Source organism: Plantibacter sp. MCCC 1A11337 (assembly GCF_013349365.1).
GTDB lineage: Bacteria > Actinomycetota > Actinomycetes > Actinomycetales > Microbacteriaceae > Plantibacter > Plantibacter flavus_A.
Genome location: NZ_JABJWX010000001.1, coordinates 1 through 922746, shown reverse-complemented (window position 1 = coordinate 922746; position 922746 = coordinate 1). Strand labels below are relative to the sequence as shown.

The 922746-nt window shown below is 69.3% G+C and carries 825 protein-coding genes, 24 tRNA genes, 2 other RNA genes, 1 pseudogene and 2 riboswitches (1 of these 854 only partly in view); of the genes and pseudogenes, 526 read left to right on the top strand and 326 right to left on the bottom strand.

The window, feature by feature from the left end; genetic code table 11:
• The 6 genes from rsmI to HOW07_RS04230 form a co-directional block, all read left to right on the top strand.
• Positions 1-839: the 3' portion of a 16S rRNA (cytidine(1402)-2'-O)-methyltransferase gene (gene rsmI, locus HOW07_RS04255; RefSeq protein WP_175116172.1), read on the top strand. It extends 19 nt beyond the left edge of the window; 839 of the gene's 858 nt are visible here — the last part of the coding sequence; its start codon lies beyond the left edge, outside the window; its stop codon occupies positions 837-839.
• Positions 840-880: 41 nt separating this feature from the next.
• Entirely contained in the window at positions 881-2461 is a 1581-nt protein-coding gene (gene metG / locus HOW07_RS04250; RefSeq protein WP_121289865.1) for a methionine--tRNA ligase, read from the top strand.
• Positions 2458-3363, top strand: coding sequence for a TatD family hydrolase (locus tag HOW07_RS04245; RefSeq protein ID WP_121289867.1), 906 nt, complete (start codon positions 2458-2460; stop codon positions 3361-3363). The genes metG and HOW07_RS04245 overlap by 4 nt, the downstream gene beginning before the upstream one ends.
• Positions 3364-3438: 75 nt before the next feature.
• A complete protein-coding gene (gene rsmA, locus HOW07_RS04240; protein ID WP_175116171.1) occupies positions 3439-4290 on the top strand; it encodes a 16S rRNA (adenine(1518)-N(6)/adenine(1519)-N(6))-dimethyltransferase RsmA in 852 nt (283 codons plus the stop codon).
• A gap of 9 nt (positions 4291-4299) precedes the next feature.
• Positions 4300-5367, top strand: coding sequence for an L-glyceraldehyde 3-phosphate reductase (mgrA, locus tag HOW07_RS04235; protein WP_175116170.1), 1068 nt, complete (start codon positions 4300-4302; stop codon positions 5365-5367).
• Positions 5368-5407: 40 nt separating this feature from the next.
• Positions 5408-6346 carry a 4-(cytidine 5'-diphospho)-2-C-methyl-D-erythritol kinase gene (locus HOW07_RS04230; protein WP_175116169.1) on the top strand — a complete coding sequence of 313 codons (939 nt, stop codon included), beginning with the start codon at positions 5408-5410 and terminating at the stop codon, positions 6344-6346.
• 71 nt (positions 6347-6417) lie between these two features.
• On the opposite strand, the gene HOW07_RS04225 is transcribed toward HOW07_RS04230, so the two are convergent.
• Genes HOW07_RS04225 through HOW07_RS04215 form a run of 3 tightly spaced genes read right to left on the bottom strand, consistent with a single transcriptional unit; the run spans position 6418 to position 10512 of the window.
• On the bottom strand, positions 6418-7212 hold the full coding sequence (locus HOW07_RS04225) for a hypothetical protein (protein WP_056007527.1): 795 nt from the start codon (positions 7210-7212) through the stop codon (positions 6418-6420).
• On the bottom strand, positions 7202-9613 hold the full coding sequence (locus tag HOW07_RS04220) for an SDR family oxidoreductase (protein ID WP_175116168.1): 2412 nt from the start codon (positions 9611-9613) through the stop codon (positions 7202-7204). The genes HOW07_RS04225 and HOW07_RS04220 overlap by 11 nt, the downstream gene beginning before the upstream one ends.
• On the bottom strand, positions 9610-10512 hold the full coding sequence (locus tag HOW07_RS04215; RefSeq protein ID WP_121289874.1) for a hypothetical protein: 903 nt from the start codon (positions 10510-10512) through the stop codon (positions 9610-9612). Before HOW07_RS04215 ends, HOW07_RS04220 begins: the two co-directional genes overlap by 4 nt.
• 79 nt (positions 10513-10591) lie before the next feature.
• On the opposite strand from HOW07_RS04215, the gene HOW07_RS04210 reads away from it, so the two are divergent.
• From HOW07_RS04210 to HOW07_RS04200, 3 genes are read left to right on the top strand one after another with little or no spacing between them, the layout of a single operon-like run.
• Positions 10592-11389, top strand: a complete 798-nt coding sequence (locus HOW07_RS04210) for an SDR family oxidoreductase (RefSeq protein ID WP_071261108.1) — start codon at positions 10592-10594, stop codon at positions 11387-11389.
• On the top strand, positions 11386-12090 hold the full coding sequence (locus HOW07_RS04205) for a 1-acyl-sn-glycerol-3-phosphate acyltransferase (RefSeq protein WP_071261107.1): 705 nt from the start codon (positions 11386-11388) through the stop codon (positions 12088-12090). Before HOW07_RS04210 ends, HOW07_RS04205 begins: the two co-directional genes overlap by 4 nt.
• Positions 12087-13751 carry an FAD-binding oxidoreductase gene (locus HOW07_RS04200; RefSeq protein WP_175116167.1) on the top strand — a complete coding sequence of 555 codons (1665 nt, stop codon included), beginning with the start codon at positions 12087-12089 and terminating at the stop codon, positions 13749-13751. Before HOW07_RS04205 ends, HOW07_RS04200 begins: the two co-directional genes overlap by 4 nt.
• A 129-nt stretch (positions 13752-13880) precedes the next feature.
• Here the strand turns inward: HOW07_RS04200 and HOW07_RS04195 are convergent, their stop codons facing one another.
• The 3 genes from HOW07_RS04195 to HOW07_RS04185 form a co-directional block, all read right to left on the bottom strand.
• Positions 13881-14912 carry a diacylglycerol kinase family protein gene (locus HOW07_RS04195; RefSeq protein ID WP_121289880.1) on the bottom strand — a complete coding sequence of 344 codons (1032 nt, stop codon included), beginning with the start codon at positions 14910-14912 and terminating at the stop codon, positions 13881-13883.
• On the bottom strand, positions 14909-15475 hold the full coding sequence (locus tag HOW07_RS04190; RefSeq protein WP_121289883.1) for a TetR/AcrR family transcriptional regulator: 567 nt from the start codon (positions 15473-15475) through the stop codon (positions 14909-14911). Before HOW07_RS04190 ends, HOW07_RS04195 begins: the two co-directional genes overlap by 4 nt.
• 116 nt (positions 15476-15591) lie before the next feature.
• Complete coding sequence (locus HOW07_RS04185) at positions 15592-16467, bottom strand: fused MFS/spermidine synthase (protein WP_175116166.1); 876 nt, start codon at positions 16465-16467, stop codon at positions 15592-15594.
• A 61-nt stretch (positions 16468-16528) separates the two neighbouring features.
• Between HOW07_RS04185 and HOW07_RS04180 the strand changes: the two genes are divergently transcribed.
• From HOW07_RS04180 to HOW07_RS04165, 4 genes are all read left to right on the top strand, one after another.
• On the top strand, positions 16529-18328 hold the full coding sequence (locus HOW07_RS04180; RefSeq protein ID WP_121289887.1) for an ABC-F family ATP-binding cassette domain-containing protein: 1800 nt from the start codon (positions 16529-16531) through the stop codon (positions 18326-18328).
• A 137-nt stretch (positions 18329-18465) separates the two neighbouring features.
• On the top strand, positions 18466-19374 hold the full coding sequence (locus HOW07_RS04175; RefSeq protein ID WP_175116165.1) for a MetQ/NlpA family ABC transporter substrate-binding protein: 909 nt from the start codon (positions 18466-18468) through the stop codon (positions 19372-19374).
• Between the two features lie 103 nt (positions 19375-19477).
• Positions 19478-20506, top strand: a complete 1029-nt coding sequence (locus HOW07_RS04170; RefSeq protein WP_175116164.1) for a methionine ABC transporter ATP-binding protein — start codon at positions 19478-19480, stop codon at positions 20504-20506.
• A gap of 1 nt (position 20507) precedes the next feature.
• Complete coding sequence (locus HOW07_RS04165; protein ID WP_064296483.1) at positions 20508-21167, top strand: methionine ABC transporter permease; 660 nt, start codon at positions 20508-20510, stop codon at positions 21165-21167.
• Here the strand turns inward: HOW07_RS04165 and HOW07_RS04160 are convergent, their stop codons facing one another.
• Positions 21168-21662 (bottom strand): MarR family winged helix-turn-helix transcriptional regulator, encoded by a 495-nt coding sequence (locus HOW07_RS04160; protein WP_064296482.1) that lies wholly within the window; start codon positions 21660-21662, stop codon positions 21168-21170.
• Positions 21663-21776: 114 nt separating this feature from the next.
• Here HOW07_RS04160 and HOW07_RS04155 point away from each other — a divergent pair.
• The 3 genes from HOW07_RS04155 (at position 21777) to HOW07_RS04145 (ending at position 24389) form a co-directional block, all read left to right on the top strand.
• Positions 21777-21848, top strand: a tRNA-Gln gene (locus HOW07_RS04155).
• Positions 21849-21894: 46 nt separating this feature from the next.
• Complete coding sequence (glmU, locus tag HOW07_RS04150; RefSeq protein ID WP_175116163.1) at positions 21895-23376, top strand: bifunctional UDP-N-acetylglucosamine diphosphorylase/glucosamine-1-phosphate N-acetyltransferase GlmU; 1482 nt, start codon at positions 21895-21897, stop codon at positions 23374-23376.
• A 35-nt stretch (positions 23377-23411) separates the two neighbouring features.
• Entirely contained in the window at positions 23412-24389 is a 978-nt protein-coding gene (locus HOW07_RS04145; protein ID WP_064296480.1) for a ribose-phosphate diphosphokinase, read from the top strand.
• Between the two features lie 74 nt (positions 24390-24463).
• Here the strand turns inward: HOW07_RS04145 and gndA are convergent, their stop codons facing one another.
• On the bottom strand, positions 24464-25924 hold the full coding sequence (gene gndA / locus HOW07_RS04140; protein WP_121289895.1) for an NADP-dependent phosphogluconate dehydrogenase: 1461 nt from the start codon (positions 25922-25924) through the stop codon (positions 24464-24466).
• A gap of 266 nt (positions 25925-26190) precedes the next feature.
• On the opposite strand from gndA, the gene HOW07_RS04135 reads away from it, so the two are divergent.
• The 3 genes from HOW07_RS04135 (at position 26191) to pth (ending at position 28193) form a co-directional block, all read left to right on the top strand.
• Positions 26191-26694 (top strand): gluconokinase, encoded by a 504-nt coding sequence (locus tag HOW07_RS04135; RefSeq protein ID WP_371743574.1) that lies wholly within the window; start codon positions 26191-26193, stop codon positions 26692-26694.
• 174 nt (positions 26695-26868) lie between these two features.
• The gene (locus HOW07_RS04130; protein ID WP_064296478.1) at positions 26869-27483 is read left to right on the top strand and encodes a 50S ribosomal protein L25/general stress protein Ctc; all 615 of its coding nucleotides are present in this window, start codon (positions 26869-26871) and stop codon (positions 27481-27483) included.
• Between the two features lie 128 nt (positions 27484-27611).
• Positions 27612-28193, top strand: coding sequence for an aminoacyl-tRNA hydrolase (gene pth / locus HOW07_RS04125; protein ID WP_175116162.1), 582 nt, complete (start codon positions 27612-27614; stop codon positions 28191-28193).
• Between the two features lie 7 nt (positions 28194-28200).
• Here pth and HOW07_RS04120 read toward each other — a convergent pair whose 3' ends face one another.
• The 3 genes from HOW07_RS04120 to folP form a co-directional block, all read right to left on the bottom strand.
• Entirely contained in the window at positions 28201-30243 is a 2043-nt protein-coding gene (locus HOW07_RS04120; RefSeq protein WP_175116161.1) for an Ig-like domain-containing protein, read from the bottom strand.
• Positions 30244-30355: 112 nt separating this feature from the next.
• Positions 30356-31108, bottom strand: coding sequence for a pyrimidine reductase family protein (locus HOW07_RS04115; RefSeq protein ID WP_079001997.1), 753 nt, complete (start codon positions 31106-31108; stop codon positions 30356-30358).
• 22 nt (positions 31109-31130) lie between these two features.
• Positions 31131-32063, bottom strand: a complete 933-nt coding sequence (folP, locus tag HOW07_RS04110; protein ID WP_175116160.1) for a dihydropteroate synthase — start codon at positions 32061-32063, stop codon at positions 31131-31133.
• Positions 32064-32187: 124 nt separating this feature from the next.
• Here folP and mfd point away from each other — a divergent pair, with 124 nt between their 5' ends.
• The 12 genes from mfd (at position 32188) to HOW07_RS04050 (ending at position 47484) form a co-directional block, all read left to right on the top strand.
• Positions 32188-35799 carry a transcription-repair coupling factor gene (gene mfd, locus HOW07_RS04105; RefSeq protein ID WP_175116159.1) on the top strand — a complete coding sequence of 1204 codons (3612 nt, stop codon included), beginning with the start codon at positions 32188-32190 and terminating at the stop codon, positions 35797-35799.
• Between the two features lie 86 nt (positions 35800-35885).
• Complete coding sequence (locus HOW07_RS04100; protein ID WP_175116158.1) at positions 35886-36830, top strand: alpha/beta fold hydrolase; 945 nt, start codon at positions 35886-35888, stop codon at positions 36828-36830.
• A 77-nt stretch (positions 36831-36907) separates the two neighbouring features.
• The gene (locus HOW07_RS04095) at positions 36908-38359 is read left to right on the top strand and encodes an aldehyde dehydrogenase family protein (RefSeq protein WP_175116157.1); all 1452 of its coding nucleotides are present in this window, start codon (positions 36908-36910) and stop codon (positions 38357-38359) included.
• The gene (locus HOW07_RS04090; RefSeq protein ID WP_285039329.1) at positions 38356-39024 is read left to right on the top strand and encodes a MazG family protein; all 669 of its coding nucleotides are present in this window, start codon (positions 38356-38358) and stop codon (positions 39022-39024) included. The genes HOW07_RS04095 and HOW07_RS04090 overlap by 4 nt, the downstream gene beginning before the upstream one ends.
• Positions 39025-39083: 59 nt before the next feature.
• Positions 39084-40391, top strand: a complete 1308-nt coding sequence (gene hisS / locus HOW07_RS04085) for a histidine--tRNA ligase (RefSeq protein ID WP_175116156.1) — start codon at positions 39084-39086, stop codon at positions 40389-40391.
• 151 nt (positions 40392-40542) lie between these two features.
• The gene (locus tag HOW07_RS04080) at positions 40543-41532 is read left to right on the top strand and encodes an endonuclease/exonuclease/phosphatase family protein (RefSeq protein ID WP_175116155.1); all 990 of its coding nucleotides are present in this window, start codon (positions 40543-40545) and stop codon (positions 41530-41532) included.
• A 116-nt stretch (positions 41533-41648) separates the two neighbouring features.
• A complete protein-coding gene (gene eno / locus HOW07_RS04075; protein WP_079002010.1) occupies positions 41649-42929 on the top strand; it encodes a phosphopyruvate hydratase in 1281 nt (426 codons plus the stop codon).
• A 74-nt stretch (positions 42930-43003) separates the two neighbouring features.
• Positions 43004-43780: a septum formation initiator family protein gene (locus tag HOW07_RS04070; RefSeq protein WP_121289911.1), complete on the top strand. Its 777-nt coding sequence runs from the start codon at positions 43004-43006 to the stop codon at positions 43778-43780.
• 38 nt (positions 43781-43818) lie between these two features.
• Positions 43819-44340 carry a DUF501 domain-containing protein gene (locus tag HOW07_RS04065; protein WP_064296467.1) on the top strand — a complete coding sequence of 174 codons (522 nt, stop codon included), beginning with the start codon at positions 43819-43821 and terminating at the stop codon, positions 44338-44340.
• A gap of 104 nt (positions 44341-44444) precedes the next feature.
• Positions 44445-45683 (top strand): S8 family serine peptidase, encoded by a 1239-nt coding sequence (locus HOW07_RS04060; RefSeq protein ID WP_175116154.1) that lies wholly within the window; start codon positions 44445-44447, stop codon positions 45681-45683.
• 66 nt (positions 45684-45749) lie between these two features.
• On the top strand, positions 45750-47303 hold the full coding sequence (locus tag HOW07_RS04055; protein WP_175116153.1) for an NAD(P)/FAD-dependent oxidoreductase: 1554 nt from the start codon (positions 45750-45752) through the stop codon (positions 47301-47303).
• Between the two features lie 104 nt (positions 47304-47407).
• A tRNA-Leu gene (locus HOW07_RS04050) sits at positions 47408-47484 on the top strand.
• An 82-nt stretch (positions 47485-47566) separates the two neighbouring features.
• On the opposite strand, the gene HOW07_RS04045 is transcribed toward HOW07_RS04050, so the two are convergent.
• Complete coding sequence (locus tag HOW07_RS04045) at positions 47567-48022, bottom strand: hypothetical protein (protein WP_175116152.1); 456 nt, start codon at positions 48020-48022, stop codon at positions 47567-47569.
• An 84-nt stretch (positions 48023-48106) separates the two neighbouring features.
• Complete coding sequence (locus HOW07_RS04040) at positions 48107-48793, bottom strand: HEAT repeat domain-containing protein (RefSeq protein ID WP_175116151.1); 687 nt, start codon at positions 48791-48793, stop codon at positions 48107-48109.
• A gap of 62 nt (positions 48794-48855) precedes the next feature.
• Here HOW07_RS04040 and HOW07_RS04035 point away from each other — a divergent pair, with 62 nt between their 5' ends.
• The 3 genes from HOW07_RS04035 (at position 48856) to HOW07_RS04025 (ending at position 50009) form a co-directional block, all read left to right on the top strand.
• Positions 48856-49071, top strand: a complete 216-nt coding sequence (locus HOW07_RS04035; RefSeq protein WP_064296464.1) for an Lsr2 family protein — start codon at positions 48856-48858, stop codon at positions 49069-49071.
• A 96-nt stretch (positions 49072-49167) separates the two neighbouring features.
• Positions 49168-49422 (top strand): hypothetical protein, encoded by a 255-nt coding sequence (locus HOW07_RS04030; RefSeq protein ID WP_064296578.1) that lies wholly within the window; start codon positions 49168-49170, stop codon positions 49420-49422.
• 275 nt (positions 49423-49697) lie between these two features.
• Positions 49698-50009, top strand: a complete 312-nt coding sequence (locus HOW07_RS04025) for a rhodanese-like domain-containing protein (protein ID WP_064296463.1) — start codon at positions 49698-49700, stop codon at positions 50007-50009.
• Positions 50010-50050: 41 nt separating this feature from the next.
• Here HOW07_RS04025 and HOW07_RS04020 read toward each other — a convergent pair whose 3' ends face one another.
• Positions 50051-52243, bottom strand: a complete 2193-nt coding sequence (locus tag HOW07_RS04020) for a hypothetical protein (RefSeq protein ID WP_175116150.1) — start codon at positions 52241-52243, stop codon at positions 50051-50053.
• 197 nt (positions 52244-52440) lie between these two features.
• Here HOW07_RS04020 and HOW07_RS04015 point away from each other — a divergent pair, with 197 nt between their 5' ends.
• The 6 genes from HOW07_RS04015 (at position 52441) to HOW07_RS03990 (ending at position 58482) form a co-directional block, all read left to right on the top strand.
• Positions 52441-53070, top strand: a complete 630-nt coding sequence (locus HOW07_RS04015; protein ID WP_121289926.1) for a TetR/AcrR family transcriptional regulator — start codon at positions 52441-52443, stop codon at positions 53068-53070.
• Complete coding sequence (locus HOW07_RS04010; protein WP_175116149.1) at positions 53067-54323, top strand: MFS transporter; 1257 nt, start codon at positions 53067-53069, stop codon at positions 54321-54323. Before HOW07_RS04015 ends, HOW07_RS04010 begins: the two co-directional genes overlap by 4 nt.
• Positions 54323-55567: an alanine racemase gene (locus HOW07_RS04005; RefSeq protein ID WP_175116148.1), complete on the top strand. Its 1245-nt coding sequence runs from the start codon at positions 54323-54325 to the stop codon at positions 55565-55567. The genes HOW07_RS04010 and HOW07_RS04005 overlap by 1 nt, the downstream gene beginning before the upstream one ends.
• The gene (locus tag HOW07_RS04000) at positions 55567-56877 is read left to right on the top strand and encodes a D-arabinono-1,4-lactone oxidase (protein WP_175116147.1); all 1311 of its coding nucleotides are present in this window, start codon (positions 55567-55569) and stop codon (positions 56875-56877) included. The genes HOW07_RS04005 and HOW07_RS04000 overlap by 1 nt, the downstream gene beginning before the upstream one ends.
• A 134-nt stretch (positions 56878-57011) precedes the next feature.
• Entirely contained in the window at positions 57012-57578 is a 567-nt protein-coding gene (locus HOW07_RS03995) for a LemA family protein (protein ID WP_064296457.1), read from the top strand.
• Positions 57579-57597: 19 nt separating this feature from the next.
• Entirely contained in the window at positions 57598-58482 is an 885-nt protein-coding gene (locus tag HOW07_RS03990; RefSeq protein WP_121289934.1) for a M48 family metalloprotease, read from the top strand.
• 80 nt (positions 58483-58562) lie between these two features.
• Here the strand turns inward: HOW07_RS03990 and HOW07_RS03985 are convergent, their stop codons facing one another.
• Positions 58563-60080: a hypothetical protein gene (locus HOW07_RS03985; protein WP_121289936.1), complete on the bottom strand. Its 1518-nt coding sequence runs from the start codon at positions 60078-60080 to the stop codon at positions 58563-58565.
• Positions 60081-60124: 44 nt separating this feature from the next.
• Positions 60125-61459 carry a DNA glycosylase AlkZ-like family protein gene (locus tag HOW07_RS03980; RefSeq protein ID WP_175116146.1) on the bottom strand — a complete coding sequence of 445 codons (1335 nt, stop codon included), beginning with the start codon at positions 61457-61459 and terminating at the stop codon, positions 60125-60127.
• A 109-nt stretch (positions 61460-61568) separates the two neighbouring features.
• Here HOW07_RS03980 and HOW07_RS03975 point away from each other — a divergent pair, with 109 nt between their 5' ends.
• Both HOW07_RS03975 and ilvA read left to right on the top strand, forming a co-directional pair.
• Positions 61569-62891, top strand: a complete 1323-nt coding sequence (locus tag HOW07_RS03975; RefSeq protein WP_175116145.1) for an AI-2E family transporter — start codon at positions 61569-61571, stop codon at positions 62889-62891.
• Positions 62888-64144: a threonine ammonia-lyase gene (gene ilvA / locus HOW07_RS03970; RefSeq protein WP_064296452.1), complete on the top strand. Its 1257-nt coding sequence runs from the start codon at positions 62888-62890 to the stop codon at positions 64142-64144. Before HOW07_RS03975 ends, ilvA begins: the two co-directional genes overlap by 4 nt.
• 86 nt (positions 64145-64230) lie before the next feature.
• Here ilvA and greA read toward each other — a convergent pair whose 3' ends face one another.
• Entirely contained in the window at positions 64231-64722 is a 492-nt protein-coding gene (gene greA, locus HOW07_RS03965; RefSeq protein ID WP_240555708.1) for a transcription elongation factor GreA, read from the bottom strand.
• Between the two features lie 156 nt (positions 64723-64878).
• On the bottom strand, positions 64879-65313 hold the full coding sequence (locus tag HOW07_RS03960; protein WP_158596544.1) for a DUF4307 domain-containing protein: 435 nt from the start codon (positions 65311-65313) through the stop codon (positions 64879-64881).
• Positions 65314-65481: 168 nt separating this feature from the next.
• Here HOW07_RS03960 and mca point away from each other — a divergent pair, with 168 nt between their 5' ends.
• Entirely contained in the window at positions 65482-66357 is an 876-nt protein-coding gene (mca, locus tag HOW07_RS03955) for a mycothiol conjugate amidase Mca (RefSeq protein ID WP_121290360.1), read from the top strand.
• Positions 66354-66677 carry a hypothetical protein gene (locus HOW07_RS03950; RefSeq protein WP_254628158.1) on the top strand — a complete coding sequence of 108 codons (324 nt, stop codon included), beginning with the start codon at positions 66354-66356 and terminating at the stop codon, positions 66675-66677. Before mca ends, HOW07_RS03950 begins: the two co-directional genes overlap by 4 nt.
• A 43-nt stretch (positions 66678-66720) precedes the next feature.
• Here HOW07_RS03950 and HOW07_RS03945 read toward each other — a convergent pair whose 3' ends face one another.
• The gene (locus tag HOW07_RS03945) at positions 66721-67437 is read right to left on the bottom strand and encodes a hemolysin III family protein (RefSeq protein ID WP_175116144.1); all 717 of its coding nucleotides are present in this window, start codon (positions 67435-67437) and stop codon (positions 66721-66723) included.
• 73 nt (positions 67438-67510) lie between these two features.
• Between HOW07_RS03945 and HOW07_RS03940 the strand changes: the two genes are divergently transcribed.
• The 4 genes from HOW07_RS03940 to HOW07_RS03925 all read left to right on the top strand — a co-directional run bounded on the left by HOW07_RS03940 (position 67511) and on the right by HOW07_RS03925 (position 71766).
• Complete coding sequence (locus HOW07_RS03940) at positions 67511-68293, top strand: isoprenyl transferase (RefSeq protein WP_064296447.1); 783 nt, start codon at positions 67511-67513, stop codon at positions 68291-68293.
• Positions 68290-69456, top strand: coding sequence for an aminotransferase class V-fold PLP-dependent enzyme (locus tag HOW07_RS03935; protein ID WP_175116143.1), 1167 nt, complete (start codon positions 68290-68292; stop codon positions 69454-69456). Before HOW07_RS03940 ends, HOW07_RS03935 begins: the two co-directional genes overlap by 4 nt.
• Positions 69457-69659: 203 nt before the next feature.
• Positions 69660-71084, top strand: a complete 1425-nt coding sequence (locus tag HOW07_RS03930) for a PhoH family protein (RefSeq protein WP_079002048.1) — start codon at positions 69660-69662, stop codon at positions 71082-71084.
• Positions 71085-71184: 100 nt separating this feature from the next.
• On the top strand, positions 71185-71766 hold the full coding sequence (locus tag HOW07_RS03925) for an A24 family peptidase (protein ID WP_175116142.1): 582 nt from the start codon (positions 71185-71187) through the stop codon (positions 71764-71766).
• A gap of 72 nt (positions 71767-71838) precedes the next feature.
• Here HOW07_RS03925 and HOW07_RS03920 read toward each other — a convergent pair whose 3' ends face one another.
• From HOW07_RS03920 to xseA, 5 genes are all read right to left on the bottom strand, one after another.
• Positions 71839-73242: a class II fumarate hydratase gene (locus tag HOW07_RS03920; protein ID WP_175116141.1), complete on the bottom strand. Its 1404-nt coding sequence runs from the start codon at positions 73240-73242 to the stop codon at positions 71839-71841.
• Positions 73243-73309: 67 nt separating this feature from the next.
• On the bottom strand, positions 73310-73951 hold the full coding sequence (locus HOW07_RS03915; protein WP_064296442.1) for a carbonic anhydrase: 642 nt from the start codon (positions 73949-73951) through the stop codon (positions 73310-73312).
• Positions 73948-74643, bottom strand: coding sequence for a DUF4245 domain-containing protein (locus tag HOW07_RS03910; protein WP_158596546.1), 696 nt, complete (start codon positions 74641-74643; stop codon positions 73948-73950). Before HOW07_RS03910 ends, HOW07_RS03915 begins: the two co-directional genes overlap by 4 nt.
• Entirely contained in the window at positions 74640-74876 is a 237-nt protein-coding gene (locus tag HOW07_RS03905; protein ID WP_079002054.1) for an exodeoxyribonuclease VII small subunit, read from the bottom strand. The genes HOW07_RS03910 and HOW07_RS03905 overlap by 4 nt, the downstream gene beginning before the upstream one ends.
• Before the next feature lie 9 nt (positions 74877-74885).
• Entirely contained in the window at positions 74886-76145 is a 1260-nt protein-coding gene (xseA, locus tag HOW07_RS03900; RefSeq protein WP_064296441.1) for an exodeoxyribonuclease VII large subunit, read from the bottom strand.
• 135 nt (positions 76146-76280) lie between these two features.
• Between xseA and HOW07_RS03895 the strand changes: the two genes are divergently transcribed.
• A complete protein-coding gene (locus HOW07_RS03895) occupies positions 76281-77312 on the top strand; it encodes a 4-hydroxy-3-methylbut-2-enyl diphosphate reductase (RefSeq protein WP_064296574.1) in 1032 nt (343 codons plus the stop codon).
• Positions 77309-77917, top strand: a complete 609-nt coding sequence (locus tag HOW07_RS03890; RefSeq protein ID WP_175116140.1) for a DUF6264 family protein — start codon at positions 77309-77311, stop codon at positions 77915-77917. Before HOW07_RS03895 ends, HOW07_RS03890 begins: the two co-directional genes overlap by 4 nt.
• Positions 77918-77979: 62 nt before the next feature.
• Here the strand turns inward: HOW07_RS03890 and fbaA are convergent, their stop codons facing one another.
• On the bottom strand, positions 77980-79005 hold the full coding sequence (fbaA, locus tag HOW07_RS03885) for a class II fructose-bisphosphate aldolase (protein ID WP_064296439.1): 1026 nt from the start codon (positions 79003-79005) through the stop codon (positions 77980-77982).
• A gap of 76 nt (positions 79006-79081) precedes the next feature.
• On the opposite strand from fbaA, the gene HOW07_RS03880 reads away from it, so the two are divergent.
• Positions 79082-80077 carry a fructose-bisphosphatase class II gene (locus tag HOW07_RS03880; protein ID WP_175116139.1) on the top strand — a complete coding sequence of 332 codons (996 nt, stop codon included), beginning with the start codon at positions 79082-79084 and terminating at the stop codon, positions 80075-80077.
• A gap of 50 nt (positions 80078-80127) precedes the next feature.
• Positions 80128-81126, top strand: a complete 999-nt coding sequence (gene glpX / locus HOW07_RS03875; protein ID WP_064296437.1) for a class II fructose-bisphosphatase — start codon at positions 80128-80130, stop codon at positions 81124-81126.
• A 79-nt stretch (positions 81127-81205) separates the two neighbouring features.
• On the opposite strand, the gene rmuC is transcribed toward glpX, so the two are convergent.
• The gene (rmuC, locus tag HOW07_RS03870) at positions 81206-82585 is read right to left on the bottom strand and encodes a DNA recombination protein RmuC (protein WP_175116138.1); all 1380 of its coding nucleotides are present in this window, start codon (positions 82583-82585) and stop codon (positions 81206-81208) included.
• Positions 82586-82643: 58 nt separating this feature from the next.
• Positions 82644-83225: a 3'-5' exonuclease gene (locus HOW07_RS03865; RefSeq protein ID WP_175116137.1), complete on the bottom strand. Its 582-nt coding sequence runs from the start codon at positions 83223-83225 to the stop codon at positions 82644-82646.
• Between the two features lie 132 nt (positions 83226-83357).
• Here HOW07_RS03865 and ychF point away from each other — a divergent pair, with 132 nt between their 5' ends.
• Together ychF and HOW07_RS03855 are read left to right on the top strand one after the other, a co-directional pair.
• The gene (ychF, locus tag HOW07_RS03860; RefSeq protein ID WP_064296436.1) at positions 83358-84431 is read left to right on the top strand and encodes a redox-regulated ATPase YchF; all 1074 of its coding nucleotides are present in this window, start codon (positions 83358-83360) and stop codon (positions 84429-84431) included.
• A 120-nt stretch (positions 84432-84551) separates the two neighbouring features.
• Complete coding sequence (locus HOW07_RS03855; RefSeq protein ID WP_175116136.1) at positions 84552-86255, top strand: AIPR family protein; 1704 nt, start codon at positions 84552-84554, stop codon at positions 86253-86255.
• A gap of 190 nt (positions 86256-86445) precedes the next feature.
• Here HOW07_RS03855 and HOW07_RS03850 read toward each other — a convergent pair whose 3' ends face one another.
• Positions 86446-86751 (bottom strand): hypothetical protein, encoded by a 306-nt coding sequence (locus HOW07_RS03850; protein WP_064296435.1) that lies wholly within the window; start codon positions 86749-86751, stop codon positions 86446-86448.
• A gap of 29 nt (positions 86752-86780) precedes the next feature.
• A complete protein-coding gene (locus HOW07_RS03845; protein WP_175116135.1) occupies positions 86781-87299 on the bottom strand; it encodes a hypothetical protein in 519 nt (172 codons plus the stop codon).
• A gap of 136 nt (positions 87300-87435) precedes the next feature.
• On the opposite strand from HOW07_RS03845, the gene HOW07_RS03840 reads away from it, so the two are divergent.
• On the top strand, positions 87436-88605 hold the full coding sequence (locus tag HOW07_RS03840; RefSeq protein WP_175116134.1) for a hypothetical protein: 1170 nt from the start codon (positions 87436-87438) through the stop codon (positions 88603-88605).
• Positions 88606-88618: 13 nt separating this feature from the next.
• On the opposite strand, the gene HOW07_RS03835 is transcribed toward HOW07_RS03840, so the two are convergent.
• Positions 88619-88966, bottom strand: a complete 348-nt coding sequence (locus HOW07_RS03835) for a LysR family transcriptional regulator (protein WP_071261055.1) — start codon at positions 88964-88966, stop codon at positions 88619-88621.
• 46 nt (positions 88967-89012) lie between these two features.
• On the bottom strand, positions 89013-90242 hold the full coding sequence (locus HOW07_RS03830; protein ID WP_175116133.1) for an ice-binding family protein: 1230 nt from the start codon (positions 90240-90242) through the stop codon (positions 89013-89015).
• 210 nt (positions 90243-90452) lie between these two features.
• Between HOW07_RS03830 and HOW07_RS03825 the strand changes: the two genes are divergently transcribed.
• Positions 90453-92108, top strand: a complete 1656-nt coding sequence (locus HOW07_RS03825) for an ABC-F family ATP-binding cassette domain-containing protein (protein ID WP_175116132.1) — start codon at positions 90453-90455, stop codon at positions 92106-92108.
• A gap of 100 nt (positions 92109-92208) precedes the next feature.
• Here HOW07_RS03825 and HOW07_RS03820 read toward each other — a convergent pair whose 3' ends face one another.
• From HOW07_RS03820 to HOW07_RS03790, 7 genes are all read right to left on the bottom strand, one after another.
• A complete protein-coding gene (locus HOW07_RS03820) occupies positions 92209-92424 on the bottom strand; it encodes a hypothetical protein (RefSeq protein ID WP_064296430.1) in 216 nt (71 codons plus the stop codon).
• 117 nt (positions 92425-92541) lie between these two features.
• Positions 92542-92742 carry a hypothetical protein gene (locus HOW07_RS03815; RefSeq protein ID WP_064296429.1) on the bottom strand — a complete coding sequence of 67 codons (201 nt, stop codon included), beginning with the start codon at positions 92740-92742 and terminating at the stop codon, positions 92542-92544.
• A 107-nt stretch (positions 92743-92849) separates the two neighbouring features.
• Positions 92850-93992 carry a cysteine desulfurase family protein gene (locus HOW07_RS03810; RefSeq protein ID WP_175116131.1) on the bottom strand — a complete coding sequence of 381 codons (1143 nt, stop codon included), beginning with the start codon at positions 93990-93992 and terminating at the stop codon, positions 92850-92852.
• Between the two features lies 1 nt (position 93993).
• On the bottom strand, positions 93994-94845 hold the full coding sequence (gene nadC / locus HOW07_RS03805; RefSeq protein WP_079002077.1) for a carboxylating nicotinate-nucleotide diphosphorylase: 852 nt from the start codon (positions 94843-94845) through the stop codon (positions 93994-93996).
• Positions 94839-96464, bottom strand: a complete 1626-nt coding sequence (gene nadB / locus HOW07_RS03800) for an L-aspartate oxidase (RefSeq protein ID WP_175116130.1) — start codon at positions 96462-96464, stop codon at positions 94839-94841. Before nadB ends, nadC begins: the two co-directional genes overlap by 7 nt.
• Position 96465: 1 nt before the next feature.
• Entirely contained in the window at positions 96466-97773 is a 1308-nt protein-coding gene (nadA, locus tag HOW07_RS03795) for a quinolinate synthase NadA (RefSeq protein ID WP_175116129.1), read from the bottom strand.
• On the bottom strand, positions 97770-98555 hold the full coding sequence (locus HOW07_RS03790; protein WP_175116128.1) for an NUDIX domain-containing protein: 786 nt from the start codon (positions 98553-98555) through the stop codon (positions 97770-97772). The genes nadA and HOW07_RS03790 overlap by 4 nt, the downstream gene beginning before the upstream one ends.
• A gap of 151 nt (positions 98556-98706) precedes the next feature.
• Positions 98707-98792, top strand: a riboswitch (glycine riboswitch).
• A gap of 161 nt (positions 98793-98953) precedes the next feature.
• Between HOW07_RS03790 and gcvT the strand changes: the two genes are divergently transcribed.
• The 3 genes from gcvT to gcvP are packed head-to-tail and all read left to right on the top strand — an operon-like array spanning position 98954 to position 103377.
• Positions 98954-100078: a glycine cleavage system aminomethyltransferase GcvT gene (gcvT, locus tag HOW07_RS03785; RefSeq protein ID WP_175116127.1), complete on the top strand. Its 1125-nt coding sequence runs from the start codon at positions 98954-98956 to the stop codon at positions 100076-100078.
• A gap of 3 nt (positions 100079-100081) precedes the next feature.
• A complete protein-coding gene (gene gcvH, locus HOW07_RS03780) occupies positions 100082-100456 on the top strand; it encodes a glycine cleavage system protein GcvH (protein ID WP_064296422.1) in 375 nt (124 codons plus the stop codon).
• Positions 100456-103377: an aminomethyl-transferring glycine dehydrogenase gene (gcvP, locus tag HOW07_RS03775; protein ID WP_175116126.1), complete on the top strand. Its 2922-nt coding sequence runs from the start codon at positions 100456-100458 to the stop codon at positions 103375-103377. The genes gcvH and gcvP overlap by 1 nt, the downstream gene beginning before the upstream one ends.
• A gap of 75 nt (positions 103378-103452) precedes the next feature.
• Here gcvP and HOW07_RS03770 read toward each other — a convergent pair whose 3' ends face one another.
• Positions 103453-104265 (bottom strand): CPBP family intramembrane glutamic endopeptidase, encoded by an 813-nt coding sequence (locus HOW07_RS03770; protein WP_371743571.1) that lies wholly within the window; start codon positions 104263-104265, stop codon positions 103453-103455.
• A 336-nt stretch (positions 104266-104601) separates the two neighbouring features.
• Between HOW07_RS03770 and HOW07_RS03765 the strand changes: the two genes are divergently transcribed.
• From HOW07_RS03765 to HOW07_RS03750, 4 genes are all read left to right on the top strand, one after another.
• Positions 104602-106221 (top strand): ABC transporter substrate-binding protein, encoded by a 1620-nt coding sequence (locus HOW07_RS03765; protein WP_371743570.1) that lies wholly within the window; start codon positions 104602-104604, stop codon positions 106219-106221.
• Positions 106222-106296: 75 nt separating this feature from the next.
• Positions 106297-107229: an ABC transporter permease gene (locus HOW07_RS03760; protein WP_153303412.1), complete on the top strand. Its 933-nt coding sequence runs from the start codon at positions 106297-106299 to the stop codon at positions 107227-107229.
• Positions 107230-107242: 13 nt separating this feature from the next.
• Entirely contained in the window at positions 107243-108181 is a 939-nt protein-coding gene (locus HOW07_RS03755; RefSeq protein WP_079002091.1) for an ABC transporter permease, read from the top strand.
• A complete protein-coding gene (locus HOW07_RS03750; RefSeq protein ID WP_079002093.1) occupies positions 108178-109929 on the top strand; it encodes an ABC transporter ATP-binding protein in 1752 nt (583 codons plus the stop codon). The genes HOW07_RS03755 and HOW07_RS03750 overlap by 4 nt, the downstream gene beginning before the upstream one ends.
• Before the next feature lie 83 nt (positions 109930-110012).
• On the opposite strand, the gene HOW07_RS03745 is transcribed toward HOW07_RS03750, so the two are convergent.
• From HOW07_RS03745 to HOW07_RS03730, 4 genes are read right to left on the bottom strand one after another with little or no spacing between them, the layout of a single operon-like run.
• On the bottom strand, positions 110013-110630 hold the full coding sequence (locus tag HOW07_RS03745; RefSeq protein WP_175116124.1) for a hypothetical protein: 618 nt from the start codon (positions 110628-110630) through the stop codon (positions 110013-110015).
• A gap of 48 nt (positions 110631-110678) precedes the next feature.
• Entirely contained in the window at positions 110679-112784 is a 2106-nt protein-coding gene (locus HOW07_RS03740) for an ABC transporter ATP-binding protein (RefSeq protein ID WP_175116123.1), read from the bottom strand.
• On the bottom strand, positions 112777-113700 hold the full coding sequence (locus tag HOW07_RS03735) for an ABC transporter permease (protein ID WP_175116122.1): 924 nt from the start codon (positions 113698-113700) through the stop codon (positions 112777-112779). The genes HOW07_RS03740 and HOW07_RS03735 overlap by 8 nt, the downstream gene beginning before the upstream one ends.
• Positions 113701-113704: 4 nt before the next feature.
• On the bottom strand, positions 113705-114688 hold the full coding sequence (locus tag HOW07_RS03730) for an ABC transporter permease (RefSeq protein WP_064296413.1): 984 nt from the start codon (positions 114686-114688) through the stop codon (positions 113705-113707).
• 297 nt (positions 114689-114985) lie between these two features.
• Here HOW07_RS03730 and HOW07_RS03725 point away from each other — a divergent pair, with 297 nt between their 5' ends.
• From HOW07_RS03725 to HOW07_RS03715, 3 genes are all read left to right on the top strand, one after another.
• A complete protein-coding gene (locus HOW07_RS03725; RefSeq protein WP_175116121.1) occupies positions 114986-116710 on the top strand; it encodes an ABC transporter family substrate-binding protein in 1725 nt (574 codons plus the stop codon).
• A 160-nt stretch (positions 116711-116870) separates the two neighbouring features.
• The gene (typA, locus tag HOW07_RS03720) at positions 116871-118778 is read left to right on the top strand and encodes a translational GTPase TypA (RefSeq protein WP_064296411.1); all 1908 of its coding nucleotides are present in this window, start codon (positions 116871-116873) and stop codon (positions 118776-118778) included.
• A 71-nt stretch (positions 118779-118849) separates the two neighbouring features.
• On the top strand, positions 118850-119281 hold the full coding sequence (locus HOW07_RS03715) for a hypothetical protein (RefSeq protein ID WP_121289998.1): 432 nt from the start codon (positions 118850-118852) through the stop codon (positions 119279-119281).
• Between the two features lie 228 nt (positions 119282-119509).
• Here HOW07_RS03715 and efeB read toward each other — a convergent pair whose 3' ends face one another.
• The 3 genes from efeB to efeU all read right to left on the bottom strand — a co-directional run bounded on the left by efeB (position 119510) and on the right by efeU (position 123102).
• Positions 119510-120874 carry an iron uptake transporter deferrochelatase/peroxidase subunit gene (gene efeB / locus HOW07_RS03710; RefSeq protein ID WP_175116120.1) on the bottom strand — a complete coding sequence of 455 codons (1365 nt, stop codon included), beginning with the start codon at positions 120872-120874 and terminating at the stop codon, positions 119510-119512.
• A 113-nt stretch (positions 120875-120987) separates the two neighbouring features.
• Positions 120988-122199 carry an iron uptake system protein EfeO gene (gene efeO / locus HOW07_RS03705; protein ID WP_121290002.1) on the bottom strand — a complete coding sequence of 404 codons (1212 nt, stop codon included), beginning with the start codon at positions 122197-122199 and terminating at the stop codon, positions 120988-120990.
• A 54-nt stretch (positions 122200-122253) separates the two neighbouring features.
• Entirely contained in the window at positions 122254-123102 is an 849-nt protein-coding gene (gene efeU, locus HOW07_RS03700) for an iron uptake transporter permease EfeU (protein ID WP_079002111.1), read from the bottom strand.
• 203 nt (positions 123103-123305) lie between these two features.
• Here efeU and HOW07_RS03695 point away from each other — a divergent pair, with 203 nt between their 5' ends.
• The 4 genes from HOW07_RS03695 to HOW07_RS03680 all read left to right on the top strand — a co-directional run bounded on the left by HOW07_RS03695 (position 123306) and on the right by HOW07_RS03680 (position 126767).
• Positions 123306-123839, top strand: a complete 534-nt coding sequence (locus HOW07_RS03695; protein WP_175116119.1) for a hypothetical protein — start codon at positions 123306-123308, stop codon at positions 123837-123839.
• A gap of 39 nt (positions 123840-123878) precedes the next feature.
• Complete coding sequence (gene fdxA / locus HOW07_RS03690) at positions 123879-124202, top strand: ferredoxin (protein WP_056007281.1); 324 nt, start codon at positions 123879-123881, stop codon at positions 124200-124202.
• Between the two features lie 4 nt (positions 124203-124206).
• On the top strand, positions 124207-125328 hold the full coding sequence (gene dapC, locus HOW07_RS03685; protein ID WP_371743569.1) for a succinyldiaminopimelate transaminase: 1122 nt from the start codon (positions 124207-124209) through the stop codon (positions 125326-125328).
• Positions 125329-125507: 179 nt separating this feature from the next.
• Positions 125508-126767, top strand: a complete 1260-nt coding sequence (locus HOW07_RS03680; protein WP_064296340.1) for a citrate synthase — start codon at positions 125508-125510, stop codon at positions 126765-126767.
• 82 nt (positions 126768-126849) lie between these two features.
• On the opposite strand, the gene dapD is transcribed toward HOW07_RS03680, so the two are convergent.
• On the bottom strand, positions 126850-127827 hold the full coding sequence (gene dapD / locus HOW07_RS03675) for a 2,3,4,5-tetrahydropyridine-2,6-dicarboxylate N-succinyltransferase (protein ID WP_175116118.1): 978 nt from the start codon (positions 127825-127827) through the stop codon (positions 126850-126852).
• A gap of 51 nt (positions 127828-127878) precedes the next feature.
• Between dapD and dapE the strand changes: the two genes are divergently transcribed.
• From dapE to HOW07_RS03660, 3 genes are all read left to right on the top strand, one after another.
• Positions 127879-128976, top strand: coding sequence for a succinyl-diaminopimelate desuccinylase (gene dapE, locus HOW07_RS03670; protein WP_175116117.1), 1098 nt, complete (start codon positions 127879-127881; stop codon positions 128974-128976).
• Positions 128966-130189, top strand: a complete 1224-nt coding sequence (locus HOW07_RS03665; RefSeq protein WP_254628157.1) for a hypothetical protein — start codon at positions 128966-128968, stop codon at positions 130187-130189. The genes dapE and HOW07_RS03665 overlap by 11 nt, the downstream gene beginning before the upstream one ends.
• Positions 130190-130292: 103 nt before the next feature.
• Positions 130293-130466, top strand: a complete 174-nt coding sequence (locus HOW07_RS03660) for a DUF3117 domain-containing protein (RefSeq protein ID WP_079002123.1) — start codon at positions 130293-130295, stop codon at positions 130464-130466.
• A gap of 92 nt (positions 130467-130558) precedes the next feature.
• On the opposite strand, the gene HOW07_RS03655 is transcribed toward HOW07_RS03660, so the two are convergent.
• A complete protein-coding gene (locus HOW07_RS03655; protein WP_175116116.1) occupies positions 130559-131191 on the bottom strand; it encodes a class I SAM-dependent methyltransferase in 633 nt (210 codons plus the stop codon).
• Positions 131192-131262: 71 nt separating this feature from the next.
• On the opposite strand from HOW07_RS03655, the gene HOW07_RS03650 reads away from it, so the two are divergent.
• Positions 131263-131697, top strand: a complete 435-nt coding sequence (locus HOW07_RS03650) for a Sec-independent protein translocase TatB (protein WP_175116115.1) — start codon at positions 131263-131265, stop codon at positions 131695-131697.
• A 35-nt stretch (positions 131698-131732) separates the two neighbouring features.
• On the opposite strand, the gene HOW07_RS03645 is transcribed toward HOW07_RS03650, so the two are convergent.
• The 3 genes from HOW07_RS03645 to HOW07_RS03635 are packed head-to-tail and all read right to left on the bottom strand — an operon-like array spanning position 131733 to position 134734.
• The gene (locus tag HOW07_RS03645) at positions 131733-132908 is read right to left on the bottom strand and encodes an Mrp/NBP35 family ATP-binding protein (protein ID WP_175116114.1); all 1176 of its coding nucleotides are present in this window, start codon (positions 132906-132908) and stop codon (positions 131733-131735) included.
• On the bottom strand, positions 132901-133443 hold the full coding sequence (locus HOW07_RS03640; RefSeq protein WP_121290016.1) for a DUF1003 domain-containing protein: 543 nt from the start codon (positions 133441-133443) through the stop codon (positions 132901-132903). The genes HOW07_RS03645 and HOW07_RS03640 overlap by 8 nt, the downstream gene beginning before the upstream one ends.
• On the bottom strand, positions 133421-134734 hold the full coding sequence (locus HOW07_RS03635) for a magnesium transporter MgtE N-terminal domain-containing protein (protein ID WP_121290018.1): 1314 nt from the start codon (positions 134732-134734) through the stop codon (positions 133421-133423). Before HOW07_RS03635 ends, HOW07_RS03640 begins: the two co-directional genes overlap by 23 nt.
• A 68-nt stretch (positions 134735-134802) precedes the next feature.
• On the opposite strand from HOW07_RS03635, the gene HOW07_RS03630 reads away from it, so the two are divergent.
• Positions 134803-135306: a general stress protein gene (locus HOW07_RS03630; RefSeq protein WP_121290020.1), complete on the top strand. Its 504-nt coding sequence runs from the start codon at positions 134803-134805 to the stop codon at positions 135304-135306.
• A gap of 42 nt (positions 135307-135348) precedes the next feature.
• Here HOW07_RS03630 and HOW07_RS03625 read toward each other — a convergent pair whose 3' ends face one another.
• Together HOW07_RS03625 and HOW07_RS03620 are read right to left on the bottom strand one after the other, a co-directional pair.
• Positions 135349-136746, bottom strand: coding sequence for an aminopeptidase P family protein (locus HOW07_RS03625; RefSeq protein ID WP_175116113.1), 1398 nt, complete (start codon positions 136744-136746; stop codon positions 135349-135351).
• A 41-nt stretch (positions 136747-136787) separates the two neighbouring features.
• A complete protein-coding gene (locus HOW07_RS03620; RefSeq protein WP_175116112.1) occupies positions 136788-137825 on the bottom strand; it encodes an endonuclease/exonuclease/phosphatase family protein in 1038 nt (345 codons plus the stop codon).
• An 82-nt stretch (positions 137826-137907) separates the two neighbouring features.
• Here HOW07_RS03620 and HOW07_RS03615 point away from each other — a divergent pair, with 82 nt between their 5' ends.
• Positions 137908-138762, top strand: coding sequence for a PHP domain-containing protein (locus HOW07_RS03615; RefSeq protein ID WP_064296175.1), 855 nt, complete (start codon positions 137908-137910; stop codon positions 138760-138762).
• Between the two features lie 146 nt (positions 138763-138908).
• Here the strand turns inward: HOW07_RS03615 and HOW07_RS03610 are convergent, their stop codons facing one another.
• Complete coding sequence (locus HOW07_RS03610) at positions 138909-140468, bottom strand: DEAD/DEAH box helicase (RefSeq protein WP_175116111.1); 1560 nt, start codon at positions 140466-140468, stop codon at positions 138909-138911.
• A gap of 136 nt (positions 140469-140604) precedes the next feature.
• On the opposite strand from HOW07_RS03610, the gene HOW07_RS03605 reads away from it, so the two are divergent.
• Positions 140605-141324, top strand: a complete 720-nt coding sequence (locus tag HOW07_RS03605) for a ferritin-like fold-containing protein (RefSeq protein ID WP_175116110.1) — start codon at positions 140605-140607, stop codon at positions 141322-141324.
• 75 nt (positions 141325-141399) lie between these two features.
• Here HOW07_RS03605 and HOW07_RS03600 read toward each other — a convergent pair whose 3' ends face one another.
• Complete coding sequence (locus HOW07_RS03600; RefSeq protein ID WP_079705552.1) at positions 141400-141699, bottom strand: hypothetical protein; 300 nt, start codon at positions 141697-141699, stop codon at positions 141400-141402.
• A 2-nt stretch (positions 141700-141701) separates the two neighbouring features.
• On the bottom strand, positions 141702-141926 hold the full coding sequence (locus tag HOW07_RS03595; protein WP_064296179.1) for a DUF3107 domain-containing protein: 225 nt from the start codon (positions 141924-141926) through the stop codon (positions 141702-141704).
• Positions 141927-142067: 141 nt separating this feature from the next.
• Here HOW07_RS03595 and HOW07_RS03590 point away from each other — a divergent pair, with 141 nt between their 5' ends.
• Together HOW07_RS03590 and HOW07_RS03585 are read left to right on the top strand one after the other, a co-directional pair.
• A complete protein-coding gene (locus HOW07_RS03590) occupies positions 142068-145253 on the top strand; it encodes a UrvD/REP family ATP-dependent DNA helicase (RefSeq protein WP_175116109.1) in 3186 nt (1061 codons plus the stop codon).
• Entirely contained in the window at positions 145250-148525 is a 3276-nt protein-coding gene (locus HOW07_RS03585; protein ID WP_371743568.1) for a UvrD-helicase domain-containing protein, read from the top strand. Before HOW07_RS03590 ends, HOW07_RS03585 begins: the two co-directional genes overlap by 4 nt.
• On the opposite strand, the gene HOW07_RS03580 is transcribed toward HOW07_RS03585, so the two are convergent.
• Positions 148435-149694, bottom strand: a complete 1260-nt coding sequence (locus HOW07_RS03580) for a phosphotransferase (protein ID WP_175116108.1) — start codon at positions 149692-149694, stop codon at positions 148435-148437. The genes HOW07_RS03585 and HOW07_RS03580 overlap by 91 nt on opposite strands.
• Before the next feature lie 63 nt (positions 149695-149757).
• Here HOW07_RS03580 and nudC point away from each other — a divergent pair, with 63 nt between their 5' ends.
• Positions 149758-150696 carry an NAD(+) diphosphatase gene (gene nudC, locus HOW07_RS03575; protein ID WP_175116107.1) on the top strand — a complete coding sequence of 313 codons (939 nt, stop codon included), beginning with the start codon at positions 149758-149760 and terminating at the stop codon, positions 150694-150696.
• A 25-nt stretch (positions 150697-150721) separates the two neighbouring features.
• Positions 150722-152455: an ATP-dependent helicase gene (locus HOW07_RS03570; protein WP_121290032.1), complete on the top strand. Its 1734-nt coding sequence runs from the start codon at positions 150722-150724 to the stop codon at positions 152453-152455.
• On the opposite strand, the gene HOW07_RS03565 is transcribed toward HOW07_RS03570, so the two are convergent.
• Both HOW07_RS03565 and HOW07_RS03560 read right to left on the bottom strand, forming a co-directional pair.
• Positions 152343-153212, bottom strand: coding sequence for a TOMM precursor leader peptide-binding protein (locus HOW07_RS03565; protein ID WP_175116106.1), 870 nt, complete (start codon positions 153210-153212; stop codon positions 152343-152345). The genes HOW07_RS03570 and HOW07_RS03565 overlap by 113 nt on opposite strands.
• 87 nt (positions 153213-153299) lie before the next feature.
• Entirely contained in the window at positions 153300-154652 is a 1353-nt protein-coding gene (locus tag HOW07_RS03560) for a zinc-dependent metalloprotease (protein ID WP_175116495.1), read from the bottom strand.
• A gap of 165 nt (positions 154653-154817) precedes the next feature.
• Between HOW07_RS03560 and HOW07_RS03555 the strand changes: the two genes are divergently transcribed.
• The 3 genes from HOW07_RS03555 (at position 154818) to HOW07_RS03545 (ending at position 159162) form a co-directional block, all read left to right on the top strand.
• On the top strand, positions 154818-155948 hold the full coding sequence (locus HOW07_RS03555; RefSeq protein WP_121290036.1) for a PDZ domain-containing protein: 1131 nt from the start codon (positions 154818-154820) through the stop codon (positions 155946-155948).
• A gap of 71 nt (positions 155949-156019) precedes the next feature.
• Complete coding sequence (locus HOW07_RS03550) at positions 156020-158944, top strand: UPF0182 family protein (protein WP_371743567.1); 2925 nt, start codon at positions 156020-156022, stop codon at positions 158942-158944.
• 144 nt (positions 158945-159088) lie between these two features.
• Positions 159089-159162: transfer RNA gene (locus HOW07_RS03545), tRNA-Met, on the top strand.
• Positions 159163-159321: 159 nt separating this feature from the next.
• Here the strand turns inward: HOW07_RS03545 and ald are convergent.
• On the bottom strand, positions 159322-160425 hold the full coding sequence (ald, locus tag HOW07_RS03540; RefSeq protein ID WP_175116105.1) for an alanine dehydrogenase: 1104 nt from the start codon (positions 160423-160425) through the stop codon (positions 159322-159324).
• Between the two features lie 169 nt (positions 160426-160594).
• On the opposite strand from ald, the gene HOW07_RS03535 reads away from it, so the two are divergent.
• The 4 genes from HOW07_RS03535 to HOW07_RS03520 all read left to right on the top strand — a co-directional run bounded on the left by HOW07_RS03535 (position 160595) and on the right by HOW07_RS03520 (position 164809).
• Positions 160595-161077, top strand: coding sequence for an Lrp/AsnC family transcriptional regulator (locus HOW07_RS03535; protein ID WP_064296186.1), 483 nt, complete (start codon positions 160595-160597; stop codon positions 161075-161077).
• A 397-nt stretch (positions 161078-161474) separates the two neighbouring features.
• Complete coding sequence (locus HOW07_RS03530) at positions 161475-162836, top strand: glycine betaine/L-proline ABC transporter ATP-binding protein (protein WP_082916171.1); 1362 nt, start codon at positions 161475-161477, stop codon at positions 162834-162836.
• Entirely contained in the window at positions 162833-163840 is a 1008-nt protein-coding gene (locus HOW07_RS03525; RefSeq protein ID WP_175116104.1) for a proline/glycine betaine ABC transporter permease, read from the top strand. Before HOW07_RS03530 ends, HOW07_RS03525 begins: the two co-directional genes overlap by 4 nt.
• A 72-nt stretch (positions 163841-163912) precedes the next feature.
• On the top strand, positions 163913-164809 hold the full coding sequence (locus HOW07_RS03520) for a glycine betaine ABC transporter substrate-binding protein (protein WP_175116103.1): 897 nt from the start codon (positions 163913-163915) through the stop codon (positions 164807-164809).
• 62 nt (positions 164810-164871) lie between these two features.
• Here the strand turns inward: HOW07_RS03520 and HOW07_RS03515 are convergent, their stop codons facing one another.
• Positions 164872-166068 carry an aminotransferase class I/II-fold pyridoxal phosphate-dependent enzyme gene (locus HOW07_RS03515; RefSeq protein ID WP_175116102.1) on the bottom strand — a complete coding sequence of 399 codons (1197 nt, stop codon included), beginning with the start codon at positions 166066-166068 and terminating at the stop codon, positions 164872-164874.
• 158 nt (positions 166069-166226) lie between these two features.
• Here HOW07_RS03515 and HOW07_RS03510 point away from each other — a divergent pair, with 158 nt between their 5' ends.
• From HOW07_RS03510 to HOW07_RS03485, 6 genes are all read left to right on the top strand, one after another.
• The gene (locus HOW07_RS03510) at positions 166227-167888 is read left to right on the top strand and encodes a S1C family serine protease (RefSeq protein WP_175116101.1); all 1662 of its coding nucleotides are present in this window, start codon (positions 166227-166229) and stop codon (positions 167886-167888) included.
• Positions 167889-168009: 121 nt separating this feature from the next.
• Complete coding sequence (locus HOW07_RS03505; RefSeq protein ID WP_175116100.1) at positions 168010-169077, top strand: glycosyltransferase family 2 protein; 1068 nt, start codon at positions 168010-168012, stop codon at positions 169075-169077.
• A complete protein-coding gene (locus HOW07_RS03500) occupies positions 169078-169905 on the top strand; it encodes a CDP-alcohol phosphatidyltransferase family protein (RefSeq protein ID WP_121290050.1) in 828 nt (275 codons plus the stop codon).
• On the top strand, positions 169905-170789 hold the full coding sequence (locus tag HOW07_RS03495) for a glycosyltransferase family 2 protein (protein ID WP_175116099.1): 885 nt from the start codon (positions 169905-169907) through the stop codon (positions 170787-170789). Before HOW07_RS03500 ends, HOW07_RS03495 begins: the two co-directional genes overlap by 1 nt.
• Positions 170790-170857: 68 nt before the next feature.
• The gene (locus tag HOW07_RS03490; RefSeq protein WP_175116098.1) at positions 170858-172159 is read left to right on the top strand and encodes a CDP-glycerol glycerophosphotransferase family protein; all 1302 of its coding nucleotides are present in this window, start codon (positions 170858-170860) and stop codon (positions 172157-172159) included.
• A 53-nt stretch (positions 172160-172212) separates the two neighbouring features.
• A complete protein-coding gene (locus HOW07_RS03485) occupies positions 172213-173421 on the top strand; it encodes an acyltransferase (RefSeq protein WP_175116097.1) in 1209 nt (402 codons plus the stop codon).
• Here the strand turns inward: HOW07_RS03485 and HOW07_RS19760 are convergent.
• The 6 genes from HOW07_RS19760 to HOW07_RS19280 form a co-directional block, all read right to left on the bottom strand.
• Positions 173342-174817, bottom strand: a complete 1476-nt coding sequence (locus tag HOW07_RS19760) for a glycosyltransferase (protein ID WP_175116096.1) — start codon at positions 174815-174817, stop codon at positions 173342-173344. The genes HOW07_RS03485 and HOW07_RS19760 overlap by 80 nt on opposite strands.
• Positions 174818-174901: 84 nt before the next feature.
• Positions 174902-175798 (bottom strand): hypothetical protein, encoded by an 897-nt coding sequence (locus HOW07_RS03475; protein WP_175116095.1) that lies wholly within the window; start codon positions 175796-175798, stop codon positions 174902-174904.
• A gap of 74 nt (positions 175799-175872) precedes the next feature.
• Entirely contained in the window at positions 175873-176631 is a 759-nt protein-coding gene (locus HOW07_RS03470; RefSeq protein WP_064296198.1) for an ABC transporter ATP-binding protein, read from the bottom strand.
• Positions 176631-177398: an ABC transporter permease gene (locus HOW07_RS03465; protein WP_064296199.1), complete on the bottom strand. Its 768-nt coding sequence runs from the start codon at positions 177396-177398 to the stop codon at positions 176631-176633. The genes HOW07_RS03470 and HOW07_RS03465 overlap by 1 nt, the downstream gene beginning before the upstream one ends.
• A 117-nt stretch (positions 177399-177515) precedes the next feature.
• A complete protein-coding gene (locus tag HOW07_RS03460) occupies positions 177516-178208 on the bottom strand; it encodes a phosphocholine cytidylyltransferase family protein (RefSeq protein WP_175116094.1) in 693 nt (230 codons plus the stop codon).
• Between the two features lie 399 nt (positions 178209-178607).
• Positions 178608-179291: a hypothetical protein gene (locus tag HOW07_RS19280; RefSeq protein ID WP_175115782.1), complete on the bottom strand. Its 684-nt coding sequence runs from the start codon at positions 179289-179291 to the stop codon at positions 178608-178610.
• A gap of 13 nt (positions 179292-179304) precedes the next feature.
• Between HOW07_RS19280 and HOW07_RS19275 the strand changes: the two genes are divergently transcribed.
• From HOW07_RS19275 to HOW07_RS03440, 3 genes are all read left to right on the top strand, one after another.
• Positions 179305-180261, top strand: a complete 957-nt coding sequence (locus tag HOW07_RS19275) for an ABC transporter ATP-binding protein (RefSeq protein ID WP_371743565.1) — start codon at positions 179305-179307, stop codon at positions 180259-180261.
• Positions 180237-181808 carry a hypothetical protein gene (locus tag HOW07_RS03445; RefSeq protein WP_175116093.1) on the top strand — a complete coding sequence of 524 codons (1572 nt, stop codon included), beginning with the start codon at positions 180237-180239 and terminating at the stop codon, positions 181806-181808. The genes HOW07_RS19275 and HOW07_RS03445 overlap by 25 nt, the downstream gene beginning before the upstream one ends.
• Before the next feature lie 95 nt (positions 181809-181903).
• Positions 181904-182179 (top strand): DUF3039 domain-containing protein, encoded by a 276-nt coding sequence (locus tag HOW07_RS03440; RefSeq protein ID WP_064296346.1) that lies wholly within the window; start codon positions 181904-181906, stop codon positions 182177-182179.
• Positions 182180-182222: 43 nt separating this feature from the next.
• Here HOW07_RS03440 and HOW07_RS03435 read toward each other — a convergent pair whose 3' ends face one another.
• Entirely contained in the window at positions 182223-183551 is a 1329-nt protein-coding gene (locus tag HOW07_RS03435) for a nicotinate phosphoribosyltransferase (RefSeq protein ID WP_175116092.1), read from the bottom strand.
• Positions 183552-183638: 87 nt separating this feature from the next.
• Between HOW07_RS03435 and murI the strand changes: the two genes are divergently transcribed.
• The 4 genes from murI to HOW07_RS03415 all read left to right on the top strand — a co-directional run bounded on the left by murI (position 183639) and on the right by HOW07_RS03415 (position 186835).
• Positions 183639-184484, top strand: coding sequence for a glutamate racemase (gene murI / locus HOW07_RS03430; protein ID WP_071260977.1), 846 nt, complete (start codon positions 183639-183641; stop codon positions 184482-184484).
• Positions 184477-185211 carry a ribonuclease PH gene (gene rph, locus HOW07_RS03425; RefSeq protein ID WP_064296204.1) on the top strand — a complete coding sequence of 245 codons (735 nt, stop codon included), beginning with the start codon at positions 184477-184479 and terminating at the stop codon, positions 185209-185211. The genes murI and rph overlap by 8 nt, the downstream gene beginning before the upstream one ends.
• Positions 185211-185846 (top strand): RdgB/HAM1 family non-canonical purine NTP pyrophosphatase, encoded by a 636-nt coding sequence (gene rdgB / locus HOW07_RS03420; RefSeq protein WP_175116091.1) that lies wholly within the window; start codon positions 185211-185213, stop codon positions 185844-185846. The genes rph and rdgB overlap by 1 nt, the downstream gene beginning before the upstream one ends.
• A gap of 77 nt (positions 185847-185923) precedes the next feature.
• Complete coding sequence (locus HOW07_RS03415) at positions 185924-186835, top strand: cation diffusion facilitator family transporter (protein WP_175116090.1); 912 nt, start codon at positions 185924-185926, stop codon at positions 186833-186835.
• A 55-nt stretch (positions 186836-186890) separates the two neighbouring features.
• On the opposite strand, the gene HOW07_RS03410 is transcribed toward HOW07_RS03415, so the two are convergent.
• The gene (locus HOW07_RS03410) at positions 186891-187637 is read right to left on the bottom strand and encodes a DedA family protein (RefSeq protein ID WP_175116089.1); all 747 of its coding nucleotides are present in this window, start codon (positions 187635-187637) and stop codon (positions 186891-186893) included.
• Between the two features lie 52 nt (positions 187638-187689).
• Positions 187690-187771 (bottom strand) — tRNA-Leu (locus HOW07_RS03405).
• Positions 187772-188013: 242 nt separating this feature from the next.
• Between HOW07_RS03405 and HOW07_RS03400 the strand changes: the two genes are divergently transcribed.
• Positions 188014-189927, top strand: coding sequence for an anthranilate synthase family protein (locus HOW07_RS03400; protein WP_175116088.1), 1914 nt, complete (start codon positions 188014-188016; stop codon positions 189925-189927).
• 68 nt (positions 189928-189995) lie between these two features.
• Here HOW07_RS03400 and HOW07_RS03395 read toward each other — a convergent pair whose 3' ends face one another.
• Together HOW07_RS03395 and HOW07_RS03390 are read right to left on the bottom strand one after the other, a co-directional pair.
• On the bottom strand, positions 189996-190739 hold the full coding sequence (locus HOW07_RS03395) for an NAD(P)H-hydrate epimerase (RefSeq protein ID WP_175116087.1): 744 nt from the start codon (positions 190737-190739) through the stop codon (positions 189996-189998).
• A gap of 85 nt (positions 190740-190824) precedes the next feature.
• Positions 190825-191217: a barstar family protein gene (locus HOW07_RS03390; protein WP_175116086.1), complete on the bottom strand. Its 393-nt coding sequence runs from the start codon at positions 191215-191217 to the stop codon at positions 190825-190827.
• Positions 191218-191313: 96 nt separating this feature from the next.
• Between HOW07_RS03390 and HOW07_RS03385 the strand changes: the two genes are divergently transcribed.
• The 7 genes from HOW07_RS03385 to HOW07_RS03355 are packed head-to-tail and all read left to right on the top strand — an operon-like array spanning position 191314 to position 195882.
• Positions 191314-192543 carry a CpaF family protein gene (locus HOW07_RS03385; protein ID WP_175116085.1) on the top strand — a complete coding sequence of 410 codons (1230 nt, stop codon included), beginning with the start codon at positions 191314-191316 and terminating at the stop codon, positions 192541-192543.
• Positions 192540-193409 carry a type II secretion system F family protein gene (locus HOW07_RS03380; RefSeq protein WP_175116084.1) on the top strand — a complete coding sequence of 290 codons (870 nt, stop codon included), beginning with the start codon at positions 192540-192542 and terminating at the stop codon, positions 193407-193409. The genes HOW07_RS03385 and HOW07_RS03380 overlap by 4 nt, the downstream gene beginning before the upstream one ends.
• Entirely contained in the window at positions 193406-194344 is a 939-nt protein-coding gene (locus tag HOW07_RS19615) for a type II secretion system F family protein (protein ID WP_175116083.1), read from the top strand. Before HOW07_RS03380 ends, HOW07_RS19615 begins: the two co-directional genes overlap by 4 nt.
• Before the next feature lie 13 nt (positions 194345-194357).
• The gene (locus HOW07_RS03370) at positions 194358-194552 is read left to right on the top strand and encodes a hypothetical protein (protein WP_175116082.1); all 195 of its coding nucleotides are present in this window, start codon (positions 194358-194360) and stop codon (positions 194550-194552) included.
• On the top strand, positions 194536-194961 hold the full coding sequence (locus HOW07_RS03365) for a TadE/TadG family type IV pilus assembly protein (protein WP_371743564.1): 426 nt from the start codon (positions 194536-194538) through the stop codon (positions 194959-194961). Before HOW07_RS03370 ends, HOW07_RS03365 begins: the two co-directional genes overlap by 17 nt.
• Positions 194936-195424, top strand: coding sequence for a TadE family protein (locus tag HOW07_RS03360; protein WP_175116081.1), 489 nt, complete (start codon positions 194936-194938; stop codon positions 195422-195424). The genes HOW07_RS03365 and HOW07_RS03360 overlap by 26 nt, the downstream gene beginning before the upstream one ends.
• A gap of 53 nt (positions 195425-195477) precedes the next feature.
• Positions 195478-195882 carry a hypothetical protein gene (locus HOW07_RS03355; protein ID WP_175116080.1) on the top strand — a complete coding sequence of 135 codons (405 nt, stop codon included), beginning with the start codon at positions 195478-195480 and terminating at the stop codon, positions 195880-195882.
• Between the two features lie 22 nt (positions 195883-195904).
• Here the strand turns inward: HOW07_RS03355 and HOW07_RS03350 are convergent, their stop codons facing one another.
• Positions 195905-197173: an MFS transporter gene (locus HOW07_RS03350; RefSeq protein ID WP_175116079.1), complete on the bottom strand. Its 1269-nt coding sequence runs from the start codon at positions 197171-197173 to the stop codon at positions 195905-195907.
• A 46-nt stretch (positions 197174-197219) separates the two neighbouring features.
• Between HOW07_RS03350 and prfB the strand changes: the two genes are divergently transcribed.
• From prfB to HOW07_RS03290, 12 genes are all read left to right on the top strand, one after another.
• Positions 197220-198329 (top strand): peptide chain release factor 2, encoded by a 1110-nt coding sequence (gene prfB, locus HOW07_RS03345; protein ID WP_175116078.1) that lies wholly within the window; start codon positions 197220-197222, stop codon positions 198327-198329.
• 99 nt (positions 198330-198428) lie between these two features.
• Complete coding sequence (ftsE, locus tag HOW07_RS03340; RefSeq protein WP_175116077.1) at positions 198429-199739, top strand: cell division ATP-binding protein FtsE; 1311 nt, start codon at positions 198429-198431, stop codon at positions 199737-199739.
• Complete coding sequence (gene ftsX, locus HOW07_RS03335; RefSeq protein ID WP_064296231.1) at positions 199736-200650, top strand: permease-like cell division protein FtsX; 915 nt, start codon at positions 199736-199738, stop codon at positions 200648-200650. Before ftsE ends, ftsX begins: the two co-directional genes overlap by 4 nt.
• A gap of 111 nt (positions 200651-200761) precedes the next feature.
• The gene (gene smpB, locus HOW07_RS03330; protein ID WP_056007115.1) at positions 200762-201238 is read left to right on the top strand and encodes an SsrA-binding protein SmpB; all 477 of its coding nucleotides are present in this window, start codon (positions 200762-200764) and stop codon (positions 201236-201238) included.
• 137 nt (positions 201239-201375) lie between these two features.
• Positions 201376-201744, top strand: a transfer-messenger RNA (tmRNA) gene (gene ssrA, locus HOW07_RS03325).
• 137 nt (positions 201745-201881) lie between these two features.
• The gene (locus HOW07_RS03320; protein WP_175116076.1) at positions 201882-204812 is read left to right on the top strand and encodes a Na+/H+ antiporter subunit A; all 2931 of its coding nucleotides are present in this window, start codon (positions 201882-201884) and stop codon (positions 204810-204812) included.
• Positions 204809-205288 (top strand): sodium:proton antiporter, encoded by a 480-nt coding sequence (locus HOW07_RS03315; RefSeq protein WP_064296234.1) that lies wholly within the window; start codon positions 204809-204811, stop codon positions 205286-205288. The genes HOW07_RS03320 and HOW07_RS03315 overlap by 4 nt, the downstream gene beginning before the upstream one ends.
• Positions 205285-206853, top strand: a complete 1569-nt coding sequence (locus tag HOW07_RS03310; RefSeq protein ID WP_121290127.1) for a Na+/H+ antiporter subunit D — start codon at positions 205285-205287, stop codon at positions 206851-206853. Before HOW07_RS03315 ends, HOW07_RS03310 begins: the two co-directional genes overlap by 4 nt.
• Positions 206853-207422 carry a Na+/H+ antiporter subunit E gene (locus HOW07_RS03305; RefSeq protein WP_064296236.1) on the top strand — a complete coding sequence of 190 codons (570 nt, stop codon included), beginning with the start codon at positions 206853-206855 and terminating at the stop codon, positions 207420-207422. Before HOW07_RS03310 ends, HOW07_RS03305 begins: the two co-directional genes overlap by 1 nt.
• Positions 207422-207685: a monovalent cation/H+ antiporter complex subunit F gene (locus tag HOW07_RS03300; protein ID WP_064296237.1), complete on the top strand. Its 264-nt coding sequence runs from the start codon at positions 207422-207424 to the stop codon at positions 207683-207685. The genes HOW07_RS03305 and HOW07_RS03300 overlap by 1 nt, the downstream gene beginning before the upstream one ends.
• On the top strand, positions 207682-208059 hold the full coding sequence (gene mnhG / locus HOW07_RS03295) for a monovalent cation/H(+) antiporter subunit G (protein ID WP_175116075.1): 378 nt from the start codon (positions 207682-207684) through the stop codon (positions 208057-208059). Before HOW07_RS03300 ends, mnhG begins: the two co-directional genes overlap by 4 nt.
• 15 nt (positions 208060-208074) lie before the next feature.
• Positions 208075-208443 carry a hypothetical protein gene (locus tag HOW07_RS03290; protein WP_175116074.1) on the top strand — a complete coding sequence of 123 codons (369 nt, stop codon included), beginning with the start codon at positions 208075-208077 and terminating at the stop codon, positions 208441-208443.
• Here HOW07_RS03290 and HOW07_RS03285 read toward each other — a convergent pair.
• Both HOW07_RS03285 and HOW07_RS03280 read right to left on the bottom strand, forming a co-directional pair.
• On the bottom strand, positions 208440-209423 hold the full coding sequence (locus HOW07_RS03285) for a DNA topoisomerase IB (RefSeq protein ID WP_121290131.1): 984 nt from the start codon (positions 209421-209423) through the stop codon (positions 208440-208442). The two genes, HOW07_RS03290 and HOW07_RS03285, sit on opposite strands and share 4 nt — an antisense overlap.
• 63 nt (positions 209424-209486) lie before the next feature.
• Positions 209487-210290, bottom strand: coding sequence for an inositol monophosphatase family protein (locus tag HOW07_RS03280; RefSeq protein ID WP_314139441.1), 804 nt, complete (start codon positions 210288-210290; stop codon positions 209487-209489).
• A gap of 147 nt (positions 210291-210437) precedes the next feature.
• Here HOW07_RS03280 and HOW07_RS03275 point away from each other — a divergent pair.
• Positions 210438-210513: transfer RNA gene (locus HOW07_RS03275), tRNA-Lys, on the top strand.
• A 384-nt stretch (positions 210514-210897) separates the two neighbouring features.
• Here the strand turns inward: HOW07_RS03275 and HOW07_RS03270 are convergent.
• From HOW07_RS03270 to HOW07_RS03260, 3 genes are all read right to left on the bottom strand, one after another.
• Positions 210898-211467 (bottom strand): hypothetical protein, encoded by a 570-nt coding sequence (locus HOW07_RS03270; protein ID WP_175116073.1) that lies wholly within the window; start codon positions 211465-211467, stop codon positions 210898-210900.
• Positions 211468-211615: 148 nt separating this feature from the next.
• Positions 211616-211804 carry a hypothetical protein gene (locus HOW07_RS03265; protein ID WP_071260933.1) on the bottom strand — a complete coding sequence of 63 codons (189 nt, stop codon included), beginning with the start codon at positions 211802-211804 and terminating at the stop codon, positions 211616-211618.
• Between the two features lie 4 nt (positions 211805-211808).
• Entirely contained in the window at positions 211809-212642 is an 834-nt protein-coding gene (locus tag HOW07_RS03260; RefSeq protein WP_175116072.1) for a sugar phosphate isomerase/epimerase, read from the bottom strand.
• 57 nt (positions 212643-212699) lie between these two features.
• Here HOW07_RS03260 and otsA point away from each other — a divergent pair, with 57 nt between their 5' ends.
• The 6 genes from otsA to ilvC are packed head-to-tail and all read left to right on the top strand — an operon-like array spanning position 212700 to position 220234.
• On the top strand, positions 212700-214283 hold the full coding sequence (gene otsA, locus HOW07_RS03255; RefSeq protein WP_175116071.1) for an alpha,alpha-trehalose-phosphate synthase (UDP-forming): 1584 nt from the start codon (positions 212700-212702) through the stop codon (positions 214281-214283).
• A complete protein-coding gene (gene otsB / locus HOW07_RS03250) occupies positions 214280-215101 on the top strand; it encodes a trehalose-phosphatase (protein WP_064296245.1) in 822 nt (273 codons plus the stop codon). Before otsA ends, otsB begins: the two co-directional genes overlap by 4 nt.
• A 1-nt stretch (position 215102) precedes the next feature.
• Positions 215103-216797 (top strand): dihydroxy-acid dehydratase, encoded by a 1695-nt coding sequence (gene ilvD / locus HOW07_RS03245; protein WP_064296246.1) that lies wholly within the window; start codon positions 215103-215105, stop codon positions 216795-216797.
• 42 nt (positions 216798-216839) lie between these two features.
• Positions 216840-218645, top strand: coding sequence for an acetolactate synthase large subunit (locus tag HOW07_RS03240; RefSeq protein WP_064296247.1), 1806 nt, complete (start codon positions 216840-216842; stop codon positions 218643-218645).
• 2 nt (positions 218646-218647) lie between these two features.
• Positions 218648-219157, top strand: a complete 510-nt coding sequence (ilvN, locus tag HOW07_RS03235) for an acetolactate synthase small subunit (protein WP_064296248.1) — start codon at positions 218648-218650, stop codon at positions 219155-219157.
• Between the two features lie 48 nt (positions 219158-219205).
• Positions 219206-220234, top strand: coding sequence for a ketol-acid reductoisomerase (gene ilvC, locus HOW07_RS03230; protein ID WP_064296249.1), 1029 nt, complete (start codon positions 219206-219208; stop codon positions 220232-220234).
• Between the two features lie 88 nt (positions 220235-220322).
• Here ilvC and HOW07_RS03225 read toward each other — a convergent pair whose 3' ends face one another.
• The 3 genes from HOW07_RS03225 to HOW07_RS03215 form a co-directional block, all read right to left on the bottom strand.
• Positions 220323-221645, bottom strand: a complete 1323-nt coding sequence (locus HOW07_RS03225) for an alpha-L-fucosidase (RefSeq protein ID WP_371743563.1) — start codon at positions 221643-221645, stop codon at positions 220323-220325.
• 124 nt (positions 221646-221769) lie between these two features.
• Positions 221770-222771 carry a Gfo/Idh/MocA family protein gene (locus tag HOW07_RS19755; RefSeq protein WP_175116069.1) on the bottom strand — a complete coding sequence of 334 codons (1002 nt, stop codon included), beginning with the start codon at positions 222769-222771 and terminating at the stop codon, positions 221770-221772.
• Positions 222768-223793: an N-acetylglucosamine kinase gene (locus tag HOW07_RS03215; protein WP_175116068.1), complete on the bottom strand. Its 1026-nt coding sequence runs from the start codon at positions 223791-223793 to the stop codon at positions 222768-222770. The genes HOW07_RS19755 and HOW07_RS03215 overlap by 4 nt, the downstream gene beginning before the upstream one ends.
• 93 nt (positions 223794-223886) lie before the next feature.
• Here HOW07_RS03215 and HOW07_RS03210 point away from each other — a divergent pair, with 93 nt between their 5' ends.
• The 6 genes from HOW07_RS03210 to HOW07_RS03185 all read left to right on the top strand — a co-directional run bounded on the left by HOW07_RS03210 (position 223887) and on the right by HOW07_RS03185 (position 229844).
• Positions 223887-224834 carry a MurR/RpiR family transcriptional regulator gene (locus HOW07_RS03210; RefSeq protein WP_079002196.1) on the top strand — a complete coding sequence of 316 codons (948 nt, stop codon included), beginning with the start codon at positions 223887-223889 and terminating at the stop codon, positions 224832-224834.
• A 10-nt stretch (positions 224835-224844) separates the two neighbouring features.
• Positions 224845-225624: a sugar isomerase domain-containing protein gene (locus HOW07_RS03205; RefSeq protein WP_175116067.1), complete on the top strand. Its 780-nt coding sequence runs from the start codon at positions 224845-224847 to the stop codon at positions 225622-225624.
• Between the two features lie 95 nt (positions 225625-225719).
• Positions 225720-227126 carry an N-acetylglucosamine/diacetylchitobiose ABC transporter substrate-binding protein gene (gene ngcE, locus HOW07_RS03200; RefSeq protein WP_064296252.1) on the top strand — a complete coding sequence of 469 codons (1407 nt, stop codon included), beginning with the start codon at positions 225720-225722 and terminating at the stop codon, positions 227124-227126.
• Complete coding sequence (locus HOW07_RS03195; protein ID WP_079002198.1) at positions 227123-228127, top strand: carbohydrate ABC transporter permease; 1005 nt, start codon at positions 227123-227125, stop codon at positions 228125-228127. The genes ngcE and HOW07_RS03195 overlap by 4 nt, the downstream gene beginning before the upstream one ends.
• Positions 228124-229035: a carbohydrate ABC transporter permease gene (locus HOW07_RS03190; RefSeq protein WP_079705611.1), complete on the top strand. Its 912-nt coding sequence runs from the start codon at positions 228124-228126 to the stop codon at positions 229033-229035. The genes HOW07_RS03195 and HOW07_RS03190 overlap by 4 nt, the downstream gene beginning before the upstream one ends.
• Before the next feature lie 53 nt (positions 229036-229088).
• The gene (locus HOW07_RS03185) at positions 229089-229844 is read left to right on the top strand and encodes a copper homeostasis protein CutC (protein WP_175116066.1); all 756 of its coding nucleotides are present in this window, start codon (positions 229089-229091) and stop codon (positions 229842-229844) included.
• A 45-nt stretch (positions 229845-229889) separates the two neighbouring features.
• Here HOW07_RS03185 and HOW07_RS19265 read toward each other — a convergent pair whose 3' ends face one another.
• Positions 229890-230276: a DoxX family protein gene (locus tag HOW07_RS19265; protein WP_371743561.1), complete on the bottom strand. Its 387-nt coding sequence runs from the start codon at positions 230274-230276 to the stop codon at positions 229890-229892.
• Between the two features lie 71 nt (positions 230277-230347).
• Here HOW07_RS19265 and HOW07_RS03175 point away from each other — a divergent pair, with 71 nt between their 5' ends.
• The 3 genes from HOW07_RS03175 to serA all read left to right on the top strand — a co-directional run bounded on the left by HOW07_RS03175 (position 230348) and on the right by serA (position 232981).
• Positions 230348-230896 carry a hypothetical protein gene (locus HOW07_RS03175; protein WP_175115781.1) on the top strand — a complete coding sequence of 183 codons (549 nt, stop codon included), beginning with the start codon at positions 230348-230350 and terminating at the stop codon, positions 230894-230896.
• A gap of 5 nt (positions 230897-230901) precedes the next feature.
• Positions 230902-231273 carry a hypothetical protein gene (locus HOW07_RS03170; RefSeq protein ID WP_085510588.1) on the top strand — a complete coding sequence of 124 codons (372 nt, stop codon included), beginning with the start codon at positions 230902-230904 and terminating at the stop codon, positions 231271-231273.
• Positions 231274-231388: 115 nt separating this feature from the next.
• The gene (gene serA / locus HOW07_RS03165) at positions 231389-232981 is read left to right on the top strand and encodes a phosphoglycerate dehydrogenase (RefSeq protein ID WP_071260923.1); all 1593 of its coding nucleotides are present in this window, start codon (positions 231389-231391) and stop codon (positions 232979-232981) included.
• Between the two features lie 123 nt (positions 232982-233104).
• Here serA and HOW07_RS19605 read toward each other — a convergent pair whose 3' ends face one another.
• Complete coding sequence (locus tag HOW07_RS19605) at positions 233105-233662, bottom strand: TetR/AcrR family transcriptional regulator (protein ID WP_175116064.1); 558 nt, start codon at positions 233660-233662, stop codon at positions 233105-233107.
• 114 nt (positions 233663-233776) lie between these two features.
• Here HOW07_RS19605 and HOW07_RS03155 point away from each other — a divergent pair, with 114 nt between their 5' ends.
• From HOW07_RS03155 to HOW07_RS03140, 4 genes are all read left to right on the top strand, one after another.
• Positions 233777-235300: an MFS transporter gene (locus HOW07_RS03155; RefSeq protein WP_240555727.1), complete on the top strand. Its 1524-nt coding sequence runs from the start codon at positions 233777-233779 to the stop codon at positions 235298-235300.
• A 100-nt stretch (positions 235301-235400) separates the two neighbouring features.
• Positions 235401-236456 carry a 3-isopropylmalate dehydrogenase gene (locus HOW07_RS03150; RefSeq protein ID WP_121290153.1) on the top strand — a complete coding sequence of 352 codons (1056 nt, stop codon included), beginning with the start codon at positions 235401-235403 and terminating at the stop codon, positions 236454-236456.
• A 40-nt stretch (positions 236457-236496) separates the two neighbouring features.
• Complete coding sequence (locus HOW07_RS03145; protein WP_175116063.1) at positions 236497-237612, top strand: branched-chain amino acid aminotransferase; 1116 nt, start codon at positions 236497-236499, stop codon at positions 237610-237612.
• Between the two features lie 78 nt (positions 237613-237690).
• A complete protein-coding gene (locus HOW07_RS03140; protein ID WP_064296260.1) occupies positions 237691-238455 on the top strand; it encodes a fumarylacetoacetate hydrolase family protein in 765 nt (254 codons plus the stop codon).
• A gap of 6 nt (positions 238456-238461) precedes the next feature.
• Here HOW07_RS03140 and HOW07_RS03135 read toward each other — a convergent pair whose 3' ends face one another.
• Positions 238462-239535 (bottom strand): aminotransferase class V-fold PLP-dependent enzyme, encoded by a 1074-nt coding sequence (locus tag HOW07_RS03135; RefSeq protein ID WP_175116062.1) that lies wholly within the window; start codon positions 239533-239535, stop codon positions 238462-238464.
• Between the two features lie 81 nt (positions 239536-239616).
• Between HOW07_RS03135 and HOW07_RS03130 the strand changes: the two genes are divergently transcribed.
• From HOW07_RS03130 to HOW07_RS03115, 4 genes are all read left to right on the top strand, one after another.
• On the top strand, positions 239617-240579 hold the full coding sequence (locus HOW07_RS03130; RefSeq protein ID WP_371743560.1) for a LysR family transcriptional regulator: 963 nt from the start codon (positions 239617-239619) through the stop codon (positions 240577-240579).
• On the top strand, positions 240572-242092 hold the full coding sequence (gltX, locus tag HOW07_RS03125; RefSeq protein ID WP_121290159.1) for a glutamate--tRNA ligase: 1521 nt from the start codon (positions 240572-240574) through the stop codon (positions 242090-242092). The genes HOW07_RS03130 and gltX overlap by 8 nt, the downstream gene beginning before the upstream one ends.
• The gene (locus tag HOW07_RS03120) at positions 242089-243009 is read left to right on the top strand and encodes an NAD(P)/FAD-dependent oxidoreductase (RefSeq protein ID WP_175116060.1); all 921 of its coding nucleotides are present in this window, start codon (positions 242089-242091) and stop codon (positions 243007-243009) included. The genes gltX and HOW07_RS03120 overlap by 4 nt, the downstream gene beginning before the upstream one ends.
• A gap of 91 nt (positions 243010-243100) precedes the next feature.
• A tRNA-Gln gene (locus tag HOW07_RS03115) sits at positions 243101-243175 on the top strand.
• Between the two features lie 105 nt (positions 243176-243280).
• On the opposite strand, the gene HOW07_RS03110 is transcribed toward HOW07_RS03115, so the two are convergent.
• The 6 genes from HOW07_RS03110 to HOW07_RS03085 form a co-directional block, all read right to left on the bottom strand.
• On the bottom strand, positions 243281-243892 hold the full coding sequence (locus HOW07_RS03110) for a low molecular weight phosphatase family protein (protein ID WP_175116059.1): 612 nt from the start codon (positions 243890-243892) through the stop codon (positions 243281-243283).
• The gene (locus tag HOW07_RS03105) at positions 243889-245295 is read right to left on the bottom strand and encodes a polysaccharide biosynthesis tyrosine autokinase (protein ID WP_175116058.1); all 1407 of its coding nucleotides are present in this window, start codon (positions 245293-245295) and stop codon (positions 243889-243891) included. The genes HOW07_RS03110 and HOW07_RS03105 overlap by 4 nt, the downstream gene beginning before the upstream one ends.
• A 107-nt stretch (positions 245296-245402) precedes the next feature.
• On the bottom strand, positions 245403-245879 hold the full coding sequence (locus HOW07_RS03100) for a DapH/DapD/GlmU-related protein (protein WP_079002213.1): 477 nt from the start codon (positions 245877-245879) through the stop codon (positions 245403-245405).
• 154 nt (positions 245880-246033) lie between these two features.
• A complete protein-coding gene (locus HOW07_RS03095) occupies positions 246034-249456 on the bottom strand; it encodes an error-prone DNA polymerase (protein ID WP_175116057.1) in 3423 nt (1140 codons plus the stop codon).
• A gap of 44 nt (positions 249457-249500) precedes the next feature.
• Positions 249501-251096 (bottom strand): DNA polymerase Y family protein, encoded by a 1596-nt coding sequence (locus HOW07_RS03090; RefSeq protein WP_175116056.1) that lies wholly within the window; start codon positions 251094-251096, stop codon positions 249501-249503.
• Positions 251093-251830 carry a hypothetical protein gene (locus tag HOW07_RS03085; RefSeq protein ID WP_175116055.1) on the bottom strand — a complete coding sequence of 246 codons (738 nt, stop codon included), beginning with the start codon at positions 251828-251830 and terminating at the stop codon, positions 251093-251095. Before HOW07_RS03085 ends, HOW07_RS03090 begins: the two co-directional genes overlap by 4 nt.
• A 141-nt stretch (positions 251831-251971) precedes the next feature.
• Here HOW07_RS03085 and HOW07_RS03080 point away from each other — a divergent pair, with 141 nt between their 5' ends.
• Positions 251972-252673 carry an SOS response-associated peptidase gene (locus HOW07_RS03080; protein ID WP_175116054.1) on the top strand — a complete coding sequence of 234 codons (702 nt, stop codon included), beginning with the start codon at positions 251972-251974 and terminating at the stop codon, positions 252671-252673.
• Between the two features lie 172 nt (positions 252674-252845).
• Here HOW07_RS03080 and HOW07_RS03075 read toward each other — a convergent pair whose 3' ends face one another.
• Positions 252846-253049, bottom strand: a complete 204-nt coding sequence (locus HOW07_RS03075) for a cold-shock protein (RefSeq protein WP_056006986.1) — start codon at positions 253047-253049, stop codon at positions 252846-252848.
• Between the two features lie 372 nt (positions 253050-253421).
• Between HOW07_RS03075 and HOW07_RS03070 the strand changes: the two genes are divergently transcribed.
• On the top strand, positions 253422-254516 hold the full coding sequence (locus HOW07_RS03070) for an acyl-CoA desaturase (RefSeq protein ID WP_085510601.1): 1095 nt from the start codon (positions 253422-253424) through the stop codon (positions 254514-254516).
• A 10-nt stretch (positions 254517-254526) separates the two neighbouring features.
• Here the strand turns inward: HOW07_RS03070 and HOW07_RS03065 are convergent, their stop codons facing one another.
• Positions 254527-255165 (bottom strand): MBL fold metallo-hydrolase, encoded by a 639-nt coding sequence (locus tag HOW07_RS03065; RefSeq protein ID WP_121290173.1) that lies wholly within the window; start codon positions 255163-255165, stop codon positions 254527-254529.
• A gap of 83 nt (positions 255166-255248) precedes the next feature.
• On the opposite strand from HOW07_RS03065, the gene HOW07_RS19750 reads away from it, so the two are divergent.
• The 11 genes from HOW07_RS19750 (at position 255249) to HOW07_RS03010 (ending at position 266137) form a co-directional block, all read left to right on the top strand.
• Positions 255249-256151: a diacylglycerol kinase family protein gene (locus HOW07_RS19750; protein WP_175116053.1), complete on the top strand. Its 903-nt coding sequence runs from the start codon at positions 255249-255251 to the stop codon at positions 256149-256151.
• Between the two features lie 108 nt (positions 256152-256259).
• A tRNA-Glu gene (locus HOW07_RS03055) sits at positions 256260-256332 on the top strand.
• A gap of 164 nt (positions 256333-256496) precedes the next feature.
• Positions 256497-257552: a serine protease gene (locus HOW07_RS03050; protein ID WP_121290177.1), complete on the top strand. Its 1056-nt coding sequence runs from the start codon at positions 256497-256499 to the stop codon at positions 257550-257552.
• Complete coding sequence (locus tag HOW07_RS03045) at positions 257549-258475, top strand: hypothetical protein (RefSeq protein ID WP_175116052.1); 927 nt, start codon at positions 257549-257551, stop codon at positions 258473-258475. The genes HOW07_RS03050 and HOW07_RS03045 overlap by 4 nt, the downstream gene beginning before the upstream one ends.
• The gene (locus tag HOW07_RS03040) at positions 258472-259593 is read left to right on the top strand and encodes a DUF4333 domain-containing protein (protein ID WP_175116051.1); all 1122 of its coding nucleotides are present in this window, start codon (positions 258472-258474) and stop codon (positions 259591-259593) included. The genes HOW07_RS03045 and HOW07_RS03040 overlap by 4 nt, the downstream gene beginning before the upstream one ends.
• A gap of 191 nt (positions 259594-259784) precedes the next feature.
• Positions 259785-261281, top strand: a complete 1497-nt coding sequence (gene leuC / locus HOW07_RS03035; RefSeq protein WP_064296292.1) for a 3-isopropylmalate dehydratase large subunit — start codon at positions 259785-259787, stop codon at positions 261279-261281.
• Positions 261281-261877, top strand: a complete 597-nt coding sequence (leuD, locus tag HOW07_RS03030) for a 3-isopropylmalate dehydratase small subunit (protein WP_175116050.1) — start codon at positions 261281-261283, stop codon at positions 261875-261877. The genes leuC and leuD overlap by 1 nt, the downstream gene beginning before the upstream one ends.
• Before the next feature lie 19 nt (positions 261878-261896).
• Positions 261897-263267 (top strand): UDP-N-acetylglucosamine 1-carboxyvinyltransferase, encoded by a 1371-nt coding sequence (murA, locus tag HOW07_RS03025; RefSeq protein ID WP_175116049.1) that lies wholly within the window; start codon positions 261897-261899, stop codon positions 263265-263267.
• A 6-nt stretch (positions 263268-263273) separates the two neighbouring features.
• Positions 263274-264014 (top strand): 1-acyl-sn-glycerol-3-phosphate acyltransferase, encoded by a 741-nt coding sequence (locus tag HOW07_RS03020; RefSeq protein WP_121290183.1) that lies wholly within the window; start codon positions 263274-263276, stop codon positions 264012-264014.
• Positions 264015-264051: 37 nt separating this feature from the next.
• Positions 264052-265143 (top strand): NAD(P)H-dependent glycerol-3-phosphate dehydrogenase, encoded by a 1092-nt coding sequence (locus HOW07_RS03015; protein WP_240773584.1) that lies wholly within the window; start codon positions 264052-264054, stop codon positions 265141-265143.
• Positions 265046-266137, top strand: coding sequence for a D-alanine--D-alanine ligase family protein (locus HOW07_RS03010; protein WP_175116048.1), 1092 nt, complete (start codon positions 265046-265048; stop codon positions 266135-266137). Before HOW07_RS03015 ends, HOW07_RS03010 begins: the two co-directional genes overlap by 98 nt.
• A gap of 21 nt (positions 266138-266158) precedes the next feature.
• Here the strand turns inward: HOW07_RS03010 and HOW07_RS03005 are convergent, their stop codons facing one another.
• Positions 266159-266650 carry a DUF3515 family protein gene (locus tag HOW07_RS03005; RefSeq protein ID WP_079002232.1) on the bottom strand — a complete coding sequence of 164 codons (492 nt, stop codon included), beginning with the start codon at positions 266648-266650 and terminating at the stop codon, positions 266159-266161.
• A gap of 25 nt (positions 266651-266675) precedes the next feature.
• On the opposite strand from HOW07_RS03005, the gene thiL reads away from it, so the two are divergent.
• Complete coding sequence (gene thiL / locus HOW07_RS03000; protein ID WP_175116047.1) at positions 266676-267692, top strand: thiamine-phosphate kinase; 1017 nt, start codon at positions 266676-266678, stop codon at positions 267690-267692.
• Positions 267693-267756: 64 nt separating this feature from the next.
• Here thiL and HOW07_RS02995 read toward each other — a convergent pair whose 3' ends face one another.
• A complete protein-coding gene (locus HOW07_RS02995) occupies positions 267757-268329 on the bottom strand; it encodes an RsmD family RNA methyltransferase (protein ID WP_175116046.1) in 573 nt (190 codons plus the stop codon).
• Positions 268330-268400: 71 nt separating this feature from the next.
• On the opposite strand from HOW07_RS02995, the gene HOW07_RS02990 reads away from it, so the two are divergent.
• The 6 genes from HOW07_RS02990 (at position 268401) to mutM (ending at position 273551) form a co-directional block, all read left to right on the top strand.
• The gene (locus HOW07_RS02990) at positions 268401-270569 is read left to right on the top strand and encodes an ATP-dependent DNA helicase RecG (RefSeq protein ID WP_175116045.1); all 2169 of its coding nucleotides are present in this window, start codon (positions 268401-268403) and stop codon (positions 270567-270569) included.
• A gap of 19 nt (positions 270570-270588) precedes the next feature.
• Positions 270589-271071: a pantetheine-phosphate adenylyltransferase gene (gene coaD, locus HOW07_RS02985; RefSeq protein WP_064296302.1), complete on the top strand. Its 483-nt coding sequence runs from the start codon at positions 270589-270591 to the stop codon at positions 271069-271071.
• A 111-nt stretch (positions 271072-271182) separates the two neighbouring features.
• Positions 271183-271695: a DUF177 domain-containing protein gene (locus HOW07_RS02980; RefSeq protein WP_071261222.1), complete on the top strand. Its 513-nt coding sequence runs from the start codon at positions 271183-271185 to the stop codon at positions 271693-271695.
• Between the two features lie 3 nt (positions 271696-271698).
• The gene (gene rpmF / locus HOW07_RS02975; protein WP_056006932.1) at positions 271699-271908 is read left to right on the top strand and encodes a 50S ribosomal protein L32; all 210 of its coding nucleotides are present in this window, start codon (positions 271699-271701) and stop codon (positions 271906-271908) included.
• 91 nt (positions 271909-271999) lie between these two features.
• Positions 272000-272677: a ribonuclease III gene (rnc, locus tag HOW07_RS02970; protein ID WP_175116044.1), complete on the top strand. Its 678-nt coding sequence runs from the start codon at positions 272000-272002 to the stop codon at positions 272675-272677.
• Positions 272661-273551: a bifunctional DNA-formamidopyrimidine glycosylase/DNA-(apurinic or apyrimidinic site) lyase gene (gene mutM / locus HOW07_RS02965; protein WP_121290193.1), complete on the top strand. Its 891-nt coding sequence runs from the start codon at positions 272661-272663 to the stop codon at positions 273549-273551. Before rnc ends, mutM begins: the two co-directional genes overlap by 17 nt.
• A gap of 3 nt (positions 273552-273554) precedes the next feature.
• Here mutM and HOW07_RS02960 read toward each other — a convergent pair whose 3' ends face one another.
• A complete protein-coding gene (locus HOW07_RS02960; protein ID WP_175116043.1) occupies positions 273555-274637 on the bottom strand; it encodes a GNAT family N-acetyltransferase in 1083 nt (360 codons plus the stop codon).
• Positions 274638-274786: 149 nt separating this feature from the next.
• Here HOW07_RS02960 and HOW07_RS02955 point away from each other — a divergent pair, with 149 nt between their 5' ends.
• From HOW07_RS02955 to HOW07_RS02945, 3 genes are read left to right on the top strand one after another with little or no spacing between them, the layout of a single operon-like run.
• A complete protein-coding gene (locus HOW07_RS02955; RefSeq protein ID WP_175116042.1) occupies positions 274787-278458 on the top strand; it encodes an AAA family ATPase in 3672 nt (1223 codons plus the stop codon).
• Between the two features lie 54 nt (positions 278459-278512).
• Complete coding sequence (gene ftsY, locus HOW07_RS02950; RefSeq protein WP_079002237.1) at positions 278513-279391, top strand: signal recognition particle-docking protein FtsY; 879 nt, start codon at positions 278513-278515, stop codon at positions 279389-279391.
• A complete protein-coding gene (locus HOW07_RS02945) occupies positions 279391-279891 on the top strand; it encodes a DUF2004 domain-containing protein (protein ID WP_064296305.1) in 501 nt (166 codons plus the stop codon). Before ftsY ends, HOW07_RS02945 begins: the two co-directional genes overlap by 1 nt.
• 24 nt (positions 279892-279915) lie before the next feature.
• Here HOW07_RS02945 and lipA read toward each other — a convergent pair whose 3' ends face one another.
• Together lipA and lipB are read right to left on the bottom strand one after the other, a co-directional pair.
• A complete protein-coding gene (gene lipA / locus HOW07_RS02940) occupies positions 279916-280932 on the bottom strand; it encodes a lipoyl synthase (RefSeq protein ID WP_121290196.1) in 1017 nt (338 codons plus the stop codon).
• On the bottom strand, positions 280929-281603 hold the full coding sequence (gene lipB, locus HOW07_RS02935; protein ID WP_175116491.1) for a lipoyl(octanoyl) transferase LipB: 675 nt from the start codon (positions 281601-281603) through the stop codon (positions 280929-280931). The genes lipA and lipB overlap by 4 nt, the downstream gene beginning before the upstream one ends.
• A gap of 103 nt (positions 281604-281706) precedes the next feature.
• Between lipB and ffh the strand changes: the two genes are divergently transcribed.
• A complete protein-coding gene (ffh, locus tag HOW07_RS02930; protein ID WP_079002242.1) occupies positions 281707-283260 on the top strand; it encodes a signal recognition particle protein in 1554 nt (517 codons plus the stop codon).
• 16 nt (positions 283261-283276) lie between these two features.
• Positions 283277-283657 (top strand): META domain-containing protein, encoded by a 381-nt coding sequence (locus HOW07_RS02925; protein ID WP_121290202.1) that lies wholly within the window; start codon positions 283277-283279, stop codon positions 283655-283657.
• A gap of 10 nt (positions 283658-283667) precedes the next feature.
• Here the strand turns inward: HOW07_RS02925 and HOW07_RS02920 are convergent, their stop codons facing one another.
• On the bottom strand, positions 283668-284810 hold the full coding sequence (locus HOW07_RS02920; RefSeq protein ID WP_175116041.1) for a glutamate--cysteine ligase: 1143 nt from the start codon (positions 284808-284810) through the stop codon (positions 283668-283670).
• A 251-nt stretch (positions 284811-285061) separates the two neighbouring features.
• Here HOW07_RS02920 and rpsP point away from each other — a divergent pair, with 251 nt between their 5' ends.
• From rpsP to rimM, 3 genes are read left to right on the top strand one after another with little or no spacing between them, the layout of a single operon-like run.
• Entirely contained in the window at positions 285062-285487 is a 426-nt protein-coding gene (gene rpsP, locus HOW07_RS02915) for a 30S ribosomal protein S16 (protein WP_175116040.1), read from the top strand.
• 2 nt (positions 285488-285489) lie between these two features.
• Complete coding sequence (locus HOW07_RS02910; protein ID WP_064296312.1) at positions 285490-285741, top strand: RNA-binding protein; 252 nt, start codon at positions 285490-285492, stop codon at positions 285739-285741.
• Entirely contained in the window at positions 285742-286389 is a 648-nt protein-coding gene (gene rimM, locus HOW07_RS02905; RefSeq protein WP_371743559.1) for a ribosome maturation factor RimM, read from the top strand.
• A gap of 93 nt (positions 286390-286482) precedes the next feature.
• Here the strand turns inward: rimM and HOW07_RS02900 are convergent, their stop codons facing one another.
• The 6 genes from HOW07_RS02900 to nirB form a co-directional block, all read right to left on the bottom strand.
• Positions 286483-288144 carry an FAD-dependent oxidoreductase gene (locus tag HOW07_RS02900; protein WP_175116039.1) on the bottom strand — a complete coding sequence of 554 codons (1662 nt, stop codon included), beginning with the start codon at positions 288142-288144 and terminating at the stop codon, positions 286483-286485.
• On the bottom strand, positions 288141-290294 hold the full coding sequence (locus HOW07_RS02895; protein WP_175116038.1) for a molybdopterin oxidoreductase family protein: 2154 nt from the start codon (positions 290292-290294) through the stop codon (positions 288141-288143). The genes HOW07_RS02900 and HOW07_RS02895 overlap by 4 nt, the downstream gene beginning before the upstream one ends.
• A gap of 37 nt (positions 290295-290331) precedes the next feature.
• Positions 290332-291750 (bottom strand): MFS transporter, encoded by a 1419-nt coding sequence (locus tag HOW07_RS02890; protein ID WP_121290210.1) that lies wholly within the window; start codon positions 291748-291750, stop codon positions 290332-290334.
• A 177-nt stretch (positions 291751-291927) separates the two neighbouring features.
• Complete coding sequence (locus tag HOW07_RS02885; RefSeq protein ID WP_285039218.1) at positions 291928-293091, bottom strand: uroporphyrinogen-III synthase; 1164 nt, start codon at positions 293089-293091, stop codon at positions 291928-291930.
• On the bottom strand, positions 293088-293867 hold the full coding sequence (cobA, locus tag HOW07_RS02880; protein WP_121290213.1) for a uroporphyrinogen-III C-methyltransferase: 780 nt from the start codon (positions 293865-293867) through the stop codon (positions 293088-293090). The genes HOW07_RS02885 and cobA overlap by 4 nt, the downstream gene beginning before the upstream one ends.
• Entirely contained in the window at positions 293868-296471 is a 2604-nt protein-coding gene (gene nirB / locus HOW07_RS02875) for a nitrite reductase large subunit NirB (protein ID WP_371743558.1), read from the bottom strand. It lies immediately after the preceding gene.
• Between the two features lie 205 nt (positions 296472-296676).
• Between nirB and nirD the strand changes: the two genes are divergently transcribed.
• The 3 genes from nirD to trmD are packed head-to-tail and all read left to right on the top strand — an operon-like array spanning position 296677 to position 298554.
• A complete protein-coding gene (nirD, locus tag HOW07_RS02870; RefSeq protein WP_121290215.1) occupies positions 296677-297051 on the top strand; it encodes a nitrite reductase small subunit NirD in 375 nt (124 codons plus the stop codon).
• Complete coding sequence (locus HOW07_RS02865; RefSeq protein ID WP_175116036.1) at positions 297048-297800, top strand: sirohydrochlorin chelatase; 753 nt, start codon at positions 297048-297050, stop codon at positions 297798-297800. Before nirD ends, HOW07_RS02865 begins: the two co-directional genes overlap by 4 nt.
• Positions 297801-297846: 46 nt before the next feature.
• Positions 297847-298554, top strand: coding sequence for a tRNA (guanosine(37)-N1)-methyltransferase TrmD (trmD, locus tag HOW07_RS02860; RefSeq protein WP_085510627.1), 708 nt, complete (start codon positions 297847-297849; stop codon positions 298552-298554).
• Positions 298555-298583: 29 nt separating this feature from the next.
• Here the strand turns inward: trmD and HOW07_RS02855 are convergent, their stop codons facing one another.
• Positions 298584-298952 carry a hypothetical protein gene (locus HOW07_RS02855; RefSeq protein ID WP_175116035.1) on the bottom strand — a complete coding sequence of 123 codons (369 nt, stop codon included), beginning with the start codon at positions 298950-298952 and terminating at the stop codon, positions 298584-298586.
• A complete protein-coding gene (locus tag HOW07_RS02850) occupies positions 298949-300454 on the bottom strand; it encodes a PspC domain-containing protein (RefSeq protein ID WP_175116034.1) in 1506 nt (501 codons plus the stop codon). The genes HOW07_RS02855 and HOW07_RS02850 overlap by 4 nt, the downstream gene beginning before the upstream one ends.
• Before the next feature lie 112 nt (positions 300455-300566).
• Here HOW07_RS02850 and HOW07_RS02845 point away from each other — a divergent pair, with 112 nt between their 5' ends.
• The 11 genes from HOW07_RS02845 (at position 300567) to HOW07_RS02795 (ending at position 309755) form a co-directional block, all read left to right on the top strand.
• Positions 300567-301820 (top strand): ATP-binding protein, encoded by a 1254-nt coding sequence (locus HOW07_RS02845; RefSeq protein ID WP_175116033.1) that lies wholly within the window; start codon positions 300567-300569, stop codon positions 301818-301820.
• Positions 301817-302476 (top strand): response regulator transcription factor, encoded by a 660-nt coding sequence (locus HOW07_RS02840; RefSeq protein WP_175116032.1) that lies wholly within the window; start codon positions 301817-301819, stop codon positions 302474-302476. Before HOW07_RS02845 ends, HOW07_RS02840 begins: the two co-directional genes overlap by 4 nt.
• Positions 302477-302553: 77 nt before the next feature.
• Positions 302554-303084: a hypothetical protein gene (locus HOW07_RS02835; RefSeq protein WP_175116031.1), complete on the top strand. Its 531-nt coding sequence runs from the start codon at positions 302554-302556 to the stop codon at positions 303082-303084.
• 186 nt (positions 303085-303270) lie between these two features.
• On the top strand, positions 303271-303618 hold the full coding sequence (rplS, locus tag HOW07_RS02830) for a 50S ribosomal protein L19 (protein WP_056006851.1): 348 nt from the start codon (positions 303271-303273) through the stop codon (positions 303616-303618).
• Between the two features lie 76 nt (positions 303619-303694).
• The gene (gene lepB, locus HOW07_RS02825; protein ID WP_124769107.1) at positions 303695-304444 is read left to right on the top strand and encodes a signal peptidase I; all 750 of its coding nucleotides are present in this window, start codon (positions 303695-303697) and stop codon (positions 304442-304444) included.
• Positions 304444-305088, top strand: a complete 645-nt coding sequence (locus HOW07_RS02820; protein WP_175116030.1) for a ribonuclease HII — start codon at positions 304444-304446, stop codon at positions 305086-305088. The genes lepB and HOW07_RS02820 overlap by 1 nt, the downstream gene beginning before the upstream one ends.
• 12 nt (positions 305089-305100) lie before the next feature.
• Complete coding sequence (locus tag HOW07_RS02815) at positions 305101-305424, top strand: DUF2469 domain-containing protein (RefSeq protein WP_071260887.1); 324 nt, start codon at positions 305101-305103, stop codon at positions 305422-305424.
• Positions 305425-305545: 121 nt separating this feature from the next.
• Entirely contained in the window at positions 305546-305902 is a 357-nt protein-coding gene (locus HOW07_RS02810) for a YraN family protein (RefSeq protein WP_175116029.1), read from the top strand.
• Entirely contained in the window at positions 305902-307431 is a 1530-nt protein-coding gene (locus tag HOW07_RS02805; protein ID WP_175116028.1) for a YifB family Mg chelatase-like AAA ATPase, read from the top strand. The genes HOW07_RS02810 and HOW07_RS02805 overlap by 1 nt, the downstream gene beginning before the upstream one ends.
• Positions 307428-308768 carry a DNA-processing protein DprA gene (gene dprA / locus HOW07_RS02800; protein ID WP_175116027.1) on the top strand — a complete coding sequence of 447 codons (1341 nt, stop codon included), beginning with the start codon at positions 307428-307430 and terminating at the stop codon, positions 308766-308768. Before HOW07_RS02805 ends, dprA begins: the two co-directional genes overlap by 4 nt.
• A 57-nt stretch (positions 308769-308825) precedes the next feature.
• Entirely contained in the window at positions 308826-309755 is a 930-nt protein-coding gene (locus HOW07_RS02795; protein WP_175116026.1) for a tyrosine recombinase XerC, read from the top strand.
• On the opposite strand, the gene HOW07_RS02790 is transcribed toward HOW07_RS02795, so the two are convergent.
• A complete protein-coding gene (locus HOW07_RS02790) occupies positions 309728-310246 on the bottom strand; it encodes a M23 family metallopeptidase (RefSeq protein ID WP_175116025.1) in 519 nt (172 codons plus the stop codon). The two genes, HOW07_RS02795 and HOW07_RS02790, sit on opposite strands and share 28 nt — an antisense overlap.
• A gap of 314 nt (positions 310247-310560) precedes the next feature.
• Between HOW07_RS02790 and rpsB the strand changes: the two genes are divergently transcribed.
• From rpsB to HOW07_RS02740, 11 genes are all read left to right on the top strand, one after another.
• A complete protein-coding gene (gene rpsB, locus HOW07_RS02785; protein ID WP_064295105.1) occupies positions 310561-311484 on the top strand; it encodes a 30S ribosomal protein S2 in 924 nt (307 codons plus the stop codon).
• Between the two features lie 18 nt (positions 311485-311502).
• Positions 311503-312330, top strand: coding sequence for a translation elongation factor Ts (gene tsf, locus HOW07_RS02780; RefSeq protein WP_079002272.1), 828 nt, complete (start codon positions 311503-311505; stop codon positions 312328-312330).
• Positions 312331-312499: 169 nt separating this feature from the next.
• On the top strand, positions 312500-313213 hold the full coding sequence (gene pyrH, locus HOW07_RS02775; protein WP_056006822.1) for a UMP kinase: 714 nt from the start codon (positions 312500-312502) through the stop codon (positions 313211-313213).
• Positions 313214-313285: 72 nt separating this feature from the next.
• The gene (gene frr / locus HOW07_RS02770) at positions 313286-313840 is read left to right on the top strand and encodes a ribosome recycling factor (RefSeq protein ID WP_064295107.1); all 555 of its coding nucleotides are present in this window, start codon (positions 313286-313288) and stop codon (positions 313838-313840) included.
• 155 nt (positions 313841-313995) lie between these two features.
• Positions 313996-314958, top strand: a complete 963-nt coding sequence (locus HOW07_RS02765; protein ID WP_254628156.1) for a phosphatidate cytidylyltransferase — start codon at positions 313996-313998, stop codon at positions 314956-314958.
• Positions 314959-315013: 55 nt separating this feature from the next.
• Positions 315014-315571 (top strand): DivIVA domain-containing protein, encoded by a 558-nt coding sequence (locus HOW07_RS02760; RefSeq protein WP_285039205.1) that lies wholly within the window; start codon positions 315014-315016, stop codon positions 315569-315571.
• 75 nt (positions 315572-315646) lie between these two features.
• Positions 315647-316315 (top strand): lytic transglycosylase domain-containing protein, encoded by a 669-nt coding sequence (locus tag HOW07_RS19145; protein WP_285039204.1) that lies wholly within the window; start codon positions 315647-315649, stop codon positions 316313-316315.
• 50 nt (positions 316316-316365) lie between these two features.
• Positions 316366-316656, top strand: a complete 291-nt coding sequence (locus HOW07_RS19255; RefSeq protein WP_071260877.1) for a hypothetical protein — start codon at positions 316366-316368, stop codon at positions 316654-316656.
• Between the two features lie 52 nt (positions 316657-316708).
• A complete protein-coding gene (locus HOW07_RS02750; RefSeq protein WP_121290243.1) occupies positions 316709-317452 on the top strand; it encodes an alpha/beta hydrolase in 744 nt (247 codons plus the stop codon).
• A gap of 118 nt (positions 317453-317570) precedes the next feature.
• A complete protein-coding gene (locus tag HOW07_RS02745) occupies positions 317571-319436 on the top strand; it encodes a hypothetical protein (RefSeq protein WP_175116023.1) in 1866 nt (621 codons plus the stop codon).
• Positions 319433-320413 carry a tetratricopeptide repeat protein gene (locus HOW07_RS02740; protein ID WP_175116022.1) on the top strand — a complete coding sequence of 327 codons (981 nt, stop codon included), beginning with the start codon at positions 319433-319435 and terminating at the stop codon, positions 320411-320413. Before HOW07_RS02745 ends, HOW07_RS02740 begins: the two co-directional genes overlap by 4 nt.
• Before the next feature lie 78 nt (positions 320414-320491).
• Here HOW07_RS02740 and glgB read toward each other — a convergent pair whose 3' ends face one another.
• On the bottom strand, positions 320492-322714 hold the full coding sequence (glgB, locus tag HOW07_RS02735) for a 1,4-alpha-glucan branching protein GlgB (protein WP_254628211.1): 2223 nt from the start codon (positions 322712-322714) through the stop codon (positions 320492-320494).
• A 65-nt stretch (positions 322715-322779) separates the two neighbouring features.
• The gene (locus HOW07_RS02730) at positions 322780-324834 is read right to left on the bottom strand and encodes an alpha-1,4-glucan--maltose-1-phosphate maltosyltransferase (RefSeq protein WP_121290249.1); all 2055 of its coding nucleotides are present in this window, start codon (positions 324832-324834) and stop codon (positions 322780-322782) included.
• A 149-nt stretch (positions 324835-324983) separates the two neighbouring features.
• On the opposite strand from HOW07_RS02730, the gene glgP reads away from it, so the two are divergent.
• On the top strand, positions 324984-327557 hold the full coding sequence (gene glgP / locus HOW07_RS02725; protein ID WP_121290251.1) for an alpha-glucan family phosphorylase: 2574 nt from the start codon (positions 324984-324986) through the stop codon (positions 327555-327557).
• Positions 327558-327614: 57 nt separating this feature from the next.
• Here the strand turns inward: glgP and ybaK are convergent, their stop codons facing one another.
• Both ybaK and glgX read right to left on the bottom strand, forming a co-directional pair.
• Positions 327615-328106 carry a Cys-tRNA(Pro) deacylase gene (gene ybaK / locus HOW07_RS02720; protein ID WP_175116020.1) on the bottom strand — a complete coding sequence of 164 codons (492 nt, stop codon included), beginning with the start codon at positions 328104-328106 and terminating at the stop codon, positions 327615-327617.
• Positions 328107-328108: 2 nt separating this feature from the next.
• On the bottom strand, positions 328109-330151 hold the full coding sequence (gene glgX / locus HOW07_RS02715; protein ID WP_175116019.1) for a glycogen debranching protein GlgX: 2043 nt from the start codon (positions 330149-330151) through the stop codon (positions 328109-328111).
• A gap of 68 nt (positions 330152-330219) precedes the next feature.
• Between glgX and HOW07_RS02710 the strand changes: the two genes are divergently transcribed.
• Both HOW07_RS02710 and mnmA read left to right on the top strand, forming a co-directional pair.
• Positions 330220-331443: a cysteine desulfurase family protein gene (locus tag HOW07_RS02710; protein ID WP_175116018.1), complete on the top strand. Its 1224-nt coding sequence runs from the start codon at positions 330220-330222 to the stop codon at positions 331441-331443.
• A 60-nt stretch (positions 331444-331503) separates the two neighbouring features.
• Positions 331504-332622, top strand: a complete 1119-nt coding sequence (gene mnmA, locus HOW07_RS02705) for a tRNA 2-thiouridine(34) synthase MnmA (protein WP_371743557.1) — start codon at positions 331504-331506, stop codon at positions 332620-332622.
• 59 nt (positions 332623-332681) lie between these two features.
• Here the strand turns inward: mnmA and HOW07_RS02700 are convergent, their stop codons facing one another.
• Positions 332682-334160: a sugar porter family MFS transporter gene (locus HOW07_RS02700; RefSeq protein WP_064295118.1), complete on the bottom strand. Its 1479-nt coding sequence runs from the start codon at positions 334158-334160 to the stop codon at positions 332682-332684.
• 151 nt (positions 334161-334311) lie between these two features.
• Between HOW07_RS02700 and ligA the strand changes: the two genes are divergently transcribed.
• Positions 334312-336639, top strand: a complete 2328-nt coding sequence (gene ligA, locus HOW07_RS02695) for an NAD-dependent DNA ligase LigA (protein WP_157583391.1) — start codon at positions 334312-334314, stop codon at positions 336637-336639.
• Between the two features lie 2 nt (positions 336640-336641).
• On the opposite strand, the gene HOW07_RS02690 is transcribed toward ligA, so the two are convergent.
• Positions 336642-338363: a long-chain-fatty-acid--CoA ligase gene (locus HOW07_RS02690; RefSeq protein WP_285039195.1), complete on the bottom strand. Its 1722-nt coding sequence runs from the start codon at positions 338361-338363 to the stop codon at positions 336642-336644.
• A gap of 90 nt (positions 338364-338453) precedes the next feature.
• Here HOW07_RS02690 and gatC point away from each other — a divergent pair, with 90 nt between their 5' ends.
• The 4 genes from gatC to HOW07_RS02670 all read left to right on the top strand — a co-directional run bounded on the left by gatC (position 338454) and on the right by HOW07_RS02670 (position 342476).
• The gene (gene gatC / locus HOW07_RS02685; protein WP_064295120.1) at positions 338454-338753 is read left to right on the top strand and encodes an Asp-tRNA(Asn)/Glu-tRNA(Gln) amidotransferase subunit GatC; all 300 of its coding nucleotides are present in this window, start codon (positions 338454-338456) and stop codon (positions 338751-338753) included.
• Positions 338750-340261 carry an Asp-tRNA(Asn)/Glu-tRNA(Gln) amidotransferase subunit GatA gene (gatA, locus tag HOW07_RS02680; RefSeq protein ID WP_121290262.1) on the top strand — a complete coding sequence of 504 codons (1512 nt, stop codon included), beginning with the start codon at positions 338750-338752 and terminating at the stop codon, positions 340259-340261. Before gatC ends, gatA begins: the two co-directional genes overlap by 4 nt.
• A gap of 3 nt (positions 340262-340264) precedes the next feature.
• On the top strand, positions 340265-341764 hold the full coding sequence (gene gatB, locus HOW07_RS02675; RefSeq protein ID WP_121290264.1) for an Asp-tRNA(Asn)/Glu-tRNA(Gln) amidotransferase subunit GatB: 1500 nt from the start codon (positions 340265-340267) through the stop codon (positions 341762-341764).
• Between the two features lie 115 nt (positions 341765-341879).
• Complete coding sequence (locus HOW07_RS02670) at positions 341880-342476, top strand: hypothetical protein (protein ID WP_175116016.1); 597 nt, start codon at positions 341880-341882, stop codon at positions 342474-342476.
• Here the strand turns inward: HOW07_RS02670 and HOW07_RS02665 are convergent.
• A complete protein-coding gene (locus HOW07_RS02665; RefSeq protein ID WP_175116015.1) occupies positions 342447-343772 on the bottom strand; it encodes an acyltransferase in 1326 nt (441 codons plus the stop codon). The genes HOW07_RS02670 and HOW07_RS02665 overlap by 30 nt on opposite strands.
• Positions 343773-343854: 82 nt before the next feature.
• On the opposite strand from HOW07_RS02665, the gene dinB reads away from it, so the two are divergent.
• The 6 genes from dinB to HOW07_RS02635 all read left to right on the top strand — a co-directional run bounded on the left by dinB (position 343855) and on the right by HOW07_RS02635 (position 349167).
• On the top strand, positions 343855-345153 hold the full coding sequence (gene dinB, locus HOW07_RS02660) for a DNA polymerase IV (RefSeq protein ID WP_175116014.1): 1299 nt from the start codon (positions 343855-343857) through the stop codon (positions 345151-345153).
• A 9-nt stretch (positions 345154-345162) separates the two neighbouring features.
• Positions 345163-345492, top strand: coding sequence for a hypothetical protein (locus tag HOW07_RS02655; protein WP_064295126.1), 330 nt, complete (start codon positions 345163-345165; stop codon positions 345490-345492).
• A 50-nt stretch (positions 345493-345542) separates the two neighbouring features.
• Positions 345543-345651: riboswitch (TPP riboswitch) on the top strand.
• Positions 345652-345726: 75 nt separating this feature from the next.
• Positions 345727-346317, top strand: a complete 591-nt coding sequence (locus tag HOW07_RS19250) for an ECF transporter S component (RefSeq protein ID WP_175116013.1) — start codon at positions 345727-345729, stop codon at positions 346315-346317.
• An 86-nt stretch (positions 346318-346403) separates the two neighbouring features.
• Positions 346404-347801 (top strand): ABC transporter ATP-binding protein, encoded by a 1398-nt coding sequence (locus tag HOW07_RS02645; protein WP_285039193.1) that lies wholly within the window; start codon positions 346404-346406, stop codon positions 347799-347801.
• Positions 347798-348598, top strand: coding sequence for an energy-coupling factor transporter transmembrane protein EcfT (locus HOW07_RS02640; protein ID WP_121290271.1), 801 nt, complete (start codon positions 347798-347800; stop codon positions 348596-348598). The genes HOW07_RS02645 and HOW07_RS02640 overlap by 4 nt, the downstream gene beginning before the upstream one ends.
• Positions 348595-349167 (top strand): hypothetical protein, encoded by a 573-nt coding sequence (locus tag HOW07_RS02635; protein ID WP_175116011.1) that lies wholly within the window; start codon positions 348595-348597, stop codon positions 349165-349167. The genes HOW07_RS02640 and HOW07_RS02635 overlap by 4 nt, the downstream gene beginning before the upstream one ends.
• Before the next feature lie 158 nt (positions 349168-349325).
• Here HOW07_RS02635 and HOW07_RS02630 read toward each other — a convergent pair.
• Together HOW07_RS02630 and HOW07_RS02625 are read right to left on the bottom strand one after the other, a co-directional pair.
• Positions 349326-349398 (bottom strand) — tRNA-Arg (locus HOW07_RS02630).
• Positions 349399-349428: 30 nt separating this feature from the next.
• Positions 349429-349653, bottom strand: a complete 225-nt coding sequence (locus tag HOW07_RS02625) for an SCO4848 family membrane protein (RefSeq protein WP_121290275.1) — start codon at positions 349651-349653, stop codon at positions 349429-349431.
• A 52-nt stretch (positions 349654-349705) separates the two neighbouring features.
• Between HOW07_RS02625 and orn the strand changes: the two genes are divergently transcribed.
• The 4 genes from orn to nadE all read left to right on the top strand — a co-directional run bounded on the left by orn (position 349706) and on the right by nadE (position 351771).
• Positions 349706-350326 (top strand): oligoribonuclease, encoded by a 621-nt coding sequence (gene orn / locus HOW07_RS02620; RefSeq protein ID WP_064295132.1) that lies wholly within the window; start codon positions 349706-349708, stop codon positions 350324-350326.
• A 50-nt stretch (positions 350327-350376) separates the two neighbouring features.
• Positions 350377-350452 (top strand) — tRNA-His (locus HOW07_RS02615).
• A 55-nt stretch (positions 350453-350507) separates the two neighbouring features.
• Positions 350508-350858, top strand: coding sequence for a metallopeptidase family protein (locus HOW07_RS02610; protein ID WP_064295133.1), 351 nt, complete (start codon positions 350508-350510; stop codon positions 350856-350858).
• A 91-nt stretch (positions 350859-350949) separates the two neighbouring features.
• Positions 350950-351771: an ammonia-dependent NAD(+) synthetase gene (gene nadE / locus HOW07_RS02605; RefSeq protein WP_121290277.1), complete on the top strand. Its 822-nt coding sequence runs from the start codon at positions 350950-350952 to the stop codon at positions 351769-351771.
• A gap of 68 nt (positions 351772-351839) precedes the next feature.
• On the opposite strand, the gene HOW07_RS02600 is transcribed toward nadE, so the two are convergent.
• Both HOW07_RS02600 and HOW07_RS02595 read right to left on the bottom strand, forming a co-directional pair.
• On the bottom strand, positions 351840-352556 hold the full coding sequence (locus HOW07_RS02600) for a hypothetical protein (RefSeq protein WP_175116010.1): 717 nt from the start codon (positions 352554-352556) through the stop codon (positions 351840-351842).
• Between the two features lie 79 nt (positions 352557-352635).
• A complete protein-coding gene (locus tag HOW07_RS02595; protein WP_064295136.1) occupies positions 352636-352836 on the bottom strand; it encodes a hypothetical protein in 201 nt (66 codons plus the stop codon).
• Positions 352837-353118: 282 nt separating this feature from the next.
• Here HOW07_RS02595 and HOW07_RS02590 point away from each other — a divergent pair, with 282 nt between their 5' ends.
• From HOW07_RS02590 to HOW07_RS02570, 5 genes are all read left to right on the top strand, one after another.
• Positions 353119-353571, top strand: a complete 453-nt coding sequence (locus HOW07_RS02590; RefSeq protein WP_064295163.1) for a single-stranded DNA-binding protein — start codon at positions 353119-353121, stop codon at positions 353569-353571.
• Positions 353572-353593: 22 nt separating this feature from the next.
• Entirely contained in the window at positions 353594-354118 is a 525-nt protein-coding gene (locus HOW07_RS02585) for a hypothetical protein (RefSeq protein WP_285039192.1), read from the top strand.
• Positions 354119-354222: 104 nt separating this feature from the next.
• A complete protein-coding gene (locus HOW07_RS02580; protein WP_175116009.1) occupies positions 354223-355668 on the top strand; it encodes an amino acid permease in 1446 nt (481 codons plus the stop codon).
• A 13-nt stretch (positions 355669-355681) separates the two neighbouring features.
• Positions 355682-357364, top strand: a complete 1683-nt coding sequence (gene ettA / locus HOW07_RS02575) for an energy-dependent translational throttle protein EttA (protein WP_175116008.1) — start codon at positions 355682-355684, stop codon at positions 357362-357364.
• Positions 357365-357451: 87 nt separating this feature from the next.
• Positions 357452-357925, top strand: coding sequence for a thioesterase family protein (locus HOW07_RS02570; protein ID WP_064295138.1), 474 nt, complete (start codon positions 357452-357454; stop codon positions 357923-357925).
• A 10-nt stretch (positions 357926-357935) separates the two neighbouring features.
• On the opposite strand, the gene HOW07_RS02565 is transcribed toward HOW07_RS02570, so the two are convergent.
• Positions 357936-358808: an acyl-CoA thioesterase II gene (locus tag HOW07_RS02565; protein WP_285039190.1), complete on the bottom strand. Its 873-nt coding sequence runs from the start codon at positions 358806-358808 to the stop codon at positions 357936-357938.
• Between the two features lie 126 nt (positions 358809-358934).
• On the opposite strand from HOW07_RS02565, the gene HOW07_RS02560 reads away from it, so the two are divergent.
• Positions 358935-359615 (top strand): hypothetical protein, encoded by a 681-nt coding sequence (locus HOW07_RS02560; protein WP_175116007.1) that lies wholly within the window; start codon positions 358935-358937, stop codon positions 359613-359615.
• A gap of 3 nt (positions 359616-359618) precedes the next feature.
• On the opposite strand, the gene HOW07_RS02555 is transcribed toward HOW07_RS02560, so the two are convergent.
• From HOW07_RS02555 to pepN, 6 genes are all read right to left on the bottom strand, one after another.
• Positions 359619-361301 carry an FAD-binding dehydrogenase gene (locus HOW07_RS02555; RefSeq protein ID WP_175116006.1) on the bottom strand — a complete coding sequence of 561 codons (1683 nt, stop codon included), beginning with the start codon at positions 361299-361301 and terminating at the stop codon, positions 359619-359621.
• 55 nt (positions 361302-361356) lie between these two features.
• Entirely contained in the window at positions 361357-361785 is a 429-nt protein-coding gene (locus HOW07_RS02550; protein WP_175116005.1) for a globin, read from the bottom strand.
• A complete protein-coding gene (locus HOW07_RS02545) occupies positions 361782-362789 on the bottom strand; it encodes a mechanosensitive ion channel family protein (RefSeq protein ID WP_079002300.1) in 1008 nt (335 codons plus the stop codon). The genes HOW07_RS02550 and HOW07_RS02545 overlap by 4 nt, the downstream gene beginning before the upstream one ends.
• A gap of 81 nt (positions 362790-362870) precedes the next feature.
• Positions 362871-363545 carry a response regulator transcription factor gene (locus tag HOW07_RS02540; protein ID WP_079002301.1) on the bottom strand — a complete coding sequence of 225 codons (675 nt, stop codon included), beginning with the start codon at positions 363543-363545 and terminating at the stop codon, positions 362871-362873.
• On the bottom strand, positions 363542-364831 hold the full coding sequence (locus HOW07_RS19595) for a sensor histidine kinase (RefSeq protein ID WP_175116004.1): 1290 nt from the start codon (positions 364829-364831) through the stop codon (positions 363542-363544). Before HOW07_RS19595 ends, HOW07_RS02540 begins: the two co-directional genes overlap by 4 nt.
• A 144-nt stretch (positions 364832-364975) precedes the next feature.
• Positions 364976-367519: an aminopeptidase N gene (gene pepN, locus HOW07_RS02530; protein ID WP_175116003.1), complete on the bottom strand. Its 2544-nt coding sequence runs from the start codon at positions 367517-367519 to the stop codon at positions 364976-364978.
• Between the two features lie 142 nt (positions 367520-367661).
• Here pepN and HOW07_RS02525 point away from each other — a divergent pair, with 142 nt between their 5' ends.
• From HOW07_RS02525 to HOW07_RS02510, 4 genes are all read left to right on the top strand, one after another.
• Positions 367662-368285, top strand: a complete 624-nt coding sequence (locus HOW07_RS02525) for a DsbA family protein (protein ID WP_175116002.1) — start codon at positions 367662-367664, stop codon at positions 368283-368285.
• 35 nt (positions 368286-368320) lie between these two features.
• Complete coding sequence (locus HOW07_RS02520; RefSeq protein WP_085510673.1) at positions 368321-368809, top strand: ribose-5-phosphate isomerase; 489 nt, start codon at positions 368321-368323, stop codon at positions 368807-368809.
• A gap of 63 nt (positions 368810-368872) precedes the next feature.
• Positions 368873-369874, top strand: a complete 1002-nt coding sequence (locus tag HOW07_RS02515) for an Fpg/Nei family DNA glycosylase (RefSeq protein ID WP_175116001.1) — start codon at positions 368873-368875, stop codon at positions 369872-369874.
• A gap of 37 nt (positions 369875-369911) precedes the next feature.
• Positions 369912-371462 (top strand): amidohydrolase, encoded by a 1551-nt coding sequence (locus HOW07_RS02510; protein ID WP_175116000.1) that lies wholly within the window; start codon positions 369912-369914, stop codon positions 371460-371462.
• Between the two features lie 88 nt (positions 371463-371550).
• Here HOW07_RS02510 and HOW07_RS02505 read toward each other — a convergent pair whose 3' ends face one another.
• Positions 371551-372039, bottom strand: coding sequence for a Dps family protein (locus HOW07_RS02505; protein WP_121290298.1), 489 nt, complete (start codon positions 372037-372039; stop codon positions 371551-371553).
• Between the two features lie 215 nt (positions 372040-372254).
• On the opposite strand from HOW07_RS02505, the gene HOW07_RS02500 reads away from it, so the two are divergent.
• Positions 372255-372791, top strand: coding sequence for a gamma carbonic anhydrase family protein (locus HOW07_RS02500; RefSeq protein WP_175115999.1), 537 nt, complete (start codon positions 372255-372257; stop codon positions 372789-372791).
• Here the strand turns inward: HOW07_RS02500 and HOW07_RS02495 are convergent.
• Positions 372788-372979 carry a hypothetical protein gene (locus tag HOW07_RS02495; protein WP_064295151.1) on the bottom strand — a complete coding sequence of 64 codons (192 nt, stop codon included), beginning with the start codon at positions 372977-372979 and terminating at the stop codon, positions 372788-372790. The genes HOW07_RS02500 and HOW07_RS02495 overlap by 4 nt on opposite strands.
• A 286-nt stretch (positions 372980-373265) precedes the next feature.
• Here HOW07_RS02495 and HOW07_RS02490 point away from each other — a divergent pair, with 286 nt between their 5' ends.
• A complete protein-coding gene (locus tag HOW07_RS02490; protein WP_175115998.1) occupies positions 373266-374537 on the top strand; it encodes an HNH endonuclease signature motif containing protein in 1272 nt (423 codons plus the stop codon).
• Positions 374538-374796: 259 nt separating this feature from the next.
• On the opposite strand, the gene HOW07_RS02485 is transcribed toward HOW07_RS02490, so the two are convergent.
• Positions 374797-374867: transfer RNA gene (locus tag HOW07_RS02485), tRNA-Gly, on the bottom strand.
• 193 nt (positions 374868-375060) lie between these two features.
• On the opposite strand from HOW07_RS02485, the gene HOW07_RS02480 reads away from it, so the two are divergent.
• The 6 genes from HOW07_RS02480 to clpX all read left to right on the top strand — a co-directional run bounded on the left by HOW07_RS02480 (position 375061) and on the right by clpX (position 380074).
• Positions 375061-375134, top strand: a tRNA-Pro gene (locus tag HOW07_RS02480).
• A 55-nt stretch (positions 375135-375189) separates the two neighbouring features.
• Positions 375190-376656: a trigger factor gene (gene tig / locus HOW07_RS02475; protein ID WP_175115997.1), complete on the top strand. Its 1467-nt coding sequence runs from the start codon at positions 375190-375192 to the stop codon at positions 376654-376656.
• Between the two features lie 85 nt (positions 376657-376741).
• Positions 376742-377248 (top strand): tetratricopeptide repeat protein, encoded by a 507-nt coding sequence (locus HOW07_RS02470; RefSeq protein ID WP_175115996.1) that lies wholly within the window; start codon positions 376742-376744, stop codon positions 377246-377248.
• 144 nt (positions 377249-377392) lie between these two features.
• Positions 377393-377986: an ATP-dependent Clp protease proteolytic subunit gene (locus HOW07_RS02465; protein WP_056006680.1), complete on the top strand. Its 594-nt coding sequence runs from the start codon at positions 377393-377395 to the stop codon at positions 377984-377986.
• A 30-nt stretch (positions 377987-378016) separates the two neighbouring features.
• Positions 378017-378685: an ATP-dependent Clp protease proteolytic subunit gene (locus HOW07_RS02460; protein ID WP_071260849.1), complete on the top strand. Its 669-nt coding sequence runs from the start codon at positions 378017-378019 to the stop codon at positions 378683-378685.
• Positions 378686-378796: 111 nt separating this feature from the next.
• Complete coding sequence (clpX, locus tag HOW07_RS02455) at positions 378797-380074, top strand: ATP-dependent Clp protease ATP-binding subunit ClpX (protein WP_064295154.1); 1278 nt, start codon at positions 378797-378799, stop codon at positions 380072-380074.
• 72 nt (positions 380075-380146) lie between these two features.
• Here clpX and HOW07_RS02450 read toward each other — a convergent pair whose 3' ends face one another.
• Genes HOW07_RS02450 through valS form a run of 4 tightly spaced genes read right to left on the bottom strand, consistent with a single transcriptional unit; the run spans position 380147 to position 385514 of the window.
• Positions 380147-382180, bottom strand: coding sequence for a M3 family metallopeptidase (locus HOW07_RS02450; RefSeq protein WP_175115995.1), 2034 nt, complete (start codon positions 382178-382180; stop codon positions 380147-380149).
• Positions 382181-382213: 33 nt separating this feature from the next.
• The gene (locus tag HOW07_RS02445; protein WP_175115994.1) at positions 382214-382474 is read right to left on the bottom strand and encodes a hypothetical protein; all 261 of its coding nucleotides are present in this window, start codon (positions 382472-382474) and stop codon (positions 382214-382216) included.
• Complete coding sequence (locus HOW07_RS02440; RefSeq protein ID WP_175115993.1) at positions 382474-382920, bottom strand: GNAT family N-acetyltransferase; 447 nt, start codon at positions 382918-382920, stop codon at positions 382474-382476. The genes HOW07_RS02445 and HOW07_RS02440 overlap by 1 nt, the downstream gene beginning before the upstream one ends.
• The gene (valS, locus tag HOW07_RS02435; protein ID WP_175115992.1) at positions 382917-385514 is read right to left on the bottom strand and encodes a valine--tRNA ligase; all 2598 of its coding nucleotides are present in this window, start codon (positions 385512-385514) and stop codon (positions 382917-382919) included. The genes HOW07_RS02440 and valS overlap by 4 nt, the downstream gene beginning before the upstream one ends.
• A 132-nt stretch (positions 385515-385646) precedes the next feature.
• Here valS and HOW07_RS19745 point away from each other — a divergent pair, with 132 nt between their 5' ends.
• The gene (locus HOW07_RS19745) at positions 385647-387851 is read left to right on the top strand and encodes an acyltransferase family protein (RefSeq protein WP_175115991.1); all 2205 of its coding nucleotides are present in this window, start codon (positions 385647-385649) and stop codon (positions 387849-387851) included.
• Here HOW07_RS19745 and HOW07_RS02425 read toward each other — a convergent pair.
• The 4 genes from HOW07_RS02425 to HOW07_RS02410 are packed head-to-tail and all read right to left on the bottom strand — an operon-like array spanning position 387831 to position 392969.
• The gene (locus HOW07_RS02425) at positions 387831-389504 is read right to left on the bottom strand and encodes an ABC transporter ATP-binding protein (RefSeq protein ID WP_175115990.1); all 1674 of its coding nucleotides are present in this window, start codon (positions 389502-389504) and stop codon (positions 387831-387833) included. The genes HOW07_RS19745 and HOW07_RS02425 overlap by 21 nt on opposite strands.
• Positions 389501-390379, bottom strand: coding sequence for an ABC transporter permease (locus HOW07_RS02420; protein ID WP_175115989.1), 879 nt, complete (start codon positions 390377-390379; stop codon positions 389501-389503). Before HOW07_RS02420 ends, HOW07_RS02425 begins: the two co-directional genes overlap by 4 nt.
• Positions 390376-391353 (bottom strand): ABC transporter permease, encoded by a 978-nt coding sequence (locus HOW07_RS02415; RefSeq protein ID WP_121291012.1) that lies wholly within the window; start codon positions 391351-391353, stop codon positions 390376-390378. The genes HOW07_RS02420 and HOW07_RS02415 overlap by 4 nt, the downstream gene beginning before the upstream one ends.
• A complete protein-coding gene (locus HOW07_RS02410) occupies positions 391350-392969 on the bottom strand; it encodes an ABC transporter substrate-binding protein (protein WP_254628154.1) in 1620 nt (539 codons plus the stop codon). Before HOW07_RS02410 ends, HOW07_RS02415 begins: the two co-directional genes overlap by 4 nt.
• Before the next feature lie 208 nt (positions 392970-393177).
• Between HOW07_RS02410 and HOW07_RS02405 the strand changes: the two genes are divergently transcribed.
• From HOW07_RS02405 to ndk, 5 genes are all read left to right on the top strand, one after another.
• Complete coding sequence (locus tag HOW07_RS02405; protein ID WP_175115987.1) at positions 393178-393828, top strand: TetR/AcrR family transcriptional regulator; 651 nt, start codon at positions 393178-393180, stop codon at positions 393826-393828.
• A gap of 239 nt (positions 393829-394067) precedes the next feature.
• On the top strand, positions 394068-397436 hold the full coding sequence (ileS, locus tag HOW07_RS02400; RefSeq protein ID WP_175115986.1) for an isoleucine--tRNA ligase: 3369 nt from the start codon (positions 394068-394070) through the stop codon (positions 397434-397436).
• Positions 397426-398805 (top strand): folylpolyglutamate synthase/dihydrofolate synthase family protein, encoded by a 1380-nt coding sequence (locus tag HOW07_RS02395; RefSeq protein WP_175115985.1) that lies wholly within the window; start codon positions 397426-397428, stop codon positions 398803-398805. The genes ileS and HOW07_RS02395 overlap by 11 nt, the downstream gene beginning before the upstream one ends.
• Positions 398802-399176 (top strand): DUF4233 domain-containing protein, encoded by a 375-nt coding sequence (locus tag HOW07_RS02390; RefSeq protein WP_064295611.1) that lies wholly within the window; start codon positions 398802-398804, stop codon positions 399174-399176. The genes HOW07_RS02395 and HOW07_RS02390 overlap by 4 nt, the downstream gene beginning before the upstream one ends.
• A gap of 2 nt (positions 399177-399178) precedes the next feature.
• Positions 399179-399595, top strand: a complete 417-nt coding sequence (gene ndk, locus HOW07_RS02385) for a nucleoside-diphosphate kinase (RefSeq protein ID WP_064295600.1) — start codon at positions 399179-399181, stop codon at positions 399593-399595.
• Between the two features lie 87 nt (positions 399596-399682).
• Here the strand turns inward: ndk and HOW07_RS02380 are convergent, their stop codons facing one another.
• A complete protein-coding gene (locus tag HOW07_RS02380) occupies positions 399683-400282 on the bottom strand; it encodes a vitamin K epoxide reductase family protein (protein WP_175115984.1) in 600 nt (199 codons plus the stop codon).
• Positions 400283-400594: 312 nt separating this feature from the next.
• Between HOW07_RS02380 and HOW07_RS02375 the strand changes: the two genes are divergently transcribed.
• Positions 400595-403009: an Rne/Rng family ribonuclease gene (locus tag HOW07_RS02375; RefSeq protein ID WP_371743556.1), complete on the top strand. Its 2415-nt coding sequence runs from the start codon at positions 400595-400597 to the stop codon at positions 403007-403009.
• 10 nt (positions 403010-403019) lie between these two features.
• On the opposite strand, the gene HOW07_RS02370 is transcribed toward HOW07_RS02375, so the two are convergent.
• Positions 403020-403310 carry a DUF4031 domain-containing protein gene (locus HOW07_RS02370; protein ID WP_175115982.1) on the bottom strand — a complete coding sequence of 97 codons (291 nt, stop codon included), beginning with the start codon at positions 403308-403310 and terminating at the stop codon, positions 403020-403022.
• A 335-nt stretch (positions 403311-403645) separates the two neighbouring features.
• Here HOW07_RS02370 and rplU point away from each other — a divergent pair, with 335 nt between their 5' ends.
• From rplU to HOW07_RS02320, 10 genes are all read left to right on the top strand, one after another.
• Positions 403646-403954, top strand: coding sequence for a 50S ribosomal protein L21 (rplU, locus tag HOW07_RS02365; protein ID WP_079002324.1), 309 nt, complete (start codon positions 403646-403648; stop codon positions 403952-403954).
• 20 nt (positions 403955-403974) lie between these two features.
• Positions 403975-404232, top strand: a complete 258-nt coding sequence (gene rpmA, locus HOW07_RS02360) for a 50S ribosomal protein L27 (protein ID WP_056006626.1) — start codon at positions 403975-403977, stop codon at positions 404230-404232.
• A gap of 91 nt (positions 404233-404323) precedes the next feature.
• The gene (obgE, locus tag HOW07_RS02355; RefSeq protein WP_071260832.1) at positions 404324-405898 is read left to right on the top strand and encodes a GTPase ObgE; all 1575 of its coding nucleotides are present in this window, start codon (positions 404324-404326) and stop codon (positions 405896-405898) included.
• Positions 405895-406674, top strand: a complete 780-nt coding sequence (gene proB, locus HOW07_RS02350; protein ID WP_121291003.1) for a glutamate 5-kinase — start codon at positions 405895-405897, stop codon at positions 406672-406674. The genes obgE and proB overlap by 4 nt, the downstream gene beginning before the upstream one ends.
• 42 nt (positions 406675-406716) lie before the next feature.
• Positions 406717-407985 carry a glutamate-5-semialdehyde dehydrogenase gene (locus HOW07_RS02345; protein WP_175115981.1) on the top strand — a complete coding sequence of 423 codons (1269 nt, stop codon included), beginning with the start codon at positions 406717-406719 and terminating at the stop codon, positions 407983-407985.
• A gap of 49 nt (positions 407986-408034) precedes the next feature.
• Complete coding sequence (locus tag HOW07_RS02340) at positions 408035-408244, top strand: hypothetical protein (RefSeq protein WP_064295593.1); 210 nt, start codon at positions 408035-408037, stop codon at positions 408242-408244.
• 10 nt (positions 408245-408254) lie between these two features.
• Complete coding sequence (gene nadD, locus HOW07_RS02335) at positions 408255-408872, top strand: nicotinate-nucleotide adenylyltransferase (protein WP_255376693.1); 618 nt, start codon at positions 408255-408257, stop codon at positions 408870-408872.
• Complete coding sequence (locus HOW07_RS02330) at positions 408869-410131, top strand: hypothetical protein (protein ID WP_175115980.1); 1263 nt, start codon at positions 408869-408871, stop codon at positions 410129-410131. The genes nadD and HOW07_RS02330 overlap by 4 nt, the downstream gene beginning before the upstream one ends.
• Before the next feature lie 55 nt (positions 410132-410186).
• Positions 410187-410564: a ribosome silencing factor gene (gene rsfS, locus HOW07_RS02325; protein WP_079002329.1), complete on the top strand. Its 378-nt coding sequence runs from the start codon at positions 410187-410189 to the stop codon at positions 410562-410564.
• Positions 410565-410671: 107 nt separating this feature from the next.
• Positions 410672-410744: transfer RNA gene (locus HOW07_RS02320), tRNA-Ala, on the top strand.
• A gap of 86 nt (positions 410745-410830) precedes the next feature.
• On the opposite strand, the gene HOW07_RS02315 is transcribed toward HOW07_RS02320, so the two are convergent.
• Complete coding sequence (locus tag HOW07_RS02315) at positions 410831-411658, bottom strand: aldo/keto reductase (RefSeq protein ID WP_175115979.1); 828 nt, start codon at positions 411656-411658, stop codon at positions 410831-410833.
• Positions 411659-411820: 162 nt separating this feature from the next.
• Here HOW07_RS02315 and HOW07_RS02310 point away from each other — a divergent pair, with 162 nt between their 5' ends.
• Positions 411821-413311, top strand: coding sequence for a DHA2 family efflux MFS transporter permease subunit (locus HOW07_RS02310; protein WP_175115978.1), 1491 nt, complete (start codon positions 411821-411823; stop codon positions 413309-413311).
• Positions 413312-413332: 21 nt separating this feature from the next.
• Here the strand turns inward: HOW07_RS02310 and HOW07_RS02305 are convergent, their stop codons facing one another.
• From HOW07_RS02305 to HOW07_RS02295, 3 genes are read right to left on the bottom strand one after another with little or no spacing between them, the layout of a single operon-like run.
• Entirely contained in the window at positions 413333-414490 is a 1158-nt protein-coding gene (locus HOW07_RS02305; RefSeq protein WP_175115977.1) for an NAD(P)/FAD-dependent oxidoreductase, read from the bottom strand.
• On the bottom strand, positions 414487-415203 hold the full coding sequence (locus HOW07_RS02300; RefSeq protein ID WP_175115976.1) for a class I SAM-dependent methyltransferase: 717 nt from the start codon (positions 415201-415203) through the stop codon (positions 414487-414489). The genes HOW07_RS02305 and HOW07_RS02300 overlap by 4 nt, the downstream gene beginning before the upstream one ends.
• Positions 415203-416330: a type III polyketide synthase gene (locus HOW07_RS02295; RefSeq protein ID WP_175115975.1), complete on the bottom strand. Its 1128-nt coding sequence runs from the start codon at positions 416328-416330 to the stop codon at positions 415203-415205. Before HOW07_RS02295 ends, HOW07_RS02300 begins: the two co-directional genes overlap by 1 nt.
• A gap of 55 nt (positions 416331-416385) precedes the next feature.
• On the opposite strand from HOW07_RS02295, the gene HOW07_RS02290 reads away from it, so the two are divergent.
• Complete coding sequence (locus HOW07_RS02290) at positions 416386-417243, top strand: UbiA family prenyltransferase (RefSeq protein ID WP_175116487.1); 858 nt, start codon at positions 416386-416388, stop codon at positions 417241-417243.
• 9 nt (positions 417244-417252) lie between these two features.
• Here HOW07_RS02290 and HOW07_RS02285 read toward each other — a convergent pair whose 3' ends face one another.
• On the bottom strand, positions 417253-418422 hold the full coding sequence (locus HOW07_RS02285) for a hypothetical protein (RefSeq protein WP_175115974.1): 1170 nt from the start codon (positions 418420-418422) through the stop codon (positions 417253-417255).
• Between the two features lie 116 nt (positions 418423-418538).
• On the opposite strand from HOW07_RS02285, the gene HOW07_RS02280 reads away from it, so the two are divergent.
• Positions 418539-419711: a glycoside hydrolase family 3 N-terminal domain-containing protein gene (locus tag HOW07_RS02280; RefSeq protein WP_371743555.1), complete on the top strand. Its 1173-nt coding sequence runs from the start codon at positions 418539-418541 to the stop codon at positions 419709-419711.
• Positions 419712-419815: 104 nt separating this feature from the next.
• Positions 419816-420370 carry a YceI family protein gene (locus tag HOW07_RS02275; protein WP_064295582.1) on the top strand — a complete coding sequence of 185 codons (555 nt, stop codon included), beginning with the start codon at positions 419816-419818 and terminating at the stop codon, positions 420368-420370.
• 62 nt (positions 420371-420432) lie between these two features.
• On the opposite strand, the gene HOW07_RS02270 is transcribed toward HOW07_RS02275, so the two are convergent.
• From HOW07_RS02270 to HOW07_RS02260, 3 genes are all read right to left on the bottom strand, one after another.
• Positions 420433-421473 (bottom strand): aromatic acid exporter family protein, encoded by a 1041-nt coding sequence (locus HOW07_RS02270; protein ID WP_064295581.1) that lies wholly within the window; start codon positions 421471-421473, stop codon positions 420433-420435.
• An 8-nt stretch (positions 421474-421481) separates the two neighbouring features.
• Positions 421482-422447: an App1 family protein gene (locus HOW07_RS02265; protein ID WP_079003898.1), complete on the bottom strand. Its 966-nt coding sequence runs from the start codon at positions 422445-422447 to the stop codon at positions 421482-421484.
• Between the two features lie 133 nt (positions 422448-422580).
• On the bottom strand, positions 422581-423261 hold the full coding sequence (locus tag HOW07_RS02260) for a DedA family protein (protein ID WP_175115973.1): 681 nt from the start codon (positions 423259-423261) through the stop codon (positions 422581-422583).
• A 201-nt stretch (positions 423262-423462) separates the two neighbouring features.
• On the opposite strand from HOW07_RS02260, the gene HOW07_RS02255 reads away from it, so the two are divergent.
• From HOW07_RS02255 to HOW07_RS02225, 7 genes are all read left to right on the top strand, one after another.
• Entirely contained in the window at positions 423463-424884 is a 1422-nt protein-coding gene (locus tag HOW07_RS02255) for a cytochrome ubiquinol oxidase subunit I (RefSeq protein WP_079003899.1), read from the top strand.
• A gap of 9 nt (positions 424885-424893) precedes the next feature.
• Entirely contained in the window at positions 424894-425898 is a 1005-nt protein-coding gene (cydB, locus tag HOW07_RS02250) for a cytochrome d ubiquinol oxidase subunit II (protein WP_064295578.1), read from the top strand.
• A gap of 9 nt (positions 425899-425907) precedes the next feature.
• Positions 425908-427614 (top strand): thiol reductant ABC exporter subunit CydD, encoded by a 1707-nt coding sequence (cydD, locus tag HOW07_RS02245; protein ID WP_175115972.1) that lies wholly within the window; start codon positions 425908-425910, stop codon positions 427612-427614.
• A complete protein-coding gene (gene cydC / locus HOW07_RS02240) occupies positions 427607-429277 on the top strand; it encodes a thiol reductant ABC exporter subunit CydC (protein ID WP_175115971.1) in 1671 nt (556 codons plus the stop codon). Before cydD ends, cydC begins: the two co-directional genes overlap by 8 nt.
• Positions 429277-430629, top strand: coding sequence for an aminodeoxychorismate synthase component I (pabB, locus tag HOW07_RS02235; RefSeq protein ID WP_175115970.1), 1353 nt, complete (start codon positions 429277-429279; stop codon positions 430627-430629). Before cydC ends, pabB begins: the two co-directional genes overlap by 1 nt.
• A gap of 116 nt (positions 430630-430745) precedes the next feature.
• Positions 430746-433307, top strand: a complete 2562-nt coding sequence (gene leuS / locus HOW07_RS02230; RefSeq protein ID WP_175115969.1) for a leucine--tRNA ligase — start codon at positions 430746-430748, stop codon at positions 433305-433307.
• 152 nt (positions 433308-433459) lie between these two features.
• On the top strand, positions 433460-433879 hold the full coding sequence (locus tag HOW07_RS02225) for a hypothetical protein (RefSeq protein WP_175115968.1): 420 nt from the start codon (positions 433460-433462) through the stop codon (positions 433877-433879).
• Between the two features lie 65 nt (positions 433880-433944).
• On the opposite strand, the gene HOW07_RS02220 is transcribed toward HOW07_RS02225, so the two are convergent.
• From HOW07_RS02220 to HOW07_RS02210, 3 genes are all read right to left on the bottom strand, one after another.
• Complete coding sequence (locus HOW07_RS02220; RefSeq protein ID WP_175115967.1) at positions 433945-434511, bottom strand: sigma-70 family RNA polymerase sigma factor; 567 nt, start codon at positions 434509-434511, stop codon at positions 433945-433947.
• Positions 434508-434972 carry a hypothetical protein gene (locus HOW07_RS02215; RefSeq protein ID WP_175115966.1) on the bottom strand — a complete coding sequence of 155 codons (465 nt, stop codon included), beginning with the start codon at positions 434970-434972 and terminating at the stop codon, positions 434508-434510. The genes HOW07_RS02220 and HOW07_RS02215 overlap by 4 nt, the downstream gene beginning before the upstream one ends.
• Positions 434973-435267: 295 nt before the next feature.
• On the bottom strand, positions 435268-435570 hold the full coding sequence (locus tag HOW07_RS02210; RefSeq protein WP_175115965.1) for a hypothetical protein: 303 nt from the start codon (positions 435568-435570) through the stop codon (positions 435268-435270).
• A gap of 292 nt (positions 435571-435862) precedes the next feature.
• Here HOW07_RS02210 and HOW07_RS02205 point away from each other — a divergent pair, with 292 nt between their 5' ends.
• From HOW07_RS02205 to holA, 3 genes are all read left to right on the top strand, one after another.
• Positions 435863-436564: a helix-hairpin-helix domain-containing protein gene (locus HOW07_RS02205; RefSeq protein WP_175115964.1), complete on the top strand. Its 702-nt coding sequence runs from the start codon at positions 435863-435865 to the stop codon at positions 436562-436564.
• Between the two features lie 47 nt (positions 436565-436611).
• The gene (locus HOW07_RS02200) at positions 436612-438984 is read left to right on the top strand and encodes a ComEC/Rec2 family competence protein (protein WP_175115963.1); all 2373 of its coding nucleotides are present in this window, start codon (positions 436612-436614) and stop codon (positions 438982-438984) included.
• A 66-nt stretch (positions 438985-439050) separates the two neighbouring features.
• The gene (holA, locus tag HOW07_RS02195) at positions 439051-440106 is read left to right on the top strand and encodes a DNA polymerase III subunit delta (RefSeq protein WP_175115962.1); all 1056 of its coding nucleotides are present in this window, start codon (positions 439051-439053) and stop codon (positions 440104-440106) included.
• A gap of 138 nt (positions 440107-440244) precedes the next feature.
• On the opposite strand, the gene rpsT is transcribed toward holA, so the two are convergent.
• Complete coding sequence (gene rpsT / locus HOW07_RS02190; RefSeq protein ID WP_064295571.1) at positions 440245-440505, bottom strand: 30S ribosomal protein S20; 261 nt, start codon at positions 440503-440505, stop codon at positions 440245-440247.
• Positions 440506-440724: 219 nt separating this feature from the next.
• On the opposite strand from rpsT, the gene lepA reads away from it, so the two are divergent.
• Genes lepA through hemW form a run of 3 tightly spaced genes read left to right on the top strand, consistent with a single transcriptional unit; the run spans position 440725 to position 444453 of the window.
• The gene (gene lepA, locus HOW07_RS02185) at positions 440725-442575 is read left to right on the top strand and encodes a translation elongation factor 4 (RefSeq protein WP_064295570.1); all 1851 of its coding nucleotides are present in this window, start codon (positions 440725-440727) and stop codon (positions 442573-442575) included.
• Positions 442572-443216 (top strand): DUF1990 family protein, encoded by a 645-nt coding sequence (locus HOW07_RS02180; protein ID WP_371743552.1) that lies wholly within the window; start codon positions 442572-442574, stop codon positions 443214-443216. The genes lepA and HOW07_RS02180 overlap by 4 nt, the downstream gene beginning before the upstream one ends.
• Positions 443217-443226: 10 nt before the next feature.
• Positions 443227-444453, top strand: a complete 1227-nt coding sequence (gene hemW, locus HOW07_RS02175; protein ID WP_064295568.1) for a radical SAM family heme chaperone HemW — start codon at positions 443227-443229, stop codon at positions 444451-444453.
• Positions 444454-444519: 66 nt separating this feature from the next.
• Here the strand turns inward: hemW and HOW07_RS19230 are convergent, their stop codons facing one another.
• On the bottom strand, positions 444520-445077 hold the full coding sequence (locus HOW07_RS19230) for a DUF4870 domain-containing protein (RefSeq protein ID WP_234993956.1): 558 nt from the start codon (positions 445075-445077) through the stop codon (positions 444520-444522).
• A gap of 216 nt (positions 445078-445293) precedes the next feature.
• Here HOW07_RS19230 and hrcA point away from each other — a divergent pair, with 216 nt between their 5' ends.
• From hrcA to HOW07_RS02095, 15 genes are all read left to right on the top strand, one after another.
• Positions 445294-446316, top strand: coding sequence for a heat-inducible transcriptional repressor HrcA (hrcA, locus tag HOW07_RS02165; RefSeq protein WP_064293628.1), 1023 nt, complete (start codon positions 445294-445296; stop codon positions 446314-446316).
• Positions 446317-446370: 54 nt separating this feature from the next.
• Positions 446371-447492 (top strand): molecular chaperone DnaJ, encoded by a 1122-nt coding sequence (dnaJ, locus tag HOW07_RS02160; RefSeq protein ID WP_064293629.1) that lies wholly within the window; start codon positions 446371-446373, stop codon positions 447490-447492.
• 1 nt (position 447493) lies between these two features.
• On the top strand, positions 447494-448231 hold the full coding sequence (locus HOW07_RS02155; RefSeq protein ID WP_064293630.1) for a 16S rRNA (uracil(1498)-N(3))-methyltransferase: 738 nt from the start codon (positions 447494-447496) through the stop codon (positions 448229-448231).
• 50 nt (positions 448232-448281) lie between these two features.
• The gene (locus HOW07_RS02150) at positions 448282-448635 is read left to right on the top strand and encodes an HIT domain-containing protein (protein WP_121291134.1); all 354 of its coding nucleotides are present in this window, start codon (positions 448282-448284) and stop codon (positions 448633-448635) included.
• A 76-nt stretch (positions 448636-448711) separates the two neighbouring features.
• Positions 448712-449725 carry a PhoH family protein gene (locus HOW07_RS02145; RefSeq protein WP_228501858.1) on the top strand — a complete coding sequence of 338 codons (1014 nt, stop codon included), beginning with the start codon at positions 448712-448714 and terminating at the stop codon, positions 449723-449725.
• Positions 449722-450189 carry an rRNA maturation RNase YbeY gene (gene ybeY, locus HOW07_RS02140; protein ID WP_064293631.1) on the top strand — a complete coding sequence of 156 codons (468 nt, stop codon included), beginning with the start codon at positions 449722-449724 and terminating at the stop codon, positions 450187-450189. Before HOW07_RS02145 ends, ybeY begins: the two co-directional genes overlap by 4 nt.
• On the top strand, positions 450189-451493 hold the full coding sequence (locus HOW07_RS02135) for a hemolysin family protein (protein WP_064293632.1): 1305 nt from the start codon (positions 450189-450191) through the stop codon (positions 451491-451493). The genes ybeY and HOW07_RS02135 overlap by 1 nt, the downstream gene beginning before the upstream one ends.
• Positions 451490-452398, top strand: coding sequence for a GTPase Era (gene era / locus HOW07_RS02130; protein WP_064293633.1), 909 nt, complete (start codon positions 451490-451492; stop codon positions 452396-452398). Before HOW07_RS02135 ends, era begins: the two co-directional genes overlap by 4 nt.
• A 176-nt stretch (positions 452399-452574) precedes the next feature.
• Positions 452575-453846 carry an alpha/beta hydrolase-fold protein gene (locus tag HOW07_RS02125; RefSeq protein ID WP_175115961.1) on the top strand — a complete coding sequence of 424 codons (1272 nt, stop codon included), beginning with the start codon at positions 452575-452577 and terminating at the stop codon, positions 453844-453846.
• A complete protein-coding gene (locus HOW07_RS02120) occupies positions 453846-456371 on the top strand; it encodes a bifunctional lysylphosphatidylglycerol flippase/synthetase MprF (protein ID WP_175115960.1) in 2526 nt (841 codons plus the stop codon). Before HOW07_RS02125 ends, HOW07_RS02120 begins: the two co-directional genes overlap by 1 nt.
• Before the next feature lie 146 nt (positions 456372-456517).
• Positions 456518-458278 (top strand): 2-isopropylmalate synthase, encoded by a 1761-nt coding sequence (leuA, locus tag HOW07_RS02115; RefSeq protein ID WP_175115959.1) that lies wholly within the window; start codon positions 456518-456520, stop codon positions 458276-458278.
• Between the two features lie 128 nt (positions 458279-458406).
• The gene (locus tag HOW07_RS02110; RefSeq protein WP_121290955.1) at positions 458407-459591 is read left to right on the top strand and encodes a sensor histidine kinase; all 1185 of its coding nucleotides are present in this window, start codon (positions 458407-458409) and stop codon (positions 459589-459591) included.
• Positions 459588-460277 (top strand): response regulator transcription factor, encoded by a 690-nt coding sequence (locus HOW07_RS02105; protein ID WP_071260804.1) that lies wholly within the window; start codon positions 459588-459590, stop codon positions 460275-460277. Before HOW07_RS02110 ends, HOW07_RS02105 begins: the two co-directional genes overlap by 4 nt.
• 109 nt (positions 460278-460386) lie before the next feature.
• A complete protein-coding gene (locus tag HOW07_RS02100; protein ID WP_175115958.1) occupies positions 460387-461145 on the top strand; it encodes an ABC transporter ATP-binding protein in 759 nt (252 codons plus the stop codon).
• Positions 461142-462554: an ABC transporter permease gene (locus HOW07_RS02095; RefSeq protein WP_175115957.1), complete on the top strand. Its 1413-nt coding sequence runs from the start codon at positions 461142-461144 to the stop codon at positions 462552-462554. The genes HOW07_RS02100 and HOW07_RS02095 overlap by 4 nt, the downstream gene beginning before the upstream one ends.
• Before the next feature lie 6 nt (positions 462555-462560).
• On the opposite strand, the gene HOW07_RS02090 is transcribed toward HOW07_RS02095, so the two are convergent.
• The gene (locus tag HOW07_RS02090) at positions 462561-463229 is read right to left on the bottom strand and encodes a trimeric intracellular cation channel family protein (protein ID WP_064293639.1); all 669 of its coding nucleotides are present in this window, start codon (positions 463227-463229) and stop codon (positions 462561-462563) included.
• A gap of 83 nt (positions 463230-463312) precedes the next feature.
• Here HOW07_RS02090 and recO point away from each other — a divergent pair, with 83 nt between their 5' ends.
• Genes recO through HOW07_RS02075 form a run of 3 tightly spaced genes read left to right on the top strand, consistent with a single transcriptional unit; the run spans position 463313 to position 465577 of the window.
• A complete protein-coding gene (gene recO, locus HOW07_RS02085; protein WP_175115956.1) occupies positions 463313-464050 on the top strand; it encodes a DNA repair protein RecO in 738 nt (245 codons plus the stop codon).
• Positions 464047-464868 (top strand): isoprenyl transferase, encoded by an 822-nt coding sequence (locus tag HOW07_RS02080; RefSeq protein ID WP_175115955.1) that lies wholly within the window; start codon positions 464047-464049, stop codon positions 464866-464868. Before recO ends, HOW07_RS02080 begins: the two co-directional genes overlap by 4 nt.
• Positions 464869-464896: 28 nt before the next feature.
• Positions 464897-465577: a DsbA family protein gene (locus HOW07_RS02075; RefSeq protein WP_085510728.1), complete on the top strand. Its 681-nt coding sequence runs from the start codon at positions 464897-464899 to the stop codon at positions 465575-465577.
• A gap of 136 nt (positions 465578-465713) precedes the next feature.
• On the opposite strand, the gene HOW07_RS02070 is transcribed toward HOW07_RS02075, so the two are convergent.
• A complete protein-coding gene (locus HOW07_RS02070; protein WP_175115954.1) occupies positions 465714-466232 on the bottom strand; it encodes an aminoacyl-tRNA deacylase in 519 nt (172 codons plus the stop codon).
• 51 nt (positions 466233-466283) lie between these two features.
• Between HOW07_RS02070 and dusB the strand changes: the two genes are divergently transcribed.
• From dusB to HOW07_RS02045, 5 genes are all read left to right on the top strand, one after another.
• Positions 466284-467444 (top strand): tRNA dihydrouridine synthase DusB, encoded by a 1161-nt coding sequence (dusB, locus tag HOW07_RS02065; RefSeq protein WP_121290946.1) that lies wholly within the window; start codon positions 466284-466286, stop codon positions 467442-467444.
• Positions 467445-467469: 25 nt separating this feature from the next.
• The gene (locus HOW07_RS02060; protein ID WP_085511054.1) at positions 467470-468717 is read left to right on the top strand and encodes a deoxyguanosinetriphosphate triphosphohydrolase; all 1248 of its coding nucleotides are present in this window, start codon (positions 467470-467472) and stop codon (positions 468715-468717) included.
• Positions 468718-468805: 88 nt separating this feature from the next.
• A complete protein-coding gene (gene dnaG, locus HOW07_RS02055) occupies positions 468806-470680 on the top strand; it encodes a DNA primase (protein WP_175115953.1) in 1875 nt (624 codons plus the stop codon).
• Positions 470681-470781: 101 nt separating this feature from the next.
• Positions 470782-471630: an ATP-binding cassette domain-containing protein gene (locus tag HOW07_RS02050; protein WP_064293646.1), complete on the top strand. Its 849-nt coding sequence runs from the start codon at positions 470782-470784 to the stop codon at positions 471628-471630.
• Positions 471631-471724: 94 nt separating this feature from the next.
• Positions 471725-471797: transfer RNA gene (locus HOW07_RS02045), tRNA-Asn, on the top strand.
• Between the two features lie 199 nt (positions 471798-471996).
• Here the strand turns inward: HOW07_RS02045 and def are convergent.
• Positions 471997-472563, bottom strand: a complete 567-nt coding sequence (def, locus tag HOW07_RS02040) for a peptide deformylase (protein ID WP_175115952.1) — start codon at positions 472561-472563, stop codon at positions 471997-471999.
• A 70-nt stretch (positions 472564-472633) separates the two neighbouring features.
• Here def and HOW07_RS02035 point away from each other — a divergent pair, with 70 nt between their 5' ends.
• The 3 genes from HOW07_RS02035 to HOW07_RS02025 all read left to right on the top strand — a co-directional run bounded on the left by HOW07_RS02035 (position 472634) and on the right by HOW07_RS02025 (position 475132).
• Positions 472634-473614 carry a DMT family transporter gene (locus HOW07_RS02035; protein WP_371743551.1) on the top strand — a complete coding sequence of 327 codons (981 nt, stop codon included), beginning with the start codon at positions 472634-472636 and terminating at the stop codon, positions 473612-473614.
• A gap of 122 nt (positions 473615-473736) precedes the next feature.
• A complete protein-coding gene (locus tag HOW07_RS02030) occupies positions 473737-475017 on the top strand; it encodes a glycosyltransferase (RefSeq protein ID WP_217485077.1) in 1281 nt (426 codons plus the stop codon).
• A 40-nt stretch (positions 475018-475057) separates the two neighbouring features.
• Positions 475058-475132, top strand: a tRNA-Ile gene (locus tag HOW07_RS02025).
• A 149-nt stretch (positions 475133-475281) separates the two neighbouring features.
• On the opposite strand, the gene HOW07_RS02020 is transcribed toward HOW07_RS02025, so the two are convergent.
• Positions 475282-476184, bottom strand: a complete 903-nt coding sequence (locus HOW07_RS02020) for an ROK family protein (RefSeq protein WP_175116483.1) — start codon at positions 476182-476184, stop codon at positions 475282-475284.
• Positions 476185-476400: 216 nt separating this feature from the next.
• On the opposite strand from HOW07_RS02020, the gene HOW07_RS02015 reads away from it, so the two are divergent.
• On the top strand, positions 476401-476904 hold the full coding sequence (locus HOW07_RS02015; RefSeq protein WP_064293650.1) for a DUF3145 domain-containing protein: 504 nt from the start codon (positions 476401-476403) through the stop codon (positions 476902-476904).
• A 199-nt stretch (positions 476905-477103) separates the two neighbouring features.
• Here HOW07_RS02015 and HOW07_RS02010 read toward each other — a convergent pair whose 3' ends face one another.
• The 6 genes from HOW07_RS02010 to aceE all read right to left on the bottom strand — a co-directional run bounded on the left by HOW07_RS02010 (position 477104) and on the right by aceE (position 484838).
• Complete coding sequence (locus HOW07_RS02010) at positions 477104-478342, bottom strand: beta-ketoacyl synthase (protein WP_071260783.1); 1239 nt, start codon at positions 478340-478342, stop codon at positions 477104-477106.
• 139 nt (positions 478343-478481) lie between these two features.
• Complete coding sequence (locus HOW07_RS02005) at positions 478482-478730, bottom strand: acyl carrier protein (protein ID WP_056006457.1); 249 nt, start codon at positions 478728-478730, stop codon at positions 478482-478484.
• Positions 478731-478789: 59 nt separating this feature from the next.
• Complete coding sequence (locus HOW07_RS02000) at positions 478790-479794, bottom strand: beta-ketoacyl-ACP synthase III (RefSeq protein ID WP_175115951.1); 1005 nt, start codon at positions 479792-479794, stop codon at positions 478790-478792.
• Between the two features lie 20 nt (positions 479795-479814).
• Positions 479815-480738 carry an ACP S-malonyltransferase gene (locus HOW07_RS01995; protein WP_071260780.1) on the bottom strand — a complete coding sequence of 308 codons (924 nt, stop codon included), beginning with the start codon at positions 480736-480738 and terminating at the stop codon, positions 479815-479817.
• A gap of 112 nt (positions 480739-480850) precedes the next feature.
• Positions 480851-482095 carry a helix-turn-helix domain-containing protein gene (locus HOW07_RS01990; RefSeq protein ID WP_175115950.1) on the bottom strand — a complete coding sequence of 415 codons (1245 nt, stop codon included), beginning with the start codon at positions 482093-482095 and terminating at the stop codon, positions 480851-480853.
• Between the two features lie 16 nt (positions 482096-482111).
• A complete protein-coding gene (gene aceE, locus HOW07_RS01985; protein ID WP_079002358.1) occupies positions 482112-484838 on the bottom strand; it encodes a pyruvate dehydrogenase (acetyl-transferring), homodimeric type in 2727 nt (908 codons plus the stop codon).
• Positions 484839-485079: 241 nt separating this feature from the next.
• Here aceE and HOW07_RS01980 point away from each other — a divergent pair, with 241 nt between their 5' ends.
• Positions 485080-485550, top strand: coding sequence for a peroxiredoxin (locus HOW07_RS01980; RefSeq protein ID WP_064293656.1), 471 nt, complete (start codon positions 485080-485082; stop codon positions 485548-485550).
• 39 nt (positions 485551-485589) lie between these two features.
• Here HOW07_RS01980 and HOW07_RS01975 read toward each other — a convergent pair whose 3' ends face one another.
• The gene (locus HOW07_RS01975) at positions 485590-486114 is read right to left on the bottom strand and encodes a dihydrofolate reductase (protein ID WP_175115949.1); all 525 of its coding nucleotides are present in this window, start codon (positions 486112-486114) and stop codon (positions 485590-485592) included.
• Positions 486111-486920, bottom strand: a complete 810-nt coding sequence (locus HOW07_RS01970; RefSeq protein WP_121290926.1) for a thymidylate synthase — start codon at positions 486918-486920, stop codon at positions 486111-486113. Before HOW07_RS01970 ends, HOW07_RS01975 begins: the two co-directional genes overlap by 4 nt.
• A 153-nt stretch (positions 486921-487073) precedes the next feature.
• Here HOW07_RS01970 and HOW07_RS01965 point away from each other — a divergent pair.
• Positions 487074-487149, top strand: a tRNA-Val gene (locus HOW07_RS01965).
• 14 nt (positions 487150-487163) lie between these two features.
• Here HOW07_RS01965 and HOW07_RS19740 read toward each other — a convergent pair.
• Together HOW07_RS19740 and HOW07_RS01955 are read right to left on the bottom strand one after the other, a co-directional pair.
• A complete protein-coding gene (locus HOW07_RS19740; protein ID WP_217485145.1) occupies positions 487164-487469 on the bottom strand; it encodes a hypothetical protein in 306 nt (101 codons plus the stop codon).
• A 650-nt stretch (positions 487470-488119) separates the two neighbouring features.
• Positions 488120-489277: an ROK family protein gene (locus HOW07_RS01955; RefSeq protein ID WP_371743550.1), complete on the bottom strand. Its 1158-nt coding sequence runs from the start codon at positions 489275-489277 to the stop codon at positions 488120-488122.
• A gap of 137 nt (positions 489278-489414) precedes the next feature.
• Here HOW07_RS01955 and HOW07_RS01950 point away from each other — a divergent pair, with 137 nt between their 5' ends.
• The gene (locus HOW07_RS01950) at positions 489415-491922 is read left to right on the top strand and encodes a glycoside hydrolase family 2 protein (RefSeq protein WP_217485075.1); all 2508 of its coding nucleotides are present in this window, start codon (positions 489415-489417) and stop codon (positions 491920-491922) included.
• A 58-nt stretch (positions 491923-491980) separates the two neighbouring features.
• On the opposite strand, the gene HOW07_RS01945 is transcribed toward HOW07_RS01950, so the two are convergent.
• The gene (locus HOW07_RS01945; RefSeq protein ID WP_175115946.1) at positions 491981-494212 is read right to left on the bottom strand and encodes an alpha-galactosidase; all 2232 of its coding nucleotides are present in this window, start codon (positions 494210-494212) and stop codon (positions 491981-491983) included.
• A gap of 166 nt (positions 494213-494378) precedes the next feature.
• Between HOW07_RS01945 and HOW07_RS01940 the strand changes: the two genes are divergently transcribed.
• The 12 genes from HOW07_RS01940 to HOW07_RS01885 all read left to right on the top strand — a co-directional run bounded on the left by HOW07_RS01940 (position 494379) and on the right by HOW07_RS01885 (position 510399).
• Entirely contained in the window at positions 494379-496085 is a 1707-nt protein-coding gene (locus HOW07_RS01940; RefSeq protein ID WP_175115945.1) for an ABC transporter substrate-binding protein, read from the top strand.
• 52 nt (positions 496086-496137) lie between these two features.
• On the top strand, positions 496138-497127 hold the full coding sequence (locus HOW07_RS01935) for an ABC transporter permease (RefSeq protein WP_175115944.1): 990 nt from the start codon (positions 496138-496140) through the stop codon (positions 497125-497127).
• A 64-nt stretch (positions 497128-497191) separates the two neighbouring features.
• Positions 497192-498226 (top strand): ABC transporter permease, encoded by a 1035-nt coding sequence (locus HOW07_RS01930; RefSeq protein WP_175115943.1) that lies wholly within the window; start codon positions 497192-497194, stop codon positions 498224-498226.
• The gene (locus tag HOW07_RS01925) at positions 498223-499113 is read left to right on the top strand and encodes an ABC transporter ATP-binding protein (protein WP_175115942.1); all 891 of its coding nucleotides are present in this window, start codon (positions 498223-498225) and stop codon (positions 499111-499113) included. The genes HOW07_RS01930 and HOW07_RS01925 overlap by 4 nt, the downstream gene beginning before the upstream one ends.
• Complete coding sequence (locus HOW07_RS01920; RefSeq protein ID WP_175115941.1) at positions 499110-500006, top strand: ABC transporter ATP-binding protein; 897 nt, start codon at positions 499110-499112, stop codon at positions 500004-500006. The genes HOW07_RS01925 and HOW07_RS01920 overlap by 4 nt, the downstream gene beginning before the upstream one ends.
• Positions 499999-502167, top strand: a complete 2169-nt coding sequence (locus HOW07_RS01915) for a glycoside hydrolase family 36 protein (protein WP_175115940.1) — start codon at positions 499999-500001, stop codon at positions 502165-502167. Before HOW07_RS01920 ends, HOW07_RS01915 begins: the two co-directional genes overlap by 8 nt.
• On the top strand, positions 502164-504209 hold the full coding sequence (locus HOW07_RS01910) for a beta-galactosidase (RefSeq protein ID WP_175115939.1): 2046 nt from the start codon (positions 502164-502166) through the stop codon (positions 504207-504209). Before HOW07_RS01915 ends, HOW07_RS01910 begins: the two co-directional genes overlap by 4 nt.
• A gap of 456 nt (positions 504210-504665) precedes the next feature.
• Positions 504666-505334: a GntR family transcriptional regulator gene (locus tag HOW07_RS01905; RefSeq protein WP_175115938.1), complete on the top strand. Its 669-nt coding sequence runs from the start codon at positions 504666-504668 to the stop codon at positions 505332-505334.
• A gap of 92 nt (positions 505335-505426) precedes the next feature.
• Positions 505427-506797 (top strand): MFS transporter, encoded by a 1371-nt coding sequence (locus tag HOW07_RS01900; protein WP_158596575.1) that lies wholly within the window; start codon positions 505427-505429, stop codon positions 506795-506797.
• Positions 506794-507747 carry a dihydrodipicolinate synthase family protein gene (locus HOW07_RS01895; RefSeq protein ID WP_371743549.1) on the top strand — a complete coding sequence of 318 codons (954 nt, stop codon included), beginning with the start codon at positions 506794-506796 and terminating at the stop codon, positions 507745-507747. Before HOW07_RS01900 ends, HOW07_RS01895 begins: the two co-directional genes overlap by 4 nt.
• A complete protein-coding gene (locus HOW07_RS01890) occupies positions 507744-508880 on the top strand; it encodes a mandelate racemase/muconate lactonizing enzyme family protein (RefSeq protein ID WP_175115937.1) in 1137 nt (378 codons plus the stop codon). The genes HOW07_RS01895 and HOW07_RS01890 overlap by 4 nt, the downstream gene beginning before the upstream one ends.
• A 43-nt stretch (positions 508881-508923) precedes the next feature.
• Positions 508924-510399: an aldehyde dehydrogenase family protein gene (locus HOW07_RS01885; RefSeq protein WP_175115936.1), complete on the top strand. Its 1476-nt coding sequence runs from the start codon at positions 508924-508926 to the stop codon at positions 510397-510399.
• Positions 510400-510423: 24 nt separating this feature from the next.
• Here the strand turns inward: HOW07_RS01885 and HOW07_RS01880 are convergent, their stop codons facing one another.
• The 5 genes from HOW07_RS01880 to HOW07_RS01860 all read right to left on the bottom strand — a co-directional run bounded on the left by HOW07_RS01880 (position 510424) and on the right by HOW07_RS01860 (position 515993).
• Positions 510424-512337, bottom strand: coding sequence for an ABC transporter ATP-binding protein (locus HOW07_RS01880; RefSeq protein ID WP_175115935.1), 1914 nt, complete (start codon positions 512335-512337; stop codon positions 510424-510426).
• A 190-nt stretch (positions 512338-512527) separates the two neighbouring features.
• Complete coding sequence (locus HOW07_RS01875) at positions 512528-512752, bottom strand: hypothetical protein (protein ID WP_071259931.1); 225 nt, start codon at positions 512750-512752, stop codon at positions 512528-512530.
• Between the two features lie 109 nt (positions 512753-512861).
• Positions 512862-513914, bottom strand: coding sequence for an iron chelate uptake ABC transporter family permease subunit (locus HOW07_RS01870; RefSeq protein ID WP_175115934.1), 1053 nt, complete (start codon positions 513912-513914; stop codon positions 512862-512864).
• Positions 513911-514918, bottom strand: a complete 1008-nt coding sequence (locus HOW07_RS01865) for an iron chelate uptake ABC transporter family permease subunit (RefSeq protein ID WP_175115933.1) — start codon at positions 514916-514918, stop codon at positions 513911-513913. Before HOW07_RS01865 ends, HOW07_RS01870 begins: the two co-directional genes overlap by 4 nt.
• Positions 514919-514925: 7 nt before the next feature.
• On the bottom strand, positions 514926-515993 hold the full coding sequence (locus HOW07_RS01860; protein ID WP_121291117.1) for an ABC transporter substrate-binding protein: 1068 nt from the start codon (positions 515991-515993) through the stop codon (positions 514926-514928).
• 111 nt (positions 515994-516104) lie between these two features.
• On the opposite strand from HOW07_RS01860, the gene HOW07_RS01855 reads away from it, so the two are divergent.
• Entirely contained in the window at positions 516105-516923 is an 819-nt protein-coding gene (locus HOW07_RS01855) for an AraC family transcriptional regulator (protein WP_175115932.1), read from the top strand.
• Between the two features lie 169 nt (positions 516924-517092).
• On the opposite strand, the gene HOW07_RS01850 is transcribed toward HOW07_RS01855, so the two are convergent.
• Positions 517093-518097: a glycosyl hydrolase family 18 protein gene (locus HOW07_RS01850; protein ID WP_175115931.1), complete on the bottom strand. Its 1005-nt coding sequence runs from the start codon at positions 518095-518097 to the stop codon at positions 517093-517095.
• Between the two features lie 93 nt (positions 518098-518190).
• Between HOW07_RS01850 and HOW07_RS01845 the strand changes: the two genes are divergently transcribed.
• The 5 genes from HOW07_RS01845 to HOW07_RS01825 all read left to right on the top strand — a co-directional run bounded on the left by HOW07_RS01845 (position 518191) and on the right by HOW07_RS01825 (position 524391).
• Complete coding sequence (locus HOW07_RS01845; RefSeq protein ID WP_254628153.1) at positions 518191-519120, top strand: WcbI family polysaccharide biosynthesis putative acetyltransferase; 930 nt, start codon at positions 518191-518193, stop codon at positions 519118-519120.
• Entirely contained in the window at positions 519117-520427 is a 1311-nt protein-coding gene (locus HOW07_RS01840) for a glycosyltransferase family 2 protein (RefSeq protein WP_175115930.1), read from the top strand. The genes HOW07_RS01845 and HOW07_RS01840 overlap by 4 nt, the downstream gene beginning before the upstream one ends.
• 135 nt (positions 520428-520562) lie before the next feature.
• A complete protein-coding gene (locus HOW07_RS01835; RefSeq protein ID WP_175115929.1) occupies positions 520563-521462 on the top strand; it encodes an SDR family oxidoreductase in 900 nt (299 codons plus the stop codon).
• Positions 521459-522847 (top strand): alpha/beta fold hydrolase, encoded by a 1389-nt coding sequence (locus tag HOW07_RS01830; RefSeq protein WP_121290881.1) that lies wholly within the window; start codon positions 521459-521461, stop codon positions 522845-522847. Before HOW07_RS01835 ends, HOW07_RS01830 begins: the two co-directional genes overlap by 4 nt.
• A complete protein-coding gene (locus HOW07_RS01825; RefSeq protein WP_285039123.1) occupies positions 522844-524391 on the top strand; it encodes a GMC oxidoreductase in 1548 nt (515 codons plus the stop codon). Before HOW07_RS01830 ends, HOW07_RS01825 begins: the two co-directional genes overlap by 4 nt.
• A 37-nt stretch (positions 524392-524428) precedes the next feature.
• Here the strand turns inward: HOW07_RS01825 and HOW07_RS01820 are convergent, their stop codons facing one another.
• The gene (locus HOW07_RS01820) at positions 524429-524623 is read right to left on the bottom strand and encodes a hypothetical protein (RefSeq protein WP_175115928.1); all 195 of its coding nucleotides are present in this window, start codon (positions 524621-524623) and stop codon (positions 524429-524431) included.
• A 90-nt stretch (positions 524624-524713) separates the two neighbouring features.
• Positions 524714-524863, bottom strand: coding sequence for a hypothetical protein (locus HOW07_RS01815; protein ID WP_175115927.1), 150 nt, complete (start codon positions 524861-524863; stop codon positions 524714-524716).
• 84 nt (positions 524864-524947) lie between these two features.
• Between HOW07_RS01815 and HOW07_RS01810 the strand changes: the two genes are divergently transcribed.
• Both HOW07_RS01810 and HOW07_RS01805 read left to right on the top strand, forming a co-directional pair.
• The gene (locus HOW07_RS01810; protein ID WP_175115926.1) at positions 524948-525742 is read left to right on the top strand and encodes an alpha/beta fold hydrolase; all 795 of its coding nucleotides are present in this window, start codon (positions 524948-524950) and stop codon (positions 525740-525742) included.
• A 64-nt stretch (positions 525743-525806) separates the two neighbouring features.
• Positions 525807-526505, top strand: a complete 699-nt coding sequence (locus HOW07_RS01805; protein WP_175115925.1) for a hypothetical protein — start codon at positions 525807-525809, stop codon at positions 526503-526505.
• Between the two features lie 259 nt (positions 526506-526764).
• Here HOW07_RS01805 and HOW07_RS01800 read toward each other — a convergent pair whose 3' ends face one another.
• Genes HOW07_RS01800 through HOW07_RS01765 form a run of 8 tightly spaced genes read right to left on the bottom strand, consistent with a single transcriptional unit; the run spans position 526765 to position 536740 of the window.
• On the bottom strand, positions 526765-528228 hold the full coding sequence (locus HOW07_RS01800) for a glycoside hydrolase family 5 protein (RefSeq protein WP_175115924.1): 1464 nt from the start codon (positions 528226-528228) through the stop codon (positions 526765-526767).
• 52 nt (positions 528229-528280) lie between these two features.
• Complete coding sequence (locus HOW07_RS01795) at positions 528281-529912, bottom strand: FAD-dependent oxidoreductase (protein WP_175115923.1); 1632 nt, start codon at positions 529910-529912, stop codon at positions 528281-528283.
• Positions 529909-530997 carry a LacI family DNA-binding transcriptional regulator gene (locus HOW07_RS01790; protein WP_175115922.1) on the bottom strand — a complete coding sequence of 363 codons (1089 nt, stop codon included), beginning with the start codon at positions 530995-530997 and terminating at the stop codon, positions 529909-529911. The genes HOW07_RS01795 and HOW07_RS01790 overlap by 4 nt, the downstream gene beginning before the upstream one ends.
• Positions 530994-532067 carry an ABC transporter ATP-binding protein gene (locus HOW07_RS01785; protein ID WP_175115921.1) on the bottom strand — a complete coding sequence of 358 codons (1074 nt, stop codon included), beginning with the start codon at positions 532065-532067 and terminating at the stop codon, positions 530994-530996. Before HOW07_RS01785 ends, HOW07_RS01790 begins: the two co-directional genes overlap by 4 nt.
• Positions 532064-533104: an ABC transporter ATP-binding protein gene (locus HOW07_RS01780; RefSeq protein ID WP_175115920.1), complete on the bottom strand. Its 1041-nt coding sequence runs from the start codon at positions 533102-533104 to the stop codon at positions 532064-532066. Before HOW07_RS01780 ends, HOW07_RS01785 begins: the two co-directional genes overlap by 4 nt.
• Before the next feature lies 1 nt (position 533105).
• Complete coding sequence (locus HOW07_RS01775) at positions 533106-534014, bottom strand: ABC transporter permease (RefSeq protein WP_121290863.1); 909 nt, start codon at positions 534012-534014, stop codon at positions 533106-533108.
• Positions 534015-534017: 3 nt separating this feature from the next.
• Positions 534018-535100 (bottom strand): ABC transporter permease, encoded by a 1083-nt coding sequence (locus HOW07_RS01770; protein ID WP_121290861.1) that lies wholly within the window; start codon positions 535098-535100, stop codon positions 534018-534020.
• Positions 535097-536740: an ABC transporter substrate-binding protein gene (locus HOW07_RS01765; protein WP_254628152.1), complete on the bottom strand. Its 1644-nt coding sequence runs from the start codon at positions 536738-536740 to the stop codon at positions 535097-535099. Before HOW07_RS01765 ends, HOW07_RS01770 begins: the two co-directional genes overlap by 4 nt.
• Positions 536741-536837: 97 nt before the next feature.
• Between HOW07_RS01765 and HOW07_RS01760 the strand changes: the two genes are divergently transcribed.
• The gene (locus HOW07_RS01760) at positions 536838-537005 is read left to right on the top strand and encodes a hypothetical protein (protein WP_175115918.1); all 168 of its coding nucleotides are present in this window, start codon (positions 536838-536840) and stop codon (positions 537003-537005) included.
• A 37-nt stretch (positions 537006-537042) separates the two neighbouring features.
• Here HOW07_RS01760 and HOW07_RS01755 read toward each other — a convergent pair whose 3' ends face one another.
• The gene (locus tag HOW07_RS01755) at positions 537043-537948 is read right to left on the bottom strand and encodes a LysR family transcriptional regulator (RefSeq protein ID WP_175115917.1); all 906 of its coding nucleotides are present in this window, start codon (positions 537946-537948) and stop codon (positions 537043-537045) included.
• 150 nt (positions 537949-538098) lie between these two features.
• On the opposite strand from HOW07_RS01755, the gene HOW07_RS01750 reads away from it, so the two are divergent.
• The 4 genes from HOW07_RS01750 (at position 538099) to HOW07_RS01735 (ending at position 542979) form a co-directional block, all read left to right on the top strand.
• On the top strand, positions 538099-539253 hold the full coding sequence (locus HOW07_RS01750; RefSeq protein ID WP_371743548.1) for a tyramine oxidase subunit B: 1155 nt from the start codon (positions 538099-538101) through the stop codon (positions 539251-539253).
• 86 nt (positions 539254-539339) lie between these two features.
• Positions 539340-540599, top strand: coding sequence for an ammonium transporter (locus HOW07_RS01745; protein ID WP_175115916.1), 1260 nt, complete (start codon positions 539340-539342; stop codon positions 540597-540599).
• Positions 540596-541750 carry an FAD-dependent oxidoreductase gene (locus HOW07_RS01740; RefSeq protein WP_121290854.1) on the top strand — a complete coding sequence of 385 codons (1155 nt, stop codon included), beginning with the start codon at positions 540596-540598 and terminating at the stop codon, positions 541748-541750. The genes HOW07_RS01745 and HOW07_RS01740 overlap by 4 nt, the downstream gene beginning before the upstream one ends.
• Positions 541747-542979: an allantoate amidohydrolase gene (locus tag HOW07_RS01735; protein ID WP_175115915.1), complete on the top strand. Its 1233-nt coding sequence runs from the start codon at positions 541747-541749 to the stop codon at positions 542977-542979. Before HOW07_RS01740 ends, HOW07_RS01735 begins: the two co-directional genes overlap by 4 nt.
• A gap of 21 nt (positions 542980-543000) precedes the next feature.
• On the opposite strand, the gene HOW07_RS01730 is transcribed toward HOW07_RS01735, so the two are convergent.
• The 3 genes from HOW07_RS01730 to HOW07_RS01720 form a co-directional block, all read right to left on the bottom strand.
• Positions 543001-543483 (bottom strand): DUF4396 domain-containing protein, encoded by a 483-nt coding sequence (locus HOW07_RS01730; RefSeq protein ID WP_175115914.1) that lies wholly within the window; start codon positions 543481-543483, stop codon positions 543001-543003.
• Positions 543484-543576: 93 nt separating this feature from the next.
• Positions 543577-544473 carry a triacylglycerol lipase gene (locus HOW07_RS01725; RefSeq protein WP_121290850.1) on the bottom strand — a complete coding sequence of 299 codons (897 nt, stop codon included), beginning with the start codon at positions 544471-544473 and terminating at the stop codon, positions 543577-543579.
• Positions 544474-544499: 26 nt separating this feature from the next.
• Entirely contained in the window at positions 544500-545705 is a 1206-nt protein-coding gene (locus HOW07_RS01720) for an ROK family protein (protein WP_175115913.1), read from the bottom strand.
• Positions 545706-545930: 225 nt separating this feature from the next.
• Between HOW07_RS01720 and HOW07_RS01715 the strand changes: the two genes are divergently transcribed.
• From HOW07_RS01715 to HOW07_RS01700, 4 genes are all read left to right on the top strand, one after another.
• The gene (locus tag HOW07_RS01715; RefSeq protein ID WP_175115912.1) at positions 545931-547229 is read left to right on the top strand and encodes an extracellular solute-binding protein; all 1299 of its coding nucleotides are present in this window, start codon (positions 545931-545933) and stop codon (positions 547227-547229) included.
• On the top strand, positions 547226-548137 hold the full coding sequence (locus tag HOW07_RS01710; RefSeq protein WP_079002413.1) for a carbohydrate ABC transporter permease: 912 nt from the start codon (positions 547226-547228) through the stop codon (positions 548135-548137). Before HOW07_RS01715 ends, HOW07_RS01710 begins: the two co-directional genes overlap by 4 nt.
• Positions 548137-549030 (top strand): carbohydrate ABC transporter permease, encoded by an 894-nt coding sequence (locus tag HOW07_RS01705; RefSeq protein ID WP_121290846.1) that lies wholly within the window; start codon positions 548137-548139, stop codon positions 549028-549030. Before HOW07_RS01710 ends, HOW07_RS01705 begins: the two co-directional genes overlap by 1 nt.
• Before the next feature lie 65 nt (positions 549031-549095).
• Positions 549096-550796 (top strand): glycoside hydrolase family 13 protein, encoded by a 1701-nt coding sequence (locus tag HOW07_RS01700; protein ID WP_121290844.1) that lies wholly within the window; start codon positions 549096-549098, stop codon positions 550794-550796.
• A gap of 5 nt (positions 550797-550801) precedes the next feature.
• On the opposite strand, the gene HOW07_RS01695 is transcribed toward HOW07_RS01700, so the two are convergent.
• The 3 genes from HOW07_RS01695 to otnK are packed head-to-tail and all read right to left on the bottom strand — an operon-like array spanning position 550802 to position 553579.
• Positions 550802-551596 carry a DeoR/GlpR family DNA-binding transcription regulator gene (locus HOW07_RS01695; protein WP_064293873.1) on the bottom strand — a complete coding sequence of 265 codons (795 nt, stop codon included), beginning with the start codon at positions 551594-551596 and terminating at the stop codon, positions 550802-550804.
• 34 nt (positions 551597-551630) lie between these two features.
• Positions 551631-552317, bottom strand: coding sequence for a class II aldolase/adducin family protein (locus HOW07_RS01690; protein ID WP_175115911.1), 687 nt, complete (start codon positions 552315-552317; stop codon positions 551631-551633).
• Positions 552314-553579, bottom strand: a complete 1266-nt coding sequence (gene otnK / locus HOW07_RS01685; protein WP_175115910.1) for a 3-oxo-tetronate kinase — start codon at positions 553577-553579, stop codon at positions 552314-552316. The genes HOW07_RS01690 and otnK overlap by 4 nt, the downstream gene beginning before the upstream one ends.
• 164 nt (positions 553580-553743) lie before the next feature.
• Between otnK and HOW07_RS01680 the strand changes: the two genes are divergently transcribed.
• Genes HOW07_RS01680 through HOW07_RS01660 form a run of 5 tightly spaced genes read left to right on the top strand, consistent with a single transcriptional unit; the run spans position 553744 to position 559667 of the window.
• Positions 553744-555123, top strand: coding sequence for a homoserine dehydrogenase (locus tag HOW07_RS01680; RefSeq protein ID WP_175115909.1), 1380 nt, complete (start codon positions 553744-553746; stop codon positions 555121-555123).
• Positions 555120-556061 carry an amidohydrolase gene (locus tag HOW07_RS01675; protein WP_175115908.1) on the top strand — a complete coding sequence of 314 codons (942 nt, stop codon included), beginning with the start codon at positions 555120-555122 and terminating at the stop codon, positions 556059-556061. The genes HOW07_RS01680 and HOW07_RS01675 overlap by 4 nt, the downstream gene beginning before the upstream one ends.
• Before the next feature lie 45 nt (positions 556062-556106).
• Complete coding sequence (locus HOW07_RS01670) at positions 556107-557420, top strand: MFS transporter (RefSeq protein ID WP_064293713.1); 1314 nt, start codon at positions 556107-556109, stop codon at positions 557418-557420.
• Complete coding sequence (locus tag HOW07_RS01665) at positions 557417-558727, top strand: MFS transporter (protein WP_175115907.1); 1311 nt, start codon at positions 557417-557419, stop codon at positions 558725-558727. The genes HOW07_RS01670 and HOW07_RS01665 overlap by 4 nt, the downstream gene beginning before the upstream one ends.
• A 37-nt stretch (positions 558728-558764) precedes the next feature.
• Complete coding sequence (locus HOW07_RS01660) at positions 558765-559667, top strand: amidohydrolase (RefSeq protein ID WP_371743547.1); 903 nt, start codon at positions 558765-558767, stop codon at positions 559665-559667.
• On the opposite strand, the gene HOW07_RS01655 is transcribed toward HOW07_RS01660, so the two are convergent.
• Positions 559637-560461 carry a hydroxypyruvate isomerase family protein gene (locus HOW07_RS01655; RefSeq protein WP_175115906.1) on the bottom strand — a complete coding sequence of 275 codons (825 nt, stop codon included), beginning with the start codon at positions 560459-560461 and terminating at the stop codon, positions 559637-559639. The genes HOW07_RS01660 and HOW07_RS01655 overlap by 31 nt on opposite strands.
• A 145-nt stretch (positions 560462-560606) precedes the next feature.
• Here HOW07_RS01655 and HOW07_RS01650 point away from each other — a divergent pair, with 145 nt between their 5' ends.
• The 7 genes from HOW07_RS01650 to HOW07_RS01620 all read left to right on the top strand — a co-directional run bounded on the left by HOW07_RS01650 (position 560607) and on the right by HOW07_RS01620 (position 569864).
• Positions 560607-561491 carry an NAD(P)-dependent oxidoreductase gene (locus tag HOW07_RS01650; protein WP_071259976.1) on the top strand — a complete coding sequence of 295 codons (885 nt, stop codon included), beginning with the start codon at positions 560607-560609 and terminating at the stop codon, positions 561489-561491.
• Positions 561488-563563 carry a beta-galactosidase trimerization domain-containing protein gene (locus tag HOW07_RS01645; RefSeq protein ID WP_175115905.1) on the top strand — a complete coding sequence of 692 codons (2076 nt, stop codon included), beginning with the start codon at positions 561488-561490 and terminating at the stop codon, positions 563561-563563. The genes HOW07_RS01650 and HOW07_RS01645 overlap by 4 nt, the downstream gene beginning before the upstream one ends.
• Positions 563553-564482 (top strand): D-2-hydroxyacid dehydrogenase, encoded by a 930-nt coding sequence (locus HOW07_RS01640; RefSeq protein WP_175115904.1) that lies wholly within the window; start codon positions 563553-563555, stop codon positions 564480-564482. Before HOW07_RS01645 ends, HOW07_RS01640 begins: the two co-directional genes overlap by 11 nt.
• 75 nt (positions 564483-564557) lie before the next feature.
• On the top strand, positions 564558-565862 hold the full coding sequence (locus HOW07_RS01635) for an ABC transporter substrate-binding protein (protein WP_071259985.1): 1305 nt from the start codon (positions 564558-564560) through the stop codon (positions 565860-565862).
• The gene (locus tag HOW07_RS01630; RefSeq protein ID WP_217485073.1) at positions 565862-566827 is read left to right on the top strand and encodes a carbohydrate ABC transporter permease; all 966 of its coding nucleotides are present in this window, start codon (positions 565862-565864) and stop codon (positions 566825-566827) included. Before HOW07_RS01635 ends, HOW07_RS01630 begins: the two co-directional genes overlap by 1 nt.
• Positions 566824-567729, top strand: coding sequence for a carbohydrate ABC transporter permease (locus HOW07_RS01625; protein ID WP_079002422.1), 906 nt, complete (start codon positions 566824-566826; stop codon positions 567727-567729). The genes HOW07_RS01630 and HOW07_RS01625 overlap by 4 nt, the downstream gene beginning before the upstream one ends.
• A complete protein-coding gene (locus HOW07_RS01620; RefSeq protein WP_175115903.1) occupies positions 567726-569864 on the top strand; it encodes an alpha-amylase family protein in 2139 nt (712 codons plus the stop codon). The genes HOW07_RS01625 and HOW07_RS01620 overlap by 4 nt, the downstream gene beginning before the upstream one ends.
• A 75-nt stretch (positions 569865-569939) precedes the next feature.
• Here HOW07_RS01620 and HOW07_RS01615 read toward each other — a convergent pair whose 3' ends face one another.
• The 10 genes from HOW07_RS01615 to HOW07_RS01570 all read right to left on the bottom strand — a co-directional run bounded on the left by HOW07_RS01615 (position 569940) and on the right by HOW07_RS01570 (position 580790).
• Complete coding sequence (locus HOW07_RS01615; protein ID WP_064293723.1) at positions 569940-570992, bottom strand: LacI family DNA-binding transcriptional regulator; 1053 nt, start codon at positions 570990-570992, stop codon at positions 569940-569942.
• Positions 570993-571058: 66 nt separating this feature from the next.
• Positions 571059-571949, bottom strand: coding sequence for a siderophore-interacting protein (locus HOW07_RS01610; RefSeq protein WP_175115902.1), 891 nt, complete (start codon positions 571947-571949; stop codon positions 571059-571061).
• Positions 571946-573757 (bottom strand): ABC transporter ATP-binding protein, encoded by a 1812-nt coding sequence (locus HOW07_RS01605; protein WP_175115901.1) that lies wholly within the window; start codon positions 573755-573757, stop codon positions 571946-571948. The genes HOW07_RS01610 and HOW07_RS01605 overlap by 4 nt, the downstream gene beginning before the upstream one ends.
• Positions 573750-575402 carry an ABC transporter ATP-binding protein gene (locus HOW07_RS01600; protein WP_217485072.1) on the bottom strand — a complete coding sequence of 551 codons (1653 nt, stop codon included), beginning with the start codon at positions 575400-575402 and terminating at the stop codon, positions 573750-573752. Before HOW07_RS01600 ends, HOW07_RS01605 begins: the two co-directional genes overlap by 8 nt.
• Positions 575399-576187 (bottom strand): ABC transporter ATP-binding protein, encoded by a 789-nt coding sequence (locus tag HOW07_RS01595; RefSeq protein WP_175115900.1) that lies wholly within the window; start codon positions 576185-576187, stop codon positions 575399-575401. Before HOW07_RS01595 ends, HOW07_RS01600 begins: the two co-directional genes overlap by 4 nt.
• An 11-nt stretch (positions 576188-576198) precedes the next feature.
• A complete protein-coding gene (locus HOW07_RS01590; RefSeq protein ID WP_175115899.1) occupies positions 576199-577245 on the bottom strand; it encodes an iron chelate uptake ABC transporter family permease subunit in 1047 nt (348 codons plus the stop codon).
• A complete protein-coding gene (locus HOW07_RS01585; protein WP_175115898.1) occupies positions 577242-578339 on the bottom strand; it encodes an iron ABC transporter permease in 1098 nt (365 codons plus the stop codon). The genes HOW07_RS01590 and HOW07_RS01585 overlap by 4 nt, the downstream gene beginning before the upstream one ends.
• Before the next feature lie 8 nt (positions 578340-578347).
• Positions 578348-579409, bottom strand: coding sequence for an ABC transporter substrate-binding protein (locus HOW07_RS01580; protein WP_175115897.1), 1062 nt, complete (start codon positions 579407-579409; stop codon positions 578348-578350).
• A gap of 161 nt (positions 579410-579570) precedes the next feature.
• Complete coding sequence (locus HOW07_RS01575) at positions 579571-580413, bottom strand: AraC family transcriptional regulator (RefSeq protein WP_071260012.1); 843 nt, start codon at positions 580411-580413, stop codon at positions 579571-579573.
• Positions 580410-580790, bottom strand: a complete 381-nt coding sequence (locus tag HOW07_RS01570; RefSeq protein ID WP_175115896.1) for a hypothetical protein — start codon at positions 580788-580790, stop codon at positions 580410-580412. Before HOW07_RS01570 ends, HOW07_RS01575 begins: the two co-directional genes overlap by 4 nt.
• 143 nt (positions 580791-580933) lie before the next feature.
• Here HOW07_RS01570 and HOW07_RS19225 point away from each other — a divergent pair, with 143 nt between their 5' ends.
• On the top strand, positions 580934-581818 hold the full coding sequence (locus HOW07_RS19225; RefSeq protein ID WP_254628151.1) for a DUF2510 domain-containing protein: 885 nt from the start codon (positions 580934-580936) through the stop codon (positions 581816-581818).
• Between the two features lie 95 nt (positions 581819-581913).
• A complete protein-coding gene (gene trxA / locus HOW07_RS01560; protein ID WP_121290807.1) occupies positions 581914-582291 on the top strand; it encodes a thioredoxin in 378 nt (125 codons plus the stop codon).
• A gap of 20 nt (positions 582292-582311) precedes the next feature.
• On the opposite strand, the gene HOW07_RS01555 is transcribed toward trxA, so the two are convergent.
• Genes HOW07_RS01555 through HOW07_RS01535 form a run of 5 tightly spaced genes read right to left on the bottom strand, consistent with a single transcriptional unit; the run spans position 582312 to position 590831 of the window.
• Positions 582312-584702, bottom strand: coding sequence for a glycoside hydrolase N-terminal domain-containing protein (locus HOW07_RS01555; protein WP_175115895.1), 2391 nt, complete (start codon positions 584700-584702; stop codon positions 582312-582314).
• Positions 584702-586000, bottom strand: a complete 1299-nt coding sequence (locus tag HOW07_RS01550; RefSeq protein WP_254628150.1) for a glycoside hydrolase family 27 protein — start codon at positions 585998-586000, stop codon at positions 584702-584704. Before HOW07_RS01550 ends, HOW07_RS01555 begins: the two co-directional genes overlap by 1 nt.
• Complete coding sequence (locus HOW07_RS01545) at positions 585997-587532, bottom strand: alpha-N-arabinofuranosidase (RefSeq protein ID WP_175115894.1); 1536 nt, start codon at positions 587530-587532, stop codon at positions 585997-585999. Before HOW07_RS01545 ends, HOW07_RS01550 begins: the two co-directional genes overlap by 4 nt.
• 37 nt (positions 587533-587569) lie before the next feature.
• Positions 587570-589780, bottom strand: coding sequence for an alpha-galactosidase (locus HOW07_RS01540; RefSeq protein ID WP_175115893.1), 2211 nt, complete (start codon positions 589778-589780; stop codon positions 587570-587572).
• 52 nt (positions 589781-589832) lie between these two features.
• Positions 589833-590831 (bottom strand): LacI family DNA-binding transcriptional regulator, encoded by a 999-nt coding sequence (locus HOW07_RS01535; RefSeq protein ID WP_071260028.1) that lies wholly within the window; start codon positions 590829-590831, stop codon positions 589833-589835.
• A 258-nt stretch (positions 590832-591089) separates the two neighbouring features.
• Here HOW07_RS01535 and HOW07_RS01530 point away from each other — a divergent pair, with 258 nt between their 5' ends.
• The 7 genes from HOW07_RS01530 to HOW07_RS01500 all read left to right on the top strand — a co-directional run bounded on the left by HOW07_RS01530 (position 591090) and on the right by HOW07_RS01500 (position 600679).
• Positions 591090-592349 carry an extracellular solute-binding protein gene (locus HOW07_RS01530; protein ID WP_175115892.1) on the top strand — a complete coding sequence of 420 codons (1260 nt, stop codon included), beginning with the start codon at positions 591090-591092 and terminating at the stop codon, positions 592347-592349.
• An 82-nt stretch (positions 592350-592431) separates the two neighbouring features.
• Complete coding sequence (locus HOW07_RS01525) at positions 592432-593391, top strand: carbohydrate ABC transporter permease (RefSeq protein ID WP_064293740.1); 960 nt, start codon at positions 592432-592434, stop codon at positions 593389-593391.
• Positions 593391-594284, top strand: coding sequence for a carbohydrate ABC transporter permease (locus tag HOW07_RS01520; protein ID WP_079002436.1), 894 nt, complete (start codon positions 593391-593393; stop codon positions 594282-594284). The genes HOW07_RS01525 and HOW07_RS01520 overlap by 1 nt, the downstream gene beginning before the upstream one ends.
• A complete protein-coding gene (locus tag HOW07_RS01515) occupies positions 594281-596641 on the top strand; it encodes a beta-glucosidase (protein WP_175115891.1) in 2361 nt (786 codons plus the stop codon). Before HOW07_RS01520 ends, HOW07_RS01515 begins: the two co-directional genes overlap by 4 nt.
• A gap of 2 nt (positions 596642-596643) precedes the next feature.
• Positions 596644-598896: a beta-L-arabinofuranosidase domain-containing protein gene (locus HOW07_RS01510; RefSeq protein ID WP_175115890.1), complete on the top strand. Its 2253-nt coding sequence runs from the start codon at positions 596644-596646 to the stop codon at positions 598894-598896.
• A gap of 49 nt (positions 598897-598945) precedes the next feature.
• Complete coding sequence (locus tag HOW07_RS01505) at positions 598946-599956, top strand: LacI family DNA-binding transcriptional regulator (protein ID WP_158596572.1); 1011 nt, start codon at positions 598946-598948, stop codon at positions 599954-599956.
• A gap of 24 nt (positions 599957-599980) precedes the next feature.
• The gene (locus HOW07_RS01500) at positions 599981-600679 is read left to right on the top strand and encodes a cyclodeaminase/cyclohydrolase family protein (protein WP_175115889.1); all 699 of its coding nucleotides are present in this window, start codon (positions 599981-599983) and stop codon (positions 600677-600679) included.
• Positions 600680-600686: 7 nt separating this feature from the next.
• Here HOW07_RS01500 and HOW07_RS01495 read toward each other — a convergent pair whose 3' ends face one another.
• Positions 600687-601694 carry a diacylglycerol kinase family protein gene (locus HOW07_RS01495; protein ID WP_285039083.1) on the bottom strand — a complete coding sequence of 336 codons (1008 nt, stop codon included), beginning with the start codon at positions 601692-601694 and terminating at the stop codon, positions 600687-600689.
• Positions 601695-601773: 79 nt separating this feature from the next.
• On the opposite strand from HOW07_RS01495, the gene arfB reads away from it, so the two are divergent.
• Together arfB and HOW07_RS01485 are read left to right on the top strand one after the other, a co-directional pair.
• Positions 601774-602196, top strand: coding sequence for an alternative ribosome rescue aminoacyl-tRNA hydrolase ArfB (gene arfB, locus HOW07_RS01490; protein ID WP_121290790.1), 423 nt, complete (start codon positions 601774-601776; stop codon positions 602194-602196).
• Positions 602197-602307: 111 nt separating this feature from the next.
• Positions 602308-603294, top strand: coding sequence for an NAD(P)-dependent oxidoreductase (locus HOW07_RS01485; RefSeq protein ID WP_121290788.1), 987 nt, complete (start codon positions 602308-602310; stop codon positions 603292-603294).
• Positions 603295-603306: 12 nt separating this feature from the next.
• Here the strand turns inward: HOW07_RS01485 and HOW07_RS01480 are convergent, their stop codons facing one another.
• The gene (locus tag HOW07_RS01480; RefSeq protein WP_121290786.1) at positions 603307-604638 is read right to left on the bottom strand and encodes an LLM class flavin-dependent oxidoreductase; all 1332 of its coding nucleotides are present in this window, start codon (positions 604636-604638) and stop codon (positions 603307-603309) included.
• Entirely contained in the window at positions 604635-605990 is a 1356-nt protein-coding gene (locus tag HOW07_RS01475) for an O-acetylhomoserine aminocarboxypropyltransferase/cysteine synthase family protein (RefSeq protein ID WP_175115888.1), read from the bottom strand. The genes HOW07_RS01480 and HOW07_RS01475 overlap by 4 nt, the downstream gene beginning before the upstream one ends.
• Before the next feature lie 211 nt (positions 605991-606201).
• On the opposite strand from HOW07_RS01475, the gene HOW07_RS01470 reads away from it, so the two are divergent.
• The 4 genes from HOW07_RS01470 to HOW07_RS01455 all read left to right on the top strand — a co-directional run bounded on the left by HOW07_RS01470 (position 606202) and on the right by HOW07_RS01455 (position 609324).
• Positions 606202-606861: a ThuA domain-containing protein gene (locus HOW07_RS01470; protein WP_371743546.1), complete on the top strand. Its 660-nt coding sequence runs from the start codon at positions 606202-606204 to the stop codon at positions 606859-606861.
• 177 nt (positions 606862-607038) lie between these two features.
• The gene (locus HOW07_RS01465) at positions 607039-607389 is read left to right on the top strand and encodes a hypothetical protein (RefSeq protein ID WP_064293749.1); all 351 of its coding nucleotides are present in this window, start codon (positions 607039-607041) and stop codon (positions 607387-607389) included.
• Between the two features lie 69 nt (positions 607390-607458).
• A complete protein-coding gene (locus HOW07_RS01460) occupies positions 607459-608502 on the top strand; it encodes an LLM class flavin-dependent oxidoreductase (RefSeq protein WP_175115887.1) in 1044 nt (347 codons plus the stop codon).
• Between the two features lie 45 nt (positions 608503-608547).
• On the top strand, positions 608548-609324 hold the full coding sequence (locus HOW07_RS01455) for an SGNH/GDSL hydrolase family protein (RefSeq protein ID WP_121290780.1): 777 nt from the start codon (positions 608548-608550) through the stop codon (positions 609322-609324).
• Between the two features lie 24 nt (positions 609325-609348).
• Here the strand turns inward: HOW07_RS01455 and HOW07_RS01450 are convergent, their stop codons facing one another.
• Both HOW07_RS01450 and HOW07_RS01445 read right to left on the bottom strand, forming a co-directional pair.
• Positions 609349-610920: a molybdopterin-dependent oxidoreductase gene (locus HOW07_RS01450; RefSeq protein ID WP_175115886.1), complete on the bottom strand. Its 1572-nt coding sequence runs from the start codon at positions 610918-610920 to the stop codon at positions 609349-609351.
• A gap of 90 nt (positions 610921-611010) precedes the next feature.
• Positions 611011-611655 carry an FMN-dependent NADH-azoreductase gene (locus HOW07_RS01445; protein WP_175115885.1) on the bottom strand — a complete coding sequence of 215 codons (645 nt, stop codon included), beginning with the start codon at positions 611653-611655 and terminating at the stop codon, positions 611011-611013.
• A 71-nt stretch (positions 611656-611726) separates the two neighbouring features.
• On the opposite strand from HOW07_RS01445, the gene HOW07_RS01440 reads away from it, so the two are divergent.
• The 3 genes from HOW07_RS01440 to HOW07_RS01430 all read left to right on the top strand — a co-directional run bounded on the left by HOW07_RS01440 (position 611727) and on the right by HOW07_RS01430 (position 614347).
• The gene (locus HOW07_RS01440) at positions 611727-613037 is read left to right on the top strand and encodes a kynureninase (RefSeq protein WP_175115884.1); all 1311 of its coding nucleotides are present in this window, start codon (positions 611727-611729) and stop codon (positions 613035-613037) included.
• A 10-nt stretch (positions 613038-613047) separates the two neighbouring features.
• The gene (locus HOW07_RS01435; protein WP_175115883.1) at positions 613048-613974 is read left to right on the top strand and encodes an aldose 1-epimerase family protein; all 927 of its coding nucleotides are present in this window, start codon (positions 613048-613050) and stop codon (positions 613972-613974) included.
• 133 nt (positions 613975-614107) lie between these two features.
• Complete coding sequence (locus HOW07_RS01430; protein ID WP_121290770.1) at positions 614108-614347, top strand: hypothetical protein; 240 nt, start codon at positions 614108-614110, stop codon at positions 614345-614347.
• A gap of 14 nt (positions 614348-614361) precedes the next feature.
• On the opposite strand, the gene HOW07_RS01425 is transcribed toward HOW07_RS01430, so the two are convergent.
• From HOW07_RS01425 to HOW07_RS01415, 3 genes are all read right to left on the bottom strand, one after another.
• Entirely contained in the window at positions 614362-614526 is a 165-nt protein-coding gene (locus HOW07_RS01425; protein ID WP_153303432.1) for a hypothetical protein, read from the bottom strand.
• A gap of 80 nt (positions 614527-614606) precedes the next feature.
• A complete protein-coding gene (locus HOW07_RS01420; protein ID WP_064293757.1) occupies positions 614607-615026 on the bottom strand; it encodes an organic hydroperoxide resistance protein in 420 nt (139 codons plus the stop codon).
• Positions 615027-615089: 63 nt separating this feature from the next.
• Positions 615090-615989 carry a LysR family transcriptional regulator ArgP gene (locus HOW07_RS01415; protein ID WP_217485071.1) on the bottom strand — a complete coding sequence of 300 codons (900 nt, stop codon included), beginning with the start codon at positions 615987-615989 and terminating at the stop codon, positions 615090-615092.
• A gap of 68 nt (positions 615990-616057) precedes the next feature.
• On the opposite strand from HOW07_RS01415, the gene HOW07_RS01410 reads away from it, so the two are divergent.
• The 4 genes from HOW07_RS01410 to rnpB all read left to right on the top strand — a co-directional run bounded on the left by HOW07_RS01410 (position 616058) and on the right by rnpB (position 618748).
• Positions 616058-616675 carry a LysE/ArgO family amino acid transporter gene (locus HOW07_RS01410; RefSeq protein ID WP_064293759.1) on the top strand — a complete coding sequence of 206 codons (618 nt, stop codon included), beginning with the start codon at positions 616058-616060 and terminating at the stop codon, positions 616673-616675.
• Between the two features lie 36 nt (positions 616676-616711).
• The gene (locus HOW07_RS01405; protein ID WP_175115882.1) at positions 616712-617527 is read left to right on the top strand and encodes a Nif3-like dinuclear metal center hexameric protein; all 816 of its coding nucleotides are present in this window, start codon (positions 616712-616714) and stop codon (positions 617525-617527) included.
• A gap of 44 nt (positions 617528-617571) precedes the next feature.
• Entirely contained in the window at positions 617572-618309 is a 738-nt protein-coding gene (locus HOW07_RS01400) for a C4-type zinc ribbon domain-containing protein (RefSeq protein ID WP_175115881.1), read from the top strand.
• A gap of 72 nt (positions 618310-618381) precedes the next feature.
• An RNA gene (gene rnpB, locus HOW07_RS01395) (RNase P RNA component class A) lies at positions 618382-618748 on the top strand.
• 136 nt (positions 618749-618884) lie between these two features.
• On the opposite strand, the gene ppgK is transcribed toward rnpB, so the two are convergent.
• Positions 618885-619661 (bottom strand): polyphosphate--glucose phosphotransferase, encoded by a 777-nt coding sequence (ppgK, locus tag HOW07_RS01390; RefSeq protein ID WP_121290762.1) that lies wholly within the window; start codon positions 619659-619661, stop codon positions 618885-618887.
• A gap of 9 nt (positions 619662-619670) precedes the next feature.
• A complete protein-coding gene (gene map / locus HOW07_RS01385; protein ID WP_175115880.1) occupies positions 619671-620573 on the bottom strand; it encodes a type I methionyl aminopeptidase in 903 nt (300 codons plus the stop codon).
• A gap of 34 nt (positions 620574-620607) precedes the next feature.
• On the opposite strand from map, the gene HOW07_RS01380 reads away from it, so the two are divergent.
• The 4 genes from HOW07_RS01380 to HOW07_RS01365 all read left to right on the top strand — a co-directional run bounded on the left by HOW07_RS01380 (position 620608) and on the right by HOW07_RS01365 (position 627333).
• Entirely contained in the window at positions 620608-620793 is a 186-nt protein-coding gene (locus HOW07_RS01380; protein ID WP_064293764.1) for a hypothetical protein, read from the top strand.
• 104 nt (positions 620794-620897) lie between these two features.
• A complete protein-coding gene (locus HOW07_RS01375; protein WP_175115879.1) occupies positions 620898-622865 on the top strand; it encodes a hypothetical protein in 1968 nt (655 codons plus the stop codon).
• Positions 622866-622962: 97 nt separating this feature from the next.
• Positions 622963-624318, top strand: coding sequence for a glutamine synthetase family protein (locus HOW07_RS01370; protein ID WP_079705870.1), 1356 nt, complete (start codon positions 622963-622965; stop codon positions 624316-624318).
• A 21-nt stretch (positions 624319-624339) separates the two neighbouring features.
• Positions 624340-627333 (top strand): bifunctional [glutamine synthetase] adenylyltransferase/[glutamine synthetase]-adenylyl-L-tyrosine phosphorylase, encoded by a 2994-nt coding sequence (locus HOW07_RS01365; protein WP_175115878.1) that lies wholly within the window; start codon positions 624340-624342, stop codon positions 627331-627333.
• Positions 627334-627407: 74 nt separating this feature from the next.
• Here the strand turns inward: HOW07_RS01365 and glnA are convergent, their stop codons facing one another.
• Complete coding sequence (glnA, locus tag HOW07_RS01360; protein WP_056005986.1) at positions 627408-628832, bottom strand: type I glutamate--ammonia ligase; 1425 nt, start codon at positions 628830-628832, stop codon at positions 627408-627410.
• A 139-nt stretch (positions 628833-628971) separates the two neighbouring features.
• Between glnA and HOW07_RS01355 the strand changes: the two genes are divergently transcribed.
• Complete coding sequence (locus HOW07_RS01355; protein ID WP_064293768.1) at positions 628972-629403, top strand: RDD family protein; 432 nt, start codon at positions 628972-628974, stop codon at positions 629401-629403.
• Between the two features lie 88 nt (positions 629404-629491).
• Here the strand turns inward: HOW07_RS01355 and HOW07_RS01350 are convergent, their stop codons facing one another.
• Entirely contained in the window at positions 629492-630196 is a 705-nt protein-coding gene (locus tag HOW07_RS01350) for a DUF4191 domain-containing protein (protein WP_071260054.1), read from the bottom strand.
• 131 nt (positions 630197-630327) lie between these two features.
• Here HOW07_RS01350 and HOW07_RS01345 point away from each other — a divergent pair, with 131 nt between their 5' ends.
• The gene (locus HOW07_RS01345) at positions 630328-631845 is read left to right on the top strand and encodes a hypothetical protein (protein WP_175115877.1); all 1518 of its coding nucleotides are present in this window, start codon (positions 630328-630330) and stop codon (positions 631843-631845) included.
• Between the two features lie 30 nt (positions 631846-631875).
• On the opposite strand, the gene HOW07_RS01340 is transcribed toward HOW07_RS01345, so the two are convergent.
• From HOW07_RS01340 to HOW07_RS01330, 3 genes are all read right to left on the bottom strand, one after another.
• Positions 631876-633336: a 2-oxo acid dehydrogenase subunit E2 gene (locus HOW07_RS01340; protein ID WP_175115876.1), complete on the bottom strand. Its 1461-nt coding sequence runs from the start codon at positions 633334-633336 to the stop codon at positions 631876-631878.
• Positions 633337-633397: 61 nt separating this feature from the next.
• Positions 633398-634771, bottom strand: coding sequence for a dihydrolipoyl dehydrogenase (gene lpdA, locus HOW07_RS01335; protein WP_064293772.1), 1374 nt, complete (start codon positions 634769-634771; stop codon positions 633398-633400).
• Positions 634772-634866: 95 nt separating this feature from the next.
• On the bottom strand, positions 634867-636369 hold the full coding sequence (locus HOW07_RS01330) for a leucyl aminopeptidase (RefSeq protein WP_175115875.1): 1503 nt from the start codon (positions 636367-636369) through the stop codon (positions 634867-634869).
• A 120-nt stretch (positions 636370-636489) separates the two neighbouring features.
• Here HOW07_RS01330 and HOW07_RS01325 point away from each other — a divergent pair, with 120 nt between their 5' ends.
• The 5 genes from HOW07_RS01325 to HOW07_RS01305 all read left to right on the top strand — a co-directional run bounded on the left by HOW07_RS01325 (position 636490) and on the right by HOW07_RS01305 (position 642251).
• Positions 636490-637413, top strand: coding sequence for a proteasome assembly chaperone family protein (locus HOW07_RS01325; RefSeq protein ID WP_064293774.1), 924 nt, complete (start codon positions 636490-636492; stop codon positions 637411-637413).
• Between the two features lie 9 nt (positions 637414-637422).
• Positions 637423-638730, top strand: a complete 1308-nt coding sequence (locus HOW07_RS01320) for an MFS transporter (protein ID WP_175115874.1) — start codon at positions 637423-637425, stop codon at positions 638728-638730.
• A 185-nt stretch (positions 638731-638915) separates the two neighbouring features.
• Positions 638916-640238 carry an RNA polymerase sigma factor gene (locus HOW07_RS01315; RefSeq protein WP_121290746.1) on the top strand — a complete coding sequence of 441 codons (1323 nt, stop codon included), beginning with the start codon at positions 638916-638918 and terminating at the stop codon, positions 640236-640238.
• 4 nt (positions 640239-640242) lie between these two features.
• Positions 640243-641505: a MurT ligase domain-containing protein gene (locus HOW07_RS01310; RefSeq protein WP_175115873.1), complete on the top strand. Its 1263-nt coding sequence runs from the start codon at positions 640243-640245 to the stop codon at positions 641503-641505.
• Positions 641502-642251 (top strand): hypothetical protein, encoded by a 750-nt coding sequence (locus HOW07_RS01305; protein WP_175115872.1) that lies wholly within the window; start codon positions 641502-641504, stop codon positions 642249-642251. The genes HOW07_RS01310 and HOW07_RS01305 overlap by 4 nt, the downstream gene beginning before the upstream one ends.
• 107 nt (positions 642252-642358) lie before the next feature.
• On the opposite strand, the gene HOW07_RS01300 is transcribed toward HOW07_RS01305, so the two are convergent.
• A complete protein-coding gene (locus HOW07_RS01300; RefSeq protein WP_056011197.1) occupies positions 642359-642589 on the bottom strand; it encodes a hypothetical protein in 231 nt (76 codons plus the stop codon).
• A 231-nt stretch (positions 642590-642820) separates the two neighbouring features.
• Here HOW07_RS01300 and HOW07_RS01295 point away from each other — a divergent pair, with 231 nt between their 5' ends.
• Positions 642821-644899: a type IIA DNA topoisomerase subunit B gene (locus tag HOW07_RS01295; RefSeq protein WP_371743545.1), complete on the top strand. Its 2079-nt coding sequence runs from the start codon at positions 642821-642823 to the stop codon at positions 644897-644899.
• A gap of 92 nt (positions 644900-644991) precedes the next feature.
• Here the strand turns inward: HOW07_RS01295 and HOW07_RS01290 are convergent, their stop codons facing one another.
• Entirely contained in the window at positions 644992-647499 is a 2508-nt protein-coding gene (locus tag HOW07_RS01290) for a DNA topoisomerase (ATP-hydrolyzing) subunit A (RefSeq protein ID WP_175115870.1), read from the bottom strand.
• Between the two features lie 87 nt (positions 647500-647586).
• Here HOW07_RS01290 and HOW07_RS01285 point away from each other — a divergent pair, with 87 nt between their 5' ends.
• On the top strand, positions 647587-648729 hold the full coding sequence (locus HOW07_RS01285; RefSeq protein WP_254628148.1) for an alkaline phosphatase family protein: 1143 nt from the start codon (positions 647587-647589) through the stop codon (positions 648727-648729).
• A gap of 12 nt (positions 648730-648741) precedes the next feature.
• Here HOW07_RS01285 and sepH read toward each other — a convergent pair whose 3' ends face one another.
• The gene (gene sepH / locus HOW07_RS01280) at positions 648742-649860 is read right to left on the bottom strand and encodes a septation protein SepH (RefSeq protein ID WP_121290736.1); all 1119 of its coding nucleotides are present in this window, start codon (positions 649858-649860) and stop codon (positions 648742-648744) included.
• Positions 649861-650059: 199 nt separating this feature from the next.
• Here sepH and HOW07_RS01275 point away from each other — a divergent pair, with 199 nt between their 5' ends.
• Positions 650060-650353: a DUF4193 domain-containing protein gene (locus tag HOW07_RS01275; protein WP_056005937.1), complete on the top strand. Its 294-nt coding sequence runs from the start codon at positions 650060-650062 to the stop codon at positions 650351-650353.
• Between the two features lie 87 nt (positions 650354-650440).
• Here HOW07_RS01275 and HOW07_RS01270 read toward each other — a convergent pair whose 3' ends face one another.
• Positions 650441-650887 (bottom strand): DUF3093 domain-containing protein, encoded by a 447-nt coding sequence (locus HOW07_RS01270; protein WP_071260072.1) that lies wholly within the window; start codon positions 650885-650887, stop codon positions 650441-650443.
• 38 nt (positions 650888-650925) lie between these two features.
• On the opposite strand from HOW07_RS01270, the gene dut reads away from it, so the two are divergent.
• The 7 genes from dut to HOW07_RS01235 all read left to right on the top strand — a co-directional run bounded on the left by dut (position 650926) and on the right by HOW07_RS01235 (position 659434).
• Positions 650926-651435 carry a dUTP diphosphatase gene (gene dut, locus HOW07_RS01265; protein ID WP_175115869.1) on the top strand — a complete coding sequence of 170 codons (510 nt, stop codon included), beginning with the start codon at positions 650926-650928 and terminating at the stop codon, positions 651433-651435.
• Positions 651432-652052, top strand: coding sequence for a DUF3710 domain-containing protein (locus HOW07_RS01260; protein WP_071260074.1), 621 nt, complete (start codon positions 651432-651434; stop codon positions 652050-652052). Before dut ends, HOW07_RS01260 begins: the two co-directional genes overlap by 4 nt.
• Before the next feature lie 3 nt (positions 652053-652055).
• Positions 652056-652847 (top strand): DUF3159 domain-containing protein, encoded by a 792-nt coding sequence (locus HOW07_RS01255; protein ID WP_254628147.1) that lies wholly within the window; start codon positions 652056-652058, stop codon positions 652845-652847.
• Between the two features lie 246 nt (positions 652848-653093).
• On the top strand, positions 653094-655913 hold the full coding sequence (locus HOW07_RS01250) for an aconitate hydratase (RefSeq protein WP_071260076.1): 2820 nt from the start codon (positions 653094-653096) through the stop codon (positions 655911-655913).
• A gap of 143 nt (positions 655914-656056) precedes the next feature.
• Positions 656057-658021, top strand: a complete 1965-nt coding sequence (gene dxs / locus HOW07_RS01245) for a 1-deoxy-D-xylulose-5-phosphate synthase (protein ID WP_175115868.1) — start codon at positions 656057-656059, stop codon at positions 658019-658021.
• 55 nt (positions 658022-658076) lie between these two features.
• The gene (locus HOW07_RS01240; RefSeq protein ID WP_056011194.1) at positions 658077-658460 is read left to right on the top strand and encodes a MerR family transcriptional regulator; all 384 of its coding nucleotides are present in this window, start codon (positions 658077-658079) and stop codon (positions 658458-658460) included.
• Entirely contained in the window at positions 658457-659434 is a 978-nt protein-coding gene (locus tag HOW07_RS01235) for an aldo/keto reductase (RefSeq protein ID WP_175115867.1), read from the top strand. Before HOW07_RS01240 ends, HOW07_RS01235 begins: the two co-directional genes overlap by 4 nt.
• A 105-nt stretch (positions 659435-659539) precedes the next feature.
• Here the strand turns inward: HOW07_RS01235 and HOW07_RS01230 are convergent, their stop codons facing one another.
• From HOW07_RS01230 to HOW07_RS01215, 4 genes are all read right to left on the bottom strand, one after another.
• The gene (locus HOW07_RS01230) at positions 659540-661681 is read right to left on the bottom strand and encodes a 3-hydroxyacyl-CoA dehydrogenase NAD-binding domain-containing protein (RefSeq protein WP_175115866.1); all 2142 of its coding nucleotides are present in this window, start codon (positions 661679-661681) and stop codon (positions 659540-659542) included.
• A complete protein-coding gene (locus HOW07_RS01225; RefSeq protein ID WP_064293790.1) occupies positions 661682-662887 on the bottom strand; it encodes a thiolase family protein in 1206 nt (401 codons plus the stop codon).
• 74 nt (positions 662888-662961) lie between these two features.
• Entirely contained in the window at positions 662962-664209 is a 1248-nt protein-coding gene (locus tag HOW07_RS01220; RefSeq protein ID WP_121290726.1) for an HRDC domain-containing protein, read from the bottom strand.
• Positions 664202-664798 (bottom strand): DUF3000 domain-containing protein, encoded by a 597-nt coding sequence (locus tag HOW07_RS01215; protein WP_079002473.1) that lies wholly within the window; start codon positions 664796-664798, stop codon positions 664202-664204. The genes HOW07_RS01220 and HOW07_RS01215 overlap by 8 nt, the downstream gene beginning before the upstream one ends.
• 88 nt (positions 664799-664886) lie before the next feature.
• Here HOW07_RS01215 and HOW07_RS01210 point away from each other — a divergent pair, with 88 nt between their 5' ends.
• Positions 664887-666080 carry an alpha/beta fold hydrolase gene (locus HOW07_RS01210; protein WP_175115865.1) on the top strand — a complete coding sequence of 398 codons (1194 nt, stop codon included), beginning with the start codon at positions 664887-664889 and terminating at the stop codon, positions 666078-666080.
• 16 nt (positions 666081-666096) lie between these two features.
• On the opposite strand, the gene HOW07_RS01205 is transcribed toward HOW07_RS01210, so the two are convergent.
• A complete protein-coding gene (locus HOW07_RS01205; protein WP_071260092.1) occupies positions 666097-666531 on the bottom strand; it encodes a SufE family protein in 435 nt (144 codons plus the stop codon).
• 83 nt (positions 666532-666614) lie between these two features.
• Positions 666615-667517, bottom strand: coding sequence for a sulfurtransferase (locus HOW07_RS01200; RefSeq protein WP_121290722.1), 903 nt, complete (start codon positions 667515-667517; stop codon positions 666615-666617).
• Between the two features lie 136 nt (positions 667518-667653).
• Here HOW07_RS01200 and zapE point away from each other — a divergent pair, with 136 nt between their 5' ends.
• The 3 genes from zapE (at position 667654) to HOW07_RS01185 (ending at position 670787) form a co-directional block, all read left to right on the top strand.
• Positions 667654-668715, top strand: coding sequence for a cell division protein ZapE (zapE, locus tag HOW07_RS01195; protein ID WP_121290720.1), 1062 nt, complete (start codon positions 667654-667656; stop codon positions 668713-668715).
• A gap of 198 nt (positions 668716-668913) precedes the next feature.
• Complete coding sequence (locus HOW07_RS01190) at positions 668914-670143, top strand: ammonium transporter (RefSeq protein WP_064293796.1); 1230 nt, start codon at positions 668914-668916, stop codon at positions 670141-670143.
• Between the two features lie 98 nt (positions 670144-670241).
• Entirely contained in the window at positions 670242-670787 is a 546-nt protein-coding gene (locus HOW07_RS01185; protein ID WP_371743544.1) for a type II toxin-antitoxin system PemK/MazF family toxin, read from the top strand.
• 19 nt (positions 670788-670806) lie between these two features.
• Here the strand turns inward: HOW07_RS01185 and HOW07_RS01180 are convergent, their stop codons facing one another.
• From HOW07_RS01180 to HOW07_RS01165, 4 genes are all read right to left on the bottom strand, one after another.
• Positions 670807-671130, bottom strand: a complete 324-nt coding sequence (locus tag HOW07_RS01180) for a hypothetical protein (RefSeq protein WP_175115864.1) — start codon at positions 671128-671130, stop codon at positions 670807-670809.
• 71 nt (positions 671131-671201) lie between these two features.
• Positions 671202-674582, bottom strand: a complete 3381-nt coding sequence (locus HOW07_RS01175) for an ATP-binding protein (RefSeq protein WP_175115863.1) — start codon at positions 674580-674582, stop codon at positions 671202-671204.
• A complete protein-coding gene (locus HOW07_RS01170; protein WP_064293799.1) occupies positions 674579-675424 on the bottom strand; it encodes a DUF4194 domain-containing protein in 846 nt (281 codons plus the stop codon). Before HOW07_RS01170 ends, HOW07_RS01175 begins: the two co-directional genes overlap by 4 nt.
• A 1-nt stretch (position 675425) precedes the next feature.
• Complete coding sequence (locus HOW07_RS01165; protein ID WP_158596570.1) at positions 675426-676973, bottom strand: DUF3375 domain-containing protein; 1548 nt, start codon at positions 676971-676973, stop codon at positions 675426-675428.
• A 247-nt stretch (positions 676974-677220) separates the two neighbouring features.
• Between HOW07_RS01165 and HOW07_RS01160 the strand changes: the two genes are divergently transcribed.
• Both HOW07_RS01160 and HOW07_RS01155 read left to right on the top strand, forming a co-directional pair.
• Positions 677221-677901, top strand: coding sequence for an alpha/beta hydrolase (locus HOW07_RS01160; protein WP_175116473.1), 681 nt, complete (start codon positions 677221-677223; stop codon positions 677899-677901).
• Positions 677898-678698 (top strand): glycosyltransferase family 2 protein, encoded by an 801-nt coding sequence (locus HOW07_RS01155; RefSeq protein ID WP_254628145.1) that lies wholly within the window; start codon positions 677898-677900, stop codon positions 678696-678698. Before HOW07_RS01160 ends, HOW07_RS01155 begins: the two co-directional genes overlap by 4 nt.
• A 50-nt stretch (positions 678699-678748) precedes the next feature.
• On the opposite strand, the gene HOW07_RS01150 is transcribed toward HOW07_RS01155, so the two are convergent.
• Genes HOW07_RS01150 through HOW07_RS01135 form a run of 4 tightly spaced genes read right to left on the bottom strand, consistent with a single transcriptional unit; the run spans position 678749 to position 682909 of the window.
• Positions 678749-679609 carry a glycosyltransferase family 2 protein gene (locus HOW07_RS01150; protein WP_121290712.1) on the bottom strand — a complete coding sequence of 287 codons (861 nt, stop codon included), beginning with the start codon at positions 679607-679609 and terminating at the stop codon, positions 678749-678751.
• Complete coding sequence (locus tag HOW07_RS01145) at positions 679606-680592, bottom strand: glycosyltransferase (protein WP_285039054.1); 987 nt, start codon at positions 680590-680592, stop codon at positions 679606-679608. The genes HOW07_RS01150 and HOW07_RS01145 overlap by 4 nt, the downstream gene beginning before the upstream one ends.
• Before the next feature lie 44 nt (positions 680593-680636).
• Positions 680637-681779: a glycosyltransferase gene (locus HOW07_RS01140; RefSeq protein ID WP_121290708.1), complete on the bottom strand. Its 1143-nt coding sequence runs from the start codon at positions 681777-681779 to the stop codon at positions 680637-680639.
• On the bottom strand, positions 681776-682909 hold the full coding sequence (locus HOW07_RS01135; protein WP_175115862.1) for a hypothetical protein: 1134 nt from the start codon (positions 682907-682909) through the stop codon (positions 681776-681778). The genes HOW07_RS01140 and HOW07_RS01135 overlap by 4 nt, the downstream gene beginning before the upstream one ends.
• 142 nt (positions 682910-683051) lie before the next feature.
• On the opposite strand from HOW07_RS01135, the gene HOW07_RS01130 reads away from it, so the two are divergent.
• On the top strand, positions 683052-684134 hold the full coding sequence (locus tag HOW07_RS01130; protein ID WP_121291080.1) for a hypothetical protein: 1083 nt from the start codon (positions 683052-683054) through the stop codon (positions 684132-684134).
• A gap of 62 nt (positions 684135-684196) precedes the next feature.
• Positions 684197-686623: a phosphoketolase gene (locus tag HOW07_RS01125; RefSeq protein WP_175115861.1), complete on the top strand. Its 2427-nt coding sequence runs from the start codon at positions 684197-684199 to the stop codon at positions 686621-686623.
• On the opposite strand, the gene HOW07_RS01120 is transcribed toward HOW07_RS01125, so the two are convergent.
• Together HOW07_RS01120 and HOW07_RS01115 are read right to left on the bottom strand one after the other, a co-directional pair.
• Entirely contained in the window at positions 686620-687501 is an 882-nt protein-coding gene (locus HOW07_RS01120; protein WP_175115860.1) for an ADP/ATP-dependent (S)-NAD(P)H-hydrate dehydratase, read from the bottom strand. The two genes, HOW07_RS01125 and HOW07_RS01120, sit on opposite strands and share 4 nt — an antisense overlap.
• Positions 687488-688228, bottom strand: a complete 741-nt coding sequence (locus tag HOW07_RS01115) for a histidine phosphatase family protein (RefSeq protein WP_064293807.1) — start codon at positions 688226-688228, stop codon at positions 687488-687490. Before HOW07_RS01115 ends, HOW07_RS01120 begins: the two co-directional genes overlap by 14 nt.
• A gap of 424 nt (positions 688229-688652) precedes the next feature.
• Here HOW07_RS01115 and HOW07_RS19220 point away from each other — a divergent pair, with 424 nt between their 5' ends.
• The gene (locus tag HOW07_RS19220; protein WP_371743543.1) at positions 688653-688910 is read left to right on the top strand and encodes an MFS transporter; all 258 of its coding nucleotides are present in this window, start codon (positions 688653-688655) and stop codon (positions 688908-688910) included.
• Between the two features lie 46 nt (positions 688911-688956).
• On the opposite strand, the gene HOW07_RS01105 is transcribed toward HOW07_RS19220, so the two are convergent.
• Positions 688957-689029 (bottom strand) — tRNA-Val (locus HOW07_RS01105).
• Positions 689030-689197: 168 nt separating this feature from the next.
• On the opposite strand from HOW07_RS01105, the gene HOW07_RS01100 reads away from it, so the two are divergent.
• From HOW07_RS01100 to HOW07_RS01070, 7 genes are all read left to right on the top strand, one after another.
• Positions 689198-689269 (top strand) — tRNA-Gly (locus tag HOW07_RS01100).
• Positions 689270-689329: 60 nt separating this feature from the next.
• Positions 689330-689400, top strand: a tRNA-Cys gene (locus tag HOW07_RS01095).
• Between the two features lie 58 nt (positions 689401-689458).
• Positions 689459-689533, top strand: a tRNA-Val gene (locus HOW07_RS01090).
• A gap of 524 nt (positions 689534-690057) precedes the next feature.
• Positions 690058-691146 carry a DUF222 domain-containing protein gene (locus HOW07_RS01085; protein ID WP_371743601.1) on the top strand — a complete coding sequence of 363 codons (1089 nt, stop codon included), beginning with the start codon at positions 690058-690060 and terminating at the stop codon, positions 691144-691146.
• Between the two features lie 350 nt (positions 691147-691496).
• Positions 691497-691568 (top strand) — tRNA-Gly (locus tag HOW07_RS01080).
• 56 nt (positions 691569-691624) lie between these two features.
• A tRNA-Cys gene (locus tag HOW07_RS01075) sits at positions 691625-691695 on the top strand.
• Between the two features lie 21 nt (positions 691696-691716).
• Positions 691717-691788: transfer RNA gene (locus HOW07_RS01070), tRNA-Val, on the top strand.
• A gap of 96 nt (positions 691789-691884) precedes the next feature.
• On the opposite strand, the gene HOW07_RS01065 is transcribed toward HOW07_RS01070, so the two are convergent.
• A complete protein-coding gene (locus HOW07_RS01065; protein ID WP_175115858.1) occupies positions 691885-692568 on the bottom strand; it encodes a lysoplasmalogenase in 684 nt (227 codons plus the stop codon).
• 193 nt (positions 692569-692761) lie between these two features.
• Between HOW07_RS01065 and thrS the strand changes: the two genes are divergently transcribed.
• The 12 genes from thrS to HOW07_RS01005 all read left to right on the top strand — a co-directional run bounded on the left by thrS (position 692762) and on the right by HOW07_RS01005 (position 705729).
• Complete coding sequence (gene thrS, locus HOW07_RS01060; protein ID WP_217485126.1) at positions 692762-694684, top strand: threonine--tRNA ligase; 1923 nt, start codon at positions 692762-692764, stop codon at positions 694682-694684.
• Positions 694681-695241 carry an HIT domain-containing protein gene (locus HOW07_RS01055; protein ID WP_121290696.1) on the top strand — a complete coding sequence of 187 codons (561 nt, stop codon included), beginning with the start codon at positions 694681-694683 and terminating at the stop codon, positions 695239-695241. Before thrS ends, HOW07_RS01055 begins: the two co-directional genes overlap by 4 nt.
• A gap of 98 nt (positions 695242-695339) precedes the next feature.
• Positions 695340-696245: a pyridoxal 5'-phosphate synthase lyase subunit PdxS gene (gene pdxS / locus HOW07_RS01050; protein WP_064293812.1), complete on the top strand. Its 906-nt coding sequence runs from the start codon at positions 695340-695342 to the stop codon at positions 696243-696245.
• A gap of 30 nt (positions 696246-696275) precedes the next feature.
• Positions 696276-696872: a pyridoxal 5'-phosphate synthase glutaminase subunit PdxT gene (pdxT, locus tag HOW07_RS01045; RefSeq protein ID WP_121290694.1), complete on the top strand. Its 597-nt coding sequence runs from the start codon at positions 696276-696278 to the stop codon at positions 696870-696872.
• Between the two features lie 99 nt (positions 696873-696971).
• Complete coding sequence (locus HOW07_RS01040; protein ID WP_175115856.1) at positions 696972-697733, top strand: YebC/PmpR family DNA-binding transcriptional regulator; 762 nt, start codon at positions 696972-696974, stop codon at positions 697731-697733.
• 96 nt (positions 697734-697829) lie between these two features.
• Positions 697830-698462 (top strand): crossover junction endodeoxyribonuclease RuvC, encoded by a 633-nt coding sequence (gene ruvC / locus HOW07_RS01035; protein WP_064293815.1) that lies wholly within the window; start codon positions 697830-697832, stop codon positions 698460-698462.
• A complete protein-coding gene (ruvA, locus tag HOW07_RS01030; protein WP_079002492.1) occupies positions 698459-699085 on the top strand; it encodes a Holliday junction branch migration protein RuvA in 627 nt (208 codons plus the stop codon). The genes ruvC and ruvA overlap by 4 nt, the downstream gene beginning before the upstream one ends.
• Complete coding sequence (gene ruvB / locus HOW07_RS01025) at positions 699082-700113, top strand: Holliday junction branch migration DNA helicase RuvB (RefSeq protein ID WP_079002493.1); 1032 nt, start codon at positions 699082-699084, stop codon at positions 700111-700113. The genes ruvA and ruvB overlap by 4 nt, the downstream gene beginning before the upstream one ends.
• Before the next feature lie 72 nt (positions 700114-700185).
• Entirely contained in the window at positions 700186-700569 is a 384-nt protein-coding gene (gene yajC / locus HOW07_RS01020) for a preprotein translocase subunit YajC (RefSeq protein WP_064293818.1), read from the top strand.
• A gap of 64 nt (positions 700570-700633) precedes the next feature.
• Positions 700634-702385, top strand: a complete 1752-nt coding sequence (gene secD / locus HOW07_RS01015) for a protein translocase subunit SecD (RefSeq protein WP_175115855.1) — start codon at positions 700634-700636, stop codon at positions 702383-702385.
• On the top strand, positions 702385-703425 hold the full coding sequence (gene secF, locus HOW07_RS01010; protein WP_175115854.1) for a protein translocase subunit SecF: 1041 nt from the start codon (positions 702385-702387) through the stop codon (positions 703423-703425). The genes secD and secF overlap by 1 nt, the downstream gene beginning before the upstream one ends.
• Positions 703426-703473: 48 nt before the next feature.
• Positions 703474-705729, top strand: coding sequence for a bifunctional (p)ppGpp synthetase/guanosine-3',5'-bis(diphosphate) 3'-pyrophosphohydrolase (locus tag HOW07_RS01005; RefSeq protein WP_064293821.1), 2256 nt, complete (start codon positions 703474-703476; stop codon positions 705727-705729).
• Here HOW07_RS01005 and HOW07_RS01000 read toward each other — a convergent pair.
• The 3 genes from HOW07_RS01000 to HOW07_RS00990 all read right to left on the bottom strand — a co-directional run bounded on the left by HOW07_RS01000 (position 705716) and on the right by HOW07_RS00990 (position 708657).
• On the bottom strand, positions 705716-706393 hold the full coding sequence (locus tag HOW07_RS01000; protein WP_175115853.1) for a hypothetical protein: 678 nt from the start codon (positions 706391-706393) through the stop codon (positions 705716-705718). The genes HOW07_RS01005 and HOW07_RS01000 overlap by 14 nt on opposite strands.
• Positions 706394-706487: 94 nt before the next feature.
• Positions 706488-707717, bottom strand: coding sequence for a DUF349 domain-containing protein (locus HOW07_RS00995; RefSeq protein WP_369808437.1), 1230 nt, complete (start codon positions 707715-707717; stop codon positions 706488-706490).
• A gap of 133 nt (positions 707718-707850) precedes the next feature.
• Entirely contained in the window at positions 707851-708657 is an 807-nt protein-coding gene (locus HOW07_RS00990) for a peptidylprolyl isomerase (protein ID WP_071260142.1), read from the bottom strand.
• Positions 708658-708841: 184 nt separating this feature from the next.
• On the opposite strand from HOW07_RS00990, the gene HOW07_RS00985 reads away from it, so the two are divergent.
• The 43 genes and pseudogenes from HOW07_RS00985 (at position 708842) to HOW07_RS00775 (ending at position 755915) form a co-directional block, all read left to right on the top strand.
• The gene (locus tag HOW07_RS00985) at positions 708842-710293 is read left to right on the top strand and encodes a replication-associated recombination protein A (RefSeq protein WP_082915828.1); all 1452 of its coding nucleotides are present in this window, start codon (positions 708842-708844) and stop codon (positions 710291-710293) included.
• A 222-nt stretch (positions 710294-710515) separates the two neighbouring features.
• Positions 710516-711145 carry a 30S ribosomal protein S4 gene (rpsD, locus tag HOW07_RS00980; protein ID WP_064293825.1) on the top strand — a complete coding sequence of 210 codons (630 nt, stop codon included), beginning with the start codon at positions 710516-710518 and terminating at the stop codon, positions 711143-711145.
• Between the two features lie 160 nt (positions 711146-711305).
• Positions 711306-711539: a hypothetical protein gene (locus HOW07_RS00975; protein WP_064293826.1), complete on the top strand. Its 234-nt coding sequence runs from the start codon at positions 711306-711308 to the stop codon at positions 711537-711539.
• A gap of 69 nt (positions 711540-711608) precedes the next feature.
• Positions 711609-714263, top strand: coding sequence for an alanine--tRNA ligase (alaS, locus tag HOW07_RS00970; RefSeq protein ID WP_175115852.1), 2655 nt, complete (start codon positions 711609-711611; stop codon positions 714261-714263).
• 1 nt (position 714264) lies between these two features.
• Positions 714265-714735: a Holliday junction resolvase RuvX gene (gene ruvX, locus HOW07_RS00965; RefSeq protein WP_175115851.1), complete on the top strand. Its 471-nt coding sequence runs from the start codon at positions 714265-714267 to the stop codon at positions 714733-714735.
• A 13-nt stretch (positions 714736-714748) separates the two neighbouring features.
• Positions 714749-716320, top strand: a complete 1572-nt coding sequence (gene mltG, locus HOW07_RS00960) for an endolytic transglycosylase MltG (protein WP_285039688.1) — start codon at positions 714749-714751, stop codon at positions 716318-716320.
• Positions 716321-716336: 16 nt separating this feature from the next.
• Positions 716337-717236: a shikimate dehydrogenase gene (locus HOW07_RS00955; RefSeq protein WP_175115850.1), complete on the top strand. Its 900-nt coding sequence runs from the start codon at positions 716337-716339 to the stop codon at positions 717234-717236.
• A 94-nt stretch (positions 717237-717330) separates the two neighbouring features.
• Positions 717331-718545 (top strand): chorismate synthase, encoded by a 1215-nt coding sequence (gene aroC / locus HOW07_RS00950; protein ID WP_175115849.1) that lies wholly within the window; start codon positions 717331-717333, stop codon positions 718543-718545.
• On the top strand, positions 718538-719056 hold the full coding sequence (locus tag HOW07_RS00945; protein ID WP_175115848.1) for a shikimate kinase: 519 nt from the start codon (positions 718538-718540) through the stop codon (positions 719054-719056). Before aroC ends, HOW07_RS00945 begins: the two co-directional genes overlap by 8 nt.
• The gene (aroB, locus tag HOW07_RS00940; protein ID WP_121290680.1) at positions 719053-720150 is read left to right on the top strand and encodes a 3-dehydroquinate synthase; all 1098 of its coding nucleotides are present in this window, start codon (positions 719053-719055) and stop codon (positions 720148-720150) included. The genes HOW07_RS00945 and aroB overlap by 4 nt, the downstream gene beginning before the upstream one ends.
• A gap of 52 nt (positions 720151-720202) precedes the next feature.
• The gene (locus HOW07_RS00935) at positions 720203-720646 is read left to right on the top strand and encodes a type II 3-dehydroquinate dehydratase (RefSeq protein ID WP_175115847.1); all 444 of its coding nucleotides are present in this window, start codon (positions 720203-720205) and stop codon (positions 720644-720646) included.
• Between the two features lie 116 nt (positions 720647-720762).
• Positions 720763-721326 (top strand): elongation factor P, encoded by a 564-nt coding sequence (gene efp, locus HOW07_RS00930; RefSeq protein ID WP_056005785.1) that lies wholly within the window; start codon positions 720763-720765, stop codon positions 721324-721326.
• Positions 721323-721739 (top strand): transcription antitermination factor NusB, encoded by a 417-nt coding sequence (gene nusB, locus HOW07_RS00925; protein ID WP_064293834.1) that lies wholly within the window; start codon positions 721323-721325, stop codon positions 721737-721739. The genes efp and nusB overlap by 4 nt, the downstream gene beginning before the upstream one ends.
• 2 nt (positions 721740-721741) lie before the next feature.
• Positions 721742-722152, top strand: a complete 411-nt coding sequence (locus HOW07_RS00920; protein ID WP_071260157.1) for a VOC family protein — start codon at positions 721742-721744, stop codon at positions 722150-722152.
• A 68-nt stretch (positions 722153-722220) separates the two neighbouring features.
• A pseudogene (pyrR, locus tag HOW07_RS00915) lies at positions 722221-722766 on the top strand (bifunctional pyr operon transcriptional regulator/uracil phosphoribosyltransferase PyrR); the annotation flags it as partial.
• Positions 722763-723722: an aspartate carbamoyltransferase catalytic subunit gene (locus HOW07_RS00910; protein ID WP_071260160.1), complete on the top strand. Its 960-nt coding sequence runs from the start codon at positions 722763-722765 to the stop codon at positions 723720-723722. The pseudogene pyrR and the gene HOW07_RS00910, both read left to right, overlap by 4 nt.
• Positions 723715-725082 carry a dihydroorotase gene (locus HOW07_RS00905; RefSeq protein ID WP_371743541.1) on the top strand — a complete coding sequence of 456 codons (1368 nt, stop codon included), beginning with the start codon at positions 723715-723717 and terminating at the stop codon, positions 725080-725082. The genes HOW07_RS00910 and HOW07_RS00905 overlap by 8 nt, the downstream gene beginning before the upstream one ends.
• Complete coding sequence (locus HOW07_RS00900) at positions 725082-725669, top strand: hypothetical protein (protein WP_175115846.1); 588 nt, start codon at positions 725082-725084, stop codon at positions 725667-725669. The genes HOW07_RS00905 and HOW07_RS00900 overlap by 1 nt, the downstream gene beginning before the upstream one ends.
• A gap of 2 nt (positions 725670-725671) precedes the next feature.
• On the top strand, positions 725672-726838 hold the full coding sequence (carA, locus tag HOW07_RS00895) for a glutamine-hydrolyzing carbamoyl-phosphate synthase small subunit (RefSeq protein WP_085510883.1): 1167 nt from the start codon (positions 725672-725674) through the stop codon (positions 726836-726838).
• Entirely contained in the window at positions 726838-730128 is a 3291-nt protein-coding gene (gene carB, locus HOW07_RS00890) for a carbamoyl-phosphate synthase large subunit (RefSeq protein WP_175115845.1), read from the top strand. The genes carA and carB overlap by 1 nt, the downstream gene beginning before the upstream one ends.
• The gene (gene pyrF / locus HOW07_RS00885; protein ID WP_175115844.1) at positions 730125-730970 is read left to right on the top strand and encodes an orotidine-5'-phosphate decarboxylase; all 846 of its coding nucleotides are present in this window, start codon (positions 730125-730127) and stop codon (positions 730968-730970) included. Before carB ends, pyrF begins: the two co-directional genes overlap by 4 nt.
• A gap of 28 nt (positions 730971-730998) precedes the next feature.
• Positions 730999-731877: a guanylate kinase gene (gene gmk, locus HOW07_RS00880; protein ID WP_175116471.1), complete on the top strand. Its 879-nt coding sequence runs from the start codon at positions 730999-731001 to the stop codon at positions 731875-731877.
• Positions 731878-731945: 68 nt separating this feature from the next.
• The gene (gene rpoZ, locus HOW07_RS00875) at positions 731946-732203 is read left to right on the top strand and encodes a DNA-directed RNA polymerase subunit omega (protein WP_056005756.1); all 258 of its coding nucleotides are present in this window, start codon (positions 731946-731948) and stop codon (positions 732201-732203) included.
• 201 nt (positions 732204-732404) lie between these two features.
• On the top strand, positions 732405-733598 hold the full coding sequence (gene metK / locus HOW07_RS00870; RefSeq protein WP_064293843.1) for a methionine adenosyltransferase: 1194 nt from the start codon (positions 732405-732407) through the stop codon (positions 733596-733598).
• A gap of 26 nt (positions 733599-733624) precedes the next feature.
• On the top strand, positions 733625-735559 hold the full coding sequence (locus HOW07_RS00865; RefSeq protein WP_371743540.1) for a primosomal protein N': 1935 nt from the start codon (positions 733625-733627) through the stop codon (positions 735557-735559).
• Positions 735560-735587: 28 nt separating this feature from the next.
• Entirely contained in the window at positions 735588-736517 is a 930-nt protein-coding gene (gene fmt / locus HOW07_RS00860) for a methionyl-tRNA formyltransferase (protein ID WP_175115842.1), read from the top strand.
• Positions 736514-738001, top strand: a complete 1488-nt coding sequence (locus HOW07_RS00855; protein ID WP_371743539.1) for an RsmB/NOP family class I SAM-dependent RNA methyltransferase — start codon at positions 736514-736516, stop codon at positions 737999-738001. Before fmt ends, HOW07_RS00855 begins: the two co-directional genes overlap by 4 nt.
• A 10-nt stretch (positions 738002-738011) precedes the next feature.
• Positions 738012-738680 carry a ribulose-phosphate 3-epimerase gene (gene rpe, locus HOW07_RS00850; RefSeq protein WP_121290668.1) on the top strand — a complete coding sequence of 223 codons (669 nt, stop codon included), beginning with the start codon at positions 738012-738014 and terminating at the stop codon, positions 738678-738680.
• A gap of 65 nt (positions 738681-738745) precedes the next feature.
• Entirely contained in the window at positions 738746-739009 is a 264-nt protein-coding gene (locus HOW07_RS00845; protein WP_064293847.1) for a phosphoribosyl-ATP diphosphatase, read from the top strand.
• A 76-nt stretch (positions 739010-739085) separates the two neighbouring features.
• Positions 739086-739925: an ATP phosphoribosyltransferase gene (hisG, locus tag HOW07_RS00840; protein ID WP_064293848.1), complete on the top strand. Its 840-nt coding sequence runs from the start codon at positions 739086-739088 to the stop codon at positions 739923-739925.
• 47 nt (positions 739926-739972) lie between these two features.
• Entirely contained in the window at positions 739973-740737 is a 765-nt protein-coding gene (gene hisF / locus HOW07_RS00835; RefSeq protein WP_175115841.1) for an imidazole glycerol phosphate synthase subunit HisF, read from the top strand.
• On the top strand, positions 740734-741123 hold the full coding sequence (gene hisI, locus HOW07_RS00830; RefSeq protein ID WP_175115840.1) for a phosphoribosyl-AMP cyclohydrolase: 390 nt from the start codon (positions 740734-740736) through the stop codon (positions 741121-741123). Before hisF ends, hisI begins: the two co-directional genes overlap by 4 nt.
• A 13-nt stretch (positions 741124-741136) precedes the next feature.
• Positions 741137-741829: a Trp biosynthesis-associated membrane protein gene (locus tag HOW07_RS00825; protein WP_175115839.1), complete on the top strand. Its 693-nt coding sequence runs from the start codon at positions 741137-741139 to the stop codon at positions 741827-741829.
• Between the two features lie 115 nt (positions 741830-741944).
• Entirely contained in the window at positions 741945-742175 is a 231-nt protein-coding gene (locus HOW07_RS00820; RefSeq protein WP_064293851.1) for a DUF6704 family protein, read from the top strand.
• A 2-nt stretch (positions 742176-742177) separates the two neighbouring features.
• Positions 742178-742954, top strand: a complete 777-nt coding sequence (gene trpC, locus HOW07_RS00815; protein ID WP_121290664.1) for an indole-3-glycerol phosphate synthase TrpC — start codon at positions 742178-742180, stop codon at positions 742952-742954.
• A complete protein-coding gene (gene trpB / locus HOW07_RS00810; protein ID WP_369808438.1) occupies positions 742951-744201 on the top strand; it encodes a tryptophan synthase subunit beta in 1251 nt (416 codons plus the stop codon). The genes trpC and trpB overlap by 4 nt, the downstream gene beginning before the upstream one ends.
• Complete coding sequence (gene trpA, locus HOW07_RS00805) at positions 744198-745010, top strand: tryptophan synthase subunit alpha (RefSeq protein WP_175115838.1); 813 nt, start codon at positions 744198-744200, stop codon at positions 745008-745010. The genes trpB and trpA overlap by 4 nt, the downstream gene beginning before the upstream one ends.
• A gap of 75 nt (positions 745011-745085) precedes the next feature.
• Positions 745086-746099: a prolipoprotein diacylglyceryl transferase gene (gene lgt, locus HOW07_RS00800; RefSeq protein ID WP_079002517.1), complete on the top strand. Its 1014-nt coding sequence runs from the start codon at positions 745086-745088 to the stop codon at positions 746097-746099.
• A 117-nt stretch (positions 746100-746216) separates the two neighbouring features.
• Complete coding sequence (gene gltB / locus HOW07_RS00795) at positions 746217-750779, top strand: glutamate synthase large subunit (protein ID WP_121290660.1); 4563 nt, start codon at positions 746217-746219, stop codon at positions 750777-750779.
• On the top strand, positions 750772-752229 hold the full coding sequence (locus HOW07_RS00790; protein WP_121290658.1) for a glutamate synthase subunit beta: 1458 nt from the start codon (positions 750772-750774) through the stop codon (positions 752227-752229). Before gltB ends, HOW07_RS00790 begins: the two co-directional genes overlap by 8 nt.
• Positions 752230-752321: 92 nt before the next feature.
• Complete coding sequence (pyk, locus tag HOW07_RS00785) at positions 752322-753737, top strand: pyruvate kinase (protein ID WP_175115837.1); 1416 nt, start codon at positions 752322-752324, stop codon at positions 753735-753737.
• Positions 753738-753851: 114 nt separating this feature from the next.
• Entirely contained in the window at positions 753852-755192 is a 1341-nt protein-coding gene (locus HOW07_RS00780; RefSeq protein WP_175115836.1) for a CoA transferase, read from the top strand.
• A gap of 60 nt (positions 755193-755252) precedes the next feature.
• Positions 755253-755915, top strand: coding sequence for a histidine phosphatase family protein (locus HOW07_RS00775; protein WP_175115835.1), 663 nt, complete (start codon positions 755253-755255; stop codon positions 755913-755915).
• Here the strand turns inward: HOW07_RS00775 and HOW07_RS00770 are convergent, their stop codons facing one another.
• Together HOW07_RS00770 and HOW07_RS00765 are read right to left on the bottom strand one after the other, a co-directional pair.
• Positions 755916-756188 (bottom strand): hypothetical protein, encoded by a 273-nt coding sequence (locus HOW07_RS00770; RefSeq protein ID WP_124769355.1) that lies wholly within the window; start codon positions 756186-756188, stop codon positions 755916-755918.
• Between the two features lie 60 nt (positions 756189-756248).
• Positions 756249-756332 (bottom strand) — tRNA-Leu (locus tag HOW07_RS00765).
• Positions 756333-756386: 54 nt separating this feature from the next.
• Between HOW07_RS00765 and HOW07_RS00760 the strand changes: the two genes are divergently transcribed.
• Positions 756387-756992, top strand: a complete 606-nt coding sequence (locus tag HOW07_RS00760) for an ANTAR domain-containing response regulator (protein ID WP_064296913.1) — start codon at positions 756387-756389, stop codon at positions 756990-756992.
• 74 nt (positions 756993-757066) lie between these two features.
• Here HOW07_RS00760 and HOW07_RS00755 read toward each other — a convergent pair whose 3' ends face one another.
• Positions 757067-757489: a hotdog fold thioesterase gene (locus tag HOW07_RS00755; protein ID WP_079002521.1), complete on the bottom strand. Its 423-nt coding sequence runs from the start codon at positions 757487-757489 to the stop codon at positions 757067-757069.
• A 55-nt stretch (positions 757490-757544) separates the two neighbouring features.
• Between HOW07_RS00755 and polA the strand changes: the two genes are divergently transcribed.
• The 16 genes from polA to HOW07_RS00675 all read left to right on the top strand — a co-directional run bounded on the left by polA (position 757545) and on the right by HOW07_RS00675 (position 779247).
• Positions 757545-760205, top strand: a complete 2661-nt coding sequence (polA, locus tag HOW07_RS00750) for a DNA polymerase I (RefSeq protein WP_175115834.1) — start codon at positions 757545-757547, stop codon at positions 760203-760205.
• A gap of 57 nt (positions 760206-760262) precedes the next feature.
• Positions 760263-761939 (top strand): DUF885 domain-containing protein, encoded by a 1677-nt coding sequence (locus tag HOW07_RS00745; protein ID WP_175115833.1) that lies wholly within the window; start codon positions 760263-760265, stop codon positions 761937-761939.
• A complete protein-coding gene (locus HOW07_RS00740; RefSeq protein WP_175115832.1) occupies positions 761936-762922 on the top strand; it encodes an epimerase in 987 nt (328 codons plus the stop codon). The genes HOW07_RS00745 and HOW07_RS00740 overlap by 4 nt, the downstream gene beginning before the upstream one ends.
• A 174-nt stretch (positions 762923-763096) precedes the next feature.
• Positions 763097-764554, top strand: coding sequence for a 30S ribosomal protein S1 (rpsA, locus tag HOW07_RS00735; protein ID WP_056005690.1), 1458 nt, complete (start codon positions 763097-763099; stop codon positions 764552-764554).
• A 120-nt stretch (positions 764555-764674) separates the two neighbouring features.
• The gene (gene coaE, locus HOW07_RS00730; RefSeq protein WP_175115831.1) at positions 764675-765304 is read left to right on the top strand and encodes a dephospho-CoA kinase; all 630 of its coding nucleotides are present in this window, start codon (positions 764675-764677) and stop codon (positions 765302-765304) included.
• A gap of 68 nt (positions 765305-765372) precedes the next feature.
• Positions 765373-767439, top strand: coding sequence for an excinuclease ABC subunit UvrB (gene uvrB, locus HOW07_RS00725; RefSeq protein WP_175115830.1), 2067 nt, complete (start codon positions 765373-765375; stop codon positions 767437-767439).
• A 79-nt stretch (positions 767440-767518) separates the two neighbouring features.
• Complete coding sequence (gene uvrA / locus HOW07_RS00720) at positions 767519-770410, top strand: excinuclease ABC subunit UvrA (RefSeq protein WP_175115829.1); 2892 nt, start codon at positions 767519-767521, stop codon at positions 770408-770410.
• 1 nt (position 770411) lies between these two features.
• Positions 770412-772337: an excinuclease ABC subunit UvrC gene (gene uvrC / locus HOW07_RS00715; RefSeq protein ID WP_079002525.1), complete on the top strand. Its 1926-nt coding sequence runs from the start codon at positions 770412-770414 to the stop codon at positions 772335-772337.
• Between the two features lie 34 nt (positions 772338-772371).
• The gene (rapZ, locus tag HOW07_RS00710) at positions 772372-773253 is read left to right on the top strand and encodes an RNase adapter RapZ (protein ID WP_064296920.1); all 882 of its coding nucleotides are present in this window, start codon (positions 772372-772374) and stop codon (positions 773251-773253) included.
• Between the two features lie 124 nt (positions 773254-773377).
• The gene (gene whiA / locus HOW07_RS00705; RefSeq protein ID WP_064296921.1) at positions 773378-774355 is read left to right on the top strand and encodes a DNA-binding protein WhiA; all 978 of its coding nucleotides are present in this window, start codon (positions 773378-773380) and stop codon (positions 774353-774355) included.
• Positions 774356-774510: 155 nt separating this feature from the next.
• Complete coding sequence (locus HOW07_RS00700; RefSeq protein ID WP_064296922.1) at positions 774511-775137, top strand: superoxide dismutase; 627 nt, start codon at positions 774511-774513, stop codon at positions 775135-775137.
• A gap of 124 nt (positions 775138-775261) precedes the next feature.
• Positions 775262-776269 (top strand): type I glyceraldehyde-3-phosphate dehydrogenase, encoded by a 1008-nt coding sequence (gap, locus tag HOW07_RS00695; RefSeq protein ID WP_064296923.1) that lies wholly within the window; start codon positions 775262-775264, stop codon positions 776267-776269.
• A 136-nt stretch (positions 776270-776405) separates the two neighbouring features.
• A complete protein-coding gene (pgk, locus tag HOW07_RS00690) occupies positions 776406-777623 on the top strand; it encodes a phosphoglycerate kinase (RefSeq protein WP_175115828.1) in 1218 nt (405 codons plus the stop codon).
• The gene (gene tpiA, locus HOW07_RS00685) at positions 777611-778414 is read left to right on the top strand and encodes a triose-phosphate isomerase (protein ID WP_175115827.1); all 804 of its coding nucleotides are present in this window, start codon (positions 777611-777613) and stop codon (positions 778412-778414) included. Before pgk ends, tpiA begins: the two co-directional genes overlap by 13 nt.
• 135 nt (positions 778415-778549) lie before the next feature.
• Positions 778550-778798, top strand: coding sequence for a preprotein translocase subunit SecG (gene secG / locus HOW07_RS00680; protein ID WP_056005661.1), 249 nt, complete (start codon positions 778550-778552; stop codon positions 778796-778798).
• 86 nt (positions 778799-778884) lie between these two features.
• Entirely contained in the window at positions 778885-779247 is a 363-nt protein-coding gene (locus tag HOW07_RS00675) for an RNA polymerase-binding protein RbpA (protein WP_064296926.1), read from the top strand.
• 88 nt (positions 779248-779335) lie between these two features.
• Here the strand turns inward: HOW07_RS00675 and pgl are convergent, their stop codons facing one another.
• From pgl to tkt, 6 genes are read right to left on the bottom strand one after another with little or no spacing between them, the layout of a single operon-like run.
• Entirely contained in the window at positions 779336-780124 is a 789-nt protein-coding gene (gene pgl / locus HOW07_RS00670) for a 6-phosphogluconolactonase (protein WP_175115826.1), read from the bottom strand.
• The gene (locus HOW07_RS00665) at positions 780124-781086 is read right to left on the bottom strand and encodes a glucose-6-phosphate dehydrogenase assembly protein OpcA (RefSeq protein WP_064296928.1); all 963 of its coding nucleotides are present in this window, start codon (positions 781084-781086) and stop codon (positions 780124-780126) included. Before HOW07_RS00665 ends, pgl begins: the two co-directional genes overlap by 1 nt.
• Positions 781083-782627, bottom strand: a complete 1545-nt coding sequence (gene zwf, locus HOW07_RS00660; protein ID WP_175115825.1) for a glucose-6-phosphate dehydrogenase — start codon at positions 782625-782627, stop codon at positions 781083-781085. The genes HOW07_RS00665 and zwf overlap by 4 nt, the downstream gene beginning before the upstream one ends.
• 23 nt (positions 782628-782650) lie before the next feature.
• Positions 782651-784264, bottom strand: a complete 1614-nt coding sequence (locus HOW07_RS00655; protein WP_175115824.1) for a glucose-6-phosphate isomerase — start codon at positions 784262-784264, stop codon at positions 782651-782653.
• Positions 784261-785370 (bottom strand): transaldolase, encoded by a 1110-nt coding sequence (tal, locus tag HOW07_RS00650; protein WP_121290634.1) that lies wholly within the window; start codon positions 785368-785370, stop codon positions 784261-784263. Before tal ends, HOW07_RS00655 begins: the two co-directional genes overlap by 4 nt.
• A 24-nt stretch (positions 785371-785394) precedes the next feature.
• Entirely contained in the window at positions 785395-787485 is a 2091-nt protein-coding gene (gene tkt / locus HOW07_RS00645) for a transketolase (RefSeq protein ID WP_121290633.1), read from the bottom strand.
• 377 nt (positions 787486-787862) lie between these two features.
• Between tkt and HOW07_RS00640 the strand changes: the two genes are divergently transcribed.
• Both HOW07_RS00640 and HOW07_RS00635 read left to right on the top strand, forming a co-directional pair.
• Positions 787863-788783 (top strand): heme o synthase, encoded by a 921-nt coding sequence (locus tag HOW07_RS00640; RefSeq protein WP_064296933.1) that lies wholly within the window; start codon positions 787863-787865, stop codon positions 788781-788783.
• A gap of 4 nt (positions 788784-788787) precedes the next feature.
• Positions 788788-791337 (top strand): helix-loop-helix domain-containing protein, encoded by a 2550-nt coding sequence (locus HOW07_RS00635; RefSeq protein ID WP_175115823.1) that lies wholly within the window; start codon positions 788788-788790, stop codon positions 791335-791337.
• A gap of 47 nt (positions 791338-791384) precedes the next feature.
• Here HOW07_RS00635 and HOW07_RS00630 read toward each other — a convergent pair whose 3' ends face one another.
• Positions 791385-792356, bottom strand: coding sequence for a COX15/CtaA family protein (locus HOW07_RS00630; RefSeq protein ID WP_175116470.1), 972 nt, complete (start codon positions 792354-792356; stop codon positions 791385-791387).
• A gap of 307 nt (positions 792357-792663) precedes the next feature.
• On the opposite strand from HOW07_RS00630, the gene sufB reads away from it, so the two are divergent.
• From sufB to abc-f, 7 genes are all read left to right on the top strand, one after another.
• Positions 792664-794082: a Fe-S cluster assembly protein SufB gene (gene sufB / locus HOW07_RS00625; protein WP_056005633.1), complete on the top strand. Its 1419-nt coding sequence runs from the start codon at positions 792664-792666 to the stop codon at positions 794080-794082.
• Positions 794082-795290, top strand: coding sequence for a Fe-S cluster assembly protein SufD (gene sufD / locus HOW07_RS00620; RefSeq protein WP_175115822.1), 1209 nt, complete (start codon positions 794082-794084; stop codon positions 795288-795290). The genes sufB and sufD overlap by 1 nt, the downstream gene beginning before the upstream one ends.
• Positions 795290-795613, top strand: coding sequence for a non-heme iron oxygenase ferredoxin subunit (locus HOW07_RS00615; RefSeq protein WP_064296937.1), 324 nt, complete (start codon positions 795290-795292; stop codon positions 795611-795613). The genes sufD and HOW07_RS00615 overlap by 1 nt, the downstream gene beginning before the upstream one ends.
• A gap of 4 nt (positions 795614-795617) precedes the next feature.
• Positions 795618-796394, top strand: a complete 777-nt coding sequence (gene sufC, locus HOW07_RS00610) for a Fe-S cluster assembly ATPase SufC (RefSeq protein WP_079002531.1) — start codon at positions 795618-795620, stop codon at positions 796392-796394.
• Between the two features lie 28 nt (positions 796395-796422).
• Entirely contained in the window at positions 796423-796752 is a 330-nt protein-coding gene (locus tag HOW07_RS00605; protein ID WP_056005622.1) for a metal-sulfur cluster assembly factor, read from the top strand.
• A 93-nt stretch (positions 796753-796845) separates the two neighbouring features.
• Positions 796846-798012 carry a MalY/PatB family protein gene (locus HOW07_RS00600; RefSeq protein WP_175115821.1) on the top strand — a complete coding sequence of 389 codons (1167 nt, stop codon included), beginning with the start codon at positions 796846-796848 and terminating at the stop codon, positions 798010-798012.
• 131 nt (positions 798013-798143) lie between these two features.
• On the top strand, positions 798144-799742 hold the full coding sequence (gene abc-f / locus HOW07_RS00595; protein WP_056005615.1) for a ribosomal protection-like ABC-F family protein: 1599 nt from the start codon (positions 798144-798146) through the stop codon (positions 799740-799742).
• Positions 799743-799822: 80 nt separating this feature from the next.
• On the opposite strand, the gene HOW07_RS00590 is transcribed toward abc-f, so the two are convergent.
• From HOW07_RS00590 to HOW07_RS00580, 3 genes are read right to left on the bottom strand one after another with little or no spacing between them, the layout of a single operon-like run.
• Positions 799823-800671: an SURF1 family protein gene (locus HOW07_RS00590; RefSeq protein WP_071260209.1), complete on the bottom strand. Its 849-nt coding sequence runs from the start codon at positions 800669-800671 to the stop codon at positions 799823-799825.
• Positions 800668-800892, bottom strand: coding sequence for a hypothetical protein (locus tag HOW07_RS00585; protein WP_064296942.1), 225 nt, complete (start codon positions 800890-800892; stop codon positions 800668-800670). The genes HOW07_RS00590 and HOW07_RS00585 overlap by 4 nt, the downstream gene beginning before the upstream one ends.
• Positions 800889-801197 (bottom strand): DUF3099 domain-containing protein, encoded by a 309-nt coding sequence (locus tag HOW07_RS00580; RefSeq protein WP_064296943.1) that lies wholly within the window; start codon positions 801195-801197, stop codon positions 800889-800891. The genes HOW07_RS00585 and HOW07_RS00580 overlap by 4 nt, the downstream gene beginning before the upstream one ends.
• A gap of 161 nt (positions 801198-801358) precedes the next feature.
• Here HOW07_RS00580 and fabG point away from each other — a divergent pair, with 161 nt between their 5' ends.
• On the top strand, positions 801359-802069 hold the full coding sequence (gene fabG, locus HOW07_RS00575; protein WP_175115820.1) for a 3-oxoacyl-ACP reductase FabG: 711 nt from the start codon (positions 801359-801361) through the stop codon (positions 802067-802069).
• Positions 802070-802127: 58 nt separating this feature from the next.
• Here fabG and serB read toward each other — a convergent pair whose 3' ends face one another.
• Together serB and HOW07_RS00565 are read right to left on the bottom strand one after the other, a co-directional pair.
• Positions 802128-802802 (bottom strand): phosphoserine phosphatase SerB, encoded by a 675-nt coding sequence (gene serB, locus HOW07_RS00570; protein ID WP_064296945.1) that lies wholly within the window; start codon positions 802800-802802, stop codon positions 802128-802130.
• A gap of 17 nt (positions 802803-802819) precedes the next feature.
• Positions 802820-804064 (bottom strand): glucose-1-phosphate adenylyltransferase, encoded by a 1245-nt coding sequence (locus HOW07_RS00565; RefSeq protein ID WP_121290622.1) that lies wholly within the window; start codon positions 804062-804064, stop codon positions 802820-802822.
• A 45-nt stretch (positions 804065-804109) separates the two neighbouring features.
• Between HOW07_RS00565 and glgA the strand changes: the two genes are divergently transcribed.
• The 3 genes from glgA (at position 804110) to HOW07_RS00550 (ending at position 806573) form a co-directional block, all read left to right on the top strand.
• Positions 804110-805291: a glycogen synthase gene (gene glgA / locus HOW07_RS00560; RefSeq protein WP_071260213.1), complete on the top strand. Its 1182-nt coding sequence runs from the start codon at positions 804110-804112 to the stop codon at positions 805289-805291.
• Between the two features lie 63 nt (positions 805292-805354).
• Positions 805355-806167, top strand: a complete 813-nt coding sequence (locus HOW07_RS00555; protein WP_175115819.1) for an ABC transporter ATP-binding protein — start codon at positions 805355-805357, stop codon at positions 806165-806167.
• Between the two features lie 157 nt (positions 806168-806324).
• Positions 806325-806573, top strand: coding sequence for a type B 50S ribosomal protein L31 (locus HOW07_RS00550; protein WP_056005588.1), 249 nt, complete (start codon positions 806325-806327; stop codon positions 806571-806573).
• A gap of 73 nt (positions 806574-806646) precedes the next feature.
• Here HOW07_RS00550 and HOW07_RS00545 read toward each other — a convergent pair whose 3' ends face one another.
• Positions 806647-807420, bottom strand: coding sequence for a 3'-5' exonuclease (locus HOW07_RS00545; protein WP_371743536.1), 774 nt, complete (start codon positions 807418-807420; stop codon positions 806647-806649).
• Positions 807421-807524: 104 nt separating this feature from the next.
• Between HOW07_RS00545 and HOW07_RS00540 the strand changes: the two genes are divergently transcribed.
• Positions 807525-808427, top strand: coding sequence for an alpha/beta fold hydrolase (locus HOW07_RS00540; RefSeq protein WP_121290620.1), 903 nt, complete (start codon positions 807525-807527; stop codon positions 808425-808427).
• 4 nt (positions 808428-808431) lie between these two features.
• Here HOW07_RS00540 and HOW07_RS00535 read toward each other — a convergent pair whose 3' ends face one another.
• Positions 808432-809334 (bottom strand): Sir2 family NAD-dependent protein deacetylase, encoded by a 903-nt coding sequence (locus HOW07_RS00535; protein WP_175115818.1) that lies wholly within the window; start codon positions 809332-809334, stop codon positions 808432-808434.
• A gap of 138 nt (positions 809335-809472) precedes the next feature.
• Between HOW07_RS00535 and HOW07_RS00530 the strand changes: the two genes are divergently transcribed.
• Positions 809473-810276 (top strand): RNA methyltransferase, encoded by an 804-nt coding sequence (locus HOW07_RS00530; RefSeq protein WP_064296952.1) that lies wholly within the window; start codon positions 809473-809475, stop codon positions 810274-810276.
• Between the two features lie 85 nt (positions 810277-810361).
• Positions 810362-811606 carry a D-alanyl-D-alanine carboxypeptidase gene (locus HOW07_RS00525; RefSeq protein WP_175115817.1) on the top strand — a complete coding sequence of 415 codons (1245 nt, stop codon included), beginning with the start codon at positions 810362-810364 and terminating at the stop codon, positions 811604-811606.
• A 38-nt stretch (positions 811607-811644) separates the two neighbouring features.
• Here the strand turns inward: HOW07_RS00525 and HOW07_RS00520 are convergent, their stop codons facing one another.
• Positions 811645-812454, bottom strand: a complete 810-nt coding sequence (locus tag HOW07_RS00520) for an SGNH/GDSL hydrolase family protein (protein ID WP_064296953.1) — start codon at positions 812452-812454, stop codon at positions 811645-811647.
• A 148-nt stretch (positions 812455-812602) separates the two neighbouring features.
• On the opposite strand from HOW07_RS00520, the gene HOW07_RS00515 reads away from it, so the two are divergent.
• Entirely contained in the window at positions 812603-814420 is a 1818-nt protein-coding gene (locus tag HOW07_RS00515; protein ID WP_229938898.1) for a DEAD/DEAH box helicase, read from the top strand.
• 317 nt (positions 814421-814737) lie between these two features.
• Here the strand turns inward: HOW07_RS00515 and HOW07_RS00510 are convergent.
• Positions 814738-814821 (bottom strand) — tRNA-Leu (locus HOW07_RS00510).
• Between the two features lie 176 nt (positions 814822-814997).
• On the opposite strand from HOW07_RS00510, the gene HOW07_RS00505 reads away from it, so the two are divergent.
• From HOW07_RS00505 to mshC, 3 genes are all read left to right on the top strand, one after another.
• On the top strand, positions 814998-816317 hold the full coding sequence (locus tag HOW07_RS00505; protein WP_085510930.1) for a M20/M25/M40 family metallo-hydrolase: 1320 nt from the start codon (positions 814998-815000) through the stop codon (positions 816315-816317).
• A 114-nt stretch (positions 816318-816431) separates the two neighbouring features.
• Positions 816432-817256, top strand: a complete 825-nt coding sequence (locus tag HOW07_RS00500) for an undecaprenyl-diphosphate phosphatase (protein WP_071260226.1) — start codon at positions 816432-816434, stop codon at positions 817254-817256.
• Positions 817253-818491, top strand: coding sequence for a cysteine--1-D-myo-inosityl 2-amino-2-deoxy-alpha-D-glucopyranoside ligase (gene mshC / locus HOW07_RS00495; RefSeq protein ID WP_175115816.1), 1239 nt, complete (start codon positions 817253-817255; stop codon positions 818489-818491). The genes HOW07_RS00500 and mshC overlap by 4 nt, the downstream gene beginning before the upstream one ends.
• Positions 818492-818537: 46 nt before the next feature.
• Here the strand turns inward: mshC and HOW07_RS00490 are convergent, their stop codons facing one another.
• Positions 818538-819464: a PAC2 family protein gene (locus HOW07_RS00490; RefSeq protein ID WP_064296958.1), complete on the bottom strand. Its 927-nt coding sequence runs from the start codon at positions 819462-819464 to the stop codon at positions 818538-818540.
• 81 nt (positions 819465-819545) lie between these two features.
• Here HOW07_RS00490 and HOW07_RS00485 point away from each other — a divergent pair, with 81 nt between their 5' ends.
• The 9 genes from HOW07_RS00485 (at position 819546) to lnt (ending at position 829709) form a co-directional block, all read left to right on the top strand.
• Positions 819546-820250, top strand: coding sequence for an HAD family phosphatase (locus HOW07_RS00485; RefSeq protein ID WP_285039644.1), 705 nt, complete (start codon positions 819546-819548; stop codon positions 820248-820250).
• Entirely contained in the window at positions 820247-821311 is a 1065-nt protein-coding gene (locus HOW07_RS00480; protein WP_121290611.1) for a tRNA (adenine-N1)-methyltransferase, read from the top strand. Before HOW07_RS00485 ends, HOW07_RS00480 begins: the two co-directional genes overlap by 4 nt.
• A 71-nt stretch (positions 821312-821382) precedes the next feature.
• A complete protein-coding gene (locus HOW07_RS00475; protein WP_175115815.1) occupies positions 821383-822339 on the top strand; it encodes an FKBP-type peptidyl-prolyl cis-trans isomerase in 957 nt (318 codons plus the stop codon).
• A 78-nt stretch (positions 822340-822417) separates the two neighbouring features.
• Entirely contained in the window at positions 822418-823458 is a 1041-nt protein-coding gene (locus HOW07_RS00470; RefSeq protein WP_175115814.1) for a YafY family protein, read from the top strand.
• Positions 823451-824461 carry a YafY family protein gene (locus HOW07_RS00465; protein WP_079002542.1) on the top strand — a complete coding sequence of 337 codons (1011 nt, stop codon included), beginning with the start codon at positions 823451-823453 and terminating at the stop codon, positions 824459-824461. Before HOW07_RS00470 ends, HOW07_RS00465 begins: the two co-directional genes overlap by 8 nt.
• Positions 824462-824542: 81 nt before the next feature.
• The gene (gene tatA, locus HOW07_RS00460; RefSeq protein ID WP_121290605.1) at positions 824543-824812 is read left to right on the top strand and encodes a Sec-independent protein translocase subunit TatA; all 270 of its coding nucleotides are present in this window, start codon (positions 824543-824545) and stop codon (positions 824810-824812) included.
• 138 nt (positions 824813-824950) lie between these two features.
• Positions 824951-825712, top strand: a complete 762-nt coding sequence (tatC, locus tag HOW07_RS00455) for a twin-arginine translocase subunit TatC (protein WP_071260381.1) — start codon at positions 824951-824953, stop codon at positions 825710-825712.
• Entirely contained in the window at positions 825709-828129 is a 2421-nt protein-coding gene (locus tag HOW07_RS00450; RefSeq protein WP_121290603.1) for an RNA helicase, read from the top strand. Before tatC ends, HOW07_RS00450 begins: the two co-directional genes overlap by 4 nt.
• Complete coding sequence (gene lnt, locus HOW07_RS00445; protein WP_371743535.1) at positions 828126-829709, top strand: apolipoprotein N-acyltransferase; 1584 nt, start codon at positions 828126-828128, stop codon at positions 829707-829709. The genes HOW07_RS00450 and lnt overlap by 4 nt, the downstream gene beginning before the upstream one ends.
• A 60-nt stretch (positions 829710-829769) precedes the next feature.
• Here the strand turns inward: lnt and HOW07_RS00440 are convergent, their stop codons facing one another.
• The 4 genes from HOW07_RS00440 to HOW07_RS00425 all read right to left on the bottom strand — a co-directional run bounded on the left by HOW07_RS00440 (position 829770) and on the right by HOW07_RS00425 (position 832560).
• Positions 829770-830132 carry an RNA polymerase-binding protein RbpA gene (locus tag HOW07_RS00440; protein WP_064296965.1) on the bottom strand — a complete coding sequence of 121 codons (363 nt, stop codon included), beginning with the start codon at positions 830130-830132 and terminating at the stop codon, positions 829770-829772.
• A gap of 127 nt (positions 830133-830259) precedes the next feature.
• A complete protein-coding gene (locus HOW07_RS00435) occupies positions 830260-831039 on the bottom strand; it encodes a glycerophosphodiester phosphodiesterase family protein (protein WP_121290601.1) in 780 nt (259 codons plus the stop codon).
• Between the two features lie 7 nt (positions 831040-831046).
• Positions 831047-832066: an SPFH domain-containing protein gene (locus HOW07_RS00430; protein WP_285039641.1), complete on the bottom strand. Its 1020-nt coding sequence runs from the start codon at positions 832064-832066 to the stop codon at positions 831047-831049.
• A gap of 2 nt (positions 832067-832068) precedes the next feature.
• Positions 832069-832560, bottom strand: a complete 492-nt coding sequence (locus tag HOW07_RS00425) for an NfeD family protein (protein ID WP_064296968.1) — start codon at positions 832558-832560, stop codon at positions 832069-832071.
• 194 nt (positions 832561-832754) lie between these two features.
• On the opposite strand from HOW07_RS00425, the gene HOW07_RS00420 reads away from it, so the two are divergent.
• Positions 832755-833519 (top strand): SDR family oxidoreductase, encoded by a 765-nt coding sequence (locus HOW07_RS00420; protein WP_079002548.1) that lies wholly within the window; start codon positions 832755-832757, stop codon positions 833517-833519.
• A gap of 70 nt (positions 833520-833589) precedes the next feature.
• Here the strand turns inward: HOW07_RS00420 and HOW07_RS00415 are convergent, their stop codons facing one another.
• Positions 833590-834183 (bottom strand): HdeD family acid-resistance protein, encoded by a 594-nt coding sequence (locus HOW07_RS00415; RefSeq protein ID WP_175115813.1) that lies wholly within the window; start codon positions 834181-834183, stop codon positions 833590-833592.
• A gap of 167 nt (positions 834184-834350) precedes the next feature.
• On the opposite strand from HOW07_RS00415, the gene HOW07_RS00410 reads away from it, so the two are divergent.
• Positions 834351-836723: an excinuclease ABC subunit UvrA gene (locus tag HOW07_RS00410; protein WP_217485067.1), complete on the top strand. Its 2373-nt coding sequence runs from the start codon at positions 834351-834353 to the stop codon at positions 836721-836723.
• A 524-nt stretch (positions 836724-837247) separates the two neighbouring features.
• Complete coding sequence (locus HOW07_RS19135) at positions 837248-837826, top strand: TetR/AcrR family transcriptional regulator (protein WP_071260255.1); 579 nt, start codon at positions 837248-837250, stop codon at positions 837824-837826.
• Positions 837827-837847: 21 nt separating this feature from the next.
• Here the strand turns inward: HOW07_RS19135 and HOW07_RS00400 are convergent, their stop codons facing one another.
• The 5 genes from HOW07_RS00400 to trpD form a co-directional block, all read right to left on the bottom strand.
• Complete coding sequence (locus HOW07_RS00400; protein WP_124769389.1) at positions 837848-838072, bottom strand: hypothetical protein; 225 nt, start codon at positions 838070-838072, stop codon at positions 837848-837850.
• 84 nt (positions 838073-838156) lie between these two features.
• On the bottom strand, positions 838157-838867 hold the full coding sequence (gene dhaM / locus HOW07_RS00395; RefSeq protein ID WP_175115811.1) for a dihydroxyacetone kinase phosphoryl donor subunit DhaM: 711 nt from the start codon (positions 838865-838867) through the stop codon (positions 838157-838159).
• Entirely contained in the window at positions 838864-839508 is a 645-nt protein-coding gene (dhaL, locus tag HOW07_RS00390) for a dihydroxyacetone kinase subunit DhaL (protein ID WP_175115810.1), read from the bottom strand. The genes dhaM and dhaL overlap by 4 nt, the downstream gene beginning before the upstream one ends.
• Before the next feature lie 4 nt (positions 839509-839512).
• On the bottom strand, positions 839513-840514 hold the full coding sequence (gene dhaK, locus HOW07_RS00385) for a dihydroxyacetone kinase subunit DhaK (protein ID WP_079003935.1): 1002 nt from the start codon (positions 840512-840514) through the stop codon (positions 839513-839515).
• Between the two features lie 116 nt (positions 840515-840630).
• Positions 840631-841692 carry an anthranilate phosphoribosyltransferase gene (gene trpD / locus HOW07_RS00380; RefSeq protein ID WP_121290588.1) on the bottom strand — a complete coding sequence of 354 codons (1062 nt, stop codon included), beginning with the start codon at positions 841690-841692 and terminating at the stop codon, positions 840631-840633.
• 144 nt (positions 841693-841836) lie between these two features.
• Here trpD and HOW07_RS00375 point away from each other — a divergent pair, with 144 nt between their 5' ends.
• From HOW07_RS00375 to HOW07_RS00360, 4 genes are read left to right on the top strand one after another with little or no spacing between them, the layout of a single operon-like run.
• On the top strand, positions 841837-842505 hold the full coding sequence (locus tag HOW07_RS00375; protein WP_079003936.1) for a heme-copper oxidase subunit III: 669 nt from the start codon (positions 841837-841839) through the stop codon (positions 842503-842505).
• Positions 842506-842523: 18 nt separating this feature from the next.
• Complete coding sequence (locus HOW07_RS00370; protein WP_175115809.1) at positions 842524-843369, top strand: cytochrome c; 846 nt, start codon at positions 842524-842526, stop codon at positions 843367-843369.
• A gap of 35 nt (positions 843370-843404) precedes the next feature.
• Positions 843405-844490, top strand: a complete 1086-nt coding sequence (locus HOW07_RS00365) for a ubiquinol-cytochrome c reductase iron-sulfur subunit (protein WP_064296977.1) — start codon at positions 843405-843407, stop codon at positions 844488-844490.
• Positions 844487-846121: a ubiquinol-cytochrome c reductase cytochrome b subunit gene (locus HOW07_RS00360; protein ID WP_064296978.1), complete on the top strand. Its 1635-nt coding sequence runs from the start codon at positions 844487-844489 to the stop codon at positions 846119-846121. The genes HOW07_RS00365 and HOW07_RS00360 overlap by 4 nt, the downstream gene beginning before the upstream one ends.
• Positions 846122-846765: 644 nt before the next feature.
• Here HOW07_RS00360 and HOW07_RS00355 read toward each other — a convergent pair.
• The 6 genes from HOW07_RS00355 to HOW07_RS00330 all read right to left on the bottom strand — a co-directional run bounded on the left by HOW07_RS00355 (position 846766) and on the right by HOW07_RS00330 (position 852352).
• The gene (locus tag HOW07_RS00355; RefSeq protein WP_175115808.1) at positions 846766-847218 is read right to left on the bottom strand and encodes a GNAT family N-acetyltransferase; all 453 of its coding nucleotides are present in this window, start codon (positions 847216-847218) and stop codon (positions 846766-846768) included.
• Positions 847218-847640 carry a cytochrome c oxidase subunit 4 gene (locus tag HOW07_RS00350; protein WP_064296980.1) on the bottom strand — a complete coding sequence of 141 codons (423 nt, stop codon included), beginning with the start codon at positions 847638-847640 and terminating at the stop codon, positions 847218-847220. Before HOW07_RS00350 ends, HOW07_RS00355 begins: the two co-directional genes overlap by 1 nt.
• A 5-nt stretch (positions 847641-847645) precedes the next feature.
• On the bottom strand, positions 847646-849373 hold the full coding sequence (ctaD, locus tag HOW07_RS00345; RefSeq protein WP_064296981.1) for a cytochrome c oxidase subunit I: 1728 nt from the start codon (positions 849371-849373) through the stop codon (positions 847646-847648).
• A complete protein-coding gene (coxB, locus tag HOW07_RS00340; protein WP_071260266.1) occupies positions 849370-850272 on the bottom strand; it encodes a cytochrome c oxidase subunit II in 903 nt (300 codons plus the stop codon). The genes ctaD and coxB overlap by 4 nt, the downstream gene beginning before the upstream one ends.
• 162 nt (positions 850273-850434) lie before the next feature.
• Complete coding sequence (gene erpA / locus HOW07_RS00335; RefSeq protein WP_064296983.1) at positions 850435-850800, bottom strand: iron-sulfur cluster insertion protein ErpA; 366 nt, start codon at positions 850798-850800, stop codon at positions 850435-850437.
• Between the two features lie 106 nt (positions 850801-850906).
• Complete coding sequence (locus HOW07_RS00330) at positions 850907-852352, bottom strand: dipeptidase (protein ID WP_175115807.1); 1446 nt, start codon at positions 852350-852352, stop codon at positions 850907-850909.
• A gap of 43 nt (positions 852353-852395) precedes the next feature.
• On the opposite strand from HOW07_RS00330, the gene HOW07_RS00325 reads away from it, so the two are divergent.
• Positions 852396-852995: a DUF3043 domain-containing protein gene (locus tag HOW07_RS00325; protein ID WP_064296985.1), complete on the top strand. Its 600-nt coding sequence runs from the start codon at positions 852396-852398 to the stop codon at positions 852993-852995.
• A gap of 69 nt (positions 852996-853064) precedes the next feature.
• On the opposite strand, the gene HOW07_RS00320 is transcribed toward HOW07_RS00325, so the two are convergent.
• From HOW07_RS00320 to HOW07_RS00205, 24 genes are all read right to left on the bottom strand, one after another.
• On the bottom strand, positions 853065-854102 hold the full coding sequence (locus tag HOW07_RS00320) for a quinone-dependent dihydroorotate dehydrogenase (RefSeq protein ID WP_175115805.1): 1038 nt from the start codon (positions 854100-854102) through the stop codon (positions 853065-853067).
• Between the two features lie 3 nt (positions 854103-854105).
• Positions 854106-854588: a transcriptional regulator NrdR gene (nrdR, locus tag HOW07_RS00315; RefSeq protein ID WP_064296987.1), complete on the bottom strand. Its 483-nt coding sequence runs from the start codon at positions 854586-854588 to the stop codon at positions 854106-854108.
• Positions 854588-855958 (bottom strand): histidinol dehydrogenase, encoded by a 1371-nt coding sequence (gene hisD, locus HOW07_RS00310; protein ID WP_175115804.1) that lies wholly within the window; start codon positions 855956-855958, stop codon positions 854588-854590. The genes nrdR and hisD overlap by 1 nt, the downstream gene beginning before the upstream one ends.
• 61 nt (positions 855959-856019) lie before the next feature.
• Positions 856020-859484, bottom strand: a complete 3465-nt coding sequence (gene dnaE, locus HOW07_RS00305) for a DNA polymerase III subunit alpha (RefSeq protein ID WP_064297037.1) — start codon at positions 859482-859484, stop codon at positions 856020-856022.
• 191 nt (positions 859485-859675) lie between these two features.
• Entirely contained in the window at positions 859676-860599 is a 924-nt protein-coding gene (locus HOW07_RS00300; RefSeq protein ID WP_071260274.1) for an RluA family pseudouridine synthase, read from the bottom strand.
• A complete protein-coding gene (gene lspA / locus HOW07_RS00295) occupies positions 860596-861276 on the bottom strand; it encodes a signal peptidase II (RefSeq protein ID WP_175115803.1) in 681 nt (226 codons plus the stop codon). Before lspA ends, HOW07_RS00300 begins: the two co-directional genes overlap by 4 nt.
• The gene (locus HOW07_RS00290; protein WP_064296990.1) at positions 861236-861877 is read right to left on the bottom strand and encodes a DivIVA domain-containing protein; all 642 of its coding nucleotides are present in this window, start codon (positions 861875-861877) and stop codon (positions 861236-861238) included. Before HOW07_RS00290 ends, lspA begins: the two co-directional genes overlap by 41 nt.
• Positions 861878-862051: 174 nt before the next feature.
• Entirely contained in the window at positions 862052-862348 is a 297-nt protein-coding gene (locus HOW07_RS00285; protein ID WP_064296991.1) for a YggT family protein, read from the bottom strand.
• 7 nt (positions 862349-862355) lie between these two features.
• Positions 862356-862871, bottom strand: a complete 516-nt coding sequence (locus HOW07_RS00280; protein WP_064296992.1) for a cell division protein SepF — start codon at positions 862869-862871, stop codon at positions 862356-862358.
• 44 nt (positions 862872-862915) lie between these two features.
• On the bottom strand, positions 862916-863629 hold the full coding sequence (locus tag HOW07_RS00275; RefSeq protein WP_371743533.1) for a YggS family pyridoxal phosphate-dependent enzyme: 714 nt from the start codon (positions 863627-863629) through the stop codon (positions 862916-862918).
• On the bottom strand, positions 863629-864885 hold the full coding sequence (gene ftsZ, locus HOW07_RS00270; RefSeq protein ID WP_121290578.1) for a cell division protein FtsZ: 1257 nt from the start codon (positions 864883-864885) through the stop codon (positions 863629-863631). Before ftsZ ends, HOW07_RS00275 begins: the two co-directional genes overlap by 1 nt.
• Before the next feature lie 160 nt (positions 864886-865045).
• The gene (locus HOW07_RS19735) at positions 865046-866140 is read right to left on the bottom strand and encodes an FtsQ-type POTRA domain-containing protein (protein WP_175115802.1); all 1095 of its coding nucleotides are present in this window, start codon (positions 866138-866140) and stop codon (positions 865046-865048) included.
• A gap of 10 nt (positions 866141-866150) precedes the next feature.
• Positions 866151-867563, bottom strand: coding sequence for a UDP-N-acetylmuramate--L-alanine ligase (gene murC / locus HOW07_RS00260; protein WP_175115801.1), 1413 nt, complete (start codon positions 867561-867563; stop codon positions 866151-866153).
• 27 nt (positions 867564-867590) lie between these two features.
• A complete protein-coding gene (locus tag HOW07_RS00255; RefSeq protein WP_175115800.1) occupies positions 867591-868688 on the bottom strand; it encodes a glycosyltransferase in 1098 nt (365 codons plus the stop codon).
• Positions 868685-869878: a putative lipid II flippase FtsW gene (gene ftsW, locus HOW07_RS00250; RefSeq protein WP_254628143.1), complete on the bottom strand. Its 1194-nt coding sequence runs from the start codon at positions 869876-869878 to the stop codon at positions 868685-868687. Before ftsW ends, HOW07_RS00255 begins: the two co-directional genes overlap by 4 nt.
• Positions 869879-869966: 88 nt before the next feature.
• Entirely contained in the window at positions 869967-871478 is a 1512-nt protein-coding gene (gene murD / locus HOW07_RS00245) for a UDP-N-acetylmuramoyl-L-alanine--D-glutamate ligase (RefSeq protein WP_175115799.1), read from the bottom strand.
• Positions 871475-872572 carry a phospho-N-acetylmuramoyl-pentapeptide-transferase gene (mraY, locus tag HOW07_RS00240; RefSeq protein WP_064296998.1) on the bottom strand — a complete coding sequence of 366 codons (1098 nt, stop codon included), beginning with the start codon at positions 872570-872572 and terminating at the stop codon, positions 871475-871477. The genes murD and mraY overlap by 4 nt, the downstream gene beginning before the upstream one ends.
• Positions 872569-873975, bottom strand: a complete 1407-nt coding sequence (gene murF / locus HOW07_RS00235) for a UDP-N-acetylmuramoyl-tripeptide--D-alanyl-D-alanine ligase (protein WP_175115798.1) — start codon at positions 873973-873975, stop codon at positions 872569-872571. The genes mraY and murF overlap by 4 nt, the downstream gene beginning before the upstream one ends.
• Positions 873975-875519 carry a Mur ligase family protein gene (locus tag HOW07_RS00230; protein WP_240555463.1) on the bottom strand — a complete coding sequence of 515 codons (1545 nt, stop codon included), beginning with the start codon at positions 875517-875519 and terminating at the stop codon, positions 873975-873977. Before HOW07_RS00230 ends, murF begins: the two co-directional genes overlap by 1 nt.
• A 26-nt stretch (positions 875520-875545) precedes the next feature.
• Entirely contained in the window at positions 875546-877318 is a 1773-nt protein-coding gene (locus tag HOW07_RS00225) for a penicillin-binding protein 2 (RefSeq protein WP_121290571.1), read from the bottom strand.
• Positions 877319-877391: 73 nt separating this feature from the next.
• Complete coding sequence (locus tag HOW07_RS00220; RefSeq protein ID WP_175115797.1) at positions 877392-877985, bottom strand: hypothetical protein; 594 nt, start codon at positions 877983-877985, stop codon at positions 877392-877394.
• The gene (gene rsmH, locus HOW07_RS00215) at positions 877982-878935 is read right to left on the bottom strand and encodes a 16S rRNA (cytosine(1402)-N(4))-methyltransferase RsmH (RefSeq protein WP_121290567.1); all 954 of its coding nucleotides are present in this window, start codon (positions 878933-878935) and stop codon (positions 877982-877984) included. The genes HOW07_RS00220 and rsmH overlap by 4 nt, the downstream gene beginning before the upstream one ends.
• Positions 878936-879074: 139 nt before the next feature.
• The gene (gene mraZ / locus HOW07_RS00210) at positions 879075-879506 is read right to left on the bottom strand and encodes a division/cell wall cluster transcriptional repressor MraZ (protein ID WP_064297003.1); all 432 of its coding nucleotides are present in this window, start codon (positions 879504-879506) and stop codon (positions 879075-879077) included.
• Between the two features lie 314 nt (positions 879507-879820).
• Positions 879821-880195, bottom strand: coding sequence for a DUF3040 domain-containing protein (locus HOW07_RS00205; protein ID WP_079002572.1), 375 nt, complete (start codon positions 880193-880195; stop codon positions 879821-879823).
• 75 nt (positions 880196-880270) lie between these two features.
• Between HOW07_RS00205 and HOW07_RS00200 the strand changes: the two genes are divergently transcribed.
• Positions 880271-881371, top strand: coding sequence for a polyprenyl synthetase family protein (locus tag HOW07_RS00200; RefSeq protein WP_064297005.1), 1101 nt, complete (start codon positions 880271-880273; stop codon positions 881369-881371).
• 25 nt (positions 881372-881396) lie between these two features.
• Here the strand turns inward: HOW07_RS00200 and HOW07_RS00195 are convergent, their stop codons facing one another.
• Positions 881397-881738 (bottom strand): Rv2175c family DNA-binding protein, encoded by a 342-nt coding sequence (locus HOW07_RS00195; protein WP_064297006.1) that lies wholly within the window; start codon positions 881736-881738, stop codon positions 881397-881399.
• A 130-nt stretch (positions 881739-881868) separates the two neighbouring features.
• Between HOW07_RS00195 and pknB the strand changes: the two genes are divergently transcribed.
• Positions 881869-883815: a Stk1 family PASTA domain-containing Ser/Thr kinase gene (gene pknB, locus HOW07_RS00190; protein ID WP_285039627.1), complete on the top strand. Its 1947-nt coding sequence runs from the start codon at positions 881869-881871 to the stop codon at positions 883813-883815.
• 88 nt (positions 883816-883903) lie between these two features.
• Here the strand turns inward: pknB and HOW07_RS00185 are convergent, their stop codons facing one another.
• The 3 genes from HOW07_RS00185 to HOW07_RS00175 form a co-directional block, all read right to left on the bottom strand.
• Entirely contained in the window at positions 883904-885250 is a 1347-nt protein-coding gene (locus HOW07_RS00185) for a class II 3-deoxy-7-phosphoheptulonate synthase (protein WP_056005400.1), read from the bottom strand.
• Between the two features lie 119 nt (positions 885251-885369).
• The gene (locus tag HOW07_RS00180; RefSeq protein ID WP_064297009.1) at positions 885370-886053 is read right to left on the bottom strand and encodes a 1-acyl-sn-glycerol-3-phosphate acyltransferase; all 684 of its coding nucleotides are present in this window, start codon (positions 886051-886053) and stop codon (positions 885370-885372) included.
• Between the two features lie 26 nt (positions 886054-886079).
• Positions 886080-887033, bottom strand: coding sequence for an ROK family protein (locus HOW07_RS00175; RefSeq protein ID WP_175115796.1), 954 nt, complete (start codon positions 887031-887033; stop codon positions 886080-886082).
• A gap of 187 nt (positions 887034-887220) precedes the next feature.
• Here HOW07_RS00175 and HOW07_RS00170 point away from each other — a divergent pair, with 187 nt between their 5' ends.
• Positions 887221-889050: a long-chain fatty acid--CoA ligase gene (locus HOW07_RS00170; protein ID WP_071260288.1), complete on the top strand. Its 1830-nt coding sequence runs from the start codon at positions 887221-887223 to the stop codon at positions 889048-889050.
• A 54-nt stretch (positions 889051-889104) separates the two neighbouring features.
• On the opposite strand, the gene HOW07_RS00165 is transcribed toward HOW07_RS00170, so the two are convergent.
• Positions 889105-889596 carry a peptide deformylase gene (locus HOW07_RS00165; RefSeq protein WP_064297012.1) on the bottom strand — a complete coding sequence of 164 codons (492 nt, stop codon included), beginning with the start codon at positions 889594-889596 and terminating at the stop codon, positions 889105-889107.
• Positions 889597-889685: 89 nt separating this feature from the next.
• On the bottom strand, positions 889686-893093 hold the full coding sequence (locus HOW07_RS00160) for a pyruvate carboxylase (protein WP_175115795.1): 3408 nt from the start codon (positions 893091-893093) through the stop codon (positions 889686-889688).
• Positions 893094-893166: 73 nt separating this feature from the next.
• Between HOW07_RS00160 and HOW07_RS00155 the strand changes: the two genes are divergently transcribed.
• Positions 893167-894033, top strand: a complete 867-nt coding sequence (locus tag HOW07_RS00155) for a ParA family protein (RefSeq protein ID WP_079002579.1) — start codon at positions 893167-893169, stop codon at positions 894031-894033.
• 173 nt (positions 894034-894206) lie between these two features.
• Here HOW07_RS00155 and HOW07_RS00150 read toward each other — a convergent pair whose 3' ends face one another.
• From HOW07_RS00150 to HOW07_RS00135, 4 genes are all read right to left on the bottom strand, one after another.
• Positions 894207-894755 (bottom strand): MerR family transcriptional regulator, encoded by a 549-nt coding sequence (locus HOW07_RS00150; RefSeq protein WP_064297014.1) that lies wholly within the window; start codon positions 894753-894755, stop codon positions 894207-894209.
• A 202-nt stretch (positions 894756-894957) separates the two neighbouring features.
• Positions 894958-895662, bottom strand: a complete 705-nt coding sequence (locus HOW07_RS00145) for a MerR family transcriptional regulator (RefSeq protein ID WP_064297015.1) — start codon at positions 895660-895662, stop codon at positions 894958-894960.
• A complete protein-coding gene (locus HOW07_RS19730) occupies positions 895662-896183 on the bottom strand; it encodes an FHA domain-containing protein (RefSeq protein WP_086473205.1) in 522 nt (173 codons plus the stop codon). The genes HOW07_RS00145 and HOW07_RS19730 overlap by 1 nt, the downstream gene beginning before the upstream one ends.
• On the bottom strand, positions 896176-896874 hold the full coding sequence (locus tag HOW07_RS00135; RefSeq protein ID WP_064297016.1) for a CDP-alcohol phosphatidyltransferase family protein: 699 nt from the start codon (positions 896872-896874) through the stop codon (positions 896176-896178). Before HOW07_RS00135 ends, HOW07_RS19730 begins: the two co-directional genes overlap by 8 nt.
• A 38-nt stretch (positions 896875-896912) precedes the next feature.
• On the opposite strand from HOW07_RS00135, the gene HOW07_RS00130 reads away from it, so the two are divergent.
• From HOW07_RS00130 to HOW07_RS00120, 3 genes are all read left to right on the top strand, one after another.
• The gene (locus HOW07_RS00130) at positions 896913-897284 is read left to right on the top strand and encodes an RNA-binding S4 domain-containing protein (protein WP_064297017.1); all 372 of its coding nucleotides are present in this window, start codon (positions 896913-896915) and stop codon (positions 897282-897284) included.
• Between the two features lie 97 nt (positions 897285-897381).
• Positions 897382-897837, top strand: coding sequence for a VanZ family protein (locus HOW07_RS00125; RefSeq protein WP_079002583.1), 456 nt, complete (start codon positions 897382-897384; stop codon positions 897835-897837).
• A 111-nt stretch (positions 897838-897948) separates the two neighbouring features.
• A complete protein-coding gene (locus tag HOW07_RS00120; protein WP_082916274.1) occupies positions 897949-898695 on the top strand; it encodes a GTP pyrophosphokinase family protein in 747 nt (248 codons plus the stop codon).
• Here HOW07_RS00120 and HOW07_RS00115 read toward each other — a convergent pair.
• Positions 898692-899156 carry an N-acetyltransferase gene (locus tag HOW07_RS00115; RefSeq protein WP_064297018.1) on the bottom strand — a complete coding sequence of 155 codons (465 nt, stop codon included), beginning with the start codon at positions 899154-899156 and terminating at the stop codon, positions 898692-898694. The two genes, HOW07_RS00120 and HOW07_RS00115, sit on opposite strands and share 4 nt — an antisense overlap.
• Before the next feature lie 150 nt (positions 899157-899306).
• Between HOW07_RS00115 and HOW07_RS00110 the strand changes: the two genes are divergently transcribed.
• The 7 genes from HOW07_RS00110 to HOW07_RS00080 all read left to right on the top strand — a co-directional run bounded on the left by HOW07_RS00110 (position 899307) and on the right by HOW07_RS00080 (position 906741).
• Positions 899307-900071, top strand: coding sequence for a DUF1684 domain-containing protein (locus HOW07_RS00110; protein WP_121290559.1), 765 nt, complete (start codon positions 899307-899309; stop codon positions 900069-900071).
• 67 nt (positions 900072-900138) lie between these two features.
• A complete protein-coding gene (locus tag HOW07_RS00105) occupies positions 900139-901632 on the top strand; it encodes an ABC transporter substrate-binding protein (RefSeq protein WP_175115794.1) in 1494 nt (497 codons plus the stop codon).
• Between the two features lie 62 nt (positions 901633-901694).
• Complete coding sequence (locus HOW07_RS00100) at positions 901695-902663, top strand: ABC transporter permease (protein WP_175115793.1); 969 nt, start codon at positions 901695-901697, stop codon at positions 902661-902663.
• Positions 902660-903526 (top strand): ABC transporter permease, encoded by an 867-nt coding sequence (locus HOW07_RS00095; RefSeq protein ID WP_175115792.1) that lies wholly within the window; start codon positions 902660-902662, stop codon positions 903524-903526. Before HOW07_RS00100 ends, HOW07_RS00095 begins: the two co-directional genes overlap by 4 nt.
• Positions 903523-904344, top strand: a complete 822-nt coding sequence (locus HOW07_RS00090; protein WP_064297022.1) for an ABC transporter ATP-binding protein — start codon at positions 903523-903525, stop codon at positions 904342-904344. The genes HOW07_RS00095 and HOW07_RS00090 overlap by 4 nt, the downstream gene beginning before the upstream one ends.
• Positions 904341-905123 carry an ABC transporter ATP-binding protein gene (locus HOW07_RS00085; RefSeq protein ID WP_175115791.1) on the top strand — a complete coding sequence of 261 codons (783 nt, stop codon included), beginning with the start codon at positions 904341-904343 and terminating at the stop codon, positions 905121-905123. Before HOW07_RS00090 ends, HOW07_RS00085 begins: the two co-directional genes overlap by 4 nt.
• Before the next feature lie 115 nt (positions 905124-905238).
• A complete protein-coding gene (locus tag HOW07_RS00080) occupies positions 905239-906741 on the top strand; it encodes an MFS transporter (protein ID WP_371743532.1) in 1503 nt (500 codons plus the stop codon).
• A 7-nt stretch (positions 906742-906748) separates the two neighbouring features.
• Here HOW07_RS00080 and HOW07_RS00075 read toward each other — a convergent pair whose 3' ends face one another.
• The 3 genes from HOW07_RS00075 to HOW07_RS00065 all read right to left on the bottom strand — a co-directional run bounded on the left by HOW07_RS00075 (position 906749) and on the right by HOW07_RS00065 (position 910519).
• Positions 906749-908932: an ATP-dependent DNA helicase RecQ gene (locus HOW07_RS00075; RefSeq protein ID WP_175115789.1), complete on the bottom strand. Its 2184-nt coding sequence runs from the start codon at positions 908930-908932 to the stop codon at positions 906749-906751.
• A 91-nt stretch (positions 908933-909023) separates the two neighbouring features.
• Positions 909024-909506: a VOC family protein gene (locus HOW07_RS00070; protein WP_371743530.1), complete on the bottom strand. Its 483-nt coding sequence runs from the start codon at positions 909504-909506 to the stop codon at positions 909024-909026.
• A gap of 32 nt (positions 909507-909538) precedes the next feature.
• Entirely contained in the window at positions 909539-910519 is a 981-nt protein-coding gene (locus HOW07_RS00065; RefSeq protein ID WP_175115788.1) for a Ku protein, read from the bottom strand.
• Positions 910520-910630: 111 nt separating this feature from the next.
• On the opposite strand from HOW07_RS00065, the gene HOW07_RS00060 reads away from it, so the two are divergent.
• Positions 910631-913075, top strand: a complete 2445-nt coding sequence (locus HOW07_RS00060) for an ATP-dependent DNA ligase (protein ID WP_175115787.1) — start codon at positions 910631-910633, stop codon at positions 913073-913075.
• Between the two features lie 27 nt (positions 913076-913102).
• Here the strand turns inward: HOW07_RS00060 and HOW07_RS00055 are convergent, their stop codons facing one another.
• Complete coding sequence (locus HOW07_RS00055) at positions 913103-913837, bottom strand: LuxR C-terminal-related transcriptional regulator (protein ID WP_079002593.1); 735 nt, start codon at positions 913835-913837, stop codon at positions 913103-913105.
• A 104-nt stretch (positions 913838-913941) separates the two neighbouring features.
• On the opposite strand from HOW07_RS00055, the gene HOW07_RS00050 reads away from it, so the two are divergent.
• Positions 913942-915153, top strand: coding sequence for a sensor histidine kinase (locus HOW07_RS00050; protein ID WP_175115786.1), 1212 nt, complete (start codon positions 913942-913944; stop codon positions 915151-915153).
• Between the two features lie 6 nt (positions 915154-915159).
• Here HOW07_RS00050 and HOW07_RS00045 read toward each other — a convergent pair whose 3' ends face one another.
• Entirely contained in the window at positions 915160-916209 is a 1050-nt protein-coding gene (locus tag HOW07_RS00045; protein WP_121290541.1) for an LLM class flavin-dependent oxidoreductase, read from the bottom strand.
• Between the two features lie 197 nt (positions 916210-916406).
• On the opposite strand from HOW07_RS00045, the gene HOW07_RS00040 reads away from it, so the two are divergent.
• Positions 916407-916868 carry a DUF3817 domain-containing protein gene (locus HOW07_RS00040; RefSeq protein ID WP_079706044.1) on the top strand — a complete coding sequence of 154 codons (462 nt, stop codon included), beginning with the start codon at positions 916407-916409 and terminating at the stop codon, positions 916866-916868.
• Positions 916869-916910: 42 nt separating this feature from the next.
• Here the strand turns inward: HOW07_RS00040 and HOW07_RS00035 are convergent, their stop codons facing one another.
• The gene (locus HOW07_RS00035; RefSeq protein WP_121290539.1) at positions 916911-917684 is read right to left on the bottom strand and encodes an alpha/beta hydrolase; all 774 of its coding nucleotides are present in this window, start codon (positions 917682-917684) and stop codon (positions 916911-916913) included.
• 160 nt (positions 917685-917844) lie between these two features.
• Here HOW07_RS00035 and HOW07_RS00030 point away from each other — a divergent pair, with 160 nt between their 5' ends.
• The gene (locus HOW07_RS00030; RefSeq protein ID WP_231884386.1) at positions 917845-918843 is read left to right on the top strand and encodes an NAD(+)/NADH kinase; all 999 of its coding nucleotides are present in this window, start codon (positions 917845-917847) and stop codon (positions 918841-918843) included.
• Positions 918844-918881: 38 nt separating this feature from the next.
• On the opposite strand, the gene HOW07_RS00025 is transcribed toward HOW07_RS00030, so the two are convergent.
• Entirely contained in the window at positions 918882-919721 is an 840-nt protein-coding gene (locus HOW07_RS00025) for a siderophore-interacting protein (protein WP_175115785.1), read from the bottom strand.
• Positions 919722-919788: 67 nt separating this feature from the next.
• On the opposite strand from HOW07_RS00025, the gene HOW07_RS00020 reads away from it, so the two are divergent.
• The gene (locus HOW07_RS00020; protein WP_064296129.1) at positions 919789-920187 is read left to right on the top strand and encodes a hypothetical protein; all 399 of its coding nucleotides are present in this window, start codon (positions 919789-919791) and stop codon (positions 920185-920187) included.
• 66 nt (positions 920188-920253) lie between these two features.
• Here the strand turns inward: HOW07_RS00020 and HOW07_RS00015 are convergent, their stop codons facing one another.
• The 3 genes from HOW07_RS00015 to HOW07_RS00005 form a co-directional block, all read right to left on the bottom strand.
• The gene (locus HOW07_RS00015) at positions 920254-920769 is read right to left on the bottom strand and encodes a CarD family transcriptional regulator (RefSeq protein WP_064296128.1); all 516 of its coding nucleotides are present in this window, start codon (positions 920767-920769) and stop codon (positions 920254-920256) included.
• A 65-nt stretch (positions 920770-920834) separates the two neighbouring features.
• Positions 920835-921560, bottom strand: coding sequence for a TetR/AcrR family transcriptional regulator (locus HOW07_RS00010; RefSeq protein ID WP_175115784.1), 726 nt, complete (start codon positions 921558-921560; stop codon positions 920835-920837).
• Between the two features lie 290 nt (positions 921561-921850).
• The coding region (locus HOW07_RS00005) for an HNH endonuclease signature motif containing protein (protein ID WP_175115783.1) at positions 921851-922746 on the bottom strand (896 nt) is incomplete at its 5' end.

Here is a 922746-nt window from a genome sequence, read left to right as displayed (position 1 = left end):
CCCCCATCGGCAACCTCGGCGATGCGTCGCCACGACTCCGGGAGGCGCTGGCCGCGGCTGAGGTCATCGTCGCCGAGGACACCAGGACGGCCATCCACCTGCTGCGCGCCCTCGGTGTGGAATCGCGGCCACGGCTCATCGCCATGCACGACCACAACGAGCGCGAACGTGCGGCCGAGATCGTCGAACTGGCCCGCGAGACCGACGTCCTCGTGCTCAGCGACGCCGGCATGCCGACCGTGTCCGACCCCGGCTTCCACCTCGTCGACGCGGCGGCGGCCGCAGACGTCCAGGTCACCGCGATCCCCGGGCCGTCGGCGGTCGTGACGGCGCTCGCCGTGTCCGGCCTCGCGACGGACCGCTTCACCTTCGAGGGGTTCCTCCCGCGGAAGCCGGGCGACCGACGCAGCAGCCTCCGAGCGCTCGCGACCGAGCCGCGCACGATGGTGTTCTTCGAATCGCCCAACCGACTCGCCTCCTCCCTCGAGGACATCGCCTCCGTGCTCGGTGCCGGTCGTCGCGTGGCGGTGTGCCGGGAGCTGACCAAGCTGTTCGAGGAGGTCAAGCGGGGGACTGCCGCTGAACTGGCCGAGTGGGCGTCCGGGGGTGTGAAAGGCGAGATCTGCATCGTCATCGCCGGTGCGGAGGCCGTCGAGGCCGATCCGGCCACCGCGCTCGAGCAGGTGCTCGCGCTCGTGGCCTCGGGCACGCGCCTGAAGGACGCTTCCAACGAGGTCGCCGAGGCCACCGGTCTCTCGAAGCGCGACCTGTACCAGGCGGCCCTCGCAGCCCGGCCCCCGAAGGCGTCGCCGGACGCGCAGGTGCGTCCCGCACCGTAACAGGCACGGTGGCGACGCCCGCTCGTCCTAGGATTGACCCCATGGCCGACGGCACCTCGTTCTACATCACCACGCCCATCTTCTACGTCAACGACGCCCCGCACATCGGGCACGCCTACACGGAGGTGGCCGCGGACGTCCTCGCGCGCTGGCACCGTCAGGCCGGCGACCGCACCTGGTTCCTGACCGGGACCGACGAGCACGGCCAGAAGATCCTGCGCACGGCGACCGCGAACGGTGTGACGCCGAAGGAGTGGGCCGACAAGCTCGTCAGCGAGTCCTGGTACCCGCTGCTCGACACGATCGACATCTCGAACGACGACTTCATCCGCACGACGGACGAACGGCACGAGCAGAACGTCCAGCTCTTCCTCCAGCGTCTGTACGACGCCGGCTTCATCTACACCGGTGAGTTCGAGGGGTACTACTGCGTCGGCTGTGAGGAGTACAAGCAGGAGAGCGACCTCGTGCAGGGCACCGGCGAGTACGTCGGGCAGCTCGTGTGCGCGATCCACTCGAAGCCGGTCGAACTGCTCCAGGAGAGCAACTACTTCTTCCGCATGAGCGACTTCGCCGAGCGCCTACTGGCCCTCTACGAGGAGCGACCGGAGTTCGTGCAGCCGGAGTCGGCGCGCAACGAGGTCATCCAGTTCGTGCGCCAGGGGCTCAAGGACCTGTCCATCTCCCGCTCGACATTCGACTGGGGCATCAAGGTCCCGTGGGACGAGAGCCACGTCGTCTACGTGTGGTTCGACGCCCTGCTCAACTACATCACCGCCGCCGGGTACGGCTCCGACGAGGAGGCGTTCGCCGAGCGCTGGCCCGCCACGCAGATCGTCGGCAAGGACATCCTGCGGTTCCACGCGGTCATCTGGCCGGCCATGCTCATGGCCGCCGGGCTCGAGGTGCCGAAGCGGGTCTTCGGTCACGGCTGGCTGCTCGTCGGCGGCGAGAAGATGTCGAAGTCGAAGCTCACCGGTATCGCACCGAGTGAGATCACCGACACCTTCGGCTCCGACGCGTTCCGCTACTACTTCATGCGCGCCATCGCCTTCGGGCAGGACGGTTCGTTCAGCTGGGAGGATCTCTCCGCGCGGTACCAGGCGGAGCTCGCGAACGGCTTCGGCAACCTCGCGTCGCGCGTGCTCGCCATGGTGACGCGGTACTTCGACGGCGTCGTGCCGGCGAGTGGCCCTGCCGAACCGGCCGACGTGGCCATCCAGGAGACGGTCGCCCGGGCTGCAGTCGACGCCGACGCCGCGATCGAGCGCCTCGCCATCCAGGACGCGCTCGCTGCCATCTGGCGGATCGTCGACGAGCTGAACGGCTACATCACCGAGCAGGAGCCGTGGGCGCTCGCGAAGGACGAGGCCAAGCGGGAGCGGCTCGGCACCGTGCTCGCCACGGCGGTCGAGGGCCTGCGCGCCCTGTCGGTCCTGCTCCACCCCTTCGTCCCGAAGGCGACCACCAAGCTGTGGTCCGCCCTCGGCGCCGAAGCCGCCCTCGGCGAGCTCGGGGCACAGCGCATCGGCGATGTCGGCACCTGGGGGCAGCTGCCCGCCGGCACTTCGGTGGCAGGGCTCGAGCCCCTGTTCCCGCGGATCGAGGCCGTCGCCGAATGAGCGGGGGCGTCGCGCCGGATCCGGCCGCCACACCGCACCTGCGGCAGCGCGAAGCGGGGGAGCGGAAGCAGCTGAGCTACCCCGAGGCACCTGAGGCGCTGCCGGTCGCGGTCTACGACAACCACACGCACCTCGAGCACGCCGACGGCGACGCCCCGCTGACCCCGTCGGAGCACTTGGACCGCGCGGGCTCCGTCGGGGTCCGAGGCATCGTGCAGGTCGGCACCGACGTCGAGACCTCCCGTTGGTCGGCGGCGATCGCCGCTCGTGACCCCCGTGTGCTCGCGGCGGTCGCGATCCATCCCAACGACGCGCCGGACCTCGACCGCGCGGGCACCCTGGACGAGGCGCTGGCCGAGATCGACCGTCTGGCGGCGGAGCCTCGCGTCCGCGCCGTCGGCGAGACCGGCCTCGACTTCTTCCGCACCGAGGAGGACGGCCGAGCGGCGCAGTTCGCGTCGTTCGAAGCGCACATCGCCATCGCGAAGCGCCACGGTGTCGCGCTGCAGATCCACGATCGCGACGCCCACGACGAGGTCGTCGAGACGCTCCTGCGGGTGGGCGCTCCGGAACGCACCGTCTTCCACTGTTTCTCGGGCGGCCCGGAGCTCGCCCAGCTGTGCGCCGAGCACGGCTGGTACGCCTCCTTCGCCGGTACGGTGACGTTCAAGAACGCCGCACCGCTGCGTGAGGCGCTCGCGATCATGCCCCGCGAGCTGATCATGGTCGAGACCGACGCGCCCTACCTCACGCCCGCCCCGTTCCGCGGTCGGCCGAACGCGCCGTACCTCCTCCCGTACACGGTGCGCGGCATGGCCGAGCACCTGGGTGAGGACGTCGCAGCGTTCGCGACGCAGCTCGCGACGAACACCGAGCGCGTCTACGGCTCCTGGGCCGACTGAGCGACCGAGCCCGTCGCCGAGCCGCGCGCCCGTCGCCCGACGAGGACCGGCTCCCCGATCAGGGATACTGGAGGGATGACCGCCTCCGTCGCCCTGCTCGGCCCCGCCGAGATCCGAGATCTCGCCACCCTGCTGGACGTGACGCCGACGAAGAAGCTCGGTCAGAACTTCGTCATCGACGCGAACACCGTCCGCAAGATCGTGTCGGTCGCGCACGTCGCTCCGGGCGACGTCGTCGTCGAGATCGGCCCCGGCCTCGGCTCGTTGACCCTCGGCCTGCTCGAGGCCGACGCGAGCGTCGTCGCCGTCGAGATCGACGGTCGGCTCGCCAAGCAGCTGCCGCTCACCGTCGGGGAGATGGCACCGGGCATGATCGACCGGTTGTCGGTCGTCCACGAGGACGCGATGCGCATCGAGGAACTCCCGGCGCAGCCCAGCCGACTCGTCGCCAACCTGCCGTACAACATCTCCGTGCCCGTCCTCCTGCACTTCCTGGAGCACTTCACCTCGCTGACGGCCGGTGTCGTCATGGTGCAGGCCGAGGTCGGCTACCGACTCGCCGCCGTCCCGGGGAGCAAGGTCTACGGCGCCCCGAGCGCGAAGGCCGCCTGGTACGGCGCGTGGCGCATCGCCGGCCAGGTGAGCCGGCAGGTGTTCTGGCCCATCCCGAACGTCGACTCCGTGCTCGTCGGATTCGAACGACGCAGCGACGTCATCGGCACCGAGGAGGAGCGTGTCAAGACCTTCGCGCTCATCGACGCGGCGTTCCAGCAGCGCCGCAAGATGCTCCGGCAGGCACTCGGGAGCGTGCTCGGCAGCTCCCAGGCCGCGACGGAGCAGATGGAGGCCGCCGGGGTGAAGCCGACGGCCCGCGGCGAGGAGCTCACGGTCCACGACTTCCTGTCGATCGTGCGTGCGGGACGATAACGTTGGCGCATGACCGCTGATGCTCGATTCCCGCTGAACGTCCCCGACATCCACCGCCCCTACGCCGCGGCGGACGACCGCTACGCGCGGAACGACTACCGCCAGGTCGGCACCTCGGGCCTCTTCCTCCCGCCGATCTCGCTCGGCCTCTGGTACAACTTCGGCGACAACCGGCCGTTCGACGGGCAGCGCGCGCTGCTGCGCCACGCGTTCGACCACGGCATCACCCACTTCGACCTCGCGAACAACTACGGCCCGCCCTACGGTTCCGCCGAGACGAACTTCGGTCGCATGATGCGCGAGGACTTCGGTCCGTACCGCAACGAGCTCATCATCTCCTCGAAGGCCGGTTACGACTTCTGGCCAGGCCCGTACGGCAACTTCGGTTCGAGGAAGTACCTGACCGCGAGCCTCGACGAGTCGCTCGAGCGGATGGGCCTCGACTACGTCGACATCTTCTACTCGCACCGGGTCGACGAGGTCACGCCCATCGAGGAGACCGTGGGAGCACTCGACGCGATCGTGCGCTCCGGCAAGGCCCTGTACGTCGGCATCTCCTCGTACTCGGCCGAGCGGACCGCCGCCGCACACGCCGTCGCTCGCGAGCTCGGCACGCCGCTCGTGATCCACCAGCCGTCGTACTCGATCCTCAACCGCTGGGTCGAGGGCGGCCTCACCGAGGTGCTGACCGAGTCCGGCCTCGGCGCGATCGCCTTCGTGCCGCTCGCGCAGGGCCTGCTCACCGACAAGTACCTCGGCGACGGCCCGGCCGAACGTGCGACGAACCGTCCCTCCCTGCCCGACCGCCAGGTGAGCGAGGAGATGGCGACCCGCCTCCGGTCCCTCAACGACATCGCCGTGGAGCGTGGCCAGACCCTCGCGCAGATGTCGCTCGCCTGGGTCCTGAACAACCCCGCGATCACCTCCGCCCTCATCGGCGCCTCCCGCCCCGAGCAGCTCGACGAGAACCTGGCGGCGCTCGACGGCCCCGCGTTCACGACCGAGGAGCTCGAGGAGATCGACCGACTCGCGGAGGGCGCCGACGTCAACATCTGGGCGGACTCCTCCGACAAGTGACGCGGTCTGAGGCGCCTGCTCGATCGACTAACTTGGAACAATGACCACCGAGGCCATCCTCAAGCACGTCCACGTGCGAGCACCGGGGAAGATCAACGTCTTCCTCAAAGTCGGCGAAGTGATGGACGACGGCTACCACGACGTCGCGACCGCGTACCAGGCGATCTCCTTGTACGAGGACGTGCACGCGTACCCGGCGGACGACTTCAGCGTGTCGTTCTCCGGCTCGGTGGACGTGTCGGGTGTGCCGACCGACACGAGCAACCTCGCCATCCGCGCCGCGAAGGCCCTCGCGCGTCGGACCGGGTACCGCGGCGGTGTCCGGCTCGAGATCGAGAAGCACGTCCCGGTCGCCGGCGGGATGGGCGGCGGCTCAGCCGACGCGGCGGCCACGCTGCTCGCCTGTGACGCCCTCTGGGGGACCGAACGCAGCCGCGACGACCTCCTGGCGCTCGCGGCACGCCTCGGCGCGGACGTTCCCTTCGCGCTGCTCGGCGGCACCGCGGTCGGCACCGGCCGCGGCGACCAACTGAGCAGTGCGTTGGCCAAGGGGCAGTTCGAGTGGGTGCTCGCCCTCGCCGACTTCGGGATGTCGACCCCGCAGGTCTACCAGGAGCTCGACGCCCACCGGGCGCGGCACATCCTCGACATCTCGCCGTCCGGTCGTCAGCCGACGGTCGACGCCGCGGTGCTGCAGGCGTTGCGGGCGGGCGACGCCCACCTCCTCGGCGAGGTCCTCTACAACGACCTGCAGGCCGCCGCGCTGCAGCTGCGTCCGGTGCTGGGCGAGGTGCTCGAGTTCGGCGACTCCCAGGGCGCCCTCGGCAGCCTCGTCTCCGGCTCCGGGCCGACGATCGCCTTCCTGACGGCCGACACCGACGACGCCGTCGAACTGCAGGTGACGCTCGCCTCATCGGGGCTGAAGGTCATCCGAGCCCGCGGGCCGGTCCACGGCGCCCGCATCGTCTCGCAGAGCTGAGACACGGCCCGCACGAACGAAGCAGCCCCGGTCGGAGATCCGACCGGGGCTGCTGTCCGAGGTGGTGCGGTTCAGGCCGCGACGCCGCGCACGCGGAGCGAGTTCTCGATGATCGTGAGCCCCTCCATGCCGGGGAGCTTCGCGATGTGCCCGTCGATGCGGCGCACCTCGGCCAGGCCGTCCTCGTCGCCGAAGAGGTGTCCCATGACGTGTGTGACCTCGGAGTCGGGCATGACGCCGGAACCGACGGGGCCCCACACCTTGCGGAGGAGGAACCGGGTGAGTCGACGGGCGCTCTTCGACGACTCCAGGCGTGCCCTGGCCTGGCTCGCGTAGAACGCCACGTGACGGGTCTCCTGCTTCGCGATCCGCTTGAGGAGGACCGAGAGCACCGGGTGCCGCTCCAACTGTGCGAGGCGGGTGTACGCGGCGGTCGCGGACCACTCGTTCGCCGCGCCCCAGCTCATGTGCACCGCGATGAAGTCGGTGCCCACGAGGTTGCCGAGGATCGACTGCTTGATGGGGTCGAGACGGTCCTTCCAGCCGAGCTTCAGGCGCGTCGCCTTGAGCTCGTCGAAGTCGACCGTGATGTCGTGGGCGGCGAGGACGGCGGCGAGCGCCTCCCCGTGCCAGAACTCCTCACGGTTCCACATCGTCATGAACGCGCCGACCTCGTCATCCTCGTGGGACGGCGTCATGAGCATGTCGCGCAGGTAGCAGACCGTGTGGTACTCGATGTCGCACATGTAGCGCAGGCTGCGCAGGGTGGAAGCGGGGAGCGGGTTCGTCTTGAACTCGTCGAAGTCCAGGTCGCTCCAGTTCACCGAGACACTCGTCTCGGTGAACTTGTCGATGTCAAACGCCATGTGCGGTGGGGCGGTCGGGGATCGTGTCCTCGGCCGTCCGCTCTCCTCTCGGCTGTGCGGGGCGCGGTGCGCGGGTCAGTTCGTCTTCGGAGCGGACGCCTCCGGTGGTTCGTGCCCATTCTCGCACCGTCCACCGCCCGGCCTGCGCCAGCTTGTACAGGGTGTGGTCGGGGTTGACGGCGACCGGGTTCCCGACCAGCTGCAGCCAGGCGGCGTCCGCATGGGAGTCGCCGTAGCCGTAGGAGTGCGCGAGGTCCATGCCGTGCTGCTCGGCGTACTGGGTGAGCCAGGCGCCGCGCGCTTCGTCGACGAGCGGCGGGCTGTCGAGGTAGCCCGTGAGGCGACCGTTCTCGGCGTGCATCGCCCCGGCCACGACCTCGTCGAAGAACGGCTCGAGCGGAGCCGTCATGAGGTCGATGGTGCCGGTGACGAGGATCGTCCGGTGACCGGCCGCCCGGTGCGCGGCGATCTGCTCGAGCGCCTGGGGGAGGAGGCGGGACCGCACGGCCTTGCCGAAGCCGCCCCGGACGATCTTCTCGAGCTGCGCCACGTCGACGCCCTCGTAGCGGCGCATGAACGTACGGATGAACTCACCGCGGTCGCGGAGTTCAGCACCGATGTACCCCGGCATGGAGGCGCCGAGCGCAGCGATCTCGATGGGCCAGCGCGACCGCGAGGTCGCGGCGAGCCGCAGCCAGAGGTACTGCTCGATGAGGTTCCAGGCGAGCACCGTGCCCTCGAGGTCGAACACCGCGAGGACGTCGTCGCGCACGGGCAGGATCTTCTGCTGCTTCGCGGCGCCCGCCTTGCGGTTGGCGAAGGCGCGGGTCAGGGTCGTGACGGCGGGGAAGTGGATGCGCTGGAAGTAGTCGTCCCAGTCGATCGTCGTGACGTCGAACCCGCGGTCCGCCTGCTGCTCGGGCGTCAGCGAGGCGTGCAGGGCACGGGTGCGCTGGTCGTCGAAGACGATCTCGCTCTGCACGTAGGAGCGGTAGAGCCCGGTGAAGTCGCGGAGCGAGCCGAGGTCGCTCGACGCCTTGCGGATCCGGTCCTGCCACCCGCGGGTGGTCGCGTTCGCCGGCAGGTGGGAGACGACCCGGCCGGCAGCCGTCGTCGCCTTCTGCCGCCGGTCGATGGAGCGCTCGATCGCGCGCCCGCCGGGGAAGTTCCAGGTCGGCACGCTGATGTCGCCGGCGTCCGCCGGGATCGGGTGCTCGGTGAAGTAGCTGTGCACGTTCGCGTACATCTTGTGGAACGGCAGCGGGTTGCTGGCTCCTGAGCTCACGTGGAAGTAGCGCGCCGCAGCCGGCTCCGGCGGGGTCTGGGCCGCGGCGAGGATCGCGTTGACGACGAAGTCGACGGGGATGATGTCGAGCACGCTGTCGGGGAGGCCCGGGAAGTCGGGCAGCTGCCCGCGGCCGTAGGCGATGATCAGCGGGTCGGCGACCTTGTAGCCGTCGATCCAGCCGGGGAAGGGGTGCGCGAGCGCGCTCTCGATGATCGAGGGGCGCACGACGGACAGTCGGTTGCCCTCGCCGGCCCAGCGCTCTTCGGCGACCCGCTCGGCCATGGCCTTCGTGAAGGTGTAGACGTCGGTCCAGCCGAGGCTCTCGGCGCGTGCGCGGCCGTGGGCGACGAGTCGGGCGTCGACCCAGGCGATGCGTGCGGCCTCGGCGGCGTTCGAGACGGCCTGGGGGCCTGCCTTGCCGTGCTCGCGGCGGGCGGTCTGCATGAGCTTGCGCAGGACCTCCGGACGACGGGACGACTCCTCGGTGCGGACGCGCGCCGAGCGGGCTGCCTCGGCCTCGACGCGCCAGTCGACGTCGTGTGCGAGGCTGCGTTCCGGCTGGATGCCCTTCCGCGTGCCGCCGACGTAGGCGGTTGAGACGTGGACGACGTGCGGGGTCGCGCCGCTCTTCGCGAGCGCCGCGTACAGGGTGGTCGCGCCGCCGACGTTCGTGGCGAAGGCCTCGTCGATCGGCGGGTCGAAGGAGACGGTCGACGCGCTGTGGATGACGACGTCGAGGTCGGCCGGCAGCGCCATCTCGTCGAGGCCACCCTCGATCACGCTGACGCGTTCGGCCACGATCGCCGCAGCGGCTTCAGCGCCGACGCGTTCGCGCCAGGCCTTGAACACCGGCTTGCGGAGCAGGGTCTGGAGACGGTCGCTTCCGCGCACCGACCCCTTCTTCCGGATGAGCAGGCTGACACGGGTGGTCGGGTGATCGGCGAGCAGGCGCTCGAGCACCGCCTGACCGAGGAAACCGGTTCCGCCGGTGACGAGCACGTGCGCGCCGTCGAGGGCGTCCGGGGCGGTGGGGGGCTGCTCAGCGGCGGGCTGCTGAGCCTCGGGCTCCTGCGCGGCGGGCTGCTCGGCGTCTGGCGTGGGGGTGTCGGTCATCGGTTCTCCTCGAGGCTGCCGCGGCGTCCGCGGCGGGCAAGTCTTGCGGCGAGATGGAGGCCCGACTGACCGGGCAGCGCGTCGATCGACGCGTCGATGCCGAGGACGGCGGGGTCGCTCCAGGTGGCGGTACTGCGGAACACGAGCGCGGCGAACCGTGCCGTCTGTCGGGGGCCGTTCGCATCGGAGCCGGTGGGCCACACGGCGTTCCGGATGCGGCGACGGGTGATGCCCTGCGCACGGGGCGACGCGGCGAGGCGGTCACTCGCTTGCGCGGTGAAGAATTCGAGGTGCCTGGCCTTCGTCTCCAGGATCTCGTCGATGAGACGGTCGAGCACGGGGTGCGGTTCGCGCTCGCGCACCGTGCGGTACGCCGCGTGGGTGATGAGGTCGTCGATCGTCCCGATCGTCATGTGCCAGGCGATGATGTCCTCGCCGAGCACGTTCGCGATGAGGGCCTGGCCGATGGGCGCGAAGCGGTCGCGCACGCCGTGGACGGTGCGGCGGAGACCCGTCGAACGCGTCTTGTCGCGAGGGGTCCCGTTCGCCTTGAGCACGGTGTCGAGGGTGTCGGTGATCCAGTACTTCTCGTACGCCCAGGTGATGAGGAACGCGGTGACCCTGGCGTCCTTGTGGGTGGGGGTGACGAGCACTCCGCGGAGGTACTGCATGGTCGCGCGCTCGATGTCCGACAGGGCCCGGAGGAGCGCGACCGTCTCAGCACTCAGCGGCGTTTCGGCGAATGCCTCGGCGTCGATCTCCTTGCGACGACTGCCGACGGCGGACTTCGCGTAGTCGCGGACGCTGAACCCGTGGGCAGGCCGCAGCATGGCGCTCTCCTGCTCCGCGTCCTCGAGGGCTGCGGGTGCTGTTCCGCGCGGCGAATCCCGGTTCACCATGGCGTCTCCGTTCCGTGACGATCCGACCTCATCACTGTAGCTTGCAACGATACGCAACGCGTAGCGTATTCTGATCCCCATGGCTACAGCTCTCGTCACCGGTGGGACGTCCGGCATCGGTGCCGCGTTCGCCACGGCGCTCGCCGGACGGGGCTTCGACCTGGTGCTCGTCGCCCGTGACGTCGAGCGGCTCGAGCGATCGGCCGAGCGACTGCGCGCGACCGGTCGCACCGTCGAGGTGATCAGTGCCGACCTCTCGGACCGCGCCGACGTCGCGAGACTCGCCGCACGGATCGAGGACCAGGCGTCGCCGATCGAGGTCGTCGTGAACAACGCCGGGTTCGGCGTGCACGCCCGCCTCACCGATCCCGACACGAGCGAGCTCGACAACGCGATCGAGGTCATGTGCCGGAGCGTCACCACCCTCTCGGGCGCCGCGGCCCGCGCCATGCGGGAACGCGGACGCGGCACCATCATCAACGTCTCGAGCACGGCGGGGTACATCACCACCGGCGGGTACTCCGCGGTGAAGGCGTTCGTCACCACCTACACCGAGGCGCTCGCCGTCGAGCTCGCCGGCTCGGGTGTCCGCGTGACGGCCCTGTGCCCCGGATGGGTCCGCACCGAGTTCCACGATCGCGCCGGCATCAGCACCCGCTCGATCCCGTCGGGTCTGTGGATCGATGTGGACCGGCTCGTCGCCGACGCCCTCCGCGACGCCGGGAGGGGGGTCGTCGTCTCCATCCCGAGCTTCCGCTTCAAAGCCCTCATGGCCCTCGTCAAGTTCGCGCCCCGTGCGTCCATCCGGTGGATCTCCGGCCGGATGTCCTCGAGCCGTCGAGCCGCCAACGCCGCCCAGTCAGGAGCCCGCCGATGACCGCAGAGCCGCGGTTCACCTCCTCCCTCCACGCCAACGCGCGCTTCGTCGCCCAGCGTCTGCTGCTGAAGCCGCTGGTCTGGTCGCTGACCCGCGTGACGGTGACGGGTCGCGAGCGCCTGTCGGGCGTGACCGGGCCGTACATCGTCGTCGCCAACCACCAGTCGCACCTCGACGCACCGCTCGTCGTCGGGGCCATGCCTCGTCGGCTGTCGCGCTACCTCGCCGCCGGTGTGGCGGCCGACTACTTCTTCGACGTCCCCGCCCGTCGGATCTTCGCCGCGCTCTTCTTCAACGCCTTCCCGGTGGACCGCTCGGGCGACCGCAAGCGTGCAGGCGTGTCTCGGCAGCTGCTCGAGAGCGGCGTCCCGATCCTGATCTTCCCCGAGGGCGGCCGGTCGCGGACGGGCGAGCTCGGCCGGTTCAAGCCCGGTGCCGCGGCACTCGCCACCCGCCAGGGCATCCCCTGCCTCCCGGTGGCCGTCCTCGGCACCCACTCCGCCATGCCGAAGGGTCGCAACTGGCCCGTCCCCGGACGACCGCCGGTGCGCGTCGTCTTCGGGCAACCGATCCACCCGCAGCCGAACGAGACGCCCGTCCAGCTCATGGACCGCGTCGTCGCCGAGATCGTCGCGCTGCGCGCCTCGGTCGAGCCGGGAGCACACGTTTCGATCGACACACCACGAAAGGAAGCCGGATGACGTCTGTGGAGCACATGAAGTGGTGGGGCTGGGGAGTCGAAGGGGTCGCCTTCGAGCACAGCAACAAGCCGGACTTCGCGCCGTTCGTGAAGCAGGCCGTCGGTCTCGACCTCCGGAAGCCGGCGCAGTCACACCTCAGCTTCGACGAGCTCACCGTCCCGGCGTCCCGTGCGTCCGAGGAGTTCATCGCCGAGCTCTCGACGCTCGTCGGCCAGGGTCACGTGACCACGGACGACCAGGAGCGCGTCGTCCACACCTACGGCAAGAGCATCCGCGACCTGCTGCGGATCCGCGCGAACGACCTGCCCCGCACGCCCGACCTCGTCGTGTACCCGGCTGACGAGGCCGAGGTCGCGTCGGTCGTCGCTGCAGCCGTCGCCGCAGACGCCGTGATCATCCCGTTCGGCGGTGGCACCAACATCGCCGGCTCGCTCGACCCCCAGCCGACGGAGGAGCGGGTCATCATCTCGCTCGACCTCGGCCGGCTCGACCGCGTCCTGTCGATCGACGAGGGCTCCGGTCTCGCCACCATCCAGGCCGGTGCGCAGGGCCCCTCGATCGAGGAGCAGCTCGGCGCCAAGGGCTGGACGATGGGCCACTTCCCCGACAGCTTCACGCACTCCACGCTCGGCGGATGGGTCGCGACCCGCTCCTCGGGCATGCAGTCCGACAAGTACGGCGACATCGCCGACATCACCAAGGGCCTGCGGATGGTGCGCCCGAACGGCATCGTGGCGATCCGCCCCGTCCCGAGCGCGTCGACCGGACCGAGCGTCCGCGAGATGATCATCGGCAGCGAGGGGCGACTCGGCATCATCACCGAGGTCACCGTGCAGGTCCACCGGACGCCGGCCGTCCGCGAGGTCCTCGGCTACTTCTTCCCCACCTGGGAGGCCGGGCTCGCGGCGATGCACGAGATCGCGGAGAGCGACGCCAGCCCCTCGGTCACCCGGGTGTCGAACGCCCGGGAGAGCGGCTTCTCCCTCGCGACCCGCAAGGCCAGCACCGGCGTCTCGGCGCAGGTCACCAAGGGGCTCATGAAGGTGCTCACGGCCAGGGGTTGGGACCTCGAGCAGCTGTGCCTCTCCTTCATCGGCTACGAGGGCAGCGCGTCGCACGTGCGATACGAGAAGGGCCTCGTCGGCTCGATCGTCCGGAAGCACGGCGGCATCGGCGTCGGCAAGGGCCCCGGCGCCCTCTACGACCAGAAGAAGTTCGACACCCCGTACCTGCGCGACTTCCTCCTCGACCGCGGAGCCGCGGCGGACGTCTCGGAGACCGCAGCGCCCTGGTCGCGCCTGCAGGAGGTCTACGACGCCGCGAACGACGCCGCCAACGCCGCGTACGACAAGCTCGGGGTGCACGGGTGGATCATGTGCCACCTCTCGCACTCGTACCACTCCGGCGCGTGCCTGTACTTCACGTTCGCGTTCATCACCGGCGACGACCCGATCGGCGAGTACGAGCAGGTCAAGTCGGCGATCCAGCAGTCCTTCGTCGACCACGGTGGCACCCTCTCGCACCACCACGCGGTCGGCGTCGAGCACTCGCCGTGGATGGAGCAGGACATCTCGACCGAGGGCGTCGCGATCATGCGCGGCCTCTTCGACAGCGCGGACCCCGGCTCGAACTTCAACCCCGGCAAGATCCTCGCGGACTGAGCCCGGTCGCTGAGTGGTCCTGCGGTCCCTGAGTGGTTCTGCGGTCCCTGAGTGATTCCTCCGGTTTCTGAGTCGCTTCTCCGGTCCCTGGGCCGTTTCTCCGGTCCCTGAGCCTGTCGAAGGGCGGGCTCAGGGCCGGAGCCGACCCGATCGCACCGCAGTCGCCGGCAACCGGACGATGAGTGCACCAGGGTCGACGGTCAGCCGGGCCGCAGAGACCAGGCCGATCCCGTCGCCGTCGGCCTGGAACTCGGCGGGCGGTGAGACCGTCACGTCGATGCGTCGTACGCGCAGGTAGCGGAGCGCACCTCCGGCGGAACCGGCCGTCTCGACGGCGCTCGGCTGCACGCGGCGGCCCCGTGTCCGTCTGCCCTTGGAGAACCGGGCGACGGGATTGTTCGCGCGGTGCAGCCAGCGCGTGACCCGGACCCCGTCCCACCCTTCGAGGGACCGCACCATCAGGACGTCGAGCACACCGTCGTCCAGGAGGGCGTCGGGGAGGACGTCGAGGCCCGCCGAGACGGTGCCGCAGTTGCCGACGAACATCGTGTGCGTCCGTCCGCTCCGGATCGGTCCGCCGTCCTCCTTCCAGGAGACGCGGGGCCGATCGCGCCGGAAGAGTCCGCGGATGATCGGGACGACGTAGGCGATCCAGCCGAAGCGGCGCTTGAGCACCGGGTCGGCGTAGGCCACCATGTCCGCGTCGACACCGAAGCCCGACATGACGAGGAACGGGGTGCTGCGCCGGACGCCCTCGGGGTTCCGGTACTCGATCAGGCCGACGTCGACGCTGCGGTCCTCGCCGGTGAACGCGGCCCGCACCGCGGCGACCGTGTCGATCGGGATCCCGGCGTTCCGCGCGAAGAGGTTCGCGGTACCGACGGGGACGACGGCGAACGGCGTCCGGGTGTGACGCATCGCCCCGGCCACCTCGCGGACCGTCCCGTCACCGCCGGCGGCGATCACGAGTGCCGCGCCGCCCCCGAGGGCCTCCGCGACCTGGTCGACCGCGGTCGACCGCTCGCGGGTCGGGATCCAGCTGGTCGGGCCCCAGCCGGCCTCGGCGGCTGCGGCGTCGACGAGCCTCGTCACGCGCTCGAGCTGGATGCGCGTCGGGTTGTAGATCACCGCAGCGTGCGGCGGGGTGCTGCCTCGCGTCATGCGGCCAGTGCCGGCCAGAGGACGGACAGGACCTGTTCCGCCCAGTCGTCGTCCATGTCGGCGCCGCGGACGAGCTGTCCGAGGACCGCACCGAGGAGCAGGGTCGCGACGAGGCGGCCGTCGAGTCCGGGCTTCAGATCGCCGGTGGAGATCCGTTCGTCGACCAGGTTGGACAGCGCGCGCGCCCGGTTCCTCGTGAGGTCGCGGAGCAGCGTCGAGAACTCGGGGTCGTCCTGGAGCAGGATCGACGCGATCGTGCCCCGGCCCACCACGTCCTCGATCATCGCCCGGGCTTCGTGGAGCAGCCAGGTGAAGGTGTCGTAGGTCGAGAGGTTCTCGGGGATCTCGACCGGAGTCTCCATGGCGCGGGCGACTGCCGCCGTGAGCAGCTCCGAGCGGTTGCGGTACCGCCGGTAGATCGTCGTCTTCGCCACGCCGGTGGTCTCCGCGACCGCCTCGATGTTGACGGCGACCGAGCCGCGCGAGCGCATGAGGTCGAGGGCTGCGTCGAGGATGCGGTCGCTCATCTGCTGAGCGCGGGAGACGCGTCGGGAGACGGGCACCGACCAACCTCCTCCGCGCGACGCCGGAGTCCGGTCGGATCGGTCGATTGCGCTACGCCCACCGTAGCGCAATGGGCTGAGCGCGCATAGGGAGGGGCCCGCTGACGGTCCGGTCGTCAGTCCCAGCGAGGGTCGTCCGGGTCGGGGGAGTCCTCGCCGTCGGCGTCGGTCATGATCGTCGCGCCGTCGATCCAGGCCGTCAGGGCGTCACCGTGCAGCTGCTCGGGGGCGGGAGCGCCGAAGAGCTGCGGGTGCGTCACGGCCGCGAGCGGTGCGTCGCTGGCGAAGACGACGACGTTGCCGAGTGGCCCCTCGTCGTCGACCGGATCGAAGTCGAGGACGACGGCGACGTGGGCGAACACGGCTCGCAGCGTCGCCGCCTGGCGACGCGAGTAGTCGAACGGGCTGCCGTCGAGCAGGTTCACCGCGATCACGCCGTCGTCCGCCGAGCGCGCCGCCACTCGGCGGTAGAACTCGAGGCTCGCGACCCGACGGTGGATCACCGCCGCATCCCAGAGGTCGACGACGGTCACCTTCGCGTCCCGCCACGCTGGGACGTCCGCGCCGGTGGTGGCGGCTTCGTCGATCGGCTCGTCCGCGACGGCCCTGGCGTCACCGAAGCGGACCTCGACCCGATGACCCTCCGGGAGCGGCAGCGCCTCCAGCATCCCGGTGAACAGCTCCGGTTCGAACTCGACGACGAGCTGCGGCGATCCCGGACGCGTCGCCTGGACGTAGCGGGGGAGCGTCAGCGCTCCGGCTCCGAGGTGGACGACGAAGAGCTCCTCGCCCGCCGGGGCCTCGGCGTCGATCACTCGTGCGATGTGCCGGATGTACGGGTACTCGAGCGAGCGGGGATCCGCGAGGGAGACCACCGACTGCGGGATGTCGTCGACGCTGAGTTCGTAGCGCAGCGTCCGCTTGTCGAGGAGGGTGATCCGGGCGTCGCGGCCGCCGAACGGCAGTCGGCGGGAACGGGAGAACAGAGGCACCCGTGCAGCCTACGGTGCACGGGCGGTGCTCGACGCCCGGGCCCGGTATCGTTGACCGGATATGGCACACCTTCTCGGCGCTGAAGCGCTCCACCTCGAGTACCCGACCAAGGTCGTCTTCGACGGCATCACGATCGGGGTGAACGAGGGCGACCGCATCGGCATCGTCGGCCGCAACGGTGACGGCAAGTCCACCCTCCTCGGCCTCCTCGCCGGCCGCAAGGAGCCCGACTCCGGCCGCGTGACGGTGCGCAACGGCGTCACGGTCGGCGTGCTCGACCAGTCCGACACCCTGGACCACGACAAAACCGTCGGCCAGACCATCGTCGGCGGTTTCGACGAGCACGAGTGGGCGGGCGACCCGAAGGTCCGCGACGTCATCTCCGGCCTCGCCTCCGACATCGCCTGGGACGCCCTCGTCGCCGACCTCAGCGGTGGGCAGCGTCGCCGGGTCGCGCTCGCCGCCCTACTCGTGGGCGACCACGACATCCTCTTCCTCGACGAGCCCACGAACCACCTCGACGTCGAGGGCATCACCTGGCTCGCGCAGCACCTCAACCGCCGCTGGTCGAAGAACTCCGGCGGCCTGCTCGTCGTGACCCACGACCGGTGGTTCCTCGACGCCATCTGCACGGCCACGTGGGAGGTGCACGACCGCGTCGTCGAACCCTTCGAGGGCGGGTACGCGGCCTACGTCCTGCAGCGCGTCGAGCGCGACCGTTCCGCCGCGGTCTCCGAGGCCAAGCGCCAGAACCTCATGAAGAAGGAGCTCGCCTGGCTGCGCCGCGGCGCTCCCGCCCGGACGGCCAAGCCGAAGTTCCGCATCGAGGCCGCCAACGCGCTCATCGCCGACGAGCCGCCCGTGCGCAACACGGTCGAGCTGGCCGGCATGGCGACCGCCCGCCTGGGCAAGGACGTCGTCGACATCCTCGACGTCACCGTGTCCTACGGCGACCGGACGGTCATCAAGGACGTCGAGTGGCGCATCGCCCCGGGCGAGCGCACCGGCATCCTCGGCGTGAACGGCGCCGGCAAGTCCACCCTGCTCGGGCTCGTCACGGGCGAGGTCGAAGCGACCGAGGGTCGCGTCAAGCGTGGCAAGACCGTCCAGGTCGCGACGCTCACGCAGCAGCTCGACGAGCTCGCCGAGTACGAGCAGGACCGCGTGAGCGACGTCATCGGGCGGAAGCGCACGAGCTACGTCGCCGGTGGCAAGGAGATGACCCCGGGGCAGCTGCTCGAACGCCTCGGCTTCACGAGCGCTCAGCTCTCCACCCCCGTCAAGGACCTCTCGGGTGGTCAGCGCCGCCGCCTGCAGCTCCTGCTCATCCTCCTCGACGAGCCGAACGTCCTCGTGCTCGACGAACCCACCAACGACCTCGACACCGACATGCTCGCCGCCATGGAGGACCTCCTCGACTCGTGGCCGGGCACGCTGCTCGTCGTCTCGCACGACCGGTATTTCCTCGAGCGGGTGACCGACCAGCAGTACGCGATCATGGACGGCCACTTCCGGCACCTGCCCGGCGGCATCGACCAGTACCTGGAGCTCAACGCCGGGACGGCCGGCAGTCGCTCGCAGGAGCACGACCGCCCGACGGCCTCCGGCGGTGGCCCGACCAAGAAGACGCCGAAGCTGAGCGGTGCGGAGCTCCGGAACGCGCAGCAGGAGATCAAGGCGATCGACCGCAAGCTCCACAAGCTCAACGGCCAGATCGAGCAGGCGCACGAGAAGGTCGCGGTCCACGACCAGAGCGACTTCGCCGGGATCACCGCGCTCGGTGCCAAGATCCAGGCCATGTACGGCGAGATCGCCGACCTCGAGGTCCGCTGGCTGGAGCTCTCCGAGCTCGTCGAATAGCCCACTCGGCGCACGCCGATCCGTCGATCGCCGCTCTGTTCCGAAGTGTTACGCACCGGTTCGTCATCCCTGCTAGGCCGACGTACCGTCGAATCAGCGTCCACCGGCGCGCACCACCCGAAAGAGGAATCACAGCAATGACCTTCTCGAAGAAGCTTCTGGCCGGACTGGCCATCATCCCCGCCCTCGCGCTCCTCGCCGGATGCGCCGGCGGCGCAGGCTCAGGCGCCGCCGCTGAAGACAAGGGCACCGAGGCGAACCCCGTCAAGATCGGCGTCGTCGGCGCGAGCGACCCCTACTGGGAGACGTACAAGGAGGCCGCCGAGAAGGAGGGCATCTTCGTCGACATCGTCGACTTCGGCGAGTACACGCAGCCGAACCCGGCGCTCACCGAGGGCGAGATCGACCTCAACCAGTTCCAGCACATCGTCTACCTCGCGCAGTACAACGAGGCCTCCGGAGAGGACCTCACGCCCATCGGCTCGACGGCGATCTACCCCCTCGGCCTCTACTCGACCAAGGTCGACAGCGTCAAGGACATCAAGAAGGGCGACACGATCGCCATCCCGAACGACGAGAGCAACCAGGCTCGTGCGCTCCTGGTCCTGCAGTCCGCAGGCCTGCTGGAGCTGAAGGACGGCGGCAACATCTTCTCGACGCCCGACGACATCATCGCTGACAAGTCGAAGGTCACCGTCACCTCGCTCGAGGCCTCGCTGACGCCGACCTCGCTGCCTGACGTCACCGGCGCGATCATCAACAACGACTTCATCAACGACTCCGGTCTGAAGGCGTCCGACGCGATCGCCGAGGACGACCCGTCCGACCCGAACGCGCTGCCGTACGTCAACATCTTCGCCGCGAAGGCCGCCGACGCCGACAACGAGACGTACGCGAAGCTCGTGAAGATCTACCAGGACACGAAGTCCGTCATCGACGGCGTCGTGGAGAACTCCGGCGGTACCGCGGTTCCGCTGAAGACCCCGGTCAAGGACCTCGTGAAGTCGCTCGAGACCGTCCAGAAGGACATCAAGGCCAAGGGCTGATCCGACGTTCAGAGCGTTCCTGTGGGAGGCTGTCATCCGCTCCCACAGGAACGCTTCGTCGTTCCACCGCCTCCTGATCACCCGACACACCGAGGACACGCCCATGCCACTCGTCAGCCTCCGAGACGTCGCCAAGCGCTACCCGTCTCCGCAGAAGGGCGCCGCACCGATCGCCGCGATCGACGGCGTCGACCTCGACATCGAGGCCGGTGACGTCTTCGGGATCATCGGCTACTCGGGAGCCGGCAAGTCGACCCTCGTCCGCCTCATCAACGCGCTCGAGCCCGCGACGTCGGGGAGCATCGTCGTCGACGGCACCGAGGTGACGACGCTCTCGGAGCGCGGTCTCCGCGACCTCCGCCTCGGCATCGGGATGATCTTCCAGCAGTTCAACCTCTTCAACTCCAAGTCGGTGCGGAAGAACATCGCGTACCCGCTCGAGGTCGCCGGACGTCCCCGCGCGGAGATCCGCACCCGGGTCGACGAGTTGCTCACGTTCGTCGGGCTGGCCGACAAGGCCGACAACTACCCCGACCAGCTCTCCGGCGGACAGAAGCAGCGCGTCGGCATCGCTCGCGCGCTGGCGACCTCGCCCCGGATCCTGCTCGCGGACGAGGCGACGAGCGCCCTCGACCCCGAGACCACGCAGGAGGTCCTCGCGCTGCTCAAGCAGGTGAACCGCGACCTCGGTGTGACCATCGTCGTGATCACCCACGAGATGGAGGTGATCCAGTCGCTCGCGACGAAGGTCGCCGTCATGGAGCGCGGCAAGGTCATCGAGCAGGGCGACGTCTTCGAGGTGTTCTCCGACCCGCAGCACGCCGCGTCCAAGCGCTTCGTGTCGACGGTCATCAAGGGCGTCCCGTCACCGGCCGAGCTGTCGGTGCTCAAGGAACGACACGTCGGGCGCATCGTCACCCTGTCCTTCCGCGACGGCGACGCCTCGCAGGCGGGCGTCTTCCTCACGCTCGCGCAGGCGGGCGTCGACTTCGAGCTCGTGTACGGCGGGATCAACGACATCCAGGGTCGCGCGTTCGGCCACCTGACGCTCGCCCTCCGCGGCGACGACCAGACGATCGACGGAGCGCTGACCGCCGTCGGATCCCAGGCCACCGTGACGGAGGTGCGCTGACATGGACGCACTGATCGATCTGCTCCCGAAGCTCGGCGACGCGACCGTCGAGACCCTCTACCTCGTCTCCTTCAGCCTGCTCTTCGGTGGGATCGCCGGACTCGTCGTCGGCACCGGGCTCTACGTGACGCGGCCCGGCAACCTGTACTCGCACCCGGTGCTCTACGGCGTGCTCAACGTGATCGTGAACATCTTCCGGCCGATCCCGTTCATCATCTTCCTCGCAGCCGCCCAGCCGCTCTCACGACTCGTGATCGGCACCGGCATCGGTGCGAACGCCTTCATCTTCATCATCTCCCTGGCGGCGACCTTCGGCATCAGCCGCATCGTCGAGCAGAACCTGCTGACGGTGTCGCCCGGTGTCATCGAGGCCTCGCGTGCCGCGGGAGCGAGCCGGCTCCGGACGTTGCTGAGCATCGTCCTCCCGGAGGCGCTCGGTCCGCTGATCCTCGGCTACACCTTCGTGTTCGTGGTCATCGTCGACATGTCGGCGGTCGCGGGCTTCATCGGCGGTGGCGGGCTCGGTGCCTTCGCGATCCAGTACGGCTTCCGGCAGTTCGAGCCGGTCGTCACGTGGGCCGCGGTGATCATCATCATCCTGCTCGTACAGCTCATCCAGTTCTTCGGCAACTGGTTGGCCCGGAAGATCCTCCGGCGGTAGCTAGTCGAAGTCGAGGCTGAGCTTCCGCAGCAGGACGGTCAGTCGGGCCTGTTCGGTCGAGCTCAGCCCGTCGAGCAGGTCCGCCTCGGCGTCGACGAGGCGCGTGATGGCCGCGTCGACCGTGTTGAGTCCCGCGTTCGTCATCTGCACGAGGATGCCGCGGCCGTCGTTGGGGTCGCCCTGGCGTTCGACGAGTCCGCGCTCGACGAGGCGGTCGATGCGGTTCGTCATCGTGCCGCTCGAGACGAGCGTCTGGAGCAGGAGGGCCTTCGGACTCAGTCGGTAGGGGGAGCCGGCGCGACGGAGCGCCGCGAGGACGTCGAACTCCCACGGCTCCAGGTTCGACCGGGTGAAGGCCGCCCGCCGCGCACGGTCGAGGTGGCGTGACAGCCGGGCGACACGGGAGAGGATCTGGAGGGGCGAGAAGTCGAGGTCCGGGCGCTCGCGGTTCCAGGCGTCGACGATCCGGTCGACCTCATCGGTGCTAGCTGGCATCCCACCATTATCGAGGCACGGACGCCGGTCGGCCTGAATCGGGCGACGGGTGCTGAATCGATGGTCGTCCATCCATGGCAGAATTGACCACGCTGCCCGGCCTCCGGGTGGTGGTCCGCCATAGTGTAACGGCAGCACGGCAGCCTTTGGAGCTGTTCGGTCCAGGTTCGAATCCTGGTGGCGGAGCGACCGATCACCGACCGGGCGAGTCCCGGACCGAGGGGGAGCACACGTGACCGACGACCGTCTGGCCATCATCATCCTGGCTGCTGGCCAGGGAACCCGAATGAAGTCGGCGCTGCCGAAACTCCTGCACCCACTCGGCGGCGTGCCGATCGTCGGGCACGTGCTGGCGACCGCCCGCTCACTCGACGCCGGGCACGTCATCGCCGTGGTCCGCCATGAGCGCGACCGCCTCGTCGAGGCCATCGAGTCGGAGCTCCCCGGTGCGACCATCGTCGACCAGGACGAGCTGCCCGGCACCGGTCGCGCGGTGGAGCAGGCGCTCCTGGCACTGCCCGACGACTTCGACGGCGACGTCCTCGTGGTCAACGGCGACGTCCCGCTGCTGAACGCGGCCACGCTCACCACGCTCATCGAGCGCCACCGAAACCACGACGTCGCGGCGACGATCCTCTCGGCCATGCCCGACGACGCGACCGGCTACGGACGCATCATCCGCACCGAGGCCGGCGCCCTCGACTACATCGTCGAGCAGAAGGACGCGACCGACGCCGAGCGGGCCGTGAACGAGATCAACGCCGGCGTGTACCTCTTCGGTGTGAGCCAGCTCCGCGACGCGCTCGCCGAGGTCACCACCGACAACGCCCAGGGGGAGAAGTACCTCACGGACGTCATCGGCCTCCTGCGGCGCGCAGGCTCCGAGGTCTCGGCGCTTCCCGTGAGCGACTCCTGGCTGGTCGAGGGCATCAACGACCGCGCCCAGCTGAGCGCGGCCGCGGCCAAGCTGAACGCCCTCCTCGTGCGCGCCTGGCAGCTCGCCGGCGTGACCGTCCAGGACCCGGCCACGACCTGGATCGACATCAAGGCGCGGCTGCACGCCGACGTCACCCTCCTTCCCGGGACGCAGATCCTCGGCGCGACGGTCGTCGAGTCCGGTGCGACGATCGGCCCGGACACCACGCTCATCGACACCGAGGTCGGCGAGGGCGCGCGCGTCCGTCGCACGGACGCGACGCTGTCGGTCATCGGCGCCGGCGCCGAGGTCGGGCCGTTCGCCTACCTGCGACCCGGCACGGTGCTCGGCGAGCGCGGCAAGATCGGCACCTTCGTGGAGACGAAGAACGCGCAGATCGGCGAGGGCAGCAAGGTCCCGCACCTCAGCTACATCGGCGACACCGAGATCGGCGTCGAGTCGAACGTCGGCGCCGGCACGATCACCTCGAACTACGACGGTGTGCACAAGCACCGCACGACCATCGGATCGCACGTCCGCACCGGCGCGCACAACACGCTCGTCGCCCCGGTCAGTGTCGGCGACGGCGCATACTCCGGTGCCGGCACCGTCATCCGCAAGGACGTCCCGGCAGGGGCGCTGGCGTTGACGGTTGCGCAGCAGCGCAACGTCGAGGGCTGGGTCGAGCAGAAGCGCCCGGGTACGGCGGCTGCGACGGCAGCCGGCGCCGCCACGGCGGCACCGACCGCGGATGCCGTGTCGGACGACGCGGCTGCGGCTGGTAACGTCGACTCGTGAGTGAGGCCGGAGGACTCCGGCAGAAGGCAGGGTCTGTGTCAGGCATCACGGCGGACAACAAGAAGCAGCTGGTCCTCGTCTCCGGACGAGCCCACCCGGAGCTCGCCGAGGCGATCGCGGCGGAGCTCGACTCCGAGCTCCTCCCCACCGATGCCAGGACCTTCGCCAACGGCGAGATCTACGCCCGGTACGACGAGAGCATCCGCGGCACCGACGTCTTCGTCATCCAGTCGCACACCGCTCCGATCAACGAGTGGCTCATGGAGCAGCTCATCATGGTCGACGCGGCCAAGCGCGCGAGTGCCAAGCGCATCACCGTGGTCGCCCCGTTCTACCCGTACGCGCGCCAGGACAAGAAGGGTCGCGGACGCGAGCCCATCTCCGCCCGCCTCGTCGCAGACCTCTTCAAGGCCGCCGGTGCCGACCGCATCATGTCGGTCGACCTCCACGCCGCGCAGATCCAGGGCTTCTTCGACGGTCCCGTCGACCACCTCTTCGCCATGCCGGTCCTCCTCGAGCACTTCCGCGCGAAGCTCGACCCGTCGACGCTGACGGTCGTCTCACCCGACATGGGCCGCGTCCGCGTGGCCGACATCTGGAGCGACAAGCTCGGCGCACCGCTCGCCATCATCCACAAGCGCCGCGACCCGCTGGTCCCCAACCAGGTCAGCGTCCACGAGATCGTCGGCCAGGTCGAGGGCAGGGTCTGCCTGCTCGTCGACGACCTGATCGACACCGGACGCACGATCGTCAAGGCTGCCGAGGCACTCAAGAACGCCGGCGCCATCGGCGTCGTCGTCGCGGCCACCCACGCGGTGTTCTCCGACCCGGCGGTGGAGCTCCTGCAGAGCGACGCCATCGACTCGGTCGTCGTCACCGACACCCTCCCGGTCGATGAGGCCAAGCGCTTCGACAAGCTGACCGTCCTCTCGATCGCGCCGCTCATCGCCCGTGCGATCCACGAGGTCTTCGACGACGGCTCCGTGACGAGCATGTTCGACGGCGCCGCGTAGCCCGTCACCTTCCGCTGGTACGCAGAACGCCCGGTCCGACTCGGACCGGGCGTTCTGCGTCTGCTGGCTGCGAGCTAGTGGCTCGAACCCTCCTGCTCGACCTCACTGCGGTCGCCCGACCAGAGGGTGTGGAACGTGCCGTCGAGGTCGACGCGCTTGTAGGTGTGCGCACCGAAGAAGTCGCGCTGGCCCTGGACGAGCGCTGCGGGCAGACGTTCGGCGCGGAGGCCGTCGTAGTACGACAGCGACGACGAGAACGCCGGCGAGGGGATGCCCGCCTGAGCGGCCGCGACGACCACGCGGCGCCAGCTGTCCTGCGCCTCCGCGACGGCGTCGCTGAAGTAGGGCGCCGTCACGAGGGCGACCAGCTCGGGGTTCTCCTCGTAGGCCTCGGTGATGCGGTTGAGGAACTGCGCACGGATGATGCAGCCGCCACGCCAGATCTTCGCGATCTCGCCCTTCTTGATGTCCCAGCCGTACTGCTCGGCACCGGCGACGATCTCGTCGAAGCCCTGCGAGTAGGCGATGATCTTCGACGCGTAGAGCGCCTGGCGAACGTCCTCGACGAACTGGTCGGGGTCGGCGACGGTCCACTCCTCGGAGGGACCGGCGAGCTCGCGGGCCGCTGCGCGCTGCGCCGGCTTCGACGAGAGCGAACGGGCGAACACGGCTTCTGCGATGCCCGACACCGGGATGCCGAGGTCGAGTGCCGTCTGAACGGTCCACGCGCCGGTGCCCTTGGCGCCGGCCTGGTCGAGGATCACGTCGACGAGCGGCTGCCCGGTCTTCGCGTCGACCTGCTTGAGGACCTCGGCGGTGATCTCGATCAGGTAGCTCTCGAGTGTGCCTCGGTTCCACTCGGCGAAGATCTCCGCGATCTCGGCCGGCGACTTGCCGGTGCCGCGACGGATGAGGTCGTAGGCCTCGGCGATGAGCTGCATGTCCGCGTACTCGATGCCGTTGTGGATCATCTTGACGAAGTGGCCGGCGCCGTCGGTGCCGACGTGGGTGACGCAGGGCTCACCCTCGGCGATCGCGGCGATCGACTTGAGGATGGGGCCGAGGGTCTCCCACGCTTCGGCGGAGCCACCAGGCATGATCGACGGTCCCTTGAGCGCACCCTCCTCGCCGCCGGAGATACCGGCGCCGACGAAGTTGATGCCCGTCTCGCGGACGGCCTTCTCGCGGCGGATGGTGTCGGTGAAGAGTGCGTTGCCGCCGTCGACGATGATGTCGCCGGGCTCGAAGACCTCGGTGAGCTGCTGGATGACGGCGTCGGTGCCCTTACCCGCCTGCACCATGATGATCGCGGTACGTGGCTTCGAGAGCGACGCGGCGAACTCCTCGATGGTCTTCGACGCGACGAAGCCGGCCTCGGGGTGCTCGCTCACGAGCAGGTCGGTGCGTTCGGGGGAGCGGTTGTACACGGCGACCGTGTTGCCCTCGCGGCTCGCCAGGTTGCGCGCGAGGTTGCTGCCCATGACGGCCAGACCGACGACGCCGATGTTGGCGCGAGCTTCGGCGGTGTTCACCATGTGGTTCTCCTTCAGAGTGGGTGATGCGGGAAGCGTTCCGAGTGCTCAGGAGTCGACGGGGCGGCTGCAGGACAGCGGCGACACCCTCGTCGATCCGGGCACGGCCCGTCCTGCAACCGTAGCAAAGGGAGGTGTCGCTCCACCGCTTGACGACCCCGCGTGCGGGTGAGGTCCGAGCGGGCCGTGCGGGCGTGTCCGGTATCGTGCTGTGCGGGTCGGACGAGCCGGCCGACCGGCCGACGGCCGGAGACCGCAGGGGGTTCCGTGTGAATGCACCGCTCGTCGTCGTCATGGGCGTGTCCGGGTCGGGGAAGAGCACGACCGGAGTGCTGATCGCAGACCGGCTCGGGGTGCCCTTCATCGATGCCGACGCCCTGCACCCGCTCGAGAACGTGCGGAAGATGGCCGCCGGCACGCCGCTCGAGGACCCCGACCGCTGGCCCTGGCTCGCCCTCGTGGGCAAAGCGCTGGCAGACGCCTCGGACACCGGGCTCGTGATGGCCTGCTCCGCACTCCGACGGGTCTACCGGGAGGCGATCCTCGCGGAGGCGCCAGGGGTGCGGTTCGTGCTCCTCCACGGCTCGCGCGAGGTGCTCGGACGCCGGATGGAGGGCAGGAGCGGTCACTTCATGCCGCCGTCGCTCCTCGACTCCCAGTTCGCCCTCCTCGAGGACCTGGACGTCGACGAGCCGGGGTTCGTCGTGGACGTCGACGCCACCGTCGACGAGATCGTGGACGAGGCGGTCGCGGGCCTCAGCGCGGTGCGATAGACTCTCCCACTGAACTTCGGCGAGGGAAGCGGCCCGTGGCAGCTTCCGTGATCGACGCGGTGGTCTGGCTTCCGGCTTTTCCTCACGCAGATACGCGTTCGAGTTGACTCATCCATTCCGCCGCGCATCGTCGCGGCACGACCAACCGGGTGCAAGACCCGTGAGGAGAACATCATGTCCGATGACCTGAAGGTCACCGCGGAACTCCGCGAATCGTTCGGCAAGGGCGCAGCCCGCAAGCTCCGTGCCCTCGGCAAGATCCCGGCCGTGCTCTACGGCCACGGCACCGAGCCCGTGCACGTCTCGCTGCCCGGCCACCAGATGCTGCTCATCCTCCGCAAGTCCAACGCGGTGCTCGAGCTCGACATCGACGGCAAGGGCCAGCTCGCGCTGGTCAAGGACGTCCAGAAGGACCCCGTGCGCCAGATCATCGAGCACCTCGACCTCATCGTCGTCAAGAAGGGCGAGAAGGTCCAGGTCGACATCCCCGTGCACGTCGAGGGCGAGTCCGCCGCCGGCACCATCCTCAACCAGGACGCCACCACGGTGAGCCTCGAGGTCGAAGCGACCCACATCCCCGAGCGCGTCACCGTCAGCGTCGAGGGCCTCGAAGAGGGCGCCCAGATCCTGGCCGGCGACCTCGAGCTCCCGAAGGGCGCGTCGCTCATCACTGAGGCCGACGTCCTCATCGTCGCGATCGCCGTGCCGGCCGCTCCGGTGGACGAGGAGACGGAGGCCGCTGAGGCCGCCGCCGAGGAGACCGCAGCCGAGGCCGAGGCCGCCGAGTAGTCACCACTCCAGCAGACGAACCTGTCGCCCGCCCGCCCCGATAGTCTCGGAGCATGGCAGGCGGCAGGTTCGCTCGGTTTCTGGCCGGTCTCACCGGACGGGCCGAGGCGTTCGATCAGGAAGGCAGCATGGCTGCAGACACGTGGCTCATCGTCGGGCTCGGGAACCCGGGCGAGCAGTACGCCCGCAACCGGCACAACGTCGGGCAGATGGTCCTTGACGAGCTCGCGAAGCGCATCGGCGGGACCTTCAAGACCCACAAGGGCAACGCGCGCGTGGCTGAGGGGCGTCTCGTGCCCGGCGGCCCGAAACTCGTGCTCGGCAAGCCCAACAGTTACATGAACCTCTCCGGCGGCCCGACCGCTGCGCTCGCCCAGTTCTTCTCCGTCGACCCCGACCATGTCATCGCCGTCCACGACGAGCTCGACATCCCGTTCGACTCGATCAAGCTCAAGCAGGGCGGCGGGCACGGTGGGCACAACGGCATCCGCGACATCGCCTCAGCGCTGAAGACCCCGGAATTCCTGCGGGTCCGGGTCGGAATCGGGAGGCCGCCGGGCCGCCAGGACGCCGCCGACTTCGTCCTCAAGGACTTCGCGGGAACGGAACGGGAGCAGCTCCCGATGCTGATTTCGGACGCCGCGGACGCGGTCGAACTCCTCGTGAACGAGGGCCTGTTGGCTGCACAGACCCGGTTCCACGGCGCCTGACGCCCGCTCAGCTGAGCGGTGAGCGGTCGCGTCGGGCCTGACGCGTGCCGGCGCCGACGAGCGTCGCGCCCACCAGGAGCAGCCCGCTGATGAGCAGTGCGGCTGAGCTGGGGACCTCGGCTCCCGTCCGGGCCAACGGAGCCTCCGGTTGGAGTGGAGCGAGCCCCCACACGATGCCGAGCGAGGTGTGGAGCGCCCCCGTCGAGACACGGGGTGCGTCCGGGAGCGGTAGGCGACCGGCGACGGCGGACGTCACCGACCCGGTGGGGGCGAGGTCCGACGCGCGCGAATACCCGGTCAGGACCGCCTCGAACGTGTGGGAGAACGAGCCGTGGTCGAGTGCGGTCGGTGTCAGGACGAGCGGCTCAGTGCTGGTGCAGACCGTCGAGGCACCAGGCTCGATGAACTCGCTGCTGCAGGTGAGGCGGGTGTCCGGCGTCTCGGCGAGGGTGATGTCGCCCAGCGCGTTCTCGCCGGTGTTCGTGACCGTCGCGATGACACGCAAGCGGTCACCGGGGTCGATCGTGACGGTCTCGCCCTCGACCGGAACCCACGATCCGTCGGCACCCTGGATCTCGAGGTGGACGGTGCCCTCCACGGCCAGCGCGGGGACGAGCACGCGATAGGTGGTCTCGTCCGTGCTGCTGAGCCCCGCGGCGGTCTGCTCCACGCGGACGACCGCCTCGCCGGACTCGACGACATCGGTGCTTGCGCAACTCCAGCGGCCGGCCGGGTCCACGGTGGTCTCACACAGGGTGTGGCCCTCGCCGTCGCGCACGGCGATGTCGGCGCCCGGCTCGCCCGTTCCGGCGGAAGTCGGTCGTGAGGACTCCACGACGGCGCCGGATGCCGGGCTCTCGATCACGACCCGGTCGACGGCGCTCAGGGCCGGCTGCGAGCCGAGGTCGAGCCCGCGGACGGCGTCACCCTCCACGGCGACGGTCAGCGAGCCGCGAGCGACCGGTGTGACGTCGACCTCGATCGTGCAGGACTCCTGTCCCGCCGCGAGGTCGCCGGTGAACGCGATGTCGGCCCCGGCCCCAGGAGCGGTCACCTCTGCCGTGCAGCTCGTGGTCACTCGCGGATCGGCTGTGACCGCGAGTCCGCCGGGCAGGACCGTCCGCACGGACCAGCCGGCCTTCGCGGCGAGTTCCGGGGTGTTGTGCACGATGAAGCGGAGACGGACCGTCTCACCGACGACGGCGGTGTCCTGCGACAGCTCGACATCGAGGGTCGGGGTCAGGTCGATGATGCTCAGATCGTCGAAGGCGTGGTCGTTGCCCGATCCGCCGCCACGTCCGTTTCGCATCACGACGCCGATCGAATCATCGTCGATGAAGATGGAGGAGTCGGCCGCGAAGTGGCCGGCACGAGCCGAGACGCCGCCGTGGCTGAACGATTCGGCACGGTCGTCCGTGCACGGATCGATCGCCTGCTCGGACACCGGGTGTTCGACGCCGTCGGAGGTTCGCAGCGCCAGCTGCAGTGCGGTGGGCACCGCTGCGAAGCAGTTCAGGGACGCGACGTTCACGGAGGCGGTCAGGAAGCGGCCAGTGCCGGTAGCAAGTGGGATCGGCGTGGTCGTCTCCAGTTCGACCGCGCCGTCTGGACCGTTCGTCTGGGTATAGGCCGCAACGGCGGAGTTGGTCCCGGGACCGGTGCCGTTGAGGACGCCCAGCACTCCGGCGAGGGCGCGGACGTTCGCCATGGCGCTCGCGGCATCGAGGCAGTCGCCGGGCTCGGCGCCCGTCACGGAGGCGGACAGGATGAAGCCGTTGCATGCCGCTCGGTCCGTCCAGAAGTCGTCGGCGTCGAACCGCAGGTCCGAATGGCCCAGGTAATCGCGGATCGACATGGGCGTACCGGTGTCGGGGGCGCGTTCGAAGTCCTCGTGGAAGACCTCACCGCGTGGAGTGCCTGCTGCGTCAGTCGGTGGCCCGGAGGCCGCCGCTCCGGCCGGGGCCGTTTGGATCATCGAGAGGGTCCATCCGACTGCCAGCACGAGCGTCGTGGTCAGGATCGGACGGAGTGGGCTGGTCGAAACGCGCATGCAGCATCCCAAGAAATCATCGGATGGGGGAGGCCGCCAGCGTAGCAGTGCTGGTCTGCTGAGATATCAGACGATCGAGGGGTGAATACCCGAAGAAGCGGACGCCGACGGCTCAGGCGCGTACGTACCGCGAGATCAACAGCTCGTCCGCGCGCAGGAGGTGCTGCAACCGCATCGGTCGCGGTGCTTCGGACGCGGGACCCGCAGCGACCCGGACGCTCTCTCCGCCGACGAGCGCCGGACTGATCGTCAGGCAGAGCTCGTCGACGGCGTCGGCGGCGATGAACGAGCCGAAGAGCGCCGGCCCACCCTCGCACAGGATCTGCCGCAGACCACGGTCGGAGAGTGCCTGGACGACTCGCGCCGGTTCGACGTGTTCCTCGCCGCACGCGACCACGTCGGCGACCGCCTCGAGTGCTGCGCGCTTCGCGGGGTCGGCGCGGTCGGTCGTCACGACGAGCGGCCTGACCGGAGCCTGGGTGAAGACCTCCGAGCGCAGGTCGAGGTCGAGCGAGCCCGACACGATCGCGAACACCGGGTGCAGGGGGAGGTCGTGGTCGTCGCGCCACATCGCGGCGTCGACATCGAGCCGCATGGCACCGTAGCCCTCGTCGCGCACGGTGCCGGCACCGACGAGCACGACATCGGCGAGTCGACGCAGGATGTCGAACACGGTCTTGTCGGCAGGGCCGCCGAGCCCGCCGGAGACTCCGTCGACGGTCGCTCCACCGTCCAGGCTCGTCACGAAGTTCACGCGGACGGTCGTGACGGAGCGGTCCTCGACGGTGTAGGCCGCCACGAGCTCGTCAACCGACAGCGGTCGGTCCTGCGCGGGGACCAGGCTCGTGATGCTGGGGGTGCTCATGTGACTCCTCGAGGGTTCCGGATCAGACGTTGTGGACGGGCGCCACCGGTGCGCGGAAGCCGAGGATCGCCTCGGTCATCCGCACGGCCGCGATCGACTCGGGCACGGCGTGCATCCGCACGATGCGGGCACCGAGGAGGACGCACGCCGCGGCGGACACCAGGGAGCCCTCAAGCCGTTCCGACTTCGGCCGGTCGAGGGACTCGCCGATGAAGTCCTTGTTCGAGACCGCGGCGAGCGTCGGCAGCCCGAGCGCGGCGATCTCGTCGAACCGCCGGGTGAGTTCGAGCGTCTGCACGGTGTTCTTGTTGAGGTCGTGCCCGGGGTCGACGATGAGCCGCGACTCGGGGATGCCGTGCGAGAGCGCGAGGTCGACGCGGGCTGTGAGGAAGGCGGCGACCTCACCGGCGACGTCGTCGTAGTGGGGACGGGGATGCGGCTGCCTGGGCCTGGCGAGACTGTGCGTGATGACGAGGGTGGCCTCGCTCGCTGCGACGACGTCCGCGAGCGCCGGATCGTGGATCCCCGTGGTGTCGTTGATGACGGAGGCGCCCGCCGCGATGCAGGCCGCGGCCACCTCGGGGCGGAAGGTGTCGACGGAGATGACGACGTCGCTCCGTGCGGCGAGCGCCTCGACGACGGGGAGCACGCGGTCGATCTCCTCGGCGGTGGGGATCTCCGGCCCGGGGGCGAACTTGGCTCCGCCGATGTCGACCCAGTCGGCGCCCTGTTCTGCGGCGGTCACGGCGGCGTCGACGGCGCGGTCGAGTAAGAACGTCGCGCCCTGGTCGAAGAAGGAGTCCGGGGTGCGGTTGATGATCGCCATGACCGCGACCTGCTTCGAGAAGTCGAACGTCCGCGCTCCGATCCGGCGGATCGGTTGGCGGATCGGGGGGAGCGGGAAGCCGCCGGTCCGTTCGGGGTGTCGGTCTGACCGGGGCTCCGTGCTCGTCATGGGTCAATCATGACGCGTCCGGCGCGCGAGGATGCCGCGTGACGCGTCGTCCGCAGCCGATTGACAGCGGTGACCGGCGGGCGATCGGGTCATGGGTGTCGGTGGCTCGGCGTAGGCTGTCCCGGTGACGCTTCAGGGTTTGACTCACGCGCTTCGGCGCGCCGCAACGATCGACGATGCCCTCGCGTACGCGGGCAAGAGCGCGGACTTCTCCGTGATCGACGGGCTGCGTGCACCGCTCCTCGCGGCGCTCATGGACGAGCGCGGTCGGCAGGGTGCCGCCCAGGCGGCCCTCGTCGTCACCGCGACCGGCCGTGACTCCGAGCGGCTCCGCTCCGCGCTCAGCGACCTCATGCCCGAGGCCGAGATCGTCGAGTTCCCGGCCTGGGAGACCCTGCCGCACGAACGCCTCAGCCCGAGCGCTGAGATCGTCGGCCGACGCCTGGAGGCGCTGCGGCGGCTCGGCGCCTGGACAGGGGAGCGGCCGTTCCTCCTCGTCGCCTCCGTTCGCGCCGCGCTGCAGCCCGTGGCCGACAACCTCACCGAGACCGCTCCGATCGAGCTCGTCCAGGGCGGTCGCGGGCACGACCTCGCCGCGATCGCGCTGCGCCTCGTCGAACTCGCGTACACCCGGGTCGACATGGTCTCGCGGCGTGGTGAGTTCGCGTTGCGCGGTGGCATCCTCGACGTCTTCCCTCCGGTCGCCGACCACCCGTACCGGGTCGAGTTCTTCGGCGACGAGGTCGACGGCATCCGGGCGTTCTCGGTCGCCGACCAGCGATCGCTGCCCGAGCCGGTCGACGCGATCCGCCTGCCGCCATCTCGGGAACTGCTTCTCAGCCCGGCCGTCCGGCAGCGCGCCGCGGAGATGCAGCACGAGTTCCCGAGCCTCACCGGCATCCTCGTGAAGATCGCGGAGGGCATCGCGGTGGAGGGCATGGAGTCCCTCTCCCCGGCCCTCGTCGACCGCCTCGTCCCGATCACCCACTACCTGCCGGATGGAGCGGCCGTCGCCGTCGTGTCGCCGGAGCGCGTCGTCACGCGGTCGATCAGCCTCGCCGAGACGAATCGCGAGTTCCTCGCCGCCGCATGGAGCGCCGCGACCGTCGGTGCGAACGCGCCGATCGACCTCGCCTCCGGCGACTTCATCTCGCTGGGCGCCCTGAAGGAGTCCGTCACCTTCAGCGCTCCCGGCCAGCCGGCAGCCGACCACCCGTGGTGGACGTTCAGCGGCTTCCGCGCCGGCCCCGACGTCGAGACGCTCCCGGAGCACCTCGAACTCGACGAGCTCCTCACCGTCACGGTCGACGGCGACACCGTGCCGAGCTTCCACGGCAACGTCGAGGGCGCCATCGAACACGTCGCCGACCGCATCCGCGAGGGGTGGACGGTCGTCGTCGCCGCCCGCGGGGTCGGTCTCGTCGAGCGCGCGGCGGACGTCCTCGCCGAGCACGAGATCGCCGCTCGCATGGTCGACGAGCTGCCCGCCGACCCGGAGCCCGGCGTCGCCTACCTGCTGCAGGCCGACGTCGAGGGCGGTTTCGAGCTCGAGACGTCGAAGCTCATGCTGCTCGGCGAGACCGAGTTCTACGGACGCACCGCCGGGTACGACTCGCGCCTGGTCAAGAAGCTCGCCACCCGACGCAAGAACGTCGTCGACCCGATGCAGCTCCGGTCCGGCGACTTCGTCGTGCACCAGACCCACGGCATCGGCAAGTTCGTCGAGATGACCCAGCGCGAGGTCTCGAGCGGCGGACGCAACCCGGTGAAGAGCACCCGCGAGTACCTCGTCCTCGAGTACGCACCCTCCAAGCGCGGGTACCCGGGCGACAAGCTGCTCGTCCCCACGGACCAGCTCGACCTGCTCACCCGCTACGTGGGCGGCGAGGCTCCGCAGCTCAGCAAGATGGGCGGCAGCGACTGGTCGCAGGCGAAGAGCAAGGCGCGCAAGGCCGTCCGCGACATCGCCGTCGAGCTGGTCAAGCTCTACTCGGCGCGCATGGCGTCGAAGGGGCACGCCTTCGGCCCCGACACCCCATGGCAGCGCGAGCTCGAGGAGGCGTTCCCGTTCGCGGAGACCCCCGACCAGCTGCAGACCATCGACGAGGTCAAGGCCGACATGGAGCGCGAGATCCCGATGGACCGCCTCCTCTCCGGCGACGTGGGGTTCGGGAAGACCGAGGTCGCCGTCCGTGCCGCGTTCAAGGCCGTCCAGGACGGCAAGCAGGTCGCGATGCTGGTGCCGACCACGCTGCTCGTCAAGCAGCACTTCGAGACCTTCCAGGAGCGGTTCGCCGGGTTCCCGGTACACCTGCGGCCGCTCAGCCGGTTCCAGTCCGACAAGGAGGCTCGGGAGGCGCTCGCCGGACTCGCCGACGGCACGGTCGACGTCATCATCGGGACGCACCGGCTCCTCACCGACAAGGTGCAGTTCAAGGACCTCGGTCTCGTGATCATCGACGAGGAGCAGCGGTTCGGTGTCGAGCACAAGGACGCCCTCAAGAAGTTGAAGACGAACGTCGACATCCTGGCCATGAGCGCGACCCCGATCCCGCGCACGCTCGAGATGGCGGTCACCGGCATCCGGGAGATGTCCACGCTCGCCACGCCACCGGAGGACCGCCACCCGATCCTGTCCTTCGTCGGTCCGTACAACGGCAAGCAGGTCGGTGCGGCGATCCGGCGCGAGCTCCTGCGCGAAGGCCAGATCTTCTTCGTGCACAACCGGGTCTCGTCCATCAGCCGGGTCGCGGCGGACCTCGCGGAGCTCGTCCCCGAGGCACGCATCGCCATCGCTCACGGTCAGCTCGGCGAGGCCGCGCTCGAACAGGTCGTGGTCGACTTCTGGGAGCGCCGCTTCGACGTCCTCGTCTGCACGACGATCATCGAGACCGGCCTCGACATCTCGAACGCCAACACGATCATCATCGACCGCGCCGACAAGTACGGACTGAGCCAGCTGCACCAGCTGCGGGGTCGTGTCGGGCGAGGTCGTGAGCGCGCCTACGCCTACTTCCTCTACGACGAGCACAAGCCGCTCTCCGAGACCGCCCACGACCGGCTCTCGACCATCGCGGCCAACAACGAGCTCGGCAGCGGTATGCAGGTCGCCCTGAAGGACCTCGAGATCCGTGGCGCCGGCAACATGCTCGGCGGTGAGCAGGCCGGCCACATCGCGGGAGTGGGCTTCGACCTCTATCTCCGCATGATCGGCGAGGCCGTGTCCACCTTCCGAGGCGACGTCGCCGAGGGGCAGACCGAGCTCCGGCTCGAGCTACCCGTCGACGCACACATCCCCGAGGAGTACGTCGACAGTGAGCGGCTGCGGCTGGAGGCCTACCAGAAGCTGTCGGCCGCGTCCGGGCCGGCGGCGAAGGACGGTCAGATCGACCTCGTGATCGACGAACTCACCGACCGCTACGGCGAGCCGCCGGCGCAGGTGAGCACGCTCATCGCCGTCTCGAGGCTCCGCCAGCGTGCGCAGCGCTCGGGACTCAGCGACCTCATCGCCGTCGGACCGAACCTGCGGGTCACCCCTGCCGACCTCCCCGACTCGATTCAGACGCGGTTGCGACGCATGTATCCCGGCGCGAAGTACCTGGCCCAGACGAACACCGTCATCGTGCCGTTGCCGCGCGTCGGCGACGAACCGCTGGCCGACACCGACCTCATCGCCTGGGTGCAGCAGTTCCTGAACGCGATCTACCCGCTGCCGGAGGGCTCGACGTCGTCCTAGCGGGCAGCAGGAGATGGGCCCGCGGGACGACAGCGGCGGTACCCGCGGCCGATCCGACAGCCGTCGTCCATCCCTAGCGTGGAGGGATGAAGAAGTTCCTCCGCATCGTCCTCACTGGGGTCGTGGCGCTCGTAGCGCTCGTGCTCGCCGGGCTCCTCACGACCACCATCGTCAACACCGCCGCATCCGCTGCTGAAGCCACGCGCATCGAGGAGTACGGGCAGCGGGTCGAGGTCGACGGTAAACGCATGAACGTGTCGGTGACGGGAGACGGTGATCAGACGATCGTCCTCCTGCCCGGCTTCGGCACCGGTTCGCCCGTGCTCGACTTCTCGCCGCTCGTCGGGGAGCTCTCGTCGTCGTACCGGGTGATCGTGGTCGAGCCCTTCGGTTACGGGCTGAGCGACCAGACCGACGTGCCGCGAACGACCGAGAACATCGTGTCCGAGATCCACGAGGCGGTCGCCGGGCTCGGCACCGACCGGTACGTGTTGATGGGGCACTCCATCGCGGGGATCTACGCGCTGGACTACGTCGAGCGGTTCCGCGACGAGGTGACGGCGTTCGTCGGTGTCGACAGCAGCGTGCCCGATCAGCCGGGCATGGACGCCGCGCTGCCGGTCGGCGCCCTGCGTGCGGCGAAGGCGCTCGGCATCACCCGGGTCGTCACGGCGCTGTCGGGCGACCCGTACCCCGATCCGCCGTACGACCAGCACACGCGTGAGCAGCTCGGGATGATCTCGCTGCGCAACACCTCGAGTGCGACGTCCTCGGACGAGATGTCGCGCATCGGGGCGAACTTCCGTGCGGCGAAGGGGAAGACCTTCCCGACGGACCTCCCGGTGCTGCTCTTCGCCCAGCGGGACAACCTGACGGTGGAGGGGTGGCTGCCGCTCCATGAGGAGCAGGCTGCGAGCGTCGACCGAGGCGAGGTCGTGCCGCTCGACGCCGACCACTACCTGCACCACACGAAGTCCCGCGAGATCGCCGCGGACGTCGACCGCTTCCTCGCGACTCCGGGCGTCGGGTAGCCGGTCGACGGGCCAGGCCGTCGGTCTGCGGACGGACGTATGCTGGTGCCCACGATCCCGTCGAGTCGGAGGAACCCATGGCGACCAGCATCCGGACGAAGCAGGAGCCGCAGGTGGTCGTGGCCGACGCCGTGGCCCGGCTCCGACAGACCTTCGACCGCGGCACCACGAAGCCCGTGGCCTGGCGGCTCCGTCAACTCCGAGCGCTGAAACAACTGCTCCTCGAACGCGGTGGCGAGCTCGAGCGGGCGCTGGCGACCGACCTGGGCAAGAGCGGCACCGAGGCGCAGATCACCGAGATCGGCCTCCTCGTCGGCGAGATCGACCACACGCTGAAGCACCTCAAGCGCTGGGTGCGGCCTCGACGCGTTGCGGTGCCGCTCACCCTCGCCCCCGCGTCGGCATCGGTCGTGGCGGAACCGGTCGGCGTCGTCCTCGTCATCGGCCCGTGGAACTATCCGGTCCAGCTCTGCATCGGTCCCGTCATCGGGGCGCTCGCCGCGGGTGACGCCGTCCTGCTGAAGCCCAGCGAGCTCGCCCCCGCCACGAGCGCCGCACTCGCGCGCCTCCTCCCGGAGTACCTCGACGACCGTGCCGTCGCGGTCGTCGAGGGCGATGCGGCGGTCGCCACCGCCCTCCTCGCCGAGCGGTTCGACCACATCTTCTACACGGGTGGCGCCACCGTGGGCAAGGTCGTCGCCCGGGCCGCGGCGGAGCATCTGACCCCGATCACCCTGGAACTCGGCGGGAAGTCGCCGGTGTACGTCGACGACACCGTCGACCTCGCGGATGCGGCCCGCCGGATCGTCTGGGGCAAGCTCATGAACGCCGGCCAGACCTGCGTCGCCCCCGACTACCTGCTCGCGACGCGGTCGGTCGCCGATCGGCTCGTCCCGTACCTGCGCGACGCGATCGCAGCCCTCTACGGCCCGGACCCCGCCGACAGTGCCGACTACGGCCGCATCATCTCCGACAGGCACTTCGACCGGGTCAGCGGTCTGCTCGACGGTCTCGAACCGGCCCTCGGCGGCGAGGTCGACGCCTCGGAACGGTACATCGCCCCGACCGTCGTGAACGGCGTCGACGCTTCGGCGTCGATCATGCAGGAGGAGATCTTCGGTCCGATCCTGCCGATCCTCCACGTGTCCGGGCTCGAACAGGCCATCGCGCACATCCGGGCGGGGGAGAAACCGCTCGCGCTTTACGTCTTCAGCGATGACCGCGCCACGCGGAAGCGGTTCACGCGCGACACCTCCTCCGGCGCGTTGGCGTTCGGCGTGCCGGCCGCCCACCTCCTCGTGCCGGGTCTGCCGTTCGGCGGTGTCGGGGCCAGCGGAATGGGCGCGTATCACGGTCGCCATTCCTTCGACACGTTCAGTCACGCGAAGGCGGTGTTCTCCAAGCCGCTGTCTCCGGACACGCTGTCGCTCGTCTACCCGCCTTTCACCGAAGCGCGCGACCGGATCGCGCGATTGATCTCGAAGACCGGCAGCACCGACGGCCGCCGCCCGTGGGGAGCCCGTCGGTGAGCAGCGAGCCCGTCGGCGACACCTCCGCTGAGCGCCTCGTCGACGCCATGCGGCAGATCCGCGACCGCTGTGTGTGGACGCAGGGCATCGATCACGACATGCTCGTGCCGTACCTCATCGAGGAGAGCTACGAGCTCGTCGAAGCGGTCGAGGCCGGGACGCGCGACGAACTCGTCGAGGAACTCGGCGACGTACTGTGGCAGGTCGTCTTCCATGCGGAGATCGCATCCCGTGACGCCGATGCACCGTTCGACTTCGACGACGTCGCCGAGGCCGTCACCCACAAGATGGTCCACCGTCATCCGCACGTGTTCGGCGACGAAGCAGCGCCGACCCCGGAGGACGTGGTGCGCGTCTGGAACGCCGCGAAGGCCGAGGAGAAGGCGAAGCGCAGCAGCGCGCTCGAGGGGATTCCGCAGGGGATGCCGTCGCTCGCCCTGGCCGACAAGGTGCTCGGCAGGGCCGTGCCGCTCGGAGTCGGACCGATGGCCGTCGCCGATGTCGTCGACGACGAGGACGCCCTGGGGGAGCAGCTCCTCGCCGTGGTCGCTGCAGCACGGGCGAACGGGCTCGACGCGGAACGGGCGCTCCGGGGTGCCGTCCGTCGGTTGAGCGCGCGGGTGCGGGACGCCGAGCGTCCGGTGGCATCACCGACCGACGACTGAGCGAGGGTCACCGGGCGCCTGCTCACGGTGCCCGTTCCCCGCCATGCCAGAATTGAGGCATGGCAGCTCCAGTGAACCCGCCGCGCGGCATGCGCGATTTCCTCCCCGCCGACAAGGCCCGCCGGGAGCACGCGCTGGCCACCATCCGTCGCGTCTTCACCGCGCATGGCTTCGACGAGATCGAGACGCCCGTGGTGGAGGAGTACGAGCGGCTGCACTCGGGGCTCGGCGGCGACAACGAGAAGATGGCGTTCAACATCCTCCGGCGGAAGCTCACCCCGGAGGCCATCGTGGCCGCAGCGGACAACCAGACCGAACTCACCGACCTCGGCCTGCGCTTCGACCTCACCGTGCCGCTCGCCCGGTTCTACGCGACGCACCGGGCCGAGCTCCCGCCGGTGTTCCGATCGATCCAGATCGCTCCGGTCTGGCGCGGTGAACGTCCGCAGCAGGGCCGGTACCGCCAGTTCGTGCAGTGCGACATCGACATCATCGGAGAGTCGTCGAACCTCGCGGAGACCGAGCTCATCATCGCGACCCTCGGGGCCCTCGCCGGGCTCGGCATCACCGGCTGCAGCGTGCGGATCAACGACCGCCGACTCCTCATCGGGATGCTCGAATCGCTGGGCTTCCCCGCCGATGAGCACGCACAGGTGCTCATCACGATCGACAAGCTCGACAAGATCGGTCAGCAGGGCGTGGTCGCCGAACTGCGCGACCGTGGCGTCGACGCCACCGCCGTCGATGCACTCGAGGCCTTCTTCTCCCGTCCGCAGACGATGGAGTTCAACACCTTCGGCGAGCGGGCGATCCGCAAGGCGCTGCCGCTCGGTGCCGATGACGCCGTCGTCGCGGAGCTCGACGCGCTCGGGAAGGGCGTCGCTGCGGCGACCTCCCTCCAAGGTCAGCCGGCCGACCCCTTCGCGAACCCGCTGGTGTTCGACCCCTTCCTGGTGCGGGGCATGGGGTACTACACGGGCGCCATCTTCGAGATCGCGCACCCCGACCTCGGGTACTCGCTCGGCGGCGGTGGTCGCTACGACGGCATGATCGGGCGTTTCCTCGGCCAGGACGTGCCGGCGGTCGGATTCTCGATCGGCTTCGAGCGCATCGTCGACCTCATCGAGCTCCCCGCCGGAGCGGCCGCGGATGCCGTCGTGCTCGTGCACGACCGCGACGTGCCGCCGGTGACGCTGGTCGCGTTGAAGGCCAAGCTCGTCGCCCAGGGGCGTCGGGTGCGCCTCGAAGCCCGCGTGAAGAACCTCAAGGCCCTCCTCGACCGCGTGTCGGCAGCCGGCTTCGGCGCCTTCACGTTCGTCTCGGCCGACTCGACGCTCGAGTCGCTCGAGTTCAAATCGCTCGACTGACGATTCCCGCGTCCGCTTCCCGATCCTCGGCGCGCTTCCGAGCCGCTGCCCAGCTCGTCGGTGCAGGATGGAGCATTCGGCCGGATCGCCTCCCTCGAGCGATCCGACCGCTCTGCCCCCGATCGAAGAACTGGTTCCCCCGATGAGCGTCATGGCCCCTGCAGCGCGGCCGCAGCGCGCCCCGGAGTCGACCGGCCCCACGCGCCGCCGGGTGAGCCTCGTCCGGCGCCGGGCGACGACGCTCGCGCTGGCCGTCGGAGTCCCGCTCGCCCTGCTGACGGCCGCCCACGCCCTCGTCCCCGACATCCTCGGCCTCGGGCTCGTCTGGGACAACGCCCTGCCGTGGACGTGGGTCCTGCTGCCGGTGCTCTTCCTCGTCCTCCTCGTCGCCCGCACGCCGGGCGCCGTGATCGGTCTCCTCGCGCCGACGCTCGTCTGGGCCTTCCTGTTCGGCCCCGGCGTCGTCCCCATGGGCGACGGGCGCTCGGCGGTGCCGGCTGAGGCCTCCCTCACGGTCGCCAGCCAGAACCTCGGGCCGGAGGGCGACCCCGCGGTCATCGCGGGTTCCCTCCAGGCGAGCGGTGCGGATCTCATCGCGCTCCAGGAGATCGAGGACCACGACCGCGAACCACTCGCCGCGACGCTCGACGAGCAGTATCCGTACTCCGTGCTCACGGGGACGGTGGGTCTCTGGAGCCGCTATCCGATCGCCGACTCGGTCGGGCTGAAGCTCGGCCTCGACTGGTACCGGGCGATCAACGCCGTCGTCGACACCCCGTCCGGGGCCGTGAGCGTCTACGTGATCCACGCCGACTCCGCGCGTCCGGGTGCGCACGCCGAACGGGACGTGATGCTCGCGGAGTTGGCCGAAACCGTCGCGGCGAACACCCGCGATCGGATCGTCGTCATGGGCGACTTCAACGCCTCTGCCTCCGACCGGGCGCTCGCCGCACTCCAGAGCGAGGTGACGGAGCCCAACCAGAGCGAGGGAGGCTTCGGACTCACCTGGCCGGCGGGGACACCGCTCATGCGACTCGACCACGTCTTCGTCCGCGGCATGACCGCGACCCACAACGCCGTCGGCGACGCCGAGGGCAGCGACCACCACGGCATCGTGTCGAGCTTCCGGCTCGACCGCTGACCGCGCGCCTCGCGCGACGATCCGCGGCTCTGCGCCCGTTCAGCCGATGTCACTAGACTGAGCGCGGGCGGCCGTCGTACCCGTCCCACGTCCCAATCCCCACAAGGAGAACATCAGTGGCACTCATCGAGGCAGTAGGCGCTCGCGAAATTCTCGACTCCCGAGGCAACCCGACCGTCGAGGTCGAGGTGCTCCTGGAAGACGGCACGGTCAGCCGTGCGGCAGTCCCGTCCGGCGCATCGACCGGTGCGTTCGAAGCGTACGAGCTGCGTGACGGCGATGCCGCGCGTTACCTCGGCAAGGGTGTCGAGAAGGCGGTCGACGCCGTCCTCGACGAGATCGGCCCGGCACTCGAGGGCATCGAGGCGGACGACCAGCGCCTCGTCGACCACACCATGATCGAGCTCGACGGCACCGAGAACAAGAGCCGCCTGGGCGCGAACGCGATCCTCGGTGCGAGCCTCGCGGTCGCCCGTGCCGCTGCGGACTCCGCAGACCTGTCGCTCTACCGCTACGTCGGCGGCGCCAACGCCCACGTCCTCCCGGTCCCGATGATGAACATCATCAACGGTGGCTCGCACGCCGACACCGGCGTCGACATCCAGGAGTTCATGATCCTCCCGATCGGCGCTCCGAGCTTCCGTGAGGCGCTCCGCTGGGGCACCGAGACGTACCACACGCTCAAGGGCCTGCTGAAGTCGAAGGGCTTCGCGACCGGCCTCGGCGACGAGGGCGGCTTCGCCCCCGACTTCGAGCACAACCGTGCGGCCCTCGACTTCATCGTCGAGGCCATCGAAAAGGCCGGCTTCACGGTCGGAACCGACATCGCGCTCGGCCTCGACGTCGCCTCCAGCGAGTTCTACAAGGACGGCGCGTACCAGTTCGAGGGCAAGGCGCTCAACAGCACCGAGATGACCGCGTACTACGCCGACCTCGTCGCGAACTACCCGCTCATCACCATCGAGGACCCGCTGGCCGAGGACGACTGGGCGGGCTACGCCCACCTCACCCCCGAGCTCGGCTCCAAGGTCCAGATCGTCGGCGACGACCTGTTCGTCACGAACCCGAAGCGTCTCGCCGACGGCATCGCCAAGGGTGCGGCGAACTCGCTGCTCGTCAAGGTCAACCAGATCGGGACGCTCACCGAGACGCTCGACGCGGTCTCCCTCGCTCAGCGCTCCGGCTACACGACGATCCTGTCGCACCGCTCCGGCGAGACCGAGGACACCACGATCGCCGACCTCGCGGTCGCGACGAACGCGGGCCAGATCAAGACCGGTGCGCCTGCGCGCAGCGAGCGGGTCGCGAAGTACAATCAGTTGCTGAGGATCGAAGAGGAGCTGGGCCAGGCAGCCGTCTACGCCGGCCGCAGCGCCTTCCCCCGGTTCACCGCCTAAGCATCGTCACCTGAAGGCTCTCAGGGGTGCCGATCGGCACCCCTGAGAGCCTTCGTCGTGTGCGGGAGGCGCCTGTGAAGAAGCCATCGATGCCGGCCGGCGGCGAGTCGAAGCGCACGCCGTCCGGCAGCGGAGCAGCGTCCTCCTCGTCCTCCGGCTCGTCGAAGCAGCGACCGGCGTCGAAGCCCCGATCGAACTCCGCGGATGCCTCCGCCAAGCGCTCCTCCTCGTCCTCCAAGCGCCCGGCGGGAGCCACCGCGAAGCCCGCACGCTCCGCAGCCACAGCCCCGCGGTCGACGACGAAGGCACCGCGATCCGCATCGGCCGGTTCCTCGGCACCGCGCTCGCGGACCGGCTCGACACGGACCACCCCGGCACGCCAGTCGGACGCCGGTGGCTGGTTGCGGAGTCTGCGACTGTCCGGGTTCAGCGTCCTGCTCCTCGGGATCCTCGTGCTCGGGGTCGTCGTCCTCGCGCCGAACCTCAAGACCTTCCTCGAGCAGCGGCAGCAGATCGCCGCGCTGGAGGCCGGTGTCGCCGACACCCAGAAGCAGGTGGACGCGCAGCAGGCCGAACGCGAGCGCTGGAACGACCAGAGCTACGTCATGACCCAGGCGCGCGATCGCCTGTTCTACGCCCTACCCGGCGAGGTCAGCTACATCATCATCAACGACGTCGACCCGGCCTCGCTGCCCACCACCGAGACACCCGTGAGCGACACGCTCGTCGACTCGCAGTCCGACTGGCTCGACGGGCTGCTGTCCTCGCTCGTCGCCACCGGCTACTCGCCGGCCCCGGTCGCGACCGAGACCCCTGCTCCCACGCAGACGACGCCTCCCGCCGGCGGCTGACGTCCGGACGCAGTGGTGAACCCGGCGATAATGGAACCATGAGCACCCCTCCCTTCGGCCCAGTCTCCGAGCGCGACGTCGAGATCGTGTCGGCGCAACTGGGACGCCCGGCGCGGAACGTCGTCGGCATCGCGGCGCGCTGTGTCTGCGGCGCCCCGACGGTCGTCTCCACCGCTCCTCGCCTGGCCGACGGCACGCCGTTCCCCACGTTCTACTACCTGACCCACCCGGCCGCCACGGCCGCGGTCTCCTCGCTCGAGGCGACCCAGGTGATGAACGAGTACAACGAGCTCCTGGCCGAGGACGAAGCGGTCCGCGCTGCCTACGCCACCGCACACACGGCCTACCTCGCCGACCGCACGTCCATCGCCGAGGTCGCCGAGATCGACGGGATCTCCGCCGGCGGCATGCCGGTGCGGGTCAAGTGCCTCCACGCGCTCGTCGGCCACGCCCTCGCGGCGGGTCCGGGCGTCAACCCCATCGGCGACCTCGCGCTCGACCGCGCGAGCTGGAGCCCCGAGGTGTGCGCATGCGCGGACGGCCAGGCGGGGCAGGGATAGGCCCCGCACGCGACGGGGGTCGCCTGTGGGGGAGTGACGGACCGCGACGCGGAGACCGTCGTCGTCCGCGCGGCCTCCGAGGTGCGCTGTCGGCGCTGTCGGCGATGCTCCTGGCGTTCCTGCTCGTGGGGACGCAGGCGCTCCCGGCGTCGGCGGACACGGTGCGCGACATGCAGTACTGGCTCGGCGACTACGGCTTCACGACGGCCTGGGAGACGACGAAGGGCGCCGGTGTCACCGTCGCCGTGATCGACACCGGCATCGCGAGCGGTCCCGCGGAGATGACCGGCGCGGTCGCGGGAGGCGTCGACGTCTCCGGGCTCGGGAGTCCCGACGGCCGGACTCCGGTCGGGTCCGAGGGGAGCGAGCACGGGACGCTGGTCGCCTCGATGATCGCCGGTCGTGGTCGCACGGGCGGTGCCGGGGTCATCGGCGTGGCGCCCGAGGCGCGCTTGCTCTCCGTCTCGGTCGGGTTCGGCTCCGACGGGTCGGCCGTCGTCCCCTGGGACGACCAGATCGCGACCGCTGTCCGTTGGGCGGTGGACAATGGCGCGGACGTCATCAACATGTCCCTGACGCGCAACAGTCTCGACTGGCCGACGAGCTGGGACGACGCCTTCCTCTACGCCTTCTCGCACGACGTGGTCGTGGTTGCTGCAGCGGGCAACCGGGGGAGTGGGACGGTCGAGGTCGGTGCTCCGGCGACGATCCCGGGCGTGCTGACCGTCGCCGGTGTGGATCGCACGGGGTCGGCGAGCTTCGACGCCTCGAGCCAGGGCATCACGATCGCCGTCGCTGCGCCGAGTGAGCAACTCGTCGGGGTGACGCCCGCCGGGTCCTACGTGCAGTGGCAGGGGACGAGCGGGGCGGCGCCGATCGTCTCCGGACTCGTGGCCCTCGTCCGCTCCGCCTGGCCGGAGCTCAGCGCCGCCGACGCCATCAAGCGCGTGACGGCGACGGCGAAGCAGGTGGGCGACTCCGCGCAGAGCCCCATCTACGGTGCAGGTCTCATCGACGCCGCGAAGGCGGTCAGCGGTTCCGTCGGTCCGGCGACGACCTCGCCGGAGCAGCAGCTGTCCGACTGGATCACGCTCTACCGACGGGCACCGCAGGTCCCCGATCCCGATCCGAGTGCCGAGCAGCCGTCGCCGACACCGGAGCCGGTACCCCCGGCGATCCCAGAGAACGAAGCCGTCGAGGTGCGCGCCAACCCCTTCCTCCCGACGCCGAGCACCCTGCTCTACGGCTCGCTGCCACTGGCGCTCCTCCTCGGAACTGGTAGCCTGGTCACGCTCGGTGTCATAGGCGCTACCAGGCATTTCAAGCGGGTGCTGCAGAAGTAGTACTCTGTTCCGATATTCTCAGACACTCATCTGAACCAATCGTCTTGACGTAGGAGATCGTTCGCCGTGCCCAAAATTCTGATCGTCGGTGGTGGTTACGCCGGGTTCTACACCGCATGGAAGCTCGAGAAGCAGCTTCGTCGTGGTGAGGCCGAAGTCACCATGGTCGACCCGCTGCCCTACATGACCTACCAGCCCTTCCTGCCGGAGGTCGCCGCCGGTTCCATCGAGCCGCGTCACGCGGTCGTCTCGCCGCGTCGTCACCTGAAGCACACCAACGTGATCACCGCCAAGGTCACGGGCATCAACCACGCCGAGAAGAAGGCGACCATCACGCCTGAGGTCGGTGAGCCCTGGGAGGTCGACTACGACATCATCGTCGTCACCGCCGGAGCCGTCTCCCGCACCTTCCCGATCCCCGGTGTCGCCGACACCGCGATCGGGCTCAAGACCATCGAAGAGGCCGTCGCGATCCGCGACCGCGTGCTCTCCAACTTCGACAAGGCCGCGAACCTGCCGGCGGGTCCCGAGCGCGACCGCCTGTTGACGTTCACGGTCGTCGGTGGCGGCTTCGCCGGTATCGAGGTCTTCGCCGAGCTGCGTTCGTTCGCGAGCTCGCTGCTGAAGTTCTACCCGCAGCTGTCCTTCGAGGACACGCACTTCCACCTCATCGAGGCCATGGGTCGCATCATGCCCGAGGTCAAGATCGAGACGAGCCACTGGGTCCTCAAGAACCTGGCCGAGCGCGGCGCACTCGTGCACCTCGACACGCAGCTGCAGTCGGCTGTCGACGGCAAGATCGAGCTCTCGACCGGTGAATCGTTCGAGTCCGACCTCATCGTCTGGACCGCCGGTGTCATGGCGAACCCCGGCGTCGTCCGCGGTGGCGACCTCCCCGTCGAGGAGCGCGGTCGCATCAAGACCCGCGCCGACCTCCGTGTCGGCACCGACGACGACATCGTCGAGGGTGCTTGGGCGGCCGGCGACGTCTCCGCCGTCCCCGACCTCAGCGGTGGTGGCGTCGGCGGCTTCTGCGTGCCGAACGCTCAGCACGCCGTCCGTCAGGGCAAGCTCCTCGCGAAGAACATCACCGCGGTCCTCCGTGGCGAGGAGCCGAAGAACTACTTCCACAAGAACATGGGTGCGGTCGCCGGTCTCGGCATCGGCGTCGGTGTCTTCCAGTCCGGCAACCTCGCGATCAAGGGCCTCCCGGCCTGGTTCGCTCACCGTGGGTACCACGGGCTGGCCATGCCGAGCTTCGAGCGCAAGTTCCGCGTGTTCGGTGGCTGGTGGAACAACTTCTGGCTCGGACGCGACATCGTCTCCCTGTCGGCCGTGCAGAACCCGCGCGAGGCCTTCGAGACCTTCGCATCGCGGCCGAAGCCCCCGGCAGACGCTGCGGCCCCCGCAGCAGCTCCGGCGGCTCCCGCAGCGGCTGAGAAGCCCGCTCGCAAGGCTCCCGTGAAGCGCAAGCCGAAGGCCGCCGCCCCGGCCGAGGCCGCGGCGCCCGCCGCCGAGGCACCTGCGGCCGAGGCTCCCGCTGCTGCTGGCGCGCCGACGGGTGCCGACGACGAGCAGGCCTACGCGACGCCTGCTGAGGAAGTCAGCGCGAACAAGTAGTCCGGTCCGGAGCCCAGCGCTCCGTTCCTCGAGAGGCGCATGTCATCCGGTCCGCCGGGGCATGCGCCTCTCGGCGTTCGGCGCCTCGATACGATGAGGTGCACGCCCCCGTAGCCCAACTGGCAGAGGCAGGCGACTTAAAATCGCCGCAGTGTGGGTTCGAACCCCACCGGGGGTACCACTCTGCCTCCTCGACCCAGACCGCCCCACCGTGTCGGCCCGTTTCCTGATGGGATGCACGGGTCGTCGGTTGTGCGAGCGGGTCACCGCCGAGTTCGACCGGACGGCGCGGCCATCGCGGACACCGGGAGGTGCCCCGCGGCGAGGACTGCCGCCGCGACGGCGATCCACGGGTTGCTCAGCCACGCTGCAGCACAGAAGAACACCACGACCGGGAAGACTGCCATCGGAATCGGCACCCACCACCAGCGCTGGTACAGCAGCGTCCCGTCGCGACCGCCGAGCAGATACCGACCCCACAGCGCGTAATACCCCGCCAACGCGACGAGCGCCGGGATCGTCCACCCCCAGATGAGAAATCCCGGAGCGGTGATGGGCGGGACCGCCAGGCATGACGCTTGACCTGCACGTTCGAGCCAGATCAGCGGATGCGGCGCTCGCGTGGTGGGGATGGGGACGGTCGGTGAGAACCGCAACAGCAGAAGGTTCGGCGCCAGGACCGCGAGCCCGACGACCAGACCCCACAAGGAAAACCCCATGCTCGGAGGATAGCTCCGACCGCGTTCGCCCCTCGTCGAGCGCTTCGCCGACTCCGAGGGCACATGGCGACGACCGAGCGGCGTTCAGAGCAACGACGACAGCCGCGCCTTCCGTCGGTTCTCCCGGATGATCCACGCGACATCGGGGTGCCGCTCGTCGAGCTCGCGGAACGCGGGAAGGCCCGTTCCGGGTCGGGCAGCCACCGCGACGCTCCAGCAGTACCCGAGTGCCTGTCGGAGCGTTCCGGCTTCGTGCTGTCGGTTTCGTTCTGGCGGCAACGCGGCCAGGAACGCTGTCGTCATCTGGCACACCTCGATGGCCACCGCTGCGACAGCCGGGTCGTGGAGCAGTCGTGGCTCACAGATCCCTGCGACGGCAGCGCGTTGCACGAGCGGCGACGCGTCTGCAGCCCATCTGCGAGCGACGTCCGTGAGCGCTGCTGCGTTCCTGTCTCCGAGATGTTGCAGACCGATGGCCACTCCTTCGCGGACCCGCCAACGGGCGTCTGTGGACAGCTCGCGGGCGACGCCCTCGGGCCCGGACCGGTCGGCACGGCTCCCGAGGATTGCGGCAGCGCACATCGCCTGGTATTCACCGCCGTCAGCGAGGAGGATGCGGGCATCGGCCTCATCCGCCTGGGCGAGCAGCGCCTCCAGGAGACTGAGGTTCGCGCGCGGACCGGGTAGCCCGGAGTGCTCGCCGAGGAGCTGGGGCCACGCACTGCGAGGGACGTTTCGCAACGTCGCGTCCCACTTCGCCGCACCCTTCATGACGTGAGCATATGGTGCCTCGAGTCTCCGTCGCACCGCCGTTCCCATGGAAGGATGGATGCATGGCTACCCGCACGATCACGACGCTCGTCGACGACCTCGACGGTTCCGACATCCCCCGCGGGCTGGGGGAGACGGTCCGGTTCGGCATCGACGGCGAGAACTACGAGATCGACCTGACCGACGACAACGCGGCGGCACTGCGCGAGACGCTGGCGTCGTACGTCGAGGCCGCACGACCCGTCATCGCGTCGGCGTCGCTCCGCCGCCTGCACTGAGCGGACGCTCGCACGGCGCGCTGTACCCGTCTGCACGTTCGCCTCGATCCTGCAAGGGTCCCTGCCGGGCGAGGGAGCGCGACTAGCGTGCTCAACATGAGTACTCCGAGCGACCACGACCACGCACTGAACGACGACGAGCAGACGAGCAAGGACCGCGCGTACAGCCCCTCCAGCGAGGCGGAGACGGCGGCCAAGCAGGACGACGGGCAGCCCGTCGTCCGCGATCCCGACATCGCCTCCGGCATGATCGATGTCGCCCCCGGCACCGGTGGTCCTGACGACAACGGCGACGTCGACGTCGACCCGGGCGAGCTCCACATCCCTCGCGATCCCGACAGCGCGCACTGAGAGAACGATGCCTCGAGTGTTGACCCCTGAATGGGGTTCGCAAAACGGACGACGCGAACGCGACACGGCGGTGTTGCGTCACGCAAGGTGCCTCCTGTCCGCTACCTTCGAGGTGGGGGCGTCACCCGTGAGCCGGTCCCGGAAGCCGCAAGCTTCCTGGTCGACCGGTTGCTAGACGCCTCAAGTGAGGGCGAGGTATTCGGGTTACCTCGCCCTCACGCTTGCCCGCCGCATCTCCCGGCCCGACCGCACGTCCTCGACGGTAGGCTGAAACGATGCAGGAGATCACCCCCACCGAACTGAGCAAGCTCGAGCAGGCCGTCATCATCGATGTCCGCGAAGCCGATGAGGTCGCCGTCGCCAGCGTGCCCGGTGCCCGGCACCTGCCGATGTCGTCCTTCCTCGACCACCTCGACGAGGTACCCCGCGAAGAGACCGTGTACGTCATGTGCCACTCCGGTGGCCGCAGCGCCCGCGTCACGGGCTACCTCGAACAGCAGGGCTACGACGCCGTGAACGTCACCGGAGGCATCTCCGAGTGGGCTGCGAGCGGCCTGCCGGTCGAGCGTCCCGCCGACGCCGGCTGAGGCCTGACGGGCCGACCGACCGTCGAACGTCGGGCCGTCGGTCAGCGTGCGTCGATCAGCGGTCGAAGGTGACGGTTCCAGGCCCAGGTCCCGGCTCCGACCGCTGCGAACGCGAGTGAACCGAGCAGGAGTCCGACGAGCGTGTCACCCGCACCCGGAACCGTCGCCGTCGGGCCCAGGAGCCCGAACAGCAGCGTGAAGCCCACGAACGCGCTGCCGAGCCACGCCGGCTTCGACCAGGCGAGGATGGCGCGTCCACCGAGCGGCCCGAGGGGGAGGAGCGCGATCGACGCGGATCCGATCCCCGCGATCGCGGTCAGGTTCACCGCCTCGACCAGCATCGCGCCGACACCACCGTTCGGCTCGCCGGCCAAGGTCGAACCGAGCCAGGCGATCGAACCGAGCCCGGCGGCCGCAGCGATCCGGGCCAGCGCGAGGCGGCCCGCGATGCGTGGCGTGATGGCCTCGGAATCGGTCTCCACCGAGGCTGTCGAGCCGGCGTCATGCGTTTCGGGTCTCCGGGTCGGCCGGAGTTCGGTCAGCAATGCGAAGAGGAGAGCCGGCTGGAGGGCCAGCAGGCGTGAGAGCGCGGTGACGATGCCGACCGTCACCAGTCCGCCGACACGGACGCTGACGCGCATCGAGCCCAGCCCGGCTCGGCGGGCGACGACGAGCTGCGCGAGGAGGCCCACGACGTTGATCGCGACCACGGCGACGAGCGAGGCGAACCACAGCCGCAGATACGCCGGCTGACTGCTCACGGGGTGCGCGAACATGAGGATGCCTGCCGCGAGCACGGCGGTGACGACGGCCAGCGCCGTGCGACTCGGGAGCGGGACCGACGGGACCCGCTCGAACTCGTCCCTCGGTCGATTGCGCCCGGTCACCGCTGCACGACGACGGTCGGCGATCGTGGCGCGCCAGGGGGCGATGGAGGTCGCGAGGAGTCGGGCCGGGATCGCGATGAGCGCCACCGCCGCGAGGGCGAGGAGGGCGGCGAGCCACCACACCGGCTGGCCACGGCCGTCGATCGTGGAGGCGAGGGTCTGCGTGAACGGCGTCGTCCCCGACCAGAGGCCACCACCGCCGCTGGGCGGGGCGGCGCCGGGCAACGGCTCGCCGCTCGGAGACGGGGTCGGCTGCTGCGTGCCCGGAGCGGGTGTACCAGGCGCGGGCGCGGGCGCGGGCTCGGTGCCGTCGGACGGCGAGGGGGAGGCGGACGGTGCCGGCGCGGCCGATGCATCGCCGAACGTCAGGGTGATCGCCCTGCTCGCCCCACTCGTGTTGCCGGCGGCATCCTGCTGGATCGCGAGGACGACGTGCGCGCCCGCCGGCACGCCACCACCCGAGCAGCTCCAGGCGCCACCGGTGACGACCGCCGTGCAGACCGACGTCGAGTCGGCGAAGACCGTGACGGTCGCGCCCTCCTCGCCGGTGCCGGCGTAGCTGGCCGCCGAGATCGGCATCGCCTGTCCGGCCGTCGGTGAGGACATCACGGGCGGGGCCGGAGCGTCGCGGTCGACGGTGAGCACGACCGGGGCGGACGCGTCGGAGCGCTCACTGCCGCTGAACGACGCCTGCTGCGTCGCCGTCACGGAGAGGTCGCCGGACGGCAGCGGCTCGCCCAGCACGCAGAACCAACTTCCGGAGCTGTCCGCCGCGAAACTGCAGGTGGCACCGGAGTCGGCACGGACCGTGACCGTCGCCCCGGGGTAGGCGGTGCCGCGGACGCCGCCGTTGCTCGGCGTCCCCGCGGTGATGGTGGGCGGGCCGAGCGCGGAAACGGAGATCTGCGCGGAGAGCGTCTCCGGACCGCCGACCTCGACGGCGGTGATGAGCAGTCCGCCGCCGTCGGGCAGGTCGATCGTGCAGGACCAGTCGGTGCCGTCGTCCTGCGGCAGGATGCAGACCGGCTCGAGACCGTCGCCGACCTGCAACTGGACACCCGTGCCGGCGTCCTTCGTCCCGGTGACCGTGGTGCTGCCGCTGCCGATGAAGGAACCGGAATCGGGACTCGTGATGGTCGGCCCGTCGAGGGGCGGTGGAGTCGGCGTCGCCGCGCTCTCACTCGGGGTGGGGAGCGGCTCGGGCGTCGCGGATGCAGGACCCGCGACGGTCGTCGTCCAGAGTCCGGCCGAGAGGAAGACGGCGAGAAGGATCGCGACGCGTCCGATCGAGCGATTCGATCGGACTCCTGTTCCTGCGCGCGCGTGTTCCCCGGTCACCGTCTCCATTCCCCCAAGATCACCGCGGGAAGTCAACCTCCCGCGCCAGATCGGGTCACATTCCAGGCCGATCCGCACGGAAAAATCGTCGCGACAGGTGCGCTCGGGCCGGCGGTCCGCCATACTGGCGCGACTGGGTCATCCGTCCCAGTCGAGTCGACCGCGATGGAGCGGCACGACCCGCAGGCGCCCCGGGAAGGGTTGCGATGCCGAGGATCTCCGTTGTCGACCGACGAGCCGAGCTGATCAGGGCCGCCCTCCGCGTCGTCGCAGCCGAGGGCGTCGCGGCCGCCACGACCCGGGCCATCGTGGCCGAGGCCGGGATGTCGCTCGCCAGCTTCCACTACGCCTTCACCTCCCGCGACGAGCTCCTCGCCGAACTGGTCGCACACGTCGTCGAGCATGAACGCGTCGTCCTCGATGTCGGCGAGCTGCTGACGGACACTGAGGCCGGTCAGGAGCATCCGCCCACCCTCGAGGCCGTCGTCCGTGCCGGCCTCGAACGCTACGTCGACCTCCTCCGCGCCGATCCGGCTCGGGAGGCGGCGATGCAGGAGCTCAGCGCCTACGCGATGCGGACGCCGGGCCTCGAGCACCTCGCGCTCGAACAGTACCGGCGGTACGAGGAGCTCGCGTGTGAGGCGCTCGCGCTCGCCGCAACGGTCAGCGGCAGCACCTGGACCCAGCCGGTCGACGAGATCGCGCGGACCGTCATCGCCTTCACCGACGGGCTGACACTCGGCTGGCTGGTGCGACGCGACGATGCCGAGGCCCGGCGACTCGTCGGGACGGTGGCGCACCTCGTCGCAACCCTCGCCGAACCGGGGCCGAGATGAGCGGCCTCGGTGCCGCAGCAGTCGACCACTCGGCAGACCGACGGGTCACCGGGCGCTGGGTCGCCGCCTTCGCAGTCGCCTGGCTGGGCGTGTGGATGGCCCAGCTGGCCCCGCTGCAGCTCCTCCTGCCCGCGCAGATCGACGCGACGCTCGCTCCCGAGCACTGGGTGGACAGCGTCGTCGCCTTCGGGGTCGTCGCCGGGGTGGCCGGACTCTGCTCGATCATCGTGTATCCGCTGACGGGCGCCCTGTCCGACCGCACCCGGTCGCGGTTCGGGAGACGCCGCCCGTGGATCGCAGGTGGTGCGCTCGTCTTCGCCCTGGGGCTCGTCCTCCTCGGCCTCCAGACCGGCATCGTCGGCATCGGCGTCTGCTGGTGCCTCGCCATCATCGGCTTCTGCATCCTGGGAGCGGCGCTCACCGCGACCATCTCCGATCAGGTGCCCGTCGGACAGCGCGGCTTCGTCTCGGGTTGGATCTCCGCTCCGCAGGCCGTCGGGGTCATCCTCGGCATCGCCCTCCTGCTCCTGCTCGGCACCCGGATGGCCGTCGGGTACCTGGCACTCGCCGTCCTCCTCATCGTGCTCGTCGTACCGTTCCTCCGGCTGCCCGATCCACTCCCGACGGGTGATCGACCCGTGACGCTCACCGTGCACGCGCTCCTGGAGAGCCTCTGGATCTCACCGCGACGGCACCCCGACTTCGCCTGGACCATGCTCAGCCGCGTTCTCGTGAACCTCGGCAACGCCTTCAGCACCTCGCTGCTCTTCTACTTCCTGCTCTTCGGGCTGGGGGACGCCGACGCCGAGACCGACCTGCTGCTGGTCACGATCGTCTACACGGTGTTCGTCGTCGGGTCCTCGATCCTGCTCGGCCGTCTGTCCGACCGCATCGGACGACGACGCGTCTTCGTCGTCGCGGCCTCCGCCTCACAGGCGCTCGCCGCACTCCTGCTCGCGATCTGGCCCTCACTGCCGATGGGGTTCGTCTCGGCGGCACTGATCGGGCTCGGCTACGGCTGTTTCATGTCGGTCGACCAGGCGCTGGCGACGCAGGTCCTGCCGGACCCGGCGTCGCACGGCAAAGACCTCGGCATCATGAACATCGCCCAGGCGGTGCCGCAGGCGGTCGCCCCGCTCATCGGCGCGTGCCTCGTCGCCTGGCTCGGCGGATTCGCCGGCCTCTACCTCGTCTCCGCGGCCTGCGCCGTCGCAGGGGCGGTCGCTGTCACCCGAGTACGAGGAGTGCGCTGATGACCATCGAACTGACCGCCGGCGGCCGGGTGTCCGAGCCGATGCCCTGGCTCGACCCGAGACGGTACTGGGGCGGTATCGAGCGGGCCGTCTCGGACGTCGACTCGCCCGTCGCCGTCCTGCATCTCGGAGCCCTCCGCCACAACACGCACGACATGCTCCGACGTGCCGCGGGGAAACCGATCCGCATCGCCAGCAAGTCCATCCGCGTGCGAGCGGTGATCGACGCGCTCCTCAGACAACCCGGGTACGCCGGTGTGCTGGCCTACTCCCTGTCCGAGGCGCTCTGGTTGTCCGAGACGGTGGACGACATCGTGGTCGGTTACCCGACAGCGGAGCGCGGTGCCATCGCACGGCTGGCAGCCGACGAACGTGCGGCCTCGCGGGTCACCCTCATGATCGACTCCCTCGACCACCTCGACCTCGTCGACGCGGTGGCACCACCGGAGCGACGCGCGCGGATCCGCGTGTGCATCGAGCTCGACGCCTCCTTCCGTGCACCCGCCCTCGGCCACGTCGGTGTCCGCCGCTCGCCCCTGCGCACGCCGGACGAGGTCCGGGCTCTCGCCGAGGCGGTCGTCGCCCGACCCGGCTTCAGCCTGGTCGGGATCATGGCCTATGAGGCGCAGATCGCCGGGCAGGGGGACGACCTCGCGGGGCGACCGGCGTGGTCGGCTGCGCTCCGCGCGATCCAGCGACGCTCGTGGGTCGAACTCCGGGAACGTCGTGCCGCCGTGGTCGAGGAGGTCCGAGCGGTCGCGGATCTGGAGTTCGTCAACGGCGGCGGGACGGGATCCCTGGAGCTGACCGCGTCCGACGACTCGGTGACCGAGATCGCGGCCGGGAGTGGCGTTTTCGGCGGACACCTCTTCGACCACTACCGGGCGTTCACGCCGGCACCGGCTGCGGCGTTCGGTCTGTCGGTCGTCCGGAAGCCGTCGCCGGAACTGGCGACGATCCTCGGCGGCGGATGGGTCGCCTCCGGTCCGCCGGGGCTCGACCGCCTCCCGCTCATCGCGTGGCCGGAGGGCCTCGAGATGCTCCCGCGCGAGATGGCCGGCGAAGTGCAGACGCCGGTCGCCGGGGCTGAGGCGGCGTCGCTCAGGCTCGGCGACCGCGTCTGGTTGCGGCACACGAAGTCCGGGGAGCTCAGTGAACGGGTGGACGCCTTCCACGTGGTCGGCGACGACGGGGTGGAAGCCGTCCTACCGACGTACCGCGGCGAAGGGCAGGGGTTCATCTGATGGGCAGGGCGACGGCGTGGACGAACTGGGCGCGCACCGAGCGGGCGTGGCCCGTGCGGGTCGAGCGGCCCGACTCGGTCGGCGCGGTGCAGCGCCTCGTGCGTGCTGCGGCGGGAGCGGGCCTCCCGATCAAGGCGGTCGGAGCTGGACACAGCTTCACCGGGATCGCCGTGGCGCCCGGTGTGCTGCTCGAGCTCGACGCCCTGAGTGGACTGATCAGGGTCGATCGGGAACGCAGCCGGGTGACCCTCCGCGCCGGCACGCGCCTCCACGACATCCCGCGTCTCCTCGAACCGTTCGGTCTCGCCATGCCGAACCTCGGCGACATCGACCGGCAGTCCGTCGCCGGCGCGATCTCCACCGGCACGCACGGGACCGGGATGGCGTTCGGCGGCATCGCGACGCAGGTCGTCGGGGTGACGATGGTGACGGCGGACGGCGAGCTGCTGACGTCGGACGCCGAGCAGGAACCAGGGCTCCTCCCGGCGCTGGCGCTCGGGCTCGGGGCGCTCGGGATCCTCGTCGAGGTGACGCTGCAGTGCGTCCCGGCGTTCGTGCTGCACGCGGTGGAACGGCCGGAGTCGCTCGACGAGCTGCTGCCCGTGCTGCTCGACCGGGCCGCCGCCGTCGACCACTTCGAGTTCTACTGGTTCCCGCACACCGCGACCGCCCTGACCAAGACGAACCACCGGTTGCCGGGTGATGCGCCCACGCAGCCACTCCGCCCGGTCGCGAAGTGGATCGACGACACGCTCCTCGCCAACGGGGTCTACCGGGTCCTCTGCAACACGGGTGTCGTCGCGCCGGCCATCGTCCCGCGCGTGAACCGGCTCGCGGACCGCCTCGTCGGCGACCGAGAGTTCACCGATCGGGCGCCGCGGGTGTTCACCACGAGCCGCACGGTGCGGTTCGTGGAGATGGAGTACGCGGTGCCGCTCGAGCACCTCCCGACCGCGTTCGCCCGGATCCGCACGCTCATCGAGGAGCGGGGGTGGCGGATCTCCTTCCCCATCGAGGTCCGGGTCGCAGCGGCGGACGAGCTGTGGCTCTCCACCGCATCAGGACGCGCGACCGGATACGTCGCCGTGCATCGCTTCTTCCGCGAGGACCCGGGGGAGTACTTCCGCGCCGTCGAGGCGATCATGATCGAGCTGGGCGGTCGGCCCCACTGGGGCAAACTGCACGGCCGTGACGCATCGTCCCTGCGTGGCACCTATCCTCGCTTCGACGAGTTCACCCGCCTCCGCGATCACCTCGACCCCGGCCGCCTGTTCGGGAACCGGTACCTCGCCCGCGTCCTCGGCGAGTGACAGCCGGCCGGGAGTCCGGTGCGTCCGCGCTGCACGCCTGCTGCGTGCTTCCTCCGAACTCCCCAAGGGCACCGGCGGGTCGCAGGTAGAATGGGCGGACCCGCTCTCCATCGACTCACAAGGAGCCCATCCTCATGGAATGGCTGATCCCAGTCCTCATCGTCGTCGCCCTGGTCGTCATCGTCGGCATCTACTTCTGGGTGACGTACAACTCGCTCGTGACGCTGAACGTGCGAGTCGAGGAGGCGTGGAGCGACATCACCGTCCAGCTGAAACGGCGCGCCGACCTGATCCCGAACCTCATCGAGGCGGTCAAGGGGTACGCGGCGCACGAGAAGGCGGTGTTCGAGAACGTGACGAAGGCTCGTGCCGAAACGCTCACCGCCCAGGGACCGGCGGCCGTGAGTGAGGCCGAGACCCACATGCAGCAGGCGCTGAAGAGCATCTTCGCCGTCGCGGAGGCCTACCCGCAGCTCCAGGCGAGCCAGAACTTCCTCCAGCTCCAGTCCGAGATCGTCGACACCGAGGACAAGATCCAAGCCTCGCGCCGCTTCTACAACGGCGGTGTCCGGGAGCTGAACACCAAGGTCAAGGTGTTCCCGAACAACCTGTTCGCCAAGGGCCTCGGGTTCTCGGAGCACGACTTCTTCGAGGTCACCGACAACGCGGCGATCGCCGAACCGCCGCGCGTCCAGTTCTGACGTGCGGTAGCGCAGTCCCATGTACCGCGCCATCGCCAGGAACAAGCTCAACACGGTCCTGATCTTCGTCGTCTTCCTGGTCATCATCGGCGGCCTCGGTTGGCTCGCGGGGTATCTCTACCAGAATCTGACGATCACGATCGTGGTCCTCGTCGTGGCCGTCGTGTACGCGGTGATCCAGTACTTCTTCGCGGGGCGGCAGGCCATCGCGATGACCGGAGCGCAGCGCATCGAGCTGGCCGACAACCCGAGGCTGTACCGCATCGTCGAGAACCTCGCGATCACGACCGGGACACCGATGCCCGAGGTGTACCTCATCGCCGACCCGGCACCCAACGCGTTCGCGACGGGTCGCGACCCCCAGCACGCGATGGTGGCCGCGACGACCGGCCTCCTCGAGATCCTCAACGACGCCGAGCTGGAGGGGGTCATGGCCCACGAGCTCGGTCACGTCCGCAACTACGACATCCGCGTGTCTATGGTCGTCTTCGGCCTCGTCGTCGCGATCGGGTTCCTTTCCGACATGCTCCTCCGGATGACGATCTGGGGAGGCGGCAACCGGAACAACAACAACGGCGGCAACCCCGTGATGCTCATCATCGGCATCGTGGCGATGCTCGTGGCGCCGCTGCTCGCGACGCTCGTCCAGCTGTCCATCTCGCGGCAGCGTGAGTACCTCGCCGACGCGACGGGGGCCCTCACGACCCGTCATCCGGAAGCGCTCGCGAGCGCGCTGGGGAAGCTCGCCGCGTACGGCCGACCGATGGCGAAGCAGAACTCGTCCATGGCGCACCTCTGGATCTCCGACCCGTTGAAGCCCGGCACGGTCGCCCGCCTGTTCAGCACCCACCCGCCGCTCGTCGAGCGGATCAAGCGCCTGAGCACCATCGGCGACGGTTTCTAGGCGAGGACATCCCGGCCCCGGACACACGAATGGGGCGGCACCCGGAGGTGCCGCCCCATTCGGCGTTCAGGCGAGAACCGTTACTCGGTCTGCTCGTCGGAGTCGAACGTCACCGTGACCTTGTCGTCGGCGTCGATCGTGATCTTGCCGGGGAAGTTCAGGTACGTGTCCCACACCTGCTGACCAGCCACGGCGCTGCCGTACCAGGAGGCGTCGAACGAGCCGTCGATGCGGCCGTCCGAGGTGTAGAAGTACGAACCGCTCTCATCGACCTCGACGGTCGGGGGAGAGGTGAGCGTCCAGGTCACCGGGCCGACACTCGTGAACTGCTTCTGCTGCCAGTCCGGCATGACGCCGCAGCTGGTGTCGAGCGTGGTGACGTCGAGGCACTTCTCGATCATCGCGACGACCTGCTTCGTGACCTCGGTCGTGAGCGCCTCGGTGGCGGTCACGTCGATGTCGATGAAGGCTGAGCCCTCACCGGCCGTGTACGACGTGAGGGTGACGGTCTGCGCGTCGCCCTGCAGGAACTTGCTCTCCGGCGGAGCGATCGTGTAGACCGCCGGGTAGGCGAAGAGGCTCTCGTCGGACGCGCCGTCGAAGTTGACGCCGTTGACGCTGAACGCCGTGCCACCGAGACCGGTGTAGACGTTGATGCTGCCGACGAGGGAGCTGGCGAGCTTCCACTGGTCGAAGAACAGGAACTGCTTGCCTTCGCTCTCGAGCGTGACCGAGTCCTCGTACTTCTTGCCGGCGAGTTCGTACGTGACCTGCACGCGTGCCTCGCCGTTGCGGTTGTAGACCCGGCCGACCTCGGGGTTCTTGATGCGCTCGTCGGCGCCCTTGAGGACCTCGTTGGTGAGCAGTGCGGTCGGCTTGACGGGTTCGGGGGCTGCCGCTTCGGCGTCGGGATCGGCCGACGCGGAGGGGTCCGGCGTGGCTTCGGGCTCTGCAGACTCGTCGTCGGTGCTGCCGACGATCGACGGGTCCGGCGCGACGAGGCTCGTCGCGAGCTTCGCGTCTCCGGCGGCGATGGCCTTGAGGTATTCCTCGACCTTCGCCTGCGGGCCGAACGCCGTGGTGTTCAGCACACCGATGGTGATGGCGGCTGCAGCGATGAGCACGAGTGCGCCACCGGCGATCGACGACCACAGGATGATCCGCTTCTTCTGCTTCGGGTCCATCGGTTGCTTCGGAGCGCCGGTCGCGTACGGGTTCTGCGCCGTCGCGTACTGGCCGTTGGGCTGCTGGCCCTGCTGGTACGGGTTCTGCGCGCCGGTCTGCTGTCCGGTCTGCTGACCGTAGGGAGCCGGGGGTGCCTGGTTCGGAGTCTGCTGCTGTCCGGACTGGTACGGGTTCTGCTGACCCTGCTGGTACGGGTTCGGGGTCTGCTGCTGTCCGGACTGGTACGGGTTCGGGGTCTGCTGCTGGCCCGACTGGTACGGGTTCGGCGTCTGCGGCTGTCCTGACTGGTACGGGTTGGGCTGCTCCTGACCCTGCTGGTACGAGGGCTGCTGGTCGCCCTGGGGCGGCTGGTGCTGCTGCTCGCCCGGGTTCGGCGGGCCTGGTTGCTGTGGTGTGGTGTCGTCGTTGCTCATGGGCGGGTTCCCCTCGTTTCGGACCATGAAGGTGCCCCCCAATCCTATAGTTGTTGTGTATCTCCTGAGAGTGATTGTGCAGGCTGAGCATGGGGAGTAGTGCCCATGTCCGGCGTGAGTGGGAGGAGCCGGGTGCCAAGGGCATGCGCCAACGGTGCCGCCAGCGTCCCGCGGTCGACGACGACCACCGCGTCGAGTCCCTGCCAGTGGGCCGTCTGCTCGAGGAGCTCCGCCAGGCGTCCCGCGATCGCGTCGTCGGCGACGGGACGCAGCCCCCTGACGACGGCATCCTGGTGCCCACGCTCGAACCAGGCGGACTGGACCCGCAGGACCCCGGCCTGGCGGTCGCTCTTCAGGTCGACGCGCGCGACGATCTCGCCGTCGATGAGGACCGGGAGTACGTAGTAGCCGTAGACCCGCTTGGGCTCCGGCGTGTAGATCTCGATCCGGTAGTGGAGCCCGAACATGCGGAGGGCGCGCTCGCGGAACCAGACGACCGGGTCGAACGGGCTGAGCAGCGCGGCCCCCTCGATCCGCCGTGGCCGTCGGGCGTCCCGGTGCAACCATGCCTCCTGCGCCCCGCCGCGTCGCTCCCAGCCGGCCACGGTCACGGGTTCGAGCACACCGGCGTCCACCAGCTCGTCGACCGCCCGGCGGACCGCGGTCTGCGGCTTGATCCGGAAGTAGTCCGCGAGGTCGGCGACGGTCGCGACGCCGTGCGCTGCGGCGGCCTGCTCGACGAGCGCACGGATCGCATCGGCCCGGTCGACGTCGAGGTCGAGGAGGTGCTGCGGGAGCGCCTGCTCGGCCAGTGCGTACCGGCGTTCGAACCGGTCGCGACCGGCAGTGACCACTTCGCCGTAGAGGAACAGGACCTCCAAGGCCCGCTTCACATCGGACCATCCCCACCAGGGTCCGCGTCGGACGTTCGCGTCGTGTTCGATCTCGCTCGCCTTCAGTGGCCCCTCGACGCGGAGGAGTGCTCGCACCCAGTCCAACATCTCCGTGTTCTGGCTCGCCCAGGTGGTCTCGTCGCCGGCATGCTTCGCGCGGTGCGCGTCCATCCGCCACCGGAACAGCGGCCACGAGTCGCGGGGGATGAAGGCCGCCTCATGCGCCCAGTATTCGAGGTAGGGCGCGTCGGCTCCGAGCGTCAAGCGATCGAGCAGTGTCTTGTCGTACCCGCCGAGCCTCGCGAACAGCGGCAGGTAGTGACTGCGCTCGAACACGTTGACGGAGTCGATCTGCAGGAGCCCCAGCCGGTCGATCGCCGAGCGCAGGGTGCGGGTACCCGCCGGGGTCGTGCGCTGCGGGGCGCCGAGTCCCTGCGCACCGAGCGCGATCCGTCGGGCGAGGGCGGGGGAGAGGGAAGCGGACACGGCCCGACGCTAGCACCGGCGTCGGACACCCGCCGTGCACTGCGGAGGCGCCGCCGCCCACCGGCGTCCGCATGCGCTCACCGGCATGTGCCAGCCCTACACTTGAGCAATGGCGGACGACACTCCGAAGACCTGGTGGGGACGCTTCCTCCCCGAAGCGGCCTCGCCCGTGCGCGAACCGGACCTGAGCGGATCGAGCAGCGTCCCGCGCGGCATGCGCGTGGCCGCAGCGTGGTCCTGGCGGATCCTGCTGGTGGCCGCGGTCGTCGCGCTGCTCGTCTTCCTCGTCGTGCAGCTCCGCCTCATCGTCATCCCGCTCCTCATCGCCGTCCTCGTCTCCGCGCTGCTGAAGCCTCTCGTCGACGTCCTGGTGCGTCACCGCTGGCCGAAGGGCCTCGCCATCGCACTCGCGATGGTCGGCACGCTCTCCGTGGTGAGCGGACTGATCTTCCTCGCCATCTCGCAGATCACCTCGCAGTTCGCCTCCGTGCAGGCCCGCACCATGACCGCCTACGGCGATTTCAAGGCCTTCCTGCTCGCCAGCCCGTTGCACGTGACCGAGACGCAGCTCAACGACTTCATCGCCCAGGCATTCGACTCGCTCCAGCAGGACAGCCAGGTCCTGCTCTCAGGCGCCCTGTCGATCGGTTCGACGCTCGGCCATGTCGCGACGGGCGTCTTCCTGACGCTCTTCTGTCTGCTGTTCATGCTCATCGACGGTCGGACGATCTGGCGTTGGACGGTGCGCGTCTTCCCGCAGCGGGCACGCCCCGCCGTCGACAGCGCCGGTCGCGCAGGATGGCGGACGCTCGGCAACTACGTCCGCACACAGATCCTCGTGGCCTCGATCGATGCGGTCGGTATCGGACTCGGCGCGTTCTTCCTCGGCGTCCCGCTCGCGATCCCGGTCGCCGTGCTCGTGTTCCTCGGCTCGTTCGTGCCGATCGTCGGTGCCGTCGTGACCGGAGCCGTGGCCGTCTTCCTCGCGCTCGTCTACAACGGTCCGGTCATCGCGCTGCTCATGCTCGGTGTCGTGCTCCTCGTCCAGCAGCTCGAGGGGCATGTCCTGCAGCCGCTCATCATGGGTACGGCCGTCAAGGTGCACCCACTCGCCGTCGTCCTCGCCGTCGCGGGCGGCACACTCGTCGCCGGCATCCCCGGCGCCCTGTTCGCGGTGCCCGTGGTGGCCGTGATCAACGTGATGGTCCACACCATCGCCAGCGGCACGTGGCGGACCGGCGGCAGTGCGCCGCCGGAACCGGGTACCGACGGCGCCATCTGGCAGACCGTCCCGAGCCCCAGGCGAATCCGTCCGGGCTCCCGCTCGTCCCACGAGCCGCAGGATCGCCCAGGCGATCATGAGCCCCAGCACCCCAGCGAAGACCTCCGAGAGACCTCGTCCCCAGAAAGTCCAGGACCCCGCACACCATGACCGATACAACGACCACCACACCCGTGTTCCCCGGCCCGTCGCTCGCCGCGTTCGAGCGAGCCAGGGACACCCTCGTCGGCACCGTCCAGCGCACGCCGATGGAGAGCTCCCGCTACCTCGCCGACGTCCTCGGCGTGCCCGTGCATCTCAAGTGCGAGAACCTCCAGCGGACCGGCTCCTACAAGATCCGCGGCGCGTACAACCGCATGTCGAGCCTCACCCCCGAGGAGCGGGCGCGCGGCGTCGTCGCCGCCTCGGCGGGCAACCACGCGCAGGGCGTCGCCTTCGCCGCCCGCGAGCTCGGCATCACCGCGACCATCTTCATGCCGGTCGGCGTCCCGCTCCCGAAGCTCGCCGCCACGCGCGACTACGGTGCGCACGTCATCCTGCGCGGCCACACGGTGGCGGAACCGCTGATCGCCGCCGCCGAGTTCGCCGCGGAGACCGGTGCCATCCTCATCCCGCCGTTCGACCACCCGGACGTCATCACCGGGCAGGGCACGCTCGGGCTCGAGATCCTCGAGGAGGTCCCCGACGTCGAGACGGTCATCGTGCCGATCGGCGGCGGCGGGCTCATCTCGGGTGTCGCGGGGGTCATGAAGCAGCGCGCGGCCCTCGAAGGACGCACCATCCGGGTGATCGGCGTCCAGGCGGCGAACGCGGCCGCGTACCCGGTGTCGCTGGAAGCCGGAACCCCGACGACCATCGCCGTGCAGCCCACCATCGCCGACGGCATCGCCGTGGCCCGTCCCGGCGAGCTCAACTTCGAGATGATCAGCGCGCTCGTCGACGAGGTCGTCACCGTCAGCGAGGACGACCTCGCCCGGGCCATCGTGGTCCTCCTCGAGCGCGCCAAGCTCGTCGTCGAACCTGCCGGAGCCGCCGGCGTCGCGGCGATCCTGGCCGGGAAGATCGAGCCGACCGGCACGACGGTCACCATCCTCTCCGGCGGCAACATCGACCCCCTCCTGTTGCAGCGGGTCGTCAGTCACGGACTCGCAGCCTCTGACCGCTACCTGACCCTGCGCATCCCACTGCCCGACCGGCCGGGCCAGCTCGCACGGACGGCGGAGCTCGTCGCGCAGGCCAATGCGAACGTCATCGAGGTGCTGCACACCCGACACGGACACGGCCTGCAGATCAGCGACGTCGAACTCGAGCTCAGCATCGAGACGCGCGGGCCCGACCACCGCGACCTCGTCGTGCAGACGCTCCGCGAGGCGGGGTACGACCCGCAGATCGTCGACGACTGATCCGACTGCCGGAACGCAGCAGGGCCCCGCCGTGTCGGCGGGGCCCTGCTGCGTCTGGTCGGTCGCGAACGACGCGACCTGCCGGATCAGGAACCGGTGTAGGTCTCCACCGCGCTGATCGACACCGTGATCTCCTTGCCGTTCGGCGCCTCGTAGGTGGTCTTGTCGCCGATCTTCAGACCGAGGATGGCGGCACCGAGCGGGCTGCCTTCGCTGTAGACGTCGAGGTCGGTGTTGCCCGCGATCTCGCGGCTGCCGAGCAGGAACCGCTCCTCGCCGCCCGCGACGACCGCCGTGATGACGGTGCCGGACTCCACGACACCGGTGGACTGCGGTGCCTCGCTCACCTTGGCGTCGCGCAACATCTGCGTGAGCGTCCGGATGCGGGCCTCCTGCTTGCCCTGCTCGTCCTTCGCGGCGTGGTAGCCGCCGTTCTCCTTGAGGTCGCCCTCTTCGCGAGCCGCTTCGATGCGCTTGGCGATCTCTTCGCGGCCCGTCGTGCTGAGGTGTTCGAGTTCCGCCTGCAGTCGGTCGAAGGCCTGCTGGGTGAGGAACGTCTCCTGGATCTGCTCGGACACGATGGAACTCCTTTGCATGGTGGGTCCGCACATGACGGCCGAAACGCCCGTCATATGCCAGACGCCCCGGCGGAATGCCGGGGCGTATGAAGTACTGTCTTCGAGTATCGCACGATCGGCGCGGGAGTGTGGCTCGCGCGCCGACGCCCTCGCTGGTCAGGAGCGGTGCTCGACCACCCAGCAGGTGTCGACGACGCCGGTGTTGCTGAGCTCCGTGGTGCGGACGCTCTCCGTGAAGGTGCGGGTGCGCTGCTCAGACGGCGGCAGCTCGACGACCTTCCATCCGACGACCGCGAACTGCTCGTTGAGTGCCTGGACCGAGCAGGCCATGGGGGTGTCCTGCGGACCGGTGACCTCGAAGGACACGCTGACCATCGTGTCGTCGACAATCTCGTGCGCCGTGTTGCGCGACTCGATGCTCGGCCGACTGCCGTCGAGACCGGCCCACACGACCCACGCGATGAAGACGACGGCGAACGCTGCGGCGGCCAGCCAGATCAGGCGGCGGTCACGGGCACGGTTGCCAGGGGTGCGTCCGTAACGCGCCGCGATGGCGTCCTGAGGGCCGGCATCCTGCAGGGGAGAGGTCACGTCACGGGCTCCGGTTCGAACGGTTAAGCTGGACCAGGAGTGCGAGACGCCTCGAGGTCGACACCTCAAGCGTATTGCCTCTTCCTGGATGCGGAGTCCCGACCGCGTCGTCACGTCACGAGTCGCGAAGCGGTCCCCTCGCGCAGACCAGCCGGAAGGCGGAGCACCATGACCATGAGACTGCTCGCCGTGCACGCGCACCCCGACGACGAGTCGAGCAAGGGCGCGGCGACCCTCGCGCACTACCGGAGCCTCGGCGCCGAGGTCATGGTCGTCAGCTGCACCGGTGGTGAACGCGGCGATCTCCAGAACCCCGGGCTCGCCGACGTCGCGATGATCGAGCGCGACCTCCCCGGGTACCGTCGCCTCGAGATGGCTGCGGCGCAGGAGATCCTCGACATCGAGCACCGGTGGCTCGGCTACCAGGACAGCGGGATGGCCCGTGACGACGGTACGGTCCCACACGCGAGCTTCGCCGACATCCCCCTCGAGGTCTCGACCGGTGTGCTCGTGCGCATCGTCCGCTCCTTCCGACCGCAGGTCATCATCACCTACGACGAGAACGGGGGCTACCCGCACCCCGACCACATCCGGTGCCATGAGGTGAGCGTCGCCGCGTTCGAAGCGGCGGCCGATCCCGCGCGCTATCCCGAAGCGGGCGAGCCCTGGCGCGTCGACAAGCTGTACTACGACCGCTCGTTCAGCCCCGCCCGGCTCGAGGCCGTGTACGCCTACCTGTTGGAGCACCACCCCGACGACCCGGCGGTCGAGCGGCTGGCCGAGATGCGGGAGTGGATGGCCGGCCGGCCCGATCTCGCGACGACGCACGTGCCCGTCGGCGACTTCTTCGAGGCTCGCGACGCCGCGCTCCGGGCGCACGGCAGCCAGGTGCCGCCGGACTCACCGTTCTTCTTCTGGCCCAACGACGTCCTCCGTGCCGCATGGCCGTTCGAGGACTACCAACTGGTCACGTCGCACGTCGCGTCGACCACTCCAGAGTCGGAGCTGTTCGACGGCATCGACACCAGCGAAGGAACCGCATGATGCACCACCTGTTCACCGAGGTCCTGTTGGCGGTCACGCCGTCGCCGTCGCCCTCGCCGGCGTTCGACGAGAACCAGGTGACGCCGGGACCGTGGGGCTTCGTGATCACCTTCGCCATCGCCGGCATCGTCGTCTTCCTCGTCATCGACATGGTGCGTCGCGTGCGCCGTGTGAACTATCGCGCGGAGATCGACGAGCGGCTCCAGGCCGAGGTCGCCGAGCGGGCAGCCGCGGACCGCGCTGGGAGCGACACCGGTGACGCGGCCCCCGCAGGCGTCGAGGACGACTCTCGCCCGCCGTCGGACCGGTCGGCCCGCTGACACCACCACCGCGACGCCTCGCCGCTCGCCGGGAGGCGGGTCGTCAGCGGTTGTAGACCGGGTCGATCGCGATCAGCAGGATCCCGGTCCAGTGGGAGAGGAACGCGAGCACCGTGCACAGGTGGAAGAGCTCGTGGAACCCGAACCGCCCCGGCCAGGGGTTCGGGCGCTTCATCGCGTACATGACCGCGCCGACCGTGTAGAACAGGCCACCGGCGGCGACGAGCACCATCGTGGCGAAGTTGCCGCGGGCGATGTCGCCGAGGTACGCGACCGCACCCCACCCGAGTGCCAGGTAGAGCGGGACGTACAGCCACCGCGGGGCGTTGATCCAGAACACGCGGAAACCGATGCCGAGGAGCGCGCCGCCCCAGACGAGCACGAGCAGGAGGTTGCCCTGCGCCGGTGGTAGCGCGAGCACGGCGAGCGGCGTGTAGGTGCCGGCGATCAACAGGAAGATGTTGGCGTGGTCGATCCGCTTGAGGAGGAGCTTGACCGAGGGTCGCCAGGAGAACCGGTGGTAGAGCGCCGAGTTCCCGAAGAGCAGCATCGAGGTGAGCACGAACACCGTCGAACTCCACTTCGCGGCCGCACCCTGTGCGAGCACGACGAGGACGATGCCGGCGACGATCGAGATGGGGAAGATCCCGGCGTGCAGCCATCCGCGCCAGGTCGGTTTGACCTCCTCCGGTGCGGCGGCATCGTCGGCGGCGACCTCGAGCAACGGCAGCTTCGGCAGCTCGGGATCTCCACTCGTCATGGGTCCAGGATACGGGGTGGCACGGAACCCGTACTGGGAGCGATGCAGGAAACTGCACTAGCGTTGCAGGGTGATGACGAGGCATTCCGCACCGGTGGACGGCTTCCTGTACGGCGTCTACGCACGGCGCCTCCGGAAGGCGCTCACTCCGCAGACGCTGCCGCACCATGTCGCGATGATCATCGACGGCAACCGGCGGTGGGCCAAGCAGCTCGGGTACGACACCGCGGCGCACGGCCACCGGGCCGGTGCGGCGAAGATGCGTGAGTTCCTGACCTGGTGCGACGATCTCGGCATCGGCGTCGTCACCCTGTACCTGCTGTCGAGCGACAACCTGGTGAACCGCGCGCCGGACGAGCTGGACGACCTCGTCGACATCATCGCCGACCTCGCCGAGGGGCTGTCGCACTACCGTGACTGGCGCGTGAAGCACGTCGGTTCGAGCGACGGTCTCCCGGAGTCGCTGCGCACGGCGTTGACGAGTGCTGAGGAGCGCACGGCCGACCGTGCCGGCATGCACATCAACCTCGCGGTCGGCTACGGCGGTCGCACCGAGATCGTGGACGCGATGCGCGCGATCGTCGCCAAGCACCACCTCGAGGGTCGGAGCCTGGAAGACCTCGCGGCGCTGCTCACCCCCGACCTCATCGGTGAGCACCTCTACACGGGAGGCCAGCCCGACCCCGACCTCGTCATCCGCACCAGCGGCGAACAGCGGATGAGTGACTTCATGCTCTGGCAGAGCGCCCATAGCGAGTTCTACTTCGTCGAGGCGCTCGGGCCCGACCTCCGCGAGGTCGACTTCCTCCGCGCCCTCCGCGACTTCTCCAGACGGCAGCGGCGGTTCGGCGGATGAGCCGGTCCACGCCCGCCTCGGAGCCGGACGAGCCGGAGACGGCGTCCCGGTTGGAGACCTTCCAAGCAGGATTCGGTGAGGTCGACGGCTATCTCAACTACGGCAGTGTCGGTCCGTTGGCCGCGTCCGTCGTCCTCGAGGCCGCCCGCTGGAACGACGTGCTCGCGAGCGCGACGCCCGGAACGCTCGGCGCGGTCGACGGGCAAGACGAACGGATGCGGACCGCCGTCGGGACGCTCACCGGGTTCCGCGCCGACCAGGTCGTCGCCCAGCCCAACACCTCGCAGGGCCTCATGCACGCGATGTTCGGTCTGAGCGGCACGGTCCTGCTCTCCCGCCTGGAATACCCCACGCTGCCGCTCGCCGCGGAGCGGGCCGCCGAGCACCGGCACGTGCTCACGCCGAGATGGCTCGAGACGCGACGCGGACACGTGACGGCCGAGAGCGTGCACGAACAGCTCGACGACACCGTCACCGCCGTGGCCGTGAGCCTCGTCGACTACCGCACCGGATACGTCTGCGACCTCGAAGCCGTCCGCGAGGTGATCGGCGACCGCCTCCTGATCGTCGACGCCATCCAGGGCTTCGGCGTGGTCGACGCCCCCTACGCCGTCGCCGACGTGGTCGCCTCGGGCGGGCAGAAGTGGATGCGCGCAGGCTGGGGCACCGGATTCCTCGCCCTGAGCGACCGCGCCGTCGAGCGGCTCGAGCCGGTCTTCTCGGGCGTGACCGGCACCGACGAGGCCTGGCCGTTCAGCGCTACCCCGGCACCGAGCCGATCCGTGCGCGCATACTCGATCACCAGGCCCGACCCGCTCGCGGCGGCGCGGTTCGCGGCGTCCTTGGAGGACACGGTCGCCGTCGGGACCGCGACGGTGCACGCGGCGATCGCCGAGCTCACGGCCGAGGTGATCGAGCTCGCGGACGAGTTCGGTGTCGCGGTGGTCTCCTCGCGAGACGAACACGATCGCGCGGGCATCGTCGTCCTGGAGCCGGAGGAGTCCGTCCTCGACACGCTGTGGACCTCGCTCGAGAACCACGGCGTCACCGCGACGATCCGCGCCGGGGCCGTGCGGCTCAGCGTGCACGCCGGCACCAGTCGGCAGACGCTGGACCGACTGCGCGGTGCGCTGCTCTCGTTCGCGACGGCCGCGAGCTACTGAGCCGCCGTCCGACCACCGGCGGTCCAGGAGACGGCCCTCATCTGTTCACCTCCCCGTAACAGGACACGGGGCGTGTCGTCGCACCGATGTCGGTGGCCGGACGTACGTTCATCTCATCGGGCATGGAGCCCGGTCGAGACGGCCACACAAGTTCGGCTCGAAACCCTGCAGGCGGCCGTTTCGCACAGTGATCCGAGCATCAGATGCTCGGGGTGGGAGTGGTTGTGGCCTCGCGAGAAATCCAGAACACGTCAGCCGACATCGAGACGCGGGATGCGTCGACGAGACCGAGCCGACGACCTGCCGACCACACGGTGAGCGGGGGAGATCAGGCGCAGGCCGAGATCACCTACGTGCTCGACACCTCCGTGCTGCTGTCGGACCCCAAGGCGCTCTTCCGGTTCGCCGAGCACGCCGTCGTCATCCCGGTCGTCGTCATCAGCGAGCTCGAGGGCAAGCGCAACGACCCCGAGATCGGCTACTTCGCACGTCAGGCACTCCGCATCCTCGACGAGCTCCGCATCGAGCACGAACGCCTCGACTTCCCGATCCCGGTCGGTGACGGCGGATCCCTGCGGGTCGAACTCAACCACTCGAGCATGGCCTCGCTGCCGTCCGGTCTCCAGCTCGGCGACAACGACTCGCGCATCCTCGCGGTCGCGCTGAACCTGGCGAACGACGGCCTGACGGTCACGGTGGTGTCCAAGGACCTGCCGCTGCGCGTCAAGGCGGCGTCCATCGGTCTGCAGGCGGAGGAGTACCGGGCGGAACTCGCGGTCGACTCCGGCTGGACGGGCATGTCCGAGATCACCCTCGGCTCCGAGGACATGAGCACGCTGTGGGAGCGCGAGGAGGGGACGACGCCGATCATCGAGGACCTGCCGATCAACACCGGCCTTGTGATCCACTCCGACCGGGGATCCGCACTCGGGCGGGTCACGGGCAAGCGCAGCTACAAGCTCGTCCGCGGCGACCGCGACGTCTTCGGTCTGCACGGACGCTCGGCCGAGCAGCGGCTCGCGATCGACCTCCTGCTCGACCCCGAGATCGGGATCCTCTCGCTGGGAGGTCGAGCCGGGACGGGGAAGTCCGCGCTCGCCCTCTGCGCGGGTCTGGAGGCCGTCCTCGAGCGACAGGCGCACAAGAAGATCATGGTGTTCCGGCCGCTGTACGCGGTCGGCGGCCAGGAGCTCGGGTACCTGCCCGGCGACCAGGGCGAGAAGATGAACCCCTGGGGACAGGCGATCTTCGACACGCTCGGCGCGGTCGTCTCGCAGAACGTGCTCGACGAGGTGGTGGAGCGGGGCATCCTCGAGGTGCTGCCGCTGACGCACATCCGAGGCCGTTCGCTCCACGACGCCTTCGTGATCGTCGATGAGGCGCAGTCGCTCGAACGCAACGTGCTCCTCACGGTCCTCAGCCGGATCGGGCAGAACTCGCGGGTCGTCCTCACGCACGACGTCGCCCAGCGCGACAACCTGCGCGTCGGCCGCCACGACGGCGTCGCCTCGGTGATCGAGACGCTCAAGGGGCACCCGCTGTTCGCGCACGTCACGCTGACGCGCTCGGAGCGCTCGGCCATCGCGGCACTCGTGACCGAGATGCTCGAAGGGAACGAGCTGGCCTAGCGGCCGTCGGCAGAGCGGGCCGACAAGGCTCGCTCCGCCGCCTCCGGCCGCCTGTGGAGAACGCCGGAGGCCGGCACGATGATCCTCCTATCCTGACGGGATGCCCTCGCGACCGACCTCCACCGGCGGGCGGCTCCGCCCGCGTGTCGCCACCGCGGCGATGGCCGGCTCGACGCTGCTGCTCGTGGCGGTCACTCCGGGCCGACTCGACCCCGACCCGCGTCCGGTCGTCATCGTGCTCGTCTGGCTCGCCTGCATCACGCCGCCGCTCGTGCGCATCGACGTCGCGGAGCGGCGGCTCCCGAACCGTCTCGTGCTGCCGGCGCTCACCATCGCGGTGCCGCTCACGGCCATCGATGCCGCAGTGCGTCAGGTGGCCCCGCTCGAACCGCTCCTGATGGGGTCCGCGGTCGGCGCCGTCCTGTACGCATGCGCCCTCTTCGGCGGGCTGGGCATGGGGGACGTGAAGCTCGGCGCGCTGCTCGGCCTCGCGGTCGGCTGCTTCGGGACGTCCGCGGTGCTGCTCTTCGCGGTGGTGTCGGTCTTTTCGGCCGGCCTCGCGGGTGTGGTCGTCGTGCTTCTCGCACGCTCACATGGTGGCTCCGCTGGCTGGCGCACCCGCATCCCGTTCGGCCCGTTCCTGCTCCTCGGCTGCTGGAGCGCGGTCGCCGCCACGGCGTGACCACACGGACGGAGACGGCCCCGGAACCGCGAGGGTTCCGGGGCCGTTCGGTGTTTCGACGAGCGGGTCGACTCAGCCGGGGTGCGTCATCGAGAGGACGTCGAGCGCCGTGTCGAGCTGCTCCTCCGTGATCTCGCCGCGTTCGACGAAGCCGAGGTCGACGACGGCCTCGCGGACGGTGAGGCCCTTGGCGACGGAGTGCTTGGCGATCTTCGCCGCCGACTCGTAGCCGATGATCTTGTTCAGCGGGGTGACGATCGACGGCGAGGAGCCGGCGAGTGCCGCAGCGCGGTCGAGGTTGGCCTCGAGGCCGTCGACGGTCTTGTCGGCGAGGACCCGGGTCGCGTTCGACAGGAGACGGATGCTCTCGAGGAGCGCCGTGCCCATGACCGGGATCGCGACGTTGAGCTCGAAGGAGCCAGAGGCGCCGGCCCAGGCGATGGTCGCGTCGTTGCCGACGACCCGTGCGCCGACCATCAGGACGGCCTCCGGGATCACGGGGTTCACCTTGCCGGGCATGATCGAGGATCCCGGCTGGAGGTCGGGGATGTGCAGCTCTCCGAGACCGGTGTTCGGGCCGGAGCCCATCCAGCGGAGGTCGTTGCAGATCTTCGTGAGGCTGACCGCGATGACCCGGAGGGCTCCCGAGGCGTCGACGAGTCCGTCGCGTGCGCCCTGGGCCTCGAAGTGGTCCTGCGCCTCGGTGATGGGCAGCTCGGTCTCCTGCGCGAGCAGCTCGATGACGAGCTGGGGGAAGCCCTTCGGCGTGTTGATGCCGGTGCCCGTCGCGGTCCCGCCGAGCGGGACCTCTGCGACGCGGGGGAGCGCCGTGCGCACACGCTCGATGCCGAGACGCATCTGGCGCGCGTAGCCACCGAACTCCTGGCCGAGGGTGACCGGCGTGGCGTCCATGAGGTGCGTCCGGCCCGGCTTCACCGCGGTCTTCCACAGCTCGGCCTTGCGCTCCAGCGAGACGGCCAGGTGGTCGAGGGCCGGGATGAGTTCGTCGATGAGGGCGCTCGTGACGGCGATGTGCACGGAGGTCGGGAAGACGTCGTTGGAGGACTGCGAGGCGTTGACGTGGTCGTTGGGGTGCACCGGGCTGCCGAGGCGCGCGCTCGCGAGCGTCGCCAGAACCTCGTTCATGTTCATGTTCGACGAGGTGCCGCTGCCGGTCTGGTAGGTGTCGACCGGGAACTGCGCGTCGTGCGCGCCGGTGATGACCTCGTCGGCCGCTGCGGCGATCGCGTCGGCGACACCCTGGTCGAGGACGCCGAGCTTGGCGTTGGCGAGTGCCGCGGACTTCTTGATCCGGGCCAGTGAGGCGATCTGCGCCGACTCGAGCCCGCTGCCCGAGATCGGGAAGTTCTCGACCGCCCGCTGCGTCTGCGCACCGTAGAGCGCGTTCGCGGGGACCCGCACCTCACCCATGGTGTCGTGTTCGATGCGGTACTCGGTTGCTGAGGTGTCTACCACGCTGTTCGTTCTCCTTCGTGCGATTGCGGTGGTGCTGCGCTCGACCGGTCGGTGAGCGGGGTGGAGGTCATTCGGGGACGGTGACGTCGCCGATCACGATGTCGGCGACGGCGGTGCCCTCGAGGAGCTTGTAGTTCGCGCCGATGATGGCGACCGTCCCGGCCGCCACGGCGTCGCTGATGAGCTCGGAGCGCGAGACGACCTCCATGACGGTGCGGCGGAGGTGGCGTCGTCCGACCTCGGAGGTGTCGACGGAGGCCGCGTCGATCGGTGCGGGGCCGGCGACCGCGCTCACGGCGGGGACGATCTGCTGGATCAGCTGGTCGATGTACGGGGGGAGCGGGGTGGCGTCCTCGATCTGCGAGTCGATCGCCGCGCGGACGGCGCCGCACTCGTCGTGCGCGAGCACGAGGATGAGTGGGACCTGCAGGACGCCGACGGCGTACTCCAGGGTGCCGAGCACCGAGTCGGAGACGATCTGGCCGGCGTTGCGGACGACGAAGAGGTCGCCGAGCCCTTTGTCGAAGATGATCTCGGCCGCGAGGCGGGAGTCGGAGCAGCCGAAGATGACCGCCTCCGGGGCCTGGGAGTGCGCGAGGGTGGCGCGGCGTTCGACGTCCTGGCGGGGGTGGGCGGGCTGACCGGCGACGAACCGCGCGTTCCCGCGCTGCATCTCGCGCCAGACGGCACCGGGGCGCTTCTGGGTCATTCTGAGTCCGTTTCTGCAGGGGCGCCCGGCGGGGCGTCGAGGTTGGCGGTGACCCCGGTGCGCACGGAGCGTGCGACATCGAGGACGTACTCGGGCTTCGCCGTGCCGAACACGGCGACCGTGCTCCGACCTGCGACGGTCGACAGGGCGTACGCGACGTTACCGTCGTCGGAGCCGCTGCCGTTCGCGTATTCGACCCACTCGACGCCGTCGATCGTGACGGTTCCGGTGGGGCGTGCTTCGTCGAGCTCGGCGAGGAGCCAGGTGTCGTTGGCGTCCACGCCTTGCACGAGGCCGACGAACTCGTCGTCGGGGGAGATGAGTCCGACGTTCCAGGAGCGGATGTCGGGCGTGCCGGCGACCGGTGAGGCTGCGGTGCGGACGTCGGCGTAGTTGCTGCCCCAGTCGTCGCCGAGCTCGGGGGTGAGGAGCGGGACGGGGAGGTCGGGCTGCGCCTGGCCGGCGAGCTGCGCGTAGTCGACGGTCGGGCGTTCCGGGGCCTCGCCTCGGGGCACGGCGAGCACGATCACGACCACGAGGCCGACCGTGGCCAGGAGCGACAGGACGAGGTTGTTGACGGTCTTGCGGGAGCGGTACAGGCGGGAGTTCTCCGCCTTGCGGTCGGCGGTCTCCTGCGGCGTCTCGGGGCGGCCGAGCTCGGCCACGACGCGCGGCGGCTTCGTGCCCTTCACCGCGGTGCGTCCGGAGTGCCGGATCCGAGCTGGGCGGCGCGTGCCGCGTCCAGCCGTGCCTTCGCGCCGATCAGCCACTCCTCGCAGCGCTGGGCGAGCTGTTCGCCGCGCTCCCAGAGGCGGAGGGAGTCCTCGAGCGACGCCGAGCCCTGCTCCAGCTCGGACACGACACGCACGAGCTCGTCGCGTGCCTGCTCATAGCTGAGCTCCTGGACATCGGAGGGGGTTGGCATGCTTCTATCCTATTCGTCGTCGGTCCGGGCGGCAGCCGTGGCCGGGCCGGTACTGGAGGCGCCGATCGCGCCGGAGGCGAGGGTGACCAGGAGCTCCGTCCCGGCGGGCGCGTCGCCCTCGGCACGGATGACCGCGCCACCCGGGACGCCGGCCTCCGGGTCCGCTCGTTGGACGATGGCGTAGCCGCGGTCGAGCGTGCGCTGCGGCGACAGGGCGCGGAGGTGTGCGCGGAGTTCCGTCACCTCGCGCTGGGAGCGCTCGACGGCGCGGTCGATGAGCTCGGCACCCCTGGCGACCGTTCGGGTCAGCTCGTCCGCCCGCGAGTCGACGATCCAGGACGGGTCGGCGAGCGCGGGACGGGTGCGGAGCGTCGCGAGTCGGTCGATCTCGTGACCGAGCAACGAGGTCACCCGGGAGGACAACCGGACGCGGGCCTGCTGCACGCGAGCGAACTCCTCCGCGACGTCGGGGACGACCCGCTTGGCGGCATCGGTCGGTGTGGAGGCACGGAGGTCGGCGACGTCGTCGAGCAACGGGCGGTCCGCCTCGTGGCCGATGGCGCTCACGAGGGGTGTGGTGCAGGCGGCCGCGGCACGGACCACGCGTTCGTCGCTGAACCCGAGGAGGTTCTGGAAGTCGCCACCGCCGCGCGCGACGATGATGACGTCGACCTCGGGGTCGGCGTCGAGCGTCTGCAGAGCGCTCACGACGTCGCCGGGGGTGCGGTCGCCCTGGACGGCGGCGTGGACGACGCGGAACCGGACCGAGGGCCAGCGCAGTTCCGCGTTGCGCAGGACGTCCTTCTCGGCGTCGGAGTCCTTGCCGGTGACCAGCCCGATGCACTGCGGGAGGAACGGGAGCGGGCGCTTGCGCGACGCGTCGAAGAGCCCCTCCTCGGCGAGCTGCCGACGGAGTCGCTCGAGTCGCTCGAGGAGGTCGCCGATACCGACGTGCTTCATCGCCATGACCTGCATGGTGAGTGTGCCGCCCTTGAGCCAGTAGTTCGGCTTGACCAACGCGACCACGTGGTCGCCCTGTTTGAGGTCGGCGGGGATCTTCGCGCGGACGGACGACCAGATGGTGAACCCGACCGTCGCATCGATCTCGAGGTCTTTGAGCTTGCCGTAGACGTTGCCGCCCGAGGCGCCCCACTGCGTGATCTCGCCCTCGACCCAGACCGTGCCGAGGCGGTCGATGTAGTCGCGGAGCTTCGTGCCGAGGAGCGCGACCGGCCAGGGGGCTTCCATGGTGGCCGGTGCATCGCTCATCCCTCAAGCTTAGCCGCGAGCAGCGACGGCGCGCCGGTCGCGGACCACCCGGCCGTTCACGGCCGACTCCCGAGCGCTGCCGCGTAGAATCCACACGTGACCGATCTCCGCGACGCCCCAGCCATCGGCCTCGGCATGCCGAGGCTCCGACGTATCGCCGGACGCCTCGCAGACCTCCCCGTCGCCGGGGAGAAGCGCGTCCTGCTGGCAGCCCCGCGCGGTTACTGCGCCGGCGTGGACCGCGCGGTCGTCGCCGTCGAGAAGGCGCTCGAGCACTACGGCGCGCCGGTGTACGTCCGGAAGCAGATCGTCCACAACGTGCACGTCGTCGATCAGCTCGAGGCCCAGGGCGCCGTGTTCGTGGAAGAGGTCGACGAGGTGCCGTCCGGCGCGCACATCGTCTTCAGTGCGCATGGCGTCTCGCCCGCCGTGGTCGATGCCGCCGCCGACCGCGGGCTGCTCGCGATCGACGCCACCTGCCCGCTCGTCACGAAGGTCCACCGCGAGGCCGTGCGCTTCGCCCGCGACGACTACGAGATCCTGCTCATCGGACACGAGGGGCACGAGGAGGTCGAGGGCACGGCCGGTGAGGCGCCCGACCACGTCACGCTCGTGACGAGCCCGGAAGCCGTCGACGACCTCGTCGTCGCCGACCCCGACAAGGTCGTGTGGCTCTCGCAGACCACGCTGTCGGTGGACGAGACCATGGAGACGGTCCGCCGCCTGCGCGAGCGGTTCCCGAAGCTCCAGGATCCGCCGAGCGACGACATCTGCTACGCGACCCAGAACCGTCAGGTGGCCATCAAGAAAGTTGCCCAGGACGCTGACCTCGTGATCGTGGTCGGGTCGGCGAACTCCTCGAACTCGGTGCGTCTCGTGGAGGTCGCGCTCGAGTACGGCGCGAAGGCCGCCTACCGCGTCGACTACGCGAACGAGATCCAGCAGGCCTGGCTCGACGGCGTCGTCACGGTCGGTGTCACGAGCGGCGCCTCCGTGCCGGAGGTCCTCGTCGACGAGGTCCTCGAAGAGCTCTCCGGTGCCGGCTACGGCGCGGTGCAGGAAGTCAAGACGGCCGAGGAGGACCTCATGTTCTCCCTGCCGAAGGAGCTGCGCAAAGACCTTGCCGGCACGACCGATCCGCGCGCCCTGGGAGGGCGTCGACCATGAGCGAATCCCGCCCCCGTCCGCAGTTCGGTGAATACGCGTCCCCCGAGGAGCAGCGTGCCCGGATCGCCGAGCCCATCGACGAGCAGCGGGCGGAGGAGCTCGGCATCGCGCCGGTCGTCCCCGTCGGACGGCAGCCACGGCAGCAGCAGGAGCCGACCCTCCGCGAGCAGACGCGCGAGCAGGCGCATGAGCCTGGGGTGATGCAGCCGGGCGCTCCGACCGTGACCGCTAGACGTCCTGTCGCCGGAGACCGCATCGCGACGTCGATCCTGCTCGGACTCGGCCTCGTCGGCCTGATCGTGACCATGCCGGGCCTGCTCGACCTCCCGGGCCTGATCCGCCCGGCACTCGTGCAGATGGGTGTCTCGGGATACTCCTCGGACGGTCTCGCGAGCGCCATGGGCATCCTGGCGCTCGGTCTCCAGATCGCCCTGTGGGTGGGCGCCATCATCCTGTCGAGCCGGTCGCTCCGCGCGGGTCGATTGACCTTCTGGATCCCGCTCGTCGCCGGTGTCGCGGCGAACCTGGTCGTGGTGATCTGTCTCGCCGTGGCCATGGGCGCCGACCCGGCGTTCATGGAGTACGTCCGCTCGCAGCAGCCGTAGTCATCCACACACGAAGAACGGGCCCGGCAGCGATGCCGGGCCCGTTCTGTTCGTGCAGGTGACTAGGAGGTGCTGGTGCCGTACGAGCCGAGCTGCTTCGTCGACTCCACGACGCGAGCGGCCATCGCCGACTCGGCGACCTTGCCCCAGGCACGGGGGTCGTAGAGCTTCTTGTTGCCGACTTCGCCGTCGAGCTTCAGCACGCCCTCGTAGTTCGAGAGCATGTAGCCGGCGATCGAGCGGGTGAACGCGTACTGCGTGTCGGTGTCGATGTTCATCTTGACGACACCGTTCGCGACGGCCTCGGCGATCTCGGCGTCGGTGGAACCCGATCCGCCGTGGAACACGAGGTCGAGCGGCTTGGGGCCGTGGCCGTACTTGGCGGTGAGGCCGTCCTGGATGGTCTTCAGCAGCTCGGGCTGGAGCTTGACGTTACCGGGCTTGTAGACGCCGTGCACGTTGCCGAAGGTGAGGGCGGCCATGTAGCGACCCTGCTCGCCGAGGCCGAGCGCCTCGACGGTCGCGATGGCGTCGTCGAGGGTGGTGTACAGGTGCTCGTTGATGTCGTGGCTGACGCCGTCCTCTTCGCCGCCGACGACGCCGATCTCGACCTCGAGGATGGCGTTGATGGCCTTGGTGCGCTTCAGCATCTCGGTCGCGATCTCGAGGTTCTCTGTGAGCGGGACCGCCGAGCCGTCCCACATGTGGGACTGGAAGATCGGGTTGCGACCGGCCTTGACCTCTTCTTCGGAGGCGGCGATGAGCGGCATGACGAAGCCGTCGAGCGCGTCCTTCGGGCAGTGGTCGGTGTGGAGCGCGACGGTGACGGGGTAGTTCTTGGCGACCTCGGTGGCGAACTTCGCGAAGGCGATCGCGCCGGCGGCGCGGTTCTTCACGGTGTGGCCGGCGAAGTAGTCGGCGCCGCCCGTGGTGACCTGGATGATGCCGTCGGAACCGGCCTCGGTGAGGCCCTGGAGGACGGAGTTGATGGTCTGGCTGCTCGAGACGTTGAACGCCGGGTACGCGAACCCGTTCGACTTCGCCTTGTCGAGCATCGCTGCGTACTGTTCCGGGGTGGCGACGGGCATGTCTTCTCCTTGCGTGGGGACGATTCGCCTTGAAGTCTAGTGACTCGGGCTCCGAGGCATACGGCACGATGGGGACATGATCGAGCGCGCCCCGGACACCGACCTCCTCGACGGCTTCCTCGACGCCACGCGGGCCGCCGCTGCCGCCGTCGCGGGTCTCGTGGGTGGCGGCGACGGCATGCGGATCGACGGGGTCGCCGTCGACGCGCTCCGCCGGGCGCTCGAATCGCTCCCGGTCGACGGGCGCGTCGTCGTGGGGGAGGGCGAGAAGGACCAGGCGCCCATGCTCTTCGTGGGCGAACGCTTCGGCACGGGTGCGGGGCCGGCGATCGACCTCGCCGTCGACCCCGTGGACGGCACCAAGCTCGCGGCCACCGGGAAGCCGGACTCCGTCGCCGTGATCGCCATCGCCCCGCGCGGTGCGATGTTCGACATCGGCCCGGCGTACTACCTCGAGAAGCTCGTCGCGGCTGGTGCGGGACGCGAGCTGTCGCTCGGCGACCCGATCGCGGTGACCCTCGACCGGCTCGCCGCGCGGCTGGGGCGGCCGGTCGAGCAGCTGCGCGTCGCGGTCCAGGACCGTCCTAGGAACGCGGCGACCGCCCAGGCCGTGACCGCCGCCGGTGCCGAGCTCGTGAGCTTCACGGATGGCGACGTCGCCCTGTCACTGCGGGCCGCGGCCGCCGACGGCGACCTCGATCTGCTCCTCGGCGTGGGCGGGGCCCCGGAGGGCATCCTCACGGCTGCCGCGGTCCGGGCCCTCGATGGCTGGATGACGGCGCGCTTCGCACCGCAGTCGCCGGAGGAACGGGCGCGGCTTATCGAGGCAGGGACCGATCTCGAACGCGAGGTCCCGCTCGACGAACTCTGCCGCGACGACGCCTGGCTGCTGCTCAGCGCCGTCACGTCGACCGCGCTCGCCGCCGGAGCCGAACTCGCCGGAGTCCGGGCCGGCGCTGACGACGGTGTCACGGTCGAGTCCGTCGTCGTCGGTCCCGGGAGCCCGCTGACGAGGTCACGGAAGCGCCTCGATCGAGACGCACTCGGCGGCCTTCCCGGCCCGGTTCGATAGGCTGAAACCCTCATCCACCGAAGCGTCGTGTCCCACGAGGCGAGCGATCCATGGAGGATCCAGTGACCCAGCCTGAAACCGGCTCCCACTATCTGCAGCCCGACCGCAACCTCGCCATGGAGCTCGTGAGAGCGACGGAGGCCGCCGCGATCCGGGCGGCGCCGTTCATCGGGCGAGGCGACAAGAACGCCGCCGACGGTGCGGCGGTCGACGCCATGCGCGCCTTCCTCGGCACCGTCAACTTCGACGGCGTGGTCGTCATCGGCGAGGGCGAGAAGGACGAAGCGCCCATGCTCTTCAACGGCGAGCACGTCGGCAACGGCCGCGGCCCGTCCTGCGACATCGCGGTCGACCCGATCGACGGCACGAGCCTCACCGCCGCCGGCCGGCAGAACGCCCTCTCCGTCATCGCCGTGTCCGACCGTGGCAGCATGTTCGACCCGTCCGCGGTGTTCTACATGGACAAGATCGTCACCGGCGCCGACGGCATCGGTGTCGTCGACATCAGCCAGTCCATCGGCGACAACATCCGCGAGCTCGCAAAGGCCAAGGGCAAGCAGCCCGAGGACATCCGCGTCGCCGTCCTCGACCGACCGCGCCACGCGCAGCTCATCGAGGAGATCCGCGCGGCCGGAGCTGGAACGCGTCTGCTGCTCGACGGCGACGTCGCGGGTGGCATCAACGCCGCGCGCTACGACTCACGGATCGACATGTGCGTCGGCATCGGCGGCACGCCCGAGGGCATCATCACCGCGTGTGCCGTGAAGGCGCTCGGTGGCCTCATCCAGGGCAAGCTCATGCCGAAGGACGACGCCGAACGCGAGCGTGCGCTCGCGGCCGGTCACGACCTCGACCGTGTCCTCGGCGCGAACGACCTCGTCCGCGGCGACAACACGTACTTCGTCGCGACGGGCGTCACCCACGGTGAACTCGTCGACGGCGTGCAGCGCAAGGGTCCGATCATTCGCACCGAGAGCCTCGTGCTGCGGTCGCGTTCCGGCACCATCCGTCGTGTCGAGGCGGACCACCTCGCTGCGAAGTGGCTGTAGCCGCTCCTCCAGCAGCGCGAAGCGCCCGGTTCCACCTCACGGTGGTGCCGGGCGCTTCGTCGTGCGGCGTTCGCGCCGGTCAGTCCTGAAGCCGGTGCGCGAGCCGGGCCTCGAGCTCGCTCGGCTCGGCATCGGACGGCTCCGGCGAGGGCTGCGCCTCCGGTGCGGTGAGGCGCTTCGGTGAGGCGTCGCTTTGGCTCACCTGACCGATGACCGTCGCCTCGTCGAGGGCGTCGAGCTTGCGCGCCGTGACGAGCACGCGGGTCTCGAACGACGAGGCGAACTGGTTGTAGTTGGTGACCGTGCTCTCGATCGAACGGCGCAGGCGGTCGGCGTGGTCCGACAGCGTCGAGAGCCGCTGGTAGAGCTCCTTGCCGAGGTCGAACAGTCGCTTCGCGTCCTCGGTGAGGACGTCCTGCTGCCAGGTGAACGCGACCGTCTTGAGGACCGCCCACAGGTTGACGGGGGAGGCGAGGGCGACCCGTTTGCCGAAGGCGTAGTCGAGCAGGCTCGCGTCGGCCTCGAGCGCTGCGGCGAGGAGCGACTCGCTCGGGATGAAGCAGATGACGAACTCCGGGCTCGACTCGAGGCCGCGCCAGTACCCCTTCGCCGCGAGGGCGTCCACGTGCGACCGCACGGCCTTCACGTGCTGCGCGAGGAGGGCGGTGCGTCGCGCGGCCTCCTCGCCCGTCGCGGTGACGGGGATGGTGCTGGCTTCGAGGTACTGCGCGAACGGCACCTTCGCGTCGACCGCGATCGACTTGCCGCCGGGGAGCCGCACGACCATGTCGGGTCGGCCGACGCCGTTGTCGGAGGTGATGCTCGACTGCAGGTCGAAGTCGACGCGCTGCGTGAGGCCCGCGGCTTCGACGACGTTGCGGAGCTGGGTCTCACCCCAGACGCCGCGGGTCGCGTTGTTCCGGAGCGCCGAGGCGAGCGACTCCGTCGTGGACCGCAGGCGTTCCTCGGACTCCGAAGCCGTCTTCAGTTGTTGTGCGAGCTCGCCGTGCTGTCGGCTGCGCTGCTGCTCGAGTTCCGCGACCTTCGCCTGCATGTGTTCGAGGCTGTGCTGCACGGGCGCGAGGGCCTGCAGGACCTGACTCTCCTCGTGTTCCTGGCGCGATCGTCGTTCGGCGTCGGCGCGGTGGCGTTCGGCGAGCTCGCGGTACTGCTCGCGCTGGGCGTTCAGCTCACGCCCGAGACCGTCGGCTGTGGCGTCGAGGGCGGCGAGTTCGGCGCGCAGTGCGGCGCGGAGTTCCGCCTCCTTCGCGGAGGCGTCGGCGAGGAGCTGCGCCTGCTGGCCACGGAGGTCGGCGAGCTGGGCGGTGTGCCTGGCCTCGAGCAGCGCCGGGTCGACCGATCCCGTGCCGGTGCGCCGCTGCAGCAGGAGGACCGCCACGGCTGCGCCGATGACGAGTCCGATGAGGAGGCCGATCCCGAGGGCGAGTGCGCTGTCCATGCCCTCAGTGTGTCGCGGGCCGCCGACATCGCTCGGAGGCCGCGCGGCGACCGTGGGCTCAGGCGGCGACGGCCGTCCCGATCCGGCCGATCTTGACGCTCGTGAGCTGCGCGAGTTCGGCGATCGAGGAAGCGCCGTGGCGGGCGGCGGCGTGGATGATGATGTGCGCGGAGGCCTCGGCGTCGCCGGTGGCGTCGTGGTGCTGGAAGTCGTCGAACCCGGCGGCGAGGGCGGCCACGGGGAGCCGGTAGGAGTCGAGCTGATACGTCTTGCGGGCGACGTTGAGGCTGCACAGGTAGCTGAGGTCGGGGCAGTCGAGGCCGGTGGCTGCGCACCCACCGCGGATGACGCCCATGTCGAAGCCGGCGTTGTGTGCGACGAGCGCGTCACCCTGGGCGAAGTCGAGGAGGGTGTCGAGCTGGTCCGCCCAACCGGGCGCACCGAGGACGTCGGTCGCGACGATCCCGTGGATGCGCGTGTTCCACTCGAGGAACGCATCGTGTCCGGCGGGGGGCTGGATGAGCCAGCCCGCGCGGTCGACGACGATGCCGTCTCGGACCCTGACGAGGCCCACGCTGCAGGCGGAGGCGGGTGACGAGTTCGCGGTCTCGAAGTCGATGGCGGTGAAATCCAGTGGCACGTCCTCACCCTCGCACCAGCGTCCGACACCGCCCGGGTGGCACGCCGCATGCCGCTCGATCGACCGTGTCGATCCGTGCCCTGAGTGGAGGTGCGACCCACGGGGACGCGCGGCCAAGTACGATAGACCCTCGTGGCTCTTACTCTCGGCATCGTCGGCCTGCCCAACGTCGGCAAGTCCACCCTGTTCAACGCGCTCACGCGCAACAACGTGCTCGCAGCGAACTATCCGTTCGCGACGATCGAGCCGAACGTCGGCGTGGTCGAACTGCCCGACGCCCGGCTCGGCAAGCTCGCGGAGATCTTCGGCAGCGAGCGCATCCTGCCCGCCGCGGTGTCCTTCGTCGACATCGCCGGCATCGTCAAGGGCGCGAGCGAGGGGGAGGGGCTCGGCAACAAGTTCCTCGCAAACATCCGCGAGGCCGACGCCATCGCGCAGGTCGTGCGCGGCTTCGCCGACCCCGACGTCGTGCACGTCGACGGCGACGTGAACCCGGCCTCCGACATGGAGACCATCAACACCGAGCTCATCCTCGCCGACCTCGAGACGCTCGAGAAGGCGGTCACCCGGTTCGAGAAGGAGGTCAAGGGCAAGAAGCTCGACCCCTCCGTCCTCGCGGCGGCGAAGGAGGCGCAGGACGCGCTGAACGCCGGCACCCCGCTCTCGGCGACGAAGATCGACCTCGCGCCCATCAAGGAGCTCGGTCTCCTCACGGCCAAGCCGTTCATCTACGTCTTCAACGTCGACGAGGAGGTCCTCCAGGACCAGGCGAAGCTCGACGAGCTGGCCGCGCTCGTGGCGCCGGCGAAGGCCGTCTTCCTCGATGCGAAGCTCGAGTCGGAGCTCGTCGACCTCGACGAGGACGACGCCCGCGAGATGCTCGAGTCGACCGGCCAGACCGAGTCCGGCCTCGATCAGCTCGCACGCATCGGTTTCGCGACGCTCGGCCTGCAGACCTACCTCACGGCGGGCCCGAAGGAGTCGCGCGCGTGGACGATCCCGCAGGGTGCCAAGGCGCCCCAGGCGGCCGGCGTCATCCACACGGACTTCGAGAAGGGCTTCATCAAGGCCGAGGTCATCTCCTTCGACGACCTCGTCGAGACCGGCTCCGTCGCCGAGGCCCGCTCCAAGGGCAAGGCCCGCATGGAGGGCAAGGACTACGTCATGCAGGACGGCGACGTCGTGGAGTTCCGCTTCAACGTGTAGGTCCCATCACTGCGGCATCAACGGAAAGTCGTTAGGTACGCGGTAAGTTGATCGCGGGGCGGGCTCGTAATAAAGGGTGAGGACCAAGGGGGGTCACGAATGGGGGCAAACGATGTTGTCTTGCTTGAGGACATGGTCGAAAGGTCGCGGCGGGAAACCGACGGCTATAATGCCGCTGAACAGGAAGCGTATTTCGTCTCCTACCACTATTTGAATAAGTACCGTCCTAGTCACGACGACGTATTATCTGGGATTGTCGACGGAACGCGCGACGGTGGGTTGGATGCGATTCATATGTTTGCGAATGGCTACTACCTTCGCGACGATGTGAACGTGGCCGCGCTCGGTCGAAACCCTCAGTTGGATTTGGTGCTAATTCAGGTCAAAAATACGCGCGGCTTCGGCGAAAGTGCGATCGATAAACTAATCGTTCACCTTCCTAGGCTTCTAGATTTTGCGCGCGATGAAAGTGTCCTCGCCAAACAGTTCAACTCTCGAATAATCGAGATCACGCGCAGGTTCCTAGAGACTTATCGTGCGATGGACATTCCGCGTCTTCGAATCTTTGTGGCATTCGCGGCCTTGAAATCTGAACAAATGCATGAAAACGTTCGGGCAAAAGCGGACCAGCTCGAGCAGACCCTAAAGCAGTGCTTCGGAAATTGCGAACCCGCCGTTCAGCTTCTCGATGCGGCAAGTATTGCTAACCTGGCACGAGATAAGCCACCGGTGAAGGCGGAGCTTACGCTGGCGGAAAATCCAATCTCCACGGACATGTCAGGTGGTTACGTAGGATTGGTAAAACTCTACGACTACCAGAGGTTCATCACGGACGATACCGGTAAGTTGGATGCAACGCTTTTCGACGCCAACGTTCGTGATTACGATAGTGAGTCCGGCGTGAACAAGAGTATCCAGGAGACACTCAGTAAGCAGGACAGTGACGTTGACTTCTGGTGGCTCAATAATGGCGTGACCATTGTGGCTGACCGTGTTCAGCCTGCAGGGAAGCTTCTGCACTTGGACTCTCCGCAAATCGTGAACGGGCTCCAGACTTCCCACGAGATTTATAAGCAAGGCTCCTCCAGTGAGCATTCTGAGGATCGCGGCGTACTCGTCAAAATTATCCAGGCCGATGACGATAATGTAAAAGATCGAATCATTCGCGCAACTAACAGTCAGACAATTCTTGGACTGAGTTCCTTGCGAGCGACTGACCGCGTGCAGCGAGAGATCGAAGAGTTCCTTAAGATCAAGGGTCTCTACTATGAGCGCCGCAAAAATTACTACTATAATCGCCAGATTCCTTTGAAGGAGCTTGTGTCAATTGACCAGATGGGTCAAGCGGTCCTGGCTACTCTGGTCCAGGCCCCGCACGTTTCGCGCGGCGAGGTCTCTCGGATCTTTCAGAACGAAATCTACGATGTAGTCTTCGGTGGGTCTACTCCAATGGCGACCTACTACGCCGCGATCAGGATCGTGAGAGCGGCTGAGAGCTTCTTACGTGAGAATCGAAATACCGAGGGCCAGGTGGAGGACTTCGTTTTCCACCTGGCGATGGCGGCCACAGTCGCGATGACGCGGAAGAATGAGCCAAACGCGAAGGATCTCGCCTCGATCGATGAGGTTCCGTCGCGAGAGCTACTCGCGGACCTCCTCGGCGTTGTTCAGAGAGGCTTTGCTGTTACTGCGACAGCGACCCGGGAGGTGGTTTTCGACAAGGTTTCGAAGGACGTTCGCGCCACGCAGTCCATCCGTGAACACATGGCGCGTTATCTCGCGTCCTCGCGCCGCCGCCGACGCTCTTCTGCACGTGGAAACTAGGGGGCCGAGCTGGTCGTCCCTATGCAGCGGAGCGGCTTGGCGGCCGACGCGTGCATCACTTCGCATGGTTTCCTATACCTGGCCGTGGCGTAGCGTCATTTAATCGTGCTTCAATGTCTAGCACGCCGAAGGCGCACGTTCCGTTATTCACGAGTGCCAAAGCTGACGGAACGAGCACGCTCGGTGGTGGTCACCGCTTCCGCCGCTGTTCCGCGATCCACGTGTGATCGGCGATCGCCGCTGAGACGGCTTTGCGATACTGCGGGCCGTCTGCGCTGCGGTACAGATCCCTGCTGAAGAACTTCGACTCAGCTCGATAGGGCGCGCTGTTGTGGACACGCGTCGCGAGATCCGACAGGACATCGTGGTCGCCCGCGAGGTAGGCGGCGAGCTCGGTGTCGTTCAGTCGGATGAGCGCGGAATCGTCGATGAGGGCGCTGTAGCTGTATCTCGCGTGGAGGTAGAGCGAACCCTCCTGCTCGACGAGGAACCACATTCCAGGTTCATGGTCGACGTAGCGCACCGTCACCACCACCCTCTGGTGCGAGGGAGCAAGCCGGCGAGGGCGGCGACCCCGGCGAGGGCGCTGACCGCCCCGAGGAAGCCCAGAGGGGTGTCACGGAGCGGGCCGATGACGAGCAGGGCACCGAGGCCGAGCGCTGCCACGCAGAACCCGGTGCGCCAGCGTCTCCCGGCCTTCGCCGATGGGCGGCGGTCGGGCAGATCGGTGGGTCGCGGGCGCGCGCGGCGGCGTGCGCTCAGCGGCGGTCCGCCGTCGTTTGGCCCGTCGACGGCACGCCCGAACCCGTCGACCCACGGACCTGCACCGACCTCGGGGCAGCGGTTGTGGACGTTCGTCTCGCGGGTCGAGGCATCCGCCGGGTGAGCCGGCATGGCTGCAGCGAGATCCACGTCGAACCTGACGGAACCGTCCGGCAGGAGGGCGTCGTAGCCGATGAACCGCAGTGGACGTCGGCGCCATCTCGACGTGCCACGAAACGCCGTCGCGCGGACGGCGACGGGTCGATCGGGCGATTCGCGCATGGGTCGATGGTGGCACAGTGGGTCACCGTCGTTCAGCACCCTGGTGGTTCCGACGCCCCCAGCCGCCAGCGGGGTCGTGCTCCGGCGGTACGCTCGATGAGGCGCCACCCGAACGGGCGCCTGGGGGAGGCACCGGGTGACGATCGATCTGGCGAGCATGCTGGTGGTGGCGGTGATCGTCTGCGCCGCGTGCGGGATCTTCTACGGACTCGACAGCGCGCGAACCCTCGCCGGGCGCCACCTGGCGGCCTGGATGTCCGGATTCGCCACCACCCTCCTCTCGGCGGTCAGCTATCTCGCCGCCACGCTCAACGGCGACTCGGTGTGGATCGTCGCCGTCGCCAACGCCGCCATGGTCGCCTCGATCGCCGCCCTGTGGGTCGGGTGCCGGCTGTTCAACGGTCGACGCAGCCTCGTGCTGTTCGGCACCCTCTTCGTCGGGGTGACGGCGATCTCCGCCGTCCTCGACCCCACCGACGACCCGGAGTGGGCCGGTACCATCGCCCGGCTCATCTCGCTCATCATGCTGTCGCTGCTCGTCGCGTACGAGGCACGGCGGGGGCGCATGCGGACGGCGCCGGCGTCGCTGGTGCTCGTCGTCGTCATGCTCCTGCACGCGGTGTTCACCGCCGTGCGCCTCGCGGTCTACCTCGCGGCGGGTCCTCACTCGGAGATCTTCGAGCGGCTGTTCAGCACGCCCATCGTGACCTACATGAACCTCGTGTTCGTCGTCGCGGTCGCCGTCGGCCTCGTCCTCCTGCGCTCCTGGGAGCGCAAGCAGCGCCTCTCCTCGGAGCGGGTGGGCGTCCGCGCGGTGGGGCGCCGCGCGTTCATCGCCGAGGCGACCCGACTCCGCGACGGGCAACAGTCCGATCGTCGCCTCGCGATCCTCGTCGTGGCCATCGACGGCTACGGCGACCTCCGCCGCGCCTACGGGATGGCGACGGCGGGGGAGCTGGAGGCGCTGCTCGCCGCCGCGGTCTTCCGTGCGTTGCCGGCCGGGTCCGTCTGCACCCGCGTGTGGAGCGGGACGATCCTCGTGGCCACGTCGGTCGAACCGGGGCCGACCGGCCTCTCGGGTCTGCACGACCTCGCGGCGCCGATCGCCGCCGGCTACCGGGAGGCCGTGACGCAGCAGCTCGACGGCTTCGCCGGCGCTGCCGACGTCGGCGTCGCGGTGGATTCGGCTGCGCCGACCCCCGTCGAGACGCTCGTGTCGATCGCGCGGACGGCCAGGGCCGAGGCAGAGCGGCGAGGCGAGTCGGTGCGGGTCGTCGAGTCCGCGTCGGAGACGCAGGACCGCTGACGGCGCGTGCGGCTCAGCGACCCTGGCGCTTCTTGTACGGGAGCGGCTCGCCCTTGACCTTGGGCGCGCGACCCTTGCCCTTGTTCGCCTTGGCCTTGCCACCCGGCGCGGGAGCCGACTTCGCTGCCGCTGCCGCAGAGGCGTCGAGCTGGCGACGCGCCTCGATGAGGAACGCGTAGCCGGCGTCCGTCAGCTGCGTGGACTCCACGTCACGGGCGAACAGTTCCGCTCCGACGCTCTCCTCGAGCCTCCGGACGTCGGCGACGACGGTGCTCCTCGGCACACCGAGCGCCTTGGCCGCCTTCGCGAAGTGGAGGGTCTCCGCGGAGGCGACGAAGGAGCGCAGCTGCTTGTGGTCCATGCCCTCAGCCTACGGTCACGGCGTCAGGCTGCCGACCAGTGTCGCGTCAGCCACCCAGCTGGTCGCGTCGACGACGTCGCACGATCACCGAGGCGACACCCGCGAGCAAGCCGAGGCCGAGCAGAGAGCCGGCCACGATCGCGAGCGTGGATCCCTGGAACCCGGTGTCGGGGAGCCTCGTGATGTCTCCGGCCGGAACCGCCGGCTGACCGGGGACCTGCGGAGTGCCCGGCGGGACGGCCTCCGTGATGACGATCGTCGATTCGATGGAGTCGTCGGGTGCGGTGCCGTTACTCGCGGTGATGGTCACCGTGTAGGTCCCGGGCGTCGTCGGCGTACCGGTCACGCCACCGGTCACACCGTCGAGGACGAGTCCCGGGGGCAGGGCACCCGAGGTGACGGTGTACGTCGCGTCGGGGCTGCCGGTCGAGGTGACCGTGCTGTCGTACGTCGTGCCGACGGTGCCGCCGGGGAGCGGAGCGGAGGTGACCTCCGGGCTCGTCGTCACGACGGAGCCGCTGCCGTCGTCGCAGCCTGCAGGACGAGTGATGACCGTGTTGTCGAGCGTCACAGCGCCCGTGGATGCGAGCAGGCGACCCTCGACGACCGTGCCCGATTGTGTGGAGATGGACGCGTCGGCGAGGATCGTGCCGACGAAGGGCGCGCCTCCGCGGAGCGTGGCCGAGCTGCCCACGCGCCAGAACACGTTGCAAGCACTCGCGCCGCCGACGAGGGTGACCGAGGAGCCGACGGCGGTGTCCAGCGTGCTCGCGGCCTGGAAGACCCAGACGGACTCTGCAGCGCCGGTGAGCGTCACATTGCCGGTGAGGGAGATCTCCCCACCTGCATAGACGCCGGGCTCGAGGTTGAGGCCGGTGAGGTCACCGACCTGCTGCGGGGCCGGCGTGAGACTGGAGGCGGTACCCATCGCGATGAGGAGGTCGTTCTTGGCGGTGGCGGCGACCTCGTTGGTCACATCCTGGACGCCGTTGACGATGCCTGGCGGGAAATTGGTCACGGCGCTCCCCGGGCTCAGCCCGAGGTCGCCGTTGATCGTGGTCGGGGAGTCGGTGTTGGTGACGGTCGACCCTGCGAGCACGCCGTACTTGGCTGCCGTGCCCAGGTTGATCGGGCCGTCGATCGTGGTCGCGGCGTTCGCCGGTCCGGCACCGATGGCCAGGAGTCCGACGGTCACGACTGCCGCTGCGGCGAAGAGCCGTGGGCGAGTGCGACGGGGTCCGGCGCTGTGGTCGAGTGGGGAGAGTTCGAGGCGCATCAGGGCCCCTTCCATGTGGGAGGGGCGCGAAGCCAACGAGAATGGCGACATCAACCGCAACTGTTCCCTGTGTACCACTTTCGGGGGTCGCGCGGTCAGCTAGCGCTCCTGGCGTAGCCAATCGTTATCTCGGTGCGATACGCTACTCCGCCGACTCGTGGCGCGGAATGAACGTTCGGCGAAGCCTGCTCCGAATGAGACGATTGCAGCATGACTGCAACGCTCGTGGCCCAAGGCCTGGCCGGAGGACACGGCCACCGCACGCTCTTCGACGGCCTCGACCTGACGGTGGCGCCGGGGGACGTCATCGGGGTCGTCGGGATGAACGGCGCGGGGAAGTCGACGCTGCTGCACCTCCTCGGCGGCTCGCTCGAACCGCAGGCCGGCACGATCACGCTGTCGCCCTCCGACGCCTTCGTGGGCGCGCTCCCGCAGGAACACGAGCGCGTCGTCGGCGAGAGCGTCGCCGCCTACATCGCCCGGCGCACCGGCTGTGCTGCGGCGACCGAGGCGATGGACGCGGCCGCCGCGGCGCTCGCCGAACCCCCGCAGGCGGGCACGGACCCCGCGGACGTCTACTCCGCCGCCCTCGACCGCTGGTTGGCGAGCGGGGCGGCCGATCTCGAGGAGCGGATCCCCGCGGTCCTCGCCGACCTCGGGCTGGACCTCGACGCGGATGTCACGACCACGATGATGACCTCACTGTCGGGCGGGCAGGCCGCTCGCGTCGGACTGGCGGCGCTGCTGCTGTCGCGATTCGACATCGTCCTCCTCGACGAACCGACCAACGACCTCGACCTCGACGGTCTGGAGCGGCTCGAACGCTTCGTGCAGGGATTGCGCGGGGGTGTGGTGCTCGTCAGCCACGACCGTGAGTTCCTCGCCCGCTGCGTCACGCGCGTCCTCGAACTCGACCTCGCGCAGCAGAGCAACCGCGTCTTCGGGGGCGGATACGAGGCCTACCTCGAGGAGCGCGAGGTCGCCAGGCGGCACGCCCGCGACGCCTACGACGAGTTCGCCGACAAGAAGGCCGACCTCATCGGTCGTGCCCGGGTGCAGCGGGAGTGGTCCAGCCAGGGCGTGCGGAACGCGATGAAGAAGGCACCCGACAACGACAAGATCCGGCGGAAGGCCTCGGCGGAGTCCTCGGAGAAGCAGGCTCAGAAGGTCCGGCAGATGGAGAGCCGCATCGCCCGGCTGGACGAGGTGGAGGAACCGCGCAAGGAGTGGCAGCTGCAGTTCACGATCGGCAGCGCACCGCGCTCGAGCACGGTCGTCGCCACGCTCTCCGAGGCCGTCGTCCGGCAGGGCGACTTCCAGCTCGGCCCCCTGTCCCTCCAGGTGAACGTGGGCGATCGCATCGGCATCACGGGGCCCAACGGCGCCGGCAAGTCCACCCTGCTCGCGACGCTGCTCGGTCGCCGCGAACCTGATGCGGGCAGCGCGAGTCTGGGCTCCAGTGTGCGGATCGGCGAGATCGACCAGGCCCGCTCACTGCTCGTCGGCCCGGAGCCGCTCGCCGACCGTTTCGAGGCGATCGTGCCCGACCTCAGTCCGGGAGAGGTCAGGACGCTGCTGGCGAAGTTCGGGTTGAAGACCGACCACGTGAACCGGCCCGTCGACGAGTTGTCGCCGGGGGAGCGCACCCGCGCCGGGCTCGCGGTGCTCCAAGCCACCGGGATCAACCTGCTGGTCTTGGACGAGCCGACGAACCATCTCGACCTCGCCGCCATCGAACAGCTCGAGGAGGCGCTCGAGAGCTACGACGGGACACTCCTGCTCGTCACCCACGACCGCCGCATGCTCGACACCGTCCGGATCGAACGGCGGTGGGTCGTCGAGGCCGGCCAGGTCACCGAGCGCTAGCGGCGATCGTCATCCGGGCCGTCGGTGGAGACCCTCGCCGGACATGAGCGAGGACCCCGCGGCGTTCGCCAGGCGGGGTCCTCGTCGTTCAGAGGGCGCGTCAGTCGCGCAGCTGCTCCTTGTAGTCGTTCTTCGCCTCGGTGGTGTCGCGCTCGGCCTCGGCCTTCTTCACGTCGGCCTCCGCCTGCTTCACCTTGGCGTCGGCCTTGGCCTCGTCCAGCTTGTCGCTGATGCGCTCCTTGGTGTCGTCGACGGCCTCGCCGATCTTCTTGCCCGTCGCCTCAGCAGCGTCCTTGGCGTTGTCCAGGAATCCCATCGTCAACTCCGTCTCTGATCCCGACTGTCGGTCACGATTCCAGCCTCACGGACCGATGCCTGCGCGGCAACCACTTGTGTTCCGCTGCATCGGCGGCTAGAGCGTGCGACGGCCCGTTCAGGGGGCTGGGGCGCCACCGTCGGTCGGGGTCGCGTGCGGCAGCCAGTCCTTGAGGATGACCTCCTCGGGGTCGACCAGACGCTCCGTGTGGAGGTCGTACTCCGGGTCTCGCTCGGCGAGGAACCGGGTGACGGCGTCAGCGTCCTCATTGTCGTGCCGACGTCGTGCGCGGTCTGCCGCGTCCTGCTCGGTGCTCATGGATCCCACCGTAGCCCAGCCTCCGTCGGTGGGCACCGCCAGACACCCGGCATCGGACACCCGCCACCGAGCGCGCGGCCGACTCGTCCGGTCGGTCGTCGTGGGGTTCAGCGGAGACCCACGACGGCCTCCACCGAGGCGACGACGGCGCTCGCCGTCCGGTCCAGATCGGCCGCGGTGACGGCGGCGGTCCAACTGAAGCGCACAGCGGTCTGCGCGACCTCCGGAGCGATGCCGATCGCAAGGAGGACCGGCGACGGCTCGTCGCTGCCGGCGGCGCACGCGGAGCCGCTCGAGGAGACGACGCCGCGCCGTTCGAGTTCGAGGAGGACCGCCTCGCCCGAGGTCCCGGGGAACACGAACGACGCGATACCCGGCAGCCGTCGTTCGGGGTGGCCCGTCAACCGAGCGCGCGGGACCTCGTTCAGGACCCTCGCGATGAACTCGTCACGCAACCCACTGACACGGTCGACCGCTTCCACCCGATCACGCTCGGCGAGCTCCAGCGCCGTCGCGAGCCCGACGGCGGCGGCCACCTGTTCGGTCCCGCTCCGGCGCCCGCGTTCCTGCCCGCCGCCGTGGAGGAGCGGTTCCAGGGGCAGTGACCCGCGAACGGCGAGCAGTCCGACGCCCTTCGGAGCGCCGAGCTTGTGGCCGGCGAGGCTCAGCGCGTCCACGCCGAGGCGGTCGAGTCCGAGGGGAAGCCACCCTGCCGCCTGCACGGCGTCGGTGTGGAACGGGACGCCTGCGGCGCGCGTGACGGCTCCGAGCGCCGACAGGTCCTGGACCGTGCCGATCTCGTTGTTGGCCGCCATCAGCGAGACGAGCACCGTGTCCGGCCGGAGTGCCGCGGCGAGTTCTGCCGGGTCGACCAGGCCGGTCCCGTCCACCGGGAGCACGGTGGCCTCGACCCCGTGGAACCGCGTGAGGTACGCGACCGATTCCGCGACCGCCTCGTGCTCGATCGGCGAGGTGACGACATGGCGTCCGCGATCGAGGGCCGCCAGAGTGATGCCCTTGACCGCGAGGTTGTCCGCTTCGGTGCCGCCCGAGGTGAACACCACGTCGCCAGGTCGGACGCCCAGCACGGTCGCGACGCGTCGCCGGGCGTCCCGTAACGCTCCGGCCGCCGCCTCGCCGACGGTGTGATGGCTCGACGGGTTGCCGAAGGTGCTCGTCAGGTACGGCCACATCGCCTCGAGCACCTCGGGGCGCACCGGCGTCGTCGCCGCGTTGTCGAGGTAGAGCATCTCAGTCGACCGAGACGTCGAGTCCGAGGTCGAGGGAGCGGACACTGTGCGTGAGGGCACCGGAGGAGATGACGTCCACTCCGGTCTCCGCGATGGCCCGCACCGTCGACAGCGTCACGTTCCCGCTCGCCTCCACGATGGCGCGGCCGGCGATCAGCGCGACGCCCTCGCGGAGCTCGTCGACGGTGAAGTTGTCGAGCATGATCGTGTCGACGCCCGCCGCGAGTACCGCCTCGATCTGGTCCAGGCGGTCGACCTCGACCTCGATGGTCGTCGTGTGCGGGAGCTCCTCGCGGGCCCGCAGCAGCGCCTCGGTGACCGTCAGCCCACGCTCGAGGAGGACCGCCAGATGGTTGTCCTTGACCATGACGGCGTCGGAGAGCGAATGGCGGTGGTTGTGTCCGCCGCCCGATCGCACCGCATGGCGCTCGAAGACGCGCAGGCCCGGGGTCGTCTTCCGGGTGTCGACGATGCGGGCGCGGGTGTCCGACACGGCGTCGACGTAGGCCGCGGTGATGGTCGCGATGCCGCTCATCCGCTGGACGAAGTTCAGGGCGACGCGCTCGGCGGTCAGGACGGCACGCGCCGGACCCGACACCATGGCGATGGTGTCGCCCGCGGCGAACCGTTCGCCGTCGGCGACGAGGAACGCGACCGTGATGCGTGGGTCGGTCAGTCGGAACGCCGCTTCGAAGACGGCCGAGCCGCTGAAGACGCCCGCCTCTCGAGCGGCCAGGGAGGCCGAGGCCGTGGCGTCCTCCGGGATGAGGGTCGCCGCCGTGAGGTCACCCCACGGGGCGTCCTCGACGAGGGCCGCGGTGACGGTGGTGTCGATGAGGTGTGGGGTCAGCATGGTGCGAGCACGGTTCCGTTCACGGATGGGTGGGTGGTGGGCTGGGACGCGGCGGCCGAGGTGGCGAGGACGATCGCGATCGGCGACGCCTGATCGGGATCGACACCGGGATGGTCGTCCCTGGCGTGGGCACCGCGCGACTCGGTGCGGGCGAGGGCGGCGGCGACCACGGCCCGGGCGAGCAGCAGGAGGTTGCGGTCCTCGGCGGCCGCGACCGACCGCGGTGTGGTGATGACGTCGTCGAGTTCGGTCGACCACCGGTCCAGGGTCCGGCGCGCGAGCTCGAGACCACACGTGTCGCGGACCAGCCCGGCGTCCCGCCACATCACGGTGTGGAGCGCCGATCGGCTGAAGGGCTCGACGGGACCCGCCGGAAGCCCGGGGTCGCCTTCGGCCGCGCGGGGATCCAGGACGACCCGCTGACCGCCGAGCCTCGGGCGACCGGCGACCGGACCCGGTGCCGCATCGATCGCCGCGACGGCGCGGGCCGCGAAGACGGCACCCTCGAGGAGCGAGTTGGAGGCGAGGCGGTTGGCACCATGGACGCCTGTGCGTGCGACCTCGCCCACGGCGAGGAGCCCGGGCAGGGTTGTCCGGCCGTCGAGGTCCGTGGCGATGCCGCCCATCCAATAATGTGCGGCCGGGGCGACGGCGACCGGTGAGCGCGACCAGTCCACGCCGGAGACTCGGAGATGCTCGTCGATCCCCGGGAAGCGCGCGGCGAGGCGGTCCGCACCGAGCGCGGTGGCGTCGAGCGTCACCGGCGCGCCACCCTGCGCTGCCATGGTCCGCGCGATCCCACGGGCGACCACGTCGCGGGGCGCCAGCTCGGCGTCGGGGTGGAGCGCACGCATGAAGCGTTCACCGTTCGCGTCCCGGAGGACGGCCCCCTCGCCGCGGACGGCCTCGGAGACGAGGAAACTGCCGGGTGCGGCGAGCGCGGTCGGGTGGAACTGGACGAACTCCACGTCGGCCAGCACCGCCCCGGCACGGAGTGCTGCAGCGGCGCCGTCGCCGGTCGCCACCGCCGGGTTGGTCGTGAACGGGTAGAGCTGTCCGACACCGCCGGTGGCGAGGATCACCTGGTCGGCGTCGACGGTGAACGCACCGCGCTCGGAGGACCGGAGGTGCACACCGGTGACCGTCCCTGCCGTGACCACCAGGTCGACGAGGACGGTGTGCTCCAGCACGGTGACCCGCCGGGCTGCGAGCGTCTCGACGAGCGCCGTCTCGATCGCCGCGCCGGTCGCATCGCCGCCGGCGTGCAGCACCCGGGGGTAGGAGTGGGCCGCTTCGAGGCCCTTCGCGAAGGCGTCGCCGTCGCGGTCGAACGCCACACCGAAGGCGATGAGCTCGCGGATCCGTTCGGGCCCCTCGGTGCAGAGCACCCGCACGGCCTCCTCGTCGCACAGCCCCGCGCCGGCCAGCAGCGTGTCCCGGACGTGGTCCTCGACGCGGTCGTCGTCGAACATGACCCCGGCGATCCCGCCCTGGGCATAGCGCGTATTGCTCTGGCCGAGGACGTCCTTGGTGACGACCACCACGTCGTGCCGTTCGCTCGCGTGGATCGCGGCCACGAGACCGGCGATCCCGCTCCCGACCACGAGCACCGTCGCCATGTCAGCCGGCCTGGGTTCCGGTGGCGACCGGCGGCTTCGCGGCGAGCATGCGCTCGAGCGACAGCCGCGCCGGGACGGCCACGTCGTCGGACACGGTGATGCGGTTGAGCACCTCGCCCGCGACGAGTCCCTCGAGCACCCAGGCCAGGTAGCCGGGGTGGATGCGGTACATCGTCGAGCAGGGGCAGATCACGTCGTCGAGGCAGAAGATCGTGTGCTGCGGGTACTGCGCGGCGAGGCGCTGCACCATGTTGATCTCGGTGCCGATCGCGAACGTGGTGCCGTCGGGTGCCGCCGCGATGGCCTTCTGGATGTAGTCCGTCGACCCCGCTTCGTCTGCCGCGTCGACGACCGCCATCGGGCACTCGGGGTGCACGATGACCCGGACGCCGGGGTGCTGCGCCCGGGCGCGGTCGATCTGATCGACGGTGAACCGCTTGTGCACCGAGCAGAAGCCGTGCCACAGGATGACCTCGGCCTGCTCCAGGTCGGTCGCCTCGTTGCCGCCGAGCGGGCGGTTCGGGTTCCACATCGGCATGTGCTCGAGTGGCACCCCCAGCTTCTTGGCGGTGTTCCGACCCAGGTGCTGGTCCGGGAAGAACAGCACCCGCTGTCCCCGCTCGAAGGCCCACCGCAGGACCGTCTCCGCGTTGCTGGACGTGCAGACGATCCCGCCGTGCCGACCGCAGAAGCCCTTGAGCGCCGCCGAGGAGTTCATGTAGGTGACGGGGATGACCGGTACCCGGCCGTCGGCGTCCGGTTCGGTCCCGTAGAGCGCCTCGAGGGCCTCCCACGCCTCCTCGACCTGGTCGATGTCCGCCATGTCGGCCATCGAGCATCCGGCGGCGAGGTTCGGGAGGATCACGGCCTGCTCCGGACCGGACAGCAGGTCGGCGGTCTCGGCCATGAAGTGCACGCCGCAGAACACGATCGCCTCGGCCTCGGTGCGGGCCTTGGCCGCGTTCGCGAGCTGGAAGGAGTCTCCGATGTAGTCGGCGTGCTGGACCACCTCGTCGCGCTGGTAGAAGTGTCCGAGGATCACGACGCGGTCTCCGAGCGTCTGCTTCGCGGCCACGATGCGGCGGTGGAGCTCATCGTTCGAGGCGTCGCGGTAGGCGGCCGGGAGCTGGCCTTGCCGAGGCGAACCGGTCGGGATGACGTCGCCCATCGACGCGCCAGGGCCGTAGCTCGGCGGTTGCAGGTCGAACACCCAGGGCCCGGCCGCGAGTTCGGGCGCACAGGTCGCGCCGTCGGACACACCCTCGGTGATCTGCTGGATGGTGTCGTCGACGGATGCGGTGATGGTCATGCTGGCTCCTCGGACTGCTCACGGGTGGTGGTCGGGGTGGACGTCGTGGGCCTGCGGCTCGTCGACCGGCCGGGCGACGGGGTCTCCGGTCGGTTGACGGGCTGGGTCCACCGGTAGAGCCGCGCCGGGCGGTGGCGCCCACCGGTACGGAGTTCGTCGGTCTGCAGGACGAGACCGGAGGACTCGACCTGGCGTCGGAAGTTCGCGGGGTCGAGTTGCTTCTGCAACACCGCCTCGTGCACCTCCCGGAGTTCGGAGAGGGTGAAGGTCTCCCCGAGGAAGGCGTGCGCGATGTGGCTGTACTCCAGCTTGTTGCGGAGCCGCCACAGGGCGTACTCGACGATGTCGCGGTGGTCGAACGCCAACGGGGGGAGTGCGTCGGCCGGGAACCAGCGGACGTTCTGGCCGAGCCGCGTGCGCTTCGCTTCGTCGGACCCGACGAGCGCCCAGTAGACGATCGAGACGACCCGCTCGGCGGGGGAACGGTCGAGGTCGCCGAACGCGTAGAGCTGCTCGAGGTACCGCGGACGGAGGGAGGTGGTCGTCTCCAGGGTCGACGAGGCCGCGTCCGCGAGCGATTCCGCGGCACCGAGCGGGCCACCCGGCAGCGCCCAGAGGCCGTCGTAGGGCTCACGGATGCGCCGGACGAGCGGGAGCCAGATGCCGGGTGCCGGATCGGTCGCGCCGAACCCGTCGTCGGCCCGGAGCGTGAAGATGACGGTCGAGACCGCGAGGCCGACCTGCGGGTCCGTCTGCTCCACGGGAGTCGTCGGTCGCTGCATGGGGGATCTCCGAATTCCGGAGCACCGGCGGCACTTCAGGTGGAAATGACCTGTACTCGCTACAGGATTAGTGTACACCTGACTCGAACAAGGTCCTGCGCCGAGGCGACCACTCGCGATATGCTGGCGGCTCAATCGAACATCGGGCCGCAAACACGATGCGGGAGAGCCGGTACGCCGGCACCGAAGGAGCAAGCCTCCCCGCCAATCTCTCAGGTCCTGTACCGCATCGGACTGGCCACTCTGGAAAGCAGCGCACGTTCGTGGTGCGCTCGCCGACGGTGAAAGCAGTGTCCGCAGCAGCGGCACTCGTGAAGCTCTCAGGCCAATGACAGAGGGGGAGTTCCCAACGGGCGCCGTCAGGTGTCCGCAGCGCACCACGCGACCCCGGAGAACTCGTGACCGACCTCGAACGAACCAGCCCGCTCCATGCCGTCCACGAAGCCGCCGGCGCGAGTTTCACGGACTTCGCCGGATGGCAGATGCCCGTGCGGTACTCGAGCGATCTCGCCGAGCACCACGCCGTCCGCACCGCCGCCGGCATCTTCGACATCTCCCACATGGCCGAGATCCAGGTCGTGGGCGACGACGCAGCCGACTTCCTCGACCAGGCGCTCGCGGGCAAGCTGTCCGCCATCGACCTGCTCCAGGCCAAGTACTCCCTGCTGCTGAACGAGGCCGGCGGCATCGTCGACGACCTCGTCGTCTACCGCAACGGCGAGCACGAGTACCTCGTCGTCGCGAACGCGGGCAACCACGACGCCGTCGTCGCAGCGCTCACCGAGCGCGCCGCGGCGTTCGAGCACGTGGTCGTCATGGACCGCAGCGACGAGATCGCGCTCATCGCCGTCCAGGGGCCCGCCTCCCGTGCCATCCTCCAGGCGACCGAGGGGCTCCACATCCTCGATGAACTGCCCTCCCTCGACGAGGTGAAGTACTACCGCGCGACCGGTGCCTCCTTCGAGAACGGCACGCTCTTCATCGGGCGAACCGGCTACACCGGCGAGGACGGGTTCGAGCTGTACGTCGACGCGGCCGATGCCGTCGAGCTGTGGAACGCCATCGTCGCCGCCGGGACACCGCTCGGGCTGGTCCCCGCCGGCCTCGCCAGTCGCGACACGCTCCGCCTCGAAGCCGGCATGCCGCTCTACGGCCATGAGCTCGGTCCGGACATGCTGCCGGTCCAGGCCGGACTCGGTCGGGTCGTCGCGCTCGGGAAGCACGGCACGTTCGTCGGACGCGAAGCCGTCGAGGCAGGCCCGGCGGACGGCGCACCGGTCCTCGTCGCCCTCGTCTCCGAGGGGCGTCGCGCCGGTCGTGCCGGTTACCGCGTCCTCGCCGGCGACACGACGGTCGGCGAGGTGACGAGCGGGGCACTGTCGCCCACCCTCGGGCACCCGATCGCCATGGCCTACGTACACCCCGACCACGCCGAGCCGGGCACCGTGCTCGACATCGACGTCCGCGGCACGCGGATCCCCGCGACCGTCACCACGCTCCCCTTCTATTCGAGAGAGAAGTAACCCATGGCCGACAAGACCACCCTCAAGTACACCGCCGAGCACGAGTGGATCCGCGTCGAGGGCGATCTCGCCGTCATCGGGATCACCGACTACGCCGCCGAGAAGCTCGGTGACGTCGTCTTCGTGGACCTCCCCGCCGTCGGCGCGGCGCTCTCGGCCAGCACCGTGGTCGGCGAGATCGAGTCCACGAAGTCCGTCGGCGAGCTCTTCGCCCCGCTCGACGGCGAGGTCGTCGAGGCCAACGACGCCGTCGTCGACGACCCGTCGCTCGTCAATAGCGACCCGTTCGGTGCCGGCTGGCTCGTCTCCGTCCGGTACGACGCGCTGCCCGACACGCTCCTCAGCTGGGACGACTACGCCGCGCTGGTGGGCGAGTGATGGCGGACCGCTTCGCAGAACGGCATATCGGAACCGACACCGCAGCCCAGGCGACGATGCTCGCCGCCGTCGGATACGACAGCGTCGACGCCCTGCTCGCCGCGGCCGTCCCGTCCGCGATCACTGCCGCCGAACTCGCCTCGTCGAGCATCCCCGACGCCGCGACCGAGCGGGCGGCGCTCGCCGAACTCCGAGAGCTCGCCGGCCGCAACACGGTGAACCGGAGCCTCATCGGTCTCGGCTACTTCGACACGATCACGCCGGCGGTCATCAAGCGGAATGTGCTCGAGAACCCCTCCTGGTACACGGCCTACACGCCGTACCAGCCCGAGATCTCGCAGGGCCGCCTCGAGGCGCTCATCAACTTCCAGACGATGGTCGCGGACCTCACCGGTCTCGACACGGCCAACGCCTCGATGCTCGACGAGAGCACCGCGGTGGTCGAAGGCATGCTCCTCGCGCGCCGGGCCTCGAAGCTCGCCGACGCGACGTTCATCGTCGACGCCGACGCGTACCCGCAGACGAAGGCGCTCCTCCGGAGTCGCGCCGAAGCGGTCGGCATCGACCTCGTCGAACTGCCGTTGTCGTCCACCTCGCCCGAGGACCTTCCGGCGGCGTTCGGCGTCTTCGTGCAGTACCCCGGCGCCTCCGGGCTCGTTTGGGATCCGTCGGCGGTCCTCGCGGCGGTCAAGGCGGCCGGCGGCGTGTCGGTCGTCGCGGCCGACCTCCTCGCCCTCACGCTCATCTCCTCGCCCGGTTCCCTCGGCGCGGACATCGCGGTCGGGACGAGCCAGCGCTTCGGTGTGCCGATGGGCTTCGGCGGGCCGCACGCAGGGTACCTCGCGGTCCGCAAGGGCCTCGAACGCCAGATGCCCGGTCGCCTCGTCGGCGTCAGCCAGGACGCGGCGGGTCACCCCGCGTACCGGCTCACGCTGCAGACGCGCGAGCAGCACATCCGCCGTGAGAAGGCCACGAGCAACATCTGCACGGCCCAGGTCCTCTTGGCCGTCATGGCAGCGATGTACGCCGTGTACCACGGGCCCGGCGGGCTCAAGCGGATCGCACAGTCGGTGCACGCGACCACCGCGAGTGCAGCCCGTCTGCTGGAGTCGGCGGGTGTCGAGGTGCTCACGGAGCACTACTTCGACACCCTGCAGGTGCGGGTCGCCGACAGCGCGGCGGTGGTGGCGGGCGCGCACGACCGCGGCCTCCTGCTGTGGGCCGTCGACGAGACGACCGTCTCGATGAGCTTCGACGAGGTGAGCGCGGTCGAGAGCGTCGTCCCGACGCTCGTCGAGGTGCTCACGACCGCTGGGACCGCCACCGTCGGAGAGCCGTCGGCATACGTCTTCGACGAAGGGTCGTCCGCCTCGGCGTTCGGGCCGAGCGCCGTGTCGGAGTACCCGGCCGCGCTCGCCCGCGAGACCGAGTACCTCACGCACCCGGTGTTCAATACGCACCACTCGGAGACCGCCATGATGCGGTACCTCAAGCAGCTGGCCGACCGCGACTACGCGCTCGACCGCGGGATGATCCCGCTCGGTTCGTGCACGATGAAGCTCAACGCCGCCACCGAGATGGAGGCCGTCACCTGGCCCGAGTTCGCCGGGCTGCACCCGTTCGCCCCGCGCGAGGATGTCGCAGGCTCGCTCGAACTCGTCGACCAGCTCGAGACCTGGCTGGCCGAGGTCACCGGTTACGACTCCGTGTCGCTCCAGCCGAACGCCGGCAGCCAGGGTGAGCTCGCCGGTCTCCTCGCCATCCGCGGCTACCACCGCGCGAACGGCGACGAGCAGCGGACGGTCTGCCTCATCCCGTCGAGCGCGCACGGCACGAACGCGGCCTCGGCCGTCCTCGCCGGCATGCGGGTCGTCGTCGTGGCGTGCGACGAGCAGGGCAACGTCGACCTCGACGACCTCCGGGCGAAGATCGAGGCCAACGCCGAGTCCCTCGCCGCGCTCATGATCACCTACCCGTCCACCCACGGCGTGTACGAGCACGAGGTGAAGACGATCACCCAGGCCGTGCACGACGCCGGCGGCCAGGTCTACGTCGACGGTGCGAACCTCAACGCGTTGCTCGGGTACGCGCGGTTCGGGGAGTTCGGCGGCGACGTCTCGCACTTGAACCTGCACAAGACCTTCTGCATCCCGCACGGCGGTGGCGGCCCCGGTGTCGGGCCGGTCGCGGCGAAGGCGCACCTCGCGCCGTTCCTGCCCGGTCACCCGCTGGCGCAGCGCGCCGAGCACCCACTGCTCGGGGGCGGGACGGTCGTGCACGACGGCGGTCCGATCTCGGCGGCGCCCTACGGCAGCCCCAGCATCCTCCCGATCTCGTGGGCCTACGTCCGCATGATGGGTTCGGAGGGGCTCCGCGAGGCGACCGGGGCCGCGGTGCTCGCGGCGAACTACATCGCTGCGCGACTGCGCGACCACTATCCCGTCCTGTACACGGGCGACAGCGACCTCGTGGCGCACGAGTGCATCCTCGACCTCCGTCCGCTCAAAGAGGCGACCGGGATCTCCGTCGACGACGTGGCGAAGCGCCTCGTCGACTACGGCTTCCACGCGCCGACGATGTCGTTCCCCGTCGCGGGGACGCTCATGGTCGAGCCGACCGAGAGCGAGGACCTCACGGAGGTCGGCCGCTTCGTCGACGCGATGATCACGATCAAGGCGGAAGCGGACGCCGTCGCCGCGGGCGAGTGGCCTGCCGACGACAACCCGCTCGTCGGGGCGCCGCACACGGCCCAGTCGGTCATCGAGGGGGAGTGGACGCACGCGTATTCGCGCGAGCTCGCCGTCTACCCCGTGCACACGCTCGTGCGCACGAAGTACTGGCCGCCGGTGCGTCGCATCGACCAGGCGTACGGCGACCGCAACCTCGTGTGCGCCTGCCCGCCGCCCGAGGCCTTCGCCTAGCAGGTCCATGAGCACTCCCTCGCCCATTCGTGGGCGAGGGAGTGCTCATTCGCCCACAGATCGGCGAACGGGTGCTCAGGACGACGGCGTCGGCGCGAAGATCTCCGGCCACCAGGCCACGGCGAGCGGGAAGCCCGCGAACGAGATGATATCGATGACCGTGTGTGCCACGACCAACGGCATCACCCGACCCCAGCGCTTGTAGCACCAGCCGAACGCGATCCCCATGGCGACGTTGCCGAAGAAGGGCCCGATGCCCTGGTACAGGTGATAGCTCCCGCGGAGGACGGCGGTCGACAGGATGATCGTCCACCACCCCCACCCGATCTCGCGGAGCCTGGTGTACAGGTAACCGATGATGATGACCTCCTCCTGGAGGCCGGCGCGGAGGGCGGAGAAGACGAGCATCGGGATCGTCCACCAGTACATGGTGTCGGGAAACGTCGAGACCGCGACCGTGACGCCGAGGGCGCGTCCCAACGCGTACACACCGATGCCGGGGACACCGATCGCGGCGACGAGGAGCAGACCGCGGCCGAGGTCGCGTCCGGGGGAGCGGAGGTCGAGTCCCATCCGCGCGAACCCGCTCCGTCCGGGCTGCCAGAGCAGGTAGATGACGAGGGCGACCGGCGCGAGCTGGAAGAAGAGCCCGAGGAACTGGTAGCTGAAGTCGAGCCATTCCCGGCTGGCCTGCGTGGTGTTGATCGCCGCCGACTGATCGGAGAGCGGTGGCCCCGCGGTGAGCTTCGCGATGAGCGAGATGATCGAGTACACCGCAGACGCCCCGAGGCTCAGCGCGAGCACGATGCCGATCTCCCACCACCGACGGCTGTCTCCGGCGCCCTCGGGGAGGTTTGGTCCCCGCTCGGTGGTGTTCTGCTCGCTCACCGGTCCATTCTGCTGGCTGGTGGCTCCGAGCGCACCGCATAGCATCTGCGCGTCCACTCGGCTGATGTCGGGAGCAAAACGGCTTACGATTCGTATCCAGAAGGTGGATGCGACCGCACGAGTTTTGCGATCACGACCGTTCTCGTGCGTGGCAGGCGGGATCCGTGCACGAAAAAGCACTCCGGAGCAACAATCCGTCGATTGGGTTACCGCTGTGTAACGTTTGGCGTCCCAGTTTGCTCGCCGTCCTGCTTCTGCTTATCGTCAGAGTATTCAAAGAGCGATCCAGCGCACACGATGCGCTGGTTTCGCTTGCCCTTTCCCCAAGGAGGAACTGTGAAGTTCAGTCGGTTCGGCTCTGCCGCCGCCATCATCGCAGCCGGGGCTCTCGTCCTCACCGGATGTTCCGGTGGCGGTTCCAGCAGCGAGAGCACCAGCAGCGCATCATCCATCATCACGACCAACGGCTCCGAGCCGGAGTCGGGCCTCATCCCCAGCGACACCAACGAGGTCGGTGGCGGAAAGATCCTCGACGAGATCTTCGCGGGCCTCGTCTACTACGACGCCAAGGGCAAGCCGGTCAACGACCTGGCTGAGTCGATCGAGACCGACGACTCGATCACCTTCACGATCAAGATCAAGCCGGACCAGAAGTTCACCAACGGTGACCCGGTCGACGCCGAGTCGTTCGTGAACGCTTGGCAGGACGCCGCGCTCCTCTCGAACGCTCGCAAGAACAGCTACTTCTTCGAGGACATCAAGGGCTTCAGCTACGACGCCGACCAGCCCCTCACCGGCCTCAACGTCGTCGACGACACGACCTTCACGGTCGAGCTCAACGAGGCTCGCTCTGACTTCCCGCTGCGCCTCGGATACTCCTCGTTCTACCCGCTGCCCAAGTCGGCGTTCGACGAGGCTGGCAAGGTCACGGCCGAGTTCGGTCAGAACCCGATCGGCAACGGCCCCTACAAGCTCGACGGCGAAAAGGCCTGGAAGCACAATGAGTCCATCGCGCTCGTCACCAACGACGAGTACAACGGTGGCCGCAAGCCGAAGAACGGCGGCGTGACGATCAACTTCTACGCCAGCTTCGACGCGGCCTACGCCGACCTGCTCGGTGGCAACCTCGACGTCCTGGACCAGATCCCCGACTCGGCCATCTCCACCTTCCAGGACGACCTGGGTGACCGCGCTGTGAACCAGCCCGCTGCCGTGTTCCAGTCCTTCACAATCCCGTCCCGCCTCCCGCACTTCAGCGGCGAAGAGGGTCAGCTGCGTCGTCAGGCGATCTCCTACGCGATCAACCGCAAGCAGATCACCGACGTCATCTTCGAGGGCACCCGCACCCCGGCGACCGACTTCACCTCGCCCGTCATCGACGGCTACTCGAAGGACATCCCCGGCAACGAGGTGCTGACCAACGACGAGAAGAAGGCCAAGGAACTCTGGGCCGAGGCTGACGCCATCTCCCCGTGGGACGGCTCCTTCCAGATCGCCTACAACGCCGACGGACCGCACCAGGCCTGGGTCGACGCTGTGACGAACAACATCAAGAACACGCTCGGTATCGAGTCCTCCGGTGTTCCGGTCGCCGTCTTCGGTGACTTCCGCGAGAGCATCACGAGCCGTCAGATCCAGACCGCGTTCCGCAGCGGATGGCAGGCCGACTACCCGGGTCTGTACAACTTCCTCGGCCCGCTGTACGCGACCGGCGCTTCCTCCAACGACGGCGACTACTCGAGCCCCGAGTTCGACAAGCTGCTGAGCGAGGGTGCGAGCGAGTCCGACCTGGATGCCGCGAACAAGAAGTTCCAGGAGGCCCAGGAGGTCCTGTTCAAGGACCTGCCCGCCATTCCGCTCTGGTACCAGAACGTGAGCGGTGGTTTCGGCGAAGGCGTCCAGAACGTCGAGTTCGGTTGGAACTCCGTGCCCCTCTACTACGAGATCACCAAGTAATCTTGTAGACGGCACAACTGGGTGGGTCCGGTTCTTCCGGGCCCACCCAGTTTTCACGAGTTCAGGAGTCCCGCTTTGGGCAATTACATCCTCCGCCGTATCCTGCAGGCCATCCCGGTCCTGCTCGGTACGACGTTCCTCATCTACTTCATGGTGTTCGCCCTCCCGGGCGATCCCATCCTCGCGCTCTTCGGTGACCGGACCCCCAGCCCGGCCGTCCTCGAACAGTTGCGCGCGGAGTACAACCTCGACAAGCCGTTCATCGTGCAGTACTTCCTGTACCTCGGCGGCATCCTCACGGGCGACCTCGGTACCTCGTTCTCCGGGCAGCCGGTCTCCGAGATCCTCGCGCAGACCTTCCCGGTCACGCTCCGCCTCGCTGTCCTCGCCGTCTTCTTCGAGATGGTCGCCGGCATCACGATCGGGCTCGTCTCGGGACTCCGCAAGGGCGGTATCTTCGATGCGTCCTTCCTGGTCGTCAGCCTCATCCTCATCTCGCTGCCGGTCTTCGTGGTGGCGTTCATCGCGCAGTTCGTCTTCGGCATCCAACTCGGTTGGTTCAGGGTGACCGTCGGTGCCGGTGCGCCGATACAGGACCTGTTACTTCCGGCACTCGTGCTCGCGACGATCAGCTTCGCGCAGATCACCCGCCTGACCCGCGGCGCCGTGATCGAGACCCAGTCGCTCGACTTCGTGCGCACCGCGGCCTCGAAGGGCCTCAGCCGTCGTCGCATCATCCCGGTGCACATCCTCCGTAACTCGCTGATCCCGGTCGTCACCTACCTGGCCGTCGACTTCGGTGTGCTCATCGTTGGAGCGACGGTCACCGAGGGCATCTTCAACGTGCCCGGTGTCGGTCGCACGCTCTACCAGGCGATCATCCGCGGGGAAGGGCCCACCGTCGTGTCCTTCGTGACCGTGATGGTGCTCGTCTATCTGCTCGTCAACCTGCTGGTCGACCTGCTGTACGCCGTGCTCGACCCGAGGATCCGCTATGTCAAGTCATGATCAGGAACCACAGATGAAGCGTTCATCCACGCACTTCGTCGCCCCGCTGGAGGAGACGCCGCTTGCGGTGATCGATGCTGTCAAGGTCGACGAGAAGCCGAGTAACCTCTGGACCGACGCCTGGGCGTACATGCGCCGTCAGCCGATGTTCTGGATCTCGGCCGTACTGATCGTGCTCGTCGTCGTCGTGTCGCTGTTGCCCGGCCTGTTCTCACACGTCGATCCACGGAGCTGCAATCTCGACAACAGCCTCGGCGACCCGTCGCTCGCACACCCGCTCGGCTTCACGAAGCAGGGCTGCGACATCTACTCGCGGGTCATCTTCGGTGCCAACACGTCGCTCGCGGTCGGGCTCATCGTGACCGCGATCGTCTGCGTGCTCGGCATCAGCTTCGGTGCGTTGTCCGGCTTCTACGGCGGCTGGGTCGACTCGGTGCTCTCGCGCATCGGCGACATCTTCTTCTCGATCCCGTACATCCTCGCCGCGGTCGTCGTCATGTCGGCTCTCGCCGCATATCGCAGTGTCTGGACCATCTCCCTCGCGGTCGGGCTGTTCGTCTGGCCGAGCGTCGCGAGAGTGCTTCGTGCTGAGGTCCTGCGAGTGAAGAACGCGGACTACGTGCAGGCCTCCATCGCTCTCGGCGTCTCGCGGTTCCGGATCCTCGTGCGCCACGTCCTGCCGAACTCGATCGCCCCGGTCATCGTCGTGATCACGCTGTCGTTGGCCTCGGCCATCGTCGCAGAAGCCACGCTCTCGTTCCTCGGCGTCGGACTCGGCTCGGAATCGATCTCGTGGGGCGCGGACATCTCGCAGGCCCAGCGCGACCTCCGGACCGCTCCGCAAGTGCTCATCTACCCGTCCATCGCGCTCTCGCTCACCGTGCTCAGCTTCATCATGCTCGGCGAGGTCCTGCGCGATGCACTCGACCCGAAGGCGAGGGCACTCCGTTGAGCAGCCACACCCCATCGGCCGGCGCACGCACCGGGCAGCCGCTCCTCGAGGTCAAGGACCTCGAGGTCGGGTTCCGGACGCAGAGCGGCACCGTCCAGGCCATCCGTAAGACGAGTTTCACCATGATGCCCGGTGAGACGGTCGCGATCGTCGGTGAATCGGGTTCCGGGAAGTCGACGACGGCGCACGCCATCATCAACCTGCTCCCCGGGACCGGCAAGATCACGGGCGGCGAGATCCTCTTCGAGGGTCGTGACCTCTCCAAGCTCTCGCGCAAGGAGATCGAGGACGTCCGCGGACGCCTGATCGGTTTCGTGCCCCAGGACCCGATGTCCAACCTCAACCCGGTGTGGAACATCGGGTTCCAGGTCGAGGAGGCCATCCGTGCCAACGGCATCGCCCAGGGCAAGCAGGCCGTTCGCGCCAAGGCGATCGAGGTCCTCCAGCAGGCCGGTCTGTCCGACGCCGACCGTCGCCTGAAGCAGTTCCCGCACCAGTTCTCCGGCGGCATGCGTCAGCGCGTGCTCATCGGTATCGGTCTGTCCTCGAGCCCGAAGCTGCTCATCGCGGACGAGCCCACCTCGGCGCTCGACGTCACGGTGCAGCGGAAGATCCTCGACCACCTCGAAAGCCTGACCCGCGACAGCGGCACGGCGCTGCTCTTCATCACGCACGATCTCGGCCTCGCCGCCGAGCGCGCTGAGAAGCTCATCGTCATGTACAAGGGGCAGATCGTCGAGGCCGGTCCGTCGGTCGAGATCCTGCAGAACCCGGTGCACCCGTACACCCAGCGTCTTGTCGCTGCGGCGCCGAGCCTCGCATCCCGTCGTATCCAGTCCGCGACCGGGTCGCTGGAGACGCTCGAGCACGAGGCCCCGGCCGGTTCCGAGGGGATCGACCTCATCGTGGCAGCGGAGCACCGTGCCGCCGCGCAGCTCGATCTCGCGAAGGTCGAGCCGGCGATCGTCGTCGACGACTTGGAGAAGGTGTACAAGATCCGTGGACAGAAAGGTCAGGCGAGCGAGCTGAAGGCGGTCGACGGTGTCTCGTTCCAGATCCCGAAGGGCACCACCATGGCGCTCGTCGGCGAGTCCGGTTCGGGCAAGTCCACGGTCGCGAAGCTGCTGCTCCAACTGGAGACTCCGACCTCGGGCAGTATCCGCATCGGTGGCAAGGTGATGGAGGGGCTCGATCGCAAGGGCCTCCTCGCGCTGCGCCGCAAGATGCAGCCGGTCTTCCAGGACCCCTACGGCTCCCTCGACCCGCTGCGGAACATCGGCAACACGATCGCTGAACCGCTCGTCACGCACAAGGTGGGCGACAAGGCCTCCCGCCGTGCGCGCGTGCTGGAGCTCCTCGATCAGGTCTCGCTGCCGCAGGCGGTCGCGACCCGGTACCCGAACGAGCTCTCCGGTGGACAGCGTCAGCGCATCGCGATCGCTCGCGCACTCGCGTTGAAGCCGGAGATCGTCGTCCTCGACGAGGCGGTGTCCGCACTCGACGTCCTCGTCCAGGCGCAGATCCTGCAGTTGCTCGCCGACCTCCAGTCGGAGCTGCAGCTGACGTACCTCTTCATCACCCACGACCTCGCGGTCGTGCGCGTGATCGCCGACAACGTCGCGGTCATGCAGAAGGGGAAGATCGTGGAGGCGTCGACCACGGACGACGTCTTCGAGAACCCGAAGCAGCAGTACACGCGCGAACTCCTCGACGCCATTCCCGGCGCCGGGATCGAGCTCGCGCTGTAACCCGCGCAGAACGCCAAATGGCGGTGCCACGGAGCGATCCGGGGCACCGCCCTTCGGCGTTTCAGGGGGGCGTCCGCCGGCCGCTAGCCGAGGAGCGCCGAGGCGACGCCCCAGGCGAGGAGTGCCGCCGTGACGCCCAGGGCGACGACGTCCCAGCGCGAGGTGGCGAGGCGGTCGTCCTTCGGGTCGATCCGACCCCAGCGTTCGTGGGCACGGTCGATGAGGTCGACGGCAGTCGGACCCTCGTTTCCGGCACGACCGGGTCGGCGGACGCCTGCAGCGCGGTCCTGATGGTCGACCCCGCTTCGTCCGGCACGTCCGCCGATCAGCGACGGGCGGTCGAGCCCAGCGCTCGGTGCGCCCCAGCTGGTGATCTTCCGCCCGTCCCGCAGGAGCACCGTGAGCTGGTAGCGGCTCGTCGCCTCCTCCATGCGCGACCAGGGGATGTCGTGGAGACGCCCGACGTTCACGACGGTCAGCTGCGACGGTTCGATGATGATGCACGGGCGGACGAGGACGAGGTAGACCAGCCACACGACGAGGACCTCCCACGGGAGCGCCTGGACCGCGAAGCCCCAGGCTCCACGGCTCACGGCGTCGATGATGAAGAAGACCATGAGGATGGCGGTGACCCCGAGGATCCAGAAACCGCTCGTGCTCCGCAGGGTGGTCCGATTGCCGGCGTTCGTCGCTTCGTTCACGTCCACCATCCTTCCAGGCCGCCGACCCTCGGGCGCCGCTCGGCTCGATCAGGCGGTGACGAGCCGGTCGCTCTCCGCATGGTGACACGCGACGAGCCGTCCGTCGACCGGGCGCTCTCGTGGATCGTCGCGTTCGCAGACCGCCTGCCTGTCGGCCGGCAGCAGCTGGAACAACGGGCACCGGCTCCGGAAACTGCAGCCGACCCGGTCGTCGCTGGGGGAGGGGAGGTCGCCGTTCAGCAGGATGCGCTGCCGACTGCGTTCGATCTCGGGGTCCGGGACCGGCACCGCTGACAGGAGCGCCCGCGTGTACGGGTGCTTCGGGTCGTCGAAGATCGTGGCGCTCGGTCCGTACTCGACGATGCGTCCGAGGTACATGACCGCCACGTCGTCGGCGATGTGCCGGACGACGGCGAGGTCGTGGGCGACGAAGAGGTACGAGAGTCCGAGCCGCTGCTTGAGGTCTTCGAGCAGATTGATGACGCCGGCCTGGACGGAGACGTCGAGCGCGGAGACCGGCTCGTCGAGCACGAGGATCTTCGGTTCGACGACGAGCGCCCGAGCGATGCCGATGCGCTGTCGCTGTCCACCCGAGAACTCGTGCGGGTATCGGCCGGCGAAGGACGGCTCCAAGCCGACGAGTTCGAGCATGGCCCCGACGCGGGAGCGGATCTCGGCGGGGGAGACCCCGTGGACGGTCAACGGCTCGCCGATGATGTCCTCGATCGTCATGCGCGGATCGAGTGAGGCCATCGGGTCCTGGAACACTACCTGGATGTCGCTGCGCAGCTTCCTGCGGTCGGGCTTCGACAGCGTCGCGGTGTCGACCCCGTTCACGTGGATGCTGCCGCCCTGCGTCCTCGCGAGTTCGAGGATCTCCATGATCGTCGTCGTCTTCCCGCACCCGGACTCGCCGACCAGGCCGAGGGTGCGCCCGCGCTGCACGCTGAACGAGACCCCGTCGACCGCGCGGACGGTGCCGATGTTGCGCCGGAAGACGACGCCCTTCGTGAGCGGGAACGCGCGGGTCAGATCGCGGACGTCGAGGACGGTCTCCGGAGCGACCTCGGCGACGAGCTCCTCCGGCACCTCGTCCGGCCGAGGGAAGATCTCCGGGCGGCGCAGCGACCCGTCGGCGATCTCGCCGGCGCGGATGCACGCGGCGGTGTGATCGACCGAGGTCGTCGGGTCCTCGACGGGCCCGTCGAGGACGGGGAGCAACGCCGGTTCGCCCTCGAGGCACGCGGCCACGGCGATCGGGCAGCGCGGGGCGAAGGGGCAGCCGGTCGGCACGGTCGTCAACAGCGGTGGGCGTCCTTCGAGCGGGACGAGTCGCTCTTGCTGGTTCGCCGCCATGTTCGGCATGGAGCGCAACAGACCGATCGTGTACGGCATGAGCGGTTCGCGGAACAGCGGGACCACGGGCGCCGTCTCGACGATCCGGCCCGCGTACATCACGGCCACCCGGTCGGCGTTGCCGGCGACGACACCGAGGTCGTGCGTGATGAGCACCACGGCGGCGCCGGTGATGTCCTTCGCCTTCTGGAGCACCTCGAGGATCTGCGCCTGGATGGTGACGTCGAGCGCGGTGGTCGGCTCGTCGGCGATGATCAGCTGCGGGTCGTTGGCGATGGCGATCGCGATCATGGCCCGCTGACGCATGCCACCGGAGAACTCGTGCGGGAACGACTTCGCACGCCGCTCCGCGTTCGGAATGCCGACGATCTTCAGGAGTTCGACGGCCCGGGTCTCTGCGGCGCGCTGCGAGAGCGCGGAGTCGTGGAGGCGGAGGCCTTCGGCGATCTGCTGACCGATCGTGTAGACGGGCGTGAGCGCCGAGAGCGGATCCTGGAAGATCATGGCGATGTCCCGCCCGCGGATCTTCGACAGCTCCTGGTCCGATTGGCCGAGCAGCTCGACGCCGTCGTAGCGGATGCTGCCGCTCACCTGCGCGTTGGTGGGGAGCAGCCCCATGACGGCCATCGAGGAGACGCTCTTGCCGGAGCCCGACTCGCCGACGATGCCGAGGAACTCACCACGCCGCACCTCGTAGGAGACACCGCGGACGGCATGCACGGGCGTGCCGGCGTTGGGGAAGGTGACGGTGAGGTCGTCGACCTTGAGGAGCGGCGCGGTCGCCTGGGGGTCAGTCACGGTTGGCTCCTGAGGTCGGGTCGATGGCGTCGCGCAGGGCGTCGCCGAGGAGGCTGGAGGCGAGCACGGTGATGACGAGGATCGCTGCGGGGAAGACGAACAGCCAGGGCCGAGTCACGGCCGCACTCGCACCGGCGGCGAGCAGGGTGCCGAGCGAGACGTCGGGCGCCTGCACGCCGAAGCCGAAGAAGCTCAGGGTCGTCTCCGACAGGATCGCCGCGCCGATGCCGAGCGTCGCGTCGATGATGAGGAGGCTCGCGACGTTCGGGATGATGTGGCGACGGATGATCGTGAACCCGGGGACGCCCATGAACCGGGCCGCCTTGACGTATTCGCGTTCGCGGAGCGACATCGTCTGCCCGCGGATGACGCGCGCGAGCACCATCCAGCCGAACAGGACGAGGAAGACGACGAGGGCGAGCCAGGACAGCGACTTGAACGCCGGGCTCAGGAGCACGAGGAGGAAGAAGCCGGGGATGACGAGGAGGAGGTCGATGAGCCACACGATCGCCTTGTCCCAGACGCCTCCGACGTAGCCGGCGATGGCCCCGACGAGTCCGGCGATGATCGCAGCGCCCGGGCCGACGATCAGACCGATGACGATGGACTTCTGCAGCCCGACGAGCGTCTGTGCGTACACGTCCTGGCCGATGTTGTTGGTACCGAACCAGTGGTCGAGCGAGGGCGGCTGGCTGAAGGCGAGGCCGTCCTGGTCGGTGAACGACCAGGGGGAGAGCAGCGGGCCGATGAACGCCCAGAGGATGATGAAGAGGAGGACGCCGCCACCGATGCGGGCGCGCTTCGTGACGAGCACCTTCCGCAGGATCGTGCGCCCGCGGGACTGCGGACGCTTGGGGGCGTCCGCCATCTTCTCCGGGTCGCCGACGGTGAGGGTCGAGGGGTCGGTCAGTGCCATGTCGTTACACCCGCACTCTCGGGTCGAGCGCCGCATAGATCACGTCGGAGAGCGTTCCGGCGATCAGGACGAGGATGGAGGTGAACAGGATGGTCCCGGCGGCGGCGTTGATGTCCGAGTTCGAGACGCTCGTGAGGAGGTACTCGCCCATGCCGTGCCAGCTGAAGACGTTCTCCGTCACACTCGCTCCGGTGAGGATGAGCCCGAAGGAGTAGGCGAAGAACGTCGACATCGGGATGAGCGCGACGCGGACACCGTGCCGGATGATCGCGGAACCGCGGGTCCGGCCCTTCGAGCGCGCGGTCCGGATGTAGTCGGCGCTCATCACGTCGAGCATGGCGCTGCGCTGGTACCGCGAGTACGAGGCGACGGCGCCGACGGTGAGGGTGATGGTGGGCAACAGCAGATGCATCGCCCGGTCGCCGAACTGTGTCCAGAACCCGCCCTGGAGGCCGGCGGTGTACTCGCCGGTGAAGTTGATGACGTTCGTGCCGACCGCCTGGTTGAGTGACGTCGCGAGGATCATGAGCACGACGCCGATGACGAAGACGGGCATCGCGAGGATCGTGAACGAGGCGTAGGTGATGATCTGGTCGCTGGCACGGTACTGGCGGACCGCGCCCCACACGCCGAGGGCGACGCCGATGACCGCGCCGAGGATGGTGCCGATGACGAGGAGGCGGAGGCTCGTACCCGAGCGCTCGAAGATGTCGGCGGTGACCTGGGTGCCGCGCGTGCTGATCCCGAGGGAGCCGGTGGTCACCAGTTGCGTGACCCAGTCCCACAGGCGTTCGAGCAGCGGGACCTTCGGGTTCACGCCCATCTTGTCCAGCGCCGCATCGATGGACGCCTGGGGGATGGGCGGGTTCTTCCCGAGGAACCGGGCCGACGGCTGGAGCGTCATGCTCACGAGCACGTAGCCCAGCATGGTGGCGATCGCGGAGAGGAACAGGTAGTTGACCAACCGCCGTGCAATGAACCCGATCATGTACCAGCCTTGCGAAGTCGTTGTGCGGGACCGCGTCGTCCCGTCAGCTGTGCTCCCCTCGTGGGGGTGGAGACACTGTAACCCCCAAGTGTCTGGAATCAGAAAACGACGCGTGTTCTCAGGAAACGAAACGTATGTTTCCGGCACGTGTTGCCGATAAATCGAAACGGTAACAATTCATCCCCACTTGTGGGGGATCCCCGGAGCGGGTGCAAGATGGTCCACATTGGCCTGCGCGCCTTCCGCTCCGCATCGGTGCGGCCTTGCGCAGTTACACGTCACGAAAGGTGGATCTCGATGAGTTCCAGAACACAGGGATCGAAGCGGCGCGGCGGGATGATCCTCGCCGGCGTCTCGATCGTCGCCCTCGCATTGACGGCTTGCACCGGAGGCGGTTCAGGCGGTGGCGGCTCGACGTCGAAGCCCGCCGAGCTGTCCGGCACCGGCTGGGAGCGCGCCGACGCCGACCAGATCGCCCAGGGCGGTTCGCTCAACCTCGCCGTCGACGCGATCCCCGCGAACTGGAACCTCTACAACCTCGACAGCGGCACCGTCGACGACCAGTTCCTCAGCAACCTGTACACACCGTCGTTCATCAACATCAAGGAGGACGGCACCTGGGAGGCGAACCCCGACTTCGCGACCTCCGTCGAGCTGAAGACCGAGGACCCGCAGGTCGTCGAGATCAAGATCAACCCGGACGCCGTCTGGTCGGACGGCACCGCCATGAGCGTCGACGATTTCGCCGCGACCTGGAAGTCGCTGAACGGCGTCGACCCCGCCTACGCGCCCACCGCCACGAACGTGTGGAAGGACATCGAGTCCGTCACCGCCGGCGACAGCCCGCAGGACGTCCTCATCACGTTCAAGAACAAGAACGCGGACTGGCCGTCGATCCTCGGCAACATCTGGCCGAAGTGGCTCGGCGCGACGCCGGAGTCCTTCAACACCCTCTGGGCGACCGGACCCTATGCGGCCGACGGCACGACCTACGTCTCCGGCGGTCCGTACATCGTCAGCAAGATCGACCAGACCGGCGCGGTCGTGACCTTCGAGCCCAACCCGAAGTGGTGGGGCGACAAGCCGAAGCTCGACAACATCATCTTCAAGCAGGTGTCCCGCTCGGGTCTCGCGCAGGCGTTCTCGAACAGTGAGATCGACGTGTTCAGCATCGGCTCGAACGCCGACAACTACGAGACGGCCAAGAAGCGCAGTGACGCCGAGATCCAGCGTTCGCGTGGAACGACGTACAACCACATCACCCTGAACGGCACGTCCGAGGTCCTGAGCGACCCCGAGGTCCGCCAGGCGTTCGCCAAGTCGATCAACCGTCAGACCATCGCCGAGGCCCGCCTCGCAGCGATCGACGCACCGACCGACCTGCTGAACAACCTCATCTTCCTCCCCGGCCAGGACGGCTACGAGGACGACGCCTCCAAGGTGCTCGGCTACGACATCGACGCCGCCAAGAAGCAGCTCGACGACGCCGGTTGGAAGGAAGGCAGCGGCGGCATCCGCGAGAAGGACGGCAAGAAGCTGACCGTCCGCTACGTCATCGACTCCGACAACCCGGTCTCGGCCGAGACCTCGCAGCAGGTCCAGGCCATGGTGAAGGAGTCCGGCTTCGACCTCCAGATCGACACCGTCCCGTCCGACGACTTCTTCACGAAGTACGTCACCACCGAGACCCGCGACTTCGACGCCGTGAGCTTCGCGTGGCAGGGCACCGCGTTCCCGATCTCGAGCACCGAGTCGATCTTCTACCCGGCCGACTCCGGACAGAACTTCCCCGGCGTCACCGACGACTCGCTCGGCGAGCTCTGGGCGAGCGCCAACGCGGAGCTCGACCCCGACAAGCGCCTCGAGATCGCGAAGGAGATCGACAAGAAGATCGTCGCCCTCGCGACCACGCTGCCGCTGTTCCCGGTGCCGTACACCTACGGCGTCAAGAGCGGCCTCGTGAACTACGGGCCGACCCAGTTCGAGACCATCGACTGGAAGAACGTGGGCTGGAAGAAGTAAGCATCAGCACGCGTTCGATCTGAACGCAGCCTCGACGGGCATCGGCGGGAAACCGCCGGTGCCCGTCGCCGTTCAGCCCCCGGCCAGGACTCCTGCGGTATGATGGTCCGTCGGCACCATCGTGCCCGAATCCCATCCACTTGAAGGAAGCCACCCTTTTATGGCGCTCGCCACTCGTTCCGATCTGCGCAATGTCGCGATCGTGGCCCACGTTGACCACGGCAAGACGACCCTCGTCGACGCCATGCTGCGACAGACCAACTCTTTCGCCGAACACGCCCACCTCGAAGAACGCGCCATGGACTCGAATGAGCTCGAGCGCGAAAAGGGCATCACCATCCTCGCCAAGAACACGGCGATCTCGTACAAGGGCGAACACGCCACCGACGGCCCGATCACGATCAACGTCATCGACACCCCGGGTCACGCCGACTTCGGTGGAGAGGTCGAGCGCGGCCTGTCCATGGTCGACGGCGTCGTCCTCCTCGTCGACGCGTCCGAGGGCCCCCTCCCGCAGACCCGCTTCGTGCTCCGCAAGGCGCTCGAGGCCAAGCTGCCCGTCATCCTCCTGGTCAACAAGACCGACCGTCCCGATGCGCGCATCGACGAGGTCGTCGTCGAGAGCCAGGACCTCCTCATCGGACTCGCCAGCGACATGGCCGACGACGTCCCCGACCTCGACCTCGACGCCATCCTCGACGTCCCGGTCGTGTACGCCTCGGGCAAGGCCGGCCGTGCGTCGTCCACCAAGCCCGCCAACGGCGAACTGCCCGACAGCGAGAACCTCGAGCCACTCTTCGAGGCCATCCTCGAGCACATCCCGGCTCCGCAGTACGACGACGAGCACCCGCTCCAGGCGCACGTCACGAACCTCGACGCCTCGCCGTTCCTCGGCCGCCTCGCGCTCCTGCGCATCTTCAACGGCACGTTGAAGAAGGGCCAGACGGTCGCCTGGGTCCGCCACGACGGCGACGTCCACAACGTCCGCGTCACCGAGCTCATGATCACGAAGGCGCTCGACCGCTACCCGGCCGAGAGCGCCGGCCCCGGCGACATCGTCGCCGTCGCCGGTTTCGCCGACATCATGATCGGCGACACCCTGGCCGACCCCGAGGACGTCCGCGCGCTGCCGGCCATCACGGTCGACGACCCGGCCATCTCGATGACGATCGGTACCAACACCTCGCCGCTCATGGGCAAGGTCAAGGGCCACAAGCTCACCGCCCGCATGGTCAAGGACCGTCTCGACCGCGAGCTCATCGGTAACGTCTCACTCAAGGTCCTCGACATCGGTCGACCCGACGCGTGGGAGGTCCAGGGCCGTGGAGAGCTCGCGCTCGCCATCCTCGTCGAGCAGATGCGTCGCGAAGGCTACGAGCTCACCGTCGGCAAGCCGCAGGTGGTCACGAAGCGTATCGACGGCAAGGTCCACGAGCCCTACGAGCACCTGACCATCGACGCTCCCGAGGAGCACCTCGGCGCGATCACCCAGCTTCTCGCCGCTCGCAAGGGTCGCATGGAGAACATGTCGAACCACGGCACCGGCTGGGTCCGCATGGAGTTCATCGTCCCGTCGCGCGGCCTCATCGGCTTCCGCTCCGAGTTCCTCACCGCCACGCGCGGTACCGGCATCGCCAACGCGCTCGCGCACGGCTACGGCGAGTGGGCCGGCGCGATCACGACGCGCAACAACGGCTCGATCGTCGCCGACCGCTCCGGCGTCGTCACCCCCTTCGCGATCATCGCGCTGCAGGAGCGCATGTCGTTCTTCGTGCAGCCGACCGAAGAGGTCTACGAGGGCATGGTCATCGGCGAGAACTCGCGCAACGACGACATGGACGTCAACATCACCAAGGAGAAGAAGCTGACCAACATGCGTCAGTCTTCGGCCGACAACTTCGAGTCGATGACGCCGCCGCGCGTCCTCACGCTCGAGGAGAGCCTCGAGTTCGCCCGCGAGGACGAGTGCGTCGAGGTCACGCCCGAGCACGTGCGCATCCGCAAGGTCGAGCTCGACGCTCAGGCCCGCCAGCGCAGCTACTCGCGTCTCAAGAAGCAGTCCGAGTAGGCGGTAACCGCTCCAACCCGATGCCCGGTCCTCTCAGGAAGACCGGGCATCGGGTCGTTAAGCTGATGGGCATGCGCCGACCCGCCTCCCTCGCCCTGCTGGCCGCCCTCGTCCTCGCTCCGACGCTCGCCGGGTGCAGCGTCATCGAGTCGACCGTCAAGGACTCGGTCGAGCAGGGTATCCGCGACGCCACCGGTGGCGACTTCGATGTGAACCTCGACGAGGGGCTGCCGGACGGCTACCCCGTCGACGCGGTCCCGGTGGTCGACGGCACGGTCAACGGTGGACGTGGGACGGTCGACGGCAAGGACACCTTCGTCGTCACGGTGCAGGCGACCGATGCGGCCACCGCAGCCAAGGATGCGCTCGTCGCGGCAGGCTTCACGGTCGACGGGGAGATCGCGAACGGCGACGGTTCGATCGTGACGCTGTCGACGACGGCCTACGACGTGAAGCTCGTCGCCTCGGCGGACAGCATCCTCTACACGGTGACGGTCAAGTAGCCGCCCCTCCGGTCCCTGAGCGCTCTTCCGGTCGCTGAGCGCCCTTCCGGTCCCTGAGCGCCCTTCCAGTCCCTGAGCGCCCTTCCGGTCCCTGAGCTTGTCGAAGGGCGCACTTCGACAGGCTCAGTGACCGGGAAGGGAGGGCTCAGTGACCGGGAAGGGAGGGCTCAGTGACCGGGCAGGGAGGGCTCAGCAACGGGCCGGGGAGGCTCAGCGACCGAGCAGGTCCTACGCGAAGAGCGTCTCGCCGACCCAGCCGTCCTGGCTCGCGCCCGGCGGCACCGCGAAGATCGCCGACCCGACGTGCTTGATGTACTCGTTGAGCGCATCGGTGGCCAGCGCGCGCTGCACGTCGATGAACTGCTTCGGCGATCGCTGGTACGACATGAAGAACAGTCCGGCGTTCAACCGCCCGAGGTCGTCGTTGCCGTCGACGAAGTTGTATCCGCGTCGCAGGAGCTTCGTGCCCTTGAGCTGGGTCGGGTGCGCCAGGCGCACGTGTGAGTGCTTGTCGATGAGCGGCTGATCCGTAGCCCCGACCGCTTCGAAGTCGGGCTCGGTGAACTCCTTGCCGCCCGACAGCGGTGCGCCCTCGCCCTTGCTCCGACCGATGACCCGCTCCTGCTCCTGGAGCTGCGCGCGGTCCCAGGTCTCGATGATCATGCGGATCTTGCGGACCACGAGGTAGGAACCACCGCTCAGCCAGGCGGCGCTGTCCCCGTCCTGGACCCACACCTGCTCTTCGACCGTCTTCGTCTCCTCGGACTTGACGTTCGCAGTGCCGTCTTTGAAGCCGAACAGGTTGCGCGGGGTGACCTGACTGGTAGAGGTCGACGAGGTGCGACCGAAACCGAGCTGCGACCAGCGGATGGAGGCACGTCCGAACGCGATGCGGCTCAGATTGCGGATCGCGTGCACGGCGACCTGTGGGTCGTCGGCGCAGGCCTGGATGCAGAGGTCGCCGCCGGTGAGGCCCGCCTGCAGGTTGTCGCCCGTGAAGCGGGGGAGCTTCTCCAACTCGGCAGGGCGCCGGTCGGCGATGCCGAACCGGTCCGTGCCGTCCTCGGCGGTGAAGAGTGTGGGTCCGAACCCGAAGGTGATCGTGAGCCCGCTGGCGGGCAGTCCGAGCGCCTCGCCGGTGTCGACCGGGGGAGCGAGCGGGGAGCCGTCCACGGCGCCACCGTCGGCGACCTCCTGGCCCTGAGTCATGCGTGCCGCGGCGACACTCCAGTCCTGGAGCAGCTCGACGAGCTCCTCCCTGGTGGTCCCCGCCGACACGTCGTACGCGGCGAAGTGCAGGCGGTCCTGCGCCGGCGTGGTGATCCCGCTCTGGTGCGCCCCGCTGAAGGGGTAGACCGTCGTGACGCCCGAGGCACTCGCCGAGGCGCTCACGGCTGCGGTGATGGCAGCGGTCGCCCCGGCTCCGGCCGCCAGCCCCGCGGCGCCTGCTCCGGCGAGGCCGAACAGCGCCCGTCGCGACAGCCCGCGCCGTGGGGTGTCGCTCGGCGGTGTGGACGCGGCGCCGGGTCCAGGTTCGGTGGGCGCCGATCCTGCCTCGGGTGCAGGGGTCGTGGGGAGAGTGTGCTCGGTCATCGGACCTCATGCTATTCAGGGATGGCTGGAAGGCCGCAGGGCCGGAACCCCCAGAATGCTCTGAGCGGTTCCGGCCCGGCGCGCCGCGGAGGCGGCGGTGGATCCGGTCGGTGTTACTCGGCGACGCCGAGCACCGTGTGGGTGAGCTGCGACAGCGGCTCGGAGAGGGCGTTCACCTGGTCGGAGAGCTCCTTGCGCTGCTCCTCGGTGACGGTGTCGTAGCTCACGAAACCGTTGTCGAGGCTGCCGTACTTCGCGAGCAGGTCCTGCAGCGCCGTGAACTCGGTCTCGATCTGGCCGACGAGCTTCGTGCCCGCGTCGCCCTTGCTCGCGGCGATGTCCTTGACGTTGCCGAACGCGACCTCGGCTCCCTGCACGTTGGCCGCGAAGTCGTAGAGGTCGGTGTGGGACCACCAGTCCTCCTCGCCGGAGATCTTGCCGACGGCGACCTCGTCGAGGAGACCGATGGCGCCGTTCGAGATGTCGCCGAGGCTCACGGTGAAGTCCTTCTCGGAGACGAGGTCGAACAGCTGCTGCACGTCGTCGACGAGACCGGTGGCGAACTGCTGACGCTGCTCCGGCGTCGACGGCGTCCAGTCCAGCAGCGCGCTCGTGCCGTCGGAGTTCAGTGCGTCGGCTGCCGGTGGCCAGAGGTCCTTCTCGATCCGGTGGAAGCCGGTCCAGTCGAGTCCTTCAGCCACGGCGTCGACCTCGCGGTAGTCGATCTTCGGGTCGAGGTCGCCGAAGGCCTCGGCCGTCGGCTCGATGCGTTCGTACGAGACGCGCGTCGTCGCGAACAGCTGACGGGCGGTCTCGTCGTCGCCGGCGACGTACGCGTCGGTGAAGGCCTTCACCTGCGGCACGAGTTCGGCCACCTGCGACTTGATGTAGGCGACGTAGTTCGTCACGGCCTGGTCGGTGAGCGCCTGCTCGTCCTTCGAGACGGCGGCGTTCTCGCCCGTCACGGTGAACTCGGCGAGGCCGACCGGTGCGCCGACGAGCTGGAACTTGCAGGCCGTGTAGTACGTGCCGGGGTTCAGCTGTGCGACGTAGGACACCGTCTGGCCCGGCGTCACGTTCTCCTTCTCGCCGACGATGCGCAGCTTGTCCGAGGCGAGGATCTCGAACTCGTTGACGTCGGTACCGTTGTTGGTGATCGAGAAGGTCACGGCACCGGCCGTCGCCTTCGCCACGGACACCGAACACGAGTCGTCGGTGATGGCGACGGTGAGTGCGTCGCTTCCCGTCTTGTTCGGGACGCATCCCGTGAGGGCGAGGGCGAGGACGCCCGCACCGGCGAGGCCGGCGATGATGCGGTGCTGCATGGAGACTCCTGTCGGAAGGTGCTGGTGCTTGGTTCGTGGTGGGTCGGGGACCGGTCAGGCGTTCGTCGTGACCGGTTTCGTGACCGAGGTCGGGCGCCGACGGCCGAGTCCTGAGACCCGGATGAAGCAGACGAGCGTGACGATCAGGTACAGCAGCCACGCACCGAACTGTGCCCACGTCGGGGCGGGGGTGAAGTTGAAGAGTCCGCCGAGGACGGTGCCGTACCAGCTCGTCGGAGGGACGACGGCGCTCAGGTCGAACGCGGCCTGCCCCCAGCCGGGGATGACGCCCGCCTCCTGGAGGTCGCCGACGCCGTAGGCGAGGACGCCGGCGGCCACGACGACGAGGAAGAGGCCGGTCCACGTGAAGAAGGTCCCGAGGTTGATGCGGACGAATCCGCGGTAGATGAGATAGGCGATGACGACGGAGGTGAGGATGCCGAGGAGCGCGCCGATCGAGCCGACGACGGCGTTCTCGCCGGAGTTGACGCTCGCCCAGATGAACAGGGCGGTCTCGATCCCCTCGCGGCCGACGCTGATGAAACCGAGCACGATGATCCCGATCGCCGACCCGGCGACGGCGGCGTCGAGTCGTGACTCGAGGTCGTGCTTGAGCTCTCGGGCGTTGCGCCCCATCCAGAAGATCATCCAGGTGACGAGCCCGACGGCCAGGATGGACAGTCCGCCGCCGAGGATCTCCTGCGCCTGGAAGCTCAGCCCGTACGGTCCCCAGGTGAGGATGGCACCGACGCCGAGCGAGACGACGATCGCGACGGCGACGCCGAGCCACAACCTGGGGAGGACGTCCCGGCGGCCGAGCTTGTTCAGGTAGGCGACGAGGATGCCGACGATGAGGCCGGCTTCGAGGCCTTCTCGGAGGCCGATGAGGTAGTTCGCGAGCACGTGACCGGACTTTCGGGCGTCGAGCAGGCGGTCGCCCGGGGGAGGCCGTCGTCTGCGGGGTGGGGATGCATCCGAGGGCGCGCCGGGCGGGGACCGTGGTCCGGGCGGGGCGCTGCGACTTCGGAACGCGGTTGGGTAAGGCTAACCTTATCCGACGTCGACCATAGCGCCTGACACCGAGGGTGTCCAGATACAATCGGCGGATGACCGATCCGGCCCCCGACCCCAGCCTCCCAGACGGCCGCACGGTCGGCGACGACCGCTGGTTCCCGCCGACACCGCCGCAGCCGGACCCACCACACGAGCCGTCCACGGCATCACGGGTGATCGGGATCGTCCTCGCGTTCCTCGTCGGTCTGGCGTACGGCGCCATCGGCACGGTCGCTCACGCCTGGGCGCCCTCCGTCCTCGGTGTCGCGCTCCCGGTCGGGCTGGTGCTCGGCATCCTCGGTGTGGCCATGCTCCTAGTCGGACTCCGGATCGTCCTGGGAGACCGGCTCGCAGCGTCGGCAGCGGCGCTCGGGGTCATCCTCATGATCGGGATCCTGCTGCTCGAGAGCACCGGTGGCTCCGTCCTCATCCCGCAGAGCGTCTCGGGCCTCGTCTGGACCATCGCCCCCGGCCTCATCGCCGTCCTCGTCGTGGCGTGGCCGAAGCTCCCGGAGCGCGCCCGCAAGCGCGACGACCGTCACGCGGGACCGACGCCCGAACCGCTCCCCGTCTCGCCGCAGGCGTAGACTGGACAACTCAGTGCTCGTGAAGGGAGCCACCCGCCCGTGACCTACGTGATCGCCCTGCCGTGCGTCGATGTCAAGGACCGCGCCTGCATCGACGAATGCCCCGTCGACTGCATCTACGAGGGTGAACGGTCGCTCTACATCCACCCCGACGAATGCGTCGACTGCGGTGCGTGCGAGCCGGTCTGCCCGGTGGAGGCGATCTACTACGAGGACGACCTCCCCGAGGAGTGGGCGGACTACTACAAGGCCAATGTCGAGTTCTTCGACGAGGTCGGTTCCCCGGGCGGGGCCGCGAAGGTCGGCGTGATCCCCTCGGACCACCCGCTCATCGCCGCCCTGCCGCCCCAAGCCCACGAGTAGTCGCGTGGCACTGCAGCCGCTGCCCGACTACCCCTGGGACCTCATGGTCCCGTATGCGGAGCAGGCCCGTCGGCACCCCGACGGCATCGTCGACCTCTCGATCGGTTCGCCGGTCGATCCGACTCCCGGCCTCATCCGGGATGCGCTCCGGGCGGCCACGGACGCGCACGCGTACCCGACCACGGTCGGCACGCCCGAACTCCGGCAGGCGATCGTCGACTGGTTCGCGCGCCGTCGTGGTGTCGAGGGGCTCACCCTCGACGCCGTCCTCCCGACGATCGGCTCGAAGGAACTCGTCGCGCTGCTCGCCTTCCTCCTCGGCCTGGGCGCCGGCGACACCGTGGTCCACCCCGTGGCCGCCTACCCGAGCTACGCGGTCGGCGCGGCGATCGCCGGAGCCGAGGCGTTCGCGTCCGACGACCCCGCCGAATGGCCGGAGAGCACCCGGCTGGTCTGGCTGAATTCCCCCGGCAACCCCGACGGTCGTGTCCTGTCGGTCGACGAGCTGCGGGCAGCCCGAGCCAGAGCCCGCGAACTGGGCGCCGTCCTCGTGGGCGATGAATGCTACGCGGAACTCGGCTGGGAGGGGGAGTGGTCCGACACGCCGACCCCGTCCGTGCTCGATCCACGCGTGACCGACGGCGACACCGAGGGCGTCCTCGCGATCTACTCCCTGAGCAAGCAGTCCAACCTCGCCGGCTACCGTGCCGCGTTCCTCGCGGGCGACGAGCGCCTGGTGCGTCGGCTGGTCACCGTCCGGAAGCACGCGGGTCTCATGCTGCCGGCCCCGCTGCAGGCCGCCATGGTCGCGGCGCTCGGCGACGACGCCCACGTCGCGGAGCAGAAGGCCCGGTACCGCGCCCGCCGTGAGGTGCTGCTCCCGGCCGTCCGCGAGGCCGGGTTCCGGGTCGATCGCAGCGAGGCGGGACTGTACCTGTGGATCACCGAGGGCCAGGACGCCTGGGTGAGTATCGACCGCTTGGCGTCGATCGGTGTCCTTGCTGGCCCGGGGGTGTTCTACGGCGAGGCCGGGCCGCAGCACGTGCGGCTCTCCCTGACCGCCACCGACGAGCGCATCGCGGCCGCCGCGTCCAGACTTCGGGGCCTCCGCCCGATTTCGGGGTGAACTCCAAGGAAGTCGCCGGATCACTGTGGGAAACAACAGTTGGGTCCGAAGCCGATTAGGCTGTATGTGACACGCCGTCGTATCGGAGGGCGATGTCGAGTCCCTATCGCACGAAGATATGAGGAGGCGCCGTGGGCGACGTCGAGAAACAGGCTTCCACCGAGACGCATCAGGTCACCCTGAACTACCCCGGCGGAACGGCCGAATTCCCGATCCACCAGTCAGCCCAGGGCGCGTCGAGTATCGACATCTCCTCGCTCACGCGGCAGACCGGCCTGACCACACTCGACTACGGGTTCGTCAACACCGCGGCGACCAAGTCGGCGATCACGTACATCGACGGCGACCAGGGCATCCTGCGCTACCGCGGCTACCCGATCGAGCAGCTCGCCAAGCAGTCGACCTTCCTCGAGGTCGCCTGGCTGCTCATCCACGGGGAGCTCCCGACGGCCGACGAACTCGGCGGGTTCGACGAGAAGATCCGGCGCCACACGCTCCTCCACGAGGACCTCAAGCGGTTCTTCTCGGCGCTCCCGCACACGGCGCACCCGATGGCCGTCCTGTCGAGCGCCCTGCAGGCCATGTCGACCTACTACGAGTCGGACGCCAACCCGCACGATCCCGACCACGTCGAGCTCACGACGGTCCGCATGCTCGCGAAGCTCCCGGTGATCGCCGCCTACGCGCACAAGAAGTCGGTCGGGCAGGCGTTCCTCTACCCCGACAACTCGCTGAGCTTCGTCGACAACTTCCTCAAGCTGAACTTCGGCAACCTCGCCGAGCCCTACGAGATCGATCCCGTCCTGTCGAAGGCGCTCGACCTCCTGCTCATCCTGCACGAGGATCACGAGCAGAACGCCTCGACCTCCACGGTCCGCCTCGTCGGCTCCACCGGAGCGAACCTCTACGCCTCCGTTTCCGCCGGCATCAACGCCCTGTCGGGTCCGCTGCACGGTGGCGCGAACGAGGCCGTCCTGCAGATGCTCGGCCGGATCCAGGAGTCCGGCGAGGGCGTGCAGCGCTTCGTCGACCGCGTGAAGAACAAGGAAGACGGCGTGAAGCTCATGGGCTTCGGGCACCGCGTCTACAAGAACTACGACCCGCGCGCCAAGCTCGTCAAGGAGAGCGCCGGTGAGGTGCTCCGGGCGCTCGGTATCAACGACCCGCTGCTCGACCTGGCTCAGGAGCTCGAGCAGATCGCCCTCGAGGACGACTACTTCAAGGAGCGCAAGCTCTACCCGAACGTCGACTTCTACACCGGCGTCATCTACAAGGCGATGGGCTTCCCGACGCGGATGTTCACGGTGCTCTTCGCCATCGGACGCCTGCCCGGATGGATCGCCCACTGGCGTGAGATGAACCTCGACCCGCAGACCAAGATCGGGCGCCCGCAGCAGCTGTACACGGGTTCGCCCGAGCGTCCCTTCCCGACGCGCTAGTCCCGTAGGCTCCTGAGCCTGTCGAAGGGCGGCCCCGCATCCACCTCGGATGCGGGGCCGTTCTGTGCTCGGGGACGCCGGGTCAGGCGTGCAGTGCCGCGTTCAGCTCGACGCCCGAGCCCGAGCGGGGGAGCACCTCGACGGCCCCGGTGAGCGAGTTCCGACGGAACAGGAGGTTCGGGACACCCGACAGCTCGACCGCCTTGACCGTGCGCGGCGCGCCCTCGGCCGTGGCCGCAGCACCCGCGAGGACGACCTTGGTGCCCGCGGTCACGTAGAGACCCGCCTCGACCACCGAGTCGTCGCCGATCGAGATGCCGATGCCGGAGTTGGCGCCGAGGAGGGCGCGCTGACCGATCGCCACCCGCTGCGTCCCGCCGCCGGAGAGCGTCCCCATGATCGACGCACCACCCCCGATGTCGCTGCCGTCGCCGACGACGACGCCCTGCGAGATGCGTCCTTCGACCATCGACGCGCCGAGGGTTCCGGCGTTGAAGTTGACGAAGCCCTCGTGCATGACGGTGGTACCCGGTGCCAGGTGGGCGCCGAGCCGGACGCGCGAGGCGTCGGCGATCCGGACCTTGTCGGGCGTCACGTAGTCGAGGAGTCTCGGGAACTTGTCGATGCCGGTCGCGTGGATGCCGGAGCGGAGGAGCGACGGCCGGAGACGGTCGAAGTCCGCGGGGTGCACGGGGCCGGCGTTGGTCCAGACGACGATCGGGAGGTGCGCGAAGACACCGTCGAGCGAGATCGTGTTCGGCTGGACGAGCAGGTGGCTGAGCAGGTGCAGCCGCAGGTAGGCGTCCGGGGTGCTCTGCGGAGCGGCCTGCAGCTCGATCTCGACGGTGACGATGTCGATGCGGACGGCCCGGCGCTCGTCGTCGGTCGCGAGGGCCTCGAGGTCTGCGGGGGCGATCCAGCGGTCGCGGCCCTCGGGGATCCGTCCGAGCGAGGGCTCGGGGAACCAGGTGTCGAGCACGGTGCCGTCGGCGGCGATGGTCGCGAGGCCGGAGCCCCAGGCGTGAGTCGGAACGGGGGTCTCGGCAGGCGCAGCGGTCATGGCTCCAGGGTACCGGCCAACACTCAGGCCGACGGCCAATACACTGGTGCCATGCCAGCCGAAGTCCCCGTACTCGACCTGTCCGTCTCCTCGGTGGAACTCACCCAGCAGCTGTGCGACATCGCCTCCGTCTCGGGAGACGAGGCCCGCATCGCCGACGCGATCGAGGCGTCGCTCGAGGGGCTCGAGCACCTGACGATCGTGCGCGACGGCGACACGGTCGTCGCTTCCACCTCGCTCGGACGTGCCCAGCGGGTCATCATCGCCGGCCACATCGACACCGTCCCGATCAACGGCAACGTCCCGACCCGGTTCGAGGAGCGCGACGGCGAGGCGGTGCTCTGGGGTCGGGGGACGGTCGACATGAAGGGCGGCGTCGCGGTCCAGCTGAAGCTCGCGGCTGAGCTCACCGATCCCGTCGTCGACATCACCTGGATGTGGTACGACAACGAGGAGGTCGCATCCGACCTCAACGGCCTCGGTCGTCTCGCGCGGAACCGTCCCGACCTGTTCGTCGGCGACTTCGCGATCCTCGGCGAGCCGAGCAACGCCGGCGTCGAGGGCGGCTGCAACGGAACGCTGCGCGTCCACGTGAGCGCCCACGGCAGGCGCTCGCACGCGGCCAGGAGCTGGGTCGGCGTCAACGCGATCCACGCGATCTCCCCGGTCCTCGCGACACTCGCCTCGTACACGCCACGGGAGGTGGAGGTCGACGGGCTCGTCTATCGCGAGGGCGTCAACGCGGTCGGGATCACCGGCGGCGTCGCCGGGAACGTGATCCCCGACCTCGTTACCGTCGAGGTGAACTACCGCTTCGCTCCGAGCCGGACGGGTGCCGAGGCGCTCGCCCACCTCGAGGAACTCTTCTCCGGCTTCGAGGTCGTGCAGACGGACGTCGCGGAGGGCGCTCGTCCCGGGCTCGACGCGCCGATCGCCCAAGACTTCCTGGCCGCGGTCGGCGGCACACCGGCCCCGAAGTACGGATGGACGGACGTCGCACGCTTCTCTGCACTCGGCGTCCCCGCCGTCAACTACGGACCGGGTGACCCGCTCCTCGCCCATGCCGACGACGAGCGCGTCCCGCTCGCGCACATCGAGGACTGTGAGCGCGGGCTCCGCGCCTGGCTGACCGGGCCCGATGGTCGCTGACACGGCCCACTCGACCGAGGTCGAGGAGCGGCCGTCCATGTTCCGGCGCTGGGCCCGCCTGCCGTGGTGGGGGCGGATCACCATCGTGTACGTGCTGTCCCGCCTGGTGACGACCGCGATGTTCGCGGTCGCGAGTCTGCTGCAGGCGCCGGACTCCCGGTTCGGCGCGTTCCCCTCGCTGGGGACGCTCGCCGCCGGCTGGGACGGGCAGTGGTACTGGTGGATCGCGACGTACGGCTACCCGACCCAGCTGCCGCTCGACGACGCCGGCCGGGTCGCGGAGAACGCGTGGGCGTTCATGCCGGTCTATCCGGGGGTCGTGAAGGCGCTCTCGGTCGTCACCTTCCTGCCGTGGCCGGTCATGGCCGTGATCGTCTCGCTGTGCTGTGGCCTGGGGGCGGCCCTGCTGTTCCACCGGCTCCTGCGCATCCGCCTCGGCGATGAACGGGCGATGTTCGCCGTCGTGCTGTTCTGCATCGCCCCGCTCAGCGCCCTGTTCCAGGTCGCCTACGCCGAATCGATGTTCCTGCTGCTGCTGACGCTCGCGCTGCTCCTGCTCGTGACGCGCCGGTACGGCTGGCTCCTCGCGGTCATCCCGGTCATGGCGTTCACCCGCCCCGGAGTCCTGGCCTTCTCGCTCCTGCTGGGCCTCCATCTCATCGTGCGGATCGTCACGCGACACCGCGACCCGCTGGCGCGCCGGGAGGTCGTCCTCATCCTCGCGGGCGGGGCACTCGCCGCCGTCGCCGGATTCGCGTGGATGGTCATCGCCGGCCTCGTCACCGGGACGCCGGACGCGTACCTCGAGACGGAGCTGGCGTGGCGGGCCGCCTTCATCGGGGAGCAACCGCTCGTCCCGTTCTCCGCCTGGATCCAGGGCGGCCAGTTCTGGTTCGGGGATGGTCCGGGCATCGCCGTCGTCGCAGCGGTCTTCGTCGGCTCCGTCGTGCTCCTGTTCCTCCAGCCGGTGCGCCGGCTCGGTGCCGACCTCCGGTTGTGGGTGGGGTCCTACCTCCTCTACCTCTTCGCGGTGTTCTTCCCACAGACGAGTGTCTTCCGGCTGCTCGTCCCGGTCTTCCCGCTCCTCGGTGCCGTCGCCGTCCCACGGAACCGCTGGTACCGCGGTGGCGTCGTCATCGTCTCGCTGGCGCTGCAGTGGTGTTGGATCTTCGTCATGTACGGGCTCGCGAACGCGTATTGGACCATTCCCTGAGTGCCGATCCGGCTTCATCCTGCGCCTCGCCGCGCTCAGGATTATCACGAGCCCCCGTGATACGAGATAATGGGGGTCAGTCGAAAAACGAGAGGGGACTCGCATGGCCGCAATGAAGCCACGCACCGGAGACGGGCCAATGGAGGCCGTGAAGGAGGGTCGGCTCATCATCGTGCGAGTGCCTCTTGAAGGGGGAGGGCGTCTCGTCGTGTCGGTCAACGACGCAGAGGCTCAAGAACTGCATGATGCACTCGCGGGTGTGGTGAGCGCGGGCTGATCCCCGTCACCGACGCCGCATGAGCTGAGAACCGGCCGTCATCACTGCTCGCAGAGTCAGGATGGCGGCCGGTTCGTCGTCGTGCGGAGCGCTCAGAGGTTGGGTTTGGTGATCTGCAGGAGGCCGTCGCCGGCGGGGGACAGGGCGCTGACGACCGCGTCGGACGCGGAGATCTCCTGGACGAGCGAGCGGAACAGTCCTGTGGTCTCGTCCCGCTGAGCCGGATCGGCCACGCGGCCTCGCCAGAGCGCATGCGGGACGAGCACGGTGCCGCCGGGACGCACCAGACGGAGTCCGTGCTCGACGTACTCGATCACCGATCCCGGGTCGCCGTCGACGAGGACGAGGTCGTAGGAGTTCTCGTTCATCCGCGGCAGGACGTCGAGTGCGCTGCCGGTGATGAGGCGGATGCGGTTGGTGGTGATGCCGGCCTCCGTGAACGCCGCGCGTGCCTGCTGCTGGTGCACGATCTCGGTGTCGATGGACGTCAGCACCGCGCTCGTGGCACCGCGGAGCAGCCAGAGCCCGGAGACGCCGGTGCCGGTCCCCACCTCGACGATGGACTCCGCGCGGGTGGCCGCAGCCACCACCGCGATCTGCGCGCCGATCGCGGGAGAGATCGGTTCGACACCCAGTTCGTGCGCGTGAGCGCGCGCCGTGAGCATCGCCGCGCTCTCGACGACCATGTCGCCCGCGTACTTCCAGTTGAGATTGTGTTCTGACACCTTGCCTCCGGATCCCAGCGTATGGCCTGGAACTGCTCCGACAGCTGAGGCTCGCGCGGTAGTCTGATGTCGTGTTCGGTCTGACCTTCGACAAACTCCTCATCATCGGGGTCATCGCCGTGTTCCTGCTGGGTCCGGAACGGCTGCCGTACTACGCCTCGCAACTGGCGCGACTCGTCCGCACCCTCCGCGACCTCGCCTCCGGTGCCAAGGACCGGATGCGCGAGGAGATGGGGCCGGAGTTCGACGAGGTCGACTGGAAGAAGCTCGACCCACGTCAGTACGATCCGAGGCGCATCATCCGCGAGGCGCTCCTCGACGACGAGCCCCCGGTGTCGCCGACGGTCGCGACGACCGCTCCGCTCGACGCGGCTCCCGCGGCCGCCGCTGCAGCCGTTCCGTCGCTCGAGAAACCGAAGTCGATCCAGGCGGCGACCGACGAGCGCCTGCGCCGACTCGCAGCCGGGGAGACCGCCGCGCCCCCGTTCGACCTCGAAGCCACCTGAGTCCGCTTCGGTCGCACGCGTCCGACCCGGACCGCTCAGTTCGTGCTGACGCCGAGACGGCGACCGGCGAGGCCACGCGGTCTGGCAGCGAGCTGTCCGGCCAGCCGGAGGATCTCGGCGGCCGCGGGATCCGTCGGATCCGAGAGCACGATCGGCAGCCCGGCGTCTCCACCTTCCCGAAGCGGGACGCTGAGCGGGACCGAGGCGAGGAGCGGTACCGGTGCGTCCTGGCCGATCGACAACCGCGCTGCGAGCGCCTCGCCACCCCCTGAGCCGAACAGCTGCAGGATGCTGCCGTCGGGCTGGGGGAGACCCGCCATGTTCTCGATGACGCCGTGGACGCGCTGCCCGGTCTGGCGCGCAACCACGCCGCTGCGCTCGGCCACCTCGGCGGCGGCCGGCTGCGGTGTCGTGACGACGAGCACCTCGGCGTGGGGGAGCAGCTGGCCGATGGAGATGGCGACGTCCCCGGTGCCGGGCGGGAGGTCGAGGAGCAGGACGTCGAGGTCGCCGAAGAACACGTCGGTCAGGAACTGCTGGATGGTGCGGTGGAGCATCGGTCCGCGCCAGGCGACGGCGACGGCGGTGGTGCCGTCCGTCGGTGCGTCGATGAACATGCCGATCGAGACGACCTTCACGCCGTGGGCGACCGGTGGCAGGATCATGTCGCCGACCTGCGTCGGTTTGACGGCCACGCCGTCCTCGACCAGGCCGAGGAGCCCCGGGATGGAGAACCCGTGGACGTCCGCGTCGACCAGGCCGACCCGCAGACCACTGGCGGCGAGTGCGACGGCCAGGTTCGCGGTCACCGTCGACTTCCCGACACCGCCTTTGCCGCTCGTCACGGCGTATACACGGGTCAGTGAGTCCGGGCCGAACGGGATGCCGCGGGCGCTCCGGCCGCCTCGCAGGCGCTCCGTGAGCGCTTGACGCTCCGCCGTCGACATCACCTGGACGTCGACCGCGACGCTCGTGACCCCGGGGGTCGCCGCGGTGGCCTCACGCACGTCGCGCTCGATGCTCGCCGCTGCCGGGCAGCCGACGATCGTGAGCTTGATCGTGACATCGGCCGCACCGTCGTCGTCCACCGTGATCGGGCCGACCATGTCGAGTTCGGTGATCGGTCTGCGGATCTCGGGGTCGATGACCCGGGCGAGAGCAGTCCTGATCCGCTCGGCGAGGCCGGTGTCAGCGGCGTCGGCGTCAGCCACGCCGACGCTCGGGCCCGTCGTGTTCGGGCTGGTCGGTGCGATCCCGATCGAGTTCCTCGAGCAGGGAGCGCAGTTCGGCGCGGATGAAGTCCTTCGACGCCATGTCCTTCAGGGCCAGGCGCAGCGCGACGACCTCACGGGCGAGGTACTCGGTGTCGGCGAGGTTCCGTTCGGACCGCTGCCGGTCCTGCTCGATCTGCACGCGGTCGCGGTCGTCCTGGCGGTTCTGGGCGAGCAGGATGAGCGGCGCCGCGTAGGAGGCCTGGAGGGAGAGCACGAGCGTCAGTGCGACGAAACCGATGTCGACGGAGTCGAACCGGAGGGCGAGCGGTCCGTAGGTGTTCCAGCCGATCCAGAGGATGACGAAGAGCGTGAGGCCGAGCAGGAACCACGGGGTGCCCATCGCCCGGGCGATCCACTCCGTGAAGCGGCCGAAGCGGTCGCGCGAGGCCGGTGCGCGGCGGATGGACCGCACGGAACTGCGAAGTCCCTTCGGAGCGTCGAGCCTGATCTCATTGCGGGGAGCTCGTGCCACGACCTGCCCTCCTTCCGTTCGTTCCGAGCCGCTGTTCCGACGGCGGGAGTTCGTCGTTCTCGTCGATGCTGCGCCAGTCGTCGGGGAGCAGGTAGTCGAGCACGTCGTCGATCGTCACGACCCCGAGCAGGCGGTGCTGTTCGTCGACGACGGGCACCTGGACGAGGTTGTAGCTGGCGAGGATCCGCGAGACCTCGGCGGCGGAGGTCCGGACGCCCACCGGGTCGAGGCTCTGATCGAGCAGCGTGCCGAGGCGCTCGTGCGGCGGGTAGCGGAGCATGCGCTGGAAGTGCACCATCCCGAGGAAGCGTCCTGTCGGGGACTCGTACGGCGGCAGGGTGATGCAGACTCCGGCCGCCAGCGCCGGTGCCAGCTCGGAGCGTCGGATCGACGCGAGGGCTTCCGCGACGGTGGCGTCGGCGGAGAGGATGATCGGCTCGGTCGTCATGAGGCCACCCGCGGTCTCCGGGTCGAACCGGAGCAGCATGCGGACGTCCTCGGCCTCCTCCGGTTCCATGAGCTCGAGGAGGTGCTCTCCGCGATCCTCGGGGAGCTGGGCGATGAGGTCGGCGGCGTCGTCGGGCTGCATCTGGTCGAGGACGTCAGCCGCGCGGTCGTCGTCGAGCTGGCCGAGGATCTGCACCTGGTCGGTCTCGGGCATCTCCTCGAGCACGTCCGCGAGTCGGTCGTCGGACAGCTCCTCAGCGACCTCGATCATCCGGTCGCGCGGGAGGTCGAGGAGCGTGTTCGCGAGGTCGGCCGGTTTCAGGTCGGCATAGGTCGCGATGAGCTGCTCGGCGGACTGCGCCTCGCCGAGTTCCTGCTCCTCGCGCAGCTCGTTCCAGGTGGCGAAGGTCGTCGGGCCCTTCACGAAGGGGGAGGCGGTGGTCTTCGGGCGGCGGACGAACAGCTGCGACACCTGCCACTCGCCGGGCCCCTGCTCCTCGATGGCGACGTCCTCGATCGTCGCCTCCTCGCCGGTGGTCCGGAAGACGACACGTCGGCCGAAGAGTTCGGCGATCACGCGCACCTCGCCACCGCGCTGCTCGAACCGGCGGACGTTGATGAGTCCCGTGGTGATGATCTGCCCGGCGCCGATGCTCGTCACGCGGCCGATCGAGACGAACACGCGGCGCTTGCCGGGGATCTCGACGATGAGGCCGACGACCCGCGGTGGTTTGCCGGTGCGGTAGACGACGAGCACGTCCCTGACCTTGCCGACACGATCGCCCGCGGGGTCGAAGACGGTGCACCCGGCGAGCCTGGCGACGAACACTCTGGTTGCACTCACGACTACTAACCTACCCGCCGGTGGTCGGCCTGGAGCGTCCGCTCCGGGCGGGGTGAGAGGATGGAGGTATGAGTGATCCGCGACAGTTCGGCCGGAAGGGCGCCCCGACGCTCGGCGTCATCCCGCGAGGCGAGACGGTGGCCAGCTACGAGAGCTACGAGTCCGCGCAGGCCGCGATCTCCTCGCTCGCCCACACCGATTTCCCGGTCAAGGAGATCTCGATCGTCGGCAGCGATCTCAAGAGCGTCGAACGCGTCACCGGTCGCCTCAGCTACGGCCGTGCTGCGGGAGCCGGTGCGGTCAGCGGTGCCTGGCTCGGACTGTTCCTCGGGCTCGTCCTCGTCATCTTCAACCCCGAGACGAACCTCATGCTGCTCGGTGCCGCGGTGCTCATGGGTGCCGCGTTCGGCATGCTGTTCGGCATCGTGTCGTACTCGGTGACCCGCAAGCGGCAGGAGTACACCTCGGCCACGCTCGTCGTCGCGACGCGCTACGACCTCATCGTCGGCGGTGAGCTCGCGAACCGTGCACGCAACCTCCTGGAGCGCGGCCCGGAGACCGACGCGGGCTGATCCAGCCGCGTCAGGCTCCGAGCCGTCGCCCGACGGACGGGCTCAGCGCGCGACCCAGGCCTCGACCTCGTCCGCGGTGCGCGGGATGCCGGCGGACAGGTTCTCCGCGCCGTCCTCGGTGACGAGGATGTCGTCCTCGATCCGGACGCCGATGCCGCGGTACTCCTCGGGGACCGTGAGGTCGTCGACCTGGAAGTAGAGGCCGGGCTCGATGGTGAAGACCATGCCTGGCTCGATCACGGCGTCGGCGTACATCTCGCGGCGGGCCTGGGCGCAGTCGTGCACGTCGGTGCCGAGGTGGTGGCTCGTCCCGTGCACCATGTACCGCCGGTGCTGCTCGTTCTCCTTCAGGAGCGCTTCCTCGGCGGTGACGGGGAGCAGTCCCCACTCGGCGGTCTTGCGCGCGATGACCGCCATCGCGGCCGCGTGCACCTCTCGGAACCGGATGCCGGGGCGGACGATGGCGAAGGCCTCGTCGGCCGCCTCGCGGACGGCCTCGTAGACCCTGCGCTGGACCTCGGTGAACGTGCCGGACACCGGGAGCGTGCGGGTGATGTCGGCGGTGTAGTAGCTGTCGAGCTCGACGCCGGCGTCGATGAGGATGAGGTCGCCCGGGACGACCCGTCCGTCGTTGCGTGTCCAGTGGAGGATGCAGGCGTGCGGTCCGGCGGCGGCGATGGTCTCGTACCCGACGCCGTTCCCATCGGCGCGAGCCCGCCCGGCGAAGACGCCCTCGACGATGCGCTCGCCGCGCTCGTGAGCGAGGATCTTCGGGAGTTCGGCGATGACGTCGTCGAAGCCGCGCGCGGTCGCGTCGACGGCGAGACGCATCTGCGCGATCTCGTAGGCGTCCTTCACGAGGCGCATCTCCGACACGGCGCGCGTCAGCTCGTCGTCGACGTCGACCGTGAGATCGGCGGCGTCGGCCGTGAACGCCGAGAGGTCGGCGGTCGTGATCGCGAGGTCGGCCGCCACCTGGGCGAGCGACGGACGTGCACCGATCCAGAACTCGCCGATCGCGGCGTTCGTGTAGAACTCGTCGGTGTCGCGGCCCGCTCGCTCTCGGAAGTACAGGGTCGCGGTGTGGCCGGACCCCTCGGGATCGAGCACGAGGACGCTGTCGGGTTCGGTGTCGGCCGCCCAGCCGGTGTAGTACGAGAAGGCGGAGTGCGCCCGGTACAGGTAGTCGGTGTCGTTCGACCGCTGCTTCATCCCGCCCGCGGGGAGGACGAGACGCTGACCGGGGAACTGAGCGGACAGGCGTTCACGACGAGCCGCTGCCAGGCCGGCGGTCTCCCGCGGCTCAGGCAGGACCTCGGGGCGGTCCGCCCACCCGGTGCCGATGAAGGCACGGAAGCCCTCGGACCAGGCGGCCGCCCGGTTGGAGGTCGCCTCGGTCTGGACGGTGTTCGAACTGGATGTGTCTGCGGAAGTCGCCATGCCTCCATTGTCGCACTGCGGTGGCGACAGGTGCCCGTCGCTCAGCCCGCCGTGCGGGGGAGCAGCGTCGCGACCACGGGCCGGTGATCGCTGCCGGTGCCGTCGACGTCGGTGAGCACGCGAGCCGACACGGTGACCCATCCCGGTGACGCCATGACGTGGTCGATCGGCGCGCCGAGGACCGCCGGGAGCTCGGTCGGCCAGGTACCGAGCCCGGCTGCCGCGTCGGCTGCGGCGGCGTCGTGGCATGCGCCCAGGTCGCCGACGCCGCGCAATCCGGCGAGGTGGTCGAGCGTCGCGTTGAAGTCACCGGCCATGATCATGTCCGCGTCGTCGGTGCAGCGGCTGGCGAGATCGGCGAGTTCCGAGCGCCAATCGTCGAGCCGACTCGGCAGTGGGGCCGTGGTGTGGACGGCGACGAGGGTCGGTCCGCGACCGAGGACCGGATCGGCGATGAGGGTCTCCGAGCGTTCGATGGCGGTCGGCCCGGTCGCCGTCGGTACGCGGACCGCGTACTCGCCGAGTCCGGTGCTGATGAGGAGGCTCGTCCCTCCTGCGTCGGCGGCGGTCGAATGCGCCACCATCGGCCGTCCGGCGGCGGTCATCGTGGCGGCGACGACCGCCGCGGTGTCGGACGAGGTCTCCGGGAGGGCGACGACGTCGGCGCCCTCACGCACCGCGATCGCCGCGATCGTCCCGGGGTCGACGGCGTCGCCGAGGGTGTTCCAGGCGAGGACCGTGACCTGATCTGCGAGATCGGTCGCCTCTCCGGCGACCATCTGGTCGTCGACCCCGCGGTTGGCGGTGACGACGGCGCCGGTGACCGAGACCGCGGCGAGGACGACCGCCAGGATGGCGGGGAGCACGCGGCGGGATCCCCGGACCAGGATCGTCGTCACGAGGCAGAGGAGGGCGCCGCCGGCGGCGATGATCGCCACGACGAGGCGGAACGCGCTCAGTTGGACGACGACCTGGGCCTGTTCGAGACCGAACAGGCCGGGGAGGACGGCCACGACCAGCAGGGCCGTGGTCGCGATCGCGAGCACGGCCGCGGTGACGCCACCGACGGTCTTCAGCACCCGCGTCAGCGTAGGCGAGCGGTCTGGGAGTCCTCGGGGCGGGACCTGCGACTAGGGTGGAAGCGTGGTGAGCGCTCGAGACATGCACGGCCCCGCCGATCTGCACACGCACTCGAGCGTCTCGGACGGCACGGAGACGCCGACGCAGCTGATGCGCGCTGCCGGTGCCGCAGGGCTCGGCACGATCGCCCTCACCGACCACGACTCCACCGCCGGTTGGGCCGAGGCGGCCGTCGAGTCGCGTCGCCAGGGCATCACCCTGCTCCCCGGAATGGAACTGAGCACCCGCTACGAGTGGCGGAGCGTGCACCTGCTCGCGTACCTCATCGATCCGCTGAACGGCGACCTGCTCCAGGAGACCGCGAAGATCCGGGAGTCCCGGCTCCGGCGGGCCGAAGGCATCGTGGCACGCATCGGTGACGACTACCCGCTGTCCTGGTCGGACGTCCTCGCGCAGACCCGCGAAGGCGCGACTGTCGGCCGGCCCCACATCGCCGACGCCCTCGTCGCCCTCGGGATCGTGGCCGACCGTGGTGAAGCATTCGACGGCATCCTGCACCCGCGCACCGGGTACTACGCGCCGCACTACGCGCCCGACCCGCTCACGGCGGTCAAGCTCGTCCGCGCCGCCGGTGGTGTCCCGGTGATCGCCCACCCGGTCCCGGCCGGTCGCGACCGGATGCTGCCCGAGCCGTACTTCCGCGAGCTCGCCGATGCGGGTCTGTTCGGGCTCGAGATCGAGCACCGCGAGAACACCGAGGAGGGCAAGGTCGTCGTGCGCCGGATCGCCTCCGAGCTGGGCCTCGTCGCTACCGGCTCGAGCGACTATCACGGCACCGGTAAGCCGAACCGCCTCGGCGAGAACACCACGGACATCGACGTGGTCCGGCGCATCGTGGGCGAGGCCACCGGCTCGGCGCCCGTCCTGCCCGACTGACCCGCGGCGCGCCGGGAGCTCCCGTCGGACCTCTTCCGGTCACTGAGCCTGCCGAAGTGCCCACGGGGCGTCCGGCTCCGAGCGCAGCGCTCGCGACATGCGGAACGCCCGCATCCGGAAGGGTGCGGGCGTTCTGCGTGGTGGATCTACGCCGTCGGTGCCGGGGGTGCGGTGCGGCGCGTCCGGCTCCGACGGCGGGGAGCGCTGTTGCCGTCGCGGTGCTCCGGACCGTGGCCGTCGTGTGTGCCTGCCGCAGGCGCGCTGCGGTCGACGGTGTCGGTCGAGGCGGCGTCGTGCGTCCGCGAGTGGGCGCGGGTGCTCGGCTGGGACTCGAGCCGGGTGCTGGTCGGCTGCGTGCGGTCGCCTCCGCGTCCGCCGCGCTCACCACCGCGACCGCCGCCGGTCCGCGAACCGTCGCGTCCGCCGCCGGTCCGGGAACCGTCGCGTCCGCCTGTGCTCCGCGAACCCTCGCGTCGCGGAGCGGGCTCGACGGCCTTGGCGGGCTTCAGTCGGCCCTTCGTGCCTTCGGCGATCCCGAGGTCGGTGAAGAGGTGCGGGCTCGAGGAGTAGGTCTCCGTCGGCTCCGGCTGGCCGAACTCGAGGGCGCGGTTGATGAGCGCCCACTTGTGGAGGTCGTCCCAGTCGACGAACGTGACGGCGATACCCGTCTTCCCGGCACGACCGGTACGACCGACGCGGTGGAGGTACGTCTTCTCGTCCTCGGGGATCGTGTGGTTGATGACGTGGGTGACGTCGTCGACGTCGATGCCACGGGCGGCGACGTCGGTGGCGATCAGGACGTCGCGTTTGCCGGCCTTGAACGACGCCATCGCCCGCTCGCGCTGCTCCTGGTTGAGGTCGCCGTGCACCGCCGCGGCGTTGAACCCGCGGTCGGTCAGTTCCTCGACGAGCTTCGCGGCGGCCCGCTTGGTCCGCGTGAAGATCACGGTCTTGCCGCGTCCTTCGGCCTGCAGGATGCGCGAGATCACCTCGTCCTTGTCGAGCGAGTGCGCGCGGTAGATGAGGTGCTTGATGTTGGCCTGCGTGAGCCCCTCGTCGGGGTCGCTCGCCCGGATGTGGATCGGCTTGCTCATGAAGCGGCGGGCCAGGGCCACGATCGGACCGGGCATGGTCGCCGAGAACAGCATCGTGTGACGCGCGGCGGGGGTCTTGGAGAAGAGCTTCTCGATGTCGGCGAGGAAGCCGAGGTCGAGCATCTTGTCGGCCTCGTCGAGCACCATCTCGGTGATGCCCGAGAGGTCGAGGAGACGCTGGTTGTTGAGGTCGATGAGACGGCCGGGCGTGCCGACGACGATCTGGGCGCCGGCCTTCAGCTGCTCGATCTGCCCCTCGTAGGCCTTGCCACCGTAGATGGAGACGAGCGTCGTGGACCGGTTCGAGATGAGGATCTCGATGTCCTCGGACACCTGGACGGCGAGCTCACGGGTCGGGACGACGACGAGGGTCTTGACGCCGGGAGCCGGGTCGAGGCCGAGGCGCTGGACGATCGGGATGCCGAACCCGAAGGTCTTGCCCGTGCCCGTCTTGGCCTGGCCGATGATGTCCTGGCCGGCGAGCCCGAGGGGGATCGTCTGCTCCTGGATGGGGAACGGTTCGATGATGCCCTTGGACGTGAGGGCGTCGACGATGTCCTGGTCGACACCGAGATCAGAGAAAGTCACGGAGATACCTGTCAGTGCAGTCATGGTCTACACCTTCGATTGCACACAGGTGTAGGGCCCCGATCCGACGCCGGGGCACGGCTATTCTACCCGGGAGGTCCCGAGAGGCCGCTGGGCGCGCGGAACACGGCGATCGGCGTGCTGCGGATAGGGTGGTCGCATGGCTCGTTGGTTTGCACGACGTCGGCGTCCCGGCACGCAGACGCCTCGTCTGCGCTCGCGGGAGGACGCCGTCCAGGCGACCCGCGTCGACCTCCACGAGCTCGCGCCCAGCACCGCGGACTACCTCGGTCAGGTGGCGCAGCTGCAGCTCGGGTTCTTCATGACGCTGTCGTTCGCCGTCGAGCACGCTCCGAACGACGCCGATCGGGAGACGCTCGCAGAGGCCGCCGCCACGGCGCTGCGCAAGCACCAGGCGCTGCTCGCGTGGCTCCGGAGGACGAGCGACGACCCCGTCGCCGTGCTCGAACCCTACGCACGCACGCGGGACGAGTTCCAGGCGATCCTGCGAACCGGTACCTGGGACGAACTCCTGCTGGGCGTCCTCGTGGCGCGGGGCTTCCTCGACGAGTTCTTCGCGCAGCTCGCACGCGGTCTGGACGGAGCGGACGCCCGGGATCTGGCTGCGATCGTCGCCCCCTGTCCCGAGGAGGACCCGCTCGTCGGGATCCTGCACCGGGTGATCGCATCGCACCCGGAGCGCGCTTCGACGCTCGCGATGTGGGGCCGCCGGTTGCTCGGCGACACCATGCTCGTCGCCAGGTCGGCCCTCGTGACCGAGAGCAAGGCGCTGCCGGACGACGCCCGGGTCGAACCGGTCTACACGGAGCTCATCGCGAACCACACCAGACGGATGGACGCGCTCGGGCTCACGGCCTGACCGGTCGTCCCCTCCGACACGACGACGCCGCCGCTCCGGCTGGAGCGACGGCGTCGATCGATCGAGCGCTTCGGGTCAGGCGGCGACGCCCTGCTGCAAGCGGGTCAGCATCGCCTCGTCCGACGAGGTGCGGACGCGGACGAGCACGAGGTCGACCACCACACTCACGACGACGGACGCGCCGAAGGCGAGCACCCAGATCCAGCCGCCGTCCCACGCCATGCCGGCCCACGTCGCCGCGACCCAGACCACGGCGGCGACGAGCGTCGCGACCGCCGGGATGAGCGCGGCCCCGTGCTGGTCGCGGCCGGGCAGGAGGTAGCGGACGGCGAGACCGAGGATGGCACCGCCGAGCACGACGAAGAGGAGTTCCATGGTCAGCCGACGAATCCGATGCGGCGGGACTCCTCGGTTCCGAGCTCGACGTAGCCGATGCCCGCGGTCGGGATGAGGTAGCTGGTGCCCTTGTCGTCCTTGAGTGCGAGCAGCTTGGCGTCCGTCTCGAGCGCGGTCTTGACCGCCTGCTCGATCTCCGACGCCGGCTGCGAGGTCTCGAAGCCGATCTCGCGAGGGCTGTTGAGGATTCCGATGCGAATTTCCACCTTGAGTGCCTTTCGGTTGCGTACGGCAAGACTACGGGAGTCGTGGTCCTCCGACCGGCGCGGGTCGGCTGCTGTCAGCGAACAACGGAACGCCGGTCGGCCGTCGCGGCGATGTCGGGAGGCTCCGGTAACGTGCGGACCATGACGGTTCCCGACGCCTCCGACGATCCGACGGGTACGGTCCGTGACGCGGACCGCGCGCCCGTCGGCGACCCGGCTGTCGGCACGGGCGTCCGGCTCGACGACTCGCAGGAGGCCGTGCTGCGGCTCGCGGACGACCGGTCCGCCGTCGTGCTCGGGGCTCCCGGCACGGGCAAGACCACCACGCTCATCGAAGCGGTCGCGGAACGCGTGCACTCGCGCGGGCTGCGCACGGACGAGGTGCTCGTCGTCGCCTCCTCCCGGTCGTCGGCGCAGGTCCTCCGCGACCGCCTCGAGGCCCGGGTGGCGCGCGCCACACCCGGATCCCTGGCGCGCACCGCCATCTCCCTCGCCCTCGAGGTCATCGCGGGCTCCGGGGCGTTCGCCGGTTCAGGACGACCGCGGTTGCTGACGGGCGGCGAGCAGGACCAGACCATCGCCGAGCGACTCCTCGGCGACGAACAGGACGCGACCGGTCCGCTGTGGCCAGCGGAGCTCGGTCCCGAGGTCAGGCGCCTGCAGGGGTTCCGCACCGAGCTCCGGAACCTCATGGAACGCAGCGTCGAACACGACGTCGCGCCAGCCGAGCTACGTCGGCTCGGTACCGAGCACGGGCGTCCGGAGTGGGTCGCGTCCGCGGGCTTCATCGAGGGGTTCCTCGCCGACGACTGGCGCGGACACCTCACGCCCGCGGCGGCCCTCGCCCGCGCCGTCCGGCTCCTCGACGAACAGGAACCGGGGACGGGCGTGCTCGGCAGCCTGCGGGTGGTCTTCGTGGACGACGCCCAGGAGGCGACCCACGGCGTCCTGCAGCTGTTCGCCGCGCTCGCCCGACACGGGGTCGCGATCGTCGCGTTCGGCGACCCCGACCTCACGACGGGTGCCTTCCACGGTGCCCGTGCCGACGCCCTCGGGCGGTTCGCCGAGGTGCTCGGCCGCCCGGTGGACATGCTCGTCCTCGGGCAGGTCCACCGCGGGACACCGGACATCCGGGCGACGGTCCGCGGCGTCGCCGAGCGCATCGGCACGGCCGGCGCCGGACTCCATCGCACGGCCGCGCCACCGGTCGATGACGCGGAGACGCCCGAACACTCCGTCGTCACCGTGGCGGCCGGTTCCCCGGCCGAGCAGATCGCGGTCGTCGCACGCTTCCTCCGCGAGCGCCACGTCCTCGACGGTGTCGCGTGGGCCGACATGGCGGTGGTCGTCCGCAGCGGCGGGCTGATCCCGGCGATCGAACGGGGTTTGTCCTCCCTCGAGGTGCCCACCCGGGCGAGCACCGGCGGAGCACCGCTGCGCGACCACCCGTTCGTCAGGTCGGTCCTCCTCGCCATGTCGGTGGCGCTCGGGCGGACGCCGCTCGACGCCGAGGTCGTGACCGAACTCCTCCACAGCGCGCTCGGCGGACTGGACTCGATCGGGGTCAGGCGACTCCGGGCCGCGCTCCGCCACGCCGATCTCGCTGAGGGCCTCGACCGCAGTGCGGACCGCCTGCTGGAGGAGGCGTTCGCCGTCCCCGGTGCACTCATCGGACTCGAGACGCCCTCCGCCGCCCGCGCCCGCTCACTCGCCGACAGCCTCGCCGAGGCGAGCGCGCAGGCCGCGGCGGGCGCGTCCGCCGAGGAACTCGTCTACGGCCTCTGGTCGCGGAGCAGACTCGAGCGCTCCTGGGTCTCGCTGTCGAAGGGCAGCGGTCAGGCCGCCGAGGAGGCGAACCGCGACCTCGACGCGATCACCCAGCTGGCCGATGCGGCACGCACCTTCGTCGAGGCGGAGCCCGACACCCCGGCCTCCGTCTTCCTCGACCGCCTGCTCGAACAGACGGTCGGCGACGACTCCCTCGCGCCGACCGGCCTCCGGGAGGCGGTCACGATCGCGACGCCCGCCGCCCTGGTCGGTACCGCGTTCGACACGGTCGTCGTCGCCGGCATGCAGGACGGCGTGTGGCCCAACCTGCGGGTCCGCGACTCACTGCTCGGCGCCTCGGAACTCGTGGAGCTGCTGGAGGGTACGGCCACGGCGACGGCGGACGCACGACGCGCGGTCCTCCACGACGAGCTCCGACTCTTCGCCCAGGCGACCTCCCGTGCGCACCGGTCGCTCATGGTGGTCGCGGTGGTCGACGACGACCACCAGGCGAGCCCGTTCCTCACGCTGCTCCCGGAACCCGATCCGCACCGGGCATCCCTGTCGCCCCTGTCGCTCCGCGGCCTCGTCGGCACCCTGCGTCGCTCGCTCACTCGCCGGATCCGCCCCGCGGACCCTGCCGAGCGTGCCGCGTCCGCCTCGGCCCTGGCCATCCTCGCGACAGCGGGAGTACCCGGCGCCCCGACCGAGGAGTGGTACGGCGTGGCCGCACCGAGCTCGACGGCACCGCTGCACGACCCCGCCGTCGAGGAGCTGCCGGTCTCCCCGTCCCGCATGGAGGCCTTCGAGGAGTGCCCGCTGCACTGGGCGATCGCCCGACTGGGCGGCGGTGCCTCCGGGTTCGCCTCCGGTCTCGGCACGATCGTGCACGCCGCGCTCGAGCACGCGGAGTCCTCCGACGAGGCCGCGCTCTGGGCAGCGGTGGAGGACCGCTGGGACGAACTCCACTTCGAAGCGGACTGGGAGGGCGCAGCGACGAAACGGCGTGCGGCGGAACTCGTCCACCGGCTGTCGGCGTACCTCCACGACGCGGAGCGGGCGGGCGTGACCTCCATCGGCAACGAGAGCCGGTTCAGCCTCCGCATCCCCATCGGTGAGCTGGGCGGCGCGGCCGTGCTCGGCGGCTCGATCGACCTCGTCGAGCTCGTGCCCGACACCGACGGGACACGGCGCGTCGTGATCGCCGACCTCAAGACCGGCGGCTCGGCGCCGAGACAGGACCGGGAGGTCGCCGACATGGCGCAGCTCGGCGCCTACCAGCTCGCGCTGGCGTCCGGCGCGATCGCCGGTACGGAGGGGCTGCTGAGCGGTGGCGCGAAGCTCATCGTCGTGTCGGCAGGCACGAAGCGCAAGGAGTACTACGACCCGGCCCAGCCGGCCTTCGACGACGAGGCCCTCGAGCGCTTCCGCGAGCGTGTCCTGTCGGACGCGATCGGCATGGCGGGAGCGGTGTTCGAGGCCCGTGTCGGGACCCACTGCCATGACCCGTTCGCGTTCGGCGAGTGCGCCATCCACGTCGTCCCGGCGGTGAGTTCGTGAGCACGGAGGAGACCTACTCGGCCGAGATGCTCGCCGGCCTGCTCGGCCTTCCGCAACCGACGACGCAGCAGGTCGAGGTCATCGAGGCACCCATGGCCCCGGTCCTCGTCGTCGCCGGTGCCGGCAGCGGGAAGACCGAGACCATGGCCTCACGCGTCGTGTGGCTGCTCGCCAACCGGCACGTGAGCGTCGACGGGATCCTGGGGCTCACCTTCACGAGGAAGGCCGCGGGTGAGCTGGCGGCACGGATCGGCAAGCGGATCGCCGCCCTCCAGGACATCGGGATCCTGGATCCCGCGGCAGACGCCCTCTTCGACCGTCCCGAAGTGTCCACCTACAACGCCTATGCGAACGCCCTGTTCCGCGACAACGCTCTCCTGGTGGGCCGTGAGCCCGAGTCGGTCCTGCTGTCCGAGGCGTCCGCCTGGCGACTCGCGCGACGCGTCGTGGTCCGGCACGGAGACGAACGGCTCGCCACCCTCGGCAAGTCCGTCGACCAGGTCGCCGAGCTCGTCCTCTCGCTGAGTCACGAGCTCGCCGAGATCGACGGCACCACCGAGGAGCTGCTCGGCTTCGTGGAACGGTTCGTCGGCATCGGCGAGCTCCCCGACGGCGGTCGCGGGGCGTACGCGCAGATCGACCAGGCCGTCGAGGTCGTGGGTGCCCTGCCGGTCCTGCTCGATCTCGCGCACCGGTACGCCGACGAGAAGCGCCGGCAGGGACTCGTCGAGTTCTCCGACCAGGTCGCCCTCGCGCTCGCCGCCTGCGAACGTTCGCCGAAGGTCGCCGCCGTCGCGCGCGATCGCGCGGGCGTCGTCCTGCTCGACGAGTACCAGGACACCTCGGTCGTGCAGACCAGACTGCTGTCGACACTGTTCGCCGACCACCCCGTCATGGCGGTCGGCGACCCGCATCAGTCCATCTACGGCTGGCGGGGCGCGAGCGCGGCGAACCTCGCACGGTTCTCCCGCGACTTCGGTCGGGAGGTCGTCGCCACCCAGTTCAACCTGTCCACGAGTTGGCGCAACGACCATACGGTCCTCGAAGCCGCGAACGTCCTCGTCCGCCCGTTGCAGCAGCAGGCGCAGACGGCGGGGAAGCTGCGCGTCCTCGACCTCGAGCCGAAGCCCGGCGCCGGGGCGGGCTCCCTCGCCGTCGAGTTCCCCGAGACCGGTGCCGAGGAGATCCGGATGGTCGCCGAATGGTGCGCCGACCGGTTGCTCGCCGAACGCGGGGGAGACCCGGCCGGTTCGGCCGCGATCCTGTTCCGGGCACGTCGACCGATGCAGGAGTTCGCCGACGGCCTCGCTGCGCTCGGCGTCCCCCACCACATCCTGGGTCTCGGGGGTCTGCTCTCCTCGCCGGAGATCGTCGACGTGACGGCGGCGCTGCGGGTCATCCACGATCCCGGTGCCGGGTCCTCGCTCATCAGGCTCTTGAGCGGGCCTCGCTGGCGGATCGGCGTCCACGACCTCGGTCACCTCGTGGAGGTGGCCCGGTACCTGCAGGCCATCGACTGGAAGACGAAGCGGTACGACGCCGAACTGGCCGCCCGGCTCCGCGAGTCGGTCGCCGACGACGACGGGCGGTCGATCATCGACGCGCTCGACTTCATCGCCGCGGACCGCGTGCCGGCGGGCCTCGCCGCCGGGTTCACCGACGAGGCGCGTTCGCGCCTCCGGGAGGCCGGACTGGTGTTCGCCTCCCTACGGCGTCGTGCGGGCAGCGGCCTCCCCGATCTCGTCAGAGCGGTCGAACGCGAGTTGCGACTCGACATCGAGGTCGTCGCGAACGAGTCGACCGGATCCGCGGCCCGCGCTCCGGCCAGACTGCAGGCGTTCCATGACGAGGTCATCTCGTTCATCCAGGCGGAGGAGCAGGTGACGCTCGGCAGCATGCTGGCCTGGATCGACCGCTCGCTCGCCCGAGACGACCTCGGTCCGGCGAGCGACGCACCCGACCAGGGTGCGGTCCAACTGCTCACCATCCACGGTTCGAAGGGCCTCGAATGGGACCATGTCGCGATCCCGCGGCTCGTGGTCGACGAGCTGCCCGCCAAACCGAAGGACGGTAAAGGCTGGGTGCGTCTCGGGACGCTGCCGTACGACTTCCGAGGCGACGCGGCGGAGCTGCCGGAGTTCGCCTGGCGGACGGCCGAGACGCGGAAGGAGGTCGTCGACGCTCAGCTCGCCTTCTCGGAGGCGCTCGGCGAACGCGCGCTCGACGAGGAGCGGCGGCTCGCGTATGTGGCGGTGACCCGCGCCAAGCACGACCTCCTGCTCACCGGCTCGTTCTGGTCGGGCGATCGGAAGCGGCCCCGGGCCGCGAGCACCTACCTCCTGGAGCTGTCGTCGGCGGGCGTCATCGCACCGCTCCCCGCCGCATCCGCCTTCGAGGAGAACCCGGTCGACTCAGGTGCCGCGGTCCTCGATTGGCCACTCGATCCGCTCGGAGCGCGTCGGAGCGTCGTCGTACGGGCGGCGGCCGAGGTCGAGCAGCGGCGCGGGCGGCCTGAGTCCGAGCTGCTGGCGACCCTCGGCCCGCTCGAGAACGAGCTGACGCTGCTCCTCGAGGAACGACGCCGTGCCGCGACGACGACCGCGCGCGGTGAACTCCCGGTGCGCATCCCCGCGTCCAAGTTCAAGGAGTTCGTCACGGAACCGGAAGACGCACTCGAACGACTGCGTCGCCCCGTCCCGCAACGGCCCTATCGGCAGACCCGTCTCGGAACCCGGTTCCATTCGTGGGTCGAGGCGCACTACGGACGCTTCGGATTGCGGGAGCTGGTCGACGCGCTCCCCGAGGAGCTCGACGTCGAACGCCCGGGGCCGGAGGCGTCGGAGGGGATCGGGTTCGAGGAGCTCACCGAACGGTTCCTCGCCTCGGAATGGGCGGACGTCCGTCCCATCGAGGTCGAGACCGAGATCCACGTGCCGCTCGGCGACACCGGACGAGTGGTGGTCTGCAAGCTCGACGCGGTGTTCGAGCGCGGGGACCGGTTCGAGATCGTCGACTGGAAGACCGGCGCGGTACCCACGACACCGGAGGACGTGCGGAACGCCTCGTTCCAGCTCGCGCTCTACCGTCTGGCGTACGCGCACCACCGGGAGGTCGACCCCGAGCGCATCGACGCCGTGCTCTACTACGTGAGCCACGACGTGCAGCTCCGGCCGGAACGCCTCTACTCGGAGGAGGAGCTCCTGTCGGAGTGGGAGCGGTCCTTCGGGGAGGTCGTCGAGTCCCAGAGCTCGAACGACGAGGTGTCGATCTGATCCGTGGCGTTCGCGTCCGCGTCGGTTCCGGCGTGGTCGGGATCGTCGTCGGCCTCACCGTCGTCGGTGTCGTCGTCGGTGGAGCCGCCGGGATCGCGGCCGAGGGCGCGCTCGAGTTCTGAGCGGTCGTAGGTGTCGGTCTGCATGGCGATGCCGGGGGAGGACGAGCCGATCGGTGTGCGGTCGAGCATGTCCTCGACCTCGTCGACGTCGAGGACGGGTCCGGTCGTGGTGCCGAGGGGGTCCGTCACGTCGCCGAGCACGCGGTCGACGAGACCGTCGAGCATCGCGACGGCGTCGTCGACGATGGTCTCGTCGTGGCTGTCGCGACCGTGCAGGAGCCAGCGGGCGATCTCGAGTTCCGCGTAGAGCCGGGCGCGGAGGGTGACGAACCGGTCGGGTCCGCGAGAGCACGAGGCGGCGTAGGCGGACAGGGCTTGCTCGCCGGTCGCGCCGAGCGTCGCGATCCAGTGGAGGTCGAGGGCCGGGTCGCCGACCCGCAGTGAGCCCCACTCGATGACGCCGTTGACGAGGCCATGGCCGTCCTGACGGATGACGAGCACGCGGTCCGCGGCGAGGGATCCGTGGATGACGGTGGGCTGGAACTGCCAGAGCGAGTGGTCCTCGACGGCCGCCTGCCAGCGCTCCCGGACGGCGGTCGGGAGGAGCCGTGTCTCGGCGGCGCGGGACACGATGCGGTGCGCGTCCGCCCGGATGAGCTCGGTGGACAGCAACGGGAGGCCCGCTTCCGCGATGAACGCCGTCGGGAGGGAGTGGATCGCGGCGACCGCGGCACCGAGCGAGTCCGAGAGGACCTCGTCGCGGCCGAGCGCGGTCGGGTCGAGGTGACTGCCGGCCACGAAGTCGAGCACGACGGCGCGAGTGCCGTCGACGGGCAGTTGGCCCACGACGGTCGGGGCGTCGAAGGGCAACCTGCTGCGGATACCTGGCGTGAGTGCGCGCAGGGCGATGAGGTCCGCGGACTGCTCCGTCTCGGCCTGCTGCGAGGTCGGGATGCGCACGATGAGCTCGCGCCCGTCGGCCGTCACGAGACGGGCCGCGTCGTAGTTCCCCTCGCCGCCGGCGGTGTGCGCGCCGGACCCGCGGACCTGGAGGTCGGCGACGGCCGAGGTGGCCAACGCGGCTAGAGTGAGATGGGATCTGGCCATGACATCCAGGGTACGGGGCCGTCCCGGTGAGCCGCGCTCGCCACGCCCTCAGAGAGGTTGTCCATGACGATTCAGGTTCGCGCACTCGCCGGTCTACCGCTCGCGAGGGGCGGACTCGACCGTCACGGCGAGCTCCGTTCCCGACCGGACGTGCTCGACGGGCTGCGGGTCGACCCGAACGCCCGAGCCGTCGTCCTCCGCGGTCGGCGAGCACTCGTGACCGGTGACGCGCTCGACCTCCTGGTTCCCTCCGATCTGCCCGAGCCGGAGCTCATGGTCTACCTCGGAAGCACCGTCGAGGACAGCCCTGGGACGCCACCGGGCACGGACATCCTGCTCTGGGTCCTCGCCGACGCCGACGCCGACGCGATCACCGAGGATGATGACCGCTGGTTCGACCTCCGTCGGAGCGGACACCGCCTGTCGGACCGCGATGTCGGGATCCTGGCGACGTCGCTCGCCATCGCCGGCTGGCATCGTGCCGAGCCGTTCTGTGCGCACTGCGGCTCGCCGACCACGGTCCGCAACGCCGGCTGGGCGCGGCACTGCCCGGTCGACGGCAACGAGCTCTTCCCGCGCATGGACCCCGCGGTCATCGTCGCCGTCGTCGATCCTCAGGGACGGATCCTGCTCGGGTCGAACGCGATGTGGGAGCACAACCGGTATTCGCTGCTGGCCGGGTACGTCGATGCCGGCGAGTCCCTCGAGCAGGCCGTCGCCCGCGAGATCTTCGAGGAGTCGGGGATGCGTCTCGGGACGCCCGTCTACCTCGGTTCGCAGCCGTGGCCGTTCCCTCGTTCGCTCATGCTCGGCTTCGTCGCCCCGCTCGCGGCGGACCAGGATCCGGAGGCACTCGTCCCGGACGGTCAGGAGATCCTCGACCTGCGGTGGTTCACGCGGGAGGAACTCGAGGACCCGGCCGCCGACGTCATCCTCCCCGGACCGTCGTCGATCGCACGAGCCGTGATCGAGGAATGGCTCCGCGGATCCTGGTCTCGATGAGGCGCGGTACCACCGAGGGTCGACGATGAGCAGCCCGGCCGAACTGCTGGCCGGACTCGACCCCGATCAGGCTGTCGCGGCGGAGGCGCTCCGGGGCCCCGTGTGCATGCTCGCCGGCGCAGGCACCGGCAAGACCCGTGCGATCACCCATCGCATCGCCTACGGCGTCGCGACCGGGACGTACACGGCGTCGCGCGTCATGGCGCTCACCTTCACCAGTCGCGCGGCTGCGGAACTGCGTGGCCGGCTCCGGGCCCTCGGCGCCGAGGGGGTCTCGGCCCGGACCTTCCACGCCTCCGCGCTCTCGCAGCTGAACTTCTTCTGGCCCCAGGTCGTCGGCGGACAGGTTCCCGCGCTCGTCGAGAGCAAGGGCAGGGTCCTCGGGCACGCGGCGGAGCGACTCCGGTTGCGGGTCGACACGGCGACCCTGCGCGACGTGGCGGGCGAGATCGAATGGCGCAAGGTGTCCGGCCTGACCCTCGAGCAGTACGCGGCGTCGAACCGGCCGCTGCCGGCCAAGCTGTCCCTCGAGCAGGTCGTCTCGCTCCAGGAGACCTACGAGCAGTTGAAGGACGAGCGTCGGCGCATCGACTTCGAGGACGTCCTGCTCGCCTGCGCCGGCATGATCGAGACCGAGCCCGCCGTCGCCATGCAGGTGCACGAGCAGTACCGGTTCTTCGTCGTGGACGAGTACCAGGACGTCTCGCCGCTGCAGCACCGACTCCTCGAACTCTGGTTGGGCGGTCGACGGGACGTGTGCGTCGTCGGCGACGCGAGCCAGACCATCTATTCCTTCGCCGGTGCGCGGTCCGACTACCTGCTCGACTTCCCGACCCGGTACCACGACGCCACGGTCGTCCGGCTCGAGCGCAACTACCGCTCCGCCCCGCCCGTCGTGGCCGCGGCGAACACGCTCATGCGGGGTCGTCCGGGGGCACTGCACCTCTCAGCGGCCACCGCACGCGACGACGAGGGCACCCAGACCGCACGGCCCGAGACGCCGGCGGTCGGCCTGCGGCAGTATCCGAACGAGCTGTCCGAGGCGAGAGGCGTGGCCTCGGAGATCCTCGTGCAGCTGCAGGCGGGCGTCCCGGCCTCGGAGATCGCCGTGCTCTACCGGATCAACGTCCAGGCGGCGGCGTTGGAGACGGCCCTCGGCGAAGCCGGCATCCCCTACGTCATGCACGGCTCCAAGCGCTTCTTCGAGCTGCCCGAGGTGCGGCAGGCCCTGCTCCAGCTCCGCGCGGCCTCCGTCTCGATCAGCGGTGAGCCCCTGTTCAAGTCCGTGAGTGACGTGCTCCGGTCGCTCGGCTGGAGCCAGGACCCGCCCGACGGCGGCGGTGCGGTGCGCGACCGCTGGGAGTCGCTCAACGCGATCATGGGGCTCGTCGACCAGGCGCCGGAAGGCACCTCGTTCCGCGCCTTCACGGATGAGCTGCAACTGCGGCAGGCCGCTCAACACGAACCGACGGTCGAGGCGGTCACGCTGGCGACGTTGCACTCGGCGAAGGGCCTCGAGTGGGAGGCGGTGCACCTCATCGGGCTCTCCGAGGGATACCTGCCGATCTCCTACGCGAAGCAGTTCGAGCAGGCGGACGAGGAACGGAGGCTTCTCTACGTCGGTATCACGCGCGCCAAGCGGCTGCTCAACCTGTCCTGGTCCGAGATGCAGCAACGCGGTGGTCGACGCGAGCCGTCGCGGTTCCTGGCAGAGCTCGGCATGCGCACTTCGAGTGCTCCCGGACGACGCGGCGCCTGACCCCACCGGTCGCGGCGTCGACCACCAGCTGGGTGCTCGCGAGGATGGGCTGAGACGCGTCGAGATGGCGGATCACCAGGCGGGTCACGCGGGTCGCGACCTCCGCGCCGAGGAGCTGGGTGTCGAGCGGCGAACGGCGGCCGAGGAGCTGGGATGCGACGGCCGGCCAGGCCGGATCGTCGTCGGTGCGGTGCAGCTCCACGCAGTGCAGGCACGGCCCTGAACCGGGTGTCACGAACGGCCCGATCCTGACGACACGATCACTGAAGACGACCGGCAGGTGCGGGACGTCGTCGCGGAGCCAACGCGTGTACCGACTCGGCGGGATGACGAAGTCGGCGAAGAGGACGGCGACGTCGACGTGGTCGGGCTGCGGCCCGGGTTCCGTCGACACGGACTCCGTCGGCAGGAGTCCGACCGCCTCCTGCTCGGAGAGGAGGCGTCGGACGAGCTCGGCCGCCGGGCTCGCGCCGTCCACGACGACCCGATGCATCATGGCGGTTCCGGAGGTGGCGCCGTGGTGCTCGATCACCGGGTCGAGTGTCGAGAGGACGCGATCGAACTCCTGGGCCGGAATGTCGAACGCGTCCGGCAGTCGTCGCTCGACCAGGTCAGGGAAGCCGGCACGCAGTGCCGCGACGACCTGCTCGGTCTCGGTCCGGACGCTCTCGAGCACGACCGCTTCATCGACGCCCACCTGCAGGCTGTGCGGGGTCCGCCAGAGCAGTGGTCTCCTGGGATCGATGCGCGTCGTCATCCATCGATGATGGCGGGTCGACGACCGGTCGCGTCGGTACTGTCCACAGCTCGCCCGGTAGGACGAGTTGTGGAGCGTCGCCGTGGGTCAGACCGGGGGGCCGCCGGCACCGTTCGGGCCGGAGGGCTCCGAACCGGGCTCGTCGTCGTGCTGGTCGCCGCGTTCCTCGCCACGGAGGAGGTCTTCGAGCGCGAGATCCATCTCGTCCTGCTCCGGACGCTCACCCCTGGCCTCGGCTTCGAGGCGCGCGATGAGGGCCTCCGGGGCGTCGATGTCGGCTGCGGTGGGCACGAGGTCGGGGTGCGACCACAGGGCGTCGCGCTGCGCGGTGCCCACGGCGTCGGTGACCTGCTGCCACATCTGCGCAGCCTCACGCAGCCGGCGGGGGCGCAGTTCGAGTCCCACGAGTGCACCCAGGGCCTGTTCGGCCGGCCCACCGGCGGCGCGGCGTCGGCGGACGGTCTCCGCGATGGCCGCGGAGCGGGGGAGACGCTCGGTGGCTGCCGCGGTGACCACGTCGACCCAGCCCTCGATGAGGGCGAGCGTCGTCTCGAGTCGAGCGAGGCTCGCGTCCTGCGCTTCGGTTCGGGCGGGGATGAGCGCTCCGCTCGTCATGGCCTCGCGGAGTTCCTCGGGGTTCGACGGGTCGAAGCTCTCGGCGAGCTCCTCGAGTCGCTCGGTGTCGATCCGGATGCCGCGCGCGAAGTCGGTGATCGAGGAGATGAGGTGCAGGCGGAGCCAGCGGGCGTGGCGGAAGAGTCGTGCGTGCGCGAGTTCACGGACCGCGAGGTAGATCTGGACCTGATCCGCCGGGATGTCGAGACCCTCGCCGAAGTCGGCGACGTTCTGGGGCACCAGGGCTGCCTCGTTGTCGTCGAGCAGTGGGATGCCGATGTCGCCGCCGGAGACGACCTCCTTGGAGAGCTGACCGACGACCTGTCCGAGCTGCATCGCGAAGAGCGTGCCGCCGATGCCGCGGACGAGCTGTCCGGCGTTCGCGATCATGCTCGACAGCTCCTCGGGCGCGCGTTCCGTGAGCACGCCGGTCAGGGCGTTCGCGATGTTCGTGGCCACCGGCTCGGCGAGCTGCGTCCAGAACGGCATGGTCTTCGTGGCCCAGCGGGTCCTCGTGTACAGGGCCGGTTCGCTCGACAGCTCGGCCACGTCGGTGACGTCGGCGAGCCACAGGGAGGCGATGTGGAAAGCCTGCTCGAACGCCGCACGCTGCTCGGGCGTCGTGTCCTGGGCGCCGTCCCCGGCGATGGTCTTCGCCTGCTGGAGCGAGGTGTCCCAGTTGATGCCGTCGCCACCGGAGCGGAGTGCGCCCTGGAGCTGCGACATTAGCGCAGCGAGACTGGCCGGATCGCTGGGGAGGCCGGCCGCGCCGGCGAGCTGGCTCGGGTCGAACGAACCGTTGCCGGAGAGGAGCTCGCGGAGCATGTCGCGGAACTCGTCCTCCGGACTCTTGTCGGAATCCTCTGGCACGTCAGCCGCCTCTCAGATAGCTCGGTGCTGGGCCTTCTACGCTAGTCGCACCTCGCTGAAGAATCGCCGGGGTATGGTTGGTCGGGTTTCCGCCCACCGCGAACACTCCGGAAGGCTTGCATGTCGCTCTTCGCCGATGAGGCTCCCACCGCTTCGGCGCCGACCGGTCAGGGTCGCAATCGTCGCGCCCGGTTCGGTTGGATCGTGCTCAGCCTCTCGCTCGTCCTCCTCGGAGTGCTGTCGGCGGTACCCGCGCCGTACGTCATCGAACAGCCGGGTCCCGTGTTCAACGTGCTGGGTACGACCGAGGGCGACGACGGCGACGTCCCGCTCATCGAGGTCCACGACGAGCAGACCTACGACACCGGCGGCACGCTCGACATGTTGACGGTCCAGCTGGTCGGGAATCCGCAACGGAGCCCGGGCTGGCTCGACATCGTCTCGGCCTGGTTCGACCCGAGCCGCGCCGTCGTGCCGATGGACCTCTACTTCCCGCCCGGCGTCACGACCGAGCAGCGCGACGAGCAGAACGCGACCCTCATGGTCGACTCGCAGCAGGACTCGGTCGCGGCGGCGTTGCGTGAGCTCGGGTACGAGGTCCCCGAGCACATCGTGGTGGCACAGATCGCGGAGGGTGCCCCCGCGCAGGGTGTGCTGCAGCTCGACGACGAGATCGTCGCGGTCGACGGTACGCCGGTGACCGGCCTGGCGGCCCTGCGGGACGCGATCAACGCCAACGGCACGGACAAGCCGGTCACGCTCGACATCGTGCGCGGGGGAGCGGCGAGCACCGTCGAGATCACGCCGACGACCGCGACCGCGTCCGACGGGACGACCTCGACCGTGATCGGCATCGGTACCAAGACCACCTACGACCTCCCCGTCGACATCACCATCCAGCTCGACAACGTCGGCGGCCCGAGCGCAGGGATGATGTTCGCGCTCGGCATGATCGACCTGCTCACCCCGGGTGAGCTCAACGGCGGGAAGGACGTCGCCGGGACCGGGACGATCGACGCCGACGGCAACGTCGGCGCGATCGGCGGCATCCGGCAGAAGCTGTTCGGTGCGAAGGACGCCGGTGCCGAGTGGTTCCTCGCGCCGGAGAGCAACTGCGACGAGGTCGTCGGACACGTCCCCGACGGGTTGACGGTCTTCGCCGTGAAGACCCTCGACGATTCGCTCGCAGCGCTCAAGGCCATCGCCGACGGAGCCGACACGAGCAAGCTGCCCACCTGCTCGGCCGGTTGAACGCTTCGGGCGCTCTCCCAGCCCGGCCGCTTTAGGATGGGTGGGACGACCCCTATCTGAAGAGGCCACACGTGACATCCGCAGCAGCAGAGAAGCCCCTGTCCACTCAGCGCCGACGCGCCCCGATCGCGATCACGGTGGCGATCATCGCCGCGCTCCTGATCGGGTTCTTCGTGTTCTCGGGGTTCTACGCCGACCTGCTGTGGTTCCAACAGCTCGGCTTCACCGAGGTCCTGACCACGCAGTGGATCGCGGCGATCGCCATGTTCCTCGTCGGGTTCGTGGGTATGGCCCTGCCCGTGTGGCTCGCGATCGAGATCGCCTACCGGACACGCCCGGTGTACGCGAAGCTCAGCTCCCAGGTCGACCGCTACCAGCAGGTCGTCGAGCCGCTGCGCCGACTCGCGACCTACGGTATCCCCGCGCTGTTCGGCCTCTTCGGCGGTGTCGCCGCCGCTTCGCGCTGGCAGCTGGTCCTGCTCTGGATGAACGGCACGCCCGCAGGCACCAAGGACCCGCAGTTCAACCTCGACGTCTCGTTCTACCTCTTCGACCTGCCGTTCTTCCAGGCCGTGGTCGCCTTCTCCTCGGCGGTCGTCCTGATCGCCCTGATCGCCACCGCCGTCGTCACCTACCTCTACGGAGGCATCCGGGTGGTCAGCCGCGAGGTCTGGATCTCGATGGCGGCCCGCGTACAGATCTCGGTGCTCGCCGCGCTCTACCTCATCCTGCAGGCCGTCAGCCTCTGGCTCGATCAGTACACGACCCTGAACGACACCGGCACGCTCATCACCGGAGCCTCGTACACCGATGTCGCCGCGACCATCCCCGGTCGGGTGATCCTCGCCGGGATCGCGCTCATGGTCGCCGTCCTGTTCGTCGTCACCGCGTTCACCGGCCGCTGGCGTCTGCCGCTCGTCGGCACAGCGCTGCTGATCGTCGCGTCGCTCATCGTCGGCAGCCTCTACCCGTGGATCGTCCAGCGCTTCCAGGTGGAGCCGAACGCGAAGAGTCTCGAGACGCCGTACATCAAGCGGAACATCGACATGACGCGCGACGCCTACGGGATCGCCGGCGTGGAGGAGGAGGAGTACGCGGCGACCACCGACGCGACTCCCGGCGCGCTCCGTCAGGACGCCGAGACCACGGCGAACATCCGGATCATCGACCCGTCGCTCGTGAGCGCATCCGTGGCACAGCTGGAGCAGTTCAAGCAGTTCTACTCCTTCGACAAGCAGCTCGACGTCGACCGCTACAACATCGACGGCAAGACGCAGGACGCCGTCGTCGCGGTCCGCGAACTCAACGTCGCCGGTCTCGACAACTCGCAGTCGTGGATCAACAACACGGTGGTGTACACCCACGGGTACGGGCTGGTCGCCGCCTACGGCAACCAGCGCTCGGCCTCCGGCGAGCCGGTCTTCCTCGAGTCCGGCATCCCCACCACCGGCTCGCTCGGCGATTTCGAGCCGCGCGTGTACTTCGGCGAGCAGTCGCCCGACTACTCCATCGTCGGTGCCCCCAAGGGCTCCGACCCGGTGGAACTCGACTATCCGTCGGGCACCCAGGGCGAGTCGCAGACCTACACCACCTTCGACGGCGACGGCGGGCCCAAGCTCGACAACGTCTTCAAGAAGCTCGTCTACGCCCTGAAGTTCCAGTCCGAGCAGATCTTCCTGTCGGACTCCGTGAACAGCAAGTCGCAGATCCTCTACGACCGCGACCCGCTCACCCGGGTCCAGAAGGTCGCCCCCTACCTGACGCTCGACTCCGACCCCTACCCGTCGGTGGTGGACGGTCAGATCGTCTGGATCGTCGACGGATACACGACGAGCGCCAGCTACCCGTACTCGAAGACCGTGAGCCTGTCGGACACCATCTCCGACTCGGTCACGCCGGCGCAGAACTACGCGCTCGACGACGTCAACTACATCCGGAACTCGGTGAAGGCGACCGTCAACGCGTACGACGGCAAGGTCACGCTCTACAGCTGGGACGACCAGGACCCGATCCTCAAGACCTGGCAGAAGGTGTTCCCGTCGACGGTCAAGCCGATGTCGGACATGTCCGGCGACTTGATGAGCCACGTGCGGTACCCGGCCGATCTCTTCAAGGTCCAGCGCTCGGTGCTCGGTCAATACCACGTCACCAACGCCGGTTCGTTCTACTCGAGTGAGGACGCCTGGGTCACCCCCAACGATCCGCAGTCGACCGACACGAACAAGACCTATCAGCCGCCTTACTACCTGACGATGCAGTTGCCTGGCCAGGAGTCTCCCTCCTTCTCGCTGTACTCGACGTTCATCCCTCGTCAGGGCGGTGAACAGTCGCGGAACGTGCTCACCGGCTACCTCGCGGTCGACGCGAACGCCGGCGCCGAGGACGGGAAGCGGAGTTCCGACTACGGCAAGATCAGACTGCTGACCCTCCCGAAGGACGACACCGTGCCGGGCCCTGGTCAGGTGCAGAACACCTTCGACTCCGACCCGAGCGTGTCGAGCCAGATCAACATCCTGAAGCAGGGTCAGACCGAGGTGCTGAACGGCAACCTGCTGACGGTGCCCGTCGGAGGTGGGCTGCTGTACGTCCAACCGGTGTACGTGAAGTCCACGGGCGACACGAGCTTCCCGCTGTTGCAGAAGGTGCTCGTGGCCTTCGGCGACAAGATCGCGTTCGAGGACACCCTCGACGAAGCGCTCGACGTCCTGTTCGGTGGAGACTCGGGTGCCGACGCCGGTGACACGAACGTGCCGGGAGACAGCACCACACCCCCGACGGACGGCACGGACACCGGAGGCGGCACCGACAGTGGAACGACCCCGAGCACGGGCGACCCGACGGTCGACGCCCAGATCAAGACGCTCCTCGACCAGGCGAAGGCTGCGATGGTCGAGAAGGACGCCGCGATGGCGAGCGGCGACTGGGCTGCTTACGGGGTGGCGGACAAGAAGGTGTCGGACGCTCTCGCGCAGGCTCTCGCGCTGCTGAACGGCTGATTCCGAGCCCACGATCTGAACGGCGTCGCCCTGACGGGCGACGCCGTTCGGCGTTCGAGGGGGAGGGATTCTGCCGGCGACGGGGTCCTTGGCGGTACGCGATTTGCACGGCCCCAGAATGCATGCTAGGTTTATCTCTTGTGCCGCAGGGTGGAGCAGTTCGGTAGCTCGCTGGGCTCATAACCCAGAGGTCGTAGGTTCAAATCCTGCCCCTGCAACAGAAAAGATGAAATCCCGGTCTCCTCGAGACCGGGATTTCGTCGTTTACGGAGAAGTATGGTCTGGAACGACCCGGTCCCTGAGCTTGTCGAAGGGCGGTCGGGTCGGGGCACTTCGACAGGCTCAGTGACCGGGTGTGGGTGGTCCGGGCTCGAGGGTCAGTCGAGCACTGCAACCGGGAGGCCGAACGCTGCTGCCACGCCGGCGTTGGTGACCGCACCCGCGTGGACGTTGACGCCCGCGCGGAGCGCTGCGTCGGCGGCCACCGCTTCTCCCGTGCCCTGGTCGGCGATGGCGAGTGCGTACCGGAGGGTGGCGTTGGTCAGCGCGCGTGTCGAGGTCTCCGGGACGGCGCCGGGCATGTTGGCCACGCAGTAGTACAGGCTGTCGTGGACCCGGAACGTCGGGTCGTCGTGCGTCGTCGGCCGGGAGCCCTCGAAGCAGCCGCCCTGGTCGATCGCGATGTCGACGAGTACCGAGCCGGGTTTCATGTCCGCCACCATGGCGTCGGTGACGAGCTTCGGGGCCTGAGCCCCGGGGATGAGGACCGAGCCGATGACGAGGTCGGCGTCGCGGAGCTGCTCCGCGATCTCGTACGCCGATGACGGTCTGGTCTGGATCTGCCCGCTGAAACGGTTCTCCAGCTCGCGCAGGCGAGGGATGGAGATGTCGATGATCGTGACGTCCGCCTGCATGCCGAGCGCGTTGGCCGCGGCGTGCTCGCCCGCGACCCCGCCGCCGATGACGACGACCTTCGCCTTGGGGGTTCCGGGCACGCCGCCCAGGAGCATTCCGCGTCCGCCGGTGGCTCGCATGAGGTGGTACGCGCCGACCTGCGTCGACAGTCGTCCCGCGACCTCGCTCATCGGCTGCAGGAGCGGCAGGGAGCGATTGGGGAGTTGGACGGTCTCATAGGCGATCGCGGTGGTCCCAGAGGCGAGCAGGGCGTCGGTGAGGGGTCGGTCCGCTGCGAGGTGCAGGTAGGTGAAGAGCGTCTGGTCGGCCCGCAGGAAGCCGTACTCGGCGGCGACGGGCTCCTTCACCTTGAGCAGGAGGTCGCCCGCCGCCCATACGGAGGCCGCATCGGCGGCTATGGTCGCGCCGGCGGCGCGATACGCTTCGTCGGGATTGCCGGACCCGAGGCCGGCGCCCGCCTGGACGACGACCTCATGGCCGTGTCGGACGAGTTCGTGGACGCCGCCGGGCGTCGCCGCCACCCGGTTCTCGTTGTTCTTGATCTCCGTGGGGATGCCGATTCGCATGGCTGGTTCCTCTCGCAGGCTGGGCCAAGACTCGGCTCTCCCGCTCGTCGGTGGACGGTGTGCGACTATTCTGAGGTTGCTGCGTTTCAGGCTCATGAACACCGCAGCTTTCACGGAATGTTCCCTGAAAATCGCCGATGATTCGGAAAAGATCGAGAGCAGGCGCAGCATGACGAACAATCTGCACAGCAGTGCGGACCTCGACGACGTCGATCACGCACTCCTGCGGCTCCTCCAGGAGAACGCGCGCATGACGAACGCCCGCATGGCGGAGCTCGTCGGCATCGCGCCCTCGACGTGCGTCGCCCGGGTGCGGTCGCTCGTCGATCGCGGCGTGATCACGGGGTTCTCGGCGCGTATCGATCCGGTCGCGGTCGGGCTCGGTCTCGAGGCGCTCATCAGCGTCAACATCAGGGCAGGAGCTCGAGCCCGTATCGCCGAGTTCAGCGCCGGCATCCGACAGCTCCCGGAAGTCGTGCAGGTGTTCTTCCTCGGCGGCTCCGAGGACTTCGTCATCCATCTCGCGGCGCGGGACAGCGCCCACATCCGCGACTTCGTCGTCGAGCACCTGTCGGCGGATCCGACGGTCGCCTCGACGCGCACGAGTCTGGTGTTCGATCACTCGTTCATCGGCGTCGCGGTGGGGGAGTGACGGTGATCCGCGGCTGTACCGGCCGGGTGAAGGTCACGAACGCATAACGAAGGACTCGAACGGAAAACCCTGACCATGTTCGGTTTTGCCATGGAGGCCTTGCGCGATGTCCGCCTTTTGGGGGATCGTCGATTAGCCAGCAGCTGTAAGTTTCGTTAGCGTTGTCGACGGCCCGCAAGGGCTGACCTACGTGACCGCGTCCCGCCCCCTGTCGCCCCGTGACGGCGTGCTGGACGTACGGTCGAACGCCACGCGGTAGCCGTTGTCGCCCCACGTGATCCGAGCCCGCGCGCTGTCCATCAGTGCGCCGATGGGGCGGATCGAGAGCCGTTCGACCCGGCCTGACGATCGACAGGAAGAGCGCACCGCGGTTCCGCGTGCGCTTCCAGGAGAACACATGACCGAAACGATTGCCGTCTCCGCGACGGGACTGTACAAGGTCTTCGGCAGGAAGCCGAAGGAAGCCGTGAAACGCCTGCAGGCCGGTGCCGCGCGTGACGAACTCGCCTCCGGCGGGACCACCGCGGCCGTCATCGACGCCTCGTTCGAGGTGAAGCAGGGCGAGATCTTCGTCGTGATGGGCCTCTCCGGCTCGGGCAAGTCGACGCTGATCCGGATGCTCAACGGCCTGCTCGAGCCGACGGCGGGCACCGTGACCATCGCCGGGAAGCCGATCTCGGGGGTGTCCTCGAAGCAGCTGCGTGCGGTCCGACAGGACAACATCTCGATGGTCTTCCAGCACTTCGCCCTGCTGCCGCACCGCACAGTGCTCGAGAACGCCGCCTACGGACTCGAGGTGAAGGGTGTGCCGGCCGCTGAACGACGCGAGCGGGCCCAGGCCGTCGTCGAGCGCGTCGGGCTCGCAGGCTGGGAGGACAAGCTCCCGGGCCAGCTCTCAGGCGGGATGCAGCAGCGCGTCGGCCTCGCCCGCGCACTCGCCTCGGACACCGACATCCTCCTCATGGACGAGGCGTTCTCCGCGCTCGATCCCCTCATCCGCCGCGAGATGCAGGAGCAGCTCGTCGAGCTGCAGGCCGAGCTCGGCAAGACCATCGTGTTCATCACCCACGACCTCAACGAGGCGATGTTCCTCGGCGACCGGATCGCCGTCATGCGTGACGGCCGGATCGTCCAGGTCGGCACCCCGAACGACATCCTGACCGACCCGGCGAACGACTACGTCGCCCAGTTCGTCCAGGACGTCGACCGCGCCCGCGTCCTGACCGCCGGTGGCGTGATGGAACCCGCGCGCTCCGTCGTCTCCGCGTCCGCCGGACCCCGGGCTGCCCTGCGCATCATGCGCGACCTGCAGACCTCGACCGCCTTCGTGGTCGGTCCGGGCCGGCAGCTCCTCGGCGTCGTCCGCGACAAGGACGTGCTGCGTCTCGTCCGGGCGGGCGACCACCAGCTCGGGAGCGTCATCACCGCCGACCTCGCCACGGTCTCGCCGGAGGCGGCGCTCGTCGACCTCTTCGAGTCCGCCGTCGAGAGTGCCCTGCCCGTCGCCGTCGTGGACGAGCGGACGCGCCTGCTCGGCGTCGTCCCGCGGGTGACCCTGCTCGCCGCCGTCGGCAACGTCCCGACCAACACGGACGAGATCAGCCTCGTCGGGCCGCCGGCGACGGTGCCCGTCGAGCTCATCACGGCGACCCTGCGGTCGACCGCGGAGGACCCGCAGCACCCCGACGACGTGACCTCGTCGATCGAGACCAGCGCCGCCGAACCGGCAGCGAGCCTGCCGGAAGGGAGTGTCCGATGAGCGGCATCCGTCTCCAGTCGTCCGGGTTCCTGGACGCCATCACCCGCCCAGAGATCGGTGCGTGGGTCGAAGCCTTCGTCGACTTCATCACCGACGTCTTCCAGCCCGTCTTCGACGTCATCCGGAGCGTCTTCCAGGGGCTGTACGACGGCGTCGACCTCGTGCTCAGCGGTCCGCCGTTCTGGGTGATCATCATCGTCGCCGCCCTGCTGGCCCTCGTCGCACGGGGCCCGGTGTTCGCCGTCGGCTCCGCGGTCGGGCTGTTGATCATCGTCGGCGTCGAGCAGTGGGACAACGCGATGGACTCGCTCTCGCTCGTGCTCGTGGCCGGTCTCATCGCCATCGTGATCGGGATCCCGCTCGGCATCCTGGCGGCCCGCTCGAAGGTCGCATCGTCGATCATCCGCCCGTTGCTCGACTTCATGCAGACGACTCCTGCGTTCGTGTACCTCATCCCCGCGCTCATCCTGTTCCGCATCGGCGTCGTCCCGGGCATCGTCGCGACGATCGTCTTCGCGCTGGCCCCGGCAGTCCGTCTCACGGAACTCGGGATCCGCAACGTCGACCGCGAGGTCGTCGAGGCCGGCAACGCGTTCGGTGCTTCCTCCTGGCGGATCCTGCGCCAGATCCAGCTGCCGCTCGCGATGCCGAACATCATGGCCGGAGTCAACCAGGTCATCATGCTCTCGCTCTCGATGGTCGTCATCGCCGGCATGGTCGGCGCCGGCGGCCTGGGAGGCGACGTCGTCAAGAGCCTCTCCCGGATCGACATCCAGCTCGGCTCCGAAGCGGGCCTGTCGGTCGTCATCCTGGCGATCTTCCTGGACCGTCTCACCGCCTCCCTCGGCGGCGGTCGCAAGCAGCGCGGCAAGCGTACGAAGGCTGCCCCGGCCTCGCCCGCCGGGATCCGCCCGGCACCGGCCGCAAGCACCACGACGACCGACAGCACCGCCTCAGGCGAGGAACAGCGCACCCCCGCCGAGTCGCCGACCGCCGTGCGGTGACCCACCGGCACACAGCTTTCCATCCGACGACACCGATCCCCGCGTCACGCGGGACGAAAGGAATCATCGAACATGCAGTACCGCACCAAGATCGCAACCACCATCGCAGCGGGGGCGGCGGCGACGCTCGCCATTTCCGGCTGCTCCGCCGGCGCCGCCGATGAGACGCTCGAGAACGGCGACAAGCAGGCGGTGACCATCGCCGTGTTCAGCGGCTGGGACGAGGGCATCGCGGCCTCCGAGCTGTGGAAGGCCGTGCTCGAGGAGCAGGGCTACGATGTCACCCTCGAGGAGGCGGAGCCTGCCCCGGTGTTCTCCGGCCTCAGCACCGGTGACTACGACCTGACGCTCGACGTCTGGCTGCCGACGACCCACGCGAGCTACATCGAGAAGTTCGGTGACGACGTCGTCGACCTCGGCGCCTGGAACACCGACGCCAAGCTCACGATCGCCGTCAACGAGGACGCCCCCGTCGACTCGCTCGAGGACCTCGCGGACAACGCGGACCTCTTCGACAGCCGCCTCGTCGGCATCGACCCCGGTGCCGGACTCACGGAGGCGACCCAGGACAAGGTCATCCCCGAGTACGGCCTCGACGACTGGGAGTTCCTGACTTCGGGCACCCCGGCGATGCTGTCGGAGCTGAAGGCCGCGACCGACTCCGGTGAGAACATCGCCGTCACGCTGTGGCGTCCGCACTGGGCCTACGACGCGTTCCCGATCAAGGACCTCGAGGACCCGAAGGGCGCGCTCGGGGACGCCGAAGGCATCCACAGCTTCGGCAAGGCCGACTTCGCGGACGAGTACCCGACGCTCGCCGGGTGGCTGAAGGACTTCGACTTCGACTCGGAGCGACTGTTCTCGCTCGAGAACGCGATGTTCAACGAGGGTGACTCGAAGGACTACGCGCCGGTCGTCAAGCAGTGGATCAGCGACAACCAGGAGTACGTGGACTCGCTCACCAAGTAGCGGATCGAAGAGACGACGGGCACCGGAGCGATCCGGTGCCCGTCGTCTCGTGCATCTGAGCGTCAGCGGCGGAGTCGGGCGAGGCCGTCGACGGCCCGCTCCAGCACCTCGACGCGTTTGCAGAACGCGAACCGGACCAGTGACGCGTAGTCCGGGTCGTGCCGGTCGAGGCAGAACGCCGACAGCGGCACCGCCACGACGCCGGCGAGCGCGGGCAGCGCCCGGCAGAACGCCGCAGCATCGTCGAAGCCCAACGGAGCCGCATCGGCCACGATGAAGTAGGTGCCGTCCGGCCGGAAGGTGTCGAAACCGGCGGCTGAGAGGCCCGCGCTCAGGAGGTCCCGCTTGCCGCGCAGGCCGTCGGCGATGGCCGTGAACGAGGCGTCGGGCAGTCGGAGTCCGGTCGCCATCGCCGGCTGGAACGGTGCGCCGTTGACGTAACTGAGGTACTGCTTGACCGTCGAGACGGCCGAGACGAGTTCGCGGGGTCCGCTCAACCAGCCGATCTTCCACCCGGTCGTGCTGAAGGTCTTGCCACCGGATGAGATCGTGAGTGTGCGTTCGACGGCACCCGGCAAGGTCGCGATCGGAACGTGTTCGACGTCGAAGGTCAGGTGCTCGTAGACCTCGTCGGTCACGATGATCGCATCGTGGCGCTCCGCCAACTCGGCGACCAGGTCGAGCGTCGCGCGGTCGAGGACGGTGCCGGTCGGGTTGTGCGGCGTGTTGACCAGGATGACCCTGGTCCGGTCGGTGACGGCGGCGCGGAGCTCGTCCGGGTCCGGCTGGAAGTCGGGTGCGCGCAGCTTGACCGTCCGATGCCGCCCACCGGCGAGGGCGATGAGTCCGCCGTACGCGTCGTAGAACGGCTCGAAGGTCACGACCTCGTCGCCGTGCTCGACGAGGGCGAGCAGGGTCGCGGCGAGCGCCTCGGTCGCTCCGGCGGTGACGAGCACCTCTCCCTGCGGGTCTGGCTGGAGACCGTAGAACCGTCGCTGGTGCTCGCTGATCGCGGTGCGGAGGTCGAGGGTGCCCGGGCCGGGCGGGTATTGGTTCTCGCCGCGCTCGATGGCCGCGACCGCCTCGGCCAGGACGGCCTCGGGTCCGTCCTCGTCGGGGAACCCCTGGCCGAGGTTGACGGCTCCGGTCTGCAGCGCGAGCGCGCTCATCTCCGCGAAGATCGTCGACGAGACGTGTCCGTCCTCGTCGACGAGGACGGCGCCTTCGGCGGTGCGCCGCCAGGGTCCGTCAACCACCATGTCGATATCCTTCCGTGGCCGCGGGCGCGGGCCGCTCCCAATCTAGGACACCGTGCGCAGGTCCTTACGGCGAAGCCCTAGCCGGCGCACAGCGGGCGCGAATGAAACACTCAGCTCGGCACGGGAAGCTGACTGCGCTTGGAAGGAGCAGAATCGCCATGACCGACACCGCAGACGGACAGCAGCCCGCCGAACACCCCCAGTCCACCCCGAACGGTGAGACCGCGCCGCAGTCCGCACCCGCTGAGCAGGCGGGCGGCACCGTGCCTCCCGCGGGCGAGGCACGGCCGTCGACCTCAGGAGCGTACTTCCCGCCCCCGACCGCGATGCCACCGGTCGCACCGCCCGCCGGTCAGCCGACGCAGCAGCCGTACGGCGCGGCCCAGCAGGGCTCGCCGTACCAGCAGGCGCCGCAGCACCCGTCCGCAGCCTTCTCCCGTCAGCAGCAGCCGAACCCGTACGCCGCCTACCAGCAGCCCACCGGTCAGCAGCCAGCGGCCCAGCCGCAGCCTGGTCAGCAGCACGGTCCCTACGGTGCGTCCCCGTACGCCCAGCAGCCGACCGGGCAGCACCCTGGCGTCCCGACGCCACCGGCAGCGCGGACGAAGAAGACCAACCGCCCGCTCGCGGGGATGGTCGCGATGCTCGCCGTCGGCGCCCTCATCGGAGGAGCGTCCGGTGCCGGGGCGACGCTCTGGGTCACGAACGCGACGAAGTCGAGTGTCTCGAGCAACGAGGCTGGCTCGAAGGCGTTCACCATCAACGACGACGCCGACGTCAGCCTGACCACGGCCATCGCCGCGACGGCCGGGCCGAGCGTCGTGACCCTCTCGGTCCAGGGCGGGCAGAGCGCCGGCACCGGCTCGGGGATCATCCTCAGCAAGGACGGTTACGTCCTGACGAACACGCACGTGGTCACCCTGGACGGCCAGGTCGCCGACCCGACCATCCGGGTCACCGATGCGAACGGCAAGCTGTACAACGCCAAGATCGTCGGCACGGACCCGATCTACGACCTCGCCGTCATCAAGCTCGACGACGCCTCGGGTCTCAGCCCGATGGAGTTCGCGAACTCCGACAAGCTCAACGTCGGCGAGACGGCCGTCGCGATCGGTGCGCCGCTCGGACTGGCGGGAACCGTCACCGACGGCATCGTCAGCGCCCTCAACCGGAGCATCACCGTCGCCTCCTCCGCCGTTCCGGACTCCGGATCGAGCGACGACGGCGGGTCCGGCGACTCGAACGGCGACAACCAGAGCCCCTGGAACTTCGACGTGCCGGGGCAGACCACCCCGACCGCGCCGACCTCCTCGATCTCCATCGCGGTCATCCAGACCGACGCGGCGATCAACCCCGGCAACTCGGGTGGCGCGCTCGTCGACGGCACCGGCAAGCTCATCGGGGTCAACGTCGCGATCGCGAGCGCCGGAAGCACCGACTCGTCGTCGCAGAGCGGCAGCATCGGTGTCGGCTTCGCCATCCCGGCGAACATCGCCAAGCGCGTCTCGGACGAGATCATCAAGACGGGTAAGGCGACCCACGGCCTGCTCGGCGCGACCGTGAAGGACGCCTCGAGCGACGCCAAGAGCACGGTCGCGGGCGCGCTCATCGACAAGGTCACCGACAACGGCGCCGCGCAGGCCGCGGGTCTGAAGTCCGGGGACATCGTCACCGAGTTCAACGGCGTCCCGGTCACCGGTGCGAACGACCTGACCGCTCAGGTGCGGGCGCTCGCGGCGGGGGCGACGGCGAAGCTCACCTTCACCCGCGGCAACGACTCGCAGACCGCCGAGGTCACGCTCGGCGAGCTCGCGCTCTGACACCCGGGGCGTCACGCCCCGGAGGACGCCCGCACGGCCTCCGTGCGGGCGTCCTCCGCGTCCGGGCCACCCCGACGACCGGCTGCTAGGCTCGATCGAACGAAACACGGAGTGAACCCCCATGTCGAACGACACAGGCCAGGCCGACGCACCGTCGTCGCCCGGAGTCTCCTACGTGATGCCGGTGTTGAACGACGTCCGACACGTCAGAGCAGCTGTCGACAGCCTCCTGGCGCAGGACTACGCCGGCGACGTGGAGATCACGATCGCCGTCGGGCCGAGCATCGACGGCACGACCGAGCTCGTCCGAGAGCTCCAGGCGGCCGACCCCCGCATCCACGTGCTGGAGAACCGCGTCGGGTCGACCCCGGCCGGGCTCAACCTGGCGATCGCCGCGTCGACGCATCCGATCGTCATCCGGGTCGACGCCCACTCGGAGCTGCCCGACGACTACGCGCGTCTCGCGGTCGAGACCATGCTCCGCACGGGGGCGCAGAACGTGGGCGGCATCATGGACGCCCAGGGACGCACGAGCTTCGAGACGGCGGTGGCGCGGGCGTACGGCTCGCGTGTCGGACTCGGTGGCACACCCCACCACGTCGGCGGTCGAGAGGGGCCGGCCGACACGGTCTACCTCGGCGTCTTCGACCGCGAGATGCTCATGCGGGTGGGCATGTTCGACGAGCGCATCAAACGCGGACAGGACTGGGAGCTCAACCGCCGGATCAAGCAGGCCGGCGGCCTCGTCTGGTTCACGCCCGCGTTGCGCGTCGTCTACCGCCCGCGTGCGAGCATGCGCGCCCTGGCGCGACAGTTCTTCTCCACCGGACTCTGGCGCGGCGAACTCAGTCGGAGTTTCCCCACCCGCGGCACGCTCCGTTACTTCGCGCCACCGGTCCTGGTGCTCGGCATCGTGCTCGGCACGCTGCTCGGGCTCGGAGGCCTGGTCCAGCTGGGAGCGGGAGCGACGCCGTGGCTGCTCATCGGGTTCGCGGCCCCCATCGCCTATGCGGCCATCGTGCTGCTTGCGAGCATCGTGGTCACCGGGCGGGACGGGATGCGCACGAGCCTTTGGATGCTCGCCGTCCTGCCGTGCATCCACTTCTGCTGGGGCACGGGGTTCGTGCTCGGTTACGGCTCGCTCGCGAAGGGCATCTCCGCGCTGCGCAATCCACCGAAGGCGGTCTAGATGTCGGATCCCAGCACGGCCGGAACCGGTCCGCGGCTCACGCCCCCGCGGACGATCGCCGAACTCCGAGCCGTGGCGCAACCGCCGGAGGTCCGCGCGCGGAAGAACGCCGAGCACTGGACCGCCGACCTCTACCTGCGAGACCTGTCGCCGTACATCACGTGGTTGCTGCTGCGCACGAGCATCAGCGCGAACGGCGTGACGGGTCTGATGATCCTGACCGGTTGGGCGACGGCCGCCGCGCTCCTCATCCCCGGATTCGGCGGTGCGGCCCTCGCACTCGTGCTCGGGCAGACGCAGATGCTCGTCGACTGCTGCGACGGCGAGGTCGCGCGTTGGCGGCGGACGTCGAGTCCGGCAGGTGCGTTCCTGGACTCCGTCGGCCACTACTCCACCGAGTCACTCATCGCGATCGCGCTCGGTGTCCGTGCCGCCGCGTGGCCGGTGGATGCGCCCGAGGACCTGGTCTGGATCACCCTCGGATTCGCGCTCGCGCTGTTCGTCGTGCTCAACAAGGCGCTGAACGACATGGTGCGGGTCGCCCGCGCCGGCTTCGGGGCGCCGAAACTCACCTACTCGACCGAGGAGTCGGCGCCGCGCGGGGGACTGCTCGCGACGGCGCGGACGGTGGCGCGGTTCCTCCCGTTCCACCGGCTCTTCCACTCGGTCGAACTCACCATGGTGATCTTCGCCGCTTCCGTGGTCGGCCTGTTCGTCGGCGACGTCGAGGCGATGCGCTGGGTGCTCGCGATTCTCGTACCGCTCGCGCTCCTGACGCTCGTCGGGCATTTCGTCGCGATCGTCTCGTCGAAACGGCTCCACGCGTGATGTCCGGCCCGATCCCGGTCACGCGCTCCGTCGGCGTCGTGGTCCTGACGCAGGGGACCCGCCCGGTCGAGCTCACCGCAGCCGTGGAGAGCGTGCTCGCCCAGCAAGCGGTGGAGCTCGACGTGGTGGTGGTCGGTAACGGCTGGCAGCCGACCGGACTTCCGGACGGCGCTCGAGGCCTGGCCCTGTCGGAGAACCTCGGGATCCCCGCCGGACGCAACCGTGGTGCCGACGCCGTGCAGGGGGAGTTCGTCTTCTTCCTCGACGACGACGCGACCATCCCGTCCACCACGTTCCTCCGCGACGCCATCGCGATGCTCGACGCGGACCGGTCCATCGGCCTCATGCAGCCCCGGCTCGCCGACGCGGACGGAGCAGCGACGCCGTCCCGCTGGGTGCCGCGAACGCGCGACAAGGACCCCAGGCATTCGAGCGCCGTGTTCTCCTGCCTCGAAGCGGCCGTCCTGCTGCCGCGGTCGGTGTTCGACGCCGTCGGTGGGTGGGCCGACCCGTTCTTCTACGCGCATGAGGGCATCGAGCTCGCCTGGCGGGTCTGGGACCAGGGGAGGCGAGCCTGGTACGAGGCCTCCCTCGAAGCGAACCACCCGGTGACCGAACCGACGAGGCACACCGCCTACTACCGGCTCAACGCGCGGAACCGGGTCTGGCTCGCACGGCGGAACCTCCCCGCACCGCTCATTCCGCTGTATGTGGGCTCCTGGACCGCGATCCAGGTGATCCGGTGGTGGCGGAAGCCGGAGGCCCTCCGCCCCTGGTTCGGCGGCTGGCGTGAGGGCTGGCGGACGGACCCCGGCGAACGTCGCCCACTGCGCTGGCGGACGGTCTGGCGGATGACGCGCGCAGGGCGACCTCCGGTCATCTGAGCGGCCGGCGCCCGTCGTGATCCGACCGTGACCTGGCGTCGTTACGCTTGACGGATGCTGGAGCTGACATGGGACTGATCAGAGACGGTCGTCGTGCCATCACGCTCGCCAAGGACCTGCTCGCCAACCGCCGCGCCAGAGCCGTCCTCGCGGCGCAGATGCAGGCGGCTCCCGTGATCGAGCCGGGGCGCTACAAGGTGGCCGTGTACTTCGCGGACGGTGCCGTCAACATGTACCAGATCCGCCAGTGGTACCGGCCGCTCGCCGAACTGTCGAAGCGGTGGCCCGTCCTCATCCTCAGCCGCGGTGCGACGGCGGCGGCGAAGCTGTTCGAGGAGTCGCCGATCCCGACGGCCTACGTCCGGACGGTCGTCGCCCTCGAGCGCACGCTCGCCGAACAGGACATCCGCGTCGTGCTGTACGTCAACCAGAACGCCAAGAACTTCCAGATGTTCCGCTACGGCTCCCGCTGGCACGTCTTCGTCAACCACGGCGAGAGCGACAAGATGTACATGACGACCAACCAGTTCAAGGCCTACGACTACAGCCTCATCGCCGGCCAAGCGGCGAGGAACCGGCTGGAGCGGGTGCTCTGGGACTACGACTTCGACAAGCGCGCGATCATGATCGGCCGCCCCCAGGCCGACCACTATTCGGGCGAACTGCCCTACACGCCCGATGAGCGGACCGTCGTCCTGTACGCGCCCACCTGGGAGGGCGACCGCGCGGCCGCGGCGTACGGCTCGATCGCGAGCCACGGCGTGGCCCTCGTCCGAGCACTCATCGCGACCGGGCGGCACCGCGTCGTGTACCGTCCGCACCCGCGGAGCGGTGTCGTCGATCCGGCCTACGCGAGCGCGAACCGCGAGATCATGGCCGCGCTCCAGGAAGCGAACCGTGCGGACGCCTCGGCCCAGCACGTCGTCGACACGGGTGCCGACCTCGGTTGGCAGCTGGCGGCGGCGGACGCGGCCATCGTCGACATCTCCGCGATGGTCTACGACCGCCTCGCGAGCGGGAAGCCGCTCATGATCACCCGTCCCGTGAACCCGGAGGCGGAGATCGACACCGGAGGGTACCTCTCGGCGTGCGAGTGGCTCGATGCGTCGGACGCCGCGGACATCGTCGACGGCGTCGACCGACTCCTCGGTGATCCCGAGACGGTCGCTCGGCTGCAGCACTGGGTCGAGTACTACTTCGGCGACACGACGCCCGGAGTGACGACGGCGAGGTTCCACAGCGCCATCGAGCATCTGATGTCGGAATGGGAACGGTTCGCCCTCGCGCACGCCGATGGCCGGCCGAAGCTCGACGAGCATGAGGACGATGAGGACGAAGACGAGGATGACGACGGCAGAGGACGCGCCTGAGGCGCCCTGAGCCGTTGAGTCCGCGCCCAGGAGAACCGCGTAGGGTCGGGCAGGTGAATCCGTCCTCCGGGCGACTGGCCTCCCTCGACGGAGTCCGTGGTGTCGCCAGCGTCGTCGTGGTGCTCTACCACGTGTCGTTGCTCGCACGACCCTTCGCGACGGGCCGGATCTCGGAGCCCGCCTGGGACATCGCGACCGAGACGCCACTCAAGCTGCTCTTCGCCGGCACCGAGGCCGTGCAGGTGTTCTTCGTCCTCAGCGGTCTCGTCGTCGCGCTGCCGCTGTTGCGAGGCGGCGCGAGCTGGCCGGGGTTCTTCGCCGCCCGATTCGTGCGGCTCTACCTCCCCGTGTGGGGATCGCTGCTGTTCGCCGCAGCCCTCATCCTCCTCATTCCGAGGGACCCGGCGTCGGTGACCACCGGTGAGTGGATCGCGAACGCGAACGCGACGAGTGTCGACCCGCTGCACCTCCTGAGAGAGGCCACCCTGACGCCGGCGAGCTACACGCTGGTGAACACCCTGTGGTCGCTGCGCTGGGAGCTGATCTTCACGCTCCTCCTCCCGATCGCCGTCCTCCTCGCTCGGTTGCTGCGCCGCTGGGCGTGGCCGGTCGCCGCACTGATGTCCGTGATCATGGTGCTCGGACGGGTCGCGGGACTGGACGCCGCCGTGTACCTGCCGGCGTTCTTCATCGGTACGCTGATCGCCGTCAGGCTCGACGACCTCCGAGCCTGGGCTGCGGATCGGTCCCGCCCGCTGCAATGGGCGTTGCTCACGGGCGGGTCCGCGCTCCTGCTCGTCGCGAGCTGGCTCTCCCGACCGTTCGTCGAATCCTCATCGACGCTCGGTCAGGCGCTCTGGGGCCTGTCGGGTGTGGGCGCGGCCGGCCTCATCGTCGTCGCCATCGGAAGCCCCTTCGCCCGTCGGCTCCTCGAGGCGCCGACGGTCCTCTGGCTCGGGAAGGTGTCCTTCAGTCTGTACCTCGTGCACGCCCCGATCCTGGCCACACTCGCCTTCTCGTTCGGAGACGAGCGTTGGTGGCTGGTCGGGATCGTCGGTGTCCCACTGAGCCTGCTGGTCGCCGCCGGGTTCTTCCAGCTCGTCGAGCGTCCGTCCCACGGCCTGGCGCGCAGCGTCGGTCGGGGGGTACAGGCGGGGGTCGCTGCGGTGCGTTCCCGGATGCTCAGCCGACGCGAGGGACGAGCGCGTTCCGCTTCTTCCGGCGAGCGGCCGCGTGCAACTCCTGAGCCCACCGACGGGTGACGGCCTCGTCGTCGTACTGCTCTGCGGTCGCCCTGGCGTGCTGACGCATCGCATCCACCTCGCCCTCGGGGAGCGACAGGAGGCGTTCGATGGCGGCTGACACGACGGCCGGTTCCGCGGACGGCACGAGGAACCCGTTCCAACCGTCGCGGACGATGTCGGCCGGCCCGTACGGTACGTCGACGACGATGGGGAGACACCCGGCCGCCATCGCCTCGATGAGCACGAGTGGGAAGCCCTCGGAGGTCGAGGTCATGACGAGGAACGAACCCGAGCCGAGCTGCTGCCGGGCCGAGCGGTCGTAACCGTGGAGGACGACGCGGTGGTCCGGGTCCTCGGCGGCGAGGAGCGTCTGCAACTCGTCGAGCAGTTCGCCGCCGCCGTAGACGTCGAGCGTCGGGGGAGGCCCGTCCACCGGGGTGGTGGCGAGGACGGCGCGGATCGCGTTCGCCGGCCGTTTCCGGGCCGTGAGCGAACCGAGGAACATGCCGCGGCTGCGAGGCCGAGGTGCACGCGCGACGTCCGGTGCGACGAGTTCGCGCGAGTTCGGGATGACCCCGAGCGAGGCGTGCTCGCCGAGCATGGTCGTCACGTCCGCGAGCTGGCGATCGCTGAGGAGGGCGACGAGGTCGAAGTCGTCGAGCGCCTCGAACACCGCTCGCCGTGACTCCCGCAGCCGACCGTGTGGTCGTTCCGTACCCTGGAGGTGCGAGGCGTGGACGACATGCGCGGTGACGACGTTGCGCTTCCGGTAGCTCAGGACGAACGGGGCGATGGTCTTGCTGTCGACGATCATCCAGGCCGGAGCGCCCGCGGTGAGCGTGTCGAACCAGGCGCGGTACAGGGACCAGATGCGCCCCCAGGACCGGACGGGACGGCTCTGGTCGTCGCAGAGGACCACGGACCGGCCGCCCTTGACACCCCGCTCGCGCGTGTCGCGGCGGTCGGACAGGAGCAGGGTGCCGTCGGTCCGGTAGACGTCCACCTGCAGGATCTGACCGGACTCGTCATGTCGCTCGCGGCTGAGGACCACGTCGCCGCGGCGTCGTTCCACGCTGCCGTCCTCCAGGGGGAGCGGGGTGAACCCGTGGCGGGCCAGGTCGAGGGACCCACCCGGCAGGGGGTTGTCGCGCAGCCAGTCCCAGAGGTTGACGACCCGGAGGCCGTCGATCAGGTCTCCTCGCGTGCGCAGCCGTGCCTCCAACTCGGGGTAGTCCGCGCGGTGGTCGAAGGTGAGGACGTCGACGGGGGTGTCGGCCAATCGGATGAACGCGCGCGAGCGCTGGAGCATCGCCTCCGTCATGCCGCCGAAGTCGTCCGACAGACCCCAGGTCACCGCGAAGTGGCGGCCTTCCGGGAAGGGCTTCTGGGGACGGCGCAGGAATGGAAGTCTCACCCTCCGACGGTACGCGATGGACCTGGAGGGATGCCGCATCCGGACCGGCCCGGTCGGCGCTGAGCCCGAGCGCGCCGAGGGTGGTCAGGGACGCTGTTCGGGCCCGTCCGGGTCGACCGTCTCGCTGCCGGCCGCATCGCCGCCGGCCTCGATGGCCAGGTGCTTGCGGCGACGGAACACCTGGTCGCGGACCTTCCCGAGGCCGGACCGGCCGGAGACGGCCCGCATCCGTGGCTCGAGGTCGAGGGGGACGACGAACGGCGCCGGTCCGAACGCCTGGCGAGCGGCACGGACGACCTGTCGGCCGAGCATGTGATTGCCGATGCCGCCGACGGCAGCTCCGACGCCGAAGGGCAGTGCTTTGCCGATGACGCCGGCGCTGCCGCTCGCCGCGAAGTGCTTCACGAAGCGCACCCGCAACTGGTCGGCGACGGGGCCCACGATCATGGACGGCAGACCCTGGGTGATCGTCTGGCCCCAGAACGCCTGCCGGGGGATGCCCTTCCCGGCCGCCTGGGATCCGAAGTTCCGCAGGAGGTCGGTTCCGGCCTTGCCGAGCATCATGGTCATGACGAGCGCGCGGGATCGCATCGGATCGGCCAGGGCGATGCCGTGGACCTCGGTGACCGACTGGGCGAACAGGGCGGTCGCCTCGAGGAACCCCGCCGTCTCGACACCGGAGAGCGCAAGGGTCGTCGCCGTCCCGATCGCCGGGACGACGGCGGTCGCGCCCACAGCGGCTCCCGTCGTCGTCACCGTCGTGAGGTACCGGCGCTCCAGGACACGGATGAGCTGGTCCGCCGTCGCGTTCGGGTACATCCGCCGGATCGACCGGATGTGTGCCACGACCACCGGTCGCTGGACCCAGAGCAGTCGGTCGAGCGCCCGCACCCATCCCGGCTCAGGCAGCATGGGCTGCTGTGCTGCGGCGGTGGGGAACTGGGCGGGACCCGGAACGGGTCCCGGCTGCGGTCCGGTCATGACGGCCTCCTCGTGGGCGGGGCGGCCAGTCTACGTCGACCCACTGCGGGTCGACTGACGCTTGCTGGCAGGCCTCAGCTGTTGTAGTCGGCGTTGTAGCGGTCGAGCACGTCGTCGATCGGCGCGTCGAGCACGAGCGCCCCCTTGTCGAGGTAGAGCCCCCTCGTGCAGAAGCGTCGGAGGTCCTTCTCGTTGTGCGAGACGAAGAACAGGGTGCGCCCGCCATCGAGGAGTTCCTCGATGCGCCGGTAGCACTTCTCGCGGAACGCGCGGTCGCCGACGGCGAGGACCTCGTCGACGAGGATGATCGGCTCCTCGAGCTGCGCGATCACCGCGAAGGCGATGCGGACCTTCATGCCGCTCGAGAGATGCTTGTACGGGGTGTCCACGAAGTCGGCGATCTCGGCGAAGGCGATGATGTCGTCGAACCGTCCGTCGATCTCGCGCCGGGACATGCCGTGGAGGCCGGCCGTCAGGTACACGTTGTCGCGGACCGTCAGGTCGTTGACGAAGCCGCCGGTGATCTCGATGAGCGGCGCGACACCCTCGTGCACGCCGATGGTGCCCTCATCGGGCAGGACGACGCCCGCGACGAGCTTGAGCAGCGTCGACTTGCCCTGACCGTTCCGTCCGACGACGCCGATGGCCTCGCCGGGGGCGACATCGAAGGAGACGTGGCGCAGGGGCCAGAACTCACCCGGCTTCGAGCGTCGGTCGCGTCCGGCGAAGAGGTCCTTGAAACTCCGCCGACCGCCACGGTTGCGCCGGAACCGGATCCCTGCGTCGGCCACCGAGATCGCCGGCCGAGCGGCGGTTGCGTTGCCTGTGGGCATCAGATCTCCTTCAGCACGGAGCGCTCGCAGCGCTTGAAGACGAGGAGACCGACCGCGAGGATGACCGTGGACATGGCGGCGGACACACCCACGAGGTGCCAGTTGAGCTCCTGTGGGAAGAACGCGGAACGGTACAGCGCGAAGATCCCGCTGAGCGGGTTGAACGCCGCGAAGGGCTCGATCCTGTCGGGCAGCGCCGTCGTGCTGTAGATGATCGGCGTCGCGTAGAACATGAACCGCAGGACGAGCTTGACGGCGCGCTCGAGATCGCGGAAGAACACGACGAGTGGGGCGACGATCAGGCAGAGCCCGATGGTCAGGACGGCTTGGATGACGATGGCGAGCGGGAACAGCACGATGTCGAGGTTGACCTGCGCGCCGCTGAAGATCGCGAACGCCGCGAGGACCGGGAGCGCAGCGAGGAACTCGATGCCCTTCGACAGCACGATCCGGTTCACCCAGATGGTCCGGGGGATCGTCGTCGAACGCACGAGTTTCGCCTCGCGCAGGAAGGCGCGGGTGCTGTCGGACACCGATCCGGTGAACCACATCCATGGCAGCAGTGCCGCGAGGAGGAACACGATGTAGGGTTCCTCGCCGACGTCGCGCCGGAACACCTGCGTGAAGACGAACCAGTAGATCCCACTCATGACGAGGGGGTCGAGGATGGACCACACGTAGCCGAGCGCGCTCGTCGAGTAGCGCACGCGCAGGTCTCGGACCGTCAGGATCCAGAGCGCGTGGCGGTACCTCGCCGATCGCGACATCCTTGGCCGCGTCTCAGCTGAAGAACTCACGTGACCAACCTTATCGAGGTGACGCAGGAACGCCGCCCGCGACGCTCAGCGTCGGGACGGCGTTCGTGTGCGATGTGGACGGGGACCTCAGACGAAGAGGTTCGCGCGCTCGAGGTCCTCGGCGAAGTCGACCTCGACCGCGTAGAGGTCGGAGATGTCGACCGGCTCGACGAGCATGCCCTCGCGCTCGATGGCGAGCTCGATGCCGCGCTCGAAGTAGTCCTGGTCGCCGACCTTGGTCAGGTAGCGGTGGAGCATCGTCTTGTCCTGCGACGAGATGTAGTTGATGCCCACGGCCTCGCCCAGCCCGCCGACGACGGTCTTCGAGAGCTCCTTGATGTAGCCCTCGGCGCTCGTCGTGTACTTGACCTCCTCCTCGGACACCTTGGAGGTGTTGACGGTCACGAACGAACGGTCTTTGGCGATCATCGCGGCAGCGCGGTCGAGGACGGCGGGGTCGAAGACGACGTCGCCGTTCATCCAGAGCACGCCGCCGGCCTGAGACGCCGCGAGGGCACGCATGAGGCTCTTCGAGGTGTTGGTCTGGTCGTACTGCTCGTTGTAGACGAAGGAGGCGTCGGGGAACGCTTCGATGATGTGCTCGAGCTTGTAGCCAACGACGATCGTCACCTTGGCGCTCGCTCCGAACGCGTGGTGGATGTTGTCGAACTGCTGCTGCATGATGGTGCGGCCGTCGCTGAGCTCGGTCAGGGGCTTGGGAAGCGAGCGGCCGAGACGGCTGCCCATCCCCGCGGCAAGGATCACTACCTGGGTGGTCACGTTGTTCTCCTCAGTGTGGGTATGGAATCACGCGGTGCCACGATGCTGTGGACGATTCACCGAGGATTAACCAAGACGTGCATTGAAAGACACTCCGTTATGCCAAAATACAGGCTAGCCGCGGTGAACTCCGTCTGTCAGGGGTTCCCAGGGTCCGTTGTCGTTTTGTGATCGACCACCCGGCGTTTACACAGCTTGGGGGAGATGTGTCAACCGTTCATCCTGAGACTCCGCTGTCCGCTGCGGCCGCCGCTGTTGGTAGGTTTGCTTGGTGACTTCCACGACTCCGCCAGATCCCGCTCAGCAGCCGGCGCCTGCCGACGGCACGCCGACGAGTCCGGGCACGCCGAACACCGCCGACGCCACCGGCGCTCCTGCGCCGTCGACCGCTTCCGACGATCAGGCCGCTGCGGCGCCGACGGCACCGAAGCGCGCACCCCGCTCGACGACGCCTCGGGCTGCCGGAACGGCGAAGGCCCCGGCGAAGCGGCCGAGCACGCCCCGCACCCGCACCACGTCGGCGAGCGAGACCTCGGGGGAGCCCGGGGACGCCACGAAGCCGGCACCCAAGACGACCACGGCACGCTCGACGACCGCTCGGACCTCGACGGCGAAGACCACGGCCACCAAGTCGACGACGGCGCGCACCACTACCGCGAAGCGCACGCCCGCGAAGTCGGCTGCTGCAGCTGCCGATGCTCCGGAAGCCACTGCGTCGGCCGAGACGAGCACCACCCCGAAGACGCCCCGGTCGACGACCGCGCGCACCACCGCCGCGAAGCCGGCGACCAGGGCCGCCGGCGCCAAGACGACCACCGCCCGCACCTCGACGACGAAGTCCACGACGGCCCGGACGCCGGCCAAGCGCACGCCGGCGCGCACCAGCGTCGCGAAGCAGCCCGAACAGACGGCCGCCGCAGCCGCCGGCGTGCTCGACGAGGTCAGCGCACCGGGATCGGTCGAACGGCCGACGACGTCGACGCCCTCCGAGCAGCCTTCCCCTGAGGTCGTCGACCGGATCGCCGTCGAGGAGCCTCGGGCCGACGCCACGCAGACCGAGACCCCGGCGACCACGTCATCCATCGCCGAGGAGGCTGTGGACGACACGGCCCGGCAGGCGACGCCGGCACCGTCGGGGTCAGTATCGGTGGCGCCTCCGGGGGAGGAGGCCGTCACTCCGGCTGCAGCACCGAAGCGTCCTGCCGGCCGTCCCGCGCCGACACCGTCGTCCGCCGCCACCTCGTCACCCGCCGCGACGCCGCAGCGCAGCGAGGCCGACGGCGATGGCGCCCATCCCGTCGTCCTGTCGATCTCGGGACTCGTCAAGCAGTTCGGCGACACGGTCGCGGTGGACGGCGTCGACCTCGAGGTCCGACGTGGCTCGTTCTACGGCATCGTCGGGCCGAACGGCGCCGGCAAGACGACCACCCTGTCCATGGTCACGGGTCTCCTCCGTCCCGACGCAGGGTCCATCACGGTCCAGGGCGTCGACGTCTGGCAGGATCCCGCCGAAGCCAAGCGGGCGATCGGCGTGCTGCCCGACCGGCTGCGGCTCTTCGACCGCCTGACCGGCAGCCAGCTCTTGTACTACTCCGGCGTCCTGCGGGGGCTCGACCCCGCGACCGTCAAGTCACGGACCACCGATCTGGCTCGTGCCTTCGGTCTCGACGACGCGCTCGGCCGTCTCGTCTCCGACTACTCGGCGGGCATGACGAAGAAGATCGCGTTGGCGGCCGCACTCATCCATTCGCCGCGTGTCCTCATCCTCGACGAGCCGTTCGAATCGGTCGATCCGGTCTCCGCGGCGAACGTCATCGAGATCCTCCAGCGGTACGTCGCCAACGGCGGGACCGTCGTGCTCTCGAGCCACGGCATGGACTTCATCCAGCGCGTGTGCGATCACGTGGCCATCATCGTGCAGGGCAAGGTGCTGGCCGCCGGGTCCGTCGACGAGGTGCGCGGAACGGGCACGCTCGAGGAGCGGTTCGTCGAGCTCGCCGGGGGCCGCAAGTCGGCAGAGGGAATGGAATGGTTGCACAGCTTCTCCGACTGAAACTGCAGCTGACGCTCAACGCGTTCCGCCGCAGCCCCTGGCGACTGGTCGGGCTCGTCCTCGCGATCGCGGTCGGCGTGTGGATCGTCGTGCTCGCGAGCACCGGTCTCGTCGCACTGCGCGGTGGTGATCCGGAGGTCACCCGCAACCTGCTCGTGCTGGCCGGGTCGGCCGTCGTGCTGGGGTTCATCATCCTGCCGCTCGTCTTCGGTGTCGACGATCAGCTGGATCCTCGGGCGTTCTCCCTCTTCGGGCTGCCCAACCGCACGCTGTCCGCCGGCTTGCTCGTGGCGGCGCTCGTGTCGGTCCCGTCGCTCGTCCTCGCCGTCCTCGCGGCCTCCTCGGTGGTCACCTGGTCGCGGTCGCCGTTGCCCGCCGTGCTCGCCGTGGTCTCCGCCGTCCTCGGCGTGCTGCTCTGCGCGCTCCTGGCCCGCATCGCCACCTCGATCTCCGCGAGCCTCCTCGCGACGCGCCGCGCCAAGGAGGTCATGGGTGTCCTCGGGTTGGTGCTCATCATCGCCGTGGCCCCGGCGATCATCGCCCTCACCACCGTGGACTGGCAGCGCGACGGATTCGCCGTCCTCGGACGGGTCGCGGACATCCTCAGCTGGACCCCGCTCGGCGCCGTGTGGTCGTTCCCCGGCGACGCAGCACTCGGTGGAATCGCGCCGGCGATCGTCAAGCTGCTGCTCACCGCGGCGACCATCGCCCTGCTCTGGTTCGCCTGGCAGGCGTTCGTCGCGCGACTGCTCGTGGCGCCGGAGCGCCTCGGCACTGGCCGCGACAGCACCGGCCTGGGCTGGTTCGACCTGCTCCCCGGTTCCCCGTCCGGAGCCATCGCCGCTCGGAGCATGACCTACTGGCTGCGCGACCCACGGTACCTCGTCTCCCTCGTGATCATCCCGATCGCGCCCTTCATCTTCTTCGTGCCCATGCTGGTCGCCGGCATCCCGATGAACGTCCTCGCACTCGTCCCGCTCCCGGTCGTCTGCTGGTTCCTCGGCTGGCTCCTGCACAACGACCTCGCCTTCGATTCGACCGCGGTCTGGTTGCACGTCGCCTCGGGGGTCCGCGGACGATCGGATCGGATCGGCAGACTCTTCCCCGTGCTCCTCATCGGCATCCCGCTCATCGCGGTCGGGTCGACGCTGAGCATCCTGTTCTACGGCGACTGGGACGCCCTGCCGTCGATGATCGGGGTGAGCACGTGCCTGCTGTTCAGCGGTGCCGGTATCGCGAGCTTCGTGTCCGCACGGTTCCCGTACCCGACGTCGCTTCCCGGCGACAGCCCGTTCCAGCAGCCGCAGGTTCCGGGAAGCAGCGGTCTGTCCGCGCAGTTCCTGAGCCTGCTCGGCACCGTGCTGCTCACGATTCCGGCCGGCTGGCTGGCGGTGCTCGGGCTCACCGGTGAGCCGAACTGGAACTTCGGGGCACTCGCGGTCGGCGCGGGTACGGGCATCCTGGTCCTCGCGATCGGGATCTTCGCCGGCGGTCGCGTCTTCGACCGCCGCAGCCCTGAGATCGTCGGCTTCGCCAGCTCGCACTGACCCGATGTCGGCGACCGGATCGGCCCGCAGGAGACCCGGGTGCCGTCCGGCGGTACCATGGAGCCATGGCGCAGCATGACAGCACGAAGCAGCAGATGAGCACGATCGATCCCGGTGGCACTCCCGACGGTGGGAGCACGGCGATCATGGATCGTGAGCTCGAGGAGCTGATCGAGAGCGAGAACATCGAGCCCGGTGATCACGAGCGCTTCTCGCACTACGTCAAGAAGGAGAAGATCCTCGAATCGGCGTTGAGCGGCAAGCCGGTCAAGGCGCTCTGCGGCAAGAAGTGGACGCCGGGTCGCGACCCCGAGAAGTTCCCGATCTGCCCGGCCTGCAAGGAGATCTACGAGAAGCTCCTCCGCGACTGACGCTGGAGCGCACCGCGGCCGACGCTGAGACGCGTCGCCTCGGTCAGCCTTCGAGGTAGACGGTCGGGAGCACGGGGTCGCCGCGGGTGAGGCTGACGGCCCGGGGTGGCAGTTCCGCCACCGCCTGTGCCCGGTGTTCCCTGGCCTGACGCGTGCCTGCAGCACCGAGGTACGGCTCGTCCACGAGTCCGCCTTCGACGAGCTGGACCATCAAGGGGCGTTCCGAGGCGGCGTCGGCCGCACCCTCGTGTTCGCCGGCCGGACCGTCGCCGAGGTAGATGCGCTCCTCGCGGGCGACCCCGTGCCGGTCGTAGGCGCGCGCAGCGGTCTTGCGGCCGCCGACGGTCGCCTTCTCGGCCGACTTCTTCGCGACGCTGATCCAGTCGCCCTGGTCGTCGCGGTGCGCCACGAGCTTGTAGACCATGCCCATGGCGGGGGAGCCGGAGCCGGTGACGACGGAGGTGCCGACGCCGTAGGAGTCGACCGGGGATGCGGCCAGGGCGGCGACGGCGTGCTCGTCGAGGTCGTTGGTGACCGTGATGCGGGTCGACGTGGCGCCGAGCTCGTCGAGGAGGCGGCGGACCTGGTCGACGACGATCGGCAGATCGCCGGAGTCGATGCGCACGGCTCCGAGCTCCGGGCCCGCGAGGCGCACGCCCAGTCGCACGGCCTCCTCGATGTCGTAGGTGTCGACGAGCAGCGTGGTCCCGGCACCCATCGTGTCGATCTGGGCTCGGAAGGCGTCCTCCTCGGAGTCGTGCAGGAGGGTGAAGGAGTGCGCGGCCGTCCCCATCGTCGGGATGCCCCAGCTGCGTCCGGCCTCGAGGTTCGAGGTGGCGCTGAAGCCGGCGATGTACGCCGCCCGGGCTGCGGCGATGGCCGACCGTTCGCCCGTCCGACGGGAGCCCATCTCGGCCAGGGGACGGCTGCCAGCCGCAGAGGTCATGCGGGCGGCAGCCGTGGCGACGGCGCTGTCGTAGTTGAACACGCTGAGCGCCAGCGTCTCGAGGATGACGGCCTCGGCGAACGTGCCCTCCACGACCAGGATCGGCGAACCGGGGAAGAAGACCTCGCCCTCGCGGTAGCCCCAGATCGATCCCGAGAAGCGGTAGTCGGCGAGCCAGTCGAGCGCCGTCGTGCTGACGACGCGCTCCTCGCGCAGCCACTCGAGTTCCGATTCACCGAAGCGGAAGTGCTTGAGCAGTTCGAGGAAGCGGCCCGTGCCGGCCACGACGCCGTAGCGGCGGCCGCCGGAGAGGCGTCTGGCGAAGAGCTCGAACAGGCACTCCCGATCCGCGGTGCCGCGGTGAAGGGCGGCATCCAGCATCGTGAGTTCGTATCGGTCGGTGAGGAGAGCTGAGGACTCGTGCACCTGTTCAGCCTAGCCGCGAGCGTGCTCGGAACGTGGTGATCGGTCGGTCAGCGACGTCCATCGGCAGGGGCGGTAGGCTGGGTCATCGTGAACGACGCACCCATCGGCATCTTCGACTCCGGCGTCGGCGGACTCACGGTGGCGCGAGCGGTCAGCGATCAGCTCCCCGCCGAGTCCGTGATCTACATCGGCGACACGGCTCACTCGCCCTACGGTCCGAAGCCCATCGCCGACGTGCGGCGCTACTCGCTCGAGGTCCTCGACTCGCTCGTCGACCAGGGCGTGAAGATGCTGGTGATCGCCTGCAACACCGCATCGGCGGCCATGCTCCGCGATGCCCGAGAACGCTATTCGGTCCCCGTGGTCGAGGTGATCCAGCCCGCTGTGCGGACCGCGGTCCGGAGCACGAGGAACGGGCGCATCGGCGTCATCGGGACCGAGGGGACGATCAACTCGCGGGCGTATCAGGACCTGTTCGAGGTCAATCCCGAGCTGACGGTGTTCGGCCAGGCCTGCCCCCGGTTCGTCGAGTTCGTGGAGGCCGGCGTCACGACCGGCCCCGACCTCCTCGAGGCGGCGGAGGAGTACCTGGCCCCGCTCCGGCACGCCGGCGTCGACACCGTCGTCCTCGGGTGCACCCACTACCCCTTCCTCAAGGGCGCGATCAGCTACGTGATGGGTCCGCAGGTGTCGCTCGTCTCGAGCGACACCGAGACCGCGAACGACGTCTACCGCGTACTCGTCACCCGCGACCTGTTGCGCGACAGCAGCGAACCCGCCACCCACCGGTACGAGGCGACCGGGAGCAGCGCCGACGACTTCATCGCCCTCGCCAACCGTCTGATGGGTCGGGAGATCTCCACCGTCTCGCTCGTCCAGACCGGCGTGATCGACCTTCCATCCCACCAGTTCGAGGAGCACATCCATGAGTGACATCGCGCGCGCCGACGGCCGCACCAACGACCAGCTGCGTCCCATCACGATCGAGCGCGGCTGGAGCGAGCAGGCCGAAGGGTCGGCACTCATCAGCTTCGGCCGGACGAAGGTCCTCTGCACGGCCTCGTTCACCAACGGCGTGCCGCGTTGGCTCAACGGCAAGGGTCGCGGCTGGGTCACAGCGGAGTACGCGATGCTGCCCCGTTCGACCAACGAGCGCATGGACCGTGAAGCGGTCAAGGGCAAGATCGGCGGTCGTACCCACGAGATCTCGCGACTCATCGGTCGGAGCCTCCGCGCCGTGATCGACACCAAGGCCCTCGGCGAGAACACGATCGTCATCGACTGCGACGTCCTGCAGGCGGACGGTGGCACCCGTACGGCGGCGATCACCGGCGCCTACGTCGCCCTCGCCGATGCGATCGAGTGGGCGCGCGGCAAGAAGTTCATCTCGCAGAAGGCTTCGCCCCTCACCGACAGCGTCTCGGCCGTCTCGGTCGGGATCATCGACGGTGTGCCCATGCTCGACCTCGCCTACGTCGAGGACGTGCGCGCCGAGACCGACATGAACGTCGTCGTCACCGGCGGCGGATCGTTCGTCGAGGTGCAGGGGACGGCCGAGGGTGCGCCGTTCGACCGTCGCGAGCTCGACTCCCTGCTCGACCTCGCCGTCGGTGGCGCGGCGTCGCTCAAGGCCATCCAGTTCGAGGCCCTCGGACGCTGATGGGCGTCGAGATCGTCCTCGCGACGCACAACCAGCACAAGGTCGAGGAGTTCCAGCGGCTCGTCAGCCGCGACGTCCCCGGGATCACGGTCCTCGCCTACGACGGTCCGGAGCCTGTCGAGGACGGCACGACCTTCAGCGAGAACGCGTTGATCAAGGCGCGGGTCGCCGCCGCCCACACCGGCTCCATCGCCCTCGCCGACGATTCCGGCATCGGCGTCGAGATCCTGGGTGGATCGCCGGGTATCTTCTCGGCGCGCTGGGCCGGCTCGCAGCACGACTCGACCGCGAACCTCGCCCTCCTCCTCGATCAGCTGCGGGACGTGCACGAGGAGCATCGTGCCGCCTGGTTCGCCTGCCACCTCGCCCTCGTGGTGCCGCCGGGGATCGACGGAATGGCCCCGTTCGAGCACGTCGCCGTCGGCACGTGGCGTGGAGCCCTCGCGACGGAGCCGAGCGGGACGAACGGCTTCGGCTACGACCCGGCGTTCATCCCGGATGGTGAGCGACGGACGGCCGCGGAACTGTCACCGGCTGAGAAGAACGAGCTGAGCCACCGCGCGCTCGCCTTCCGGGCACTCGTCCCGGTGCTGCACCGGCTCGTGCCCGAGGGGCCCGCGTCGACCGCCAGCTGAGCATGATACTCAGGACCATTCCTATCTCGGCATGAACCCTTCCGCGGGCGCTGGGAAGCTCCTACGGTTGATGCATCATGGGTCACGATCACGCACACGCCGGCACCGCCAACCGCAGGAGACTCGCGGTGGCGATCGCCATCATCGCGACCGTCCTCGTGGTCGAACTCTTCGGTGCCTGGGTGAGCGGTTCGCTGTCCCTCCTCGCCGACGCCGGGCACATGCTGTCCGACCTCACCGGGCTGGTCATCGCGCTCGTCGCCACGATCGTGGCCGCGCGCCCGGCCACCGATCGCCAGACCTTCGGGTATCAGCGCGCGGAGGTGTTCGGCGCGCTCATCAACGCGCTCATCCTGATCGCCGTCGCGGTGTCGGTCCTCATCGAGGGGGTGTCCCGCCTCGTCGACTCGGTGGACGCGGAGGTCAAGAGCCTTCCGATGTTGATCGTCGCCGTCATCGGTCTCGTCGCGAACCTCGTCGCCCTCCAGGTGCTGCGCGGCGGCCGTGACACGTCGATCAACATGCGCGGCGCGTACCTCGAGGTCCTCGGCGACCTCCTCGGTTCGATCGCCGTGATCATCGCCGCGGTCGTCATCATGCTGACGGGCTTCGCTCAGGCCGACGCGATCGCTTCGCTCGCGATCGCCGCGATGATCGTGCCGCGGGCGTGGTCGTTGCTCCGCGACGTCGTCCACGTCCTCAGCGAGTCCGCGCCGTCCGACACGGACGTGCAGGAGATCCGGGACCACCTGCTCGGCACCGACGGGGTCGTCGCCGTCCACGACGTCCACGTCTGGCAGATCACGTCCGGCCAGCCGGTCTTCTCGGCCCACGTCGTCGCCCGGCAGGAGGTGTTCGCCGACGGTGGCACGGGGGAGCTGCTCGACCGTCTCGGTTCGTGCCTCCACGACCACTTCGACGTCGAGCACTCGACCTTCCAGCTGGAGCCCGAGGAACACGCCTCCCACGAGGAGTCGCACCACCGCTGACGCGCGGGGCGGGCCCGATTGTGGCGACCGCTCGCGCGAGCGGCGCCACCGGCGATCAGACCGTTTCGTTCCCGCGGTCGCGCTTGAAGACGTCCTGGTCGGCGAGCTTCGAAGCCGCGGCCCGACGCTCCTCCTCGGTGATGGTGCCCTGCAGCGCCTTCGCCTTCCGGCTCGACTGGATGTAGTGCCAGGTGGTCGGGATGAGGGTGAGGACGACAGCTCCGATGAGGATGACGTCGATGTAGTTCTGCACGAAGGTGGCGACCGGAGGGATGTATCCGAGCAGGTAGCCGAAGAAGGTGAGTCCTGCGCCCCAGATGAGCGCGCCGATGAGGTTGTAGAGCGAGTACTTCTTGTAGTTCATGTGGCCGATGCCGGCAGCGACCGGGGCGAAGGTCCGGACGATCGGGACGAAGCGCGCCAGGATGACCGCGAGGGCGCCGAAGCGCTCGAAGAAGGCGTTCGTCCGCTCGACGTTCTTGATGCTGAAGAGACCGGACTCCTTGCGTTCGAACACCTTCGGCCCGAGTTTGTGCCCGATGAGGTACCCGACCTCGCCGCCGAGGAACGCCGAGAACCCGATCGCGAGGCAGACCCACCAGATGTCGATCTCAATGACGCGGGCGGAGCCGAACGCGAGGAGACCGGTGATGACCAGCAGGGTGTCGCCGGGGAGCAGGAATCCGACGAGGAGGCCGGTTTCGGCGAACACGATCGCGCAGACCACGACGAGGGCCCAGGGACCGACGGCGGTGATGATGCCCTCCGGGTCGAGCCAGGGGATGAGGGCGGTGTGGACCATGCGGAGCTCCTGCTGTCGGGGGAGGGATGGAACGGCGTACGACGATGTCGCGTGCGGGAGAAGGGACTTGAACCCTCACGCTCGAAAGCACAGGAACCTAAATCCTGCGTGTCTGCCAATTCCACCACTCCCGCGGCCCGCTCAGTCTACGGGAGCGAGGTCGGGAACGTCCTGAGCTTCGGGGAGGAGGCACGGACAGCGGAGCCCGGGTCGGCCCGTGTATGCTCGGCTCCATGCGAACGACGTGTGCAACGAGCTGGTGGCCCGCCTCCTAGGCGGACCGCTCACGTGCACACACGACGACTCGACCGCCTGACAGGGCGGTCGTTCTCGTTCGGAGGCCCTGTCGGATCGGTCCCAGCCTGAGGACACCACCATGACCACCCTGCTCCACCGCGTGCTGCACGCCGGCCCCGATTTCCCGTTCGCGGTGCTCCGCCGACACGGCAGCGACACCGTCGACCTCTACACGGGTGAGGTCGTCGACGTCGAGTCGCTCGCCGACATCCCGCTCGGAGCCACCGGCGACGACCACCAGCCCGAGGTCCTCACGCTCGTGCCCTATCGCCAGGTACGCGAGCGCGGTTTCGCGGCGATGGACGACGGCGCCCCGCTGCGCTGCCTCGTGGTGAGCGAGCGTGAGACGGTGACGCTCGACGACATGCTCGAGCGACTCCCCGCCGACGCGGTCCCGCTGGTCGACGGCGGGTTCGACGTCTCCGACGAGGACTACGCGTCGATCGTGCGCCGCGTCATCGAGGACGAGATCGGACGCGGCGAGGGCGCCAACTTCGTCATCCGGCGCGAGTTCACCGCGACGACCGAGGTGCCGGCCGAGCGCGCGGTCCTCGCCTGGTTGCGGGCACTCCTGTCGGGGGAGACCGGCGCCTACTGGACGTTCGCCGTGCACACCCCCGGCGTCTCGATGGCCGGTGCGACGCCCGAGCGCCACGTCGCGGTCGCCCGCGATGCTTCGACCGGTGAACGCACCGTCACCATGAACCCCATCAGCGGCACCTTCCGCCACCCGCGCTCCGGCGCGACGGGCGACGACTTCCGCGCGTTCCTCGGCGACGTCAAGGAGACCGAGGAACTCTTCATGGTCGTCGACGAGGAGATGAAGATGATGAGCCGGGTGTGCGCCTCCGGTGGACGCATCCTCGGCCCCTGCGTCAAGCAGATGTCGCGCCTCACCCACACCGAGTACCTGCTCGCCGGGACGAGCGAGCTCGACGTCCGCGAGGTCCTGCGGTTGACGATGTTCGCACCGACGGTCACCGGCTCGCCCATGCAGAACGCGTGCTCGGTCATCGCCCGCCACGAGCGGAACGCGCGCGGCTACTACTCCGGCGTGCTCGCGCTGTTCACCCCGGTGGGCGACGGCGACTACGAACTCGACGCACCGATCCTCATCCGCACCGCCTACGTCGACGACGCCGGCCTCGTCCGCGTGCCCGCCGGTGCGACGCTCGTCCGTCATTCGGATCCCGAGTCGGAGGTGGCCGAGACGGCGGCGAAGGCGGCCGGCGTGTTGACCGCTCTGGGCGTCATGGCGCCCGCCGAGCTCGGCCCGACCGTCGACCTCGCGGCGGAGCCGGGCGTACAGGACGCGCTCCGAGCGCGGAACGAGCGGTTGGCGTCCTTCTGGTTGCAGCCGCAGCACCCGGCGCCCGTCGGTTCACTGTCGGGCCGTACCGCGGTCATCGTCGACGCCGAGGACGAGTTCACCGCGATGCTCGCCCACCAGCTGCGCCACTTCGGGATGACCGTCAGCGTGGAGCACTGGTCGGCGGTGACCGACGCACTCGTGGACGTCGACCTCCTCGTCGCCGGCCCGGGTCCGGGCGACCCGCTCGACCTCGCCGACCCGCGGGTCCGCCGGATGCACGAGATCGTGTCGGCGCGCCTCGCCGCCGGAGCGCCACTGCTCGCCGTCTGCCTGAGCCATCAGGTGCTGGCGATCCAGCTCGGGCTGCCGATCGAACGCCTCGACGCGCCCCGTCAGGGGCTGCAGCTCGACCTGGACCTCTTCGGCGAGCAGTCGTTGATCGGGTTCTACAACACCTTTACCGCACGGCTGGCGGGTGAGGCTCCGGTCGGTGGGGTCGAGATCGCCGCCGATGCGGCGTCGGGCGACGTGTTCGCGATGCGCGGTCGCGGGTTCGCGTCGGTCCAGGGGCACCTCGAGTCGGTGCTGTCGCGCGACGGGCTCCGCACCCTCGGGTCGCTCGCGGGCCATGCGCTCGCGGGTGTCGCATCCGGGCGATCGACTGCCGCCGTCGGCTCCTGAGCGTCATGCGCCGCCTGGACGGTCGGTGATGCCGACCGCCCAGGCGAGGTGCCGGGCTGGGCAGCCGGTCAGGCGTCCGCCTGGTCCAGCGTCGTGAACGGCGTGACGTCGGCCAGCTGCGGTCCGAGGCCGATGTCGATGAGGCGGACGTCGCCGGCGTAGGCCGAGCCGGGTGGGATGAGCAGCCCGGCCTTCACCGCGCCGAAGGTGACCGTGACCTCCGCCGGCAGGACGGCACCCTCGGGGACGCTTCCCTCGTCGGGATCGATGCCGCTCGGGACGTCCACGGCGACGACGGTCGGCCCGCCCGCGCTCTGCACGACCGGTAGGACCGCCTCGACGATCGCCTTCGGCGCACCGCGCAGGGTGGGGTTCCGGCTTGCGCCGATGCCGAAGACGGCATCGACGACGAGCGCGGCGCCCTTGGCCTCGTCGGCGGTGTCGTCCGGCTCGGCGGGGGAGTTCATGAGGAAGCGGACGCCGGCCTCGTTGGCGGCGGCGTAACCCGCCTCATGGGCGTGGTCACCGGTCCTGGCCACGACGAGGTCGAGTGGGATGTCGTCCGGACCGGTCGTGCCGGCGAGTTCCGCCGCTGCGAAGAGGGCGTCACCGCCGTTGTCGCCTGATCCGACGAGCAGCAGGATCTTCCAGAGGTCGGGTGCTTCGCCCTCGAGGCCCTCCGCGCGGTCGGCGAGGACCGCCCGCAGTTCTTCGGCGAGTCCGTGGGCGGCTCGCGCCATGAGCGGTTCCCCGGCTTTCAGGAGTGGTGCCTCTGCGGCTCGGACCTGGTCTGCGGTGTAGCCGTTGATCATGGCGCCCACTCTTCCGGCTCGCGTCGACCGCCGCAAGCGGTTGCGATCGGGGACCGGCACCGGAACAGCCGGCGGATCGACCGGTTCAGGCGAGTTCGAGTCGGATGTCCGGGTGGCCGGCGAAGACCTCGAGGAGCAGGTCGAAGTAGGTCTTGCCGCGGCCGGCGTCGAGGTCGTCGAGCTGCGTGGTGATCCGCGCCGTGTCGAACGGCGCGCCCCGCTCGAGCTTCTCCTGCAGCCACGCGCGGGTGGCCGTGACGCCGAGGGCGGTGCGACTCGCGTCGTGGTCAGTCCAGACGAAGTGCACGTCCTCGAGATCGCGGAGCGCACCGATTCCGCCATAGAGGACGTCGTCGAGGGCGTCGAGGCTCGGGCCGAGATCCCAGTCCTCGTCCTGCATCACGAGCTCGTTCATCACCGCGTAGAACGAGGCGATGTCGTGGATGCGGGAGCCGTCGATGCGGAAGGTGGTCGGCACGGTTCCCGAGCCTAGTGACCACTCAGTCACGGGTCGAGCAGGTGGTGCTGTGGATAACTTCTGCGGGGTGTGGCCGGTGTTCGTCAGGATGGCCGCATGGGGACAGCGGCGGAGATCATCACGGCGCGCGTGCGCGACCGGGTGCGCGAGGAGTTCGGGGAGCCGGGTCGGCGTGGGGGAGCCGGGCGGATCGCTCGCGAGGAGGTGCGTCGCTACAACGAGCGGGCGTTGAACGACACGACGCCGCTGATCGACGATGAGCACGGGATGACGAGCGAGGTGCTCGCCGCGGTGACGGGGTTCGGTGCGATCCAGCCGTTGCTGGACGATCCGGGTGTCGAGGAGATCTGGATCAACGAGCCGACGAAGGTGTTCGTCGCCCGTGGTGGGATGTCGGAGCTCACGGACGTGGTCCTCGGCGAAGGTGACGTCCGCGACCTCGTGGAGCGGATGCTGCGCGCCACCGGTCGACGGGTCGACCTCGCGAACCCGTTCGTCGACGCCTCGCTTCCGGACGGCTCGCGGCTGCACGTCGTCATCCCCGACGTCACGCGACGGCACATGTCCATCAACATCCGCAAGTTCTCCGCGCGGATCCGCGACCTCGGTCAGCTCGTGGCCGCCGGGTCGATCAGCTACCAGGCCGCCGAGTTCCTCCGCGCCAGCATGACCGCGGGGGCGAACCTGCTCGTGTCCGGCGCGACCCAGGCCGGTAAGACCACGATGCTCGGCGCCCTCATCGCGGCGCTGGACCCAGCCCTCCGCATCGTCACCGTCGAGGAGACCTTCGAGCTCGCGCCGGGCAACCGCGACGTCGTCGCGATGCAGTGCCGGCAGGCCAGTCTCGAGGGCACGGGAGAGATCACGCTGCGTCGGCTCATCAAGGAAGCGCTCCGGATGCGGCCGGACCGCATCGTCGTCGGCGAGGTCCGGGAGGCGGAGAGCCTCGACCTCCTGATCGCCCTCAACAGCGGACTGCCCGGGCTCTGCAGTATCCACGCGAACTCCGCGCGCGACGCGATCGGCAAACTCTGCACGCTGCCACTGCTCGCGGGTCGGAACATCGACTCGGGGTTCGTACGCCCGGCCGTCGCGTCCTGTGTCGACCTCGTCGTGCACTGCGAGCTCGACCGGTCCGGACGCCGACGGGTGGCGGAGATCATCGCGGTCGGCGGGAGCGGGGAGTCCCACACGATCGAGGCTTCCACCCTCTTCGAGCAGCGCGACGGAGAGCTCCGCGCGACCGGTCGCTTCCCGCTGAACGACGCGAAGTACCGGGCGGCCGGGATCTCGCTCGCCTCGATCCTCGCCGTCGGCGAGCGATGAGTCTCGTCGTCGGAGCGGTCCTCGCCGCAGGGCTCCTCCTCACCGTCGCCCCCTGGTGGTGGCCGGACCCTGAGCCACTGCGCGACACCCTGGAGCGATGGCGGCCGGTCGCTGCGCTCCGCGAACTCCTGATCCTGGCCGGTCTGCCCGGTCGGTACTGGGCGGCCGCCATCGTGGTCTCCGTCCTCGCCGGTCTCGTCTCCGGCGCGGTGGTCCAGGCGCTCTGCCGGGTCCTGCCGTTGAGCGCCGTCGTCGCCGTCGCAGGACTCGTCGCCCCGGTGATCGTGCTCCGAGCCCGCGCCACCTCTCGACGTCGCCTGCAGCGGGAACTGTGGCCGGATGTCGTGGACCACCTGTTGTCCGCGATCCGGTCAGGGCTCTCGCTCCCGGATGCGGTGGCCGCGCTCGACACCGTCGGACCCGCACCGCTCCGCCCGGCGTTCGCCGCGTTCAGTGCCGACTACCGGGCTGCCGGCCGCTTCGCCGACGGCATCGACGACCTGAAGACCGCGCTCGCCGACCCTGTCGCGGACCGCATCCTCGAGACGGTGCGCATGGCCCGCGACGTCGGAGGCACGGAACTGCCGGCGGTGCTCCGAGCGCTGTCCGCGGGGCTGCGCGAGGAGTCGGCCATCCGAGCCGAGGCCGAGGCGCGACAGTCCTGGGGGGTGAACGCCGCGAAGCTGGGCGTCGCAGCACCCTGGGCGATCCTCCTGCTCCTGTCGTCCCGGCCGGAGGCGTCCGCCGCCTACAACTCCCGGGAAGGAGCGGTCCTGATCATCGCCGGCGTTGTGGTCTCCGCCCTCGCCTACCAGGCGATGCTCCGCGTCGGACGCCGCCAGCCCGAACGACGGTGGTTCCGGTGAGTGCCGACGGAGCGTGGGCGCTCAGCCTCGGAGCCGTGCTCGGGGTCGGTCTCTGGGCGCTCGCGATGCTCCTGCCGGCACTCGGACGACCGCGGCTCGCGGACCGCATCGCCCCCTACGTCGCCGACCTCTCCAGCGACGCCCGGTCACAAGCCGCGCGCCGCTCGACCGACCCGCTACCGGTCCTCGGGACCCTGCTGGTGCCGGTCCTCCGCGCCCTTCGATGGTCGCTCGGCCTGGTCGGCGCCGATCAGGAACTCGTCATCCGTCGATTGGGTCAAGCCGGCGGACCGACGCTCGAGCGGTACCGACTACTGCAAGTCCTGTGGGGGCTCGGCGGCTTCGCGGTCGCCGCGGCGCTCGCCGTGTTCTCCTTCAGCAACGGACGACTGGCGCTCCCGTTCGCAGCACCGCTCCCCGCGGTCGGGGCGGTGGCCGGAATCGTCCTCCGCGACCAGCTGCTGGCACTCGCCGCCAGTCGCCGCCTCGCGCGGATCGAGGAGGAGCTGCCGACGGTGCTCGAGTTCCTCAGTCTGAGTCTCGCGGCGGGCGAGGCAATCACGGACGCCATGGACCGCGTGGCGCGCATCGGGTCCAGCGGGGAGCTCGGCAGGGAGTTCCGCCGGGTGATGGCGGACGTCTCCACCGGTATCCCGTTCGCCACTGCACTCCGGCAGTTCGAGGCACGACTCGCGATGCCGATGCTGTCGCGATGCGTCGACCAGATCCTGGGCGCGCTCGAACGAGGCACACCGGTCGCAGCCGTGCTCCTCGACCACGCACACGACGGACGCGACATCGCCAAACGCCGTCTCCTCGAATCCGCCGGGAAGAAAGAGGTCGCGATGCTCGTGCCCCTCGTCTTCCTCATCCTGCCCCTGTCCATCATCATCGCCGTCTTCCCCGGAGTGTTCGTGCTCCGGACCGGCTTCTGACGAAAGGTTCCACATGTCCTCCCCCTCCTTCCTCGACCGCACGCTTCGCCGGAGTCGCGCCCTCCTCGCCGAGGAGCGCGGCGACGTCCCCGGCTGGGTCCTCATCACGCTCATGACGGCCGGGCTCGTCCTCCTCATCTGGGGTGTCGCGGGCCCGGCACTCACGCAGGTGTTCGAACAGGCCATCGACCGTGTCTCCGGCATCTGAGCCTGAGATCGGCGGATGGAAGCGGCGGCTCGTGCGCGGCGAGGACGGATCAGCCGTCGCCGAGTTCGTGTTCGTCGGAGCGATCCTCACCGTCCTGATGATGTCCGTGGTCCAGCTCGCGCTCGCCCTCCACGTCCGGAACACGCTCATCGACGCGGCGGCGGAGGGTGCTCGGTTCGGCGCACTGGCCGACACCGAGCTGCTCGATGGTGCCGAACGAGCACGACAGCTCATCGCCGTCGCCGTGGGGGAGGGCTACACCGGTGATGTCAGCACCACACTGGCCGAACAGCGCGGAGTCGGCATCGTCACCGTGACCGTCCGCGCACCGCTTCCGGTCGTGGGCTTGATCGGACTGCCCGGCGTCCTGGAGGTGGAGGGTCATGCGGTCCTCGAGACACTCGAATGATGAGCTGCGTCACCGACCGACCCCACTGGACGACGACGGATCGGCCTCCCTCGAGTTCATCACCGTCGGTCTGGTCCTCCTCGTGCCGATCGTCTATCTCATCGTCGCGCTCGCCGAGGTGCAGGCCGCAGTACTCGCGGCTGACGGGGCTGCGGCGCAGGCGGCGAAACTCTACGCGCGGGCCGACGACGACGCCACGGGTCGCGACCGCGTCGAGGACTCGCTCGCACTCGCACTGGGCGACTTCGGGCTCGACCGGTCCCAGTCGTCCGTCACCCTCGACTGTGCACCAGCCGGTCTCCCGTGCGGGCAGCGCGGCGGTGCCGTCACGGTCACCGTCGACATCCTCGTCGTCCTGCCGCTGATGCCCGAGATCGTCGGCGTCCAGGCCGCGGTCCCCGTGACCGGCGCCGCCACGGCACCGATCTCCCGGTTCGATGACCGGTTCGGCGAGGCGGAATGAGGGTGCCGGGCGGAGGCCGATGTCCGGACGTCGGCGAGGAGGACGGGTCCACCATGCTCCTGACCATCGGATTCGCCGTGGTGGCGCTCGCCGTGGTCCTCGTCGGGAGCGCCGCCACGTCCCTGTACGTGGAGCACAAGCGGCTCCTCGACCTCGCCGACCGCCTGGCCGCGACCGCTGCGGAGTCCTTCTCCATCGACGACGTCACGATCCAGCCCGACGGGACCTTCCGACCCGTCCTCGATGACGACTCGGTCCGTTCGAGTGCACGCGACGACCTCATCACCGGCGGGGCGGGTGCGCTCACCGGCGTCGAGATCGTCGCGGCGCGGACCCCGGACGGCCGGAGCGCGGAGGTCTCGCTGGCGTCGGACTGGCGGCCGCCGATGCTGACGCTGTTCGTCCCGCAGGGCCTCCGGATCGAGGCGACCGCGAGTGCTCGCAGTGTCTTCTGGTGACGGCGGACGGACCTGCCGTCGATCAGGGGAACGGGCGCGTGCCGCGATCGATGTAGCGGGGGATGAACCGGAAGAGGAGGAACGCGCCGATGAGCCCGACACCGCCGATGGTGCCGGCGGCGAGGGAGATCGACGCAGCCGCGGTGATCCCGGACATCGCCAGGGGAGCCGCGGCGGTGCCCGCGTCGCCCAGGAAGCGATAGGCGCCGAGGAACGGCGCGGGACGGTCCGGCGGCGCGAGGTCCGAGCCGAGGGTCATGAGGATGCCGCTGCCGAGCCCGTTGGACAGCGCCAGCACGAGGGCGACGGCGATGAACCAGACACGCGCCCCATCGAGGTCGTGGGTGAAGGCCAGGACGATGAACCCGGAGCCCAGCCCGATCATCGAGGGGACGGCGGTCCAGATCCGCCCCCAGCGGTCCATCACCTGACCGCTGGCGTAGAAGAGAGCGAACTCCACCGCGCCGACGACGCCGATGATGAGCGCCGTGTCCGTCTCCGAAACGCCGATGCTGACGGCCCACAGCGGGAGCAGCACCGCCCGGCACGAGCGCAGAGCGCCGACGAGTGCAGCGGTCGTCCCCATCCTGGTGAGCACCGCGCCATGGGCTCGGATCGACGCGATGAGACCGCTCGACTCCTCGGACGCGAGCTCCTCACCCTCGGTCCGCTCCTCGCCGTCGGCGGTGCGTGTCGACGGCGGTCGCCCGAACATCTCCGCAGGGTCGGGGAGGACGAGCAGGGTGATCGCGGAGCCGGCGCAGCAGATCACCATCACCCAGAACGCCGCCTGAGACGTCCCGGTGAGGTGGATGACGCCTGCGGCCAGGAACGGGCCGATGAACGTGCCGGCGCGGAAGACACCGCCGAGGGAGGAGAGCGTCCTCGCCCGGTACCGCATCGGCACGTACGTCGTCATGAACGCATGCCGTGCCAGACCGAACACGGCGGTCGCGAGCCCGATGCAGAAGATGCCCACGGCGAGGACGAGCGGATTGGGGGAGATGGCCGCCGTCGCGACACCGACGACCGCGAGCAGCGCCGCCCACATCATCGCGAAGCGTTCGCCGATCCGACTGACGATCCAGCCGGAGGGGACGTCGCCGACGAGTTCGCCGAGCATGATGAGCGAGGAGATGACGCCGGCGACGGCGAGCGTCGCCCCCAGGTTCCCGGCGACGGCCGGGATGATCGGGATGATGGCGCCTTCACCGATCGAGAACAACAGTGTGGGGAGGAAGACCGAGACGGCCACGGAGCGCAGCTGGAACGGGCGTTCGTCGGAAGTCATCCCCTCGATCGTACGCCCGCGGCCCTGCGCGGTAGGCTGAAGCCAAATGTTTGACTTGGACCTCTCCACACAGATCAGTACCCTCCGCTCGACCTTCGACGACATCCGCACCGTCGTCGACGTCGACCGTCTCGAAGCCGAGATCGCGACGCTGAGCGAGCAGGCGGGTGCCCAGGATCTCTGGGACGACACGACGAACGCGCAGAAGGTGACGAGCGCCCTCAGCCACCGTCAGTCCGAACTCGCCCGCATCACCAGCATCGCGAACCGGCTCGACGACCTCGAGGTGCTCATCGAACTCGCGACCGACGCCCAGGACGAGGAGTCGGCCGAAGAGGCCCGCCAGGAGCTCGTCAGCCTGCAGAAGGTGCTCGGCGAACTCGAGGTGCAGACGCTGCTGAGCGGCGAGTACGACCCGCGCCCCGCCGTCGTCACCATCCGCGCCGGCGCCGGTGGTGTGGACGCCGCCGACTTCGCCGACATGCTGTTCCGCATGTACCTGCGGTGGGCTGAGCAGCACAAGTACCCGGTCACCGTCATGGACACGAGCTACGCGGAGGAGGCCGGCATCAAGTCGGCGACCTTCGAGGTCGACGCGCCGTACGCCTTCGGCACCTTGAGCGTCGAGGCGGGCACGCACCGCCTGGTGCGCATGAGCCCCTTCGGTGCCGCCGGCAAGCGTCAGACGAGCTTCGCCGCCGTCGAGGTCATCCCGCTCATGGAGGAGACGGAGATCGTCGAGATCCCCGAGTCGGACATCCGTGTCGACGTCTTCCGGTCCAGCGGCCCCGGTGGACAGTCGGTCAACACCACCGACTCCGCCGTGCGCATCACCCACCTGCCGACCGGCACGGTCGTCTCGATGCAGAACGAGAAGAGCCAGATCCAGAACCGTGCCGCAGCCATGCGCGTGCTCCAGTCGCGACTCCTCCTCATCCAGAAGGAGCAGGAGGCCGCGACGAAGAAGGAGCTGGCCGGCACCATCACGGCGAGCTGGGGCGACCAGATGCGCTCCTACGTGCTCGCGCCGTACCAGATGGTCAAGGACCTGCGGACGGAGCACGAGCAGGGGAACCCCGCAGCGGTGTTCGACGGCGATCTCGACGGGTTCATCGCCGCGGGCATCCGCTGGCGGTCGATGTCGAAGGCGGAGTAGCGCGGGGCGGCATAGTCTTCGCCCAGCCCTCGTACAGGGTACGGATCGCGGGCGTGTCCTGCCCGTAATCGGCAGGTCGCTCCTTAAGCTCAAGGAGCCATGATTCGGTTTGATCACATCTCCAAGAAGTATCCGGGAACCTCGCGTCCCGCGCTCAACGACGTCGATTTCGAGATCCTCCGGGGAGAGTTCATCTTCCTCGTCGGCGCCTCGGGGTCGGGGAAGTCGAGCTGCCTCCGCCTGATGCTCAAGGAGGACAAGCCGAGCAAGGGCAAGATCCATGTGCTCGGCCACGACCTCGGTTCCATCTCGAACCGCAAGGTGCCGTACTTCCGGCGCAGCCTCGGGGTCGTGTTCCAGGACTTCCGTCTACTGCCGAGCAAGACGGTCTACCAGAACGTCGCCTTCACCCTCCAGGTGATCGGCAAGTCGCGCGGCTTCGTCCAGGAGGCCGTCCCCGACGTCCTCAAGATGGTCGGACTCGACGGCAAGGCGCAGCGCCTGCCGCACGAGCTGTCCGGTGGTGAGCAGCAGCGCGTCGCCATCGCCCGCGCCATCGTCAACAAGCCGCAGATCCTGCTCGCCGACGAACCGACCGGTAACCTCGACCCCGCCACCAGCGCCGGTATCATGCAGTTGCTGGAGCGCATCAACGCGGGTGGGACGACGGTCGTCATGGCCACGCACGAGGCCGGCTTCGTCGACCAGATGCAGCGCCGGGTGATCGAGCTGCAGGACGGTCAGATCGTCCGTGACGAACGCCACGGTGGATACGGCACGACCGCGGCCATCCCGGGTCTCGTCAGAGGATCCTCCAAGGCTGCCGCTCCGGCGGCACAGTCAGCTCCCGCAACGGCCTCGACTCCGGTCGCACCCGTCGTCGAGACCTCCTCGGTTCCGGTGACGACCACGACCTCGTCCGTCGCTGCCAGCTCCGAGCCCACGACGAGTGCCGTGGCCGCAGCCGCGGTCGCAGCCACCGCGGCCACGCCGACCGCTCCAGCCGCACCGACCGCGCCCGCCGCGGTCTCGCGCGAGACCACACCGCAGGCCGACACCGACGAGGTCGTCACCCGGGTGTCCGGCTCGACGCCGATCCAGGAACCGGCCGTAGCACCCGTCGCCGAGCCTGAGACTTCGGCGACGCGAGCCGAGGAATCGACACCGGAAGCGCCCGAGGCCGAGCCGACGACGCCGGAAGCGGAGCCCGCCGTGCCACCGGCGGCTGCGGTCCCGGAGGTCGCGCCTCCGCAACGCCTGAGCAACGCCACGGGCCCCATCGGGCTCCCGGCACGCAACGAGATCGACCCGATCGAGGTCGAACACCTGTCGCTCGCCGAGCGACTCGGCCTGCGTGCCGCGGCGCGCGGCACTGAAGACGGAGAGCAGAACGTGGGGCCGACCAAGTGAGACTCGCACTGATCTGGTCCGAGGTCTGGAACGGCCTGCGTCGCAACGTCTCGATGGTCGTCTCCGTCGTGCTCGTGACGTTCATCTCGCTCACCTTCGTCGGTACGGCCGTTCTGCTGCAGATGCAGATCGGCCAGATGAAGAACTACTGGTACGACCGTGCGCAGGTCGCGATCTATCTCTGCACCGCCGACAGTGCGGGCGACACCTGCGCCGCCGGTGCCGCGACCGAAGAGCAGCGCGCCGCCGTCCAGAGTGCCCTCGAGTCGTCGACCCTGGCGCCCTTCGTGGACAAGTTCTACTTCGAGGACCAGGCGCAGGCGTTCACGAACTTCCAAGAGCAGTTCAAGGGCAACGACATCGCACAGTTCGTCACGGCGGACCAGCTGCCCGAGACTTTCTGGGTGAACATGAAGGACGCCTCGCAGTCCGATGTGCTCGTCGAGGCGTTCTCCGGCGTCGCGGGCGTGGAGCAGGTGACGGATCAACGCCAGTACCTCGACCAGATCTTCTCGGTCCTGAACATCGCCAGTTACACGGCGATCGGGATCGCGGCACTCATGCTGGTCGCTGCAGCCCTGCTGATCGCGACGACCATCCGACTGTCTGCGTACTCGAGACGCCGGGAACTCGGCATCATGCGACTGGTCGGTGCATCGAACCGGTTCATCCAGACACCGTTCATCCTCGAGGGTGTGTTCGCCGCGCTCATCGGCTCCATCCTCGCGGCCGGGGCGGTGATCACCATCGTCCAGGTGTTCGTCCAGGGATACCTGGCGGACCGCATGCGGTACGTCAACTTCGTCGATCTCGGTGACGCCTTCGTGGTCCTCCCGATCCTGCTGCTCGTCGGCGTACTGTTGGCGGCGATCTCGGCCAACTTCGCGATCTCGCGGTACCTCAAGGTCTAGCGGGGAGGCGGTGCGGCCACCGCACCGCTCGCTCTGCGTTAGACTGACAGGCTGCCGCGATCGCGGCCGGTCCGTTCCGATGGATCCGAACCAGAACGTCAGGAGTACACCGTGCCGAGGGAACGGGGCGAGAACGTCGTGGCCACGAACCGCAAGGCCCGCCACGACTACACGATCGAGGACACCTACGAGGCCGGCATGGTCTTGACGGGTACCGAGGTGAAGTCGCTGCGAGCCGGGCGGGCGTCGCTCGTCGACGGGTACGCCTTCATCGACCGCCGTGAGGCGTGGCTCGACGCGGTGCACATCCCCGAGTACGGTCAGGGCACGTGGACGAACCACCCGCCACGGCGCAAGCGCAAGCTGCTGCTGCACCGCGAGCAGATCGACAAGATCGCCCACAAGATCGCCCCCGGTGGCTTCACCCTCGTGCCGTTGAAGATCTACTTCAAGGACGGCAAGGCCAAGGTGGAGATCGCCGTGGCGAAGGGTAAGAAGGAATACGACAAGCGGCATGCCCTGCGAGAGAAGCAGGACACCCGTGAGGCCGCGCGTGCGATGGCCACCAGGAACCGGCTCGGCGAATAGGTGACAGGCGCCACTCGGGCGCGGTACACTTGAAAGCTGCACCGCAAGGTGCTCGTCCACCGTTCGCGGTGGATTGACAACTCGACAGCGTGTGACAACGACCCTCTTCGCCTCGTTCTCCGAGGCGCTGAGTCCATGGGGATGATCGGTTTCGACATTGCCTGCGAAACTGCGAGAAGCGGGTCGAGGATGCAGGGTTATCTCGTTAACGATCTCTGCAAAACAACAAGTGCCAACTCTAAGCGCACTGACTTCGCCCTCGCTGCTTAAGCGAGCCCGATAGTCCGTCAGACCGAGCGTGTCCCCGTCTCGGATCCTGGCGTCATCTAGGGGACTTGCTGGATGACGGAGCCGCGACGTCATCCGGGACTTTTCTTCGGCTGGGCCCGTCGACCAAGATGCCCTTGTCAATGGTCGGGGCCGAGTAGAACGTGTCAAGGGATACGCCCGTAGAAGGCGCAGAATCACAGCAGTGGACGGGGGTTCAATTCCCCCCATCTCCACTCCGGACGTTGTCACACGCTGCCGAGTCGACGACAGGCCCCCGCTTCGGCGGGGGCCTGTCGTCGTTCCTGGGGTCGGACGGGTACCCACGGGCTGCTAACCTGGGAGTCCAGAGGCCGCCACCACCCGGGAGACCTGCATGGCGACAATCCTGCTTGTTTTTGCTGCGATCGCCGTCGCCACGCCCACACTCACTCGAGTGCTGTCGACGAAGGTCTTCTACGTCATCGCGTGTATGCCCGCGGCGGCATTCGTCTGGACGCTCTTCCAAGCCGGCACGATCACGGCCGGCGGCACGGTCGTCGAGACGATCGAGTGGATCCCGCAATTGAGCATCGCGCTCTCGTTCCGGATGGACACGCTCGCCTGGCTGCTGTCCCTCGTCGTCACCGGCGTCGGTGCCCTCGTATTGCTCTACTGCGGCCGCTACTTCTCGTCGACCGAGCCCGGCCTCGGTCGCTTCGCCGCGCTCCTGTTCGCCTTCGCCGGCACGATGTTCGGCCTCGTGACCGCCGACGACATCATCGTCATGTTCATGTTCTGGGAGATCACGAGTGTGCTCTCCTACCTGCTCATCGGGCACTACACCGATCGCAAGGAGAGTCGCGGTGCCGCGCTCCAGGCGCTCCTGGTGACGACCTTCGGCGGGCTCGTCATGCTCGTGGGCGTCATCATGATCTCCGTGCAGGCGCAGAGCACCTCGCTCGCCTCGATCGTCGAGCAGGGTCTGACCGGCCCCGCGACCACCGTCGCCATCCTCCTCATCCTCGTCGGGGCGATCTCGAAGTCCGCGCTCGTGCCGTTCCACTTCTGGCTGCCGGCCGCGATGGCCGCACCGACGCCCGTGAGCGCATACCTGCATGCTGCGGCGATGGTGAAGGCCGGGATCTACCTCGTCGCGAGGCTCGCTCCCGGTTACGCCGACACCCCGGGTTGGGACGCGATGCTCGTCGGTCTGGGCGTCCTCACCATGGTCGCCGGAGCCTGGCGGTCGCTGCGTCAGTACGACCTCAAACTGGTCCTGGCCTACGGGACGGTGAGCCAGCTCGGATTCCTCATGGTCATCTCGGGGTACGGCACCCGCGATTCGGCCCTGGCCGCCGTCGCGCTCCTGCTCGCCCACGCCATCTACAAGGCGGCGCTCTTCCTCGTCGTCGGCATCATCGACCACCGTGCTGGGACGCGTGACTGGCGGCACCTCTCCGGTCTGGGACGTCAGACGCCGGTGCTCGCCGTCATCGCGGCGATCGCGGTCGCGTCGATGGCCGGCATCCCACCGCTCTTCGGGTTCGTCGCGAAGGAGGCGGTCTTCACCTCGCTGCTGGAGGGCGCGCTCGAGGGCGACGTGTGGGGGTGGGTCGCGATCATCGGTACCGCCGTCGGGTCCGTGCTGACCGTCGCGTACAGCGCCCGATTCCTCTGGGGCGCCTTCGGCGACCGACGCGGCGCCGCGCCGACCGAACTGCATGCCGAATCCGGAACGATCATGATCGCGCCGGGCATCCTCGCCGTCGCGACCATCGCTCTCGGCTTCGCGACGAAGCCCATCGACACGGTGCTCGCGCCCTACGCGGACTCCGTGGGGGAGGGCGACTATTACCTCGCGCTCTGGCACGGCCTCGAGCCGGCGCTCGGCATCTCGGCCGTCGTGGTGCTGCTCGGTCTGCTGCTCTTCCGCTGGAGGCTCCCGGTCGCGCGTCTGCAGGACCGCCTGCCACCCCTCATCGACTCGTCGAAGGGCTATTGGGCGGCGACCCAGGGCATCGACCGGCTCTCCGCGAAGGTCACCCTGTTCGCCCAGCGCGGCGGGCTCGTCCAGTACCTGTCCACCATCCTCGTGGTCTTCGTCCTCACCCTCGGCACGATCGCCCTCCTCGGGCGCGCCTGGCCGAGCGAGATCCGACTGTGGGACTATCCCGCCCAGGTGGCCATCGCCTTCATCATGGCGACCGCGGCGATCGCGGCCGCCCGGGCGAAGCAGCGCATGGCCGCTGTGCTCCTCGTCGGCGTCACCGGGTTCGGGCTCGTCGCACTGTTCGCCCTGCACGGCGCTCCCGACCTCGCGCTGACCCAGGCCCTCGTCGAGACGATCACGATCGTGGTGTTCGTCCTCGTGCTCCGCCGACTGCCGGCCAAGATCGCCCAGCGCAACGCCCCGGTCCACCGCGTCCGTCGGGTCGTCATCGGGACGCTGACCGGCCTGGTCATGGGGCTCATCGGGGTCATCGCCCTCGGCGCGCGGCAGGCCGAGAGCATCGCGACCGAGCTGCCACGGCTCGCCGTCGAGGAGGGCCACGGCAAGAACATCGTGAACGTCATGCTCGTGGACATTCGGGCCTGGGACACCATGGGGGAGATCTCCGTGCTCGTCGTGGTGGCCACCGGTATCGCGAGCCTGCTCTTCGTCTCACAGCGGGGCGCCGAGGTCCCGCGCCTCAGCGGTGCGCGGCGCCGACGTATCCCGGGCCTCCGATCCCAGGTCGTGTCGGACCCCCACCTCGCGGACAGCGAGATGGAGGCGCCTCGCGACGCGGTGGGGCGGCACTCATGGCTCATCGGTGGCCGGGCGATCGCCGAGGCGAACCGTTCGATCCTCCTCGAGGTCCTCGTGCGGCTCCTCTTCCACCCGGCGATCGTCGTCTCCGTCTTCCTCCTCTTCGTCGGCCACAACGAGCCGGGCGGCGGCTTCGCCGGTGGTCTGCTCGCCGGCCTCGCGCTCGTGATGCGGTATCTCGCCGGCGGACGTTACGAGCTCGGCGAAGCCGTGCCGATCGACGCGGGCAAGGTGCTCGGCGTCGGGCTGCTGCTCGCGGTGGGGACGGCCGTCGGTTCCCTGTTCTTCGGCGGCGAGGCGCTCCAGTCCGCGTACTTCTCGGCCGACGTCCCGATCCTCGGACACCTCTCGTTCGGCACATCCAGCATCTTCGACATCGGCGTCTACCTCGTCGTCGTCGGACTGGCACTCGACATCCTGCGCAGTCTCGGGGCCGAAGTCGACCGTCAACAGGAGGAAGCCGACATCGACGAGCAGAGTACGGACGAGTTCTCGGCGAGTGAGGTCGAGCAATGAGCGCCTCACTGACCCTCGTCGTCCTGATGGCCGTCATGTACGGCACCGGGGTGTACGTCATGCTCGAGCGGAGCCTCACCAGGTTCCTCATCGGGTTCGTGCTCGTCGGTAACGCGACGAACCTGCTGATCCTGATCATGAGCGGCCCGAGCGGCACCGCACCGCTCGTCACGGGCACCGCCTCCGACGAACGCATGGTCGACCCGGTGCCGCAGGTGCTCATGCTCACGGCCATCGTCATCAACTTCGGCGTGACCGCCTTCATCCTGGCGCTCATCTACCGGACCTGGTGGTTGGCGCAGCTCGGCGACGAGGGCGACACCCTCAGCGACGAGCACGCCGACGACACCGAGGCGGCGACGGAGGCGGTCTTCAACCAGGTCGACCTGGACGACGAGGCCATCCAACGGGTCCTCGACGAGAGCAACGAGCACGGCGACGATCGCAAGACGACCAGGAAGGGGGCAGGCGAATGAACGCACTCGTCCCGCTCGTGGTCATGATCCCGCTGATCGGTTCGGCGATCGCGCTCATGTTCCGCAACCGCCGCAAGACGCAGGTGGCGATCAGCGTCATCGCGCTCACCGCGGTGACCGTGATCAGCGCGATCCTGCTCGCGGCCGTCGACCAGAGCGGCACGATCGTCGTGGAGCTCGGCGGCTGGTCCCCGCCGTGGGGGATCGTGCTCGTCGTCGACCGGCTGTCGGCGATCATGCTGCTCGTCGCGGCCCTGATGCTGCTGGGCGTCCTCATCTTCGCCATCGGTCAGGGCATCGTCGACGGCGACCGCGAGACGCCGGTGTCGATCTTCCACCCGACCTACCTGGTCTTGGCGGCCGGGCTGTTCGACGCCTTCGTCGCGGGCGACCTCTTCAACATGTACGTCGGCTTCGAGATGCTCCTCGCATCCAGCTACGTCCTCCTCACCCTGGGCGGCACCGGCGCGCGGATCCGCGCCGGTGTCACGTACATCGTCATCAGCCTCATGTCGTCACTGCTCTTCGTCGCCGCGATCGCCCTCATCTACGGCGCGACGGGCACGGTGACGATCGCCCTCGTGGCGGACCGCGTGCGCGACCTGCCGATGGAGGTGCAGGCGATCCTCTGCGCCGCGCTCCTGCTCGGGTTCGCGGTGAAGGCTGCGGTGTTCCCGCTCTCGTTCTGGCTGCCCGACTCCTACCCGACCGCGCCGGCGCCGGTCACGGCGGTGTTCGCGGGCCTGCTGACGAAGGTGGGTGTGTACGCGATCATCCGGACCGACACGCTCATCTTCAAGGACGTGCCGCTGGCGACACCCTTGATGGTCATCGCCTTCCTGACCCTGCTCATCGGCATCTTCGGCGCGGTCGCCCAGGCCGACATCAAACGATTGTTGTCGTTCACGCTCGTGAGTCACATCGGCTACATGATCTTCGGCATCGCCGTCGGCGGGGTCGCCGGGACCGCCGCGACGATCTACTACATCGTCCACCACATCGTCGTCCAGACCACGCTGTTCCTCACCACCGGTCTCGTCGAGCGGATCGGAGGGACGACCTCCATCTCCCGGCTCGGCGGCATCCTGAAGGCCTCCCCGATCGTCGGCGTGCTGTTCTTCATCGGAGCGATGAACCTCGGCGGCATCCCGCCGTTCTCGGGCTTCCTCGGCAAGATCGGGCTGTTCCAGGCGGGTGTCGCCCTGGGCGACCCGCTGTCGTACATCCTCATCGCCGCCGGAGCCGCGACCTCGCTCCTGACCCTGTACGCCCTGGCACGCGTGTGGAACATGGGCTTCTGGCGCGGGAAGGACGAGGTCGCCGGATACTCGTCGCCGTTGCTCGACCAGCTCGCGGAGAGCCCCGAGGACTCGGGGTCGGTCGACACCAAGACCATCTCGCGCCCGATGATCGGTGCCACGACCGGCATGGTCGCGTTGACCCTCGCCCTCACGGTCTTCGCGGGGCCGCTCTTCGGACTGGCCACGCGCGCGGCGGAGAACATCGAGGACCCGGACAACTACATCACCGCGGTCTTCCCCGACGGAACGGAGCACCTGGAGTAATGCAACCGTCACGTCGTCGCGCTCTGTTCAGCCAGGCCCTCCTCCTGGCCGGACTCATCCTGCTCTGGTGTCTCCTCTGGGGGATGTTCGACCTGCTCACGCTCGTGACCGGCCTCGGGGTCGCGTTGCTGGTGTCGTTCCTGTTCTACCTGCCGGCCGTCGAGCTGAGCGGCCGCATCAACCTCTGGCGGACCGCGATCTTCCTGGGCAAGCTCCTCGTCGACATCGTGCGGGCGAGTGCGGAGATCGCGTGGCTCGTCCTCAAGCCGAGGTTCCGGTCCAGCAACGCGGTGATCGCGGTCCGCCTGCGGACGACCTCCGACCTCATCATGAGCTGGACGGCCGAGGCGGTCTCGATCGTCCCGGGCTCGATCGTGGTGGACCTCGACCGCACGGCCTCGACGCTCTACCTGCACGCGCTCAACGTGCATGACGACGCCGACATCGACGCGGTCGTCGCCGAGGTCCTCGGGACGGAGCGACGGCTCATCCTCGCGATCGGTTCCCGCGCCGAGGCGGACGCCCTCCGCCACGACCATGACCACGTTTCGATCGGAAGGGGGCAGTGATGCTCGTCGTGATCATCATCGTCTCCGTGTTGTTCGGTGCCGCGGCCCTCGCGGCGGTCTACCGGATCATCCGCGGGCCGAGCCTGCTCGACCGCGTGATCGCCTCCGACGTGCTCGTCGCCACCGTCATGTGCGCGATCGGGGCCGAGATGGCGATCAACCGTCACACGGACGGCCTGCCGGTCCTCCTGGCGCTCGCGATGTTCGCGATCGTCGGCTCGGTCAGCGTCGCGCGGTTCATGTCGAAGCAGGACGACGCATGACCGGCGAGCTGGTCCGAGACATCGTCACCGGGGCCCTCGTGCTCGTCGGGGCGATCATGTGCTTCGCCGCCGGTGTCGGCCTGCTGCGCTTCCCCGACGTGTTGTCCCGCCTGCACGCGGCGACCAAACCGCAGATCCTCGGGCTCATCGCGATCATGGCGGACGTCGCCGTCTCGAGCCCGACGGTCGGGACCATCACGATCGCGATCGCGATCATCGTGTTCCAGAGCCTCACCGCGCCGATCTCCGCGCACATGGTCGCCCGGGCGGCCTACCGCAGCGGCAACTTCGACGGGGCCGTCCTCGTCCGCGACGAGCTCGCGGGACGCGAAGAACTCGGCGAGGAACGACATCCCGGCCACACGCCCGAATAGCGGCACAATATCCCCATGGGAATGCTCATCTACGGGTCCGGCGACGAGTACGAGATCGAAGACCGCGCGCTCGCGCACCTGAAGGCCGTCATCGGGGCGAAGCTGCGCCGCCAGGAGAGCTTCTTCCTCAGCTGGGCGAACGATCCCGAGCACGGTTCCGGACGACGCTCGCTGTGGTTGTCCCCGAGCATCCCGCTGCAGTTCCGCTTCTTCGGGAGCCGTCCGCCGGAACTCAACCGTGCGTGGCTCGAGGTCCTCTCGGATTCATCGCACACCCCGCGAGGGCTGCAGCTCATCCCGGAGTCCGAGGTCGACGGATACCTCGCGGGGAACGGAGCGCCGCGCGACGCGGGCGCCGAGTCCCACGACCAGGATCACGGCTAGGACGGGTCGTCCGTCCCCACGAGCAGGACGCGCAGCGCCGTCTCCGGTGAGCCGCGACCGTCCGGTGGGATCGTCTCGCCGTGCGTGTAGCGATCGACGACCCGCGGGTCGACGTAGCTGGACTTCGCGATCGCCGGGGTGTTGCCGAGGACCGCTGCGGCGTCACGCATGGCCTGTGCGAGCGCCTTCGAGCGTGCCGTCTTGGTCTGCACGGGTCCGGTCTTCGCCAGGCTCTCCGCAGCCGCGACGGTGCCGTGCAAGGTCCGGAAGTCCTTCGCGGTGAATTCGCCGTTCGTCTGTGCCCGGACGTAGTCGTTGATCTGGCTCGCCTGGAGGTGCCGCCACCGGTTCCCGTCCTTCCAGGCCAGGAGGCGGGCGTGCGGTCCGCGGCGCTTCAAGGAGCGGATGAGTGAGGCCAGGTCGGCGTCGACGATGTCGGACTCCCAGGGCTGTCCGCTCTTCGCCGGGAACTTCAGTGCGACGGTGTCGCCGCTCACGCGAGCGTGCGCGCCCTCGAGGGTCGACAGGCCGTGACTCCCGTTCGCCTCCGCGTACTGCTCTCCGCCCACGCGGAGGGAGCCCGTGTCGAGCATGCGGAAGGCGCCGGCCGACACCCGTGCGAGCGGGTACCCCTCGAGCCGAAGGTCCCGGGTGACCCGACCTCGCGCGGCCGGGAGAGCCTCGGCGAGGGCCAGGGCGCGGTCGAACTTGCTCCGGTCCTGACGCTCGCGCCACGACGGGTGGTAGAGGTACTGCCGCCGACCGGCCGCGTCGATACCGGTCGCCTGGATGTGCCCGTTGGCGTAGGGGGTGATCCAGACGTCGTTCCAGGCTGGAGGGACCACCAGACCGTCGATCCGGGCTCGGATCTCCTGATCGTCGAGGAGCGAACCGTCCGGCAACCGGTAGCTGAAGCCGCGCCCGGATCGAACCCGTCGGATGCCCTGGCCGTTCACGTCGCTGCGCCTCAGTCGTACCATCCGCCCAGCGTACGACGCGCTCGGATCCCGCTCGGCGGGCTTGCGCCGCGCCGTGCGCCCGTGTCAGCCGACGGGCGGCAGCTCGGCGAGGAAGGCGTCGTGCAAGCGCCCGTTCGTCGCGAGGGAGCTCCGTGTGGAGATGGTCTCGATGCCGTCGATGTCCGTGAAGCGACCGCCGGCCTCGAGGACGATCGGCACGTGTGCGCCCAGGTCGTACTCCTGCACGCCGAATTCGGCCACGGCGTCGATCGAGCCTTCGGCGAGCAGCATGTAGGGCCACATGTCACCGATGGCCCGATCGCGCCACAGGGAGCCGCACAGGGCCAGCAGCTGCGGGATCCGCCCGACCGAGGCCCACTGCGCGATGCTCTGGAAACTGAAGGACGCGTCGGCGAGGTCGGAGACCCCCGAGACGGACAGTCGGCGAGGGGTGGTCTCGCCGAACCGGACGCCCCACGCGCCGTGTCCGATGGCGCCCCACCAGCGGGCGTGCATGGCGGGTGCGCTGACGACGCCGACGACCGGGACGCCATCGACGGCGAGGGAGATGAGCGTCGCCCAGTTCGAGACGCCGCGGAGGAAGTTCGCCGTCCCGTCGATCGGGTCGATGATCCACTGTCGATCCGTCGGGCCCTGTGCGCCGTACTCCTCGCCGAACACGCCGTCGTCCGGGCGCTCGGTCTCGAGGATGCCGCGGATGGCGCGTTCGACGGCGAGGTCGGCGTCGGTGACGTGCGAGCGGTCCGGCTTGGTGGAGACGTCGAGGTCGCGTGCCTCGAAGCGGCCCATGGCGATGCGGTCGGCCGCGTCGGCGAGCCGGAGCGCGAGATCGAGGTCGGCGGGGGAGACGGTCACGGGTTCGGTCACCCCTCCAGGATAGGGTCGCGCGGGCCTGATCGGACGACGCCCGAAAGGCAGGAGACGTGCCTCCGCGACACGCCGACGGGCTCGATTTCGCACCCGGGCCAGTTGGGTGCTAGTGTCATATCTCGGTTCGGAACACTCCGAAACCACGCACCTCTAGCTCAATTGGCAGAGCAACTGACTCTTAATCAGTGGGTTCCCGGTTCAAGTCCGGGGGGGTGCACCACACCAGCAACGGCCTCGTCTTCGGACGGGGCCGTTCTGCATTGCGGTTCGGCTCGTGTTCGAGCATTCGGCTCGACGAAGCGCTCCGGTAGCGTTTCGCGACAGCTCCCGTCCGATTCGCGTCATCGGGCCGGAGCGGGGCTCAGGCATGAGACCCTGGAGGGGTCGGCAGCATGGCGGGATCGGGTCCTGCCGTTGCCGACGGAAGCCTTCGCGTGGTCACCCCACCGCGCGGAGCAGAGCGACGGTCGGGCATTCGTGCCCACCAGCGCCGTGACGCCTCATCGATTCGGGTTCGATGAGGCGTCATGCCCGCTCCGGGCTCGGCAACGATGAAACGGCCGCCCACCGGAGCGGACGGCCGTTCGCGATGTCGAGTGTCTGCTCAGGCGACCGAGCTGCGGCGGGCCGGCACCGGGTTGACGAGGCTCGCGTCGATGAATTCGGGCTCGGCCCAGACGGTGATGGGGTAGTGCTGCGGCTCGAGGAGGGTCCGCTCGACGAGCGTCGGCTCGGCGTCGTCAGCCGCGGCCTCGGGGTGGTCGTCACCAGCCTGCGCCTCGGACGGGGCGTCGACCGTCTCGGTGATGGCGGCGGGTTCCTCGGCGACGGCCGGCTCGACGATCTCGAGGGACTCGGCCTCCTCGGCGGCGTCGACCACGGATTCCTCCTGGCCGCGAGACCAGAGCCGCCATCCACGCGCAGGCGCGGCCTCGGCACGGACCGTCACCGCTGCCTGCTCGAGGTCGATGTCCGTCGCGATCTCGTGGGCGAGCTGCTGGGCGTAGACCTCGTGGAAGATCTCGTCGCCGGAGCTCGGGGTGCGGCGAGACAGCACCCAGGCGCCGTTGGCACCGAGTTCGCTCGCCAGTCGTGCGTGGACGAGGTCGAACAGCTGCTTCTCGGACAGCTTCGATGCGGAGACTGGTGCTGCGTGGCGTCGGCGACCGAACATGGCGGGCCCTTCATCGAAAGCGGATCATCCGTGAGGCTGGACTGGCTTCATTGTCGATCACGAGGCGCGGAACGACGCGGAGACACGCGGCTGACCGCCCCAATTCTCGGGTTTCCCGCGCGGTCGTGGTAACGCGTCCGGCGCGACCTCAGCGGCCGATCTCAGCCTGCTTGCTGTCCTCGAGCACCGAGCTGATCGCGAGGGCGAGCGAGATGCCCCAGCTCACCCAGAGGAGGGCGAGCTTCCAGTCCCGCGGTCCCTGGCGGGTCGCCTGGAGGGCGGAGATGCCGCCGAAGACCGTGGAGATCATGCTGCCGTTGAAGAGGAATTTGCGCATGTCTTCACGCTAGCCGGTAGGGGAGGCCCCCCGCATCCGGGCTTTCCTTCGGGTTCTCGCCTGTGCTAGCGAACGCACGCTTCGCGAAGGCCAGTGAGGCCCGCAGCTGGGCGAGGCGGAGCGTGTCGCCGCCGGTCGCGGGCAGGTGCACCTCCGCCACGATGCTCCCCGACCAGTCCGCCGCGCGCAGCAGCTCGAGGACCTCGGCGACCGGCTGCTCACCGGCACCCGGGAGGAGGTGTTCGTCGAGGAAGGCACCACGCGGCGACGGCGCGGTCCCGTCGCACAGGTGCACGTGTCGGAGGCGGTCGCCGTAGCGGGTCGCGATCTCGAGCGAGTCCTCACCCGCGAGGGCCGCGTGGGAGAAGTCGAGCGTCAGGGCGGCGCAGGCGAGTGGGGCCGGGTCGTAGCCGAAGGCGAACGGCTGCACCCGGAGCCCGCGGCTCTGGAAGCACGCCATGTTCTCGACGGCCAGCTCGAGGCCGTGTGTCTCGGTCAACTCCGCGACGAGGTCGACGAAGGCGTGCGCGTAGCGCCGCTGCCAGCGGAACGGCGGGTGCACGACCACGGTCGACGCGCCGACGGCGGCGGCGAGCTCCGCCGAGCGCCGGAGCTTCTCCCGATGGTCGCGGCCCCAGACGAACGCGGTCCGGGTCAGGACCGGCGCGTGGATGGAGAGGATGTCCAGGCCGGTCTCGGCGGCGAGGGCGCGGAGTGCGTCGGCGTCCTGCGTCACGCGGTCCTGGGTGACCATGACCTCGACCCCGTCGTAGCCGGCTTCGGCGGCCAACTCGAACGCGCGCCGGGTTCCCAGCGGGTAGACGCAGGACGTGCTCATGCCATGGCGGATCATCAGCGCAAGCATATGCTCGCCGTCTGAACACGCGGTTTCGCCATGCGGAACGCTGCTAGCCTGAACAGCGAACCCGAGTACCCCGGGAGGGCCATCATCACCAGATATTCCGCGCCTGACGGCGGATCAGCGTCGACCTTCGACTTCATCGTGGTATCCAACCGGCTGCCGGTCGACCGCGTCGTCGACGCAGACGGTGCCGAGAGCTGGCGGACCTCACCCGGTGGACTCGTGACCGCCCTCGAACCCGTCATGCGCGGTGCCGACGGCGCATGGATCGGATGGGCCGGCTCGGCCGACCTCGAGATCGAACCGTTCGACAACGACGAGATGTGGATCATCCCGGTCCCGCTGTCCGAGGACGAGATCGCGCGCTACTACGAGGGCTTCTCGAACGACACCATCTGGCCGCTCTACCACGACGTCATCGCTCCGCCGAGCTACCACCGCGAGTGGTGGGACTCCTACGTCGCCGTGAACCGACGGTTCGCGGAGTCCGCCGCGTCGGCCGCGTCCGACGGTGCGACGGTCTGGGTGCAGGACTACCAGCTGCAGCTCGTGCCGAAGATCCTGCGTGAGCTGCGACCCGATCTCACGATCGGCTTCTTCAACCACATCCCGTTCCCGGCCTACGGCATCTACTCCCAGCTCCCGTGGCGACGCCAGATCATCGAGGGACTGCTCGGCGCCGACGTCATCGGCTTCCAGCGCGTCGCGGACGCGGGCAACTTCTCCCGGGCGGTCCGCCGCCTGTTCGGGTACGAGACGAAGGGGGCCGCGATCCAGGTCCCGCTCGACGCGGCACTCGTGTCGGTCACGACGGACGCCGCACCGGCCGCCTCGAAGCGCGGCGCCCCGTACCGCACGGTGATCGCCCGGCACTTCCCGATCTCGATCGACAGCAAGGGGTACCAGGCCCTCGCGCAGCGCCCCGACATCATCGCCCGTGCCAAGCAGATCCGCGAGGAGCTCGGCAACCCGGAGACGATCATGCTCGGCGTCGACCGTCTCGACTACACGAAGGGCATCGGGCACCGACTCAAGGCCTTCGGCGAACTCCTCGCACAGGGCAAGCTCGCGGTCGAGGACGTCACGCTCGTCCAGGTCGCGAGCCCCAGCCGCGAACGCGTCGAGACGTACCGCCAGCTCCGCGACGACATCGAACAGACGGTCGGCCGGATCAACGGCGACTTCGGCACCATCGGCCACACCGCGATCCAGTATCTGCACCACGGGTACCCCCGTGAGGAGATGGCCGCGCTCTACCTCGCCGCCGACGTCATGCTCGTCACGGCCCTGCGCGACGGCATGAACCTGGTCGCGAAGGAGTACGTCGCCGCTCGCTACGACAACGACGGCGTCCTCGTCCTGAGCGAGTTCGCCGGCGCGTCCGACGAACTGAAGCAGGCCCTCAAGATCAACCCGCACGACATCGAGGGGATGAAGTCGGCGATCCTCCAGGCCGTGCACATGACGAAGGCCGAGCGTGGTCGTCGCATGCGGGCGCTGCGCAAGCGCGTCATGGAGTACGACGTCGCGCGGTGGTCGGCGTCCTTCCTCGACGAGTTGCAGCGCGTGCGCGACCAGTCACCGACCATCGAGCAGGGGAGCACCACCCAGTCATGAGCACCACCGACGAGCCCACCGACACCCTCGGGGGGCTTCCCCTCGGACTGCGTGCGGAACTCCGCCGCCTGGCCGACGTCCCGAAGCTCCTGGTGGCCCTGGACTTCGACGGCACGCTGGCCCCGGAGGTCGACGACCCGGATCAGGCGCGCGCGCTGCCCGCGGCCCGCAAGGCCGTGTTGGCGCTGATGGACCTGCCCGGGACACGCGTCGCACTCGTGTCCGGGCGCGCGATCGACAGTCTCGTGGCCGTGGCCGAGCTACCCGACCACGCTCTGTTCGCCGGCTCGCACGGCGTCGAGATCCGGCTCGACAACCCCGACGACGCCCTCGCCCTCGACGACGAGGAACGCGAACAGCGGGAGACCCTCCAACGGATCCTCCAGGACGTCGCGGAGGGTTACGATAATGTCTGGATCGAGCGGAAGCCGGCAGGGTTCGCCCTGCACACGAGGCTCGCCAGTGAAGAAGACTCCAGGATCGCCCACCTCGAAGCACTCGCCCACACCAAGGACGAGTTCGGCGCCCTGACGGTTCGAGAGGGCAAGAACGTCCTCGAGTTCTCGCTCAGGAGCGCGACCAAGGGCGAAGCCGTCGAACACCTCCGGCGGTACACCAAAGCAGATGCCGTGTTCTACGCGGGCGACGACGTCACGGACGAGGACGCGTTCGGCGCACTCGGCCCCGGCGACCTCGGGGTGAAGAGCGGTGCCGGCGTGACCGCCGCCGACTTCAGGGTCGAAGGACCGTCGGAGATCGCGCGCGTCCTCGGCATGCTCGCGGAATATCGAAGCAACAAGGAAGCCGTAGACTCTTAAAATGCCAGAGATCGACATCAAACCACGCAGTCGTGCCGTCACCGACGGGATCGAGGCGACCACTTCGCGCGGCATGCTCCGCGCCGTCGGCATGGGCGATGAGGACTGGGACAAGCCCCAGATCGGCATCGCGAGCTCGTGGAACGAGATCACGCCCTGCAACCTCTCGCTCGACCGCCTCGCACAGGGGGCCAAGGAGGGCGTGCACTCGGGCGGGGGATACCCGCTGCAGTTCGGCACCATCTCCGTCTCCGACGGCATCTCGATGGGCCACGAGGGCATGCACTTCTCGCTCGTCTCACGCGAGGTCATCGCCGACAGCGTCGAGACCGTGGTCATGGCCGAGCGCCTCGACGGTACGGTCCTGCTCGCCGGCTGCGACAAGTCGCTGCCGGGCATGCTCATGGCGGCCGCACGACTCGACCTCTCCTCGGTCTTCCTCTACGCCGGATCGATCGCGCCGGGTTGGGTCAAGCTCTCCGACGGCACCGAGAAGGAGGTCACGATCATCGACTCCTTCGAAGCGGTCGGGGCCTGCAAAGCCGGCAACATGAGCGAAGAGGACCTCAAGCGCATCGAGTGCGCCATCGCCCCGGGAGAGGGTGCGTGTGGCGGGATGTACACGGCCAACACGATGGCGTCGGTCGCCGAGGCCCTCGGGATGAGCCTCCCGGGTTCGGCTTCGCCGCCCTCGGCCGATCGCCGTCGCGACTACTTCGCGCACCGTTCGGGCGAAGCCGTGGTCAACATGCTCCGACTCGGCATCACCGCGCGTGACATCCTGACGAAGGAGGCGTTCGAGAACGCCATCGCCGTCGCGATGGCCTTCGGCGGATCGACGAACGTGGTCCTGCACCTGCTCGCCATCGCCCGCGAGGCCGAGGTCGACCTCACGCTCGACGACTTCAACCGCATCGGCGACAAGGTGCCGCACATCGGCGACCTGAAGCCGTTCGGCCAGTACGTCATGAACGACGTCGACCGTCACGGCGGCGTCCCCGTCGTCATGAAGGCGCTGCTCGACGCCGGTCTGCTGCACGGCGACTGCCTCACGGTCACCGGCAAGACCGTCGCCGAGAACCTCGCCGACATCAACCCCGACCCGATCGACGGCACGGTCATCCGCACGCTCGACAACCCGATCCACGCGACCGGCGGCATCACGATCCTCAAGGGGTCGTTCGCGCCCGAGGGCGCCGTCGTGAAGACGGCCGGATTCGACGCCGAGGTCTTCGAAGGACCCGCGCGGGTCTTCGAACGTGAGCGCGGTGCCATGGACGCACTCACCGAGGGCAAGATCAACAAGGGCGACGTCGTCATCATCCGCTACGAGGGCCCGAAGGGCGGACCGGGGATGCGCGAGATGCTCGCGATCACGGCCGCCATCAAAGGCGCCGGACTCGGCAAGGATGTACTACTGTTGACGGACGGTCGATTCTCAGGCGGCACAACCGGACTGTGCATCGGCCACATAGCACCCGAAGCGGTGGACGCAGGTCCGATCGCCTTCGTGCGCGATGGTGATCTGATACGGGTCGATATCGCTGGCCGCTCGCTCGACCTACTCGTCGACGAAGCAGAGCTGGAAGCCCGCCGCGACGGCTGGGCGCCTCTTCCCCCGCGCTATACCCGTGGCGTTCTCGCAAAGTACTCTCGTCTCGTGCACTCCGCAGCGGAGGGCGCGATCACGGGATAACCGAGCATCTCGTTCGTGCATCTCATCGCTGAAGGAATCATCATGCCCACGGAATCCCAACCCGTGCCTCATCCCAGAACACCTGCGGCCCCGGCCGCACCGGAGATCCTGACGGGAGCCCAGGCGATCGTCCGATCGCTCGAGCTCCTCGGGGTCACCGACATCTTCGGTCTGCCCGGCGGCGCGATCCTGCCGACCTACGACCCGCTGATGGACTCGACGAAGCTCCGTCACATCCTGGTCCGCCACGAGCAGGGCGCCGGCCACGCGGCGGAAGGATACGCCGCCGCCGGCGGCGGGATCGGCGTGTGCATCGCGACGTCGGGCCCCGGCGCGACGAACCTCGTCACCGCCATCGCCGACGCCTACATGGACTCGGTGCCGATGGTCGCGATCACCGGTCAGGTGTTCTCGACCCTCATGGGCACTGACGCGTTCCAGGAGGCGGACATCGTCGGCATCACCATGCCGATCACCAAGCACTCCTTCCTCGTCAAGACCCCGGAGGAGGTCCCGGCGGCCATCGCCGCGGCCTACGAGATCGCGGGTACCGGCCGTCCTGGACCGGTGCTGGTCGACATCACGAAGGACGCCCAGCAGGCCGAGGCGCCGTTCATCTGGCCGCCGAAGGTCGACCTGCCCGGCTACCGTCCGGTGACGAAGGCGCACGGCAAGCAGATCCAGGCCGCTGCGCAGCTGCTCGTCAACGCTAAGAAGCCGGTGCTGTACGTCGGAGGCGGCGTGATCCGCTCCAAGGCCTCCGAGGAACTGCTCGCGCTGGCGGAGGCGACCGGGGCTCCGGTGGTGACGACGCTCATGGCTCGCGGGGCGTTCCCCGACTCGCACACGCAGCACCTCGGCATGCCCGGCATGCACGGCACCGTCCCGGCAGTGCTCGCGCTGCAGGAGGCCGACCTGCTCGTGTCGCTCGGTGCCCGGTTCGACGACCGCGTGACCGGCAAGGCCTCGCTCTTCGCGCCGAACGCCAAGGTCGTCCACGTGGACGTCGACCCGGCGGAGATCTCGAAGATCCGCATCGCGGACGTCCCCATCGTGGGCGACGCGAAGGACGTCATCGTCGACCTCCAGTCGGCGTTCGAGTCGGCCGCCCGCGAGGTCACCCCCGACATCGCCGAGTGGTGGTCCTACCTCGACGGCCTCCGCGAGGAGTTCCCGCTGGGCTACGCCGAGCCGACCGACGGTCTGCTCTCGCCACAGCACGTCATCTCACGCATCGGCGAGATCACCGGTCCGGAGGGCGTCTTCGCGTCGGGCGTCGGCCAGCACCAGATGTGGGCGGCGCAGTTCATCAAGTACGAGCGTCCGAACTCCTGGTTGAACTCGGGCGGTGCCGGGACCATGGGCTACTCGGTCCCAGCGGCCATGGGCGCCAAGGTGGCCCAGCCCGATCGCCACGTGTGGGCGATCGACGGCGACGGCTGTTTCCAGATGACCAACCAGGAGCTCGCGACCTGCACGATCAACAACATCCCGATCAAGGTCGCGATCATCAACAACTCCTCACTGGGGATGGTCCGACAGTGGCAGACGCTCTTCTACGACGGTCGGTACTCGAACACCGACCTGAACACCGGGCACGACACCATCCGCGTCCCCGACTTCGTCAAGCTGGCCGAGGCCTACGGTTGCCTCGCGATCCGCGTGACGAAGGAGGAGGAGGTCGACGCCGCCATCAAGCTCGCCCTGGAGACGAACGACCGTCCGGTCGTCATCGACTTCGTGGTGAGTGCGGACGCGATGGTGTGGCCGATGGTGCCGCAGGGTGTCAGCAACAGCTACGTCCAGTACGCCAAGGACCACAGTCCGTCGTTCGATGAGGAGGCCTGAGCATGAGCAGCCACGTCCTGAGCCTCCTCGTCGAGGACAAGCCCGGTCTGTTGACCCGCGTCGCCGGGTTGTTCGCCCGCCGGGGCTTCAACATCGAGAGCCTCGCGGTCGGCCACAGCGAGATCGAGGGTCTGTCCCGGATCACGGTCGTCGTCGACGTCGAGGAGCTTCCGCTCGAGCAGGTGACGAAGCAGCTGAACAAGCTCATCAACGTCATCAAGATCGTCGAGCTGGATCCGGCGCAGTCCGTCCAGCGCGAGCACCTGCTCATCAAGGTCCGCGTCGACAACTCCACCCGTTCCCAGGTGCTGGAAGCCGTCAACCTGTTCCGGGCCCGCGTCGTCGACGTGGCGACCGACGCCCTCGTGATCGAGGTCACGGGCGACTCCGGGAAGACGACCGCGCTCCTCAAGGTGCTCGAGCCCTACGGCATCAAGGAGATCGCCCAATCGGGTCTCCTCGCCATCGGGCGCGGCTCGAAGTCCATCACCGAACGCGTCTTCAAGAACTAGTCGCATCTGCGACGTATTGCGAAACCACAACCAAGGAGAGAACCACCAGTGACTGAGATTTTCTACGACCAGGACGCAGACCTGTCGCTCATCCAGGGCAAGAAGGTTGCCGTTATCGGCTACGGCTCGCAGGGCCACGCACACGCGCTCAACCTCCGCGACTCCGGTGTCGAGGTCGTCGTCGGCCTGAAGGACGGCTCGAAGTCGATCGCCAAGGCCGAGGAGCAGGGCTTCACCGTCAAGAACGTCGCCGACGCCTCCGCATGGGCCGACGTCATCGTCATCCTCGCTCCGGACCAGCACCAGCGCACGATCTTCGCCGAGTCCATCAAGGACCAGCTCGCTCCGGGCAAGGCGCTCGTCTTCGGCCACGGCTTCAACATCCGCTTCGGCTACATCGAGGCTCCCGAGGGCGTCGACATCTTCATGGTCGCCCCGAAGGGACCGGGCCACACCGTCCGTCGCGAGTACGAGGCCGGCCGTGGCGTCCCCGTCATCGTCGCCGTCGAGAAGGACGAGACCGGTGGTGCCTGGGCGCTCGCCTGGTCCTACGCCAAGGCGATCGGCGGCCTCCGTGCCGGCGGCATCAAGACCACCTTCACCGAGGAGACCGAGACCGACCTCTTCGGCGAGCAGGCCGTCCTGTGCGGTGGTGTCTCGCAGCTGATCCAGTACGGCTTCGAGACCCTCACCGAGGCCGGGTACCAGCCGCAGATCGCCTACTTCGAGGTGCTCCACGAGCTGAAGCTCATCGTCGACCTCATCTGGGAGGGTGGCATCGCCAAGCAGCGTTGGAGCGTCTCCGACACGGCTGAGTACGGCGACTACGTCTCCGGCCCGCGCGTCATCGACCCGAGCGTCAAGACCAACATGCAGGCGGTCCTCAAGGACATCCAGGACGGCACCTTCGCCAAGCGCTTCATCGACGACCAGGACGCCGGCGCTCCCGAGTTCCTCGAGCTGCGCAAGAAGGGTGAGGACCACCCGATCGAGGCCACCGGTCGCGAGCTGCGCAAGCTCTTCGCATGGAACGCCTCGAACGACGACGACTACGTCGACGGCAGCGTCGCCCGCTAGTCTCCGCTCGTCCAGCCGCTCAGCGGCACCGAGCCGGAACGCCCGCCCCGATCCGTCGGGGCGGGCGTTCCGTCGTCTGCGGAAGACCTCAGGGCGTCGTCGCTCCGGTCGTGCCGGGCTCGAGGAAGATCTCGATGACCGGGATCGGGGTGTCGGGTTCACCGATCGGCAGGTGCAGGGTCACCGTGTCGGGACCGAGTCCCTTCGGTTGGGTGTGCTGGTTCGGCAGGTCGTGCTCCGGGCGATGCACCTGGAAGGGCACCTCGGAGCCGTCCGACAACAGCTGGGCGTAGCGCACCCGGCCGCCGAGACCGGGCAGGTGCAGGTGCACGAACGGCCAGGCGAAGACGAGCACGTACAGCCGGTCGCCCCGTTGCGTGTACCGGACGTCGCTCGGACTGCTGAACTCCGACGGGCCGCATCCTCGGATCGCCCGCTCGTGGAGCGCGAACCAGTCGGCGAGAACGTCGAGTCGTTCGATCGCGCGCGGATCGATCGTCCCGCGCGCGGTCGGTCCGATGTTCAGCAGCATGTTGCCGTTCTTCGAGACCGAATCGATGAGCATCCGCAGGAGCAGCTCCGGCGACTTGTAGTCGAGGTTGTCGCGGTCGTACCCCCAGCTGCCGTTCAGGGTCTGGCAGGCCTCCCACCGGAGGGGGTCGCCGTCGGGACCGACCGGCGTCACCACGGGCTGATACTGCTCCGGGGTGGTGACGTCGCCCGGGAGTTCGAGGCGGTCGTTGATGAGGATCTCCGGCTGCAGCCCGCGGATCATCTCGACGAGTTCCTCGGAGCCCCAGTCGGCGGCGCCCTTGCCCGGCAGGCCTTCGATGCCCTGCGAGTAGCTGAAGTCGAAGAAGAGGTAGTCGATCGGGCCGTAACCGGTGAGCAGCTCGCGCACCTGGCCGTGCAGATAGTCGCGATAGCGGGACCAGTCCCGGTCGGCGTTCGCGGCGAGCGCCTCGGCGTCCTCGCGTCGCGGGTGGATGCCGTCGACCGTGAAATCGGGGTGATGCCAGTCGATGAGCGAGTGGTAGAAGCCGATCCGGAGTCCCTCGGCGCGGAACGCCTTCACGAACTCCGCCACGAGGTCACGGCCGGCGGGCGTGTGCGTGGACGTGAAGTCGGTGAGCGCCGAGTCCCACAGGCAGAAGCCGTCGTGGTGCTTCGTCGTGAGGACCGCGTACCGGAAGCCGGCCGCCTTGGCCTGCTTGGCCCAGGCGCGGGGGTCGAACCGGTCGGGGTCGAAGTGTTCGCGGTAGCGCTCGTAGTGTTCGGCCGAGAGGCGCTCCCGCGTCTGCACCCACTCGTGGCGTGCGGGGAGGGCGTAGAGGCCCCAGTGCAGGAACAGTCCGAATCTCGCCTTGTCGAACCAGGCGGTGTCGGGTCTGGGGATGGTGGTCTCGGTCACGGCGGCCCTTCGATCGTCGAGTGGGTTCACGGCGGTGCGGGGGCAGGCTAACACGAAAGGTCGGATGTCTGCCGTCTGGTGGCCGGCGTGGGCGGGGTCGACGGGGCTGGCGCGCGTCGGTGAATCAGACGTCGTGGGATTCGGAGACCTGCACGGGCACATCGGTGTCCAATGACGCCTTCGCCGCCAACGCGACGGTCAGGGCCGCGAGGGCGCTCCGGCCGGTCACCCGGAACGGTTGGATGTCTCGATCGACGCAGTCGAGGAAGGAGGCCATCTGCCGTCGGTAGGCATCGGTCTCGTCGAGGCCGACGAAGCCGTGCGCGGCGGCCGACCCGAGCGCGTCGATCGTGAGCGGCGGTGTGTGGGTCGGGGACGCGCCGACGAATCGGTGGGCGATGAGCCCGGTGCTGCCGAGCACCTCGATGGCCGAGCTGAAGCCGAAGGCCGGCGGGAGCTCCATGGAGGTGAGGACACGCCCGATGCCGCCGTCGGCGTAGTCGACGGTCGTCTCGATCGGGCGACCGGTGCCGGTGCGGCGTGCTGACACGGATCGGGGCTGGCCGAGGAGCTGGTTCAATTGGTCGAAGTCGTGGATCGCGAAGTCGACGAGGGGGCCGCCGGAGCGTCGCTCGTCCTGCCACCACGGTGACGGGGCGGCAGGGGAGCTCAGCCGTTCGGCCGTGACGGCGAGGGGTGTGCCGACGGCGCCGGCGCGCACCGCGTCGTCGATCGCCTCGTACCCGCCGAAGAATCTGACGACGTGCGCGACCATGAATATCCGGTCGGACGCGTCGGCGGTGCGCAGGATCGCGTGGGCGTCGGCGAGCGTCAGAGCGATCGGTTTCTCCAGCAGGACGTGTTTGCCGGCACGGAGCGCGCTGACGGTGAGGTCCCGATGGGTGTCGGTCGGCGTGCAGATGACGACGATGCCCACGGAGGCATCGAGGAACACCTCGTCGACCGAGGTGGTGAGTCGTGCTGCCGGTGCCTCCGGCATGGCTCTCGGCGACCGGGCCGAGCACAGGTAGGCGATCCGGTCCGCTGCACCGAGTCCGGCGAGCGCGCGGACGTGCGCCAGTCCCATGGCGCCGGTGCCGATGACGGCGATCCGGTCCGCCGTCACCGCGTCGCCCCAGCAGCCAGGTCCTCGCGCAGGCGGCTGAGGGTCGCGTCGTCGACGTCCCCGCCCAGCATCCTGATGCCCAGGGCGGCGGCTCCGACGAGGCCGTCGGCGACCGGGACGAGTCGGGCCCCGGCGGCAGCCGATGACAGGCGCTCCGCGGCGGAGGGGACGGACGGGAGGAGTCCGTCGACGAGCACGCTGCCGCCGACGACGAGCGTGCGCTCTCGCTGGTCGGGATCCGGAGCCAGCACCCGTTCGACGAGGACGGCCAAACGGTCCACGGCAGCGTCGAGGATGGACCGCGCGACCTCGTCATCCGCGGCTTGGAAGGCGAGCGGCGCCAGGCGGGCGATGGCGATGGGGGGACCGTCGTTCACCGAGCGGATGAGTGTGTCGAGTACCGGGGACCGTCGGTGGTCGGCGCCACCGGATGAGGACGGGTCCGGAGTGGACCCGATCGCCTGGGAGAGCAGCGGGGTGAGGCCCGTGCGGGGTCCGATGCCGTCGAGATCGGCGGCGACCGCGCGGATCACGCGTCGAGCGATCCAGAATCCGGAGCCGCCATCACCGAGGAGCCAGCCGGCGCCGCCCACCTCTCGGACGACGAGACGGTCCCTGATCCGTCCTGCAACGCTCCCGGTCCCCGCGACGAGTACGACGCCGTCGGGCGCCGCCGAGCCGGAGCCGTACATGCCGAGCAGATCCGGCTCGATGACGACCGGTCCGAGTCCGAGCGGTACGAGGTGCGCGTCCAGGGCGCGGCGGTAGGCGTCGGACACCTGCCCCGCCTGCGTGATCACCACGGGCGACCCGGACGGGAGAGGCGACACGGACGTCGTCGTCCTGGCCAGGTCGAGCGCGGCACGAGCTGCGAGCGCGATCTGCGTGGCAGCGCTGTCCGCGCCGGACGAGGTCGGATTCCCGCCGCCCGCCCGACCGGAACCGAGGCGACGTCCGGAGGCGTCGACGAGCACCGCCCGGGACGAGGTGCCGCCGGCGTCGACCGCCAGAGTTGTTTTCATGGTCGTCATCATCTCGAAACATGTTGCCGTGGGCCACAACGTACTGTAAGAATCAGTTTCGCGTCACTCCAACGAAGGAGAAAAGGAATTTCCATGACTGTTTCCATCCGCACCGACCCACCGGTCGAGCACGCCACCGGCGTGACCAACCGGATTCGGTCGCGGATGCCGGAGATGTCCGGGGTCATGCTGCGTATCGCGGACTATCTGTTGGAGAACCCCGACGCCCCCCTGACCCTCACGATCGGTGAACTCGCCGCCGATTCGGGCGTCTCAGCGGCGACCATCACCCGGTTCTGCCGGATCATCGGATATACCGGCTACGCGCCGTTCCGGGTCGACCTCGCCAAGGACTTCGGTCGCAGCACCGCTCGCGACTCCTGGCAGACCGACATCGGCCGGGCGTTCGGCCCCGACGACTCGGCGCCGGACGTCCTGAGCACGCTGCTCAACGCGCACACGCGGACGTTGCGGGAGACCGCCGACGTCATCGACCTCGAGGTCATGCTCGAGATCGCCGCAGCCATCGCGCGCAGCCGGAACGTCGACATCTACGGTGTGGGCGGCAGTGCGATGCTCGCCGACGAGATGCAGGCCAGGCTGTACCGGATCGGCATCAGCACGCACGCCTGGTCGGAGGTCCACGCGGGCCTCACGAGCGCGGCGATCCAGGGCCCCGACTCGGTCGCCCTGGGGATCAGCAACACCGGGCGCACCGAGGAGACCATCCAGATGCTCCGCCAGGCGGGTCGCGCGGGCGCGCTCACGGTGGCGATCAGCAACAACCCGGACTCCCCGCTCGTCGCCGCGTCGACCCTGGCCATCATCACCTCGGCCCACGAACGGTTCCTGCAGCCCGACGACCTCTCCGCCAAGCACGGTCAGCTGTTCGTCCTGGATCTGTTGTACCTGTTCGTCGCGCAGCAGAACTTCGAGCGCACGACCAAGCGCCTCGCGGCCTCCGCCCTCGCGGTCGCCCCGCACCGCCGACCGACCAAGGCCGGCGCCCTGTCCGAGACCGCCTCGCCCGTGGGCGTCTGAGAGGAACCGAATGAGCACCACATCCACCACGAGCTGGACCGATCACGTCGATCGCTACACCGACGAGGTGACCTCGCGCCTCGCGGACATCACCCGGGCGGCACGGTCCGGCGAACTCGACCCCGCGATCGACCTGCTGGTCGCGGCCCTCGAGCGCGGAGCGGTCATCCAGGCGTTCGGCACCGGCCACTCGGAGGCGTTCGCGATGGAGATCGCCGGACGCGCCGGTGGACTGATCCCGACGAACAAGATCGCGCTGCGGGACGTCGTCCTCCGCGGCGCACGGTCCATCGACGACCTCGGTGGTGCCGCGCTGGAGCGCAGCGGCGATGTCGCAGCGGAGCTCTTCGCGATCTCTCCGGTGGGGGAGGGTGACGTGTTCATCATCGCGTCGAACTCCGGCGTCAACGGGTCGATCGTGGGACTCGCCCTGATCGCCAAGGAACACGGCCACCCCGTCATCGCCGTGACCTCGCTCGAGCACACCTCGCGCGTCGAGCCGAAGCACCCGAGCGGGCTGCGGCTCTCCGAGGTGGCCGACGTGGTGCTCGACAACCGTGCTCCGTTCGGTGACGCGACCATCGAGGTCCAGGACGGCGTCCCGGTCGGCGCGGTGTCCTCGATCACGGCGGCCTACCTCGCGCAGCTCCTCACCATCGGCGTCGCGGCGAGGATCGCGGCGACCGGCGAGACCCCACCGCTCTACATCTCGGCCAACATCCCGGGCGGCGACGAGCACAACAGCGTGCTCGAGGACCGCTACCGAGGCCGGATCAGACGTGACGCCTGAACCCGAGGCGTCGCTGTACCCGCACCACACACCCGACAACACCACCCCGACAGCACCACACCCGGGCAACACTCGAATCACTGGAAGGTAGACCGATGGACAAGCAGCCAGCAACGCTCCAACGCCGCGATTTCCTGCGAGGAGCACTCGCGACCGCGATCCTCCTCCCGCTGGGCGGGACGCTCGCGTCCTGTGTCGGCGGCGGAGGCGGGGCGACCACCACCGGCGGACCGGTCTCGGCCGACAACCCGTTCGGGATGGCCGCCAACTCGACCGTCGACGCCGTCATCTTCAAGGGCGGGTACGGCATCGAGTACACCGAGTTCGCCGGGAAGCTCGTCGAGAAGCAGCAGGCGGGCTCGACCGTCAAGGTCACGGCCGCCACGAACATCGCGCAGACCCTCCAGCCGCGATTCGTCGCCGGCAACCCGCCGGACGTCATCGACAACAGCGGTGCCGGCCTCATCGGCATCAACACCATCCGCGAGCAGCTCGCCGACCTGACGGACGTCATCGAGGCGAAGAACTACGAGGGCAAGGTCATCAAGGACACCCTGTACCCGGGTGTCGTCGAGCCGGGCACCTTCGACGGCAAGTTCGTGCAGTTGAACTACGTGCTGACGGTCTACGCGATCTGGTACTCGGCGGCACTCTTCGAGGCCAACGGCTGGACGCCCCCGAAGACCTGGGCCGAGGCGCTCGACCTCGGTGCGAAGGCCAAAGCGCAGGGCAAGTACCTGTTCGGTTGGGGCACCGAGGCGGCCACCTACTACCTCACGATGGCGATCGCCTCGGCGATCAAGGAGGGTGGCGACGAGGTCCGTCTCGCGCTCGAGAACCTCGAAGCCGATTGCTGGTCGAAGCCGGCCGTGCAGGACGTGCTCACCGCGATGAAGCAGATCGTCGACGCCGGTTACATCAAGCCCGGCGGTGCGGGGACGCAGTTCACCGCGGCCCAGGCCCAGTGGAGCAACTCGGAGGACTTCATCCTCTACCCCTCGGGTGGCTGGATCGAGAACGAGATGAAGACCCAGACGAAGGACGGGTTCAAGATGACGGGGGCCCCGGAGCCGACCGTCACCGCGAACTCGGCCCTGCCGTACACGGCGCTCCACAGCACCGCGGGTGAAGGCTTCATCGTCCCGTCGCAGGGCAAGAACGTCGGCGGCGGCAAGGAGTTCCTGCGGGCCATGCTGTCGAACGACGCCGCGGTGAACTTCGCCAAGACGACCTTCTCGTCGACGATCGTCAAGGACACGATCCCCGAGGACGGCTTCGGCTCGACGGCGCTCGTGTCCCAGGTGAAGATGCTGAACGACGCCGGCTCCGATGTGTTCTCGTGGAACTTCATCGACCTGTACGGGCTCAACACGGACCTCCTCGTCCTGTGGAACACGTTCCTGCAGGGTGGTTCCGACGTCGCCACGCTCACCAAGGGCATGCAGGACATCTCCGACAAGGTCCGCAACGACGACTCCGTGGACAAGGTCACCGTCAAATGACGGCTGTCGGCACACCGCTCGGGAAGGTGGGAGGGGCTACCCCTCCCGCCGCCCGGCGGCTGCGCCGCCGGGACTTCACGTTCGACCGGGTCACGTTCTTCCTGGTCTTCCTGATCGTGCCGGTGGTGGGGTACGTCGTCTTCGTGGTGTCGCCGTTCGCGCAAGCGGCGTACTACTCGTTGACGAACTGGTCCGGGTTCTCCCCGGGCATGGACTTCGTCGGGTTCTCGAACTACACGAAGCTCTTCCAGGACCAGACCTTCCTCCAGTCCATGGGCAACAGCGTCGCGCTCGCGATCGTCCTGCCGCTCGTGACCCTCGGGATCGCATTCCTCTTCGCCTCCCTCATCACGATCGGTGGGCCGAGCAACGGTCCGATCCGCGGCCTCCGCAACTCGAGCGTGTACCGCGTGATCACCTTCTTCCCGTACGTCGTGCCGGCCATCGTCATCGGCCTCATCTGGAAGCAGATCTACGACCCGTCGTCCGGGCTGCTGAACGGCTTCCTGACCGGCATCGGGCTCGACCAGTTCACCTCCTTCGCCTGGCTCGGTTCACCGGACACGGCGATGATCGCGACCATGTTCGTCATCGTCTGGGGACTCATCGGGTTCTACACGGTGCTCTTCATCGCGGCGATCAAGGGCGTGCCGGCCGAGGTGTACGAGGCGGCACGGATCGACGGCGCGGGGCGCCTGCGGACCGCGCTCACGATCACGATCCCGTTGATCCGAGACAACATCCAGACGGCGTACATCTACATGGGCATCCTCGCCCTCGACGCGTTCGTGTACATGGCCGCGTTGAATCCCGGCGGCGGCCCGTCCAACACGACGCTCGTGATGTCGCAGCAGCTCTTCACGACGGCGTTCACCAAGGGCCAGTTCGGCTACGCCTGTGCGATGGGAGTCGTGCTCGCGCTCGTCACCCTGATGTTCGCGGGCGTCGTCTTCCTGGTCAGCCGACTCACCGGCGGCAACGATGAAGGGGTGGCGGAATGACCGTCCAGACCACGGCGACGACCGCGAACCCGGCGGTCGTCGGAACCGGCACGCGCACACCGGCCAGCCGCAAGCCGACCACGGGCGACCGCGTCGTCGGGACGGCATCGCACACGGTGCTCATCATCTGGTCGATCGTGGTCGTCGTCCCGCTGCTCTGGACGGTCATGTCGTCGTTCAAGACGAGCTCCGAGATCTTCGCCTCGCCGTTCTCGCTGCCGTCGAAATGGAACTTCGACAACTACGTGAACGCGTGGACGACGGCCGGTATCGGGAGCTTCTTCCTGAACTCGATCGTGGTGGTGTTCGGCGCCCTCATCGTGACCATGCTGTTCGGCTCGATGTGTGCGTACGTGCTGGCGCGGTTCCGCTTCTTCGGGAGCCGGGCCATCTACTACCTGATGCTCGCCGGTCTCACCTTCCCGGTGTTCCTCGCGATCGTGCCGTTGTTCTTCGTGCTGCAGAGCCTCGGGTTGCTCAACTCGCTCCCGGGACTCATCCTCACGTACGCGGCGTTCGCCTTCCCGTTCACGGTGTTCTTCCTGTTCTCGTTCTTCAAGTCGCTGCCGGTCTCCATCGCGGAGGCGGCCGCGATCGACGGAGCAGGGGAGTGGCGGACCTTCTTCCAGGTGATGCTGCCCATGGCGAGGCCGGGGCTCGCGACCGTCGCGATCCTCAACTTCGTGGGGCTGTGGAACCAGTTCCTCCTGCCCGTGGCGCTCAACTCGAACCCGCAGAACTACGTCCTGACGCAGGGGATGGCGTCGTTCGCCGCGCAGGCCGGGTACTCGGTGGACTTCGGTGCACTCTTCGCGGCGTCCGTGATCACCGTCGTCCCCGTGCTCATCGTGTACCTGATCTTCCAGCGCCAGCTGCAGGGTTCGGTGTCGCAGGGCACGGACAAGTAGCGCCGCGGCGTGCGCGTCCTCGGCTCGAGCGGATCACTGGAACAATGGGTCCAATGAGCCTCCAGTCGCCAATCGCCGTCGAGATCGCCGTCCAGGACGTGGAGGGGGTCCGCATCGCCATCCGCGAGGGAGCCCAGCGGGTCGAGTTGTGCCAGGCCCTCGGCACCGGTGGGCTCACCCCCTCCATCGGACTGGTCATGGCGGCGGTCCGTGCTGCGGACGAAGCCGGGCTCAGCGACTTCGTGCACGTGCTCGTGCGTCCGCGAGAGGGTGGTTTCGTCTACTCGCCCGCGGAGATCGACGTCATGTCCGGCGACATCCTCGCGCTCGAGGCCGCGGGTGCTGCGGGCATCGTGGTCGGCGCCCTCCGGTCCGACCGGACGATCGACCTGGAGGCGCTGGCTCAGCTGCGCCAGGCTGCGGGCTCGCTCGCGGTGACGTTCCACCGGGCCGTCGACGCCACGACCGACCTCGTCCGGTCCGCCGACCAGCTGCGCGACGCCGGTGTGGACCGTCTGTTGACCTCCGGCGGCGCGCGCGCGAGCATCGACGGCGCGGAGAAGCTCGCGCAGATGGCCTCGAGGGGTGACAGCTCGATGCAGATCATGGCCGGTGGCGGCGTCACGATCGATGCGATCCCCGCCCTCGCCCGGGCGGGTGTCGACGCGGTGCACCTGTCCGCCCGTCGTCGTGCCGGCCGGGTCACCGAGACCGGCCCCGGCGGAGGATCGCCGAGCTACGACATCACGGACGCGACGACCGTCGCTCGCGCGGTGGCCGCGGCCAGGCGCGCCGCCGTCGCCGTCTGAGATCCGTCGCCACCGAGGGGATCGTCGATCGGTCCTATCGAGTGATCAGAGTGCCACAATGACGAGGGCGAGGATCAGCACGAGCTGACCGATCAGTCGTGGGACGAACGGCACGGCGAGGCGACCGAACCGCTCGGGCTGGCGTGCGGCCGCGGCGTTCGCCGGGAACACCGCGACGAGGAACACGATCAGGCAGACCACTGCGGCGAGCCTGGTGGGTGGGACGAGCAGGCCGACGCCGCCCGCGATCTCGCACACACCGGTGAAGACGACGAGCATCCGCGGTGTGATGGTGCTGTTCCGGAAGGGTCCCGGGATCATCGCGGCCATGGTCTTCGCCGGTCCAGGCAGGAAGTGGAGGACTCCCATGCCGATGAACATGATCGCGAGGACGACGGTCAGGACGGACTGCAGGAGCTGGAACGGGTTCACCAGGCAATTCTGCTCCGTCGAGTCCGGATCGCCGCACTCGGTGGTCGGCCCGGCGGCGATAGGCTGACGGTATGACTGAGCCGCGGGACGAAGACGCGCTGAGCTGGGCGGGCGACGACGATCCGACGCTCGACGCCTCGGCTTCCGGCGACCGGACCACGCTCGAGCCCGCATCGCAGGAGCCGATCACGCGTGGTCGGGCGACCGCGGCGGTCCCGTCGGCCTCGGAGTCGGCCGGTCCGGTCGCGGAACCGGTGGCCCCTCCTGTCGAGGTCGACGTCGCGAAGTCGACCGATCGGGTCACGGACGAGGCTGGTGTCGGAGAGCGCGAGCAGATGAGCTCGGTCATGCTCGTCACGCTCGGTATCTTCGGCGGGGTCTTCCTGCTGTACAGCGTCGGTTGGCTGATTTCGGCGTTCCGCCCTGACGCGGCCGTCCCGAGCGACGCGGTCGGCCGATTCATGTTCGATCTCGGACAGGGACTCGCGGTCGCCGCGGGACCCGTCTGGATGGCGGCGACCCTCTGGTTGACCCGCGGCGGCAGACCGGTCGTCAGGATCGCGATGCTCCTGCTCGGTGTCGTGCTCATCCTGCCCTGGCCGTTCCTCCGAGGAGTGTGACCCTGATGCCCTCCACCACCGCGGACCCCGTGTCGAAACCCGCCGCCGAGCGGCCCGGCTGGCTCAGCTGGTCCATCGCCGTCCTGTTCGGCCTGTTCTTCGCCTATGACGTCTTCGAGGCCGTCGGTAACCTCGTCGGCATCGTCGGAACGGCGAACGGCCTCGCCGTGCCGGTGCTGCCACTCGGCTGGGTCGTCCTCATCGGCGGCCTGCTCCTGCCGATCGTGGCCTTCGCGATCGCCTTCTGGACCGGTCGCGACCGGTCGCTCGGCGAGCAGGCCGTGCGCTATCTCGTCGCACTGTGCGTCGTCGCGGCGATCTCGCTGTCGGTCCTCGCGATGTTCGGCGCCCAGCAGTTGATCGACCTCTCCGTCTGACCCGGCCGCCGCCTCGTCACACGACGAAGCGCCCGGTGCGCCTCCGATAGGCTTGCGATGGCCGCCGGACACCGACGCGCTGCCCACCCCACTGCTACTGCGAAGGAACCGTTCCGTGTCGAAACCGGTCGTACTGATCGCCGAAGAACTCTCACCAGCCACCGTCGACGCCCTCGGGCCCGACTTCGACGTGCGCTCCGTCGACGGGACGGACCGCCCGGCTCTGCTCGCGGCGATCGCCGACGCCGACGCCATCCTGGTCCGATCAGCGACCAAGGTCGACGAAGAGGCCATCCAGGCGGCCACCCGGTTGAAGGTCGTCGCGCGCGCGGGTGTCGGTCTCGACAACGTCGACATCAAGGCGGCCACGACGGCCGGGGTCATGGTCGTCAACGCGCCGACGTCGAACATCATCTCCGCTGCCGAGCTCACCGTCGGGCACATCCTGAGCCTCGCCCGCCACATCCCGGCCGCGCACGCCGCGCTCGCCCAGGGGCAGTGGAAGCGGTCCAAGTACACGGGTACCGAGCTGTACGAGAAGACCATCGGCATCATCGGCCTCGGCCGTATCGGTGCCCTCATCACGGCCCGTCTGCAGGCGTTCGGCACGAACGTCATCGCGTACGACCCCTACATCACGTCCGCTCGTGCGCAGCAGCTCGGGGTGCAGCTGGTCACGCTCGACGAGCTGCTGGCGCAGTCCGACTTCATCACGATCCACATGCCGAAGACGCCGGAGACGACGGGCATGATCGCCGGCCCGCAGTTCGCGCTGATGAAGCCGACGGCCTACGTCGTCAACGTCGCCCGCGGCGGCCTGATCGACGAGGACGCACTGTACGAGGCGCTGTCCAACAACGTCATCGCCGGTGCCGGCCTCGACGTCTTCGTCAGCGAGCCGCCCACCGACACGAAGCTGCTCGGGCTCGAGAACGTCATCGTGACGCCGCACCTCGGTGCCTCCACCGATGAGGCGCAGGAGAAGGCCGGCGTCTCGGTCGCCAAGTCCGTGCGCCTCGCGCTCGGCGGCGAACTCGTCCCGGACGCGGTCAACGTCGCCGGCGGTGTGATCGACCCCTACGTCCGTCCCGGCATCCCGCTCGTCGAGAAGCTCGGGCAGGTCTTCGCCGCGCTGTCGACCTCGTCGCTCACGAGCGTCGACGTCGAGGTCCACGGCGAACTGAGCGGGTACGACGTCAGCGTGCTGAAGCTGGCCGCGCTCAAGGGGATCTTCACGAACATCGTCAGCGAAACGGTCTCATACGTGAACGCTCCGCTGCTCGCCGAGCAGCGCGGTGTCGTCACGCGCCTGCTCACCGACGAGGTGAGCGAGGAGTACCGCAACGTCATCACGCTGCGCGGAGCTCTCAGCGACGGATCGCAGATCTCGGTGTCGGGCACGCTGACGGGCACGAAGCAGACCGAGAAGATCGTCGAGATCAACGGCTACGACGTCGAGGTGCCGTTCGCGAAGCACCACATCGTGATGGTCTACACCGACCGGCCCGGCATCGTGGCCGTCTACGGTCAGCGGTTCGGCGAGGCGGGCATCAACATCGCGGGCATGCAGATCGCCCGTCACGAGGCCGGCGGCCCGGCGCTGAGCGTGCTGACGGTCGACTCACCGGTCGCAGACGACGTCCTCGAGGTCATCCGCGAGACGATCGACGCGACGCTGCTCCGCGAGATCGACATCACCGAGCAGTAGCCCGACCGCCGCTGCGACCCGATGCCCCGTGCCGACCGGTGCGGGGCATCGTCGTCGCTAGGTCGAGACGCCGAGACGCCGAGACGCCGTCGCCGCTTCGGTACGCCCGGCGGGGGTCGCGGCTCAGTGACCGCCGGCGGGAAGCAGCCGCGCGATGACGGCCAGGAGCCGCTCGATCGACTCGTCGCTGCCCTCATCGGGATCGCTGACCCCCATGCCGAGCTGCGCCGTGTTGGCGTAGAGGCCGTCGGACATCAACACGATCGCGCGGGCGGTGTCGGGATCGCCGACGGCGTCCTCCACCGTGCGCAACCAGCTCCGGCGGATGTCCGCCATCGCCTCGCTCGCCTGAGCGTGCTGTCCCTGCGCCAGCCGTGCGACGGCGATGATCGTCCGGTCGAACGGGGTGCCGCAGTCGACGGAGGTCCGCACGAAGTACTCGACGACACCCTCCGGGGCCGCGAGCATCCGCGCCGTGTCGGCCTCGCTCATGTCCGAGAGCCGCTCGATGAGGCCGTCGACGAGGGCCTCCTTGCTGCCGAAGTGGTAGAGCAGACCGCCCTTGGAGACACCGGCCGCCGCGGCGACGGCGTCGAGGGTGGCGGCGCGTTCACCCTGCTCGATGAGGAGTTCGGCGAAGGCGTCGAGGACGCGTTCTCGGGCTGCGGTCTGCTTCGCCATGGCTCCATCGTATTCGGCTCGTCGGATTCGGATTGATACTATACCGGCTGGACGGTATAGTCGAGCGGGCGGCGCCCGACCGGCGTCGTTCTCCACGCTGTGAAAGAGGTCCCCGTGTCCACCGCCACCGAACCCACCGCCGTCGCCGCTCCCCGCGCCGGCCGGCGAGCCTGGTTCGCGCTCGCCGTCCTCATGCTCCCCGTCCTGCTGGTGTCGGTCGACAACACCGTCCTCAACTTCGCGCTGCCCGCGATCTCGAGCGCGCTCACCCCGACCGGCACGCAGCTGCTCTGGATCGTCGACGTCTACCCGCTGGTCCTCGCCGGCCTGCTCGTGTCGATGGGCAGCCTCGGCGACCGCATCGGTCGTCGTCGCCTCCTGCTCATCGGCTCCGTCGGATTCGGTGTCGTCTCCGTCGCCGCGGCGTTCGCGCCCAGCGCCGAGCTCCTCATCGCGGCTCGAGCGGCGCTCGGGTTCTTCGGAGCGATGCTCATGCCGTCGACGCTCTCGCTGCTGCGGAACATCTTCCTCGACCGCGACCAGCGACGGTTCGCCATCGCCGTCTGGGCCAGCGGGTTCGCCGCCGGCAGCGCGCTCGGGCCGATCGTCGGTGGGATCATCCTCGAGCACTTCGCCTGGGGTGCGGTGTTCCTGCTCGCCGTGCCGGTCCTCCTGCCGCTCGTCGTCCTCGCGCCCTTCCTCATCCCGGAGTCGAAGGACCCGAACCCCGGACGCATCGACGTCCCGAGCATCCTGCTCATCCTCCTGACCATGACGCCTCTCGTGTTCAGCATCAAGCACCTGGCGGAAGCTGGCTTCGACGTGCTCACGGTCGTCTCGATGGTCGTCGGCGTGGTCAGCGGCGTCCTCTTCATCCGTCGTCAGCTCCGCCTCGAGCACCCGCTGCTCGACCTGAGCCTGTTCCGGCGGGCCTCGTTCAGCGGCGCCGTGGTCATCAACCTGCTGAGCGTGACGGCGCTCGTCGGTGGGCTGTTCTTCGTGTCGCAGCACCTGCAGTTGGTGCTGGGCCTGCAGCCGCTCGACGCCGGGCTCGTCCTGCTCCCCGGGCTCATCGTGATGATCATCGCCGGCCTCGTGATCGTGCCGATCTCCAAGCGGGTCCGTCCGGGCATCGTGGTCCCGATCGCGCTCGTCGTCTCCGCCGTCGGATACGCCTCCATCGCGATCACCGGGGGAGACGTGTCGGCCCTCGGGATCGGTCTCGCGTTCGTCGCCCTCGGGCTCGGCATCGGGTCCGCCGAGACGGTGTCGAACGAGCTCGTGATCGCGAGTGCGCCGCCTGAGAAGGCCGGCGCGGCGTCCGGTGTCTCCGAGACCGCGTACGAGCTCGGCGCGGTGCTCGGCACGGCGACGCTCGGCACCGTGCTCACCGCGTCCTACCGGTCGTCGGTCGTCCTGCCGGACGGACTGACCGCTGCGCAGCAGCAGGCGGCGGGGGAGACACTGGGTGGTGCGGCGAACGTCGCCGCGCAGCTGCCCGGCGACCTCGCGGGTGCACTCATGGACTCCGCGCGGCACGCCTTCGACAGCGGTGTCGGTGTCGCAGCGTGGATCGGCGTCGGCCTCATCGTGGCCGCCATGCTCGTCGCGGCGATCGGTCTGCGCCGGGTCCGGTAGCGCTCCGTCGATCGTGCCACCCGGAGACGGGTGGCACGATCCGCCCGAGGTCGGAGGCGTTAAGCTGGGCGCACACCGTCGTCGCATCCTCAGGAGTCGCATGTCCCGCACCGTCAAGCTCGCAGTCATCCCCGGCGACGGGATCGGTCCCGAGGTCGTCGGCGAGGCGCTCAAGGTCCTCGATGCGGCGGTGCAGGGTGGCGACGTCCGGTTCGAGCAGACGCCCTTCTCGCTCGGCGCCGCCCGGTTCCTCGAGACGGGCGACGTGCTGACCGACGCGGACCTCGCCGCGATCGCCTCGCACGACGCCATCCTCCTCGGAGCGGTCGGCGGCGTGCCCGGCGACCCCCGGCTCGTGAACGCGAACATCGAGCGAGGGCTGCTCCTCAAGCTCCGGTTCAGCCTCGACCACTACGTCAACCTGCGCCCGACCGTCGTGTACCCGGGCGTCCCGAGCCCGCTGAGCGAGCCCGGCGACGTGGACTTCGTCGTCGTCCGCGAGGGCACGGAGGGGCCGTACGTCGGCAACGGCGGAGCGATCCGCCAGGGCACGCCGCACGAGATCGCGAACGAGGTGTCGGTCAACACCGCGTACGGTGTGGAGCGGGTCGTGCGCTATGCGTTCGCCGCTGCGGCCGCGCGTCGGGGGAAGCTCACCCTCGTCCACAAGACCAACGTCCTCGTCTTCGCCGGGTCGCTCTGGAAGCGCGTCGTCGACGCGGTGTCCGCGGAGTTCCCCGACGTCGCGGTCGACTACCTGCACGTCGACGCGGCCACCATCTTCCTCGTCACGGATCCTGCTAGATTTGACGTCATCGTCACGGACAACCTCTTCGGCGACATCCTCACCGATCTGGCCGGCGCGATCAGCGGCGGCATCGGACTCGCGGCCTCGGGAAACATCAACCCGGACGGCACGTACCCGAGCATGTTCGAGCCCGTCCACGGATCGGCGCCCGACATCGCCGGGAAGCAGCTGGCCGACCCGACCGCCGCCATCCTCTCCGTCTCCTTGATGCTGTCGCATCTCGGGCTCGAGACGGAGGCGGCGCGAGTCGCCACTGCCGTCACCGCCGACATCGCCGCCCGCACCGGCGCAGCACGCACGACGACCGAGGTCGGCGATGCGATCGCAGCCCTCGCGGCGAACCGGTAGACGCCCACCAGACACGCAGATCACGACGGAAGACACCATCATGACGATCAACCTCCCCATGGCGCAGCGCGAGCTCGCCTTCACCGTGACCCCCAACGAGCAGCCCGTCCCCGACGCCGAGCGCGACGTGATCCTCGCCGATCCGGGCTTCGGGCAGCACTTCACCGACCACATGGTCGACATCTGCTGGTCCGAGCGCGGTGGATGGCACCGCCCGCGGGTCCAGGCGTACGGTCCGATCTCGCTCGACCCGGCCGCCGCCGTCCTCCACTACGCCCAGGAGATCTTCGAAGGACTGAAGGCGTACCGTCACGCCGACGGCGCCATCTGGTCGTTCCGCCCCGACGCCAACGGCCGCCGCCTGCAGCGCTCGGCCAAGCGGCTCGCGCTGCCTGAGCTCCCGGTCGAGTACTTCGTCGAGTCGATCAAGCAGCTCATCGCCGTGGACGGCGCCTGGGTGCCGTCCGCGCCGGAGACCAGCCTGTACCTGCGACCGTTCATGTTCGCCAAGGAGGCCTTCCTCGGCGTCCGCCCGGCGAAGAAGGTCAACTACTACGTCATCGCCAGCCCGGCCGGCGCGTACTTCACGGGCGGCGTCACCCCCGTGTCCATCTGGCTGTCCACCGACTACAGCCGTGCGGGCAAGGGCGGCACCGGGGCGGCGAAGACCGGCGGCAACTACGCGTCCTCCCTGCTCCCGCAGGCCGAGGCGTACGAGCACGGGTGCGCCCAGGTGCTCTTCCTGGACGCACAGGAGGCGACCTACATCGAAGAGCTCGGCGGGATGAACGTCGTCCTCGTCAAGCGCGACGGCACGCTCGTCACGCCGGAGTCGGACTCGATCCTCGAGGGCATCACCCGCGACAGCATCCTGCAGCTCGCGGAGGACCGTGGACACCGGGTGGAGCGCCGTCGGGTCACGATCGACGAGTGGCGCGAAGGCGTCGAGAGCGGCGACATCGTCGAGGTGTTCGCCTGCGGGACGGCTGCGGTCGTCACACCGATCGCGCAGCTGAAGGCCAAGGACTTCACCGTGGGCGACGCCGACGCTCCGGCGGGCGAACTCACGATGTCGCTGCGTCAGGAGCTGACCGACATCCAGTACGGCCGCCTGCCCGACCGTCACGGGTGGATGACGCGGCTCGACGCGGAGTAGCCTCCGAGCAGCCTGGGAAGCCCCGCACCTCGTGCGGGGCTTCCGTGTCGCCGGGGCACCTCGGGATAGGCTGGACTGGTGAAAATCGCTCGCTTCAGTCACGATCAGGCCATCCGATACGGCATCATCGACGATGCGGATCTCGTCGTCCTCGACGGCGATCCGCTCTACTCGGGCTTCGAACCGACGGGGGAGCGTGTCCCGCTCGCGGATGCGGTCCTGCTCGCGCCGGTCATCCCTCGCTCCAAGGTCGTCGCCGTCGGCAAGAACTACCACGACCACGCAGCCGAGATGGGCGGGGAGGCTCCCACCGAGCCGCTGCTCTTCCTGAAGCCCAACACCTCCGTGGTCGGGCCGGGAGACGCCGTCGTCTTCCCCAAGCAGTCCGAGCGCATCGACTTCGAGGGTGAGCTCGCCATCGTGATCGGCGGCGTCGCCAAGAACGTCAGCGCTGAGCGTGCCGACGAGGTCATCTTCGGCTACACGATCGCGAACGACGTCACGGCCCGCGACCTCCAGGAGTCCGACGGTCAGTGGGCCCGGGCGAAGGGCTTCGACACGTTCTGCCCGCTCGGCCCCTACATCGAGACGGAGTTCTCCTTCGACGGCGCGACGATCGAGACCCGAGTCGACGGTGAGGTCCGCCAGCACGCCCCGCTCTCCGACATGGTGCACTCCATCGGTGCGATCGTGGAGTACGCGTCCGCCGTCTGGACGCTCCTCCCGGGCGACGTCATCCTGACCGGGACCCCGGCCGGCGTCGGACCCTTCACCGACGGGCAGGTCGTCGAGGTCGAGGTCTCGGGCATCGGCATCCTCCGGAACACCGGCCGCCGGCCCTGACCCGCGTCAGCTGCGCTGGCCCAGAGCGGTCAGCGCAGCTGCGACGTCGTCGTCGGTGTTCCAGAGATGGAACGCGACCCTCGCACGGCCCGCGCGACCCGATGCGGTGATCCCGGCCGACTGCAGCGCCCGGAGGTCGTGTCCATCGGGGTCCGTCCACGTCACGATCGCCGAGGCAGTTCCCGTCAGGAGCGACCGGCTCTCGCCGATGCCCTCCCGGAGCGATGCTGCGAGCCGGGTGTCGTGCTCGTACACGGCGACGGCGTCGACCGCCGCGAAGAGGGCGATGGCGGGCTCGGCGCCGACCCAGGCCTGCCACGCGGGGGAGACGTCGAACCGTCGAGCGCTCTCGGCGAGATGCAACGACGGTCCGTAACAGGACGACCAGACGTCGTCGCCCGAGTACCAACCGGCCTGGCTCGGTCGGAGGCGGTCCGACACCTCGTCGCGCACCGTCATGAACGCCACACCTCGTGGCGCGCAGAGCCACTTGTAGGCGTGGCACACGGTGATGTCGTCGGCCGAGGCGTCGACGGGGAGCCACCCCGCGGCCTGGGTGAGGTCGTTGAGCGTCAGTGTGCCGTGGACGGCCGCCGCCTCACGGATCGCGACCACGTCGGCGACCGCGCCGGTCGCGGACTGCACCGCGGAGTAGGCGACGAGCCAGGTCGAGGCGTCGATGTGGGCGGCGAGTTCGGTGAGCGGTGCGTGGCGGACACGCACGCCGCGGTGCGCCTGCACGAGGAATGGAGCGACGAGCGAGCTGAAGTCGCCCTCGACGCAGAGGATCTCGGCGCCGTCCGGCACCGACGCCGCGATCATGGCGACCATGGCGGAGGTCTGGGATCCGATCGCGACCGAACGGAGGGGCACGTTGACCAGCTCGGCGAAGGAACCGCGCACGCGCTCGACGACGGCGCCGTAGGCGGCTGCATCGGTTCGAGCAGCCTGCCACGCGGAGAGGTCGGCCATGACGGCGTCCGTCGTGCCGATGGTCGGCAGTCCCAGCGTGCAGGCGGCCAGGTAGCCGGGTGCGGATGGGAAGGATCCGCTGGCTTCCTGGAGGCTGAGGGTGCTCATGCATCCAGTCTCTTCGCCCGGCATCCATGCGACAAGGACAGGCTCTCGATGAGAACTATAACCGTGGATTATGCTTCGAGGGTGTCCACCCTCTCACCGCATCCCTCGTCATCGACTCTCGACGCCGGTTCCATCCTCGTCGTCGGCGCCATCGCCTCGACCGGGTCGATCACGGCCGCCGCGCACGCGCTCGGCTCGAGCCAACCAGCGGTGAGCCAGCATCTCCGCCGGCTCGAGCGGCGGCTCGGCATGCCGGTCGTCGAGCGCGTCGGTCGGGGCGTCCGCCTCACCGAGGCCGGTGCGATCCTCGCCGGACACGCGGTGGCGGTGGACCGAGCGGTGCGCGCGGCGTCCGAGGAGGTCGCGGCACTCGCGGGGTTGCGGAATGGTCGGGTGCGCCTCGTCGCCTTCCCTTCGGCGTCGTCGATGCTCGTGCCGCAGCTCCTCGCTCGCCTGGCCGACGAGCATCCGGGGATCGGGGTCTCCTTCGTCGAGGCCGAACCGCCGGAGGCCGTCGCCGCGGTCCGTGCCGGTGAAGCCGACGTCGCGATCACCTTCAGCTACCCGGACGACCCGGACGACCCGCATCGGGAGAGCGCGGCCGGGCTCCGCGTGCGCCGGTTCGGAACCGACCCGATGCGTCTCGTGCTCCCGGTCGGCCACGCTCGAGCCGGTGACCGACAGGTCGACCTCGCGGCGCTCGCCGGTGAGCGCTGGATCGCGGGTTGTCCGCGCTGCCGAGGACATCTCCTCGGCCTCTGCCGGTCGAGCGGCTTCGAGCCCGTCATCGCGCACGAGACCGACAATGCGATCGCGGTCACCGCCCTGGTGGCGGCCGGGCTCGGCGTAGCCCTGCTACCAACGCTCGCGCTCGCGGCCGCGCAGCTGCCGACCGAGGTGGTCGTGCTGCCGACGCGCAACGACGACGACCGGGCGCTCCACCTCGTCAGCGCCGAGCACGCGGACCGCATCCCCGCCGTCGCTGCACTCCTGCGGATCGCCGCGTCCCTGGGCGGCGCGACTAAGATGACAGGCGATGTCTGACACGATTACGCACCCCTTCTCCACGGCTTCCGGCACCGACGTCCGCGTCCGGTTCTGCCCGTCGCCGACCGGCACGCCGCACGTCGGTCTCGTTCGCACGGCGCTGTTCAACTGGGCGTACGCCCGGCACACGGGGGGCAAGCTCGTCTTCCGCATCGAGGACACCGATGCCGCTCGCGACAGCGAGGAGAGCTACGAGCAGCTCGTCGACGCGCTCACGTGGCTGCGGCTCGACTGGGACGAGGGCGTCGGCGTCGGCGGACCCCACGCGCCGTACCGGCAGTCCGAGCGGAGCGACATCTACGCCGACGTGATCGCGCGGCTGACGGCTGCCGGGCACCTCTACGAGAGCTTCTCGAACGCCGACGAGATCGACGCCCGCAACGAGGCGGCCGGCCGGCCGAAGCAGTTCGGGTACGACAACTTCGACCGCGACCTCACCGACGAGCAGCGCGCCGCGTTCCGAGCCGAGGGCCGCGAGCCGGCGCTCCGTCTGCGGGTCCCGGACGACGACCTCAGCTTCGACGACCTCGTGCGCGGTGAGATCACCTTCCCGGCCGGGTCGTTCACGGACTTCGTCCTCGTGCGCCCGAACGGCAAGCCGCTCTACACGCTCGTGAACCCCGTCGACGACGCCATCATGCAGATCACCCACGTCCTCCGCGGCGAGGATCTGCTGCCGTCGACGCCGCGGCAGATCGCGCTGTACCACGCGCTCATCGACATCGGCCTCACGACCTTCGTCCCACGGTTCGGTCACCTGCCGTACGTCATGGGCGAGGGCAACAAGAAGCTCTCGAAGCGCGACCCGGAGGCGAACCTCTTCCACCACCGCGACCGCGGCTTCGTGCCGGAGGGGCTCATCAACTACCTCGCGCTGCTCGGGTGGTCGCTGAGCGGCGACCGCGACGTCTTCTCGATCGACGAGATGATCGCCGCGTTCGACGTCGTCGACGTCAACCCGAACCCGGCGCGCTTCGATCTCAAGAAGGCGGAGTCCATCAACGGCGACCACATCCGACTGCTGGAGCCGGCCGACTTCCTCGGCCGCATCACGCCGTACCTCGTCGAGGCCGGTGTGGTGAGCGAGCCGGTCACCGAGGCGCAGCAGGCCGTGCTCGAGCAAGCCGCCCCGCTCGTCCAGGAGCGCATCGCGCTGCTCGGTGAGGTCCCCACACTCCTCGGCTTCCTGTTCCGCGGCGCCTCGGAGCTCGAGTACCAGGAGGACGCGCTCAAGGGCCTTCCAGCGAACGCCGGCGAGGTGCTCGCCGCATCCATCGGCGCGCTCGAGCTCGTCCCGGAGTCGGAGTGGACGGCCGGATCGATCCAGGACGCGCTCGCCGGCGCACTCATCGAGGGCCTCGGATTGAAGCCCCGTATCGCCTACGGCCCGCTCCGCGTCGCCGCGTCCGGGCGCCGGATCTCCCCGCCGCTCTTCGAGTCGCTCGAGATCCTCGGGAAGACGGAATCGATCACGCGACTCGATCGGCTCTCCGCGCACCTCGCGTCATGAGCGACTCGTACGACGTCGTCGTGGTCGGCGCGGGACCCGCGGGACTCTCGGCCGCGCTGAACCTGGCGCGCGCGCGTCGGCGCATCCTCGTGCTCGACGGCAATCGCCCACGGCACGCTGCGACGCTGCGCTCGCACGGCTTCCTCACCCGCGACGGCATCGCTCCGCTGGATCTCCGGCGGATGGGGCGCGAGGAGGTCGCGGCGTACGCGAACGCGGAGGTCCAGTTCGCGTCCGTGCAGTCGATCGAGCCGACTGCTGACGGCTTCCACGTCGTCGCCCAGGGGGTCCGCGGCGAGCCGGATCGCGACGTCGTGACCCGGACGGTCGTCGTCGCGAGCGGTCTCACGGAGACGTTGCCGAAGGTCACCAATGTGCGGGCCTTCTACGGAACGGATCTGCACAGCTGCGTCGAGTGCGACGGGTACGAGAAGGCCGACGCGCCGCTCGCGCTCATCGGGGAGACGACGGACCTGGCGGAATGGGCGATCCTCGTCGCACAGTGGTCGTCGGACCTCATCGTCTTCACGAACGGGACCGACACCGTGACCGGCCCGGAGGAGGCCGCGCTCGCCTCCGCGGGCATCCGGGTCGAGCGCGGTGTGATCGCGGAGCTCGAGGGCGGTCGCGACGGCTTCACCGGTGTCCGCCTCGCCGACGGTGTGCTCATCCCACGCTCCGGCGGCTTCGTCCGGCCGCAGTGGGCCGTGCCCCTCGGATATCTGGAACGGCTCGCCCTCGATCGCGACGCCGACGGCTACGTCGTGGTCGACGCCTGGGGTCGCACGTCCGTGCCGGGCGTGTACGCCGCCGGCGACATCACGCCTCCCGGTCCGCAGCAGCTCATCGTGGCGGCCGGGAACGGCGCTCGAGTGTCCCGCGCACTCAACCGGGACCTCGCGGGCGTCCCCAGCTGAGTGACCCGCGACGCGCCCGGGACGCTTCGATTTGAGACGGCCGCCTCCGTAGGCTAGTGTTGTTCTTCGGTCGGGGCTTCGGTTCTGACAGTGGGGTATGGTGTAATTGGCAACACGACTGATTCTGGTTCAGTTGTTCTTGGTTCGAGTCCAGGTACCCCAGCCAGACAGCAACATCACGACGAAGGCCCGCGATCATCGCGGGCCTTCGTCGTTTCCGGCGCGATCAGCCCGTCCGTTGGTCGGTGGGCGCCGAGGCACGTCGACGTCCTCACCGCGGTCCGGAATCCTCTTGGGCGGCCGTGCGCTCGAACGCGATGATGCGCTCGACGGCCGGGACGATCTGCGCGGCCATCCGACGGAAGACCTCTGGTCCCTGGCCGAACGGGTCGACGACGTCGTCCTGCGCCGGATCAGGGAGTCGTGCGCCCGTCCGGTTGGCCGCCAGTTCGGGGCCGAGATGCTTCCAGCGCCCTGCTCGCGAACGGGGGAGTCGCCCCGAGTCGACGGTGTCGAGGAGTCGGGCGAACTCGCGCAGGGAGAAGGTCCGACGCAGCGCTTCCGGGCACAACCTGAGGACGGCGCCGCGATGCTCCCGCGTCATGGTCAGGACGACGTCCTGTCGAGTGATGAGGCCCGCGGTGAGCTGCGTCGCGGCGAAGCCGGCTGCCGCCGCGGCGAATGGACCGAGCAGTGCCGCGCTCGAGGGGTCGATCGGGTGTCCGCGCAGCGCGCCCGTCCCGGCGCTCCGCACCTCGAAGCCGCACGCCTCGACCTCCGCCAGCCCGCTCGTGAGCAGGACCTCGGCGTACGGGGATCGACAGATGTTGCCGGTGCAGACGATCAGGATACGGGTCGGAGGCGGATCGAGCGGAGTGTTCATACCGTGGTCCGCCCTGGTCGACGCGTCGGGTCGGTCCGGTGGTAGTACGCGTAGGACGACGACTGTTCTCCCCGAGCCACCTCGACACGGTTGAGCACGACTCCGAGGAGCTTCGCCTGGACGAAGCTGAGGTTCTCGAGCGACTGCCGGAGCTGGTCACGGTGCAGTCGCCCGTCGGCCGACGCCACGAGCAGGACGCCGCTCGCAAGGGTCGACAGCGCTGTCGGGTCCGAGACGTTGATGAGTGGGGGCGTGTCGATGATCACCACGTCGTACGCGCGTTCCATCTCCGAGAGCGCGCGCTCCATCGCCGCTGATCCGAGGAGTTCGCTCGGATTCGGCGGCAGCTCGCCGGAGGTGAGGACGGCGAGGCGTCCCGCCCCGACGACCGCTTGCGCCGCATCGCCGAGGCTGATCCTGCCGGTGAGCACGGTCGTGAGCCCGACCGCGTCCTCGAGACCGAACATCTCGTGCTGGCGGGGTCGGCGCAGATCCGCATCGACGAGGAGGACGGAGTTCCCCGCCTCCGCGAGGACGAGCGCGAGGTTCGCCGAGGTGGTGCTCTTCCCCTCGCCCGGGACCGAGGATGTGACCATCACACTGCGGAGTCCGCCGTCGATGGAGGCGAACTGGAGGTGCGTCCGAAGCTGCCGGAAGCTCTCGGCGCGACGGCTGTAGCTCTCCGTCGATCCGAGGATGAGTTGGGCCGTGTCGGCGGGTTCCGTGTGGAAGGCGCCGAGGATGCTCGTGTCCGTGAGCTTCTCGATCGCCGCGCGACCGCGGAGACGGGTGTCGAGGACCTCGATGAGCAGTGTGATCCCGACGCCCAGGGCGAGGCCGATGAGGACACCCACCGTGAGGTTCTGCAGCGCGTTGGGTGCGACAGGGGATCGGGGTGGAGACGCTTGTTCGACGATCGTCAGCCCGACCGGGGTCGGATCGCCCGGTGCACCGGCAGCGTCCACCTCGTTGGCGCTCTCGACGTCGTCGACGAGGTCGACGAGCACCTGGGCTGCGGTGTTCGCGATGCGGGCTGCCGCGACCGGATCGCTGTCGACGGCGGAGATGTCGATCAGGACCGACTGTGCGGGATTGGAGGCTGAGATCGTCCCGACGAGCGACGCGGGGTCGAGGTCGAGGCGCTCCGCCACCGTGGACCGCACGGTCGAACCGGTGGCGAGGATCACATACGAGGCGACGCGGCTCTGGGCGAAGGCGTTGCCCTGATTGAGGTCGCCCACGGAGTCGCCGCCGGTGACGGCGACGAACAGCTGGCCCGTCGACTGGTACACGGGCTGGGTGATGAGGGTGTACCCGTGGGCGAGCGCCGCTGCTCCTGCGGTGATCGCGACGATGAGCAGCCAGCGATGGCGGAGGATGCGCAGGTAGTCCTTCAGGTCCATCCTGATATGTTAGTCGTCTGGTATGTGCCTCTCGCGCAGCGGAGACGACGCAGGGCCCGGACTCACGAGTCCGGGCCCTGCGTGGCGGTGGTGGGGCGGTCTGCCGGTCAGGCGGCCTTCCCGAACCGGTCGGTGCCGTTCGCGCGAGGTCGGCGCGGGGCGCGGTTCGTCTGACGGACCGTCGGTTCGGTCATGACCGGTCGTTCGCTGCCGACCACGGTGCGGTCTGCGACCCTGGCGTCCCGATCGACGCTCGCGCCGTGGGCGACCTGGACGTCGGCGCCGAGACGGGCGTCGCTTCCGACTCGTGCTCCGCGTCCGATGACACAGCGCTCCCCGATGTGGACGTTCGCGCCGATGAAGGCGCCTTCGCCGATCACCGCGGACCGGTCGATCCAGGTTCCGGCACCGATCCAGGCGTTGGCACGGATGTCCGCGTCAGCCTCCACGAAGGTGGTGCGTTCGATGAACGCCGACGGATCGATCAGTGCACGAGCTGCGACCATGCCCTTGCCGTTCGGGTGGTGACGGTACCGTTCCACCTCGCCGGTCCGGCCTTCGATCTCTTCGTACACTCTCGCCATGGGTGACCCCCTTCTGGTCTACTCAACACTGGGGACAACGCCGGATGGCTCCCGGTCATTCCTTCCCGGGGCCTGCCTGGGAATCCCATGAGTCTCGTGCTGTGCTGTAGAGGGTGTTCGGAGGGGGAGCCCGCCGCGGTTTGGTCGTGACGGGTCATTGGAAGTCCCGCGAACGGGTGTTCGCCCCGATCCGGAGCGCTTCCAACCGATCCGCCACCAGATTGACGATGCCTTCCGGGGATCGCTCGAGCATGCCGCGGACCACCATCGCCGGGGCCTCCCTGGCCACGCGGCGATACCGGTTCCAGACGCCGACGCTGCAGATCACGTTGACGAGACCCGCTTCGTCCTCGAGGTTCATGAAGGTGATGCCGCTCGCCGTGGCCGGCCGTTGCCGATGCGTCACGACACCCCCGACCTCCACGCGACGGTCCGTCTGCGCCGTCAGGAGTTCGTCGGACCGCAACGCCCCTCGGCGTGTGAGTTCGGCTCGGACGTGGCGGATCGGATGGTCGTCGGTCGACATCCCGGTCGACCAGATGTCGGAGATGAGTTGTTCGGCGGCCGTCGGAACCGGGAGCAACGGCGGCTGCACGGTCGTGAACGTCCCCTCGAGCTGGTCGGGACGATGCCGACTGGCCTGCGCTGCGCCCCACATCGCCTCACGACGGGTGAGGCCGAATCCGTCGAAGGCGCCCGCCGCCGACAGCGACTCCAACTGCGAGGAGCTCAGGCCGATCCGCCTGGCCAGGTCGGCCTGGCTGGTGAACAGCCCTCCGGACTCCCGTTCGGCGACGATCCGCTTCGCGAGCTCCTCACCGATCCCCTGGACGGAGGAGAGTCCCAGCCGGACGGCGAGTGCGCCGTCGCGCCGGTGTCCTGCCGAATCGTCGGGAAGGAGCGGATCGAAGAGCCCGGTCGGTCCCTGCTCGTGTTCGAGGCAGCGCGTGCGCCCGCCGGGAGCGACCGGGGCGCCGGGGGTGGCCTCCGGGTCGAGCGCTTCGAGGCCTGCCTGTGCGCCGGAGCGATGCAGATCGGGACGCAGGACGGAGACGCCGTGTCGGCGGGCGTCGGCGACGAGCGTCATCGGCGAATAGAACCCCATGGGCTGCGCGCGGAGCAGAGCCGCGAGGAAGGCCCCCGGGTAGTGCAGGCGCAGCCAGGCGCTCACGTAGACGAGGAGGGCGAAGCTCAGGGAGTGGCTCTCGGCGAAGCCGAAGTTGGCGAAGGCCTGGATCTTGGCGTACACGGCATCGGCGTCCGCACCGACGATGCCGTTGCCGGCCATGCCGAGGTACAGCGTGTCCTTGAGGCTCTCGATCTTCTCCTCGCCACGCTTCGATCCCATCGCCCGGCGCAGGAGGTCCGCATCCTCAGCCGAGCACCCACCGACGGCCATCGCCATCTGCATGAGCTGCTCCTGGAACAACGGCACGCCGAGCGTGCGTTCGAGGACCGGTTCGAGGCTCGGGTGGAGGTAGGTGATGGGCTCCTGGCCGGTCTTCCGGCGCAGGTAGGGGTGTACCGCGCCGCCCTGGATGGGCCCCGGGCGGATCATGGCGACCTCGATGACGAGATCGTAGAACCGGCGGGGGAGCAGACGCGGCAGCATGCCCATCTGCGCGCGGCTCTCCACCTGGAAGACCCCGATGGTGTCGGCCCGGCAGAGCTGGTCGTAGACCCCTGCTTCGTCCTTCGGGATGGTCTCGAGGGTCCAGCGCTCTCCGGTGTGCTCGGCCACGAGGTCGAAGCAGTACTGGATGGCCGAGAGCATGCCGAGACCCAGGAGGTCGAACTTGACCAGACCCATCCAGGCGCAGTCGTCCTTGTCCCACTGGAGGACCGTGCGACCGTCCATGCGCCCGTGCTCGATCGGGCAGACCTCGCCGACCGGGCGATCGGTCAGGACCATGCCACCCGAGTGGATGCCCAGGTGCCGGGGTAGGGTGAGCATCTGCTGCGCGAGGCCGACGACGCGCTCGGGGATGTCGTGGTCGGTGCTCGACATGACCCCGCCCCAACGCTCGACCTGTTTCGACCAGGCGTCCTGCTGACCGGGGCTGTACCCGAGCGCCTTGGCGGTGTCGCGGACGGCGAACTTCGGCCGATAGCTGATGATGTTCGCGACCTGAGCGGCGTTGCGGCGTCCGTAGGTCTCGTAGACGTACTGGATGGCCTCCTCGCGCCGGTCCGAGTCGAAGTCGACGTCGATGTCGGGCTCCTCCTCCCGCATGCTGGAGAGGAACCGTTCGAACGGCAGCTCGTAGAAGATCGAGTCGACGGCGGTGATCCCGAGCAGGTAGCAGACGGCCGAGTTCGCGGCGGAACCGCGTCCCTGGCAGAGGATGCCACGGCCGCGGGCGAAACTGACGATGTCGTGCACGATCAGGAAGTACCCGGGGAAGTCCTTCTGCTCGATGACCTCGAGTTCCCGTTCGATGCGTCGGAGGTGTTCGGGAGTGGCGTCGGGGTATTTGACGGGGACGGCTTCGAGCACCAGATGCCGGAGCCAGCTCATGGGCGTATGGCCCTCCGGCACGCGCTGTCGCGGGAGCTTCGGGCGGACCGCCCGCAGGCTGAAGGCGAGTTCATCCGCCAGCTCGACGCTCCGTGCCACCGCTCCGGGGTATCTTGCGAACCGGTCCGCCATCTCGGCTCCGCTTCGCAGGTGCGCGGTTCCGGCCGCGGGAAGCCATCCGTCGAGTTCGTCGAGGCTGCGTCGTGCTCGGACGGCCGCCAGCGCGGTCTGGAGTCGATGCTGCTCGGGCGTGGCGTAATGGACGTTGCCGGTCGCGACGACGGTGAGGTCGAGCAACGCCGCGATCTCGGCGAGTGCATCGTTCTCCGCCGAGTCCCCCGGGTGGCCGTGGTCGCTCAACTCGACGACGACGTGCTCCGGACCGAACAGGGCGACGAGTCGGTCGACCGCGGCGGCGGCGGCCTCCGGACCGTGCTCACGGAGCGCGGTGCGGACGAACCCCTTACGGCACCCGGTGAGCACGGTCACGTGGCCGGCGACGGAGGCGGCGAGCCGCTCGAGGTCGTAGATCGGGTGGCCCTTCTCGGCTCCGTCGGCGAGTTGTGCGTCCGTGATCGCGCCGGCCAGGCGGTGATACCCCTCTGCTCGACGGGCGAGCAGGAGCAGATGATGCCCGACGGGGTCGGGGACGCCGTTCTGCGGCCGGTCCAGGCCGATGGACAGTTCGGCACCGTAGACCGTCCGGAGGTCGGGGAACCGTTCCGCCGCCTCGGCCATCCGGACGACACCGTAGAAACCGTCGTGGTCGGTGAGCGCGAGCGCGTGCAGGCCGAGTGCCGCAGCCTCTTCGACGAGCCGCTCCGGCGGGCTCGCGCCGTCGAGGAAGCTGAAGCTCGAGTGCGCGTGGAGTTCCGCATAGGGGACCCGCGTCGTCGACGGGCGCTGCTCCGGTGGTTCGGGGACGTACGGTTGACGCTTCCGCGACCAGGCCGGGCTGTCCCCACCGTCGGCTCCCAGCGGCAGGGTGGCCGGACGGCTCGCGTCGGACAGACGGCGCTCGAACTCCGACCATGAGACCGGGGGGTTGTTCCATCCCATGCTGGGCTCCTTCGTCATGCGGTGTGGTGCGGACGCGATGCGGTTCAGTCGTAGCGGGCCTCGGCCCTCCAGTGCTGCTCCTCCAACAGGAGCAGCCAGGCGTCACCCGCATCGTCGAGGACCTGGAGACGGTGGACGCGATGGTGGCCGTCGTCGTCCCACCAGCGTTCGTCGATGCTCCAGGGGCCGGCCCAACCGTGGATGACGTGCCAGTCCGAGAGGGCGAAGAACCGTGCTGGTGCTGCACTCACGGTGCTGCGCTCGTCGACGGCCACAGTCTGACCCGTCGCGTCGACGACCTCGACCGGCACGGCGGTGTCGAAGACGGTCGACGGAGCCGCTCCCGGGATGGTCCCGGGCCACGGCCGGTTCCGACGTTCGGCCACGGCCGCCTCACCACCCGGCGGAACGCTGCCCCAGGGGACGAGGATGCGGCGGTCGAGGAGGAGGCGGCCGCCGGACGGCACCGCGGTCACGACGCCGTCGTGGCCGAGCATGCTCTGGACACGGGCGAGTCCGCTGTGGATGCGTTCGTCCGGTCCGCTGCCCCAGAGTCCTTCCTCGTGTTCCGCGGCGTCGTCGAGGGTCTCCGGGACGACCTCGACGAGTTCGACGGGGGAGGCGAGTCCGTGATCGATGTCGGACGCGCCCTGCAACTGCCAGCGCACGCGATCGAGGACGTCGCCGGCGGTGAACCAGCGTGGGTGGAGCCAGGTGCGGGTGGAGCGCTCCCCGCGCTCGCTCCGCATGCTGATCGTGATCGCGGTGGTCACGAGGCCGGCCTCCGCCAGGCCGGTGATGAACCGTTCCGCGGACTGCCGGAACCCGAAGGTCAGCTGGTCGATGCGGTCGAGCGGGGGCTCGAAGGCGATCGACACGGCCAGCTCTGTCGGCGGCACCCGAGGGACGACGCTTCGGGCGTCCGCGCCGGCTGCGAGGCGGTGCGCTCGGGCGCCGTCGGGGCCGAAGCGGTCGCGGACCTCGGTCGCGGGCAGTGCGCCGAACGCCCCCAGGGTGCTGATCCCGAGCCGGTGCAGCAGTGAGCTGAGTTCGGGGCGCCCGAGGGTGGACAGGGGGAGTGGGGCCAGGAAGGCGGGAGAGGCTCCGGAGGGGATGGCGATGATCCGGGAACCGTCCTGCTGGAACGCGGTGGACCTCGCGGCCTGCTCCGCGGCGAAGGGGCCGTCGGCGATGCCGATCCGTGCATCGGGGACACCGAGCTCGTCGAGGCGGGTCAGGAGGACCTCCGCCGCAGCCGACTCGCCGCCGTAGTATCTGCTCGGTCCTCGGGATCGGATGGCGCAGAGCCCGGCCCGGAAGGGCTGGACGCCCGGCATGAGCTCCTCGATGCCGAGGAGGACCGGCTCGAAGGCGCGGGTGTCGACGACCGGGTCGTAGTCGGCGGTCGCCAGTTCCGGACAGCGGGCCTCGGCCTCGCGGACACGGAGTCCACGCCGCACTCCTGCTCGACGTGCGCTGGCGTCGCAGGCCAGGACCTCACCATGCTCGACCAGGGCCAGCGGAGCGTCGGCCGTGTCCTCGGACAGCGTTCCAGAGAGTCGTGCCGCCACGATCGGCCAGTCGGGACACCAGAGGACCATGGTGCGCTCGACCGGTCCCGCAGGCGGTTCGGTCGTCATCGGTTCACGACCATCGGGAGCCGGACGACCGTGTCGTCGTCGAGGAGGCCGGAGCCGGCGAGCGGTGCGGTGCGACCCTCGGTCGATCCCAGGGGCAGCGTCAGGTGCGCGGTCCTGGGCCGGCCCGCAGCCCCCTGGCCGAGCATCGAGCTGACGGTGAGTCGCCGATGCCGGAGATGTCCGTGCCCCGCCCCGAGGCCGCTCCAGGAGCTCTCGGTCACGCGCAACGTCGCATCGCTCTGCGGCCAGGAACCGAGGACGATCAGTGCGGCCTCGCGCTGCCGGAGGCGAGCCGCGAGTCTGGCGGCGTCGCTCGGGGCGATCCGTCCGGGAGGCGCTGTGATGAGCACGCCGGCGACGTCGGCCATGGCCGCGGTGACCGTGAGCCAGTCCGGACCGAGCTGGGGGACGAGGACGAGTCGTTCGAGGTCGATGCCCATGGAGGCCGCCGCCTCCACGCCGAACGACGGGAGACCGATGACGGCGCACCAGGTCCCGGCTGCTGACGGCCCGGCCATGAGCGACATGGCGAGCGCCGTGGAGCCGAGCACGGAGTAGCTGCCTCCGGCCTGGAGGGCGCCACCGGGCAGGAGCCGGGAGAGCTCAGGAGCGGTCGGCAGGGATCGGGTGTCGAGGCGCGTCCCCTGCATCCGCTTGATGCGCCCCTGGAGTTCGTGCAGCTCGGTCGCGGTGTCCGCCCTGACGGGGGAGTCGACGAGTGCGCGGAGGGCCATGGCTCAATATTCGAACATATCTTCGAACAAGTCAACCGGCTCGATCCGGTCTCGACGACGACTGACGGATGACTCGACCATGGTCCGGCATCCCACCGACACGCGGTCCGCGGTGTCAGCGGCGCCCGGTACGCTGGGCCCATGTGCGGACGTTTCGTCGTGACCGAATCCACCGAGGAGCTCATCGAGCTCTTCGACATCGACCACGCGGCTGCCGAGCTGCCCGGGCCCTCGTACAACGTGCGCCCGACCGAGCAGATCCCGATCATCCTCGACTCGGTGAAGACGGGGCCGGCGGTCCGCCGGCTCGAATCGGCGCGGTGGTCACTCGTGCCGTCGTTCGCCACCGAGCTGAAGAGTCAGTACCCGACCTTCAACGCTCGCGCGGAGGAGGTCGCCACCAAGCCCACGTTCGCGCCATCGGTCAAACAGAAGCGCGCATTGGTCCCCGCCGCCGGGTACTACGAGTGGCACACCGAGGGCGCGACGAAGACCCCGTACTACGTGCAGACCGCTGGTGGTGAACCGATCGTCTTCGCGGCCCTCTACTCGTGGTGGCGCGACCGCTCGCGACCGGACGACGACCCGCGGCGTTGGGTGCTGAGCGCGACCATCCTCACGCGGCCGGCGGTCGGTCCCTTGCAGGAGCTGCACCCACGGACGCCCGTGACGCTGCCTCCGGAATGCTGGGACGCCTGGCTTGACCCGCACCACGAGGCCGACCAGGACGAGGTCGACGAGATGGTGTCCGCAGCGACCGACGTCGCCGAGCAGCTCGTCTTCCACCGGGTGGCGCCGTTGCAGGGCGATGGACCGGAGCTCATCCTCCCCGTCCAGGAGTAGCCGCAGGAGAGTCGGCCGGATGCACGGAACGGAACCGCCCCGGAGACACGAAATCTACCCCGGACACACAGAACCGCCCCTGACGCGAACGTCAGGGGCGGTTCTCGGTGTCTCAGACGCGAGGGCTGGAATGACCTGCCGCTCGGATCGTCAGCTCCGACTGATCAGAGAATCAGAGGGGGCGGATGTTCTCGGCCTGCAGGCCCTTGGGGCCCTGGTTGGTCTCGAACTCGACCTTCTGGTTCTCCTCGAGCGAGCGGTAGCCGCTCGTCGCGATGGCGGAGAAGTGTGCGAAGACGTCGGCGCTGCCGTCGTCAGGAGTGATGAATCCGAAGCCCTTTTCGGCGTTGAACCACTTCACAGTTCCAGTTGACATGTATTTCCTCTTTCATGAGTGACCGTTCCCGACTTTCGGGCCCGTTCGTCGCGGTGTTCTTTGCTCGCTCCTCAGAAAAGCAGCGTATCCATCGGTGGAAACGCGGCTTGAAATACCTGCGCAACACAACAACTTCGATCCACGTTAGCCCATCTCGGCTCGAAACGGCAGCCGATCAGGTAACGGATTGGCCAATTCCGCATCTTTTTCCGACATTCGTCGTGATGCCTGGGTATCTCCAGCGGATCTCGCGGTGTGCGGTGATTCCCCAGCCGTCGACCGTAGGCTGAGGCCATCTGCAGAGCTCATGCTCGCCCGAGCGTCCGCTCACCATCCCGGCTGGGAAGTCGACACGATTCCTCCGGAGTGCCCATGTCAACTGAAGCCATCCTCGGCCCGGTTCGTGCCACGAGCCCCCGCAAGCCCGGCGCTGCGAACGTCACCAGCTCCTACTCGTCGCTGTTGAAGACGGTTCGCGAAGCAGGACTCCTCCGCCGCCACCGCACGTTCTACATCCTCACGTTCTCGTTCCTCGTGATCGCGCTCCTCGGCTGCGTCACCGGCTTCGTCCTGCTCCGCGAGTCGTGGTTCCAGTTGCTCATCGCCGGCGCGCTCGGCATCATCCTCACCCAGTTCGCCTTCCTCGCCCACGAGGCATCGCACCGTCAGGTCTTCGAGTCGGGCCGGGCGAACGACCGCGCCGGTCGCTTCCTCGCGGCGGGCATCGTCGGCATCAGCTACTCGTGGTGGATGACGAAGCACACGCGCCACCACGCGAACCCGAACCAGGTCACCAAGGACCCCGACATCGAGATCGACACGATCTCCTTCATCGAGGAGGACGCGGCGAAGGCCAAGGGCCTGCAGGCGCTGATCACCCGGAAGCAGGGCTACCTCTTCTTCCCCCTCCTCATGCTGGAGGGCATCAACCTCCACGCGCTGTCCTTCAAGACCCTCTTCGGTCCGGGCAAGGTCGACGGCCGCGCCGCCGAGATCAGCATGATCGTCGCCCGCGTCGGTCTGTACCTGGCCGCGATCTTCCTCTTCCTGCCCGTCGGCATGGCGTTCGCGTTCCTCGGCGTCCAGCTCGCGGTCTTCGGCGTCTACATGGGTGCGTCCTTCGCGCCGAACCACAAGGGCATGCCGATCATCCCGGCGGACATGAAGCTCGACTTCCTCCGCAAGCAGGTGCTGACCTCGCGCAACGTCCGCGGCTTCGGCATGGCCACCTTCATGGGCGGCCTGAACTACCAGATCGAGCACCACCTGTTCCCGAGCATGCCTCGCCCGGCTCTGGCCCGTGCTCGCGTCATCGTGCGGGAGCACTGCGAGACCCAGCAGGTGCCGTACACGGAGACGACCCTGCTGCAGTCCTACGCCATCGTCATCGAGTACCTCAACCGGGTCGGGCTCTCAGCCCGCGACCCGTTCGACTGCCCGGCGGCGGCGAACTTCCGCCGCCGGTAGTCGACCGGTCTCAGACCTCGAGCGTGTCGAGCGGGGCGAGCGGGTAGTAGGTCCCGCCGCCCTGTTCGGTCGCCCACTGCAGGCGGTCGTGCGACATGCTCTGTCCCGGCCCTGAGAGCACCATCTCGTGCGTCCCGAACGCGCGCTTCGGCGCGACGGCGGTGACGAAATCCATGCCCTCGGAGATCTTCATCCAAGGCGCACCGGCCGGCGCTGCAAGGACGTCGACGTCGACCCCCTCGGGGACGGCGAAGGAATCGCCGGGGTAGTACACCAGGTCGTTGATGAGGACGCCGACGTTGTCGATCACCGGGATCGACGAATGGATGACCGCGTGGGTCCCGCCGAAGAAGCGGAGCGTGAACGGCCCCGCTTGGACCACGTCTCCCGGGGCGACGACGGTGATGTCGTACCCGTCCGCGGCGGCAGCGACACCGGCTGGTCCGTAGAGGACGGCCTCCGGGCTCGCGGCGAGGATGCGGTCGAGGTGCTCCGCGGTCCAGTGATCGGGGTGCAGGTGCGTGATCAGGATCGCCGCGGTGTGCTCCACATCGGCGATCGGCGACGTGAACGCGCCCGGGTCGACGATCAGCTTGGCGCCGTCCGTCTCGAGGAGGAATGCTGCATGTTCGAACTTCGTGAGTCTCATAGGACGAGTGAATACCGTGGGAGCGCCGGGGGCAACCCGGTCGTCCGGGTATCCAGCCGCCGTGGGCCTGTCAGAATCGGCAGGTGACCACGCAGCCCCGACGCATCGGCGTCGCCATCAACCCGACCGCGTCGTTCGGCTCGACCCGAGCCGTCGGCCCGATGGTGCTCGACGCCCTCGAGCAAGCCGGGCACCGTGCCGTCCGGCTGCAGGAGCAGACCGTCGGGCAGCTCCGGAGCGCGGTGCGGACTGCCATCGAGGCCGGGTTGGACGCGCTCGTCGTCGTCGGTGGCGACGGCATGGTGAGTCTGGCCGTCGAGGCGGTGCGTGACTCGGGCCTGCCGTTCGGCGTGGTCCCGTCCGGTACGGGCAACGACATCGCCAGGGGACTCGGGATCCCGCTGGGGGATCCCGCAGCCGCGATCGCGTCCCTGCTCCGTGCGCTCGAGGGTGGGCCGCGCGTGATCGACGCCGGCACGGTGACGGACGGCGAGCGGACGACCTGGTTCGTCGGTGCGGTGTCCGCAGGCTTCGACGCCCTCGTCAACGAACGGGCGAACCGCATGCGACGGCCGCGCGGGCGCAGTCGGTACACGATCGCGATCCTCCGTGAGCTCCTGGCCCTGCGAGCCCGCCGGTACGAGCTGACCGTGGACGGGACGCCGGAGACGGTCGACGCCGTCCTCCTCGCCGTGGCGAACAACACCTCGATCGGTGGTGGCATGCTCATCGCGCCGCAGGCGGACCTCGCCGACGGCCGATTCGACCTGTTCGTCGTCGCACCCGTGTCCCGGTTCCGGTTCCTCCGGCTGTTCCCCAAGGTCTTCTCGGGTGCCCACACCGGCCTCGACATCGTGCGCCTGTCGCCGGTCCGTTCCGTCTCGATCGCCGCGGACGGCATCACGGCCTATGCCGACGGGGAGCGCATCGGTCCGCTGCCGGTCACGATCGACGTGGTCCCCGGAGCCCTCCGCGTGCTCGCCTGAGCCTGTTCACCCGACCGCGAGCACCGCGCGACACGCCCGTCGGATGCCGCTGGTGGCCTCGATTTGTACGGCTCGAAATCGTATGGCATACTCATATCCGTTGCTTACGGCCCCATCGTTTAGCGGCCTAGGACACCGCCCTCTCACGGCGGCAGCACGGGTTCAAATCCCGTTGGGGTCACAACACCGAACGAAGCCTCGCTCTCCTGAGTCATCAGGGAGCGGGGCTTCGTTCATTCGGCGGCTCGAGCCTGCCCCGGGATGTCCACGCAGGCCCTCCAGGATGCGCGGATGGCAGGGCCCGCACCGATCTCGCCGAGCGTCGCTGCGTGCTAGCTTGGCCGGGTGACCGTGAAGCAGAAGCGCCGCGCTCCGGCGACAGCCGCAGTCCTGATCCTCGCCGCGCTGCTGACGGGGTGTTCCATCCCGGTGACGGGGGAGCCCGTGGCCGGCGGTGCGGGCCCGGTCGTCGACGTGGCCGGGGGCACCGACGACACGCTGCGCAAGGACTTCGACGCGAGTCCCCAGGAGGTCAACGACTACTGGACCGACGACAAGTTCGGCGGAGCGACGGCTCCGGATCTGAAGCCGGGCGAGGACACGCTCACGGGCGACCAGGCCACCGGCGTGGTCGTGCACCCGAGTACCGGGGTCGGTCCCGACGTCGACGTCAAGGCCATCACCCCGACAGCAGCCGGCGACCCCTACCCGGCGACCGGCTTGGCGGCGGCGACGCAGGGACGTCTGTACTTCTCCATCGGCGGTGCCACGTACGTCTGTTCCGCGAGCGTCGTCAACGCCCCGACCATGGACCTCGTCCTGACGGCGGGCCACTGCGTCTGGGACACGTACGGCAAACAGCTCGCCGAGAACATCATCTTCATCCCGGCCGACGCAGCCAACGGTCAGACCCAGCCCTACGGGCAGTGGGCCGGGGTCAGCACGTACGTCCCCGACGAGTTCACGAGTGAGGCGACCTCGGACGCCAGCGGTGCGACGAGCGGCAACGGCTGGGCCTACGACTTCGCCTTCATCCGGCTCGCCCCGAACGCTGCAGGTCAGAAGATCCAGGAGGTGACCGGCGGTCAGGGCATCTCGTTCGGTACGCCGCCCGAGGGCATCACGGTGATCGGGTATCCGTCCGCCGCACCGTTCGACGGTCAGTCGCAGCGCTACTGCGCGAGCCAGGCCGCCACCAAGGGCTATGCCGGATACCGGGTCGACTGCCTCATGACCCCGGGTTGCTCGGGCGGGGGCTGGCTCACCCGCCTGGATCCCGCCACCGGCGCCGGGTACGTCACCTCGGTCACCTCACGCGGCGACGGTTCCTGGCTCGAGGGCCCCGTCCTCGGACAGCGGGCGCTCACCCTATACAACGATGCTCTGGCGGAGGGGTCATGAACGCCAGAACGAGTATGACGCGATATCGCCGGCGGATCGGCGCCGTGGCTCTGGCCGGGAGCGCCGCGCTCGCCTTGAGCGCGTGCACGACGCCCGGATCGGCGTTCCCCGACGCCGCCGCCCAGCAGAGCTACATGCAGGATCTCGCCGAGGCGAGGTTGGAGTTGCTGTCAGCCCAGATCGGCCAGGCGCCGGACGTGATCGGGTCGGCATACGTCCACGCCGTCTCGGGAGACCTCGAGTCGCACGAGAACGACTCGGTCGTGCTCTTCGGCGACCCGACCGCGTCGTTCAGCCAGGACAAGGGCTCGGCCGACGGCGACACCGTCGACATCTATCACCAGGCGGGAGTCGACTACGACCTCCTGCTGCTCGGCGGTGAACTCATGGAGCTCGCGCCCACGGAGTGGGTGGCCGTCCAGACGCAGTACGTGGCTGACGAGGACGCCGAGGGTTCGCTCGGGCCGGCCTGCGTCTACCCCGGTATCTCCATCGCGTGCGACATCTACAGCGCGGTCGAAACCACTCGCAGCTCGGGGGACGGCGCGCTCAGCAGCGTCGTCGTCTCGATGCGCAACGACGGCTCCTCGCAGATCTCGACGAGCGCGAGCCTCGAGAGCGTGCTGGCCGTCGGGACGCTCTTCGACCTCCCGGACGACCTCGTCTCGTCGTTCAGCGAGGACGACCTCGCGACGCTCCTCCCGGTGACGATCTTCCAGAACGCCGAGGGCGGCCTCGTGAAGATGGAGTTGAGCGGGACGGTCGACAGCGAGACGACGCTGCAGTTGCAGGCCGGCTTCGAGGTGTCGGGCACGTCGACGCTCGAGGACCTGCCGACCGCACCATCAGGATTCGACGTGACGGTGATCCCGGCGGCCGATCAGGCCGCGTTCTGGGATCGGATCGAGGAGTTGAGGAAATGACCGACGACCAGAAGCCCGAGGACCTCGGAAAGCCCCCGGTCGGCGGCCCCCTGCGCCCCGACCAGCAGCCGCCGGGATTCCCCGACCCGAACGCACCCCGCCTGGAGTTCGGACCGGGAAGCCCGCAGCGTCAGACGCCGTCGCAGAACGGTGCACCCCAGAACGGCGCGCCGCAGGGTCAGAACGGACCGCCGCAGGGCGTCCCGTCTCAGAACGGCCCGTCTCAGGCGTCCGCGCCTGGTCAGACCGGCGGAGCGCCTCGTCTGCAGGGAGGCGCCCCAGGGCAGCAGTCCAACGGTCCAGCGCCGCAGCCGCCCACCCAGCCTGGAGCGCCGTTCGCCGGCGCGCCCGGGGGGCAGCCGTGGGTGCAGCAGCAGCGGCCCTCGAACGCAGGCCCGAACCAGCAGCCGCAGCAGCACGGGCGGCCAGGCGGTCCGGACGGGTTCCGGCCCCCGACATCGACTGGTCAGCCCGGTCACGCGCCCGGGGGTCCTCAGCAGGGTCAGGCCCCCGGCCAGGCTCCACAGGGACGTCCGTTCGGCGCGCCGCAGGGCCAGCCTCAGAACCGGCCTCAGGGGCCGCAGGGTCAACCTCCTTACGGTCAGGCACGCCCGACCGGGCCACAGCCCTTCGGTCCGGGACAGGCGCAGCACCCGACCGGCCCGTTCCAGCCAGGTCCGCAACAGCAAGGATCGCAGTCCGGTCCGCAGCAGACCGGTCCGTTCCGTCCCGGCCCCGAGTACGGCGTCGCGGGCCAGCAGCCTGCTCCGAGCCGGAAACCCGCGCGCAAGCCGCTCGGGCGCAAGCTCTGGATCGGCGTGCTCATCGGTGCGGTCGCCGCATCGCTCATCGCCGTCCCGCTCACCCTCCTCTCGGTCGGTCGCCTGTTCACGCCGATGCTCGACCGCGCCTCGGTGCAGACCGGTGTGGCCGAGGTGCTCAAGCAGGACTTCGGCCTCGCGGACGTCGAGAAGGTCGAGTGCCCGAGTGACCAGCCGGCCACGACAGGGACGCAGTTCGAGTGCACGTTCTCGTACAACGCGAAGAGCTACCCGGTGGCCGTCGAGGTCATCAACGACCAGGGGCAGTACCGCGTCGGGATCGACGCGCCGAAGTAGCACGGTGTCGGCGCCGACGTCCCCTCGAGCGACGACGGTACCGACGTCTCCGCTCCGGACCGGGTGGTACGCTGGGCGAATGTTGTCCGGGCTGCTCCTCCTTCCCAGCCGCGACGAGGCCTAGATCCAGGCTCCCTCGTCGCGGAGGTCGCTGACGCCTGACCCCTCATCGTTTGAAGGAATTCCACGACATGTCGCAGCTGAACGCCGATCCGTCCGTCCCGAGCATTCCCGAGCACCCGCGCACGCTCGCCGAGAAGGTCTGGGACGACCACCTCGTCGTCAAGGGTGAGGACGGCACGCCCGACCTCATCTACATCGATTTGCACCTCGTCCACGAGGTGACGAGCCCGCAGGCCTTCGACGGCCTCCGCCTGGCCGATCGGCCGCTGCGTCGCGTCGACCTCACGATCGCTACCGAGGACCACAACACCCCGACGCTCGCGATCGACAAGCCGATCGCCGACCTCACCAGCCGTACGCAGATCGAGACCCTCCGTCGCAACGCCGCGGAGTTCGGGGTGCGGATCCACTCCCTCGGCGATCTCGATCAGGGGATCGTGCATGTCGTCGGGCCGCAGCTCGGCCTCACGATGCCCGGGATCACGGTCGTCTGCGGCGACTCGCACACCTCGACCCACGGCGCCTTCGGGGCCATGGCCTTCGGTATCGGCACCAGCGAGGTCGAGCACGTCATGGCCACGCAGACGCTGCCGCTGAAGCCGTTCAAGACCATGGCGATCACCGTCGAGGGCACGCTGCGGCCGGGGGTGACCGCGAAGGACATCATCCTCGCCGTCATCGCGAAGATCGGCACCGGCGGCGGGCAGGGCTACGTCCTCGAATACCGCGGCTCGGCGATCCGTGCGCTCTCCATGGAGGGCCGCATGACGATCTGCAACATGTCGATCGAGGCCGGTGCCCGCGCCGGCATGGTCGCCCCGGACCAGATCACCTACGACTACCTGCAGGGTCGTCCGCACGCACCGACCGGAGCCGACTGGGACGAGGCCGTCGCCTACTGGGACACGCTTGCGACCGACGAGGGCGCCGCCTTCGACGCCGAGGTCTTCCTCGACGCCGACACGCTGGAGCCCTTCGTCACGTGGGGCACCAACCCCGGACAGGGCGTCTCGCTGAGCGAGAACGTGCCCGACCCGGCGGCCATCGCCGACCCGAACGAGCGGTCCGCCGCCGAGCGCGCCCTGGAGTACATGGCGCTCGAGGCCGGCACTCCGATGAAGGAGATCCCGGTGGACGCGGTCTTCATGGGCTCCTGCACGAACAGCCGGATCGAAGACCTGCGGGCGTTCGCATCCATCATCGAGGGCCGCACGAAGGCCGAGGGGGTGCGGGTCATGGTGGTCCCGGGTTCCGCCCGGGTTCGGATCGAGGCGGAGGCCGAGGGGCTCGACAAGATCATCACCGACTTCGGTGCGGAGTGGCGGTTCGCCGGATGCTCCATGTGCCTCGGGATGAACCCCGACCAGCTCGCTCCGGGCGAGCGCTGCGCCTCGACGTCGAACCGGAACTTCGAGGGCCGTCAGGGCAAGGGTGGCCGCACGCACCTCGTCTCGCCGCTCGTCGCCGCGGCGACCGCCATCCGTGGAACGCTTTCCAGCCCGGGCGACCTCGAGGTCGAGCCCGGCAGACACGCCGCCACCGAGCAGGAAGGCGTGCACGCCTGATGGACAAGTTCACGACCGTCACCGGCATCGCCGCTCCGATGCGGCGCTCCAACGTCGACACCGACCAGATTATCCCCGCCGTCTACCTGAAGCGGGTCACGAAGACCGGCTTCGAGGACGCGCTCTTCGCGGGGTGGCGTCAGGACCCCGACTTCGTCCTGAACCAGCCCGTCTACGAGGGTGCCAGCATCCTCGTCGCGGGGCACGACTTCGGCACCGGCTCGTCGCGTGAGCACGCCGTGTGGGCCTTGCGGGACTTCGGGTTCAAGGTCGTCGTGTCGTCCCGCTTCGGCGACATCTTCCGCGGGAACTCCGGGAAGCAGGGTCTCCTTGCCGCTCAGGTCACCGAGGAGGAGCTCGAGCAGCTCTGGGCTGCGATCGAGGCCACCCCCGGCGCCGATTCCGTCGTCGACCTCATCTCCCGGACCATCACGGTCGGCGATCTCACGGTTTCGTTCCAGGTCGACGATTACACTCGGTGGCGGCTCATCGAAGGACTCGATGACATCGGGCTGACGCTCCGTAGCGAAGAGCAGATCACCGCATTCGAAGCCCGGCGGCCGAACTGGCTGCCCCGCACCATTCCCGTCAAGTAGCAAGGCAGTAGGTACCGGTTTGAATTCACTCGTCCAGGCGTCACAGGCGGCAGGCTCGTCGGTCGGACTCGATGTCGACCGCATCACGATCAACGGCGGTATCCCGCTCCGGGGCCGCATCGAGGTCAAGGGTGCCAAGAACCTCGTGACCAAGGCGATGGTGGCGTCGCTGCTCGGCGAGAACGTCAGCGTCCTGCGCAACGTGCCGAACATCAGCGACGTCCGGGTCGTCCGCTCCCTGCTCGAGATCCACGGCGTGGACGTGACGGAGGGCGAGAACCCGAACGAGCTCCGCCTCGACCCGACCAACGTCGAGTCCGCCCACATGGAGGAGATCGACGCGCATGCCGGCTTCTCCAGGATCCCGATCCTGTTCTGCGGGCCGCTGCTCCACCGCCTCGGGGCGGCGTTCATCCCCGACCTCGGAGGGTGCCGCATCGGCGACCGTCCCATCGACTTCCACCTCGACGCGCTCCGCAAGTTCGGCGCGGTCGTGGAGAAGCTCCCGCAGGGCATCCGTCTCTCAGCTCCGAACGGTCTCCACGGGACGACGGTGCACCTCCCGTACCCGAGCGTCGGCGCCACGGAGCAGGTCCTGCTCACGGCGGTCCGTGCCAAGGGCACCACGGAGCTCAAGGGTGCGGCGATCGAGCCGGAGATCATGGATCTCATCGCCGTCCTCCAGAAGATGGGCGCGATCATCTCCTATGAGCCGAACCGCGTGATCCTCATCGAGGGCGTGGACAAGCTCGAGGGGTACGACCACACGGCCATCGGCGACCGCAACGAGGCCGCGAGCTGGGCGTCGGCCGCGCTCGCGACCGACGGCGACGTCTTCGTCGGCGGCGCGAAGCAGCAGGACATGATGACGTTCCTCAACATCTTCCGCAAGGCCGGTGGCGGGTTCGACATCACCGACGACGGCATCCGGTTCTACCGCAAGGAGGAGCTGAAGCCCGTGGTCATCGAGACCGACGTGCACCCCGGCTTCATGACGGACTGGCAGCAGCCCCTCATCGTCGCGCTGACGCAGGCGACGGGCGAGTCGATCGTCCACGAGACCGTCTACGAGAACCGGTTCGGCTTCACGGACGCGCTCAACACCATGGGCGCGAACATCGTCGTGCACCCCAATGGACTGTCGGGTACGCCTCGTCGCGTGCCGCGGCGCAACCTCGAGCAGGCCGCCGTCATCAACGGCCCGACGCCGCTGCACGGTGCCGACATCGAGGTACCCGACCTCCGCGGTGGCTTCAGCCACCTCATCGCGGCGCTCACCGCCGAGGGCAAGTCGACGGTCAGCAACGTCGGCATCATCAGCCGTGGGTACGAGAACTTCATCGTGAAGCTCCAGCAGCTCGGTGCTGACTTCGTCCTCGAAACGAGGTAGTCCGCCGTGGGGGTGGAACGGTCGAGGCCGTCGATCTACTGGTTGCTGTCGTCGATCGCGATCCCGCCGTTCAGTGCTCTCGTCAAGCTCCACGTCCGGCACGGCGAACGCCTGCCGCAGGAGGGGCCGTTCATCCTGTCGCCCAACCACGATAGCGAGTTCGACCCGCTGATCATGGGCGTGGCCGTCTGGCGACTCGGGCGACAGCCCCGCTTCATGGCGAAGGGCAGTCTGTTCACGGTCCCGGTGGTCGGGTGGTTGTTGCGGAAGTCCGGACAGATCCCCGTCGAGCGCGAGGGTTCCGCCCGCGGCATGGATCCGGTCAGCGCTGCAGCGCACCTGACCGAACGCGGTCAGGGCGTCATCGTGTACCCGGAGGGTTCGCTCACCCGCGACCCGGGTCTGTGGCCGATGCGCGGGCGCACCGGCGCGGTCCGGATCGCCCTCACGCACGGCCTGCCGATCATCCCCGCCGCGCACTGGGGTACGCAGGAGGTCATGCCTCGGTACGGCAGGCTGCGGGTGTTCCCCTTGCGGAAGCGCGTCGAGGTCGCCATCGGCGAGCCGGTGGACCTCTCGGCGTTCATCGGGCGGCAGCTAGACTCGAAGACGCTGAACGAGGCGACCGAGGTCGTCATGCAGGCCATCACCGCCCTCTGTGAGGAGCTGCGCGGTGCCCAAGCTCCCGCGGAGCGTTGGGATCCCTCGAAACACCAGCAGAAGGAGACAGGCCGCTTTGAGTCCTAGGAACGTTCCGCAACCACCGGCCGCCACGAGGGTCGCCGTGCTCGGAGCGGGCAGCTGGGGCACGACGTTCGGCAAGATCCTCGCGGACGGTGGCTCCGACGTGGTCATGTGGGCCAGGCGACCCGAGCTCGCTCGAGAGATCACCGAAGCCAAGCGCAACAGCGACTACCTGCCCGGGATCAATTTGCCGATGCGGATGACCGCGACCGCGAGCATGGTCGACGCCGTGCGCGGTGCCTCGGTCGTGTTCCTGTCCGTCCCGAGCCAGTCCCTGCGCGACAACCTCATCGCGCTCCGTCCTCACCTCGAGGACGGCACCCTCGTCGTCTCGCTCATGAAGGGCGTCGAGCGTCGCAGCGGATCCCGGATGAGCGAGGTCATCCGAGAGACCCTCGACATCGATCCGTCCCGCATCGCCGTCGCCTCGGGCCCCAACCTCGCGCTCGAGATCGCCCGCGAGCAGCCGACGGCCGCCGTGATCTCCTCGGAGAGCCTCGAGACGGCGCAGACGGTCGCGCTCCTCGCGCGCAACCGGTACTTCCGCAGCTTCGTGAACACCGACGTCATCGGTACCGAGTTCGGCGGTGTGCTCAAGAACCTCATCGCCGTCGCGATCGGCATCGTCGACGGCGTCGGCTACGGCGAGAACACGAAGGCCTCCATCATCACCCGCGGGCTGGTCGAGATGACCGACTTCGCGGTGGCCCACGGCGCGCAGCCGGAGACCCTCTCGGGCCTGGCCGGGCTCGGCGACCTCATCGCGACCTGCCAGTCTCCGCTGTCACGGAACAACACGGCGGGGCGTCTGCTCGGCCAGGGGTATCAGTTCGACGACGTCGTCAAACAGATGCAGCAGACCGCGGAGGGGCTCGCGTCCGTGGCGCCGGTGCTCGAGCTGGCCAAGGCGAAGGGGGTCGCGATGCCCATCGTCGAACAGGTCAAGCAGGTGCTCGACGGCACGCTCGACCCGAAGGACATCGCACCGCACCTCACGACCGACGACGACGAACCCCAGGGGGAGAGAAGCAACGATGACGCACAAGACCGGAGTGGTGGTGCTCTTTGGAGGCCGTTCAAGCGAGCACTCGATCAGCTGCGCAACGGCGGGCGGCGTCCTCGCCGCGATTGACCGCGAACGCTACGACGTCTACCCGGTCGGGATCGCCCACGACGGCTCGTACGTCCTCGAGGTCGACGATCCGAGCCGGTACGCGCTCGACCCCGCCCACCTGCCGGAGGTCGACCCCTCGCGGCCGGCCGTGCGCTGGCCTGAGCGCGTCGGCAGCCGTGAGCTGACCGTCGTCGGGGAGGACGGCGTTCCGTTCACCCTCGGCCCCGTCGACATCGTCTTCCCGATCCTCCACGGTCGGTTCGGCGAGGACGGCACCGTGCAGGGCATGCTCGAGCTCGTCGACCTCCCGTACGTCGGCTCCGGCGTCCTCGCGTCCTCCCTCGGCATGGACAAGCACTTCACGAAGACGGTGCTCCAGGCCGCCGGGATCGCCGTCGCGCCGTGGGTGCGGTTCACCGCCCACGAGTGGGCCACGGCACCCGAGGAGGTGCTCGCATCGCTCGGGTCGCTCGGGTCACCGGCGTTCGTGAAGCCGGCGCGAGCCGGTTCGAGCGTCGGGGTGTCGAAGGTGTCGACGCCGGACGCGTTCCGTGCGGCGATCGAACTGGCACTCGCCGAGGACTCGACCGTGCTCGTCGAGACCGGTCTGGTGGGCCGAGAGGTCGAGTGTGCGGTCCTCGAGTCCCTCCCCGGCGAAGCACCTCGGGTCTCGGTTGCCGGCGAGGTCGTCGTGACCGGACGCGACTTCTACGACTTCGAGGCGAAGTACCTCGACGCCCCCGGTATCGAGCTCGTCTGCCCCGCCGACCTCCTTCCCGAGCAGTTGTCGGAGATGCAGGACCTCTCTCGTCGGGCGTTCGAGGCGTTGGGCTGCGCGGGGCTCGCCCGGGTCGACTTCTTCCTGACTGCGGACGGCTTCGTCGTCAACGAGGTCAACACCATGCCGGGGTTCACCCCGATCTCGATGTTCCCGAGCTGCTGGTTGGCCTCGGGGCTCAGCTACCCCGAGCTCATCACCGAGCTGATCGAGGTCGCCCGCGCCCGCTCCTGAACGGCGTGGCCCCGGGAACGGTCAGCCGTCGGTGGGGATCGGAAGTTCGGCGTCGCCGAGGGCGGTGCACTTCCCGGTGACAGGGAGCACGGACACGGCAGGCGCCAGATCGGCCAGGACGGTGCTGCTGGCGACGGCATCGCCGTCGAGCACGATCTCGACCGCGGGCGTGCGCCCGAAGGTCGTGAACCGGTAGTTCGGCGCGTCGGTGTCGTCGATGATCCAGTCGACGCCGTTCACCGACTGGCATTGCTGCGTGGTCGGGCCGGGGATCGCGACGCCGCAGTGCAGGAGGACCGTCGCGGGATCGCCCCAGGCCCCGGTGGCCTGGGCGTCGGTCCCTCGCTCGGGCAGTTCGGCGACGGCGTCGGGGAGACGCACCGTGACCTCCGCGCACTGCGGGTTGTTCGCGTCGGCGGCGGGTTCGAGCGCGACGGCGGGCGCGCACCCGGCCAGGGCCAGGGTTGCGGCTGCGGCGAGGGCGGTGGCGAGGAGCACACGAATCGGGGACATCGCCCACCAGGCTACCGTTGATCCCATGAACGAGTCTGGGAGCGCGTCCGACGATCACGGAACGGTCGGGGCCTGTGTCGGGGACCTCGCGGAGGGGGAGCTGCTCGAGCGCATCTTCCCTCGCTTGCCGCACGCCGACGCCGAACTCCTCGGGCCGGGTGACGATGCCGCGGTCGTCCTTGCGCCGGACGGTCGGTTCGTCGTCACGACGGACACGATGATCCACGGGCCGGACTTCCGGCTGGCGTGGTCGAGCGCCCACGACCTGGGGTGGAAGGCTGCGGCCAGCAACCTGGCGGACGTCGCGGCGATGGGGGCGCGTCCGACGGCACTCGTCGTCGCACTCGCCATGCCCAAGCACCTGCCGGTCGCCGTGCTCGACGGGTTCGCTGACGGCCTGCGCGACGCGTGTGCGGAGCTCGCGCCCGGCTGCGGTGTCGTCGGTGGTGATCTGGCCGTGTCCGACGTCTTCATGATCGCGGTGACGGCGTTCGGCGACCTCGAGGGTCGTGCCCCCGTCCGACGTGACGGAGCGCGACCCGGCGACGTGGTCGCGGTCGCGGGGGAGTTGGGTTCGGCTGCGGCAGGTCTGCGACTCCTCTTCTCGCGTGGGGTCGACACCGACGGCGTGCCTTCGGCCGAAGCAGCATCCGTCCTACGACGCGATCACCGGTTCGAGGTGGAGGCACAACTCGCGCCACGGCCACCGATCGCGGCCGGGGTCGTCGCCGCCGTCGCCGGTGCCACGGCGATGCTCGACCTGTCGGACGGGCTCGCGCTCGATGCCGGTCGCCTCGCGCGGGCGAGTGGGGTCGCGATCGACCTGCGGGCAGAGGAGCTGGGTGCGGACGTGGCGCTCGCCCTCGCCGGTGGCGAGGACCACTCCCTCCTGGCGACGTTCCCGTCCGCCACGACGATCCCCGCCGGCTTCCGGACCATCGGCACGGCCCGGACCGGTGCCGGTGTCCTCGTCGACGGTGTGGCCTACGACGGTCGCGCCGGTTGGGACCCGTACCGCGACTGGGACGACGCGTCCGGTTGAGCGGTGTTCCCGGCCGCCGTGGCGCGAGGACCGTGCGGTGACGCGGTGACCGTGACCCGCTGACTCAGACCGGCGTGATCCACCAGACGACGGTCTCGCCGTAGGTGCTCTTCCGCAGGACCTCGAGCGCCGCGGGAAGGGTCGGTTCGGGTGAGCGGGAGCTCCGCTCGACGAGCACGAGCCCGTCGTCGGTGACCAGACCGACGAGCGCGGCAAGGTTGGCCGTGAGCTCCGTTTCGGGGAGGTCGTACGGGGGATCGATGAAGACGAGGTCGGACGGTATCGTCGCCCCGGACAGGTAGGTGCCGACCGACTTGGCGTGCACCGTGATGCGCGGTGCCGCTCCGCGAGGCGCTGCCGAGGTCACGATCCTCGCGTTGGCACGACACAGCTTCGCGGCCTCCGACCCTCGGTCGACGAGGGTGATCACCGCGGCACCCCGGCTGGCGCACTCGAGCCCCAGCGACCCCGAGCCTGCGTACAGGTCGAGCACCTCGGCGCCGGCGATCACGTCGCGGGCCTCCAACGCGGAGAAGAGGGCCTCGCGGACGCGATCGCTCGTCGGTCGTGTACCGCTGCCCGGAACCCGGATCGTGCGTGATCCGGCGAAACCCGAGATGATCCTGATGCCGGCCATGGTCCCATCCTCGCAGGCTGGGCGAAGCCGAGCGAACCGCGGTGTCCGAGGTCCCGAATAGAATCGACGGCATGACGGGGATCGAGCTGGGCACGAAGCTCGGCGGTGTCCTCGGCGGACGAACCGCGACGGCACTCCAGAAGGCGTTCGGCGTCGAGACCGTCGGCGACCTCCTCGAGCACTACCCGCGTCGCTACGCGAAGCGCGGCGAGCTGACGGTCATCGGCCAGCTGCCGCTCGGCGAGGACGTGACGATCGTCGCCGACGTCCTCGAGGTCCGCGACCGCCAGATGAAGCAACGCAAGGGCTCCATCCTCGAGGTCGTCATCTCCGACGGTCAGGGTCGACTCAACCTCACCTTCTTCAACCAGCCCTGGCGGGCGAACGAACTCCGGCCGGGCTTGCGCGGCATCTTCGCGGGCAAGGTCGGCGATTACCGCGGCAGCTATCAGCTCGCACACCCGCAGTATCAGCTCTTCCCCGACGACGCCGACGCACCGGCGCTCGCGGACGCCCAGGCGAAGGCGTGGTCGGAGGCGCCCATCCCGATCTACCCGGCGACGGGCACGATCACGAGCTGGAACCTCAAGCAGTCAGTGGAGCTGGTGCTCGACGCCCTGCCGCCGCAGGAGGACCCGGTCCCGCTGTCGGTCCGGGCTGCGAGGGGTGAGCTCTCCTTCGACGCCGCCATCCGGGCCGTCCACCGCCCGGCGGTGGACCGCGACTGGCAGCGTGGTCGCCGCAGCCTGCGGTATCAGGAGGCGTACCTCCTCCAGACGGCCCTGCTCCAGCAGCGTGCGGCCACCCGTGCGCTGGCGGCCGAACCCCGCGTGCCGAAAGCCGGCGGCTACCTCGAGCGCCTCGATGCCGCGCTCCCGTTCGAGCTGACCGGCGACCAGCAGACGGTCGGCACGGAGATCGCGGCCGACCTCGCGCAGCCCAATCCGATGAACCGGCTCGTCCAGGGCGAGGTCGGTTCGGGCAAGACGCTCGTCGCCCTCCGGGCGATGGCGGCCGTCGCCGACAGCGGGGGACAGTCGGTGCTGCTGGCGCCCACCGAGGTCCTCGCGGCGCAGCACCTGCGGTCGATCGTCCGTTCGCTCGGCCCCGACCTCTCGGCCGAGCTCATGCCGACGCTGCTCACCGGCCAGCTGCCGACGTCCGATCGCAAACGGGCGCTGCTGCGGATCGTCGCCGGCCAGGCTCGGATCGTGATCGGGACGCACGCGCTGCTGGGCGACGCCGTGACCTTCGCCGATCTGGGGATGGTCGTCGTCGACGAACAGCACCGCTTCGGCGTGGAGCAGCGAGACCAGCTCCGTCAGAAGGGACGCACACCGCCGCACGTCCTCGTGCTGACCGCGACGCCGATCCCACGGACCGTGGCCATGACCGTCTTCGGCGACCTCGACGTCAGCATCATCAGGGAGCTGCCACGCGGGCGGCAGGGGATCGAGAGCTTCGTGGTCGCCCTGGCCGATCACCCGCGGTGGATCTCCCGCGTCTGGGAGCGCCTCGCCGAGGAACTCGCGCAGGGGCGGCAGGGGTTCGTGGTGTGCCCGGCGATCGACGCCAAGGAGGTCGAGCCCGGCGAGGCGCTCGAGGAGGACGTCGATCCGGCGCGGCCGATCGCGTCCGTGCTCACCACGGTGGAGCAGCTGCGTACCCACCCGCTGCTCGCGTCCCGACGCATCGACGTCCTCCACGGCCGGATGAGCGCGGAGGAGAAGGACCGGACGATGCGGGCCTTCGCCGCCGGTGAGATCGACGTGCTCGTGGCGACGACGGTCATCGAGGTGGGCGTCGACGTCCCCAACGCCTCGACGATGGTCGTGCTCGACGCGGAACGCTTCGGGGTGTCGCAGCTCCACCAGCTCCGCGGACGCGTCGGCCGAGGCGGCGTCCCCGGGCTGTGTCTGCTCGTCACCGCGGCGGAGGCGGAGAGCACCGCACGCGAGCGCGTCGACGCGGTGGCCGCGACGCTCGACGGCTTCGACCTCGCGCAGGTCGACCTCGAGCTGCGGCGCGAGGGTGACGTCCTCGGCAGCATGCAGTCTGGCGGGCGGTCCTCGCTCAAGCTGCTCCGGGTCGTGCACGACAGCGAGGTCATCATCGAGGCGCGGGCGGATGCCGCCGAGCTCCTCGAGACCGACCCCGACCTCACCGACCACCCGGTGCTGGCCGAAGCGCTCCGCCGACGCCTCGACGAATCCGACCGCGCCGCGCTCGCCAAGAACTGAGCACCGATAGGCTGGCGGCATGAAGCGGATCGCCGTCGTCCCCGGATCGTTCGACCCAGTCACCCTCGGTCACCTCGATGTCATCGAGCGGGCGGCGCGCATCTTCGACGAACTGCACGTGCTGGTCGTGCACAATCCCGACAAGTCCGCGCTGCTGCCGATGCCGCAGCGGGTGTCCTTGCTCGAGCGCTCCATCGCCGACGGCGGGTTGCCCGACAACATCGTCGTCGCGCAGTGGAACGTCGGCCTGCTCGTCGACTACTGCACGGACGTCGGCGCGAGCGTGCTCGTGAAGGGCATCCGCTCGCAGGTCGACGTCGCGTACGAGACGCCCATGGCGATCATGAACCGCAGCCTCGCCGGCGTGGAGACGGTCTTCCTCCTGCCCGATCCGGCGCACGCGCACGTGTCCAGTTCACTCGTCCGGCAGGTGGCCGCGCTCGGTGGCGATGTCAGCCCGTACGTCCCGCAGGTGGTGGCGACCTTCCTCCAGGAGGGCTAAGGCGTCCTCCCGGTCGGGTTCGGCGTAGAATCGTCGATCGTGACTAGGAAGAGAACGAACAATTCGCCGTTCAGCGTCAACGTGCGCGATCTGGTGAACCGTCCCGGGGAGATGCGCGAGCACGACCTCGAGGTGGTGCTCGCCGAGCGCTGGGGCGAGGGCCTGGTCGCCGTCCAGGAGGGCACGACGCTCTCCGAGCAGGTGCGTCTCGAGTCCGTGCACGAGGGGATCCTCGTGACCGTCGACGTCGACGCACTGGCGACCGGCGAGTGCGGACGCTGCCTCCGCGACATCGAACTGCCTGTCGAAGTCGAGATTCAGGAACTTTTCGCGTATCCTGATTCGGAAGCGTCTGACTTCGAGGTTCACGACGACCACGTGGATCTTGAACCTCTGGTCAGAGATGCGGTAGTTCTCGCATTACCGTTTCAGCCGGTGTGCCAGCCGGATTGCCCCGGACTCGACCCCGAGACCGGTGAGCGGCTGGCCGAACGTCCGGAACGACACCCTCACGACGTCGCAGATCCTCGCTGGTCTGCGCTCGCGGGCTTGTCCTCAGACTCCGTACTTGACACAGACGCCAGCAGCGCCCAGCGCGCCGCTGCAGACACAGAAGAGAGATAGATCATGGCTGGAAACCCCCCGAAGCGGAAGGTCTCGCGCTCGAACACCCGCTCGCGTCGCTCGCAGTGGAAGGCCGCCGTGCCGACGCTCGTGAAGACGGTGGAGAACGGCCGCGTCACGTACAGCCTGCCGCACCGCGCCAAGGTCGTCGAGGACTCGCAGGGCACCGCCCTGTACCTCGAGTACAAGGGCCGCAAGGTCGCAGACGTCTGATCCGCGCGTTGAACGTCCGCGTTCGAACAGCGTGAACACGAATCATTCCGACCACACCGGAATCGGCTCCGTATCGGAGACCGATCCCGGTGTGGTCGTTTTCGCACGGCAACTCGGTGTCGACGTCTCCTACGAGCTGCTCGACCTGGCGCTGACGCACCGCTCGTACGCGTACGAGCACGGTGGACTCCCGCACAACGAGCGCCTCGAGTTCCTCGGCGACTCGATCCTCGGGCAGGCCGTCACCGTCATGCTCTACCGCGACTTCCCGCACCTCGACGAAGGCCAGCTGGCGAAGCGACGTGCGAGCCTCGTCTCGACGATCGCGCTCGCCGAGGTCGCACGTTCGATCGGGCTGGGCGAGCGGATCAAGCTCGGCAAGGGTGAGGACCAGACCGGTGGGCGCGACAAGGCGTCCATCCTGGCCGACACGATGGAGGCCGTCATCGGTGCGACGTACCTGTCGGCCGGCCCCGAGGCGGCGACGGCACTCGTCCTGCGACTGGTGAACCCCCTGCTCGAGAACCCTGAGCGCTTCGGCGCGGCGATGGACCCGAAGACGAGCCTCCAGGAGGCCGCTGCGGCCATCGGGGCGCCGGCGCCCGTCTATGAGATCGCCAGCTCCGGCCCCGACCACAACCGACGGTTCGTCGCGACGGTCACCGTGGGCACCGCCGTCACGGCGACGGGCTCCGGTACGAGCAAGAAGCACGCCGAGATGGCAGCGGCCCTGGAAGCCTGGTCGAGGATCAGTGCCGGAACTCCCTGAGGTCGAGGTCGTCCGCGCCGGCTTGGAGCCCGCCGTCAGCGGCGCGACGATCGCCGGCGTCGAGGTCTTCGACGAGCGCTCCCTGCGCCGCCACGCGAGTGGTGTCGCCGACTTCACCGCACGGCTGACGGGGAGGACCATCCGATCGGCCGTCCGACGCGGAAAGTTCCTCTGGTTCCCCCTCGACGACGATGAGGCGATCGTCGGTCACCTGGGTATGAGCGGGCAGATGCTGCTCCGGTCGCCCGGTGACGACGCCGACCGCCTCCTGCGCATCCGCTTGCAGTTGGAGCATCCCGAGCACGGCGAGCTCTGGCTGCACTTCGTCGACCAGCGGATCTTCGGGTCCATGGCGGTGACCGCGCTCGTCCCGACGACGGACGGAGCCGCAGGTGGGTTCGGCGACGAGGTCGCGATGGTGCCCGACCAGGTCGCGCACATCGCCCGCGACCCGATGGACCCGGCCTTCGACGACGCCGTCTTCCTCCGACGACTGCGCGAGAAACGCACCGGTGTGAAGCGGGCGCTCCTCGATCAGACCCTGGTCAGCGGGATCGGCAACATCTACGCGGACGAGTCGCTCTGGGCGGCGCGCATCCACCCCGAGCAGGAGACCGCCCGTCTCGGGCTCGGTCGCGCCGGCCGGCTGCTCGATGAGGTGCGTGCCGTGCTCGCGAAGGCCCTGGCGGAGGGCGGGACGAGCTTCGACGCCCAGTATGTGAACGTCAACGGTCAGGCGGGGTACTTCGCGCACAGTCTGAACGCCTACGGTCGGCAGGGTAAGCCGTGTGCGCGCTGCGGCACGTTCATCGTCCGCGAGCAGTTCATGAACCGCGGCTCGCACCGCTGTCCGGTCTGCCAGCGCCGCACCTGACGATCAGTCGCTACGGGGGAGTCGGCGCTGCCATTCTCCGGTGTAGCCGACGATGCGGAACCCGAGTCGGTCGTTGATCGCGAGCATGTGCGCGTTCTCGTCGGCGTTCCAGGTGTAGATCCGGGACCGCTCGGGTGCCTGATCGGCGAGTGCGATGAGGTTCGCCGCCTTCATCCAGAGTCCGAGGCCGTGTCCCCGGTGGTCGGCGAGCACGAGCGTGTCCCACTGCTCCGCGTGTTCCTTGCCCTCGCCGAGGACGAGCTCGCTGTACCCGGCGACCGCGCCGCTGTCGCGGTGGACGGCGGCGACGACGATCGCGTGGTCGCCGGACGCCGCCAGCTGGTCCTCGCGCGCGCGGACCCGCTCGGGCGTCCAGACCTCGGGGTCGAGTTCCAGATCGGCGGCCGGGATGTCGGTCGCCATGTGTTCGCGGGCCGTCGCGAGCGAGCCGAGCAGCTCGTCGGGGGTGTGATCCACCCACTGCACGAGGCGGTACGCGTGTCCGGCACGGGCGGTCGACGTCTCGACGATGTCAGGCAGCTCCCCGAGCATCGAGGCGACGTCGCAGCGGTTGGTCCGCTCGACCTGCGCGAGGGCGTATCCACGATCGAGCATGAACCGGCTGGCCGCGGCGTTCGCGGGGATCGCCCGTTCGCCGACGCTCGCACCGAGGAGTGGTTCGTCGGTCGGGATGTCGTCGACGGCGTGCTGGGTGAAGGCGGTCACCGTCGGGCGGCCGGCCGCGAGGGCCCGTCGCTCCAACTCCTGCAGGAGCGCCGTGCCGATCCCTCGACGCCGCTCCTCTGCGAGAACGCCGACGTTCAGGGAGGCCGTCACCGCGTCGGCCTCGGTGCCGTATCCGAGCCAGCCGCGACCGACCACACGCCCGTCGAGGACGGCGGCGAGCAGGACGCGTCGCTGGAACCGCTGGTCGCGGTACTCGGGAAGGGCCATCGCGGAGGTCAAGGCGAAGTCGTCGGTGGACCAGATCTCGGCTTCGAGCGTGTTCGCGACGTCCTGGACCGCGTCGAACACCGCTGAGCTCCCGGTCGCCGGGATCTCGACCTCGTCGATCGTGACGCGCATCGTCGCCTCCCTCCCACACCAGACCGTCCTGGGTGATGCGGTCCATGCTACGACCGCCGCGGCGGGCCGGCACAGCGTGGTGTCCCTCGTCCGTCCGCGGATTCGCTACCGTAGTGCACAGCATCCGCGACGCGGGAGAGGAGGTGCGCGTGTACCTGAAGAGCCTGACGCTCAAAGGGTTCAAGTCCTTCGCGCACCCCACCACCTTCGCGTTCGAGCAGGGCGTCACCTGCGTCGTGGGTCCCAACGGCTCCGGCAAGTCGAACGTCGTCGACGCGCTCGCCTGGGTGATGGGCGAGCAGGGGGCGAAGACCCTTCGCGGCGGCAAGATGGAGGACGTCATCTTCGCGGGAACGTCGACCAGAGGACCGCTCGGTCGAGCCGAGGTCACGCTCACCATCGACAACAGCGACGGCGCGCTGCCCATCGAGTACACCGAGGTGACGATCAGTCGCACCCTGTTCCGCAACGGCGGGAGCGAGTACGCCATCAACGGCGACACGTGTCGGTTGCTGGACGTCCAGGAGCTCCTCAGCGACTCCGGTCTGGGCCGCGAGATGCACGTCATCGTCGGACAGGGGCAGCTCGACGCGGTGCTGCGGGCGACGCCCGAGGAGCGCCGCGGCTTCATCGAGGAGGCGGCCGGCATCCTGAAGCACCGCCGACGCAAGGAGAAGACGCTCCGGAAGCTCGAGGCGATGCAGACCAACCTCACACGGTTGAGCGACCTCGCCGGAGAGATCCGCCGGCAGCTGAAGCCGCTCGGTCGTCAGGCGGAGATCGCCCGGGAGGCGCAGACGATCGCCGCGGTCGTCCGCGATGCCCGCGCCCGGATCCTCGCAGACGACGTCGTGGGCCTCCGGCGCTCCCTCGACGAGCACAACCGCTCGGAGAGTGAGCGCCACAGCGAGCGCCTCGTCCTGCAGGAGCAGCTGGAGCAGGCGGAACTGCGGATCAACCGGATCGAGCAGGCACAACTCGGCGACGCGGTCGACGACGCCCGCCGGATCACGTTCGAGCTCGAGAGCGTGCAGGAGCGCCTCCGGAACCTGTACACGCTCGCCAACCAGCGGCTCGCGCTCCTCGGATCATCGACGGACACGACGGCCGCCGAACCCCGGATCACGAAGCAGATGGTCGCCGACGCGACCGCGGAGATCGACGGACTCCGGGTGGCGGTCGCCGACGCGGAGCGCGCGTTGCAGGAGGCGCAGGCGGACACCCGCGCGAAGCGCGCCGCACTCGACGCGGTGGACGTCGAGATCGCGGCGCAGAGCGCGCTCGTGTCACGACACGACCTGGAGCTCTCCAAGCTCGCGGGCGCCGTCGACGCCGCAGGGTCCAAACTCGCCGCGGTCCGTGGCGAGGCGTTGCGCCAGCAGAACGCGATCGACGCCGCTGCCCTCCGTCTGGACGCTGCGCGGCTGGAGTACGAGGCGCTCGAGGAGGACCCGACCGTGGCGGACGCCGCCGACTCCGGGCTCGACGACGCCTACGAGGCGGCCCAACGCGGCGCGGCGGAGGCCGAAGGGGAGATCGAGGGCCTGCGCGAGCAGCTCCACACCCTCGAACGTGAACGCGATTCGCTCGGTGCCAAGACCAGTGCACTCTCGCGCGCCCTCGACCTCAAGACCGGTTCGGCCGAACTCGCTGCGAGCGGGATCGACGGGATCGAGGGGATCGTCGCGGACCGGGTGCAGGTCCGACCCGGCCACGAGTCGGTTGTGGCCGCAGCGCTCGGCACGCTCGCGGAGGCCGCCGTCGCCGTCGACCGGCACGCTGCCCGGCGGGCGCTCGATCACGCGGCCGACCAGGATCTCGGCCGGGTCGAGATCGTCATCGCCGACGGTGCGCGGGACGTCCCGGACGCGCCCGCCGGGTTCACCTCGGCTGCCGAGCTGGTGGAGGCCCCTCCTGGCGTGCTGGGGATCCTCGCCTCGGTCCTCGTCGTCGACTCGCTCGACGACGCGATCGCGGCGTACGACCGACTCGGCTCGTCACTCAGCGCGTTCACCCTCGTGACCCGTGACGGCGCGGTCGTCACGGACAGCATCGTCCGCGCGGGGAGCGGCGGAGCGCAGAGCCGCATCGAATTGCTGGCCGAGCGCGACGCGGCAGCCGATCGACACGGCGAGGTCGAGTCGCTCATCGAACGGGCGCGCTTCGCACTGGCCGAGCAGCGCACGATCCTGCAGGAGGCGAAGCAGACCGCGCAGGCTGCGCTCAGCGCCCTCCGCGAGTTCGACGCCAACCGTGCGTCACAGGCCGAGCGCGTGAACCGGGTCACGGTCCGGTACGAATCCGCACAGGCCGAACACGACCGCCTGCTCGCCGCTGCCGGGACGGCGGAGGCGGCCGTCGCCGACGCCGCTGCCGCCGTGGAGCGGGCCAAGCTGGACCACGACACCGCTCGCGCGCGTCCACGACCCCTCCTCGACGTGTCGGCACGCGATGGGCTCTCCGCCGAACTGGACGCGGCGCGCGAGGCCGAAGTGCAGCACCGCCTCCTCCTCGAGACCGCGCGCGAACGCGTGCGGGCGGAGGAGCTCGCGGTCGCGAACCTCGAGCGGCAGCGGCAGGCAGACCAGGCCGCGGCTGAGGAAGCGGCTCGGCGTGCGGTCATCCGTGCGCGCCAGGCCGCGGCCGCCACCGCCGTGACGGAGGCGCTCCCGCCCGTCCTCGACTCGGTCGACCGGTCGGTCACCGAGGCCCGCGTCGCGCTCGCGGCAGCCGAGGCGACGCGGGCCAGCCGGAACGCCGAGCTCGTACGACTGCGCGGCGAGGAGCACACGCTCCGGCAGCGGCTGCAGGTCGTCACCGAGAGCGTCCATGGTCTCGAACTCCAGATCTACGAGAAGAAGCTCCACCTGTCCGGTCTGCTCGAGCGCGCCGGGTCGGAGCTGGGACTCGTCGAGGACGTGCTCGTCGCCGAGTACGGGCCCGAGGTTCCGGTGCCCGTCGACCCTCCGACACCCCGCGCGACCGCCCGCTCGGCTGTGCGAACGGCCGACGACACCGGTCCGGAGGTCTCGCTCGAGACGACGACGCCCGACTCGGACGAGGCGCCCGAGGCACGTGCCGACGGAACCGCGACGCCGGAAGCCGAGCCGGAGGAGGAACCCACCGAGGAGTCGGACGACGTGCCGACGACGCCCTACGTCCGCGCCGAGCAGCAGAAGCGTCTCGCAGCAGCGGAGCGCACCTACGCCCAACTCGGACGGGTCAACCCGCTCGCGCTCGAGGAGTTCGCGGCACTCGAACAGCGCCACCGCTTCCTCACCGAACAGCTCGCCGACCTCACCAGCACCCGCGCCGACCTGCTGTCGATCATCGAGGACATCGACGGGAAGATGGAGGTCATCTTCGCCTCGGCGTTCGCCGACACCGAAGCCGCCTTCACCGAGGTGTTCCCGATCCTGTTCCCGGGCGGCACGGGCAGCATCTCGCTCACCGACCCCGAGCACATGCTCACCACGGGCATCGAGGTGTCGGTCAAGCCCGCCGGCAAGAAGATCGAGCGCCTGTCGCTGCTGTCGGGCGGGGAGCGCTCGCTCGCCGCGGTCGCCCTCCTCATCGCCATCTTCAAAGCCCGACCGAGCCCGTTCTACATCATGGACGAGGTGGAGGCGGCCCTCGACGACGCGAACCTCGGGCGGCTCCTCACCATCTTCGAGGACCTCCGTCAGACGAGCCAGCTCATCGTCATCACGCACCAGAAGCGCACCATGGAGATCGCCGACGCCCTCTACGGCGTCTCGATGCGCCAGGACGGGGTGTCGGCCGTCGTCGGTCAGCGCGTGGCAGCAGAACGCGCGAGCTGATCCGGTCTCGTCCCCACGCGACGGCACCGCCTCGCCGACGGCTACGCTGAGACCATGGCTGCACGCACACCCTGGTCACTCTCCGGTGCCCTCAAAGGCATGTTCCAACGTCCGACGATCGACGAGACCACCTGGGAGGACCTCGAGGACGCGCTCATCGGCGCCGACTTCGGTCCCGACGTCACCGAGTCGATCGTCACAGGCCTGCACGCCTCCGTCGACCGCTACCGCACCACCGACCCGCGCGACCTCCAGCGCATGCTGCGCGAAGAGGTCGAGGAGCGGCTGTCGAAGTTCGACACGACGCTGAAGCTCAGCGAGCGTCCGGCGGTCGTCCTCGTCGTCGGCGTCAACGGGGTCGGCAAGACGACCACCATCGGCAAGTTCGCGAAGTTCCTGCGCAACTACGACCGCACCGTCGTCGTGGGCGCCGCGGACACCTTCCGTGCCGCTGCCGTGGAGCAGTTGGCGACGTGGGCGGAGCGCGCGGGCGCACAGATCGTCCGCCCCCAGCAGCAGGGACAGGACCCGGCGTCCGTCGCCTTCCAGACCATCGAGTACGCCAAGCGGACCGGCACCGAGATCGTCATCATCGACACCGCCGGTCGGTTGCAGACGAAGGGCGGGCTCATGGACGAGCTGTCCAAGATCCGTCGCGTCGTCGAGAAGCAGGCGCCCATCGCCGAGGTCCTCCTCGTCCTCGACGCGACGACCGGTCAGAACGGTCTGTCGCAGGCGCAGGCGTTCATCGAGCACGCCGGGGTGACCGGGCTCGTCCTGACGAAGCTCGACGGCTCCGCGAAGGGCGGGTTCGTCCTCGCCGTGCAGGAGAAGACCGGCATCCCGATCAAGCTCGTCGGCCAGGGCGAGGGCATCGGCGACCTCACCGGCTTCACACCGCACGTCTTCGCACAGAACCTGGTGGGCAGCTGATGGCGATCGAACACGACTACTTCGGTGTCATCGCTACCGAGCCTGGTGGTGGCGTCTACTGGTCCGACAACATCGACGTCGGGGAGCAGTCCGTCTCCATCTCGTTGAGCGCCCCCGACGAGGACGACATCCCGGCCGATGCGCTCGACCTGGCGGCGGCGATGATCCTCGCCCTCGAGGGTTTCGACCTTCGCTCGCGTGAGGCGATGCTGAGCGAGGTCGACGACCGCACCTCCGAGGTGACGGAGTACATCATCCAGGCCGTCGAGGAGCTGGGGGAGTCCCTGCCGGACGTCCTGGTCGACGAGTCCGGAGACCGCGACGTCGACGTCATCCGGTCGATGACGCTGTTGAGCGTCGGGTTCGCGCCGCACCAGCACAACGGCGACGAGGCGTTCGCGGTCTTCGAGTACTCGCTCGACGCGGACCAGCTCGACGGCGTGCTCATGGTCGCCTACAGCTCCGACGGCGAGGTCACCGGGGTCACGAGCGAGGACTGAGCCCGGCAGGCCGAGGCGTCGGCCTCAGACCGCCTGGGCGAAGCCGAGTGAGGCGTCTGCGAGGTGCTGCAGTCCCTCGGGGACCTCGCGGCCCTTCGCGGTCATCGACTGCGCCCAGAGGCGTCCGGCGCGGTAGGACGATCTGACGAGCGGTCCGGCGAGCACGCCGAGGAACCCGATCTCCTCGGCCTCCTCCTTGATCTCGAGGAACTCCTGCGGCTTGACCCAGCGGTCCACGGGGAGGTGCCGAGGCGTCGGTCGGAGGTACTGGGTGACGGTGATGATGTCCGTGCCGGCCTCGTGCAGATCCTCGAGCGCCTGACTGATCTCGCTCCGGTCCTCGCCCATCCCGAGGATGAGGTTGGACTTCGTGATGAGGCCGGCCGCACGTGCCTGGGTCAGGACGTCGAGGGAGCGCTCGTAGCGGAAGGCGGGCCTGATCCGCTTGAAGATGCGTGGGACCGTCTCGACGTTGTGTGCGAAGACCTCCGGTCGGGAGGCGAACACCTCGCCGAGGAGGTCGGGGTCGCCGGAGAAGTCGGTCGCGAGGATCTCGACCCCCGTCCCCGGGTTCGTCTCGTGGATGCGCCGGACGGTCTCGGCGTGCAGCCACGCCCCCTCGTCGGGGAGGTCGTCACGTGCCACACCGGTGACGGTCGCGTAGCGCAGCCGCATCCGCTGCACCGAGTCGGCCACCCGCCGTGGCTCGTCGCGGTCGTACTCGGCCGGCTTGCCGGTGTCGATCTGGCAGAAGTCGCAGCGCCTCGTGCACTGCGATCCGCCGATGAGGAAGGTCGCCTCGCGATCCTCCCAGCATTCGAAGATGTTCGGGCAGCCGGCTTCCTGGCAGACCGTGTGCAGACCCTCCTCCTGCACGAGCGCCTGGAGCTGTCGGTACTCGGGTCCCATCGTCGCGCGGGTCTTGATCCAGTCGGGCTTCCGCTCGATGGGGGTCTGCGCGTTCCGGACCTCGAGCCGCAGGAGCTTCCGTCCGCCGGTGTCCGCCGCGGGCGCGGGTGCCGGTGCGCCGCAGCCGCTCACGCGGCCGCTCCGATCGTGGTCGCGGACGCGGCCGTCCAGCCGGGCCGGAGTGCTTCGAAGATCTCGGAGACGCGCTCGGTGACGTCGCTCGGCGTGATCCGCCGACCGAGCTCGGTGCTGATGGTGGTGACGCCGGCATCGGCGATGCCGCACGCGACGATGTGGCCGAAGGGCTCGAGGGAGTTGTCGCAGTTGAGCGCGAAGCCGTGCAGCGTGACGCCCGCCTGCACCCGGACACCGACGGCGCCGATCTTCGCGGCCGGTCCGCCGTTGACGGGGTCGACCCAGACACCCGACCGTCCGTCGATGCGGCGGCCGGTGACACCGAGCTCCGTGATCGTCTGCAGCATGACCTCCTCGAGCAGGCGGACGTGCGCCACGACGTCGACCGGCTCCGGGAGGCGGACGATCGGGTAGCCGGTGAGCTGTCCGGGCCCGTGCCAGGTGATGCGGCCGCCGCGGTCGACCTCGACGACCGGTGTGCCGTCGTCGGGGCGCTCGTGCGGGCGGGTCAGCTTGCCCGCCGTGTACACGGGCTCGTGTTCGCACAGGATGAGGTGCTCCGGCCCGTCACCGCTGACGACAGCCTCATGGACCCGACGCTGCAGCGCCCAACCCTCGCGGTACGGGACGAACGTGGGCGCGAGCCCGGCGATGAGGAGCTGTGTCATGGCCGCCATGATAGCATTGTTGGACGCCGTCCAAATACTCATCTTCCGACCGTGGCGGCGATCGACCGGGTCGCGCCGCGGTCTGCCCTAAACTGGAGGGATCATGGCAACGTTCGGCACACTCTCTGACCGCCTCGCGGATACGTTCAAGAACCTCCGCACCAAGGGCAAGCTCTCCGCGGCCGATGTCGACGGCACCGTCCGCGAGATCCGTCGCGCCCTCCTCGACGCGGACGTCGCACTCGACGTCGTCAAGGACTTCACGGGTCGCGTGCGCGAGCGCGCCCTCGGCGACGAGGTGAGCAAGGCCCTCAACCCGGCGCAGCAGGTCGTCCAGATCGTCAACGACGAGCTCGTCACGATCCTCGGCGGACAGCAGCGGCGTCTCGAGTTCGCGAAGAAGCCGCCGACCGTCATCATGCTCGCCGGACTCCAGGGTGCCGGAAAGACGACGCTCGCCGGCAAGCTCGCCAAGTGGCTCAAGAAGGACGGCCACACGCCGCTCCTCGTCGCGTCCGACCTCCAGCGCCCCAACGCCGTCAACCAACTCCAGGTCGTCGGCGAGCAGGCGGGCGTCCCCGTCTACGCTCCCGAGCCCGGCAACGGGGTCGGCGACCCGGTCAAGGTCGCCCGCGACGGCGTCCGGTTCGCCGAGCAGAAGCTCTACGACACCGTCATCGTCGACACCGCCGGACGACTCGGCGTCGACGCCGAGCTCATGAAGCAGGCGTCGAACATCCGCAAGGCGGTCGATCCCGACGAGGTCCTCTTCGTCATCGACGCGATGATCGGTCAGGACGCGGTCGCGACGGCCAAGGCCTTCCTCGACGGCGTCGACTTCACCGGCGTGGTGCTCTCCAAGCTCGACGGCGACGCCCGCGGTGGTGCGGCACTCTCCATCGCCTCGGTCACCGGACGCCCCATCATGTTCGCGTCGACCGGTGAGGGTCTCGACGACTTCGAGCCGTTCCACCCCGACCGCATGGCGAGCCGGATCCTCGACCTCGGTGACATCCTCACCCTCATCGAGCAGGCGCAGCAGAACTTCGACGAGGAGGAGGCGCGCAAGGTCGCGGAGAAGTTCGCGACCGACTCCTTCACGCTCGACGACTTCCTCAAGCAGATGCAGCAGCTGCGCGGCATGGGTTCCATCAAGAAGATGATGGGCATGCTCCCCGGCATGGGGCAGATGAAGGAGCAGCTCCAGAACTTCGACGAGCGCGAGATCGTCCGGACCGAGGCCATCATCCAGTCGATGACCAAGGCCGAGCGCACGAACCCGAAGATCCTCAACGGGTCCCGTCGCCTGCGTATCGCCAAGGGTTCCGGCATGACCGTCACCGAGGTCAACGCCCTCGTCAACCGTTTCGAGCAGGCGGCCAAGATGATGAAGACGGTCGCCAAGGGTGGCGTGCCGAACATCCCCGGGATGGGTCCGGTCCCCGGTGCGCGGACGAACCGACCGAAGCCGCAGGCCAAGAAGAAGGGTTCCCGTTCGGGCAACCCGGCCAAGCGCGCGGCGGAGAACGCCGGCGCCGTCGAGACGCAGGCTGCCGCCACGGGCGCTGGCTTCGGCCTCGGCGGCGGTTCGTCGTCGGGATCGGCCGCCCCGACCGAGGCGGAGCTCGCCGAGCTGCAGAAGTTCCTGGGTCGCTGAGTCGAGCGGAGGCGGTATGCGCGCGCTGAGGGCACCGGCCTCGGTCGTCGCAGTCGTCCTGACCGTGGGCTTGCTCGCCGGGTGCTCCGCGCCGTCACCGGGCGAACGCGTCCTGGGTACCTGGGGTGAGGGCACCGGCGCTGCCGATCCGCACCTGGTGTTCACCGACGACGGCCGAGTGAGTGGTTCGGACGGCTGCAACAGCCTCTCTGGATCCTGGCGTGCGAAGGACGACGCGGTCGTCGTCTCCGACGTCGCGAGCACCCTGATGGCGTGCCCGGGCGTCGACACCTGGCTGCGGGGGATCGCACAGGCGACGCTCTCGGACGACGGCGGGCGTTTGACCGTGACCGACGACGCCGGCACGCGGATCGGGACGCTCGACCGAGCGGAGTGACGCCGCCTCGTCAGGCGGAGGGCTGGACCCCGTGCCGCAGCTCCTTCGCGAGCGAGCTCACGACCGCCTGCAGGCTGCCGCCGTTCGCGTGGGCGACGGCGAGCTGACGCTGGTAGCTCGCGCCGTGCTCGATGATCGTGGCGATGCTCGCCAGCTCATCGGCGCAGCCGAGCCGACGGGCGACCGGCGCGAGGGTGTCGAGCAGGTCGTGCAGGTCGTCGGTCACGAGGCGCTCGTGGCCCGAGGAGTCGAGGATGATCTCGGCGTCCAGGCCGTAGCGGGCCGCGCGCCACTTGTTCTCGCGGACGTACCACGGCTGCAGGGTCTGCAGGCGCTCTCCGGCGTCGAGGCGGTCGGACAGGTGCTCGGTGAGACAGTGGATGAGCGAGGCGAGGGCGCCGAACTCCGCGACGGTCGACGCCCCGTCGCACGCGCGCATCTCCACCGTGCCCCACTGGGGCGACGGTCGCACATCCCAGCGGACCTCGGTGTGGTCCTCGATGATGCCGGTCACCGTCATGTCGTCGACGTAGGCCTCGAACTGCTCCCAGTCGGAGAGCTGGTAGGGGAGGCCCGCCGTCGGGAGCTGCTGGAACATGAGCGCACGGTTCGACGCGTACCCGGTGTCGACCCCGCCCCAGTACGGGCTGGACGCCGACAGCGCCTGGAGGTGGGGCAGATAGGTCAGCAGCCCGTTCATGATCGGGAGGACCTTGTCGACCGTCTCGACGCCGACGTGCGCGTGCACACCCCAGATCATCATGTTGCGACCCCACCACCGGGTGCGGTCGATGAGCTTGTGGTACCGGGGCTTGTCGGTGACCTGCTGGTCGTACCATTGGCCGAACGGGTGCGAACCGCTGCAGATGAGCTCGACGCCCATCGGATCCGTGATCGCCCGCACCTCGGCCAGCTGGCCCTCGAGGTCCGCGATCGCCTCGGGGACCGTGTGGTGGACACCCGAGACGAGTTCGACGGTGTTGAGGAGCAGCTCGTTGGTGATCTGCGGATGATCGGAACCGTCGCTCGGGCGGAGTTCCGACAGGACGGTGTCCGCTGCGCCGACGAGATCGCCGGTGTCGCGGTCGACGAGGGCGACCTCCCACTCGAGGCCGACGGTCGAACGCTCGGATCTGGCGAACTCGATGGGCATTGGCGTCGACCTCCCGCAGGGCGCGGCCGGGTGCCGCACGCCAGCCCATCTTCACACGGGGTGGAGGGGTCATCCGGTATCGGTGTCGCCGGATTACCCAGATCGCCCGATGTCTGGCAGAATAGAGAGTTGAGTCTGCGCGGAGTTCGACCCTCTATCCGACGCCCGCAGCAACCACAGTTTTCGCGTCGAGCGTGTGGCCCCACCTTTCGGCAGCGAGCACATCAAACATCACATCATTCAGGAGAATCGTGGCTGTCAAAATCCGTCTCAAGCGTCTCGGCAAGATCCGTGCGCCGTACTACCGCATCGTCGTCGCAGACTCGCGCACGAAGCGCGACGGTCGTGTCATCGAGGAGATCGGCAAGTACCACCCCACCGAGGAGCCCTCGTTCATCGAGGTCGACTCCGAGCGTGCGCAGTACTGGCTCAGCGTCGGCGCCCAGCCGACCGAGCAGGTCGCAGCACTCCTCAAGCTCACCGGTGACTGGGGCAAGTTCAAGGGCGACAAGGACGCCGTGAGCACCGTCCGCGTCAAGGAGCCGAAGGCCGCCTTCGTCGCCGACGAGAAGAAGAAGCCCGTCCTCAAGCCGAAGGCCGAGACCCCCGCGGCCAAGGCTGCTCCTGCCGAGGCCGAGGCGCCCGCTGCCGACGCCGCTGAAGCAGAGCAGGCGTAGTCTTGCTCGCTCCCGCGCTCGAACATCTCGTCAAGGGGATCGTCGATCACCCGGATGACGTTCGCGTCACGGCACAGAACTCCGCCCGTGGCGAGGTCCTCGAGGTTCGTGTGAACCCCGAGGACCTCGGCCGGGTCATCGGTCGTGCCGGCCGGACGGCCAAAGCCCTGCGCACCCTCGTGGCAGCGCTGGCAGACGGTCGGCGGGTCCGAGTCGACGTGGTCGACACGGACGCCTCCGGCGCCAGCGCGTAGGTGGCGGACGAGACGGAGCCGAAGACCCAGTTGCGGGTCGGTCGGCTCACGAAAGCCCATGGCCTGAAGGGCGCCCTGAAGGTCGAGCTCTACACGGATGAGCCGGAGCACCGGTTCACCCCGGGCGCGACGTTCACGCTCCAGGTCCCTGCGGGATCGAAGTGGCGCGGCAAGACGCTCGAGCTCATCGAACTGCGCTGGTACAACAGTCAGCCGGTCGCCTTCTTCGTCGGCATCTCCGATCGCAGTGAGGCGGAGACCCTCGTGAAGGCGATCCTCTGGGTCGAGCAGGACCCCACCGAGCTGCCGGTCGACGATGACGCGTGGTACGACCACCAGCTCGTCGGGTTGGCCGTGCACCGAGACGGCGTCGCCGTCGGTACCGTCGCCCGTGTCGACCACTTCCCGGCTCAGGACCTCCTGATCGTGAAGACCGGCGACGGCGAGGTCATGGTCCCGTTCGTGAAGGCGATCGTCCCCACGGTCGACATCGCTGCCGGGATCGTCACGGTCACGCCGCCCACCGGTCTGTTCGAGGAACTCCCGGAGGCCGACGAAGCCCCCGAGACGTCGACGGCCGGTCCGGTCGAGTCCGAGGCCTCCGACGAGGATCAGGACGACACCGGAGCATCACAGCCGGAGCAGTAGAACCCGTTCCGAGTCGGTCCTCCCGGCTCGGAACACCCACGACGGAGGCGTCGGTTGCATGCAACCGGCGCCTCCGTTGTCGTCTCCGGCAGATCACGCCGGTACCGGCTCGCTCTGACGATCGCCGTCCGCGACCCGAGCGAGGACCGCGGCGATCCGGCCGGTGCACCCACCGCAGCCGGTACCGGCGCGGGTCGCCTTGCCGATGCAGGCGACCGTGGTACTGCCCGATTGCGCGGCATCCATGATCCTGCCGACCGTCACGCCGTTGCACGTACAGACGGTCGTCGAGGGGGCGAACGCGTCGGCGGAGGCACCGCCGATCGCGTCCGGCCCGTCGAGCCGGAGCAGTACCGAGCGATCCGCCGGCAGTTCGCCGCCCCCGTCGTACAGGAGCGTCAGCTCGGCCGCAGTGCGCGGCATACCGACGCAGACGAAGGCGGTCAGGACCCCGGCGCGGGTGATCATCTTGACGTAGCGGCCGTGGTCGGGGTCCGCCCACACCGAGACGCTGCGTGGAGCGGCCGGATGCACGCTGCACCCGTCAGCGGCTGTCGGCTCGACGTCCCAGGGCTCGGCCTGGACGTCGCCGACCGCGACGACGTCGACCCGCTCGGCCTTGAGCGCGACGGTGCTCGGCCGCTCGACCGGTGGCGGACCCAGCTCGAGCGGTGGTCCGCCGGCCGCGGCCTCGAGCAGGAGACGAGCGGCGAGCCACTCGGCCTGCCGCCATCCTGGGCCGATGAGCCCCGACGGGCCGCCGGGGACGATGCGTTCGCGGCGCAGGTCCGGTGTCGGCGTCAGCACGTGCGCGCAGTCGCCGATGGCGAAGATCCGTTCGTCCGACCAGCTGCTGAGGTCTTCGCCGACGAGCACCCCGGAGCCGACACGGACCCCGGCGAGGGTCGCCAGATCGGAGCGTGCGCTCACCCCGCACGACAGGACGAGCAGATCGCCGGTGATCCGTTTCCCGTCGGCGGTGATCAGCGCTTCGAAGTGCCTCCCGCCCGCGGGGTCGTCCCGATGGCCGACCGCCTCGGCGCGGCTGTGTGCGATGACCTCGACACCCGCTGCCCGGAGCGCCGCGGCGAGCACGGAGCCGCCGCCGCGGTCGAGGTTCCGCGGCATCGGGGTGGGGCCGTGGTGGACGACGACCACGTCGGCGCCGGCGCGCGCGGCGGAGAGCGCGAGCTCCAGTCCCAGGACACCGGCACCCAGGACGACGATCCGGCCGCCCGATCGGACGACCTCGGCGACGGCGTCGGCGTCCGCGAGGTCACGCAGGGTGCAGACGCCGCGGGGAAGGTCGTGGTCGGACAGCAGCAACGACCGTCCGTACTTCTCGAGCGCCGGGAGGTCCCGCTTCCGTCGATCGACGCCGTCGAGTGTCGGAACGTTCGCGCGCGCACCCGTCGCCAGGACGAGCCGGTCGTAGGGGAGCATCTCCCCGGTGTCGAGTTCGACGGTCCGCATCTCGCGATCGATCTGCATCGCGGTCGTGCCGCGCAGGACACGGATACCGTCACGGGCGAGGTCCTCGGCACTGACGAGCGTCATATCGGCGAGTCCGGTCGCGCCGACCGCGTGATCGGCGACCAGTACCCGGTTGTACGCGTCGACCGGTTCCTGCCCGACCACGGTCATCTGGATCGAGCCGTCCCGCACGCCGGGCGCGACCTCCTCGGCGAATCGCGCACCGACCGGGCCGAATCCGACCACGACGATGCGGAGTGGTCGACCTGGTCGCGGACTCATCGGAGGGCTCCGGTCGCTGTGGCTTCCGGCAGTGGTGCGCCAGCGGCCGGGCGCAGTCGCACCACCGCGCGCTTGAAGTCCGGCATCCCGGAGATCGGATCGACCGCGTCCTGCGTCAGGAGGTTCGCCGACGCGTCGCCCGGGTAGTGGAACGGCAGGAAGACGGTGTCGTGACGGATGTCGCCGTCCACACGGGCTCGAACCGTCAGCGTGCCCCGGTGGTTCGAGACCTCGACCAGTCCGCCCTCGACGATGCCGAGTCGTGCCGCCGTCGCGGGGTGGACCTGGACGAAGACCTCGGGGCGAGCGTCGTCGAGCTCGGGGATGCGGCGGGTCTGGGTGCCCGACTGGTAGTGCTCGAGGAGGCGTCCGGTCGTCAGGGTGAGTTCCTCCCCGGTCTCGGGCGACTCCGAGGGCCTCGCAGGGCGGACTGGGACGATCCGGGCGAGGCCGTCGTTGTGCGCGAACCGTTCCGCGAACAGCCGGGGTGTGCCGCCGCTGCCGACGGGGAACGGCCAGTGCGCGGCGAGACCGGTGTCGAGCAGGGCGTGGCTCAGTCCCGAGTAGTCGGCGACCCCTCCGGCGGATGCGGCCGCCAACTCGTCGAACACGATTGACGGGTCCAGCTCGAATCGGCCCGGAGCATCGAGACGACGGGCGAGTTCGTGCATGATCCAGAGCTCGCTGCGGACGCCGACCGGAGCATCGAGCGCCCGCCGGCGGCGGATCACGCGCCCCTCCAGCGACGTCATGGTGCCCTCCTCCTCCGCCCACTGCGTCGTCGGGAGGACGACGTCCGCGAGCGCGGCGGTCTCCGACAGGAAGAAGTCGCAGACGACGAGCAGCTCGAGGCGGCCGAGTCCGTCCCGGACCGTCTGCACGTTCGGAGCGGATACGACGACGTTCGAGCCGTGGACCAGGAGCGCGTGCACACCGTCCGGTTCACCGAGTCGGTTCAAGAGGGCGACGGCCGGCAGCCCGGGACCAGGGATCGATTCGACCGGCACACCCCACACCTCGGCGACGTGACGGCGGGCTTCCGGATCGGTGATCTTGCGGTACCCGGGTAGTTGGTCGCACTTCTGACCGTGTTCGCGGCCGCCCTGGCCGTTGCCCTGGCCGGTGAGCGTGCCGTAGCCCGATCCCGGCCGGCCCGGTAGTCCGAGTACGAGTGCGAGGTTGATGGCGGCGGTGGCCGTGTCGGTGCCGTCGACATGCTGCTCGACGCCGCGACCGGTGAGGATGTAGGTGCCGTCCGAGGCTGCGAGCCGACGAGCCACGTCTCGGAGGACCGGCGCCGGCACACCGGTCACGGATTGGACGCGTTCCGGCCACCACGCGCTCACGCTGCGCCGCAGGCCGTCCAGCCCGGTCGTGCGCTCGGCCAGGTAGGCGTCGTCGGCGAGCCCTTCGGTGAGGACGATGTGCGTCAGCCCCAGGAGCAGGACCAGATCCGTCCCGGGCGCGGGCTGCACATGGACTCCACGTCCGGTCTCGGTGAGTCGTGCGGTGGCGGAGCGGCGCGGATCGACCACGATGAGGCCGCCCGCGGCCTGAGCACCGACGAGATGCCCGATGAACGGGGGCATCGTCTCCGCGACGTTGGAGCCGAGGAGCAGGATGGTCGACGCGTCGTCGAGGTCCTCCAGCGGGAACGGCAGCCCCCGGTCGACCCCGAACGCACGGTTGCCCGCTGCCGCGGCGGACGACATGCAGAACCGACCGTTGTAGTCGATCCGGCTCGTCCCGATCGCGATCCTGGCGAACTTGCCCAGCTGGTAGGCCTTCTCGTTCGTGAGGCCACCGCCTCCGAAGACCCCGATGGCGTCCGCCCCGCGCTCGTCGCGGAGGCGGAGGATGGTCGATGCGACGAGGTCGAGGGCCGCATCCCAGCTCGTCTCGGCCAGCTCACCGGTGACGTCGCGCACCAGAGGGGTCGTGAGGCGATCGCCGCGCGCGAGGAGCTCGGCCGACGTCCACCCCTTCTTGCAGAGGCCGCCCCGGTTCGTCGGGAAGTCCCGTCCGGCGACGTCGACCGGGAGCCTCGGAACGACCCCGTCCACCGCCGCGGTCCGGGTGAGGGACATCGCGCACTGCAACGCGCAGTACGGGCAGTGGGAGTCGGTCACCGGGGCGGTGGGACGAGGCATGCGTGGTCCTTCGATCAGGAGCGGGTGGAGCGACGACTCAGAGTCGCTGGCCGGCGAGTGACGCGTTCTTGCGGAAGTAGACGAGGAAGGTGACCGCGAACAGGACGACGTACGCGCCGATGAAACCGATGAACGCGGCAGAGTAGCTGCCGGTCGCGCCGTGCGAGAACCCGAGGATCTGTGGGATCACGAAGCCGCCGTAGGCACCGATCGCCGAGATGAGCCCGAGCGCTGCGGCGGCCTTGCGCTGCGTCCCGACGTCGCCGCTGCGGTGGTGGGCGTCGCGCAGGCCGGATCGCGCCGCGAAGACACTGGGGATCATGCGGTACGTCGAGCCGTTCCCGACACCGGCGGCGACGAACAGGAGCAGGAAGCAGCCGAGGAAGAGCCAGAAGTTCGCCAGCGGCATGGTCCACAGCACCGCGAGCGCCCCCAGGGCCATGACGGCGAACGCGCTCATCGTGACGACGGCCCCTCCGAAGCGGTCGGCGAGACGCCCACCGAAGGGTCGTGCCAGCGAGCCGATCAGGGCTCCGAGGAAGGCGAGCGAGATCGATGCCGAACCGACGGCGAAGGAGGAGAAGTCGGGGAACTGGTCCGCGATGAGCTTGGGGAACACACTCGCGAAGCCGATGAACGAGCCGAAGGTGCCGATGTACAGGAGTGCGAGGAGCCAGAGGTGCGGTTCCCGGAGCGCGGCGGCGGATCCGCGGAGGTCCGCCTTCGCTGACGACAGGTTGTCCATGTAGCGGTAGGCGCCGAACATCGCGAGGAGGATGAAGGGGACCCAGATCCATCCGGCCAGGCTCAGATTGAGGGTGGCCGCGGCTCCGACGGTGACCGCGATGGGGACGACGAACTGCGCGACCGCTGCCCCGAGGTTGCCGCCCGCCGCGTTCAGTCCGAGCGCCCAACCCTTCTCCCGCTGCGGGTAGAAGTAGGTGATGTTCGACATGGAGCTGGCGAAGTTGCCACCGCCGAAGCCGGCGAGTCCGGCGACGACGAGCATGACGCCGAACGGGGTGTCCGGATTGCCCACACACAGCGCGAGCGCAATGGACGGGATGAGGAGCAGCCCCGCCGAGATGATCGTCCAGTTGCGCCCGCCGAACCGCGGGACCATGAACGAGTACGGGAACCTGAGGGTCGCACCGACGAGGCTCGGCATCGAGATGAGCCAGAAGGTCTCGGCCGTGGAGAAGGAGAACCCGGCGGTCGGGAGCATGACGACGACGATGCTCCAGAGCTGCCAGACCACGAAGCCGAGGAATTCCGCGAAGATCGACCACCGGAGGTTCCGCCCAGCGATGCCGCGGCCCTCCCGATCCCAGAACGCGGTGTCCTCGGGATTCCACCCGTCGATCCAACGACCGGGGCGGTGGGTCAGGGCGACCGGGGTGACGGCCGGTGTCGACGTGGTCGGTGGGGCGTCGGCTGCTTCGAGGTTCGTGGTCATGGCTGCTCCGAGCGTTCGGTGAAGCGGGACGGGACGGTTACTGTCTCCGAAGCTACCGACGCCGTGTTTCGGGGCCCCACCCGCGAGGTAACACCTGGATCACCGCCTGCTCACAGGCACTCATCACCCTGGTGAGGCGGATGAACGCGCGCGGTCCAGGGGCCGGATCGGCCGCCGTCAGACGTCGAGGCGGTAGCCGCGCTTGACGATGGTGTTGATGAGTCCGGGCACGCCGAGCGTCTGGCGGAGACGGCTCATCTGCACTTCGAGCGCGTGGTGGTCCGCGGCTGCGGGCAGCGCGTCGGCCAGTGCGGCGCGCGAGAGGACGGCTCCGTTCGCGCGGACGAGGGCGCGGAGGAGCGCGAGCGAGTTCGGGGGGAGCCGGACCCGCGAGCCGGGCAGCTCCACGATGGAGCCACGGATGGCGATCGGGCCGTGCAGTGTCTCGGCTCGGAGGATCGCGTGCTGCTCGAGGTGTTCGCACAGCAGCCGGATGAGTGCCCCCATGCGGAACCGCTCGGGGACGATGGGCTCGATGTCCTGAGCGAGCAGTGGCGCCGCCGTGACCGGCCCGACCGCCGCGCACAGCACGTCGCGACGGAAGGCGTCGACGACGGCGTCCTCCTGACCGAGTGCTTCTGCGGCCGTGAACAGGGCGACGACCGACGGGGCACTCGTGAAGGTGACCGCGTCGAGGGAGCCACTCACGATCGCCTCGACGAGTCGCCGCACACGCTCGTCGGTCGCATCGGGGTCCGTCCACCGGTAGGGGGCGACCGTGTGCACCTCCTGGTGGACGGCACGGAGCCGTTCGAGCTGGCGCTCGTCGGTGTACCCGTGGAGCTGGACGGCGACGCGGAGACCTGCCGGGTAGTCGGCGACGACCTTGTCGACGAGCGAGGCTGTGGTCTCGCGGTCGCTCATGCCCACGTCGTTCAGACCGGCTGCTCGGATGGCACCGCGTGCCTTGGGCCCACGGACGAGGATGGCCGTTTCGGCGAGCGCTTCGAGGAGTTCGTCGCCGAGGCCAGCGGCGTCGGCGACCTCGAACCACCGTCGGATGCCGTACGAGGTCGTGGCGAGCAGGACGTCGGGGCGTGCGGCGATGATGTCGCGGGTGTCGTCGATGAGCGGTTCGTCATGCTGTGCGTGTGCGATCCGCAGCGTCGGTGCGTGCACGACGGTGGCGCCGCGCCGCTCGAAGGCGTCGATGAGGTCCTGCGATCGACGGTCGCTCGTCACGCCGATCCGGAAGCCCTCGAGCTGGTCCGCGCGGAATCCCGGGACCGGAGTCGTGACGTCCGGGCCGGCGTCGGCGGCCGGCGGGGTGGTGTCGATCACGCCGATGCCCCCAGACGTTCGGCCCGCGCCAGCAGTTCCGAGGCCTCGGCGTCACCGTCGAAGGCGAAGGCGACGACGTGGCCGATCACGATGACCGCCGGTGACCGCACACCGGCGGCTGCGGCGACGTGGAGGATCGTCCCGAGGTCTGCCACGGTGGTGCGCTGGGTCTCGCTGTAGCCGCGCTCGATGATCGCGACAGGGGTGTCGGCGGCGAGTCCCGAGGTGAGGAGTCCGTGGGAGATGGAGGGCAGCGTGCCGACACCCATGAGGACGACGATGGTCCCACCGAGGCCGGCGAGGTGACGGTGTTCCTCGTCGGAGAGCGGCGCATGACCACTGACCACGGTGAAGAGGTGACTCAGGTTCCGGTGCGTGAGGGGGATCCCGGCAGCCGCGGGCACGGCGACGGAACTCGAGACGCCCGGGATCACGCGGACGGGGACGCCCGCGCGGTGGCAGGCCAGGACTTCCTCGCTGCCGCGCCCGAAGACGTAGGGGTCGCCTCCCTTGAGGCGGACGACCGCCGCGCCGTCGAGCGCGTGTTGCACCATGACGGTCTCGATGCCGTCCTGTCCGATCGGGTGATGGCCGGGGCGCTTGCCGACGTCGACGAGGAGCGCGTTCGGGGCGAGCTCGGGGAGGGTGTCGTGGGGTGCGAGCCGGTCGTAGAGGACCACGTCCGCGTCGCGGAGGGCCTCGACGGCGGCGACGGTCAGCAGCGCGGGATCGCCCGGTCCGCCGCCGACGAGCGTGACCCTGCCTGGACCCGACATCTACGCCCCTTCCCTCACTGGAATGGTAGGCCCTGCGAGATAGACGGCCTCGCCGCGGTCGATCTCCTCCGTCGTCGCGGGCCGGTACTGGCCTCGCTCCGCGACCCGCGCGAGTCGCGGTTCGGCGTCACCCGGCTCGTTGACGAAGGAACGGAACCGGCGGAGGCGCTCCGGGTCGGCGAGGGTCGCCGCCCACTCGTCCTCGTACCCGTCCACATGGGCGGCCATGGCCTGTTCGAGCTCGGCGGCGAGTCCGAGCGAGTCCTCGACGACGACCTCCCGCACGTGGTCGAGCCCGCCGTCGAGGTCCTCCATCCACCTGGCCGTGCGCTGCAGTCGATCCGCCGTCCGGATGTAGTACATGAGGTAGCGGTCGATGTACCGGATGAGCGTCTCGTCGTCGAGGTCTCCGGCCAGGAGCTGCGCGTGGGTCGGCTGGAACCCTCCGTTGCCGCCGACGTACAGGTTCCAGCCCTGCTCGGTGGCGATGATCCCCACGTCCTTACCACGTGCTTCGGCGCACTCGCGCGCGCACCCGGAGACGCCGAACTTGAACTTGTGCGGTGCCCGGAGGCCGCGGTACCGGAGTTCGAGGTGGACCGCCATGCCCACGGAGTCCTGTACGCCGAAGCGGCACCAGCTGGAGCCGACACAGCTCTTCACATTGCGGAGCGACTTCCCGTACGCCTGTCCGGACTCGAAGCCGGCGTCGACGAGGATGCGCCAGATGTCGGGCAGCTGTTCGAGGCGGGCGCCGAACAGGTCGATGCGTTGACCGCCCGTGATCTTCGTGTACAGCCCGTAGTCGGTGGCGACCTGCGCGATGACCGCGAGCTTCTGCGGTGTGATCTCGCCACCGGGGATCCGGGGGACCACGGAGTAGGTGCCGTCCTTCTGCATGTTCGCGAGCGCCCGGTCGTTCGTGTCCTGCAGCGTCCCCCGGCCGCCGTCGAGGATGTACCCACCCTGCTGGCTGGCCAGGATGGAACCGATCACCGGCTTGCACACGTCGCAGCCGCGGCCGGTGCCGTAGCGCGCGAGGATCTCGTCGAAGGAGGTGAGGCCGAGCACCCGGATGGTCTCGAACAGCTCCTGGCGGGACAGTTCGAAGTGTTCGCAGAGTGCCCGCGAGACGGCGATGCCGGACTTCGTCAGCTCCGTCTCGAGGATCTTCTTCACGAGCGGGACGCAGGAGCCGCACTGGGTCCCGGCACGGGAGCAGGTCTTGAGCGCCCCCAGCTCGGTGCACGCCTCGCCGTGCACGCCCGCGATCGCGTCTCGGACGGTCCCCGCGGTGACGGCGTTGCACGCGCAGACGAGCGCTGCGTCGGGGAGCTCGTCCCCGGCCGGTGCCTCCATCCCTGAGGCCGACAGGTAGGCGGCCGGCTCACTGGACAATTCAGCGCCGAGGAGCGGACGCAGCGAGGCGTAGGGCGAGGCGTCGCCGACGAAGACCCCGCCCAGAAGGATCTTGGCGTCGTCCGTCATGACGAGCTTCTGGTACAGCCCCCGCGCCGGGTCCGCGTACACGATCTCGAGACTCTGCTCCGTGCGTGCAAGTGCGTCGCCGAAGCTCGCGACGTCGACGCCGGACAGCTTGAGCTTCGTCGCGTCGTCGACGGTCGTGAACTCCGCCTCGCCACCGAGCAGCCGATCCGCGACGACCTCGGCCATCGCGTTCGCCGGCGCGACGAGGCCGGTGCATCGACCGTCGAAGCACGCGACCTCGCCGATGGCCCAGACACCAGTCGCAGACGTCCTGCAGTCGGTCCCGATCACGACACCGCCGCGGTCACCGAGCTCGATTCCGGCATCGCGGGCCAGCTCGTCCCTGGCGCGGATACCGATCGCGAACACCACGATGTCGACGTCGACCTGCTGGCCGCTCGAGAACTTCACGCCCGAGACACCGCCCTGCTCGTCCACGAGGATCGACCGTGGCCTCGTCCCCAGATGCAGACCGATGCCCTGGCCGCCGATGATGCGCCCGAGGGCTCGACCGGCTCCCTCATCCAGCTGGGCGGACATGAGCCACGACCCGGAGTGCACGACACTCGCCTCGGCACCGAGCCGTGCCGCACCACCGGCAGCCTCGAGCCCGAGCAACCCGCCGCCGGCGACGATCACCCGGGCGGGACGGCCTCTCAGGGCGCCGATGCGCTCGATCTCCGACACCAGCAGGTCCACGTCGTCGATCGTCCGGTAGACGAGGGCGTGTTCCGAACCGTCGATCTCGGGCACCGGGGCCGAGGAGCCGGTCGCCAGGACCAGCTCGTCGTATGAGACGACCCTCCCCAGGGAGGTGTGCACCGTCCGGGCCTCGCGGTCGATCCGTTCGGCGCGTTCGCCCAGCAGGAGCGACACGTGCTGCTCGTCCCAGACACCAGTCGGCGCGAGCGTGAGGTCGATCGCCGCATCGTCGAGACGCTTGCTCAGTGCCACACGATCGTAGGGACGGTGGAGCTCCTCGCAGACGACCGTGATGTGCATGGTGCGCCCGGCGTCGCGACTGTGCAGGGCATCGACCAGCCGGTGCGCGGCCGGGCCGCCGCCGACCACGACGACGCGACGCGACAGATCTCCTGCGGTGGGATCGATCATCATGGGCCCCCTCGGCTCGTGTTCCAGCGAGCGTACTGACACGGCGTTTCCGGTCCGTTGCCCGCATGTGTCCCGAACGCGTCCAGGACCGCACACGACGCCCGGCCGGATGTGAGGTCGGTTTCACCTCACCGAAACGTCACGGGTGATCCGACGAAACACCCCGCCCGTAGCGTCGATGCTCCGACGCACGATCAGGAGGCCGACGATGAGCATCACGATGCAGCAGCACACGGGGCGGACGGCGCTCGCCGAGTGGCGACGCGTCTGCGCCATCGACGACCTCGAGCTCTCCTGGGGCGAGGTGGCGTTGCTCCGCGCCCGGCAGATCGCGGTGTTCCGCATCGGGGCCGAGGAGGTCTACGCCGTCGACCATCGGGACCCGCACACGGCCGCGCCGGTGATGGCTCGCGGCATCGTCGGTTCCCGAGGGGAGCGACCGACGATCGCGTCACCGTTGCACAAGCAGGTGTACGACCTCGGCACGGGCGAGTGCTTCACCGACCCGAACCTCTTCCTCCAGACGTTCCGCACCCGCATCGTGGGCGGTTTCGTGGAGATCGAGCTGGGGGAGGACGCATGACCCTGCTCGAGGCCGCGGTGCGCCGCCCGCAGACGCGGACGAGTCCGGCGCTCCTGGCCGTGTCCCACGGGACGAGTTGCCCGATCGGACAGGCCTCCGTCGCCGCGCTCGTCGACGCCGTCGGACGATCGCGTGCCGACCTCCACGTCGCCGGCGGCTTCGTCGACGTCCAGCAGCCCGACGTCCCGGCCACCCTCGGTTCGATCGAGCCCGAGCGGCCCGCGGTGGTCGTGCCGTTGCTCCTGTCCGCGGGGTTCCATGTCCACGTCGACCTCGTCGAGGACCTCGCGGCGACGGATCGACCGACGGCACTCGGGCGGGCGATGGGACCGGACGACCGCCTCGTGACGGTCCTCGCCAGTCGACTGGAGGCGCTGCACGTGACGCCGGATGATCGGATCGTGCTCGGAGCGGCCGGGTCCACCGACGCCCGGGCCGTCGCCGACTGCGTCGACATGGGACGCCGGCTGGAATCGCGACTGCGTGTGCCGGTCGAGACGGCGTTCGTCTCCGCGGCTCAGCCGTCGGTGCCCGACGCGGTGGCGGCGGCCCGAACGAGCCGACCGCGAGGGCGGGTCATCATCGCCACCTACCTGCTGGCGCCAGGCTATTTCGCGCGGCTGCTCGAGGAGGCGGGAGCGGACCTCGTGACGCAGCCGCTCCTCCACCTCGGAGAGGTTCCCGATCCCGGCATCGTCGACCTCGTGGTCGACCGTTACGAGGAGGCTTCGGCCGGACTGTCGGGCTGACCGACGCGACCGGGACGACGACCGTCGGGCGAATAGACTGCTCCTCATGCGCATCGACATCGTCACGATCTTCCCGACCTTCTTCGATGCTCTGGACCTCTCGCTGCTCGGCAAGGCGAAGCAGAGCGGGCTCATCGAACTGGACGTCCACGACCTGCGGGATTCGACGCACGACCGTCACCGCACCGTCGACGACACCCCGTACGGCGGGGGAGCCGGCATGGTCATGAAGCCGGAACCCTGGGGCGAGGCGCTCGACGGCATCCTGGGCGACGACACCGAGGAGGAGCCGCTGGTCATCTTCCCGTCTCCGGCGGGCGAGGTGTTCACGCAGGCGATGGCCCGCGAGCTCGCGGCCGAGCCGCACCTCGTCTTCGGCTGCGGCCGGTACGAGGGCATCGACCACCGCGTCTTCGACCACACGGCCAGCCGAGCGCGGGTCCGGCTGGTGAGCCTCGGCGACTACGTCCTCAACGGGGGAGAGGTCGCCGTGATGGCGATGATCGAGGCGATCGGTCGGCTCGTCCCGGGGGTCGTCGGCAACCCCGAGAGTCTCGTCGAGGAGTCGCACGAAGACGGGCTGCTCGAGTACCCGAGCTACACGAAGCCTGCCGAGTGGCGAGGACTCCCGGTACCGCCGGTGCTGCTGAGCGGCAACCACGGTGCGATCGCCACCTGGCGTCGTCAGCAGCAGATCGAGCGGACCCGCGAGGTCCGCCCGGATCTGCTGCCCGCCGACGAGCCGGACGCCTGAGCGCGCCGGGGTTCCGCGTTCGACGACTGTCAGGGTCGACGCCGTACGGCGGCGGCGATGCCGGCGATGACGAGGACCGCCCCGGTCGCGATGATCGCCCCGGTGATCCATCCCAAGGGGTCGATGCGCACCTCGGTGAGGTTGGTGACGAGCATGGCCCCGGCGAAGACGAGCAGGAGCACGCCCCACAGGATCGTGCCGAAGCGCGGCGCCCGACCACCTCGATCCGTCGGGCCGACACCGGTCCTCGGCTCATCGGCCGTCTGCGCGGTGGTCGGCCGTGTGGCGTCCGACTCCGTGGCTTTCGTCTGATTGGTCTCCGACGGAGCCGATTCCGTCGTCTCGTCGGCTGGCGACGACAGGTTCGCCGTTCCGGTCCGGTCGTCCTGCTCGCTCATCGTCCCGCCTCCGCTTCCTCGGTCACGACAGCGCTGCCGGCGACCGTCCACACCCGTACCCGCGTCGTGTCGCTCGATGTCGTGCGGCCGTACCGCGCATCCTCTTGGAAGAGAGCCCCGCCACGTCGGTCCGTTCCGTCCCGACCGTCGCGGTCCGTCTCCAGTGTGCCCGCGATCGCCGAGAACTCGACGATGACCGGCACGTCCTCGGGGAGGAGGACGTCGACCTCGCCGGCGACCATCCACACGTCGATGGTCCCGCCGCGCAGCGCGTCGTCGTCGGCGAGTTCGCCGAGGTCGAGGGTGGGTTGGCCGGCGATCATCACGTAGCCGCGTCGGTCGTCCGCATCCGTCGACGTCACGGTCCAGGTCGTGCGTCCGACCGGCAGGAAGGAGGTGCCGAGTGGGAACACTCCGGTGACGAGCAGGGAGATCACGGCGGCCCAGGTGAAGAGCCCGAGCCAGCCACTCTCCCGTCCGCTGATACCCGCGACGATCGTCGCGACGGCGAGTGCTCCGAGGGCGCTGGCGAGGCCGATGACCACGACGACCGGGATCGAGAAGCCGGCGCCTGCAGCGACGACGGCCGCACCCGCACCGGCGAGCAGTGCCAGGCCGAGGGTGATCGCCACGAAAGCTGCTCCAGGCTGCTTCGACCGGTGCTCCCGCGCCTTCGTCTCGCGTTCGGCCCGCTGCTCGGCGCGCTGCCGGTTCATCTCGTCCCGGAACTCCTGGCTCGTCCAACCGCGCTGCTGGCTCGGAGCCCCGTCCCAGGCGGCGGCGGTGGCGGCTCCAGGGAGCGGGACGGTCGCGCCCGCATGACCTGGCGAACCGTCGACCTTCGCGAGCGACACCGGGTTCGCGGCACCGGGGGAGGCCGGGGCCGAGCCGGCAGGGCCCGCGGGGGAGGCCGTGGGCGATGGTGCCGTCGGCTTCGGGATCGAGGCGTCACTGGTCCACGGGTCGCGCTGCGGCGGTGTCTCAGGCGGCGTCGGCCGCCCTGGGTCGCGGCGGGAGAACATCACGATCAGCCAGACCGCCGCGGCGACCAGGGCGATCACCCAACCGGCGGTCATGGTCGACTCCAGCCACCCGGGCAGGTTCCACGCCTGCGGCACGCCGTCCCACCAGAGGCCTCGCATGAACGGCACGGCGGTGAGGACCGCGAGGATGCCGATCGCGACGATCGCCGGGTCGAAGACGCCCCGGATCGCACGCTCGAGGTGGATCCGACCCTGCTGGTCGGGGATGAGCGCCCAGCCCGCGGCGTAGACGAAGAGGACCGGCCCGCCCAGGATCGCGATGACGATGAGGGCTCCGCGCACGATCATCGGATCGAGGCCGAGCCGGGCCGCGACACCCCCGGCGACGCCGCCGAGCCACGAGTCGCTCGAGCGACGGAGACCGGTGGACCGCCACCAGTCGAAGAAGCGGGTCGTCGGATCCTGCGGGGCGGGTGCCCCCGGTTCTGCCCCGGTGGGCGGCGTGCTGTGGTTCGTCATGGTCCGATTCTGGCGAAGCGTCCGGGTCCTTCCCATCCGGCATGACCCTGAGCGAACCCTGATCCTGTCGTCCCAAGGTGCCGACCGCACCCCGAACTGCTTGGATGGCTCCATGGGAACCGAGGTGATGAGCCGTCCGAGGCGCCGCCTGCTCGGCGGTGTCTGTGCAGGCTTCGCCGAGCACACCGGTCTCCCCGTCGCCGCGGTGCGGACCGCGACGGTCATCCTCGCGGGTTGCGGCGGAGCGGGCCTGCTCCTCTACGTGTGGCTGTGGGTCATGACGCCGACGCAGGGCGCGGACGCACCGCTCGATCCCCGTGAGCACCTGCTCCGGCCGGCCTCGACCGATGACGGAGGCGATCTCGACGGCCCCCGTCATGCGCCGATCACGGAGGTGCTGCTCGGGATCGCCCTGCTCGCGGCCGGGACCGCACTGATCGCGACCCGGACCGGGCTGGACATCCCGCTCGAGGCCGTCATCCCCGTCATCGTCGTCCTCGCGGGAGCCGCACTCGCGTGGCGGCAGTTCGGCGAGCGTGGTCGCGGTGAGGGCTCACGTGCCCTCCTGGTCCGCGTGCTCGGAGCGCTCGTCCTCGTCGTCCTCGGCATCCTCCTGTTCTTCGTCACCGGGGACCGCCCGAACATGTGGACGGTCATCGTCGCAGCGATCGCCGTGCTCCTCGGGGTCGCCGTGGTCATCGCGCCCTGGGCGCTCCAGCTGAACCGCGACCTCGCCGACGAGCGCGCCGCGCGGATGCGCGAGGCCGACCGCGCCGAGATCGCCGCGCACCTGCACGACTCCGTGCTCCAGACGCTCGCGCTCATCCAGCAGCAGGCCGGCCCGGGGAGCGAGGCGTCCCGTCTCGCCAGGGCGCAGGAGCGCGAGCTGCGGAGCTGGCTGTTCTCCGGTGGTACCGCTCCGACGGGTGACCTCGCGACCGAGCTGCGGACCATCGCGGCCGCGGTGGAGGCCGACCACGCCGTGCGCGTCGACGTCGTCGCGGTCGGGCGTGCGATCGACGACGCTCCGGAGCCGCTCCTCGCCGCCGCGCGGGAGGCCGTGCTCAACGCGGCACGTCACGCCGGCGGCGACGTCTCCGTGTATCTCGAGACGGCACCGCAGCGGATCGAGGTGTCGATCTCCGACCGCGGCCCCGGCTTCGACCTGGAACAGGTCCCGCGGGACCGCCTCGGGGTCCGGGAGTCGATCATCGGCCGGATGCAGCGCATCGGTGGCGAGGCGACCATCCGTTCGGGGCCAGGCGGACGAGGTACCGAGGTCCGTCTCGTCCTGCCCGTCCACGACACCGCGCCGACTGCGCCGCTGCCCGACACCGTCCCGACCGTTCCGAGGAGCCGACCATGAGCGACCGACCACTGACCGTCGTGATCGTCGACGACCACTCGATCTTCCGTTCCGGGCTGCGCAGCGAGCTCGATCCCGGCATCGAGGTGCTGGGGGAGGCCGGCGACGTGGAGGAGGCCGTCCGGGTGATCGGGGAGACCCGCCCGCAGGTCGTGCTGCTCGACGTCCACCTGCCGGGTGGCACCGGCGGCGGTGGCGCGGACGTGATCGTCGGGTCGGTGTCGATCGCGCCCGCCACCCGGTTCCTCGCGCTCAGCGTCTCGGATGCCGCCGAGGACGTGGTCCGGGTGATCAGGGCCGGAGCCCGCGGGTATATCACCAAGAGTTCCTCGGGGGCCGAGGTCGCGGAAGCGGCACGACGGGTCGACGACGGCGACGCGGTCTTCTCACCGCGGCTCGCGGGATTCGTCCTGGACGCCTTCGGTGCCGTGACGGGGGAGACGGCGGAGTCCGTCGACGAGCTCGACCGGCTGTCCGCCCGCGAGCAGGAGGTCATGCGCCTCATCGCCCGCGGTTACGCCTACAAGGAGGTCGCGACGGAGCTGTTCATCTCCGTGAAGACCGTGGAGACCCACGTGTCGAGCGTGCTGCGCAAGCTGCAGCTGTCATCGCGCCACGAACTCGCCGCCTGGGCTCTGCAGCGCAAGCTCCTCTGACCACGCGGGCCGGGACCGACATCGGCCGACAGCGAACGACCAGTGCACGCTCAGGGGCCCGGCGGTAGCCTGAAGGCATGATCATCCGTCGGGCGTTCTACTACTGGCGATTCGCCGCGATCTTCGTGCTGCCCGCCTGGCCGTTCGTCGGATGGGGACTCTTCGGTGAGAGCGGCTGGAGCCTCTTCGGGCTCTTCATCGCCATGCCGATCCTCGCCATCGCGCTCGCTGCGATCGCGTTCCTCATCTCCGCCAGGGCCAGCGTCCGGACGACGAAGCTCGTGTCCTGGACGGACGTCGGCCTGCTCACGCTCTGGCACGTCACGATCATCTGCTTCGGTTCCTTCAGCTCGGGCGTCGCCCTCTGGGCGGTCCTCGGCGTCGTCGCCGGCCTCGCCGCCTTCTGGGGCGTCATCGCGCAACTCATCTCCGAGACGGCTCGCCGGGCTCGGGAGACGATGGCCGAATTCGAGCGCATGGCCGCTGCAGCCGGGCCAGGCACGATGCCCGGATCGGCGATCCCGCCGCAGCCTCGGTTCGATCCCGGCCCGATCGACGGCGGCGAGTTCATCGTCATCGAGGAGTCGAAGCCCGACGAGCGCTGCTGAGCGGTCGTCTCCACCGCTGTCGCCCGCGCCGTCCGGGGCCCGGTTTCCCATCCGGGGCCCTTTCATGACACAATTGCTGTTTGTGCCTCCGCAGTTCTGCCACAGGGGAACGCCGGCATCGGGCACACCCTTCCTTCCGAACGTATTCAGCGGTCGACCTGTGGCGGTCGCAGAGATGGAATCATCATGCACATTCTCGACTCAGTCGATGCAGCATCCCTCAAGTCGGACATCCCCGACTTCCGCGCCGGCGACAACGTCAAGGTGCACGTGAACATCATCGAGGGCAACAAGTCCCGTATCCAGGTCTTCCAGGGTGTCGTCATCGGCCGCTCCAACGAGGGTGTCCGCGAGACCTTCACGGTCCGCAAGGTGAGCTACCAGGTCGGCGTCGAGCGTACCTTCCCGGTGCACTCCCCGAACATCGACCACATCGAGGTCGTCACCCGCGGTGACGTCCGTCGCGCGAAGCTGTACTACCTCCGCGAGCTCCGTGGCAAGAAGGCGAAGATCAAGGAGAAGCGCGACAACTAGTCGTCCTCCCGGTCGCCCTCCGCGATCATTCCTGAGCTCCCCACCGGATAAGCTGGTGGGGAGCTCAGGCGGTTAAATGACAGACAATTCCCTGGCGGCAGACGCGTCGCCCGACCACCAGCAGCGCCCCCGCGGCAAACGCGGAGCGCTGCTCTTCCTTCGCGACCTCCTGATCATCTTCGTGGTCGCGCTGCTGGTCTCCTTCCTCATCAAGACCTTCCTCGTGCGGTCGTTCTACATCCCGTCCGGGTCGATGGAGAACACGCTGCAGATCCAGGACCGCATCCTGGTGAACGAGCTCGTCCCCGACGTGGTCTCGCTGAACCGAGGCGACGTGGTCGTCTTCCAGGATCCGGGCGGCTGGCTGCCGCAGACGGTCGAGGCTCCGCAGCCTCCCGTGACCGCAGCCGTCGAATGGGTGCTGTCGATCTTCGGCCTCGTCGCTCCCGACAGCGACGACCACCTCATCAAACGCGTCATCGGCCTGCCGGGCGACCACGTGTCGTGCTGCAACCCCCTCGGGCAGATGACGGTCAACGGGGTTCCGCTGAACGAACCGTACGTGAAGCTCCCGGCCGGCACCGAGAAGGTGTCCGGAGACCCGTTCGACATCGTCGTCCCGGAGGGCTCGCTCTGGGTCATGGGCGACAACCGGTACAACTCGAAGGACTCCCGGTACAACGGCGACACCCCCGGTGGGGGCTTCGTCCCGATCGACAACGTCGTCGGGCGCGCGTTCGTCATCACCTGGCCGTCCAGCAACTGGGCCTGGCTCGACAACTACCCGACCGTCTTCCAGGGCATCCCCGCCCCAGAAGAGGAGTGATGGCCGTCAGCGAACCGACCCTCGAGGTCGAGCACGAACTGTTCGCTGCGGGTGTCCCGTCGGTCATCGGCATGGACGAGGTGGGTCGCGGAGCGATCGCCGGCCCGGTGGCCGTCGGCGCCGCGGTGGTCGCCCCGGCGTGCGGGCCGTTCCCTGCGGGACTCCGTGACTCGAAGCTGTTGAGCGAGCGAGCGAGGACCCGCCTGGAACCGCTGGCCCGCGAGTGGGTGTTGTACGGGGCCGTCGGGCTCGCGAGTCCCGCGGAGGTCGACGAGCTCGGCATCACCGCGTGCCTCGGACTCGCCGGCCGTCGGGCGCTGCTCGAACTGCACGCCGTCGGCGCGGACGTCACCGGGTCCACCGTCCTGCTCGACGGCAACAGCGACTGGCTGAGCCGGGCGCTCCAGCGACCGCTCACCATCACCACGAGGGTCAAAGCGGATCGGGACTGCGCCTCGGTCGCTGCGGCGTCCGTGCTCGCCAAGGTGCACCGCGACCGACTGATGATCGAGTTGCACGAGGCACTGCCGGAGTACGGGTGGGAGGGCAACAAGGGATACGGCTCGGCGCAGCATCTGTCGGCCCTGACCGAGCACGGCCTGACCCTCCACCACCGGAGCAGCTGGCTGCCCACCTACACGTAGACTGGAGAGACCATGGACGAAGACGAGTTCGAAGACTACGACCGCGAGGTCGAACTGGCCCTCTACCGCGAGTATCGCGATGTCGTGGGTCAGTTCAAGTACGTGATCGAGACCGAGCGCCGGTTCTACCTCGCCAACGAGGTCGACCTCGTGCGGCGCGACACGGCGAACGACTTCTACTTCGAGCTCTCCATGACCGACGTCTGGGTGTGGGACGTCTACCGGTCCGACCGCTTCGTCAAGAGCGTCCGAGTGCTCACGTTCAAGGACGTCAACGTCGAGCAGCTGTCCTCGCGCGACTTCGAACTCCCGAAGGAACTCACGCTCGACGAGTAGGCGAGGCCCCCGCGACCGACAGCGCTCCACAGGCTCGCTTCGCCGCTCGCTCGTCGACGACAGACCCACCTCCGGGTAACGCGCCTCGTCTGCACGCTTGGCTGGATGCCAGGAGGTGCACATGGCACGGAAGGACGAACTCGGCCGACGCGGCGAGCAGGTGGCGGCGGATCATCTCGAGGCGTGCGGATACCGCATCCTCGACCGCAATTGGCGATGCCCGCAGGGTGAACTCGATCTCGTCGCGGACGACGACGGCACGCTGGTCTTCGTCGAGGTGAAGACCCGTTCCGGCATCGGCTTCGGTGATCCCTCGGAGGCGGTCACCCCGAGCAAGCTGGCCCGGATCGGTCGCCTCGCCGGAGCCTGGTGTGCTGAGCACCGACCGCGATCGAGGCGGATGCGCGTCGACGTCGTCGGCATCGTGCTGCCGTCCGAAGGCGACATGCGACTCCAGCACCTGCGGGGAGTCTCCTGATGGCCGTCGCACGCACCTGGTCGGTCGCACTCGCCGGCCTCACGGGCGCGATCGTGGAGGTCGAGGCGTCTGCCGCCGCGACCGTGCCGGGTATGGCGATCGTCGGTCTTCCCGACAAATCGCTCGGGGAGGCCGCGCACCGCATCAAGAGTGCGACGGCGAACTCCGGCTGCGAGCTGCCCGGCGGCAAGCTCACGATCAACCTGTCTCCCGCGTCGCTGCCCAAGCAGGGGAGCGCATTCGACCTCTCGATGGCGATCGCCTGCCTCGCCGTCGGCGGTCTGGTGCGCCGGGAGTCCGTCGAGCGGGTCGTCCACCTCGGTGAGCTCGGGCTCGACGGTCGGCTCCGTCCGCTCGTCGGCGTACTACCGGCCGTCCTCGCCGTCGCCCGCGCCGGTTACGACGCGGTGATGGTGCCGACCGCCAACGTCGACGAGGCGCAACTCGTGCCCGGCGTCACGGTGATCGGGGCGACCTCGCTGCGTGATGCGGCCATCTGGCACGGTGCGGAACTCTCCGCGATCGACCTCGAACCCGTCCGACAGCGGGTCGATCGGCTGCCCGTGCCCGACCCACTCGATCTCGCGGACGTGGTCGGACAGCCGGATGCTGTCGACGCGATGGTCGCGGCGGCGGCCGGCGGGCACCACGTCATGATGGTCGGACCTCCCGGGGCAGGCAAGACGATGCTGGCCGCCCGGCTCCCCGAGATCCTTCCCGACCTCGACGCCGAGGCCGCGGTCGAGGTCAGCTGCCTCCGCTCGCTCATCGGTCTGCCGCCGGACGGCGCGCTCGCCCGACGACCACCGTGGGAGAGCCCGCACCACTCGTCATCGGCGGCGGCGATCATCGGTGGCGGTTCGCGCCAGATCCGGCCCGGAGCAGCCGCGCGCGCGGCGCACGGCGTGCTCTTCCTCGACGAAGCACCGGAGTTCCGCGCCGACGTCCTCGACTCACTGCGTCAGCCACTCGAAGCCGGTGTGGTCACCGTGCATCGTGCGCACGGCAGCGCGACGTTCCCGGCAGCCTTCCAACTCGTTCTCGCCGCGAACCCCTGCCCCTGCGGTCAGTACGGCACTGCGGACGGGGTCTGTACCTGTTCACCGCAGGCCCGTCGACGCTATCTCGGGCGGATTTCGGGGCCGCTCCTCGACCGGATCGACATCCGCGTGCGGGTGCACCGGATCACCTCGGCACTGACGAGTCTTTCGCAGGAGGGTGGGGTCTCCACCGCCGAGGCTCGTTCCCGCGTCGAAGCGGTGCGGGCCGCGAGCGCCGAGCGGTTGGCCGGGACCGGCTGGACGACGAACGCACAGGCGAGCGGCACCTGGCTCAGGAGCCCGCGGATGCGGCTGCCCGGATCCGTCACCAGCGCGTTGGACCGCTCCCTCGAGCGGGGAGGCATCACGATGCGTGGCTACGACCGCATCCTCCGATTGAGCTGGACGCTCGCCGACCTCGACGGGGCCGAAAGCCCCACAGCCGAGCACTTGGGGCGCGCCCTCTTCCTGCGGAAGGGCATCTCATGAGTGCGTGGTTCGGTTTGGACCGCGGGTTGGTCGAACGCCTCGTCCGAGGCCTCGGCGGCCTGGAACAGGTCGAGGCCGCGGGCAGTCCGCGCGCAGATGGAGGTGCCGAGGACGTCTCGGAGGCCGGTGATGACGTCGGCGCCGCCGCGATCCGGGCGGCGTTCGCTCGGGCGGCCTGGACGATGATCGCCGAACCGGGCGACGGCGTCGCCGGGCTCGTGGTCGGTGCGCTCGGCCCTGCGGGCGCACTGTCAGCGGTCCTGAAACGGGTGGGGCCGACCGAACTGCATCGCCGCATCCTCGGCAGCGAGTGGTCGGGCGGCTCGGGCTCGACGTCGGCCGATGCCGAGTCAGACGATCCCGCTGCGATGCCGGCGTCCCGTGTGCTCGGAAGTGCACTGGAACGCTGGCGGCCCCGGCTCGTCTCGGCCGACCTCGTCGCCGCGTGTGAGACGGCGATCGAGGTCGGCGTCCGACTCCTCCTGCCTGGCGCTCCGGGCTGGCATGCGGGGTTCGAGCACCTCGGTGTGCACGCGCCGCACGCCCTCTGGCTGCGCGGCTCTCCCGATGTGCCTGCGGGAGAACGCGCCATCGCGTTGGTCGGTGCCCGGGCCGCGTCCGGTTACGGCGAGCACGTCACCCTCGAGGCGGCGGCCGGGCTCGTCGATCGGGGCTTCGTGATCGTTTCGGGTGCCGCCTACGGCATCGACGGCGCGGCGCACCGAGCCGCCCTCGGGAGCGGAGGCGTGACCGTGGCCTACCTCGCAGGTGGGGTCGATCGGCCATACCCTGCCGGTCACGACGCGCTCATCCGTCGGATCCGCGAGGCCGGCGGAGCCGTCATCAGCGAATCACCGTGCGGGTCCACACCCTCGAAATGGCGTTTCCTGCAGCGGAACCGACTCATCGCCGCAGCCTCTGCTGCGACGGTGGTCATGGAGGCAGGAGATCGCTCCGGCTCGATCAACACGGCGGGTCATGCCGCGTCCCTCGGGCGTCCGCTCGGGGCCGTGCCCGGCCCGGTCACGAGTCCGTCGTCGGCTGGCTGTCACCGGTTGATCCGTGAGTACGCCGCCACGTGCGTGACGAACGCCGCGCAGATGGCGGAGCTCGCCGGGTGGACCGCGGTCGACGCGGATGCGCAGGCGTTCGCCTCTCCGGAGGAACGCCGTGTCCGCGATGTGCTGAGCGCCCGCTCGCCGCGCACCGTCGAGGCGCTCGCGAAAGCGAGTGGTCTGAGTCCTCGCGAGGTCACCGGCGTGCTCGGTGCGCTCGATCTCGCCGGGGCCGTCGAGGAACGGGAGCGCGGGTGGGTGCTCGTCGGGGGAAGGGCGTGAGGTGATCGCTCGGCGGGGGAAGGCCACGGCGTCGGACGCGTGGGGCATGCTGTCCACGTGGACATCTGGAGCAGCATCGACGGGTTCTCGGAGCACCTCGCTTCCGAGCGTCGGCTGTCGCCGCAGACCGTTCGCGCCTACGCCTCCGATCTTCGGCAGCTCGCCGACTTCGCCACCGGACGCGACGTCGAGCTCGTCGACGGCGTGACGCTGGACCTCCTGCGCGACTGGCTCTGGGCCGCTTCCGAGGCCGGCTCGTCCAAGGCGACGCTCGCGCGACGCACCGCCACGGCGAAGGCCTGGAGCGCTTGGCTCCTCCGCACCGGCAGGGTCGCTTCGGACGTCGCAGCACGTCTCCGGAGTCCGAAGACGGGTCGGACCCTGCCACGCGTCGTCGGCCGGGGCCCGTTCGACGACCTCCTCGCGGGGCTCGAGGACCGCGCCGCATCGGGGGAGCCGAACGCCCTCCGCGACCTCGCCGTCGTCGAACTGCTCTACGCCTCGGCCCTTCGCGTGTCCGAGCTGTGCGGACTCGACCGGGACGACCTCGACCTCGACCGACTCACCGTCCGGGTCACGGGCAAAGGCGACAAGGAGCGGGTCGTACCGTTCGGCGTCCCCGCTCAGTCGGCGATCGTCGACTACCTCACGAGCGCCCGCCCGCAGCTGGTCGCCCGTGCAGCCGCGAACGACCGCGGACCGACGCCCGGCGCAGCCCTCTTCCTCGGCGCGCGCGGAGGGCGGCTCGGCCCGCGCTCCGTCTACACACTCGTCGCCCGGCTCCTCGACGCCGTGCCCGGTGGCGGTCCGGCAGGGCCTCACGCCCTGCGGCACACCGCCGCGACACACCTGCTCGACGGAGGAGCGGACCTCCGCGCCGTCCAAGAACTCCTCGGCCACGCGAGTCTCGCGACGACGCAGATCTACACGCACGTCTCCGTCGAACGCATCAAGGAGAGCTACCGCAACGCCCACCCGCGGGCCTGAGTCCCCGCGGTCAGCGGGAGCAGGACGGCCGGCGGCACCTCGCCGAGCAGCAGCATCGGATTGACGTAGACGCCGTCGAGCCGCACCCCGAAGTGCACGCAGCCGTCGGCGCAGTGCCCGCCGACGCCGACCGTCCCGATCGGTGCCCCACGGGTCACGCGGCTACCGACGTCGACCCAACCCACCACCGGCTCGATGCTCGAGACGTGTCCGTCGTCGTGCCGGATCACGACGAGTGGGCGGTCGACCACCGTCCCGCTGAACGTCACGACGCCGGCGGCTGCGGCGGCCACCGGCTGACCGAGCGATGCCGCGATGTCGACACCCCGGTGGCCGGCGCTGTACGGGTCGGGCGGCGCGACGAACGGCTCGGTGACGACGTGCGGGGGAGCGATCGGCCAGCTCCAGGCCGGCGCCGCTCCGGACGTGCTCACGGGTGCGAGGAGCACCAGGCAGGAGATGAGGAACCAACTGGCGATCGAGGTCATCATGATCCGAGCCTGACGGGCGCGGGCGAGCGAGTGCGGGTGGGGCGCCTCGAAGCGGGGAGACGGACCTCGTCGGACGGTCTGTGGAGCGCCGTCACCACAGTGGCCTGATGCTATGCTGAACGGAGCACCTCGCTCGTCGGGGTGACTACGCGTGCCATTTCGGCCACCACTTCCAATCGGTCCTCGCTCTCCGGAGCGTGGCGGACGTGCGCCGGGCACCAGGGACGAGGCCATCCGGTCCGTCAGACAACCGAGGCACTCCCACCCGTCCGCGTCAGCGGTGCGGTGGCGAGCGCAGAACAGGAGAACGGCTCATGGCCGTCGTAACCATCCGCCAGCTGCTCGACAGCGGCGTGCACTTCGGGCACCAGACCCGCCGTTGGAACCCGAAGATGAAGCGCTTCATCTTCACCGAGCGTTCCGGCATCTACATCATCGACCTGCAGCAGTCGCTCGGCTACATCGACCAGGCTTTCGACTTCGTCAAGGAGACGGTCGCCCACGGCGGCACCATCCTCTTCGTCGGCACGAAGAAGCAGGCGCAGGAAGTCATCGCCGAGCAGGCGACGCGCGTCGGCCAGCCCTACGTCAACCAGCGTTGGCTCGGTGGCCTCCTCACCAACTTCCAGACGGTGTCGAAGCGACTCGCCCGCATGAAGGAGCTCGAGGAGCTCGACTTCGAAGACGCCTCCAAGAGCGGCTTCACCAAGAAGGAACTCCTCATCAAGAAGCGCGAGCTGGACAAGCTCCACAAGTCGCTCGGTGGTATCCGCAACCTCTCGAAGACGCCGTCGGCGCTCTGGGTCGTCGACACCAAGAAGGAGCACCTCGCGATCGACGAGGCGCGCAAGCTCGGCATCCCGGTCATCGGCATCCTGGACACCAACTGCGACCCCGACGAGGTCACCTACCCGATCCCGGGTAACGACGACGCGATCCGTTCCGTCGGCCTGCTGACGCGCATCATCGCCGACGCCGCCGCCGAGGGTCTCATCCAGCGCCACCAGAAGCCGACCGAGGGCGACGCCCCGGCCGAGCCGCTCGCCGAGTGGGAGCAGGAGCTGCTCCAGGGCGGCGAGCAGGGTTCCGCCGAGACCGAGAAGGTCGCCGATGAGGCGATCGCCGCGACCGACGCCGTCGAGGCAGCCCCGGCTGTCGAAGACGTCGAGGTCGCTGCAACCGAGTCCGCCGCCGACGCCGAGGGCGCAGCTGCCGCCGTCGTCGCCGACGAGAAGTAATCAAGGAGGACACCAGCAATGGCCAACTTTTCTCTCGCTGACCTGAAGGTGCTGCGCGAGCAGCTCGGCACCGGCATGGTCGACACCAAGAACGCACTCGTCGAAGCCGATGGCGACGTCGAGAAGGCGACCGAGATCCTGCGTCTCAAGGGTGCGAAGGGCAACGCGAAGCGTGCCGACCGCTCCACGAGCGAGGGCCTCGTCGCTGCGAAGGAGAACGGCGACACCGCCACGCTCATCGAGCTCGCCTGCGAGACCGACTTCGTCGCGAAGGGTGAGAAGTTCCTCGCCCTGGCCGACCTCGTCCTCGACGCGGTCGTCGCCGCCGGCGCGACCACCGTCGAAGAGGGGAACGCGGCTCCGGCCGACGGCAAGACCGTCGCCGAGGTCATCGCGGACTCCGCTGCGATCATCGGTGAGAAGTTCGAGCTCCGCCGCCTCGCGGTGGTGCACGGTGAGCACTTCGCCGTCTACCTCCACAAGACCAACAAGGACCTGCCCGCGCAGGTCGGTGTGGTCGTCGGCTACTCGGGCGACGACGCGGAGACGGCTCGCAGCATCGCGCAGCACATCTCGTTCGCCAACCCGTCCTACCTCAGCCGCGACGACGTCCCGGCCGACGAGGTCGAGAAGGAGCGCGAGATCGTCACCGAGATCTCGAAGAACGAGGGCAAGCCCGAGGCCGCACTGCCGAAGATCGTCGAGGGCCGCGTGACCTCGTACTTCAAGCAGGTCGCGCTCCTCGAGCAGGACTACGCCAAGGACAACAAGCTGTCCGTGCAGAAGGTGCTCGCTGACGCGGGCCTCACCGTGACCGGGTTCGCCCGCTTCAAGGTCGGCGCGTAGCAGTTGTGACGGGGTCCGGATCGCCAGTGGCGATCCGGACCCCTTTGCGTGCGCGGGCATACCCGTGCACGTGGGATCGGTGACGATCCGGTCAGCGAGTCGACCACTGTCGCGGACAGCGGGCGGCTCCTGACGCTAAGTTGTGTGAGGGACGAGGAAGGACAGGCGGATGCCGGAGAAGAAGCGCAGGGTACTGCTCAAGCTGTCAGGTGAGGCGTTCGGAGGCGGCCAGTTGGGCGTCAACCCCGACGTGGTCGGGTCGATCGCCCGCGAGATCGCTGAAGCGACCGCCGAGGTCGAGGTCGCAGTGGTCGTCGGAGGCGGCAACTTCTTCCGCGGAGCCGAGCTCAGCCAGCGCGGCATGGACCGCGGCCGAGCCGACTACATGGGCATGCTCGGAACGGTCATGAACGCCCTGGCCCTCCAGGACTTCCTGGAGCAGGCCGGCGCCGCCACGCGCGTGCAGTCGGCCATCGCGATGACGCAGGTCGCCGAGCCGTACATCCCGCTCCGCGCCGAGCGCCACCTCGAGAAGGGTCGCGTCGTCATCTTCGGAGCGGGCGCCGGACTCCCGTACTTCTCGACCGACACCGTCTCGGCACAGCGCGCGCTCGAGATCGGAGCCGTCGAGGTCCTCGTCGCCAAGAACGGCGTCGACGGCGTCTACACCGCCGACCCCCGCGTCGACCCGACCGCGACGAAGATCGACACCATCTCCTATCAGGAGGCGCTCCAGCGCGGCCTCAAGGTCGTCGACTCGACGGCCTTCAGCCTCTGCATGGACAACGGCATGCCGATGCGCGTCTTCGGCATGGAGCCGGCCGGCAACGTCACGGCGGCCATCCGCGGTGCCGCGATCGGCACCCTCGTCACCTCCGCATAGGCGGCAGGGCGGCCAGGCCGAGGCCCGCCGCCCGACTAGACTGAACCCAGAAATGCAATCAAAGGAGTGCTCGTGATCGCGGATGTCCTCTCGGATGTTGGTACCCGGATGTCGAAGGCCGTCGAGGCCGCGAAGGATGACTTCGCCACGGTGCGTACGGGTCGCGCCAACCCCCAGCTGTTCCAGAAGGTCCTGGTGAGCTACTACGGCACGCCGACGCCGCTGGCGCAGCTCGCCTCCCTGCAGAACCAGGAAGCGCGCACCATCGTCGTGACGCCCTACGACAAGTCCGCACTGCGCGACATCGAGCAGGCGATCCGTGACATCCCGAACCTCGGCGCCAACCCGACGAACGACGGCACCGTCATCCGGGTCACCATGCCAGAGCTGACCGCTGAGCGTCGCAAGGAGTACGTGAAGATCGTCCGCGGCAAGGGTGAAGACGCGAAGGTGTCGATCCGCAACATCCGTCGCAAGGGCAAGGACGACCTCGAGGCGCTCAAGAGCGAGGTCGGCGACGACGACGTCGCACGCGGCGAGAAGGAACTCGAGGCCGTCACGAAGTCGCACATCGACGCCGTCGACGCCGCGCTGAAGGCCAAGGAGACCGAGCTGCTCTCCATCTGAGCCGCTGTCCCACCGCTGATTCCGTTCGCCGACCGGTCCCTCGACCGCCGGCACGCCCGCTGGAGGTACCTGTGGAAGACGATGTCGCTCCCGGGCGATCGAGCGATCCGTCGCAACCCGAACCCGGCCGGTCTGGGAAGTCGGGTCCGCAGGAATTGCGTTCCCAGCTGAAGGACCGCCGCGCGAAGTTCGAGCGGCAGGTCGACGCCAAACGTGCCGACATCGAACGGCAGGTCCAGGCGACGAAGGCGCAGTTCGACGCGACGAACGAACGCATCGAGGCACGCGTCGGTCGGAACCTCGTGAACGCCATCCTCATCGGGGTGGCCGCGGGCGGCATCATGCTCGTGAGTCTGATCATCTTCAAGGTGATCTTCGTCGTCCTGGCCTCGGCCGTGGTGGCCTTCGCCACGCTTGAGCTGCGGAAGGCCCTCGAGCAGACCGGGCGCCGGGTGCCGGCGATCCCGACCGTGATCTCCGCCGTCGCGATGCAGCCGGCGGCGTTCTTCCTCCACGACGTCTGGCGTTGGTCCGTCGTCCTGCTCGGCATCCTGCTCGTCATCGTCTGGCGCGTGGCCGAGCAGGCCATCGCTTCGAAGCGGACCGACCTTCCCACGCTCGTCCGCGACCTCGCGTCCGGGACGTTCATCCAGGTGTACGTCCCCTTCCTCGCCTCCTTCGCCGTGTTCCTGGTCGCCCAGCCCGAGGGCGAGTGGTGGACGCTGGCGTTCCTGATCCTCGTCATCTGCGTCGACGTCGGCGCGTATGTGAGCGGCCTGTCGTTCGGTAAGCACAAGATGGCGCCGGTGATCAGCCCGAACAAGACCTGGGAGGGCTTCGCCGGGGCGGGTGTCGTCTCGGTCGTGGCCGGTGTGCTGCTCGCGATCCTCATGCTCGGTGTGCCGTGGTGGGTCGGTGTCCTGCTCGGCCTGCTGCTCCTCGGCAGTGCCACGGTCGGCGACCTCGCCGAGTCGCTCATCAAGCGCGACATCGGCGTGAAGGACATGAGCTCGTGGCTTCCCGGGCACGGGGGATTCCTCGACCGCCTGGACTCGATCCTGCCGTCGGCGGTCGTCGCCTACGTGGTCTACCTGCTGTTCGGCGGACTCGCGGTCTGAGCTCTGGCCCGGTCCGATTTCGCCCGATCAGCCCCTCATGGGGGAGAATGGTCCGGTGAGCACGATCTTCCCCACCTCAAAGCGTTCGAAGCGTGGCTACGATCCGGCCGAGGTCGACGAGTTCCTCGACCGCGCTCGCGCCGCCTACGGGCAGGACGCCGACGCCGACGCGGATGCGACCCTGAGCGCGGAGGACATCCGGCACGTGGCGTTCCGGCTCGTCCGGGGCGGCTACAGCACCGAGCACGTCGACGCGGCGCTCGAGCGACTCGAGGACGCCTTCTCGCTCCGCGAGCGGGAACGGTCGGTCGAGGAGCGCGGCGCCAAGGAGTGGCTGCGCGACGCCCGCGGCACCGCGCAGGTCATCCTCAACCGGCTGACCAGGCCGGAGGGCCAACGGTTCCAGCGCGTGAGCCTGCTCGCCCGTGGCTACAGCCGGAAGGACGTGGACGCCCTCGCGGACCGCCTCGTCGCCTACTTCCACGACGGCACACCGCTCAACATCGATCGCGTCCGCACGGCCGTGTTCCGCAACGAATGGGCCGGATACCGCGAGTCGCAGGTCGACGCACTGCTCGACAGCGTCGTGGACGTCATGCTGGCGGTTCGCTGAGCGTCGGGCGACCAGGTGGCCTGATCAGGCATTCTCGGCTACCATCGATGCATCGTGCCTCAAGACTCAACTGACGTGACCCCGTGGAAACCATCAGCCCAGCCGAACACCGGTAAGGCGGTGCAGTCGTACCGTCGTCCGCGCTCTCGGGGCAAGAAGGTCCTCGGGATCTTCGCCGCGACGGCTGCATTCGGCTTCGTCGCCGTGACGATGGTCGACCCGACCTCCAGCGTCGTGGCGTCCTCCTATGCGGAGAAGCAGGCGCAGTTCGGTGGCAACGCGGCGCAGTCCGTCGTCGCGAGCTCGAACTACCAGTACACTTTCGCCCGCGACAGCTACGAGGTCGTCGCTCCGCCGCCGCCGCCTCCCGTGGCGACGCCGGCCGCGACCGACGGCGGTTCCTCGTCCACGGGCAGCGCTCCCGCGGCAGGCACGCCCGACCCGGGTACGGCTCAGGCGATCGCCTACGACATGGTCATGGCCAACGGCTGGGGCGAGGGCGAGTACAGCTGCCTCGTCTCCCTGTGGAACCGTGAGTCGGGGTGGAACGTGTACGCCTACAACGCCAGTTCTGGCGCCACGGGTATCCCGCAGGCGCTTCCCGGCTCCAAGATGGCCTCGGCCGGAGCCGACTGGGCCACCAACCCCGCGACGCAGATCACCTGGGGTCTCGGGTACATCACGAGTCGGTACAGCACGCCGTGCGGCGCGTGGGCCCACTCGGAGTCCAACGGCTGGTACTGACCGGAACCGCCTCCCGACACGGTCGTGGAGGCTGAGCCTAGACTTGACCCATGCCCCGACACCACCGCCACCGGCCACGGCCCGGCGACGACGAGGGTAACGGTCTCGAACGGCTGATGGCAGGGTGGAAACGCACCGAGGACCATCGAGACGGATCCTGGTTCGTCCAGCCCGTCAGCGGTTCCAGTGCGCAGAAGACCTACGTGTGTCCTGGATGCGGACAGTCGATCCCGCCCGGCACCGCACATGTGGTGACGTGGCGCGCCGACGGGGTCCTGGGCGACCAGGCCGACATCGCTGCCCGGCGGCATTGGCACTCCCACTGCTGGCGGATCCGGTGAACGCCCGCACGCCGCGAATCGACCCGACCACACTGCCCCGGAGGACTGACTCATGACCGACACCATCGAGATCCGTGGTGGCGCCGAGCTCCCCGCCGTCCGCGAGGAGATCGAGCTGCATACGGCCGACGGCCTCACCCTCGTCGGCGAGCTCGCGGTGCCGGCCGACGGCGAGATCGTCGCGACCCTGGTGACGCTCCACCCGCTGCCGACCGCCGGCGGGTTCATGGACTCCCATGTGCTCCGGAAGGCCGCGGCGCGCCTGCCTGCGCTCGCGGGGATCGCGGTGCTCCGCTTCAACACCCGCGGCACCTCGTCTCCTCGAGGGACGAGCGACGGCGCCTTCGACGGCGGCGTCGGCGAGCGGGCCGACGTCGAGGCCGCGCTCGCGTTCGTGGCCGAGCGCGGGCTTCCGCACCCGTGGATCGTGGGATGGTCGTTCGGGACCGAGCTGGCCCTGAAGTACGGGCGCGACCCGGCCGTCGAGGGAGTGATCCTCCTGTCTCCGCCGCTGCACCGCACGACGGAGGACGAGCTCCGGGCCTGGGCCGGCGACGACCGGCCGATGGTCGTCCTCGTGCCCGAGTTCGACGACTACCTCCGACCCGCGGAAGCGGCGGAACGGTTCGGCGTCCTCCCCGGGGTCACGCTCGTCCCGGTGGACGGCGCCAAGCACCTGTGGGTGGGGGAGAGCCAGACCCGACGCGTGCTCACCGAGATCGTCGCTGCAGTGCGTCCCGAGGCGCTGCCGCTGCCGACCCACTGGCCGGCTCCCGGCCTCCCAGCGGCCGTCTAGCCGCCTCTCAGTCATTTCCGATAGCCTAAACCACCTGCGTCTCCTGCCGGCCCGACCCGCCGGATCCCGTCGGACGCAGGATCACCCGCGTCGTTCCGACGCCAGAGGAGAGTAATCCGTGCGTTTCGTTCTCGCCATCGCCGCGTTCGTCGTGGCAGCCGTCATGATCGTGACGGGAATCGCGCAACGGACCGTGTTCCTCTCGCCCGGCACCTTCAGCCTGTCGACGACGGTCGACAGCGGAGACCGGTTCATCGTCATCCCCGGGAGCGTGCTGCAGTCGCAGCCGGGAGCGCAGTCCATCGTGGCGGGCGCGGGCGGCGACACGCAGGTGTTCATGAGCTACGGGCGCTCCGACGACATCACGGCCTGGCTCGGCGACGAGCCCTACAGCCGCGTGGGCGTCAACAGTGCCGGTACCGCCCTGACGACCACGACCGTCACGGCCGAGGCGGACGCCACCGACGACGACGGGGCGACCCCGAGTCCCGAGCCGTCGGCGACGCCGGCCCCCGAGGCCAGCGACGACACCACCACCGCCGAGAAGGGCCCGGACCCGCGCGGATCCGACCTCTGGCTCGGTGAGTACGACGAGGCGGGCGCGGTCATCGCGACGATGAACCTGCCGAAGGACATCGACGTGCTCATCGCGACCGACGGCTCGGCCGCAGCTCCGGATTCCCTCCGACTCTCCTGGCCACTCGACAACGCCACCCCGTGGGCCGGTCCGCTGATCGCCGGTGGCATCCTCGTGCTCCTCGCCGGCATCGTGCTCTACCTCTCGGGGATCCAGCGCATGCGTCGCTCGCGAGGCCCGCGTCGCAAGGGTCCGGGACAAGGACAGAAGGGCATCACGAAGATGTCGAGACAACCGAAGCCGCGCCGCCCCCGTGAACTCGGAGCCGGTAAGACGAAGCGCTCCCCGCTGCGCCGGTCACTCGTCGTGGGCGTACCGCTCGTCCTCATCGGGACCCTGGGCCTGAGTGGCTGCTCCCAGGACTACTGGCCGACCATCGGAGCGCCGTCACCGACGCCCACCGTCACCGCGACGGATCTGCCGGCCGACAGCCAAGACCAGGACTTCGCCGCGCCCGTCGTCACCGTGCCACAGGTCGAGCGGATCGTGTCGCGGATCTCGACGGCGGCGTCCGAGGCCGATGCTGCGCTCGACGGCACCGCTGCAGCCGTCCGGTTCTCCGGGCCGGCTCTCGAGGAGCGCACGGCGAACTACGCCCTCCGCTCGAAGGTGGCCGACGCCGCCGGGGCGACGCCCATCCCCGCGTCGCCAGTCACGCTCACCCTGCCCCAGGCGACGGATGCCTGGCCTCGGACGGTCATGACCGCCATCCAGGACAAGGCCGACGAGACGGTGTCGCCGACGGTCCTCGTGATGACCCAGCAGGACCCGCGGTCGAATTACCAGGTCGTCTACGCGGAGAAGCTCCTCGAGGGCGCCCGACTCGAGAACGTCGCGCCCGCGACCATCGGTGCCGCGAGCGTCCCGCCGGACTCGAAGTTGCTCGTCATGCCGCCGGAGGAGATCGCCGCGGCATACGCCGACATCATCACCAACGGCGATGCGAGCACCTTCGCCGGCATGTTCAACGCCGATGGTGACGTCTTCCGGACGCAGGTCGCTGCGGACCGCGCCACGAAGGCCGCGAACCTGCCGACGACGGCGAGCATCGCCTTCTCGGCGGCCGCCGGTACCGGCCCGAACGTCGCACTGGCGACCAACGACTCGGGTGCGATCGTCGCCGTCAACGTGCAGGAGGGCGAGGTGGTCTCGGTGGTCACGGCCGGTGCTACCGTGAAACCCTCGGGTGCGGTCGCCGCGCTCTCCGGGATCACCGAGAGCGCGAAGGGGACGCAGGCCACCTACGGCGACCAGCTCCTGTTCTACGTGCCAGCCGTCAACTCCGGAGAGAAGATCACCTTGCTCGGATTCACCCAGACCCTCATCGCCGCATCGGAGCTCCCGTGAGTGCCGCGGAGCCGAGCGCAGCACACCTGCGCGGCGCCGTCGACCTCTCCGGCCTCGCTCGTCGCCACCAGACGCCGCCCGCGGGCGCGTCGACGCAGGCGGGCGCACCGGCAGAGGAGCCCGGCGCGACGACCGGCCAGACCGTCCAGGTCCCGTCCCTGGTCTTCGACGCGACGGATGACGGGTTCGGTCAGGTCGTCGAGCTGTCCTCCGTGGTCCCCGTCGTCATCGACCTCTGGGCCGAGTGGTGCGGACCGTGCAAGCAGCTCTCCCCGGTGCTCGAACGCCTCGCCGCCGAATACGCCGGCCGCTTCGTGCTCGCCAAGGTCGACGTCGACGCGAACCCGCAGCTCTCCCAGGCGTTCCAGGCGCAGTCGATCCCGATGGTCGTCGCCGTCGTCGGCGGACGCCCGGTGCCGATGTTCAACGGCGCCATCCCGGAGTCGCAGGTGCGCGACGTGATCGAGCAGTTGCTGCAGCTGGCCGGACAGAACGGGGTCTCCGGTCGGGCCGTCGTCGCCGAAGGGGACGCCGCAGCTCCAGCCGAACCCGTGGAGGAGCCGCTGCCGCCCCTCCACGCCGAGGCGTACGAAGCCATCGAGCGTGCCGACTACCCGACGGCCATCGCCGCGTACGAGAAGGCCATCGCGCAGAATCCGAAGGACGACATGGCCGTGGCCGGCCTCGCTCAGGTCCGTCTGCTGCACCGCCTCACGGGGAAGACCCTCGATGAGATCCGCGCGCGCGCCGCTGCTGCTCCCGCCGACCTCGACGCCCAGCTGGCCGTCGCCGACCTCGACCTCTCCGGAGGACACCTCGAGGACGCCTTCGACCGTCTGCTGACGCTGTTCCCCGACCTCGACCAGTCGGGTAAGGACACCGTCCGGACGCGCCTGCTCGAGCTCTTCCAGGTCGCCGGCGTCACCGATCCGCGCGTCATGAAGGCCAGGGCCCGGTTGACAGGCCTCCTCTACTGACCGACCGATGCACGACGAAGGCCCGCCTCCCGAGGGAGGCGGGCCTTCGTCGTGCATCCGGGTGCTGCGGAAGCCTGATCAGCCGACGTGCTTGAGCCAGATCATGCCGAGCGGGGGGAGCGTGAGCTCGGCGGAAGCCGGGCGTCCTGCCCACGGTGACGCCGACGCCTCGACCGATCCGTAGTTGCCCACGCCGGATCCGCCGTACTCCACGGCGTCGGTGTTGAGGAGTTCCTCCCACCGACCGGCGCGAGGCAGGCCGACCCGGTACGGGCCGACGGGGGCGCCGGAGAAGTTGACCAGTGCGGCGATCACGTTGCCGTCGTCGTCCCAGCGCAGGAAGGAGAGCACGCTGTTCTGCGCGTCCCCGGCGTCGAGCCATTCGAAGCCGGCGGCGTCGTGGTCCAGGGCCCAGAGCGCCGGGTGCTCCGTGTACACGGCGTTGAGTCGGGACACGAGGCCGAGCAGCGCCCGGTGGCTCGGCTGGTCCAGGATCCACCAGTCCAGACCGCGTTCCTCAGACCATTCGGAGGGCTGACCGAACTCCTGGCCCATGAAGAGCAACTGCTTGCCGGGGTGGGCCCACATGAAGGCGAGGTAGGCGCGCATGTTCGCGAGTTGCTGCCAGTGGTCACCGGGCATCTTGGCGAGGAGGGAGCCCTTGCCGTGGACGACCTCGTCGTGGCTGATCGGCAGGAGGAAGCTCTCGCTGAAGGCGTAGACCATCGAGAAGGTGATCTCGCCGTGGTGGTGTGACCGGTAGAGCGGGTCGTGCTCGATGTACTGGAGCGAGTCGTGCATCCAGCCCATGTTCCACTTCAGGCCGAACCCGAGACCGCCCGCGCTCGTCGGCGCCGTGACGCCGGGCCAACTCGTCGACTCCTCGGCGATCATGACGATCCCGGGGTTCCGCCGGTAGGCCGTCGCGTTCGCTTCCTGGAGGAGACTGATCGCTTCGAGGTTCTCGCGCCCGCCGTGGACGTTCGGCAGCCACTCGCCGTCCTTCCGCGAATAGTCGAGGTACAGCATCGAGGCGACGGCGTCGACGCGCAGGCCGTCGACGTGGAACTCCTCGAGCCAGTAGAGGGCGTTGGCCACCAGGAAGTTCTTGACCTGGGGCTGCCCGAAGTCGAAGACGAGGGTGCCCCAGTCCGGCTGTTCGCCACGTCGCGGGTCGGGGTGCTCGTAGAGGGGCTGACCGTCGAAGTTCGCGAGGGCCCACTCGTCCTTGGGGAAGTGGCCGGGCACCCAGTCCATGAGGACGCCGATCCCTGCGCCGTGGAGACGGTCGATCAGGTACTTCAGGTCGTCGCTCGAACCGAAGCGGCTCGTCGGTGCGTAGTAGCCGGTGACCTGGTACCCCCAGGAGCCGCCGAAGGGATGCTCGGCGAGCGGCATGAACTCGACGTGCGTGTAGCCGAGTTCCGCGATGTACTCGATGAGCTGGTCCGCGAGGTCCCGGTAACTGAGCCCGGGACGCCAGGAGCCGACGTGCAGCTCGTAGACGCTCATGGGTCCGTTGTGCGGATCGCTCGCGGCTCTCCGATCGAGCCACGCCTCGTCGGTCCAGCGGTAGTCGCTGACACCGGTCACGGATGCGGTGGCGGGGGAGCGCTCGGTGAACCGGGCCATCGGGTCGGACCGACGGACCCAGTCGCCGCGCTGGGTCAGGATCTCGAAGCGGTACAGCTCGCCGGCGCCGATGGTGGGGATGAACAGCTCCCAGACACCCGTCGCACCCATGTTGCGCATGGCGTGCGCCGTGCCGTCCCAGGAGTTGAGGTCGCCGATGACCCGGACCGCGCGTGCGTGGGGTGCCCAGACGGCGAACGCGGTGCCGGCGACCGACTCGGTGACCCCACGCAGCTCGGTGACGTGGGCGCCCAAGGCGTCCCAGAGTCGTTCGTGGCGACCCTCGCCGATGAGGTGCAGGTCGAGTTCGCCGATCGACGGCGCGAACCGGTACGGGTCGTCGGCGTTCCAGATCGATCCGTCGCTGTAGCGGGCGTCGAGCGTGTAGTCGATGATGCCGTCGACGTGGAAGCCCTGCCAGATGCCGGCGCGGACGTGCGCGAGCTCGACGCGCGCACCGTTGGCGAGCACCGCCGTCACCTGCTCGGCCAGCGGGCGTCTGGCCCGGACGACCACGAGGGGGTCGCTCACCCCGCCCAGGTCGATCAGGTGCTGGCCCAGGATCTCGTGCGGATCGTGGTAGCGGCCCTCCGCGACGGCGTCGAGGATCCAGTCCTCGACGGAGGGGAGCGGGAGCTCCCGCGGCGCCGGTGTGGCGTCGACCGGCATCGGTGCTGCTCGACGGCCGGAGCGCTTCGGCGCAGCGGCTCCGTCTGGGGTCACGGGGCTGGTCGTCATGGTCGGATCCTCACGCTCAGGATGTGCACGGGCTCGGTGAAGGCGTCGAGGCGCACGAAGTTGCTGTCGGACCAGATCCACTCGGCTCCCGTGACGAGGTCGGTGACGTCGAAGCTGCCGCCCGGGACGCCACCGAACACGGTCTGGTCGAGGTGCACCATGGTCTGTCGGACCGAGTGCGGATCGAGGTTGGCGACGACGAGCAGGGTGTCGTGCTCACCGGTGCCGGTGAACCGCTGGTCGAGATGCTTGCTGAAGACGAGGATCTGGTCGTCGTCGCTCCAGTGGAAGCTGATGTTGCGCAACTGCCGGAGGGCGGGATGCGCCCGCCGGATCCGGTTGAGCAGGGTGAGGTACGGCGACAGCGAGGTGCCGGCGGCCTCCGCAGCGGCCCAGTCCCGCGGACGGTACTCGAACTTCTCGCTGTCGATGTTCTCCTCGGCACCGGGACGGGCGACGTTCTCGATGAGCTCGTACCCGGCGTAGACCCCCCACGTCGGCGCGGCGGTCGCAGCGATCGCCGCGCGCACCTTGTACGCCGCCCGACCACCGAACTGGAGGTACTCGGTGAGGATGTCCGGCGTGTTGACGAACAGGTTGGGCCGGAGGAAGTCGGCGGTCTCGGTCGCCGCCGCGCCGAGGAACTCCTCGAGCTCCTCCTTCGTGTTGCGCCAGGTGAAGTAGGTGTAGCTCTGCTGGAACCCGACCTTCGCGAGACCCTGCAGCAGGGCCGGACGGGTGAAGGCCTCCGCCAGGAACACGACGTCGGGGTCCGTCCGGTTGACGGTCGCGAGCAACCACTCCCAGAAGTCGAGCGGCTTGGTGTGGGGGTTGTCGACGCGGAAGATGCGGACGCCGAGCGAGATCCAGTGGCGGACGATGCGCAACACCTCGGCCCGGATGCCCTCCGGGTCGTTGTCGAAGTTGACCGGGTAGATGTCCTGGTACTTCTTCGGCGGGTTCTCGGCGTACGCGATCGTGCCGTCGGGGAGGGTCGTGAACCACTCGGGGTGCTCGGTCACCCAGGGGTGGTCCGGCGACGCCTGGAGGGCGAGATCGAGGGCGACCTCCAGGCCGACCTTCTTCGCCTGGCGGACGAAGGCGACGAAGTCCTTCTCCGTGCCGAGGTCGGGATGGATCGCGTCATGACCGCCCGCGGCACCACCGATCGCCCAAGGTGAGCCCGGGTCGTGCTCGCCGGGCGTGAGCGTGTTGTTCGGTCCCTTGCGGAACGTCACGCCGATGGGGTGGATGGGCGGCAGGTAGAGGACGTCGAACCCCATCGCGGCGACGGCCGGCAACCGCCCGGCTGCGCTGCGGAAGGTGCCCGACGTCCACGAGCCGTCCGGGTTCCGCTCAGCACCCTCCGACCGTGGGAAGAACTCGTACCAGGAACCGACGCCGGCCCGGGTGCGCTCGACGCGGACCACTCGCTCGTCGCTCGTGCTCGTGAGACCGGCGAACGGCCGGCGGTCGGCGATGGCGAGGAGTTCGGGGTCGTCGAGCACCGCGAACCGGGCTTCCGGCTCGGCCTCGGTGTCGCGGAGGAGCTTGGCGGCGGCGGTGAGGAAGCGGCGGTCCTTCGCCGGGCGGAGCTTGTCCGTCGCGGCGCGCTCGAGGAGTTCGGCGCCGATGAGGTACATGAGCTCGACGTCGACACCGGCCTCGATCTTGACCCGGGCGTTGTGCTCCCAGGTCGCGAACTCGTCGGCGAAGGCACGGACCTGGTACCGCCAGGTGCCCTCCGTCGCGAGTTGGACCTCGACCTCGAAGCGGTCCGTGCCCGGGGCGCCGGGGGACATCCGATGCGCGACCGTCTTGCCGCGCGGGTCGGTCAACAGGAGCTCGACGCCGATGAGGTCGTGCCCTTCGCGGAACGCGGTCGCGCCGAACGGCACCACCTCGCCCGAGAACGCCTTGGCCGGCCAACGGCCACCTTCGACCGAGGGCGTCGGATCCAGGATCGGGATGCGCCCGATGTTCGGGGACAGCGTGAGCGACACCGGTCCGGCGTCGTCGACGGTGGAGGACTGCGGTACTGACTTCGGCATAGTGCGTTCCATCTCCTTCGGTGCCACTGGTCCGACCGTACCGCGAAACGACCACCGATGAAGGGGCGCGCGGGGTGTCGCGCGTCATGCTAAGGCCTCGGGTGCTGCCGTGTCCTGAGCGGCCACCGCGGTTGCCCTAGAGTGAGCGCGTGAAGGCTATCCGCAGGTTTACCGTCCGCGCGCTCATCCCCGAGTCCCTGACCTCGCTCACCGCCCTCGCTGCGAACCTGCGGTGGTCGTGGCACGAGCCGACGCAGCGCCTGTTCGACGAGATCGCACCGGACGTCTGGCGCGAGTCCGACCATGATCCGATCAGCGGCCTCGGACTCGTGACACCGGAGCGACTGGCGGAACTCGCCGCCGATGCGGACTTCGTCGGTCGGGCCGACGCCTTGCACGCCGACCTCCGCCGGTATCTGGAGGAGCCGCGGTGGTACCAGGGCCTCCCTGACCCGAAACCACAGACGATCGCCTACTTCTCGCCCGAATTCGGTATCGCCGCGGCCTTGCCGCAGTACTCGGGTGGCCTCGGCATCCTCGCCGGCGACCACCTGAAGAGCGCGTCAGACCTGGGGGTGCCGCTCGTCGGCGTGGGCCTCCTCTACCGCTCCGGATACTTCGCGCAGTCGATCACGAACGACGGCTGGCAGCAGGAGTCCTACCCCGTGCAGGACCCCGACGGACTCCCGGTCGCGGTGCTCCGGGAGCCGGACGGGACACCGGTCACCGTCACCCTGGCGCTCCCGGACGACCGGAGCCTGTCGGCACGGGTCTGGATCGCCGAAGTCGGTCGGGTCCCACTGCTGTTGCTCGACACGGACATCCCCGAGAACGTCGCCGAGCTGCGCGGCGTGACGGACCGGTTGTACGGCGGTGGCGGCGAGCATCGACTCCTGCAGGAACTCCTCCTCGGCATCGGCGGCGTCCGAGCGATCAAGCAATGGAGCGAGCTCACGGACCACGCGCTGCCGCAGGTCTACCACTCCAACGAAGGCCACGCCGGTTTCCTGGGGCTCGAGCGGATCAGCGACCTCGTCGGGAACGGACTCTCCTTCGACGAGGCGCTGCAGCTCGTACGCGGCGGGACCGTCTTCACGACACACACCCCCGTTCCGGCCGGGATCGACCGGTTCGACCGTGAGGTGATCACGCGCTACTTCAGCGGTGACCTGCTTCCGGGCGTCGCCGCACAGGACGCCCTCGCACTCGGCGACGAGACGGCGAACGGCGGCTCGGCCGAGGTGTTCAACCTGGCGATCATGGGCCTGCGTCTGGCGCAGCGCGCGAACGGCGTCAGTCGGTTGCACGGTGAGGTGAGCCGGGCGATGTTCCGAGGGCTCTGGCCCGGCTTCGACGTCTCGGACGTGCCGATCACGTCGATCACGAACGGTGTCCACGCCCCGAGCTGGACGGATCCATCGCTCGTCGACCTCGCCGTGGACCGGTGGGGGACGACCGACACGAGTCGGGCGGACTGGTCCGATCCGTCGCTCTCGGACGCCGAGCTCTGGTCGCGCAAGCACGGGATGCGGGAGCGCCTCGTCGCCGACGTGCGGCGCCGGATCGCCGATGGGTATCGGACCCAAAACCCGCAAGCGGTGCTCCCGTCCTGGATCGACGAACTGCTCGACCCCGAGGTGTTGACGATCGGGTTCGCCCGGCGGGTGCCGAGCTACAAGCGGCTCACCCTCATGCTGCGCGATCCCGACCGACTGCGCGCGATCCTGCTCCACCCCGAACGGCCCGTCCAGATCGTCGTAGCGGGCAAGGCACACCCGGCGGACGACGACGGCAAGCGGCTCATCCAGCGCCTCGTACAGTTCGCCCAGGATCCCGAGCTCCGATCGCGCATCGTCTTCCTGCCGGACTACGGCATCGGGATGGCCAAGACGCTCTACCCCGGCTGTGACGTGTGGTTGAACAACCCGCTGCGTCCCCTCGAGGCCTGCGGGACCTCCGGCATGAAGGCCGCACTCAACGGAGCACTGAACCTGTCGATCCTCGACGGATGGTGGAACGAGTACGCGGACGGCGAGAACGGTTGGGTCATCCCGTCGGCGGACGGGGCGGCGGACGACGAGGAACGCGACGCCCTCGAGGCCACGGCGCTGTACGAGATCCTCGAGCACCAGCTGGTACCGCGGTTCTACGAGCGCGAGGACGACGGGCTGCCGCAGCGCTGGATGCAGATGGTGCGACACACGATCTCGACGCTGTCCGAACCGCTCAGCGCCGACCGCATGGTCCGCGAGTACACGGAGCGCATGTACCTCCCGGCGGCGGCGATGGAGCGCGAGCTGAACGCGTCCGATCAGCAGCGGGCACGCGAGCTGGCAGCCTACAAGCAGCGGGTGCGCGAGGCCTGGCCACAGCTGGCGGTCGCCCATGTCGAGAGCGGCGGTGTCGACGCGGTCCCGCAGGTCGGTGACGTGCTGCGGCTGCGCGCCTACGTCCAACTGGGATCGCTGTCACCCGAGGACGTGACCGTCGAGGTGGTCTACGGGGTGCCCGGTGCCGGGGGTGAACTGCTCGACATCCGGACGCAGCCGCTCGAGCAGCAGCAGTCCCCGTCGACGAGTCGGCCGGAGCACACACTCGAGTACGCCGGAACGCTTCCCCTCGATCGGGCCGGCGGGTTCGGGTACACGGTGCGCATCGTGCCGAGACACGAGCTGCTCCTCACCCCCGCGGAGCTCGGGCTCGTCGCCGTGGCGGACCAGTAGGGCGATCCCCTCCGACGCGCCGGTGCGACCCTCGGACCGGTGCGTCGAGGGATCCGACTATCTGGCGATCCTCGCGACGACGGCGGACACGGCCGATCCGAGGTCGGACGGGGCGAGTTCGAGGTCGAACCCGCGCCGACCACCCGAGACCAGCACCGTCTCGTGCTCGAAGGCGCTCTCGTCGAGCACCGTCGGGAGCGCGGTGCGTTGCCCGATCGGGCTGATGCCGCCGACCACGTAGCCCGTCTTCCGCTCGGCGACGGCAGGGTCCGCCATCGTCGCCCGCTTCCCGTCGAGGGCCGCCGCGAGCGCCTTGAGGTCGAGTTGGTCGGCGACCGGGACGATCGCGACGACGAGCGAGCCGTCCACCTCCGCCAGCAGGGTCTTGAACACCCTGGGCGGGTCGACCCCGAGCGCCGTGGCGGCCTCGAGACCGAAGGCCGTCACCGACGGGTCGTGTCGGTAGGAACGCGGGGTGAAGGGGATGCCCAGCGAGGTCAACGTCACCGTCGCCGGGGTGCCGCCTCCCTCGGCCCTCCGTTTCGCCATCGTCAGACGGCTCGGAAGAGCTGCATCGACGTGGCCGAGACCGGGACCGTCTGGCCGGGGACGAACTGCTCCTCCTCGGACATCGGTGCGTCGTCCGCGGAGTTCCAGATGCGCACGAACGCGGTCACGCCCTCGTGCTCGGGCAGGGTGACCTCGACCGGCTGCTCGACGCCGTGCACGATGAGCAGCACGCGGTCGAGCTCCTCGGACTCCGGCGTGCTCGTCGAGAAGAACTGCAGTGTCCGGTTCCTTGGACTCGTCCAGTCCTCGGTGCTCATGGTCCCGCCCGACGCGTCGAACCAGTCCATGACGCTCGCGCCGGGCACCGTCGTCCCAGCGGCGGCGAAGTGCTCCGGCCGGAGGGCGGGGTGTTCGCGGCGCAGTTCGAGGAGCCGGCGGCTGTGTGCGAGCAACTGGTCCTGCCAGGGCTCCCTCGTCCATCCGACCCAGGTCAGCTCGGAGTCGTGACAGTAGGCGTTGTTGTTGCCGCGCTGACTCCGCCCGAACTCGTCGCCAGCCGTGAGCATCGGGACACCCGCCGACAACAGGAGCGTGCCGAGCAGGTTCCGCATCGCCTTTCGACGAGCGGCGAGGATCGCGGGGTCGTCCGTCGGGCCCTCGGCACCGTGGTTGAAGGAACGGTTGTTGTCCGTCCCGTCGCGGTTGGACTCGCCGTTCCCGACGTTGTGCTTGACGTCGTACGAGACGAGGTCTGCCAGGGTGAACCCGTCGTGGGCCGTGATGAAGTTGACGGAGGCCAGCGGACCGCGCTCAGCTGAGAAGGTGTTGCTCGATCCGGCCAGACGGGTCGCGAACCCACCGATCCCGACCGGGGCGTCCGCCCGTCTCGCGTAGTCGATGTCGGAGAGCCAGAAGTTGCGGACGCGATCCCGGTACCGGTCGTTCCACTCGTGCCACCCGGCGGGGAAGTTCCCCGTCTGCCAGCCGCCCATCCCGACGTCCCAGGGCTCGGCGATCATCTTCGCGTCGACGAGCGACGGGTCGTGGACGATCGCCTCGAGCAGGGGGTGGTCGGGCGTGAACTCGACCGCCGCGTTCCGACCGAGCGTCGCGGCGAGGTCGAACCGGAAGCCGTCGATCTGCACCTCGTCCGCCCAGTATCGCAACGAGTCGAGCACGAGCCGTTGGGGGACCGGATGGCCGAAGTCCACGGTGTTGCCGCAGCCCGTCACGTCGATGTAGGCGCCGGTGGCGTCCTGACGGTAGTAGGTCGCGTTGTCGATGCCGCGGAAGCTCGTGCGGGGGCCGCCGGGCCCCTCTTCGGCGGTGTGGTTGTAGACGACGTCGAGGATGACCTCGAGGCCGGCCTCGTGCAGCAGCTTCACCATGCCCTTGAACTCGCGGAGGACCTCGTCCGCGCCTCCCGCCTGCGCCGTCTTCGTCGCATAGGAGGCGTGTGGACTGAAGAAGTTCAGGGTGTTGTAGCCCCAGTAGTTGACGAGGCCCTGCTTGATGAGACGCTGCTCAGAGGTGAACGCGTGCACCGGAAGCAGTTCGACGCTCGTCACCCCGAGGTCGTGCAGATGCGCGATCATCGCGGGGTGGGCGAGGCCCGCGTACGTGCCCCGCAGCTCCTCCGGAACGTCGGGGTGCAGCTTGCTCAGCCCCTTGACGTGCGCCTCGTACACGACGGTCCGGTCGAGCGGGATACGGGGTTTCTGCACACCGCCCCAGTCGAACGCGTCGTCGACGACGACGGACCGCCACTGCTCTGCCGACACCCGGGCGAGGCCGCGGGCGTAGGGGTCGAGCAGCAGGAGGCTCGGGTCGAAGGCGTTGTTCGGCGAGGACGGCCCGGAGGCGCGGACCGCATAGCGTCGGCCGAGCACCAGCTCCTCGGAACTCCCACTCCAGACACCGTCGTCGTCGCGGGTCATCTCGACCGAGTGGGTGATCCAGTTCAGATCCTTGTCGTCGAAGATCACGAGTTCGAGTGCATCCGCATGCTCGGACCACACACGGAGCTCACCACCGGACGGGCCGAGGCGGACGCCGAGATCGTGGAAGGGGTCACCAGCGTTCATGGGTTCTACAGTAGTGAGTGCAGGAGTGCGCGAAGATCCGCGGACAACGCGGTGAAGGGAGGAGCGGCATGGCGGTGTACCTGGACCACGCCGCGACGACCCCGGTGCGATCCGAGGTGATCGAGGCCTACGCGTCCGCGATGGCGACCGTCGGCAACCCGGCCTCCATCCACGGCCCCGGGCAACAGGCCCGCCGCCTCCTCGAAGAGGCACGTGAGCGGGTCGCGGCGACCCTCGGATGCGACCCCATCGAACTCGTCTTCACCTCCGGCGGCACCGAATCCATCAACCTCGCCCTCAAGGGGCTCTACTGGCACCGCCAGCAGGATCGACGACGCGCCGCCGTGCTCGCACCCGCGGGGGAGCACCACGCCACGCTCGACACCGTCGAGTGGCTCGAGCGCCACGAGGGTGCATCCCCGCTCTGGATCCCGCTCGACGACCTCGGCCGGGTCTCACTCGACACGGCGGCCGCGCGCTTCGCCGACCACGGCCCCGACATCGCCGTGGCGACGGCGCTCTGGGCGAACAACGAGGTCGGCACCATCCAGCCCGTCGTCCGGCTGGCGGCGCTCGCCGCAGCGTCCGAGGTGCCGTTCCACCTGGACGCGGTCTCGGCCTACGGACACCTCCCCATCGACCTCGCCGACCTTCGCGCCGCATCCGGATCCGTCGGTGCCGATGGTCTCGTCGCGCTCAGCGTCTCCGCGCACAAGATCGGTGGTCCCGTGGGGATCGGAGCCCTGGTCGTGAGTCGCGCAGCCGTGGTGGAGCCGTTGCAGCACGGTGGCGGACAGCAACGCGGACTCCGCTCCGGTACGCAGGACGTCGCGGCAGCCGTCGGATTCGCCGTCGCCGCTGAGCTCATGGCGCTCGAGCGGACCGCGGAACAGCAGCGTCTCAGCGCCTTGCGCGACCGACTCGTGGCCGGCGTGCGGGCGACCGTTCCGGAGGCCGAGCTGACGGGTGATCCCAGCGAGCGACTCGCGTCGAACGCGAACTTCGTGTTCCCCGGCGCACAGGGGGACTCGATGCTCTTCCTGCTCGACCTCGCAGGGGTGGCGGTCTCGACGGGTTCCGCCTGCCAGGCCGGCGTCCCGGAACCGTCGCATGTCCTGCTCGCGATGGGACGCCCGGAGACCGAGGCCCGATCGGTCCTCCGGATCACGCTGGGCCGGACGACGACCGAGGGCGACGTGGACGACTTCCTCCAGGCGCTGCCGCGCGCGTACGCGCAGGCGAGTCGGGCCGGTTCCGCCGACCGCGACACGGCACTGGGCGCTCGTCCCTGAGCAGCCCTCCCGTCGCTGCTTGCGGGTGGCCGTCCGGCGGCTGGCGCGTAGACTTGCCCGGTGAAAGTTCTGGCAGCGATGAGTGGCGGAGTCGACTCCGCCGTGGCAGCGGCACGCGCCGTCGACGCGGGCCATGAGGTGGTCGGCGTCCACCTGGCGCTCAGCCGGATGCCGGGCACGCTCCGGACCGGCAGTCGCGGGTGCTGCACCATCGAGGACTCGATGGACGCCCAGCGTGCGGCGAACCTGATCGGCATCCCGTACTACGTGTGGGACTTCTCGGAGCGCTTCAAGCTCGACGTGGTCGACGACTTCATCGCCGAGTACCGCGCCGGCCGGACCCCGAACCCGTGTATGCGATGCAACGAGAAGATCAAGTTCGCCGCGTTGCTCGAGAAGGCGCTCGATCTCGGGTTCGACGCGGTCGTGACCGGCCACTACGCCACGATCGTCACGAGCCCCGACGGTGATCGAGAACTGCACCGGGCGAGTGCCTGGGCGAAGGACCAGTCGTACGTCCTGGGCGTGCTCACCGCCGAACAGCTCGCGCACTCGATGTTCCCGCTCGGGGCGACGCCGTCGAAGGCCGAGGTCCGTGCCGAGGCCGCTGAGCGCGGCTTCACGGTGGCGAACAAGCCCGACAGCCACGACATCTGCTTCATCCCCGACGGCGACACGAAGGGCTGGCTGGGGGAGCGGGTCGGTACCGAGACCGGCCAGGTCCTCGACCGCGACGGAGCCGTCGTTGGTTCGCACGAGGGTGCCCACGCGTTCACCGTCGGCCAGCGCAAGGGCCTGCACCTCGGCGTGCCGGCGCCGGACGGACGTCCCCGCTTCGTCCTCGAGGTGCGTCCGAAGGACAACACGGTCGTCGTCGGGCCGAAGGAGGCGCTCGCCATCGGAGAGATCGCCGGCTCGCGCTTCACCTGGGCTGGGAGGGCTCCGGAGGTCGGTGCCGAAGCGATCCCGTGCGACGTCCAGATCCGTGCGCACGCGGACCCGGTCCCCGCCGCGCTGACGCTCGTCGGTGGCGAACTCGTCGTCCACCCGGAGACGCCGCTCGACGGCGTCGCTCCCGGACAGACCGCCGTGCTGTACAGCGGGACGCGCGTCCTCGGTCAGTTCACGATCGACCGCACCGTCAGCGCGGTACCCGTCGGAGCCGCCGCCTCCGCCTGACGACCCCGGAACGACGGAACGCCCGACGAGCCAGGCTCGTCGGGCGTTCCGCGTCGGTCTCAGGATCGGGACGGTGCGCCCGCCTTGGACTTCTTGGGCTTCTTGACGAAGAGGGTCTCCGCCTCCTCGAGCGTCAGGCCGTTGGTCTCAGGGATCTTCGCGAGGACGAAGACGAACGAGAGGAGCGCGAACAGCGCGTACATGCCGTAGGTCACCGGCAGGGAGAACGCGGCGAGGGCCGGGAAACTGACCGTGATGAGGAAGTTCGCGATCCACTGCGCCATCGCCGCGACACCGAGTGCCTTCGCGCGCAGGCGGTTCGGGAAGATCTCGCCGAGGAGCACCCAGACGAGCGGTCCCCACGACGCGCCGAACGCGACCACGAACACGTTGGCAGCCACGAGGGCGATCGTTCCCCACGGCTGGGGCAACGACACCTCGCCGGCGCTGTCGGTCACCGACTGTGTGAACGCGATCGCCATCGCACCGAGCGAGACCGTCATGCCGATGGAGCCCGCGAGGAGGATCGGCCGTCGACCGATGCGGTCCACGAGCAGGATGGCGACGATGGTGACCGCGACGTTCGTCACCGAGGTGATGACCGAGATGAGGAGCGAATCGGACTCCTGGAACCCGACGGCCTTCCACAGCGTCGTCGAGTAGTAGAAGATCACGTTGATGCCGACGAACTGCTGGAAGATTGACAGGATGATGCCGATCCAGACGATCGGCAGGAGCCCGAAGCGTCCGCCCCAGAGGGTCGCCTTCTTCTGCTGCTCATCGTCCTTCACCGCCTGCTCGGCGAGCTTGACGGCGCGATCCACCTCCTCCTGCGGCCAGACGGTCGCGAAGATCCGACGGGCCTCGTCGGACTTGCCCTTGCGGACGAGGAACCGGGGCGACTCGGGGAGCCGCATCGCGAGCACGCCGTAGACCACGGCCGGGAGCGCGCAGGCGATGAACATCCAGCGCCAGGCCTCGACGCCGAACCACAGCGGGTTCGACGCGCCGCCGGCGGCGCCCGCCAGGACGGAGTCGGACAGGAGCGCGGCGAAGATGCCGAGCGTGATGGCGAGCTGCTGCAGCGAGGCGAGGCGGCCGCGGATGGCGCTCGGCGCGATCTCGGCGATGTACGCCGGAGCCACGACCGAGGCGATGCCGATACCGAGCCCGCCGACGATGCGCCAGATGACGAGGTCCCAGGGGGAGAAGGCGAAGCCGGCTCCGAAGGAGGAGACGAAGAACAGGCCTGCACCGAGCAGCATCGTGAAGATGCGGCCGCGGCTGTCTGCGATCCGACCCGCGAGGTAGGCGCCGAGCGCGCAACCGAGCAGCGCTGACGCGACCGCGAAGCCGATGAGCGCCTCACTGAGCGCGAAGTGGTCCTGCATCGCGTCGACCGCGCCGTTCACCACGGAGGAGTCGAATCCGAAGAGGAAGCCACCGACCGCGGCCGAGACGGAGATGCCGATGACGCGCGCGGTCAGCTGCTTGCTGGTGGGAGCCGCCCCCGTTCCCGGACTGCTGGACTGGGACATGGTTCCTCCGATTCCGCGCGCATGGTTCCTGCGGCACTGCGACACCCTACTCCTCGATGAGACCCGCCCCGACCCCGTTGCGCACATCCGGGAGGACGTGCCGGGTGTCAAGCGCCCGCCGGTGTCGGACGCCGCTCGTAGACTGGACGCCGTGGCGAACAGCACCGGACAGACCCTCCAGCAGGCATCGACCGAGGCCGAGGAATTGACCTCGCGCATCCTCGAGCTCCGCGACGCGTACTACGAGCGAGACGAGTCGCTCGCCTCCGACGAGGAGTACGACGCGATGCTCCGGCGGCTCGAGGAGCTCGAGCGTCTGTTCCCCGAGCTGCAGAGCCAGGACAGCCCCACCCAGACCGTCGGCGGGCGCGCCGAGACCACGCTGTTCGCCCCGGTCACGCACCTCGAGCGCATGCTCAGCCTCGACAACGTCTTCTCGATCGAGGAGTTCCTCGCCTGGGCCGCCAAGGTCGAGCGCGACGCCGGAGGGTCCGTCCAGTACCTCTGCGAACTGAAGATCGACGGCCTCGCCATCAACCTCCGGTACGAGCGCGGCCGCCTCGTGAGCGCGGCCACGCGAGGCGACGGCGTCGTCGGCGAGGACGTCACGGAGAACGTGCGGTACATCCGTTCCATCCCCGAGCGACTGACCTCGTCCGACCCCGAGGTCGAGTTCCCGGAGGTCGTCGAGGTCCGGGGCGAGATCTTCTTCCCGGTCGAGGCCTTCCGCGAACTGAACGCCAACCAGGCGGCGGCCGGTGAACGGGTCTTCGCCAACCCGCGCAACGCGGCGAGCGGTTCCCTGCGCCAGAAGGCGGAGAGCAAGAACCCGGCCCAGCTCGCACTCATGCACGACCGGCTCGGCCGCCTGCAGATGCTCGTCCACGGCATCGGCGCGTGGGAACAGCCACCAGTCGCTCGGCAGTCACAGGTCTACGAGCTGCTGCACAGCTGGGGGCTCCCGACCTCCTCGCACTACCGGGTCCACGACGAGGCGACCGGTGCGGCGGAGTTCATCGAGTACTTCGGCGCCCACCGCGACAGCGTCGAGCACGAGATCGACGGCGTCGTCGTGAAGGTCGACGATCTCGCGCTCCACGGCGAGCTCGGCGCGACGAGTCGTGCTCCGCGATGGGCCATCGCCTACAAGTACCCGCCCGAGCAGGTGAACACGAAGCTGCTCGACATCGTCGTGAGCGTCGGGCGCACCGGTCGCGCCACCCCGTTCGCCGTCATGGAGAAGGTGCTCGTCGCCGGCAGCGAGGTGCGTCAGGCGACCCTGCACAACCAGGACGTCGTGAAGGCGAAGGGGGTGCTCATCGGTGACACCGTCGTCCTCCGGAAGGCCGGCGACGTCATCCCCGAGGTCCTCGGCCCGGTGGTCGAGCTCCGCGACGGTTCGGAGCGCGAGTTCGTCATGCCCGAGCACTGCCCCGAGTGCGGTACCACCCTCGCCCCCGCGAAGGAGGGCGACATCGACCTGCGCTGCCCGAACGCGCGGAGCTGCCCGGCGCAGGTGCGCGGACGCGTCGAGCACATCGGCTCCCGTGGCGCGCTCGACGTCGAGGCGCTCGGCGAGGTGGCGGCAGCGGCGCTCACCCAGCCGGTGGAGCCCGCGGAACCACCGCTGACGACCGAGGCCGGACTCTTCTCGCTCACGATGGCCGACATCTTCCCGGTCACGGTGATCGTCCGCGACAACGAGACCGGCCTGCCCAAGCTCAACGAGGACGGATCCGAGAAGCGCGTCACGCCCTTCCGCCGCCGACGTGCCAAGAAGGACGGCGTGCACGATCCGGCCGCGGCCGAGTTCGACGGTGACGAGTCCTCGGTGCCGTCCAAGAACGCGATCGAACTCCTCGCCAACCTCGACGGCGCGAAGACCCGCCCGCTCGCACGGTTGCTCGTGGCACTCAACATCCGCCACGTCGGCCCGGTCGCCGCCCGGTCACTCGCGGAGTACTTCGGTTCGCTCGATGCCATCCGTGCGGCCACCCGCGACGAGCTCGCAGAGGTCGACGGCGTGGGCGGGATCATCGCCGATGCGCTCATCGCCTGGTTCGAGGTCGACTGGCATCGCGAGATCGTCGAGGAGTGGACCGCGGCGGGCGTGCAGTGGGCGACTCCGGGACACCCGGGGCCGGGCGCCGCTGTCGCGGCCGGCGGGGTGCTGTCGGGTGTCACCGTCGTCGCCACCGGTTCGCTCGAGGGCTTCACCCGGGAGGGTGCGCTGGAAGCGATCGTGCAGGCGGGAGGGAAGGCTGCCTCGAGCGTCTCGAAGAAGACCGACTTCGTCGCCGCCGGCCCGGGTGCCGGGTCGAAGCTCGCCAAGGCCGAAGCACTCGGTCTGCGGATCATCGACGCCGAGCAGTTCGCCCTGCTCGTCTCCGAGGGTCCGGCGGCGCTCGGCGAGCCGGACGTCCCGGCCGAGGACGAGGCCGAGGGCGCAGCGTCCGCCGACGAGGCGCCCACGGACTGAGCTCAGTCCTGGCCGGCCTGCAGCAGCTCGTCGCGGACCTGGCGCCGCAGCACCTTGCCGATGAGCGACTTGGGGAGTTCGTCGACGACGACGACCCGCTTCGGCACCTTGTACGGGGTGAGGATCTCCCGCGCCCAGGCTCTGAGCGCGTCCGCATCCACGGTGGCACCGGGAGCCGCGACGACGGCCGCGACGACCTGCTCGCCGGAGTGGGGATCGGGGAGACCGACGACGGCGGCGTCGGCGACCGACGCGTGTCCGCGGAGCACCTGCTCGACCTCGCTCGGCGACACGTTGAACCCGCCGGTGATGATGAGCTCCTTGATCCGGTCGACGACGGTCATGAACCCCTCCTCGTCGATGGACACGATGTCGCCGGTGCGGAACCAGCCGCCCGGGAGCAGGACGGCGGCGGTCTCCTCGGGCTTGTTGTAGTAGCCGTGGAAGACCTGCGGGCCGCGGACGAGCAGCTCGCCCGCCTCGCCGGCCGGACGGTCGGTCTCCGGGTCGTCGGGATCCACGACGCGCACCTCGGTGCTCGGCAGCGGGAGGCCGATGGTCCCGGGCTTCCGTGCGGTCGAGACCGGGTTCGCGGAGATGACCGGCGAGCACTCGGAGAGCCCGTAGCCCTCGACGAGGAAGCCGCCGGACGCGGCTTCGAACGGGACGACGAGGTCGTGCGGCAGCGGCATCGCGCCCGAGATGGCGATCTCGGTGCCCTGCAGCGACACGCCCTGCTCGGTCGCCGCGGTCAGGAGTCGGTCGGCGATGGGCGGGACGGCGGGCAGGAAGGTCGGCGGTCGCTTCTTCATGACCTTGAGGACGAGCGCCGGGTCGAACTTCGGGAAGAGGACGAGGCGCGAGCCCATGCTCATGGCGAAGGTCAGGCAGAGCGTCAGGCCGTAGGCGTGGAACATCGGGAGCACCGCGTAGACGACGGCCTCCCCGCGCTTCACCGTGGGCACCCAGGCTCGGGACTGCGCCGCGTTCGCGAGCAGGTTGCCGTGGGTGAGTGCGGCCCCCTTGGGCGAGCCGGTCGTGCCGCTCGTGTACTGGATGAGCGCGAGGGCGTCGGTCGCGGGCTTCGGGTGGCTGGCCGGCAGCGGCGCCGAGGTCAGGAGCTGCTCCCACCGCACCGTGCCCGAGACCGGTGCGGTGAGCTGGGCCCGTGAGGCTCTCGCCTTCGGGATGGGCAGACGGAGAGCGGCGCGCATGTGGAGCGGCATCGCCCGGGTCACGTCGATCGTCACGAGCGAGTGCACCGCCAGGTCGGCCGGGAAGTCCTGCAGGTGCTCGGCGACCTTGTCCCAGACGATCGCGAACGTCGCGCGGTGGTCCTCGAACTGGTGGCGGAGCTCTTGGGGGGTGTAGAGCGGATTGTGCTCGATGACGACGGCGCCCAGCCTGAGGACGGCGTAGAACGCGACGATGTGCTGCGGGCAGTTCGGGAGCATGAGGGCGACGGGGTCGCCCGCCCGGACACCGAGTGCGCGCAGGCCCGCGGCGGCACGGGCGATCAGCGCCTCGAGCTCCGTGTAGGTGGTGGTGGACCCGAAGAACTCCAGCGCGACGGCGTCCGGGTAGCTCGCCGCCGAGGCCTCGACGAGATCGCCGAGGCTGCCGGTCTGCTCAGGGATGTCGTCCGGCACGTCGGCGGCGTAGCTCGCGAGCCACGGACGCTCGTGCGGGGGACGGGGACGGCTGCTCGAGTCGTTCTGGGTCACCGTTCCACTGTAGGGGCGGAGCCCGACGGACGACCACGTCCCTGGCGAATAGACTGGAGCGACCGCCACCGCTACACGTACGGGAGACGCATGTCGGAAATCACTACCGAGCAGGTCGCGCATCTCGCGAACCTCGCTCGAATCGCCCTGAGCCAGGACGAGATCGCCCACCTCACGACGGAGCTCGACTCCATCGTGGACAACATCCAGAAGGTGCAGCAGGTGGCCACGCCTGACGTCCCGGCGACGAGCCACCCGATCCCGCTCGAGAACGTGTACCGCGACGACGTCGTCGGCAACACGCTCACGCGCGAACAGGCGCTGCAGAACGCGCCGGAATCGGCCGACGGCCGCTTCAAGGTCTCGGCGATCCTGGGGGAGGAGCAGTGAGCGGGTTGATCGGTCTCACGGCAGCGGAGCTGTCGAGCAAGCTCCGCGCGGGCGAGGTCTCCAGCGTCGAAGCCACCCAGGCCCACCTCGACCGCATCGCGCAGGTCGACGGCGACGTCCACGCCTTCCTCCACGTGTCGGACCACGCGCTCGACGTCGCCGCCGACATCGACGCACGCCGTGCCGCGGGCGAGGACCTCGGCGAGCTGGCGGGCGTCCCGCTCGCCATCAAGGACGTCCTGGTGACGACGGACATGCCGTCCACCTCGGGGAGCAAGATCCTCGAGGGGTACCTGTCGCCCTTCGACGCGACCGTCGTCGCGCGGTCACGTGCCGCCGGTCTCGTGCCGCTCGGCAAGACGAACATGGACGAGTTCGCCATGGGCTCGAGCACGGAGCACTCGGCGTACGGACCGACCCACAACCCATGGGACCTCGACCGCATCCCCGGCGGTTCCGGCGGTGGCTCCGCTGCCGCGGTCGCCGCGTTCGAGGCGCCCATCGCCCTCGGCAGCGACACCGGTGGGTCCATCCGCCAGCCGGCGCACGTGACCGGCACGGTCGGCGTGAAGCCCACCTACGGCGCGGTCAGCCGCTACGGGGCGATCGCACTCGCCTCCTCGCTCGACCAGGTCGGACCGGTCAGCCGCACGGTCCTCGACTCGGGCCTCCTCCACGACGTCATCGCCGGGCACGACGGCCTCGACTCCACCTCGCTCCGTGACGCCTGGCCCTCGATGGCTGCTGCGGCCCGTGAGGGCGCGCGCGGCGACGTGCTGCGCGGTCTGCGGGTCGGCGTCGTCACCGAGCTCAACGGTGAAGGCTTCCAGGCCGGTGTGAAGAGCCGCTTCCAGGAGGCGCTCGCGGTCCTCGAGGCGAACGGTGCCGAGATCGTCGAGGTCTCCGCTCCGAACTTCGAGTACGCCGTCGCCGCCTACTACCTCATCCTCCCGGCCGAAGCGTCGAGCAACCTCGCGAAGTTCGACTCGGTGCGCTTCGGGATGCGGGTCACGCCCGAGGGTGGCGGCACGGTCGAGCAGGTCATGTCCGCGACGCGCGAGGCCGGTTTCGGTCCCGAGGTGAAGCGACGGATCATCCTCGGCACCTACGCGCTCAGCGCGGGCTACTACGACGCCTACTACGGCAGCGCCCAGAAGGTCCGGACGCTCATCCAGCGCGACTTCGCGGCGGCGTTCGACCAGGTCGACGTCCTCGTGAGCCCGAGCGCCCCGACGACGGCGTTCAAGCTGGGCGAGCGCATCGACGACCCGCTGGCGATGTATCTGAACGACGTCACCACCATCCCGGCGAACCTCGCCGGTGTGCCCGGCATCAGCGTGCCGATCGGTCTCGCGCCCGAAGACGGTCTGCCCGTCGGCATCCAGTTCATGGCGCCAGCACGGGAGGACGCCAGGCTCTACCGGGTCGGCGCCGCCCTCGAGGCGCTCCTCGAATCGACGTGGGGGCACACCCTCATCTCGCAGGCACCCGCTCTCGGAGGTCGGTAACCCATGGCCAAGGACAAGCTCCTCTCCTACGAAGAAGCCCTCGAACTGTACGAGCCGGTGCTCGGCTTCGAGGTGCACGTCGAGCTGAACACCAAGACGAAGATGTTCTCCTCGGCACCGAACGGCTTCGGCGACGCTCCGAACACGAACATCTCGCCGGTCTGCCTCGGTCTGCCCGGGTCGCTCCCGGTCGTGAACGAGCAGGCGGTGCGGTACTCGATCAGCCTCGGGCTCGCCCTCGGCTGCTCGATCGCACCCTCGAGCCGGTTCGCACGGAAGAACTACTTCTACCCCGACCTCGCGAAGAACTACCAGATCTCGCAGTTCGACGAGCCGATCGCCTTCGAGGGGTCGGTCGACGTCGAGCTGACCGACGGCACCATCGTGACGGTGCCGATCGAGCGTGCGCACATGGAGGAGGACGCCGGCAAGCTCACGCACATCGGCGGCTCCACCGGCCGTATCCAGGGTGCCGAGTACTCGCTCGTCGACTACAACCGCGCCGGTGTGCCGCTCGTCGAGATCGTCACGAAGCCGATCTACGGCACCGAGCACCGGGCGCCCGAGATCGCGAAGGCCTACGTCTCCGCGATCCGCGACATCGTCGTGGCGCTCGGTATCTCGGACGCGAAGATGGAGCGTGGGAACCTCCGCTGCGACGCCAACATCTCGCTGCGCCCGCGCGGCCAGGAGAAGCTCGGCACGCGCACGGAGACGAAGAACGTCAACTCCCTGCGTTCCGTCGAGCGCGCCGTCCGCTACGAGATCCAGCGGCAGGCGGCGATCCTCAAGGACGGCGGGTCCATCGTCCAGGAGACGCGGCACTGGCACGAGGACACCGGGGCCACGTCGGCCGGCCGGCCGAAGAGCGACGCCGACGACTACCGGTACTTCCCGGAGCCCGACCTGCTCCCGGTCGTGCCGTCGCCCGAACTCATCGAGGAACTCCGAGCGGCCCTGCCCGAGCAGCCGGCCGTCCGTCGTCGCCGGCTGAAGAGCGAGTGGGGCTTCACCGACCTGGAGTTCCAGGACGTCGTGAACGGTGGTCTGCTGAACGAGATCACGGCCACCGTCGAGTCCGGTGCCGCTCCGGCCGCCGCACGGAAGTGGTGGACTGGCGAGATCTCGCGGATCGCGAACCAGCGTGACGTCGAGGCGACGAGCCTCGTGTCGCCCGAGCACGTCGCGGCACTCGCTGCGCTCGTCGAGGACGGAACGCTCAACGACAAACTCGCGCGCCAGGTGCTCGAGGGCGTCATCGACGGGGAGGGCACTCCTCAGGAGGTCATCGACGCCCGCGGTCTCGCGCTCGTGTCCGACGACGGTCCGCTGATCGCCGCCATCGACGAGGCACTGGCCGCTCAGCCTGACGTCCTCGCCAAGATCCGCGACGGCAAGGTCCAGGCGGCCGGCGCGGTCATCGGCGCCGTGATGAAGGCGATGCGCGGACAGGCCGATGCGGCACGTGTGCGCGAACTCGTCCTGGAACGCGCCTCGCAGTAGCGGACACTGCTGCACCCTCGGGCCCGAGCCGCTGTCGATGACGGCGGCCCGGGCCCGATGTCGTCGGCCAGGGGAAGCCCTGGTGCCGACTGCTGGCCCGGCATACACTTCCGCCATGCTGGTCGAAGGCACCATGCGGTGGCAGGTCACGGAAGACGCTCCGATGGCCCTCATGCTGGCGCTCGCGTTCCGCGACATGGCAGGGCTCGGGGAGCAATGCGTCGCGCAGCTTCCCGCAGTCACGCCGGGGCTGGAGCGGATCGACGTCGCCGGCCTCGACCTCGACGCGCTCGCCGTCCAATTCGACGGCTGGTGGACCGGGATCGCCCGTCGCGACACGCGCCTCTTCATGGCCGAGGTCCGTCCACCACACTTCGAGGTGTTCGATCGAGCCCTCGACCTGCAGGAGCTCGCCTACCGGGCGTACGACGAGGCGCACCGATGGGCGTCGGCTCGGATCCGCGAGTACGAACGCGCGCTCGCAGGTCGATCGCCGAGCCGTCTCACCGACGTCTACGAACTCATCCGCGAGCGTCAGTTCGAGTTGCGTCGGCAATCCAGCTCGTTCCGGTTGGACCTCGAGGTACTCCCGATCTGCCGACCGGGGGCCTGGGTGGTCGCGCCCGACACGATCGTGGTCAGTGAGTCGCTCCGGGACGACCGGGAGGCCTTTCGCGAATGGCTACGGCCGCTGGTCCACGGCCTGGTCTGATCCGCTTGCGACGCGCTCGACCGGCCGACGGGTCGGGTTCAGGAGCACGACCGCGATGATCGAGCCGACAGCGCCGGCAGCCGCCATCGCGGCGGTGAGCGGGTGGGAGATCTCCGCGAAGGGCATGATGAAGGCGCTCGCGAGCGCGATCCACACGGCGACGTGCGTCGGCTTGCGCTCCGGGTCGAGGCGCAGCTTGCGGGGGTGCTCGACGCGGCCGAGGAGTGTGCCGACGCCCGCGAGCAGGACCGCGACGACCAGCAGCACGACCGGTCGGGTCCACCACCATGCCGCGCTCAGCGGTTCCGCGAAGGGGATGCCGAGGGCGAGCTGGAGACCGGCGACCGCGATGATCAGGGGGAGATGCCAGAGGTACACCGTCATCAGCCGGGACCCGATGAGGAAGACGACGGCTCGCGCGGCGCGGGTCCGCATGATCGCCGTGAGCAGCGGGTGCACCAGGGCGAGCAGGGCGAGCTGCCCGACGCCGAGGACGACGAGGGGGAGGGTCGGTGGGTTGAGGTTGCCGAGCATGCTGGTCGAGTACGGCAGCCAGGTCGTGATCGGCACGAGCGCACCGTAGGAGACGAGCACCACGGCCACGAGGACGAGGCGAGGGACGGTGCGGAGACGACCATCGGCCAGGAAGAACCCGAACTGCTGCAGCAGCGGCCAGACGAACACCAGGTTGACGAGACCGATGCCCAGGAGGCCGGTCGAGTACCGGACGACGTCGACGAGGATCACACCGGCCAGCAGTGCCGCGCAGGTCAGGACGGGGTGGCGGTCGTGCCAGGTGGCCAAGAAGGGCGCGACCGCCTGGCACAGCAGGTAGGCGGCCAGGAACCAGAGCGGGGACCCGACGCCTGCGGCGACTGCCTCGATGATGGCGGGGTCGACACCGAGCGCCCCGGCGAGCCACAGTCCGACGGCGAGGAAGAGCAGGACCGGGATCGTCGGCAGGGCGAGTCGGAAGACCCGGGACCGGAGGAAGTCGCTGGTCCCGCCACCACGTCGGACGGTGCTGCGCCAGCCGGTGATCGTCGCGAAGCCGCCCACGATGAAGAACAGCGGCATGATCTGGCCGAACCAGGTGCCCGTGTCGAACCACGGTTGCTGCTCGAGCGCCCGGGAGATGCCGATCGCGCCGTCCGGCTCGATCGCCACGGCGACCATCAGGAGGTGGACGACGACCACCGTGACGACGCAGGCGACGCGCACGAGGTCGAGGGCGAGGTCCCGCCCGGAGAGGTCTGGGACCGCCGGGGCCGACCCGGTCCGCGTTCGCGTGCTCATCGCCGGACAGCCTAGCGTCGCCGGGCGCTCCCGCCTCGGCCCTTGTGGAGAGCGTGTCGGAGGCGACTGCGACAATGGAGGTATGAGTCGGCAGGATGGAGCGTCTCGTCGCGTCTCGGCGCACGATGCCGACGACAGCGGTACCCCCATCCTCCATGTCGACATGGACGCGTTCTTCGTCTCGGTCGAGCTCTTGGAACGGCCCGAGCTGCGCGGTCTGCCGATCATCGTGGGCAACAAGGAGGGGCGGTCGGTCGTCACCTCCGCCAGTTACGAGGCTCGCCGGTACGGCGTGCGCGCGGCGATGCCGGTGTCCCAGGCGATGCGGCTCTGTCCGAGCGCCGTCGTGCTGCCGCCCCACCACGGCAGGTACCGCGAGTACTCCGACCGGGTGATGGAGGTGTTCGAGTCGGTCACGCCGCTCGTCGAACCCCTGAGCATCGACGAGGCCTTCCTCGACGTCTCCGGCGCGGTCCGGTTGCTCGGGAGCCCGCGGACGATCGCCGCGCTCGTGAAGCAACGGGTCCTCGACGCGACCGGCTTGCCGTGCTCGGTGGGCCTGGCGGCGACGAAGTACGTCGCGAAGCTCGCTTCCGGCCTGTCCAAGCCCGACGGTCTGCTGGTCGTGCCGGCCGACGAGACCCTGGCGTTCCTCCACCCGTTGCCGGTCGGTGCACTGTGGGGCGTCGGTGGTCGGACGGAGGAGCAGCTGACGAACCGGGGCATCCGGACCATCGGTCAGCTCGCCTCCACCCCGCTGTCGATGCTCCAGCGCGCGGTCGGTGAAGCCTCCGGTCGCCGACTCCTCGAGCTCGCGAACGGGATCGATCCGCGCGGCATCGAGCTGGCACGTCGCGAGAAGAGCGTCAGCCACGAGGTGACCTTCCCGACCGACGTCTCCGACCCGACCATCCTCAGGCGCGAACTGCTGAACCTCGCCGGCCTCGTCGCGATCCGACTCCGGAAGGGCGGCTACGCCGGCCGGACGATCAGCATCCGCGTGCGCTATGCGGACTTCAGCGTCGTCACCCGGTCGCGCACCATCGGCGAGGCCACGAACGTGGGCCGGCGGGTGTACGACGAAGCGGCCTCGCTGTTCGGCGACCTCGATCGCGGCGGACGCCTCGTGCGCCTCGTGGGGGTGAAGGTCGACCAGCTCGTCCCGGCCGATGAGGCCGGTGCCGGGCTCTGGGACCCGGACGAGGAGTGGCGTGAAGCCGAGCAGACGATCGACCGGGTCGCAAGCCGGTTCGGCGATCTCGCGATCGCCCCCGCCTCCCTCCTCGGCAAGCCGAGGCGTCGCGGACTCGGCAGTCGCGGAGACTCGCAGGGTGCTGGGAGCACGGATCAACCCCTTGGACCGGGAGATGCCGAGCGATAGCCTCGCCGTATGACGAATCTCGTGGAGAAGCTGGCAGAACAGGCGAAGGGGCTCGGCGTGACCGCGGCCTATGGGGAGCAGCAGGACATCGACGGGACGAAGCTCGTGCCCGTCGCGCTGACGTACTACGGCTTCGGCGGCGGCTCCGAGGGCGACGGCGACGACGCCCCGAGCGGCGGTGGCGGCGGTGGCGTCTCCATCCCGGTCGGTGCCTACATCAAGACCGACGAGGGTCTCCGTTTCGACCCGAACCTCATCTCGCTGATCGCGGTCGCGATCCCGTTCATCTGGGTGAGCGGCAAGGCGCTCGCCGGCCTCATCAAGGCCCTCAAGAAGTAGCCCCCTCCGTCCAACCCCTGTCGTGCGACCGCGCACGGCAGGGGTTAGACTCGTGCCACCACGGGAGTCCGGTGAACCGGGCTGAGAGGAAGGTATTCGCCTTCGACCGTCGAACCTGATCTGGATCATGCCAGCGCAGGGAGACCATTTCTCGCTATCCCGTGCTCTTTTCCGTCTACAGGAAGGGCACGTATCGTGTCAGCATCGACCAAGATCTCACCCTCTGAACGCGCTGTGTCGCGGACCTTGCGCTGGAGGGTCGTCGACATCGTCGTGGTCGCCGTACTCGGCGTCGCGACCGGCCTCATCTTCTGGGCGTGGAACACGCTCGGATCACTCTGGTACGCGGGTGCCAGCGCCGTCACGCCCGGTTTCGGCGGGATCGCCGTCGGGATATGGCTCCTCGGCGGGGTGCTCGGCGGACTCATCATCCGGAAGCCCGGCGCTGCCCTCCTCGTCGAGACCATCGGGGCGATCGTCTCCGCCCTCATCGGCAACGTATGGGGCATCACGACGGTGTACTCCGGGCTCGCTCAGGGCCTCGGTGCCGAGCTGGTGTTCGCGGCGTTCGCGTACAAGCGCTTCGGCCTCGTTCCGGCGATCCTCGCCGGGGCCGGTGCCGGGGCCGGCGCGTGGCTCCTCGAACTCGTCATGTCGGGCAACCTCGAGAAGGGTGTCGAGTTCAACGCGATCTACCTCGGTTCACTGCTCGTCTCGGGCGCGATCCTCGCCGGTGTCGTCGGCTGGGCACTCGTCAGGGCACTCGCGTCGACCGGAGCGCTCAGTCGGTTCGCGTCGGGGCGGGACGCTCGGCGCGAGGTCTGATCGTGCCGGGAGCGGCTGCGACCGGTCCGGCGCGCGTCGTCGCGCAAGACTGGGGGTGGCGGCATGCCGGTCGGAAGGCCTGGGCGGTGAGCGACCTCGACCTCGTGATCGAACCGGGCGAGCGGGTCCTCCTGCTGGGGGCGTCCGGTGCCGGCAAGTCGACGCTGATCCACGCACTGGCCGGCGTGCTCGGCGGAGCGGACGAGGGGGAGTCCCACGGCTCGCTCCTCGTCGATGGCGTTCCGCCTGAACGAGCGCGGGGTCGCATTGGGCTCGTGCTGCAGGATCCCGACTCGCAGGTGATCCTGTCCAAGGTCGGTGACGACGTCGCCTTCGGCTGCGAGAACCTCGGCGTCGAGCGCGAGGAGATCTGGCGCCGCGTCGACGCCTCGCTGGAGGCCGTCGGACTGGACCTGCCGCTGGACCACTCGACCTCGGCGCTGTCTGGCGGTCAGAAACAGCGGCTGGCCCTCGCCGGCGTACTCGCCATGCACCCCTCGCTCCTCCTGCTCGACGAACCGACCGCGAACCTCGACCCGGCCGGGGTGGCCGAGGTGCGGGACGCCGTCGCTCGGCTGGTCGATGACGGTTCGTCCACCCTGGTCGTCATCGAACACCGCGTCGACGTCTGGCGCGAGCTGATGACCAGGGTCGTCGTGCTCGACGCCGACGGCGGTGTCCTCGCCGACGGGCCACCCGACCTCGTCCTCGACGACGTCGGGCAGCGCCTGGCCGATGCGGGCGTCTGGGTGCCGGGCATCCCGCTGGGGTTGGCCCCTCGTCCGGTGTCCGGCCCATCGGCGGCGGTCATCACGACCGACGACCTGGCGATCGGTCGAACGCGGAAGCAGCCGGTGCAGGAGCACCTGGGGCTCGCGGTGCCCGAAGGCGCGGGGACCGTCATCGTCGGCCCCAACGGCGCGGGGAAGTCCACGCTCGCGCTCACGCTGGCGGGACTGCTGCCGGAGATCACGGGGACGGTGACCGCCGCTCCGCAGCTCGCCGGCAGGCTGGGATCCCGGCCGATCCGCTGGAAGTCGACCGAGTTGCTCACGCGCATCGGGACGGTCTTCCAGGATCCCGAGCACCAGTTCGTCTCATCGACCGTGCGGAACGAGCTCGGTGTCGGCCTGCAGGCCCTCCGCTGGTCCCGGACCGCCATCGACGAGCGGGTCTCCGAGATCCTCGATGCGCTCGGTCTCGGTCGTCTCGCCGAGGCGAACCCGTTCAGTCTCTCGGGCGGTCAGAAGCGCCGGTTGTCGGTGGCCACCGTCCTCGCCGCCCGGCCGGCGGTCATGGTCCTCGACGAACCGACGTTCGGGCAGGATCGACGCACGTGGTTGTCACTCGTCCGCCTGCTGCAGCATGAGCTCGAGCGCGGCGCGACGATCGTCTCCGTCACGCATGACGCGGGGGTCGTCGAGCATCTGGGCGACCATCGCATCCTCCTCGAACCGCCGGAGTTCCAGAGGCGGGCCGCATGACGAGCCTCACGGCAGCGGAGCGCTCGACGGTGCTGCACCATCGACCGCCGCTCGACCGGGTGAATCCGGTGACGAAGGTGCTGGCCGTCCTGATCCTGTCCGTCCCGTTGCTGCTGACGATCGACTGGGTGAGTGCGAGCACGGCGGTCCTGCTCGAAGTGATGCTGTTCCCGCTCTCCGGCCTGCGGTTCACCGCGTTGCTGAAGCGGGCCCTGCCGGTGCTCGTCTTCGCGCCCATCGGCGGGATCAGCATGCTGTTGTACGCGAAGCCGGGAGGGACGGAGTACCTGTCGCTCGGGTTCGTCCGCGTGACGGACAACTCGATCGAGCTGGCGGTCGCCGTGACGATCCGCGTGTTGGCGCTCGGTCTCCCGACGATCCTGCTCTTCGCGCGGGTGGATCCGACCGATCTGGCCGACGGGCTGTCTCAGATCGCGAAGCTGCCGTCGCGGTTCGTGCTCGGGATCCTCGCTGGAGCGCGGATGCTCGGACTCTTCATCGACGACTGGCGCAGTCTCGCGCTCGCCCGTCGTGCCCGTGGGCTGGGGGACCGGGGAGTGGTCCGGCGGTTCGCGTCCATGGCGTTCGTGCTGCTGGTGTTCGCCATCCGCCGCGGGAGCAAACTCGCGACGGCGATGGAGGCGCGGGGGTTCGGGGCACCGATCGAACGCACCTGGGCCAGACCGTCCCGCCTGGGCCGGGCCGATCTTCTGGCCGTCCTGGTGACGATGGTGATCATGGCCCTCGCGCTGTCCACGGCGGTCCTCGCCGGTACGTTCCGGGTCGTGGGCCAGTGAGCGCGGTTCCGCCGGTCCTGCTCGTCGACGGTCGCTCGGGCACGGGGAAGACGACGCTCGCCTCCTCGGTCGCGTCCGCGTTGACGGCCAGCACGGTCGTCCACATGGACGACCTGTATCCGGGATGGGAAGGGCTCGAGGAAGGTGCTCGACTCCTCGTCGAGTGGATCCTCAGACCGTTCGCCGAGCGGCGCGCGGGGGAGTGGCGGCGCTGGGACTGGGAACGGTCCGCCCGTGCGGAGGTGCACCTCGTGCCGAGCGACCGTCCACTCATCGTCGAGGGCTGCGGCTCGTCGTCGCGGGCGTCGCGAATACTCGCCGACACGGCGCTGTGGCTCGACGCGCCGGTGGTCCAGCGCACCGACCGCCTCATCGGGCGCGGTGACGGTGTGGACTGGCTCGCGGGGTGGACCCTCCAGGAGGACGCGTTCATCGAGCGGGAGCGGCCCGACCTCGATGCCGGGCTCCGCATCGAGGCGACCGACGCGGCGGACCAGGTCTCCGCACTCGTCCTCGACGCCCTCGCTCACGACGGTCGTGGACGTTGGAATCCTTGGTTGCGCGAGTGACGATGAGCGTCCGGGTATCGGTCCCTGAGCTTGTCGAGGGGTCAGGGCTCGGGTTCCGGTCCCTGAGCTTGTCGAAGGGTCAGGGCTCGGGTTCCGGTCCCTGAGCTTGTCGAAGGGTCAGGGCTCGGGTTCCGGTCCCTGAGCTTGTCGAAGGGGTGTGCCCCCGGCAGGATTCGAACCTGCGACCAAGAGATTAGAAGGCTCCTGCTCTATCCCCTGAGCTACGGAGGCGGGCGTCGTCCAGGATACCGCAGCGGTGTCTCAGACGCCGACGCCGAGGAGGCCGAGGACACCGAAGACCAGCGACAGGGCTGCGAGGACGAGGGCGATGCTGATGAGGATGACGTGCACGCGCAGGAACGTCGTCGCACGTCCTTGATCGTCGCGTGCACGCGGGTCGGCGACGATCCGCTTGAGGAAGCGGGGCCAGACGACGACGTTGTAGACACCGTTGACGAGCAGCAGGACGGAGATGGCGATGATCACCGCTCGAGTCTACGGAACCGGCGGCGTCGGTCGTGCTGAGTAGACTCGACCCATGAGCACAGCTGGGGACCGTCTGGTCTGGATCGACTGCGAGATGACCGGACTCGAGCTGGAGGTCGACGAACTCGTCGAGATCGCCGTCGTGATCACCGACTTCGAACTGAACATCCTCGACCCGGGTTACTCCGTCGTGATCAAGCCCGATCAGTCGGCACTCGACAACATGGGTGAGTTCGTGACGAACATGCACCGCACTTCGGGGCTGCTCGAGGAGATCCCGAACGGCGTGAGCGTCGCGGACGCGGAGTTCCAGGTCATCGAGTACATCCAGCGCTTCGTCCCCGACGAGTCGAAGGCGCCGCTGGCCGGGAACACCATCGGGACCGACCGAGGGTTCCTCGCGCGCTACATGCCGCGGCTCGACGCCCACCTGCACTACCGCAACGTCGACGTCTCCTCGATCAAGGAACTCGCCCGTCGGTGGTACCCGCGGGTCTACTTCAACGCCCCGTCGAAGCACGGCGGTCATCGCGCGCTGGCGGACATCCTCGAGTCGATCCGTGAGCTCGCCTACTACCGCGGAGCGTTGTTCGTCGACCTCCCCGGCCCGTCCTCCGACGACGCGAAGCAGGTTTCGGAAGCGGTCGTGTCACGGTACGCCCCAAACATGTAATAGACTCATCCAGTCGCTTGTGACGCGGTCTCCGCGGAGCAGGTCGCATGGTGGGTATAGCTCAGTTGGCAGAGCGCCTGGTTGTGGTCCAGGAGGTCGCGGGTTCAAGCCCCGTTACTCACCCCATGTCGTACAGAAGCCGGAGGATCCCTCCGGCTTCTGTCGTATCCGGGGAGTGGGCATGTTGGAGCTGGACACCGAGGCGTTCGAAGCCCTCGTGGTGGACGAACTCGACCGCTTGCCCGACGAGATGGTCGACGGTCTCGACAACGTCGTCTTCGTCGTCGAGGATCGCCCTGAGAACGGCACGCTCGACACGCTCGGATTGTACGACGGTGTCGCTTTGACGGAGCGTGACCGCTACGGCTTCGGCGAGATGCCCGACCGGATCATCGTCTACCGCGAGCCGCATCTGGCGGCATGCGAGACGCTCGACGAGCTCGCCGACGAGATCCACACCACCCTGGTCCACGAGATCGCGCACTTCTACGGGATCGACGACGAGCGGCTGCACGAGCTCGGCTGGGCCTGAGATCCGCCTCGCCCACCGAGTCGTGTTTCCGGTGTGTTGCAAGTGCCTCGGAGTTCCGGGTACGCCTCCGGCGAGCGAGTAGCCTGGGGACATGCGCGAGATCCAGGCCCGCATCATTGCGGAACTCCATGTCAGCCCCACGATCGACCCGGCGGCCGAGGTCCGTTCCCGGATCGACTTCCTGAAGTCGTACCTGCGGGCGACACACACGAAGGGGTTCGTGCTCGGGATCAGCGGGGGACAGGACTCGTCGCTCGCCGGGCGCCTGTGCCAGCTCGCGGCGGAAGAGGTCCGAGCCGAGGGTGGGGAGGCCCGGTTCGTCGCCGTCCGTCTGCCGTACGCCGTGCAGCACGACGAGGACGACGCCCAGTTGGCGTTGTCGTTCATCCGTCCGGACGATTCCGTCGTGTTCAACATCCAGCGCGCGGTCGACGGGTTCGAAGCCGAGTACGCGGATGCGACCGGCGAACCCCTCAGCGACTTCGTCAAGGGCAACGCGAAGGCGCGGGCACGCATGGTCGCGCAGTATGCGATCGCCGGTCAGCAGGGGCTCCTGGTGGTCGGGACGGACCACGCGGCCGAGGCGGTCACCGGCTTCTTCACGAAGTTCGGCGACGGCGGGGCCGACGTGCTCCCGCTCAGTGGCCTGACGAAGCGCCAGGGGCGTGCGCTCCTGGAGTCGCTCGACGCTCCGGAACGGCTCTACCTGAAGGCACCGACCGCCGATCTCCTCGACGGCACTCCCGGCCAGACCGATGAGGAGAACCTCGGACTCAGCTACCAGCAGATCGACGACTTCCTCGAGGGGAACGAGATCGATCCGGTGGCCGCCGAAGCGATCGAGACCCGATATGCGGCGACGGAGCACAAGCGCCAGGTCCCGGTCAGCAAGTTCGACACCTGGTGGCGCTGACCACGAACCCCTGACACGAAGACGGCGGCCCGATCGGTTGATCGGGCCGCCGTCTGTCGGTCTCGCGGTCAGCTGACGCTGGACTGCTTGCGTTCGGCTTCCAGGACCGCGACGTCGTCGATGATGCGCTGCGTCGTGCTGGTGTTGATCGTGCCGCCCGTCGAGCGGGTGATGTCACCGGGCCGTGAAGCCGGCGCGGTGGATGCGGGCTTCACCTCGGCGTACTGCTCGTGGTGCTGCTTGGCGACCCAGGCCTCCTGCTCCGCGACGAGCGCCTGTTCCGATCCGCTGGACTCGGCGCGCCAGCGACGGAGGTCGCCGTCGAAGTCCTTCCGGGCCCGTGCCGGCTTCTTCGACCACTCGACGAGGCGGTCGCGGAATTCCTCGACCACCGGGTCCAACTCGTACCCGAACGTCGCGGAGTTGCGCTTCATCTCGTGGAGCTGGTGATTCGCCCAGTCCGCGGCGACGGCCGCACCCTTGATCGGGCTGAGTCGCACGAGCGTGTCGGCCTGGGCGACCGCCCGATCGCTGAGCACCTGCTCCTGCGGGGTGAGCGAGTTCCAGACGCTGGCCTCGGTGGCGGCGTCGACGAGCGCCAGGATCGCGACGTTCTTCTGCTCTCGATCGCGCTGGTCCACGATGGCCCGAAGCGCGCGACGGCTTGCGCCGGCGGCGACGAGGGAGGACACCACGACGGCCACGATGAAGAGGGCCGCAGCGAACAGCATGGGGCGGACCTCAGCTGAGGTCACCCACTCTACGAAGTCATTCCACCACTGCATGGGCCGCAGACTACCCCTCGTTCGGGCGTGAACACGGGCGACGCACCGGGTTCGACGGGAACGGCGGGAGGGTCGTCGTTCAGTTGCGGAAGGCGTCGATGGCGACCGCGAGATCGCTGAAGCTGCCCAATGGGGCGTACCCGAGGACCGCCGGTCGGAAGCGGTTGGCCCGGTACTCCGGAACGCCGTCCGCTCCGACGGCCTCGATGTTGCCGAGCACACGGCCGTCGGGGGTCGTCACGCGCCAGTAGCCGGGACGGATGCTCAGGGCGTTGGGCATGGGACTCCTCCTGCGCTGGTGGGGTGATGCCGGACGGGGACTGCCGGCTGGTACTCGTCAGCGTATGCGGGGCCACCGACATCGGCCCTGGTCGGGGCGGAACGAGGGTCCTCCACAGCGAGGTGCGCGGTTGTGGACATCGACGAGGGCCGCCCGGCTCGACACAGGGCCTACGGGATCGGTGAGGCTGGGAGCGCGTCCGGGGTGGCGATCGGCACGGACCCGCCCCGGACGCTTCGGCGATCCACCGCCAAGATCGTCGGATCGACAGGAGAGGAACCCATGAACGACCAGATCACCGTCTGCGGACACGTCGCGACAGACCCGAAGCACCATCGCACGACGTCCGGGCTGGACATCACCAGTTTCCGCCTGGCGTCGCAGCAACGTCGGTACGACCAGAAGCAGGGCTCCTGGGTGGCGCAGGAGACGAACTGGTACACGGTGAGCGCCTTCCGTGGATTGGCGACCGCCTCCGCCACATCGATCGTCAAAGGACAACGCGTGATCGTCCTCGGTCGGTTGCGGATCCGCGACTGGGAGCAGGGTGAGCGACGAGGGACGTCGGTCGACATCGAAGCCGATCACATCGGGCCCGACATCGGCTGGCAGCCGAAGGGGGCCGTCGAGTCGCCGGTCGGAGCTGGGGCGAGTCCGGCGTCCGCCGCATCCGAGTCGACCGGATCCGGAACCGGGGAGTGGGCGTCGGCGCCGCCGCAGGACACGCCGTTCTGACGCGCCACGTAGACTGCTCGACGTGCAGAAGAGCCTCCGCGACCGCCCCGCCTCAGCCGTCACCTCGATCCGTCGCCGCTCGTCGATCGCCGGCGTACGGGCCGGCGTGGTGCTCGGCCTGCTCGGCATCGCCGTGACGGGTTGCACCCAGCCCGCTCCCGAGCCGACGGCCACGCCGAGCCAGACGCCGACCGCCACTGAGACGGCTCCGGCGGCGCCGGTGCTGCTCCCCGAGGGCACCGCCTCCGACAACCTGCCGTTCTTCGACGCGGTCAACGCCGCCACGCTCGCCGCGAACCCCGCCGCTGGCGGTCAGGCGATCATCGACGGTCTCGTCGCCGCCGGCTTCCCGAAGGCGGAGATGGAGGTCTCCTCGGACACGACGAGCATCGGCGAGCCGGCCGACTCGATCCAGTTCGCCATCCGGTGGCAAGGACAATGCATCCTCGGGCAGAACGGGCCGGCGACGGGATACCACTCGTCGGTGGTGTCGCAGCTCGACACCGGGCGATGCCTCGTCGGGGTCACCCGCGCGATCGACTGGTAGAGCCGCTGACCAGCCCGGGCTGGTGCAAGCTGTGAGCATGCCATAACCTGACATTTCAGATATCGCCACCTCCTGGGTGGCTCGATCCGGAATCGAGGGCCCGCATGAACGCCAACCCATCACCTGGCGGGGAACCTGCCACCGAGGCCGTCTTCCTGGCCGACGGACGTCTCGCCGTCGCTCCTGCGGCGCTGGCGCACACACTCAAGCCTCGTCACCTGGCGCTGATCGCCCTCGGTGGCATGATCGGCGCCGGGCTCCTCGTGGCGTCGAGCACGGCGATCCTCGCAGCGGGGCCCGGCGTGATCCTCGCGTACGCCCTGGCCGGCGTGGTCGTGGTGCTCGTCATGCGCATGCTGGGGGAGATGGCCTCCGCGTCGCCCGAGACCGGGTCGTTCTCCGCCTACGCCTCGCGATTCATCGGACCCTGGGCCGGTCTCGCGATCGGATGGCTCTACTGGTGGTTCTGGGTCGTGGTCGTCGGCATCGAGGCGACCGCCGCAGCGCAGGTCGTGAGCCAGTGGGTGCCAGGTCTCCCGCAATGGATCCCGGCGCTCGTCATCACCGTCGCGTTCCTCGCCGCCAACCTCGTCTCGGTGAAGTCCTTCGGTGAGTTCGAGTTCTGGTTCTCGTCGATCAAGATCGCGGCCGTGATCCTGTTCATCGCGCTCGGATCGCTCATCATCGTCGGCGTCGTCCCGACCGAGACGGCGACCGTCGCCAATCTCGCTCCGACCGACGGGGGCTTCCTGCCGTTCGGTGTCGGCGGCGTCCTGGCGGCCCTGCTGCCGATCATCTTCTCGATGTTCGGTGCCGAGGTCGCCACGATCGCGGCAGGAGAATCGGTGGACCCGAAGGGTGCCGTCCGGCGAGCGGTGAACTCGGTCGTCTGGCGGATCCTGCTGTTCTACATCGGCTCGATCCTGGTCGTCCTCATCGTGGTGCCGTGGACGGAGATCACGCCGGGGATCAGCCCCTTCGTCACCATGCTGCACGCCGCCGGCATCCCCGGTGCCGGGGTGGCGATGGACATCATCGTGTTCACAGCCCTGTTGTCGACGCTCAACGCGTCGCTGTACACGGCGTCGCGCATGCTGTTCTCGCTCGGGGGCCGCGGGGAGGCCCCGCGAGCAGTCCGCGCGACGACGCGACGCGGCACGCCGGCGGTCGCGATCCTGTGCTCGGCCGTCGTCGGGCTCGTGTGCGTCCTGTTGAACTACCTCGCACCGGACGAGGTCTTCACGTTCCTCGTCAACTCCACCGGCGCGATCGCGATCTTCGTGTGGATCGTGATCGCCGTCGCCCAACTGCGCAGCCGACGGTTCGACCAGGTCTCGGCGTCGGAGAGCTGCGACCGCGTCGGCGGGATCCGCATGTGGGGACACCCGTGGCTCACGGTCATCGTCGTCGTCGCGCTCGTCGCGCTGCTGGCGTCCATGTTCTTCGGCGGACCCGCCCGGCTCCTCGAGGTGACGACGAGTTGCGCGATCGCGGCGGCGGCCGTCGTCGCGGGCATCGTCGTGCAGCGCAAACGACGGGTCCGGCCGTAGACTGGACGGCGACATGGCTGAATACATTTACTCGATGGTCCGCGCCCGCAAGGCGGTCGGCGACAAGCTCATCCTCGACGACGTGACGATGGCGTTCCTGCCCGGAGCGAAGATCGGCGTCGTCGGCCCGAACGGTGCCGGTAAGTCCACGATCCTGAAGATCATGGCGGGGATCGACACCCCCTCGAACGGCGAGGCGAAGCTCACGCCGGGCTTCAGCGTCGGCATCCTCATGCAGGAGCCGGAACTCGACGAGGACAAGACGGTGCTCGAGAACGTCCAGGAGGGCGTCGGCGAGATCAAGGGCAAGATCGACCGCTTCAACGAGATCTCGCTCGCGATGGCCGAGCCCGACGCCGACTTCGACGCCCTGCTCGCCGAGATGGGCGTGCTGCAGGAGGCGATCGACGCCGCTGACGCCTGGGACCTCGACTCGCAGCTGGAGCAGGCGATGGACGCCCTGCGCTGCCCGCCGTCCGACGCCACGGTCGCCCACCTCTCCGGTGGTGAGAAGCGTCGCGTCGCACTCTGCAAGCTCCTCCTGCAGAAGCCCCACCTCCTGCTCCTCGACGAGCCCACCAACCACCTCGACGCCGAGAGCGTGCTCTGGCTCGAACAGCACCTCGCCCAGTACGCGGGCGCCGTGCTCGCCGTCACCCACGACCGGTACTTCCTCGACCACGTCGCAGAGTGGATCTGTGAGGTGGACCGCGGTCGCCTGTACCCCTACGAGGGCAACTACTCCACCTACCTCGAGAAGAAGGGCGAGCGCCTCAACGTCCAGGGCAAGAAGGACGCGAAGCTCGCCAAGCGCCTCGCGAGCGAACTCGAGTGGGTCCGCAGCAACGCGAAGGGCCGCCAGGCGAAGTCGAAGGCGCGTCTCGCTCGCTACGAGGAGATGGCGACGGAGGCCGAGCGCACCAGGAAGCTCGACTTCGAAGAGATCCAGATCCCCGCCGGTCCGCGACTCGGCTCGACGGTCCTCGAGGCCAAGAAGCTCGAGAAGGGCTTCGACGGACGCGTCCTCATCAACGACCTCTCCTTCAGCCTCCCGCGCAACGGCATCGTCGGCATCATCGGCCCCAACGGAGTCGGTAAGACCACGCTGTTCAAGACCATCGTCGGCATCGAGCCGCTCGACGCCGGCGAGCTCAAGGTCGGCGAGACCGTGAAGCTCTCCTACGTCGACCAGTCCCGCGGGGGCATCGACCCCAACAAGACGCTTTGGGAGGTCGTTTCCGAGGGGCTCGACTACATCCAGGTCGGCAACCAGGAGATCCCGTCCCGCGCCTACGTGTCGACGTTCGGATTCAAGGGCCCGGACCAGCAGAAGAAAGCGGGTGTCCTCTCCGGTGGTGAGCGCAACCGCCTGAACCTCGCGCTGACGCTCAAGCAGGGCGGCAACCTCCTCCTGCTCGACGAACCGACCAACGACCTCGACGTCGAGACGCTCTCGAGCCTCGAGAACGCACTCCTCGAGTTCCCGGGTTGTGCCGTGGTCATCACCCACGACCGGTGGTTCCTCGACCGCATCGCGACGCACATCCTGGCGTACGAGGGTACCGAGGAGAACCCGTCGAACTGGCACTGGTTCGAGGGCAACTTCGAGTCCTACGAAGAGGACAAGATCAAGCGCCTCGGACCGGACGCGGCCAAGCCGCACCGCTCCGCGTACCGCAAACTCACGCGCGACTAGGACTCCTGCGAACGGCCCATCGGCTTCTGCCGGTGGGCCGTCGTCCGTTCACGACCCGTACGTCCCCGACCCACGGAGGGCCCAGCAATGACCAGACTCCACGTGCCGATCCCACTGCGGTGGGGCGACCTCGACGCCTTCAACCACGTCAACAACGCCTCGATGCTCAAGCTGCTGGAGGAGGCGCGTGTCCGCGTCTTCTGGATCCCGACGTTGGCGTCGGAGGACGTGCCGCCGACCGCGGTCATCGACGCGAGCCTCGAGGCCGAGACGCTGACGCTCGTGGCACACCAGGAGATCGAGTACCTGGCCCCGATCCCGTACCAGCGTGATCCGCTCGACGTCCAGCTCTGGATGGGCAAGATCGGCGGGGCCAGCCTGCAGGTCGCGTACGAGGTGTACTCGCCGCTGGGCGGGGCATCGCAGACGCTGTACGCCCGAGCCTCGACGACGGTCGTCATGGTGGACGCCAAGACACTCAAGCCGCGCCGGATCTCGGACGTCGAACGTGCCGCATGGGAGCCGTTCCTCGAGGATCCGATCGAGTTCTCGCGACGCTGAGCGACCCCGGTCACCGAGGCTTCGGGAATCGCACCATGCCCTCCTGGGCGACGCTCGCGACGAGGCGACCCGCCCGATCGTAGATGCGCCCGAGGGACAGACCTCGCCCGCCGGTGGCGCTCGGGGAATCCTGCAGGTAGAGCAGCCATTCGTCCACGCGCGCGGGACGGTGCCACCACATGGCGTGGTCGAGACTGGCGATCTTGATGCCCGGGGTGGCCCACGGGACGCCGTGACGACGGAGCACCGGCTCCAGGATCGTGTAGTCACTCGCGTAGGCGAGCGCGGCACGGTGCAGCCCCGGGTCGTCGGGCAGATCCTCGATCGTCTTGAACCACACCGCTTGCCGGGTGGTCCGCTCGCCCTCCACGCGGAGGTAGACGGGGGAGCCGACGTGTCGGAGGTCGAAGGGGCGTCCCGTCGCCCACGCCTCGGCGGCCGGGTGGTCGATCCCGCTGAGGAGCTCGGCGGCTGACGGGAGCGTCTCCGGGTCGGGGATCCCGTCGGGCAGCTCGATCTGATGCTCCGGGCCCTCGTCCTGGGTCTGGAAGGACGCGATCATCGAGAGGATCGGCACCCCGTTCTGGTAGGCCTGGGTGCGCCTGGTGGCGAACGAGCGTCCGTCGTGGATGCGGTCGACCGCGAAGGTGATCGGCAGGTCGACATCGCCCGGTCGGAGGAAGTACCCGTGCATCGAGTGGATGATGCGCTCGGCGTCGACGGTCCGGGTCGCGGCGACGACGGACTGGGCGAGCACCTGACCACCGAAGACCCGCCCCTGTGGCATCCATTGCGACGGACCGGTGAAGATGTCCTCGTCGGTCCGGACACCGGGAGCGCTGAGGTCCAGAGCGGTCAACAGGGAGTGGATCGGTTCCTTCACGCGAACACGCCTTTCATCCGGGGGTCGAGGCTCGGTCGTCGATGCCCGACCCGACCCGCCGAGTCTATCCAGGCCCTGTGGACGCGGTGCCGGAGCGTACACGGCGGTGGCGTAGATTGAGAGGAGATGTCCACCACCTTGCAGCTCCTCGACGCCACCTCGCTCGCCGACCTCCGCACCTTCCTTGCACGCGCCGCCCGGATCGACGACTCCGGTGTGCGACTCCTGGCCGCCGGAGACGTCCTGGCGGTCTCCGCTCCGGTGCTGCACCCGCAGGGGCTGCTCGACCGGAGTCCGACGATCATCGGGATGCGCACCTTCGCACTCGCCGAACCCGCCACGTCCGACGTGCTCGCGACCCCGCGTGAACTCATCGACCGCATCGTCCGCACGCTCGGCGGCGTCGCTGCCGAGGACCTGGTCGCGGATGCCCGCGAGACCGTGCCGCTCGAGCTGCCGCCGTCCACGAGGACGGCTCCGTGGGTCGGACAGGCACCGCCGCGTGGCGGCTGGGTACGCGCGGGCGACGTGGACACCATCGAGCTCGAACTCGTCGCCAGGACGGGGGCCTCGGAGATCGCCGAGACGCTCCCCACAGCGGTGGGCGATCAGATCGTCCAGAAGGTGCGGTCGCAGGTCTGGTCCCGGCCCCTCGGCGACGGCCACGGACTCCCGACCGGTGCCGCGTTCGCCGCGGTGGGCCTCGGCTTCATCGCCGAGCCGGAGCGTGCGGCCGTCTTCCGCTCAGGCGGATGGGTCCGCTTGAGCACCCGACGCGGGCATGTGCTCGCAGGTGCCGTGTCCTGATCCTCAGCCGGCGGCCATCGCGCGGCCGGCGGTCCGACCGCTGAACAGACAGCCGCCGAGGAAGGTCCCCTCGAGCGCGCGATAGCCGTGGATCCCTCCACCGCCGAAGCCGGCCGCCTCACCGGCGGCGTAGAGACCGGGCACCGGGTTCCCGTCGGGACCGAGGACCCGGCTCGCGAGGTCGGTCTCGAGCCCACCGAGGCTCTTGCGGGTCAGCACATGCAGCTTCACCGCGATGAGCGGTCCGGCCTTCGGATCGAGGAGCCGGTGCGGTGCGGCGACGCGGATGAGTTTGTCGCCCCGGTAGGAGCGGGCACCACGGAGCGCCGTGATCTGCAGGTCCTTCGTGAACGGGTTGTCGATCTCGCGATCGCGGGCCTCCACCTCGGCGACGACGTTCGCCGCATCGATGGGCGTCTCCGGGCTCAGCTCCTGCATGCCGGCGACCAGCTCGGTGAGCGTGTCTGCGACGACGAAGTCAGCGCCGTGTTCCTTGAACGCCTCGACGGGGCCGGGCGCTCCCGGACCGATGCGCTTCGCGAGCAGCCCGAGATCCTTCCCGGTGAGGTCGGGGTTCTGCTCGCTCCCCGACAGCGCGAACTCCTTCTCGATGATCCGCTGGGTCAGGACGAACCAGCTGTGGTCGTGGCCGGTGGCACGCAGGTGCGCGAGGGTACCGAGCGTGTCGAAGCCCGGGAAGAGCGGCACCGGGAGCCGCTTCCCGGTCGCGTCGAACCAGAGCGACGACGGCCCCGGCAGGATCCTGATGCCGTGCTGCGGCCAGATCGGATCCCAGTTGGTGATGCCTTCGACGTAGTGCCACATCCGGTCGCCGTTGATGAGATGCCCGCCCGCGCGCTCGCTGATCGCCAGCATGCGTCCGTCGACGTGCGCGGGGACACCGGAGAGCATGGTCGTCGGCGGCGTCCCGAGCCGGGCCGGCCACTGTTCGCGGACGAGGTCGTGGTTCCCTCCGATGCCACCGCTCGCGACGAGCACCGCGGGCGCCCTGCACGAGAACTCGCCGACGACGTCGCGTGAGCTCGGAGCCCCGCGCTCGGCATGCGACGGGGCGAGCACGGAGCCGCGCACGCCGACGACCGCGCCGTCCTCGGTGAGCAGCTCGTCCACGCGGTGCCGGAAATGCGCCGACACCGTGCCGTCCTCGACGCCGGCGCTCACCCGTCGGACGAAGGGCGCGACGACACCGGGTCCGGTGCCCCAGGTGATGTGGAAGCGGGGAACGGAGTTGCCGTGGCCGATGGCGCCGTAACCGCCCCGTTCCGCCCAGCCGACGACCGGGAAGAACCGCACGCCCTGGTCGTGGAGCCAGGCGCGCTTCTCGCCCGCGGCGAAATCGAGGTACGCCTCTGCCCAGCGCTTGGGCCAGTGGTCCTCGGGACGGTCGAACGCTGCTGCGCCAAACCAGTCCTGGGTCGCGAGCTCGAGCGAATCACGAACGCCGAGGTGGCGCTGCTCGGGGGAGTCGACCAGGAACAGGCCGCCGAACGACCAGTGCGCCTGGCCACCGAGGTTCGACTCCGGCTCCTGTTCGAGCAGGATGACCCGCTTGCCGGCGTCGATGAGCTCTGCGGCGGCGACGAGCCCGGCCAGCCCGCTGCCGATCACGATCGCGTCGGCCTCGGTCCGATCGGCGGACGGATGGGGAGGGACGGCTGCTGGCATCTGTTGACTCCTTCGGCGCGGACGTGCGTCCGATCCTACGACCGCGCGGCCGGAATCAGAGGAGACTGCGGCGCGGTGCCCCTGGATCCTCGTCGAAGGTGTTGACCATGGCGTGGGCTGCCCGCTCGAGGTAGTCCCAGAGCGTCGCCTCGTGCACCGGCGCGAGGTCGAGGCTGTCGACGGCGGCGCGCATGTGCAGCAGCCAGCGGTCGCGAGCGTCGGGGTTCACGTGGAAGGGCTGGTGCCGCAGCCGGAGACGCGGATGGCCGCGTTCGGCGCTGTAGGTGCCGGGCCCGCCCCAGTACTGCTCGAGGAAGAGCATCAGCCGGTCGGCCGCCGGACCGAGGTCCTCCTCGGGGTACATCGGTTTCAGGACGGGGTCGCCGGCCACGCCGCGGTAGAACTCGTCGACGAGGGCCTTGAAGGTGGCGTGCCCGCCGACCTGCTCGTAGAAGGACGTGCCTGGTGCCTGGGAGTCGGTCACTGCTGCCCTCTCGGGGGTCGCTTGGTCTTCGGCGCCCGTGGCGGGACCACCGTGGTCGGGTGGGTGCGCGGGGGACGCGAACCGGTCACACTTGCGGCACCCTCGAAGCCCGAGAGGACGATGCTGTTGAGCGACGGCAGCTTGACGTCCATCTCGTCGACGGCCCGCTTCAACCGCATCCGCAGTTCGCGAGCCACGTCGTCCTTGGCACTCGTGCGCGTCTTGATGACCAGGCGGATGACGAGGGCGTCGCCCGAGATCGACTCGAGACCCCACAGCTCGGGCTTCTCGAGGATGCGGGAGCGCCACTTGGGGTCGTGGGCGAGTTCGTTCGCCGTGTCGAGCATGCGCTCCTGGACGGCCTCGACGTCGGTGTCGTACGGGATCGCCAGGTCGATGATGACCCGCGACCAGCCCTGCGACATGTTGCCGACCCGCAGGATCTCGCCGTTGCGGACGAACCAGAGCGTGCCGTTGACGTCGCGTACCTGGGTGATCCGGATACCGACGGTCTCGACGACGCCGGTGGCGGGCCCGAGATCGACCACGTCGCCCACGCCCAGTTGGTCCTCGACCACCATGAACAGGCCGTTGAGGATGTCCTTGACGATGTTCTGCGCGCCGAAACCGAGACCGGCACCGACCGCTGCCGTCAGCAGGGCGAAGGAGCCGATGATGCTCGAGTCGATGACGTTGACGACGAGGATGGCCGCGACGATGACGATGGTGACGTTGACGATGTTGCTGAGCACGGTGCCGAGGGTCCGTGTGCGTTGGACGAGTCGGACGGCGGCAAGCGGCGAGGCGAGCAGCGATTGTGTGTCGGTGACGTCGGCGCTCTTCTTGACGCCACTCACGATGCGGCCGACGACGCGTCGGATGACGAATCGGAGCACCCATGCGGCGGCGAACGCCAGGCCGATCACGATCACCACGCCGATGATCTTCCACCCCGCCGTCCAGAGGAAGGCGGTCACGTCAGGCCAGATCTCATCCCAGTTCATATGGGGCCCAGTGTATCGAGCGACCCGGAGTGAACCGTGTGAGCCGCCCGAGTGCGAGCCGGACGGTGCCTGCGTGGACGGTCATGGACGCACGAGTCCGTGCTTGTAGGCGAAGATGACGGCCTGCACGCGGTCGCGCAGCTGCAGCTTCATGAGCACGCGACCGACGTGTGTCTTCACCGTCGACTCGGAGAGGACGAAGTGGGCGGCGATCTCCGCGTTGCTCAGCCCCTCCGCCATGGCGACGAGGATGTCGTGCTCCCGCGGTGTCAGCTCGGCGAGTTCTGCGGCCGAGCCGTCCTCGGCGGCCGCGGGCGTGCCGGGGAGGGCCGTCGCGAAGAGTTCGAGCATCCGTTTCGTGATGCGGGTCGAGACGGCGGCGTCGCCGGCGTGGACCGCACGGATCGCGGACGTCAGCTCGTTCGGCAGGGCGTCCTTCAGGAGGAAGCCGCTCGCGCCGGCCCGCAGCGCTCCGAAGGCGTACTCGTCGAGGTCGAAGGTCGTCAGGATGATGATGCGGCTGTCGGGGTTCGCGGCGACGATCCTCCTGGTCGCCTCGATCCCGTCGAGTCCCGGCATCCGGACGTCCATGAGGATCACGTCGGGCCGCAGGGTGGCGGCGAGGTGGATCGCCTCGGCGCCGTTCGAAGCCTCACCGACCACGTCCAGATCGTCCTCCGCGCCGAGCACGAGACCGAATCCGAGCCGGATGAGCTGTTGGTCGTCGACGAGCAGGATGCGGACGGGATCGGTCATGGTGTGGTTCCTCGTGGTTCGGTGGTCGGCGGAGACGTTCTCGTCGGACGTGGTTCCAGTGGCAGGACGGCATGGACGCGCCACAGTCGATCGCCGACGGCCCCGGCAGTGACCCGACCCCCTTGGAACGCGACGCGTTCGCGGAGGCCCAGCAAGCCCTGGCCGGCGCCGAGCGACGGCGCGTCCGGAATGGACCCGTCGTTCTCGACGATGAGCTCGAGGTGCTCGTCGTCGGTGGTGATGACGACGTCGACGCGCTTCGGCCGCTCCGCGTACCGCAGCGCGTTCGTGAGGGCCTCCTGCGTGATGCGGTGCACGGCGAGCAGGATCGACGGGTCGTCCGTCGACGGCCCGGAGGCGGTGAGTGCGACCGGCAGGCCGAGTCCGCGGAAGGTCTCGACGAGCGCGGGGATCGACGCGGCGTCGGGTTGCGGAGCGAGGGGCGCGCTGCCGGTCTCACGGAGGACCCCCAGCATGCGTCGCATGTCGACGAGGGAGCTCCGGGCGGCGTCGGTGACAGCGGTCATGGCGGATCGGGACGCCGTCGGGTCCTTCGTCGCCAGGGCCCCCTCGCTCAGCGCGACGATGACGGTGAGACTGTGGGAGACGATGTCGTGCATCTCGCGGGCGATGCGGGTCCGCTCGGCGACGGCGGCGAGCTGGGCCTGCTGGTCGCGCTCGCGGGCCAGCTGTGCCGCCCGATCGACGAGGGCTTCGACGTACCGCTTGCGATTGCCGACGTTGATCCCGATCAGCAGCCCGAAGAGCGCGAAGAGGACGACCGAGATGATGGTCTGCTGCGGCTCTCCCGGTGCGTGTGGCGCGGCCCAGGGCAGGAAGGGGGCGAGGACGGCGACGACCGCGGCGGCGGCGAAGGCCTGCCAGCCCAGTGCGACGGTCCGGTACACGGCCACGGAGTACAGCAGGATCGGCACCGCGAACGCGTCGACGCCCACCGTCTGCGCGACCGAGACGAGCCCGACGACGATGACGAGCACGGCCATCGCGAGCGGACGCCGTCGCCTGAGCAGGACGGCGAGCGTCGTGACGCCCACGATCGCGACGGCGAGGGCGATGCGACCGGGCTGGGCCGCCAGGTCGACGTCGAACCACTCGACGGTGCTGACCGAGAGGGCGACGAGGAGGTACCCGGCGGCGATGAGCGAGTCGGCGGTCCACGGATGCCTCGACCACCAGCGTCGGACGACCCCGGGCGGGCGCGGGAGCATCAGTGCGGCCTCCGTCGCGGCCCGGTCCGGGGCGGAGGAGGGCTTCCGAGCGGTCACGACGAGGACGACCCTGAGGGTCGGTCGTCGTTCACCGGTCGGCGCATCCCTCCAGGATACGGAGAACCCCTCCACAGCGGGTCGTGCCGTGGAGGGGTTCTCGCCAGAGGATCCTGGTACCGGAGTGCTATCCGGCCGAATGGATCAAGCGGCGTCCCGTGCCTGTGCCGCGAGTGCCCGCTCGACCCCGGCGAGGGCTTCGACGAGCATGCGTCGGAGTGCCGGGACATCGGCGTTGGCTTCCAGCCACGCGCGGGTGCGGTCGCGGAGCTCGGTGGAGGCGAGCGCCGCCGGGTAGAGCCCCTCGACGATGTACTCGGCGATCTTGTAGCTGCGCGACTCCCAGACCGAGGTGAGCGCGGCGAAGTAGGGCTCGACGAGCGGCTGCAGGACGGCCGGATCGATGACATGTCCGAACCCGAGACCGACGTTCCGGACGATCGCGTTCGGCTGGTCGTCGTGCTCCACGACCGAGTCGAACGCTGCGCGCTTGCCCTCGACGGTGGGGATCGTCGCCCGTGCACGAGCGGCCGCCTGCGCACCGTTCGCCGTGTTGTCCTCGGCGAGCGCCGCATCGATGTCCGAACCGTCCGCGAGACCGAGGAGGACCAGGCCCTCGAGGAGCTCCCACCGGAGGTCGGTGTCGATCTCCAGGCCCGGGAGTGCCGCGGAGCCGTCGCGCAGCGCACGCAGGTGCTCGCCGTGCTCGGGGGTCGAGGCGAGGGCGGCGAAGAACTTCACGAACTGGAACTGCGCGTCCGAGCCGGCCTCAGCCTCCTGGGCGAGCGTCCAGAGCGCGTCGCCGACCCGGGAGATGGTCGCCAGGCGGCGTTCCGGAGCGACGTAGTTGCGCGCGGCCAGACCGAGCTGGCCGAGCGTCGTGCGCAGGGTCGTCGACTCGGTCTCCGTGGCGATGTTCCCGAGGACGAGCTCCACGTAGTCGGAGGCGCTCGACTCGGCGTCGCGGGTCGCGTCCCAGGCGGCGCCCCAGACCAGCGAGCGTGCGAGCGGGTCCTCGATCGAAGCGAGGTGGCCGATCGCCGTCGCGAGCGACCGCTCGTCGAGGCGGATCTTCGCGTAGGCGAGGTCGTCGTCGTTCAGCAGCACCAGGTCGGGCTGCGTCTCACCGACGAGCTCCGGCACCTCGGTGAGCGCCCCGTCGACGTCGAGTTCGACGCGTCGGGTGCGGACGAGCTTGCCGTCCTGCAGCCGGTACAGGCCGATGGCGAGGCGGTGCGGACGCAGCGTGTCGTAGTCCGCGGGGACCGTCTGACGGACGGCGAACGCGGTGAACGCGCCGTCGGCGTCGACCGTGAACTCCGGGCTCAACGTCCCGACCCCGGCGGTCTCCAGCCACAGCTTCGACCACTCGCGGAGGTCGCGGCCGCTCGTCGCCTCGAGCTCGACGAGCAGGTCGTCGAGCACCGTGTTGCCGAACTCGTGCTTGCGGAAGTAGTTGCCCACGCCGGCGAAGAACGCCTCGATGCCCACCCAGGCGGCGAGCTGCTTCAGGACGGAGCCGCCCTTGGCGTAGGTGATGCCGTCGAAGTTGACCTGGACGTCCTCGAGGTCGTTGATGGTCGCGACGATGGGGTGCGTCGACGGCAGCTGGTCCTGGCGGTAGGCCCAGGTCTTCTCCATCGCGTTGAACGTCGTCCACGCCTCGGTCCACTCGGTGGCCTCTGCGGTGGCGATCGTCGAAGCCCATTCGGCGAACGACTCGTTCAACCACAGGTCGTTCCACCACTTCATGGTGACGAGGTCGCCGAACCACATGTGGGCGAGCTCGTGCAGGATCGTGACGACCCGGCGCTCCTTGATCGCGTCGGTCACCTTCGAGCGGAACACGTAGGTCTCGGTGAAGGTCACCGCGCCGGCGTTCTCCATCGCGCCCGCGTTGAACTCGGGGACGAAGAGCTGGTCATACTTCTCGAACGGGTAGGGGTACGCGAACTTCTCCTCGTAGTACGCGAAGCCCTGACGCGTCTTCTCGAAGATGTAGTCGGCGTCGAGGTACTCTGCCAGGCTCTTCCGCGCGAAGACGCCCAGCGGGATGGTCCGGCCGTCGCTCGAGGTGAGCTCGCTGCGCACCACGTCGTACGGGCCGGCCACGATCGCGGTGATGTAGGAGGAGATGCGCTGCGTGGGTGCGAAGCTCCAGGTCGCCGCGCCGTCGTGCGCCGGTACCGGCTCGGGCGTGGGGGAGTTACTGACGACCTGCCAGGCCGCGGGCGCCGTGATCGTGAAGGTGAACGTCGCCTTCAGATCGGGCTGCTCGAACACCGCGAACACCCGACGGGAGTCCGGCACCTCGAACTGGCTGTACAGGTACACCTCGCCGTCGACGGGGTCGACGAAGCGGTGGAGGCCCTCTCCGGTGTTGGTGTACTCGGCGTCAGCGTCGACGACGAGCACGTTCTCCGCAGCGAGGCCGTCGAGCTGGATGCGCACGCCGTCGGAGACGGTCGACGGGTCGAGCTCGACGCCGTTCAGGGTGACCGAGTGGACGGTGCGCGTCATGGCGTCGATGAAGGTCGAGGCGCCCGGTTCACCGGTGAAGCGGACCGTCGTGGTGCTGCGGAACACCTCGGGACCGGTCGTGAGGTCGAGCACGACCTCGTAGCTCGACGTGTCGACGAGCGCCCTGCGCTCCTGGGCTTCGACTCGGGTGAGGTTCTCTCCTGGCACAACTGCTCCCTGGTGTTGATGGACACGTGACGTGTGAACTGCACGTGGTCGCTCGTGACGACCGCGGCACGGTCAACCAGCCTAGACCCGCCGTCCGTCCGTTTCGGGGGAGTCGACGGGGATCGGCGCGTAGGGTGACGGCATGACGACTTCCGCTGCAGACAACACCCGCGTCGACTTCTGGTTCGACCCCTCCTGCCCGTGGGCCTGGATGACCTCGCGCTGGGTCGACGAGGTCACCGAAGCCCGGAACCTCGACGTCCACTGGCACATCATGAGCCTCGCCGTCCTCAACGAGGACCAGGACGTCAGCGACGACTACCGGGCCTTCTTCCCCCGGGCGCTCCGATACACGCGGCTCGTCGCCGCTGCGGCAGCCGAACACGGACACGCGGTCGTCAAGCCGCTCTACGACGCGCTCGGGACGCGGATCCATCCCGGCGGACGCGCGGAGGACGTCGACGCCGTGATCGCCGAGGCACTCGCCGAGACCGGGCTCCCGGCGGCGCTCGCCGAAGCGTCGACGACGGACGCCTACGACGGGCCCATGCGCGAGAGCCACTTCGACGGCATCGGCCGGGTCGGCCAGGACGTCGGCACCCCCGTCATCGCGATCGACGACGTGGCGTTCTTCGGACCCGTCATCTCGCCGGCGCCGAAGGGCGAGCAGGCGCTCACACTGTGGGACGGTGTCGTCGCCGCTGCCGCCTACCCGGGCTTCTTCGAGCTGAAGCGCAGCCGGACGGCGGACCCGATCTTCGACTGACGCGACGCCGGCGCCCGGAACCCTAGACTTTCCACATGCGCATCCACATCGCCACCGATCACGCCGGTCTCGAGCTCAGTCAGTTCCTGCAGGACCACCTGCGCGCAGCCGGTCACGACGTCGTCGACCACGGCCCGGCCGAGTACGACGCGTTGGACGACTACCCGGCGTTCTGCATCAACGCGGCGAAGGCCGTCGTGCGCGACCAGCAGGCCGGTGTGGACGCCCTCGGCGTGGTGTTCGGCGGCTCGGGCAACGGCGAGCAGATCGCAGCGAACAAGGTCGTCGGTGTCCGCGCGGCGCTCGTCTGGAACCTCAGCACGGCGCAGCTGGCTCGGCAGCACAACGACGCCAACGTCATCTCGATCGGTGCGCGTCAGCACAGCACCGACGAGGCGGTGTCGTTCATCGACGCGTTCATCGCCGAGCCGTTCAGCCTCGAGGAACGTCACGCCCGCCGGATCGCTCAACTCGCCGAGTTCGAGGCGACCGGCACCATCGCCGGCAAGCACGTCGACGCCTGACGCGTCCTCCACCGCCACCGCGCGGCGCGCCGGATCGCGTCGCCCACCGAGTGAGGAGTCACCATGCCCGAGGGGCACTCAGTCCATCGCATCGCCCGACAGTTCGCTCAGAACTTCGTCGGCCACCGGGTCTCCGTGTCGTCTCCCCAGGGGCGCTTCGCCGAGGGTGCCGCCGTGCTCGACGGCCGGACGGTCACCGACGCCAAGGCCGTGGGCAAGCAGATGTTCCTCGAGTTCGACGACGGACTGTGGTTGCGCGTGCACCTCGGTCTGTACGGCGCGTGGGACTTCGCCGGTGAGATCCGGTCGGACCCGACCATCGCCGCCTCGAACGGCCGCATGGGGCAGACGAACCAGCGCGGCACGGTGCTCGACGACGACGATGCGCCGATCCACGATGCGGACGGGGAGAACTCCCTGCACAGCATCGGTGCACCGCGCCGGGCCAGGGTCCGGATGTCCGAGCAGTCGAGTCCACTCGCCGAGATCGACGAGCGGTTCCCACCTGAACCGGTGGGTCAGGTGCGCGTGCGGCTGTTGACCGAGACGACCGTGGCGGACCTCCGCGGGCCGACCGCCTGCGAGGTGATCGACGCCGCCGGGGTGCAGGCCGTCATCGGTCGGCTCGGACCGGATCCACTGCTCGACCCGAGCGCGGAGGCGGGGGAACGGTTCGTGTCGCGTGCACACCGCAAGGGTTCCCCGATCGGCCTGCTCCTCATGGATCAGCAGATCATCAGCGGGATCGGCAACGTCTACCGCGCCGAACTGCTGTTCCGCGCCCGTCTCGATCCGCACCGCACCGGGAAGACGGTCCCCGTCGAGACGCTCCGCGAGATCTGGCTCGACTGGACGCGCTTGCTCGCGATCGGGGTCGAGACCGGGCAGATGATGACGATGGACGACCTGTCGGCGGCCGACTACCGCCTCGCGATGGCCAACCGCGCCGATCGCCACTGGGTCTACAAGCGGGAGGGACTGCCGTGCCGGGTCTGCGGGACGAACATCCTCCTCGAGGAGATGGGCGCCCGCAAGCTGTACTGGTGCCCGAACTGTCAGCGCTGAACCGAACCCGCCTGCCGAACCGACGAGGACCGATGTGATGACCGAGCACCGCCCTGGACCCGTCGGCGACCTCGTCACGACGATCGCCGACGTCCACCTGTCCGGACCGCGCCGCGGAGGCTCGTCCGATGCCGAACGGGTCGACGTCCTGCTGGAGGGCGGCTCGATCGTGGCGATCCGACCCGCCGACCCCGAGGTCCTGCTCAGCTCCGACCCGGGGGTGTTGGACGGTGGTGGTGGCTTCCTGCTGCCGGGGCTCTGGGACCACCACGTGCACTTCACCCAGTGGGCGCGCACAGCCAGGCGCGTGGACCTGTCCTCGGCCGCATCCGCCGCCGAGGCGGTCGAGTTGGTCGCCGAGCGGATCGCTCAGGAGGCCGACGGTGACGGCTGGGTCGAGGGCGCGAGGTTCCGGGACGCCCTCTGGCCGGACACTCCGACGTTCGCCCTGCTCGACGCGATCGCACCGGACCGCGAGGTCGTGCTGGTCAGCGCCGACCTCCACTGCTGCTGGCTGAACAGCGCGGCGCTCCGGGCCACGGGCTTCGCCGACCATCCCACCGGCCTGTTGCGGGAGGAGGAGTCGTTCGCCGTTCTCAAGCAGCTCGACCAGGTCGCCGACGAGCTCTCCGACCGCTGGGTCGACGCCGCAGCCGACCAGGCGGCATCCCGCGGCGTCGTCGGTGTCGTCGATCTGGAGATGCGCTGGAACGCCGCGGACTGGATCCGTCGGGTCGGGAACGGGACTCGCGCGCTCCGCATCTCCTTCGGTGTGTACGCCGAGCACCTCGAGCGCGCGATCGACGCCGGGCTCGTGACCGGGGGAGTGCTCGCCGGAACGGACGGTTTGGTGCAGGTCGGCCCGTTCAAGGTCATCACCGACGGATCCCTCAACACCCGGACGGCCTGCTGCGACGCGCCCTATCCGGGTTCGGCTCCTGGAACCGATGCGCACGGGATGCTCAACGTCCCGCCGGAGCGACTCACCGCATTGCTCACCCTTGCGACCGCCAACGGCCTCCACTGCGCGGTGCACGCCATCGGCGACCGAGCGAACACCCTGGCGCTCGACGCGATCGAGACGACCGGCGCGAGGGGCACGATCGAGCACGCGCAGCTGCTCCGGGCGTCCGACCTCGAGCGGTTCGCGCGGACCGGGACGGCTGCGAGCGTCCAGCCGGAACACGCGATGGACGATCGGGACATCGCCGAGGTCCACTGGGCCGGGCGCACCGACCGTGCCTTCGTGCTCCGCAGCCTCCTCGACGCCGGTGCCACGCTCCGACTCGGTTCCGACGCCCCGGTCGCTCCGCTCGACCCGTGGGTCTCCATCGCCGCCGCTGTGACGCGCAGCCGCGATGGACGCGAGGCCTGGCACGGCGAGCAGGCCATCACGGTCGAGGAGGCGCTGGCGGCGTCGACCAGAGGAGACGACGACGTGGTGGCCGTCGGCCGCCCCGCCGACCTCGTCGTCGTGGGGTTCGACCCGTTCTCCTGCGCACCGGAGGCCCTGCGCACCATGCCGGTCCTGGCGACGATGCTGGGTGGGCGCCTGACGGCGGCCGTGAGGCCCGGCCCGGGGGCGTGACGCTGCTCGGTCCGCGGGAACACGACGAAGGGGCAGCCACGATCGACTGCCCCTTCGGCGGTGATGCTGCGGGTGATCCGCCCGGTTGCTAGCGGCTGAGGTGGGCGAAGAGGAACCAGCGGTCCTTGTCGAGGCCGCGGGCGATCTCGATCGCGACGTCCTGGCTGGTCTGGTCGAGCTCGTCGAGCTCGTCGACCGCGGTGTTGACCGAGGCGGAAGCTGCGTCGATCAGGGCGATGACCTCGGCGATGGTGCGGTCGGACTGCTGGAAGCCCTCGCTCAGCTCAGGCGTGCTGGTCTTGGCGGCGACGGTGCTGAGGCGCGCGTCGACCGGGAGGCCGAGGGCGACGATGCGCTCTGCGGCGAGGTCGGCCCACTCCTGCGCGTGGTCGACGATGTCGTCGAGCAGTTCGTGGACGCCGATGAAGTTCGCACCGCGCACGTGCCAGTGGGCCTGCTTGCCGTTGACGACGATGGCGGTGAGGTCGACGACGACGGGGCTGAGGAACTGCGCGGTGCCTGCTGCGACGTCCGGGTTGGCGACGGCCTGCGGAATGGAGGTGGTGATGTCGGTCATGGTGTTTCCCCTTCGTTGACGAGTGAGGCCCTGGTCGGACGGATTCGTCGGTCTGCTTGAATGCAACGGTACTCAGCCGCAGACATTCCGCAAGGAAGTCGAGGCTCGGCTTACGAAGGGTGCACTCAGCAAGGAAAGCCTGACCGTACCGGCGATTCACCCCGGAACGACGCGGGTTCCCGTCCGTCGGGGCCGCCTGCGATAGCGTGGCCGGTATGACGCTGCACGGTACGGTCAGGAAACTCTCAGACGGACGCTCGCCCCACATCGATCCGAGTGCCTACACGGCGCCGGGATCCGTGCTGGTGGGGGCCGTCACGCTCGCCGCGGATTCGAGCGTCTGGTACAACGCCGTCCTGCGTGCGGACTCCGACTCCATCACGCTCGGCGCCGGGTCCAACATCCAGGACGGGGTCGCCGTGCACACGGACAGCGGCCACCCGACGGTCATCGGACGTAACGTCTCCGTCGGACACAACGCGGTCGTCCACGGTTGCACCGTCGAGGACGACTGCCTCATCGGCATGGGTTCCGTGGTCCTGAGTGGTGCCGTGATCGGCGCCGGGTCGCTCATCGCCGGGGGAGCCGTGGTCCTCGAGGGCATGATCGTGCCGCCCGGTTCGCTCGTCGCGGGGGTCCCGGCCAAGGTGCGGCGAGAGTTGACGGCCGACGAGCAGGAGGCGATCCGGCAGAACGCAGCGCACTACGTCGCGCTCAGAGCGGTACACGCCGCAGCCGTCGACGAGGATTAGCGGCGGCGTGCGTCGCGCTTCTTGAGGCGACGCTGCGCGGCGAGCGAGCCAGAGAGGCAGACGACGCAGCCGATCATGCAGATGAGGCCGACGCCGAGTCGTCCGGTCGCGAGCGCGTACACCCCGACGAAGAAGACGAGCGCGCCGGCCACTGTCCAGATGTGGGGCCAGATCGCGTCGAGTCGCATGCGCTCAGCCTAGGCCGTCGCGCATCCCGTGCTCCGTCCTCCCCGCGCTTCGACCCCTCGAACGGCACACGAGCGACCTCCCCGCTCCGGTGGTCTCCCTCCCGACCCCGATGACCACCTCCGGTCCCTGAGGAACCTCCTCCGGTCCCTGAGCTTGTCGAAGGGCACGCGGAGAACCGGCGCTCCTCCTCCCGGTCCCTGAGCCTGTCGAAGGGCACACGAGCAACGTCCACAACCGATGCGACTCAGCATCTGGAATGTCAGTGGTCCATGGTGGACTTGTCCCATGACCGAGACCACCATCACCGCGACCCGCGTCGGCGACGAGTACGCCGCGCAGCTCGCGGAGTTCTCGGACCAGTACGCGGACATCCAGCGGCGTCGCGCCAAGCTGGACGCCGAGGAGGCCCGACTGCTGGCCCGTTCCGCTGCCTACGCGGACGCCTTCGCCGACGCCACGGTCCCGGCGATCTTCCCGCCGGCGGAGCGTCAGGCACTCTCACGCGGATCCACCTGCGCGGCCCTCGCGATGGCGACCCGCACGCCCGAGCAGACGGTGCAGCGGGCGACGAACGACGCCGAGCGCCTCGTGAACGACGCCCCAGCGGTGCTGGCGTCGCTCGAGGCGGGGCGCATCTCGGCGCGGCACGCGCAGACGATCCTCGATCAACTCAGTGATGTGCCGACCGCAGGGCGAGCGGTGTTCCTCGCGGAAGTCCTGCCGGTCGCAGAACAATCCACCAATGCGTACCTCCGGAAGCGCGCCCGCGTCCTGCGCGAGCGCCTCCACCCGGAATCGATCACCGCACGCGCAACCCGTTCGGAGGCGGACCGCCGGGTCGAGTCCGAACCCGCCGCCGACGGCATGGCGTGGGTGCACCTCTTCACGACGGCGCCGATCGCGCAAGGCATCATCGAGCGGGTCGAGACGGCAGCGGCGGAATCGCGCCAGGCCGGTGACACCCGCACCTGCGGACAACTCCAGGCCGACGCACTCGCGGCCCTCGCCCTCACCGGTGTGACCCCGGAAGACGTCGTATCGAACCCGGTGCTCCCGCACCCGATCGAGGTGCAGGAGCACATCAAGCCGACCGTGCAGATCACCGTGCCGGCGCTGAGCATGGCCGGTGTGAGCGATGCCCCGGCCATGCTCGACGGGTATGGTCCCATCGACCCGGAGACCGCGGCGCGTATCGCTGTGAACGCTCCGAGCTTCACCCGGATCCTGGTTCAGCCGGAAACGGGATCCGTGCTGTCCGTCGGGCGGAACCAGTACCGAGTGCCGGCCGACCTGCAACGGGCAGTGCGCCTCCGGGACGGCACCTGTCGCGCACCAGGCTGCGGCAGACGCGCCAGGGCTTGCGACCTCGACCATTCCGTCGCGTGGGAAGACGGCGGCACCACGGATTTCGGGAATCTCGCCTGCCTGTGTCGACATCACCACCGGATGAAACACCTGCCCGGATGGAACCTCGAGCACGGTCCCGGCGGGGTCCTCGACTGGACAACGCCAGACGGGAAACGCCATCGAACGGAACCGGACCCGGCGCCGTTCTGACCTCCGAACGACAAGGCGTCCTCGTGGGCACTTCGACAGGCTCAGTGACCGGGAGGACGCACTCAGCGAGCGGGAGAGGTGTGCCCGGAACGATGAGGCGTCCTCGTGGGCACCTCGACAGGCTCAGCGACCGGGAGAGGGGCGCTCGGGACGCTTCGCGCTCTGGGCCTGTCGAAGGGTGCGACGTCAGGAAGTCCCTGCGCGATGACCGAACCGTCGCGCCTGCTCTCGCGGCGCCACCTGGTTCTGATGGATCGAGAGGGGATGACGGGAATCGAACCCGCGTAATCAGTTTGGAAGACTGAGGCTCTACCATTGAGCTACATCCCCGAGGCGCCGCACTGCGACGAACTCACCCGGCAATGCTACTGCATCCCGAGCGCCCATCCGTGCAGCCACGTGTGCCGAGGCCGGTTCCGCCCCGGAAACCGCACAGGGGCCGCACAGATTCTGGGCTAGACTGACCGAGGCCATTTCGCCCACCGCTCGTCGGTCGGGCCGGCTGGCCGGATTGTCGCCGATCCGGGGCGTAGCTCAGCTTGGTAGAGCGCCCGGTTTGGGACCGGGAGGTCGCAGGTTCGAATCCTGTCGCCCCGACTCCGTTTTGCGTCCTCAACTGAGGCAGAATCCCCGACACAGGAGAAGTAATCACGTGAAGACCACGGTCGAGAAGCTGAGCCCCACTCGCGTCAAGCTCGCCATCGCGGTGACGCCCGAGGAGCTCAAGCCGAGCATCACCCACGCCTACGGACACATCGCCGAGGACATCAACGTCCCCGGCTTCCGTAAGGGCAAGGTGCCACCGGCGATCATCGACCAGCGCGTCGGCAAGGGCGCCGTGATCGAGCACGCCGTCAACGAGGGCCTCGACGGCTTCTTCCGCAAGGCACTCGAGGAGAACGAACTCCGTCCGCTCGGCCGCCCGCAGGCCGACATCGTCGAGTGGCCGAACGAGAAGGACTTCTCCGGCGACCTGCTCGTGAACATCGAGGTCGACGTCCGTCCCGAGATCACGCTTCCCGACTACGAGGGCCTCAAGCTCACCGTCGACGCCCAGGAAGCCGGCGAAGCCGACGTCCAGGGCGAGCTCGACCGCATCCGGGCACGCTTCGGCACGCTCGTGACCGTCGACCGCCCGGCCAAGACGGGCGACTTCGCCCAGCTCGACCTGGTCGCCAAGATCAACGACGCCGAGGTCGACCGCGCGAGCGGCGTCTCCTACGAGATCGGTTCGGGCGAGCTGCTCACCGGCATCGACGAGGCACTCGACTCCCTCACCGCCGGTGAGACCACCACCTTCACCTCGCCGCTGCTCGGTGGCGAGCACGAGGGCGAGGACGCCGAGGTCACCGTCACCCTGACCGCCGTCAAGGAGCGCGAGCTCCCCGAGGCCGACGACGACTTCGCTCAGATCGCGAGCGAGTTCGACACCATCGACGAGTTCAAGGCGCAGCTGCGCGAGGTCGTCGAGCGCCAGCAGGTCATCACCCAGGGCCGCGACGCACGCACCGCGCTCGTCGACGCCATGCTCGAGGCCGCGCAGATCCCCGTGCCCGAGAGCGTCATCGAGGACGAGGTGCACCGTCACCTCGAGGGCGAGAACCGCCTCGAGGACGACGAGCACCGCGCCGAGGTCACCGAGTCGAGCGAGAAGGCACTGCGCACGCAGCTCCTCCTCGACGCCCTCGCCGAGTCGCTCAACGTCCAGGTGAACCAGAACGAGCTCACCGAGTACCTCATCCAGAGCGCGTCGCAGTACGGCATGGAGCCCGGTGAATTCATCGAGGCACTCGGCCAGCAGGGTCAGATCCCCGCCATGGTCGGCGAGGTCGCCCGCAACAAGGCCATCGCCATCGCGCTCGGCAAGGCCGAGGTCGTCGACTCCAACGGCAAGCCCGTCGACCTGAGCGACTTCGTCGCCGTGGTCGAGGATGAGGACGCCGCCACCGAGACTGCAGCCGACGAGACGACCGAGGCTCCGGCCGAGGACGCCGCCGACGAGGCTCCGGTCGAGGCCGAGCCGAAGAAGGCCGCCGCCAAGAAGGCACCTGCGAAGAAGGCGCCCGCCAAGAAGGCACCGGCCAAGAAGGCCGCTGCCGACGAGGCCGCTGCCGAGTAGGACAGCAACCAGCAGTGACGACAGGGGCGGAAGCGATTCCGCCCCTGTCGTCGTCTCCGGACACATCAGCCGAATGGGAGCAATGATGACGACGACCGACGCAAACGGCTGGGACGACCGGGTCGCAGCCGTCTGGGCCGACGAGACCATCGACGACGAGCAGCGCATCGCGGCCATCGACGCGCTGGTCGCGGAGCGTCCGGCGGGCGACGCCCGTGCCGCGTTCGAGGCTGCCGGTGCACGCGACTCCGCCGGCCACGAGGTCGAGGCCGAGGTCTTCTACCGTGCCGCCCTCGAAGCCGGGCTCGACGAGGAGCACCGTCCGCAGGCGATCATCCAACTGGCCAGCACGCTCCGCAACCTCGGCCGGACCGCTGAGAGCGTCGATCTGCTCGAACAGCAGCTCGCGGACGATCCGACCGGTCCGTACGCGGACGCGACCGCGGCCTTCCTCGCACTGGCGCTCTCCAGCTCGGGGGACCCGCGCCGAGCGACCGCGGTCGCCCTCCGTGCCCTTGTGCCGCACCTCCCGCGCTACCACCGGTCCGTCCGCGCCTACGCCGACGAACTCGAGACGGATCCGCTCCGCTGAGCCCCGGCGGTCGCGCGGTCCGTCCGCTCGCCGTCCGCCTCCGGCGAACCCCGCCGCCCGGGAGTCTGCCGAGGGCGAACAGGGCGTTGGTGGTGCGTCGCCTCCGATAGATTCGAACCACTGCACAACCGAAACGGAGCGATAATGGCCGAACCACAGTTCTCGCCCAGCGTCTTTGACCGCCTGCTGAAGGACCGGATCATCTGGCTGGGCGCCGAGGTCCGCGACGAGAACGCGAACGAGATCGCGGCCAAGCTGCTGCTGCTCGCCGCGGACGACCCGAAGCGCGACATCTACCTCTACATCAACTCGCCCGGTGGCTCCATCACGGCCGGCATGGCCATCTACGACACCATGCAGTTCGTGCCGAACGACATCGTCACGGTCGGTATCGGCATGGCCGCGTCGATGGGTCAGCTCCTCCTCACGGCCGGCACCAAGGGCAAGCGCTACATCACCCCGAACGCCCGCGTGCTCCTCCACCAGCCGCACGGCGGATTCGGCGGGACGTCGAGCGACATCCAGACCCAGGCGCAGCTCATCCTCGACATGAAGCGCCGTCTCGCCGAGATCACCGCGGCACAGACCGGCAAGAGCGTCGAGCAGATCAACGCCGATGGCGACCGCGACCGCTGGTTCAACGCCGAAGAGGCGCTCGAATACGGTTTCGTCGACCACCTCCGTGAGTCCGCGCTCGACGTGGCCGGCGGCGGCGGAACCGTCGACAGCGACAAGTAACCCGGCTTCGACCAGACAGGAATGCAACACATGGAGACTCCAACGTTCAGTGCGGCGGGCCGCTCGCTGCAGATGCCGGGTGCTCGCTACATCCTCCCGAGCTTCGAAGAACGCACGGCCTACGGCTACAAGCGCCAGGACCCGTACGCGAAGCTCTTCGAGGACCGCATCATCTTCCTCGGCGTGCAGGTCGACGACGCGTCGGCCGACGACATCATGGCCCAGCTGCTCGTGCTCGAGAGCATGGACCCCGACCGCGACATCGTCATGTACATCAACTCGCCCGGTGGCTCGTTCACCGCGATGACGGCGATCTACGACACGATGCAGTACATCCGTCCGCACGTCATGACGGTGGTCCTCGGACAGGCGGCCTCCGCCGCTGCCGTGCTCACCGCCGCCGGTACGCCGGGTAAGCGCCTGGCGCTCCCGAACGCCCGCATCCTGATCCACCAGCCCGCCGTCGGCGAGGCCGGCCACGGACAGGCTTCGGACATCGAGATCCAGGCGGCCGAGATCCTCCGCATGCGCGGCTGGCTCGAGTCGACCCTCGCGCACCACTCCAACCGTTCGGTGGAGCAGGTCAACAAGGACATCGACCGCGACAAGATCCTCTCGGCCGCCGAGGCGCTCGAATACGGTCTCATCGACCAGGTGCTCACCTCACGGAAGAACCCGATCGCGGCCATCACGGCCTGACCCGGTTCCCGTGCTCACGACTCGGCGCGTCATCCCAGCGGGGTGGCGCGCCGAGTTGTCGCAGGGACAGGTTAGGCTCGGAGCACCGAATCTCCAGGGAGAGGGAAAGACATGGCACGGATAGGCGAAAGCGCCGATCTGCTCAAGTGCTCGTTCTGCGGCAAGAGCCAGAAGCAGGTCCAGCAGCTGATCGCTGGTCCCGGCGTGTACATCTGCGACGAGTGCGTCGAGTTGTGCAACGAGATCATCGCCGAGCGACTCGCCGAAGCGAGCGAGGAGACGGTGAGCGAGTTCGACCTCCCGAAGCCGAAGGAGATCTTCGCCTTCCTCGAGGAGTACGTCATCGGCCAGGAGGCCGCGAAGAAGGCGCTCTCGGTCGCGGTGTACAACCACTACAAGCGCGTCCGCTCCCGCGCCACGCTCGCTCCCGCCGAGACGGTGCACGACGACATCGAGATCGCGAAGAGCAACATCCTCCTCATCGGCCCGACGGGCTGCGGCAAGACCTACCTCGCGCAGACCCTCGCGAAGCGACTCAACGTCCCCTTCGCCGTCGCCGATGCGACCGCACTGACCGAGGCCGGCTACGTCGGCGAGGACGTCGAGAACATCCTCCTCAAGCTCATCCAGGCCGCCGACTACGACGTCAAGCGCGCGGAGACCGGCATCATCTACATCGACGAGGTCGACAAGATCGCCCGTAAGGCGGAGAACCCCTCCATCACGCGCGACGTCTCCGGTGAGGGCGTCCAGCAGGCGCTCCTCAAAATCCTCGAGGGCACCGTCGCCTCGGTACCCCCGCAGGGCGGCCGGAAGCACCCGCACCAGGAGTTCATCCAGATCGACACGACGAACGTCCTGTTCATCGTGGCAGGCGCCTTCGCCGGGCTGGAGGAGATCATCTCCTCCCGCGCGGGCAAGAAGGGCATCGGTTTCGGTGCACCTCTGCACAGCAAGGGCGACGACGTGAACCTCTTCGGCGAGGTCCTGCCGGAAGACCTCCACAAGTTCGGTCTCATCCCCGAGTTCATCGGTCGCCTGCCGGTCGTCACGACGGTCACACCGCTCGACCAGCACGCGCTCATGGAGATCCTCACGGTCCCGAAGAACGCGCTCGTGCGTCAGTACCAGCGCATGTTCGAGATCGACGGCGTCGAGCTGGAGTTCGACCAGGCGGCACTCGAAGCGATCGCCGACCTCGCCGTCCTCCGCAAGACCGGTGCCCGAGGACTCCGAGCCATCATGGAAGAGGTGCTCGGGCCGATCATGTTCGAGGTGCCCTCCACCGACGAGGTCGCTCGCGTGGTCATCACCCGGGAGTCCGTCGTCGAGAACGCGGCCCCGACGATCGTCCCTCGTGCGGCTCGCCGCCAGGAGAAGTCGGCCTAGACGACACCCAGCGGCGAACAGCCCGCCGCAGCGCCCCGGATCCTCCAGAGTAGCTGCGGCGGGCTTCGTCGTTCAGTCTTCGAGCCCGCGGCGTCGGAGGAGCGGCTCGATGACCGCGTCGCGCCCACGGAAGTCGCGGTAGGCCTCCAGCGGATCCTTCGAACCGCCGACCCCGAGAAGCCTGGTGCGGAAGCGGTCGCCGTTCTCCCTCGTCAGTCCGCCGTTCTCCGTGAACCAGTCGACGGTGTCGGCGTCGAGCACCTCGCTCCAGATGTAGGAGTAGTAGCCGGCGTCGTATCCACCCGAGAAGGTGTGGGCGAAATACGTGCTCGCGTAGCGGGGCGGGACGGCCGGATTGTCGAGTCCGGAGGATCGGAGCGCCGCCGCCTCGAAGGCCTCCACATCGTCGACGCGGTCATCCGCACCGATGCTGTGCCACGCCTGGTCGAGCATCGCCGCGGCGAGGTACTCGCTCGTCGAGAAGCCCTCGTTGAACCCCTCGGACGCCTGGAGCTTCGCCACCAGTTCCTGCGGCATCGGCTCACCGGTCTCGACGTGCCTGGCGTAGCCGGCGAGCACCTCGGGCCACAGCATCCACATCTCGTTCACCTGGCTCGGGAACTCGACGAAGTCCCGGAAGACGTTCGTACCGGAGAACCGCGGGTACTCGACCTCCGCGAAGAGACCGTGCAGCGCGTGGCCGAACTCGTGGAAGAAGGTCGTGACCTCGTCGAGGCTCAGCAGGGTGGGTTCGCCCTGGGCCGGCTTCGGGACGTTCAGGTTGTTGACCACGACGGTGGGCTGGTCGAGCAGGCGGTTCTGGGAGATGAGCGCGTTCATCCAGGCGCCGCCGCGCTTGCTGTCGCGGGTGTAGAGGTCGAGGAGGTACAGGCCGAGGCCGGAGCCGTCCTCGTTCCAGACCTCGAAGACACGGACGTCGGGGTGGTAGCCCTGGAGTTCGGTCCGTTCGGCGAAGGTGATGCCGTAGAGCTTGGTCGCTGCGGCGAAGACCCCGTCGAACAGGACCCGCTCCGCTTCGAAGTACGGGCGCATCACGCTGGTGTCGACGTCGAACCGGTCGATCCTGACCTGTTCGGTCGCGAACGGCCAGTCCCATGCCTCGACGGTCTCGAGGCCGGTGACCCGCTCGAGCTCGCGCTGTTCCCGATCCGCGTTGCGGGCGGCGGGGATCGCCAGACGGGAGAGGAGCGCTGCGACGGCCTCCGGTGTCCCCGCGGTCTGGTCCGCGGTGACCACCGCCGCGTGCGACGGGAACCCCAGGAGCGCGGCGCGCTCGGCTCGGAGGCGGGTGATCTCGAGCACGAGGTCACGGTTGTCGTTCGGTCCGCCGTGCGTGCCGCGGGCACGGGAGGCCGTCATGATCCGCTCGCGGACGCCGCGGTGCGTCAACGACGACAGCGCCGGATGGCCGGTCGGGAGGACGAGGGTGATGAGCCATCCGTCGAGACCTCGTTCGGCGGCCGCCTGGGCCGCAGCGGAGATCTCGCCCGCACTCAGGCCGTCGAGCTCAGCGGCATCGGTGAGGTGGACGGCGAGGTCGTTGGTGTCGGCCAGGAGCTGCTTCTCGAACCGGGTGGTCAGCGTCGAGAGGCGGAGATTGAGGTCGGAGAGCCGCTGCTTCTCCTCGGCGTCGAGACCGGCGCCCGCGAGCGTGTGTTCGCTGTACACGCGTCGGACCAGGTAGGCCGCCTCGGCCGACAGCTGGAGGTCGTCGAGATTCGCGTGGACCGCCGCGATCCGCGCGTACAGCGCGGGGTCGAGCCTGATCGCGTCCTCGTGGGCGGACAGCTGCGGAGCGAGCTCCTCCTCGAGTGCATTGGTGAACGTGGAGCTGTCCGCCGAACTCTGATTGAAGAAGACCGCTGCGACCCGCCTGAGGATCGCGCCGCTCCGTTCGAGCGGGATCAGCGTGTTCTCGAAGGTCGGCGCGTCGTCGTGCGCGGTGATCGCCGCGATCTCGTCGAGTTGCTGCGCGAACCCGGCTGTGAAGGCGGGGCGGAAGTGCTCCTCGCGGATCTCGCCGAACGGCGGCAGTTGATAGGGGAGTGTGCTCGGCTGGAGGAACGGATTCGTGTGTGATTCCATACCTCACCCTATCCAGCGTGCCGGGGAGGAGGCTCAGTCCTCGTCGTCGTCGTCGTGGTCGTCGTCCGGCCGGGTGAGGCTGACGGATCCGTCCGCGTGCTGACGGATGGTCGTACCGTCGTCGAGCTCGACGACGGGTCGGCGTTCGAGCCAGGTGAGGGTCCAGCGCCACGAGGATGCGTCCACGCCCTGCGCGAGCAACTCCTGCTCCTCGGCGGCGATGACCGTCTGCACCGGCGTCGGCACGTTCTCCGGCGGCTTGGCGCCGACGGCCCAGCGGGTCCCGAGTTGCATCACGGCTCCAGGTCGTAGGTGACCCAGCTCGTGCGGGTCGCGAGCTTGTCGTACACGGCCTGGGCACGCTCGTTGTCGGCGGCGGTGATCCACCGCACGACGCTGTGGCCGTCCGCCTTCGCGAGGTCGCGGACGTGCTCGATCAGCGCGGTGCCGACTCCTCCGGTGCGGGCCTCCTCGGCGACGAAGAGGTCGTCGAGGTAGAGCCCGGTCCCACCGGCGAGGGCACGGGGGAACACGCGATAGTGGGCGAGCCCGACGAGGGCGCCCTGTGCGTCCTCAGCGACGAGCGCGGTCAACGGGTGGGTCGGGTCGCTCAGCCAGCCCCACACGAGGACGGCCTTCTCGTCGGTCAGGGGGTTGCCGTAGAAGTCCCCGTAGCCGGAGTACAGCGCGTGCCACGCGAACAGGTCGCTCTCGACGGCGGGACGGATGGTGACGCTCATGCGCGTGCCTCCTCAGCGTCGGCCGCCGGGGCGAAGACGATGTCGCCCACCGACAGGACATCGGCCGTGCGGAACTCGAGGGACTCGATGCGTCCGACGGCGCGGAGGTCGTCTGCGACGAGCGCGAGCAGCTCGATCGATGCGGCGGGTCCGGCGATGACCGCGGAGTCCACCGGGGTCTTCTGGGACGCCTTGGCATCCGTCTTCGCGCGCCGGATGCCCGTGAGCGCCTCGCTCGCGAGCTGCAGCACCTGCGGTTCGCCCGCTGCGAGTCCTGCGAACTCCTCGTCGGTCGGCCAGCTGGCACGGTGCACGGAGCCGTCGTGCGTCCAGGACCAGGCTTCCTCGGCCGCGAACGGGATGAACGGGGCGAACAGGCGGAGCAGGGTCGAGAGCGCGACCCGCAGCGCAGCCACCGCCGAAGCCTGCTCAGGGCTCTCCTCGCCGTAGGCCCGCTCCTTGACGAGCTCGAGGTAGTCGTCGCAGAAGGTCCAGAAGAACGCCTCGGTGAGCTCGAGCGCGCGCGCGTGGTCGTAACCGGCCAGCGCACTGCTGGCGTCGGCGACGGTCTTGCGGAGGACGCTCAGCATGGCGAGGTCGACGGCCTCCGTCACCGGGGCGTCTTCACGACCGGTGAACCCGAGGATGAACTTCGAGGCGTTGAGCACCTTGATCGCCAGGCGTCGGCCGATCTTGATCTGCGTCGGGTTCTGCGGGTCGAAGGCGGCGTCGGTGCCGAGACGGCTCGAGGCGGCCCAGTACCGGACGGCGTCCGAACCGTGCTGTTCGAGCATGGCCGCCGGCGTGACGACGTTGCCCTTCGACTTCGACATCTTCTTGCGGTCGGGGTCGACGATGAAGCCGGACACGGAGGCGTGCTCCCACGGCTTCCTGTCGTACTCGAGGACGCTGCGGAGCATGGTGGAGAACAGCCAGGTGCGGATGATGTCCTGACCCTGCGGGCGCAGCGAGTACGGGAACACGAGATCCCAGAGCTCGGGGTCGCGCTGCCAGCCACCGGCGAGCTGCGGGGTGAGGCTCGACGTGGCCCAGGTGTCCATGACGTCGACCTCGCCCATGAACCCACCGGGGACGCCGCGCTGCGACTCGTCGTAACCGGGTGCGGCATCGCTGGAGGGATCGACGGGCAGAGCGGCGTGGTCCGGCGCGATCGGCTGGTCGTAGACCGGGTTGCCGTCGGCGTCGAGCGGGTACCAGAGGGGGATCGGCACACCGAAGAAGCGCTGGCGGGAGATCAGCCAGTCGCCGGACAGACCACCGACCCAGTTCTCGTAGCGCACGCGCATGAAGTCGGGGTGCCACGCGAGCTCCGAGCCGAGTTCGAGGAGGCGGCTGCGGAGCTGTTCGTCGCGGGCGCCGTTGCGGATGTACCACTGGCGGGTCGAGACGATCTCGAGCGGCTTGTCGCCCTTCTCGAAGAACTTCACCGGGTGGGTGATCTGCTTCGGCTCGCCGATCAGGTCGCCCGAGGCTGCGAGGAGGTCGACGACGGTCTGCTTGGCGCTGAAGACGGTCTTCCCGGCGAGCTGCGCGTACGCCTCGAGACCGGCTTCGGAGGTGATCGCCTCAGGGGCCTCCGAGATGACGCGGCCGTCGAAGCCGAGGATCGCGCGGTTGGGGAGGTCGAGTTCGCGCCACCACACGATGTCGGTGATGTCGCCGAAGGTGCACACCATCGCGATGCCGGCGCCCTTGTCGGGCTGGGCGAGGTGGTGGGCGAGCACGGGTACCTCGACGCCGAACACCGGCGTGGTCACGGTCGTGCCGAACAGCGGCTTGAAGCGCTCGTCGTCTGGGTGGGCGACGAGGGCGACGCAGGCGGGGAGGAGCTCCGGCCGTGTGGTCTCGATCTCGATGGTGCCGCCGTCCGGGCGGTGGAAGGAGAGCCGACGGTAGGTGCCCGGCTGCTCCTTGTCCTCGAGCTCCGCCTGGGCGACCGCCGTGCGGAAGGTGATGTCCCAGAGGGTCGGCGCCATGGCCTGGTAGGCCTCGCCGCGGTCCAGGTTACGCAGGAACGCGAGCTGGCTCGCCGTGATCGACTCGTCGCCGATGGTGCGGTAGCTCTGCGTCCAGTCCACGGAGAGGCCGAGCGCACGCCAGACGGCCTCGAACTGCTGCTCGTCCTCGACGGTGAGGCGCTCGCACAGCTCGATGAAGTTGCGACGCGAGATCGGGATCTGATCGGCGGCCTTCGTGCTCTTGTTGTCGCCACCCTCGAACGGCGGGGTGAAGTCGGCGTCGTAGGGGAGTGTCGGGTCGCACCGGACGCCGTAGTAGTTCTGGACGCGGCGTTCGGTCGGGAGACCGTTGTCGTCCCAGCCCATGGGGTAGAAGACGCGCTTGCCGGTCATCCGCTGATAGCGGGCGATCACGTCGGTGTGCGTGTAGCTGAAGACGTGACCGATGTGCAGGGAGCCGGATGCGGTCGGCGGCGGGGTGTCGATCGAGTAGATGCACTCACGCGTCGCGCCGTCGCGCTCGAACCGGTAGGTCCCCGCGGACTCCCAGGAGGAGCCCCACTTCTGCTCGAGACCTTCGAGGGCCGGCTTGTCCGGGATGCTGGCAGCGGTCATGAGGCGATCTCCTGCTGATATGTGCGGCACCGTGTCTGCGTGCCTGAGTGTGTGGGAACATCCCATGCTATCGCAGGGGACCGGGAGGTCGCCGGACCGCCGACCGCCATCCTCCGCCGATAGCATCGGACCGTGTCGACCAGAGCCGTCACCGGACCCGTCAGAGCCGACCTCCAGGGCCTTCGTGCCGTGGCGGTCTCGCTCGTCGTGGTGTTCCATCTCTGGCCGGGGCTCATACCGGGCGGGTTCGTCGGCGTCGACGTGTTCTTCGTGATCTCCGGGTTCCTCATCACGGCGCACCTCCTCGACGAGGTCGAGCGATCCGGTTCGGTCCGACTCGGGCGGTTCTGGGCCCGGCGCGCACGACGGCTGCTCCCCGCCTCACTCACCGTCCTCACCGCGACCCTCGTCGCGAGCTGGTACCTCGCGCCGCTCGGGGACCTGCCCCGGTTCCTGCGCGAGATCGCGTGGTCGGCCCTGTACATCGAGAACTGGGCGCTCGCCGGATCCGCGATCGACTACCTCGCGGCGGAGGACGCTCCGTCGCCGGTGCAGCACTTCTGGTCGCTGTCGGTCGAGGAGCAGTTCTACCTCGTCTGGCCGGTCCTGGTCCTCGGCGCCGGCTGGCTCGCCGTGCGGGTCGCCCGTCGCTCGGCTGCGCCGACGGTGCGGCGCCGGGGCGTCGCGATCGCGATCGGACTCGTCTGCATCGCGTCGGCCGCCTGGTCGGTCGTCTTCACCGTGCAGGACCCGTCTCCGGCCTACTTCGCGACGACGACGAGGGCCTGGGAGTTCGCCGCCGGGGGACTGACGGCGATCATGGTCGCCGAGGGGGCCCGGCGCGGCTGGGGGCTGCGGGCGGGTGGGCGCACGGTCGTCGCCTGGCTCGGCTTCGCCGCGATCGGGGCGGCTGCCGTCTGGTATTCGGCGGAGACCCCCTTCCCGGCGTTGACCGCGGCGCTGCCGGTGGGCGGGACGATCGCCGTGATGGCGGCCTGGGCCCCGGACGTCCGGTGGTCGCCGACCGCACTGCTCGCCCGGTCGCCGATCCAGTGGCTCGGCGACCGCTCCTACGCGGTCTACCTCTGGCACTGGCCCCTCATCGTGTTCGGCGGGATCGTGCTCGCTCGGTCGGCCACCGTCCCCGAGCAGCTCGTCCTCCTCGTCATCACCGGCGTCCTCGCGGAGGTGACGACGCGGTTCGTGGAGCGCCCGATCCGGTTCGGGCGTGTCGCATCTTGGCGGCCACGACGGGTCATGGGCGCGACCGCCCTCGCGATGAGCGTCCTGTCGATCGCCTCGATCGGGGTGCTCCCCGGTGCCGAGGCGCGCATCGCGGCCGAACAGCAGCGCATCGAGACCCTGGTCGCAACGCCGTCGAACTGCCTCGGTGCCGCGGAGCTCGTCGAAACTGCAGCGTGTCCGCGGGACGACGGAGCGTCATCGGACGGCAGGGAAGGCTCCGGTGGCGAGACCTCGCGCGGCGGTTCCTCGGCGTCTCCCGGGGATGAGACCCGCGGGGTCGTCATTCCCGACGCGTCGCTCGCCGACCTGCCGCCGGACCGCTGCATCACCGACATCCGAGCCGCCGCGTTCGAGGTCTGCGCTTACGGCGCCGGCGCGGAGCAGGCGACGAGGACGGTGGCGCTCATCGGGGACTCGCACGCCGAGCAGTGGTTGCCGGCGTTCGCGACGGCTGCCGAGACGAACGGGTGGCGGCTCCTCGTCGCGGCGAAGAGCTCCTGCCCGTTCAGCGACGCCGAGCGCACGGAGCCCGGGACGAGCGCGGCGGTGCTCGACGAGATGCGCGCCGGGTGCCTGAGCTGGAACCGCGACGCCCTTGAGCTGCTGCGGGACGAGCCGGGGATCGACACGCTCGTCGTCTCGGCGCGCGCCCGGAACCCGGTCGTCGCCGAGGGGGGACGCGACTGGCGGGAGGTGGCTGCGGAAGCCTATGCGGAGCGTTGGGCGCTCGTGCCCGAGACGATCGAGCAGATCGTCGTCCTGCGCGACACCCCGACGATGGCGGACGACGTGCTGGAGTGCCTCCGCGACGACGCTGATCCGGAGGACGGGTGCGCCCGTGACCGGAGCGACGCGCTCACGGAGGATCCGCAGTACGAGGCCGCCCTCGCGAGCACCGACCCACGGGTCCGTGCCGTCGACCTCTCGGACGCCCTGTGCGCGTCCGATCGGTGCTCGCCGGTGGTCGGCGGTGTCCTCGCGTACCGCGATCACCACCACCTGAGCTGGGTGTACGCCGAGACCCTCGCGCCCGTCGTCCAGGCGGTGCTCGACCGGATCCCGACGCCGGACTCAGACCGCGTCGCTCCCTGATGCCGCACCCGGCGCGATGAGGCGCGGAGCGTCGGCTGCCAGTCGGGCGGTGTAGGGGTGGGCCGGGGCGGTGAAGACCTGCTCGGCGTCGCCATGCTCGACCACCCGGCCGTGCTGCATCACGGCGACGCGGTCGCTCATGTGGCGGATGACGCCGAGGTCGTGGGAGATCAGCAGGTAGCTGAGGCCGTGGCGTCGCTGCAGCTCGTCGAGGAGGTCCAGGATCCTGGCCTGGACGGTGACGTCGAGCGCGGAGACGGGTTCGTCGAGGATGAGCGTCGACGGTCGACTCGCGAGTGCCCGGGCGATCGCCACGCGTTGCCGTTGCCCGCCGGAGAGCGTCCGCGGGCGAGCGCGGGCCAGCGAGGGATCGAGGCCGACGTCCGCGAGGAGACGGCTGATGTCGCGAGGTGCTGCCGCGCGTCGACGAACGGCGTCGGCGAGGATGGCGTCGACGCGCCAGTGTGGGTCGAACGAGCTCAGCGGATCCTGCGAGACCCAGCCCAGACGGTTCCGTCGTGGACGACGCGCTCGCTCGGGGAGCTCCGACCACGGTTCGCCCTCGAAGAGCACGGTTCCCGACTGCGGTGCGGTGAGGCCGAGTGCGATGCGGGCCAGGGTGGTCTTGCCCGAACCTGACTCGCCGACCACGCCCAGGGTCGTCCCCGGTTCCAGGCGGAGCGAGACCTCGTCGACCGCCACGATCGGCGAGGCGCTCCGGCCACGCTCGAAGCTCCGGGTGACGGATCGGAACTCCAGCGCTGGTGCGTCCGATCCGGTCTGCGTCGTCGGACGGGTGCGCGTCGTCGGCTGTTCGGCCACCGGGGCCGCGTCGACCGGCTGGTCTGCGCTGAGGCGCGTCCCTCGAGCGCGGTCGGTGGGGACCGCGGCGATGAGGGCTCGGGTGTACGGGTGTGTCGGCCTGGTCAGCACCTGCTCGGCCGGCCCCTGCTCGACGACGACACCGTCCTGCATCACGACGAGGTGGTCGGCGATCGACGAGACGACGGCGAGGTCGTGGCTGATCAGGAGGAGGCCCGCGCCGCGCCGCTTGACGTCGTCGAGGAGGCCGATGACCCGTGCTTGGACGGTGACGTCGAGCGCGGTCGTCGGTTCGTCGGCGATGAGGAGGTCTGGTTCCAGTGCGATCGCCGACGCGATGAGCGCGCGCTGACGGAGTCCGCCGGAGAGTTCACCGGAACGTTGGCCGATGCGCGAAGCCGGGTCGGGCATGCCGACGGATTCGAGGAGTTCGAGCACCCGCCGGGTGCGGGCGGTCCGGTCGAGGTCGGTGCCGAGTCGGAGTGCGTCGTCGATCTCGCGGCCGATCGGTCGCAGGGGGTCGAGCGACACCAGCGCGTCCTGGAGGACGAGTCCGATGCGACGCCCGCGCAGGCGTCGCCAGGCCGATGCTCCGAGTCCGCGGAGATCGGTGCCGTCGAAGTCGAGTCGAGCGGCCGTCACCCGCGCCGATGCGCCGGCGAGGCCCAGGAGCGATCTGGCGGTCACGCTCTTGCCGGAGCCCGACTCGCCGACGATCGCGACGCAGGTGCCGCGCTCGACGTGGAAGGAGACGCCGGAGACGACGTCGTCCCCGCTGCCGAATCCGACCGTCAGTGCTTCCACCTGGAGTAGTGGAGTGGAGTCGCTCATCGGCCGTCCCCCCGAGATCGGCGCTGGAGACCCCGGCCGAGGACCGTGGTGGACAGGGCGGTCGCGACGATCATCAGACCCGGGAACGCCGTGAGCCACCACGCCGTCGCGAGGTAGGTGCGTGCTGCGGCGAGCATGGCACCCCACTCCGGCGCGGGTGGTTGCGCCCCGAGCCCGAGGTAGCTCAGGGCGGACGCCCAGACGACCGCCTGTCCGATGCCGAGGGTCGCGAGGACGAACAGCGGGGCGACGGCGTTCGGGAGGATGTGTCGGAACAGGATCCGGGCGGGCCCGTGCCCGAGCACTCGCGCGGCCTCGACGAAGTCGGAGGAGCGGACCTGGAGCAGTTGACCGCGGATGAGGCGCGCGTAGCCCGGCGCAGTCGACAGGCCGACCGCGATCGTCGCCGTGACCGGACCGGGCCCCGCGATGACGATCACGAGGAGCGCGAGCAACAGGCCGGGGAACGCGAAGAGCACCTCGAGGACGCGTCCCACGGCGAAGTCCGCGATCCGGCCGCCGACTGCGGCGATCGTCGCGAGGACCGCTCCGAGGATCAGTCCGATGGCCGTCGCGGCGACGCCGATGAGGAGCGAGGTCCCCGCACCGTGCACGACCCGGCTCCAGACGTCGCGACCGGACTCGTCCGTGCCGAACCAGTGCGCGAGGGAGGGCGGCGAGAACGCGGCCCGCGGGTCGACCGCCGTCGGTGATGCTGTCGCGAACAGCTGGGGGGCGAGCGCACAGCCGAGCAGGAACAGCACCACCACGGCCGCGACGATCTCGGGTGCGCCGAATCCCGACGACCGGCGCCGTCCGCGGCGGACCCGGGCGTCGGGGCTTCCGGATGTCGGGGTGATCGCGAGCCCGCTCATGAACCGGACCGCCGGATCCGGTCGCGTGGGTCGAGCAGCTCCGCCGCGAGGTCCGCGACGAACATGACGACGACGTAGGCCACCGCCGAGCTCAACACCACGCCGGTGACCACCGGGACATCACGGACCGTCACCGCTTGGAGCAGTGTCCGTCCGAGACCGGGCCGGGCGAAGATGGTCTCCACCACCACCGCGCCGCTGATGAGGTACCCGAAGGCCCATCCCGACAGGTTCACCGCGGGCACGGCGGCGTGACGCAGGCCGTGTCTGAGCAGCAGGCCGGTCGTCGATTCACCGCGCGCGGCCGCCGAGACGGCGAACGGTGCGCTCCCTGCGTCGAGCAACGGTTCCCGCATCACCTGGGCCAGGAACCCGGCGACCGGGATGGCCAGGGTCAGCACCGGGAGGATGAGACCGGCCGCATCACCCGTGCTCACCGGAGGGAGCCATCCGAGCCAGGTGCTGAAGAGTGTGATGAGGACGGTCGCGAGCCAGAACTGGGGGAGCGACGCCGCCACGAGCTCGACGGCCGATCCGAGGGCCGCGGACACGCGCCCACCCCGGGTCGACCAGACCGCGAGGCCGAGCGCCAGGAGCCAGGCGACGGCGAGCGACGCCGTCGCCAGCACCAGCGTGCCGCCGAGCTGTTCGCCGAGCACCTGGGCGACCGGCGTGCGGAGGGACGCCGACTCGCCGAGATCCCCCTGGACCAGTCGGACCAGTTGCGCCAGGTACTGCACGAGGAGCGGCTGGTCCAGGCCGTACTGTTCGCGCACCCGCTCGAGCGCCTCACGCGAGGCCTGGGAGCCGGGGCCACCGAGATAGGCCTGCGCCGGGTCGCCGGGGATCAGCCGGACGGCGAAGAAGGTGACCGTCGCGACCGCCCAGAGCACGAACACCGCACCGGCCAGACGTGCCCCGATCCGCCCGGCCAGGCGGCGGAGGTCGCGTCCCGAGCGGCCGATGGAGCTCACTCCACGAGCCAGGCGTCCCCGAAGACCGGCGTCGACACCGTCGGCAGCGCGCGGACGCCCTGCAGCGAGGTGCTCAGCAGGAAGTGGTTCTGCTGGTCGTAGAGCGGCAGAATGTAGTAGCCGTCGAGGATGATCTGCTGCGCCTGCTCGTAGAGGAACGCCCGCTCCTCGGGATCGAGGGTGTCGCTCGCCTGCTTCAGGATCTCGTCGAGCGCGGGGTCGTCCAGCTGGGCGTGGTTCGCGAAGTAGCCGCTCGGCGCCGGAACGATGCCCGAGGAGTCGTAGAGCACGCGGAGCACGTCCGGTCCCACCTTCGTGTACGGAGCGCTGACGGCCTCGTAGGCGTTGGAGCCGAGCGCCTCGTACCAGCTCGAGAGGTCGAGCAGCTCCAGCTGCACGTCAAAGCCGGCGTCACCGGCTCCGGCCTGGATCTGCTCGAAGAGCGACTGCTCGGCCGGAATCGACTGGTTCGTGCTGACGGGGAACCGCACGGTCAGTCGGACGCCGTCCTTCGTCCTGACGCCGTCCTCGTCCTTCTCGGTCCAGCCGGCCTCGTCCAGGAGCTTGTTGGCCGCATCGAGGTCGTAGCCGAACAGGCTCTCGTCGGAGTAGGCCGTCGCCTCCGCACTCGACAGCGGGGAGTAGGAACGCTTCGCCGTGCCGAAGAACAGCGACTCGATGCCGGCGTTCACGTCCGTCGACCGCACGAAGGCCTCACGCACGCGCTGGTCGTCGAACGGCGCCTGTCCCGCGTTGAGCTCGATGCGGTTCGAGGCACCGGGACGTGGTGCGTCCAGGTCGACGATCGTCTTCGAGTCCTTCGCCTGCGCGATCGTGTCGGGCTGCGCGTTGTCGATGATGTCGACGTCGCCGCTCTGCAGCGCGGCGAAGCGCGACGCGGAGTCAGGGATGAAGCGCCACGTGATGCCGTCGAGGTACGCCGGACCGTCGTTCGCGGCATCACCCGGTGCCGAGTCGTAGGCGTCGTTCCGGACGAGCGAGACGTGGTCCTGCTTCACCCACTCGTCGACGACGAACGGCCCGGTACCGACCGGAGCGTCGCAGTTCGCCGCTTCACCGCGGGCGATCCCCGTCGGGGACTCCATCGCCGTCCACGGCTGCGACAACGACTCCAGGAGCGCGCTGTCGGGAGCGGAGAGCGTGAACCGGGCCGTCGTGGTGTCGACCGCCTCGACCGACGCGACCTTGCCCACCGCGAGGTAACCCGTGGACGACTTCGTCGCCGGGTCCTGCAGGTGCTCGATGTTCGCCTTGACCGCCGCCGCGTCGAACGGGGTGCCGTCGGTGAACGTCACGTCCGACCGCAGGGTGAACTCCCAGGTCAGACCGTCCTCCGACGTCGTCCAGGACTCGGCGAGCCACGGGATGATCTCACCCTTGGCGTCTCGCGAGACGAGCGGCTCGAGGAACTGCGCACTCAACAGGGCCTGTGGGTAGTTGCCGCCGACATGCGGATCGAGACATGTGGGCTCGGCGTCCCCGCTGGCGTACACGAGGGTCCCACCGGCCTTCGGCGTGCTCGACGCGGCCGGCGTCCCCGGTGCACACGCCGCGAGCAGGACCGCGAGCGGAACGAGCGCCGCGGCGATGCGCAACGGACGACGCGAGGACGCAAGGCGCCGACGGGCAGGGGAGGGGGATGCGGGCACAGGGACTCCAGAAGACGATCGACCGGGTGCTGAGGGCCCGGTGACGGCGTCGGACGAATTATTGGACGCCGTCTCGGAACCAGCATAGAGCCTCAGCACCACGCCCCGACCCCTCGCACGACGGCTAGGCTCACAGGCGGCGGAAGGAGCCCCCATGTCACGACCACCGGCACGGAACGCCGTCGGTAGACCCCGACGATCCTCCCGACGCGTCCTCGAGGAGGCGGCCGCCGAACTCTTCCTCGAACAGGGATACCCCGGTACCACCGTCGACCAGATCGCGAGCCGCGCCGGCGTCAGCCGCAACACCTTCTTCAACTACTTCGGCTCCAAGAGCGACGTCCTCTGGGTCGACGTCGACGCCGCACTCGCCGGACTCGAACGGGCGCTCGCCGCAGGCGGGGAAACCCCCGCGACGGATGTCGCCGACGCCATGCCGTCACTGCAGGCCGCCCTCCTGGGCATCGCCGAGGAGCGCTCGAACGGCGCCGTGCCCTGGGCGCTGACGCAGATCGAACTGATGGACACCGCCTGGGAGCTGCAGGCGTCCGGCCTCGAACGGCTCCTGCGTCTCCAAGCCGTGCTCCGGGTCTCGCTCGCGCGCCTCGCCGTCCGCGCCGACGAGCTGACGATCCGGTCCGCCGCAGCGGCGCTCGCCGGCGCTATCGTCGCCGGCGCCGGGGCCTGGGCGGCTGCAGGCGTCGGCCGGGGCGAGCTCGGCGACTACCTCCGCCGCGCGATCGCTCCGGTGGTGGACGGGTACGGCCGCGCCCTCGCCCGGATCGACGAGCCGAGTTCCTCGTAGCCGACCCTCCGCGGAGCCGCTCCGCAGGCTGTACGATTGGACCATCGACATCGATCCGGACATCACCGGGGAGTCCTCGGCAGAACAGCGACCGCTCAGCGGGAGCCCAGTAGAACCGAGCGGGTCAGGCCCGTCACAGCCGATGCAGAGCGGCCGTTCCAGTGGAGCGGCAAGCGGGGTGGTACCGCGTCGGCAGCGCCGGCGTCCTCGCAGGACCCACGAGACCTGCCAGGAGAACGATGAGCTACCCGAAGTCCCAGGAACCGACCCCAACCGAGTCGGCGTCGAACGGCGCGGCGTTCGGCGTGACGCCGTCGCCCAGCTTCCCGTCGATCGAGGAGGGGGTGCTCGCCCGTTGGGTCGCCGACGGAACCTTCCAGGCCTCCATCGACCAGCGCGAGGGGGCTCCGGAATGGGTGTTCTACGACGGCCCGCCCTTCGCGAACGGACTTCCGCACTACGGTCACCTCCTCACGGGCTACGCCAAGGACCTCTTCCCACGGTTCCAGACGATGCGCGGCAAGCAGGTGCACCGCCGGTTCGGCTGGGACACCCACGGTCTCCCCGCCGAGCTCGAGGCGGAGCGCCAGCTCGGCATCACCGACAAGCGCCAGATCGACGAGATGGGCCTGGCCGCCTTCAACCAGGTCGCACGTGACTCCGTCCTCCGTTACACGGAGGAATGGCAGGACTACGTGACGCGCCAGGCGCGCTGGGTCGACTTCGAGCACGACTACAAGACCCTCGACGTGACCTACATGGAGTCGGTCATCTGGGCCTTCAAGCAGCTCCACGACAAGGGCCTCGCCTACGAGGGCTACCGGGTGCTGCCCTACTGCTGGCGCGACCAGACGCCGCTCTCCAACCACGAGCTGCGGATGGACGACGACGTCTACCGCTCCCGCCAGGACCAGACCGTCACGGTCACCTTCCCGCTGGTCGGTCCGAAGGCCGAGAGCCTCGGACTGACCGCCGTCCGCGCGCTCGCCTGGACGACCACGCCCTGGACCCTGCCGACGAACGCCGCGCTCGCCGTCGGGCCCGACATCGAGTACGCGGTCGTCCCGGCCGGCCCGAACGGCACCCCCGACGCAACGGTGCTCCGCGAGGAGGGCTCCGCCCACGCCGACACCGAGGTCCTCGGCGGCGAGTACCTCATCGCCTCGGCGCTGCTCGGCAACTACGCGAAGGACCTCGGCTACGACTCCGCGGCCGAGGCGCAGGCCGCCGTCTCCCGGACGATCGTCGGGCGCGAGCTCGAAGGCGTCTCCTACGACCGCCTCTGGGACTACTACGCCGATGCCGAGTGGGGCATGGAGCAGGCCTGGCGCATCCTCGTCGCCGACTACGTGTCGACCGAGGACGGCACGGGTATCGTGCATCAGGCCCCCGCCTACGGTGAGGAGGACCAGAAGGTGTGCGAGGCCGCCGGTATCCCGGTGATCGTCTCCGTCGACGACGGCGGGAAGTTCCTCCCGGAAGTGTCCGACGTCGCCGGTCTCCAGGTCTTCGACGCCAACAAGCCGCTCACCCAGCTGTTGAAGGCACAGGGCCGCCTCCTGCGTCAGGCGAGCTACGAGCACTCCTACCCGCACTGCTGGCGCTGCAAGCAGCCGCTCATCTACAAGGCGGTGTCGAGCTGGTTCGTGCGCGTGCCCGAGTTCCGCGACCGCATGGAGGAGCTCAACCAGGAGATCACCTGGGTCCCGGAGAACGTCAAGGACGGACAGTTCGGCAAGTGGCTCGCGGGTGCCCGCGACTGGTCGATCAGCCGCAACCGGTACTGGGGTTCGCCGATCCCGGTGTGGAAGAGCGACGACCCGGCCTACCCGCGCATCGACGTGTACGGCTCGCTGGACGAACTCGAGGCCGACTTCGGTGTGCGCCCGACCGATCTGCACCGCCCGTACATCGACGAGCTCACGCGGCCGAACCCCGACGACCCCACCGGCCGGTCGACGATGCGCCGCATCACCGACGTCCTCGACGTCTGGTTCGACTCCGGATCGATGCCGTTCGCCCAGGTGCACTACCCGTTCGAGAACCGCGAGTGGTTCGACTCGCACAGCCCGGCGGACTTCATCGTCGAGTACATCGGCCAGACGCGCGGGTGGTTCTACCTCCTGCACGTGCTGTCGACCGCGCTGTTCGACCGGCCGGCGTTCACGAGCGTCGTGAGCCACGGCATCGTCCTCGGCAGCGACGGCCAGAAGATGTCGAAGTCGCTGCGCAACTACCCGGACGTCAACGAGGTCTTCGACCGCGACGGTTCCGACGCCATGCGCTGGTTCCTCATGTCGAGCTCGGTGCTGCGCGGCGGCAACCTCGTCGTCACGGAGGAAGGCATCCGTGAGGGCGTCCGACAGGTGATGCTGCCGTTGTGGAACACCTGGTACTTCTTCTCGCTGTACGCCAACACGGCGGTGCCTGGTGGCTACGACGCCGTGTGGCGCACGGACTCCACCGACGTCCTCGACCGCTACATCCTCGCCAAGACGCGTGAGCTCGTCGTCACCGTGACCGACCACCTCGAGGCGTTCGACGCGACCCTCGCAGCGGCCTCGCTGCGGGACTTCGCGGACGTCCTGACCAACTGGTACGTCCGTCGCTCCCGTGACCGTTTCTGGTCGACCGACGGTGGCGCCTTCGACCGCGACGCCTTCGACACGCTCTACACCGTCCTCGAGACCTACTGCCGGGTCGCCGCTCCGCTCCTGCCGCTCATCACGGAGCAGGTCTGGACCGGCCTGACGGGCGACCGCAGCGTGCACCTCACCGACTGGCCGGAGCCCGAGGCGTTCCCGGAGGACGCGGCACTCGTCGAGGCGATGGACCGGGTCCGCGAGGTCTCCGGCGTCACCCTCGCCCTCCGCAAGCAGGCCGGTCTCCGTGTCCGGTTGCCCCTGGCATCGCTCACGGTGGTCACACCCGACCCCGCGTCGCTCGCACCGTTCGAGGCGATCCTCCGAGAGGAACTCAACCTCAAGGCCGTCTCCTTCGCCGAGCTGACCGACACCAGCGGCACCGAGTTCGGTGTCACCTCGCGCCTCTCGATCAACGCCCGCGCGGCGGGTCCGCGCCTCGGCAAGACGGTGCAGCAGGCGATCAAGGGCGCTCGGAGCGGCGACTGGTCGGAGGTCGACGGCACGGTCACGGCCGGCGGCATCGAGCTCGTCGACGGTGAGTACGAGCTCGTCATGGAGGCCTCCTCAGGCGCCGCCGGTGGTGTCGCACTCGCGCTCCTGCCCTCGGGTGGATTCGCCCTGCTCGAGACCACGCTGACGCCCGAACTCGAAGCGGAGGGACTCGCCCGCGACGTCATCCGCGCCGTGCAGGACACCCGGAAGGCGGCGGACCTGCAGGTGAGCGACCGGATCCGGCTCCAGCTCCGATTCGAGGACGACGCCGACGAACGTGCGGTGCGCAGCGCCCTCGACGTGGTCGACCTCGCCGGCGACACCCTGGCGACGTCCCTGACCTGGTCGGACGTCGAGGCGCAGGCTGGGGCGTCGGGCTTCGCCCAGTCGTTCGCTGCCGGGAAGTTCGGCAACGCCGGAGCCTTCACCGTGACCGTCGCGCGTGCAGAGGAGACCACCGATGTCCGATGACCAGATCCCCGGAGACGAGCTGTCCGCGGCCGATGCCGCCGACGCCGTGTACCGCGAACTCCTCGAACGGCTGGGGGAGGCCCAGCCGCAGCCGCGTCTCGGTGCGACCAAGCGGGCGCTCGAGCTCCTCGGCAACCCTGAGTCGTCCTTCGCGATCATCCAGATCGCCGGGACGAACGGCAAGACGAGCACGGCGCGCATGATCGAGAGCATCCTCCGTGCCCACGGGCTCCGCACCGGTCTCTTCACGAGTCCGCACCTCGTCCGGTTCACCGAGCGCATCGGGATCGACGGCGAGCGGATCTCGGACGAGGCCGTCGCCAGGAACTGGGACGACATCAAGCCGTATCTCGCGATGGTCGACGCCGAGCTCACGGCGGCCGGTGAGCCCGCGCTGACCTTCTTCGAGGCGCTCACCGTCCTGGGCTTCGCCTGCTTCGGCGACGCCCCCGTCGACGTCGCCGTCGTCGAGGTGGGGATGGGCGGTGCCTGGGACTCGACGAACGCCGCCGATGCCGAGGTCGCCGTCTTCACGCCCATCGACCTCGACCACGTGCAGCGGCTCGGCAAGACGATCGCCGAGATCGCGCGCACCAAGGCCGGCATCATCAAGCCCGGAGCGCAGGTGGTCTCGGCCGCCCAGCACCCCCACGCGCGTCAGGCGATCGTCGACGCCGCCGCGGCGGTCGACGACCCGGCCGTGTTCGAGGGTGAGGAGTTCGCGCTCGTGCAGGACGCCGTGGCGGTGGGCGGACAGCTCATCACCGTCCGAGGACGCGCCGGCACCTACCCGGAGCTGTACCTCCCGCTCTACGGGGACCACCAGGGACGGAACGCGACGCTCGCGATCGCCGCGGTCGAGGCGTTCCTCGGCGGAGCGACCCAGCCGATCGCGGAGGACGTCCTCGCGGAGGGCCTCACCGAGGTCGCCTCCCCGGGGCGTCTGCAGCTGATCGGCACCGAACCGACCGTGCTCGTCGACGCGGCGCACAACCCGCACGGCGCCGCGTCCCTGGTCGCCGCACTCGGCAGCTACTTCGACGTCGACGAGATCGCCTTCGTGGTCGGCATCCTCCAGGACAAGGACGCCGCCGGCATCCTGACGACCCTGGCGCCCGCCGCATCCGGCTTCTTCTTCACCCAGTCGGAGTCGGAGCGGGCGATCCCCGCCGAGGAGCTCTCGCGCCTCGCCGCGTCGCTCGACCTGCCGGCGTCGACCTTCGCCGACACGCTCGACGAGGCCGCGGAGGACGCACGGCGCTGGGCCGAGGAGGCGCCGCGCCGGCTGGTGGTGATCACCGGCTCGATCACCCTCGTGGGCGAGGCGATCGAGGTCGCCGACGACCGGGAATGGAAGGCGACCGCATGAGCGGCATGGCACGGAGCCGGGCTCCACGGAGCATCAAGCAGACCCTCGGATCGATCATCCTCGGCTTCGAGATGATCGTCATGTTCCTCGGCGCGCTCGTCATCTTCGGGCTGAAGGCCCTCCCGGCCCCGGTCGCGTTGATCGGCGGAGCGGTGCTGTGCCTGATCATCGTCGCGACGATCCCGCTCCTGCGATTCCGCTGGGGGTATTGGCTGGGCTGGGCGGTGCAAGCCGCTATCGTGGCTACCGGCCTGCTCGTGCCGATGATGTTCCTCGTCGGCGGGATGGCCGCAGCCGTCTGGACCTATGCGATGGTCCAAGGCGACAAGATCGAGCGTCAGCAGGCGCTCTACCGAGAAGCGAAGGATTGACCGTGGCTGTTGAAGAAACCCTGGTACTCGTGAAGCCCGACGGCGTCGCACGCAACCTGACCGGCGAGATCCTCCGTCGGATCGAGGCGAAGGGCTATTCGCTCGTGGACCTGCGCATGGTCGAGCCGGACCGCGAGCTGCTGGCCGCCCACTACGCCGAGCACGAGGGCAAGCCGTTCTACGAGCCCCTCGTCGAGTTCATGCTGAGCGGTCCCGTCGTCGCGATCCGCGTCGCCGGCAACCGCGTCATCGAGGGATTCCGCTCGCTCGCCGGCACGACCGACCCGACGACCGCCGCGCCCGGGACCATCCGCGGCGACTTCGGCCGCGACTGGGGCCTCAAGGTCCAGCAGAACCTCGTGCACGGTTCGGACAGCCCCGAGTCCGCCTCCCGGGAGCTCGCGCTCTGGTTCGCCTGACGCACCGACTCCGCACGACGAAGCCCGCCTCCGATTCCGGGGCGGGCTTCGTCGTGTGCGTCAGGTGGCCGTTCGGGCCGCCACCGGCTACAGGTAGGACAGGACGTCGAGGCGGAGCTGGGCGATGACCGCCACGACGAGGTAGCACCCGAGCGTCACCACCACGATCCACGAGGACACGACCCCGGCGACGCGGCGGACGGCGGGGGACGCCGGGATGATGCCGTTCCGCAGGGTGAACGCGGTCACCGCGATGAACGAGGGGATCGTCACCGACCAGGTGACCATGCACCACGGGCATAGCGTGCCGAGGACGAAGATACTCTGCGAGATCAGCCAGATGACGAATCCCAGTGCGCCGAGGAACCCGATGTTGAAGGCGATCCAGAACCACCGCGCGAACTGCGCACCGGCGAGGACCGCGACGCCGACGGCGATCGGCGCGATCCAGGCGGCGAGACCGATGATCGGATTCGGGAACCCGAGGATGGCACCCTGCCAGGAGTTCAGGTTGACCCCGCACTGCACGAGGATGCTCAGATTGCAGCCGAGCTGGGCGTTCGGATCCTGCAGGAGCTGGAACTTGTCGAGGGTGAGCGCGAACGCCGCGATCCACCCGATGACGCCTGCGACGATGAGGAAGACCGCGAGGCCCCTGGGGCGCGCGTCGATGACCGGAGTTGACACGCCCTGATTCTCGCACGCCCGCCTGAACGGCGGCGGGACATGCCCGGGTGGTCCGTACTCAGGACCGTCGGCCCTGTTCGTGCGATAATCGTGGGGTGGTGTCCGAGCCGCGCTCGACCGCACGACACAACAGGCTTGTTGGGCAATGAGAGCCCAGGACCCGCCGGCACGTGCCGGCACGATCGTGAGAGCTCCGAGAGCCAGCGATCACACAGGATTTGCGAACGGCTGCACCCGCGGCCGCACGCACGAGACGAAGAACCGGAGGGTGGCGCGGCCACCGACCCGGCATAGGGGAGTACACCAGGAATGGTGAAAGAGCACACCGAGGATCCGGCCACGCCGGGGACCGAGCACGAACCGACCGACCAGCACCTCACGACGCCCGAGACGGCGGACGAGTCGACCAGCACCGAGACGGACGCCCAGGTGGCCGGGCCCGACGAGCAGTCGGCACCTGCGGCACCGGTGCGTCCACCGACCACCATGCTGCTGTTCCAGGCACCCGACCTGCCGCCGATCGTCCACCGCGACGACGAACCGCTCGAGGCCGAGCTCAGCTCGTCGAGGCGTCGCACGCGTCGTCGTGCCGGCGAGGACGGACCGGAGCAGGGCGAGCGGGGTGGCGACTCGCGCCCCGACACCCGCAACGTGGTCAAGGTCCGCACGCCGCGTGAGCCGGAACTCATCACCGAACCGCAGAAGGTGCGCGGCTCGACGAGGCTCGAGGCCAAGAAGCAGCGTCGCCGTGACGGACGCGACGCCGGTCGTCGTCGTCCGGTCGTCACCGAGGCCGAGTTCCTCGCCCGCCGCGAGTCGGTCGACCGTGTCATGGTCGTCCGCTCCAAGAACGGCAAGACGCAGATCGGCGTGCTGGAGGACGGCGTGCTCGTGGAGCACTACGTCGCCAGGAGCCAGGAGGCGTCGCTCATCGGCAACGTCTACCTCGGCCGCGTGCAGAACGTCCTGCCCAGCATGGAGGCGGCGTTCGTCGACATCGGTCGCGGACGCAACGCGGTGCTCTACTCCGGCGAGGTCGACTGGGACTCCGTGGAGACGGGCAATCAGCCCCGCCGGATCGAGCTCGCGCTCAAGGGCGGCGACAAGGTCCTCGTCCAGGTCACGAAGGACCCGGTCGGACACAAGGGCGCGCGCCTGACGAGTCAGGTCTCGCTCCCCGGTCGGTACCTCGTCTACGTGCCGAACGGCTCGATGAACGGCATCTCGCGCAAGCTGCCCGACACTGAGCGCGCCCGCCTGAAGAAGATCCTCAAGGAGGTCCTTCCGGAGAACGTCGGCGTCATCGTCCGCACGGCCGCCGAGGGAGCGACCGAGGAGCAGCTCACGCTCGACGTCACGCGGCTGAAGTCGCAGTGGTCGGAGATCTCCCGTCAGATCGAGACGGTCCAGTCGCCGGCACTGCTGCACAGCGAGCCCGACCTGCTCATCAAGATCATCCGCGACGTCTTCAACGAGGACTTCCACAAGCTCGTCATCCAGGGCTCGGACGCGCTGCAGGACATCCAGAGCTACCTGCGCGGCGTCGCCCCCGACCTGCTCGAGCGTGTCGAGCCGTACGACGGCACGGGCGACTCCTTCGTCGACTACCGCATCGCCGAGCAGATCGAGAAGGCGCTCGACCGCAAGGTCTGGCTGCCGTCCGGCGGATCCCTCGTGATCGACCGCACCGAGGCCATGACGGTCGTCGACGTCAACACGGGGAAGTTCGTCGGTTCCGGCGGCAACCTCGAGGAGACGGTCACCAAGAACAACCTCGAGGCCGCTGAGGAGGTCGTGCGTCAGCTGCGGCTGCGCGACATCGGCGGGATCATCGTCGTCGACTTCATCGACATGGTGCTCGAGTCGAACCGCGACCTCGTGCTGCGCCGCCTCGTGGAGTGCCTCAGCCGCGACCGCACGAAGCACCAGGTCGCCGAGGTCACCTCGCTCGGTCTCGTGCAGATGACGCGCAAGAAGCTCGGCCTCGGCCTGCTCGAGACGTTCAGCGAGCCCTGCGAGGTCTGCGCCGGACGCGGCGTCGTCGTGCACCACGACCCCGTCGTGAAGCACCGCCAGACGCCGCAGCCGGAGCAGCAGCGCCGGCGCGGCAAGGGCGGGTCCCAGGGCGGCCAGCCGTCCTCGAACGGCCAGGGCGCCCAGCAGAAGCCGGCCGGACAGACGCACGGGATCACCGACGACGCGAAGAACGCGCTCGCCCTGATCGCGGCGCGCACGCTGCACCACGAGGAGCTCGCCGCCGCCGAGGCCGTGGCCGACGCCGTCGTGGCCGAAGCACAGCACACGCAGTCGCAGCACACCGAGGCGCAGGGCTCCGAGGAGTCGGTCGCGGACGAGCCCACGACGTCACCGGAGGAACAGTCCGGGGCGCACGACGGTCGTCGGAGCCGGCGCGAGAAGCGCGAACCGCGTCGTCGTGGCGGTGACGGGTCCCGCCGGGGTTCTTCGGAGGAACGCTCCACCGAGGCGCCGAGCGAATCCGCGGCCCCGACGCTGGCCTTGCTCGACCTGCCGATCGCGCCGGTCGCCGACAAGCCGCGTCGCGCGGCCGTCGCGGACCCCGAGCACCTGCTCGAATCGGTCCTCGACGCGCTCCCCGAGCCGAAGCAGCCGGGTCAGGGTCGCGGCCGGAGCCGCAGGGTGTCGACCGCCTCGCTCGCGGGCGGACAGGCCGTCGGTTCGGACGGCGCGCAGCGTCAGGCCGAATAGTCCGGTCGTATCAGGACGGCGCGTCTCCTCGGGAGGCGCGCCGTTCGCGTGCGGTGATGCGCAAGCCGCTGGCGATGAGTCGACGGACGAGTTCGCCGCCGCTCACCGCGACGGCGCCGGCCGCCACGAGCGACGTGTGGCGCTCGGCGGGGACGTCGTAGTGGTCGAGGTCGAACGATCGCGGCGGGAGCCCGGTGCGTCCGGCGAAGGCGTGCAGCTCCTCCAGGGAGCTGTCGCTCACCACGTGGGACCAGAGCGTGCCGTGCGCCGGCCACAGCGGGGGATCGATGAGCACCGTCATGCCTCCATCCAACCATCGGGTCCCTCGCGTGATTCCCGTCCGCGCTCGGACGCGCCGGGCACCCGGCCGGCGTTCAGGAGCCCCCGGGGTACACTGGTCGAGTGCGTCCGGTGTGGGAGCCGCGAGGAACAGCCTCGGTCACGAGGTTCTGTGCCCGCTGGTTTGACCTGGACTGCACGATGAAGTAAACTCGACCGTTGGTGTGCATTGAGTTTTCATTGCCACGCCCAACGGTTTTCTGCCATCAAGGTGTCCCACGTGTTCGAGCCTTTCCGAGCAGTAACTTCCAGCAACAGTCAGTCGGAGCGTTTCGCTCCCCAAAGAACGGGTACGTAGTGGTTTACGCAGTTGTGCGCGCCGGAGGACGGCAGGAGAAGGTCGAGATCGGAACCATCGTCACGATGGACCGGGTCAAGGCCGACAAGGATGGCAACATCGAGCTTCCCGCGGTGCTCCACGTCGACGGTGAGAAGATCATCTCCGACGCGAAGTCGCTCGCGAAGATCACGGTGACGGCCGAGGTGCTCGAGAACCTCCGCGGTCCGAAGATCATCATCCAGAAGTTCAAGAACAAGACCGGTTACAAGAAGCGTCAGGGGCACCGTCAGGAGCTCACGCGCGTCAAGATCACCGGCATCAAGTAAGGCATCGAGGAGAAGAAGAGATGGCACACAAGAAGGGTGCGAGTTCCACTCGCAACGGTCGTGACTCCAACGCACAGCGTCTCGGTGTGAAGCGCTTCGGCGGCCAGGTCGTCCTCGCGGGCGAGATCCTCGTCCGTCAGCGCGGCACGCACTTCCACCCCGGCGCCAACGTCGGTCGTGGCGGCGACGACACGCTGTTCGCCCTCGAGGCCGGCTCCGTGCAGTTCGGCAACAAGGGTGGCCGCAAGGTCGTCAACATCGTCGCTGCTGCAGAGTAGCAACAACGTCTTTCCAGCAGGGGGCGGGCTTCGGCCCGCCCCCTGCTGTCGTACAACCGAGTTCCATGATCCAGAGAGGGGCTGAGCGTCCATGGTCACATTCGTCGACCGGGTCACACTGCACCTGCGAGCGGGCGGCGGCGGCAACGGCTGCGTCTCCGTGAAGCGCGAGAAGTTCAAGCCGCTGGCCGGCCCCGATGGCGGCAACGGCGGACACGGTGGTGACATCGTGCTCGTGTCCGATCCTCAGATCACGACGCTGCTCGGGTACCACCGGTCACCGCACCGGAGCTCCGACACCGGCGGCTTCGGCATGGGCGACCACCGCAACGGGTTCCAGGGCGAGACGCTCATCCTGCCCGTCCCCGTCGGGACGGTCGTCAAGGACGTCGACGGCGTCGAACTCGTCGACTTCGTCGAGCCCGGCATGGAGTTCGTCGTCGCTCCCGGCGGCCAGGGTGGCCTCGGGAACGCGGCACTCTCCTCGACCAAGCGCAAGGCCCCCGGGTTCGCGCTGCTCGGCACGCCCGGCTGGGAAGGCGATGTCCTCCTCGAGCTGAAGACCGTCGCAGACGTCGCGCTCGTCGGGTACCCCTCCGCCGGCAAGTCCAGCCTCATCGCGGCGATGTCCGCTGCGAAACCTAAGATCGCGGACTACCCGTTCACCACCCTGCACCCGAACCTCGGCGTCGTCGAGGCCGGCGAGGTCCGCTACACCATGGCGGACGTCCCCGGGCTCATCGAGGGCGCCAGTGAGGGCAAGGGCCTCGGTCTCGAGTTCCTGCGTCACGTCGAGCGCTGCTCCGCGCTCCTGCACGTGCTGGACTGCGCGACGCTCGAACCGGGACGCGACCCGATCAGCGACCTCGACATCATCCTGGCTGAGCTCGCCGCCTACCCGGTACCGGAGGGGCAGACGCCGCTGGTCGAGCGCCCGCAGCTCATCGCCCTCAACAAGATCGACGTCCCGGAGGCGAGGGAGCTCGCCGAGTTCCTGCGTCCCGACCTCGAGGCGCGCGGCTACAAGGTCTTCGAGATCTCGACGGTCTCGCGCGAGGGCCTCCGACAGCTGTCGTTCGCGTTGAGCGAGCTCGTCGAGGAGAGCCGAGCCCGCGCAGCCCTCGAGGCCGCCAAGCCCCGGATCGTGCTGCGTCCGAAGCCGGTCGACGACTCCAAGTTCACCGTCACGGTCGAGGGTGGCACGTACGGCAACCTCTACCGCATCATCGGCGCGAAGCCGGAACGCTGGGTGCAGCAGACGGACTTCAACAACGAGGAGGCCGTCGGGTTCCTCGCGGACCGCCTGGCGAAGCTCGGCGTCGAAGAGGCGCTCTTCAAGGCCGGTGCCGTCGCCGGTGCGACCGTGATGATCGGTGCGGGTGGCGGTGTGGTCTTCGACTGGGAGCCCACGCTCACGAGCACCGCGGAACTGCTGACGCAGCCGCGTGGAACGGACCCGCGTCTCGACGCGAGCCACCGCCCGACGCGCAACCAGCGTCGCGACGAGTACTTCGAGCGCATGGACGCGAAGGCCGAGGCCCGTGCCGAGCTGCTCCGTGAACGTGCGGCCGGTCTCTGGAACGACGACGAGGGCTTCGAGGTCGGCTCCGTGCCGGCCGACGCACCGCAGGACGAGGGTGTCACGACGGAGGACGACGACCGGTGACCATCCACCAGCGCAGTGGCATCCCCTCGGCGCGACGCATCGTCGTGAAGGTCGGGTCCTCCTCGATCAGTGGCGACAACGCCGGGCAGATCACTGCGCTGGTCGAGGCGCTGGCCGAGGCGCACGCCCGAGGCACCGAGGTCATCCTCGTGTCCTCGGGCGCCATCGCGACCGGGATGCCCTACCTCCGCCTCGACGCCCGTCCGAGCGACCTGGCGACGCAGCAGGCGGCTGCCGCCGTCGGGCAGAACGTGCTGATCTACCGGTACCAGGACAGCCTCGACCGGTTCGGCATCGTCGCAGGCCAGGTGCTGCTCACCGCCGGTGATCTCGAGAACCCCAGTCACCGGAGCAATGCCCAGCGGGCGATGGAACGGCTCCTCGGGTTGCGCATCCTGCCGATCGTCAACGAGAACGACACCGTCGCGACGCATGAGATCCGGTTCGGCGACAACGACCGCCTTGCCGCCCTCGTGTCGGTCCTCGTCGCGGCCGACGTCCTCGTCCTCCTGAGCGACGTCGACGCGTTGTACACCCGCCCGCCGCACGAAGCGGGTGCCGAGCGCATCGAGGAGGTCCCGTTCGGAGACGCCCTCTCGGGCGTCACCTTCGGCGACATCGGCTCCGCGGGCGTCGGCACCGGGGGAGCGGGCACGAAGGTGTCGGCCGCCCGGTTGGCCGCCGAGGCGGGGACGTCCGTCCTCGTGACGTCGACCACGAACGTCGCGTCAGCCCTCCGCGGTGAGCACCTCGGCACCTGGTTCCAACCGGCGTGACGCGGAGAGCGTCCACCAGACGCCGCTGAGTAGAATCGACGCATGTCGTCGCCAACCATCACCGTGCTGCCACTCGCGGATCGTCTCACCGCTGCGAAGCGTGCCTCCCGGGTCCTCGCCCAGGCGACCACCGCGCAGAAGAACCGGGCCCTCGAGGCCATCGCCGTCGCGATCGTCGAGGGTGCGGATGCGGTCATCGCCGCCAACGAGCGCGACCTCGTCGCGGGACGCGAGCAGGGCATCAGTGTCGGTCTGCAAGATCGTCTCCGCCTCGACCGGGGCCGCATCGACGGGCTCGCGGTGGCGGTCCGCGACGTCATCGCGATCGTCGACCCGGTCGGCCAGGTGGTCCGCGGAAGCAACACTCCGGACGGGGTGAAGCTCGAGCAGGTACGCGTCCCGTTCGGCGTGGTCGGCGCGATCTACGAGGCGCGCCCGAACGTCACGGTCGACATCGCCGCCCTCGCGATCAAGAGCGGCAACGCCGTGGTGCTCCGCGGCGGGTCGGCGGCGGAACACTCGAACGCGGTCCTCGTGGGGCTGCTGCGATCGGCACTCGAGTCCGTCGGCCTTCCCGGGGATGCGGTACAGACCATCGACGAGTTCGGTCGCGACGGTGCGAAGCAGCTCATGAACGCCAGAGGCCTGATCGACGTCCTCATCCCGCGGGGGAGCGCGTCACTCATCGAGACGGTCGTCCGGGAGTCGACGGTCCCCGTGATCGAGACCGGCGCCGGCGTCGTGCACGTGTTCCTCGACGAGAGTGCCGAACTCGACTGGGCCGTCGACATCGTGCGCAACGCCAAGGTGCAGCGCCCATCGGTCTGCAACGCACTCGAGACCATCCTCGTCCACCGCGCTGCGGCCGCGCGCGTGCTGCCCGCCGTGCTCGGTGATCTGCGCGAGCACGGGGTGCTGATCCACGCGGACGAACGCGCCAGGGAGGTCTTCGCCGACGTCGTGCCCGCCGTGGAGGAGGACTGGTCCACCGAGCACATGTCGCTCGAGCTCTCGGTGCGCGTGGTCGACGACCTCGACGCCGCGCTCGAGCACATCGATCGATACTCCACCGGGCACACCGACGCGATCATCACGAACGACGTGGTGAACGCCGACCGGTTCCTTGCCGAGGTCGATTCGGCCGTCGTCATGGTCAACGCGTCGACCCGCTTCACCGACGGCGCCGAGTTCGGATTCGGCGCCGAGGTCGGGATCTCGACGCAGAAGCTCCATGCCCGCGGACCGATGGGGCTGCCGGAACTCACGAGCACGAAGTGGCTCGTGCGTGGTTCGGGCCACACCCGTCGGTAGTCGCTAGACTGGTACGGGCGTCACCAGGCGTCGCACAGAAGGAGAGATCATGTCGATTGCCGCGTCCGTCTTGGCCACCGCCGTCCTGGCTGAATCGGAGCACGCCGTCGAACTCGCCGCACCGACCTGGGTGTTCGGTGCGGTCGCCCTCGTGCTGTTCGCCATCCTCGGCGCTGTGACCTTCAGCTACCGCGACGTCGCCAACCGTCACGCCGACAAGGGCGAGTCGGCCTCCGCTCACGGCGAGCACGGCCACTAGGCTGTCCGGCGTGAGCGCGCCCGTCACCGAGACGACGACCCGTCGTCCTCGGATCGGGGTCATGGGTGGGACGTTCGATCCGATCCACCACGGGCACCTCGTCGCCGCCTCGGAGGTCGCGCAGCACTTCGATCTCGATGAGGTCGTCTTCGTCCCGACCGGCATGCCGTACCGGAAGTCGGGCGTGAGCGACAGCGAGCACCGCTACCTCATGACCGTGATCGCCACCGCAGCGAACCCCCGCTTCACCGTCAGCCGGGTCGACATCGATCGAGCCGGACCGACGTACACGATCGACACGCTGCGCGATCTGCGCCGCAAACGTCCCGATGCCGAGCTGTTCTTCATCACGGGTGCCGACGCGATCGCCCAGATCCTCAGTTGGAAAGACGTCAGGGAGGTCTGGGACCTCGCTCACTTCGTCGCTGTGAGTAGACCGGGACACGATTTGAACGTTTCCGGATTACCACAGCACGACGTAAGCTTGTTGGAAGTTCCGGCCCTAGCGATATCGTCGACGGATTGCCGGAGCCGGGTGAGCAAAGGCTTTCCGGTCTGGTATCTGGTTCCCGACGGTGTCGTGCAGTACATCACCAAGCACCACCTGTATCGGAGTGAAGCCACATGACCGCGTTGCCAGAGGATGCGCCCCTGACCAGGCGACAGGCTCGAGCGAGCCAGCAGCCGTCGACGTCCGCTGACGAAGCGACGCCCGACACTGCTGCGCCACGGACACGACGCGCGTCGACATCCGAACCCGTCGCCGGGGGAGCGATCCCCGGGCAGACCACGTCGCGCGACGAGAGCGCTCCAGCACCAGCGTCCACGTCACCCGCGCCGTCGTCGAGCGCTCCGGCATCCGGTGCGCCGGCTCCGGCCCCGACCGGTGGACTCACGCGCCGTCAGCTGCGAGAACTCGAGCGCACCGGCTCGATCGAGCAGGTGGGCTCCCCGGCGGCGCCGGTCGCTCCTCCGGTCGAGCAGCCGGTCCCCTCGGTCGCCCTGCCGCCGCGGACGCCCGATCAGGTGGTCGCTCCGCCCCAGAAGCAGAACAAGGCGGCCCGTCAGCAGGCAGCGAAGCTCGCGCAGCAGGAAGCGGACGCCAAGGCTGCCGCTGCTGCTGAGCAGGAACGTCGCGAAGCCGAGGCCACCAAGCAGGCCGAGCAGCGCAAGGCCGAAGAGCAGCAGGCTGCAGAACGCAAGGCGGCAGAGCGCAAGGCCGCTGAGCGGGCCGCCGCCGACGAGCGCGCGGCCAAGGCCCGGTCGGCCGAGGCGCCGACGCCTCCCGTGACTCCCGCCGCTGCGGCGCCGGTGGCCACCGGTTCACTCTTCGACGTCTCGGATCGCGACGACATCTCCGAGGACCCCGCGTCGACCCTGTCCAAGGGGTTCGGGCGCGACTCCATGCTCGTCGCGGCACTCGAGGCCGAGAAGGCTTCGCAGGCGGACAACGAGGTCGCGTTCGAGGACCTCCTCGGAAGCGGCATGACGAGCACGGGGCAGATCACCACGAGTTCGCTCATCATCCCCGTCGCTCCGGCCCAGGCTGAAGCGGGAGCCACGTCCAACTCCACGGGTGAGATCCTCATCACCGGAACCATCGATCTGCCCCGCGGACTGGGTTCCGCCGGTCAGGACCCGAACCACTTCGACGGTGCAGGGATCGACCGACTCATCGAGGGCGATGAGCTGCCGGCCTCGGTCACCGCGGCGTCTCCGGTCGCGGCCAGCCGTGCGGTCAGCAGCCACGGGTCCACCCGCGACGTCGTCCCCGCCACCACCAACCAGAGCAACAAACTGTTGATGACGCTCGCGATCGCCGCCGCGGTGCTCGCCGCCGGCGTGATCGCGGTGCTCATCATCGGTTTCTTCGGCGGAGCGTTCTAGCCCTGCCGGCATTCACCCGATCGCGCTCCATGCGATCGTCAGAGGAGTACACCACATGACCCTGTCCGACACCACACTGGACGCCGTCCAGCTCGCAGCGACCGCAGCCGAGTCCAAGGGTGGCGAGGATCTCGTCGCGCTCGACGTCTCCGGCCCGTTGCCGTTCGTCGACGCCTTCCTCCTCGTCACCGGCCGGAGCGAGCGCAACGTCGTCGCCATCGCCGGCGAGGTCGAGGACCGCTTGAACGCGAGCGGCGTGAAGACGCTGCGGCGCGAAGGCAAGTCCGAGGGGCGGTGGATCCTGCTCGACTTCGGCGAGGTCGTCGTCCACGTCTTCCACGAGGAGGAGCGGATGTACTACTCGCTGGAGCGACTGTGGAAGGACTGCCCGGTGATTCCGCTGGTCTCGTCCGCACCGCAGCCCGCGAACTGACCATCCCGTCGGTGCCGAGCACCGAAAGTGGTCACAACCGCTCTCAAGATGTAGTAACCTATTCAAGTTGCTTCCGCTGAAACAGCAGGGGCAAGCAAGTTGAATACGGGTCTGTGGCGCAGCTGGTAGCGCACCTGCATGGCATGCAGGGGGTCAGGGGTTCGAGTCCCCTCAGATCCACCCGAACACCGAGAAGTCCCCGTCAGCGGAACAGCTGACGGGGACTTCTGCGTTGGTCAGACCCTGGGTTTGGCGGGACCCTGAGGTCAGTTCACCTCGTCGGGGTGGCTGCCGACGCGCTTGCCCGAGTCGAGGGCGTCGATGGACGCGATCTCGTCGGCGGAGAGCTCGAAGCCGAAGACGTCGAAGTTCTGGGCGATGCGCTCGCGCGAGTTCGACTTCGGGAAGACGATGAGCCCGTTCTGCAGGTGCCACCGGATGACGACCTGCGCCGGTGTGACGCCGTGCGCCTCTGCTGCAGCGGAGACGGCCTGCTCGCCGAAGAGGTCGTACTTGCCCTGACCGAGCGGGCCCCAGGACTCGATGTGGATGCCGTGCTCGGCACCGAAGGCGCGCAGCTCGCGCTGGGCGAACGCCGGGTGGAGTTCGATCTGGTTGACCGCAGGGACCGTCTCGGAACCGGCGATCAGCTTCTCGAGGTGCTCGACCTGGTGGTTCGACACGCCGATCGAACGCGCCTTGCCTGCCGCCTTGATCTCCTCGAGGGCGAGCCACGCTTCGAGGTAGTCGTCCTTGGCCGGGGTCGGCCAGTGGGTCAAGTACAGGTCGACGTGGTCGAGCCCGAGCTTGTCGAGACTCTCGTCGATTGCGGCGTGAGCGGACGCCTTCTGGTGACGGTCGTTCCAGAGCTTCGTGGTGATGAAGAGTTCGTCGCGGGGGATGCCGGACTTCGCGATGGCGGCGCCGACTCCCTCCTCGTTCTTGTAGATGGCGGCGGTGTCGATGTGGCGGTAGCCGACCTCGAGCGCGTCCGAGACGATGCGCTCGGCCTCCTGCGGGTCGACGAGGAAGACGCCGAAGCCGAGCTGAGGGATGGTGTGGCCGTCGTTCAGGGTGATGGTGGGAACTGTCATATCCTCATGCTGGCACCGGAACCGTCCGGCCGGAACGGGTCTTCGCCCTGCGCGTAACCGGTCGACACGCATGGGAATACCCGCGACGACACGGCGCTTGTCTTTCGAGAGGGCAGGCGTCTGCCCGCACGACGGCCGAGGCCTGAGAAGGATGACACCGCTATGACGACTGAAACCGTGCCGAATCCGACCGGTTCCGTCCCGACGACCGGGAAGCCCTCGGACGATCGCCTCCCACCCGGGTCGAAGCTCCTGATCGGGCTGCTCCTCGTGTCGGCGTTCGTCGTCATCCTCAACGAGACGATCATGAGCGTCGCCCTGCCGCGGCTCATGCAGGACCTCGACATCACGGCGAGTTCCGCACAGTGGCTGACCACCGGCTTCATGCTCACCATGGCCGTCGTGATCCCCGCGACCGGGTTCCTCCTCGAGCGGTTCTCCCTGCGGACGATGTTCATCACCGCGATGGTGCTGTTCAGCCTCGGTACGCTCATCGCCGCGCTGTCCCCGGGATTCGGCACGCTCCTGCTCGGTCGTGTCGTCCAGGCCAGCGGTACCGCCATCATGATGCCGCTGCTCATGACGACCGTGCTCAACGTCGTGCCGGTGTCGGCACGCGGCCGGACGATGGGGGCGATCTCGATCGTCATCTCGGTCGCGCCGGCCGTCGGGCCCACCGTCTCCGGCCTCATCCTCAGCGTGCTCGACTGGCGCTGGATGTTCTGGATCGTCCTCCCGATCGCCGTCGCCTCGCTGGTCCTCGGCGCCGTCCTCGTGCGGAACGTGACGGAGCCGCGTCGGGTCCGCTTCGACGTGCTGTCGCTCGTCCTCTCCGCGTTCGCGTTCGGTGGTCTCATCTTCGGGCTGAGCAGCATCGGCGAGTCCGCCGAGGGACACGCGCTCATGCCCGTCTGGATCCCCCTCACGGTCGGTGTCCTCGCCCTGCTGGGCTTCGTGCTCCGCCAGCGTGCGCTCGCCCGCGACGACCGCGCGTTCATGGACCTCCGCACCTTCGCGAACCGCTCGTTCTCCGTCTCGATCATCCTGGTCGTCATCGTCATGATGGCGTTGTTCGGCTCGCTGATCATCCTGCCGATCTACCTGCAGACCGTGCTCCAGGTCGACACCCTGACCACGGGCCTCATGTTGCTGCCGGGCGGCCTGACGATGGCCGCTCTCGCGCCGCTGGTCGGGTCGCTGTTCGACCGGTTCGGTCCGCGTCCACTCGTGATCCCCGGGGCATTCGCCGTGAGCGCGGCGCTCTGGCTGTTGACGATGCTCGGCGTCGGCAGCGCCATCGTCATGATCATCGCCGTCCACGTGCTGCTGAGCGCCGGCCTCGCGTTCATGTTCACACCGCTCCTCACCTCGGCGCTCGGTTCCCTGCGGCCCGAGCTCTACCCGCACGGCAGCGCCATCGTCGGCACGGTCCAGCAACTGGCCGGAGCGGCGGGGACGGCGTTGTTCATCACCATGATGTCGACCACGGCGGCGGCTCGTGCGGCGGCCGGGAGTGCCGCGGTCGACGCGACGGCGGCCGGTGTGCAGGCTGCGTTCATGTGCGGGGCCGTGCTCTCGCTGCTCGCGATCGGTGCGTCGTTCCTCATCCGGCGAACGGACCAGGCTTCCACGGGCGTGCACGTCGGTCACTGAACCGGAAGACCTCGGACGGCGTCAGCGCAGCCAGCGCATCGTGTAGGCGTCGGCGAGGATCGGCATCGCGGGACCGTTGAGCGCGGTTCGCAGCGCGAGGTCCCGCACCCCGACGAGCGGGCCCGGCAGCGGACGTCCCAAGCGCATGTTGATCCCCGCCTGCCAGGAGGCCCGACGGATCGCGCGCTGTTGGCGGGAGACGGCCGCGGCCACGTCGTGCTGTGTCGAGCGATGCCCGGCGGTCATGCGGGCGATCAGTGGCGCGAAGACCCGTGCGTCGGACCAGCCCAGGTTCATGCCCTGGCCGCCGATCGGGCTGATCTCGTGGGCGGCGTCGCCCAGATAGACGACCCGATCGTCGACGACGCGCTTCCGTCGTCGACGGAGCACGCCGAACGCGCTGAGCATGGTGTTCGTCGCCGGGTCGACGTCGTCGCCGGTGCGGTCGGCGACGAGGGACGCGAGGTCGGACGCGGTGGGTTCCGGGCGGGCCGCGTCCTGACCGTCCGAGTACCCGGTGTGCACGACGTATCGTCGCATGCCATGGGGGAGCGGGAAGGACTCGACGACCCCTCGGTGGTGCAGGTGCACCCTGGCGATGGAACCTGCCCCACTCCGATCCGCGACGTCCCCCATGAGGTACCGGTCCCGATACCGGTGCACGGGGCCCGGAGCCTGCATCCCGTCGACGGCGGCGCGTCCGCCTGCTGCGACGACCACGACGGCTGCGCGGGTGCTCACCGTTCCATCGGCGTCACTGCCGGACACGAGGACGCCGTCCTCGGCCGGGGCCAACCGCGTGCAGCTCGTCCCGATCCGAAGCGATCCCGGTGCGACGGCCTCGAGTCGAGCACGCAGGACCCGTTCGGTCCGCCATTGCTCGAGCGCGGCGACGTAGGGGTGCGGTACGGGCCGATCACAGAACACGACCGCCCCGAGGCGTCGTCCGGCGTTCCAGGCTTCGCCCTGGTCGATCCGGACCGCGTCGCGGCGGATCTCGTCGAGGACGCCGAGCTCCTCGAACAGGTCGAGCGACGGCGGGTGGATCCCGATAGCCCGGGTGCCGGAGGGGGAGTCCGACCGTCGTTCCCAGACGGTCACGTCGACGCCGGCCTGAGCGAGGAGGATCGCGGACACGAGGCCGACCGGTCCGCCACCGATGACCAGCACCTCGGTCATCGGGGCTCGTCCGCTGCCGACGAGACGGTCTGCGAGAGCAGGAGTCGCATGGGGAAGCTTCGCTCGACGATCCAGTCGTTGGGCACGACGCGCTGCAGCTCCTCCTGGCGATAGCTGCGACGGATCGAGCGGAGCCCGTCGACGTGGAGGAAGGAACGCCTTCGTCCTGCACGGGTGGCGAGCCCGTAGACCGCGTACGCGACTCGGTTGCGCTCGAGATCGCTGTGCAGGACGAGTCGTCTGGCGATCCGTGAACTGTCGGCGAGCAGGCTCGACAGTCCCGCGGGATCGAGGTGGTGGAGCACGTGGTTGGAGAGGACGATGTCGGCCTCCTCGCCAGCGGCGACGAGGTCGCTGCTGTGCGCCGGACGGAAGGCGACGGGGCCATCGGGGTACCGGCGACGGGCGAAGGCCACGGACCGCTCGTCGGGATCGATCCCCACCACCTGCACGGGGAGGTGGTCGGCCCTCGCCCAGTCGGCGATGGCCACGGCGACATCGCCGCCACCGAAGCCGATGTCGAGGATCGTCGTGGTCCGGGACGGGTGGAGGAGTGGACGGATGCGTGACCGGTACAGGCCACGCCAGCCCGAGACGAGCCGGTTCACCGTCGCGAACCTGGCGTAGGTGGCGTCCAGCAAAGCGGGATCGCAGTCGGGGTCGTCCATCAGTTCGACGAGACCCGTCGCACGGCGGTCGAGGTCGGGCAGCATCAGGTTCGGCCGGCCCGGAGCCGGAGCAGCGCGCTCTCGATCGTCAGTCCCGGTCCGAAGGCGAGGGCGCACACCCGTTCATCGGCGTCGGCCGGCGCGCCGTCGAGCAGGCGCTGGAGGATGAAGAGCACGGTCGCGCTCGACATGTTGCCGTACTCGCGGAGCACCGTGCGTGACGGAGCCAGCAGTTCGTCGTCGAGCCCGAACCCGCGCTGGACCCGGTCGAGGATGCTCCGGCCACCGGGATGGATCGCCCAGCGATCGATCGACGAGACCGGGGCGTCGTCGGCTGCGGCGAGGAGTGGGCGGAGGGCGATCTCGAGATGCTCGCCAATCAGCTTGGGCACCGCGCCGCTCAAGACCATCTCGAACCCGTGATCGCCGATCGTCCAGGCCATCTCCGTCTCGCCGTCCGGCACGAGCGCGGTGGACCAGCCGTCGAACTCGAGCACGGGCGCGGAGGATCCGGTGTCCCGACCGGTCACGACGGCGGCCGCAGCACCGTCGGCGAACACCGAGGAACCGAGGATCACGTCGGGGTCGTCGGAGGAACGGAGGTGGATGGAGCAGAGCTCGATGCAGACCACGAGGACGACGGCGTCGGGGTCTGCTGTACAGAACGCCTCTGCGGCGCGAAGGGCGGGGAACGCGGCGAAACACCCCTGGAACCCCAGGTGGTAGCGCTCCGTGCCCGGGTCCAGCCCGAGGTCGCGCACGAGGAGGTATTCCGGGCCGGGCGCGAAGAACCCGGTGCAGGAGGCCGTCACGACGTGGGTGACGTCCGCCGCCGACAGACCGGGGGCCGCGTCCAACGCCCGCCGTGCGGCCTCCAGGAGCAGCGGGGGAGCGTGCTCGATGTAGGCGTCGTTCCGCACGCCGGTGGGCGGGGAGAGCACCTGCCGCTGCTCCGCGTCGTAGAAGGCGGCCGTGGTCGTCTCGACCTCGTGGTCGAAGGCGTCGATGACGGTGTGCCTGGTTTCGATCGCGGACGCGTCGAACGCCGCGCCGATGAGACGCTGGGCGAGTCGGGTCCGCCCGGGTTGGTCGCGGAACACATCCCTGATCTCGTCTTGATGAAGGATGGTCTGAGGAACGGCCACGCCGATCGCCCTCACGGAGACGGTCATGCTGCAGTGTACCGCCGTGGCATGGGTGTCACCCTAAGCTGAGGCGGTGTTCTCCATGGTCCGTCGTCTGTTCGCGTCCTCCCATCCCGGACCGACCGTCGCGGTGACCGTCCTCGCCGTCGTGCTCGGATCGGCCGTCGGCCTGCCACCCCTTCGGACGGCCCTGCTCGCCGTGGTGGTGTTCGTCGGACAACTCTCGATCGGCTGGTCCAACGACTGGCTCGACGCCAGACGCGATCGTCGCTCGGGACGACAGGACAAACCGGTCGCACGCGGCGACCTCAGCGTCTCGGCAGTCCGGGCGGCGGCGCTGCTGGCCGGTGCGGCGAGCATTCCGCTCTCGGCATCCCTCGGCTGGGCGTCGGCGGCCTCCCACCTGCTCTTCCTGGTCTGCGGATGGGCCTACAACCTGGGTCTCAAGGCGACGGCCTGGTCGGTCGTCCCGTTCATCGTGGGGTTCGGCGCGTTGCCCGCCGTGGTCACCTTCGCGGCTGTCCCGCCGATCGCGCCGGCCGCGTGGACGCTCGGGGTCGGTGGGCTGTTCGGTGTGGCGATCCACTTCACGAACGCCCTGCCCGATCTCGAAGACGACCTGCGGACCGGGGTCCGCGGTCTGCCGCACCGGCTCGGCGCGCGGACCGCCGGTCGGACGGCCTTCATCGCCCTCGGCGTCTCAGGTGTGGTCGCCGTCCTCGGACAGAGCGGGATCTTCATCGGCAGGCCCATCGCACCGCCGATCGTCGGGGTGCTGGGCGCTGTCGGCGTCCTCGCGCTCGTCGTGTGGGGGCTCGTGCTCGTCGGAACCCGAGCGCCGGACCGTCTGCTGTTCCGACTGATCATCGGGGCCGCCCTGCTCGTCACCGTGGTGCTGGCAGTGGCCGGGACGAATCTCGGCGCGGCCCAGGTCGGTTGAGACGAGGCGTCAGTACCAGTTGGTCGCTTCGGAGTGCGCCCACGCGCCGCAGGGGGAGCCGTACCGGCTGTCGATGTAGCTCAGGCCCCAGTTGATCTGCGTCGCCGCATTGGTGCGCCAGTCGTCGCCGGAGCTGGCCATCTTGCTCCCGGGCAGAGACTGCGGGATTCCGTAGGCGCCGCTGGACTCGTTGTAGGCGTTGACGCGCCAGCTCGACTCCCGGGTCCAGAGCTGCAGGAGGCACTGGAATTCTCCGCTACCCCAGCCGTAGGCGCCGATCGCGGACTGCGCGTACGCCTTCGCGCCGGCCGGGTCGGCTGCCAGGTCCGGCGGCGGAGCGCTCGTGGAACCCTCGCCACCGGTCGCCTCGTTGCGTCGCTGCTCTTCTGCGGCGATCGCCTCCTGGCTCTGCGCGTAGGCCTGTTCGACCGCCGCGGTGGTGTTCTTGAGGACGGCGAGCTGCTGGTACAACCGGTCGCGGTTGGCCTGCTGCTCGGCGACCGCCGCATCGGCGGCGTCGCTCGCGGACTGCGCCGTCTCGTAGCTGGCATCAGCCGCCTCCGAGAGTCGCTGACGTTCGGTCTCCGCCGCCTTCGCCTGCTCAGCGAGCGCGGTCGCCGTGTTGCTCGCGGCGGTCGCGGACGCGAGGTCTTGCGCCGAGGTCTCGCTCAGCTTGCTGATCGCACTGAGCTTGGAGAGGAGGTCGTCGTCGGCTGCACCGGAGAGGACGAGGGAGAGCGTCGGATCGACGCCGCCGGTGCGGGTCATCTGTGCGATGACCGCTCCGGCCTGACGCTTGCTCGATGCCGCTGCCGACGCCGTGGCCGTCGCCTGCGCACTGATCGTGTCCGCGACGGCGGCTTGCGCCTCGAACGCCGCCTTCGCTTCACCTGCCGCCGCACCCTGGCGGACGGCTTCGTCGCCGAGCCGGGCGGATTCGTCGCGCAGACCATCGAGGAGGGAGACGATCCGGTCGGCTTCGGCCTGAGCGGTCGATTCGTTCGCCTTTGCCGCCTGGACGTCGTCCCAGCTCGGGTAGTCGGCGGTCCGGAACGAGGTGGGGGTCACGGCGGCCGCCGGGCTCGCGACCGACACCGCGATGACGAGCGCGGCTCCGAGGGCTGCGGCTCGCGAGACGCCCCTCGAGCGGGGCGAGAGGGCTGTCAGCGGCTTGCGCATGCGTCCATCCTGGCGGTCACCCACGCAAGTGTAGCCGTCGATGTCACATTCGTCACTCCTGCCACACCGGGAGCGACGCCCAGCCTGCATGGAAGATCCGAGCCTAGAGTGGGCCGGTGCAGCTGGGACGACGAGGGTTTCTCGCAGTCGGCGCCTCGATGGCGGCGGGTGCCGTCCTCGGCTTGTCCGGCTGCACGGGGCCCGGATCCTCGAAGCCGACGAACCGTCCCACGAGCACGACTCCGGCTGCAGCCGACCAGCGTGCGGCCGCCGAACTCGCAGCGATGACCCTGGAACAGCGGATCGCGTCCATGCTGATGCTCCACGCTCCAGGAACCGACCCGGGCACGCTCCGGGCGTTCGTCGAGCGGTATCAGCCGGGCGGCTTCATCATCATGGGCGACAACGTGCCGGGCCTCGCGGGGCTCCCTGCGGTGACGAGTGCCCTCAGCCCCGACCCGACCATGCCGCTGCTCATCGGCATCGACCAGGAGGGCGGCGATGTCCGGCGGATCGACGAGGATGTCTTCGCCGCAGCCGACACCCTGAAGTCGCAACCGCCCGCTGCGAGCGAGGAGGCGTTCCGCCAGCGAGCGGCCATGCTCGCCGGTACGGGTTGCTCCGTCAACTTCGGCATCGTCGCGGACGAGACCGCCGATCCGAGCTCCTTCATCTTCGACCGTGCCCTCGGGACGACGCCGGATGCCTCGGCGGAGCGGGTGGCCGCGGCCGTCCGTGGTGAGCGGGGCGCGGTGCTCAGCACGTTGAAGCACTTCCCCGGCCACGGGCAGGCGCCGGGGGACTCGCACTCGACGATCCCGACGACGGCCATCGGTGCCGCGGACTGGGCTGCGACCGACGCCCTGCCGTTCGTCGCCGGTATCGAGGCTGGAGCCGAGGTCGTGATGTTCGGCCATCTGGTCTACTCGGCGGTCGACGCCGCGCCGGCGACGCTGTCGGCGGCGTGGCACGAGCGCCTCCGGAACGACCTCGGCTTCACCGGCATCATGATCACCGACGACATGCTCATGCTGCAGCACACGGGCCTGGCGGAGTACCGGAACCCCTCGGAGAACGCGATCCGCGCCGTGGCCGCCGGGAACACGATGCTGCTGTTCGTCCTCGGGGCCGACCCGTCGTCGACCGGTGTCGACCCGGCCGTACTCGTGGCCGACATCGCCGCCGCGGTCCGGTCCGGCAGGATTCCGGAGTCGACGGTCGCCGATGCGGCGCACCGACTGCTCCGCGTCCGGCTCGGCCTGCCGTCGCTCCGGCCGATGTCGCGCTGATGTCGGTGAGGAGAATTTCTCGGGCATGTGGGAATAGCTCCCAGGTCCGTGCGTTTGAATAGAACGTGGCGCGAGCGCGCCGACATCGACGCAAGGAGTACCGCATGACCGACACCCTGACGATTCCCGGCTACAAGGTTGGCACCTGGGAGGTCGACACCACGCACAGCGAGGTCGGCTTCAGCATCCGCCACATCATGGTCTCGAAGGTCAAGGGCAAGTTCGAGCGCTTCAACGCGACGTTCGTCACGCCGGAGAACCCCCTCGAGACGAAGGTCACCGCGTCCGCCGAGGTCGCATCGATCAACACGAACCAGCCCGACCGCGACGGTCACCTCCGCACCGGTGACTTCTTCGACGCCGAGACCTACCCGACGATCGACTTCGTCTCGACCGGCGCCCGCGCCAAGGGCGACGACTTCCTCGTGGACGGCGACCTCACGATCAAGGGCGTGACCAAGCCCGTCACCTTCACCGTCGAGTTCGGCGGCTTCGCGACCGACCCCTACGGCAACTACAAGTTCGGCGCCACGGCGACCACCAAGATCAACCGCGAGGACTTCGGCCTCACCTACAACGCGGCGCTCGAGACCGGCGGCGTGCTGCTCGGCAACGACGTCACGATCACCATCGAACTGCAGGCCGCGCACCAGGCGTAGTCCCAGGACGTCGAAGGGCCGGGGGAGCATCGCTCCGCCGGCCCTTCGTGTATCCGGCCGACTCAGGTCGGTTCGCCGACGATCTCGTCGCGTACGCGGCGGAGGTCCTCCATGAGCGATCCGATCAGGATCCAGTGCTGGGGGTGCGGGCGGGCGATCACGAGGGGAGCGGTCAGCGCCGGGATCTCCGCGGTCTCGGTCGGTGGCTCGTCGGACGTGGCACGATCGTTCACGAGCAGCCGGAGATCGTGGGCCGCTCGCGTCAGCTCGACGGCGATGTCCGCCACCGTCGGCTCCTCGTGCAGGGTCGGATCGTCGTGGTCGTGCACCGATCGCGCCATGCCGAGGGTCCTCGTGACCACGGGCTCCAGTCGACGCAGCAGCAGGCGCTGACGGTCGAGCTCGTCACGGTGCCTCGATCGACGAGGGTTGAGCAGCAGGCTGTCATCGCCTTCCTTCACCGCGGCGATCGCCTGGTCTCGCAGGGGCTTCAGCGCGCGGGCCTCCTGGAGCAGCGCCACCAGCTCCGCGTCCGAGTTCGCACGCGTGAGTGAGGTGGCGAGATGGTCCAGGGTGTCGGCGCACGCGAGCGCGAGGGTGGTCACCGCCGCCTTCGCGGGAGCGAGGAGGACCGGTGCGACGAGGACGACGTTGACGAGGAGCCCGATGCCCGCACCGAGCACGGTCTCGACGATCCGCGCGACCGCGTAGTCCGGGGTCGCAGCGCCGATCGACAGCACGAGCATCGCGCTGATCGGGATCTGGTTCGCGGATCCGGGCCCGAGGCGGAGGACCCATCCGAGCAGGATGGAGATGACGATGGCCAGGAGCACGATCCAGGCGGAGTGTCCGAAGACGATCCCGATGGCCGTCGCGAGGATGACGCCGGTGATGACCCCGAGGCTGCGCTCGAGCGCCTTCCCGAACGACTGGTTGACGCTCGGCTGCACCACGAGGATGGCTGCGATGGCGGCGAAGACCGGGAGCTGGCCCGGGATGATCGTGATCGCGACGATCCAGGACGCGATGGCGGCCAGCGCCGTCTTCAGCACCTGGAGCAGGGGCAGGCGCGATCTGGTGCGCAGGACGGGGACGACGGACATCGGTGCCGTCAGAGCTTGTCGTGGAGCTGGTCGAGCAGTTCTGCGCCGTTCCCCGCGTAGACCCAGGGGGCGCCCGCGTGCTGGGTGCCGACCTTCGAGCGTCCACCGGCGAGCACCGCTTCACCGGGGGAGAGCTGGCGGATCGCCACGGCGGCGACGCGGTCGGGGTGGCGTTCCTCGAAGCTCCGGTAGAGGGCCTCGTCGTGCTGTCCGTCGTCGCCCACGAGCAGCCACCGCAGACGAGGGAAGTCCTCGGCGAACCGGTCGAGGTTGTTGCGCTTGTGCTCGCGACCGCTGCGGAAGAACCGGTCGTGCGTCGGGCCCCAGTCGGTGAGGAGGAGGGCGCCGGCGGGGTAGAGGTTGCGGGAGAGGAACCGGGTGAGCGTCGGCGCGACGTTCCAGGCGCCGGTGGAGAGGTAGATGATCGGCGAACCGGGGTGCTCACGCGCCGTGCGCTCGAGGAAGACCGCCATACCTGGTACCGGTGTCCTGGCGTGCTCGTCGAGGACGAAGGTGTTCCAGGCCGCGACGAGCGGGCGGGGGAGCGCCGTCACCATCACGGTGTCGTCGATGTCGGAAACGATGCCGAACTCGATGTCGTCGGCGACGATGAAGACCGGCGCTTCGACCGGGTCGCTGCCCTCCGAGCTCAGTCTGAGGGTGTGCCAGCCTGGGGTGAGCGAGACCTGGACCACCGCGTCGACCACGCCACCTCGGTCGCCTGTGACCGTGTGACGCTGCCCGTCGACCTCCACCTCGACCGTCGGGTCGGCGATGCTCAACGCGAAGAAGCTTTTCCAGCCGCGCACCTTCTGCTGCGGTTGGACGGTGGTCTTCCCCGGTTCCGCCAGGACGACCCTGGCCAGGACACGGATCCAGGACGTCGATCCGTAGCCGGTGAAGGGGATGACCGCCGCCTCGCGTCCGTGCCGCCTCGCACGACGCTGGCGGCGCAACTGGACGGCGTCCTCCATCCGTGCGGCGAAGTGCCGGATCTGCTCGGCGGCGTCGGAGGAGGCCGTTGGACGATCGTCGGATGCCTTCACCCGTTCAGTCTGTCATGCCGGTGCGTCCGGCCCGCCGTCTCGCGGCGATGACGGTCGTCTGCTACTGGGGCGTCGAGTCGTCGTCGGGTGGTGTCGCGTCCTCCTGGGCCAGCATGTGTCGCTCCTCGCTCCGCTGGAGCAGTCGCTTCACGACGAGGACCACGATGGCGAAGACGACGATGATGCCGACGAAGACGTAGCCCGCCCAATGGAGTCGGTCCGACAGCTCGCGATAGCTGCCCGCAGCCAGTGCGCCGACGGAGACGTAGGCCGAGGACCAGATGACGCAGGCGGGCAGCGTCCAGGAGATGAAGCGTCGGTAGCTCATCGTGCTCATCCCGACCGTGAGAGGGATCAGCGAGTGCAGGACCGGGAGGAACCGCGAGATGAAGACGGCGATGCCGCCCCGCCGGTCGAGGTAGCGCTCGGCCCGGGCCCAGTGCCGCTCGCCGATCCGGCGGCCGAGTCTGCTGGCACGGATGCGCGGGCCGAACCAGCGGCCGAGTGCGAAGCCCACCGACTCACCGATGAGCGCGCCGGTGATGACGGCCAGGATCATCGAGATCCACTGGACGGGTCCGACGACGGCGGTGCTCGCGACGATGACGACCGTGTCGCCCGGGACGACGAGGCCGACGAGGACCGAGGTCTCGAGCATGATGCCGACGCCGGCGAGGATCGTGCGCGTCACGGGGTCGACGCTCTGCACCAGGTCGAGCAGCCAGCCGAGCACGTCGTTCACGGCTCAGAGCCTACTGCCGCGGGTGTGGGAGCGGCTCGGAAACGCCTGTTAGGACACCCTTGGATGTGTGGTCTGACCACAGGCGTGAAGTCCTGTACCATTGATCTCGACGACATGGATCGAAGCCACGGGGATGACCACCCCGATCGGGCCGCACCTGCGCCGCCTTCCCTGGATGCCGCGAAAAATGGAGTGTTCATCGTGAACGACCTTCTCGACCCGCTACTGCTGTCCCGATGGCAGTTCGGCCTCACCACCGTCTACCACTTCATCTTCGTGCCGCTCACGATCGGCATGGCGGTGACGGTCGCCGGGTTCCAGACCGCCTGGGTCCGGACCGGCAAGCTGCACTACCTGCAGCTCACCCGATTCTTCGGGAAGATCTTCCTCATCAACTTCGCGATGGGCGTCGTGACGGGCATCGTCCAGGAGTTCCAGTTCGGCATGAACTGGTCCACCTACTCCAGGTTCGTCGGCGACGTCTTCGGCGCCCCGCTCGCACTCGAGGGCTTGCTCGCGTTCTTCCTCGAGGCGACGTTCATCGGACTCTGGATCTTCGGCTGGGACAAGCTGTCACCGAAGCTCCACCTCGCCACCATCTGGATCGTGGCGCTCGGCACCGTGCTGTCGGCCTACTTCATCATCGCGGCGAACGCGTTCATGCAGAACCCGGTCGCCTTCCGGATCAACGAGGAGCGCGGTCGCGCCGAGCTCACGAACATCTGGGAGCTGCTGACCAACAAGGTCGCCCTGGCCGCCTTCCCGCACACGATCTTCGCGTGCTTCATGGTCTCCGCAGCCGTCATCATCACCGCCGCGGCCTGGCACCTCGCCCGGGGCCAGCACGTCGAGGCGATGCGCCCGGCGCTCAAGGTCGGTGCGTGGAGCATGCTCCTCGCGGGCGGTGCCACCATGCTCGCCGGCGACCAGCTCAGCCTCGCCATGGTCGAGACCCAGCCGATGAAGATGGCGGCTGCGGAGGCGATGTACAACACGGCGAGCGGTGCCGACGCCTCGTTCTCGATCTTCACCCTCGGCACACCCGACGGCGTCCACGAGCTCTTCTCGATCCGCATCCCGTACCTCCTGTCGTTCCTCTCGACCCACACCTTCGACGGCACGGTGGAGGGCATCAACGACCTGCAGGCGCAGTACACCCAGCTCTACGGTCCGGGCGACTACTCGCCCGTCATCTGGGTCACCTACTGGGCGTTCCGCTGGATGATCGGTCTCGGCCTCGCCTCGATGCTCGTCGCGGCCGCCGGTCTCTGGTTCACCCGCAAGGGTCGCGAGCCGAAGCGCTGGATGTGGCGCGTCGCGGTCTGGGCCGTCCCGATGCCGTTCCTCGCCATGACCATGGGTTGGGTCTTCACCGAGATGGGCCGCCAGCCGTGGATCGTCTTCAGCCTGTTGAAGACGGAGGACGCGGTCTCGCCGAACACCACCGGCCTCGACGTCCTGATCTCGTTGATCGCCTTCACCGTCGTCTACGGATCGCTGCTGGTCGTCGAGTTCGGCCTCCTGAAGAAGACGATCAAGGCCGGGCCCGACCCGATCGAGCTGTCCGAACCCGACGAGGACGGCGTGCAGAAGCCCGCCGCCCCCGCGACCACGGTCTACTAGGAGCGCATCATGGACCTCACGATTCTCTGGTTCTGGATCATCGCCGCACTGTTCGTCGGCTACTTCGTCCTCGACGGCTTCGACTTCGGCGTCGGCATGACCATCCCCTTCCTCGGGAAGGACGAGACCGACCGCCGGATGCTCATCAACACGATCGGGCCGGTCTGGGACCTCAACGAGACCTGGTTGATCGTCGCCGGCGCGAGCCTCTTCGCCGCGTTCCCCGAGTGGTACGCGACCCTGTTCAGCGGCTTCTACCTCCCGCTGCTGTTCATCCTGCTCGCGCTCATCATCAGAGGGGTGTCGTTCGAGTACCGGCACCAGCGGCCGGAAGCCTCCTGGAAACGGCGCTTCGACCTCATGATCATCGTCGGCTCGGCTCTGCCCGCCTTCCTCTGGGGCGTCGCCTTCGCGAACATCGTCCAGGGCGTGCCGCTCGACGCCGACCACAACTTCACGGGCACGCTCTTCACCCTGCTCAACCCGTACGGCATCCTCGGCGGTCTCACGACGCTCGTGCTCTTCTTCGCCCACGGAGCCGTGTTCGCCTCGCTGAAGACCGAGGGCGACATCCGCGAGCGCGCCCGCCGCCTCGCCAGCCGTGCCGGGCTCGTCGCGATCCTCCTCGCGGCGTCGTTCCTCGGCTGGACCGTCCTCGCGCACTTCTCGCTCCCGGTGCTGATCCTCGCCGCCATCGCCGCGGTCTCGCTCATCAGCGCCTGGTTCGCGAACAGCCGAGGGCTGGAGGGCCGTGCGTTCGCGCTCATGGCCGTGACCGTCGCGGCGGCCGTGCTCACCCTGTTCACCGCGCTCTTCCCAGCGGTGATGCCGGCGAGCAACGACCCGGCGAACAGCCTGACGATCGCGAACGCCTCCTCGACCGAGTACACCCTCACGGTGATGTCGTGGACCGCCCTGATCTTCCTGCCGCTGATCCTCGCCTACCAGGGATGGACGTACTGGGTGTTCCGCAAGCGCATCACGCGGAAGCACATCGAAGCCGCCGCGCACTAACCTGTCATCGTGCGCCCCCTCGATCCGCGACTGCTCCGCTATGCCCGCGGAGCCCGGTCGGTCCTCGGACTCGGCGCGGTCATCGCGCTCGTCCAGACCGCCTGCACGCTCGGGTTCGCCTGGTTCGTCGCCCAGCTCGTGTCCCGGTCGATCGCGGGGGATCCGGTCGAGGAGCTCCTGCCGTCGCTCTGGCTGCTGATCGGCATCGTGGTGCTGCGTGCCGGGACCGTCCTGGCATCCGACTCGGTGAACGCCCGTGGCTCCGCGATCGTCCGCAGTCAGTTGCGGCGGGCCCTCGCGGGCGCGTTCGAGACGCTCGGGCCGGGTTGGGTCTCGCGTCGGAACTCCGCCGCTCTGACGACCGTGGCGGGCCGCGGGCTCGACGCCCTGGACGCGTACTTCGGTCGCTATGTCCCGCAGCTCATCCTCACGGCGATCGCCATGCCGATCATCGCGGCGGTGATCTTCATCCAGGACCCGCTCAGCGGCATCACGGTGATCGTGACGCTCCCGCTCATCCCCGTCTTCATGATCCTCATCGGATTCGCGACCCAGGCGGTGCAGCGGCGCCAGTGGGAGACCCTGGCCCACCTGTCGCGCGGGTTCCTGGAGCTCGTCGCGGGCATGGCGACCCTCAAGCTGTTCGGACGGCAGCACCGGCAGGTGCAGCGGATCCGAACCGTCACCGAGGAGTACCGCGTCGAGACCATGAAGGTCCTGCGGTTCTCGTTCGTGAGCGGCTTCGCCCTCGAGCTGCTGTCGAGTCTCGCGGTCGCCGTGGTCGCGGTCGGCATCGGCCTGCGGCTCCTCGACGGCTCGCTCCTCCTCGGAACCGGGCTCTTCGTGCTGATCCTGGCCCCGGAGGCCTTCCTGCCACTGCGGAACGTCGGTGCGAACTACCACGCGGCCGCGGAGGGCGTCACCGCCGCCGACGAGGTCTTCGAGATCCTCGATGAGGCGAAGGCCGTGCGCGAATCGCCGTCGGCTCCTGATCAGGTCGGCGATTCTGCAACGGCCGGCGACTCCGCTCGCCGGACGTCTGGCCTGGTACTCGACGGTCTCGGCGTGCAGTACGACGAGCTGCGGGTGCTGGACGGCCTCGACGCGACGTTCCCGGCCGGCGTGGTGACGGCTGTCGTCGGCGCCAGCGGAGCCGGGAAGACGAGCATGGCGTCGGCGATCCTCGGATTCGTGGACGCCACCGGATCGATCCTGCACGACGGCGGACGCGTGCCGCCCACGCCCGGCGGACGACGCTGGCTGTCGTGGGCGCCGCAGCGTCCGGTCCTCATCGCCGGGACGGTCGGCAGCAACGTCGCGCTGGGCGACGGCGCCCCTGACGAGGCGCTCATCGTCGAAGCGTTGTCGGCACTCGGGCTGTCCGCGCTGCCGCTCGGACACCCCATCGGCGCGGTCGGCGACGGCGTGAGCGGTGGGCAGGCGCAACGGATCGCGATCGCGAGGGCCCTCTACCGGCTGCGGCGCACCCCGGCGGATGCCGGAACGCCGGTGCTGCTGCTCGACGAACCGAGTTCGGCGCTCGACGCCGCGTCCGAGGCGCTCGTCATCGAGGCCGCGCGCGACGCCGCTCGGACCGGGGCGGTCGTGATCGTCATCACCCACCGACCGTCGATCGTCGAACACGCGGATGCCGTGCTCGAGATCCGCGTGCGGTCGGAACGCGTCCAGGACGACGAGGTGATGCTCCATGGATGAGCGCGTCCGACAGATCATCCGACTGGCGCAGCCACCGGCTCGCCGCTTCGTCCCTGGACTCCTGGCCGGCATCCTCTCCGCGGGGGCCGCCGTCGCCCTCCTCGCTTCGAGCGCGTTCCTCATCACGAAGGCCGCCGAGCAGCCCTCGATCGTCGAGCTGGGTGTCGCCGTCGTCGGGGTACGCGCGTTCGCGCTGGCCCGGGCGTCCTTCCGGTACCTCGAACGCCTGCTCAGCCACGATGCTGCATTCCGTCAATTGGCGCAGCTGCGCGCCGGCATGATCGAACGCGTCATCCCGGTGGCTCCCGATGGACTGCAGCTCACCGGGCGGGGCGACCTCCTCACCCGCCTGGTGACCGATGTGGACGAGCTGCAGAACGTGCCGTTGCGGGTCGTCCAACCACTGGTGGTGTCGGGTGTCGTCGCCGGAGCCTCCGTCATCCTCACGACCGCGCTGCTCCCGGCCGCCGGGATCGCGCTCGCGGTCTGCCTCGTCGCGGCGTTCCTCGTCTCGTGGTTGCTCGTGAGTCGGGTGGCGGCGCGCGCCGAACGCGAACTCGCGCCGCTGCGCGGTGCGCTGTCGGAAGCCCTGCTCGAGCTCGTGACCGGTCTCGACGTGCTGACCGCCTACGGCGCGGTCGATGGCGCGCGGGCACGGATCGAACATGCCGACGCGGCACTCACGCGCGCGACGGTACGGCGGGCCGCGGGCGCCGGGGTGGCCGGCGCCGTCCTCTCCCTGGCTTCCGGGGCGTCCGCCGTCGCGGCGCTCTGGGCAGGCATGCCGGCACTGGGAACGATCGGCGGCCCGGCGCTCACCGTGATCGTCCTCGTCCCGCTCGCCGTGTTCGAGGTCTGCGCGATGGTGCCGCTCGCGTTCGGGGCCTGGCGGGAAGCGGTCGCGAGTGCCGAGCGCGTGGCGGACGCGGTCCCGAGCGAGCGCCCACGCGAGATCCCGGACGAGGACTCCGGCAGCATCCTCACGCCGACCTTCGACGGCGTCATGCTCGAGGCGGAGAACCTCAGCGCACGGTGGCCCGGGAGTACGGCGGCGGCGCTCGCACCGATCAGCTTCCGACTGTCGGCCGGCGACCGACTGCTCGTCGAAGGCGACAGCGGAGCCGGGAAGACCACCCTGGCGCACACCCTCGTCCGCTTCCTCGAGTACGAGGGTGGGTACCGCGTCGGCGGTGTCGAGGCACGCGACCTCCGTCCGGACACGCTGCGCGAGTCGATCGGGCTCGTCGAGCAGCGTCCGTTCCTCTTCGACGCAGACATCCGCCAGAACCTCCTCTTCGCGAGGGACACGGCCGACGACGCGGAGCTCGAGGCCGTACTCGAGCGGGTCGGGCTCTCGTCCTGGCTCGCCGAGCGTGGCGGACTCGACCGTCCGGTGGGGGAGCACGGCGCGCTCGTCTCCGGGGGACAGGCGCAGCGCATCGCCCTCGCCCGTGCGCTCCTCCGCGAGTTCCCCGTGCTCGTGCTCGACGAGCCGACCGCCAACGTCGATCCCGAGCGTGCGAGCGCTCTGCTCGAAGACCTGCTCGGTGTCGCGGGTTCCGAGGGCCGTGCGGTCATCGTGATCTCGCACACGCCGGTTCCCGACGACCTCGTGACCGGTCGCCTCCGGATCGTCGCGCCGCCGATCGCGGCCGTCGGCTGATGCGATCCACGGGAGCACGCCGGCAGGTCGTCCTCCCGGCCTGGTCCGAGCCGGAGGACGTCTACCGACGCGTGTTCGCTGACGAGCCCTGGGCTGCCTGGTTGGATTCGGGCCAGGGCGCCCGGACCGGCGTCAGTCTCATCGGACGCGGGACGGAACGCCTCGTGGCGGACGTCCGGCTCGGTACGGTGGAGCGCGTCAGCCAGGTGTCCGCCTCGGTCGACCGGACGACGATCCTCGACGCCCTCCGGGCCGTGCGTGCGGACGCCGACCCGGGCGATTGGGTCGGGTGGTTCGGCTACGAGTCGGGGCCAGGGCTCGTCGGGGTTCCTGCACACGCGGCCGCCACCCCGGATGCGCTCTTCCTGCGCCTCGACGATCAGGTGCGGTTCGACCATGCGGCGCGGACGGTGACGATCTCGTCGGACGATCGCGACTGGATCGCGACGACCGTCGAGCGGCTCAGCACGGCGGCTGAGCCTCCTCCCGTGGCCGAGGCTGCCGGCGGGGTCTGCGCGCCCCGCCACAGCGACGCCGCATACGTGCGGCTCGTCGAGCGGTGCCAGGAACACATCACCCGTGGTGACGCCTACCAGTTGTGCCTGACGAACAACCTGCGCGTCGACGGCGTCCACGACCCGCTCGCGACCTATCTGCGGCTGCGCAGGACGAGCCCCACGCACCACGGCGGCTTCCTCCGGTTCGGTCCGATCAGTCTCGCGAGCGCGTCGCCGGAGCAGTTCCTCGAGGTCTCGGCCGACGGCCGCGTCCGGACGAAGCCGATCAAGGGGACCCGGCCGAGAGGCGCCGATCCCGAGGAGGACGCCCGTCAGCGCGCCGATCTGCTCGCGAGTCCCAAGGAGCGCGCTGAGAACCTCATGATCGTCGATCTGATGCGGAACGACCTCTCCAGAGTCTGCGAGCTGGGTTCCGTGGCGGTGACGGCGCTCCACCACGTCGAGAGTTACCCGCAGGTGCACCAACTCGTCAGCACCGTCGAGGGACGGTTGCGCGCAGGGCTGGATGCACTCGACGTCGTCGAGGTCGCGTTCCCGGCCGGATCGATGACCGGGGCCCCGAAACGCCGGGCGATGGAGCTGCTGTACGACCTCGAAGCGGGGCCGCGCGGGGTGTACGCCGGTGCCTTCGGCCTGCTGTCCGCGGACGGATCGATGGACCTCGCCATGGTCATCCGCTCGATCGTGATCGATCCGCAGGGTGCGTCGATCGGCACGGGTGGTGGGATCACGGCGCTGTCCGACGCCCGGGAGGAGCTCGAGGAGACGTGGACCAAGGCGGCGGCCCCGCTGGCGGCACTCGGCGTCGGACGTCCGCCTGCCGAATCCCGGTAGGCTTGACCGTTGGACGGAGCGCCGTCGTGCGCTCCAGCCCGTCCATCCTGCGGCCGAGCGCCGTGCGAGCAACCCACGGGATTCCACCCCCAGCACCTGCAGTGATTGAGAGTGACGTGTCAGACGAGCGCAACACCGACGACCGCCGAGACGGCGAGCGGTACGACTTCCAGGCGATCCAGGAGAAGTGGCTTCCCGTCTGGGACGAGCTGAAGCCCTTCGCAGCGGGCGATCCCGCCGACAAACGTCCGCGCAAGTACGTGCTCGACATGTTCCCCTACCCCTCGGGCGACCTGCACATGGGTCACGCCGAGGCGTTCGGTTTCGGCGACATCGTCGCGCGGTACTGGCGTCACCAGGGCTTCAACGTCCTGCACCCGATCGGCTGGGACTCGTTCGGTCTCCCCGCCGAGAACGCGGCCATCCAGCGGGGTGTCGACCCGCGCGAGTGGACCTACGCGAACATCGCGCAGCAGAAGGCCAGCTTCCGTCAGTACGGCCCCTCGTTCGACTGGGACCGCGAGCTCCACACGAGCGATCCCGAGTACTACCGGTGGAACCAGTGGCTGTTCCTCCAGCTGTTCGAGAAGGGCCTCGCGTACCGCAAGGCGAGCCCCGTCAACTGGTGCCCGAACGACCAGACCGTGCTCGCGAACGAGCAGGTCGTCGACGGACACTGCGAGCGCTGCGGCGCCGAGGTGACGAAGAAGAAGCTCACGCAGTGGTACTTCCGCATCACCGACTACGCGGACCGCCTGATCGACGACCTCAACCAGCTCGAGGGCACCTGGCCGGCCAAGGTCCTCAGCATGCAGCGGAACTGGATCGGTCGATCCAACGGTGCGGACGTCTCGTTCTCCATCGAGGCTCGTTCAGAGCCGGTCTCCGTGTACACGACCCGCCCCGACACGCTGTACGGCGTGACGTTCATGGTCGTTGCGCCCGACTCGGAGCTCGCAGCCGAGCTCGTCGCCGACACCTCCGACGAGGTCAAGGGGCGGTTCCAGGCCTACCTCGACAGCGTCAAGGGTGAGAGCGAGATCGCGCGGCTCGCGACCGACCGCCAGAAGACCGGTGTCTTCCTCGAGCGCTACGCGATCAACCCGTTGAGTGGCGAGCGTTTGCCGATCTGGGCGGCCGACTACGTCCTGGCCGACTACGGTCACGGGGCGATCATGGCGGTTCCCGCGCACGACCAGCGCGACCTCGACTTCGCGCGGGCGTTCGACCTGCCCGTGCGCGTCGTGGTGGACACCACCCAGCCCGTCACCGGTGCCATCCCGATCATCGTCGACGGTGAGCTGCCGGAGGACCTCCCGTCGATCGATCCCGCCAAGACGGGTGTCGCGCTGACGGGCGACGGTCGCCTGACGAACTCCGGTCCCTTCGACGGCCTGAGCAAGGCGAACGCGATCCCGAAGGTCACAGCTGCGCTCGCGTCGAGCGGCCTCGGCGCGAAGACGAAGAACTACCGCCTCCGCGACTGGCTCATCTCGCGACAGCGCTACTGGGGCACGCCGATCCCGATCATCCACTGCGACGCCTGTGGCGAGGTGCCGGTCCCCGAGGACCAGCTCCCCGTGCGGCTGCCGGACGCGGCGGGTCTCGACCTGCGTCCGAAGGGCATGAGCCCGCTCGCGGCGGCAGCGGACTGGATCAACGTGGACTGCCCCTCGTGCGGGAGGCCTGCGAAGCGCGACTCCGACACGATGGACACCTTCGTCGACAGCTCGTGGTACTTCCTCCGGTTCCTGAACCCGACCTCCGACGAGATCGCGTTCGACCCGAAGGAGGCCGACAAGTGGGCCCCGGTCGACCAGTACGTCGGTGGTGTCGAGCACGCGATCCTGCACCTGCTCTACTCGCGGTTCATCACGAAGGTCCTGTTCGACCTCGGCAAGGTCGGCTTCACCGAGCCCTTCAGCGCGCTCCTCAATCAGGGCATGGTCATCCTCGACGGTTCGAAGATGAGCAAGAGCAAGGGCAACCTGGTGGAGTTCGCCCAGGAGCTGCGGTCGTACGGCGCCGACGCCCTGCGCGTCACGATGGCGTTCGCCGGTCCTCCGGAGGACGACATCGACTGGGCGGACGTCTCGCCGGCCGGTTCGGCCAAGTTCCTGGCTCGCGCCTGGCGGGTCGCGCACGACGTCTCCAGCTCGCCCGACGTCGCCTGGAAGGACGGCGACGAGAAGCTGCGGAAGGTCACGCACCACTTCCTCGCGGAGGCTCCAGGGCTCATCGAGGCGGGCAAGTTCAACGTCGTCGTGGCACGGCTGATGGAGCTCGTCAACGCGACGCGGAAGGCGATCGACGCCGGGCCCGGCGCGGGTGACCCTGCTGTGCGCGAGTCCGCCGAGGTGACGGCCATGGCGCTCGACCTCTTCGCGCCCTTCACCGCCGAGGACATGTGGGCAAAGCTCGGCTACCAGCCGTCCGTCTCGCTGGTGCCGTGGCGGAAGGCGGACCGGTCGCTGCTGGTCGAGGACCAGGTGACCGCGGTGGTCCAGGTCGACGGCAAGGTCCGCGACCGGCTCGAGGTGTCGCCGAAGATCTCCGGCGAGGAGCTCGAGCAGCTCGCACGCGCGAGTGCGGCCGTGCAGCGTTCCGTGGGCGACCGCGAGATCGTCAACGTCGTCGTGCGCGCCCCACGCGTGGTGAGCATCGCCACGAAGGGGTGATGCGGTTCGGGGCGGGCCCTGTGGCCCGTCCCGAACACGCTCGGAGCGCTCGGGGACGACCATCGAGTCGGACCCCGTGTCCCATCCGACGGCAGGGTGTTCTCGGATCGCGTCCCGACCGCTTGCCTGTGCTTCCTCGATAGCATGACCGGGTGACCGCTCTCTCCCCATCAGTACGAGCGCTCCGCGTGTTCCAGATCCTGTGGGTGATCGGCTTCCTGATCGGAACGACCACGCACACTGCGGATCTGATCCTCGGCGGGTTGGACGTCTACGGCGGCTTCCCGCCCGGCGTCCGGCTGTTCTGGGTGACGCTCACGGTCTTGGACCCCATCACCGCTGTGTTGATCATCCTTCGACGGCGCTCCGGCATCGTGCTCGGCATCGCGGTGATCGTCGCAGACATCGCGGTGAACTGGACCGTCTTCGTGCTGCTCGGCGGACTGTCGTGGTTCGGCGTCATCAATCAGAGCCTGTTCGCGGTGCTCATCCTCGCCACGGCTCGCCCCCTGTGGATCTGGTTCGGGCGATCTTCGACACGAGAGCGCGCCGAGCCAGCCAGGGCAGCTTGACCGCCCTCAATGGATGGATCCGATGCAGTCGGAGGTCGAAGGAATCGACAAGCGGACGTCCTCGATCAATGGTCGACATGCGCGGCTGATCCCTTGAGCGAAACGCGACCGCGCACGTCCTGCTCTCCCGGATCCCGCAACGGCTGGCGGAGACGCAGACGCGCGCGCTGGTATCGGCCACGGGCAGTCGACTCACGCACACCGACGATGCTTGCTGCCTCGACGACCGTGAACCCGTCCCACAGCACGAGTTTGATCAGTTCTGCTTGGTTCCGAGGGAGCTCGGAGATCGCCGTCAGCACGGATTCGGTGGTGTCATCCGTCTGCGTCGGCTGGAGGGTTTCGAGCTGTTCGCCCAGACGAGCGGTGAGCGCGTCCCTGCGATCAGAGCTACGGCGGGCATTCGACGCCACCCGGCGTGCGACTCCGAAGAGCCACATCCGCGCCTGTACGGGGTCCGCTGGCATCCGGTCGATGTGTCTCCACGCCGCGATGAAGGTCTCGCTCAGCGCATCGGCGGCGTCTGCCGGGGTCGTGACCCGTCGGCCGAGGAACGAGAGCACATCGGCCGCGTTGTCCTGGTGAACTGTTTCCAGGCGTTCCTGACGGGCGCGACGTTTCGCGTCGGTCACTGCGCATCCTCCGCGGTCTCGCCACAGTTTCCAGCGAGCTCGACCGAGGTCCCCGTTCGCAGGAAGCCGGCATGCTCGAATGCGTCGAAGATCTTCGTCGCCATCAGGTTTCCTGCCACGGATTCCGGGGTTGCAGCTGGCGGCGGTGTGGTTCCGTTCACCTCGGCGATCCTTGCCAGTTCCGCGCGTCGAGCTTGTTCGATGGTGAGCTCGGTGTCGATGTCGGCCTCGGTGATCGAAGCGACGACGCTGTCCCAGTCGTATTCGGTCAGGAAGACGCGGGCTTCTTGCGTGCGGCGATCGGCCTCAGCCGTGCTGATGTTCCGGTGTTCGGGGACCACTCGCGCAACGAGCTGGCACACGGCGCCGTCCTCGCCGATGTCGAACGATCGCTGCACCGTGGCTTCCGGCGCCCAGCCGACCCAGTCGAGGACGGCGGGAGCCGCCGCCGCAGCACTCACGCCGACCGTGATGAGCCCGGCAGTCACACCCAGGATGCCGAGGGAGCGCTTGTATCGGGAGCCCCCAGCGGAAGGTCGTGCTCGGGACGCAGCCTCCTGCGCCACGAAGCGAGCGACCTCGGCGGCTTCCACATCCTCTCCGAAAGCACGTGGCGCGGATCGTCGTATTCGTGCGTCAAGATCATCCATGGAAACCCCCTCGAGTGAACACCGTCACTGATGACATGTCCGGCACCCATCGAGTCTTAACGCGAGCGGCACGATCCGCGGGTGTCGACGTTCAGCTGCTCCGCCGTCACGATGCATCGCTCCAGTAGTCGCCGCGCACGACCCAGACATCGTCGCCGAACTCCTCCGCCGACACGGTGATCGGCCACGGATCCCACAGGGTGCCATCCAACCGGCCACGATCGACGAGATAGGTCTTTTCGAAGGCCGCTCGGTCGGCGCCCGTCGGAGGTCGCACGGTGAAGAGCGACCAGCACCCGCCGTTCGCGCATTCGGTGCGGACGTTCAGCATCACAATGCCGTCCGAGAACCGCATCGCACCTGCAGACGGGACTCCGGCGCCATCGAGTCGTTCGACGTCCAGGATCACGAGCCGAAGGGGATACAGGTGCATGGAGAGGTCCAGCACCAGCGCCGCGGCGATCAGGATCGCCGTCAGCCATGCCTGTCGACGTGACTTCCCCCGCATGGTGCCCCCGTTTCACCGGCCCCCGCCGGAGATTCGACGGTAGCAGGGCTCTTTGCCGCTACGTGGGACCGGGGTGGACCTCAGGCCTCGAGGTGCGTCTCAAGCGCGCTCCACAGGGGCGGTCGCGGGGTGTTCGGTCCTGTGGCGACGGCGAGCGTGTGGTGCGGGGCGCCCGGGCTCGTAGCGTTCGAGGATGACCATCGAACCGGAACCCACGTCCCGCCCGGTGCCGTCCAGGCGTTCGTCGACGCGCCGTTTGCTCGGAGAACTACCGCGCCCGGAGTTCCGTGCCGGCGCGGTCGTCGTGCTGGTGATCACGGCCCTCGTCGTCGCCATCCTCGTCTCGCTGTTCACCTCAGGCGGGGCGGTCAGGACGATCGGTGGGGTGGAGCTGTCGGCTGACGCGAGCGCCGTGCCCGCCGCCACACCGGGATCGACCGCGCCCGCCGGTTCAGCGGCGGGGGAGCTGTTCATCCATGTACTCGGAGCGGTCGCGGCCCCTGGTGTCTATCGGCTGCCGGACGGATCACGTGCGTTCGATGCGGTGGCCTCCGCCGGCGGCCTCCTACCGGAAGCGGACACCAGTGCCGTGAACCTCGCACGGTTCGTGAACGACGGCGAGCAGCTCTATGTCCCCGTGCTCGGCGAGGTGCCACCTGGCGGAGGCGCGAGCGGGTCGGCTGCCGAGAGTCCGTCCGGCTCGCAGCTCGTCAACGTGAACACGGCATCCGCGGCCGAACTCACCGCGCTGCCGAGAATTGGGGAGGCCCTGGCTGCACGCATCGTCGCCTGGCGAGAGGCGAACGGACCGTTCGCCACCCTCGACGACCTGAGCGCGGTCGAAGGCATCGGCGCGAAGACCCTCGAGGGGCTTCGCGCGGCGGCGACGGTGTGACCGCAGACGCGGCCACCGGACCGACGTCCGGGCGAGGTGAGCGCGCGATGCGGTTCCCACGCCTGCTCATCCCGGCGGCGGTCACCTGGGTCGGTGCGGCCGTCTGCAGCGCGGCTCCGACGCTGGCCTGGGGTGCGGTGCTGGTCGCGTTCGTCGTCGCCTCCGCCTGCCTCGGGTGCAGCACGGTCGTCCGGCGTCGCCGTGCGGAATATCGCCAGTGGGAGCGCCGGACAGGGTCTGTCGTCATCACGACACTCTTGCTCTGCGCGTGCGCCGCGGCGCTGTTCGGCATGGTCGCCGCCACGATCGCCGCACGCGCGCCTGACCGGCAGCCGGAGGCGCTGCAGGCACTCGGGAACGCTCCCCTGGATGCCGAGGTCGTCGTGACCGGTGACGCGGTTCCTACCGGGTCGGTCACGGCTGCACCCACGGTTCGGTTCGCAGCCGACCTCGTGACGGTCTCGGACGACGTGGGAGGCCTGGAGGGACTCTCGGTCCCGGTCCTCGTCTTCGCGCCGGTGCCGGCGGACCGGGCGCCGAGGATCGGCGAGCGCTGGCGCGTCGACGGCTCGCTCCGATGGAATGCACCGGGTGATGCGCGGGCAGCGCTGCTGTTCGCACGGGAGGAACCCGAGCTGCTGGGGGAGCCGCCGGCGATCCTCGACTGGTCGGCGTCGCTCCGTTCCGGCCTCGTCGGGCTCGCGTCCACCTTGCCCGGCCCGGGTGGGGAGCTGCTGCCCGGCCTCGCGATCGGCGATGTGAGCCAGGTGAGCGACGCGGTCACGGAGTCGATGCAGCGCAGCTCCCTCTCGCATCTGACGGCCGTGTCCGGCGCGAACTGTGCGGTCATCGTGTGGCTCGTCAGCACCGCGGTCGCGGCACTCGGCGGTGGGCGGAAGCTCAGGATCGCCTGTGCCCTGCTGTGCCTCGTCGCCTTCGTGGTCCTTGTGACACCCCAACCGAGCGTGCAACGGGCGGCACTCATGGCCTCCTTCGTGCTGGTGCTGGGCGGCTTCGGGCGGCCGATCAGGGGCCTCGCCGCGCTGTCGTTGGCGGTGGTCGTCCTCCTCGTCGCCGACCCTTGGCTGGCCGGTCAGTACGGCTTCGGGCTCTCGGTGCTCGCCACCAGCGGTCTCCTGCTCCTGAGCGGACCCCTCACGGACCTGCTCGGTAGGTGGCTGCCGCGGGGGATCGCGGCCCTCATCGCGATCCCGGCGGCCGCCCAGCTCGCCTGCCAGCCGATGCTCGTCCTCCTCGACCCAGCGATCCAGCTCGGCGGTGTCCCCGCGAACCTGCTCGCGGGTCCGGCCGCCGCGCCCGCGACCATGCTCGGGCTGCTCGCCTGCCTGCTGATCCCGTTCGCGCCACCACTCGCACTGCTCGTCGCATGGCTCGGTTGGGTGCCTGCGACCTGGATCGCCGCGGTGGCCCGGTGGTTCGAGGGCGTCCCTGCTGCGCGGGTGCCCTGGCCGGAGGGTCCACTCGGCGTCGTGCTCGTCGCCGTGCCGACCGTCCTGATCGCCACGCTCCTGCTGTTCCGTCGGGACCTGCCCCCGAGGTGGTCGAGGACGATCGGGGTGGCGGTGGTCGTGTCGCTCGTGGCACTGTGCGGCCGGGCGGTCGGGGACGGACTCGGCCCGGCCCTGCACCGGCCGGGCGACTGGATCGTCGCCGCCTGCGACGTCGGTCAGGGCGACGCGGTCCTCCTGCGACAGGGCGCCGCCACCGCGCTCGTCGACGTCGGGCCCGACCCAGAACCGCTCCGCGCGTGTTTGGACGAGCTCGGGGTCTCCCGCATCGAGCTGCTCGTCCTCACCCACTACGACCTCGACCACGTCGGAGGCCTCGACGCGGTCGTCGGTCGGGTCGACGAGGTGCTGCTCGGGCCGGTCGACGATCCGGAGGACGAGCGCATCGCCCGAGCGCTCCGAGCGGGCGGTGCGGAGGTGCGACAGGCCGGCGCCGGGGACCAGGGAGTGCTGGGGGATCCGGAGAACGCGGCGCCGTGGCGCGTCCTGTGGCCGGACCCCGCGGCAGGCGGCGTCGAACCGGGGAACGATGCGAGCGTGGTGGTCCGGTTCGATCTCCTCGATGCATCGGTGCTGCTGCTCGGCGACCTCGGTGAGGAGGCACAGGACCGGCTACTCGGTCGGCACACGCTCGGGGACGCGGTCGACATCGTCAAGGTGTCGCATCACGGTTCGGCCGATCAGAGCGACCGTCTGGCGCGCCGGGTGGGCGCGACGGTGGCGCTCGTCTCCGTCGGGGCCGACAACGGCTACGGGCATCCGACACGCTCAGCGCTCGAGCTCTACGAGGCCACCGGGGCCGAAGTCCTCCGCACGGACGAGTCGGGGACCATCGTCCTCGGCCCGGGCGACGGTGGCGGGTTCCGCGTGTGGTCGGAGCGCGGCGGGTGAGCCGCCTACCCGGCCCGGCTGGCGTCGGCGGTCGCCGGTAGACTCGGACGGTCGAGAGGAGCCGCTGTGGCTGCACCACGTTCCGCCGGTCGCGGGAAGGCGAAGACGGCGGCCAAGGCCTCGGCGGCGATCCCGCAGCTCGGCTGGTCCGAGATCCGCCCGGCGCCGATCGTGTTGGTGTCCGGCACGGAGTCCTTCCTGGCCGACCGGGCGATCCGCCGGCTGCGCGACTTCCTCGTCTCCGAAGACCCCTCGCTCGAGGTCAACGACGTCGCCGCCGACAGTTACGCCCCGGGCGAGCTGCTCACGGTGGCAAGCCCGTCGCTCTTCGGTGAGCCCCGGCTCGTCCGCGTCAGCCAGGTCGAGAAGTGCTCCGACCAGTTCCTCGCCGAAGCCATCCGATACCTCGAAGCACCGCCGGAGGGCGCCTACCTCGTGCTGCGGCACAACGGAGGCGTGCGCGGCAAGAAGCTGCTCGACGCCATCCGCGCGGGCACCGGTGGCGGTGTCGAGATCGTCTGCACCGAACTCAAGCGAGACAGCGACAAGGCCGACTTCGCCGCGGCTGAGTTCAAGACGGCCGGTCGGCGTATCACGCCCCAGGCGCTCCGTGCACTCGTCGGAGCCTTCTCCGACGACCTCGCCGAGCTCGCAGCCGCGTGCAGTCAGCTCATGGCCGACGCGTCCGAGGAGATCACCGAGCAGACGGTCAACAAGTATTACGGCGGTCGACTCGAGACGAGCGCGTTCGACGTCGCCGATGCCGCGATCGCCGGGCGTCACGGGGAAGCGCTGCTCGCCCTGCGGCAGGCGCTCGACTCGGGTGCCGACCCGGTGCCGATCGTCGCCGCCTTCGCGATGAAGATCCGCACGATGGCCAAGGTGTCGTCGGCACGCGGCGGGTCAGGGCAGATCGCGCAGCAGTTCGGCCTCGCACCGTGGCAGGTCGACCGCGCCCGTCGGGACCTGTCCGGTTGGACGGACGCCGGCATCGGCCGCGTGGTGCAGATGCTCGCCGAGACCGACGCCGGCGTGAAGGGCGCGAGCCGCGACCCGGTGTTCGCACTCGAGCGGCTCGTCGGCGTCATCGCTGCACGCGGGGTCGAACTCTCAGAGCGGTAACCCGCCGCGCTGGCCGTGGTGGCGGGCGGACCTTCGACAAGCTCAGGGACCCGTGTGCGCTCAGGGACCGGCGTGCCCGGGGGACGCGAAAGGCCCCGCACGTTCCGAGGAACGCCGGGGCCTTGCAGCTGGTGTCGCTTAGAGCGCGTTGACCTGCTTGGCGATGGCCGACTTGCGGTTCGCTGCCTGGTTCTCGTGGATGACGCCCTTGCTCACGGCCTTGTCGAGCTTCTTCGAGGCGAGCTTGAGAGCGGACTCAGCCTGAGCCTTGTCGCCGGCGACGACGGCCTCACGGGTTGCGCGGATGGCGGTCTTCAGCTGGCTCTTGACGGCCTTGTTGCGCTCGTTGGCCTTCTTGTTGGTGCCGATGCGCTTGATCTGCGACTTGATGTTTGCCACGTTGGGTCAACTTTCGGTTCGAGGAAATGATGTTCGGTGCCGTCGGACGGAAGAGGGCGTCTTCAAGCGAGTTCTCGTGTGGTCTCAACTCACACGCAAGCCAACAGGCAACATTACCAGTCGGGCTGAGTTCTGGCAATCCAGGGTACCGCAGCGCGGGTGCTCCCCGCCGTGGGACAATGAAGGTTGCCCGATTCCACCCCTGACCCCGAGGAACGCGTGAGCCCCCAAGCAGTGAAGGCCCTCGAGCCGGCATCGACCGACCCGGCGTTCATCCGGAACTTCTGCATCATCGCCCACATCGACCACGGCAAGTCGACCCTGGCGGACCGCATGTTGCAGATCACCGGCGTCGTCTCGGACCGCGACATGCGGGCGCAGTACCTCGACCGCATGGACATCGAGCGCGAGCGCGGCATCACCATCAAGAGCCAGGCCGTACGCATGCCGTGGTCGCTCAACGGCGAGACCTTCGCGCTCAACATGATCGACACCCCCGGGCACGTCGACTTCACCTACGAGGTCTCGCGGTCGCTCGCCGCGTGCGAGGGCGCGATCCTCCTCGTCGACGCCGCTCAGGGTATCGAGGCGCAGACGCTCGCGAACCTCTACCTCGCTCTCGAGAACGACCTCGAGATCATCCCGGTGCTCAACAAGATCGACCTCCCGGCGGCCGACCCCGACAAGTACGCGAAGGAGCTCGCGAGCCTCATCGGCGGCGAGCCCGAAGACGTCCTGCGGGTGTCCGGCAAGACCGGCATGGGTGTCGAGGACCTCCTCGACCGCGTCGTCGGACGCATCCCGAACCCCGTGGGCGACCCGGACGCACCCACGCGCGCCATGATCTTCGACTCCGTCTACGACACCTACCGTGGCGTCGTCACCTACGTCCGCATGATCGACGGCCAGCTGAGTCCGCGTGAGCGTATCCAGATGATGTCCACGCGCGCGGTGCACGACCTCCTCGAGATCGGTGTCAGCTCGCCGGAACCGACGCCCACCAAGGGCCTCGGCGTCGGTGAGGTGGGCTACCTCATCACGGGCGTGAAGGACGTCCGGCAGTCGAAGGTCGGCGACACCGTCACGACCGCGGTGAAGCCGGCGACCGACGCCCTCCCGGGCTACACCGACCCGAAGCCGATGGTCTTCTCCGGTCTGTACCCGATCGACGGCAGCGACTACCCGATCCTCCGCGACGCGCTCGACAAGCTGAAGCTCTCCGACGCCTCGCTCAACTACGAGCCGGAGACCTCCGTCGCCCTCGGTTTCGGGTTCCGCGTCGGCTTCCTCGGCCTCCTGCACCTCGAGATCGTGACCGAGCGGTTGCAGCGTGAGTTCGACCTCGACCTCATCGCCACCGCGCCGTCGGTCACCTACGAGGTGAAGACGGAGGACAAGCAGGTCGTCACCGTCACCAACCCGAGCGAGTTCCCCTCCGGCAAGATCCTCGAGGTGTCCGAGCCGATGGTCAAGGTGGGCATCCTCGCCCCCAAGGACTACGTCGGCACCATCATGGAACTCTGCCAGAGCCGTCGAGGTGCGCTGCTCGGCATGGAGTACCTCGGCGAGGACCGCGTCGAGCTGCGGTACACGATGCCGCTCGGTGAGATCGTCTTCGACTTCTTCGACCACCTGAAGAGCCGGACGCAGGGGTACGCGTCGCTCGACTACGAGCCCTCCGGCCAGCAGGCAGCCGACCTCGTGAAGGTCGACATCCTCCTGCAGGGCGACCAGGTCGACGCGTTCAGCGCCATCGTCCACCGCGAGAAGGCGTACGCCTACGGTGTGCTCATGACCGAGCGCCTGAAGAAGCTCATCCCGCGCCAGCAGTTCGAGGTGCCGATCCAGGCTGCCATCGGTGCGCGGATCATCGCCCGCGAGTCGGTCCGTGCCATGCGCAAGGACGTCCTGGCCAAGTGCTACGGCGGTGACATCACCCGCAAGCGCAAGCTCCTCGAGAAGCAGAAGGAGGGCAAGAAGCGGATGAAGATGGTCGGCAAGGTCGAGGTGCCCCAGGAGGCGTTCATCGCAGCGCTCTCCGGGGACGTGGAGACGAAGGACAAGAAGTGAACGCACGACGCAGTTCGTTCGAGGACGAAGCGGTCGACTACGCGGCCGTCGGCGCTACCCAGCGGACCGACCTCATGCAGTACCCGCCGGAGGGCTACGTGCCGGCGGAGGACGAGTTCCGCCTCGGGAGCGGAGAGGAACGCTTCGCCCTCGCGAGCAGCGCCCTCCTCACCTGGGGACTGCACCGTTCGAGCGGCGTGGAGATCTCCGAGGTGCACCCCGGCACGGGCGTGCAGTACGGCGGCATCGCCTTCGCCGAGGACGGTACACCGCTGGAACCCATCGAGACGCACCAAGAACAGCGCTTCGCCGAGGACGGCACGCCGTTCATCACCCCGGGCACGACCGTCGTCTTCGCCGGCACCGTCGGCGGGGAACCGCTCGTCGGGCCGCATCGCGTCATCTCCGTCACCGAGGAGCCGGGTCACGTGAGCCTGGCCATCGGCACGATGGAGGGTGATCCGGAGAGCGGTGAGCAGTCCTTCACGATCGAGCAGCGCGAGGACGACTCCGTCTGGATCGTCGTGCGCTCGTTCTTCCGCCCGACGAAGGGTGCCGCGAAGCTCGTCGGCTCCAAGCGTCGCCGCAAGACCATGAACGACGCCTACCTCCGCGCACTCCTGCCGTCGCGCGGCGTCTGAGCGACGGACCGTGCCGAGCGCCCTTCCACTCGCCGATCCGGCGCCGTCCGACGGACTCCTCCCGGAGACGGCGGCCGTCGGTGCCCACGAGCGCAACTTCGGGGTCTACCTGCACGTCCCGTTCTGCCGGGTCCGATGCGGCTACTGCGACTTCAACACCTACACGGCCACCGAGCTCCGCGGCGCGAAGCAATCGGACTACGCCGACGAGGCGGTCGCGGAACTCCGCTTCGGCAAGTCCGTCCTGGCGTCATCGACCGTCCCCGACCGACCGGTCTCGACCGTGTTCTTCGGTGGCGGCACGCCGACCCTCCTGCCTGCCGATGACCTCGTCCGGATGCTCCGTGGCGTGACGGACAACTTCGACCTCGCGCCCGGCGCCGAAGTGACGACCGAGGCGAACCCCGACTCCGTCGACGCCGCCTACCTCCGCACGCTCGCCGAAGCCGGATTCACCCGGGTGTCCTTCGGGATGCAGTCCGCGGTGCCGAGCGTGCTCGCCACCCTCGAGCGCACGCACGATCCGGCTCGGGTGCCGCTCGTCGTGCAGTGGGCTCGCGAAGCAGGCCTCGGCGTCAGCCTGGACCTCATCTACGGGACGCCGGGGGAGACCCTGGCCGACTGGCGCGTCTCACTCGAGACGGCGATCGCCTGCGCACCGGACCACGTGTCGGCCTATTCGCTCATCGTCGAACCCGGGACGAAACTCGCGCGCCAGATCCGCTCGGGCGTGGTGGGGACACCCGACGAGGACCTGCAGGCCGACATGTATGAGCTCGCCGACGATCTCCTCACCGAGGCCGGCTACGGCTGGTACGAGGTCAGCAACTGGGCGACGGACGACACACACCGCTCCCGGCACAACCTCTCCTACTGGACCGGCGAGGACTGGTGGGGTGTCGGCCCGGGCTCGCACAGTCACGTCGGCGGGGTGCGCTGGTGGAACGTCAAGCACCCGGCGGCGTACGCCCAGCGAATCGCGGCGGGGGAGTCGCCGGCCGCCGGGCGGGAGACCCTGGACGACGAGACGCGGGAACTCGAACGCATCCTGCTGCTCACCCGCACGCGGGACGGCATCCCGATCCGGACGCTCGCCCCCGAGGCTCGTACGGCGGTCGCCGGGCTCATCGCCGAGGAACTGGTCGACGCACGGCAGGCCCTGCTCGGACGGCTGGAGCTCACGCGCCGCGGACGGCTCCTCGCCGACGCGGTCGTCCGCCGTCTGGTCGGCGACTGACCCTGCCCGAGCCGTAGAACAGCCCCGCCCGGCGGACCGGACGGGGCTGTGCTCGTACTCGACGGATCAGGCCTTGATGAACTGGATCGTGAGCGGGTAGCTGTACAGCTCACCCTTGTTCGCCTTGATCGCGGCGATGATGCTGAACACGATCACGACGACGTAGACGGCGATGATGATGAACAGACCCACGACGACGATCGTCAGGATCGAGCCGACCACGAGCGCGATCAGCATCGTCAGCTGGAAGTTCAGCGCGGTGAGCGTGTGCGCCTTGATGAACGGGCCGCGGTCCTTGAGGACCAGGTAGCCGATCAGCGGGGGGATGAATCCGAAGAAGATCCCACCGATGTGGATGAGCGTCGACCAGAGCTTCTCGTCCGACGGGCTCATGGGCTGAGCTGCTGCGTACGGCTGCTGGTACTGCGGGGCGCCTGCGGGCGGCGGCGGGTAGGAGCCGGCAGCGGGCGGCGGCGGCGCGTAGCCACCGGCGGGCGGGGGCGGGTAGGCGCCTGCGGGCGGCTGCTGCGGAGCTGCGGGAGGGGGCGTCGCGCCATCTCCTGCAGGCGGAACCGACCCGCCCTTCGCTGGGTCGACGGGCGGCTGAGCGTTCGGATCGGACATCTTCGCACCTTTCACGGAGAGTGATATTCAATTGGTCCAGCTGAGCGTATCGCACCAGGTGTCGCTCATCAGGGACCCACGCCTGCGGCCAACGGTATTCCCGCGGCACGGGGCCGCGCAAGGGACGGCTGCGCGGAGGCCACGATATGATCGGCAGTCAGGGTCTTCGAGTGCTGATGGTCGGCGCTCCGAGGTGGATGACGGGAGGAGATCGAGATGGTGTCGGATCGCGGTCTCGAAGTGCTCCGCGTCATCGTGCAGGACTACGTCGCCTCGCGAGAGCCCGTCGGGTCCAAGACGATCGTCGACCGCCACTCCTTCGGGGTCTCCGCAGCCACCATCCGCAACGACATGGCGCAGCTCGAGGACGAAGAGCTCATCGCTGCCCCCCACACCTCCTCCGGCCGGGTGCCGACCGACAAGGGCTACCGGATGTTCGTCGACCACCTGGCCGACCGCCGTCCGCTGAACAACGCCCAGCGGACGGCGATCGAGACCTTCCTCGGTGCGTCCGGCGACCTCGACGAGGTCCTGCACCGCACGGTGCGGCTGCTCTCACAGCTGACGAACCAGGTCGCGCTCGTGCAGTACCCGATGTTCTCCCGGGCACGTGTCCGGCATCTCGAATTGGTGAGCGTCACCCCGAACCGTGTGCTCGCGGTCATCATCCTCGACAACGGCCGCGTCGAGCAGCGGCTCATCGAGACGGAGAGCCCGGTCGACGACGACCTCATCTCGCGTCTCCGCTCGCTGTGCAACGAGGCGGTCGCGGGCCGTCCACTCCTCGACGCCCACGACGCGATCGGCGACGTCCCCGCCGACATCGCCGATCTCGACCGCGCGGCGGCCGTCCGCATCGTCGACGCGGTGCGCGAACAGCTCTCGGCGCAGCGCCAGGACCGCCTCGTCATGGCCGGCGCCGCCAACCTCGCCCGCACCGAAGACGACTTCCCCGGCAGCATCTATCCGGTCCTGGACGCCATCGAGCAGCAGGTCGTGCTGCTCCGGCTCTTCGGTGAGATGGAGTCCGAGCGCGACGGCGTGGTCGCCAGCATCGGGCGGGAGAACGCGTCGTTCGGCCTCGAGACCACGAGCGTCCTCGCCGGGAACTACCGTTCCTCTGGTGGCGAAATCGCCCGGCTCGGCGTCCTCGGCCCCACGAGAATGGACTACGCGAGCAACATGGCTGCGGTCCGCGCCGTCGCCAGGTACCTCTCGCGCATCCTCGACGCCGAGTGACGCATCCTCGTCGCGTCCCCCAACACCTTCCGCACCTCGAACGAAAGGCCCTCAGTGGCTGACTACCCCGACCACTACGCAGCACTCGGTGTCGCCAAGGAGGCGACGCCCGAGGAGATCAAGAAGGCGTACCGCCGCCTCGCTCGCGAACTGCACCCCGATGTGAACCCGGGTTCCGACGCCTCAGAGCGGTTCAAAGAGGTCACCCACGCCTACGACGTGCTGAGCGACCCCAAGCAGCGCCAGCAGTACGACCTCGGTCCGCAGGCGGGTGGGTTCGGCGGAGGTGACGCCGGGTTCGGCGGCTTCGGCGACATCTTCGACACCTTCTTCGGCGGGGGTGGCCAGCAGCGCGGACCCAAGTCCCGCCGCGCACGCGGCGAGGACGCTCTGTTGCGCGTCGAACTCGACCTCGACGAGGTCATCTTCGGCACCCACCGCGACCTCGAGGTCGACACCGCCGTGCTCTGCAGCACCTGCAACGGCTCCTGCTGCCAGCCCGGCACCTCACCGGTGACCTGCGACATCTGTCACGGCACCGGCTCCATCCAGCGGGCCGTCCGCTCGCTGCTCGGCAACGTCATGACCTCGGCGCCCTGCGGCACCTGCCGCGGCTACGGCACGATCATCGCGACCCCGTGCGTCACCTGCCAGGGTCAGGGCCGGCTCCGTGCCCGCCGCACCGTCTCGGTCGACATCCCGGCCGGTGTCGACACCGGTCTGCGTCTGCAGATGCCGGGGAGCGGCGAGGTCGGCCCGGCAGGCGGCCCGAACGGCGACCTCTACCTCGAGATGAAGGTCAAGCACCACGATGTCTTCAGCCGCGACGGCGACGACCTGTTGTGCACGCTCGAAGTCCCGATGACCGACGCCATCCTCGGCCGCCAGGTCACCGTCCACGCGCTCGACGGCGACGTCGAGGTCGAGCTGCGACCGGGCGTTCAGAGCTCGGAGGTCATCACGGTCAAGGACCGCGGCGTCACGCGCCTCCGCGGGAACAGCCGGGGTGACCTCAAGATCGGCGTCCAGGTCGTCACCCCGACGAAGCTCGACCACCGCGAACGCGAGCTGATCAAGAGCTTCGCCTCGGGACGACGCCAGGGTGCTCCGGCGCTCGCGCAGTTCCAGCAGGGCCTGTTCGCGAAGATCCGCGACCGCTTCCACGGCGTCGGTTGAGATGAGTTCGCTGTACCTCCGCGAGGACCTCGAATCGACCGGTGTCGGCGACTCGGTGACCCTCCGTGGGCCCGAGGCGAAGCACGCCGTCGCCGTGAGTCGGCTGCGGGTCGGCGAGACGACGTCGATCGGCAACGGTCGTGGCCTGATCGCGACCGGACCGGTCGTGCGCAGCGAGCCGGGCGAGTTGGAGATCCGCGTCGAATCGGTCGTGGTGCATCCGGAGAACCGTCCCGGGCTCGTCCTCGTGCAGGCGCTGGCCAAGGGCGATCGCGACGAACTCGCCATCCAGGCGGCGACCGAGCTGGGTGTCGACCGCATCGTCCCGTGGGGTGCCGAGCGCAGCATCTCCAGGTGGCAGGGCGACAAAGCGGTCAAGGGCCGTGCGCGCTGGCAGCTCATCGTGCGCGAGGCGTCGAAGCAGTCGATCCGCGCCCGGGTACCTGAGGTGGCCGAGGTCGTCGACACCCGTGGACTCGCGGCGATCGTCGCCGGCCGGACCGTCCTCGTCCTCGAACCCAGCGCGGCACTCGCGCTCTCGGAGCTCGACCCGTCGGCACTGCTCGCCGAGGAACTCGTCCTCGTCGTCGGTCCGGAGGGCGGCATCTCGCCGACGGAGCGGGAGCGGCTCGAAGCGGCCGGCGCGATCGAGGTCCGGATCGGCTCGGGCGTCCTGCGCACCTCGACGGCAGGGCCTGCGGCGATCGCCGCCCTCAACGTGCTGCTCGGTCGGTGGTGACGATCCAACAGCCCGCGCACGAGGCCGCCACGAACCTTAGACTGGTGGACATGAGTGAAGCACCGTCGGTATTCAGCCGCATCGTGTCGGGGGAGATCCCGACGACCCTCCTCGCCGAGACCGATCGGGTGATCGCGTTCGCCGACATCGCACCACAGGCGCCCGTGCACCTCCTCGTCGTCCCGAAGACCGCCGAGTACCGCGACGTCGTGGAGTTGGCCGCTGGCGACCCCTCCTTGCTCGCTGAGATGGTCGAGGTGGCGTCGTCGCTCGCGAAGGAGCACACCGGTGGCGAGTTCCGACTCGTCTTCAACACCGGCGAGTCCGCCGGGCAGACGGTCTTCCACGTGCACGCGCATGTCCTCGGTGGTCCCCTGCAGGAGGGCACCCTTGGCGGAGCCTGAGTCCTCGAACCCAGACCACCCCACCGCCGCTCGGCCGGAGGAGGTCGAGCACGTCCTCCTGGTGGACGGGCTCGCCATGGTCCGTCTCCTCGGCCCACAGGACCGACTCCTGACGACCGTCGAGCGCGAACACCCCGGTGTCTCGGTGCACGTGCGCGGCAATGAGATCACCATCACCGGCCCGGCGCCGCAGGCCGACGCCGCCAGACGACTCGTAGAGGAACTCATCACCATGGTCCGAGAAGGACACGACCCGGGGCCGGCGGAGGTCAGCACCTCCGCCCGCATGCTCGGGCAGGACGGCTCGGCCTCTCCGTCGGAGGTGCTCGGGCAGGTCATCCTCACCTCGCGTGGCAAGACGATCAAGGCGAAGACCGTCGGGCAGCGGGCGTACGTCGACGCGATCGACGAGAACACGATCGTGTTCGGCATCGGCCCGGCCGGTACCGGCAAGACGTATCTCGCGATGGCGAAGGCGGTGCAGGCGCTGCAGCGCAAGGAGGTCAACCGGATCATCCTGACGCGCCCGGCCGTCGAGGCCGGCGAGCGACTCGGGTACCTCCCGGGCACGCTGACGGACAAGATCGACCCGTACCTGCGTCCGCTCTACGACGCGCTCAACGAGATGATGGACCCGGAGATCGTCCCGAAGCTCCTCGCGGCCGGCACGATCGAGGTCGCCCCGCTCGCCTACATGCGCGGCCGGACCCTCAACGACTCCTTCATCGTCCTCGACGAGGCGCAGAACACCACGCCGGAGCAGATGAAGATGTTCCTCACCCGGCTCGGGTTCGGGTCCAAGATCGTCGTGACCGGCGACGTCACGCAGATCGACCTGCCGACCGGCGCGTCCGGTCTGCGACTCGTGACCCGCGTGCTCAAGGACGTCGACGACATCCACTTCGCCCAGCTCACGAGCGAGGACGTCGTCCGCCACACCCTCGTCGGTCGGATCGTCGACGCCTACGGCGAGTACGACGCCGTCCGACAGGCGCAGCGGTTCGAGCGCGAGCAAGCCGCCGAGTTCGCCAACCGCGCCGAGCGTCGCGGCGCCGCCAGAGACCACCAGCCGAAGCGAGGACGCTCATGACCATCGAGATCAACAACGAGTCCGGCGTCGCCGTCGACGAATCGCGCATCCTCGCCCTGGCGTCGTTCGCGCTCGACGCGATGCACGTGAGCCCCGATGCCGAGCTCGCCATCGTCCTGGTCGACGAGGGCGCCATGGAGCAGTTGCACGTCCAGTGGATGGACGAGCCGGGACCGACCGACGTCCTGAGCTTCCCGATGGACGAGCTCCGTCCCGGTACCGAGGAGAACCCGACGCCGCCCGGGCTGCTCGGCGACATCGTGCTCTGCCCGCAGGTCGCCGAGACGCAGGCGGCCGCCGCGAAGCACTCGACGATGGACGAACTCCAGCTCCTCACCTGCCACGGTGTGCTCCACCTGCTCGGGTACGACCACGCGGAGCCCGACGAGGAGAAGGAGATGTTCGGTATCCAGCGGGACATCCTCCTCGCCTTCGCGCTCCAGGAGAGACGACGCAGCAGCTGATGTCCCTCGTCGCCGTCTTCGTCATCGTCGCGTTCCTGCTCGTCGCGTTCGCGGGTCTCATGGCCGCAGCCGACGCCGCGATCGGCGTCCAGTCGGGTGCGGACATCCTCGACCTCGCAGAGGGCGCCCGTTCGGGATCCGCGCTCCGCGCCATCGCGGCCGATCCGGGTGCGCACGTCAACGCGATCAACTTCATCCGGATCCTGGCCGAGACCACGGCCGCCGTCCTCGTCACGCTCGCACTGGCCTCGTCGATCGACGAGTTGTGGCTCGTCCTCGTCCTCGCGGTCGTCATCATGACCGGCACCTCCTTCGTGCTCGTCGGTGCGAGCCCGCGAGGCGTCGGACGGACCCACGCGAGCGGAGTGCTGCGCTTCAGTGCCCCCGCCATCCGTGCCGCACGGGTGGTCCTCGGCCCGGTCGCGAACGTCCTCGTCTCCCTGGGCAACCGGGTGACCCCGGGGTTGCCCCGTTCGGTCTCCTTCACCTCGGAGGAGCAGTTGCTCAGCATGGTCGACGAGGCCGCCGCGCACTCGGTCCTCGAGGAGGACGACCGCGAGCTCATCCACTCGATCTTCGAGTTCAACGAGACGCTCGTCCGCGAGGTGATGATCCCGCGCACCGACCTCGTGAGTCTGCAGCGCGATCTCAGCGTGCGCGAGGCGCTCGAGGTGTTCCTGGAGACGGGGATCTCGCGGGCGCCCGTCAGCGACGGCGACATCGACGATCTGGTCGGCATCCTGTACCTGAAGGACCTGGTGCGCGCGATGTTCGGTGGCGACGGCGTCACCGAGGTGGGTTCGATCGAGCCGCTCCTGCGGCCGGCGAGCTTCGTACCCGAGTCCAAGAAGGCCGATTCGCTCCTGCAGCAGATGCAGAAGGAGTCCAACCACATCGCGATGGTCGTCGACGAGTACGGTGGCATCTCCGGTCTCGTCACCCTCGAAGACCTCATCGAGGAACTCGTGGGCGACATCTCCGACGAGTACGACACCGACACCCCCGAGATCACCGATCTGCACGACGGACGGTTCCGGGTCGACGCCCGCCTGCCGGTCGACGAGCTGGGGGAGTTGTTCGGCCTCGAGCTCGACGACGACGACGTCGACTCCGTCGGCGGGCTCCTCGCGAAGGCCCTCGGGCGGTTGCCCGTGGTCGGATCGACGGTGTCGACCAACGGCCTCGAACTCACCGCCGAGCGGGTCGAGGGGCGGCGGGGACGCATCCTCACCGTCATCGCCCAGCGCGACGACCAGCTGCAGGACGCCCAGCAGGCGTCCACCGACCACCGGGAGCACCCATGAACGACACCACCCCTCCGTCCGACTTCCGAGCGGGGTTCGTGTCCTTCGTCGGGCGTCCGAACGTCGGCAAGTCCACGCTGACCAACGCCCTCGTCGGGGAGAAGGTCGCGATCACGAGTTCGAAGCCGCAGACCACTCGTCGCGCGATCCGCGGGGTCGTCCACCGCGACCACGGCCAGCTCATCGTCGTCGACACCCCCGGCATCCACCGCCCGCGCACGCTGCTCGGCCAGCGGCTGAACGACCTCGTGCAGTCCACGCTCTCCGACGTCGACGTCATCGGGTTCTGCATCCCAGCCAACGAGAAGCTCGGCCCGGGCGACCGCTTCATCAACGAGTCGCTCGACGGCTTCCCGCGCGCGAAGAAGGTGGCGATCGTCACGAAGACCGACACCGCCAGCCGGACGACGATCGCGGAGCAGCTGCTCGCGATCTCGGAACTCCGAGACTGGGACGCGGTCATCCCGCTGTCCGCGGTGACCGACGACCAGCTCGACATCCTCGTCACCGAGGTCACGAAGCTCATGCCGCTGTCGGAACGCCTCTACCCGACCGAGGCCACCACTGACGAGACGGTCATCGACCGCGTGTCCGAGCTCATCCGCGAGGCCGCGCTCGAGGGCGTCCAAGACGAGCTGCCCCACTCGCTCGCGGTGACCATCGACGACATGATCCCGCGCGAGGGGACCGACCTGCTCGACATCTACGCGAACGTGTTCGTGGAGCGCGACAGCCAGAAGGCGATCATCATCGGGAAGGGCGGTTCCAGGCTCCGAGAGGTCGGTGCCCGGGCCCGCGCCGGGATCGAGCCGCTCGTCGGATCTCGGGTCTTCCTCTCCATCCGCGTCAAGGTCGCGAAGGACTGGCAGCGCGACCCGAAACTGCTCGGTCGCCTGGGATTCTGACCGGGGATCGATCGCCCGTCGGTGCCGTGCGCCCGCGCGGGTCTGCGCGGGAGTTCTCCGTTACCTGAATGTGACTTGCGTGTCTGCTTTGGGCCCGCTGTGGAACCCGTCGTCTGGCCGACAGGCTCGCGAGCGCGCGGACATACTGGTCCTCGGGGTCGCGAGAAGGAGTCCGAGTGTTCGACTGGTTGCTGGCCATCAGGCTGGATAGTCCGGAGCTCCTCGTCTGGGCCGGCGGTGCCGCCGTCCTCCTGGCGATCATCCTGTTGACCGGGCGCCGAACGGTTCGCGGCTGGCTGACGATGCTGCTCGTGGCGAGCGGGGGAGCGCTCCTCGCCTATGCCACGGCCTGGTTGCTCGGTGACGTGCTCGACGTCTTCGGGATCGAACTGACGCCGGTCACCCGGGCGTGGGCGGCGGTCGGGTTCGCCGGTGCCGCCCTCGCGATCGCGGCGATCGTGCGGACCCGTGCGTGGCGGGTCGTCGTGGCGAGCCTCGCCATCCCAGCCTTCCTGCTCATCGGGGCGATCGGCGTGAACCAGGACTTCGGTGAGTTCGCGACGGTGCGGGCGGCGCTGGGGATCAGCCCGTACCAGTCGTTCTCGGCCCTGCCGGCCGCCCGGGGGACGACGACGACGTGGCAGCGACCCGCCGACCTGCCCAGCGGCGGGCGGGTCGAACACGTGGACATCCCGGCGACGACCTCCGGGTTCGCCCACCGGGACGCGCTCGTCTATCTGCCACCGGCCGCCCTGACCGCACACCCGCCGGCACTGCCCGTCATCGAGGCGTTCAGCGGTCAGCCGGGAGAGCCTGCCGACCTGTTCGCCTCGGCTGGGATCGCGGGGATCCTCGACCGCTTCGCCGCCTCGCATGCGGGTCTCGCACCGATCGTGGTCGTGCCCGACCAGCTCGGCGCTCCAGACCGCAACCCGATGTGTGTCGATGGACCGCTCGGCAACTCGGCGAGCTACCTCACGGTCGACGTCCCCGCGTGGATCTCGGCGCACCTCCCGGTGTCCGCATCGCGGACGGACTGGTTCATCGCCGGGTTCTCGCAGGGAGGGACCTGTTCCATCCAGCTCGGTGCCGCGCACCCTGGACGCTACGGCGGCATCCTCGACATCTCGGGGGAGGTTGTCCCGTCCATCGGACCGACGACGATCGCACAGGGCTTCAGCGGGTCGGCGACGGCGTACGAGGCTGCGGCCCCCTCGGCGATCCTCGCCGCACACACCCCGTACGCGGACACCGTCGGCGTCTTCGGCTACGGCAGCGACGACAGCCGCTACGGTCCCGGCGTCCGACGGGTCGCCGCGATGGCCTCGGCCGCCGGCATGCGGACGACGACCTTCGTCTCCGACGGGACCGCGCACGACTGGCACACCGTCCACACGGTGTTCGAGCGGGCGCTCCCCGTGATCGCCGCACGATTCGGGCTCGCCTGATGCGCGCGGGGAGGGCGACGCCGTTCGGCCGACTCGTGACCGGCGTGCTCAGGTCGGTGCCGATGAGCATCGGGATCACGGCGCTGGTGCTCGTCGTCAGTGCGTTCGTGTGGCGCACGCCGCCGGCGGCGACGCCCGCCTGGCGGTCGGCGATCCGCGAGGCGGCCAGCGTGGGGTATGAGCAGGTCGTGGTCGACGGACACTGGTGGGCGCTCCTGACCGGTGCCCTGGGAACCGACGGGGTGCTCGGGCTCCTCGCCTTCCTGCTGATCGGCGTCCCCGCGCTGGTACTCGCCGAGCGACGGTTCGGCGCCGCCAAGACGCTCCTGGCGGTGCTGGTGACCGCGGTCGCCGGGAACGCGCTCGCCATCGGGCTCCAACTCCTCGGCACGCTCGGCGGCGAGTTCTGGAGCGGCGAGGTCGCCCGCATCGTGGCGTTCGACCCCGTGGCCGGGGCGCTCGGCGCCCTTGCCACGTCGAGTGCGTTCCACGGGCCGCTCTGGCGTCGACGGATCCGCGCGTTCGTCGTCGTCGGCGCCCTGATCGTGCTGCTGTACTCGGGACTCCCGCAGGATCTCGCACGACTGTTCGCAGCGCTGGTCGGCGTCCTGCTCGGGGTCGTGCTCGCCGGGGCCAGCCCGTCGGTGCGACGCGTGCGGAGCTCGCACCACGAGACCCGGGTGCTCCTGGCGTCCGTCGTCGCGATGATGGGCGTGGGACCGCTCATCACCTTCCTCTCCGGCCGGCACCTCGGTCCGCTCGCGCCGCTCGTGCTCCTGCTCGAACAGAACATCCCGGACGCCGGACGGGTCATCGGCCAATGCCGCACGGTCGGCGTGTCAGCACAGTGCCTGCGCGACCTCACGCTGGTACGCGTCGACGGCCTCGGAGCGGTGCTCCTGTCGGTGGTCCCCATGATCGCCCTGCTCTTCGCGGCGTGGGGCCTGCTCCGCGGCAGACGCTTCGCGGTCTGGTTCGCCACGGCGATCATGGTGTCCTTCGCCGTCCTGAGTGCGCTGTCGCTGGGGGCGGGAGTGCGACTCCACCCGACGGGACACCCCTCGTCGTTGCTCGGGACGGGGCACGGCGCGCAGCAGCGGTCCGTCGAGATCGCGATCGCGCTGTGGGCGGCGATCCTGCTGCCACTCGTCGTGGCGGCGCTCCTGGTCGTGCTCCGTCGTGGGTTCCCCGTGCGGGCCACCAGACGCAGCGCCTTGGGGTATCTCGCCCTGGTCGGCGCGTCGTGGGTCGTGCTCGCCGCGCTCTTCGTGGTCGTCGCCCTGCTCCAGCCTGGAGGATTCTCGCCGAGGCCCGACGTGTGGGAGGTCCTCCGTGCGGCGCCGGAGCGTTTCGTCCCCGCCGCGTACCTGCGGAACGTCCTTCCGGGCTTCGTGCCGGTCGCCCCGCTCACCGGTGTGGTGTTCCACGCCGTCGGACCCGTCTGGTGGAGCATCATCCTGCTCGGCGCGGTCTGGCCGCTGAGCCGGGTCGCGAACGCCATCGCGCCGGCCGACGAGCGCCGGCTGCGCGAGCTCCTGGCCGAGGGTAGCGACTCCATCGGGCACATGGCCACCTGGCGGGGCAACCTCACCTGGTTCGACCCGCAGCGCAGCGCGGGCATCGCCTACCGGATCGTCGCCGGGGTCGCGGTCACCACGGGCGGCTTCTTCGGGAGGGACCGCCACGAACAGGGGGTCCTCGAGCGGTTCATCGAGCACTGCGAGGACTCGGGCCTGACGGTGGCGTTGTACAGCGTGGACGAGGAGACCGCAGCAGCGCTCCACCGGATCGGTTGGCGCACCGTCCAGGTCGCCGAGGAGACGGTCCTGCACCCGCAGGGCTGGAGCATGGTCGGCAAGCGCTGGCAGGACATCAGATCCTCCGTCAACCGGGCCGACCGCGCGGGGATCACCGCCGTCTGGTCCACCTACGGGGCGCTCGGCGTCGGGCTCGCGGCGCAGATCGCCGAGATCTCCGAGGAGTGGGTCGCCGAGCGGAAGCTGCCCGAGATGGGGTTCACCCTCGGTGGGATCGACGAGCTCGTCGACGAGGAGGTCCGGCTCCTGCTCGCGGTCGACGAGCAAGGACGGCTGCACGGCGTCACGAGTTGGCTCCCGGTGCGGCGCGACGGTCAACTGGTCGGTTGGACCCTCGACTTCATGCGGCGTCGGACGGACGGCATGAACGGCGTCATGGAGTTCCTCATCGCCGAAGCCGCCGCTCGGTTCAAGGAGGACGGCATCGAGGAGATGAGCCTCTCCGGGGCTCCGCTCGCGCGCTCGAGGAGCACCGAGCAACCGGAGACGGACGGGATCGACCGGGTCCTGACGTACCTCGGGAACGTGCTCGAACCCGTCTACGGGTTCCGCTCGCTCCTCGCCTTCAAGGGCAAGTTCCAACCGGAGGAGCGTCCGCTCGTGCTCGGCTACGCGGACCCGCTGACCCTCCCGGCGATCGGCATCGCGGTCGGGCGCGCCTACCTCCCGGACGTGTCCGTGCGAGACCTCGCCTCGCTGGTCACCTGACCGGCGGCGCGGGGGAGTGCTATGCTGACGACGTGTTCTCCGGTCTGCTCCTCCTTAGCTGCCGCGACGAGTCCTAGTTCCAGGCCTCCCTCGTCGCGGAGTTCGTCGTTGGCTCACCCCCAATCCCACGAGGAGATCCCAGGATCATGAAGAACACCCAGACCCCATCAGGCATGCCGGTCCACCGCTACCGCGCCTACCAGGACCAGTTCAGCGTCTCGCTGCCCGACCGCACGTGGCCCGACCGTCGCATCACCGAGGCCCCGCGCTGGTGCGCCGTCGACCTCCGCGACGGCAACCAGGCCCTCATCGACCCGATGAGTCCGGAACGTAAGCGCATCATGTTCGACCTGCTCGTGAAGATGGGCTACAAGGAGATCGAGGTCGGTTTCCCGAGCGCGAGCCAGACCGACTTCGACTTCGTCCGCAGCCTCATCGACGAAGGGGCGATCCCCGAGGACGTCACCATCCAGGTGCTGACCCAGGCCCGCGACCACCTCATCGAACGCACCTACGAGTCGCTGCGCGGCGCGAAGCAGGCGATCGTGCACCTGTACAACTCGACGAGCGTCCTGCAGCGCGACGTCGTGTTCCGCAGCGACAAGCAGGGCATCATCGACCTCGCCCTCCACGGCGCCCGGAAGTGCCGCGAGATGGAGTCGACGGTCCCCGGAACGCAGATCTACTACGAGTACTCGCCGGAGAGCTACACCGGTACCGAGCTCGAGTTCGCCGTCGACATCTGCAACCAGGTGGTCGAGGTCCTCGAGGCGACGCCCGACCGCAAGGTCATCATCAACCTGCCGTCGACGGTCGAGATGGCCTCGCCGAACGTCTACGCCGACTCGATCGAGTGGATGAGCCGCAACCTCGCCAACCGCGAGAACATCATCATCTCCCTGCACCCGCACAACGACCGCGGGACCGCGATCGCGGCAGCCGAGCTCGGCTACCTGGCCGGCGCCGACCGGATCGAAGGGTGTCTCTTCGGGAACGGTGAGCGCACCGGCAACGTCGACCTCGTCGCGCTCGGCATCAACATGTTCACGCAGGGTGTCGACCCGCAGATCGACTTCAGCGATATCGACGAGGTCAAGCGGACGGCCGAGCACTGCAACCAGCTGCCGGTGCACGAGCGGAGCCCGTGGGCGGGCGACCTCGTCTTCACGGCCTTCAGCGGTTCTCACCAGGACGCGATCAAGAAGGGCTTCGAGGCGATGTCCGTCGACGCCGTCTCCCAGGGCAAGGACGTCGCCGACCTCGAATGGGCCGTGCCGTACCTGCCGGTCGATCCGCAGGACCTGGGGCGCAGCTACGAGGCCGTGATCCGCGTGAACTCCCAGTCGGGCAAGGGCGGCGTCGCCTACCTGCTCAAGACCGATCACGCGATCGACCTGCCGCGTCGCCTGCAGATCGAGTTCTCCGGCGTCGTCCAGGCGAAGACCGACGCCGAGGGCGGCGAGGTGACGAGTAGCCAGATCTGGTCGATCTTCCAGGACGAGTACCTTCCGGCGACGGTCGCGGACGCCAAGTGGGGTCGGTTCGAACTGCAGTCCACGAAGACGTCGAGCGACCTCACCGGCACGGTGGTCCTCGAGGTCGCCCTTCGCGACGGCGAGCGGGTCGAGGAGCGCACCTCGACCGGCAACGGTCCGATCGCGGCCTTCCTCAACCTGCTCTCCGGGCGCGGCATCGAGGTCACGCTGTACGACTACGTGGAGCACACGCTGAGCGCCGGAGGCGACGCCGAGGCGGCCGCCTATGTCGAGCTCCAGGTGAACGACCAGCGCCTCTGGGGCGTCGGCATCGACGGCGACATCGCGACGGCCTCGCTCAAGGCAGTGGTCTCGGCCGTCAACCGTGCCGTGCGCACGCAGGTCGAGTCGCGGGAACTGGCCTCCATCTGACGACGCCGCTGCGCCGGGTCGGCCTTCGGGTCGGCCGGGCGCGGCGTCCCGCTCCGCGGCGTACGCCGGGAGGATGATCTTTCCGGGTGACGACCGATCCGTCAGCGGTCAGGTCGTACGGTTGGAGGATGTTCCGCACGCTCCGGCCCGGCCAGCTGGCCCTCGACATCGCGCTGCCGTCGGTGCTGTTCATCCTCACCGCCGCTGCGTACACGACGCGCCCGGCCGGGTACACCATCGTCCTGCTCGGCATGTGCGGTGCACTGGCGCTCCGCCGGCTCGCTCCGGCGATCGCGCTGTCCGTGGCCTGGGCCGCTGCGCTGCTGCAGCTCATCCTCCTGCTCGCGCCGGATCCCGCGAACTTCGCGATCCCGGTCGTGCTCTACGCCGCGGCGAGTTACGGCGGCCGGGTGGTGCGATGGGTCTCCTTCGCATCCGCGTTCGTCGGTGCCGCGCTCATCGCGTTCTACGTGATCGTCGTCCCGAGTTGGACCACGGGCATCGGCGCGGAGATCAGTACCTTCGGTCTGGCGAACGACATGACACCGGTCGCGCAGGTGACGGTCGGACTGTTCATGTTCCTCGCGTTCGCCGCCTTCTTCGGCCTCGCTTGGACCGCAGGCGTCCTCATGCGCACGTGGCGGCTCGCCCGCGAAAGCCGCCAGGCGCAGCTCCTGGCCGAGCGCGACGTCGCCGTGGAGCAGGAGCGCAACCGGATCGCGCGCGACATGCACGACGTGGTCGCGCACTCCCTCGCCGTCGTCATCGCCCAGGCCGACGGGGCCCGCTATGCGCTGGCCGCGGACCCGGATTCGGCCGACCAGGCCTTGCGGACGATCTCGAGCATCTCCCGAGAGGCCCTCGCCGATGTCCGGGTGCTCCTCGCGCAGTTGCGGTTCCAGCAGACCGAGGGCCCGCAGCCGGTCATGGCCGACCTCGAGCGGCTCTACGAGCAGCTGCGCGGAGCCGGACTCGACGTGGTGGTCCAGAACCACGGTCAGGAACGACCGGTGGCGACCGGTTCGCAGCTCGCCGTGTACCGCATCATCCAGGAGGCACTCACGAACGCGCTCCGACACGGCGACCATCGTGGGCCGATCGACGTCCATCTCGACTGGACCGGACCCGAGCTGCAGCTCTGGGTCGTCAACCGGGCGAAGCTCGAACCGCCGAAGGCCGGCACGGGGCACGGCCTCGCCGGGATGAACGAGCGCGCTACGCTGGCAGGCGGCAGGTTCGGGACGACCCTGGTGGACGGTCTCTTCACCGTCTACGCATCGATCCCGTACGCGACGGTGGGAGTGACGAGATGACCGATCCGAGTGACGCGACGGCAGCGGGGGCGATCACGATCGCGCTGGTCGACGACCAGGCGCTCTTCCGAGGCGGGATCCGGATGCTCATCGGTTCGCAGCCGGACCTGCGCGTCGTCGGTGAGGCCTCCGACGGGCGTCAAGCGGTCGAGTTGGCCGCACGGACACGTCCGCAGGTCATCCTCATGGACGTCCGGATGCCGGTCATGGACGGGATCGAGGCGACGAAGACGATCCTGGCGGAGGCGGATGCGCGCGGGAGCGAGCGTCCTCGGATCGTCGTGCTGACCACCTTCGACCTCGATGAGGCGGCCGCGACGGCCATCCGAGCCGGTGCCAGCGGATTCCTCCTCAAGGACGCGGAGCCGGAATTCCTCCTCGCAGCGATCCGCACCGTCCATGCCGGGAACGCGGTCATCGCCGCGTCGGCCACCCGCGAGCTGTTCGAGCACTTCCAGCAGGCGCCGGCCGCTCCGGCCGCACCGCAGCGCTATGCCGAGCTCACGGCGCGCGAGCGCGAGATCTTCCTCCTCGCGGCGCGCGGACTGAGCAACTCCGAGATCGCCGCCGCCGAGTTCCTCAGCGAGGCGACCGTGAAGACGCACATCAGCCGGATCTTCGCGAAGCTCGAGGTGCGCGACCGGGTCCAGCTCGTCGTGTTCGCCTTCGAACACGGCCTGGTCTGACGGCGGTCCAACGGGCAACCGCGGAGTGATCGAGGATCATCCCCAGGATGTACCCGGGTCGCTCGTGCGCCCGACGCGCACCCGGCACCTCGCTCCGTAGCTTCGGAGTATGACCACTTCAGCACAGCCGTCCGTCGTCGCCAGCGTCCACGGACTCAGGAAGAGCTACGGAACCGCCGACAACCAGGTCGTCGCCCTCGACGGCGTCGACCTCGAGATCGAACGGGGCCGGTTCACCGCCATCATGGGCCCCAGCGGCTCGGGCAAGTCGACGCTCATGCACATCATGGCGGGCCTCGATCAGGCCACCGCGGGGCGGGTGCGTCTCGGCGACCAGGACATCACGGACCTCGACGACGGGCAGCTCACGATCCTCCGTCGGCGTCGTGTCGGATTCGTGTTCCAGGCGTTCAACCTGGTGCCGACGCTCGACGTCGCGGCCAACATCCGGCTGCCCTTCGAACTCGACGCCCGCCGTCCGACCGGTGAGGAGCAGAGCTGGATCGACGTGCTCGTGAGCACGCTCGGACTCGCGTCCCGACTCGGGCACCGTCCGCACGAACTCTCGGGTGGACAGCAGCAGCGCGTCGCGATCGCGCGTGCCCTGGCCACGCGACCCGAGCTGCTCTTCGCGGACGAACCGACCGGCAACCTCGACTCCCGCACCGGGCGGAGCGTCCTGGCCCTGCTGGCGGCGGCCAGCACCGAATACGGGCAGAGCATCGCGATGGTGACGCACGACCCGATCGCCGCGAGCTACGCGGACCGGATCGTGTTCCTCGCGGACGGCCGCGTGGTCGAGGACCGTCCCCGATCGACCCCCGAGCAGATCTCGGCGCTCATGCTCGGCATGGAGCGTGCGGCATGAGCCGGGCGGATCTCGGGCCCCGGGCCCGCGAGCATCGTGCGAGCCTCCTCGTCGCGACGCTCAGCGCCTCGTTCGGTGTCCTGTTGCTCATGGTGACGAGTGTGCTCTCCACGTTCATCCTTGCCGACGACGTGACCGGGTCCAGCGGCACCGTGGTGATCATGCTCATCCTCGCGGCCGCCGTGTTCGTCTCGTTGGCGGTGTACGTCGGCGCGATCGTCACGGCGAACACCTTCGCGACGATCGTCGCCGGGCGGACGAGGACGATCGCGCTGCTCCGCCTGATCGGTTCGACGGCGCGATCGCAGCGTCGCGCCGTCGCGAAGGAGGGCGTCGTCGTCGGTCTGCTCGGCGGGGGAGCCGGGCTGCTCGTCGGGCTCCTCGCGACCTTCGCGCTCGTGCGGATCGGCGTCGCGACCGGTGTGCTGCCCGAGTTGCCGTACGCGATCGCCGAACCGGCCGTGCTCCTGCCGGTCGTCGCGGTCGTCCTGACCACCTGGCTCGCGTCCTGGATCGGCGCGCGTCGCGTCCTGACGGTCACCCCCATGCAGGCGATCGGAGGATCGCAGGAGTTGAGTCGGGAGGAGTCCACCGCCCGGCCCGCCCGGAACGCGGTCGCGATCGGTCTCTTCGTGGTCGGTGTCCTGCTCCTGCTCGCCGGGGTCGGTGTCGGGCTCGTGTCGCCGCTCGGCGTGCTCATCGGAATCGTCGGCGGGATCGTCTCCTTCTCCGGCCTCGTGCTCGGTGCACACCTCGTGATGCCGCCGGCACTGCGGCTGGTCGGCCGCCTGTTCGGCACATCCGCGACGGCTCGACTCGCCGCCGAGAACGCCGTCCGCTACCCGGAGCGCAGTTCACGCACGACGATCGGACTGGTGATCGGCGTGACCCTCGTGACGATGTTCGCGGTCGCCGCGGCCAACTTCCAGGAGTTCGTGTTGAACGCACAGGCAGCGAATCCGGAGGTCTACGAAGGCACGCGGGCCGTGGTCGCGACGACCGTCGGCGTCTTCTCCGCCCTCATCGGACTGAGCGCGCTCATCGCCGCGGTCGGGATGGTCAACAACCTCTCGCTCAGCGTCCTGCAGCGCACCCGCGAACTCGGACTGCTCCGCGCACTCGGGTTCTCTGCGGCGCAGATCCGTCGCATGATCGTGATCGAGGCGGCGCAGCTGACCATCGCGGCCGTCGTCGTCGGACTCGTCCTCGGGACGTTCTACGGGTGGGCCGGCGCTCAGTCGATGCTCGGCGCGATCAACGGCTCGCCCGGCCTCATCTTCCCGGTCATCCCGTGGGCCATCGTCGCGGTGATCGTCGTGCTCGCCGCACTCCTGACGGCCGCGGCCTCGGTGGCCCCGTCACGTCGGGCGACCCGCATCGCACCCGTCGCGGCACTCGCGGTCGACTGAGACGACTCAGCCGCGCGTCGAGCGGCGCCAGATCCGCCATCCGCCGATCTGGCGCTGCTCGGGCAACGTCCACCCGAACCGGACGGCCAGGAGGCGGATCACCGCGGTCGAGGAGACACCGACGATCGCCGCGACCCCGAGTGGCGCACCGAAGGTCACGGCGAGGACGAGGAGGGCGGTCCCGACCGCGGCCGCCACGGCGTAGAGCGACCCGACGTGCATGAGGGCGACGGGGACGCCGAGCATGACGTCGCGGAGGACCGATCCACCGACGGCCGAGACGGTGCCGACGAAGATCGCCGGGATGACCGGCAGACCGGCTGCCAGGGCCTTGGTGGAACCGATCGCTCCGAACATGCCGATCGTCAGGGCGTCGAGACCGATGATGACGGGTCCGAGCCTCGTGATGGTGCGCAGGAGGAACATGCCGAGCAGTGCGGCCCCCGAGGCGACGGGGAGGTACCAGTTGTTCTGGAGGGACGCCGGCACCTGTCCGAGGAGGATGTCGCGGATGAGACCACCACCGAGTCCGACGACGACGCCGATGATGGCGACGCCGAGCCAGTCGAGCTGACGATCCTGGAACCGGGCCGCGAACATGGCACCCTGGACGGCGCCGATCGCGACCGCCGAGAGGTCGACCCACAGCGGAACGACGAAGAGGACCTCGTTCACGGCTTCATCTCTCCAGGCGCTCCTTCGATCCCCGACGGCGGTTCCCGGGTCACGTTGTCGGTGCGAGGCGGGATAATCGATGCGTGCCGGTATATCGAGACGAAGTGGTGGTGTTGCGGACCCACAAGCTCGGCGAGGCCGATCGCATCGTCACCATGCTCTCACGCAGCAGGGGCAAGATCCGGGCGGTCGCGAAGGGTGTCCGTCGCACGGGCTCGAAGTTCGGGTCCCGGCTCGAGCCGTTCATGGTCGCAGACGTGCAGTTCTACGAGGGCCGTAGTCTCGACACCATCACCCAGGCCGAGTCGCTCGGTTCGTACGGCGCCGGGATCAGCGCCGACTACGGAAGCTACACGGCCGCGAGCGCGATGGTGGAGACGGCCGATCGCCTGACCGAGTCCGAGGGTTCCCTCCAGCAGTACCTGCTCCTCGTCGGCGCCCTGCGGTCGCTCTCGAAGCACGAGCACGGTCCGCGGCTCACGCTCGACTCCTACCTGCTCCGGGCCTTCTCGCTCGCCGGTTGGGCACCGAGTTTCGGGGCCTGCTCGCGGTGCGGCACGGAGGGCGAGTACTCACACGTGGTCGTGCAGCTCGGCGGGGTCGTCTGCGACGACTGCGCGCCCTCGGGCAGCCCTCGGCTGGACGCCGACACCCTCTCGCTCCTCGGAGCACTGCTCTCCGGTGACTGGGAGTACGCGGAGGCCGCCGCCGAGCAGACGGCTTCACGCGCGAGCGGGTTCACCGCCGCCTACGCGCAATGGCATCTGGAGCGCGGCCTGCGGTCGCTCGCGCACCTCGAACAGGATCGGAGCCGCGGGTGACCCCGAAGACCTACACCCACCGCGACGCGGTGCCGTTCAAGCCGATCGATTGGACGGGGGAGGTCCCGCCATCGCTCGCGAAGGGTGAGGTGCCGTCGCACGTCGCGATCGTCATGGACGGCAACGGCCGGTGGGCGAACCGACGCGGGCTCACACGGGTCGAAGGGCACAAGGCGGGCGAGGCCGCACTCCTCGACGTCGTGGCCGGTGCCCTGCAACTCGGGATCAAGCACCTGTCGGTGTACGCGTTCTCGACGGAGAACTGGAAGCGCTCACCCGACGAGGTCCGCTTCCTCATGGGGTTCAACCGCGAGGTGCTCCATCGACGGCGCGACCAACTGAACGAGTGGGGCGTGCGCGTGCGCTGGTCGGGGCGTCGGCCGCGGTTGTGGACCTCCGTCATCAAGGAGCTCCAGACGGCGGAGGAGCTGACGCGCGGCAACGACCGCCTGACGCTCACCATGTGCGTCAACTACGGCGGGCGCAACGAGATCGTCGACGCGGTCCGCAGCATCGCCGACGACGTCGCCGCCGGCCGCATCAAGCCGTCGGCCGTCTCGGAGCGTCTCGTCCAGAGCCGGCTCTACCTGCCCGACCTGCCGGACGTCGACCTCTTCGTCCGGAGCTCCGGAGAGCAGCGCACCAGCAACTTCCAACTGTGGCAGTCGGCTTACGCGGAGATGGTCTTCCTCGACACCCTCTGGCCCGACTTCGGTCGGCGTCAGCTCTGGGAGGCCGTCGAGCGGTACGCCGGACGCGACCGTCGCTTCGGCGGGGCGCGCGACGTGCCAGACGCCCCGGCGCCCCCGGGGGAATGAGCGACGGGTGTCGGTGGTTGGCCCTGACATGAGTGAACCCATCAAGATCGACATCTGGTCCGACATCGCCTGCCCGTGGTGCTACATCGGCAAGCGCAAATTCGAGCGGGGTGCGGCGGAGTTCGCACAGCTCGGCGACGGACGCGAGGTCGAGGTCGAGTACCACTCCTTCGAGCTGGCACCCGACACCCCGGTCGACTTCGACGGCACCGAGATCGACTTCCTCGTGAAGCACAAGGGCATGCCGGCCGACCAGGTGCAGCAGATGCTCGATCGGGTGACGGGGATCGCCTCGGACGCCGGTCTCGAGTACGACTTCGGCATCCTCCAGCACACGAACACGGTGAAGGCGCACGAGCTCCTGCACCTCGCCAAGGCGGAGGGGAAGCAGCTCGAGATGACCGAGCGCCTCCTGCGTGCCTACTTCACCGAGGGCCGTCATGTCGGTCGCATCGAGGACCTCGCCGACCTCGCCGTCGAGGTGGGGCTCGACCGGTCCGCCGTGGTCTCGGCGCTGGAATCCGGCCAGTACACGCAGGCGGTCCGCGAGGACCAGGCGACGGCACAGGGGTACGGCATCCAGGGCGTCCCGTTCTTCGTCATCGACGGTGCCTACGGGGTGTCCGGGGCGCAGGAAGCGGCCGCGTTCACGCAGGTTCTCGAGCAGGTCTGGACGGAGCGCGCGAGCACCGAGCCGGTGCAGGCGTGAGCACGGAGACGACGTCGCCTGAGCGCAGCGTCGGCGATCGACAGCCCGTGACGGTCCGACCGGCGCTCCGACTCCTCGGGGGCGACGCCGTCGTCTGCGAGGGTGACAGTTGCCTCGTGCCCCCGTCGGAGCCGGCTCAGGACTGAGGGTCCTCCGGCTCGGTGAGGTCCGCGGTGACGGCGCCGATGGCGGTGAGGTACTCCGCCGCGTCGACGAAGGCGCTCCACCCGTGCTCGCCGGCGCCGATCGAGATGCGCCCACCGCGCTCGAGGATGCGCTCATCCGCGTAGACGGGGAGCGGAGCGCTCGCGCCGAGGACGGTGATGGTGCCGCGCTCGTAGCCGGTCGCCTGGAACGCGGTCGCCGCGTCCGGCATCGCGAGCTTGTTCACACCGAGCAGCGTGCGGAACGGCGGCCAGGAGATCTTGCGGCCGCCCGGCACGAGGGCGAAGAGGTAGTCGCCGCTGCGTCGATTCACGACGATCGTCTTGACGATGTCCGCGGGCTCGATGCCGAGCAGCTCCGCCGCCTCGTGGAGACTGCGCGCGGGCGGTCGCTCGACCAGTTCCACGTCGAGACCGAGTGCGGCGGCCGCTGCTCGGACGCGCTCGCGGCCGGACGGCTGGAGGTCGGCGGGCGGGACGGCGTCTGACATGTGGTCCTCACTGGGCGCGGGAGCGCCGATCATCTGGGAGAATCGAGGGTGATGTCTCTTCCTACCACGCTCTCGCAGCGCCCGAGCCTCGCGATCGGGCCCATCAAGCTCGACTCGCCGGTCGTGCTCGCCCCCATGGCCGGGATCACCAACACGGCGTTCCGTCGACTGTGCCGCGAATACGGTGCCGGCCTGTACGTCAGCGAGATGATCACCTCGCGCGCGCTCGTCGAACGCACGCCGGAGACCATGCGGCTCATCCAGCACCACGAGAGCGAGACGCTCCGCTCCATCCAGCTCTACGGCGTCGACCCGAAGACGGTCTCAGAGGCCGTCACCATGCTCGTCGCCGAGGATCGCGCCGACCACATCGACCTCAACTTCGGCTGCCCGGTGCCCAAGGTCACCCGCAAGGGTGGGGGAGCGGCGCTGCCCTGGAAGACCGGGCTCTTCCGCGACATCGTCGAGGGCGCGGTCCGTGCGGCCGGCGACGTCCCGCTCACGATCAAGATGCGCAAGGGCATCGACTCCGACCACCTCACCTACCTCGAGGCCGGTCGGATCGCCGAGGGCGCCGGTGTGGCGTCGATCGCGTTGCACGCCAGGACCGCCGCCGAGTTCTACTCCGGACACGCGGACTGGTCGGCGATCACCAAGCTCAAGGAGACGGTCACCTCGGTGCCGGTCCTCGGGAACGGCGACATCTGGTCGGGCGAGGACGCCCTCAGGATGGTCGACGAGACGGGGTGCGACGGCGTCGTCGTGGGCCGCGGTTGCCTCGGTCGCCCCTGGCTCTTCGGCGACCTCAGCTCGGCGTTCGCGGGCGAGGGCGGCAAGGCGGAGCCGTCCCTCGGCGACGTCGCGGCAGCGTTCCGGCGTCACGCCGAGCTCCTGGCCGAGTTCTTCGAGAGCGAGGAGCGCGGCTGCCGCGACATCCGGAAGCACGTCGCCTGGTACTTCAAGGGCTACCCCGTCGGCGGAGACCTCCGCGCGAGCCTCGCGACCGTGGAGTCGCTCGACCAGCTCGACGACCTCCTCGCGACCCTCGACTGGACGGCCCCCTACCCGGGTGCCGCAGCCGAAGGCCAGCGCGGGCGCGCGGGCACGCCGAAACGACCTGCGCTGCCGTACGGCTGGCTCGACTCGCAGTCGCTGGGCGCCGACGAGCAGACCGAGATCGCGGGAGCGGAACTGGACCACAGTGGCGGATAGCATCATCGAGCGGGGGAGCGTCTCCATGGACCGGGACGGCTACACCCTGCACGACGAAGAACGCTGGATGCCCGAGCACCACTCGACGCGACGCTCCGACTTCGCGCGCGATCGTGCACGGCTCTTGCACTCCAGTGCCCTGCGGCGACTCGCCGCAAAGACCCAGGTGCTCAGCCCGACGAGCGGTGTCGACTTCGCCCGGAACCGGCTGACGCACTCGCTCGAGGTCGCTCAGGTCGGTCGAGAGCTGGCCGCCAGCCTCGACCTCGCTCCGGACGTCGTCGACACGGCGTGCCTCGCACACGACCTCGGTCACCCGCCGTTCGGTCACAACGGCGAACGAGCGCTCAACGACTGGTCCGCCGCGATCGGCGGGTTCGAGGGCAACGCCCAGACCCTGCGGATCCTCACGCGCCTCGAATCCAAGGTCTTCGGTCCCGACGGCGAGCCGTACGGTCTGAACCTCACGCGCGCGAGCCTCGACGCCAGCTGCAAGTACCCGTGGCCGGCCGCCCAGTCGGTGCCGGATCCCGGTGGTCGCGCCAAGTTCGGGTTCTTCGACGAGGACTCCGCGGCCTTCCGCTGGTTGCGAGCCGGCGCTCCCGAGCGCGTCCGCTGCGTCGAGGCGCAGGTCATGGACCTCGCGGACGACATCGCCTACTCCGTGCACGACTTCGAGGACGCCGTCGTCGGGGAGTACATCGACCCGGCGTTCCTGAACGCGCGCGCAGGACACGATCGCCTCATCGACACCGCACTGTCCTGGGCCGGCGACGACTTCACCCATGACGACCTCGCCGCCGCCTTCGACCGGCTGCAGTCCTCGCACACCTGGATCACCGCCTGGGACGGCTCCCGGCGCGACCTCGGTCGGCTCAAGAACTTCACGAGCCAGATGATCGGTCGGTTCGCCGGTGCGGCGACCGCGGCGACGCGGGAGGCCTTCCCGCAGGCCAGCCTCGTGCGGTTCGGTGCCGACGTCGTGGTGCCCCATGGCATCCAGGCCGAGATCGCCCTCCTCAAGGGGATCGTCGCCGCGTTCGTGATGTACAGCGACTCCCGCCAGCCGCTGTACGTCCGGCAGCGCGAGATCCTCATCGAACTGTCGGACGCGGTGTTCGCGCTCGGTGAGTCGGCACTCGACGTCGGCTTCGCGGCGGACTGGCGGGCAGCCGGGTCCGACGCGGAACGCCGTCGCGTCGTCGTCGACCAGATCGCGAGCCTGACCGATCAGAGCGCCCTCTCCTGGCACGAACGGCACGTCGGCGCCTGACGCTCCTCCACACGGGAGCGGGTCTCCGACTCCGCTGCGCGGAGCCCCTCAGGGATGGACGATGGACGCACGAGACTAGGATCGAAGCATGGCCGGACGGATTCGACAGAGCGATGTTGAAGAGGTCAAGGCACGCACCAACATCGGCGACGTCGTCGGCGACTACGTCTCGCTGAAGTCCGCCGGCGTCGGCTCGCTGAAGGGCTTGTGCCCCTTCCACGACGAACGCAGTCCGAGCTTCCATGTGCGCCCCACGGTCGGGCTGTACCACTGCTTCGGCTGTGGCGAGAGCGGCGACGTCTACAGCTTCCTGCAGAAGATGGACCATGTGACGTTCGCGGAGTCGGTGGAACGTCTCGCGCAGCGCATCGGGTACCCGCTCAGCTACGAGGAGGGCGGCGGCAAGGTCGATCACGGCAACCGGGCTCGCCTCTTCGCCGCCAACCAGGCTGCCGCCGAGTACTTCCAGCAGCAGCTCCACGACGGCGACGCCGACCTCGGGCGGCGGTTCCTCGGCGAACGCGGCTTCGACGCCGCCGCCGCCGACCACTTCGGGATCGGGTTCGCGCCTGTCGGCTGGGACCACCTCATGAAGGCGCTGCGGTCCCGCGGATTCTCCGACGAGGAGATGCTCGCGGCCGGACTCGTGTCGAGCGGCGACCGCGGGGTCTACGACCGGTTCCGCGGACGCCTCATCTGGCCCATCCGCGACACGACCGGGCAGGTGCTCGGCTTCGGCGCCCGGCGCCTCCGCGACGACGACAAGGGTCCGAAATACCTCAACACCCCGGAGACGGCGATCTACCACAAGGCCCAGGTCCTCTACGGCCTCGACCTCGCCAAACGCGACATCTCGCGCGGCAAGCGGGTCGTCGTCGTCGAGGGGTACACCGACGTCATGGCCTGCCACCTGGCGGGGGAGACCACCGCGGTGGCGACCTGCGGGACCTCGTTCGGGGTCGACCACATCAAGATGATCCGCCGCGTCATGGGCGACGACTCCGCCAGCGGTGAGGTCATCTTCACCTTCGACCCTGACGAGGCGGGGCAGAAGGCCGCGACGCGTGCGTTCGGTGAGGAGAAGCGCTTCTCCGCCCAGACGTACGTCGCGGTGTCCTCCGACGGCCTCGACCCCTGCGACCTCCGGCTCAACCGCGGCGACGGCGCCATCCGGAAACTCGTCGACGGCCGAGAGCCGATGTTCGAGTTCATCATCCGGCGGACGCTGGCGGGCTTCGACCTCGAGACGGTCGAGGGTCGCGTCGGCGCACTCCGTGCGGCCGCGCCGGTCGTCGCCGAGATCCGCGACCCCTCGCTCCGTCCCGGGTACACCCGGGTGCTCGCGAAGCAGCTCGGCATGGAACTCGACGAGGTGGCCCGCGCCGTGCGGGCTGCCGGCGGTGCCGCCGCAGGAGGCTCGCAGAACTCCGCACGAGACGCCCGCCAGCAGGGCCCCGGCGCACCCGCTGCCGAGCCGCCGCGCGAGCGACAGGCCTCGCTCAACGACCTGCCCAAGGACCCGTCGACGCGCCTCGAGCAAGACGCCCTCCGTGCGATCCTGCAGCTGCCCCAGCACCTCGAACGCCCCATGCTGGAGCGCGCGGTCCAGAGCTCGGTCGCCAACAGTTCCCTCGCCGTGGTGCGCGACGCCATGAGTGTGAGCCTCGACCAACTCGGGACCAACGCCTGGCTCGAGACCGTCATCGCACAGGTCCCACCCGGCTTCGACGGACTGGTACGCGAGCTCGGAGTGTCCCCACTGCCCGAGACGAACGAGGAGAAGCTGCCGAGCTATGTCCGGGACATCGCGCGGGCGCTGATCGACCGCGACCTCCTCGGCCGGAAGGCGGCGCTGCTCGGGTCGTTGCGTCGCACCGACCCCCGCGACGAGTCGCATCGGGAGATCACCCGGCAGCTTGCAGACGTCGAGGCGGAACGGCGAGCGCTCCGCGCCGAGGCCTGACGCGGTCTGCCTCCACCGAGCGTGGCACGTGGCCCCGCCGGGATCGCCGGATACACTCGATGGCGATCCGGTGGCTCCCGTGCACCGGAAGGAGAGGTCTCATGAAGCACCCAGAGCAGGACGGCCCCGCGGTCCGGGCGAGTGATCTGAGCGTCGACTACGCCGCGCACGGCGTGAGTCCGAGCAATCGAGCGCTGGACGGCATCAGCTTCGAGCTGCCCGTCGGCGGCTCGCTCGGGGTCATCGGCAGCTCGGGATCGGGGAAGAGCACGCTCCTGCGGGTGCTGTCCGGACGCCACCTGACCGGAGCGGACTCCCGTCCGTTCGTGTCCGGCGGCGACGTGAGCACGCTCGGTCGCTCCATGCGCAAGGTGGGCCGCAGAGAACTCACGAAGCTCACGTTCGAGGTGTCGCTGCTCGAGCAGGAGGCCGGTGCGCACCTGAAGCCCGAGCTCACCGTCACGGAGCTCATCTCGGAACCGGTCCTGGCGCGCGACAAGAAGTTCAGCGAGCAGGCGCTCGGCGTCCGGGTCGCCACCTTGCTGGACGCCGTGCAGATGCCGCTCTCCAGCCTCGACAAGTACCCGTACGAGCTGAGTGGTGGTCAGCGGCAGCGGATCGCCATCGCGCGCGCCCTCGTCCTCGGCCCGAAGGTGTTCATCGCCGACGAACCGACGGCCGGCATCGACATCACGGTCCGGCACACGGTGACCGAGTTGCTCGACGGGTTCCGACGCGACGGCGGTACGGTCATCGTCGTGACACACGACCTCGCCATGCTCCGCGAGGTGACCGACGACGTGCTGGCGCTCCACCAGTCGCGGGTCGTTGGCTACGGCCCGATCGACGCGATGCTCGCCGATCCGCCGCACGAGTTCCTCGCGGCGCTCGCCCAGTCGGGCGGCACCGAGACCCAGTACGAGACGCCCGAGGCCGTCGGCATCGATTGATCGCGTGTCGATTTGGCGTCTGCGAATCCTTTGCTACAGTAGATACGCGCTGCAACGCAGAGGCCGGATCCGTCCGGCCGGTCGAAGCTCGTATTCCTCGATAGCTCAATTGGCAGAGCAATCGACTGTTAATCGATAGGTTGTTGGTTCGAGTCCAACTCGAGGAGCTGTACAGAATCCCTCGGTCCATCAGGACCGAGGGATTCGTCGTTGGCGGCCGGTTTCACGAAACCGGCGGGGACGCCGTAGACTGGACAACGAGGCCCGAAGACTCCACTCTTCGGGCCTCGTTGCATGTCCGGACACCCTGCGCCTGTCGAGGTGACGCCGTATCGATCGTGCCGGCGTCGTGTCCGTCGAGCTGGTTCAGCCCTCGAGGTCGTCGCGACCCGGCAGCCAGGAGATCCCGGGGACGCCCCAGCCAGCCTTGCGGATCGCCTTCGCCGCCCGGCGCGAGTGTGGCAGTTCGAGGCGGTCCACGTAGAGCACACCGTTGAGGTGGTCGAACTCGTGCTGCAGGATGCGTGCGCGCCAGCCGACGACCCGCAGCTCGACCGGGTCGCCCTCGAGGTCGGTCCCGGTGAGCATGGCTGCTTCCGCGCGACGGAGCGGGTGCCGCTCGCCGGGGACGGAGAGGCAGCCCTCCGACTCGGCCTCCTCGTCGAGCTCGCCCACCGGCGGGGGACTGATCCACAGCACCGGGTTGATCGCGACGCCACGCCACGGCTGGCCGTCGTCGTCCTCGTAGCTGTAGACGAAGAGGCGGAGCGGGACGCCGACCTGCGGGGCCGCGAGTCCGACGCCGGGAGCGAGGTCCATGGTCTCGTACATGTCGGCGACGAGCCGACGAAGATCGTCGTCCACCGTGGTGACCGGCCGGGCGACGGAGTGGAGCACCGGGTCACCGGTCACACAGATCTCGAGAATTGCCATTGCTCGAGCCTATCCGCTGGGCTCGGCCTGCCGCGCCGGGATCGGCGGCACCGCGGGGTACCCTCGACGGGTGATCCCCTCCGCCATCGACATCGCCGACCTCGCGGACGACTTCACCCGCAACCCCTCGCAGCTCCTCGGTATCCCGTTCGCGCTCCTCGGCGCTGTCTTCCTCTCGCTCGGCGCGCAGCTGCAGCACCGGGGCGTGGCCAAGGTCGAGTCGTCGAGCGGCACCGACGCGACATCGGGGCTCAACGTCGCTCAGCTCCTGGCGCTGCTCAGTCGGCCGTCCTGGGTGACCGGAACGGTGATGCTCGGGCTCGCGATCGTGCTCCAGCTCGGCAGCCTGTCCCTCGCACCGATCACCCTCGTCCAGCCGTTGGGTGCGGTCGCGCTCGTCATCACGGCGGTGGTGAACAGCAGGATCAGCGGCGTCCGGTTGAACCGTCGATCGGTCGTCGCGATCGTCGCCTGCGTCGGCGGCGTCGGACTGTTCGTGACGATCGCGGCGGTCTTCACGGGCGAGCATCGGATCACCGAGGTCGAGCTCGTCACGATCCTGGTGATGCTCGGTGTCGTGCTCGTCGTGTTCGGGCTCGGCTTCATGGTGTTCCGCTCCCGCTTCACGGCCATCTTCTACATCGTCGGGACCGGCGTGCTCTACGGCTTCGTCGCGACGCTCGCCAAGGTCATCATCGGACGGCTGCAGCAGGGCGATTTCGACTGGCTCACGGTCCTCTGCGGGCTCGGCCTCGTCGCCGCGAGTGCGCTCGGCGGCTACTTCGTGCAGACCGCCTACTCCTCGGGGCCTCCCGACCTGGTCATCGCGGGCCTCACCGTCATCGATCCGATGATCGCGGTCGGCATCGGCATCATCGTGCTGGGGGAGGCGAGCAACGCACCGTTCTGGGCGGGCTTCGGCTTCGTCGTGGCCGGCGCGATCGCCGTGTGGGGGGTCTTCCAGCTCGCTCGCCATCACCCACAGGTGAGCCAGACGCCGGCGGCCGCAGCAGCCGCGAAGGCCCTCGCGACCGGCGACGCGCCCGCCTGAGCCCTGGAGCCCGAACGGGCTGCAGGTATGCTTGAGCATGGCGTTCCGCGCCGCATCAGGGTCGTGAGCGACCGCCCGCACCCCTCACATCACTGGCCAAGCACAGAGGAATCACCGATACCTTGACTTCTCCCGACGACCAGCACCTCGCGAAGGCGTCCAGCACGACGCCGAGCGCCGACACCCACAAGCCGCTGCGGGTGGTCATCGGCGCCGACACCTTCTCGCCCGACGTGAACGGCGCCGCACGCTTCGCCGAGCGCCTTGCGGCCGGACTCGTCCGCCGAGGCCACGACGTCCACATCGTCGCGCCCGCGGGCTCGCGCAAGTTCGGCACGTGGAAGGAGACCCACGAGGGTCAGACGATGACGGCGCACCGCCTCTTCAGTCTCCGGTGGTACCCGCACGACTGGCTGCGCTTCGCGATGCCGTGGTCGATGCGACGGAACGCCCGGAAGATCCTCGACCGCGTGAAGCCCGACGTCGTGCACCTGCAGTCGCACATCGTGGTGGGCCGTGGTCTCTCGATCGAGGCCGAGCAACGCGGCATCCGCATGGTGGCGACGAACCACATCATGCCCGACAACATCCTCGACTTCACCGTCATCCCCAAGCGCACCCAGGAGTGGCTCGTCCGGACGCAGTGGGCTGCCGCCCGTCGGGTCTTCGATCGTGCCTTCGCCGTGACGACCCCGACGCGCAAGGCCGCCGACTTCCTGGAGCAGTTCACGGGCCTGAACGGTGTGCACGCGATCTCCTGCGGGATCGAGGCCGGACAGTACACGCCGTCGTTCGAACCGCGGAAACGGAACACCATCCTCTTCGTGGGTCGCATCACGAGCGAGAAGCAGATCGACGTGCTCCTTCGTGCGCTCACGAAACTCCCGAAGGAACTCGATGCCCACGTCGACGTCATCGGTGGCGGCGACCAGGCGAAGAACCTCGAGCAGCTGACCCAGCAGCTCGGCATCGGTGACCGCGTCCGATTCCTCGGCAAGGTGTCCGACGATGAGGTGAAGCAGGCCTACACGAACGCCACCGTCTTCGCGATGCCGTCCATCGCCGAGCTGCAGAGCATCGCGACGATGGAGGCCATGGCCTCCGGTCTCCCGGTGGTCGCGGCCGACGCCATGGCGCTGCCCCACCTCGTGCACGATCAGGTCAACGGGTACCTGTTCGAGCCGGGCAACGTCGACGCTCTGGCCGAGCGGCTCGCCACGGTACTCGGCGCCTCGCCCGAGGAGTACCGCCGGATGCAGGACGCATCGTTGGAGCTCGTCTCCGCACACGACATCGAGCGCACGCTCGACACCTTCGAAGCGCTCTACCGCGGCGAGCAGGTCGTCGACCCGACGACCGAGCGTCACACGGCGACCGCAGACCGCCAGGAATCCGCGGACTGACTCCCGCCCGGCAGGCCACTCGGTACACTGGGTTCCGCGCGGGGCGGTAGCCAAGCTGGTTAAGGCATTCGGCTCATAACCGAACGATGCGTGGGTTCAAGTCCCACCCGCCCTACCGATATCCGGTCCTTGAGCTTGTCGAAGGGGCCCTTCGACAAGCTCAGGGACCGGTGCGGGGTTACTCAGGGACCGGTGCGGGGTTGCTCAGGGACCGGGATGGGGCGGCTCGGGGACCGGTGGCGTTCCGGATCGGGACGTGCGCGTTCAGTCCGCAAGGACGAGGGCGGCGGCGCCGATGAGCGGCCCGTCGGCGTCGAGCCCGGCCGGGACCACGCGCAGCTCACTGGCGTAGGTGTGCAGCGCAGCCGCGGTCGCAGCCTCTTGGACGAGGTCGAGGTAGTCGGGCGAGACCCGCGAGAAGCCGCCGCCGATCGCGACGCGTTCCAGGTCGAGCAGGGTGGTGATGCTGCAAAGGGCTTCGCCGACGGCCTCGGCGGAACGTCGGACGGCGCGAATCGCGATCTCCGTTCCCGCTGCGTAGTCGGCCCCGAGCTGTTCGCCCGTCGCGCCGGTCCATCCCTGGGCGCGCGCCCAGGCGACCGTCGCGGTCCCTGACGCGATGCCCTCCAACGTCCAGGGCGTGCCGACGGCATCCGGTTCGCGTCGGCGGAGCTGCATCTGTCCGAGGTGGCCGGCGTTGCCCGAGGTGCCGGGGACGAGTCGGGATCCGAGGATGATCCCGCCACCGATCCCGGTGGAGACGACGATGCCCATACAGTTCTCGGTTCCGCGGAGTGCGCCCTGCCAGTGCTCGGCCAGGGCGATGCAGGTGCCGTCGAGTCGGAGTTCCACCGGACCGGACGTGAAGCGCCGGACCTCCGCCACGACGGGGAAGTCGGCGAGTCGGGGGAGGTTGATCGGCGAGACGGTGCCGTCGGTCCTGCCGATGGGGCCGGCCGAACCGATCCCGACTCCGGACACCGGCCCGCCATGGGCCTCGACGCTCCGTTCGGCGGTCTGGAGGATCGACGCCACGAGCTCCTCGCGGGTGGCCGCGGCGCCCGTCGGACCGCGGAACCGGGTGCCGGGCATGATTCGTCCCTCGGCGTCGACGACGGCCGCTTCGACCTTCGTGCCGCCGATGTCGATCGCCAGGGCCTCGTGCATCACCGCTCCATCCTGGATGGCCCTCGGTCCGGACCGGCTCCCGATCCAGCGTACTGGGAACGACACGGTTGTCATTCCTCCAGGTCATGGGGCATAATGCTCGTATCGGCGCGAGTCGAACAACTGCATACACGGAGGTCCGGTCAGCCGGACACCGACATGGATCACACTGCATGGGTCGTTGGGGAAGACGCACCCGGACGCAGTGGAGGAATCATGTCGACACCGATGACGAAGGGTGTGCTGTTCGTGCACTCCTCGCCTCGCGCGCTCTGCCCGCACCTCGAATGGGCGGCAGGTCGCGCTCTTGGCCGTGCCATCAGTTTCGACTGGGAAGACCAGCCGATCCTCCGTGGCGCGCAGCGTGCCGAGGTCTTCTGGGAAGGCCCGCACGGTACCGGAGCCGCACTCGCCTCAGCCTTGCGCGGGTGGGAGCACCTCCGCTACGAGGTGAGTGAAGACCCGGCCCAGGGCGTCGACGGTGCCCGTTGGATGCACACGCCCGACCTCGGGATCTTCTACGCACAGACCGACAGCATCGGCAACGTCGTCGTCCCGGAGGATCGCATCAGGTACGCCATGGAGGTCGGCGCCGGGAACGCCGCCGAACTCCAGCGCGAACTCCGCGTCGCGCTGGGACAGCCATGGGACGACGAACTCGAGCCGTTCCGTCACGCCGGCGACGGGTCCTCCGTCATCTGGCTGCACAACGTGGGCTGATCCGGCCCCGCCGGCGCGGCGGCACCGCGCATGCGAGACAACTTCACAGACGACAGGGTGCCCACGTGGCGTGGACCGTGCGAGGTCGGTGACACTCCCGGCAGACACGAGGTGACGAAACGGCGGCACCCTGGTCAGTAGACGACGACGGGTCGTGGTGCATGCACCACGACCCGTCGTCGTCTCCGTCGCGGACGGCTCAGTAGCTCCGGAACGCGACGACCGCGTTGTGGCCGCCGAACCCGAACGAGTTGCTGATGGCGAGCAGGTCGCCGGACCCGAGCTCACGCGGCGTCGTGACGACGTCGAGCGGGATCTCCGGGTCCTGGTTGTCGAGGTTGATGGTCGGTGGGATGACCCGGTGGTGCAGGGCGAGCGCCGTGTAGGCCGCTTCGATGGCACCCGCGCCGCCGAGGAGGTGGCCGGTCGAGGCCTTGGTCGCCGTCACGGCGATGTCGTCGAGGTGGGCACCGAAGACCCGACGCAGCGCGTTGTACTCCGCGATGTCGCCGACAGGCGTGCTCGTGGCGTGTGCGTTGACGTGCACGACGTCGTCGAGCGACGCGCCGCCGTTCTCGACGGCCGCACGCATGGCGCGGGCCGCAGCCGAACCCTCGGGGTCGGGAGCGGTGATGTGGTAGGCGTCGCTCGTCACCGCACCACCGAGGAGCTCGGCGTAGATGCGGGCGCCACGGGCCTTGGCGTGCTCCTCGGTCTCGACGATGAGCGCCGCAGCACCCTCACCGAGGACGAAGCCGTCGCGGTCGACGTCGTAGGGACGCGAGGCGATGGCGGGGTCGTCGTTGCGCTTGGACAACGCCTGCATCGCAGCGAAGGACGCGAGCGGGAGCGGGTGGATGGCGGCTTCGGAGCCACCGGCCACGACGATGTCGGCGAGGCCGGCCTGGAGGTGGTCGTAGGCGTTGGCGAGCGACTCGGTGCTGGAAGCGCAGGCGGAGACGACGGTGCGCTCCCCGCCTCGGGCGCCGAGGTCCATGCCGATCGCCGCTGCCGGGCCGTTCGGCATGAGCATCGGGACGGTCATGGGGAGGACGCGGCGGGGGCCCTTCTCGCGCAGGGTGTCCCAGGCGTCGAGGAGCGTCCACACGCCGCCGATGCCGGTGGCCCAGTCGACGAGGAGTCGCTCCGGGTCGACCTCTGGAGCGCCGGCGTCCTGCCAGGCTTCGCGCGCGGCGATCAGAGCGAACTGGCTCGACGGGTCGAGGCGCTTGACCTCACGGCGATCGAGGATGTCCGCGGTGGGGACAGCTGCCTGCGCGGCGAAGCGTACGGGCAGCTCGAGCTCCTCAGCCCACGGCTGCTCAAGACGGCTCGCACCGCTCTTGCCGGCGAGGAGATTGTCCCAGGAGTCGGTGGCGTTGCCGCCGAGGGGAGTGGTGGCACCGATGCCGGTGATGACGATGCGTTTGGTGGTCATTCAGTCAAACCTTCTGTGGAGACGACGAGGGGATCCGAGCCCTGCGGCGGTCGAGCGCGTGTCCGGACGGACGAGCCGCCTCGAACGCCGAAGGGCCGGTCGGCCAACTGCCGGCCGACCCTTCAGCACTGCGCTGGGACTAGCCCTGAGCCTTGACGATGAAGTCGACGGCGTCGCCGACGGTCTTCAGGTTCTTGACCTCTTCGTCCGGGATCTTCACGTCGAACTTCTCCTCCGCGTTGACGACGATGGTCATCATGGAGATCGAGTCGATGTCGAGGTCGTCGGTGAACGACTTGTCCAGCTCGACGGTGTCGGTCGCGATGCCGGTCTCGTCGTTGATCAGCTCGGCCAGGCCGGCGAGGACTTCTTCGGTGGACAGTGCCATTGTTCTACTCCTTGGGTGAGGTTTGACCGTAGTCGAGTGTAGTCGCGTCGGGCGTCCTGCTACGGCAGGACGACGACCTGAGCGCCGAAGACCAGTCCGGCACCGAACCCGATCTGCAGGGCGAGACCGCCGCTGAGCTCGGGGTGCCCCTGGAGGAGCCGGTGGGTGGCGAGCGGGATGGACGCCGCCGAGGTGTTGCCGGTGGTCTCGATGTCGCGCGCGATGACGACGGTCTCCGGCAGCTTGAGCTGCTTGGCGAACTCGTCGACGATGCGCATGTTGGCCTGGTGGGGGATGAAGGCCGCGAGGTCGGAGGCCTCGACGCCCGCTTCCTCCAGGGCCTGCTTGGCGACCTTGGCCATCTCCCAGACCGCCCATCGGAAGACCGTCTGGCCCTCCTGACGCAGGGTCGGCCAGGCGGCGGTGCCGTCGCGGAACTCGGTGAGCGTGCCGCTCATGCCGACGGCGTCGGCCTTCGAGCCGTCGGATCCCCACACCGTGGGGGAGATGCCGGGGAAATCGCTCGGTCCGACGACGGCCGCGCCTGCTCCGTCACCGAGGAGGAACGAGATCGACCGGTCGGTCGGATCGACGATGTCGGACAGCTTCTCGGCGCCGATGACGAGCGCGTAGTGGGCCGCGCCCGATCGGATGAGCGCGTCGGCCTGGGCGATCGCGTAGGCGTATCCGGCACACGCGGCGTTGAGGTCGTAGGCGGCAGCAGGGTTCGCTCCGACGCGGTCGGCCACGACGGCCGCCATCGACGGGGACTGCTGGACGTTGCTGATCGTCGCGATGAGGACCAGGTCGACCTGCTCGGCCGAGATGCCTGCGGCCGCGATGGCCTCCGTACCGGCTTCGGCAGCGAGGTCGACGGCGCTGACGTCCGCGGACGCCCTCGTGCGGGTGACGATGCCGGTGCGCTGCTGGATCCACTCGTCGGACGAGTTGATCGGACCGACGAGGTCGTCGTTCGGGACGCTGAGGTCTCCGCGAGCTGCGCCGAGGCCGAGGATGCGGGTGAACTCGGGACCGCGCGACTGCTTGAGGGTGGGGGTGGTCATTGACTGGTTCTCCGTCTGCGCTACTGCTGGGCGATGAGGTCGAGGGCTGCCGGCAGGTCGTCGGGGGTCTTGATGGCGACCGTCGGCACGCCCTTCAGGCCGCGACGTGCGAGTCCGGTGAGCGCCCCGGCGGGGGCGAGCTCGATGAGTCCGGTGATCCCTGCGGCGCTGAACGCGTCCATGCACAGGTCCCAGCGTACCGGGGAGGCGACCTGACCGATGAGGAGGTCGAAGAACGCCGTACCCGAGGTGACCTCGGTGCCGTCGTGGTTCGTCCAGATGCGGAGCGTCGGATCCTGGGGCTCGACCGTGCGGCTCGCCCCGGCCAGCCAGTCGCGGGCCGACTGCATGTAGCTCGTGTGGAAGGCGCCTGCGACCTGCAGCGGGATCACCCGAGTGCCCTTGAGCGGCTCGTCGGCGAGGCGGGCGAGGGCGTCGTGCGCGCCGGCGACGACGATCTGGCCGCCGCCGTTGTAGTTGGCCGGCTCCAGCCCAAAGGAACGGACGTGCGCGACGACGGCGTCCTGGTCGCCACCGAGGACGGCACTCATGCCCGTCGGGGTGGTGGCTGCGGCTTCGGCCATGGCCACGGCGCGTTCGCTCACGAAGCTCATGGCGTCGCTGTCCGAGAGGATGCCGGCGCCGTAGGCCGCGGTGATCTCGCCGACGGAGTGTCCGGCGATGCCGCCGAACGGCGCGGCGTCGGTGGGGAGGGCCTTCCGCAGGGCGTCCAAGGCGACGATGCCGGCCGCGACGATGAGTGGCTGGGCCACCGCGGTGTCGCGGATGGTGTCGGCGTCGGAGACGGTGCCGTGCTTGACGAGGTCGAGTCCGGCTTCGTCGGAGAAGCGCGCGAGCGCGTCCTTCGCGGAGGCGTCCTGCAACCAGGGGTCGAGGAAGCCGGGGGTTTGGGAGCCCTGTCCAGGGCAGGCGATGACGATCACCGCTCTAGTCTGCCAACCGGAGGACGCCGAGCAGTGGAGCAACACCACGAACCTTTGGAAAATGTGTTGTGTGGACTCCACAACACGAACCGGTCGAGCGGCCCAGCGAGCGTCAGGAGGTCAGCCGACGTCGGGACTGCTCAGGCTCAGCGATGGCACCGAGGATGAGGGCCGCCTGCAGGATGAGCGACTCGCGGGCACCCGTCGCGTCCCAGCCGATGACCTCGGAGACCCGCTTGAGGCGGTACCGGACCGTGTTGGGGTGCACGAACAGCTCGCGCGCCGTCGCTTCGAGCGAGCGGCCGTTGTCGAGGTAGCACCAGAGCGTCGTCACGAGCTCGCCGGAGTAGTCCTTGAGCGGGCGGTAGACCCGCTCGATGAGCGTGGTCTTCGCGAGGTTGTCGCCGGCGAGTGCGCGCTCCGGAAGGAGGTCGTCCGCCGCGACCGGTCGAGGAGCGTGACGCCAGGACTTCGCCACGGCGAACCCGGCGAGGGCGGCCTTCGCGCTCCGTGACGCCTCGATGAGCGAGGGCACGGCATGACCGAGCACCAGGTGCCCCGGACCGAATCCGTGCTCGAGCTTGGCGGCGATGTCGAGGAAGGTGAGTTGTGAGCTCGTGCGGGCGTCTGCGGCCGCCTGTTCCACCTCGTCGACGGGCTCACCGTCTCCTGAATCGGTGCTGGGCAGCTCGGCGCGACCGAGGACGAGCACGAGCCGGTTGCCCTGGACGCCGATGAGGACGTCGGCGTCGAGGTGTCGGGCGGTCCGGCGGAGCATGTCGACATCGAGCACCCGTGGGGTCGTCCCGACCAGGACGCAGGCCTCCCCGTGACCGTGCCACCCGAGGGCGGCGATCCGGCTGGGCAACTCGTCGTCGGCCTCGCCACTGAGGATCGAGTCGACGACGAGGGCCTCGAGGCGGGCGTCCCAGAGTCCGCGGGCTTCTGCCGCACGGGCGTACACATCGGCCGAGGCGAACGCGATGTCGCGCGAGTAGAGGAGGATCGCCTCGCGGAGGTCGACGCTTCCGGACGCGACGCGTTCCTCGACGACCTCGACGGTGACCTTGATGAGTTGCAGCGTCTGCTGCAGGCTGACGGAACGGAGCAGCTCGCGAGGAGCCGCCCCGAACACGTCGGCGGCGATCCACGGCGTCGACCGGGGATCGTCGAACCACGAGATGAACGAACTGATGCCCGCCTGAGCCACCAGGCCGACCGCTGAGCGGCGGCCTGGTGGCATCTCGGCGTACCAGGGAAGGGTGTCCTCGAGGCGTTTGAGCGTCGCGGTCGCGAGCTCACCCGAGATCCGGCGGAGCCAGTCGAGTGTCTCGGCCTTCGTCTTCGTCTTCGTCACCGTGGTAGCGATGGAATCAGCTCTCGCCACCCGCGTTGCCGGTGTTGCCGGCGTTCACGTCGTGGAGGCGGTAGCGGTCGATGGCCTGCTGCGGGAGGCTCGCATCGACCTCACCTCGAGCAGCGAGCTGCTGGAGGGTGCGGACGACGAGCGACGGGCCGTCGATCTTGAAGAAGCGACGGGCAGCGGCGCGCGTGTCGGAGAAGCCGAAGTCGTCGGCCCCCAGCGTCGCGAAGTCGCCCGGCACGAACTGACGGATCTGGTCCGGCACGGCGTGCATGTGGTCGGTCACGGCGACGAACGGGCCTGCGGCACCGCTCAGCTTCTCCGTGACGTAGGGCACACGACGCTCCTCCTGCGGGTGCAGGAAGTTGTGCTGGTCGGCGGCGAGACCGTCGCGACGGAGCTCGGTCCAGCTCGTGACGCTCCAGACGTCTGCGGAGACACCCCAGTCGTCGGCGAGGAGCTGCTGCGCCTCGATCGCCCACGGGACCGCGACGCCGGAGGCCATGAGCTGGGCCTTCGGGCCCTGCTTGTCGCTCGTGCTGATGCGGTGGATACCGCGCACGATGCCGTCGACGTCGACACCCTCGGGCTCGACCGGCTGGACGAGCGGCTCGTTGTACACCGTGAGGTAGTACATGACGTTCGGGTCCTGGTGCTCGCCGCCGTACATGCGCTCGATACCGCTCCGCACGATGTGCGCGATCTCGTAGCCGTAGGCCGGGTCGTAGCTCACGACCGCGGGGTTCGAGGAGGAGAGGAGCAGCGAGTGGCCGTCGGCGTGCTGGAGGCCCTCACCCGTGAGCGTCGTGCGACCGGCGGTCGCGCCGATCATGAAGCCGCGGGTCATCTGGTCGCCGGCCGCCCAGATGGCGTCTGCGGTGCGCTGGAAACCGAACATCGAGTAGAAGACGTAGACCGGGATGAGCGGCTCGCCCTGCACCGAGTACGAGGTTCCGATCGCCGAGAAGGCCGCGATGGCACCCGCCTCGTTGATACCGACGTGCACGATCTGACCCTGCGGGCTCTCCTTGTAGGCGAGGAGCAGTTCGCGGTCCACCGAGGTGTAGTGCTGACCGTTCGGGTTGTAGATCTTCGCGCTCGGGAAGAACGCGTCCATGCCGAAGGTGCGTGCCTCGTCGGGGATGATCGGGACGATCCGGTTGCCGAAGTCCTTGGCGCGGAGGAGGTCCTTCAGCAGTCGGACGAACGCCATGGTGGTGGCGATCTCCTGCGTGCCGGAGCCCTTCTTCGCCGCCGCGTAGGCGGAGTCGTCGGGCAGGTTCAGCTGCGTGTACTTGCTGCGACGCTCGGGGACGTAGCCGCCGAGCGCGCGGCGACGCTCGTGCAGGTACTGGATCGCCTCGTCGTCCTCGCCCGGGTGGTAGTACGGCGGGAGGTAGGGGTTCTCTTCGAGCTGCGAGTCGGTGATCGGGATGCGCATCGTGTCCCTGAAGGTCTTCAGGTTGTCAAGCGTCATCTTCTTCATCTGGTGGGTCGCGTTGCGGCCCTCGAAGCTCGGGCCGAGGCCGTAGCCCTTGATGGTGTGCGCGAGGATGACCGTCGGCTGGCCCTTGTGCTCGCTGGCCGCCTTGAACGCCGCGTAGACCTTGCGGTAGTCGTGGCCGCCGCGCTTGAGGTTCCAGACCTCGTCGTCGGTGTAGCCCTCGACGAGCTTCAGGGCACGCTCGTCCCGGCCGAAGAAGTTCTCGCGGACGTAGGCGCCGTCTTCCGTCTTGTACGTCTGGAAGTCGCCGTCGGGCGTGACGTTCATGAGGTTGAGGAGCGCGCCGTCGGTGTCGCGGTTGAGGAGGTCGTCCCACTCGCGGCCCCAGATGACCTTGATGACGTTCCAGCCGGCGCCGCGGAAGAAGCTCTCGAGCTCCTGGATGATCTTGCCGTTCCCGCGGACGGGGCCGTCGAGGCGCTGCAGGTTGCAGTTGATCACGAAGTTGAGGTTGTCGAGGCCCTCGTTCGCGGCGACCTGGAGCTGACCGCGGCTCTCGACCTCGTCCATCTCGCCGTCGCCGAGGAACGCCCAGACCTGCTGGTCGCTGGCGTCCTTGATGCCACGGTTCGTGACGTACTTGGCGAGGTGCGCCTGGTAGATCGCGTTGATCGGGCCGAGACCCATCGAGACCGTCGGGAACTGCCAGAAGTCCGGCATGAGGCGCGGGTGCGGGTACGAGGAGAGCCCGTGCGGCGCGTGCGACTTCTCCTGGCGGAAGCCGTCGAGCTGGTCGGTGCTGAGGCGGCCCTCGAGGAAGGCGCGAGCGTAGGTGCCGGGGGAGGCGTGGCCCTGGATGTAGATCTGGTCGCCACCGCCCGGGGCGTCCTGGCCGCGGAAGAAGTGGTTGAAGCCGACCTCGTAGAGCGCGGCCGACGACGCGTAGGTGGAGATGTGTCCGCCGACACCGATGCCGGGGCGCTGCGCGCGGTGCACGGTCATGGCCGCGTTCCAGCGGATCCAGGCACGGTAGCGGCGCTCGATGTCCTCGTCGCCCGGGAAGTCGGGCTCGTTCTCCGAGGCGATGGTGTTGATGTAGTCGGTGGTGGGCACCATCGGCACACCGAGGTGCAGTTCCTTCGAGCGCTTGAGGAGGCTCAGCATGATGTCGCGGCCGCGCCCGCGGCCACGTTCGTCGACGAGGGCGTCGAGGGACTCATTCCACTCGGACGTCTCCTCAGGATCGGCGTCTACGTGGTTGGACGAGTATGGATCCTGGTCGTGAACAGTCACCGTCGACCTTTCTCTCGTGGCAGATCGTGCCTGGGTTGTGATGGTGAACTCCATGCGTCCTGATGGGTATGGACGCGGGCGCCACCTTTCACCCTATCCGGTCACCCCAGGGAACGGTGACCGAGCGGCGCGCCCCTCCGGGTTTGTGCAGCTGCGGTGCGGGGTTAGGATGTGTGACCGGATCGGACCCGTCCACCGCTCGGGCGATCCGGAGCAGGCGAACCCGCCTGAAAGGACCCTCATGGCACTCGAGAACGACACCCTGGCACCCGACTTCGAACTGGCGAACCAGTTCGGCGAACTCGTCAGGTTGAGTCAGTTCCGCGGCAGTTCGGCTGTCGCCCTCGTCTTCTTCCCGCTGGCGTTCTCGGGGACCTGCACGGGGGAGCTGTGCGAGTTGCGCGACAACCTCAGCCTGTTCACGGACGACCAGGTCACGCTCGTCGGTATCTCCGTCGACTCCAAGCACACGCTGCGGGCGTGGGCGGAGCAGGAGCAGTACGGCTTCCAGCTGCTCGCCGACTTCTGGCCGCACGGCCAGGTCGCCAAGGAGTACGGGGTGTTCCTGCAGGAGAAGGGGTTCGCGAACCGCGCGACCTTCCTCATCGACCAGCAGGGCATCATCCGTGAGAGCTTCATCACGGCACCGGGCGAGGCTCGCTCGCTCGCGGCCTACCGCGCCGCGCTCGAAGAGCTGCGTCAGCCGGCCTGAGCCGTCTCCCGCGCCGATCGATCCGGTTCGCCGGGCGTTTCAGCCGGTGATGGCGATCTCGGGCGCACGCTCGTACCGGATGAACCGGTAGGGGACACCCGTGCGTGACTCCGACCAACCGTGTGCCGGGTCGATCGTGACCGGCACCCACTCCTCGCCGATCGTGGGCGCGAAGGTGTCGCCGGCGACATCGAGGTCGAGTTCGGTCACCTCGAGCCGGTCGGCGAGCGCGAGCGCTTCGGTGAAGAGACCGGCGCCGCCGGTGACCCACGCCTGGCCGTTACCGGCGAGCTGTGCCGCTTCGAACGCGTCCTCCAGGGAGTGCGCGACGATCGCGCCGTCGGCGGACCACGCGTGATCGCGGGTGACGACGATGTTCGGACGTCCTGGGAGCGGACGGAACCGCGGGGGGAGTGAATCCCAGGTGCGACGTCCCATGATCACCGCGTCCGACCCGGTGAGCGCCTTGAAGTGCGCGAGGTCCTCGGGGACGTGCCAGGGCATGTCGCCGTCGGCACCGATGACGCCGTTGTGGGCCTGAGCCCAGATGAGCGCCAGGCTCATACGGCGACGGCCGCGCGGATGGCGGGGTGGTGCTGGTAGTCGACGATCTCGAGGTCGTCGTACTCCACGTCGAAGATGCTGTCGCGCTGCGTGTTGATGCGCAGCCGTGGGTAGGGGAACGGTGCGCGCGTGAGCTGCTCCGTCACCTGCTCGACGTGGTTGTCGTAGATGTGGCAGTCGCCGCCGGTCCACACGAAGTCGCCGACCTCGAGGCCGACCTGCTCCGCGACGAGGTGGGTGAGGAGCGCGTAGCTGGCGATGTTGAAGGGGACGCCGAGGAAGAGGTCTGCGCTGCGCTGGTAGAGCTGGCAGGAGAGCTTGCCGTCGGCGACGTAGAACTGGAAGAAGGCGTGGCACGGGGCGAGCGCCATGTTGGGGATGTCGGCGACGTTCCACGCGGAGACGATGATCCGGCGCGAGTTCGGGTCGGTGCGCAGCTGGTCGATGACCTGCGAGATCTGGTCGATGTGCGAGCCGTCGGGGGTCGGCCAGGACCGCCACTGCACGCCGTACACGGGGCCGAGTTCGCCCTGGTCGTCGGCCCACTCGTCCCAGATGGTCACGCCGTGCTCCTGCAGCCAACGGACGTTGCCGTCGCCGCGGAGGAACCAGAGGAGTTCGTAGGCGATGGACTTCCAGTGCACCCGCTTGGTGGTGATGAGCGGGAAGCCCTGGGAGAGGTCGAAGCGGAGCTGGCGGCCGAACACACTGCGCGTGCCGGTTCCGGTGCGGTCGCCTTTGGCGGCGCCGTGCTCGAGCGTGTCGCGCAGGAGGTCTTCGTACGGGGTGGGGATCGTCGTATCCATCCCCTCGATCGTACGGCCAGCGACCGTCACCGCGCCCGACCGATCGTCCGGTGTCGTGTCGGAGCCATGAGACCGGGGTTGTGGAGCGTTCCGGCTCCGACGGAGACTCCGGCTAGACTCGACGAGTCGCATCGGATGGTTCCATCCGATCGCGGGCCTTTAGCTCAGCTGGTAGAGCGCCACGTTTACACCGTGGATGTCGTCGGTTCGATCCCGGCAGGGCCCACCACCTCCTGCCGGGAGTCAGCTGCCGCGGTCCTGCCCGTCGATGATTCGGCCCGCCTCCGGCGAGGGCACTCCCGGACGAGGGCCGGGGCTGGTGGTCGCCGCCCAGCTAGCGAGTATCCTCAGTGCGTCGGCCGACGGTATCCCAGGTTCTGCGGTGTAGGTCTGCTGGGAGCTCGAACGCGTCGTCGCTGAGTTCGAGGTCGCCGACGACGGGGTGACGGGGCGCTTCGCCTCCGTCCGGTGAAAGCGCACGTTGTGGGCCGCCCAGAGGGCGTGGAAGCGCTCTGACCGGTTGGACAGCTCGCCGACGAGATCGCTCAGCCGTTAGTCGTAGGGGTTGCGGCCCGCTTCGCCACGGAGGGTTGCGACGAGCTCCTGGATGTTGCGATCCCAGTCGGGGAAAAAGTCCTGGGCCGCTGGGCCGATGGAGTTGTTCTTCGGCACCGCGCTGCACCAGTGTGCTACTCGTCGCCTTCGCAGCCTCGATCGGGGTGGCTCCGCGGACGCTTCGCCGAACAGACCGTCCGCGGTCGCCGGTGGATGTGGGTCGGCGTCGGTCTCATCCTCGCCTTGAACATCTCGAGTCTGCTCATTCCTCGTGATCCTCGCAGGCATCGTTCTGCTCGTCGTCTTCATCGTCAGCGAACGACGCCGCACGAAGCGGGACGCAACCGCGGCACCGGCACCACAGCTCGGCTGACAACGGCAATCCCGGCGTACTGATGCCATCGGTCAGCAGAAGCGGCAGGACATTTAACGCTTCGCTCGCGATCTGCGTGCCGCGACCAAGCGGGCGGCTCGCGGAACAGGGGCGCGGTTCGCAGCGGCATCCTCGGCCAGCCGCGGCCACGACCTCTGCTCCCGGAGTCCCTGGGTCCGAGACTCCGTACCTGAGTCGGACAGGATGCATGATCCGCGGGTGTCGGACGCCGCCGGTCGCACCTCGAGACCCGGTGTCGGACGGGCTCGTGCTAGAAGCGGAGCATCAGACGGATGGCCGCGACCGCGCCGGCCCGCGCCCACTCGGTGAACTCGAACGGGACGACGTCGAACTGGACCGGATCATCGCTCGGGAGCCGCACGCTTTCGAGCGTGCGCTGGACGCGACCGCCCGCGAACTCGAGCACGGCGAGGCCGTCACCGGTGAGGATGACGCGTTCCGGGTCCAGGCCGTTGATGACCGTGCCGAGGATCACCCCGAGGGCCTTCCCGGCGTCGTCGAAGGCGTGCAGCGCTGCGGCGTCACCCGCGCGGGCGAGAGCGACCGCGGTCGGGTAGTCGAGGTCCGCCGTGCCGATCGAACGGACGATCGATTCGCTCGTGAGGTAGACGCTCGCGCAGCCGGGATGCCCGAGTCCACAGCTCGGTCCGCGGGAATCGACGAGCACGTGGTCGAACCGCCCGGCACGACCGTTGTGGCCCGTCAGCACCCTGCCGTCGACGATGAGCCCGAACCCGATCCCGGCTCCGATCGTGACGAGGGCGAGCGATTCGGCGCCGGCACCGACGCCGAACCAGTGTTCCGCGGCTGTCAGTGCGTGGACGTCGTTGTCGGCGGTGACCGGGATCCCGAGACGCTCGCCCAGCAGCTCGGCGAGCGGGACGTCGCGCCACTGCAGGAAGTACGAGACCGTCACGATCTGACGCCCATCGATCCCGGCGATGTCACCGGCCAGACACACGCCGGCTGCACAGATACCCTTGTAGTCCTCGGCGAATCGTGTGTGGATGCGGACGATCTGATCGACGGTGTCGGCGACGGTGGTCGACACGAGGGGCTCCTCGAACTGCGCGACGATCTGGGCGCTCAGATCCGTCACGACGGCGAAGACCGCATCGCCCGTCAGCTTCACGCCGAGGAAGTAGTGGGTGTCCCGGCGGACGACGAGCATCTCGCTCGGGCGCCCCATCGCACCGCGGAGTGCGACCTCGCCCTCGGAGATCATCGAGTGCTCCATCAGGACGCGGGTCGCGCGCGTCAGGCTCGCGCGGGAGACACCGAGCCGGCGAGCGATCTCGGCTCGGGGGAGTGGCCCGTACATCAGGAGTTCTCGAAGCGCGCCGCGCTCGGCGTCGGGGAGGTACGGCCAGGAGGACGAGCCCTCTGCGATGGCGTGGGCGTCCGTCACTGGTCCCCGCTTTCTCAACGATGTCGACATCGGGAGCCTATCGCTCTGGCCGTGCTTGACGCACTTTGTAAACTTAGGTAATAAAGTAGCAGACGATGATCCGGTCGTCATCGAATCGCCACGACGCAAGGATGCTCATGACGTACACCCCGCTTCATTCCGGCTGGACACTGACCGCCGTCTCGGGCCCCAGTCCAGCAGGGCTCGGTGGGATCATCATCCCGGCGACCGTCCCCGGTTGCGCCCATCTCGATCTCCTCGCCGCAGGACGGATCGCCGACCCCTTCGACCGGGACAACGAAGCGTCCCAGCAGTGGATCGGCAGCACCGTCTGGCGCTACGAGAACACCTTCGCGTGGCAGGAGGACGGTGCCGAGCGGCACGACCTCGTGGCCGAAGGGCTCGACACCGTCGCCACGATCGAGCTGAACGGTTCTCTGGTCGCACGGACGGAGAATCAGCATCGCAGCTACCGTTTCGACATCGCCTCACTGCTGGTCGTCGGCGAGAACCGGCTGACGATCACCTTCGCCGCCCCCGTGGAAGAGGCCGAGGCGCGTTCCGAGGCGCACGGTGCACGCCCGCACGTGAACCACCACCCCTACAACGCGCTGCGTAAGGCGGCGAGCAACTTCGGTTGGGACTGGGGGATCGACGTCGCGACGAGCGGCATCTGGAAGGCGATCGGTATCGAGAGCTGGTCCATCGTGCGCATCGTGTCGGTCCGGCCGCTGGTCGACCTCGCGGACGACGCCGACGGTGTCGCCGGGCTGCTCGACGCCCGTGTCGAGCTGGAATGGGCGAATACCGTCACGACGGCGGCGATGGCCGACTGCACCGAGGCGGTCCGGCTCCGGGTCAGCGTCGGCGACACGGCGGACGACGTCGTGGTCTCGCCCGGCGTCTCCGAGGCACGTCTCGTCCTGACCGTCCCGCAGGTCGACGTCTGGTGGCCGATCGGTCACGGCCCACAGCCGTTGTACGACCTCTCGGTGGAGCTCGAGACCGGGACGTCGCACCCGACCGGGACACCGGAGGGCTGGCGATCGCGCGTGGGCTTCCGCACCGTGACCGTCGACATCGCGCCGGACGCCTTCGGTGGTCCGTTCAACGTCATCGTCAACGGCGAGCTGATCCAGATCCGCGGAGCGAACTGGATCCCCGACCATGCTTTCGTGACCGAGATCGACCGTGCGCGGTATCGGCGTCGTGTCGCGGATGCGGTCGATGCCAACATGAACCTCCTGCGGGTGTGGGGCGGCGGCATCTACGAATCAGACGACTTCTACGACGCGTGCGATGAGGCCGGGATCCTGGTCTGGCAGGACTTCCTCTTCGCCTGTGCCGCCTATGCGGAGGAGGACTGGCTCGCAGCGGAGGTCGAAGCCGAGGCACGCGAGGCGATCACCAGGCTCAGTCCGCATCCCTCGCTCGTGATCTGGAACGGCAACAACGAGAACATCTGGGGCTTCGTCGACTGGGGGTGGCGTCAGGCGCTCGACGGTCGCACTTGGGGTGACGGGTACTACCGGGAGCTGTTCCCAGCGCTCATCGCCGAGCTCGACCCCAGCCGGTCGTACTCGCCGGCGAGCCCGTACTCGTTCTCCGAGTACCTGCACCCGAACGACGCCGCGCACGGGACGATGCACATCTGGGACGTCTGGAACCGCCTGGACTACACGGAGTACCGCGAGCATCGGCCGCGCTTCGTCTCCGAGTTCGGCTTCCAGGGTCCGCCGGCATGGTCGACGCTCGTCGACGTCGTGCACGACGAGCCCCTCGAGCCGTATGGTGCGCAGATGCTCGTGCACCAGAAGGCCGAGGACGGAAACCTCAAGCTCGAGCGCGGTCTGCACGGCCACCTGCCGGACCCGCGCACGATCGAGGAGTGGCACTGGGCGACCCAGCTGAACCAGGCGGCGGCGATCCGGTTCGGCATCGAACATTTCCGTGCGCTCACGCCGCTCAACACCGGTGTCATCGTCTGGCAGCTGAATGACAATTGGCCAGTCGTCTCCTGGGCAGCGGTCGACTTCGCGGAGCGCCGGAAGCCACTGTGGTTCGCGCTACGAGCGGTTTACGAACCCCGTCTCGCCACCATCCAGCCCAGTGCAGACGGACTGGTGACCGTGCTGTTGAACGACACCGCCGAAGCGTGGGTGGGCGAGGTGGTCCTTCGGAGGATGTCGTTCGACGGCACGGTGCTCGCGACAGCGGCCGCGGAGGCATCGATCGATCCGCGCGGGGCGACCCGCATCGTCGTGCCCGTCGGCGTCGCCTCGGTCATCGATCCAGCGCGCGAGATCGTCACCGCGACGCTCGCGGGGTTCGCGACCGCGGTCCACGATCCCTCGGAGGTCGTCGATCAGGCGCTCGAGCCCGAGGCGGTACGGGCGGAGGCGATCGTCTCGGACGAGGATCCGGCCGTGTACGTCATCACCGTGACGGCGACGAGCTACGTACGGGACGTCACCATGCTCGTCGACCGGGTCGACGCGTCGGCGCGGGTCGATCTCGGGATGGTCACCCTGTTGCCCGGGGAGCGGGCGATCTTCCGAGTGGACGCCCGCCCCGGACTGGACCCTGCGGCGTTCGTGGCCGAAGACGTGTTGCGACACGCGAACGGCTTGCTCGCCGGACGCTGATCCGCAGGTCCTACGTCGAAGCCCACTCCGCATCAGCGGAGTGGGCTTCGACGGTCGATCAGGCCGTCGTGACGTGGAGGATGAGCGCCTGGGCCGGCCAGAGTGGGGGTATCTGCAGGCCGACGGTCCCGAGCGCGGAACCCGGCAGCGTGACCTCTCCGGCCGAGATCCACGCCGGGGTGGCGAAGCCGTGGTCCGACGCGCCGATCTCGCCGCGCAGCCGGACGCGGTAGCGGACGTCCGGGGTGAGGCCGTGGAGCCGGATACGTTCCGGCATGGAGTCCTCGAGGGTCGCGACGCTCGCGATGGTGAACACCGCCTCCGATCGATCCTGCGCGACGGCTCCCACGACGCGGAGAGCCGGGTCACGGACGTCGGCGTGGACGGCTGTGCCGGTGTGGATCACCTGTCGCAGCTCCTTGTAGAGAGCCGCCCAGCGCGTGATGACGGCCAGTTCGTCCGGCGTGCATTCGGCGATGTTCCATTCGAAGCCCGCGGACCCCATGAGGCTCGTCGCCAAGCGGAACGAGAGCGCGGTCGTCCGCCCCGAGGAGTGTGCCGTGGTCGGCCCGACGTGTCCGCCGACGAGCTCGGGCGCGAGCAGGAGCTGCGTCCATCGCTGGATGTCCTGGCGTTCCACAGGGTCGTTCGAATCGCTCGCCCACACGCGGTCGGCGACAGCGAGGATACCGAGGTCGCTGCGGGCGCCGCCCGAGGAACACGATTCGATCTCGAGCCCCGGGTGGAGCGCCTTGAGCTCCGCCATCAGACGGTACAGCGCCTGCGTCTGCAGGTGCGTCCCCGGCCGACCGTCGTGCGTCGCCTCGACGAGATCCCGGTTGTGATCCCACTTGATGAAGTCGATCCCGAGATCGGAGACGAGTCGATGCAGGTGGTCGAACACGTACACGTAGGTGTCGGCGCGTGCGATGTCGAGCACGTACTGGGTGCGCCAGGAGAGGTGCTCCGGGGTCGGCAGGTGGTCGGGGGCGTGGAGCAGCCAGTCGGGGTGCGCCCGCGCGAGGTCGGAGTCGAGGTTGATCATCTCCGGCTCGAACCACAGCCCGAACTCCATGCCGAGCTCGTGCACCCGCGTGGCGAGCGGTTCGAGGCCATCCGGCCAGACGTCGCGGTCCACGATCCAGTCTCCGAGTCCTCGGGTGTCGTCGCGCCGACCGAGGAACCATCCGTCGTCGAGGACGAACCGTTCCACACCGACCTCAGCGGCTCTCTCGGCCAGTTCCAGCAGGAACTCCGGGTCATGCTGGAAGTAGACGGCCTCCCAGGTGTTCAGGACGAGCGGACGAGGACGCGTGGGGTGCTGCGGGCGGGCGCGCTCGAACCGGTGGAACCGTTCCGACAGTCCGTCGAGTCCGGCATCGGACCAGGCGAAGTAGGTGATCGGGGTCGTATACGCCTCACCGGGCTCGAGGGCGATCTCGCCGGCACGAAGCAGCTCACCGGCTCCGATCACATCGACCGAGTCCGGCAGTCGGTCATTGCGGTACGTGCAGTCCGCGCTCCACCCGAGGTGCACTGCCCAGAGCTCTCCGGTGCGGTCCCTCGGACGGTCGACGGAGAGCAGGTAGAGCATCGGGGCGTCGTGTCCACCGCGCCCCCGCCGGGTCTGACGCACGGTCGAACCGCGAGGAACGCCGGTCGTGTGCGGAGCCTTCTCCCGCGTCCACCGACCGGCGAACGTGGTCAGGTGATCGGTGGCCTTCGGTGTCGGGAGGGTCGCCTCGAGCCAGTCGACGACGACGGCTCCGGCCGGATCGTCCTGCGTCGCGGTCCGCTCGAGCCGATGGACGAGGGAGACGATGCCGCCGGTCTCGATCGCGAGCGTCGAGGTGAGCCGCAGGCCGTGCACGTGGTCCTCCGCCGTGACCGTGGTGGCCGACCGGTCGGTGGAAGGAGTGCAGTCCACCCGCGACCAGCGCAGATGGACGGGCGTGTCGTCGCGTCGCAGTTGGATGCCGGGTCGCCCGGCCCAACCGTCGCCTTCGACGGGGAGGATCGAGGCCTGCCAGGCGGCATCGAGCGAACCGGGGCGGGTCTGGCGGCTGAGTGCGTCCTGGAGGTCCTGGAGGGCTTCGTCGTCGAATGTCCCGAGGTCCGCTCCCCAGTGCAGCACACTGGGCAGGGTGGCGTGACGAGCCCCGGTGCCGGAGGGGGCGCCGGTCGCGATGACGAGTGAGACGCCGTCCCTTCGAAGGTGGACGACAGGGGGTGTGAGGGGACGCGAGGCGGCATCATCGCCGCGGAGCTGTGTGTCCACGAGGTCGGTCATGGGGCCCTTTCGAAACGGGGTCTGGTCGGCACGAGTTCGTCCGAAGTGCTTGACGCACATAATTTACCTAAGTAACAATGGTGCCGTCGGGTGGAAAAATCCACCCCCACTCACGAAGTCGGCGTCGACTGCCCTCAGCGGTCCGCGCCCTGGGAAAGGATCAACGATGTTCCTCAACACCACGGGCTCCCGGCCCCGCCGCCGCACCTGGGTCGTGGGCGCGGTCGCCGCCGCCGCAACGGCCCTCCTGCTCTCCGGCTGCTCGCCGTCGAGCGGCTCCAGCGGTTCCTCCGCATCCGCCGCCGACACGCTGGTCGCCTACACCGGTCAAGCCGGCGACTATCAGATCAACTTCAACCCCTACTCGCCGTCCAGCATCGGTGGCATCGGGACGATCTACGAGTCGCTCTTCTTCGTCACCAACGTCAACACCGAGGCCTACAAGCCGCTGCTCGGCACCGAGTACACCTGGAGCGACGACGGGACGCAGCTCACGGTGACGGTCCGGGACGGTGCGAAGTGGTCGGACGGCAAGCCGTTCACGGCGAAGGACGTCGCCTTCACCTTCGACCTGCTGCTGAAGACACCCTCCATCAACACCAGCGGTTTCGACGGCACCGTCCAAGCGACCAGCGACACCGAGGTCGTCTTCACCTGGGACCACCCGGCATTCGTGAGCGGTCCGACCCTCCTCGGCCGCACCCCCATCGTCCCCGAGCACCTCTGGAAGGACGTCGACCCGACGACCGACGTCGTCGACAAGCCGGTCGGTACCGGTCCGTACACGCTCGGGAACTTCAAGGCGCAGGCGTTCACCCTCGTCTCGAACCCCGACTACTGGGACGGCGAGCCCGCGGTGAAGGCCGTGCGGTACCTCTCCCTCTCCGGCAACACCGCCGGAGCCGACGCTCTGGCCGCCGGAACGATCGACTGGCAGACCGGCCCGGTCCCGGACATCGAGAACGTCTCCAAGACCTACCCGGGTTACGAGGCGATCACGATCCCTCAGAACCAGATGGCGCTGCTCACCTGCTCCAGCACCGCCCTCGGCTGCGCCGGCCCGCAGACGGACCCCGCAGTCCGTCAGGCCATCTCGGCAGCCCTGAACCGCGACCAGATGAACTCCCTCGCGTTCCAGAACACGGCCAGCGACATCTCGCCGACGTTCGCACTGACCACGACGCAGAAGGACCTGATCTCCGCGAACGTCGCCGAGCCGGTGCTTCCGAACACGCCCGACGCGGCGAAGGCGAGCAGCCTGCTCGACGGTGCGGGCTGGGTCAAGGGCTCAGACGGCATCTACGCGAAGGACGGCGAGAAACTGTCGCTGACCGTCGAGGTCGTCACGGGCTGGACCGACTACATCACCGCGATCGACACCATGGCCCAGCAACTGAAGGCCGTCGGCATCGACCTCAAGGTCGCCCAGTCGTCGTGGAACGAGTGGACCGACAAGAAGAGCAAGGGCAACTACCAGCTCGCCATCGACTCGCTCGGTCAGGGCGCCGCCTCCGACCCGTACTACCTGTACGACAAGTACTTCAACTCCGCTTTCACGGCACCCGTCGGTGAGATCGCACCGCAGAACATCGCCCGGTTCAGTGACCCCGAGGTCGACGCCGCGCTGGCCGTACTGAAAGCGACCAACCCGACCGACACCGCGGCGCGACAGGCGCAATTCGACATCATCCAGGCGAAGATCGTCGCGGACATGCCGTACATCCCGATCATGACCGGCGGCACGACCAGCGAGTTCCACAGTGAGAAGTTCAGCGGCTGGCCCACGCTCGACGATCTGTACGCCTTCCCGGCGATCTGGGCGTCTCCCGACAACGCGGAGATCTTCAAGTCGCTCAAGCCGACGGGGAAGTGAGCATGGTCGTCGCCGAGAAGGAGCGCGCCGGTCGGCGCGGGGGAGGGACGTCGTGAACTACTTCGTCCGCAAGCTGGGGTTCTACGCCATCGCACTCTGGGCGGCCTTGACCATCAACTTCCTGATCCCGAGGCTGTTGCCGGGCAACCCGGTCGACATCCTGCTCGCCAAGCTGCAACAGCGGGGCGGCATCGTCACCCCCGACACCCGCAAGGCTTACGAGCTCCTTCTCGGCGGCGATTCCTCCGAACCACTGCTGCTCCAGTACTGGAACTACCTCGTCAACGTCTTCCGCGGTGATCTGGGTGTCTCGGTCAGCTACTTCCCGACGCCCGTGACCGAGGTGATCAGTACCTCGCTCCCGTGGACGATCGTGCTCGTGGGCATCTCCACCGTCCTGGCCACCGTCATCGGCGTCTCGCTGGGTGCGATCGTGGGTTGGAAGCCGGGCACCTGGCTCGACTCGCTCGTGCCGGCGACGACGCTGCTGGCCGCCGTCCCGTACTTCTGGCTCGCCCTCATCCTCGTCTACGTCTTCGCCACGACGCTGAAGCTCTTCCCCTCCCAGGGGGGCTACGACGTGATCCTCGATCCTGCATTCTCCTGGGAATTCATCGCCTCGGCCATCCAGTACGGGTTCCTCCCGGCGCTCACGATCGTGATCGCCTCGCTCGGCGGTTGGCTGCTCGGCATGCGCAACATGATGGTGTCGACGTTGTCGGAGGACTACATCCTCACCGCCCAGGCGAAAGGCCTCAGCCAGGGCCGGATCCTGCGGAACTACGCGGCCCGGAACGCCGTGCTGCCGTCCGTGGCCGGATTCGCGATCTCCCTGGGCTTCGTCGTGTCGGGGTCGATCGTGACCGAGCAGGTGTTCTCCTATCCGGGTATCGGGTCGAAGCTCCTCTCGGCGGTCACGAACAACGACTACGCGCTCATGCAGGGCATCTTCCTCTACATCACCCTCGCGGTCCTCGGGGCGAACCTCATCGTGGACCTCTTCTATGGCCTCATCGACCCCCGCACCCGGGTGAGCGTCTGATGCCCCGGCGCACGATCCGTGTCTCACCGTCGGCGAAGCCGATCGTTCTGGAAGGACTCAGCCGATGACGAACCTCGCTCCTCGGACCGAACCCAACGTGCCCGACGCCACGAGGGCGCTCGCGACCGCCGCCGCCGAGCGGGGAAAGCGACCCCGGTCGGCCTGGCGGATGATGCTACCGACGATGACGCCGTGGCTGGCGATCGGCCTCGTGCTCGTCGGCGGGATCGCCCTCTTCGGACTGATCGGCCCGCTCCTCGTCGGGGACCCGACGACGATCCGCGATGACGGACTCCAACCGCCGAGCGCAGCACACCTCCTCGGAACGACGCAGACCGGGCAGGACGTGTTCGCACAGCTGGCGTACGCGACGGCCGGCTCGCTGCAGATCGGACTCATCGTGGGGGTGCTCGCGACGATCCTCTCGGCCTTCTTCGGCATCCTCGGCGCCTACATCGGCGGGTTCACCGACGAGGCGTTCTCGCTCTTCTCGAATGTGTTCCTCGTGATCCCCGGCCTGCCGCTCGTGATCGTGATCTCGGGCTTCGTACCACCCGAGCAGCGTGGCCTCTGGACCATCGCAGTGGTCCTCGCGATCACCGGCTGGGCAGCGTCCAGTCGTGTGCTCCGAGCTCAGACCCTCTCCATCCGCAGTCGTGACTACGTCGCGGCCTCGCGTGTCGCTGGAGAACGGGCCGGTCGCGTCATCGCGGTCGAGATCCTGCCGAACCTGCTCCCCGTGCTCGCGTCTCAGTTCGTGTTCGCCGTCATCGCCGCGATCCTGGGTGAAGCAGGCCTCTCGTTCCTCGGCCTCGGTGCGTCGAACTCCTCGACCCTCGGCACGATGCTGTTCTACGCGCAGAACGGTTTCGCACTCCCGCTCGGAGCATGGTGGTGGTTCGGGCCGCCCGGCCTCATCATCGCCCTCTTCGGGATGGGTCTCTCGCTCATCAACTTCTCCATCGACGAGATCATCAACCCCAAGCTCAAGAACGTCCGGATGCATCGGAAGCGCGCCAAGGTGGCCGCTCGGCTGGAGCGGGCGACGGCGAGGCACGACGCCGCCGATTCAGGATCCGACAGGAAGGCACGCGCATGACGCTCCTCGACGCTCCATCCAGGCGGTCGACCAGACCGGCTGTCGTGACCATCGACGACCTCTCGGTCGTGTACGAGGTCGAACGCCCGGTGACGGCGGTCAAGCACGCGACCCTGTCCCTCGCCCCCGGCGAGATCCTCGGACTCGCGGGCGAGTCCGGCTGTGGGAAGACCACGCTCGCCTATGCCATCAACCGCCTGCACAAGCCCCCGGCTCGGATCGCCTCCGGCAGCATCACCTTCCATGACCGCGACGGCAGCGATGTCGACCTCCTCGCCCTCGAGGATGAGGACCTGCGGAGCTTCCGCTGGACGAAGCTGTCGATGGTCTTCCAGGGGGCGATGAACGCCCTCAACCCCGTCACGAACGTGGGGGCGCAGTTGTGCGACGTGTTGATCACGCATCGGCCCGAACTGTCCCGGAAGGAGCGCGTCCAACGGGCCGGCGATGTCCTCGAGCGGGTCGGCGTCGACCGATCTCGACTGAGCTCCTACCCGCACGAACTGTCGGGCGGCATGCGGCAACGCGTGATGATCGCCATGGCGATGCTCCTCGAACCGCAGGTCATGATCATGGACGAGCCCACCACCGCCCTCGACGTCGTCGTGCAGCGCGACATCCTGCGGGAGATCGTGCGATTGCGCGACGAACTCGACTTCGCGGTCATCTTCATCACACACGACCTCCCGTTGCTCCTCGAGATCAGTGACCGCATCGCGATCATGCTCGAGGGCGAGATCGTCGAGCTGGGCACCGCGGATCAGATCTATCGCGAACCGGATCACCCGTACACCCAGCGGCTGCTGCAATCCTTCCCGAGTCTCAGCGGCTCGCGCGGTGCCTTCATCCGGACCGGTGTCGATGCAGAACAGGAGGATGCGTCATGACGACGATCCGCGTCACGGACCTCACGAAGGACTTCACCATCAAGAAGGGCCTGAAGCGGACGGCGTTCCGAGCGGTCGACCGGGTGTCCTTCGACCTCGTGCCCGGTCGGACCGTCGCCCTGGTGGGGGAGTCGGGTTCGGGGAAATCGACCATCGCACGCATGCTGGCGCGGCTGGAACGCCCGTCATCCGGGAAGATCGAGGTGACGCTCGACGACGGCGCGGCCGTGCCGCGTTCGCTCTATCGGCGTCATGTGCAGATGGTGTTCCAGGACCCGTTCGCCTCACTCAACCCCTTCCACACGATCGAGCATCACATCGCACGGCCCATCCGGATCCATCGCCGAGCGTCCGGCGCTCGAGCCGTGCACGAGCAGGTATTGACGATGCTGGAACGGGTGAACCTGACTCCCGCGGACGACATGGCGTCCCGCCGCCCGCACGAGCTCTCCGGAGGGCAGCGGCAGCGCGTCGCCATCGCCCGCGCGCTCGCTCCAGGTGCACAGGTGTTGATCGCGGACGAACCGGTGTCGATGCTCGACGTGTCGATCCGGCTCGGGGTGCTCAATCTGATGGGTCGACTCCAGCGGGAGGACGATCTCGCGGTCCTCTATATCACGCACGACCTCGCGACCGCGCGGCACTTCTCGGACGAGATCCTCGTGCTGTACCACGGCCGGGTCGTCGAGCGTGGTCCCGCGGACGACGTCATCCTCAATCCTCAGCACGACTACACGAAACTCCTCGCGCTCGCAGCGCCCGACCCCGAGAAGGTCGGCAAGGTCGTGTCGAGCGAGGCGGCACCGGATCGGGCGCTGCTCGACAACTCGGTCTGCTACAACCACCACACCGCTTCGTGGGAATCCGCGGACCGGACGCCGGCGCGTGTCTGAGCGGCACGACACGGACGAGGAGCACCTGCTCCGGTGGGGGAACGAGACGCTGGAGCTGGTGTTCGCGGTGGGCCCTGACAGGCCGGTCGCTCTCGTCGGCATCGGGTCGCGCGGCGCCGACCGCGCCGTCCCGATCCTCGCGACGGCGCTGTGGCAGCCGCTCGTCGAGGTGTCCGGTTTCGGTCATGGGCGGTTCCCAGGCAGTTTCCGACACGTCGACACCGTCATCGGGGCACGCCTGCGATACCGGTCGCATACGCGTGGCGACGACCACACCCTGCGGATCGAACAGATGGACGTGGACACGGGACTCAGCGTCACGAGTGTCTTCGAACTGTCGACCGGAGTCAGCGCATTCCGCACGTGGACGGTGATCACCGCAGGAGAGCCGGTCGTGATCGATTTCGTCTCCACGTTCGTCACCGGGGCCTTCCTCACCACGGCGCCCGAGGTCGACGGCTTCGTCCTCGCTTCGGCGGCGAACGACTGGGTCGCAGAGAGTCGCTGGACGACGAAGTCCCTCCGGGACATCGGACTCGCCCGCATCGACCGTGATGTGCAACACCAGCCACCCCGCAGCCGCGTCCACGTGGCGAACCGCGGGTCGTGGTCGACTGGCGAGCAGGCGCCGACCGCGGTGCTCCTCGCGACCGCAGGCGAGTATGCACTCGCCTGGCAGGTCGAGCACAACGGGCCGTGGGGATACGAGATCGGCGAGACGCGCCACGGTGCCTACCTGCTGCTGACCGGCCCGACGGACCAGGACAACCAGTGGAGTGTCCGACTCGCGTCGGGGGAGCAGCTCACCTCCGTGCCGGCATCGGTCGCCTTCGCCGACGGAGGCGTCGACGAGGTGCTCGGCGCACTGACCGGGCAGCGACGCGCGATCCGTCACCTGCGTGAGGCGGACCACGCCCTGCCCGTCGTGTTCAACGACTACATGAACACGCTCATGGGCGATCCGACCACCGAGAAACTCCTGCCCCTCATCGACGCGGCGGCCGATGCCGGAGCAGACCTGTTCTGCATCGACGCCGGCTGGTACGCCGAGGGTCACTGGTGGGACACGGTCGGGGAGTGGCTGCCGGCCGCGAGCCGGTTCCCCGGCGGCATCGAGGAGGTCATCGACCGCATCCGCTCACGCGGCATGGTCGCAGGGCTCTGGTTGGAGCCCGAGGTGATCGGCGTCCGATCACCGCTCGCGCTCGCGTCCTCGGGACGCGGACTCCCGGAGTCGGCATTCTTCTCCCGCGGGGGCATCCGCATCGCGGAGCACGGCCGACACCTGCTCGACCTGCGTGATCCGGCCGCCCGCGCGCACGTGGACGGTGTCATCGACCGCCTCATCGCCGACTACGGCATCGGTTTCATCAAGATGGACTCCAACACCATGACCGGTCCCGGGACCGACGCAGGAGGTCTGGCCCCCGGAGCAGGGCTCTTGGAACACAACCGGGCGCTGCTCGATCTGCTCGACGACGCGCAGGAGCGTCACCCGTCCCTGCTCATCGAGAGCTGTGCCTCCGGCGCGATGCGGATGGACTCGGCGATGCTCTCCCGGCTGCACCTCCAGTCGACCTCCGATCAGCAGGACCCCGTCATGTACGCGACGATCGCAGCGGCCGCGCCCGCGTCGATGCTCCCCGAGCAAGCGGGGAACTGGGCCTATCCGCTCCCCGGATCCGGCCGGGAGGCGATGGTGTTCGCCCTCGTCAACGGGATCCTCGGCCGCATGTACCTCTCCGGATACCTCAACCGGATGGCGCCGAGCGAGGTCGCGCTCATCTGCGAGGCCGTCGCAGCTCACAAGGAGGTCCTCGTCGACATCGAGCGATCGATGCCGTTCTGGCCGCTCGGACTACCCGGCTGGGACGACCCGTGGGTGTCGCTGGGCCTTCGGAACGACGAGTGCGCACGCCTCAGTCTCTGGCGTCGCCCAGGCGCCCCGGAGACCGTCGTGATCCCCGTGCCGAACTACCGCGGACGAGACGTCGTGGCGGCCCCGTTCTTCCCCAGGGACACCGACGGCTGGACCTGGCGCTGGGACGCTCCGTCGGGAGAGCTGACGGTGGCCGTCTCGACAGCGGCGCCCACCGCCCGGGTCATCACGCTCACGCCCGACCCCGAACCACCGAGCCCGACGAAGGATGCCCCGGCATGACCAGTAGCACCGAGACGACCGAGCCCAACCGACCGACGACCGCCGCCTGGCCGACCGAGACGCTCTCGTTCGGCGGCGACTACAGTCCCGAGCAATGGCCGTGGGAGACCGTCCTGGAGGACATGGAGTTGATGCGGGAGGCCGGCGTCAACCTGGTGACGCTCGGGGTGTTCTCGTGGGTCGTCCATGAGCCGCGGGAGGGTGTGTTCGACTTCACCTGGATCGATCGGATGCTCGACCTGCTGCACGAGAACGGGATCGCGGTGGACCTCTCGACGCCGACCGCAGCGGTGCCGATGTGGCTGCACCGTCTCCACCCGGAGATCCTGCCGCAGGACGAGCACGGGCACCCGCTCGCGCCCGGCGGCCGCCTCGGCTTCTGCCCGTCGTCACCGGTCTTCCGGCGCTTCGCCCTGCGTGTCGTCGAGCGACTTGCCGCGCACGTCTCCGGTCACCCGGCGGTCCGGATGTGGCACGTCAGCAACGAGCTCGGCGGTGGGAATGCGCGGTGTCATTGCCCGGTGTCGAACGATCGTTTCCGCAAGTGGGTGGAGACGAAGTACACGACCGTCGAAGCGCTCAACGACGCCTGGGGCATGGCGTTCTGGGGGAACAGCTACTCGTCGTTCGAGGAGGTCACGACCCCGAGCGGGGCCACAGCGCACAATCCGGGCCAGCTGCTCGACTACGAGCGGTTCTCCTCGGACGAGCTCCTGGAGCAGTATCGCGCCGAGCGAGCGGTATTGCTCCGACACACGCCCGAGCTACCCGTCACCACGAACTTCATGGTCGGGCTGGGTCCGGACGTCGTCGACTACACACGCTGGGCGGTGGAGATGGACGTCGTCGCGAACGACCACTACACCTACGGCCCCGACCCGCTCCGGCACCAGGACCTCGCGTTCAGCGGCGACCGGATGCGGGGCATGTCCGGCGGCGGCCCATGGATGCTCATGGAACATGCGACCGGCGGGTCGAGTTGGCACTCGATCAACCAACCCAAGGAACCGGGGGAACTCGCGCGCCACGCCCTGGCGCACGTCGCGCGCGGCTCGGACAGTGTCATGTTCTTCCAGTGGCGCGCCTCCAAATCGGGCACGGAACAGTTCCACTCCGCCATGCTGCCCCATGCCGGCCGTGACAGCCGGGCGTTCAGACGGGTGGTCTCGCTCGGCCAGGACGTCGCGGCTCTCGCCGAGGTGCGCGGAACCGTCGTCACCCGGGCAGACATCGCGATCCTGCACGACAACGAAGCCGGCTGGGCGGTGCGGAGCGGACTCAAGCCCATCAATCGGATGGGCGCTTTCGAGACCGCTCGTGCCGTGCACAACGCCTTCTTCGAACGGGCAATCACGACGGACGTGGTCGCCCCGTGGACGGACCTCTCCTCCTACCGGCTCGTGGTCGTCCCCGGGCTCTTCCTCGTCTCGGATGACAACGCGCGCGCCGTCGAAGCCTTCGTCGAGGCCGGAGGGACCGTGCTCGTCACCTGGTTCTCCGGAGTCGTGGATGAGGTGAACACCGTGCGCCCAGGTGGGTTCACGGGTGCGTTCCGGTCCGTACTCGGCGTGGTGGTGGAGGAGTTCGCTCCACTCGCCGAGGGGCAGACCGTCTCGCTCGACAACGGCTGGACAGCGACCCGTTGGACGGAGGTGTTGCAAGACCCGTCCGCCGACGAACGGGTCGAGGTCGTGGCCAGCTACTCGGACGGCGCGGTCGCCGGACTTCCCGCCGTCACACGTCGACGGGTGGGTCGCGGGACGGCGTGGTACCTCTCCGCCGACCTGGATGCGTCGAGCCTGGGGGCGCTCGTCGACCAACTCCTGGGGGAGACACGGATCGTTCCCGTCGCCGAGGTGTCTCGCGGCGTCGAGGCGGTGCGGCGGACGTCGCCCGACGGCTCCTACCTCTTCCTCATCAACCACCGCGACGAACAGGGGTGGGCGGACACGTCCGGCCTCGATCTGCTGACCGGAATCACGCACACCGGTCGCGTCGTACTCGCGCCAGGCTCCGTCGTCGTCCTGCGGGAGATGGGCTGATCGGCCGGGTCAACGACTGCGCCCGGGGGACAGGGCGCGATTGATCGACATGACGGCCGCCGCCCTGGCCCACTCGGAGAAGTCGAAGGCCCGGACGTCGAGCGTGAAGGCGCCACCGTCCCACGCCCGCGGGCATCTCGAGACTGCAGCCCTCGCTGGCATGGCACAGTCGATCGGATGCGGGTGTCGTCGTCGACATCGGCGAGGGCATCGCTCGCATCGTCGCCCTCGGCACCGGCGTGCGCAGCGCACCCGACGCCGACAAGCCACGCGAAGCGCTGTTCCCGGGGCGGTCTACCTTCCGGGGTGACTTCGTTCGTCGGATCGCCTCGGCGTCGTCTTGGAGACGGACGGCTCGCGAATCGCGGGGACCGCGCCGATGACGTTCGGGCACCACTTGTGTCGCCCACGCACTGCCGCTAGGGTCGTATCTCATATACGACCGAGGAGGTTCGCATGTCCGCCGTACCGTTCGCTGCCGGAGCGCTGCCATCGCGCACGGCGCACATCCTCGGGGTGATCAAGTCCGCCATCCTCAACGGCGATGTCGAGCCGGGTGCCGCGCTCGTCGAGAACGACCTCGCCCGCGAATTCGGCGTGTCCAAGACCCCCGTGCGTGAGGCGCTCAAGGTCCTCGAGGGGACCGGACTCGTGGTCATCCGACCCTACACGGGCACGTTCGTCCGTGAGCTCACGGTCGCCGACGCCCTCGCGATCTACGACCTCCGGCTGCTGCTCGAACCCGAGGCCGTCCGCCGCACCGTCGCGACTGGTGTCGACCTCGACGACGCGGCGGCCGCACTCCAGCAGGCGACCGAGGCGACGGAGGGTTCACAGCGCAGTCTCGCGAACCGTGCCTTCCACCGCGCCCTGTACGCCGGGTGCGGTAACCCGCTCCTCATCCAGACGCTCGACGGGTTGCGTGATCAGACCGCACTCGTCGCCGCGGCATCGTGGGCGCATCAGGCCACGTGGCGCGATGAGGCCGCTGAACACGCGGACATCCTCGCCGCGGCCACCGCCGGGGACGCCGACGAAGCCGCCCGGCTCGTCGCCGCGCACATCGACCAGTTCTCCCGACGCAGGATCGCGAACGGTTCGGACGTGGAAGGAGGAGTCGGCTAAGCGGGATGCGGCCCGTTCACCGCCAAGTTCCCGGGCCGCCCCCTGATCTCCAGCCTCCGAGGAGGCTTCACCGCTACTCGCAAGGAGCAACGATGCTTCATCATGACACACCGACCAGCGCCACCTCTCAGTCGGACACCGTCCGCCGACGGCGCACCAACACCCGCTGGACGATCGTCGGCTTCTCGGCGCTCGGCCTCACCATCGCCTATCTCGATCGTGCCGCGCTGAGCGTCGCGATGCCCTTCATGGCCGAGGAGTTCGAGATCGGCCCGGCCGTCCAGGGCGTCGTGCTGTCGTCCTTCTTCTGGACGTACGCCCTGTTCCAAGTCCCGTCCGGCTGGCTGCTCGACCGGTTCGGTCCACGCGTCATCTACCCCATCGCCGTGGGCTGGTGGTCGATCTGGACCGCCCTCACCGCGCTGTCGCAGGGCGTCGGCAGCGTCATGCTCTTCCGACTCGGACTCGGCATCGGCGAGGCACCCGTCCAACCCGCGAACGTCAAGGTCGTCTCGAAGTGGTTCCCACGACGCGAACGCGCGTTCGCGTCGAGCCTGTTCGACATGGGACAGCAGATCGGCACGGCACTGTCCGTCCCGCTCGTCACCGCCCTCGCGCTCTTCGGAGGGTGGCGGCTCGCCTTCGTCGTCATCGGGCTCTTCGGCCTCCTCTGGATCGTCGGCTGGCTCGCTGTCTACCGCGCACCGGAGAAGCACCCGAAGGTGAACCGGGCGGAGCTCGAGTACATCAACTCCGACCAGGCCGAGATGGTGCAGACCCCCGAGGCCGCCGAAGGCGCTGCGAAGGTCCCGTGGTCGCGGCTCCTGCGCAACAACCAGGTCTGGGCGCTGACGCTCGGATACGTGTTCCGATCGTTGGCCGGTGCGTTCTTCCTCACCTGGTACCCGAGCTACCTGTTGAACGACCGTGGCTTCTCGAAGGAGGAGTTCGGCATGGTCGGGGCCATCCCGGCCGTCATCGCGATCGGTGCGACGGTCCTCGGTGGCATCGTGTCCGACCGGATGCTCGCCTCCGGCATGTCGACGAATCTGGCGCGGAAGATCCCGATCATCTCCGGGCTCGTACTGAGCGCCTGCATCGGCTTCAGTCCCTTCATCGAGAGCAACGTCCTCCTCATGGTGGTGCTCACCGTGTCGAGTGCGGCGCACTCCTTCGCCGGCGCCGCGATCCTCAGCCTCCCTGCGGAGGTCGCCGAATCGCCAGAGACCGTCGGTTCGATCGCCGGGTTCCAGAACTTCGGTTCGCAGCTCGGCAACCTCATCAGCCCCATCGCCATCGGGCTCTTCCTGACCTTCAGCGGCGGTTCCTATGTGGGCCCGCTCGTCTTCGCAGCCTTCAGCTGCCTCGTGAGCGCAGCCATCTACGGACTGTGGGTGCGGATCAAGCCCGTCCAGGCCCTCACCGAGCCGCTGCCCAGTTCCATCGAAAGGACTCCATCGTGAACCGCGCACCCCTGAACCGCGCCGACCTGAGCCGACGGCTCGCGACCGTCGTCGGCATCCCCGTCGTCCCGTACGCCACGGACGGAGGCATCGACCATGAGCTCGCCGGAACGCTCACGAGGAGACTCGGCGCGCACGGGGTCCAGGTGCTCACGCCGAACGGCAACACCGGCGAGTTCTACGCGCTCGCGCCGGAGGAACGACGCGCGATCCTCCGGACCGTCATCGCGAACGCGTCCGCCGGGACGACGATCGTGGCCGGCGTCGGCTTCGACCTCGCCACCGCGATCGTCGACGCACGGTTCGCCGCGGAGACCGGCGCGGACGCGATCATGATCCACCAGCCCGTGCTGCCCTACCTGTCGCCCGACGGGTGGGTGGCCTACAACCGCGCCATCGCGGAGGCGGTCCCGGAGCTCGGCGTCATCCCGTACCTGAGTACACCGACCGTGAGCGGGCACCACATCGGCGCCCTCGTCGGACAGGCACCGAACGTGGTCGCCGTCAAGTACTCCGTGCCCGACCCCGTCGTGTTCGCCACCACCAGGGCCGAAGCCGACGTGGACATCGTCTGGATCGCAGGGCTCGCCGAGTCGTACGCACCGGCGTACTGGCAGGGCGGCGCGCGGGGGTTCACTTCCGGACTCGTCAACGTCGCCCCCTCGGTCTCGCTCGGCATGCTCGACGCCCTCCGGTCCGGTGACTACGAGCGGGCCGGCGCGATCTGGCGGGACATCAGCGCGTTCGAGGAGCTGCGTGCGCGCAACCGCTCGGCCGACAACGTGTCGGTCGTCAAGGAGGCCATGCACCAGCTCGGACTGGCCGATCGATCGGTCCGTCCACCCAGTGCACCACTCGACGAAGCCGGGCGCGCGGCAGTCGGGCGTTCCGTCGCGGGTTGGCCGATCGCGCCGCTCGTCCGTCCCGAGGCGGGAGCACTCACCCGATGAGGATCGAACGGCTCGACACCTACCTGCAACGGGTGGGGGAGCGCCCGCGCGTCCTCGTCCGCATCACGACCGATGACGGCGTCGAGGGCTGGTCCGAGGTCTACAACCACGGACCCGATCTCGCGTTCCCACCACTGCTCGAGTACCTGTTCGAGCAGATCAGGGGTGTCGATGCGCGCCGCACCTCGTACGTGAACCAGTTCCTGCTCCAGTCCTCGCGTTTCCCGCCGGGGGCGATGGGCCTCGCGGCGATCGCGGCCATCGACCACGCCCTGTGGGACATCGCAGGGAAGGCCGCCGGGCTGCCCGTCTATCAGCTGCTCGGCGGTGCCGTCCGCGACCGGGTCCGCGTGTACGCCGGACTCTACGCGGCGCCCGACGTACCGCAGCTCGTCGACACGACCGCTGAACTCAGCGAGCGCAACGGGTACACGGCGTTCAAACTCAGTCCGTATCGCGCCGAGTTGCACCGGAACCGATTCGGCCTCGTCGCGGCGGAGCTCGGCCGCTACTTCGGCGAGGTCCGGGAGACGCTGCCTGACGCCTGGGAGTTCGGCTTCGACGCGCATGCCTGTCTCTGGGAACCCCATCAGGCGGTCGCGCTGGCCGCAGCCCTCGAACCCAACGAACCCCTGTTTCTCGAAGAACCGATCCGACCCGAGTACTTCCCGGCCTGGGCGCGGATCCGGAGTGAGATGCGGGTGCCCCTCGCGACGGGGGAGTCGCTGTACTCCCCGAACGAGTTCCTCTCGCTCCTGAGCGTGCAGGGAGCCGACATCGTGCAGCCTGACATCTGCGTCGTCGGCGGACTCACCCAGATGGTGAAGATCGCCCACCTGGCCGAGGCGCACCTCGTCCCGGTCGCCCCGCACAACCCCCTCGGCCCACTCGCCACGGCCGCGAACGTGCACTTCGCGGCCGCGACGACCAACTTCTCGATCCTGGAGTTCAAACCCGACCCCGTCTCCTGGTGCCACGACCCGTACGAACCGGTCGATGGCCACCTGGAGCTGCGCCCGGAGCGACCCGGCTGGGGGATCGAGATCGACCTGGCGGCGCTCGCCAATGATGACTGGGTGCACTGGCAGCGCCGTGTGCCGGTGAAGCCGGACGGGTCGACCGCATGGATGTGACCCGAGCAATGATGCGCTGCTGGAACCGACGAAAGGACCATCGATGACGAACGACGCCCCGGACGACACCGTGACGAGCGACTCCGATGCCGACCGAGCGGCCGTCGCGGCCGCCGTCGAGCGGGCACGCCACGCCACCACGCGGCTCACCGCACTCGGCCGTACCGGCCGGGCATCGCTCCTCGACGATCTCGCCGACGCCCTCGATGCCCGCCGTGACGACATCGTCGAGGCGGCCGACGCCGAGACCGCGCTCGGTCCGACCCGACTCACCGGGGAACTCGCCCGCACCAGCTACCAGTTCCGGTTCTTCGCAGCAGTCCTCCGTGAGGGCTCCTACCTCGAGGCGACCATCGACCACGCCGGACCGACCCCGATGGGTCCACGGCCCGATCTGCGTCGGATGCTCGTGCCCGTCGGCCCCGTCGCCGTGTACGCCGCCAGCAACTTCCCGCTGGCCTTCTCCGTGCCGGGTGGCGACACCGTCTCGGCGCTCGCGGCGGGCAACGGTGTCGTCGTCAAGGTCCACCCCGCGCACCCTCGGACGAGCGAGCTCGTCGGCGGAGTCATCGCGCAGCTCGCCGCAGACGCGGTGACGCTCGTCCACGGGTTCGGGGCCGGTCGCGCCCTCGTCCAGGAACCCGGTATCCGCGCCGCCAGTTTCACCGGATCCATCCGCGGCGGGCGCGCACTCGCCGACCTCGCGGCCGCCCGGGCGGACCCCATCCCGTTCTTCGGCGAACTCGGCAGCGTGAACCCGGTCCTCGTGACGCCGGCGGCCGCGGAAGGACGCGGCGTCGAGATCGCGGCCGGCCTCGCCGCTTCGGTGACCCTCGGCGGTGGCCAGTTCTGCACGAAACCAGGCGTGGTGCTGCTCCCGGCCGGCGGAGCGGGCGACGCGCTCGTCGAACACCTGCGGGCGGAGCTTGCACGCGTCGCACCGAAGCAGGCGCTGACGCACTCGATGGCCGACGCCTATGCCGCCGGCGTGGCCGAGCGCGCCGCGGACCCGCGGGCGATCCCGTTGCTCGCCGGGACGGCCGAACCGGGCTGGACGACGCCGGCGCTCATCGAGGTCCCGGTCGGCGGACTGGGTGGGGTGCTCGGTGAGGAGTGCTTCGGCCCGCTCACCGTCGTCGCGCGGTACGAGGATGACGCGGAGGCCGAACAGCTCATCGCGGAACTGCCCGGTTCGTTGACCGGCACCCTCCTGCTCGGCCGCGATGCGGGGTCGGCCGACGCGGACGAGGGCGTCCCGCGAGCGCGACAGGCGCTCCGTTCCCGATCCGGCCGGCTCGTCTATAACGGGTATCCGACCGGTGTGGCGGTCTCGTGGGCGCAGCACCATGGCGGGGATTGGCCGTCGACGAATTCGCAGTTCACCTCGGTGGGCGCCGGTGCGATCCGACGGTTCCTCAAACCGGTCGCCTGGCAGGACGCCCCGCAGGGCGAGCTGCCGCCCGAGCTGCGGGACGGCGACGCAGGTGTCCCGCGACGGGTGGACGGCGTCCTGCGTTGACCGCGCGAGGCGGTGGGCCTGTGGCTACCCGCCGTCGGCGGTCGTGGAGCGCGGGTTCGCCGGTCCTGAGGCCTCCTTCTGGACGGCGAACTGCGTCCGGTGCAGCTCTTCGTACCGCCCGCCGGCAGCCAGGAGTTCGTCGTGCGTCCCGCGCTCCACGATCAAGCCGTCCTCGACCACGAGGATCAGGTCCGCGCTGCGGATGGTCGAGAGCCGGTGCGCGATGACCATCGCCGTGCGTCCCTCGAGCGCCTCGCTGAGCGCGGCCTGCACCGCCGCCTCCGAGGTCGAGTCCAGTGCCGCTGTCGCCTCATCGAGGATGACGACGCGCGGCTGAGCGAGGAGCAGTCGCGCGATGGTCATCCGTTGGCGTTCACCACCGGAGAGTCGGTAGCCACGCTCGCCCACCATGGTGTCCAGCTGGTCCGGCAGGGACCGGATGAGCGGCTCGAGCCGCGCGCGGCGGACGGCGTCCCACACCTCGTCCTCGGACGCCTCCGGACGCGCGAGTCGCAGGTTGGAGCGGATGGTCTCATGGAACAGGTGGCCGTCCTGGGTCACCATGCCCAGGGTGTGCCGCATGGAGGCGAAGGCGATGTCGCGGACGTCCGTCCCGGCGAGGCGCACGGCGCCCTCGTCGACGTCATACAGCCGCGAGAGGAGTTGCGCGATCGTGGACTTGCCTGCTCCGGACGTCCCGACGAGGGCTACGGTCTGGCCCGGCTCGATCCGGAAGGAGACACCGTGCAGCACCTCTTCGCCGCCGCGGGTGTCCAGCGTGGAGACCTCCTCAAGGGAGGCGAGGGACACCTTGTCCGCGGAGCGGTAGGCGAAGCGGACGTCGTCGAACTCCACGGACACCGGACCCTCGGTGACGGTGACGGCGTCGGGCTTCTCCTGGATGAGCGGTTCGAGGTCGAGCACCTCGAAGACGCGCTCGAAGCTGACCACCGCGCTCATGATCTCCACCCGGGCGTTCGCGAGGCCGGTCAGCGGTGCGTAGAGGCGGGTCAGCAGGAGCGCCAGGGTGACCACCTCACCGGTGTCCAGCTGCCCGGCGAGGGCGAGGGAGCCGCCGAGGCCGTAGACGAGGGCGAGCGCGAGGGCGGAGACGAGCATCAGCGCGGTGAAGAAGACGAACTGCAGCATCGCCGTCCGGACACCGATGTCGCGGACGCGGGCGGCGCGGACACGGAACTCCTCGGCCTCCTGGTCCGGTCGGCCGAACAGCTTGACGAGCGTGGCGCCGGGAGCCGAGAAGCGCTCGGTCATCTGCGTGCTCATGGCCGAGTTGTGGTCGGCGGCTTCGCGACGCAGCGCTGCGAGGCGGCCACCCATACGGCGCGCGGGCACCAGGAAGACGGGGAGCATCACCACCGCGAGGACCGTCACGAGCCAGGAGGTGCTGAGCATGACGATCAGGGTGAGGATCAGGGCGACGAGGTTCGTGATCACGCCGGACAGGGTGCCGCTGAAGGCCTGCTGCGCGCCGATCACGTCGTTGTTGAGGCGACTCACGAGGGCGCCCGTCCGGGTCCGGGTGAAGAAGGCGATCGGCATCTTCTGGACGTGGTTGAACACGGCTGTGCGAAGGTCCAGGATCACCCCCTCGCCGATGCGCGCCGAGTACCATCGCGTCAGCAGCGACACGGCGGCGTCGGCCACGGCCACGAGGGCGATGACCACCGCGAGCCGGACGATCGTGGCCACCTCGCCCCGGGCGACGATGACGTCGACCACCTGCCCGGCGAGGACCGGCGTCGCCACCGCGAGGAACGCTCCTGCGACGGAGAGCGCGATGAAGACCAGCAGCTTGGCGCGGTAGGGCACTGCGAACGTCATGATCCGCCGAACAGACGCACGGGAGATCCCATGCTTGGCGTCCTTGGCGCTCGAGATCTTGTACAGCGAGCTCCAGGCCGCGCTTTCCATGCTCATTGCGATTCCTCACGCCCCGCTGCGCGCATGACCACGTCTCTGCAGCCCGGTCACGATCCGGGTGGCGACGCGAACGCAGACCTGCGAGAGCGTATCAGTCTCGCTGTTCCCGACCTGAACGTTCCGGCGGCACCGTTGGTCCGGGCGACCGCCGTCCAACGGAGGCGACCAGCCGAGGTGCCTGGCGTGATCAGCGTTCGGAGCGCAGGGCCGTCCACATCACGACGAAGGCGGCGGCGATGCCGAGTACGCTTCCGGCGAGCCCGACGATCATGGCGGGGTGACCGGTGTCGGCGAGCCCGATCGAGCACGAGACCACCCCGACACCGGACGCCATCAGCCCGACGAAGCTGAAGACGGCGAGGATGAAGCGCTTGGCGGTCCTGGTGGGATCGGGAGCGGGAGGGAGCGACATCGTGTCTCGTTTCCGCCGTCGCGTCGTCTGCTTCGGCTCTTCGGCATCAGGCTAGAGGGCCGCCGATCGATGCGGTGAGGGGGTATCCCCGGTCCTCACGACAGAACGGTCACGAGCGTCTGCGGATCTCGTGGACGAGGAGCCAGACGAGGTAGCCGCCACCCACGATCACGGTGACGACCCCCACCGGGAGCGACGTCGGCAGCAGGTGCTGCGCGACGATATCGGATGCCAGCAACACGAGGGCCCCGAGCAGGGCGGACGGTACCAGCGCTATGCCGGCGGTGCGGGTGATCCGCTGCGCGATCTGCGGGGCGGCGAGGGCGACGAACGCGATGGGTCCGGCTGCGCCCGTGACGACAGCCGTGAGCGCGACGGCGCACGCCACGAGACCGAGCCGTGAGGGTTCGACCCGCGATCCCAGCGCCTTCGCCGCGTCGTCGCCGAGCTCGAGTTGGCGGAGCGAGCCGCCGAGCGGCCCGAGGACGATGGTGACGGCCAGGATGACGACGGCGGCCGGGAGCAGCTGGGCCCATCCGACGGCGTTCAGCGAGCCTGCGCCCCAGACCGTGGCGAGCATCGCGACCTCGAGCTTCGCGCGCAGCACGAGGTAGGAACTGAACGCCTCGAGCATGGCCGAGACGCCGATGCCCACGACGATGAGGCGGAAGCCCTGGATGCCTCGACGGTAGCTGAGGAGGGAGACCAGCGCCGTGGCGATCAGCCCGCCACCGACGGCACCGCCCGCGACAGCGGCCGAGCCGGCGCCCGCACCGAGCACGATGATCACGATGAGACCGCCCGCGTACGATCCCGCGGTGAGCCCGATGATGTCGGGGCTCGCGAGCGGGTTCCGGGTGAGGGACTGGAAGATCGCGCCGGAGAGTCCGAGGGCGGCGCCGAAGAGCAGCGCGGCGAGGACTCGCGGGAGGCGCCACTCGAGCACCACCGTCTGCACCAGACCGCCTGGCCCGCCGAGGAACGCCGACGCGACCTCACCGACCGAGAGCGGCAGGTCGCCGAGACACAGCGCGAGCAACACCAACGCGAGTGCGACCACACCGAGCACCCCGCACACGACGATCGTGCGCAGCCGGACGCGGACGGAGAGCGATCGCCTCCGCCACACGACCGTGCGCGGTCCGGCCTCGGCCCCACTCACAGTGCGCTCGCCTTCGCGCGCCGCACGAGGTGGATCAACACGGGCGCACCGATGAACGCCGTGACGATCCCGACAGGGACGTCACTCGGCCAGAGGATCACGCGACCGATCACGTCAGAGGTGAGCAGCACAGCCGGCGCGATCAGGATGGAGTACGCCACGATCCACCGCTGGTCGGGACCGACGATCCACCGCGCGATGTGCGGCACCATGAGCCCGACGAAGCCGACCGGTCCGGCGATCGCGGTCGCCCCTCCCGCCAGCAGGGTGATCGCGACGACGGCGAGCACACGGGTGGTCGCGAGGCGGGTGCCGAGTGAGGAGGCGAGATCGTCGCCCAGCGCGAGGGCGTTCAGCGATCGAGCACTGAACAGCGCGATGACGACGCCCGCGAGGACGAAGGGGAGTGCGGGCATGATGACGTCGAGGCCCCGCTCGACGAAGGACCCGGCGTTCCACCCGCGGAGCTGCCTGAACGTGACCGGGTCGAGGAGCATCATCGCGGTCGTGATGCCGCTGAGCACCGCAGCAAGGGCGACGCCGGCGAGGGTCAGCCGGACCGGATCCGCACCACCACGTCCTGCCGAGCCGATCACGTAGACGAGTGCTGTCACGACCAGGGCTCCCAGGAACGCGAACGGCAGGTACTGCACGGGTGTGCGCGCGCCGAGCAGGACACCGATCGCGACGAAGAGCGCTGCGCCCGCGTCCACACCGAGGATCCCCGGATCACCGAGGGGGTTTCGGGTGAGGCCCTGGATGAGTGCGCCCGAGACGCCGAGCCCGACACCGACGACGAGTCCGGCCACGGTGCGGGGGATCCGCAGATCAAGGACGACCAGATCGGTGACGGAGCCATCAGGCCTCGTGAGTGCCCGCCAGACGTCGGTCGGGCCCACGGGGTGGGACCCCACGAGAATGCTGAGCAGGATCGCGGTCAGGAGTGCCGCGACCGCGATCCCGAGCCCCAGCGAACGGCGCCCGCGAGGGGTGCGCGAGGTCACCGACGGGTCAGCCGTCGACGCTCTGCGGAGCTGTGCCGGCGACTGCGTCCACCAGGCGCGGCACCAGCTGCTCGAGGACGTACTTCTGGCTGAGCGGGGTGAGGAAGTAGATCGCACCGGCGAGCTCGCCGTCGGTGAAGACCGCTCGCCCGCCGGTCACGGCGTCCAGACTCGAGGTGGTGCCGAAGCCCAGCACCTCCTGAACGGAATCCGTGGACTCGGTCGCGAAGACGATTACGTCAGCGTCGATGACACCGACGTTCTCTGCGGCGATCTGAGCCTGTCCGCCCTCGCTCGGGACGTACTGCTGCAACCCGGGCGTGATCGTGAATCCGAGATCCGTCAGAAAATCGGTGTTGAGGCCATCGGGGTAGACCCACAGGTTGCCGTCCCACGGCCCACCCTGAGAGAAGGTCGCCGTGAGGCCCGCGAACTCGGGGTGCGCTGCCGCAGCCGCAGCGTAGGCCTCGTCGACGCCCGTGATGAGCGCCTCGCCCTCCGCTGAACGACCCACGGCTTGGGCGACCATCCTGGTCTGGTCCCGCCAATCCGCGAAGTAGAGCCCCGCACCCTCCTCATTGGTCACGGTCGGCGCGATCTCCGCGAGCTTCGCGTAGTTCTCCTCGGTCATGCCGGCGTTCGTCCCGATGATCAGGTCCGGCCGCAGCGACGCGATCTTCTCGTACTCGAACCCGTCGGTCGTGGTGAGGACGGTCGGCTCGGCATCGCCCAGGAGGTCCGTCGCCCACGGCCACACCGCATAGGGCTGCTCGCCGTACCATTCCGTCGTCGCGATCGGTGTGACACCGAGTTCGAGGAGGATGTCCTGCTCGGTCAGTCCGACCACGACGATCCGCTGCGGCTCCGAGGGGATGACCGTCTCGCCGTACTCGTGCTCGATCGTCACCGGGAACGAGTCGCTGGGCTCGGTCGTGTAGTTCGGGTTCTCGGCGGTCGTCGAGGAGGCGCTCGAGCAGGCGGAGAGCGCGACGCCGACGAGGGCGAGCGCGCTCACCGCGGCGAGCAGGCGAGCGGTCCTCGCACTCGGGGCGCGGTGGTGCTTCGGAACGGTCATGGGGTCCTTCATCGGTTCGACTGGCGGGATGACGACAGTCAGGTTAGCCTTGCCTAATCGCTTCGCGCTATCGCGCTGAGCGGACAGGACTTGTCGAATGGAGACAGCTGAATGTCTGGTCGTGACCACTCGGACGGCGGGATCAGGCTCCTCGGCCCACTGGATGACGCCGAAGGGACATCGGGGGAGTTCCGGGTTTCCCGCTCGCGGGTCGATGCGACGACACGGTTCGACGAGCACTCGCACCGCGAGGACCAACTCGCGTGGATGAGCTCCGGCGCGATGGAGGTGTCGGTCCTCGGCGATCGACGGCGACTGCGGCGAGAGCACCTCGCCTGGATCCCCGCGGGGATGGTGCACGAGATGAGCTTCAGCGAGCCCGGAGAGCTCATCAGCGTCTATGCCGACCCGATGCTGCGCCCACAGGGCGGCCGTTGGAACGGTGCACGGACCGTCCGGGTCGACGACCTCTCGGGAGCGCTGCTGGCGCACCTGCTCGACGCCGACCCGGCCGGGCGCCGGCGATGGCGATGCTGGTCGCTCCTGATCGACCTGCTCTCGGCTGCGGCTCGCGACGATGAGGCGTTGGCCATGCCCCGTGAACCGCGCGCGCGTGCCATCGCGTCGGCTCTGATGGCGGACCCCGCCGACCCGCGCGGGCTCGACGATTGGGCTTCGGCGGCGGGTGTCAGCCCGAAGACGATCGGCCGGGCGTTCGTGGACGGCACGGGATGCACCTTCCGTGAGTGGCGGGTCCGCGTGCGCCTGCACGCAGCGGCGGGAATGCTCGGACAGGGTGTCGCCGTGCAGGACGTCGCACCCGCGGTCGGTTACGAGTCGGTCAGCAGCTTCATCGGGGCGTTCCGCACCCGGTTCTCCGTGACCCCCGCCGTCTACGCCGCGCGCAGTCGGACGGCGGACCTCATCTGATCCGAAGACGGGTGCGGCTTCAGGCGCTCTGAGCAGACCGACCGTCTCCGTCGGTCTGGCCGGCCCCGGAGAAACCGAGCCATTCGCGGGCCGTCACTGCCTGGATCCGCCCACCCACCGCCTGAACCGATTCCGACGCGGCGTTCGACGGGCTCGAGGCTGGCGCGACTCAGCTGATCGGATCACCGAGACTCAGCTCCCACACGGCGAGGCCGTGCACACCCTGCCGGGTGGCGTAGGTCTTCCGCAGACCGAGGGTCTTGGCGTCGGACCACCAGATGACCGTGCCGTCCGCGAGTGTCGCCGTCCACTCCTGCTGCGTCGCGTCCCACGTCGCACCATTGCCTGCTTTCGCTCTCGCCTCGGCGACGGTCAGCTGCTCGCCGTCGGTCCCGTCACCCGGCCAGGTGTACGCGTATTCGGCGACACCGAGGCCGATCTTGCTCTTCGGGACACCGGTCGCGATGAATGCCGCCAGCACGCTCGCGACCCAGGGCGTGCCGCCGACGGGGCCCGCATCGGTCCAGGTCGGTCCGTGCTGGTCGTAGGCCATCAGCACGAACCGCCCCACGGACGCGTTCAGCGCACTCATGTCGTACCCCTCGTCGGCGTAGCCCGCGGCGGTGTCGGTGGCCATGAGCGCGATCGAGATGGTCGACGCTGACGGCAGTGCGGCGCGCAGTTCGGCGAGGAACTTCGTGAGACCGGCCTTGTGGGAGCTGTTCAGTGACTCGAGGTCGATCTGCACTCCGTCGAACCCGCCCTCCGCGACCTTGGAGACGAGCGAGGTGACGACGGCCTTCCGGTTCACCGTGCTGCTGAGGAGCTTCGTGGCGATGGCCGGGGAGAAGTCGCTGATCGACGCGTCGAAGTTGCCGAACAGCAGCTCGGTCTTGAGACCCTTGCTCTTCGCCGCGGTGACCAGACCCGCGGCCTCCGGCGGTGTCGCCGTGACCGCTGCGCCGGTCGAGGTCAGGTTGACGCCGTCGATGCCGACGAGCGAGAGTGCCGAGGCACTCGGGGCGATGTACTGCGCCCCTGATCCGGTCATGAGGTATCCCTCGATCAGGAGACCCGCGGTGGTGGCGGAGGGGGATGAGACGAGTAAGGGGACCGTGAGCGCGGCGACCCCCATGGCGACCAGGGCGTTCCGAAAGTTCCGTGGTGTGTGCATGCCTGATTCCTTCTCACACTGCAGGGTGAACGCCTGTCGTCAACCCGATACGCGAGATCGATGGTAGGCGCGACGACGGTATAGCGTCGACGCATGAGCCACACCCTCGAACCGGGCACGACCGCTGCGCCCGCCGCGTCGCCGATGGGGGGACGCCGCAGGCACTACGCGGAGTTCTACGGCCTCGCGCCGTTGCCCACGGAGTTCGGGGTGGTGCTCGGCAATTGCCAGGCCGAATCCCTGCGCACCGTGATGGATGCGCCGGACCGCCGGTTCGTGCGCGTTCCAGCCGTGCACGAGATGACCGCCGAGGACGCGGAGCGGCTGCACGAGGTGGTGGGCGCGGCGCACACCGTGGTGTCGCAACCCGTGCGGGACGACTACCACGGACTGCCGCTCGGCACACGACAGGTCGCCGCCGCCACGAGCGCGCGCGTGCTGACGGTGACTCCGGTGCGGTTCGGGGGGTTGCATCCGTTCCAGGCCGCCGTCCGGGTCCCCGGCGTCGAGGAGAACCCGCCGCTCGTGGCGTACCACGACGTCCGGACGCTCGCGGCCGCCGCAGGCATCCCCGTCGTGTCTGCCCTCCAGCCGGACGCCGTGCGCGCGATCGGCCGAGCCTCCGTCGAGGAGCTGCGGAGACGCGAGGCCGCGACCGACGTGCCGGTGTCCGACCTCTTCGACTCGGTCACCGCCGACCACGCGCGTACCGTCAACCACCCGGGGAACGCGGTCTGGCTGCCGCTCGGCGCCCGCGTCCTCGACGTGCTGGGCGCCCCTGGCGGCGTCACCGCCCCCGGACGCCCCCTGCTCAACGCGGTGCGTGCGCCCATCGCACCAGAGGTCGTCGACGCCTGGTCCCTGCCGGACGAGCCCCGCGACCACTGGATCATCGAGGGTGTCGAGGTCGATGACGCGGAGGTGCGTGCCGCTCACACCGATTGGTACGCGTCCCACCCCGAGTTCGTCGTCGTCGCCGTCGACCGGCTCGCGGCCCTGCTCTCCGTTTGGCGCGACGCGTGACCGGGAGTGCGCAGCCGTGGGTCGTCGGCAACCGGTGGGACACCCTCGACGACGTCCATCCTGATCCGCTGCCACGCGTCTCGGTGATCGTCGCGCACTACGACCAGCCCGGTGAGCTGCTCCGGACCCTGCATGCCCTCGCCGCGCAGGATTACCCGCGTCACCTCCTGGAGGTGATCGTCGCCGACGACGGATCGCCGGGTGACGTGTCGGTTCCGGACGACGTGATCCTCGTGCGGCAGGCGGACCAGGGGTTCCGGCTCGCCGCCGTCCGCAACCTGGGCGTGAGGGCGAGCAGTGGCGAGGTGTTGTGCTTCCTCGATGCCGACACGGCCCCCGAGCCGGGGTACGTGCGCGCGCTCACGCGGCTCCCCGCCCTACTGCCCGAAGCGGTCACGGTCGGGCGGCGTCGCCACGCCGACTTCAGCGGGATCGCCCCGGAGACACCGGTCGTCGAGGCGGCCGCCGGTCGTGAGCTCGCCGAACCGGCGTGGCTCGCCGAGGAGTACGCGCGCAGTCGGGATCTGCGCAACGCGGACGACCGTTCCTATCGATTCATGATCGGTGCGGTCATCGCATGCTCGCGGGGCCTGTTCGACGAGGTCGGCGGATTCGACGAGTCCTTCACCTCGTACGGCGGAGAGGACTGGGAGTGGGCGCACCGCATGTGGCAGGCGGGAGCGGTGTTCGCCCATGTCCCGGCCGCGGTGGCTTGGCACGACGGCCCCGAGTGGGCGGAGCGGGACGGCTCAGGCATGGACCGCGCGAACGCCCAGACCATGCGGCTCCTCTCGTCGATCCCCGTCGCAGGGTCCGCGCCGCGGGCGCTGTGGTCGGCCGCGGTCGATCTCCTCGTGCGGCTGCGGGGCGACCACACGACGGCCGCTCGGTTCGTCGCGGCGGACTCGCTCTTCGCAGCCTTCCCGCAGGCTCGGCTCGTCCTCGACGGCGGGGGAGCGGAGGGGCTCGGGGGAGACCCGCGCATCCTCGGTGAAGTAGCCGGAGTCGACGCCCGAGTGACCTGGGAGCTCGACCGTCCGATCGTGATCCTCGACCCGACGTGGATCGTCGAACTCGTCGACCGCCTCGGCACCGGAGACGTGGGCACCGTCGAGCTCGTCGACCCGGACGGCGCGTCACTCGGCCGCCTGCGATCCCGGCGGGCCAGGCGGCGTGAGGAACGTTGGGCGACGTCCGCCGCCTTCGAGACCCAGCAGCTCGTCGCCGACGGCGTCCAGCGGCTCCGGCCTGACCCCCGGGTGGCGGCCTGGGTCGGCGGCTGGGGTGGACCCTCGTCGTTCTGCTGACCCGATCAGCGACGACGTGCTCCGCGCATGGATCACGCGGCCCGAACGCAGGCCCGCCGTCGGACGACTGCACCACCGGACGCGCTGAGTGCAACCCCACCGGTTCCGGCCGAGGTCTCGTTTAGCGTGGTCGTCATGTCTCCGCGCGACCAGTATGAAGTGACCAACCCCGTGACCCAGTACGACCGGGTCGAGCCGCCGCTGCAGCATCAGCCGGAGCCCGGCGTACAGGCCAAGATGACCCCCGTGCCCGATCTCGGAGAGGCGAGCTATCGGGGGAGTGGACGCCTCACCGGTCGCAAGGCGCTGATCACCGGGGGCGACTCCGGCATCGGCGCCGCCACCGCGATCGCGTTCGCCCGCGAGGGCGCGGACGTCGTCATCGACCATCTCCCCGGCGAGGAGGAGGACGCCGAGCACGTCCTCTCGCTCATCGCCGACGCCGGGCGCCGGGGCAAGGCGATCGTCGCCGACGTCTCGCAGCCCGACCAGTGCCGGAGGCTCGTGTCGGAGGCAGCCGAGTTCCTCGGCGGCCTCGACATCCTGGTCAACAACGCCGGCAAGCAGATCGCCGTCGACCGGGTGGAGGACCTCAGCGACGAGCAGTTCGAGGAGACGTTCCGCACGAACGTCTTCGCGAACTTCTGGATCACCAAGGCGGCACTCGCCCACCTCGGCGAGGGCTCGAGCATCGTCAACACCGCGTCGCTCGAGGCGTACAAGCCGTCACCGGACCGCCTCGACTACGCAGCGACGAAGGCCGCGATCAACAACCTCTCGAAGGGGCTCGCGCTGCAGCTCGCCTCCCGGGGGATCCGCGTGAACGTCGTCGCCCCCGGCCCCGTGTGGACCGCGTTGCAGGTCTCCGACGGCGTGTCCGACGAGCAGATGGAGCACTTCGACGACGAGAACACGTATCAGCGTGCCGGGCAGCCGGCTGAGCTCGCGCCGGCGTACGTCTACCTCGCATCGGCCGAATCCGGCTACGTCTCCGGAGCCACGTTGAACGTCAACGGCGGCATGGTGACCCCGTGACGGCGGCTGACTGCACCGTCTTCTTCCTCCCCGGGCTGGGGCTCGATGCGACTGCGGTCGTACCCGTGGTCCAGGCACTCGACGCTCGATTCCGAGTGGTCGCCGTCGAACTGCCCGGCCAGGGCGACACGGCCGACGCGCCGGACGGCTCGGTCGACTCGCAGATCGACGCTGCCCTCGCCGTCATCGCTGAACAGGCCGACGGCGGACCCTGGATGCTGTGTGCGCACAGCATGGGTGGCAAGGTCGCCGCCGGGATCGCCGCCCGGGTCCGGGATGGCGACGCCCCCGTGTTCGGGCTCGTCGGTGTCGTGCTGCTCGCGCCGTCTCCGCCAACGCCTGAGCCGATGCCGGACGCGAAGCGCCACCAGATGCTCACCTGGGTCGAGGACGGGCCCGTCGCCGAGGGGGACGCACGGACTTTCGTCGACGACAACGTGGGTGCACCTCTGCTGACCGAGCTGCAGGCCGCTGCCGTCGCGTCCGTGCAGGCCATGTCGCCCGTCGCGTGGCGCCGCTGGCTCGAGCAGGGCAGCCTGGAGGACATCGCGTCCTCCGTCGGCACCCTCGACCTCCCGTGCACCGTGCTCGCCGGAGGTGAGGACGAGGCTCTCGGAGCCGCTGTGCAGCCGGAGCTGCTCTCGGACGTCTACCCCCGCGCACGATTCGTGCCGCTCGCCGGAGCGGGGCATCTCCTCTCGTTCGAGCGCCCCGCCGAGGTCGCGCGTGCGCTGACCGAGCTCTGGGACGAGATCGTCGCACACAGCGCGATCGTCCCCCCGGCGTGGGGGCTCGTCATCGCGTCCCCACGGACCACGCGGCGGGTGCGGAGTGCGCTGGCACGACGCGCCCTGCCGGATGACCCCGAGTATCGGCCCCGCGTCCTGAGCGTGGAACAGCTGGAGCTGCTCCGCTCCGTCGCCGATCGCCTGGTTCCCCAGCCGACCGAGGGGCGGATCGATCTCGCCGCCCGGGTCGACGCCGACCTCGCAGCAGGTGGTGGCGACGGATGGCGGCCGGTCGGAGGGCTCACGGACGACGAGGCCTACCGCGCCGGATTGGATGATCTCCGAACCGCGTGGCCGGACTCGGCCGATGACCAGGATGCCGTGATCCGTGCCGTGATCGACGGCCAGGGAGTCCCCGGGGGCGCCATCGACGGAGACGATCTGCGGCGCTGGTTCGAGGACCTGCGCGTGGACGTCACGCGGGAGTGGCTCATCCATCCCGCGTCGCTGGCCCGCGTCGGCTACGACGGGTTCGCGACCGGCGCTGAAGACGTCGACTTCGCCGGCTACCGCGAGTTGGGTGCCGGCACCAGAGACGATTGGGAGCCCTCCGAACTCGGCGTCGCGCCCGCACAGCAGCAGGAGGATGCAGCGTGAACCTGGACACCATGAAGACCTACGACCTCGACGACAGCGTCGACGTCGTGGTGGTCGGTACCGGTGCGGGTGGCGCACCACTGCTCGCGCGACTCGCTGCAGCGGGACTCCGCGTCGTCGCCCTCGAAGCGGGGCCGAATCACGACCCTGCCGAGTCCACCCCGGACGAGGTCGACGCGACGACGATCAACTGGATGTCCAGCCGGTTCAGCGGTGGAGACGCTCCGACGGCGTTCGGCCCGAACAACAGCGGGTTCGGCGTCGGCGGTGGCACCGTGCACTGGGGCGCGTTCACGCCCCGGCCGGACGCCCGTGACCTGCGTCTGCGCAGCGAGACCGGTTTCGGACGCGACTGGCCCGTCGATCACGCGGAGTTCACGCGCTACGTCGAAGAGGTCGAGGCGACCATCGGTGTCTCCGGGCCGACGCCGTATCCGTGGGACCCGTCGCGGACCTATCTGTACGCGCCGCCGAAGCGCAACGCGCCCGCCGACCTCATGGCGAAGGGCGCGGAGTCGCTCGGCATCCGGGCCACCGACGCACCCGCCGCGATCATCACCCGCGACCGGGATCAGCCGCACCACGGCCTGCGACGTGCCACGACGAACGTCGGCTCGATCCACCAGGGCGAGCGCCACGGTGCGAAGGCGACGACGGCCATCACCTACCTGCCGGCTGCGGTCGCGGCGGGGGCGGAGATCCGACCGGACGCCGTCGTGCACACCATCGAGCGGGACGCCCGCGGTCGAGTGACGGGCGTCGTCTATCGCCAGGACGGCGTCGACAAGCGGCAGCGCTGTGAGGTCCTCGTGTTGGCGGGCGGCGGGGTGGAGACCCCTCGGCTCCTGCTGCACAACGACCTCGCGAACGCCAGCGGTCAGGTGGGTCGGAACTTCCTGGCCCACGGGGCGGTGCAGGTGTGGGGACGGTTCGACGAGCAGATCCGCGGCTACCGCGGCTACCCGTCGGCGCTCATCACCGAGGACTTCGTCCGCCCCGAAGGCGCTGACTTCGCCGGAGGGTATCTGTTGCAGAGCCTCGGTGTCATGCCGTTCAACTACGCGACGACCCTCGTGCGCGGCGGTGGTCTCTGGGGCGCCGAGCTGGTCGACGAGCTCGACGCGTCCCGGTACAACGCCGGCATCGGGATGAACGCCGAGTGTCTGCCCGCCGACGGCAACCGGCTCGAGCTCTCGTCGGAGGAGGACGAATGGGGTCTGCCGCGTGCGACCGTCTCGTTCTCGCCCGGTGACAACGAGCAGGCCATCGACCGCCACGCCATCCGCACGATGACGGACATCCTCACGGCAGCCGGTGCGCGGAGCACCAGGGTGCTCGCGCGCACGGCGCACACGCTCGGCACGTGCCGGATGAGCGACGATCCGAGTGACGGCGTGGTCGACGGGGATGGGCGATCGCACGACATCGACAACCTGTGGATCTGTGACAACTCCACGTTCCCGAGCGCGCTCTCCGCGAACCCGGGTCTTGCACAGATGGCCCTGTCGCTGCGCACCGCCGACCGGATGCTCGCGGCGCGGTGACGGCGCCGCCGGCAGGTGAGCAAGGGTGGGTCGGGAGTCAGCCGTTCGCCTTCACGATGACGATGGCCGCGCCGCTCGGTAGCACCTCCAGCACGGTGTGACCGGCAGCGCTCGCAGCGGCGGTGTTCGGGTACGACAACCGAGCCTGATAGACGGGATCGGGGAATCCGTAGCGACGCAGTTTCTCGACGCGGACGTCCTCGGCGAGCGGAATGTGCATCGTGGTGCGCACCTGCTCCCGTAGCTCCTGCTGGCAGACCGAATCGACGCCTGCGTAGCCGCAGACGGAGACATCACCCTCGAGGAAGGAGCTGTAGTCGCCCTAATACGACGCCAGTAGCGCGACGACGAGCGCGACGAAGCCGGCCATACAACCGATGGCTACCCCGAGCGTTCCCAGCACCTGACGCACGGTCCGTGGTTTGCGAGACCATCCGTCGTCTGATTCCGCGAGAAGATCGTCGATCGTCATGCGCCCACACCCCTGCGTTGCATGACGCAAGGCTACCGGTAGCGCCCTGCCTGGCTGCGCACGAACGCCTCCTAGGCTGGACTGATGGTCGCGACACGTAAGCAGCTGATCGTCGACGACGGGGTCCTGATCTCGTACACCGTGTTCGAGGGTTCCGAGCCGGCGGCGGTCATCCTGCACGGACTCGCCGGAAGCAGTCGGGAGTTCCTTCCGACGGCTCGAGCGCTCGCCGGTCGATCGGTCGTCCTCATCGACCAGCGTGGCCACGGTGAAAGCACGAGGCGGCCGATGGACACCTCTCGAGCGGCGTACGTCTCAGATGTCGCACGGGTGATCGAAAGCGAGACATCAGAGCCGGTGATCGTCATCGGGCAGTCGATGGGTGCGCACACCGCGATGCTCCTGGCTGCCGGCCGGCCAGACCTCGTTCGGGCGCTGGTCATGCTCGAAGGGGACCAGGGCAGCGGCACGGTGGAGGAACACCGAGCCCTCGGGCACTTCTTCCGGTCGTGGAACGTTCCGTTCGCAAGTCGATCGGAAGCGGCGGCGGAGCTTGGTGACGGGCCGCTCCAACGTGCCTGGGTCGAGGATCTGGAGGAGACAGCCGACGGGTTGGTCCCACGTTTCGACGCGGACGTCATGCAGGCGACGATCGAGGCGGTCGGGGAGCCTCGCTGGCACGAGTGGGAGAGCATCGACGTGCCGACTCTCGTGGTCTATGCAGACGGAGGAATGTTCACCGAGTGTCAGAAGTCGGCGTTCGTCAGTCAGGGCAGGCGCGTCCGTCGCGTCGATCTCAGCGGTGCATCGCATGATGCACACCTTGACGCGCACGAGCAGTGGGCCGAGGCGCTCCGTACCTTCATCGATGCCCAATAGATGACTCGCTCCGCATCAGGTCGGGCCCATCTCACCGGCCACGCCGTCGGCGTAAGGTCGTCACATGTCCCTCGAGCCACCCCCACGGTCTGACCAGGGGCAAGTGCTCTCGCAGCCCTCGGCCGCGTCATCCACCGCAACAGCCTGGAACGCCTTCCTGCTCCGAGCTGAGGCGAGAGCGTGGATCAGTGCCACCGAGCGTGGACAGCGACAGCCTGAGGTCGGCCACGTCGCGCTGGAGGTCCTGCTCCTGGAGTACGGTCGCCCGGCCCGCCTGGCGCTCGGGCTCGTCTCGTCCGTAACACTCGTCGTGGCCGCCACCCTCGCCGTCGCGACCGTGACCGTCCTCGGTCCGTTCTGGGTGGGGGAGAGCGGGGCGTTCTTCGGCTCCGTGGTCCTCATCGGGTTGGCGGCCGCGTTGACGAGCGTCGTCATCCTGCTCCAGCTGCAGGTCTCCGAGAACCGCATCATCCGCGCCGTCTCCGCGTGGTCCGAGGTGACGCCGCAGACCACGGAACCGCAGGAAGACCCGACCGGAGCGGAGGACACCGTCGACCGTCGGGAGGCGGTGGCGTTGCGCGCCCTCTTCCTGGCGGTCTCGGGCGCAGGGATCGCCGCAACCGTCGTCGTGATGGTCTGGCTGTCCTCCGCCGAAGGCGGATCGTTCGTGCTGCCGTTCGTCGTCGCTGCGGTCTTGCAGCTGGTCATCTGGCTCGGGGTCTGCTCAGGAGTCGTCCGCGTACTGCGGTCGTCGCGGGTCTGACACCCGCGGCGATGGACCGTGACGCGGTGCTCAGCTGACAACCGGACGAGGGCGTCCTCCACGGGACGGTCGATCCCACGACGTCGGCAACCTCTGCGAGAACTCCTCTTTCCCGAGCGCGCTCTCCGCGAACCCCGGCCCGGCGCAGACGGCCCTGTCGCTGCGCAGGGCCGAGGGGATGCTCGCGCCGCGGTCGTCGTGGATGGGCGCCCCCGAGCCGTGTGCTCGGGGGCGCCCGCTCCCACCGGGAGTCCCTCGCTCAGCCTCGCACGGCCAACTCGTAGACGCGGGCGATCTTCGCCTCGGTCGTCGACGCGGAGGGGTTCGTCACGACGAGCCGGATCTGGTCGACGCCGGTCACCCCCACCGGCACGTCCCGCGCCGCCTGCGTGTTGCCGGTGATCGCGGCCACCTGCTGCCAACCGGACGCGGTGTGCACGTCCAGGGTGAAGTCGACCAACACGACCCCCGTCCCGCCGCTGTATCCGCTGTACACCCCGATCGAGGAGACGGTCTGCGGACCGGTGAGGGTGACGATCGCGGTCGGCGTCGAGTCGCCCGTTGCCGAGATCCACCGGCCGGCGTTCGAGCAGTCGCCGTCGGTCAGATGGTCCCCGCTGAAGGTCTGGTAGACCGAGGACACCTGGACGGTCGCTCCGACGGCGTCGTGGGTCTCGCACGGCGAGACGTTCGGCTCGCCGGCCAGCCACGACTTGATGAACTGCCCCTGGTACTCGCCGCCCATCAGGTTCCAGTCGTAGTCGAACATCTGGGGTTTCCAGAAGTTGTCGAGGATCCAGGCCTGCCAGCCGATCCACGGACGCGCATCGATGTACTCGCGGAACGGGACGCCCCAGTTCGACGTCGTCCCGCGGGTGATCGAGTCGGAGAACTCGCCCTCGGGGTTCCAACCGAACTCGGTGATGACCACCGGGAGCTCGTCGGCCGCGTCTCCGAACTTGGTGTCGAGGAGCGCCTCGGTGGGAGATCCCTGGTTGGGGTAGATGTGATAGACGTAGGCGAGGTTGTCGTCCACGATCGGGTTCGTCCGTGCGCCGTTCAGCATCGTGCTCCACTGCGGCGAGCCCATCAGCAGCAGGGTGTCCGGAGCGGTCGTGCGGATGGAGTCCACGACGGGCTGGATGTAGTCCTTCCAGGTGTTCCAGTTCGCCGGGTTGATCGGCTCGTTGAACACCTCGAAGACCACGTTGGTCGTGCCGCCGTAGATCGGGGCGATGTAGTCCCAGAAGCGCTTCACCATGGACTGCGGCACCGCACCCGCCGCGTCACCGTAGTCCCGCACGAGGTGGAGGTCGATGATGAGGTAGACGCCACGGTCGACGGCCTGCTGCACGTACGGGGCGATGTACTGGGCGTCGTAGGCGGCCAGGTCGGTCGTGGCGGTGATCTCCGTGACGGGCAGCCGGATCACGTCGGCGTTCCAGCCCTGCGAGGCGTCGACGGCGAGGTCGATGAGTTCCGACGTCGGCTTGGAATTGCAGTACTGGCAGAGGTCGTTCTGCTCCGGTGCGAGCACGGACACGCCCTGAAGCGTGACGGCGGTGCCGTCGGCATCCCGGATCCAGTTGCCGTCGACCTGGAGCGCCGGCGCACTCCCCGCCTCCTCGACGGCGGCCGCGGGGACCGTCCCGAAGGCGAGCGCCGCCGCGACGAGGCCGGTCAACGCGAGCGCCGTCCGGGATGATCGATGTGGTCTGAACATGGTGCTCCCTCTCGTTCGTCCGAAGCCTCGTTGCCCCGGACGGGTCCCGGCCTCAGCGGGTCGGGACGTCTTCGACCCGAACCGGTTCGGGCTTCCAATGGTGTCGACGGACCTCCTCCGGCCACCGCAGGGTGACGCCGAGCCGGTCCCTGAGGAGTCGCTGGTAGTCGTCCAGGAGCGCGGGATCCTCGCGGATCGCGCGTGGCGGACGCCCGCGCTCGAGGGCGAACGAGGCGAGCGCACCGACCGCCTCACCGATCGCCCACTCCACCGGGTGCAGGCGGTAGCAACCGTTCGTGATGTGCGTCGAGCCGATGTTCTTGGCCGCCGGCAACAGGTTGTCCACACGCACGGGCAGGAGCGCTCCGAGCGGGATCTGGAACGGGTACGCCTCGATGTCGACATAGCTGCGTCCGGAGGTGCTCGGATGCAGGTCGATGCGGTAATGGCCGAGCCCGACGCTGTCGGCGAAGACCTCACTGCCCACTCCCGCCCCCCGCGCCTCGACGCCGAGGTGCTGCTCGAGCACGCGGAACTCGGTGACGGCCCGACGGGCCTCCCGGATGTAGGGAGCCTTCGCGAAGCCGTCGTCGGTGCCGGTCACATCGCCCCGGAGTCGGAGGCCGCGGTACCCCGTCCCACCGTCCTCGCGAGGCGCCTCGGTCTGCATCCAGTGGAGGAAGGAGGCGGAGAGTTCCCGGCTGGCGGCGAGCGCGCGGGCGGCCGACGTCTCGTCGACCCCGACGATGGGCGCCTCCCAGTAGTCGATCTGCGGCCAGTTCACGATGGTGACGTCGGAGTCGATCGTCCCGTCGCGGAAGTTCTCGGCGGCGAGGACGCGTCGGAAGTGCCACAGGTCGAACGGCATCTCGGGCGTGGGTTGCAGTTGGAACAGTGGCCGGGTGTGCACGCGGAGACTGATCGGGTCGACGTCGGTCCAGGAGAGTTGCGGACCCGGCCAGAAGGGGTCGACGTGCGTCCGCCAATGCTCGTAGCGAGCCGGACGGTCGCCGACGTGGTCCTCGCCTGGGCGGTGTTCCAGCGCGAAGCACCAGGAGATCGCCTGCTGGTCGAGCGGGTCGGCCCGCTCCGGCGCGTGGAGCTCACCGGTGTCGTCTCGACCCTCCGCGCCCGTGACGTGCTCCACACCGCCGAGGTGGAGCAACTCGCCGAGTTCGGTCGCGTCGACGACGATGGGTGCGGAGAGCTCGCGCTCGACACCGTCGGTGCGGCGCACGGTCACGGAACGCACCTCGTCACCGTCGGTCTCGACGGCGACCGGTCGGTGCCGGAGGAGCACCTCGAGTCGACCGGAGGCCAGCCAGGGGGACAGTAGTTCCTCGATCACGGCCACGGCGACCCGAGGCTCGTGGCAGAGTCTGCTCACCACGCCCAGGCCGGGATCGAGGTCCGACCTGGCGGTCGCGCCGCTGGTGAGCGGATAGTTGCGGCGGTAGTACTCGCGAACCCGACGGCGGAACTCGGCGTATCCGGGGCCGGTCGCGCCGGTCTCGATCCACGCGTTCTCGTCCGGTGGGACGGCTTGGCTCGTGAGCTGCCCACCGAGCCAGTCCTGCTCCTCGGTCAGGACCACACGACGGCCCAGTCGCAGCGCGGTCAGCGCCGTCGCGACACCACCCACACCACCGCCGACGACGAGCAGCTCGGCGTCGTACCGGGTCACCTGGCGCCCCCGTCCACCGCCGACGCGCCGCCGTCACCGACGACCACGACCCTCGGCCGAGCGATCGTCTCTCCGATGACGACGGTGCACGCCACCAGCACGCTCTCGCGCGGTGCGTCCGGATCCTCGACCATCTCGATCAGCCGGTCCACGGCGATCCGCCCGATCTGCTTCCTGGGGATGCGGAGGTCGTCCCACCGCACGCCGCCGCCCGAGGTGTCCTCGAGGACTGCGACCGACACATCCTGCGGGATCGTCAGCCCGCGGGCGGCGAGCTCTCCGCGCAGACGCTCGGCGATCCGTTCACTCTCGACCACCGCGGCAGTCACCGACCCGTCGACGAAGCCAGCGATCACGGCCTCGGACAGCCCGCTCTCGTCGGAGACGAAACCCGGAGACGTGTCGCGGACGCCGAGTTCGCCGACCGCGTCACGGTACCCGGCCCGGCGGTCGTCGTATGGTTCGCCCTCGATGGATTCGCGGACGAAGGCGAAGGAGCGGTGGCCGTGGTCGTGCAGACGTTGCACGATCTCCCGGGCGGCCCGCCGGTAGTCGGGGACGATGCAGGGGAACGGCGCCCCCAGCACCTCGCGTCGACCGATGTGCACGAACGGATACCCCTCGTGCCAAAGTCGGGCGAGTTCGTCGCGATCCGGCGACATGCCGAGCAGCACGCTGCCGTCGGCGATCGTCAGCCGGTTCGTCTCGTCGCGGTAGATCTTGCGGGCTCCCGCGCCGTCGCTCGTGGAGCTGAACAGCACAAGGTCGTGCCTCGTCTCCTCCGCACGTTCCTCGATCCCGAGGAGGAACTGGAAGTAGAAACTTTCGCGGGCGTTGGGGAACAGCGCCTCGAAGGTGTGCACCCCGAGGAGCTGCGTGCGCTTGCCGCGCAGATTCCGGGCGATCGGGTTCGGCACGTAGCCGAGGGTCGCGATGGCGTCCAGGATGCGCTTGCGCGTGTCCTCCGGGATCCGCGAATCCGTGTCTCCACTGATCACGCGGGAGACGGCCGACTGGGAGACGCCGGCCAGGGCGGCGACGTCGGACTGCCTCGCCGCGCGCTGGCGTGGATTGCTGGTGGTCATCGGGGGTCCTCCGTCAGTTTGCGCGTGATGCGTTCCGTCATGGTCGCCTGCGCGAGTTCGTCGGCGCGGCCTTCCTCGTGCAGCCAGCAGTCCGCCCAGCGACCGTCGGGGAGCTGGGCCCGTGGCGGCTGCGTGGTGCGACACCGTTCCATCGCGAACGGGCACCGCGGGTGGAACCGACAGCCAGAGGGCGGGTCGATGAGGCTCGGCGGCTCGCCGAGTTCGTCGGCCGACCCGAAGATGTCGTCGCGGTCCACGGCCGTGTCCCGATGCGGGTCAGGCGAGGATTCTACGAGCAGTTTCGTGTACGGGTGCTGCGGATTGGAGATGACCGCGTCCTTCGGTCCGGCCTCGACCATCTGCCCCGCGTACATCACCACGATGTCGTCGCAGAGGTAGCGGGCGCTCGCGATGTCATGTGTGATGTAGAGCAGAGCGAGACCGTCCTCACGGCGCAGGCGGTCCAACAGGTTGAGCATCTCGAGCCGGATGGACACGTCCAGCATGGAGATCGGTTCGTCCCCGAGGAGGACGCGGGGCTCGACCGCGAGAGCGCGCGCGATGACGACGCGCTGCCGCTGACCGCCAGAGAGCTCGTGGGGGAACTTGTCGAGGTAGTCGCTCGACGGGGTCAGGCTCACCCGCTCGAGCAGCGATGCCACGCGACGGTCGGCCTCCGTGCGCCCCAGCCCGCGGTGGTGCAAGCGGATGGCGCGCTCCAGGTTGTGCCGCACGCGGTGCAGGGGGTTGAGCGAGCCGAACGGGTCTTGGAAGATGAGCTGGACCGCCTTGCGGTACGACTTCTGGACGCGCTTGGATCGGATCCCGTCCCCGGCGACGGGGACGCCGTCGAGTCGGATCACACCTGAGGTCGGCTCGGAGAAGCGGGCGAGGATGCGGGCGAGGGTCGTCTTCCCACTCCCGCTCTCGCCGACGACGGCGGTGATGCGGCCGGGCTCGAGCCGGATGGTCGCTCCTTCGACCGCGCGGACCACGGAGGAGTCTCCGACGCCGTTGGCCACCGCAAAGTGCTTCGAGACGTCCATGGCTTCGAGTACGGGTTCGGTCATCGGACGACCTCCTCGTCGTGGAGATGGCATGCGACCGATCGGTCGCCGTGGGTCAGGAGCGCCGGGAGCTCCGTCCGGCAGCGGTCCATGACCGCCGGGCAGCGCGGCGCGAAGGGGCACCCGCTGGGTAGGGCCCGGAGGTCCGGTGGGCTGCCGGGGATGCCCTCCAGCCGCTCGACCGGGGCGTGCAACGGCGGGAAGGAGTCCCGGAGCCCTTGCGCATACGGGTGGAGCGGCGTCCGGTAGAGCTCGGCCGCGGACGCGAGTTCGACGATCCGTCCGGCGTACATCACGGCGATGCGGTCCGCGAGCTCCAGGAGCAGGGAGAGGTCGTGCGTCACGAACACGACGGCGAACCCGAACTCTTGGCGCAGGCGCAGCACCTGCGCCAGAATCTGCCGCTGCATGACCACGTCGACGGCGGTCGTCGGCTCATCCATGACGACCAGTTCCGGCCGGCAGGCGAGGGCGAGCGCGATGGTGGCGCGCTGCCGCATACCTCCCGACAGCTCGTGGGGGTAGCTCCGCGCCCGGTCCGCCGAGATCCCGACGAGGCCGAGCAGGCGTCTCGCCTCATCCCAGGCCGCGGCACGACTCAGGGAACGGTCGTGGACCCGCAGCACGTCGACGAACTGCGCGCCGACCCGCATGACCGGATTGAGGGCGTCCATTGCGCTCTGGAGCACGATCGACAGACTCGTCCAGCGGAGCGCCCGGAGCGAGCGCGGGGAGAGTTGGACGAGGTCGATGCCAGGAGCCCCCGACTGCGGGTGGAACACCACGCGGCCGCTCGTCGTCACGGCGGGTGGCCGCTGCAGTCGGGTGAGCGCTGTGATGAGCGTCGATTTCCCGGAGCCCGACTCGCCGACGACGCCGAGGATCTCGCCGCGTCGGAGTTGGAACGTCACGTCGGTGCAGGCCCGGACGGGCGCGCCGGCACCCGCGTACTCGACGCACAGGCCCTCGACGTCGAGGACGGTGTCGGACGGCGCCGCGGCGCGTGGATCGTCGCTCCGCCTGGTCTCGGTGATCGTCATGTCAGACCCCCTCGGTCGCGAGTGCGGCGCGGCGGACGGCCGCGGTGCGTTTGGCCACGCGGCGGGACGCCGAGCGGAGTTTCGGATTGGCGAGCTCGTCGACGCCGAAGTTGATGAGCGCTGCGGCCGTGCCGACGAGGGCGATGCAGAGGCCGGGTGGGACGAACCACCACCAGAGTCCGCGGAGTACCGCGCTCTGCTGCTGGGCGGCCTGGATCATCGTGCCCCAGCTGATCGCGGAGGAGTCCGAGACCCCGAGGAAGGCGAGGCCGGCTTCGGCCATGACGGCGCCGATGAGCCCGCCGAGGAACATCGAGGCGATCCAGCCGTACAGGTGCGGCATGACCTCGCTGAAGACGAGTCTGCGGTTCGACTCACCGAGCATCCGCATGGCCTGCACGAAGTCGCGACTACTCACGCTCATGGCCTGGGCACGCAGGGTCCGGGCACCGCCGGCCCAGCCGAAGACGCCGATGATGCACGCGATCATGACGAGTCCCGTGCCCTGGAGGTAGCCGGCCAGGACGAAGATGAGCGGCAGTACCGGCATCACGAGGAACAGGTTGGTGAGGAAGTTCAGCAGGTTGCCGGTCGTGCCGCCGAAGTACCCGGCCGGCACGCCGACGAGGACCGCGATGGTGGTTCCGATGATGGCCCCGAGGAATCCGACGAACATCGAGCCGCGCGCACCCTCGATGACCTGGGCGAGCACGTCCTGACCGAACTGCGTGGTCCCGAGCGGGTGGGCGGCGCTCGGCGGTGCGGAGATCGCGGAGATGTCGTTGGCCCGCGCGTCGAGCCCCAGCACACTGGCGGTGAACCAGGGGCCGAGGAGCGCGAGCAACACGAAGAAGCCGAGCACGATCACGCCGAACAGCACCTTGCCGTTGCCGAAGAGGTTGAGTTTCATGGTTCAGCTCTCCTTCCGTACCCGCGGGTCGAGCCACACGTACACGGAGTCCGCGATGAGGTTCGCGAGTAGCACCGTGAGCGTGACGAGGAGGAAGACGCCCTGCATGACGGGGTAGTCGCGTTTCTGCAGAGCGGAGAAGAGGAGGTAGCCGATCCCCGGGTAGCTGAAGACGATCTCCGTGAGGAGGGCGCCACCGACCACGCCGCCGAGGGCCATCGCGAAGCCGGTGAACTGCGGGAGCATCGCGTTGCGGGCCGCATAGCGCCACCGGACGCGCGCGGGGGAGAGGCCCTTGGCCTGGGCGAGCAGCACGTAGTCCTCGCCGACGGTCGTGACGGTCATGTTGCGCATTCCGAGCATCCAGCCTCCGAACGCGGAGAAGACGATGGTGGCGGCGGGGAGCGCCCCGTACTGCAATACGCTCAAGATGAAGCCCGGCTCGAAGGAGATCGCGAGGTTCGGGTCGTAGCCGCCGGCCAACGGGAACCACCCGAGCACGAACCCGAAGGCCCACAGAGCGAGCAGGGCGACCCAGAAGTACGGCACGGAGGAGAGGAAGGTCGTCAGCGGGGTGACGATCGCGTCGAACCGCGTCCCGGCCCGCCAGCCGGCAGCCACACCGATCGCCGTGCCGATGAGGAAGGCGGCGATCGTCGTGGTGCCGACGAGGAGCAACGTCCACGGCAGCCCGGCGGCGACGAGGTCGGCGACCGGGACCGGGAAGTTGACGATCGACACACCGAGGTCGAACCGGGCCAGTTGGCCGAGGTACGTGAGGTACTGCTCGAACAGGTTGTCGTCCGGATTGCCGAAGAGCCCCTGGATGGAGACGAGGGTCGCCGGCGGGAGCGACTGACCGCTCACCCGTTCGAGCTGGTCGATGATGGCGGCCGACGGGTCGCCCGGCATCAGTCGCGGGATCACGAAGTTGAGCGTGATGGCGGACCAGGCCGCCACGACGTAGAAGCCGAGTCTCCGGAGCAGGAACGCGCCGCTCTTCCGTCCCCGTCGCCGACGCGCTCGGACGTCGACACCGCCGGAGCTCGCCGCGGCGGGTGCCACCGCCCCCGTGGTCGCCGTCATGCTGTCGGCTCGAGCGAGAGCAGCGTCAGCACGGTGTCGGGACCGAGGCTCGGGAAGGGGACCGCGGTGAAGGACTCGGGTGTCGGCCAGCCGCTCCAGTTCGAAGCGTTCACATCGACGAACCAGTAGGAGTTGTACAGCGGGGTGAACGGGACCTCGTCGACGACGATCCGCTGCATCTCCAGGGCGAGGGCTTTCATCGTCGCTTCGTCCGACGCCTCGGTCATGCCTGTCAGGATCCGGTCCGTGTCCGGATCCGACCAGCGTCCGATGTTCGTCGCGGCCGAGGTGCCGATGGGCTCGACGTAGCGGCTGTCGAGGAAGCTGTAGACGCCGTAGACCCCGGCTCCACCGGTCGTGGCGATGGTGAGGTCGAACTCGCCGGTCTTCTGCTGGTCGTACAGCGTCGCGCCGGGCGCGCCGGCCGGTGCGACGGTGATCCCGAGCACCTGCTTCCAGCTGTTGATCATGATGTCCGCGTACGCGTTCCACCCGAAGTCCTGGTTGAACGACAGTCGCGGAGTGTAGTTCTGACCGTCCTTGACGAGCGCGCCGTCCACGACCTCGTACCCACTCGCATCGAGTGCCGCCCTGGCCGCCGCGGCGTCCACCTCCTGGACCACGCCGCGGTACTCCGGAGCGATCCAGTCCTCGTAGATCTGGTCGACGAGTCCGGTGGGACCAGCCTCCGTGCCGGGGCGGTTCAAGGTCGCGGTGATGTCGGACCGGGGGATCGACAGGGCGAGTGCCTTGCGCAGCTCGGCACTGTCGAAGGGTGCCTGCGCGGTGTTGTACATCATCGAGTAGGCACCGCCGGTGGCGTAGAGCTGGTAGAGATTCGTCTCAGGGTTCTTCGCGACGAACTCCTCCTCGGCGCCCGGCCACCCCGTCGGGGCCCAGTCCACGTCGCCCCGCAGCAGCTGCGCCTTCACGGTCTCGCCGTTGGTCGCGAGGATCTTGAAGGTGCTCATCGGCATCTCGCCGCCCCAGTAGTCGCTGCGGGCTTTGAGCGTGACCTGTTGCGCGGCGAAGGCGTCGAGGGTGAACGGTCCGGTGCCGACCGGGTCGGGGTTGGTCCAGGTGGTGAGGTCCTGTTCCTCCCAGATGTGCTTCGGCACCATGGGGAGCGAGCTCGACGCGAACTGGTTGAGTGCGGCGAAGGAGGGGGAGTCGAAGGTGACGGCGACGGTGTGTTCGTCGACCTCCTGCACGGCGATGTAGGTCACCCCGGCGAGGTTCAGTTCCGGCTTCTCGAGGGGGAGGGACAGGGAGTACGCGGCGTCTTCAGCGTCGAACGGGTCTCCGTCGGAGAACGTGACGTCGTCGCGCAGCCCGATCGTGAGCGTCGTGCCGGCCTCGTCGAAGTCGAGCGATTCCGCGAGCCAGGGCTTCACGAGGGCCCCGTCGCTGTAGTCGACCCGCGCGAGGGGCTCGTAGATGAGTTCCGCGTTCGGTGCCTTCTCCGTCGCCGGTCCGAGCACGTTGTAGTTGCGGACGTACGTCGTCCCGCCGTCGGACTTGCCGTAGACGATGGTGTCGGTGCGGCTGGAGGTCGACGCTCCCGGAGAGGTGCAGGCACTGACGGTGACGGTCAGGGCGAGCGCTGCGACGATGCCGATCGTGCGCGAGCTGAAGGTCATTCCTGTCTCCTTTGACTGGATGCACCGCCGGCTGCGGAAGGACCTACTCATACGTATGACCGGCGAGGCAACAATGATCACTTGGTTGCTACTACGTATGAGCACCACGGTAACGGTCCCGTTGAAGGCGTGTCAAGCACCCGTCCGCCATCCACGCCGGCACAGAGCGGGAGCGCACACCCCGCTCCAGGTCGTCGCGGGTCACGGCAGCGGCGTCGCCGTGTTCCTCTGCCACCTGCCGATCCTCGCCGCCTTGGCGGGGTAGACCCGTCGCTCGTATCGTCCGGGGGCGGAGCTGCCCCTCACCTGAGCTGTGCGGCCGCGTCGCGGAGACAGGCGATGAACGCGTCGTGGACCGGGCTGTCGTCCGTCCGTTCCTGGCGAGCGGCCAGCAGGCGTGTCGTCGGCGACCCGGCGAGCGGCACGACGACGATCGACGGCGGCACCAGCTGCCGCACCGACTCGGGCAGGATCGTCGTACCCACGCCGGCCGCGACGAACCCGAGGGCGGTCTCCTGATGGACGACCTCCTCGACCACCTGCGTCCGACTCGACGTGCCGAGGACCTCCGCGACGCGGTCCACGAATCCCGGCATGAGCGCCCGCGGGTAGGAGATCATCGGGACCTCCAAGAGCTCCTCCGCGGTGACCTCCGGTCGCCCTGCCGACGGGTGACCGACCGGGAGGCATGCCACGAGACGCTCCTCGAAGACGACCTCGGTCGTGAGCGCGGGGGAGCTGTCGGACGGCGCCTGCGGGACCTCGTCACGGACGATCCCGACGTCGAGCGTGCCGTCGCGGAGCCGGTCGAACTGCTCTCCTGAGGTCAACGGCACCAGGCGCAGCGTCACCCCGGGGCGGCTCGCCCGGAACAGCTGCACGACGCCGGGGAGGACCGTGTAGTTGGCCGAACTCACGAACCCTGCGGTGAGCTCCCCGGCGAGACCGTCCACGAAGTCGCGCATCTCACCCCGGACCGTGTCGAGCTCCTCGACGATGTGTTGCGCCCGCGCCCGGAGGTGCCGTCCAGCGGGGGTCAGCGCCACCCGCCTCGTCGAACGGTCGAACAGCGCGGTGCCGACCTCCTGCTCGAGTCGTGCGACCTGGACGCTCAGCGGTGGCTGCGACATGTGCAGCCGTCGGGCGGCACGACCGAAATGGAGCTCCTCGGCGACGGCGAGGAAGTAGCGCAGCTGGCGGAGCTCCATCCCATCGACGATACGACCCTCGTATTACCGCGCTGTTTCGTCCAGATTGCGAGCGAAACGCTCTCAATCGAGGGTCGAATCGGTATTTGACCAGGACGATCGCGAGCGTGTTCGCTGAGGACCAACACACCCCGACCTGGAGGACCACCCGTGACCGCAGACGCTTCCCCGAACACCCGGATCGACATGCTCTACCTGAGCGAACCGGAGGTCATCGCCGCCGGCATGAAGGACATGGCCCACTGTATGGAGGTCATGGAGGAGGTGTTGGTGCTCGTCGCGAAGGGTGACTACCGGATGGCCGGTCCGACCGCCAACTCGCACGGAGCACCGATCGGGTTCCCCGCCACCTCACCGTTTCCCGGCATGCCGCTCGACGCCGCCGACCGCCGGTTCATGGCGATGCCCGCCTACCTCGGCGGACGCTTCGACACCGCCGGCGTCAAATGGTACGGGTCGAACGTCGACAATCGCGAGCGAGGCCTCCCGCGCTCCATCCACCTCATCGTGCTCAACGACAAGGACACCGGCGCGCCCTACGCGATCATGTCCGGCAACCTCGAGAGCGCCTACCGCACCGCTGCCGTGCCTGGATCCGCCGCGAAGCTCCTGGCACCGGTGGACGCGAAGTCACTCGGCATCATCGGGCCCGGCGCCATGAACAAGAGCGCTCTGCACGCCATGACCACCGCCCGTCCCTCGCTCGACACCATCCGTATCCACGGGCGCCGACGGTCGACGTCCGAGGCGTTCGCCGACTACGTCCGCGCGCACTACCCGCAGTTCACGACGATCGAGATCGCCGAGACGGTCGAGGCCGCCGTGCGTGACTCGGACATCGTCTCCGAAGCCGTCACCGGCCTGGTCGGCTCGGAGAACTACCCGTTCATCGACGGCGACTGGATCAAGCCGGGCGCCTTCCTGAGCTTGCCCGCGAACCTGCGCATGGACAAGGAGTACACCCTCTCCGGCAAGGCGCGCCTCATCGCGGACGCGAAGAAGATCTACGAGGCATGGGCCGAGGAGTACCCTGCGCCGTCGCACGAGACCGCGTTCGGCATGATCGGCCTCTACTGGCAGGACCTCATCGGGACCGGTGAGCTGGACGAGTCCCGCGTGGTCAACATCGGAGACGTCTTCGACGGCAACGCCGTCGGGCGCGAGTTCCCCGAGCAGCCGGTCCTCTTCAGCGTCGGTGGGATGGGCGTCGAGGACGTCGCGTGGGCGAAGACGATCTACGAGAACGCCGTCGAGCAGGGGATCGGCACGAAGCTCAACCTCTGGGACGCCCCGGACCTGGCCTGACCGCCGACCGGCACCGACACCTGTTCCACCCGAACCCGACGCCGTGGCCGCCCGGCCGCTGTGCAACTCGAACGATGGAGTGATTTGTGGACGCTGGAAACGTCGCCTGGATCCTGACGAGCTCGGCGCTCGTCGCCCTCATGATCCCGGCCCTGGCTCTGTTCTACGGCGGGATGGTCTCGTCCCGCCGCATCCTCAACATGATGATCATGTGCTTCGGCGGGGCCAGCCTCGTCGCGTTGCTCTGGGTTGCCTTCGGCTACTCGCTCGTCTTCGGTGACTCCGTCGGCGGGCTCGGACTCATCGGGAACCCGTTCGAGTTCGCGGGGCTCGACCAGGCACTCGCCGACGACCCCGATGCCGGCATTCCCCTCGCACTCTTCGCGGCGTTCCAACTGCTGTTCGCGGGGGTGACGACGGCACTCGTCGCGGGTGCCGCCGCCGGCCGCATGAAGTACGGCGCCTGGTTGTTGTTCGCCGGGCTCTGGGCGACGCTCGTGTACTTCCCGGTCGCGCACTGGGTGTTCGCCTTCTCGAACGACACGGCGGCCGGTGGATGGATCGCGAACACCCTCGGTGCCGTCGACTTCGCCGGTGGGACGGCCGTGCACATGAACGCCGGAGTCGCGGCGCTCGCACTGGCCCTGGTGCTCGGCAAGAGCAAGGACTGGGGCGGCAAGCTCCGTCCGCACAACCGCCCGCTCGTCCTCGTCGGCGCCGGGTTGCTCTGGATCGGTTGGTACGGCTTCAACGCCGGCTCGGCGCTGGCAGCCGGCAACGCGGCGAGCGTCGTGTTCCTCAACACCACCGTCGCGGCCTGTGCCGGCCTCATCGGCTGGTCCATCGTCGACCGACTCCGCCACGGAGCGGTCACGAGCCTCGGCAGCGCATCGGGGATCATCGCCGCCCTCGTGGCGATCACCCCCGCCTGCGGCGCCGTCTCGCCCATCGGCGCGATCATCATCGGGGCCATCGCGGGCGTCGTCTGCTGCCTCGCCATCGAGTGGAAGTTCCGGCTCGGGTTCGACGACTCCCTCGACGTCGTCGGGGTCCACCTCGTCGGGGGCATCATTGGGACGCTCCTCATCGGGGTGTTCGCGACGGATGCGGCTCCGAACGGACGCTCCGGCCTGCTGTACGGCGGCGGATTCGAACTGCTCGGCGTGCAGACGATCGCGACCGTCGCGGTCCTCGCCTACTCGTTCATCGTCACCTGGGTGATCGCGAAGCTGATCCAGATCACCATCGGTCTGCGGATCCCCGAGGAGCACGAGGTCGCCGGGATCGACGAGCACGCCCACGCCGAGCGCGCCTACGAGGACGAAGACCTGGAAGCACGCGCATGACGAGTGTCATCGTCGTCGGAGCCGGGCTCGCCGGTGCTGCGGCGGCCTGGCGCCTCGCCCAGGCCGGGCACGACGTCACCGTCCTCGAGCGGAGTCGTCCGGCCAACGAGTGGGGATCGTCCCACGGATCGGCCCGGATCTTCCGCTACGCCTACCCGGAGGCGTCCTACACCCGTCTCGTCCTCGCGGCGGCATCAGGGTGGGACGAGCTCGGCCTGGAGCACGGGCGTCCACTGATCACGCGGACGGGTGCGCTCGACTTCGGGACGACCCGTCGCCCGGAGCACCTCGCGTCGGTGCTGGCCGAGCACGGCATCGATCACGAGCTGCTCTCCCGAGACGAGGCCAGTGCCCGTTGGGACATCGGCTTCGACACGCCCACCCTGTGGCATCCGGGAGCCGGCGTGATCGACGCGGAGCAGTCGGTGATGGCGATGCTCGAATCCGCCGTCCGCGCCGGGGCCACGGTCCTGAACGACTTGCCGGTCGAGCGGGTCGAGCGGACTGCCACCGGGTACCGGGTGCTCGGATATGGGGGGAGGGCGTTCGATGCGGAGCAGGTGGTGGTCGCAGCCGGGGGTTGGCTTCCGGACCTGCTCGGCGACCTCGCGCTGCCGGGAGGGTTCCTCGACGCGTTCCCGGCCCTCGAGGTCCGTCAGGAGCAGGCGTACCACTTCCCGTATCGGGACCGGATCGGCGTCGACGCGGAAGACCCGGCGCGATCCGGATCGGTGTGGCCCACCTTCATCCACAAGTCCGAGCGGATGCAGGTCTACGGGCTCCCCGGCGGGCGCGACGCCGAGTGGCGTGGACAGAAGGTCGCCGAGTACAACGGCGGCAGGCGCATCCCCTCGGCCGCGGATCATGACGGCGTCGTCGACGACGCGAACCGCCGACGGGTCGTCGCCTACGTCCGAGACTTCCTCCCGAGCCTCGTCCCGGAACCGTATGCGGAGACGACCTGCCTGTTCACGAACACCCCGACGGAGGACTTCGTCATCGACCGGGTCGACGGGATCACGGTCCTGGCGCCCTGCTCCGGCCACGGTGCCAAGTTCGCCCCGCTCATCGGCGAGTACGCCCTCGCGCTGGTCGAGGGTCGAGACGCCGTGCCGGCGATGTTCCGGCCGAGCCTGGCAGCGGTCCGGTGACCCGCGACACCGTGGTCTCCCTCCTGGACGAGATCGCGGGGATCGGTCGGGATGCGCGTCGGGGAGGCTACTCGCGGCCCGTCTACTCCACGGCCGAACTCGAGCTGCGGGAGTGGTTCGTCGGTCAGGCCGGGCGCCGTGGCCTCGACGTGGACGTCGACGGGAACGGGGTCATCCGCGCCTGGTGGCATGTGCCGTCACGTTCGACGGCGGGTGCGGTGGTCACCGGGAGCCATCTCGACTCGGTCCCCGGTGGTGGCGCCTACGACGGACCACTCGGGGTCGCATCGGCGTTGGTCGCGATCGATCACCTACGCTCGCGTGGCTTCGAGCCGGCCAAGCCGATCGTCGTCGCGGTCTTCCCGGAGGAGGAAGGCTCGCGCTTCGGCGTCGCTTGCCTCGGCTCGCGGCTCCTCACCGGTGCGATCAGTCCGGAGCGGGCGCTGGCCCTGCGCGACGTGGAGGGCGACACGTTCGCCGAGGTCCTCGCACGCAATGGTGTCGACCCACGGGGTGTCGGCCCGGATCCGGGCGGGCTCGGAGCGATCGACGCGTTCGTCGAGCTCCACGTCGAGCAGGGGAGGGCGCTGGTCGACCTCGATCGCCCGGTCGCGATCGGCTCGAACGTCCTGGGCCATGGACGGTGGCGGGCGTCGATCCGCGGTGAAGGGAACCATGCGGGGACGACGCTCATGCAGGATCGACGGGACCCGCTCGTCGCGGCTGCGCGGATGATCACCGAGATCCGCACGATCGGACGGGCCACGCCGGACGCTCGGGCGACCGTCGGCCGGGTGCTCCCGTTGCCGGGAGGCACGAACGTGATCGCATCGAGCGTGGACTTCTGGATCGACGTCCGTCATCCCGACGACGTCGTGACCGCCGCGATCGTGGCGGCGATCACCGAACGCTTGTCGCTCGTCGCAGCGGAGGAGGGATGCGTGGCCGCGATCACCGAGGAGTCGTTCAGCGCCACGACCGACTTCGACCCGTTCCTCCGCGGGCGCCTCGAAACGATGCTGCCGGAGGCGCCCGTGCTCGGCACCGGCGCGGGGCACGACGCCGGAGTGCTCGCGTCCCACGCACCGTCCGCGATGCTCTTCGTCCGGAACCCGACCGGTGTCTCCCATTCGCCGGAGGAGTACGCCGAAGACGCCGACGCGGAGGCCGGTGCGGTGGCGCTCGCGGACGTCCTGGAGGGACTGGCGGTCGGCGTCGGGATCGCCTGATGGCCGACAAGCCGAGGGACGTCAGTGGTGGAGTTCGTGGACGACGGCGTGCCCCTTGCCCCGGCTGATCAACCAACGGTTGACCGGTGTGGTGACGACGAAGGCCAGGGCGAGAGCGGCGACCAGGGAGCTCCAGAAGAGGCCGCTGGTGAGGCCGGCGTCCATCGCTCCGGGGATGGCGAGCATCGCGGTGTTGTCGATGATCTCCATGACCGCGATCGATACGGTGTCCGCGGCCAGCGCGACACCGATGGCGGCGCGCCAGGACAGGCCCGCGCGGAGCACGCCGCGCATCGTGAGCGCGTAACCGAAGACGAACGCCAGTGCGATCGAGAGCACCACGGTCCCGAGATTGTGCAGTCCGAGGCCGGTGCCGATCACCATGCCCAGCACCTCGCCGATGGCACAACCGGTGAGGCAGTGGAGGGTGGCGGTGGCGGCCATCCGCCAGGAGGTCGCATTGTCGGATGCGTGGCCGTGGCCGTGGTGGGTGTGGTCGCTCATGAGCACTCCTCGGGTTCGTCCTTCAGCCCGAACAGTACCCCTCCGGGGTATATTCCCGATGGGTGGTCCGCTCGCACGGACGTCGATGCCGGCTCAGGACGCGAGGGCGGTGTCGACCACGGAGAAGACCTCGGGATCCCAGGTGAGCGCGCGCTCCCATGGGAGGTCGAAGGCGTCGGCGAAGAAGATGCTGTGGACGTCGTCCTCGAAGGAACGGCGGACCACGCGGGGGAGGACGTCGACCGGGACGTCGTCGGCTCGGGCGCTTCGCAGGGCCACCAGACCGTCGTGTGGCCACAGCTGTCGCGGTTCGGCTGCCGTGTGGAAGTGACCCGCACCGACTGCGGTGACGGCGACGTCGTCGAGGAACCCGAGCTGCGTCGTGTTCCACTCGCGCAGGAACCGGCGGGAGACCTCGTCGGCAGCGCCCTGTGAATGCTCGGCGGCATAGCCCCTCGACCGTTCGAGGATCGTCGCGGTCCCCGCATCGCCGTGGGCGTCGTGGACCGAGACCTCGCCGGTGAGCACGTCGCCGAGGAGCGACCCCTCCCAGGGGGTGCCGAGGGTGACGAGCCGGCCGATCGACGGGCCGGAGTCGCGCAGCTCGCGGATCGCGGCACGAGAGAAGAGACCGCCCATGGAGTGGGCGACGAGGTCGATGCTCCCGAAGCCGTGTTCCTCGGACAGCCACCGCAGGAACGCGCCCAGGCTTGTCCCGCCGGCGTCGATCCCACCGACGGCGTTGACGGTCACCGCGGCGGGAAGCACGATCGGGACGTCGGCGAACCCCTGCCAACCCCTGTCCTCGTGCACCTCCCCGGCACCGATGCGTGCCGGTGCGGTGAAGACCGGAACCTCGCGCCCGAGCAGGTGGGCACGCAGCGCGGTGAGGGTGTTCCCGGCGGCGAGGCCGGACCCGGCGGCATGGTCCGGACTCGTGAACGGGGTCACGGCCGCACCCCCTGACACGAGGACGATCGCATCGGCCATGGTGCTCCCTCCGGCTGGCTACGACGTCAGCGTACTGGTCGGGCGAGGTCGATCCGCAGTGCGTTGCGACGCACGTCGTCGATCGCGGTCGCGACCGCGCCCTGCGCCACCATGTCGGCGCCGAGTTCCGACGCGACGAGCTGGGGTGGTTCAGCGCTCATGTAGCCGGGGATACGCTCCGACGCGACCGCGAGCAGCTGCGACATCGACGGGGCGATCCCACCGGCGAACACGATGCACTCCACGTCGAGCAACCCGCCCAGGATGGCGCTCATCCGCGCGATGCGATCACCCATCCGGCGCACCAGGTCGAGCGCGACCGTGTCGCCCCGGTGCGCCGCAGCGAGGACCGACTGCGCATCCACCTGCGCGACCGGTATGCGGCTGAGCTGGCTGCTCTCCGGAAGCCCGCCGCTCTCGCGGTACTCGCGACCCCAATCGCGCAGGAGCGCGGCGATGCCTCGCGATGAGCCGACGCCGTCGACGAGATCGAGGAGGTGCAGCTCGCCCGCCCGGCCGCGACCGCGGACGAGGCGACCGTCGACGACGTATCCGGCGCCGAGCCGCTCGCCCGTGACCACCGTGATGTAGGAGTCGACGCCGACGCCGGCACCGATCGCGCCCTCGGCGACGGCGGCGAGGTTCGCGTCGTTGTCGGTGACGACCGCGCAGCCGCGGTCGCGGATGCGCTCACCGAGCCGAGGGTTCATCCGATCCCAGAAGACGTTGCCCTCGGGGGACCGCCCGAGCGCGTCGATGGGGGCCGGGACGCCGAGCACGATGCAGAGTGGCGGCTTCGTACCGCTCTGCCGCACGGCCTCGTCGATCGCCGCGTCGACGGCGTCGACCCGTGCCTCAGCGGTGGCCGCCGGATCGACGGTGTGGTGCGACCTCGCGAGTTCCCGACCGCGCAGGTCTGCGGCGATGGCGGTGATGGAGTGGGCTCCGGCGTCGACACCGACGACGATCCCGGCATCGAGGCGCAGCTCGTAGCGACGGGCGGGTCGACCCTTCCGATAGGCGGCACCGGCCTGACGTGCGTCATCGAGCTCCGTCAGCCAACCCAGTCCGATGAGCTCGTCGGAGAGCGTGATCGCCGTCGATCGTGACAAGCCGGTCGCGGTGATGATGTCCGCTGCGGTGAACGCGGACGACGCCCAGGCGTGATCGAGGACGGCGGTGATGCTGGAGGAGCGCGGCTCCACTGCCCGCTCCGTCGTCGTCGCTTCCATGACCGACAACGATATCCACGATCCGAGGTCGCGCGCGGATGCCGAGCCGGGGGAGAGCGGCACGGCGCGCAGGACCGTGAACGATCACGGTGTCCGACCCGTGGCTGTCGTGACGGAACCGGTGCTTGACCAGACGTCGAACGGATGGCAGAGTTTCCGTCATCAGTTGATTTACTCTCTGTATTTAGTCAGCGGATCCATCGAGGGCTCCGCGGAAGGACAATGATGTCGAACCCACTGAAACGCGCGATACGCGCCACGGCCGGAGTGGCGGGTGTGGCGCTCCTGGCCAGCGTCCTCGTCGGTTGCTCGAGTGATGGCCGGGAGACCATCCACTTCACGTTCAGCAAGCGTGAGGCGTTCACCTTCATGAACCAGGCCGTCGAGGACTACAACGCCTCGCAGCAGCGATACGAGGTCGTCATGGACACCTCGGGGCCAGATCCGCTCGCGGCGAGCTTCGTCCGTGGCAACCCGCCGGACCTCATGCTCTCGAACTACAACCACGAGGTGTCGCGTTTCGTCGAACGGTGCGCGCTCTCCGACCTGTCCGACACCACGGCGGCGGCGTCCATCCGCGACGACCTCCAGCCGTTGCTCGACCAGTACGGCGTCTGCGAGGGACGCACGAGCGCGTTGCCCTACTCGGTGATGGCCGCCTCCGTCATCTACAACAAGACGATCTTCGCCGAGTACGGCCTCGAGGTGCCGACGACGTGGAGTGAACTGATCGCCGTCTCCGACACGCTGAAGGCGGCCGGCGTGGCGCCGTTCTACGCGACGTTCGCCGATGCCTGGACCGCCAACCAGGGCTGGTTCGACTACTCGGTCGGCGGCGCCGTCGACATCCCCGACTTCTACGACCGGCTCGCGGAGGAAGGCACCGAGGTCGGACCGGATGCTCCGGTCTCCTTCGAGAAGGACTTCCTGGAGCCCGTCGAGAAGATGCAGTTGCTCGCCAAGGAGTACACGCAGGCCGATGCGCCGAGTCGCACCTACGACGCCGGTAACGTCGCCTTCGCCGAGGGCAAGGGCGCCATGTATCTGCAGGGCCCGTGGGCGTTCAGCCAGATCGCACTCACCGCACCGGACCTCGACCTCGGGACCTTCCCGCTGCCGATGACCGAAGACCCGAAGGACCTCAAGGTCCGGGTGAACCTCGACCTCGTCACCATCATCCCCGAGGAGGCGAAGAACCCCGAGGGTGCCCGCGACTTCCTCGAGTACCTGTTCCAGCCGGAGGTCATCCAGGCCTACAACGAGTCGCAGCTCGGGTTCGTCCCGACGGACGACGGCAAGGCTCCCGACGACCCGCGAGTCGCAGGCATGATCCCGTACTACGACGACGGCGCGTTCTACCAGGGCCCGGGCGTGCTCAACCCCCGCGCCATCCCGACCGAGAACTACGCGCAGTCGCTGGTCCTCGGCACCGACGCGGCGTCGATGCTCCGCACCATGGACGCGGACTGGGCACGACTCGCGTTCCGACAGCCGCCCGTCGCGAGCAAGGAGGGTTCCGAATGAGCGCCACCACATCGATCGTGACCGGGGGCAACCCGAAGGTCCGACGCAGCACCAAACGGGTCGAACCGATCTACTACTTCTTCCTGTTCCCAGCCGTCATCCTGTTCACGCTCGCGATCACGCTCCCCGGCGTCGTCGGCATCTTCTTCAGCTTCACCGACTCCATCGGGATCGGCGACTGGGAGTTCATCGGCTTCACGAACTACATCGCCGCGTTCAGCGATCCGGCCATCCTCACGAGCTTCCTCTTCACCTTCGGATTCTCGCTCGTGACGGTCATCGCGGTGAACGTCATCGCGTTCCTGCTCGCGGTCGGCCTGACCGCGAAGATCCGCTTCAAGATGGGACTTCGCGGGATCTTCGTCATCCCGATGGTCATCTCGGGCATCATCATCGCCTACGTGTTCCAGTTCCTCTTCATGAACTCGGTGCCGGCCGCCGGCTCGGCGCTCGGGATCCCGTTCCTCGAGACGAGCATCCTCTCGAACCCGGACCTCGCCTGGCTCGGCATCGTGATCGTGACGGCATGGCAGTCGATCCCCGGCACGCTGCTCATCTACATCGCGGGTCTCCTCGCGGTCCCCGGTGACGTCTACGAGGCGGCGTCGCTCGACGGCGCGAACAAGCGCCAGCAGCTGCTGCGGATCACCCTGCCGCTGGTGATGGGCTACGTCGTGATCAACGTGATCCTCGGCTTCAAGAACTACCTGAACGCCTACGACATCATCGTCGGCCTGACCAACGGTGGCCCGGGCACCTCCACACGGAGCATCTCGATGACGATCATCCGCGGGTTCCAGACCGGTGACTACGCCTACCAGATGGCCACGGCCACCCTGTTCTTCATCATCACGATCATCATCGCCCTCGTGCAACTCTCGGCGACGCGCGGAAGGAACGCACTCTGATGGCCACGCCAACCGTGCTCAGCACCCAGTCCATCACCACGGCGAACGCCACCCCGAAGCAACGGACCAGGGGAGAGCGGGTGAGCTGGTCGACGACGATCATCCTGCTGCTCTGCGCCGTGACCGTCCTGCTCCCGCTCTACGTGACGATCTCCATGGCGTTCAAGACCGACACCCAGTCGGTCGACGGCAACGCCTTCTCGCTCCCGGCACCGTTCAGCATCGACGGCTTCGTCCAGGCGTGGACCCTCACGAAGTTCCCGGTCGGCTTCGCGATGTCGCTCCTCGTCACCGCAGGGACCGTCGTCGCGACGATCGTCCTGGCCTCCTTCGCCGCGTACGCCATCGTGCGCAACTGGGATCGCCGACTGTTCCGCTTCTCGTTCTTCTACCTGCTCGCCGCGATGTTCATCCCGTTCCCGGTCGTCGCCCTGCCGCAGATCCAGCTGACCGGTCGTGTCGGACTCGACAACCCGTTCGGGGTGATCATCCTCGCCACGATGTTCCAGCTGAGTTTCAGCGTGCTGCTGTTCACGGCTTTCCTGCGGTCGATCCCGATCGAACTCGAGGAGAGTGCGCGCATCGACGGTGCGAGCACCTGGCAGACGTTCTGGAAGCTGATCTTCCCGCTGCTGGCTCCCATGAGCGCCACAGTCGGCATCTTCGCGTTCCTCTACGCCTGGAACGACTTCATGATGCCGTCGCTCATCATCTCGGACGCGGGGCTCCAGACCCTCCCGGTGCGACAGAACCTCTTCCAGACCCAGTTCAGCAGCAACTACAACGTCGCCTTCGCCTCGTACCTGATGGCGATGGCCCCCGCGATCATCGCCTACCTGTTCGCGCAGCGTTGGGTGATGTCGGGCGTCACCCAGGGTGCTGTCAAGGGGTGACCCGTCCGACAGACCGACCGACACCGGACCCATCCACCACGAGAAAGCCCGAGGACCACGCCGTCATGACCGACGCACCACTCGTCGACACCGACACCGACTCCGCCGACGCCCGGCGGACGGCCGACGCCACCTGGTGGCGTCAGGCCGCCGTGTACCAGATCTACCCGCGGAGCTTCGCCGACGCGGACGGGGACGGTCTCGGCGACCTGCCGGGCATCCGCTCCCGGGTCGACTACCTCACCGAGCTCGGGATCGACGCGATCTGGCTCAGTCCGTTCTATCCCTCGGCGCTGGCCGACGGCGGGTACGACGTCGCGGACTACCGCGACGTCGACCCCCGGCTCGGCACACTGGAGGACTTCGACGAACTGATCGTCGCACTGCACGAGCGCGGTATCCGGGTCATCGTCGACATCGTGCCGAACCACACCTCGGACCTGCACGCGTGGTTCCAGGAGGCGCTCACCTCCGGTCGCGGGTCGGTGGCTCGCGACCGGTACGTCTTCCGCGAGGGGAAGGGCGCATCAGGCGAGGAACCGCCCACCGACTGGGAGTCGGTCTTCGGCGGCCCCGCCTGGGAGCGGGTCGAGGACGGCCAGTGGTACTTCCACAATTTCGCCACCGAGCAGCCGGACCTCAACTGGGACCACCCCGAGGTCCGCGCCGACTTCCTGAAGACCCTGCGGTTCTGGTCGGATCGCGGCGTGGACGGTTTCCGGATCGACGTCGCGCACATGCTCACGAAGGATCTCTCCGAGCCGCTGCCGAGTCGCGCTGAACTGGATCTCATGCCACAGGACGGCAACCATCCGCTGCTCGACCGCGACGACGTGCACGAGGTGTACGCCGAGTGGCGGCGGGTGTTCGAGGAGTACGACCCGCCGCGCACCGCCGTCGCCGAAGCGTGGGTGGGTTCGCCCGAGCGTCGGGCGAAGTACGCATCGGCGGAGGGACTCGGCCAGGCCTTCAACTTCGACCTGCTCGAGGCGGACTTCGATGCCGCCGAGTTCCGCACGGTCATCACCGACAACCTGGCACAGGCGGCGGAGACGGGGTCGTCGACGACGTGGGTGCTGTCCAACCACGATGTGACCCGTCACGCCACGCGGTACGGACTCCCACCCCTGGCCGGGCGGCCGGTGAAGCAGGGCACCGAGTGGGTCGCGGCGGGTGGTCCCGAGTCCGACATCGATCGCGACCAGGGCCTCAGACGCGCCAGAGCGGCGACGCTCCTGCTCCTCGGGCTTCCCGGGAGCACCTACCTCTACCAGGGCGAGGAGCTCGGTCTGCAGGAGGTCGCCGCGATCACCGCGGAGCAGCGCCAGGACCCCGCGTTCTTCCGCGGCGGCGAGTACGACGGGCTGGGTCGCGACGGCTGCCGCGTACCGCTGCCCTGGTCGGCGCAGGGTCCGTCGTTCGGATTCGGAGGTGCGGTCGCGCACCTGCCGCAACCGACCTGGTTCGCCGAGTACGCGGTCGATGTCGAGGCTGCGGATCCGAACTCGACGCTCTCGCTCTACCGTGAGGCACTCCGGCTGCGACGACTGCTGCAGACCGAGGAGCGCCTCGAGTGGATCGAGACGGGGCGGCCGGACGTCGTCCGATTCGTGCGGCCGAACGGTTGGCAGGTCCTGACGAACTTCGGGACCGAGCCGTTCCCGCTCGAGGCGGAACACGACGCCGTCGTGCTGGGCTCCCTCCAAGCCGGTTCGGTCCCGGGGGAGTCCACCGTGTGGACCATGCCCGGCGTCCTGTCGGAGTGACGCGCTCAGTCGACGCGTCGGACCGTCACCCCGAGCGATTGGATGCCCGATGCGACGTTCGGGCTGAGACCCGAGTCGGTGACGATGAGGTCGAACCGGGAGAGGTCGACGACCTTGTACTTGGCGAAGGAACCGTACTTGGAACTCCCGGCGACGAGGACGTTCTCGGACGAGACCGACATGGCCGCGTGCTTCACCTCGACCTTGGACTCCGCGGGAGTGGTCAGCCCGCGCTTCAGGTCCCACGAGCTCGTGGAGACGAAGGCCACGTCCACGGCGAGCTGACGGATCATCTCCGCGGCGAGTCGCCCGACGGTGGACTGGTTCGCGAGGTCGACGCGTCCCCCGACGCTGATGAGTTCGATGGACGGGTGGTCGATGAGTTCGCGCACGATCGCGAAGTCGTTGGTCACGACGGTCAGATCCCGGCGTACGGCGAGATGCGGCACCATCGCGAGCATCGTCGTGCCGGCGTCGAGGTAGATCGTCGACCCGTCGGTCACGAGTTCCGCGGCCGCCGCGGCCATCGCGCTCTTCTCGCCGGCGTCGACCAGCGCCTTCTCGGCGTGGCTCGGCTCGGCGAGGAGACGACTGGCGATCTTCGCGCCACCCGGGACGGAGAGCGCGCGGCCCTCCTCCTCGAGCGCCGCGACGTCGCGCCGGATCGTCATGTGGCTGACCTCCAGCAGGCTCGCCAGCTGGGGGAAGCTCAGGACCTGCTCGCGTCGCAGGTGTTTGACGATGAGCTCGCGTCGCTGCTCGGGGATGAGATGGGCGAGATCTCCGGTGTCGGTGGTCATCGTCTCCTCGTCATCCGTCGGCGTGCGGTCCACGTTATCGGCTGTCGGGCGTCCACGACGATCCGTAACGTGCGGTGAGGTCCGCGATCTCCGCCTCGTCGAGCAGGCGACGTCGCTGACCGGCGGTCATGAGGGTGATGCGCGACGCCTCCTCGACCTCGATCGCCGCGTCGATGGCGGTGGCGAGGTCGCGTCCGCTCGTGAGCTGCCCGTGGTTCTGCAGCAGCGCAGCGTGGAACGGGAACGTGAGGACGGTCAGGAGATCGGCGAGTTCCGGCGAACCCGGCGCGCGGTAGGGGACGAGCGGGGTCTGGCCGGCGCGCATGACGAAATAGGGAGTGAGCGGCGGGAGCGCGCTGTGCGGAGCCCACGGCTCGAGGCAGGAGGCGGCGACGGCCTGCGGCGAGTGGACGTGCACGATGGCGCGATGCTCCGGGTTCTTGCGATAGAGCGCGAGGTGCAACGACGCCTCCTTGGAGGGCTTGTCGCCGCCGACCCATTCGCCGTGGGCGTCGAGCACCGCGAGCCGGTCCGGGTCCAGTGCGCCGAGAACGGCACCACCTGGCGTGATGAGTATGGTGCCGTCGGTCGCGCGAGCGCTGAGGTTGCCGCTGCTGCCCGGGCTGAGCCCGGCGGCGACGACGGCGGCGCCCGCGGCGACGAGGTCGGACGCGAGCTGGGTCCTGGTGGCGGACACGGGATCGTGGAGGCCGAGGCTCATGCGTGCAGTTCCTTCCAGGCGGCGGAGAAGAGGTCCTCGTCACCGAAGTTCCCCGATTTCAAGGCGACGTTGACGGCGATGCCGGTACCGGCCCGGTCGGTGACGCCCGACGCCCAACAGACCCCGGCAGCGATGCGCGGTCCGATGACGAGTTCGTCGAGGCCGAGTGCCGACACCACGGCGCCGGAGGTCTCGCCGCCGGCGACGACGAGCCGGGTGAAGCCCGCCTCCGCGCCCACGAGACGCACGGCGAGCGCGGACAGCAGCCGTTCGACCGCCGCGGCGGCCTCGGGGGAGGAGACCACGTCCGCGGGATCGGCCACCGCGTGGACGAGCACCGGGCCGTCCTCGGGCTGTTGCACCGCCCAGGCGGCGATCGCGTCGAGCTCGCCGTCGGGGTCGATGGCGAGCGCTCCGACATCGACCTTCCGGTGCGGCATGCGCTCTGCGGCGTGCCTGACCTGACCCTGGGTCGCGCTCGAGGCGCTCCCGGCGAGGATGAGCCGGCGGCCGACGGTCACCGCCATCGGCGCGGCGGACCGCGGCGCCTGCGGTTCGAGCCCGAGGGCGAGACCGGACCCGCCGGAGATGAGTCGTGCGTCGGCGGTCGCCGCCGCGATGGTCGAGAGGTGGTGGTCGGACGTCGCGTCGACGACGAGGTAGTCGGCGTCGCTGGCCGCGATGGCCTCGAGCAGCGCTCCTGCGCCGGCGTCGACGGTCGCGGTGTGGATCTCGGCGATCGTGCGGGTGGTCTGCGGGCGCAGCAGCTCGGAGACCCGTGACCGTGTCATCGGGGTGAGGGGATGCGTGCGCATGGACGAATCCTCGAGCCGGACGCCGTGCACCTCCAGGATGCCGTCGCGGACGGTGCGCCCGTTGTCGGGGAAGGACGGGACGACGACGGTCCGGTCCATCTCCAGGGCTTCGGCGAGTGCATCCAGGATCGGTCCGATGTTGCCGGCGTCGGTGGAGTCGAACGTCGAGCAGTACTTGTCGTAGATGCGTTCCGCGCCGAGCGTGCGCAGCGCTCCGAGAGCCCGCAGTGAGGCGTCGACGGCCGCCGACACGGGGGCGGTCCGCGTCTTCAACGCCACGACGACCGCCTCGTACTCGCTCAGGCGTGCGCGCACGCTCGGATCCTGTTCGATGGCGTCGAGTCCGCGCTCGGTCACGACGACCACGTCGAAGCCGTGTCCGGCGAGGTTGGTCGCGAGGTCGGTCGCTCCCGTGAAATCGTCGGCTATACCGCCCAGGTGGGTCATCCGGTGCCTCTCGTCCTCCGCGCGGTGGTGGGTTGGTCACGGCCCGCGTCGGTGTGAATATCTGTGTCGATAATTGACAATAGTATAAATCAGTCATAGTTTGTGTGAATCGATGTGAAGCGTGATGTTCGCGCGCCGTCGTTCAGAGAGGAACCCGACACACGATGTCTCACCCAGCAGCTTCAATCATCACGAAGACCGACGGCGGACCCATCGCGGTCGCCATCACGGGCGCGAGCGGTGGGTTCGGTCGGACCTTCCTCGCGCAGCTCAAGCGACTCGAGACCATGCGCGCCTCCGTTCTCGTGGACCTCGACCTCGAAGCGGCGTCATCGCTGCTGAACGAGCTCGGGTACCCGGACACCTCCTGGTCGATCTGTCGCGATGCGGTCGAGGTGTCCAACGCCGTCGCGGGCGGCCGGCTCGCGCTCGTCGACGACATCGAGCTCCTCACCGCGGAGGCGTATGACGTCCTCGTCGAGGCCACCGGCAGCACCCGGGCCGGGTTCACGTTCGCCGAGCGTGCCATCGATCAGGGCCGCCACGTCATCATGGTGAGCAAGGAGGTCGAGAGCCTGTCCGGGGTGTACCTCGCCGATCGGGCGAAGCAAGCCGGTGTCGCCTACCTCCCTGGAATGGGCGATCAGCCTGCGAACCTGCTCGCGCTGCTCGGATGGGTGAAGGCCGTCGGCCTGCCGGTCGTCGCGGTCGGCAAGTCCAGCGAGTACGACCTCGTCTTCGATCCATCGACCGGTGTCGTCCGTCAGCTCGACGCCGAGCTGCACGCGCCGGAACTCGCCGAGCTGCTCACCCTCGGTGACGACCGCACCGCGACCCTCGACGCCCGCGCGAAGGCGGTCGCCGGGTTCAAGCGGGCGGCCGCGGCCGACTCCTGCGAGATGGCCGTCGTCTCCCAGTACTCGGGACACGTGCCCGACGTCGAGACCATGCACTACCCCGTCGCCCGGCCCGACGAACTGGCCGACGTCTACGCCCTCCGCGAGCACGGGGGACTCCTCGGCCGGACCGGGGCCGCGGACGTCTTCAGCATGCTCCGGCTCCCGGGCGAGGCCAGTTTCGCCGGGGGTGAGTTCGTCATCGTCGAGACGGGCGACGCCGCCACCTGGGAGACGCTGCGGCAGAAGGGGCACGTCGTGAGCCGCGACGGACGATACGCGTGCATCTTCTCGCCATACCACCTGATGGGCGTCGAGACCCCGCTGTCCGTCCTCGAAGCGGTGTCCGGACACCGCGTGCCCGCCGAGCCTCGGCAGTACTCGACCCTCACCGGCCGCGCCGAGCGCGACCTCCCCGCGGGCGCGGCGCTCCAGGTCGCCGGGCACCACCACGAGATCGACGGCGTCGCACCCGTGCTCCGGGCGACCGCCGACACCGCTCCCGACGTCGCGCCGTTCTACCTCCTCGACCGCACCAGGCTCGCCCGCCCCGTCGCAGCCGGCGAACTCATCACCCTGCAGGACATCGACGGGTTCGACCAGCGTCTCTGGGACGCGTTCGCCGTCGGCCGGGAGCTCGGCGCATGACGCATGTCGACCCTCGCGGAATCCGCATCCTCGACGCGCACCACCACTTCTGGGACTTCGAGGGCCCCGGCTACTACCCCTGGCTCCAGGGTGAGTACAACGACCGGTTCTTCCTCGGCGACTACACGGGGATGCTCCACACCTTCCTGCCCGCCCAGTACCGGGAGGCGACGAAGGGGTATCGCGTCATCGGCACGGTCCACGTCGAGGCCGAACGCTCCCGTGAGCAGGAGGTCGACGAGAGCCGGTTCCTGGACCGCCTGCACCGCGAAGACCCGAGGTTCCCGGCCGCGGCCGTGGCCCACGCGTCCCTCGCTCGCCCGGACCTCGGCGACGTGCTCGCCGAGCACGCCGAGATCGGGCTCATCCGGGGCATCCGCTCGAAGCCCGTGACCTCGGCCACCGCGGCGGAGGCCGAGACGATCGCCGGAGCCCCGGGGACGATGCAGGACCCCGTGTGGCTCGCCGGTCTCGCCGAACTCGAGCGGTACGGCTTCTCCTGGGACCTCCGGGTGCCCTACTGGCATCTCGCAGCGGCAGCGGACGTCGTCCGCGAGCTGCCCGGGATCCCCGTGATCGTCAACCACTGCGGGCTGCCGCTCGACCGGTCCGACGCCGGACTCGACGTCTGGCGCCGGGGCATGCGCGCGCTCGCAGCCCTGCCCAACACCACGGTCAAGGTGTCCGAGCTCGGCCTGCCGCGCAACCGTTGGGAGCGCGAGTCGAACGAACGCGTCGTCGCGGAGACCGTCGAGGTCTTCGGAGTCGACCGGTCGATGTTCGCTTCGAACCTCCCGGTCGCCACGCTGACCGCTCCGAGCTTCGGCGAGGTCGTCGACACCGTACTCAGCGGTCTGTCGGGCGCCTCTGACGACGATCTCGACCAGCTCTTCGCCCGGACGGCAGCGCGGGTGTACCGCGTCCCGCTCGACGACTGACCCGCACCACCACCCCCGATCCGCAGCAACCCGAAGGACCACCCCATGGGCGTCAACGACGACAAACTGTTCCGCAAGATCGCATTCAGAATCCTCCCACTCGTGATGATGGGGTTCTTCCTGTCCTATCTCGACCGCGTCAACGTCGGCTTCGCGAAACTCGAGATGTCCTCGGACCTCGGTTTCTCCGACGCCGTGTACGGCCTCGGAGCCGGCGTGTTCTTCATCGGCTACTTCATCTTCGAGATCCCTTCGAACCTCATCCTCGCGAGAGTCGGAGCGCGCGTGTGGATCGCGCGCATCATGATCACGTGGGGGATCATCTCCGGTCTGATGTTCCTCGTGGACTCCGAGTGGATGTTCTACCTCATGCGCTTCCTCCTGGGTGTCGCCGAGGCCGGCTTCATCCCCGGGGTGCTCTTCTACATGGCGCAGTGGTTCCCGGCGAGCCGCCGGGGCCGCGCCTGGGGCGTGTTCTACCTCGCCCTCGCGTTCTCAGGGGTGGTCGGCGGACCGCTCTCCGGGATCATCCTGAACAGCACGCATCTGGCGCTCGACCTGCAGGGCTGGCAGTGGCTCTTCATCATCGAGGCGGTCCCCACGGTCATCCTGGGCTTCGTCATCCTGAAGTTCCTCCGGGAGGACCACCGGACCGCGCCGTGGCTCGACGACGCCGAGAAGGCCCGTCTGAGCGAGATGCTCGAAGCGGAGCGTCCACCCGCAGGGCACACCCCCCTGCGCGACGTGTTCCGCAGCCCGATCATCTGGCTCCTCGCGCTCATCTACTTCTCCTACAACTTCGCGCTGTACGGCATCAGCTTCTGGCTCCCCAGTCTCATCCAGGGCCTCGGCGTCGAGGGCACGCTCCAGATCGGCTTCATCTCGGCCATCCCGAGCATCGCCGCGATGGTCGCGATGGTCGTCTTCGGCTTCAGCTCAGACCGTCACCAGGAGCGCAAGAAGCACATCGCCGCGGCCTTCGGGTTGAGCTTCATCGGCTTCGCGATCTGCGTGATCGCCGGTCCGAACCCCGTGCTCGGCATCATCGGCCTCAGCCTCGCCAACGCCGGCGCACTCGCGATCCCGGCGATCTTCTGGAGCTTCCAGACCGCCATGCTCACCGGCACCGCGCTCGCCGGCGGCATCGCGCTCATCAACTCGACCGGGAACCTGGCCGGCTTCGCCGCGCCCTACCTCATCGGCTTCGTCCGAGACGCCACCGGAAGCCCGAACATCGCCCTGGTCGTCTCGGCCGGCTTCATGGTCCTCGGCGCGGTCCTCGTCCTCACCGTCCGCTCGGCCCGCCGCGGCGACGCCCAGATCCCCAAGCTCGTCACCGTCGAAGGAGACCGTCCATGACCGCCGACAGCCGCCGAACCGCGAACGCACCCGATCAGCAGCGTGGTGGCGGTCGTGCGACCAACATCCGCTGGAGCGTCGTCGTCGTCCTCTTCCTCTTCTACACGATCAACTCGATCGACCGGAGTTCGCTCGGGGTCGCGATGCCGAGCATCGTCGGGGAGTTCGAGCTCACCCCGACGATGCAGGGCGTCATCCTCAGCGCATTCTTCTGGACGTACTGCCTCATGCAGATCCCAGGCGGTCTCGCCGCGGACCGCTTCGGTCCACGGCGGATCATCGGCATCGCCTCGGCCGTCTGGGGCACCTTCACCGCGTTCGCCGGGCTCGCTGTGAACGGGGTGATGCTCATCCTCGCGCGCCTCGGACTCGGTGCCTTCGAGGCGCCGTACATGCCGGCGGCATCCAAGCTCGTCTCGAACTGGATGCCGCCCAAGCGTCGCGCGTCCGGCGTCACGCTCATCGACTCCGGCGCACCACTCGGTGCGGCCTTCGGCGGTCTCCTGGTCGCCTGGCTCATCACCGCGACCGGCTCGTGGCGGTGGTCGTTCATCATCATCGGCGTCTCCACGGTCGTCATCGGGTTCTGCGTGTACCTGTACATCCGCAACCTGCCGAGTGAACACCGTCTCGTGAACCGCGCTGAAGTGGACCTCATCACGGTCGCCGGTGGTCCAGAGGACGAGAAGCCCGGCGTGACCCGGGGTAACGCGACGGCGATGGTCATCGGCCGTTTCGGTTGGGCGATGGTGTTCTGGGGCCTCGTGACCTGGGGACCCAGCTACCTGAGCAACGCCCGTGGGCTCGACCTCCAGGCGATGGGCTTCGCGACCTTCCTGATCTTCCTCTGCGGCGCCCTCGGGGAGATCCTCAGCGGGTTCCTCGCGGACCGGCTGCAGCGGGTCTTCAGCCGGAACCGCTCGTTCAAACTGCTCTTCGGCGGCTCCGGCGCGCTCAGCCTCATCGCGTTGATCTCGCTCCCGTTCGTGACCGACGCAGCACTCGCGGTCACCCTGCTCTGCATCGGCGTCTTCTTCAATCTCTTCGGCGGTCTCTACTGGACCATCCCGGCGATGCTCGCGAAGAAGGAGAAGGTCGGACTCGTCGGCGGGGTCATGAACTTCGCCGGCACGTCTGCCGGCATCGTCGTGCCGATCGTCGCGGGTGTGCTGCTCGACATCACCGGTGGCTACACCGCGGTGCTCGTCTTCCTCGCCATCGCAGCCGCGGTGTACCTCGCGGCATCGCTCAGGATCAACTTCTCCGGGGTCGCGAAGCCGACGCCGGCGGAGCCGGCTCGTGCCTGAGTCGTCGGGTCTGGCGGCCGGCCGGTACGCAGGCCCCGTGATCGACGCGCACCACCACGTGTGGGACCTCGAGCGGAATCGGTACCCGTGGCTGCTGCCCGACGTCCTCGTCCCCCATCGCTACGGCGACTACAGCGCCGTCAAGCGGAGCTACCTGCCCGCCGACTACCGGCAGGACACGGCCGGTCTCGGCGTCGTCGCGAGCGTCTACATGGAGGCCGAATGGAACCCGGCGGATCCGCTGGGCGAGACGCGCTACGTCGAGGAGCTGTCCGCCGAGGGCGGCGTACCGGGCGCGATGGCCGCGCAGGCGTGGCTCGACGCTCCGACGGCCGCCGAGGTCGTCGCCGCCCAGGCGGCCTCGCCGATCGTCCGCAGTGTGCGTCACAAGCCCGGGGGACCGGCCACCGCCGACGAGGCGCGGCTCGGTGGTCGGACGCTCCTGAGCGACCCGCTGTGGCGGCGCGGGTACGCGGCTCTCGCGACGCACGGTCTCCACTTCGAACTCCAGACGCCCTGGTGGAACCTCCACGAGGCGGCGGACCTCGCCGCCGAAGTGCCCGAGACACTGATCGTCGTCAATCACGCGGGCGTCCTCCTCGACCGCGAACCGGCCACGGTGGCCGGCTGGCGTGAGGCGATGGCCGGACTCGCGGCGCACGCGAACGTCGTCGTGAAGGCGTCCGGGCTCTGCGTCGCCGGGGTCCCGTGGTCGAGCGAGCTCGTGCGTGAGCCCGTGCTCACGCTGGTGGAGCTCTTCGGCGCCGATCGGGTGATGTTCGGCAGCAACTTCCCGGTCGACGGGATGTTCACCGACTACGCGGGGCTCCTGGACGCGTACCTCGGCGCCGCCGCGTCACTGTCGGCGGCGCAGCAGCGGGCGATCTTCCACGACACCGCGGACCGCGTCTACGCCCCGGATCGCATCGCCGGGGCCTGAGCCCCGCGCAGCTCGGTGAGCCAGGCCAGGCTCTCGCTTGTCGTGGTCGTCGGTCGGTACTCGCACCCGACGAACCCGTCGTACCCGCTGACCTCCAGCGCGGTGAAGAACGCGTCGAAGTCGATCGTCCCGGAACCGGGCTCGCCGCGTCCCGGGCTGTCCGCGATCTGGACATGGCCGATGCGATCGGCCCACGCCACGACGTCCTGCACCACGTCGGCGCCGTTGTTGTGCAAGTGGTAGGCGTCGAAGAGCAGACGCACGGCGGGGTGGTCGACCCGATCGATCACCTCCAGGGCCTCGTCGATCGTCGTCACCGGGTAGTCGCCGTTCTCGCCCCTCGTGAGCGGCTCGACGAGGATCCGGACGCCGAGCGGATCGAGGCGCTCGGCGACACGAGCCAGGTTCGCGACGGCGGTGGCGAGTTGGGTCTCGTGCGAGACGCCTGCCGGCCGGACGCCGTAGAGCGCGTTGACCGCACGACACCCGGTCGCCTCGACGATCGTCGCCACCACGTCGACGGTGTCTGCGACGAACTGCTCGGTCCCGGGGTGCGACACCACGCCGCGGTCTCCGGCGGGCATGTCGCCGGCGTACAGGTTGATCGCCCGCAGCGAGACCTCCGCCCGCTCGATCGCAGCGAGGAAGGCCTGGAGCTCCGCCTCCTCGGGGACGGGTGTCGCGAACGGCCACCAGCACTCGACGTCGACGAACCCGACGGCCTTCGCAGCGGCGAACCGCTCGAGGAACGGCACCTCGGTGAACAAGATGGACAGGTTTGCGGAGAACTGCATTGTTCGTTCCTTTTCGATCGGGGTGCTTGACACCAGTTTGGTATATCGAAATACTCGAACGCAACGCCGGGGCGATGGAGCTCGCTTCTTGTCTTGGTATATCGATAGCTCGATCGACCGGGCGACAACGACAGGAAGAGAGACGATGACGACCATCGGATTCGTGGGACTCGGCGTGATGGGGCGCCCGATGGCGGAGCACCTCGCCGCAGCCGGACACGACGTGACGGGGTTCAGCCGGGGCGATGCGAGCCGATCGGCCGCGCGGGACGCCGGCCTCCGCGTGGCCGACTCCGTCGCCGAGGCCGTCACCGGTGCCGAACTCGTCATCACGGTGCTGCCGGACTCGCCGGACGTCGAATCGGTCGCGCTCGGCACGGACGGGATCCTCGCGCACCTCGCCGACGGGGCCGACTACATCGACCTCTCGACGATCCGACCCGAGACGGCTCGTGATGTGGCCACCGCCTTCATCGAGGCGGGCCACGGCGCGCTCGACGCCCCGGTGTCCGGTGGTGAGGCAGGCGCGCGCGAGGGCACCCTCTCCGTGATGGTCGGTGGTGAGTCGTCCACCCTGGAGCGTTGGCGGTCCGTCCTGGAGACGTTCGGCGCCTCGGTGGTGCACGTCGGCCCGAGCGGTAGCGGCCAGGTCGTGAAGGCCGCCAACCAGTTGGTCGTCGCACTCCATCTGCAGGCCCTCGCCGAGGCTGTCGTCTTCCTCGAGGCCCAGGGCGTCGACGTGGAGACGGCGCTCTCGGTGATCCGCAAGGGTCTCGGAGGCAGCACCGTCCTCGAACGCAAGACCGATTCGGTCCTGGCGGACGACTTCCGCGCCGGCTTCCGGTCCGAGCTCCACGCGAAGGACCTCGCGATCGTCGAAGTGGCTTCGCGAACCGCCGGCGTCGGTCTTCCCGCGACCGGACTCGTCGCACAGCTGCTCCGCTCGGTGGTCGCCCGCGGCCAGGGCGGTTCCGACCATTCCGCGCTCGTCGAGCTCGCCCGCTCGATGAACGGCGGGGCAGGCGCATGACCGTCACGGAACCACGCGCGGCCGTCGAGACCGCCGACGTCCGCCCGGGCTGGTGGCACGAGCCGTTCGACATGTTCCAGACGAACCTGCGCGAGATCGACGCGCTGCTCGACGTCGAGACGGTCCTGGACGCCATCCAGGAGCACGGTGCCGGCGTCTGGCTGCTCAACGTCGGAGGCATCCTCTCGCACTTCCCGTCGACGCTGCCGTTCCAGTCGAGGAACCCACTGCTCGAGGAGCGCCCCGGGGGCGACCTCGTCGGTGACGCGATCGAAGCCGCGCATCGTCGTGGCGTCCGACTCCTCGCCCGCATGGACTTCTCCAAGGTCGCCGCGCGCGTCGCCGACGAGCACCCCGAGTGGTGCTTCCGGTCACCGAGTGGGGAACGACAGGTCTACGAGGGGCTGGTGAGCGTCTGCCCCAGCGCGGGGTACTACCAGGACCGGTCGCTCGACATCATCGACGAGATCCTCGACGCGTATCCCGTCGACGGATTCTTCTTCAACTGGTTCGGGTTCAACGAGGTCGACTACGGAGGACGGGTCCACGGCGTCTGTCACTGCGACGCCTGCGCCGAGGCCTTCGTCCGGGAGACCGGGATCGAGCAGCTGCCGTCGTTCGCGGGTGATCCCGGCTACCTGGAGTGGAAACGGTTCGCCGCGGCGACCATCGACCGCTTGACGGCGCGCATCCGAGGGCACATCGCCGAACGAGCACCCCACGCCGGGCTCATCCTGGGCCGCTCGGCGGACATCCTGTTCCACGAGGCGAACAACGCCCTCGGCCGCCCGCTCTGGCCACACGCGACGAGTGAGTCGGTGAGCGCGTTCCGGGTCGCGCAGCCGGGCAAACCGGTCCTGGTGAACGCCGTGGCTTTCATCGACATGCCGTACCGGCTGGCGAGTGAACAGCCGGAGATGTTCGGGCAGTACCTCCTCCAGGCGGTGTCGCGCGGGGCGAACCCGTCGACGTACATCATGGGGCCGGCCGGGCTCATCGACTACGCCTGTCTCGCTCCGGCCGGGGTCGTGACGCGTTTCCACCGGGATCACGCCGACCTGTACGCCGGACTGGCGCCCGCGGCCGACGTGGGTATCGTCCGACCGAACCCGCTCGCGGCGCCCGCCGAGGTGCATCACTCGTCGATCGCCGAGTTCCGCGGCCTGTTCTCCGCCCTGCTGGAGCGGCACGTCGCGGTCGACGTCGTGCCGGCGGAGTCGCTGCCCGTCGTGGACCTCGGACGCTTCCGCGTGCTGGTCCTCCCGGATCTCATCGCGCCGACCGCGGAGGAGGACGCCGCTCTCGCGGCGTTCGTGCGCGCCGGTGGGCGGGTCGTCGCGACGGGGCGGTCGGGCATCCACGCGGACGGCTCCGTGGTCGCCTGGCTCCCCGGAGCGCGGCAACGGTCGCTGGAAGACGACGCGGAGGCGCTCAAGTCGAGCTACGTCCAACGGGGCGGTGGGCCGTCGGTCGAAGGCTCGGACCTCGTGCCCGTGCGTGGGCGGCTGCACACCCTGGCGTGGCGTTCCGACGCCCGCCTGCGCCACGAGTTCGTCCCGCGAGCACCGTACGGACCGCCCGAGAAGGCCCACGGTCACGTGGTGGGACCGGTATCGGCCTGCGGGGTGTTCACGCTCGGTCGTGGACGGGCCACGCAGGTCCCGTGGACCGTCGGCGCGGCGTATCGCGAACTCGGGCTCACGGCCATCCGTGACTTGATCGCCGATCTCGTGATCGACGCTGTCGGGGAGGATGGAACGGTGGGGGTGGAGGCGAGCGAACACGTGGAGGTGTCCGTCGGTCGTTCCCGAGCGGGTCTCGTCGTGCACGTGCTCAACCACTCCGGTCAACGTCGGAACTCCTTCGGTCCCACCGTCCCGGTCCGTGGAACCCGCTTGCGGTTCCCCGGGAGGGCGGCCGACGCCGTCGGCACCCGCGTCTACCATGTGACCGCCGGCGACGTCGACGCCACGGTGTCGACGGTCGGAGACGATCTCCTCGTCGAGATCGTCGAGGTCGTGGACGGAGCGGTCGTCGTGGTCCCGGACGGAGGTGAGCGGGATGACGCCTGAGGTGGTCCTCATCCGCGGCGGCCAGGCGGACGCCGTGCGCTCGCGCATCCGCAGCGACTTCCCCGAGGTCCGCGTCCTCGACGACGAGGCCGCCCACCCCGCGACCACGATCATCGCAGGCCGGGTGCGCGACGAGGAGCTGCCCGGGCTGCCGGCGCTCGCCTGGGTGCACTCCTGGGCCGCCGGCGTCGAGTCCGAGGTGGGACCGGTGCTCCGCGGGAGCGGCGTCACGGTGACGTCCTCGGCGGGCAACGGGGCGGTTCCGCTCGCGGAGCACGCGATGTTGCTGGCCCTCCAGCTCGACCGAGGCGGACATCGCTGGTCGGATGCCGCCCGCGGGGCCAGATGGGACCGGTTCGTCCACGGCGAGCTCGCCGGCAAGACGATGGGCATCTACGGCTTCGGCAACATCGGCGCCGCCCTCGCGCCGCGCGCGAGCGCCTTCGACATGACCGTCATCGGCCTCCGTCGTGACGTCGGTCGCACCCCGGCCGCCGTCGATCGCCTGTACCGACCGGAGGAGGTCCTCGACTTCGCCGGGCGGTGCGACGTGCTGGTCGTGACGGCCCCGCTCACCGTGGAGACGCGCGGAGCGATCGACCTCCGCGTCCTGTCTGCGCTCCGCCCGGGAGCCACCGTCGTCGTCGTCTCCCGAGGGGGCATCGTCGTCGACGCGGACCTCCTGACGGCCCTCGACTCCGGTGCCGTCGCGGGAGCCGGTCTCGACGCGCACACGGTCGAGCCGCTGCCGGCGGACTCCCCGTTCTGGTCGCGCGACGACGTGGTGGTGACGCCGCACAACGGAGCCACCACGCCCGCCACCGCCGATCGCGGAACCGCGATCTTCCTCGACAACCTCCGACGTCGAGTCACCGAGGAGCCGCTCGTCAACCGCGTCGACCCGAACTCCCTCGCCTGAACACCGGCGTCCTGGGGACGCCGTCATCGCACCACCGTCATCACTCATACAACGCCGTATCGAAAGAAGGACACCATGTCGAACATGCCGCAGGACGTCAGCCGACGCCGATTCCTCACCTACGCCGGGGTCGGCGCCCTCTCGCTCGGAGCGTTCGCCCTCGCCGGCTGCTCCATCGGAGGCGGTTCCGGAGCCGGCGGTGCCACCACCATCCGGTTCGCCTGGTGGGGAGGCGCTGAACGCCAGAAGGCCTATCTGGCCGGGATGGACCTGTTCAGCAAGCAGAACAGCGACGTCACGATCGAGCCCGAGTTCGGTGACTACACCGCCTACCAGGAGCGCATGACCACGCAGATGGCTGCGCGCGACGTTCCTGACGTCTTCTGGATCCCCTCGCCCGCGGTGTTGACCTACCGGGACGCGAAGATCTACCGGCCACTCGACGACGTCGGCACCCTCGACCTTTCGGCGTTCAGCGAGGCGGAGCTCGACCTGTTCCGGATCGACGGCGAGCTCAACACCTTGCCGAAGTCGATGTTCTCCCCGGTCCTCCGATACAACCAGACCTTCATGGACGAGGACGGCATCGCGCTCCCCGAGACGCTCACCTGGGACAGCCTGGCCGAGTTCCTCACGGACTACTCGAAGAACAACGCCGCCGGCCGGAAGGGCACCACCTACGGCGCCTACCACGACATGCCCTTCGAGTCGTTCCTGCGTCAGCGTGGCGAGGACCTGTGGTCGAAGGACGGCAGACTGGCCGCGAGCGAGGACGGCGTCGCCGCGTGGATCGACTGGTGGGAGCAGCTCCGCAAGGCGGGCGCGACCACCAGCATCAGCGAGCAGGACGGCATCGAGCCCGGCTGGTCCGACACCGGCGCCAAGGTCCTCGCCACCTTCGCCAACTCGAACCACATCGTCGACGAGGCCGCAGCGTTCCCCGACTACGAGTTCCGGCAGCGGGACGTCCCGGCACTCGCCGATGCGACGCCCGGGTACCACTTCACCTACTTCAGCCGGTTCGCGATGTACGCCGGGATCGAGGACGACCGCGTCGACGCGGCCGGAGCACTGATGAGCTACAACCTCAACTCGATCGACCTGCTGAAGCTGGTGGGGCTGTCGGCCGGGGCGCCACCGAGCCTGGCGCTCCTCGACGAGTACGAGCCGTCGGCCACCCCGGACGAGCAGAAGGTGATCGCGACCACCCGCGACATCGCGGCGAAGGAGCAGCGGCCCCGATACGAGGCTCCCGCTGGCTCCGGTTCATGGCGCACCGTGATGATCCGCGAACTCGAGGGCGTGACCCTCGGGAACACCTCGGTCTCACAGGCCGCGTCGAACTTCGTCTCGGCCGTCTCCTCCTCGGTGGGCGACTGATGACCCTCACCATGAAACGCGAGCCCGAGGCGCGGACCGGGACGGCCGAATCCACGACGACGACCGGACGGAAGCGGCGTCGGGCCTCCCACCAGCGGCAGGGCTGGGTCGCACACGTCTTCCTCCTCCCATGGATGCTCGGGATGATCGCCGTCACGGCAGGACCGCTGATCGCGTCCGCCGTCCTCGCCTTCACCGACTACGACCTCCTGACCGCACCGTCGTTCATCGGGTTCGACAACTTCACCCGCATGATGGGGGACGAGCGGTTCTGGGCGTCAGCACGGGTGACGGGCCTGTACGTGCTCGTCTCCGTGCCCTTGCAACTCGCCTTCGCGCTCTTCCTGGCGGTCATCCTCGACAAGGGGATCCGCGGGCTCTCCCTGTACCGGAGCGCCTTCTATCTGCCTTCGCTCCTCGGTGGCAGCGTCGCGATCGCGATCCTGTGGCGCCAGCTGTTCGGCGACGCAGGGCTCATCAACACGGTGCTCGGGTTCTTCGGCATCGAGGCGGACAGCTGGTTGCAGAACCCCGCGACCGCTCCGTGGACGCTGATCATCCTCAACGTGTGGACCTTCGGCTCGCCGATGGTGATCTTCCTGGCCGGGCTGCGTCAGGTCCCGGACGAACTCCTCGAGGCCGCCGAGGTCGACGGTGCCGGCCGGGTGCGACGCTTCTGGTCGATCACCATCCCGCTGCTCACGCCGATCATCTTCCTGAACCTGATCCTGCAGATGATCAGCGCGTTCCAGGCGTTCACCCAAGCACACGTGGTCAGTGGCGGCACGGGTGGACCTCTCGACTCGACGCTGTTCTACACCCTCTACATCTACCAGGAGGGCTTCGTGAACTTCGACATGGGCTACGCCGCTGCCATGGCTTGGGTCCTCCTGATCGTCATTGCGATCGCCACGGCGGGCAACTTCATCCTTTCGCGCCGCTGGGTGCACTACGGAGACGAATGATGGCAATCACCAGTACCACCCTCGACGCCCTGCCAGCCGACCCCGATCCCACGCCGACCCGGCGCAAGCGGGACGCCGGCCGACCGCGACGGATCGTCCGCCACATCCTCCTCGTGGTGTTCGCGCTGCTGATGCTGTATCCGTTGCTGTGGATGGTGGTGAGTTCCTTCAAGCCGAGCAACCTGATCCTGTCGCAGACGGGGCTCATCCCGAGCGAGGTGACGCTGTCGAACTACCGGGACGGATGGGACTCCCTGGGGACGCCCTTCACAGCGTTCCTCCTCAATTCCGGCCTCATCGCCGTCGGGGCCATCGTCGGGAACCTCTTCTCCTGCTCCGTGACGGCGTACGCGCTCGCCCGACTGAACTTCCGAGCGAACAAGCTGTACTTTGGCCTCACCCTCATGACGATGATGCTGCCGTTCCATGTGCTGATCATCCCGCAGTACATCCTGTTCGCGGAGCTCGGGTGGATCAACACCTACGCCCCGCTGCTCATCCCGAAGTTCCTCGCGACCGACGCGGTGTTCATCTTCCTCATGGTGCAGTTCATCCGCACCATCCCGCGGGAACTCGACCACGCGGCGATGCTCGACGGTGCCGGCCCGTTCCGCATCTTCTGGTCGGTGATCCTGCCCCTCATGCAGCCGGCACTCATCACGACGACGATCTTCACCTTCATCTGGACGTGGAACGACTACTTCGGACCGCTCCTCTACCTGACGAAGACGAAGCTGTACACCGTGCCGGTGGCGCTCAAGTCGCTCGTCGACACGGAGACGCAGAGCGGGATCGGCATCATGTTCGCGATGTCGCTCATCTCGCTCGTCCCGATCCTCCTCTTCTTCCTCTTCGCGCAGAAGTACATCATCAAGGGCATCGCCACGACGGGAATCAAATGACGACGACACAGCCGCTCACGACCGGAACCGACACGATCGCCTGGTTCTCCGGCGACCAGCGCTGGACACAACTGACGTTCGTCGAGGACGACCCGCTCCACTTCGACCTCGACGCGTGGGCCGACGTCCTGGACCGCACCGCGTCGACCGCGATCTGCATCAGCGCCGGGGGGTACATCGCGTTCTATCCGACCTCGATCCCGTTGCACTACCGCAGCCGGCACCTCGGTGACCGCGATCTCCTCGGCGAGATCGTCGATCTCGCACGGAGTCGTGGCATGGTCGTCATGGCTCGGATCGACCCGCACGCCGTCCATCGGGACGTCCGTGACGCCCATCCGGAGTGGATCGCCCGGACCGAGGACGGGGCACTGCAGGAGCACTGGGCACACCCGGGCACCTTCGTGACGGACGCGTTCGGCGACTACAACTGGGAGTTCACGACCGAGGTCGCACGCGAGGTCACCGCGGACTACGACATCGACGCGGTGTTCGCGAACCGGTGGCAGGGTCACGGACCCGGGTACACCGAGACCGCGCAGCGACTCTTCCGCGCGGCGTCCGGGCTCGCCTTGCCGACCTCACGCGACGCCGTCGACGGAGAGTCCTGGCGGGCTTACCGGGGATGGCGCCGGGAGCGGCTGAGCGACCTGGTCGCCCACTGGGACGCGGCGGTCCAGGACGTGAAGCCTGAGGTGCGCTTCATCCCCAACCTCGGCTCGTTCGCGGCGGGCGAGCTTCGCGACGACGTCGCCCGCCTGCATGTCCCGTTCTTCCTCGTGGACCACCAGGCGCGCAACGAGGGGGAGACCCAGTGGGCGGCCGGACGCGACGCGAAGCGGACCCGGTCCATCCACCCCGACAAGCCGGTGGGGCTCATCACCTCCGTCGGGCCCGAGTCGCACGGCTACCGCTGGAAGGACTCCGTCAACGCGGGTCAGGAGACCGTGGGCTGGATCGTCGACGGCTTCGTGCACGGAGCGTTCCCGTGGTTCACGAAATTCGCCGCGCGGATCCACGACACGCGCTGGATTCCGGCGGTCGAGCGGGCGTTCACGCTGCATCGCGAGATCGGTGCGATCTGGCAGCAGTCGCGCCCGGTCGCCGAAGTGTGCGTCTGGGACGTGGACAACGCCTTCGCCGACGCCCGGACGCGACGGGCCGCCTCCGGCATGTACCAAGCACTCGTCGAGCTGCGGACGCCGTTCGAGTTCGTCGGCCCCCGTGGCCTGCATCGGCTCGGACTGCCTGAGACCAGGGTGGTCGTCCTCCCGGAGATCGACGAGATCGACGAACGGTCCGCCGCCGCATTGCGTGCCTTCGTCGAGGGTGGCGGTGAGCTCGTGGTGACCGGAGCCGGGCCCCTGATCGACGGGGGTACACCGCTCGTGACCGAGCTCACGGGCGCACCGCTGACCGCCCGTTCGGCCGGGGTCGTCCGGAACAACTACGTGCAACGCGCGTCCGACGGCGCACTCGCCGCCGGTCTGGACGGCGCGGACCGCATCATCGGTGGAACCCGTCTGGCCCGCTTCGCGCCGACCACCGAGGCCGTCGTGCACTGGCGGTTCGTGCCCGATCACCCCGACCTCCCCATGGAGGAGGTCTACCCGCGAGGTGAAGCCGTGGACCCCGCGGTGTTCCGTGCGTCGCTGGCGGCGTCGGACGACGGTGGGACGGTGCAGGCGGGCGCCGGGACGGTCCAGGTCATCGGCTTCAACCTCGCCGAGCTGTACCACGAGACACTCCTCGGTGATCACCTCACCCTGCTCGGCAACACGATCAAGGCCGCGCTCGGGGGATCGAACCTGGTCCGGATCGACGGCCCGGGGCTCCTGGATGCGGCGGTATGGACGGACGGAGCGGCGTTCATGCTGGCATTCGCCAATCTCACCGACCCGTTGGCGATGCGGGGCCAGCAACGTGCGGTGACCGAGCTCACCGGCATCCGGGTGCAGATCGACGCCGCGCGACTGGCGGAGGCCACAGGGCGTCCCGTCGTCCCGGCCGAGCTCATGGCGGAGGTGGTCCTCGACGATCGGCGGACGCCGGCTCCGGTGGCCGTGGCCGACGGCACGATCATCGTGGAGCTCCCGACCGTCCGCGAGCTCGGGATGGTCAGACTGAGCTTCTGAGGGGGTGGCGGGCTCACGCCCGCTGATCGGGGTCGGCACCGCACGGTGTCGACCCCCACGCGTCCCGGTCTCGCGTCAGCGGCCGCGCGGCGGGGCGGTGGACTGACGGACGATGAGCACCGGCTTCTCGAGCGGTACGTCCTCCTCGATGGTCTCACCGAGGAGGCCGAGGAGCTTCGCCGCCGCCGCCCGCCCACGCTGGAACGCGAACCGCTGGACGGTGGTGAGCTGGGGGTCGACCCATTCGCCGACCTCGAGCCCCTCGAACCCGACGACCGAGACGTCCTCGGGGACCCGCAGGCCACGGCTCTGGATCGTCCGCATCCCGGCGATCGCCATGGTGTCGGTGCCGTAGAGGATCGCCGTCGGCGGTGCCGCCCCGTCGAGGAGCCGACTCGTCTCCTCGGCGGCGGCCGCCGGCGAATAGCCGACGCTCGAGATGGAGTGCGGGGTGAGCCCGTGATGGGCGAGCCGGGCGGTGAACGCCTCGCGTCGGATGTTCGGGAGCACGAACCCGGCGGGGCCGCTGACGAACGCGACGTCGCGGTGGCCCAGACCGACGAGGTGGTCGACCGTCTCGGGGATGCCGGCGCTCGGCGGGTCCGCGTCGATGTAGTCGACCACGCCCGGCTTCCACGGGGTGCCGACGAGCACCGCGGGCACACCGAGGTCGCGCATGAGGTCGAAGCGGGTGTCGCCGACCACCGAGTTGGTGAGGATGACGCCGTCCATCCGCTGGCGCTCAGCGAGGGACCGGTAGAACGCCGATTCGTCGTGCTGTCCCGTGAGGAAGACGTTCAGGAGGAGCCCGTACTCGCGGGGACTGAGGAGGGACTCGATCCCTGAGATGAGTCCGACATTGGCCGCACCGACCTCGGGAACCGGGGAGGAACTGGTGAGAACGAGCCCGATCGCCTGGGCGCGCGAGGTCCGGAGAGCGATCGCAGCCGGGTTCGGCGTCCAGTTGAGTTTGCGCGCGGCCTCCCGGACACGCTCGGCGGTCGGCGGCGAGATGCGACCCGTGCCGTTGAAGACCTTCGAGACCGCTCCCGCCGACACGCCCGCGAGCGCGGCGACATCGGAGATGGTGGGGCGGCCGTGTCTCCGGCGCCCGGCAGGTGAGGTCATGGCCGTGTCGTCCTTTCGCCCTCAGCCTATTGGGCCGGACACCCGAACCCGTGGACCGGCGAGAGGTCAGAGCCCGTGCCGTTCGAGCTGCTCCTCGTACCGGATCTGTACGTCCTCCGGCTCGACGCCGTCGATCGGCGCCCAGATCGCCTCGAGTTCCCGCTGGACCGAGGCCGGGAGGGCGGCGAACTTCTCGTCCCATGCTGCGATCGGCGTCCAGTAGCCGACCACCTTGAACCGGGTGGCGGGTAGCCCGAGCTCCTTGCGCAGATACTTGCGCACGTCGCGGAGGGCCACCGTCTCGCCGGCCACCCAGATGTAGCCGTGATCGAGCGGGAGGCGCTCGTCCACGACACTCCGGACGAGTCGGCCCAGCGCGCTCGGGCCGTTTCCGTTGCCGCCCACCACCCAGGTGACCGTCACGTCGTCGTTCGTCTCGACCGCGACCCGATCCCGCTCGCTCGGCACTTCGAGCACCACGCGGGTCCGCAGTCCTCGCGGAGTCTGTGCGACGATGCGCCTGACTGCGGGAAGACCGGTGAGGTCCGCGACGAGCACCTGCCAACCGATGTCGACGGGCGGCGTGTACAGACCGGTGGGCGAGTTCAGGCCCAGCACGTGCCCGGGCTGGGCGCGAGCCGCCCACGGCCCCGCGACCCCGGCCTCGTGCACGACGAAGTCGATGTCGATCTCGACGGGGTCCTGCCGCACGGCGCTGATCGTGTACGTCCGCATCGGTGCCTGTGGGGAGCCCTCCGGCGTCTCCCACCAGTCGTCTGCGGGCACCGGGAGCGAGACGTCCGTCGGGTCGGCACCGTGGGGGAAGAAGACGCGGACGTACTCATCACCCGTGCCGGTGCTGACGAAGTCCTCGACGCCCGGACCGCCGAGTGCGATGCGGATCAGGTTCGGACTCAGGGGTGTCGCTGCGGTCACGATGCCGCGGTGGATCTTCATGGCGTCTCGGCCTCTCGGGTCGGTTCGGTGTGCTGGGTCGGATGCGGGCTGTGCGCGAGCCAGGACTCGCGGTAGGGGCCGGGGGAGGCGAGGAGCTCCACGTGCGCGCCGTGTTGGACGATCCGACCGTCCGCGAAGACCGCGATCCGGTCGGCGGTGGCGGCCTGCTCCAAGCGGTGCGCGATCAGCAGCGCGGTCCGGTCCGTCCGGAGGACGGCGATCGCCGCTTCGACGGCGTCGCGATGGTGCAAGCCGACGTCGGCCGTCGCCTCGTCGAGGATCACGATCGCCGGGTCCGCCAGGAACGCCCGAGCGACCGCGAGTTGCTGGATCCGTCCCTCGTCCAGCGGCACGGGCGACGGCCGCGAGTCGGTCGGGTCCGCCGCCGGGTCGTCCTGCAACGCGGTGACCGCCCATTCGGCTCCGACGGCACGGAGCGCCGACACCATCTCGTCCCGGCTGGCGTCCGGCGCGCCGAGTCTGAGGTTGTCGGCGATCGAGCCACGGAAGTGGTGGAGCTCCTGCGACAGGTAGTACGGGGTCTGGCCGACGAGCACCCGCCCCGACGTCGGGGGATGGTGTCCGGCGACGACCCGCGCCAGGGTGCTCTTGCCCGAGCCGGACGTGCCGACGAGCGCCGTGGTCGTCCCGGGCGGCACGTCCAGGGTGACCTGCGTGACCCCGCGGTCCGTGGTCGGATAGCGGAACGTCAGGTCGTGCACTCGGATCGCCGGCGGTGCGGCGACATCGTCCGCGGTACCGCCGACGGGCGAGGGCGACTCCGGCATCGCGGGCGACGCTGCTGCGAGGTCGATGACCCCGACGAGCCGAGCCAGCCCGACCGTGGCCCGCTGGATGTCGTCGAGCCCGAAGATGAGCCGGCCGACCGGATCGAACAGCCGGTGGAACAGGAGCGCGGCGGTGGTCACGAGCCCGACGGTGATCGTGCCCTGCACGTTGAGGAGGAAGCCGGTCGCCAGGATCGCCGACAGCCCGACGAGCTCACCCGAGTTGATCCATCGGAACAGACGGTTTGCGACGCGCACGCCCTCGATCTGCGCGTCGATGGAGGCGGTAGCGCGTTCCCGGACGCGTTCGAGCGCGTGGTCCGTGCCCGCGAACGCAGCGAGGGTCTCCGCGCCGTCGACCGCGTCCAGCACGGCCTGACTGCGCGACGCTTCGCGGATCCGGACCGTGCGGAACACCACTCGGGATCGCCGGAGGAACGCCCGGGTCCCGAGGACGTAGCACGGCGCCGAGGCGAGACCGGCGAGCGCGAGCCACGGGTCGACGGCTGCCAGGGCGACGGCCGACACCCCGATCGCGAACCCGGCGGAGAGCAGTGTCGGGGCGACGTTCCCGCCGGCCTCCGCGACCGCGTCGACGTCGCCGGTGACCCGGGACAGGAGATCGGCACGCTCACCGTCGTCGACGGTGCTCACCGGGAGTCGCATCGCCGAGGCGAACACGTCCTCGCGCAGTTCGGTGAGGAGGTCCTGCACCAGCCCCGTGAGCACCCGGGTCGCCCACAGCGTCACCGCGACGGCCCCGACGGCGCCGACGGCGGCTGCGGCCACCCAGCCCGAGACGACGCTCAGCCCGGCATCGGAAGCGACGGCGTCCACGATCCGCCCGAGACACGCGGGCATCACGACACCCAGTGCGGCGGCTGCGAGGAACAGGACCACCACGGCGGCGGTACGTCCGCGGTGGCGTCTGAGGAGGGCACCGACGACGGTTCGGACGCGGGAGCCGTCGGCGACGGGGAGCATCTCGGCGGTAGTGGGCTCCATGGCTGGATCAGTCATGGCGGGTATCCGAACCGGGAGTGAGCTCGACGACCCGGTCGCAGGCGTTCAACAGGACCGGCGAGGTGGTGATGACGACGACGGTGCCCTCGTGCGCCGCGAGCGCCCGGGCGATGCGGGTCTCCGTGAGGACGTCGACGGCCGATGTCGGTTCGTCGAGCACGAGCACGTCCGCACCGGCATGGAGCGCCCGGGCGATGCCGACGCGCTGGCGCTGCCCGCCGGAGAGCCGTCTGCCGGCCTCGCCGACCGGTGACGACCAGCCCCCGAGCTGCACGACCGTGTCGTCGAGCGCCGCCATGCCCACGAACACCGCATCCGGGTCGCCGATCGCGTCATGACCGCGGACCGCTTCCGCCAGGGTGCCGCTCATGATGCGCTGGCCGTGCGGTGGCGCGACCACACGACGGCGGTACGCCACCGGGTCGAGGTCCAGCTGGTCGACGAGTGTACCGTCGACGGCGAGCGAGACGCTGCCGCGCTCCGCGGGGGTCCGCATGCCGAGCAGACGGGAGAGGGCGCGCGCGGTGTCGCTGTCGGGCGGCCGGACCCCGAGCAGTTCACCTGCACGGACGTCCACCGGTCGGTCCTGGTGTTCCGGACGGAAGGACAGCACGACGTCGGTCGCAGGGCCGGAGTCGGACAGCTCATCCAGCCGACCGCCCGCCTCGAGCAGGTCGTCGGCGTCGACGACCGCGGCCAGGCGTTTGGCGGACGCGAGCTTGTGGATCCAGTTCGATGGGAAGGAACCCGCCTGTGCGAGGTACCCGCTGATGAACTGCGCGAGACCGAGCACCGTCACGAGCTCACCGATGCTGATCCGACCCTCCGCAGCGAACCAGGCGGACAAGCCGACGAGTGCGGCCATGACGAACGCCGCCAGCGTGCCACTCACGGCGTCGAAGAGGGCGAGGGACCGCCCGGCGGCCGTCGCTGCGCGTCGTGAGACATCACTGGCGGCGTGATACCGGCGCACGGCCTCAGCACGCCCGCCGATGCCCACGAGCACCCGGAACCCGCTCATGAAGTCGGCGGCCACCGCTCCGGCCTCGGTCGCCGCCCGTTGCTCGGCGAAGCCTCGGCGCTCCAGCGGTCGAGAGACGACGCGCATGACGAGCATCATCCCGATGGTCGACCCGAGCACCACGATCGTCGCCACCGGCGAGATCGCCGACATCGCCAGGGCGGCTCCGATGATGGCCGCGATGGTCGCCGACTGCTGCGCGACCGACCAGGCGACCCCGGCCACCCGGTAGGTGTCGGACGTGACGACCGTCAGAGCCTCACCCGCCGGAAGGTTCTGTCGCGAGAGCTGCGGCCGAAGCATCCGGGAGAGCGTGAGGTGCCGGAGCGCCTGTTCGCCCTGCCCGTAGATCGACACCATGAGGCGCGACGCCGACTGGTAGCTCACCGTCAGGACGAGGAAGGTTCCGACCAGGACCCCGATCCAGACCCCGAGGGCCACCGGATCGGACGGCACCACCGCGCGGTCGATGGTCGCCCCGACGATCACGGGGATCGCCGCCTCCGACAGGGCGTGCACGATGAGGAGGCCGGTCGCGGCGACGAGCATGGCGCCGCGACCGTCCGCTCCCAGCGCGATGCCGAAGAGGCGCCGCGGCGTACTCGTCGTCGTCCCGCTCACCGGCTCCGCCGTCCGAGCGGAAGCACCAGCGGGGTACCGGAGACGGGGTCGGTGATCACCTGGCACGGCAGGTCGTACACGGCCTCCACGAGGTCGGCGGTGATGATCTCCTGCGGATCGCCCTGGGCGACGATCGCGCCGTCGCGCATCGCGACGAGATGCGTCGCGTAGCGGGCGGCGTGGTTGAGGTCGTGGAGGACCGCGACGAGGGTGGTGCCGCCGCGGTGCAGATCCGTGAACAGCTCCATCAGCTCGATCTGGTGCGCGATGTCGAGGAACGTCGTCGGCTCGTCGAGCAGCAGGTGTTTCGTCTGCTGGGCGAGTGCCATCGCGACCCAGACGCGTTGCCGCTGTCCGCCCGAGAGCTCGTCGACCAGCCGGCGGGACAGCTCCGTGACCCCCGTCGCGGCCATCGCCTCCGAGACCGCCGCTTCGTCGGCGCTGCTCCACGTCCGCATCGCGCTCTGGTGCGGGAACCGGCCGCGCCCGACCAGGTCGGCGACGGTGATCCCGTCGGGGGCGATGGCGGATTGGGGGAGGAGCCCGAGTCGGCGAGCGGTGTCCTTCGGTTTCGACGCACGGATGTCCGCCCCGTCGAGGAGGACGGCACCGGCGGTCGGGCGCAGGAGCCGTGCGAGTCCGCGGAGCAGGGTCGACTTGCCGCAGGCGTTCGGTCCGATGATGATCGTGAACGAGTCGTCCGGCACCTCGAGCGACAGCTCGGAGACGATCGGAGCATCGCCGTAGCCCAGGGTGAGGTCGCGGGCGAGGAGCGACGTGGTCATGGGAGTTCCTTTCACGTGCGGCGCACGAACTGGGCGGCCAGCAGGCAGGTCAGATAGATGCCACCGACCGAGAGCGTCACCACGCCGACCGGGACCGCGAGCAGCTGGGCGACGGCGTCGGAGACGACGACCAGGGCGGCTCCGGTGAGCATCACCGGCGCGAGGCCCATCGGGGTGTTCGAGCGGGTGAGCCGTTGAGCGATCTGCGGGGCGGCCAAGGCGATGAACGAGATCGGGCCGGCGGCGGCGGTGACGAGCGCCACAAGGGCCACACCGACGACCATGGCGGTCAGCCGGGTGCGTCCGGGACGCACGCCGAGGGCCATGGCGGCGTCGTCGCCCATCTCGAGCACGGGGAGGGAACGTCGGAGTGGCCGAGCCAGCAGGGTGAACACGACGAACGCCGTGGCGGCGGGGAGCAGTTGGTCGAAGCCGAGCGAGGCGAGAGAGCCTGCGCCCCAGGTGGCCGCCATCATCGCCTGCTCGACGCTGACCGAGATGAGGATCCAGGAGGTGAGGGAACCGAGCCCGGCCGAGACGCCGATGCCGACGATGATCAGCCGGAAGGACGACATGGTGTGGCGGTTCGCGAGGACGGCGACGAGCAGGGCGGTCAGCAGACCGCCGACGAGTGCCCCGGCGGCTTTGAACAGGTAGGTGTTGAGCCCGAGGACGAGCATCGTCAGCGTGACGCCGAACTGCGCGCCGACACCGAACCCGATGATGTCCGGTGAGCCGAGCGGGTTGCGGGTGAGCGACTGGAAGATACCTCCGGAGAGCGCGAGCGCCGCTCCGCAGAGCACCGCGAACAGCACGCGTGGGAGTCGCCACTCGGTCACGACCTGGCGGACGGCGGGGTCGGACGCGGGGTCGACGATCGCCCGGATCACCGCGTCGAAACCGATCTCGTACGCGCCGATCGTCGTCGCGAACAGCCCTGCTCCGATGATCACCACGACGAGTCCGAGGCACACGAGGACGGACCGCACCGGTACGAGCGTCGCGATGTGCACGGTCTCCACGCGGATCTGGCGTCGGCCGTGGTCGATGACGCTCACAGCCCGCTCACCCGCTTCCGACGGACGAGCATGATCAGGATGGGGGCGCCGAGGAGTGCCGTGACGATCCCCACCCGGAGCTCTCCGGAGGGCAGCACGATCCGGCCGAGGACGTCTGCGAGCAGCAGGAACGCGGGGCCGATCACCATCGAGTACGTCAGCACCCAGCGTTGGTCGGGGCCTGTGAACCACCGGACGACATGGGGGATCATGAGTCCCACGAAGGCGATGGGACCGGCGGCTGCGACGCCCGTACCGGCCAGGAGGGTCACGGCCACGACGACCCACACCCGGGTGCTGCGCACTCGCGCCCCGAGCGCCTGGGCGAGTTCGTCTCCCAGGGTCAGCGCGTTCAGCGACCGGGCGCAGAGCAGACCGATCACGAGGCCCGCGACGATCAACGGAGCAGCCCAGGTGAGCTGGTCGAGGGTGCGGCCTCCGATGGAACCCACGCTCCAGAAGCGCATGACCTGCAGGGTGCCTTCGTCCCGCAGCACGATCGCGGTGGTGAAACCGGTGCAGGCGGCACCGAGGGCGACCCCCGCGAGGGTCAGTTTCATCGGGGTCGCACCCGAAGCCCCGACGGATCCGAGCGTGTAGACGATCACCGTGAGGATGAACGCACCCGCCAGGGCGAACGGGACGTAGGTGCCGGGAGTCGTCAGTCCCAGGACACCGACCGCGAAGGTCACGGCGAACGACGCACCGGCGTTCACCCCGAGGATGCCCGGGTCGGCGAGCGGGTTGCGGGTGAAGGCCTGGATGAGCCCGCCGCAGACGGCGAGCGCCGCACCGACCAGGATGCCGAGCAGCGACCGTGGGACGCGCAGCTCCATGACCATGAGGTGCAGGGGGTTCGCGTCGTCGTAGGCGACGAGCGCGCGGACGACGGTCAGGGGGTCGATGGCCCGATTGCCGATGGCGAGTGAGGCGACGGCTGCGGCGATCAGCACCACGGTGGCGAGGAGGAGCCCGACCGCGAGGGTCCCGGTGCGGTGGGGCGAGACGTCCGCGCGTCCGGCCCCACCGGGCGTCGGGACGTCCGCCGCCCCGCCCGCAGCCGGCGCTGCTGACGGGGCGGCGGAACGGGACATCTCCGACGTCACTTGCCGTCGATGGTCGGCTCGCCCTGCAGGGCCGCTGCGAGGTCGTCGACGTAGCCGGGCAGGACGTACTGCAGGGACAGGACGGTCGGCGCGCTGATCGCAGAGGCCTTGGCGGCGTCGGCGTAGATCACGTAGGACCCGGCGGCGATCGGCGCCCAGCGCGACACCACGGCGTTCTCGACCGTGTACGTCCCTTCCTCGGCGCTTCCGCCCCATGCGGCGAACAGGTCGGCGTCCACGTCGTAGAGCTGCTCGAGGCTGACGCCGGTGTACCAGTTGTCGCCCTCGGCGCTCGCGAGGAAGCCGTCCATCGCCGAGGTCGAGGTGAAGCCGAGTGCTTCGGTGATGCGGACCCGCGGGTCGTACTCGAGGTAGACGCCGAGGTCCGTCCCGCCCTCGTTCAGGGTGAGGCCCCAGACGAAGCTCTTGTCGTCGAACTCGGGGTGTGCGTCGGCGAGGGAGGTGATGAGATCCTCGGTCTCGCCGATGAGCTCCTCGGCCTTGGCCTCCTCCGACATCGCCTTCCCGACCGTGCGGGTCATGCCCTCCCAGGTGCCCGGGTTCCAGGGTCCCTCGATGTAGGGGACGGTCGGGGCGATCTCGGTGAGCCGCTCGTATTCGACGTCGGTGACGCCGGAGTAGAGGCTGAGGATCAGGTCGGGCTTCAGGGATTTGATCGCCTCGTAGTTCGGGCCGTCGTCCGTGAAGGGGATGATCTCGGGCATCTCGCCGTACGCCTCGGAGACGTAGTCTTCGAACCAGGGCTGGTAGCCGCTCTCGCCGGCTCCCCAGACCTCTTCGATGCCGACGGGGTTGGTGCCGAGGGCGGCGACGATGTCGGGCGTCATCCACCCGAGGGCCACGATCCGTTCCGGCTTCTCCGGGATGACGGTCTCACCGTGGGCGTGTTCGATGACGACGCCGTCGGTCGATGCCGTCGTCGATCCGGTGTCGCCGGTGGCGGCCGAACATCCGGCGAGGGCGAGAGCGGTGGCGATGACGGCGGCGAGGAGGGTGGATCCTCGGCGGACGTTCGGGCGCGCGAAAGCGTGCGGCATTGGGCTCCTTTGAAGAGGGGGAGTGGGATCACCGCTGGCGATCCGGAAGTTAGGTAAGCATGTCCTAACAGAACGATCGTAGGGTGCTTCACGGCGTGACAGTGTCGAGGAACCGACGAGTTCTGTCGCCGATCCGACAGGACGATGCGTGCCCGGGTGGATCAGCGCCAGTAGAGCTGGTGGGCGGGGTCCGCCTGCACCCGTTCCACGTACTCCCGCGGGGTCATACCGAACCGGGCTCGGAAGCTCGCGGAGAAGGCGCTCGAGGACGCGTACCCGCACCGGTGTGCTGCCGCCCCGATCGGCATGCCGTCGATGATCAGCCGCGCCGCGAGCGTCATCCGGACGCCCGTTCGCCACCGGGCGAAGCTCATCCCGGTGTCATGCTGGAAGATCCGCAGCACGGTGCGCTCGTGGAGGCCGTGCACGTCGAACAGCTCGCGCGCGCCCCGGAGGTCACCCGGGTCGGCGAGGATCGCACGGACGAGCGGACGGACACGATCGTCGGACGGCATCGGGATCTCGCCCCAGCCGTCCGCCGTCTCCGGCGCGGGCTGCTGCAGCATCTCGATGAGGACCGCCTGCGCACGGACCCGGAGGTCGGTCGGCATGTCGTTGATGCCGAGGTGCAGCAACATCTCCTGCACCGCACGCGGGACCAGGACCTGGGTGACGGTCTCGACGGGCGCGATCAGCGAGGCGGCGGGGAGGTAGGTGTAGCACCCGGTGGAGTCGCGCTCGTGGTGCGCGGTGTGCGGCGTGTGTGCCGGGATCCAGACGCCCTGACCCGGTGCGAGGCGCCACATCGCGTTCGGGAGGTGCACCCACACGGTGCCGCGGTAGCACCAGGCGAGCATGGCGTCCGGGTGACGGTGCGGTGGCGAGAGCGGGCGACTCCCGGTGTCCTCGTCGGTGACGACGCCGGTGCCCATCAGATACGGTTCGGCGACGGACGACGGATGCTCGGGGCTCGCGTCCCAGTCGACCTGGCTGTACGGGCTCAACGAGCGCTCGTGCCCGCGTCGTCGATCAGCGGGAGGCCGCCGTCGTCGAAGCGGAAACCCTTCGCCGCCAGCCGGCGTTCCGCCTCGTGGTGGACGACGCCACGCTTGCGCGGATCGGCTTCGAGGAGGCGGATCAGAAGCTCGTCCGTGGCGTTCGGGTGCAGCGCGATCTCGATGCGCGCACCCCAGAAGCGGTCCTCGAGGAAGAGCTCCAACGCCGCCGGGTCGGCTGCCGGGTTGTGGGCCGCAGCGGCGCGGATCGCCTGATTGGGGTCGTTCGCGAGGACGGAGAACTCCTCGAACGTGCTCGCCGATCGCGCGAGCTCGTAGCGACGTTCCTCGTCGGCGATCTGCTCCGGCGTCTTGCGTTTGGCCACGGTGGTCCCTTCATCACGTCGCCGTCAACCTACCTGGCTCGCACGATGTTCGACAACGGTGGCTTGCCGCGATGACTCGCAGACGGGACACTGGGGTCGCTGCATGGACGTCATGAGCGTGATCTTCGGGGGAAGGAGCAGCGATGACCGCTGCACCGGGATGGTACGAGGCGGGGACGCCGGGCAAGTTGCGCTGGTGGGATGGAACGCAGTGGACTGCTCAGGAGGCCGACGCCGCGCCACCGGTGAAGCAGGAGGTGCCGGTCACACTGCTGGCACCGACTCCCATGGCGTCGCCGTCGCAGCTGCCGTCCGGACCGCAGCCGGGCTGGTATCCGACGGGGCCGGATCAGCTCCGATGGTGGGACGGCTCGCACTGGACGGGGCTCAGGGTCAAGAACGGGAAGCCCGGGACCGATTGGGCGACCACCGAGCAACCGAGCTTGGCCTGGGTGTTCGGCTCGCTCTTCCTCGTGCTCGCGATCGCGCAGTTCAGCCTCGGCGCGCTGTCCAGCCACCTGTCGGTCAACGGATTCCCGATGCTTTTCCTGGCGCTGCTCTGGTTCGGTATCGCCGCCCAGACGACGGCGGTGCGGCGGATCCCGCAGCCGGTCGCCGCCCCGGTGGTCATCGACGTGATCCGTCCATTGCCGGGTGAGCAGGACGGTCCCGGTGCCGGTTGGTACTCCGTGTCGCCGCGGGCGACGAGGTGGTGGACCGGCTCACGCTGGGCCCAGTACGTCGGAGCCCAGTACGGCATCCGGCCGACGTTCCATGGAGCGCGCGCGTTCCGCATCTATCTCGTCATGTCCTGGGCCGTCCTCGGGATCGGTGCGCTCGCCTTGGCCGTCGGCGTGGTCATCCTCGTCAACAGCAGCGGCGACGGCTACGGCTTCCTCGGAGGGATCATCGGCGGCATCGTCGTCGGTGGCGGCGTCCTGTTCGCCGTCCTCGGCGGGGTGCTCCTGATCATGTCGCGGATGCAGCGCCGGCTCCTCCTTCTCCCGGATCTGCCGCCCGGGCGCTGACCGCGGCACGGCACAAGGGGAGGACGACCGGTCGTCCGCCGGTAGGCTCGTCAGTCGGATGCGACGCGTCCGACCACCGATCCGAAGGGCACACGATGACCACGCAGGAACTGACCATCTCGAACTTCGAGGACACCGTGTCGGCCGAAGGCATCGTCCTGGTCGACTTCTGGGCCGAGTGGTGCGGCCCGTGCAAGGCTTTCGGCCCCGTCTTCGAGCAGTCGAGCGAGCAGCACCCGGACGTCGTGTTCACCAAGGTCGACACCGAGGCGAATCAGGAGCTCGCGAGCGGGATGCAGATCACGTCGATCCCCACGCTCATGGCGTTCCGCGACGGCGTGCTCGTCTTCTCGCAGGCCGGTGCCCTCCCCGCGCCGGCACTCGAGGACCTCATCTCCCAGGTGCGCGGTCTCGACATGTCCGAAGTGCACGCCGCCATCGCAGCGGCGAAGGCGGAGGCACAGGCCGAGTAGCCGACGTCCGGAGGAGGCGGTCAGTCCTCCGGATCGCCGGGTGGACGCGCGAACTCGAGCCGGTGGACACCGGGCTCGTCGAGCCTGATCCGCCGCCGCCCGGCCGGCGCGCCGTCCTCCAGCCGGGTCGGCAGTACGCCGCCAGGGCCCGTGATGGTGATCATCGAGCCGTCGTCCGGCAGCTCGACCAGCACGCCGCCGGCCGCGAGAAGCAGCGTCGCCGCGACGGGGCGATGACGGCTCCACTCGACATCCACGACGTGTCCACCACGGACCCGGAACCCTCGGAACCGTCCCGCCGACCACTCGGCCGGGAGGGTCGGCAGCAGCGACAGGACACCGCCGTGCCCCTGGACGAGCAGCTCGACGACACCGGCCGTCCCGCCCAGGTTGCCGTCGATCTGGAACACGTCGTCGAGGTCGCCCATCGGGTGCAGGTCGAGCAGCGAGGCCGATGACAGCGGACCGAGCAGCGTGTCGAGCGCCTCGGACGCGAGCCCTGGATCACGGAGTCGTGCGGCCAGGCAGAGGACCCAGGCCATGCTCCACCCGGTTCCGCCACCGCCGTTCGCGAGTCTCCGTCGCAGTGCGCGTCGGGCTGCCTCGAAGTGCTCGGGCGTGGTCGATTCGGTGATCCGGGTCCCCGGGTACAGGCCGTACAGGTGGGAGAGGTGTCGGTGGCCGGGCTCGGTCGGCTCCCGCTCCTCGGCCCACTCCAGGAGTGTTCCGTCGCGGCCGACCTGCGGCAGTCGGAGGGTGGCCACGGTGTCGCGTGCTCGAGCCAGGAGCCCGACGTCCGCGATGCCGTCGCCGACCCGCTCCGCGAGGGCGAGGTACTCGCGGAGGCACTCATGCGCCAGCTCCTGGTCCATCGTCACGCCGGCCGTCACCGCCGCCGTGTGATCCGCGTCGACCACGAACCGGTTCTCCGGTGAGGTCGATGGACTCACGACCATCGATCCGGCGGCATCCGTGACGACCATTCCCAGGACGAACGAGACCACCGGCTCGACGGTCTGCAGGACGGCGACACGAGCGGCGTGATCAGCGCCACCGTCGTCCAGACAGCGGTGGAGGTGCGCGACGAGCCAGGGGAGCGCGCTCGGCCAGTTCGCCCAGTGCGCATCGAGCGGCACGGCGTCCGTGTGCCTCCAGAGGTCGCTGTTGTGGTGGGCTGCCGCCCCGTCGAGGCCGTAGGACTCGCCGGCGGTGCGCCGCCCGGCGTCCACCAGTTCGCCGATGAACCGGGTGAGCGGCTCGACCAGGTCACCCAGGCCGGTGCTCTCCGCCGGCCAGTAGTTCATCTGGAGGTTGATGTTGGTGGTGAAGTTCGCGCTCCAGGGTGGCCTGACCTGGTCGTTCCAGACCCCCTGGAGGTTCGCCGGCTCACTCCCCGGTCGGGAGCTGCCGATGAGGAGCGCCCGACCGAGGTCGAAGTAGCGCTCCGCGAGGTCGGCCGACGCGGACGCCGATGCCGAGAGGTCCAGTTCGACGCGGTCGAAGAGCGCCCGGTGGTCGGCGACGTGCCGATCGAGCAGCGCTTCGCCGGATCGCTGCAACGCACGCGAGACCGTCCCCTGGGTGTGTTCCAGCAGCGCGGACGGGTCGCCCGACGGCCGTTCTCGCCACCCGCGGTGCCCGGAACGTGCACCGGCGACGAGGCGGAACCCGCCCGGGATCGGTTGCACCGCGATCGTCAGTGCCCAGGCCATGCCGGCATCGACGAGACCGTCGGCGTCCGGAACGTCGGTCAGGTACCGGATGGCCTCGCCATCGTCACCGCCGAGATACGAGGGTCGCACGCTCGCCGGCGCACGGCCGGTCACCGACCACCATCGGTTGTCGCCGACCGTGCGCTCCTCCGTCGTCGCCGGGTGCGGCGTCGCGAACCCGACCCTCGGTTCAGGGACGCCGTCACCCAGCAGCTCGACGACCAGCACGTCGTCCACTGCCGACACGAACGCGCGGAGCGTGACCTCCGCGCCGTCGCTCGTGGACGTCGTCTCGACGACACCGCGCGCGAGATCGGCGGTCCGTGTCGCGCGCGAACCGCCGTCGGGCGGCGCATACTCGACCGTGAGGCGGCCGAGCGGCTGGAAGGACTCGGTGAACGTGGTCCCGCGTAGTGCAGCCGCGCGGGAATCGGCTGCGACGGGGTCGCCGCCGGCGATCGCCCGGCGCACGGACTCCAGCGGACTGGGAAGCGAGCGGCCTGCCGGCCCGTCGCCCGGGCGTCGCGGACCTCCCGACCACAACGTGTCCAGCGAGAGGTCGATGCCCTCCCGTCCGGGCACGCCGTCGAGCGCCGCGCCCAACGTCCCGTTCCCGATGAGGAACCGATCGACGAACCGGGTGGCCGGTCCGTCGAGTTCGATTCGATGACGCTCGACGCGTTGCCGTCGGTGCCCCATCAGTGGTCGAGTCGGAGCAGCACGGCACCGTGCGCGGGCAGGGACGTGTCGACGGCGCCGTCGACGACGGGCAAGGGCCGACCACTCCACAGCTCGGTGACGGACGATCGATCGGCGCAACCGAGATCGGCCAGGTGCACCCGCAGCCTGGTGTCCGCGTCGCCGAGCCAGAACACCGCGCGCCACCGGGTCTCGCCGAGCTCAGCCGCCCAGACGACGAGGTCGCCGTCGCGGATGATCTCCCGGCTCCCATCGCTGCCGAGCAGTGCGAGCACGTCCGGGTTGGTCAGGAGCGCGAGCGTGTGCGCCGGGGTGTCCGGGAGGTGGCCGCCGAAGAAGAGCGGCGACCGGCCGATGCACCAGAGGGTCATGAGCGTCCGTTGTTCGTCCAGGGTGAGGCGACTCAGCCGGTCCGAACCGACGTGGGCCCGGATGCCGATCCGCCCGAGCGGGAGCATGTCGGCATCGGCCCATGCCCCCGGACGCTGGAGGGGCGCCCAGCGGGCCAGGCGCTGGAACTGTTCGAGCACCGCCGACCAGTCGTCCCAGAGGTCGTCGGAGATCCGCCACAGCTGCGCCGTCGATCGAAGGGTGTCGAGGTGCTCGGTCGAGAGTCGCTTCCCCGGGGACAGGCTGAGCACCATCGGTCGACCGGACGCGTCGATCGCCCGCGAGATGGCCTCGATCTCAGCGGTCTGGATCGGCGGGTAGAGCACGTCGTCGAGCTTGATGAGGTCGACACCCCAGTCCGCGAGCTGTGCCATGACCGAGTCGTAGTAGGCCTGGGCACCCGGGGCGGTCATGTCGACGCCGACGTTGTCGGGGTTCCACGGGCAGACGTTGGACGGATCGGCGATCTCCCCGCAGCGGGCGGTCGAACCGAGGATCGGGAGGTCGAGGTCCACGGCCAGACGCGGCACGCCACGCATGAGGTGCACCCCGAAGCGGAGCCCGAGCGCGTGCACGCGGTCGGCGAGCGCGCGGAAGCCGCCCGACGCCGCAGACGGGAACCGGTTCGGCGCGGGTTGCGGTCGGCCCCAAGCGTCGAGCGTCGGCTGGGAGACGCGCTCGTAGTCGCCGACGCCGGGCGCCGGTTCGTACCACTGGATGTCGACGACCACCGTGTCCCAGCCGACGGGCAGCAGGTGCTCGGCCAGGAACGCGGCGTTGGCGAGTACCTCGGCCTCCGTGACGGACCCTCCGAAGCAGTCCCAGCTGTTCCAGCCCATCGGCGGGCGGTCCGCCCGCGCCCGACGTGCTGCACGCACCTCGGTGACCGCGATCTCCACCTCGCTCATGACGCGACGACCTGAGCCGTGATCGTTGCGAACGAGTGCGGTGGGAGCGTGACGCGAAGACCCGTCGGTGTGACGTCGAGACCCGCGAGCGGTCGCGGTGACACGGCGTCGGTCTCTCCGGGACGGTTGTGGGCGTCGGGCCGCGCAGCGGTGAGCAGCCGGCCGTGCGGCTCGACCACGGACCCGCCACGGAGGTCGACCTCGATGACGAGTGGCGCGTCGAGGTCGACATTCGTCAGCGAGCAATGGAGGACGCCGTCCTTGACGCTCGCCGAGGCGGAGACGGTCGGGATGCCACCCGCGTGTGCGGCGTCGGCGTCGCGGACCGGTCCGACCACGTGCGTCGGGAGGGACGTGGCGTCCTGGTGCGGGCTGTTCATCTCGAAGACGTGGAAGGTGGGCGTCCGGACCATCTCGCCGCCGTCGGGATCGGTCAGGAGCATCGCCTGCAGGACGTTGACCGTCTGCGCGATGTTCGCCATGCGCAGCCGGCCCGCGAATCGGTGGAACACGTCGAAGTGCCAGGCGGCGACCATGGCGTCGCGGATGGTGTTCTGCTGGAACAGATGCCCGGGGTGCGTGCCCGGCTCGACGTCCCACCAGGTGCCCCACTCGTCGAGCACCATGCCGAACCGTTCCTCCGGGTCGTACACGTCCATGACGGCGGCGTGCGACGACAGCAGCTGCTCGACGCCCTGTGCTGCGGTGATCGTGCTCCAGTACTCCGCGGCGTCGAACCCGGTCGCGCTGCCCTTCGCCTTCCAGCTGCCGCCGATCGTGTAGTAATGCACCGAGACGGCTTCCCAGGGGGTCGCCGAGAACGGGTGGGTGGCCACGTCGGCGACGACCTCCATCAGCGTCTTGGTCCAGGCCACGTCGAACCCGTCGGCGCCAGCGGCGACCCGGTAGAGCGGGACCTTCCCGCCGCTCTCGCAGAAGGTACCGAATCGGCGTGCCAGGTCCGCGTACGCGCCGGCCCGCAGGTTGCCACCGCACCCCCAGGGCTCGTTTCCCAGCCCCCAGAACGGGACGTCCCAGGGCTCCTCCCGGCCGTTCGCGCGACGCAACTCCGCCATCGGGGTCTCCCCGGCACCGGTCAGGTACTCGATCCAGTCGGCCATCTCCTGCACCGTGCCCGAACCGAGGTTGCCCGAGACGTAGGCGTCGGCACCGAGGAGCTCGCACAGCTCCATGAACTCGTGGGTGCCGAACGCGTTGGTCTCGCTCGTCCCGCCCCATTGCGTGTTGACGAGTTTCGGGCGGTCCTCGCGAGGTCCGATGCCGCTCGTCCAGTGATAGCGGTCCGCGAAGCATCCGCCCGGCCAGCGGAGGTTCGGGATGCGCAGTTCGCGGAGCGCCTCCACGACGTCGAGCCGGATGCCGCCGATGTTGGGCACGGGCGAGTCCTCGCCGACCCAGAAGCCGTCGTAGATCCCGCGTCCGAGGTGTTCCGCGAAGTGGCCGTAGACGTGTCGGCTGATCGTGGGTCCTGGCCGGTCGAGGTCGACGGTGACGGTCGCAGTGGAGTCCATGGGTGATGTGGTCCTGTTCTGTGCAGCGGGTCGTGGGTCAGACGGCGGTCACGAGGATCGTGATCGCGCGGTCGGGCTGGAAGGTGGGGAGGTCGAGGCCGATCACGGCCAGCTGGCCACCGCTCAGCACGGGCGCCGCCGCGAGCGTGGCCGGGTCGGCGTCGAGTGGCGGCGCATCCCGGAGCCACTGGGGGATCACCCAGCGGGGGCCGAGGGAGTCGTCCTGCGCGACGGCGAGGCGGTAGTGACCGTCCGGGCGGAGTCCGGGCAGGCGGACCCGACGACGGGAGTCGGCCGACCGCGGGGGAGTCACGAGGGTGTACAGCGCGGTGGTGCCGTCCTCCGCGACGACCCCGCGCAGGGTCGGAGCGTCGTCGTCCCACTCACCGTCGCCGACGACGCGGCCGGTGGCGATGAGTCCGCGATGACGCGTGAACACGGTGATCCATCTGGCGAGGGTCGTCCGATCCGCATCGTCGAGCTCGCGCAGGTCCCACTCCACACCGAAGTGCCCGAGGAGGGCGACCGCGCACCGGGTGGGGAGCGTGTGCGTGCGTCCGGTCGTGGCCGATCTGGCCGAGGCCACGTGCGATCCCAGCATCTCGGGCGGGACGAGGAGCCCCGTCCACCGGAGCATCCGCGCCCGCTCGATCGGGTCGTGGTTGTCGGAGGTGTGGACGCGATCGGACCGCTCGAGGACACCGAGGTCGACGCGGCCTCCGCCCGACGCGCAGCTCTCGATCTCGAGGTGCGGGTGCCGCGATCGGAGCTCGTCGAGCAGCCGGTAGAGGGCTTCGGTCTGGTCGTGCACGGCTGCCCGCCCGGTGGACGGATGCCCGGCATCGACGAGGTCGCGGTTGTGGTCCCATTTCAGGTACGCGATCCCGAGCTCGCCGACCAGCGTGTCGATGGCCTGCAGGATGTGGTCGAAGGCCGCCGGATTGCCGAGATCGAGCACCTGCTGGTGCCGGACGGGCGACGGGAGCTCGTCCCTCGCCCGCAGGATCCAGTCCGGGTGCTCGCGTGCGAGGTCGGAGTCCTCGTTGATCATCTCGGGTTCGAACCACAGCCCGAACTCCATGCCGAGCGATCGCACCCGGTCGGCGAGCGGCGCGAGACCGTCCGGCCAACGCTCGGGGTCCGGTGTCCAGTCACCGAGGCCGCGGGTGTCGTCGTGACGTCCGCGGAACCATCCGTCGTCGAGCACGTAGCGCTCGACGCCGATGGCCGCGGCCCGGGTCGCCAACTCGGTGAGGACCTCCAGGTCGTGATCGAACAGCACCGCCTCCCAGACGTTCAGGGTGACGGGGCGCGGACGCCGAGCCGCCCGCGAGGTCGAACGCAGCCAGCGGTGGTACCGCGACGAGGCGGCATCGAGGCCGACGCCGTAGGCCCCGTACACCCATGGAGTCCGATGGTCCTCGCCCGGGCCGAGTCGGACCTCGCCCGGCAGGAGCAGCTCGCCGCCACGGAACGCGAGGTGTCCGTCGGTGCGTTCGACGCCGATCGTGTGGTTGCCGCTCCAACCGACGTGGCACAGCCAGACGTCACCGGCCCGGCTGTCGAACCCCGGTGTTCCGATCGCGGTGACCCCGGTGGCGTCGAGACCGGGGCGACCGTGCCGCGACTCGCGGAGGTGCGTCCCGGTCGTGACCGGAAGCCGCTGCGGCAGCTTCTCGTTGCCCCACCGACCGGCGAAGTCGAGGATCTCCCGAGCCGACGTCGGGATCGGGAGGGCCGGCACGACACCCTCGATCTCCAGGAGGTCGTCGCCCCGGTTCGTGACCATCACGCGCGTGCGCAGCAGGCCACTCGGTGTCAGTTCGATCGCCACGAGGAGAGCGATGCCCGTCTGGTCGTCGACCGCGGTCACCTCGACCAGCGCGGCGCCGCACTGCCGCACCTCGCCGGCCGGGAAAGCCGCTCTGTCGACCTCGACCGAGACCACGTCGAAGCGCGACGACCAGGCCGTCCCGGCGCGATGCGCCCGGAGCCCCGGGAGACCCGACCAGCCCGACGCGTGCTCGGGCAACAGGCTCGGCTCGTACGGCGCGTCCGATCCGTCGACGAGGTCGCCGCGCACGGCGGCTGTGGCCGCGGCGAGCCACTCGAGGTCGTCGGCATCGACGGCGGCACCCCAGTGCGCGATCGTCGGGAGACGGGTCCCGTGCTGGACGAGGACGACGGAGACGCCGTCGCACTGCAGATGGACGACGCGGTGTTCGAGCGTCGCTGAGCGGTCGGACATGGTTCCTCCGAAGCGGTCGGTGAGGCGGGTGTGACGGCCGGTGGGCCGAAGGTCAGGCGGAGTCCCGGACGACGAGCGTGGTGTCGAGCCAGCGTGGAGCGGTCGTCCGGCCGGCGATGAGCTCCATGACGAGTTCCGCGGCGACCCTGCCCATCTGCTCCAACGGCTGACGGACCGAGGTCAGCGGTGGCTCCGCGGTTGCCGCGACGACCGTGTCGTCGAACCCGACGAGCGCGATGTCGTCCGGGACCGTGCGGCCACTGGCCTCGAGGACGCGCATCGCTCCGACCGCCATGAGGTCGGAGCCCGCGAAGACGGCGTCGAGGTCCGGGTACCGGGAGAGCAACCGAGCCATGGCCGACGACCCGCTCGGCATGGTGAAGTCGCCTCGGGCGACCGCACGGGTGTCGAGGCCGCGTTCGGTGAGGACGTCCCGCCAGCCTCGGACACGGTCGCTGGACGCGGCCATGTCGGCGGGGCCCGAGATGACGCCGATCCGCGTGCGGCCGAGCGCGATCAGGTGTTCCGCGGCGAGCCGACCGCCGGCGTAGTTGTCGGAGTCGACGAAGGTGACGTCCTCCGTGTGCTCACCCATCGGGCGGCCGACGAAGACGATGGGGAGGTCCACCGAGGCGAGCGCCTGGGTGATGGTGCTGATCTCGTGCTGCAGGATCACCACCGCCCCGTCCACGTAGTGCGCCGCCAGGTAGGCGACGAGCGCGTCGAGTTGGCGCGGGTCGGCGAGGAAGAGCGCGGGCTGCTGGGCTGCCGACAGGAGCGCGGCGGTGGCGCCCTTGAGCGGTGCCGCGACGAACGATCCGGAGAAGGGTTCGAGCTCACCCGCCGCGAGGACGATCGCGACGGCGCCCGTCCTGCCCCCGGCGAGCGACCGGGCTGCGACATTCGTGCGATAGGCCAGTTTCGCGGCCGCCTCGCGCACCGCGACGACCATCGAGGCGTCGACCGTCGAGGCACCGGCGAGGACCCGCGACGCGGTCGCTCGGGAGACGCCGGCCTCTCGGGCGACGTCGACCAGGGTCGGTTTGCGCATCCTCGCTCCTTTGCGATCGTCCACCTGCCGGTGGTCTGGCAACGAGCATCGCAGAATCCGAGAGAGCGTTCTCCGAGTTGCGCAATATTGCCCTGGTGCCGCGGAACCCCGCTGCCTATGGTGATCACCACGCCCGAACGGTCCGGATGCTCCCCGATCCAGTCGACATCGGCGCGAGCCGGAGAGCGATCTCCGGCCGGTGACCGCAACGTAGCGCGACACCGCGGAACACGATCCCGCATAGGAGGGGGATTTCCAGTGAGATTCCGTCTTGCAGCAGCAGCAACCGTCACCGTCATGGTCGGCGCCCTGGTCACCGGTTGTTCCGGGTCCGGCGGCGGCGATGACAAGACCTTCCAGTTCTGGTCCTTCACGGGCATCAACCAGAAGGCCGATGTCGAGAAGTACAAGGAAGCGCACCCCGACATCACCGTCAAGCTCACCGAGGTCGGAAGCACGCAGGAGACCGCGCAGGCGCTCACCGCGGCGTTGGCCGGCGGTAAGGTCCCCGACCTGGTGCTCATCCAGGGGGACGACATGCCCAACTTCGTCGCGAACCCCGACAACTTCGTCGACCTGAGCACGATGGGCGCCGACGACATCTCCGGGGACTACCTGCCGTGGGTCTGGGACCAGGCCGTGGCTCAGAACGACGCCGTCATCGGGGTACCGACCGACGTGGGCGGGATGTCGATGGCGTACCGTGCCGACCTCTTCGAGGCCGCCGGCCTGCCATCGGAACCGGACGCGGTCGCGGCGCTCTGGCCCACCTGGGACGACTTCATCTCCGTCGGCCAGCAGTACGTCGCCGCCACCGGGAAGCCGTTCCTGGACAACGCCGGCACCTCGGTCTTCTTCCAGACCGTAAACCAGGTCGACGAGAAGTACTACACGCCGGAGGGTGAGCTCGTGTACGACACGAATCCGCAGGTGAAGGAGGCGTTCGACATCTCGATCAAGGCGATCGAGGCCGGCATCACCGCGAACGTCCCCGCCTTCTCCACCGGCTGGAGCACGGGCAAGACCAACGGCGCCTTCGCCGCGATGGCAGCTCCCTCCTGGATGCTGAAGAGCATCAAGACGGACGCGCCCGACACCTCGGGCCAGTGGCGCGTGACGACGGTGCCCAAGGTCGCCGGCAACTGGGGCGGCAGCTATCTCGCCATCCCGAAGCGCGCGGCGAACCCCGAAGCGGCGTGGGCCTACATCAAGGAGATGCAGTCACCCGAGTCGCAGCTGAAGAACTTCACCGACACCGGAGCCCTGCCCAGCACGGTCTCCGCGTACGAATCCACGGCGATCGCCGACTACACCGACCCGTTCTTCGGCGACTCGAAGATCGGTGCCGTGCTCGGCAAGTCCTTGCAGGAGTTCAAGCCGTTCTTCAACGGTCCGGAGACGGCGACGATCGGTTCGGCGATGATCAACACCGTGACGGACGTCGAAGCCGGCAACACCGCGCCGGACAAGGCCTGGGACGTCGCGATGAAGGCCGTGAAGGACGCCCTCGGCGGCTGACCCGACGGCCCCGTCCACTCGTCCGCTCCGACCCGGGGCGTTCCGGCCGAGCAACACGCCGGAACGCCCCTGAAGGATCATCGTGACCACGCACATCACTCCACCTCGGCTGCTGCCCAAACAGTCGCCACCCGGTATCGGGACGCGCATCCGCAACACCCTGCCGGAACGCTTCGCCCCCTACGTCTACATCGCCCCGTTCTTCCTGATCTTCGCCGTCTTCGGGCTGATCCCCCTCCTGTTCACCTTCGTCGTGTCGCTCTTCGACTGGAACCCGATCGGTCAGCAGACCTTCATCGGCTTCGACAACTTCACCAGGCTCGCGGCCGACCCACGGTTCTGGAACGCGATGCTCAACACCTTCGCGATCTTCATCATCTCCACGGTGCCGCAGCTGGTCATCGCGCTGGGCCTCGCCCATCTGCTGAACCACGTCCGCCTGCGCTTCGCCACGGGGTTCCGGATGGCGATGCTCGTGCCGTACATCACCTCGGTCGCCGCGACCACGATCGTGTTCGCCCAGCTGTTCGACCGTGACTACGGGCTCTTCAACTACCTCATCAGCTTCTTCGGCGGTGACCACGTCGACTTCCTCAACGACAAGGTCGGCTCGTGGTTCCTCGTCGCGCTCATGGTCGTCTGGCGGTGGACGGGCTACACGACGCTGCTCTACCTGGCGGCACTGCAGGCGATCCCTCGCGACGTGTACGAGGCGGCCGCCGTCGACGGTGCCGGCGGTTGGAAACAGTTCGTCTACATCACCATCCCGTCGTTGCGTCCCATCATCGTGTTCACGATCGTCACCTCGACGATCGGCGGGCTCCAGGTGTTCACCGAACCACTGCTGGTGAACCCGGCCACCGGCCTCACCTGCGGTGCGGCACGACAGTGCCAGACGCTCACGCTGTTCCTCTACGAGCAGGGCTTCGGCCAGTTCGAGTTCGGATACGGCTCGGCCATCGGCGTCGCGCTGTTCGTGATCGTCGTCCTCGTCGCCCTGCTGAACTTCTTCCTGTCCACCCGCACCCGAGGAGGACGCTGATGTCCGAGACGCTCAACTCCACCCAGCTGATGGCGAGCGCGACCTCCGCCGGCCGGAAACGGAACGGCGGCCGGATCGGCCGCATCCCCTGGTACACCTACGTCCTCCTCGTGTGCGCCGTCGTCGTGAGCATGTTCCCGCTGTACTTCATGTTCGTCGTCGCGACCACGGACTCGGCGACGGCGACCACCCTGCCACCGCGGCTGTATCCGGGCGACAACCTGTTCCACCTCGTGGGGCTCGTGCTCGAGACCGTGCCGTTCATCCAATCGATGATCAACAGCCTCATCGTCGCGCTGTCGATCGGCGTCGGATCGGCCCTGCTCTGCGCACTGGCCGGGTTCGCCTTCGCGAAACTGGAGTTCCGCGGCCGCAACGCGCTGTTCATCCTCGTGGTCCTCACCATGACCGTGCCGACGCAGCTGAGCGTGATCCCGCAGTACCTGATCATCTCCGCGCTCGACTGGGTGGACACGCTTCAGGCGCTCATCGTCCCCGGCCTCGCGAGCGCGTTCGGAATCTTCTGGATGCGTCAGCACATCTCGAGCTCCGTGAGCGACGAGCTGCTCCAGGCGGCGAGACTCGACGGTGCGAACACCTGGCAGATCTTCTGGCGGATCGTCTTCCCGGTCATCCGACCGGCTGCGTTCGTCCTGGGACTGCTCGGCTTCGTCGGATCCTGGAACGACTTCCTCTGGCCGTTCATCGTCCTGAAGTCGCCCGAGATGTACACGGTCCAGATCGCGATCAAGGCCCTGCAGTCGCAGCGGTCGATCGATCTCGGCCTGGCGATGGCCGGGTCGTTCCTGGCCACCATCCCGCTGCTCATCGCGTTCATCTTCGTCGGCAAGCGCATGGTGACCGGGATCATGGACGGAGCGTTCAAGGGATGACCCTGCAACACGACGGCGTCACGCCGACCACGTCGGGCATCGTCCGCGGCGTCTGGAACGACCGACGGGCGTCACCCGACGAGCGGGCGCGAGCACTCCTCGATGAGATGACCCTCGAGGAGAAGGTCGGTCAGCTCGGTTCGGTCTGGTTCACCGAGACGGCGGGCGACTTCGCGCCGAGCGTGGACGGCTCCGACGACCCGGCTGCGCCGACATCGGCGCCCACCGGCGACTTCACGGGTGGCCTCGGACAGTTGACGCGCATCTTCGGGACCGAACCGGTGACGGTGGCCGAGGGCGTCGATCGCCTGCGGGAACGGCAACGGCAGGTCGTGGCCGGCAACCGGTTCGGCATCCCCGCGATCGCGCACGAGGAGTGTCTGACGGGGTTCGCCGCGTTCGGTGCGACCGCCTTCCCGACGCCGCTCGCCTGGGCCGCCTCGTTCGACGAGGAGCTCGTGGAGCGGATGGCGGAGGCGATCGGAGACGACCTCCGCTCGGTCGGGGTCCATCAGGGGCTCGCGCCGGTCCTCGACGTCGTGCGCGACTACCGCTGGGGCCGGGTCGAGGAGACGCTGGGGGAGGACCCCTACCTCGTCGGCCAACTCGGTGCCGCGTACGTGCGTGGTCTCGAGCGGTCCGGGGTCGTGGCGACGCTCAAGCACTTCGCCGGCTACGCCGCGTCCCGAGGCGCGAAGAACCATGCCCCGGTGAGCATGGGGCGCCGCGAGCTCGCCGATGTCGTGCTTCCGCCGTTCGAGACGGCGATCCGGCTCGGGGGAGCGCGAAGCGTGATGAACGCCTACACGGATCTCGACGGCGTCCCCGCCGCTGCCAGTGTCGAATTGCTCACCGGCATCCTGCGCGACGACTGGGGTTTCGACGGCACCGTCGTCGCCGACTACTGGGCGATCCCGTTCCTCGCGACCATGCACCACGTCGCGAGCGGTGCGGCGGAGGCCGGCGCGCTCGCCCTCACCGCCGGGATCGACGTCGAGCTCCCGGAGACCGCCGGCTACGGCGCCGGTCTCGTCGGGCTCGTCCAGGACGGGGCGCTCGACGAGCGGCTGGTCGACCGAGCCGTGCTCCGGCACCTGCGGCAGAAGATCGAGCTCGGCCTGCTCGACGGGGGCCCGCTCGTGCCGGAGCACGCCGCATCGACCGACCTCGACGGCCCCCGCAACCGCGCCATCGCGACGCGTCTGGCCGAGGAGTCGGTCGTCCTCCTCAGGAACCGCACAGTTCTCCCGCTCCGGACCACCGCGCGCATCGCCGTGATCGGGCCGGCGGCCGACCAGTTCCGCAGTCTCGTGGGCTGTTACGCATTCCCCAACCACGTGTTGTCGAAACACCCCGGGCACGATCTCGGCATCACCATCCCGACGATCCTCGACGCGGTGCGTACCGAGTTCCCCGCGGCGGACATCGTCGTCGAACCGGGATGCAGCATCACCGGTACCGGTCAGGAGGACGTTCCGGCCGCGGTCGACGCCGCCCGTTCGGCAGACGTCGTCGTGCTGGCCGTGGGTGACATCGCGGGCCTGTTCGGCGATGGCACGTCGGGAGAAGGCTGCGACGCCGAGGACCTGCGCCTCCCCGGGGGCCAGCACGACCTCGTGCTGGCCGTCCTCGCGACCGGGACGCCCGTCGTCCTGACCGTGCTGTCCGGGCGACCCTACGCGCTGGGGGACTACGACCGGGCCGATGCACTGGTCCAGGCCTTCTTCCCCGGCCAGGAGGGCGCAGCAGCCGTCGCGGGGCTGCTGTCCGGCCGCGTGAGGCCGAGCGGACGACTCCCGGTGCAGATCCCTCGCTCACCGGCAATGCCGGGCACCTACCTGCAGCCGCCGCTCGGTCTGGCGTCCCGCGGGATCAGCGTGCTCGACCCCACGCCGCTCTTCCCGTTCGGTCACGGCCTCACCGCCGGGGACGTCCGCTACCGATCGCTCACGAGTGCAGCGGAGCTCGCCGTCGACGGCGAGGTCCTCGTCGACGTCACGGTCGAGAACATGGGTGTCGAGGACGCCGTCGAGGTGATCCAGCTCTACGGTACGGATCCGGTGGCCTCGGTCGTGCGCCCGTCGGTCGAACTGCTCGCGTTCGCACGCCTCACGGTCGCTGCCGGGACGTCGACGACGGTACGTTTCTCGGTGTCGGCCGACCGCTTGTCCTTCACCGGGGTCGACGGCCGCCGGGTGGTCGAACCGGGGACGTACGTGCTGTCCGCCGGGCCGTCGGCGCTCGAGCGTCCGCTCGCCCGCACGATTGAGATGACCGGCAACCGGCGGGAGCTGGTCGGGCCGCGCGAGCTCCGCGTGGACTGGCGGCCCGTCGATGCGGGCGCGAGGAAGGCCTGACCATGCCGTTCGTCCCGATCACCCAGGTCACCCTCACGGATGGGCCCCTGTTCCGAGCGCAGGAGGCCGACCGCGCCTACCTGCGAGCCCTCGAGCCCGATCGTCTGCTCGCCCCGTTCCTCCGTGAGGCGGGCCTGGAGCCCCGGGCGGCGTCCTACGACGACTGGGAGGTGCGCGGACTCGACGGCCATACCGCCGGACACTACCTCTCGGCCTGCTCCCTGATGGTCGCCTCCACCGGGGACGACGTCCTGCGTTCCCGGCTCGAGTACACGGTCGCCGAACTGGCCCGCGCACAGGACCACCTGGGTACCGGGTACGTCGGCGGAGTCCCTCGGAGTGCCGAGCTCTGGGCCGAGGTCGCAGCGGGGATCACCGAATCGACCTTCCGCGCCGGCCGCTGGGTGCCCTGGTACAACCTGCACAAGCTGTACGCCGGGCTCATCGACGCGGCCCGCTTGACGGGGGACCACGTGGCACGTGACGTGGTCCTGCGCCTCGCCACCTGGTGGGAGGAGCTTGCCGCGGGGATCGACGACGAGCACTTCCAGCTCATGCTCGAGACCGAGATCGGAGGGATGAACGAGGCGTACGTCGACCTCTTCGACCTCACGGGCGACCCCCGACATCTCGCGATGGCCGCCCGCTTCACATCCGTAGCCCTCAGCGAACCGCTGTCGCGCCGGTCCGACGAACTGACCGGCCTGCACGCCAACACCCGTATCCCGCAGTTCGTCGGCTTCGCCGCCCTCGCCACGCGGAGCGACGATCCGGCCCTCGCCCGCGCGGCCCGGTTCGCCTGGGAGACGATCCTGACGCGGCGCACGGTCGCGATCGGCGGCAACAGTGTCCGGGAGCACTTCCATGCCATCGACGACTTCACCCCGATGACCGAGGATCGGGAGGGGCCGGAGACCTGCAACAGCTACAACCTCATCAAGCTGGGCCGACGGCTCAGTGCCGACGAGTCCGACCCGGCGATCGCCGACGCGCTCGAACGGATCCTCTTCAACCACCTCCTGTCATCGCAGCACCCCGAGCACGGCGGCCTCGTCTACTTCACCTCCATGCGACCCGACCACTACCGCGTCTACTCCTCGCCGGAGCACAGCTTCTGGTGCTGCGTCGGGACCGGTCTGGAGAGTCACGCGAAACACGGCGAGTCGCTGTACCGGTTCGACGACGACACGGTGTCGGTCGAGCTCTTCGCGCCCTCCGTCGTGCGGATTCCGGAACTCGGTCTCGAGCTGGAGCAACGGACGGCCTTCCCGTCCGACGGCGTGGTCGGACTCACCCTCGGGCTCACCGGCTCGCGGCGGTTCCGGCTCCGCGTCCGGGTCCCCGGGTGGAGTGATCCGACACCCGAGATGTTCCTCAACGGCGCTCCGGTGACCGCCGAACGCGAACGCGGCCATCTCGTCGTGGAGCGTGAGTGGAGCGACGGCGACACCGTGTCGTTCGAGCTCACCATGGGCGGTCGTGCGGAACCGTACCCGGACGGCTCGGACTGGATCTCGCTCCTCTGGGGTCCGTCCGTCCTGGCGGCCCGTGGCGAGTCGCTCCCGACCGGCGTCGTGTTGGCTGATCGGCCGCACGCCCCGCACACGGCGGTCGGCCCGCTCACCCCGCTCGCCTCGGCACCGATCGTCACGCGGACGGCTGTGCCCTACCGGGACGCCGACGGGCGACTCCGGGTCGACTCGGACCGAGGACCGATCCCGTTGGAACCGTTCGCAGGCCTGCACGACGCGCGGTACACCGTCACGTTCCCCGTGGCGTCGTCGGCGGACGAGGACGCCGTCGACCGGCGCCGCACCGCCTTGGTCGACCGGGACCGACGCGCCGCGAGCATCGACGGACGGACGGTCGACCGGGTCGCTCTGGGCGAGCAGCAGCCGGAGGCGGATCACGGGTTCGAGGGGCGCTCCAGCGTCAGCGGCGCGGTGGGTGGGATCCGCTGGCGGAGCACGACCGAGCGTCTGTCCGTGAGGCTCGTCGATCCGCATCTCCTCGGCCGGGTCGTCAGAGCGACCTGGCTGCACGACCAGACGGGCCACGGTCTCACCCTGGAGATCGACGGCACGCCGGTCGCTCCGCAGGAGGTCGGGCGAGACGACGACCTGGAGTGGGCGGAGTACCCGCTGACACCCACCAGCGCCGGGTGGGGTGTCCGGCGGTTCGCGCTCGTCGCGCAGCCGGATCGCGAGACCCCGCGGTGCACCGAACTCCGAGTGCTGACCGCAGAGGGCGCCTGACCACCGGTACCGGCGCACACAGCACCCCGGGATGCGGGAGCATGGAGCCATGACGACGACGCCGGAGCGGGACGATCTCAGCGTGACGCTCGCGGACGTCGCCGCGAGGTCGGGATGCTCGGTGTCGCTCGTCTCCCGGGTGCTCGCCGGGAAGCGCCATGCATCCCCGGACACCAGGGACCGCATCCTCGCTGCAGCGCACGACCTCGGCTACGACCGCGCAGCACAACGTCGCGGTCGACCTCGCTCGGTCCCGCGCCTGCTCGACCTGGCGATGAGTCAGTGGGACGACCCCTGGGCGAACACGGTCGTGACGAGTGTGCGGCGGGCGGCCGCTGCGGCGAACTACGATCTGGTGCTCACGCCGGAGAGCGAGTCGATGGTCGACGACTGGCCCAGTCGGGCACGTGCGCGGGGATCGGCCGGTGTCGTCGTGTGCCTCATCCGTCCCAACGTGTCCCAGCTCGACATCCTCGCCTCGGCCAACATCCCCGTCGCACTCCTCGATCCGCGTGCGGAGCCGGCGCGGAGCCTGCCGAGCGTCGGGTCCACCGACTGGCAGGGCGGCTTCGACGCGGGTCGGCATCTCGCGCGGCGGGGGACACGTCGGTTCCTCATCATCACCGGCCGACCGAAGTACCGGTTCGGCCGTGCGAGGGAGGCCGGTTTCCGAGCGGCGGTCGAACGGCACGCCGACGGGGCGACGGTCGAGGAGATCTCGTCGCCCTGGTCCTCGGAGAGTGCGTTCGTCTCCGTGCGCAAGCTGCTCAGGCAGGGCGGGCTCCCGATCGGCGTCTTCAGCTGCAACGACGAGATGGCCTACGGCGTCTACCGCGCCGCTGAGGAGCTCCAGCTCCGCATCCCCGACGACATCAGGGTCGTCGGCTTCGACGATCTCCCGCAGTCCAGGTTGATGCCGCCGCCGATGACGACCGTGCGCCAGCCGATGCGCGCGATGGCCGCGCGTGCGGTCCAGCTCGTCCTCGAGGCGGAGCCCGGGACGGACCCGGGGGACCGCGCGGAGTTCCCGACCGAACTCATCGTCCGCGCCTCGAGCTGACGCGGACGCGGGAGAATGGTCGCCATGACGGGACCATCGGATACCGAAGACGTGTCGACCGAGCACTCGAGCGTGTCGGCGTGGATGCGGGCGCTCAACACGGCGACCGGGAACCCCGGCGGCGGGGCCGCATCCGGACTCATGCTGGCGATCGCCGCCGGCCTCACCGCGATGGTGGCCGGCTACACCCGAACCACGCACGCCACCGAGGACGCGAGCGGGCGGGACTCGGCCGAAGCGACGATCGCCGCACTCCGCGCTCGCGCTGAGGCACGCTCCGAGCTGGCGCTGCGTCTGGCCGACGAGGACGCCCACGCCTCGCGAGCGTTCGGCCGTGCCTTCCGTCTACCGGCCGGCGTCGGACGCGACGAGGCGATCCGTGCTGCGTCCATCGAGGCGGCCGCGGCCTCAGCGCGGCTGGGCGAGCATGCCGTCGACGCGATCGACGATCTCGCCTGGCTGACCGAGCACGGCAACCCGGCGTTGATCGCCGACGTGGCGGTGGCGATCGGTGCACTCCGCGCGGCGATCACGGGAGCGCGGACCAACGTCAGCTTCGATCTCGGTTCGGTCCGCAGCGCACACGGCTCCCTCGAGGAGATCCGCGCCGACGAGCCGCGCCTGTGGGAACTCGTCCCCGTGTTCGACCGCGCCCTCGAGCGTATCGACCGGCTCGCGGCGTCGATCGACCCCGACGCCGCTCCCACCGACGCGGCGTCGTAGCCGGTGGTCAGCGCCTGCCCGGGCGCGCAGCCGGGCCGCTCGGAACCCGGACGATCAGGGCATGGTGCAGGTTCCTCAGCGAGACCGAGATCACCGAACCGTGCGAGTCGCCGTCCAGTTGGATCTCCTGCGGCTCCTCGAGTCTGAGGTGCATCGTCCGCGCCTGTGCGTAGCTGATCGCGCGTGCCTTCGGCGAGAATCGTCCGACCAGCCGGCCGAACCGCGTGCGGTGCAGCATCCGGTTGAACGTCAGACGGTAGCCGATGTTCCCCCAACCCGGACCCTTGCCGGGGCGCAGCATGACGGCATCGAGGAGGCCGTCGTCCACGACGGCCTCGGGGAGCAGCAGGACCCCGCCGGTGAGCGTGCCGGAGTTCCCGACGATGATCGTATGCGCTCGGGCAGCCGCCTCCGGACGGTCGTCCAGTCGATAGTGCAGATCGAACTGCCGGTTGCCGATGATGCTCCGCGCGATCGGATCGGAGTAGGCGAGCCAGCCGATCCGTCGCTTCAGCCGCTCATTGGTGTGGCCCGCCATGTGCGCGTCGAGGCCGATACCGGCCATGACGAGGAAGACCTCGTCCCGGTTCGTGCCGTCGCTGCGCCCGAGACTGACCTGACCGACGTCGACCACCTGGTCACGCCCTGAACAGGCGATGTCGACCGACCGCTTGAGGTCGCCCAACGGCAGGCCGAGCGCTCGGGCGAAGAGGTTCCCCGTTCCGGCCGGGACCAGCCCGAGGGGGATGCCGGTGGAGGCGATGGCCTCGGCGGCGACCCGCAGTGTCCCATCGCCTCCGGCGACCAGGATGACCGAGGGCGCCGAGGCGATCGCGGCCGCGGACGCACCCCGGCCGTCGTCGTCGGCGCGCGTCTCGTGCCAGGTGGAGGGTGCCAGTCCGTGCGTCGATTCAGCGGCTGCGACGGCCGAGCGGAGGACGTCGATGTCGACCTTGGAGGGATTGACGACGACGGCTGCGCGTCGACGTCCGCGTTCGGCTGGTGCATCGTTCACAGCGTCAAGGATAGGAGGCACCGGCTCGGAACCAGCGGTGGACGCGAGCCGTGCCGCGGGTTCGTGAGACGCTTGCCCCATGGACCTCGAGGTGTCGCCCGGACTGACGATCCCAGCAGCCGAGCTGCAGTGGCGTTTCTCCCGGTCGTCCGGCCCGGGCGGACAGCACGTGAACACCTCCGACAGCCGTGTCCAGTTGACGTGGAGTGTGGCCGAGTCGGCCGTCCTCACCGACGAGCAACGAGACCGACTGCTCGACCGGCTCGGCGCTCGGCTGGTCGGCGGAGCCATCACCGTGACCGTCTCCCGCGAGCGATCGCAGCTCCGGAACCGCGAACTCGCACTCGAAGCGCTCGCGACGCGCATCAGGTCGGCCCTCGCGCCGCCGGCGCCGACGCGCCGGCCCACGCGTCCGACCCGCGGATCGGCGCGGCGCCACCTCGCCGCGAAACAGCAGCGGAGCGCCACCAAACAGCAACGACGACGTCCCTCCGACGACTAGCGGGTCACCACGTCGCCTCCCGCAAGGGCGTGCGTCGGACGGTGCGGTCCAGTAGCGTTCCCGGGGAGCGCACCCGTCGACGCCGTCGTCGTGCGCGAACGGAGGAACACCATGCGCATCGTCGTCATCGGCGGGACCGGCCACATCGGCACCTTCCTCGTCCCGCGACTCGTCCGGGCCGGCCACGAGGTCGTGAGCGTGAGCCGCGGCGATCGTTCGCCGTACACGGAGGTTCCCGAGTGGGACCAGGTCGAGCGGGTCCGGGCCGATCGGGAGGCCGAGGACCGGGACGGTGTCTTCGCACGACGCATCGCGGACCTCGGTCCGGACGTCGTCATCGATCTGGTCTGCTTCACGGTCGCCTCGGCGACGGCGCTCGTCGAGGGGCTGCGCGGCAACACGGGCCAGCTGCTCCACTGCGGATCGATCTGGCGCTACGGTCCCAGCGCGTCCGTCCCCATCGTCGAGGGCGCCGGGACGGCGCCGTTCGGCGACTACGGTGTCCGGAAGGATCAGATCGCCCGACTGCTCCAGCAGGAGAGCGCCGACGGAGGACTGGTGACGACCTCCCTGCATCCCGGGCACATCGTCGGACCGGGGTGGGCGCCCATCAACCCGCTCGGCAACCTCGACCCCGGGGTCTGGCGGACCCTCGCACTCGGTTCACCGCTGCGCATCCCCGGACTCGGTGCCGAGCTGCTGCACCACGTGCACGCCGACGACGTCGCGCAGGCCTTCGAGCTCGCCGTCGCGAACCGGGATCGTGTCGCCGGCGAGGATCTCAACGTGACCTCGGCCGCCGCGGTGACCGTCCGCGGCTACGCCGAGGTCGTCGCCGGCTGGTTCGGACGCTCGGCCGAGCTCGAGTCGGTGACCTGGGAGCATTTCCGGGCAGAGACACCGACGGAGCACGCCGACACCACCTGGGAGCACCTGGTGCGGAGCCATTGCGCGTCGATCGACAAGGCACGGTCGCTGCTCGGATACGAGCCCGCCTACACCTCGACGGAGGCGGTCCTCGAGTCCGTCCGTTCGCTCGTCGCCCGCGGGGAGTTGGACGTGCCCGAACCACGAGCAGCCCTGAACACGAGCCGCTGACGACGCGATCGTTCAGGGGGCGTGCAACGAGCTCCGGAGTCCGTGCGGTGCGTCGAGCTTCGGACGCTGCAGGATCCCGCGGCGTCGCAGGATCGGCACGAGTTCGTCGAGCATGCGGTGCACCGTCACCGGGTGGAGGTCGCCCGAGAAGATGAACCCGTCGTTGTCCGCCTCACTGCCGGCGCGTTCGATGTGGTCGGCCACCTCAGCCGCCGTGCCGACGACACCGCTGCCGTCGGTGATCCGCCCGAGTCGTGCCTTCGGCACGAGCAGCTCCCGGAGCGTCGCCGCCGCGAAGGACTCGTGCTGGCCGCGCAACGCGTCGAGGCTGCCGCGCGACACGTGGTCGCCGAAGACGGCCGGGTCCACCGGTCGGTCGAGGTCGAGCGCGGTGAGGTCCGTCTCCAGGTCGCTCGACCACCCGAGTGCGACGGAGCGCAGGGTCTCATCGTCCGGCTGTTCCGAGGCGGCGACGAGACGGTCGGCCTCGGCACTGCTCGACACGATGACGGGCTTGAACACGAACAGGATCGCGGGAGGGGTGTCCCGACCGACGGCAGCCGACGCGTCGAGGACCCGCCTCCGGTACGCACGGAGGCTCGCGATGTCGAGCGGTGCGAGGGCGAGCTGGACGTCCGACTGTCGTCCGGTGAAGGCGAGCCCTCGCGGCGAGGAGCCCGGCGACACGATGACGGGCTCCCCACCGGAGTCCTCGTGGAAGGGCAGGGCGTTGAGCGGCCCGTCGAAGTCGTAGTGTGCGCCGCGATGCTCGACGCGGTCGAGGTGGCGGCCGTCGGCGAAGCGTCCGGAGGCGGTGTCGCCCACGTACGCGCCAGGTCGCCAGCTCCGCCAGAGCGCGCGCACGCCGTCCAGCCACTCCTCCGCCCGCTCATAGGCGATGTCGTGCGGCACGACCGGCTCGCCGAAGTGACGGCTGCTGCCGACGTCGGTCACCACGTTCACCCCGAACCGTCCGCGACTGAGGTGCTGCAGGGTCGCGAACTGCCGCGCCGCCTGGTACGGCGGCAGTTGCAAGGGGTTCACGGTCGGGATGATGCCGATGCGCTCCGTCACCGCGAAGAGGAACGGGGCGAGGCTCAGCGGGTCGTGCTTCGGCCCGCCGTAGGCGCCGCGGATGCGGAGGTCGAGCGTCTCGGGGTTCCCCAGCGAGAGGGCGTCCTCGATGATCAGGAGGTCCAGGCCCGCCTGCTCGAGCTCACGCACGGCCTGCTGGTAAAGAGCAGGTTCCTGCCAGCGGTAGTCCCAGTCGAGGTACGGGTGCCCCCAACCGTGCGGACCGAACCCACGTGACAGGAACCAGCCGAAGCGTTGCCGGGCACTCACGCGGCGACCGCCTCGTCCGCCGTGACGGCCGCGCCGGAGCTCGTCGACGGTTCCCGGACCGGGAGCGCGTCGAACGCCGAGGCGAGGTCCGCGATGAGGTCGGCCGCGTCTTCGATGCCGACGGAGATCCGCACGAGTCCTTGGCCGATGCCGCTCGCCGCGAGCTGCTCGGCCGAACGCTGGGCGTGCGTGGTCGAGGCCGGGTGGAGGATCAGCGACCGGACGTCGCCCAGATTCGTCATCCGCGTGAACAAGCCGACGTGGTCGATGACCGTCCGTGCTGCGTCCCGTCCGCCGTGCAGGGTGAACGAGAACACCGATCCCTGTCCATCCGGCAGATACCGGTCCGCCAGGCCGCGGAACGGACTGTCGCTGAGTCCCGAATAGTCGACCGAGGCCACTTCCGTCCGTCCCGCCAGCCACGTCGCGAGGGCGAGGGCGTTCTCGCTCTGCCGTTGGACGCGGCGTGACAGCGTCTCGATACCCTGTGCGATGAGGAACGCGTTGAACGGCGACGGCGTCGGGCCGAGACGCAGCGCGACCGATGCCCGTGCGTAGGCGGCCAGCGCTGCACGCCCGTCCGCCTCGACGTGGCTGAGCCCGCCGAGCGCGGCGACCGGCGAGGTGAGGTGACGATAGCGGTCCGCGTGAGCCGTCCAGTCGAACGTGCCGCCGTCGACGACGACCCCGCCGAGAACGGTGCCGTGCCCCGCCAGGAACTTGCTGGCCGAGTGGACGACGATGTCCGCGCCGTGCTCGATGGGACGCAGGAGGTAGGGCGTGGCGAAGGTGTTGTCGACGACGAGCGGGACCCCGTGCGCATGGGCGACGTCGGCGACGAGACGGAGATCCGTGAGGTCGTTGCGGGGGTTCGGAATGGACTCGACGAAGATCGCGCGCGTTGCGGGTCGGATGGCACGCTCCCAGGCGTCGGCGTCGAGCGGATCGGAGACCTCGCTCGTGGTGATCCCCAGCCGACCGAAGTTCTCCGTGAAGAGGCTGCGCGAGCCCTCGTACAGACTCGGCGCGGTGAGCAGGTGGTCGCCGGCCTCGAGCAGGGAGAGCAGGGCGACGCCGACGGCCGCCTGTCCGGAGCCGAGGAGCAGCGCGTCCACACCACCCTCCAGGGCGGCGAGACGGCGCTCGACGGCGTCGATCGTCGGATTGCCGACCCGGCTGTAGCTGTAGCCACCAGGGTCCGGGCCGAACCGCTGCTCCGCCTCGTCGAAGTCCGCGAACACGAACCCGGCACTCGCGTAGATCGGCAGAGCCCGCGGCTGGAGCGGCGCATCGGGTGCGCCACCGGCGTGCAGCTGTCGGGTGCTGAAGCCCCCTCGATCCCGCTCGTGCATCGCCTCGTCCTCTCCGTCAGCTCGGCCGTCGTCGACGCCCCGGCGTCGGTGACAGGCACTCTACGGTCGGGATCGGGGCGGGCGCAGGTGACGACGACATGTGCGGACACAATCGGCCGGCGACGCAGCCGTCGGGAGAGGCCCCGTACCCTGGAGAGACGTCGGCCGCGCACACGGTGACCGGCGCCGACGGATCGGACGAGGGGGAACCGTGAAAGCACTCATCGCATCGGGGAGCGGTCGGTATGCGGATCCGTGGCACCCGTACGCGCGCACGAGCCCGCTCATCGCGGAGGTCCTGGAGACGGCCGGCTTCGCGGTCGAGATCGACGAGGACGTCGACCGTGCGATGACGCGACTCGACGGCGTCGAGCTCCTGGTGGTCAACGCAGGCGACCCGTGGCGGTCCGAGGACCAGGGTCGGGCGCCCGCTGCCGCCATCGACGGTTTCGCGGAGGCGCTGGGTCGGGGGATCGGTGTCCTCGCGATGCATGCGGCGCTCGCCTCGCTCCGCGACTACCCGGACTGGGCGCCGACGATCGGGGCGCTGTGGCTGCCCGGCGTGTCCTGGCATCCGCCGATGGGCCCGACCGTCGTCCGCGGCCTGGCATCGCCCGACGGCGGAGCGCTCGGCGACATCCCCGTGGACGACGAACAGTACCTGCGGCTGCAACCCGTCGGTCGGAGCACCACCGTCGCCGAGCACGACGTCGACGGCGAGCGGTTCCCCGCGGTATGGGTCCGCGAGGTGGGGCCCTCGCGCGTCGCCGTCGACGCACTCGGACACGACGAGCGGTCCTACGCCTCGGCTGAGCACCGTGCACTGCTCGCGACGCTGGCACGGTGGGTGGCCCGGGCGCCGTCTGCGTGATCCGTCACGGATCCTCGATCGGCTTCGTCTGTGTCGCGACCCTCGTCGGCGCAAGCCCCCGTCGAACGGGAGTCGCCTCCCGCGACCGGGTCTATGCTCCTGTTCGGGGCTGCGAGCGACCATGACGGCCGGATGTGGCCCTCGTCAGGAATCGGAACCTCGAGAAAGCCGCACCACGTGTCACAGGACCTCATGTCACCCGAGAACAACGTCCAGCGCATCATGCGCACCGGAACCGTCTGGTTCGGCGTCGCGGTCGGGAGCACCGCGATCGTCCTCGGGCTCCTCCTCAGCTCAGGTTGGCGACCGGCGGTCCTCGCCGAGGGACTCCGCGTGGTCTGGTGGTGCTGCTCGGTCATCGTGGGTTTGAGCATCGGTCTGCTGGGTTGGTCCGGGTGTCCGATCCTGGAGGTGGACGTCCCGACGGCGTCCCGGAACAAGTCGTTGACCATGCAGCTCGGAACGATGCTCTTCATCCTCGGGAGCATCGGCGCCATGTTCACCGTGCTGGCCGGCTCGCCGAGCTGACACCCGCGGCGCGGGCACGTCCGGCTCCTGCAGCATCGTCGCGTCGGAACGGCGTCGTAGAGTCGATGCATGGCCAGATCCTCAGCACCGCTCCGCAGACTCGGGTTCCTCACGATGGGCCTGTTCGACCCCGAGGAGCCGGCGGCCGGGCACGAGGCGACCCTGCAGCTCATCGAGCTCGGTGAACGCCTGGGGTTCGACAGCGCCTGGCTGCGGCACCGGCATCTGCAGTTCGGCATCTCCTCACCGGTCGCCGTCCTCGCGGCGGCGACGCAGCGCACGAAGCGCATCGCGCTCGGCACCGCGGTCACACCGCTCGGCGCGGAGAACCCCTTCCGGCTCGCAGAGGACCTGGGCACGGTCGACGTCCTCTCGGGCGGCAGGCTGCTTCCCGGCTTCAGCACCGGTGAGCCGATGCGCTTCGACGCGTTCAAGCACGCGATCTATCCGTCGACGCTCGACCAGGAGGACCTCGGCTACGACCGCGTCCTGCGCCTCCGCTCCTTCATCCGCGGTGACGTCGTCAGTGACAGCGCCGGTCGTGAGGGCCAGGAGGACTACTCCTCACGGGTCGAGCCGCATGCCGACGGTCTGGCGGAGCGGCTCTGGTACGGAGCCGGCAGCCTGCGGTCGGCGGGTTGGGCCGGTGAGCAGTCCTTCAACCTGCTCACGAGCAGCGTCATCGCCGCCGAGGACGGCACGACGGACTTCGCGGCGAACCAGGCCGCTCAGGTGCGTCGGTTCCGAGAACTCCACCCGGCGGGTGAGCGGGCCCGCGTGTCGCAGGGGCTCGTGGTCATCCCGACGGATTCCGCGACGGCGACCCAGCGAGCCCGGTACCGCGAGTACGTCGACTCGAGACGGCACCGCGTCGGCGTCGCCCATGGGCCGCGGCGGATGCTCTTCGCGGAGGACCTCGTCGGCAGCAGTGCGGAGATCGCAGAGCGGCTGCACGAGCACGCCGGATTCCAGGAGGTCGACGAGGTCGCCTTCGCTCTCCCCTTCACGCTCGAAGCGGACGACTACACGCAGCTGCTCACCGACATCGCCGGCGCGCTCGGGCCAGCCCTCGGCTGGCGACCGGCCGCGGACGGGGAGTCCCGTCCGGCCTGAGCGGACCGGTCGGAGACGGCTTCCGGTCGCGCGTACAGTGCAGGTATGACGCAGCACGGGTTCAGACGGTACGTGGCCATCGGCGACAGCTTCAGTGAGGGCTACGGGGATCTCCGGGAGGACGGCACCCTTCGCGGGTGGGCCGACTTCGTGGCCCTCGGCCTCGCCCGGGCCTCAACGGAGACCGTCAGCTACGCGAACCTCGCCATCCGCGGGCGGAAGCTCGTCCCGATCCTCGACGAACAACTCGACCGTGCGATCGCGATGGGTCCGGACCTCGTCAGCTTCAACGGCGGCGGCAACGACATCATGCGCCCGCGGGTGTCGATCGACGGCGTCGCCGACCGCCTGGACGGTGCGGTCGATCGTCTGCGTGCCGGGGGAGCCCACGTGCTGCTGTTGAGCGGGGCGAACCCTTCCGCCCACATCCCGATGGGTTCGCTCCTCGCCCGCCGCGGCGAGCAGCTGGCCCAGGCCGTGCGGGTGCGGTATCCGCGTGACGGGGTGACCTTCGTCGACAACTGGGCTGACCGGACGCTCGCCGACCTCCGGTACTGGTCGGTGGACCGGCTGCACCTCAACGCCCTCGGCCACGCCCGGGTGGCGGGCAACGTGCTGACGGCGCTCGACGTGCCGGTCCCGGAGGAGTGGGGGATCGAGGACGTCGCTGCTGCCCCGCCCGGTCCGCGTCAACGTCGCACCGCGGCCTACTACCGGGAACACGTGCTCCCGTGGATCGGGCGCCGTCTGACCGGTCGGTCCTCGGGCGACGGTCGCGAACCGAAGATCGCCCAGCTGCGACCGGTCGACACCCGCGGCTGACCGTTACCGGTCAGCCGCGGACCGTCAGCCGACGCGGACGAGTGTGCGCTGCCAACCGGAGGATCCGTTCGGAGCGATCGGCGCCTGCTTCTCGATCTGGAGGTTTCCGGCCTTGTCGGTCGCGCGGACGGCGACGTAGTGCGTGCCGGCGGTCGCCTCCCAGTCCATCCACCACTGCACCCAGGTGTCGTCGTTGATGGCGGTCGTGAGGTTGACGCTCTGCCAGTCGCCGTTGTCGATGCTGACCTCGACCTTGGCGATCCCGACGGTCTGCGCCCAGGCGACGCCCGCGATCTTGGCCGGACCCGCCGGCACCTGCTTGTCGATCCGGGGCGTGTCGATCCGCGAGGAGAGTTTGATGGGCGCCTTCGCGTCGTAGCCGCGCGGGGTCCAGTAGGCCTCGTCCTTCTCGAACGTCGTGACCGTCAGCTTCGTCAGCCACTTCGTCGCCGACACGTAGCCGTAGAGGCCCGGGACGACCATGCGCACGGGGAAACCGTGCTCGAGCGGCAGCGGCTCGCCGTTCATCGCCACGGCGAGGATCGCGTCCAGGTTCGGGTCGGTGAGCGACTCGAGCGGCGTGCTCGCCGTGAACCCGTCGACGCTCGTGGACAGGACCATGTCGGCCTTCGAGTCCGGCATCGCCCGCTTGAGGACGTCGCGCACAGGGATACCGAGCCACTTCGCGTTGCCCAGAAGGTTGCCGCCCACCTCGTTCGAGACGCAGGTCATGGTGATGACGTATTCGTCGAGACCCATGGCGAGGAGTTCCTCGAAGGTGATCTGCACCTGCTCGCCGACCATGCCGTCGATCGTGAGCGTCCACGTGGCCGGGTCGACCGTCGGCACGGTCAGCGCGGTGTCGACGCGGTAGAACTTGTCGTTCGGCGTGAAGAGCGGGCTGAGGCCGTCGACGTCCGCCTCGGCTCCATCGGGGATCGTGACGGTCGACTTCGGCGCCGGGAGCTTGAGGGCGTCGCGGACGGCCGTGATCGACGAGGTGGTGACGTTCACGAGGCGTGCGCCCACGCCGACGACGACGGCACCGGCCGCCGCGATGCCGGCCACGCGGAAGAAGCCTCGACGGTCGAACGCCGCGCGCTCGTCGTCCGAACCGTTCGCGGCGCGCTTCGGCAGGCGACGGCTCAGGAGGATGAGGATCACGACGCCCGCCGCGAGACCGAGGATCACCGGGACGACGGCGAGCGGGGTGGCACCGGCGCGGGTGACGGTCGTCGCACCGGCGAAGACGCCGGCCGCGAACAGGACCACGACACCGAGCGGTGGACGGATCTGCTGCAGGACCCCGGCGATCGCCGCGGCGATCACGACGGCGACGCCGAGGCTCACGAGGAGGAAGATCTTGTCGTTGCTGCCGAACGTCTCGATCGCGAACTCCTTCGCCCACCGCGGGACGATGTCGATCACGAACGATCCGACGGTGAGGAGGGGGCTGCTGCCGCGGGCGAACAACAGCGCCGCCAGCTCGGCGATCGCGAGGAACACCGCTGCTGCGACGATCCCGGACAGTGCTGCCGCGAACCAGACGAGACGTCGTCCGCCCCGTGTGGTACCGGTCTGGTGCTTCGATGGCATGTGCTACTCCCTGATCATGGCTCGACAGGAGTTCGGAGCACTGCCCGGATCAGACGGGTCGGATCCGCCGTCCGCCCGTCGTGTCGGCTGTCAGGCCGTCGAGACGGCCAGCCGCAGTCCCGCCTCGGAAGCCGACCGGAGGGCCTCTGCGAACTCCTGCTCGCTCCGTTCGCGCTGCGCTGCGAGCGCCGGGTCTTGGTCGGCGAGGGTCAGACTCGTCGTGATGACATGGACGTCCATGCCGAGGGCTCCGCCGAACAACGTCCGCAGCGCCGGCACCTCGTGATCCCAACCCTCGGTCGGGCTGCCCGCGTCGTAGGCGATCCCGCGGCTGGTGGCGATGACGACCGGCCGGCCGGTGAGCGCTCCCGTGTCCGCGGAGGTGACGCCCGGCACGTGGATGTGGTCGATCCACGCTTTGAGCGACGACGGGATCGAGAAGTTGTACAGCGGCGCGCCGATCACGACGATGTCGGCGCCGAGCAGCTCGTCGAGCAGGACGCGCTGGAGCGTCTCCGCCTCGGCGGGCGGGTTCGCACCGGGGCGGCGGTCGGCCGGCGCCCAGTGGAGACTCGCGTCGGCGAGGTGGGGGACCGGATCGCGGTGCAGGTCGCGACGGACGACGACGCCGGTGGGGTCGGCGTTCGACCAGGCGTCCACGACGGCCTGCGAGAGCCGGCGGGACCGGGAGGTGTCGAGATCGGCGGAGGAGTCGAGGTGCAGGAGCGTGGGCATGCGGCAACGCTAGCAAGCCGGGTCCCGTCCGCTTCCTTGCGGCACGCACTGGTGGCGGTTACCGTCGCAGGATGGTCGACGCCCCAGCCCCAGCCCCAGCCCCCGCCACCTCCACCCGCCCGGACGCACGCGTCCTCGACGAGACCGACCCGCTCGCGGAACACCGCGCGGCGTTCGTCCCGGCCGAGGGCGTCGTCGCCTACCTCGACGGGAACTCCCTGGGGCGGCCGTTGCGGGCCACGGCGGAGCGGCTGCAGTCGTTCATCGCGGAGGAGTGGGGGACGAGGCTCATCCGGTCGTGGGACGACCGCTGGTTCGAGCTGCCGCTGACGCTCGGCGACCGCCTGGGATCGGTCGTGCTCGGTGCCGCACCCGGCCAGACGGTCGTCGCCGACTCGACGACCGTGCTGCTGTACAAGCTGATCCGCGCGGCGGTCGACGCGACGTCGTCCTCCGGAGGGGGTGCGCCGCGCGACGAGCTCGTGATCGATGCGGGGAACTTCCCGACGGACCGCTTCGTGATCGATGGGATCGCCGCTGAACGCGATCTGCGTGTGCGATGGATCGACGCCGACCCGGTCCACGGTGTCGCCGCGCACCGGCTGCGCGAGGTGGTCCACGAGCGGACCGCACTCGTCGTGCTCAGCCAGGTCGACTACCGGTCCGGAGCGCTGCTCGACGTCGAGGAGCTGACCGCGATCGCGCATCAGGCGGGAGCACTCGTCCTCTGGGATCTGTGCCACTCCGCCGGTGCGGTCCCGATCGAACTCGACGGGTGGGGCGTGGACCTCGCGGTGGGCTGCTCCTACAAGTACCTCGGTGGCGGGCCCGGGGCTCCGGCGTTCGCCTACGTCGCGGCACGCCATCAGGACCGGCTCCTCCAGCCCATCCAGGGGTGGATGGGCGCCGCCGACGTCTTCGCCATGGCCGACGCCTATCAGCCGGCCGTCGGGATGCGCCGGTTCCTCAGCGGGACGCCACCGATCGTGGGCATGCTGCCGCTCGAGGACTCGCTGACGCTCATCGAGTCCGCCGGGGTCGCCGCCATCCGGGAGAAGTCCGAGGCCCTCACCACGTTCGCGATCTCCTGGGCCGACGAGCACCTCGCAGGCTCCGGTGTCAGGGTGATGACCCCTCGTGATCCGGCGCGTCGCGGTGGTCATGTGACGCTCGGTCACCCGTCGTTCCGCGAGATCACCCCGCTGCTCTGGAATGCGGGTGTGATCCCCGACTTCCGGCACCCGGACGGTCTCCGCATCGGGGTCGCCCCCTTGAGCTCCGGCTTCGCCGAGCTCGAACGCGGGCTGATCCGGATCGCCGAGGCCGTCCACCGGTGGACGGCCTCACCCGGCTCCACCCCGCCCGGCGGACGTCCGTCGTAGGCTTGGCGGCATGCCCGCTGCCTCTGGAACCCAGTACCGTCTCCACCACACCGGTCCGCAGGGCGAGGTCCGAGCGACGGTCACCGAACTCGCCGCCGGACTCCGCGAACTGACGGTCGGCGGACGCACCCTCGTGCAGTCCTTCGGTGAGGACGTCGTCGCCCCGATGGGGTGCGGCATGGTGCTCGTGCCGTGGCCCAACCGCGTCCGCGATGCCCGGTGGACGCTCGACGGTGAACCGCAGCAGCTCGACGTCACCGAGGCGGCGACCGGGAACGCCTCCCATGGGCTCCTGCGCAACACGGGGTACCGGGCGGGGGATCACACCGATCACGCGGTGACCCTGCTCGCCTCGGTGTTCCCGCAGCACGGCTACCCGTTCCGCCTCGACACCTCGGTCGCCTACACCTTGGACGACGACGGCCTGCGGGTGACCCACACGATCGTGAACCGGTCAAGTCGCCCCGTGCCGGTCGCCGTTGGTGCTCACCCCTACCTGGCGCTCGGCGACGTACCGACCGCCGACCTCACCGTGACGGTGGCCGCCGACACCTGGTTCGAGACGGACGAGCAGCGCATCCCGGTCGCCTCCCGTCCCGTCGACGGAACCCCGTACGATCTGCGCTCTGGTGTTCGCGTGGGCGACCTCTCGATCGACGTCGGCCTGGGTTCGGTCCGGCAGGTCGACGGTGCCGTCCGACACCGGCTCACCGCACCCGACGGCGACACCGTCGAACTCTGGGCGGACGACGACTTCCGGTTCGTCCAGGTCTACACGCCGAAGAACTTCCCGGCGGCAGACGGACCGACGCAGGCCATCGCCATCGAGCCCATGACGGCCCCCGCCGATGCGCTGAACAGCGGGACCGGACTCCGATGGTTGGAGCCCGACGAGCGGTGGTCGCTGTCCTGGGGGATCCGACTCACGCAGGTGTGACCGGCACGCCGTTCGGCAGACGATCGACCGTCCCACGGGCGGACGAGGATCAGCTCACAGGATGACGCCGCGGGGACGATGATCGCCCTGGCGTCCGATGTGCCGCCCCCGGGTGTCAACGGACACTTGTGGCATGACCACGCACCTGGACACCAGCCCGAACCTCTTCACCCTGTCCACGCCCCGGGTCGCACAGACCGAGCGGCTGCAGGTGGCGCGGCCGACCGCTCGACCGCGCGGACGGTTCGGGACGTTCGTGGGCGTCCTCCTGGGGAACATCGTCCTCTGGAGCACGCTCTTCATCACGATCGGTGTCGTGCTCGCACTGCAGCTCGGCATCGTCGGCGTCATCGCCGCGTCACTGTTGCGCTGAGCGCGATCCCGTCGTCAGGCACCTGAATCGGCGAGACCCGTTCCGGAATCGTCCGCTGCGTCCTCGGCGGGCGCGTCATCGTCCAGTGCCTCGTCCTCGACCACGGCGTCCGGGAGCCCCGGCAGCATGGCCGCCGCGCCCTCGTCACGAATGCCTTCGACCGCCCCGAAATCAGACATGATGCTTCCTCTCGATCGTCGTGCCCGCCAGGGTAACCGGCGGACACGACGATCGACAGCCCTTGTGGGCGAGAGGTTCGTCAATCGACGATCGACACCGTCACGTCGATGTTGCCGCGCGTGGCGTTCGAGTAGGGGCACACCTGGTGCGCCTGGTCGGCCAGCTGCTGGGCTTCGTCGTGCGTCACGTTCGGCACGTAGACGTCGAGCTCGACGGCCAGGCCGAAGCCGCCCTCACCGTTCGATCCGATGCCGACGCTGGCCGACACCTCGGCGTCCTTCGTGTCGAGCTTCGCGGTGCGCCCGACGGCGTGGAGGGCGCTGAGGAAGCACGCGGCGAAGCCGGCAGCGAACAACTGCTCGGGGTTGGTGCCCTCGCCGCTGCCGCCGAGTTCCTTCGGGGGACGGGTGTCGAAGTCGAGGAGGTCGTCCTCACTGCGGACGTGTCCGTCTCGTCCGCCTCCGGTGGCATGGGCAACTGCTGTGTACGCGATATCCATTGCTCCATCCTTGCACCGTCGTGCGTGCCCGGCGCACCTTCTCCGGGAGCTCTCGGCAGTCGTTCAGTGCAGCGTGGATCGAGCCGCGTCGACCACCGCCGTCGTGACGAGCTCGAGCAGTCGGGAGTGGAGTCGCCACTGCTGCCAGAACAACGGGACGTCGACGCCGCCCGTCTCGTCGAGCACGACGAGATCGCCCCTGCGCAGCGGCGCGTCGGACTGCGCGTCCGGGAGCATGCCCCAGCCGAGACCGAGGCCGACGGCGGTCGCGAAGTCCGCCGAGGCCGGAACATGGTGCCGCGGCGGGTCGGCGGGGTCGACGCCACGTCGTCGGAGGTAGGCGTCCTGGAGATCGTCCTTCCGGTCGAACACGACGACGGGCGCTGCGGTGAGCGCCTGAGCGATCGCCCCGTCCTCGAACCAGCGCGCCGCGAACGCGGGTGAGGCCATCGGCCGGTATCGCATCCGGCCGAGAGGCCGCACCGTGCACCCCTGGACCGGTTCGGCGTTCGACGTGACGGCGGCCATGACGCTGCCCGCACGGAGGAGGTCCGTCGAATGGTCCTGGTCCTCGCGAGCGAGGTCGAAGACGACCGACTCCCGTGCGGCGACGTCCGCCAGCACGGGCAGCAGCCAGGTGGCGAGGGAGTCGGCGTTCACGACGATCGGGATCACCGCCGGGGTGGCCGGCGTGAGCGCGTCGTCGGCGTGCAACTCGAGCGCCGCGTCGTGACCGAGCAGGTGCACCGCGCGGCCGAGCCGGAGCACGATCTCACCTGACGCCGTGATGGTGATCGGTTTGGTCCGGAGCAGGAGGACCCGTCCGACGCTCTGCTCGAGGGCCTTGATGCGTTGGCTGATCGCCGACGGCGTGACCATCAGCTCCCGGGCGGCCGACTCGAAGGTGCCGTGGTCGACCGCGGCGACGAAGGCCCGCAGTTGCTCGAAATGGAGATCCATCATAAGAAGATCTTACGATTCATCAGAATATTGAACTGGATTCATCATGCTGCGCCTCCTACGGTCGAAGGATGACCTCCGCACTGCAGGCCGCGATCGCGGGCCTCGGCCTCGGCCTCTCCCTCATCGTGGCCATCGGCGCCCAGAACGCGTTCGTCCTCCGGCAGGGCATCCGGCGCGAGCATGTCCTTCCCGTGGTGCTGGTCTGCGCACTCTCCGACGCGGTGCTCATCATCGCCGGTGTCAGCGGCATCGGCTTCGTCGTGGAGCGGTTCCCCGTGGTCCTCGTCGTCCTCCGTTGGGCCGGGGCCGCCTTCCTGCTCGGCTACGGCCTGCTGGCCGCACGCCGTGCGCTCGCCCCGTCCGGTCTCGCCGCCGACCGTGGTGGCAACAGCCTCTCGCTCAGGGCGGCGGTACTCACCGTCATCGGCCTCACCTGGCTGAACCCCCACGTGTACCTCGACACCGTGCTCCTCCTCGGCTCGATCGCGAACACGCACGGGGAGCTGGGGCGGTGGTGGTTCGCCGCCGGCGCGGTCCTCGGGAGCATCCTGTGGTTCACCGCGCTGGGGTACGGCGCGCGACTGCTCCGCGGGGTCTTCGCGAAGCCCGTGGCCTGGCGCATCCTCGACGTCGCGATCGCGGTCGTCATGATCGCCCTCGCGATCATGCTCGTCCTGCGCCCCTGAGCGTGCTCGAGGGTGCCTGGTTAGGATTGCCGGGTGATGAGAACCCTGCGTGAGGTGAACACGGTCGTCGAGCGCCTCTGGCCACTGTCCGGAGCCGAGGACTGGGATGCCCCGGGGCTCCTCGTCGGCGACCCGGACCAGCCGGTCGGGCATGTGCTCCTGGCCGTCGACGCGGTCGGCGTGACCGTCGACGAGGTGCTCGAGCGCCCCGACGGTCTGCTGCTGGTCCACCACCCGCTGCTGATGCGCGGTGTCACGACCGTGGCGGGTGACCGGTACAAGGGGTCGCTCATCACACGCCTGATCCGTGGCGGCGCCGCACTCATCGCCGCCCACACCAACGCCGACGTCGTCGTCGACGGGACCTCGGACGTCCTCGCCCGACGTCTCGGCCTCCACGACCCGGCGCCGATCGTCCCTGCCGCCGACGGCCTGACCGGGCTGGGTCGGGTCGGCGACCTCCCGGAGGAGACGACGCTCGGCGCGATCGCGCGTGCCCTCGCCGAGATCCTGCCGGCGACCGCCACCGGGGTCCGTGCCTCCGGCGACTACGACCAGGCCGTCCGGAGGATCGCGCTCTGTGGGGGAGCGGGTGACTCGCTCCTGTCCCATCCCGCGGTCCGCGCGGCCGACGTGTACATCACGGCCGACCTCCGCCACCACCCGGCGTCCGAGGCCCGGGAACAGGCGCTCCTCGGTGGCGGGCCGGCCCTCATCGACGTCTCCCACTGGGCGAGCGAGTGGCTGTGGCTCGAGGGGGCCGCCGACGCGCTCCGACGAGAACTCCCGGGACTCGACGTCCGGGTCAGCGAGCTGCGTACCGACCCGTGGGACTTCGTCGTCACCCAGTAGTCGGCGCGGCCGGTAGGGTGATGAGTCGAGAGTTTGGAACAGACGTGAAAGCCAGCCCAGCAGACCAGAAGACGTTGCTCACCCTGCAGAGCATCGACACCGGCGTGCAGCGCACCGCCCACCGCGCGGCGAACCTCCCCGAGGCCGCGCGCATCGCGCAGCTCCAGGCCGAGATCGAGACCGTCCGCCTCCGTCGCCTGGAGCGGGTCGGCGTCCGCGACGACGCACAGACCGAGCTCGGGCGCATCGAGTCCGATGTCGCCGTCGTCGCGGCCCGCATGAAGCGCGACGCCGACCGTCTCCAGTCGTCGACCTCCGTCAAGGACGTCGAAGCGCTGCAGAGCGAGATCGCCTCCTTGCAGAACCGGCAGAACAACCTCGAGGAGATCCAGCTGACCGTCATGGAGCGGGTCGAAGCCGCAGAGGACGCCGTCGCCCAGGTGGACGCCGAGCGCGCCGGACTCCAGGAACTCCTCGACGAGGTCGTCGCCAAGCGCGACGCCGAACTGGTCGAACTCGAGGCCGAACGGGCACGACTCACCGCCGACCGCGAGTCACTCGCACCCGGCATCCCCGCCGACCTCCTGGCCCTCTACGACCAGCGCCGCGCCCGCGGCGGTATCGGTGCAGCACTGTTCCGCGCCGGCACCTGCGGAGCATGCAAGATGTCGCTCACCGGCAACGACCTCCAGGCCGTCCGCGCCGCGCCGTCCGAAGAGGTCGTGCAGTGCCCCGAGTGCGCCGCGATCGTCGTCCGGACGGACGAGTCAGGCCTCATCTGAGCCGGACGCTGGCTCTACGACACCGGCCGGTCCGCGGCCGTTGTCGCGGCCCGGTAGACTCGACTCCGTGAACGGGCCGGCTAGACGGTCGCGTCACCGAGACCTCCGGGTGTCGGTGCCGAGGAACGTCCGGGCTCCACAGAGCAGGGCGGTGGGTAACACCCACCCGGGGTGACCCGCGAGACAGTGCCACAGAGAACAGACCGCCGTGGGCGACCACGGTCAGGGTGAAACGGTGGGGTAAGAGCCCACCAGCGACCGGGGTGACCCGGTCGGCTCGGTAAACCTCGTCCGGAGCAAGGTCAACAGGGAACGCTGAGGCTGCTCGCCAAGTTCCCGGGTAGACCGCTAGAGGGCGGCGGCAACGTCGTCCCGAGAGAGATGGCCGTCCAAACGCGAGAGCGTGGGACAGAACCCGGCGTACCGGTCGACCCGTTCACACCCCAGCACGGCCGCGACTGCGTCGAGCCGCACTGCGACACCCGCGCAAGCGTCGGACGGAACCCGGCGTACCGGTCGACCCGTTCACACCCCAGGCGCCGCTGCGACGACACCGCAGCAGCGCCCCGCAGCGCTCAGGCGATGCGTTCGGCGGGGCCGGCGGCGAGAGCGGCTGCGCCGAGGATGCCCGCGTTGTTGCGGTGCACGGCAGGGATGATCGGGGTGTCGAGCTTCAGCAGCGGCAGGAAGTGGTCCGCGTGCTTGGACACGCCGCCGCCCACCACGAACTGATCGGGTGAGAAGAGGAACTCGAGGCGCTCGTAGTACTTCTGGAGGCGCTTGGCCCACTTCTCCCAGCTCAGGTCCTCGCGCTCCTTGACCGCGTAGGACGCCCGCGTCTCGGCGTCCTTGCCGTCGATCTCCAGGTGTCCGAGTTCCGCGTTCGGGATCAACGTGCGGTTGTAGATGAGCGCCGTGCCGATGCCGGTGCCGAGCGTCGTCAGGATCGTGAGGCCGCTGGCGCCCTTGGCCGCGCCGAACTCGGTCTCGGCGTACCCGGCCGCGTCAGCATCGTTCACGAAGGTGATCTCACGCCCGAGGCCCTGCTCGAACAGCTGCTCGGCTTCGAGGCCGATCCAGGCGTCGGAGACGTTCGCCGCGGACATCGTCCGGCCGTTGCGGACGATCGCGGGGAAGCAGACGCCGAGCGGGAGTCCGTCCGAGGCCGGGGACAGCTGCTCGAGCACCTGGCGCACCGTCACGACGATGTCCTTCGGCTCGCCACCCTTCGGCGTGGGGATCTTCACCCGATCGGTGAGGAGGGCACCGGTCGTGAGGTCGACGACCGCACCTTTGATGCCGGTCCCTCCGATATCGATGCCGACGGCGGACCGGGGAGCTGCGTTCGTCATGCGTCCAGCCTAGAGCGCCGTGGGCGCTGCGTCGGTGTCGATCGGGCTCGGAAGCGTGAGGATCTCTGCGCCGCGTTCGGTGACGACGAGCGTGTGCTCGAACTGTGCGGTGAGCGACCGGTCGCGCGTCGTGACCGTCCAGTCGTCGTCCCACTGCTCCCAGTCCTGGGAGCCGATCGTGAGCATCGGCTCGATCGTGAACACCATGCCCGGCTCCATCACCGTGTCGTACAGCGGCGCGGCGTCGTAGTGGGGGACGATCAACCCGGAGTGGAAGGACCGTCCGACGCCGTGGCCCGTGAAGTCGCGGACGACACCGTACCCGAACCGCTTCGCGTAGGACTCGATCGCACGTCCGATGACGTTGATCTGCCGGCCTGGGGCGACGGCCTTGATGCCCCGGTTGAGAGCTTCCCGGGTGCGCTCGACGAGGAGCCGTGTGTCGTCGGCGACGTCGCCGACGAGGAAGGTCACGTTGCTGTCGCCGTGCACGCCGTCGAGGTAGGCGGTGATGTCGATGTTCACGAGGTCACCCTCGCGCAAGGCGGTGTCGTCGGGGATGCCGTGGCAGACGACCTCGTTGACCGAGCTGCAGATCGACTTGGGGTAGCCGCGGTACCCGAGCGTCGACGGATAGGCGCCCGCACCGATGACGAACGCGTGTCCGATGGCGTCCAGTTCGTCGGTGGTCACCCCGGGACGGACCGCCGCACCGACGGCCTGGATCGCATCGGCGGCGATGGTTCCGGCGACCCGGATGCGTTCGATCTCCTCAGCCGAATACAGGTCGCCCCGGGTGTCGGTGGCCGGTGCGGCGCGGCCGACGTACTCGGGGCGGACGATCGTCTCCGGCACCGATCGGGGGCGGCCGACGCGACCGGGGACCAGGTGACCTGCGGTGTCGAAAGGCATAGGATCAAGCCTAACCGAGCAGGGGAGACGCGCCGTGGCGAAGGAACCATCCGAGCAGTACTGGTACAACACGAAGACCGGCCAGGTCGAGTTCGGCTTCGAGTCGAGTGTCGTGGACCGCGTCGGTCCCTTCGAGACGGCTGCGGAGGCCTCGCACGCACTCGAGCGACTCCGCGCCAACAGCGCGAAGTGGGACGCCGACGAGGCTGCCGAGGACTGAGCCACCCGGGTCGCGTCGCGAGCGGATTGCGGGTCTGCCCTCTTCCGCAGGCGTGGTGCGATCCGCCAGGATGGGCCGAGCGATGGAGCTCGAGCGGGGGGAACATGCACAGGATCGACCGTCCGCGGAGGCGACCGATCGCCGTCGGACGAGGTGCCGTCGCGGCCCTCACCCTCGGACTCCTCCTGATGCCGACGTCGCCGGCCGCTGCAGCGCCGATGGTCGCCACCGAGGTCACCGCAGCCGAGTGCGTCACAACGGTCCCCGGTGGTTCCCGCTGCGGCGTGTTGACGGTGCCTCTGTCACGCACGGTGCCGGACTCGACGGAGGCGACCCTGCCGTACGTGCTCGTCCCGGCCGCCCTCGAGACCGGACGACCGCCGCTCGTCTACCTCGCCGGTGGGTCGGCGCTCTCGTCGCTCGACATCCAGCGGCTCGCGGTCGAGGACGGGCTGGCCGCTGACCGCGACGTGGTGTTCGTCGAACGCCGGGGCGGTCTCGACGCCACACCGTCGCTCGACTGCGCGCCGGCGAACGCAGCCATCCGCGCCTCGCTCGGGGCTGATGGGGACCGTGCAGCCCGCGTCGCCGCGGTCGACGCGGCCTTCGCGTCCTGCACCGCGTCCTGGCACGAGGACGGCGTCGTGCCGAGCGACTTCGGCGTCACCCCCGCGGCTACGGACCTCCGCGACCTTCGGCAGCAGCTGGGCTACGCGCGATGGACCATCCTGGCCGTGGGCACGTCGGCCGGCGTGGCCCTCGCGGCCCCCGACGTCGATCCGGGTGGTGTCGACGGCGTCGTCCTCGACGGCCCCGACCTGGGTGCACCCGGGATCGTCTCCGCTGGCGGTGTGGCGGCCGCCCTGGCCGTCGTCCGTGCGCGCGGCGTCGAGCCGCAGGGCCCCGTCCCGTCCCCGCCGGCGGCACCACAGGCCGCCGCCGCTGAGGAACCGGAGTCCGCGACCCCGGACACCGCGCCGAGCGAGCCGACAGGTTCCGCCGGGATCCTCGCGACCGCCACCGATGCGCTCGTCGCCGCGCCGCACCGCACCTCCGGCGCGCACGCGATGACCCTCGGTGGCGACGCGCTCCTGGCGATCGCCTCACACGCACTGTCCGAACCCACCGCCCAGGCGGCACTCCCGGTGCTCCTGAGCTCGATCGCGGACGGCGACGGCACGGTGCTGGATCCCGTGGCGAACGATGCGATCGCCCGGCTGGCCGACCCCGGTGTCATCCTCGACCACGTGCTCGGGTGTTCGACGACCGGCTGGCCCGGGGCCGCCGAACGCTCGGACGCGGAGGTCACCACGACGACGCTGCTGGAGGACGTCGCGGCCGCTGCCTGCTCCTCGTTCGCCGTGGGTGCGACGCCGCCACCGGGAGCGGTCGGGACGTCGGTCTTCGTGCTCGGCGCCCCGGAACAGGCAGCCGCTCTCGCCGGCCCCGTCGCCGGCGGCACGGCGGACGCGCTCGTGGCGGCCTTCCCCGGGTCGGGAGCCGTCCCATCGGTGAGCAGTGCGTGCGCACGGGTCGCGATGCGTGCGTGGCTCAGCGATCCGGCGAGCTATCGGGCGGCGCTCTGCGACGCCGACGACGCGGCCGTAGCCGTCGTCGATCGAGCCGATGTCGCGGCGAGCCCGCGATGGGCCCAGCAGACCTCGTCGGACGCCGGGGGCAGGTGGTTGCTGCTGGTGCTGCCCATCCTGTTCGGGCTCGTGGCCATCGGATGGTCCGTGGCGTGGGGCTACCGGTTGATCACCCAGGCGCTTCGACGCCAGCCGGTCCAGGACGGTCTCCTGCTCGGGATCGCGCCGGTGTTCGGAGCGACGTGGGCGATCGGCGGAGCCGTCGTGCTCGTCCGTGCGGCCACCTCGAGTCCGGCGATCGCTCTCGTCGGGGTGCCCGCCGCCTTGCCGTGGCTCTCCATCGCCCTCCTCGTGAGTTGCGTCGGATTGGTGCCCGTGTGGCAAGGGGCCCACCGTGGATCACGGCTGCGGATCGCCGCACTCTCGCTGCTGTGGGCGGCGACGGCCGGCTGGACCGCACTCTTCGTCCTCGCCTGGTGGTGAGCCGTGGATCGCCCACGCCCGGCGCGCGCGGATGAGCGGGAACGGGGACGGAGCCAGTAGCCTAGACACGGGCCGCCGGCCGAAGGAAGAGGGGCAGATGGATAAGCAGCGCGACTTCGTTCTCCGCACGATCGAGGAGCGGGGCGTCAAGTTCGTCCGGCTGTGGTTCACCGATGTCGTCGGGACCCTCAAGTCCGTCGCGATCGCCCCGGCCGAAGTGGAAGGCGCGTTCTCCGAGGGCCTCGGCTTCGACGGATCGGCGATCGAGGGGCTCAGCCGCTCCTACGAGTCGGACCTCCTGGCCCACCCCGATCCGACGACCTTCCAGATCCTGCCGTGGCGCGGCGAGATCGACCCGACGGCGCGCATGTTCTGCGACATCACGACGCCCGACGGCCAGCCCGCCGTCGCCGACCCGCGGAACGTCTTGAAGCGCACCCTGGCGAAGGCCGCCGACATGGGGTTCACGTTCTACACGCACCCCGAGATCGAGTTCTACCTGCTGAAGTCCTCGCAGTACGGCGTCGACGGACCGGAGCCGGTCGACTCGGCGGGTTACTTCGACAACGTGCCCGGCGGCACCGCTCATGACTTCCGTCGACGTTCCGTCCGGATGCTCGAAGACCTCGGGATCTCCGTCGAGTTCAGCCACCACGAGGCGGGCCCCGGCCAGAACGAGATCGACCTGCGATACGCCGACGCCCTGACCACGGCCGACAACATCATGACCTTCCGCACCGTCGTGAAGGAGGTGGCGATCGAGCAGGGCGTCTACGCGACGTTCATGCCGAAGCCGCTCGTCCACCAGCCCGGCAGCGGCATGCACACGCACATGTCGTTGTTCGAGGGTGACTCGAACGCCTTCTACGAGGCGGGTGCGCAGTACCAGCTCTCGAAGACGGGCCGGCAGTTCATCGCCGGACTCCTGACGCACGCCCCGGAGATCACCGCGGTGACGAACCAGTTCGTGAACTCCTACAAGCGACTCTGGGGTGGCGTCGGGCCGAACAAGCTGTCCGAGGCTCCGAGCTTCGTCTGCTGGGGCCACAACAACCGCTCGGCACTCGTGCGCGTGCCGCTCTACAAGCCCAACAAGGGCCAGAGCGCACGGGTCGAGTACCGCGCCATCGACTCCGCCGCCAACCCGTACCTCGCCTTCTCGCTCATGCTCGCCGCTGGGTTGAAGGGCATCGAGGAGGGCTACGAGCTCCCACCGGAGGCCGAGGACAACGTCTGGACGCTCTCCGACACCGAGCGTCGGGCGCTGGGGTACAACGCGCTGCCCGCCAGCCTCGATCGCGCCGTCAGTCTCATGGAGGGTTCCGAACTCGTGGCGGAGACGCTCGGGGAGCAGGTGTTCAACTACGTCCTGCTGAACAAGCGACAGGAATGGCACGAGTACCGGGCCCAGGTGACCCCCTTCGAGTTGGCCAGCAACCTGGAGATGCTCTAGACGAGGGGACCGGTCGGTCGTATGGTCCGCGAGAACATCTCCCTGAGCACGCTCGCCCGACTCGGGTTCACCGGTCTGGGTGAGGCCAGGGACCGGCTGGACGAGCTCGCGGAACTCGTCCGACTCGACCCGGCGTCGCTGTCGCCCTCCTTCGCCGTCGCGGCCGACCCCGACGCCGCGCTGGTCGGTGTGCTGATGATCGGTCGGAAGTCACCCGACGAGCTCTCAGCCCTTCTGGCGGACCAGGCCTCGGCGGAGCGCCTGTTCCGACTGTTCGGTGCCTCGCAGGGGTTCATCGACTTCTTCCTCCGCCACCCCGACCAGCTGTCGGTGTTCGAGTTGCCCGTGACCCGTGTCCCGACGCTGCAGGAGGCGCGCGACGAACTGCTCGCGAGCGTCGGCGCCGAGGACGGCTTCGCCGCGATGGTCGAGGAGCCGGCCTGGGACGCGATCCGCGTGGTCTATCGACGACTGCTCGCCGAGGTCGCCCTCTTCGACCTCTGCGCCCCGGATCCGATCGTCGTGCTCGACCGGGTGGCCAGTGCCCTCTCCGATCTCGCTGCCGGTGCGTTGGAGGCCTCCATCGCCGTCGCACGCACGCAGACGAGCGGCCCGAGGGGTCCCGGCGTGTATCCGCGTGAGGAGGTCGCGGCCACCCGCTTCGCCATCATCGGCATGGGCAAGGCGGGCGCACGGGAGCTGAACTACGTCTCCGACGTCGACGTCATCTTCGTCGGTGAGGGTTCGGGCGACGGCGAGGACGGGCTCGACAACGGGCGTGCCGTCGAGATCGCCACCCGGCTCGCGGTCCTCACCATGCGCGGTCTCGGACAGGCGGGTCTCGAACCGAGTCTGTGGGAGGTCGATCCGAACCTCCGCCCGGAGGGGAAGGCCGGCGCCCTCGTCCGCACGCTCGAGTCGCATCTCGTGTACTACGACCGCTGGGCGAAGAGCTGGGAGTTTCAGGCGCTCCTCAAGGCACGGGCCCTCGCCGGGGATCCCGAGCTCGGCGCCCGCTACATCGATGCGGTGCAGCCGAAGGTGTGGGGGAGTGCGTCCCGCGAGGGGTTCGTCGAGTCGGTCCAGCGCATGCGCGAACGGGTCACCGAACACATCCCCGCGGAGGACGTCCACTACCAACTGAAGCTCGGCCCGGGCGGGCTCCGCGACATCGAGTTCACGGTGCAACTGCTCCAGCTCGTCCACGGACAGCTCGACGACTCCGTGCATCAACGCGGCACCCTCGCCGCCCTCGACGGCCTCGCGACCGCCGGGTACATCGGTCGCGCCGAGGCGCAGGAGTTCGCTCACGACTACCGCCTGCTGCGCGTGCTCGAACACCGCCTGCAGCTGACGCGACTGCAGCGCACGCACATGATGCCGCGCGACGAGCCGTCCCTCCGATCCCTGGCCCGCTCGAGCACGCTCGCGACGACCGCACAGGCCCTCGTCACGCGATGGGAGACCACGAAACACGGTGTCCGGCAGCTGCACGAGCGGTTGTTCTACCGGCCGCTGCTCTCGGCGGTCGCGGCCTTGCCCGAGAGCGGTCTGAGTCTGACGAGCGGTCAGGCGGAGGCGCGACTCGCGGCGATCGGCTTCGTCGACCCCCGCGGCGCGCTCGCCCACATCGGGGCGCTCACCGCCGGCGTGTCGCGGCGCGCCAACATCCAGCGGCATCTGCTCCCCGTCATGCTCGGCTGGTTCGCGGACGGCGCCGATCCCGACTACGGATTGCTCGCGTTCCGGCGGCTCAGCGAGTCCCTCGGCGAGTCGCACTGGTTCCTGCGGATGCTTCGCGACTCCTCAGGCGCGGCCGAACGGCTCACGCGGGTCCTCTCGGGGTCCCGGTTCATCGGCGAGCTCATGGACCGCATCCCCGAGTCGGCCGCTTGGCTCGCCGGAGACGAGGACCTCCTCCCGCGACCGTCGACCGCGCTCGGCGAGGAGATCGCCGCCATCCTCAGACGACACGACTCACCGGACACCGCAGCCGCCGCCATCCGCGCGGTACGGCGACGTGAAGTCCTCCGGCTGGCGATGTCGTCGACCGTCGGCATGCTGGACGTGCAGGGCCTCGCCGCCGGACTGACGGACGTGTCGACGGCGACGCTCGCAGGGCTCCTCGGCGCCGTCAGACGCATCGGCGGCCTCGGCGCGGACATCGAGTTCGCCATCATCGCCGTGGGCCGCTACGGCGGCGCAGAGCTCGGACTCGGTTCGGACCTCGACGTCCTCTACGTGTTCCGGCCGAAGGAGGGGGTCGACACCCAGGATGCACAGCGCCAGGCCGGAGCGATCGCCGCAGAGCTCAAGCGTCTGAGCGAGGACGCCCGGCTCCCGCTCGACCTCGACCTCGACCTCCGTCCCGAGGGGAAGAACGGTCCGCTCGTGCGCTCCCTCGACTCCTACCGGAACTACTACGCGCGCTGGTCCCTCACCTGGGAGGCGCAGGCGCTGCTCCGCGCCGCCGGGGTCGTGGGCGACACCGAGCTCATCGAGGCGTTCACCGAGGTGGCGGACACGGTCCGTTACCCAGCCGCCATCAGCGAGCAGTCCGTCCGCGAGGTCAAGCGGATCAAGGCACGCGTCGAGAACGAGCGGCTGCCGCAGGGCGCCGACCCGACGAGACATCTGAAGCTCGGGCGCGGCTCGCTCAGTGACGTCGAGTGGTTCGTGCAGCTCCTCCAGCTCGAGCACGGTGCGGCGGTGCCATCGTTGCGCACCACCTCGACGCTCCGAGCGCTCGACGCGGCGGTGGAGGCGGATCTCGTCGATCGGGAGTCCGCCGAACGACTCCGCGAGGCCTGGATCCTCGCCTCGCGGATCCGCTCGGCCATGACGCTGTGGTTGAACAAGACGCAGGACGTGCTGCCGAGCGACCGACAACAGCTCGAAGGTGTGGCACGACTCCTGGAGTACCCGACCGGATCGGCGAGCCTCCTGGAACAGGACTACCTCGCGGCCACCCGGCGCGCCCGGACGGTCTTCGAGCACGGCTTCTACGGCAGCTGAGCCGATCGCGTCGACCACACGGAACCGCCCGCCATCCGAGAGGATGGCGGGCGGTTCCGGTACAGCAGGTGTCGTCAGACGCCGTAGTACAGCTCGAATTCGAACGGGTGCGGGCGCTGGGCCAGCGGCTTGATCTCGTTCTCGCGCTTGTACTGGATCCAGGTCTCGATGAGCTCCGGCGTGAAGACGTTGCCGGCGAGGAGGAACTCGTGGTCCGCCTCGAGCGCCTCGAGCGCAGCGCCGAGCGATGCGGGCACCTGCGGGATGTTCTTGGCCTCCTCGGGGGGAAGCTCGTAGAGGTCCTTGTCGACGGGCTCGTGCGGCTCGATGCGGTTCTTGATGCCATCGAGGCCCGCCATCAGCTGAGCGGCGAACGCGAGGTACGGGTTGCCGGACGCGTCGGGCGCGCGGAACTCGATGCGCTTGGCCTTCGGGTTCGTGCCCGTGATCGGGATACGGATCGACGCCGAGCGGTTACCGGCCGAGTAGACCAGGTTGACGGGAGCCTCGAAGCCGGGGACCAGGCGGTGGTACGAGTTCACCGTCGGGTTCGTGAACGCCAGGACGGCCGGGGCGTGCTTCAGCAGACCGCCGATGTACCAGCGGGCGAGGTCGGAGAGGCCGCCGTAGCCGTTCTCGTCGTAGAAGAGCGGCTTGCCGTCGCTCCAGAGCGACTGGTGCGTGTGCATGCCCGAGCCGTTGTCGCCGAAGAGCGGCTTCGGCATGAAGGTCGCGGTCTTGCCCCACAGCTCGGCCGTGTTCTTCACGATGTACTTGAACTTGAGGATGTCGTCCGCCGCGGCGACCATGGTGTCGAAGCGGTAGTTGATCTCAGCCTGGCCGCCGGTGCCCACCTCGTGGTGCGCACGCTCGAGGATGAGGCCGGCGTCGATCAGCTTGAGGCTGATGTCGTCGCGGAGGTCGGCCTGCTTGTCGACGGGGCTGACGGGGAAGTAGCCACCCTTGTACGGCGTTTTGTTGCCGAGGTTGCCGCCCTCTTCGGCGCGGCCGGTGTTCCAGGCTCCCTCTTCGGAGTCCACCGAGTAGAAGCTCGAGTGCTGGTTCACCTCGTAGCGGACGTCGTCGAAGATGTAGAACTCGGCCTCGGGGGCGAAGAACGCGGTGTCGGCGATGCCGGTGGAGGCGAGGTACTTCTCAGCCTTCTTGGCGACCTGACGGGGGTCCTTGGAGTAGATCTCGCCGTTGCGGGGGTTGTAGATGTCGAACACCATGATGAGCGTGCGCTCGGCACGGAAGGCGTCGATGTAAGCGGTGGAGACATCCGGGATGAGCTGCATGTCCGACTCGTGGATGTTGGCGAAGCCACGGATGGACGAACCATCGAAGAGCTGGCCGACGGTGAAGAACTCCTCGTCGACGGTGCTGGCCGGGATGTTGAAGTGCTGCTGCACGCCGGGAAGGTCCGTGAAGCGGATGTCGAGGAACTTGACATCGGTGTCCTTGATGAACTTGAGCACTTCGGAAGAATCACTGAACATGTGAATGGCTCCAAATGGGGTTGGTACAGGGAGGCTGCACAGCGCAGCCATCTGTGAGACTACGGGGAGGGGGTTACCCCACCATGACACCCATGTTTCGTGGATGTTACGAGAATCCCCGCCCGAATAGAATGGCACAGTGCCCCACACCCCGCAGAATCCACGGACCTTCGGAGAGCTTCCTCCCAGCGCCTTCCCCGGTGAACGCCTGGGACTCCCGGAGAGCGGCGTCCGATCGGTCGCGCGGGTCGGTCGGCGGATCACCGCGCTCGTCATCGACTGGGCCGTGGCGGTCGTCCTCTCGGTCGCGTTCTTCGCCTACGACGCCACCGCGACACTCGTGATCTTCGCCATCATGCAGTTCGTGTTCATCCCGACCATCGGCGGCAGTCTCGGTCACCGGCTGTGCGGCATGCGTCTCATGCCGTTGACCGGCGGTTGGGTCGGACTCTGGCGGCCGGCCGTGCGAACCGTGCTCCTCTGCGTGGTCGTTCCAGCGCTCGTCTGGGATTCGGACCAGCGTGGCTTCCACGACAAGGTCGCCGGCACGGTGCTCCTGCGGGTGCGCTGAACGCAGCCGGAGCCGCGAACGGCCGCCCTCCGTCAGGAGGGCGGCCGTCGTTCCGACACCGCGAAGTGTTCCGAGCGGTTCCGGTGGGTCAGCGCGCGCGCTGCGGGCGGACCCGCATCGGGTCGACACCCTTCGGGATGGGGAGCTGCGTACCGAACGAGGACAGACGGTTGCTGACCGCGAGCACCTCGGGGTTGGTCAAGGACTTCTTGACCTTCCGGAGGGCGCCGGAGAGCTGGCGGAGCTGCACCGAGTCGGCGTCGGGCCCGACGTGGAACACCGTGATCGGCACGTTCGGGAGGATGCGGGTGACCTTGCGCTTCTCGTCCTCGAGCAGGCGTGAGGTCCGCGATCGGGGTCCTTCGGCGATCAGAGCGACGCCACCGCGGCCGACGGCCCGGTAGATCGCGTCCTGGGTCTTCGGGTTCACGGCGACGGGCATCTCGCTGGTCTGCCACGAGCGTGGAGCAGCGCGGAGCACCTGGCCCACCGCGCCCGGCCGACCCTCGATCTGCGTGTAGACGACCTTGTCCGCGCGCCGGGTGAGGATGAACAGGGCCGCGAGGATACCGGCGAGCACACCCGCGATGATCCACATGACGAGCGCGAAGATGTTGCCCGCCGAGAACAGCAGTGCGACCGCGACACCGATGAGCACCGGCAGGATGAAGCCGCCGAGCATCAACCACTGCGCCGCCTTGTCGTGGCGACGGGTGAGCTGGAACACCTGCCAGAGCTGCTTGATCCGCCCTGGTTCCTTCTGCGCCGCCGGGGGCGCGTCCTTCTGAGCCATGCTCCCAGGATAGCCGGTGACAGAGGGTCCTGATGCTGCGTTCTGCTCCACAGGCCGGTGACGCGGGGGCCTTGTCCACAGCCACGTGCGCCGACGCTGTCAGACGGGACTCCGCGTCGGAGGATCGAGCTATGGAAACACTGCCAGACCCGTCCGCGTCCACGACCCGAGTGGCCGGCCGTCGTCTCGTCCGGTGCCTGGGTGAGGGCCGGGAGTGGACGGCCTACTCGACGGTGCTCGCCCACGCCGGCTCCGCGCCCGGAGGGCGTACCGACCAGGCCTCCCCGGCGGGCGACGCCGTGCTGCTCCGAGCGAGGGCCGACGCCGCCGAACGCGACCTCTGGCGTCGCGCGGCCATCCTGTCCCGACTCGACCACCCGCACATCGTGAGACTCGTCGACGTCGCCGAGGATCCCACCGGCCTCCCGTGCCTGCTGGTCGAGCGGCTCGCCGGCGGCACGTTGGGAGAACTGCTGCGCCGCCGGGAGTCGATCGCTCCCGGTGAGGCCGTCACGATCCTGGCACCGCTGGTCGACGCCATCCGCGCGGCGCACCTCTCCGGGATCAGTCACGGGTCGATCAGCGCTTCGGCCGTGCGCTTCGCCGACGATGGCCGACCGGTCCTCTCCGGGTGGTCGAGCGCAGCTCCCGTGGACCAACAGAGCATCGATGGTGGGCTCGGACGCACCGCACCGGCGTTCGCCGCCGATTGGACGGCGTTCGCAGGGCTCATGGACGGTGTCCTGCAGGCGACCGACCCCGATGAAACCCCCACGACCGTGGCCTGGGCCGACGTCGTGCCTGAACTCGCCGACCACGAGATCGCCAATCGACTGCAACAGCGGATCCACGCCCTGGCACGACCGCTCCCGGTCCTGCTCGACCGGGTCGACCCGTCGTCCGCATCGCCTGCCGATGTCATCCGTGCTTCCGCCGATCGCGCGCAGCGGACCGCTCCGCTCCCGCCGACCCGACGAGCCGCGGTTGAATCGAGGCGTCTGTCGCGGCATCCTGTGTCGCGGCTGCGCCGTCGTCTGGCTTGGCGACCCGGGCGAGGTACCCGGGCCGCGGCCACTGCCGGCTCGCCGCCGTCCGTCGACACCGGCCCGAGACGTCGTCGACTCATGATCGGAGCGGCGGGCGCGGCGGTGGCGCTGGTGTCGGCGGCGATGGTGTTCCTGCCGTCCGAAGACCCGAGCACCGCGATCGCACCGACGCCGGCCGGTTCGGCCGGCCCGGCGTCCGCGGCGGTCACGACGGTCGCGCCACCGGTGGAGACACCGACGTCGGCGGCGGACGAAGCCGACGCCGTCGACGTGGTCACCGGTGACGATCCGGCGGACGCGGCCCGCGAGCTCGTCCGTCGACGTGATGAGTGCCGCACGACGGGGGAGGAGGGGTGCGTCTGGGACTCCGTCGAACGCGGGTCCCCGTTCGACGACGACGAGCACCTCGGTGTCGGGATCGGCTCGATCGATGCGGCGAGTCTGGACCTCGTCGACCGTCAGGGCGACGCGGCGGTCCTTCGCGGCACGGCCGAGCCGTCTGAGACGGACGACGCCGCCGCAGGACGACGACAGCCCGTCACGCTCCTCGTGGTGAGGGGCGAGACGGGCTGGCGTCTGCGAGAGGTGTTCACCGCCGGGTGAGGCGGTGGACACGGTGCGGTCGGTTCGGGATCAGATCCCGAGCGAGCCGCGGAAGTCGCCTGCTTCGAGGCGGTTCTTCACCTGGACGAGGAAGCGTGCAGCGTCCGCGCCGTCGATGATGCGGTGGTCGTAGCTCAGCGCGAGGTAGACCGTCGAACGGATAGCGATCGCGTCTGCACCGTCGACCGTCACGACGACCGGCTTCTTCGTGACGATGCCCGTACCGAGGATCGCCGACTGCGGCAGGAACACGATCGGGGTGTCGAACAGGGCGCCGCGCGAACCGGTGTTGGTCAGCGTGAACGTGCCGCCCGACAGCTCATCGGGCTGCAGCTTGTTGTCGCGGGTGCGCTGCGCGAGATCGGCGATCTCGGCGCCGAGCTCGGCGATCGATTTGGAGCCCGAGTTGCGGATGACCGGCGTCAGCAGGCCACGCTCGGTGTCCACGGCGATCGCGAGGTTCTCCGTCTCCGGGTACACGATCTGGTCGCCGTCGACGGTGGCGTTGATGATCGGGTACGTCTGGAGCGCCTCGCTGGCAGCAAGGGCGAAGAACGGCAGGAACGACAGCTTGTTGCCGGTCTTGGCGAGGAACTCGTCCTTGACGGCCGTGCGGAGTGCCGCGACCTTCGTGACGTCGACCTCGACGACGCTCGTCAGCTGGGCGGTGCCCTGCATCGAAGCGACGGCGCGCTCGGCGACGACCTTGCGCAGACGCGACATGGCCTTGCTCGTGCCACGCAGCTCGGAGACCTGGACGGTCGGAGCAGCGGGCGACTCCGTGGCGCCACCGGCGCTCTGAGCCTGCAGGACGTCTTCCTTGCGGATACGTCCGCCGACACCGGTGCCGGTGACCGTGCTGAGGTCGACCCCGTGCTGGTTGGCGAGACGACGCACCAGCGGCGTGACGTAACCGGAGTTGACGACCCCGCCGGCGGCGGGCGTCGAAGCGGCGGCAGGCGCCGGAGCAGCGGCAGCGGGAGCAGCAGGTGCCGGAGCAGCAGCGGGCGCGGCGGCGGGAGCCGGAGCAGCAGCAGGCGCAGCGGCGGGAGCCGGAGCGGCGGCAGGAGCCGGTGCAGCGGCGGGAGCCGGAGCAGCAGCAGGCGCAGCGGCGGGAGCCGGCTCAGCAGCAGGAGCCGGCGCGGCAGCAGGTGCCGGCTCGGGCTCGGCAGCGGGAGCGGGCTCGGCCGGAGCGGGCTCGGCAGCAGCCGGTTCCGCGGCGGGCGCGGGCTCCTCGGCCGCAGCCGCACCCGAACCATCACCGATGGTCACGAGAGCGGTGCCGACCTCGACGGTCTCGTCCTCCTGGACGAGGATCGCTTCGATGACACCCGCGACGGGCGAAGGGATCTCGGTGTCGACCTTGTCGGTCGACACTTCGAGCAGTGGCTCGTCGACCTCCACGGTGTCGCCGACATTCTTCAGCCAGCGGGTGACCGTACCCTCGGTGACACTCTCGCCGAGTGCCGGGAGGCTGACGGATTCGCTCATGACCTTGTCTCCTTTGAAACCTGTTGTGTGTTCACTAGCTTATTGGGGTGTTCGGAACGCGTCACAGCGCGTGCAGGGGCTTGCCTGCGAGCGCGAGGAATGCTTCGCCGAGCGCCTCGTTCTGCGTGGGGTGCGCGTGGATCAGCGGCGCGATGTCCTCGGGGTAGGCCTCCCAGTTGACGGCGAGCTGGCCTTCGGCGATGAGCTCACCGACGCGGGCGCCGATCATGTGCACACCGATGACGGGGCCGTCGTTGACGCGGATGACCTTGACGTTGCCGCTCGTGCCGATGATCTCGCTCTTGCCGTTGCCGGCGAGGTTGAAGTCGTAGCTCGTGATGTTGTCGGCGCCGTACTGCTCAGCCGCCTTGGCCTCGCTGAGACCGACGGACGCGATCTCGGGGTCGCTGTACGTGACCTTCGGGATGTTGACGTCCTCGATGATGACGGGCTTGAGACCGGCGATCTCCTCGGCCACGAAGATGCCCTGCTGGAAGCCGCGGTGCGCGAGCTGCAGGCCGGGGACGATGTCGCCCACGGCGTAGAGGCCGGGGATGTTCGTCTCGAGACGGTCGTTCGTGATCACGAAGCCGCGGTCGATGGTGACACCGACCTCCTCGAAGCCGAGTCCGGCCGTCGACGGGCCACGGCCGACGGCGACGAGCAGCAGCTCGGCGTCGATCGTCTTGCCGTCCTCCAGCGTGATGTGCACGCCCGAGTCGTCCTGGGTGACGCCCTGGAACCGCACGCCGAGCGAGTACTCGATGCCGCGCTTGCGGAACGCGCGCTCGAGGGCCTTGCTGATCGACTCGTCCTCGTTGGGGACGAGGTGGGGGAGCGCCTCGATGATCGTGACCTCGGTCCCGAACGACTTCCAGACGCTCGCGAACTCGACGCCGATCACGCCGCCGCCGAGGACGGCGACCTTCTTCGGCACGAAGTCGAGCTGCAGCGCCTGCTCGCTCGTGATGACGCGGCCACCGATCTCGAGACCGGGGAGCGAGCGGCTGTAGGAGCCCGTCGCGAGGATCACGTTCTTGCCGGTGATGAGGTCGTCGCCGACCTGCACGCTCGTCGGGGAGACCAGACGGCCCTCACCCTCGATGGTGGTGATGCCGCGGGCCTTGACGAGGCCCTGGAGTCCCTTGTACTTCTTCGCGACGATGCCCTCGCGGTACTTCGTGACGCCCTCGATGTCGATGCCTTCGAAGGTGGACTTGACGCCGTACTTCTCCGACTCGCGCGATGCGTCCGCGACCTCCGCGGAGTGCAGCAGCGCCTTCGTCGGGATGCAACCGCGGTGGAGGCAGGTGCCGCCGACCTTGTCCTTCTCGATCATGCCGACGGTGAGGCCGAGCTGCGAAGCGCGCAACGCCGCAGCGTATCCGCCGCTTCCGCCTCCCAGGACTACCAGGTCAAAATTCTGCTCGGACACTCCGTTGCTCCTTGTGTGTGCTTCGTGGTCGATCGGAAACCGTCGTGGTGTGTTCGGCGGCGTCGAGGCGGGTCGAACCGCCCCCACCGACCTTACTACGGGTGGCTAATCTCCTCGGCCATTGCGAGGAGGGTGCGGACCGCGACGCCGGTCGGGCCCTTGGCGGTGAAGCCGTAGGGGGCGTCGCCGTTCATCGCGCTCCCGGCGATGTCCAGGTGGGCCCACGGGATTCGGGTGGTGCCGCCCTCCTCGTCGGTGCGGTCCGCGATGAACTCCTGGAGGAACGTGCCTGCGACGAGCATGCCGCCCGCGGTGTTGCCGGGCTTCGCGTTGGCGAGGTCGGCGACGTCGGAGTCGAGGACCTTGCGCAGCTCCGCGGGGAACGGCATCGGCCAGAACAGTTCGTCCGCACCGGAACCGGTCGCGATGAGGTCGGTGACGAAGGAAGCGTCACCCATGACGCCCGTGTAGCGGTTGCCGAGCGCGACCACCGCCGCTCCCGTGAGGGTCGCCACGTCGATGATGGCGTCCGGGCCCTCCTCGCCTGCGGCGACGAGTCCGTCGGCGAGGACCAGCCGGCCCTCGGCGTCGGTGTTGGTGACCTCGACCGTGCGTCCACCCCGGATGGTGAGGACGTCGTTCGGCCGGATCGCCGTGCCCGACGGGAGGTTCTCGGCGAGGCAGAGCCACGCGGTCAGCCGGGTGGGCACTCCGAGACGCGCGGCCGCGGCCAGGACGGCGAGCACGGTCGCCGCGCCGGTCATGTCGTACTTCATGCCGACCATCGAGACCGGCGGCTTCAGCGAGAGGCCGCCGCTGTCGAAGGTGATGCCCTTCCCGACGAGGGCCAGGTGGCTCCGGGCCGCCTCAGGGTGGTAGCTCAGCTTGACGAGTCGCGGAGGCCGGGAGGAACCCCGTCCGACGCCGAGGATGCCGCCGAAGCCGTCCTCGGCCAAGCGGGTCTCGTCCCATTCCTCGACCTCGACGTCGAGGCCGTCGACCGCTGCTCGGGCCGCGTCGGCGAAGGTCGCCGGGTAGAGCTCGTTCGGCGGCGTGTTGACCAGGTCCTTCACGAGCGCGATGGCCTCGGCGACCGCGGTGGCGTGCTCCGCGAGCCCGGCATCCGGTGCGTCCACGGTCGACGGGACGACGACGGAGATCCACCCGAGCGGTGTCGGTGCCGGGGCGGATCCGACACCGCGCGACGCGGTGTAGCGGTAGGCGCCGATGGCCGCCCCCTCGAGCACGGCTTCGGCGGCGGCGGCCGTCTCCTCCGTCAACGCGAACGCGATCGAGGCCTGGCCGTCGATCGTCCGGGTCACCGCACCCGCGGCTCGTCGGAAGGCCGCGTCGTCCGCATCCGGACCGAGGCCGACCAGCACGAGACCGGAGGCCGCGCCGAACCGGTCCGGGAGGCGTCGCACCTGGTCTTCGGACCCCGTGACACCGGAGGCGCGCAGCTCGTCCGCGAGCGGCGCGTAGACGTCGGGCGCCAGGAGCTCCGGGCCGTCGTCGCCCTTCCTCACCGCGAGGACGAGCAGTTCAGCCTCGACTCCCTCGACGTCGGCGGACAACACGGAGAGCACAGGGATCGTCATGCCTCCATCGTAGGCACGTGCCGTTCCGGTCCGATGCGGGGCCGCCGGTGTTCGCTCTCGGCGGTACCGCCGACGCCCGGAGGGGAAGGGCGCTGCGACACCCCCGTTTAGAGTTGAAGCATGCCTACGCCTGACGACCTCTACGAGGTGCACCCGGAGATCGACATCCCCGCCGGCCTCCACCTCGTCGCGGGGCTCACCGGGTTCTCCGACGCCGGCGGCGCGGTCGGGCAGTTGAACGCCTACCTCGACGACGTCCTCGACACGACGGTCATCGCCGAGTTCGACGCCGACGTCCTGCTCGACTACCGGGCCCGCCGGCCGATCATCTCGTTCGACCAGGACCACCTGACGGAGTACCGGCCACCCCGTCTGACCCTGTCGCTCGCCCACGACGAGCTCGGGTCGCCGTTCCTGCTGCTCACCGGTTTCGAGCCCGACTTCCTCTGGGACCGCTTCGTCGCGGCCGTGCTCGAGCTCGTCGACCGCTTCCGGGTCAGCGACACCACGTGGGTGCACGCCATCCCGATGCCGGTCCCGCACACGAGGCCGATCGGCGTCACCGTCAGCGGCAACCGGTTCGACCTCATCGAGTCGCTCTCGGTCTGGCGCCCCCGCACCCAGGTGCCGTCCAACGTGCTCCACCTCCTCGAGTACCGCCTCTACGAGCGCGGCGACAGCATCGCGGCCTTCGTGCTCCTCATTCCGCATTACCTCGCCGACACGGAGTTCCCGGCCGCGGCGATCACGGCGATCGAGAGCCTCAGCGCGGCGACCGGGCTCATCTTCCCCACGGACCGCCTCCGCGAGGACAGCCGCGACTTCCTCGCCAAGATCGACGAGCAGGTCGGGACCAACCACGAGCTCGGCCAACTGGTCACGACGCTGGAGGAGCGGTACGACGCCTACATGGCCGACAACTCGCCGAAATCACCGCTCACCGACATCGACGGGGCGCTCCCGACGGCCGACGAGATCGCCGCGGAGCTCGAGAAGTTCCTCGCGAGCCGGCGCCACGGCGACGAGGACCGCTCGACCACCTAAGCTGGATCGGTGGGATCTCGACGCGTCTGGTGGGTGTTCGGCGTCGGGGTGTTCGCCTACCTCATCACCGTCATGCAGCGGTCGACGCTCGGCGTGGCGGCGGTGGACGCCACCGAGCGGTTCCAGATCGACGCCGCCGCGCTCTCGACCCTCGCGGTCGCGCAGCTCATCGTGTACGCCGCCATGCAGGTCCCGGTCGGGGTGCTCATCGACCGCCTCGGACCTCGCGTCCTGATCATCGCGGGGCTGACGGTCGTCATGGCGGGCCAGATCTTGCTGGGCCTCACGACCGAACTCGGCGGCGCGATCGTCGGCCGGATGCTGGTCGGCCTCGGCGACGCCGCGGTGTTCACCTCCGTGTTGCGGCTCGTGAACTCCTGGTTCCCCACCCGTCGGGTGCCGATCGTCTCGCAGTGGGTCGGCAACATCGGTCAGATCGGACAGGTCCTCTCGGCGGTGCCGTTCTCCTTCGTCCTGCACGCCTTCGGCTGGTCGCCGGCGTTCCTCAGTGCGGCCGGTCTCGTCCTCCTGGCACTCGTCGGGGTGTTGATCGTCATCCGTGACCGGCCGTCCGGTTCCGACGAGGCGCCGCGCCCCGAGACCTGGGGCCACGTCGTCCGCGAGGTCCTCATCAGTCTGCGTCGGCCAGGGACGCGTCTCGGGTTCTGGTCGCACTTCGTCACCCAGTCCTCCGGCACGGTCCTCACGCTGCTCTGGGGCTTCCCCTTCATGGTCTACGCCCTCGGCTACCCGCAGCCCCTCGCCGCATCGTTGCTCATCGTGATCGTGGTCTCCGGCATGATCGCCGGACCCGTCCTCGGGGTGCTCACCGCCCGGTTCCCGTACCGGCGGAGCAACCTCGTGCTCGGGATCGTCACGGTCATGGGCGTCGCCTGGTCCGCACTCCTCCTCTGGCCGGGCATCCCGCCGATGTGGCTCGTGATCGTCCTGTTCGTCGTGGTCGGGGTCGGGGGCCCCGGTTCACTCATCGGGTTCGACTTCGCCCGCACCTTCAACCCCATCCGCGCGCTCGGCGGGGCGAACGGCATCGTGAACGTCGGTGGGTTCCTCGCCAGCTTCGTCATGATGTTCCTCATCGGCCTCATCATCGACGCGGTCAGCGGGGGATCCCGTGCCGACTACTCCATGGACAGCTTCCGGATCGCCTTCTCCGTGCAGTACCTGGTGGTCGGGTTCGGGGTGGCGATGCTGCTCGTCGCCCGCTCCCGCACCCGGAGACGCTTCGCCGAGGACGAGGGCATCGCCGTCGGTCCACTGTGGATCGCGGTCCGAGCCAGGCTCGGGCGCCGTCGCTGAGCGTTCGCTTCGTCCCCTGATCCCACCCTTGACAAACGGCCTGTGGCTCTGGGGTCTTCCTGCGCGCGCTATAATGGAACACGGACCCGTTCACCTCTCGGAATGTCGGCGGCCCTTTTCGGGTTGCACTGCACCAAGACTTGACATGGGTCCTCGTAATGTCCGAAATCACGGACGATCCGGCGATGACTGTCCATGCCGGGTCCGAACAGGAAGGTGCAGCTATGGCCACCAAGACGGCTCGCGCAGACGAAGCAGCGCCAGCAGACGAGGCCACGGAGGCTCCCGCAGCGAAGGCTCGGACCACCAAGGCCACCACGACCCGAGCGAAGGCTGCTCCCAAGAAGGCCACCCGCGCCAAGGCGGGCACGACGTCGAACACGGAGCCCGATGAGGGCTCGGACGACGAGGACGTCGTCGTCGAGATCGTCGCCGACGACGCCGTGGTCGACGCGCCCGCGGGCGACGCCACCGAGGCGGTCGAGGAGGAGGACGACAAGTCCGTGCCGGAGATCACCCTCCCCACCGACGCACTCGTGCTCTCCAACAGCGACGACGACGAGATCCCGGTGTACTCGGCCGCGATCACCGGCGCCACAGCCGACCCGGTCAAGGACTACCTCAAGCAGATCGGTAAGGTCGCGCTCCTCAACGCGGCCGAAGAGGTCGAACTCGCGATGCGCATCGAGGCGGGCCTCTTCGCCGAGGACAAACTCGCCCAGCTCTCCGACCTCGAGAAGCGCTCGCGGGTCGGTCGTGAGCTCCAGTGGGTCGCGAAGGACGGCGCCCGTGCCAAGAGCCACCTCCTCGGGGCGAACCTCCGACTCGTCGTGAGCCTCGCCAAGCGGTACACGGGCCGCGGCATGCAGTTCCTCGACCTCATCCAAGAGGGCAACCTCGGCCTCATCCGCGCGGTCGAGAAGTTCGACTACACCAAGGGCTTCAAGTTCTCCACCTACGCGACCTGGTGGATCCGTCAGGCCATCACGCGTGCCATGGCCGACCAGGCGCGCACCATCCGCATCCCGGTGCACATGGTCGAGGTCATCAACAAGCTCGCCCGCGTCCAGCGGCAGATGCTGCAGGACCTGGGCCGCGAGCCCACGCCCGAGGAGCTCAGCCGCGAACTCGACATGACGCCTGAGAAGGTCATCGAGGTCCAGAAGTACGGCCGCGAGCCCATCTCGCTGCACACGCCCCTCGGCGAGGACGGCGACAGCGAGTTCGGCGACCTCATCGAGGACACCGAGGCGGTCGTGCCGGCCGACGCCGTCAGCTTCACCATGCTGCAGAAGCAGCTGGAGTCGCTCCTCGACTCGCTCTCCGAGCGGGAAGCGGGCGTCATCCGGATGCGCTTCGGCCTCGGCGACGGCATGCCGAAGACGCTCGACCAGATCGGCGACACCTTCGGGGTCACCCGTGAGCGCATCCGGCAGATCGAGTCCAAGACCATGGCGAAGCTGCGTCACCCGAGCCGATCCCAGTCGCTCCGCGACTACCTCGAGTAGGAGCATGCGCTACGCCCCGGCCATCCTCGCCGGTCGTGCCGTCCGATTCCTCGCCAGGCTGCGCAAGCCGGGCGGGGGATCGGCCGTTCCCGGCCTCGTGGTCAACCGCATCGCGCCCGGGTTCCTCCCCGACACGTTGAACGCCTTCCCGCGTGGTCTCGTGATCGTGAGCGGATCGAGCGGGAAGTCCACGACGACCAAGATGCTCGTCGGCATCCTGCGTGCCCACGGCGTGTCGGTCTTCACGAACCCGTCCACGGCGAACATCTCCCAGGGCCTCACCTCGGCTCTCCTGGAACGAGCCGACCTCCGCGGCCGGATCGACGCCGAGCTCGGGGTGCTCGAGATGGACGAAGGACACGGCGCGCTCATCGCGCCGCGGCTCGCGCCCGCCCACGTCATCCTGACCAACGTGTCCGTCGACCAGATCGACCGCTTCCACGACGCCGCCATGGTGGCGCGCATGCTCGACGCGATCGCTGCCCGATCGAGCACATCGCTCGTCCTGAACGGCGATGACGCGCTCGTCGACGCCGTCGCGCCAGGCAGCGACGCGACGCGATGGCGGTACGGCGTCTCGACGGCCGTGCTCGGGGCCAGCGCACGCGGCCTCGGGTACAGCACGACCTCGTCCGATCGGGTCGACCCCGGTTCCGGAACCGTCGTCGAAGCCCTCGACGGCGATCTGGTGTCCATCACCCACCGCGGCGAGCCCGTCCGATTCCGTCTGCCGGCCCGCGGCGTGCACTACGCCGTGGATGCGGCTGCCGCACTCTCCGGCGCCGCCGCGATCCTCGGCCCCGAGTTCCAGCTCGCCACCGCGGCTGAGTCGTTCCACGCGCTCACGCCGGTGTTCGGCCGCGGCGAGGTGACGACCGTCCGCGGTGTCGAGGTCGAGTTCGTCCTCGTCCAGAACCCCGCGAGCTTCCAGCTCAACGTGGACAGCCTGGCGGCCGACACGGAGCAGATCCTGGTGGCCGTCGGAAGCGACGTCCGCGATCCCTCGTACCTCTGGCCGGTCGACACGTCGAGGCTCGGTCGTGTGGCGCTCGTGTCGGGGTCCAAGGCCTGGGAGGCCGCTCTGCAGCTGGGCTACGACGGCGTCGAGATCGACCGCATCGAACCGGACCTCGGCACGGCGTTGGACGCGTTCCTCGCCCTCCCGGCGCCCGCGCACGGTCGGAAGACCGTGATCTTCACCGCCGACTCGATGCGCCGCACCCGCGCGCACCTCGGCCTCGCCTCGAACGATCAGGACGACGCATGACGACCGAGCCGACGATCACCATCGCCGTCCTCCTGCCCTCGAGCTGCAATGTGAACGGCGACGCCGAGAACGGTGCGGTCCTCGCTCGCAGGGCACGCGCGCGTGGCCTCGCCGTCGAGCTCGTCCCGGTCGAATCGGTCGCCGAACTCCCGAGCACGGTCCACGCGGTCGTCCTCGGGTCGTGCGACGACCCGTCGGCGCCACAGGTGCTCGAGGCGCTCCGGCCGTTCCGCGACGCCTTCATCGCCTGGGTGGAGGCCGGCGTGCCCGTCCTCGCGGTCGCCAATGGTTGGAAGCTCCTCTCTCGCCGGCTCGAGCTCGCGCCGGGGAGCTGGGTCGAGGGCCTCGCCATCATCGAGGGCGACGCCCCGTTGCGGCGCACGCGGGCGAGTGACGACCTCGTCGTCGTGCCGAGCGGCGGCCTCGAGCTCGACGCCCCGGTACTCGTCGGGTACGAGAACCACGGGCGGGACTTCCGAGCCGGGACGGGCGTCGAGTCGATCGGCTCCGTGCAGCACGGACGAGGCAACGGCGACGGCACGGAGGGTGCGCTGGTCGGCCCCTTCGTCGGAACCCACCTGCACGGTCCCGTCCTCGCCAAGAACCCGGAGCTGGCCGATCGGCTGCTCCGTCTGGCGATCACGGTCGCCGCGGGCACCTCGATGCTCGACGAATCACCGGAACTCCACGCCCTCGACGAGATCGCCGCCAACGCCAGAGCGCAGATCGTCTCCGCTCTCGGTTGAGGCCGCGGGCGATCGAGCCCGCGCTGGTCCGTGTCCGAGCTTCCTCGATGACATGACGAAGGGCCCCGGATCTCGGATCCGGGGCCCTTCATCGTGATGCCGGTGGACTAGGCGCGCTGCTCGGTGAAGAGTCGTGCGGACTCGTCGTGCCAGTCGGTCGCGACCTGCGTCAGCTTCTCCTGGTACTTCTTGCCGTGGTGCGCGCAGAACAGCAGCTCACCGCTGTTCATCTGCACGCGGATGTAGGCCTGTGCTCCGCACAGATCGCAACGATCGGCGGCAGTCAGTTGCTGGGCGTCGAGGTCACTCGGCGTGCTCTCGGTAGCAGTCTGTGACATGTGCTCCTCCTGACTCGGGCGGCTACGAAACTCGTAGTACTCATGAAAGCACGCGATTGTCACAACGGGGTCCCAATCCGTGCTCTTTTCGCTGTGCGCGTAGATGATTCGGATCAACCGCGCAGCCGGATGGGTCGACGGCCCGCGACAACGCGCCGTCGAGCGGGTCCGGACGATCGCGCGCCGAGTGTCTCCCTCGGCGTGTCGGCGGCGACGACTACGCTGGGAAGCGTGAGCAGTGACTACTCCGCCAGGCATCTCTCCGTCCTCGAAGGCCTCGAGGCGGTGCGCAAACGACCGGGCATGTACATCGGTTCCACCGACTCGCGTGGTCTCATGCACTGCCTCTGGGAGATCATCGACAACTCCGTCGACGAGGCACTCGGCGGGTACGGCGATCAGATCGAGATCGTCCTTCACGCCGATCAGAGCGTCGAGGTGCGCGACCACGCGCGTGGCATCCCGGTGGACATCGAACCGAAGACCGGCCTCTCCGGCGTCGAGGTCGTCTTCACCAAGCTCCACGCCGGCGGGAAGTTCGGCGGCGGTTCCTACGCCGCGTCCGGCGGGCTGCACGGCGTCGGCGCATCCGTCGTCAACGCCCTGTCCGAGCGGCTCGACGTCGAGGTCGATCGCGGCGGCAAGACCTACGCCATGTCCTTCCACCGCGGTGAGCCGGGGATCTTCGCCGACACGGGGGAGCCGACCCCGGACGCACCGTTCACGCCGTTCGAGAAGCAGAGTGAACTCCGTGTCATCGGCAAGACCAAGCGCGGCGTGACCGGTACCCGGATCCGCTATTGGGCCGACCGCCAGATCTTCACGAAGGGCGCCCAGTTCCAGGCCGAGGAGCTCCTCGGCCGCGCGCGCCAGACCGCCTTCCTCATCAAGGGGCTCGGGATCCACATCCGCGACGAGACCGTCGAGGAACCGACCGAGGCGGTGTTCCGCTACGAGGGCGGGATCTCCGAGTTCGTCGACCACCTCGCGGGAGACACCGCACTCACGGACACCTGGCGCCTCACCGGCAGCGGGACGTTCACCGAGACCGTCCCGGTGCTGTCGCCGTCGGGCACCATGGTCGCCACCGAGGTGGAGCGCGAGGCAGAGGTCGACATCGCGCTGCGGTGGGGGACCGGGTACGAGACGGTCATGCGCAGCTTCGTCAACATCATCGCGACGCCGAAGGGCGGCACGCACCAACTCGGATTCGATCAGGGCCTGCTGAAGTTCCTCCGCGCCCAGGTGGAGCAGAACGCCCGCCGGCTCAAGGTCGGCTCGGACAAGCTCGAGAAGGACGACGTCCTCGCGGGCCTCACGGCGGTGCTGACGGTGCGTCTCGCCGAGCCGCAGTTCGAGGGCCAGACGAAGGAGATCCTCGGCACGCCGGCCGTCCGCGCCATCGTCGCCAACGTCGTCACGAAGGAGCTCAAGGAGCGGTTCGCCTCGACCAAGCGCGACGACAAGGCGCAGACCGCGCTCGTGCTCGAGAAGATCGTGTCGGAGATGAAGTCCCGGATCTCCGCGCGGACCCATAAGGAGACGCAACGCCGCAAGAACGCGCTCGAGAACTCGTCACTCCCGGCCAAGCTGGTCGACTGCCGCTCGGGCAACCTCGAGTCCAGCGAACTCTTCATCGTCGAGGGCGACTCGGCACTGGGCACGGCGAAGCTCGCCCGAGACAGCTCCTACCAGGCGCTGCTCCCGATCCGAGGCAAGATCCTCAACGTGCAGAAGGCCTCCGTCTCCGACATGCTGTCGAACGCGGAGTGTGCGTCCATCATCCAGGTCATCGGAGCGGGCTCCGGACGATCGTTCGATCTCGACGCCGCCCGCTACGGCAAGATCATCCTCATGAGCGACGCCGACGTCGACGGCGCCCACATCCGGACGCTCCTGCTCACGCTCTTCTTCCGGTACATGCGGCCGCTGATCGAAGCGGGTCGCGTGTTCGCCGCGGTACCGCCGCTCCACCGCGTCATCGTCATCAATCCCGGCTCCAAGCCGAACGAGACGATCTACACCTACTCCGAAGCCGAACTGCACGCGGTGCTCAGCGACCTCAAGCGCGCCGGCAAGAAGCACCAGGAACCGATCCAGCGCTACAAGGGCCTGGGGGAGATGGACGCCGACCAGCTGGCCACGACCACCATGGACCGCCGTCACCGGACGCTGCGCCGTGTCCGGGTCGAGGATGCGGAGTCGGCCGGACGGATCTTCGAGCTCCTCATGGGCAACGACGTCGCCCCGCGCAAGGAGTTCATCGTCGACAGCTCCGACCGGCTGTCACGGGAGAGCATCGACGTCTGATCGTCGGTCGTCCACCGAAGAGCAGGACCGACGACGAAGGCCCGGATCGAGCAGTGCGCTCGATCCGGGCCTTCGTCGGTGTGCAGCTCCGGTCAGGACGATTCGTCGCCCGCTACCGCGTCGTCCGTCGCCGGTGCCGCCGGTGCGGTGATCGCGCCGCCGATGAACCCGACGGGGGCATCGAGCGGCGCCCCGGAGGCATCCCGCTTCGCGCCGACCTCCGGGAGCGTCCGCGGTGTCCCGTCCGTACCGACGGCGTGTGCCGGAGCGGCGCCGACCCACGCGACGGCCAGCTGGTCCTCGCCCTTCAGGAAGCGTTGCGATCGGACGCCGCCGGTCGCGCGACCCTTGGCGGGGAACTCGGAGAACTCCGACACCTTCGCGCTCCCGGTGTCCGTTCCGGCGAGGGTCAGTGAATTGGTCGCGACCGTCACGACGACGACGTCGTCGGTGGGCAGGACCGCCGTGAACGAGATGACCTTCGCACCGGTTGCCAGGTTGATGCCGGCCATGCCACCAGCGGCCCGCCCCTGCGGACGGACGGACGTCGCGGGGAAACGGAGCAGCTGTGCGTCGGAGGCGACGAAGACGAGTTCCGCGTCGTCGCCGACCTGCGTCGCCCCGACGACGTGGTCGCGCGGCTTGAGCGTGATGACCTCGAAGTCCGGCTTGTTCGGCAGGTCGCCGGGGATGACCCGCTTGACCACGCCGGTCTCGGTTCCCAGCACGATCGGCTGCTCCGAGGTCAGCGAGACGATCGCCAGCACGCGCTCATCGCGGTTCGGGAGCGAGAGGTACTCGCCCATCCGGACTCCGGCCGCGAGCTGGATGGAGGCCGCCGGCACCGCGGGGAGGTCGAGCGGGGTGAACCGGATGACACGACCGAGACTCGTGACTGCACCGAGTTCGGTGCGGCTCGTGGTCTCGACGACGCTCAGGATCGCATCGTGCTTGCTCCGTCGACCGGGTCGTGGTGCGGGCGCGTCCTGCTCGAGGTCGACGCGGAGCGCCCGTCCGGTCGCGCTGAGGTAGACGCGGCACGGGGTGTCGGCGAGCTCGAGGACCGGGGCGCTCTTCCCTCGGCCGGTCGTCGCGACGCTCGGCTTCGCGTTCGTCAGCATGGTCCGGCGCGGTGTGCCGAACTGTTCGGCCGCAGCGGCGAGCTCTGCGGAGACCGCCGCACGGATGAGTCGTTGGCTCCCGAGCAACCGCTCGAGTTCGGCGATCTCCGCCAGCAGCTTGTCGCGCTCGGCCTCGAGCTCGATCCGCGAGAACTTGGTGAGTCGTCGGAGGCGGAGTTCGAGGATGTACTCGGCCTGGAGCTGAGAGAGGTCGAAGACCTCGATGAGGCGCGCGCGGGCCTGTTCGGAGTCGTCGCTCGCGCGGATGACCTGGATGACCTCGTCGATGTCGAGGATGGCGATGAGGAGCCCCTCCACGAGGTGGAGGCGTTCCTTGCGTCTCGCCAAGCGGAACCGGCTCCTGCGGGTGACCACGCTGATGCGGTGGTCGACGTACACCTGCAGCAGGTCCCGGAGGCCGAGCGTCTGCGGGCCACCGTCGACGAGCGCGACGTTGTTGATGCTGAAGGAGTCCTCGAGTGGTGTGTAGCGGTAGAGCTGCTCCAGGACGGCCTCGGGGGAGAATCCGGTCTTGATGCCGATCACGAGGCGGAGCCCGTGGATGCGGTCCGTCAGGTCGGTGACGTCGGAGATGCCGTTGAGCTTCTTGGAGCTGACGCCGTCCTTGATCTTCTCGATGATTTTCTCCGGACCGACCAGGTAGGGCAGTTCGGTGATGACCAGACCGGTCTTCCGCGCGGTGACCGCTTCGACGGAGACCTTGGCGCGGGTCTTGAAGGAGCCGCGACCGGTGGCGTAGGCGTCCTTGATGCCGTCCAGTCCGACGATCGTGCCGCCGGAGGGCAGGTCGGGACCCGGGACGAACTCCATCAGGTCCTCGAGGGTGGCCTGGGGGTGCGCGAGGAGGTGCCGTGCGGCGCCGATCACCTCGACGAGGTTGTGCGGCGCCATGTTGGTCGCCATACCGACCGCGATACCACTGGCGCCGTTCACGAGGAGGTTCGGGAACGCGGCCGGGAGGACCTCGGGCTGCATGAACTGGTTGTCGTAGTTCGGGACGAAGTCGACGACGTCCTCGTCGAGGTCGGCCGTCAGGGCGAGCGCGGCGGCGTCCAGCCGGGCCTCCGTGTACCGCGGCGCGGCGGGCCCGTCGTCGAGCGAGCCGAAGTTCCCGTGCCCGTCGATGAGCGGGACGCGGAGCGTGAAGGGCTGTGCGAGGCGGACGAGGGCGTCGTAGATCGCCGTGTCGCCGTGCGGGTGCAACTTCCCCATCACCTCGCCGACGACGCGGGCCGACTTCACGTGGCCACGATCCGGGCGCAGGCCCATCTCGGTCATCTGGTAGAGGATGCGGCGCTGCACCGGCTTCAGGCCGTCGCGCGCGTCGGGGAGGGCGCGGGCGTAGATGACCGAATAGGCGTACTCCAGGAAGGAGGTCTGCATCTCCGACGAGACATCGATGTCCTCGATGCGCTCGCCACTGGTCTCCGTCGGCGGGGTCTGCTGTTGGCGGGTCATTCCGTGTCTCTGCTGAGGGGAGTCGAGCCGGTGCTCGGCGAGGATGGCGGGGCGTGGTCGTCAGCGCGGTGTGCGAGACTGAGCCCGATGACCACCATGCTACCGACGGTCGATCCGGAGTCACGCAGCCTTGCCGGTGTCCTCCCGGATTGCCTCGCATCCCTGACGGTGGGCGGTGGATCGCTGCCCCGGGCCGACCATGCCGTCGTCGTCCTCGTCGACGGGCTCGGCGCCGCGAACCTCCGTGGAGCAGCCGCCCACGCTCGGTTCCTCGCGCCGCGCCTCGGTCCGCGCTCCACCACGACGTCGGCGTTCCCGTCGACGACCGCGGCCGGGATCGCGACGCTGACCACGGGGGCGTTGCCGGGCCGGCACGGCCTCGTCAGCTACCGAGCACGGGACGTGGCGGGGGACCGGGTCGTGAACCAACTCAGCGGCTGGGACGCCGGCATGGTGCCCGAGAGGTGGCAGCACCTCCCGACCGTGTTCGAGCGGGCGAGAGCCGAGGGCGTCACGACGACGGTGATCGGTCAGGAGCGGTATCGCAACTCGGGTTTCACCCGGGCCGTGCTCCGAGGGGCGGACTACCGGGCCGGCCGCTCGATGGCGGACCGCCTCGACGCGGCCCGCGAGATCGCGTCCACGGCCGCCGGACCCACACTCAGCTACGTGTACGTCCCCGAGCTCGACCAGGCGGCGCACGAGTACGGGTGGGAGTCGGGACGCTGGACGGCGCTCCTCGAGGAGCTCGACGGTGATCTCAAGCGGTGGTCGTCGCGACTGCCCGCGTCGACCGGCGCACTCGTCACCGCCGATCACGGGATGATCGACGTCGCACCCCATCAGCACGTGCTCTTCGACCAGGTGCCCGAGCTGGTCGCCGGTGTCCGCCACATCGGCGGGGAGCCGCGATGCCTGCACCTCTATCTCGACGCCGACGCGGGTCCAGCGGATCGGGAGCGCCTGGCTGAGGCCTGGCGAGCCGAGGAAGGTGGCCGCGCCTGGATCGCGACACGCGAGCAGGCGGTCGACCACGGCTGGTACGGCGAGGTCGACCCTGAGGTGCTGCCGCGCATCGGCGACGTCATCGTCGCCGCCCGCAAGCGCATCGCCTACTACGATTCACGTCCCGCCGATCAGAGCGCGAGGGGCATGATCGGACAGCACGGATCGCTCACCGACGACGAACGCCGGATACCGCTCCTCGGCCTCGGTCGTTACGAGCCCTGAAGCCCTGACCGATCAGACCGGGTCGTCGTCGGACTTCGCACCGAACACGATCTCGTCCCAGGACGGCATCGACGCTCGGCCGCGGCGCGCCTTGGCCCCGGACGGCGCGCCACCATCGGAGGATTCGGCATCGCCCGCGCGTCGCTGCTGCGCCGCCTCGAACTCACCGGTGTCGAACACCGCCAGCGGCGTCTGCTGATCCGGGACGGCGTGCGGCGCACTGGGGCGCTCGGCCGGTTCGGGTTCGCTGGGAGCGGCCTCCCGCTCGCCACGGCGCTTGCGGAGCGCCTCCAACAGGTCGGCGGTCTGGTTGTGCTGCTCGGGGCTCGACGCCTCACGGTTGATCGCGGCCTGGGTCGCAGCCTTCGAGGACGGTGCACGGCCGAAGCCCGTGTCGGCCGCGAACGGCAACGGCTCGATCGGACGCGTCTCCGCGGGCCGGTCGGTCTCGGGCTGCTGCGGCGTCGACACCCGGTCCAGGGAGAACGCGCCGCTGTCGAAGCGTGAGGTGTCGGGGGAGTCGTCGGTGTCGACCGCACGCAACCGGGGGATCAGCGCTGCCGGCAGGTCACCCTGACGTGAGAGGGTCGTGGCCTCACTCCCGATGGGCGTGAGGGCCAGCTTCTTCGGCTCGAACGCCCAGCGGGCGTCATGGTCGACCTGGTCGGCCGTGAAGGACAGCTTGACGATCCAGCCGCCCTCGGGTTCCTTCCAGCTCGTCCACCGTTCGTCGGTCGCACCGAGCTTCTCGAGTCGAGCCCGGATGACGTTCCCGAAGGTGGCCTCGATGTCGTCGGCCGATGTGTCCGTCGTCGGCAGGACGGCGACGCCGAGAGCGGTACCGACGATGTGCTCGCGCTCCGCCATCACCGGACCCTCGAACCGCTGCACGTACTCCAGCGAGGCACCGGTGACCGCTGCGACGTCCTCGGCGGAGAGCCCGCTGCGGATGTGCGCCTGCACTTCCCTCGGGCTGATCTTGGTGTTCCCACCGATCGGCGCACCGGCCGGCTTCGCCCGCCGCAGGTGGACGTGGAACGAATCGTCGACGATGAGGCGGTATTCCTCCTCATTCCGATCTGCAACGATCAGAGCGCCGAGCTCCGCTCCGACTACCTTCAATTCCTGCATGATGAATGCCTCTCAGCGTGCCACGTGATTGACCCACGTTCTCACGGATCACGGGCGTATTCGGGGAATACGCCGGGCGTGCCGTCAGTTGCACGGGAAGGTTCCGCACACCCTCCCGAACACGGTTTGCAATTCATGCGGAACTGATGCAAACTGTGCCCGCCGATTTTGTTCCGACGGCATCGAGAAGTGGATAGGCATGGCAACTGATTACGACGCTCCCCGCAAGACCGACGACGATTCCGAGTCGATCGAGGCCCTGAAGGAGCGCGTTCCAGACAAGCTGTCCGGAGTCGTCGACTCCGAAGACGCTGACAACCCGGGTGACTACAACCTGGGTGGATCCGACCTCTCCGACCTCGACCTCGACGTCGTCGTGCTCCCGCCCCAGGCGGACGAGTTCACCTGCATGGAGTGCTTCCTGGTGAAGCACCGCTCGCAGCTCGACCACGAGGGCAAGTTCGGCCCGATCTGCGCGGAGTGCGCAGCCTGACAGCACCGCCGCGCGAGCGGCACACAGAACCCCTCCGGATCACGATCCGGAGGGGTTCTGTCGTTGCGGATTCGAGCGGCGGCAGCCTCAGGCGTGCGTGCGCGCGCTGGCGATCGCATCCGCGAGGGCCTGCGGGCGACGGGACGACAGCAGCCAGTACGGCGTCGGATCGGCCGGATCGACGATCTCCACCTTCACGAGGCTGTGCACCCACCCGCGGATCATGAGCCAGGCGCGTGCATCGAGCTTGGTGCGGAGCTGAGCGGTCGCGTCCGTCCCGGTGTACACCACGACCTCACCGATGAACCCGAGCGGGATCGACGCCTTCCCGACCGAGAGGCTCGACTCGGAGACCTGGATCCTCGGCGCCGTCCCGAACGCCAGCGCAAGGCATCCGCCGTACAGCACCACCGCCCCGACGATCCCCGCCGCGAGTGAAACGGGCGCGAGGACGAGCATGGTCGCCGGCACCACGAGGGCGAGGGCGATGATGACCCAGGGGCTGGGCCAGAGGGTTTCACGGTACGGCTGCATGTCTGCCTTGTCTCAGAGAACTGCACTACCCTCGATTCGTGACCGAAAGCGTTGACGTACTCATTATCGCGCCGGATCTGCCCGGCTATGCACACCCCGGCGATGCGGGTGCGGATCTCATGTCCGCCGAGCACGTCGTGCTCGAACCGGGTGAGCGCGCCCTCGTCGGCACCGGCGTCTCGATCGCCCTGCCCGACGGCCATGCCGCATTCGTCGTGCCGCGAAGCGGCCTCGCGGCGAAACACGGCATCACCGTCGTCAACTCGCCCGGCACGGTCGACGCCGGATATCGCGGCGAGATCAAGGTCACGCTCCTCAACACCGACCGTCACACCTCCTTCACCGTCGAGCCGGGCGACCGCATCGCCCAGCTCATCGTGATGCCGGTGTCCCGGGCCAACTTCATCCCGGTGGAGCGATTGCCAGGCAGTGCTCGAGGAGCCGGAGGCTTCGGTTCGACCGGCGTCGGCTCGCTCGCCGTGTCACCGGCCGCCACCGACCCAACCATCAGCACCGACGGTGCCGCGCAGACAGGAACCCTCGCATGAGCGAACTCGAAGACCTCCCCGACCTCGACCTCGACGCGGAGCTGCCCGACGACGCGAAGTCCGCACCCGAGGACCGCGAGACCGCCGGCCCGTTCGACGAGAGCGAGGCCAACCCCGTCCGCCCCTACATCGACCTCGGTGGCGTCAAGGTGCTGCCGCGGGAAGGTCTGAACCTCCGCCTCGAGGTGGAGGAGGCGACGAAGCGCGTCGTCGCGGTCGGCCTCGACTACGCCGGTTCCACCCTGCAGGTCCAGCCGTTCGCCGCCCCGCGGTCGACCGGCCTGTGGAACGAGACCCGCGCGCAGATCGCCGAGCAGATCGCCCAGCAGGGCGGCACCGTGACCGAGCGCGAAGGCGAGTTCGGCCCGGAGCTCGTCGCCGAGGTGCCGACCGGTGGTGCCGCAGGCACCGACGCGACCCACCTGGCACGCTTCATCGGCGTCGACGGTCCGCGCTGGTTCCTCCGCGGCGTCGTCGCGGGGGAGGGCGCGTCGAAGCCGGACGCCGCAGCGCTCGTGGACGACCTCTTCCGCAGCCTCGTCGTCGTCCGGGGCAACTCGCCCATGCCGCCGCGCGACCTCATCCCGCTGCGCATGCCGACGGCCACGAGCGCGTAGTCGATGACGGACGCACGAGAACCGGAGCCCCGCGGAGTCGACCCGGTCGAACGCCGTGACGCGTCGGGTTCAGCTGACGCCACGGGTGATGCGGATCGGCAGCGGCTCGGTGAGTCGATGTCCGCCGCGTTCGGTGCCGCCGCACGCAAGTCCGGTCTGGGCGCGATGGCCGAGGGTGACGCCCCCACCGGCAGGGCACTGCTGCTCGCCATGGGCGGTGTGCGCGGCATCGTCGAGGCGATCCTTCCCGGACTCCTGTTCCTCGTCGTCTACACGCTGACCCTCGACCTGGTCCCGTCGATCATCGCTCCGGTCGCACTCGGGGTCCTCTTCTCCGTGGCACGCCTCGTGCAGCGGCAGCCGGTCACGCAGGCCGTCGGCGGCCTCCTCGGCATCGCACTCTCAGCGGCCCTGGCTCTCCTGTCCGGGCGCGCGGAGGACTTCTACGTCGTCGGGTTCTGGACCAACGGCGCCTACGCCGTGGCCCTCCTCGTCTCGGTGCTCGTCGGGTGGCCCGTCGTCGGGCTCGTCGCCGGCTACCTCATGGGCAGCGGCACGAGCTGGCGGTCCCACCCCGGACAACGACGCGCCATGCGGTGGCTGACGCTGGTGTGGGTTGCCATGTTCGCCGCACGACTCCTGGTGCAGCTGCCCCTCTACTTCAGCGGGAACGTCGAACTCCTCGGCACGCTCCGGCTCCTCATGGGCATCCCGCTCTACGCGCCACTGCTCGTCCTCAGCTGGCTCGTCGTCCGCGCCGTGTTCCCGAAGGCGCCGCAGGCATCCACCGAGTGATCCGCCGAGAGCCCGGCCCGACGCGTCAGTGCGTCTCGGGCCGGGCTCTCGTCATGTCGGGAGGACCCGATCCTCGATGCTAGAATTGTCTCGATATCAAGATAGATGAGCGATGCCGAGATGACACGACGCGCCCGAGCCTGTAGTTAGGCAAGCCTTGCTAGCCGCGGAGCACCCGCCAGCAGCAAGATTGGTCGGAACGCACGTGAGTGAGCACTCGCCGCCGCCAACGAAGGAGAAGACGATATGTCCACCGTGAACAGCTTCGGGGCGAAAGACACCCTGACTGTCGGGACGACCGACTACGAGATCTATCGCATCGACACGGTGGAGGGTCACGAGAAGCTGCCGTTCAGCCTCAAGGTGCTCCTCGAGAACCTGCTGCGCACCGAGGACGGTGCCAACATCACCGAGGCGCACATCCGCGCGATCGGCGACTGGGTTCCGACCGCGGACCCCGACACCGAGATCCAGTTCACCCCGGCTCGGGTCGTCATGCAGGACTTCACCGGCGTGCCGTGCATCGTCGACCTCGCCACCATGCGCGAAGCGGTCGAGGCACTCGGCGGTTCCGCCGACAAGATCAACCCGCTCGCCCCGGCCGAGATGGTCATCGACCACTCGGTCATCGCCGACCTCTTCGGCAGCGAGAACGCGCTCGAGCGCAACGTCGAACTCGAGTACGAGCGCAACGGCGAGCGGTACCAGTTCCTCCGCTGGGGTCAGACGGCGTTCGACGACTTCAAGGTCGTTCCGCCGGGAACCGGCATCGTGCACCAGGTCAACATCGAGTACCTCGCTCGCGTCACCATGACGCGCGAGGTCGGCGGCGTCCTGCGCGCCTACCCCGACACCTGTGTCGGCACCGACTCGCACACGACCATGGTCAACGGCCTGGGCGTGCTCGGCTGGGGCGTCGGCGGCATCGAGGCGGAGGCCGCCATGCTCGGCCAGCCCGTCTCCATGCTCATCCCGAAGGTCGTCGGCTTCAAGCTGAACGGCTCCATCCCGACGGGCGTCACGGCGACGGACGTCGTCCTCACCATCACCCAGATGCTCCGCAAGCACGGGGTCGTCGGCAAGTTCGTCGAGTTCTACGGAGCAGGCGTCGCCGAGGTACCGCTCGCGAACCGCGCCACCATCGGCAACATGAGCCCCGAGTTCGGCTCGACGGCCGCCATGTTCCCGATCGACGACGTCACGCTCGATTACCTGCGCCTCACCGGCCGCAGCGAGGAGCAGATCGCACTGGTCGAGGCCTACGCCAAGACCCAGAAGCTCTGGCATGACGCGGACGTCGAGCCGGTCTTCAGCGAGTACCTCGAACTCGACCTCGCCACCGTCGTGCCGTCGATCGCCGGCCCGAAGCGCCCGCAGGACCGCATCGAGCTGAGCGACGCCAAGTCGCAGTTCGAGCGGGACCTCGTCGACTACGCCACGGTCGAGCACGACATCGTCGACCTCGTCGGCGCCGGTTCCTTCCCCGCCTCCGACCCGGCCGGCACCACGCCGCAGGACGAGGACGAGAACAACCACCACCACCACACGCACCGCAGCCACGCTCCGGCGTCCCTCTCGAAGCCGACCCAGGTCACCCTCGAGGAGAACGGGGTCGACTTCACCCTCGATCACGGCGCCGTCGCTATCGCCGCGATCACCTCGTGCACCAACACCTCGAACCCGTCGGTCATGCTGGCCGCGGGCCTCCTCGCCCGGAACGCGAGCAAGAAGGGCCTGAAGGCGAAGCCGTGGGTCAAGACCACGCTCGCTCCGGGTTCCAAGGTCGTCACCGACTACTACGCGAAGGCCGGTCTCACCGAGTACCTCGAAGACCTCGGCTTCTACACGGTCGGCTACGGCTGCACGACCTGCATCGGCAACTCCGGTCCGCTGCTCGACGAGATCTCGACCGCAGTCCAGGACAACGACCTCGCCGTCACCGCCGTCCTCTCGGGCAACCGCAACTTCGAGGGCCGGATCAACCCGGACGTCAAGATGAACTACCTGGCGAGCCCGCCGCTCGTCATCGCCTACGCCCTCGCGGGGTCGATGAACTTCGACTTCGAGGTCGACGCCCTGGGTGTCGACGCCGACGGCAACGACATCTTCCTGAAGGACATCTGGCCCGACGCGGCGGAGGTCCAGGACACGATCGACACCTCCATCAACAAGGAGATGTTCGACCACGAGTACAGCGGCGTCTTCGACGGCGACGAGCGCTGGCGTTCGCTCCAGACCCCCGAGGGCTCGACCTTCGAGTGGGACGAGGAGTCGACGTACGTGCGGAAGCCCCCGTACTTCGACGGCATGACCATGGAGACGACCCCCGTCTCCGACATCGTCGGTGCCCGCGTCCTCGCGAAGCTCGGCGACTCGGTCACGACCGACCACATCAGCCCGGCCGGCAACATCAAGGCCGACTCGCCCGCAGGCCGATACCTCGACGAACACGGCGTCGGTCGGAAGGACTACAACTCCTACGGCTCGCGCCGCGGCAACCACGAGGTCATGATCCGCGGCACGTTCGCGAACATCCGCCTGAAGAACCAGCTGCTCGACGGCGTGGAGGGCGGCTACACCCGCGACTTCACGCAGCCCGACGCACCGCAGTCCTTCATCTACGACGCGTCGCAGAACTACCAGGCCGAGGGCACGCCCCTCGTCATCTTCGGTGGCAAGGAGTACGGTTCCGGTTCCTCCCGCGACTGGGCGGCCAAGGGCACGAGCCTCCTCGGTGTCAAGGCGGTCATCACCGAGAGCTTCGAGCGCATCCACCGCTCGAACCTCATCGGCATGGGCGTCGTCCCGCTGCAGTTCCCGGAAGGCGAGAGCTGGGCCTCCCTGGGACTCGACGGCACGGAGATCGTGTCGATCGCCGGTCTCGAGGAGCTCAACAACGGCACCACGCCGAAGACGGTCCGCGTGAGCGCCGTCCCGAGCGAGCACTCGGCTCCCGGCAAGGAGCCGGTCGAGTTCGACGCGGTCGTCCGCATCGACACGCCAGGTGAAGCCGACTACTACCGCAACGGCGGCATCCTGCAGTACGTGCTCCGCAGCCTCGTCTGACGACGAGGCTCTACCACCAGGCCGGTCCCGACAGCAACCGTCGGGGCCGGCCTGCGGCGTTCGCCGCCCACCCCGCCCACGACGCGTACACTCGAAAGACGGGCTCCGAGCGATCGGTCGGCCCACGGTGGAGGGACGACAGCGTGACAGTGCTCGATCAGGTGAACGGACCCCGGGATCTCGACGGCCTCTCCGAGGCGGAGCTCGTCGAACTCGCCGGCGACATCCGCGCCTTCCTCATCGCGAACGTCTCGAAGACCGGCGGACACCTCGGTCCGAACCTCGGCGTCGTCGAGCTCACGATCGCGATGCACCGGGTGTTCGACTCCCCGACGGATCCGATGGTGTTCGACACCGGTCACCAGTCCTACGTCCACAAACTCCTGACCGGCCGTCAGGAGTTCTCCGGGCTGCGGACCCGCGGCGGCCTCGCCGGCTACCCGCAGCGTTCCGAATCCGAGCACGACATCGTCGAGAGCTCGCACGCCTCGAGCTCGCTCAGCTGGGCGGACGGCATCTCCCGCGCCTTCCAGATGACCGGGCAGGACGAGCGCCATGTGGTCGCGGTCGTCGGCGACGGCGCGCTGACGGGCGGCATGACGTGGGAGGCGCTCAACAACATCAGCGACGACAACACCCGCCGGCTCGTCATCATCGTCAACGACAACGGCCGGTCCTACGCGCCGACCATCGGCGGTATGGCGCGGTTCCTGAGCGGCGTGCGGACCCGCCGGAGCTATCGCGACCTGCGCGAGCGCAGCCAGCGGGCCTTCAACCTCCTCGGCGGTCCGGGACGCGCGCTCTATCGGGGTGTCCGCGGAGGCGCCCACGGGTTCCTCTCCCGTCTCACGAACAACGAGGCGCTCTACTCCAACCTCGACATCAAGTACATCGGGCCGGTCGACGGACACGACATTCACGCGATGGAGGAGGCCCTGACCCAGGCGAAGCACTACGGCGCACCGGTGATCGTCCACGCGATCACCGAGAAGGGTCGTGGCTTCCAGCCGGCACGGGACGACGACGCCGATCAGTTCCACGCCGTCGGGGTGATCGACCCCGAGACCGGGGAGCCCGTCGGGGCGGCCTCCCGCCCGTCCTGGACGGCCGTGTTCAGCGAGGAGATGCTCGCGGTGGCCGAGGCCGACGACCGCGTCGTCGCCATCACCGCCGCCATGCTGCGACCGGTCGGGCTCCACGCCTTCGCCGAACGCTTCCCCGAGCGCGTGCACGACGTCGGCATCGCCGAGCAGCACGCCTTCACCTCGGCGGCCGGGCTCGCCTTCGGTGGACTGCACCCGGTGGTGGCCGTGTACGCGACGTTCGTGAACCGTGCCTTCGATCAACTGCTCATGGACGTCGCGCTGCACCGTGCGGGAGTCACGGTCGTCCTCGACCGCGCCGGCGTGACCGGCCCCGACGGACCGAGCCACCACGGCATCTGGGACCTCGCGATCCTGCAGGTCGTCCCGGGTATCCGGATCGCGGCACCGCGTGATGGCGAGCGGCTGCGCGAGGAACTGCGTGAGGCCGTGTCGATCGACGACGCCCCGACCGTCATCCGGTTCCCGAAGGGCAGCGCCCCCGCCGAGCTCCCGGCCGTCGAGCGTCTCCACGACGGCGTCGACGTCCTCCGGACGGCCGAGCAGCCGGACGTCCTCATCGTCGCCGTCGGCCCGATGGCGCCCATCGCGATCGATGTGGCGGACCGACTCGCCCAGCAGGGCATCGGCGCGACCGTCGTCGACCCCCGCTGGGTGGTCCCCGTCGCCGAATCGCTCGTCGAGCTCGCCGCGGCGCACCGGCTCGTGATCACGATCGAGGACGGCATCCGCGTCGGAGGCATCGGTACCCGCATCAGGCAGACCCTCCGCGAGGCCGGCGTCGACACGGCCGTCGACGAGCTCGGCGTGCCGGACGAGTTCATCGATCACGCGTCCCGCGAGCAGATCCTCGAGGACGCGGGCCTCACGGCGCAGCAGATCGCCCGCGACGTCGTGGCACAGGTCCTCGGTAGCCGGATCCCCGTGGCCCGCCCGCTGCCTGACGACCGCGTCGAGCAGGACACGTCTTCGGAGCGGAGCACGACGAGGCCGCACGGCGCCTGACCGCGGGCTGTGGCGCGCTTGACTTCGAGTGCGCTCGAAGTCGTATCGTGTGGACATGACCACTCTTCACGAGGGCTACGCCATCTCCGACGTCGCCGAACGAACCGGGCTGAGCGTCCACACGCTCCGGTACTACGAGCGCGCAGGGCTCATGCCACGTCCGATCGGCCGCAGCTCATCGACGCACCGCCGCTACAGCGAGGGCGACGTGTCCTGGGTCGTGTTCCTGACGAGACTCCGATCGACGGGCATGCCGATCGCGACGCTCCGCGAGTACACGGAATTGGCGCAGCGTGGCGACGACACCGCCGAGGCGAGGCTTGAGCTGCTGCTGCGGCATCGGATCTCGTTCCTGGCCCGCCTCGAGGAGATGCAGCAGTCGCTGGAGGTCATCGATCGCAAGATCGAACTCTACACAGAACAGGTGGCAACACGATGAAGCACATCACACTCGGCACGGCGGGACCAGACATCGCCCGGATCGGCCTCGGCTGCATGGGGATGTCGGCGTTCTACACCGGTGCCGCCCTCGACGATGCGGCGTCGACCGCGACGATCCATCGTGCCCTGGACCTCGGCGTCACCTTCTTCGACACCGCCGAGATGTACGGTCCCTACCTCAACGAGGAACTGCTCGGAGCTGCACTCGGATCACGCCGGGACGAGGTGACCCTCGCGACCAAGTTCGGGACGATCCGCAATTCCAGTGACGGACAGTTCGGCGCCGACGGCAGCGCCGCGAACGTGCGCCTGTCGATCGAGGGATCGCTGCGCCGGCTCGGGACCGACGTCGTGGACCTCTACTACCTCCACCGCGTGGATCCGGGCGTGCCCATCGAGGAGACGGTGGGTGCACTCTCGGAGCTCGTCACCGAGGGCAAGATCCGGTACATCGGTCTGTCGGAGGCGGCTCCGGACACGATCCGGCGTGCACACGCCGTGCACCCGATCACGGCTCTGCAGACGGAGTACTCGCTCTGGAGCCGCGACCCCGAGGCGGAGATCCTGCCGACCGTCCGTGAGTTGGGCATCGGTTTCGTCCCGTACTCGCCGCTCGGTCGCGGGTTCCTCACCGGCACGATCCGATCGCTCGACGTGCTCGACGAAACCGACTTCCGTCGTGCCAACCCACGCTTCACGGGGCACAACCTCGCTGCGAACATCGCGATCGTCGAAGAGGTCGACCGGATCGCCGCGTCCCTCGAAGCGACACCGGCCCAGGTGGCGCTCGCCTGGTTGCTGGCTCAGGGTGACGACATCGCACCGATCCCCGGCACGAAGCGGATCCCGTACCTCGAGGAGAACCTCGGCGCCGACGAGCTCTCCCTGTCGACCGATGCGCTCGCTCGACTCGACGCACTCCGTCTCCCGGCCGGCGACCGGTATCCGGACATGAGCACCGTCAACCGCTGAGCTCCGGCATGCGCTGAGGGCCGGCGTCGCTCGAGGCACAACGACGAGAGCGGGGTGCCGTCCACCGATGGTGGAGGACACCCCGCTCTCGCGACATCGCGCGGACTACGCCTGGACGCCCCGGATGGGCGGGTGGTGGAAGGTGTCGCCGAAGGCACGCTCGCTCGCACCGACACGGTCCAGGTACGGCGTCGCTCCGCCGTCCTGGAACGGCCAACCCGCACCGAGGATGAGTCCGAGGTCGATGTCCTGGGCGGCTGAGACGACGCCCTCGTCCAACATGAGCTTGATCTCCGACGCGAGGCCGTCCTCGACCCGTCGCAGGATCTCGTGCTCGGTGAGCGGGCTGTCGCCCGTGACGAGCACCTTCTGAGCCTGCTTCGTGAAGCCGGTCACCTTGCCGCCCTTGTCCTTCTCGACGACCGAGTCCAGGCCTGCGAGCCGGTGGAGGTTCTCCGACGCGAAGAACCGGTCGGGGAACTTCCCGACCATCGTGTCCTGCACGTGCGCGGCGACCTTCCAACCGACGAGGTCGATGAGCTGGAAGGGCGTCATCGGCAGCCCGATGGGCGCGAAGGCACGTTCGACCGTCAGCAGCGGGGTGCCGGCGTCCAGGGCGTGCGCCGCCTCACCCATGACCTTCGCCAGGAGTCGGTTGACGATGAAGCCGGGAGCGTCGGCGGTGAGGATGGCGCTCTTCTTCAGCTTCGCCGCGGTGGCGAAGGCCGTCGCGAGCGTCTCGTCGTCCGTCTGAGGTGTGCGGACGACCTCGAGCAACGGCATGACGGCGACCGGGTTGAAGAAGTGGAAGCCGACGAGCCGCTCGGGGTGCGCGAGCTTCGCCCCGATCTCCTCGACGGTGAGCGAGGACGTGTTCGTCGCGAGGACCGCCTGCTCCGAGACGTACTGCTCGACCTCGGCGAAGACGCTCTGCTTGACGCCGACCTCTTCGAAGACGGCCTCGATGACCCAGTCGCAGTCCGCGAAGTCGGCCTTGTCCGTGGTTCCGGACAGGAGCGCCTTCAGACGGTTCGACTCGTCGGGGGAGATGCGGCCCTTCCCGCGGAGCGTGTCGATCTCGCCGTGGATCCGGGCGACGCCGGCGTCGACGTGGCCCTGGTCGAGGTCGGTGATGACCACCGGCACCTGGAGTCGCCGGAGGAAGAGCAGTGCGAACTGGCTCGCCATGAGCCCGGCACCGATGATGCCGACCTTCGTGACCCGCCGGGCGAGCTGCTTGTCGGGCGCTCCTGCCGGGCGCTTGGCGCGCTTCTGCACGAGGTCGAACGCGTACATGCTGGCTTGGAACTGGTCGCCGACGATGAGCTCGGACAGCGCCCGGTCCTCTCGCTCGAATCCCTGCGCTTTCGTGCCGCTGCGGGCGGCCTCGAGCAGGTCGAGGGCCGCGTAGGGCGACTTCGCGACGGTGCCGATCTTGCTCTCGAGCATCTTGCGGGCGGTGCTGATGGCGAGCGGCCACTTGATCGTCCGCTCCACCTTGCCCGGCACGTTCTTGCGCTGCACGGTCACCGTGCCACCGAGCACCCCGTCGGCCCACCGCAAGGAGTCCTCGAGGAAGTTGGCGGCGGGGAACATGACGTCGGCGATGCCGTAGGCGAGCGCGTCCTGCGCCTTGAGCATCCGGTTGTTCTTGAGCGGGTTGGAGATGACGACGTTGAGCGCGTTCTCGATGCCGATCAGGTTCGGGAGCAGGTAGGCGCCGCCCCAGCCCGGGATGAGTCCGAGGAACACCTCGGGGAGCGCGATCGCGGGCGCCGAGGCGTCGACGGTCCGGTAGTTCGCGTTGAGGCCGATCTCGAGTCCGCCACCGAGCGCGAGTCCGTTGATGAAGACGAAGGTCGGGACACCGAGGTCCTCGAGCTTGCCGAAGACATGGTGGCCGAGCTGCGCGAGCTTGGTCGCGACCTCACGGGACGGGATGTCGCCGACCTTGCTCAGATCGGCGCCGGCCGCCAGGATGAACGGCTTGCCCGTGATGGCGACGCCGTCGATCTCGCCCGATGCGGCACGGGTCCGTTGCGCCTCGAGGACGCCGTCGAGCTCGAGCAGCGTGACCGGGCCGAGCGTGTTCGGCCGGGTGTGGTCGCGTCCGTTGTCGAGGGTGATGAGCGCGATCGTGCGTCCGCTCGCCAGGCGCACGTCCTTGACGAAGGAGCGCGTCACGACCTCGTCGTCGCCGCTGATCGCGACGAGCTCCGAGAAGTCGATGGTCGTGTAGTCGGTCATCTACTTGCGTCCCTTCTTGCCGGTGAAGTACGGGTTCTCCCAGATCACGGTGCCGCCCTGGCCGAGGCCGACGCACATCGCCGTGAGGCCGTAGCGCACCTCGGGGTGCTCGGCGAACTGCGCCGCGAGCTGGATCATGAGTCGGACGCCGGAGGCTGCGAGCGGGTGCCCGACCGCGATCGCGCCACCCCACGGGTTCACCCGCGGGTCCTCGTCGTCGATGCCGAAGTGGTCGAGGAATGAGAGCACCTGGACGGCGAAGGCCTCGTTCAGTTCGAACAGACCGATGTCCTCGATCGACAGACCGGCCTTCCGCAGCGCCTTCTCCGTGGAGGGGACGGGACCGATGCCCATGATCTCGGGCTCGACGCCCGCGAACGCGAAGCTGACGAGGCGCATCTTCGGCGTGAGACCGAGCTCCTTCGCCGTCGAGGCGCTGGCGAGCAGACTCACCGTGGCGCCGTCGGTCAGCGGCGAGGCGTTGCCTGCGGTGACACGGCCGTGGGGCCGGAACGGCGTCTTCAGTCCGGCGAGCCCCTCCATCGTGGTCTCGGGCCGGAGTCCTTCGTCGCCGGTGGCGAGTCCCCATCCACTGTCGCTCCGGAGCGCGACCGGGACGAGGTCGGGCTGGATCCGCCCGGCTTCGTAGGCGGCCGCGACCTTCTGCTGGCTGCGCATGCCGAAGCGGTCGGAGCGTTCCTTCGTGAGCTGCGGGAACCGGTCGTGGATGCGCTCGGCCGTCTTGCCCATGTTGAGCGCGTCCTCACTGACGAGGCGCTCGGCGAGGAACCGCGGATTCGGGTCGGCGTCCAGCCCCATGGGGTGACGCCCCATGTGCTCGACGCCACCGGCGAGGACGAGGTCGTAGGCACCGAATGCGATGCCGCTGCCGAGCGTCGTGACCGAGGTCATCGCTCCGGCGCACATGCGGTCGATCGCGAATCCGGGGACGGACTTCGGGAGGCCGGCGAGCAGCGCGGCGGTGCGGCCGAGCGTGAGCCCCTGGTCGCCCTGCTGGGTCGTCGCCGCGATGGCGACCTCGTCGATGCGGTCGAGCGGCAGACCGGGATGACGTTCGAGCAGTCCGATGATCGCCTTGACGATCAGGTCGTCAGCCCGGGTGTTCCAGTACATGCCCTTTTCGCCGGCTCGTCCGAACGGTGTCCGGACTCCATCAACGAATACGACGTCGGCTTGTTCGGCCACGTTGCCTCCTCATTCTCGGGGTACGCCCCGATCCTAGGCGGCGGACACGGGTGGACACCCGGGTGCAGCGCTTCCTACGAAGCGTCCGGGTCAGGCTCCACCGGGGATTGGGCCGACTCGACAAAGGCGTCGGTGATCGCCCGGGCGGTCGCGTCGATCTGCCAGGGGCGTGCCTCGTGCTCGGCGAGTGCTGCGGCGACCGTCTCGACGGTGAGTGGTTCGGGCGGCGTCCAGGCCAGTCGGCGCAGCGTCTCCGGCGTGAGCAGGTTCTCCACCGGCATCGTCAGGAACTCCGCCGTCGCGAGGATCTTCGTCCGAGCCGCGGTGTACCTGGCGTGCGCGTCGGGATTCTTGTCGGACCAGCTGCGTGGCGGTGGCAGCGTATCGCTCGCCGGTCGGGCACCGGGGAGGTCCTCGGTGGTCTGGCCGGTGTGGATCGCGTTCCACCAGAGGTCGAGTTCGGTGCGGCTCGCGCGCCCACGGAAGTCCGAAAGGGCTGCGAGGTCGCGCTTCGAGCTGGGGTTGGCCTTCGCGGCCGCGGTGATCGAGGCGTCGGGGATGAGCCGCCCGGGGGCGGTGTCGCGGCGCTGCGCGAGTTCGTCACGCGCGATCCAGAGCTCACGAGCGACGGCGAGGTTGCGTTGTCCGCGCACGGCGTGGAGTCCGGAGAGGCGGCGCCAGGGCTCGGCGCGGGGTGCCTTCGCCTCTCGGGCCAGCGTCGCCTGGAACTCCTGGCGCGCGATGTCGCTCTTCCCGGCATCCTCGATGCGGGCTGCCAGCTCCTCCGCGGCGTCGACGAGCAGCTCGACGTCGAGCGCCGCGTATTCGAGCCAGGAGGCGGGGAGCGGGCGGGTCGACCAGTCGGCGGCGGAGTGCTCCTTCGCCAGATGGATGCCCAACAGTTCCTCGACCACGGCACCCAGCCCGACACGCGGCAGCCCGAGCAGACGGGCGCCCAGTTCGGTGTCGAAGAGCTCGCTCGGGTCGACGCCCACCTCGCGGAGGCAGGCGAGGTCCTGGCTGGCCGCGTGCAGGATCGAGCGTTCACCCTGGATCAGGGCACCGAGTTCGGCCATGGAGCCGATCGCGGGCGGGTCGTAGAGGAAGACCCCGGCACCGCGACGGTAGACCTGGATCAGATAGGCCCGCTGCGAGTACCGGTAGCCCGACGCGCGTTCGGCGTCGAGTGCGAACGGTCCGTGACCCGCGGCAAGCACCTCGAGTGAGGCGAGGTAGGCCTCGCGGGTGTCGGTGACGACCCGTGGTGCGGTGGGCGCGGGTGGGGGGAGGAGCGGTGCTGATTCAGGCGCCGCGTCACTCACGGTGAGCTCGTTTGACGGACAACAGGGAGACCCCTTCGGTGGTCGGAGGCAAGCCGGCGAGCATGCACAGCAGCTCTCCCCATCCTTCCACGTGCGCCGCGACGTCGCTCTCCAGCGGTGTCCACGACGCTCGGAGCTCGATCTGTGCGCCGTCGCCCTGCCGGGCGAGCTCCCCGAAACCACTCGAGATGATCTTCGTCGCGGTACCGGACGCCGCCTGGTACGAGGCGCCGCGGGTGTCGAGGGCGTCCACGAGCCAGGACCAGGCGACCTCGGCGAGGAACGGGTCGAGTCCGATCTCGGTCTCCAGGGGAGCCTGGGCGAAGCAGACGACGCGGAAGCGTCCACCCCAGGCGTCAGAGCCGTCCGGGTCGTAGAGGAGGACGAACCGCCCCGTACCGAGGTCGGAGTCGGCATCGTGGCGACTCGGTGAGACGTCGGCCGCGAGCGCGATGGCGAACGGCGCGAGATTGCTCGGCGCGGGGATCTCCGTGACTCTCAGATCGGGACGGACGGCGGCAGCGCGAACAGCGTCCACCGCTCGGGCGAACTCTTCGGGAACCTTTGCCGTCGTCGGACTCTCTACCACGAGTGAAGACTAGAGTTACATCCCGATGAATGGGCAGAGGCACGCCGGGCGGAGACGCGGACCCGGGTCGCAGGCAAGCGGTCGAGGAGTGGCGGGCACCGGCATCCGCCGGCGCGGTTCGGCGACGGATGCGATCGTCATCGCCGGCGGAGCCGCTGCCGCCGTCGGCGCCCTCGGACTCGCCGTCGTCGCGACCATCGCCCGCAAGGTGGTGGTCCCGGCTCGGGACCGCCCGAGCGAGGCACGCATCGTCGGCTTGGACCGTGCCGGCGGGACGATCGAACTCGTCGCGTCCCCGGACACGATCGTCCCGGGCCGCTACGGCAGCTGGGTGACGAGACGTGCCGCCTACGTGCAGCTGGGCGACATCCTCGAGGTGCGGCAGCACACGGTGGTCCGGACGCTCCTCGGCGGCGACGTCGACGCGCTCCGCGTCGGCCAGGAGGCCGAGTTCAGCGGGTGGTTCTTCCGCCGCCCGGAGGAGCTGGGTCTCGCCCACGAGGACGTGCTCGTACCGACCCCACTCGGGCCGGCGCCGGCGTGGGCGATCCACCCGGAGGACGGACCGTCCACCCGCTGGGCCGTCCTGGTGCACGGCCGGGGGACCACGCGATCCGAAGCGCTGCGAGCGGTGCCGAGCTTCCGCAACGCCGGGTACTCGTGCCTGCTCGTCTCCTACCGCAACGACGGCGACGCTCCGCCCGCGCTGGACTTCCGGTACGCGCTCGGCGACGAGGAGTGGCGCGACGTGGACGCCGCGATCGGCTGGGTGCGGGAACAGGGTGCCGCCGACGTCGTGCTCATGGGCTGGTCCATGGGCGGAGCGATCGTGCTCCAGGCCTCACGGCGGACGAAGCACCCCGAACTCCTCCGCGCCGTCGCGCTCGATTCGCCGGTCATCGACTGGGTGGACGTCCTGCAGCACCAGGCCCGCGAGAACCGGATCCCGAGCGTCGTGGGTCGGGTCGCCCTGCTCGCCATCAGCCGCCGGTGGGGACGCCTCCTGACCGGGCAGGCGACGAGCATCGATCTCGGTCGGCTCGACTACGTCGCCAACGCCGCCGACCTCGCCTTGCCGATCCTGCTGATGCACAGTGACGACGACGGTTACGTCCCGGCAGGGCCGTCGCGGGCGCTCGCCCTCGCACGACCGGACATCGTGACGTTCGTCCCGTTCACCGTCGCCCGTCACACGAAGCTCTGGAACTACGACCCGGAGCGTTGGACCGCCGCGGTCTCGGACTGGCTCGACGAGCTCGTGCCGCTACCGCCCGGGCACTGACCGACGGGCCGACGACTCAGGCGAGTTCGCGGAGGCGGCGCTTCGTCCTGCCGAGCAGCGCCGACATCCCGCGCAGTCGCAGTGGCGACACCGCCCGGGAGAGTCCGATCATCTGCGGGAAGTCGTCCGGGACCGCGAGGACCTCGTCGACGGTGAGTCCGGCGAGCCCCTGGACGAGGATGCTCGCGAACCCGCGAGTGGTCGGCGCTTCCTCGGGAGCCGTGGCGAACAGGTGCACGATGCCGTCCTCGTCGACCTCGACGAAGAAGAACACGGGCGCCTGGCACTCGAGCACCCGCTCCATGAGATCGGGGTGGTCGCGGTAGCGCTCCGGGAGGTCCGGCAGCTCGTCGCTGAATTCGAGGAGCAGCTGCAGCCGTGAGCGTTCCTCGACGGCGAGGAACTCATCTCGGATCTCGGCGAGGTTCGGGGCGAGGAGGGAATCGGTCATGGTCACTCCAGTATCGCAGCCGGGAACAGCGGACCGCCCTCCCGCACCGTGCAGCCGTGCGGAAGGGCGGTGGGTGGACGGGCTCAGCGCGTCGGTGCGTCGCCCGGCTCGGCGCCCTGCACGATCGGCACGCGCACGGCGCTGCCCCATTCCGTCCAGGAGCCGTCGTAGTTGCGGACGTTGTCGAACCCGAGCAGGTGCTGCAGGACGAACCACGTGTGACTCGACCGCTCGCCGATGCGGCAGTAGGCGATCACCTCGTCGCCCTCGGCGAGGCCCGCGCCGTCGCGGTAGATCGCGTCCAGCTCCTCGGCCGGCCGGAAGGTGCCGTCCTCGGCGACCGCCTTGCCCCACGGGACGCTCTGCGCACTCGGGATGTGACCGGCGCGGAGCGCACCCTCTTCGGGGTAGGCGGGGGCCGTGGTGCGTTCACCGCTGTACTCCTCGGGGGAGCGGACGTCGATGAGCGGCTTGCCGAGGTGGGCGAGCACATCGTCCTTGTAGGCGCGGAGGGCCGTGTCGTCGCGCTCCACCACGGGGTACTCGACGGCGTCGCGCTCCGTGGCGTCGCGGGTGATCGCCCGACCGTCAGCGATCCACTTGTCGCGTCCACCGTCGAGCAGTCGGACGTCCTCGTGTCCGAAGAGGCTGAAGACCCACAGGGCGTAGGCGGCCCACCAGTTGTTCTTGTCGCCGTAGATCACGACGGTGTCGTCTCGCGAGATCCCCTTGGATCCGAGGAGCGCGGCGAACGCGGCTCCGTCGATGTAGTCGCGCTCGACCGGGTCGTTGAGGTCGGTGTGCCAGTCGACCTTCACCGAGCCGGGGATGTGGCCGGTCTCGTAGAGGAGGACGTCCTCATCGGACTCGACGACGACGAGACCGGGTTCACCCAGGTGCGCTTCGAGCCACTCCGCCGTGACGAGGCGCTCGGGGTGGGCGTAGGCGGTGAACTTGGTCGAGGTCGAATCGGCGTCGACGGTCATGGGTACCTCCGGTCGTGCAGCTGGCTGCGGTGTGGCTCGGGTGTCGTGCATCTAGGCTGGAAGCCTGTCCCTTCGACAGTACGCCGTCCGCGCCACCGAACCGCACCGATGCGTCAGACGCCGTAACCCAGCACCCATGCAGAGCCAGAGGTTTGCCGTGACCACGCCTTCCGTCCCGACCGGATTCCGCAGCCTCGCCGACCGTGTCCCCACGGTCAGTGGCGCCGAGATCGTCGCGAGCCTGACGCCACCCCGGCAGTTCGAGCAGGCGAGCTTCGACTCGTACCGTCCGGATCCCGATTTCCCGGGCCAGGCGGCCGCGGTCGAGAAGCTCCGCGGCTTCTTCGCGCCCCAGGCCGGTGGCGGTGGCGGCTTCTTCGGACGGCGGAAGCCCAAGGTGTCGGCGGCCAAGCCGGGCATCTACCTGGACGGTGGCTTCGGCGTCGGCAAGACCCACCTCCTGGCCGCGCTCTGGCACGATGCGCCCGGTCGGAAGAAGTACTTCGGCACCTTCATCGAGTACACGGCCCTCGTCGGAGCGCTCGGCTATGCGGCGGCGGTCGCGCAGCTGACGGGCGCGACGCTCATCTGCATCGACGAGTTCGAGCTCGACGACCCGGGCGACACGATGGTCATGACCCGACTGCTCGGAGAGCTCGTCGCGACCGGGACGAGGATCGCGGCGACCTCCAACACGCCGCCGAACGCCCTGGGGGAGGGCCGCTTCGCCGCAGCCGACTTCCTCCGCGAGATCCAGGCCATGAGCGCCAATTTCGAGACCCTCCGCATCGACGGCACCGACTACCGCCGTCGCAGCATCGAGGGGCACGCCGTGGTGAGCTCCGAGGAGCGGTTCGACGCCCGCACCGAGGAGGCGGCGGCCGCCGGCCGGAACGTCACGGTCGACAGCTTCGACGGCCTCATCACGCACCTCGCCGCCGTCCACCCCTCACGGTTCATCGGACTCCTCGACGGCGTCGACCTGATCGCGCTCCGCGACGTCCACGAGTTGACCGACCAGGGCCAGGCGCTCCGGCTCGTCGCGTTCATCGACCGGGTGTACGACGCGCAGATCCCCGTGGTCACGACCGGCACCGCCCTCGACGAGGTGTTCGGCGGCGACATGCTCAACGGTGGGTACCGCAAGAAGTACCTGCGCGCGATGTCGCGCATGATCGCCCTCACCTCGATGGATTGACCGGTCCCAGCCGGTCACGAAACACGCTGTTTACCTGGACGGCACTCGCGTAACACGTCGGAAACACGCTGACAGTCGTGCGGAAACCTCCGTTCCCCAGACTGGTCGCTGTACCGAGTCGGACGGCGAGGCCGAGCTCAGCCGGTCCTCACCATCTCGGGCACCCGTTGCAAGACCACGATGTGTGAGGAAGATCCAATGGACACAGGCAGTATCGCTTGGGGAGTCACGGCAACCGCTCTGGTGCTGTTCATGACCCCCGGCGTCGCATTCTTCTACGGCGGCCTCGTGAAGGCGAAGAGCGTCGTCAGCATGATGATGATGAGCTTCGGCGCACTGGGCCTCATCAGCGTGCTGTGGATCCTCTACGGCTTCAACATGTCGGCCGTCGGCAGCCCGCTGGAGTTCGCCGGCAACCCCTTCTCCGACTTCGGGATGACCGCACTCGCGAGTGGCGAGACCGCGAACACCGACCTGGTGGGGGCGACCTACGGCGCCACCTTCGCGATCATCACGATCGCGCTGATCTCCGGCGCCATCGCCGACCGCGCGAAGTTCGGCTCCTGGATGATCTTCGCCGGTCTCTTCGCGACCATCGCCTACTTCCCGATCGCCGCGTGGGTCTGGGGCGGCGGCTGGATCATGAACCTCGGCACCACGCTGTTCGGTGAGGATGCCGGTATCGGTGTCATCGACTACGCGGGTGGCACCGCGGTGCACATCAACGCCGGAGCCGCAGCCCTCGCCCTCGCCCTGGTCCTCGGCAAGCGCATCGGCTTCCAGAAGGGCATCACGAAGCCGCACAACGTGCCGCTCACTCTCCTCGGTGCCGCCATCCTGTGGTTCGGCTGGTTCGGGTTCAACGCCGGCGCCGAATGGCTGAACGAGCTCGCGAACGTCGGACTCATCGTCGTCAACACCGTCGGGGCCACCGCGGCCGCCATCATCGGTTGGATCGTCGTCGAGAAGTTCAAGGACGGCAAGGCGACCTCGGTGGGCGCCGCTTCCGGTGCCGTCGCTGGTCTCGTCGCCATCACCCCGGCCTGCGCGAACCTGACGCCTGGCTGGGCGCTGCTCCTCGGCATCGTGGCCGGCGCCGTCTGCGCCATTGCCGTCGAGCTCAAGTTCAAGCTCGGCTTCGACGACTCCCTCGACGTCGTCGGCATCCACCTCGTCGGTGGTCTCATCGGCACCCTCTACCTCGGCTTCTTCGCGACCGAGACCGGCCTCTTCGTCGGCGGCGGCATCGAGCAGCTCGCCGTCCAGGCCATCGCCGCCTTCGCCGTCCTCGTCTACTCCTTCATCGTGGCCTTCGTCATCGGCTTCGCGATCGAGAAGACCATCGGCTTCCGCGTCAAGAACGAGGACGAGATCGCCGGCGTCGACACCTCCGTGCACGGCGAAGAGGGGTACGCGCTCGTCGACTGACCTCGACCGCCATCGATTCGCCGGACGGGCGTCGTCCATCAGGACGGCGCCCGTCCGTCGTTCGCTGGGGTGGCGGCCGCGGACGGTAGGGTGACGGCGTGTCAACCTTCACCTCGCTCATCCGTCGCGTCGCGAACGCACTCCTGGGCCCCTCCACCCGCGCCGCCTCCAGTGCGGTGCGGACCGCCGGCCTCGCGACGCCGCCGACCACCACCGCCGCTTCACCCGGACGCTCGGGCCGGACGGCGACGGTCGAGGTCGATCCGCGGACGGTGGGCGCCGTGTCGATCGACTACGCCCCGGCCGTCGACGGCGATCCCGACCCAGGCGAGATCGTCTGGACCTGGGTGCCGTACGAGGAGCGCGACGGACGTGGCAAGGACCGCCCGGTGCTCATCGTGGCGCGCTCGACCGGAGGCTGGGTGCTGGCGGTGCAGCTGACGAGCAAGGATCATTCGCAGGACGGTGCGTTCGTGCCGCTCGGCACCGGCGGCTGGGACAGCGCCGGCCGTCCGAGTTGGGCGAACCTCGACCGCGTCTTCCGCGTGCACCCCGACGGCATGCGACGGGAAGCGGCTCAGGTCCCGCGGGATCGCTTCGCCCGCGTCGCCGCTGGGCTCCGGTCGCGGTACGGGTGGCGCTGACCGAGCGGTGACCGGCCGCTCAGGCGTACCGGTCGCTCCGTCGCGGCGCTGCGTCCCACGGCACCTGCCCGTGCTCCCAGGCGTCCGCGGAGCTGGGAGTGCCCGGTGCGGCGGACCGGCGCCCACCCGGCACGGCGCGCTCCGCCTCGGCGAGCGTCGCGAACCGACCGATCAGTCGGCGGTCCTCTGACCGCGGAGCCCAGGTGACGCAGCGGAAGTAGGCCGGTGCGCCGCTCGGCGCGAAGTACTTCACGAGACCGGCCGGCCGGTCGGGCACATCCCGCATCACGATCCACTCGGCCTCGCCGATGCGGATCGGCGGGGCAGCGGGCCGGTCGGACATGATTCGAACATATGTTCGAACGCGCGTCGTGTCAAGTCACGCCGCGATCGATTGAGATCGACGGAACAGCGCTATCCGACGCGTTCGAGCGGCTCGGCCGGGGCCGACCGCTCGATCTCGGCGACCCAGGCGTGTCGGGTCTCCGGATCCTTCCGGATCGACAGGAGCCGGTCCATGTAGGGCTCGAGCGCCGTCACCTTGTCGAGCGGCGCACCGATGACGAGCTGGAAGCCGAGCCGCAGCCAGGCGACCACCGCGCGGCCGGCGAACTCCGAGTCCGCCTTGATGAACCCCTCGTCCAGCAGCACCGGCGCGAACCTCGGACGTGGGCGGTCCTCGTCACCGAGCTGGTAGCGCAGGGCGGCGCCGACGATGAACGCGACGAGCTCCTGGGTCTCGCCACCGCTCTTGTCGCCGAGCGAGGAGTAGACGCTGACGTCCTGCCCCGACGTGTCGTACCGTACGGCGGTGATCTCGACGTGACGGCGCACGTCGAGCACCTGGTCGCGGGTCGACTGGGCGCCGGCACCCGTGTCGCGCATCGACTCCATGAACCGGCGGAGCCGCTGGAACCGGGCCTCCAACTCGTCGTCGCCGAGGTTCGCGGTGACCTCGCTCGACAGGGCGCGCAGCTCGCGCCGGAAAGCGGAGGCCTCCTCGCGATGCACCCGGCGGAGGACGATCTTGAGACGATCGTGCGCCGGTCCGAACGGCAGGTCGCGCAGGATGTCGTTGACCGGGACCAGGCGGTCCTCGATCTCCTCGACGGCGCTGTCGAACGCGCTGCTGAGGGGGACCAGGTCCTCGCCGCTCCACTGGGACAGCCGGCGGCGCCACTCCTGGCGGCGCTCGGGGAGACCGGTGCCGAGGATGCCGTCGAGGATCGCCCGGTAGTCGCCGTAGGACTCGAGCGTCGTGCCGAGGTTGGGGTCGTGCCAGATCGACTGGTACTGCTCGAACACGTGCACCTGTGCGAGCGCGGCCTGCTCCGCCTGGCGGACGGCCGACGACAACTCGTCACCGAGCCGGGCGCGGAGCCGCTTCATCGCATCGCCGAACCCGCCGAGTGATGGCACGCCGCCCACCGCTGCGAGGGCGGCTTCGATCCGCTCGACGTCAGCGGGGGAGACCTCCTCCACCTCGGAGCGCTCGAAGCGGTCGATGACCGTCGTCGCCGCGTCCTGCTGATCGACGAGCACCCCGTGCTCTTCGTCGAGGCGTCTGACACGGTCCTCGGCCGGGAACCGCTCCGCGTTGGCGGCGTCGAGTTCACGTTGGGCGGCCGCCACCGAGCCCTGGAGCTCCTGCAGGACGTCACTGGCGTCGAGCAGACGCTCCAGCTCGGCCGCGGCGGCGTCACGGAGCGCTGCTGCACCGGCGACGTCGATCCGGGCCCACTCGGTGTCGAGTCGGTACCGGTGGGCGGCCCGCTCGGCCTCACGACGCGACAGCCGCTGCTGGATGCCGGCCTGTCGACCGGCGATGAGCTCGAGTCGCCCGCGGATCTCGGCCGTCTCCGCCTCGATCGACGCGATCCGCGCCTCATTGGTGAAGCCGAGGATCGGTGCGCCGCCCGTGTCGCCGTGGGAGCCGCGGCGGCCGTCACGCAGCTGACCGTTCACGGTCACGCGGCGACCTCCGCCCGAGAGCTCCGACGGTGTCTCCACGCACCGCGCGTCGATCCGATCCGAGGTGACGCGCTGCTCGATCCACGTACTGAACGGGGAGGTGCGGTACGTGACGCGGCCGGAGATGAACGCGGGGTCACCCGCGTCCGGGGAGGACGGCTCATGCAGCGGGACACCCTCGAACTGCAGGCGGACCGGGATCCGGACGGCGTCGATCGCGCGGCCGAACGCGTCGAGGTGTTCCTCGTCGACGAGGACGGTCCTCGCGAGACCGTGGAGGGTGACCTCGATCGCGGGACGCCAGGCGGCATAGGCGGGAGCGACGTCGATGAGCTCGGCCACGAACGGCAGCTGTTCGGGATCGAGTCCGGCCGCCTCGGCGAGGGCGAGCCTCGCACGGTGGAGTCGATCTGGGACCGCGCCGTCACGGCCGCGAAGCGACTGCAGCTCACGGCGGAGCTCGGTGTTGCGCTCCTCGAGGGGGAACGCTTCGCGATGCAGCTGGGCGCGATCGGTCTCGATGGCGTCGAGCGCGGTGTCGTCGTCGGCGAGGAAGTCCTCACTGCGGCCCAGCGCACGCCGGAACGAGGCTTCATTTTCGATCGGATCGTCGAGGACCTCGGTGCGCTCGTCGAACAGCGACCTGGCTCGTGCCACCTCGGCGTGCGTCGCCTCCGCGGCCTCACGGCGTTCCTCGGCACGCCGCAGCGCGCTCCCGCCCTGCTCCGACACCTGACGCTCGAGCTCGCGGACGCGGACACCCGCGGCAGCAGCTCGTGCCCGCGCCGCTTCCAACGTGGCCCCGGCCTCGAGCTTCTCCCGCCGGTTCCTGGAGACCGCTTCATCGAGCAATGCCTCGTGTGCGCGACTGCGCCAGACGGTGAACGGGGTCGTGCCGTCCTCGGTGAAGCCGAGGCGCTCGAGGTCGGCCGCCGCCCGGTGCCCGTCCTCGTAGTCGCGACGCAGCTCACCGAGCCGCTCGAGCACCCGAGCCTTACGGCTCTCGGTCTCCATCGCGAGGTACGCCTCGTCGAGCGCTTCGAAGTGCGACAGCGCCCGGTCGGCCGCGTCGTACGTGCTCGGACGCTCCAGCACCATCGACTTGTACAGGCCGTCGACCGTCGGCAGGTGCTGGCCCGCCTGGATCCGGGCCAGCAGACGCATCGCCCGTCCACCGTCGCCACCGGCACCGATGCCGAGACGAGTGTGCAGCGTGTAGGACAGCTCCGCGTAGGTGTCGCGGACGACGAATCCGGGGATGCGACCCTGGAGCTCACCGGCGTCGAACCGTTTCGGCACGAACGCTTCGAGATCCGTGAGCTCGAACGGCCCGTCGACGGTCGCCATGGTCATCGACAGGTCACCGGTGCGCAGCGCACGTCGGGGGACGAGGTAGGCGCGCACGACGGTGAAGCGACGGTCGTCGTCGTTGAGGAACGTCACCGCCACGGCACCCCAGGTGAGCTGATCCGTGCCGCGCAGGTTGATGTCGCGCATCGCCCCGGTCTGCGGGTCCCGTGCCGAGTCGACCTTGCCGCGGAGATACGTGAGCAGGTTGCGCTGGTCTGGATTCCGCGCCCGTCCGACCGCCGCGTCGTTGGAGGCTCCGTTGAACGGCACGTCCGACGGCATCATGACCGCGAGATACGCGTCCATGAGCGAGCTCTTCCCGGTTCCGGAGGCGCCGGAGATGAGCGTCGCGCGGGAGGCGAAGTCGACCGATCGGTACCCGTCGAACCCACCCCAGTTGATGACCTGCATCCGTTCGATGCGCCACTGCTCGACGAGGTCCAGCAGGGTGTCGGTGTCCGTGGAGCGGCTCATCGGTCGTCCTCTGCTGCTTGTGGCTGGGTCTGGTCGTCGGGGGAGTCCTGCGACTCGGCCACGGTGCCGTCGGGCTCGTCGTCCGCGTCCGCGTCGGCATCGGTTCGCGGCTGTTCGGAGGCCGGATCGACCGCTGCGGTCTGCGTTTCGAGCCACTCCAGGAGTTCCTGGAGGCGCTCGAGGGGGAGGAGCGTCTCCACCACCGACGCGATCCGGTGGCGGCGGGCGTCCTTGGTCCGCAGCAGGACGCGCGCGGTCAGCAGTTTGTCGATCGCGCGCTCGACGCGTCCGTCGTCGCGGGCGCGGTCGGTGGCGTGCTCGGGCCGGAAGCTCGCGACGAAGCCGAGGAGCTCGTCGTGTTCGACGATCGCGGCCCGTGCGCCGTTGGCCAGTTCGGTCCGGAGACGCGTCCGCAGGTAGACGAGCAGGATCGTCTCCTCGCGGCTGTAGCTGGTGTCGTGCAGCAGGGTCGGGAAGGGACGCCGCCCGCTCTCCGAGCCCGCCTGGCGCTTGAATGCGACCTCGGCCGAGCGGTCCACTTCGAGCTCCAGGAACAGCTCGTTGAGGCGGGACCGCAGCAGCGACTCGGACTCGAGGACCGTCCGCCACTCGGCAGGCTGGAGCGCGGGGCTGACGTAGCGGTGCTTCAGCAGAGCGACCAGCGCACGACGTTGAGCGGCGTCGAGGCGTCCCTCGTCCCCTTCGAAGAGGGCGAACGAGTCGTCATCCGGGTCGGCGACCGGCGCGTCGGCGGGTGTGAAGGCGTCGAGTCCGTCCGTCGTCAGGTCGTCCGACGTCGAATCGGTCGTCGCCGTCACGGTGGGATCCGTCTCGGAGGTCATGTCATTCCGTTCCGCGCCCGGCCTGGTCGGCCGGAACAGTCGTCGTGGTCGTCGTGGCTCGCGTCAGCGCTGCGACACCGACCTCACCCAGTGGGAAGGCCGGGAGTTCGAACGCGGTGGTCGTCCCGTCCGGACGGACCGTCTCGTAGCGACGGCGTGGTGCCTGCTCGTCGTACGTGCCCAGCTGGGTCATGAGGTGGACGAGGCCGAAGAGCTCCACAGGTCGTCGGAGTTCCGGATCGAGCGCCGAGAACGCCGCATGGGCGTCCTCGGCACCGGAGGTCACCGCATCGAGGAGTCCGGCCCGGAGCTCGTCGAGGAGCGGACCACCCTGCGACCGGAGGGTGTCGAGCGACATCGCCGCGCCGTCGATCCGTTCGACGGCGGTCGCGATCGGCGGCGGTGCGACCTCGACGTCCGGATCGTAGAACCGCTCGCGCAGGTGCTCGATGTCGATGGTCTCGGGGAGGAGCGGCAGGTCGACGGTGGCGCGTGGTCCCGCGGTCCGCATCCAGATGCCGAGGCGCTGGTTCAATGCTCGCAGGGTCGTGTCGAGCTCGCGGTCCTGCACGACGTCGTGATGCACGATGTGGTCACGGAGCGTCGCGGTGAGCCGCCGACGCTGCGCGAGGACATCGTCGATCCCCTGTCGGATGATGCCGACGGCACCCCGGAAACCACGGAGCTCCGCGGGCCCGAGCCTGGCCGAGAACGGGTGGTCGAGGATGGTGGAGAGGTCGCGCTTGAGGTCCTGGAGCAGATCGTCGTTGCGGAGGAGCTCGAAAGCACCCTCGAAGGCCCGACCCTCGGCCGTCGCCGTCATCAGCTCGTCGGTGCGCCGGAGGTAGTCGTCGAGGATCTCGCCGATCGGACGGGTGTCGTTCCGGAAGTCCTCGACGATCCGCCGGTGCATCGCGATGACCGACTCCTCGACCCGGCGGAAGTCGCTCGGGAGCTGACGGATGAGGTCGGCGATGTTGGCGTAGCCGTCCTGCATCCGGTCGTCACTCGCCGCCACGACGGTGCCGCCGGCCGCGACCCGTTCGCGTTCCGCCTGGAGCTCGGCGAGCTGCGCGTCGATACGACGCAGATGCTCGTCACGGTCCGGATCGGCCTGCAGCGCCCATCGGCGCACCGAGTCGAGGATCATGGTCAGGCGCGACTCGCTGATGAGGGCGCGGTCGTGTGCGAGGCCGTCGACGAGCGAGACCGCTTCGAGCGCGTGCGAGGTGAGCGAGTACTGTTCCTCGCCGTCGTCGGTGCTCGTCCGGACGAGCCACTGGTCGTGCACCCACTCCCGGCAGAGGGACCGTCCGCCACCGCGTTCATCGCCGCCGGCGGGGATCCGAGCACCGCGAGCCGCGAGTTCGCCGAGGTACTCCTCGACCTGCAGATGGAAGCGGTCCGCTGCGACGAACTGGACGTCGCGGCCGAACGTGGTGCGGAAGATCGCGACCACCGCCGGTGCGGTCGGGCGACTCAGGAGCCGGATCGCGGGACGCTCCAGCGCGTCCCGGACGCGGCCGAACTCTCCGTCGATCTCTCCCACTGCACTCCTCGATCGTCCGGGCACACGAACACCCCGAGGCCACCGCAGCTGCCAGATTATCAGCGCACCGCACCCGTGGTGAGCCACGCCGACCATCGACGGTCCCGATCCACCGGGCCCGGTCCGGTCGCTGTCAAGGTCCAGGGTCAGGCCGGATGGTCCGGTTACGGTGAGGACATGGGAAGAGAGCGACGCCCCCAGGTCCTGCGGGGAGACGGTTGAGCCACGCGGACGGTGACCGCCGGTGATCCGTTCAGCGCTGCGGACACTCGGGTGGTGGGCGCGCGATTACGCCTACGCACTCGTCTGGCAGGCCCGGGCCTTCGTCAGCAGAACCGACCCGCACGACTTCCTGTCCGGCGACCGGTCACCGATCGTCGTCCTCCCGGGCGTCTACGAGACCTGGCGGTTCCTCGAGCCGCTCATCCGCCGACTCCACGACGACGGGCACCCGGTGCACGTGATCGACCCGCTCGGACGCAACGACCGCTCGGTTCCGGTGGCGGCACGACTCGTCGCCGACTACCTCGAGGCGAACGGGCTCGGCGACGTCGTCCTCCTCGCGCACAGCAAGGGCGGGCTCGTCGGCAAGTACGTCATGTCGCTCGGCGGCGGCGGAGCCCGGATCTCGGGGATGCTCGCCGTCGCGGCGCCGTTCGCCGGATCGCGGTACGCGAGGCTCATGCTCCTCCCGAGCCTCCGCATCTTCACCCCCGACGACCCGACGATCCTCGCGCTCTCCCGCGAGGCGACCGTCAATCCGAAGATCGTCTCCGTCTACGGGCGCTTCGATCCGCACATCCCGGGCGGCAGCCGACTCGACGGCGCCAAGAACGTGGAACTCGACACCGGCGGTCACTTCCGGATCCTCGCCCACCCGCGGGTGTTCGCGGAGGCGCAGCTGCTGGCGGATGGTCGAGACGCATGACGGTCGAGGCGCTCGAGACCGCGGTCCACCCGCTCATGACCGTGGACGTGGTCGTTCCGGTGAAGGACGACGCCGCACTCCTCCGACGCTGTCTCCGCTCGCTACGCGCGCAGCACACCGGACCCGCATCGATCATCGTCGTCGACAACGGCAGCCGCGATCGCGCCGAGGTCGCGGCCATCGCCGAGCGGTACGACGCGGTCCTCATCGATGAGCCGATGCCCGGCATCCCCGCGGCGAACGCAGCAGGCTTCGACCACGCGACCGCGACGGTCGTGGCGAGACTCGACGCGGACTGCGTGCCGCCGCCGGACTGGGTGACGAGGATCACCGAGGCGTTCACGACGGACCCGGAGCTGGCGGCACTCACCGGCCCCGCCGTCTTCATCGACGGTCCCCGCCTGCTCCGTGCGCCGCTCGCCGCGCTCTACCTCGGGGCGTACCGGCTCTTCGTCGGGGCCGCCCTCGCCCAGGTCCCGATCTTCGGGTCCAACTGTGCGATCCGACGCGAGACGTGGGAGCAGATCGCCGAGACGGTGCACCGCGAGGATGCGGAACTGCACGACGATCTGGACGTGTCGACACACCTGGGTCTCCACCGACGCGTGCGCTACGACCGGTCACTCGGAATGGGGATCTCGATGCGCCCGTTCACCGATGCCGGTTCACTCGCCCTCCGGATGCGTCGCGGCTGGAGCACCCTGCGTGTGCACTGGCCGGAGGATCTGCCCGCCGTCCGATGGCTCCAGCGCAGCACACGACTGCGCAGCGGTCCACCGGGTGCGATTCGTCGCTGACGAGTGACGCCCGGGCAGTGGCCGATGAGACGGCGCTGTCCCGTCGACCGTTATGCGCCGGAGCCCGTCGCCATCGCGCTGGTGGTCGCGGTCGGCTGAACGCGGACCCAGTCCTCACCCACCCGCCGCACGGCGCCGGCCTGAGCGAACGCCTCGAGCCAACCGGTCATCGGCCAGGTCCCCCACCGGTCGGCGAACCGCGCGCCGTTCCGGAGGATGTCGTCGAAGTGCTGCCAGGGCGGGCGCTGCGTCTCGTGGTGTTGGTGGTAGGCGTGCGCGCCTCCGACCCACACGAGTGGTGTCCCCGCCGCGCTCAGGGCGAACGCGAAGTCGGTGTCCTCACCGCCGTAGCCTTCGTAGCCCTCGTCGAACCCTCCGGTCCGGGACCACGTCGACGCAGTCGTCGCGAATGACAAGGACCAGAACAGCGGGTACTCGTCCTCGGAGGCGACACGCTCCGCGCCGTCCTCCGGGTTCGGTCTCGCGGCATGTGGTGCCGTCGCCGCCGCCAACGCGTGGTGGTCGGTGACGTCCACGCCGGGCTGCAGATAGGTCACCGGTCCGCAGAGGATGGCCCCCGGATGGCGAGCTGACGCTTCGCGGTACCGGTCGAGCAGTGCGGGCCCGGGGACGCAGTCCGCGTCGAGGAACACGATGAGGTCGGCACCGCGCTCGACGGCCAGCGCGGCACCGAGGTTCCGACCGGCCGCGAGACGGAGCCCGTCGGGCCCCGGTGGGAGGTGGACCGTCAGCTCCGCGTCGAGAGTCGGTGGTGCGTCGTCGCCGATCCACACGACGAGTCGCTCCACCACGTCACCCGACGTCGGTATGAACGCCCTGACGGCCTCGAGCTGCCGTTCGAGGTGCCCGAGTCGTGGGCGCGAGCACAGGGTCACGATCGACGTCCTCATCGCCCACCCCCTGCAGGATCCCCGGCCGCGACCGCCTCGATCGCCTCAGCCGCCCGTTGGGCGGCGCCCGCCACCTGCCAACGAGACCAGTCGGGGTCGAGCTCCGCAGCCCGGTCGAGGACGGCCGGCCAGTCCGCAGCGTCGGGCCAGGACGCCCGCACGACCGCCAGCTCGTTGGCTTCAAGTGCACGGGCGGTGGACACCTGCTCGTCGAACGGGCGTTCCTGTGGGACCACGACGGCCGTGACGCCGGCCGCGGCGAGATCGGCGATCGCGTTCTGACCGGCCCACGACACCACCACCTCCGCCCGGCAGAGCGCGTCCCACGGGTCGTCGGACCAGACAGACCCGGCACCGGTGCCGAGCGAGGTCCAATCGCGACCGCTGGCGCGTGCGGCTTCCTCCACGGCATCCCGCGACACGGCGGAACCCCCGGCACCCGCGAGGAGGAGCACCCCGCTGCGCCCGGCTTCCGCGGACGTCCGCTCGCGTCCCTCGAAGCGACTGATGCCGCCGGTGTACACCACCTTCTCCTGCACGGGACGCAGGTGCTCCAGCTGCAGCACACCCTGAGGCCATGGGGCGATGATCGTCGACGCCGCACGGAAGGCAAGCGCGTGCGGCTCGTCGTCGCGATGGCCCGGCTGTGCCATGACGATGGTGGGGACACCGAGCAGGCGTGCGAGGAGTACCACCTCGACGGAGACGTCCACCACCATCGCGTCCATCTGTTGCCGCGCAAGGGCGCCGGCGATGGTCGCGAGACGGGCGCGGTGGCCGGCATGGCCGAGTGGGGCCCAGTGCAGCAGGCCCTCCGCGGTCGGATCGCAGTCGTCCGGGGGAGACGCGCCGTCCGGCACGTCGTCATCACGGTCGAGCACCACCCAGGAACAGTTCGAGGGGAGTCCCACCGGAGCCGGGAACGAGCTGAAGCAGACGATGTCGGCGTCGAGGTGTGGAGCGACGGCGAGCAGACGCGTCACGTGCCCCCGTCCGTGGTGGTGCACGTACCAACCGATACGGGGCCTCACGAGCTGAACTCGTCGACGCGACCGGAACCGAGCACGGGCGAGTCCCCGAGGAGCGCGGCGAAGTGCTCCTCGAGCCGGCCCACCCTGGCGTCGAGCGAGAATCGGGCGAGGGCGGATGCCCGGATCGAGGCGCGGAACCCTCGGTCCAGCTCCGATTGCCGGATCAACCCGTCCACGCGGTCCGCCATGGCCGCCAGGTCTCCCGGTGCGACGACCTGCATCCCGACGCTCGCCTGGGCGATCTCGGGCACGCCGCCGACGGCGAAGCTGACCACCGGAGTCCCGGTCATCAGCGCCTCCGGTGCGACGAGACCGAACGGCTCGGCCCATGCCGGCGTCGAGACCGCTGCCGCGCTCCGCCCCACGAGCGTGGCGAGCCGCGTCGGATCGAGCGGCCCGACATGTCGGACGTCACGTCCCAGCAACGGCGACAGCACGCGCTCGGCGTACACCGGATCGCCCACGCGACCGGCGATGACGAGCCGGCGACCGAGTCGGCGGGCGACCTCGACCGCGAGGTGCGGGGCCTTCTCCGCGACGACCCGTCCGAACCACACCAGGTCGTCACCGCCTCGGCCGGCCCGCCAGGCATCCGGATCGATGCCGTTCAGGAGCACCTCGGATTCGACACCGGCCGTCGCCCAGGTGCGCTTCGTGAACTCGCTCACCGCCAGGAACCGGCTGCCGTCGGAACCGGCCCGGCTCGCGGCAGCGGCGACGGCCTCGTCGACCGGTGTGTGCAGGGTGGTGATCATGGGGACGCCCAGCTCGGGCGCCAGTTCCACCGGCAGCGCGTCCAGGCAGTGGTTGGAGACCACGTCGTATCGCCCTGGCCGAGCGGCGATCGCCTCGAGCGCACGGCGCAATGCCGGGACGGATCGGGTCATGTGGCCCGGGGGATACCGCTCGTCGTCGGGCGAGGACCAGCGCGGCCACCGTAGTTCCGGTAGCTCGAAGACGCTGCCGCGCTCGACGAAGTCGGACCCGCGGACGCCGATGAACGTCACCTCGTGGCCTCGAGCGCGGAGCGCGGTGACCTCCGACCACACGGCGGATTCGAGCCCGCCGGCATGTGGGCGACGGATGGGGAAGCGCAGCGGGGCGATGACGACGACGCGCAGTCGTGGACCGGCCGTCACGAGGCGCGCTCGGCGATGACTCGGCGGTACAGCCCGGCGTGCGCTGCTGCACCGACGGCGTCGTCGACGACGCGACGGGCGCGGCGCTCGGCGACGGTGGCGCTCCGACCGGCGGAACCGGCTCGGGTCGCGCCGTCCGCTTCGAGGAGCTCGCCGACGGCACGTTCGAGTGATGCTCCGTCCCCGAGGTCGTACGCGGAGACCGTGTCGTCGGGATGCTGCTCGAGGTACGCTCCGATCCCGGACGGGACGGCGACGGACACGCCGAGATCCCAGCAGAGTTCGAGCCAGCCGGAATGCGTGCCGTGCCGGTAGGGGAGCAGGCAGACGTCCAGGCGGCCGAGCGCGATGGCGAGTCCGAGGTCGTCGAGACGCTCGTGCTCGATGAGGAGCGCCGCTTCCGATCTACCGACAAGCCGTCGGACGTTGTCGCGGGCCTCCGGATCGCGGACCACGTGGTGCATCCGGATCTCTGCGACGACGTCCGCTCCACGGCGGCGCAGGCGTTCGACCGCGTCGATGAGGGTGGTGACGACACCGACCGCGTCCACATTGGGGCGCAGGTCCTTCAGATGGACGCCGACCCGAAACCCGGCCGACGGCAGCACGAGCGGGACGTCGACGTCGTCCGAGAGGAGTGACGGATGAGCGATGACCATCGCCTCGCGACCCCAGCGTTCCCGGATCCCCTCGGCGGCGCCGGGGGTCAGCGTGACCAGCGCGTCGGCGCCGCGGACGAGCTCGTCGAGCTGCGCCCCGTACGCCCCCTGGTGCTCGAGTTGCGGGTGCTCGAGGTCGTGCACCGTGTAGACGACCGACCAGCCGACCTCGTGCGCGGCCTCGAGGCACGCGGTCACGTGTCCGGGTGGGAACGACTCCGTGCCGAAGTGGATGTGCAGGAGATCGGCATCGGCGGCGTGGTCTCGGATCCAGCTCGGATCGAGGGCCACGGGCGGCCACCAGACGCCCGATGGCGCTCCCTCGACCGGCGGATCTCCCAGGACGTCGATCTCGGGTGAGGCGGAAACCCGGCCGACGTAGGGGTGCGCGGCCGGGATCGAGACGACACGGATCGGGCGAGACGTCGGGTCGGCGACTCGAGCGGTGGGGTGCGTCGCGGTCGGCTGCATGGCGGGATCCCCTATACGGATGCGGGCGCGAGACGCGCGGACGGGTCGGCGCGATGCGCGCGCCGTCCTCCGAACATAGGTCCGATGACGAGAGTGCCCGCGACCCTTGACGCGGGCCCCCCACTGCACCACCATGACGCAGGTGATCGCAGCCCCACCCCGTCTCCTCATGGTCGGCCCCCAGCAGCACGGTGTCGTCCAATACGCGATCGACGTCGCCGACGCCGTGGTCGACGCTGATCCTCGCGCTGCACGGGTGTACGCCCCGACCCCGTCCGACGCCGTGCACCTGCTCGACGGCGTGGATCGTGCACACGTTCACGTCACCGACCGCCTGTTCGGCCGGTCGCCCGAGGAGGCGGCGGACGCCGTCGAGCGCCTCGCGGACGTCACCGAGTTGACGGTCACCCTCCACGACGTCCCGCAGACGTCGGACGGCAGGATGCTGGACCGCCGCATCGCCGCCTATGCTCGCTTCATCGCCGCCGCCCACGCGACGGCCGTCAACAGCCGTCATGAGCAGGCGCTCGCCGAGGAGTTCCTCGGTGTCAGTGCCTCGGTCGTTCCATACGCCATCCCGCTCGGCTCCCGGATCGCATCCGCTCCGGCCACCGTGGACGATGCGTCGCAGCGCGGAGCGGCCCGTCCGCTCACCGTCCTCATCGCCGGGTTCATCTACCCGGGAAAGGGCCACGCAGCGGCGATCCAGGCGGCATCGAGAGCGGCCGAGGATCTCCGTGCCACCGGTCACCCGATCGCCGACGTCGTCGTCCGTGCCATCGGCGCCCCCTCGGCCGGCCATGAGGACGACGTGCTCGACCTCGAGGCGGAAGCACGCGCCGCCGAGGTCTCGTTCGAGGTGACCGGGTACCTCGACGATGCGGCGTTCGCCGCGCAGATCTCGCTTCCTGGCATCCCGCTCGCCGCGCACGGCCATGTCTCCGCGTCGCGCTCGATGCTCGACTGGGTCGAGGCAGGCCGCCGGCCGCTCGTCGTCGACTCGCGCTACGCGGCGGAGATGGAGCAATTGCGGCCGGAGACGATGGTCCGCTACGACCCGTCGACGCTGCACACCGAGTTGGCCGCGGCCTGGCTGGATCCCTCCCGGACGCGCCTGCCCGCCGGTCGCAGCCTCCGCCCCGCGCTGCCGGACACCGCGAGCGCGTACCTCGACTGGTGGGGCGCGACGGCCGGTACCGGTCGACACCGCCCGCCGACGCTCTAGCACGCTCGCAGGAGCGACGCACCACCCTGGCCTCCGGTCGCTCGACCTGGGATCTTGGGACGATGACGCACAACGCACGGGACGGGTCGACGACGGACAGCTGGCGGCCTCGCGACACGAGCGAGCCGGTGTCCGAGCGGAGCATCGAACAGGTCGACGCCTGGTGGCGCGCCGCGAACTACCTGTCCGTCGGACAGATCTACCTGCTCGACAACCCGCTCCTCCGCCGCCCGCTCGAAGCCGCTCAGGTGAAGCGCCGGCTCCTCGGCCACTGGGGGACCGCTCCCGGGTTGAATCTGACCTATGCGCATCTCAACCGCATGATCGCGGAGCGCCACCAGTCGGCGATGTTCATCGCCGGGCCCGGGCATGGCGGGCCGGCGATCCTGGCGAGCGCCTACCTGGACGGCACCTACAGCGAGATCTACCCTGACGTCGCCGAGACCGAAGCAGGGTTGACCCGGTTCTTCCGTCAGTTCAGCTTCCCCGGCGGGGTACCGAGTCACGCGGCTCCCGAGACGCCAGGCAGCATCCATGAGGGTGGCGAGCTGGGGTACGTCCTGAGCCACGCGTACGGCGCAGCCTTCGACAACCCCGATCTCCTCGTCGCGGCGGTCGTCGGCGACGGTGAAGCGGAGACCGGACCGCTCGCGACCAGCTGGCATTCCAACAAGTTCATCGACCCGGTCCAGGATGGCGTCGTCCTGCCCATCCTGCACCTGAACGGCTACAAGATCGCGAACCCGACGGTCCTGGCTCGCATCCCACGCTCCGAACTCGAGAGTCTCCTGCGTGGATACGGACACGAACCGTTCTTCGTCGAGGGCGGGTTCGACGGCGAGGATCCGATGGCGGTCCACCGCAGGTTCGCCGAGGTCCTCGACGTCGTGTTCGACCGCATCGCGGCCATCAAGTCCCGGGCCGCCACCGGAGACACCGGACGGCCGGTATGGCCCATGATCGTGCTGCGCACACCGAAGGGCTGGACCTGCCCCGAGGTGATCGACGGCGTCCGGGTCGAGGGGACGTTCCACGCGCATCAGGTTCCGCTCGCCGACGCTCGGGACACCGAGGAGCACACCCGGATCCTGGAGTCCTGGATGCGGAGCTACCGGCCTGAGGAGCTCTTCGACGAACATGGCGCGGTGGTTCCGCTCGTGCGGGGACTCGCTCCGCGCGGGGAGGCCCGGATGAGCGCGACCCCGCACGCCAACGGAGGTCTGCTGCGCACGGAACTCGACCTCCCCGCGATCGACGACGCCGCCGTCGTGGTGGACGCCCCGGGTGGTCGCGACGCCGGGGCGACGGGAGTCCTGGGGTCGTGGCTCACGGAGGTGATCCGGCGTAACCCGACCACCTTCCGGATCTTCGCTCCCGACGAACTCGCCAGTAACCGACTCCAGGCGGTCTTCGAGGTGACCGAACGGCAGTGGAACGCCGGGACCGTCCCGGACGACGAGCATCTCGCCCGCGCCGGCCGGGTCATGGAGATGCTCAGCGAGCACCAGTGTCAGGGCTGGTTGGAGGGCTACCTGCTCACCGGTCGGCACGGCCTGTTCACCTGCTACGAAGCCTTCATCCACATCGTCGACTCCATGTTCAACCAGCATGCGAAGTGGCTGAACGGTTCACGTGAGTTGCCATGGCGGCGCCCGGTGGCGAGCCTCAACTACCTCCTCACGAGTCACGTCTGGCGTCAGGACCACAACGGCTTCAGCCACCAGGACCCCGGGTTCATCGACCACGTCGTGAACAAGAAGCCCGATGTCATCCGGGTGTATCTGCCGTTCGATGCGAACACCCTCCTGGCCGTCTCGGAGCACTGCCTGCAGAGCACGGACGAGATCAACGTCATCGTCGCGGGCAAGGACAAGGAACCCGTGTGGCTCGGCGTCGACGAGGCCCGCGCGCACTGCGCCCGCGGGCTCGGCATCCTGCCCTTCGCCGGTTCAGAGCGTGCTGGGGAGCGCCCGGACCTCGTCATGGCCTGTGCCGGGGATGTCCCCACGCTCGAGACGCTGGCCGCCGTGAGTATCCTGCGCGAACGCATCCCGGAGCTGTCGGTCCGAGTCGTGAACGTGGTCGACCTCATGCGACTCATGGGTGAGGATCAGCATCCGCACGGCCTCTCCGACGCCGAGTACGACAGCGTGTTCACGACGGACCGTCCAGTCGTCTTCGCCTACCACGGGTACCCGTGGCTCATCCATCGGCTGACGTACAAGCGCCACGGGCACGATCAGCTGCATGTCCGCGGGTACCTAGAGAACGGGACCACCACGACACCGTTCGACATGGTGATGCTCAACGAGATCGACCGGTTCTCGCTCGTGTGCGACGCGATCGACCGGACGCCGGGGCTCGGCGAGCGGTTCGCGGGTCTCCGTCAGGAGATGCAGGACGCCCGGCTCCGGGCCCGAGCGCACACCAGGGAGTTCGGCGAGGACGCACCCGAGATCACCGGCTGGCGCTGGCCCACTGTCGGTTAGGACCGCCCCGTGACGGGTCGCCCGAGCTCTCGGAGGAGCGTCGGGAACTCGTCCGCGAACTCGCGGGCGAGGGCTCCGAGAGGGCCGATCCGGTCTGCGAGCCGATCGCCGGAGGCGGCGTGCAGCACGGTACCCCAGCAGCTCGCCGCGAGCGGGGAGAGTCCGCGTGCCGCGAGCCCGGCGATCGCTCCGGCCAGGACGTCACCGCTCCCCGCCGTCCCGAGGGCCGGACTCCCGCCGGGCGCGATGAAGTCCCGCTCACCGTCGGAGACCCTGCCCTGACAGGTGACGACGGCGCCGTACCGTCGCGCCAGTTCGAGCGCCGCCGTGTCCGGGTCGGCCTCGTCCACGTCGAGGAGGATCGCGGCCTCGGCCACGTTCGGGGTGAACACGAGGCGACCTTCCAGCCCCTTCGAGAAGTCGGGAGCGTGTGACAGGGCACCGAGCGCGAAGGCGTCGAGCACCACGACGGTGTCGGCGCCCAGGAGCGGGCGCAGGCTGTGGAGGAGTGCCGCGGCTTCGTCCGCGTCGTCGAGGCCAGGACCGAGCAGCAGACAGTCGACGTCCAGGACGTCCTCGAGGCGGCCGACCTCGTCACCCCGGACGGCTCCGGCGCTGGTTTCGGCCAACCCGATGACGCCTGCCTCAGGGAAGGCGATCGCGAGTGGCGACGATGCTGACGCACCGACCGCGAGCGTGATCCGACCCGCGCCGACCCTGAGGACGGCCAGGCCCGCCAAGGCGACCGCCCCTGGCGTCATCTGCGCGCCACCGACGACGAGCGTCGACCCACGATCGTCCTTCGACGATCCGGGATCGGGGAGCGGCCAGTCGGCGAGGACCTCGGGCGTGAGCATAGTGGGGTCAGCTCTGGACATCGGTCGCCCCCGAGTGCTCGGTGACCGCCACCTGCGCCTGCTGGAGGTGTGCGGTCGCATTCGCCGCGCGTGCTCTCCAGGCCCGTCCGTCGTGGACGAGGTGGGTGAAGGAGGCGTTCGGTGTCGGACGGAGTGCGGCCTCCTCCAGGACGCGACGCTCATCCCACCCCTCGCAGATGTAGCGGAAGAGCGAGATGACGGCGTCGTGACAGACCACCAGGGCCCGCGTGCGGTCGGCGTGCCGGTCCAGGTCGCCGATGAACGAGCGGAGGCGGAGGGCCACATCCGTCCACGCCTCACCTCCAGGCGGTCGGTAGTAGAACTTGCCGAGGGACCGTCGTCGAGCGGCCTCCTCCGGGAACTCCGCATCGACGCCGACCGAGGTGAAGGTGTCGAGAATCCCGAGTTCGCGATCGCGCAGCCGTTCGTCGACGACCGGCCGAAGCTCATCGGCGTCGAACGCGGCGGTCCGGAGCGCGACGACGGCCGTCTCGTGCGCTCGCCGATAGGGCGAGCTGAACACGATGTCAGGGCGGTCGGCGGGAGCGAGGGTGGCGAGTCGAGCGCCCACCGCGGCTGCCTGCTCGACACCGAGGGCCGAGAGGGGTACGTCGGCGTCACGATCGGGGACGGCGATGCGGTGGGATCCGGCACGATCGGCTTCCAGCGCGGCGAGGTTCCCGGCGCTTTCACCGTGGCGGACGAGGATCAGTTCCGTGATGGCCATGCGTCCACGGTAGCCAGCACGATTCGGTGCACGGGGAGCTTGACGATCCGGCGATGATCCTCCATAGGGCGTCGCCGCCAGCCGGCCCTCGACGGTGATGACACCGCTCGATGATTGCGACAAACCGACGATGCCCGGGCCGCGACGGCGTCCTGTCGTTCGACCATGTCTTCACCCTCGGCAATCCCATCGTCGCAACCGTCGGCATGGGCGCAGATCGCCATCACCGCTTTCAGGGTGCTCTGGTTCGCCCAGCTGGGGAGCAATATCGGCACGGCCTTCGGCGCCCCCGTCGTGTTCGGTGTCAACGCGCTGAGCTTCGTCGTGGCCGTGATCGCCCTCGTCTGGTGGAAGCGACCCTCGCAGACGGGTCTCGACGACCACGAGCGTTCGGGGCAGCGTTGCGAGCGGGGTCCGGTACGGCGTGTCCGCGCACCTCGTCCGCCGGATCCTGCTAGGGTCCGCGCTCTTCGCGCTGCAGCTCACCCTGCCGCAGTGGGTGCGGTCCCGCGGAGCCTCGATCTGCATCTTCATCTTCATGCGCGCGATGGCCACCGGCTCGATCGGCTGGGGCGTGGCTGCGCAGGGACTCGGCACGCCGCCCGCGTGCAGACACTGCTTCCCGAGCGATCCCCGCCGGACAGGGGCTGCCAGGGCGGAACGTCTTGATCTCGCGGAGTGAGTCGCCGCAGTGGAGGGTGGTACACCCCGGGCGATGGTGGATGATGTGGGCGATACCGGACTCGAACCGATGACCTCTTCCGTGTGAAGGAAGCGCGCTACCAACTGCGCCAATCGCCCGCAGGTCGTCCGCACCGGAGAGGTGCCGAACAGCCGCGAGTCACGATACTAGCCGATGCCGGGGGACGAACGCACATCCGCAACGCTGTCGACACAGTACGCGCGCCGGTTTGAACATCGGTCCCGGTTTCGGCTAGAGTCGTTCGAGCACGCAGTGATGCGAGCAATGCGGATGTGGCGCAGTGGTAGCGCATCACCTTGCCAAGGTGAGGGTCGCGAGTTCGAATCTCGTCATCCGCTCGAGTGTCAGTGGTGTTGTTCCGGCAGGAGCCCTACTCGGCAGTGTGTTCGGTCACACATGGTGGCGTGGCCGAGAGGCTAGGCAGCGGCCTGCAAAGCCGTCCACACGGGTTCGAATCCCGTCGCCACCTCACCTCAGCAACACAGTTCCACCAGCAACATCCCGGCGTCGTGTCTCACACGCCACCCGGGCGATTGGCGCAGCGGTAGCGCGCTTCCCTGACACGGAAGAGGTCACTGGTTCGATCCCAGTATCGCCCACCACAGAAAGCCCCTGGACCCCCGGGGGCTTTCGTCTTTCGCGTGCACCTTGCCCCCCCCGCGCCAGGCAGCCCGGTGACGCCGTATCTCCGCCTGTCGAAACGCCCGCGAGCACCCCTCGGGTCCCTGAGCCTGTCGAAGGGCACCCGGAGACTCTCGCGAGTCCGGCGCCGTTCCTCCTGTCCCTGAGCCTGTCGAAGGCCACACGGAGCACTCCGCAAATCCGGCGCCCTTCTCCCGGTCCCTGAGCTTGTCGAAGGGCACACGAGCCACCTCACGAATCCGGCGCCCTTCTCCTGGTCCCTGAGCCTGTCGAAGGGCACACGAGCCACGTCACGAATCCGGCGCCCGTCCTCCTGGTCCCTGAGCCTGTCGAAGGGCACACGAGCCACGTCACGAATCCGGCGCCCGCCCTCCCGGTCCCTGAGCCTGTCGAAGGGCACACGAGGACCTTTCCGCAACCGACCCTCACTCGGCATCTGGAATGTCAGTGATGCTGACGCTTTGCCGACGCCACCGTCCCGGCGATCTTCCCGCCGGCGGAGCGCCAGGCGCTCTCGCGCCGCTCCACCTGCGCGGCCCTCGCGATGGCGACCCGGATCCCGGAGCGGACGATCCAGCGGGCGACGAACGATGCCGAGCACCTTGTGGACGAAGCGCCGGCCGTGCTCGAGTCACTCGAGGCCGGGCGCATCTCGGCGAGGCACGCGCAGGTGATCACGGACCAGCTCTGCGACGTCCCTGCCGCCGGGCGGGCGGTGTTCCTCGATCAGGTGCTCGTCATCGCCGAGCGCACGACGGCCGCTGGCCTCCGCACGAGTGCCCGGGTCTTGCGCGAGCGGCTCCATCCCGAGTCCATCACCGCCCGCGCGGTCCGCTCCGAGGCCGACCGACGGGTCGAGTTCGAGCCGGCCGCCGACGGCATGGCCTGGGTGCACCTCCTGACCACGGCGCCGATCGCGCAGGGCATCGCCGAGCGACTCAAAGCAGCCGCCGCAGAAAGCCGCGCCGCAGGCGACACCCGCACCTGCGCACAACTCCAGGCCGATGCCCTCGCGGCCCTCGCGCTCACCGGCGTGACCCCCGACGACGTCATGTCGAGCCCGATCCTCCCGCACCCGATCGAGGTCCAGGAGCACATCAGGCCCACGGTCCACATCACGGTCCCAGCGCTCAGCATGGCTGGCATCTCCGACGCCCCGGCCACCCTGGACGGCTACGGCCCCATCGACCCCGAGACCGCAGCACGGATCGCGGTGAACGCGCCCAGCTTCACCCGGATCCTCGTCCAGCCGGAAACCGGTGCGGTCCTCTCCGTCGGCCGGCATCAATACCGCGTCCCGGCCGACCTCCAACGGGCAGTGCGGTTGCGAGACGGCACCTGTCGGGCACCGGGCTGCGGCAGACGCGCCAGAGCCTGCGACCTCGACCACTCAGTCGCGTGGGACGACGGAGGCACCACAGATGTCGACAATCTCGCCTGCCTGTGTCGACATCACCACCGCATGAAACACCTGCCGGGTTGGAACCTCGACCATCAGCCGGGCGGGGTCCTCGAGTGGACGACACCCGACGGCGAGCAGTATCGGACCGAGCCAGATCCCGCACCATTCTGACCCCGCCGACGAAGGCTCCTTCGTGGGCACTTCGACAGGCTCAGCGACCGGGAGAGGTGTGCCCGACCCGTCTCGGTCGCTGAGCCTGTCGAAGGGGTGCTCGTGGGCACTTCGGCAAGCTCAGTGACCAGGAACAAGCTCAGTGACCGGGGAGGGCCGCCGGGCCGCTCCGGCCCCTGAGCCTGTCGAAGGGTGGTTCGACCCTGGACGCCGACGCGCCGGGCGACATCGATTTTCAGCCCGATTTTCCGCGGAACATCAAGGGTTGGACCGACTCGCCCGCACCGAGGTGTCAACGAGCGCCGTCAACATCGGCTAGAGTTTCCAAGCACCCGGAAACGGGATGCAATGCGGATGTGGCGCAGTGGTAGCGCATCACCTTGCCAAGGTGAGGGTCGCGAGTTCGAATCTCGTCATCCGCTCGAGTGTCAGTGAGAACGTGCAAGCGTTCCGCTCGACAGTGTGTTTCATCACACGTGGTGGCGTGGCCGAGAGGCTAGGCAGCGGCCTGCAAAGCCGTCCACACGGGTTCGAATCCCGTCGCCACCTCGCTGGCAACACCACTCACCTGGGCGATTGGCGCAGCGGTAGCGCGCTTCCCTGACACGGAAGAGGTCACTGGTTCGATCCCAGTATCGCCCACAGGAACACGGAGGGCCCGAGCGAACAGCTCGGGCCCTCCGTCGTTGCACAGACCACCTCTTGCGCAGACCACCCATCGCACGCCCGGACGTCCGTTCAGACGGCGAGGACCGCCCGCTCCCGGCGACGCAGGACCTCCGCGACGCCCCACACGATGATGCATTGGCCCGCGGCGTATGTCGCCATGATGATCTCGTCCGCCGCCCAGATCGTCACTGCAGGCACGAAGCGGTCGAGCCCGATCAACGAGTCGGAGACCAGGAACAGCGCACCGCCCACGGCGATCGTCGGCGTCGTCATCGTGGAAGACGCCGCCATGGCCCCGATCACGACGGCGTACAGGACGACCGCCGGATACAGCGCCCCCATGTCCTGCTGACTGAGGAGCGCGATACCGGCGACGAGCCACACCAGGTACACGAGCGCCCAGACCGGCGGGCGGTTCCTGGTGCGCAGATGCCGCACGAAGAGTAGGACATAGCCGGCCTGAGCGAGCATGAAGAACAGGATCCCCACGCCGAACGCGAGTTCGCCCGGGACCATGAGGGCGACGTCGCCCAGCCAGCTGCACATGATCGCGACGAGCGCGGTGACCGCAGCGGCAGACAGCCGTCGGACCGACCACACGAGCGCCAGCGCGAGGACCAGCATGATGAACGGCTTGGTGAGGAGCGACAGCCACTCCTGACCGGAGGCGAGGGCGATGATGTGCACGAGTGCGACCACGGGCAGCGCGGCGAACAGCGCCGTCGCAGCCCGGCTTCTCTGCACAGCCGTCATCAGCGCCACCCCCGTCACGTCGTAGGCCTTCACTCTAGCGATGAGCCCGAGCACGAACCATGGCCGCCGACCGACGGCAGCGTCTCCTCGTCGTGGACGACGATAGGCTTGCACGGCCAAGGTTTCACCTGAGAAAGAGAGATCATCCGTGAGTGACGGGTTCGCACTGTTCACCGACCGATCCGTGGTCGCCATGCGCGTCAACGGCGAACTGAAGGACCTCGCCGCCACGGTGACGGAGACGGACACCGTCGAGCCGGTGCACCTCGACTCGCCGGACGGTCTCAACATCCTCCGCCACTCCGCAGCCCACGTGCTCGCGCAGGCCGTGCAGCAGGTCGACCCGCACGCGAACCTCGGCATCGGCCCGCCGGTCACCGACGGCTTCTACTACGACTTCGACGTCGCCGCACCGTTCACGCCCGAGGCGCTCAAGGTGCTGCAGAAGACGATGGACCGCATCATCCGCCAGGGCCAGCGCTTCGTGCGACGCGTCGTCACCGAAGACGAGGCTCGCGAGGAACTCGCGGGGGAGCCCTACAAGCTCGAGCTGATCGGCCTCAAGGGCGGATCCGCAGCCGACGACGAGAACGTCGAGGTGGGCGGCTCGGAGCTGACCATCTACGACAACGTCGACCCGAAGACGGGGGAGACGGTCTGGAAGGACCTCTGCCGCGGTCCGCACCTGCCGAACACGCGCATGATCGGCAACGGCTGGGCTTTGACGCGTCTCGCCGCGGCGTACTGGCGGGGGAGCGAGAAGAACCCGCAGCTGCAGCGGATCTACGGCACCGCTTGGGCGACCAAGGACGAGCTGCGCGCGTATCAGACTCGGATCGAGGAGGCGGCCAAGCGCGACCACCGCAAGCTCGGTGCCGAGCTCGACCTCTTCAGCTTCCCCGAGGAGATCGGCTCGGGTCTCGCGGTGTTCCACCCCAAGGGCGGCATCATCCGCAACGAGATCGAGAACTACATGCGCGAGCGCCTGCTCGCGTCCGGCTACGAGCTGGTGAACACCCCGCACATCACGAAGGGGCACCTGTTCGAGGTCAGCCAGCACCTGGCCTGGTACAAGGACGGCATGTTCCCGGCGATGCACCTCGACCAGGAGGTCGACGCCGACGGCCACGTCACCCGTCAGGGCCAGGACTACTACCTGAAGCCCATGAACTGCCCGATGCACAACCTGATCTACCGGGCCCGAGGGCGCAGCTACCGCGAACTGCCGCTCCGTCTCGCCGAGTTCGGCACGGTCTACCGGTACGAGAAGAGCGGCACCCTCTCCGGGCTCACGCGTGTCCGTGGCCTCACGCAGGACGACGCCCACATCTACGTGACCGACGACCAGGTCAAGGACGAGGTCGGCCGCCAGTTGCAGTTCGTCCTGGAGACCCTCCGCGGCTACGGTCTCGACGACTTCTACCTGGAGCTCTCGACGAAGGACCCCGACAAGTACGTCGGCACCGACGAGGTCTGGGACGAAGCGACCGAGACCCTCCGCCAGGTGGCGGTCGAGTCCGGTCTCGAACTCGTCCTCGACCCCGCCGGCGCAGCCTTCTACGGTCCGAAGATCTCGGTGCAGGCGCGCGACGCGATCGGCCGGACGTGGCAGCTGTCCACCGTGCAGCTCGACTTCAACCTGCCCGAGTTGTTCGAGCTGGAGTACACGGCTGCTGACGGCACGCGCAAGCGTCCGGCGATGATCCACCGCGCACTCCTCGGCTCGATCGAGCGCTTCTTCGCCATCCTGCTCGAGCACTACGCGGGTGCCTTCCCGGTGTGGCTCGCCCCCGTGCAGGTCGTCGGTATCCCCGTCTCCGAGCAGTACGAGGAGTTCCTCGGCGGAGTCGTCGCCGAGCTGCGCTCGTCCGGGGTCCGTGCGGAACTCGACGCCTCCGACGATCGGATGCAGAAGAAGATCCGCAACCACACCAAGGCGAAGACCCCGCTGCAGCTGATCGTCGGCGAGGAGGACCAGGCCAACGGCGCGGTGAGCTTCCGATTCCGCGACGGCACCCAGGAGAACGGTGTCCCGGTCGCCGACGCCGTGCGCCGAATCCGCGCCGCCATCGCCGCGAAACTGCAGGTGAACACCGCAGCGGATCTGCCGGCATGACCCCGGGCACCGAGCCGGAGTCGTTCGAGTCGATCGACACCTCCCACCTGGTGGGCGTCCCGGACGCGTTCCAGCGTCTCTGGACGCCCCACCGGATGGTCTACATCAAGCAGGGCCAACCATCCGACGACGGTTGTCCGTTCTGCATCGCGCCGACGCTCGACGACGAGTCAGCGCTCATCGTGCATCGGGGCGAGCACGCCTTCGTGCTGCTGAACCTCTTCCCGTACAACTCCGGGCATCTGCTCGTCTGCCCGTACCGCCACGTCGCGATGTACGACGACGCGACGACGGAGGAGGTCGCCGAGATCGGCGCTCTGACGCAGACGGCGATGCGGGTCGTCCGGTCCGTCTCGAGGAACGACGGTTTCAACCTCGGCATGAACCAGGGTGCCGTGGCCGGTGCCGGGATCGCGGCGCACCTGCACCAGCACATCGTCCCGCGCTGGGCGACGGACGCCAACTTCTTCCCGATCATCGCCCAGACCAAGGCGCTCCCGCAGCTGCTCGGCGACGTCCGGCAGTCGATCGCGGACGCCTGGCCCACCTCGACCTGATCCATCGTGGGCCGGTCCAGGTGGACCGGCCCAGCCAAGTCCAATTTCCGGCCTGTGGACGGAGCACCGTCAGGCCACCCGGCGGTACGCTCGCCATCATGACCGAGAGCAGCACGACCACTGGACAGCACGGCTCGAACCGCGTGAAGCGCGGACTCGCGGAGATGCTGAAGGGCGGCGTCATCATGGACGTCGTCACCGCCGAGCAGGCCCGTATCGCGGAGGACGCCGGAGCCGTCGCCGTGATGGCCCTCGAGCGCGTTCCGGCGGACATCCGGTCCCAGGGCGGCGTGGCTCGGATGAGCGATCCCGACCTCATCGAATCGATCATCGCCGAGGTGTCCATCCCCGTCATGGCGAAGGCTCGCATCGGCCACTTCGTCGAAGCGCAGGTCCTCCAGGCGCTCGACGTCGACTACATCGACGAGTCCGAGGTCCTGAGCCCGGCCGACTACGTGAACCACATCGACAAGTGGGGCTTCGACGTCCCGTTCGTGTGCGGCGCCACCAACCTCGGAGAAGCACTGCGGCGCATCAACGAGGGTGCCGCCATGATCCGCTCGAAGGGCGAGGCCGGCACCGGCGACGTGTCCGAGGCGACGAAGCACATCCGCAAGATCCGCTCCGAGATCGCACACCTGTCGTCGATGTCGAAGGACGAGCTGTACGTCGCGGCGAAGGACCTCCAGGCCCCGTACGACCTCGTCGTCGAGATCGCCGAGACGGGCAAGCTCCCGGTCGTGTTGTTCACCGCCGGGGGTGTGGCGACGCCGGCCGACGCCGCGATGATGATGCAGCTGGGTGCCGACGGCGTGTTCGTCGGATCCGGCATCTTCAAGTCCGGCAATCCGGCCCAGCGGGCGGCGGCCGTCGTCAAGGCGACGACCTTCTTCGACGACCCTCAGGTCATCGCCGAGGTGTCCCGTGGTCTCGGTGAGGCGATGGTCGGCATCAACGTCGCCGACCTCGCCGCACCGCACCGCCTCGCCGAGCGTGGCTGGTAGCCCCGCGTCCGCCCTGAACCAGGTGACGTCGTGACCGGGGCGGCACGCGTCGGCGTCCTCGCCCTGCAAGGGGACTTCCGCGAGCATGCGGCCGTCCTCACCGGCCTCGGGGCGGACGTCAGCCTCATCAGGCGTCCCTCGGAACTGACCGGCATCGACGGACTCGTCCTGCCCGGCGGCGAGTCGAGCGTGATGGACAAGCTCGCTCGCTCCTTCGACCTCGCCGGACCGTTGCGCGAAGCGATCACCGCCGGGTTGCCCGTGTACGGCACCTGCGCCGGGCTCATCCTCCTGGCCGACCGGATCCTCGACGGGATCGCCGGCCAGCAGAGTCTCGGCGGGCTCGACGTCTCGGTCCGGCGCAACGCCTTCGGGTCGCAGCTCGACTCCTTCGAGACGGACCTGTCGATCCCGGTCCTCGGCGACCCGCCCGTGCACGCCGTGTTCATCCGCGCGCCGGTGGTCGAAGCCGCCGGTCCGTCGGTGACACCCCTGGCCTCGCTGCCCGACGGTCGGATGGTCGCCGTCGAGCAGGGGAACCTCCTCGGCACGTCCTTCCATCCCGAGGTCACGGGCGACACCCGTTTCCACGCCTACTTCCTCGACAAGGTCGAGCGATCCCGCTGAGGCGCTGGCGCCCGATCCCGTGGCCCGTCGCGGCGTGATCGCGAGTTCCGGGTCGCTGGCCTAGACTGGTCAGGTTCTTTTCACGCAGTTAGGGAGCACATGTCCGGACACTCCAAGTGGGCGACGACCAAGCACAAGAAGGCGGTCATCGACGGCCGTCGCGCGAAGTCGTTCGCCAAGCTCATCAAGAACATCGAGGTCGCGGCCAAGATGGGCGGCGCAGACCTCGCGGGCAACCCGACGCTGCAGGACGCCATCCAGAAGGCGAAGAAGACCTCGGTCCCGAACGACAACATCGACCGCGCCGTCAAGCGCGGTGCCGGCCTCACCGGTGAGGTCGTCGACTACACCACGATCATGTACGAGGGCTACGGTCCGAACGGCGTCGCCCTGCTCGTCGAGTGCCTCACCGACAACAAGAACCGTGCAGCAGCCGATGTCCGGACGCTGATGTCCCGCAACGGCGGCACCATGGCCGATCCGGGCTCCGTCGCCTACAACTTCCAGCGCAAGGGCCTCATCGTCGTCCAGGCCGAGGGGACCACGGAGGACGACATCCTCGGCGCCGTCCTCGATGCGGGCGCAGAAGAGGTGAACACCGAGGGCGAGACCTTCGAGGTCGTCACCGAGCCGAGCGACATGGTCGCGACCCGGACCGCCCTGCAAGAGGCCGGTATCGATTACGACTCCGCCGACGTCGCCTTCGTCCCGAACCTCAAGGTCGAGATCGACGCCGACACGGCGCGCAAGATCTTCAAGCTGATCGACGCGCTCGAGGACAACGACGACGTCCAGAACATCTACAGCAACTTCGACCTCACCCCCGAGGTGCAGGCCGAGCTGGAGGCCGACGACGAGTAGTCCGGCACCCGTGCCGTGCGAAGCCCGTTCGAACGGATGTACGACACTCCGCCCTCGCGGAGCGTCCGGCGCATCGCCCGCGCTTAGGGTCGGAACATGACTCTGCGCGTCCTCGGCATCGACCCCGGCCTGACCCGATGCGGGGTGGGGGTCGTCGACGTCCTGCCGGGACGGCAGGCCACGATGGTCGAGTACGGCGTCATCCGGACGGACGCGCACGCCCCACTCGAGCAGCGACTCCTCATGATCGCGCAGGGTATCGCCGAGGCGATCGAGCGCACTTCGCCGACCGCGATGGCCGTCGAGCGGGTGTTCGCGCAACACAACGTCCGGACGGTCATGGGCACCGCCCAGGCGAGTGGGCTCGCACTGCACGCCGCGGCCGCGAACGGTATCCCCGTCGGCCTGCACACCCCGAGTGAGGTCAAGGCCGCGGTGACCGGATACGGCCGGGCGGACAAGCTCCAGGTGCAGACCATGGTCGCCCGGATCCTCGGTCTCGACGAACTCCCGAAGCCGGCTGACGCCGCCGATGCGCTCGCTCTCGCGATCTGCCACGCCTGGCGACCCGTCGTGTCGACGGCAGCGACACCCGTCGGCGCTCCGCCGCAGGGGAGTGGAGCACTCACTCCGGCCCAGCGGGCGTGGGCGGCGGCGGAACGCGGCGGCGCTCCGCGCGAGGCGGCCGTCCGGGCCCGGGCAGCGCGGAGCCCTAGGCTGGAAGCATGATCTCCTCCCTCCGCGGCACCGTCCTGAGCGCGGTCGGCAACCTCGTCGTGATCGAGGTGGGCGGCGTCGGATTCGCCGTCCAAGTCACGCCGGCCCATGCCCTCTCCCTCCGGGTCGGCACGGAAGCGCTCCTCTCGACGACACTGATCGTGCGGGAGGACTCGCTCTCCCTGTTCGGGTTCCGATCCGCCGAGGAGCTGTCCGTGTTCGAGCTCCTGGTGAGCGTCACCGGGGTCGGCCCGAAGTCGGCACTCGGCGTCCTGGAGGCGTTGACGCCGGAACAGATCGCCGCCGCCATCTCCGCTGACGACGACGCCCCGTTCCGCAAGGTCTCCGGGATCGGGCCGAAGACGGCGAAGCTCATCACCGTCTCGCTCGCCGGCAAGCTCCGCGTCACCAGGACGACGCCTGAAGCTCCTGCGACCACCGTGAACGCCGCCGCGATCGCCGATCAGGTCGTGACAGCGCTCATCGGGCTCGGTTGGCCGGAGAAGACGGCGACGCAGGCGGTCGTGGAGGCCTCCGCCTCCGCGAGTGCGGCCGACCTCTCGACCGTGCCGTCGCTCATCCGCCTGGCCCTCGGCAGACTCGGCCCGGCGCACGCCGGAGGCCGTACCTCGTGACGGACGCTCCAGAAGACCTCACCAATCCAGCCGCCGAGTCCGACGCGGAACTGGCGTTCGAAGGGGCCCTCCGTCCGCGGTCGCTCTCGGAGTTCGTCGGTCAGTCCAAGGCACGCGGTCAGTTGCAACTCCTGATCACGGCCGCCGGGATGCAGAACCGCACCCCCGACCACATCCTGCTGGCCGGCCCTCCTGGACTCGGCAAGACGACCCTCGCGATGATCGTCGCGCACGAGACCGGGAAACCGCTCCGGCTCACGAGCGGTCCGGCCATCCAGCACGCCGGCGACCTCGCCGCGGTCCTGTCGTCACTGACCCCGGGCGAGGTGCTCTTCATCGACGAGATCCACCGCATGGCCCGCCCTGCCGAGGAGATGTTGTACCTCGCCATGGAGGACTTCCGCATCGACATCATGGTGGGCAAGGGTGCCGGCGCGACGAGCATCCCGCTCGAGCTGGCACCGTTCACCCTGGTCGGGGCGACCACCCGCTCCGGCCTGCTGCCGAACCCGCTCCGCGACCGCTTCGGGTTCACCGCTCACCTCGAGTTCTACGACGAGCCGGAACTGCAACAGGTGCTGCACCGCACCGCCGACATGCTCGGGCTCGACATCGACGCTCGGGCCGTCGCCGAGATCGCCGGGCGCTGTCGGGGTACGCCGCGCATCGCCAACCGCCTACTCCGCCGCGTCAGGGACTACGCACTCGTACACGGTGGCCGCGCGGACCTCGAGACCGTCCAGGCCGCGCTCGAGCTCTACGACGTCGACGCCCTGGGTCTCGACCGACTCGACCGATCGGTCATGGAGGGCATGCTCGACCGCTTCGCCGGAGGTCCGGTCGGGCTCAGCACGCTCGCGGTCTCGGTCGGCGAGGAAGCGGAGACGATCGAGTCCGTCGTCGAGCCGTTCCTCGTCAGGATCGGCCTCATCACGCGCACGCCACGAGGCCGCGTGGCGACCCCGGCCGCGTGGCGGCACTTCGGCAGAACACCTTCTCAGCATGGCTCGACCCTCGATGGCCTATAATTTCCCTTTGGCGGTGCGTTCCCAACGTATCCCGCCCTCAATCTCCTCTGGAAGGTTCCCATCGTGGATGCAATGACCCTCGTCCTGTTCGGCCTCGCCGGCGTCATGATCGTGTTCATGATGGTGAGCAACAACAAGCGGAAGAAGCAGGCCGCGGAGACGGAGCAGAAGCTCGTCCCCGGCGCCGAGGTGCTCACCGGCTTCGGCGTCTACGGCACCCTCATCTCGATGGACCGCGACTCCCGCAAGGCCGATGTCGAGATCGCCCCCGGCGTCATCGTCACCATCGACCCCCGCTACGCGGGTGCGGTCGTCGCCCCGACGGTCGCCGAGACCGCGGAAGAGGCTCCGGTCGTCGAGTCGATCCCCGACGACGCATCGTCGCTCGACCTCTCCAAGCCCGAATTCGGCCAGCGCGTCGAGGACACCTCGAAGCCGCAGAAGAGCGACGACTAGTCCCAACCCCTTCCCGGGCGGTGGCCGTCGTGCCACCGCCGGCAGAGAAAGCTGAGTTCCGAGTTTGGCAAAGTCGACTCCGGTCAAGAAAGCGTGGCGTTCGCTCACCTGGCTTGGCGTAATCCTCATCGGTTTGTTCGCGATCAACGCGGCCGGGGTCCTCTGGGGGAACAGCTCATGGGCGCCCAAGCTGGCCCTCGACCTCGAGGGTGGCACCCAGATCATCCTCGCGCCGAAGCTGGAGTCCGGCCAGACGGTCTCCAACGAGCAGCTGAACCAGGCCGTCGCGATCATCCGCCAGCGCGTCGACGCGTCCGGCGTCTCGGAGGCGGAGATCACGACGCAGGGTCAGAACGTCGTCGTCTCGATCCCGGGAACCCCCGACGAAGCGACGCTGAACCGCATCGAGAGCTCCGCGAAGCTCGAGTTCCGTCCGGTCCTCACCTCGCAGCAGCTGACCCCCGGTCAGCCGTCCAACACCTTCATCGGTGAAGACGGCGCCTCGACCCCGTATCCGACGCCGGACCCGGGCCTCGAGAGCACGCCGACCGCGTCGCCGACCAACGCGAGCGACCTGTCGCAGGTGACGCCCGCGCTGTACGCCGCCTTCCAGGCCTACGACTGCGCTGCGAATGCGGATTCGCTCGACGCCACCGCCGCTCCCGCAGCCGAGCCGCTCATCACCTGCGACCTCGACGGCACCTTCAAGTACGTCCTCGGCCCGGTCGAGGTGTCCGGAGAAGACCTGTCCGACGCGAGCGCCGGCATCAAGACGACGTCGTCGGGTGCGAGCACGGGCGAGTGGGCGGTGTACCCGGTCTTCAACGAGAAGGGCACTGCGCTCTTCGCCGACGTCACCGGTCGTCTGACCTCGCTGCAGAGCCCGCAGAACCAGTTCGCGATCGTGCTCGACGGCAACGTCATCTCCGCACCGCAGTCGCTCGCCGTCATCTCCGACGGCAAGCCGGAGATCAGCGGCTCCTTCACCGAGGAGTCCGCCAAGACCCTCGCCGATCAGCTCAAGTTCGGCGCATTGCCGATCAGTTTCGTCGTACAGAGCCAGGACACCATCTCGGCGACCCTCGGTTCGACGCAGCTGGAGAGCGGCCTCATCGCCGGTCTCATCGGGCTCATCCTGGTCGTCATCTACACGCTGTTCCAGTACCGGCTCCTCGGCACCGTCACCATCGCCTCGCTCGTCGCGGCCGCAGTGCTCACCTATGTGGTGATCCTGCTCATGTCCTGGCGTCAGGGCTTCCGGCTCTCCCTCGCCGGTATAGCGGGCCTCATCGTCGCCATCGGTTTCACCGCGGACTCGTTCATCGTGTACTTCGAACGCATCAAGGACGAACTCCGCGACGGCCGGGGTCTGGAGTCCGCCGTCGAAGCCGGCTGGAAGCGCGCCAAGCGCACCATCTACGCGGCGAAGGGTGTCAACCTGCTGTCCGCCGTGGTGCTGTACGTCCTTGCGATCGGCAACGTCCGCGGCTTCGCCCTCACCCTCGGCGTCACCACGATCATCGACGTCATCGTCGTGCTCCTGTTCACGCACCCGATGATGCAGCTCCTCGGCCAGACGAAGCTCTTCAACAGCGGCAAGCCGTTCACCGGTCTCGACCCGTCGGCGCTCGGCGCCATCTACCGTGGTCGCGCGGAGTTCCGGAAGCCCGTCTCGGTGCCCGGCGCCAAGGCCGCGTCCAGCAGCCGTGAGGCGGCCAAGCGCCAGACGATCGCCGAGCGCAAGCAGGCGGCCCTCGTCGGAGGCGGCTCCGACACCAGAGCAGACGATCTGCCGACCGATGGGAAGGACTCCTGATGGGTGCGTTCGCACGGTTCGGAAACGAGCTCTACACCGGGAAACGCTCCTACGACTTCGTCGGCAAGCGCAAGATCTGGTACACGATCGCCATCGTCGCGGTCGTCCTCTCCGTGTTGATCCCGGTCGTCAAGGGCGGATTCAACTTCGGCATCGAGTTCCGCGGTGGTTCGCAGTTCCAGATCGCCGACGTCAAGAGCACCGATCAGACGCTGGCCGAAGACGCGGTCGCGTCCGTCGTCAGCGGCGCGACCACCCACGTGACCGTCGTGGGCGGCAACTCGGTCCGCGTGCAGACCGACCAGCTGAAGAACGACAAGGTCACCCAGCAGGTGTCGGCAGCCTTGGCCGAGGCCTACGGCGTCGAACAGTCCGACATCACGAGTTCGTTCATCGGCCCGTCATGGGGTCAGGACGTCTCCAAGCAGGCGATCGTCGGCCTCATCGTGTTCCTCGTGCTCGCGGCGATCCTCATGGCCCTGTACTTCCGCACCTGGAAGATGTCCGCGGCCGCGCTGCTCTCCCTCATGCACGACCTCCTCATCACGGCCGGTGTCTACGCCGCGACGGGCTGGGAGATCACGCCGGCCGCCATGATCGGCTTCCTCACCATCCTCGGGTTCTCGCTGTACGACACCGTCGTGGTGTTCGACAAGATCCGCGAGAACACCACGCTCGACGCCGACGGCGCGGCCCGGACGTTCGGGGAGTCGGTGAACCTCGCGGTCAACCAGACCCTGGTGCGCTCGATCAACACCGGCGTGGTGGCGGCGCTTCCGGTCGCGGCGATCCTGTTCTTCGGTGCCTTCGTCCTCGGTGCCGACACGCTGCGCGACATCTCGCTCGCCCTGCTGGTCGGTATCCTCGTCGGCACGTACTCGACGATCTTCGTCGCTGCACCGCTCTACGCGAACTTCCGGCACAACGAGCCTCGCATCGCCAAGCACGACAAGCGCGTGCTGCAGTCGCGCGATCGCGCTCAGACCTCGGATGACGCCGAGGGCGAACGCACGGAAGCAGACGCGCCGCTGGCGCGTTGACCCTGACAGCGACCGACAACCGCGTGCACGAGCGCAGGGAGGCCTGAGATGGCGGACACCACGACATCCTCGACGGCCTCCCTGCGCCGTCTCGTCCCACGGATCTTCTCGAAGGCGCAGCCGGCCGGCGCCGTCGACACCCTGATGCGGACGGTGCGGCAGCACCATCCGAAGGCCGACCTGGCGCTCATCGAGCGTGCGTACACGGTCGCCGAGCGGGCTCACTCCGGCCAGAAACGCCAGAGCGGCGAGCCGTACATCACGCACCCGGTCGCCGTCTCCCAGATCCTGGCCGACCTCGGCATCGGACCGAAGACGATCGTCGCGGCCCTCCTCCACGACACCGTCGAGGACACCGACTACTCGCTCGACCAACTCCACGCCGACTTCGGTGACGAGGTCGCCATGCTCGTCGACGGCGTCACGAAGCTCGACAAGGTCAAGTACGGCGACAGCGCACAGGCCGAGACGGTCCGGAAGATGATCGTCGCGATGTCGAAGGACATCCGCGTCCTCATCATCAAGCTCGCCGACCGGTTGCACAACGCCCGGACCTGGGGATTCGTCCCGGCCGAGAAGGCGGCGAAGAAGGCCACGGAGACCCTCGAGATCTACGCACCGCTCGCACACCGCCTCGGGATCCAGGCGATCAAGTGGGAGCTCGAAGACCTGTCCTTCGCCGTGTTGTACCCGAAGCTCTACGCCGAGATCGAATCGCTCGTCAAGCAGCGCACACCGCAGCGCGAGGAGTACGTGCAGCACGTCATCGACGCGGTGAACGAGGACCTCAAGGCGCAGAAGATCCGCGGCAAGGTGGCCGGTCGCCCGAAGCAGTACTACTCGATCTACCAGAAGATGGTCGTCCGCGGCCGCGAGTTCGACGACATCTACGACCTCGTCGGCATCCGTGTCCTCGTGAACTCGCTGCGCGACTGCTACGCGGTCCTCGGGTCGATCCACGCACGGTGGACGCCCGTCCCAGGGCGTTTCAAGGACTACATCGCTACGCCGAAGTTCAACCTGTACCAATCGCTGCACACCACCGTCGTCGGACCGGGCGGGAAGCCCGTCGAGATCCAGATCCGCACGAACGAGATGCACCAGCGGGCCGAGTTCGGCGTCGCCGCGCACTGGAAGTACAAGGAGCGGATGAACAGCGGGAAGGCCGCGTCCTCCGCCGAGCCCGACAGCTCGATGGCCTGGCTCGCCCACATCTCCGACTGGCAGGCGGAGACGGCGGACCCGGGGGAGTTCCTCGACTCGTTGCGGTTCGAGATCGGTGCGAAGGAGGTCTACGTCTTCACCCCGAAGGGGCGTGTCGTCGGCCTGCCCGCCGGCGCGACGCCGGTCGACTTCGCCTACGCCGTCCACACGGAGGTCGGCCACCGGACGATGGGCGCCCGGGTCAACGGGCGGCTCGTGCCGCTGGAGAGCTCACTCAACACCGGCGACGTGGTGGAGGTCTTCACCTCGAAGAACCCCGACTCCGGTCCGAGCCAGGACTGGTTGAACTTCGTCAAGAGCCCTCGGGCGCGGAACAAGATCCGCCAGTGGTTCACGAAGGAGCGTCGCGACGAGGCGATCGAGCAGGGGCGCGACGCGATCGCACGGGCGATGCGCAAGCAGAACCTGCCGCTCCAGAAGCTCATGAACCAGGACTCGTTCGCCGAGGTCGCGGCGCAGCTGCGCTACGAGGACGTCACGGCACTCTATGCGGCCGTCGGCGAGGGCCACGTCTCGACGCAGTCCGTGCTCGAGAAGGTGGTCGCGCTCCTGCAGAAGGACGCCGACAGCGAGCACGCCGAGTACACCGTCCCGGTGCGTGGGAGCCGCCGTGAGCGGCTGCAGAACAGCGACTCCGGGGTCCTCGTGCTCGGTGCTCCCGACATCCTGGTCAAGCTCGCGAAGTGCTGCACCCCGGTGCCGGGTGACGAGATCGTCGGGTTCGTCACGCGGGGCTCCGGCGTCTCCGTCCACCGTTCGGACTGCCACAACGTCCAAGGCCTCCTGCAGGAGCCCGAGCGCATGATCGATGTGGAGTGGGCGCCGTCGTCGAAGAGCGTGTTCCTCGTCCAGATCCAGGTCGAGGCACTCGATCGAGCTGGACTGTTGTCGGATGTGACGCGGGTGCTGTCCGAGTATCACGTCAACATCCTGTCGGCGACGGTGAACACCTCGAGCGACCGCCTGGCCATCAGCCGCTTCGTGTTCGAGATGGGCGACACCACCCACCTCGACCGAGTGCTGAACGCGGTCCGGCGGATCGACACCGTCTACGACGTCTACCGGGTCAACGGCGGCTGAGCGGGAGCGACCAGGACGCCAGTTCGCTCCGAGTCGGCTCGAGGCCGGGAAGCATCACCTCGGTGGCACTCGACACGACACGGACGATCCGTGTGCCGCCGAGGACCCGCGGGACGGAGCGGACCCATGCGACGACCTCCTCAGGGGTGGTGAGCCCGAGCAGGAAGTAGTTGCGGATCGTCGTCATGGCCTCCTCCGCGTCGGCCCCGGTGCGCCGTGCCAGATCCGCGACCGTGCGCGTGGGGGTCGTGACCCGCAGTGCGCCGCACCGCTCGCTGTCGTCGGCGCGGAGTGACACCTGACGCAGACGCAACCGGGGCGAACGCGCGCTTCGCCGTTCCATCGACACGAAGCCCGTGTGGACCCTCGGTGCGATGAGCGCCGCGCCGTGCAGCCAGGCGGCACTCGTCTCAGCGATGACCGCGCCGGCCAGCCCGGGCAGCTGTTCGAGGACCGCCGCGCGCAGCCGGACGGTGTCGGGTTCGTCGACACTGCAGTAGCCGTCTTCGAAGGCGAAGAGCTCGCCGTCGAGCCGCGCGGCGGCGAGCTCGGCGACGGAGAGCTCGGGTGGCTGGAGGTAGGCGGGGAGGCGGCTCATGGAGGCCGAAGGATCCGCAGCGCAGCCTGGCTCGATGGGGAAGGACGTCTGGAGTGCCGTGGACATACGACGATCCTCCTGCAGCCGTCCGGCAGCAGGAGGATCGTCGACGGATCTGTGGAGAACCGCGACCGTCACGCGGTTGGTGGAGCGGATCCGCCTAGCGGATCGCCCCGAGCCACGCCTTGCGTGCATCCAGCGCCTCGATGGCCGCGGTGAGCCGGTCGGCGTCACCGGAGGCTCGTGCCGCCTCGACCTCGTCCTCGAGCTTGGCGATGGCGTCGGCGAGCTGGCTCGCGAGCCCCTCGGTGCGCGCCTTCGTCTCGGGGTTGTTGCGCTTCCAGTGCTCGTCCTCGAGCTGCTTGACGTGGGTCTCGATCTTGCGGAGACGGTCTTCGACGACGCGGACCTGCTCGCGCGGGACCTTTCCGATCTCGTCCCACCGACGCTGGATGTCGGTGAGCGCCTTGCGCGCCGAGTCCCGGTTCGTGTCGGCCAGGATCGGCTCGGCATCCGCCAACACCGCGAGCTTCAGATCCAGGTTGCCCTGGAACTCCTCGTTGTCGCGCGCGTCGATCTCGGCCTTCGCACCGTAGATCGCGTCGCCCGCGGCCTTGAACTTCGCCCAGAGCGCGTCATCCTGGCGCTTCCCGGCACGCGGGGAGGCCTTCCACTCGTCGAGCAGGCTGCGGTAGGCGGGGATGCCCTCGGCGCCCTTGGCGATGAGGGCCTCGGCGCGCTCGACGAGCTTCTGCTTGATCGCGCGTGCCTCCTTGTGGACAGAGTCGAGCTCCGTGTAGAACGCACGACGGTGCTGCTCGATCGTCGCGCGTGCCGTCCGGAACCGCTTCCAGAGGTCGTTGGCGTCGTTCTTCGCGAGACGAGGTCCGTCGTGCTGCTGGCGCTGCCACTCGGCGAAGAGTTCGTCGAGCCGCGCCGAGGTCTGCTTCCACTGCACCCGTGCCGGATCCTGCTGCGCGAGCTGCTCGGCCTCCTCGACGATCGCGAGACGCGCACGTGCCGCCTCCTCGAGAGCTGCCTTGGTCTCCTGGCTCTGCGCCTCGGTCAGCTCGCTCACGGTGCCGTCGAGCGCCGCGAGGCGGGTCAGGAGCGCCTGGAGGTTGCCGACCGCGTTGGCGGACTCGACCTGCTTGGTGATCGACTTCACGGCCTTCGCGACGTCCGTCGCCGGGGCACCGCGCTTCGCGCGCTGCTCGAGGAGCGTCACCTGTCCGGCGAGGTCCGTGAACTTGCGCTCGAAGTACGCGAGCGCCTCCTCCTTGGAACCGTCGGGGTACTGTCCGACCGCTCGTTCGCCGTCGGCCTCACGGACGTAGACGGTGCCGTCGTCGTCGACACGACCCCACGGTTCGATCTCTGGACTGGTCACGCGCATCACCCTTGCTGTGTGTTGACCGCCGTTCGTGGCGATCGTGATCGATCCACAAGCCTATTACCCCGAGTCCTGCTCGGGGCGACCGCTTGCGCCGGTCGGTTCCGTCTGGTGCAGGTTACTGCACGCGCTACTGGACCGTCACCGAGGTGATGGTGGCGGGCACCGCCGGAGCACCGTCACCGCTGCCGTCTGCGACACCGCCGGACACGACACCCGAGACGAGCTGGTCGAGACCGCTCGTGATCTGGCCGAGCACGGTGTAGCCGCCGGCGGCGTCGGACGGGATGGTCGAGTCCTGGTACACGAGGAAGAACTGCGAGCCGTTGCTGTAGCCGTTCCCTCCCTGGCGCGCCATGGCGATGGTGCCGGCCGGGTAGACGTCGTCCGTCGGTGCGTTCTCGACCGGGCCGTAGCTGTACCCGGGGCCGCCGGTGCCGGTGCCGTCGGGGTCGCCGCACTGCAGGACGTAGATGCCGCTCGTCGTGAGGCGGTGGCAGGTGACGCCGTCGTAGAAGCCGGACTGGGCGAGGGAGATGAAGGAGGAGACGCCCTGCGGCGCGCAGGCTCCGTCGAGGGTGAGGTTCATGACGACGTCGTTGATCGTCATCTCACCGCTCCAGTCGCGGTCCTCGGCGATCGTGCTCGCGGGGACTTCGCCGGTGTTCGCGCCGTCGGTGGCCCCGGTGACACCGCAGGCCCCGGCCTCGGCGGAGGCGGTGGGCGTCGCGACCGGGGTGCCCGGACCGCCGGCGAAGAAGAACACCTGCGCAGCCGTGGCACCGGCGAGGACGACGACGAGCGCCGCAGCGGCGATCACGTTGTCGCGGACGCGGCGCTTGGAGCGGTGCTCGTGCACGGTGCGCCGGGCGTTGTAGGCGCGCAGCCGTGCGCGTGCTGCGCGTGCCTCTTTGTCCGGACCCTTGCTCGTTGCCACGTCGTTCCCTCCAGGTGCCGTCGGCCGAGCGGCGGCATCGCGCTGTCATCTGGCACCACGCCCGCGGCGGACTGCCCAGGAGAACCTTACGGGGAGCGCTCCGCGCGGACCAAACGGCACACGACGGCGGTGACCCCGTTCTACAGCAGGTCCGCGTGTCGCAGGCTGCGGCTAGCCTGGTGGAATGTTCAGTCGAGGACCCGGCATCGCCGGCGCACCGGTACCGCTCGCCGTGCGCATGCGGCCCCGCAGCCTCGAGGAGGTCGCCGGCCAGCAGCACCTGCTCCGTCCCGGCTCGCCGCTCGTCCGCCTGGCGAGCGACAACGAGGGGACGCAGGCGGCCGTGTCCGTCATCCTCTGGGGTCCTCCGGGCACCGGGAAGACGACGCTGGCGCAGGCCATCGCGCACAGCTCCGGCCGCCGGTTCGTGGAGCTCTCGGCCGTGACGGCGGGCGTCAAGGACGTCCGGCAGGTCATGGAGGAGGCGATGTCGAGCCGCGACCTCTACGGCAGCTCGACCGTCCTCTTCCTCGACGAGATCCACCGGTTCACGAAGGCGCAGCAGGACGCCCTGCTCCCCGGCGTGGAGAACGGCTGGGTCATCCTGGTCGCCGCGACGACCGAGAACCCGTCGTTCTCCGTCATCTCCCCGCTGCTGTCGCGTTCACTGCTCCTCACGCTCGAGCAGCTGAGCGACGACGACCTCGGCATCCTCATCGACCGCGCCGTGACCGACCCGCGCGGCCTGGCCGGTCGCTTCACCGTGACGCCTGAGGCCCGCGCCGCGATCATCCAGTTGTCCTCCGGCGATGCCCGACGGGCTCTGACGGCGTTGGAGGCGGCCGCGATCGCCGCCGACTCCGATCTCGGCGCTCCGGTCGACCCCGACGAGCTCGATCTCGACGACGCGGGCCTCCTCGACGTCGGCGATGAGGACGACGAAGACGACGAAGACGGGGTGGACGACGACTCCGACACCGCGACGCGGGCGCCCCGCGGTCCCGTCATCACCGACGAGCTCGTCTCGCAGGCGGTCGACCGCGCCCTGCTCCGATACGACCGCAACGGCGACGAGCACTACGACGTCATCAGCGCGTTCATCAAGAGCATCCGCGGATCCGACGTCGACGCCGCGCTGCACTACCTCGCTCGGATGATCGAGGCGGGGGAGGACCCGCGCTTCATCGCCCGCCGCATCATCATCTCCGCGGCCGAGGACATCGGCATCGCCGACCCACAGGCGCTGCCCATCGCCGTGGCGGCCGCCGACGCCGTCCAGTTCATCGGCATGCCCGAGGGTCGCATCCCGCTCGCCGAGGCCGTGGTGTACCTGGCCACGGCCGCCAAGTCGAACGCGGCCTACGTCGCCATCGACCAGGCCATCGCCGACGTCAGGGCCGGAGCTTTCGGACGTGTTCCGAAGCCGATGCGCGACGCCCACTACGCGGGCGCCAAGCGCCTCGGACACGGCAAGGGCTACCGCTACCCGCACGACCACCCGATCGGCGTCGTCGCCCAGCAGTACCTGCCCGACGAGCTGCGCGACGTCCGGTACTACCAGCCCACCGATCACGGCCACGAACGCGACATCTCGGCGCGGTTGGACAAACTCCGGAAGATCGTCCGGGGCGAGTGATCGTCTGGTCACGGCGGCCCGGCGACCGGGGCACATCGTGCTAGTATTGATCCGCCTAGAACCGGTGTGACTGCGCGGCTGCTCGATCACCGTGTTCGACGGGCGTGTTCTGTAGCCGAACAGCCCCGGCGGACCCCTCTGACTTTGTCCGGTGTGATTCCGGATCACCGACGCGTCTTCGCGCCGGTCGTTCATCGTTTGAGACTTCATCGAAAGGAAACCGTGTCTACCAAGTCACGTACCCGCAGCAAGACCCGCCTCTCGCGGGCACTCGGCATCGCCCTCACCCCGAAGGCCGCCAAGTACCTCGAGAAGCGTCCCTACGCTCCCGGTGAGCACGGCCGCACCAAGCGCAAGGCCGACAGCGACTACGCCGTCCGTCTGCGCGAGAAGCAGCGTCTGCGCGCCCAGTACGGCATCCGCGAGGCTCAGCTCAAGATCGCCTTCCAGGAGGCACGTCGCACCCAGGGCCTGACGGGTGAGAACCTCGTCGAGATCCTCGAGACCCGTCTCGACGCGCTCGTCCTCCGTGCCGGCTTCGCCCGCACCACGGCTCAGGCCCGCCAGATGGTCGTGCACCGCCACATCATGGTCGACGGCCAGCTCGTCGACCGCCCGTCCTTCCGCGTGAAGCCGGGTCAGCTCATCCACGTCAAGCCGCGCTCCGAGGGCACCGAGCCCTTCCAGGTCGCCGCTGCCGGCGGTCACGTCGACGTCCTGCCGAAGGTGCCCGCGTACCTCTCGGTCGAGCTCGACAAGCTCCAGGCACGTCTCGAGCGTCGCCCGAAGCGCGCCGAGGTCCCCGTGACCTGTGAAGTGCAGCTCGTCGTCGAGTACTACGCAGCCCGCTAGGACTGCGGCCCGGCTCCGGGCACCACACGAAGAGGCATCGGCTCCGGCCGGTGCCTCTTCGTCGTCGTACGACGCCATCGGTCCACCGCGCTCGACTACGATGGATGCTTGGTACGCCCGGCGACGCCCGGGTGGTCGCACCGCAGATGAGGAGTTCCCCATGAAGAACGTGTTCTGGCTGATCGTCGGCATCGGCGCCGGCTTCGTCGTCGCCCACGAGATCAACAAGACACAGTCCGGCAAGCGGTTCTTCTCCGAGCTGGACTCACGCGTCAGGGAGTTCACCGACACCGTCGGCGACGCCTACAAGGAGCGCGAGGCGCAGCTGCGCGACACGGCGGAGACCGTCGTCGCGCGCGTCGAGGACGCCGCAGAAGACCTCACCAAGCCGTAGCGGCACGCCCGGACGGGCATCGCCGCAGCGCACGAACATCGACACGCACACCCCTGACGTACGGACACCATGGACACCGCTGACATCCGCTCCCGCTGGCTCACCTTCTTCGGCGATCGGGGGCACACCGTCGTCCCCTCCGCCTCGCTCGTCAGCGACGACCCCTCGCTCCTCTTCACGGTCGCCGGCATGGTGCCGTTCGTGCCGTACCTCACCGGCGTCGTCCCCGCGCCGTTCGACCGCGCCACGAGCGTCCAGAAGTGCATCCGCACCAACGACATCGAAGAGGTGGGCAAGACACCCCGGCACGGCACCTTCTTCCAGATGAACGGCAACTTCTCCTTCGGCGACTACTTCAAGGAGGGGGCGATCACCTACGCGTGGGAACTCCTGACCGGCAGTGAGTCGAGCGGCGGCCTCGCCTTCGACGAGAAGGACCTCTGGGTCACCGTGTACAAGGACGACGACGAGGCGATCGACCTCTGGAAGCGCGTCGCAGGGCTCCCCGAGCACCGCATCCAGCGGCTCGACAAGGACACGAACTACTGGTCGACGGGTCAGCCAGGACCGGCCGGCCCGTGCTCGGAGATCTTCTTCGACCGCGGTCCCGCGTACGGCGCCGACGGCGGCCCGGCGACCGACGACGACCGGTACGTCGAGATCTGGAACCTCGTGTTCATGCAGTACCTGATCGAGAACGTCCGCGGCAAGGTCGACTTCGACATCGTCGGCGAACTCCCGAAGAAGAACATCGACACCGGCATGGGGCTCGAGCGGGTGGCCTTCCTCAAGCAGGGCGTCGAGAACATGTACGAGATCGACCAGGTGCGCCCGGTCCTCGATCGCGCCGCCGAGTTGAGCGGACGTCGCTACGGCGCCGACCACGACGACGACGTCCGGATGCGCGTCATCGCCGACCACGTGCGTTCCTCGCTCATGCTCATGAGCGACGGCATCACGCCGTCGAACGAGGGACGCGGGTACATCCTCCGCCGCCTCATGCGACGGACGGTCCGTGCGATGCGTCTCCTCGGCGTCGACACCGCGACGTTCCCCGAGCTGTTCTCCGCGTCGCGCGACGCCATGAAGGCCGCCTACCCCGAGGTCGAGACCGACTTCGGCCGGATCTCGCAGAGCGCCTACGCCGAGGAGGAGACCTTCCTCCGGACACTGGCCAGCGGCACGACCATCCTCGACCTCGCGCTCGAGCAGACCAAGGGCTCAGGCCGGACGGCCCTCGCCGGGGATTCCGCGTTCCTCCTGCACGACACCTACGGGTTCCCCATCGACCTGACCCTCGAGATCGCGGAGGAGGCCGGCCTCTCCGTCGACCGAGACGCGTTCGATTCGCTCATGACCGCCCAGCGCCAGCGCGCGAAGGCCGACGCGAAGGCGAAGAAGAGCGTCCTCGCCGACCTCTCGGTCTACAGCGACATCCGCGCCAAGGGCGAGACCGTGTTCACCGGCTACACCGAGCTCGAGACCGAGAGCCGCATCCTCGGCATCATCGTCGGCGGCCACCCGGTGCAGCGCGCGGTCGCCGGTGACATCGCCGAGGTGATCCTGGCGGAGACCTCGCTGTACGCCGAGTCCGGCGGGCAGGAGGCCGACCAGGGCGTCATCGTCGGACCCGGATACGAGCTCGAGGTGCTCGACGTCCAGAAGCCGGTGAAGGGTCTCATCGCGCACAAGGTGCAGGTGAGCCAGGGCGAGGTGGGCGTTGACGCACCGGCGACGACCATCGTCGATGCGAGCTACCGACGCGGCGCCCAGCAGGCGCATTCCGGTACGCACATCATCCACGCCGCCCTGCGGCAGGTGCTGGGCGAAAGCGCCCACCAGTCCGGTTCGTCGAACAAGGCCGGGTACCTGCGGCTCGACTTCACCTGGAACCAGCCGCTGTCGCCGGCGACGAAGTCGGAGATCGAGGAGATCTCCAACAACGCCATCCGCGACAACCTGCAGGTGACCACCCGCGAGATGGCGCTCGACGACGCGAAGGCACTCGGCGCCATGGCGCTGTTCGGCGAGAAGTACGGCGAGACCGTCCGCGTCGTCGACATCGGCGGGCCGTGGTCGCGTGAGCTGTGTGCGGGCACCCACGTCACCTCCAGCGCCGAGATCGGGTTGATCAACCTCGTCAGCGAATCGTCCGTCGGCTCGACGAACCGTCGGGTGGAGTCGCTCGTCGGTCTCGAGGCCTTCCGCGACCTCGCCGCCGAGCGTGCGCTCGTGTCACAGCTCTCCGGCAGCCTCAAGACGCCGAAGGAACAGCTGCCCGACCGCATCGCCGAACTCGTCGCGAACCTCAAGGCGGCTGAGAAGAAGATCGCCGCGTTCGAAGCCCGTGGGCTGAGCGAACGTCTCCCGGCGTTGGCGCAGACCGCTCACCGCGTCGGCCCGGTGTCGCTCGTCGCCGAGCACCTGGGCGAGCTCGGGTCACCGAACGACGTCAGGACGCTCGTCACGCAGCTCCGCGAGCAGCTCGGCGCGAGCCCGGCGGTCGTCGCCCTGGGCGCGGTCGTCGGTGGGAAGCCCGCGATCGTCGTCGCGACGAACCAGGGTGCCCGCGACGCCGGACTCAAGGCAGGCCTCCTCGTCCGGGTCGCGGCCGGCGTCCTCGGCGGCAACGGTGGTGGGAAGGACGACCTCGCACAGGGTGGCGGCGTCGACGCCACCGCGCTCGGCGACGCCCTCGCGGCGATCGCCCGCGAGATCGCCTGACATGACGGACGGGTTCCGTCGCGGTGTCCGACTCGGGATCGACGTCGGGAAGGCCAGGGTCGGGGTCGCGAGAAGCGATCCCGACGGCCTGCTGGCCACGCCGGTGGAGACGGTCCCACGGGACCTGGGCGGCGACGCCGACATCCGGGCGATCGCGGTCATCGCCGAAGAACTCGGCGCCGTGGAGCTCGTCGTCGGTCTCCCGATCGCCCTGTCGGGGAAGGACACGGCGTCCACAAAGGACGCCCGGGAGTTCGCCGCCCGGCTCAGGTCGATCACCGGTGTCCCGGCCCGTCTCGTCGACGAGCGGCTGACGACGGTGACCGCCCACGGCGCCTTGCGCTCCGCTGGGAAACGACAGAAGCAGACGCGCTCGATTGTCGATCAGGTGGCGGCCGTCATACTCTTGCAGTACGCCCTCGACGCCGAACGCGGTTCGGGGCGACCCCCCGGAAGCCCCGTCGACCCGTGAACAGGACGTGCCTGTGTCGAATCTGACACCTGAGAACAACCCAGCAGACGATCCGCTCGCCGACCTCTTCACGTCCGAACGGAACGCCGCGGGGGAGCAGCCGGTGCCACTGTCCCGACGCGAGGCACGTCAGCGGCGGGAGGCCGCCGAAGCCGCCTCGACGCCGCCCGAGCCCGTCGATGAAGACGCCGCGAGCGACACGGCCGGACCGGCCCCGGCCGGCTCCAGATCGGTCGACGCCACGTCCGTCGACGCCCCCTCGACCGCCGCGTCGTCCGGTGACTCCAGCGTCGGCGAGCCGGCCGCGAGCGCCACACCCTTGAGCGGATCGACCTCACGTGCGCCCGAGTCCGACGACACCGAGTCATCGGTGTCCCGGGCCAGGACCATGACCATCCCCGCGTTCGAGGACCTGCTCGCTGAGGACGACACGGCGAACGACAGCGGGCCGCAGCCGATCCATCGGGGGCGCCGTCGTGCGCTGGCCGGCGGGGAACCGCCGAAGCGCCGTCGTGGTCGTCGCGGGCTCATCGCGCTCATCGTGTCGATCGTGGTCGTCGGGGGTCTCGTCGCGTGCGCCGCGGTCGTGTGGACGAGTTACGAGCCGCAGATCCGCAAGGTCCTCGGATGGGAGGAACCGAACGACTACGAAGGTGCCGGCAGCGGCGAGGCCGTCGTCATGGTCAACGAGGGCGACATCGGCGAGGACATCGCGACGAGCCTGCACGACGCGGGGGTCACGAAGTCGTTCGACGCCTTCTACGACCTCCTCCTCGCACAGCCCACCCAGCCGGAGTTCTTCCCTGGTGCCTACAAGCTGAAGCTCAAGATGAGCGCCAAGTCCGCCCTTGCGGCCCTGACCGATGAGGCGAACCGCATGGAGGACACCTTCGTCATCCCCGAGGGCACCGCCGAGCAGGACGCCCTGCCGTCGATCGCGGAGGGCACCGGCATCCCGCTGGAGGAGCTCCAGGCTGCGGCCGCCGACGTCGCGTCCTTCGGTCTCCCCGCCGAGGCGACCTCGCTCGAGGGGTTCCTCTTCCCGGCGACCTACAGCCTCCCCGACGGCGGCGATGCGCACGCCGTCCTCCAGACCCTCGTGAACCGGTCGTTCCAGGCGCTCGACGACGCCGGGGTGAAGCCCGAGGACCGCTGGAAGACCATCGTCCTGGCCTCGCTCATCCAGAAGGAGGCGGGCCTCCGCGACGACTACTACAAAGTGTCACGGGTCTTCCTCAACCGGCTGGACCCGGCCCAGTGGGAGAGCGGTCTGCTGCAGTCCGACGCGACGGTCGCGTACGGGACGGGCAACACCCACCGGGTGTCGACAACGGACGCCGAGCGCGCCGACGCTTCGAACCCGTACAACACCTACGTCCATCCGGGCATGGTCGTGCGACCGATCTCGAACCCGGGCGACCTCGCGATCGATGCCGCCCTGCATCCGGCCGACGGACCCTGGCTCTATTTCGTCACCTGGAACCTCGATTCCGGTGAGACGATCTTCTCCACCACCCAGGAGGAGCACGAGGCCGCGGTCGACAAGTGGCTGTCCTGGATGGACGAGCACCCCGAGTACCAGTAGCGGGAGCGTGGCGCACATGCGTGGAACAGGGCCGGGTCACGGCCAGGACGGGCAGCCGCGGCTCGCCGTGCTCGGCGCGCCCATCGCCCACTCCAAGTCGCCGGCACTGCATGAGGCCGCCTACCGGGTGCTGGGGCTCGACTGGGACTACGGTCGCCACGAACTCGAGGCGGCTGAGCTCTCGGCCTTCCTCGACGACCTCGGCTCGGACTGGCGGGGGCTCTCGCTGACCATGCCACTGAAGCATCGCGCGCTCGAGCTGGCCGACGTGGCCGACCGCGCCGCAACCGAGACCGGGGCGGTCAACACGCTGCGTCTCCGACGAGCCGAGGACGGGTCCCGTCGCATCGAGGGGTTCAACACCGACGTCGGCGGCATCGTCCGCGCGATCGGAGCGGCCGGTGTCGACACGATCGCGTCCGCGGTCGTCCTGGGCGGGGGAGCGACGGCTTCCTCGGCGATCATGGCGGCGGCGGACCTCGGTGCCGAGCACGTCCACGTGGCGCTCAGACGACCGGCCCAGGCGCGACCACTCGAGGACCTCGCCGGCAGGCTGGGGCTGCGGTTCGCCTCAGGGCCGTTCGACGGTGAGACGCCTGACGCACCACTCGTGATCAGCACCCTTCCGGGCGGCGCCCTCACTGAACCGGGTCCGGTCCTGTCCCATGCTCCAGGCGCGCTCCTCCTCGACGTCGCGTACGACCCGTGGCCGAGTGTGCTCGCGGAGGCGTGGTCGCAGGCCGGCGGGTCGGTCCTCAGCGGCCTGTCGATGCTCGTGCACCAGGCGTTGCTCCAGGTCCGGATCTTCGTCCTCGGCGATCCGCTCCTGCCGCTCGACGACGAGACGACGGTGCTCGGTGCGATGCTCGGAACGGTCCACCTCGATCACACCGGGGCGCCGGTCGCCTCGCACTGACCGCTCCGGACGCATCCGTCGCCCACCTGCACACCCGCCGGGCCGTCGACCGAAGGCGCACGGTCGCGTCCCGGCTCTATGGAAGGATAGGACCATGCTTCGTTGGCTCACTGCCGGAGAGTCTCACGGCCCGGAACTCATCGCCGTCCTCGAGGGACTCCCGTCCGGCGTCCCCATCTCCATGGACGGCGTCCGCGCCGACCTCGCCCGACGGAAGCTCGGCTACGGCCGAGGATCCCGCATGAAGTTCGAGGAGGACGAGCTCAACCTGTCCGGCGGCGTCCGCCACGGCTTCTCCATGGGCAGCCCGATCGCGATCCGCATCGGCAACACCGAGTGGCCGAAGTGGGCCGAGGTCATGAGCCCCGAGCCGACCGAGATCTCCGACAAGTCGCGTGGCCGCAGCGCCGCGCTCACCCGTCCGCGCCCCGGCCACGCCGACCTGACGGGCATGCAGAAGTACGGCTTCGACGAGGCGCGTCCCGTGCTCGAACGCGCCAGCGCACGCGAGACCGCTGCGCGCGTCGCCCTCGGCGCCGTCGCGCGCTCCTTCCTCGGCGAGCTGGGCATCACCCTCGTCAGCCACACGCTGTCGATCGGCCCGGTGCGCGTTCCCGAAGACAGCCCGCTGCCGGTCCCGGCCGACGTCGACGCGCTCGACGCCGATCCGCTGCGCTGTTTCGACAAGGCGACCTCGGAGCGCATGGTCGCCGAGGTCGACGCGGCCAAGAAGGACGGTGACACCCTCGGCGGCATCGTCGAGGTCCTGGCCTACGGACTCCCACCGGGACTCGGCTCCTACGTCCACTGGGACCGCCGACTCGACGCACGCCTCGCGGCAGCGCTCATGGGCATCCAGGCCATCAAGGGTGTGGAGGTCGGCGACGGCTTCCTCACGACGACGCGTCGCGGCTCCGCGGCCCACGACGAGCTCGTCCAGGAGAGCGACGGCATCGCCCGGCAGAGCGATCGCGCCGGCGGCACCGAGGGTGGCATGACCACCGGTACCGTCCTCCGCGTGCGCGCCGGCATGAAGCCGATCGCGACCGTCCCGCACTCGCTCCGCACGGTCGACGTCGCGACGAGCGAGGCCGCCACCGCGCACCACCAGCGCTCGGACGTCTGCGCGGTCCCGGCCTCCGGTGTCGTGGCCGAGGCGATGGTGGCCCTGGTCCTCGCCGAAGCGGTGCTCGAGAAGTTCGGTGGCGACTCCGTCCCCGAGACGAAGCGCAACCTCGACGGATACCTGGCAGCGATCCCGTCGAACCTGCGCACGCGAGGCGACCAGGCCTCCAGCGCCGATGCCTGAGCAGGCCGCCGATCTCCGACTCCCCGTCGTCCTCATCGGACCGATGGGGTCGGGGAAGAGCCGCGTCGGCAAGCAGCTGGCGAAGCGCCTGGGCCTGCCGTTCGTCGACACCGACAACGTCGTCTCCGGCGAGCACGGAGCGATCGCGCGCATCTTCGAGCGACACGGCGAGGCGCAATTCCGCGCCCTGGAGCGGGCGGCGGTCGCCGCCGCACTCGAGCAGCCGGCGATCGTGTCGCTCGGCGGGGGAGCGGTGCTCGACGAGGACACGCAGCGTCAGCTCGCCGATGCACGCGTCGTGCTGTTGACGGTGACCGAAGAGGCCGTGCTGGCACGAGCCAACCTCGACAAGCGTCCACTCCTCCGTGACGACCCCGGCGCGTGGTCGCGCATCGCCGCCGCCCGGCGTCCCGTGTACGAACGACTCGCGGATGTCACCTTCGACACCTCGCACCGACCCATCTCAGGCATCGTCGACGAGCTCGTCGCCTGGGTGAAGGAGCCTGCATGAGCACCGAACCGACCACCCCGACCGAGCGGACCGTCATCGAGGTGACGGGATCCTCCCCGTACCCCATCACGATCGGGAGAGGGCTGGAGGACGTGCTCGTCGACGCCCTCGGGACCGGCGTGCAGCGGATCCTCATCGTCCACCCGGCGACGCTGGGCGAGAAGGCTGCCAAACTGCGCGAGACCCTGAGCGACCGGTACCAGGTGCTGCTCGCCGAGGTGCCGGACGCCGAGGCCGGGAAACGGGTCGAGGTGGCCGCGTTCTGCTGGGGAGTCCTCGGGCAGGCAGACTTCACGCGTTCCGACGCGGTCATCGGGTTCGGCGGTGGCGCCGTCACCGACCTCGCAGGCTTCGTCGCCGCCACCTGGCTGCGCGGCGTCCGACTCGTGCAGGTCCCCACGACGGTCCTCGGCATGGTCGACGCGGCCGTGGGCGGCAAGACGGGCATCAACACCGCGGAAGGCAAGAACCTCGTCGGCGCCTTCTACGCCCCGGCAGCCGTCGTCTGCGATCTCGACACGCTCGACACCCTCCCGAAGAACGAGATCCTCGCCGGGTTCGCCGAGGTGGCCAAGGCCGGGTTCATCCGCTACCCGGAGATCCTCGATCTCATCGAGGCCGACGTCGACGCCGCGACCGACCCCGAGACACCCGCCTTCCGCCGCTGCATCGAGCTCGCGATCCGGATGAAGGCCGACGTCGTCAGCGAGGACTTCACCGAGCAGGGCCTCCGCGAGATCCTCAACTACGGGCACACGCTCGGGCACGCCATCGAGCACGCCGAGCGGTATCAGTGGCGACACGGTGCCGCGGTGGCGATCGGCATGATGTACGTCGCCGAGCTGTCCCGCCTCGCCGGCCGGCTGTCGGACGAGGTCGTCGACCGCCACCGTCGCGTCCTGGAGCTCCTCAGCCTGCCGATCGCCTATCCGGTGGGCCGCTGGAACACGCTGCTCGCGACGATGCAGCGCGACAAGAAGACGCGCGGTTCGATGTTGCGGTTCATCGTGCTCGACGACCTCGCCAAGCCGACCGTCCTCCAGGGGCCCGAGACCTCGCTGCTCTTCGCCGCCTACCAGGAGATCGGCTCCTGACCGACGCCGGTGCGCTCCGCGAGCGCTCGTCCCGAACGGATACCCTCGACTCATGACCACCGTGCTCGTCCTCAACGGACCGAACCTCGGACGCCTCGGCAGCCGTGAACCCGACGTCTACGGCTCGGCCGACCTCGTTGCGCTGCGCACAATGCTCGAGGTCGACGCGGGCGACGGGACGCGGATCGACCTGCGCCAGACGGACGACGAAGGCGAGCTGATCGGCTGGCTCCACGAGGCCGTCGACTCCGGCACGTCCGTGATCCTCAACCCCGCGGCGTTCACCCACTACAGCTACGGGCTCCGTGACGCGGCGGCCATGGTCACGAAGGCTGGCCTCCTGCTCGTCGAGGTGCACCTCTCGAATCCGCACGCCCGCGAGGCCTTCCGTCACACGAGCGTGATCTCCGGTGTCGCGACCGGCGTGATCGCCGGTTTCGGCTTCGACTCGTACCGCCTCGCCCTCGACCTCGTGGTGCGCCGCAGCGCCGAGTGACGTGCGCGGCGCCCTGGTCCACCACGGGTGCATTGGTCACGGGTCCTCGCAGCGGTTACACTCGTTCGTTGGGTCGTATCCGGCCGCACACTTTCCACGAACGGACATTCTCGCGCATGGCTTCTACCGCTGACATCAAGAACGGCATCGTCCTGAACATCGACGGGCAGCTCTGGACGGTGATCGAGTTCCAGCACGTCAAGCCGGGCAAGGGTGGCGCGTTCGTCCGCACCAAGATGAAGAACATCATGACCGGCAAGGTCGTCGACAAGACGTACAACGCCGGCACGAAGATCGACGTCGAGAACGTCGACCGCCGCGACTTCACCTACCTGTACGCGGACGGCGACTCCTTCGTCTTCATGGACAAGAGCGACTACGACCAGATCACCATCCCCGCCGTCGTCGTCGGCGACACCAAGAACTTCCTCCTCGAGAACCAGGACGTCACGGTCGCACTCAACAACGGCAACCCGCTCTACGTCGAGCTCCCCGCGTCGGTCATCCTCGAGGTCACCTACACGGAACCCGGGCTCCAGGGCGACCGCTCGACCGGCGGCACGAAGCCGGCGACCGTCGAGACCGGCTACGAGATCCAGGTCCCGCTCTTCCTCGAGACCGGCACCAAGGTCAAGGTCGACACCCGTACGGGTGACTACCTCGGTCGCGTCAACGAGTGAGCGCTCGTACCAAGGCGCGCAAGCGCGCCCTCGATCTGCTGTACCAGGCCGACGTCCGTCAGCAGACCCTCGCTGAAGTCCTGTCCGCGGAAGCGTCTCGCGCCGTCAGCGAGCCCGACCGCCAGGCCTCGTGGTTGTATGCGAGGGAGATCGTCGACGGTGTCGGTGACCACGCCGAGGAGATCGACGAGCAGATCGAGACGTACGCGCAGGGCTGGACGCTCGCGCGGATGCCCACGGTCGACCGGGCCATCCTCCGGATCGCGATCTGGGAGATCCTGTTCAACGACGAGGTGCCGCACGGCGTCGCCATCGACGAAGCGGTCGAGGCGGCCAAGACGCTGTCGACCGACGACTCGGCCGGCTTCATCAACGGCCTGCTCGGCAAGATCTCGCAGATCAACCCGCGGTGACGATGAGCGACGAGACCGGTGCAGCCCTGCCGCTGAAGCGCGTGCACCACATCGCGATCATCGCCAGCGACTACGAGCGCTCCAAGCGCTTCTACACCTCGGTGCTCGGCTGCGAGCTGCTCACCGAGGTGTACCGGGCCGAGCGCGACTCCTGGATGGGCGACCTCGCCCTGAACGGTGAGTACCTCATCGAGTTGTTCTCCTTCCCTGACCCGCCGGCGCGCGCATCCGGGCCCGAAGCGCTCGGGCTGCGGCACCTCGCCTTCGCCGTCGACGACGTCGATGCCGGCCACGCGCGGCTGGTCGAGCTGGGTGTCCGCGTCGAAGACGTCCGGATCGACCCGCACACCTCGCGCAAGATGCTGTTCTTCTTCGATCCCGACGGCCTCCCGTTGGAGCTCTACGAGGCCTGATCCGACTGCTAGGCTCGGGTGTTGACCAAGACAACCTTTAAGACCGTCCAGAGAGGCGGAGAAGGGAGTCGGCGATGAGCGCACGTACCGTGCTGCACGAAGCTGACATCGCGCGGGCGTTGACTCGGATCTCCCACGAGATCCTCGAGTCCAACCGCGGAGCAGACGACCTCGTGATCCTCGGCATCCCGACGCGCGGGGTCATCCTCGCGAAGCGGATCGCCGCCACGATCTCCTCGATCTCGGGCGCGACCATCGTCTCGGGTGCACTCGACGTCACGATGTACCGCGACGACCTGGCGAAGCACCCGACCCGTGCACCGCAGCCCACGACACTGCCGCCGCAAGGGATCGACGGGCGCACGGTCGTCCTCGTCGACGACGTCCTGTACTCGGGACGCACGATCCGCGCCGCACTCGACGCGTTGACCGACCTGGGCCGCCCGCGCGTCGTGCGGCTCGCCGCGCTCGTCGACCGCGGGCACCGCGAGCTCCCGATCCGGCCCGACTTCGTGGGGAAGAACCTGCCCTCCTCGCAGGCGGAGCGCATCTTCGTCCGGCTCACCGAGTTCGACGGCGACGACTCCGTGACGATCGAGGGGAGCGGCGAATGAGGCACCTGCTGTCGACGAAGACCCTCACCCGCGACGAGGCGATCGAGATCCTCGACGTCGCGGAGGACATGGCCGAGACGCAGTTCCGTGAGGTCCGCAAGCTCCCGACCCTCCGTGGGAAGACGGTCGTCAACCTCTTCTTCGAGGACTCGACCCGCACGCGCATCTCGTTCGAGGCTGCCGCAAAACGGCTGTCCGCAGACGTCATCACCTTCAGCGCGAAGGGGTCGAGCGTCTCGAAGGGCGAGAGTCTGAAGGACACCGCACAGACCCTCGCCGCGATGCACGCCGACGCCGTCGTGATCCGACACTCCGCCTCCGGTGCGCCGCAGACCCTCGCCGACAGCGGGTGGATCGACGCCGGCATCCTGAACGCGGGGGACGGGACGCACGAGCACCCGACGCAGGCCCTCCTGGACGCGTTCACGATGCGCAAGCGCCTCCACGGCGAGCGTTCCCGCGGTCGCGCGCTCGACGGGGTGGCGGTGACGATCGTCGGCGACATCCTGCATTCCCGGGTCGCCCGCTCGAACGTCTGGCTGCTCGACACGCTCGGCGCCGAGGTGACTCTCGTCGCCCCGCCGACACTGCTTCCGGTGGACCTCGGCCCGTGGCCGGCCACCGTCCGCTACGACCTGGACGACGCGATCGCCCAGCGTCCCGACGTGCTGATGATGCTCCGGATCCAGTCCGAACGCATGCACGCCGCCTTTTTCCCGAACAGCCGGGAGTATTCCAGGCGCTGGGGGCTCGACGACGAGCGACTCGCCCGCCTCGATCCGGCTAGCATTGTCATGCACCCCGGGCCGATGAACCGCGGTCTGGAGATCTCGTCCGGGGCAGCCGACTCACCCCGGTCGACCGTCCTCGAACAGGTCGCCAACGGGGTGTCGGTCCGGATGGCCGCGTTGTACCTGTTGCTGTCCGGCGATCGAGAGGAATCCACCCGTGTCTGAGCCCACTTCGAACCACGACGTCACGCTGATCACCGGAGCGACGCTCGCCGACGGGACACGCACCGACCTCCTCCTGCGCGACGGACGGATCGCGGAACGCGGCACCGGGCTGAGCGCCGTCGGCGCGACCGTCGTCGACGCGGACGGCCTCCTCGCTCTCCCCGGGCTCGTCGACCTCCACACGCATCTCCGGGAACCCGGGTTCGAGCAGAGCGAGACGGTGCTCACCGGTACGCGTGCCGCAGCCGCCGGCGGCTTCACCGCGGTGTTCGCGATGGCCAACACCTCGCCGGTGGCCGACACGGCCGGGGTCGTCGAGCAGGAACAGTCGCTCGGTGAACGCGCCGGGTACGCGACGGTGCAGCCGATCGGTGCCGTGACGGTCGGCCTCGCCGGAGAGCGGCTCGCCGAACTCGGCGCCATGGCCTCCTCACGTGCCGAGGTCCGGGTCTTCTCGGACGACGGTCTCTGCGTGTCCGACCCGCTGCTCATGCGCCGCGCGCTGGAGTACGTGAAGGCCTTCGACGGTGTGATCGCCCAGCACGCGCAGGAACCCCGGCTCACCGTCGGTGCGCAGATGAACGAGGGCGCCCTCTCCGGCGAACTCGGGCTCACCGGGTGGCCTGCGGTCGCCGAGGAGTCGATCATCGCCCGCGACGTCCTCCTCGCCGAGCATGTGGGTTCCCGCCTCCACATCTGCCACGTCTCGACGGCAGGGTCCGTCGACGTCATCCGCTGGGCGAAGGCCCGAGGCATCCCCGTCACGGCCGAGGTCACGCCGCACCACCTGCTGCTCACGGAGGAGCTGGTGGCGAGCTACGACGCCCGGTACAAGGTGAACCCGCCCCTGCGACGGGCGGAGGACGTCCAGGCGCTGCGCGAGGCACTCGCGGACGGCACGATCGACGTCGTCGCGACGGACCACGCACCGCACCCGGTCGAGGCCAAGGACTGCGAGTGGGACGCCGCCGCGAACGGCATGGTGGGCCTCGAGTCCGCCCTCTCCGTCGTGCATGCGTCGATGGTCGCGACCGGGCTCCTGGACTGGAACGACGTCGCCCGGGTGCTCTCGGCGACGCCGGCGAGGATCGGACGGATCACCGGGCAGGGGGCTTCGATCGAGGCCGGAGCTCCGGCGGAGGTCGTGCTCTACGACACCGCCGCCACTCGTCCGTTCGGCACGGCCGACCTTGCCGGCAAGGGCGTGAACTCGCCCTACCTCGGCCTGGAGCTGCCCGGCCGCGTCGTCGCCACCTTCCACCGTGGCTACGCGACCGTCCTGGACGGCGCCGTGCTCCCGACGGAGCAGGTCGCGGCCGCAGCACGCCGCGCCGCGCGATCCGCGGAGGTCGAGCGCTGATGGACGGGCGGATCCTCGCGGCCGTCCTCGTCGCCCTCGTCCTCCTCGGCATCCTCGCCCTCATGGGCTTCGCCTGGCGACGCCGCGTCGCGCGCGACGCCCAGGTCGGTCCCCTCGCAGAGCTCCCCGACCCGCGGCCGGTCCCGTCACTGACGGTCGAGGTCCTCTACGTCGCGACGTCGAAGCACGACCAGCCGCTCGAACGGCTGGCGTTGCAGGGACTGCGCTACCGATCCCGGGTCACGCTCGAACTGGGAGCCGCCGGAGTCGTCGTCGACGTCCCGGGGGAGCGGCCGACGTTCATCCCGGCGACGAGCATCGTCGGCGTCGACCAGACCAACCTCACGATCGACCGGGTCGTCGAGCCGGGCGGGCTCATCCGCCTGAGCTGGCGTCCCGTCCCGACGGTGATCGCGGACAGCACCTTCCGCGTCCTCGAGCAGGCGGACCGCGCCCGCATCATCGACATCGTCACGAGCCTCATCCCCGCCGCGGACGCCGGACTCCGGCCGACCGGCACCTCAGACACCGTCGCCGACGTCACCTCGGCCGACGACTCCACCCCACCGCCTCACGAGAGGGCTTGACCATGACCTCCTTCACCCCACCCAGTCCAGCGGTACTCGTCCTCGAGGACGGCAACCGCTACGTCGGGCACGCCTACGGCGCGACCGGCCGCACGCTCGGCGAGGTCGTCTTCGCCACCGGCATGACCGGCTACCAGGAGACGCTGACCGACCCGTCCTACGCCGGACAGATCGTCCTGATGACCGCGCCCCACATCGGCAACACCGGCGTCAACCGCGAGGACATGGAGTCCGCCCGTGTCTGGGTCGCCGGATACGTGGTGCGCGACGCGTCGCGCGTCGTCTCCAACTTCCGAGCGGACCGCTCGCTCGACGACGAACTCGTCCAGGACGGCGTCGTGGGCATCAGCGGCATCGACACCCGCGCGGTGACGAGGCACATCCGTTCCGCCGGTTCCATGCGCGGCGGCGTGTTCTCCGGTGAGGACTTCGAGTTGTCCGGCGCCGAACAGCTCAGTCTCGTCCGCGCCGGCGCGCAGATGGCCGGTCTGAACCTGTCGAGCCAGGTCTCCACGACCGAGCAGTACACCGTGCCGGCGGTGGGGGAGCGCGTCGGTTCCGTCGCGGTCCTCGACCTCGGCGTCAAGACCTCGACGCTCAACCACCTCGCCGCTCGCGGCTTCGACGTCGTGGTGCTGCCGCAGTCGGTGACCTCGGCCGAGGTCCTCGCGCTCGAACCGAGCGCCCTGTTCTTCTCCAACGGACCCGGCGACCCGGCTGCGAGCGACGCGCACGTCGCCCTCCTGCAGGACGTGCTCCGCGCGGGCGTCCCGTACTTCGGCATCTGCTTCGGCAACCAGCTGCTCGGCCGCGCGCTCGGCTTCGAGACCTACAAGCTGCCATTCGGCCACCGTGGGATCAACCAGCCGGTCCTCGACAAGGCGACCGGTCGGGTGGAGATCACCTCGCAGAACCACGGCTTCGCGGTGGACCTGCCGATCGAGGGCCGCCACGAGACGCCCGCCGGGTTCGGCCTCGCGGAGGTCAGCCACTACAGCCTGAACGACGAGGTCGTCGAGGGCATCAACTGCATCGACATCCCCGCGTTCTCGGTCCAGTACCACCCCGAGTCCGCCTCGGGTCCGCACGACGCGGTCTACCTCTTCGACCGGTTCCGCGACCTCGTGACCGGCCACGCCACCACTTCCAGCACCAAGGAGAACAACTAGTGCCCAAGCGCGACGACATCAACAGCGTCCTCGTCATCGGCTCCGGGCCGATCGTCATCGGGCAGGCCGCCGAGTTCGACTACTCGGGCACCCAGGCATGCCGCGTGCTGCGCGAGGAGGGCGTCCGCGTCATCCTCGTCAACTCGAACCCGGCGACCATCATGACCGACCCCGACTTCGCCGACGCGACCTACGTCGAGCCGATCACCTGGCAGGTCATCGAGACGATCATCGCGAAGGAGAAGCCCGACGCGATCCTCCCGACCCTCGGCGGCCAGACGGCGTTGAACGCCGCGATCCAGCTGCACGAGCACGGCATCCTCGAGAAGTACGACGTCGAGCTCATCGGCGCGAACTTCGAGGCGATCAACAAGGGCGAGGACCGCCAGATCTTCAAGCAGCTCGTGCTCGACGCGGGCGCGGACGTGGCCCGCTCGTACATCGCCCACACGGTCGAGGAGGCCGTCGGCTACGCCGAGGACCTCGGCTACCCGCTGGTCGTCCGCCCCTCGTTCACCATGGGCGGTCTCGGCTCAGGCTTCGCGTACACCGAGGCGGAACTGCGCCGGATCGTCGGTGACGGCCTCCACCAGAGCCCGACCACCGAGGTGCTCCTCGAGGAGTCGATCCTCGGCTGGAAGGAGTACGAGCTCGAGCTCATGCGCGACACGGCCGACAACACCGTCGTCGTCTGCTCGATCGAGAACGTCGACCCGGTCGGCGTGCACACCGGGGACTCCATCACGGTGGCCCCCGCCCTGACGCTGACGGACCGCGAGTACCAGAAGCTCCGCGACATCGGCATCGACATCATCCGCGCGGTCGGCGTCGACACCGGAGGCTGCAACATCCAGTTCGCGGTCGACCCGGCCGACGGCCGCATCATCGTCATCGAGATGAACCCGCGCGTCTCTCGTTCGAGTGCCCTCGCTTCGAAGGCGACCGGCTTCCCGATCGCGAAGATCGCGGCGAAGCTGGCCATCGGGTACCGACTCGACGAGATCCCGAACGACATCACGAAGGTCACGCCCGCGAGCTTCGAGCCCACGCTCGACTACGTCGTCGTGAAGGTCCCGCGCTTCGCGTTCGAGAAGTTCCCCGCCGCCGACCCGACGCTCACGACCACCATGAAGTCGGTGGGTGAGGCGATGGCGATCGGACGCAACTACGCCACCGCCCTGCAGAAGGCGCTGCGGTCGCTCGAGAAGCGCGGTTCCAGCTTCCACTGGAGCGATGAGTCCCGCAGCGTCGAAGAGCTGCTCGAGGTCATGAAGACCCCGACCGACGGCCGCATCGTCGTCGTGCAGCAGGCGCTCCGCAAGGGTGCCACCGCCGAGCAGGTCTTCGAGGCCACCAAGATCGACCCGTGGTTCATCGACCAGATCGTCCTCATCAACGACGTCGCCGACTGGATCGCCGCGGCGGACCGCCTCGACACCGAGGTGCTCCGGACCGCGAAGAACCACGGCTTCTCGGACGCGCAGATCGGTCAGCTGCGCGGGTTCGGCGAGCAGGAGGTGCGTGAGGTCCGCCACATCCTGGGTGTCCGCCCGGTCTACAAGACGGTCGACACGTGCGCCGGCGAGTTCCCGGCCCTCACCCCGTACCACTACTCGAGCTACGACACGGAGACCGAGGTGGTCGCGAGCGACCGCCGCAAAGTGGTCATCCTCGGGTCCGGCCCGAACCGCATCGGCCAGGGGATCGAGTTCGACTACTCCTGCGTGCACGCGTCCTTCGCGCTGCAGGCCGCCGGTTTCGAGACGATCATGATCAACTGCAACCCGGAGACCGTCTCGACGGACTACGACACGAGCGACCGGCTCTACTTCGAGCCGCTCACGCTCGAGGACGTCCTCGAGGTCATCCACGCCGAGAGCGAGTCGGGCGAACTCGTCGGTGTCGTCGTCCAGCTCGGCGGCCAGACGGCGCTCGGGCTCGCGAAGGGTCTCGAGGCCGCAGGCGTCCCGATCCTCGGCACCACGCCGACCGCCATCGACCTCGCCGAGGAGCGCGGCCAGTTCCAGGAGATCCTGGACGCCGCCGGCCTCGTCGCACCGAAGAACGGCACCGCGGTGGAGATCGAGGGTGCGCTGCGCGTCGCCGAGGAGATCGGCTACCCGGTCCTCGTCCGCCCGAGCTTCGTGCTCGGCGGACGCGGCATGGAGATCATCTACGACAGCGCATCGCTCACGGACTACTTCGTGCGCATCGAGGACCAGGGCATCGTGGGCCCGGCCCAGCCGCTGCTCGTCGACCACTTCCTCGACGACGCGATCGAGATCGACGTCGACGCCCTGTTCGACGGCGAGGAGCTCTACATCGGCGGCGTCATGGAGCACATCGAGGAGGCCGGTATCCACTCGGGCGACTCGAGCTGCACCCTGCCGCCCGTCTCGCTCGGTCGCGCCGAGATCGACCGCGTGCGGAACGCGACGCTCGCGATCGCCCAGGGGATCGGCGTGCGTGGTCTCCTGAACGTGCAGTTCGCGATCGGCGCCGGCATCCTCTACGTCATCGAGGCGAACCCGCGTGCGTCCCGCACGGTGCCGTTCGTGTCGAAGGCGCTCGGCATCCCGCTGGCCAAGGCCGCTTCGCTCATCATGACCGGCGCGACGGTCGCCGAGCTCAAGGACTCGGGGCTCCTGCCCCCGGTCGACGGATCCCGTGTCCCGATCGACTCCCCGGTGTCGGTCAAGGAGGCCGTGCTGCCCTTCAAGCGCTTCCGCACGAAGGACGGCCAGATCGTCGACAGCGTGCTCGGCCCGGAGATGCGCTCCACCGGCGAGGTGATGGGCATCGACAAGGACTTCCCGCGCGCGTTCGCGAAGAGCCAGGAGGCGGCCTACGGCGGCCTGCCGTCGAGCGGAACGGTGTTCGTCTCGGTCTCCGACCGCGACAAGCGTTCGATCATCCTGCCGGTGCTGCGCCTCCAGCAGCTCGGGTTCGACATCCTCGCGACCGACGGCACGGCCGAAGTGCTGAACCGGAACGGCATCAGTGCCCGGACGGTGCGCAAGTACAGCGAGACCACGGCCGCGGGCGAGGACGACTCGATCGTCGACCTGATCAACCGCGACGAGGTCGACATGGTCATCAACACCCCGAGTGGCCGGTCGGCTCGCGCGGACGGCTACGAGATCCGCGCGGCCGCCGTCGCGGCCGACAAGCCGCTCTTCACGACGATCGCGCAGCTCACCGCCGCGGTCGGCTCCTTCGAGGCGCTCGGCGGTGGCTTCGAGGTCCGCTCCCTCCAGGAGTACGCACTCGATCGGGCTGCGCGCTCGTGACGGCTTCCTTCGGAACCCGGCTGGACGAGGTCTTCGTCCGGTCGGGCCGACTCTGCGTCGGCATCGATCCGCACCGCTTCCTGCTCGAGGCGTGGGGCCTGCCCGACACCGCCGCCGGCGCGGGGGCCTTCGGCCTCGCCGTCGTCGAGGCCGCAGCCGGTCGCGCCGGGATCGTCAAGCCGCAGGCGGCGTTCTTCGAACGGTTCGGGTCGGCCGGGTACATCGCCCTCGAAGGGGTCCTCGCAGCGGCACGCGACGCCGGGCTCCTCGTGATCGGCGACGCCAAGCGCGGCGAGATCGGGACGAGCATGGAGGGCTATGCCGAGGCGTGGCTGACCCCCGGTTCACCGCTGGAGGTCGACGCCCTCACCGTGAACCCCTATCTCGGCTTCGGCTCACTGCACCCGGCACTCGAGCTCGCCGAGCAGCACGGCAAGGGCGTGTTCGTGCTGACGGCGACCTCGAACCCGGAGGGTCGCGACGTCCAGCTCGCCGAGGACGGCGCCGGCCTCACCGTCGCGGCGTCGATGCTCGACGAGATCGACCACTGGAACGCACGGCACCACCCCGGATCGACCGGTTCGATCGGCGCGGTCATCGGTGCCACGCTCCGTCTCGAGGAGTTCGGCCTGACGGCGGTACCGCCGACGACCACGCTCCCGATCCTGGCACCCGGTTTCGGCCACCAGGGAGCCGCGGTCGCCGACCTCGGATCCATCTACGGCGACCTCGCGCCGGGCGTCATCGTCTCCGAGTCCCGGAGCATCCTCGCCGCCGGACCCTCGGGGATCGCGGACGCCGTCGAACGTTCCGTCGCAGCCGTGAGGAGCGCCCGTGGTTGACCAGGAGCAGAACCAGCCCAGCAGGAACATGCCGGAGGTCGACCGGGCCGCCGCGTCACGTGAGGCCGTTCGCAAACGTCGCGCCCGCGCGACCGTCAAGGCCTCCATCGCCTCCGGCGCCCGCACCCCGTTGGAGGTGCTCGACGCCGCGACCGCCGATCCGGACGGCATCGAGGGCGGCATCCGCATCACCGAATACCTCCTCAGCATCCCGAGTGTCGGCGTCACCAAACTCGGGCGGATCCTCGAATCGCTCGGTATCTCCTCGGTCAAGCGCCTCGGCGGTCTCGGTCGACTGCAGCGGGATCGCCTCCGCGCCTTCATCGCCGAGCGCTACCCGGGCACGGCGCGCAGCCGACTCGTCGTGCTCGCCGGTCCGACGGCCGTCGGCAAGGGGACGGTCGCCGCGTACATCCGCGACCACTACCCGGAGGTGCATCTTTCCGTCTCGGCCACGACGCGCAAGCCGCGGCCCGGGGAGCAGCACGAGGTGAACTACTACTTCGTGACCGACGCCGAGTTCGACGGCCTCATCGAGGGCGACCGCCTGCTCGAGCACGCCACGGTCCACAACGCGTACCGCTACGGCACGCCACGCGAGCCGATCGAGCGTGCGCTCGCAGCCGGCGACAGCGCGCTGCTCGAGATCGACATCCAGGGCGCCAGGCAGGTCCGGGAGGCGATGCCGGAGGCGACCCTGGTGTTCCTGCTGCCGCCGAGCTGGGACGAACTGGTCCGTCGACTCGTCGGACGGGGCACCGAGGACGAGGAGGAACGGGAGCGTCGACTGCGTACTGCGAAGGTCGAACTGGCCGCCGCGGACGAGTTCGACCACCGTGTCGTCAACGACGACGTGGCCCGCGCGGCCCAAGAGGTCGTAGACTTGATGAAGATTCACGGGGATTGACGTCCGACGCGCACCCCGCATCGATCCGATCTTCCCCGAACACAACCACACGAGGAGTGTGAACCTGCATGGCTGACAAGCTCAAGGGCATCATCGACCCGCCCATCGACTCCCTGCTCACCAAGGTCGAGTCCAAGTACGCACTCGTGATCTTCGCGTCCAAGCGCGCGCGCCAGATCAACGACTACTACGCCGACCTCCACGAGGGCAGCCTGTTCGACAACGTCGGGCCGCTGGTCGACTCGTCCGTCGAGGACAAGCCGCTCTCGATCGCGATGCACGAGATCAACGAGGACAAGCTCCAGATCAAGCCGATCGCCGAATAACGCTTCACCACGACGAATCCGCCGGGCGCCAGACGACCGGCGGATTCGTCGTGTCGGGCCCGTTCCCGCCACCGCGACGCCCTGCGTCACAGGCGGACGACGTGTCCGAGGCCTCGACTAGAGTGATCAACGGTCGGGCCCCGGAACACCACGACGGCCGATCCCTCCACCATCGCATCACCACTTCCGACGGGAGACCGCATGACCGAGCTGCGCCTGTTCACCTCCGAATCCGTGACCGAGGGGCATCCCGACAAGATCTGCGACCAGATCTCGGACAGCATCCTCGACGCGCTCCTCGAGGTGGATCCGCGCAGTCGAGTCGCCGTCGAGACACTCGTCACCACCGGGCTCGTCCATGTCGCCGGTGAGGTCTCCACGAGCGGCTACGTCGACATCCCGACGATCGTCCGCGAGCGCATCCGGTCCATCGGCTACACCTCGTCCGACATCGGATTCGACGGCGACTCCTGCGGTGTGAGCGTGTCGATCGGCTCGCAGTCCGCCGACATCGCCGCCGGAGTCGACCACGCCTTCGAATCCCGCGAACAGTCCAGCGTCGACGCCTACGACCTCCAGGGCGCCGGCGACCAGGGCATCATGTTCGGGTTCGCGACCACCGAGACGCCGCAGTACATGCCGCTGCCCAGCTGGATCGCGCACCGTCTCGCAGAGCGACTCGCCGAGGTACGCAAGTCCGGCCAGCTCGACTACCTGCGCCCGGACGGCAAGACCCAGGTCACCATCGGGTACGACGGCTTCCTCCCGAAGACCGTGGAGACGGTCGTGGTCTCCACGCAGCACAATCCGGGTGTCTCCACGGAGCAGCTGCGCCGCGACGTCCAGCGTCACGTCATCGAACCGGTCCTCGCGACGGTCGAGCTCGACAGCTCGAACGTGACGCACCTGATCAACCCGACCGGCATCTTCGTCGTCGGTGGCCCGATGGGCGACGCCGGGCTCACCGGACGCAAGATCATCATCGACACCTACGGCGGAGCGGCTCGACACGGCGGTGGGGCCTTCAGCGGGAAGGACCCGTCGAAGGTGGACCGCTCGGCCGCGTACGCCATGCGCTGGGTGGCGAAGAACGCGGTCGCCGCCGGATTCGCCGAACGTCTCGAGGTGCAGGTCGCCTACGCCATCGGCAAGGCCGCGCCGGTCGGACTCTACGTCGAGACCTTCGGGACGGCCCATGTGCCGGAGGCCGACATCACGCGCGCGATCCGCGACGTCTTCGACCTCCGTCCGGCCGCGATCATCGCCGACCTCGACCTGATCCGCCCCATCTACGCCGCCACGGCGGCGTACGGGCACTTCGGCCGCGAGCTCCCCGACTTCACGTGGGAGCGTCTCGACCGGGTGGAGGCGTTGCGGTCAGCAGCCGGGCTGTAGCCGTGGTCGGCGCGAGGGTCGCCAGGGTGGTGCTCGACTCCCCGTTGCCACAGCTCGACCACCTGTTCGACTACGCCATCCCCGACGAACTGGCCGACGACGCCGTGCTCGGCGCGCGCGTCTCGGTCCCGCTGCGCTCGGCGGGTCGGTCGGCGAACGGGTTCATCGTCGACCTCGCCGACTCGAGCGAGTTCGGCGGAGCGCTCAGCCCCTTGAGCTCGGTCGTCTCGTCGGTGCCGGTCCTGACCCCGAGCCTGTGGACGCTCGCACGCCGTGTCGCGGATCGCAGCGCCGGCAGCGCCATGGACGTCCTGCGTCTCGCCATCCCGCCGCGACAGGTCCGGGTGGAGAAGACCTGGGCGGCCGCGACCCCGCCGGAGCCTCCGTCGGTCGAGCGGCGCACCGTCCCGGGGTTCGCCCCCGGCACCCTCGACCGTCTCGTGCCGGGGGAGCGGTACGCGATCAGCGCGATCCCCACCCTGACCGCGACGAGCGCGGGCGTGTGGCTCCCCGACTGGTCCTTCACGCTGGCGGCTCTCGCCGTGAACCAGCTGTCCGAGGGGAGGAGTGCGATCCTGTGCGTCCCCGACTACCGGGACGTCGAACACCTCCTGGCGGCGCTCGACGACCTCGGTGTCGGTGCCGCGGTCGCGAGGGCCGACGCCAAGCAGACCCCGGCTGCTCGCTACCGCTCCTACCTGGACGGACTGCATCCGGTGCCCCGGATCGTCGTCGGCAACCGGTCGGCCGTCTATGCACCGGCCCACGACCTCGGACTCATCGCCCTCTGGGACGACGGCGACCCCCTCCACCAGGAACAGCTCGCCCCCTATGTGCACGCGCGCGACGTCGCGTTGACCCGGCAGGAGATGAGCGGATCCGCCCTCGTCTTCGCCGCGCACTCACGCAGTACCGAGGCGCAGCGACTCGTCGAACTCGGCTGGCTGCGCGAGGTCGCACCGACCCCGCCGATACGACCGAGAGTCGTCGTGTCCCGGGCGAGTGGCGACGACGCCATGACGAGCCAGGCGAGGATCCCGTCGAGCGCCTGGCGCGCGGTCGACGAGGCACTGCATCACGGACCCGTGCTGGTCCAGGTCGCGCGGCCGGGGTACGCGCCGCACCTCGCCTGTCGTCGGTGCGGGACGAGGGCCCACTGCTCGGTGTGCCACGGTCCGCTCCAACTCGTCACAGCCCGTTCGCAGCCCTCCTGCCGGTGGTGCGGTCACCTCGCGGCTGGGTGGTCGTGCGAGACCTGTCACGACACCGCGTTCCGTGTCACGGCCGCCGGCACCGGCCGGACCGCCGAGGAACTTGGCCGGGCGTTCCCCCGGTACCGGGTCGTGGTGTCGGACGGCGACGCCCCCAAGTTCGAGGTCGGCCCGGAGCCGGCGCTGGTGATCGCGACCCGAGGCGCGGAGCCCGTCGCTGCGGGCGGCTATGCCGCCGTCCTCCTGGTCGACGCCGACCGCATGCTGGCGCGGGAGTCGCTCCGTGTCGCCGAGGACTGCCTACGGTGGTGGTCGAACGCCGCAGCCCTGGCCGCTCCACGCGCGCCGGTGCTGCTGATCGGCGTCGAGGCCCCCGTGGCGAACGCCTTCGCCCTCTGGCAGCAACCGCGGTTCGCGAGCGAGGAGCTCGCCGAGCGCCGAGAGCTCGGGTTCCCTCCCGCGGTCCGGAGCGCGACCCTCACCGGCACCCGCGACGCCGTCGATGCCGCTCTCGCCGCGCTGCCCGCCGAATACCGGAGCCGCGTGCTCGGCCCGACCGTCGACGAGGCGGGCGACAGCGTCGCGATCCTGCGGGTCGACTACGGCCATGCCAGGGCGGTCGCCGAGCAGTTGCGGGCGACCGTTGTCGCGCAGGCGGCGAAGCGTCGACGGCCGACCCCCGACAGGCGGGCGCCGAAAGCCCCGCCTACACTCAGAGTACGATTCGACGATCCGGAGATGCTGTCATGATCCACCCCGTCCACGAAGTCCGAACCGCATGAGGCTGGTCTTCGCCGGCACCCCCGCCGTCGCCGTCCCGACGCTCGACGCCCTCGTCTCGGCCGGGCACGAGATCGCGGCCGTCGTGACCCGACCCGACGCCCCGCTCGGCCGCAAGCGGGTCCTGACCCCGTCGCCGGTGGCAGCGGCCGCCGAACGGCTCGGGCTCCCGGTCATCCGCGCCGCACGTCTCGACGACGACGCGACGGCGCGGATCGTCGCGCTCCGTGCGGAACTCGGCGTGATCGTCGCGTACGGCGGGCTCGTCCGCGAACCCCTCCTGTCCGCGCCGGCACACGGTTGGATCAATCTGCACTTCTCGTTGCTGCCGGCCTGGCGCGGCGCGGCGCCCGTCCAGCGGTCCGTGATGGCCGGAGACGCGGTCACCGGCGCGTCGGTCTTCCAGCTCGTGCCGGCTCTTGACGCCGGAGACGTCTTCGCCACCGTGGAGACGCCGATCGGCGAGGGCGAGACGTCGGGGGAGCTCCTCGACCGGCTCGCCGAGCTCGGCGCACCGCTCACTGCCGAGGTCGTCGCCGCCATCGCCGCCGGCACCGCGGTCGCGGCCCCGCAGCAGGGCGAGGTGTCCCTCGCGCCGAAGCTCGACGGCCAGGACGGCCGGATCGTCTGGGACCGCCCCGTCGCCGACGTGTGGTCGCAGATCCGCGGGGTCACCCCCGAGCCGGGCGCGTTCACCGTCCTCGACGAGGCACGGGTGAAGGTGCACCGCGCCGTCCCCGCATCGACCATGCCGACGGATCCGCCGGCGCCCGGGACGATCGTGTCCGTCGACGGCCTCGTCCTGGTCGGCACGGCGGACACCCCGTTGCAACTCCTGGAGGTGCAGCCGGCGGGACGGACGGCGATGCCGGCCGCCGACTGGTGGCGCGGTGCGTCCACGGGAACCGATCGGCTGGTCACCGCGTGAGCGGCCAGCAGCCCGAGGGCCAGCGACGCCGCGACCGACGGCCCCGCGACGTGGAACCCCGTCGAGGACGCCAGCGTCCCACGCGTCCGCGTGACTCGGCGACCGTGCAGCCGGCACGCCGAGTGGCCTTCGACGTCATCCACGCCGTCAGCACCTCGGACTCCTACGCGAACCTCCTCCTGCCGCACCGGCTGGCCGAGGCGAAGTTGAGTCCGGCGGACGCGGGCCTCGCGACCGAACTGACGTACGGCACCCTCCGCCGACGCGGGTACTACGATCGGGTCATCGCGCACGCCGCCAAGCGTCCCGTGACCGAGATCGACGACGCGATCCTCGACGTCCTGCGGCTCGGAGCCCATCAGCTGCTCTCCATGCGCGTCCCAGGCCACGCCGCCGTGAACGAGTCGGTCGAGCTCGCCCGCTCCGCGGGTTCACGGTCCGCAGCCGGCTTCACCAACGGCGTCCTCCGCACCATCTCGCGGACCGAACCCGCCGAGTGGGAGCGGATCCTGCTGGCTGAGGCCACGAACGACACCGATCGCCTGGCCGTGAGCACCGCACACCCGGCGTGGGTCGTTCGGGCCATCAGACAGGCGCTCGATCTGCAGGACCGCGGCGACGAACTCGAGGACGCGCTGGCCGCGGACAACCTCGCCCCGCAGGTGAACCTCATCGCACTCCCGGGGCTCGCCGACCGGCCCGAGGACGCCGAACCCAACCGGTTCTCGCCGTACGGCTTCCGCAGCGCCGGCGGCGACCCGGTGCAACTCGTCGGGACCGGCGGCGGGCGCCTCCGCGTCCAGGACGAGGGCTCGCAGCTCGCCGCGCTCGCGCTGACGCGGGCGGTGCCGGTGCGGTCCGGCGAGCGATGGCTCGACCTCTGTGCGGGGCCTGGGGGCAAGGCGGCGCTGCTGGCCGCCGAGGCCCTCGCCGGGGAGGCACGCCTCGACGCGAACGAACTGGTCCCCGCCAGGGCCCGTCTCGTGGAGCGCGCCCTCGCAGGTGTCCCGCTCGACGTGTCGGTCTCGACCGCCGACGGCACGACGCTCGCGGCAGCGCATCCCGAGACCTACGACCGCATCCTCCTCGACGCCCCGTGCACCGGGCTCGGCGCGCTGCGACGACGACCGGAGGCGCGGTGGCGGAAGACGCCGAAGGACGTCTCCGAGCTGACCCGTCTGCAGGGCTCACTGCTCGATGCCGCCATCACCGCGCTCGCTCCCGGCGGGATCGTGGCGTACGTGACGTGTTCGCCGCACGTCGGCGAGACGGCACTGATCGTGGAGAGCGCCCTGCGAGCCCATCCCGGGATGGAGCGGCTCGACACCTCCGCGGTGCTCGACCAGGTCACGACCGAACCGCTCGACGCCGCGGCACCCGGTGGCGCGGTCCAGCTCTGGCCGCACCGCCAGGGCACCGACGCCATGTACATCGCCCTCCTTCGCAAGCCCGCGGAGTCGGCCGGACCCGCTGTCGATCGATAGGCTCGAGCACATGTCCGCGCGCATCAACCCGAGCATCCTGTCCGCCGATTTCGTGAACCTCCAGGCCGACCTGGAGCGGATCGCGAGCGCCGACCTCGTCCATGTCGACGTCATGGACAACCATTTCGTCCCGAACCTCACGTTCGGTCCGCAGATGGTCGGTCGCATCCAGGACGTGTCTCCGGTCCCGCTCGACGTCCACCTCATGATCTCGGACGTCGATCGATGGGCTCCCGGCTACGCCGAGCTCGGGGCGTACTCGGTGACGTTCCACGCCGAGGCCACCAGCGACCCCGTCGCCCTCGCCAGACGCCTGCGTTCCATCGGGGCACGCGCCGGGATCGCCGTGAAGCCCGGCACGCCCATCGAGCCGTACCTGGAACTCCTGCCGGAGTTCGACCAGGTGCTCGTCATGACGGTCGAGCCGGGGTTCGGCGGACAGTCGTTCATGCCGGAGACCATGCCGAAGCTGCAGGCGCTGTCGGCCGAGGTCGCGCGCACCGGTCTCGACGTCTGGCTCCAGGTCGACGGCGGGATCTCCGCGGACACGATCGGGATCGCTGCCGCCGCCGGCGCGGACACCTTCGTCGCGGGGTCGGCGGTCTACAGCGGTTCCGATCCGGCGTCGAACATCGCGCTCCTCCGGGCCGCCGCCGAGGCGTCGACGCACACCCACTGACCCGGCGGGCCGGTCGAGCGCGTCCGCGGTGCGCACCGCCGCCCGGAACCGGTACCCTGGAGCACGTGAAAACCTTCGACGAGCTGTTCGACGAGCTGCGCCTGAAGGCCGAGACCCGGCCGGAGGGTTCCGGCACCGTCCGCGAACTGGACACGGGTGTGCACGGCATCGGGAAGAAGATCGTCGAGGAGGCCGCCGAGGTGTGGATGGCCGCCGAGTACCAGAGCGACACCGAGACGGCCGAGGAGATCTCCCAGCTGCTCTACCACGTGCAGGTGATGATGGTGGCGAAGGGGCTCACCCCCGCCGACGTCTACCGACATCTGTAGGAGCTCGTCGCGGCGCATCCGCCGCGCCTCCTGATCACCCTGTCGAGACACCGTCGCACAACACGAAAGTCACCCCATGCTGAGAGTCGCCGTGCCCAACAAGGGCTCGCTGTCCGAGACCGCCGTCGAGATGCTGCAGGAGGCCGGCTACGCGACCCGTCGCGACACCAAGGAGCTCCACGTCGTCGACGCACGGAACGACGTCGAGTTCTTCTACCTCCGTCCGCGCGACATCGCGACCTACGTCGGTTCCGGCGCCCTCGACATCGGCATCACGGGGCGCGATCTGCTCCTGGACTCGCACTCCGCCGCCACCGAACTCGCCGAGCTGGGCTTCGGCGGCTCGACGTTCCGCTTCGCCGGTCCGGCCGACGAATTCTCCGAGCTCTCCGATCTCGCGGGGAAGACCGTCGCCACCAGTTACCCCGGCCTCGTCGGCAACTTCCTCCGCGACGCCGGTGTGGATGCCACGCTCGTCCACCTCGACGGTGCGGTCGAATCGGCGGTCCAGCTCGGGGTCGCGGACGCGGTGGCGGACGTCGTGTCCACCGGCACGACCCTCCGGAAGGCCGGCCTCGGCATCTTCGGCCCGGTGATCCTCGACTCCACCGCCGTGCTCATCGCGTCGCCGGAGACGAAGCCCACCACGGCGACGCTCATCCGCCGCCTGCAGGGCGTGCTCGTCGCGCGGCAGTACGTGCTCGTCGACTACGACCTCCCGGTCCGGCTGCTCGAGCAGGCGACCGCCGTCGCCGGTGGCATCGAGTCGCCGACGATCTCGCCGCTCCGCGACCCAGAGTGGGTGGCGGTCCGGGTCATGATCCCTCGCGGCGACGCGAACGACGTCATGGACCGCCTCTACGAGCTCGGCGCACGCGCCATCCTCGTCACGGCCATCCACGCCGCCCGACTCTGAGTCGCCCCTCCATCATCACCCGCCCCAGTCGCCCTGCGGAGGCCTCCGTGTCACTCGCCACCCGAGTCATCCCCTGTCTCGACGTCGCCGACGGGCGCGTCGTGAAGGGCGTCAACTTCCTCGACCTCCGCGATGCCGGCGATCCGGTCGAGCTCGCGAAGCGCTACGCCGAGCAGGGCGCCGATGAACTGACCTTCCTCGACGTCACGGCCACCGTGGCCGAACGCGACACCACCTACGACCTCGTCAGCCGCACCGCCGAGCAGGTCTTCATCCCGCTCACGGTCGGCGGCGGGGTCCGCTCGACCCAGGACGTCTCCCGGCTGCTGGCCAGCGGAGCGGACAAGGTCGGCGTGAACAGCGCCGCGATCGCCCGGCCGGAGTTGCTGGGGGAGATAGCCGACCGATTCGGCGCTCAGGTCCTCGTCCTCTCCCTGGACGTGAAGCGACACGCCGGCAGCGCATCCGGATGGATCGTCACGACACACGGCGGCCGACGAGAGACCGAGCTCGACGCGCTCGCCTGGGCCGCCGAGGCGATCGAACGCGGTGCGGGCGAGCTGTTGGTGAACTCGATCGACGCCGACGGCACCAAGGCCGGGTTCGACACCGAGCTCATCAGCGCCATGCGCGAGATCAGCCGGGTTCCCGTCATCGCGTCCGGGGGAGCAGGCCGCCTCGCCGACTTCCCACCCGCCATCGCCGCGGGTGCCGACGCCGTCCTCGCCGCGAGCGTCTTCCACAACGGCGAGTTGACGATCGGCCAGGTCAAACAGGAACTCGCCGACGCCGGTTGGACGGTGCGGGCATGAGCGCGGACATCACCATCCCGGTGGGCGCCGACCCGGAGACCGCGATCGGCCAGCTCACCTTCGACGCGCATGGCCTGCTTCCCGCGATCGTGCAGCAGTGGGACTCACGCGAGGTGCTCATGCTCGGGTGGATGGACGCCGAGGCCGTCCGCCGGACGATGACCGAGGGGCGGGTCACCTACTGGTCCCGGTCACGACAGGAGTACTGGCGCAAAGGGGACACCTCCGGCCACGTGCAGTTCGTCCGGTCGCTCGCCTACGACTGCGACGGGGATACCCTGTTGGTGGAGGTCGATCAGCACGGTGCCGCCTGTCACACGGGGACGCGCAGCTGTTTCGACGGCCGGAGCCTCGACGTCGTCACAGCACCGACGCCGACACCATGAATCGAGTTGGAGCATGACCGAGAGCACTGCAGCACCCCAGTCCGGACCGGTGGAGCCGCCGAGGCCCGACGAACCGTCCGCGGCTGACGAGCTCGAGTCACGAGCTCTGCGCAGTCGTCAGCGCCGCCTGAAGACCCTGCTCCTCGTCACCGCCGTCCTCGCCGACGCGCTCATCCTCGCGGCATGGACCCAGACCTGGCTCTCGATCAGCCTCGTGGGCGTCGGCCCACACTCCGGCGCGCTCGACGTGGTCGGCTCCGTCGCCGCTCCCGCTCTGTCCGCACTCGCCCTGGCCGGTCTCGCCCTCGTCGCGGCACTGGCCATCGCCGGGCCGGTGTTCCGCATCATCCTCGGCCTGCTGGAGGCCGTGATCGGCGCCTGCGTCATGATCTCGTCGATCGCGGTGCTCGCCTCGCCGGCGACCGCAGGCGCGGCGGCCGTGACCGAGGCCACGGGCGTGGCCGGAAGTCAGTCGACCATCGACCTCGTCGCGGCGACCACGCTCACCGCGTGGCCGGCGATCACCCTGGTGCTCGGCGTCGTGCTCGGCCTCGCCGGGCTCGCGACCGTGCTCACCCACCGCCGGTGGCCCGGTCCGTCGAAGAAGTACCAGGCGGTCCGGTTCACCCAGGTGGAGACGGCCCCGAGCGCCGACCCGGTGGGCGCCTGGGACGACCTCAGCCGCGGCGACGACCCGACGCGCTGACCGCTCCGCCGACTCACGACGGCACCCCGGGCCACCTGGGAACTCGTGGCCCACGCACGGAACCGCGCACCGCTTGCCGGTACACTGGAACCCGCACTCGCACAGAAGGAGAACCATGAGCACCGACCCCTCGGACCCCGGCCACGGACACTCGCCCGCCGCCTGGACGGCCGTGATCATCATGTTGGTCGCGTTCGCCGCCGGTACGGTCTTCTTCTGGCTCGACATGCCCGTCCTCGTGTGGGCGTCGGCCGGCCTCCTCCTCCTCGGGTGGATCACGGGCGGTGTCCTCGCCAAGGCGGGATACGGCGTCGGTGGGTCCAAGACCGTGGCGAAAGAGCACTGAGCATGCTCGCCGACCTGATGGCCGGCGCGAAGGAGGACGCCCTCGGGCGCCTCGCTGGCCGTCCGGCTGCAGTCGTCGAAGCCGCTGCCGTCGAGGCCCCTCCGGCCATCGACGCCCTCGCTGCGCTCGCCCCGGCCGACCAGGTCAAGATCATCGCCGAGGTCAAGCGGTCCAGCCCGTCACGCGGCGCATTGGCCGACATCCCCGACCCGGCGCTCCTCGCCTCGCTCTACGAGCGGGGTGGAGCCAGCGCGGTCAGTGTGCTAACCGAGGGCCGGAAGTTCGGTGGTTCGCTGCAGGACCTCGAGGCCGTCCGGGCCGCGATCCGCATCCCGGTCCTGCGCAAGGACTTCATCTCCTTGCCGTACCAGGTGTTCGAAGCCCGGGCATCCGGCGCCGACCTGGTGCTCCTGATCGTCGCCGGACTCGATCAGGCCACGCTGTCGTCGCTGCACGAGCTCGTCGTGCAGCTCGGCATGACGCCACTGGTCGAGACCCATTCAGCCGATGAGCTGTCGAGGGCGAGCGACATCGGCGCCCGGCTCATCGGCGTCAACGCGCGGAATCTCAGCACCTTCGAACTCGACCAACACCTCTTCGGCTCGTTGACCGACCGTTTCCCCGCCGACGCCGTCAAGGTGGCCGAGTCCGCCGTGCTCCGCGCCGCCGACGTCGCCGCCTACCGACGTGACGGCGCCGACGTCGTCCTGGTCGGCGAGGCGCTCGTCACCGGCGACCCCGTCGCCACCCTCGAACAGTTCCTGGGAGCCACCGCATGACCATGTCACCAGCCACCCCCGCCCACGCGGAGTCGACGCACCTCCGAGACGAGGCAGGCCCGTTCTTCGGCGACTTCGGCGGACGCTACATGCCTGAGGCGCTCATCGCCGCGGTCGACGAACTCGCGACGGCCTACGAGGCCGCCAAGGCCGACGAGAGCTTCCAGGCCGAGCTCACGACGCTGCTCCGCGACTACGCCGGCCGCCCGTCGATCATCACCGAGGTGCCCCGCTTCGCCGCATCGGCGGGCGGCGCGCGCATCTTCCTCAAGCGCGAGGACCTCAACCACACCGGCTCGCACAAGATCAACAACGTCCTGGGCCAGGCGCTCCTCACGAAGCGCATCGGCAAGACCCGCGTCATCGCCGAGACCGGAGCCGGTCAGCACGGTGTGGCCACGGCCACCGCGGCCGCACTCTTCGGCCTCGACTGCACGATCTACATGGGCGAGGTCGACACCGAACGCCAGGCGCTCAACGTCGCCCGGATGCGACTCCTCGGCGCGACCGTCATCCCCGTGACGACCGGATCGCGGACCCTCAAGGACGCCATCAACGAGGCGTACCGCGACTGGGTCGCCTCGGTCGAGACGACGAACTACATCTTCGGCACCGCAGCTGGCCCACATCCGTTCCCAGTGATGGTGCGCGACTTCCAGAAGATCATCGGCGAAGAGGCCCGCGCACAGCTCCTCGAGTTGAACGGTTCACTCCCGGACGCGGTCGTCGCCTGCGTCGGTGGCGGCTCCAACGCGATCGGGATCTTCCACGCCTTCCTCGACGACGCGGACGTCGCGCTCTACGGGGTCGAGGCGGCCGGCGACGGCGTCGACACCCCACGGCATGCCGCGTCCATCGGGCGCGGTCGTCCGGGCGTCCTCCACGGTGCCCGCACCTTCGTCCTGCAGGACGACGACGGCCAGACCGTCGAGTCCCACTCGATCTCCGCCGGGCTCGACTACCCTGGCGTCGGACCGGAGCACGCCTGGCTCGCCGACACCGGGCGGGCGACGTACGTCCCTGCCACGGACGCCGAGGCGATGGAGGCCTTCCGGCTCCTGAGCCGCACCGAGGGCATCATCCCCGCGATCGAGTCCGCACACGCGCTTGCCGGGGCCATCGTCCTCGGCAAGGAGCTCGGCCCTGAGGCGACCATCCTGATCAACCTCTCCGGGCGCGGAGACAAGGACGTCGAGACGGCTGCGACCTACTTCGGTCTCCTCGACGAGGCCGGGCGGAACGCATGACCGCCCCGGCCACCGGTCACACGACGGTCTCACCGGTCGCATCGGCGATCGACGCGGCCTCCGTGGACCGCCGCGGCGCCCTCATCGGATACCTCCCCGTCGGGTTCCCCGACCTCCAGACGAGCATCGACGCCGCCATCGTGCTCGCGCAGAACGGCGTCGACGTCCTCGAGCTCGGCGTGCCCTACTCGGACCCCGTCATGGACGGAGCGGTCATCCAGGCCGCGACGATGACGGCTCTCGCGGAGGGGTTCCGGTTGCGCGACGTCTTCACGGCGATCAGCGCCATCCGCGCCGCCGTGGACGTCCCGGTCCTCGTCATGACGTACTGGAACCCGGTGCTGCAGTACGGCGTCGAACGGTTCGCCTCCGATCTCGCAGCGGCCGGGGGAGCCGGGCTCATCACGCCCGACATCACCCCCGACGCCGCCGCGGACTGGCTCGACGCCAGCGAACGACACGGCCTCGACCGGGTCTTCCTCGCAGCCCCGACCTCGAGCGACGAGCGCCTGTCGCTCGTGACCGAACACTCCCGCGGCTTCGTCTACACCGTCTCCACGATGGGCATCACCGGTGCCCGGCAGGACCTCGACGCCGCCGCGAAGACCCTCGTCGGTCGGCTCCGCACGGCCGGGGCACAGCACGCGTGCGTCGGCATCGGCATCTCGACCGCGGAGCAGGTCCGCTCGGTCCTCGAGTACGCCGACGGAGCCATCGTCGGATCCGTGTTCGTCAAGGCACTCGCCGACGGCGGTGTCCCGGCGATCACCGAGGTCGCCCGTTCACTCGCGGCCGGCACCGCCCGCTGAGGGTATCCTCAGCACGTCCGCGATGCTGAAAGCCCTACACTCGATCAGAGTTCGTAACGAAAGGCGACCACTGCAGTGATTGCACCCCTCAGCATCCCGAGCCCGAACCCGGACATCGCGACCTTCAGCGTGGGCCCGTTCACGGTGCACATGTACGCGCTCTGCATCATCGCCGGGATCATCGCCGCCACCATCCTCACCTCCCGGCGGCTGACGAAGCGCGGTGCCGAGCCGGGCATCGTGCTCGACATCATCCTGTGGGCCATCCCCTTGGGGATCATCGGTGCGCGGATCTTCCACGTCCTGACCCACCCCGGCGACTACTTCTACCCGGGTGCGGACCTCCTGCGGACGCTCTACATCTGGGAGGGCGGCATCGCGATCTTCGGTTCGCTCATCGGTGGAGCGGTCGGCGCCTACATCGGCTGCCGCATGACGGGGATCCGGTTCTGGACCTTCGCCGACGCCCTCGCGCCGGGCCTGCTGCTCGCCCAGGCGTTCGGTCGCCTCGGCAACTACTTCAACCACGAGCTCTACGGGCTCCCCACGGACCTGCCCTGGGGCCTCGAGATCGAGGCCAGCAACCCCGCGTTCCCGATCGGTCTGCCCGCCGGCACGCTCTTCCACCCCACGTTCCTGTACGAGATCATCTGGAACCTGCTGGGGGTGGCCGTCATCCTCTGGATCGGACACCGCTTCAACCCGCAGTGGGGCCGCCTGTTCGGTGTCTACCTCATCTGGTACGGAGCCGGTCGCACGGTGTGGGAGACCATCCGGATCGACCCGAGCGAGTACCTCTTCGGCATCCGCGCCAACGTCTGGGCCGCGATCCTCGCGATCGTCGTCGGACTCGCGATCATCGTCATCCAGTCGCGTCGCCACACGGGTGCCGAGCCGTCGCCGTACGTCCCCGGCCGTTCCTGGGCCGATCCGAAGGCTGCGGTAGACTACTACGACACCGACGCGGAGAACCTGGGGCTGCGCAGTGCCTCCGCCGACGACGATGCCGACGGATCAGACCGCACTGCGTCATCCACTCCGTCGTCCGAAGCCACGGTCGCCACAAGCAAGACCGGCTCTCGCTCCTAGGCTGAACGCACCCTCGTCGGCCCGGTGGATCCCGGCTCAGCAGGGGATCCATCACCCGTTTCATCCCAGGGCCAGCGACGTCCCCTTCTGATCCCCTTTCGTGAGGACGGTAATTCCATGGCGCATGCACCGTACGCTTCGTTCAGCTCGGTTCCGCCCAAGCAGGGCATGTACGACCCGGCGAACGAGAAGGACGCCTGTGGCCTGGCGATGGTCGCGACCCTGACGGGCGAGGCCTCGCACAGCATCATCGACGCGGCGCTCGGTTCGCTCCGCAACCTGGAGCACCGCGGCGCGATCGGTTCCGACGCCGGGACCGGCGACGGCGCGGGCATCCTCACCCAGATGCCCGACGCCTTCCTGCGCGGCGTCGCCGGATTCGAGCTGCCGCCGCTCGGCGCGTACGCCGTGGGCATCGCCTTCCTGCCCACCGACGCCTCCGAGCGCGCACAGCTCCAGACCCGCATCGCCGCGATCGCTGCCGAGGAGGAACTCACCGTCCTCGGCTGGCGCGAGGTGCCGGTCGACCCCGACGAGTTGGGGAAGCTCGCCCGTGCGGCCATGCCGGCGTTCGAGCAACTGTTCGTCACCGGGTCCGGAGCCTCGACGCCGACCGGGATCGCCCTCGACCGACTCGCCTTCCGGCTCCGGAAGCGGGCGGAGCGCGAGCTCGGGGCGTACTTCATCTCCCTGTCGAGCCGCACGCTCGTCTACAAGGGCATGGTCACGACGCTCCAGCTCGAACCGTTCTACCCCGACCTGTCCGACGAGCGGTTCGCGACCAAGCTCGCCATCGTCCACTCGCGGTACTCCACCAACACGTTCCCGTCCTGGCCGCTGGCCCAGCCGCTGCGCATGATGGCGCACAACGGCGAGATCAACACGGTCGAGGGGAACCGCAACTGGATGCGCGCGCGGCAGTCGCAGCTCGAGTCCGAGCTCATCGGCGACATCCGCCCGCTGCTCCCCATCATCACGCCCGGAGCGAGCGACTCCGCCTCGTTCGACGAGGTCCTCGAGCTGTTGACGCTGACCGGACGGTCCCTCCCGCACGCCATGATGATGATGGTCCCCGAGGCCTGGGAGAAGCAGACCGGGCTGTCGCAGGAGCGACGCGACTTCTACGAGTTCAACTCCATGCAGATGGAGCCGTGGGACGGTCCGGCCGCCCTCACCTTCACGGACGGCTCACTCGTCGGCGCGACCCTGGACCGGAACGGCCTGCGTCCCGGTCGGTGGCTGGAGACGACCGACGGTCTCGTCGTCCTGGGTAGCGAGATCGGCGTCCTCGACGTCGACCCGAGCCGGGTCAAGCGCAAGGGCCGCCTGCGTCCCGGGAAGATGTTCCTCGTCGACACCGAGGCCGGGCGGATCATCGAGGACGACGAGATCAAGGACGAGCTCTCGGCTTCGGCACCCTGGGGCGACTGGCTCGACGCCGGACGCATCAACCTGAGCGACCTGCCGGAGCGCGAGCACATCGTGCACACGCCGGCATCCGTCACCCGCCGCCAGCGGACCTTCGGGTACACCGAGGAGGAGGTGCGCATCCTCCTGCAGCCCATGGGCCAGAACGGTGCGGAGCCGCTCGGCGCGATGGGCTCGGACACCCCGATCGCGGTGCTCTCCGACCGCCCTCGGCTCCTGTTCGACTACTTCGTGCAGCAGTTCGCCCAGGTCACCAACCCGCCGCTCGACTCGATCCGCGAGGAGGTCGTCACCTCGCTGAAGCTCGGGCTCGGCCCAGAGCGCAACCTCCTCTCGTGGGGCCCCGAGCACGCCAAGCAGGTCGTCCTCGACTTCCCGGTCATCGACAACGACGAGCTCGCCAAGATCCAGCACATCGACCCGAACCCGGCGAGCCCGCTGACGACGACCGTCAAGGCGCTCTACCGCGTCGAGGACGGCTCGGCCGGACTCGAGACGCGCCTGCGCGAGATGTGCGACGAGGTCGACCAGGCGATCCTCGCAGGCTCGGAGTTCATCGTCCTGAGCGACCGCGACTCGAACTCCGACCTCGCGCCGATCCCGTCGCTACTCTCGCTCGCCGCCGTGCACCACCACCTCATCCGCGCCGAGAACCGGATGAAGGTCGGGCTCGTCGTCGAGGCCGGCGACGTGCGCGAGGTCCACCACGTCGCGCTGCTCATCGGCTACGGCGCCTCCGCGATCAACCCGTACCTGGCCATGGAGAGCTGCGAGGACCTCGTCCGCAGCGGCCTCATCCAGGGCGTCACCCGCGAGCAGGCCGTCAAGAACGTGATCAAGGCGCTCGGCAAGGGCGTGCTCAAGATCATGTCGAAGATGGGCATCTCCACGGTGTCCTCCTACGCCGGAGCACAGGCCTTCGAGGCCGTCGGCCTGAGCCAGCAGCTCGTCGACAGCTACTTCACCGGTACGGAGACGAAGCTCGGCGGTGTCGGCATCGAGGTGATCGCCGAGGAGAACGCGAAGCGTCACCGGTACGCCTACCCCGAGGACGCCGCATCGACGGCCCACGAGCGCCTGCAGTCCGGCGGTGAGTACCAGTGGCGTCGCGACGGTTCGCCGCACCTCTTCAACCCGGAGACGGTCTTCAAGCTCCAGCACGCGACCAAGACGCGCCGGTACGACATCTTCCGCGAGTACACCCACATGGTCGACTCCCAGGCGGCCCAGCTCATGACGCTCCGCGGGATGTTCACCCTCCGCACCGGTGCCCGCCCGCCCGTCCCGCTCGACGAGGTCGAATCGGTCGCCTCGATCGTGAAGCGGTTCTCGACCGGCGCGATGAGCTACGGCTCCATCTCGCGTGAGGCGCACGAGACGCTGGCGATCGCGATGAACCGCATCGGTGCCAAGTCGAACACCGGTGAGGGTGGCGAGGACGTCGACCGGCTCCTCGACCCGACGCGCCGCAGCGCGATCAAGCAGGTCGCCTCCGGCCGGTTCGGCGTGACGAGCATGTACCTCACGCACGCCGACGACATCCAGATCAAGCTCGCCCAGGGCGCGAAGCCCGGTGAGGGCGGGCAGTTGCCGCCGACGAAGGTCTACCCGTGGGTGGCGCGGACGCGTCATGCCACGGCGGGCGTCGGCCTCATCTCGCCGCCGCCGCACCACGACATCTACTCCATCGAAGACCTCAAGCAGCTCATCTTCGACCTGAAGCGTGCGAACCCGAAGGCCCGGATCCACACCAAGCTGGTCAGCCAGTCCGGCATCGGTGCCGTGGCCGCAGGCGTCGCGAAGGCGCTCTCGGACGTCATCCTCGTCTCCGGTCACGACGGCGGAACCGGCGCGAGCCCGTTGAACTCCCTGAAGCACGCGGGCACGCCCTGGGAGCTGGGTCTCGCTGAGACGCAGCAGACCCTCATGCTCAACAACATGCGCGACCGCGTCGTGGTGCAGGTCGACGGTCAGATGAAGACCGGACGCGACGTCGTCATCGGCGCACTGCTCGGCGCGGAGGAGTTCGGCTTCGCGACGGCACCGCTCGTCGTCTCCGGGTGCGTCATGATGCGCGTGTGCCACCTCGACACCTGCCCGGTCGGCGTCGCGACGCAGAACCCGGTGCTGCGCGAGCGGTTCACCGGCAAGCCGGAGTTCGTCGTGAACTTCTTCGAGTTCATCGCCCAGGAGGTGCGCGAGTACCTCGCCGAGCTCGGGTTCCGGACGCTCGAGGAGGCGATCGGCCACAACGAACTGATCGACGCCGACCGGGCGATCGACCACTGGAAGGCGTCCGGGCTCGACCTGGCCCCGGTCCTCGTGGGTCCCGTCTTCGCCGACGACGAGCCGCGGATCAACCGCCGGCCGCAGGAACACGAGCTCGAGAAGCACTTCGACCAGCAGCTCATCACGGCCGCCTCGGACGTGCTCGAACACGGTGGCCACTTCTCGGTCGACCTGCCCATCCGCAACACGGAGCGGGCGGTCGGCACCATGCTCGGCCACGAGGTCACCAGGCGGCACGGCGAGAACGGGCTCCCGGCAGGGAGCATCGACATCACCCTGCGCGGCTCGGCCGGGCAGTCCTTCGGCGCGTTCCTCCCCGGCGGCATCGCGCTGCGGCTCATCGGCGACTCGAACGACTACGTCGGCAAGGGCCTGTCCGGCGGACAGATCGTCGTCCGGCCATCCGAGCGCGCCGCCTTCGCGCCCGAGGAGAACGTGATCGCCGGCAACGTCATCGGGTACGGCGCGACCCAGGGCACCATGTTCCTGAGCGGGATCGTCGGCGAGCGGTTCCTGGTGCGCAACTCCGGCGCCACGGCGGTCGTCGAAGGCGTCGGTGACCACGCGCTCGAGTACATGACGGGCGGTCTCGCCGTCATCCTGGGTCAGACCGGCCGGAACCTCGGCGCGGGCATGTCCGGCGGCACGGCCTACGTGTTCGACCTCGAACGCGACCAGGTCAACCGCGACTCCCTCGCCTCGGGGGAGCTCACCCTGTCCGAACTCGACAGTGCCGACGCCGAGATCGTCCGCGACCTCCTCGAACGGCACGTCGTGGAGACCGGTTCTCCGCTGGCCGGCCGGCTGCTCGCCGACATCGAAGACTCACTCGCCCGGTTCGTCAAGGTCCTCCCGCGTGACTACGCGGCGGTCCTGGCGACCCGACAGACCGCACTCGACGAGGGGCTCGACCCCGACGGCGACATCGTATGGAACCGAATCCTGGAGGTGACCGGTGGCTGATCCCAAGGGATTCCTGAAGGTACCGGAGCGCGAGCTCCCGAAGCGCCGGCCCGTGCCGGTCCGCATCATGGACTGGAAAGAGGTCTACGAGCAGAGCGACCCCGCGACCGTCCGCAAGCAGGCTGGTCGCTGCATGGACTGCGGCATCCCGTTCTGCCACCAGGGCTGCCCCCTGGGCAACCTCATCCCGGAGTGGAACGACCTGATGTGGCGCGGCGAGGGACGCTCGGCCATCGAACGGCTGCACGCCACGAACAACTTCCCGGAGTTCACGGGCCGTCTCTGCCCGGCGCCGTGCGAGAGTTCGTGCGTGCTGGGCATCAACCAGCCCGCCGTGACCATCAAGCAGGTCGAGGTCTCGATCATCGATCAGGCGTTCGCCAACGGTTGGGTCGAGTCCCACCCGCCGGAGCGACTGACCGGCAAGACGGTCGCCGTCGTCGGCTCCGGGCCGGCCGGCCTCGCCGCAGCCCAGCAGCTGACGCGTGCCGGCCACACCGTCGCGGTCTACGAGCGCGACGACCGCATCGGTGGTCTGCTGCGCTACGGCATCCCCGACTTCAAGATGGAGAAGAAGCACCTCGACATCCGGCTGAAGCAGATGCAGGACGAAGGCACCCGGTTCCGCGCCGGCGTGAACATCGGGGTCGACATCAGCTGGGACGAGCTCCGCGCCCGCTACGACGCCGTCGTCATCGCCACCGGCGCGATGGTGCCACGCGACCTCCCGATCCCCGGTCGTGACCTCTCCGGGGTCCACTTCGCGATGGAGTACCTCGTGCAGGCGAACCGCGTCGGCGCCGGCGACACGGTCGCCGACCAGATCACGGCGGAGGACAAGCACGTGGTGGTCCTCGGCGGCGGCGACACCGGTGCCGACTGCATCGGCACGGCGCACCGTCAGGGTGCCGCCTCCGTCACGAACCTCGCCATCGGCACGCAGCCGGCGGGGGAGCGGCCCGAACACCAGCCGTGGCCCATGATGCCGACGCTCTTCGAGGTCGCGAGCGCACACGAGGAGGGCGGCAACCGCGAGTACCTGGTGTCGACCGTCGAGTTCCTCGCCAACGAGGCCGGCGAAGTGCGGGCGATCCGCGTCGCCGAGACGGAGTTCGTCGACGGCCGTCGCGTGCCGAAGAGCGGCACCGAACGTGAGATCCCGGCCGACCTCGTGCTCCTCGCGCTCGGATTCACGGGCCCGGAGGGCGAGACCCTCGAGTCGCAGTTCCAGCTCCCCTTCACCGGGCGCGGCAACGTGGCACGGGAGCACGATTACCAGACCAACCAGCCCGGCGTGTTCGTCGCGGGCGACGCCGGTCGTGGCCAGTCCCTCATCGTGTGGGCGATCGCCGAGGGCCGCGCTGCGGCGGCGGCCGTCGACCAGTACCTCGAGGGCGAGACCCAGCTTCCCTTCCCGGTCCGTCCCACGGACCAGCCCATCTCCCTCTAGGCTTTCAAGCGGACGACAAGCGTCGGACGCATCATGCCGAGCAGTGAGTACCGAAGCGCCTCGCGCGCAGAAATCATGGAGAACACACACACATGAGACGAGCCAAGATCGTCGCAACGCTGGGGCCTGCAGTCTCCAGCTATGAGAACATCCGGGCCATCATCGATGCGGGGGTCGATGTCACCCGGATGAACCTGAGCCACGGCAGCTACGACGTGCACGAGGCCATCTACGCCAACGTGCGCAAGGCCACCGAGGACTCCGGCCGTGCCGTCGCCGTCCTGGTCGACCTGCAGGGCCCGAAGATCCGCCTCGGCAAGTTCGAGGGCGGCCCGTACGACCTCGCCGTCGGCGACATCTTCAAGATCACGACCGAGGACATCCTCGGCACCAAGGAGATCTCCTCGACGACGTTCAAGGGCCTGCCCCAGGACGTCAGGCCGGGCGACTTCCTCCTGATCGACGACGGCAAGGTCAAGGTCGAGGTCGTTGAAGCGGACGACACCGTCGTGACCACGCGCGTCATCGTCGCCGGCCCGGTGTCGAACAACAAGGGCATCAACCTCCCCGGCGTCGCCGTCAACGTCCCCGCGCTCAGCGAGAAGGACGAAGCGGACCTCCGTTGGGGACTGCGTCTCGGCGCCGACCTCATCGCGCTGTCGTTCGTGCGCGACGCGGCCGACATCGACCGTGTCCACGAGATCATGGCGGAGGAGGGCCGCAAGGTCCCCGTGATCGCCAAGATCGAGAAGCCGCAGGCCGTCGAGAACCTCGAGGGCATCGTCGAGGCGTTCGACGCGATCATGGTCGCCCGCGGCGACCTCGGTGTCGAGCTCCCGCTCGAGGCCGTCCCGATCGTACAGAAGCGCGCGGTGGAGCTCGCTCGCCGCATGGCGAAGCCGGTCATCGTCGCGACGCAGATGCTCGAGTCGATGATCTCCAGCCCCATCCCGACCCGCGCGGAGACCTCCGACGTCGCGAACGCGGTGCTCGACGGTGCTGACGCGGTCATGCTCAGCGGCGAGACGAGTGTCGGTGCCTACCCGGTGATCACGGTCCAGACCATGGCCCGGATCGTCGAGTCGACCGAGATCCACGGTCTCGACCGCGTTCCGCCGCTCGGCACGAAGCCGCGCACCCAGGCCGGAGCGATCACGCTGGCGGCCGTCGAGGTGGCGGACTTCGTCGAGGCGAAGTTCCTCTGCGTCTTCACGGAGTCGGGGGAGTCGGTCCGCCGCATGGCCCGTCTCCGCAACCGGATCCCGATCCTGGCGTTCACGCCCGACCCGGCCATCCGTCGTCGGATGGCGCTGAACTGGGGCGTCGAGTCCTTCGTCGTCGAGCGCGTGACGCACACCGACCAGATGGTCGCCCAGGTGGACGAGGTCCTCGTCGCCACGGGCAAGGCCGCCGTCGGTGAGCCGGTCATCATCATCTCCGGTTCCCCTCCCGGCATCCCCGGGACGACGAACGACATCCGCGTCCACAAGGTGGGCGACGTCCTCTAGTCGTCGACAGCAGCGAAGGCCGTGGTCCTCCCGTACGGGGACCACGGCCTTCGTCGTCCGCCGGGTGTGCGGTGGCACCGCGATTCCGGACGCCGTGGGTCTAGCCTGATGCCCATGAACCGTTCCGTCCTCGTCGACGCCACCCTCCGCAGCGCAGTGGGCCTGGAGCCGGGAGGCGTCGACCGTGAGGCGGCCGGTGCGGCGGGACTCCTGGCCTCCCGATTCGCCGTCCTGGAGCTTGCCGCGGTCGCCGTCGGCGCCGTGGAGGATGCCGCCGACCGACTCCGCATCGCCCTCGGATACGAGCCGTTGCACACGGCTCTCGACCTCGAGCGGATCGCCGCGGCCTACCAGAGCGACCGCGTGTTGCGGATCGACGGAGCAGCCGTGGACGCGTTCGCGCCACTGTCCGGCTTCTTCGCCGCGGCAGACGGCTGGGTGCGCACGCACGCGAACTACCCGCACCATCGCCGCCGCCTGAGCGCCATGCTCGGGATCGGCGACGAGGCCACCCGCGCAGAGCTCGCCTCGGCGATCGCCTCCCGCTCGGCTCTCGACCTGGAATCGGAGGCCGCGGGAGTCGGCGCACTCCTCGTCGCCGTCCGGAGCGCTGCCGAGTGGTCGTCCACACCACAGGCCGCCGTCGGTGACGGACCGCTCGTCAGGCGTCATGGCGGCTCCGTCGGCTCGACGATCGCCTCGTGGGTGCGGCCGACGAGGAGACAACCCTTGCGCGGCCTCCGCGTCCTCGACCTGACGCGGGTGATCGCCGGTCCGGTGTCCACGAGGACCCTCGCGCTCCTCGGCGCGGACGTCCTGCGCGTGGATCCACCGCAGGTCCCCGAGATCCCGTGGCAGCACACCGACAGCGGCCAGGGGAAGCGGACGGCGACCCTCGACGCGTCGACACCGCGCGGCCTCGCGACACTGCAGACGCTGAGCGACGAGGCCGACATCCTGGTGACGGGGTACCGGCCACACGCCCTCGAACGCCTCGGTCTGCGAGGTCGCGACGGTCTGGTCACCGGCTCCGTCGACGCCTGGGGTACGACGGGGCCCTGGGGTGATCGACGCGGTTTCGACAGCCTGGTCCAGGCCGCCACGGGCATCGCGCTGGTCGAGGGCGATGACGGCGTCCCGGGTGCCCTGCCGGCTCAGGCGCTCGACCACAGCGCGGGATACCTGCTGGCGGCGGCCATCGTCGACGACGTGGCGAGGGTCGTCGGTGGCGGCGATGCCGGCCGGTCGTCGGTGTCGCTCGCGCGCGTCGGTGCGGTGCTCCAGCGTCTGCCACGATCCGAGGCACGCCCGCCGTCGGACCTCCCGGGAGCGCGGTGCCTGGTGACCCACGGTGCGGTGACGACCTCCCGCCCCGCGCTCAGTGCCTTCGACGACCACGCGTCCCCGGCGGCGGTCCTGGGGAGCGCCGAACCGCAGTGGACCCCGCGCAGCTGATCCCGGCACACTCCGCACCGGGAGATGACCGCCCTCCGGTCGCTCGCCTACCCTGGAGGTATGCGCCTCATCCTCATCAGACACGGTCAGACCTCGTCCAACGTCGCCGGCGTGCTCGACACCGCGATCCCCGGGGCCGTCCTCACCGAACTCGGCGAGACGCAGGCGGCCGCCCTCCCCAAAGCGCTCGTGGGGGAGCGGATCGACGCGGTCTACGCCTCCACCGCGGTGCGGGCGCAACAGACCGCCGCACCCGTCGCCGACGTCAGCGGGCTTCCCGTGATCGTCCGTGACGGACTCCGGGAGATCAGCGCCGGCGACAACGAGATGCTCGGGTCGCCCGAGGCCGTCCAGGTCTACATCGACACCATCGTGGCGTGGGCGATGGGCGACCTCGACACCCGGATGCCGGGCGGCGAGAACGGCCACGAGGTGTTCGCGCGCTTCGACGCCGTGATCGAGGAGCTCGAGGGCTCCGGACTGGAGAGCGTGGTGGTCGTGAGCCACGGAGCGATGCTCCGGTCCTGGCTCGGGCTGCGCGGGGCGAACGTCGACGGACACTTCATCGGCACGCACCCCATCACGAACACGGGCGTCATCATCGTCGACGGGGACACGACGACCGGTTGGCGGGTCGACACCTGGACGGGCGACGCCGTCGGCGGACCGGAGCTGACGACGGAGGCCGACGGTCCGGCCGCCGCCGTCGAGCGCGGCTTCTGATCAGTTCGCGTCGTCGGCCGAGGTCGCGCCGTCCGTGAGGAACGGTCCGGGCTCTTCGCCGGGCTGACCCGGCAGTGAGCCGACGAGACGGTCGAGCTCGGCGGCGTCGACGTCGATGCCCTGGTCGCTGAGACGGTCCGCCAGCGCTGCCCGGACGTCGAGGTCCGGGGTGAGGGACCGGTCTGCTGCGACCTGCACCAGGATGCCCTGGAGCCGGTCGTCGGTGCTGGCGTCGTGGACGTCCTGGCGCGGGTCGGTGTGCTCTGCGGTCATGGTGTCGGGTCCCATCGTGTCGGCAGGTCGAGTGCACCCGGTGGGCCATCAGCTCGTTCCTGGTACCGGTGGTGGGACTCGAACCCACACGTCTTTCGACAAAGCATTTTGAGTGCTCCGCGTCTGCCATTCCGCCACACCGGCGCGTCCGCCGCACGGCGAACAGCAACCTGCATCAGAGTACCGTAGGATTTGAGGGTGACCGAGCAAGAGACCCCTCCCGCAGCCCCACGGCGCGTCGTCGTCGCTGAGGACGAATCCCTCATCCGCCTCGACATCGTCGAGATCCTCCGCGACAACGGTTTCGAGGTCGTCGGCGAGGCCGGCGACGGCGAGACCGCCGTCGCCCTCGCGACGGAACTCCGTCCGGATCTCGTGATCATGGACGTCAAGATGCCTCAGCTCGACGGCATCTCCGCGGCCGAGCGCATCGGTAAGGCGCACATCGCCCCGGTGGTCCTCCTCACGGCCTTCAGCCAGAAGGAGCTCGTCGAGCGGGCGAGCGAGGCAGGCGCCCTCGCCTACGTCGTGAAGCCGTTCACGCCGAACGACCTCCTTCCCGCGATCGAGATCGCCCTCTCGCGCTACCAGCAGATCATCACCCTCGAGGCCGAGGTCGCCGACATGGTCGAGCGCTTCGAGACCCGCAAGCTCGTCGACCGGGCGAAGGGCCTCCTCAACGAGAAGATGGGCCTCACCGAGCCCGAGGCGTTCCGCTGGATCCAGAAGGCCTCCATGGACCGTCGCCTCACCATGCACGATGTCGCGCAGGCCATCATCGAGCAGCTCAGCGCCAAGAAGTAGCGCTCCTCCCTCGTCGCAAGAGCGGCCCGTCCCCTCGGGGGCGGGCCGCTCTGCTGTGTCCGGTGCCGGGCTCGTCAGGCGGTCGGTGCGTCCTTGATGAGGTTCGTGATGCGGATCGTGGAGCACCGTCGTCCCTGCTCGTCGGTGACGGCGATCTCGTGCACGGTGAGCGAGCGGCCGAGGTGGATCGGGGTGCAGACACCCGTCACGAGGCCCTCCGTGGCGGACCTGGTGTGCGTCGCGTTGATGTCGATGCCGACGGCGAGCTTGCCCGGGCCCGCGAAGAGGTTGGCGGCCATCGAGCCGAGGGACTCGCCGAGCACGACGTACGCCCCGCCGTGCAGCAGCATCGCGGGTTGGGTGTTGCCCTCGACGGGCATGGTGGCGACGGATCGCTGCACCGTGAACTCGGTGAACTCGATGCCCATCTTGGCGGCGAGTGCGCCGCTGCCCCTCGTCCGCAGGAACTCGAGTGCGTCGTCGGTCTCGTTCGTCATGTCCACCTTCGGATCGGGCCTGAGCCGTGTCGGCACCGGCTTGTAGGCTGGGCGCGTGTCGGAATCAGAAAAGCCTACCCTCCTCGTCGTCGACGGCCACTCGCTCGCATTCCGGGCGTTCTACGCCCTGCCGGTCGACAGCTTCCAAACCCGCGACGGTCAGCACACGAACGCCATCCACGGCTTCATCTCCATGCTGATCAGCCTGCTCAAGAACGAGAACCCGAGCCACATCGCCGTGGCCTTCGACATCTCGCGCCGTTCCTTCCGCACCCGCGAGTACCCCGAGTACAAGGGCACGCGCGGTGAGACCCCGGCGGAGTTCAAGGGTCAGGTGCCGCTGCTCGAAGAGGCGCTCACGGCGATGAACATCACGACGATCAGCAAAGAGGACTACGAGGCCGACGACATCCTCGCCACCCTCGCCAAGCAGGGCGCCGAGGAGGGCTTCCGCGTGCTCGTCGTCTCCGGCGACCGCGACACCATCCAGCTCGTCACCGACGACGTCACCCTGCTGTACCCGTCGAGCCAGGGCGTCTCCGCGCTCACCCGGTACGACGGAGCCAAGGTCTTCGAGCGCTACGGCATCCGGCCGGAGCAGTACCCGGAGATCGCGGCGCTCGTCGGAGAGACGAGCGACAACCTCCCGGGCATCCCGAAGGTCGGCGAGAAGACCGCCGTGAAGTGGCTCAACCAGTTCGGCTCCCTCGAACAGATCCTCGAGCGCGCCGACGAGATCACCGGCAAGGTGGGGGAGAGCCTCCGCGAGCACAAGGAGAACGCGGTCCGCAACCGCCGCCTCAACCGGCTCCTCACCGACGTCGAACTGCCCGTCGGACCGAAGGACCTCGAACGCCGACCGATCGACGCGGACGCGGTGGCGGCCGTCTTCGGGCGGCTCGAGTTCCGCACGCTGCTCGATCGGGTCCTCAAACTCGACGGACTCGAGGCCAACACGGATGTGTCCGCACCGCAGGCGGGCGGCGTGGTCATGCCACCGCAGAAGGAGCTGCTCGACGAAGAGCTCGAGGCGTGGATCACCCGTGCCGTCGCCGCACATCCCGCCGGGATCGGTCTCCACCTCGACCTCGACGGAGGCCTCCCGGTCGCGGCCGGCCTCGCGACGCCCACGGAGATCGTCTCGCTCGCCTGGCGTCCCGGTGAGGCCGACTACGCCCCGCTCGAAGCGTGGTTGGCGAGCGACGCCCCGAAGATCATGCACGACGCCAAGCCGCAGCTCCAGGCGGTCACGCGCGCAGGCCTGACGGTCGGCGGACTCGGCTACGATACCGCGGTCGCCGGCTGGCTCCTGCGTCCGAGCGGCGGAGACAAGACCATCGCCGACCTCATCACGCGCTATCTCGACGAGACGATGCCCGTCGCCGACCCGAACCAGCTCGTCCCCGAGACCGACCCCGTTCGGGTCGGTGGTACCGCCTGGTACGCCCTCCGGGTCGCCGAGGCCACCCGCGCGGCGCTCGACGCCGGGTCGCTCGGCGTGCTGCTCGACATGGAACTGCCGGTCCTCCAGGTGCTGGCCCACATGGAGCTCACCGGGGTGACGGTCGACCACGACATCCTGAGCGGCCTGTCCGAGCAGCTCGGGAACCGGGCTGCGGAGCTCGCGAGCAACGCGTATGCGGAGATCGGCCGCGAGGTCAACCTCGGATCACCGAAGCAGCTGCAGGAGGTCCTCTTCGACCAGCTCGCCATGCCGAAGACACGCGCCAACAAGACGGGCTTCTCGACCGACGCCGGCGCCCTGGCCGATCTCCAGGAGAAGAGCCCGCACCCGTTCCTCGGGCTCCTCCTCGAGCACCGCGATGCGACGAAGCTCCGTCAGATCGTGGAGACGCTCGACAAGGCGATCACGCCCGACGGCCGCATCCACACGACGTACGTCCAGATCGGGACCAGCACCGGACGGATCTCCTCGACCGACCCGAACCTGCAGAACATCCCTGTGCGCACCGAGGAGGGACGCCGCATCCGCGCCGCCTTCCAAGCCGGCTCCGGGTACGAGACCCTGCTGACCGCCGACTACTCGCAGATCGAAATGCGGATCATGGCGCACCTCTCCGGCGATGCCGGCCTCATCGAGGCGTTCAAGTCCGGCGAGGACCTCCACCGTTTCGTCGGCGCACGCATCTTCGGCGTCGCCGCCGAGGACGTGACCCCCGCGATGCGCAACAAGGTCAAGGCGATGTCGTACGGACTCGCCTACGGCTTGAGTGCGTTCGGGCTCTCGAAGCAGCTGCGGATCTCGAGCGCTGAGGCGAAGCAGCTCATGGTCGACTACTTCGAGCGCTTCGGTGCGGTCCGCGACTACCTGCGCAACGTCGTCGAGCAGGCCAAACTCGACGGCTACACCGAGACGATCTTCGGTCGTCGCAGGCTCTTCCCCGAGCTCTCGAGCCCCAACCGACTGGTCAGGGAGAACGCCGAACGCCAGGCGCTGAACGCCCCGATCCAGGGTTCGGCCGCCGACATCATGAAACGCGCCATGATCGGCATCGAGTCCGAGCTGCGCTCCGAATCCCTCAGCTCGCAGATGATGCTGCAGGTGCACGACGAACTGATCTTCGAGGTCGCCGAGGGGGAGTGGGACGCCCTGGAGCGCATCGTCCGAGCACAGATGGCCGGCGCCGCCGAGCTGTCGGTACCGCTGGAGGTCCAGATCGGCCGCGGTCACGACTGGGACGCCGCAGCCCACTGAGCGCGCCCTGCGGGTCCGCACCCGGGCGGCGGACGGGTGCGGACTAGGCTCGTCGTCATGTCCCACGAAGAACCTCGTCAGAGCACACCGATCGACGCCATCGCCGAGAGCTGGGTGGAGACCCTCGTCCAGCTGAAGCCGGAGGTCGGCACCTACATCGGCCGCACGGACGTCGGCGGACGGTACGGCGACTACTCGCCGGCCGGGCACGAGGCGTACGTCGAAGCCGCGTCGCGCACGCTTCGCGAGCTGCGGTCCGCCGCACCGGTCGACGCCGTCGACCGCGTCACCCAGACCGACCTCTCGGCGGAACTGGAGCTCGACCTCGCCTCCTCGGAGGCCGGTCTCCAGTACCGCGACCTCAATGTGATCGCGTCGCCGTCGCAGGAACTGCGCGACGTCTTCGACCTGATGCCGACCGCGACGGTAGAGGACTGGAGCACCATCCGGACCCGCCTCGGCGCGTTGCCGGGCGCGGTCGACGGGTACATCGAGACCCTGCGCGAGGGCATCGCCCGTGGGATCACCCCGGCACGCCGCCAGGTGGCCGAGGTGTACGAGCAGGTCCTCCGCACCGGCGCCGACGACGGGTTCTTCATCGGCTTCGCCGCCAACGCCGGACCGGCGGACGGTCAGCTCCCGGCGTCCCTCGCCGCCGAACTCTCGACGGGTGCCGGCGCTGCAGCCGTCGCCTACAACCGTCTGGCGGACTTCCTCGCGCAGGAGCTGCTGCCTGCTGCGACCCAGGAGGACGCCATCGGCCGCGAGCTCTACGCGCTGCAGTCCCGCCGCTTCCTCGGCGCGACGGTCGACCTCGACGAGAGCTACGAGTGGGGCATCGAGGAACTGGCGCGCATGGTGTCGGAGCAGGAGGCGATCGCGAACGAGATCCTCCCCGGCGCGTCCGTCGAGGAGGCCGTCGCATTCCTCGAACAGGATCCGGCGCGCAAGCTGCACGGCACCGACGCGCTCCAGCGGTGGATGCAGGAGACGAGTGACCGTGCGGTCGAGGACCTGGGGCGCACGCACTTCGACATCCCGCAGGAGATCCGCGCGCTCGAGTGCATGATCGCGCCGACGCAGGAGGGCGGGATCTACTACACCGGCCCGACGGACGACTTCTCACGCCCTGGCCGCATGTGGTGGTCCGTCCCCGCCGGCGTCACCGAGTTCGACACGTGGCGCGAGCTCACGACCGTCTACCACGAGGGTGTGCCAGGACATCACCTGCAGATCGGGCAGGCCGTCGTCAACCGGAAGACGCTCAACCTCTGGCGCCGACAGCTCGCCGGTACCTCCGGCCACGCCGAGGGATGGGCGCTCTACGCCGAGCGCCTGATGGAACAGCTCGGATACCTCGACGACCCGGCGGACCGCCTGGGCATGCTCGACGGTCAGCGGATGCGCGCGGCCCGCGTCGTCCTCGACATCGGCGTACACCTCGGCAAGCCGCTTCCGGACGGCAGCGGGACCTGGACCGCCGAGTACGCCTTCGACTTCATGGGTCGCAACGTCAACATGTCGCCGGAATTCGTCCGGTTCGAGGTCAACCGGTACCTCGGTTGGCCCGGCCAGGCGCCCTCGTACAAGATCGGCCAGCGCATCTGGGAACAGCTCCGCGACGACGCGGCCCGCCGTGCCGGAGACGCCTTCGACATCAAGGACTTCCACCGTCGGGCACTGGACCTCGGTGGCGTCGGGCTCGACACGCTGCGGACGGCGATGCTCGGATGACGGTCGAACGGATCGTCGTCGCCGGCGCGTCCGGGTTCATCGGGCGTCGTCTGGTCGAGTCGTTCCGGGCCGACGGCGCCACCGTCTCCGTCATCGGGCGCGGTGCCGCCGACGCGCGATGGGGTGACCACGCGGGCATCGCCCGGCTGGTCGACGGCGCGGACCTCCTGGTCAACCTCGCCGGGAAGAGCGTGAACTGTCGCTACACCCCGTCGAACCGCGCCGAGATCCTCCGATCCCGCGTGGACACGACGACGCAGCTGGCGCGGGCGGTGCGTGCAGCCGCCTCGCCTCCGCCGCTCTGGATCAATTCGTCGACAGCCACGATCTACCGCCATGCCGACGACCGCCCGATGACGGAGGCCGACGGTGAGATCGGTTCCGGGTTCTCCGTCGACGTCGCGACCGCCTGGGAGCAGGCGTTCTTCGCGGACGAGCTGCCCGGGACACGACGGGTCGCCCTCCGCATCGCGATCGTCCTGGGCGACGGTGGAGCACTCACCCCGCTCAAGTGGTTGGCGCGCCTGGGCCTCGGAGGACCCCAACTGGACGGTCACTGGCCCACGTCACGATCGCGTCGTGCCGCCGGCACGGATCACCGGTTCGGGACGCCGGGCGGGCGGCAGCGGTTCAGCTGGATCCACCTAGACGACGTCGTCGGGATCGTCCGGTTCCTCCGTGGCCATCCCGAACTCGACGGCGTCGTCAACGTGACGTCACCGAACCCCACGGACAACCGCGGATTCATGCGGACCGTGCGGTACGTGCTCGGGATGCCGGTCGGTCTCCCCGCACCCCGCTGGTTGCTGGAGATCGGGATGTCCGTCCTGCGGACCGAGAGCGAGCTGGTGCTGAAGAGTCGCTGGGCGATGCCGGAGCGGTTGCTGCAGGCGGGCTACCGGTTCGAGCACCCGACGCTCGATCCAGCACTGCGGGACATCCTCTCCGACCGCGGCTTGCCTGCACACCCGGAAAATCGCTAGACTGGACTGTCACAATTGTGACGTCCTATCCGCCTGCCCGTCTCGCAGAGCGACACCGATCCCCGGATCGGTTCACACAACAGCATCGCTTCGATCAACGTCCGTGGTCATCCACGGGTCCGGAGCCGTGCGCGAGGCCGGCCTGAATCATTGTCCACCTGGAGCAATTACTACATGACAAGCGCAACGACCGCCCCCAAGCAGGTCGCAATCAACGACATCGGATCTGCTGAGGACTTCCTCGCAGCGGTCGAAAAGACTCTGAAGTTCTTCAACGACGGCGACCTCATCGAGGGCACCGTCGTGAAGATCGACCGCGACGAGGTCCTCCTCGACGTCGGCTACAAGACCGAGGGTGTCATCCCCTCGCGTGAACTCTCCATCAAGCACGACGTCGACCCCTCCGAGGTCGTCAACGTCGGCGACACGATCGAGGCTCTCGTTCTCCAGAAGGAGGACAAGGAAGGCCGTCTGATCCTGTCGAAGAAGCGCGCGCAGTACGAGCGTGCTTGGGGCGACGTGGAGAAGATCAAGGAATCCGACGGCGTCGTCACCGGTTCGGTCATCGAGGTCGTCAAGGGCGGCCTCATCGTCGACATCGGCCTCCGTGGCTTCCTCCCGGCTTCGCTCATCGAGCTGCGCCGCGTCCGCGACCTCACGCCGTACCTCGGCCAGGAGATCGAGGCGAAGATCCTCGAGCTCGACAAGAACCGCAACAACGTGGTCCTGTCGCGCCGTGCGCTCCTCGAGCAGACGCAGTCCGAGAGCCGCACCACCTTCCTCAACAACCTCCAGAAGGGACAGGTCCGCAAGGGCGTCGTCTCCTCGATCGTCAACTTCGGCGCGTTCGTCGACCTCGGCGGCGTCGACGGTCTCGTCCACGTCTCCGAGCTCAGCTGGAAGCACATCGAGCACGCCAGCGAGGTCGTCGAGGTCGGTCAGGAAGTCACCGTCGAGATCCTCGAGGTCGACCTGGACCGCGAGCGCGTCTCGCTGTCGCTCAAGGCGACCCAGGAGGACCCGTGGCAGGTCTTCGCCCGCACCCACGCCATCGGCCAGGTCGCACCGGGCAAGGTCACCAAGCTCGTCCCGTTCGGTGCGTTCGTCCGCGTCGCAGACGGCATCGAGGGCCTCGTGCACATCTCGGAGCTCTCCGGCAAGCACGTCGAGCTCGCCGAGCAGGTCGTGTCGGTCGGCGAAGAGGTCTTCGTCAAGGTCATCGACATCGACCTCGAGCGTCGCCGCATCTCGCTGAGCCTCAAGCAGGCCAACGAGGGTGTCGACCCCGAGGGCACCGAGTTCGACCCGGCCCTCTACGGCATGCTCACGGAGTACGACGAGCTCGGGAACTACAAGTACCCCGAGGGCTTCGACGCCGAGACGCAGGAGTGGAAGGAAGGCTTCGACGCCGAGCGCGAGAAGTGGGAGCAGGACTACGCTGCCGCCCAGGCTCGTTGGGAAGCGCACAAGAAGCAGGTCGCTGCCGCAGCCGTCGAAGAGGCCAACCAGGCTTCCTCGTCGACCGCGTCCTCGTCGGCCGGTTCCTCGTTCTCGAGCGACTCCGCCGGCGGCGGCACGCTCGCTGACGACGAGTCCCTCGCGGCCCTCCGCGAGAAGCTCTCGAGCAACTAGTCCCACCAGCACCGACCACGTCGGTGTCCAGCAGGGGGTCGCCTTCGGGCGGCCCCCTGCTGCGTTGTGCGAGAGGCGCTCGTCGAAGGCGCTGCACGCTCCGCGGGTACGCTGGCTGACATGTACCTCATCGGCCTCACCGGCGGGATCGCCTCCGGCAAATCGACCATCGCGGCCCGGCTCGCTGAACACGGCGCCGTCGTCATCGACGCGGACGTCCTCTCCCGAGAGGCCGTCGAGCCGGGGACCCCGGGACTGGCCGCCATCGCGGAGCGCTTCGGTGCCGACGTGATCGGGCCCGACGGAGCACTCGACCGCGCGGCGCTCGGCTCGATCGTCTTCGCCGACGACCAGGCGCGGGCCGACCTCAACGCCATCGTGCACCCGGAGGTCAAACGGCGTTCACAGGCCCGGATCGCCGAAGCCTCGAGCGACCCCGGTGCCGTCGTCGTCTACGACGTCCCGCTGCTCGTCGAGACCGGCCGCGCCGACGAGTTCGACCTCGTGGTCGTCGCCGCAGCTCCGGAGGGGGAGCGCGCCCGTCGGCTCGTCGACCTCCGCGGGCTCGACCGGGGCGAGGCGGAACGACGCATCGCGGCCCAGGCGACCGAGGAGCAGCGCGCAGCCGTCGCCGACGTGGTGATCGACACTTCCGGCTCGCTCGAGCACACCCTCAGCCAGGTCGACGCGGTCTGGCACCGCGCCGCCGCGACGGCCGTACCGGCGCCCGACCGCCAGGACGGCGTCTGAGCGCGTCGCCCGCTCCGCTGTGGGCGAAGCGGGGCGGCGGTGTCGGTGGTCCTCCGTAGACTCGGAGCATGGAACCAACACGCGCCGTCCGCCCCTTCGAGGTGATCAGCGAGTACGAGCCGAGCGGCGATCAGCCCGCCGCCATCGAGCAGCTGTCCGGGCGCATCAACGCCGGCGAGACCGATGTCGTCCTCCTGGGTGCCACCGGTACCGGTAAGTCCGCGACGACCGCCTGGCTCATCGAAGCCGTCCAGCGCCCGACGCTCGTCCTGGCGCACAACAAGACCCTCGCGGCCCAGCTGGCGAACGAGTTCCGCGAACTCATGCCGAACAACGCGGTCGAGTACTTCGTCTCCTACTACGACTACTACCAGCCCGAGGCGTACGTCCCACAGACCGACACCTTCATCGAGAAGGACTCGTCCATCAACGCCGAGGTCGAGCGGCTGCGGCACTCGACCACCAACTCGCTGCTGAGCCGTCGCGACGTCATCGTCGTGTCGACCGTGTCGTGCATCTACGGTCTCGGTGCGGCGGAGGAGTACCTGGAGGCGATGGCGGCACTGCAGGTCGGGCAGAACATCGGGCGCGACCGCCTCATCCGCAAGTTCGTCGGCATGCAGTACAACCGCAACGACGTCGACTTCTCGCGCGGCAACTTCCGTGTGCGCGGCGACACCATCGAGATCATCCCGGTCTACGAGGAGCTCGCGATCCGCATCGAGTTCTTCGGCGACGAGATCGAGGCCCTCTACGCCCTGCACCCGCTCACCGGCGACGTCGTGAAGAAGCTCGACGCGGTGTCGGTGTTCCCGGCCTCCCACTACGCCGCCAGCCCGCAGACGATCCAGCGCGCCATCGGCACCATCCAGGAGGAGCTGGCGGAGCGGCTCCAGTCGCTCGAACGCGAGGGCAAGCTCCTCGAGGCGCAGCGGCTCCGCATGCGCACCACCTTCGACCTCGAGATGATGCAGCAGATCGGCTTCTGCTCCGGCATCGAGAACTACTCGCGCCACATCGACGGCCGCTCGGCCGGCGAGGCACCGAACTGCCTCCTCGACTACTTCCCGGACGACTTCCTCACCGTCATCGACGAGTCACATGTCACCGTTCCGCAGATCGGCGCGATGTTCGAGGGCGACGCCTCCCGCAAGCGCACCCTGGTCGAGCACGGGTTCCGACTCCCGAGCGCGATGGACAACCGTCCGCTCCGGTGGGACGAGTTCAAGAACCGCGTCGGCCAGACGGTGTACCTCTCGGCGACGCCGGGCAAGTACGAGATGGGCATCGCGGACGGCGTCGTCGAGCAGATCATCCGCCCGACCGGCCTCGTCGACCCGGCGATCATCGTGAAGCCCTCCAACGGCCAGATCGACGACCTCCTCGAGGAGATCCGGGTCCGCGCCGAGCGCGACGAGCGCGTCCTCGTGACCACCCTCACCAAGAAGATGGCGGAGGAGCTCACCGACTTCCTGACGGAGGCCGGCGTGCGCGTCCGCTACCTGCACTCCGACGTCGACACCCTCCGGCGGGTCGAGTTGCTGAGCGAACTCCGGCAGGGCGTCTACGACGTCCTCATCGGCATCAACCTGCTGCGCGAGGGGCTCGACCTCCCCGAGGTCTCGCTCGTGGCGATCCTCGACGCCGACAAGGAGGGCTTCCTCCGCTCGTCGACCTCGCTCATCCAGACCATCGGTCGTGCCGCCCGCAACGTGTCCGGCGAGGTCCACATGTACGCCGACGTCCTGACCGACTCGATGAAGCGCGCGATCGAGGAGACGGACCGTCGCCGGGAGAAGCAGATCGCCTACAACGAGGAGCGCGGCATCGATCCGCAGCCGTTGCGCAAGCGGATCGCCGACATCACCGAGGCGCTCGCCCGAGAAGGTGCGGACACCGCGGCGTTGCTCGCCGGACGCGACAACGGCAAGAAGAAGAGTCCGACGCCGAACCTGCGTCGGGAGGGCATCGCCGCCGAGGGCGCGAACGACCTGGAGTCGATCATCGCCGACCTCAACGCCCAGATGCTGGCCGCCGCGGCCGAACTCAAGTTCGAACTCGCCGGCCGCCTCCGCGACGAGGTCTCCGAACTCAAGCAGGAACTCCGACAGATGGCCAAGGCCGGGCACATCTAGTCCGCCGCTTCGCTGAGAGCGCAGTACCACAGACACCGCTCGGGAGTCCGGTGTCGGTGGTGCTGCGTAGACTCGAAGGGTGTCAATTGCCAAGGTAGATCACCACTCCACGCTCAGCGTCCGCGGTGCCCGCGTCCACAATCTTCAGAACGTCGACCTCGAGATCCCACGCGACTCGCTCGTCGTCTTCACGGGTCTTTCGGGCTCGGGGAAGTCCTCGCTCGCCTTCGACACGATCTTCGCCGAGGGCCAGCGACGCTACGTCGAGTCGCTCTCGGCGTACGCCCGCCAGTTCCTCGGTCAGGTCGACCGCCCGGACGTCGACTTCATCGAGGGCCTGAGCCCCGCGGTCTCGATCGACCAGAAGTCCACGAACCGCAACCCGCGGTCGACCGTCGGGACGATCACCGAGGTCTACGACTACATGCGGCTGCTCTGGGCGCGCATCGGCGTCCCGCACTGCCCGGTCTGCGGCGAGGTCATCCAACGCCAGACGGTGCAGCAGATCGCCGACCAGCTGATGGAGCTCGAGGAGCGACGCCGGTACCAGATCGTCGCCCCCGTCGTGAGCCAGAAGAAGGGCGAGTTCGTCGACCTCTTCAAGGAGCTCTCGGCCAAGGGCTTCGCACGCGCCATCGTCGACGGCGAGGCGATCCAGCTGGCGGAGCCGCCGACGCTCAAGAAGCAGGTCAAGCACGACATCGCGGTCGTCGTCGACCGCCTCGTCGCCGGGCCCGAGATCCTCGGCCGCCTGACGGACTCCCTCGAGACGGCACTGCAGCTCACCGACGGCCTCGTGACGATCAACTTCGTCGACGAGGAGGGCGACGACGCCTGGCGGACCTTCTCCGAGAAGCTCTCCTGCCCGAACAACCACCCGCTGCAGCTGACCGAGATCGAGCCGCGGACGTTCTCGTTCAACGCCCCGTTCGGTGCCTGCCCGGAGTGCTCCGGCCTCGGCACGCGCATGTCGGTCGACGCGGAGCTGCTCCTCGGCGACGAGGAACTCAGCATCAACGAGGGCGTCATCGTGCCCTGGACCACGCAGGGCAAGGGGCTCTACCAGTACTACGAGAAGCTGCTCGACGGGCTGGCCCGCGACCTCGACTTCTCGCTCGACACCCCCTGGCGCGACCTGCCCTCCAAGGTCCAGGAGGCGGTGCTCCGCGGCGACAACTTCAAGGTCAAGGTCAAGTGGAAGAACCGCTTCGGCCGTGAGATGAGCTACTCCTCGGGCTTCGAGGGCGTCATCCCCTACATCGAACGGCAGTACCTCCAGGCCGACACCGACAGCCAACGGGTGCGGTGGTCGGAGTACCTGCGCGAAGTCCCGTGCCAGGTCTGCGGCGGTCGTCGCCTGAAGCCCGAGGTGCTCTCGGTCCTGATCCACGATCACAGCATCGCGGAGGTCGCCGAGCTGAGCCTCTCCGACGCCCGGAAGTTCATGGACCGCCTCGAACTGAGCGACCGCGAGGCCCACATCGCGGCGCAGGTGCTCCGTGAGATCAAGGTGCGCCTCGACTTCCTCATCCAGGTCGGGCTCAACTACCTCGACCTGGCCAGGACCGCCGGCTCCCTCTCGGGTGGTGAGGCGCAGCGCATCCGCCTCGCGACGCAGATCGGCTCGGGCCTCACCGGCGTGCTCTACGTCCTCGACGAACCGAGCATCGGCCTGCACCAGCGCGACAACCGCCGACTCATCGAGACCCTCGTCGCCCTCCGCGACCTCGGCAACACGTTGATCGTCGTCGAGCACGACGAGGACACCATCCGCACCGCCGACTGGATCGTCGACATCGGTCCCGGCGCGGGCGTCAACGGCGGCCGTGTCGTGCACTCCGGATCGTACGAGGCGCTCGAGGCCAACACCGAGTCCCTCACCGGTGACTACCTCTCCGGCCGCAAGGCCATCGAGATCCCGGCGAAGCGCCGCCCGATCGACACGAAGCGTCAGATCCAGGTGATCGGAGCGCAGGCGAACAACCTGAAGAAGGTCAGCGCGGACTTCCCGCTCGGAGTCCTCACCGCCGTCACCGGCGTGAGCGGCTCCGGGAAGTCCTCCTTGGTCAACGACGTCCTGTACCGGGTCCTGGCGAACAAGCTGAACGGCGCGCGCAAGCTGCCCGGCAAGCACACCAGGGTCACGGGTCTGGAGCACCTCGACAAGGTGGTCCACGTCGACCAGGCGCCCATCGGCCGCACCCCTCGCTCGAACCCCGCCACGTACACCGGCGTCTTCGACAAGATCCGCAACCTCTTCGCGGAGACGCAGGAGGCCAAGGTCCGCGGCTACCTCGCCGGGCGGTTCAGCTTCAACGTCAAGGGCGGCCGCTGTGAGGCCTGCTCGGGCGACGGCACGATCAAGATCGAGATGAACTTCCTGCCCGACGTCTACGTCGCCTGCGAGGTGTGCGGGGGAGCGCGGTACAACCGCGACACCCTGACCATCCACTACAAGGGCAAGAACATCGCCGAGGTCCTCGACATGCCGATCGCCGAGGCTGCCGACTTCTTCGAGCCGATCTCCTCGATCCACCGGTTCCTGAAGACGCTCGTCGAGGTCGGCCTGGGCTACGTCCGTCTCGGCCAGAGCGCCACGACGCTGTCCGGCGGCGAGGCCCAGCGTGTCAAGCTCGCGACGGAGCTGCAGCGGCGGAGCAACGGGCGCAGTGTCTACGTCCTCGACGAGCCGACCACGGGTCTGCACTTCGAAGACGTCCGGAAGCTGCTGCTCGTCCTCGGCGGGCTCGTCGACAAGGGCAACACGGTCATCGTGATCGAGCACAACCTCGACGTCATCAAGTCCGCCGACTGGCTCATCGACATGGGCCCCGAGGGTGGAGCCGGCGGCGGGACGGTCCTCGCCACGGGGACACCCGAGCACCTCGCGACGGTCCCCGGCAGCCACACGGGCTTCTTCCTGAACGAACTGTTCGAGGCAGAGGCCGGCGGCAGCCGCAAGGCGGGCTGACGTGGCGGCCGTCCGCGGCGGAAGTGGTCTGGCGTACCGGCCGAAGGCGGGGGAGATCCCCACCATGCCCGGCGTGTACCGCTTCAGCGACGACTCGGGCCGGGTGCTCTACGTCGGCAAGGCGATGAACCTCCGGGCGAGGCTCAGCAACTACTTCGCGCCCCTGCACACCCTGCACGAGCGCACGCGCCGCATGGTGACGACCGCGACCGGGGTCACCTGGACGACGGTCGGCAGCGACGTCGAGGCGCTGCAGCTCGAGTACACGTGGATCAAGGAGTACGACCCGCCGTTCAACGTCAAGTTCCGCGACGACAAGTCGTACCCGTACCTCGCGGTCACCCTCGGTGACGAGGCTCCGCGCGTCATGGTCACCCGGAACACCCGGATCCCGGGGGCCAAGTACTTCGGCCCGTACCCGAAGATCTGGGCCGTCCACGACACGGTCGACCTCATGATCAAGGTCTTCCCGATCCGCACCTGCTCCGACTCGGCGTACAAGCGGGCCATGGCCTCGGGGAAGCCCTGTTTCCCCGGGCAGATCGGGCGGTGCGGCGGCCCGTGCTCCGGCAAGGTCACGATCGAGGAACACCGCGCGATCGTCGACGACTTCGTCTCGTTCATGGTCGGCAACGACCGCCGGTTCACGACGCGCATCACCGCCGACATGAAGGCCGCCGCGGCCCGCCAGGACTACGAGTCGGCGGCCGTCTACCGGGATCAGCTCCAGGCGCTCGACCAGGTGCTCGCGAAGAGCGCGGTCGTCCTGCGCGACGCCGTGGACGCCGACCTGTTCGGCATCGACCACGACGAGCTCGCCGCGTCGGTGCAGCAGTTCATCGTCCGTGGCGGCCGCATCCGCGGTGTGCGGTCGTGGACCGTCGACAAGGAGCTCGACATGTCGACCGCCGAGCTCGTCGACAGCGTCGTCCAACGGGTGTACGCCGCCGCGAGCGGGACCGAGGTCCCGAGAGAGGTGCTCGTCCCGGAACTGCCGGACGACGCCGAGAGCCTCGAGGACTGGCTGGCCGAACGCCGCGGCTCGAAGGTCGCCCTCCGCGTCGCTCAGCGCGGCGAGAAGGCGACGCTCATGGAGACCGCGGTCGTCAACGCCAAGCAGGCCCTCATGCTCTACAAGACCCGGCGCAGCTCCGACTTCGTCGCCAGGACGCAGGCGCTCGAGGACATCCGCGATGCGCTCGGGATGCCGGAGGCGCCGCTGCGGATCGAGTGCTTCGACGTGTCGCACCTGAGCGGTACCAACATCGTGGCGTCGATGGTGGTCTTCGAGGACGGGCTGTCCCGGAAAGACGAGTACCGCCGCTTCGGCGTCGCCGAGTCCACCGACGACACCGACTCGATCTACCAGGTCGTCTCCCGGCGACTCGCACACCTCACGTCGTCCGAGCCCGTCGAGACGGTCGACGAGACCACGGGGGAGCGCAAGCGCCGGAAGTTCACCTATCCGCCGCAGCTCCTCATCGTCGACGGCGGGCAACCGCAGGTCGCCGCCGCCGCGCGTGCGCTGGAGGAGTCCGGCCTGACCGGGATCACCCTGTGCGGACTGGCGAAGCGACTGGAGGAGATCTGGTTGCCCGAGGACCCGTACCCGGTGATCCTGCCGCGGGGGAGCGAAGCGCTGTTCCTCCTCCAGCGGGTCCGCGACGAGGCGCACCGGTTCGCCATCAGCTTCCAGCGCCAGAAGCGGAAACGCGACATCTCGACCGTCCTCGGCGAGATCCCCGGGCTCGGTCCGGCGAAGGTCCGCGAGCTGCTCAAGCACTTCGGATCCGTCGCGCGTCTGAAGACCGCGACGCCGGCCGAGATCACCGAGGTCAAGGGCATCGGCGACAAACTGGCGGCCACGGTGCACGAGGCGCTGACCTCCGGCTCCGCACAGCCCTCGCAAGCCTCGCGGAATGGGTAGGCTGGGACTTCAGACCTTCGAGGAAAGCGTGTCGATGACCCCGGGCCAGCCGCAGCACCAGCAGGAAGTCCTCATCGTCACGGGGATGTCCGGCGCCGGACGCTCCACCGTCGCGAACGCGCTCGAGGATCTCGGCTGGTACGTCGTCGACAACCTGCCCCCGCAGATGCTCCGTCCCCTCGTCGACCTCGCCGAGCGCGCCGGATCACGTCTGCCGCGGATCGCCGCGGTTGTCGACGTCCGGGGCCGCGACTTCTTCAGCGAGCTGCAGGAGATCGTGCCGGCGCTCCGGGGCGGGACGCACCTCCGCATGATCTTCCTGGAGGCGACCGACGCGGCGCTCGTCCGCCGGTTCGAAGCCGTCCGCAGGCCGCACCCGCTGCAGGGCGAGGGGACGATCCTCGACGGCATCGTGGCTGAGCGTCACCGACTGAGCGAGATCCGTGAGTCGAGTGACGTCATCATCGACACGAGCGACCTCAACATCCACCAGCTCGCCACGACCACGCGTGAGCTCTTCGCCGGCGCGGAGACACCGGGTGTCCAGGTCACCGTGCTGAGCTTCGGGTTCAAGTACGGCCTGCCGCCTGATGCGGACCTCGTCGCCGACATGCGGTTCCTCCCGAACCCGTTCTGGGTTCCGGAGCTGCGTGCGTTGAGCGGTCAGGACCCCGAGGTCAGCGAGTACGTGCTCTCGCAGACCGGAGCCGCCGAGTTCCTCGAGAGCTACGCCCACGCCCTCGAGCCCGTCCTCGCGGGGTACCAGCGCGAGAACAAGCGTCACGTCACCATCGCCGTCGGCTGCACGGGGGGCAAGCACCGCTCGGTCGCGGTCGCCCTCGAGCTCGCCGACCGACTGCGGAACCAGTCCGGCGTCGCCGTGCACGTCCGGCACCGAGACCTCGGGCGCGAATGACGCCCACGGGCCCGACGCAGCCGCGGCGGAGCCCGAACGGTCCGAGGCACCACGCCTCCGGATCGCGAACATGCAGGATCGTCGCCGCACTCCGACGGCGCGATCACGACAGATAGGAACCACCGTGGCCCTCACCGCCGACGTCAAGAACGAACTGGCGCTCGTCCGCGAGACCCGCAACTCGGTCCGAGCGGCCGAGCTCGCGTCCCTGCTCCGCTTCTCCGGCGGACTCCACACGATCTCCGGACGCGTGGCGATCGAAGCCGAACTCGACAGTCCGACCCTCGCCCAGCGGGTGCGTCGCGACATCGGCGAGCTCTACGGGATCCGCAGCGAGATCCTGGTGCAGAACCCCGGCAGCTCGGGCAAACCGAGCCTGTTCGTGGTGCGCGTCATCGAGGGAGGCGAGACCCTCGCCCGACAGACCGGTCTCCTCGACGCCCGTCGGCGTGCGGTCCGCGGGCTGCCGAACCGGCTGACCACCGGGTCGCGCGACGAACTCGCCGCCGTCTGGCGGGGGGCGTTCCTCGCCACCGGGTCCCTCACCGACCCCGGCCGATCTGCGTCGCTCGACGTCGTGTGCCCCGGCAACGAGTCCGCGATGGCGCTCGTCGGTGCCGCCGGCCGCATCGGTGTCTCCGCGAAGGCGCGGGAGGTCCGCGGCATCCACCGGGTCGTCATCCGCGAGGGCGACGCGATCAGCGGCATGCTGTCGCTCATGGGTGCCACCGGCACGGTCACCTCCTGGGAGGAGATGCGGCAGCGCAAGGAGGTCCGGGCGACCGCGAACCGCCTCGTCAACTTCGACGACGCCAACCTTCGCCGCTCCGCCCAGGCGGCTGTGGCGGCCTGCGCGCGCGTCGAGCGCGCCCTCGAGATCCTGGGCGACGAGGTCCCCGACCATCTGCAGTACGCCGGTGCCCTGCGCCTCGACCACCGTGAGGCCAGCCTCGACGAACTGGGCCACTTCGCCGACCCTCCGATGACGAAGGACGCCATCGCCGGCCGCATCCGGCGCCTGCTCGCCATGGCGGACAAGCACGCGAGCGATCTCGGCATCCCGGGCACCGACGCAAACCTCCCGGCGGATTACGAGGACTGAACCAGCTCGCGAATCCTCGCCGACCCGCCATCGTCGCGGTTCGTCATGCTGGGAACAAGCCCCGGCTCCCGACGGTTGCCGCTCACTAGACTGGGTGATGACGCTCAGAGCCGTGTGCAGACAGCGCACGGGACAACACGAGGAGATCACGAAGAATGGCTGTTTACTCACTGCCCGAATTGCCGTACGACTACAGTGCGCTCGAGCCGCACATCAGTGCGACCATCACCGAGCTCCACCACGACAAGCACCACGCCACCTACGTGGCCGGCGCGAACACGGCCCTCGAGAAGCTCGCTGAGGCCCGCGACGCCAACGACTTCACGAACGTCAACAAGCTCGAGAAGGACCTCGCGTTCAACCTCGGCGGTCACGTCAACCACACCATCTGGTGGAACAACCTCTCCCCGGACGGCGGCGACAAGCCGACCGGCGAGCTCGAGTCGGCCGTCGACGAGTACTTCGGCAGCTTCGACAAGTTCCAGGCGCACTTCACCGCCGCGGCGCTCGGCGTGCAGGGCTCCGGGTGGGCCGCGCTCACCTGGGACACCCTCGGTCAGCGCATCAACATCCAGCAGTTCTTCGACCAGCAGGGCAACTTCCCCGCCGGTACCGTCCCGCTGCTGCTGCTCGACGTCTGGGAGCACGCCTACTACCTCGACTACAAGAACGTCCGCGCCGACTACGTCAAGGCGTTCTGGAACATCGTCAACTGGGCCGACGTCCAGGCACGCTTCGAGGTCGCGCGCAAGCAGACCAACGGCCTGCTGGTACTGTCGTAGTTGACCGGTCCGTCCCGGTCCCACGGGCCGGGACGGACCACCTTCCTCCTCACTCGGGGAGGGCGCTCACTCCGAGCAGACCGTACAATCGCGCCGTCTGGCGCCTCAGTATCAGGAGTCATCTGTGTCCGTCAAGATCGGCATCAACGGCTTCGGCCGCATCGGCCGCAACTTCTTCCGCGCCGCCCTCGCCAAAGGCAGCGACCTCGAGATCGTCGCTGTCAACGACCTCACCGACAACAAGGCGCTCGCCCACCTCCTGAAGTACGACTCCATCACGGGTCGTCTGGACGCCACGGTCGAGCTCGACGGCGACAAGATCATCGTCAACGGCAAGCCCATCATCGTGCTCGCCGAGCGCGACCCCGCCGACCTCCCCTGGGGCGAGCTCGGCGTCGACATCGTCATCGAGTCGACCGGTCGCTTCACGAAGTCCGACGACGCCCGCAAGCACATCACCGCCGGCGCCAAGAAGGTCCTCGTGTCGGCTCCCGCCACGGGCAGCGACGTCGCCACGATCGTCCTCGGCGTCAACGAGGGCACCTACGACGCCGCGACGCACGACATCATCTCGAACGCGTCCTGCACGACGAACTGCCTCGCGCCGCTCGCCAAGGTCCTGCTCGACAACTTCGGCATCGAGCGTGGCCTCATGACCACGGTCCACGCCTACACCGCCGACCAGAACCTGCAGGACGGCCCGCACAGCGACCTCCGTCGTGCACGCGCCGCCGCCGTCAACATCATCCCGACCTCCACCGGTGCAGCCAAGGCACTCGGCCTGGTCATCCCGGAGCTCGTCGGCAAGCTCGACGGCTACGCCCTGCGCGTCCCGGTCCCGACCGGTTCGATCACCGACCTCACGGTCGAGCTGACCAACCCGGCCACGGTCGAGGAGATCAACGCCGCGTACAAGGCCGCCGCCGAGGGCCCCCTCAAGGGCATCCTCAAGTACACCGAGGACCCGATCGTCTCGAGCGACATCGTGACCGACCCGCACTCCTCGATCTTCGACGCCGGCCTCACCAAGGTCATCGGCTCGCAGGTCAAGGTCGCCTCGTGGTACGACAACGAGTGGGGCTACTCGAACCGCCTCGTCGACCTCACCGAGTACGTCGCGGACCGCCTCTAACCAACCGGCTGTCTGCCGCACTCCTCACCCGAGCAGCCAGACACCGCATGGTCCGAACGGGCGTCCTGAATCATCTTCAGGGCGCCCGTTCGGCTTCGTCGGTGGTCATGGCTCAGCGCAGAGAAAGACCCTCCTCATGACCCTCCGCACCCTCGACTCGCTGGGCGACCTCAGCGGCCGCCGAGCCGTCGTCCGCCTCGACCTCAACGTCCCGCTGAAGGACGGCGTCATCACCGACGACGGCCGCATCCGCGCGACACTCCCCACCCTCAACGCGCTCATCAACCAGGGTGCGCGCGTCGTCATCGTCTCGCACCTCGGCCGGCCCGACGGTACACCCGACGCGAAGTACAGCCTCGCGCCCGTCGCGCAGCGGTTGTCCGAACTCCTCGGCAAGCCCGTGACCTTCGCCGCCGACACCGTCGGCAGTGCCGCCACCGACGCCGTCGCCGCACAGACCGACGGCGACGTCGTGCTGCTCGAGAACCTGCGCTTCAACTCCGCCGAGACCAGCAAGGACGCCGGCGAACGCGAGGCGTTCGCCGCCAAGCTCGCCGCCTTCGGCGACGTCGTCGTCTCCGACGGTTTCGGTGTCGTCCATCGGAAGCAGGCGAGCGTGTACGAGCTCGCCAAGCTGCTCCCGAGCGCTGCCGGACTGCTCATCGCCGCCGAGCTCGAGGTCCTCGACCGTCTCACCGAGACCCCGGAGCGCCCCTACACGGTCGTCCTCGGCGGCTCGAAGGTGTCCGACAAACTGGGCGTCATCGGCCACCTGCTGCCGCGCGTCGACTCGCTGCTCATCGGCGGTGGCATGCTGTTCACCTTCCTCGCCGCCCAGGGGCACGCCGTCGGTTCGAGCCTGCTCGAAGCGGACCAGATCGAGACCGTCCGCGGGTACCTCGCGAAGGCCGACGAGCTCGGCGTGACGATCGTCCTGCCGACCGACGTCGTCGTCGCCTCGGCGTTCGGCGCCGACGCCGAGCACGTCGTGCGCCCGGCCGACGCCATCGAGGACACCCCGTTCGGTGCCTCAGGGCTCGGACTCGACATCGGACCGGACACGGCTGCAGCGTTCGCCGAGATCGTCGCCGCGTCCAAGACGGTGTTCTGGAACGGCCCGATGGGCGTGTTCGAACTCGCGCCCTTCGCCGCCGGTACGCGCGCGGTCGCTGAAGCACTCACCCGCACGGACGGCCTGAGCGTCGTCGGTGGCGGTGACTCGGCCGCAGCGGTTCGTGCGCTCGGCTTCGATGATGACCAGTTCGGTCACATCTCAACTGGTGGCGGCGCCAGCCTCGAGTTCCTCGAGGGCAAGCGTCTGCCTGGACTGGAGGTCCTCGGATGGCAGCAGTAACCCCCGGGCGCACGCGTGTGCCCCTGATCGCCGGCAACTGGAAGCTCAACCTGGACCACCTCCAGGCGATCGCCCTCGTCCAGAAGCTCGATTGGACACTCAAGGACGGCAAGCACGACTACGCCGACGCCGAGGTGGCCATCTTCCCGCCGTTCACCGACCTCCGCTCGGTCCAGACGATCGTCGCCGCCGACAAACTCAAGCTGGCCTACGGCGCGCAGGACCTGTCGCAGCACGACGCCGGCGCCTACACCGGTGAGATCTCCGGAGCGTTCCTCGCGAAGCTCGACTGCCGTTACGTGCTCGTCGGACACTCCGAGCGCCGCACCCTGCACAACGAGACCGACGAGGTCGTCCAGGCGAAGACGGCCGCAGCCGTGCGACACGGCCTCGTCCCCGTCATCTGCATCGGTGAGACCGCCGAAGACCTCGAGGAACGCGGCCCGTCGGCCGTCCCCGTGGCGCAGCTCAAGGCTGCCATCGACGGACTCGCACCGGACGCGGACATCGTCGTCGCCTACGAGCCGGTGTGGGCCATCGGTTCCGGTCAGGCGGCGACGCCCGACCAGGCGCAGCAGGTCGCAGCCGCTCTCCGCAGCACGCTCGCCGAGGTCCTCGGCGATGAGGCGGCGCAGCGCACGCGGATCCTCTACGGCGGTTCAGTGAAGGCCTCGAACATCGCCGGCTTCATGCGCGAACCCGACGTCGACGGTGCCCTCGTCGGCGGTGCGAGCCTGCTCGCCGACGAGTTCGCCGGGATCGCCCGCTTCTCGCAGCACGTCGGACTCTGACCGACCTGCTGCACCAGCACTACCGACACGGCTCGGCCCGCGGCACCAGCCGCGGGCCGAGCCGTCTCCGCTGAACCGTCGAGGTATACTGGACGGCGGTTCAGCCCCTCTGAACGCGAATGCGAAAGGTCTCACGTGGAGATTCTCCAGGTCATCCTGCAGGTGCTGCTCGGCATCACCAGCCTCCTGCTCACCTTCCTGATCCTGCTGCACAAGGGCCGCGGCGGCGGCCTGTCCGACATGTTCGGCGGCGGCTCCTCCAGCAACCTCGGTTCGTCAGGGGTCGCCGAGCGCAACCTCAACCGCTTCACCGTCATCCTCGGCCTGACCTGGGGCGCCTGCATCGTCGTGATCGGGCTCCTGACGAAGTTCGCCGCCGCCTAGACCGGCCGCGAAGCCCCGATCCCGGGGACGCAACTCGACGCACCACACCCGAACCACTCTCGACAGTACGAGAAAGAGGAAACACCATGGCATCAGGCGGAAGCGCTATCAGGGGATCACGCGTCGGCGCCGGTCCCATGGGCGAGCAGGACCACGGCTACCACGCGGATCGCATCGCCATCTCCTACTGGGACGCCCTCGGCAACGAGACGGTCCGGCACTTCGCGGCGAACGTCCCCGACGAGGAGATCCCCGAGACGATCGACTGCCCGACGTCCGGTCTGCCGGCCGGTCGCGACAAGGCGAACCCGCCGGAGGTCGCGAAGCTCGAGCCGTACAAGACCCACCTCGCCTACGTGAAGGAACGGCGCACGGAGGAAGAAGCCGAGCAGCTGCTCGAAGAAGCACTCCAGCAGCTCCGTGCACGCCGCGGTACGGCAGCGAAGTAGCCGGACAGCACCACATATGCGGAAAGGCCGTTCCCCTCGGGGAACGGCCTTTCCGCATGCTGGCAGCGGCTGGGCGACCGGCCTCCCGCTAGTACTCCGGGAGGATCAACGAATCCGGGACCTCGGCGGCCGCATCCTGGTCGACGAAGAACACCGTCCGTTTGCGTCCCTTGGCCCCGGCGGCGGGGACCTCGTTGTAGCTGGCACCCGCGAGGGCGAGGCCGAGTGCAGACGCCTTGTCGGTACCGGCGAGGACGAGCCAGACCCGCACGGAGGAGTTGATGGCCGGCCGGGTCAGGCTGAGTCGTTCCGACGGCGGCTTGGGGGAGTTCCGCACCGGCACGACGGAGGTGTCGGTGACCGAGACCTCGGCCCGCTCCGGGAAGAGCGACGCGACGTGACCGTCGGGACCGACACCCAGGAACGTGATGTCGAACCGGGGGTGGTCCTCGCCGGGTCGCGCGAACCGACGGAGCTCGTCCGCGTACAGCACCGCGGCGGCGTCGAGATCGATACCGTCCTCCGGCGCCGGGTATCCGTGCACGTGTTCGGCGACGAGGCCACGCTCCGGAAGCGCCAGCAGGGTCTCCAGCAATGCCTCGCGTGCCTGCAACTCGTTCCGATCGGCGTCGTCCCGAGCGACCCAGCGCTCATCCCCCCACCAGAGGTGCACCCGGGACCAGTCCACCCGGTCGCGGTCCTTCGACGCGGCCACGGCGGCGAGCGTGCCCGTGCCGACGGTCCCGCCGGTCAGGACGACGTGGACCGTCTCCTGCGACTCGAGCAGTTCACGGGTTCGGGACAGGAACCGCTTGGCGACCGAGGTCGTCAGCTGGTCGCGGTCCTGATAGACGAGGACGCGTCGCTCGGTCGGCATCAGCTGGTCCGAGCGCGGAGCGTGACCGGCTCGCCGAGGCCGGGGAGGCCCACGGTGATGACCTGTCCGTACAAGACGTCCGGGTCGAGGGTGCGGAGTTCCTCGGCGAGGCAGTCGCGCAGACTGCGACGGGGGAGCGAGAGGTCGTGCGTCGGCTGTCCGGGCTGGATCAGCGTCGCGATGTCGGGAACGGGTCGCTCGAGGACGACGTTGCCGGACGCCCGCGTGAGGCGGACACCGTGGATGCCGCTCGACCCGTGGGCCATGCTGAGCTCGTGGGTCACGTCGACCTGCAACTGCAACTGGAGCCAGGCGGCGAGCAGCTCGGTCGACGGGGAGTCCGATGCTCCGGACACCTCGATCGCCGTGACGGGCTCGTACGGCGGCTGGTCGAGCACCGCCGCGAGCTGGGCACGCCAGAGCGTGAGCCTGGTCCATGCGAAGTCCGTGTCTCCGGGGGCGTAGTTCGCCGCGCGACCGCGGAGGGCGGCGTGGGTGTCCGCCGCCGCGGACGCGTCGGTGATACGACGCTGGGCGATGCGGCCGATCGGTGACGTCGAGACGCGTTCGGGTGCCTCACCGGGCCACCAGGCGACGACGGGTGCGTCGGGCAGGAGCAGACCGGTCACGAGGCTCTCCTCGTTCTCGGCCACCGCACCGTAGGCGCGGAGGATGACCACCTCGCTCGCTCCGGCGTCGCCGCCGACGCGGATCTGGGCATCGAGCCGGTCGCCGATGGAGGACTGCTGGTCGTCGTGCTCCGTGGAGAGGACGATGACCCGCATGGGGTGCTCGCGGGAGGCCTCGTTGGCGGCCTCGATGGCCTCCTCCTCGGCTCCGAGCCGCGTCGAGATCACCAGGGTGAGCACGCGACCCAGGGCGACGGCGCCGCCGTCCTCGCGGATGGTCACGAGCGCCTTCGAGAGCTTGCTCGTGGTCGTGTCTGGCAGGTCTACGATCATGGTCGTCTCCAGGTGCGTCCGTCGCGGTTCATGAGGTCGTCGGCCGAGGAGGGGCCCCAGGTGCCGGGAGCGTACTGCTCGAGCGGCGTGTCCTGAGCGGCCCAGTACTCCTCGATCGGGTCGAGGATCTTCCAGGAGAGCTCGACCTCCTCGTGACGGGGGAAGAGGGGCGGGTCGCCCAGCAGGACGTCGAGGATGAGACGTTCGTACGCCTCGGGACTCGCCTCGGTGAAGGCGTGGCCGTAGCCGAAGTCCATCGTGACGTCGCGGACCTGGGTGCCGGCACCCGGGACCTTCGAACCGAAGCGGATGGTGACACCCTCGTCGGGCTGGACGCGGATGACCAAGGCGTTCTGACCGAGCGCCGAGGTCTGGCTCTCCGCGAACAGGTACTGCGGAGCACGCTTGAAGACGACCGCGATCTCGGTGACGCGGCGTCCGAGGCGCTTCCCGGCACGCAGGTAGAACGGCACGCCGGCCCACCGACGCGTGTTGATGTCGAGCCGCATCGCCGCGTAGGTCTCGGTCGTCGACTCCGGGTTCATCCCGTCCTCGTCGAGGAAGCCCAGCACGTGCTCGCCACCCTGCCAACCACCGGCGTACTGCCCACGGGCCGTCGCGGCCCCGAGGTCGTCGGGGAGGCGGACGGCCGCGAGGACCTTCTCCTTCTCCGCGCGCAGGTCTGCCGCGTTGAAGGAGATCGGCTCCTCCATCGCCGTGAGGGCGAGGAGCTGCAGCAAGTGGTTCTGGATGACGTCGCGCGCCGCTCCGATGCCGTCGTAGTACCCGGCACGACCGCCGACGCCGATGTCCTCGGCCATGGTGATCTGCACGTGGTCGACGTAGTTGGCGTTCCAGATGGGCTCGTACAGCTGGTTCGCGAACCGGAGCGCCAGGATGTTCTGGACGGTCTCCTTGCCGAGGTAGTGGTCGATCCGGAAGATCGAGTCCGACGGGAAGACCGACTGCACGATGTCGTTCAGCTCGCGAGCCGTCTTGAGGTCGCTGCCGAACGGCTTCTCGATGACCACCCGGCGCCACTGACCGTCAGCGGGCTCCGCGAGTCCCGAGCGACGGAGCTGCTCGGTGACCTGCGGGAAGGCCTTCGGCGGGATCGAGAGGTAGAACGCGTGGTTGCCCATCGTCCCGCGATCCGCATCGAGCTCCTCGATGGTCTCTTTCAGCTTCTCGAACGCCGCGTCGTCACCGAATTCACCGGGGACGAACCGGATGCCCTGGGCGAGCTGGTTCCAGACGTCCTCGCGGAACTCGGTCCGGGCGTAGTGCTTGACTGATTCGTGGACGACCTCCATGAAGTCCTGGTCCTCCCAGTCCCGTCGGGCGAACCCGACGAGTGAGAAGCCAGGGGGCAGGAGGCCCCGGTTCGCCAGGTCGTACACGGCCGGCATCAGCTTCTTGCGGGACAGGTCACCTGTCACGCCGAAGATGATGAGGCCGCTCGGACCGGCGATCCGATTGAGGCGTCGGTCGGTGTCCACCCGCAGCGGGTTGGACTCCGGGGTGATTTCCACCGGGGACATGAAGCTCCTTGTGCAGTGACGCGCTAGTCGTTGACGGCGTCGAAGAGGGTGACGATGTTCTGGTCCGGCGACGTGAGCGTCAGCGTGAGGACCGGACGACCGTGCTCGGCGAGGACGCGGGCGTCGCCGCCCGCCTGGGCCTCGATGAGCTGGCCGAAGGTGAACGGGCGCTCGGGGATCTCCAGGTCGACGGGGGCCGTCTCGGTGATCTGCAGGAACACGCCGTTCGCGGGGCCGCCCTTGTGGTACTGACCCGTCGAGTGCAGGAAGCGGGGACCCCACCCGAAGGTCGTGGGTCGTGCCGCCTTCGCCGCGACGAGGTCGCGGATGCTCTCGAGCTGCGGGGAGGCGAGACGGTCGACGTAGCCCTGGATCGCGACGTACCCGTCGGAGGGCAGCTGCGCGAGCAGTGCCTCGACGGCGCCGGACAGGGTGGTCACGCCGTCGAGCAGACCGGCAGAGCCGCGGACCTCGACACCGTCGGCGACGAAGGCGGGTGCCTCGGGCTCCGGACGGTTGTCGAGCAGCCCACGGGTGGCGACCTTCGCGGACTCGACGTCCGGCTGGTCGAACGGGTCGATGCCGATGAGGCGCCCGGCGACGACGGTCGCGTACTCCCACACCAGCATCATCGCGCCGAGGCTGCCGCTGACGAGGATCTCGCCCTCGTGGCGGTCGTGGCGCAGCAGGTGGAACTCGTGGGCGTCGTCGACGATGCGGACGATCTGGAGGTCGGCCGGCTTCGACTCGAGCTCGGGAGCGAGCGGGTTGAGCACGACGGGCAGCAGACCGCGACCGGACTTGCCGGTCGATTCGGCGATGAGCTGTTCGGCCCAGTCCGGGAATCCGACGATGTGCGTCCCGTCGGTGATGAGACCGACCTTGTCGCGCAGCGGAACGGTGCCGCCGATCGCCGCGCCCAGGATGAGACCCGGGTTCGAAGCGTCGTCGATCGCGAGTTCACCGAGTACCGCTTCGGCCTCGTCGAGCAGCGCGCCGATGTCGACACCGGCCAGACCGGACGGCACGAGACCGAAGGCGGTGAGCGCACTGTAGCGACCGCCGACGTTGGGGTCGGCGTTGAAGACCCGGTAGCCGGCCTCGTTCGCCGCCGCCTCGAGCGGGGAGCCCGGGTCGGTGACGATCACGATGCGGCCGGCGGGGTCGATCCCCGCAGCCGTGAACGCGGCCTCGTAGGCACGGCGCTGACTGTCGGTCTCGACCGTGGAGCCGGACTTCGAGGAGACGACGAGCACCGAGGTCTCGAGGCGGTCCGCCAGGGCCGCGAGGACCTGACCGGGAGCGGTCGAGTCGAGGACGGTCAGGTTGCCGCCCAGCGTGTTCGTGATGACCTCGGGTGCGAGCGAGGAACCGCCCATGCCCGCGAGCACGATGTGGTCGATGCCCTCGTCGTTGAACTGCTCACGGAGCGCGAGGATCGGCTCGACCAGCGGGCGGGAGATGGAGACCGCCTGGACCCAGCCGAGGCGCTTGGACGCCTCGGCCTCGGCCGCAGGACCCCACAGCGTGGGGTCCTGGTCCGTGATGCGCGACGCGACGAGGTCGCTGACGAGGGTCGGGACCACCGATGCGACAGCGGCCTCCGCCGCGCCGCTCACGCGGATCTTGAAGCTCACTTGGAGGCCTCCAGAGCCGTCTTCACGGTCTCGAGCAGCTCGTCCCAGGACACGATGAACTTCTCGACGCCCTCACGCTCGAGCAGCGCCGTCACCTCGTCGTAGGACACGCCGAGTGCGGCGATGGCGTCGAGGACCTCGTTCGCAGCCGCGTAAGAGCCGGTGACGGTGTCGCCGGTGATGACGCCGTGGTCGAAGGTCGCCTCGAGGGTCTTCTCCGGCATGGTGTTGACCACGCCGTCGGCGACGAGCTCGGTCACGTAGAGCGTGTCGGGGAGGTCGGCGGACTTGACGCCCGTCGAGGCCCAGAGCGGACGCTGCTTGTTGGCGCCGGCCTCGAGGAGCGCGGTGGCACGCTCGCTCGCGAACTCCTGCTCGAAGACCTGGTAGGCGAGCTGGGCGTTCGCGACGCCGGCCTTGCTCTTCAGCGCGGTCGCCTCGGGGCTGCCGATCGCGTCGAGACGCTTGTCGATCTCGGTGTCGACCCGCGACACGAAGAACGAGGCGACCGAGTGGATCGTCGAGAGGTCGTGGCCCGCGGCCTTCGCCTGCTCGAGACCGGTGAGGAACGCGTTGATGACCTCGCGGTAGCGGGTGAGGCTGAAGATCAACGTGACGTTGACGCTGATGCCGGCGCCGATGACGGCGGTGATGGCCTCGAGGCCCTCGACCGTCGCGGGGATCTTGATCATCGCGTTGGGCTGGTTGACCTTGGCCCAGAGCTGCTTGGCCTGCTCGATCGTCGCTGCGGCGTCGTGCGCGAAGCCCGGCTCGACCTCGATCGACACGCGGCCGTCGTACCCGTTCGAGGAGTCGTAGACGCCACGGAAGATCTTCGACGCAGCAGCCACGTCGTCGGTGGTGATCTCGAAGACCGCCTCGGTGACGTCCTTGCCGTCGGCGGCGAGCTGGGCGACCTGCTCGGCGTAGACGTCGCCGTTGCTGAGCGCGGACGCGAAGATCGTCGGGTTCGTCGTGACACCGACGACGTTGCGGTCGGCGATGAGCTGCTCCAGCCCACCGGACTGGATGCGTCCGCGGGAGAGGTCGTCGAGCCAGATGCTGACGCCGGCGGCGGACAGCTGGGCGGTTGGGGTTTCAGTCATGTTCTTCTGTCTCCTTCGCCCGGGCTACTTGCCGAGCGTCTCGTGTGCTGCGGAGACGACTGCCTCCGTGGTGATGCCGAACTCACGGAACAGCGTCTTGTAGTCGGCGGACGCACCGAAGTGCTCGATCGACACGGTCCGGCCGGCGTCGCCGACGATGCTCTTCCAGGTCAGGCCGAGACCCGCCTCGACGGAGACGCGTGCGGTGACGGCCTTCGGGAGGACGGACTCGCGGTACTCGGCGGACTGCTCCTCGAACCACTCGAGTGCGGGCACCGAGACGACACGGGCGTTGACGCCCTCGCCGCGCAGGACCTCGCGGGCCTCGACGGCGAGCTGGAGCTCGGAGCCCGTCGCGATGAGGATGACGTCCGGCGTTCCGCCGGGCGCCTCGGCGAGGATGTACGCACCCTTGGCGACGTTCGACGCTGCAGCGAAGGTCTCGCCGGTGGCGTCGCCCGTGCCGCGCTCGAACACCGGGATGTTCTGACGGGTCAGCGCGATGCCGGTCGGGCCGCCGCGACGCTTGAGGATCTCGAGCCAGGCGTAGGCCACCTCGTTCGCGTCACCCGGTCGCACGACGGCGAGGTTCGGGATGGCACGGAGCGAGGCGAGCTGCTCGATCGGCTGGTGGGTGGGGCCGTCCTCACCGAGGGCGACGGAGTCGTGGGTCCATACGAAGATGGACGGCACGTTCATGAGCGCGGCGAGACGGACGGCCGGACGCATGTAGTCGCTGAAGATGAGGAAGGTGCCACCGAACGCGCGGGTCGGGCCGTGCAGGACGATGCCGTTGAGGATCGCGGCCATGGCGTGCTCGCGGATGCCGAAGTGCAGGACGCGACCGTAGGGGTTCCCGGTCCACTCGTGGGTGGAGTGCTCGCTCGGGATGAACGACGCACCGCCCTCGATCGTCGTGTTGTTCGACTCGGCGAGGTCGGCCGAACCACCCCACAGCTCGGGGATGACCGGGCCGAGGGCGTTGAGCACCTTGCCGGATGCGGCGCGGGTCGAGACGTCCTTGCCGGCCTCAAACACGGGGAGCGCCGACTCGACACCCTCGGGGAGTTCGCCGGCCTCGAGACGCTCGAGCAGCGCAGCGCGCTCCGGGTTGGCCGCGGCCCAGGCGTCGAACGTCAGCTGCCACTCGGCACGTGCCTCGGCACCGCGGTCGATCGCCTTGCGGGTGTGCTCGATGACCTCGTCGGCGACGAAGAAGTTCTGCTCGGGGTCGAAGCCGAGCACCTCCTTGACGGCCGCGAGCTCCTCGGCGCCCAGCGCCGAACCGTGGATCTTGCCGGAGTTCTGCTTCTTGGGAGCCGGCCATCCGATGATGGTCTTCAGGATGATGAGCGACGGCTTGTCGGTCTCGGCCTTCGCCGCCTCGATCGCGTCGTTCAGCGCGTGGACGTCCTCGACGTACTCGCCGGTCTTCTTCCAGTCGACGACCTGGACGTGCCAGTGGTAGGCCTCGTAACGGGCCTTGACGTCCTCGGTGAAGGCGATGTTGGTGTCGTCCTCGATCGAGATCTGGTTGGAGTCGTAGATCGCGATGAGGTTGCCGAGCTGCTGGTGACCGGCGAGCGAGGACGCCTCACTCGTGACGCCCTCCTGCAGGTCGCCGTCGCCGGCGATGACGTAGACGAAGTGGTCGAACGGGCTGGTACCGGCCTCGGCCTCGGGGTCGAACAGGCCACGCTCGAAGCGGGACGCGTACGCGAAGCCCACGGCGGAGGCGAGCCCCTGGCCGAGCGGACCGGTGGTGATCTCGACGCCGTCGGTGTGGCCGTACTCCGGGTGACCAGGCGTGAGCGAGCCCCAGGTGCGGAGCGCCTCGAGGTCGGAGAGTTCCAGCCCGTAGCCGCCCAGGTAGAGCTGGACGTACTGGGTCAGCGAGCTGTGCCCGACCGAGAGGACGAAGCGGTCGCGTCCGAGCCAGTCCTGGTCCTTCGGATCGCGTCGCATGACCTTCTGGAACAGCAGGTAGGCGGCGGGGGCGAGACTCATCGCCGTTCCCGGGTGGCCGTTGCCGACCTTCTCCACCGCGTCGGCGGCGAGGATGCGCGCCGTGTCGACTGCTTTGCTGTCAATGCTTTCCCACTGCAGATCTGCCACTGAATACTGACCCTTCTCATCGGAACAGGAGGCCGACGAGCGGTCGAGCCTTCTTCTGTGCGTTCGCGGCCCACGTCGTCTTCGGCGTCCGAGCACACGACACCGCTCTTCGAACTGGGTGAAGGGGGGCGCACGCGTGCACAGTGGCTGGCGAGCATTTCCCAGCATAGCGAACCCCTGCAGCCGAGGGTCGATGTTCGACGAGCGCGAACACGCGACGTCACGGATCGTTGCAGCGCTTGCACGACGGGCGTCACCTGGTGAGGGACCGTGCGCCTGCGCACCGTGAGTAGGGAGCCGCCCGCGCGTGTCGTAGAATCGTCTGCGGACCGCGCACCGGGCGAGCAGTGCGTGGTGAACCGAACGTTAGAGGAGCAATGGACGTCGCTGTAGCAGAACGTGTGTCGAGCCCCAAGCTCGGTTTCCGACGCAAGGCGAAGGCGTACATCGCCCTGACCAAGCCGCGGGTCATGGAGCTGCTCCTCGTGACGACGATCCCCGTCATGATCCTCGCGAAGGGCGGTCTGCCCGACTGGTGGCTCGTCATCGCGACCGTCATCGGCGGGTCCTTGAGCGCCGGCTCCGCAGCGGCGTTCAACTGCTACATCGACCGCGACATCGACGCGGTCATGGACCGCACGAAGAAGCGCCCCCTGGTGACCGGCGAGCTCACGCCGCGCGAGGCGCTCGTGTTCGCGTGGACGCTCGGCGTCGTCTCGACGGTCTGGCTCCTCGCCACCACCAACTGGCTCGCGGCCGCACTGTCCGTCGGCGCGATCCTCTTCTACGTCTTCGTGTACACGCTGTGGCTGAAGCGACGCACCCAGCAGAACATCATCTGGGGTGGGATCGCGGGCTGCTTCCCCGTCGTCATCGGCTGGGCCGCCGTCACCGGTTCGCTCTCGTGGGCACCGATCATCCTCTTCGCGGTCGTGTTCCTCTGGACGCCGCCGCACTACTGGCCGCTGTCCATGAAGTACCGCAGCGACTACCAGGCCGTCGGCGTGCCGATGCTCGCCGTCGTCCGCGGTCGCGCGCAGGTCGGCCTCCAGGTCATCCTGTACGCGTGGGCGACGGTCGTCTGCTCGCTCCTGCTCATCCCGGTGGCCGACATGGGGCTGCTGTACAGCGCCGTCGCCCTCCTGTCCGGCGGCTGGTTCGTCTACGAGACCCACCGTCTCTACAACCTCGCGATCCGTCACGAGCACGTCTCGCCGATGCGCGTCTTCCACGGGTCGATCACCTACCTGACCCTCCTGTTCCTCGCCGTCGGCATCGACCCGCTGCTCCCGTTCTGACCCGGTGGCTGACGCAGCGGAACGCGGCCGGCTGATCGCTGCGACGGGGGAGAGCCCCGACATCGTCTTCGACCGGTTCGTCTCCTGGGCCGAGGCCGGCGGACTCAGCCTGTACCCGGCGCAGGAGGAGGCGCTCATCGGCATCGTCGACGGCGCCAACGTCATCCTCTCCACCCCGACGGGCACCGGCAAGAGCCTCGTCGCCGCCGGCGCACACTTCGCGGCCCTGAGCTCCGGTCGACGCAGCTACTACACGGCCCCGATCAAGGCGCTCGTCAGCGAGAAGTTCTTCGCACTCGTCGAGATGTTCGGCGCTGAGAACGTCGGGATGGTCACCGGGGACTCCTCGGTGAATGCCGACGCGCCGATCGTCTGCTGCACCGCGGAGATCGTCGCCAACCTGGCGCTCCGGCACGGCGAGGACGCCGGCATCGACCAGGTCGTGATGGACGAGTTCCACTTCTACGCCGACCCCGACCGCGGGTGGGCGTGGCAGGTGCCGCTGCTCACCCTCCCGGACACGCAGTTCGTCCTCATGTCCGCGACCCTCGGCGACGTCGGCGACCTCGCGCGCGACCTCGAGCGCCGGACCGGCCGTGAGACCGCCATCGTGACCGGCGTCGAACGACCGGTGCCGCTCCATTTCTCGTACGCGACCACGCCGATCCACGAGACCGTGGAGGACCTCCTCCACACGGGACAGGCTCCGATCTACATCGTCCACTTCGCGCAGGCGGCGGCGCTCGAGCGGGCACAGGCCTTGACCAGCCTCAAGGTCGTCACCCGCGAGCAGCGCGACGAGATCGCCGACGCCATCGGCGACTTCCGGTTCAGCACCGCGTTCGGCACGACGCTGTCCCGGCTCGTCCGCAGCGGGATCGGCGTGCACCACGCCGGCATGCTGCCGAAGTACCGACGCCTCGTGGAGCAGCTGGCCCAACGTGGTCTCCTCCGCGTCATCTGCGGGACGGACACCCTCGGCGTCGGGATCAACGTCCCGATCCGCACGGTCCTGTTCACGGCGCTCACGAAGTACGACGGCACGAAGATGCGCCAGGTGAACGCCCGGGAGTTCCATCAGATCGCCGGTCGTGCGGGTCGGGCCGGCTACGACACCGCGGGCACCGTCGTCGTCCAGGCTCCCGAGCACGAGACCGAGAACCTCAAGCTCATCGAGAAGGCCGGCGACGACCCGAAGAAGCGCCGCAAGATCATCCGGAAGAAGGCGCCGGAGGGGTTCGTGTCCTGGGGGGAGCCGAGCTTCCAGCGGCTCGTCGCGGCCGAGCCTGAAACGCTGACCAGCCACATGCAGCTCACCCACGCGATGATGCTCAGCGTCATCGCGCGCGGCGGCGACAGCTTCGGCACCATCCGCTCCCTCGTCTTCGACAACCACGAGCCTCGGGCGAGACGCTTCGCCCTGGCCAGGCGGGCGCTCGAGATCTACCGCACCCTCCGCACGGCAGGGGTGACCACCCAGACGATCGATCCCGAGACGGGTGAGGTCGTCATCGGCCTGACGGTCGAACTGCAGCCGAACTTCGCGCTCAACGCTCCGCTGTCACCGTTCGCCCTCGCCGCGTTCGAGCTGTTGGACCCCGCGGAGCCAGGCTTCGCCCTCGACGTCATCTCGGTGGTCGAATCGACGCTCGACGATCCGCGCCAGATCGTCATGGCCCAGCAACACCTCGCCAGAGGCGAGGCCGTGCAGGCGATGAAGGCCGAGGGGATCGAGTACGACCAGCGCATGGAGCTCCTCGAGGCGGTCACCCATCCGAGACCGCTGGCCGAACTCCTCGAAGCGGCGTTCACGAGCTACACCGCCGCGCAGCCGTGGGCACTCGACCTCGAGCTCCGCCCGAAGGCGGTCGTGCGCGACTTCATCGAGCGTGCACTGAACTTCAGCGAGTTCGTCTCGTTCTACAGTCTCTCGAGGTCCGAGGGACTCGTTCTGCGGTACCTCTCCGACGCCTTCCGGGCGATCCGACAGAGCGTGCCGGACGAGTTCAAGGACGAGGAGCTCCAGGACCTCATCGAGTGGCTCGGCGAACTCGTCCGACAGGTCGACTCGAGTCTGCTCGACGAGTGGGAGGAACTGTCCCACCCGGACCCCGAACGCCATGCGGAGGCGAGTCGGTCACTCCCGCCCACGCCACGGAGCGTCCTCGCCAACCGCCGGGCGTTCACCGTCCTCGTCCGGAACGAACTCTTCCGCCGGGTCCAGCTCGCATCGCTGGAGCACTACGACGCGCTCGGCGAGCTCGACGCGTCGGCCGGATTCGACGCCGACGCCTGGGCCGACGCCATGGATCCGTACTTCGAGGAGCACGGGGAACTCCCGACCGGTGCTGCAGCACGGAGCCCGGCGCTGCTGGTCGTCGACGACGAGGACGAGCGCCCCGTGGGCGACACGGGCGGTGTCTGGCGGGTGCGTCAGGTGTTCGCCGATCCGGCCGGCGACCACGACTGGGGGATCAGCGCCGTCATCGACCTCGACGCCTCCGACGAGACCGGGACCGCGGTCGTCCGGGTGACCGCGGTCGGGATGCTCTGAGTCGTCAGCGGGCGCGCAGAGCCCTCAGCGGGAGAGCGTCTGAGCCATCAGCGGGAGACGCTGAGGGATGCCGACTCATCGACGCGTGACGCGGTCCGGACCGGGATCCGCTGCTGCAGCACGACCCAGGTCATCGCGGCGACGAGCAACCCGGCGAGCACCATGTGCAGCCCCACGAGCACCTCGGGGAGTCCGAGGCGGGCCTGGGTGAGCCCCACGATGATCTGCACCACTTCGACCGCCAGCAGAGTGGAGACCGCGGTGCGCACCCCGCGCGACCCACGGCGGGCGCCGAGGGCGATCACGCCGACGAGCAGCACGATGGTGCCGGCGAGCGTCGCGTAGGCGGGCCAGCTGTGGAGGTGCTGGAGGAACTCGGGGTCGAACCCGTTGCGCGGCGCCGGCACCTCCTTCGAGTTGTCGCCGGCGTGCGGGCCCGAGCCCGTCGTCAGGATGCCGAACACGACGGTGACGGCGACGAAGAGGCTCGTCAGGTGGACGACGCCGAGGTACCAGCCGGGCATGACCTTCACCGCGCCACGGGGACCGCGGTGGACCCGATGGACGAGCATCGTCGCGAGGGCGACCAGGACGATGGAGATGACGAAGTGCAGCCCGACCACGTACGGGTTCAGCCCGGTGAGGACCGTGATGCCGCCGAGGACCGCCTGCGCGGGGATCGACAGGCCCTGGAGCAGGGTCAGCCGGAAGAGATCGGGGCGCTGCCGACGCATACGGATCACCGCGAGGAACGCGGCGATCACGATGGCCGCGAGGACGAAGGTGAGGAGGCGGTTGCCGAACTCGATGAACCCGTGGATGCCCATCTCCGGCGTGTTGACGAAGGAGTCGTCCGTGCAGCGCGGCCACGTCGGGCATCCGAGCCCGGAGGCCGTCAGGCGGACGGCGCCCCCGGTCCCGATGAGGACGAGCTGGAAGGCGAAGGAGAGCCAGGCGACGACACGCACGCGCTTGTCGATCGTCGTCGGCAACCACTGCCAGAACCGGGTGGCACGCACCCGGTCGGGAAGGGACGGTGCCGGCGTCGGTCGACCGGCGGTCTTGGAGTGGTGTGACACGGGTCGATCCTTCGGTTCGCGGTGGCCACGGCTGCGGTATCCACCGTCCTCACCCACAACCCACAGGAAGCTGTAGGATTATGAGGTTCACGGTGCGCGCGAGAAGCGCCATGGTTCATGAACATTGTAGGTTCGCGAAGAAGCCGCCCGCACATCCCCTCCCCAATCCGCTCCGATCAGGCGCGTGCCATGGGAGGGAATGACGACCTCCAGCCGGTGGTTGTCTCCAGGGAGGAAAGAGGGACACATGTCAGACATCCTGATCGATCGCCCGGAGCTCGCCGGACTCGGCCAATACGAGTTCGGATGGCACGACGGCGACGTCGCCGGCGCTTCAGCGCGCCGCGGCATCTCCACGGAGGTCGTTGCCGACATCTCCGCATTGAAGAGCGAACCGGACTGGATGCTGCAGCGCCGCCTCAAGGCCCTGCAGCTGTTCGAGCGCAAGCCCATGCCGACGTGGGGCGCCGACCTCTCCGAGATCGACTTCGAGAACATCAAGTACTTCGTCCGGTCCACCGAGAAGCAGGCTCAGACCTGGGAGGACCTGCCGGACGACATCAAGAACACCTACGAGAAGCTCGGCATCCCCGAGGCGGAGCGCCAGCGCCTCGTCTCCGGCGTCGCCGCGCAGTACGAGTCCGAGGTGGTCTACCACCAGATCAACGAGGAGCTCGAGGCGCAGGGTGTCATCTTCATGGACACCGACACCGCGTTGCGCGAGCACCCCGAGTTCTTCGAGGAGTACTTCGGCACGGTCATCCCGTCCGGCGACAACAAGTTCGCCGCGCTGAACACCGCCGTATGGTCGGGTGGCTCCTTCGTCTACGTGCCGCCCGGCGTGCACGTCGAGATCCCGCTGCAGGCCTACTTCCGGATCAACACCGAGAACATGGGTCAGTTCGAGCGCACGCTGATCATCGCCGACGAAGGCAGCTACGTGCACTACATCGAGGGCTGCACCGCGCCGATCTACAAGTCGGACTCGCTGCACTCCGCGGTCGTCGAGATCATCGTCAAGAAGAACGCCCGCGTCCGCTACACGACGATCCAGAACTGGTCGAACAACGTCTACAACCTGGTCACGAAGCGCGCCACGGCCGCCGAAGGAGCGACCATGGAGTGGATCGACGGCAACATCGGATCCAAGGTCACGATGAAGTACCCGTCCATCTACCTCATGGGCGAGCACGCCAAGGGCGAGACCCTGTCCGTCGCCTTCGCCGGTCCCGGCCAGCACCAGGACGCCGGCGCGAAGATGATCCACATGGCTCCGTACACGCAGTCGTCCATCGTCTCCAAGTCGATCGCCCGAGGCGGCGGACGCGCGGGCTACCGCGGCGAGGTCCGGGTGGACGCCAACGCCCATCACTCGGCCAACACCGTGCGCTGCGACGCGCTCCTGGTCGACACCATCTCCCGGAGCGACACGTACCCGGCGATCGACATCCGTGTGGACGACGTCCAGCTCGGACACGAGGCGACGGTGTCCAAGGTCAGCGAGGAGCAGCTCTTCTACCTCATGAGCCGCGGCATGCCGGAGGACGAGGCCATGGCGATGATCGTCCGCGGCTTCATCGAGCCGATCGCCCGCGAACTGCCCATGGAGTACGCACTCGAACTCAACAAGCTCATCGAGATGGGCATGGAAGGATCCGTCGGTTAATGACGACTGCAGCACCGACTCAGACCGAAGGACAGCACGGCATCACGGCACACAGCGACGGCGCAGGACGCGTCATCCCGGTGCAGACCCGTTCGGAGCGCTTCAGCTCCTATGATGTCGCCGACTTCCCAGCGGTGACGGGACGCGAGGCGGTCTGGAAGCTCAGCCCGGTCGCGCAGTTCACCGACCTCACCGCGGGGGAGCTCGACGGCTCTCCCACCCCGATCACGCACGACGACGTCGACGGATTCAGCGTCGAGTGGATCGGTCGCGACGACGCCCGCGTCGGCTCCGCCGGCGTGCCGGAGGAGCGCGCCTCCGCGAACGCCTGGTCGAGCTTCGACCAGGCACTGGCGATCTCGGTCACGGGTGAGGAGTCCAAGACCCTGCGCCTCGAGCGGAGCGGACTCGGCGACAGCGCCCGCGCTGCGCACACCGTCATCACCGCCGCGCCGTTCAGCCGCGGCCTCGTCATCATCGAGAACGCGGGCGACGCCCGCCTGACCGAGAACGTCGAGATCGTCGTCGGCGAGCAGGCCGACGTGACCGTCGTGACCGTGCAGTGGTGGGACGACGACGCCGTGCACCTCGCCAGCCACTTCGCGTCCATCGGTCGTGACGCCCACCTCAAGCACGTCGTGGTGTCGCTCGGCGGCAAGGTCGTCCGGGTGAACCCGACCCTGCACCTCGCCGGTCAGGGCTCGGACCTCGACTCGCTCGGCGTGTACTTCTCCGACGCGGGTCAGCACCTCGAGCAGCAGGTCTACATGCACCACGACGCACCGAACACCCGCGGGCGCGTGACCTACAAGGGCGCACTGCAGGGCGAGGGTGCGCGGTCCGTGTGGATCGGCGACGTCCTCATCAGCAACCGTGCCGTCGGCACCGACAGCTACGAGCAGAACCGCAACCTGGTCCTCTCCGACGGCACCCGTGCCGACTCCGTGCCGAACCTCGAGATCGAGACCGGCGACATCGCCGGTGCCGGTCACGCGAGCGCGACCGGACGCTTCGACGACGAGCAGCTCTTCTACCTGCAGGCTCGAGGCATCCCTGAGGACGAGGCACGACGACTCGTCGTCCGCGGCTTCCTCGTGGAGATCATCCAGCAGATCGGTGACACCGAGCTGCAGGAGCGCCTCTCGGCGGCCATCGAGGCCGAACTGCTCGGCGCCGACGGACAGGGCACCGGCGGAGCGCAGCACTGATGGCGACGAAGGTGTGCTCGTTCGACGAGCTCGCCGTCAACCAGGCCAAGCGGGTCGTGGTGGACGGCGTGCCGATCGCCCTCGTGCGCGACGCGTCCGACGAGCTGTTCGCGATCGGCGACGTCTGCACCCACGGCGACATCTCGCTGTCCGAAGGCTTCGTCGAGGACGGCAATCTCGAATGCTGGGCACACGGCTCACAGTTCTCGCTCACGACGGGCAAGCCGCTCACCCTCCCGGCCTACGAGCCGGTCCCCGTCTACACCGTCGAGCTCATCGACGGCGACATCTACATCGACCCGACCGCAACGAAAGAGATCTAGCACCATGTCAGTCCTCGAAATCCGCGACCTGCACGTCAGCGTCGAAACCGAGCAGGGCACCAAGCCGATCCTGCGTGGCGTCGACCTCACCATCCGGAAGGGCGAGACCCACGCGATCATGGGTCCGAACGGTTCGGGCAAGTCCACGCTCGCGTACACGATCGCCGGCCACCCGAAGTACACCGTCGACAGCGGATCCATCACGCTGGACGGCGAGGACGTCCTCGCGATGAGCGTCGACGAGCGCGCCCGTGCCGGACTCTTCCTCGCGATGCAGTACCCCGTCGAGATCCCCGGAGTCACGGTCACGAACTTCCTCCGCACGGCGAAGACCGCCGTCGACGGCGAGGCACCCGCGATCCGCGGCTGGATCAAGGACGTCCGCGAGTCGATGAAGAACCTGCGCATGGAGCCTGCCTTCGCGGAACGCAACGTCAACGAGGGCTTCTCCGGTGGCGAGAAGAAGCGTCACGAGATCCTCCAGCTCGAGCTGCTGAAGCCGCAGTTCGCAGTCCTCGACGAGACCGACTCCGGCCTCGACGTCGACGCCCTCAAGATCGTGTCCGAGGGCGTCAACCGCGCCAAGGAGAACACGGGCCTCGGTGTCCTGCTCATCACGCACTACACGCGCATCCTCCGCTACATCAAGCCGGACTTCGTGCACGTCTTCGTCGCCGGCAAGATCGCTGAGCAGGGCGGTCCCGAGCTCGCCGACCGCCTCGAGAACGAAGGCTACGACCGTTTCCTCGTGGACGCCGTCGTCGCCCCGGAAGGTGCCTGAAGCCGCGCCAGCGGTCTAAGATAACGACATGGTAACAACGCTCAGTCCGCAACGATTCGACGAGGTCGAAGAGGCACTCAAGGACGTCATGGACCCCGAGCTCGGGGTGAACGTGGTCGACCTCGGTCTCATCTACGACCTGGGTTGGGATGACGAGAACGACGCGCTCATCATCCACATGACCCTGACCTCCGCCGGATGTCCGCTCACGGACGTCCTCGAGGAGCAGACGGGTCAAGCGCTCGACGGCATCGTCGACGCCTTCCGCATCAACTGGGTGTGGATGCCGCCGTGGGGCCCGGAGCGCATCACGGACGACGGGCGCGACATGATGCGTGCCCTCGGCTTCTCGATCTGATCGATCCTCCACGACGACGGACGGCTGCAATGCAGCCGTCCGTCGTCCTGTTCCCGGCGGCGTCACCCGGCTGATCCCGGATAGGGTCGACGCATGACCGAGATCGTGTCCGCCGACCCCCTCGACGTCCTGCGCAGCCGGACGAGCGAGAAGTGGTCCGAGTACCCCGACGACGTCCTGCCCATGTTCGTGGCCGAGATGGACGTCCCGCTGGCACCCGTGGTCCGCGAGGTCCTACACGCGGCCATCGACCGCGGCGACGCCGGGTACGTCGCGAGCCGCACACGGCTCCCACAGACGTTCGCCGACTTCGCAGCGCGACGCTGGGGTTGGGATGTGGATCCCGGCTCCGTGTTCACCACCGCCGACGTCAGCATGGGCATCGTCGAGATCCTGCGTCGCGTCATCTCACCCGGCGAGGGCGTGGTGATCACCTCGCCGGTCTACCCGCCGTTCTTCGACCTCGTCACCGAGGCCGGGGGAGTCGTGGTGGACGTCCCCTTGCTCGGGTCCAGCCGCGCCGACGATCTCGCCGGAGGCTGGCGGCTCGACCTGGACGGTGTCGAAGCCGCGTTCCGCGACGGAGCGAAGGCCTTCCTCCTCTGCAACCCGCACAACCCGATCGGTCGGCCGCACACGGTCGACGAACTCCGCTCGGTCGCAGCACTGGCAGCGCGCTACGGGGTCACGGTCGTGAGTGATGAGATCCACGCTCCGCTCACCCAACCGGGCGAGCGGTTCGTCCCCTACCTCAGCGTGTCCGACGAGGCCGCCGAACACGGGTACGCCGTCCTGTCGGCGAGCAAGGCCTGGAACCTCGCCGGCCTGAAGTGCGCGGTGATGGTCACCGCCGCACCCGGACCGCGGAGCGTGGTCGCGGGGATGCCGGTCGAGGTGTTCTGGCGGACGGGCCAGTTCGGAGTGCTGGCGTCGGTCGCCGCCTTCGAGTCGGGAGAGCCCTGGTTGGACGGGCTCCTCGCGTTGATCGACGGCAACCGGCGGCTGCTCGGTGAGCTGCTGGGTGCCGAGCTGCCCGAGGTCGGCTACCGACCGCCTGCCGCGGGGTACCTCGCCTGGCTGGACTGCACCGGGCTCGGTTGGACGGAGCCCCCGGCGCGGCGCATCCTGCGCGAGGCGCGCGTGGCCCTGCAGGAGGGAGCCCCGTTCGGGCCCGGAGGCGTCGGCCATGCACGACTCAACCTGGCCTGCTCGCCCGAGCTCCTCAGCGAGGCGGTCGGGCGGATCTCCGCCCTGCGTTGACGGACGTCCGGCCGCGCCGGGACCCTACCGGAACGGCCGCGGTGCTGAGCATCGGATTCACGATTTATACTGGGAGGCTGACCCCCACCCTCCGCGTTGTCGAAACGCACCCGAAGAAATGGACTATGCCTGTGCTGAGTGTGCACGACCTCGAGATCCGCGTGGGGGCACGCGTGCTCATGGAGCACGTGAACTTCCGCGTGTCCGCCGGCGACAAGATCGGCCTCGTCGGCCGTAACGGTGCCGGGAAGACGACCCTGACCAAGACGCTGGCGGGGGAGACCCTCCCGACGAACGGCAAGATCGATCGCGGTGGCGAGATCGGGTACCTGCCGCAGGACCCGCGTTCCGGCAACCCGGAGGACCTCGCCCGCACCCGTATCCTCGATGCGCGTGGTCTCGGCCAGCTCGCACTCGGCATGCACGAGTCGAGCATGGCCATGGCGAGCGACGACCCGAAGGTGGCGGAAGCCGCCATGAAGAAGTACGGCAACCTCACCGACCGGTTCAACGCGCTCGGCGGGTACGCCGCAGAGGCCGAGGCGGCCTCGATCGCGTCGAACCTGAACCTGCCCGATCGCATCCTCGATCAGCAGCTGAAGACGCTCTCGGGCGGACAGCGCCGCCGCATCGAACTCGCGCGCATCCTCTTCTCCGACGCCGAGACGCTCATCCTCGACGAGCCGACCAACCACCTCGACGCCGACTCCGTCGTCTGGCTGCGTGAGTTCCTCAAGCAGTACAAGGGCGGGTTCATCGTGATCTCGCACGACATCGAGCTCGTCGGCGAGACCGTCAACCGGGTCTTCTACCTCGATGCGAACCGCACCGTCATCGACATCTACAACATGAACTGGAAGAACTACCAGCGTCAGCGCGAGGCCGACGAGGAGCGCCGGAAGAAGGAGCGCACCAACGTCGAGAAGAAGGCGACCGCGCTCCAGCTCCAGGCGGCCAAGTTCGGTGCGAAGGCCAGCAAGGCGGCCGCAGCCCACCAGATGGTGGCTCGCGCCGAACGGATGCTCTCCGGCCTCGAGGAGGTCCGCGCGCAAGACCGCGTGGCCAAGCTGCGGTTCCCGACCCCGGCGCCCTGTGGCCGGACGCCGCTCATGGCGAGCAACCTGTCGAAGAGCTACGGCTCGCTCGAGATCTTCACGGCCGTCGACCTCGCGATCGACCGTGGCTCGAAGGTCGTCATCCTCGGATTCAACGGTGCGGGCAAGACGACCCTGCTGCGGATCCTCGCTGGAGTGGACCAGCCCGACACCGGGCAGCTCGAGCCCGGGCACGGCCTGCGGATCGGCTACTACGCGCAGGAGCACGAGACGATCGACGTGAAGCGCAGCGTGCTCGAGAACATGGTCTCCTCGTCGCCGAACATCACCGAGATGGAAGCGCGCAAGGTCCTCGGCTCGTTCCTGTTCACCGGCGACGACTCCAACAAGCTCGCGGGCGTGCTGTCCGGTGGCGAGAAGACGAGACTCGCTCTCGCGATGATCGTCGTCTCGGGCGCGAACATGCTCCTCCTGGACGAACCGACCAACAACCTCGACCCGGCCAGCCGTCTGGAGATCCTCGACGCGCTCGCCCACTACGAGGGTGCCGTCGTGCTCGTGAGTCACGATGAGGGCGCCGTCGAGGCGCTCAACCCCGAGCGAGTGCTCATCCTGCCCGACGGCGTCGAGGACCACTGGAACAAGGACTACCAGGACCTCGTCAGCCTGGCCTAGCGCCAGCGGGCCAGCGCTCCCGGTCCGTGAGCATCACCGGCCGGGTACGCACCGTCCGTCGACGGCTCGTCGCACTCGCGTCAGCGACTCGCTTCGAGGATCTCATCCTCGATGTCGGCGTCGGACCGTGCCTTCGCGGCGAGCCGTTCGGCGCGTGCAGCCGCACGCCGCTGCTCCTTCGGGTCGTCGGAATTCAGGATGCGGTACTCCTGACGGATGGCATAGGCGAGGAAGATGAAGCCCATCAGCGCGAAGACCACCCATTGCAGCGCGTACGAGAGGTGCATCCCCTCGTTCGGCTCGGGCTTGATCGGACCGAGCGGCGCCGCTTCGGCCGGCGCCGGGCTCTCCGAGAGGAGCATGCCGTACGCACCGGAGTAGAGCGTCTCGCCGCGGAGTTCGGCGATCTGCGGGAGGTTGATCGTGGCCACCTGCCCGTCGGCGGCCCCGCGGCCCGGGAGCGTCGGTTCGCCGGGTCGGATGCGGACGACGACCGAGACCTCTCCGCTCGGAGGCGCCGGGACCGACTCGGGTGCTTCGAGTGAATCGTTCGCGGCGACCCAGCCACGGTCGACGATGAACACGTCTCCGTCGGCGAGTCGGAGCGGCGTGAGGACGTTGAAGCCGGCCTGGTTGTTCCTGGGACGGTTCCGCACCAGCAGCTGCTCGTCAGGCAGGTAGGTGCCACTCATCGACACCGGGTGCCATTCGTCGGCCACGCTGAACGAGTCGAGCGACGGCAGCGCTTCGTCGAGCGGGATCGGAGTCGCGTCCCAGTTGGTCTCGATGCGCTGGACCTCCTCCTCCTTCTCGCTCGCCCGAGCGAGCTGCCAGTTGGAGAGCAGGACGCACACGATCGCGAACACGATCGCGACGCCGAGGTAGCCGAGCCAACGGCGGCTGAAGGCGAACCGCCAACCCGCGCTCATGAGCCGACCGCCGATGTCAACGGACGCCGCTCGAGGGGGAAGGAGCGGGCTTCGAGGAACGCCTCCAGGAAGTCGACGTGTTCGTCGCAGGCGGTCCAGACCTTCACGCGGTCCTCCGCGTGGATCTTCGGATTGCGCCACTCGATCCGCCAGCTCGCCGCCGCGCGGCAGCCGGCCCGGGAGCAGATCACGCCGTCGGGCTCGGCACCGAACCCGATCATGCCTGGTCGGTGGGACGAGGCGGAACCGAGTCGTCGACGATGATCGGCCGCTGGGACACGACGACACCGGTGGGGCGCTCGATGGCCCCCTGCGACGGCAGCGATCCGGCGTTCGCGATGATGACGGCGACGTACGGCAGGAAGATGGCACCGGCCGCGACCGCGAACATCCAACCGCCCTGGACGAACGGGAGCGCAGCGAGGCAAAGCAACCGGACACCCATGGTGATCGAGTACTTGATGAACCGCTGCCGGCGCTCCTGTTCGGGAGCCGGTGGGAGGGAGGTGATGCTCTGCTGCTTCATGCCACGACCAGCCTACGCGCTCGGCGGGTGGGCGAAGCCCCCAAATCACCGGGAGAACCGGAGGACCCCCATATGCTGGTACGGGTCCGCGGCCGGAACGCCGCGCGCCCCGACGGCCGCCGCACGAGTCGGCCGGTATCGCCGCAGGAGAGGAATCGACCATGACCGCACCACGCACCGTACTCGTCACCGGAGGCAACCGGGGGATCGGCTTCGCCATCGCCGAGGAGTTCGTCGCGCAGGGTCACCGCGTCGCCGTCACCGCTCGATCCGGCGAGGGCCCCGCGGGCACGTTGACGGTCCGCGCGGACGTCACCGATGCAGCCTCCGTCGACGCGGCGTTCAGCGAGATCGAGTCGGAGCTCGGCCCGGTCGAGGTGCTCGTCGCGAATGCGGGCATCACGAGGGACACCCTGCTCATGCGGATGAGTGAGGACGACTTCGACCAGGTGGTCGACACCAACCTCGGCGGTTCCTTCCGCGTCGTCAAGCGCGCGTCCAAGGGCATGCTCAAGGCACGCTTCGGACGCATCGTGCTCATCTCCAGCGTCGTGGGCCTCTACGGGTCGGCCGGTCAGGTCAACTACGCGGCCTCGAAGAGCGGCCTCATCGGCATGGCGCGATCCATCACCCGAGAGCTCGGTGCACGCGGGATCACGGCGAACGTGATCGCCCCGGGGTTCATCGAGACCGACATGACCGCCGAACTACCCGCCGAGACCCAGGCCGAGTACAAGAAGAGCATCCCGGCAGCGCGTTTCGCGAGTGCGAACGAGGTCGCGAAGGTCGTCACGTGGATCGCCGGTGACGACGCGGGCTACATCTCCGGCGCCGTGATCCCGGTCGACGGCGGCCTCGGCATGGGTCACTGACCCGGGCAGCACCGCACCGAACAGCACCCGACCTCGGGCGCTGACCCCGACGCGCGGATCAGAGCCCGAGGAGCGGGAGGACGCCGGCGAGGTCGACCCGCCCGGCGACGACGTCGGCATGGCGGCGGACGATCGGCTTCGCGTTGAACGCGACCGAGAGCCCGGCGACGGCCATCATCTCGAGGTCGTTGGCTCCGTCGCCGATCGCGATCGTCCGTGCCAACGGCACGCCGTCCTCGTCGGCCCACTCCTGCAGTGCGGCCGCCTTCGCCGCCGCGTCGATGATGGGACCGCTGAGGCCTCCCGTCAACCGACCGTCGGCCGTCTCGAGGCGGTTCGCCCGCACATGGTCGAGGCCGAGTGCCTCGGCGAGCGGGTCGAGCAGTTCATGGAACCCGCCGGACACGACACCGATCCGTGACCCGTGCGCATGCAGCCGGCCGATCAGCGTCTCCAGGCCGGTCGTCGTCCGGATCCGTTCGGCGATCACCGGGATCCGGTCGACGGGCAGGCCCGCGAGCGTCGCGACCCGGGCCCGGAGGCTGTCGGCGAAGTCGAGGTCACCGCGCATGGCGCGCTCGGTGATGGCGGCGACCTCGGGGAGGCTGCCGACCTCCTCGGCGAGGAGCTCGATCACCTCGTTCTCGATGAGCGTCGAGTCGGCGTCGAGGACCGCGAGGAACCGGACGCCTCGTCCGGCCTGTGGGGGGAGTGCTGCTTCTGGATCCGCCACTGCCGAACGCTCGGTACTCATGGAACGACGCGTACTCCCTTGCCAACCACGGTGAGACCGGATTCGGTGACGGTGAAGCCGCGAGCGCGGTCACGGTCGTGGTCGACACCGACGCTCGCGCCGGAGGTGACCACCACATCCTTGTCCAGGATAGCCCGCTTGACGACGGCGTCCGGTTCGATGTGGACCTTGTCGAACACGACCGAGTCGGAGACGTGGGCGCCGGATTCCACGAGCGCCCATGGCCCGAGGACACTGCGCTCGATGTGGGCACCGGACAGCAGCGAACCGAGGGAGACGATCGAGTCGATGGTCTGGCCGAGGTTGCCCTTCGCGTCCCGCACGAACTTCGCCGGCGGCGAGTTCAGCTGAGAACTGAAGATCGGCCAGTCGCGGTTGTACAGGTTGAAGATCGGGAGGGTCGAGATGAGGTCCTGGTGGGCCTCGTAGAACGATTCGATCGTCCCCACGTCGCGCCAGTAGTAGCGATCGCGATCCGTCGATCCGGGTACATCGTTCCGCTGGAGGTCGTAGACGCCCGCCTGGCCGCGATCGACGAAGTACGGGACGATGTCGCCACCCATGTCGTGATTCGAGCTCGTCACCTCGCCGTCGTCGATGACCGCCTGCATGAGGGCGTCGGCGTCGAAGACGTAGTTGCCCATCGAGGCGAGCACCTCACCGGGGGAGTCGGGCAGGCCCGGTGCGTCGAGCGGCTTCTCGAGGAAGCGGGCGATGGTCGTCGGGTCGTCCGCGTCGACGTCGATGACGCCGAACTGGTCGGCGAGGGAGATGGGCTGACGGATCGCGGCGACCGTCGCCTTCTTGCCCGAGGCGATGTGCGCCTCGATCATCTGCGCGAAGTCCATGCGGTAGACGTGGTCGGCGCCGACGACCACGACGATGTCGGGCTTCTCGTCGCGGATCAGGTTGAGGCTCTGCAGGATCGCGTCGGCGGATCCGCTGAACCAGCGCTTCCCGAGACGCTGCTGCGCCGGCACGGACGCGACATAGGAGTCGAGCAGGCCGGACAACCGCCAGGTCTGCGAGACGTGGCGGTCGAGGCTGTGGGACTTGTACTGGGTGAGGACGACGATCTGGGTGAGTCCGGAGTTGATGAGGTTCGACAGCGCGAAATCGATCAGACGGTACTGCCCGCCGAACGGTACGGCCGGTTTTGCGCGGTCTGCGGTCAGCGGCATCAACCGCTTCCCTTCCCCACCAGCGAGGACGATTCCGAAGATCTTCTTTGAGGCGGCCATGGCTTCACAATAGATGCCGGACGAGACCTGTACTAGCGTCTAGACATGCGAGTTGATCTTGTGACAAAGGAGTACCCGCCGGAGATCTACGGCGGCGCAGGCGTCCACGTGTCGGAGCTGGTGAAATCCCTCCGTAGCGACATCGACGTGACCGTGCGCTGCTTCGGCGCTCCACGCGACGAGGCCGACACCGTCGCCTACGGTGTCCCGGCCGAGCTCCAGGGGGCGAACGGCGCCCTCACGACACTCGGGACGGACCTCCTGATCGCCCAGGACGTCGCCGGAGCAGACCTCGTGCACTCGCACACCTGGTACGCGAACGGCGCCGGTCACCTCGCGTCGCTGCTGCACGGCATCCCGCACGTCGTGACCGCGCACAGTCTGGAGCCGCTCCGCCCGTGGAAGGCCGAGCAGCTCGGCGGCGGGTACCGCGTGTCCAGTTGGATCGAGCAGTCCGCCTACGAAGGCGCCGCGGCCGTCGTGGCGGTCAGCGACGGCATGCGTCGCGACATCCTGCGGTCGTACCCGAGCCTCGACCCGGCCAAGGTGCAGGTCATCTACAACGGCATCGACCTGACCGACTGGCAGCCACGCGTGGACGACGAGCTGCTGCGGTCGCTCGGCATCGACCCGTCCCGTCCCTCCGTCGTCTTCGTCGGTCGGATCACCCGTCAGAAGGGGCTGCCGTACCTGCTCCGCGCGGCCCGCCTGCTACCGCCCGACGTGCAGCTCATCCTGTGCGCCGGCGCTCCCGACACCCCCGAGATCCTCACCGAGGTCAAGGGGCTCGTCGAGGAGCTGCAGCGCGAGCGCACCGGGGTCGTGTGGATCGAACGGCTGCTCCCGCGTCACGAGCTGTGCACCGTCCTCACCGCCGCCACGACCTTCGTGTGCCCGTCGATCTACGAGCCGCTCGGCATCGTCAACCTCGAGGCGATGGCCTGCGGTGCCGCCGTGGTCGGGACGGGGACCGGCGGCATCCCTGAGGTCGTGCAGGACGGTGTGACCGGGAGGATCGTCCCCCTCGCGCAGGCGTCCGACGGCACCGGCACCCCGCTCGACCCGGAGCGTTTCGTCGCCGACCTCGCCGCCACCCTCACCGAGGTCGTCCAGGATCCCGCCCAGGCGAGGGCCTACGGGGCCGCTGGTCGCCGACGCGCGGAGTCCGACTTCAGCTGGTCGCGCATCGCCACCCAGACCGCGGAGCTGTACCGCAGCCTGGTCTGAACCACCTGCGGACACCTCGGAGGACGGCGACGCGCGACGAGTCTTGGCGGATAGGCTAGGACCATGCCGAGCGTGTTGCAGTTCTCCGATGTGTCCGTCGTCCGCAATCTCAACCCCATCCTCGATGGCGTCGACTGGACGGTGACGGGCGACCAGCGATGGATCGTCCTCGGCCCGAACGGCGCAGGCAAGACGACGCTCCTGCAGCTCGCGGCGACGCTCATCCACCCCTCGAAGGGCACGGTCTCCGTGCTCGACGAGACGCTCGGCCGGGTCGACGTCTTCGAGCTGCGACCGCGCATCGGCTTCGCGTCCTCCGCCCTCGCGAAGCGGGTGCCGCCGGAGGAGACCGTCCTGGACGTCGTGCTCACGGCGGCCTACTCGGTCACCGGCCGCTGGGTCGAGCAGTACGAGGACATCGATGTGAAGCGTGCCTCGCGGGTTCTCGCCGAATGGAAGCTCGACCACCTCGCCGACCGCCGTTTCGGCACGCTCAGCGACGGCGAGCAGAAGCGCGTGCAGATCGCGCGGGCCATCATGACCGACCCCGAACTCCTCCTGCTCGACGAGCCGGCCGCGAGCCTCGACCTCGGCACGCGCGAGGAGCTCGTCGAGCTGCTCGGCGGCTACGCGAGCGCCGACGACTCACCGGCGATCATCATGGTGACCCACCACGTCGAGGAGATCCCCGTCGGCTTCACGCACGTCCTGCTCGTTCGCGACGGCGGCGTCGTCGCCGCCGGACCGATCGCCGAGACCCTCACGGCCGAGCACCTCAGTGAGACCTTCGACCTCCCGATCGAGCTGACCGAGGAGGACGGACGCTTCCACGCCCGCTCCGCCCGCGCCGGACGCTCGGCCGTCGCCCTCTCCTGACGGCCGTGCCTCGGCGGGTCGACCTCGGCAGGCGAGCAGACGCGCGCCGAGTCTGGTAAAGTCGACCTTTGGCTCGCGGAGCCAAGAGCTTTCTGCCTCGTGCCTGGAGTTCCGAGCGCGGGTACTACCCACACCATCCACTCAACAAGGACTGCTGATGAAATCTGACATCCACCCCACGTACGAAGCCGTCGTCTTCCGCGACCTCGCCTCCGGCGCGACGTTCCTTACGCGCTCGACGGTCTCGTCGGGCAAGACGATCGACCTCGACGGCGTCACCTACCCGGTGATCGACGTGGAGATCTCGTCCGAGTCGCACCCGTTCTACACGGGCAAGCAGCGCATCATGGACTCCGCCGGTCGCGTCGAGAAGTTCAACCAGCGCTTCAAGGGCTTCGGCAAGTAGTCCTTCCGCTGTCATACACGAACGCCCCGATCCTCGGATCGGGGCGTTCGTCGTCGTGGGGAGTCCGTGCGACTCAGATACCGATGGGCAGCTGGTCCGCTGGGACGATGACCGGCGTCTCGGGTCGAGCGGCAGGGCGTCCGGTGCGGATGGGCCAAGCGCCTTCGGCGACGAATTCGGGGTCGCGCACGCGGCGCATGTAGGACTGGAAGCTCTCCGCCTGCTCGAGCGACCAGGTCCGCTGAGCCTCGTGCAGCTCGTCCACGCTCGTCGGCAACGCGTCGGCGTAGCGTCGGCCGATGGCCTGAGCGACGCGTCCGGCGGCGACGGCGTCCACGCCCGCGTCGTGCGCACCCTCCAGTGGAACGCCGTGCAGGGCGGCGACGACCTCGAGCGTCCGCTTGCCGCGGCGGAACGTGTCGAGCCGTCGGTCGAGGATCAGCGGGTCGACGACGGGGGACGGGGCGGTGATCGAGGTCACCCCGTGTCGCTCCGCCTCGAAGTGCAGGAGGGAGAAGTCGTAGGGCGCGTTGTAGGCGACCACCGGGGTCCGTGCGGCGAACAGTTCGGTGAGGACGGACACGATCTCTCCGACGACGGCCGGTGCCGGACGCCCCTCCGCCCGGGCACGCTCCGTCGTGACGCCGTGGATCTCGGCGGCGCGAGCGGGGATCTCGACCCCGGGGTCGGCCATCCAGGACCACGAGCGTTCGACCGAACCGTCCGCGGCGATGACACCGACGAAGGCGGTCACGATGCGACTCGTCTCCACCTCGATGCCGGTCGTCTCGAGATCGAAGACCGCCAGGCGGTCCGTCCAGTGGGGGTTCGCGTCGACCGTGTTCACGCCTTCACCCTATGACGCACCTCCGACAGGGGCCTGTGCCACGCCGGGACGGCACGCTCCGCGTCGTCGGGTGAACGCGGAGCCGGACTGCCTAGACTGAGTGGATGCCCGTCGAATCACCGTACGCCGACCAGCTCGACCGCATCCCCGTCCGGGAGCGCTCGCTCATCGTGGACGGAGCCGAGACCCGGTTCTGGGATTACGGCGACCGAGAGGCGTCGACGACGATCGTCATGGTGCACGGGTTCCGCGGCGACCACCACGGCCTCGAACCGGTCGTCGCGCAGCTCTCCGGATTCCGGATCATCGCTCCGGACCTCCCCGGCTTCGGCAGCTCCGCACCCTTCCCCGACGCCACCCACTCCGTCGAGGGGTACGCAGCCTGGCTGGGACGGTTCATCGAGGAGCTGCACCTGACCGGCCGGGTCGTCCTGCTCGGGCACTCGTTCGGCTCGATCGTGTCGAGCGCCGCCGTCGCCGGGGGACTCCGACCGGACGACCTCGTCCTCGTGAACCCGATCGCCGCCCCGGCGCTCCAGGGCCCTCGAGGTGTCCTGACGAGGCTCGCGGTCTTCTACTACTGGTCGTCCGCGAAGCTCCCGAAACGCCTGGGCTTCGCCTTCCTCCGCAACAAGGGTGTCGTCCGCATCATGAGCGTCGCGATGGCGAAGACGAAGGACCCGGCGCTCCGTCGGTGGATCCACGCCCAGCACGACCAGTACTTCAGCGCCTTCGCCGACCGGGAGGTCGTCCTCGAGTCGTTCACCGCCTCGGTCAGCCACGACGTCAGCGAGTACGCCGACCGCATCCCCAGCCGCACGCTGCTCATCGCCGCCGAGCGCGACGACATCACGCCCGTGGCCGCGCAGTACGCGCTCGCGAAGCGGTTCGCCGACGCGCAGCTGCACGTCATCCCGGGCGTCGGACACCTCATCCACTACGAGGAGCCGCACGACGCGGCGCAACGCCTCACCGCGTTCCTCGCGGACGACCACACCGACGCCTGAGGCGTCAGGCGTCGGTCGCCTCCTGCGAGACGACGCTCGTGAACGCGGACGGGACCAGGCGAGCGGCGATCCCGGTGAGCGTCTCACTGGCGCCCGCGTCGAGCTTCACGTCCGCACGGCCGTCCGCCTTCGTGACGCCACGGTTGATGACGACGATCGGCATCCGCTTCCGGCGGGCGAGTTCGAGGAGCCGGATCCCCGAGTTGACCACGAGCGACGACCCGGCGATCACGAGTGCGTCGGCGCCGCGCACGAGTGCCGCCGCCTCGGCGTACTTCTCCGTGGGGATGAACTCGCCGAAGAAGACCACGTCCGGCTTCAACATGCCACCGCAGACCGTGCACACGGGGACGACGATCTCGTCCACGCGCCCGACCTCGGCATCGCCGTCCGGGTTGATCGTCACGTCCGTCTCGGTGTCGAGCCAGGGGTTCAGCGACGTCATGCGCTCCGCGATGCTCGACCTGGCGTAGCTCTGCCCGCAGGAGAGACAGCTGACGCGGTCCATCGACCCGTGCAGGTCGACGACGCGGCGCGAGCCGGCCCTGACGTGGAGGCCGTCGACGTTCTGCGTGATGACGCCGTCGGCGATGCCGGCCTCCTCGAGGAGCGCGATCGCCCGGTGGCCGGCGTTCGGTCGAGCGCCGTCGAACCGCTTCCACCCGAGGTGGCTGCCGGCCCAGTAGCGTTTGCGCGCGGCGTCGTCGTTGGACAGGAACTGGTCGACCGTCATGGGGGTCCGCACCGGAGCGCCCTGGCCCCGATAGTCGGGGATGCCGGAGTCCGTGCTGACGCCGGCCCCGGTGAGGAAGGCGACGCGTCGGTCCGCGAGCAGCTCGATCGCCCGTTCGAGCCCGGCCTCGGCCGTCTCGTCAGCGGGATCCCCTGCTGCGATCAGCGTGCTCATGCCTGCTCCGTCCATCCGTCCGCGATGATCGGAGTGCTCCGGGCCATCGCTTCCCCTGAGTCTAAACGGCCTCGTTTTCGATCGTGTTCCCACTCTGGCAAGGTGGAGGTCGAACATCGCGTCGAGAGGACGTCTCCCATGCAGGTCATCCGGATCACCGATCTCGACGACGGACGACTCGACGACTACGCGCGGCTGACGGACGTCGCCCTCCGCCGGGTGTCCGAACCCGCGGGTGGCCTGTACATCGCCGAGTCCACGAAGGTCATGGAACGTGCGCTGCGCGCCGGGCACCGACCGCGATCGGTCCTGCTGCAGGAGAAGTGGCTCGACGACGTCTCGCCACTCCTCGAGGACCACGACGTCCCGGTCTTCGTCGGCGAGCCCGCACTCCTGGAGCAGCTGACGGGCTTCCACCTGCACCGGGGAGCGCTCGCGGCGATGCACCGCCCACCGCTCGCCGACCCCGCCGAGCTCCTCGCCGACGCCCGCCGCGTGGTCATCCTCGAAGACATCGTCGACCACACCAACGTCGGCGCCATCTTCCGCTCCGTCGCCGGCCTCGGTGCCGACGCGGTCCTGATCACCCCGCGCTGCGCCGACCCGCTGTACCGCCGGAGCGTCCGCGTCAGCATGGGAACGGTCCTGCAGGTACCGTGGACCCGCCTGCCGGAATGGGATGTCGCATCCGACGTCCTGCGGGATGCCGGCTTCGAGACGGCCGCCCTCGCTCTGGCCGACGACGCCGTGGACCTCGACACCTATGCTCGGACCGCCCCGGAACGGCTCGCCATCGTGCTCGGCGCTGAAGGTGACGGTCTGAGCGCCTCGGCCCTCGCCGCCGCCGACACGATCGTGACCATCCCGATGCTCCACGGCGTCGACTCGCTGAACGTCGCGTCGGCCAGTGCCGTCGCCCTCTGGGAGCTCCGGGTCCGCTGACCACGGTCCAACGCTGCTCTCCGGGCAGCCGCACGGCGGCAGGTCGCGACAGGGGACGTGCAGGAGCGCCGGGTAGCATGACCGGGTGCCACTCACGAGACGACAGATCTATCGCCGCCGCCGTCTCGCCGTCTTCGGCGTCCTCGCCCTCCTGATCGGGCTGTTCGGGTACAGCGCAGGCGCGCTGCTCCGACCGGTCCCGGCCGCGGCTGCGACGCTCGAAGCCGGCGACGCCCTCACGACCTCGCTCGTCCAGCAGACCACACCGGTCGCCTGGCCCGGATTCGGGCGGGGCGCCCTCGGTGCCGTCGGGTTCAACGGCGTCCTGAGTTCGAGTGGCGAACAGACGCCGTTCCCCATCGCGAGCATCACCAAGACGATCACCTCCCTCGTCGTGCTGGAGGCCAAGCCCCTCGCCGCGGGCGATCAGGGCCCGTCCATCACGCTGACCGACGCCGACGTCGGGTTCTACTACGACACCATCGCGGAGAACGGTTCAGCGGCACCCGTCGTCGCCGGGTCGGTGTTCACCCAGCGGCAGATGCTCGAAGCGCTCCTCCTCCCGTCGGCGAACAACTACAGCATCTCGCTCGCCGTCTGGGCCTTCGGTTCGGTCGACGCGTACCTCGACGCGGCGCGCGCCTGGCTCGATGCACACGGGCTGACGGGCACGACCGTCACGAACACGAGCGGCCTGGGCGAGACGAACGTCAGCACCCCGAGCGACCTCGTGACCATCGGCAAGCTCGTGCTCGCCGACCCGGTGCTCTCCTCGATCGTCAAGGAGCCCACCGCGGTGCTGCCCGCCATCGGCGAGGTCGAGAACACGAACGCCCTCCTCGGCCGGTACGGGGTGACCGGCATGAAGACGGGGACCGACGACGCCTCCGGCGCCTGCCTGCTGTTCTCCGCCGACCTCCAGGTGGAGGGGCGGACGGTGACCGTCGTCGGCGTCATCCTCGGTGCCGACGACCACACCGTGCTCAACGAGGCCGTGGTCTCCCTGTTGCAGAGCGTGCCGGCCGGATTCCACCAGGTCCAGCTCGCCACCGCCGGGCATTCGGTCGGCTCCTACTCGACCGCGTGGGACGAGGCGGCGAAGGTCGTCGTGGCGTCCGACGCCTCCGTGCTGGTCTGGCAGGACACCCCGATCACCGTCGAGAGCCGCGCCAGAGCCATCGAGGCGGGTGCCGCCGGTTCGACGGTCGGGAAGCTCAGCTACACCGTGGGTGCCGGCGCGGAGGGCGGTGCGGCGACGATCGACGTCCCACTGGCTCTCGACGCGGACATCGCCCCGGTCACGCCATGGTGGCGCCTGACCAACCCGTGACCGCAGCGAACGCCGGAGCCCGGGCGATGGACCGACGGTCAGACGTCGAGTTCCTGGTCCTGGGCTGCAACCGTCAGGAAGGGTCCGGCGATCGGTCGCTTGGCGGTGATGTGGTCGCCGGACGACTGGTGCCGCACCCGGCGGAGCACCCAGGGCACGAGGTACTCCCGCGCCCAGGCGAGGTCCTCGGTCCGGGCCTGACGCCAACGCCGCACGGGCAGCGGCTCCGGCTGCAGCGGCTTGAGGTCGTTCTCCACGTTCAGCGCGTGGAGGACGAGGCGGGCGACCTCGTGATGGCCGAGCGCGTTCAGATGCAGCCGGTCCGGGGCCCACATCCGCGGATCCTGGATCGCCTGGAGCGACCACTGATCGGCGATGATGCAGTCGTGTCGGGCGGCGATGGCCCGCAGGTTCTCGTTGTAGATCGCGACCTTGCCGCGGATGCTCCGGAACACGGGGGAGAAGCCGACGTCGACGCCGGTGAACAGCACGACCGTCGCTCCGTCGCTCCGAAGCCGGATGATCGCCTGCTCGAGTCGTCTGGCGATGTCATCGGGGTCGGTGCCGGGCCGGATCACGTCGTTGCCGCCCGCGGAGATCGTGATGAGGTCCGGGTGCAGCTCCAGGGCCGGCTCCACCTGGTCGTCGAGGATCTGTTGCGCGAGCTTGCCGCGGACCGCGAGGTTGGCGTAGGCGAAGTCCGAGTTCTGCGCGGCCAGCACCTCGGCGACCCGATCGGCCCACCCGCGGTGCCCGCCCGGCGCACCCGGCTCGGGATCGCCGATCCCCTCGGTGAACGAGTCGCCGATGGCGACGTACCGCGACCAGGGATGGTGCTGTTCGGTCATGGGTGGTTCCTCCTGCTGTGCATCCGGAACCTCCAGCGTACGCCCGCCCCTCGGGTGGCGGATCAGTCGCGAGTCGGACATCCGGACGGCTGTCGAGGCCCCACACGATGGTCGGCGGTGTCGGTTCGGCCGGGTACAGTGGTCTCCAGTGAACGCGGAAATCTCTTCGACCCAGCACCTGGGCGGGTCCGCAGCCGAACACCTCTCACCGGCCTTCCCGGAACGTGCAGCGTGGGGCACGGCGAGCAAGCTTCGAGCCTGGCAGGCCGAGGCGCTCGAGCAGTACTTCACCACCGAACCCCGTGACTTCCTCGCGGCGGCGACACCGGGCGCAGGCAAGACGACGTTCGCGCTGCGGCTCGCCTCCGAACTCCTCCATCGCGGCACGATCGACCGCATCACGGTCGTCGCCCCGACCGACCACCTGAAGCGTCAGTGGGCCGAGGCCGCGAGCCGGGTCGGCATCCGCCTCGACCCGAACTTCGCGAACCGCGACCAGGTCTTCGGCCGCCACTACCACGGCGTCGCCGTCACCTATGCCCAGGTCGCGGCGAACCCGCCCGTCCATCAGCGCACGACCGATTCGGGTCGCACCCTCGTCATCCTCGACGAGGTCCACCACGGCGGCGACGCCCTGAGCTGGGGCGACGGCATCCACGAGGCGTTCTCGCGGGCGACCCGCCGGCTGTCCCTGACCGGGACCCCGTTCCGGTCGGACACGGCACCGATCCCGTTCGTGGTCTACCAGCCTGATCACCAGGGCATCCGGACCTCCGTCACCGACTACAACTACGGATACGGTCGCGCGCTCCAGGACGGGGTCGTCCGTCCGGTGCTCTTCATGGTCTACGCCGGCCACATGCGCTGGCGGACCAAGGCCGGCGACGAGATGGAGGCCCGCCTCGGCGAGGGCAACACGAAGGACATCACCTCCGCTGCCTGGCGCACCGCACTCGATCCGCAGGGCGACTGGATCCCGGCGGTCCTGAAGTCCGCCGACCTCCGGCTGTCCGAGGTCCGTCAGGCGGTCCCGGACGCCGGCGGACTCGTGATCGCCACCGACCAGACGACCGCCCGGGCCTACGCGGCGATCCTGCACGAGCTGACGGGGGAGCAGCCCACCGTCGTCCTCTCCGACGAGAAGGAGGCCAGCGACCGGATCGCCGACTTCTCGGGGAACACCAAGCGCTGGATGGTCGCGGTCCGCATGGTGTCGGAAGGCGTCGACGTCCCACGACTCGCCGTCGGCGTCTACGCGACGTCCTCCGCCACACCACTGTTCTTCGCGCAGGCGATCGGGCGATTCGTCCGGGCCAGACGACGCGGCGAGATCGCGAGCATCTTCCTTCCGAACGTACCGAACCTGATGGCCCTCGCGGAGAAACTCGAGCTCGAACGCGACCACGCACTCGACCGCCCGAGCGACCCGGACGCGGAGGGCGACCTCTTCAATCCGGAGGACGCGATGATGGCGGCCGCGGAGCGCGAGGACAAGGCCTCCGATTCACTCCTCGAGGAGTTCACCTGGCAGGCCGTCTCCTCGGACGCGCACTTCGACCGGGTCGTGTTCGACGGCGACGAGTTCGGCGAGCTCGCCCAGCCCGGCACCGAGGAGGAGTTCGACTTCATCGGGTTCCCCGGGCTCCTCGAACCTGAACAGGTGCACGAGTTGCTCGTGCAACGCCAGAGCCGGCAGGCCAAGCGCGGGGCGTTCGTCGACAAGAACGCAGCCTCGCCGAGTCCGCAGGCGGACATCCCCGCTCCGCTGTACCGCACGCTCAAGGAACAGCGCCAGGTGCTCAACACCCTGGTCGGTCTCTACGCGAAGCACACGAAGGAGCCGCACGGACTCGTGCACGCCGAACTGCGACGCGTCTGCGGCGGACCCGCGGTGGCACAGGCGAGCGTGACGCAGCTGCAGTCGCGCATCGACCTGCTCCGTCGGCGCCTCGGCCACGGGCACTGAGGACGGCACCGCTCCTCACGCGCGTCCTCCTGCCCTTCGACAGGCTCAGGGACCGGCGTGTTCCGGGCGGGACGCTCCCGGTCACTGAGCTTGTCGAAGTGCCCTCCAGGGACCACCAGCTCGGTCGCCCCTTCGACAGGCTCAGGGTCCGGCGGAGGAGGGCCCGGTACCGGCGGAGCAGGGCCCAGGACCGGCGAAGGTGTGCGGGATCTCGCTCAAACGGCGATGATCTCGGGTGTCGGCGTGTCGTGGAGTGCGGCGGGAAAACAAGAACGGCCGGAGCTTTCGCTCCGGCCGTTCGCCGTCTCAACACGGTGTGCGCGAAGGGGGACTTGAACCCCCACGCCCGTAAGGGCACTAGCACCTCAAGCTAGCGCGTCTGCCATTTCCGCCACCCGCGCGTGTTGTGATCGTGTCCGGCTTTCGCTGGGCACGAGAAGAAACTCTAGCACGGATTTCGACAGCCGTTCACCACCTCGTAGCGCCGGAGGATCTGCTCGACGGGCTCGGGCCGTGCGCCGACCGCGCAGAACGGGGGAGAGGTGCAGCGGTCAGGGCCGACGGGTAGCGTGGAACCATGACCTCCGGCTCAGACGCATCCGACCTCACGCTCGACGAGACCACGCGGATCGCGCGGGACCTCATCCGCATGGACACGACGAACTACGGTGAGGGCCGCTCCAACGGCGAGACGGAGGCCGCCGAGTACGTCGAGGCGTACCTCCGCGACCTCGGTCTGGAGCCGGAGCTGATCGACGCCGCTCCGGGCCGGACCAGCGTGGTCGCACGGGTCGCCGGTGCGAACCCCGAGAAGCCGGCGCTCGTCGTGCACGGGCACCTCGACGTGGTGCCCGCCGATCCTGCGAACTGGTCGGTGGACCCCTTCGGCGGTGAGATCAAGGACGGCCTGCTGTGGGGACGCGGGGCCGTCGACATGAAGAACATGGACGCGATGATCCTCGCGTCGCTCCGCGAGATCCTCGGCAGCGGCCGTCGGCCCGAACGCGACCTCGTGATCGCGATGTTCTCGGACGAGGAGAACGGCGGCGTGTTCGGCTCGCACCACCTCGTGACGGAACGACCGGAGCTCTTCGCCGGCGCGACCGAGGCGATCAGCGAGGTCGGCGGGTACTCGATCACCTTCGGCGGACGCCGCTCCTACCTCCTCCAGACCTCGGAGAAGGCCCTCGTCTGGATCAAACTGGTCGCGACCGGACGAGCGGCCCACGGATCCCGCTACGTGCAGGACAACGCCGTCACCCGCCTCGCGGAAGCGGTGGCGGCCATCGGACGCACCGAGTGGCCCGTCCGACTCACCGACACCACGGAGCAGCTGCTCCGTGAGATCGCCACCATCCTCGGCACCACGCCCGAACGGCTCGGCCCGGACGAGCTCGCCCTCGCGACGGGTACGGCCTCCGGCTTCATCCAGGCCTCGCTCCGCACGACGAGCAACCCGACCCTGCTGCAGGCCGGATACAAGCACAACGTGATCCCCGATCGCGCCGAGGCGCTCGTCGACATCCGCACCCTGCCCGGCGAGGAGGACGCCGTGCTCGCGCGCGTCGCGGAGATCGTCGGTGAGGACATCGAGATCGTCGTCATGCACCGCGACATCGGCCTCGAGACCCCGTTCTCGGGTCCGCTCGTCGACGCGGTCGTCGAGACCCTCGGGCGCCATGACCCCGGCGCCCCGGTGCTCCCGTACATGCTCTCCGGCGGTACCGACAACAAGGCGCTCTCGCTCCTCGGCATCACCGGGTACGGCTTCGCTCCGCTGCGCCTGCCGGAACACCTGGACTTCCCCGCGATGTTCCACGGAGTCGACGAGCGCGTGCCGCTCGACGCGCTAGGGTTTGGCAAGCAGGTCCTCACGGACCTCCTCCTCGACTACTGACTTCCCACGGTCCGTCTCCGCGCCCTCCGAGCCGCGAGACGCTCCAGGAGCCGCCCCGCCGACGACTGCCGGATCCGGCCGAACACCAGCCATCCGGCTGCAGAAAGGTGCCCTGTGGACCTCATCAACGCCATCATCCTCGGACTCGTCCAGGGACTCACCGAGTTCCTCCCGATCTCGTCGAGCGCACACCTGCGCATCCTCGGCGAGTTCCTCCCCGGAGCGAAGGACCCTGGCGCGGCGTTCACGGCGATCACCCAGATCGGTACCGAGGCCGCCGTCGTGGTGTTCTTCTGGCGCGACATCGTCCGCATCATCTCGTCCTGGTGCAAAGCCCTCGTCGGCAAGATCCCGAGGGATGACGCCGACGCCCGCATGGGGTGGCTGATCATCATCGGCAGCCTCCCCATCGTCGTGCTCGGCCTGTTGTTCCAGGACGAGATCGAGACGACCTTCCGGTCGCTGTGGATCGTCGCGATCATGCTCATCGTGTTCGGCATCCTGCTCGGTGTCGCCGACGCGGTCGGTGCGAAGAAGCGACGTCTGAAGAGCCTGACCTACCGCGACGGCGCGATCTTCGGAGGCGCCCAGGCCCTCGCTCTCATCCCCGGCGTCTCCCGCTCCGGCGGCACGATCACCGCCGGGCTGTTCATGGGCTACGAGCGCCGTGCTGCGGCGCGGTACGCCTTCCTGCTCGCGATCCCCGCGGTGTTCGGCAGCGGCTTCTACCAGGTCTTCAAGAGCATCGGCGAGCCGAGCCCGTACGGACCGGTCGAGACGCTCGTCGCCACCGTCATCGCGTTCGTCGTCGGCCTCGCGGTCATCGCCTTCTTCATGAGCTACATCTCGAAGCGCAGCTTCCTGCCCTTCGTCGTCTACCGCATCGTGCTCGGCGTCGTCCTGCTGGTGCTGCTCGGCACGGGCGTGATCAACGCGTGAGGGCCTGGTCCGCCCCGGTCGTCCCGAAGCTGCCCGGCTCCGGCGCGGCCCCGTGTCTCTGGGACACCCCGAGCGCCGGGCTCATCGAAGCCTCCGCCGAACGCACGGCGCGGTTGTACGTCTGCGGCATCACGCCGTACGACGCGACCCACCTCGGCCACGCGTCGAGCTACCTGGCCTACGACACCCTGCAGCGCGTCTGGCTGGACGCCGGCTACGAGGTGCACTACGCCCAGAACGTCACCGATGTGGACGACCCGCTGCTCGAGCGGGCCACCGCGACCGGCGTCGACTGGGTCGAACTCGCAGCGAGCCAGGTCGAACTCTTCCGGAGCGACATGGAACGCCTCAGCATCCTTCCCCCCGAGGACTACGTCGCGGTCACCGAGGTCATCGGGCCGATCGCCGACGCCGTCGCGCTCCTCGTCGAACGCGGTGTCGCCTACTCGGTCGACACCCCGGACAGCACCGCCGGAGACGACGTCTACTTCGACGTGCGCGCCGCGGCCGACGACGTCTGGCACCTCGGCGCGGAGAGTGGACTCGACGAGGCCACGATGGCCGCGTTCTTCGCCGAGCGCGGGGGAGACCCCGACCGAGCCGGGAAACGCGACGCCTTCGATCCGCTGCTCTGGCGGGCGGCGCGCGACGGCGAGCCGAGCTGGGAGTCAGCCGTCGGCCGAGGGCGTCCCGGTTGGCACATCGAGTGCTCGGTCATCGCCCTCCAGCATCTCGGATCGGACTTCACGGTCCAGGGCGGCGGCTCCGACCTCGTCTTCCCACACCACGATCTGAGTGCCGGGCACGCCGCGGCGCTGTCCGGCCGCCCGCTCGCCAAGGTGTTCAGCCACGCCGGCATGGTCGCCTACGAGGGCACGAAGATGTCGAAGTCCCTCGGCAACCTCGTCCTCGTCTCACGCTTGGCCGCCGACGGTGCAGACCCCTCGGCCATCCGGCTCGCGATCCTCGCGAACCACTACCGCAGTGACTGGGAATGGCACGACGAGCACCTCGTCCTGGCCGATCGTCGGCTCAGGACCTGGCGTTCGTCCTTCGCGACGGACAGCGCGAGTGGAGCATCCGCCGTCGAGCTGCTGCAGGCGATGCGGGTGCGACTGGCCGACGACCTCGACACCCCGGGTGCCATCGCACTCGTCGACGCCGCAGCGACGACCGGCGTCGACGACGCCGACCTCGCGCGGTCGGCCGTCGACGCGCTCCTCGGCGTGCGCTGAGCAGGACGGCGACTCACCGGAATCACCCCGCCGCGATGGGACCCGGCTACTCGCGGTCCTTCCGCCAGGGCTCGTCGCCCTTGCCCTCGTCCCGACGGAGGTACCGCTCGAACTCCTTGGCGATGGCCTCGCCGCTCGCCTCGGGCGACTCGACGGTGTCGCGCGCCTGCTCCAGCTGCTGGATGTAGGCGGCCATGTCCTCGTCTTCGGCGGCGAGCGTGTCGATCCCGCTCTGCCACTCACCGGACTCCTCGACGAGGGCTCCGCGGGGGATGACGACGTCGATGAGTTCCTCGAGCTTGTCGATCAGCGCCAACACGGCTTTCGGGGAGGGCGCGCTGTGCACGTAGTGGGGGACCGAGGCCCAGACCGACAGACTCTGGACGCCCTGCCGCTCGGCGGCGTCGGCCAGCACGCTGAGGATGCCGACCGGTCCTTCGTAGGTGCTGCGTTCGAGCTGCAGCGCCTGCCGCAGCTCAGCGTTCTCGCTCGAGGCGAAGACCGAGATCGGTCGCGTGTGCGGGACGTCGGCGAGCATCGCACCGAGCATCACCATGCCGGTGATGCGCTGCTCGGTGATCACGGCGAGGATCTCGTCGACGAACGCCTTCCATCCGCGCGACGGCTCGGCACCGAGCAGCACGTAGACGTTGTCGCCGCCGCCCTCGCTGACGCGGAGCGCGGCGTCCTCCGCCAATGGGGTCGCGGGCTTCGCCGCCTCGGGGTCAGGCCCCGAGATCGTGGTACCGGGCCAGGTCAGGGACCGTTTGCCGTCCTCATCGACGCCGACCGTCGGCCGGTTGAACTGGTAGTCGTAGTAGGGCTCCGGGTCGATCTCGAGCAGCGGGCGGAGGGCGAGCGAGTCGCGAAGCACGCGCACCGCGCCGCTCGCCGCCTCGCCGGCGTCGTTCCAACCCTCGAACGCCACGACGAGCAGGCGACCGCCCAGCGGCTCCTTGGTGTCTTCCGTCACGTCTCACTCCTCGGTGCACGGGGACCTTCCGCGACCATCCATCCAGGATAGGCGCTTCGGCACCCGGTAGCATGGCACCCCGTGACCACTCTCCTCCCTGCCGCAGTCCTCTGGGACATGGACGGCACCGTCGTCGACACCGAGCCCTACTGGATGGAGGCCGAGACCGAGCTGGTCGCGGCCCACGGCGGCACCTGGACCCATGAGGACGGCCTCCTGCTCGTCGGGAACGGCCTCTGGGACTCCGCCGCCGTCCTCCAGGGCCGCGGCGTCGCGCTGGACGCGGACACGATCGTCACCCACCTCACGGACCACGTCCGGCGCCTCATCCAGGAACGCGGCGTCCCGTTCCGTCCCGGTGCCCAGGAGCTGCTCCGCGAGCTCCGGGAGGCCGGCGTGCCGACGGCGCTCGTCACCATGTCGATCCGGTCCATGGCCGAGGACATCGCAGGCGGCATCCCGTTCGACGCGTTCGACCTCATCGTCGCCGGCGACGAGGTCGAGCAGCCCAAGCCCCATCCTGACCCCTACCTCAGAGCCGCAGCGGCACTCGGCGTCGACCCGCGCGAGTGCATCGCGATCGAGGACTCCGCCACCGGTCTCGCGTCCGCGCTCGCAGCGGGGACCATCGCCGTGTCCGTCCCGCACATCGTGCCGATCCCCGAGGGCCCGCACCACACCACCTGGGACACCCTCGCCGGGCGCTCCGTCGCCGACCTCGCCGAGCTGCGCTCGACCGCGGGCGGCACCACCCACCACCCCGAGACAGAGGCAGCACAGCGATGAGCGCGAACCACCAGCCGGCGAACAGCGGCCCCTTCCGCGAGGGTGACCGCGTGCAGCTGACCGGACCGAAGGGGCGGAAGAACACCATCACGCTGGAGGCCGGCAAGGTCTTCCACACGCACCGCGGGATGATCGAGCACACCTCGATCATCGGTCTGCCGGACGGCAGCGTCGTCGCCAACACCGAGGGCATCGAGCACCTCGCACTCCGGCCGCTGCTGGTCGACTTCGTGATGTCGATGCCTCGCGGTGCCGCCATCATCTACCCGAAGGACGCGGCCGAGATCATCGGACAGGCGGACATCTTCCCCGGCGCGACGGTCGTCGAGGCCGGTGTCGGTTCCGGCGCGCTCTCCCTCTGGCTCCTCCGGGCCATCGGGCCGTCGGGCAGGCTGGCCTCCTTCGAGCGCCGGGACGAGTTCGCCGATGTCGCGCGAGGCAACGTCGCGACCTTCTTCGGTTACGACCCGCAGAACTGGTCGGTCACGGTCGGCGACCTCCAGGAGACCCTGCCCGACACGATGCCCGCCGAGTCCGTCGACCGCGTGGTGCTCGACATGCTCGCACCGTGGGAGTGCCTCGACGCCGCGTGGGAGGCGCTGAAGCCCGGCGGAGTGATCCTCTGCTACGTCGCCACGGTCACCCAGCTGTCGCGCGTCGCCGAGGCGATCCGAGGGACGGGCGGCTTCACGAACCCGCAGTCGAACGAGACGATGATGCGCGGGTGGCACGTCGAGGGGCTCGCCGTCCGACCGGACCACCGGATGATCGGGCACACGGGCTTCCTCATCACCGCACGGAAGCTCGCGCCCGGCACGGTCCTGCCCGAGCTCAAGCGACGCGCCTCGAAGAGCGACTTCAGCGCCGAGGACGTCGAGCTGTGGACGCCGGGCGCCCTCGGGGAACGTTCCGCGAGTGCGAAGATCCTGCGGAAGCGCGCCAGGAGCGCCGGGGCGAGCGCCGAGCTCTCCCGGGCACGGGGCCTCGACGGTGACAGCGCGGGGCCGGACGAGTCGATCGAACCGTCCGCCGCTGAGCCGGCTCTCGGCGACGATCGTTGACCCCGGTTCACGTCGACTAAACTGTGCGACGGCGACCTGCCGTCCCACCCGTACCACCGAAACGAGGATCCGTGCGCACTGCACCAGCTCTCATCGCCGCAGCAGGCCTCCTGCTCGTCTCCCTCACCGGGTGCACCGCGCCGGGCTCGGCCTCCTGCGACACCGCGGCGTCCGCCGGCGACGCGACGAAACTCATCAGCGTGTCCGGTGACTTCGGATCCACCCCGAAGGTGGACCTCCCGACGCCGCTGTACACGAAGACGACGGAGCGCCAGGTCGTCATCCAGGGCGACGGTCAGCAGGTCTCGGCCGACGGTACCGTCAACCTCAACCTGATGCTCCTCAACGGACGCACCGGGGACGTCCTGCAGCAGACGGACTTCAACGGGCCCGCGAGCACCCTCATCGCCCTGTCCGGAAGCCTCCCCGGCTTCGCGAAGGCGTTCGCCTGCACGACGGTCGGATCCCGCGTCGTCGCGGCGATCTCACCCGAGGACGCCTTCGGCCCGAGCGGTGGCAGCGAGGCGAACGGCATCAAGAAGGACGACGCGATCATCCTCGTCGCCGACATCCAGGGTGCGGCGCTGCCCAAGGCCGACGGCGCCGAGCGCCCGATCCCGTCGGGGTTCCCGTCCGTCGTGACCGCTCCGAGCGGCCAGCCCGGCATCACCATCCCGGCGGCCCCCGCCCCGACCGAGACGAAGCACACCCTGTCCCGCGTCGGCGACGGTGCCACGGTCAAGGCCGGCGACCAGGTCATCGTCAACTACACCGGTGTGCTGTGGGATCAGAAGAGCGTCTTCGACAGCAGCTGGGAGAAGGGTCAGCCCCTCGTCTTCCAGGCCGACGGCGGTCAGATGATCAAGGCCTTCAACGACGCGGTCGTCGGCCAGCAGGTCGGCTCGCAGATCATCCTCGTGGTGGCGCCGAAGGACGGCTACGGCGAGCAGGGGTCGGGCAGCGTCCCGGCCGGCGCGACGCTCGTGTTCGTCATCGACGTGCTCGGCACCCAGCGCGCGGCACAGTAACCGACACGCCTCGGAGACGGCCCGTCCAACGCCCGCGTCGCGGGTGGGGGACGGGCCGTCCGTCGGTAGACTGGACCGGTGTCCTCAGCCAGCGAGTCCCCGAAGCCGGTCCCGGTGGAGGAGCGACTCTTCAGCCTCGTGCTCGCGCTCCTCGCCACGCAGACCGGCCTGACGAAGAACGAGATCCTGTCGACCGTCCAGGGGTACCGCCAGCAGTATTCGAGTGGCGGCGGCAACGCCAGCCTCGAGCGACAGTTCGAGCGCGACAAGGACAACATCCGCGAACTCGGCGTCCCGCTCGAGACGATCGAACAGCCGGGTGAACCCGGCAACAACCAGTCGATGCGCTATCGGATCCCGAAGGGCGCCTACGAGCTTCCCACCGACGTCCGGTTCACCCCGGCGGAGCTGTCACTGCTGTCGCTCGCCGCCACGGTGTGGCGTGAGGGGTCGCTCTCCGGCCAGTCGCAGCGCGCGATGACGAAGTTGCGGTCGCTCGGCATCGAGCCCGACGAACCGATCATCGGATACGCGCCGAGACTCCGCACCCGGGAGGCCTCGTTCGAACCGCTCGACGCGGCGCTCGAACGTCGGTCCGTGGTCGCCTTCCCCTACCTGAAGCCCGGCGAGGCGCGGCCACGCGTCCGCACCGTCGCACCGTTGGCGCTCGTCCAGCACGAGGGTCGTTGGCACCTCTACGCCACCGACCGGACGGTGGACGAGCCCCGGACGTTCCTCCTGTCGCGGATCGTCGGTCCGGTCAAGCCGACGGGGGAGTCGTTCCCCGCCGAGGACCGCGACCACGCCGCCGACGCGATCGACGGCCTGCGCCGCGTGTCCTCGTCGCAGCGTGCCCTCGTCCGTGTCCGGCCCGGGACCGACGCCGCGGCCCGCCTCGGCAACCGCTACGGCGTCAGCGACACGGAGCGCACGGAACTCACCATCCCGTACCTCGACCACCACATCCTCGCCGACGAGCTCGCCGGGTTCGGCCCGGAGGTCGTCGTCCTCGACCCTCCGGCACTCGTCGAGGCCGTGGCGTCCAGACTCGAGCTGGTCGTCGCCCGCCACCGCGCGACCGACGACGCACCCCACCCCGAGGAGGCCGCCCGTGGCTAAGCGACCGGCGGCGCCCCGCGCCCAGGACAAGCTGATCTTCCTCCTCTCGCTCGTGCCGTACCTCATCGACCGTGAGCGGGTGACGGTCGACGAGGCCGCGCGGCATTTCGGCCTGTCCCCGCGCCAGATCCGCGAAGCGGTCGAGCTCTTGACGGTGTCCGGCGTGCCGGGCGACACCCGGCAGTACCTCGCCGGCGACCTCTTCGACATCGACTGGGGCAGCTTCGAGGAGGACGACGAGATCGTCCTCACCCACCGGGTCGCGCTCGACGACAGTCCTCGCTTCTCAGCCCGCGAGGCCTCGGCCCTCATCGCCGGTCTGCAGTCGCTCCAGCGCCTCCCCGAGTTCGTCGACAGCGACGTCATCGGGGGCGTGATGGCGAAACTCGCCCGCGGGGCGTCGTCGGCTCCGGGCCAGCTCGCGGTCACCGAGTCCTACTCCGCGCACGCGGTGGGCATCATCCGGTCGGCTCTGGCCGCCGGCCACAGCGTCGCGTTCGACTACGTCGATGCGAGCGGGGCGACCGAGGCGAGGCTGGTGGACCCACTGCGTCTCGAATCCCAGGACCAGGACTGGTACCTCTACGGGTGGTGCCACCTGCGCGAGGCGACGCGTCGCTTCCGTCTCGATCGGATGACCGAGCTGCGCGAGACCGATGCCGAGGTCGTGTTCCGCGAAGCGGACGTCGTCGTCCCGACCGCGTTGTTCGAGCCGAGCGACTCCGATCGCAACGTCACCGTGCTCGTCCGACGCTCGGTCCTCCCGCTCATCGACGACTACGTGGTCGCCGTCGACAGCGCGCCAGGCGGCCCCGCAGCCCGCGAAGACGCCGATGTCGAGGTCACCGCGACCCTGCGCCTCGCTCACCATCACGGCCTCAAACGACTGGTCGCCGCGCACCCCGGGCTCATCACGGTGCTCGGGCCGGCGGATGCCCGCGATGCGGTCGCCGATTGGGCGGCCGCCGGCCTCGCGCAGTACCGCACGACATCCGGAAGCTGACTCCCGAGACTCCCGGCGGTCGAACGGGAGATGCAGGGTAGAGTGAGTGGACCTCGACCTCGAAGATCAGGAACGAAGACTATGTTCGGCAATGCATTCACCGGGTGGCACCTCGTCATCATCCTCCTCATCGTCCTGCTGCTGTTCGGAGCACCGAAGCTCCCGGGTCTCGCCCGCAGCGTCGGTCAGTCGATGCGGATCTTCAAGAGCGAGGTCAAGAGCATGCGCGACGACGAGCCCGCCTCGCCCGACGCGACTGGCACGGTTCCGCCTGCGAGTGCGGCACCCGCCGATCAGAGCCCGGCCGCGACGGCCCCGCAGAAGCCGACCGACCCGCCGGTCAAGCCGTAACCCTGAGGACCACCCGAGCCCGATGACGCCAGCACCTGGCCCCCGACGAGTGCGCCTCGAACACGCCGCTCAGGAACGGACGATGTCGCCGTGGCCCTGACCGAGAAGCGTCCCAAGAAACAGAACCGCGAAGGGAGGATGTCGCTCGGCGAGCACCTCGTCGAGTTGCGGAAACGTCTGTTCTACTCCGCCATCGGCATCATCGTCGGCATGGTCGCGGGCTTCATCGCCTCCGAGTGGATCATCGAGGCGATGAGCGCCCCCATCCTCGTCATCGCCGACGATCGCGGGCAGGCGTTCCTGAACTTCACCAACGTCACGAGCGCGTTCGACCTGCGGATGAAGATCGCCCTCACCGCCGGCGTCGTCCTGTCCAGCCCGGTGTGGCTCTACCAGATCTGGGCGTTCCTCGTGCCCGGCCTGACCCGCAAGGAGCTGAAGTACGCGATCGGGTTCTTCGCGACCGCTGTGCCGTTGTTCCTCGCGGGCTGCTACGCGGGCTGGTTCGTGTTGCCCCACATCGTCGAGCTCATGCTCGGCTTCACCCCGACGGCGGCGGCCAACTTCCTCGACGCCACCACCTATTACGACTTCGTCCTGAAGCTGGTGCTCGCGGTCGGTGTCGCCTTCGTCCTTCCCGTGTTCCTCGTCCTGTTGAACTTCGTCGGTGTGCTCTCCGCAGCGGCGATCATCAAGGCGTGGCGGGTCGCGATCCTCGTCATCGTGCTCTTCACGGCCATCGCCACGCCCGCCGCCGACATCGTGTCGATGTTCGTCCTCGCGATCCCGATGGTCCTGTTGTACTTCGCGGCGTACGGCGTCGCCGTCCTCCACGACCGCAGTGCGGCCAAGCGGCAGCGACGCATCGACGCCGAACTCGGTAGCGCGGGGCTCGCATGAGCGACACCGCTTCGCCTGCCGAGCGGTATCGGGCAGCGGCGGTCCGGAACGCGACACCGAGGCTCCAGGAGTTCCGCGCGAGGCAGCGTTTCGACCTCGACGCGTTCCAACTCGAGGCGTGCGAGCGGATCGAGAACGGCAGCAGCGTCCTCGTCGCCGCACCGACGGGGGCCGGTAAGACCATCGTCGCCGAGTTCGCGATCGCCCTCGCCATGCACGGCGACCGCGGCAAGGTCTTCTACACCACGCCGATGAAGGCGCTCAGCAACCAGAAGTTCCAGGAACTCACCGCCGAGTACGGGTCCGAGCACGTCGGCCTGCTCACGGGCGACACGAACGTGAACGGCAACGCCCGAATCGTCGTGATGACGACCGAGGTCCTCCGCAACATGCTGTACGCGGACTCCGACGCGCTGACCGATCTCGCCTTCGTCATCATGGACGAGGTGCACTACCTGGCGGACCGGTTCCGCGGAGCGGTGTGGGAGGAGGTCATCATCCACCTCCCGCAGGCCGTCCGGATGGTGTCGCTGAGCGCGACCGTGTCGAACGCCGAGGAGTTCGGTGACTGGCTGCAGGCCGTCCGCGGTGACACCGCCGTGATCGTGTCCGAGGATCGCCCGGTGCCGCTCACCCAGCACGTGCTCATGCGGAACAAGCTCATCGACCTGTTCGCCGCGCCGAGCCTCGCCGACACCCACCAGGTCAACCCGGAGCTCGTCCGTATGGCGCAGTTCGGTGGCCGTGCACCGAACAGTCGTCAGTACAAGGACATCAGCCGCTACAACCAGCGCCGAGCCCCGCATCGGGCCGAGAAGCTCGACCGCGGGCATTTCGTCCAGATGCTCGACGACCACCTCCTGCTCCCGGCGATCTTCTTCGTCTTCAGCCGCGTCGGGTGCGACCAGGCGGTGAAGCAGGTCCTCCGTTCCGGCATCAGGCTGACCGAGGCGCACGAACGCGACGAGATCCGTCAGATCGTCGACGAGCACTGCCGGACCCTGCTCGACGAGGACCTCGCCGTCCTCGGCTACTGGGAGTGGCTCGACGGTCTGGAGCGGGGCGTCGCCGCCCACCACGCCGGTCTCCTGCCGGCGTTCAAGGAGGTCGTCGAGGAGCTCTTCCGGCGGAAGCTCGTGAAGGTCGTCTTCGCGACCGAGACCCTCGCGCTCGGCATCAACATGCCGGCCAGGACGGTCGTCCTCGAGAAGCTCGAGAAGTTCAACGGTGAGGCACGCGTCCCGATCACCCCGGGGGAGTACACCCAGATCACCGGGCGCGCCGGACGCCGTGGCATCGACGTCGAGGGCCACGCCGTGATCCAGTGGACCGAGGGGCTGCACCCGCAGTCCGTCGCCTCGCTGGCCTCCCGACGCACCTACCCGCTCAACTCCAGCTTCCGCCCGACCTACAACATGGCGGTCAACCTGATCGACCAGTTCGGCCGTCAACGCACCCGTCAGATCCTCGAGTCGTCCTTCGCACAGTTCCAGGCGGACCGGGCCGTCGTCGGGATCGCCCGGAAGGTGCGCGAGCAGGAGTCCTCGCTCGCCGGCTACGAGAAGTCCATGTCGTGCCACCTCGGGAACTTCGTCGAGTACGCGGGAATCCGGCGCGAACTCACGGACCTCGAACGCAAGGGCGAGCCGAACGGCTCGCGCGCGTCGAAGGACCGTCGCCAACGCAAGCTCGCCGAACTCCGCAAGCGCATGCGGGCTCACGCCTGCCACGTCTGCCCGCACCGCGAGGACCACGCTCGCTGGGCGGAACGATGGTTCAAGCTCAAGAAGCAGACCGACCAGCTGCGACAGCAGATCCAGACGCGGACGGGCGCGGTCGCGCGTGTGTTCGACCGGGTCGTCGACGTGCTGCTCGAGTACGAGTACCTGGCACGCGACGAGCACGGCGCGGTCGTCGTCGCGGCTCCCGGACGCACCTTGAAGCGCATCTACGGAGAACGGGACCTCCTCGTGGCGGAATGCCTGCGCACCGGCGCGTGGAACGACCTCGACGCCGCGTCCCTCGCCGCGATGGCCGCCGCGATCGTGTACGAACCACGGCGCGAGGAGCAGAACACCCCGGAACGCTTCCTGCCCCGCGGCCCGTTCCGGTCGGCACTCGAACGGACGCAGGACCTCTGGAGTCGGCTCGACGACAGCGAACGGGAGCACCGCCTCCCGGGGAGCAACCCGATCTCGACCGGCCTCTCGCTCGCCATGCACCAGTGGGCCAAGGGCGCGAACCTCGACACGGTGCTCATCGAGGCGGAACTCGCCGCCGGCGACTTCGTGCGGTGGTGCAAGCAGACCATCGACCTGCTCGATCAGCTCCGCGTCGTCGATGGACCGGTGGGTCGTCATTCGCGCGAGGCGCTCGACTCGATCCGACGCGGCATCGTCGCGTACAGCTCGCTGTGAGGTCCCCGCACGGTCGGAGCCGCCGGCTCCGACCGATCGACGCGCTGGTCGATCGTCGTCCACCGCTCCCGCTCTGGCTCGCGGCCGTCGTGGCCATCGCCGCCGGGCCTGTCCTCGACGCCGGCTTCCCGGACCGCGGGGTCTGGCCCCTGACGTTCGTCGGCATCGCCCTCGTCCTCCTCGCCCTCATGGGACGCAGCGTCGGCGGTGCGCTCCTCGTCGGCTTCCTGGCTGGGGAGTCGTTCTACCTGATCCACATCGAGTGGGCGACCGCCTACCTGGGTCCCGTCCCCTGGGCGGCACTGTCGACACTCGAGGCCATCTTCTTCGCGCTCGGAGCCGTGCTCATCACCCTGGCGTACCGCTGGGTACCGCGCGCCTTCCCCGGCATCGGGGGACGGGTCTGGTTGACCGCCGCGGTGGTCGCCGCCCTGTGGACCGCGCGCGAGACGCTCGTGAGCACCTGGCCCTACGGCGGATTCCCGTGGGCGAGGATGGCGCTCAGCCAATCCGAGAGTCCGTTCGCACCGCTCGTCGCCTGGGTCGGGTTCTCGGGGCTGTCGTTCCTCATGGTGCTGCTCGTGGCACTCGCCCTGCAGCTCGCCGCGACCGCGGAGCTTCCGACGGTCAGCCGCGTCGGGACCGGGGCCCTCGCGGTCATCGCGGTGCTCGTGGTGCCGGCATGGCCGACGGCGACGACCGGGAGCATGCGGGTGGCTGCCATCCAGGGCAACGGCCCCGCCGGCTACTTCGACGCCGCAGCACCCGGGACCGTCATGCAGACCCAGATCGACGAGACGCTGCAGGTGCTCGATGCGGACGTCGACGTCGTGGTCTGGCCCGAGGGCAGCGCAGACCTCGACCCGCAGCGGGTTCCCCAATCGGCTGCGGCCCTCGACGCGTTGAGCCGCCGCATGGACGCACCGTTCGTCGTCGGTGCGATCTCTCAGCGCGGCGATCGCTACTACAACTCGTCGCTCCTCTGGGACGCCGCGGACGGCGTCCGCGACGTCTACGACAAGAAGCACCCGGTCCCGTTCGGTGAATACGTCCCGGACCGGAAGTTCTGGGAGCCGTTCGCCCCCGACCTCATCGGCCTCATCCAGCGCGAGTACACCCCGGGCACGAAGGACAACGTCTTCGACATCGACGGGGTGCTCGCAGGGATCAGCATCTGCTTCGACATCGCCGACGACCAGCTCACCCGCGATGCGGTGGCGGGTGGCGCGCGGATCGTGTTCGCCCAGACCAACAACGCGGACTTCGGGCAGACGGACGAGAATCAACAGCAGCTGGCCATCGCTCGGCTCCGGGCGATCGAATCGGCTCGGTCCGTGGTGAACATCTCCACGGTGGGGACCAGCCAGATGATCGGGCCCGACGGCTCGACGATCGACAGCATCCCGGCCTTCCGCCCCGGGTCGATGGTCTCCGAGGTGCCGCTCGCGGACACGGTCACGCCGTCGATGGCCTTCGGTCACCAGCTCGAGATGTTCATCGGTGGCATGGGACTCGCCTCGCTGGTCCTCGCCGGGTTCGCGGCCAGGCCCAGGCGCGTCTCGAACCGTCCCCGTACATGACGATCGGCTGATCCGATATCGGATCAGCCGATCGAGGGGAGGCCTGTCAGGGGCTCGGTGTCACGCGCTCTTCTGCTGGCCGCGACGGGCCCGGAGATATGAGAGGCGCTCTTCGAGCAGTTCCTCGAGCTCATCGCGCGAGCGGCGCTCGAGCAGCATGTCCCAGTGGCTGCGGGGGGTCTTGACGTCACCGCGGTCGACGACGACGGGCTTCGAGTCGACGAGGAGGACGGCCTCCGCACCGCAGTGCCGGCACTCCCACAGTTCGGGGACTTCCGCATCGGCGGCGAAGGTCATGGTGGTCTCGCGCTCGCAACTCTGACACCGGTAGATGTGGTTGCTCCGCGCCGAGAATATGACGCCCTCTTCCGTTTGTAGACTCTGGGCGCCCAGGCGCATTCCGCGCAAACTGCGATCTGCCATTGTGTGGTCTCCTCTCGCTCGGCATCCACAGTTATAAACCCACAAGCTGGGTAAACTGTTCCGTTCACCCATCTAGCTATCAGCTCATGCCCAGCTGGAGCCACGACGGATGCGGAGAGCTGAGCCGTCAGCGTGAGCGGACCACGTCGAGCGCGAGATCACAGCGGTCGGTGACGAGGCCGTCGACGCCGAGATCCAGCAGGCGTCGCATGTCGGCGGGGTCGTTGACCGTCCACACGTGCACCTCGACGCCGAGGGCGTGCATCTGTGCAAGGAGGCGCTTCGTCACGACGGGCACGCCGCGGAACCGTTCGGGCACCTGGAGCGCCTGGACACCGGCGAGCGACCGACGGAGCGCTCCGCGGAGCCCGAGGGCGGCTGCGGGGAGGACGCGGAACAGGATCCGGGCCGACGCGGATGATGCCACGGAGTCGGCACCGGCCTCCAGCCCCACGGCCCGCACGATCGCGGAACGTCTGCCTTCGTCGAAGGAGGTGACGAGCACCCGATCGGCCGCACCGGCGCCGATGATCGCGGCAGCTGCCGGAGCAGCCGCTGCGGCGGCCTTGATGTCGAGGTTGAAGCGCGCCCCGGGGAACTCGGCCAGCGCCTCCGACAACGTCGGCATGCGGTCGCCGCCGAGGTCGATCCGCTGGAGTTCCGCGAGTTCGAGGTCGGCGATCGGTCTCGGATCGCCCGTGATGCGGCGCAGGGACGGGTCGTGGAAGAGGACGGCGTGTCCGTCGCGCGTGCAGTGCGCATCGGTCTCGACGTACTCGGCGCCGGCAGCCAGGGCACGACGGAAGGACGACAGCGTGTTCTCGGGAACCCCCGGCCCGGCCAGCCCTCGATGGGCGAGGACCCGAGGGCGGGCCGGACGGAAGTAGGGGAGGACCGCTGTCGTCACCGCGTGCTCAGCCCTCGGGCTGGACGGGGGTCGTCGGTGCCGGAGGCGTCTGGGGTGACGCGGCCGGAGCTGCGGCGAAGGAGGGCGCCTGCGCAGCTGCGGCCGCCGCCCGTGCCGTGGCCGCAGGGTCGCGGGTGTTGCCCGGTCCGAAGGCGGAGCCGATGCCCTTGAGCGCCTCGGTCAGTTCGCTCGGGATGACCCAGAGCTTGTTCGCCTGGCCTTCCGCGAGCTTCGGGAGCATCTGCAGGTACTGGTAGCCCAGGAGCTTCTCGTCGGGGTCGCCGTCGTGGATGGCCTTGAACACCGTCTGGATGGCGGACGCCTCACCCTGTGCACGGAGAACGGCCGCCTGGGCATCACCCTCGGCGCGGAGGATCTCCGCCTGCCGCGCGCCCTCCGCCGTCAGGATGGCCGACTGCTTGGTTCCCTCGGCGGTGAGGATGAGGGCTCGACGGTCGCGCTCTGCCCGCATCTGCTTCTCCATGGAGTCCTGGATGGAGAGCGGCGGGTCGATCGCCTTGAGCTCGACGCGTCCGACGCGGATGCCCCACTTGCCGGTCGCCTCGTCGAGCACGATGCGGAGCTTGCTGTTGATCTCGTCGCGGCTCGTCAGCGCCTCCTCGAGGTTCAGCCCACCGACGACGTTTCGAAGCGTCGTCGTGGTCAGCTGCTCGACGGCACCCAGGTAGTTCGCGATCTCGTACGTCGCGGCTCGGGCGTCGGTCACCTGGAAGTAGACGACCGTGTCGATCGAGACGACGAGGTTGTCCTCGGTGATCACCGGCTGCGGCGGGAAGGAGACGACCTGCTCTCGGAGATCGATGAGCGGCCGGAGCCGGTCGATGAACGGGATGAGCAGGTTCAACCCGGGCATGAGGGTCTTGTGGTACTTGCCGAGCCGCTCGACCACGCCGGCGCTCGCCTGCGGGATGATGCGGATGGATCGGAACAGCACCACCAGCACGAAGACGACGACGATGGCCGCGATCACCCAACCGATGATCGCTCCTGATGAGATGTCGTTCACGACTACTCCTTCTGCTCGCCCAGCGGTGCCGGGTGGGTCGGGACGGGGACGACGACGGCGGTGGCGCCGTCGACGACGGACAGGACGATGCGCGTGCCGGGCTCGAGCGACGACGCGGGGGAGTCGTGCGGGGTCCTGGCGGTCCAGACCTCGCCGTTGCCGAGCTTCACCTGGCCACCGTGCGGGGTGACCGTCGAGAGCACGAGCCCCGGCATGCCGAGGAGCGCATCGACGTTGCTCTTCGCCGGGTCAGCACCGCGTTGCAGCGCTCGGAGCAGCGGCGGCCTGACGGCCAACAGGAGCAGGAGAGCGGCGGCGGCTGCGATGAGCAGCTGGAGCCACCACGGAGCGCCGAGGAGGCCGGAGAGCAGCCCGACGGTGCCGCCGAGCGCGAGCATGAGGAAGGTGAACTCGAGCGACAGGATCTCGATGATGACGAACACGAGGATCAGGACCAACCAGGCGATCCAGGCGTACTCGGTGATGACGTCCATGGTGCGGATTCCTCCCGGATCGGCTCTCGCGTCTGCCGCCTCGCAGTCCGGGGGAGCGCGAGACGGTGCGCCGGTCGGGTTCAACGCTATCAGCTGGGCGGAGCGCCGAACCGGATCCGTCTCCCGGTTCTTGGTAAGGTCGTTGGCTGGAACCAGCCGCCGATGAGCGGCCCCAGATCTGAAGGAGCCCTCACGTGACGAACCCCCTGGCCGCCGGATCACTCTCCGGGAAGAACGTCCTCGTGACGGGCTCCTCCCGCGGCATCGGTGCCGACACCATCCGCTACTTCGCCGGTGCCGGCGCCAACGTCGTGATCAACTACCGGAACAAGGAGGCTCGCGCCGTCAAGCTCGCCGACGAGGTGCGAGCCCTCGGTGTGCAGGCCGTGGTGGTCGGAGCCGACCTCACCGACCCCGCGTCGGTCGCCGCGATGTTCGCGACGACGAAGGCCGAACTCGGCGACCTCGACGTCCTGGTGCTGAACGCCTCCGGTGGGATGGAGAGCGGCATGGCCGAGGACTACGCCATGCAACTCAACCGCGACGCGCAGGTGAGCGTCGTCGAACACGCCCTCCCGCTGCTCCGCCCCGGCTCGCGGATCGTGTTCGTCACGAGCCACCAGGCGCACTTCATCCGGACCACGCCGACGATGCCCGAGTACGTGCCGGTCGCGACCTCCAAGCGCGCGGGCGAGGACGCGCTCCGCGCCAAGCAGGACCAGTTCGACGCCGCCGGTGTCGAGTTCGTGGTCGTCTCGGGCGACATGATCGAGGGGACCATCACCGCGACGCTCCTCGAACGTGCCAACCCCGGTGCGATCAGCTCCCGCAAGGAGTCGGCCGGTCGCCTCTACAACGTGGGCGAGTTCGCGGCCGAGGTCGCCTCGGCCGCCGTGGACCCGATCCCCGAGGACCACACCCGCTACGTGGGGGACACGAGCGACTTCATCGCCGAGTAAGCGCCGATCCCGACGCGACGAACGCCCGGTCCCTCGAGGGGCCGGGCGTTCGTCGTCCTGCCAAGCGGGGTCAGCCGGCGAGACCGGCCCGCTTCACCTGCTTGCCGAAGGTGATCGCCTGGATGATCTCGACGACGCCGGCCGCGATGAGGAAGAACGCGGTGACGAGCAGGAGGGTCACGGCGGCGAGCAGCGGGTTCGCGAGGACGAACACGCCGGCGACGACGCTGATGACGCCGTAGAGGACGGTGATCCACCGCGACACGTCCGGTGCCGAGTCGAACAGCGAGGCCACGCCCTCGACGATCCAGGAGACACCGATCACGAAGACGAGTGCGCCGATGCCGAGCAGCGGATCGATGAAGATGTAGACACCGGCCGCCAGCAACAGCACTCCGAACACGATCGTGAGGACCCGCCAGAGTCCGCCGTGCTCCCGGGCGACGACGCCACGAGTGATGCGGGCGATCCCGGCGATCAGGAAGTAGACGGCGAAGATCCACGCGACGGCGACCAGCGAGGCCTTCGGCGCGACCAGCAGGAAGACACCCAAGAGGATCGTGAGGATCCCTCCGACGGCGAAGGCCCATCGGACACCGGAGATCTGGCTCGCGGTCAGCTTGGCGGAGTTCAGCGTGTAGGCGGTGGTGGATGGGTCGGACATGGTCGGCTCCTGACGGTGGACAGTGCGGCGCTCCCGAGCGGACCGGGTGCGTTCCACCAGTGTGACGCATCCACACAGCTGTTTCACAGCATGACCTTCCATGTCGAGCGGATCCAGTGTCGATCGAGGCGAGACGCCGGCCGATGACGACGGATACGCTGATCGCCATGACCGAGACGCCGATGCACACCAGGGCCGCCGACAGCCACGACGTCATCCGGGTCAGGGGTGCCCGCGAGCACAATCTGCGCGACGTCGACGTCGACCTCCCCAAGCGCCGCCTCACCGTGTTCACGGGCGTGTCCGGCTCGGGGAAGAGCTCCCTCGTCTTCGGGACGATCGCCGCCGAGTCACAGCGGATGATCAACGAGACCTACAGTGCCTTCGTCCAGGGCTTCATGCCGTCGCAGGCGCGGCCCGACGTCGACGTGCTCGAGGGACTCACCACGGCGATCATCGTGGACCAGGAGCGGATGGGCGCGAACTCGCGTTCGACGGTGGGCACGGCGACCGACGCGAACACGATGCTGCGCATCCTCTTCAGTCGGATCGGAGACCCGTCCATCGGCTCTCCACAGGCCTTCTCCTTCAACGTCGCCTCGATCAGCGGCGCCGGAGCGGTGACCATCGAACGTGGGGGACAGAGCACGAAGGAGCGGCGGAGCTTCTCGATCACCGGCGGCATGTGCCCGCGGTGCGAGGGGATGGGGACCGTGAACGACATCGACCGTTCCCAGCTCTACGACGCCACGAAGTCGCTCAACCAGGGCGCGCTCACGATCCCCGGCTACACACCCGACGGCTGGGGTGTGCGGATCTTCACCGGATCCGGATTCCTCGACGCGGACAAGCCCATCCAGGACTACACGGAGCGGGAACTCCACGACTTCCTCCACAAGGAGCCGGTGAAGGTCAAGGTCGGCGACATCAACATGACCTACGAGGGCCTGATCCCGAAGGTGCAGAAGTCGTTCCTCTCGAAGGACCGTGAGGCGATGCAGCCGCACATCCGCGCATTCGTCGACCGCGCCGTCACCTTCACCACGTGTCCGGCGTGTGAGGGGACCCGCCTGAGCGAGGGCGCACGGAGTTCGCGCATCGCCGGTCGGAACATCGCCGAACTGTGCACGATGCAGATCAGCGACCTCGCGGCGTGGACCCGGGCGCTCGACGAACCGTCGGTGCGCCCACTCCTGACGGTCCTCCAGGAGACGCTCGACTCCTTCGTCGCCATCGGGCTGGGGTACCTGTCACTCGACCGCACGACGGGCACCCTCTCTGGTGGGGAGGCGCAGCGCACGAAGATGATCCGCCACCTGGGGTCGTCGCTCACCGATGTGACCTACGTGTTCGACGAGCCGACGGTCGGACTGCACCCGCATGACATCCAGCGGATGAACGAACTGCTCCTGCGGCTCCGCGACAAGGGGAACACCGTCCTCGTCGTGGAACACAAGCCGGAGACGATCACGATCGCCGACCACGTCGTCGACCTCGGTCCCGGAGCCGGGACCGGCGGGGGACAGGTGACGTTCCAGGGGACGGTGGACGGCCTCCGAGCGAGCGACACGCTCACCGGACGCCACTTCGACGACCGCGCCACGCTCAAGCCGGCGCTGCGTCGACCGACCGGTGTCATCGAGATCCGTGGCGCCGACCGGCACAACCTGCAGGGCGTCGACGTCGACGTGCCGCTCGGCGTCCTCGTGGTCGTCACGGGTGTCGCCGGCTCGGGCAAGAGCTCGCTCATCCACGGCTCGGTCGCCGGGCGTCCCGGTGTCGTGACGGTCGATCAGAGCCCGATCCGCGGCTCGCGTCGCAGTAATCCGGCGACGTACACGGGTCTGCTCGAGCCCATCCGCAAGGCGTTCGCGAAGGCCAACGGGGTCAAGCCGGCGCTGTTCAGCTCGAACTCGGCGGGAGCCTGCCCGAACTGCAACGGCGCAGGTGTCGTCTTCACCGATCTCGGCGTCATGGCGAGCGTCTCGACCGTCTGCGAGGTGTGCGAGGGCCGCCGGTTCGATGCTTCCGTCCTGGAATATCAGTTGGGGGAGCGGGACATCAGCGAGGTGCTCGCGATGTCGGTGACGGAGGCCAAGGCCTTCTTCGCCGACGGGCCGGCACGGACACCTGCAGCGCAAGTCATCCTGGCGCGACTCGCCGACGTCGGGCTCGGTTACGTCAGCCTCGGACAGCCGTTGACGACACTGTCAGGAGGCGAACGACAGCGACTCAAACTGGCGACGCAGATGGCCGACTCGGGCGAGGTCTACATCCTGGACGAGCCGACGACCGGCCTGCACCTCGCTGACGTGGAGAACCTGCTCGGGCTCCTGGACCGGTTGGTGGACTCCGGCAAGTCGGTGATCGTCATCGAGCATCATCAGGCGGTCATGGCGCATGCGGACTGGATCGTCGACCTCGGACCCGGCGCAGGTCATGACGGCGGACGCCTGGTGTTCACCGGGACGCCCGCAGCACTCGTCGCCGATCGCTCGACGCTGACCGGCGAACATCTCGCTCGGTACATCGGCTCCTGACGCGGCTCGGTCGTCGTCGCGATCCTCAGCTCGGACATGCACGCCGACATGACCCGATCCGACCCCGCTCGCGGCGGGCTGGAAAGAGCTGATAATGCACATTATGTCAACTCAGCTTCATTCGGCATGCCAAGCCGCCCGTTCCGGAGGTCCTGCCCCACGGGAGTCGCCGCGTGGATCCGATCGTGCAGGTGTGACTCGGCGAAGATGCTGTCGACGTGCATATCCACCGCGGGGGCGATAGCTGGAAGCGCCGGACATCACGCGATCCGACAGCCCGACGAGGATGCACCCGTACACCTCGAGCTCACGCGGGCAGGGCGGGTCCGGCAGGTGGACGGTCCCGCCTGCTCCCCCACGATCGCCCGGCCGTCCACAGGACGGCGGAGTGCTCGATGAACCACCGGCGCTCCACACTCCGAGCTGCGCGCAACAATCGATCGGCCCAGAAATCGCCTCTGATCTGGTCCGAATTCATAGAGTGCGTGCGCTAGAGTAGGCGCTCTAGGAATATGGGAGCAGACATGCCGAGGATCGTCGACCCACAGCGGTTCACCGCGCGCCAGACCGCGATCCTCGCTGCGGCCTACCGCTGTTTCGCCGCCGAAGGGTATGAGACCACCTCGACGGCGGACATCTGCCGGGCGGCGGACATCTCCTCGGGGACCCTGTTCCACTACTTCCCCACCAAGCTCGACATCCTGGTCACCCTGTTGCGGGTGAGCGCCGCCTGGACCGAGGAGCAACTGCACCTCGCCGCACGGGCCGGGCCTGGGCGACCCGCCTTGGCCACCTACCTCGGCACACTCGACCGCCAGCGGGCTGCCGACCAGACGGCCGGTTTCGCTCGCGCGGTCCAGGGCATGGCGCACGTCCACGACGTGGCGGCCGTCCTCGACGTCGAGCGGGACATGGTCGACCGCTTCCTGCTCGACCACATCACCGAGGCGGTTCGCACCACCGCAGCCCGCTCCGACGCCACGCCGGAGCAACTCGTCCGATGGGTGCGCTGGCTCATCGACGGCAGTGCTCTCCACGAGACGTCGGCGTCGCGCGAGACCGGTGTCAGTGTCGCCGTCCGGTCGTTGCTCCTCCTCGGATGACGGCGCCGGTCGCCGGGGTCGTCAGGCCGACGGAGCAGGTCGATCGGGGTCCTGGTCCCAGAGCGGCATACCGAACTCGTTGACCGGGATGGCGGACTGCGCGGGGTCCGGAAGCCGCTCCCCCGTCGGGCAGGTCATGAAGTGATCGTGCCCGGAGGAACGGTCGAAGGTGTGCTCGGCGAGCGGATGGCCACAGACCGTGCACTGGCGGTCTTCGGTGTCCGACGTCTTCGTCTGCTCGTTCATGCGCGTCATGCTACGCCGACCGTCGGGGTCGACCACCCCGTTGCGCCCGGGACGCCGACCTGCTTCCGTCCCGAGCGCGACCCGTCAGACCTCTCCGAAGCCGGATTCGATGAGCGACTCCAGTGCCCCGATGGCATCCTCCGCATCCGGACCGTCCGCCTGCAGATCCACGACCGCCCCCTTGACGAGGCCCAGTGACATGATCCCGAGCAGGCTCTTGGCGTCCTTCCCGTTCACGACCACCCTGGCCGCGAACGTGCTCGCCAGCTTCACGAACTCGGCAGCGGGTCGAGCGTGGAGCCCGTCCTTGTTCCGCAGGGTCACGGAGGCCGCGGCGTGGGACGCCGTCGGATCGTCGGAGCCGCCCGCCCGAGTCGCCTCGTCGGCACCGTGCCGGGCAGGGCCACCGCCGGCTGCCGACCGCGCGGCGGCGACGACCTCGTCGAGCGACGCGCCGGTCTGCGCGGCCACGGCCGCGGCGACCCCACCCTCGACGAGCGGGGCGTCGACGATGCGCACCCGGCCTCGGACGTCGTCGTCGAGGAAGTCGAGTGCCGTCTCAGCGGTGAGGATCGCCGACCCCAGATCGCACAGCACCACCACCCCGGCCCCGGAGTCCACGGCCGCGATCCCGACGGAGACCAGCTCGAAGCTCGTGCCGATCCCTCCCTCATCGGTACCACCGGCTGCGGCGAGGGCCGCGTCGGGCGCCATCTGCCGGGCCAGGGCGATGAGCCCCTCCGCGATCAGCGCGCTGTGCGAGACGAACACGAGGCCGACGGCTCCCCCGCTCATGCAGCGCCCTCTTCAGCGGCCGCCGCCGCAGCTTGCAGGAGATAGGAGGTGGACTGCGCCCCAGGGTCGCGATGCCCGACGGCCCGTTCACCGAGGTAGCTGGCGCGACCCTTGCGGGCGACGAGCGGCTCGGTCGCGGCGGCGCCACCCCACGCGGCCTCCGCGGCTGCGGCCAGTACCCGTGCCGGCGACTCCCCCGCTGCCGCCGCCGCAGAGGCAGCGTCCACGGCGGGTGTCCACGCGTCGATCATGGTCTTGTCGCCGGCCTCGGCCTTGCCACGGAGCACGATCCCGTCGCGCGCCGCCGTCAGCAGGGCGACGACGGCATCGGCGTCGAGATCCTCCTGGCCGGCCACGGCGATCGACGCCTTGAGCAGCGCGGTGCCGTACAGCGGGCCGCTCGCTCCTCCGACGGTCGAGATGAGCGTCGTCGCGGCGAGCTTGAGGATGTCGGCGGGCGTCGCATCGTCAGGCTGCTCGTCGAGCTTCGGCAGGATCGCGGAGAACCCGCGGTCCAGGTTCTCGCCGTGGTCGCCGTCCCCGATGTCACGGTCGAGCGTGATCAGCTCCACGCGATGTTCCGCGACGACCGCCGCACTCCCCCGCATCCAGGCGATCGCCCAGGCTCCGTCCAACCCCATCCGTCTACCGTCCCCACCGGAGCGCCGCGGTCTGCACCGGGGCGTCCCACAATTCGATCAGTTCGTCGTCGAGTTTCAAGAGGGTGATCGACACACCCTGCATCTCGAGGCTGGTCGTGTAGTTCCCCACGAGCGACCGTGCCACCTCGATCCCGCGCTCCGCGAGCGCCTCTGCCACACGGCGGAAGACGATGAGCAGCTCGACCTGCGGCGTCCCGCCCATCCCGTTCACCAGGACGAGGGCACGCTCGTCGGGCGCGTACGGAAGGTCCTCGAGGATGGCGGCGAGCAGCCGGTCGACGATCCGGTCGGCGGGCTCCAGGGGGATGCGTTCACGGCCGGGCTCACCGTGGATACCGATCCCGATCTCGATCTCGTCGTCGGCCAGGGTGAAACTCGGCTCGCCCGCGTGCGGGACGACGCACGGGGTGAGCGCCACGCCCATCGTGCGGGTGCGCTCGTTGACCTTCGTCGCGAGGTCGGCGACCTCGTCGAGGCCTCCCCCGGCCTCGGCACGTGCGCCGGCGAGCTTCTCCACGAGGACGGTGCCGGCGACACCCCGACGCCCCGCCGTGTAGAGCGAATCCTTCACCGCGACGTCGTCGTCGACGATGACCGAGCGCACCTCGATGCCCTCGGCCAGCGCGAGATCGGCCGCGGTCTCGAAGTTGAGCACGTCGCCCGTGTAGTTCTTGACGATGTGCAGGACGCCGGCACCACCGTCGACGGCCTTCGTGGCGGCGAGGATGGGGTCCGGAGTCGGTGAGGTGAACACCGGGCCGGGTACGGCCGCGTCGAGCATCCCGAATCCGACGAACCCTCCGTGGAGGGGCTCGTGCCCGCTTCCGCCGCCGCTCACGATCCCCACCTTCCCGGCGACCGGCGCGTCCGCTCGAGCGATGAACACCGGGTCGAGCGACACGGTGACGAGGTCGGGGTGCGCGGCGCCGAATCCGGCCACCGCCTCGACGACGACGTCCTTGGGATCATTGATGAGCTTCTTCATTGAATCCTCCTGCAAGATCGGTTCGGGTCCGCCGACCGGGTACGCCGGCATCGGGTCTCAACCTACGCGCTGTGGCCCACCGCCGGTAGGGCCGGAGGACCCGCCCACGGCGCTGATCAGCGCGAGCCGAGCGAGCGGGTGGCGTCCACCCACGCGTCGAGTGTCGCGGTCGCCGCACCCGAGTCGATGACGGCCGCGGCGGACACGAGCGCTGCAGCGAACCGCTCGAGGATCGGCCGCTGGGCCTGCGACGGATCCTCCGACAATTCGAACGCCACGATCCCGGCCGCCGCGTTCAGCAGGACGATGTCGCGGACCGGACCCTCCTCGCCGGCGAGCGTGGCGCGCACGACACCGGCATTGTGCTGGGCGTCACCGCCGATGAGATCGTCGATCGACGCACGTCGGATGCCGAGTTCCCGGGGATCCAGGTCGTGCTCGGTGACGGCTCCACGGGTGATCTCCCAGAGGTGGCTGTGTCCCGTCGTCGTCAGTTCGTCGAGTCCGTCGTCGCCCCGGAAGACGAGGGCGGTCGCCCCACGCGTCTGGAACACGCCCACGAACAGCGGGATGCGGTCGGCGTGCGCGACGCCGACCGCCGACGCCTCCGGGCGGGCCGGGTTGACGAGCGGACCGAGGAAGTTGAAGACCGTCGGCACGCCGAGCTCCGCGCGGACCGCTCCAGCGTGGCCGAAACCGGGGTGGAACGCCGCCGCGTACGCGAAGGTGATGCCCGTCGACGCCAGCACCTCCGCCACCAGGTCCGTCGGCAGGGCGAGGTCGACGCCGAGCGCCGAGAGCACGTCACTCGATCCCGAGGCGGAGCTCGCCGCGCGATTGCCGTGCTTGATGACGGGGATGCCCGTCGCCGCCGCGACGATGGACGCGGTCGTCGAGATGTTGACGGTACCGAAGCGGTCGCCGCCGGTGCCGACGATGTCGAGGGCCCGAGAAGGGGCGACGAGCGGCTTCGCGTGGTCGAGGATCGCATCGCGGAACCCGACGATCTCGTCGACCGTCTCCCCCTTGCGGCGCAACGCGATCAGGAAGCCGGCCAGCTGGGCGTCCGTCACCTGGCCGGTCATGATCCGTTCCATCGCCCACGTCGACTCCGACACACTGAGATCGGTTCCGGCGAGCAGGTCGCCGATGAGCGTCGGCCAGGTCGTGAGAGGCATGTCGACGATCTTACAAGCGCGACTCGCCGACGCCTCGAGCGGCCCGTGGAGGCGGAGATCACATGAATCCCGCAGCAGAACCGAAGATTCCGGTCAGGAAATAAGGCTAGCCTTACTGATCCGAGCGTGCTCGCCGCCGCCGAAATGCGAAAAACCGCTCCGGCTTTCGGCCATAATGGAGGGGTGACGAGCACCTCAATCAACCTTGCGCCGAGCGCGCCCCGGATCAACCGACCGAACACGGTCGCGGTTGGAACGATCGTCTGGCTGGGCAGCGAGGTCATGTTCTTCGCCGGCCTCTTCGCGATCTACTTCACGCTGCGATCGATGGCTCCCGAACTGTGGGCGGCCGAGGCCGGTCGCCTGAACGTCCCGTACTCGACGATCAACACGATCATCCTCGTGTCCTCGTCGTTCACGTGCCAGTTCGGCGTCTTCGCAGCGGAGCGCATGCAGCCCCGCATGACCGGCTGGAGCCCGCGCAAGTGGGGCATGGTCGAGTGGTTCTTCCTCACCTACGCCCTGGGTGCCGTGTTCGTCGCCGGCCAGATCCTCGAGTACGCGACCCTCGTCAGCGAGGGCATCTCCCTCAGCTCGAACGCGTACGGCTCGGCGTTCTACCTCACGACCGGCTTCCACGGCCTGCACGTGACCGGCGGCCTCATCGCCTTCCTCCTCGTGATCGGCCGTGCCTACGCCGTCAAACGATTCGGCCACAAGGAGGCGACGAGTGCCATCGTCGTCTCGTACTACTGGCACTTCGTCGACGTCGTGTGGATCGGCCTCTACTTCGTCATCTACATCCTGCGCTGACCCGGAATGACTGCCTCCATGAAGACTGACCCCACCCAGACGACGACCACCAAGGCGTCCAAGAAGGCCGCCCGTGCCACGCGCAAGAGTGGCCGCCGCAGCCCGTTCGCCTCGGCGGCACTGCTCGCGATCGGCCTCCTCGTGACCGGAGGCGCCTACGCAGCCGTCAGCGTCAGCACGGCCAGCGCCGAGCCCGTCGCCGCCACCAAGTCGCAGGCCTCCGTCGACGAGGGCGAGAAGCTCTTCTCCGCGAACTGCGCCACCTGCCACGGCCTCGACATGCAGGGCACGACCGCCGGACCGAGCCTCCTCGGCGTCGGTGCCGCCGCCGTCGACTTCCAGGTCGGCACCGGCCGGATGCCGCTGCAGAACCAGGGCCCGCAGGCCCCGGAGAAGCCCGTGCAGTTCACCGAGGAGCAGATCTCCTCCCTCGCGGCCTACGTCGCCTCGGTCGCACCCGGCCCGGAGGTCCCCGAGGAGCAGTACCTCGACGGCGAGGGCGACGCCTCCAACGGCGCCCAGCTGTTCCGCATCAACTGCGCGATGTGCCACAACGTCGCAGCCGCCGGTGGCGCCCTGACCGAGGGCAAGTACGCTCCCTCGCTCGTCGGCGTCAGCGCCGCCCACATCTACGAGGCCATGATCACCGGCCCGCAGAACATGCCCGTCTTCAACGACATGAACCTCTCCCCCGAGGACAAGCGCGACATCATCACCGCGCTCAAGTTCATGGAGAAGAACCCGTCACCGGGCGGTAACGACCTCGGCTCGCTCGGCCCCGTCTCCGAGGGCCTGTTCCTCTGGATCTTCGGCCTCGGCTCGATCGTGGCCCTCACCGTCTGGATCACCGCGAAGTCGAACTGACCGACGCGGATCGACAACACGTAAGAAGGAGCACCATGGCTCACGACAACTCGAGCGGCTCGGGTCACCCAGCCGCCGACTCGTCTGCCGATCCGTCCGCCCACGGGCAGGAGCTGCAGGTCGCGACCGGTACCGGGGTCATCTCCCGCGATGCCGTCGTCGACCCCGGCCTGCCTCCCCACCGGAAGCGCGTCACGGACCTCGACCCCAAGAAGGACAAGCGGGCCGAGCGCGCCGTCTACACCCTCTTCTACCTGTCGATCGCCGGCAGCGTCTGGGCGGTCGCCGCCTACATGGCGTTCCCGATCGAGCCCGAGGACATCGCCTCGGTCCGTCTGAACAACCTGTTCATCGGTCTCGGCATGGCGTTGGCCCTGCTCGCGATCGGTATCGGTGCCGTGCACTGGGGCAAGGCCCTCATGCACGACGAGGAAGGCATCGACTACCGTCACAAGGTCGGCGGCAACCAGGTCAGCCGCGATCGCGCGGTGGAGATCATGCACCAGGCGAACGTCGAGTCCGGCATCGGTCGACGCGCGCTCATCCGCAACAGCCTCATCGGTTCCCTCATCGTCTTCCCGCTCCCGGGCATCGCGCTGTTCCGTGGCCTCGCGCCGTACGACGAAGACCCCGTCGAGCTCATGCAGCACACGATGTGGAAGGAAGGCACGCGCCTCGCCCGTGACCCTTCCGGAACGCCCATCAAGGCGTCCGACGTGACGCTCGGCAGCGCGTTCCACGTGATCCCCGAGAACCTCCACGAGGCCGACCACGTCCTCAACGAGAAGGCGAAGGCGATCGTGCTGCTCATGCGGCTGAAGCCCGAAGACCTCGTCGAGGAGGAGTCCAAGAAGGATTGGTCCTACGACGGCATCGTCGCCTACTCCAAGGTGTGCACGCACGTCGGTTGCCCTGTCGCGCTCTACGAGCAGCAGACGCACCACCTCCTCTGCCCTTGCCACCAGTCGCAGTTCGACGTCACGAACCACTGCGCGGTCATCTTCGGACCGGCCGCCCGGCCGCTTCCGCAGCTGCCGATCACCGTCGACGACGAGGGTTACCTCGTCGCGCGGAGCGACTTCCACGAACCTGTCGGCCCGAGCTTCTGGGAGCGTCATTGAGCACCTCGACCGCAACACGCGCCCCTGAGCAGGCCAAGGCCGCTCCGGCGAAGAGCTCCGGTGGATTCACCGGCGCTGCAGCGAACTACCTCGAAGAGCGGACGTCCATCTCGGTCGCCGTCAAGGAGTTCGGCCGCAAGATCTTCCCCGACCACTGGTCGTTCCTCCTCGGCGAGGTCGCGCTCTACAGCTTCGTCATCATCCTGCTGTCGGGCTCCTTCCTCACCTTCTTCTTCCAGGCATCGATGGCGGAGGTCCACTACGACGGGTCCTTCGTCCCGCTGAAGAACATCGAGATGTCCGTCGCCATGGCGTCGACGCTCGACATCTCCTTCGACATCCGCGGCGGCCTCCTGATGCGTCAGGTGCACCACTGGGCTGCCCTGCTGTTCGTGGCGTCCATCGGCCTGCACATGCTGCGCATCTTCTTCACCGGTGCGTTCCGCAAGCCGCGTGAGCTGAACTGGGTGATCGGTTTCGTCCTGTTCATCCTCGCCATGGCCGAGGGCTTCACCGGATACTCGCTGCCCGACGACCTGCTCTCCGGTAACGGTCTGCGGATCATCGACGGCATGGTGAAGGGTCTGCCCATCATCGGTACGTGGACGACCTTCCTGCTGTTCGGTGGAGAGTTCCCGGGCACCGACATCGTCGGCCGCCTCTATACGCTCCACATCCTGCTCCTGCCGGCGCTGGTGCTGCTCTTCATCGCCCTGCACCTGGTGTTCGTCGTCGTGCACAAGCACACGCAGTTCCCGGGCGCCGGTCGCACCGAGCAGAACGTGGTCGGATTCCCCGTCCTCCCCGTCTACGCGGCGAAGGCCGGTGGCTTCTTCTTCATCGTCTTCGGTGTCGTGATGCTCATCGCCTCGCTGTTCACGATCAACCCGATCTGGAACTACGGGCCATACGACCCCTCCCCGGTCTCGGCAGGTACGCAGCCTGACTGGTACATCGGGTTCGCCGACGGCGCGCTCCGGCTGGTTCCGCCACACCTCGAGTTCGTCCTCTGGGATCACACGTTCTCGTTCAACATCATCCTTCCCGTCCTCGTCCTGGGTCTGTTCATCGTCACGGTGTTCATCTATCCGTTCGTCGAGGCGTGGATCACGGGTGACAAGCGCGAGCACCACATCCTCGACCGTCCGCGCAACGCGCCGACCCGCACCGCGATCGGTGCTGCCGGTGTCACCTTCTACGCCGCCCTCTGGGCTGCTGCGAGCTCGGACATCATCGCCACCCACTTCAAGGTGACGATGGAGGGCGTGATCCACACGCTGCAGGCGATCCTCATCCTCGGACCGTTCATCGCCTACTTCATCGCGAAGCGCACCTGCCTGGCGCTGCAGAAGAAGGATCGCGAGATCCTCCTTCACGGCTACGAGACCGGGCGCATCGTCCGCCTCCCCGGTGGCGAGTTCATCGAGGTCCACGAGCCCGTCGACGAGTACGAGCGCTGGCGCCTCGCGAGCTACGACGACCACAAGCCGTTGATGATCCGTCCGAACGCCAAGGGCAAGATCACCGGTGTCCAGAAGGCTCGCGCCGCGATGTCCCGCTGGTTCTTCGAGGATCGGATCGCTCCCGTCACGAACACGGAGATCGAACGTTCCCACGGCGACCACCACTAGGCGGATCCCACTGGAAAGCCCCGCAGTCCTCACGGACTGCGGGGCTTTCGTCGTTCTGCGGCGGGGATTCGTGGAACTGTGCTGCGACACGACGCGGCGACAATGGAGGTCCATGCGGTCCCGCTCCCCCGCTCTCCGGGCGCGGAAGGCCGCTGCGGGCGGTATGAGCCCGTCGACAAGCTCGGAGACCTGTGATCGCTCACCGCGGTCCACCGCCCTTCCTGCGCGACCGCAGACGATGTGAGCCTGTCGAGACCGGCTCCGGGTCCGACGTTCCCGTCACAGGGTGATCGGGACCGTACAGAGGAGACACCGGACGACGCCTGCCCGTCGACGGGCTCAGGGACCGGGGAACGGCCTACGCCAGGTCTGTTCGCACGCACGCTGAGTCCGCTGAGGGCGGCGTGTGCCCCTCGACAGCATCGGGGCGACGGGCGCTCCCCCGGTCTACGAGGCGTGAGGAGGCGTCACCTGACGACGGCTGCCACCGTGAAGTCTCGACGGAACCGAAGGGTGACGCTCATGACCTTCAGGGGCGGACCCCGCACCTTGCCAGCTGCTTGTTCTCCACGTCTCGGCGCGCACCAGAACACGAAAGAGCCCCCGAGCGGTGGCTCGGGGGCTCTTCGATGACAGCTTGGGGGTCAGCCCAGCGGGAGGATCTTCTTGTAGAACTCCGCCGTCACGTTGTAGCCGAGACGACGGTAGAAGTCGCCGGCTCGAGAGGTGGACATCGTCAGCTGGCGCGCACCGCGCTCGACGGCATAGTGCTCGTTCGCCTCGACGAGGGCCGATCCGATGCCGGCGCCGCGGGCGGTCTCGTCGACGACGAGCTCCTGCAGGTGGGCGGTCAGGCCGGCCGCGTGCAGCAGCCGCGACACCGTCATCAGGGTGTATCCGACAACGCGGTTCGCCTCGTCGACCGCGACGTACAGCACGTTGGTCTCGTCTTCACGAGGGCGCATGACGTTGTTGTACGCGGCCATGAAGTCGTCCGCCGCAGGCGGGATGGACCCGGTGATCAGCTGGCCGGCCAGCGCGAAGACGACTGAACGGTCGTCGGGCTGACCGCGACGGATGCTGAACGAGGCGACCATCAGCGTGCGAAGTATCCGCGGTAGTACTCGTAGTTCCAACCGACGACCGCGATGACGACCAGCGGGATGCCGATGATCGCGATCCAGAACCCGACCGCCAGACCGAGTACGAGCAGACCACACGCACCGGCGAGGATGATGGGCCACCAGCTCCACGGGCTGAAGTGCCCGATCTCCGGGTCGCCGTCGTCGATGTTCGCCGTCAGCGTGTCCTCGGGGAGCTCGGCGCCCTGGCTCTTGTGCACCCGGCTGAGATAGAAGCCGAGGAAGGCGCTCAGGATCGCGGCGAGAGCCAGGGTGACCGTGCCGACCCATTCGACCCTGCCGTGCAGCGGGTCGACGAGCGACCACACCGTGTAGACCGCGCAGAGGAGGGCGCAGAACACCGTCAGGATCGTGAAGAGGATGATATTGGCGCGCATGGCGGCTACTTCACCTTTCCGGCGTCGATGTCGAGCGTGGGTGCGTCAGGTGCGTCCTTCGCGGGACCGACGCCGACCGGGATACCGACCTCGGGGTGGTGGAGGTCGAAGGCCGGGCGCTCCGAGCGGATGCGCGGGATGGAGACGAAGTTGTGACGCGGCGGGGGCGAGCTGGTCGCCCACTCGAGCGATCCACCGTACCCCCACGGGTCGTCCTCGGTGACTCGAGGAGCCTTCCGGATCGTGATGTACACGTTCAGGAAGAAGGGCAGCAGCGAGATGGCGAGGATGAACGAGCCCACGGTCGACAGCTGGTTCATCCAGGTGAAGCCGTCCTCAGGCGAGTAGGTCGCGTAGCGGCGCGGGAACCCGATGACGCCCAGCCAGTGCTGGATGAGGAACGTCGTGTGGAAGCCGATGAAGAGCAGCCAGAAGTGCCAGTAGCCGAGCTTCTCGTTGAGCATCTTGCCCGTCCACTTCGGCCACCAGAAGTAGAAGCCGGCGAACATGGCGAACACGACCGTGCCGAAGACGACGTAGTGGAAGTGCGCCACGACGAAGTAGGAGTCGGAGACGTGGAAGTCGAGCGGCGGCGAAGCGAGGATGACACCGGTGAGTCCACCGAAGACGAAGGTGATCAGGAAGCCGATCGACCAGAGCATCGGGGTCTCGAAGGTCACCGAACCGCGCCACATCGTGCCCAGCCAGTTGAAGATCTTCACGCCGGTCGGAACCGCGATGAGCATCGTCATGAGGGCGAAGAACGGCAGGAGCACCGATCCGGTGACGTACATGTGGTGTGCCCACACCGTCACGGAGAGGGCCGCGATCGCGATGGTCGCGTAGATCAGGGTCTTGTAGCCGAAGATCGGCTTGCGGCTGAACACCGGGAAGATCTCGGAGACGATGCCGAAGAACGGCAGCGCGATGATGTAGACCTCGGGGTGCCCGAAGAACCAGAACAGGTGCTGCCACAGGATGACGCCGCCGTTGGCCGCGTCGTAGATGTGGGCGTCGAACACGCGGTCCGCGGCAAGGCCGAAGAGGGCCGCTGCGAGCACCGGGAACGCCATCAGGACGAGGATGGACGTCACGAGGACGTTCCACGTGAAGATCGGCATGCGGAACATCGTCATGCCGGGGGCGCGCATCGTGATGATCGTGGTGATGAAGTTGACGCCACCGAGGATGGTGCCGAAGCCGCTGAGCGCCAGTCCGAGGACCCAGAGATTGCCTCCGAGCCCTGGCGAGAACGTCGTACTCGACAGTGGCGCATAGGCGAACCAGCCGAAGGCGGCTGCACCCTGCGGGGTGAGGAAGCCACCGACGGCGATGAGGCTACCGAAGGCGTAGAGCCAGAACGCGAAGGCGTTCAGTCGCGGGAAGGCGACGTCCGGTGCGCCGATCTGCAGCGGCATGAGCGCGTTCGCGAACCCGGCGAAGAGCGGCGTCGCGAACATGAGGAGCATGATCGTGCCGTGCATCGTGAAGAGCTGGTTGTACTGCTCCTTGGTCTCCACGATCGTGCCACCGGGCTCGAAGAGCTGGGCGCGGATGATGAGCGCCATCACGCCGCCGAGGCAGAAGAAGATGAACGAGGCGATCAGGTACATGTACCCGATGGTCTTGTGGTCGGTGGAGGTGATCCACTTGACCAGGATGTTGCCCTTGCGCTCGACCGAGGTGCGTCCGACGACGCTCGCCTGGCCTGCGGGAAGCGTGGTGGAGGTCATTCCCCGTCTCCGTGCTCTTCGAGACCTGCCGGCGCCTTGGTGCCGGGGAGGTTGCTGTTGCGGTCGTATGCCGTGCCGTAGTCGCCGATGTTGCCCGACTCGGCCAGGTCTTCGAGGTGCTTGTCGTACTCGGCCTGCGAGACGACCTTCACGTTGAAGAGCATGAGCGAGTGGTACTCGCCACAGAGCTCGGCGCACTTGCCGGCGTAGGTGCCCTCGCGCTCAGGGGTGAAGGACATGTAGTTCGTCTTGCCCGGGATCATGTCCTTCTTGTAGAGGAAGTCGATGACCCAGAAGGAGTGGATGACGTCGCGCGACTGCAGCGCGATCTTCACCGTCTTGCCGACGGGCAGGTAGAGCGTCGGGAGTGCGTCCTGGTCGATGACGCCACCGGGCTTCTCATCGGCCTGCACGCCTGCGGTCCAGACGTCCTGGCCATTGACGGCCTCGTCGTACACGAAGTCCCACGCCCACTGCTTGGCGAAGACCTCGATGGCCACGTCGGGATCCTCGTACTGGGTCTCGATCGCGTTCTGGTCGCGTGCCGTGAAGGCGAAGAAGCCGAGCACCAGGATGAGCGGGACGATCGTGTAGAAGATCTCGATCGGCATGTTGTACCGCAGCTGGACCGGGAGACCGGTCTGCCCCTTGCGGCGTCGGTACACGATGACGGCCCAGATGATGAGCCCCCACGTGATGACGCCGACTGCGAGCAGCACCAGCCATGCCGTCACCCACAGGCCCGCGATGCGGTCCGTGTGGTTCGTGACGGGAGATTCGCCCTCGACGAATCCCGGCAGGTAACCATGCAGTTCCGCCTGCGTACAACCCGCCAGGACTATGGCGAGTGTGGCTGCGACCGGAATGGCAGCCCATCTGAGACGACGAGTCGAGCGCACCTCTGAAACCTTTCGAATACACACCTGTGGATCGCCCCCCAGTCTAGTGGGGATGGGCGGTGAACGCCGGACCATTCGGGTCCGGCGTGCGGGATCGTGACCGGAATGACGAAGGGGAAACCACCCGGGACCGGGCAATTTCCCCTTCAGGAAGAATCTGGCTCAGTGGAAGCTGTCGCCGCAGGCGCAGCTACCCTCGGCGTTGGGGTTGTCGATGGTGAACCCCTGCTTCTGGATGGTGTCCTCGAAGTCGATCTTGGCGCCGTCGAGGTAGGGGACGCTCATCTTGTCGACGATGACCTCGACGCCGTCGAAGTCGACCGTGGCGTCGCCGTCGAGCATGCGCTCGTCGAAGTACAGCTGGTAGATGAGGCCCGAGCATCCGCCCGGCTGCACGGCCACGCGGAGACGGAGGTCGTCGCGACCCTCCTGCTCGAGGAGGCTCTTGACCTTCTGCGCCGCCGTGTCGGACAGGCCGACGCCGTGAGCCGCGTCGATCTTGGTCTCGGTCAGGATGGTGTCGCTCATGATGCTCCTCGCGAGGTCTGGCGGCGCCGGGTCGACGCCTGTGTGAGATTCTACCGCCTGCCGCGACGGACGCACCCCTGGAAGTGCGGCGGCGCGTCCGTCGCGTCTACGCGTCCGAGGACGGACGGGGTGCGGCCGCCAGGCGAGCGAGGAGCACCGCCTCCGTGAGGATCGCCTTCTGGAAGACGCCGAGGTGCAGCGACTCGTTCGGGCTGTGGGCGCGCGAGTGCGGGTCCTCGACACCGGTGACGAGGATCTGGGCGTCCGGGAAGACCCGGACGAGGTCGGCGATGAACGGGATCGATCCGCCGACACCCGTCTCCACGGGCTCGACCTCCCAGGCGTCGGCCATGGCGCGCTTCGCCTCGGCGACGGCCCAACCGCTCGTGTCCACGAGGAACGGGCTCCCCTGGTCGACCTCGTCGATCGTCAGCTGCGCGCCGAACGGGCTGTTGGCGAGGAGGTGGGCCTCGAGTGCACGGTAGGCCTCGGCCGGATCCTGCCCGGGGGCGATCCGCGCACTGATGCGAACCGACACCTCCGGGATGAGCGTGTTCGAGGCGTTGGCCACCGACGGTGCGTCGATGCCCGTGACGGTGATCGCGGGCTGCGACCAGATCCGGCTGAGGATCGAGCCGCGTCCGATCGGCGTGACCCCCTCGGACAGACCTGACTCGGCGCGGAGCTGCGCCTCGTCGAACTCCGGGGTGACGGCGTCGTGCGAGGTGAGTCCGGCGACCGCCACCGAACCGTCCGCGTCCCACAGTGTCGCGAGCAGGGTGACCGCGGCCAGCATCGCGTCCGGCACCGCTCCCCCGAGCATCCCGGAGTGGGAGGCGTGGTCGAGGGTCTTCACGCGCAGCCGGAACGTGACGTTGCCGCGCAGACCGATCGTCAGCGCCGGCGTCCGCTCGTCCCAGTTGTCGCTGTCGGCGACGACGATCACGTCCGCAGCGAGGGTGTCGCGGTGCTCCTCCAGGAAGGAACCGAAGGACCGCGAGCCGAACTCCTCCTCGCCCTCGATGAACAGCACGATACCGAGGTCGAGGTCGGAACCGAGGACCTCGGTGACGGCCCGGATCGCGGCGATGTGGGACATGACGCCGGCCTTGTCGTCAGCCGCGCCCCGTCCGTAGATGCGGCCGTCGCGGACGGTCGGCTCGAACGGCGGCGAGTCCCACTTGTCGTCGCTTCCGGGGGGCTGGACGTCGTGGTGCGCGTAGAGCAGCACGGTCGGTCGGCCGTTCCGTGGTTCGCGGCGGGCCAGCACGGCGGGCTGCCCGAGCTCCGCTCCGCCGTCGATGGCGGACCGCCGCACCGAGACCTCGTCGAAGACACCGAGACCGCGTGCGAGCTCCGCGACCGCCTCGGCACTCCGCGCCACCTCGGCCGCGTCGAACGCCGACCACGACACCGAGGGGATGCGGACGAGCGCCGACAGATCGGCGATCGACGACGGCAACGCACCGGTGACGGATTCGCGCAGCCGATCGAGGACTTCCTGGTCGTTGCGTGGGTCTTGGGTCGATTCCGTCGTGGTACCTGTCGTCATGCGAGTAATCTTAAGGGAATCCCCGAATCAAGGACGTTCCATCGTGGCCAAACAGCAGAGCACCCCGGCATCAGAGCCGATCGTCGAGACCGCAGCGCAGACGGCTGAGCGCCTCGCCCGCGGCGCCAAGGAGGCGAAGGGTCGACCGACCCCGTCCCGGGCGGAACGCGAGGCGCAGAACAAGCGTCCACTCGTCCCCTCCGACCGCAAGGAGGCCTCGAAGGCGGCGAAGGCGCAGCAGGCCGAGGCACGGAGGCGGGCGCAGGCCGGCATGGCCGCCGGCGACGACAAGTTCCTCCCGGCACGCGAGCGCGGCCCGCAGAAGAAGTTCGTCCGCGACTACGTCGACGCCCGGTTCAACATCGGTGAGTTCATGATCCCGGTGATGTTCCTCGTGATCATCCTCACCTTCATGCCGGTGCCCGAGATCCAGGTCTACGGCATGCTCACCCTCTGGGTGTTCTTCATCATCGCGATCGCCGACTGCTTCTTCCTCGGCTTCCGCGTCCGGAAGGCGCTGCGGGCGAAGTTCGGGCAGGACGAGCGGGGCGTGCGCTGGTACGCCGCCATGCGCGCGCTGCAGCTGCGCCCGCTCCGCCTGCCCAAGCCGCAGGTCAAGCGCGGCCAGTTCCCCAACAAGTAGTCCCACGAAACCGAACGCCCGCCGGTCCCAGACCGGCGGGCGTTCGTCGTCGACAGCGCGTGGTACCGCTCAGCGGCCGGTTCGAGCCAGTCGGTCGAGTCCGCGGTTGATGTGCCTCGCCCAGAGCGGCCCGCGGTACAGGAACGCCGTGTACCCCTGCACCAGCGTGGCTCCCGCGGCCAGACGCTCCTGGACGTCCTCGGCGGTGTCGACGCCTCCGACCGAGATGACGCACAACTCCGGGGGCACGATGGCCCGGATGCGCCGCAGGACGACGAGCGAGCGGGCGGCCAGCGGCGCACCGGACAGTCCGCCGGCCCCGGCCGCCTCGACGATGGCGGGATCGGTGGTCAGTCCGTCGCGCGAGATGGTCGTGTTCGTCGCGATGACGCCGTCCAGGCCGAGTTCCACGACCAGCGCTGCGATGCGGTCGACCTCCGCATCGCTGAGGTCGGGCGCGATCTTGACGAGCAACGGCGTCGAACCGGCGGCGGCGCGGACGGCCTCGAGCAGCGGCGCGAGCTGGTCGAGCTCCTGGAGGCCGCGGAGCCCAGGGGTGTTCGGCGAGCTGACGTTGACCACGAGGTAGTCGGCCACGGGCGCGAGGAGCGTCGCGCTCCGGACGTAGTCGGCCGTGGCGTCGGCGACGTCCACGACACGGCTCTTGCCGATGTTTACGCCGAGGACGGGTCGGCGGCTCACCCGCGCGGTCCGTTCGAGCCGACGCCTGGCCTGGTCGGCTCCCCCGTTGTTGAAGCCCATGCGGTTGACGACCGCCCGATCGGCGATGAGTCGGAACAGTCGGGGCTTGGGATTACCTGGCTGCGGGATCGCCGTGATCGTGCCCACCTCGACATGGCCGAACCCGAGCAGTCCGAGACCGAGGACGCCCTTGCCGTCCTTGTCGAAGCCGGCGGCGACACCGAACGGGGTCTCGAACCGCAGCCCCAGCGTCTCCACCGACTGGTCGAGTCGCGGCAGCGTCCAGCGCCTGATGGCGGGGCCGAGGCCGGTCGCGGGAAGCGCGCGGATGACGTCGAAAGCCAGGTGGTGTGCGCGTTCGGGATCGAGCTTGGACAGCACCTGGGCGAAGAGGAAGCGGTACACGGCTCAGAGCTCCTCGGACGGGACGGGGGCGGCGCCCGAAGCGTGCTCGACGCGCAGCAGCGCGATCGCGGACTCGAAGTCGTCGAGCGATTCGAAGGCCTGGTACACGCTGGCGAAGCGGAGGTACGCGACCTCGTCCAGCTCCCGCAGCGGTGCGAGGATCGCCAGTCCGATGTCGTTCGCGTCGATCTGCGACGCGCCGGTGGCCCGGATGGACTCCTCCACCCGCTGAGCCAGGACGGCGAGGTCCGAGTCCGTCACCGGGCGGCCCTGGCAGGCCTTGCGGACACCGCTCACGACCTTCTCCCGGCTGAAGGGCTCAACCACGCCGGAACGCTTGATCACACCGAGACTCGAGGTCTCCATGGTGCTGAAGCGCCTCCCGCACTCGGGGCACTGCCGACGTCGGCGGATGGCGAGTCCGTCGTCGCTGGTGCGGGAGTCGATCACCCGGGAGTCCGGGTGGCGGCAGAACGGGCAGTACATCAGCGGGCTCCCTCGGGGGTGGTGGGGGCGGTGGTGTCGTCCGCCGCACGGATCTCGGCATCGACGAGCCCGAAGCGGGCCGTCACCGCCTCGCCGTGCGCCGGCAGGTCCTCCGAACCCGAGAGGGCGACGATGTGGGCCGAGACCTGACGGAGCGCCGGTTCGTCGTACCGGACGACCTGCTGCGGCCGGAGGAAGGTGAACGCTCCGAGGCCCGAGGAGAACCGTGCCTGGCCGCCCGTCGGGAGGACGTGGTTCGACCCGGCCAGGTAGTCTCCGAGGCTCACCGGGGTGTGATCGCCGAGGAAGATCGCGCCGGCGTTCGTGATGGCGCCGAGGAGCGACTCGGGGTCGCGGGTCTGCACCTCGAGGTGCTCGGGCCCGTACGCGTTGCTGAACGCCACGGCCGCCTCGAGGTCGTCCACGAGCACGATCGCCGACTGCGGCCCGCCCAGGGCCTCGACGACGCGCGCTCCGTGACGGGTGCCCGCGGCGTACCGCTGCAGCCACTCCTCCACCGCGGTCGCGAGCGCCGCGCTGTCGGTGACGAGCAGCGATGCCGCCGCCTCGTCGTGTTCCGCCTGGCTGACGAGGTCGGCTGCGACGAGCCGGGCATCGGCCCCGGCGTCCGCGATGACCAGGATCTCGGTGGTCCCGGCTTCGGCGTCGATCCCCACCTGCCCCTTCACGAGGCGCTTGGCGGCCGCCACGAAGATGTTGCCCGGGCCGGTCACGACATCGACCGGGTCGAGGACGAGGTCGGGCACTCCGTAGGCGAATGCACCGATCGCTCCGGCGCCACCCATGGCGTAGACCTCGGTCACCCCGAGCAGCCCGGCGGCGCCGAGGATCGTCGGGTGGACGCGGCCGCCGAACTCGCGCTGCGGGGGCGAAGCGAGCGCCACGGAGCCGACGCCGGCCTCCTGGGCCGGCACGACGTTCATGACGACGCTCGACGGGTAGACGGCCTTCCCACCCGGGACGTAGAGGCCGACACGGCCGACCGGGGCCCAGCGCTGCACGACGGTCGCGCCGTCGCCGAGCTCGGTCGTGCGCTCCGGCGGGACCTGCGCCCTGGTGGCCGTCCGGACCCGGTCGATGGCCTCGACGAGCGCGGCGCGCACGGCCGGCTCGAGTGCCGTGACGGCGGCGTCGATCTCGGCCTGCGGGACGCGGATCCGCTCGGGGCGTCCCCCGTCGAACCGGTCCGCCTGCGCCAAGAGGGCCTCGGACCCGTCCGCTCGGACGTCGTCGATCAGCGTCTGAGCGGCATGCGCTGCCGCGGTGATGTCGACGACGGGACGGGGCAGCATGTCCAGGAGCTCGGTGCGGCTCGGCCGCACTCCCCTGAGGTCAATGGTGGTGATCATGGCCGTCACAGCCTATCGTCCGCAGCGGACCGTCCCGGCTGCCGCCCGCGCCCGAGCGGGCTCAGCCGAGACAGTTCGGGCCGAGCAGGGACTTCAGCTCGCCGAAGAGTCCGGACGAGAGGCTGACGCGATGGGGCAGCTCGAACACCCGCGCGATCTCGCCTCGGATGAGCTTCAACCGGACCTCGGTCGACCCGGCGTGCCGCGTCAGGACGTCGCTGAGCGTGGTCACCGTCTCGGTCGTCGCCCGGGCGTCCGCCATCGACAGCTGGAGCATGCGGTCGGCACCGGCCTCTGGCAGTTCGGGCGAGAAGATGCTGTACGCGTGGAGGTTCATCCCGTCGTCTCGGACACTGACCCGCCCGCGGACCACCACGATCGAGTCGCCGACGAGTTCGGAGGCGAACTCCTGATACGCCTTGCCCATGAACATGGCGGTCATCTCGCCGCCGAAGTCCTCGACCTGGATCATGCCGTACTGGTTGCCGGAGGCCTTGGCGATCCGATGCTGGACACTCGTGACGAGCCCCGAGATCACGACGGTCTCGCCGTCCATGCCCTCGGAGGTCATGAGGTCGGTGATGGTCGTCGTGGCGTGCTTCGCCAGCTCGATCTCGAGTCCGGCCAGCGGGTGGTCCGAGACGTACAGCCCCAGCATCTCCCGCTCGAAGTTGAGTTTGTCGCGCTTGCTCCAGTCGGGACGCGCGGGGACGCTCGCGAGCGGCACCTCGCCGACCTCGGCGAACAGGCTGTCGAAGTCGAAGCCGATGCTCCCGGAGGCCTCGGCACGCTTGTCCTTCACGACCGAGTCGACGGCGTCCTCGTGGATCTCGTAGAGCGCACGTCTGCTGTCGCCCATGGAGTCGAACGCGCCGGCTTTGATGAGCGACTCGATGGTCCGCTTGTTCGCCACCGGCAGCGGCACCTTGCGGAGGAAGTCGTGGAAGGAGGTGAACCGCCCCTCGCGCTCGCGTGCCTGCCGGATGAGCTCCACGACGTTCGAACCGACGTTGCGCACGGCACCCAGGCCGAACCGGATGTCCTCCCCGACTGCGGCGAAGAACCCGATGGACTCGTTGACGTCGGGTGGCAGGACCTGGATCCCCATGCGGCGGCACTCGTTGAGGTAGAGCGCCATCTTGTCCTTGGAGTCGCCGACACTCGTCAGCAGACCGGCCATGTACTCGGCCGGATAGTGCGCCTTGAGGTACGCCGTCCAGTAGGAGATGACCCCGTAGGCGGCGGAGTGCGCTTTGTTGAAGGCGTAGTCCGAGAACGGGAGGAGGATCTCCCACAGCTTGTTGACGGCCTCCATCGAGAACCCGTTCGCGACCATGCCGCCGGAGAAGCCCTCGAACTGCTTGTCCAGTTCGGACTTCTTCTTCTTGCCCATCGCGCGACGGAGGATGTCGGCCTGTCCGAGGGAGAAGCCGGCCACCTTCTGCGCGATCGCCATCACCTGCTCCTGGTAGATGATGAGGCCGTAGCTCGTCGACAGGATCTCGGAGAGCGGTTCCTCGAGCTGCGGATGGATCGGGGTGATCTCCTGCAGGCCGTTCTTCCGCAGCGCGTAGTTCGTGTGCGAGTTCGCGCCCATCGGCCCGGGCCGGTACAGGGCGATCAACGCCGAGATGTCCTCGAAGTTGTCGGGCTTCATGAGGCGGAGCAGCGCGCGCATCGGTCCGCCGTCGAGCTGGAACACCCCGAGGGTGTCGCCTCGGGACAGGAGTTCGTAGGCGCCGCGGTCGTCGAGCTCGAGATCCTCGAGGACGAGGTCGAGATCGCGGTTGCTCTTGATGTTGTCGAGGGCGTCGTTGATGATCGTCAGGTTGCGCAACCCGAGGAAGTCCATCTTGATCAATCCGAGGGACTCGCACGCCGGGTAGTCGAACTGCGTGACGATCTGGCCGTCCTGCTCGCGCTTCATGATCGGGATGATGTCGATGAGCGGGTCGCTCGACATGATCACGCCGGCCGCGTGCACGCCCCACTGACGCTTCAGGTTCTCGATGCCGAGCGCGGTCTCGAAGACGGTCCGCGCCTCCGGGTCGGTGTCGAGGATGCCACGGAGGTCGACCGCCTCCTTGTACCGCGGGTGCTTGGTGTCGAGGATGCCCTCGAGCGGGATGTCCTTGCCCATGACCGCCGGCGGCATGGCCTTCGTCAGCTTGTCGCCCATGCCGAACGGGAAGCCGAGGACGCGCGACGAGTCCTTGAGCGCCTGCTTGGCCTTGATGGTGCCGTACGTGACGATCTGCGCGACGCGCTCGTCGCCGTACTTCTCGGTGACGTACTTGATGACCTCGCCGCGGCGGCGGTCGTCGAAGTCGACGTCGAAGTCGGGCATCGAGACGCGGTCGGGGTTGAGGAACCGCTCGAAGATGAGCCCGTGGCGGAGTGGGTCGAGATCGGTGATCTGCATCGCGTACGCCGCCATGGAACCCGCACCGGAACCACGACCGGGCCCGACGCGGATGCCGTTGCGCTTCGACCACTGGATGAAGTCGGCGACGACGAGGAAGTACCCGGGGAAGCCCATCTGCACGATGACGCGCGTCTCGTAGTTCGCACGCTCGCGGACGTCGGCGGGGATCCCGTTCGGGTACCGCAGGTTCAGCCCGGTCTCGACCTCCTTGATGAACCAGCTCTCCTCGTTCTCCCCCTCCGGCACGGGGAAGCGCGGCATGTAGTTGGCCGAGGTGTCGAAGGCGACGTCGCATCGCTCGGCGATCGCGAGGGTGTTGTCGCACGCCTCGGGGTACTCGCGGAACAGCCGGCGCATCTCGTCCGCGGACTTCAGGTAGAACTCGTCGGCGTCGAACTTGAAGCGGTTCGGGTCGTTGAGCGTGGAACCGGACTGCACGCAGAGGAGGGCGGCGTGCGCTTTGGCGTCCGCGGCGTGTGTGTAGTGGAGGTCGTTCGTCGCGAGGAGCGGGAGACCGAGGTCTTTCGACAGCCTGATGAGGTCGGCCATGATCCGGCGCTCGATCCCGAGCCCGTGGTCCATGATCTCGCAGAAGTAGTTCTCCGCGCCGAAGATGTCGCGGAAGTCCGCAGCGGCCTTGACCGCCTCGTCGTACTGGCCGAGACGGAGTCTCGTCTGCACCTCGCCACTCGGGCAGCCGGTCGTCGCGATGAGGCCGGCGCTGTACTGGCTCAGGATCTCGCGGTCCATGCGCGGCTTGAAGTAGTACCCCTCGATCGACGCCTTCGACGAGAGCCGGAAGAGGTTGTGCATCCCCTCGGTCGTCTCCGAGAGCAAGGTCATGTGCGTGTAGGCGCCGGCGCCGGAGACGTCGTCTCCCCCGCCGTCGCCCCACTTGATCCGCGTCCGGTCGCCGCGCGCGGTCCCCGGGGTGATGTACGCCTCGGTCCCGATGATCGGCTTGATCCCGGCATCGGTCGCCGTGCGCCAGAAGTCGAAGGCGCCGAACATGTTGCCGTGGTCGGTCACGGCGACGGCGGGCATGCCCTGCTCGACCGCGGCCTGGATGAGCGGCTTCACGCGGGCTGCTCCGTCGAGCATCGAATACTCGCTGTGGACGTGCAGATGGACGAACGAATCGGTGGACGTGGGCACGGACGGCGCCTCCGGGGATCGTGCTGTGGGGTTCGGCGCGGACGCCGAGGTGGTCTGTGATCCAGCCTAACCGTCACCGCTGACGGTCGACTCCTGCGACGTCGTCACGCACGGCGACGGGAGGGCTGGGCGTCGGCTCAGTCGAGTTCGAGCACGGACAGGGCGTGCTGGAGGTCCGCCGGATAGGCAGCCTCGAACCGCACGAACTCCCCCGTGGCCGGGTGGGCGAACCCGAGCTTCGTGGCGTGGAGCCACTGGCGGGTGAGCCCCAGCCGCGCTGAGAGCGCAGCGTCGGCTCCGTACATCGTGTCGCCGACGCAGGGGTGCCGCTGGGCCGCCATGTGCACGCGGATCTGGTGGGTGCGGCCGGTCTCCAGGTGCACCTCGAGCAGCGAGGCGTACGGGAACGCCTCGAGCGTCTCGTAGTGGGTGATCGACGGCTTGCCGTCGGCTGTCACGGCGAACCGCCAGTCGTGACGCGGATGGCGGCCGATCGGTCCGTCGATGGTGCCCGCGAGTGGATCGGGGTGCCCCTGCACCACAGCGCGGTAGATCTTCTCCACCTCGCGGTCGTGGAAGGCCCGCTTGAGCCAGGTGTATGCCCGCTCGGTCTTCGCGACGACCATGAGGCCGCTCGTCCCGGCGTCCAGCCGATGGACGATGCCTGCGCGCTCGGCGGCTCCCGAGGTCGAGATGCGGAAGCCCGCCGCCGCGAGGGCACCGAGCACCGTCGGTCCCTCCCAACCGACCGAAGGATGCGCCGCGACGCCCGCAGGCTTGTCGACGACGACGATCTCGTCGTCGTCGTGGACGATGCCGAGGTCGGGGACGGCGATCGGGACGATCACGGCCTCCCGTCGAGGCGTCCATTCGATCTCGAGCCAGGCGCCGCCGAGCAGGCGATCGGACTTGTCGACCGACTTCCCGTTCATGGCGACTCCGCCGGCCAAGGCCACCTCGGCCGCGTAGCTGCGCGAGAAGCCCAGGAGCTTGGCGAGTCCGGCGTCGACGCGCTCGCCGTCGAGTCCGTCGGGGACGTACAGGCTGCGGGACTCGTTCACGGGCGACCTGCGTCCGGGTTCGCGTCGCCAGGCTCTGCGGGATCGAGGGTGGCCGCGTCGGCTTCGGCCTCGCGGTCCTCCGCCTCCTGGGCGGCCCGTTCACTCGCTCGCGTCGTGCGCGTGCCGTCGAGGTTGACACCGAAGAGCGTCAGGAGGATGAACAGCGCCATGCTGACCACGATGCAGATGTCGGCCACGTTGTAGATCGCGGGGAGCATCCAGGGCGTCGAGATGAAGTCGACGACGTGGCCGAGGCCGAAGGACGGCTCTCGGAAGAGGCGGTCGGTCAGATTGCCGAGCACGCCGCCGAGGAGCAGACCGAAGACGATCGCCCACGCTCGCGAACGGATGCGGCGCGCGAACCAGACGATGACGATGACGACGACCGCGGCGAGGATCGAGAAGATCCAGGTGTAGCCGGCCCCCAGCGAGAAGGCGGCACCCGAATTCTTGACGAAGTACAGGACCAGCGCCTGCCCGAAGACGGGGACGGACTCACCGACCGTCAGGTTGGTGGTGACGAGGAACTTCGTGAACTGATCGGCCGAATAGGCCACGACGGCAACCAGCGCCAGGACTGCAAGAGTCCTGGCGCTGGCCTTCGACGGTGATGCGGGAGACAACCGGGTGTCTGCGCTAGACCGCTGCGCTGTCGGCGGTGACGCCGGACTTCGCATCGGGAGCGGAGCTCGACGACGAGGCGTCGAGGTCCTTCAGCTGACCCTCGATGTAGCTGCGGAGCTGCGAGCGGTACTCACGCTCGAAGTTGCGCAGCTCGTCGATCTTGTGCTCCAGCACGGAGCGCTCCTGCTCGAGGATCTGCATCTGTGCGCGCTGCTTGGCCTCGGCCTCGGCGACGACACGTGCTGCGGTCGCGTGACCTTCGGCGATGAGTGCGTCGCGACGCTGAGCGCCCTCTGCGACGTGCTCGTCGTGCAGGCGGCGCGCCAGCTGCAGGAGGTTGTTGGAGCTCTCGGCCGTGTTGTCGGTCGACTCGGCGGCAGGAGCCGCTGCGGGTGCGACGACCGGAGCCGGTGCGGGAGCGGGCTCAGCCTTCGCGAGCGCGGCGGGAGCGGAGGAGCCGCCCTTCTGCAGCTCGGCGACCTTGGCCTCGGCCGCGGTCAGCTTCTGCTGGACCTCGTCCTTCTCCTGGATGAGGCGACGCAGTTCGACGACGACCTCGTCGAGGAAGTCGTCCACCTCGTCCTGGTCGTAGCCTTCGCGGAACTTGGTCTGCTGAAACCGCTTCTGGACCACGTCTTCGGGAGTGAGCGCCATAGCGAACCACCTTCACTGTCGAATCGAAAATCTGTGTACAACGCCCCCACGCTAGCAAAGTCTGACTCAGTGGGTGAGACATGTTGTCAGCGTCGGAGCTTCCCGTCAGGTGACGGGCGTTCTATCGTAGCCGCACAATCGTCGTGAACCCTGCGCGGGCATCGACGTCGGCGGCTACAGGAGCTGGACGAGCGTCATCGCGATGATGCAACACAGCATCGTCAGCGTCCAACCGAAGTCGAGCGCGACGGGACCGACCGCGACGCGCGGCAGGACGCGGCGGAAGAACCGGATCGGCGGGTCGGTGACCGTGAAACTCAGCTCGGCGAGGACCAGGCCCACGCCCGACGGTCTCCACTGCGGGCGGAGCACCCGAGCCAGGTCGAGGATGAACCGCGCCCAGAGGACGAAGAAGTACAGGAGCAGCGCGAGATAGAGGATCGTGCCGATCACGGAGATGAGAGAAGCCACCCCTCGATTATGACTGAGCGAAGAAGGTCGCCTCGGTCGCTTCCGGTGCACCCTGCCCGTTGTCGCCGGAAACGGCGACGTGCTCGGGCGAGAGCAGGAAGACCTTGCTCGTCACTCGCTCGATCTTCCCGTAGAGGCCCTGCGAGAGGCCACTGGCGAAGTCGATGAGGCGTCGGGCGTCGCCGTCGCTCATCTGGGAGAGGTTGATGATGACCGGGACACCGTCGCGGAAGCTCTCGGCGATGATCTGAGCATCGCGGTACTGCTTGGGGTGCACCGTGAGGATCTCGTTGAGGTCGGAGCTCGGGGCGACCGGCTGACGGACCGGGACCGGCTTGCGCAGCGGGGTCACGGGAGCGGCCTTCTCGACGCGCTCGACCCGCTCTGCGCGCTCAGGACGTTCTGCCCGGCGAGGCTCGGCCTGCTGCGTGGGCTCGGCCTGAGCAGCGTGCTGCTGCTCGTACTCGAGATCATCGTCGGCGAGCCCGAGGTACACCATGGTCTTCTTCAGTGGGTTCGACATCGTTTCCTCCGTGATCTGCGGTCCTTGCACCTTCGAGATTAACGTCACACCGGACGATTCCCGGTGATTGCCGTGCCGATGCGTAGGTGTGTCGCGCCCGCTTCGATCGCCTCGACGTAGTCGTGGCTCATCCCGATCGACAGACCGTCGGCCTGCGGAGCGAGGGATCGCACCCGTGCGGACGCCGCGACGACGCGCGCGAACGCATCGGCCGGCGGCTCGTCGAGCGGCGCGACGGCCATGACGCCTCGCAGGACGACACCCTCGGCCGCGAGCGTCTCCGTGGCGAGCGCTTCCAGCGCCGCATCGCCGACCACGCCGCCACGACCCGGGTCGTCGGTCAGGTTCACCTGGAGGAAGACCTCGAGGAGGCGGTCCGGTGATGAGAGCGCCCGCAGGAGTTCGGGTCGGTCCACCGAGTGCACGGCGTCGACGTATCGGCGCACCTGCTTGGCCTTGTTCGTCTGCAACTGGCCGATGAAGTGCCACCGCAACCCGAGTCCGGACGCAGCCTCGGCCTTGTCTCGGGCCTCCGGGTGTCGGTTCTCCCCCACGTCGGTGACCCCCGCGGCCGCGAGCTGCTGCACGAGTGCGACCGGATGGAACTTCGTCACGACGATGAGCGTCGGCTCATCGGCTCGACCGGCTGCACGGGCGGTGTCTGCGACGCGGCCGCGGATCGCCGCGAGGCGATCGACCAGAGCCGGATCGGGCTCCGAAGAGCCCGATCCGGCCGGGGTGATCGAGTCGCCGCCCACTACTTCAGGAAGTCGGGGATGTCCAGCTCGCCCTCGTCGTCGAACGAGGGGTCGACGACGGCGGTCTCGACGACCGCATCGGGCTGACGGTGCGTCGCGCCGGAGAAGGGCGAGGACGCGTTCTGCCTGGAGCCCCAGTCACCGCCGGAGGCGACCGGCGCCGCAGCAGGTGCCGAGCGGTGCTCGGACGACTCGGAGGCCGGGTTGGCCGAGGTGCTGATCGGAGCACTGGGCGCCTCGTCCGAGGTGCTCATGACGCCGCCCGAGATGACCGCGTCGGCCGGCGAGGCCGCCGTCCTGGTGAGGGGCTCGCCACCGTCGAATCCGGCGGCGATGACCGTCACGCGCACCTCGTCGCCGAGGGTGTCGTCGACGACCGCACCGAAGATGATGTTCGCCTCGGGGTGCACGGCCTCCTGGACGAGCTTGGCTGCGTCGTTGATCTCGAAGATGCCGAGGTTCGAGCCACCCTGGATGGACAGCAGGACACCGTGGGCGCCCTCGATGCTCGCTTCGAGGAGCGGGGAGGCGACGGCGAGTTCGGCCGCCTTGATGGCACGATCCGCGCCACGCGAGGAGCCGATACCCATGAGGGCGGAGCCGGCTCCCTGCATGACCGACTTGACGTCGGCGAAGTCGAGGTTGATGAGGCCGGGGGTGGTGATGAGGTCGGTGATGCCCTGGACACCGGCGAGGAGTACCTGGTCGGCGGTCGCGAACGCCTCGAGCATGCTGATGCCGCGGTCGCTGATCTCCAGCAGGCGGTCGTTCGGCACGACGATGAGCGTGTCGACCTCCTCCTTCAGGCGGGCGACGCCGAGCTCGGCCTGGGCCTGACGGCGACGACCCTCGAAGCCGAAGGGCTTCGTGACGACACCGATGGTCAGCGCACCGATCGACTTCGCGATCCGCGCCACGACGGGTGCGCCACCGGTTCCGGTGCCGCCACCCTCGCCGGCGGTGACGAACACCATGTCGGCGCCGGCGATCGCCTCTTCGATCTCCTCGGCGTGATCCTCCGCCGCACGGCGTCCGACCTCGGGGTCGGCACCGGCGCCGAGGCCGCGGGTGATCTCGCGGCCGACGTCGAGCTTGACGTCGGCATCGCTCATCAGCAGTGCTTGCGCGTCCGTGTTGATGGCGATGAATTCCACGCCTCGGAGGCCGAGCTCGATCATGCGGTTGACCGCGTTGACACCGCCGCCGCCGATACCGACGACCTTGATGACGGCGAGGTAGTTCTGGTTTGTAGTCACTTCAGGCCTCCGTGAGAACTCTCAACCTCTAGTTAAGGTTTAAAGTTATGCTGCGTATGCATTTTTCTGTCCTGAGCACGACGTTAGGGCCCAGCCCCGACCTTGTCGGTACGCTTCCGGGCGTGTCGGCACATCGACGGGAATATCCCGGTGCGCTTCCTCAGCGGACGATGGCGGCGGACGGCGACGACACGTCGTACTGGTTCACCTGGGACGGGTCGGTGGCCGCCATCGTGGTCGCGAGGATCCGCGCTTTCAGGACCGAGTCCTCCGCACTCCCCCACACGACCTCGGCGGGCGAGTCCACGAGCGTGAGGGTGACGTCGTCCGCGGTCGACGCCGAAACGGACGCCACGCGGGCACGCAGATCCGTCGGCAACGCCCGGATCACCGCGGCCGCGGCGACGAAGCCCTTGGAGGTCGGGCCACCGGCGACCATGAGCGTCGGATACCCGGCGATCGGCTGGTCGCTGCGCTCGATCGTGACCCCGGCGGCGTCGACCAGGGTGTACACCGATCCGGACTGCAGCACGCCCACCGGCTCGCGTTCGACGATCCGCACGACGAGTGTGCTCGGAGGCTGGGATTCGAGGGAGTAACTCGCGATGAGCGGGTATCCGACGAGCACCGCCTTGACGGCTCCCGCGTCGACCAGTGCGAGTGGGCGACCCAGCTGGTCACTGAGCGCCTCGGTGATCTCGGCCTGGTTCACCCGGCTCGCACCGACGACCTCGATGGACCGGACTGCCAGCAGCGGCGAATAGGCTCCGGCGATCGAGACGACGATCAGGACGCCGAGGATCGCGGCCGCGATCACCCAAGGACGGTGGCGGCCACGCCTGCGGGCCGTGAACCGACGGATCTCCTGGCGTTCGTGACGACGTCGCAGTTTGGCGGCCTCACGCGGGGTGAGGAACGCCTCGTCAGCGGGTTCGTCCGGGCGCTCCAGGGTCACCGTCGCGGAGGCGGAGGACGTCGCCGTCGGTTTCGCATCGACCTTCGACGACGGGGACGGCGTCGCTGAGGGTGCAGCCGACCTCGATGCCGACTTCGGGCCCGACGGCCGGGCGGATGCGCCGGCACCCGACCGCTTCGGCCGGAGCCGAGCGGCGTCGAGCGCGATGACGTCCGTCTCCTGCTCGGCGACGGGCTCGGCGGTCACGCCGTCGCGGTCGACCGGGGCCGACACCGCCTGCCGTGTCTGACGCTCGGGGCGCGGACCGGCCGCGGGGTCGAAGCCGTCCGGGCGCTTCACCGGACGCCCATCAGACGGACTCGCGACCGGCGATGGCCTCGAGGAGCTGCGGAACGATCCGGTAGACGTCGCCGCATCCGAGCGTGATGACGAAGTCGCCTGGTCGCACGACCGTCGCCGTGTAGTCCGCGGCGCGCTGCCAGTCGTCGATGTACGCGACGCGGTCCGCGTCGGAGAACCGGGTCGACACGGTCGCACCGGTCACGCCGGGCTCGGGGTCCTCGCGCGCACCGTAGACCTCGAGCACGACCGTGTGGTCGGCGTACCGTTCGAGGGCGTCGGCGAACTCCTGGGCGAACAGACGGGTCCGGCTGTACAGGTGCGGCTGGTGGACGGCGATGATGCGACCGTCGCCGACCACCGTGCGCGCTGCGGCGAGGGCTGCGGCGACCTCGGTGGGGTGGTGCGCGTAGTCGTCGTAGACGCTCACACCGTCGACGACACCGTGCAGTTCGAATCGGCGCTGCGTCCCGCCGAAGGCGGTGATGCCTCGGAGCGCGTCCGCCGGGTCGAATCCGACACCGACGAGGACCGCGAAGGCGCCGGCGGCGTTGATGGCGTTGTGGCGCCCGGGCACGCGGAGGGTCGCCGCGTAGCTGGTGCCCTCGTAGCTGAGCTGGAACGAGACCGGACCGGTCGAGCCGACGTCGTGCAGTCGGACATCCGCGTCGGCGGCCTCTCCGAAGGTCAGCACGCGCTTGCCGTCGGCGGCCTCGCGAAGCGCCGGGGTGATCCGGACCGCGCCGGCGTCGTCCGAGGACATGACGACGAGTTCGCGTGCCTGCTGGGCGAAGGTCACGAACGCCTGCTCGAACGCTTCGAGCGAGCCGTAGTGGTCCAAGTGGTCCGGGTCGATGTTCGTGATGAGCGCGACGGCCGTGTCGTAGAGCAGGAACGAACCGTCGGACTCGTCCGCCTCGACGACGAACAGTTCTCCGGCGCCTCTGGCCGAGCTCAGCCCGAGGGATTCGATCACGCCACCGTTGACGAAGCTGGGGTCGGCGCCGAGCTCCAGGAGCGCCGTGATGATCATGCCGGTCGACGTCGTCTTCCCGTGGGCCCCCGCGACGGAGATGAGTCGCGTCCCTGAGGTCAGCCACGCGAGCGCCTGCGACCGGTGCAGGATCGTCAGACCCCGTTCCTTCGCGAGCAGGTACTCGGGGTTGTCCGCCCACAGCGCTCCGGTCACGACGAGGGTGTCCGCATCACCGACGTTCTGCGCATCGTGGCCGATGGCGACCGGGACCCCGAGTTCGCGCAGGGCGTCGATGTTCTTCGACTCGCGCACGTCCGAGCCGGTCACGCGTGATCCGGCGCTCACGAACAACCGTGCGATGCCGCTCATCCCGCTGCCGCCGATGCCGACGAAGTGCACGACGCCGAGGTCGGCGGGGATCTCGACGGTGGGGTCTGGCTTGATCACGGTGTCACGCTTTCTGGGAAGACTGGATCACCGGCCGCGCACGCGCTGCACCGATGGTTGGAGCGCCTCATCGATGAGGGCGATGACGCGAGCCGTGCCGTCGGAGACACCGACGCTCTTGGATTGGGCGGCCAGGTCGTCGACCCGGTGCCGATCGCTCAGCAACGGGACGAGGTGCTCATGCACCCAGGCCGGCACGAACTGCGCGTCATCTACCATAACCGCTCCCCCGGCCCGCACGACGTCGGCGGCGTTGAAGCGCTGCTCACCGTTGCCGACCGGATAGGGCACGTAGACGGCCGGCAGCCCGACCGCACACAGCTCGCTGACCGTGGCGCTGCCTGCACGCGACACCGCGAAGTCGGCTGCGGCGATGGCGAGCTCCATCCGGGAGCAGTACTCGAGCAGGTGGTAGTGGTCGACACCCGGATCCGAGATCTCGCTCTTCGCACCCGTGATGTGGAGCACCTGCCAGCCGGCCGCGACGACGTCCTCGGCGCTCTGACTCATCGTCGCGTTGATCCGTCTCGCGCCGAGCGAACCGCCGGTGACGAGCAGCAGCGGTCGGTCCGACACGAGGCCGAACTCGGCGAGGGCCGCCGGCCGGAGCGTCTCGCGGTCCAACCCCTCGATCTCGCGACGCAGCGGCATGCCGACGAAGCGTGCGTTGCGGATGGGCGTGTGGTGGAAGGCGACACCGACGTAGGGCGTGTACCTCGCACCGAGTCGGTTCGCGAGGCCTGGACGCGCGTTCGCCTCGTGGATGACCAGCGGGACGCCGGCGCGCCTGGCCGCCGTGTACGCCGGCGCGGCCGCGTAGCCACCGAAACCGATCACGACGTCCACGCGGTGCTCTCGGATCATCGCGACGACGGCTGCCACCGTCCGGCGGAGGCGACCGGGGAAGCGGAGTGCGTCGATGTTCGGACGGCGGGGGAAGGGCAGTTTGGGGATCGTGAGCAACTCGTAACCGCGTTCCGGGACGAGTCGAGCCTCGAGGCCCTCCGCCGTGCCGACGACGAGGATCGTCGCTTCAGGGTCTCTGGCGCGGAGTCCGTCGGCCACCGCCAACAGCGGATTGACATGGCCGGCGGTGCCGCCGCCGGCGAGGAGGTAGGTGGTCATCGGGTGACTCCGGAGGATTGGGGACGTCGAGCGGGTGACCGGCGGGACTGCTGGGGCGTGGGACGCCCCCGCTCCCGGGCGAACGACAGGACGATCCCGATCGCGACGAGGGTGGTGAGCAGCGCCGTGCCGCCCGAGGACAGGAGCGGTAACGGCACGCCGAGCACCGGGAGGACTCCGAGGACGACGCCGATGTTCACGAGTGCCTGGCCGATGATCCAGGCCATGATGGCGCCGGTGGTGATCCGGACGAAGGAGTCGTCGCTGGTACGGATCACCCGGATGAACATGACGGCGAGGAAGACGAACAGTCCGAGGACGAGGACGGCGCCGATGAGGCCCAGCTCCTCGCCGATCGCCGCGAAGATGAAGTCGTTCGAGATCGCCGGCAGCCACCCGTACTTCGCGCGCGAGTTGCCGAGACCGACGCCCCAGAGGCCGCCGTTCGCCAGCGCCCACGTGCCGTGGGTCGACTGCCAGTCGGCGTTCTCGTAGTCGCCCTTGCCGTCGCCGAAGAACGCCATGATGCGCTGCATGCGGTTGGCGCTCGTGACGGCCATGATGAGGAACAGCACGGCCCCGGCGACCACCGGGATCGCGATGTAGCGCAGTCGCACTCCGGCGAAGTACAGCGCCGAGAACACGATGAGGGCCATGATCACGACGGTACCGAGGTCGCCACCGAGCAGGACGAGGCCGATGGAGAGACCGGCGAAGGGGATGACCGGGATCAGGGCGTGCTTCCACTCGAGGAGACGCGGCTGCTTGATCGTCAGCACGAGCCCGAGCCACACGACCAGCGCGAGCTTGACCGCTTCCGAGGGCTGCGCGGTGAAGCCGCCGATCTCGATCCAGTTGCGGTTGCCGCCGATCTCGTAGCCGAGCGGTGTGAAGACGAGCAGTTGCAGGCCCATGGCGACGAGGAGGAACACCCACGCCCACTTCTTCCAGAACCGTGCCGGGAAGCGGCTCACGATCAGCATGAGCGGGACACCGATCATCGCGAACGTCGCCTGGCGCCAGAACAGCCCGAAATACCCGTCGCCGGCCTCGTAGGACTCGACGGAGGACGAGGACAGCACCATGACGAGCCCGAGCCCGACGAGGAAGAGGGTGACGCCCAGCAGGAGGAAGTAGTTCTTCGACTCCGGACGCAGCACTTTGCCCAGCGAGATCCGCGCACTCGACATGCCTCTCGGCGACGTCGGCGCGTCGGGTGTCCCACTGCCTGAGGCGGTCGCCGTCATCCGGGACGACGACGACCGCACGCGGCGCGGGTCAGCGCGAGGCGGATCGATCATCCGCCTCACCTCCCAGCTCTGCTTCGACGGCGGCCTGGAACAGGCGACCACGGTGCCCGTAGTCCGTGAACTGGTCCATCGAGGCGGCTGCAGGAGCGAGGAGCACGGTGTCCCCTGCCTGCGCGACCTCGGCGGCCCGGCGAACGGCCTCCGGCATGACGTGTTCAGTCTCCGCTGCGTCGACCTCGATGACGGTCAGCGTCGGCGCGTGTCGCGCGAATGCCGCGAGGACCTCCGAGCGGTCGGCGCCGATCACGACGGCCGCGCGCAGGTGGTCGGCGTGCCGCTCCACCAGGCGATCGATCGAGACGCCCTTCAACAGGCCTCCGACGATCCACACCACCGAGCGGTAGGCGGCGAGCGATGCGTCGGCGGCGTGCGGGTTGGTGGCCTTCGAGTCGTCGATCCAGTCCACCTCGAGTCTCCGGGCGATGAGCTGGATCCGGTGCGCATCCAGGCCGAACGACAGCAGGGTGTCGCGCACGGCCTCGACCGTGATGCCGGCGGCCCGGGCGAGTGCGGCTGCCGCCAGGATGTTGGCGACGACGTGCGGGGCGGCGAGCCCGCGCTGGGCGAGCGCTTCGACCGTCGTGATCTCGAGGGCGCTCGTGCGACGGTCGTCGAGGAACGCGCGGTCCACCAGGATGCCGTCTACGACGCCGAAGTCGCTCGGTCCGGGGACGTCGAGGCCGAACCCGACGGCGCGGGCGCCGTCGACGACCTCGGCCTCCTCGACCATCGACATCGTCGCCGCGTCAGCGCGGTTGTAGACGCACGCGACCTTCGTGTTCTCGTACACCACGGCCTTCGCCGCCCGGTACGCCTCGGCGGAGCCGTGCCAGTCGAGGTGGTCGTCGGCGAGGTTCAGGCAGACGCTGGCGAGCGGTGAGACGATGCTCCGACCGCCCTGCAGGCCGAGGGTGTGCAACTGGTAACTGGAGAGCTCGACGACGAAGAAGTCGAAGCCCTGCGGATCACGGACGGCGTCCAGGACCGGGACACCGATGTTGCCGCAGGGCGCCGCGCGGAAACCCGCCTCGACGAGCATCGACGCCGTCAGCTGAACGGTGGTGGTCTTGCCGTTCGTGCCGGTGACGCAGATCCACTCGGCCGGCGTGCCGACCTTGTCTCGGACCCGCCAGGCGAGCTCGATGTCGCCCCAGACGGCGACCCCCGCCGCCTGCGCCCAGGTGACCACGGCGTGGTCGGGGTGGAATCCGGGTGAGACGACGACGAGCTCCGGAGCGAACTCCACGAGCTCGGACGGCACGGTCGACAGGTCCCGCTGGATGAGCCGCGCACCGATGACGCCGACGAGTTCGGCGCGTTCGTCCGCCGCCTCGCCTGCCAGGACCAATACCTCCGAGCCGAGCTCGGCGAGGGTGTCGGCGACGGAGAACCCGGTCATCCCGAGTCCCAGGACGGCGACCCGCAGACCACGCCAGTCGGCGTGCCAGCTGCGGAGCCCGTCGAGGCGCTCAGCGCTCATCGGCTCAGCCACTCGAGGTAGAAGGAACCCACACCCGCGGCGACGAGCAGACCGCCGATGATCCAGAAGCGGACGACGACGGTGACCTCGGCCCAACCCTTGAGCTCGAAGTGATGGTGGATGGGGCTCATGAGGAAGATGCGCTTGCCGTGGGTCGCCTTGAAGTAGACCCGCTGGACGATCACGGAACCGGCCTCGATGACGAAGAGACCACCGACGAGCACCAGGAGGAGCTCGGTCTTGCTGAGGATGGCCAGAGCAGCGAGCGCTCCACCGAGCGCCAACGACCCGCTGTCACCCATGAAGATCTGCGCCGGCGAGGTGTTCCACCAGAGGAACCCGATGAGCGCACCCACGATCGCCGCTGCGACCACGGCGAGGTCGAGTGGGTCCCTGACGTCGTAACACTTGTAGGCGACGTCGGAGGCGAGCGAGGAGCTGAAGCACGACTGGTTGAACTGCCAGAAGCCGATGATGATGTACGAGCCGATCGCGAGGATCGAGGCGCCGGTGGCGAGCCCGTCGAGCCCGTCGGTGACGTTCACGCCGTTCGACGTCGCGGCCACGATCACCGAGGTCCAGAGGATGTACAGCAGGATGCCGATCACCGGGATGCCGATCGCCATGAAGTTGATCGGGATGTCGCGGATGATCGAGATGTTCGTCGACGCCGGGGTGAACCCCTCGGTGTTCGGGAAGTTGATCGCGAGGACGGCGAAGACCGTCGCGACGATGAGTTGCCCGGCGACCTTCGCCCACCCGCCGAGGCCGAGGCTCTGCTTCTTCCGGACCTTCAGGAAGTCGTCGATGAATCCGACGATGCCGAGGCCGACCATCATGAGCAGGACCAGGAGCGCCGAGACGCCGACCTGCTCCTGGAAGATCAGATAGCTCGCGAAGAAACCGACGAGGGTGCCGACGATGATGATGACGCCGCCCATCGTCGCGGTCCCGCGCTTCGTGTGGTGGCTCTGCGGCCCGTCGTCACGGATGAACTGGCCCCAGGCCAGCTTGCGGAACGCTCTGATGAACAGCGGGGTCAGGAAGAGGGAGAACGCCAGCGAGATCGCTCCCGCAGCCAACAGGACTCTCATGCGTACAACTCCCCCAGTCGATCGCCCAAGAACCGGAGTCCGGCCGCGTTGGACGATTTGACGAGCACGGTGTCGCCCGGGGCGATCTCCGCGCTCAAGTACGCGAAGGCCTCGTCCGCGGTCGCGAAGTACACCGACTCCCCGTCCCACGACCCTTCGTTGATCGCGGTGATGTGCATGCGGCGGGCCTCGGGGCCGACCACGACGAGGCGGCCGATACCGAGCCGGACGACCTGGAGCCCGATCCGGTCGTGTTCCTCGCCCGCCCAGTCGCCCAGTTCGCTCATGGCGCCGAGGACCGCGATGGTCCGGCCACGTTCAGCACCGATCTGGGCAAGGGTCCGGATGGCGGCCGACATCGAGTCGGGGCTGGCGTTGTAGGCGTCGTTGATGATGGACACGTCGTCGCGTCCGCCGAGGGGCTCCATCCGCCAGCGCTCCGCCCGACTCACGCTCTCGAGGGCGTCGACGATGAGGTCGATCTCCACACCGAGTTCGTGGGCGGCTGCGGCCGCGGCGAGGGCGTTCATGACGTGGTGCTCACCGAGCACCTTGAACCGGACGGGCGCAGAGGAACCGTCGGGCAGGTGCAGCGTGAACGCGGTTCCGGACGCCGTCGCGACGATGTCGGTCGCGCGAACGGCGGCGCGGTCGTCGAGGCCGAACCACAGCACGCGTGCCTGGGTGGCATGCGCCATACCGGCCACCCGTGGATCGTCGAGGTTGAGGACGGCGACGTCCTCCGGGAGCAGCTCGGACACCATCTCGGTCTTCGCCGTGACGGTCGCTTCGATCCCGCCGAACTCCCCCGCGTGCGCGAGTCCGACCTTGAGGACCACGCCGATGTCGGGCTTCGCCATGCGGATGAGTCGGGCGATCTCACCGATGCCGCTGGCACCCATCTCCGCGACGAGGAACCGCGTGTCGTTCGTCACGCGCAGCATGGTGATCGGCGCTCCGACCTCGTTGTTGAAGGAGGCTTTCGGGCTGACCGTCTCCCCGATGCGCTCGAGGACCGCGGCGAGGAGGTTCTTGGTCGTGGTCTTGCCGTTGGAGCCGGTGATACCCACGATCCGGAGTCGTCCGAGCGCGCGCACCCTCGTGATGACCTCGGTGGCGAGGGCACCGAGCGCGGTCACGGAGTTCTCGACGACGATCTGCGGCACGGCGACGGCCAGCTCCCGTTCGACGATGAGCAGGGCGGCGCCGTTGGCGACCGCCGCATCGGCGAACAGGTGTCCGTCGGTCTCCTCGCCGGGCTTCGCGACGAAGATGTCGCCGGGCGTGATGAGTCGGGAGTCGGTGTCGGCGACGCCGGACACGACGAGGCCGGGGTCCGCCGGACCGGGGATCAGTCGGCCGTCGGTCGCCGCGGCGATCTCGGTGAGGGTCAGGTCGATCATCAGAGCCACCCTGCCTCACGCAGCGCGTCACGCGAGTCGTCGCGCGCCGAGTACGGGAGCTTCACGCCGGCCACCTCGTGGTAGTCCTCGTGCCCGGGTCCGGCGTAGAGGATGGTGTCGCCCTGACCGGCCAGCGCGAGCGCCGTGCGGAACGCGGTCGCCGGGTCGGCGACCTCGTGCAGCTCGCCGTCCGGTGCGGCTTCGCGGGCGGCCTCGAGGAGCACGCGTCGGATCGACGCCGGGTCCTCGCTCCGGGGATGGAAGTCGGTGACCACCACGACGTCGGCGCCCCGGGCCGCGATCGCGCCCATGTCGCGACGCTTCGTCGTGTCGCGGTCTCCGTCGGCGCCGAACACCATGATGACGCGGCCCGGCGTGACGGCGCGGATGGCCGCGAGGGTGTTGAGGAACGCGTCGGGGCTGTGCCCGTAGTCGATGTACACGACCGGGCCGCGGTCGCCGCTGATCCGCTCGGCACGCCCGGGGATGTAGGCGTCGATCCCACCGTCCCGTTCGAGGGCCTGGGCGATCATGTCGAACTCCACACCGGACTCGACGAGCATCACGATCGCGAGCGCGGCGTTCGCCGCCATGAACCAGCCGAGCAGCGGCACGCTCGTCACGAGCACCTGGTCGCCGGGGCCGTCGAGGCGGAACGTCGTGGAACCGGCGGTCTCCTCGAGGATCGTCATGCGCCAGTCGGCGTCGACCTCCGGGCGGGTCGTCAGGGTCGTCACCGGGATCCGGCTCTGCTCGACGAGTCGGCCGCCCCACTCGGAATCGATCGTGACGACACCACGTCGTGCGCGATCGGGTTCGAACAGCTCCCGCTTGGCCGCGAAGTACTCGTCGAAGTCGCCGTAGTCGTCGAAGTGGTCGTGACTGAGATTGGTGAAGCCGACGACGTCGAAGACGATGCCGTCGACGCGGTGCCTGGTCAGCGCCTGGGCGGAGACCTCGATGGCGACCGCGCGCACTTCGGACTCGCGCATGCGTGCGAGTAGCGCGTGCAGCTCACTGGCCTCCGGCGTGGTGAGGGAGCTCGTCACCGCGAGGTCGCCGATGCGCCGCTCCGCAGTGGAGCTCAGCCCGGCGACGATCCCGAGTTGCGCGAGCATGCCGCTCAGGAGGTAGACCACGCTCGTCTTGCCGTTGGTGCCGGTCACGCCGAACAGCGTCGGCGGCTCCTCGGCGGTGCGGTAGACCCAGGCTGCGAGGTGCCCGAGCGCGGCACGCGGCTCGGGCACGACGATGATCGGCAAGCCGGCCGCTGCGGCCAGGTCTCGTCCGGTGTCGTCGGTGAGCACCGCGACCGCGCCGCGTTCCTTCGCCTGCTCGGCGTATGCGGCACCGTGGGCGCGGACACCCGGCATGCCGATGTAGAGGTCACCGGGCTCGACGGCACCGGAGCTCAGACTGACGCCGCTGATCTCCACGCCGTCGGCTGATCCGTGCAGGTCGAGGTCGAATTCGGTCACCAGCTGCGAGAGCGCCCGCCGTTGCGGATGTTCCGGCCTGAGGCTGATCGGGCCCTGATTGTTCACGCTGAGCCCATCCTTCATGAGGTCGTTCAAAAACTGAGCGGCAGGTTCGGTGCCGGCTCCGTGGACGGCTGCACTCCCCTGCTCTTCAGCACCTGGGTGGTCACATCCCGGAAGATGGGAGCGACTGCAGCCGATGAATTCATCTTAACCGGGTCGGCCAGGTTCACCGAAACGACGAACTGCGGCGCCTCTGCTGGAGCGAAACCGGCCATCGAGACGAGGTAGCTCGAGCTGTAGCCACCGTCGCCGTCGGGCTGCTGTGCGGTACCGGTCTTCATGGCCACCCGGTAGCCGGGGACGTCGACGTTCTTGGCGACCCAGCTCTCCTGGTCGACCATCTCGAGCATGTCGCTGACCTGCTTCGCCGCGTCGGCGGAGACGACCTGGGTTCCGGTCGCGTCGGGGACGTCGGTCATGGTGCCGTCGGCGTTCCGGCACCCCTCGACCAACTGGACGGGCATGCGGACACCGCCGTTCGCGATCGTCTGGTACAGGCTGGCGCCCTGGATCGCGGTCGTCGAGAAGCCCTGGCCGAACATGGTCGCGTAATCGGTCTGGTTGTCCCAGTCCGCGGCGTCCGCCATGAGTCCACCGGACTCGCTCGGGAAGCCGACCTCGGTCTTCTGCAGCTGACCGAACTTCTGGAAGTACGCGTAGCGGGTGTCGGCGCTCATCTTCTCGCCGAACTGCGAGATCCCCGTGTTCGACGACTGCACCATGACGCCCGCGAGCGTGAGGTTCATGTCCTCGTGGAACTCGCTGTCGTTGATGTCGGCACCGTTCGAGGGCTTGTACCGGAACGGAGCGACCACCTGCGAGTTGGGGCTCGCGACACCCTGGTCGATGAGCGCCGCGGCGGTCAGCGACTTGTACGTCGATCCCGGTTCGAACGGCGCGGCGAAGGCCCGTGAGCCTCGGTCTTCGGACGGCGTCGCGCTGACGTTGCCGGGGTCGACGGCCGGGTACTCGGCGACGGCGAGGAGCTTGCCGGTCTTGACCTCCATCACCGTGACGACGCCCCAGCTCGCACCGACCGCTTCGGCCTGCGCGGCGAGCGACTGCTGCGAGAACCACTGGATGTCCTTGTCGAGCGTGAGCACGACGTCGCCGCCGTCCTTCGCCGGCTTCGTCACCGTGGTGCCGGGGAGCGGGAGACCGCCACTGCCCTTCTCGTACGTCGTGCGACCGTCCTTGCCGGCGAGGCAGGAGTTCTCCATGAGTTCGACGCCCGCCTGGGCCTCGCCCTCCTCGCCCACGAAGCCGACGATGTTGCCGGCGACAGCACCGTTCGGGTACACCCGGTACGGCTCCTCCTTGAAGGTCGTCCACGGGATCTCCAGCGCCTTGAGCGCTCGGAGCTGGTCGAGGGTGAGCTTCTTCGCGATGAGGGCGTAGAGCGAGTCCTTGTCCGCGGCGAGGGCGTCCGTGATGAGCGCGAGGACCTCCGGACCGGGCTTGCCGATGATCGCGCCGATCTCGTTCGTCGCCTGCTCGAGGGTGATCGTCTGCTCGGCGCCGTCGACGTCGCGTTCGAACGGACCGGCGTCCTTCGGAGATGCCGCCATGCTGTACCGCATGACCGCTTCGGCGAGCACCGAACCGTCGGAGGCGAGGATGTTGCCGCGGGTGGCGAGGATCGTGTCGCCCGTCTCGGTCTTCTCGAGGGATTCGGCGCTCAAGGCACTCGCGCGGACCACCTGGATGTCGACCAGACGGAGGACGAAGAGCGTCATCACGATGGAGACCGCGACGATGGTGAACGCGAGGCGTCGGCGCGTGGTCTTCGTGTGTCTCACCATGATGCCCGCACCGCGTCCTCTCCCGACGTCGCACCTCCGAGCAGGGCGTCGTCCTCCACCGTGAGCCGTCCGGTCATCGTGTGGTCGGCGACGGCAGCCCGTCCTGCAACGGTACGGGCGGGGTGACCGCTTCCTGGCTCGACGCGCCGTCTGCGGCGGCGGCGTTCTGCCCGCCGACGAGCGGGAGCGTCGCGGCCTGTGCGTTCGGCACGAGGGCGGCGTTGAAGATCGGACTCGTGCTCGCCGACGCCGGCGTAGGCGTCCCCAGCACGGCACCGTCGGAGAGTCGGAGGTAGGTCGGGAGCGAGTTGCCCACCATGCCGAGTGCCTGCGCGTTCACGGCGAGGTACTGGGGCGAGGACAGGCGGTCGAGGTCCTCGGCCAGCGCGGCCGAGGTGCGGCCGAGTTCGACCTGCTTCCCCTCGAGCTGCTGGATCTGGTACGCGCCCTGGCTCAACCCGACGCTGAGGAGCAACTGACCGACGACGATGGCGACGACCGCACCGACGACGACGACCGCGTACATCGGCCGTGGTCGGAGCTTCGAGCGCGCCCCGGTCGTGACCGCACGGATGTGCTGCCGTTCGGGGGCCGTCCGGGTCGGCTGCGGCCGAGCGCGTCCGAGCCGTTCTGGTGCGAGATCGAGTGCTGCGGTCGCTCCGCTCATGCTGGCCTCCTCAGCCGTTCGGCCGCGCGGAGTCGCACGGGTTTCGCTCTGGGGTTCTCGTCGATCTCGGCCTCGGTGGCGAGTTCGGCGCCCTTGACGAGGAGCTTCAGCTCCGCACTGTGTTCCGGGAGTTCGACGGGCAGGCCCGCCGGAGTTGTCGACTTCGCCCGGGCCTGGAGCTCGCGCTTGACGATCCGGTCCTCGAGCGACTGGTAGGACAGGAACACGATCCGTCCTCCGACCCGAAGCAGGTCGAGCGCGCGGGGCACGGCGGACTCGAGGACCGACAGCTCCGCGTTGACCTCGATGCGCAGCGCCTGGAAGACCCGCTTGGCCGGATGGCCGGTGCGACGTGCGGCCGCCGGCGTGGCCCGATCGATGAGCTCGACGAGCTGACCGGAACTCGTCAGGGGTCGCTGCTGGCGTTCCTCGACGATGCGGCGCGCGTAGCGCTGCGCCAACTTCTCGTCGCCGTACTCCCAGAAGATCTTCCGAAGCGCGACCTCGTCGTAGGTGGCGAGGATCGTCTCCGCCGTCAGCTCGCTCGAGGCGTCCATCCGCATGTCGAGAGGAGCGTCCTGCGAGTACGAGAAGCCGCGTTCGGTCCGATCGAGTTGCAGCGAGGAGACACCGAGGTCGAACAGGATGCCGTCCACCTGTGGGAAGCCGAGCTCCTCGGCGGCCTCGTCGATGTCGTCGTAGACGGCTTTGACGAACCGGGCTCGCGACCCGAAGCGCTCGAGCCGCTCCTGGGCGATGTCGAGTGCATCGAGGTCGCGGTCGAGCCCGATGAGGGTCAACTGCGGGAACCGCTCGAGCATCGCTTCGGCGTGCCCCGCCATGCCGAGCGTGGCGTCGATGAGGACCGCGCCCTCGTGTGACACGGCGGGGGCGAGCAACTCGATGCATCGCTCGAGGAGGACCGGGGTGTGGATGTCGTCGATGGCCATATGTGTAATCCGGACGGTCCCTGACCCCTGATCCCCATCCGTTCCGACCTGGCACCGGGGAAGTGTGTCAGGGCGGGCTCCGACCTGGCACCGGGGAAGTGTGTCAGGGCGGGACGGCTGGGAGTCAGGGGGCAGGGCACTAGAAGAGTCCGGGGATCACCTCCTCGGCGGTCTCGGAGAAGACGCTCTCCTGTTCGGCGAGGTAGGACTCCCATGCCTCGGCGTCCCAGATCTCCGCGCGGCTGCCGGCGCCGATGACCACGAGGTCGCGGCTGAGCCCGGCGTACTGGCGGAGGTTGGACGGAATGGTCACGCGGTGCTGCTTGTCGGGGGTCTCGGCGCTCGCTCCGGAGAGGAACACGCGCAGGTAGTCGCGGGCCTGCTTGCTGGTGACCGGAGCCTGGCGGATCTTCTCGTGGAGCGCCTCGAACTCCCGCGTGCTGAAGACGTAGATGCAGTGCTCCTGGCCTCGGGTCATGACGACCCCGCCGGAGAGCTCATCGCGGAACTTCGCCGGCAGGATGATGCGGCCTTTTTCGTCGAGTTTGGGGGCGTGACTACCGAGGAACATACGCCCCCGCCCCCAATCGTTCTGGCCAACATCTTGGTTGGGCTCCACTTTACTCCACTTTGCCCCACCAATGCAGCACATTCCTCCATATTGGCTCGATTACCCACGAAAAAACCCCGCAAAGTCGGGACTTTGCGGGGTGGAGGGAAATGGAGGGAGTTCGCCCTATCCGGGACGGTCAGGGAGGGCCTGAAACGACGAAACGGGGCCGATCCGAAGATCGGCCCCGTTCGGAGTCGTGGTGCGGCGGCGCCGCGAGGGAGGGAAGTGGAGTCAGGCGGCCGGACGCGGAGCGACCGGGAGGCGCGGCATCGTTACTGCTCGTCGCCAGACTGACGCTTGTCCCAGCGGTCGTTGAAGCGGTCCATCAGACGGGACGACTTCTGGCCGGCCGGAGCAGCCTGACGAGGCCGCGGCTGTTCGAGTGGAGCCCGGGTCGGTTTGGTCGCCACGAGCACGCCCGTGAGCATGATCGCGAACCCGAGCAGACCGACGATGGGCTGCTGGATCACGACTCCGAGCACGAGGCCGATCGCCCCGACCACCGCGATGAGGGAGCCGAGCGCGATTCCGCGGTAACTCGGTTTGCCCGCTCCAGCGCTGACCTTGGAGACGAAATCGGCATCGCTGCGGTAGAGGTGGCGTTCCATCTCATCGAGGAGCCGTTGCTCCTGCTCTGAAAGTGGCATCTGATTCCCCTCAAGGTCACACGACGCGACGTTGTTGATCGAGTCTAGCCACCGAAGCATGACTAGGCTAGGTGCGTGATCGAAAGCAATGAACTCGCCACCCTGGTGGGCCGCGGGCTCTCCGACTTTCTCTCCTCGCGAAGCTCCATTGTCGCGCAGATCGGCCCGGAGCTCTCCCCGTTCCTCGACTTCTCCCGGGAATTTCTCAGCGGTGGGAAGCGGTTCCGAGCACAGTTCTGTTTCCGGGGCTGGCAGGCCGTCTCCACCGGCAGGCACGCCAGTGGTCAGGGCGGCCTCGAGACCGTCATCGCGACCTGTGGAGCGCTCGAACTGTTCCACGCCGCAGCCCTCGTCCACGACGACATCATCGACAACTCCGACACCCGCCGGGGTGCACCGTCGGCTCACGTCTCCTTCGCGGAGTTGCACCGCCGCAGCAGATGGGACGGCGACCCGACCACCTTCGGCACCGGAGCCGCCACGCTCCTCGGCGACCTGCTCCTCGGCTGGAGTGACGAACTCCTCGACGACGGACTCGACCAGCTGGACGACCGCACCGCCGCTCGCGCAGCGCGGGCCGAGTTCAACCGGATGCGGACCGAGGTCACGGCCGGCCAGTACCTCGACATCCTCGAGGAGCGCGCCTGGCGCGACGCCGCCGACGACGAACAGCGCCGCCGGGCCGAGCGCGTCCTCATCTTCAAATCGGCCAAGTACAGCATCGAGTCCCCGCTCGCGCTCGGGGCACTCCTCGGCGGCGGGAACGAGCAGCAGCTCGCGTCGCTCCGCGGGTACGGCCTCCCCCTCGGCATCGCCTTCCAGCTGCGCGACGACCTCCTCGGCGTCTACGGCGATCCCGCTGTGACCGGTAAGCCGAGTGGCGACGACCTCCGCGAGGGGAAGCGCACCATCCTCATCGCGCTCACGAGGGAGGCCCTCCAGCCGGGCGCGCGCGCCATCCTCGACGAGCTGCTCGGGGATCCCGAACTCGACGACGACCAGATCGGCCTGCTCCAGGCGACCATCCGCGACAGCGGGGCCGTCGACCAGGTGGAGAAGCTCATCCAGGACCACGTCGCACGGGCACTCTCCGCACTGGGCGAGGCTCCGATCAACGACGACGCCCGGGCCCACCTGCGCGGCCTCGCGGTCGCGGTCGCACGCCGCGAGACCTGAGCCGTCCGGCTCGGACGGCACGGGATCAGGCGAGCGCCTGAGCCACCCGGCGGACCTCGGAACGACGTCCCTCGCGGAGGGCTTGGATCGGGGAGGTCCCGATCGCGTCGTCGTCCTCGAGCATCCAGACCATCGCGGCCTCGTCGTCGAAGCCGTTGTCGGACAGCAGCGTGAGCGTGCCGCGCAGGTTGTGCACCGGCCCGCCGTCCGCGATGAACGACGACGGCACCTGCAGCACGCCGTCACGCCGGACGGCGAGGAGGTCGCGCTCCTCGAGGTACTGGCGGATGCGTCGGATCGGCAGCCCGAGTTCGGTCGCCAGATCGGGAAGGGTGAACCACACGAGTTCGGAATTCTGCTCAGTCACGCACAGCAGTCTGCCACGACCGCGCTCCGCTCGGCGCCGTCGGATCGCGTTCGGGTAACGATCCAGGCGCCTCGCCGCCCTCCCGGGGTGTTGACAGCTCTTCGCGCCCGACGTTCCATACACTCGACTGGTGAGTAGCAACCAGCAGACCGATCCGATGATCGGCCGTCTCCTCGACGGGAGATATCAGGTGCGCTCACGCATCGCCCGGGGCGGCATGGCGACGGTGTACCTCGCCACCGATCTCCGGCTGGAACGACGCGTCGCGATCAAGGTCATGCACGGCCATCTCTCGGACGACACGACGTTCAAGAACCGCTTCATCCAGGAGGCGCGCTCCGCCGCCCGGCTCGCGAACCCGCACGTCGTCAGCGTGTTCGACCAGGGCCAGGACTCCGACATGGCCTACCTCGTCATGGAGCACCTGCCGGGGATCACCCTCCGCGACCTCATCCGCGACAACGGCACGCTCACCCCTCGGCAGGCCGCCGACATCCTCGACGCCGTGCTGTCCGGTCTCGCCGCCGCGCACCGCGCCGGCATCGTCCACCGCGACGTCAAGCCGGAGAACGTCCTGCTCGCCGACGACGGGCGCATCAAGATCGGCGACTTCGGCCTCGCGAGAGCCGCGAGCGCGAACACGGCCACCGGCCAGGCACTCCTCGGGACGATCGCCTACCTCTCCCCCGAACTCGTCACCCGTGGACAGGCCGACGCGCGGAGCGACATCTACGCGCTCGGGATCATGCTCTACGAGATGCTCACCGGCGAGCAGCCCTACAAGGGCGAGCAGCCGATGCAGATCGCCTACCAGCACGCCAACGAGTCGGTCCCCGCACCGAGCGCCAAGAACCCCGCCGTCCCGAAGGAACTCGACGACCTCGTCTTCTGGGCCACCGAGCGCGAACCGGACGATCGTCCGTCGAACGCCGGCGAGATGCTCGAGCGTTTGCGGTCCATCGAGTCCAGTCTCGGGTTCACCTCGGTCGCCACCGGGGCGCAGCCCACGATCGTCATGCCGGCCTCCTACTCGAGCGAGCACGCCGACGACGTCACCCAGGTCATCGGCCGCAACACCAAACCGCAGCAAGTCCCGGTGCGCGCCGACGCGACGGACGGTCCGGGCAAGCTCGCCACGAAGGCGCGCAAGCGCAGCCGCGCGGGCGTCGCGCTGTTCACGATCGTCCTCATGCTCGCCGCGCTCGCCGGTGGGACCGGATGGTACTTCGGCCAGGGCCCCGGCTCGCTCGTCGAGGTCCCGAACGTCGCCGACGGGAGTTTCGACCAGGCGTCAGCCAAACTCGTGGAGCTGGGCTTCGTGCCCGTCGAAGGCGCGACGTTCAGCCTCACCGTCCCGGCCGGCACGGTCGCCGGCAGCGATCCGCCGTCCGGCTCGAAGATCGAGAAGGGCAGCTCCGTCACGGTCCTCGTCTCCCAGGGACCGCAACCGGTGGACATCCCGGTCCTCGCCGGGCTCGCACAGTCCGACGCCGAACAGCAGTTGGACGCGCTCGGCGTCGCCGTCGGCACCGTGAACCAACAGTTCGACCCGAGCATCGCGAAGGACATCGTGCTCGCGGCGACCGACGCGACCTCGGGAGCCGACTACAGCCAGGGTGGGCCGTCCTTCCAAGGCTCCACGGTGACGCTGCTCGTGTCGGCCGGACAGGTGCCCTCGGTCTCGGGGATGACGCCGGATCAGGCGCGCGACGCCCTCGAATCCGTCGGGCTCGGCGTGGGAACCTCCGACGAGGCGTTCGACGACACGATCCCCGCTGGGCAGGTCATCGGCATCCAGGCCAAGACCGATGCGGACGGGAACGAGACGGCCTTCATTCCGGGCGACGACGTGACCTTGATCGTGTCCAAGGGCGTCGAGTTGGTCGCCGTCCCCGACACCACGGGCCAGACGATCAATCAGGCCATCACGACACTCCAGGACGCCGGATTCACCGTCGGTGACATCGCCGTGGCAGAGGCCTTCCGCGACATCTTCAAGGTCAAGAAGACCGATCCCCCGGCGGGCAAGTCCGTCAAGAAGGGCTCGACCGTCAACATCACCGACTTCGGTCTGTAGCCAACGGCGACACGTGCTCGACCCACACGGCTGTCACACGACGAAGCGCCCATGCCGGATCCGGCACGGGCGCTTCGTCGTGTGAGACCTACTTCGCGGCGGCGAGCTCCTCCGCCACGAGGAAGGCGAGCTCCAGCGACTGCATGTGGTTGAGGCGAGGATCGCACAGCGACTCGTACCGCGTCGCCAGGGTGGCCTCGTCGATCTGCTCCGAGCCGCCCAGGCACTCGGTGACGTCGTCGCCGGTGAGCTCGACGTGGATGCCGCCGGGGTGCGTCCCTGCGGCGCGGTGGGCTTCGAAGAACCCCTTGACCTCGTCCACGACGTCGTCGAAGCGACGCGTCTTGTAGCCGGTGGGCGTCGTGAGTCCGTTGCCGTGCATCGGATCGGTGACCCAGAGCGGCGTCGCGTCGGCACCCTTGATCGCCTCGAGCAGCGGAGGCAGGGCGTCCCTGATCTTGCCAGCACCCATCCGCGTGATGAACGTCAGGCGCCCGGGCTCGCGCTCGGGGTCGAGTTTGTCGATGAGACGCAGCATGTCGTCGGCCGAGGTGGTGGGGCCGAGCTTCACGCCGATCGGGTTGCGGACTCGCGACAGGAAGTCGACGTGCGCGCCGTCGAGCTCGCGGGTCCGCTCCCCGATCCACACGAAGTGGGCGGAGGTGTTGTACGGCGTACCGGTCCGCGAGTCGATCCGCGTCATCGGTCGCTCGTAGTCCATGAGCAGCGCCTCGTGGCTCGAGTAGAATTCGACACCCCGCAGCTGGTCGAAGTCGGCTCCGGCCGCCTCCATGAACTTGATCGCACGATCGATGTCGCGCGCCAGTCCCTCGTAGCGGTGGTTCACCGGGTTGGCGGCGAACCCCTTGTTCCAGCTGTGGACCTCGCGGAGGTCGGCGAACCCGCCCTGGGTGAACGCCCGGATGAGGTTCAGGGTCGATGCGGAGGTGTGGTACCCCTTGACGAGCCGAGCGGGGTCGGCCGTGCGCGACTCCGGGGTGAAGTCGTAGCCGTTGACGATGTCGCCGCGGTAGGCGGGCAGGGTGACGTCGCCCCGCGTCTCCGAGTCGTTGGAGCGCGGCTTGGCGAACTGCCCGGCCATCCGGCCCATCTTCACGACCGGCATCGACGCACCGTACGTGAGCACGACCGCCATCTGCAGGACCGTCTTCACGCGGTTGCGGATCTGCTCGGCCGTCGCACCGGCGAAGGTCTCGGCGCAGTCGCCGCCCTGGAGCAGGAACGCGTTGCCGCTCGCCGCCCGGGCCAAGCGGTCGCGCAGGATGTCGACCTCGCCGGCGAAGACCAGCGGAGGGAGCGTCGCGAGTTCGGCGGAGGCACGCGCGACGGCGGCCTGGTCCGGCCATGACGGCTGCTGCTTGATCGGCAGCTCACGCCAATAGTCCAGTCCGGCGATCACCGAGGGTTCGGCCATGACGACTGGTTCTGTAGCGTGGGACACGGATTTCCTGTTTCTCTTCGACCGGACGCGCTCCGGAGCCCGCCCGGAAGGGGGAACGGACCGCGATCGCGGCCCGGTTTTTCAGCTTAGCGTCACGCCGACGCGGCGCGCTCCTTGACGCTCGTGGCGTAGACGTCGCGATAGTCCTGGCCCGAGAGCTTGCGGAGCTCGACCATCAACTCGTCCGTGACGCTGCGGAGGATGAAGCGGTCGCCCTCCATACCCTCGAACCGCGAGAAGTCGAGCGGCTTGCCGATGACGATCCCGATCCGGCGGATCCGGGGCAGCTTCGTGCCGATGGGCATGACCTTCTCGGTGTCGATCATCGCGACGGGGACGATGGGGACCCCGGCCTCGAGCACCATCCGCGCGACGCCGGTGCGGCCGCGGTACATCGTCCCGTCGGGACTGCGGGTGCCCTCCGGATAGATCCCCAGCAGGTGACCGCCACCGAGGACCGCGAGCCCGGTGTTGAGCGAGGCCTCGGAGGCTTTGCCGCCCGACCGGTCGATCGGGAGCTGCCCCGTGCCGAGCATGAAGGTCTTCGTGGCCCAGCCACCGAATCCCTTGCCGCGGAAGTACTCGCTCTTGGCCAGGAAGGAGATCCGCCGGTCGACGCACAGCGGGAGGATCACCGAGTCGATGAAGGACAGGTGGTTGCTGGCGATGATCGCGCCGCCGTGCTCCGGGATGTTCTCGGCACCGATCACCCACGGCCGGAAGATCGACTTGAGGATCGGGCCGGCGACCAGGTACTTCATGAACCAGTAGAACATCGTGCTCCTCCGTCTTGCCGTCGTCGTCAGCCGAGGACGAGGGCGCTCCTGGCGAGATCGCCGGCGCCGATGACCCCGGCGTCGTTCACGAGCTGCGCGATGCTGAAGGACGGCTCCGGGTGGAATCCGCGCGCCGGGAGGTGCGTCAGGAACGCCTCACGAACGGGGTCCAGGAGGAGGTCGCCGGCCTGGGCGACGCCGCCGCCGATCACGAAGATGTTGGGGTCGAGGATGGCCGACATGCTCGCGAGGGCCTGCCCCAGCAGATCGGCGAGCTCGTTGAGGCATCGGAGGGCGCCGGGATCACCGGACTCGAGCAGGGCGGAGACGTGGTGTCCGTTCAGCAGTCCGCCGGCCGCGGCCCGGGCTCGGGCGAGGGCGGCACCGTCGCCACCGGCGTCCGCGGCCTCGTTCGCGAGCCGGAGCAACGCGTTCCCCGAACAGTACTGCTCGACGCAGCCACGCGCGCCGCAGCCGCAGGGCAGCCCGTCCGGGATGAGGCGCATGTGTCCCAGTTCCGCACCGCTGCCGAAGCCACCGGTCAGCAGCCGGTCGTCGAGGACGATCGCCCCGCCGACACCCGTGCCGATCGTCACCATGACCATGCTGCGTTCCTCGCGCCCCGCACCGAACCGGAACTCGGCCCAACCCGCGGCGTTCGCGTCGTTCTCGATCGTCACGACCTTGTCGGGCAGCCGCGCGGCCAGCCGGGCCTGCAGGGGCTCGTTCCGCCAGGCGATGTTCGGCGAGTAGTAGACGGTCGAGCGCGTGCCGTCGAAGAACCCCGGCGCTGCGACGCCCACGCTCGAGATGCTGCCGTCGTCCAAGGACCGGACCATGGCGACGACGTCGTCGATGATGGCGTCGGGATCGGAGGCCTGCGTCGGCGTGCGCCCGGCCGCGAGGATCCGACCGTCGTCGTCGACGACCCCGCCCGCGATCTTCGTCCCGCCGATGTCGATGCCGATCGCGTTTGCCATAACGGTGCCGTCTCCCTGTCCTGATGTCGCCGATACCGGCAGCGGCGTGTGACCGACCGTCAGTCGAGTCGGTCGCCCGCGCGCCGCAGTCGAGTCTACTGAGCGTCTGCGCGCCACAGAAACCGCGCAAACACCCGTGCTCTAGGATGGAGCAACATCTTGCCGACCTGGTACCGAAGGAGTTGCCGTGGAACAGTTCGACGTCCCTGCAGTCGTCGCAGCAGACCCATCCGCCAATGCGACCGATCTGCTCGTGAAGCGCCTGGCTGCTGCGCCCGACGCCGCGCTGTTCGCCGTTCCCCGCGGGTCGGAGTGGGTGGACGTGACCACCGCCGAATTCCACGCGCAGGTCGTCGCCCTGGCGAAGGGCCTCGTCGCCGCGGGGATCGAACCCGGCGACAAGATCGGGCTCATGTGCAAGACCCGGTACGAGTGGACCCTCATCGACTTCGCCGTCTGGTTCGCCGGAGCACTCCTCGTCCCGATCTACGAGACCAGCTCGCCGAGCCAGGTGCAGTGGATCCTCAGCGACTCGGGAGCGACCAGCGTGCTGGTCGAGACACCCGACCAGTTCGCCCGCTTCGACGAGGTGCACGGTGACCTCCCCGACGTCGCGCGGGTCTGGCAGATCGACCTCGGAGACCTCGACAAGATCGCGGCCGCCGGCGTCGACGTCCCCGACGAGGAGATCGAACGCCGTCGCAACCTCGCGGTGGGTTCCGACATGGCGACCCTTATCTACACCTCCGGCTCGACCGGTCGGCCGAAGGGGTGCGTCCTCACCCACTCGAACTTCGTCGAGCTGTCGCGGAACTCGGCAGTCGCACTCAAGGACGTCGTGTCCGCTCCCGGTGCCTCCACCCTCCTCTTCATCACGACGGCGCACATCTTCGCGCGCTTCATCGCCGTGCTGTGCGTGCACTCCGGCGTGAAGACGGGCCATCAGCCCGACACGAAGCAGCTGCTCCCCTCGCTCGGCACGTTCAAGCCGACATTCCTCCTCGCGGTCCCCCGGGTCTTCGAGAAGGTCTACAACTCCTCCGAGCAGAAGGCGGAGGCCGGCGGCAAGGGCAAGATCTTCCGTGCAGCCGCCGAGACCGGGATCGCCTACTCGAAGGCCCTCGAGAGCGGTTCCGTACCGTTCGGCCTGAAGGTGAAGTTCCGGGTCCTCGACCGCCTCGTGCTGTCGAAGATCCGCACGGCCATGGGCGGCCGGGTGCGGTACGCGGTCTCCGGCAGCGCTCCACTCGGTCCGCGACTCGGTCACTTCTTCCACGCGCTCGGCATCGTCATCCTCGAGGGCTACGGCCTCACCGAGACCACCGCGCCCGCGACGGTGAACCTCGCCCAGAAGTCGAAGATCGGGACGGTCGGACCGGCACTCCCCGGCGTCTCCCTCCGCATCGCCGACGACGGCGAGGTCGAGGTGCGCGGGATCAACGTCTTCAAGGAGTACTGGCAGAACCCCGAGGCGACGGCGGAGGCCTTCGACGACGGCTGGTTCCGCACCGGCGACATCGGCTCCTTCGACGCCGACGGCTTCCTCACGATCACCGGGCGGAAGAAGGAGATCATCGTCACTGCGGGCGGCAAGAACGTCGCCCCGGCGGCGCTCGAGGACCCGATCCGCGCGACCCCGGTCGTCGGCCAGGTCGTCGTCGTCGGCGATCAGAAGCCGTTCATCAGCGCCCTCATCACGCTCGACACCGAGATGCTGCCGTCATGGCTCGCCAACAACGGCCAGGACGCCTCGATGAGCGCCGCCGAGGCTGCTCGGAACCCCGCGGTGCTCGCCGCCGTCCAGCGCGCCATCGACGAGGCCAACACCAAGGTGTCCCGCGCGGAGTCGATCCGCAAGTTCGTCATCCTCGACGACGAGCTCACGGAGGCGAGCGGGCACCTCACGCCGAAGCTCAGCATCAAGCGGAACGTGATCCTCAAGGACTTCGCGGAGACGATCGAGGGCATGTACCTCGGAGCGGGTTCGCCCGAGACCCAGGGGATGTCCCTGAAGTAGCGCCTCGACGGGCTCGGCGGTCGGTCGACGACCGCTGGGCCCGTCGACCGGCGTCTAGAACCAGTCGCTCTCGCGGACCTGCTTCATCGCCTCGCGGCGGTGCTCCTTCGACAGCCGGTCGAGGTAGAGCATGCCGTCGAGGTGGTCGGTCTCGTGCTGCAACGCCTGGGCGAGGAGTCCTTCACCCTCGACGACGAGCTCCTGCCCGTCGAGGTCGATGCCGACGGCACGGGCGTAGGGATGGCGCGGCGTCGGGAACCAGAGTCCGGGCACCGACAGGCAGCCCTCGCCGATCTCCTCGAGTTCACCGCGCACCTCGACGAGCTTCGGGTTGATGAGGTACCCGATGACGCCGTCGACGTTGTAGCTGAACACGCGGAGTCCGACACCGATCTGCGTCGCGGCGACGCCGGCACGGCCGGGGAGCTCCACGCTGTCCACGAGATCGCGGACGAGGCTGCGGATGTCGTCGTCGATCGTGACGACCTCGGCCGTCGGAGCCTTCAGGACCGGGTCGCCGAAGTGTCTGATGGGTCGTGTCGTCACGGGTTGGATCCTTCCGGGCGGGACAGGTGTGGTGGACGCGGAGACCGGCCGCGTCGCCTCGAGGAGGGACGCGGCCGGTCTCGGGAGGGTCAGGCGCTCGGCTTCACGACGACGAGCAGGTCGCCCGCCTCGACCTGCTGGGTCGCCGGGATGGCGAGGCGGTCGACGACGCCGGCGACGGCGGTCGTGATCGCCGCCTCCATCTTCATGGCCTCGATCGAGGCGACCGGCTGGCCGGCCTCGACGCGGTCGCCGACGGCGACCTTGACGGTCACGACACCGGAGAACGGCGCGGCCACCTGACCGGGGACGGAGGTGTCGGCCTTCTCGGCCGCGCGGGAGTCGACCTCGATGCTGCGGTCGCGGACGAACACCGGCCGCAGCTGACCGTTGAGGGTCGCCATGACGGTGCGCATGCCCTTCTCGTCGGCCGCACCGATCGCTTCGAGCCCGACGAACAGCCGGACGCCCTTGTCGATCTCGACGACGTGCTCCATGCCCGGCTCGAGGCCGTACAGGTAGTCGGCGGTGTCGACGACGGAGAGGTCGCCGTACAGGTCGCGCTGCTGCTCGAACTGCTTGGTCGGCGCCGGGAACAACAGGCGGTTGAGGGTCGAGCGGCGCTCGGCGGACCCGCCGTCGAGCGAGGCCTGGTCCGCAGCGGAGATCGGCGTGATCCCGATGTCGACCGAACGACCGGCGAGGACCTTCGAGCGGAACGGCTCCGGCCATCCGCCCGGGAGCTCCCCGAGTTCGCCCGCCATGAACCCCACGACGGAGTCCGGGACGTCGTACTTGTCGGGGTTGGCCTCGAAGTCCGCCGGGTCCGCCTTGACGGCGGCGAGGTGGAGGGCGAGGTCGCCGACGACCTTGCTCGACGGGGTCACCTTGGGCACCCGACCGAGGATCTTGTTGGAGGCCGCGTACATGTCCTCGATGAGCTCGAAGTGGTCTGCGAGTCCGAGCGCGATCGCCTGCTGGCGGAGGTTCGACAGCTGACCGCCCGGGATCTCGTGCGTGTACACGCGACCGGTCGGCCCCGCGAGTCCTGACTCGAACGGCCGGTACATCGCGCGGACGGCCTCCCAGTAGGGCTCGAGGTCGGCGATCCCCTGCAGGGAGATGCCGGTGTCGCGCTCCGTGTGGGCCAGCGCGGCGACCAGCGAGGACGCGGACGGCTGACTCGTCGTGCCGGCCATCGGCGCGCTCGCGACGTCGACCGCATCGGCGCCCGCGTTGCTCGCCGCGAGGAGGGTCGCCAGCTGTCCACCGGGGGTGTCGTGCGTGTGCACGTGGACCGGCAGGTCGAACCGCTCGCGGAACGCCGCGACGAGCTTGGCCGCCGCGGACGGACGGAGGAGCCCAGCCATGTCCTTGATGGCGAGCACATGGGCACCGGACTCGACGATCTTCTCGGCGAGACGGAGGTAGTAGTCGAGGGTGTAGAGGTCCTCGGCCGGGTTCAGCAGGTCGCCGGTGTAGCAGACGGCGACCTCCGCCACGGTCGTCCCCGTCTCCAGGACCGCATCGATGGCCGGGCGCATCTGCGACACGTCGTTGAGGGCGTCGAAGATCCGGAAGATGTCGATCCCGGTGTCGGCGGCCTCCCGCACGAAGGCGTTCGTCACCTCCGTGGGATAGGGCGTGTAGCCGACGGTGTTCCGGCCGCGCAGCAGCATCTGGATCGCGATGTTCGGCATCGCCTGACGCAGCGAGGCCAGGCGCTCCCACGGCTCCTCACCGAGGAAGCGGAGGGCCACGTCGTACGTCGCGCCACCCCAGGCCTCGACGGAGAGCAGCTCGGGGGTGAGCCGCGACACGAACGGTGCGACCGCGAGCAGGTCCTTCGTCCGGACGCGCGTGGCCAGGAGCGACTGGTGGGCGTCGCGGAAGGTGGTCTCGGTCACGGCGAGGGCGGTCTGGGCGCGGAGGGCGTCAGCGAAGCCCTTCGGTCCGAGCTCGAGCAGCCGCTGACGCGAGCCGGCCGGGGCGTCGGTCGTGATGTCGATCGCGGGCAGCTTCTCGACCGGGTCCGGTCCGGACGGACGCGACCCGTTGGGCTGGTTGACCGTGACGTCGGCGAGCCAGTTCACGATCTTCGTCCCGCGGTCCTTCGAGACGTGGCCGCGGAGGAGCTGCGGACGCTCGTCGATGAAGGAGGTGCTGAGGTCGCCGGCCACGAACGAGGCGTCTTCGAGGACCGCCTGCAGGAACGGGATGTTCGTGGAGACGCCGCGGATGCGGAACTCGGCGAGGGCGCGCTTGGCGCGGGTGACGGCCGCCTCGAAGGTGCGCCCGCGGCAGGTGAGCTTCGCGAGCATCGAGTCGAAGTGGGGGCTGATCTGGGCGCCGGAGGCGACCGTACCGCCGTCGAGTCGGATGCCGCCGCCGCCCGGAGAACGGTAGGTCGTGATCTTCCCGGTGTCGGGACGGAAGCCCGCCGTGGGGTCCTCGGTGGTGATGCGGCACTGGAGTGCGAAGCCACGGAGGTGCAGGGACTCCTGCGTGAGGCCGAGGTCGCCGAGCGACTCGCCGGCGGCGATGCGCATCTGCGACTGGACGAGGTCGACGTCCGTGACCTCCTCGGTCACGGTGTGCTCGACCTGGATGCGCGGATTCATCTCGATGAACACGTGCTGACCGGCGCGCTCCCCCGCGGTGTCGAGGAGGAACTCGACCGTCCCGGCGTTGACGTAGCCGATCGACTTGGCGAACGCGATGGCGTCGCGGTACATCGCCTGACGGGTGTCCTCGTCGAGGTTCGGGGCCGGCGCGATCTCGACGACCTTCTGGTGTCGGCGCTGCACCGAGCAGTCGCGCTCGAAGAGGTGGATGGTCTCGCCGTCGGCGCTCGCCAGGATCTGGACCTCGATGTGCCGGGGGCGGACGACGGCCTGCTCGAGGAACATCGTCGGGTCGCCGAAGGCGCTGTCCGCCTCGCGCATGGCGGCCTCGAGGGCTCCGCGGAGGTCCTCGGCGTTGTCGACGCGGCGCATGCCACGGCCACCACCACCGGCGACCGCCTTCGCGAAGATCGGGAATCCGATGTCGGCGGCACCGGCGAGCAACTCTTCGATGTCGCGGCTGGCCGGCGTCGACTTCAGGACCGGGACCCCGGCCGCGATGGCGTGCTCCTTGGCGGTCACCTTGTTACCGGCCATCTCCAGGACCGAGGACGGCGGACCGATGAAGGTGATGCCGGCTGCCCGGGCGGCCTCGGCCAGTTCCGGATTCTCGGAGAGGAAGCCGTACCCGGGGTAGATCGCGTCGGCGCCCGACTCCTTCGCGACGCGGATGATCTCCGAGACGTCGAGGTAGGCGCGCACCGGATGACCCTCCGTGCCGATCTGGTAAGCCTCATCGGCCTTCAGCCGATGCATCGAGTTGCGGTCCTCATAGGGGAACACCGCAACCGTCTTCGCCCCCAGCTCGTACGCGGCACGGAACGCCCGGATGGCGATCTCTCCGCGATTGGCGACAAGAATCTTCCTGAACATGGAACCCTTCCCACAACAGCCAACTCAGCAAACGTTGAGATTCCCTAGCCTAGTCACGGTAACGTTGAGCCTTGTGCATGTACTCAGCGTTAGCTCCCTGAAGGGGGGCGTCGGCAAGACCACCGTCACCCTTGGCCTGGCTTCCGCCGCGTTCTCGAAGGACATCCGCACGCTGGTCGTGGATCTCGACCCCCAATCCGACGTCTCGACCGGCATGGCCGTCGACGTCGCAGGGCACCTCACGGTGACGGATGTGCTGACCTCGCCGAAGAAGAAGATCGTCGAGCAGGCGATCGTGGCGAGCGGCTGGACGAAGATCCACCCGGGCAAGATGGACGTCATGATCGGTAGCCCGTCTGCGATCAACTTCGACGGCCCGCACCCCAGCATCCGCGACATCTGGCGCCTGGAAGAGGCGCTCGCGCACGTCGAGGAGGAGTACGACCTCGTCCTGATCGACAGCGCCCCCTCGCTCAACGCGCTCACCCGCACCGCCTGGGCGGCGAGCGACCGCGTCGCCGTCGTCACGGAGCCGGGCCTGTTCTCGGTCTCCGCAGCCGACCGCGCCCTCCGCGCCGTCGAGGAGATCCGTCGCGGGCTGAGCCCCCGGCTGCAGCCGCTCGGCATCATCGTCAACCGGGTGCGTCCGCAGTCGATGGAGCACCAGTTCCGCATCAAGGAACTGCGCGACATGTTCGGTCCCCTCATCCTCAACCCGCAGCTGCTGGAGCGCACGTCCCTCCAGCAGGCTCAGGGTGCCGCCAAGCCCGTCCACGTGTGGCCGGGTGACACGGCGCAGGAGATGGCGAAGAACTTCGACTCACTCCTCGACCGCGTGTTGCGCACGGGCCGCGTCGGCGAGTACGCCGACGGCGCTCCCCCGGAGCCGGCTGCCGTCACCAGCCCCGCCGCCGTCGAAGCGCCCTCCACCGACAGCTGAGGTCGCGGCGAGAACGTTCGGCCGCCTCCCGGCCCAGGCGCTCGCTCGGGTCGCCCTTCGACAGGCTCAGGGACCGGCAGGAGCACCAAGTACCCGAGATGCGTGCTCAGGGAACGTGTGGCGCGCGTCGGTGAACCGTTCGACAGGCTCAGGACCTGCGCCTTCGGCTCGGGTCAGGCGCTGCGAGCGGAGCGACGTGCTGCGAGCTCGTCCATGGGGTCGGCCGACTGTGCGTCGAACTCGATGAGCGTGGACTCCACCTCGCGCAGCACCTTGCCGACGGCGATGCCGAAGACGCCCTGTCCGCGACTGACGAGGTCGATGACCTCGTCGTTCGAGGTGCAGAGGTACACACTCGCGCCGTCGCTCATGAGCGTGGTCTGGGCGAGGTCGACGATGCCCGCTTCGCGGAGCTGGTCGACCGCCGTGCGGATCTGCTGCAGGGAGATGCCCGTGTCGAGCAGTCGCTTGACGAGCTTGAGGACGAGGATGTCGCGGAAGCCGTAGAGGCGCTGCGTTCCGGACCCGGATGCACCGCGCACGGTCGGCTCGACCAGACCCGTCCGGGCCCAGTAGTCGAGCTGGCGGTAGCTGATGCCGGCTGCACGGGCGGCGACCGCTCCGCGGTAGCCCTGGCCCTCTTCGAGTTCTGGAAGCCCGTCGGTGAACAGCAGCCCGAGGTCACCGTACCGTGACGCCCCGTCGCGACTGAGTTCACTCATGTCTGCTTCTCCTCGATGTTCGCTGCACGGTCGGTACGGTCTCGACGGGGGCGTCGAGACGGCTTGACCACTCCCACCACGCTACCGATCCGCCCCGGTCAACGCTGCGACATCCGTTCGAAACGGACGGCGTGTCGTGACGAGTGATCGAACTGTGACCTGGCCGTGATGGATGAGGGCAGTCTACGCCCTGGGAGGTCGATCAGGAGGATTGGTGTCGCTCGAGTGCCGAGCGGACGAGGTTCGACCGCACGCCCTCGAGCTGTGCGGCGATCTCCAGCGCCCGGTCGGCGGTGCGTGCCCGGCCGGCGGCGTCGTTCCGCTTGGCGACGGCGCTCAACGCGCTCTCGATGAGCCCGACCTCACGCTCGATCGAGGCGCGGAACCCGCGGAGGTGCCGTGGTTCGATGCCGGAGCGCTGCAACTCCACCAGGATCCGCAGGAGGGACGCGACGTCCTCGCCGTAGTTCTCGGCGGGCAGGATCAGCGACGCGCTCACGGCGTCGTTGAAGAGCATCGGGGTGGCGCCGGCTTCGCGGATCAGTTCGTTCCGCGAGAACCTGCGAACGCCGGGATGGATCGACGGCGCGCCGACGGCTTGCCCGCTGCCCGGGAACAGGGGCGACCGTCCCGCGTCGACCTCGACGAGGTAGGTGCGGATGACCTTGAGGGGGAAGTAGTGGTCGCGCTGCATCGACAGGATCAGCCGCAGACGTTCGAGATCCTCACTCGAGAACTTCCGGTAGCCCGACTTCGTCCGTGCCGGGGACACCAGCCCCTGCTCCTCGAGGAACCGGAGCTTCGAATTGCTCAGTTCGGGGAACTCCGGAGTGAGGCGTGCGAGCACCTGCCCGATGCTCAGCAGCGGAGCGCCATCGCTTCGCGCGTTCGCGCTGGCTGCCGCCACTAGCTTCCCAGCTGGGAGGCGAGGTCGATCCGCGACGCGTAGAAGGTGAGGCGGAACTTGCCGATCTGCACCTCGGCGGCGTCACGCAGGATCGCCTTGTCGATGCGGACACCGTCGAAGTACGTGCCGTTCAGCGAGTTGAGGTCGCGGATCTCGAACGCGGTCCCGTGACGGTGGAACTCGGTGTGCCGACGCGACACCGTGACGTCGTCGAGGAAGATGTCTGCCTCGGGGTGACGTCCGACGGTCGTGACGTCGGCGTCGAGGAGGAACCGCGCACCGGCGTTCGGACCACGACGGACGATCAGCAGGGCGGAACCGGACGGCAGGGCCGCGATCGCCTCGTGCTCCTCAGCGGTGACGTCGGAGTCGATCGCCGCGAGGGCCGCTCCGAGGTCTTCACCGAAGGTGAGTGTCGTGTCGACTTCCCGATCGCCCGAGCCGCTCGTCGGGGCACCGTCGTCGACGGCTCCCGGCGTGTACGCCCCGGTCGCGGGATACTTCTCATCGTGCTCAGCCACCGTCGACCTCCTCTCCGTCAAGCGTATCCGATGTGGCGTCGCTGTCGAGCCGCCCGGTCGAGGGTGACCCGCCGGATCCGGCCCGTTCCCGCTGCTTCGAACGGGCATCCCCCGAGATGCGCACGGTCTGCAGCAGATAGAGGATGCCGGCCCACCAGTAGAGCGTCGCTCCGGCGATCACCGACACCCAACCGAGCGGCGCCGCGATCATCGCGACGGCTGGGAACGCCTGGCCGAGCATGAGGACCGGGAGCCCGATGAAGAGCAGCGCCGTACCCCACTTCCCCACGCGGATGACCGGCAGCACGCCGGTGCCGGACCGGTGGAGCGCGACGGCGAGCCCGACGAGCAGCAGGTCGCGGGCGAAGACGACGACGAGCAACCACCACGGGATCAGTCCGCGGGCCGCGAGACCGATCAACGCCGCGAGGATGTAGAGGCGATCGGCGGCCGGATCGAGTTGACGGCCGAGCTTCGTCATCTGGTCGAACCGTCTCGCGATCCACCCGTCGAGCAGGTCGGTGACGCCGGAGAACGCGAGCGTCGCGAGGGCCAACAGGTCCTGCCCCTGCACGAGGAGGATCAGGAAGACCGGGACGAGGAGGATCCGGAAGACGCTGAGCGCGTTCGGGAGGGTGACGACGCGGTCTTCACCGGTCCGTCGAGCCCCGCGCCCCGCCCCGTCAGTCACGGGTCGAGTCTACCGATGGGCTGCTCTACCATCGGAGGATGGACAGCCCGTCGAGCGTACGCGTCGACGCATGGATCTGGGCGGTCCGGCTGACGAAGACCCGCTCGGCCGGCGCGACCGCCTGTCGAGCCGGCCACGTCCGGGTCAACGGCGATCGGGCGAAGCCGGCACAGGCCGTCAGGATCGGCGACGAGGTCCGGCTCCGCGTGGCGGGCTTCGACCGGATCGTGGAGGTCCGGCGCCTCATCGTGAAACGGGTCGGCGCGGACGTCGCGGCGGAATGTCTCATCGACCGCTCTCCCCCGCTGCCGACGCCGGCGGAACGGCAGGTCGTGGCCGTCCGCGACCGGGGCGCCGGTCGACCGACGAAGCGTGAACGACGCGACATCGAGCGGTTGCGAGGGCGCTGACGCGCTGCTGGCAATCCGACCGGCCTCATCGGCGACGCATCGACCCCGTCCAGGGAACACTCAAGCGCCGCCAAGGTGACTCGGGCATGCTGGGCCGATGTTCCGCCGCCATCCCGTGCTCAGCACCCTCACCGTGGTGTACCTCGCGCTCGTGGCGACCATCACCCTCGGCCCTCGGCCCTTCGACGGCAGGACCGAATCCCTCGTGTACCGACTCGTCGACGTCCTCGCTCGGTGGGAGTCGACGGCTTGGATCACCTACGAACGCCTCGAGTTCGGGGCGAACATCGCCATGTTCGTCCCGATCGGCGTCTTCTTCCTGCTCCTGCTCGGACGGCGGCGCTGGTGGCTCGCCATCCTCGTCGCAGCGGCGCTGACGGTCGGCATCGAGGCCGCGCAGCTCGCGATCCCCGGACGCGTGAGCGATCCCCGCGACCTCCTCGCGAACACGTCCGGTGCCGTCGCCGGGGTCGTCCTCGGCCTGATGCTGACCGCCGGGCGCGCCCGCCGGCTCCAGGCCTCGTCACGCCGCCGCGCGGCCCTGCAGCACTGAAGCGCCCGGCACGGTCCTGATTCACAGGAGGCTGAGAGGCGTTCCAAGGCCGCTTCAGTAGAGTGCGAGCGGGCCGTCGGCCCGTCGGAGACAGAGCTGGAGTGCACGCCCATGACCGGACCAACGTCGTCGGACAACCTCGAGGAGCTGAAGCGCCTCAAGGACGAGTTCACGCGGTTCATGATGCTGTACAAGTTCGGCATCGACGAGATCACCACGAAGCTCAACATCCTCAAGGAGGAGTTCACGCAGATCCACGACTACAACCCGATCGAGCACATCAGCTCGCGGTTGAAGTCGCCGGAGAGCATCATCGGCAAGATCGAACGCAAGCAGTACGGGCAGGACATCGACGACATCCGCGAACACATCACCGACATCGCGGGCATCCGCGTCACCTGCAGCTTCATCTCCGACACGTACAAGGTGTTCGAACTCCTGACGAGCCAGCAGGACATCACCGTGGTGAAGGTCAAGGACTACATCGCGAACCCGAAGCCGAACGGGTACCAGAGCCTCCACGTGATCGTCGAGGTTCCGGTGTTCATGTCCGACGGCGTCGTACAGGTGCCCGTCGAGATCCAGTTCCGGACGATCGCCATGGACTTCTGGGCGAGCCTCGAACACAAGATCTACTACAAGTACGACAAGGCCGTGCCGGACAGCCTGCTCGCCGAGCTCAAGCACGCCGCCGAGGCGGCCTCCAGGCTCGACGCGAAGATGGAGCACCTCCACGGAGAGGTCCTCGCGCTCGACCGCGCGACGACCTCGCGGACCACCGCCGACGGGCACCCGAAGCCTCCATCACTCGCCGACCGGGTCATGACCGAGCTGATCGACGGGCTGGACCCGCGTTAGAGCGCCTTGCGCATCTGCACGGCCATCGTCTCGTAGCCGAGCGACTCGTACAGGCCGCGCGCGATCCGGTTGAACCCGAACACGTTCAGCCCCAGCGTCTTCGCGCCCTGCTCCTTGGCCGCCGTCTCGGCGAGCTGCATGGCCTGCCGACCGAGCCCACGGCCACGGAACGACTCGTCGATCTCCACGTCCCAGACCCACCACTCGTCCGGGTGGCTCGTGCTCCGCGGTCCGATCCAGAGCACGCCGACCGCGGCGTCGTCGAGGACCACCTCGAACACGAGGTGTCCGACCTGGAGCCGGCCGGCCGGGAACGTCTCGGCGAGGGACTGCGCCGCCTTCGCCGTCGCCTCCGCCTCGGTCTCCCCCGCTTCGATGCGTTCGAGGCGGTACTGTGCGTTCGCGGCGAGCATCCACCCCCGCAGTCGATCGGCGGGCATGCGGACGAGCGTGGCGTTCATGAGGACATCCTCCCAGAACGGCGCGACCCCGTCGCTCGCCGTCCTGCGCAGGGTCGTCGCCGGGCTCGGGAATAGTTCCCGCCCGAAACGAGCTGGACTCCGAAGGACACACGATTGGGACCCGCCCGCCGTCATCCGGAGAATCGAGACATGCCGATCCACACCGCCCCGCAGCCGAACGCGATCGCCGAGCACGACGCCTGGCGCGACGACCGCCGAGCCGCCGTGACCTCGCCGCTCGGCAACCTCGCCCTCGTCGAGACACGCTGGCTCGCGGAGGAGACGCCGGCCACCGTCGACGAGGCCGCAGCCGCCATCGCCGCCGAGCAGCCGAGCGGCGTCACGGTGACGACGCTCCGCCGCACCCACCTCGACACGGGCCAGGACGAGGTCGGTGTCCGCCGCTGGGACGCGAACGCACCCGCCATCCGCGCGTTCGAGGGCATCGACGTCTTCCCGTACGACCCCGCCTGGGTCCAGACGGCGCGGTTCACGCCGGTCGACGGCTCGCGGACCGTGCCCTTCGAGCACATCCGCGACAACGGCGGATCACGGGAGCTCGTCGTCCCCGGCGACATCGTGTTCACGCGAGACGGGGTCGAGTACACGATGAGCGCCTTCGACGACGGCGGCACGCTGCTCCTCGTGTTCGGCGACGCGACGAACGGTCGCGACGACGAATCGGGCACCTACGGCGCCGGCCGGTTCCTGTTCGTGCAGCGGACCGACGACGGCGGCTTCGGCACGGCGGGCGAGGTCGTCCTCGACTTCAACCGCGCGTTCGTGCCGCCCTGCGGCTTCTCCGTGCAGTACAACTGTCCGATGCCGCCGCCGCAGAACCGGTTCGCCGGAGCGGTCCTCGCCGGGGAACGGATCGCCCGGTTCCGCGAGGGCTTCGACCTCTACGCCGTCTGACCCGTCCACACCGCCACACCCCACAGCCCGCACCCAGCACCAGCACCCCCACACCACAGGAGTATCCGTGAAGAGAACCATCGGGCTCGTCGCCCTGTCCGTCGCCGCCGCCGTCGCCCTCGCCGGCTGCGCCGGTGGTGGTGGCAGCTCGGCGACGGGCGACGACGCGACCATCGCCGTCGGCTCGCTCTACGAGCCGCAGAACCTCAGCAACACCGGCGGCGGCGGCCAGGGCGTCACGGAGGCCTTCACCGGCAACGTGTACGAGGGCCTCTACCGCCTCACGGACGACGGCGAGGTCGAGCCCGTGCTCGCCGCCGACAGCACCGTGAGCGACGACGGCCTGACGTACACCTTCACCCTCAAGGACGGCGTCACCTTCCACTCCGGCGACCCACTCACCTCGGCAGATGTGAAGTCGAGCATCGAAGCCGTGACCGCCGAGGACTCGCAGTCGGCGCGGAAGAGCAGCTTCGCGGTGATCTCGGACATCGCGACCCCCGACGACAGGACCGTCGTCATCACCCTCTCCGAGCGCTCCATCTCCTTCATCTACAACCTGAGCTACGTCTGGATCGTCAACGACGCGGCGAAGGACCTCAAGACGACCGAGGACGGCACAGGTCCGTACACGCTCGGCGACTGGAAGCGCGGCAGCACTCTGAGCCTCGAGCGCTGGGACGACTACTGGGGTGAGCCCGCCAAGAACGCGGAGGTGGTCTTCACCTACTTCACCGACGCGACCGCGCTCAGCAATGCGCTCGTCACGAAGCAGATCGACATCATCACGAGCGTGCAGAGCCCCGACCAGCTGAGCCAGTTCACCGACAACGCGGACTACGTCGTCTCCGACGGCGACTCCACGACGAAGGAGCTGCTCGCCTTCAACGACCGGGTCGCCCCGTTCGACCAGGCGCTCGTCCGGAAGGCCGTCTACTCCGCGATCGACACCAAGAAGCTGCTCTCGTCCATCTGGGGTGACTACGGCACACTCATCGGGTCGATGGTCCCGCCGACGGACCCCTGGTACGAAGACCTCACGCAGGTGAACCCCTACGACCCAGAGCTCGCCAAGCAGCAGCTCGCCGAAGCGGGCTTCGCCGACGGCTTCACGTTCACGCTCGACACCCCGAGCTACGACCCGCACCCGGCCGTCGCCGAGTTCCTCCAGAGTGAACTCGCGAAGGTCGGCATCACGGTCGAGATCAACACGATCAGTGCGGACGAGTGGTACTCGAAGGTGTTCAAGGAACGCGACTTCCAGGCGACGCTCCAGGAGCATGTGAACGACCGTGATGTCGTCTGGTACGGCAACCCGGACTTCTACTGGGGCTACGACAACCCCGAGGTGACCCAGTGGGTGTCGGAGGCCGAACAGGCGACGACCACCGAGGAGCAGACCGCGAAGCTGAAGCTCGTCAACGAGCAGATCGCCGAGGACGCGGCGAGCGTGTGGCTGTACCTCTACCCGCAGATCGTCGTCGCCGCGAGTGATGTCTCGGGATACGGCGTCAACGGCCTGAACTCGCAGTTCTTCGTGGCGGACATCGTCCGCAAGTAGTCGTCGCCCGGGCCGACCGGCACCGCCCGGTCGGCCCGGGCCTCGCTACGCTGAGGTCCACCATGCTCGCTTACCTGCTGCGCCGATCCGCGTTCCTCGTGGTGTCGTTCCTCGTCGCCATGACCGTGCTGTTCGTGCTGCTCCGCCTGCTGCCGGGCGACCCGTCGAACGCCCTCCTCTCGGTGAACGCCACGCAGGAGCAGATCGACGCTGCACGCGAGCAGGTGGGAGCCGACCGGCCGCTCGGCGAGCAGTTCGCGGCCTGGTTCGGCGGCGTCATGACCCTCGACCTCGGTTCCTCGTTCGTGAGTTCGCTCCCGGTCGGACCGGAGATCGCGTCGCGCCTTCAGGTCACCGTGCCGCTGACGCTCCTCGCGTTCCTCCTCGCCGTGGTGCTCGCCCTCGTGGCCGGTGTCGTGTCCGCGCTGCGAGCCGACCGCTGGTACGGCATCGCGTTGTCCGGCCTCTCGCAGCTCGGGATAGCCGTGCCGGTGTTCTGGGTCGGCATCCTGCTCGTCAGCGTGTTCGCGGTGACGCTCCGGCTGTTCCCGTCCGGCGGCTTCCCGCGCGACGACTGGGCCGACCCCGCCGCGGCGCTCACGAGCCTCGCCCTTCCGGTCATCACCATCGCCATCGTCATGAGTGCGTCGGTCACCCGGTACGTCCGTTCCGCCACGCTCGACGTGGTCGGCAGCGACTACCTGCGGTCCTCGCGGGCGCAGGGAGCCGGCTTCGGCGAGGCCCTGCTCCGACACGGCGCCCGGAACGCCGCGGTGCCCGTCGTCGCGATCCTCGGCATCGAGCTCGCCACCACCTTCCTCGGCGCCGTCGTGGTCGAGAGCGTGTTCAGCCTGCCGGGCCTCGGGTCGATGCTCCTGACGGCGATCCAGCAGCACGACTACCCGAACATCCAGGGCATCCTCCTCGTCTCGACCCTCGTCGTCCTCCTGACGGGCTTCCTCGCCGACATCGCGCAACGGCTCATCGATCCGCGTCTGCGCACCTCGATCTCGGGGAACGGGCTCCGATGAGCGCCGTCGACGCCCAGACCGCGCTCACCGACCGCCGCCCGGTGCGGCGACGCGCCAGGTCCGCGACGCTGACCGTCGGACTGGTCCTCGTCGGCGTCATCGCCGTCCTGGCGGCCGTCTCGCTCGTGTGGTTGCCCTTCGCCCCCACGGACACCGCCGGCGGTCGTCTCGAAGGTCCGACCGGCACCCACTGGCTCGGTACCGACAAGCTCGGTCGCGACCTCATGACCCAGCTCATGATCGGCGCGCGCATCGCGCTCGTGACCGGCGCCGGGGCCGTCGCGGTCGGGGCGGTCATCGGGATCGCCGTGGGACTCGCCGCGGCCTTCGCATCGGCCTGGCTGGACGACACGATCTCCGCCGCGCTCGACGTCGTGATCGCCTTCCCGGTGCTCCTGCTCGCCATGCTCATCGTGGCCGCGCAGGGCGCGTCACTCGGCACCGCGATCATCGCGATCGGACTCGCCATGTCGGCCATCGTGGCCCGCCTGACCCGGATCCTCACGAAGCGGGTCCTCAGCGAGCAGTACGTCGTCGCGGCCAGGACCGCCGGGACGAGCTGGGCCGGTGTCATCGGCCAGCACGTGCTCCCGAACATCTGGCCCACCCTGACCGTCAACCTCGCACTGCAGTTCGGCATCGCCGTCCTCGCCGAAGCGAGCCTGTCGTACCTCGGCCTCGGCGCGCCACCGCCGAACGCCTCCTGGGGACGCCTGCTGCAGGAGGCCCAGGCCACCGTCACGACGGCACCGATCGGCGCGATCGCTCCGGGCGTCGCCGTGGTGATGCTCGTGGTGGGCGTGAACTTCATCGCGGACGGCCTGCGGGACCTCGGCGATCCGACGAGGAGGCGCGGCGCATGAGCGATCTCCTCGACATCTCCGGCCTGACCATCACCCGAGGCATCCGGCGCGGAGCTCCCGACGGCACTGACCGGCCGCTCCTCGACGGGCTGGACCTGACCATCGCCGCCGGGGGTCGCCTCGGCCTCATCGGCGGTTCCGGGTCCGGGAAGTCCTTGACCTCCCTCGCAGTGATCGGGCTGCTCGGCGAGCAGCTGAGCGCGAGCGGCAGCGTCGAACTGGCCGGCACCCAGGTGATCGGCGCCCCGGACCGCGCGCTGCGGCCGCTCCGCGGCCGGGTGGCGGGACTCGTCTTCCAGGAGCCGCTGACCGCACTCGACCCGCTCATGCGGGTCGGCGCCCAACTCGCCGAGCCCCTGCGTCGCCATCTGGGGCTCCGGGGCGAACGGCTCGAGGAGGCCGTCGAAGCGGCCCTCGTCGAGGTGTCCCTCACCGACACCGCGCGCATCGCCGCCTCCTACCCCCATGAGCTGTCCGGCGGGCAGCGGCAGCGGGTCGCCATCGCCATCGCACTCGCCGGTCGCCCGCAGCTCCTGATCGCGGACGAGCCGACGACGGCCCTCGACGTGACCGTCCAGGCGGAGGTGCTCGCGCTCATCGACCGGCTCGTCCGGGAACGCGGCATGGCGCTCCTGTTCATCAGTCACGACCTCGCCGTCGTGTCGGCCATGGTCGACGAGGTCGTCGTGCTGAGCGATGGTCGGGCCGTTGAACGCGGCGCGGTGGCGCAGGTGCTGACGGCACCGCAGCACGAGGACACCCGTCGTCTGGTCGCCAGCGCCCGCGCGCTCGACGACGCGCTGGAGGACCCGCGATGACCGATGCACCGATCACGACGACGCCGATCCTCGAGCTTGACGCGGTCGGCTTCCGATACCGCGGTGGTCAGGAGGCCCTGGACGGCGTCTCGCTGGCCGTCGGTGCAGGCGAGGCCGTCGGGATCGTCGGTCAGTCCGGCGCCGGCAAGAGCACCCTCCTCCGACTGCTGCTCGGCCTCGACCGGCCGACCTCGGGCTCGGTCCGGTTCGACGGTGGCGCGCTGGACCCGCGCGATCGGACGCGGGTCCGTCGATTCCGCGCATCGGTGCAGGCCGTCTTCCAGGATCCGTACTCCTCGCTCGACCCGCGGCAACGTATCGGGCGCATCGTGGCCGAACCGTTGCGCTCCCTCCGGCTGGCGACCACCGAGCACGTGGCCGTCCGCGCGTCCGCGGCGCTCGAGGCGGTGGGACTGCCCGCCGACGCGGCGTCGCGGTTCCCGCACGAGTTCTCGGGCGGCCAGCGGCAGCGGATCGCCATCGCCCGCGCGATCGTCCCGAACCCCCGGCTCCTCCTCGCCGACGAGCCCGTCAGCGCCCTCGACATGAGCACCCGGATCCAGATCATCGAGCTCCTCGCCGAGCTGCGGGCTTCGAACGGCCTGGCCCTGGTCATGGTCTCGCACGACCTCGGCACGGTGGCATCGCTGTGTGAACGCACGGTGGTCCTCCGACACGGGCAGGTCGTCGAGGCCGGCGCCACCGCTCAGATCCTCCATGATCCCGCCGAGGCCTACACGAAGCAGCTCATCGCGGCGATCCCCCGCCTCCCGCGCTGAACCGACGACGAGGCCGGACGGCATCGGCGTGGCCGAGCCGGGAATACCGCACCGACGGACGGTGTTCGACTCCGAGTGGCCTCGGCCGCATCGACTCTCCACAGGAACAGGACCCGTGACGCAGGATTCAGCGCAGCCCGACGACCACGACGAGGACCAGCCTGAGGCCGAGCGTCCCTGGCTCAGCGACGAGGAGCGGGCGGCGCTCCGCAAGCCGCTTCCGGAGCGCGCGGTCGTGACGAGCCTCGCGTTCACCGGTCTCGTCGCGGCGTTCATGATGACGCTCGTCACCCCGCTCGTGCCGTCGCTCCCCACGATCCTCGGCGTGCACGCCTCCGACAGCATGTGGGTCGTGACGGCGACGCTCCTGTCGGCCGCGGTCGCGACCCCGATCGCCGGTCGGCTCGGCGACCTCTACGGCAAACGACGGATGGTGCTCGTCCTGCTCGGCATCATGATGGCCGGTTCGGTGCTCGCCGCCTTCTCGTCCACGATCGTCCCGCTCATCGTCGCCCGGGCCCTCCAGGGGATGGCGATGGGCGTGATCCCGCTCGGCATCAGCATCCTGCGCGACGTGCTCCACGCGAAGCGGCTCGGCCCCGCGGTCGCGCTCGTGAGTGCCACGCTCGGTATCGGTGGTGCCGTCGGTCTGCCGATCTCCGCGGTGATCTCGCAGTACCTCGACTGGCACGTGCTGTTCTGGGTCGCCGGCGCCCTCGGGCTCATCGGCTTCGTCCTCGTCGCACGCTTCGTCCCGGTGAGCACCCTTCGGAGTGAAGGTGGTTTCGACTGGATCGGCGCGATCGGTCTCGCCGCCGGCCTCGTCCCCATCCTCCTCGCCGTCTCGAAGGGCAACGAGTGGGGTTGGACGAGCGTCGGGACGCTCGGCTGCTTGATCGGCGGCGTCGTCGTGCTCCTGCTCTGGGGGTGGTTCGAGGTACGCTCCGCCAGCCCGCTCGTCGACCTGCGCATCGCCGCCAGGCGGACGGTGCTCTTCACGAACCTCGCGTCCATCACGGTCGGCTTCGCCTTCTTCGGCAGCACGGTCGTCCTCCCGGGCATCCTCGAGGCGCCGGTCGGCACCGGGGTCGGTCTCGGGCAGAACATGCTCATCGCGAGCCTCTGCCTCATGCCGAGCGGTCTCATCATGTGGGCGATGTCGCCGGTCGCCGCGCGGTTGACCGCAGCCAAGGGCGCCCGATTGAGCCTGCTGATCGGCATCGCGATCATCGCGGTCGGGTACGCGATCGCGATCGGACTCATGACCGAGGTCTGGCACACCGTGCTCACGGCCACCGCGGTCGGCTTCGGAGTGGGGTTCGCCTACGCCGCCATGCCGACGCTCATCATGGGTGCCGTCCCGCCCAGCGAGACGGCGGCGTCCAACGGACTCAACTCCGTCATGCGGACGCTCGGTTCCACGATCGCGAGTGCGGTGATCGGCGCCATCCTGGCCTCCCAGGTCGTGACCGACGGAGCTGTCACGACACCCAGTGCGGACGCCTTCCGCCTGAGCTTTGCGATCTGCGCTGCAGCAGCCGTCGTCGGACTCGTCTGCACGATCCTGCTGCCGCGGCACCTGGCCAAGGACACCCGCTCCAGTCTCCACGAGGGCTGACGGGCGATCAGCCCACGATCCCGAGCGCGAACGGGAGGACCGGTCCGGATCCGGCGCGGCGGAGCGCGCGACCGGCGACGGTGAGCGTCCACCGACTGTCGGCGCGGTCGTCGACGAGCAGGACCGGCGCACCCTCGAGCGCTGCGAGCTGCGCCCGGAGTTCGGATCCGACGGTGAAGGCGTCCCAGACCCCGGCCAGCCGGTAGGCGCTGTTGCCGCCGGGACCACCGCGCGGGCCGTCGCCGACGAGGTCGAGCTCCCCGAGGTAGGGCAGTCGCCCGAGCGACGCGATGCCCCTCGCCACGGAGTCGACGAGCTGCGGACGCGACCGTGAGGGCACACTGACCACGGCGGCCGGTCGTTGCGTCCACGGCCAATCCGCCAGGACGCGGACGCTCGCGTCGATGACCGCGCGGGAGGCGGGAGCATCGGGCGCGCCCGCGGCGAAGAGCTCGCGGAGGACACCGCCCCAGCCGAGGTCGGTGAGCCGAGCGAGGGCGCGCCCGGCCTCGAGGCGGTCCTCGAGCGCGATGCGTCCCTTCACCGCTGCGCCGTCCGCGGTGACGCCGAGGCGGTCGGCTCCCGTCGGCCATTGCGCCCGCGGTTCGAGCTCGACGCCCACCCGCCCGAGCGCCTCCGATGCCGAAGCGGCCGCCGCACTGTCGAGTTCGGTGGGGAACCACGGCCCGGCGCACCGGTCGCATCGGCCACAGGGCACCGCGCTCGCGTCGTCGAGCTCACGTTGCAGCACGAGCATCCGGCACTCGTCGCCCCGCTCGTAGGCCAGCATCGCCTGCTGCTCCGCCACCCTGGCCTCGGCGATCCGCCGGTACCGCTCCCGGTCGTAGACCCACGGCTGCCCGGTCGACACCCACCCCCCGGCCACCCGCTGGACCGCGCCGTCCACGTCGAGCACCTTGAGGAGGAGTTCGAGGGGTGTGCGACGCAGGTTCACGAGTGCCTCGAGCGCGGGCGTGGACCGCGGCTGGCTGTCGAGTGCGTCGAGGACCGCGGTGGCCCGCGCTTCGTCCGGCATCGACGCGGTCGCGAAGTACTGCCAGATCTCCTCGTCCTCCGCTCCTGGCAGGAGCAGGACGTCTGCGTGCTCGGTTGCACGGCCCGCACGGCCGACCTGCTGGTAGTACGCGACCGGCGAGGACGGAGCGCCGAGATGCACGACGAACCCGAGGTCCGGTTTGTCGAACCCCATGCCGAGCGCGCTCGTCGCGACCAGCGCCTTCAGGCGGTTCTCCTTGAGGAGCCGTTCGGACTCCTCGCGTTCGTCGGGATCGGTCCGGCCGGTGTACGCCCGGACCTCGTGACCGGCCTCGCGCAGCAGCCGCGCGGTGTCCTCCGCGGCGGACACCGTGAGCGTGTAGATGATGCCGGACCCGGTGAGCCCGCCGAGGTGGCTGAGCAGCCAGGTGAGGCGGTCCCGTGACTCCGGCAGCCGGAGCACGCCGAGCCGGAGGGACGCCCTCGCGAGCGAGCCACGGATGGTGAGCACCTCGGCTCCGCGGGAGGCTGCGGCACCGGGTGCGGTGAGCTGCTCGGCGATGTCGCGGACGACGCGTGCGTTGGCCGTCGCGGTGGTCGCCAAGACCGGGACCTCGGTAGGAAGACGCCCGATCAGTTCGGCGAGCCGCCGGTAGTCGGGTCGGAAGTCGTGACCCCAGTCGGAGATGCAGTGCGCCTCGTCCACCACCAGCATGCCCGTGCGGGCCACGAGGGTCGGGAGCTGCTCATCGCGGAAGCGCGGATTGTTGAGCCGCTCGGGTGAAACGAGCAGGACGTCGACCTCGTCGGCCTCCAGCCGCGCCCGGACGTCGTCCCATTCGTGCGCGTTCGCCGAGTTGATCGCCACCGCGCGCACACCGGCGCGCTCGGCGGCCGCCACCTGGTCGCGCATGAGCGCGAGCAACGGCGAGACCAACAGGGTCGGCCCGGCGCCCCGTCGGCGCAGGAGGGCGGTCGCGATGAAGTAGACGGCGGACTTGCCCCAACCGGTGCGCTGGACGACGAGCGCACGACGATGTTCGTCGACGAGCGCGAGGATCGCCTCGAGCTGACCGTCGTGGAACGTGGCCCCCGGAACGCCCGTGAGTGCGGCGAGCGCCGATGTGGCCTCGGCGACCGATCCGGTGGGGGCTGGTTCGGGGTGGGCGGGGATGGGCGTGCTGGGGTGGGACATGCGGCAAGTCTGTCAGGAGCTGCTGACGGTGGACTGCGTCGGTGTCTCGGAGGGGCGGTGTCCCGGCTGTCGGTCGCTTGTGGAGGAGCCGCTAGCGATCGTCCGCGGCGGCGACGAGTTCGGCGATGACGAGCTTGGTCTGCCCCATCATGCATCGCATGGCTCGTGCCGCGCGTTCACGGTCGGGGTCGTTCTGCAGTTCGGCGAGGATGCCGGGCACGATCTGCCAGGACAGTCCCCAGCGGTCCTTGAGCCAGCCGCATTGGCTCGGGGCACCGCCGTCGGCGATGAGGGCGTCCCAGAGTCGGTCGATCTCGTCCTGGGTGTCGGCTCTGACGGAGAAGGAGAACGCCTCGGTGAAGGAGAAGATGGGCCCGGCGTTCATCGCGCTGACGGGGAGGCCTTCGAGCTCGAACTCGACGACCATCGCCTGGCCGGCCGGCATGGGTCCGCCTTCCGGGTAGCGGCTCACCGAGGTGATCCGGGAGTCGGGGAACAGTGACACGTAGAAGGTCGCCGCCTCCTCGGCCTGTGAGTCGTACCAGAGGAACGGGGTGATGCGGTGCTCCATCATGTCGTGCTCCCTCTCGGCCCGGGCGTCGTCGCTCAGGCGCTCTTCTTGCGTTTCGTCGCGGTCGACGCTTTCGACGGCGCGGTCTTGGCGGTACCGGTCTTCGCGCCGCTCGTCTTGGCAGTACCCGTCTTCGCTGTACCGGTCTTCGCCGAGCGGCTCGTCGCGGCGGGCTTGGCGGTGCCGGATCGCTTCGCCCCGCTCGCCGTCTTCGCGCCGGTCGTGCCGCGTTGCCGTTCGATACTGCGCTGCAGCACCTCCATGAGGTCGATCGGCTCGGCGCCCGTGTCGTCGTCGGGCTCGGGCTGCTCGCCGAAGGTGGCGGCGGTGTCGAGTGCGTCGCCCTGCTCGAGTTTCGCCTCGATGAGCTTCCGGAGCTGTGCCTGGTATTCGTCGACGAACGCGTCCGGGCGGAAGCGCGACGAGAACGACTCGACGAGCGCCTCCGACATCTCGAGTTCCTTCGCGGAGATGCGGACGCGTTCCTCGAGTGCCGGGAACCGCACCTCGCGGACCTCGTCCTCCCAGAGCAGCGTCTGCAGGAGGATGACGTCCTCGCGCACCCGGAGGGCGCCGAGACGCGTCTTCTGGCGGAGGGCGAACCGCACGATGGCCGTGCGGTCGGTCTCCTCGAGCGTCCGCCGGAGGAGGACGTAGGCCTTCGACGAGGAGGAGTCCGGTTCGAGGAAGTAACTGCGGTCGAACATGATCGGGTCGAGGTCGTCGCTCGGCACGAACTCGACGACCTCGATCTCGCGGCTGCGTTCCTCGGGGAGCGATGCCAGGTCGTCGGCGGTGAGGACCACCGTCTGCTCGCCGTCCTGGTAGGCCTTGTCGATGTGGTCGTAGCTGACGACCTTGCCGCAGACCTCGCACTTGCGCTGGTACCGGATGCGCCCGCCGTCGGCGTCGTGGACCTGGTGCAGCGACAGGTCGTGGTCCTCCGTGGCGCTGTACACCTTCACCGGGACGTTCACCAGACCGAAGGTGACCGCACCTTTCCAGATCGCGCGCATGACCGCTCCCGTCCGCCGGCGGATCCGCCCGCGCTGTCGTGGTGACCAGTAGACACCCGGAACATCGTCAAGGGCTAGCCCTTGACGCCCGTGGGCGGCAGGCTGATCGCCATGGCGAGGACGAGCGGTGGCGGCGCGCAGACGCAGTGGGTCGACGTCGACGGACGCCGGATCCAACTCACCCATCTCGACAAGGTGCTGTACCCCGAGACCGGCACGACGAAGGCCGAGGTCCTCGCCTACTACGCCGCGGTCGCCGAACACCTCCTCCCGCACCTCGCCGATCGGCCGGTGACCCGGAAACGCTGGGTGCACGGCGTCGGGACGGCTGCGGCGCCGGAGTCCGGGTTCTTCCAGAAGGATCTGGGCACCGCGGCTCCCGACTGGGTCCAGCGGCTCCCCATCGAGCACAGCGATCACACGAACGAGTACCCGATCGTCGACGATCTCGCGACGCTCACGTGGCTGGCGCAGTTGGGTGCGCTGGAGCTGCACGTGCCGCAGTGGCGGTTCGACCGATCCGGCGAGCGCCGTCCGCCCGACCGTCTCGTCCTCGACCTCGATCCGGGTGAGGGGGTGTCCCTCGCAGAGTGCGCTGGTGTCGCGGGCCTCGCGCGGGCGGTGTTGGTGGACATGGGGCTGGATCCGGTCCCGCTCACGAGTGGGAGCAAGGGGATCCACCTGTATGCGGCGTTGGACGGCCGGCAGAGTTCCGAGGAGGTGTCGCTCGTGGCGCATGAGCTCGCGCGGGCGCTGGCCGCGGACGAGCCGGGCCTCGTGGTGAGCGAGATGTCGAAGCAGCGACGCACGGGGAAGGTCTTCGTCGATTGGAGTCAGAACAACGGGTCGAAGACGACGATCGCGCCGTTCTCGTTGCGTGGTCGGTCGCGGCCGACGGTGGCGGCTCCCCGCCGGTGGGAGGAGCTCGACGATCCGGGGCTGGTGCAGCTGGAGTTCCCTGCGGTGCTCGAGCGTCTGGCGGACGGTGAGGACCCGATGCGGGTGCTCGGCGACCCGCGTCCGTCGATCACGATCCGCCCGTCGGAGCACGAGGACCGGCTCGTGGAGTACCGGCGGAAGCGGGACGCGGAGCGGACGCCCGAGCCCGTCCCGGACGGACCGCCGTCGCCTGCCGCTGCCGGGACACCGCCCTCGTTCGTGATCCAACGACACGAGGCGCGGAAACTGCACCATGACTTCCGGCTCGAGCACGACGGTGTGCTGGTGTCGTGGGCCCTGCCGAAGGGGGTCCCGACGGATCCGAGCAGCAACCACCTGGCGGTGCGCACGGAGGACCACCCCATCGAGTACGGCAGTTTCGAGGGGACGATCCCGGCTGGGGAGTACGGGGCCGGTGAGGTGACCATCTGGGACGCGGGCACCTACGAGCTGGAGAAATGGCGCGACGACGAGGTCATCGGGACCCTGCACGGCCGGGCGGGAGGCGCGCTCGGCGGGCCGATGCGGTTCGCGCTCATCCGGACCGCGGGCGGGACGGGACGGGAGGCGCCGTCGTGGCTCATCCACCGGATGCGCGCGCCGGGTGACCCGCCGGCTCCACCGGTCGTACGGCCTCGTGGGATCCCCACCCCCATGCTCGCGAGTGTCGCGGCACCCGGCGAGCTGGTCGACGACGGATCCTGGGCGTTCGAGATGAAGTGGGACGGCATCCGTGCGATCGCGAGCGTCGACGGCTCGACGGGGCGGGTGCGGTTGTCGAGCCGGAACGGCAAGGACCTCACGATGGCGTACCCGGAGGTGGTCGAGGAGCTCGCGACGTCGCTCGCCGGCCGTGCGGTCGTCCTCGACGGTGAGATCGTGGCGTCAGGGCCTGACGGCCGTCCCGACTTCTCGCTCCTGCAGCGTCGGATGCAGCTCACCGCGGAGCGGGACGTCGAACGGGAGCGCCGTCGGACACCGGTCCGTCTGCTGCTGTTCGACCTGCTCGCGCTGGACGACACGGATCGGACGGAACTGCCGTACCGGGAGCGTCGGGAGCTGCTCGAGCGGACGATCGCGTCCGGGACCGTCGTCCAGGTGCCGCCGACGATCGACGGCTCGCTCGACGATGCGCTCGAGGTGAGTCGGGGGTTGCGGTTGGAGGGGGTGATGGCGAAGGAGCTCGACGGCCGCTACCGACCGGGTCGGCGCAGCAGCACCTGGGTCAAGTTCAAGCACGAACGCATGGAGGAGGTGGTGGTCGCGGGCTGGCGTCCCGGTCGGGGCGGGCGCTCGGGTGGGATCGGGTCGCTCCTGCTCGGGGTGCCGGGCGCGGATGGGCTGCTGCACTACGCTGGGCGGGTCGGGAGCGGCTTCAGCGATCGTGAGTTGGCGGCGACCGCGCTGCGCTTCGAACGGTTGGGGCGGGCGTCGACGGCTCTCGTGGGTGTCCCGCCGGCCGACGCGGCCGACGCCAACTGGGTGGAACCGGTCCTCATCGGGGAGGTCCGCTTCAGCGAGTGGACACCGGATGGACGGTTCAGGCATCCGGTCTGGCGCGGATGGCGCCCTGATCGGACGGTGGACGACCTCGAAGCGCCGGACCGCGGACGCTGAGCCCTGGCACCGACCGCGGACGTCGGGTCAGGACAAGCGGCCGGATTCGGAGAGGAGGGCGAGAACGGCCGACACCCGTGGGTTGCTCGAGGTGTCATGCTCGATCCCGAGTGCGGCGTAGATCGCCGTGAGGTGGTTCTGAACGGACTTCTCCGCGATCCCGAGCCTGGTCGCGATCCCCGTGTTCGAGCGACCGGTCGCGAGCAGCTGCAGCACGGCGTACTGCCGGTCGGTGAGCGACTCGAGACTCGACCCCGCCCTGGGCCTGGTCCGATCGATGAGTTCGGGATCGAGCATCGTCTCGCCGCGAGCGGAGACCCGGATGGCCTCGAGGAGGATCTCGCGCGTGAGTGACGAGGTCTTCGACAGGTAGCTCCACCCTTCGCGGACGTCGGCCGGCATCTCGAGCAGCATGTCCATCAGGTCGTAGGCGGACAGCAGGACGACACCGAGGCCGGGTTGCGCCCGGCGGAGGGAGACGCCGAGGCTCACCCCGTTGCCGTCGGGCAGCTCGATGTCCATGGTCAGCACGTCCACCGTCCCCGGGAGGAACAGCCTGCGGGCCTCGGCGACAGTACCCGCACGCCCGACGAACGTCACGCCTGGCGCCCCGTCGAGCAGCTCGGCGAGCATGCCGCCGAGCAGCGGCTGGTCCTCGATCACCCCGACACGCAGCGGCCTGGTGGTCGCGGCGTCCGTCGTCGCATCGTCGACCGTGGACAGCGCGGCGGGCGAGGGGTCGGAGTGCGACTGGTGGTGCATGTTCCGAGTATCCCGGATCGAGATGGGAACGACCGAGGGGGAAGCTCCCGAGCGACCGCACGTCGATGTCGGCGGTGGCGCGCACGGCAGGTCAGAATGGAGCCATGACCCAGGAGGCCCGGACCGCTCGCGCTGAGCGCTGGAGCGACAGCCGGGCGTTCATCACGGCCAGTGGTGCCATGGCAGCGGTCTTCGGACTCGCGGTGTCCTTCCAGAGCGTCTACATCTACACCTGGGTCGCCCCGGGTGGGACGCGTGGCATGCTCGCCGAACGGGTCACCGCCAACCTCGTCTCGTTGAGCGCGGCGATCCTCGTACTCGCACTCCTGCTGTGGTCGAGGTGGGGGCCGTCGCTCCACGAGTGGTGGCGCCCGAAGGTGCTCGGGGGTGTCCTCCTCGTGGCGGTGCTGACGGGGCTGCTGCGGAGCGGGCTCCAGCTCCTGCTGGGCGTGTACCGCGACCCGAGCTTGCAGACGGTCCTCGTCGAGGCCGGGACGACGACGCTCGCCCTGGCGGTCTGCGCGACGTTCGGGTTCAGCCTCAGTGCCGCCCGGCGACGCGCCCGCGAGCAGGAGCGCGCGCACGCCGATCAGCGACACCGGGCCGACCTCGCCCTCCAATCCCTGCAGGGTGAGGAGCTGCGGGTGAAGCGGGAGGTCGCGGAAGGGCTGCATGGCACGTTGCAGCAGCACCTCGTCCTGATCAGCGCCCAGCTCGCGTCCGTCACGACAGCACTCGAACGGGGCGGCCCGGACGTCGGGTCGGATGCGGCCAGGACCCTTCGGTCCCTCGGCGAGGAACTCCGGACCGTGCGCGAGCGCGACGTGCGCGAGCTCAGCCGGCTCCTGTCGCCGCCGCTGCTCGAGGTCGGGATCGCACCGAGCATCCGCGCCATCCTGCAACGGCTCCCCCCGTCGATCACCACCAGTCTCGACGTCTCTCCGGACTTCCGGCTCCTCGACGACCCGATCGACAACGTCTTCACGACGGCGGAGCGCGCGGTGGTCGTCCGCACGCTCGAGGAGGGCGTGACGAACGCGCTGACCCACGGGGCGGCCGATCGACTCGTCGTGGACCTCCGGGTCTCGTCGCCAGCCACCGAGCGGCGAGGGACGATGACGGGCGCCGTCGAGCTGCGCGTCGTCGACAACGGCTCCGGAATCCGCGACGACGCCGAACCGTCCGGCGGCCTGCTGCAACTGGATCGACGGGCCGGCGCCTTCGGCGGGTCCCTCAGGGTCCGCCCGGCAGCCGACGAGACCGGCGGCACCGTCCTGACGCTGACGATGCCCTACCGCCCGCCGGCGATCCGCTGAACCGGATCAGGCGGTCGAGGCCTCGGTCAGCAGTTCGCGGACGCGCGGGACGACCGCGGAGCCGTACAGACCGATGCTGTCCATGAGGTGCTCGTGCGACAGCGAACCGTTGCTGATCTTCAGATCCACGCGGGACAGCCCCAAGCCGTCGACCGCGGTCGCGACCTTGCGTGCGACCGTCTCCGGCGAACCGACGAACAGGGCACCCTCCGGGCCGGCCTCCTGCTCGAAGTGCCCACGGGTCATCGGGCTCCAGCCCCGCTCGCGGCCGATCCGGTCCATCATCGCCCGGTAGTGCGGCCAGAGCTGCTCCTGCGCGAGCTCATCGGTCTCGGCGATGTGGGCCGGAGAGTGCATGCCCACGGGCTGGGTCGGCAGCTGGAACTGCGCGAGTGCGCGGTGGTAGAGGTCGACGAAGGGGGCGAACCGCAGCGGCCCACCACCGATCACGGCCAGCATCATCGGCAGGCCGTATCGAGCGGTCCGCACGACCGACTCGGGGCTTCCGCCCACACCGACCCACGTCTTCAGCTTCCCGTGTTCCACCCGCGGGTAGACCGACTGTTCCCGGAGCGGCGCGCGCGTCTTGCCCGACCAGGTGACCGGTCCCTGCTCGAGGAGGGCGACGAACAGCTCGAGCTTCTCCTCGAAGAGTTCCTCGTACTGCGACAGCTCGTACCCGAAGAGCGGGAACGACTCGGTGAAGGATCCGCGGCCCAGGATGGCTTCGGCCCGCCCTCCCGAGATGCCGTCGAGCGTCGCGAACCGCTGGTAGACGCGCACCGGGTCGTCGGAACTCAGCACCGTGACGGCGGATCCGAGATGGATGCGCTCGGTGCGGGCCGCGATCGCCGCCAGCACGACCTCGGGTGACGAGACCGCGAAGTCCTCACGGTGGTGCTCCCCCACCCCGATGAAGTCGAGGCCGACCGCCTCGGCGTGGACACCTTGCTCCACGACGTTGCGCAGGACCTGCGCCTGGGACAGTGGTGCGCCGTCGGCGTCGACCGTGACGTCACCGAAGGTGTCGATGCCGAACTCGAGGGGTGTGGTCATGGGGTTCTCCAACGTCGTGTGGCTCGCCGCGAGCTGTCACGGCGATTGTATGTGTTTGCATACATCTCGGTGAACCGCGTCGCTCTGACGCGTATTCCCGATCCACCCAGGGTGGCAGAACCGGGCGCCCGCTGGGAGCACCCTCTCAGCAGTGCCTGGCAAGCTGGAAGACCTGCACCCCGAGCCTTGGAGCCCCTGTGTCGCCGCGCCGCCTCTTCCGCCTGATCGCGATCGCCGAGGCGATCACCTGGACCCTGCTCATCATCGGGATGATCCTCAAGTACGTCACGAAGACGACCGACCTCGGCGTGAGCATCGGTGGCGCGCTGCACGGCTTCGTGTTCCTCGTCTACGGCGCGACGGTCCTGCTCATCGGGATCAATCAGCGCTGGCCCATCGGCACGATCCTCGTGGGCCTCGTGAGCGCCGTCGTCCCGTACGCGACCATCCCCTTCGACCTCTGGGCGGACCGCACCGGCCGACTCGACGGGGCGTGGCGCCGTGAGGCTGGTGCCGACCCGCGCGACCAGCGCGTGCTCGACCGCCTGACCCGCTGGCTCGTCCGACACCCGATCCTGCTCGTGGTCGTCGGCGGCCTCGTGGTCGTCGCCGTCTTCACGGCGCTGCTCGTCGTCGGGCCGCCGGTCCCGAAGGGCTGATCGTCAGGGTCCCTGCGGACCGCCGGGGCCCACCCCGCCCGCTCAGCCGAGCAGCTCGACCAGATTCCGCGTGATCTCGGAGCGGGCCTCATCACTGGAGATCGTCGCCGAACCGTCTCCGGGCTGTACCCCGTAGTCACCGAAGCTCGCGTGGTTCGCCCCGCCGATCTCGACCATCGTCGCGTCGGCGGGCAGCCGGACGCGCGCGTCGGCGACCTTCTCCGGGGTACTCAGTCCGTCGTCGCTCCCCGCGAGGCTCAGCACCTCGAGGGCCGAGCCGGAGAGGTCGTTCGCGCAGTAACTCCCGAACAGGACGAGACCCGTCACCGCGGGATCCTCTGCGAGCTGGCAGGCGCGCACCCCGCCGAGCGAGTGGCCGCCGACGAACCAGGTGTCGACGTCCGGGGCGGCGGCGGTGAACGTCTCCAGCGGCCGTTGGTCGAAGAACGCCAGGTTGAGCGTCGGCTTCGTGATGACCACGGTCACGCCGGCCTCCTCGACGACGCCGGACAGCTTGTACAGGTAGGCGTAGGGGTCGACCTTCGCCCCGGGGATGAAGACGAGACCGGTACCGGAGGCCGGACGCTCGGCGTCCGCGGTCGGGGCGAGGACCACGGCGTCGCCGACGTCGGTGACGGAGACCGCAGGGTCCTCCCACACCGCGAGTGCGGCGGGACGGGTGCCCTGCATGACGATCTGGGTCCAGACGACGAACCCGAGGACGACGACGAGCACCGTGCACAGGATTCCGATGAGGATCGACTTCAGCCGCCCCGCCCGCCGCGGTCGGCCAGGGTGCTCGGTCACATCGCTCATGTCGTTCCTCCACGCTCGGCGCCCCGCGAGGATCACGGCGGACCGGCTCCCTCCAGTATCCCAAACGCGGCCCAGGGCGCGTCGGTCGCGAGGCACGCCACTGCCCGCCGGGAGCCCGCGTCCCGGTCCTGCTGTCAGGCGATCGGCCTATGCTCGACGGGTGACCACCACTCGCACGAAGCACCCCACCGGGCCGTCGATGACGATCGGCCTCATCACGCACCCGACGAAGAACATCGACGACTCCGTCCGCATCCTCCGCTCATGGCAGCTCGAACACGGCGCGCGCCTCGTCGGACTCCGCGCGGAGGCCAACCGGCTCGGCGACGACGTCGAACTGCTCGACGAGGACGCCTTCGCGTCGTCGGTCGACGTCGCCGTGGCGATGGGCGGCGACGGCACGATGCTCGGCGCGATGCGGCTGCTCGCCGGCCGATCCGCACCGGTGCTCGGCGTCAACTACGGCAACGTCGGCTTCCTCGTCGAGGTCGAGCCGGCCGCGCTCGCTGAGGCACTCCAACGGGTCAGCGACAACGAGTTCTCCCTCGAACCGCACCACGGCCTCGAGGTGACGATCACCACCGGCGAGCAGGTCGCCCATCTCCTCGCCTTCAACGACGTCTCCATCGCCCGGCGCCCGGGAACCGGCGTGGTCATGGCCGACCTCGCCGTGGACGGCACCGCCTACGGGTACTTCAAAGCCGATGCGATCGTGATCGCCACCCCGACCGGATCGACGGCCTACAACTACGCGGCCGGCGGGCCGGTGCTCTCCCCCGCCGTCGCCGCCACCGTCGTCACGCCGGTCGCGCCCATGTCGGGCATCGACCGCTCGTTCATCCTCGGGCCGGCGGAGCGCCTGCAGTTCTCGATCGGCACGGCGACGAAGCAGGCCGCCGTCGAGATCGACGGCCAGGTCCTGTCCGATGTCGCAAGTGGCGCGGTCGTGACCGTCCGGCTCGTGCGCGACGCAGCCAACGTCGTGCGACTCGACCCGAGCCGGCACTCGCGCAAGGGCCGGATGAAACTCAGCCTGCTCGACCTCCCGTTGCGTCGCGATCAGCTGCTCGACCTCGTTCCACCGGACATCCGGGCACGCGTCGAGCGTCCGTCGCGGGTCCGCCGGACGCGCAGCAAGCCGGCCGACCCCTCACATTGAGTCAGGCGCCCGCCCGCAGCGCGGCGCCGGGGCGGGCGTCACGAGGCCGGCAGGACGACCCCGATCGGTTCGCGCTTCTCCGCCTGGAAGCGGTCTTCGGTGCGTCCGTAGGCCCAGTACCCGGACAGTGAGAGCTGGGAGCGGTCGAGCCCGCGCTGGGTGAGGAACACCTCACGAAGTGCTTTCATCGACTCCCGCTCGCCGTGGGCGAAGACCTGCACGCGTCCGTCAGGCCACGGGTGTCCGGTGATGGCGGTCGCGAGGAGCGCGGCCGTCGATTCGTCGCGGGCCGCACGGCCGACCCAGATGAGCTGCACCCCGGCCGGGTGGTCGAGCTCGACGAGGTCGTCCCGCCCACCGATCTCGAGGAACGCGAGCCCCTTCGCTTCCGCTGGGAGCGCCTCGAGGGCGGCGGCGATCGCGGGGATCGCCGACTCGTCGCCCGCGAAGAGGTGCCACTGGGCGGTCGGGTCGGGCCGGTAGGCACCGCCGGGGCCGGCGAGCACGACGCGGTCTCCCGGCTGAGCGGCAGCGGCCCACGGGCCGGCGATGCCCTCGTCGCCGTGCACCACGAAGTCGATGTCGATGGTGCCCGCCGCCTGGTCCACGCGTCGCACCGTGTAGGTGCGGGTGACCGGGAGGTCGGCGGGTGCCAGCGTCTCACGGAGCGCCGCGAGGTCGTACGGTGGCTCGAGGCCGAGTTCGGGCTTGGCGAAGGAGATCTTCACGTAGCTGTCGGTGGCGTCCTTGGGCTGGAAGTCGGCGAAGCCTGGACCGCCGAGGGTGAGGCGCACGAGGTGCGGTGTGACCCAGGAACTGCGGACCACCTCGAGGATGATCTGTGGACGTGGGGCTCGAGGTCGCGGTGTCGTCGTCATGATTGTCTCCATTCTGCCGCCCATCGGACGGTCTCGGCATCCCCGATCCCGCTGTCATACTTGAGGGATGGCTACGACCGCAGGCTGGTACCCGCACCCCGACGACCCGACGAAGGAACTCCACTTCGACGGCGAGACCTGGGGCGACTCGAGGGTGCTGCGGTTCCAGCGGGACAAGCCGTCGCAGGCCGACGCCGCGGGCTGGTACCCGCACCCGACCGACGAGGAACGCCAGGTGCACTTCGACGGACGAGCATGGACGGACACGCGGGTGTTGCAGCTCAGCGGCGGCGCGTCCGCTGACGGCGGGCAGGCTCCGGTCTACGTGTCGCCCGCCGAACTGCCGGCCCCGGAACGCGAGAGCCGTGCCTGGACGATCACCAAGGCCGCCCTGTCCTTCGGGCCGATCGTCGCCATCGCGGTCGTCGGCGTGCTGGCGATCGTCAGCGGCAACACCGGGAGCTGAGGCACCCTCCACGACGACGAAGAGCGCCCCGCCGAACCGGCGGGGCGCTCTTCGTCTGCATGGGACCTACTTGGCGGCGACGGCCTCGGGGGTCGCGATCGACGAGGCGAGCACCTCGTCGAGGCCCGCAGACGCCTCTTCGTCGGTCATCGACTGCGCGAGCGCGAGTTCGGAGACGAGCACCTGGCGCGCCTTCTGGAGCATGCGCTTCTCGCCGGCCGACACGCCGCTGTCCTGGTCGCGACGCCACAGGTCGCGGACGACCTCGCCGACACGGTGGACGTTGCCACTGGCCATCTTCTCCTGGTTGGCCTTGTATCGACGCGACCAGTTGCCGGGCTCCTCGACGAACGGCTCGCGGAGCACGCCGTAGACGGCCTGGACGCCGTCGTGGTCGATGACGTCGCGCACACCGACGAGGTCGGCGTTCGCGATCGGCAGCTTGATGGTGAGCTCGGACGTGTGCACGCGAAGCGTCATGACGTCCTGCTCGACACCCTTGATCGTCACCTTCGACAACTCGGTGATGGTGACCGCTCCGTGGTGCGGGTAGACCAGGGTCTCTCCAACGATGAACTGCATGGTTCCTCTTCTCTTATCAGGTCGTCACCGGTACTCGCGCACCGGCGTCGTCGTGCTCCGGCGGTTCAGCGGCCGGATGGTTCGGGGGTCGGTGGTGGCGGTGACGCGCCGACGGATCGTTCGTCGAGCAGCCAGGCGGGCAGCAGGGCGACCAGGGCTTCGACCAGTTCGTCGTCCGAGACGTCGATGCGTCCGCGGCGCCAGCCGTCGACGAGGGAGAGCGTGCCACCGGCGACATAGGCGGAGACCAGGCCCGCCGGGATGCCGACCGGGACCTCGGCGCGCTCGAGCAGCGAGCCGATGAGGTGGTCGGCGTGCTCGCCGACGAGGTCATCGAACGCGCTGCGGGCGACGGGGAGCTCGAGCACGCTCGAGTACAGCGGTGCGTCTTCGAGGAGCTGGGCGACGAGGCGTCGGTAGGCTTCGCGGGCGCGCTCGGCGCTACCCAGCGACTCGCCCGCGGGCCGCACCGAGACTCCGGACGCGGCAAGGCCGGCGAACTGCACCCGCAGGTAGGCCGCGGTGAGGTCGTCGAGGCTGGCGAAGTGGGCGTAGAACGAGCTGCGGCTGATCCCGGCGACGCGGACGATGTCGCCGACGGACACGCGTTCCGGCCGACCGGCGAGGATGGTGGCGACGGCGTCGAAGATCGTCTGCCTGGTGCGCTCGGCACGTGGGTCGCCCGTCGCTCGGAGGACGGGAGCGAAGCGCTCGACGCGCGACGGCGGAGCGGGACGTTCTGTGGTGGACTGCTCGACACCGAGGGCGGGAACTCCTGATGTGCGAGGCATTCCCACCAGTGTACCACGACTTCTCGGACAGCTGTCCGAGACAGCACCTGTCGGCTTCGAGTGGGTCCCTCCTCCAGGTCCATCCGGGCACACCTCTCTCCCCCGAGCCGGGGCAGCGCGACCCGAGTGCCCTTCGACAGGCTCAGGGACCGACTCGTTCCCGGACAACCTCCCCCGGTCACTGAGCTTGTCGATGTGCAGCACGGCTCGGGAACCGAAGCGGTGCGGACAGCCTCCTCCCGGTCACTGAGCTTGTCGAAGTGCCCACGAGGAACCCTTCGCCGGCGGGTTCAGAACGGTGCGGGATCGGGTGCCGTCCGGTGGTGTCTGCCGTCGGGTGTCGTCCACTCGAGCACCCCACCGGGTCCGTGGTCGAGGTTCCATCCGGGGAGGTGCTTCATCCGGTGGTGACGTCGGCACAGGCAGGCGAGATTCGCGACATCCGTGGTGCCGCCGTCCGCCCACGCGACCGAATGATCGAGATCGCACGCTCTGGCCCGTCTGCCGCAGCCTGGTGCGCGGCAGGTGCCGTCCCGAAGGCGCACCGCCCGTTGGAGATCGGCCGGGACGCGGTACTGGTTTCGGCCGACGGAGAGGACCGCGCCTGTTTCCGGTTGGACGAGGATCCGGGTGAAGCTCGGTGCGTTCACCGCGATACGCGCCGCGGTCTCGGGGTCGATCGGGCCGTAGCCGTCGAGGGTTGCCGGGGCCTCGGAGACGCCGGCCATGCTGAGTGCCGGGACGGTGATCTGCACGGTCGGTGTGATGTGTTCCTGGACCTCGATCGGGTGCGGGAGCACCGGGCTCGACAGGACGTCTTCAGGCGTCACACCGGTGAGGGCGAGCGCCGCCAGGGCGTCGGCCTGCAGTTGGGCGCAGGTGCGGGTTTCGCCAGATGCGCGTGATTCTGAGGCCGCTGCCTCGACCCGCTCGATGATGCCCTGGGCGATCGGGGCGGTTGTGAACAGGTGCACCCACGCCATGCCGTCCGCTGCCGGTTCGAACTCGACCCGGCGGTCCGCCTCGGACCGGACCGCTCTCGCAGTGATCGATTCCGGGTGGAGCCGCTCGCGCAGAACGCGGGCGCGCTTCCGGAGGTACGCATTGGTGGAGTGTTCCGCGACCGGCAGGACTTCCGCGAGGAACACCGCCCGCCCCGCGGTCGGCACGTCACTGAGCTGGTCGA

What these genes read in the sequence shown, in the direction of transcription:
- metG (WP_121289865.1), top strand. Translation starts at nt 881, where the DNA reads ATGGCCGACGGCACCTCGTTCTACATCACCACGCCCATCTTCTACGTC.
- HOW07_RS04245 (WP_121289867.1), top strand. Translation starts at nt 2,458, where the DNA reads ATGAGCGGGGGCGTCGCGCCGGATCCGGCCGCCACACCGCACCTGCGG.
- rsmA (WP_175116171.1), top strand. Translation starts at nt 3,439, where the DNA reads ATGACCGCCTCCGTCGCCCTGCTCGGCCCCGCCGAGATCCGAGATCTC.
- mgrA (WP_175116170.1), top strand. Translation starts at nt 4,300, where the DNA reads ATGACCGCTGATGCTCGATTCCCGCTGAACGTCCCCGACATCCACCGC.
- HOW07_RS04230 (WP_175116169.1), top strand. Translation starts at nt 5,408, where the DNA reads ATGACCACCGAGGCCATCCTCAAGCACGTCCACGTGCGAGCACCGGGG.
- HOW07_RS04225 (WP_056007527.1), bottom strand. Translation starts at nt 7,212, where the DNA reads ATGGCGTTTGACATCGACAAGTTCACCGAGACGAGTGTCTCGGTGAAC.
- HOW07_RS04220 (WP_175116168.1), bottom strand. Translation starts at nt 9,613, where the DNA reads ATGACCGACACCCCCACGCCAGACGCCGAGCAGCCCGCCGCGCAGGAG.
- HOW07_RS04215 (WP_121289874.1), bottom strand. Translation starts at nt 10,512, where the DNA reads ATGGTGAACCGGGATTCGCCGCGCGGAACAGCACCCGCAGCCCTCGAG.
- HOW07_RS04210 (WP_071261108.1), top strand. Translation starts at nt 10,592, where the DNA reads ATGGCTACAGCTCTCGTCACCGGTGGGACGTCCGGCATCGGTGCCGCG.
- HOW07_RS04205 (WP_071261107.1), top strand. Translation starts at nt 11,386, where the DNA reads ATGACCGCAGAGCCGCGGTTCACCTCCTCCCTCCACGCCAACGCGCGC.
- HOW07_RS04200 (WP_175116167.1), top strand. Translation starts at nt 12,087, where the DNA reads ATGACGTCTGTGGAGCACATGAAGTGGTGGGGCTGGGGAGTCGAAGGG.
- HOW07_RS04195 (WP_121289880.1), bottom strand. Translation starts at nt 14,912, where the DNA reads ATGACGCGAGGCAGCACCCCGCCGCACGCTGCGGTGATCTACAACCCG.
- HOW07_RS04180 (WP_121289887.1), top strand. Translation starts at nt 16,529, where the DNA reads ATGGCACACCTTCTCGGCGCTGAAGCGCTCCACCTCGAGTACCCGACC.
- HOW07_RS04175 (WP_175116165.1), top strand. Translation starts at nt 18,466, where the DNA reads ATGACCTTCTCGAAGAAGCTTCTGGCCGGACTGGCCATCATCCCCGCC.
- HOW07_RS04170 (WP_175116164.1), top strand. Translation starts at nt 19,478, where the DNA reads ATGCCACTCGTCAGCCTCCGAGACGTCGCCAAGCGCTACCCGTCTCCG.
- HOW07_RS04165 (WP_064296483.1), top strand. Translation starts at nt 20,508, where the DNA reads ATGGACGCACTGATCGATCTGCTCCCGAAGCTCGGCGACGCGACCGTC.
- HOW07_RS04160 (WP_064296482.1), bottom strand. Translation starts at nt 21,662, where the DNA reads ATGCCAGCTAGCACCGATGAGGTCGACCGGATCGTCGACGCCTGGAAC.
- gndA (WP_121289895.1), bottom strand. Translation starts at nt 25,924, where the DNA reads ATGGTGAACACCGCCGAAGCTCGCGCCAACATCGGCGTCGTCGGTCTG.
- HOW07_RS04130 (WP_064296478.1), top strand. Translation starts at nt 26,869, where the DNA reads ATGTCCGATGACCTGAAGGTCACCGCGGAACTCCGCGAATCGTTCGGC.
- pth (WP_175116162.1), top strand. Translation starts at nt 27,612, where the DNA reads ATGGCTGCAGACACGTGGCTCATCGTCGGGCTCGGGAACCCGGGCGAG.
- HOW07_RS04120 (WP_175116161.1), bottom strand. Translation starts at nt 30,243, where the DNA reads ATGCGCGTTTCGACCAGCCCACTCCGTCCGATCCTGACCACGACGCTC.
- HOW07_RS04115 (WP_079001997.1), bottom strand. Translation starts at nt 31,108, where the DNA reads ATGAGCACCCCCAGCATCACGAGCCTGGTCCCCGCGCAGGACCGACCG.
- folP (WP_175116160.1), bottom strand. Translation starts at nt 32,063, where the DNA reads ATGACGAGCACGGAGCCCCGGTCAGACCGACACCCCGAACGGACCGGC.
- HOW07_RS04100 (WP_175116158.1), top strand. Translation starts at nt 35,886, where the DNA reads ATGAAGAAGTTCCTCCGCATCGTCCTCACTGGGGTCGTGGCGCTCGTA.
- HOW07_RS04095 (WP_175116157.1), top strand. Translation starts at nt 36,908, where the DNA reads ATGGCGACCAGCATCCGGACGAAGCAGGAGCCGCAGGTGGTCGTGGCC.
- hisS (WP_175116156.1), top strand. Translation starts at nt 39,084, where the DNA reads ATGGCAGCTCCAGTGAACCCGCCGCGCGGCATGCGCGATTTCCTCCCC.
- HOW07_RS04080 (WP_175116155.1), top strand. Translation starts at nt 40,543, where the DNA reads ATGGCCCCTGCAGCGCGGCCGCAGCGCGCCCCGGAGTCGACCGGCCCC.
- HOW07_RS04065 (WP_064296467.1), top strand. Translation starts at nt 43,819, where the DNA reads ATGAGCACCCCTCCCTTCGGCCCAGTCTCCGAGCGCGACGTCGAGATC.
- HOW07_RS04060 (WP_175116154.1), top strand. Translation starts at nt 44,445, where the DNA reads ATGCTCCTGGCGTTCCTGCTCGTGGGGACGCAGGCGCTCCCGGCGTCG.
- HOW07_RS04045 (WP_175116152.1), bottom strand. Translation starts at nt 48,022, where the DNA reads ATGGGGTTTTCCTTGTGGGGTCTGGTCGTCGGGCTCGCGGTCCTGGCG.
- HOW07_RS04040 (WP_175116151.1), bottom strand. Translation starts at nt 48,793, where the DNA reads ATGAAGGGTGCGGCGAAGTGGGACGCGACGTTGCGAAACGTCCCTCGC.
- HOW07_RS04035 (WP_064296464.1), top strand. Translation starts at nt 48,856, where the DNA reads ATGGCTACCCGCACGATCACGACGCTCGTCGACGACCTCGACGGTTCC.
- HOW07_RS04030 (WP_064296578.1), top strand. Translation starts at nt 49,168, where the DNA reads ATGAGTACTCCGAGCGACCACGACCACGCACTGAACGACGACGAGCAG.
- HOW07_RS04025 (WP_064296463.1), top strand. Translation starts at nt 49,698, where the DNA reads ATGCAGGAGATCACCCCCACCGAACTGAGCAAGCTCGAGCAGGCCGTC.
- HOW07_RS04020 (WP_175116150.1), bottom strand. Translation starts at nt 52,243, where the DNA reads ATGGAGACGGTGACCGGGGAACACGCGCGCGCAGGAACAGGAGTCCGA.
- HOW07_RS04015 (WP_121289926.1), top strand. Translation starts at nt 52,441, where the DNA reads ATGCCGAGGATCTCCGTTGTCGACCGACGAGCCGAGCTGATCAGGGCC.
- HOW07_RS04010 (WP_175116149.1), top strand. Translation starts at nt 53,067, where the DNA reads ATGAGCGGCCTCGGTGCCGCAGCAGTCGACCACTCGGCAGACCGACGG.
- HOW07_RS04005 (WP_175116148.1), top strand. Translation starts at nt 54,323, where the DNA reads ATGACCATCGAACTGACCGCCGGCGGCCGGGTGTCCGAGCCGATGCCC.
- HOW07_RS04000 (WP_175116147.1), top strand. Translation starts at nt 55,567, where the DNA reads ATGGGCAGGGCGACGGCGTGGACGAACTGGGCGCGCACCGAGCGGGCG.
- HOW07_RS03995 (WP_064296457.1), top strand. Translation starts at nt 57,012, where the DNA reads ATGGAATGGCTGATCCCAGTCCTCATCGTCGTCGCCCTGGTCGTCATC.
- HOW07_RS03990 (WP_121289934.1), top strand. Translation starts at nt 57,598, where the DNA reads ATGTACCGCGCCATCGCCAGGAACAAGCTCAACACGGTCCTGATCTTC.
- HOW07_RS03985 (WP_121289936.1), bottom strand. Translation starts at nt 60,080, where the DNA reads ATGAGCAACGACGACACCACACCACAGCAACCAGGCCCGCCGAACCCG.
- HOW07_RS03975 (WP_175116145.1), top strand. Translation starts at nt 61,569, where the DNA reads ATGGCGGACGACACTCCGAAGACCTGGTGGGGACGCTTCCTCCCCGAA.
- ilvA (WP_064296452.1), top strand. Translation starts at nt 62,888, where the DNA reads ATGACCGATACAACGACCACCACACCCGTGTTCCCCGGCCCGTCGCTC.
- mca (WP_121290360.1), top strand. Translation starts at nt 65,482, where the DNA reads ATGACCATGAGACTGCTCGCCGTGCACGCGCACCCCGACGACGAGTCG.
- HOW07_RS03950 (WP_254628158.1), top strand. Translation starts at nt 66,354, where the DNA reads ATGATGCACCACCTGTTCACCGAGGTCCTGTTGGCGGTCACGCCGTCG.
- HOW07_RS03945 (WP_175116144.1), bottom strand. Translation starts at nt 67,437, where the DNA reads ATGACGAGTGGAGATCCCGAGCTGCCGAAGCTGCCGTTGCTCGAGGTC.
- HOW07_RS03940 (WP_064296447.1), top strand. Translation starts at nt 67,511, where the DNA reads ATGACGAGGCATTCCGCACCGGTGGACGGCTTCCTGTACGGCGTCTAC.
- HOW07_RS03935 (WP_175116143.1), top strand. Translation starts at nt 68,290, where the DNA reads ATGAGCCGGTCCACGCCCGCCTCGGAGCCGGACGAGCCGGAGACGGCG.
- HOW07_RS03930 (WP_079002048.1), top strand. Translation starts at nt 69,660, where the DNA reads ATGCTCGGGGTGGGAGTGGTTGTGGCCTCGCGAGAAATCCAGAACACG.
- HOW07_RS03925 (WP_175116142.1), top strand. Translation starts at nt 71,185, where the DNA reads ATGCCCTCGCGACCGACCTCCACCGGCGGGCGGCTCCGCCCGCGTGTC.
- HOW07_RS03915 (WP_064296442.1), bottom strand. Translation starts at nt 73,951, where the DNA reads ATGACCCAGAAGCGCCCCGGTGCCGTCTGGCGCGAGATGCAGCGCGGG.
- HOW07_RS03905 (WP_079002054.1), bottom strand. Translation starts at nt 74,876, where the DNA reads ATGCCAACCCCCTCCGATGTCCAGGAGCTCAGCTATGAGCAGGCACGC.
- xseA (WP_064296441.1), bottom strand. Translation starts at nt 76,145, where the DNA reads ATGAGCGATGCACCGGCCACCATGGAAGCCCCCTGGCCGGTCGCGCTC.
- HOW07_RS03895 (WP_064296574.1), top strand. Translation starts at nt 76,281, where the DNA reads ATGCCGAGGCTCCGACGTATCGCCGGACGCCTCGCAGACCTCCCCGTC.
- HOW07_RS03890 (WP_175116140.1), top strand. Translation starts at nt 77,309, where the DNA reads ATGAGCGAATCCCGCCCCCGTCCGCAGTTCGGTGAATACGCGTCCCCC.
- fbaA (WP_064296439.1), bottom strand. Translation starts at nt 79,005, where the DNA reads ATGCCCGTCGCCACCCCGGAACAGTACGCAGCGATGCTCGACAAGGCG.
- HOW07_RS03880 (WP_175116139.1), top strand. Translation starts at nt 79,082, where the DNA reads ATGATCGAGCGCGCCCCGGACACCGACCTCCTCGACGGCTTCCTCGAC.
- glpX (WP_064296437.1), top strand. Translation starts at nt 80,128, where the DNA reads ATGGAGGATCCAGTGACCCAGCCTGAAACCGGCTCCCACTATCTGCAG.
- rmuC (WP_175116138.1), bottom strand. Translation starts at nt 82,585, where the DNA reads ATGGACAGCGCACTCGCCCTCGGGATCGGCCTCCTCATCGGACTCGTC.
- HOW07_RS03850 (WP_064296435.1), bottom strand. Translation starts at nt 86,751, where the DNA reads ATGTGGTTCCTCGTCGAGCAGGAGGGTTCGCTCTACCTCCACGCGAGA.
- HOW07_RS03845 (WP_175116135.1), bottom strand. Translation starts at nt 87,299, where the DNA reads ATGCGCGAATCGCCCGATCGACCCGTCGCCGTCCGCGCGACGGCGTTT.
- HOW07_RS03835 (WP_071261055.1), bottom strand. Translation starts at nt 88,966, where the DNA reads ATGGACCACAAGCAGCTGCGCTCCTTCGTCGCCTCCGCGGAGACCCTC.
- HOW07_RS03830 (WP_175116133.1), bottom strand. Translation starts at nt 90,242, where the DNA reads ATGCGCCTCGAACTCTCCCCACTCGACCACAGCGCCGGACCCCGTCGC.
- HOW07_RS03825 (WP_175116132.1), top strand. Translation starts at nt 90,453, where the DNA reads ATGACTGCAACGCTCGTGGCCCAAGGCCTGGCCGGAGGACACGGCCAC.
- HOW07_RS03820 (WP_064296430.1), bottom strand. Translation starts at nt 92,424, where the DNA reads ATGGGATTCCTGGACAACGCCAAGGACGCTGCTGAGGCGACGGGCAAG.
- HOW07_RS03815 (WP_064296429.1), bottom strand. Translation starts at nt 92,742, where the DNA reads ATGAGCACCGAGCAGGACGCGGCAGACCGCGCACGACGTCGGCACGAC.
- HOW07_RS03810 (WP_175116131.1), bottom strand. Translation starts at nt 93,992, where the DNA reads ATGCTCTACCTCGACAACGCGGCGACGACGCCGGTGCGCCCCGAGGTG.
- nadC (WP_079002077.1), bottom strand. Translation starts at nt 94,845, where the DNA reads ATGCTGACCCCACACCTCATCGACACCACCGTCACCGCGGCCCTCGTC.
- nadB (WP_175116130.1), bottom strand. Translation starts at nt 96,464, where the DNA reads ATGGCGACGGTGCTCGTGGTCGGGAGCGGGATCGCCGGTCTCGTGGCC.
- nadA (WP_175116129.1), bottom strand. Translation starts at nt 97,773, where the DNA reads ATGACCATCACCGCATCCGTCGACGACACCATCCAGCAGATCACCGAG.
- HOW07_RS03790 (WP_175116128.1), bottom strand. Translation starts at nt 98,555, where the DNA reads ATGCAGCGACCGACGACTCCCGTGGAGCAGACGGACCCGCAGGTCGGC.
- gcvH (WP_064296422.1), top strand. Translation starts at nt 100,082, where the DNA reads ATGGCCGACAAGACCACCCTCAAGTACACCGCCGAGCACGAGTGGATC.
- gcvP (WP_175116126.1), top strand. Translation starts at nt 100,456, where the DNA reads ATGGCGGACCGCTTCGCAGAACGGCATATCGGAACCGACACCGCAGCC.
- HOW07_RS03755 (WP_079002091.1), top strand. Translation starts at nt 107,243, where the DNA reads ATGAAGCGTTCATCCACGCACTTCGTCGCCCCGCTGGAGGAGACGCCG.
- HOW07_RS03735 (WP_175116122.1), bottom strand. Translation starts at nt 113,700, where the DNA reads ATGGCACTGACCGACCCCTCGACCCTCACCGTCGGCGACCCGGAGAAG.
- HOW07_RS03730 (WP_064296413.1), bottom strand. Translation starts at nt 114,688, where the DNA reads ATGATCGGGTTCATTGCACGGCGGTTGGTCAACTACCTGTTCCTCTCC.
- HOW07_RS03725 (WP_175116121.1), top strand. Translation starts at nt 114,986, where the DNA reads ATGAGTTCCAGAACACAGGGATCGAAGCGGCGCGGCGGGATGATCCTC.
- typA (WP_064296411.1), top strand. Translation starts at nt 116,871, where the DNA reads ATGGCGCTCGCCACTCGTTCCGATCTGCGCAATGTCGCGATCGTGGCC.
- HOW07_RS03715 (WP_121289998.1), top strand. Translation starts at nt 118,850, where the DNA reads ATGCGCCGACCCGCCTCCCTCGCCCTGCTGGCCGCCCTCGTCCTCGCT.
- efeB (WP_175116120.1), bottom strand. Translation starts at nt 120,874, where the DNA reads ATGACCGAGCACACTCTCCCCACGACCCCTGCACCCGAGGCAGGATCG.
- efeO (WP_121290002.1), bottom strand. Translation starts at nt 122,199, where the DNA reads ATGCAGCACCGCATCATCGCCGGCCTCGCCGGTGCGGGCGTCCTCGCC.
- HOW07_RS03695 (WP_175116119.1), top strand. Translation starts at nt 123,306, where the DNA reads ATGACCGATCCGGCCCCCGACCCCAGCCTCCCAGACGGCCGCACGGTC.
- dapD (WP_175116118.1), bottom strand. Translation starts at nt 127,827, where the DNA reads ATGACCGCTGCGCCTGCCGAGACCCCCGTTCCGACTCACGCCTGGGGC.
- dapE (WP_175116117.1), top strand. Translation starts at nt 127,879, where the DNA reads ATGCCAGCCGAAGTCCCCGTACTCGACCTGTCCGTCTCCTCGGTGGAA.
- HOW07_RS03665 (WP_254628157.1), top strand. Translation starts at nt 128,966, where the DNA reads ATGGTCGCTGACACGGCCCACTCGACCGAGGTCGAGGAGCGGCCGTCC.
- HOW07_RS03660 (WP_079002123.1), top strand. Translation starts at nt 130,293, where the DNA reads ATGGCCGCAATGAAGCCACGCACCGGAGACGGGCCAATGGAGGCCGTG.
- HOW07_RS03630 (WP_121290020.1), top strand. Translation starts at nt 134,803, where the DNA reads ATGAGTGATCCGCGACAGTTCGGCCGGAAGGGCGCCCCGACGCTCGGC.
- HOW07_RS03625 (WP_175116113.1), bottom strand. Translation starts at nt 136,746, where the DNA reads ATGGCGACTTCCGCAGACACATCCAGTTCGAACACCGTCCAGACCGAG.
- HOW07_RS03615 (WP_064296175.1), top strand. Translation starts at nt 137,908, where the DNA reads ATGCACGGCCCCGCCGATCTGCACACGCACTCGAGCGTCTCGGACGGC.
- HOW07_RS03610 (WP_175116111.1), bottom strand. Translation starts at nt 140,468, where the DNA reads ATGACTGCACTGACAGGTATCTCCGTGACTTTCTCTGATCTCGGTGTC.
- HOW07_RS03605 (WP_175116110.1), top strand. Translation starts at nt 140,605, where the DNA reads ATGGCTCGTTGGTTTGCACGACGTCGGCGTCCCGGCACGCAGACGCCT.
- HOW07_RS03600 (WP_079705552.1), bottom strand. Translation starts at nt 141,699, where the DNA reads ATGGAACTCCTCTTCGTCGTGCTCGGCGGTGCCATCCTCGGTCTCGCC.
- HOW07_RS03590 (WP_175116109.1), top strand. Translation starts at nt 142,068, where the DNA reads ATGACGGTTCCCGACGCCTCCGACGATCCGACGGGTACGGTCCGTGAC.
- HOW07_RS03580 (WP_175116108.1), bottom strand. Translation starts at nt 149,694, where the DNA reads ATGGCCAGATCCCATCTCACTCTAGCCGCGTTGGCCACCTCGGCCGTC.
- nudC (WP_175116107.1), top strand. Translation starts at nt 149,758, where the DNA reads ATGACGATTCAGGTTCGCGCACTCGCCGGTCTACCGCTCGCGAGGGGC.
- HOW07_RS03570 (WP_121290032.1), top strand. Translation starts at nt 150,722, where the DNA reads ATGAGCAGCCCGGCCGAACTGCTGGCCGGACTCGACCCCGATCAGGCT.
- HOW07_RS03565 (WP_175116106.1), bottom strand. Translation starts at nt 153,212, where the DNA reads ATGACGACGCGCATCGATCCCAGGAGACCACTGCTCTGGCGGACCCCG.
- HOW07_RS03560 (WP_175116495.1), bottom strand. Translation starts at nt 154,652, where the DNA reads ATGCTCCGCGAGCTCCTCTCCGGCAACGGTTCGTTCGACCCGAGCCAG.
- HOW07_RS03555 (WP_121290036.1), top strand. Translation starts at nt 154,818, where the DNA reads ATGTCGCTCTTCGCCGATGAGGCTCCCACCGCTTCGGCGCCGACCGGT.
- ald (WP_175116105.1), bottom strand. Translation starts at nt 160,425, where the DNA reads ATGCGAATCGGCATCCCCACGGAGATCAAGAACAACGAGAACCGGGTG.
- HOW07_RS03535 (WP_064296186.1), top strand. Translation starts at nt 160,595, where the DNA reads ATGACGAACAATCTGCACAGCAGTGCGGACCTCGACGACGTCGATCAC.
- HOW07_RS03530 (WP_082916171.1), top strand. Translation starts at nt 161,475, where the DNA reads ATGACCGAAACGATTGCCGTCTCCGCGACGGGACTGTACAAGGTCTTC.
- HOW07_RS03525 (WP_175116104.1), top strand. Translation starts at nt 162,833, where the DNA reads ATGAGCGGCATCCGTCTCCAGTCGTCCGGGTTCCTGGACGCCATCACC.
- HOW07_RS03520 (WP_175116103.1), top strand. Translation starts at nt 163,913, where the DNA reads ATGCAGTACCGCACCAAGATCGCAACCACCATCGCAGCGGGGGCGGCG.
- HOW07_RS03515 (WP_175116102.1), bottom strand. Translation starts at nt 166,068, where the DNA reads ATGGTGGTTGACGGACCCTGGCGGCGCACCGCCGAAGGCGCCGTCCTC.
- HOW07_RS03510 (WP_175116101.1), top strand. Translation starts at nt 166,227, where the DNA reads ATGACCGACACCGCAGACGGACAGCAGCCCGCCGAACACCCCCAGTCC.
- HOW07_RS03505 (WP_175116100.1), top strand. Translation starts at nt 168,010, where the DNA reads ATGTCGAACGACACAGGCCAGGCCGACGCACCGTCGTCGCCCGGAGTC.
- HOW07_RS03500 (WP_121290050.1), top strand. Translation starts at nt 169,078, where the DNA reads ATGTCGGATCCCAGCACGGCCGGAACCGGTCCGCGGCTCACGCCCCCG.
- HOW07_RS03495 (WP_175116099.1), top strand. Translation starts at nt 169,905, where the DNA reads ATGTCCGGCCCGATCCCGGTCACGCGCTCCGTCGGCGTCGTGGTCCTG.
- HOW07_RS03490 (WP_175116098.1), top strand. Translation starts at nt 170,858, where the DNA reads ATGGGACTGATCAGAGACGGTCGTCGTGCCATCACGCTCGCCAAGGAC.
- HOW07_RS03475 (WP_175116095.1), bottom strand. Translation starts at nt 175,798, where the DNA reads ATGACCGGACCGCAGCCGGGACCCGTTCCGGGTCCCGCCCAGTTCCCC.
- HOW07_RS03470 (WP_064296198.1), bottom strand. Translation starts at nt 176,631, where the DNA reads ATGCCCACAGGCAACGCAACCGCCGCTCGGCCGGCGATCTCGGTGGCC.
- HOW07_RS03465 (WP_064296199.1), bottom strand. Translation starts at nt 177,398, where the DNA reads ATGTCGCGATCGGCGAGGTACCGCCACGCGCTCTGGATCCTGACGGTC.
- HOW07_RS19280 (WP_175115782.1), bottom strand. Translation starts at nt 179,291, where the DNA reads ATGGATGACGTGGTCGCCGGGGTCTCGGTCTGCGTGGCGTCGGCCCGA.
- HOW07_RS03445 (WP_175116093.1), top strand. Translation starts at nt 180,237, where the DNA reads ATGGTTGCACAGCTTCTCCGACTGAAACTGCAGCTGACGCTCAACGCG.
- HOW07_RS03440 (WP_064296346.1), top strand. Translation starts at nt 181,904, where the DNA reads ATGAGCACGATCGATCCCGGTGGCACTCCCGACGGTGGGAGCACGGCG.
- rph (WP_064296204.1), top strand. Translation starts at nt 184,477, where the DNA reads ATGAGTGACATCGCGCGCGCCGACGGCCGCACCAACGACCAGCTGCGT.
- rdgB (WP_175116091.1), top strand. Translation starts at nt 185,211, where the DNA reads ATGGGCGTCGAGATCGTCCTCGCGACGCACAACCAGCACAAGGTCGAG.
- HOW07_RS03415 (WP_175116090.1), top strand. Translation starts at nt 185,924, where the DNA reads ATGGGTCACGATCACGCACACGCCGGCACCGCCAACCGCAGGAGACTC.
- HOW07_RS03410 (WP_175116089.1), bottom strand. Translation starts at nt 187,637, where the DNA reads ATGGTCCACACCGCCCTCATCCCCTGGCTCGACCCGGAGGGCATCATC.
- HOW07_RS03400 (WP_175116088.1), top strand. Translation starts at nt 188,014, where the DNA reads ATGACCACCCTGCTCCACCGCGTGCTGCACGCCGGCCCCGATTTCCCG.
- HOW07_RS03395 (WP_175116087.1), bottom strand. Translation starts at nt 190,739, where the DNA reads ATGATCAACGGCTACACCGCAGACCAGGTCCGAGCCGCAGAGGCACCA.
- HOW07_RS03385 (WP_175116085.1), top strand. Translation starts at nt 191,314, where the DNA reads ATGGGGACAGCGGCGGAGATCATCACGGCGCGCGTGCGCGACCGGGTG.
- HOW07_RS03380 (WP_175116084.1), top strand. Translation starts at nt 192,540, where the DNA reads ATGAGTCTCGTCGTCGGAGCGGTCCTCGCCGCAGGGCTCCTCCTCACC.
- HOW07_RS03370 (WP_175116082.1), top strand. Translation starts at nt 194,358, where the DNA reads ATGTCCTCCCCCTCCTTCCTCGACCGCACGCTTCGCCGGAGTCGCGCC.
- HOW07_RS03360 (WP_175116081.1), top strand. Translation starts at nt 194,936, where the DNA reads ATGCGGTCCTCGAGACACTCGAATGATGAGCTGCGTCACCGACCGACC.
- HOW07_RS03355 (WP_175116080.1), top strand. Translation starts at nt 195,478, where the DNA reads ATGCTCCTGACCATCGGATTCGCCGTGGTGGCGCTCGCCGTGGTCCTC.
- HOW07_RS03350 (WP_175116079.1), bottom strand. Translation starts at nt 197,173, where the DNA reads ATGACTTCCGACGAACGCCCGTTCCAGCTGCGCTCCGTGGCCGTCTCG.
- prfB (WP_175116078.1), top strand. Translation starts at nt 197,220, where the DNA reads ATGTTTGACTTGGACCTCTCCACACAGATCAGTACCCTCCGCTCGACC.
- ftsE (WP_175116077.1), top strand. Translation starts at nt 198,429, where the DNA reads ATGATTCGGTTTGATCACATCTCCAAGAAGTATCCGGGAACCTCGCGT.
- HOW07_RS03320 (WP_175116076.1), top strand. Translation starts at nt 201,882, where the DNA reads ATGGCGACAATCCTGCTTGTTTTTGCTGCGATCGCCGTCGCCACGCCC.
- HOW07_RS03315 (WP_064296234.1), top strand. Translation starts at nt 204,809, where the DNA reads ATGAGCGCCTCACTGACCCTCGTCGTCCTGATGGCCGTCATGTACGGC.
- HOW07_RS03310 (WP_121290127.1), top strand. Translation starts at nt 205,285, where the DNA reads ATGAACGCACTCGTCCCGCTCGTGGTCATGATCCCGCTGATCGGTTCG.
- HOW07_RS03305 (WP_064296236.1), top strand. Translation starts at nt 206,853, where the DNA reads ATGCAACCGTCACGTCGTCGCGCTCTGTTCAGCCAGGCCCTCCTCCTG.
- HOW07_RS03300 (WP_064296237.1), top strand. Translation starts at nt 207,422, where the DNA reads ATGCTCGTCGTGATCATCATCGTCTCCGTGTTGTTCGGTGCCGCGGCC.
- mnhG (WP_175116075.1), top strand. Translation starts at nt 207,682, where the DNA reads ATGACCGGCGAGCTGGTCCGAGACATCGTCACCGGGGCCCTCGTGCTC.
- HOW07_RS03290 (WP_175116074.1), top strand. Translation starts at nt 208,075, where the DNA reads ATGGGAATGCTCATCTACGGGTCCGGCGACGAGTACGAGATCGAAGAC.
- HOW07_RS03285 (WP_121290131.1), bottom strand. Translation starts at nt 209,423, where the DNA reads ATGGTACGACTGAGGCGCAGCGACGTGAACGGCCAGGGCATCCGACGG.
- HOW07_RS03270 (WP_175116073.1), bottom strand. Translation starts at nt 211,467, where the DNA reads ATGTTCGGTCGCCGACGCCACGCAGCACCAGTCTCCGCATCGAAGCTG.
- HOW07_RS03265 (WP_071260933.1), bottom strand. Translation starts at nt 211,804, where the DNA reads ATGCGCAAATTCCTCTTCAACGGCAGCATGATCTCCACGGTCTTCGGC.
- HOW07_RS03260 (WP_175116072.1), bottom strand. Translation starts at nt 212,642, where the DNA reads ATGAGCACGTCCTGCGTCTACCCGCTGGGAACCCGGCGCGCGTTCGAG.
- otsA (WP_175116071.1), top strand. Translation starts at nt 212,700, where the DNA reads ATGCGGAACGCTGCTAGCCTGAACAGCGAACCCGAGTACCCCGGGAGG.
- otsB (WP_064296245.1), top strand. Translation starts at nt 214,280, where the DNA reads ATGAGCACCACCGACGAGCCCACCGACACCCTCGGGGGGCTTCCCCTC.
- ilvD (WP_064296246.1), top strand. Translation starts at nt 215,103, where the DNA reads ATGCCAGAGATCGACATCAAACCACGCAGTCGTGCCGTCACCGACGGG.
- HOW07_RS03240 (WP_064296247.1), top strand. Translation starts at nt 216,840, where the DNA reads ATGCCCACGGAATCCCAACCCGTGCCTCATCCCAGAACACCTGCGGCC.
- ilvN (WP_064296248.1), top strand. Translation starts at nt 218,648, where the DNA reads ATGAGCAGCCACGTCCTGAGCCTCCTCGTCGAGGACAAGCCCGGTCTG.
- HOW07_RS03215 (WP_175116068.1), bottom strand. Translation starts at nt 223,793, where the DNA reads ATGAAAACAACTCTGGCGGTCGACGCCGGCGGCACCTCGTCCCGGGCG.
- HOW07_RS03210 (WP_079002196.1), top strand. Translation starts at nt 223,887, where the DNA reads ATGACTGTTTCCATCCGCACCGACCCACCGGTCGAGCACGCCACCGGC.
- HOW07_RS03205 (WP_175116067.1), top strand. Translation starts at nt 224,845, where the DNA reads ATGAGCACCACATCCACCACGAGCTGGACCGATCACGTCGATCGCTAC.
- ngcE (WP_064296252.1), top strand. Translation starts at nt 225,720, where the DNA reads ATGGACAAGCAGCCAGCAACGCTCCAACGCCGCGATTTCCTGCGAGGA.
- HOW07_RS03195 (WP_079002198.1), top strand. Translation starts at nt 227,123, where the DNA reads ATGACGGCTGTCGGCACACCGCTCGGGAAGGTGGGAGGGGCTACCCCT.
- HOW07_RS03190 (WP_079705611.1), top strand. Translation starts at nt 228,124, where the DNA reads ATGACCGTCCAGACCACGGCGACGACCGCGAACCCGGCGGTCGTCGGA.
- HOW07_RS03185 (WP_175116066.1), top strand. Translation starts at nt 229,089, where the DNA reads ATGAGCCTCCAGTCGCCAATCGCCGTCGAGATCGCCGTCCAGGACGTG.
- HOW07_RS03175 (WP_175115781.1), top strand. Translation starts at nt 230,348, where the DNA reads ATGACTGAGCCGCGGGACGAAGACGCGCTGAGCTGGGCGGGCGACGAC.
- HOW07_RS03170 (WP_085510588.1), top strand. Translation starts at nt 230,902, where the DNA reads ATGCCCTCCACCACCGCGGACCCCGTGTCGAAACCCGCCGCCGAGCGG.
- HOW07_RS19605 (WP_175116064.1), bottom strand. Translation starts at nt 233,662, where the DNA reads ATGGCGAAGCAGACCGCAGCCCGAGAACGCGTCCTCGACGCCTTCGCC.
- HOW07_RS03150 (WP_121290153.1), top strand. Translation starts at nt 235,401, where the DNA reads ATGTCCCGCACCGTCAAGCTCGCAGTCATCCCCGGCGACGGGATCGGT.
- HOW07_RS03145 (WP_175116063.1), top strand. Translation starts at nt 236,497, where the DNA reads ATGACGATCAACCTCCCCATGGCGCAGCGCGAGCTCGCCTTCACCGTG.
- HOW07_RS03135 (WP_175116062.1), bottom strand. Translation starts at nt 239,535, where the DNA reads ATGAGCACCCTCAGCCTCCAGGAAGCCAGCGGATCCTTCCCATCCGCA.
- gltX (WP_121290159.1), top strand. Translation starts at nt 240,572, where the DNA reads ATGTCTGACACGATTACGCACCCCTTCTCCACGGCTTCCGGCACCGAC.
- HOW07_RS03120 (WP_175116060.1), top strand. Translation starts at nt 242,089, where the DNA reads ATGAGCGACTCGTACGACGTCGTCGTGGTCGGCGCGGGACCCGCGGGA.
- HOW07_RS03110 (WP_175116059.1), bottom strand. Translation starts at nt 243,892, where the DNA reads ATGAACACTCCGCTCGATCCGCCTCCGACCCGTATCCTGATCGTCTGC.
- HOW07_RS03105 (WP_175116058.1), bottom strand. Translation starts at nt 245,295, where the DNA reads ATGGACCTGAAGGACTACCTGCGCATCCTCCGCCATCGCTGGCTGCTC.
- HOW07_RS03100 (WP_079002213.1), bottom strand. Translation starts at nt 245,879, where the DNA reads ATGGCGAGAGTGTACGAAGAGATCGAAGGCCGGACCGGCGAGGTGGAA.
- HOW07_RS03095 (WP_175116057.1), bottom strand. Translation starts at nt 249,456, where the DNA reads ATGGGATGGAACAACCCCCCGGTCTCATGGTCGGAGTTCGAGCGCCGT.
- HOW07_RS03090 (WP_175116056.1), bottom strand. Translation starts at nt 251,096, where the DNA reads ATGACGACCGAACCGCCTGCGGGACCGGTCGAGCGCACCATGGTCCTC.
- HOW07_RS03085 (WP_175116055.1), bottom strand. Translation starts at nt 251,830, where the DNA reads ATGGCCCTCCGCGCACTCGTCGACTCCCCCGTCAGGGCGGACACCGCG.
- HOW07_RS03080 (WP_175116054.1), top strand. Translation starts at nt 251,972, where the DNA reads ATGTGCGGACGTTTCGTCGTGACCGAATCCACCGAGGAGCTCATCGAG.
- HOW07_RS03075 (WP_056006986.1), bottom strand. Translation starts at nt 253,049, where the DNA reads ATGTCAACTGGAACTGTGAAGTGGTTCAACGCCGAAAAGGGCTTCGGA.
- HOW07_RS03070 (WP_085510601.1), top strand. Translation starts at nt 253,422, where the DNA reads ATGTCAACTGAAGCCATCCTCGGCCCGGTTCGTGCCACGAGCCCCCGC.
- HOW07_RS03065 (WP_121290173.1), bottom strand. Translation starts at nt 255,165, where the DNA reads ATGAGACTCACGAAGTTCGAACATGCAGCATTCCTCCTCGAGACGGAC.
- HOW07_RS03045 (WP_175116052.1), top strand. Translation starts at nt 257,549, where the DNA reads ATGAACGCCAGAACGAGTATGACGCGATATCGCCGGCGGATCGGCGCC.
- HOW07_RS03040 (WP_175116051.1), top strand. Translation starts at nt 258,472, where the DNA reads ATGACCGACGACCAGAAGCCCGAGGACCTCGGAAAGCCCCCGGTCGGC.
- leuC (WP_064296292.1), top strand. Translation starts at nt 259,785, where the DNA reads ATGTCGCAGCTGAACGCCGATCCGTCCGTCCCGAGCATTCCCGAGCAC.
- leuD (WP_175116050.1), top strand. Translation starts at nt 261,281, where the DNA reads ATGGACAAGTTCACGACCGTCACCGGCATCGCCGCTCCGATGCGGCGC.
- HOW07_RS03010 (WP_175116048.1), top strand. Translation starts at nt 265,046, where the DNA reads ATGACGCACAAGACCGGAGTGGTGGTGCTCTTTGGAGGCCGTTCAAGC.
- HOW07_RS03005 (WP_079002232.1), bottom strand. Translation starts at nt 266,650, where the DNA reads ATGTCCCCGATTCGTGTGCTCCTCGCCACCGCCCTCGCCGCAGCCGCA.
- thiL (WP_175116047.1), top strand. Translation starts at nt 266,676, where the DNA reads ATGAACGAGTCTGGGAGCGCGTCCGACGATCACGGAACGGTCGGGGCC.
- HOW07_RS02995 (WP_175116046.1), bottom strand. Translation starts at nt 268,329, where the DNA reads ATGGCCGGCATCAGGATCATCTCGGGTTTCGCCGGATCACGCACGATC.
- HOW07_RS02990 (WP_175116045.1), top strand. Translation starts at nt 268,401, where the DNA reads ATGACGGGGATCGAGCTGGGCACGAAGCTCGGCGGTGTCCTCGGCGGA.
- coaD (WP_064296302.1), top strand. Translation starts at nt 270,589, where the DNA reads ATGAAGCGGATCGCCGTCGTCCCCGGATCGTTCGACCCAGTCACCCTC.
- HOW07_RS02980 (WP_071261222.1), top strand. Translation starts at nt 271,183, where the DNA reads ATGCGCGAGCACGACCTCGAGGTGGTGCTCGCCGAGCGCTGGGGCGAG.
- rpmF (WP_056006932.1), top strand. Translation starts at nt 271,699, where the DNA reads ATGGCTGGAAACCCCCCGAAGCGGAAGGTCTCGCGCTCGAACACCCGC.
- HOW07_RS02960 (WP_175116043.1), bottom strand. Translation starts at nt 274,637, where the DNA reads ATGCGCGTCACGATCGACGAGGTCGAGATCCCGGCGACCGGGAGCTCA.
- ftsY (WP_079002237.1), top strand. Translation starts at nt 278,513, where the DNA reads ATGGCTGCACGCACACCCTGGTCACTCTCCGGTGCCCTCAAAGGCATG.
- HOW07_RS02945 (WP_064296305.1), top strand. Translation starts at nt 279,391, where the DNA reads ATGGCGATCGAACACGACTACTTCGGTGTCATCGCTACCGAGCCTGGT.
- lipB (WP_175116491.1), bottom strand. Translation starts at nt 281,603, where the DNA reads ATGACACAGCTCCTCATCGCCGGGCTCGCGCCCACGTTCGTCCCGTAC.
- ffh (WP_079002242.1), top strand. Translation starts at nt 281,707, where the DNA reads ATGGCAACGTTCGGCACACTCTCTGACCGCCTCGCGGATACGTTCAAG.
- HOW07_RS02925 (WP_121290202.1), top strand. Translation starts at nt 283,277, where the DNA reads ATGCGCGCGCTGAGGGCACCGGCCTCGGTCGTCGCAGTCGTCCTGACC.
- HOW07_RS02920 (WP_175116041.1), bottom strand. Translation starts at nt 284,810, where the DNA reads ATGCCCATCGAGTTCGCCAGATCCGAGCGTTCGACCGTCGGCCTCGAG.
- HOW07_RS02900 (WP_175116039.1), bottom strand. Translation starts at nt 288,144, where the DNA reads ATGAGTCCGCGACCAGGTCGACCACTCCGCATCGTCGTGGTCGGATTC.
- HOW07_RS02895 (WP_175116038.1), bottom strand. Translation starts at nt 290,294, where the DNA reads ATGCCTCGTCCCACCGCCCCGGTGACCGACTCCCACTGCCCGTACTGC.
- HOW07_RS02890 (WP_121290210.1), bottom strand. Translation starts at nt 291,750, where the DNA reads ATGACCACGAACCTCGAAGCAGCCGACGCCCCACCGACCACGTCGACA.
- cobA (WP_121290213.1), bottom strand. Translation starts at nt 293,867, where the DNA reads ATGTCGGGTCCAGGCAGGGTCACGCTCGTCGGCGGCGGACCGGGCGAT.
- nirB (WP_371743558.1), bottom strand. Translation starts at nt 296,471, where the DNA reads ATGATGATCGATCCCACCGCAGGAGATCTGTCGCGTCGCGTCGTCGTG.
- nirD (WP_121290215.1), top strand. Translation starts at nt 296,677, where the DNA reads ATGAGCATCACGATGCAGCAGCACACGGGGCGGACGGCGCTCGCCGAG.
- HOW07_RS02865 (WP_175116036.1), top strand. Translation starts at nt 297,048, where the DNA reads ATGACCCTGCTCGAGGCCGCGGTGCGCCGCCCGCAGACGCGGACGAGT.
- trmD (WP_085510627.1), top strand. Translation starts at nt 297,847, where the DNA reads ATGCGCATCGACATCGTCACGATCTTCCCGACCTTCTTCGATGCTCTG.
- HOW07_RS02855 (WP_175116035.1), bottom strand. Translation starts at nt 298,952, where the DNA reads ATGAGCGAGCAGGACGACCGGACCGGAACGGCGAACCTGTCGTCGCCA.
- HOW07_RS02850 (WP_175116034.1), bottom strand. Translation starts at nt 300,454, where the DNA reads ATGACGAACCACAGCACGCCGCCCACCGGGGCAGAACCGGGGGCACCC.
- HOW07_RS02845 (WP_175116033.1), top strand. Translation starts at nt 300,567, where the DNA reads ATGGGAACCGAGGTGATGAGCCGTCCGAGGCGCCGCCTGCTCGGCGGT.
- HOW07_RS02840 (WP_175116032.1), top strand. Translation starts at nt 301,817, where the DNA reads ATGAGCGACCGACCACTGACCGTCGTGATCGTCGACGACCACTCGATC.
- HOW07_RS02835 (WP_175116031.1), top strand. Translation starts at nt 302,554, where the DNA reads ATGATCATCCGTCGGGCGTTCTACTACTGGCGATTCGCCGCGATCTTC.
- rplS (WP_056006851.1), top strand. Translation starts at nt 303,271, where the DNA reads ATGCACATTCTCGACTCAGTCGATGCAGCATCCCTCAAGTCGGACATC.
- lepB (WP_124769107.1), top strand. Translation starts at nt 303,695, where the DNA reads ATGACAGACAATTCCCTGGCGGCAGACGCGTCGCCCGACCACCAGCAG.
- HOW07_RS02820 (WP_175116030.1), top strand. Translation starts at nt 304,444, where the DNA reads ATGGCCGTCAGCGAACCGACCCTCGAGGTCGAGCACGAACTGTTCGCT.
- HOW07_RS02815 (WP_071260887.1), top strand. Translation starts at nt 305,101, where the DNA reads ATGGACGAAGACGAGTTCGAAGACTACGACCGCGAGGTCGAACTGGCC.
- HOW07_RS02810 (WP_175116029.1), top strand. Translation starts at nt 305,546, where the DNA reads ATGGCACGGAAGGACGAACTCGGCCGACGCGGCGAGCAGGTGGCGGCG.
- HOW07_RS02805 (WP_175116028.1), top strand. Translation starts at nt 305,902, where the DNA reads ATGGCCGTCGCACGCACCTGGTCGGTCGCACTCGCCGGCCTCACGGGC.
- dprA (WP_175116027.1), top strand. Translation starts at nt 307,428, where the DNA reads ATGAGTGCGTGGTTCGGTTTGGACCGCGGGTTGGTCGAACGCCTCGTC.
- HOW07_RS02790 (WP_175116025.1), bottom strand. Translation starts at nt 310,246, where the DNA reads ATGATGACCTCGATCGCCAGTTGGTTCCTCATCTCCTGCCTGGTGCTC.
- rpsB (WP_064295105.1), top strand. Translation starts at nt 310,561, where the DNA reads ATGGCCGTCGTAACCATCCGCCAGCTGCTCGACAGCGGCGTGCACTTC.
- tsf (WP_079002272.1), top strand. Translation starts at nt 311,503, where the DNA reads ATGGCCAACTTTTCTCTCGCTGACCTGAAGGTGCTGCGCGAGCAGCTC.
- pyrH (WP_056006822.1), top strand. Translation starts at nt 312,500, where the DNA reads ATGCCGGAGAAGAAGCGCAGGGTACTGCTCAAGCTGTCAGGTGAGGCG.
- HOW07_RS19255 (WP_071260877.1), top strand. Translation starts at nt 316,366, where the DNA reads ATGCCCCGACACCACCGCCACCGGCCACGGCCCGGCGACGACGAGGGT.
- HOW07_RS02750 (WP_121290243.1), top strand. Translation starts at nt 316,709, where the DNA reads ATGACCGACACCATCGAGATCCGTGGTGGCGCCGAGCTCCCCGCCGTC.
- glgB (WP_254628211.1), bottom strand. Translation starts at nt 322,714, where the DNA reads ATGCCGGTCGACGCCACACCGGCGCCGCGGGAGCTCCCGCTCCCCTCC.
- HOW07_RS02730 (WP_121290249.1), bottom strand. Translation starts at nt 324,834, where the DNA reads ATGCCGAAGTCAGTACCGCAGTCCTCCACCGTCGACGACGCCGGACCG.
- ybaK (WP_175116020.1), bottom strand. Translation starts at nt 328,106, where the DNA reads ATGGCGAAACGGAGGGCCGAGGGAGGCGGCACCCCGGCGACGGTGACG.
- glgX (WP_175116019.1), bottom strand. Translation starts at nt 330,151, where the DNA reads ATGAACGCTGGTGACCCCTTCCACGATCTCGGCGTCCGCCTCGGCCCG.
- HOW07_RS02710 (WP_175116018.1), top strand. Translation starts at nt 330,220, where the DNA reads ATGGCGGTGTACCTGGACCACGCCGCGACGACCCCGGTGCGATCCGAG.
- HOW07_RS02700 (WP_064295118.1), bottom strand. Translation starts at nt 334,160, where the DNA reads ATGTCCCAGTCCAGCAGTCCGGGAACGGGGGCGGCTCCCACCAGCAAG.
- gatC (WP_064295120.1), top strand. Translation starts at nt 338,454, where the DNA reads ATGTCGGAAATCACTACCGAGCAGGTCGCGCATCTCGCGAACCTCGCT.
- gatB (WP_121290264.1), top strand. Translation starts at nt 340,265, where the DNA reads ATGGCCAAGGACAAGCTCCTCTCCTACGAAGAAGCCCTCGAACTGTAC.
- HOW07_RS02670 (WP_175116016.1), top strand. Translation starts at nt 341,880, where the DNA reads ATGCTGGTCGAAGGCACCATGCGGTGGCAGGTCACGGAAGACGCTCCG.
- HOW07_RS02665 (WP_175116015.1), bottom strand. Translation starts at nt 343,772, where the DNA reads ATGAGCACGCGAACGCGGACCGGGTCGGCCCCGGCGGTCCCAGACCTC.
- dinB (WP_175116014.1), top strand. Translation starts at nt 343,855, where the DNA reads ATGAGTCGGCAGGATGGAGCGTCTCGTCGCGTCTCGGCGCACGATGCC.
- HOW07_RS02655 (WP_064295126.1), top strand. Translation starts at nt 345,163, where the DNA reads ATGACGAATCTCGTGGAGAAGCTGGCAGAACAGGCGAAGGGGCTCGGC.
- HOW07_RS02640 (WP_121290271.1), top strand. Translation starts at nt 347,798, where the DNA reads ATGACGAGCCTCACGGCAGCGGAGCGCTCGACGGTGCTGCACCATCGA.
- orn (WP_064295132.1), top strand. Translation starts at nt 349,706, where the DNA reads ATGAGCACAGCTGGGGACCGTCTGGTCTGGATCGACTGCGAGATGACC.
- HOW07_RS02610 (WP_064295133.1), top strand. Translation starts at nt 350,508, where the DNA reads ATGTTGGAGCTGGACACCGAGGCGTTCGAAGCCCTCGTGGTGGACGAA.
- nadE (WP_121290277.1), top strand. Translation starts at nt 350,950, where the DNA reads ATGCGCGAGATCCAGGCCCGCATCATTGCGGAACTCCATGTCAGCCCC.
- HOW07_RS02600 (WP_175116010.1), bottom strand. Translation starts at nt 352,556, where the DNA reads ATGCAGTGGTGGAATGACTTCGTAGAGTGGGTGACCTCAGCTGAGGTC.
- HOW07_RS02595 (WP_064295136.1), bottom strand. Translation starts at nt 352,836, where the DNA reads ATGCCCAACGCCCTGAGCATCCGTCCCGGCTACTGGCGCGTGACGACC.
- HOW07_RS02590 (WP_064295163.1), top strand. Translation starts at nt 353,119, where the DNA reads ATGAACGACCAGATCACCGTCTGCGGACACGTCGCGACAGACCCGAAG.
- HOW07_RS02580 (WP_175116009.1), top strand. Translation starts at nt 354,223, where the DNA reads ATGAACGCCAACCCATCACCTGGCGGGGAACCTGCCACCGAGGCCGTC.
- ettA (WP_175116008.1), top strand. Translation starts at nt 355,682, where the DNA reads ATGGCTGAATACATTTACTCGATGGTCCGCGCCCGCAAGGCGGTCGGC.
- HOW07_RS02570 (WP_064295138.1), top strand. Translation starts at nt 357,452, where the DNA reads ATGACCAGACTCCACGTGCCGATCCCACTGCGGTGGGGCGACCTCGAC.
- HOW07_RS02560 (WP_175116007.1), top strand. Translation starts at nt 358,935, where the DNA reads ATGTCCACCACCTTGCAGCTCCTCGACGCCACCTCGCTCGCCGACCTC.
- HOW07_RS02555 (WP_175116006.1), bottom strand. Translation starts at nt 361,301, where the DNA reads ATGCCAGCAGCCGTCCCTCCCCATCCGTCCGCCGATCGGACCGAGGCC.
- HOW07_RS02545 (WP_079002300.1), bottom strand. Translation starts at nt 362,789, where the DNA reads ATGAACTGGGATGAGATCTGGCCTGACGTGACCGCCTTCCTCTGGACG.
- HOW07_RS02540 (WP_079002301.1), bottom strand. Translation starts at nt 363,545, where the DNA reads ATGACCGATCCCGTCCGCATCCTGCTCGTCGACGACCAACAGCTCATC.
- HOW07_RS02525 (WP_175116002.1), top strand. Translation starts at nt 367,662, where the DNA reads ATGACGACTTCCGCTGCAGACAACACCCGCGTCGACTTCTGGTTCGAC.
- HOW07_RS02520 (WP_085510673.1), top strand. Translation starts at nt 368,321, where the DNA reads ATGCGCATCCACATCGCCACCGATCACGCCGGTCTCGAGCTCAGTCAG.
- HOW07_RS02515 (WP_175116001.1), top strand. Translation starts at nt 368,873, where the DNA reads ATGCCCGAGGGGCACTCAGTCCATCGCATCGCCCGACAGTTCGCTCAG.
- HOW07_RS02510 (WP_175116000.1), top strand. Translation starts at nt 369,912, where the DNA reads ATGACCGAGCACCGCCCTGGACCCGTCGGCGACCTCGTCACGACGATC.
- HOW07_RS02505 (WP_121290298.1), bottom strand. Translation starts at nt 372,039, where the DNA reads ATGACCGACATCACCACCTCCATTCCGCAGGCCGTCGCCAACCCGGAC.
- HOW07_RS02500 (WP_175115999.1), top strand. Translation starts at nt 372,255, where the DNA reads ATGACGCTGCACGGTACGGTCAGGAAACTCTCAGACGGACGCTCGCCC.
- HOW07_RS02495 (WP_064295151.1), bottom strand. Translation starts at nt 372,979, where the DNA reads ATGCGACTCGACGCGATCTGGCCCCACATCTGGACAGTGGCCGGCGCG.
- HOW07_RS02490 (WP_175115998.1), top strand. Translation starts at nt 373,266, where the DNA reads ATGACCGAGACCACCATCACCGCGACCCGCGTCGGCGACGAGTACGCC.
- HOW07_RS02470 (WP_175115996.1), top strand. Translation starts at nt 376,742, where the DNA reads ATGACGACGACCGACGCAAACGGCTGGGACGACCGGGTCGCAGCCGTC.
- HOW07_RS02465 (WP_056006680.1), top strand. Translation starts at nt 377,393, where the DNA reads ATGGCCGAACCACAGTTCTCGCCCAGCGTCTTTGACCGCCTGCTGAAG.
- HOW07_RS02460 (WP_071260849.1), top strand. Translation starts at nt 378,017, where the DNA reads ATGGAGACTCCAACGTTCAGTGCGGCGGGCCGCTCGCTGCAGATGCCG.
- clpX (WP_064295154.1), top strand. Translation starts at nt 378,797, where the DNA reads ATGGCACGGATAGGCGAAAGCGCCGATCTGCTCAAGTGCTCGTTCTGC.
- HOW07_RS02450 (WP_175115995.1), bottom strand. Translation starts at nt 382,180, where the DNA reads ATGGAATCACACACGAATCCGTTCCTCCAGCCGAGCACACTCCCCTAT.
- HOW07_RS02445 (WP_175115994.1), bottom strand. Translation starts at nt 382,474, where the DNA reads ATGCAACTCGGGACCCGCTGGGCCGTCGGCGCCAAGCCGCCGGAGAAC.
- HOW07_RS02440 (WP_175115993.1), bottom strand. Translation starts at nt 382,920, where the DNA reads ATGAGCGTCACCATCCGTCCCGCCGTCGAGAGCGACCTGTTCGCGTGG.
- valS (WP_175115992.1), bottom strand. Translation starts at nt 385,514, where the DNA reads ATGACCGCTGCCAGCATCCCGGACAAGCCGGCCCTCGAAGGTCTCGAG.
- HOW07_RS02425 (WP_175115990.1), bottom strand. Translation starts at nt 389,504, where the DNA reads ATGAGCGACTCCACTCCACTACTCCAGGTGGAAGCACTGACGGTCGGA.
- HOW07_RS02420 (WP_175115989.1), bottom strand. Translation starts at nt 390,379, where the DNA reads ATGAGCGGGCTCGCGATCACCCCGACATCCGGAAGCCCCGACGCCCGG.
- HOW07_RS02405 (WP_175115987.1), top strand. Translation starts at nt 393,178, where the DNA reads ATGTCACGACCACCGGCACGGAACGCCGTCGGTAGACCCCGACGATCC.
- ileS (WP_175115986.1), top strand. Translation starts at nt 394,068, where the DNA reads ATGAGCTACCCGAAGTCCCAGGAACCGACCCCAACCGAGTCGGCGTCG.
- HOW07_RS02395 (WP_175115985.1), top strand. Translation starts at nt 397,426, where the DNA reads ATGTCCGATGACCAGATCCCCGGAGACGAGCTGTCCGCGGCCGATGCC.
- HOW07_RS02390 (WP_064295611.1), top strand. Translation starts at nt 398,802, where the DNA reads ATGAGCGGCATGGCACGGAGCCGGGCTCCACGGAGCATCAAGCAGACC.
- HOW07_RS02370 (WP_175115982.1), bottom strand. Translation starts at nt 403,310, where the DNA reads ATGACGGTGCTCATCGATCCCCCGCTGTGGCCGGCGCACGGCACGCTC.
- rpmA (WP_056006626.1), top strand. Translation starts at nt 403,975, where the DNA reads ATGGCACACAAGAAGGGTGCGAGTTCCACTCGCAACGGTCGTGACTCC.
- obgE (WP_071260832.1), top strand. Translation starts at nt 404,324, where the DNA reads ATGGTCACATTCGTCGACCGGGTCACACTGCACCTGCGAGCGGGCGGC.
- HOW07_RS02345 (WP_175115981.1), top strand. Translation starts at nt 406,717, where the DNA reads ATGTCGTCGCCAACCATCACCGTGCTGCCACTCGCGGATCGTCTCACC.
- HOW07_RS02340 (WP_064295593.1), top strand. Translation starts at nt 408,035, where the DNA reads ATGTCGATTGCCGCGTCCGTCTTGGCCACCGCCGTCCTGGCTGAATCG.
- HOW07_RS02330 (WP_175115980.1), top strand. Translation starts at nt 408,869, where the DNA reads ATGACCGCGTTGCCAGAGGATGCGCCCCTGACCAGGCGACAGGCTCGA.
- rsfS (WP_079002329.1), top strand. Translation starts at nt 410,187, where the DNA reads ATGACCCTGTCCGACACCACACTGGACGCCGTCCAGCTCGCAGCGACC.
- HOW07_RS02315 (WP_175115979.1), bottom strand. Translation starts at nt 411,658, where the DNA reads ATGACAGTTCCCACCATCACCCTGAACGACGGCCACACCATCCCTCAG.
- HOW07_RS02310 (WP_175115978.1), top strand. Translation starts at nt 411,821, where the DNA reads ATGACGACTGAAACCGTGCCGAATCCGACCGGTTCCGTCCCGACGACC.
- HOW07_RS02305 (WP_175115977.1), bottom strand. Translation starts at nt 414,490, where the DNA reads ATGACCGAGGTGCTGGTCATCGGTGGCGGACCGGTCGGCCTCGTGTCC.
- HOW07_RS02300 (WP_175115976.1), bottom strand. Translation starts at nt 415,203, where the DNA reads ATGCTGCCCGACCTCGACCGCCGTGCGACGGGTCTCGTCGAACTGATG.
- HOW07_RS02295 (WP_175115975.1), bottom strand. Translation starts at nt 416,330, where the DNA reads ATGACCGTCTCCGTGAGGGCGATCGGCGTGGCCGTTCCTCAGACCATC.
- HOW07_RS02290 (WP_175116487.1), top strand. Translation starts at nt 416,386, where the DNA reads ATGGTCCGTCGTCTGTTCGCGTCCTCCCATCCCGGACCGACCGTCGCG.
- HOW07_RS02285 (WP_175115974.1), bottom strand. Translation starts at nt 418,422, where the DNA reads ATGCGCAAGCCGCTGACAGCCCTCTCGCCCCGCTCGAGGGGCGTCTCG.
- HOW07_RS02275 (WP_064295582.1), top strand. Translation starts at nt 419,816, where the DNA reads ATGACCGACACCCTGACGATTCCCGGCTACAAGGTTGGCACCTGGGAG.
- HOW07_RS02270 (WP_064295581.1), bottom strand. Translation starts at nt 421,473, where the DNA reads ATGTCCGTCGTCCCCGTCCTGCGCACCAGATCGCGCCTGCCCCTGCTC.
- HOW07_RS02265 (WP_079003898.1), bottom strand. Translation starts at nt 422,447, where the DNA reads ATGGAGGACGCCGTCCAGTTGCGCCGCCAGCGTCGTGCGAGGCGGCAC.
- cydB (WP_064295578.1), top strand. Translation starts at nt 424,894, where the DNA reads ATGGACCTCACGATTCTCTGGTTCTGGATCATCGCCGCACTGTTCGTC.
- cydC (WP_175115971.1), top strand. Translation starts at nt 427,607, where the DNA reads ATGGATGAGCGCGTCCGACAGATCATCCGACTGGCGCAGCCACCGGCT.
- pabB (WP_175115970.1), top strand. Translation starts at nt 429,277, where the DNA reads ATGCGATCCACGGGAGCACGCCGGCAGGTCGTCCTCCCGGCCTGGTCC.
- HOW07_RS02205 (WP_175115964.1), top strand. Translation starts at nt 435,863, where the DNA reads ATGACCATCGAACCGGAACCCACGTCCCGCCCGGTGCCGTCCAGGCGT.
- HOW07_RS02200 (WP_175115963.1), top strand. Translation starts at nt 436,612, where the DNA reads ATGCGGTTCCCACGCCTGCTCATCCCGGCGGCGGTCACCTGGGTCGGT.
- HOW07_RS19230 (WP_234993956.1), bottom strand. Translation starts at nt 445,077, where the DNA reads ATGTCCGATCCGAACGCTCAGCCGCCCGTCGACCCAGCGAAGGGCGGG.
- hrcA (WP_064293628.1), top strand. Translation starts at nt 445,294, where the DNA reads ATGGTGTCGGATCGCGGTCTCGAAGTGCTCCGCGTCATCGTGCAGGAC.
- HOW07_RS02155 (WP_064293630.1), top strand. Translation starts at nt 447,494, where the DNA reads ATGAGTTCGCTGTACCTCCGCGAGGACCTCGAATCGACCGGTGTCGGC.
- HOW07_RS02150 (WP_121291134.1), top strand. Translation starts at nt 448,282, where the DNA reads ATGAGTGAAGCACCGTCGGTATTCAGCCGCATCGTGTCGGGGGAGATC.
- HOW07_RS02145 (WP_228501858.1), top strand. Translation starts at nt 448,712, where the DNA reads ATGGTCCGTCTCCTCGGCCCACAGGACCGACTCCTGACGACCGTCGAG.
- ybeY (WP_064293631.1), top strand. Translation starts at nt 449,722, where the DNA reads ATGACCATCGAGATCAACAACGAGTCCGGCGTCGCCGTCGACGAATCG.
- HOW07_RS02135 (WP_064293632.1), top strand. Translation starts at nt 450,189, where the DNA reads ATGTCCCTCGTCGCCGTCTTCGTCATCGTCGCGTTCCTGCTCGTCGCG.
- era (WP_064293633.1), top strand. Translation starts at nt 451,490, where the DNA reads ATGAACGACACCACCCCTCCGTCCGACTTCCGAGCGGGGTTCGTGTCC.
- HOW07_RS02120 (WP_175115960.1), top strand. Translation starts at nt 453,846, where the DNA reads ATGCGCGCGGGGAGGGCGACGCCGTTCGGCCGACTCGTGACCGGCGTG.
- leuA (WP_175115959.1), top strand. Translation starts at nt 456,518, where the DNA reads ATGAAGAACACCCAGACCCCATCAGGCATGCCGGTCCACCGCTACCGC.
- HOW07_RS02110 (WP_121290955.1), top strand. Translation starts at nt 458,407, where the DNA reads ATGTTCCGCACGCTCCGGCCCGGCCAGCTGGCCCTCGACATCGCGCTG.
- HOW07_RS02105 (WP_071260804.1), top strand. Translation starts at nt 459,588, where the DNA reads ATGACCGATCCGAGTGACGCGACGGCAGCGGGGGCGATCACGATCGCG.
- HOW07_RS02100 (WP_175115958.1), top strand. Translation starts at nt 460,387, where the DNA reads ATGACCACTTCAGCACAGCCGTCCGTCGTCGCCAGCGTCCACGGACTC.
- HOW07_RS02095 (WP_175115957.1), top strand. Translation starts at nt 461,142, where the DNA reads ATGAGCCGGGCGGATCTCGGGCCCCGGGCCCGCGAGCATCGTGCGAGC.
- HOW07_RS02075 (WP_085510728.1), top strand. Translation starts at nt 464,897, where the DNA reads ATGAGTGAACCCATCAAGATCGACATCTGGTCCGACATCGCCTGCCCG.
- HOW07_RS02070 (WP_175115954.1), bottom strand. Translation starts at nt 466,232, where the DNA reads ATGTCAGACGCCGTCCCGCCCGCCGACCTCCAGCCGTCCGGCCGCGAG.
- dusB (WP_121290946.1), top strand. Translation starts at nt 466,284, where the DNA reads ATGTCTCTTCCTACCACGCTCTCGCAGCGCCCGAGCCTCGCGATCGGG.
- HOW07_RS02060 (WP_085511054.1), top strand. Translation starts at nt 467,470, where the DNA reads ATGGACCGGGACGGCTACACCCTGCACGACGAAGAACGCTGGATGCCC.
- dnaG (WP_175115953.1), top strand. Translation starts at nt 468,806, where the DNA reads ATGGCCGGACGGATTCGACAGAGCGATGTTGAAGAGGTCAAGGCACGC.
- HOW07_RS02050 (WP_064293646.1), top strand. Translation starts at nt 470,782, where the DNA reads ATGAAGCACCCAGAGCAGGACGGCCCCGCGGTCCGGGCGAGTGATCTG.
- def (WP_175115952.1), bottom strand. Translation starts at nt 472,563, where the DNA reads ATGGCAATTCTCGAGATCTGTGTGACCGGTGACCCGGTGCTCCACTCC.
- HOW07_RS02020 (WP_175116483.1), bottom strand. Translation starts at nt 476,184, where the DNA reads ATGCACGAGGCCCTGGCGATCGACATCGGCGGCACGAAGGTCGAAGCG.
- HOW07_RS02015 (WP_064293650.1), top strand. Translation starts at nt 476,401, where the DNA reads ATGTCGACACCGATGACGAAGGGTGTGCTGTTCGTGCACTCCTCGCCT.
- HOW07_RS02010 (WP_071260783.1), bottom strand. Translation starts at nt 478,342, where the DNA reads ATGACCACCAAACGCATCGTCATCACCGGCATCGGTGCCACCACTCCC.
- HOW07_RS02005 (WP_056006457.1), bottom strand. Translation starts at nt 478,730, where the DNA reads ATGGCACTGTCCACCGAAGAAGTCCTCGCCGGCCTGGCCGAGCTGATC.
- HOW07_RS02000 (WP_175115951.1), bottom strand. Translation starts at nt 479,794, where the DNA reads ATGACCACCCCCACCCTCAAGCAGTCGCGCGGTCCCGAGTTCACCCGC.
- HOW07_RS01980 (WP_064293656.1), top strand. Translation starts at nt 485,080, where the DNA reads ATGGCACTCGAGAACGACACCCTGGCACCCGACTTCGAACTGGCGAAC.
- HOW07_RS01975 (WP_175115949.1), bottom strand. Translation starts at nt 486,114, where the DNA reads ATGAGCCTGGCGCTCATCTGGGCTCAGGCCCACAACGGCGTCATCGGT.
- HOW07_RS01970 (WP_121290926.1), bottom strand. Translation starts at nt 486,920, where the DNA reads ATGGATACGACGATCCCCACCCCGTACGAAGACCTCCTGCGCGACACG.
- HOW07_RS01950 (WP_217485075.1), top strand. Translation starts at nt 489,415, where the DNA reads ATGACGTACACCCCGCTTCATTCCGGCTGGACACTGACCGCCGTCTCG.
- HOW07_RS01945 (WP_175115946.1), bottom strand. Translation starts at nt 494,212, where the DNA reads ATGACCGACCTCGTGGACACACAGCTCCGCGGCGATGATGCCGCCTCG.
- HOW07_RS01940 (WP_175115945.1), top strand. Translation starts at nt 494,379, where the DNA reads ATGTTCCTCAACACCACGGGCTCCCGGCCCCGCCGCCGCACCTGGGTC.
- HOW07_RS01930 (WP_175115943.1), top strand. Translation starts at nt 497,192, where the DNA reads ATGACGAACCTCGCTCCTCGGACCGAACCCAACGTGCCCGACGCCACG.
- HOW07_RS01925 (WP_175115942.1), top strand. Translation starts at nt 498,223, where the DNA reads ATGACGCTCCTCGACGCTCCATCCAGGCGGTCGACCAGACCGGCTGTC.
- HOW07_RS01920 (WP_175115941.1), top strand. Translation starts at nt 499,110, where the DNA reads ATGACGACGATCCGCGTCACGGACCTCACGAAGGACTTCACCATCAAG.
- HOW07_RS01910 (WP_175115939.1), top strand. Translation starts at nt 502,164, where the DNA reads ATGACCAGTAGCACCGAGACGACCGAGCCCAACCGACCGACGACCGCC.
- HOW07_RS01905 (WP_175115938.1), top strand. Translation starts at nt 504,666, where the DNA reads ATGTCCGCCGTACCGTTCGCTGCCGGAGCGCTGCCATCGCGCACGGCG.
- HOW07_RS01900 (WP_158596575.1), top strand. Translation starts at nt 505,427, where the DNA reads ATGCTTCATCATGACACACCGACCAGCGCCACCTCTCAGTCGGACACC.
- HOW07_RS01890 (WP_175115937.1), top strand. Translation starts at nt 507,744, where the DNA reads ATGAGGATCGAACGGCTCGACACCTACCTGCAACGGGTGGGGGAGCGC.
- HOW07_RS01885 (WP_175115936.1), top strand. Translation starts at nt 508,924, where the DNA reads ATGACGAACGACGCCCCGGACGACACCGTGACGAGCGACTCCGATGCC.
- HOW07_RS01880 (WP_175115935.1), bottom strand. Translation starts at nt 512,337, where the DNA reads ATGAGCATGGAAAGCGCGGCCTGGAGCTCGCTGTACAAGATCTCGAGC.
- HOW07_RS01875 (WP_071259931.1), bottom strand. Translation starts at nt 512,752, where the DNA reads ATGTCGCTCCCTCCCGCTCCCGATCCCACCAGGACCGCCAAGCGCTTC.
- HOW07_RS01860 (WP_121291117.1), bottom strand. Translation starts at nt 515,993, where the DNA reads ATGACCGTTCCGAAGCACCACCGCGCCCCGAGTGCGAGGACCGCTCGC.
- HOW07_RS01855 (WP_175115932.1), top strand. Translation starts at nt 516,105, where the DNA reads ATGTCTGGTCGTGACCACTCGGACGGCGGGATCAGGCTCCTCGGCCCA.
- HOW07_RS01850 (WP_175115931.1), bottom strand. Translation starts at nt 518,097, where the DNA reads ATGCACACACCACGGAACTTTCGGAACGCCCTGGTCGCCATGGGGGTC.
- HOW07_RS01845 (WP_254628153.1), top strand. Translation starts at nt 518,191, where the DNA reads ATGAGCCACACCCTCGAACCGGGCACGACCGCTGCGCCCGCCGCGTCG.
- HOW07_RS01835 (WP_175115929.1), top strand. Translation starts at nt 520,563, where the DNA reads ATGTCTCCGCGCGACCAGTATGAAGTGACCAACCCCGTGACCCAGTAC.
- HOW07_RS01815 (WP_175115927.1), bottom strand. Translation starts at nt 524,863, where the DNA reads ATGACGATCGACGATCTTCTCGCGGAATCAGACGACGGATGGTCTCGC.
- HOW07_RS01810 (WP_175115926.1), top strand. Translation starts at nt 524,948, where the DNA reads ATGGTCGCGACACGTAAGCAGCTGATCGTCGACGACGGGGTCCTGATC.
- HOW07_RS01805 (WP_175115925.1), top strand. Translation starts at nt 525,807, where the DNA reads ATGTCCCTCGAGCCACCCCCACGGTCTGACCAGGGGCAAGTGCTCTCG.
- HOW07_RS01800 (WP_175115924.1), bottom strand. Translation starts at nt 528,228, where the DNA reads ATGTTCAGACCACATCGATCATCCCGGACGGCGCTCGCGTTGACCGGC.
- HOW07_RS01790 (WP_175115922.1), bottom strand. Translation starts at nt 530,997, where the DNA reads ATGACCACCAGCAATCCACGCCAGCGCGCGGCGAGGCAGTCCGACGTC.
- HOW07_RS01785 (WP_175115921.1), bottom strand. Translation starts at nt 532,067, where the DNA reads ATGACCGAACCCGTACTCGAAGCCATGGACGTCTCGAAGCACTTTGCG.
- HOW07_RS01780 (WP_175115920.1), bottom strand. Translation starts at nt 533,104, where the DNA reads ATGACGATCACCGAGACCAGGCGGAGCGACGATCCACGCGCCGCGGCG.
- HOW07_RS01775 (WP_121290863.1), bottom strand. Translation starts at nt 534,014, where the DNA reads ATGAAACTCAACCTCTTCGGCAACGGCAAGGTGCTGTTCGGCGTGATC.
- HOW07_RS01770 (WP_121290861.1), bottom strand. Translation starts at nt 535,100, where the DNA reads ATGACGGCGACCACGGGGGCGGTGGCACCCGCCGCGGCGAGCTCCGGC.
- HOW07_RS01765 (WP_254628152.1), bottom strand. Translation starts at nt 536,740, where the DNA reads ATGACCTTCAGCTCGCGCACGATCGGCATCGTCGCAGCGCTCGCCCTG.
- HOW07_RS01760 (WP_175115918.1), top strand. Translation starts at nt 536,838, where the DNA reads ATGAGCACCACGGTAACGGTCCCGTTGAAGGCGTGTCAAGCACCCGTC.
- HOW07_RS01755 (WP_175115917.1), bottom strand. Translation starts at nt 537,948, where the DNA reads ATGGAGCTCCGCCAGCTGCGCTACTTCCTCGCCGTCGCCGAGGAGCTC.
- HOW07_RS01740 (WP_121290854.1), top strand. Translation starts at nt 540,596, where the DNA reads ATGACGAGTGTCATCGTCGTCGGAGCCGGGCTCGCCGGTGCTGCGGCG.
- HOW07_RS01730 (WP_175115914.1), bottom strand. Translation starts at nt 543,483, where the DNA reads ATGAGCGACCACACCCACCACGGCCACGGCCACGCATCCGACAATGCG.
- HOW07_RS01725 (WP_121290850.1), bottom strand. Translation starts at nt 544,473, where the DNA reads ATGGCCGATGCGATCGTCCTCGTGTCAGGGGGTGCGGCCGTGACCCCG.
- HOW07_RS01720 (WP_175115913.1), bottom strand. Translation starts at nt 545,705, where the DNA reads ATGGAAGCGACGACGACGGAGCGGGCAGTGGAGCCGCGCTCCTCCAGC.
- HOW07_RS01715 (WP_175115912.1), top strand. Translation starts at nt 545,931, where the DNA reads ATGTCGAACCCACTGAAACGCGCGATACGCGCCACGGCCGGAGTGGCG.
- HOW07_RS01710 (WP_079002413.1), top strand. Translation starts at nt 547,226, where the DNA reads ATGAGCGCCACCACATCGATCGTGACCGGGGGCAACCCGAAGGTCCGA.
- HOW07_RS01705 (WP_121290846.1), top strand. Translation starts at nt 548,137, where the DNA reads ATGGCCACGCCAACCGTGCTCAGCACCCAGTCCATCACCACGGCGAAC.
- HOW07_RS01700 (WP_121290844.1), top strand. Translation starts at nt 549,096, where the DNA reads ATGACCGACGCACCACTCGTCGACACCGACACCGACTCCGCCGACGCC.
- HOW07_RS01695 (WP_064293873.1), bottom strand. Translation starts at nt 551,596, where the DNA reads ATGACCACCGACACCGGAGATCTCGCCCATCTCATCCCCGAGCAGCGA.
- HOW07_RS01690 (WP_175115911.1), bottom strand. Translation starts at nt 552,317, where the DNA reads ATGAGCCTCGGCCTCCACGATCCCGTGTCCGCCACCAGGACCCAGCTC.
- otnK (WP_175115910.1), bottom strand. Translation starts at nt 553,579, where the DNA reads ATGACCCACCTGGGCGGTATAGCCGACGATTTCACGGGAGCGACCGAC.
- HOW07_RS01680 (WP_175115909.1), top strand. Translation starts at nt 553,744, where the DNA reads ATGTCTCACCCAGCAGCTTCAATCATCACGAAGACCGACGGCGGACCC.
- HOW07_RS01675 (WP_175115908.1), top strand. Translation starts at nt 555,120, where the DNA reads ATGACGCATGTCGACCCTCGCGGAATCCGCATCCTCGACGCGCACCAC.
- HOW07_RS01670 (WP_064293713.1), top strand. Translation starts at nt 556,107, where the DNA reads ATGGGCGTCAACGACGACAAACTGTTCCGCAAGATCGCATTCAGAATC.
- HOW07_RS01665 (WP_175115907.1), top strand. Translation starts at nt 557,417, where the DNA reads ATGACCGCCGACAGCCGCCGAACCGCGAACGCACCCGATCAGCAGCGT.
- HOW07_RS01655 (WP_175115906.1), bottom strand. Translation starts at nt 560,461, where the DNA reads ATGCAGTTCTCCGCAAACCTGTCCATCTTGTTCACCGAGGTGCCGTTC.
- HOW07_RS01650 (WP_071259976.1), top strand. Translation starts at nt 560,607, where the DNA reads ATGACGACCATCGGATTCGTGGGACTCGGCGTGATGGGGCGCCCGATG.
- HOW07_RS01645 (WP_175115905.1), top strand. Translation starts at nt 561,488, where the DNA reads ATGACCGTCACGGAACCACGCGCGGCCGTCGAGACCGCCGACGTCCGC.
- HOW07_RS01640 (WP_175115904.1), top strand. Translation starts at nt 563,553, where the DNA reads ATGACGCCTGAGGTGGTCCTCATCCGCGGCGGCCAGGCGGACGCCGTG.
- HOW07_RS01635 (WP_071259985.1), top strand. Translation starts at nt 564,558, where the DNA reads ATGTCGAACATGCCGCAGGACGTCAGCCGACGCCGATTCCTCACCTAC.
- HOW07_RS01630 (WP_217485073.1), top strand. Translation starts at nt 565,862, where the DNA reads ATGACCCTCACCATGAAACGCGAGCCCGAGGCGCGGACCGGGACGGCC.
- HOW07_RS01625 (WP_079002422.1), top strand. Translation starts at nt 566,824, where the DNA reads ATGATGGCAATCACCAGTACCACCCTCGACGCCCTGCCAGCCGACCCC.
- HOW07_RS01620 (WP_175115903.1), top strand. Translation starts at nt 567,726, where the DNA reads ATGACGACGACACAGCCGCTCACGACCGGAACCGACACGATCGCCTGG.
- HOW07_RS01615 (WP_064293723.1), bottom strand. Translation starts at nt 570,992, where the DNA reads ATGACCTCACCTGCCGGGCGCCGGAGACACGGCCGCCCCACCATCTCC.
- HOW07_RS01610 (WP_175115902.1), bottom strand. Translation starts at nt 571,949, where the DNA reads ATGAAGATCCACCGCGGCATCGTGACCGCAGCGACACCCCTGAGTCCG.
- HOW07_RS01605 (WP_175115901.1), bottom strand. Translation starts at nt 573,757, where the DNA reads ATGACTGATCCAGCCATGGAGCCCACTACCGCCGAGATGCTCCCCGTC.
- HOW07_RS01595 (WP_175115900.1), bottom strand. Translation starts at nt 576,187, where the DNA reads ATGACCACGTCGCTCCTCGCCCGCGACCTCACCCTGGGCTACGGCGAT.
- HOW07_RS01585 (WP_175115898.1), bottom strand. Translation starts at nt 578,339, where the DNA reads ATGTCCCGTTCCGCCGCCCCGTCAGCAGCGCCGGCTGCGGGCGGGGCG.
- HOW07_RS01580 (WP_175115897.1), bottom strand. Translation starts at nt 579,409, where the DNA reads ATGCCGCACGCTTTCGCGCGCCCGAACGTCCGCCGAGGATCCACCCTC.
- HOW07_RS19225 (WP_254628151.1), top strand. Translation starts at nt 580,934, where the DNA reads ATGACCGCTGCACCGGGATGGTACGAGGCGGGGACGCCGGGCAAGTTG.
- trxA (WP_121290807.1), top strand. Translation starts at nt 581,914, where the DNA reads ATGACCACGCAGGAACTGACCATCTCGAACTTCGAGGACACCGTGTCG.
- HOW07_RS01555 (WP_175115895.1), bottom strand. Translation starts at nt 584,702, where the DNA reads ATGGGGCACCGACGGCAACGCGTCGAGCGTCATCGAATCGAACTCGAC.
- HOW07_RS01550 (WP_254628150.1), bottom strand. Translation starts at nt 586,000, where the DNA reads ATGAGCGAGGTGGAGATCGCGGTCACCGAGGTGCGTGCAGCACGTCGG.
- HOW07_RS01545 (WP_175115894.1), bottom strand. Translation starts at nt 587,532, where the DNA reads ATGGACTCCACTGCGACCGTCACCGTCGACCTCGACCGGCCAGGACCC.
- HOW07_RS01540 (WP_175115893.1), bottom strand. Translation starts at nt 589,780, where the DNA reads ATGTCCGACCGCTCAGCGACGCTCGAACACCGCGTCGTCCATCTGCAG.
- HOW07_RS01535 (WP_071260028.1), bottom strand. Translation starts at nt 590,831, where the DNA reads ATGCGCAAACCGACCCTGGTCGACGTCGCCCGAGAGGCCGGCGTCTCC.
- HOW07_RS01520 (WP_079002436.1), top strand. Translation starts at nt 593,391, where the DNA reads ATGTCCGAGACGCTCAACTCCACCCAGCTGATGGCGAGCGCGACCTCC.
- HOW07_RS01515 (WP_175115891.1), top strand. Translation starts at nt 594,281, where the DNA reads ATGACCCTGCAACACGACGGCGTCACGCCGACCACGTCGGGCATCGTC.
- HOW07_RS01510 (WP_175115890.1), top strand. Translation starts at nt 596,644, where the DNA reads ATGCCGTTCGTCCCGATCACCCAGGTCACCCTCACGGATGGGCCCCTG.
- HOW07_RS01505 (WP_158596572.1), top strand. Translation starts at nt 598,946, where the DNA reads ATGACGACGACGCCGGAGCGGGACGATCTCAGCGTGACGCTCGCGGAC.
- HOW07_RS01500 (WP_175115889.1), top strand. Translation starts at nt 599,981, where the DNA reads ATGACGGGACCATCGGATACCGAAGACGTGTCGACCGAGCACTCGAGC.
- arfB (WP_121290790.1), top strand. Translation starts at nt 601,774, where the DNA reads ATGGACCTCGAGGTGTCGCCCGGACTGACGATCCCAGCAGCCGAGCTG.
- HOW07_RS01485 (WP_121290788.1), top strand. Translation starts at nt 602,308, where the DNA reads ATGCGCATCGTCGTCATCGGCGGGACCGGCCACATCGGCACCTTCCTC.
- HOW07_RS01475 (WP_175115888.1), bottom strand. Translation starts at nt 605,990, where the DNA reads ATGCACGAGCGGGATCGAGGGGGCTTCAGCACCCGACAGCTGCACGCC.
- HOW07_RS01460 (WP_175115887.1), top strand. Translation starts at nt 607,459, where the DNA reads ATGGCCAGATCCTCAGCACCGCTCCGCAGACTCGGGTTCCTCACGATG.
- HOW07_RS01455 (WP_121290780.1), top strand. Translation starts at nt 608,548, where the DNA reads ATGACGCAGCACGGGTTCAGACGGTACGTGGCCATCGGCGACAGCTTC.
- HOW07_RS01450 (WP_175115886.1), bottom strand. Translation starts at nt 610,920, where the DNA reads ATGCCATCGAAGCACCAGACCGGTACCACACGGGGCGGACGACGTCTC.
- HOW07_RS01445 (WP_175115885.1), bottom strand. Translation starts at nt 611,655, where the DNA reads ATGCCCACGCTCCTGCACCTCGACTCCTCCGCCGATCTCGACACCTCC.
- HOW07_RS01440 (WP_175115884.1), top strand. Translation starts at nt 611,727, where the DNA reads ATGGTCGACGCCCCAGCCCCAGCCCCAGCCCCCGCCACCTCCACCCGC.
- HOW07_RS01435 (WP_175115883.1), top strand. Translation starts at nt 613,048, where the DNA reads ATGCCCGCTGCCTCTGGAACCCAGTACCGTCTCCACCACACCGGTCCG.
- HOW07_RS01430 (WP_121290770.1), top strand. Translation starts at nt 614,108, where the DNA reads ATGACCACGCACCTGGACACCAGCCCGAACCTCTTCACCCTGTCCACG.
- HOW07_RS01425 (WP_153303432.1), bottom strand. Translation starts at nt 614,526, where the DNA reads ATGTCTGATTTCGGGGCGGTCGAAGGCATTCGTGACGAGGGCGCGGCG.
- HOW07_RS01420 (WP_064293757.1), bottom strand. Translation starts at nt 615,026, where the DNA reads ATGGATATCGCGTACACAGCAGTTGCCCATGCCACCGGAGGCGGACGA.
- HOW07_RS01415 (WP_217485071.1), bottom strand. Translation starts at nt 615,989, where the DNA reads ATGATGGATCTCCATTTCGAGCAACTGCGGGCCTTCGTCGCCGCGGTC.
- HOW07_RS01410 (WP_064293759.1), top strand. Translation starts at nt 616,058, where the DNA reads ATGACCTCCGCACTGCAGGCCGCGATCGCGGGCCTCGGCCTCGGCCTC.
- HOW07_RS01405 (WP_175115882.1), top strand. Translation starts at nt 616,712, where the DNA reads ATGAGAACCCTGCGTGAGGTGAACACGGTCGTCGAGCGCCTCTGGCCA.
- ppgK (WP_121290762.1), bottom strand. Translation starts at nt 619,661, where the DNA reads ATGACGAACGCAGCTCCCCGGTCCGCCGTCGGCATCGATATCGGAGGG.
- map (WP_175115880.1), bottom strand. Translation starts at nt 620,573, where the DNA reads ATGCCTTTCGACACCGCAGGTCACCTGGTCCCCGGTCGCGTCGGCCGC.
- HOW07_RS01375 (WP_175115879.1), top strand. Translation starts at nt 620,898, where the DNA reads ATGCACAGGATCGACCGTCCGCGGAGGCGACCGATCGCCGTCGGACGA.
- HOW07_RS01370 (WP_079705870.1), top strand. Translation starts at nt 622,963, where the DNA reads ATGGATAAGCAGCGCGACTTCGTTCTCCGCACGATCGAGGAGCGGGGC.
- HOW07_RS01365 (WP_175115878.1), top strand. Translation starts at nt 624,340, where the DNA reads ATGGTCCGCGAGAACATCTCCCTGAGCACGCTCGCCCGACTCGGGTTC.
- glnA (WP_056005986.1), bottom strand. Translation starts at nt 628,832, where the DNA reads ATGTTCAGTGATTCTTCCGAAGTGCTCAAGTTCATCAAGGACACCGAT.
- HOW07_RS01350 (WP_071260054.1), bottom strand. Translation starts at nt 630,196, where the DNA reads ATGGCTCAGAAGGACGCGCCCCCGGCGGCGCAGAAGGAACCAGGGCGG.
- HOW07_RS01345 (WP_175115877.1), top strand. Translation starts at nt 630,328, where the DNA reads ATGGAAACACTGCCAGACCCGTCCGCGTCCACGACCCGAGTGGCCGGC.
- HOW07_RS01340 (WP_175115876.1), bottom strand. Translation starts at nt 633,336, where the DNA reads ATGAGCGAATCCGTCAGCCTCCCGGCACTCGGCGAGAGTGTCACCGAG.
- HOW07_RS01330 (WP_175115875.1), bottom strand. Translation starts at nt 636,369, where the DNA reads ATGACGATCCCTGTGCTCTCCGTGTTGTCCGCCGACGTCGAGGGAGTC.
- HOW07_RS01325 (WP_064293774.1), top strand. Translation starts at nt 636,490, where the DNA reads ATGCCTACGCCTGACGACCTCTACGAGGTGCACCCGGAGATCGACATC.
- HOW07_RS01315 (WP_121290746.1), top strand. Translation starts at nt 638,916, where the DNA reads ATGACTGTCCATGCCGGGTCCGAACAGGAAGGTGCAGCTATGGCCACC.
- HOW07_RS01310 (WP_175115873.1), top strand. Translation starts at nt 640,243, where the DNA reads ATGCGCTACGCCCCGGCCATCCTCGCCGGTCGTGCCGTCCGATTCCTC.
- HOW07_RS01305 (WP_175115872.1), top strand. Translation starts at nt 641,502, where the DNA reads ATGACGACCGAGCCGACGATCACCATCGCCGTCCTCCTGCCCTCGAGC.
- HOW07_RS01300 (WP_056011197.1), bottom strand. Translation starts at nt 642,589, where the DNA reads ATGTCACAGACTGCTACCGAGAGCACGCCGAGTGACCTCGACGCCCAG.
- HOW07_RS01290 (WP_175115870.1), bottom strand. Translation starts at nt 647,499, where the DNA reads ATGACCCGCCAACAGCAGACCCCGCCGACGGAGACCAGTGGCGAGCGC.
- HOW07_RS01285 (WP_254628148.1), top strand. Translation starts at nt 647,587, where the DNA reads ATGACCACCATGCTACCGACGGTCGATCCGGAGTCACGCAGCCTTGCC.
- sepH (WP_121290736.1), bottom strand. Translation starts at nt 649,860, where the DNA reads ATGCAGGAATTGAAGGTAGTCGGAGCGGAGCTCGGCGCTCTGATCGTT.
- HOW07_RS01275 (WP_056005937.1), top strand. Translation starts at nt 650,060, where the DNA reads ATGGCAACTGATTACGACGCTCCCCGCAAGACCGACGACGATTCCGAG.
- HOW07_RS01270 (WP_071260072.1), bottom strand. Translation starts at nt 650,887, where the DNA reads ATGCAGCCGTACCGTGAAACCCTCTGGCCCAGCCCCTGGGTCATCATC.
- HOW07_RS01260 (WP_071260074.1), top strand. Translation starts at nt 651,432, where the DNA reads ATGAGCGAACTCGAAGACCTCCCCGACCTCGACCTCGACGCGGAGCTG.
- HOW07_RS01255 (WP_254628147.1), top strand. Translation starts at nt 652,056, where the DNA reads ATGACGGACGCACGAGAACCGGAGCCCCGCGGAGTCGACCCGGTCGAA.
- HOW07_RS01250 (WP_071260076.1), top strand. Translation starts at nt 653,094, where the DNA reads ATGTCCACCGTGAACAGCTTCGGGGCGAAAGACACCCTGACTGTCGGG.
- HOW07_RS01240 (WP_056011194.1), top strand. Translation starts at nt 658,077, where the DNA reads ATGACCACTCTTCACGAGGGCTACGCCATCTCCGACGTCGCCGAACGA.
- HOW07_RS01235 (WP_175115867.1), top strand. Translation starts at nt 658,457, where the DNA reads ATGAAGCACATCACACTCGGCACGGCGGGACCAGACATCGCCCGGATC.
- HOW07_RS01230 (WP_175115866.1), bottom strand. Translation starts at nt 661,681, where the DNA reads ATGACCGACTACACGACCATCGACTTCTCGGAGCTCGTCGCGATCAGC.
- HOW07_RS01205 (WP_071260092.1), bottom strand. Translation starts at nt 666,531, where the DNA reads ATGACCGATTCCCTCCTCGCCCCGAACCTCGCCGAGATCCGAGATGAG.
- HOW07_RS01200 (WP_121290722.1), bottom strand. Translation starts at nt 667,517, where the DNA reads ATGACCGTCGACGCCGATTCGACCTCGACCAAGTTCACCGCCTACGCC.
- zapE (WP_121290720.1), top strand. Translation starts at nt 667,654, where the DNA reads ATGCAGAGCCAGAGGTTTGCCGTGACCACGCCTTCCGTCCCGACCGGA.
- HOW07_RS01190 (WP_064293796.1), top strand. Translation starts at nt 668,914, where the DNA reads ATGGACACAGGCAGTATCGCTTGGGGAGTCACGGCAACCGCTCTGGTG.
- HOW07_RS01180 (WP_175115864.1), bottom strand. Translation starts at nt 671,130, where the DNA reads ATGTCCGACCGGCCCGCTGCCCCGCCGATCCGCATCGGCGAGGCCGAG.
- HOW07_RS01175 (WP_175115863.1), bottom strand. Translation starts at nt 674,582, where the DNA reads ATGAGCCGCTCCACGGACACCGACACCCTGCTGGACCTCGTCGAGCAG.
- HOW07_RS01170 (WP_064293799.1), bottom strand. Translation starts at nt 675,424, where the DNA reads ATGACCTCCGAGACGGATCCCACCGTGACGGCGACGACCGATTCGACG.
- HOW07_RS01155 (WP_254628145.1), top strand. Translation starts at nt 677,898, where the DNA reads ATGACGGTCGAGGCGCTCGAGACCGCGGTCCACCCGCTCATGACCGTG.
- HOW07_RS01150 (WP_121290712.1), bottom strand. Translation starts at nt 679,609, where the DNA reads ATGAGGACGTCGATCGTGACCCTGTGCTCGCGCCCACGACTCGGGCAC.
- HOW07_RS01135 (WP_175115862.1), bottom strand. Translation starts at nt 682,909, where the DNA reads ATGCAGCCGACCGCGACGCACCCCACCGCTCGAGTCGCCGACCCGACG.
- HOW07_RS01125 (WP_175115861.1), top strand. Translation starts at nt 684,197, where the DNA reads ATGACGCACAACGCACGGGACGGGTCGACGACGGACAGCTGGCGGCCT.
- HOW07_RS01120 (WP_175115860.1), bottom strand. Translation starts at nt 687,501, where the DNA reads ATGTCCAGAGCTGACCCCACTATGCTCACGCCCGAGGTCCTCGCCGAC.
- HOW07_RS01115 (WP_064293807.1), bottom strand. Translation starts at nt 688,228, where the DNA reads ATGGCCATCACGGAACTGATCCTCGTCCGCCACGGTGAAAGCGCCGGG.
- HOW07_RS01065 (WP_175115858.1), bottom strand. Translation starts at nt 692,568, where the DNA reads ATGACGGCTGTGCAGAGAAGCCGGGCTGCGACGGCGCTGTTCGCCGCG.
- thrS (WP_217485126.1), top strand. Translation starts at nt 692,762, where the DNA reads ATGCGCGTCAACGGCGAACTGAAGGACCTCGCCGCCACGGTGACGGAG.
- HOW07_RS01055 (WP_121290696.1), top strand. Translation starts at nt 694,681, where the DNA reads ATGACCCCGGGCACCGAGCCGGAGTCGTTCGAGTCGATCGACACCTCC.
- pdxS (WP_064293812.1), top strand. Translation starts at nt 695,340, where the DNA reads ATGACCGAGAGCAGCACGACCACTGGACAGCACGGCTCGAACCGCGTG.
- HOW07_RS01040 (WP_175115856.1), top strand. Translation starts at nt 696,972, where the DNA reads ATGTCCGGACACTCCAAGTGGGCGACGACCAAGCACAAGAAGGCGGTC.
- ruvC (WP_064293815.1), top strand. Translation starts at nt 697,830, where the DNA reads ATGACTCTGCGCGTCCTCGGCATCGACCCCGGCCTGACCCGATGCGGG.
- ruvA (WP_079002492.1), top strand. Translation starts at nt 698,459, where the DNA reads ATGATCTCCTCCCTCCGCGGCACCGTCCTGAGCGCGGTCGGCAACCTC.
- yajC (WP_064293818.1), top strand. Translation starts at nt 700,186, where the DNA reads ATGACCCTCGTCCTGTTCGGCCTCGCCGGCGTCATGATCGTGTTCATG.
- secF (WP_175115854.1), top strand. Translation starts at nt 702,385, where the DNA reads ATGGGTGCGTTCGCACGGTTCGGAAACGAGCTCTACACCGGGAAACGC.
- HOW07_RS01005 (WP_064293821.1), top strand. Translation starts at nt 703,474, where the DNA reads ATGGCGGACACCACGACATCCTCGACGGCCTCCCTGCGCCGTCTCGTC.
- HOW07_RS01000 (WP_175115853.1), bottom strand. Translation starts at nt 706,393, where the DNA reads ATGTCCACGGCACTCCAGACGTCCTTCCCCATCGAGCCAGGCTGCGCT.
- HOW07_RS00985 (WP_082915828.1), top strand. Translation starts at nt 708,842, where the DNA reads ATGTTCAGTCGAGGACCCGGCATCGCCGGCGCACCGGTACCGCTCGCC.
- HOW07_RS00975 (WP_064293826.1), top strand. Translation starts at nt 711,306, where the DNA reads ATGAAGAACGTGTTCTGGCTGATCGTCGGCATCGGCGCCGGCTTCGTC.
- alaS (WP_175115852.1), top strand. Translation starts at nt 711,609, where the DNA reads ATGGACACCGCTGACATCCGCTCCCGCTGGCTCACCTTCTTCGGCGAT.
- ruvX (WP_175115851.1), top strand. Translation starts at nt 714,265, where the DNA reads ATGACGGACGGGTTCCGTCGCGGTGTCCGACTCGGGATCGACGTCGGG.
- HOW07_RS00955 (WP_175115850.1), top strand. Translation starts at nt 716,337, where the DNA reads ATGCGTGGAACAGGGCCGGGTCACGGCCAGGACGGGCAGCCGCGGCTC.
- aroC (WP_175115849.1), top strand. Translation starts at nt 717,331, where the DNA reads ATGCTTCGTTGGCTCACTGCCGGAGAGTCTCACGGCCCGGAACTCATC.
- HOW07_RS00945 (WP_175115848.1), top strand. Translation starts at nt 718,538, where the DNA reads ATGCCTGAGCAGGCCGCCGATCTCCGACTCCCCGTCGTCCTCATCGGA.
- aroB (WP_121290680.1), top strand. Translation starts at nt 719,053, where the DNA reads ATGAGCACCGAACCGACCACCCCGACCGAGCGGACCGTCATCGAGGTG.
- HOW07_RS00935 (WP_175115847.1), top strand. Translation starts at nt 720,203, where the DNA reads ATGACCACCGTGCTCGTCCTCAACGGACCGAACCTCGGACGCCTCGGC.
- efp (WP_056005785.1), top strand. Translation starts at nt 720,763, where the DNA reads ATGGCTTCTACCGCTGACATCAAGAACGGCATCGTCCTGAACATCGAC.
- HOW07_RS00920 (WP_071260157.1), top strand. Translation starts at nt 721,742, where the DNA reads ATGAGCGACGAGACCGGTGCAGCCCTGCCGCTGAAGCGCGTGCACCAC.
- HOW07_RS00910 (WP_071260160.1), top strand. Translation starts at nt 722,763, where the DNA reads ATGAGGCACCTGCTGTCGACGAAGACCCTCACCCGCGACGAGGCGATC.
- HOW07_RS00900 (WP_175115846.1), top strand. Translation starts at nt 725,082, where the DNA reads ATGGACGGGCGGATCCTCGCGGCCGTCCTCGTCGCCCTCGTCCTCCTC.
- carA (WP_085510883.1), top strand. Translation starts at nt 725,672, where the DNA reads ATGACCTCCTTCACCCCACCCAGTCCAGCGGTACTCGTCCTCGAGGAC.
- gmk (WP_175116471.1), top strand. Translation starts at nt 730,999, where the DNA reads ATGCCGGAGGTCGACCGGGCCGCCGCGTCACGTGAGGCCGTTCGCAAA.
- rpoZ (WP_056005756.1), top strand. Translation starts at nt 731,946, where the DNA reads ATGGCTGACAAGCTCAAGGGCATCATCGACCCGCCCATCGACTCCCTG.
- metK (WP_064293843.1), top strand. Translation starts at nt 732,405, where the DNA reads ATGACCGAGCTGCGCCTGTTCACCTCCGAATCCGTGACCGAGGGGCAT.
- fmt (WP_175115842.1), top strand. Translation starts at nt 735,588, where the DNA reads ATGAGGCTGGTCTTCGCCGGCACCCCCGCCGTCGCCGTCCCGACGCTC.
- rpe (WP_121290668.1), top strand. Translation starts at nt 738,012, where the DNA reads ATGTCCGCGCGCATCAACCCGAGCATCCTGTCCGCCGATTTCGTGAAC.
- hisG (WP_064293848.1), top strand. Translation starts at nt 739,086, where the DNA reads ATGCTGAGAGTCGCCGTGCCCAACAAGGGCTCGCTGTCCGAGACCGCC.
- hisI (WP_175115840.1), top strand. Translation starts at nt 740,734, where the DNA reads ATGAGCGCGGACATCACCATCCCGGTGGGCGCCGACCCGGAGACCGCG.
- HOW07_RS00825 (WP_175115839.1), top strand. Translation starts at nt 741,137, where the DNA reads ATGACCGAGAGCACTGCAGCACCCCAGTCCGGACCGGTGGAGCCGCCG.
- HOW07_RS00820 (WP_064293851.1), top strand. Translation starts at nt 741,945, where the DNA reads ATGAGCACCGACCCCTCGGACCCCGGCCACGGACACTCGCCCGCCGCC.
- trpC (WP_121290664.1), top strand. Translation starts at nt 742,178, where the DNA reads ATGCTCGCCGACCTGATGGCCGGCGCGAAGGAGGACGCCCTCGGGCGC.
- trpB (WP_369808438.1), top strand. Translation starts at nt 742,951, where the DNA reads ATGACCATGTCACCAGCCACCCCCGCCCACGCGGAGTCGACGCACCTC.
- trpA (WP_175115838.1), top strand. Translation starts at nt 744,198, where the DNA reads ATGACCGCCCCGGCCACCGGTCACACGACGGTCTCACCGGTCGCATCG.
- gltB (WP_121290660.1), top strand. Translation starts at nt 746,217, where the DNA reads ATGGCGCATGCACCGTACGCTTCGTTCAGCTCGGTTCCGCCCAAGCAG.
- pyk (WP_175115837.1), top strand. Translation starts at nt 752,322, where the DNA reads ATGAGACGAGCCAAGATCGTCGCAACGCTGGGGCCTGCAGTCTCCAGC.
- HOW07_RS00780 (WP_175115836.1), top strand. Translation starts at nt 753,852, where the DNA reads ATGAACCGTTCCGTCCTCGTCGACGCCACCCTCCGCAGCGCAGTGGGC.
- HOW07_RS00775 (WP_175115835.1), top strand. Translation starts at nt 755,253, where the DNA reads ATGCGCCTCATCCTCATCAGACACGGTCAGACCTCGTCCAACGTCGCC.
- HOW07_RS00770 (WP_124769355.1), bottom strand. Translation starts at nt 756,188, where the DNA reads ATGACCGCAGAGCACACCGACCCGCGCCAGGACGTCCACGACGCCAGC.
- HOW07_RS00755 (WP_079002521.1), bottom strand. Translation starts at nt 757,489, where the DNA reads ATGACGAACGAGACCGACGACGCACTCGAGTTCCTGCGGACGAGGGGC.
- HOW07_RS00745 (WP_175115833.1), top strand. Translation starts at nt 760,263, where the DNA reads ATGTCCCACGAAGAACCTCGTCAGAGCACACCGATCGACGCCATCGCC.
- HOW07_RS00740 (WP_175115832.1), top strand. Translation starts at nt 761,936, where the DNA reads ATGACGGTCGAACGGATCGTCGTCGCCGGCGCGTCCGGGTTCATCGGG.
- rpsA (WP_056005690.1), top strand. Translation starts at nt 763,097, where the DNA reads ATGACAAGCGCAACGACCGCCCCCAAGCAGGTCGCAATCAACGACATC.
- coaE (WP_175115831.1), top strand. Translation starts at nt 764,675, where the DNA reads ATGTACCTCATCGGCCTCACCGGCGGGATCGCCTCCGGCAAATCGACC.
- uvrB (WP_175115830.1), top strand. Translation starts at nt 765,373, where the DNA reads ATGGAACCAACACGCGCCGTCCGCCCCTTCGAGGTGATCAGCGAGTAC.
- rapZ (WP_064296920.1), top strand. Translation starts at nt 772,372, where the DNA reads ATGACCCCGGGCCAGCCGCAGCACCAGCAGGAAGTCCTCATCGTCACG.
- HOW07_RS00700 (WP_064296922.1), top strand. Translation starts at nt 774,511, where the DNA reads ATGGCTGTTTACTCACTGCCCGAATTGCCGTACGACTACAGTGCGCTC.
- pgk (WP_175115828.1), top strand. Translation starts at nt 776,406, where the DNA reads ATGACCCTCCGCACCCTCGACTCGCTGGGCGACCTCAGCGGCCGCCGA.
- tpiA (WP_175115827.1), top strand. Translation starts at nt 777,611, where the DNA reads ATGGCAGCAGTAACCCCCGGGCGCACGCGTGTGCCCCTGATCGCCGGC.
- HOW07_RS00675 (WP_064296926.1), top strand. Translation starts at nt 778,885, where the DNA reads ATGGCATCAGGCGGAAGCGCTATCAGGGGATCACGCGTCGGCGCCGGT.
- pgl (WP_175115826.1), bottom strand. Translation starts at nt 780,124, where the DNA reads ATGCCGACCGAGCGACGCGTCCTCGTCTATCAGGACCGCGACCAGCTG.
- HOW07_RS00665 (WP_064296928.1), bottom strand. Translation starts at nt 781,086, where the DNA reads ATGATCGTAGACCTGCCAGACACGACCACGAGCAAGCTCTCGAAGGCG.
- zwf (WP_175115825.1), bottom strand. Translation starts at nt 782,627, where the DNA reads ATGTCCCCGGTGGAAATCACCCCGGAGTCCAACCCGCTGCGGGTGGAC.
- tal (WP_121290634.1), bottom strand. Translation starts at nt 785,370, where the DNA reads ATGACTGAAACCCCAACCGCCCAGCTGTCCGCCGCCGGCGTCAGCATC.
- HOW07_RS00640 (WP_064296933.1), top strand. Translation starts at nt 787,863, where the DNA reads ATGGACGTCGCTGTAGCAGAACGTGTGTCGAGCCCCAAGCTCGGTTTC.
- sufB (WP_056005633.1), top strand. Translation starts at nt 792,664, where the DNA reads ATGTCAGACATCCTGATCGATCGCCCGGAGCTCGCCGGACTCGGCCAA.
- sufD (WP_175115822.1), top strand. Translation starts at nt 794,082, where the DNA reads ATGACGACTGCAGCACCGACTCAGACCGAAGGACAGCACGGCATCACG.
- HOW07_RS00615 (WP_064296937.1), top strand. Translation starts at nt 795,290, where the DNA reads ATGGCGACGAAGGTGTGCTCGTTCGACGAGCTCGCCGTCAACCAGGCC.
- sufC (WP_079002531.1), top strand. Translation starts at nt 795,618, where the DNA reads ATGTCAGTCCTCGAAATCCGCGACCTGCACGTCAGCGTCGAAACCGAG.
- HOW07_RS00605 (WP_056005622.1), top strand. Translation starts at nt 796,423, where the DNA reads ATGGTAACAACGCTCAGTCCGCAACGATTCGACGAGGTCGAAGAGGCA.
- HOW07_RS00600 (WP_175115821.1), top strand. Translation starts at nt 796,846, where the DNA reads ATGACCGAGATCGTGTCCGCCGACCCCCTCGACGTCCTGCGCAGCCGG.
- HOW07_RS00590 (WP_071260209.1), bottom strand. Translation starts at nt 800,671, where the DNA reads ATGAGCGCGGGTTGGCGGTTCGCCTTCAGCCGCCGTTGGCTCGGCTAC.
- HOW07_RS00585 (WP_064296942.1), bottom strand. Translation starts at nt 800,892, where the DNA reads ATGATCGGGTTCGGTGCCGAGCCCGACGGCGTGATCTGCTCCCGGGCC.
- HOW07_RS00580 (WP_064296943.1), bottom strand. Translation starts at nt 801,197, where the DNA reads ATGAAGCAGCAGAGCATCACCTCCCTCCCACCGGCTCCCGAACAGGAG.
- fabG (WP_175115820.1), top strand. Translation starts at nt 801,359, where the DNA reads ATGACCGCACCACGCACCGTACTCGTCACCGGAGGCAACCGGGGGATC.
- HOW07_RS00565 (WP_121290622.1), bottom strand. Translation starts at nt 804,064, where the DNA reads ATGGCCGCCTCAAAGAAGATCTTCGGAATCGTCCTCGCTGGTGGGGAA.
- glgA (WP_071260213.1), top strand. Translation starts at nt 804,110, where the DNA reads ATGCGAGTTGATCTTGTGACAAAGGAGTACCCGCCGGAGATCTACGGC.
- HOW07_RS00555 (WP_175115819.1), top strand. Translation starts at nt 805,355, where the DNA reads ATGCCGAGCGTGTTGCAGTTCTCCGATGTGTCCGTCGTCCGCAATCTC.
- HOW07_RS00550 (WP_056005588.1), top strand. Translation starts at nt 806,325, where the DNA reads ATGAAATCTGACATCCACCCCACGTACGAAGCCGTCGTCTTCCGCGAC.
- HOW07_RS00540 (WP_121290620.1), top strand. Translation starts at nt 807,525, where the DNA reads ATGCCCGTCGAATCACCGTACGCCGACCAGCTCGACCGCATCCCCGTC.
- HOW07_RS00535 (WP_175115818.1), bottom strand. Translation starts at nt 809,334, where the DNA reads ATGAGCACGCTGATCGCAGCAGGGGATCCCGCTGACGAGACGGCCGAG.
- HOW07_RS00530 (WP_064296952.1), top strand. Translation starts at nt 809,473, where the DNA reads ATGCAGGTCATCCGGATCACCGATCTCGACGACGGACGACTCGACGAC.
- HOW07_RS00520 (WP_064296953.1), bottom strand. Translation starts at nt 812,454, where the DNA reads ATGACCGAACAGCACCATCCCTGGTCGCGGTACGTCGCCATCGGCGAC.
- HOW07_RS00505 (WP_085510930.1), top strand. Translation starts at nt 814,998, where the DNA reads ATGACCTCCGGCTCAGACGCATCCGACCTCACGCTCGACGAGACCACG.
- HOW07_RS00480 (WP_121290611.1), top strand. Translation starts at nt 820,247, where the DNA reads ATGAGCGCGAACCACCAGCCGGCGAACAGCGGCCCCTTCCGCGAGGGT.
- tatA (WP_121290605.1), top strand. Translation starts at nt 824,543, where the DNA reads ATGTTCGGCAATGCATTCACCGGGTGGCACCTCGTCATCATCCTCCTC.
- tatC (WP_071260381.1), top strand. Translation starts at nt 824,951, where the DNA reads ATGTCGCTCGGCGAGCACCTCGTCGAGTTGCGGAAACGTCTGTTCTAC.
- HOW07_RS00450 (WP_121290603.1), top strand. Translation starts at nt 825,709, where the DNA reads ATGAGCGACACCGCTTCGCCTGCCGAGCGGTATCGGGCAGCGGCGGTC.
- HOW07_RS00440 (WP_064296965.1), bottom strand. Translation starts at nt 830,132, where the DNA reads ATGGCAGATCGCAGTTTGCGCGGAATGCGCCTGGGCGCCCAGAGTCTA.
- HOW07_RS00425 (WP_064296968.1), bottom strand. Translation starts at nt 832,560, where the DNA reads ATGGACGTCATCACCGAGTACGCCTGGATCGCCTGGTTGGTCCTGATC.
- HOW07_RS00415 (WP_175115813.1), bottom strand. Translation starts at nt 834,183, where the DNA reads ATGTCCGACCCATCCACCACCGCCTACACGCTGAACTCCGCCAAGCTG.
- HOW07_RS00410 (WP_217485067.1), top strand. Translation starts at nt 834,351, where the DNA reads ATGACCGAGACGCCGATGCACACCAGGGCCGCCGACAGCCACGACGTC.
- HOW07_RS19135 (WP_071260255.1), top strand. Translation starts at nt 837,248, where the DNA reads ATGCCGAGGATCGTCGACCCACAGCGGTTCACCGCGCGCCAGACCGCG.
- HOW07_RS00400 (WP_124769389.1), bottom strand. Translation starts at nt 838,072, where the DNA reads ATGAACGAGCAGACGAAGACGTCGGACACCGAAGACCGCCAGTGCACG.
- dhaM (WP_175115811.1), bottom strand. Translation starts at nt 838,867, where the DNA reads ATGAGCGGGGGAGCCGTCGGCCTCGTGTTCGTCTCGCACAGCGCGCTG.
- dhaL (WP_175115810.1), bottom strand. Translation starts at nt 839,508, where the DNA reads ATGGGGTTGGACGGAGCCTGGGCGATCGCCTGGATGCGGGGGAGTGCG.
- dhaK (WP_079003935.1), bottom strand. Translation starts at nt 840,514, where the DNA reads ATGAAGAAGCTCATCAATGATCCCAAGGACGTCGTCGTCGAGGCGGTG.
- trpD (WP_121290588.1), bottom strand. Translation starts at nt 841,692, where the DNA reads ATGCCTCTCACGACCTGGCCGACGCTCATCGGCGACCTGCTCGCCGGA.
- HOW07_RS00375 (WP_079003936.1), top strand. Translation starts at nt 841,837, where the DNA reads ATGCGAAAAACCGCTCCGGCTTTCGGCCATAATGGAGGGGTGACGAGC.
- HOW07_RS00370 (WP_175115809.1), top strand. Translation starts at nt 842,524, where the DNA reads ATGAAGACTGACCCCACCCAGACGACGACCACCAAGGCGTCCAAGAAG.
- HOW07_RS00365 (WP_064296977.1), top strand. Translation starts at nt 843,405, where the DNA reads ATGGCTCACGACAACTCGAGCGGCTCGGGTCACCCAGCCGCCGACTCG.
- HOW07_RS00355 (WP_175115808.1), bottom strand. Translation starts at nt 847,218, where the DNA reads ATGGTCGCCTCGTTCAGCATCCGTCGCGGTCAGCCCGACGACCGTTCA.
- HOW07_RS00350 (WP_064296980.1), bottom strand. Translation starts at nt 847,640, where the DNA reads ATGCGCGCCAATATCATCCTCTTCACGATCCTGACGGTGTTCTGCGCC.
- ctaD (WP_064296981.1), bottom strand. Translation starts at nt 849,373, where the DNA reads ATGACCTCCACCACGCTTCCCGCAGGCCAGGCGAGCGTCGTCGGACGC.
- erpA (WP_064296983.1), bottom strand. Translation starts at nt 850,800, where the DNA reads ATGAGCGACACCATCCTGACCGAGACCAAGATCGACGCGGCTCACGGC.
- HOW07_RS00330 (WP_175115807.1), bottom strand. Translation starts at nt 852,352, where the DNA reads ATGACGACAGGTACCACGACGGAATCGACCCAAGACCCACGCAACGAC.
- nrdR (WP_064296987.1), bottom strand. Translation starts at nt 854,588, where the DNA reads ATGTACTGCCCGTTCTGCCGCCACCCGGACTCCCGGGTGATCGACTCC.
- hisD (WP_175115804.1), bottom strand. Translation starts at nt 855,958, where the DNA reads ATGATCACCACCATTGACCTCAGGGGAGTGCGGCCGAGCCGCACCGAG.
- dnaE (WP_064297037.1), bottom strand. Translation starts at nt 859,484, where the DNA reads ATGCTCGACGGAGCAGCCCGCGTGAAGCCGCTCATCCAGGCCGCGGTC.
- lspA (WP_175115803.1), bottom strand. Translation starts at nt 861,276, where the DNA reads ATGCGAAGTCCGGCGTCACCGCCGACAGCGCAGCGGTCTAGCGCAGAC.
- HOW07_RS00290 (WP_064296990.1), bottom strand. Translation starts at nt 861,877, where the DNA reads ATGGCGCTCACTCCCGAAGACGTGGTCCAGAAGCGGTTTCAGCAGACC.
- HOW07_RS00280 (WP_064296992.1), bottom strand. Translation starts at nt 862,871, where the DNA reads ATGTCGAACCCACTGAAGAAGACCATGGTGTACCTCGGGCTCGCCGAC.
- HOW07_RS00255 (WP_175115800.1), bottom strand. Translation starts at nt 868,688, where the DNA reads ATGACCACCTACCTCCTCGCCGGCGGCGGCACCGCCGGCCATGTCAAT.
- ftsW (WP_254628143.1), bottom strand. Translation starts at nt 869,878, where the DNA reads ATGTCGAGTGCGCGGATCTCGCTGGGCAAAGTGCTGCGTCCGGAGTCG.
- murD (WP_175115799.1), bottom strand. Translation starts at nt 871,478, where the DNA reads ATGAGCGCTGAGCGCCTCGACGGGCTCCGCAGCTGGCACGCCGACTGG.
- mraY (WP_064296998.1), bottom strand. Translation starts at nt 872,572, where the DNA reads ATGAGAGTCCTGTTGGCTGCGGGAGCGATCTCGCTGGCGTTCTCCCTC.
- murF (WP_175115798.1), bottom strand. Translation starts at nt 873,975, where the DNA reads ATGATCGACCTGACCCTCACCGAGATCGCCGCGGCGACCGACGGCCGA.
- HOW07_RS00225 (WP_121290571.1), bottom strand. Translation starts at nt 877,318, where the DNA reads ATGGTGAGACACACGAAGACCACGCGCCGACGCCTCGCGTTCACCATC.
- HOW07_RS00220 (WP_175115797.1), bottom strand. Translation starts at nt 877,985, where the DNA reads ATGAGCGGAGCGACCGCAGCACTCGATCTCGCACCAGAACGGCTCGGA.
- rsmH (WP_121290567.1), bottom strand. Translation starts at nt 878,935, where the DNA reads ATGGCCATCGACGACATCCACACCCCGGTCCTCCTCGAGCGATGCATC.
- mraZ (WP_064297003.1), bottom strand. Translation starts at nt 879,506, where the DNA reads ATGTTCCTCGGTAGTCACGCCCCCAAACTCGACGAAAAAGGCCGCATC.
- HOW07_RS00205 (WP_079002572.1), bottom strand. Translation starts at nt 880,195, where the DNA reads ATGCCACTTTCAGAGCAGGAGCAACGGCTCCTCGATGAGATGGAACGC.
- HOW07_RS00185 (WP_056005400.1), bottom strand. Translation starts at nt 885,250, where the DNA reads ATGGCCGAACCCTCGGTGATCGCCGGACTGGACTATTGGCGTGAGCTG.
- HOW07_RS00180 (WP_064297009.1), bottom strand. Translation starts at nt 886,053, where the DNA reads ATGTTCTACTGGTTCATGAAGTACCTGGTCGCCGGCCCGATCCTCAAG.
- HOW07_RS00175 (WP_175115796.1), bottom strand. Translation starts at nt 887,033, where the DNA reads ATGGCAAACGCGATCGGCATCGACATCGGCGGGACGAAGATCGCGGGC.
- HOW07_RS00160 (WP_175115795.1), bottom strand. Translation starts at nt 893,093, where the DNA reads ATGTTCAGGAAGATTCTTGTCGCCAATCGCGGAGAGATCGCCATCCGG.
- HOW07_RS00150 (WP_064297014.1), bottom strand. Translation starts at nt 894,755, where the DNA reads ATGAGTGAACTCAGTCGCGACGGGGCGTCACGGTACGGTGACCTCGGG.
- HOW07_RS00130 (WP_064297017.1), top strand. Translation starts at nt 896,913, where the DNA reads ATGGACAGCCCGTCGAGCGTACGCGTCGACGCATGGATCTGGGCGGTC.
- HOW07_RS00125 (WP_079002583.1), top strand. Translation starts at nt 897,382, where the DNA reads ATGTTCCGCCGCCATCCCGTGCTCAGCACCCTCACCGTGGTGTACCTC.
- HOW07_RS00120 (WP_082916274.1), top strand. Translation starts at nt 897,949, where the DNA reads ATGACCGGACCAACGTCGTCGGACAACCTCGAGGAGCTGAAGCGCCTC.
- HOW07_RS00115 (WP_064297018.1), bottom strand. Translation starts at nt 899,156, where the DNA reads ATGAACGCCACGCTCGTCCGCATGCCCGCCGATCGACTGCGGGGGTGG.
- HOW07_RS00110 (WP_121290559.1), top strand. Translation starts at nt 899,307, where the DNA reads ATGCCGATCCACACCGCCCCGCAGCCGAACGCGATCGCCGAGCACGAC.
- HOW07_RS00100 (WP_175115793.1), top strand. Translation starts at nt 901,695, where the DNA reads ATGCTCGCTTACCTGCTGCGCCGATCCGCGTTCCTCGTGGTGTCGTTC.
- HOW07_RS00095 (WP_175115792.1), top strand. Translation starts at nt 902,660, where the DNA reads ATGAGCGCCGTCGACGCCCAGACCGCGCTCACCGACCGCCGCCCGGTG.
- HOW07_RS00090 (WP_064297022.1), top strand. Translation starts at nt 903,523, where the DNA reads ATGAGCGATCTCCTCGACATCTCCGGCCTGACCATCACCCGAGGCATC.
- HOW07_RS00085 (WP_175115791.1), top strand. Translation starts at nt 904,341, where the DNA reads ATGACCGATGCACCGATCACGACGACGCCGATCCTCGAGCTTGACGCG.
- HOW07_RS00075 (WP_175115789.1), bottom strand. Translation starts at nt 908,932, where the DNA reads ATGTCCCACCCCAGCACGCCCATCCCCGCCCACCCCGAACCAGCCCCC.
- HOW07_RS00070 (WP_371743530.1), bottom strand. Translation starts at nt 909,506, where the DNA reads ATGATGGAGCACCGCATCACCCCGTTCCTCTGGTACGACTCACAGGCC.
- HOW07_RS00065 (WP_175115788.1), bottom strand. Translation starts at nt 910,519, where the DNA reads ATGCGCGCGATCTGGAAAGGTGCGGTCACCTTCGGTCTGGTGAACGTC.
- HOW07_RS00060 (WP_175115787.1), top strand. Translation starts at nt 910,631, where the DNA reads ATGGCGAGGACGAGCGGTGGCGGCGCGCAGACGCAGTGGGTCGACGTC.
- HOW07_RS00055 (WP_079002593.1), bottom strand. Translation starts at nt 913,837, where the DNA reads ATGCACCACCAGTCGCACTCCGACCCCTCGCCCGCCGCGCTGTCCACG.
- HOW07_RS00050 (WP_175115786.1), top strand. Translation starts at nt 913,942, where the DNA reads ATGACCCAGGAGGCCCGGACCGCTCGCGCTGAGCGCTGGAGCGACAGC.
- HOW07_RS00045 (WP_121290541.1), bottom strand. Translation starts at nt 916,209, where the DNA reads ATGACCACACCCCTCGAGTTCGGCATCGACACCTTCGGTGACGTCACG.
- HOW07_RS00035 (WP_121290539.1), bottom strand. Translation starts at nt 917,684, where the DNA reads ATGAGCGATGTGACCGAGCACCCTGGCCGACCGCGGCGGGCGGGGCGG.
- HOW07_RS00025 (WP_175115785.1), bottom strand. Translation starts at nt 919,721, where the DNA reads ATGACGACGACACCGCGACCTCGAGCCCCACGTCCACAGATCATCCTC.
- HOW07_RS00020 (WP_064296129.1), top strand. Translation starts at nt 919,789, where the DNA reads ATGGCTACGACCGCAGGCTGGTACCCGCACCCCGACGACCCGACGAAG.
- HOW07_RS00015 (WP_064296128.1), bottom strand. Translation starts at nt 920,769, where the DNA reads ATGCAGTTCATCGTTGGAGAGACCCTGGTCTACCCGCACCACGGAGCG.
- HOW07_RS00010 (WP_175115784.1), bottom strand. Translation starts at nt 921,560, where the DNA reads ATGCCTCGCACATCAGGAGTTCCCGCCCTCGGTGTCGAGCAGTCCACC.